The sequence below is a fragment of the Sulfurimonas sp. HSL-1656 genome (genome assembly GCF_039645585.1).
Lineage (GTDB): Bacteria > Campylobacterota > Campylobacteria > Campylobacterales > Sulfurimonadaceae > Thiomicrolovo > Thiomicrolovo subterrani.
Genome location: NZ_CP147915.1, coordinates 167712 through 1090457, shown reverse-complemented (window position 1 = coordinate 1090457; position 922746 = coordinate 167712). Strand labels below are relative to the sequence as shown.

The window sequence follows — 922746 nt, the reverse complement described above, 5'->3', positions numbered from 1 at the left end:
GAGATCGTCAAAGGCCTCTTCATGCGCTTTTTTCAGGCGGGCATCGATGTCCTCGTAGCTCAGGCCCGGAATCAGGCAGTGCGAATCGCCGAAACAGTCATCAACGATCTCGCGGCTGAGGCCCATGATGTCGAAAAGACCGGAGTTGCGGTACGACGCGATCGTGGAGATCCCCATTTTGGACATGATCTTGAGCAGGCCGGCGTTCAGGGCACCGTGGACGGACTTGAGCGCTTCGCTGCAGGGGATGTCCGAGAGCGGCTTGCTTGTCTCGACCATGCTGACGGCAGTGGTGAAGAGCAGCTCCGGGAATACCGCACTGGCCCCGTAGGCGATCAGCGTCGCCGCACCGTGGGAGTCGATCACTTCGGAAGAGACGGCAACCAGGGAGACCAGGTGACGGACACCGGCTTCGAGCAGGGCGCTGTTGAGGCGCCCGACGGCCATCAGCATCGGAATGGTACGGTGGGTCGCATCCAGACCGCTGTCTTCAAGGATGACGATCCGTACCCCATCTTTCTTGACCGCTTTCGTGACGGTTTTCACCAGCGCCTCGAGGGCCGGTTTCAACTCGCCTTCGAAGGCCGTTGAGAAGGTTGCATTCTTATAGAACGGCTGGAAACGCGGCGAGTTTTCATTGCCGTAGGATTTGAGGACCTCGAGTTTCTCATAGGTAATGATCGGCGAAATCGCCTTGAGGCGGTGTGCATGCGACGGCAGTTCGTCGAGGATGTTGTGCGTCTCACCGAAACCGGTGTTGAGGCTCATGACCACTTTCTCCCGGATCGGGTCGATCGGCGGGTTCGTGACCTGGGCGAACTTCTGCTTGAAGTAGTCGCTGAAATTGCGCTGCTTGTTACTGAAAGCCGCCAGCGGCGTGTCATCCCCCATGGAGCCGACTGCTTCCTTGCCGTCGCGGATCATCGGTTCGATCACCTGCTCGATCACCTCTTCGGTGATATTGAAGTAGCGCTGGCGGCTGACCAGGCTCTCCTTGTCAAGAACGCAGTGCGCACTGTACTGCTCTTCGACATGCTCCTGCAGGTAGACCATATGCTCGTTGAGCCACTTCATATAGGGCTGTGAAGCCTTGAGATAGTCGTTGATCTCCGCATTTTTGAGGACCTTGCCGAATTTGAGGTCAAGACCGATCATTTCGCCCGACTGCAGGCGGCCGCGCTCTTTGATGTTCTCTTCAGCCAGGTCGATGACACCGTATTCGCTGGTGATGAGCAGGGTGTCGTCATGGGTGATGATGTATTTGGAGGGGCGCAGGCCGTTACGGTCGAGGACACATCCGATATAGCGCCCGTCGGTCAGCGAGAAGGCCGCCGGACCGTCCCAGGCTTCAAAGACGGTGGAGTGGTACTCGTAGAAAGCGCGCAGGTCCGGGTCCATATGCGGCGCGTTCTGCCACGGTGCCGGGATGACGGCGCGGGCCGCTTTGAAGAAGTCCATGCCGTTGGCGATAAGGAATTCGAAGAAGTTGTCGGCACTCGCACTGTCGGATGCACCCGGCTGCAGGATCGGCAGCAGGCGGTCGAGCTCTTTTTTCGTATAGATCTCGCTTTTGATCGACTCGGATTTGACGCGGACGTTGAAGCGGTTCGCCTCGACGGAGTTGATCTCACCGTTGTGCGCCACGGCGCGGAACGGCTGGGCCAGGCGCCATTTGGGAAGCGTGTTCGTGGAGAAACGCTGGTGGAACAGGGAGAAGGAGATCTTGAAATCGGGGTCCTGGAAATCCTTGTAGAACTCCTTGATGTGCGTCGGCATCACCAGCCCCTTGAAGGAGATGACGCGTGAAGACATGGAGGGGATGTAGAAATCCTCGTCGTGTTCCAGGGCGTGTTCCGTCTCTTTGCGGCTCAGGTAGAGCAGCGCATCGAAACGCTGCGTCGCCATGATGGAGTTCGGGACGATAAAGACGTGATAGATGTACGGCTTCGTATCCAGCGCCTGCTGGCCGAGCGCATTGTCGTCAACCGGAACTTCCCGCTTGAGAATGACCTTGAGGTCGTTCTGCGCACAGGTATCACTGAGGACTTCCAGGTGCTTTTTGACGCGGGTAAAGACGGTCGCGACCGCGTACATTTCAGGGAGTTCCACCCCGTTTTCCATCGCCACTTTGCGCATGAATGCCGTCGGCATGGAAAGGAGCAGTCCGCTCCCGTCCCCGGTTTTGCCGTCTGCGGCGATCGCACCGCGGTGCATCATCCGCTCAAGTGCCGTAATGGCACGCTCGAGCGTCTCATGGGACGCCCGGTTATCGATATTGGCAATCAGGCCGAAACCGCAGTTGTCTTTAAAAGATCGTAACAGGTCAGAATATTCCACTCGGTTCACCTTTTTAAGCATATATTAAGCATATTTCCCGTATTTAGAAAGATGCCGATTGCTAATATTATACTACAGAACGCTTTAAAGCTCTATTTTGAAAGCCGATTTTTTATACACTTATGATGATTAATGATACAGGAAGAAACGCAGGGTGCAAGGATTCATCATTCGACTTCAGCGCGTGAAGGACGAAGATCTTATATTGGCCATTTTGACACAGGAACGCTTAGAGACCCTTTACCGGTTTTACGGGGCGCGCCACGGCACGATCAATCTCGGGCATATGATCGATTTTGAGATCGAGCACTCCCTCAAGTCCTCCATCGGACGGGTCTACGATGTCATCCACCTCGGCTTCCCCTGGCTGCTCGATCCGTCACGGACACGGCTGTGGCACTACTTCATCTCGCTTTTCTATCCGCATCTGCGCGAATCAGAAGAGACCGGGGGCTTCTATTTTGCCCTGCTTAAAGACGCCGCGGAACGCTGGGGAACGCAGAACCCCAAACGCGTCGCCGTCGAAGCCTACGCCCGCCTGCTCCGCTATGAAGGGCGAACGCCGGACCGAAAACACTGTTTTTTCTGCGAAAGCCGCATTCACGACCCTTCCGTCAGTCTTATACGGGCGTTTCAGTATGCCCATACCGACTGTGCGCACCGCAGCGCCGTCGACAAACATGCCGCGGACGAACTGCTCAAAAACCAGAGTGCCCTCTTTTTGAGTGACGAAGAGATCGACACGCTCTGGACGACACTCCTTGAAGGCCTCTAGGAGGGGAAGGCTTTTTTGAGCTCTTCGAGGTAATAGTGCAGGTTTGCGACGTAGTCGTCGATGGTGTCCTGGTCCGTTCCCTCTTTGATGTAGTTGTTGAAATCGGCCAGCAGCGTGGTAATGCCCCCCTCCCCCAGGTTGGACGTCGAGCCTTTGAGTTTATGAAGCACCTCTTCAAGCTGTACGCTGTCGCGCGCGGTAACGGCAGCTTCCAGGTCTGCGATCTCCGACTCGATCTGGGCGATCAGTTCACCGGTAAAGCTGTCAGCCTCCTCCTGCGACAGTCCGAACTCCGCCACGGCCCGCGCGTTGCTGAAGGGAGGGTAGTGACGCGGTACAAAAGGGGCGGCGGGATGTTCGGACACGACCTTGAATGCCGGGACCTTTTCCTCGGCTTTCCTGCCCGGCGTTGAAGATCCTGCCTCATGCTCACCGGTTCCTGTATGTTCCGCACGCAGAATCCTGATCCCCACATCCGGCTGGGCGCCCTTCATGATCTTGGGTTTCGTCGCAGGCTTTTTTTCCGTGTATTTTGCCAATTCGACTTCATCGTGCATGGAGGCAAGATGGCGGCGGTTGCGCATCCGCGTGAGCACAACAGAAATCAGGCCGGCCAGCAGGACGACAACAATGAAGATCACCAAAATGGAGAGGTAGGGCATCAGCAATCCTTGACTGCCGCGCTCGCGGCAATAATCAACGACTATCATAATATAAAGGGGATCGGCCTCAGCTTAAACGGAAACCATTAGTGAGTGTTAGGGCGACTTTTTGTGATCAAATGGAATAGTGATAGGGCTGGTAGAGCTGATCGATATCGGCAAGCTTCATGTCGAACAGAGCACGTATCTTCTCATTCATGCCGCCCCAGAATGCCTCGAGGATGACACTGGAACCGACGTTCCCTTCCGTCTGGCACAGGGGGCCTTCCAGGGCTTCGAGTATCTCGAGCACCGTGATCTCCGATGCACGTCCAGCGAGCTGGTACCCGCCCGCCGCACCGCGGATACTCGTTACAAGCCCCGCCCGGCGCAGACCGGAAAGAATCTGTTCAAGGTAACCGTGGGAGATCGACGTCATCGCCGCGATCTCGCGTATCTGCATCGCTCGCTGCTGGGGTGCATGCGAAAGCACATGCATCGCGGCAAGGGCATAGACCCCTTTGGATGAGATTCCTGCCATTATTCCTCCCTGATGATAAGCCGGTAGAGGTAGTAGACCTTGCAGCCGACACAGAAGTTGAAAATCACGTCCATCAGCAGACAGACGACATAAACGGCGGCCACGGTGACCAGCATCGCCTGCAGACCGAAGGCGGCTGCGGCGATCATCAGCAGCACGAACAGGAGTCCGGAATGCCCCGCCACGCTCTTTGGCGCACCGTCAACCGTCCGGGTCGGCAGATGCATCAGGCGTTTGAGTGCCGTAGCCAGCTGATAAAGCGGGCTGAAATGCTTGCTGCCGTAGAGTCGAACCAACAGGTCCGCGCCGAGCGCATAGAGCCACGGCTCTGCGCCCGTCACGAAAAAGAGCGCCACCATCCCCGCTGCGAGCAGGGAAACGATCCGGCTGACCGTATTATCAGCCGCAGTAAAATTAATGGGACAAGCCTGCGCCATACCAATACCTTTTCGGGGCCCGTCTGATGCCATTATGACAGGTCCCTATCATAAAAGTATCACATCTTACTTCCCGTCCGGCGATAAAGTCAAGCATCCATACCAATATACTACAGATTAACCTAGACCCGCGCTAAGCGCACGCCCATCTCCATATGGTGTGTATAGGGGAACTGGTCGAACATCGCCATCGCCTCGATACGGTGGGTGCGCGTCAGGTACTCCAGGTCGCGCTTGAGCGTCTCGGGGTTGCAAGAGATATAGAGAATATGCTCATGACGTGCGGCAAAATCACAGGAGGCCTCGTCCATCCCGGCGCGCGGCGGGTCGACGAAGATCGTGTCAAGGCGGTAGCTGGAGAGGTCGATCCCCTTCATCCGGTTGAATTCCCTTACCCCGTCGAGGGCCTGGACGAACTCTTCGGCACTCATGCGCACGAAATCGATGTTGTGCACGTCATTGAGTTCCATATTTGTTTTTGCCGCATGGATGGAGGATTTGGAGATTTCCGTCGCCAGGACGCGTTCGAACCGCGACGCAAAGGGAATCGTGAAGTTCCCCGCGCCGCAGTAGAGCTCCAGCAGGTCTCCGCCGAGCCCTTCGAACTGTTTCAGCGCCCAACCGATCATCTGGGCATTGACGCCCGGGTTTGGCTGGGTAAAGCTGTTTTCGATCTGCTTGAAACGGTAGGTTCTTTCGCCGACGTCGACGGATTCGATGACGTGGTCGCGCCCGATCACCTCTTTCTGCTTCCGGCTGCGGCCGATGATGCTGATACCGAAACGCTCGGCCAGGTCGGCTGCCTGCGCCTTCCACGTGTCGTCGAGTTTACGGTGGTAGAGCATGGAGACGGCAACGTCCCCGTCACGGCCGGCGAGGAAATCCATTCCGAAGAGTTTGCGTCCCACCTCGGGGGTGGCATTGAGCGCGTCAAGCAGCGGCCACATCAGGGCCTGGATGGGTGCGGTGACCATCGGGCACTCTTCGAGGAGGACGACGCCTTCGCGGTCGATGGAGTTCATCGCGTAATGCATGGTATCGCCGGCATGCCACACCTTGAACTCGGCGCGGGCGCGGTACCCCTGTGCTGTGGAGCGTGCGATATCGAACACCCCCGTATAAAGCGGCGCAAACATGGCTTTGATCGCTTCCGCTTTCTTGGTCAGCTGCCCTTCGTAACCCTCTTCATACCAGCGGCAGCTGCCGCAACGGCCGAAATGCCTACACTCCATGCCTACCCCTCTAAATGATGCAGCGTGCTTGCCTCCCCTTCGCTTCTCGGTGCGTAATGGATCAGGAAATCCCCTTTGGAGTGTCCCCGGGCAAAACTGCTGTGATAAAGACGGGATTCTACCATAATCGGCAGCAGCCGCGTCCACTCCCGGGCCTTTTCATTCTTCCAGTGCAGGTACTCGATCCGGTAGAGCGCACTGTAGATCACGGCACGCCCCATCCCGTGGTAGCAATGGATCAACACCGGGTAGGAGGCGTTGTCGTCGAGCACCGCGAAAAACTTCTTCAATGTCGCCTCTGTGGGCACCTGGTGGGAAGGAATGTTGATATGGTGTATCTGCGTACCGTAGGTCGTATTGATCCGTGCAATTGCCGCCGCCTCGTCATCGATCTCCCGCTGCTGGGCCGGGTTGAGGGCATCCTGAACCCCCGGGTCCAACAGATCGATCACCGTCTTGATATGGTGAGGGATCAGAAAATCCTCCAAGCGTGCAGGGGTGATGAGTGCCGATTTGTAGACGCGGTCCGGATCGATCGTCTCGAAACGGTAATGGCCGTAGACGTACCAGGTATAGAGGCCGCCGGCAGCGACAAGAAGCACGAACAGCGTATACGCCAAAGGACGTTTTTTCATGGGGTCTCCTTTTGGGGAAAGAGGATGGAATGGAGCAGCTCCGTCACGATGTACATGATGAAAAACGAGACCACCACGTCGCTGAGGAAATGGCCGCCCGCCGCCATCCGTGCCACGCCGACGACGGCGCCGTAACCGAGGACGACCGTACTCCAGAGCCTGCGGCGCCGGGCGAGCCGGGCAAAGGCCAGCAGGGCGAAAGCTCCCGAAGCGTGCCCGCAGCTGAACGAATTGCCCGTCTGCCCCGGTACCGGCACGAAGGCCGGGGAGAACGCCTTTTGACCGCCGAACACCGTTGTCTCCGCCGGTCGGGCGCGTCCCCAATGTTCCTTAAGCATGGCATTGACGATAAGCCCGGAACCAAGACCGAGTACCAGCAGCACATAGAGCAGTTTCCGGCCCGTGAAACGCAGGGCATTACGGTTGAACACGGCATTAAAAAGCCAAAGGAGTACGGCAGCACCGTAGAAAAACATCAGACCGTAGGGGACAGAGTGGTATACAACATGTTCCCAGAAGGTTTTCGCCGCGGGGAAGCCTCCCGAGGGGACATAATAGAGTGATGCGACCGTGAGATCGACCTGGGGGAAAAGGACAAAAAACAAAGAGAAGACGGCCATTGCCGTCCATCCCCACGGGGGGATCGCTGCTGCCACTTTGATCATGGCGGCATTATAACGGCGGAAGGGAACGGCGCCCGTTACCGGGCTGCAACCGAACTATGCTGCACGCTACCCCTCTGCGTCCGAAGCGCCGTTGCAGCCGAAGAGGCGCGCATACAGCACCCCCGATACAATGTACATGATCATAATGGAGACCATTACGTCGCTGAAGAAGTGGCCGCCCGCCGCGATACGCGCCAGGGAAACTACTGCACCGTAGCTAATAACCGCGAACGCGACGCTCCCACGGTGCCGCCGGGCCAGGAAGATCAGCGCGAGCAGGGCGAAGGCCCCCGAAGTGTGGCCGCTGCTGAAGGATTTGCCCCGCTGGTCGCTCATCACGAAGGCCGGAGTGAAGTGGCGGTCGCTGCCGAACAGCGTTGTCTGATCCGGGCGGGGGCGTCCCCAGTTCTGCTTGAGCACCAGGTTGACGAAGATCCCGCTGCCCAGCGCCCCGACCAGTAAAATATAGAGCAGCTTCTTCCCGTTGAATGCCAGGAGGTTCCGACCGCGGATGCGGTTAAAGAGCCACAGCAGCAGTGCCGCGATGTAGATGGCGACAAGGACAACACCCACAGACTGGTATACAAAACGTTCCCATATGGTGCCGCCCTGTTCAAACCCCTCGCCAGGGGTGTAAAAGAGGCTGCTGACGGCAATGTCGATCTGCGGGAAAAGGTAAAGGAGCAGTGCAGTGACGGCCATCGCTCCCCACGCGGCCGCCGGAATGCAGAGTATCTTTTTATTCATACAGCGCATTATAGCCGTTTCACAGGCATAGAGTATAATGGCACCCAAAAAGTCCCCTTATGATCCGAACCTATCGCCAGACCGCCCTGCTCATTTTGCTGCTTTCGGGCCTTTTCGCGACCGTATACAACGCTTTTTTGCCCCTGCACGGCGACGAAGCCTACTACTGGCTCTGGAGCCATAATCTGCAGGCCAGCTACTACGACCACCCCCCGATGATCGCCTTCCTCATCGCCCTCACCGACCTTGTCAGCGAAGCCGAATGGGGCGTGCGGCTGGGCAACGTCCTGGCGATGAGCGTCGCCGGGTGGGTCATCTTCCGGCTGCTCGAGGAGCTGCGCGACGCCCGCACGGGGCTTTGGGGCGTATTGATCTTCACCTCCGTCGTCCTTGTACATGCGGGCTATACGATCATGACGACCGACTCGCCGCTGATCCTCTTCTGGTCCCTGGCCCTCTGGTCCACCTACCGGGTCATTACCCGGGGACGGACGTCGGACTTTTTCCTGACGGGGCTCTTCATCGGGGCGATGATGCTGAGCAAATACACCTCGGTCCTCTACCTGATGGCGCTGCTGCTCTTTATGCTCCTGTGCCGGCGGGACCTTTTCGCCTCCTGGCGCACCTGGATGGCCATCGGGGTCGCCCTCATTGTCGTCTCCCCGATGCTGTGGTGGAACTACGAGCACGACTGGATCAGTTTCCTCTTCCAGCTGCACCACGGCGGGGAGAAAGACCATCTCATGTGGAACTGGGCCGGCGAACTGATCGGTTCGCAGTTCGCCGTGTTCACCCCGGTCTTTGCCGGCGTACTCTTCTATTTCCTGGGGAAGGAGAAGCTCTTCGCCCAAAACGACGCCCTCTTCTTCCTGGCCCTGATGACCGTGACCCCGCTGCTCTTTTTCCTCTATAAATCGCTGCACACGCATATCGAGCTCAACTACACCGCCCCCGCCTATATCAGCGCGACGGTGCTGACCGCCTACATCCTCTCGGTACGCGGGATGAAACGCACCTTCTATGCGGGGCTCGCCGTCGCCCTCACGCTGAGCCTCGTCGCCCGCGCCGGCCTGCTCTTCTGGCTGCCCGTCGTGCAGGACAGGATGTACGGCAACAAGGAGGCCGTCGCCATGCTCGAACGCCACCGCAACGCGGGCGACGCCCTCTACGCCAACCACCTGGCCATTGCGGCCCTGGTCACCTACTACACGCCTGACCACGCCCCCGTGCGCATCCCGACGCCGACCCGCTACAGCCAGTATGACATGTGGGACGACGGCACCCCCTACGGCGAGGGGCTCTACCTCGCCCCCGAGGACAAATCGGCGGTGCTTGCAGAGCGCTTCGAAAACGTCGTGCTGCTCGACACCCTTACTGTTCAGCGGGGCCTGAAACGCACCAAGACCTACTACCTCTACCAGGTTTCGCTCAGCCGCTAAACGGGCCTTTACGCATCTTTGGTTAAAATTAGCACACTTTTGCAAAGGATGTCGATGGAACACCTCAAAACCGCCGTCAAGTTCGTCGTTACCGTCGTCATTTTCTACTTTCTGCTCACCTTCATCGACGTGGGCCAGCTCATTGCGATCCTCGCCAAATCCCACGGCGGCTATATCCTGATCGCCTTTGCCGCGCAGATGGCGAGCACCTTCCTTGCCGCCTACCGCTGGCGGCTCATCATGAAGGAGCTCGGGTTCAAAGAGAGGGTCTCTTTCTATGTACAGAGCTACTTCAAAGGCACCTTTTTCAACCAGGTGCTGCCCGGCAGTATCGGCGGTGACGCGACGCGGATGATCGACCTCGTCCAAAAAGGGTATGAGAAAAAGGATGCCTTCTACGGCATCTTCGTCGACCGGGTCGTCGGCCTCGTAGGACTGCTCGTGCTGAACCTCGTCTCCAACCTGCTTTTCTACGGCACCTTCCCGCAGTGGCTCTTCAACCTGATCAACCTGATCACCCTCGGCGGGATCGCGGGCTTCATCCTGATGCTGAACCTCGACAAGTTCACCTTCCTCGCCAACCTCAAGGGGCTTGACCTCTTCCACCGGCTGGGCCTGCGGATGGCGCGGCTCTACCACTCCAGGATGCTGCTGCTCAAGCATATCGGCATCTCGGTCGTCGTCCATCTCTTTACGGTCATCGCGATCTATTTCCTCGCGCTTAGCGTCGACGTCTGGACGGGCCTGGGGATCTTCCTCGTCGCCGTCCCGCCGGTCTTCCTGCTCACCATCGTGCCGATCTCCCTCGCCGGCTGGGGGGTCCGCGAAGGCGCCATGGTCGGGATCCTGATGCTCGTAGGGCTCGCGAAAGCGAAGATCCTCGCCATCTCCATCCTCTACGGGATCCTGCTCATTCTCACGGCGTTGCCGGGGGCGTGGTTCTGGAACCGTGCCAAACACACCACTTCACTAAAGGAAAATGCATGAATGTCGATACGATGCGTGCCATCGACCGCTATGCGGGCATCCCTCTCACCTTTCTGGGTACACTGCTGACGAAAACGGCGGGGCTCTTTCGCTCCGCCCCCTGCCAGAAACCCCGGAACGTCCTGCTCGTAGAACTCTCGGAGATGGGCAGCGCCATCCTCGTCGACCCGGCGATGCGCAAACTGCAGTCACAGATCGACGGCGAACTCTACTTTGTCATCTTCAGCAAGAACAAGGTCTCCCTGCAGCTGCTGAACACCGTCAAAGAGGAGAACATCTTCACCATCGACGAAGGCGGCATGGTCCCGCTGGCCCTCTCAACGCTGAAGTTTTTCAAATGGTGCCGCGAGAAGCAGATCGACTCCGTCATCGACCTGGAGCTCTTCTCCCGCTTTACCGCGCTGATGACCGGCTTTTCCGGGGCGACGAACCGCGTCGGTTTCCACAGCTTCCACAACGAGGGGCTCTACCGCGGCGACTTCCTGACCCACAAGGTCGCCTACAACCCGCACCAGCACATCGCCAAGAACTTCGTCGCCCTCGTCGACGCGCTCATGAGCAGCGAACAGCAGCTCCCCTTCACCAAGCGCATCATCGACGACAGCGAGATCGCCATTGCCAAAACGGAGGTGACGGAGACGCAGAAACGCGAAGTCCTCGAGATCATCGCCGAGAAGTACGCCGGTTTCGACCCGGAGACGAACCCCGTCATTCTCGTCAACTCCAACGCCTCCGACCTGCTGCCGCAGCGCCGCTGGGACCGTGAGAACTACTGCGAGGTGATCAAGAAGGTCCTTGCCTACAACGACAAGGCGATCGTCCTGCTGACCGGTGCACCCGCCGAGTTTGACGGGGCACAGGCCCTCGCGGACTGCGTCAATGACCCACGCTGTATCAACTTCGCCGGCGGCGTCAAGTTCCTGCAATTGCCGCACCTCTACAGCGTCTGCGCCTTCATGCTGACCAACGACTCCGGCCCGGCCCACTTCGCCTCTATTACCGACATGCACACCTTCGTCATCTTCGGCCCGGAGACCCCGGCACTCTACGGCTCCCTCGGACCGACGACCCCGATTTTTGCCGGCATGGCCTGCAGCCCCTGCGTCAGCGCCGCCAACCACCGCAAGACCCCCTGCAGCGACAACCAGTGTATCAAGGTGATCACCCCCGAGTGGGTTTTCGAGACCCTCAAGCCGAAGCTGGACGCCCTCGCCTGAGACGGACGGTCCCGGTGAAGCTTCTGCGCGCACATAGCCCCCTTTGGGCCCTCATCGCCCTTTTTACCCTGCTGCGGCTGGCCGTCATAGGCCATTTCGGCCTCGGTGTCGACGAGGCGCACTACGTCCTCTACGGCCTCTACCCCGCGCTGAGCTATTTCGACCACCCGCCGCTGGTGGGGTGGACCGAGTGGCTCTTTACCGCGCTGCTGGGCGTCAACGAATTCGCCGCGAGGGTGCCGGCGGTCCTTATCGGCGCCGCCGCGACGGCGCTGCTCTATTTCTGGCTGCTGCGCATTTTTGATTCCGGACGGCTCGCACTGTGGGGAGCGCTGGCCCTCAACGCCTCTTTTCTCTTCAACGCGCTTTTTATGATGCTGATGCCCGACACCCTGCTCTTTTTGTTCGCGATCCCCGTAATGATCATAGCGCTGCGGATCGAGGAGGACAACCGCCCGGGCGACTGGCTGCTGCTGGGACTTCTGCTGGGACTCTCCGGGCTCTCCAAGTATACGGCCGTCCTTTTCGTCGTTGCCCTGCTGCTCTACTTTGCCTACCGCCGCCGCTGGGACCTCTTTCTGACACCGAAGCTTCTGCCCGCCGTGCTGCTCGCCGCGGTTGTCGTCAGCCCGGTACTGCTCTGGAACATCCAGAACGGCTGGATCAGCTTCGCCTACCAGAGCGCGCATGTCGCGGGTTCCGGCGGGATCAGCTTCAACGCCTTCGCCCAGTCGCTGGGCGCGCAGTTCGGCGCCTACAGCCCGTTTCTCTTCCCGCTGGCGTTCTACGGGCTCTACCGCGCATTGAAGACACCGCAGAACGCCCCGCTTTTCCTCTCGGGCATCTTCGGCCTCACGCTGATGGCCTTTTTCACCTACAACAGCTTCTTCGCCCGGGCACTGCCCCACTGGACGGCGCTCTTTTATATGCTCTTCGTTCCCATCGGGACGGCGATGCTGCTGCAAAAGCGCCGGGGATGGCAGCGCTATGCCCGAGGTGCCGTGACGGTTTCCGGCGTCCTCGTGCTCGTGCTCTACGCCGAGCTTCGCACACCGTTCATCCCCCTGCCCGACTACAAGTCCCTGCACCGCGACCTCTACGGATGGGACACCATCATGCGCCGCGCCGCCGGACAAATCACGGACCCTACACGCCAGGCGGCAGCCGTGACCAACTGGTCGCTCGCGTCGCGTGCGCTCTACTACGGCCGTCCCTACGGTATCGACACCTACCTCGTCGACAACCGCTTCGACCAGTTCGACCTCTGGCAGCCGGAGACGCCCGAGGGCAAGGACCTGCTCTTTATCACGACGCACGATTTCAAAAAAGGGATCACCCCCGCCATGCGGTGCGAATCCGCCGAGCAGGCGGAGACCTTCGACCTTAACCTGAACGGCCGCAAGGTCAATACCGTGACGCTCACCTGGTGCCGCGGTTTCAAAGGAGCCCAATGAACCTCAAAACGCTGATACTTGTTCTCTTCGCGGTCGGGACCGCCCTGATCATCCTCTTTTACGGGCCGCTCGACATCGCGGCTTCGCAGTGGGCCTACGAACGCCGCGACACCTGGCTCAAACCGCTCTGCGCCACGATCAGCGAACTGGGCGTCATCACCTGGTGGCTCGTCGGCGCACTGCTGCTCTGGTTCTACCTGCGCTACAAAACCGGCAACCGCTACTGGGCGGACCGGGTCCGTTTCTTTTTCGCCGCCGTCGCCGCCAGCGGCCTGGCCGTGATCCCCCTGAAACTGTTCTTTGGAAAGGCGCGTCCCTGGATGCTTTATGACGAGAACCGCTACGGGTTCGAGTGGTTTGCCGCCCCCAGCGCCTACGGGCTGCACGGCTTCCCCTCGGGGCATACGACGACGGCCTTTGCCGTCGCCACGGCACTCGCCCTGATCGCGCCGCGCTTCGCCCCGGCCTTCTTTGTCGGGGCCCTGATAGTGGGGCTTTCACGCATCGGCGTGCTCTTCCACTACCCCAGCGACGTCGTCGCCGGGGCGATGCTCGGAACGATCACCACCCTGCTACTCTATAATTTCGATAAAATTACGTTCAAACGACATTAACCAGGTTATTTTTCATGCACACACACCCTCTTTCCGTTATCATTCTCGCCGCCGGCAAAGGGAGCCGGATGAAATCGCAGACGGCCAAGGTCCTGCACCCCGTCAGCGGACGCCCGATGCTCTACCACAGCATCAAGGCCGCCAAGGCAATCAGCGATGACGTCACCATCGTCGTCGCCCACCAGAAAGAGGATGTGATCGAGGCCATCGGCGCCCTGTTCGACGAGATCACCTTCGCCGTCCAGGATATCGCGCAGTTCCCGGGGACCGGCGGGGCCCTGATGGGGATCAAGCCGAAGCACGAAAAAGTACTCGTGCTTAACGGTGACATGCCCCTTGTCACGGCCGAGGCGCTGCAGGGCTTCCTCAAAGCCGACGCGGACATCATCATGTCGATTTTCGACCTGGAGGACCCCAGCGGCTACGGCCGCGTCGTCCTCTCCGATGCCGGGGTCGAACGGATCGTCGAGGAGAAAGACGCCTCCCCCGAAGAGCTCGCCATCACCCACGTCAACGCCGGGGTCTACTGCTTCAAGCGTGACGTCCTGGCCGAGTGCCTGCCGCGCTTGAACAACCACAACGCGCAGAAGGAGTACTACCTCACCGACATCATCGAGATGGCCCGCGACGAGCACCGCAAGGTGCTGCCGCTGCTGATCGACGAAGAGCACTTCAAGGGGGTCAACTCAAGAGCCGACCTCGAAGCCGCCGACGTCATCATGCAGCGCCGCATCAAGACCGCGTGGATGAAAGCCGGGGTGACGATGCAGCTCGCCGACACCATCTACATCGAGGAGAGCGTCGTTTTCAAAGGGGAGTGTATCGTCGAAAACGGCGTCCGTATCACGGGGAGCAGCCGCATCGAGCACTCCCGCATCAAGGCGCACTCCGTCGTCGAGGATTCGCTCATGGTCGACTCCGACTGCGGGCCGATGGCGCACCTGCGCCCGGGCAGCGAACTTTACGGTACCCACATCGGCAACTTTGTCGAGACGAAAAAAGCGACCCTGCGCGGCGTCAAGGCGGGGCACCTCAGCTACCTCGGCGACGCGGAAATCGACGAGGGCACCAACATTGGTGCGGGCACCATCACCTGCAACTACGACGGCAAGGCGAAATACAAAACGAAAATCGGTAAGAACGTCTTCGTCGGTTCCGATACGCAGATCGTGGCTCCCTGCGAGATCGAAGACGACGTCATGATCGCCGCGGGCACGACGGTCACGGGGACGAAGATCGATTCCGGCGTCCTCGTCGTCAGCCGCACCCCGATGAAGATCGTCAAAAACTTCTACCACAAGTTCTTCGGCAAGGCTAAATCATGACCATCCCCTCCGACCTCCTCGCAGGCAAACGCATCCTTCTCGGCGTCAGCGGCTCCATCGCCGCCTACAAGGCACTGGAACTCGTACGCCTCTACGTCAAGGCCGGCGCGGAGGTCAAGGTCGTCATGACCGATGCGGCGAAAAAATTCGTCACGCCGCTCAGCTTCGAGACCCTCAGCCGCAACGAAGTGCTGCACAGCGGCAATGAATCGTGGGTAAGCCGCCACAACCATATCCAGAGCACTGAGGACGCGGACCTGATGGTCATCGCCCCCGCCAGTGCCAACACCATCGCGAAGCTGGCCAACGCCATCGCGGACAACCTCCTGCTGCAGTGCGCCCTCGCCTTCCCAGGCGTCAAACTGCTGGCCCCTTCGGCCAACACCAACATGATCAAGCACCCCATCACCCAGGCCAACCTGAAGATGCTCGGCGTCGCCAACTACGAGATCGTACGGACCCAGACGAAAGAGCTTGCCTGCCAGACCACCGGCGACGGCGCCATGGCCGAACCGCTGGAGCTTTTCTGGCAGAGCGCACGCCTGCTGCTCAAAAACGACTTCTGGAGCCACCGCCGCGTCATCGTCACCGGCGGCGGCACCGTCGAGCGGCTCGACGACGTCCGCTACCTCTCCAACTTCTCCAGCGGGAAGATGGCCTCCGCCCTCGCCACGGCGCTCTACCTCCGCGGCGCGGACGTCAACCTGATCGCAACCCGTTTCGATGACGGCCTCCCCGAGAGCATGCATACCCTCGACGTCGAGGGGAGCGAAGAGATGGCCGAGTACCTCACCGACTCCATCCGCGTCGCGAAGAAAGGGATGATGAGCAAGCCCTCGCTCATTACCGACGAACCGATCCACCTGATCCAGAAGACCCCCTACCTCTTCATGGCCGCCGCCGTCAGTGACTACGTCCCGGCCCACCCCCAGCAGGGGAAACTGAAAAAAGAGGCCCTGGGTATCGCCTGGTCGCCCGAGCTCGTCCAGAACCGCGACCTGATCGGTTCCGTCGACAAAGAGGGGATCAAGAGCGTCGCCTTCAAGGCGGAGTTCGACGAAAGCAGCGCCCTTGAAAACGCCAAAAAAGCGCTCTCCTCCAAAAACGTCGACGCCGTCTGCCTCAACGTCCTCACGGCCTCCCAGGGTTTCGGCAGCGACGACAACGCCATCACCTTCATCTCCGGCCAGGGCGAGAAGGTCCTGCCGCGCTGCGGAAAGCTCGCCCTCTCCCTGCAGCTGCTTGACGAGGCGGAGGGCCTATGAGCAACCTGCCCCGCCACGTCGCGATCATTATGGACGGCAACGGCCGCTGGGCACAGCAGCAGGAGCAACCGCGCGTCAAGGGGCACGAAAAAGGGGCGGAAGTCGTCCGCGATATCATGACCTTCGCCTCCCGCCACGACGAGATCAGGATCCTGACCCTCTATGCTTTCAGCACGGAGAACTGGAAACGCCCCAAGGCCGAAGTGGAGTTCCTGATGAAGCTGCTGTCACGCTACCTGAAGAAAGAGCAGCACGTCTACCTGGAGAACAACGTCCGCTTCCATGCCATCGGCGACCTTTCGCGCTTCTCAGCCTCCCTGCAGAAGCTGATCCGCCAGACGGAGGAGAAGACGGCGCACTGCACGGGACTGCATCATCACCTCGCCCTCAACTACGGGGCGAAGGATGAGATCATCCGTGCCGTCAAGACGCTGCAGCACGACGGAATCGAACTGACGGAGGAGGCGCTTGACGCTGCGCTTGACGCCACCGAACCCGTCGACCTGCTTATCCGCACGGGCGGCGACCAGCGCCTTTCCAATTTTCTGCTTTGGCAGGTGGCCTACGCTGAGCTCTTCTTTACCCGCACGCTCTGGCCCGATTTTACGCCCCATGAGCTGCAAAGCATTATCGACCGGTTCAAGTCGGTCGAGCGCCGTTTCGGAGGATTATAATGTTCTGGACCACCCTCGCACTTGTCGCCCTGTTCGGAGCCCTCTTCGGCTCCTTTCTCAACGTCGTCATCTACCGTATCCCCCGCGGCGAAAGCGTCGTCTTCCCCGCGTCGCACTGCCCGCACTGTGGAACCAACCTGAAGCCGTGGCACAACATTCCCGTCCTCTCCTGGCTCATGCTGCGCGGCCGCTGTGCTTTCTGCGGGGTGCCCATCAGCGCGCAGTACCCGCTGATCGAGCTGCTCAGCGCCGCCATTGCCGCCTCGCTCTACCTGAAGCTCGGGCTCTCCGCGGCCATGATCGGGATCACCGGGGTCTTTCTGACCCTGCTGGCCCTGCTGGTGATCGACTTCTACTACAAAATGGTCCCCGACAGCCTGAACCTGCTGGCCCTGACCCTCGCCGTGGTGAGCGTCTGGTCGCCGCAGATGCTGGCGGAGAACCTGAAAAACGCCCTGCTCTTTGCCGGGGGGTTTGCGCTCCTGCGTTTCTACGTCTCCTACTACCTCTTTATCAAGATCAAACGCATGAGCCCCAACCTCAAACAGGCCTCCTGGGTCCGTAACTACAATACGATTCCCGCCGTCGTCGAGGCGATGGGGGAAGGCGACATTATGATCGGCGCGACGATGGGCGCCCTGCTGGGAGTGCAGCTCGGCCTGGCCGCCGTCTTCCTCTCCGCCCTGCTCGCCCTGCCGGCAATGCTGCTGACCCGTAACGAGACCGACGCCAGCAAGCAGCTGCCGTTCATCCCGTTCCTGGCAATGGCGACCTGGATCGTCTACATCTTCGATACACCGATCGCGCGCTGGATGGAAGCCTTCTATGCATAGACTGCGCCGCTATATCCTGAGCACCTTCGGCCTGCTCTTTTTCTCGATCTTCCTGCCGCTCTTCTCCATTGCGTCGGTGATCTTCCTGATCAAGCTCGCCAGCTATACGGCGGTCATCCAGCTCAACCTCTGGGAGATGTTCAAGCTCTACCTGTTCATCCTCCCCGAGATCCTCTTTTACACCCTGCCCATTACCTTCTTTGTCGCCGCGGCCCTGTCACTGTTCCGCCTTTCGACCGACAACGAGATGGTCGTCGTATTCGCACTGGGAATACGCCCGACCTTTATCCTCACGACGCTCATGAAACCGGCAGCGCTCCTGAGCCTGCTGCTCATCTTCAACTTTTTCGTCCTCTTTCCCCATACGACGGTCCTTTCGACGAACTTCGTCCGCTACAAGCAGAGCGAAGCGAACTTCAACCTCCAGGCTTCCGAGTTCGGGCACAACTTCGGCGACTGGCTGCTCTACATCGGCAAGGCGCACAAGGACCGCAGCTACGGCGACGTCGTGCTGTTCCACAAAGAGGCGAAAGAGGAGATCCTCATTCAGGCGGAAAAGGCCGAGGTACTCAACAACCGGGGCATTCTCCGCCTGAAGCTGACCAACGGCCAGGGGTACAGCTACACCGATGAGAAAATGACCCAGATGCAGTTCGAGGCGATGATGATCAACAACGTCATGCAGACAGAGCTGCGTCCCTACAACAGTCCCATCGAATTCTGGCTCGACCCCGAGCGGCGCAAAAGCAAAATCCGGATGTTCATCACCGACATCCTGCTCTCCCTCTTCCCCGTCGCGGGCCTCTTCGCGGCCCTTTCCATCGGCATCGCCCACGTCCGGCATCAGAAAGGGTACGTCTACCTCTGGCTCTTCGTCTCGATGCTCTTCTACTACGCGGGGACGACAGGGCTGCAGAAAGCGCTCGGTTTCTACACGATCCCGGCCGTCTTCTTCAGCTGGCTCTTTGTCACCTACATCATCTACCGCAGACGCATCCGGGCACGCTTTTAAACTATGCGCATCAAACTGACCCTCAGCTATAACGGCAGCCGCTTCTCCGGCTCCCAGAGCCAGACGGAGACGGGCAATACCGTCATGGGCGTCCTGCACCAGGCGCTCACGCGCCTCGGCATCAGTGCCAAACCGGTCGCGTCGGGCCGCACCGACGCCGGCGTCCACGCCTTCCGCCAGGTCGTGCATATCGACCTGCCGCCGCACTGGAGCGACCTCGTCAAACTCCGCCGTGCCCTCTCCCACCAGCTGCCCGCGTCCATCGCCATCCGCCGCCTCGAAGCGGCCGAGGATGACTTCCATGCCCGCTTCAGCGCGCACCGCCGGGTCTATCGCTACATCATGAGTGACCGCGAACCGAACCCCTTCGAAGCGGAACTCGTCACCTTCGTCGCTGCGCCCCTGGACCTGGATCGCATCAACGAGGCCATGCACCGCTTTGAAGGTGAACACGACTTTGAGTTCTTCAAAAAGACCGGTTCCGACGTCAAGCACTACGTGCGCACCGTCTACAAAGCCTTCGCCTACCGCCACAGGGGCTACACCATCCTCTACTTCGAGGCCAACGGCTACCTCCGTTCACAGATCCGGATGATGGCCGACGCCGTCTTGAAGGTCAACAGCGGCGAGATGCGCCTGCCGCAGCTGCAGGAGCAGATCGACCTCAAAGCCCGCCACAGCACGGACCTCGCCCCCGCCGCCGGACTCTACCTCTCGAAGATCATCTACTGACGGTCTCTCTTTTCATCTCTATCCTAATCTCAGGACAACCGCCGCATTAGTTTAGCCCTTTACACTAAAGTCTATTGATATTACTTGCAACCATTAATTTTTTTTCGCTAAAATCACATCTGAAAATTCGACACACTAATGAGGAGTTTTTACGATGGCAAAACATCAGTTCCAGACCGAAATCAACCAGCTGCTTCAGCTGATGATCCACTCGCTCTATTCCAACAAAGAGATTTTTCTGCGCGAGCTCGTCTCCAACGCTTCCGACGCCCTCGACAAGCTCAACATGCTGCACCTGACCGACGATGCCTACAAAGGGATCGCCTTTACGCCGCGGGTCGACCTCGCGATTGACAAAGAGGCCAAGACCCTGACCATCAGCGACACGGGGATCGGGATGAACGACGAGGACCTCGTCGCCCACCTCGGTACCATCGCCAAATCCGGCACCAAAGCCTTCCTGGAGAACCTCTCCGGCGACGCAAAAAAAGACAGCCAGCTTATCGGCCAGTTCGGGGTCGGCTTCTACGCGGCCTTCATGGTCGCGGACAAGATCGAAGTCGTGACCAAGAAAGCGGGCGAGGAGCAGGCGTACAAATGGATCTCCGCGGGCGACGGCGAGTTCGACATCGAACCGGCGGAAAAAGAGGGCAACGGTACCAGCATCACCCTCTTCCTCAAGGACGAGGACGAAGAGTTCCTCGAGACCTACCGTATCGAAAGCATCATCAAGAAGTACTCCAACCACATCCCTTTCCCTATTTTCATGGACAAGGAGAACTTCATCCCGGCCGAGCGCGACGACGAGGGCAACGAAACGAAACCGTCCAGCACAGAGATCAAGAACGAGCAAATAAACAAGGCCTCCGCGCTCTGGACGCTCTCCAAATCCGACATCAGCGACGACGAGTACAAAGAGTTCTACAGCTCCCTGTCACATGACTCCGGCGAACCGATCACCTGGCTGCACCACAAGGCCGAAGGGGCCATCGAGTATACGACTCTTTTCTACATCCCGGCCAAGGCGCCGATGGACCTCTACCGCGTCGACTACCAGCCGGGCGTGAAGCTCTACATCAACCGCGTCTTCATCACCGACGACGACAAAGAGCTGATGCCGACCTACCTGCGCTTCCTGCGCGGGGTCATCGACTCCAAGGACCTCCCGCTCAACGTCAGCCGCGAGATCCTTCAGTCCAACCCGGTCATGAACAAGATCCAGAACGCCTCGGTCAAGAAGGTACTCAGCGAGCTCGCCAAACTCAAGAAGAAAGACGCCGAGAAATATGACGCCTTCTACACGGAGTTCGGCAACGTCATCAAAGAGGGACTCTACAGCGACTTCGGCAACCGCGAGAAGATCCTGGAGCTGCTGAAGTTCAACACCCTCAACAGCGAAGCGAAGACGGACATCGAGTCGTATGTCACCAAAGTAGACGAGACGAAAAAAGAGATCTACTACATCACCGGCAAAATGAGCCTGCAGATGCTCAAAAACTCGCCGCAGCTCGAGCGCTTCAAGGCCAAGGGCATCGACGTGCTGATCCTCAACGAGGAGATCGACACCATCGTCTTCCCGATGGTCACGGAGTACAAAGAGTACAAGTTCGTCAACGTCTCCGATGCCCAGTTCGAGGAGAGCGAAGCGGAGAAAAAAGCGGATGAGGAAACTGCAAAAGCCTTTGAAGGCCTCGTCGGCGCCATGAAAGAGGCCCTGGGCGACAAGGTCTCCAAGGTCGAGGTCACCACGGATCTCACGGACTCGCCGGTCTGCCTCAAGATCGACAAAGAGGACCCGAACTACCAGATGGCCCAGATGATGAAACAGTTCGGCGGCGGCATGGGCATGGAAGTGCCGGAGATCAAGCCGATCCTGCAAATCAACCCAAAACACGAGCTGCTCGAGAAGCTCAACGGCACCTCAGACGTCAACCTCATTGGCGATGCCGCCTTCGTCCTGCTGGATCAGGCGAAGCTCTTCGAGGGTGCCGAACTCGACGACACCGCCGGTTTCATCGCCCGGATGAACCGCATTATGAGCAAGGCGCTGTAAGCGCGCTTTGTTCCCCCTTTTTTCCTAAATCCCCTTTTCACCTATTTTCATTGCACCGAACCATTCGCTTCCGTCCATACCCTTCTGCGTCTTCATAGAATTTTCGATATTTACGTTTTTATGTTTTTAATTATTTATTTTTACGGCTATAATGATTCCGGAAGTTTTGGGGCATCATTCAATTACGATACGACAATCAGTCACAAGGAGAGAGAAATGGCCATTAAGCTGATCAACAAATACCAGGCGTGGTGGGACGCCAGCACAAACTCCGGATTTTTCTGGTTTACCTATTTTGACGGCGTGCGTTCGAAGAGCATTTCCGTCAACGCCGAAAGTTTTGCAATCATCACGGACCTTCTGCGCAACGAGAAGCCGGTCTACGGTGACCATACCAAAGCACTGGTCACGACACAGTCTGAAGAGGTAGGCGAAGAGGAGAGCTGACGCCCCTTCGCGCTATGAGACTGCACCGGATCATACACGCGTCCTGATGCCCCCTAAACTTCGTCTTCTTCCACGCCGATTCCGAAACTGTTGACCTATTTTTTATAAGGCTCCAGCGCGAAACAGTACTCCCCTGCAGTGTGGGACCAGTTCCTGTCCCTTCCGTATCGGTTTGTCCACGTTTCTTTGCTCTGTTTCGTATCAAATTCGGCACACAGTTCATAAGATGATGACGCCGTAGTGCGATAACGGTAACTTTTCAGGGTTTTGGGGTCTGCCGTCTCCAGGTCGCTGACCACACCTTCCTGCAGCTCAGCCATGTCCTCCGGAAGCTTTTTGTAATGCTCCCAGTAGCGGTCGATGCTCATGGCGATCTCCGCCAGATCCGCAATACGGCGTTTGTCGAGCTTTTGCGCCCGTTCCTTCGCGGGGGAGTCAATCATTACCATCCCCGCAACGATCGCGCTGATAACGATCGTCATGGACAGGAGTATAAGAGACTTTCCCGTCACGTCGCCGCTTCTCATTTTTCTTTCTCCTCTTTGCGGAGGTCCCACAGGTAATAGCCGAAGATCGTCCCTGCAATCACGGCGACAACGAGAAATTTCAGGAAGAAGCGAAGCGTCATCTCACCGCCCAGCAGGTTAAACACCAAGACAGCCAGGTCACCGACGATAAAGCCCGATACGATAAACAGCGTCACATAGGTGAGCCACTTCCGTATCTTTGAACCCCGCCCAAGCGGGTCGCGGCGATAGGAGCGGCTAATCAGGTAGCTCATGTAGAGGTAGAGCGGGAAAGCGATCAGCAGCATGGAGATATCCCAGCGGATGCTGCGTTCTATCCACTCCTCCATGTCCATTCCGCCCGTCAGTGCGGGATCAGGCAGCACCAATGCAATGATGTTGAACAGCAGGCTCCCCAGGTTGTAGGCGCTCATATAGAGTGCGGCAAAGAGCAGCAGGTAGAGAAAGGCTTCCATCGCCGAAAGGTAGGGCTTGGGCCTCGGCACCGGGATCGGGAAATCGACGTCGGCGAATTTACCAAGACCGTGCGCCACCTCCTCCTGCATCCACCCGGCTTCCAGTAGGACCTTTTCGATCTCCGTACGCGCCAGCCCCTTTTGCAGGGCCTCCCGGATGAAGTTGATCAGTTCTTCAGAGACAGCGGCCATATCTTTGTTCTCCTTGATGACGGGGATCAATGCTATACGATTGTATCATAGTGTGTTAGGCATTGTTCCCCATTATGCTATAAGCGATCTTTATCCCCGGCTATAGAACAGGCACTCTTCTCTGGCACGCATGTCGCCATACAATCGTCTGTAAATACACCGGGAAGTTCCAAAATATGCTAAAGTGTCTTGAGAAGGCATAGGATGACGGAAACAGAACAGAGTATCACCATCGTAAAAAACGGACCCTACATCGTACGGGGCAGTGTGCCGCTTTCCGTGCAGAGCATCGGCGTCAACGATGAGGGCGAAGCCGTCAAATGGGTCGAAAGCAGGCAGTACCCGCTCCAGGGCGTGTACAGCCTTTGCCGCTGCGGCCGGTCCAAAAAGCACCCGTTCTGCGACGGCAGCCATGCACAGAGCGGTTTCGACGGCACCGAAACGGCCGAACGTCAGCCTATTGTCGAACTTTCAAAGACCTATGACGGCCCGGACATCTACATGACCGACGCCAAATGTTTCTGCGCCCTCGCCCGTTTCTGCGACCCGCACGGCGGGGTATGGAACCAGGTAAAGATGTCGGACGATCCGGAAATCAGGGAGGTATTCCTGCAGGAGGTGTGGGACTGCCCGGCCGGGCGGCTCGTGGCGTGGGATAAACAGACGGGCCGCCCCATCGAGCCGCATTTCAAACCCTCCATTGTCCTCATAGAAGATCCGAAAATGAAGTGCAGCGGCCCTATCTGGGTGCGCGGCGGCATCCCCGTGATCGGTGCCGACGGCTTCGTCTACGAGATCAGGAACCGTGTCACGCTCTGCCGCTGCGGTGCATCGTCCAACAAACCGTTCTGCGATGCAAAGCATCTGACGATCCGCTTCAAGGCGACCTGAAGGGCGTATGCTTTCGCTGCCAATGCTGCCGACATTGCAGTATAATGGTCGGCATCTCTTGAACAAGGCGTACCCATTCGTACCGATATCAACGCTTTTTCCATTGCCGAAGAGATCTGGCATGCCGTCACCCACGGGCTCGGGCTGCTGCTCAGTTCCGCGGCACTGGGCATCCTGACCCTTCTGGCTGCGCAAAGCGGCAGCGGCATCCGTCTGGCCGGGGCACTGGTCTTCGGTATCGCACTGGTCATTATGTACGGCATCTCGACGCTCTACCATGCCGTCACCGTCCCCGCGTTCAAACGCATCCTGCAGCAGCTGGACCACTCGGCCATCTATCTTCTCATCGCCGGTACCTATACCCCCGTCGCCCTCATCGGCGTCCAGGGAGCATTCGGCTGGGTCATCTTCGGTGTCGAATGGGCCGCCGCCGTATTCGGCATCGCGCTTAAAGTGGCATTTTACGGTCGGTATGAGAAGCTTTCACTCGTCATGTATGCCCTCATGGGTTGGCTCATCGTCATTGCCGCTGGGCCCATGTTCGCCCACGTCGATTCGCTCACGCTCTCCCTGCTGCTTGCCGGCGGACTTACCTATACACTGGGCATCCTCTTTTATGTCTGGGACTCCCTGCATCTCAATCATGCCATCTGGCACCTCTTCGTCCTCGGGGGCAGTATCTTCCACTTTTTCGTTGTGCTCTCGCTCATACAGGGCTGAAGCAACGGACCGGGATCTTACGCTTCGGCCTCGCGCTGTTCTTTGATGACATAACGTGCATGGGGCAGCGCTTTGAGCCGTTCAAGGGGGATCTTCTTCCCGCTCGCTTCACAGATACCGTAGGTCCCTTCTTTGATTTTGGAAAGGGCGTGGTTAACCTCGTCGAGCTCATGCCGCTGCTGTTTCAGCAGGGCCGTTTCGTGCCGGCTCTCGTTCTGCAGCATCACCCCGTCTTCCATATCAACAGAGTCATCCGTCGTCGTGATGGCGTCATTCTCTTCCATCAAACGTGCAATGTTCGATTCCAGCTCCGCTTTCATCGCCAGCAGTTGCGTTTCAAGTGCTTCTCTCTCCACCTTTTTCATCGCTACTTCTCCCTTTTTTTTACTATCATAGGTGCACACTCGTAAAAGACAGATTAAAGGTAAAAATCAGTTTATTGATAAAATCTTATCATGTCGCACCTGCTTGTGGAGAATAATGTGATTACTAACGGAACGGATATTGTCATGGTCGGCGCCGCCGGCACGATCGTTCGCAACAACCCCTAAAGGCGGCAGGATGCCTTCTTAGCAACCGGGGCCCGGTGCCCTTCCGCCTGTTCCAACCCCTCCAGAAAATGCAAGAGCGCCTCCTGGTGCTTCATGTACTGCTCGAACCTATCGCGTCCCAGGAACCGGGCCATTTCCGCCTCGGTATCGGCGATTACTTTCAAAGCCACTTTCACCAGTGCTTCACCCCGCGGCGTCAGCACGACGGCCTTCTCTTTCCGGTTATCCCGACGCGTCTGCAGTTCGATGTAACCCGATGCCGCCAGTTTCCCGACATGCTTATGCGCCGCCTGGCGCGTGCTCCCCAGTGCACCCGCCAGGGCACTGACGCTCATCCCGTCTTTTTCCGACAGATGGGCAAAAATGCCCAGCAGTGCGGGGGTCAGCTCCGTGAACCCTTCGACTTGAACGGCCCTGAGGATGATCCGGTTAAAGATGGTACTGGATTGAAGCGCGCTGAAACAGAAAGACATTGTAAACCTAGTTGACAAAATTTGATGGGTTGATTATACTTCCGCCAACCTGTCAGCAGGCTTCAACAATCAAAAAGGAAGTACTATGAATTTTCTTCTTCAAGTCGATTTTCCCTATGAGGGACCGTTCGGAGCGGAGATGAGCGAAGCGATGCGCCCTCTTGCGGAAGACATCGCGCAGGAGGAAGGACTGGTCTGGAAGATCTGGACCGAATCCGAAAGCGAAAAAATCGCAGGGGGAATCTACCTCTTCGACAACGAAGCGGATGCCCGCCGCTATCTTGAAAAACACGAGGCACGCCTGACCTCGTTCGGCATTCAGAACATCCGCTCCGTCATCTTCCGGACCAATGATGTTCTGAGCAAAATAGACCGCGCGCCGCTTTAAGCGCGCACGCTTTTCTGTCCGGCTTACTGCGCCTGCATCGGGCGCGGCTGCGTCACCGGCTTGAGCGTCTGTTCGACGGAGACCGTCGTATTCATATGGTTGTTACGGCGGTTCGTATCCTCGAAACGCGGCATATTCAGCGCCGCGGTGATTTTCATACCGTCTTTCAATGCAAGGTTCTCGAACGTATACGTCACCTTCCCGCCCGGTTTCGCCAGGCGTTTGCGTTCATCAAGAGCGGCCAGCGTCACCCCGCCCCATGATTTGCCGTCGACCGTCAGCATCAGTGTCAGGGCATTTTTGCCTTTGCGCGCATACACCTCATCGGCAATGGTACCCTCGCCGAAATTCTGAAGCGTCACGTAGAGTTTCCCGCTTCCCTTGCGCTGTCCCATTTGTAGGATGCCGAGGTCCATCGGTTTGGGCTGCAGCGCCTCGTCGACATACTGCTGCCTTCCGGGATAGGAGATCTTCACCTCGAACTCCGGTGCCAACTGCGTATCGTAGTTATGAAGGACAATAAAGTACATCCCCTGCGTTTCCATCAGCTCCATCTGGTCGATGTCATAGTGCGGCGGAGTCGAACGGCCGTCGGCAAGCGTGACATGGGCGTTGCCGCGGCGGTAATACGCCGGGAGCTTTTTCTTTTTCTTCTTACCGAAGATGGAGTCTGAAAGCGTTTTAAGGCTTTTGTAGACGCCCCGGATCTCGTCGCCGGCCATGTACTCGACCGGATTGTATTTATTCGCTTTTTGCGCCCACTCCTGGAAGGTGCTCTTTTTCATCGGCTCTTTGCCGTTAAGAAAACGCGAATCGACAAACACCCAGCGGAAAGGGGAGTTCCGTTTTTGCTGGTCGACCTGCTCATGGGTGTAGTTCGTTATCTTGATCTCAAACGTCACCCGCCCCGGTTCGGTGACCTCTATGGGGTAAAAGACCGTATAGGGATCACTGCGCTTTCCGTTGTACAACTGGACTTTTTTATGGAAAAGCCCGCCATTTTCATTTCCGGCTGCTCCGGCCGTGTTGGCGACCGCCAGCAGCATCACGGCTATCAGCGCCCATTTCATTTTCAGCATAGGAATCCTTTAAACGTTGGTTGACAGGCGGGTACGACACCGTACCGATCCGTCTGTATAAAGTAACCCTAACGCAAGTAACCTTAACAACATTACACATCAGCACACCGTTCAATGTTCGGTTTGCGATTGTCACAAAAATATATTACAATGGCCCGAAAATTAATGCACAAGGATGTTATATGCGATCGGTACTTACCGCCTTAATCTGTTCCGGATTCCTCTTCAGCGCCTGTTCCTCGGAACCGGCAGGACCGGACTTCAAAGAGGGAAAATGGTCCATCACCAGTAAAACGGAGATGCAGGGGATGCCGATGCAGATCCCGGCCACGACTTTCGAGCAGTGCCTGAGCGCGCAGGACCGCGTGCCGATGCAAAAAAACGACAATGACGGCTGTAAAGTGATGGAGCAGAAGGTTGACGGCGACACCGTTTCCTGGCGCTACGAATGCCAACACTCCAAAGGGGACGGTTCCATCACCTATACGGGAGAGAGCTTCCAGGGGAAAATGAACATGCACACCGACACGGGTATGGGTGCCATGACCATGACGACGACGATGACGGGCAAATACCTCGGCCCCTGCGAATAACCCACTTTCCTGCCTCCCCCCGCGGGAGCGCCTGGCACCTCACCCTGCACACACTCTTCTCTCTTTACGATGATACAGACGCAACCGTTCCCAATCACCCTGCTTCGTGCACGCCGCTTGCATATCGCGCCAAAAGGAGTCACCGTGATCATCAAAGCCAACGTGCTCTACGACGGCCGCACGCGCCGGGAAGCCTGCTATGTCCATATCGAGGGCGAACGCATCAAAGCCGTGACCGATACGGCCGAACGGTACGATTATGAGGGGATCGTCACCCCCGCCTTTGTCGATCCGCACTCGCACATCGGGATGTTCCGTGAGGGCGAGCCCTCCTCCGAGGCCGAAGGCAACGACATCAGCGACCAGATCCAGCCGCTGAACGAACCGCTTCAGAGCATCTACATGGACGACCCCGCCTTTTCGCATGCCATCGATTTCGGCGTACTTTACAGCTGTATCGTTCCCGGCAGCGGCAACGTCGTCGGCGGGAAAACCACGGTGATCCGCCACTTCGCAGGTAACGTCGACGGCGCGCTCGTCAAGCATCTGGGCTATAAAATGGCGCTGGGCTACAACCCGACCTCGACGCGCCACTGGAAAGGGACACGTCCCAATACGCGTATGGGGGTCAACGCCCTGCTCGAAGAGCGCTTTGACACCCTGCTTTCCCGGGAGAAAAAGGCCCGTACCGCCAGAGACATCGCCCTGCTCGAGCTGGATGAAAGCGTCGACGAGGAACTCCTGGCCCTCAAACGCGAACAGATCGAGGCGGACTATCATGCCGCTTTTACGGGAACGGAACACGCGCTGCTGGATCTGCTGCAGGGCGACAAACTCGTCAAGATCCACGTCCACAAAGAGGACGATGCGCTCTACCTCATCGAGCTGGTCAAAAAGTACGGGCTGCGCGCCAGCGCGGAGCACTGCATGGACATCCACCACCGCCATATTTTCGAAGCCCTCGATGCCGCCGGTATTCCCGTCGTCTTCGGACCGCTGGGAAGCGTCGGCTATAAAACCGAGCTCAAACACGCTTCATATAAAAACGTCTCCGAACTGGTGGAAGCCAGGATGCCGATGGCGGTGATGAGCGACCACCCCGTCATCCACGCACACACCCTCCGCGATGCGTCGCAGTACTTCATGATCGCCGGGCTCGATGCGACGGAGGCGATCAACCTGCTCACCCGCGAAAATGCCCGTGCCATCGAGATGGACGCGGAGCTGGGCACCGTCGAGCCGGGTAAATGGGCCTCGCTGTTGCTGTGGGACAAAGAACCGATGATGCTTGGCGCCATCCCCCGTGTCGTCATCGGCGAAGGCCAGGTGCTTCGGCAATAGGTTCCCGGCGTCATGTCTTCTGCGACATCTCCATGGCCATCATCAGAAAGCCGGTAAAGGCACCGTTATCCCTGCCGAGCGACGGATCGACCTCCGCCTTCATCTGTTTGAGCATTTTCGTGTAGCCCCGATAAAAATCATAGCTCGGGCGCGGCTTGTACTCCACCCCTTCGATCTCGAAAAAACTGATGATGTTCTTGGTCGTCGTCGGTTTGATGAAGAAGGCTCTGTCCCTCGCGTAATAGTAGGGGATCAGCGTCACTATAGGCCATTTGGCCAGTTTGTAAAATGCCAGCACCTCAACCATCCCTTCAAAACCCTCTTTTCTGCTGCCGTGCAGCAGTTCATAGAGCGCGATGGAAAGCATATCCTTCTGCTCCGGGCTCATCTGTTTAACCATGTCACGGACTTTAGGCTTTTCGAACAGTGAGATCAAGGAGGACTTGGAAACTATTTTCGCAAAGTTTTCGCAAATCACTTCAGAGTGACCGAAAGCGCCTTCGGCAAACAGTTCCCGTACCGTCTCCCCGAGGGCAGCCGTGTGGTGCCGTCTGACAATGGGCAACAGGGCCTCATCCGCGAAGCCTTTCGGATAGAGAGCAAAGAACTCCGCTTCCGCCGTTCTCAGCTTATCAAGGTTCATTGTGTTCACCCCCTTACAACGGCGCTGTAGTACATTATAACGCTCCACTGACACGATATTCACTTTGGATTGTCAACTTATCTGATACGTCAAAGTTGTCCCGAGTTTTTAATAGAGTTGTTACACCCGTCGTGAAATAATGGCCCATCACCCACACAGGAGCACTACCATGGATCTCTTTTCACCGCTGAACGTCGGGAGCATCACCCTTCAAAACCGCATTGTTATGGCGCCGCTGACCCGCTGCCGCAGTGTAGAAGATCACCGGGCCAACGCCATGATGGCCGACTACTATGCCCAGCGGGCTTCCGCCGGGCTGATCATCAGCGAAGCGACCATGGTCTCCCCGATGGGAATAGGCTACCCCGCGACACCGGGCATCTATACCCCTGAACAGACGGAGTCATGGAAACAGGTGACGCAGGCCGTGCATGCAAAAGGCGGGAAGATCTATATGCAGCTGTGGCATGTGGGCCGGATCTCCCACCCGTCTTTTCTGGGCGGTGAGCTTCCCCTCGCCCCTTCGGCGGTCAAACCGGCGGGACAGACCTACACCTTTGAAGGGATGCAGGAGTTCGTCACCCCGCGCCCCCTGGAGACGGCGGAGATCCCGGAGATCGTCGCCCAGTTTGTCGCCGGGGCGAAAAACGCCATTGCCGCCGGGTGCGACGGCGTGGAGATCCACGGTGCCAACGGCTACCTTATCGACCAGTTCCTGCGCGACGGCACCAACAAGCGCAATGATGCTTACGGCGGTTCCGTCGAAAACCGCAGCCGCTTCCTGCTCGAAATCGTTGAAGGCGTCAGCGCCGCCATCGGCGCCGACCGTACGGGCCTGAGGCTCTCCCCCAGCGGGACCTTCAACGACATGAGCGATTCCGATCCCCAGGCACTTTTTACCTATGTGCTCAACCGCCTGAGTGATTATCAGCTGGCATACGTACATATTGTCGATGCCCTTGAAGGCGATATCCGCCACGGGGCGAACGTCGTCGAACTTGCCGCCCTGCGCGACGCCTACGAAGGAGTGCTTATCACCTGCGGCGGCTATGACAAAGCGCGGGGGAACGCTGCGATCGCCGACGGACTCGCCGACGCCGTCGCTTACGGGATGCTCTACATCGCCAACCCCGACCTTCCGGAACGCTTCAAGGCCGATGCACCGCTGAACGAACCGGACCCCGACACCTTCTACACCCAGGATGAAAAGGGCTACCTGGATTACCCGACGCTCGGATAACGCACCAGAGCCACGCCCCTTCTTCTCCCTCCGACGGCGCTCCGTACCGTCGTCGATCTCCCGTGAAGCATTCTTAAATGTAAAATATTTTATGGTGTTATAAAGAGTTTTCTACAAGGAGAGGCGATGCTGCGGCTTGGCGTATTTTTTGACGGGACGGGTAACAATCTCTACAACGACGACCTCATCGGTGACGGGTCGCTGAGCAACGTCGCCAAACTCTACAAAGTCTACCGCGCCAGCGGCTACACCGCCTACTATTCCCAGGGGGTCGGCACGGGAAAATATAAACAGGGGCAAACCCTCTCTCCCAAGGCCGTCGACGCGATACGGCAGCGGAAAAAGGCCAAAAACGACTATTACGACGCGCTCCATATGGCCTTCGGGGGTGATGCCAAAAGCTTCGTCAAACGCAAACTCAAAAAAGTCCGTTCGGCTGTACGGCAAAACGGCGGTGACGACGTCATCATCGATGTCTTCGGTTTCAGCCGGGGTTCTGCGGAGGCGCGCGACTTCATCAACCGCGTCAATGCCGCCTACAAACACGATGCAAACGTCCGCGTCGGGTTTGTCGGCCTCTTCGATACGGTGGCGACAATAGGACTTGCCAACGATGTCAACATCGGCTTTGCCCTGAATCTCTCGAACGGCTCGGCCCAGAAAATCGTTCACCTGACCGCCAAAGACGAACACCGCCACAACTTCCCGCTGGAGTCCCTCAAGCGCGCGGACGGTACGACGGAGCCCAATACGGAAGAGATCGCCCTGATGGGGGTTCATGCCGATATCGGCGGCGGATACGGAGAGCTTGACGACCGCCAGGACGTCCTCGTCACGGATTCGGAGTTTTACCGGGTCTATCCGAAACACAAGAAAGGCCAGGCAGAGCAGCAGGTCGTCATCTTGCAGCAGGAGGCCGAGGGGAAAGGGTATAAACTGCTCTATACGCTCACCCAGCTCCCCGCCCTCTCCGACTGGGCCCTGGACGCCTGTTTCATCGAACACGCACCGGTTGCCTACGGTCTTGGCAACAGTGCCCTGCAGCTGATGTATACGAAGGCTTCTGAACAGATACCCGCCCTTGCAGGGCTGGAGCTCCTGGGGCAGACGGCAGCCGGTCACAGCCTCTTCGAAGCCCCGGCATCTCCGGACAAGAGCTACATGCACCTTTCCGCCGTCGGCGACCGCTATGCACTCTCATCGAGCGACTGGATCACCAACCTCAAAAACCCCGGCGGCAAAAGACGGGTCTATTTCAACGATCCGCAGCAGGCTGTCTAGCGGCCGGTTAAGCTTTCTTTTTCTCGACGAGCTTCCGGTCGGTGAGGATCGCGAAGGGGATCTGGATCATATAGGCGATCATGATCGGCAGCAGCATCGAGACGCCGAACGCTTTCATGGAGAAGGTGGAGAGGACCAGCGCCAGCGTGATATAGCGGGTGACGCTATGCCAGAATGCGGCGCGCTCCTGGGGAGAATCCATCTTGAAGATAAACCAGGCGCACAGCAGGTCCAGAACGTAAAACGCGATCACGGCCACCAGTGCGATCACGATCAGTTCGGGTTCAAAATCGTACAGATCGACGAGGTTCTGAGTGCTCTGGAGACCAAAGAGGTAGAAGAGGATGATGAACATACTGATATTGCTGATATAGGGGCGGTAGGTCTCAATGAACTTTTCCAGCGGCTTGAACAGTACTACAAAGCGGCTCGCGATAAACGGGATGACGATGAGCAGTTCGATGACCAGCCGCGCATAGCTCTCCATATTGTTGTTGTCGTCCGTATAGAGGGTATCGAAATAGCGCTCGGTGTAGACGCCGAAGAGGTGCAGCATTAAAAACGACAGCGAGATCAGCAGCAGGTTGATAAAGAGGATGAGAAAGCCCAGCGACGTGTCGCCGCCGGACTTTTTGATCCAGTACATGACCATCCCGCCGCCGCTGAGGACCGACAGCAGAAAGAGCCCGGCAGCGATGCCGTAGTCGTGACTCAGCAGGCCGATAATGACGGCGAAGATCGGCAGCAGTACAAAGTTGAGAAAGAGGCTTTTGATCACAACCAGGCGGTGGTGCCAGAGCAGTTTTACGTCCGTCATCTTCACTTTGAAGAGCGAAGGCATGATCATCGTCAGCCCCGCGAAAAGACAGATATTCGAACTGAAGATAAACCCGTCGGTGTTATAGCCGTAAGTGAAACCGAGCAGCGCGCCCAGCAGTACGATCAGCAGTTGCATTTTTCCCCTTCGTCATTGCATTCATTCATTCTAATTCAAAGCGTCTTATTCTCTCCACAAATTATCAAAATAACATCACATTTTATATCTGATAGAGGCGAAACAAAGCAGCAAAGCATTGCCATCTGACATGAAAAACACCAGCGTTTAAATACCTGTTGCGCCTTTTCACGCCGTCCGAGTCTGTTTTTATATATTGATTTAAATCTCTTATTTTAAGTATTACTAGCTATGATGTAAGTATCTGCTCTCGTATGTCCATTACCACATGAAGATACGAGCAAAAAGGAGATGACATGAAACGTTGGTTCCTGGCAATCCTCGCGGTGACAGCCATCACCATTTACGGATGCGGCGGAGGCGGTGGCGGTTCATCGTCAGGTTCCAGTGAGTGGGACACCATGACCTGGGATCAAGACAACTGGGGATAAAGACCGCTTTTCGGCAGAACACAAACTCAAAAGGATTCATCATGAAAATCAGACAATATGGATTGCGCCTTCTCGGTATTTCGGCATTGATGGTGTCAGGGAGTCTGTACGCCGGTCAGGTGAGCGGGATGACAACATTCACCCCGGGCACGACTGCGTATGCCTCCGAGGTGAACGACAACTTTACGGAGCATACAAACCAGATCAACGACAACGATACCCGTATCACGGCCAATGCGACGGCGATACAGAACAATACAACTGCGATCGCCAATTCGGGACTAATCAAATACGCGAGTCTCTCTGCATCCTGTCCGGCCCTGGTCGATGTCGGAACGACGTATACCAAAATTGCTACGATCGGGAGTTATTCAAAAGCTGCTGACGATACGGTACTCAACGTCGTGTTCAGCGGGCGCATCAAGGCGACCTCGACAACGGGAGCGGGTGTTATCTTCGAACTGAGGGTCGATGATACGGCAACAACCGTGGGACGCATCAGAGGGATCGTGAAAGCAACAGAAGTCGGCTCCAGCGGGGTCGCAGCGACAATGGAAGGGTTCTTCACCAACCTGAGCGCCGGATCGCACACCGTCAGTATGTGGGCCAGATCATCCTCAGGAAGTGCGATTGGCACCCAGTATGACCCCGGCTGCTGGCAATCCGACAGCGTCATCATCAAAGAGTTTAAATAACACTTCTCGGGCGGGTTTCGACGACCCGCCGCACTCAACTTTTCCGACAAAACGTTCACAATATGCGTCACAACTGCACCGTGCCGCTGTGTCATCAATGCAGAAAACAGTGACAACGCCTGGTTGAATGGGAAAAGAAAAGGTGCGATACACTACCTCATTATTTCCACCGAAGGAAGCACCTGTGCCCGAAAGCGACTTTTTCATCTCTACCCTGATCAACCTCTCCGTCAACCTCGTCTATACGGTGGCCGTGCTCGTCATCGCCGTCATTGCCCTCAAATACATCGACAGCAAACTGCTCAAATCCATCGCCCTCGAGGAGGAGATCAAAAAAGGCAACGTGGCCGCCGCCATCTTCGCCTCGACCATTCTTATCTTCATCGCCATCATCGTCGCTTCCTCGATGACATGATCAAAAAATTCCGGCAGACCTTTTTCACCCTGCTTCGGGTCCTTATCCTGCTCTATGTCCCCCTCTTCTTCATCACGGCGCTGAAACAGCGGCACGACGAAGCAGCCCTGCCGGTTCCGCCGGCGCCGAAAACCGTCACCGCCCCGGAAGAGACGCCTCCCCTCCACCGTCCGGGGCCCAGGGCGGGTGAAATGCAGCTGCTCTCGCTTCCGGTCAAACAGAGCGCCCGGATCCCGGCATGGCTGGACCGGCCGGCCAACAAGTCACGCGGCAAAGGGTCCGGTTCCCAGAGTATCGACCAGAAGCCCGTCGCCTACTTCGCCTACGGACGCGATCTCAAAGCCTACTATGCCAACGGGTTTTTCACACACTTCGTCCCGTTCACGGTCGATTCGAAATGGAGTGCGATGCACCATGTATCAAGGCATATGCGCTACATGCGCGACGAACAGCAATTCAAGGGCTTCACCGAAATCTGGCTCAGCTCCGAAGAGGCCTACCTCAGCGGCCGTGGCGACTGCGAAGACCATGCCATTTTGCTCGCCGACTGGCTTAGCGGTATGGGTTATGATGCCCGTGTTGTTTTCGGGACGTACAAAAACGAGGGGCACGCCTGGGTCGTCGTCTTTGAAGCGGGGAGCACCTACCTGCTTGAGGCGACGGACAAGCGGCCCAAACGCAGCTTTCCCCTCGCCGCCACCCTTCCGAACTACCACCCTAAAGGGATGTTCAACGACCGCTTCATCTGGTACAACTACGGTTCGCCGCTGACGACGGCATACACTGGGGACCAATGGATCAGAACGGCGCGCTTCCGCCCGGTTGAAGAACGATAGGGCGACGTAAAATTATAGGAAGGTTGGCCGGCAGAAGCACGCCGGCCGTAAAGAGGGGGATCAGACTTTTTTAACGAACTCGGATTTGAGCCCCATCGCGCCGACACCGGGGATCTTGCAGTCGATGTTATGGTCACTGTCAGGGTTCAGCTTGATGTTCTTGACCTTGGTACCGACTTTGATGTCGGAAGAAGCGCCTTTGACCTTCAGGTCTTTGATCACCGTGACGGTATCGCCGTCTTGCAGAATGTTGCCATTGGCATCGCGAACGACAAACGCCTCTTCAGATGCTGCAGCGGCATCTTTCGACCACTCATGGGCACACTCCGGGCAGACGTAAAGATCGCCGTCCTCATAGGTGTATTCGCTGCCGCACTGGGGGCATTTCGGCAATTGTTCCATTTTCATCCTTTTCAAAATGCTAATTGTACCAGTTCAGGCAACGAGCACAAAATCATAATTTCACTCGGTTAACACAAATAAGAGACCATTCTTGTATAATGAACCCATGAAAACAGTTTTTCATATTTTTATTTTATTTTATATCTTTCTCCATCCTCTCTATGCCGAGACGGTAGTCGATGTCACATCCAGCGGGAAAAAATACGACCTCACCTCCTCCGTATTGCTCTGTATGGATCACCTCAACACACTGAACATCGACATGTTCCTCGAGAACAGGGTCCCGCCGATCTGCAATACGGTCGACAAGACAGAGCTGCCCTTCGGTTATACCGACGACACCATCTGGCTGCGTTCCATGATCAGAAACACTTCCGTGACAGAGAATGCCTGGGTGGTGGAACTGGCCAGTCCGCTGCTCGATTACGTCGACCTCTATGTCATCGAAAACGGCCAGATCCTTGCCTACTTTCCCAGCGGCGACAGACGGCCTGTCGCATCCCGTCCTGTCTCCAGCCTGGACTTCCGTTTTCCGATCACCCTCGTACCGGGAAAGACGACTACGCTGGTCTGGAAAATCCGTTCCGAATCGGCGATCGACCTTCCCATCACCCTCAACGACCCCGAGGCGATGCAGGACGCCGACCTCAGAAGCTACCTCTTCTACGGCATCTTTTACGGGATCCTCATCATCCTGTCACTGTACAACTTTATCTTTTTCCTGATTTTCAAAAAAATCATCTACCTCTACTATGTCGGTTTTATCGTCTTCTATACGATGATGCAGCTCTCTTTCGACGGTTTCACACCCGTGCTGCTTCTGCCCGATTATCCGTGGTTCTATAACGCGGGGGTCCCGTTCTTTGTCAACCTCACCATCTGGTCCGCCGTACTGTTCGGCCAGCGCTTCCTGGAAACGGCGCTCTATACCCCCAGGTTGCATTCGGTACTGAACGTCGTCATCATGATCAACCTGCTTCCGATGGGCATGAGTTTTTTCGACCTCTACTACCTCACGGTCAAACTCACGACCCTCCTGGCAGCCGTAACGCCGCTCATCCTGCTCTCGGCCGCATTTGTCGTCCTGCAGTTCAACAAAAGACGGGCCCGCTTCTACCTCGGTGCCTGGAGCCTCTTCTTTGCAGGTTCCACCCTGCTCGCACTCCATAAATTCGGGCTGATCCCTTCCACCTGGATCATCCTGCACTCCCAGCAGATCGGCGTCCTGCTCAAGATCGTCGTCCTCTCCTACGCCCTGGGAGACCAGCTGCAGTCACTGCTCTATATCGATCAGCTGACGGGGATGGGCAACCGCCACTCGATGCAGCGGATTTTTTCCTCCGCCATGCACTACGCCAAAAAAGACAAACTTCCCTTTGCCGTGCTGCTGATCGACATCGATGATTTCAAAACCATCAACGACTCCATGACACACCGGGTCGGGGACCAGCTGCTGATGCTGCTCAGCTCCAGGCTCAAAGCCCATATTCGCCGTTACGACACCATTTTGCGTATGGGTCAGGACGAATTCCTGATTATTCTCGAACGCATCCATTCTACGGAAACGCTGACGCATGTCGCCGAGCAGATCCTTGTCCAGATCCGCAAGCCCTTCAACCTCGACAACCGGATCGTGCATATTACGGCCAGCGTCGGTATTGCCCTTTATCCCAACGACGGAGAGGACTACGACACCCTCATCAAGAACAGCGACTCGGCACTGCACAAGGCCAAAGAGCTCGGGAAGAACCGCTTCTATTTTTTCAACCCCGTCCTGGACAATATGGCCCTCGAACGCCTCAAACTCCACAACGACCTCTTCGAAGCCCTGGAAAAGAACGAGTTTTTTCTCCTCTTTCAGCCGAAGGTGAGCGCTACGGACGGTACGCTTTCCGGCGTGGAAGTCCTGATCCGCTGGCGCCACCCCCAGCGCGGTATTCTCACGCCGGACATCTTCATCGGCATCGCCGAGCAGAACGGCCTGATTCTCCGTATTACCCGCTGGGTGCTGGAAGAGTCCTGCAAAGCGCTCAAGCAGTGGCAGCGGATGGGATGGGACGGGATCTATGCCGCCGTCAACGTCACCGCCGTCGATATCAATGACCCCTATTTCATCCGGGACCTGCTGGATCTCTTTACCGAATATGATCTCACCCCCGACCTGCTGGAGCTCGAACTGACCGAACGGATCATCGTCGAGAGTTCCACCGACAACATCCAGAAGATCAAGGCGCTGTGCGATGCAGGGATCAAAATCGCGATTGACGACTTCGGAACCGGCTATTCAACATTTACCTATCTTCAATCCTTTCAGGTCGATACCATTAAAATCGACAAGAGCTTCATCGACGAGATCGAGTTCAACCCGAAAACGGCCGTCATCGTCAAAACCATGACGGCACTGGGACACTCCCTGGGGATGAAAGTCGTGATCGAAGGCGTGGAGAACGCACGGCAGGTCGAGCTGCTCAATCAGATGCAGTGCGACATTTTCCAGGGTTACTATTTCGACAGACCCATGACGGCCGGCGCACTGGTCGCCAAATACTTTGTGCGGGATCAAATCAAAAAGGGATAATATGGCCAAAAACATCGTAATCTTCTCCGACGGCACCGGCCAGGAGGGCGGCAAGGGCCACAACACCAACATCTACAAGCTTTTCAACATGATCGAGGACCGGACACCACGGCAGATCGCCTTTTACGACCCCGGCCTGGGGACAGGGTTGCACCGGCTGACCGGCAACGTCGGGGGCTTCGGGATCTCCCGCAATATCCAGCAGTGCTACCGTTTTCTTTTCGAGCATTACGAGGCGGGCGACAAGATCTTCCTCTTCGGCTTCAGCCGGGGCGCGGCGACGGTGCGGAGCCTTTCAGGGTTTCTGCACTACTTCGGCATCCTGCCGAAATCGCGCCCGGAACTGATCGCCAGGGCCTATGACATCTATATGATCAAGGACGAGCGCAAACGCAAGGCAAAAGCCGCCGCCTTTCTCAAAGACCATCACAACATGTGGACGAAGGTGGAATTCATCGGCTGCTACGACACCGTCGCCGCCCTCGGGCTTCCCATCAAGGGCCTCAGCGTCCTGCTCGACGGCATCCCGGGATTCCGCCACCGTTTCCACAATTTCAGGCTCAGCGAAACGATCAAACACGCCTATCATGCCCTGGCCATCGACGATGAACGCAAGACCTTCCACCCGGTGCTGTGGGAGAAGCAGACCGAAGCGTGGCAGACCGTCAAACAGGTGTGGTTCAGCGGGATGCATACTGACGTCGGCGGAGGGTACAAAGAGCAGGACCTCTCAGACATCCCCATGGTCTGGCTCACCCGGCAGGCGATCGGTCACGGGCTTCTGATCTATCCGAAACACACGGTCACCCCCCATGAAGATGCCAAGGGGGTGATGCACGACTCCCGCGGCACATGGCTGACCAGCCTCTACCGCCGCGAGCGCCGCCGTTGGGACGCATCCACCCACGGCAAACCCGTCGTGCACGCCAGCGTGCTTCAACGCCACGAAAACGCTCCGGGCGCCTATCATCCGTGGGTATTGGAAATGGACTATGACGTCGAGCCGTGGGAACAGTGGCCGGCGAAAGAAGCGTAGCCCCTATTGACGGCACGTGACTATCCACACGGCTTAGAGTGCAACAGCGGACGGGCGTTTTGAGTTAGTAGAAATGCGGTAGAAAAATCAGGAGAAAAAAGATACTCCCCGAAACGGGGAGTGCTGCTTAAAGTGCGAACTCTTCGAGCAGGTTGAAGTTGAGGTACTTGTAGATATCGGCTTCTTTGCCGGAGATCTTCTTCGGTACGATCTCGAGGTACTCCTCTTTTGTCGGGAGGCGTCCGAGCATCGCACAGACGGCTGCCAGTTCCGCAGAACCGAGATAGACCTGCGCGCCTTTCCCCATACGGTTGTCGAAGTTACGCGTAGAGGTAGAGAAGACGATGGCGTTGTCCGCAACACGCGCCTGGTTACCCATACAGAGTGAACAACCCGGGATCTCCGTACGTGCGCCGGCGGCACCGTACATCGCGTAGTAGCCCTCTTCCTGGAGCTGTTTTTCGTCCATACGGGTCGGCGGGACAACCCACAGACGCGTCGGCACCTGGCCTTCACCCTTGAGGACTTCGCCCAGGGCGCGGTAGTGACCGATGTTGGTCATACAAGAACCGACGAAGACTTCGTCGATGTTGTGCGGGCGGTTTTCGTCTGCAAGAACCTCGGAGAGGGTTGCAACGTCATCCGGGTCGTTCGGGCACGCGAGGATAGGCTCCGTGATCTCGTTAAGGTCGATCTCGTAAACCGCTGCGTACTCGGCGTCTTTGTCCGCTTCCATCAGTTCCGGGTTTTTGAGCCACTCTTCCATCTTCGCTTTGCGGCGTGCCAGGGTGCGCGCATCCTGGTAGCCCGCATCGATCATACCCTGGAGCAGAACGATGTTGGATTTGATGTACTCGATGACCGGTTCTTTGTTCAGGTGAACCGTACACGCCGCCGCAGAACGCTCTGCAGATGCATCGGAGAGCTCGAACGCCTGCTCGACTTTCAGGTCCGGCAGACCTTCGATCTCGAGGATACGGCCGGCGAAGATGTTCTTCTTGCCTTTCTTCTCAACCGTCAAGTCGCCCGCTTTGATCGCCACATACGGGATCACGTTGACGAGGTCACGCAGCGTGACGCCCGGCTGGAGTTCGCCTTTGAAGCGGACCAGTACGGATTCCGGCATCGTCAGCGGCATGGAACCGGTAACGCCCGCGAACGCAACGATACCCGAACCGCCCGGGAAGGAGATACCGATCGGGAAACGCGTGTGCGAGTCCGCACCCGTACCGACCGTGTCCGGCAGACACATACGGTTGAGCCAGGAGTGGATAACGCCGTCGCCCGGGCGCAGTGCGACACCGGAACGGTTGGAGATGAAGTCCGGCAGCGTGTGGTACATCTTGATGTCGGAAGGCTTCGGATAGGCCGCCGTGTGACAGAAAGACTGCAGCACGAAGTCCGCGTTGAAGCCGAGGGCTGCAAGCTCTTTGATCTCGTCGCGTGTCATCGGACCTGTCGTATCCTGGGAACCGACTGTCGTCATGACCGGCTCGACGTACATGCCCGGGCGGACACCTTCGAGGCCGCAGGCTTTACCGACCATCTTCTGTGCCAGCGTATAGCCTTTGCCCGTGTCGGCAGGCTGTTCCGGTTTGAGGAAGAGATCGATGTCGCCCTGTCCCAGTACTTCACGCGCTTTCTTGGTCAGACCGCGGCCGATGATCAGCGGGATACGGCCGCCGGCGCGGACCTCGTCCGTGATCGTGTTCGGGCGCAGGCTGAAAGTCGCGATGACCTCGCCGTTCTTCTCTGCTTTGCCTTCGAACGGGTAGATGTCGACGACATCGCCTGTTTCCATCTGCGTGACGTCCATCTCGAGCGGAAGGGCACCGGAGTCTTCGGAAGTCGCGAAGAAGATCGGTGCGATGATGCCGCCGATAACGACACCGCCGGTGCGCTTGTTCGGAACGCCCGGGATATCTTCACCCATGTGCCACTGCACGGAGTTGATACCGGATTTACGCGAAGATCCTGTACCGACGACGTCACCGACGTAAGCGACCGGGTGGCCTTTTTCTTTCAGGGCGTTGATCGTACCGATCGGGTCGTCCATCTTTGCCGTCAGCATGGAGTTTGCGTGCAGCGGGATGTCGGAGCGTGTAAACGCTTCGGATGCCGGGGAGAGGTCGTCCGTGTTCGTTTCACCCGGGACCTTGAAGACCGTAACGGTCATTTTTTCAGGAAGGTCGGCTTTGGACGTGAACCACTCTGCGTTTGCCCATGATTCAAGGACCTTTGTCGCGGCGGCGTTGCCCGCTTTGTGGAGCTCTTCGACGTCGTTGAACGCGTCATAGACGAGCAGGGTATGGCTCAGTGCTTTGACGGCGGCTTCGACAACGGCGGCATTGGAAGATGTAAGGGCATCAATGATCGGCTTGACATTGTAACCGCCGAGCATCATCCCGAGCATTTCGACCGCAGCAGCCGGTGCGATGCTGGAGACGGTAACTTTTTCCTGTGCTACGTCATTGAGGAATGCCGCTTTGACATACGCTGCATCGTCAACACCCGGAGAAACACGGTTTTTCAGAAGATCGATATTTTCGGCCATATCGCCTTCGCCGGCCTTGATCATTTCGATCAGGTCAGCCGTCTGCGCTGCAGACAGAGGAAGTGGAGGTACGCCCAGAGCTTCACGCTCTGCTACATGCGCTTTGTATTCGTCCATAAAAGCCATCGTTATATCCTGTAAAGAAGATTTCGAGAGATTATAGCGAAGGAAAGAATCAAGTAGATTTCTTATGTTACAAAAGGAAACATAATTCTGAAATTTTGTTTCCAATGTGTTTAGTTTCGAAACACTTTTCTTGGCGTGGATATAGACAGACATCCTCAAGCGAGGATATCGCGGTTTCCTTTTGCGTTCGGAGGTGACAGCAGACCCCGCTGTTCCATCTGCTCGATGATACGGGCGGCACGGTTGTAACCGATCTGGAGTTTGCGCTGCAGGTAGCTGATGGACGTTTTACGGTCGGCCAGAACGATCTCCTTGGCCTCTTCGTATAGTTCGTCCATATCCTCGATACTCCCCTCGTCCGAACCGGCGCTGCCGTTGCTGCCGCTTTCGGCCAGGAAGGAGTCGTCATACTGCGGTTCACGCTGGGATTTGAGGAACTCGACGATGTGATCGATCTCCTCCTCGGTACTCCACGGCGCGTGCAGACGGATCAGCCCCGTGGCACCCGGAGGGGTAAAGAGCATATCGCCCCGTCCCAGCAGCGATTCCGCCCCCTGTGCATCGAGAATGATCTTGCTGTCGACACGCTGACCGACACGGTAACTGATGCGCGACGGCAGGTTGGCCTTGATAAGGCCCGTCACGACATCGACCGAAGGGCGCTGGGTCGCCACGATCAGGTGGATCCCCGAGGCCCGGGCCATCTGCGCCAGGCGGGCGATGGAGTACTCCACGTCCTTGCCCGAGGTCATCATCAGGTCGGCGAGTTCGTCGATAATGACGACGATGTAGGGGAAAGGCTGCCCGCCTTCGCGCTTCATCTTCTCGTTATAGTTCTCGATGTTCTTTGTACGCGATTCGCTCATCAGCTGGTAGCGCCGCTCCATCTCCCCGACCATGTTGTTGAGTGCCGCGATCGCCTGCTTGGCCTTGGTAATGACCGGGGTAAGCAGGTGCGGGATGTCGTTATAGATGGAGAACTCCAGCATCTTCGGGTCGATCATCAGCAGCCGCAGCTGGTCGGGGGAGTTTTTGTACAGCAGGCTGAGGATCATCGCGTTGATCCCCACCGACTTGCCCGAACCCGTCGTTCCGGCGATGAGGAGGTGCGGGAGCTTTTTCAGGTCCGTGATAAAGGGCTTGCCGACGATATCCTTGCCCAGCGCGATCGTCAGCGGGGACTTGGCCTCCTGGAACAGTTTGCTCTCGAAGATTTCGCGCAGGTAGATCGTCTCGACCGTGTGGTTGGGAATCTCGATACCGACGACGTCCTTGCCGGGAATCGGCGCCTGGATACGGATCGTCTCGGCACGCAGGGCCATCGCAAGGTCGTCCTGAAGGTTCATGATCTTCGAGACCTTGATGTGCGCAGCCGGTTTGAACTCAAAGGTCGAAACGACCGGGCCCGCGTAGGTGCGGATAACGTCCCCGTCGATCTTGAACTGGGCCAGTTTCTCGATCAGGTCGCGGATCTTGTCATCGAGCTCCCGTTCATCAATGCTGTTACCCTGCTTCGGCGGCTTTTGAAAAAAGTCGAGGGAGGGCAGCTTGAAGTTCTTGGGCTTTTCCGACTTACCCTTCTCGATCTGTTCGAGCAGCTTCTTGTTCTCATCGAGCTCCTCGACGATCACGGCGCTCTTTTTCTGCCGGACCCCCTCAGCCAACGCGAGAATCGTCCCCGCTTTCGCTGCCGGCGTGCTCACCGGAAGGTCCTCTTCATCATCCCCCTCATCGGGCAATGCTTCTTTGGGGCCTTTCGAGACGAGCCGGATAGGAGCCTCTTCCGAATCCAGCGGCATTTTCATCCGTTCATAGGCCGGGGTATCGAAAGGGTCGTCGTCGAACAGGCCCGGCTGCTCGGCCGCGACCGTCCGTTTCCCGGCTGCCGGGGTGTAAGAGGAGTATTCTGGCTCCTCGTCATTATCATCCTCTTCCGCTTTGCGGAACGAAAAAGGGAGTTTCGGTTTCGGCATCGAGGGGAACTTTTCGGCATCGATCAGGATCACGGCGGCGATCGTCACCGTCATCAGCCAGAAGACCCAGAGCCCGAACGTCCCGATATAGGGCTCGAGAAAATCGACGAAACCGGCACCGAGCGCACCGCGCAGCGGCCCCTCGGTCACGAGGGCCTGCAGGATCAGCAGGGAGAAAAAGAGGAGAATCCCCGCCAGGACCTTCTCGGTACGTTCAACATCGATCTCACTGTTCCGGTAATAACGATAGAGCGGGTACAGCAGGACGAAGAGGTAGGCGAATGCCACGTAACCGAAAAGTGCCCGGTTCGCCTTGGCGATAATCTCCCCGATCGTCCCGATGACGGCCGCATCCGCGATGATCGTCGAGATCCCCGCATATACCAAAATGGCCAAAACAGTAATAAAAAATGCCTGCCGCAAAAACAATCCTCTTTTCAAGTAGTGTTAGGGATTATAACAAAAACTGCTTTGCCCGCCCATTGGGATGGCTCCGGGCCTATTTTAAGGATGCATCCATTACAATTCGGCTCTGCAAAATGCCGCTGTGGTGGAATGGTAGACACGACGGATTCAAAATCCGTTACCTTCGGGTGTGCCGGTTCAAGTCCGGCCAGCGGTACCACCCTCTTCAACTTTTTTTTCAAACCTTTTTTCTTCAAGCTGGTCCATGACGGTCGCAAACGGTTCATTTTCAAGGTAGCGGATCGCAACGGCATCGAACGTCAGACCGAATATCCGGCTGCGGTGCTTGAACGTATGGTTGGCGGCGCCGTTTTGCATATTGAGCAGAAGCGATTCAACTTCAGCCTGATCGATCCGGTGCATAAAGAGCAGGAAATCCCCTTCGGCATAGCGGGCAATTTCAAAATGTACCCGCTGCATTTTCAGGAACTCGATCACATAGCTGCAGACCAGCATCAGGACCCGGTTACCGATGATGCTGTCGTATTCAGCAACGATTGTCCCGTAATCCGGGATACGGAGGCTGACCAGGTAGCCCTCATCGCTGAACCCCTGCCGTGCATTGAGCTTCTGTTTGTAGAGCCAGAGACGGTTTTTCGCCGGCGTGACATCGTCGGAAAAGAGGTGCGTGCGCAGCAGATCGATCTCACGGTGCAGCGTATCGCCATCCGCTTTTTCCGCAGCCATGTTCAGGCTTCTTTGTTCCTCTTCCGCAAACGTTTCTTGGTATTTCGAAGGCAGGACGACCGCTTCGTTGATCAGCCGCCGCATCGTCCGTTCCGTCACCTCCGAGAGGCGCTTGTCGTCATGATGCATAGGCCGCCTCCGTAAAACCGAAGGTCTGCAGGGCATCGTCCCACTGCTGGGGCTTGTGCAGATGGTGCCCCTGGAAATAGTCGACACCGATGCTCTGCGCCATACGCAGCACCCCCGTGTCGCTGATATACTCCGCCACGGTCTCGATTCCCAGCTCATGGCAGATATTGACCATATTGCCGAGGATGATGCGGTGTTTGCGGTCGTGAATCTTCGAGATCAGCGATCCGTCGAGCTTGACATAGTCGATCTCGAGATTCAGCAGGTTGTCATAATTGGAGTAGCCGCTGCCGAAATCGTCGATGGCAATCATAACGCCGCTCTTTTTCAGCCTGAAAATGAACTCGTTGACGGTCTCCAGGTCCCGGATCTGGTCGCTCTCGAGGATTTCAACCGTCAGCCTCCGGCCGACGCCCTCTTTTGCAAGCCGCTCCAGCAGAGACTCTCTCAGCAGCACGTTGTTGATATCGACATAGGAGAGGTTGAGCGTCACCGAGACGTCATAGTGCGCCAGAACGTCAAAAACCTTGTCGATCATCTGGAGCATCAGCTGAGTATAGAGGCGGTACTCTTTGGACTTTTCCAGGAAAGCCGCCGGCGAGAGGATTCTTCCCTGACGGTCCACCAGCCGCATCAGGCTCTCAAACTTCGCCGGTTTCGTCAAAGCATCGTTGCGGAATATCCCCTGGAAATAGGGGGTCACCATCCTGCGTTCTATGTTCTCCTGAAGCAGTTCATAGGTTTTGTTGGAAAAATGGGCATTGCGCTCGGCGGAGCCGCTGTCATAGAAGATATAGCTGTTGTGCAGCCGTTTGGCTTCCTGAAGGGCTTTTTCCGCGTACATCAGGCTCACCGCGCCGTCCGCCTTGCTCGCACCGATCGAAACGTTGATATGAATGCTGTTCCCGGGTACGACACTGAAAGCGTACTCCGACACAGAGGCGTGGAGTTTTTCGGCAATAAAATCGAGCAGCCGGTGCGAAAAGTCATTTTTGACAAAAAGGCAGAGCCGGTCGGCATAAAGATGGTAGAGTTCGAAATCGAACGCCGCGAAACCGAGGGTGCGGAAATACCCGTCATTTTTGAGCCGGCCGAGCGCCGAAGCGACCAGAGCTTCAAGCTCCGCCACCATCTGCTCCGCTTTCTCGTACCCGTAGAGGATGCGGATGTCATCGAAGGCGACAATGTCGATCAGCAGAACGACGGCTTTGCCACCGTATGCCGAGATCCGCTTCTGACAATCGTGCATGGAGTGGACCTCATGCGATACGTCTGTACTTTGGCCTGCAGCAGAGTTTTTCTTCACCGGGTGTTCGGCAGTGTGGGGGAGCGCGCTCATCGCCTTCTCCTGTTTCAGTCGGTCGACTTCATCTCTGATGTCGACCAGTTTGCGAAGCGCCTCGTCCTTGTCATCGGCGGCGACCCTCCGCTTGACCGGCTTGCCCTCCTCGTCGCGGTAGGTGACGTAGTAACCCGTCACGGTACCGTCGGACTTGCGGTAGAGTTCGCTGATCCCTTTGTAGTGTTTGTCCTGAATTGTCCGAATCGGCATCATGCCCTCCGTCCGGTCGTTCATCCTTTTGGTGGCCCCGTAGGCCGCTTTGGCACCGTCGTCACGGCGACGACGGTTTCACACAATTTTTCATGCTAGCATAATTACTACGATCATGTCAAGGAAATTGTAGTAATTTGTTAAAGTTACTACAAAATCCTCTAAACGACCAGCCACCGTCTCTTGCATATCCTATTATTTCAATATCAACAATGGACCGCTCCCCTGCCCCGCCGCGATGATGCTACAATGTGTTTATGGCATACCGTATCACGATAAAAAAGGGAAACCTTCTGAACGCACCGGCATCAGACTTCATCGTCAACCCCTCCAATACGGTACTGGCATTGGGCTCGGGGGTGTCGGGGGCATTTGCAGCGGCCTGCGGGCCCGCGTTGCAGGAGGAGATGAACCGGAAAAGAGAGCGCAGCGCTCCCCTCTCCAAAGGGGATGTCCTCCTCACCGGAGCGGGAGGCTGTACCGCGTTCCGTCATGTGCTGCACGCCGCGGTCATGGATTACCGCCCGGATGCGGCCGAAACCGCGCCGAGCCTCGATGACATCCGAACGATACTCGTAAACATAGAGCCATTCCTTGCTGACAATGCAGCTGCATCCTCTGCAACGGTCACCCTTACCCTGCCGCTGATGGGAACGGGCGTTGGCGGACTGGACAAACGTCATGTGCTGGAAATCTATCGCGGTTTTTTCAGAAGGGAAGTCGATTTTGAGTGTGAAGTGTTCTTGTATGGACATTCCGAAGCCGACTGCATACTAATGCAGCGCGTCTTCGGCGAGGAGCGTGCCTAGGCGCCGCCGCCGGTATCGGCACTCAGGTCTTCGGTATGTTTGTCGTGGTGCGGCATCCCCTCGTTGGAGGCTTTCGCTTCCTGGAGTCCCTTGATCACCTCATCGATGTTTTCGTAAGGAATATGGACTTTCCAGTCGCTGGATGCACCTTCCAACGCGATGGCAATGCTGACCACCGGACTGCTATGTTTGCCGTAGGGCTCCTCGATGTGCGCGATACTGATCGTACCGTTTTGCGTATGCGCCAGTTTCAGCGTTTTGAGTTCAACCATCGATTTTGACATCCGATTCTCCTTAAATATGAAGTGGCTTGAAACCATTGTAACACATTTCAGTGCCGGAGAGCCCTTTCTACTCTCCGGCCGCCGCTGCACCATGCGGCAAAGAGAGGTAGTAGTAGCGGTTCAAGTCAAACAGGCCCGCGTCGACGGGGTGCATCGCCTCGAAACGTTTCTGGAACCAGTCGTACGCTTCCCAGAAACGGGGGTTGTCCCGCGTGATCCCGAAATGGAAAAAGCGGCGGCGGTATTCCGGCGTATCCTCGTAATGCTGCAGCATATCGAAGAAAGCCGGCGCCTCGTCGACGTCCAGCTCCAGCAGCATGTTCGGATAGGACCCGACGAAGTCGAAAATAAAGTTCGCCTGGTCTTTGGAAGGATCGAGCTGGCTCTGTTCGTCGAACAGAAAAGCAACGTTATCGTGCCAGCGGTTGATAATGACCGAGAAGACCATATCTTCCTCCCCTTCGGGCATACGGACACGGACATAGGCCAGATTCGACTGCTGCCCGTTGACCGTACGGATAAACGCCGTGCCGGGTTTTTCGACGGCGCGGAAGGCCTGGATGTAATCTGCACGGGTCCGATAGTGCTCCGGCAGGTCCGGATGGGCTTCGCCCGCCCGGAAATAGTTCAGTGCGTCGAACCCGATCCCCGTCGTTGCGGGCAGTTCGTGATCGACAAGGTGTTCGATGAACTCCCGTTTGGGGTCATCGGTCTGGTAGGCGATGGCTGCCGGCATGCGCGCCGGGCGGTAGAACAGCTTTTCCTCCACCAGGATATTGAGGTTTTTGTTCCAGGCATCGAAGAGCTTCCCGCGGACAGCTGCCGGCATAAAGTCGATGTAGTTGCTCTCCCCTTCCACCCGGAGCCGGTCCATATAGCGGCGGACGTTGGTCTGGTGCCCGACGTTGCCGAAGACGTCAAATCCGGCCACCAGTGCATAATAGATGCGTTCGAAGAGCGGGTAGTCGATGACCCAGAGGGTTTTGGGCAGGTCCCCGAGCACACCCTTGTGCACCGAGGCGCTGTCAAAGTGGCGGTAGACCGTCAGCAGCGGCGCATCATCGGCCTCGACACCCTTCCAGATGGCGTCATACCCCAGCCCGTCCGTATAGATGAGCGAATAAAAATCCGCCCGCGCTTTGTAGTAATCGACGGCCCGCTCGATGTACCGGTCGCTGAAGAAGCGGTAGGCCGGGAAATTGCTGCCCCGTTCGTCCGGCACGGAGAGCTGCTTCTCGTTGAAACGCAGCAGGTTCGGATACTGAAGGCTCAGATCATATTTGGGGTCGAGGAACATGACCCAGAAGTGATCGTTGATGACGTTCAGCGCCACCTGCCCCTTGCAGACCGGACCGCGGATAAACGTCCGCACGATATATTCGCTGTTGTCCAGCAAGAAGCCGTAGCGTACCGAAGCGGGGATCTGTGCATAAGTCACAAAGGGGTTGGCCGATGCCTTCTCGCCGTACCCCATCACATGCGGGGTCTCCAGCCACGGCGTGTCGATGAAGCTCCTTATGACCTTCGCCAACTGATGTTCGTCGAGGGTAAAGACCATATGCGTCTTGTGCACCAGCGTCGAGGTGATCCGGCGGAAGCGGTAATAAAACGGCGCCTTGCCCGGATCGTCGTAGGGTCTGAGTGTCGGGATAATCTCGACCGGAGCAGGCGCGGCCGTTTTGGAACGGACCAGTTCGTAAAAGGCGCCCTCAGGCGTGCCGAACCGGATGTGGGCCAAGTAAAGATGCTCGTAAAGATAACGCGCCGTGAGGGCATGCTTGGCATCGGGCAGGTTCAAAAAACGCTCCCACGCCTCCAGGAGTGCCGTGTCCGGTTCGGCCGGACGTTCCATCGCCGCCTGTTCTTCACTGCCCGGGCCTGATGCACCCTGCTGTATCCACTGCGACAGTGTCGTATACTCGGCGGTTGTCAACGGCGGGAACCCGTAGGGCATCCCGCGGTCCGGATACTCGTCCAGGTACTCTTCGAGTTCGTCATGGTCCTCCGGGCAGGTCAGTTCGTCGTTCTCCGGCCGGTATTCGCCGGCCATGTGGGGCAGCCGGCGCTTGGCCTCGAGCAGGCTGATCAGCGTCGAATCATTGAAACGGCCCGAGGCACTGCTGGCCGTGACGGAAAAGAATCCGTAATCTTCATGCCACTTTTCGGCGGAATCCGCATCGACAAAGAGGCGGGTCGGGTGGGCGGCACTGAGCCGTTCGGCGTCATAGACCGCCATTTTCGACGCGCCGCGTTCCAGCCCCTCGTAGGCACTCAGTTTCAGCTGGCAGGGGGCGTTGTAGCACGAATGGCAGACCACACAGCGGCGGTCGAGAATGGGGCGGACCTCTTTGGTGTAGTCGATGGCGCGCTCGGACACGGCGACGGCGACAGGGGGGAAGGGTTTCGGGGCACAGCCGGCCAACATGAGCAAGAGGATGGTCAAGGCATAAAGTAACGGTTTCATTGGGTGTAAGTGTACCGTAACCCGTTTGCATTGCCCTGCTACAATGCTAAAAAGCACGAAAGGAGTCACCATGCTTACACGGCTGTTTTCCGTAGGGCTTCTGTTACTGCTTGCCGGCTGTTCCGGCATGCAGGTGCAGCGCGACTACGATCCGGAATTCGATTTCAAACCCCTTGAACGTTTCGCCGTCGTCTATCCCCTCAAAGACGGTGTCGAGACCCTGACGCAGAGCCGGATCGCCAACGCGATTACCGCCGATATGACCAAGAAGGGGTATCTGTCCGTCGACAAAGAGCGTGCCGATTTCGTCATCGTCTTCCATACCGACGTCACCACCAGAAAACAGGTGACGACCGATTTCCAGATGGTCGGCTTCTTCCCCTACTACGGGTACGGGTACGGCGCCGCCATGACGGTACCGGTACAGCGTGAATACGATTACGACGAGGCCAAGATCATCATCGACATGCTCAACCCTGTCGGGAACAAGATCTTCTGGCGCGCGGTCGCGACCGACCGGCTGAAACACTTCGATACGCCCCAGGAGCGGACGGCGTACATCAACAAGGTGGTTGCCGAGAGCCTCGACGCCTTTCCCGCGAGGGGACTGGAACCCTGAGCAAACGGGGCTGCAGGGAGTCGTGAAAAAAAACTGATCTTTTTGTTCAATTCATTTGAATGGAAAAAGAGCCACTTTTTTCGCTAGCATACACCCCTTTATTTTCGAAGGAGTGAACAATGATCGAACTGCTTGGCATTTTCTACCCGAGCGTCGCTGTAATCGGCTACGGTATGTATTTTTACCACAACACCGGCGACCGCAAGCACTAAGAACTTTTCTGCCGGGAGTCTCCCGGCCTTTTTCCCCTTTTTTCTGCGCTACAATACCCCATGGCAATCGAAATCGAACGCAAATTTCTTATCGACCCCGCCCGGCTTCCGGAGCTGCCCGCACCGCTGGTCATCAAGCAGGGCTACATTCCGTCCGAAGGTGTCACGGTCCGTATCCGTACGACAAACGGCAAAGCCTATCTGACCCTCAAAGGCAAAAGGCATGAGCTCGTGCGCAGCGAATTCGAATACCCTATTCCCTACGAAGATGCCCTCTCCATGCTCGAAGAGCTCTGCGCACCGCCGCTGATCGAAAAAAAGCGCTATGAGATCATGTATAAGGGGCATCTATGGGAGGTGGATATCTTTGAGGGCGAGAATGCGGGGCTCTTCCTTGCCGAAATCGAGCTGCAGAGTCCCGAGGAAACGTTCGCGCTTCCGCCCTGGGTGACCCGCGAGGTCACCGAAGACAAACGCTACTACAACTCCAACCTGCGCACCCTGCCCTACGCCCATTTCAAGGACGAGGCGTAACGCCCGCGCCGTGGATCTTCTCCGTCACCTCGTCGCGCTTGGTGAAATCCGCCCCCATACTGATAATGAATGAGGAGGCCTCCTCCAGCGTAAGCGATACCGGGACGGTGAGCTCATCCTTGACCAGGACCGTGTAGCCGCTGGTAGGGTTCGGCGACGTCGGGACGAAGAGGACGCAGATGCCGTTGTGGCGGTTGAGGACATAGGCCGGGACCCAGACGCCGTCTTTGGGGTATTCGACGAGCACTACCTCTTTCTTGCCCGAATCATCCTTGCCGGTCAGCATATTGGAGATCTTGCGCGACACGGAGTAGATCGTGTTGACCGCGGGGATCTTCTCGAACATCCGGTCGATCGCCGAGAGCAGGACCGAGCGGCCGTAGCGTTCGATGGTCCATCCCAGCAGGATCAGCGCTCCCAGCACCCCGAACATCAGCAGCACCGTCGTATCGGCCGAATCGGTCAGGGTGTTGAGCCGCAGATAGGCGCTGAGGCCGATGTTCTTGAGAAAATTGACTACAAGAAGGACCACTACCAGCGGAAAAAAGGAGAGCGCTCCCACAAAGAGGAAGCGGATCATCTTCTTGACGGCGGCGGCGATCATTTCGTACAGCTCTCCTCGACCTTCATGGCAAAGCCGATATTGACATCCTGCCAGGTTTTGCCGGCATGCAGATCGTAGCAGGCGCGGTTGATGGACGTAAGCGCATCAAGGGCTTTGAAGTCACCGAGGTCGATCACGCCCTTTGCGCTGAACACACCCTTTTCAAAGCTGTAGGCCATCGGGACGTTGAGCCCTTTGCCGTTCATGATCACCTCGACCAGTACGATCTTGGCCGCTTCGTCCACGGCGAGGATCTGTGCTTCGAGCATCTGTCCGTCCATCTGGTTGAAGAAAAACTGCACCAGCTTCGCGTCGCGCCCGGCATTGCCCGACTCGACGTTGTTCGTCTGGATCATCACCTTGGCACCCTTGAGCAGTTCCGTCAGCGACGCCGCTTTGGCCGCCCCTTTGTAGACGACGGAGCGGAATGTCCCGTTGACCCCTGCCTTCATCGGTGTTTTGAACGCCGTCCAGTTGACGCTGACGTCGCCCTCTTTCACGTAGCTGCAGTCTGCCATGGCGACGGCGGCGGCAACAAGAACCGATAATGCAATCTTTTTCATCATTACTCTCCTGGTGAACCAAAGTTTTGCGGCTATTATAACTGCCATTGTTTAATCACGTATCAGCATCTTGAGGTAATATTTCAGCAAAGCAACAAGGACCCGTATGAGCAAAGCACCTTTTCTACCCTTTGAAGTCAACCTCGAGACGTTTATCGACGATCTCAAGCGTACCCTGGACGACGGGCGCGCCCAGATCCAGGCCCTCCTTGCCATCGAAGCGAAGACCTATGCAAACTTCGTCAAGCCCTTCGAGATGCTTGATGAACGGCTTGACCACTTCTTTACACCGATGTCGCACCTGCACGCCGTCAACAACAGCGACGAGACCCAGGAGGTCTATACCGCCGCCCTCCCCCTGCTCACCGAGTACGGCACCGAAGTCGGGCAGAACCTCGATATCTATACGGCGTTCAAAACCATCAAGGCCAGTGAGTATGATCTCCTCACCCCCGAACAGCAGCGCGTCATCGATCTCAACATCCAGGGGTTCGAACTGAGCGGCGCCCATCTCGACGAGGCCAGCAAAAAGCGCCTCGCGGAGATCAGCCTCCGCCGCAGCGAGCTTTCGAACCGTTTCTCCCAGAACCTTCTGGACGCGACGAACGCCTTCGAGTACATCGTTACCGATCCCGCCGACGTGGAGGGGATGCCCAAAAGCGACATCGAGAGCGCGGCGTTTGAAACCGAGGAGGGAACCACCGCCTGGAAGTTCACCCTGCAGATGCCCTCCTATATCGCCTACATGACCTACGGCCCCAACCGCGAGATCCGCGAGGCGCTCTACAAGGGCTACACGACCCGCGCCCCCGAGAATGCCGAGATCATCGAAGAGACCCTCGCCCTGCGCAAAGAGGCCTCCCGCCTGATCGGCTTCGAGACCTACGCCGAACGCTCCCTCGCCACGAAGATGGCCAAAGACCCCGACACCGTACTGGCCTTCCTCAACGAGCTGGCCGACGCCTCCATGGCCCAGGGACAGCGCGAACTGGCCGAACTGCGGGAGTTTGCGGGTGCGGCAGAGCTGCAGAGCTATGACAGCGCCTTCTTCGGCGAACAGCTCAAAAAAGCGCGCTACGACATCGACGAGGAGGAGTACCGCCCCTACTTCGAGCAGAACTCCGTCGTCGAGGGGCTTTTCGAGTTCCTGCACCGCCTCTTCGGCGTCAGCATCCGTCCGGCAGAAGGGGTCGAACTCTGGCACGACACGGCAACGGCCCATGACCTCTATGTCGACGACCAGCTGCGCGCCCGTCTCTACCTCGACCTCGAAGCGCGCCCGAGCAAACGCGGCGGGGCCTGGATGCACAACTGGCAGAGCCACTGCCTCGACGAACACGGGGAGGAGCAGCTGGCAAGCGCCTTTATCGTCTGCAACTTCCCGCCATCAAGCGCCACGACCCCGTCCCTGCTCCGCCACGACGACGTCGTCACCCTCTTCCATGAGACGGGCCATGCCATCCACCACCTGCTCAGTACCGTCAACGAAAACGGGGTCAGCGGGGTCAACGGGGTCGAATGGGACGCCGTGGAGTTCCCGTCGCAGTTCCTGGAGAACTTCGCCTACGAGCCGCAGGTACTGAAGCTCTTCGCCAAGCACCATGAGAGCGGCGAAGTCATCAGCGACCTCATGATCGACAAACTGGTCCGCGCCAAGAACTTCCAGTCGGCGATGGGCATGCTCCGCCAACTCGAGTTCGCCATTTTCGACTTCACCCTCCATATGGAGGAGACACCGGACGTCCAGGCGGTCCTCGACGCCGTGCGCGAACGTACCGCCCTGCTCACGCCCCCGTCGTACAACAAATTCCAGAACGGCTTCTCGCACATCTTCGCCGGCGGGTACGCGGCGGGCTACTACAGCTACAAATGGGCCGAGGTCCTCAGCGCCGACGCCTTCTTCGCCATCGTCGACCAGGGGGTCTTCGATACCGCCCTGGGCCGCAGCTACCTTGACATCGTCCTGGGGCGCGGCGGCTCGGAGAGCATGCGCGTCCTCTTCTACAAGCTGATGGACCGCGAGCCCGAAACGCAGAGCCTGCTGCGCCTGAGCGGCATTGAGGCGTGATCAGACTCCTCGCGGCGCTACTGCTGCCGCTGGTGCTGTTTGCAGGAGAAACCGTGCGCATCGCAACCTATAACGTTGAAAACCTCTTCGATCTCGAACGCAGCGGCCATGAGTACGCCGAGTACATCCCGAACACCCCCTGGCAGTGGAACGAAAAGACCTACCGCAAAAAACTGAGGAATATCGCCCGCGTCATCGCCGAGATAAAACCCGACGTCATCGGATTGCAGGAAGTCGAGTCGGACCAAGCCCTGCGCGACCTGCAGGTGGAGATCAAGCGCGCCGGCCTCTACCTCCCCCACCGCGCTATTGCCGACGCCAAACCGAGTGTCGTCAAAACGGCCCTGCTCTCGCGCTTTCCCGTCAAGGTCAAGCGTGAGATCGCCGTCGCCAACGGCAACCGTATCCGCAACATCCTCGAAGCCCGCCTCGACACCGGCGGTGAACCGTTCTACGTCTTCGTCAACCATTGGAAAAGCAAATCGGGACCGGAGAGTTTGCGCATACTCTCGGCCAAAGCGCTCAAAAGCCGCCTGGATGCGCTGGGAAGCGTATCGTATGTCCTGCTGGGGGATTTCAATTCGGACTACGACGAAAAGCACCTCTTCATGCGCAAACGCAAGCACAACGACACCGACGGCATCACGGGGATCAACGACGTGCTGTTGACGATGCGCGGTGAAAAAGGCGTCACCCTCGACGATCTGCACCGCTGCCCGAAGTGTGCCTATGACCTCTGGTACGACCTGCCCGGTCTGCAGCGCTGGAGCCACAGCTTCTACGGGCAGCAAGAGGCCCTCGACCACATTATCATCTCCCCCGCACTGGCCGACGGGAAAGGGAACGAATACGTTAAGGGAAGTTTTACACGCTTCCGTCCCGACTACCTCCTGACCAAAAAGGGGGCTCCCTACCGATGGCAGCGCAGCCGTACCTATCCCAAGCACCATACCGGGAAGGGCTACTCCGACCACCTCCCGATCTACGCCGATTTCACCTTGAAGTGAGGATGTAACAAAGCTGCACTATAATGTTCCATCATGGAAAGCGCGCTTTTGAAATCCTACCTGGTACAACAGCTCGAAACGGCCAAGCAGCAGCTCCCGCTTATCGGGCCGGACGCCGATATCGAAGCCCTGCACCGCTTCCGGGTCGCCCTCCGGCGGTTCCGTTCCGTCCTGGCGGCATACAGCAGGCATCTCTACGCCCCCGACACCATCGCCAAGTCGATGCTCAAAGTCACCAACCCGCTGCGCGAAACCGACGTCTTTCTCGACGCCCTCTCGCTTGAAAGCTACCCGCAACTGCACGGTGCACTGACGCGCTACCGGACCAAACAGTACAAAAAACGGTGGCCGCCCGAAACGGCGGCCCGTTTCGGCCAGACGATCGACCTGCTGGTCGCCGATGTCGAAGCCCTGAAACTCGACCAGCGGAAAAAGCGGCTCGTCGTGCGGGGCGAAGCCCTGTATGAAAAGGCCAAAAGCGCACGGAAGGCCCTCAGTAAGGATTCCAAAGAGAAAGAGATCCATGAGATCCGCCTGCTATACAAACAGGCACGGTACGTTCTGGAGTTCCTCCATGAAGCAGGACTTATCGAGGCCAAACGCAAGATCAGGAATGCCAAAAAGCACCTGGAACATTTCGGCGCCATCCAGGATGCGGCCAACCAGCTCGACTGGCTCCACCGCTTCTGCGAAAAGCACCCTTCGGACGAGTGCCATACGCTTTACGATACACGCAAACAGGCACTCCGTGATCTGAAAAAGGCTTTTGAGCTCTAGCTCAGCAGGGCTCCCAGCCGCTGATGTCGTCGGGAATGCCGAGGTCGAAGGTATCGAGGGGATAGGCCATCTCGGGGTGGATGATGTAGAAACCGCTCTCGTGGACGAACCCCTCGATCGCGTCGATCATGTCACTGTAGTCGCCCATGCTTTCGTCGTTGAAAAGGACATGGTAACGTCCGCCGCCGTCGCGGGCAACATGGAACACGCCCGCCGCAGTTTTGAAACGGAGTATCTTTGTCAAATGCACTCTCTGTTTTTCCCCACTGAATGCAACCGTCGTTCTATAAAACAGAGGGGCTCAGAGCTGCCGTTTGTACGTGGAGAGGTCGACCTTCTCCCCCGCCTTCAGCTTCGCCTCGATCGCATCGATCATCTCCCGGTACCCCTCGGCATCCGCCATGGCCAGGTAGGCGGCAAAGCGTTTCGGATCACTGCAGCGTCTGAGTTTCTCCGGAAGTGAGGCGGCTTCCGACTCCACCCGTACGGGCAGCAGGAAGCGCCCGATAACGACACCCGCCAGCAGTGCCAGCAGCAGGTGCAGCCACGACGCGTTCCACTGCATTGACGCTTCGCCGGACGGTGCAGCCTTCTCTTTATCTGCAATGGCGGCAGCGGCGGAACGGACGGCTACGGTATGGGGTTCGGTGGTCAGTGTCACCGTCCGTTGCTGCTCCGTGTCGTAATAGGAGAGCTGCAGGGCCGGTACCGTGAAATTGCGGTCTGAGACGATAGCGAACTGCTGGCCGATACTCCCTTCGTAGCCGTTATCGCCGAGACGAAGCGTTTTTTCGTCTCCGTCGGTAAACTGCCGGGCACCCGGGATATTCAGTGCAAAGGGCGCCATCGTATCGAGGTTTCCGTAGCCCTCCAGGCTTACAGCCACCTGTATCGGCGTAAAGGCATCGACCGTTTCGCGGTCAACCTTGAGCGAGAGGGTCAAATGCCCGGCATAAGGCGTCTGCTGCGGTGCCACTACGACGTCGATCACGGGCAGCGAGACGGTACGGGCCGTGTAGTCAAGCTTTTCGACGTTGTCCCGCCCCATCACCGCGTTTTCGATGGAGGCCTTCGTCGTATGCTCCATCGTAGCATGAAACGCCAGCGAGAGGGGCCCGGCTGTTTTCGGGAAAACGGTAAAGCGGTAACGGTTGACCCGATGCCCGTCGACGATCTGCTCCTCGCTGTTCTGCGGTTCGATGCGGTACGCCTCCGTCTCCTTCACCGGATCGAAAGCGATGATGTAGGCATAGGCTTCCGAATCAAAGCGGCAGGTATACTCGACGGCAAAGGCTTCGTGCTGCGCTACACGCGTTTTCGTCGCCGCGGCACTCCAGGTGTAGGTTGTTTCCACGGCCCATGAGAGCAGCGGCAGAAGCAGCAGTGTCCAGAGCAGCCCTCTACCAGGGGTTCGTTTCATGTACGCTCCTTTGATTGATCAGTTCATACTGTTTTGAGCTCAGGCGGCTGTTGCCTTTGTTCGAGAACTCCAGCTGCTCCTCGCGCTCCACCTTTTTTCCCTGGCTTCCGGCCCCGGAGCGGCGTTCGGCACTGCTTTGCTGGTTGCTGCCTCCGCCCTCTTTCTTGGGAGCGCCTTCGCTGCGTTCGGTCTCCTGGTCCTGGGCGCGCTTCTTGCCCTCCTGCCGTCCGGTGAGCATATGGTCCTGTTCCTCGGCTCCCAGGATGTGCATCATGTTCGCGAGCGCTTCCGCATCGTAGTGCAGCGCCAGGGAACGGGCAAAGGCCTCGCGCGCTTTCGCGAACTCCTTGAGACGGACAAGCGCATTGCCCCGGTTGAACCATACCGACGCGCCGAAGCTGCCGTCATGCTGCTCCAGCGCGCTGTAGTACTGCAGTGCGCGTTCATACTCGCCTGTACGGTACCAGGCATTGCCCGCATCATACAGTGCCGCCGCCCCCTCCATCTGCGCATAGAGCGCGGCACTGCGGTTGAAGTCGGCCGCTTCATAGGCCTCTGCCGCCCGGTACGGCAGCGTCGCGTTCCACAGTAGCAGCAGCAGTACCGACAACAGCGCCGCAAAGAAACCGATCAGGAGCGGGAGCAGCGCCCGGTGCCCTTTGCTGGCGCAGATCACGCGCCATCCCTGCACCAGGAGGGATGCAGTGACGGCGGGTAGAGAGGTAATATGGCCCAGACGGTTACGCACGACGCCCTCCGATCCGTGAAATGACATCCGTCATACCCAGCATGGCGAACAGCAGTGCCAGTGCAAGTGGAACGTAAAAATACTCCCGGAAGAGGATAATCTTCCGTCTTTCGCGGATATCCGCCATCCCCTGGGCTTTGATGGCTGCCGCCAGCGCCCCCGCATCCGCCCCGTCGATCACGACGCCGCCGGTCGCGTCGGCGATCGCATCGATCGCACTGTTGCGTGCCGTCACGACGATGCCGCCCTCCTCGTTGCGCAGCAGTTTCCCGTCTTCGGCTTTCAGCGTGCCCCCCGACGACGTCGCCAGCATGACGACGTTGACGATCAGCCCGGCTGCGCGCGCCTTCGCCGCCTCCTGGGAGTACCCCAGACTATCGCCGCCGTCCGTCAGGAGAACGACGATGGGATGCTCGGAACGCGACAGTTTGCGCGCCAGCTCCAACGCACCGCCTATTTCCGTCCCCCGGGTCATGACCATCGACGTGTCCAGACCCGAAAAGAGGTGCAGCAGCAGTTCGTCGTCGCGGGTCAGCGGCGACAGGATCACCGGATTCGTCGTAAACGCCAGGACGCCGAAGCGGTTCGTATCGTCGGCTTCCACCACCGACGAGAGCAGTTGCTTCGCCGCCTCCAGGCGGCTCGGGGCGATATCGGTCGCCTGCATGGAGCGGGAGATGTCGATGGCAAAGATGACGTCGCTGCCGCGCTGCTCGATCGACACCGGCTCCTGCATCGCCACCGGGCGGGCCAGTGCGAGAATAGCGAAGACGATCGACGACATTAGAAAGATACTCCGTACGCTCCAGACGAGACCGCCGCCCCGCTGACGGCGGTAGACGAGATAGAGTCCGAAGAAGAGCAGCAGCCAGAGCCAAAGCGGGGCCATAAACGTCATCACAGGGCCTCCCTGCGCCAGAGGTAGAAGAGCAGCAACACGCCCATTGCCAGCGGCCAGGTGTAATAGTACTCTTTACGCAGGATCCGTTCCGACTTGATTCTGGAACGCTCCAGGGCATCGATCGCTTCATAAACCGCGGCCAGGGCTTCCGGGTCATAGGCGGCAAAGAAAGCACCTCCGCTCTCGTCGGCGATCCGGCGAAGCATTGCTTCGTCGAACTCTCCCTTCTGTCCCATCCCGACCGTATAGATGCGGATGCCGTGTTTGACGGCCAGCTCCGTCGCCGCTTTGGGCGACACCCGCCCGCTGTTGTGTTCTCCGTCGGTCAGCAGGACAAGGACCTTGGAGAGCGCCTTGGAATCTTCAAGTGCCCTGACGCCCATGGCGATCCCCTCGCCGATGGCCGTGTTCTGTCCCGCCATGCCGTAAACGAGGTAATCCATCATCTCCGCGACAACGGTTTTTTCATAGGTCACGGGCGAAGCGATAAAGGCGAAGTCGCCGAAGAGGACGACCCCGGCGTTATCGCCTATACGATCCACAATAAAGTGTTTGGCGATCCTTCTGGCGATATCGAAACGACTCTCCCGGCTTTTGGGGTCAAAACCCGATGCCCCCATCGACCCGCTGGCATCGAGCGCCAGCACGACATCGACCCCCTGGCGGTTGAGCGGGTCATCCTGATCGATCGTGACGGGAGAGGCGATTGCTGTGACCAGCAGCAGCACCGCAACGTAGCGCAGCAGCCAGAGCCATTTGAACCATCCCCGCCGTACGGCAAAGAGTTCGAGATGGACGAAATAGCGCGGGCTCAGGCGTTCACGGCAGCGGTAGAGGCAGTGCCACAACGGCGGCAACAGCAAAAACAGCCAGGGAAATTCAAAACTCATGGGTTACTCGGACGGGGGAAGGGGATCGGCGCCGTCCGACACGCCGGGAGCGGCACGGCAAAGCGAAGGCCGCGCATCGTTACCGCTGGATAATATCGACGATTTCCAGCGTTTTTTCAGCGACCCGGGCCACTTTGCCATCGATACGGACGGTCAGGAGACCGTCACGGTCACGGGGAGCAATAATCACGGCTTCCTGTTCAAACACGGTACGGTCGATCCGCTGCCCTCTTTGGAGCTTTTTCTGCCAGCCCGGAGGCAGCGGCTTGCCGCTGCGGGCTTTTTTCTGCAGCCCCGGGGGAAGATCGCCGTGTTTGTCGTTTTTCGCCTGGACCGGGAAGACACAGAGTGCTCCGATACATGCAAGGGCAAGAATACCTTTATTGATCATAAATACTCCTTCCGGTGCACGGCACCGTTTATGGGCATATACTATACCATAACCTTATAGTAACTCAAACTGCGGACGCGTGCCGTCACACCATCATCGGTTCGTCGGTCGGTTCGATCTCCTCGAAGTCATCAACGATCTGGTCGAACATCTTTTTCGTCTTCTCCGCTTTGGCAATGTGCTCGCTGAAAATCGGCGCCGTCGCCGGGAAGGTCTCTGAGAGCTCACGGTAGATCAGGATACGCCCGTTGATGTGGTTGTTGATCTCGTCGAAGGCACCGCGCAGCCATGCTTTGGAGTTCGTATGGCGGAACAGCGCCTTGACCATCTTTTTGCGCTCTTTGATCGGCAGCGATTCGTCCAGGGCCTGGGAGATGCGTTTGATATCGATACGCGAGAGATAGACGCCGCTGAGTGCCGGTGCCAACAGCTTGTTTTCCAGTTCATCGACAAAAGCCGGAACGGGCTCGTCGTCGACGGCATCACCGGCATCGCGCTCGTTTTCGACGGGGTTGCCGCTTTCATCGGTCGAACATTTTTCGCGGACGAACTTGTCGAACTCCGCTTTGAGATCGTCGAGATCATGTGGGTTCATCTGTTTTCCTTTGTCAAATAATTATAAACGGTCTCGGTCATGATGTCCAGCAGACTCTCATAGCCGCTATAGGCGCGGTCCAGTTCGACGCAGCGCTGGCGCAGTGCCGACGGCTGGCGGGGCTGTTTGAGGTCGACATTGAGCGCCGGCAGGGCACTGACCATCGAAAGGTCGCCCAGTGCCGACAGGTCGATTACCATGTCATACCCGGAGAGATCGACGGCCATGCCCTCAGCAAGCCGGTTAATGTCCAAGTCTGCGCCGAGGCGCTGCTGCAGCGCCATCAGGTCCTCGATCCACGGGTCGAACATCGCAACCGTTTTCCCTTCGAGTGTCAGGGCTAAAGCCCCGGCCAGCGGGGTAGCCCCAATGAGGGCCACACGCTCCGCACCGCTTTTTTCCGCCATCTGTTTCAGGGCAATCGGCAGGAGAAGCTCGCCGCGCATCTGCCCGTTCTCAACGACGACGGTATCGCAAATCCCCGTGCGTTCGCACAGTGCCGAAGCGGTATCGACGATTTCGAGCACCTGGTCCTGGTACTCCGTTGCGATCACCGCCCCGTTGACGTGCGACTGCTTCATGTTTGAAAGCGTAAAGTAGAAATCGTCGGGACGGATGTTCATCGGGATCATCATCGCGTCGTCCCCGCTCGCCTTGAACCGTTTGTTCAGGGTCACTGCAAAACGGTTCTGCTGCGCCTCTTCGGCAATGAACCCGAAGAGCCGCGTCGTGTTCGTTATCTGGTTCGCTTCGTTCACTCATCATCTCCTATGCCCCAGAGGGTGCGCGCTTCCTCCTCCTCGATCCGGCAGCGGTGGCAGACCCGCTCCCCGGCGAGGGAGGTAAAGGGGTTCCCGCATTCGTCGCAGTTACGCACGGAAAAAGTCACGAGGCGCTGCTGCGTCGGTTCGAAGAGCTCTTTCATATTGAACGACGGCGACAGCGTCAGGGCATCCGGTTCGCAGACGTCATGGCAGAGGTGGCAGCGTACGCACATCATTGCGTCGAAATCGATCTTGGCACCCTTGATGTCGCTGGTGAGCGCCCCCGTCGGGCAGATACGGTAACACATCTGGCACGCCGTACATTTGTCGCCGTCCATCAGCTTCTGGGACGCCAGCGTCAGTTCGGAAGCATCGACGACGTGGTACTCTGAGGGCTTTTCAGCCCGTTTCATCGCGGTAAAGAGCAGTTTGCGCTTGTCCGGCAGCGTCTTGGTCCGCAGCTGGGCGATCGCCGTTGAATCGAGCTGGTGGCGGATCAGTTCATCCGTTGCCGTCTCCACCTCGCGCTCGAACTTTGCTTTACCCTCGGCCAGTGTTTTGAGGTTGAACGCCCGCAGGAAACCGCGGCGGTCGCCCTCTTCCCCGGGTGTTTCCGCTGCATAGGCGGCATCTTCGAACACGATCTCCGCACTGCTCATCATCGCCTCGAGCAGGTAGGAGGCCTCTTCGGCGCGCGCCTCGAACTGCGGGCGGCAGGTTGAGGCGATCTCGCACCCCTCGCAGTGGCCGGTGTCGAGGCGGATGCCCCCTTTGAGCGACGCGAGCGAAAAGAGGTGGTCGACGCTCAGTGCGGCGATGCAGGGAACGTTTTTGCGGCAGGAGACGAGGTTGTCTCCGTCACCGACGAACGCAAAGAAGAACTCCGTCGCGCTGAAATCGTCGACACGGATCGCTTCGGTCGGGCAGGCACCCGCACAGCCGCCGCAGCCCACACAGGCCGCCTGGTTGACGGCGGGGACATTCTCCGTCGCTACCAGTGCATCGGTCGGGCACGCCGTGATACAGCTGTTACAGGTGCTGAAGGTGCTCAGCTGGCGAACACAGCGGCCCGGGTTGAGGGTAATGCCGGCCATCAGGCTCCCGCTGTCTCGCTGAGGTACTGGTAGTCGCTGAGGAGGAACTCCAGCGTCATGTCCGCCGCATCATAGTAGAGCGGTGTACGGGACTCGTGCTTCATATTGAGCAGGTACATCGGCGCCCAGCGCACAAGGTGCTTCTCGAGGAAGGTGCGTTGCACCTCCATCAGTTCATCCACCGCTTCGCCGTCATTGTCGTTCATCGCCTTGATCTGTGCTTCGCAAAGATGGTGCATGAACTCCAGTTCGACCCCGATATGGTCGGCCGAAACGACCCGCGCCGCTTCGAAATCGACCATGAAGTCGTACGCCGAATAGATGTCGGTCACCGGGTTGGCACCCCCCGTCTCGATCATCTGGTCCTCGCGGGTATAGAAGGTCTCGTAGGGGATCAGGTGAAGCAGGGAGACGTTGGTGAAATCGGGGTTCAGATGCTTCTCGATCAGTTCACTGCTTTGAAGAGTCATGCGTGCTTCCCAGATCTTGTAGTTCGGCATCATCTCCAAAATGGCGTCATCGTTGTTGATAATGTCTATAAGTTCCGTATCGGCTTCCTGCATCAACACTCTTGAAAGAAGTGCGTAGATATTGCTGCGTGCTTGTGTCTGTTCCATTAATTACCTAACTGTAGAAAATGTGGTGAGATTGTAACCGCGCAGGCTGAAGGCCTGCTTGGTGGGAAGAATTAAACTCAAACGTCTTTGATATCGACGCGGTACGCTTTTTCGTTGAGCGGTACCCACGGACGCTTGATGTGCGGCGGGCGGCGGAACTCGGAATTGGCGTCCAGACCGCGCGTGAGTTCATCACGCCATGCCTGATAGGTTTTAAAGTTGTTCTCGTAGTTGACAACGATATCACCGATTTTGTCACCCGGCTGCGCAGGCTCCAGGATAACTTTCTGGTGCCAGCAGTGCATACCGGAGATCGGGTCCGGGTGCGTCGGAGCGACGGCATTCTGCCAGGAGCCGGAAAGGCCGTCCCACCAGATGTTGTCGCTGTCTTTGTTGTACGCTGCGAAACGCTTGGTGTGGAACGGATGGATACCCTCAACGTATTTGAGTTTACCCGTTTTACCGTCCATCTGCATCTCTGCCGTCGGAACACCGAAGCTGTTCATGCCGGCCGTACCGTCATAATCAGCGACTTTGATCGCACCGTCAGCCGTACCCGCACCTTCCGGTGAGGCCTGCAGGAATGCCGGATCAGTCATGTCGCCGGAACCGACGGTGATGTCTTCGACTTTACCGTCGGAAACACCGTTCGGGATCGTGACGGAGTTTTTCAGCTTCCAGCGGCCGCCGTGGTGTGAACAGGCGAGGACGCCCGGCATCTGACCTTCGGTCGGTACCGCCATTGCGACGAAGTAACCGCTGTCGAGGCCGGAGACCGTATCCGTAATGCGGACACGGATCGCGTCACCGCGCTTGAAGCCCATGCGCTTCGCATCCTGCGTGTTGATCCAGATCGGGTCGTGGTTCTGGGAGATCTCCATCAGGTGCTTGGAGTTCGCAGAACGCGTGTGGATGTTGTACGGCAGACGGAAGACCGTGTTGAGCGCAAATTCGTTGTCCGCTTTCATGTACATGTGGTTGACATGAGACACGATGTGCGGCATCGCTGCTTTCTCTTCGTCGTTACGCGGGTAGAACGGTACCGCGTACTCCGGCCATTTCCACTCGTCTGCAAGCCACTCGGAGAAGAAGTCGAGTTTCTTGTCGAGTGTCGCGAAACCGTCCATCTTCTTGCCGTCGATTTCGATACCGATCGGCTGTTTGCCGTCTTTGTACTTCCAGGCGTCGCCGTGGGCTTCCGCGTAGAGTACACCCGTCTCGTCGTCTTTCTCGACGTGGTGCTTGTTGAACTTGTGACCGTGGGCGATCAGGTTGTCGCCCTCTTCTTTTATCTCGCGTTCCTGCGCGTGGTAGATGTTGCTCTCTTCGAGCCATGCACCGTGGTCACGCATGAAGTTGTAGACCGGGTATTCGCTGTCTTTGTAGCGCGGGTCGGTCGTGGCCGTCTTGTACAGGTTCGGCAGGTTGTCGCCGAACGCCGCGTCGTACCACTCGGCGATCGTAACCGCCTGGCCCGGGTTGCGCTTGGATTCCCACATCTTCTTGATGCCGAGGCTTCCGTCAGGGTCAACGTATTTGAAGCCCATTTCGAACCAGAATTCGTTCTCTTCCCAGACTTCGCCCAGACCCGCTTTGATGTGCGCTTCGAGCGTTGCACGGTTCGGGTTCTTCGGTTTCCAGCCCGCTTTTTCAAGCGCAACACGCATGACCGGCTGGCGGAAAGAGGTCCAGCGCGCCGGCATCGTCGCTTCGGAGTGCTGGTCGTGGCGTTCGCCCGCCAGACCGACCGGCAGGACGTAGTCGACGTGCCAGTTTGTCTCGGACCATGTCGGTGACAGGTTGAACGTCAGTTCCATCTTGCTTTCGTCTTTGAGGACTTCCAGCCAGCGGAAACCGTCCGGGTTGATCCAGACCGGGTTGTACATACGCGGGATCCAGACAGAGAGTTTCTGCGGAACGTTCAGGCCGCGTTTCTTCCATTTTTCCTGCCACTCGACGTCGCTGAGGAGGTGCGGCAGGAGGTAGGACATCTCGTATGTGGAGAGCGGCCACTCCGGCGGCCACGTCAGTTCGTTCCAGACGTCGACTTTCGGGACGTTTGAACCGCTGCGGCCCTGGCCGACAGTCGCGGAACCGCCTTTACCGGCGACGGAAATAACGTGCCAGTGGTGGAAGAAGGTACCGCCGACGGTACCGATCGCACCGCGCAGTGCGATGGCAAGGTAACCCGTACGGCCGGACATCCAGCCGCCGCGGTTGCCGGAAGCAGCCGCACGCCAGAAGTAGGAGCTGATCGCATCGCCGGCCCAGATGAACATCTCGTAGAGTTTCTCGAGTTTGTACGCCGGAACATGCGTCTCTTTGACGGCATATTCGAGTGTATACGGCGCATACATCTCTTTCATGACTTCCAGGAAGCTTTCGAAGCTCTTGTCCGCAGGCATTTTGGAGATATAGCCCTTCTCAACCATGAACTGCAGGTAGTTGCGGTTCTTCATCAGGGTTTCCCAGTTGAACCACTTCTTGACGAATTTCTTGTCAACCTGCCCTTCCTGGAGGATACGGTTGGCAAGGTAGAGGTAGACAACCGGCTCTGTTCCCGGCCATGCCGCGATCCAGAGGTCCGCCATACCGGCGGAGTTTGACATACGCGGGTCCATAACGACCAGGCGTGCGCCTTTTTTACGTGCGTCGGCGATGAAACCGGCGGACTGCTGGAAGTAGTGGCCGGCATCCGCTGCGTGCGAGGAGTTCAGGAAGACGAGCTTTGCGTTCGCCCAGTCCGGACTCGTACGGTCATCGTTCGCCCACTGGATCGTCGGTGTACGACCGCCGGAGGAACAGATGTTGGTGTGGGAGTTGAAGGCGTCCTGCTTGAACGTCGTCCAGACCTGACCCGTGAAGCCGTTCTCGTTCGGACGGCCGACGTGGAACATCAGGGACTTGCGGGAGAGCTCGTCGCCTGTTTTGAGCGTATCGTTCATCTTTTTACCGATGGTGCTCATCGCCTCGTCCCAGGTCGTACGGATCCATTTACCTTCACCGCGCTTGGAGCCCGGTGCACGCTTGATCGGGAACGCCAGGCGGTCCGGATCGTACATCTGTGACTGTGTCGCGTAACCTTTGGCACAGTTACGGCCGCGGGAGCCCGGGTGCAGCGGGTTACCCATGTATTTTTTGACCGTGAAGGACTTCTTGTCGATCCACGCCGTCAGACCACAGGAGGCCTCACAGTTGGAACATGCTGTCGGGACGATCGCGAAATCATTGACATAGATACCGTCCGGGTTCTCTGCGCTCTGGACGCCTTTGCGGGCGATACCGCCGCGCTTCCAGTCGTCGCCGTCGAGCTCTTTGAAATCATCCCACTGCTCGAGCGGCGGGTAGAAGGAGAGTGAGTCCGGTGTGTTGGTGAATTTGCTTTCTTCAACGGAATCCGCGATGGCGTCCGTCGTGAAAACCCCTTTGGCTACAGCGGCGCCGGCAACCGTAAATGCCGCGCCTTTGAGAAATGTTCTTCTGCTTTCTTTATACATTCTTCGATTCCTTCGTTTAGCTCATTGGCAGGAGTTGCGGAATGACAAGCCAGACGTGCTTGACGATCCAGAGTCCCACGATCGCAGAGAGTGCTGCAACTTTCAGCAGGCCTGCAGAGCGGTTTGTTACGCTCAGGATGACAAGGACGAACGGTGCAATGAAGGCCAGGACCTGACCGACCCAGAACATCGTCGTATACTCGCCGTGGCCTTTGACCGCTTCAAGTGTTGCCGCAACCTCTTCTGCTTTGATCGGACCGAAAACCAGCTCGGACATATAGAGGATGAATGCCGCCAGCGCGGAGAGTCCGAGAACGACCGCGAGGTCGCGCTTCGCTTCGTACGGCAGGTTGCCGCCCATCAGCAGGAGCGTCGCGGAACCCGTCAGGGTCGCCGCCAGGATCATCTGTGCCGCTTCCGTCGGCATCTGCCACAGTTCGCGTGCCGTCGCTTCTGCCATGATAGCCGCGGTGTAAAGCGTGACAGGGACTGCCAGGATGACCGCCCATACCAGGAGCTTGTCAAAAAGCGCGTTGTCCTTTTTGATGAAGGTCGCAAACGCCATACCGAACAGCACGAGGACGAGGATCGTAACGATCCAGGCACCGACGGTAATCGCCGACGTCCAGTGCGGGTGGAAGAAGATGTGCCAGAAGCGGAACATCTGGTGCAAGTCGATGACCGTAAAGAACAGGAAAATATGGATGAAGACGATGGAGACCACCGTCACCGGGAAGCGCAGGCTTCCAGCCGCTTCCGGGTAGCGCTTCAACAGGTAGAAGAGCATGAAAATAACACCGGTACCGATGCTTTTCGCCCACATGTTCATTGTAATGATCCATCCCCAGACGATACCCGGGAGTCCGGCGTCGAGTGTGACGACGGCGTTTGTCGCAGCTACAGCTTCATGTACCATTAGTGGTGTCCTCCTACCGGCATGTGTGTCGTCAGCTTGTTGAAGAGCTGGTGACCTTCGACTCTGAACGACGCCAGAGGATTGAGGGTGACGTTGCCGCCGCCGACATAGTAGTGGTGCGGATCCGTACCTTTTTCCGGTTTGCGGACCTGTACATCACCCTGATGGTTCTGGATGTACTTGCTGATGTTGGACGTCGGATCGTCCAGGTCGCCGAAGATGTTCGCTTCGACCGGACAGGCAACAACACACGCCGGCATAAGGCTGGAAGCGATACGGTGGGCACAGTACGTACATTTGTCCGCCGTCTGTGTTTCCGGATCGATGTAGATCGCACCGTACGGACATGCCATGACACAGCCCGCACAACCGATACAGCGCTCTTTGTCAATGTTCACGATACCGTTGTCGATGTAGTGCAGCGCGCTGACCGGACAGATGCGCTCACACGGCGCATTGTGACAGTGGTTACAGCGCAGCGGGGTAAACGTCCGTTTTGTCTCCGGGAACGTCCCTACGTCCACATATTTAACACGAAGACGCCATGTCGAAAGCGGAACTTGGTTTTCCACTTTACAGGCGATCTCACAACCCTTACATCCCATACACAGATGCAGATCAACCAGGAAGCCTAATTGCATGTGTTCTCCTTACACCAGTTTTAAGCGGCACAGACGCTTTTGTATCCTCCGTTTCGGAACGGAAAATGCAAAAGCGTCAGTACGATTATCATGCCTTATAATATTTAAAACCCCCGCAAATAGGGGGATTACAAGGCATTTACGCTACATGGATGCTATCGGATTTAACTTTAACTGAAACTAAATTTGTGGCACACACTTATCAAAAATGGACTGATATGTGTAAAAAATGCGGAGTTGGTAAAATTATTTTTAATAATATAAAAATGAATTGAAGAAGATGTTCAGGCAAATTGAACATCTTCGCTGGATAAGCAGGAGTTATCTTACTCGGCGTTTCCCATGCGGACGCGGACGGACTGTTCGTGTGCCGTCAGCCCTTCCGTGTGCGCGATCAGGGCGCACGCCTCGCCGATTTCGTTGATGGCACCGCGCGAGAATGCGATGACGGAGGACTTTTTCATGAAGTTCTCGACGCCCAGCGGCGAGTAGAAACGGGCCGTGCCGCCGGTCGGAAGCGTATGGTTCGGACCGGCGACGTAATCCCCGATCGCCTCGGGCGTGTAGTGGCCCAGGAAGATGGCGCCGGCGTGTTTGATGGAGGCGAGCAGTTCGAAGGGGTTGTCCGTCGCCACCTCGAGGTGCTCCGGTGCGACCTCGTTCATCAGTGCGACCGCCTCGTCCATATCGCGTGCAACGATAATCGCTCCCCGCTCGACAATGGACTTGCGGGCGATCTGTTCGCGCGGCAGTTTTTGCAGCCAGGCTTCGATCTCAAGGTTGACCTGCTCTGCCAGTTCGGCGGACGGGGTGATGAGGATGGAACTCGCCATCTCGTCATGCTCCGCCTGCGACAGCAGGTCGATCGCGATGTGGTTGGCGTTCGCGCTCGCATCCGCCAAAACACCGATCTCGCTGGGACCGGCGATCATATCGATGTTGACGTCGCCGAAAACGAGCTTCTTCGCCGTGGCGACGAAGATGTTGCCGGGGCCCGTGATGACGTCCACCTTCGGGATTGTCTCGGTGCCGTAGGCCATCGCCGCGATCGCGGAGGCGCCGCCGACCTTGTAGACCTCCGTCACCCCGCAGAGGTGGCAGGCCGCCAGCAGCAGGGCGTTGGGTTCGTTCTCCGGCGTCGGCGTACAGACGACGATCTCCTCGACGCCCGCGACCTGGGCCGGGATGACGTTCATCAGCAGCGAACTGGGATAGGCCGCTTTGCCGCCGGGAATGTAGAGGCCCGCGCGGTCGACCGGCGTCACCTTCTGCCCCAGGATCGTCCCGTTGCTTTCGGTGTCGAACCACGATTTGGGCAGCTGCTTCTCATGGTAGGCCTTGATGCGGTCGTAGGCGAGGTGCAGTGCCGATTTCAGTTCAGGCTCCAGCTGGGCGTAGGCCTGCGCCATCGCATCTGCATTAATCTTCAGCTCTTCGTCTTTTTCAGGCGTCCACTGGTCGAATTTCGCGATGTGGCGTTTCAGGGCCGTATTCTGCTCGCTGCGGATCTCCTTGATGATCCCGCCGACGATAGCGGTGACATGCTCGATATCCATTTTCCCGCGTTCAAGCAGGTTCGAGAAAATCGTGTCGAAGTCGGCGGCGGTCGTCGATGTAAATACCATAATATGTCTCTTTTCTATACTTCTTTGGCGCAATTATAGCCTGTTTGCTTCCGGAATGTCACCCGGCGGGCTCCCGCCGGGTACGTACGGGAAGGATACGCCCCCGGATCAGCCTTTGGGACGGCGGCGGAATGCTTTGTAGGCCGTACTGTCGAGCAGGAACTTGTAGCGGTCGGTGATAAGCCGCTTCATCACGAAGCCCGGGAGGCCTGAGAACTTGATGCGCCCGAAGATGACAACGGCGGCGTTGAAGCGCCCCAGGGCGACCATATACCCTTCCAGGCGGATCGGCCGTTCCACCATCGGTTCACTGCGGTTGCAGCGGAGCAGGTTCAGCACGGCCAGTGCGGCGCTCTTTTCCGCGCCGTTTGCCGTCGCCGGCAGCGGGCGACCGTCTTCGGCGCGGATGTCCGCCACGTCGCCGATCGCGAAGGCATCCTTTTTCCCGACGATCGCCAACGTAGGATGCACGGCGATCTGCCCTTTTTGGTTGCGTTCGACATCCAGCGTATGCACCAGTTTCGGTGCAATGATCCCCCCCGCGTAGATCATGAAATCGAAAGCGACCCTCCTGCCGCTGTCGAGGATCGCCTCGTGCGGCTCCACCGCGGCGACGCGGCTGCCGAAAATGATGTTGACCCCGAGTTTCTGCAGGCGTGCTTTCGCCTTGGACTGCAGGTAGGGGTGCATGCCCGACAGCACCTCGTCGCGCGAGGCGATCAGGTGGACGTCGATGCTGTCGCAGAGCATCCGGTTTTCCCGCATGAACCAGGCGGTATAGTCCGCCAGTTCGGCGGCGATCTCGACGCCGCTGAGCCCCGCGCCGGCAACGACGATGTTAAAACGGCGGCACTCTTCGTCCCCTTCGCTGCTCATGCGCGCAAAGAGCTGCTGTTCGAACTGCTGCCGGAAGCGGAAAGCGTTTTTGAGACTTTTGACGCCATGGGCGTAGTCATGCAGCCCCGGGATCGATTCGGGAAAGAAGGTCCGTGCCCCCATTGCCAGGATGATGTAGTCATAATAGTAGTCACGCGCTGCCGTCACGACCTTCTTCGCCTCGAAATCGATGCCGGTCACTTCGGCTTTGACAAAGGTGGCGTACGCATAGCTTTCGCAGAGAGCGGGAAGATCGACGGTCACGTCGACCAGCGTCGCCTGCTGGGCAATGAGCGCGTAGGCTTCGGTCTGAAGATAGTGAAACGGGTTTTTGTCGATCAGGGTCACCTGGATGTAGGGGCGTGCGCTCAGGTGCTGCATCGCCCGGACACCGGCATATCCCCCGCCGACGATGATGACGCGTTTAGTCATGACTGATCCTTCTTATGCTTACCTCTGCATACGGCGTTCTTCGTATGCCTCCAGGACAATACCCGTGGCCTTCAGAAAATCGGCGGCACCGACAGCCCCCGGGATTGCCGGGAACATCACTTCGCCGCTGCCCTCAAGGAACCAGAGCGCCGGCGTTCCGGGGCTCCAGAGCTCCCGTGGAACGTTATCGCCGTCGTCCGTATAGGCGATCACATTGACGAACTTCCCGTTGAGGCGTTCAATCACCTCGGCGTTTTTAAAGGTCGTCGCCTCCAGGTGGCGGCACCATTTGCAGCTGTGGCGGGAGAAGACGAAAAAGAGCGGTCTGTCCAGTGTCTTCGCTTTGGCGAGGGCGGCTTCAAAATCCTTTTCCCACCGGATTTCCGCTCCGGACAAAAGTGCGGCCGTCAGCGCCAGCAGGAAAAAGAACCTTTTCATTTTTTGATCACCTTCTTGATGATCTCTTTGGCGATCTTCTCGGGACTTTTGCCGGCGACATCGATGACGATGTCGGCCGCTTTCATATAGTGTTTCTCCCGCTCGTCGTAGAGGGAACGGGCGCGGAGCTCATCCTGGAAAAGGGGACGTTTTTTCAGCTTCTTTTCCGCATTGGGGTGGGCGAGTATCCGGCGGTGGATCGTATCGAAATCCGTGTGCAGCAGGACGATGGTGCCGATTTTATGCAGGTTCTTGACCTTGAAGAAGCCGCCGCCCGTTGAGATGAGCGTATGCCGTACATCCGACTCGAGCCAATTGGCGACCCGCTGTTCAATGGCACGGAAATATGCTTCACCCTCCTCTTCAAAGATCTTCTTGATCTTCCGGTTCTCCATACTCTCGATCACATCGTCCGTGTCCAGGGCCACCATGGGGTGCTGTTTGACGATCTCGCGGGCGATACTGCCCTTGCCGACGCCCATGAATCCGATCAAAATAATGTTCTTTGCCATCTTTGTTCCTTCCGGTTATCCTAACTAACCGCTGATATATCTTTGATAAAAACCGCCAGCCAGAGGGCGTCATCCGAGGTCGAGAGCACCCGGTGGCGGCAATGTGCCGGCAGGTGCAGCGTATCGCCGCGCCGTAGCGTCACACGGCGCGCGCCGATCGCCAGCTCCGCCCTGCCCTCGAGCAGCACGACCCACTCATCCTCATCCTGGTCATACCATTCCGTCCGCGCCAGGTTCGAGGCGATCCGTTCGATCCGGACCGCTTCATTACGCAGCAGGACATCCAGCCGCTCTTCGCCCTCCTCCGGGAGGGTGAACTCATAGAGATTCGTCATGCAGCACCATGCGCATCGTCGTCTGCAGCAGCGATCCGACGGCGATGTCGAACCGTGCTTCGAGGAGGTGTATGCCTTCCGGGATCTGCGCGGTCTGCACCATACGGCTGCCCCCGGAGAAAAGCATCCCCGTCGATGCAAAAAGTTCCCTGTCGATCGTACTGAGTGGATGCTCCAAAAACGGATCGATCTCCAGCGCGCCCAGGCTCTTTTCATTGACCAGGTTGACAAGCGGCTCGGGGACGATCAGATAACGGGGTTCTTCCGCATACTGCAGCACTACGTTTCCGCACTCCTCCGTCGCACGGCCGCGCCGGACGATGCTCTGCAGCGTCACCGTCGCCGCATCACCCGTCAGTGACCGGAGCGCCTCTGCCCATTGCCTGGCCGTTGCCTCCAGCTCGCTGCGGAGTGCATTGATTTCCGGTGCCGCCCTCTCGGTGCGTTTGGGAGGCTGTGTGCTCTTCGGCGCCGTTCCGAAAAGCTCCATCAGCGCATCGACCTCGGCCTGGTTCAGGACACCTCCGGCCATCAGAACTGCTCCAGCAGGCGTTTGAAGAGCCCGGCAATACCGCTTTCGCTCGCCTGCACCGTGACGCTGCGGTCGATGTCGGCCATGATGTTCTGCGCAATCGCCTGCAACTCCCGGGTCGGCCGGGCGGTCGGGAATTCGCGGACAAAGCTCGAACGCCGTTTGACGGCATAGGCGACCTTGTCATCCCGGGTCATCTCCCCGAGCAGTTCGAGGCGGAGGTCCGGCCCGATATGCGTTTTGGCGACCGTGCTGATCTTCGCAAAGATATTGTGAGCCTCTTTGGGACTGTGCACCTGGTTGAGGATCATCTTGATATCCTTGCGGCCGCGGGCCGTCACCTTGATCGTGGCATAGGCATCCGTAATGGCGGCGGGATCGGGGACCGTTACGACGATGACGTCATCGGCCGACTGCAAAAAGAGCTGGGTGTGTTCGCCGATGCCCGCCCCGGTGTCGATGAGCATGATGTCGATGTCGTCGAGCACGCCCGTCTCGCCGATAAGCCGTTCAAACATCCCCGCATCGCAATATCGGAAGATCTCCTCCCCGCTTTCGCCGGGAATCAGCAGCAGGTTCTCCCTGACGGGGATGACGACGTCGCGCAGCGCCGCCTCCCCCTTGAGCACATGCAGGATATTGTGCCCGGCCGTCACGTTGAACATGACATCCAGGTTCGCCAGTCCGATATCGGCGTCGAAGACCGCCACCTTCAGGCCGCTGATGGAGAGCAGCAGCGCCAGGTTGGAGGTGATCGTACTTTTACCGACGCCCCCTTTGCCGCTGGTCACGGCGATGAAGCGGGTCCGCTTGGCCTGGCGCATCAACGCGTCCTCCCGGGCAGCAGGGAGAGCGGTATGACGACGCTGTCACGCTCCCGCCAGTGCGGATGGGGCACGGTCAGATCGGGATAATCGAGCGTTCTGCGGTCATAGAAAAGTATGTCGAGGTCCAGGGTCCGCGGGGCGTTGGAAAAGGTGCGTACCCGCCGGAAACGGCGTTCGATACGCAGAAGGTGCCGCATCAGTGCACGCGGCGGCAGCGTCGTCTCGACGAGGAGCACCCCGTTGATAAAATCGGGCTGCTCCGTATAACCGAACGGGGGGTTCTGAAGCAGCGGCGATGCGGAAAGTACATTGATAAAGGGGTCGCGGCGAAGGGAGACGAGCAGCCGTTCGAAGCGCCTGACGACGTCTCCCACGTTGCCGCCGATCCCGATCACCGCCCTGTGCGGCAGCCCGCGCATGGGGAAAAGCCCGGGAAAGTTCCCTGTACGGATCAGGGCCAGGCCCGAGGGGAGCCGCCGCTCGACCATTGGCTTAGGCCTGCTGCGCCGCCTGCTGCGCCGCCTGTTGTGCCACACGGATTTCGTTGAAGATCTGCAGCATGCCGACCATCGCGAGGTGGTAACCGAACGGTCCGAAGCCGACGATGGAGGAGGTACATACCGGTGCGATCATATTCTGCTGTCTGAACTCTTCACGGCGTGCGATGTTGCTGATATGCACTTCGATCGTCGGCAGGCTGACGGCGGAGATGGCATCGCGGATCGCGATGGAAGTATGGGTGTAGGCCGCGGCATTGAGGATGATACCGTTCGCGTCGCCGTAACACTCCTGAATGCGGTCAACGATCTCGCCCTCGAGGTTGCTCTGGAAAAACTCGACTTCCACACCGTTCTGCTCTGCGAACTCTTTCATCTGCTGGTGGATCTGTTCAAGTTTCATCGGCCCGTAAATCTGCTGTTCACGAACGCCGAGCATATTGAGGTTCGGTCCCTGAATGACTGCAATTTTCATTAATCTTCCTTATCTCGTTTTAAAATCGAGTGGGTATTATACGCCTGACTATATTAAAGCGTACTTCTAGGGGCAGCCGATGACGATCCTCATTCCCTCCGCAATCCTCACACCGACCGGCATCACGACCGAACACGCCGTCGCCTTCGAAGAGACCATTATCGCCGTCGCGCCCGCCGATGAGCTCAAAACGCGTTTCCCGGACGCCGAAATCCTCGAAGCGGAAACGCCGACGCTCCTGATGCCGGGACTGGTCAATGCCCACGTCCACCTGGAGTTCAGCGCCAACAAAACCACCCTGAAATACGGTAACTTCCTCACCTGGCTCTACAGCGTGATCGAGGAGCGCGATACCCTCATCAATGCCTGTGGCCGGGAGTGTTTAGAGCGCACCATCGCCATGATGCTTGACAACGGCATTACGGCCTTCGGGGCCATCAGTTCCCACGGCCTGGACCTCGAAGCCGCTGCCGCGGCCCCGCAGAAAGTCGTCTTCTTCAACGAAGTGATCGGCTCGCAGGCGGCGATGGCCGACGCGCTGTACACGGACTTCCTGCAGCGCCTCGATAACGCCAAAGCCGTCGAACGCCCCGGTTTCTTCCCCGCCGTCGCCATCCACTCTCCCTACTCCGTCCATCCCGCCCTCATCAAGCGCGCCCTGCGCGTCGCCCGGGACGAGAATCTGGTCACGACGGCCCACTACCTCGAAAGCCCGGCCGAACGGGAATGGCTCGACCGCAACGAAGGGGAGTTCAAGCCCTTCTTTCACGAGCTGCTCAAGCAGGAGTACGCCGTCAATAACGCCGCTGGGTTCCTCGAGCTCTTTGCCGATACGCCGACGCTGATGACGCATGTCGTCCAGGCGCAGCCCCAGGAGCTCGAAGCCCTCTCACAGGCGGGTCATACCGTTATCCACTGCCCCGTTTCCAACCGGCTGCTCGGCAACGGGGCCATTGACCTTGACGCCCTCGAAGCACATGAACTCCCCTGGCTGACGGGCACCGACGGGCTCAGTTCGAACTACGCCCTCGACCTTTTCGAGGAGATGAAAATCGCACTCTTCATGCATTCGGAGACCCCGCTGCTTCCCCTGGCCCGCCGCCTGCTCAACAGCGTTACCGTCGACGCGGCCAGGGCACTGCGCCTCAACTGCGGCGAAATCGCCGAGGGCAAGGCCGCCGACATGCTCTGGGTTGAGCTGGATCACACCCCCAGCGACGATACGCCGCTGCACCTGCTGCTGCAGCGCTACCCGCTCCGCCAGATCTTCATCGACGGTATCTCACGCAAAGGCTGACCATGCATTTTCTTAAAACGCTGTTCGCTCCCCTGGGCGCATTGATCGACTACATCCAGAACCATTTCAAAGCGCTGCTGTTTTTGCTGCTGCTCTTCATCATCTTTTTCCCGATGCCCGACGACGGGTTTGAAACGGTCAACCTCCAGCGGATCGAGCTGAACGGTCCGATCTTTGACACGACCGATGTCGTACGCGAACTGGATGAAGCCTGTGCCAACCCGCAGATCAAAGGGGTCCTGCTCGTCGCCGACTCCCCCGGCGGTGCGGTGGCACCCTCCGTCGAAGTCGCTTATGCGCTCAAGCGCCTGCATGACGCCAAGCCCGTTGTCGTCTACGCCAAGGGCGTTCTCGCCAGCGGCAGCTACTACGCCTCGATCTGGGCGGACGAGATCATCGCCAATCCCGGCGCCATGGTCGGTTCCATCGGTGTAATCATGCAGGGTGCAAACCTGGAGGGGCTGATGGAGAAGATCGGCATCGGGACCCAGGTCGTCAAAGCGGGCAAGTACAAGCAGGCCGGCACGCCGGACCGCCGGTGGACGCCCTACGAGCGGGCCGAAATCGACAAAGTCATCCAGGACACCTATGCGATGTTCGTCCGTGATGTCGCCGAAGCGCGCGGCCTGGACCCCGCCAAAAGCGCCGAATTCGCCGATGCCCACATCTTCACGGCACGACAGGCCGAGGCCGTCGGTCTCATTGACAGCGTCGGCGTCGAATATGATGCGCAGCGGCTGCTCGAAAACCGCACCGGCGTCACCGAGCCCGTCTGGAATGCGGAGAGTGAAATGGAGCGTTTTTTCCGTACCCTCGGGGCGGAGGGAATGAGCATGCTGCAACTTTATTTCCCGCATATGGTTCTCAAATAAAGAGCACGCTATAATGTGAAAAACTGATGGACGGACTGCGCCATCATTCAAAAGAGACACTATATGATCAAACGACCGAAACCTATCGATGAAGAAGTACTTTTCGACGGCAGAAGCCTGATCTCCGAGACCGATCTCAAAGGAGTCATCACCTTCGTCAACCGTAAATTTGTAGAGATGACAGGCTATTCCAAAGAGGAGGCCGTGGGGCAGCCCCACAGCCTTCTGCGCCATCCCGATATGCCCAAAGCGGCGTTCGAGGGGATGTGGAAACTGATCAAAGAGGGCAAGACCTGGGAAGGGTATGTCAAAAACCTCCGCAAAGACGGAAAGTACTACTGGGTCGTCGTAACGATCGTGCCGAAAAAAGATGAGGCGGGCAATATCATCGGTTACATCGCTTCGCGCAAGATGCCGGACCGCGACAAGCTCAAAACCGTCATCAAGCAGTACCACGACCTGATCGCCAAAGAGAAGTAGGCGCCGCTTCGCTAACAAACGTTATCGCAACGCTGCGGAGCACTTTCGCCTTTCTGCCCCTGTATTGCGGGCACTTTAAGGATAACACCAAGTTTGCTCTGCTAGAGTGGAGGCAGGGTAAATGTTTTACCTTGGTTTCAACCACGTTGCGGACCGCGCCGGTCCGCATGTTCAAGTTTCGTTCAGAGACGGAAGGAGACTTCGGTCCTTCTTCCCTCTTTCTTCCCCATATTTCCGGCACCCTATGCAACCTAAGTCCCCACGTGGTAAAATAGCACCCATTTTAATTTGCGAGCGTGCATGAAGATCATCATAGCCATCAGCGGTGCAAGCGGGGCCTCCCTGGGACTCAAAACCCTCCGTGCCCTTCCGGACCATGTCCAGAAGCACCTTATCGTCTCCGAAAACGCCAGAACGGTGTTCCGCCACGAGCAGGATGTCACGCTCCACGATGCGGATGACATCGCCGCGCCGCTGGCCTCCGGCTCCTTCGGCGCGGACGCGATGATGATCATCCCCTGCAGCATGAACACCCTGGCCAAGGTGGCCGTCGGCATTGCGGACAACCTCACCACGCGGGCGGCTGCGGTCATGATCAAAGAGCACAAGACCCTGCTGCTCGCCCCGCGGGAGATGCCCTTCTCGGCCATTGCCCTGGAGAACATGCACAAACTGGCCACCCTGGGCGTCTTTATCGCCCCGCCGGTCCTGGCGTATTATTCGCAGCAGGAGAGCCTCGATGCCATGGAAGATTTCATGATCGGCAAATGGTTCGACCTGATCGGGATTGAGAACAATCTTTACAAGCGCTGGGGGAGCGATGATTAAAACAGCACTCTATCCGGGGACCTTCGACCCCATCACCAACGGGCACTACGACATCATCGCACGGGCGCTCAAACTTTTCGACCGGGTCATCGTCGCCGTGGCCGAGTCGCACACCAAAAAGCCGATGTTTACCCTCGACGAGCGCGTCAGCATGGCCAATGCCGCCGTAGGAGGGCTGCAGCACGTGGAGGTGATCGGTTTTGACAACCTCACCATCGACCTGGCCCGCGAATACGGTGCCGACATCCTCATCCGCGGCCTGCGTGCCGTGAGCGATTTCGAATACGAATTGCAGCTGGGCTACCTGAACCATTCGCTTGACGCGAACGTCGAAACGGTCTACCTGATGCCGAGCCTGCGCAACGCCTTCGTCAGCTCTTCCATCGTGCGCAACCTGCTCACCTTCAACGGCAAGACGGAGCACCTGCTGCCCGCGGAGGTCGAAGCCATCATCCGGGGGATGGACTCATGTACCTTGTCCTAGAGGGGATTGACACCGCCGGGAAGTCCACCCAGATGGAGGCCCTGCGGGCACTTTTCCCCGAGGCCTGCTTTACCAAGGAGCCCGGCGGCACCGCTGCCGGGGAGCGGATCAGGGAGCTGATCCTGGAGACGGGCGTACGCTCCGAACGCGCGGAGATGCTGCTCTTCCTGGCCGACCGCAGCGAGCATATCGAGGAAGTCATCCTCCCGCACCGCTCCGAACTGATCATCTCGGACCGTTCCGTCGTTTCGGGGATGGCCTACGCCATGGTCAAGCAGGCCTTCGAGCCCGACGAGCTGCTGCGCCTGAACCGCTTCGCCACGGGCGGAGTCCTGCCCGACTTCGCCGTGATCCTGAAACTGGAGGAGACGGAGCTGATGCGCCGCCTTGCCGGCAAGGCCCACGACACCATCGAGTCCCGGGGCACCGAGTACCTGCTGGCCATTCAGGATGAACTGGAGCGCGCCGCCCGGCTGCTGGGCATCCCGACCCTCGTCATCGATGCCGGGCTGGACGTCGATACGATCACCGAACAGATTCAAGAAATTATCATCACCAAAGGAGAGTCATGATTCGTTCCCTGCGTGGTATGAATGACATTCTGCCGCCGGACAACGTGCGGTTTGAATACTTTTTACAAACAGCGACGGCCATCGCCCGGCGCTACGGCTTCAGCTATGTCGAAACGCCGCTGCTCGAGGAGACGGCGCTCTTCAAACGCTCCGTCGGCGAGTCCAGCGATATCGTCGGCAAGGAGATGTACCAGTTCGTCGACAAGGGCGACAACGACGTCTGCCTCCGTCCCGAAGGAACCGCCGGGGTGGTCCGCGCTTTTGTGCAGAACAAGCTCGACCGTGCCGGGGGGATCCAGCGTTTCTTCTACCACGGGCCGATGTTCCGGTACGAACGCCCCCAGAAAGGGCGCCTGCGTGAATTCCACCAGTTCGGGTGCGAAAGCTTCGGCGTCGATTCGGTTTACGAAGACGTCACGATCATTACGATGGTCGCGGACATCCTCGCCGCGCTGGGCATCGCTTTCCGGTTGAAGATCAACTCCCTCGGCGACCAGCACTGTATGCCGCAGTACCGTGAAAAGCTCGTCGGTTTTCTCGACAAGCACGAGGAGCATATCTGCGAGGATTGCGCCCGCCGCAAGGCGACCAACCCCATCCGCGTGCTCGACTGCAAGAATGAAAGCTGCCAGATCCTCTACAAGGACGCCCCGAAGCTGATGGACAACCTCTGCGAAGCGTGCGACAGCGACTTTGCGACGCTGAAACAGCTGCTCGACGAAGGCGGGATCGCCTATGAAGTCGACACCCACCTGGTACGCGGCCTGGACTACTACTCCAAGACCGCCTTCGAATTCGTCAGCGACGAGATCGGCGCGCAGAGCGCCGTGGCCGGCGGGGGGCGCTACGACCGCCTCGTCGAGTTCCTCGACGGCCGCGCGACCCCGGCCGTCGGCTTCGCCATCGGGATCGAACGTCTGCTCGAACTGATCAAAATGCCCGAAACGGTCCGCGACGGCTATTACATGGGGGCAATGGATGCGGAGTCCCTCTCCCCGATCATGCAACTCGCCCGGGTGAAACGCGCTGACAACACTGTCGTCGTCGAATACGCGCCCAAAAGCCTCAAGGCCCACCTCAAGGGGGCCGACCGTATCAATGCTCGCTACTGTGTCGTTATCGGCGAGAACGAACGTGCGGCGGGGAACGTCTGGATCAAAGACCTCGACACCAAAACCGAATCGGTAATAGCGGCCGATCAACTCTAATTCAGGAAGCACAAACATGCAACAGCCCTACGGACTCGATATCTGGGGTGACCACAACTTCATTATCCGCGACGGCAGAGCCCACATCAACTACAAGAGCTCACCCGCGCTGATCGATATTATCAAGCAAATCCGTTCGGAAGAGATTACCGGACCCGTGATTCTCCGGTTCCCCCACCTTATTTCCAAGCAGATCGATGCCCTCTACGGCCACTTCAACCGCGCCATCGAGGAAAACCACTACCATGGGCGCTTCAAAGCCGTCTATCCGCTGAAGGTCAACCAGTACCCGGAGGTCGTCAAGTCCATCGTGGAAGCGGGCCGGGATCACCAGTACGGTCTCGAGGCCGGTTCCAAGGCGGAACTGATCCTGGCCATGGCCAACACCCCGACAGGCTCGCCGATTACCGTCAACGGCTTCAAAGATGTCGAGATGATCACCATGGGCTTCCTGGCGGCGCAGATGGGCCACAACATCACCCTGACCATCGAAGGGATCGGCGAACTCGAATCGATCATCGAAGTCGCCGAGAACACCTCCTTCCGCGTCCCGAACATCGGCATCCGTATCCGCCTGCACAGCGGCGGCAGCGGTATCTGGGCGAAAAGCGGCGGGATGCAGGCCAAGTTCGGCCTCACCTCCACGGAACTGCTTGAAGCCTTTGAGCTGCTCACACGCCATAACCTGCTCGACCGCTTCACGATGCTGCACTTCCATATCGGCTCGCAGATGGATGAGATCGCCCCGCTCAAACGCGCCCTGCGCGAAGCGGGGAATATCTACGCCGAACTCAAACGGATGGGGGCCGATGCCCTGCGCGCCATCAACATCGGCGGCGGCCTCTCCGTCGAGTATGCCCAGCACCCGTCACAGCGGGTCCGCAACTACAGCCTCAAAGAGTTCGCCAACGACGTCGTCTTCCTGCTCGGCGGGATCATGAATGACAAGGGGGTCGAACACCCCAACATCGTAACCGAATCGGGCCGCTTCATTACCGCGTCGCACGCCGTCCTCGTCACGCCGGTCCTTGAGCTCTTCTCCCACGACTACCAGGAGCGCTCCCTCAAGCTCAAAGAGGTCAACCCGCCCCTGATCGAGGAGCTGCTCGAACTCAACAACATGCTCACCTCCGGCAACAGTATCGAGTACCTCCACGACGCCCTCGACCACCTCGAATCCCTGCTCAAGCTGTTCGAGCTGGGCTACATCGACCTGCAGGACCGCTCCAACGCGGAGACCCTGGTGCACCTCATTATCAAGAAGGCCCTCTACCTCAAACAGAGCAACCAGCTCCCCGAGATCGAACGGCTGCAGGAGCGGCTGCAGGAACGCTACCTCGTCAACAGCTCCTTTTTCCAGAGCATGCCGGACTACTGGGGCCTCAAACAGCACTTCCCCGTGATGCCGCTGGACCGCCTGGAACAGCCGGCCATCCGGGCGGCATCCCTGTGGGATATCACCTGCGACAGCGACGGGGAGATCGGTTTTGACCCCAAAGCGCCGCTCTACCTGCACGACGTGGACCTCGACGTCGAAGAGTACTTCCTGGGCTTTTTCAACGTCGGTGCCTACCAGGAGACCCTCGGCATGCATCACAACCTTTTCAGCCACCCCAGCGAGGCAACGGTCCTGATCGACGACGACGGCTACCGCTTCACCAACCTCGACGAGGCCGAGGACATCCTTGAGATCCTCGACAACCTCGAGTACGACCCGGCCACCGTATTAAAACAACTTGAAACGCGGATTGCCGAATCCGAATTTAGGACAAAGGAAGGAAACCGTGATACACTTTCCACACTCAAACACTTCCTGGCGCAAAACGGCTATTTGCGTACGACAAAATAGAGGGGTTACCGGTGGGCCTATTTGCTGAAATCAAAGAAGATTTTGTCAACGTCTACCATAACGACCCTGCCATCCGAAGCCGCTTCGAACTCTTTTTCAACTACCCCGGTATCTGGGCGGTCACCTGGTACCGGATCGCCAACCGCTTCTACCGAAACGGTTTCCGCCGCACCGCACGCTTCATCATGGCGATCAACCAGGTTCTGACCAACATCGACATCCACCCGGGGGCCACGATCGGGCGCCGCTTCTTTATCGACCACGGCATCGGCGTCGTCATCGGCGAGACCTGTATTATCGAAGACGATGTCCTCGTCTACCAGGGCGTGACGCTCGGCGGGGTGAGCCTCACCCCCGGCAAACGCCACCCGACGATCAGAAGCCATGCCGTTATCGGCGCAGGTGCCAAGGTGCTCGGCGACATCATTATCGGTGAAAATGCCAAGATCGGTTCCAACTCGGTCGTCGTCAAACCGGTCCCGGACAACTCCACCGCCGTCGGTATCCCGGCGCGGATCATCGAAAAGGGGCGCGACAAGGACCCGCTCAGCCACAACAAGCTTCCCGACATCGACAAGGAACTCTTCGAGTACCTGCTCAAGCGTGTGGCCGTCCTCGAGCACATCCTGATGCAGGACAATGCCGAAATCCTCGAGCAGGATCTCGAACTGGAGAATATCTACGACTCCTTCCTCAAAGCGATGAAATGACCGCCGCGAAGCTTCTCTTCGCCGCCGCACTCCTCGCCATTTCGATCCTCGCCTTTATCCCCAGCTACGACCCGCTGCCGAAACTCGCTTCTTTCAGTGATATTCTCAACCACTTTGCCGCCTTTTTCACCCTCTATATGCTCCACCTTTTTTCCTACCCCGCGCTCTCCTGGCGTCTTCGCAGCGCCGTCCTGCTCGCCTATGGGCTCCTCATCGAAATCGTCCAGGCCTTCCTGCCGAACCGTTACGCATCGCTTTCGGATCTTGCCGTCGATGCGGCTGCCGTAGCCGCCGCGGTGCTGCTTCACCGCATTGCCTGCCGTTTCAGAACACGCTGCGCCTAAATTTCCGCCTGACATTCCTTTTCAACACTGCCCTAATCCTTATAGTGGTATAATTTCAGGATTTAACACTAGGGATATTTCCCGCCAAAAGGCCTAGAATGCAACTGACCGATAGAGTAAACGTTCTCTCCGAATCGATCACGATCGCCGTCACCGCACTCGCGCAGGAACTGCGCGCGCAGGGTAAAGACGTGCTGAGTTTCTCCGCCGGCGAACCGGACTTCGGTACGCCCCGTGTCATCAAAGATGCCGCAATCGCCGCCATCGAAAGCGACAAAACCCGCTATACGGCCGTTGACGGCATCCCGGAACTTAAAAAGGCGGTCATCGAGAAGCTGAAACGCGACAACGGCCTGCACTACGAGATGAACCAGGTCATCGTCAACAACGGTGCCAAGCATTCACTCTTCAACCTCTTTTCGGCCACGGTACAGGAGGGTGACGAGGTCATCATCCCCGCACCTTACTGGGTCACCTACCCGGAACTGGTCAAGTACTGCGGCGGTACCCCGGTCGAGATCCTGACCGACGATGCCAGCGGCTTCAAGATCACGCCGCAGCAGCTCCAAGATGCCATCACACCGAAAACAAAGATGCTGATCCTCACCACGCCGTCGAACCCGACGGGCGCCGTCTACTCCAAAGCGGAGCTCGAAGCACTGGCAGAAGTCCTCAAAGGCACCGGCATCATCGTCGCCAGCGATGAGATGTACGAAAAACTCGTCTACAAAGGGGAGTTCACCTCCGCCGCGTCTATCAGCGACGACATGTTCAAGCGTACCGTTACCATCAACGGGCTGAGCAAATCCGTTGCGATGACGGGGTGGCGTTTCGGCTACATGGCTTCCGCAGATGCCAAAATGATCAAAGCGACCAAAGACCTGCAGAGCCAGAGTACATCCAACATCAATTCCATCACCCAGTACGCCGCCATCAAGGGCCTCGACGGCTCTGCGGATGATGAGATCGAGATGATGCGCCAGGCTTTCATGGCACGCCGCGACGAAGCGGTCGAACGCTTCAACGCCATCGACGGCCTCTCCGTACTCTCGCCGGACGGTGCCTTTTACCTCTTCGTCAACATCAAAGAGATCACTGAAGACTCCATGACCTTCTGCAAACGCCTGCTCGCAGAGAAAGAGGTCGCGGTCGTACCGGGACTTGGCTTCGGCATGGACGGCTACTTCCGCTTCAGTTTTGCCACCGACATCGAAAACATCCGCGAAGGCATCGCGCGGATCGCCGACTTCGTCAAAGCCTACTGATGCTTACGGGGATGGCGCTTTGCGCCGCCCCGCCCTCATCTATTCCACTCCGAAAATTTACAAAAAAAGAAAAAGAGATTGTGCTGCACCGCCGTGCAGAAAAGCGGCGTTTAGTTACGCTTTGAGCAGACGTGCGAGTTTGCCCTGGAGTTTCAGCCAGAGCTTGTGTTCCATCAGCGGGAACCCGCCGTAGACACCGCCTTTGTCGACGTTCTTCGTCACGCCGCCGCGCGCGGCGATCGTCGTAAACGGTGCAATGGAGAGGTGGCCGGCCGTTGCGCTCTGGCCGCCCATGACGACGTTGCGTCCCAGGCGGGAGGAGCCGGCAAGCCCCACCTGCGAGACCAGGACGCTGAATTCGCCGATGACACAGTTGTGCCCGACCTGCACCAGGTTGTCGATCCGTACCCCTTTTTTGATCACCGTACTCTTGAAGACGGCACGGTCGATGGTCGTGTTGGAGCCGATCTCGACATCATCTTCGATGACGACGTTCCCGTTTTGATAGATCTTGATGTGCTCGCCCAGCTTGGTCGTCGCGAAGCCGAAGCCGTCGCTGCCGATCACCGTCCCCGCATGGATAATGCAGTCGCGGCCGATCACACAGTCGCGGTAGACCGTGACATTGGGGTAAAGGATCGTGTTGTCGCCGATGGTGACATTGTTTCCGATAAAGACACCGGGCATGATATGGCAGTTCGCTCCGATACGGCTTCCCTTGGCAACAAAGGCACCCTCCTCGATCACCGTCCCTTCGCCGACGGCGGTCTCCGGCAGATCGTGTTCAAGGCGCTGGGGTGCGAAAAAGGCAGAGGCTTTCGCCAGTACGATATAGGGTTCGTCGACGATCAGGGGGATAGAGTGTGCCGGCAACTGCTGCGCCATGGACGCCGTCACCAGTACGGCCGCGGCATTCGTGGCGGAGAGCTGTGAAGCGTATTTCGGGTTCTCCAGAAAGCTCACTTCATCCTGCCCCGCCTCCTGCAGCGCATTGAGACCCGCGATCTCCCGCTCCTCACCGTTGTATGCAATGCCAAGTTTTTCGCAGATTTCACTCAACTTCATGGGTTTTGACTCGCTTTTTTGTGCTGATCCCCTCTTTGGCCAGCTTTGACAGCCGGCTTTGCAGCCGGCTCCAGAGGCGGTGTTCCATCAGCGGGTAGCCACTGAAGATCTTGCCGCTCTCCTTGATGGATTTCGTCACGCCGGAACGCGCGGTAAACGTTGTAAACGGGGCGATCTCCAGGTGATCCGAGAATGCCGTCTGGCCGCTGACGACACAGTTGCGTCCCAGATGCGTCGAACCGCCGACGCCGACCTGCGCGACGAAGATACAGTGCTCTCCGATATCACAGTTGTGGCCGATGTGCACGTTGTTGTCGATCTTCGCACCGCGGCGGATGACGGTGGAGTTGAAGAGTGCCCGGTCAATCGAACAGTTCGCGCCGATTTCGACGTCGTCTTCGATGATGACATTGCCGTTTTGATAGATCTTGACGTGTTCGCCCTGCGCCGTATGCGCATAACCGAAGCCGTCCGCACCGATGGTCGTTCCGCCGTGAATGCGGCAGCGTGCCCCGATCCGGCAGTCGCGGTAGATCGTCGCATTGGGGAAAATCACCGTATCATCACCGATGACGGCGCCCGAACCGACATAGGCACCGGCCATCACCGTGACACCGCTGCCGATCACGGCCCCCTTCTCGAGATTGGCACGCGGGTCGATAAAGCTCTCCGCTCCGATAAGCGGTTCGGCGGCATCGTGGTCGATCAGCGGCGGAGTAAAGAGGGATGTCGCCTTCGCCATGCAAAGAGAGACATCCTCGCACACAAGCGCGACGCAGTGCTCCGGAACGGCATCGACGGCATCCGCTTTGACCAGCACCGCTGCGGCCTTTGTCATTTTCAGGGAGTTGATGTAACGGTTGTCTGAAAGGTAGGAGAGTTCTTCTGCCGACGCATCCGCCAGCGTATTCATAGCACGGATCTCGCGCTCTTCACCCGGCAGCGCCGTACCGAGTGCTTCCGCGATCAGAGAGAGTCGCACCTAGCGCTCCAGTGCCACGGTACCGCTGCGGACAATCTCTTTGGGGTTGAAACGCTTGACGGCTTCGAGGTAGTGCGAAACGCGCTTGGGCTCATCGGCGACCATCGCGATGATCATGTCGTTGCCGACGTTGACGATCTTGCCGTTGTAAGCCTTGCTCAGCGTCTCGATGTCGGAGAGGTTCTCCGTGATCGGGAACTTGACCATCGCCATCTCTTTCTCGACGAGATCGGCATGTTCATAGACCCGCAGGACCGGGATGAGCTTGTGCAGCTGCTTCGTAATCTGTTCGATCACCCGGACGGAGCCGGAGGTCGCGATGGTGAGGCGCGAATATTTCGATTCCGGGATCGGTGCGACGGTCAGCGACTCGATATTGTAGCCACGGGCCGAAAAGAGGTCCGTGATCCGCGAGAGCGCGCTCGCCTCGTTCTGTAAGATGACCGAAACGACTCTTCTTTCATTCTCCATCATTTATCCTTGTATTCCAACATCATATTGAACAGCGAACCGCCGGCCGGGACCATCGGCAGAACGTTCTCGAAACGTGAAACGTTGACGTTGATCATGGCAACGACGTTCTTCTCGACGGCGTCTTTGAGCGCGGCGTCAAACTCCTCTTTCGTCTCGACGTTATAGCCGACCCCGCCGAAGCTCTCGACGAGCCCGACCCAGTTGGGCTGCATGGAGAGGTCCGTCTCAGAGTAGCGCTTGTCATAGAACAGTGTCTGCCACTGGCGGACCATCCCCAGGAAGTGGTTGTTCAGAATAACGTTTATGACCGGCAGTTTGTATTCGACCGACGTCATCAGCTCCTGGATATTCATCAGGATCGAACCGTCACCCGTGACGTTGATGCTGACGCGCTCCATATCACCGCGCTTGACCCCCATCGCCGCCGGGAAACCGAAGCCCATCGTTCCCAGACCGCCGGAACTGATGAACTGGCGCGGACGCGAAAAGGGATAGAACTGGGCCGTCCACATCTGGTGCTGGCCGACATCGGTACTGATATTCGCCTTTTCACCCAGCAGCTGACCGATGCGTTCGATGACCCACTGCGGCTTGATAACACCGGGTTCCTCGTCGTAGCCCAGCGGATGCAGTTTGTTGAAGTGCTCGATCGTCTCCAGCCAGGGGGCGAAGCGTTCCGCGTCGATCTTCCCTTGTGCCAGGGCGGTCATCTCCTCGACGACGTACTTGACGTCACCGACGATCGGGTACTCCGCATTGACCAGCTTGGAGATGCTCGCCGGGTCGATGTCGACATGGATGACGTCGGCATTCTTCGCGAACTCACTCAGTTTCCCGGTAACACGGTCATCGAAACGTGCGCCCAGGCCGATGACCAGGTCGGTCTCGCTCATTGCCATGTTCGCGGCATAGGAGCCGTGCATGCCCAGCATGGAGATCACCAGCGGGTTGTCTGCGCCCATCGTGCCGCGGGCCATGAAGGTTTCAACCGCCGGAATGCCCGTCAGTTTCGCGAAGGCACGGACTTCTTCCGCCGCATTAGCGCTGATGATACCGCCGCCGAGGTAAAGCAGCGGGCGTTTGGCCGCGGCGATCGCATCGATCGCCTTCTTGATCTGGCGGGCATTGCCCTTGGTGGTCGGCTTATAGGTCTCCATCTCCACCGGGCGGCTGTAGTCAAACTCGGCGATCTGGGCCGTGACATCCTTGGGGATGTCGACGTGGACCGGGCCGGGACGCCCCGTCGCAGCGAGGTAGAACGCCTCTTTCAGGACCCGCGGCAGGTCTGCCGCGTCGGTAACCAGGTAGTTGTGCTTCGTACAGGAGCGGCTGATCCCGACGGAATCGATCTCCTGGAAGGCATCCGTCCCGATCAGGGACATCGGGACCTGCCCGCTGATAACGACGAGGGGGATGGAGTCCATATACGCATCGGCGATTCCCGTCACGGCGTTGGTAAAGCCCGGACCGGAAGTGACCATCGCCACGCCGACCTTGCCGGTAACCTTCGCATACCCTTCTGCCGCATGCACGGCCGCCTGCTCGTGCCGGGTCAGGATGTGTTGGAAATCATCTTGTTTGTATATCTCGTCATAGACGTTCATAATGGCACCGCCGGGGTAACCGAATACGGTATCGACCCCTTCGTGTTTCAGTGCCTCAATGACCATCTGTGCGCCACTCATCTGCATGGCTTTCTCCTCGTAAAAACGTCTCGTAGATAGCACAGTGTTCTATCGGTTCCGAGACTCTATCTAAATCAGATAAAAATGGGGTAATTATAGTCGATTAATCGTTAAACAGGGGTAAGTTTTTCGCTGAAAGACAGGGGAATGGGGGATTTAGCCGCGTGCCTCTTCGCAAAAGGCGATCGCGACCCCTTCACGGACCCCGTCGTCGATCACGACTGCGTCATTGTAGTCGAGCACTTCGTAAAAAAGTTCGACGATGACGATCCCCGCCACGATCAGCGCTTCGCGTCCCACACCGACATACAGCGTGCGCGTCATCTCGTCCAGTGCCAGCAGCTCTTTCAGCGCCTTTTCGCAATCGGGCCTGCTGAGTCTGTAGCCGTTGATCTTGGCCGGGTCGTAGCTGTCGTAGGTCATTCCCTGCAGGAACGCCGCAATCGTCGTCGGGGTCCCAGCCGTCATGACGAAGGTGAGAGGACGCCCTTTGGTGATGATGTAGGTATCGACGAAGATGTACACTTCACGCAGCAGCTGCAGCTGCACAAAGGTCCTGATCTCCTCGGGGTCTTCGCACTGCTGGGCCACGGTCACGATACCGATAGGGAAACTCTTTGAAACCGTCTCCCCGTTTTGGTAGAAGATCACCTCGGTCGAGCCGCCGCCGATGTCGATCATACAGAGCGATTCCGAGGAGATGCCGAGCTGCGCCAGACGAGCGCGGGCTGCCTTCAGCGCATAAAAAGCCTCCCGGTCGCCGTCGATAATCTCAAACCGGACCCCGGTCTCATCCGCAATCCGTTCAAGCACTTCATCGCTGTTCTGCGCCATACGCATGGCTGCGGTCGTCACGGCGCGGTAAGGTGTCTTTTCCAGGTCGAACAGGGCATCCGTTTCTTTGAGCGCCTCGATGACCCGTGCGACTGCCCCGTCGTCGATCCGCCCCGTCTCATGCATCCGGTCGGCGGTCTTGACGATCCGTTCGCTTTGGCGGCCGAAGGTGCCCGTCGCGCAGTCATACTCGATAGCGCGGCAGGTATTCGACCCCAGGTCGATCGCAACGACGTTGGCCATAGAGGTCAGTGCCCTTCCTGACTCAGGTAACCGTGACGGTGCAAGAGGTCGCGGATCTGGTTCTGGTGCGCCTCGCCTTTGGTCTCCAGGTGGATCGTCACGTTGGCATCCCCGTAATCAAGGTCCGTCGAGGTGCGGTCATACGCAATGTGAACGATATTCGCATTGAGCGATTTGAGCAGCTCGGTCAGCTGCATCAAAGAGCCCGGGCGGTCAACCAGCGTGACGGTCAGCTTCATTTTCCGGAAGGATTTGAGCAGACCCTTCTCGATAATAACGGAGAGCAGCGTAACGTCCACGTTCCCGCCGGAGAGCACGACGGCCACTTTTTTTCCGACGAGGTGCGGCAGTTTTTTATGCAGCAGCGCCGCAACGCCGACCGCTCCCGCCCCTTCGACCGAGAGCTTCTGTTTCTCCAGCAGGAAGAGGATCGCATTGGCGATCTCCTCATCATCGACACCGATAAAGCGATCGACGCTCTCCAGGATGTAATCCAGTGTTTTCGGCGACGTGTCGCGTACGGCGATTCCGTCGGCGATGGTACGCACGGAGGTCGTATCGATGGGCCGTTTTGCTTCAAAGGACTGGCGCATGGCCGGGGCACCGGTCGCACTCACGCCGATCACCTCAATGGAGGGGTCAAGATGCTTGATCGCGGCGGCAACGCCGCTGATGAGCCCGCCGCCGCCGACAGGAACGACCACCGCATCGGGGCGTTCACCCGATGCGAGCAGCTCCATGCCTATCGTCCCCTGCCCCGCAATGACCTCATCATCTTCGAAGGGGTGGACGAACTCCAGTCCGTGCTCCGTACCGTACGCGACGGCATGGGCATAGGCTTCATCGTAGTTGTTGCCGTGCAGGATGACTTCCGCCCCGTAATAGCGTACACCGTCCACCTTCGTAAGCGGCGTGGATTCGGGCATGACGATCACGGCACGGATCCCGAACTGCGCCGCGGAGTAGGCGACCCCCTGGGCATGGTTGCCTGCACTCGCCGCGACCACGCCGCGCGCGCGTTCCGCGTCGCTCAGCGACGCAATCTTGTTGTAAGCCCCGCGGATCTTAAACGCACCCGTAATCTGGAGGTTCTCCTTCTTGAGGTAGACCTCGCAGCCGCTCATTTCACTGAGATAAGGTGCAAAGGCGTAGGGAGTTTTCGTCACGACGCCGCCGATGCGTTCGGCAGCCTGTTCGATCTTGCTGAAAGGGAACAACGGCGTTACCCCAGAAGGTGGCGGTGTTCGACCATCGTACAGTGGTTCTGGACGACTTTCATGCCCGCCTGCTCCGCTTTTTCGGCTGCAGCGTTATTGACGATCCCTTTTTGCGCCCAGAAAAACTTCACGTCGCCGCGCGCGATGCAGGCATCCGCGACGGCATCCAGGGCCGCCGGCTTGCGGAAGATATCGACCATATCGACCGGGAAGGGGATCTCGGCCAGGGAGCGGTAAACCTTTTCACCGAGGATCTCATCCTCTTTCGGGTACACCGGGACGATCTTGAAGCCTGCCTCTTTGAGGTATTTCGCTACACGGTGGCTGTCCTTGCTCTCGTCCGGGGAGAGCCCCAGAACGGCGATCGTCTTCGTCGCTTCAAACATCGCCTTGATCTCATCGCTGTTGGCATTGACCGTCGGAAATTCGCACTCCATATCGTTCCTTTTTTTCGGGAATTATAGCACTTTCTCCCGCCCCCTTCGGTAAAGGGGTGCTCCCCTGCCGCAGCGCAGCGTCACTCCGTCGTTTTCGACGCAGGTTCATCCCCCTTTTTCTTTTTGGCGAACCCCGCCCCTTTTTTTGTTTTGGCCTGCAGCGCCAGCGTTTCCACCACGGGTATGTACGCCATGCCGTTTTTCTTCATCTCGGCAAAACAGGCGGCGATGACGGCAATCGTATTGGGCACTTCGCCCTTTTTCTTGTACGACTGCAGGTTCTTTTCGCTCACTTTGATCAGTTTGCTGAATTTCGGCAGCGTAATCTCCGCATCCAGCAGGAGTTTTTTGAACTCGATAAAGGTCATGACGCCCCCTCCCGGTCCCTTATTTTGCATTATTTTATTTCTTTACACCTTATATTATTGACATAAATCTATTTAACATGTACTATGGTAATAATTTATTACTATTTACTAGTGATAAAACCACACCATAGGGAGAAAAGAATGGCAAAAGTCCTGAAGAAAAAAGCGGTAGCAAAAGTGGCGAAAAAGGCGACAAAAAAGGCCGTTGCGAACAACGTTCTAAAGAAAAAAGCCGCAAAGAAAGTGGCGAAGAAAGTGACAAAGATCGTCCTGAAAGAGAAACCTTCAAAGGTCAAAGTCGCGAAAAAAGCGGCGAAAAAAGCGGTCAAAAAAGCGGCCTGACACTCCCTCTGCCGCGGCACGGCGGCAGTATCAACCCAATAGCTCTTCCAATTTGTTCACAAGATCGCCGACACACTGTTCCAGACGTCCCTGGGTGTATTTAAGCGTAAACTGATATCCCATTCCGCCGGGACCCGTATCACTGACATTACAGCTGATCAAGACGACGGCATCGCTGTACGCGGCATCGAACTGCCAGACAATCGCATTGGCGTCCCCGAGGATATGGCGTTTGTCCGCCAATCCGCTGACCAGCTGATTGTTGACGGCCTGGTTTTTCATCGCCACCACCGAGATGGCGTAGAGATACTGTTTTTCTGACATTGGACTCTCCGTTGAGGGATCTATTGTCGCATCGTAGCGTTTTTTTATTTCAGATGCACTCTTGTACCGATACCCGGCTCTACCCCGTCCTCAGAGTACTTTTTCCTGGCCGAGCCGGTAGAGGGCGAAATCGTACTTGACCGGGTCGGCGGGGTCGAAGGTTTTAAGGGTTTGCGTCAGCTCCACGACGGATTGGAGGTCGTAGGTTTTCCGCTGCAGAAGCCCCAGGCGGCGGGAAACGCTGAAAGTGTGGGTATCGAGGGGCATCAGCAGGTCGGCCGTGTCGACGCCTTCCCAGAGCCCGAAGTCTATGGCGTCGCTGCGCACCATCCAGCGCAGGAACATCAGCCACCGTTTCATCGGCGCGCCGCCCCTGTACTTCGTCACTTCGCTGCCGACAAGGAACCGGTAGCCGCGGCTCTCATAATCGTTCAGCCCCCGCATGGCGGAAATCAGGGCATTCAGACCGTCAATGACGGAACGGTTCCGCCCATATGCATCCGTAAAGAGCGCTTCCATGTCCGTTTCGAGCTTCAGACGCCGCAGGGTGATAAAGAACTCGGTGATATCGGCGCGGTTCTGGAAACGGTAGTAATACCCCTCGAATGCGCTCCGGATCACGGCTTCTTCGGCGTCGAGCAGGGCAAACTCGAGGCGGTCGAGGAAACGGACGATCAGGTCGGCGCGTCCGTAGGCGAAAAGCGCGCATACGAGTGCACTGTAGGGTTCTTTATAACGCTGTGCGACAAGGATGGGGTCGGGCCGCTCGTAGGAGATCTCCAGCGCATGGTTGCGCTGCCGCATCTCCGTATCCAAAAGTGTTTTTAGATCATACTCGTTCATTGGAAAAGAAAAAAGCGCGGTTTACCTGCGCGTGAGCCTGCTGCTGAAGCAAACCTAGTGTTAACGTAGGCATGGGAGCTTTTGCTCCAATGGCGTTAAAATTTAAAGGACTCGCCAAGGTAGTGCCGCCGGACGTCCTCGTTGACCATGATCTCGGCGCTCGTACCCGACGCGAGCAGCGTGCCGCTCTTGATGACGTAGGCGCGGTCGCAGACATCGAGGGTCTCGCGGACGTTGTGGTCGGTGATCAGCACGCCGATGTCGTGCTTGACCAGCTGTTCGACGACTTTCTGGATATCGAGGACGGCGAGCGGGTCGACCCCCGCAAAAGGTTCGTCCAGCAACAAAAAGCGCGGACGGGCTACCAGGGCACGGGCGATCTCGGCGCGGCGCCGCTCCCCGCCCGAGAGGCTGATCCCCTTGCGGTAGCGGATCGGTTCGATGTTGAAGATATCGAGCATCTCCTCGATACGGTCGAGCTGCTCTTTTTTGTTGCTGATGACCGCCTGCGCCGCGACCATAAGGTTCTCTTCGACGGTGAGGTCCTTGAAGATGGAGGCTTCCTGCGGCAGGTACCCTATCCCCGACCGGGCGCGGGCATGCATCGGGTAGCCGGAGATATTCTTCTCGTCGATGAAAACCTCGCCCCCCGTCGCTTCGACAAGCCCGCAGATCATGTAGAACGTCGTCGTTTTTCCGGCGCCGTTGGGGCCGAGCAGGCCGACGACCTCCCCGGTATTGACCTCCAGGGAGACCCCGCGGACGATTTCGGTCTGTTTGATCGTTTTGACCAACTCCTGGGCACTCAGTTTATGCATGGTATACCTTGTAACAGCGTGCGTCGGGCGCACATTTTTCGATTTCAATCACAATGGCGGGGATCTCCGCCATTTTCAGCATCTCGATGAGGGTCTCATCTCCCCATTCGATGAAATGGTAGCCCGGTTTCTCCAGCTCTTCAAGAAGGCCCAGGGCCAGGAAGTGCTCGATGCCGTGGTTGTAGATGTCGTAGTGGAACATCTGGTCGCCGTAGCACTGCTGCAGCGAAAAGGTCGGCGACGTCACCGGTTCGTCGATGTTAAGGTGGCGTGCCGCAGCCTGGGTCAGCGTCGTCTTGCCGCTGGCGAGGTCGCCCTGCAGGATGACGACCCCGCCCCGCGGCAGCGCGTCCATCATGGCGCCGACCACCCGGTCCAGATCCTCCCGGCCGCATTTGAGCTGTCTCACAGTTTCGAAGAGACCTCGATGATCTGCGCCAGCTTGGCCTTCGCCCGGCCGCTTCGCAGCCCCTCGTCAGCCATCTCAAGCCCCTCCTGGATATCCCGAGCCTTCCCGTCGACGATAAAAGCGTTGGCCGCGTTGATACGGACAATATCGCGCTGCGCGTCGCTGGCACGGTTGTCGAAGATGTTCCGCAGGATCGCGGCGTTCGCTTCCCCGTCGCCGCCGACGATCGCTTCGAGCGGCTGGCGTGCGATGCCGTAACCGGCCGGATCAATCTCGTACTCCGTCATGCCGCCGGCATCGACGCGGGCCGCGTAGGTGATATCGGAGATACTGATCTCGTCCATCCGCTCTTTCGAACTGACGACGATCGCCGACTTCACCTCGTTGATCATCAGCGCCTCCGCGATCTTCGGCACGAAACTTTTATCGAAGACGCCGAGCATGATCTTCCCGACGCCGGCGGGGTTCGTCAACGGGCCAAGGACATTGAAGATCGTCTTTTCGGGGATGCTTTTGCGCACCGGCATAATGAACTTCATGGCCGGGTGGTGGTTCTGGGCGAACATGAAAGTAAAGCCCGTCTCCTCGAGCAGGCGCGCGCTCTGTTCGATGCTCAGGTCCAGGCGCACGCCCAGCGCTTCGAACATATCGGCGCTACCGGATTTGGAGGTGACGGAACGGCTGCCGTGCTTGGCGACGTAGGAGCCCATCGAGGCGCAGAGCAGCGCCACCGTCGAAGAGATATTGAAACTGCCGATCTTGTCCCCGCCGGTGCCGACGATATCGATCAGCTCCGGGCGCAGCGTTTCGTCCACCGGCAGGGCGATGGCGTTGGCGCGCATGACGGACGCCGCAGCGGCCAGCACCTCGACCGGCATCGTCTCGTCCAGTTTCATGGAGAGCAGGAAATCGCGCATCTGCGCATCGTTCATCTCATGCCGGAAAAGGCGTTCAAAGGCGGCCTTGGCTTCGCTGTAGGTCAATTCAGTTCCTTTACGTATTCGCTTTGCATCGATTTGGGCGTGGATTTCGTGGTCGGGATCTGCAGCACTTCGTAGCGCTTCTCGCCCTTGAGGTAGGCGATGGCGATGACATCCCCCACCGCGACGTTCTTGCTCGGCTTGACGCTCTGGCCGTTGATGCTGACGACCCCGTTGGCGAGCATGTCCTGCGCCACGGTGCGGCGCTTCGTGATATTGACCGCATTCAGAAATTTGTCTATTCTCATGCGGTAATTGTAGGGAATGATTACTAAATCCGCCGTTACGGCAGATACTTTCTCGCCTCTTTCAGGACATCATGCAGATGGCGGTCGAATTCATGCTTCAACGCCTGCAGCTTGCTGTTCTCCAAGTTCCGTGACAGACCGACGTTCAGGGCCTCGCACACCTGTACCATGTGGTTCGCACCGATGTTCGCGCTGACCCCTTTGATATCGTGCGCCAGTTTTTTGGCGGCGTCCGTATTCCCGGTCTTCATGAAGATCTCCAGCGTCTGGTCGGCACTGGCGTAGAGCTTGACGTACTCTTCGAGGATTTCGCCGTAAAGCTCCGCATCCCCGCTGGCACGCATCAGACCGTCCTTCGCCGCCAGGACTTCCGTGTTGACGAACGGCGTCTCCTTGAGCGGCGACTGTGCCTTCTTGACGGTCGGCGCAACCGACTTGATAAAGCGGCTGAACACCGTGTAGAGCCGTCCGACCTGCACCGGTTTGGTCAGGTGGGCGTTCATGCCGATCGCGTACATCTTCGCGATCTCTTCGGGCAGCCCGAGACCGGTCAGCGAGACGATCGGCATATCATCGTATTGTGCGTCGGCACGGATATGGCGCGTCGCCTCGTAGCCGTCCATGACCGGCATGTTGATATCCATGAGGACCAGGTCGAAACGGTTCTTCGGATTCTGCACCGCTTCGAGCGCTTCCACGCCGTCACCGGCGACGGTCACCTTGATGCCGCTGCCGTTGAAGAGGCTCAGCAGGACCTTCTGGTTGATCAGGTTGTCTTCAACGATCAGGACGGACGCCCCGGCGAAGACGCCGAAACTCTGTTTCGTGATGTTCGGTGTTTCCGGGACATCCTCGTAATGCTGCGGTTCCGTAAACGCCTTCGGCGACGTGTGCCGCGGCGTCACGTTCTCGGTATCGACCTCTTTGATACTGTCTTCGAAAAGGTCGACGATCAGGTCGTAGATACGCTGCAGGTTCAGCGGTTTCATGATGCGTGCGTCGATGAGCGATTTGAGCGACGAAACATCATGCGGTTCGTTGATCATACTCCCCGCCAGGACGACCTTGTTGTTCGTTTCACTCTTAACCCGCTTGATCAGGGCCTGCACGTCCGGCGTGAAAGCATCCTCGGCGATAATGACGACTTCGCTTTCGAAGAGGATATCGCTTTTGTTGCGGATCGCCCCCAGCGAGCGGACGCTGACGTCGTTTTTGAAGTACTCCAGCATCTTTTTGAGCGCGTCCGCCGCCGTCGGCTGGACCTCGACGATCACGAAGCTGTGCCCCGTAAAGGCCTTGGCCGGGAGACGGTAGTGGCGTTTTTCATTGACGTCAGGCACATCGAACGGGATCGTCAGAATAAAGTCGCTTCCCTTGTTCATGACGCTTTTGATCTCGATGGAACCGCCCATCATATCGATCAGTGCACGGGAGATGTAGAGCCCCAGGCCCGTCTCTTTGAGATCGTTGGCCGATGAGAAGGGCTCGAAGATGTCGTTGAAACGCTTCGGATCGATACCGACGCCCGTGTCGGAGATGACGAACTCGAGCATCACCTTCCCGCCCTTGTCCTCCAGGCGGCGGATATGCAGCCGCACCTCCCCGTCCACGGTGAACTTCATGGCGTTGCTCATCAGGTTGGTAAGCACCTGCCCCAGCCGCAGCGAATCCCCGATGAATTTGGCAGGGACCCCCTTCTCGATGTCAAAGATGAATTCGATGTTGCTGCCGCGCGCACGGTTACTGACCGTCCCCGCCATCTCGTCGAGGACGTTGTTGATGTTGAACAGCTCATGGCGCAGATTGACCTTGTTGGACTTGAGGTTCAGAAAGTCGATCAGGTCATTGGTAATGTCCAGGAGCAGTTCATCGGAGTGCTTGATTTTTTCAAGCTCGCGGCTCTGCTCCGGGTCGAGTTTCGTCTGCAGGATCTTTTCGCTGCTGCTGCCGATCTCCTTGGCCGGCTGCCGGATCTTCTCACCGACGTTGACCATGATATCTTCCTGGTGCTCGAGCATTTGTTCAAGATCCTCGTGCTCTTTTTTGAGCACTTTGCTGATCTTGAAGAGCTTGTACCTCTGATACAGGCTGAAGACGACGAGCAGGAACAGGAGCAGTACCAATACCGCCAGTGCGATCAGTATCTTCTCGGACGCGATCCCTTTTGCAGGCCTGTCGACATAGACGGTCTTTACCTCCGGCTCCGCCGGGATATAGACGGTCTTCACTTCCGGTTCGGCCGGAACGTAGACCGTTCGCACCTCCACTTTCGGTTCCGGTTCGGATGCCGCCGCTTCGTCCCCGCGGTGGGTATAGACGTAGGCATCCGGGAAGTAGCGGTGGGTCTTTTCCAGCATTTTGGAAACGACTTCGCTGTCGCGGATCGGCTCGATACTGGTGATATAGTGGCGCCCCGAACGGCGGCTGACAACCTCGAAATGCTCACGGGCCTGCGCTTTGACCACATAGGGGTCTTCGGCAAATTTCCGTTGCAGGGTATGGACATAGATGTCCATTTCCGACTTGCTGTTGCCCGCGGCGACAACGATGTTCATATAGGGTTCCGCTGCCATGACGGCGAGCGATGCGGCGGCGATCATCGCCACCGTAATCAAACGTACAATATGCATCCGCTACCCCCTAACGGATTTTGTATTTCGATTGCTCGATGAACTGATCAAGCGACGCAATCGTCTGTTTGAGAATGAACCCAATGGCATTCGCCAACGCGGTGATGTCCTCGGCCCGCCACTCCCGGCACGCTTCTTCGAGCAGGTCCGCCAGGCAGGCGAGCTTGTAGACGCCGAGCTCGGCGAGGGGCTGCTTCATCTTGGAACAGTACTCCGCAGCCTCGCCAAGCTGCCCCTGGTCGATCATTCCTATGATCACGCGGTCCGCCTTGACATATTTCCAGATCGCCTCTTTAAGCTTCTCGACGAAGGAGGCGTAATCGTTGCCGCAGTTGGCCAGGCCGTCCGCGGCAACGAAGAACTGATGGGACGATTTGCAGAAGACACCGTGTTCGTTCTTCTCCCCGGCACCCCGGCTCTCAAGCGCCCTTCCGCTGAGGAAAGCTTCAACGGTTGATAGCACTTTTGTTTTGGCCGGTTCGGCTACCGCCGGCACCGTCTCCTCGACGGGCGCTTCCGGTGCCGCTGCTTCCGCCGCAGGTTCGGCCGTTTCCGTTTCCGCCTCGGTTTCTTCTTCCGCTTCGGTGCCAAGGGCATCGGAGTAGAGGGCGACCAGCATTTCGAAAACGAACTGCTGGGTGAAAGGCTTGTAGATCAACCAGTCGACGTACTCCAGGGCACGGTCCTCGACATCCTGGTGTTTGATCATGCTTTCGATCATGACGATTTTGGGACACGCTTCTCCCAGCTTCTGGATATCCGCATGCAGTTCGTCACTCCAGTACTCGGAGGAGACCATGACGATGTCGTACGACTCCATGAACGCCAGGTCGGCGGTTTTACCGACGGTGACGTCATGACGGAAATACTCCAGCATCGGAACGACCGCTTTCGCACTGCCGATATCGTTATCAACGACCAGGGTCGAGCGCCCGACTCCCTCTTTATTGGGCAGACGGTAGTGCCGTTTCTCCGTAAGGTCTTCGGCGGAGAGCAGCAGGTGGAAGTTGACACGCGTCCCTTTTTTCGGCCGGCTGGTCAGACGGATACTCCCCTGCATCGCATGCACGATATCCCGCGCGCGCTGCAGCCCGCTGCCTCGGATCTCGAACGCGCCCGCCGGGCTGTCGCTGGTCAGCATCGGCATCAGCCGCTTTTCCACCACGGTTTCGTCCATGCCGACGCCGTAGTCGATCACTTCGAAATGAAGCTCCAGAGCCTCTTCATTGTTTTCATTCCGGCTGATCTGCACGACCACGTCTTCACGTTTGTCGGTGAAATCGATGGCATTCCCGATAATGTCGGTCAAAAGACGGGAGAGCTTGTAACGGTCACCGATCACGGCGGAAGGGACGTTCTTTTTCATGCGGTAGACAATGGAGATGCGCTTCTCCTGCGCATCGAGGGAGAGGATATTCGCGACATCGCGCAGGGTATCATTGAGGTTGAACGGAGCGTCTTGAAGTTCAACCTCCTCGACCGAGGCGATCTCCTGGGGCCTCGACGTCTCTTTTTTCTTGAATAGCTTTCCAAATAGTGCCAATTGGACTCCTTTAACTGGCGAAACCGCTCCTAAACTGCTGCTTTTTGACGACTATCTCTTTTTGTTTCTCTTTACGGCGCGTATCTTTCTCAACAAAGATACGTTTGCGCGTCACCGGATCCAGCTCCGTGTAATACATCACCGACGACCACGTCCCCGGCGTCGGCGTGAACACCTGTGCCTGCTCCGGATTCATCTTGAGCTCTTCGGACGTAAAGCGCTTGAGCTCATGCATGTCCGCTTCGGTACAGCCCGGATGTGCCGCAATAAGATAGTACGTTAAAAACTGCTTTTTCCCCTCATCTGCGTTAAGTTTATCATAAAGCTTTTTAAAATCGATCAGCGTCTGTTTCCCCGGCTTGCCCATGAGGTCCAGAACATGCTGCTGCGTGTGCTCCGGCGCCACTTTCATCTGCCCGGAAATATGGTGGCGGACAAGCTCTTTGAGGTAGTCGTAACCGTGGCGTTTGTCCTCGTTGATCAGGTCGTACCGGATGCCCGAAGCGACAAAGGCCTTTTTGATCCCCGGCACGTCACGCACCTGACGCAGGAGGTTGATGTTGCGGGAGTGGTCCACCTTCATCGACGAACAGAGGTGGCGCGAATCGACGCAGCGCTGGTGGTCGCAGGTGCCGAGTTTGAGCTTCTTGTTGCACTCGTAGCCGTACATATTCGCCGTCGGCCCGCCGACGTCGGAGATGATCCCCTTGAAATCCTTATACTCGGTGAAGGCCTTCGCCTCGCCGACGATGGAGGCTTCCGAACGGGTGCGGATGGTGCGTCCCTGGTGCACGCCGATAGCGCAGAAGTTGCATTCCCCCCAGCACCCCTGGTGCGTCATGATGGAAAACTTGATCGTCTCGAGGCACTTCACCTCCCCCGCTTTCCGGTGGAAGGGGTGCAGTTCCCGTGTAAATGGCATGGCCGAGAGGCCGTCCATCTCCGGCTCGCTGAGGTAGTCGCAGGGCGGGTTCTGGATCAGGTAGCGGCCGTCGACCTCCTCGCAGAGCCCTTTGGCGGAGATGGGATCGTTGTTGTCGTAAAAGTACTGGAACATATCGATATAACGCTCCTTCTCCTTCAGACACTCGGCGTGGGAGGGAAGCTGAATGTAATCGGGTTCCGGCGTTTTGGAAACGTAACAGACCCCGCGCACCTTCGTTGGCTCTTCCCCTTTTTCCAGGGCGTGGACCAGGTCCAGCAGCGCGATCTCGCCCATCCCGTAGATCAGGTAATCCGCTTTGGCATCGAAGAGGATCGGTTTACGCAGCTTGTTGCTCCAGTAGTCGTAGTGGGTGATGCGGCGCAGGCTCGCTTCGATGCCCCCCAGGACGATCGGGGCCGTATTTTTGAAATGGCGGCGGATCAGGTTCGTATAGACCAGGGTCGCGCGGTCGGGACGCCTGTCGTTTTTGCCGCCGGGTGTGTAGTCGTCGCTGTTGCGGAACTTCTTCGTCGCCGTGTAATTGGAGACCATCGAGTCGACGCTGCCGCCGCTCACGCCCCAGAAGAGCCGGGGCTCGCCGAGACGGGCGATGTCGTCGGCGCTTTCAATGTCCGGCTGGCCGATGATGCCGACCCGGTACCCCTCGCGCTCGAGAATACGCCCCACCATCGCCACGCCGATAAAGGGCGAGTCGATATAGGCATCCCCGCTGACCAGGATGACGTCCAGCTGTTCCCATCCGCGGCGTTGCATCTCCTCGGGGGTCGTCACCAGAAAATCTTTGGCAGTAAAACCGTTATCTTGGACGGGTTTGCGGCGGCTCAGGGCATCTCCTTGGCAGAAGCGTCCTGTACGGCGCTCCCTCTAAGTATTTAAGGTTAGAATAATAGCACAAGAAGTGTACACAGGGGGCGCGGATGGAACTCAGCGAAGAGATTATCGAACATATGATGCAGCCGAAAAACTACGGCAAACTGGAGACACCGGGCGGGGTCGGCCTCGGCTATGACGACCGCAGCGGCGAGTACGTCATCCTCTACCTCGGGCAGGATCCCAAAACCGTCGGCGAGATCGCCTTCGCGACCAACGGCTGCCAGGATACCGTCGTGCTCGGTTCCGTTTTCACCGAAATGGTCAAGGGCGCGAGCGTCGACGAGGCGATCCGTATCATGCACAGCATGGAGGAGCAGGTCGCCGGGGCCCCCGAAAAACAGCGGGCCTGCTCCGAACTCGTGCTCACCGCGTTCAAAGCCGCCCTGCAGAACCTTGCCCACCGTGCGGCCGGAGGGGAAGAGGAGCTTCACAAACTCCCCATCACCAGCAGCTGTGCGACGGAGGAGGAGGAATGACCCCGGCGATCTTCGAACGCAAACACGCCCTCTGGCTCAACGTGCTTTTCAGCTCCTTTATGATCGAAGACGAGGCGGTCAAATCCGAACTCTACGACCACGCCCAGATCGCCTTCAGGCACCTGCGCTGGATCGCACGCGACCTGGCCGAGAACGGTACCGCCTACACTTATGACCGCGACATCGATCTGGGCCGCCCCGCCGACAGTGCCGATGCCCTGTACACCCTCATTGCCGCCGTCAAATCGACCATGGCCCTCTATCCCGATTCGCCGCTTTCGGCACGGATGACCACCGACGACGAATACCTCATCGCCAGGCTGGAAGCACTGCGTGCGCGTCCCGGCAGCAATACGCCCATTACGGCCTTCGACCGCCACCGTACCCTGCCGGGCAAAACGCTTGATTCCGCGCAGACCGATGCCCTTACCCTTTTCCTGTTCGAGGAGTCCTACAAAGAGTACGAACTGATTCTTATTTACGCCTATATGCAGAATGAAAGCCGTGATCTTCTGGAGCGCGACATCTACCAGGACCTTATCGACGAATCCCAGTTCCACCTCAAATCGTTCGGGAATATGATGGCGAAGATGGGGATCCTCGCCCTGCCCCGTCCCCTGCATGAACAGACCTACAAGATCACCGACATCGAGGCGTTTATCCGAAACGGCATCAGTGAAGAGGAGAATGCAAAGGAGCAGTGCCGTTCCCTCGCCGAGGCGGTCAAAGATGGGGAACTATCCGCCTTTTTCGACTTCATCAACTTCCAGGAGAGCTACCATATCGAACTGATGAAAAAACTGCTGGCTCAGGTATCGCCGAAATAGATCTCCAGCCAGAACCGGCAGACGTAGTTCGGTCCCCAGTTATACTGCATATCGTAATCGATCCGGGGGTTGATCTCATAAAAGAGCCATGTCCGCAGGATCGACTGTTTCCAGCCGACCCCGATGCTGTACCGGTAAATGCCCGGTGTCATCTGGGCGGCGCTGCTGTTCGTGTCACTGCTCAGTGCAGTATCAACCTCCGTGCGCCCCGATGCGGACACATAGGTCCGGAACCCCGCGCCGAAGCGCCGGGTCTTGAAGTAGGAGATCGCCCCCATATATCCCATGCCGACCTTGTCGGTCTCGGTGGAGCGCTGCAGCTGCAGACGTACCATCTCTTCTCTTGAGATCCGCCGGTCGAAATAGAGGTCGCTCTCTTCGTAAAACTTTCGTTTGACGGAGTAGTCCACATACTGTACCGGCCGGATGAGCCAGTCATAAAAGTTCATAGGGTATTCGACGCGCCACTGAACGAAAGGGTTTGTCACCCCCCGAAAACCGGCGGAAACGCTTGATTTCAGGTTCTTGACGGCATCCGGGATGAAGTAGCGCGCTCCCACCCCGGTTGTCTCGTCGACCTGCCCGTTTTCGGAAACGACATCTTTGTCTTTATCCGCCAACGGATCCCCGATAAAGATCTGCAGCCTATCCTGGGTACGGGGCAGTTTTATCGCGAACCGGATACTGTTGAGAAACGATTCACCCGCCTTCTCGTTGTACTCAAGCCCTCCGCGCAGAATCAGGTAACTCCCTTCATTGCTGTAGAGGTAGGTGTCATCATGAAACAGCCGGTTGAAGTAGCCCGAGAGTCCTTCACTGGCATTACCGTCCCGCGGGACTCTGTGGCGCTTTTTTTTCGTTTCGCCGCCGCTCCAGCTGAGAATCTGAACATCTGCATTGGCCGAGAGCACATGCACTTTCTGGGTCACATCCGCATGGAACGCGTCAACATACTCCATGCCGCTCTCCAGCCACCCTTTATTCTCATCCAGACGCTCTCTCCATAAATGCATATGGATCGCACGGCGGACATTGACTTCATTGACGAGCGCGGAGCAGTTGCATTCGGGAACGGGGGCGTCAAAGACGGACGGAAAAGAGGACGGCTCCTCCTCTGCAGACAGGAACAGCGCCACGATGAGAAACAGAAAAAGGTTAACGTGCCCCGGCATTTTCATGCCAAGAGTATAACATTACGGCGCCGTTTTCACGCAGGGGCGGTTCAGACCGCCTGGAACACCAGCAGCATTTTGTCGTTCGTGTCGTAGAGTGAGATATTTTTGTAGTGGGTCAGTTTGAGGTTCGGGACATTGCGGAAGCGTTTGAGCGGATGGAACCACTGCACGATCTCCGACTGTTCTTTCACCCAGCACTCCGGCGACGATTTCGTAAAGAGGGTGAATTCGGTGTGCAGTTCCTCGGATTCGAAATAGGCGTCGACGGTCAGGAAATGGTTCTCATCCTCGTTGGTCATCGTCCCCTCGGCGACATCCGTGAAGCCGTGCAGGGTATTGATATCGGCAATAAAGATCCCGCCGGGGTTGAGCCGCTGTGCCACACACTGCAAAAAGATGAAGAGTCCGTCCTTGTCCAGGAAGTTGAGCACATCAAAAACAGCCACCGCCGCGTCGTAGCTCCCTTCGACTTCACAAATCCCTTTTTTCGCGGCCGTCAATCCTTTGGCCGCCGCAGCGTCGACCATCACCGCGCTCTGGTCGATGCCGGTGCAGACCATGCCGAGCTCCTGCACTTTTTCCATCAGGAAACCACGGCCGCAGCCGATGTCGAGCAGTGTTTTTACCGGGTACTTTTTCAGGGTCTGGATATAGAGGTCGTGCAGCCGCTCGGTCGACTCCTCGATGCCGAGCAGGTGTTCCGCTTTCGCGTAGAGGTCAAGACTCACTGATCACCTTGTTGATCTTCTCGTAGATGTCGAGGATCTCCGCTTTTTTCTCGAAGTAGCTGTTCTTGTTCGCGATCAGGTGCGTCGTCGATTCCATGATCTCCTCGACGACCTCCAGGCCGTTCTGCTTCATCGTCGTTCCCGTTTCGACGATATCGACGATCATATCCGCCAGTCCGACCAGCGGGGCCAATTCGATGGAGCCGTAGAGCTTGATCACATCGGCGGCAACGGCGCGTTCGGCAAAGTAGCGCTTGGTGATATTGACCATCTTCGTCGCGACCTTGATCTCGGGCTTGGTGAGGTCGAGTTTTTCGCCCTGTTTCATCCCGATGGCGACCCGGCAGTAGCCGCGTCCGAGGTCCAGCAGGCGGATGACATCGAGGCCCTGCTCTTCAAGCGTGTCCAGCCCTACGACGCCGATATCGGCGGCCTGGTGGTAGACGTATGTCGCCACATCCTGGTTGCGTACCAGCAGGAAACGGAAATTCGGTGTGTCGAGGATCAGCTTGCGGTCGTCGAAGGCGAACTTCTCTCCGAAAATCGTCTCGAAAATCTCGAGGGTCTCTTTGGCGATTCTGCCCTTGGGCAGCGCGACGGTCAACATAGTCCAGCCTTTTGTATGATCTTTTTCATGCCCGAAAACAGCAGCAGCGGTTCATGGTTCGGCGCGCCGAACAGCGGCATGAGCTTCAATGCGTCCCCGCCGGTGAGGTAGACCGGCAGGCCGTATGTACGCACTTCGCGGGCCAGCAGTCCCAGTGCGCCGTAACTGATCGCATCTTTCGTATTTTTCGGCATTTTATCCAATTGCATATCAAAATTGAATGAGCTGTCCAGCCGCGGCGAGATGCGGCGGTAGGTCTCTGAAAGCGCCGAAACGCCCGGGTAGATGAATCCCCCCTCGAAACGACCGCCGCGTACGACGTCCACCGTGATGGCGCTGCCCGTGTCGACGATGACCCCCTCTTCCACCGCTTCGCAGGCCGCGACGCGGTCGATGCCCATCGTCGCATAGTAATCTTCCCACGCAATCGAGGTGCGCAGGTCGGTCCAGTTTTCCAGCCCGTCAAGGCGGGGCTGCAGCGCGGCGTTGACGTTGATGTAATAGACGGGAACGGTCACTTCGGCGGGGTCAAACGTGGCGGCGGGTTCTCTATAGTCACGCCCGTTTTCTTCGTCGTAAAAATGGAAAGAGGTGTTGCCGATATCACATAAAAGCATTGTTAGATTCCACCTTAACTCAATGGAGCGAATAAAGCGCCAATGGCGCAAGGGCCCGCTGCCGAAGCGGACGGAGTGTCAACGTAGTTGCAGGGGCTTCGCTCCTGCAGCGTATCATTAAATAAGCTTCCACCCCTGCTGCTTGAAGGCGGCTTCGGCTTTGGAGCAGAGCGGTGCGTCGAGCATCAGGACCCGCTGTTTGAAGGCATGGTCGACGTAGAGTTCCAGCTTGCGCAGGATGATTTCGAACTTCTCGACATCTTTCATTACGACCCGGCTCTTCTGGGCGACGACGAAGATCGCGGTGTAATACCCCTGGCGGTCCGTGGCGTTGAAGAGACGGATCTGGTTGCGTATCCCCAGCGCTTTGGGCGGTACTTCATCCAGTTTTTTATAGATGAGTCCTTTGGCGTTAAGGCGGTCGATAATGGGTTTGAACATGGTGCGTGTCTCTTCGAAATGGAGCATTTTCATAGCGCCATTATAGCGCATGAAGCGTTGCAAAATCGTATCAGCTGTCGGCATGCCATTGCGGCAGCCGTTCGAAGACGACCCGGTTCCGCCCCTGAGTTTTGGCCCGGTAGAGCATCCGGTCGGCCGCTGCCAGCAGGGTTTCGACCCGCTCGCCCGGCGCCGGATGCGATGCAACGCCCCCGATGCTCGCCGTGACACTTCTGCTGCCGTTGTCAAACAGCAGCTCCAGCGCCTCGATCTCGCTGCGGATCGTCTCGGCGATCTCTTGGTGGGCGTCGGTATTGTCCCCGCCCAGAACAATGGCAAACTCGTCCCCGCCCAGGCGCACCGCCAGGTCATCCGGTCGGCGGGTGTGTTCTTTAAGCACCGCGGCAACCTGCACCAGGCAGTCGTCACCGGCGGGGTGCCCCAGCGCATCGTTGAAGGATTTGAAATTGTCCAGATCCAGCTCCAGCAGCGTTACCGACTGCCCGCTGCGCGCGTCCCGCCGGATCGCCTCCTGGACAAATTCGCTGAAACGCCGCCGGTTTGCCAGCCCCGTCAGCGGATCGTGCTGCGAAAGAAATGCGGCATGCTCCTCGGCCAGGTAGCGCTGCGTAATATCGTAATGCGCGATCACGAACATCGTCGTTTCACTTCCGTACAGCGGGGAGACATGCATCATGAACCAGCGCTTCTGCTCCGGACTGTGGCAGGGGTATTCGTACCGGAACTCCTCCCGCCGCCCCATGACGACATCCATGATCCCCGCGGAAGCCTCGATGGCCAGGGTATCGCCGGATAGGATCGAGGTCTCCAGCACAGAGAGGTAGCTGCACCCGACGGAGGCGAAGGTATCAGATAGACCGTTTTGCTTCCCGAAGCGCTCCCAGGCGGCATTGACCTCCAGGATCGTCCCGCGGCTGTCGATCACGGCGATCTGCTCGTTGAGGGAGTGGAAAACCTGCGTATGAAGCTGCGCCTTGTCAACCACCTATCACCCCTCTGCCGAAAATGTATTGCTGCAGCTGACGGTCGTGCCAACGGCGCAGGAACAGCAGAGCAGAGAGCGCCCCGAAAAGGGCATACCCCATATCCGATTGCGTATCCCAGATATAGCCCTGCGTCCCCAGGAAGGCATCGGCAGCCTCATCGCTGAGCAGCGCGACCCACCACTCGATGAGTTCATAAAATGCGCTCAGTCCGAGGCAGAAAGCGATAATGAAGAAAAATTGCCACCTCTCGCCCCGGATCACCTCCCGGCGGACGATCACTTCCCGTGCGATCAGCGCCGGAACGAACCCCTGCGCGAAATGGCCGAGCTTGTCGTAGTTGTTGCGCGCGCTCTGCAAGAACCCGTCGAAATACGGGACTTCCGCATAGGTGTAGTGGCCGCCGACCATGAGGATGATACAGTGGACGAGGATCAGCCAGTAAAGCAGCGGCGTCAAAGGGAAACGGCGGTAGGTTGCCGCCAGTACGAAGAAACCGATGAGCGCCGGAGCCACTTCCAGTACCCAGGTCAGGCGGTCTTTCGGTGCGATCCCGGACCAGAGCAGGACAGCGGCAAACACCGCGATCCATACCGCCCCCGCACGGCGCCCCATACTAACGGCCGTAGTAAGCCATCAGCGATGCCTTGGCGATCGCATGGGCATTGAGCATATAACCGACCAGCGCCGGCATCGCCGAAGCGTCAAGGTCGAGTGCGGCGACGTCGAGGGCATAGACCGTGAAAACGTAGCGGTGCGGCCGGTCGCCGACCGGCGGGCAGGCGCCGCCGAAGCCGGCCTGCCCGAAGCTCGTCATGCTCTGCACGGCACCTTTCGGCAGCCCCTTGGCGTCGTTCCCGGCCCCGGAAGGCAGGGAGGTGACGGCAGCGGGAAGGTTGAAAACGACCCAGTGCCACCAGCCGCTGCCCGTCGGCGCGTCCGGGTCGTAAACGGTCACGGCGAAACTCTTCGTGCCATCGGGGGCACCTTCCCAGTTCAGGGACGGTGAAACGTTCTGTCCGCTGCACCCGAATCCGTTAAAGACCTCTTTCATGGTCAGCTGCCCCTGCAGATCACTGCTTTTGAGCGTGAAATTCCCCGCATACAGCCATGTCGCGGCCAACAGCAATAGACCCGTCAATACTTTCATGATGACTCCTTTGACAGTAGTTCAGACGTCATCCATTATACTGTAGAAACGTGGTGTATCCCTCTGCTGCCGACGGACTTCACCCGAGATAGGAGCGTACCGCGTCGAAAAAACGCCGATGGTCGCCGCACATCACCGATTTGCGCGAAAAATCGACCCCCGCACCGCCGAGCCTGTTGGCGACAAAGCCGCCGCCGCACACCTCGGAGTGCTCACAGATCCTGCACTCCTCCGGCAGCGCATCGCGCAGGTCGGCGCAGCGGCGGATGACCGCATCGTTTTCTGCCGTTTCCAGGCCGTGTTCCCGGACGTTATACGCCGTCCGCACCGCCCCGTCGGCAAAATAGCGCAGGTAGTCATGGCGTTCATACTGCCCGTCGGTATTGACGACGATGCTGTTGAGACGGTCGCCGCCGACGCCGTCGCCGTGGTGTGCCGAGCCCAGCATCCGTTTGATGGCGTCCCGGAAGATCCGGATATCGATCGACGGGTCGTCCGCCTCGCTCCAGCGCCGGAAAAGTTCGGCGTACCACGCCCCGTAGTCGTGCTGCGGCGGCGCGTCGTGGTTGTAGTGGATAGGCCAGAGGACGCTGACCCGTTTTTTCGGCAGTGTCCTGACCCACTCCAGGTAGGTTTCGGGCGGGATCTCCGGGTCCGCGACACTGAGCACCCCGCCGAAAGCGTCCAGCAATCCGTCGGCTTCGAGGCGGCGCAGGTTTTCCGCAACCCGGGCATAGCTCCCGCTGCCGCCCTTCGTCACCCGCCGCCGGTCGTTGTAGCGCCCCGGCCCGTCGAGACTCACCCCGATGGAACCGCCCGCCGCCGCGACGCGTGAGAGCAGCCCCGCATCGTAGTCGTACAGATTGGTCTGGAACCCGAGGCTGAGCCGCTGCGTCTCATTGCGCAGCGCGGCGACGGCTTCAAGGAAAGGCGTCATGGACGATTCGGGCCACAGGGAGGGCTCGCCGCCGTGCAGTACCAGGCGGATCCGGTGTCCGGGGTGACGCCACAGGTAGGCGCCGATATGGTCAAGGACCTGCAGACCTGTCTCGAGCGGCAGATACTTCGGGACACGCGTATAGGTCTTGTCTTCGGAGTTGAACATGTAGCAGTAGGTGCAGTCGAGGTTGCACGTTTCGGTCAGTTTCAGTACAAGCGTGGCGATCATGGCGTCTTTAGCCTCCCGCGGGAGGCTGCAGCAAACGTTTTCAGGCGCCCGGTGTCATTTCGACTGCGACATCCAGACCGGCATCAATATCCAGGTCAAAGGGGTTCAGACCGTCCATGTTGGCTGACTTGATCTCGGCAACGATGTTTTTCAAGATCTTTTTCTGCATGGTTTCGGCGCTGACGGCACCCTCCGGAAGACCCGCGATTGTGATTTGCACTTTCTGAGACATTACGACCCTCTTCTTTGATAATTTTGGGAACCGGGGAGCCGCGGGACCATTGCCCCCCTTTTCCCCGGATTTTTCCGCACGCTCGTATGCATTTTCTGTTCGCTTAGCTGCCACACTCACTTTGCCGGCGGCGGCGACGGGAAAGTCGCGTAAGGCGGATTGGGTTCTTCATTCGGCGGCACGTAGGCCGGTGCTTCCGCCCCGGCGGCTCCCAGGTGCCTGACATAGCGGTAAAACGCCCGCATATCCTCCTCTTTCATCTGGTTCAGGTTGAACCACGGCATCGGCGGGCGTGCTTTGAGCTGTTTCGCTTTGGCCACCCATTCATCCTCCGTCATCCCCGCCAGGCGCATGCGGAGATTCGTCGCGTAGGTCGTCCCCCAGGGGCCGCGCCACCCGAACGGGCTCCCCGTCAGCCAGAGGGCTTCGGGCACCTTCCCCTCGGCCATGATGTAATTGGGGGTATGGCAGTCATTGCACCCCATCATCGTTGCCACGTAGCGTCCGCGTTCGATGTCGGCTTTTCCCCCTTCAGCAGCGAGCGGCCAGGCACCCAATACCAGTATGGAGACGGCAAAGGCGGCTCCATGTTTCAATCCTGAGCAGTGCATGGAAATTCCTTACAAAAATGTGATAAGTATCCATTATATTCCCGTCTTTCTTAATCAGTGCGGGACGTGGATATTAGTTTGAATTATTCATAATGGCACCACGGAGGCTGCTTCATGCATGCAAAAGAGCTGTTATAATGGCCGAAAAAGGTTTGACGCATGGCATCCCTCCCCCGGCTGTTCCTGGCGATGTTTCTCACCCTTCCCCTGCGGGCGGACGAGATGCCCGAGGCGTTCGTCGCGATCGACAGTGCCGCCCCCGGAATCGCCGTCGAGGCACGCTACTTCACGACCGACAACTTCGTCGGCACGCGGATCGACGGCTACGAAGCCCCCCGCTGCTACCTGACCCGCCCGGCGGCAGCGGCCCTCTCAAATGCCGATGCCGCCCTTGCCCCCTTCGGCCTCGGCCTTAAAGTGTTCGACTGCTACCGTCCCCAGCGCGCCGTCGACCACTTCGTACGCTGGGCCAAGGATCTGGGTGATACGAAAATGAAGGCGCGCTACTATCCGCGCGTCGCCAAAAGCGTGCTCTTCAAAGAGGGGTATATCGCGGCCCGTTCGGGGCATTCGCGCGGCAGCACGGTCGACCTGACCCTGATCGACCGTGAAAGCGGCAGGGAACTGGACATGGGCACGGGGTTCGATTTTTTCGGGCCGGAGTCCTGGCCCGGTAGTCTGGCGGTGAACGCACAGCAGCGTGCAAACCGGTTGCTTCTGCGCGGCGTGATGACCCGCGCCGGGTTCCGGCCGCTTCAAGAGGAGTGGTGGCACTTTACGCTTGTGAATGAACCCTTCCCCGGGCGCTATTTCGATTTTCCCGTCCGCTAGTGCGGGCGTGACCGTCAGGATTTGCTGTAGGGGTGGTAACGCAGGACGGTCTCTTTGAGGTTCTGTTTCTGGACATGAGTATAGACCTGCGTCGTCAGCAGCGAAGCGTGCCCCAGCAGCTCCTGGACGACCCGCAGGTCCGCCCCGCCGATGATCAATGCCGTCGCATAGGAGTGGCGCAGGACGTGGGGCGAGACGCCGAGGTATTTCTGGGTAATCTTGTAGGCGGAAACGCGGCTGAGCGGCTTGCCCCTGTGGTTCAGCCAGAGTTGGTTGCGCTCAAAGGGTACCGCTTCGAGGTAGCGGTCGATCAGGCGGCGTGCCGCCTCGGCAACGGGGACCAGCCGCTCTTTTTCCCCCTTGCCGTGGCGTACCCGCAGCCACTCCCCTTCGAAATCGCTGGGCTCGACGGCCAGTGCCTCGCTGATGCGCACCCCCGTCGCGTAGAGGAACAGGATCAGCGCCCGGTCGCGCAGGTCCGTCCACTTCTCGGTACCGATGGCCGCAACCCCCTGTTCGATCGCATCGTAACTGAGAAACTTCGGCAGCTGCTTGGGGATCTTCGCCAGTGCGAACTTCTCCGCCTCCGCCGTAAAGCGGCGCGAATGACAAAAAGCGAAAAAGGCGTTGAGCGAGGAGAGTTTGCGGTTGAGGGTACGTTTGTTGGCTATCCCGCCGAGCAGTTTCAGAACATCGGCGGTCTCCAGGGAGAGCAGCGGACGTTCCGCCGCCTTCTCGAGCTGTTCGAGGTCGGAGCGGTAAGCCTCGACCGTCCGCTTGCTGAGGGCCTTTGTAACGGTGATGTATTCGATAAAGGCTTCGAGCGGACCGGACACGCCGATGCTACTCCTCGACGGAGATGATCTTGTCGCGGACGTAGAAGGCTTTCTCGCCCGTGAAGCTGATGCCGTCGTCCAGGGCGATGCTGTAGACCTCCGTCTGCGTCATCGCCTTGTCCATGACGATCAGGTAGCCCTCTTTTTCCAGGAGGTAGAGCTTCTCTTTGCCCACGATCATTCCCAGGAAGTGCGCAAACGGGAATTTCTGCTTGGCCACCGGCTGCAGTGCCGTCGTAAGGTGGATCACATCGCCCTCTTTCGTGGCCGCCCAGATGCCCGATTCGTCAAAGACAACGTCGCGGAGGTCGAGCTTTTCGCGCCGCTCTTTGTCGCTCAGGCAGAAAAGGCGGTTCGGGGTCGCCGCGACCATCGTATCGCCGATGACTTTAAAATAGAAGACGTTGTCAAAATAGGTCTCGGTGCTGACCACCGTCGAGCGCAGCAGCTCCTTCTGCTCGTAGTTGACGACGACCAGGCGCCCGTCGAGCGTCGGGAAGACGACAAGGTTCCCGAGGAAATAGGGGTTGGCGATGCGGACATCGACCGCCGTCGCGGGCGTCCCGGGGAGCTTGTAGTAGCTCTTGCCGGTCGAGAGGCGGTAGATCCCCAGGTCGTTGCTGGAGAAGAGCACGGCCAGGTAGTCGCCTTCCACGGCGGCAGCGGCCACGGTCTTCTCCAGTGCCAGACGTTTCGTCTCGTTGCCCTCAGCGCTGTGCAGCGTGACGTTGCCGTCGATGCCGGTCGAGAGGAACCAGCCGCCGCTGCTGCCGAGGAAACGCTCGCCGTCGGGGACCTTGTAGCCGCTGACACCGCTTTTTTCGACGACCTGGCCCTGGCGCGCCACGGCCCCATGCGCCCCTTTGGAAACCAGCTGGACGCCGGCGCGCTTACAGGTCGGCCAGGCCGGGACGTCGTCGACTTTCGGCCGTTCACCGACAATGGCTTCCGCCGAATTGTTCGGTGTTTTACAGACCGGCCAGTCGTTGACCGTCTGCTCCGGCGTGTAGTACTCCTTGTTGCTGCAGCCCGAAAAAGCGAGCATCGCACCGACGAGAAGGAGAGAAGCCTGCTTGATCATTTCACGCCGTAGTGCGAGAGCGCTTCCGCCAGCGGGGCGAGCGGAGACTGATCCCCGATCATCTGCAGGCGGCGGTGTGCTTCGTCTGTTTTGCCCGACTGCATCAGCAAGACGGCCTCATCGATCAGCGCCATCTCTTTATAGAGCGCACCCTGGCGGTAGCCGTAGCTTCCCAGGGCCTTGGCGTCGCCGGCAATCGCCGCCGCTTCGTAGCTGCTGACGTCGGAGACTTCCGCCGCCGGGGAGGACGCAAGCGCCTGCAGCGTCTTGACGTCGCCGCTCTTGATCGCCTCGGACATGCTCCACGCGTCATACAGCATCGGAGCGTTGGCCTTGAGAGTCTGCTGTGCCGCCGCATTGGCCGGGTCGGACTGCAGGGTCATATAAGCAGCGTTCGCCGCATCGCGTTTGGAAGCGGCATACGCATCATACGCCGCCGTACCGACGACGGCGAGGGCCACCGCCGCGACCGCCGCGATCAGCGGTTTCTTGTACTTTTTGACGAACCGTTCGGTCTTCACTGCCTGCTCGAAGAACTGCTCCTCCGTGCTCAGCTCCTCCTTGACCATCGTGATATTCTCTTTGAGACTCACCCGCACTCCTCTGATACACCGCCCAAATGGGCGTTTCCGTAAGATGGTGCAAGTGTAGCTTAAATAGAGTAAAAAGACGGTAACGGGCATGGGGGCGGGTCGTTTCAATGGAAAGCTTGTGAATATTGTGATAAGATTTTCCTATGCTCTCAGCTGCAATACTCTGCTGGCGTGTTTACAATTATTAAGATCGTGTAGTGTATAATGCAAGCTCATAATTTTTATAACTTTTTTATAACATTCGCAAAAAACAAGGAGACCGCTATCATGAAACTGGCAACTCTGCTCTGCGCTACGGCCCTCAGCCTCGCGGCTGCGACGGCCCAAAACGGGGGCCTGGCATTGGACGAAGCCATCGACCTGCTCAAGGCACAGAACCTCGAGATCAAAGCCGCGACCTACGACGTACAGAGTGCGCATGAGCGCGCTTCCCAGGCCGGGGGACAGCACTGGGGTTCCCTCGACTTCATCCAGAACATCGCCCGCTCCGACGATGCCGGCAACGTCTTCGGCTTCAAACTGACCGGGCGCGAAGCGAATTTCGGCGATTTCGGTGCCGAAGAGTTCATGGGGAACTTTGCCGCCTGCCAGGGCGGTGATTTGAGCGCCTGTGACGCCATGTATACCCAGCCGCCGGAAGCGCTGAACTACCCCGCCGACCGCAACTTCTTCCAGAGCAAACTGCAGTACACCCTGCCCCTTTACGTCGGCGGGAAGATCAGTGCCTACGTCGAAGCGGCCGAGGGAATGGAACGCCTCAAGCGCCTGGACAAAACGAAGCTGCTCAACGAGAAGATCTACGAAACCCGCAAGGCGTACTACGACATGCGCCTGCTTGACGAGGCGCTTTCCAACCTGAAGACGATCTACGACAACATCGGTACCCTTGAAGCGATGACGGAGTCGATGATCAAGGAGGGGTATGCCAAACGCACCGACCTGCTTGAGGTCCAGGCGAAAAAATCAAACGTCGCGCGCTCCATCCACCAGATGGAAGCGAACGAGGCGCTGCTCTACCACTACCTCAGCTTCCTGCTCGACCAGCCCGTCAGCGCCATCACCCTGCCCGGCTCCGACGTTCCCCTGCCGCCGCTCGAGACGGCGGACGTCATCGCCGCCAACATCGACGTCAAGCGGGCGCAGACGGGTCTGAAAATCCGCGAAAGCATGCAGGATGTCGCCCTGTCGGACTACCTGCCGATGGTCGGCCTTCAGGCCGATGTCCAAACGGCCGCCGACAGTTTCGAGCATTATGCCGCCGACAAAGGCTCCTACACCGTCGGCGTCCAGCTCAAGTGGAACCTCTTCGCCGGCGGCAGCGACTATGCCGCCTATGAAGAGGCCCGTATCGAGACCCTCAAGACCAAGACCCAGATCGACCTCGCCAAAAAAGGGATCGCCCTCCAGGTCGACAAGATCCACACCGAGATCAAATCTCTCGACTACGAGATCGACGCCCTCTCCAAAGAGCTGGCCCTCGCCAACGAGATCTACGCCAGCTACGAAGCGCGCTACCGCGAGCAGATCGCTTCCATGAGCGACGTCGTCATCAAACAGTCCCAGCAGCTTGAGAAGGTCCTCGCCCTGCTGGAAGTCAAGAACAAACGGACCGAACGGGTCTTTGCCCTCGAAAAACTTGCCAACGGAGTCACACAATGAAAAAACTGCTTCTCACTTTTATCCTCGGTGCGGCGGCACTCTATGCCGACGGGCTGACCGTCGCCGGGAGCGTCATCTCCGACAACCAGAAGATGATCACGAGCCGCTACATGGGCTTCGTCACCGAAGTCGGTGCCGCTGAGGGCGAACGCGTCAAGAAGGGGCAGCTGCTCTACACCATCGACTCCAAAGAGGTCGACAGCGCGAAAGCGCGCGTCGAGCTGGGGATCTCCCAGGCCGAACTCGCCCTGCAGATGAACCAGAACCAGCTGAGCAACGTCCGTCTCAACCTGGCACGCTACAAGCGCCTCCTGGAAAAGAACATGGTGAGCCAGTACGAGGTCGAGAACCTTGAACTCGCCGCGAAGAATATGGAGGACATGGTCGCCATCAGCAAAAAGCAGGTGGAACAGGCCCAGGCGCAGCTCTCCGAAGTCTACAACCAGTACAAGTACCTCCGCATCAAGGCCCCGAACAACGGCGTCATCATCGCCAAGAACATCAAAGTCGGCGAGATGGCGATGCCGGGGATGCCGGCGTTCGTCCTGGCGGACCTGAGCGACCTCAAGATCGCCATCGAAGTCGCCGAAAGCGACCTCTCCAAGGTCCCCTACGGTACCAAGGTCGCCGTCGAGGTTCCTTCCGTGGGGCTGCTGACAACCGGCACCGTCAGCGCCATCATCCCCAGCTCCAACCCGATGACGCACACTTTCCGCGTCAAGATCGCCTTTAAAACGACCTCCAAGGCCCCGATCTACCCGGGAATGTACGCTACGGTCACGATCCCGTAAGGAGTGCAGATGCAGACACACAAACCCTACACCCCCAAGGACTACGCGGGTAAACTCGCCCGCTACTTCATCAACAGCCCCCTGACGATGATCCTGGGGATCACCCTGCTCGCCATCGGCTACCTCTCGCTGATGATCATGCCCCGCGAGGAGAACCCCCAGATGGTCGTCAGCGGTTCTACTGTCATCATCGCCCTGCCCGGCGCCACGGCCAAGGAGGTCGAGAACGTCATCGTCCGCCCCCTCGAGCGCAAGATGAAAGAGGTGCTCGGCATCGAGCACATCATGGGGATGGCGATGGACAACGTCGGCATCGTCAACGCCGCCTTCTACATCGGCGAGGAGAAAGAGGATTCGAACCTGAAGGTCTACGACAAGATCATGCAGAACGCCGACATCTTCCCCGAAAATGCCATGCAGCCGGTGATCAAGCCGCTCGACATCGACGTCGACATCCCGATCGTCTCCGTCGCTTTCTACGCCAAAGACCCGGCCAAGATGGACGACACCCAGCTCTACGATGCGGTCAAGAACCTGCAGCACGCCATCAACGGCCTGCCCAACGTCGCCGTCACGGCGCTCAAAGGGGGGCATAAGCACCAGTACAACATCCTCGTCGACCTGAACAAGCTCTCCGGCTACAACCTCTCGCTGGGGCAGATCACCCAGGCGGTCCAGGCCCTCGCCTACAACGTCCCGGCAGTCAAGAACCGCACCAAAGAGGGCGAGATCGTCATCATGGGCGTCAAGAACGCCATCGAAAGCGTCCAGGACGTTGAGGACATTATCGTCGCCCAGTACATGGGGGCGCCGATCCACCTGCGCGACGTCGCCAAGGTCGAGGACGGCTACGATATCCAGAACTTCCGTTCCGCCAGCATCAGCGTCCGCGACGGCGACGCCTTCTCCCCGCTTCAGGACCAGGTCACGCTGACGATCTCCAAGCTCAAGGGGACCAATGCCGTCGTCATCGCCGACGAGGTCAAAGAGGCCCTCGAGAACTACAAGCCGATTCTCGAAAAAGCGGGGATCAAATACTCCATCACCCGCAACGACGGCGAACGCGCCAACGAGGCGGTCAACGAGCTGGTGTTCCACCTCATCATCTCCATCGTCATCATCGCGATCCTGCTCGTCTTCGTCCTGGGGTGGCGCGAGTCGCTCATCGTCACCTTCACCGTCCCGGCCATCCTGGCGATCACCCTCTTTATCGCCTATATCACCGGGCAGACGATCAACCGGATCACGCTCTTTGCCTTCCTGCTCTCGCTGGGGCTCCTGGTCGATGCGGCCATCATCGTCATCGAGAATATCCACCGCCACTTCCACTCGGTAGAGTCGGCGGACATGCCCAAGGACGATCTGCTCGTCGAGGCGACCGACGAGATCGGGCCGCCGACGAACATCGCGACCTTCGCCATCATCCTCACCATGGTCCCTATGGCCTTTGTCGGCGGCATGATGGGGCAGTTCATGAAGCCGATTCCGGCCAACGTCCCCGTGGCGCTGATCGCGTCGCTCTTTGTCGCCTATATCTTCACCCCCTACTTCGCCAAGCGGATGATGCACCGCCCCGACCATGCGAAACACCAAGGAGGCCATAAATGATCTTCCAGAAGTTCGAAGCCTTCATCGCGGCGCTGCTGCAGAGCAGAAGCCAGAAGAAAATGATCCTGATCGTGACCCTCGTCGCCTTTATTATCTCGGTGCTGATGATCGCGCCGACCGAGATCGTCAAGGCCAAGATGCTGCCGGGCAAGAACAATGACACCTTCACCGTCTACGTCGATCTGCCCAACGGCTCTTCCCTGCGCCAGACGACGGCGGTAAGCCAGTGCGTCACCTCCTTTATCCAAAAAGAGCAGGAGGTGCTCGACACCGAGACCTTCCTCGGTATGGGTGCACCGCTCGATTTCGCCGGCCTCATCAAAGGCAGCCATTTCAAAAACGCGGAGAACGTCTCCGAGATCGTCGTCAACCTGACCAAGAAGCATGACCGCGACGAACCCTCCTACCTGATGGTCCAGCGGATGCGCCCCCTGATCCAGGATGCGTGCCAGCCCGTCGTCGCCGGCACGAACATCAAGTTCGTCGAACCGCCGGCGGGACCGCCGACCCTGGCCGCCATCGTCGCCGAGATCTACGGCAGCGACACCGCGGGTATCCGTGACCTCGCCGGCAAGGTCGCCGCGATCTTCCACCAGACGGCGGGGCTCGTCGACATCGACGTCATGGCCGACGAGATCTACGACCGCTTCGACCTCAAGGTCAACAGCACGAAGATCACCCGTTCGGGCCTCACCATCAAGCAGGTCAACGACATCATCTACCTCGCCTTCGAGGGGATGGACATCGCCGTCAAGAACAGCGAAACGATCAACGAGCAGATCCCGATCTTCCTGACGCTGAGCCCGGAGTCGAAGGTCTTCAGCCGCAAGGACAAGCGCGCCCTCGAACAGAAGCTCTCGGGACTGCGCCTGATGAACAGCAACGGCCTGCTCGTGCCGCTGACCGAGGTCGTCGACATCATCCCGACGCAGGCAAACCCTATGATCATGAGCAAGGACCTGCACCAGATGGTCAACGTCGTCGCCGAAACGGACATGGTCTCCCAGGTCTACCCGCTGATGGACGCACGCCATACGATCCTCGACACCCTCTCGGAGCAGTATGACATCGAGAAGACGGGCCTCTTCGACCTCTCCCTCACGGACAAAAAGACGGGGAGCCATTACGAGCTGCACTGGGACGGCGAGATGGAAGTCACCCTCGACACCTTCCGGGACCTGGGCGGGGCCTTCATCGCTGCGCTCGTGCTCATTTTCCTGCTGATGGTCGTCTACTACAAGAGCTTTACGCTCAGCGGCATCGTCCTGCTGGGAAGCTTCCTCTCCATCATTGGGGTCATCGTGGGCCACTGGATCATGGACCTCTTCAGCGCCGACACCTTCTTCCTGACCGCGACGTCGCTGATCGGCTTCATCGCCCTGATCGGGATCAGTTCGCGCAACTCGCTGCTGCTCATCGACTTTACCAAGTCGCTGATGCACGAGAAAGGGATGCACAAGACGGAAGCGCTCGCCTACGCCGCCGCCACCCGTGCCAAGCCGATCTTCCTGACCGCGACGGCGATCATCCTCGCCTCGACCCTGCTCGCCAGCGACGCCGTCTTCGGCGGGCTCGGTGTCGCGCTCATCTTCGGCACCATCGCCGCCGTCGCCGCGTCGCTGCTCGTCGTGCCGGTCCTGCTGCACAACGCCGACCTTGAACGCCACTTCGGCTTCAAAGAGCGCAAAGCCGTCTCCGTCTACGAACCGTAGGCCTCATGCCGTGTGCCCCTGCGGCACACACCCTTCAATCATCAATGCATCCCGACTGCGATACCCACACTTCATTACATAACTTTTTTTAATTAATACTCAACGGAAATACAGACAAAAGTTCAAACCAAATATGATGGATAACTAAGAGACTAAGCGTGGCTGTGAACGGCACGGCCTGATTACTATGTAACCATCATGAGGAGAGACCCATGAACACAGAAACCCTTACCAAATGGACAAGAACATTGGCCTCGATGCAGCGTTGGATCGTTCCTGCTGCCTTTGGGGCCATTCTCATAGGCACTGCCGCTGCCGCAGAAAAAGCGATGTGGCCCGGGACCGTGGCAGGTGAGCCCGCACCGAAGATGAAAGGCGTACCGCCGGTCCTTTCCCAGAACCTTGCGAATTTTGATGACCTGGATTTCCGCGTCTACACCGGCCAGGAGTGGCAGGATCTGCACAAGAGCCATACCAAGGATGTCATCGTCCACTGGCCCGACGGCCATGTGACCAAAGGCATTGAGAAGCACATCGAAGACCTGAAGTACATGTTCACCTTTGCGCCCGACAACCGGATCAAGGAGCACCCGGTCCGCTTCGGTACCGCAGACGGCCAGTGGACCGCCGTGACCGGCTGGCTCGAAGGCACCTTTACCAAACCCATGGTGCTCGCCGACGGCACGGTCATCCAGCCCACGGGCAAGGCTTACCGCATTCCGATGGCAACCATAGGCCACTGGAACAGGGACGGCATCATGTTCGAAGAGTTCCTTTTCTGGGACAACGGCGCCTTCATGCAGCAGATCGGGCTGGCACCATAAGCATCGACAAACCGAACGTATCTGACACTCCGCGCCCGTCATACCGCGGGCGCTCCCCCTTCACCCGCTTTAACCCGACTGACTGTAGAATGCAGCATGCAAACGGCAAGGAGCGATATGGACACCGAACTGCGCAGCGCGGGTGAAGAGGACCTCCTTTTCCTGGTTGAAGCCCTCCATAAGACTTTTCTCTTCCTCTCCAGGTGCGCAGAGGGACCCTATTACGAAGGGTTTGCCGCCCTCTCCGTCGACGCGATGGAGGCCTATGCCCTCGAGTACCTCGACACACGGAAGGCGAAGACCCTCATTCTGCAGCACAACGGCGAAGCGATCGGCTGCATCATGGGCAAGATCGCCCCGTCGCAGATCGGGGCGGCCGATATCGGGCTTGTGGGGTGGATCGGCCTGTGCTACGTGGACGAAGCCCACCGGGGCCGTGAGCAGTGTGCACAGCTGTACGGTGCGATGGAAGAGTGGTTCGCGTCGAAGTCCATCGGCACCGTCGAACTGAGCTATATGGCGGCGAACGAGAGTGCCCGCAGCGCCTGGGAACGCCTGGGGTTCGAACCGCTGCGGGTCATCGCCACCAAAAATATCGATACGGGAGAAGTATGACCGAAGCAACAGCGGACCTGGAGCACTATAGCGCACAGCTCGAAGCGGCAGCCGCCCGCCTGGACGCCCTCCCCCTCCACCGCCTCGACACGGAAACTTCCATGCTCAAAGAGGCCTTCGACCTTGTCTACGATGCGGGCGTTTTTGCCTTTCACCGCTACGCTTCCGACCTGCATGAGACGATGAAGTTCCGGCTTTTCACGACCCTCGCCCCCCGCTCGGGCAGCCTCGCCTTCCTGGCCATCCAGATCCTCGCGGCCAACAAGATCATGCACGTCAACCGTTTCACCCAGCTAGATACCTACCTGGCCAAACGCTGCGGGATCGCCATCAACCACCTGCGCGCCCCCGTCACGGTGGTATCGGCCACGCAACAAAACGGCGCCTACCGCCTGAACGGCCGCCTGACGTGGGCAAGCGGCTACGGCATTTTTGACACCCTCGTCGTCGGCTTCCATTGCGAAGGGCAGGAGTTTCAGGCGGTGGTTCCTTTTGAACCCCGCGAGGGCTTCACCCTGGGCACCCCGACCGAAACGTTTGTCGGCAACGCCATGCACACGGTCGATGTCGTCCTCGACAATTATGAAGTGCCGCAGGAACACATCGTCGCCTCGCACCCCCTCGGCACTTACACGAAAAACAAATCCGTCTCCAAGACCATCCACTACGCCCTCTACGGCATCGGCCTCGGCGCCGTGGATGTCCTGGAAGACGAGGAGGTTCGCTGCGCCGCCGGAGCGAGACTGGAAGCCGTGAAAACCGCCTTTCTCGCCACGAAAAACGGTGAGGAACTCGACAGGCTCCGCATCGAGCTCTTCGAACTCGTCCAGCAAATAGTCACCACCGGAATGATCCTCTACGGCGGCCGCTCCGTCCTCTCAACTGAACGGCTCCAGCGCTACTACCGCGAACTCGTCATGTTCAACGCCAACGGGCTCAACAACGCGCTCAAACGTCTGCATAAACAAGCTTTTTTCTCAGCACTAGAATCCACACATTAAAAGTCAAAGTGTCCAATAAGCACATATATCAATGATAGACAGACACTTTGTCCGAATATCAAAATACCGAGAACGTTCAAACAGAAATAATTTTAAGAAAAAAAGCGTAGTATTAACAGATATATTTCAATTTGTTTAATATTGCGATTAAATATCCAATATTAGGACACTCATGAGTTCCAAATATCTATGGATGTTCCAGCAATATGACACAGTTTGGGAATGAATAAATAGTTATACACTAAGGAAACTAGATGCTTAAGTCACACATAGATGCAATTGAGAATCATCTCGTAAGCATCTCACAAATTCCTGCTAATGCTGGCCACACTTTACATCGTGGTACGCCAAGAGAAGCATTCATTAAAGAATTCTTGGAAGGGCATCTAAGTGCAAATGTTGCAATAGGAACAGGCGAAATTATCGATTCAAATTCACAACCTAGAGCTCAGAGAAATCAATATGACATCGTCATCTACAAAAACAATTATCCAAAGCTCGACTTTGGTGGTGGTGTCAACGGTTTTCTAGTCGAGTCGGTTGTTGCCACTATTGAGGTGAAATCCTTGTTGGATCAGTCAGCTATAGATCAATCTGTCAGAGCTGCCTACAATGCGAAGAGTTTATCTCCTAATGTTACACGAAGTTTTAGCAGTGGTTGGGTTCCACCAAAAGTTATCAATTATGTAGTTGCCTATGATGGTCCAGCTCAAATGAGTACTGTACATAATTGGATTATGAATAGTCATGCCAATAATAATATTCCGCTTCCAACATGGAACCAACCAAATCGTACATCTACTCCAGGTACAGCTCTAGATGGTGTTGTATTGCTGAACAAGGGCTTTGTAAAATTAGATAATTCACCGTTGACACTAAATAACCCTCAAGCTCCTTTGCCAGGAACTCACATTATAGCTGACAACCCAAATGGCAACTTACTAATGATGTTTTTAGCACTACAAGAGGCTTGTAACAATATTCAAGGAGCATGGCTAAACGCAATTCCTTATATTCAAAACGTGCAATTTGGAAATGTTCGCATTGTATAGAAGGTATAACAAATCAAAGGAGACCAATCAAAAACCCGCGCGCGGCTTTTTGATTGCTCATTTTAAACGTTAACCTTCAAAGGAAAAACAATTGGAAATATCAGAACTTGGTCCATGGATATCTGCTGCCAAAGATTCACTTGTAGGTTTATCAGCTGTCACTGCCACTATATTTGCATACTTAGGACTAAGTGCATGGAAAAAAGAGCTCAAGGGAAAAGCAGAATATCAGCTTGCAAAAGATGTTTTGAAGTCAGTATATAAAGTACGAGAAGCTTTTAAACATGTTAGAAATCCTGCGATTTATCAATATGAATACCCAGAAGATATGACAGATTATCACGGTCATTTAAAGCGTGAGTACAACTATGAAGGCACAGCACATGTCTACGAAAAACGATGGGAAATTATGCATGCTGCATTTAAGGAACTTGAAGAACATCACTTGAATGCACAGGTTGAATGGGGCTCAAAGTTTCAAGACGTCATAACCGGACTTCGATCTTGTAGAGTAACGCTTCAAATTGCAATTCAACAAATGCTTGAACGAAAAAAAGATCCGGAGTTTAATCAAGCTACTACACGGGAAGAAAGAGCTAATGAAAGATCTGTTCTTTATTACGGTGGTGAAGATTCCGAGTATGACAAATTTACTCCAGAAATCAATGAAGCTATTGCTAAATTTGAAAAATGGTTACGACCTCATGTCAGCAAAAAAGGTTAACAAACCAAAGGAGACCAATCAAAAACCCGCGGGCGGCTTTTTGATTGCTCATTTTAAACGTTAGATGGTAAGCAAATGAGGCACGAAACAATAAAGAGAATTGAACTGCTTGATACCGGTGAGTTGCTACTTGGCCTTGAAAGCCAAGGCAAACCGGAATACCAATATGTGTACCGAGATGCTGCCGGTGTTTATTGGGATCAAGAACGACATGGATTCAAATCAACGCCATTGAAAGAATGGAGTTGTTCTCAATGGTACAAACAAATTTGCGATGTTGTTCAGTCTAGTTTAGACATTGAGCTGAAACTTGCGAAAAACGTTTTGTGGTCAAATGTACCAGCAGAAGAGCAGGAGGAAATTAAGCATGCGAATAGCATCTAACAAATCAAAGGAGACCAATCAAAAACCCGCGGGCGGCTTTTTGATTGCTCATTTTAAACGTTAGATGAAGATGAATAACATGAAACTAAAAGTACCTACACAAGAAGATTTTGAAAATTATGATGGGCTGCATTGTCACAGACTTTGGGCTATGGTAGGTGATTACTGGATATGTCCTTCGTGTAAAAGAAACAAGTATCAAATAATGAGGTGGGCTAAACGATTTCCGAATTCACCTAATGCATTTTACGACTGGGTTGCTATACTGCATAAGCATCATGATCATTCACAAGGTTATTTATCTTTGAATAATGGCAGATTCCCTCAAACAGTAATTTGTGATCAATGCAATTCAGCAGATGGGGCAGCCAAAAGAAAACTATCTTTGCCTAAGGATTTTTCATTCTCGCCTGAGGAAATAGGCCGTTTTGTTAAGGCTACTCCGCATGGAAAACACGAAATTGACTATGAGATAGCAAAAGCGATATATGATGCAGTCCACATCTAACAAATCTCTGCACACCAATATGAGGCCCACATGCGGGCCTCATATTGGTGAGTTTAAACGTTATAAAAAGGAGTTAAAATGCAAACCAAAAACTCAATCCTAATTGTATGCGGGATTGTCTTACTTAGTGGATGTACATACAAAGCAGAATTAGTTTCACAAAAAGACAATTCAATTCATTATGGAACATTTAATGATTTTAGCGACACCTTTGATATTACAATAAGAGATGAAAATTATAAAGGGCATTGGTCAAGAATTAAAACTTCAAGTTACGGAACAGCAATGGTTGGAAATAGCACGGCTTTAATAAGTGGTTCATCAACAAGTGGTGGAATATTAAAGCAAAGAGGTTCAAAAGGTGGCTATCTGAGTTGTACATTCACATTAAATAATTCCGTAGAATATGGTACTTGTGAAGAAAGAAAAAATAAAGAAACTTTTGACTTAACAATAGAATAAATAATAGTTGAGGCTTTACAGAAATATAAGCCATAACAAAACATTGGAGAGAAATATTTGACCCTGCGGCCCAAATATTTCTCATTTTAAACGTTATCCAGTGGGAAAAGATGAAAAGTTCGATTGACATATCCAAAGTTCTTTTTGCAGTTTTTATTTTTTATATCCTCTGGGGAATTAGTTTTCAATTTGGCGGAAGAGACAGACTTCCGGAATTAATCATCTGCCTCTTAAGCTTCATATTTATTTTTATACCGGTTTTGCTTGTTGCTATGCTCGTTCCCAAACAGCAAAAGCCAAAAGATTCAAACGCCACGACGAATGAAAGATTTGAAGATTATGCCGATCGAAGAATCCACGAAATCGAGGAAGCTTTGAAGCAGAACAGCAAGTAGATATCGCGGAGACTAACCACATGTCACCCCATAAAAATAAAAACGGATAAGGGAGTCATTTTCATGACGGACTTTACTTCTCGCGTCTTCGTCCCTGCCCTTATGGTAGGTGCTGTTTTATTTGCCATCAGCATCTTCATTCCAGGAGGTTTGGGGATCGTCCTCGGCCTGTTCGTCACCGGGCCTATCGGTTTTTTTTCCACTGCCCTTTGGAAACTTTACAGCGTCAGCATCAAAGAAGACAAGATTGATTTTCACGCTGCACTCAAGTGGTTCGTTTACGTATTTATATGGATTTCACTCTATATACTCCTCCTGATGAACGGTTTTTCAATGTTCGTGCTTTTTATCGCCGCATTGCTTCAGCTATTTGCCGTTCTCTTGAGTATGACTATCCTCGATCTCGCCGCTACACGCTCTGAAATACCCAAATCGTTAAGGCGAACGATGAGCGTCATTATCGCAGCGATGGCCCTCATAATGTTTACGACACTACTGCCGCCGGTCAAAAGGCCCATTTACGGTCCGGCTTCAACACTTGAGATGGAAGGCCCCGATACGATTCTCCCGAAAGTGGCTTTCATTCTCGACAGTGATTTGGACGCGAGTCGGCAATATCCCATGCTCGTCATTGATCGGAACACGCTTGCGATGGAATGGCTGATCATAACGGCAGCTGCTCTGGGTTTGAATCTGGTACTGATAGGTATACGAAGGCGCTCACGGGGTGAGGATGACATATCCGGTACTGCCTAACAACCCGGAGGAGAGCAACCAAAAGAACAAAGCACCCTTTCATAGTTTGAAACTTGCACGAGAGATTGTAGTTCCATGGGTCAAAGCTGATTTTTTCATGCTGCATGACAGCGTAAAATCCCACCGCGCCCGGGGCAGAAAGAGATCGAGACCCGGAGGCACAGCGTTATGGATGAACAAAGAGTGGTCTGTCCCCATTGCAGTGAGATCAACACCATTCCCGTACAGGAGCATTACAGCGAAGCCGACTGCACGCACTGCAAGGCTTCGCTGCTGGAGACGAAACCGGTCGGCGTGGATGATGCGGCCTTTATGAAGCATATCTGGAACAGTGACATCATAGTGGTCGTCGATTTCTGGGCGCCCTGGTGCGGTCCCTGCCGCACGATGGCCCCGGCATTCGAAGAGGCGGCCGCAGCCCTGCCGATGAAAGCCCGATTCCTCAAAGTCGATACTGATGCGCAAAAGCTGCTTGCTGCACGTTATAACATCCGCTCCGTCCCGACGCTGATTCTCTTTAAAAACGGGTATGAGATCAACCGGAGGGCCAGGGCGATGAGCGTGGAAGAGCTCCAAAAGTGGACCGGGAAGTACATCGCCAAATGTAACGCCTACCGTCAGGATGCAGACAGTCGCTGACAAAGCAGTCGGGAGCGACTATTGCATACCTCCTGTTATATGAGTCAGGAGGATGCTGATGCAATTGGACAGACTGGAACGCTATTTCAATGACTACACCTACATCAAAAAAGGACATTATCCGGTCACTGACATGGTGGTCTACTGGTACATGGGTGAAGCGTGGACAGTGGCAAATAAAGAGCACCAAATTGCTGTCAGCGAAGGACTCCTGCGGTCAATCGAAGCAAAAGGCTTTGAACTGAAGCAAGAAGATGTTGCGCGTCTTTTCGAGCTCTACGATCTTCGGGGCAAAGCAGCGCGCGGCGAGCTCCCGGACGAAGCAGTGCTCCAGGCGGCCTTTACCGAGATCATCGAACAACATCACTTATCGCATTGATTAGTGTCTTACGCATATGTAGCCGAATCGAAAAAAGGACGTTAAGACCAAAAGAGCGGATCTTGCATATCGAACAAAAACAAAGGACTATCGCTGAATTCGCGATACGCTCGGCGCGAACATAGATTCGTTTGTTAAAGTCCTTTCCCAAAACAGATCGGAAACCCATGCCCAACAGACTCGAACTCGAAGACTCGCCCTATCTGCAGCAACACAAAGACAACCCCATAGAGTGGTACCCCTGGTGCGACGAAGCGTTCGAACGTGCCCGCACGGAAGCACGCCCCCTTTTCATCTCTATAGGCTACAGCACCTGCCACTGGTGCCACGCCATGGAGCGCGACGTGTTCAGCAATGAAAAGATCGCCGCGATCCTGAACGAACACTATATCTGCATCAAAGTTGACCGCGAAGAGCGCCCGGAAATCGACAAATACTACCAGGAGGTCCACCACCTGCTGAACCGCAAACCGAGCGGATGGCCCACTTCCGTCTTCTGCACGCCGGACAACCGGCCCATCTTTGCCGGTACCTACATCACGCCGGAGTCCCGCGGGGAGAAGATCGGTTTCACGGAGCTCTCTAAACTCATTGCGGCCAAAGTGGCGCAAAAAGATAAAAGCCTGTTCAAAAGCGCAGACGAGATTCAGGCCTATCTGGACAAACCTGCCCCGCAGGCAGTAGAGGTCAAACAGCTCAATGCCACCCTGATCCAGCGCTTCGTCAAACAGGCGCTGCGCATTTTCGAGCCGAACAGCGGCGGCTTTTCGAATGATCTGAAATTCCCGCAGATCTACACCCTCAACGCGCTGCTGGACATCGTGCTGCTGCAGGACAATCCCGATGCCGAGAAGATGCTGACGCAGACGCTCTCTACGATGCACCGGGGCGGCATGTACGACCTCATCGACGGCGGCTTCTGCCGCTACAGTACCGACGTGAATTGGCTGGTGCCCCGTTTTGAGAAGATGACCTTCGACAACGGGCTGCACTGCGAGCTCTACGCCCGTGCCGGACGGATGCTGGATGACGCGAGCTATACCCTCATTGCCAAAGAGATCGCCGACTTTATGAGCGGGAAAATGCAGGAAGACGGCCTCTTCTACTCCGCCAGCGATGCCGACACCGATGGCAAGCAGGGCATCTACTACACTTTTGACTACGACACGGCCAAAACCGCACTGCTCGAACAAGGGTTCGGCGCGGACGACACGGATACCATCCTCGCCGCCCTGCATATAACGCCGGAGGGCAACTTCATGGGCCGCAACATCGTCTGGCTCGAGTCGCCCGCCGACCGTCCGGAGTGGTTCGACGCCGTACGGGAGGTGCTTATCTCCCTGAGACAAGCGCGCGAGTACCCCTTTATCGACAAAAAGGTGCAGACCTCGTGGAGCGCGATGATGATCCGCGGCCTCTTCGAGCTGGGGAAATCCGACCCCATCTACACCCAAAAGGCCGTCGATGCGCTGGAGGCACTTATGGATTTTGTGATGCCCCAGGGAGCGCTCTTTCACTCGGGCCTCATTCACAGCACCCCGAAGGTCGGCGCCTTTTTGGAAGATTACGCCTACCTCGGTACCGCGTTTATCAAAGCGTATGAAGCCACTTATGAAAACGTCTGGCTCATGCAGGCGCAGCGGATGGCCGACTTCGCGCTGGAGGAGTTCTATGAGAACGGACGCTGGTATCTGAGTCGCGGGGAGTTCACGACGGAGGCGGACCCGGCAGACGCGCTTTATCCCGGTTCCATCGGCGTGATCGTCGATCTGCTGCTGAGCCTCGGCATGCTCCAGGATGACAGCTACCGGCAGTTCGCCTTCTCTACCCTGCAGTTCTACTCCGCCAAACTGGTGAAAGCACCTATCAGCTACCCCCACCTCTTCAACCAGGCGATCCGCTACCGCTTCGAAGACCTGCTCGTCAAGGCCAATGCCGACAAACTGGCTATGGCCGCGCCTTCCCTGGCGGAAGTCACCTACCCCTACGTTCGCGTCAAAGCCACCCATAACAAAAACTATATGCTCTGCGGGACACAGAGCTGTTTCGCACAGTTGAAAACACCGGTGGAAATCGCCGACACCATTCGGGAGAAATTTTCATACTGACCCGCGGACGGAGATGTCCAGGGATATTCCGGACGTTCCATCGATTCCTTCGTACAAATGACTCGCCACGCTCCAATTTGCAGGTGAGCGAGGCCTCAACGTTCACGTTATCCGGTTGTTTTCCACATTTGTCCACTCCATCAATAGGGCCCTGAACTGCGCATATTTCTGCTCACCGATATTTTTCGCGAGCACTTTTTCAGCCTCGGCACTGAGACGGATTAATGTCGCCTGCAACGCTTTGCCGCGCGGTGTGAACATCACCAGCGATGCTCTACCGTCACTGGGATCGGCTCTTTTTTCAAGGTAGCCGAGCGTAATAAGTTCTTCGACTATGGCAGACATACTCTGCTTGGTGATCTGAGCCTGTTCGGCCAGGGTCGTTACCCGTGCACCCCGGCCGGTCAGATGGCGCATCACTTTACTATGCATGGGGCGGATATCCGCATACCCAGCTTCTTCAAGACGACCGTAAACCTGTTCCGAAAGCGCACTGTACATCCGGCGCAACATCGCGCCAAGGGTATGTTCCAGCACAGAGTCGCTGTTTTCTGGCAAAGGTTCTTCGGGCATGCTGATGACTCCTCGGTCAATGTAATAACGCCTGGCAAAGACAGCTTTTCCGCTGCATGGGCCGGCCTATCCGCAGCATTGGTATGCAGACGCTTCTATGGCCTGTGTAAGCACGGCGTTAAATATTCTATCTGTAACAGTATCATTTTTTTCAGATAAAAGTAAGGTTAACTTACTAAAATTGTCAGGTTGCCTTACTAAATTGAGCATACCAGATCAGGTTGCTTAAGGGACGAGATCCAAATTCAACACTGGAGTAATGCAATGGACAGAAAATTTCTAATTGTAGGTTTTGCTTATGCAATTGTCGGTTTAGGCCTCGGTATTTTCATGGCCGCTTCCAAAGACCATGTACAATTTACAACGCACGCACACATCATGCTGATCGGATTCTTGCTTTCATTTTTATATGCGCTATGCCACAAGCTCTGGTTAAACGGACCTATCGGGATACTGGCAAAAGTCCAATACTACATGCATTTGATCGGAGCTTCAGTCATCTCAGGAGGCCTGTTCCTGTTGTACGGCAATTTTGTACCGCTCGAAACGATTGACCCGGTGCTTGCCATGAGCTCTGTTGCGGTTTTTGTTGCCGCAGTCCTCATGTTTGTACTGCTCCTGAAGACAACGGGAGAACGGGTCGGCGCGATGCAATAATATGCTGCAGGAGAGCTTCTTTCTCCTGCAATCTTTGTTCAACAAGACGACTGAACACAGCAGACCGTCAGTTGCGATACACCACATCATATTGAATCCAACATACAGGCACCCTTTTAAAGGAGGCAGAAATTGAAGTCAACGCGAACTTACTGGAATCCATTGGATTTGGCGAACGACAATATGTGGGAGGATATTCCCGGTTCAGACGGCAACCTTCAACAACTCACAATCGCCCTGGATAGTGACAGCGGTGACTATACCCGCCTGACGCGATTTAAAGACGGTTATTCGACCAAAGCCTTCGGAGCGAAAAGCCACGACTACCCCGAAGAGATCTATGTCGTCCAGGGGCGGCTTTACGATATGGCCTTCAACATGTGGCTGGAACCCGGCTGTTATGCCAGCAGGCCGCCGCACGAGGTCCACGGCCCCTTCATTGCCGAGGGGGATGTCATCATTCTCGAGATCTCCTTTCCGAGCCAGTCTGCCACAAAGAGGTAACATGGACTTCGCGCACTGCCGCAACAGACTCCGCCCTCGGAGCGCATAGTGGTGTGTTTCAATTTTTTGACTCCATAAACAAAGAAAACCGATGGCTACTCATGAGCTCCATACAGAAATCGAAATCGACGCACCCGCCGAACGGGTATGGGAGATCCTTGAGGATTTCGCCGTCTCGATTGCAGGTATAATTTTTGTATATCACCGTCAAACCCACCGGAGTAAAGAGAGTATGATGAACGAGTGTTTGTTGAATATATGCAAAACGTTTGAGGAGACAACGGATTTTCTTTCGAACCGATCGCAGGAGAAAGAGAAGATCGTGACAAAACTTTTTTTTGATTTTTTAGACTGTTTCTCTTCCCTGCAGGCGGAAAAGCTTGAATACCCCAAAGAGTTCCAGAACGATGTCAAACTCTATCTGCAGGGCCACCCGATCCTGCAGAAGAAGTTTGAAGACGTAGAGATCCGCTACCTGATGCTGAGCGATTTTTACGATTTCTGCCGATTGACGAAAAGGTATACGAAATAGTAGATGCCTGAACGAATCAATCGGCACGCCAGGATCACCGCATCCGCGCTGGGCGGCATGATCAACCACGGGCTGTTAGAGATCCTTCAGCGCAATACCCCCAGCCGTGGCTTTTTTATCGAAACCATGAGGCGAATCACGCCGTTACCGGCTCAACGGAACGGAGGGGGCATTTACCGTCATCCCCAACTTTCTCGCCACCGGGACAACTGCCGTCCTGGTCAGCCTTGCGTTCATCGTGCGGCCCCTTAAGTATCTCCACACCAAACACGGTGCAGCCGTGTTTCTCTTCCTTATGGTACTATTGACGTTCATGCTCGCCAACCTGACCTTCATCGCCGCATATGCGCGGGATCTTGTCACGCGGCAGACGGAGTGAAACCGCACGGAGATTTTTAGGATCACGCAGTGAAGAGAAAAATAGCCTTTATACTGTTGGCGCTGCTGTCACTGGGCGCCTTTATCGTTTTTGGAGTCATAGGTGTTTATCAAACCGAAAACGGTATCGTGCTGGGACTTCCGGATTATGAAAAAAGAAGCATTCATGTTTCCCAGGTCGATCTGGAGATCCTGGTCAGGGCAGATACGCTGCTGGCAGATGAGGGTTCATGGCGGAAAGAGCACCTTTCGGACTGTTCCCTCTCCCCAAAGCTGGACCTTTACTGTGCCCTTCAGCAGGCTTCCGTCGATGTCACGGGCAGGTATGTCCACCGTCAGCCTGCCCTGCAGGAGGTGCGGTTTGCGATCGACGATCTGTACCGGGAACGGTGGAGCAAGCACAGGCTTATCGACTTCAACGCGAATCAAGAAACGCGCTTCAGTGACATCAAGTCGGTCCTCGACCGGGCGATCGCAACCGTGAAAAAGAAACTGGAGCGATAAACAATTTTTTGCGTGTCCATTTCCAACATTGCCAAAGAGGTTCATGCAAGGAAAATGATCAAAATCTACCGTTACCTCATCGTACTGCTGTGGATGATCGGGGCGGCATACGCTTCCACCGACCGTACCGCCGATGATCGTCTCAGAAACGATCTGCTCCATTTTGCGCGTTCGCTTGCGCAATCGCATTTTACGGGCACACCGGTAGCGCTGCCGGCATCCATCGTGCTCGATGGCAACTGGACCGTCTCGGTCACCCCCTATCTCCACGGCGGCCCCCTCGGTACCGGTACCGGGCAAAGCCACCTGCTCTACCGGGCCGTTATCGATGCCGTCGGTGGGGTCCTTTCAACGTCCGGCGATCGACATCCAGATGAAGAGGCTATCAGGGATTCACGTCTTCTGATCGCTTTTTCCCGGCCCGGCACGGAGGATAATGCACTGATCGAGTACAGGGGCAATGCCGAAGAGCTGATTGGCGACGTCGTGACCGTTCGGCACGTGGACAGGGAGATGATCTACGCCAAGATCATGGCGGCCAAAGCGTACCTCCTGCGCGCAATGGACGAAAAGACGCACGGTTTTCATAAGCTCTATACGGCCGAAAACGGCACCTTTGACCGCCGTGTCCTCACCACCTACTCCTCCTCCGCGCTCTACAGCCTGTTAAAACTCAATGATCTGGAGCGGGACGGGAACATTGCCAGACTGATCCCCCTTATCGCCGATTTCATCCTCTCTATGCAACTTCGCGAAGGTCCCTACAAGGGGGCGTTTCACTACTCCCTTTCCCTGGAAAGCGGCGAAAAAGACTATCGTTTCGTCGTCGGAACGACTTCGAAAACCATTTTTACCCTGCTGGAACTCTATAGAAGGACAAACGACATTAGGTACCTGGATGCCGCCAGGTCGGCCGCCGACTGGCTGCTCAGCATGCGCAATCCCGACGGCAGTGTGATCAACCAGGTGCAACTCGAAAACGGACAACCGGTTTTTGACAGGCGCTACTCGAACCTCTATACGGGCGAGGTGCTCTCAGCCCTCTCCAGGATGTACGCAGCCACTTCGGACAGCCGCTACTTCGAGGCCGCTCAAATTCTGGCGGATAATTTTCGCAAAAGGGCCGAGCGCGATGCCTATTTTCTGACGGACGACTACCGTTCGCCGACGGATGCCGTGCCGACAAGCTGGGGCGTGATGAGCCTGCTCGATTTTTACAAGATCAGCGGTAACGACCTCTATAAGGAAGTTCTTCGCCGCTGTCTCGGCGAGATTTTGAAACGGCAGAAAAATGATCCGGACGATATGAAAAATTACGGCAGGATCGGTACCGGGCAGAATACAAGCGGCAACGGATGGATAAACGAGGTCACCTCGGAGGTGTACCTGACATGTCAAAAAGAGCACTGGACGGGCTGTATGACCTACAAGGAGTCTATGCTGAAAATGGTGCGGTGGCTGATGCAGAACACCTACACCGAAGCAAACACCTACTTTTTGAAAGCACCTGACAAAGCGATCGGCGGCCTTATCAGGAGCTATACACGGGAGGAGGTCCGGACCGATGCCGTCTGCCACGGCGTCAACGGCTATATCAACCTCTATAACAGCGGCATGGAGGCCCCGGTACAACGCGAAAAAAGGAGAGAAGACCCATGACACCCGTTATCATCCAGGCGACACCCGAAGATGCCCGGCCCATCTCCGTGCTGACAGGCGAACTGCTGCACGAGATCATGGAGCGTATCGCTATCAAAGCTTTTCGTTTCAACCCGAAAGAGACGGAGGAGAGGGCAAGGAAGCTTCTCTCCAGGGGCGTTTATTACGTCTTTCTCGCCGAGGATTCCGAATCCGGCGAAGCGGTCGGGTTCCTCTCGCTCTATGAAAGTTATGCGCTCTACGCCGAAGGCGCCTACGGCACCATCCCCGAACTCTATGTCCGCCCGCCCTACCGCTCCAAAGGCGTCGGGAGGCAGTTGCTGCAGCAGGCAAGGGATTTTGCCGTCGCCAAGGGGTGGAAACGGCTGGAAGTCACGACGCCGCCCCTGCCCCAGTTTGATAATACACTCGCGTTTTATGAACGTAATGCCTTCGAAATTTCCGGCGGACGGAAGCTGAAATGTGATATCGCAGATATGGTGCGATAACACCGTTTTCTCGGTAATCTATTGGCCAAAAATGCTATGGGCAGAGAATAAATCCACATTGTTTAAATTATAATAAAACAGATAAAAACATCAAACAGACACTTTATAATTTTCTTAAGATTCACGATGTACAATGGGCGCGATATTTAAAAAAATTATATAAATTTTGTGATGGCCTAAAATATGACCTGTTTTTCCAAACAGGGTCGATACCGAAAAGGTATAATGTCCTATAAACATTCTATTTAATCTAGATAATAATTCTATCTTCAAACGTAAAGAAAGCAGGGCTGTTCCGGCAGTACCGAGGAGACGCGAACGGATGAATCAACGCTTCACTGTCACGATCCATGACCTTGACGGCGTGCGGCAGTACAGCCTGCACAATATCGTCAAAAAAGTCCTTCTGTACGCAGGGGCCGGCCTCGTTACGCTTATCGCCGCCGGGCTCGCATTTATTCTCTTTCTCAACGCTTCGCTCAACGAGATCGACGAGAAAAAAGCCCAGCTTGAAGCGCACAACGTCGAGCTGAAGAGCTCTATTACCGCTGCGGAGCAGGAACTCGCCGCCAAACAGACGGAACTCACCACGGTCTCTGACCGCCTTGAGGGCATCGAGACGCTGATCGGTCTGGCGCCGGATACGGAAACGGAGAGCAGCCTGCTCGAACGGGTGGAAATTGCCCAGATGAACTCCGTACAGCGGGCGGCACTTCTGCAGCACATCCCCAACGGTTCACCCGTAGAGTACCGCGGCATTACGAGCAAGTTCGGCTACCGCACCCACCCCACCCTGAACCGTAAAGAGTTCCACCCCGGCAGCGACCTCCGCGCCCCGATGAACACTCCTGTCCATGCTACGGCGGACGGTGTCATCGAGTACGCCGGGATGCACAGCAGCAGCGGTTACGGGCGCCTGGTCATCATCGATAACAACTACGGCTTCAAAACCTATTTCGGCCATCTCAACAAGATCGGCGTCAAGTCCGGCCAGTACGTCAAAAAAGGCGATCTGATCGGCTACAGCGGCAATACCGGGATGAGCAACGGTCCGCACCTGCATTACGAAGTGCGTTTTATCCAGCGCAAACTCAACCCCTACTGGTTTATCAAGTGGGATCTCGAACACTATGCCACCATCTTTGAAAAGGAGAAAAAAGTACCATGGCAATCTTTGGTAGCAACAATAACACGGAATCAAAACCTGCAAAAGCTCCCGTCACCAACACCAGTACCACCATCATCACAGCTGGCGCTTTACTCAAAGGCGAAATAACGCTGGAGTGCGACGTCTTTTTTGACGGCCGCGTGGAGGGAACGATGCATTCCAAGGGGGTCATTACCGTCGGACAGAACGGCGTGATCGTCGGCGAGGTCAAGGCACCGCACCTGATCGTCCGCGGCCGCATCGAAGGGACCGTCGATGTCGACCGTGTCGAGATCAAAGAGAACGGCTATGTCGGAGGGATCATCTCTTCCAAAGAGATGGTCATCGAGTCCAAAGGGATCTTCGAAGGCGAAAGCCATCGCAAAACAACCCAAACCGCGGCCAAACCTGTCCAGGAAGCCGCAGCCGAAAAACCTGCCGAAAAGAAGAGCTGATCGGAACACAAGGAGCCTGAATGCCACGGGATAAGGAGTACAGCTACGCCCACAACCGCTACCTTCTGCTCCTCTCCCTGCTCTTCGCACTGGAGTTCATCCTCCTGGCATTTACCCCCTTCGACCGGCACGACTGGATCTTGGAAAATGTCCTGGTCCTGCTGGCCGTGCTCTTTTTTGCCACGACCTACAAAACCTTCCCTCTCTCGCGCATCTCGCTGACCCTGATTTTTCTATTTCTCTATCTGCACGAAGTCGGTGCCCACTACACCTACGCGGAGGTCCCCTACGAGGCGTGGGGGCAATCCCTCTTCGGCATTTCGCTGAACGGGCTCTTCGGATGGGAACGCAACAACTTCGACCGGGTCGTCCATTTTCTCTACGGGCTGCTGCTGGCGTATCCGCTGCGGGAGTTTTTTTTGCGGGTCGTCGACGTCAAGGGGTTCTGGGGCTACTTTTTCCCACTCCTGGTCACGATGGCCAGTTCCATGCTGTACGAGCTGGTCGAATGGGGGGCCGCCGTCTATTTCGGCGGTGACCTCGGTATGGCCTACCTCGGCACGCAGGGGGACGTCTGGGATGCCCACAAGGATATGCTGCTGGCGACGATCGGCGCCCTCCTCGCCATGATCCTGACCGCGGCCATCAACGCCGCCCTGCAGAAGGATTTCGGCCGGGAGTGGATGCACAGCTTCCGGGTCAAGCATAAGCTTCCACTAGGCGAGAACGCCCTGATGCGGCTCTGGCGGCAGCGCCGTCGGAAGTAGCCGAAGCACACCCCCTATTCAGAGGGCTTCATAATCTCAAACGCATCAATCGGTTCGTTGAACGCGATAAAGAGCACGCAGGGGTCCCCTTTTTCGCAGTAGGCGACATGAGGATGTTTCTCAGGACCGAATGCGTACATGCCGGTTTCAATCAGCACGGGTTTCTGGCCATCATACTGGACCGTCATATTGCCCGAAACGAGGATCATCCGTTCCGCTGACGTATGCCAGTGGTGCGGGATCTTGTAATCGCCCGGTACTTTGAAAAAAACGTCGGTCCGCGGTGTCGCCGGATCGCCGTGCAGGACCGCAATACTGCAGCCCTCTCCCAAAAAAGCGGGACAGGGGCCCCACTGCAGCTGTTTGTCGTCATATTTATAAGCCAATGCCGGTTCGCCGGCCGTCGCAACCGAAAAGAGGCCCGTTACGGCAGATACCAGCAGCATCGCCGTCACCGTTCGCATAGAGGTCGTCATAATGATTCCTTTGGTGTAAGACAGTGCTTACGCTTCGTATTTGCAGTACCACGAAAACATCTTAACACTACGCCCTGCCGTTGAAAAGAGCCAATGTTCGCTTAACAATACAATTTGTCGGAATATTTGATTTTTCTATACTTGATGTGACACTATAATAGGCAAAAGACGAAAGGTGACATCATGGGAGCCCCGCTTCCGCTTTATACGATCGAACAGACGATCAATACCTACAAATATCTTTTCAAACCCAACCCGACCTTCGGAATGGATTTCTACGCCGAGGACTTCGAAGCCAGGGATGTCGTGCTGCTGCTCGACGACATCGCCCCGAGCCACGGTATCCCGCTGCGTTTCGACTACTACGCGCTCTTTCTCCGGCTGAAAGGAGAGACGATCCGGACCGTCAACCACTTCGACTATACCATCCAACCGCAGGCGCTGCAACTCGTCTCCCCCGGCTCCATCTACGCCTTCAGGGACATCTCGGAAGAGTCGAAAACCTATGTACTGCTGTTCGACAAGGCATTCATTGAAGAGGAGAACCTCTCTTCAGAGACCCTGGAACCCCTTTTCGCTTTTCACCGCATCCACCAGAATGACGTCGTACTCGACACCTCGAGCTACGCCCAGGTCCTCGCACTCTTCGAACAGCTCAGTTACGAACTGCGGCAGAAAAAAGAGGATTTCAAGAGTATGGCCAAGATGCTCATTACCCAACTGCTCTTCCTGCTAAGGCGTGAGAAGCAGAACGCGGGCCTGCCCCAGAACCTGACGCGGGCCGAACAGCTCAGCGCCGAATTCCTGGTTCTGATCGAAGAGCACTTTTGGCAGCGTAAAAGCGTGCAGTCCTATGCCGAGCTCATGGGGATCACGCCCAAGCATCTCAGCGAAACCGTCAAGGCGACCCTGAAACATTCGGCGCTCTCCTACATCCACCTGCGCATCATCAAGGAGATCCAGTACCTGCTCTGCTTCGGTAATATGTCGATCAAGCAGATCGCCTACGCCCTCAACTTCGAAAGCCCCTCACAGCTGGGACGCTTTTTCAAAAACCACGAAGGGATCTGTCCGAAGGAGTACCGTTTGAGGAACCGGATTGAGTACCCTGCGCTGATGCCGGGCAAAAAAAGGTAATATCAGCCGTTTTCCGCCGCATAGAGCGTCAGTTCGTACACCCACTGCTGCAGCGGGAGCATCGCTTCGTAATGGGCGTAGAGGGTATCGAGCAGTGTGTCGGAAGTGATCAGCGCGGCATCGGTCTCCGTATAGGCGTACAGCGAATCGTAAAGGGAAAGCTCCGCAAACGGCATCTGCTTGTCGAAACCTGCCGGGAAACGTTTATAGCGCTTCTCGGGAAGGCGGTAGCCCTTCTTCGTCAACCCGTCAAGGATCTGCTGCAGTTCGCGGCGCCGCGGTTCCGATTTGAGGTAGGCACGGTAGGCTGAGAGCATCGCCGGTTTGAAACGGCGCAGTCCCGTCGCGACGAAGAGCGTTCTCGGATCGAAATGGAGGTAAAAGGCGCTGCTCTGCATCCGCTTGCCGCTGCCCTGCCAGAAAACGATCCCAATGTGGTCCTTGAGCGGCGGTTCGTCGAAGTGGAAACGCTGGTCGCGGTAGATACGGAAAAGCGAACCGTTGACTTTCGGAACGGCATTGATCGTCGGCACGAGGGCCATGAGGTGTTCGCCCATCTCCTCGACGAATGCGCGGCTGGGTTCGAGCACAAGCTCCTGGTAAAGCATCTTGTTGGCGTCGAACCATGCTTTGGTGTTATTGTGCTGGAGTTCGGCTAAAAAAGGGAGGGTTCCTGCGGGGAAGTGCGAGAACACCGGAAGGCTCCGATGGTCTCTTTAGAGGCGGACGGTGTCGACGCTGATGCACTCTTCAAGGGCGGAGAGCTCTGAAAGTGCTGCGTCTTTGACCGGCGTGTCGGTGATAATGACGGCAAGGGCTTCGCCGTTGCTGTTACGGCCCAGGCGGAAGTCGCCGATGTTGACGCCGTTACGCGCCAGCAACGATCCCACTTTGCCGATAACGCCCGGGACGTCGGTGTTCTTGAAGAGGGTAAAGTTCCCCTTCGGCTCGACGTCGAGGTCGAAACCGTTGACCTCGACGATGCGCTGAACGCCCTCTTCGAAGATCGTCGCGTCGATGTCGACGACGCGCTTGTCCGTCGTCACCTTGACGGAAATAAGGTTCTTGTAGGCGCTGCTGGAGAGTTCCGCAGAGGTCTCGATCTTGATCCCCTTCTGCTCCGCAATGAAAGAGGCGTTGACATAGTTGATGGTGTCCCCCGTCTTGTCCGCCAGGGCACCGACGGTGACGAAGGTGCTCAGCGAATCGAGGTACTCGGCGATATCGCCCTGTGCGCTGACCTTGATGGAAACGATCGGTGCGCGGTTGAGCTCGCTGGCCATGAACCCGATCTTCTGTCCGAGCTCCAGGAACGGCTTGACGAACGCCGGGATCTTCGTCTCGTCGATCGGCAGGTTGAAGGCGTTCGGGTAGGCGATACCCTTCGCCGCTTCGATCGCCTGCTGGGCCGCCTGGGTACCGATGTTGTACTGGGATTCGAAAGTGTTGGCACCCAGGTGCGGGGAGACGACGATGTTGTCAAGGTCGAGCAGCGGGTGGTCCGTCGCAGGCTCTTTTTTGAAGACGTCGATACCGGCGAAGCGGATCTTGCCGGACTTCAGACCGTCGTAAAGTGCTTCTTCATTGTACAGGCCGCCGCGTGCACAGTTGATCAGCACGACGCCGTCTTTCATCTTGGCGATCTCTTCGGCGCCGATGATGTCGATCGTCTCCTGGTTTTTCGGCGTGTGGATCGTAATGACGTCACAGGCAAGGATGTCGTCAAAGTTCTCGGTGTATTTCACGCCGAGGTCTGTTGCTTTTGACGCCGGGATATACGGGTCGTATGCGATGACGTCCATCTCGAATGCCTTACAGCGCGTTCCGACGCGGCTGCCGATGTTACCGAAGCCGATGACACCGAGCTTTTTGCCTTTGAGTTCGTAGCCGTACCACTTCTCGCGTTTCCAGATGCGCTGGTTTTTAAGATGGTCGTGTGAATAGGGGAACATACGCATACAGGAGAGCATATGGGCCATCGTCAGTTCAACCGCGGCAATCGTGTTGGCCGTCGGGACGTTCATGACGATGATCCCCTCTTTGGAGCAGCCGTCGATGTCGACGTTGTCAACCCCGACGCCGGCGCGGACGATCGCTTTCATCTTCTTGGCGGCAGCGATGAATTTGTCGTCAACATCGGTTGAGGAACGTGTAATCGTAACGTCGGCGTCCGCAATCACATCAAGCAGCGCCGTTTTGTCGACATCGGCAGCAAATACGTAATCGATCTGCGGATCGTTCTGAAGCATCTCGAGCCCGGCTTCGTGAATGTGGTCACATACGACTACTTTATATTTTTCCATCTTAAAATCCTAAAGTGAAATTGAAAATGTTATCAACAAGTACCTGCCATGCAGGGCATTGCTGATAAATTTGGGAAGCCCCTCCGCTGCAGCGGAAAGGGGTTATTTTTTGAGTTGGTCTTTGATCAGGTCGCCGAGGCTGTTGGATCCGTCCTCTTCGTTGAGCTTGTCGAGGATTTTCTGATCGTGCAGTCTGTCGAGTTTGCGGACAGAGAGGCGGATACGATCACGCTTGGCATCGATCGCAACGATAGCCGCTTCGATCTCCTGCCCTTTTTCCAGTTCTTCGGCCTTGAGCGGCTCGAGGTCTTCGTTGCGGATCAGCGCGTCGACACCGTCAACGAGGGAGATGAAGACACCGAAATCTTTCACGTCACGGACCGTACCTTTGACGATGTCGTTGACGCGGTGGGAAGCGGCGAACTTCTCAACCGGGCTCTCTTCGAGCATCTTGCGGTTGAGGGAGATCTTCTGATCGTCGCGGTTGATCTTCGCGATCTTGACTTCGACTTCGTCGCCGGCTTTGAAGAGGTCTTTGGCTTTGACGCCTTTTTCCCACGTCGTATCCTGGTTGTGCAGGAGGCCTTCGACGCCGGCGATCTTGACGAACGCACCGAAGTCAGTCAGGGATGTAACCGTACCGGTAACGATGTCACCCTCTTTGAATTTCTTCGCAAACTCGTCAAACGGCTTCGGAAGGAGGCGTTTGAGGGAGACACGCAGCTTGTGCTTGTCCGGATCAACGTCGATCACTTCAACATCGATGTCGCTGCCGACGGTGAGGTAGTCTTTCGGGTTCTTGATGTTCTTGTCCCAGGTAATCTCGGAGATATGGAGGAAACCTTCGATATCGTTTCCGAGGTCAACAAAGGCACCGTACGGCTCGATGTTGCTGACAGTAACGGTGATGGTGTCGCCCGCTTCGAGTTCATCCTCGATCTCTTTCCACGGATCCGGCTGGACCGCTTTGATGGAGAGGGAGAGGTGGCGCTTGTCTTTATCGTAGGCAATGGCTTTAACGTTGACTTTGTCGCCTTCGCTGTAGAGCTTGGACGGGTTGACCGGCCCTTTGTAGCTGATCTCGTTGTAGTGGACCAGGCCGTCGACACCGCCGACGTCTACAAACATACCGTAGCTGGTGATCTTCTTGATGACACCTTCAACGACCGTACCCTCTTCCATGAGCTGGTCGATGATCTCTTTCTTGCGCTTGCGCTCTTCGTTGAAGAGTTTGCGGCGGGAGACGACGATGGAGTTGTCTTCCGGATCAAGCTTGATGACCTGTGCTTTGACTTTGCGGCCGAGAACGTTGTCGCTCTCTTTGAACGCTGCGAGTGAACGCGGCATGAAGAAGCTGACGCCGTCCGCTTCGATGACATAGCCGCCGCGGTTCTTCTTGGTCACGGTCCCTTCGATGATCACATCTTCGAAATCCTCTTTGTGCGCTTCGACGAACTCCATCGTTTTCTGCTGCTCGAGAACTTTGCGGTAGGAGATTTTCGGACGCTCGTTGTAGTGTCCCGTTACCATAACCGTGATTTTGTCACCGACGTTGAAAAGCAGATTGCCCGCTTCATCCCTGATCTCATCAAGACTGATGATACCTTCCAGTTTTTCTCCAACTCCGACGAGCGCGCGATTATCGTCTTCTTGGATTGCGACAACTTCACCTTCAGTGATGCGATTGGATTCTTGCTCCTGGAAAGAAGCCTCCAGCATCTCGGCGAAATTTTCTTCTTCAAATGCTTCGTTATCGAAAGCCATACCTGTACCCTTATTACGTAATAAAATCTCGTGAGTATAGCGAAAGAAAGCTTTTATGAAGCAGAAATATTGTGGGAGGGTAGATTTTTTACGGTTAGAAGCATCTTCCCGAAACGCAGCGGGAATCCCGTGCGTTCTATTGTCTGTTTTTGATCCGCGCGATCACCTGCTGAATGATCCAGTCCGGGGTGGAAGCACCGGCACTGATACCGCAATACGCCTTGCCTGCAAACCAGCTGTCGTCGATATCATCCGGCCCTTCGATATGGTAGCTGTCGGGGCAGTACGCCTGGGCGATGCTGTGGAGCTGTTTCGTGTTCGAGGAGTTTTTCCCCCCGATAATAATCATCACATCGGCTTTTTTCGAGAGGTCCCTCACCGCGTCCTGGTTTTCGAAGGTCGCGTTGCAGATCGTGTTGAAGACCCTTACTTCTTTATAGCGCGGGATCAGATAGTCGACGATTTTGAGGAACTCTTCGACCTTGCGCGTCGTCTGCGCCACGACGGCGATCTTCTCTCTGAAGCGGATCTGTTCAAGCTCCCCGACGCTCATGACGACATAGGCGCCTTCTTTGGCATAGCTTTTTACCCCGCGGATCTCCGGGTGGGCCTCGTCGCCGAATATGACGATGTCGTACCCCTGCTCACTCATCTCCTCGCAGATCTGCTGCGGTTTGGTCACATAGGGGCAGGTGGCGTCAACGACGTGAACATCTCGCGCATAGAGCGTCTCCAGTTCCTGTTTCGGGATGCCGTGGGTCCGGATGACCGCCGTGTCGCCCGCCTTGAAATCGTCCAGGTTCTCCGTCAATGCGACCTGGAAATCCTTCTTGAGGCGGTCGATCTCCTTGGCATTGTGGATCAGCGGCCCGTAGGTCGCGGAACTGCGGTTCTCCTCAGCGATCTTGATGGCACGTTTGACGCCGAAACAGAAGCCGTAATTCTCAGCCAGTTCAATTTTCATAGTGCACTTCCCCGATCGTATTGATCAGCTCGAAAAAGTTGGGGAATGAGGTCCGGATGCAGTCGACATCCTCCACTTCCATCCCGCAGCGCAGCCCGGCGACAATAAAGCTCATCGCGATACGGTGGTCCCCGAAACTGTCGACGCCGGCCATCTGAAGATCACCGCCCGTGATGCGGTACCCGTCTTTGAACTCTTCACAGGCAATGCCGCATTTTTGCAGGTTCGTCATCACCGTCGTGATACGGTCGCTCTCTTTGACCCGGAGCTCTTCGGCATTACGCACTTCGCTCGTCCCCTCCGCCGTCGCCATTGCAATGGCCAATGCCGGGAGTTCGTCGATGAGCCACGCGATATTCTCCTCGACGACGATCGCTTTGAGCGGACGGTAATGCACCTCGATGTTTCCGATGGGTTCGTACCGTTCATCGGTCACTTCGTAGCGGATATCCGCGCCCATGCGCTCCAGCGCCTTGAACGCCTCGATACGGGTCGGGTTGAGGGTCACGCCCTCGATGACGCCACTGCTGCCGGGAGTGATTGCCGCGGCAACGGCAAAAAAGAAAGCGCTGGACGGGTCGGCCGGCACCCGGATATCGAGGGGCTGCAGCAGGCCTGTGAGGGGCTGCACTTCCGTACGGAGGTGCTCCGTTGTGATCTGTGCTCCCATCCCGCTCAGCATACGCTCGGTATGGTCGCGGCTGAGCTCCGGCTCTTCGAAATAACAGGGACCGTCGGCCCGCAGTGCGGCGAGGATCATCGCACTCTTTACCTGTGCCGAGGCGACAGGGCTTTTGTAATCGAAGGCTTTAAGCGAACCGCCGCGTACGCTCAGCGGTGCCAGGTCGCCGTTATTGCGGCCGTCGAGCATCGCGCCGATGCTGCGCAGCGGTGCCGTCACCCGTTTCATCGGGCGGCGGCGGAGGTATTCGTCCCCCGTAAGGACGAAATGCCCCTCGGCCGAAGCGAGAAGACCGCAGAAAAGCCGCATCCCCGTACCGGAGTTGCCGCAGTCCAGAACGTCGCCGGGCTCCTGGATACCGCGGGAGACGATGGTAATGACATCACCGTCATCCTCGACCTCGGCTCCCAGCGCCTCAACGATGCGCAGGGTGTTCATCGTATCTTCACCGCGCAGGAAGTTGCGGACGACGCTTTTGCCCTCGGCAAGGGTTGCGAACATCGCGCTGCGGTGCGAAATCGATTTATCCGCCGCGATCCTGTCGCTGCGGAATGCAAACGTCTCCGCCGGCGCGATACGGACCCGGCTCATCGCAGTGCTACCCCGAGATCGTTCTGAAGGGCTGTCAAAACCCCTTCCATTGCCGCCGTGATCTCCTCTTCTTCCAGGGTCTTCTCCTGCGACTGCAGCACGAAGCGCAGTGTCAGGCTCATCCGGTCGCCCAGGCTCTCGTCCGTGTAACGGTCGACGGGGTAGAAGCGGACGATCTCGCCGCTGCGGCTGCTTTCGATAACGGCCGAAACCTTCTCGTACGGCATCGCCTGCGGCATCAGGATACTGAGGTCGCGGTGTGACGCCTGGTATTTCGAATACGCTTTTGCTTCGACCCGTTCAAAGGCCAGCGCGTCGAACGATCCTTCAAACATGACGGTGCGCGGCAGGTCCATCTCCGCCTGCAGTGTCGGATGCAGGGTAAACATCTCCCCTATTTTCACACCGTTCTGGTAGACGGCCGCCGCCTGGTAGGGGTGGGCCATCTTGTGCGCCGGTGTGACGGGCTTGAGGGTGAAATCCCCCAGGACGTCCGCTGCCAGCTTGGTGAAGGACTCGAAGCTGACCGTTGCGGGCTTGCCGCTGTTGTCGAGGCTGTCCTCGTTCAGGGTACCCGCAAAGAGCAGCGCCATCTTGACCGATTCGCGGCGCTGGACGTCAAAGACCGAACCGATCTCGAAGAGCGGGATGCGCTTGCGCCCGTTCTTGGCGTTGCTGCTCGCAGCATTGAGCAGCCCTGCCAACAGGGTCGGGCGCAGCGTATCGAGGGTCCCCGCGATCGGGTTGAGCAAGGAGAGCTCTTTCGCGACGCTTGGAAGGCCGAGGGCATCAAGCTGTTCGCGTTCGTTGAAAACGAAGTGGACACTCTCGTAAAAGCCGCTCTGTGCCGCGCGCTGGCGGTAGGTCTGCTTTTTGCGGAAGTCGAAATAGTCATCATCGATCCGGTCCGCCTCGGTCAGCACGAACGGTTTCGCCGGGATATTGTCGATGCCGACGATACGGACGATCTCTTCGATCAGGTCCTGGCGGTTGACGATATCGTGGCGGAAACGCGGTACGCTGACGACGATCTGCTCCTCGCTCGACTTCGAAATGTCGAAACCGAGGTTTTTCAGGATGTTCGCCACACGGCTCTTGTCGATTTCCGTACCGATAATGCGGCTGACATACCCCATATCGATACTGATATTCTTCGGTTCGAAGGCTTCGGCATGTTCCAGGGTCCCACCGTAGATTTTGCCTTCGCCTTTGGCCTCGATGCAGCTGAAGAGGAAATCGCTTCCGAGTGCGAGTTCCGGTTCGCTGCCGCGCGAGGTCCGGTAGTAGAGCGGCCCGCTCTTCAGTTTCGTCTCTGCCATCTTCTGCGAGATGACATCCGGTGCGATATAGCTCGCCTCGATGACGATGACGCCGCGGACATCCTGGAGCCGGGAGGCATCTTCCTGGCGGATGCCGATGATAGAAGCGCACTCTTTCCCATAAACGGCACTCAGGCCGTGCGCATCGCGCTTGATGACGATCCCGGCAAGTTTCTCGTCGTCACTGCCGCGGAAGAAATCGACCGGGTAGGCGCGGAGAATGACGCCGGTACTGTGCATTGCGTATTCAAGACACCCTTCGACGGCGTTGGTGCGGCTCTCGTCGATCATGGCCAGGCGCAGCATCATCAGCAGTGAGTCGTCGAAGAACTCGACCGAGACCGCATGGTAACGGACACTGCCGGTGACGTCACCTTCGACATCGAGTTTCAGCAGGCGCCCGATGCCCAGGCGGTTTTCATCTTCACGGCCGGCGGTCCGCGGCTTCAGGCTCTTGTCCAGGGCCGCACAGAGGTCGCGGGCGACCCCGCGGATGCTCAGACAGTCCCCGCGGTTCGCCGTCAGTTCGATCTCGATCAGGTCGTCGTTGAGCAGCGGGTACTCAGAGAGCGGTTTGCCGAGCTCGAGGGTCCCGATACTCTCGTCAAGCACGAGGATGCCGTCGTTCACTTTCGGCAGCCCCAGTTCGGTCGCGGAACAGATCATCCCCGCCGAATCGACACCGCGCAGTTTGACCGGTTTGATCTCCAGACCCCCGGGCATCACCGCGCCGACAACGGCAACGGGAACATACTGTCCCGCAGCAACGTTGGGCGCCCCGCAGACGATCTGGCGCGTTTCACCGCCCAGATCAACCTGGCAGACGTTGAGCTTGTCCGCGTCCGGGTGTCTTTCGCATGCCGCGACTCGCCCGACGACGATCTTTTCGGGGATCCGGAACGATTCAACCCTGTCGACTTCCAGACCGATCGCATTGAAGGTCTTGGCCAGTTGCTCCGTCGTAATGTCGGAAAGGTCGATCCATTCGTTCAGCCAGTGGCGTGTGACAATCATTTGAACTGCTCCAGAAGTCTGATATCGCCCTCAAACAGCGACCGCAGATCCCCGATACGGTGGATCAGCATCGCAAAACGCTCCACGCCGAGGCCGAAGGCATAGCCGCTGACGTTTTCATAGCCGACCGCCTTGAAGACGTTGGGATCGACGATCCCGCACCCCAGGACTTCCAGCCAGCCTGTCTTCGAACAGACGCGGCAGCCGTCGCCGCCGCAGAAGATACAGCTGATATCGACTTCCGCGGACGGTTCCGTGAACGGAAAGAAGCTCGGGCGGAAGCGGACTTCGACATCGCCGAACATGTACTTGAGGAAGTCCTCGAGGATGAACTTCAGGTTCGCGAAGGAGACCTTGCCCTCTTCGTCGACGAGGAGCCCCTCGACCTGGTGGAACATCGGGGTGTGCGTCAGGTCGTAGTCGCGGCGGAATACGGCACCCGGCGCGATCATGCGGATCGGCGGCTTCTCGCGCTTCATCGTGCGGATCTGTACCGGGGAGGTGTGGGTACGCAGCAGCATCTCGTCTTTGAAATAAAACGTATCCTGCATGTCACGTGCCGGGTGGTACTTGGGCAGGTTCAGCGCCTCGAAGTTGTGGAAATCATCTTCGACCATCGGCCCGGTTTTGACCGAGAAGTTCATGGCGACAAAATATTCGACGATGCGGTCCATCGTCTGCATCACCGGGTGCAGCGCACCGCGTTCGCTCCCGCGTCCGAACAGCGTGACGTCGATCGCCTCCGCTTTCATACCCGCCTCGAGCGCCTCGAGGGCCAGGATCTCTCTACGGGCATTGAAGGCCTCGGTCAGACCGGCCTTATGCTCGTTCAGCTCCTTGGCAAAAGCCCCCTTCTCCTCGCTGGGAACGGACTTCATCTTCGCGAACTCAGCCGCGAGCACCCCTTTTTTCCCGAACACCGCAATACGGATCTCTTCAAGCTTGTCGACACTCTGCGCCGACGCAATGGCGTCATACCACTCCTGCAACCGTGGCTCCTTCCCGGGGGGAGACCCCCATGTATCTTGCGCGTATTGTATCCAAAGAGATTTAAAAGCCCCGCTAATGGGCCGAATTAACCGTTATCTGTCAGCCTCAAAGGCTTCTATGCTACAATCACAAAAACGCTCTTTCAAGGAACATTCATGTGTCTTTTCTGCAAAATCGCCAACAATGAACTGAGTGCCAACACGGTGCATGAAAGCGACGATTTTATCGCCTTCCACGACATCAACCCCAAGGCCCCGGTCCATGTGCTCGCCATTCCCAAAACCCACGTTGACAGCTTCAACGACGTGACGCCGGAGATGATGGCCGCTATGACTGCATTTATCCAGGAAGTGGTCGAAAAGGTCGATGTGAAAGAGAGCGGTTACCGCGTCATTACCAATATCGGGGAGAACGGCGGCCAGGAGGTCAAGCACCTCCACTTCCACGTCCTCGGCGGTGCCAGACTCCGCTGGGGCCACTTCGCAGACGCGGACCCGAAAGACTTTTTATAAACCATACGCCGCAGGAGCTAAGCTCCTGCGACTACGTTAACACTGGGTTTGTCCTCGCGCAGCTGCGAAATTCCGCTCCACTACATCTTCAGCAGAGAGCTCACGCGCAGATACACTGCGCTTTCTCTCTCAATACAAACAAAAACATTTAAAAAATTTCGGTCTGGAACGTCCACGTAATAGTGAAGATAAAGTGCGTGTGAGTGTATTACATGCGGCAGCCGCTTTGTCCTTTTTTCTTCCCGGTTCGGCTTCTTTTTTGGACAAGCAAAAAAGAAGGGGAACAAAGGACCTAAAAAAGGGTTTGCGGCGTGTTGAGTAGTTTCGGCTTAGCTAGGGCAGGCTTCGATTTCGCCGAAGTCGATATTGCCGCCCTGCCCGCTGATAATCTCCTCGTTTTCACGCAGTACGTTGCCGTTGTGCGTGACGGAGTAGCTGATCTTCGTCGTATCACGGACGGTGTTGATCGTCGAGCAGTAGGTCTCAATGCTGCCCATGACCCAGCGCAGCGCCGTCATATCGTCGGCATCGGAGTCAAAACGGTAGTCGAGGTGAAGGGTGTTGAACTTGCACGGCGGTGTTTCGTTGCGTACGACCTCGCCCTCGACACTGAGGTTCGTGACCGTCTTGCCCTGCTTTTTCGGGATGGCAATGAGGTCGCTCGTTGTACAGGCGACGAGGCCGGAAAGGAAATATTCGATCGGCGAGATCACCGGGCAGTCGATGACAAAGCTCTGCCCGCGGTCCGTTTTCGCTTCGAAACGCATCTCATCCAGGTGGGAAATCGTTACTTTCATAAATCAAGCTCCTTGAGGTAGTTTTCGAAGTGCACGATCTGTTCGAGCGTGCGCACCGTCGCCGTCCCGCCGGAGGAGGTACGGGCGTTCATGGAGTGTGCCAGCTGAAGATGCGGGATCACATCTTCGCCGATACGCTCATCAATAGCCTTGAGCTCGCCGAAGGCGATCTCGCTCAGGTCTATTCCGAGGACTTCGGCGCGGGCGACGGCCTTGCCCGTGATGAAGTGCGCTTCGCGGAACGGTACCCCGCAGCGCTCGACGAGGTAGTCGGCCAGGTCGGTGGCACTCAGATGCCCTTTCTTCGAAGCGGCAAGCATGTTCTCGGGCTTGACGGTCATCGTCTTAAGCGCTTCGTTGAGAATCTCCAGGGAGATATGTGCCGTAGCCACGGCGTCAAAGACCCCCTCTTTGTCCTCCTGGGTATCTTTGTTGTAGGCGAGCGGCAGCCCTTTCATCACCGTGAGCAGTCCCATCAGCGCGCCGTAGACGCGGCCCGTTTTCCCCCGCAGCAGTTCCGGGACGTCCGGGTTCTTCTTCTGCGGCATGATGGAGGAGCCTGTCGAGTATTCGTCGGAGAGTTCGACAAAACCGAATTCATAGCTCGACCAGAGGATCAGCTCTTCGCTCAGGCGGGAGACGTGCATCATCATCGTCGAGATGTTAAAGAGGATCTCCAGGGCGAAGTCGCGGTCGCTGACCGTATCGAGGCAGTTGACGCTGACGCTGTCAAAGCCCAGTTCATGCGCGGTAAAGCTGCGGTCAATATTGTGCGGGGTACCGGCCAGTGCGGCACACCCCAGCGGGGAGACATTGTTGCGCTGGCGGCTGGAAAGAAGACGGTCGATGTCGCGTTTGAACATACTCGCATACGCCAGCAGGTGGAAACCGAAGTTGATCGGCTGGGCATGCTGCAGGTGTGTCATCCCCGGCAGCAGCGTTTCCGTATGCTTGCCGGCAATGTCAATGAGGGTCTGCATCAGGGTTTTAAGCTGACCGGCGATCTCGAGGTTTTTGCGCAGGACGTAGCGGCGGAAGTCGACGGCCACCTGGTCGTTGCGGCTGCGGGCCGTATGCAGTTTCTTGCCGGCGTCGCCGATGAGCGCGGTGAGGCGTTTTTCAATCGCCATGTGCAGGTCTTCGTCGCTGATATTCCACTCGAATTCACCCGATTCGATCTCTTGACGTACCTGTGCCAGTCCCCCGCGGATCGCTTCAAGTTCATCCGCGCTGAGGATGCCGCGGCTCTGCAGCATGGCGGCATGTGCCAATGAACCTTCGATGTCTTCCCGGTACAGTTCGCGGTCGAACATGATCGAGGCGTTAAACTGGTCTAGAAGCGAAGAGGCTGAGGCGCTGAAACGGCCGGACCACATTTTTTCCATAGCTCTGTCTCCAAAATAAATTACGGTATTTTAGCGAATAGGGTTTAAAGTGCAGAAAGGGCCCTCGGGCCCGGGGGTTTTAGTTACAGGCGGGAACGTTTCCGCTGTCCTTGGCGTATTCGACCATAAAGTCCTTGAGATGTTTCGAGTTCTTCTGGAACTTCTTGCTCTTGAAGTATTTCCATGATTTCTTCGCTTTCTCGTTGTTAAGATGAAGTTCGGCCAACCCTTCGCCGCTGTTCTTCATCATCTTCTTCCATGTCCTTCTTTTGAAGGTGAAGGCGATATCCTGCCCGTCATCATGACAAGCCTTACACTGCTTGTGAAACTCGCGCTGCCCTTTGTAAACGGCGGCTTCGCTGACAACACCGGTCATCAGTGCCGCTAAAAGAACAGGGAAAACGACCTTCTTCATCCGCATCCTTTCTCCATGGGAGGTGTTACACAAGAATACATTATATATTATTATGCGAGCCTTAACTGTGACAATATTGTCACATTCTATTTGAAGGCCATCTCTTCGGCCTTGGCAAGCAGTTCCCGGGCACCCTGTTCGATAAACGTTTCCGCCATCTGGCGGCCGAGATTGCCGACGGACGCTTTGGGCACTTCAACCGTTTCGGCGATCACTTCCGTTCCGTCGGGAAGCCCGACAATCGCCTGGGTGAGTACCTGGCCGTTCTCGAGGACGGTGGCATTGACGCCGATCGGCACCTGGCAACCGCCCTGCAGCGTGTCGACGAATTCACGCTCGATCGTCGTCTCGATGCGCGTGTTTTCGTCTTCGAGTCCGTGCGCGATGGCGAGCACTTCCGGGTTATCGACCGCCTCGATCCCCAGCGCTCCCTGCCCCATCGCCGGGACCATGTCGGTCAGCGCGATCGGGTAGACGTACTCGACGCTGTCGAGCAGCCCCAGGCGGTTGATCCCCGCAGAGGCGAGGATGATCGCATCGTACTCGCCCTCTTTGAGCTTGCGGATACGGGTATCGACGTTCCCGCGGAGGTCCTTGATGGTCAGGTCGGGGCGAAGGGCGAGGATCTGCATCCGGCGGCGCAGCGAGGAGGTGCCGACAACGGCCCCCTGCGGCAGGGCGTCGATGCTGGCGTATTTTTCGCTCAGCATCGCGTCGCGGTCGTCTTCGCGTTCGGTGATTGCCGCGAGCAGGAGCCCGTCGGGCATCTGTGTCGGAACGTCTTTGAGCGAGTGGACGGCGAGCTGGGCTTCGCCCGCCAGCATCGTCTCTTCGATCTCTTTGAGAAAGAGCCCCTTCCCGCCGATCTTTGCCAGCGGTACATCGAGGATCTTGTCGCCGCTGGTTACGACGATTTTAAGCGACACTTCCAGTCCGGGGTTCTGCTCTTCAAGAACGGCCTTGATGTGTTCGGACTGCCAGAGTGCCAGCTTGCTTCCGCGGGTTGCGATGACGAGTTTCTTCATTTAACGTTGACTCCCTTGTAACGGTTTTTTGTCGCATCTTTTTCGCCGTCGAAATAGACCGTCGGCGTCCCGCTGACCATCAGGGATTCGATGACGGAATTGTCCGCATCCACGTGGGCATTGACAGCCGCCGCGTGCAGGTCGCTGACTTTGAGGTTCGTGTTGACGGCTTTATTGAAGGCATCGAGGATCTTCTGCTCGTCCGTTTCACGCGTAATGGTCGTCGGTACCGTGTAGAGCGCAAGCGTGACATCCTTGCGTCCCTGCAGCTCTGCGGCCACCGCCGCGCGTGTCAGCGTCGAGGCTGCCGGGTGCAGCCGCTCCAGCGGGAAGTGGTAGTAGTAGACGGCAAAAGTCTCCGGGTACTGTTTCATATACTCCAGTGCTTTGGGCACGTAGCTGCGGCAGAAGGGGCAGAGCGGATCGGAGAAGATCGCCACTTTGTGCTTCGCGTTCGCGTTGCCGTAAATGAGATTCGCCTCGGCGTAGTAGTCGGCTTTGAACTGCGGCGCCACGCTGTCGCGCAGGCTCTTGCCCGTCTTCATATTCGTCAATTCGCCGGTGATCACCGTGTCGTTGGCAAAATAGATCACGCGCTGCTTGACTTCGCGCTCCTCTTTGCCCTGCTTGACTTTGGCGTCCAGCGCCACGATGAAACTGTCCCATCCTTTCATGCCATCAATCGGGTTGCGTTCAATCACCTTGACGGTCAGTGACGAAATCGCCGGATTTTTAGAGAGGTTGTTTTTGAGGAAGGTTTCGACTTCGCTGTTGGTCGCGGCAAAAACGCTAGCGCTTATCAGCATCGTCGCTGACAATTTCGACATCAATGACATGGTCATCCTTTTGTGTGAAGTGAGTTGATGAATCGTGCTTGGATTGTGACACAAATCGGTTAACCAACATCTTCGTAATCACACTGAACTGCAGCAGCACGCCGAGGATATCGGTCAGGAAACCGGGGGCGATCAGCAAAAAAGCCCCCAGAATGGTAAAGAGGTTGAGCTGCTGGAACTCGAAGGGGTCGATACGCGCCTGGTTCAGCGCGTTGATGTTCTCCGCCAGCGTTCCCCGGAAGTTTGCCAGGATCACGATGCCCACCAGGGCGCTCGCGATCAGCTCGACAAAGGTCCAGATGCCGCCGATCGCCGAAGCGATATTGACGGAAACGACCACTTCCAGGAAAAGATAGAGGAGAAAGTAGATCATCCGATCCACTCCATGATACGCGCGAAGGCCTCGGAAGACGGCACATCGGTTTTCGTATCTTCGGCACGGTCAAAGAACTGCACGATCCCGTTCGCAAGCTCCTTGCCGATAATGACGGTAAGCGGGTAACCGACCAGCTCCGCATCTTTCGCCTTGAAGCCGAAACGCTCCTTGCGGTCGTCCATGATGACGTCAACGCCTGCCGCCTGCAGCGAAGCGTAAAGGCTCTCCGCCAGCGCCACCTGCTCCTCGTCTTTGATGTTTGAGATCATCAGGTTGACCAGGTACGGTGCCGTTGCCTTCGTCCAGACACACCCTTTTTCATCATGGTGCTGTTCGATCACCGCGGCGATGAGGCGGCTTACACCCATCCCGTAGGTACCCATGACGAAGGGCTCCGCTTTGCCGTTTTCGTTGAGGAACTGTGCCCCCAGCGGTGCTGAGTAGACCGTGCCCAGTTTAAAGATGTGGCCGACCTCGATCCCTTTCGTATAGGAGAGCTTACCGTCACAGACCGGACAGCCGTCGCCCTCTTTGACCTCGTAAAGCGCGGCATACTGCGCCTCTTCCGGCAAAACGGAGAGATCGACGCCGACATAGTGGTAGTCCGTTTCGTTCGCGCCGCAGATCATGTTCGCCGCCCCTTTGACATCCGCATCAAAGATCGTGCGCACGGTGTCGAGATCCAGCGGCCCGATGAAGCCCGGGACCAGGCCCAGAGCGGAGAGCTCCTCTTCGTTGACATCGACCAGGTCCAGTGCACCGCAGGCGTTCACCGCTTTGACCTCCTGCAGGTCGTCGCAGCCACGCAGGAAGAAGACGACAACCTCATCGCCCTCTTCATAGATCGCCCGCTTTGCCACAGCCTTGAGCGTGTAGTAAGGGTCGACGTGGAAAAAGCCGCCGAGATCCTCGATGCTCTTGATACCCGGTGTCTCAAACTTGTTGAAATCCGCTTCCGGTGCCTCAGGGATCTCCCTGCGTTCCGAACGTCTCGCAGCTTCAATATTTGCGCCGTATTCACAGCGGTCACAGACGGCCAGGGTATCTTCACCGCTGTCGGCGAGCACCATCAGCTCTTTCGAGCCCGATCCGCCGATCGCGCCGCTGTCGGCCTCGACGATGCGGAAATCAAGTCCCAGACGTTCCAGAACGCGCTTGTAGGCCGCTTCCATCGCATCGAATTCGCGGTCGAGGTCCTCGTAAGAGGTGTGGAAGCTGTAGCCGTCTTTCATGACGAACTCGCGGGCGCGCATCAGGCCGAAGCGCGGACGTGCCTCGTCGCGGAACTTCGTCTTGATCTGGTAGAGGTTCAGCGGCAGCTGCTTGTAGCTGTTGACGCGGTTGCGTACGAGGTTGACCATCATCTCCTCGTGGGTCGGCCCGAGGACGAAGAGGTTCTCTTTGCGGTCACGGAAACGCAGGAGCTCCTTGCCGAACTTCTCGATCCGGCCGCTCTCTTCCCACAGTTCGGCCGGGGTGACGAAACTGAGTTCGACCTCCTGGGCGCCGGCACGGGCCATCTCTTCGTTGATGATCGTTTCGATCTTTTTCAGTACCCGTTTGCCCAAAGGCATCAGGTTGTACAGTCCGCTGGCGACCTGGGCGATAAACCCGGCCCGGGTCAGATAGATGTGGCTCGGGAGCACCGCGTCTTTGGGTGCCTCCTTCTCCGTCGGGATAAAAGCCTGGGACATACGCATTGTCGGTTACTCCTCACTCATGTCTAAAATAAATGCCATCGAATCGATCATGGCGTCGATGTCGCCTTCGTCGGCCGCTTTGCGCAGCTGCTGTACCTGCGGGTGCAGGAAACGCTTGATCGCCTGCAGGGCCATCTTCTGCGCCTGGGCTTCATAGGTTTCGGGCAGGTACCCCTTGCCCACCACACGCGCTGCCTCGGTCGCCGCCGCCGTATCCGCACGGCGGTAGAGCTCCTTGATCAGCGGTTCGATGTTGAGCGATTTCAGCCAGGCGTAGAACTCCGCCGTGTAGCGGCCGACGATGGCGAAAGAAGCTTTTGCCTCCTCTTCGCGCAGCATGATGTTCTCGTCGACCGTGTTTTTCAGGTCGTCCACCCGGTGCACCGTCACCATCGCGTGGTCGATATCGCCGATGTCCCGCGGGACCGCCATGTCGAACCAGTGGCACTCCCGCTCTTTTTTCAGGCCCAGCTTGCCGTCGATGATGGGTTCTTCCGCGCTCGTGGCCGTAAAGATCATGTCGTATTCGGCCAGCACATCTTTGAGGCGTGTAAAGGGGACCAGCGTCCCGCTAACCTCTTCGGCCAGCGCTTCGACCTTCGCCATCGTGCGGTTCATCAGGCTGACCTCCGCCCCGTGGTTTTTCAGGGTCCGCGCCGCGATGACGGACATTTCGCCCGAACCGATGACCAGCGCCCGTTTGCCCGAAAGCGTTCCGAACGCCCGGCGGGCCGCCGCGACGGCGACGCTGGCGACGGAGACAGGCTTGGAGGAGATATCGGTACGGTTGCGGACTTCAGCCGCGCACTTGAAGGCGTAGTTGACCGCCCGGGTCAGTTTGTCGCCGCAGTAGCTGCGCTCCAGGGCAAAACGGTAGGCGTCTTTGAGCTGGCCGGAGATCTGGGTTTCGCCGACGATGAGCGAATCCAGCGAACTGGCGACGCTGAAGAGATGGTGGATCGCCCCCTGGTCTTCAAAGAGTTCCGCCCGCCCCTCAAGCTCGTTGAGGCTGATCCCCGAGTGCTCGTGCAGGAGCATAAAGAGGTGTTTGGCCGCTTCGCCGGGGTTGTTGCAGCTGCTGATCAGTTCGATGCGGTTACAGGTGGAGAGGACGAAGGCTTCGTTCAGGTAGGGGGCTTCCAGGGTACGGGCAAGAAACGTCTCTTTGGTTTTATCATCATTGAACGCCAGCTTGTCCCGGATGGGAAGCGTCGTGTTTTTGTGCGTAAAACTGAGAATGAGGTAGTGCATCAGAAGGTTCTTTGCATCATGGATTCTATGACCGCTTCGAGCGGCGCGTCGCCGCTGACCGCCTGTTTTGCTTCGTCACTGAGACGGCGGGCCTGCGCGTAGGCGGCCTTGACCGCACCGCTTGCCTCCAGCTGCTCCTTGAGCCAGCGGGTCTCTTCGCCAGATGCGGTTTTGCCGTGAAGGGCAAGGAGGCGTTCTCTCCCCTCCCCTTCAAGGGTGCGGTAGAGGTGGATATACGGCAGGGTGCATTTACCCTCGACAAAGTCGTTCATCGCCGGTTTGCCCAGCGTCGCTTCATCGGAAACGATATCGAGGATGTCGTCGATGATCTGGAAGGCGACGCCGAGGTTTTTGCCGTAGAGTGCATACGCCTCGGCATTCTTGCCGACCAGCATGGCGGCACTTTGTGCCGCGGCTTCGATCAGGACCCCCGTCTTGAGATAGAGCATCTGCAGATAGCGGGTATCATCCTCATTGAATGATTTCGCCATCTGCACATCCATCATCTCGCCGACCGAGAGCGACGTAACGGCATCCGCGACGGTCTTTGCGATCTGCGCATCGAACTGTGTCAATTCGCTGAACGCCTTGGAGTAGAGAATGTCGCCGAGCATCACCGCCTGTTTGCTTCCCTCGGTCGCATTGACCGAAGGGGTGCCGCGGCGCAGCTGGGCCTCGTCGATGACATCGTCGTGCAGCAGGCTGGCGGCGTGGATCAGTTCGATCACCGCGGCCAGTGTCACGGAAGCGTCGCTCTCGCCCGCGATCATCATGATCAGCCGGGCACGGAGGCGCTTGCCGCCGGACAGTGTTTCAAAAAGCCCGGTCGCGTACGGGTATCCCACCGCTGCGACCATCTCCTGCATTCTGCGCGCTACCGCTTCGACCATCTCGGCGTTTTCCCCCTATTCGCTTTGACTGAGGACGTTGCCCATCGACTCGATATAGAGTTCCTTCGCCATGTCATTGACTGCATCCGCTTCTTCGAACTGAAGCTGTTTGATCGTCCGGTCAATCGTCGCATCGTCCATGGTCTGGCCGAGCAGTTTCTCCATCGCCGCCAGGCGCTCGATGAGGCGCTGGAGCTCCCCTTCGGCGACGGAACGGTTGGCGTTGAAGATCACGTCCATGAATTTACTGCGGGGCGAACCGCCGAAGATATCGCCTTCGTCTTCAAAAAGTGCTTCGTACATCTTGTGTTACCTTGAAAATAATTCGTGATTATACCCCTTTTGGGCTTAAGTGCATCTCCTCAACTCATAATCACCGTCCGGACTTTGCCCGCCGCTACTTTACGATCCGATAAAAAAATAAAGCTAGAAAAAAATCAAATTTTAATGAAACTGTAAGCTGTAACTTATAACAATCTGTTGTTGCTTAATTATGTAGATAATGCCAAACTCGTTGCGAAACGGGGACGGAAAGCCTACGGGTCTCACTGAGACGGCCGGGTTGCCTAAACATAAAACTAAGGTCTTCTACTCCTCGAGTGTCTTGCACACGCTCTACTAATTAGCACACAATTTTTCTCGGTTCAACATAAGGTGAATTCGGTTCACTCCTTACTACTCAACCTGATGCCAACTTGCAGGCGCTGACGTCTGTGCGGACTGGGCGTCTGTAATCAAATGAGTAACCGAATTCAAACAGAGGGAGGGAAGTGTCGGCTTCCCTCCCAACCGCACTTCCTTTTCTCCTCTCATTTCAAAGCACGTCTTTACCGCTTAATGCGGTAGACGACGGCATAAAGCAGCGGTACATAGAACAAGTTCAGTACCGTTGCCCATAAGATCCCGTACCCCAGCGATACCGCCATCGGCTGAAGAATCTGCGCCTGACCGGAGGCGAAGAAGATCAATGTCATCAGCCCGAGTACCGTCGTAATCGACGTCATCAGGATCGGACGCAGACGGGTCCGCGCGCGCTGCATCAGGACTTCGCTGTCCTTGGCTTTCCGGATAAAACTCACCATGATCAGCCCGTCGTTCACGACGACCCCTGCCAGACCGACCGCACCGATAAGGCTCGGCATCGTGATCGTCAGTCCCATGATCCAGTGGCCGACATAGACCCCGACGAGCACCAGCGGGATCGTACTGAGCACGATCAGGGCCAGGACGAGCGAATCGAAGAGCCAGACGAGCGTAATAAAAATGAGGAAGATCGCCACGGCGGCCGCCTGGGACATCTCCCGGACCGTTTTGGCGTTCTCTTTCTCCTCACCCTTGACCTCGATATGGAACCCTTCGGCACCCAGCTGCGCCATCACCGGCGCGATCGCCGTCATCACCTCCGACGACGTCCGGAGATCCTTGTCCAACGAAGCGTAGACGCTGCGGATACGCACACCGTCCTCCTTCTCGATTGTCACATACCCCTGGGTATAGATAAAATCGGCGATATCGCGGAGCGCAACCGTCTGCGTGCTGCCCGGGAGCCGGATGCGGAAGCTTTCCAGGCTCTCGGGATCGTCTTTTTGCACGCTCTCGATGCGGATGCGCACCAGGCCGCTCTCGCTGAACATCTTTCCGTATTCGCCTTTGAGGTAGTGGGCGCGCAGCTGGCGACTGACTTCCGCTTCGCTCAGCCCCAGGTCATAGCCGTAGTCGTTGATACGCAGTTTCAGCTCCCGTTCGCCGAGATCGGCATCGTCGGAGATGTTATAGACTCCCGTCACCCCGGCCAGTGCCTTCTCAAGGGCACTGACGGCCGTGGCCAGTTCCGCATCATCCTTGCCGCTGAGCGCAAGCTCGATATCGTGCGCGACGACCCCCGTTCCCGGGACGGTGACATTGAAGTTCTCGAACGTTTTCGTCCCGTCCGCCTCCCTGCGCTGCGCGAGCGATTCGAGCCACTGCTTGACATCCTCGCTGATCCGCTTGGCATCGCGCTGCCGTTTGAGCACCTCGGCGTTGTACTCGATAGAGAAGATGGGGTTGATATAGCGGTTGTACCAGTTGTCGGGGGCGCGCTCGTGCAGGTCGATGAAAACCTGGAAAAGGTTCTCCCCGATCTCCGCCTTGTTTTTCGCATCCAGGCGCATCCCGATCACCGCCGTCACCGAGGAGTACTCTTCGGGATCGAGCTTTTCCAGCAAAATCCGCTCGATGGCCGCGACCCGCTCCTCGGTGTCTTCGAGTTCATTGTTGATATTGACCTTCCCCGTCACATAGACCTGGGTGACGTCAAACGCGGGGAAGAGCTGAAAGCGGCTCTGCGACACCATCACGGCTGTCAATCCGGCAATGGAAACGACGATCAGCAGCAAGGAGAGTGTCCGGCGCCGGAAGAGGAAGTGCAGCGTCTTGTCATACCAGCGGTAGAGGTGTTGCCAGATGCCGTGGCTGACGTGGCTCTCCCGGCGCAGGCGCAGCAGTTCATGGGAGTGCAGCGGCAGGAAGAAAAAGGCTTCGAAAAGAGAGCTGAGCAGCAGGATCGTGATCATCACCGGCAGGATCTTGATAAAGGTCCCCATCTCCCCGCTGATCAGCAGCATCGGCAAAAAGGCGAAGACGGTCGTCAAGGTCGCCGTCAGCACGGCAGGGAACATCTCCACCGCCCCCTGGACCGCTGCCTGACGCCTGGGCATCCCCTCCTCCATGTGGCGGTAGATGTTCTCTGCGACGACGATCGCCTCGTCGACAAGCATCCCCAGAGCGATCAGGGCGCCCAGCAGGGAGAGCATGTTGAGCGAATAGCCGATCATCTCCGTCGCGATCAACCCGATCATGAAACTCATCGGGATCCCCATCGCCACCACGAGTGCAATACCGCGATTGACGAAGATAAGCATGGCACTGAAGACGAGGATGAGCCCGACAATGATGTTGGAAACGACGGTGTTGAGGCGGTTCTTGATCCAGACCGAGGTGTCGGTGTAGACGGCGAACTGCAGGTCCGGGTAGCGTACCTCGAATTCTTCCAGGGTTTCACGTATCTGTTTGGCCAGCGCGATGGCGTTGCCCGATTTGGACTTCGTGATGTTGACGGAGACATTGCGTACCCCGTTGTAGTGCGACAGTTCCGTCGCGTCCCCCAGCTCGAAGCTGGCGGTGGCGATCTGGCCTATTTTCACCCGCTTGTCACCGACGCCGATGACCGTATTCTCGATCGCCGCCGTATCCTTTTCGCCGTTATAGGTGCTGATATAGAGGTGTTCCCCCCGCCGTTTGATGGTCCCGACGGGGAAGATGGAGCTGAGGTTCTGCAGCGCCGCAACCACGGCATCGGTGGAGAGGCCGTAGGCGTCCAGTTTGTCCGGGTCGATGCGGAAGACGAGCTCGTCGTCGGAGTCGCCGCGGATCGTGATGTCGCTGAGCTCCTTGAAGCGCGACAGCGCACTTTTGAGTTCATCCGCACGTTCAAGCAGTTCGGTCATGGGGACATCCCCCGCAATGGCTACCAGCACCAGCGGGATCGTCTCTTCATGGATCTGCGCGATGGGTTCGTCCATATCGGAGGGGAGGTCCCGCTTTGTCTGGGCGATGATATCCTTGACGTCGTTGAGCACGTTGATATTCTGCGACCCCGGCTTGATGTCACCCGTGATGGTGAAAGCGCCGTTTTTGATCGTCGTCGTCACCGTCTCCAGCTCACTGATGTTGCCCAGTTCATCCTCGATGGTGGTGACGACCATCTTGTCGAGAACATCCGCACTCGCCCCGGCATAGCCGCCGGTGATCGTGATCTTGTCCATCTGGATCGGCGGGAAGATCTCTTTGGGAATGTTGATGTAGGCGAAAACGGAGAGGAGCAGAACGAAGAGCAGGAGCATGTGGTTGAGCAGCGGCTTGTTCAGCGCAAACTCTATGAGACGTGCGATCACTGCTGCTCCTCGGCAAAGAGGGTGTCGAGCACCTGGTTTTTAAACTTCATCGCCTCCACCCGCCGTTTGATGACGAGGTTCTCCTCTTTTAGGGTCTCGTATTCGCGCTGCAGCGTCGCGATGTCGCGGCTCTTGTAGTAGATGCTGTTTTGCAGGTAGATCTTGGGAAAGAGCAGCATCCAGCCGATCCCGAAGACCATCAGCATACTGAGCAGAAACCGCAGCCCTATTCCCTTGCGGGTCACAATGGCGCTGCCGGTCTCCTCCAGGAGGTTCGCTTTAGCGTCCATGGCAGTTCATCTCGAAAAGCCTCAGCTTCGCGCTGCGGCTGCGGGGATTTTGCTTGAGTTCATCGGGGAGAGCCGTGATCGGCTTTTTCGGCCGGGGCCGCCCCAGGGCGTGGTTGTTGCCGCAGGTACAGCGCATCGCGTCACTGGGGCAGATACAGTTGCGGCTCCACTGCGCGAAACGCTGCTTGACGATCCGGTCCTCGAGCGAATGAAACGAGATGATCCCGATGAGGGCATCGGGGAAACAGGCGCGTTCACAGACGTCGAGCAGGCGGTTCAGCTCCCCCAGTTCATCGTTCACCTCGATGCGGATCGCCTGCATCACCAGCGTCGCAGGGTGGATTTTTTTGCCGCGCGGGGCGTAGGGGCGGACGGCCTCGGCGAGCGCCTTGGCTGAGCTGAAAGGGCGCTGCGCAGCAATCACCTGGGCGACTTTCCTTGCGTTGGGAACCTCCCCGTAGTCGCGCAGAATGCGCTCGAGCTCCGCTTCGGCGTAGGTATTGACGACGGTTGCGGCATCGAGCGGCGCCGAGGGGTCCATCCGCATGTCGAGGGTCTCGCTCTCAAAAGAGAAGCCGCGCTCTTTTTCATCGAGCTGCAGCGAAGAGACGCCGATATCGGCCAGTACGCCTCTGATCTGCTCCGCGCCGTAATCGCGTACGATCTCCTCCAGCACGGCGGAGAAGCGCCCCTTCCGGATCTCGACACGCTCCCCGAACGGGGCGAGCCGTTCCGTGGAGAAACGGATCGCCGTTTCGTCCTGGTCGATGCCGATCAGCCGGATGGTGGGGTTCGCTTCGAGCAGCAGGCTGCTGTGCCCGCCGTACCCCATGGTACAGTCGACGACAATGCCGGCGTCGCATCCGGAAAAAGCATCGGTGACTTCGCGGTAAAGCACCGGGATATGGGGGATATTCTGCATGCGCTATTGTAACCCGATGGAACTTAAGAGGTACTCCTGGAAATGGGCCTGCAGCGGCAGCAGGGTCTGCTGGCTGCGGGCGATCATCGTAAAGTCGCGCTCGAAGTGGTGCGCCTTGACGGGCACCTCGTACAGGTGCCCCTCTTCGAGCTCCCTTCTGACGGAAATACGCGGCAGGACGCTGAGGTAATCGGGCTTGGCCAGCAGGAAGTTCTTGATCGACTCGATGTGCTCCAGCTCCATCACCATGTTGAGCTCCTGGTCGACGGGGCTGATGGCGTTGAGAAAGACGGCCCGGGTGCCTGAGCCCTTCTCCCGCATGATCCACGGCCGCGATGCCAGCTGGTCGATGAACCACGGACCCTGCTCCGAGAGGGCTTTGTCACTGCTGAGGACGACCAGTTCGTCGCGCATCAGCACCCGGCTCTCGACCTCTTCGAGGATCCCCTCCCCCTCGATAAACCCAATGTCAACTTCACCCGAAGTGACCTTCCGGATGACGTCGGCGGTGTTGGCGCTTTTGAGGGAGATCGTGACGTGTTCGTTCTGCTCCATGTAGTTGCAGACCAGCGTCGGGATGAAATACTCCGCGATCGTCACGCTGGCCGCGAGGCGGAGCTCGCCGCGCAGCGAATCGCTGCGCATCTGGTCGTAGAGGGCATGCAGGGCATCGACATGGGGGGCGGCACTGCGCATCAGCATTGCCCCCCGCCCGTTAAGCACCAGCCGCTTGCCGATCCGTTCGAAAAGCGGTCCGTCGAGCAGCCGCTCGAGCTCCTTGATCGCCATCGATACCGCCGACTGGCTCAGCCCGAATTTTTTGGCCGTATCGATGATCTTTTCGCTCCGCCCCAGATCGAGGAAAAGTTCCAGCTGCTTCAACGTATACATTTCGCCTCCTCCTGTACCTGAAAGCCCCTCTCTTCGGGGCTGGACGGCATCCATTAAGAACAGTTTTATTGCACATTATATCATTTTGGTTTTATTTTTCTTAACTATATCTTTTTGATAAAATACGGACATAATTTTTATCAAACGATTTTATATCGTCTCAAGGTCCTCAAATCATGAAACGCAGATCTTTCCTTAAAGGCGCGCTGGCCGGTGCCGGCGTGACCGCGCTGGGCCCCGAAGCCTTCGCCGCGGGCCAGCCCGTCGATAACCGCAAAATCTCCTCCATTCCGTTCCCGCAGAAACGGCCGATGATCACCTACTCAGACCGCCCGCCGCTGCTCGAATCGCCGCGCTACGTCTTTGCCCACCCGGTCACGCCGAACGACATGTTCTTCGTGCGCTGGCACATGCCGGACATCCCGACGCATATCGACCTGGGAACCTTCCGCATCAAGGTCAACGGCCTCGTCGAGCGCGAACTCTCCCTCTCCGTCGACCAGCTGAAGCATGACTTCGAGCCGGTCGAGGTCTATGCCGTCCTGCAGTGCGGCGGTAACAGCCGCTCCGCGTTCAAGCCGACAGCCGGCGGTATCCAGTGGGGCAGCGGCGCCATGGGGTGTGCCCGTTGGAAAGGTGTGCGTCTGCGCGACATCCTTGAGCGTGCCGGTCTGAAAAAAGAGGCGGAGTGGGTCGGTTTCAACGGTTCCGAAACGGCTGCCTACTACGAAACGCCGAACTTTGTCCGCGAACTGCACCTTGAGGAGATCGGTGACCACGTCATCGTAGCCTACGAGATGAACGGCGAGGACCTGCCTTATCTCAACGGGTACCCGGTGCGCCTCGTCATCCCCGGCACCTACTCCGACAGCTGGGTCAAAATGCTGAGCAACCTGACCGTCACCAGCGACTACCAGCACCTCTTCTTTATGGACAAAGCGTACCGCATCCCGGACAACGACTGCGAATGCCAGAAGCCGGGCGAACACGTTCCGACGAAACCGATCACGAAGATGAACGTCAAGTCCTTCATCGGCTACCCGACCAACGGCGAAACGCTCTATCACAACTCCTACACCACTATCCGCGGGGTTGCCTTCGATTACGGTGCGGGCATTAAAGCCGTCATGCTCTCTTTCGACGACGGCAAAACGTGGCAGGAGGCGACGCTGGGCGACGACCTTGGCCGCTACGCGTTCCGTGCCTTCACGTATGACTTCAAACCGAAGAAATACGGCAAGCAGACCATCATGGCCAAGGCGATCAACCGCGCCGGCGAAGAGCAGCCGCTTGCCAAAGACATCAAGTGGAACCACGGCGGTTACAAATTCAACGGGATCGACGTCGTTACCGTCGAAGTAGTCTAAGGAGAGCCTTTATGAAAAAAACAATCTTTGCCGCCCTGCTGAGCCTGGGCGCCCTTAATCTCCACGCCGTCCTGAACGAGGATGTCGAAGTCCCTTATGTCCCGTTTGAGATCAAAATGGGCAAACACTTCGACCTGGTCCAGGCCAACTGTCTGACCTGCCACTCTTTCGGCTATATCCTGAACCAGGGCAAACAGTCCCGCAGCTTCTGGAAAGAGAAAGTCGAAAAGATGGTCGACGCGTTCAAGGCGCCCATCACAGATGAGGACCAGTCCCTCATCACCGACTACCTCGCCGAGCAGTACGGCAACGGCCAGCCGTAAGGCCGGCCCCTCCGTCGCGCGCTCTCCTTCACACAAAAATTCACCTATCTTCCGTTACAATAGCGCTATGAACAAACAGCATCTCAAAGAACAGCTCGTCTCTTTTTCCCTCTCGATGTTCCGCAAAGAGTTCTTCAGTATCTACCACGGCAGCGTTTCGGCCAAATCGGACAACAGCCGTTTCATTATCAATACGAAAGATACCATCTTCGACCATATGAACGAGCAGCAGCTGATCGAGCTCTATTTCCAGAAAGACTACCGCTGGAACGAGGCCAGTATCGACGCGGCCATCCACCACAGCATCTACCGCCAGATCAGCGATGCGAAATTCATCACCTTCTCGATGCCGCCCAACACGATGGCCTACAGCCTGCTGCATCCCATCATCGAGCCCATGGACTATTTCGGGATCAAGGAGATGCCCCGTGTGGAAGTCTACGACCCCCGCTCCTTCGACCAGTGGTACGAGCGCGCCTCCACGGAGATCCCCAAGCGGCTGCTCAACTCAGACCTGGAGCTGGTCGTCATCCGCGGCTACGGCATCTACGCCTATAACCGCGACCTGCACGAGATGGCGAAGCAGCTGGCCGTTCTCGAGAAGAGCTGCCGGATCCTGATGCTCCGGCAGAGTATGCTCTCCTAACTTTTAACGGCATCTGAGCAAAGCCCAGATACCTACGCTAACGCTATGTTCTCGTTGTCCTCACTTCATTGCGGAATTCCGCTTCGCTACATCAGCAGAGTGCGCCCTGAAAGAAGTGCTCTTGGAGCGCTCGCGCGCAGATATTCTGCGCTTTTATTTCAATACTACAACAGTGACGTAATTGCCTCGTAGGCCGTGTCCATCACGTAGGTCAGCTCCTCTTCATTAATAATGTACGGGGGCATGAAGTAGACGACCGGCCCCAGGGGGCGGAGCAGCACACCGCGGTTCAGTGCAAAATCAAAGACCTTCAACCCGATACGCTCCTCGGGAGTGTACCCCTCCAGTTCCACCGCAGCGACCATTCCCGTCTGCCGCACCGACTTGACGTTCGGCAGGCTTTCGAAACGTTTGAGCCCCTCCCCCATCATCGCAGAGAGTTTGCGGTTGGCTTCGATGACATTGTCGAGTTCAAAGATATCGAGCGTGGCATTGGCTGCGGCACAGGCAAGCGCATTGCCCGTGTAGCTGTGCGAATGCAAAAATGCTTTATAAAGGTTGTAGTCACAGTAGAAGGCTTCGTACACTTTTTCCGTGGTCATCGTAACAGAAAGCGGCAGATAACCACCGGTCAACCCCTTGGAAAGCGTCATCAGATCCGGGGTAATTCCCGCCTGTTCGCAGGCAAACATCGTTCCGGTTCGTCCGAATCCCGTCATAATTTCATCGGCGATCAACATAATGTCATAGTCATCGCAAAGTTTTCGCGCCTCTTTCAGGTAGCGCGGATGGTACATATGCATGTTCCCCGCCCCCTGGATCAGCGGCTCGACAATGAGGGCTGCGACCTCTTCCCCGCGGGCCTTGAGCAGGACTTCCAGTTCCGCCGCGGCGGCAACCGCAGCCTCCTCGCTCTGGTCGGCCGGTACCGGCGTCTGAATCGTCTGCAGCAGGAGCGGTCCGTAGGTCTCTTTGTAGAGCGACACGTCCCCGACGGAAAGGGCCCCGATCGTCTCACCGTGGTAACTGTTCGTCAGGGAGATAAAAAGCGGCCGCTCTTTTCCGATATTCTTATAATAGTGATAGGCCATCTTCAGGGCAACTTCGATGGCGCTCGACCCGTTGTCCGCGTAAAAACAGCGCGTTAGCCCCTCCGGCGTCAGCGCCGCCAGGCGTTCGGAAAGACGAACAACCGGCTCATGGGTGAAGCCGGCCAAAATAACGTGCTCTAACGTTTCGGCCTGGGTTTTGACCGCCGAAGAGATGATCGGGTTCGCATGGCCGAAAAGGTTGACCCACCAGCTGCTCACCGCGTCGATATAGCAGTTGCCGTCGAAATCCTCGAGATAGATACCGTTCCCTTTTTTGATCGGCGTGAGCGGCAGAAATTCGTGATCTTTCATCTGCGTGCACGGATGCCAGATATGGCGCAGGTCCCTCTCGGAAATTTCGCGGTTGTTCATCTTGTACCCTTCCTACGGTAGAATTTTGAAAATCTTATCGAAAAATATTGAACTCACAGTGAAAAAACGTGCGGAAAACAGGGAGTTTAAGGCAATTCTTAAGCTTTAAACTTATAAAATTGACAACTACGACGCAAGAAGGCAAACGACACAGATGATTACATGGATGCAACGACACCGAAAATACCTCGTCATTACGATCTGGATCTCAACGATCGCGTTTATCGGGGCGGGATTTGTCGGATGGGGGCAGTACAGCTACGGCGACAAATCGGGGGCCGTGGCCAAAGTCGGTGACGTCAGCATCACCAGCCGGGAACTCCAAAAGACCTACGCACAGCTTTTCAACCGCTACAGCCAGATCTTCCAGGGCCAGTTCGACGAAGAGCAGGCTAAAAAGCTCGGCCTGGACAAACAGGCGTTACAGCAGCTCGTCAACCAGGCCCTGCTCGTCAACCTGGCTAACAGCTATAACCTCGAAGCGACCGACAAAGAGGTGGCCGCGGTACTGCAGTCCCAGCAGGCCTTCATCGAGAACGGGGTCTTCAGCAAAGAGCTCTACCAGAAGGTGCTCAAACAGAACCGTTTGACCCCGGTCGACTACGAAGCGGATATCCGCCGCGCGCTGCTGATCCAGAAACTCTTCGCCCTTTTCCCGGCGACGGCGAACGGTGTCGAAAAGACGGCATTCGAAACCGCCCTCGGCATTGCCGACAAGTTCGAGTACAAAGTGCTTGACGGTGCCATGGTCAACATCGACACCTCCGACGCCGCACTCAAAGCGTTCTGGGAGAGCCACAAAAACGACTACATGACACCGCGTGCGTTCAAGATCGCCTACATTACCCAGGATGCGGTTGATGCCGGTGCAGGTGACGAAGAGCTGCAGGCATACTACGACGCACACAAATACGACTTCGTAGGACCGGACGGCAAGATCATGGCCTTTGAAAACGCCAAGAGCGCCGTCACCGCTGCCCTCAATGACAAGGCGACCAACAAAGAGGCCCTGAAAACCTACATCGCCTTCAAAAAAGAGAAACTCGACGCCGGCGTCAAGATCGTCGAAACGACCGTCCGCGAAGGCGACGGCAGCTTCAGCGCCGAGACGGTGCAGGCCATCGCCGCCGCCGATGCAGCCAGCCCCTACCTCAAACCGAAAAAAGAGCACGGCGCCTACGTGGTCATCAAACGCCTCGAGACCATCGCGCCGATGCCGAAAACCTTCGAAGCAGCCAAAGCGGAACTCCTCGCCGCCTACACCAGCCAGATGCGCGGCCAGAAACTGATGGAACTGGCACAGTCCTCACTCGCGTCTTTCCGCGGCACGACGACAGAGGGCTACCTCAAGCGTGATGCAACGGCCGGTGTCGAAGGCCTGAACGAACAGGAGACACAGGCACTGCTCGCCAGCCTCTTCCGCTCGAACAAAGCCGAAAACATGGCGCAACTCTCTTCGGGCAAAATCGTGCTCTACCGCATCGTCGACCAGAAGATCGACCCTGCAAGCGCGCCCAATGAGACCGAGGCCGTTGCCCAGGTCAAAGAGACCCTTCTCAGCCAGTCCCTGATTGCCACCCTTGCCGAGCGGTATGAAACACAGATCTTCCTCAAAGGATTCGGGCAGTGAAAAAAAGCGTCCTCGCGATCGATATCGGCTCCAGCAAGATCTGCGCCATCATCGCGGACATCTCCCCTGACGGGGCGATCCAGATCTCGGGGGCCGGCATCGTCCGCTCCCAGGGGATCAAAAAGGGCTCCATCACCAATATCGAGCTCGCTTCCAAAGCGATCAAGGCCGCCCTGGCAGATGCAAGACGCGTCGCCGGCACCGAAATCAAACGGGCCATCGTCTCCATCTCCGGCGCCTACACCAAGAGCCTGAACTCCAGCGGGATCGTCAATATTCCCAACCGCGAGATCACGTTCAAAGAGATCAGCCGTGTCATGCACACGTCGCTCTACAACGCCAACATCCCCAACGAGTACGAGGTACTGCATACGCTGCCGTACAACTTCATCGTCGACGACCAGGAGTTCATCGAGGACCCGCTGGGGATGAATGCGTCGCGCCTTGAGGTCGAGACGCACATCATCACGACGCAGAAGTCCAACCTGAACAACCTCAAAAAAGCCGTACGCGGCGCAGGGGTCGAGGTCGATACCGTCGTACTCAGCGGCTACGCCTCTGCCATCGCCGTGCTCAACGAGGATGAGAAAGAGCTCGGTGCAGCCGTGATCGACATGGGCGGGCATACCTGCGACACCGTGATCCACTCCGGTACCGCCATCCGCTACAACGATTTTCTGGGAGTAGGTTCGCACCACATCACCAGCGACCTCTCCATGGCGCTGCACACGCCGCTCAACGTCGCCGAGAACGTGAAGATCAAGTTCGGCTCGCTGAGCACCCCGAGCGACGACCTGATCGAGCTCCCCATTATCGGGGACGAAGAGTCCACCCATGAGGTCTCCCTGGGGGTCGTGCACAACGTCATCTACGCCCGGGTCGAAGAGACGCTGATGATCCTCGCCCAGTCCATTGACAAAAGCAACCTCAAGGATCAGCTGGGTGCCGGAGTTGTCCTCACAGGCGGCTTTACCAAGCTCGACGGTCTCCGTGATCTTGCCGTCGCAATCTTTGACAACGTCCCGGTACGCCTGGCCAAACCGAGCAACGTCGACGGGCTTTTTGAAGCCCTCAAAGACCCGGCAACTGCCACGGCGGTCGGTCTTGTCAAATACGCGGCGGGAGGCTACGCGCCTTACGAAATCGACGTCAACCGGCAGGTGCGCTACCGCAGCGAGGAGCCGCTGGAGAAACCGGATCTGACCGAACCTTCCGTTCAGGAGCCCGCAGAGGAAGAGATTCCGCTGCCCCCCTCCGAGGAAGCCGGTACGATCAGAATCAAATCCTTCGATACGAAGAAGGGTGCGGAAAAAGCAGCCGGCATCGGCAGCAAGTTTTGGAACTGGATTACACAGTTATTTTAACAGGGGAGTGACAGATGGGATCTGACAATATGTTCAAAATCGAAGAGACGACGGCCAACAACGGTGCGCGTATCGTTGCCATCGGCGTCGGCGGCGGCGGCGGCAATATGATCGGTCATATGATCAACGAGGGGGTTGACGGCATCGAGATGGTCGTCGCCAATACCGACGCACAAGTGCTTCAGACCTCTTTTGCACCGGTCAAAATCCAGATGGGAAGCCGTCTGACGAAGGGGCTCGGCGCCGGGATGAAACCGAGCGTCGGCAAAGATTCCGCCATCGAGAACTATGACGATATCCGCGCCGCCATCGAGGGGGCCGATATCGTCTTTATCGCTGCCGGTCTCGGCGGGGGTACCGGTACCGGTGCGGCCCCGGTCATTGCCCAGATCGCACGTGACCTCGGTGCACTGACGATCTCCGTCGTCACCAAGCCTTTCGCGTTCGAAGGGCGCAAACGTCTCAAGCTCGCCGAGCAGGGTCTGGCCGAACTGAAAAAAGAGAGCGACTCCATCGTCGTCATCCCCAATGACAAGCTCCTTTCCATCATCGATAAGAACCTGGGGCTGAAAGAGTCCTTCAAGATCGTCGACAGCATTCTCGCGCAGGCTGTCAGCGGGACGTCCGGGGTCATCCTCTCCTCCGGTGACAACGACATCAACCTCGACTTCGCCGACCTTAAAACCGTCATGTGCCACCACGGGATGGCCCTGATGGGCGTCGGGGAGTACCAGGGCGATAATGCCGCTTATGAAGCGATCCGCGCGGCGATCGAGTCACCGCTGCTCGACAACATGAGCATCAACGGCGCCATGGGCGTCCTCGTCCACTTTACGATGCACCCCGACTTCCCGATGGTCGCCATCGGTGAAGCGATGGGTGTCGTCGAGGAGAGCGCGGACGAGAATGCCGATGTCATCTTCGGGACCACGACGGATGCGACCCTGGCGATCGACTACATCAAGATCACCCTCGTTGCCACCGGTTTCGACCATGAAGAGACGGCGAAAAAAGCACCCTCCGTCAATAACGACACTTATGAAACACCGGCACAGGAGGCCCCTGCCGCCGGCCGTACCGTGACGCGCCCGAGAATGGTCGTCGGCGGTGACCTGAGCGACGATTACCTCGACGTACCGACCTATATGCGCCAGCAAAAAGACTGACGCCCTTCCCTATGCCCCCCTATGAGAGCGTTCTGAAGGCCAAGACCCTGCTTGGCCTTCACGACAAAGCGACCCTGTCCGAAATCAAAACACGCTATAAGAACATGATGCACCGCTGGCACCCTGACAAACACGCCGACGACCCCGACACGGCCAACGCCATGAGTGCACGGATCAACGACGCCTACAAAACGCTGCTCGAATTTGTCAAACATTATGAATACCGCCTGGACGAACCCTACCTCAAAGAGACCTGCCTCACCCCCCAGGAGTGGTGGGAACAGAAGTTCGGCGGACGCTAAGGAGACTCTATGTTCAGAAACGATGATCTTGCCCGGTTGCTGCTGCGCCTCTCTATCGGCATCCTGATGCTGTTCCACGGTGTCCACAAACTGCTGCACGGCATCTCCCACATTCAGGGGATGCTGCAGGCGCACGGAGTGCCGGGCTGGCTCGGTTACGGTGTCTTTGTCGGCGAAGTGATCGCCCCGGTGATGATCATTCTGGGATTCTATGCGCGGATCGGCGCGGCGCTGATGGCTGTGAATATGATAGTGGCCGTGGCCCTTCTCGGCGGGCTCTTCCCGCTGCAGCTCACCAAAACAGGCGGTCCGGTCAGCGAAATGGCCCTGCTCTATCTTTTTGCCGCACTGGCCCTCTTCTTCTCCGGGCCGGGGCGTTACGGCATCAACCGCTCCTAACGGGGCGGTATCCTCTTATATTAGCGCCCGGCGGCTGGCAGAAACATCAGCTGCATCCGGCGGACAAAGAGCACGATGAGTGCGACCGCCAGCAGTTTGAAATCGAATTCGCTGGCACTGTGCAGTGACGCGAAAGCTTCGCTGGCCGTGGCATCGGCCCCCTCCGCCTGCATGGCAAGGATCATCGGTACATAGACTGCGGCGAACATCAGCAGTGTCGCCACCCCGAGCAGCGCGCTCATGATGGCCCACTTGTCACGGCGTTGGCGGCGGTACTCGTTTCCTTCAAAAACGAGCATGATAACAGCCATCACGTAGGCCCAGTAACTGAAACGGCGGAAAATCTCCCCCATCAACATTCCCTCTTCATAGCGGCTCAGCAGATCGTTCGGCAGGACCGCCGCCGAGTGGAAGATCACCGGGGCGACCACGATGCCCAGGATCAGCACCGCACCGAGCGTGGCCGCCACGGCGAGCAGGTAAAGCGTGACGCTTAACTGTTTTGTATTCATCTATCATCCTTTCGTGTCATGACAAACCCGCGGTCAAGCCCCGCAAGGTCCTTGTAGAATTCAACCCCATACCCATCCGGGACGATGGCAGAGACTGCCTCGCGCTGGTCGTAACCCATTTCGCAGCAAAAGAGCGGAATCTGCCTTTCGGCGACCGCATCGATCAGGCGGACGATGATGTCCATCCCCGTCACGCCGCCGAAAAGGGCCAGGTCGGGTTCATAATCAAGGTTGCGTTCAAGTGCCGCGTCGGCAGCCACGTAGGGGGGATTGGAAACCAGGACGTCAACCGTTTCCGGCACATTTGCAAGCAGGTCACTCTGACGCAGGTCGATCCGCGCTTCAAGCCCGAAGTCCGCGATGTTTTTGCCCGCAACCCCCAGGGCATCCTCGCTGATATCGACGCCGATCATCGTCGCATGCTCCAGGTGGAGCGCCAGGGTCACGCTGACCGCGCCGCTGCCGACCCCGACCTCGCAGAGCGTGAAATTTCCCTCGCGCTCGACTGTTCCGAGGACACGGTCGATCAGAAGTTCCGTCTCCGGGCGCGGGATCAGCGCACCCGGAGCGATATAGAAGAGCTGTGAATAGAAACTGACGCGCTTGAAAATGTATTCCAGCGGCTCATGCGCCTTGCGCCGTGCCACCCACTCCCAGAGCCGCTCGTCGCAGGAGACCGGTTCGTCCTGGTGGGTGATCAGCCAGAGGCCGTCACGCTCCAGGTATTCCATCAGCATCCGTTCCGCCTCCCGCCGCGGGCGCTCCGCGCTCACGGCGATTTCGGCGGCGATGATATCGAGGCATTCGCGCAGCGGACGGACATGCCCACCCATCAGGAGCGTACCCCTTCGTCATCGAGCTCACGCTCGACGCTGTCGGCGTCGCAGTCGGAGCGCAATGCCCCCTTACCGCTCCCCCGCTCCTCGAATCCGAGGGCCCGCAGGCGTTCGATCACCGGCGGATGGGTATAGTAGAAGAAAATATAGAGCGGATGCGAAAGGGGGAAGGAGCGGTTCTCCGTCACCAGTTTGCGCAGGGCGTTGGCCAGGTAGAGCTTGCCGACGAGTTCGCCCCCGCTGCGGTCCGCCTCGTACTCGTTGTGGCGACTGATCAGGCCCATGAGCGGCATGATAAAGAAACTGACCAGCGGCATGAAAAGCAGAAACAGGATGACGGTCACAGCAGGTGTATTGCCGACCCCCAGATGCATAAAGAGCGATTCGGGCAGGTTCCCGAAGAGGGCGAGCATGAAAAAGAGCATCCCCCCGACGATCCCGATGTTCTTGTAGAGGTCGCCGTGGGCAAAGTGTCCCAGTTCATGCCCGAGAACCGCCAGGAGTTCGCGCTCTTCGAGTTTTTCGAGCAGCGTGTCGTAGAGGACGACGCGCTTGCTCTTGCCCAGGCCGCCGAAATAGGCGTTGAGCCTGGTGTCCCGTTTGCTGGCGTCGCTGACAAAGACGCCACTGCTGACAAAGCCGGTCTTCTGCATCAGCGTATCGATCTCACCCGCCAGTGTCTCGTCGTCCAGGGGCGTCAGCTTGTCGAAAAAGAGCGCCCGAAGCGTCGGGAAAAGCATATTGAGTGCAACGACGACGGCAAACAGGAAAAGGAAGGCCCAAAACCACCACAGCGCCGCCGACGCGATGATCGCCGTCACACCCCAGATGACCGCACCGCCCAGCAGTGCAACCAGTGTCAACGTAATCAGCGTGTCCTTGATGTAGAGACCGACAGACGTACGGTTGAATCCGAATTTCGCATCGAGTACGAATTTCTCGTAGAGCGACAGCGGCAGCTCCACCAGCGTGTTGATCAGCAGAAACGCCAGCACCATGCTAATGCTTTTCACCGGTTCGTCCATCCCCCCGGTCATGCTCTCCAGCCAGCGGATCCCGCCGTCGAGCCAGACGAGGAACATGATATATTCGATCAGCATCCCCGTCATCTGCAGCTTCTCTTTGGCCACGGCGTAATTGCCGGCCTTTAGATAATCCGCACTTCCCATCATCACCGGAGCCATCCGCTTGGCACGGTTGATGAAACCGACCTGCATCACGCTGATATAGAGTTTGACGATAAAATAGAGGCTGATCATAACCATCAGAGCTGTCACCATGAAGAAACCTTATGAGAGTATGTCGGTAATTGTAGCATCGCGACCCTAAAACGGGTCAGCGAAGGGCAAAGAAGTTCAGCGGTTGAAGGGAACGGCGGAGATGCCGTCACTGACCGGCAGCCGGTCATGCACATCACCGACATAGCTGTTCGACACGATAACGTAGAGTGCCCCCAGCAACAGGCCTGAAAGCAGCACCGCCCGGACCACCCATTTCTTCTCGCCTTTAAGACCGTTGTAATCGCCAATGCTCTGCAGTGTCGGCTCATTCATAACCTATCCTTTTAATTTTTATTTGTCAAAATCATACTTATTCTTCATGACGCTGCCAAACGGTTTGCAGATTAATCTGACGATTTAAGTCGATTTTTTAATTTATTTTATCGTCACTTTATCTTCGCGCACCCAAATGGCTATAATCATGCCATGAAAACCGATATCCCGCTGCTCGAACCGACACCCGAACCGACCAAACCCTTCTGCCGCGCCGCGGCACTGCTGCTGGGGTGGCTTTTCTCCTACGGCACCTATCTCCTCGCCGTGGCGGCCTGGTTTTTCTATGACTGGTTCTACGCCGTTGCGGCGCTGCTGTTCGGCTTCGTGGCCTTCGGCATCCTCCGTGCCAAGATCCGCAACATCTCCATCCCCCACGCCCAGCAGGAGTATCAGTACACGGACCAGGCCATCGCCAAATGGTTCATCGTCCGGCGCATGCTCTGCGATCTCTGACGTTTCCCTCCCTCACTATTCATTTTCGGCCGCGTTTCAACGGCTATTGCGGTGCATCACCCTTCCGCGCTTTCCTTATTTTTTAGATTTATCTGTTCTGTTGTAATATAAACTGTTTCTATCTATTTCACAGAATGGCTCGGAACACTCCCTTGTCCGAAAGGAGGTGACATGAAAACGTTCTTTCTTATTCTGACGGCCCTTATTCTGCCCCCCAGTGTCCTCTGGAGCGCCGCATTGAATAAATACAATGTCCCGCTCAATGCTCCCGGCAGTACGAATGTGCAGCAGTATGCTCCCCCCCAGCGCAGCGACGGACTGACGCAGCAGCAGCGTGACGCCATCGCACGACTCAACCGGCAGGATCCTGCCACCCAGCAGGCATGGATAACGCGGATGCGGGAACTGCGCGCAAGCGCCCTGCAGGCAAGACGCTACGATGAAGCCGATTATTACGACGGCATCATCCGTTACTGGGAAAGGAGAGAACCGTGACACGCATTTTGATTGTTCTTTTTCTGACATTGGGCCTTGCTTGCCATGCCCTCGGTGAGGACACTTTCCCCGCCTACTCGCCGCAGCAGGCTGAACAGCAGCAGATCCAGCCCGCACCAACCGACAACGAATACCTCAAAACCCAGGCGGACCTGATCATCCTCAAGATGGAGAATGAACGTTACTATGTCCTTGCGCTCTCCCTTCTGTCCGTCGTAATGTTCACCGTCTCATTCATGTTCCTCCGGCACAAGGAGTACGATACGAGCGACATCATCCACCTGGCCGGGCTGAACATCATCATCTTCGGCACGATCATTCTCGTCCTGGTCGTCGAGACCAATGAACAGCTCACGGCCGCGATCGGTGTCCTCGGTGCCATCGCCGGCTACCTTTTCCGTTCGCTTCAGGAGAAAGAAAAAGCAAATACGCTTTCCCAAGCCGGTAACGGCAGCAACGAGTCCGGTAATGCACCGGACCCCCAATCCAGAACAAGAGGATAGATCATGGCACTCACTATAGCAAGCAACAGACTGACCGGCGCACTTTTTGACAAAGAGGTCCTCTTCGATCCCTGCGAGCACAAAGACAGCGGTCCTTTTGATACAGGGGAGCCTGACACTATCGTCATTCATTTTACGGCGGGGCCCACCCTCTCCTCGGCCGTCAACACGTTCAAAAACCCTGATATTGAGTCATCCGCGCACCTGATCATCGACCGCGACGGCAGCATTGTCCAGATGGTCGATTTCGGCCGCATCGCCTGGCATGCCGGTACGAGCCGCTGGCAGGAGCGCAGCAGTCTCAACCGCTATGCCATCGGGATCGAGCTCGTCAACGCCGGCGAGCTCACCCCCTCCGGCGGCGGCTACCTCGCCTGGTTCGGCAGACGCTACGAAGACGCGGAGGTCATCCAGGCCATCCACCGGAACCAGACGGTCCCCTCCTACTGGCACACCTATACTGCCGAACAGATCGAGGCCTGTTTTGAGGTGTGCCGGATTCTGAAAAACAGCTACGGCATCCGCACTATCGTCGGCCATGAAGAGATCGCCCCCGGCCGCAAGATAGACCCGGGGCCAGCCTTCCCCCTGGATCGCCTGCGCGACAGAATCCTGACGGGGCGCCATGCCGATACCGGGATAGCGGAGGATGAAACAGCCGATGCGACGGTCACCGCCAGCCTCCTAAACGTCCGGGCCCAACCCTCGGGAAGCGCCCCGCTCGCAGGCGATCCGATCGAGAAAGGGACCCGGGTCGAACTGGTCGAACGCAACGGGGTGTGGCAAAAGGTCCGCATCTGCCGCGAGGGGTGGGTGCACGGCGACTACCTTCAGACCGATACGCCCGTCGGCTAATATCACGAAATAGAGACATTTTCTTGATACAATAAGCCATCTAGTTTAGGAGTATAATCAATGACATTTCAAACCAAATCCCTTTCACTCATCCTCGCTGCCGCACTGATCGGCGGCTGTGCAGGTACACAGCCCAATGCAGATGGTACACAGACGGATGAATACGACAAGACGAAAAAAGGGGCACTGATCGGCGCAGCGGTCGGCGCGGTCGGCGGCCTGCTTCTCGGCGGCAAGAACAAAGGCCAGGGCGCGCTCATCGGTGCCGCGGTCGGCGCAGCCGCCGGCGGGGGGATCGGCTATGCGATGGACCAGCAGGCCAAAGACGTCGCCAAGTCTCTCAATACCACGGTCAGCCAGAGTGACGTCGGTGCGGACAATATCATCGTCACCCAGCATGAGAAATTTGTCAAAGTCACCTTCAAGAGCGCTATGATGTTCCCGACAAACTCTGACAACCCGACGCCGATGGCGCTCACGAAGATCGACCAGCTGACGACGGCGCTGAAAAAGTACCCCAGTTCCATCGTCCAGGTCGTCGGGCATACCGATCCGCGCGGTTCCTATGACTACAACCTCCAGCTCTCCGAACGCCGTGCACGCACCGTCGCCACGGCCATGGTCAACCAGGGGCTCTCCAACGCCGTCTATGCCCGCGGCTGCTCCTTCGACAAACCGCTGGTCCCCAACAACAGCGAAGCCAATATGGCCCAGAACCGCCGCGTCGAGATCTTCCTCTACCAGACACAGGAAAACGTCGTCGACCAGTGCCTCTAGGCTTTCCGGTAACGCCTGCATCAGGCGGCGTACCGGCACCGTATAAGGGGATTTCCATTCAAACCCTGCCCACTTTCACCTCACCACACGCGAGAGCATTATCCCCCGACACCTGACTTTCAACCCGTTATAGTAAAATACGCAGAAAAAAAGAGCATCATGGCCCTCATCGATCTGCACGGCATCTCTAAAAACTACGAAGCGCAAAAAATCCTCGAGAACGTCGATTTCCACGTCGACGAGGGAGAACGCGTCGTTATCGTCGGCAAGAACGGGAGCGGCAAATCGACGCTGATGAAAATCGTCGGCGGCATGCTGGAGTACGACGAGGGGGAGCGCATCATCCGCCAGAACCTGCAGGTGAAGATGCTCGCCCAGGTACCGCATTTCGAGCAGGGGCACAGCGTGCGAGAGGCGATCGAGCACGGCCTCGTCGAACTCAAGCAGGCGCTGGCGCGTTTCGACGCCCTTTCGGCGCAGATGGGCGAGAAGTTCGACGACCCGCAGCTCATCAAGGAACACACGGAGCTCTCCGCCTACCTCGACCACCACAGCGCCTGGAACCTCGACGACAAGATCGAGCGGGTGCTGCAGCACTTCCAGCTGAAGATGTACGAAGAGAAGAACGTCAACCTGCTCAGCGGTGGTGAACAGCGCCGGGTCGCGCTGGCGTCGCTGCTGCTGCAGAAGCCAGATGTCCTGCTGCTCGACGAACCGACCAACCACCTCGACGTCTATATGGTCGAGTTCCTCGAAGAGCTTATTCTCAAAGAGAAGTTCACCCTCGTCTTCATCTCGCACGACCGTTACTTCATCGACCAGATCGCGACCAAGACCGTCGAGGTCGAGGATGCCGCTTTGCGGGAGTTCAAAGGGGGCTACAGCAGCTACCTGACGCAAAAAGAGGAGCTGCTGCGCACCATGCAGAAGCAGCACGACAACCTCCTGCGCCTGCTGCGCTCAGAGAACGAGTGGTATTCCCGCGGCGTGCGTGCCCGCCTCAAACGCAACGAGGGGCGCAAGGAGAGGCTGATGAACCTGCGCGAGCAGGCAAAGACGAACCCGGCGCAGATCCGAAAGATGAAAGTCGAACTCGACCGCGAAGCGAAGCACTTCAACCGTGACAAAAGCGTCAACAAACAGAAGATGCTCTTCGAGATCGAACACCTCGACATCACCCTGGGCAGCAAAATGCTCATCAAAGATTTCTCGACGCGCATCCTTCAAAAAGACGTCATCGCCGTCGTCGGCCCCAACGGCAGCGGGAAGTCGACCCTGCTCAAAGCGCTGCTGGGACGCCTCAAGCCGACGGCGGGCAAGATCAAGCAGGGGGAGTTCTCCATCGGCTACTTCGACCAGCACCGCGAAATGCTCGATGACGAGAAGAACCTCATAGAGACCTTCTGCCCCCACGGCGGCGACCGGGTCGAGGTCCAGGGCAGGAACATGCACGTCTACGGCTACCTCAAGAACTTCCTCTTCCCGCGCGAATTCCTCGACAAGAAGATCGGGATTCTCAGCGGCGGCGAGAAGAACCGTGTGGCACTCGCCCTGCTCTTTACGAAGAAGGTCGACTGCCTTATCCTCGACGAACCGACCAACGACCTCGATATTCCGACCATCAACATCCTCGAAGAGAAGCTGCAGGCCTTCCCCGGCGCGGTGATCCTCGTCAGCCACGACCGTTACTTCGTCGACAAGATCGCCAAGAAGCTCTTTGTCTTCAAAGGCAACGGCGAGGTCGAGGAGCGCTACCAGCTCTACAGCGACTACCTCGAACAGGAGAAAGAGTTCCGCGAAATGGAGGCGATGGAGCGCGATGCCGAAACGGCAACCGCCAAACCGGCCGTGCAGGAGAAACCGAAAAAAGAGAAACCGCTGCGCCTCACCTACAAGGAGAAGATGGCCCTCGAGTCCCTGCCCGGCGAGATCGAAGCGCTGGAGGCGAAGATCGAACAGCTCAATGCCTGTCTCGCCGACCCGAAGTGCTACGCCGAGAAAGGGATCTCCGTCCTGGCCAAAGAGCTCGAAGCCCTCGAAGCCGACTACGAAGCGAAAGTCGACGAGCTCCTCACCATCGAGGAAAAAGCGGAGCAGATCGAAGGGCAATGAGAGCGTGTCCCCTCTGCCAGACCCCCTCGTCCTCCTTCCGCGACCGGCAGCTGGAGCACCTTGCCTACCACTGCCCCCGCTGCGAGCTGATCTTCAAAGAGGAAGCCGCCCACCCCACGCAAACGCAGGAACTGAAAAAGTACAACGAGCATCACAACTCGCTCGAGAACGAAGGGTATGTCGCGATGTTCGAACAGTTCATCGATGCCACCCTTGCACACACCGGCCACCCTGTTGAGAATGTGCTCGATTTCGGTTCCGGCCCGACACCGGTACTGGCCGAGCTGCTTCGCCGCCGCGGATTCGAGGTGACGATCTACGACAAATTTTTCGCGCCGGAAGCCCCTGCGCCGGAGGCGCGTTTCGACCTGATCACTGCGACCGAGGTGATCGAGCACATTGCCGACCCGATGCAGACCCTGGCGGAGCTCAAAGCGCATCTGGTGCCGGGAGGCACCCTCGCGCTGATGACGCAGTTCCACCAAAACAGCGAAGCGTTCTACCAGAACTGGTGGTACCGCCGCGATCCGACACACCTTGTTTTTTTCACACCGAGAAGCTTCGAAACGGCTGCGGAACTGCTGAATATGGAGTTCATTTTCCACGACAACAAAAAAACGGCACTGCTCTCGAAACGCCCGTAAGCGGGCATCATAAAACTATCACATCCAAAAGACAATTTAATAAATTATTATATCTTCATGGTCATTTAAGGCAGCCATCCGATATAATCAATCCTAATATCTTTAGGAGGATAGCTTTATGCGAAGAGGATTTGCGTTTCTTATTTCTTCAGTTGCGGCTGCAGCCCTTATGACCGGCTGTGCCAAACTGAACACGTTGACGAATGTGCTGGTACCGAGCCATGTGGATTTGGAAAGCGCGAAAAAGATGAAGATGCCGGTCGTCATCTACGATGTCGACGTCGAAACCGATGACAAGGGCGACAGCCGGCCGGTCGTCTACTTCGTCAACGCGTCACCCAAGCCGGTGGATATGGCCACTTTCTACGTAGAGGGCATCACCGAGGACGGCAAGACCGTCACCCTCTGGGCCGACGACTATGAACGCGTTGCCCCCGACAAAAGCAGCCAGAAAGGCGTCCTGGGCGGAAAATGGTCCAAAACAAACGTCAAGTGTATCGAGATCAAGAAAGCAGGGTTCCACATCGACGGTGTCGATTACCGCTTCATCGAAGAGAACATCAACCAGCTCTTCCAGAACCCGTCTCTGAACGAGTGTAACTGACACGCCGGCCGGAGCAACTCCGGCCGGCTGCACCACCTCCCCTTAGCGGACGTAATCGACCACCTTTGACATCTCCGTCACTTCCTTGATAAACGCCACGACTTCCAGATGCGCCGGATGCGTCGCATAGATAGAGAGCCCCTCTTTCGTTTCAAACGTCGACGTCAGGACCAGGTCCATCGCCCGCTCGCTGCCGCTGAAATCCACGCCGACTTCCATGCTGAGCAGCGGTTCGATCTTCTCCGTAAGCGCTTCGAGCATCGCCTTGGCTTTGGCGACGTTCGCCGCTTTATTCTCCGCTTTGAATGCAAACATGACGATATGGACGATCATCTTTTTTCTCCTCTGTTTTTCCCGCAGTAACGGGCATATTTTTGATGCCATTTTAACCTATGTAGGTTATGATTGAATTATGCGACACTACCGATCGGAAGCGGCGGGCAGCCCCCTGCCGGATACCTTTTCACTGCTGAGCTGGAACGTCCACAAAGAGATGGGGCGTCCCCCCTTTGACAAAACGCTCCAGTCGCTCCTGGCCACCGGCAGTCCCGAACTGATCCTTTTCCAGGAGGCCGTCCTCGATGCACGCACGGCGGACCATTTTCCGGGCTACAACGTCTCCGCCGCCATTAACATCGACCTCCGCCACCGCCAATACGGTGTTCTGACCGCGGCCCGCTGTCCTATTCACGATACCGTCGGCCTCAAAACCAACCGCCGCGAGATGCACATCGCCACCCGCAAAAGCATGCTCATTACGACCCACCCTTTTGAAGACGGGGGCGAACTCACGGCCGTCAACCTTCACGCCATCAATTTCGTCTCCGCCGCCGTCTTCGTTGAAGAGATCGAGCGGCTGCGCGTCGTACTGCAGCAGCGAACGGGGGCGCTGATCGTCACGGGCGATTTCAATACCTGGAGCCGCAAACGGATGGAGTACCTGGAGCACTTTGCCGCGGCCGTCGGGCTCCTGCCCGCCGCCTACATTAACGGCCACCATATCAAGCAGCGTTTTTCCAAACCCCTGGACCATCTCTACTACCGCGATGTGACGCTATTAGCCGCCGAAGCCGTGGATACGGGCCGGGTTTCGGACCACAACCCCATCCTGGCCACTTTCAAGCGTTAACCTACTACCCCCAGTACCGGCCGCCAGAAGAGATAGGCGATCAAGACGATCAGTATGATGCCGACAAGATTGAACAGAAGGCCGTACAGGGCCATCGTCCGTATCGGGATGACCCCGCTGGACATCGCGATGGCATTGGGCGGAGTCGCGATGGGCAGCATGAACGCGTAGCTCGAACAGATTGTCGCGACCATCATGAAAAGGGTCGCATCCAGCCCCGTCTGCTGCGTCACCGCGTAGATGACCGGCAGCATGATGGAGATCAGTGCCGTATTGGAGGTGATCTCCGTCGTAAAGGTGATCAGCGCCGCAACGATCAACATGAGGTAGAGCGGTGCCAGGTAGCTGTAGTCGACAAGATACTCCGCCACCCTTCCCGCCAGGCCCGTTTCGGAGAAGGCCTTGGCGATGGCAAACCCCGCCCCGAACAGGAACATGATTCGGTAAGGGATCTTCGCCTTGTCCTCCTGCCAGACCAGCAGGTTGAACGGGGGTGCGAAGAGCAGCAGACCCGCACTGAGCAGAATCACCGGTTCGCTCATGCCCAGCCCCTCCCACCAGGGACGAATGGGGGCATTCACGAGCAGCAGTACCACGAGTCCGCCCAGCAGCGCAAGGACCTTCTTCTGCTCCGGCGTCAGCGGCTTCTCCACCTCCGGGAGTTCCAGGCGGACGTCCCGGATCCCCAGCGCCAGGACCAGGGAGATGATGATAACCATGACGAGGGCCAGGGGGGCGACCATCCACATCCACTGTACAAAGGGGATCATCGCCATGCCGTGCTCTTCCATGACGCCCAGCAGGATCAGGTTCGGCGGGGTGCCGATCGGCGTCAGGATCCCCCCGATGCTGGCGCCGTAGGCGATGGCCAGCGTGAAGCGCATCTTCAGCCGCGGATCGTCGGAGAGGAAAAGCGCAATGGTCATCAGCAGCAGGGCCGTCGTCGTATTGGAGAGGATCGAGCTCATCACCCCCGAGGTCAGCGCCAGGGAGATGATGATCCCCCGCCCCGTCGCCGGGAAGATCCCCAGCATCTTCCGTGCAATCCAGATATGCAGGCCGCTCTTTTCGACCGCGATGGCGAGCATAAAGCCCCCCAGGAAGAGGTAGATGATAGGGTGGGCGTAATTGACGGTCGTGGCCTTTGTCGGCAGGATGTGCAGTGCGGGAAAGAGGACAATGGGCAGGAGGGAGACGACGCCCAGCGGCAGCCCCTCATTCGTCCAGAGCACCACCAGCAGCGTCACCACTCCGACCAGGGCCGCCTGGACCGGTGAAAGCAGCAGGAGCGCAGTAGTGTAAAAAAGCAGTGCCGTCCCTACGGCCCAGACAATCTTGACCGTCGACGCCTCCATGCGCTATCTCGTCAGCAGATCGTTGAGGCTCTCCCGGGGGGCTTTGCCCTCCAGGATTTCATACACCTCCGTCGCGATCGGCAGGTAGACCCCGCTGCGCTGCGCGATGCCGTGCAGGGCGTAGGCCGTCCCGATCCCCTCCGCCACTTCGCCGAGTTCCTCGACGATCTGCTCTTTCGCTTTGCCTTCGGCCAGCCCCAGGCCGACACGGTAGTTGCGCGACAGCACGGAGCTGGCGGTGAGGAAAAGGTCCCCGGCGCCGCTGAGGCCGAGGAAGGTCTCATCCCTCGCCCCGTAGGAGAGGCCGAAGCGCCGCATTTCGATCAGGCCGCGGGAGATCAGCGCCGCCGCGGCGTTGTTGCCGAGCTTCAGCCCCGCGCAGATCCCCGCGGCGATCGCGATGACGTTTTTATAGCTGCCGCACACTTCCGCCCCGGCGATGTCGTCGTCGGTATAGGTGCGGATGAACTCGGGAAACGCTTCGGCGAACCCCATGGCCGTCTGGGCATCCGTGCTGCTGACGACCAGTGCGGTCGGCAGCCCCTGAATCACCTCCGCCGCAAAAGAGGGGCCGGAGAGGAATGCAATGTTCTGGTCGGGGACGTAGGGGGCGAAGATTTCATTGAGGAAACGGCCGCTCTGCGCTTCGATCCCCTTCGCGGCGACCAGCACCTTCTGGTCGTTATAGCGGAAGTGCTCCTTCAGCCATGCGCCGACCTGCTGTGCCGGGATCGCCATGACGAGGTACTCGCGCTGCAGCGCCGTCTCCAGGTCGACGAAATTGGGAACATCCCTTGAGTGCCGAGACGTGATGACCACGTCGTTTTCCCCATTCTCCCCCAGTGCGAACGCCAGGGCCGAGCCCCATTTACCCGCTCCGATGACTGCGATCCGTTTCACATACCCCTCCGACTTCCTCTTCAAATGCCTTGATCTCCTTATCGTAGCCTATCACGACTAAAACATCCCCCGCATTCAGCAGGTGGTTGTAGCCTTTGGCCGTAAAAATAAACGACTCGCTCATACGCTGGTCCACGACGGCCAGGACGATGATGTCCCGCTGCGTCGATTCGAGCAGTTCGTTGATATGACTGCCGACCGCGGATGACTGCTCCGAGAGGACAATCTGGGCGACCTTGAGCTCCATCTGCGTATCCATGAGCGCTTCAAGCAGCCGCGTGATCACCGGCTTCTCCAGCCGCTCGATGATCAGGTTCGCCGTCGTCTGCAGTTCGGCAATGACCTTGTTGGCACCGGCCAGGCGGAGCTTGGAAGAATTCTCCTGCGTCGTGGCCAGGGCGACGATCACGGCATCGGGGAATCGGTCGCGCAGCGAGAGGGTCAGGAAGACGTTTTCCGCCTCGCTCTCAAGGGCGCAGATGATCCGCGTCACGGCGAGGTCAAAGGAGAGCAGATCGTCCCAGTTGTCCTCGAGGTCCGCGAGGTGCGCCTCGAGCCCCGCGGCCTGCGCCTGCTCGACATCACTGTTGTTGAGCGCATAAACGACGATGCGCGGGCAGGTGTAGCGGAGCTGCTGCGCGATCTCCCGCGCAAATTCGTTGTACCCGAAAAGAATGATGGCATCCATGGTCATGTGCGCACCGCCTTGTGAAGATCGATGCGGTACTCATGCAGCATCGCATTCTCCCCTATGACGACCAGCAGGTCCCCCTCGCCGAGGGCGAAATCGGACGCAGGGTTGAAGACGAAACGCTGCTCGCTGCGCGACTCGACGCCGAGCAGGATGATGCGCCCTCCCCTGATTTTCAGATCCTGCACGTTCTGTATGAAACGGGCCATCCGCTCGTCGACGAGGATCTCGTCGATCACGACACCGGAGTGCTCGGCACGCAGCGCATGCAGCGCCTCGAACGCAATGGGCTGGTCGCTGTATTCGCGCGACAGCTGCCCGATCAGCTCCTGGGCGTAGACGATGTCGTTCACCCCGGCACTCTCCAGTTTGCGGCGGTGTTTTTTGTCATGGAGCAGGGAGAGGATCCGCAGCTCTTTGTTCATCGAACGCATCGTCAGTGCCGTATAGACGTTTTCGACATCGGTATCGCCGAGCAGGATGACGGCCCGGATCTGCCGTACGGGGTCGATGCCGAGCTGCCCGATCGATTCCAGGCTGGCGGGGTCGAACGCCAGGGCCAGGTCATGATGCCGCCGCGCTTCGGCGATCTTCGATGCATCGGCGTCGAGGATGACCACCTCCCGGCCCATCCGGCGGAGTTTGGAGGCCGTCTGCTGCGCCACCGTGCCGTAGCCGCAGATCAGGTAGATGTGCTTCAGTTTCTGCAACTCCTGGATCAGCTTCCCGTCGCGGATATCGTCGAGCTTCTCGGTGAAGGCCGACACGACGATCGAGGTTGCGAAGGCAAGGACGGCCACCCCGGAGACGATGACGATCAGTGCCACGATCTTCCCTTCGCCGCTGACGGGGACGACATCGCCGTACCCCACGGTCGAGATCGTCACGACCGACCAGTAGAGCGCGTCAAAGAGCGTGTTGACCTTGGAGTCGGGGTTGAGCGCCTCCATGACGTAGATCATCACCGAGGCAACGAAGATGATGAGGCCGACGAAGGTAAACAGTGTCAGCAGTTCGAACTTCTTGCTGGCCAGAATCGCCCCGAAATGGTGCATGTTCTGGGCGTAGCGGAAGAGCTTGAAGACCCTGAAGATAATGAAGAGGCGCAGCAGCCGCAGCTCGTGGAAAAACGGCATGATCGCCAGCAGGTCGATGATGGCTGCCAGGGAGCTCATGTAGCGCCACTTGGCGTACAGCGCCTTCATCACGGCCCTGCCGACACGGAAGTTCCGCTGCAGCAGCACATCCTTCTCGTACTGGTCGATAATAATGCGCGCACTGTCGCTGCTGACCCAGAAGCGCATCAGGTATTCGATCAGGAAGATGAAGGAGATGATGTAGTTGTTGAAAACGGCCAGGAAATCATTCTGCTGGAACTTGACGTCGCGGATAAGGATGAAGACGCTCGAGAGGATCAGCACCATCATAAAAAGGTCGAAGTAACGCTTGTAGCGGTACCCGGCGTTGTTCATCAGGTTGTCGACATGGTGGCGCGAGCGGCGCAGGCCTTCGGAGGACTCCAGAGCATAGGCACTGTCGACAAGCGCCCTGGAGAAGAGGTTCACGGTATCAGCCCAGCTTCTGCTTGAGGATATCGTTTACCGCCTGAGGATTCGCGCTGCCTTTGCTAGCTTTCATCACCTGGCCGACAAAGAAACCGAAAAGCTTGTCTTTGCCGCCGCGGTACTCTTCGACCTTGGCCGGGTTCGCCGCAAGGATCTCATCGACCATCGCTTCGATGGCCCCCGTATCGCTGACCTGTTTGAGGCCCAGTTTGTCGATCGTCGCATCGACGCTCTCGTCGTTTTCCATCAGGTAGTCAAGCACCTCTTTGGCCGCTTTGCCACTGATGGTGTTGTCTTCGATACGTTTGACGATAAGGCCCAGTTTGTCGGCATCGACCGGCGAAGTGGCAACCGTGACGCCGCCCTTGAGACGCCCCAGAAGCTCTACGGTGAGCCAGGTGACGGCATTCTTGGCGCTGATGCCCTGGGAGAGCATCTTCTCGAAGAAGTTGGCCATCTCCAGCTCGGCGGTAATGACGCTCGCATCATACTCGCGCAGGCCGTGCTCTTTGACGAGGCGCTCGCGCTTCTCGTCCGGCAGTTCGGGGATCTGCGTCGCGGTCTCGTACATCGCGTCGTCGACGACGACCTTGAGGAGGTCCGGTTCGGGGAAGTAGCGGTAATCCGCCGCCTCTTCCTTGCCGCGCATGGAGCGGGTCTCCTGCTTCGCCTGGTCGAACAGGCGGGTCTCCTGGACGATCTCCTCGTCATAGACGCCGTCTTCCCAGGCATCGATCTGGCGCTGGACCTCCATCTCGATCGCTTTCTGGATGAAGCGGAAGCTGTTGATGTTCTTGATCTCGACACGGGTATAGAGCTTTTCGTCCCCTTTGGGGCGGATCGAGACGTTGACGTCGACGCGGAAGGAGCCCTCCTGCATGTTCGCATCCGAGATATCAAGGTAACGTACGATGGAGTGCAGCTTTTTGAGGTAGAGGATCGCCTCGTCCGCCGAACGCATGTCCGGCTCGGAGACGATCTCGACGAGCGGCGTACCCGCACGGTTGAGGTCGACTTTCGAAACCGCGCCGTCGTGGATGTTTTTACCGGCATCCGCCTCGATGTGGGCGCGGTTGATGCGGATCGTCTTGTGGGAGCCGTCTTCAAAGTCGATCTCGAGCTTTCCGTGCTCGACGACGGGCGTATAGAGCTGCGTGATCTGGTACGCGCTCGGGCTGTCCGGGTAGAAGTAGCTTTTGCGGTCGAAGAAGCTGGTACGGTTGATCGTCGCATCGATCGCGGTCCCGAACATTACCGCCTTGTGAAGCGCGCCTTTGTTGAAGACCGGGAGTGCACCCGGGAGGGCCAGACAGGTGGGGCAGGTGTTGACGTTCGGACGGTCGTTGAAACTGGTGGGACACGAACAAAAAAGTTTGGTTTTCGTATTGAGCTGGACGTGGACTTCGAGTCCGATAATCACTTCGAACAAAAGGATTCCTTGGCTGAATTTATAAAGTATCTGATCGATGCAAAACCGGCAGCACCGGCGGCGCGGACCGCGCTGATCTGATCGGGGCTGACGATGCCCCCCAGCGCGATAACAGGTAGGTCAATTTTACCCGCTGTTTCATTTAAATCGTCTAAACCTTTGGGCTCCCCTTTGCCCGGACTCTCGAAGATCGGGCTGTAGGTCGCGGCATCGGCCCCCTCGGCCGCCGCATGCGCCAGTTCGACGGGGCTGTGCGCGGAAATCACGGTAAAGAGCCCCGCTTCTTTCGCCCCTTTGATCGCGTCGAACTGCGTCGACGTCAGGTGCACGCCGTCCGCCCCCAGGGAAAGTGCCAGGGCCGTATCTTGATGCAGGATCGCTTTGACCCCGTGCGCCCGGCACCCATCGACGAACACGGCGGCAAACCGCGCATAGTCCGGATTCGCTTTATCCCGGTAGAGTGCATAATCGACGCTATGGGCCTCAAAGAGCGTTTCAAGCCGTTTGGCGAAGGCGCCCGGGGTCGCGGCGCCGTAACAGCCGTCGGTGATCAGGTAGGCGAAAAAAGGCATGCGTTCACGCCTCCTTTTCAAGCAGCTCCGCGATCCGCTGCAGCAGTTCGGTCTGGCGGCGCTGGTTTTCGACACGGTCTTTATAGAGGTTGAGCCCTTCGAGCATCAAAACGGCGCAAAGTACCAGAAAAACAAACAGGATGGTGGCGAGCAGTGCGATGGAGAAACCGAAGATGGCGGTAATATTGAAGACAAGCCAGGAACCCAGCACCAGCAGGGCCCAGGCAAAGCCGAGCAGGAAACTCAGAAGCGTATCAAACGTGCTGCGTTTCATGCGGCATTGCGGAAGAAATTAGTGGGATTCTTCGTGAAGCGTCACGGCCCCGCCAAGGTAAACGTAGGTCAGCATCATGAAGATGAATGCCTGCAGAAGCGCCATGAATGACAGCAGCGCGAACGGGATCATCGGCAGCAGCCACGGGGCGAGCATCAGCATGACCATCAGGAACATGTCGTCCCCTTTGACGTTACCGAAAAGACGGAAGCTAAGCGAAACGATACGGGAGATGTGTGAAACGATCTCGATCGGGAACATCAGCCATGCGAGCCACCAAACCGGCCCCATGAAGTGTTTGAAGTAGGCGACAACACCGTTGCGGCGGATACCTTCAAAGTTATAGTAGATGAATACGATCAGCGCCAGCGCCAGCGTAAAGTCCAGGAATGCGGACGGTGCTTCAAAGCCCGGGATAACCCCGATCAGGTTGGCAATACCGATAAAGAGACCCAGCGTCGCGACGAGCGGCAGGTAGCGCATCGCTTTTTCGCGGCCCATAACGTCCGAACCCATTGCAACGACACCCTGGAGGTACGCTTCCATCAGGTTCTGTGTGCCCCCCGGGACGACTTTGAGGTTCTTGGTCGCCATTTTGGCAAGCATAATAACGATCAGTGCTGTCAGCAGCATATGCGACATAAAGAGGTAGGCGTGATTTTCGCTGATCACACCGAAGAAAGTAAAGAGTTCACCCACGAGAATTCCTTCGATCAAAATAGTTGTGCGATTATAGCCCTCTTCGCATTAAAAGAGCCTAAGCCAATGCCCGAAGCGGCGGCTTGTCGCCGGAAAAAGCCGCCAAGAATGGGCAGTATTGCGCCATTCGGGCACCGGTGATGCATAAAAAGCGTTCAAAGCTCCAGCCGTACCACCGCTTTGCGTGCTGCCGCGGTGTCCAGTGCAATCTGCGCCTTCAATGCCTCCAGCGAAGGGAATTTTTCGTTGCCGCGCAGCCGCCGGACGAAACTGACATCGATCTGTTCCCGACAGACGATCTCCCCGTCGAGCACGTGTGTTTCCACGGCAAAACTGCCGTCGGTGGTGACACGGTGGCCGATAAAGGTGACGGCGGGATGGTAGTGCTCCTCGCCGTCGAGGCGGGCGAGGCTCGCGTAGACCCCCTCTTTGGGGAGCAGAAAGCCGTCGGTGAGCATGTTGACCGTCGGCACGAGCTCTTTCTTTCCGATCCCCTGCCCGGCGACAACCCTGCCGCGGACGGTATAGTGGTGGCCGAGGAAGCGGTTCGCCCCGGTGATATCGCCGATGATCAGCTTCGCCCGGATCTTGTGCGAATGCACCGACTCGCCGCCGACGGTCACTTCGTCAATCACCTGTACCTTGCCGCCGAACGCCTTTGTGAGGTCCGCATGGGAGAACCTGCGGTCGCGGCCGAACCGGAAGTCATACCCCACGACGATCTTTGAAAGTGCCGGGAAACGTTCCAGAAGATAGTCGACGAAACCCCGGTCGTCGAGCATACGGATATCGTCAAGGGGGAGGTAGACGATGGGGTGTGACGTGAAATGTTCCCGCTCGCGACCCGGGGTCAGGTTGGCGTATCCCGTCTCGATCACGACGATCGCCCCCGCTTCGCCCAGGGCGTTGAAAAGGTGCTGATGCCCTTCGTGCATCCCGTCAAAGCCCCCGATGGCGACGGCCTCAACCTCTTTCAAAGCAGTAGCATGTCTCACTGTTCCCCTCCTTGCCCGTGATTGCGGCCTGTTCCTTCACACACAGCCGCCAGCCCCGCGCCGCGCAGGCCGCTTCGAAATCCGCCATCGCCTTCGCTATGGCCGCCTGGTCCGTGACGACCCCCTTCCTGTCCCGCGCCGCGTCGCGGCCGACCTCGAACTGCGGTTTGAAGAGCAGCACGATCCAGTGCGCTGCGAGCCGCTCCACGTCATCGAGGATATGGTGCAGCGAAATGAACGAGACGTCGCTCGTGACAACGTCATAGGACCGGCCCGGCGCGAAACGGCGGATATCGGTCTGTTCGAAGCTCCGGACGCGGGGGTCCGCCTTCACCTCCGGGTGCAGCTGGTCCCTGCCGACATCGACGGCATCGACCGCTGCCGCACCCGCTTCGAGCAGCACCTGGGTGAATCCCCCCGTCGAAGCGCCGATATCGAGCGCATACATCCCCCTGACGTCAAACGGCAAGGATGGCAGGAACCCCTTGAGCTTCAGCGCCGCGCGGCTGACATAGGGCATGGCTTCGGTCACCGCTACCTGCTGGGACGTTACGTCGAAGGCCGGTTTCGTCACGACGCTGCCCTCGACGGTGACACTCCCGGCTTTGACGAGCTGCTGCGCTTTCGAACGCGTCGGTGCCAGGCCCGCTTCGACAAGGTAGTGGTCAAGACGCACTAAAAAAGCACCTGGATGCCGACATAGGCACTCCCGAGACTCATATCATAGGATGTCCCGTTCTCGTCCATCCCGAACTGGTAGAAGTCATACCCCGCGTTGACCGTGATCCACTCCAGCGCCCGGACACCGACGCCGATGCCGTAGACGACCGTCCCGGCCGAGCTGCTTTTGCGCTCGGGGCGGCTCTGGTCCCAGTAAAGCTCGCCGGCGCCGAAACGCGCATAGAGGTCGATCCGTTCGTTAAAGACGGGGTAGTGCCCCGTCACGGCGGCCGACAGCACTTTGAAAGTCTCCCGGGAGGTTTCGCCTGTTCCCGTACGCCCGTCGAACGCCCCGAACTGGGCATAATCAAGCGAGACGGAAAGGTAGTTATTGATAAACGCCCCCGCGCCGAAACGGTACTGTGTCACGCTGTCGGTCGTAACCTCCGCACGGCGGCTGTCGTCGTTGTAGCTGCCCACGCCCGCCCCCGCTTCCAGGTAGGGGCCGCTGCGCTCGGCAGCGCACAGCAGCGTCGCCGCAAGCAGCATGCCTGCGCTTCTCATCCCCGCCTCCGCAGGTATTTGAGTTCAAAGAGCTCCGGCGGCAGGGCCCGGTCGAAATAGAACCCCTGCAGGGCATCGCACTCCATCGTCTTGAGCAGTTCCAGCTGTTCCAGCGTCTCGACCCCCTCTGCGACGATCTGCAGCCCAAGACTGTGCCCCATTTTGATGATCGCTTCGGCGATGGAGCGGTCATCGGGGTTTTCCACGATGTCGCGTACAAGGAGCTGGTCGATCTTGAGGGTATCGATCTTGAAACGCTTGAGGTACCCCAGCGACGAGTAGCCGCTGCCGAAATCATCCATGGCCAGCCTGACCCCGGCATGTTTGAGCCGTTCGAGCTGTACGACCGTCTCCTCGGCAAACTGCATCAGGTAGGTCTCCGTCAGTTCCAGTCCGATGTAGTCGCGCGCCAGGGCGCTGCGGTTGAGGATCTCCGTCAGGCGGGTCACATCTTTTTCATTGATATGTCGGCCGGAGATATTGACCGAGAGCGGGATGATCCTGTTGATCGCCATCGCATGCCAGCGCCGCAGGTCGGCAATGACCTGGATCAGCACGATCTCGTCGATCCGCGAAATCAGTCCGGTCTCTTCGGCGAAGGGGATGAATTCGCTGGGCAGCAGCAGTCCGCGTTCGGGGTGTTGCCAGCGCACAAGGGCCTCCGCCGCGCGGATACTCGTGCCGCTGCCTTCGAATACGGGCTGGTAGTAGACGACGAACTCGTTGTTGCTGATCGCTTCGCGCAGCTCCTTCTCCAGCACCAGGCTCTTGAAGCTCTGTTCGCTCATCTGCGGCGTGTAGAAGCGGATGTGGTCCTGGGCCTGTTTCGCCTGGTACATCGCCGTATCGGCATGCTTGAGCAGGCACTGGGCATCCTTCCCGTCAGCCGGGAACATGGCGATGCCGACGCTGCCGTAGATATGGAAACGCTGCTCGGCCAGCTGGAACGGTTCGCTGAAAGCATCGATCAGGCGCTGGGCCTTTTCCAGGACCTCATCCCTGTCCTCATCCTCTTCGAACAGGATGACGAATTCGTCGCCGCCGAAACGCGCCACCGTATCCTCGTTGCGCACGTTCTCGCCGAGGCGCTTCGCCACCTCCACCAGCAGGCGGTCCCCGGTGGCGTGCCCGTAGGTATCGTTGAGGAATTTGAAGCGGTCCAGGTCGATGAAAAAGAGCGCCGCGCCTTTTCCCGTGCGTTCGGAACGGGCGATCATGTGTTTGAGCCGCTCTTCGAGCATCACCCGGTTCACCAGTCCCGTCAGCGGGTCGTGAAAGGCGAGGTAGCTCAGTTTTTCCCGGTGCTGTTCCCGTTTGAGGACGATGCTGACGATCCGGGCACCCACCATGAGCAGCATCTTATGGAACAGGGTCGGCGTACGCGCTTCAAACGAGGTCAGGGCGAATGTGCCGACCGTCTTTCCCTCGAGGACCACCGGCAGGGACCAGCAGGCATTAAGCCCGAACTTCTGCGCAAGCTCCAGCACGTTCTGCCAGCGCTCGTCGGTGCTGATGTCGCAGACATACTGCGGTTCGTTCCGCAGCAGCGCATTGGCGCAGGAGCCGTTGCGCGGACCCGGGAGTACTCCGTCGAGCGTCCCGATCGCCCCCTTTGGGAGCGACGGCGCCGCCTCGACGTAGAGCTTGCCGTCATCGGTATTCAGCAGCATGATCGACGCGACGCTGCCCGGGACCATCTTCTCCTGCAACCGGCAGAGCTCCTCGAGCACCGCCTCTTTGCTTGCATCTTCGGCCACCTTTTCCAAGATGGCATTCTGGAGTTCCAGGATCTCCTGGTAATCACCGACGATAATATTTTCTGTGGGGCTTTTCATGCGTCTATTGTAGCATCTGTTTCATCGCATCTTCCGTAAGCGCCGTCACTCCGAGCGCAACCGCCTTGTCATACTTGCTGCCGGCGTCCTCGCCGTAGATGAGATAATCCGTTTTTTTCGACACGCTTCCCGCGACCTTCGCCCCCAGGGTCTCCAGCTCAATTTTGATCTCCGGGCGGGGACGGCTCATCGTGCCGGTGAGCACGACCGTTTTCCCCTTGAAGGGGTTCTCCGCCGCTTCAACCCTTTGTGCCGGAGCCGCCGGCTCTACGACGCCGCGCAGCGCTTCAATCTGTTCCCGGTTGACCCGGACAAACTCCAGGACCGACGCCGCCATCTCCCCGCCGAAACCGTCAATGGCGAGCAGCGCCTCCTCCGTCGCATCGGGAAAATCCAGACCGAAGGTGTCGCAGAGCTGTTTCGAAGCGACCTCACCGATATGCTCGATTCCCAGCCCGTTCACGAAGCGCCAGCACGCCGTCCCTTTGCTCTTTTCGATGGCGTCGAGCAGGTTCTTGCTCTTTTTCTCTTTGAACCCGTCGAGTTCCAGAAGTGCACCCAGGGAGAGGCTGTAAAGGTCGATCACCCCCCTGACCAGCCCGGCTTTGAAGAGCGCTTCGACGATCTTGTCGCCGAGCCCGTCGATGTTCAGGCACTGCTTGGAGGCAAAATAGATGATGGCGTTGACGACCCGCGCTTCGCACGAGAGGTTCTGGCACTTGATAAGCGCCCCTTCATCCAGCAGTTCGCTACCGCAGACCGGGCAGTGCTCCGGGCGGGCCAGCGCCTTTTCCGTCCCGTCGCGCCGCTCGGGGATGACCTTGATGATCTTCGGGATGACGTCGCCGCTGCGCAGGATGATGACGTGGTCGCCGATATGAATATCCTTGCGCGCGATCTCGTCGAAGTTGTGCAGGGTCGCACGTTCGACGACGACCCCCTCGATATCGACAGGTTCGACGACGGCCACCGGGGTAACGACGCCCGAACGCCCCACCTGCAGGATAACGTCGCGGACCCGGGTCATCTTCTCGACCGCCGGGAACTTGTACGCCACCGACCAGCGCGGGTTCTTGACCGTAAAGCCCATATCCTCCTGGGCCTCGACCTGGTCGACCTTGATGACCATGCCGTCGAGCATCATCGCAAAATCGTCCCGGGTCGCTTTCATCTCCTCGTAGATCGCCTCGATCTCGTCGTAGCCCGCGCAGACGCGGTGCAGCGGCGGCTTGCGGAAGCCCAGGGCGTAGATCCACTCCATCCGCTTGCTCAGCAGCGGGATGTCAAGAGTGTTCTCGCCGATACCGTAGGGGAGGAAAACGAGGTTCCGCGCCGCGGTGATCTTCGGGTCGAGCTGGCGCAGGCTGCCGGCAGCGGCGTTGCGGGGGTTGGCGAAGAGCGCTTCGCCCTGCGCCTCCCGTTCGCGGTTGATGGCGTCGAACTCCTCTTTGAAAATGACGACCTCGCCGCGGATCTCGATACGCCCGTCATAGTCGATGGCGAGGGGGACGCTGCGGATCGTTTTGACGTTCTGCGTCACCTCTTCGCCGATGCTGCCGTCGCCGCGGGTGATCGCCTGCACGAGGCGGCCCTCCTCGTAGATGAGGTTGAGACTCGCCCCGTCGAACTTCGGCTCGCAGTAAAAGGTGACGTTGTCGGCGAGCTTTGCGACCCGTTCCAGCCACTTCTGCAGCCCCTCGGCGTCAAAGATATCCTCCAGGCTCCACATGCGGCTGCGGTGGGCGGCTTTCTCGAACCCCTCCAACGCTACGCCTCCGACCCGCTGCGTCGGCGAATCGGCCAGCGTCTGCTCCGGGTGCGCCGTTTCATACGCCAGGACGTCGTGATAGAGCCTGTCGTACTCTTCGTCGCTGGCAATGGGATTGTCGAGGACATAATAGTGGTAGGCGTAGCGGTTCAGCAGCGCCACACTTTCGCGGTAGGTTTCAGCCGTCATATCGTGTTGCTCTTTTTTTACAGGATTATAACGAAGGTTGTTGAGAGTAAAGGGGTCACAGGCAGGCCGAAAAGAATACAATATGCATTGAGATACGCAAGTTTACAAAGGAGGCGGTATGACACACGATCTTCGCCTGAATGTTGAAGAGATGGATACGGCGCACGAGCGTTTTCTGGAGATGCTCGAGCAGCTTCAAAAGACGGAGGGCGGGATCGACACGGCGCTTTTCAGGGAATGGATCGACGAAACGAAACGCCACTTCGCCGAAGAGGAGAAGCTGATGATGAAGTACCTCTACCCCGAACGCGAAACCCATACCGGCGACCATGAACAGCTTGTCGACGAGATGGAGTCTTTTTTTGCCATGATCACGACGATGCCGCCGATGGCACGCTCCTTTATCGAGGGCTACGCCTACGACAAATTCCGCCGCCATACGATGTTCTACGACCTCGACCTGGCGAAGTTCCTCGCCAGCAACGAAGCCGGCTGAGCCCGACGGCTCCCCGTACCCCGATACCATCCGGGGTACATTCATACCCCCCTCCTCTGACATCTCCCCAGCTTCCGGTCTCTTTCGTCAAGATGACGGTATTCACTTTTGCGATATCGCGCACCACAGCGCCGATACCATGGCATTAAATATAATTATTTTTTATGATTTTACCCATGGAAATTAAGTAATCTTCTTTTATGCTGTTCCCGTGCTCGGCATCCTAGTTCTCTTCGTTTCCATGGCACGGGGCGGCAGTTCGACCCCCCTTGACGTTTTTCCTTGGATGAAGAGTGTACTTGCGTGTCGCAGATTCGCATACGCACTGTACGGATCTGCGGCCTACTGGAACTGAAAGGTGACTCATGAACAGACGAAAGTTTCTCTCTACAAGCACGATCGCGCTTTATTCGCTCCCTGCGATCAATCTCCTATCGGGCTGCGGCGGCTCCGGCGGCGGTACAGCCCTCTCTCCCATTGACCGGCGTGTCGCACTGCTGCAAACGGCCAAAACGCAGAACGACAGCACCGTGACCGAGATCGAAACCCTTTTGGGAAGCCTGACCGGGACCTATGCTCCCCCGCTGCTCTCAAGGACCCAGACAGCCCAGGCCGACATCAGCAGTTTCTTCGCCGCGACGACCCCGACCCTGCCTGCCTCTTCCCCGCTCAATGCGCTGTTTTTCCAGAGCGATGAAACGGAATCGATGTGGCGAAAATACGAAACCTACGGCAGCCTCGCCCACCAGCAGTTCGGCCACCAGTACGTCAAACTGCTGGCGAGCATGCGTCTTTTTGACTACAATAACCGCCTGCAGGAACCGTCACAGAGTACCCCGGCAGCTGCCGTCGCTTCAGCGCATTATCGTACCGCGGCGGACACCCCTTCGGAATTCAGCGATTTCGACAACCTCCTCACCAAACTGAAAGCGGCGGCCGGCGATGCGCTCCAGTACATCTTCGATGCCATCCGGATCGCCATGAACGGCTTTTTCAACTACCTCAAAAGCCTCTTTGACAGCAACGACGCCCGGGCCCTCCTTTACGCCACCCTTACCTTCTTCGCCATTGACAAACTGCTCAAGATCATTGCGGAAAAAACGGCAGCCGATCTGAGCTTCGAAAGCAATAGCGACACCCTGCTGAGTTTTGCAAAGATGGCGATCGCCGCGGTGGCCCTCATGGGGCTTTTTTCCCTCGACAAACTGGCTTCAGCCGGTACGGCGGCGGCATCCCCCGCGTCGACCGGCACAATGACACCCGATGAGACCCTGCAGATGGAAGCGTTCCTCGGATCGGTTTCCGTGCAAAGCGCCCTGGTGACGCTGATGTTCAAGGTCGTCGGCGGCGCCGTCGGAGAGATCATCGGCACGACGAAGACGCACACCGAAGCGCTGCTGGCGTCGCTTCAGGACGGCTATGACCCTACGACCGAGCACTACACGCTCGACACGGAGCAGCTGGCGTCGATCGATACCCTCAAAAAGCGTTCCGTCTCCCTCTCGGTCATTTCCGTCGTCGTGCGGCAGCTCTTCACGATGCTGAGCGCGCATGCGGTCACGACAGAGGGGGTCGTCCAGGAGGGGTTTGCCGAAGGGAGCGATGCCGAGACCTTCGTCACGCTGTTCGGTTCCGGCGCCCTGCCGCAGACGGATGCCTTCACGGTCTATACCCGTGAGATGCAGGGGATGTTGACGACAGGCACCCTCTCTGCGACGGACAACACCGGTTATTTCGATCAGCTCCGCGACCTTCTGGACGGCAATGCCTCCTGGCGCGACATCTTCGACCTTATCGCCACGATGTCCGTCACCTTTTCGACCCAGGCGGCCGATTTCGCCTCCCAGACGGAAACCGATGCCTTTGCCTTTGCATCGCACCTGGCGGACCTCGCCTACACTTTTACCGCCCAGACGGCAAGCGACGCCTACGACTTTGCCACCCATATGGCCGACCTCGCCTACAGCTTTACGATGGATATCGAGGAGGATGCCTACCAGTTCGCGATGAAAGGGATGGAGTTCGGCTACCTCTTCGCCTCCCGCGGCGAGGAGGTGGGGGTCATGGCCGACCGGATCCTCTGGATGGCCGTGCAGATCGGACAGATGGCCGACCGGATCGGCGAGATGGCCGACCGGATCGTCTACACCGAACAGCTGATCGTCTATACGGAGATGCTGATCCTCGATTTCGGGCTGCTGATCTATGACGGGATGAAAACGATCACCAACCTGATGCTGACGGGGATGGCGCTCATCCTCGACCGTGAATGGTATACGCCGGTGGCAGAGGACCAGATCGTCACCGTCGTGGCGGGTACGATGGAGCAGATGATGGCGAACATGCAGGAGTATGCCCTGGCGGTACTGGAGAATCAGAGCCTCCTGCGCGAGATCACCCTCAGCGCGCTGGAGTGGGTCGGCAATCATACCGGCCAGACGGCAGATACCAATGCGACGGTGTGACATGCAGTGGCACCGTACAGCCGCCCTGCTGGCCTGGGCCGGAATCAGCCTGTTCGCTTCGGAGAGCGCTGAAGCCATCTATGCGAAAAGCGCCAAACTCTTCTCGTTCGGCAACCTGCGTTTCGACGTTGCGATGACCGTCGAAAACGAGGGCAACCGCCAGGAACGCTCTTTCATGGTCGCCGAACGGCAGTCGGGCGACGCGTCGTCACTCCTGATCCGCTTCCGCTCCCCGCAAAACATCAAGTGCACGGCCATACTCATCGAACGGGAGCAGGAGAGCAGCAGCAACGCCATCTACTTCCCCGCCCTGAAACGCGTGCGGATCATCCCCGAACAGGAAGAGGAGAGCGAAGCCGTCGGCATGGGGATCTCCTACGCCGAACTGGACGCGAAAAAAGGGACGTTCGAGCCGCTGGAGGAGACGCTGCTTGAGGGTAACGCCTGTTACAAGGTGACACTGAAGCGAAACGGGAACCGCTCAATCTACTACATCGACCCCGTGACCTCCGTGATCAAAAAAGTCGAGATCTTCAAAGGTCCTCAGCTGCAGCGGATCGTCAATATCGACGAAGTAGACCGCTTTGATGAACAGCTGCTCATTACCCGCTGGCAGGTCAACGACCTCATCAAGTCCCGGAAGCTGACCTACAGGGTTGACACCCAAAGCGTCTCACGCGATATCAAACAGGGGCTTTTTTATCACAACCGTCTTCACCGCTGCGCCTTCTGACTTCACCCGCAGCGGGTGAAGTAGCGCTTCAGCAGTATGGGCAGCAGGTAGACCACGACGGCAAGGTTTGCCGCGAGCAGGCTCCCCACTTCCAAACCGAACTGACGCAGCATCGTACCGCCGAACAGCATCCCGGCCAGCCCGATCAGCATCGTCATATTCGACACGATGATCGGGCGGAGGACGTTGCCGATGCACGCATGCCCCTGCTGCTTGATACAGATGAAAAGATGGATGACCGAATCGGTGACAAGCCCGACGAACAACACGGTGCCAAGCAGGGTGATCATGGTGAAATCCATCCCTAAAAGACGGTGCACGCCCGCGAGCAGAAGCAGTGAAAGCAGCGGGGACACAAGGACGATGATGCTCTTCCATGTCCGGCAGTAAAAAAGAAAAAAGAGTACGACGAAACCGAGTGAGATGCCGACACCGGCAAAAAACTCCCCGGCGAAACGTTTCAAAAAATGTTCAAAATCGGCGATCTTTCCCAGAACACTGACCGAGAAATCGTCCGAGCCCTCACCGATCGCCCGGAGCCGTTTGACCATGGCGGTGATGGCATACGAAGGGGTCGTGATCGGAATGCTCAGCGTCATATAGGTGTCGCGCTGATCCGGGCTCAGCAGCGGCAGGCCGCCGTCGAGCCACTCCAGGGCGAGCAGGTACTGGGCATAGGCATCGGGCGTCGCATCAACGAGCGGTGCGTCTGCAAAACGCTCATACCCCATCGGAAGGCTCCCCAGCAGCCTCCCGGGGACCGCTTCGGTAATGCGCTGCATCACTCCGGCGAGTGCCCGGGCCTTTTCGACATCGGAAAAGTCGCCCTTTTTCGCATGTAAACGGACGACAAAAGGCAGTGTCGGCAGATGGACGGACTCAAATGCCGCAATGCGCTTGTACATCGCCATGGTCGGCTGCATAAGGTTCAGAGGGTTCAGATCTATCGAAGGCGTTTTTACGCAAACGAAACTGCAGGCGACAATAAGCGTGCCGAGAAGCAGCATCCCCTTTTTCAACCAGGCACCCTCCGCCTGCCACCGCCTGCGCCAGCCGAACACGAAACGCACCGGCCCGAACAGATAGATCCGGCCGATGAGATAGCCGTAGAGCACCCCGAGCCCGAGCAGCATCATCTTCCCGAAAGTGCTGATGAGCCCAAACTCAGAACCATAAAGGAAGAGACTGCTCAGTGCGGTCGTGGCGACCGAAAGAGTGATGCCGAATGCCAGCTGATGTTTGCTGATCTCCCCCGAATGAAGATAGTTGAAAAGGGTCAACGCATAAATGACGAGGAAAACGACCGCCAACAGTGCCGCGGGATCGACGGCGACACCGCGGGCCACCAAAACGGCAAGCAGTGATACCGTAAACGCCCCGATCTCGATCAGAATGTTCAGCAGGTATTCCAGCGATGTCAACAGCCAAAGCAGCAGAAGCAGGAACGGGGCTATCGCAGAGACATAAAACACCATGTCATCGAAAAAGCCCTGCAGCAGCAGCGCGCCGACGACGGCGGTGCCGCTGTGCGGATAGGCGCTTACCTGTGCGAGGACGGCGTTCTGGTTTTCCCGGCTGAACGTGATCAGGTGGAGTCCCTGGGCGTCGATGCGGTAATAGTCCGTGATCAGCCCATCCGAACGCCATACGGGTAGGGGCGACTCCTCTGGGAGTGCCGTAAAAAGGTACTGCCGGTCCGGCGTGAACCACTGCTGCTGCACCGCCGAAGCAGGCGTACCTGGAAAAAAACGGCTCCAATCCACCGTACGGACCTCGACCTGCCGCATCAGGGCCGCGCCGAACAGCAGCAGTATCAGCAGTGCACCCGTTTTCAGCGCGAGCTTCAAAAGGTCGCCCTCAGGGTGAACCCGACGGTGTTGTACGCTTTGTCGTCCGAGTGGTAAAGGGCGTGCAGGCCGACCTCAAAGGCACCCCGGCTCAACACAAGGTTCGGGAGCATCACGGCGGTGGCATTGCCCGCATACCACCCCGTGATCAGGTAATGGTCGAAGCGTACGGCCACACCCCGGTACACGGCCAGGTCAAACCTGTTCAGCAGCATCGTCGCCAACACACTCTCGCGGTACTGTTTGAGGTAGCCCCACTGTACCTCCAGGTCGAAGTAGGCGTCCCCGGCCTGGCGATCCAACCCGAAACCGAGCATGCTAAGCGGTGTAAAGCTGTTGAGTACCGGTACCCTGTCGCGTACGCTCGCTTCGGCGCGAACGCCGTAACTATTGACCGTCCCCTCGGCATACAGGGCAAACTGGTTATACCGAAAGCCTCTTACCCCCTTGATGGGATTGAGGTCCGGCTGGTCCAGGTAGGCTCTGAGTGCTTCCCCGGTGCTTTCGCCGTCCGCAAGCGCGTCAATCATCGCCAACAGCTGCTCGTCGACCCGGATATAGGGCACTTCCGAATAGCGGTTCGTCCAAACGGCAGCGAACGTGGCCCCGTCGCTGCTGCGCTCAAAAAGTGCCTGAAACGTGCTATTCCCGATGGCCAGGGCGCGTTCATTGTATTGTGAATCGATATCACTTTTGAGCGCAGGACTGATGCTGTCTCGGTACAGCGGGAGGAAAACCTCCTGGTAGACCGCTGCCCCCTCCGCGCTGTTACGGCTGAGTTGTTCGAAATAGGCGGGGAGGTAGCTGTCAAGCAGAAAGCCCACATAGGTCGAGAGGTAGCTCTGTGTGCGCCCGTCGTAGGGCTGAAGGGTCAGTCTGACCAGGGAGGAATCCCCGACGAAGTAGGAGAGCTCCGCCATCCACTGGGGTATCCTGCGGAGATTGATATTCGTGTCGTCGAAAAAGTCGACCCGTACCGGGTTGAGAATATCCAACCCGCTCAGATAGTCAAGCACCCCCGTTTTGGAAACGATTTTGCCGATTCTGACGTCGAAATCGTCCCCCCAGTAGACCAGGGCCGCCTGGTTGAGAGTCACGCCGCTGCCGTCATGCCCTTTGTAGAGCAGAAGCCCGCCGTCGATGCGGTACGACCCCTCCTCGTAATTCCCTTCGCTGAGTGTCAGAATATAGGGGCTGTTCGGGTAGGTAGCGCCGTTGTCGAGCTGCCGCACGATAAAGGATTGTTTGAGGGCAAGGCTGCCGGGCAGGCCGGTCGTCTGGGAGGAAATCTCTTTTCCGTCCAGCAGTGTACACCCCCCTATCACTCCCAAGGCCAGTGTCACGGCGACAAGACGGTTCACGGTAGACGTCACCTCTCCATCCGGCCCGGCAGCAAGGCGTTCCCGGGCCAAGTATATTAGAGGATATTATATCAGAGGTAAACGATTTTTGCCCCGAAACCGCCCAGCTGCGGGGGGGCGTCCTCGAAGCTTTTGACGCTGGGGTGCTCTTTGAGGAACTCTTTGACGGCATAGGCGAGTTTGCCCGTGCCGATGCCGTGGTAGATGATCACCTCGTCCCACCCCTGGATCAGCGCATCGGAGATGAAGACATCCATCTTCTCACGGGCCTGTTCGGCCCGCATGCCGTGCAGGTCGAGCTTGAGGCCGCCGCGTTTTTCGACCTTGTTGCTCACCTGCACTTTCGGTTTGGGAACCGCCGCCTTTCCGGCAGGCTTGAGCTCGTTGCGCCTCACGCGCAGCCGCATCCCCTCGACTTCGATCGTCGCCTCCTTCTCCTTCAGTGCGACGATGACGCCGCGCTGCTTGCGGTACTTGACGGCGTCGCCGACGTTGAACGCGACCGGGGTGCTCTTCTGCGGCGGCTCCTGCTTTTGCGGCAGCTGCCGGTTCGCTTCGTTCATCGCGCGGTGGATCGCCGCCGTATCCCCCGCCTTGGCCGCCTGCTTGGCGCTCTCGATCGCCTGCTGGAACTCGCCCCGCAGCCGGCGCTCCAGCCCTTCATACTCACGCCGCAGCGTTTCACGCTCCTCTTTGAGGGAACGTTCCCGTTCGTCGAGCTGTTCCAGACGCTCGTCCACCTCGGCATGCTTGCGCCGCAGCCCCCGCTCCAGTTCGCTGCCGCGCTCGATGAGAAGATTGAGCTTCTCGTGCTGCTCGCCGTAGACCTCTTTGGCCCTGTTGACGATCCCCTGGGCGATCCCGTAGCGCAGGGCCGTCTCAAAGGCGTAGCTCTTGCCGATGATCCCCTGCAGGAACTCGTAGGTCGGGACCCGGCGCTCCTCGTCGTAGACGGCCGCGACCAGTTCGACGTCGTCGCGGTCCGCCATCAGGGAAGCGAGCCGCTTGTGGTGGGTCGTGACGACGATCTTCTGGCCGCGCCGGATCAGGTCGTCGAGGATCACCTTGAACAGCGCCGCCGCTTCGTCGCTGTCCGTTCCCAGTTCGATCTCGTCGACCCCGACCAGCGCCGACTTACGCTCGAAGAGCCGGGAGAACTGCTGCATCCGCCCGGCGAAGGTGGAGATGTCGTTTCGGACGTTCTGGGGGTCGTCGATGACCGCTTCGATCTGTTTGAAGGAGCCGATGCGGGAGCGGTGGGGGTTAAGCTTCATCGGCAGCAGATATTTGGCCATCAGCGCCGCGGAAAGGATCGATTTGAGCAGCATCGTCTTTCCCCCCGCGTTGACCCCGGTGATCATCAGCACCGAGGCACTGAAGTCGAGGCTGACGGGTTTGGGGTTGGAGAGGGCGGGATGCTCGAACGACTCCAGGACGATGGCATCGCCCTGCTGTGCCGCGACGATATGCAGCCCTTTCGCACGGGCAAACAGCACGCGCGCCTGGTAGTGGTCCAGGCGGTCGAACTCTTTGTCGATAAAACCGATGAAGGGCTGCAGCTCGCGCAGCTGTGCCGAAAAGCCTTTGGCGTACTCGTAGTAACGGGCATCGCGCTCCTGGGTCAGGGCACGGATCTGCTCTTTGCTTTTGAGCAGGCTGTCGGGCGTCACATAGAAAAAGCCTGCCCCCGTCCGGCCCACGACGCTCCCTTTGAACACGGCGCCGAAACCGCCGCGCACCAGGAGGCACTCCTCGTCGTTGACATAGTGCACCTGGGTGTCGACGAGGTAGCTTCGCAGATTGTCCGCATAGAGCAGCCCTTTCATCTGTACCGCGATATCGCCCTTCTGCGCCTTGATCCGCTCGGCGATGGCATAGAGCTCCTCATCGAGTTCCTCTTTGAAGTGGCCCTTTTCGTCAAAGTGGCGTTCGACCTCTTTGAACGTATCCGGGACGATGACGGAAGCCATCCATTCGCCGATGATCCCCTCGAAGCCGCGGTTTCGCAGGGTGCGAAAGTAGCGCACGACCTTGATGAGCTCGAAGATCTGTTCGAAACTGAGCACCCCCTGCTTTTTCAGGTGGATCAGGATCGTGTCGAACGCAGTCGTTTTCGGCGGGGCGGGAAATTCGAGGGCGTCGAGGGCGCGGATGAACTGGTAGTGACGCCCCTGGTCACCTTCGATATAGAGGGGTTTTTTCCGGCTGAGAAAGCTCTCGATCTCGGCCACGTGGGCCTGCAGATCAAGCTGATCGAGCAGATGGCCGAATGCGCTCATCGGCACCCTGCGGCGTCGAAAATCTGCCCGGCATGGGGCGTCCCCGCGTGGGCGATGAAGCTCTGGGTCCCGACGCTGAGGGTAAAGGTACGATCATTGACCTCCACCCCCCTGCACTCAAGCGTCTGGTGCTGGTTGAACTTCAAAATGACGGCACGGACATGCTCCTGCTGCGCATCGACCGACTGGTTCCAGGCCACGCCCCCCGCGATGATCAGCAGCAGCACGCCGGCCATTGAGAGCTTCTGGCGGTGGGAGAGCTCGGTAAAGAAGTGCATCCCCGCATACAGCAGCGCGATGACGGCGACGATGTAGAGGTAACTCATTTTTCTCCCCGGAGCTGGTAGGTGATATCGCCGGCACCGAACCCGATGATCAGGCCCGATTCCAGCTGCTGCACCATTGTATCCTCTTTCAGGACCTCCAGGCCGCAGCCCCGGCGTTTAACCCGGTCGGCCAGCAGCGGGCTGTACGCGGCGAACACCCCTTCGAAATCGATGATGCGGGGCTCTTCCCCCGCCGCCCATACCGGCAGGATGATCAGGCGGTCCACCCCTTCGAAGCAGTGGGAAAACGCCTCGAGGTTATCGATGGTGCGGGAGTATTTGTGCGGCTGCCAGACGGCCGTCACCGACTCCAGGCCCAGCATGCGGGCGTAGGTCCGTGCCGATGCCATCGTCGCCGCGATCTCCGTGGGATGGTGGCCGTAATCGTCGATCAGCACGCAGCCGCCGCGGCTGTCGATGATATCAAAGCGCTTTTTGATCCCCCGGTATCCGAGGATACGTTCGCGTACCGTCTCGACCGGCATCGTCTCTGCCGCGGCAAGGATCGCCAGCGCCGCATCCAGGGCGATATGCTCGCCGAAGCCCCAGACGTCGAACGTCCCAAGCGCTTTCAGGCGGAAACGCGTATGCGGCTCCCCGTCGTGCAGCACGTATTCGACCTCGGAGATATCGCGGCTGGGATAAAGCCGGATCGCATCCCCTTCGATCGTCCCGAGAAATTCGTCTTCCGCGTTGATCACGCGGATCGCAGCAGAAGCGATAAAGCGACGGTAGGCGTCATAGAAGCGTTCGTAGTCGTACTCGTAATACTCCATGTGCTCCGGTTCGGCATTGGTCACGATGGCACAGTAGGGGTTGGAGTTGAGAAAACTGCCGTCACTTTCATCCGCTTCGAAAATGAGCCGTTCGTTCGTATCGTCGTACCGGACGTTGGAACCGAAAGCCTTGGACTCGGCCCCGATGATGGCGGAACCTTCCATGATCGCCGCGAGGATCGCCGAGGTCGTACTCTTGCCGTGCGCACCGGCCACGGCGTAGACCTCTTTATCCTGGAGAATGCGCAGCAGCGCTTCACGGCGCGGCAGCACCTCGATCCCTTTTTCCTGCGCCGCTATCACTTCGACATTGGTCGGTTTGATGATGGCCGAATGCACCACAAGGTCCTGATCCGTGATCGCGCTCGCGTCGTGGGGAATGGTAATGGCGATCCCTTTGGAGCGGAGCTGTTTGACGATACGGTTGTCGGCGATGTCGCTGCCGCTGACCGTGTTGCCCTTGTGGTCCATGTACTGCGCGAGACCGGAGATGCCGATCCCACCGATGCCGATAAAATGGATCTTCACGATTCGCCCGTCCCGTTCCCGTCGGTGCGGAACGCACTGATGTAGAAGGTCCCGTTGCGCTGGGTTGCTTCCAGGTCTGCCGCGTCATCCAGGAACTGTCCGAAATCGGGGAGCCGTTCTGCAAAGCCCTGGTGCTGCGTCATCGCCTCGGAAAAGCGCGCGTCGTCGCTGAGGCCCGCAAGGATCTCGAAGAGCGCCGCCGCATCTGACGCTTTGCCCGCGCTGTAGTGCTCGACGGCATACTCGTAAAGGGCCCGCAGCGTGGCGAAGTCCTTGACCTCGGTCATCTGCATACGGCGTGCGCTCCCCAGGGCGTCGGTCAGGTTTTCCAGCGCCAGGTCGAGAATGTTGGCGTAATAGGCGATCAGCGTCTGCTCGTCAAAACACTCGTTCGCTTCCTGCTCCAGCACGTAGAGGCCGGCGATATCCGCCGCCTCCTGCGCCTTGAGGATTTTTTCTTTCAGGGCTTCAGTCTTATCCATTCATCGCCTCCTTGATGCGTTCGAGCGCCATGCGCGTGCGTTCCGGGCTCTCGACGAGGGCGATACGGATACGCCCTCTTCCCGGGTTGTTGCCGTTGAGGTCGGTGCGTGCCAGGTATTCACCCGGCAGAACCTTCAGGTTGTAGTCACGGTAGAGCTTTTCGGTAAAGGCGATGGCATCGTCCACTTCCAGCCAAAGGTAGAAAGTCGCCTCCGGAACCTCCGTGCCGAGGATCTCCCGCGCGATCTCGAAGTTCGCACGGTAAACGGCCCGGGCCTCTGCGACATGGGCTTCATCCGCCCAGGCCGCCGCCGCGGCCGTCTGCAGCGGCAGCGGCGAGGCGCAGCCGATATAGGTGCGGTACTGGCGGTACCCTTCGAGGATCGTTGCATCCCCGGCTAGGAAGCCGCTGCGCAGCCCCGGCGCGCTGGAGCGTTTGGAGATGGAGTTGAGCGCCAGCACGTTCTTGAACGCCGTGTTGCCGACGGCGGCACTCGCCTCGAGGATGCCTGCCGGGGCTTCATGCGGATAGATCTCGCTGTAGCACTCGTCGTTGAGGAGGACGAAATCGTACTCCAGCGCCAGCTTGACCCATTCCCCGAGCTCTTCGACGGAGAGGCAGCTGCTGGTGGGGTTGTTCGGGAAATTGAGGATCACCAGGTTGCTGGCCCGAAGCACCGCCGGGTCGACCTGCGGTTTGAACCCGTTGGAGGCATCGAGGTTGAGGTAATTTACCTTCGCGCGGCTCGCGATCGCGGCCCCTTCATAGATCTGGTAGAAGGGGTTCGTAAAAGTCATGACCGGATCGGGCTTGTCGAACAGCAGGTACTGCGGGAAATTGAAAAGGACTTCCCGGGTCCCGAAGCTGGAGACGAGCTGATCGTTTGCCAGCGTCACCCCGAAACGGCGGGCGACGAAATCGCGCATGGCGCCGTTAAGGATCTCTTCGCCCGCCGTTTTCGGGTAACGGCGCAGCGTATCGGCACTGCCGCACAGCGCGTTGCGGATAAAGGCAGGGGTCTCGAACTGCGGCTCCCCGATGGTCAGTGTCAGCGGGGCGTAGGCACTGTTGGGCTCGATGGGATCGAGCAGGGCACTCAGTTTTTCGAACGGGTAGGATTCAAACTGCATTCTCGTCCTGATTTTTTTTGCTCTATTATACTTTGCGGCCCATTAGAATCTGCTATACTTTTGCAGCACCGGGGGGCCCGAACCCCCGAAAGGAACGTGATGGAATGCTTCCCCTGCTACGGCCGCCTCGGACGTGATTCCAGAAAACTGATCGACGCCCACGCCGGGGCGATCCGGCTTGAGGGAGGCATGGAACTCTTCCGGCAGGGGGACCGCTGCAGGGAGATCCTTTTTCTCACCGAGGGGAACGTCCGCGTCTTCCGGCAGCATGAGTCGGGACAGGAGATCACCCTCTATTTCCTCGGCCCCGGCGAACAGTGCAACGTCAACCTCAACAGCGCCTTTACCGACACCCCCGCCATCGGAACCGCCGTCGCCGACGGGCCGATCAGCGGCTATCTTTTTCCCGCCGACGTCGTCAAGCGGCTCTATACGGCCGAAGCTGTTTACCAGGACTATATTTTCGCCCTCTTTGCCAGGCGGCTCGAATGCATGGCAGGGCTGGTCGAGGATGTGCGTTTCAAGAAACTCGACGACCGCCTTCTGGAGTGGCTGCAGGCCCAGAATATACGCCGAATCCCCATCACCCATGAAAAACTCGCCGCACACCTCGGCTCATCGCGGGAGGTGATCAGCCGCCTGCTCAAAGAGTTCGAGCACAACGGAATCGTCACGCTGCACCGGGGCATGATCGAACTGCTCCAATGCCCCGAAACTACGCACTTTACTTAAAGTGAATTTATACAGCGGAACAAACTTCATCCGCACCTTTGACCCAAATGCTCTAACAGTGTACAATGGCGGCATCTTTTTAAAAAGGCTCCCTTTGATGAGAACCATTGCTTTTACAGCCGCCCTACTCCTGCTCGCCGGCTGTAACGATTCACCGAAGACACAGCCCGAGGCCACACCCCAAGCCGCAGCCCCCGTTGAAACGCCTGCGCCGGCAGCCACCCCGGCACCGGTAGCGGAAGTTGCAGACAACACCTCTGTCGCGCCGGCGGCGCCTGTTGCCGAAACGGCACCTGCAGCGGCCCCGGCAGCGGAAAGCGCACCCGTCGCCGAAGCCGCTCCGGCCGAACTCTTCCAGAAGTGCGCCGCCTGCCACGGCAACCACGCCGAGAAAATGGCACTGAACCAGTCCGCCGTCATCGGCGAGTGGGAGAGCAAGCGCATCGCCGACGCCATCATCGGCTACCAGAAAGGCACCTACGGCGGTGCCATGAAGACCCTGATGCAGAACCAGGTCAAAGAGCTGAGCCCGGTCCAGGTCGAGGCCCTCTCCGAATACATCGCCAACCTCTACGTTAAAACGCACTGAGGTCCGGCCATGCAGACGATGGAAGAGACCCAGATCAAACTCGTCATTTTTCTCGTCATCGGTGCGATCTTCCTCTACGTGCTGACCCGCAAGAAAAAATAGGTTATACTTATTTTTCTTTCACACTGAGGAGGGTTTTCACATGAAGGATTTAACGCAGTTTCAGCGCGACCGCAACTGGTTTATCATCTTTTCAGTCGCATTCGTTTTCGGGATTGTCTGGAGCATGATGGGAGACACAACGGGCAAACTGATCTATACGGTGATCGCTTTCGCACTCTTCATCCATTCGGGTATTACGATGGAGCTTCACGCGCACCACGCCGAACACGACCACGACGGAAACGGATGATTTTCCTGATCGCTACGGTATTCGGGTAAAGCCCGTATACCTGAATTCACACCCGGTTCGCTTCGGCAGCAGTCAGTGGCTGACGTCCCTGCCCAACTCCCGCTGTACGGAATCGATCTTCCCTTTTAAGCGCCCTGCTTTGCCTTTCCGGATATCAAGTTTCAGCGACGAATAGACCCGTTCGCACTCCTCGCCCAGGACATCGTAGGCTTTCTCCACGACGGCAAGCGCCTCTTTGACGCTTCCCGTCTCGACAATGGTTCCCATCGGGGTGAGCTGGTAGGGCAGCCCGCTGCGGTCGATCATATCGATGATGCGGCTGACATAGGCGGAGACGGAGGCACCGTCCCGGCAGTCGCCGCTGGTGGGGAACATGGAAAATTCAAGCAATACGGATGTCAAGCGTTACTCCTTCAAGCCTCAGTCAAGGCAGGCCTGCGGCTCAAGGCGGCGCAGTTTTTCAATGTTGTCCCAGGCGTTGTTATTGCCCTTCTGGGCCGCCTTGCGCCAGTAACGGTAGGCTTTGGTGCTGTCTTTTTTGACCCCCAGACCCATCATGTGCATGATCCCGAGGTTGTTCATCGCCACCGTGCTGCCGTTGTCCGCCGCGCGCTGGTACCACTGCACCGCTTCGCCGTAATTCTTTTTGACGCCGTTGCCGGTTTCATACATATAGCCCAGGTTCAACTGCGCCTCCGCATGTTCCTGTGCCGCGGCTTTTTTATACCAGTAGACCGCGAGGTCATCGTTCTTGGTCACGCCGGCACCCCGGCTGTACATTACGCCGAGGTAGAACTGCGCTTCCGCATTTCCCTGCGAGGCAGCCATTTTATACCAGTTGACCGTGCTCGTCTTCGTCGATGCTTCCCCTTCGGCCGCAAAAAGCGCCGTCCACATCAGAAATGTCAGGGCTGCGATTACTGCTTTCATGGATATACCCACTTTCACATATAGATTGCACTATGCTATCTGATATCTATTGAACATAAAATTAAACAAGAAATCAAACTTTTTTTATCTCACAAAAATATCGAGGCCGGATGTCACACGAAATAGCGCGGAGCCAGTTCCAGCAGCCGGCGGTAGATCCGTTCGAAATCCGTCGAATAGACCCGGGTCCCGGCCACGGCGGTAATAAAGTTCGTATCCCGCTCCCAGCGCGGTACGAGGTGCAGGTGAATATGTTCGGCAATCCCCGCCCCGCCGGCTTTTCCGAGGTTCATGCCGATATTGACGCCCTGTGCGCCGAACCCCTCTTTGAGCATACGCACCCCCTGCTGCGCCAGGGCGCTGATCCGCAGCCACGCCTCGGGCGCCAGTGTTTCAAGCGCATCCGTATGAACGTGGGGGATGATCATGAAATGGCCGGGTGTGTAGGGGTAGCGGTTCATGACGACAAAGCAGTGTTCGTCGCGATAGAGGACATGCAGTTCGGCGTCGGCGTCGGCATGTTCGCTGATATGGCAGAAAACGCACCCTTCGATCGTCTGCCCGCTGATATAGTCCGTGCGCCACGGCGCATAAAGAATCTCTTTCATCTGGGGAGTATAGCGCATTCTCATCGGCAGATGGAAGCGTCTCCGGGGAAGGTTCCCCGCAAGCACGCTTAAGCCTGTGGTGTTTCGGTAGGCACGGCTGCGTACGCCGTCAGCTGCCGGTACAGTGCCTCCGGCATCGGCCGGGTTGAGCCCTCGGCTGTCTGGAAAATCTCCCAGGCGATGACGCACCGTGCAATCGGGGTATGATCGGATGCACGCACAATCGCGACGGCCCATTCACCGCCATCCATGCCCAATGCCGTGAGCGCCATCGTCATCTCCAGCATCTCCCCCCAGACCGCCGGTACCAGGTACTGGATATGGATATGACGGTTCCGCAGCGCCATCCCCTCTGCTTTAAGCGCCGCAGGGCCCCACCCGAAACCGGCCAATGCCGTAACGACGGCATCTTCGGCGAAAGCGACGTAACGGGTATTATTGACATGTTCAAGCGTATCCAGGTCCTGCCACTCCACGGTCCGCCGCCGCTGAATCGTTCGGCGCCCCTCCATCGTCAGCTTCGGGAAGGGCCGGTGCGGAACCGTCCGGGGTGTCGTCGTCGTCAGACGTTCCACAATGGTATCGGGGACCGCTTTGGGGCGCATGTTCGCCGGGTTGAGCGTAACGACCTCCTGCGCCCCCTGCGCGACAACCTCCCCACTCGCCTTATGGACAATTTCGAAAAAGCGCGTGCCGTGGACCCTGCGCCAGTGGGCCAGCCAGATGGTCAGTTCGAATTCGTCGTCGGGGAGGAGCGGCCGCAGCAGAGTGATCTGCGTTTCACGGACCACCCAGACCAGCCCGAGCTTCCGGCTGTCCTCGATCCCGAGTCCGACCGCCGCCCCCCAGGACCAGGCCGTTTCGATCAGGTAGCGGAAATAGGTGGGCAGGTGCACCTCTCCGTTGGCATTGGCATCGGACCAGTCGACCCGGAACGTTCTTGAAAAAATATGTGACATCACTGTTCCCCGGATTTAGTAATAGACTTCACGTACCTTCATACGTTTGAGAGGTGCGCCGAAAAGTTCGACCATCTGCCGCTCCGTCAGCGGCAGCGCGTAAAAAGCACCGCCGTCCGCTGTGCCGACAATGGGTGCTGCCCTCCCTCCGGCACAGTGCGAACAGAGCCCGAGACGCTCCAGCCGCCCCGCTGCAAATTTCATGTAAATCCCTTTGCCCTCATAGGCATCGTCTTTTGCCGCCCTCTGCTTCCACGCTTCGGGCCATTGCGGCGGCGGCTGATATCGTTCGAGATAGCGCGACGCCACTGCCGGCGTCAGTTCGTACAACGCATACGACGCTGTTTCGGGAGTAAATTTCAGGCGCACTTTTGCAATGTCGGGTGCTACCGTCTCGGTGAAGTCGATTCCGATGGAATAATAAAGGACGTCGTCCGAGCCGTCAAGCTTTTCGGCATGTGCTACCAGAGAGGGCTTCTCGAAACGCACGACATTCGCACAGCCCTGAAACAGGAGAACCGACAACAAAATTCCCAGTCCAGTCCTGGACCGTATTGCCTTCCACAACCGTCTTTGCGCTGTGATTCTGGCAGACATCAACCTATGCCGCCTATATGAACGCGAAGACGAGGTCGGGGAAGAGCATAACGATAACGATCGCCAGCAGCTGCAGCAGGATAAAAGGGATGATTCCCCGGTAGATCTGCAGCGTCGTCACCATCGTCCCGGCGGCCCCCTTGAGGAAGAAGAGCGCCAGTCCGAACGGCGGGGTAAGGAAGGAGGCCTGCAGGTTCAGCGCGATCAGGATCGCGAACCAGACCGGATCGATCCCGAACGCGTGCATGACCGGCACGAGGATCGGTACGACGATAAAGGAGATCTCGATGAAGTCGATGAAGAAACCGAGGATGAAGATGGCCAGCATCGCGACCCCGATAAAGACCCAGACGTTCCCGATATCGTGACTGAAGAACTCCAAGACAAGATCGCTCCCGCCGAGTTCGTTGAACACGAGGCTGAAGGCCGTCGCTCCGATCAGGATCATAAAGATCATCCCGCTGAGCTTGACCGTCTCCAGCAGCGCATAGCTGACCATGGAGCGGCCGAACGTGCCGTTGAGGGCGCTGAGCAGCAGCGCGCCGACGACGCCGAATGCCGCCGATTCCGTCGGTGACGCGATCCCGGCGAAAATGGAGCCGAGGACCGCGACCATCAGCAGCAGCGGCGGTGCGATCGCGGCCAAAGCTCTGAAAATACCGACACGTTCGCCCTGCGACGCCGCCGGGGCCGCTTCGGGTTTCAACGCCGCATAGACCAGGATATAGACGATATAGAGGCCGACGAGCACCAGCCCCGGCAGCACCGCCCCCATGAAGAGTTCCCCGACGCTGACGTTCATGACGTCGCCGAGGATGATGAGAATGATCGAGGGCGGAATGATCTGCCCGAGTGTGCCGCTGGCCGCGACCGTCCCCGAGGCAAGGCCCTTGTTATACCCGGCCTGCAGCATCAGCGGCAGGGCGATAATGCTCATCATCACGACCGAAGCGCTGACGATACCCGTCGAAGCGGCCAGGATCGTCCCGACCAGCACGACGCTGACGGCCAGTCCGCCGCGCAGCCCGCCGAAAAGGCCGCTCATCGTCTCCAGCAGCTTCTCGGCCATTTTCGACTTCTCAAGGATCAGCCCCATCGCGATGAAGAGCGGGACGGCCATCAGGGTCGTATTGCCCATGATGCCGTAGATGCGGAACGGCAGCAGGCTGAAGACCCCCAATCCCATCTCGGGGATCAGCAGCGCAAAGAGCAGCGCAACCCCGCCGAAGACGAAGGCGACGGGAATGCCCGAAAGCAGCAGCGCCAGCGCGATCACGAACATGGCCAGCGCGATCACACGTTATCCTTCAGTGCATGCCAGGCATTCACCAGCTCACGCAGCGCCTGCAGGATCAGCAGCGCAAACGCGAGGGGAATGAGCGCTTTGACGAGATAACGGTACGGCAGTCCGCCCGGATCGGATGAGGCCTCCATCTGGGTAAAACTCATCATGACAAAGTCGAAACTGACATAGAGGATCAGCACGGAAACCGGCAGCACGAAAAAGAGCATCGTCACCACGTTGACAAGATGCTTGGTCCGGTCGGAAAAACGGTCGTAAAAGATATCGACGCGGACATGCGCCCCCCGGTGCATCGCATAGGCGACGCCGAGCATGATGACTACGTCGAAGAGGTGCCACTCCAGCTCCTGCAGCGCGACGGAGCCCTCATGGAAGAGGTAGCGTCGGGTGGCGTCAAAGACGATCAGGAGCACCAGCATGCCCAGGACGGCTGCGCTCAAGGCGCCGACCGTACGGATCAGCAGCCGGATAAAGGCAAACTTCCCCTGCTCTGTCATATCCGGCAGATCACTTCTTCAGCAGTTCGTCGAAGATCATCTCAAGGTCCTTATCGCTCAGATAGCCCGGGACGATCTCGGAAACCTCGCCTTTGCCGTTAAAGATGATGTTGAAGGGGATACTGCCGTTGAAACGCGCCCGTGAGCCGATATGCTGGACGATCGCCATATTGTCCTCGTATTCGAATACGGGGTAGTTGAACCCTGCCGCCCCTGCCAATTGCATGCGGTCCTGCGGCATCATGCGTCCCTGCATATGGATACCGAAAATGCCGACTCTGTTCCCGTAGCGTTTTTCCATTGCGACGAGGTGCGGGATCTCTTTCTTGCAGTAGCGGCACTGTTTGCCGAAGAAGTTCACCAGTACCGGTTTGCCCTCGTACCCTTTGAAACGCATGCCGTTGGACAGTTCCGTCGCAACGATCGTCTTCTCGCCCGCCGCTTTGAGCGTAAACATCTCCGCGGCATCCGCCGCCCCGAACATCAGCAGCAGCGCCGCCGCCATTATGATTACTCTTTTCATTGTTCTCCCATTTTCCTGTAGTCTACCCGGCAACACTCCTAGAACGGAAGCGCGCCTTTGAGTTTGTCGCCGACCGCGCCGCCGCCGGCCAGTTTGGCCGCTTCCTCCGCGAGCTTGCCGAGCATCGTGTTCTGGTCGCCGACAAGCTTGTTGACGTCGGCGATACCGGACTCCGACGTTTTCAGGTCGGCCAGCTGCGCCGCGGTGTCCCCGCCCAGCAGCGACTTGAGTTCACCCTGGTACTTTTCAAGCTCTTTGCCCATCGCTTTGCCGAGCCCCTGGGAGATCTGGCGGTCCAGGTCGGATGTGACGCCGATGGTCGGTGCCGTCAGTGTCCCGCCCAGGGCCGTGTCAAGCTTGAACGCGGAGATTCCGCTCAAAATACCCGAGACGATCTCGCCCGTTTTGCCGCTGAGCCCCTCGGCCGTGATAGCCGCGTTGCTGAAGGCGAAGCTGCCGTTTCCGGTAAGCGCAGAAGCGTCGCTGAGGCTGAGCGTTCCCGTCATGGCCATGTTGCTCTTGTCCAGCATGACCGGTTTCATATCGAGTGCATCCAGCGGAATTTGCATCGCCTTGAAGTTGACACTGTCCTTTACCGTGTCGCCCAGGCGGTTGTCTTCGCCGGAAAGCACGAGCCCCTTGACCGTCGGGCCGTCACTCGTCGCCTTGAACGTCAGCGGGCGCCCCAGCGCCTTCTGGTTGTCAGAGATGTCGTTAACGGTGCCGGAGAAGGCCTGGCTTTTGAAGAGGCCGTCGATCTGGGTCAGGGCCACCAGCATGTCCGGGCTCGGCACGGTCTGCGGGTAGCGTATCCAGCGCCCTTCGCCCCGCGGCGGTACCGCCTCCTCCGGCGGGTTCTCTCCCCCGGCACTGCCGAGGTAGGGAGAGACCATCGCGTAGTACTCGCGCGCCATCGCCAGGTAGCCCTTGATCTTCTCGCCGAAGAGTCCTCCGATGACGTTGAGCGCCCCGTTCCCGTCGAGGGTATAGGTCGATTTGAGGCGGTTATAATCTGCCATCGGGGCGTCTTTAACCTGCTGCATCAATGAGGCAATGCGTTTGCGGTCGTTGTCGAAATCCGCCTTGAGCTGCGCGAGCGCCTTTTTACGTGCCTCTACTTTTGCTTTGAACGCCTTGGCCTCCTGGGCCAGTTTGATCATCGACTGCGGGTCTTTTGACTGGCTCATCGTTTTGAGCTTGTCCAGATCGGCCTGCAGATCGGAGAGGCTGTCAGCGGTCAGTTCCTCCTTGGAGGCTTTCTCCCAGCGCGCCTTGATCTCGCCGATCTCTTTTTGCGCATCGTTGTAGACCTTGACCGACTGCAGGTCCGCTTTGGCAATGAGGGTCTTGGGGTCGGGGAACTCAAAAGTCGGGAGGGCGAATGCGCTTTCTGCACCCTCTTCCGACGCCGCCGCCTTTGCTTCCGCCGGGGATTTTTTCAGTGTCGCCGGGGTATCGAAGCCGACGCCGCTGATGATCATCTTCTCGATGTGTACTTTGTCCATCAGCAGTGCCGCCAGATCGGCATCAAAACTGATCAGGTCCGCGGAAACGGCATCGACCCCCTCTTTTTTGCCCGCGACTTCGAGGCGGTGAAGCGTGACAGCGCCTTTGCTGAAATCGGTATCGACGGCGCCGACACGGACATCACGCTGCAGCGCGAAACTGCCGCCCGTTTCCACCGTCCATTTGAGCAGCGGGTCGATGACCAGCAGCGCGACGGCAGTGACGATCCCCCCTCCGGCGACGTAGAGGCCCGCACCCCACCAGCGCACCGTCGGATCCAGGTGCGTCGTCGCTTTGAGGAAACCGAAGGTCCCCAGGACGGGTCGCCGTTCCAGGAATGCCGCCAGCACGGTACGGTAACGCCCGATCAGAAAGCCCAGCAGGAGGTAGAGCGGTACGGCCAGCAGCAGGGAGACGACTGTCGCCCCCATGACCAGGGTATTGTTGAAGTGCGTCAGGCGGACGAAGCTGTTGTTGTAAAAGCCCGTCCAGAGTCCCTGCAGCCCTTCGCTGCTGAGAATGGCGTAGCCGAGCTGTTCGAACCAGGGGTCGAAGAGGTAGCCGATACCGGCGAAAAGCGCTGCCGAGACGAAGAAGAGCCCCAGGTGGATATTGAGCAGGAAGGCAATCAGCAGGATTACCGCATTCTGCAGGCCGCTGATCGGCGTCAGTCCCGCGATCATCCCGAGCGTGATCGCCAGTGTCACCTGCCAGGGGCTTTGGGCGGAGTTCAGGGCTTTGAAAAGCTTGAGAAGAAATTGCATGGGGGCTCCTTTGGCTATGGGGCGGTTGATAATGCCCGTATTATATTACAAAATAATTTGCCGTCGGTTACCGGAGGCCCCTAGATAAAGTTCGGGGCGTCGTTGGCGAAGTAGATGATATCGCCTGGACGGGTCTTTTCGGCCAGGACGGCGGTCAGGGTACTCTTCTCTTCAAGGTAGAGAGCGTCGGCGATCTTCAGCTGCGCCTTGAACTGCGCCGCATTGAGCTTCCCGGTGACGATCACGAGGTCGAACACCCCGTTGATCGCTTCGATCAGTTCGCGGTTGAGGGCTTCCGTGCTCTCCACGAGGCCAGGGGTGACGATCACCTTGCGCCCGGAGTGCAAAGCACAGAGGCGGATCCCCTCTTTCATCCCGTCGATATTGCCGTTATAGCCGTCGTCAAGGATGATCTTTCCGCCGGCATCGATGCGCTGCAGGCGGTGTTCGACCGGTTTCAGGGCTTCCACCCCGCGGGTGATGGCGGCATCATCCATCCCCACCGCCCGGGCGATCAGCACGGCGGCCTCGATATTGATGGCGTTGAAGCCCCCGAGCACCGGGGCGTGCAGATGCAACTGCTCCCCGTCAAGGGCGAGGTCGAACGCCGTCCCCTCCAGGTCGGCGGCGATGTTTTCGATCTCCGTTCCGAAGAAACGGACGTTTTCATGCGGTTCTTCCGTCGCTTCATAGTGGACGAACGCCGCTTTCAGACGCGGCGACTGGATCAGCTCCAGCTTGGTGCGCACGATCGTCTCCAGGTCGCCGAAATACTCCAGGTGCTGCGGGCCGACCTTGCCGACGACGGCATAGTGCGGTGCGACCAGCTGCGCGATCTCGAGGATATCCCCGGGACGGCGCGCGCCCGCTTCGCAGACGTATACCCGGGCCGTTTCGGGAAGGGCTTCGTTGATATCTTTGATGATCCCGCCGAGGGTATTGACGCTGCGCGGCGTCATGTAAACCTCGAACTGCGTCCCGAGCAGCTGGGCGATGAAGTTCTTCATGCTCGTTTTGCCGTAGCTCCCCGTCACGGCGACAACCGTCAGGTTTTCCAGCCGGGCCAGTTTGCGCTGCGCCTCCCGCTTATAGGCGAGGAAGAGAAACTTTTCTATCCCCGTCGAAAGCAGCCACGCGAGCAGAAGCGGGAGGAAAAGGGGGAGCGTACCGCAGCTCTTGATAAGGCAGAGGAAATCGCCGAACAGCGCCAGCGCAGCGAGCAGGATGAGGAAACGTTTGACCCGCCAGGTCAGAACCAGCTTCTTGTCCAGGCGCACGTACCACCAGATAAAGGCCCCCAGATAGAGGAGGAAAAAGAGCGGGAAAAATTCGCCCAGAACGAAATAGGCGAGAAAAGGGGTGACGAAGTAAAAAAGGTGCCAGCTGCGTTTGTGGTGGTTGAGCACGACGCGCTCGAGCTTGTAGCTGTACCACTGCAGGTTGAGGATGAGATACCATCCCAGCGTCAGCACCAGCGCGAGGTTGGTCACGACCGCCAGTGTCTGCAGAGCCGCCGGGGTCACTTCACGCTCCGCGTAATCTCGGCGGCGATCTCGGCCGCCACCGCTTCAGGCTGTTTGAGGAAGAAGTAGTGGTCCCCCTCCATCGCGACAAGCCGGCTGTCGGCGATGAGGCCGTTGATCTTTTCCGCGCTCTTCATCGGCGTCGCCGTATCCTCGCGCCCCCAGCACAGCAGGGCCCGCCCTCCGAAATGGCGGAAGGTACCGGAGAAATCTTCGTTGACGACGCGTTTGAACGTCTCGTACATTACCTTGTTGAGGCTCTTGGCGTCCTCGGCGACGAAACGCGACCGCAGCTGGGCCAGCCCCAGGGTCTTGAGCAGTTTGAACGCGGCGATCTTCGCCCGCACTTTCAGCGGCTTCGGCCAGACGATCCCCGCGGAGGAGAGCAGCACCAGCAGCCGGGGGCGCAGCAGGGTCGCGACCTTCCCGCCGAAGGAGTGCCCGACGATCACCTCTTTGTCATTGGCGTTGATCTGCGCCAGGAAAAGCTCCATGATGTCGGCATAGTTCTCGCTGTCGAGCGCGATCGGCGCGGTCGAGTTTCCGAAGCCCGGCAGGTCGATATAGACGTGGCGGAAGGTGTCAAGCGTTTGGCCGAACGCCTGCTTCATCAGCTCTTTGTTCGATCCCCACCCGTGCAGGAAAACGATGGTGTGCTTTGCCCCGGGGTTGATGATCTCGTAACTGATCGAGAAGGTGTGCTGTGCGTATTGGAGGGTCTTAAGGGCCACTATTTTCCTTTGGCTGCATTGATGGAGTGGATGTATTTGTAATCGACCTGCGGACGGCGCGTACGCGGCAGGTTTGAAAGCAGGTCATTGATAGCCGCGGGGAAATCCGCGAAAAGGTAGTTTGCCATCGAACCCGGGATGGGGTTGATCTCGTTGAGGTAGACCTCGCCGTCGATGACGAAGAAGTCGCAGCGGATCAGTGCCCCTTCGAAGAGCCCCTCGTAGATGGAGGCGAATGCCATTTTGAGCTTCACCGCCAGCACGTCGTCGATCGCGGCGCTGCCGACTTCTCCGCTGCGGGCGAAGTCGAGGTACTTCTTGTCGAAATCGAGGAATTCATTTTTCTGCGGCTCTTCGATGATGGAGTAGACGATCCCCTCCGCACCGCGGTAGCCCGCCAGGTTGTACTCTTTGACCCCGTTGATAAAAGGCTCGACGATAACGCTGTCGTCGAACTCGAAAGCGACGTCGAGGGCATAATCGAGTTCCGCTGCGCTCTTGACGACGCTGACCCCGATGGAGCTTCCCAGCCGCGAGGGCTTGACGATGCAGGGCATCGGCGTAGACACCTTGCGCGCCCCCGCCGTATGCAGCTCCTCGTAGGCCACCGTCTTGACGCCGCGCCCCGCGGCGAACCACTTGGTCATGCGTTTGTCGAAGCTCAGTACCGAGGCATCCGTGCGCGGACCGATGAAGGGAATGTCGAAGAACGACAGCAGCGACGCGACCGTTCCGTCCTCGCCGTCCGCGCCGTGGATCAGGTTCAGCACCGGCATCGCATGCTCGGTGGAACCCAGGCGCCGCTTCTGGACGAACGCCCCTTTGGTCAGGGTCAGCACCGGGGCCTTTTTATAGTCGCCGGAGGCGAAATACTTCGCCTTCATGTTGCCGCGATCGATCATGTAGAAAGTGTGGTCCTGGTCGCAGAACACGAACGTCAGCTCATAGCCGGAAAGTTTCTCCATCACGGTGATGGCGCTGACGATGCTGATTTCGTGCTCGTAACTCGCGCCGCCGAATACAATCGCTAATTTCAAGGTGATCCTTACAGTTTCTGAAGTAGTTTGAGCGCCTCTTTGACGAGGGCGGAAGTCTCGGTGCTTTCGCATTTGGCCAGGGCTTTGGCCACTTCCTCTTTCTTGAAGCCCAGGGATTCCAGGGCCTGTGCCGCTTCGCCGGAGGCGGCCGGGGCGGCCGCGTGCCCGGCGGTCAGCTCGATGTCGAAGCCGGCCAGCTCCACGAGGATCCGCCCTGCACTCTTGGGGCCGATCCCGGGCACGCGCTTGAGCTGGGCGATGTCGCTGGCCGCGATCACCTGCCCGAACTGCGCCGGCGTGAAGGTCGAACAGATCGCCTGCGCGACCTTGGGGCCGACGCCGTTGATCTTGATGAGCCGTTCGAAAAGCACCTTTTCGCTCTTCTCAAAAAAACCGAACAGCAGCTGGGCATCTTCGCGGATAATGTGGGAGGTGTGGAGTTTGACCCTGGATTCGCGGATGGCGCCGTAGGTCTGAAGCGAAATGAAGACCTCGTAGATCAGGCCCGAAACGTTCAGGTGCACCACTGTTGGTTCTTTGTGTTCTACCGCGCCTTCAATCCCGACGATCATCCCCGCTCCTGCAGCCAATTTGGTTGTTATTGTAATGCAAAGGGGGTTAAAGTTGTGTAAAAGGGGAAGGGCCCTCAACAGGGCCTCCGGGCGCCGGAAGGTGCGCTGCGTCTATTTTCCGCCGCGGCGTTTCAGCGGGTAGGTTTCGTCGTTGTCGGAGGCATCCGAACAGCTGGGGTCCTGCATGTCGACCTTCCCGTCGCCGTCGTTGTCGATGCCGTCGCTGCACTCCGGGAGCGGTTCGGGCGTTACCGGTGTGACCGTGTCGGTCTCGTCATCGTCCGCACTGTCGGCACACCCCGCGTCTGCCAGGTCCGCCAGGCCGTCGCCGTCGTTGTCGATACCGTCGCTGCAGGCCGCAAGCGGCGCGCTCCCGCTCCCCTCTACCGCAAACGTTGCCGCCGCGATCTGCGCCGTTTTCATCGCCGACGCATCGTACATCGACCGGAATGCCGACGCTTCCGCGGAGCTGTCGCTGAACATATCCTGGGCAAAGGCGTAGGAGACCGGCTGGTAAAGCAGCTCCGCCTCCACGCGGTAGCTGCCCTCCGGCAACCCGCTGACACGGTAGGAGAGCGTGTCGCTTCCGCCGATGAAATCGGCGTCGTTTTCCGCCGCGCCGTGCACGCGGATATCCGCAGAGGCGGTCGCTTTGTTAAAGCCTGCGGGCAGGATGCGGTTGTCTTTTTTATACCCCATGCCGCGCAGCAGCGTATAGGTAACATCACCGAGATTGTTCTGCATGATCGTCTCGTAGATCTGGACCTGGTCGGCCGAGGTGATGACGTCGTAATGCGGCTCGTAGGCCGAAGCGTCGCCGTCCGCGTCCGCGCCTTCGATGCTGCCGTCGGCGTTGACCCGGCCCGATTCGAAGACGACGCTGCCCGCGGCATTCGTCACTTTGAAGTGTACAAACGCACGGCGTGAGGGGAAGCTGGTCGGGAGCTTGTGCCCCGTCGTGCTGCTGATCCTGAGCGCCACGTCCAGGGTGCCCTGCTGCAGTGACGACTGGAGTACCTCGATGGCGGCGGCGCTTTTGAGCATTTCGCCCGCCTTGGCGATCGTGTTGTCGAAGTTGTTCGCCGTCACTTCCAGCGCGCTTTTGTTATTTTTCAGAATGTCCAGCAGCAGCACGTTGCCGCCGACGAACATATGCTGCGCAAAACCGTCGCGCGGCGTATTCGCCCAGTTCGGGCGCATCGAGATACGCACGCCGTCGACCCGCTTCATATGGCAATCCTGGCAGCTTTTGCTCTGGGCGTAGCTGCTGTGTTCCCATTCGCTGTAGGGCATCTGCTCCGGGAACTCGCTCTCGGACGTCGTGCTGAGCACGTTGCCGTTCTCGTCGACGTAGGGCGTTTTCAGGTTGTGGCAGGTCGCGCACATTTTCGAAGCACTGATGTGGTCGCTCTGGCGGATCGTATAGTTGAGGTTATTCATCATCGGACCGGCAAAGACGTCGCCGTACTGCCCGTAGATGGTGCGGCTGTCGTCGACCTCGTAACCGCCGGACATGCCTGAAAGCGTTCCCAGGCTGCCGTTGTCCTTGAGCTGGTGGCAGAGCGTACAGCTCACCCCGTTCAGGGCCTCATCATGGTGCGCGTTTTTCGGGTTCAGAAAGCCGTTGCCGAAGATCGCGACATCATCGCCGGAGCCGTGCGCCTCGACATTCGCCATCGGGGCGTGGCAGCGTGTACACTTATCGTTGATCACCCCCTCCAGGTGCGGGTTGCGGTTGATCTCGCTGCGAACTTTCGCCCGCCACATCGGGTCTTTGGAGGAGTTGGCCATCATCGTGGAGGACCACGCCGTCTCGATCGACATATCGTTGCCGTAACTGTCCGTCATGCCGTTGTGGCAGCGTATACAGTTGCCCGAGCCCATAAAGTGATAGGACGTAAAATAGGTATCTTCCGCCTCTGCAAGGGTGACCAGCAGCCCCAGCAAAAGCAGACTCTTTCTTAAAATAACATTCACTAACATCTCCTAATATCAAAATCAAAGCGCATATTAAGAGAAAAGCGTTAATTCTGTGTTAATTTGTTTATTGTGATATTTATGTGATCCTTCCGCTCCCCAGGTGATATTTTTGGGTTCCCCTGTGCTAGAATCCCTGCTTATAAGAGGGAGTTCCAACCATGATGAACAGACGATACGCGCCGCAGACCTGCCGGGGGGAACAGGATGTTTAAATCCATTTTTACCAACAGTTTCGGCATCCTCTTTTCGCGCATCCTCGGCTTTGCCCGCGATCTGCTCACCGCGTCGGTACTGGGCGCGAATATCTACAGCGACATCTTCTTTATCGCCTTCAAACTCCCAAACCTTTTCCGGCGTATTTTTGCGGAGGGGGCCTTCACACAGTCCTTCCTCCCCGCCTTTACCCGTTCGAAGCACAAAGCGGTCTTCTCGGTCCACATCTTCCTTGTCTTCCTGGGCATCATTTTGCTGATGACCCTCGCGGTCAACCTCTTTCCCGCCCTCGCGGCCAAGGTGATCGCCCTGGGGTTCGACGCGCAGACGGTGCAGATGGCCGCCCCCTACGTCGCCATCAACTTCTTCTACCTGCCGCTGATCTTCGCCGTCACCTTTCTGAGCACCTTCTTGCAGTACAAAAACCACTTTGCCACCACGGCTTTTGCGACCGGCCTGCTCAATATCGCCCTGATCATCGCCCTGCTGCTCGCCCGTGACGGCAGCGATGAGACCGTGGTGCTCTATCTGAGCTACGGGGTCGTCCTCGGCGGCTTTGCCCAGCTCTTCGTGCACCTGCTGGCCATCCGCGGCCTGAACCTCCACCGCCTCATCGGGGGCGGCATCCGCTACTACGGCCGCAAAGCCGCCAGGATCAGGGAGGAGACCCGCCGTTTCACCCGCGAGTTCTTCCCCGCGGTCTGGGGAAATTCGACGGCGCAGATTGCCGCGTTCCTCGACACCTGGCTCGCCAGTTTCCTCAGCGCCGGGGTGATCAGCTACCTCTACTACGCCAACCGCGTCTTCCAGCTGCCGCTGGCGCTCTTTGCCATCGCCACATCGATCGCCCTTTTCCCCAGGATCTCCCGCCACCTCAAACACGACAACGAGGCGCAGGCGCACACCATGCTGGCCAAGGCGTTCTGGTTCCTCCTCTACCTGCTCAGCTTCTCGGCCGTCGGCGGGATCGTCCTGGCCGAAGAAATCACGCAACTGCTCTTCGAACGCGGGGCGTTTACCGCTGACAACACGGCTGCGACGGCCCTGATCCTGCAGATGTACCTCATCGGTCTCATCCCCTTCGGTCTGGGCAAGCTCTTTTCGCTCTGGCTCTACGCCCAGCGCCGGCAGGGTGAAGCGGCGAAGATCGCGACCTGGAGCCTGGGGACGAACGTGCTGCTCTCCCTGGCGCTTATCGCCCCCCTCGGCGGCGCGGGGCTGGCCCTGGCCTCGTCGCTCGGCGGCACCGTCGCCCTCGCGGCCACGCTGCGGGCCGTGGGACGGGCACACGTATCTGCTATAATTCGCCCGAAAAACGGGCTCCGGTGGCTGTTTGCCGTCGCACTCTTCACCCTGGCCGTCCTCGCATTCAAGGAGCTGATGCATGCATATATTTGACAGTGTCACCAAGACCAAACGCCGCTTCGAGCCGCTGATCCCGGGCAAAGTATCGCTTTATGTCTGCGGCCCGACCGTCTACGACGACGCCCACCTGGGCCATGCCAAGAGCGCCCTCGTCTTCGACCTGCTTCGCCGCGTGCTTGAAGCCGAAGGCTACGATGTCACCTATGCCCGCAACATCACCGATATCGATGACAAGATCATCAACAAATCCCGCGAAGCGGGCATCTCCATCACGGAGCTGACCGACACCTATACCGAAGCCTACCACCGCGATATGAGCGCACTGGGGGTACAGCGCCCCACCCTGGAACCCAAGGCGACCGAATCCCTCGAGGCGATGTTCGACCTCATCCAGAGACTGCTCGACACCGGCCACGCCTACCAGACGAGCAACGGCGACGTCTATTTCGATACGGGGAGCGACAACGGGTATCTCAGCATCTCCAACCGGCGCCAGGACGAGGCCGATACCCAGCAGCGCGTCGAGAGCTACGGGGAGAAACGCCATCCGGCGGATTTCGCGCTATGGAAAGGGGTACAGGACGACGCCGTCGCTTTCGACTCTCCCTTCGGAAGAGGACGCCCGGGGTGGCATACGGAGTGCTCGGCGATGATCGAAAAACACCTCAGCACCCACATGGAATACGCCATCGACATCCACGGCGGCGGGGCCGACCTGCTCTTCCCTCACCACGAGAACGAGGCCGCACAGACCCGCTGCGCCACGGGACACGAACTGGCACGCTACTGGATGCACAACGGCTTTGTCACCGTGGGCGGCGAGAAGATGAGCAAAAGCCTCGGCAACAGCTTCTTCATCAAGGATGCGCTGAAAGCCTACAGCGGCGAAGTGCTCCGCTTCTTCCTGCTCGGCACCCACTACCGCAGCGACTTCAATTTCAACGAAGAAGACCTGCTGGCCGCGAAAAAACGGCTCGACCGTCTCTACCGCCTGAAAAAACGCCTCTTCGGCATGAAAGCGGTCGAGGAGAAGACGCCGTTCCAGGCTGCACTGCTCGAAGCGCTGGGGGATGACCTCAATATCTCAAAAGCCCTGGCGCTGCTCGATGAGATGATGGCCGCGGCAAACGAGGGGCTCGATGCCAATCCGAAAGACAAAGGCTTCAAACGCAAAGTGCTGGCCGACCTCGCCTATGTCGAATCGCTCCTCGGTTTCGGGACGCTGAACCCCTACGCGTATTTCCAGCATGGGATCGATGAAGAGACGAAAGCAAAAATCGAGGGGCTTATCTCGGCGCGCAACGAAGCCAAGCAGGCGAAGGACTTTGAACGTTCGGACGCGCTCCGGAACGAGATCAGCGCCCTGGGGGTTCAGCTGATGGACACCCCGCAGGGGACCTTCTGGGAAAAAACGGAATAGCGGCCCGACACGGCGGCGCTTACCCCCGCAGCAGTTTCAGACGCCCCTCGGCCGCTTCGAGCTTGTAGATGATCTTGCGCGTCAGCTCTTTGAGGTCGTTGCTGTAATTCATCACCTTCTCCTGGTCCAGTTCGGACAGTTTCGGCTGGCTGCCGAAAAGTTTCGAAACCAGCCCCTTCTCCTTCTGGTAGAGTTCATAAATCTTGTAGTACTCCTCATGCCACTGCTTATGCAGCTCTTCGATCTCTTCAATGAGTGAAGCGCCCACCAGTTTTTTCAGCCCCTCTTCATCGTCGCGCAGCGCTTTGTCGACGCCGCACTCCAGATAACTCGTCGCAATCTCGTCCCCGTCAAGCGGGATTTTTTTGACCATCAACAGTACTTTTTGCATTTCGCCGTTCTGCAGTTTTTTTGCCTGGGCGACCACTTGAAGCGCATCAATTTTTTTCATATTTGTCATCTCACTTTAGCATCTGTTTCAAATTAGAAACAATTATACTAGCTTAACGTTGAATTTATTTAACGATCGTTAAACTTTTTCAGTAACCGTTAATAACGGTGCAAATTATTAAAAAGGTTATTTGATGTCAGGTTTTGTTAAAGATCGTATTGATCTGGACCCGAAAAAATATATTGTCAGTAAAACGGATCCCAAGGGGATCATCGAGTATGGGAACGACTATTTTGTCGAAATCTCGGGCTACAAAGAGAGCGAGCTCATCGGCCACCCGCACAATATGATCCGTCATCCGGATATGCCGAAAGTCATCTTCAAAATGATGTGGGACCGTATCAAGAGTAAGCACAACATTTTAGCCGTCGTTAAAAACCGTGCCAAAGACGGCCGTCACTACTGGGTCATTACCGACTTCGAACCGAAAACGGACAAGATCACCAACGAGATCGTCAATTACACCGCCTACCGCAAAGCGGCACCCGACAACGTCATCAAAACCATTGAGCCGATCTACAAAAAACTGGTCGAGATCGAGAACGAGAGCGGTGTGGAAGGCTCCGAAAAATACCTGCGCGGCTACCTCGAAGAGAAAGGAAAAAGCTACGACGAGTTTATCAACGACCTGGTCGGCAACAAAGGCCTCTTCAAAATCTTCTTTACGACGATGAAAAAACTTTTCGGGTAATCAGGCCCCAGAGACAAGCGCTTCCAGTGACGCCGCGCGACCGCGATGGCGCCGACAGGAGCACAATCCCCCCGCTTCTTTCACCCTTTCTACCGTTACAGCAGACTCCGCAAAACCATAAAGACCAGTGCCGACAACAACGCCGCAATCGGCAGCGTTACGATCCATGCCAGCGCGATGGGTTTCATCAGCGCCCAGTTCGTCTGCCGGTTGACCATCCCGACCCCCAGTACCGCACCGATGAGGATATGCGTACTCGATACCGGAATCCCGAAGGTCGTCGCCAGCAGGATTACGGCGCTGGCGGAGAGTTCGGCGGCAAAGCCCGATGCGGGGTGCATGTTGGTCAGATCGTGCCCGACGGTCTGGATGACGAAGCGCCCGACGAACCAGAGCCCGCCCACCATGGCGATCCCCGCCGTCAGCATCGCCAGCGGCGGGACGGCCGCCTGCCCGGCCACCGAGCCTGTGCGCAGCACATCCAAAATCGCCGCAAACGGTCCGATGGCATTGGCGATATCATTGGAACCGTGGCTGAAGGCGAACCCCGACGCCGTAAAAACCTGCAGCCAGCTGAAAAGCATGAAGGTGGACTTTTCCAGGTTCTTTCCCTTGATCGTCTTCGCATAGATAAAGACCGCCATCCAGACCAGGGCAGCGATCATGAACATGATCAGGTACTTGTTGAGGGTGGAGAAATCGAGGTCGATGTGTTTGAGGCCCTTGAAGATGACCATGCCGGTGATGATCATGGAACCGAAGGCGGCGATCAGCGGGACCCAGTTCTGCAGGGCGTGGTACGCCTTGATCTCCTCCTTGCGTTTGCGGTGCGCATACATCTTCTTGTAATAGATCGATTCGATTTCCGCAGGGGAGAAGTCATCCTCGTGCTCCGCCTCGGAATCCTCGACGACTTTCAGGTCTTCCGCCATCCGCGCTTCCGGCGCCATCGCCATGTACTGGGATTCATACTCCCGGCGCAGCGCCTTCTTCTCCAGTTTGAGCGCTCTGAGCCTCTCCGACGCCCGCTCGTTGTAGCCGAGGATGTACGTTTTGATCGCGCCGTAGAGGAGGTAGGCCAGCAGACCGCCGAGCAGCGGCGAGATCACCCACGACGACGCGATCAGGCCGATCTTGTGCCAGTGCACCATCGAAAGCGCCGTTTCCGCGCCGTCGATGACGATCCCCAGCGCAATGGAGCTGCCGACGATCCCGCCGACGATAGAGTGGGTCGTCGAAACAGGCCACCCCTTCCGTGTCGCGATCAGCAGCCACCCCGCGGCCGCGAGCAGTGCCGACATCATGATATAGACGAACTCCATCGGCGAGACGTCGATCCCGCCCAGGTCGACGATCCCCTTACGGATCGTGTCGGTCACCTCTCCCCCGGCGATCATCGCGCCGCTCACTTCGAAAATCCCCGCGACGACCAGCGCCTGTTTCATCGACAGGGTGCCGGCACCGACGCTGGTCCCGAACGAGTTGGCGACGTCGTTCCCGCCGATATTGAACGCCATAAAGACCATAAAGAGCGTCGCGAGCAGAAAAATAAGCGTATGGTGGTGGTAGGTATACCCCATCCCCCAGATGACGAACCACAAGCTCGCGGCACTCAGAAGGGCGGCAAAAAAGAGGTTTTCTTTCGATGCGTGCGGCATGGTGACTCCTACGTCATGAACGTCTGATTATTCCCCAGCCCCGTTACGGCCGCATTACATGCGCAACATTTCGGTCTCTTTCAGCGGCATCTTCGGCGTTTCCGTCACGACCCGCCCTCTTTTTCAGGAACGCTTGCTACGATTAACGTATGAAGCCGAAGATCAAAAAGCATGTCGACCGCATCCATGCCGTGGCCGGGGGGCACGAACGGTTCAACCCCACCGACATGGCCAAAAGCCTCGTCAAACTGCATGCCTACGACATCGGGCTCTTCTTTTCAAATCTGAGCAAACTCAGCCATCAGCACCTGGGCGAAGTGCTGCTCGAGCTCCCCGCCGAAGCGTTTGCCGCCGCCGCCGAACGCCTCCCCCCGCACCGGCTTGCCCGGGCCGCCGAAGCGATCGAAAGCGACGAGGCGACCGACCTTATCCAGGATATCCGCCAGCTCGATGCGACACTGGCCGAGCGTATCCTTTCGCTCATGGCCCATGAGGAGCGGCGGGAGGTCCTGGAGCTCTCCCAATACGAAGAGGACCAGGCCGGTGCCTACATGGAGCGCGAATTCCTGGCCGCCCACCCGGCAGACACGGTCGGCGACGTCAAAACGCTCATCCGCCTTTTCCGCCAGAACGAACCGGCCGCACCGATCATCAAGCTCTTTGTCACCGATGTCGAGGGATTGCTGCTCGGGACCCTGCACTTCACCGACCTGATCCTCTTCGACGATACGACGACCATCGGGGAGATCCTGCAGCGCGGCGACCGCAAAGCCCCCCTCTCCATCCGTCCCGCCTCGCCAATTGCGGATGTCGTCCGGCTTTTCGAGGAGTACGACCTCAACATCATCGCCGTCGTCAACAGCGAAGGCAAGCTGATCGGGCGGATCGTGTACGACGATATCTACGACATGATCCGCCAGATCGAAACGGACCAGGCCTACGGTCTGGCCGGGGTCGACGACGAGGCCGAAGAGAGTTCGGTCTCCCGCGCGGCGCACCAGCGGCTGATCTGGCTGCTGTTCAACCTCGTCGCCATCCTGGCGGCCTCCGCCGTCATCAACCTCTTTGACGCGACAATAGCCTCCTACATCGCCCTGGCCGCCCTGCTGCCCATTATCGCCGCCCTCGGCGGCAATGCCGGGATGCAGGCGCTGACCGTCACCATCCGCAAGATCGCCCTGGGGGAGATCGAGTACGAGGGGGTCTCCGCCGCCGTGCGCCGGGAGGCGCTCATCGTCCTGGCCAACGGACTTTCCATCGCCGTCGTCGCCGCGCTCGTGGTCTACCTCTGGTTCGGCGACATCCGGCTGAGCGCGATCGTCGCGGGGGCCCTGCTTTCCAACCTGCTCATCGCCGGAACGGCCGGCACCCTCATCCCCCTGGGACTGCACCGGCTGGGCATCGATCCCGCCCTCGCCTCGTCGATTTTCCTGACGACGACGACCGACGTTTTCGGCTTTTTTATCTTCCTGTTCCTGGCGCAAACCTTCCTGTTTTAACTGACCGTAAATCATTATTAAGTATAATCCTGCCAAAAACAGGTACGTGATGATCGCTTACGAATCCCTCAAACCGTGGCTTTTCAAACTCCAGCCGGAGACGGCCCACCACGTCGTGGCAACCCTGCTACGCACGGCCAACGTCTGCCCTTCGCTCTTCAACCGCTGGCTGGAAAAGCACTTTGTCGCCGACCCGATCCTGAACCAGGAGCTCTTCGGGCGTACTTTCCCCAACCCGGTCGGCCTGGGGGCGGGCTTCGACAAGAATGCGACGATGATCCGCGGCATCCAGGCGCTCGGGTTCGGCTACACCGAGATCGGCACCGTCACGCCCCAGCCGCAGCCGGGCAACCCGAAACCGCGGATGTTCCGCCACGTCGAGGAAGAGACGATCCAGAACGCCATGGGCTTCAACAACGAGGGGATGTACAAGGTGCAGCAGCGTCTGAAAGCGCGCTACCCCTTCACGACCCCCATCGGCGTCAACATCGGCAAGAACAAAGTCACCCCGGAGCAGGACGCGATCAGCGACTACACCCAGCTCATCCGCGGCCTGCACGACCTGGGAGATTACCTCGTCATCAACATCTCCTCGCCGAACACCCCGGGCCTGCGCGACCTGCAGAACGAAACCTTCATCGCCGAGCTCTTCGCCGAGGCCAAAGCGCTCACCGACAAACCGATCCTGCTCAAGATCGCCCCGGACATGACCCCGGAACAGGCCGTGGCGCTGGCGACCCTGGCCGTCGAGAAAGGGGCCGACGGGATCATCGCGACCAACACGACCGTCGACTACTCCCTGGTCGCCCACCCCAAAGCGATCGGCGGGCTCTCCGGCAAAGTCTTAAAGGAGAAGAGTTTCACGATCTTCGAAGCCGTGGCGAAGGAACTCTTCGGTAAAACGGTGCTCATTTCCGTCGGGGGGATCGACAGCGCCGAAGAGGCCTACCGCCGTATCAAAACGGGTGCCTCCCTCGTCCAGGTCTATTCAGGCCTGATCTTCAAAGGGCCGGAGCTCATCGGTGAGATCAACCGCGGGCTCGTCGACCTGCTGAAGCGCGACGGTTACAGCAATATCACCGAGGCTATCGGAGCCGACAGACGATGATCAGAACGGTTATCGCACTATTTTTCACCTTAGGAACGCTTATGGCAAATTCACTGCCGCCTTATGAAACGCAGACACTGGAAAACGGGATGCAGGTCGTCGTCATCCCTATGCACAACGGCACCGGCGTCATCTCGACCGATGTCTTTTACAAAGTGGGAAGCCGCAACGAAGTGATGGGCAAGAGCGGCATCGCGCACATGCTCGAACACATGAATTTCAAATCGTCCGAGCATCTCAAAGCGGGCCAGTTCGACGAAGAGGTCAAGAGCGTCGGCGGCGTCAACAACGCCTCCACCGGTTTCGACTACACCCACTACTTCATCAAAAGCTCCACGGGGAATGCGGAAAAATCCATCTCCCTTTTCGCGGAGCTGATGGCCAACCTGAGCCTCAAAGACGAGGAGTTCCAGCCCGAACGCGATGTCGTCGCCGAAGAGCGCCGCTGGCGCACGGACAACAACCCCCTGGGGTACCTCTATTTCCGTCTGTTCAACAACGCCTATCTCTACCACCCCTACCACTGGACGCCAATCGGCTTCATGAACGACATCCAGACCTGGACCATCGACGATATCCGCAACTTCCATGCGACCTACTACCAGCCGCAGAACGCTATTTTGATCGTCACCGGCGATATCGAGCCCGAAACGGTTTTCGCCCTTGCGAAGACCCACTTCGGTCCCGTCAAGAACAGCCGCGAGATCCCCAAGGTCCTGGCGAAAGAGCCGGTACAGGACGGCGCCAAGCGCGCTTTCATCGAAAAAGAGAGCGAAGTGGAGATGATCGCGATCGTCTACCACATCCCCGACTTCCGCCACCCGGACCAGCCGGCCCTCTCCGCCATCTCCGAGATGCTCAGCTCCGGCAAGAGCAGCCGCCTTTACAGCGAGCTCGTCGACAAGAAACGCCTGGTCAACCAGATCTACGCCTATAACATGGAGAACATCGACCCGGGCGTCTTCATCTTCCTGGCGGCCTGTAACCCGGGCATCAAGGCCGAGGACGTTGAAGCGGCGCTGCACGAGCAGATCGACCAGATCAAAGCACACCCCGTCTCCAAGGCCGAGCTCGAGAAGGTCAAGATCAACACCAGAGCCGACTTCATCTTCTCCCTGGAGAGCGCCAGCTCCGTCGCCGACCTCTTCGGCGGCTACCTCGCCCGCGGCGACCTGAAACCGCTGGAGACCTACGAGGAGAACATCGCCGCACTCACGGCCGAGCAGATCCAGAAGACGGCACAGACCTATTTTGACGACAAGCACTCCACGACCATCATTTTGAGAAAGGCAGACCAATGAACATTATCACCGGTTCAAGCACCGCGCTGATCACCCCGTTCAAAAACGGCAAACTCGACGAACAGACCTACGCGGCGCTGATCCAGCGGCAGATCGACAACGGGATCGATGCCGTCTGTCCCGTCGGCACGACCGGGGAGAGCGCGACCCTGACGGCGGATGAAGATATCCGCTGTATGGAGATCGCCGTCGACGTCTGTAAAGGGACACAGACCAAGGTCCTCGCCGGTGCCGGCAGCAACGCCACCGCCGAAGCCATCACCACGGCCATCCGTGCCCGCGACTGCGGCGTCGACGCGATCTTCTCCGTCGCGCCTTACTACAACAAACCCTCCCAGGAGGGGCTGTACCAGCACTACAAGGCGATCGCCGAAGCCGTTCCGGAACTGCCGTTCATGCTTTACAACGTCCCGGGACGCACCATGTCCGACATCTCCGCCGACACCGTCATCCGTCTCTTTGACGACCTGCCGAACATCTTCGGCATCAAAGAGGCCACCGGGAGCCTGGAGCGCACCGTCGACCTGCTTTCGCGCCGTCCGGAGCTCAAGGTCTTCAGCGGCGACGACGCCATCGACTACCCCATCCTCGCCGCCGGCGGTGCGGGAATCACCTCGGTCACGGCGAACCTGCTGCCCGATATGAAAAGTGCCCTCGTCCGCAGCGCGCTCGCAGGCGATTACGCCACGGCGCGCGCGCTCAACGAGCAGCTGCTGCCGATCAACCAGGTCCTCTTCTGCGAGGCCAACCCCATTCCGATCAAGGCGGCCATGTATATCGCCGGGCTTATCGATACCCTCGAATACCGCCTGCCGCTCGTTCCGCCGTCCGCGGCGAATATGAAGCGCATCGAAGAAGTCATGAAAAACTATACCATCGTAGGAGTCAACTAAATGTCAGAGATGAAAGGCAAAACACTGGTCATCACCGGGGCAACCAAGGGGATCGGCAAAGCGATCGCCGAGAAGTTTGCCGCTAACGGCGTCAACATCGCCTTTACCTATAACAGCAACGAAGCCGTCGCAAACGAACTGGCGGCCTCCTGGGAAGCTGAGTACGGTATCAAGGCGCGCGCCTATGCACTGAACATCCTCGAACCCGACGAGTTCAAGCCCCTCTTCCTCAAGATCGACGAGGATTTCGACCGTATTGACTTTTTTGTCTCCAATGCTATGATCTACGGCCGTCCGGTCGTCGGCGGCTACGGCAAGTTCATGCGCCTCAAGCCCCGCGGCCTGAACAACATCTACACTGCGACGGTCAACGCCTTCGTCATGGGAACCCAGGAAGCGGCGAAGCGCATGGAAAAGGTCGGCGGCGGTGCCGTCGTCACGATGTCCAGTACCGGGAACCTCGTCTACATCGAGAACTATGCCGGCCACGGCACGAACAAGGCTGCCGTCGAGGCGATGAGCCGCTACGCCGCCGTGGAGCTGGGCGAGATGAACATCCGCGTCAACGCCGTCTCCGGCGGCCCAATCGACACCGATGCCCTCAAAGCCTTCACCAACTACGAAGAGGTCAAGGCCGAGACGGTCAGACGCTCCGCGATCGGCCGTATGGGACAGCCCGAAGATATCGCCGGCGCCGTCTACTTCCTCTGTACGGAAGAGGCAAGCTGGATCACCGGCCAGACCATTGTCGTCGACGGCGGGACGACCTTTAAATAATGTTTAACCTGCCCAACTCCCTGGCTCTGTCGCGCATCGTCATCGCGCCGCTGATGTTCTGGATCATCCTGAACCCGGAGGCCTTTACGGCCCAAGGGATCGATATCAGCTGGAACTACTATGTCGCGGCGCTCCTTTTCGTCCTCGCCAGCGCCACGGACTTCTTTGACGGTTACATCGCCAGAGAGCTCGACCAGATCACCATGACGGGCAAGATCCTCGACCCCCTGGCGGACAAGATGCTTATTCTTGCCGCCTTTCTGGGGCTGATGATGACCGATGCCGCCTCCCCGTGGGCCATCTATATTATTATCGTCAGGGAACTCTTCATCACCGGGCTTCGGACCGTCTCTATCTCCGAGGGGATCGACATCGCCGCCTCCTGGGCCGGCAAGGTCAAGACGGTCGCGCAGATGTTCGCCGTCGGATTCCTGCTGATGCACTGGCCCGGCGGTGACATCCTGCTCTGGATCGCCGTCGTCCTCACCGTCTACTCCGGGGCCGAATACGTCGTCGGCTTCGCGCGCACCTATGCAAGGCACCACGCGGCATGAGCTGGCTTATCTCCCTCCTCGTCCTCTCGGCGCTGATCTTTTTCCATGAACTCGGCCACTTCGCCGTGGCCCGCCGCCTGGGCGTCTATGTCGAAGTCTTCAGCATCGGCTTCGGCAAGAAACTCGCCAGCTTCCGCGCTTTCAACACCGAATGGCGCATCGCGGCGATCCCGCTGGGCGGCTACGTGCGCATGAAAGGGCAGGACGACAGCGACCCGACCAAGACGAGTCCCGACCCCGACAGCTACAACAGCAAAACGCCCCTGCAGCGCATCGCGATCCTGCTGGCAGGCCCCGCGGCCAATTTCGGCCTGGCCTTCGTCCTCTACTTCCTGATCGCCCTCGGCGGGCCGCAGGTCCTCTCCCCGGTCATCGGCAGCGTCGTAGAAGCGTCGCCGGCCGCCGCGGCGGGGCTGAAAGCGGGCGACCGCATCCTGGCCATCGACGGTAAAACCGTCACCACCTGGGATGAGATGTCCAATGTCGTCAAGCGGGCCGAACGTACGATCTCGCTGCGTATCGAACGCGACGGCATGGTCGAGACCATCGCCGTCACGCCGAAAATGACCGAGACCCAGAACATGTTCCGCGAGACCGTCTACCGCCCGATGGTCGGCATCGGTTCCGCCGGGGAGACCCACGCGCTCGATCTCGGTCTGCTCGGCGCCGTCGGTTACGCCGTCGATGAGACCTGGGAGGCCTCGAAGCTGATTTTCATCAGCCTGGAGAAACTCATCACCGGTGCCGTACCGACCTCGGAACTCGGCGGCGTCGTCACCATCGTCAAGATCACCGCCGACGCCAGCGAGAGCGGCTGGATGGCCGTCTTTTTCTTTGCAGCGCTCATTTCGGTCAACCTCGGCGTTCTGAACCTGCTGCCGATCCCGGCCCTCGACGGCGGCCACATCATGTTCAACCTCTACGAGATGGTGATGCGGCGCGCCCCGAGCGAAGCGATCCTCTTCAAGCTCACCATCGCGGGCTGGGGCATCCTGCTCGGGCTGATGAGCCTCGGGCTCTATAACGATATCAACAGGTTGATGCAATGACACAGACAGAGTATAAAATCTACATCGACAAGATCGTCGAACGGATCGAACGGGCACGTATTCTGGTGAGCGAGCACCACATCGTCAAAGTGGTCGCCGTCAGCAAATACGTCGACACCGATGCCGTCAAGTCCCTCTACGAGATCGGGCAGCGCGCCTTCGGCGAGAACAAGGTCCAGGACCTCAAATCGAAGATGGAAACGCTCGAAGATCTGCCCCTGGAGTGGCACTTCATCGGAAGTCTGCAGAAGAATAAGATCAACCAGCTGATCGACCTCGACCCCTTTCTGATGCAGTCGCTGCATTCGCTCGAACTGGCCGAGGCCCTCGACAAGCGTCTCGAGGCCAAAGGCAAAACGATGGAGTGCCTGCTGCAGATCAACAGCGCCAAAGAGGAGACGAAGTCCGGCGTCATGCCCGAAGAAGCATCCGACATCTACGCACAGATCGCGGAAACCTGTCCGCGCATCGACCTGCGCGGCGTGATGAGCATCGGGGCCCACACCGAGAACAACGACCATATCAAGCAGAGCTTTGAGACGACCCGCAAGATCTTTGACGGGCTCAAAGGGGCCGAGATCTGTTCTATGGGGATGAGCAGCGATTTCGAACTGGCGATCGCCTGCGGCTCCACGATGGTGCGCCTCGGTTCCCTCCTTTTCCCCGGGCGCTGACGCGCCAACCTTTACTTTTTTTTAACAAAACTTCTCAATATATTTTAAAAAAACCTATTTAAAAATAGGCAATAATTATCACACTATCATCACGTATTATTTTTTCGTAACGGAACCATAAGCTGCAAGTATAGTATTTTCTTATTTTTATCACACGTTCATCACAGTGCCATTTAAGTTTTTTCCCTTTAAAGATAGATTAAAAAAACAAATGCAAAACTAACGGGATTTCTATCACTGAGGAGTACATGATGAATCGAAAACTTCGTGGCGTTTCTGTTATGACGGCAGCGGCGCTCACCCTGGCTGCACTGTCCAGTACTGCATCGGCTTCTGTCAAAGAGTATGACAAGAACCCGCCGTTTAGTATGACTCTGCTCAAGCCGACTGAAATGAAAATCGGTGGAAAGAAAGTAAAAGCTTACAATCCCAAAAACGAGATCAATGCGTTCGTCAACTATGAGTTGGGTATGCACTGTGTCGGTTTTGAGATGAGCTACTGCTGTGTCATTCCGCCCTATAACTCAATTCAGTCCCAGGCTGTAAAATCCGGTACGGACGGCGCACTGCCGAAACTGTTGACACCGGATGACAAAGTCAAGCTCTATTACTATACGAAAGACAACTCTTATAGTGAAGGCAACAAGATGAAGTACTGGTCTGTCGCCAAAGACGTCGACGGCAACGGCCGTATGGACGACCCGGGCGATAACGTGGCCAACTATGTTTGGAAACACCTCTTTATCTATAAAGATCTTGAGGGTACGATTCCTAAAGGTGCAACGGCGAAAGACCGCCTCTTTGTCGGTAAAGACATTAAAGTACCTATCGATTCCGGTCCGACCGGCAAGCACATCGCCGGCGGTTACCTCGAGTATTCCGGTAAAGACGGTAGCAACGTCGTCTTCACAAACACACTGGTTCCGCCGGTCCAGAACATCCCGCTCGTTCTGACGGCATCACACCTCTGGGATGCACTGGGTCTGCCGCTGACGGCGTTCAACGACTCCACACGCAGAGGGACAATCCGTTCCGTTACCGAAAAAGATTTCCAGCCGTTCCAGAAGTCCGCGGTCCAGGTACACGACCAGAACGGTCGCCCGATCATGGATGAAAACGGTCAGATCGTTGAATACTTCGGTACGAACCCGGTCGACATCCCGAACTGTTATGCATGTCACTCCCGCCAGGGTAAAGCTGCCCAGATGGCACGCGACGAAGGTCTGACGCAGTCTGACAAAGAGTACGCCTACTGGAAAACCTACCCGGATGAGAGTGAATACATGGCACGCCTCAGTGAAGCATCCATCAACATTCTCTCGCTCCACGACGCCCACCACGGCACGACGTTCCTGAAGCACTATAACGACAAAGCGTCTTCCAACCGTCTGGGTCAGACCGGTGAGGTCAACTGTGCCGACTGTCACGGTGACAACGTCTCCGGTAACCTCGAAGAACCGCGTCCGGGTGCGACAGGCTACAAGACTGTCAAGGCTAAAACGCTGACCGAAGCGATTCACAGCTTCCACCTTTCCATGGTTCCGATGCCGGATGCCGCTGGCCGCTCACAAGCATGTCAGTCCTGTCACCCGACACACTTCCAGAACCCGAGCATGAACGACGATACGAACCCGTACCGTGTTGCTGACCGCTATGGTGAAGGCCGTTTCTCTGAGGGTGATGTCCGTACCAGCGGTGGTGGTTGTTATGTCCGCCGTGACGCGCACTCCAACCCGGATGCCAAACCGCCGTTCTTCCTGAACGAATACGGTAAGTTCCAGCTCAACGAAGTCGCACACAAAGATGAGAACGGTGAGCGTGTTTCCAAAATGCGCGGTCTGTACTGTACGAACTGTCACACGAAAGTCGCGCAGAAAATGCAGGCACTGGATGACCTCAAAACGGTTCAGACCCTCGAAGGTAAATCCATCCGTAACAAGTCTCTCAAAGAGATCGTCAATGCGGTTGCAGGCGGCGACATGAAGAAATTCGTAGCGATTGCCGACCCGAAAACATCCGGCGAAAACGAAGTCCTGAAGTACTACTCTGAGCACGAATCTGCCGTCCTCGTCAAAAACGTCGCCAAAGACGGTCTTGACCTGAAACCGTGGAACCACCCGACTGGCGGCGCAGTACCGTATGCAGCGGCATCCGGCGGTAACGACTGGTGGCTGTCAGCGGCAGAACCGCACTGTGCAGACTGTCACATCGCTCCGTTTGTTGAAAGTGAAGGCGGTCAGTACTTCCCGATCGACCAGAACAACAAACTGTCTCTGTTCCGCTACTCCAAAGCGCACGGCGACCTGGCTTGTCAGACATGTCACGAGTCCACACACGGCCTCTATACGACACGCTATGACGGACCGAACCGCACGGTTGACATCACGACGCATGAGCAGGCGCTGCAGTACAGCCCGGATGGCGAATACGCTGGCCCGGTCACATGTTCCGCATGTCACACCGTCAACAAAAAAGGTGTTCCGGTTCAGCTCGAAGGCACAGCATATGCTGACGACTACTGGGCATCTGTTACTCTGGCGCACTTCATGAGAAGCGGCGATCAGAAACTCTCTGTCAAAGAACTGGTCGAGAAGTATCCGTACAACAAATCGACTCAGATCGTCAAAGACGGCTGGAACTAATCCAGACCGTTTAACCATACGCCAAAGGAGCAAAATCCCCTTTGGCTACGCTAATCCCCCACGGGGACTTCTTCGCCCTGCTCAGGGCGCGCAAGTTTTACTCGGCGTAAAGCCCACACTCCAAGAGTATTTCCTCCGGTGCACGCGCAGATGAACCGCGCTCTTCTTTATCACTTTCCAAAACGTCTTTACTTTCAATAATCTAACCCGAAACTAACCCGACAGCCACTACAATCCCATTATGAGTACGATCGCAATTATCGGCGGCGGTGCCGCAGGGCTTATGGCCGCCATCACGGCAGCGGAAGCGGGTGCCGACGTCACCGTTTACGAGCAGAATGCCGAACCCGGCAAAAAGATCCTCGCCTCGGGCAACGGGCACTGCAACATTATCAACACGACCTCGGACCTGGATGATTTCGAAGGGGAAGCCCCTACTTTCGCCGCTTTTGCGCTGGAGACGATGAACTTCACCGCGTTCGAACGCTTCTGCAAACGTCTCGGCCTGCTGCTGGAGATCAGGGAGGACGGCAAATGCTACCCCATGAGCCAGGAGGCGCGCAGCGTGCAGGCCGTCCTGCTGCGTGCCGCGCAGCACCGGGGGGTCCGTTTTGAGAACGGCGCCTATGTCACGGGAGTCTCGGCGGAGGGAAACGTTTTTGCCGTCGCGACCGGCGAGGAGACACGCCGCTATGAACGACTGATCATCGCGACGGGCTCGCCCGCCGCACCGCAGCTCGGCGGCAACGACAGCGGGATGGCGATGGCCGAAGCGCTCGGCCACCGCATCGTGCCCCCCTTCCCTTCGCTCGTCGGGCTGCATCTCGATGCGTCGGAGCTGGAGAAGATGGCCGGTACCAAGACGACCGCGCGGGTGACGCTGCTCGTTGACAACGCGACCGTGAAGGAGGAGGAAGGCGATCTGCTATTCACGCGCTACGGCGTTTCCGGTTTTGCCGTCCTGGACCTCTCCCATGCCGCGTCGCGGGCCCTGCAGGCCTACGCCTACGTCACCGTGAAGATCGACCTGCTTCCGCGATTTACCGTGCAGTCGCTCGCCTCCCAGATCGAACAGATGGCCAAAACGATTCCCGATGACACGCTCTACGATCTGCTCTGCGGACTGCTGCCGCGCAAACTGATACGGCCGCTGCTGCAGGTGCAGAAGCTCGCCATCGATCTGCCCTGCAGCGCCCTTAATGCCAAATCGGCAAAGAAGGTGGCCTATATCATCAAGCAGTGGTCCTTCACCGTCATCGACACCCACGGCTACCAGCATGCCGAAGTCGCCGGCGGCGGCGTGGCAACGGAGGCCATCGACCCCAAAACGATGGCGTCACAACTCGTCGAGGGGCTCTTTTTTGCGGGGGAGGTCATCGACATTACCGGGCACCGCGGCGGCTTCAACTTTCATTTTGCCTGGGGCAGCGGCTACCTGGCGGGGCTGCACGCCGCCAAAGAGAGCGCCGCCTAGCGCTGCTCGAAATCCCCTTCGAAAATCTCTTCGATGATGTCGTAGGAGACATTGTCGACGACGCTCAGCGGCGACCCTTCCCACAGCAGCCGTTCGAACTGGTCGAAACAGTCGTCATTGGGACAGCTGACGGCGGCTTCAACGCTGCCGTCGGAACAGTTGCGGATATAGCCGCTTAACCCCATTTCGCGGGCATGCTGCTGGATGGTCGCGCGGAACCACACCCCCTGCACCCGGCCACGGACCGAATATCGTCTGCTCTGCATGCTGCCCCTTTGTGCTTTTTTCAATTGTAGCGGCCCTTGCGTTGCTTTTTACTTATCCCCCTCGTTTACGGATTCGTACCCTTTTTCAGTACAATAAACCAAATCATTTCCCCGGAGTATCCCCATGACCGCGCTCATCATCATTGCCGTCATCGTCGTCATCATCGTCCTGATGTACAACAGTCTCGTTGCCAAAAAGAACCAGGTCGACAACATCTTCGCCGGCATCGATGCCGTGCTCAAAAAACGCTACAACCTCATCCCGAACCTTGTCAGCTCCGTCCAGCAGTATATGCAGCACGAGCGCGGCATTCTGGAGAAGGTCACCGAACTGCGTTCCCAGGCGATGAAACCGGGGATCTCCGATGAACAGAAGATCGCCCTGGACAAGCAGATCACCTCTGCGCTCGGCAGCATCATGGTCGCGGTGGAGAACTACCCGGACCTCAAGGCCAACGAAAACGTCATGCACCTGCAGCGCAGCCTCTCCGAGATCGAAGCCCAGATCGCCGCGGCCCGCCGCGCCTACAACCAGGCCGTGACGGACTACAACAACGCCATCGAGATGATCCCGACGAACATTCTCGCCAATATGATGCACTATACCCGCAAACAGGTCTTCGAAATCACGGAGGACGAACGCAAAAACGTCGATGTCGGAGCCCTTTTCAAACAGTAACCCCTGATGAAGAGCGCCTCTGAACTCACCGATTATTACTATACGGAACTCTACGACTCCCTGCAGGAGCTGGAGCAGGAGCGCCACGCGGTCCGCAAGAAGGTCCTGACCCTCTTCGGCATCCTGGGGGCGCTGTCGCTGCTGATCATCGCTTTCATCTACAACAGCTGCCACTGCTTTAACGAATCGTTTATCTGGATCGGTGTCGGGGCGACGGCCATCGGCGGCTTCGGCTACCGGATGCTCGTCAGCGGTTATCGCAGCGGGTTCAAGGAGAAGATTATCCGGCCCCTGATCGAGGCGATCGAGAAAGAGCTCCATTACGCCCCGGACGCTTTCATCCCCCAGTCGCTCTTCCAGTTCTCCCGCCTCTTCGATAAGCGTGTCGACCGTTTCCGTGGCAACGACCTCGTGCGGGGACAGATCGACGGTATCTCCCTGCAGTTCTCCGACATTCATGCCGAACACCGCAGCCGCGACTCCAAAGGCAGGACCCACTGGTCGACGATCTTCCAGGGGCTCTTCATCGTCGCGGACTTCAACAAACACTTCAAGGGGCGCACCCTCATTCTTCCCGACCTCGCCGAGAACCTTTTCGGCTCCTACATCGGCGGGATGCTGCAGTCGCGCAACTTCACCAAGGACCAGCTCGTCAAAATGGACGACCCCGCGTTCGAGAAAGCCTTCGTCGTCTACGGCACCGACCAGATCGAAGCGCGCTATATCCTGACGCACACGATGATGCAGCGGCTGCTCAAACTGAAACAGGATACGAAGAGCAAGATCTACGTCTCCTTCAACGGCGAGAAGATCATGATCGCCGTCGACTACGACAAGGACCTCTTCGAACCGACGGTCTTTGCCTCCCTGCTCTCCATCGAACAGGCCATGGGGTACATCCGTACCCTGCGTTCCTCCATCGGGATCGTCGAGGAGCTGAAGCTCAACGAGAAGCTCTGGAGCAAGGTCTGACCGGGCGATCGGGAACCAAGCCTTTCCATGCTAGAATCGTCCAAACCACGCAAAGGATCCCTATGAAAATCCTCCTGACCCTTTTCGCGCTCACGCTTAGCCTCATGGCCCTGCAGACGGGCGAGCCCCTCCCCCCGCTCTCGCTCAACGGCGATGACGGCGGCAAAGTCGACGGCACTCCTTGGAGCAGCGACGAGCTCAGAGAGAAGGTCCACGTCATCTTCTACGTCGACCCGGACGAGAAAGACCTCAACAACCCCTTCTCCGATGCCCTGAAGGCGGAGGACTTCGACCGCAGCCGTTTCGCCTCCGTCGCCGTCATCAACATGGAAGCGACCTGGCTGCCCAATTTCGCCATCGCCAAATCGCTCAAGGCGAAGCAGGAGAAGTTCCCCGATACGATCTACGTCAAAGATATGCATAAAAAAGGGGTCTCCGCCTGGAAGGTCGCCGACGATAACTCCGATATCATCATCACGGACAAAAGCGGCAACGTCCTCTATCTCCATGAGGGAGAGGTACCCGAAAACAGCTTCGCCGAGATTATCTCACTGATCAAGGAACATATGTGAACGAAACACTCCTCTCCATCAGCATCCGCGACTTCTTTTCCAAACGGATGCTCCAGTTTGCCCTGATCCCTTTCCTGGGTACCATCCTGCTCATGTACACCCTCTTTTTCGGCATTGCCGACGCCGGCATAGACTCCCTGCGGGAAAGTACGCTTCAGATAGAGCAGCATCAGCAGCAGACACAGCAAAACGGCGTGGTGGAGACGCAGAGCGAAACAACGACGGTCGAAGGGGGCTCGGCCATCCTGCGCTTCTTGATGGAGCATACTGTCACCTCGTGGCTGGTCAGCTTCATCGTCTTTACCGTCGGCGGCTTTATTACCTTCATCTTTGCCATGTTCATCGCGCTGATCATCATCGGCTTTCTTACCCCCTACATCGTCAAAGAGATACACCGGCGCCACTACAGCCACCTGCCGCTGGAGCACCACGGCTCCATCCTGGGCATCCTCCTCGCCTCGCTGAAGCACGTCGTCATCATGCTCCTGCTCTTTTTGGTGCTGACGCCCTTCTATTTTGTCCCGCTGCTGAACCTCGTGGCCTTCAACCTCCCCTTTTACTACCTGTTCCACAAGCTCTACCTGCTCGACGTCGCCTCGGAAACGACGACGAAGGAGCGCTTCAAGCTCATCATGGCCTTCCACGGCGGGCAGGTGAGGATGACGACGCTGGGACTCTACCTGCTCTCGCTGGTCCCCTTCGCCGCCTACATCACCCCGGTGTTCAACGTCATCGTCCTTACGCACTCCATGTTCCGCAAGACGGTCGAAGTCGAAGCGCACCACGAAAGCGTCACTGCCGCAAAAAGTGCGACAGAGAAAATCCCGAACGGTTCGCAGGACGTACTGCCGTCGTAACCTTCCCCTTCCCTCAAAAGTCCAGCGGGCTTTTGATGCTCTCTTTGTTCAGCTCCTTCACGACATGGGTGTAGATCATCCTCGTTTCGACGCTTTTGTGCCCGACCAAAATCAAGAAGTTTTTTTTTCGACATAATATTCATCCTTCAATACGCAGGACATAGTGTCCAATAAGCACATCTTTCAATGATAGACAGACACTTTGTCCGAGTATCAAAATACCGAGGACGTTCAAACAGAAATAATTTTAGAAAAAAAGCGTAGTATTAACATATATATTTCAATTTGTTTAATATTGCGATTAAATATCCAATACTGGGACACTTATGGGTTCCGAATATCAAAGGATATTCCAGCAATATGACACAGTTTGGGAATGAATAAATAGTTATATAGCGAGGAAGAAAATTGTCTGAGTCTACAAAAAAACAGCCTAAACCTATAAAACAGCATTGGGTTCCTCGCTTTTATTTAAAAGAGTTTGCTACTTTAGATACGAGGAAGAAAAAAGAATCACAAGTTTGGATTTTTTCAAAAGAGGAAGGTGATCCAACCAAAGTCAATATAAAAGATATTGCTGCAAAGCGTTATTTGTATTCGCCAAAAGATGAAAATGGCGAACGATGTTGGAAGATGGAAGATGAACTAGCTTCACTTGAATCATTAATGTGCCAAATTTGGCCGGATTTTGCAAATAGCTTTATTGATTTAAACAATGAGGCTTTCCGAAAAGGTATTTCATTGTTTCTAGCTACGATGCTCCTACGACATCCAAAAAGACTTAATGAATATGATCATTTACAAAAGCAAATGATTGACTTTTATGATTCTCTCCCTAAAGATGAAAATGGAAACCCCATGATTGGCAGCATTAAGACAAAAGAAGGAGTTTTTGAATTTGATTCATCTGATTGGGGTAGATATTCAAATCCGAAAGATTATGACAAACAAAAATTCTTTGTTGACACAATAAAATCATCGGCAATTGAAATTGCAGAAATGCTCATGAAAAAACGTTGGTCAGTAGTTTTTTCAGAGTCCGAACAATTTATTACTTCTGATAATCCTTTGATAATTTCCAATAGACTTATTGGAGAGATGGGAAATTATGGTCTTAATACAAAAGGTACAGAAATTACATTTCCAATTAGTCCAACACGTGTTTTGATTATGGATGACATGTTCGAGCAACCTCATTCACAATACTATTCGCTTCAAGGGGATACTGCATCTGCAATTAATCTCAAAACTTGGCTAAATGTACATCAATTTATGATTACACATAGGAATCCCGATGAAGTAAATTATGAAATGATGAAATTTCTGGACAAGCGTAATGTCACTATATAACAAACCAAAGGAGACCAATCAAAAACCCGCGGGCGGCTTTTTGATTGCTCATTTTAAACGTTAGACATAGGAGTATCAAATGCCAATCGTTTCTACGAAAAATGCTGACCATTATTTATGGGCTACCAACTGTGAAGGTTGGCACCTTGCCGCTTCTAAAAACCTAAGCGTGATTCAGGAACGCGTGCCCGAAGGTTCCTATGAAACTCGCCACTTTCATAAGAAGGCGGAGCAATTTTTCTATATTCTTTCCGGCATTGCAACGCTTGAAGTAGCAGGCGAAATACACATCCTCCATCCCAATGAAGGCTTTCATATTCCTGCAGGTATTGCGCACACGTTAAGCAATGAACATGAAAAAGATTTAGCGTTTTTAGTGGTATCCACACCACCCAGCCATGGTGATCGAGAAAATGCATCACAAATTAGAGTAGAACCATGACTTTTTACAGTATTGCAGGTTTATCTGCCGCCATGTTTGTTTTAGCCGTGACACCGGGGCCCGGAGTGTTTATTACCGTATCCAAGGCTTTGGCTTCGGGATTCAGAAATACGTTACCTGTTATCGCAGGGATTGTTACGGGTGATTTGATATTTCTTCTGTTCGCGATTTTTGGTCTTGCAGCCATAGCAGAAACATTTGAGACAATGTTTCTCATCATCAAGTATTTGGGTGCGGGGTACCTGATTTGGCTTGGGATTAGATTGTGGCGCACCCATCCGGAAAAAATGGAAATTGCCGCTTCAAAAAAGCACCGCTTTTTAAGCGGCCTCTCCATAACGCTCGGCAATCCAAAAGTCATCTTGTTCTATCTGGGATTTCTACCCACATTTGTAGACTTGAATGCATTGAGCAGTTTGGATATTTTCTCCATAGCCTTTATCGTCTCTTCCATTCTGGGTGCGGTTATGTCGTTTTATGCCTATTCGGCATCCCGTGCGAGGCAGCTCTTCAAAAACGAACGGACGCAAAAGCACATGAATGAAGTTGCCGGGAGTGTAATGATCGGCACAGGGTCACTATTGCTTTATAGAACCTGACAAAACAGGAGACCAATCAAAAACCCGCGGGTTGCTTTTTGACTGGTCATTTTAAATGTTACGCTGAGGGAAAACGTGCATGGAACTACGTGAAGCTACACCACTTGACTTCGGGGCAATTGCCCAGTTGGTCCCGACTTTGGATGAACTGTTCCGTGTCTACCCAAAAGGAACACACCCCTTCACAGTCGATCAGGTCCGGTTTTTGGCTGCGTCAAGGGAAGAGCTGACTGTCGCTGTTGAAGGCGGAAAGGTGATTGGTTTTGCTAATCTATACAACATTGAGCAAGGACACTATGCCTTCATCGGCAATGTCGTTGTGGCAAAAGAGTTTCGCGGCCAGGGAGTTGGGCGTCTTTTAGTGTCACACATGACCCGGCAAGCATTCGATAAGTATGATGTTCATGAGGTAAGGATTTCGGTCTTCAACGACAACACGGCTGCCCTGTTGCTATATGCAAGAATGCACTTCAAGCCGTATGCCGTCGAAGAACGCATAAATCCTTCGGGCATGCGGGTTGGACTGATCCATATGGGGCTCGAGCGCAGTGAGTATAAAGCCTGACAAATCATTGGAGACCAATCGAAACTGCGCCATACTGTCCAGTAGCGTTCATAACCTTTCTATCAACGCATTCGGAAAAACATATTCCACCCTATTGAAAAGGTAGTAGATAATGTCACACGGTTCACAGAGCGATAAACCATGATTATTTTTTATCTTATTGGACTGGCGATGCTGATTATCGGCATTTATCTCTGGACTGATACCTATGCGTTTCGCGCCAAAGCGGCAACGATCAAAGGAGAAATTTTCGGTTATAACCGTGAAGAACATAACCGAGGTTATGTTTATTACCCCATCGTCAAGTACCATCACGGCGGCGAGGAATATTCCTTTCAATCTGCTTTGGGCAGAAACTCGCGCGAGTACATGATCGGTCAAGATGTCGATGTCCTTGTTATCGGAAACGACCATAGCCAAGCGCGTCTCAAGCAGATGGCAAGGCCCATTATCTCCTCGGTCATCAGTGTGATGGGGCTGCTGTTTTCCACTATCTATCTTGCGACGGCATTTGATGTCATCCTGTTGCTCGTCCCCGTTATCCTGATACCTGCCGGTGTTGTCATTCTACGTAAATTAAATCCGCTACCGACGCAAAACAATTCCAATCATGCCGTCGAAAGCTATCAACGTAAAAAATGGAAGATATTCCCATCCCGTGAGACAAATGATCTCATCAGGGAAAATGCCACCTATGATGAGACCGCCTCAAAAGATGCCTATATCTGGATGCATGTTATCGGCGCGGTCACCCTGGTCGTTTCACTCTATTGGCTGCAAGACATCAACTCACTGGTCGATGTTTCCGTCAGAACAGACGGAACGATTGTCGCACAGCAGAGTGCTTTTGACAAAGGCGAACGGACTTATGCGCCGGTCGTATCGTTTCATACTGATGCGCATGGTGCAGTTCGTTTTAACGGCACAACATACAGTCGGCATCCCTCATGGCATATTGGAGACCATGTCACAGTTCTGTATGATCCGAAAAAACCACACCGGGCGATGATCGATGGGGGCTTTAACTTTGGAGGGCCATTGGCGCTGGGGCTCTTTTCCATCTTCGCTTTCGCGATAGGCAGGTACCTCTACCGGCGCAAGGTCAGGTTTGAGAAGGCCTCTGCATGAAGATCCGTCCTTGAGTGCTCATCCCTGGCACGAAGCAAGCGGCGGCCAGTACAAAATAACAGGACCCTGCACACCCATATGCATCCCGCGGGCGGCTTTTTGATTGCCCATTTCAAACGTTATCAGGCAAAGGAATAGACTCTAGACATGAAAACATTTTACCAATTTGAGATAGCTTTACATTTTCTTGTCTCCACGATACTGTCACTCATTAGTGTATCCATGTTTCAGGTTCAAATGATTGCGGGAATAGTCTTTTTGATTGGAGGTCTATTCTATCTCTTATGTTGTTTCTTGGTGATTTATAAAATCAATATACTTGATGATCGACTCGTTGCATACAAATTGCTAGCGAAAAACAGCATTTCTTTTAAAAACATCAATGGCCTCACAGAAGAAAATAGACATTTTGTTGGTGAAGGAAAACTTTCCACAAGAAAAGCACTGGTAATAGCGTATACCGAACATTCTGGCTATGGGGGTGAATTGGTCCTCACTTACAATAGTGATTTACATCATTATCTGGAAAATCAGTTGGGGCATGTTTATGAAAGATAACAAATCAGAGGAGACCAATCAAAAACCCGCGGGCGGTCCAATGCGAACGAACCCTGTAGGCAGAAAAAGTTACAGGCTCATCATGGCAGCCCTTCTCCTCTTTCCTGCGCTAGGTTTCGGCTGGGAAGAAAATGCCAAGATCGCCGGGCTCTTTCACAATGCGAATGTCGACGGGACGTTCATACTCTACGATATGACTGGGAATGCGTACATTGGATACAACCAAACCCGTACTGAAACACGCCATATCCCCGCATCGACTTTTAAAATTGCCAATACGCTCATCGGGCTCTCGTCGGGTGTCGTCAAAAGCGTGGATGAGCCCCTGCCCTACAAAGGCCCTGCCAAGCCTTTTATTCCGGAGTGGGGACATGATATGGGGTTGCGCAGGGCCATCGCCATCTCCAACGTACCGATCTACCAGGAACTTGCACGGCGCATCGGTCTGGAACGTATGCGTGCCGGCCTCGTCAAACTCCATTACGGCAACGCGGAGACGGGAAAAGTTGTTGACAGGTTCTGGCTCGACGGACCGCTAAAGATCAGCGCACTCGAACAGGTAAAATTCCTGTCTGCGCTCGTTCAGGACAGGCTGCCGCTTCCGAAACAGGTGCAAAAAAGCGTACGGGGGATCCTCTTCCTCGAAGAGGGGGCAGACTGGAAGCTCTACGGTAAAACCGGCTGGCAGAACGCTCCGGACAACGGCGTCGGCTGGCTGGTGGGATGGCTGGAGAAAAAAGGGTACATTTACGTGTTTGCCCTGAATATTGACATCAAAAAACCCTCTGATGCCAAGGAGCGCGTCAAACTGGCAAAAGCGAGTTTGAAACTTCAGGGCCTGATATAATGGTTTCCCGGTTACTCATTTTACGTGTTCTATGACGAAAAGAGATGCGTAAAAGCAAAAGAGCGGATCATGCATATAGACTCTATAGCGCTGAAGAATTATCATGCCGAATATGCAGTCGAACAGCCTAAACGAGTCAACCTAAACAAGGAAATCAAATGTCACAACATCATCAAAAGATACTGATCAGAAGCATCGAACAGCGCATTCAGCACATCGATATGGCTTTTGAAAACCTCAAGCAGATCGGGACCTACGATCGCGACGATTTTTATTTTGATGAACCGGAAATAAGAGAAAAATATGTCCAGGTGCATGAGTCGTTAAAAGAGATACGGAAATACCTCAGCGACACTCTCATGAGATTTGAAAGCAGAGGGAAGTAAAGCACGTCATCTGCCTTTTCATCACAGGACGGGTATTTTAGACCTTCAACATCGAGGGGGTCATGCCTTGACCGCATCACCCAAAAATGCATTGTCTTCAATGCAGCAGAAAGACCAACAGATACTTCAGAAATCAAGTCATAGCGAAGAGTTTAGTTCTGCTGGTGAACACCCGGAATGACAACGCTTCAATAATAACAGTGTACACATCAAAGAGCTCATCAGCCACCCCAGGACTTTCAAAATACCGTTGTTTAGCAATGCTTTCCGCCAAAAATCCCTTAGCTGAACACATTGTTTTTCTATCACATTGCCCTGGATTTCATATAACACTAAGATGGTTTTTTTATATGATTAAGCGATAATCTTCTTTTTCAGCGCTAAGATAATAAAAAAATTAGAAAGAAATGTTTGAATGGTACCTACGGATAAAGAGATAATTTATGCAGGATTTTTTTCGAGGCTTCTGGCTACAGTCGCAGATTTATTCATCATTTCACTTGTGTTGAATATTCTCCCCAGGGTGATAGACATGCAAAGTCTATTGATCCTTCCTGTCGTATGGTGGGTCTACAACACTGTCATGGTCGTCAGATGGAAAGCCACTATAGGCGGCAAGATCTTTGGCATAGAGGTGCTTGGCAATGATCTGGAGCCCCTCTCTTTTAAATTGGCTTCATACAGGTTGATTATCAGCATCATCCCTTTTGTACTCTATGTTCTGATTAGAAGTTTTCAACATCAGATGATACTCATCCCTTCCCCCACCATTCAGCAATTACCCCAATTCCTCTTTTTTCTTCCTCCCCTCATTATGGTTTTTACACAAAAAAGGCAGATGATACACGATCTGATCGTGGGTAGTGTCGTCGTTGACAATAGTGCAATAAAGCATGCTGCAGCAGAAACGACGGGCATAGGCTATGCAGGCCAGAAGATCCTAAGAACAATCGGAACACTGCTTTTTCTTGTGATGGCAGGCTATCTCATCATCTATACATCGGTCTTTTATACCCTGGCTCAACAGAGTCATAGTTCCTATAATGCTTCTTTTGCCCATCACTATTCGACAAATGATTACAATGATTCAAGAATTATTTTTTACAACCGGGAACTCGAGCTAAACAGCCGGAAGTTTATCGAAGCCAACGGGATGTATGACATCTTTGAAGCCGATGTCAAAAAAGATCTGGCGCTGAACTGTATTGAGTATTTTCTTTCACAAGAGCATAACGAATCAGACTGGATAGAGATGGGTAGCAGTTTTAGGAAAAATGCGCGCAACAAATATGCCAATAATGAAACCCTGATCAAGCAAGCGAAGATGAATGAGGATCATATGGGAAAACATTTTTACTACTATGACCTCAATGATGTGAATGCTCTTGAAGATAATATTGCCAATATATGGAAAAAAGGTGCGAACACGCAGACATGCCAAAAGATGCTGCCGGTCGATCAGATGTATGCGATGTTTCTACCGAGATATATCAAGAACAGGGAAGAAGCGCTGGAACGGTACAAGCGTGAGTACCAGTATGCAAAACCGTCAGGAATGCTGAACAAATCTTTTTATAAAGATCAGATAAAAGAAACATCTGAATGGCTTGCAATGCTCTATGAAAATCAACCTTGATAATGGCGACTATAGCACAAGGAGTAAGCGCATCCCAACCGGTTACCAACAAGGGGCCCGGTCGAAAAAACCGCGGACAAATTTTTGATTGCTCATTTCAGACGTTATCCCTAACAGTAAAAATTCAAAACAACAAAGGACAAAAATGAAATTAAAACTTGCGGCACTCAGTCTATCAATGTTCCTGATGGCAGGATGTGGAGGAGGAAGTTCAGGAGGCACGTCATCGTCTTCAGGGGATGACCCTCTCAATACAGACGGAGGCATCTCTCCCATCGTCCTATCGGACGCCTCAACGATCGTCACTGACGCCAGTGCGGAAAATAAATACTATAAGGTAAAACTGAGACCGTCAGAGCATGTCACCGTACTGGCACGATCCGTAGGAGGTGCGGCGCATGTTTCTCTTTATGCAACAGATGACTATCTGATTTCACAGTGTATTGTAGGGCAACAGACCGATAGTGCCCATAGTTGCATAGGGGGTACAGATGAGAATGGATATGTCTATTTCGGTATCGAGGGGGGAGAAACCGGATCGCAAATCACCATAGACATGTTGCAGATTGAGCAAAACATGCACACGATTGACGCACCGCTCGATATTACCGAACAGCTCCCGTTTCAATCACGCAGCAATATGTACGCAACCTATGAAAATGAGACATATACTTTTATCGATGGAGACACACTGTATGTCCACGCTCTCAATCCGGGTCAGCACTATAAAGTAAGAGTGGATAGCCCCGATCTGAGGGCAACCTTGAAAATCTATTATGACAATGGATTCGGTGATTATGAGGCCGGAGATGAATGCCCGGTTCTTGACGAAGGAAAGGGTATAAGTGAGTGTGAAGTTCCGGCCAATACAAACGGGGAGATATTCATACTTGTTGAACCCGTTTTCGGCGCGGCTATTACGGAATACACCTTGAGTATGTTGAGCGTGGAAGATTATACCGGTATCTATGATGGAAGCCCGGAGTCACCTAAAATATTAAACTATGCAGATCTGCCCTATAATGGAGGCTGGCCTGGGACATTCACTGAAGGTTATTATAGGGTAGTGGGACTTGAACCATTCAAGCGCTATGAGGTGACGGTTGAAAACTATAACAGTTATGGCAATTGGGTCGATGTCGAAGGGGCGAATGATCGCGTTGGCACAGCGGATGAAAATGGAACATTAGGCGTGAATGTCGATATCACCGATGGGACTTTTATCATGAACCTGATCGATCCTCCTGTCAATGAAGGGAATCTGACCGATCCGGTATTGATAGACAACCAAACCAAAAGTTTTGCGGTACAGGTCGGTCAGGGGGACACTTATGATTCTGACGGGTATAGTTACTATCAGGTAACGGGACTGACACCCGGCGCGACATATTATTTTGCCGTCTCGGATAAAACATACGGCGCGATGGAAGTTTGGGTCAAGTACTCCACGGTGTGGGAAGAGAGCGACAACCCCAATACGATTAATGATGCGGAGTTCAATCCGCATGATGCTGATATTAACGGCAACATTCTCATACGCGTGAAGGGAACGAGAGCAAGGGCCAATGTAGCGTGGACAACGACCGCACCTTGAGTCATTTGTCTCAGTATGATTGTTGGGTTGAGAAACACAGACCTTAGTCGTTAGTCGGAAGCGTTCAATTGTTTCTGACCCCTCACAGTTTCAAACCAAAGGAGAAGAGCAAGATGCAGCATAAATCCGCCACAAAAGCCTTTGAACTGCAGGCTATCGAAAGTATGGATTTCAGACGGCCCGTCCTTGTCGGTCTGATGCTGTTTATGCTCCTCATGCTCACCTGGCATACCGTCGCCGAAGCGCGTTTCGGCCTAGGCCTTATGGTCTTTTTGGAAGGCGGCTTTGCCGTCTATACCGCCATACTGCTCTATTTTGTCTGGCGGTCGGATTACTCGCGTTGGCTGGCCGTTGCGTTTGTCATTCCCGCCGTAGGCATCATTTTAACGGCCATGTTTCATCCTGATACGCCCAACAACGTCTTCGTCTGGACGTTTATCTTTCCCATACTCACATACGCGCTTCTCGGACTCAGGCTTGGTTTTGCCGTCACGTTGGCAGGGAGTGCTATGGCACTGGCGGCGTACCTCTCCAAGGCAGGTGACCTGAGCCAGGGGCACAACATTCTGATACTGACTGATGTCGTGATATGCATGAGTATTATCTGGGTCATAGCGCACATGTACGAGCTTTACCGGCAGCGCAGTGTCGAAGCGCTGCAGCTGATGGCGACCACGGATGAACTGACGGGCCTGCAGAACCGGCGGCAGATGGAACCGGCCTTCGCACACCTCTCGAAGATTGCGGACAGGCAGGCGCAGGTTCTGGCCGTCATTGTCGTCGACCTTGACCATTTCAAGCAGATCAATGACCGCTGGGGCCATGATGCAGGTGATGCCGTTCTAAAGCACGCCGCGGACCTGCTTCTCAAAAATGTGCGTAAAAGCGACTGGGCCTTTCGTACCGGCGGGGAGGAGTTCTGCCTGCTGCTGCAGGTCAATGATGTTGCAGGGGCAGTGACGGTAGCGGAAACCATACGCGCAGCAGTCGAAGCGGCACCCTGTCACTACGAGCTGAAGGAAATCGAGCTGTCCGCCAGTATCGGTGTTGCGGTGTATCCCGATGAAGGCCGGAACTTCGAACAGCTGCTGCAACGCGCAGACGCCTATATGTACCATGCAAAACAGGCGGGACGCAACCGGGTGGTTGCAGCAGACTCGGAGCGGGCATGAACGCATCTCGATCGCAACACAAGCTCCCTTTTGGCATTGACAAGCCGTTGACATCCAGACTCCTTTCAGAGCAAAAAAATGCACTCGAAATCTGTTGACCCACCTATAATCCGAACTGCAGGACCCCGCCTGTGGCTTAACGTGACCCTCCTCTACCTCATCATCCCGCTGGTCCTGCTGCTCTGCGGGGGCGATTTGGGCTGGTGGCAGGGCTGGGTCTATTCCGTGCTGCTGTTTCTGGCCGGTATCGGCGGGCGTTACTTTGCTGAAAAGCGGCATCCGGGGATTCTCGCAGAGCGGGCCAGTATGGACAAGGCCAAGAGTGCGAAATCGTGGGACAAAATTCTTGCACCGCTGATGGCCCTGAGTCTCTCGTTTCCCCTTGTCATCGTCGCAGGGCTCGACCACCGCTACGAGTGGACGCCGCTGATGCCGGTATGGCTCAACATGCTAGGTCTCATTATCATCGCGGTTGGGTATGCCTTCGCCGCCTGGGCCATCGTCGAGAACCGTTTTTTCTCCACGACGGTACGTATCCAGACAGACCGGGGGCATACGGTCTGCGACAGCGGCCCTTACCGGGTCGTACGCCACCCGGGCTATGCGGGCAACCTTCTGGCCCTTGCCGGGATCATCATCGCCCTGGACTCCCTGTGGACTCTTCTCCCTGCCGTCGCGGCACTGGTTATTTCCGTAGTCAGAACCGCACTCGAGGACAGAACGCTTCAAGCGGAGCTGCCGGGGTACGCTGATTATGCAGGACGTGTGCGCTATCGCCTGTTCCCCGGAATCTACTGAAAGTGCCCAATCCGTTCAATGTAACGGCTTCAGGCGGCTTTTTTCTAACGAAGAGCATCCTGTAATTCTTCAGAAACTTTCCGCACCGGCCGCTGTTTTACAGCCCGTCTTTAGATCGTCATGGCTACTATACGCGCATATTATGCCACGCATATATTTTTTGAATTGGAGAGAGACCCCATGAGTATGATTCACTTTATCGGCGGGGAAAAAGGCGGTGTCGGGAAGTCCGTCTTCGCGCGTCTGCTTTCGCAGTATTTTATCGACAACGACGTTCCGTTCGTCGGCCTGGACGCAGACCGTTCCCACGCATCGCTCACCCGTTTCTACGAACAGTTCACCGATGCGATCAACCTTGACCGCTTCGAAAGCACGGACAAGATCATGGAGCTTGCACTGGAACAGGATACCAACGTCCTGGTCGACCTGCCCGCGCAGTCCGAGCGCTTCCTCGACCGCTGGATCGAGGAGAACGACGTTCTCGGCATGTGTGAAGAGACGGGGATCGAGATCGTCTACTGGTACCTCGTCGACGGCGGCAAGGATTCCGTACAGCTTCTCAAGAAGTTCCTGCCCAAGTACAGCGTCGTCATGACCTGCGCCGTCGTCAAGAACGAGGGGCGCGGCAGCGACTTCTCCGAAGTGGATGATGTCATCGCATCCGTTACGAGTTCGGCGAACGGAACGCTCAAAGAGGTCGTCCTGCCAGCCCTGCACGCCCCGACGATGCAGAAGATCGACAAAAACACTTTCAGCTTCTGGGCCGCCGCCAACGCCAAAGAGAACGGCACGGTCCACCTGAACCTGATGGAGCGCCAGCGCACCAAAGTCTGGCTGCGCAAAGCCTACACGATGTTCGACACCGTTCTGGCCCAGCACTGATCTACACGCCGCACCGCCGTCCGGGCGGCATCCCCACCTCACCGCACTCTTCTCATTTTTTGCTACAATCGTTTATCCCCGTGCACTCTCAGGAGGAACGCTATGGAAAACGTACCGAACTGGCATGCCGAAGAGGCCGACAAAGTACTGGAAGCGCTGGAAACCTCACCCGACGGCCTCAGTGAGGATGAAGCGGCCGCACGACTTGAGACGTACGGCCCCAACCGGCTACCCGAACCGCCGAAACCCCATCCGCTGCTGCGTTTCCTGGCACAGTTTCATAACATCCTCATCTACGTTCTGCTCGGCGCCGCCTTCATCACGGCACTGCTCGGACACCTCGTCGATACCGCAGTCATCCTCGCCGTCGTTCTCATCAACGCCCTGATCGGCTTTTTACAGGAGGGCAAAGCCGAAAAAGCGCTCGAGGCGATCCGCCACATGCTCGCGCTGCACTCCTCCGTCGTACGCAGCGGCCGGCGCAGCACCGTCGCAGGCGAAACGCTGGTTCCCGGCGACATCGTCATCCTCGGGGCCGGAGACAAGGTGCCGGCCGACCTGCGGCTGCTCAAGGCCATCAGCCTCCAGATCCAGGAGGCTATTCTCACCGGAGAATCGGTCCCGGTGGAAAAACGGCCTGAGCGCGTCGACGCCTCTGCCCCGCTCGGCGACCGTATCTGCATGGCCTACAGCGGCACGACGGTCACCCGCGGCCAGGGCACCGGCGTCGTTATCGCCACCGGCGGCCGGACCGAGATCGGGCGTATCAGCAGCCTGCTCTCGGAAGTGCAGACCCTCAATACGCCGCTGGTCCTGCAGATGGCCCGTTTCGCCAAGGTGCTGACGCTCTTCATTCTCATCGTGTCCGCCCTGATCCTCGCCGTCGGCCATAGCCTTCTCGACCATCCTTTCGACGAACTTTTCATGGCCGTCGTTGGCATCTTTGTCGCCGCCATTCCCGAAGGGCTGCCTGCGGTGTTGACGATCACCCTGGCCGTCGGTGTCCAGGCGATGGCCCGCCGCAATGCCATCGTCCGCCGTCTGCCGGCCATCGAGACACTGGGGGCCGTCTCCGTCATCTGCTCCGACAAAACCGGCACGCTCACGCGCAACGAGATGAACGTCGCCACGGTCGTCACTGCCGGCAGGCGTTTCACCGTCGGCGGCACCGGTTACGAACCCGCCGGGGAGATCGAAACGGCGGGGGAAAAGATTGTCCCCGACAGCTTCCCCGAACTGCTGGAGCTGGGGGAGGCTGCCGCAGTATGCAACGACGCGGAACTGCTGCATAAGGAAGAAGCGTGGCAGATCGAGGGCGACCCGATGGAAGGGGCACTGCTTGCCTTTTACGGCAAGGTGGGCGGGGACCTTGCACAGACCCGCGGCCGCTGGTTCAGAAGCGACGCCATCCCCTTCGACAGCGCCCACAAATTCATGGCAACCCTCAACCATGACCATGAAAACCGAGGCGTTATCTTCGTCAAGGGCGCACCGGAAGCACTCCTCGGACTTTGCGACAGGCAGAGGGAGAAAGACAACGGCACCTCCCCGCTGGATCGGGGTTATTGGCTCGAGCAGGCCGAAACCGTTGCATCGCATGGGCAGAGGGTGCTGGCCTTTGCACTCGCACCCGTGCCGACGGAGCACACCGTCCTGGAACGTTCCGATCTGGAAGGCGCTCTCATCTTCCTCGGGCTGGCAGGCTTTATCGATCCCCCGCGCCCCGAAGCCGTCGACGCCGTGGCCGAATGCCGCCGCGCCGGTATCGGGGTAAAAATGATCACCGGCGACCATGCCACTACGGCACTGGCCATCGGCAAAGCGCTCGGCCTGGAGCATGCCGATGCGGTTTTGACCGGACCGGAACTGGATACCCTCGACGATGCCGCACTCACAAAAGCCGTCACAAGGACGGGGATCTTTGCGCGCACCAGCCCCGAACACAAACTGCGGCTGGTCATGGCACTCCAGGCCAACGGTATGACCGTCGCCATGACGGGCGACGGCGTCAACGACGCCCCGGCACTCAAGCGGGCCGGGGCCGGCATTGCGATGGGGAAAAACGGCAGCGAGGCGGCAAAGGAGGCGGCGGAGATCGTGCTCGCCGACGACAATTTCGCCTCGATCGTCGCCGCTGTCCGCGAAGGGCGGACGGTCTACGACAACATCAAGAAGGTCATCAGCTGGACGCTGCCGACCAACGCGGGCGAGGCGCTGACCATCATTGCCGCCCTCTTGCTGCAGATGGCCCTGCCCATCACCCCCGTCCAGATCCTCTGGGTCAACATGATCACCGCCGTGACACTGGGGATCGCCCTCGCATTTGAGCCGACCGAGCGTCATACGATGCGGCGCCCGCCACGCCCCCGTGACGAATCGCTGCTCGGCGGAGGACTGCTGTGGCACATCATCCTCGTCGCGGCACTCTTCCTCGCGGGCGTTTTCGGCATCTACGATTACGCCGTCACCCGCGGCGACTCCGATGCCCTGGCGCGTACGCTTGCGATGAACACGCTCGTCACACTGGAAATCTTCCATCTGCTCTTCATCCGGAACTTCCGTGAAACCGCCCTCTCCTGGAGCGCGGTCCGGGGTACCCGTATCGTCTGGAGCGCCGTCGGCGTTGTCCTGCTGGGGCAGCTTTGCATCACCTACCTGCCTGCACTGCAGGGGATCTTCGGGACCGAAGCCGTGCCGCCGACGGATCTGCTCCTGATGCTGGGGCTGGGGCTGGCGCTGTTTGGCATCATCGAAGCGGAGAAACAGCTGCGACTTCGCCTTTTCGCCTAGGCCGGGCCTCTCAGCAGAGTCGTTCCAGCCGCCGCCCCGCACGCTCGAAAAAGATCTCCAGTACTTCCCTCCCCGCCCTCACATTCCAGCGGACCTCCGCGGTACCGAAGGACTTTTCGACATCGGAAACACCGCACTCTCCAAGAAGATACTCCACCTGCGACACTGCACTGTAACCGCAGGTAAATACGGCCTCCACCTGGGGGATATATTCGGTCAGTTCCGCGAGGGCCACGACATCGGAAACCGCCTGTGTATAGGCGCGGACCAGTCCCCCCGTCCCCAGTTTCGTGCCGCCGAAATAGCGCACAATGATCACGGCGGCATCGATCAGGTCATGCCCCGCCAGGACCGCGAGGCTCGGTTTGCCGGAGGTCCCTTTCGGTTCGCCGTCGTCGCTGCTCCCCTCGACGACCTGCATATGCTCATTCAGGTAGCGGAAAGCCGTCACGAAATGGCGCCCCTTGGGGTGTTCCGTTCTCAAATGCTGCAGGGTCGTCTCGAACGCGCTGTAGGGGACAAGGTGGGCAATGAATTTTGATTGTTTGATTTCAACGGTGGCGGAAACGGGCGTCTTAAGCGTTAACATGACGCCATTATAGCGGGAGCGGGAAACGCGCTTACTGCTGCGCGCCCATCCGCTGGTTCAGACGTTCGCGGAAACGCTGCTGCATCGCCTCGAACTTTTTCTGCTGCTCATCGTTGAGCAGTGCCTCGATCTCGTCGTTCTGCTCGACACGCAGTTTCATATGCGCCTTGAGATAGCGTTCGTGGATCTCCCCCCACTGCTGCGTCTGTTTGTCGCTGAGGCCGAGCTCCGTCTGGATCTGCTTGAGCATCTCCGCCTGGCGCGCCTTGGCCGCTTCCGCCTGCTGATCGGCAGCCGGTGCCGCGTAGAGTGCCGACGCCAACAGGGCAGCCGCGAGAATCGTAACCTTTTTCATACTTCTCCTTTAAATTGCGGTCATATCATAATAAATGTTGATAAACAGTTTTCTATTTCGAAAGTAAATGAGAGAAGATAAAGAGCAACGTGATTGAAATGTGATGATAAAGGAGAACTGGGGCAAAGGCGGGAAGCCTTTGCCGAACGGTTACGGACAGAGTTCACCGTTGTTGTAAGCGTCAAGCGTTCCCGCTATCGAGGTCGCTTCCGCTTTCTGGGCCGCCGCGTTCTTGCCGCCTTTGAGGTAGCCGCCGGTTCCGTCGAAGCCGTCCGAGCCGATGGAGGCCAACAGCGCATCCCCGGCAGCAATGGCGTCGCTTGCCGCCTCACATGTTGTCGCGCCGGCCGCATAGTTGAGTTTGGCGCCCAACAGCTGGGCCGCCAGACCGTATGCCGCATCCCCGGCGCGTTTTTTCCCGCTGTCGAAGTCGCGCTTATCCAGCACGGCGACGCCCTGTTCGCACGTTTCGATAACGTATGTACCGATCATGACCGGCGCATGGAAAATATTCATCGCCGGGTCGATCGCATAATCGAGCAGCCAGACAACGGTTTCGCCGGCCAGCGTATTCGCCGCGATTGCATTGGCTTCCTGGTTGCCGTGGCCGTCACATGTCGTCCAGTTCTTCCAGTAGCCGATCGTCCGCGGGTCGCCCCCCGGAGGTGTATAGTTGTTCTGCACTTCGAAGTGGATCGTTTCATTCGCGCCCACCGTAAAGTCAAAGCAGTGATTTTCGTTCGTTTCCTCCCCTGTACCGGGGTTGTAATAGGAGACGCCCGCGCCGTCTACCGACCAGATGTTTGTCCAGACGGCCGGGATACCTGTCTCACACACCGTGTACTCTGCCCCCGGGATCAGCCAGACCCCGTTGAAGTCCACCAGTCCGTTCGCGTCCGGGCTGTCAATGAGGTTGATGCCGTTTCCGCTGAGCGTAAAGGTCCAGTTCATCGTATAGGAGGTTGAACCGTTTTCATACTTGATCAGTTCGATCTTGCCGCGTTTTCGGTTGGTATAGGTACACGCGACGGTTTCCCCCGGATCGACGACGATGGTTGCCTTGCGCTGGCTCAGAGAGGTCGCGCTGTTTTCCAGGCCGTCTGTCTCAACACATTCCAGACCGATCAGGTCATACTCAGGTGCATAATCGTCTTCCGTGACCGCATAGGTACCCGGAATGACCTCCATAAAGGTATGCGTCCCCAAATGTGTCAGGTTCAGGTCATACGAACCGTTGATATCCTGGGCAAAGTGGAAGTAGTCCGTCATGCCCGCCGGAACCGTCAGCTTGTTGATGATGACCGTACCGTATTTGGTATTTTCAAAGGTACATTCGTAGTCTGCACGGTAGAGGTCCTCAGGATAGTCGACGGTGAAGTCACAATCCCCGACACTGTTGGACTGGTACCAGCCCGCTTTCATCGTTTCAACGACTTTGTAGTGTCCCTCTTCCAGTTCACCTTCCGGTACAAGCACGTTTGTCGCGCTGTCCGGGTCGGTGAGCAGCGATGTAACAACCGTCCAGACGCCCGGTGCCCCCTCTTTGTACAGGGTCATGTTCCAGTCGCCTTTTTGCGGCACGCCGGCAATCTCTGCAGGCTTGGTCACTTTGACGACCTTGACAGCCGGCTGACCTGCCAACTGGTTGTTAAAGGTGACGGATTCGCCGCAGGAGGGCAGCGTGATCGTTACCATCTGCGTGGAACTGCCTTCGGGTTCAAAACCGGTCGGGGCCGTTTCCGTGACGGCATAGGTTCCCGGCTCCAGCCCCGAGACGGTCGCGGACTGTACCAGCGGACCCGCCGCGGTAAAGGTGATGGTCCTGTTGACATCATCCATTCCCTCTTTGGATACGGTGAAGACGACATCAACACTGTCATCGCCGTCGAGAACGTCAGGCATCGACTTGTTGATTGTGAGTGTCACCGTTGCGTCGGCGTAGAGTGCGATCTCATGGCTTGCCGGATCCGGCGTATAACCGCCGTCCCCTACAATCGTCGCCGTATCGCTGAGCATACCGCTCGTGATCATCGCATCACCGATACTGACGGTTTTGTGGAAGATCACCGAACCGCTCTCCTCAACCGTGAAAGAGGTCCAGTTGACATCACCGAACGTCGGCGTGCCGGCCACATACGGAGCATCGTATGCACCGATACCGGCCGGCGTAAAGTCACCGCTGGAAAAACTCATGAGCCCATTGTCGCTCTCGATCCACTCATGGTCTTTGACCGTAGCCGTGGCATTGAGGATGTCTCCCGGCTGAACCGAGGCGGATGCCGTTGCCCCGAGGGTAACAATAATGGGTACTTCCGGCAGGAACGGATCGGAAAAACCGATGGTAGCGATATCGTACAACCCCTCGCTCTCTGCGGCAGGAACAATGATGTCATGCTCGCAAACGACCCCGGAATAGTTCGGCGCCATCAGGTAAGGTTCGCACGCTACCGGCTGCACGCTCGTCATCCCGCCGCTGTAGTAGATCATATCGGAAACGTTCGCGTAAATCTCGCGCGAAGCCACGTTGGTCACATAGATTTTCGTGTGGATCCCCACGGTCCCGATCGGAGTTGAGGGCAGTTTCGTCCAGGTGACATTGACGTCAACCCCTTTACTCAACAAGGCTTCCGGAGCACAGGTGTCCCCGAAATCGACGGAAGCCGGACCGCTTTTCGCGATGGACCAGCCGTGCGACTGATCCTGGCGCGCAGACATATCTTTGCTCGCCTCAATGGCCTTGACATCGGGCAGCTGGACACGTTTTTCGCCGATCCCGCCGGAATCGAGATCCTCGTTCCAGAGGTTGGACTGCAGCGACGAACCCGGATAGAGGTGCGAGCCGACGGCAAGACGCTGATAATAGTTGGCGACACAGACCGCGCCGCCGGGCAGACCGAGCGCAGCATATTCACCGCCCGCTGTTGTACCTTCAGCTACGGAAATCTGGCGGTAGATTGTGGTGAAGACCCCACCGGCCCCCTCGTTGTCAGGTGTCACATACAGATCCTGCTGGACCAGCTGGTCCTGATACTGCGCAGCCCAGTTTTTACAGATATCGTTGGAGAGATCCTGGTCGAGGGTCAATACAGAGACATAGTCCCACCCGCGGAGATCACCGCCTTCGGTTTGCAGGTAGTCGCCCCCCACCGTAAAGAGGAACTTCAGAGGATCGCTCCCCTTGTTTTCGATCGTCACCCGGTGCGGGACGAGATCAAGCTCCGCCCACCCCTTCAGGTTACCGGTCGTATAGGCCCCGTCGGGGCACACATAATCATTGGCAGCCAGGTCGTATCCGTCGGGGATAGACGTGGAGCGGCATCCTTCCAGCGTATAGCTGATGTTGGCCGACGACGTCACGGCAAAGAGCAGTGTTCCCGCTCCCACCATGCGCTTGATCAGCCCCCATTTTTCTCGAAATGAAGCTTTCATTTTAGAGTCTCCTGTTGCACAGAACCGCTCTGGCGAGACGGTTCCAATTCAAAACCCGTAAGACACGGGCAGGCAGCGAAGTACTCAAATCAAAAAGTGGGTAACAAAACAGTGGTGGAATAGATTCGACCGGGTTACCCTACTTTTGGCAACCCGGCCATCTTCGAGAAGATCCGTAGCTTTCCGCCCCCGACTCGCGCCGGGTTAGGCTTTTCTTGCAGTACAAAATAATCAAAAAACCTTGAACGGCCTTCCCGTCTCCGTTTCACTCGAAGCAGTGAGAAAAACGGCCATTCATTGCTGCCAGTATAGAACGCTCATAATTAATTTTGTATAAATAGAAACAATTTTTTAAAAAAATAAAGCCTGTGGCATCTCAGGTTCTCCCTGAAAACCGGCTTCAAAAAAACTAGAAGTTGCTAAACAGTTCTCTGCAGGGGAAATAAAAATGCAAAGAAAGAAGGAGTGATTGTCATCGAAAAACAAGGAAAGTTTGGAGGGCAAAGGCAGAGCGCCTTTGCCGAACGGTTATGGGCAGAGCACACCGTTGTTGTAAGCGTCAAGCGTACCTGCAATCGAAGTCGCTTCCGCTTTCTGGGCCGCGGCGTTCTTGCCGCCTTTGAGGTAGCCGCCGGTACCGTCGAAGCCGATGGACAACAACAGGGCATCCCCGGCATCGATGGCATCGGTCGCAGCACTACACTGTGTCGCACCCGCGGCATAGTTTGCCTTGGCCGCCATCAACTGCGCCGCCAGGCCGTAGGCCGCATCGCCGGCGCGTTTCTTGCCGCTGGAGACATCGCGTTTATCCAGGATGGATACCGCATCCTCACAGTTGTCGACGACAAAGCCGCCCAGGGTGATCGGTAGGACATAGTCTACCAGCCAGACCTCGGTTTGACCTGCCAGGAGGTTTGCTGCTTCGGCTTTTTCCTGCTGGTTACCGTGACCGTCACAGGTCGTCCAGTTCTTCCAGTAACCGATCGTACGCGGTTCGCCTCCCGGAGGCGTATAGTTGTTGTGTACAACGAAGTGGATCGTCTGATTCGCCTCGACACTGAAGTCGTAACAGTGGTTTTCATTCGAAGCCTCTCCTGATGCAGGATTATCATACGGTACCGGAGATCCTTCGACATACCAGAGGTTTTCCCAGGCAACCGGGATACCCGTTTCACATACCGTATATTCAAGTCCCGGCACCAGCCAGACATCATTGAAGTCCACCAGTCCGTTCGAATCCGGCGTATCGACGATGTTCACGCCGTTGCCGCTAAGGGTGAATGACCATCCCATCGTGTAGGACATCGTACCGTTCTCATATTTGATCAGCTCGATCTGTCCGCGTTTTCGGTTGGTGTAGGTACACTGGACCGTTTCCCCCGGATCGACAACGATCGTTGCCTTGCGCTGACTCAAAGACGTCGAACTGTTTTCCACGCCGTCAAGTTCGACACAGACCAGACCGATCAGGTCATATTCCGGTGTCGGGTCGTCTTCCGTGACCGCATAAGTTCCCGGTATAACATCCATGAAGGTGTGTGATCCCAGGTGGGTCAGGTTCAGATCATACGAACCGTTGATATCCTGGGCAAAGTGGAAGTAATCCGGCATACCTGCAGGCACGGTCAACTTGTTGATGATCACCGTGGCATATTTGGTATTTTCAAACTGGCACTCGTAGTCTGCACGATAAAGGTCTTCCGGGTAGTCGACGGTGAAGTCGCAGTCACCGGATTGATCGGACATATACCAGCCGTCTTTCATGATTTCAACGACTTTGTAATGGCCCTCTTCAAGTTCACCTTCCGGTACAAGCACGTTCGTCGCGCTGTTCGGATCGGTGAGCAGAGAGCTCACAGCCGTCCAGACATCCGGGGCAGTCTCTTTATAAAGGGTCATGTTCCAGTCGCCTTTTTGCGGTACGCCCGCAATCTCGGCCGGTTTGGTCACCTTGATGACCTTGACCGCCGGCTGGCCGGCAAGCTGGTTGTTGAAGGTGACGGATTCGCCGCAGGACGGCAACGTAATCGTGACCGGTTTGATGGCACTGCCTTCCGGTTCGAATCCGGTCGGAGCCGTTTCCGTCACCGAATAGGTGCCCGGCTCCAGCCCTGCAACTTCCGTGGACTGGGTCAGCGGCCCGGCGGCCGTGAAGGTCAGGGTCCGGTTGATGTCATCCATCCCCTCTTTTGAGACCGTAAAGATGACATCGATACTGTCGTTGCCGTCGAGGATATCCGGCACGGTTTTATAGATCGTCAGCGTCACCGTCGCATCGGCGGAAAGCGCGATCTCGTGGGTCGCCGGCTCCGGTGTAAACCCGCCGTCGCCCACGATCGTCGCCGTGTCGCTCAATGTACCGGTTGCGATCATCGGACCGGTGATATAGACGGTCTTGTGGAAGACCAGCGTACCGCTGTCTTCAACCGTATAAGAAGTCCAGTTAACGTCGCCGAGCGTCTCTGTACCCGAAACGTACGGTGCATCATAGGCACCGATATCGCCCGGCGTGAACGCGCCGCTCGCGAAACTGATAAGACCGTTCGTACTTTCGATCCACTCATGGTCTCTGACGGTTGCCGTCGTATTCAATTGGTCACCCGGCTGGACCGAAGCGGACGCGGTCGCATCCAGCGTCACCAGGATCGGCACATCAGGAAGGAACGGGTCGTCAAAACTGATCGTCGCAATGTCGTACAGTCCGGTACTCTCTCCTTCCGGAATGACGACATCATGTTCGCAGACGACCCCGGAGAAGTTTGACGGCATCAGGTAGGGTTCGCACGCTACCGGCTGCACGCTGGTCATGCCCCCACTGTAGTAGACCACATCGGATACATTGGCATAAATCGCGCGTGAAGAGCTATTGGAGACGTAGATCTCGGTGTGAACACCAATCGTTCCCACCGGTGTAGAGGGGAGTTTCGTCCAGGTTACGTTGACATCGACCGGCTTGCTGGTAACGGCACTCGGCGCACAGGTGTCACCGAAATCGACCGTCGCCGGACCGCTTTTGGAGATGGCCCATCCATAGGACTGCGCCTGTCGTGCCGTCATATCTTTGCTTGTTTCAACTGCCTTGACATCGGGGAGCTGGACACGTTTCTGGCCGATACCGCCCGAATCGAGGACTTCGTTCCAAAGGTTGGATTGCAGTGAAGATCCCGTGTAGAGATGGGATCCGAGCGCCAGACGCTGAAAGTAGTTCGCGACACATACCGCGCCGCCGGGAAGGCCGTTGGCCGCATACTCGCCGCCGGCCGAACCGCCGCCGGCAACCGCAATCTGACGGTAAATCGTCGTAAAGACGCCGCCGACCCCCTGGTCGTCAGGCGTGATATAAAGGTCCTGAACAACCAGCTGGTCCTGATTGGCAAAGGCCCAGTCTTTACAGATCTGGTTGGAGAGATCCTCGTCCAGCACCAAAACGGACACATAGTCCCACCCGCGTAGCGCGCCGCCTTCGGCATACAGGTAGTCACCCCCTACGGTGAAGGTGAATTTCTGGGGATCGCTCCCCTTGTTTTCGATCGTCACCCGGTGCGGGACGAGGTCGAGTTCCGCCCATCCCTTGAGGTTACCGGTCGTATAGGCCCCGTCGGGGCAGACGTAATCGTTCGCGCCCAGGTCGTATCCGTCAGGGATAGACGTGGAGCGGCATCCTTCCAGCGTATAGCTGATGTTGGCTGACGCCGCGACAGCAAAGAGCAGTGCCCCTGCTCCCAGCATGCGCTTGACCAGCCCCCATTTTTCTCGAAATGAAGTTTTCATTTTGAGTCTCCTCTTCCATTGCCCCCCGCTTCCGAAGCGATGCCGGGTCCCGACCCGTTTACACGGGCAGACCTCGAAGTACTCGGATCAAAAAGGAGGGTGCCAGAGCAAAGAAAAGGACTTTTTGCATGGATTATCCTGCCTAGGGAAACGCGGACATCTTAAGAATATCCGCAGCTTTCTGTCCCCCGCTTCGCACTGGTTTAGGCTTTTTTCTAGTCAAAAAAAAACAAATAACCTTGAACAGCCTTCTCATTGTGTTTCACTCGAAACTATAAGAAAAACACCATTCACTACCCAATCAGTATAGAGCGGAATAAATTAATTTAATATAAGAAAAATCAATTTAATAAAGACCCGTGTTATCGGACATCCGATTGCACCGGGGAAGGGCGTCTGCTATAATCCCCGCCATGAATGAAGATCTTCACACCAGTCTGCTACAGTGGTATGAAAGCCACGGCCGCCATACCCTTCCCTGGCGCAACACCGCCGATCCCTACCGTATCTGGATCAGCGAGATCATGCTGCAGCAGACCCAGGTAAAGACCGTCTTGGAACGCTTCTACTTCCCTTTTCTCGAACGCTTTCCGACCCTCCCGTCCCTCGCGAGCGCGCCCCTTGATGACGTACTGAAACAGTGGGAAGGGCTGGGCTACTATACCCGTGCAAAGAACCTTCACAAGGCGGCACAGCTGGCGGCACCGTTCATGCCCAAGAGCGTCGACGGACTGCTCGCTCTGCCGGGTATCGGCAAAAGCACCGCCCATGCCATCGCCGCCTTCGCCTACGCCATCCCTGTTCCCATCCTCGATGCCAACGTCAAACGTATCCTCTACCGTTTCTACGGCCGCAGGGAAGCTGATGAGAAAACGCTCTGGAATCTGGCCGAAAAGCTTTTCGACCCGGTGCACCCCTATGAATTCAACCAGGCGATGATGGATATCGGGGCCACGCTGTGCCTACCGAAAAGCACCAGGTGCGAAGAGTGCCCCTTTCAGAACGCCTGTAAAGGTGCCGCCGGCGACCCGCTGCATTACCCCGCACCGAAAAAAAGCAAAAGCGTACCGGTACGCGAACGGCATATCGTCGTCTACCGGCACAACGGAAACTACGGGTTAAAACAGCGTACGGGACGTTTTCTGCACGGGCTTTGGGGGTTCCATGAGCAGACAGCAGCGCCCGAACAGGGAACAGCGCTCGACAGCATCGTGCAGGTCTATTCACATTTCAGACTTGAAGCGGAGGTGTGGCTCTGTGAAGGTTATCATGAAGAGCTCACCTATTTCGGGAGGGAAGAGATCGACGCGCTGGCCCTGAGCGGGGCCGACCACAAGGTGCTGAAGCAGCTTAGCGCATCGCGCCCCTGACCTCCTTGGCCACCGCCTTTTCATCGACCAGCATCAGCAGCAGTGCCCCGATGACAAAGAAAACTGCGACCGATGCGATCCCCGCCCGTGAGCTGTGCGTCACCAGGGCAACCCCGCCGATCAGCAGCGGCCCAAGGACCGTCGCGAACTTCCCGAGGAAGTTGTAAAAGCCGAAGAACTCCGCCGCATACTCGGCAGGGATCATTTTCGAATAGTACGAGCGGCTCATCGCCTGGATACCGCCCTGGACCAGCGCGATCATCGCCGCCAGCAGGTAGAAAGAGCTCACGTCGTGCATGAAAGCCGCCAGAACGGCAATAAGCACATAAAAGCCAAGGGTCAGGTAGATCGCTTTTTTCGTGTTCCACATCTGTGCCAGTTTTGCGACGAGGATCGTCGCAGGAAACCCGACGAACTGCACCAGCAGCAGCGCTTTGATCAGGTCCCCGGCCTCGAACCCTATGGCCATGCCGTAATCGACGGCCATCCGGATGATCGTATCGACCCCGTCGATGTAGAACCAGTAGGCGACGAGGAAGAGAAAAAGGCCCTTGAGGTGCTTTATCTTGTGAAAGGTGCGCATCAGGCGGCGGTACCCGAGCACGGTGAGCGTCACCGTACCGATTTTACGGGTATTGCGTTTCTCTTTGACCCAGAATACGAACGGCAGCGCAAAGAGGGCCCACCAGAGCGCCACGGTCACGAAGGACGCCTTCACCCCCGCCGACGCGTCGGGGAAGCCGAACCACTCCGGCTGCTGCACCATCGCCACGTTCACCGCAAAGAGGATGCCGCCGCCGAGATACCCCAGGGCGTAGCCGAGCCCGGAGACCTTGTCGAAACGCTCCTCCGTCGTCACCGAGGGGAGAAAGGCATCGTAGAAGATGTTCGACCCCATAAACCCGATATTGCCAAGCACATAGACGAACGCGGCCAGCTCCCACTGCCCTTTGCCGACCAGCGCAAGCGACGCACTCATCAGGATGCCCAGGAAGGCAAAGAGGAGCAGAAAACGTTTACGGATACCGCCGGCGTCGGCAATGGCGCCGAGCAGGGGGGCGAGCAGCACGACGATGATGCTCGACACCGCATTGGCAAGCCCCAGCTGCGCCGTCGAGACCGTCGCATCGGCTTCGGCACTGTAGAAGGCTTTGAAAAAGAGCGGAAAGAATCCCGCCATCACCGTGGTCGCATAGGCGGAGTTCGCCCAGTCATACAGCGCCCAGCCGTAGATACTCTTCGCTTCGCGCGTCATTCTTTCTCCTTCGGGAGTGCTTCGGGGGTATAAAACAGCAGGTAGTCCGCTTCGCCAACATCGGCCGCCGCCGTCCCTTCCGGGACGGGGAGGATCGTGACATAGGGCCTATCGCTGCGGCGTGCGAAACGGGCATTGACGCCCAGACCGTAAGCCATGTGGAAGGCCCCCGCAAAGACGACCAGCAGATCATCCGGGGTCTGCAGCGCCGTAGTGGCCAGGCGAGCGCTCTGCTCCCCCATATAGCTGTCCCACGCCACCTGCACCCGGTACATCCGCTCCCGGCACTGTTGCGCGTCTTCCCCCGTCTGTTTTGCATGGCAGTGGGCGAAGAAGGGTGCGAGCATGCTGCGGTGTGCGCTGAGGTTCAGGTCAAGCTGTTCGAAGAAGGCACGCTGCGCGTCGTTCATGGCGGTGAGGTTGTTGTCTGAGACGGCTTTTTGGAACGCTTTTGTCATATTGATGCCGTAGAGCTTTCCATCCGCATTTCTGATGCTCCCGTAGATCGGTTCGTACGATGCGAAAGGGTAGCCCGCCTTCTTTTCCCAGCCGACCGCTTCGGTAAAGTTCCCCTCAAAGCTGCCGCCGGCATAGCGCGCCAGCAGCGTATCATCCTCGTGCACAAACCATTCGTTGGCCAGCAGGAGATGGCGCCCCTCCCCTGCCAGGGCCGTCAGCAGTTCGGCAAAACGTTCATGCATGGCAGTCGAGGCGTGATGGTCGCCGACAAAAAGCACCTGGTACGGGGCGAGACGCGACACCAGCGCGGCATCGCTGATGCAGGCCGCCTGCTTCATATCATAGAGACGGCACGGCTGCGGGAGAGTATGCTGCAGCGGGGCATCCGGCCGGCTGCAGCCCAGAAAAAGTGTAAGCACAACGGCGGGGAAAAGTGCGCTGAAATATTGCATGCAGTATAATATCCCAAATGCCTTAAGGGGTGACGACACGATGGCGGTCCGCTTCAGCTTCAAACACTTCCTGTTCAACGCCTTCAGGGAGCTTTTCCTCTACCACCACAGTTCGCTTGAATTCCGTGCCAAACTTTTTGCCGCGCTCATCTCGGCCGACAACGAAGCGAACGAGTGTGAATTCGATGTCGTCAAAGAGGCGGGGATGAAGATCTACAACGACGAAGACCGTTCAAATACGCTGGTACTGACGACGCGAGAGATGGTGGAGAAGGTCCTCAAGAACAACGGGCTTGACATCGATGCACTGGTCGAGGATATCATCCGCGACCTCCGTTCCGTGCCGCGCTACGCGCTGAAGATCGAGCTTTCCCAGCTGGAGCCGCTGCTCGCATGCCAGGATGACCCCGACATCACCGCGTATCAGCAGAGTATTTTGAGACTATTCGGGGAGCTGCGCAGCGAGTTCGTCTCGGCGCGGGAGGGCGATCAGCCCTTGTAGGGGGCGAGTTCGTAGCCCTCGCTCATCAGTTTCATGACGCCGCCGGCGAGGTTCTTGACGTTGTAGCCCTGCTGTTTCATGAACATGGCGACCTGCGCCGTGCGGGAACCGGTACGGCAGATAAAACCGATCTCTTTCTCTTTGCCGCCGAGCGCATCCATCGCCTTCATAAATCCCTCGGCATCGTAACTGCCGTCCATCTGGAAAAAGGTGACTGTTTTGCATCCCGGAACGACACCCGTCTGCATCCACTCCATTTCGGTGCGGATATCGACGACGACCATATCGGAGTTTTCCAGCATCTCTTTGTCCGGATATACGTTAAGACTTGACATTCTCTTCCTTTGAAATCATTCGGTTATAAAAATTAGGTAAAATTATATCGACTATCATTTAAACAAATTTTATCTGTTCCTTAATAGGCGATTCCATTAAAGCAGTTATAATACTGCGACTTTTTACACAGGGTGACGGCATGATCCGACGGTTTTTCAAACGCAGCCGCTTCAACGAGAAATATGCCGACCTCATCACCCGCTACAAAATCCCGCGTGCTTTTTTGAGTGTGAACAGGCATGCAGTTGCAAAAGGCGTTCTCGTCGGCCTCTTCGTCGCCTTTATCCCGATGCCGGCACAGATGGTCGCCATCGTCCTGCTGCAGCCGCTTTTCCGCTTCAACCTGCCGCTCTCCATCGCCCTGGTCTGGATCACCAACCCCGCAACGATGCCCTTCATCTACTATGTCGAGTACAAAACCGGCGGCTTCCTGCTCGGTATGCATGACCTGCCCCACGTCGCCATGAGCCTGGAGTGGTTCGAACACCATTTCGACGACATCGTCGCGCCGCTCTATACGGGCGCCCTCTTCTACTCAACCCTTTTTGCCGCTGCGGGCTATTACCTTGTCCAGCGGCTCTGGATCATCTCCGTACGCCGCCACCGCTCCCGGAGGCGGCGCTAGAGCGAAAAACGCTCCGGGTCGAAAAAGCTGTCGTCGGAGATGTGGCCGAACGCCGCGTTGATCGACGTGAAGAGGTCGGGGTATTTGCCCTCCATCTCCGAGAGCATCGTTTTCATCTCGGCACGCGCGTAGGGCATCTTGACATCGAAGCGCATGGAGGGGCACGCCTCGTCCCCAATGGTCGGCCAGCCGTTGTCGTGCGCGGCGGCCGCAAGCTGGCGTTCGCGCATCTGGATCAGCGGACGGATAACAACGAGGCCGTTGTCCGCGCGGTATTTCGGCGCGAGCGAGCGCAGGTGCCCGTTGTAGATCAGGTTCATAAAAAAGCTCTCGGCCGCGTCATCGAGGTGATGCCCCAAGGCGACCTTGTTGCACCCGAACTTCTCCGCGGCGCTGTAGAGCGACCCCCGGCGCATCCGGGAAAAGAAACTGCAGTACGAGGAGTTCTTGCGGATCTTCTCTTTGGCCGTATCATAGATATTCGTATCGTGGATATGGTGCTCGATGCCGTGCTCCCGGCAATGTTCAATCAGCGCGGAAAAATCCTCCCCCATGCCGTAAGCGACGGTCACGGCGACCAACTCGAAGTTGAAAGGGGCGCGGCGCTGCTGTTCCTTCATGGCGTGAATCAGGGTCAGGGAGTCTTTCCCGCCCGAGAGGCCGACAAGGATACGGTCCCCCTCCTCGACCAGGTTGAACGCGGCGTTGGTGCGGCCGAGCTGCCGCATGATTTTTTTACTGACCATGGGCGGCGGCGATCTTCTCCAGCATCCCCATGACGAAACTGCTGCTGACCTGCGAAGAGTGTTTCAGAAACTCGTCAAAATCGAAGGTTGCATCCATGTCAGCGGCATCGCTGATCGCACGCAGGACAAAGAAGGGGACCTGCATCGCATCGCAAACGACGGCGACGGCCGCCCCCTCCATCTCGATGGCGTCCGCCTCGAACGTCTTTTCGATCCACGCCTTACGCTCCGTATCCGCGATGAACTGATCACCGGTCGCGATGATCCCCCCTTTGAGTTCGATCCCCTTCTCCTCGGCAACGCTCTTGGCCATACGCAGGAGCTCGCGGGACGGTTCGACATAGACCTTGCCTTCGGGCACATAACCGTGCGGGTGACCGAATGCCGTGATATCGAGATCGTGCTGACACAGCTGCGTCGCGGCGATCAGATCGCCGATTTTCAGTTCGGGATTCACCGCGCCCGCGACCCCGGTGAAAAGGAGCATCTCGCAGCCGAACTTTTCGAGCATTGTCGCGGCGGTCAGTGCCGCGTTCACCTTGCCGATCTTGCTGTAGCCCAGCACGATATCAAGGCCTTTGAAACGCGCCTCGTGGTAGAGGTTACCGGCATATTCGACGTCATTGTGCTTCTTGAAATATTTGAGCAGCGGCTCGTGCTCACCCGCGTCGAGGAACGGCTCCACCTCTTCGACCATGGCCCCCATAATGGCAATTTTCATCATTCATCCCTGCATCGTAAAATTGTTGCAATTATAGCCAAAGAGCTTGAGAGCGCCTAAATCGGGGCCGGGGCGGATTACGCTACAATGGCGCATCTCTTCGGAACCCGTATCCGGAGCATTCTGCCACAAAGAGCCGCCGTGACCTCCAAGCCATTTACCACCCTTCCCCTGCCCGCCCCGCTGCTCGAAAACCTGGACGCGCTCGGCTACCGCCAAATGACCCCCGTGCAGGAGCAGAGCCTCCCTGCCCTGCTCGAAGGCAGGGACGCCGTCGTCCATGCACAGACCGGCAGCGGCAAAACCCTGGCCTTCGGGATCGGCATGATCATGAAGCTCGCGGAGGACGTCAAGGATATTCAGGGGCTTATTCTCTGCCCGACGCGGGAGCTGGCCGAGCAGGTGGCCGGGGAGCTGCGCCGCCTTTCGCGCCACCGGCCGAATATCAAGGTACTGACGCTCTGCGGCGGGGTGCCGCTGGCCCCGCAGCGCGACTCGCTCGCGTACGGGGCGCACATCGTCGTAGGCACCCCGGGACGGATCCTCGATCACCTGGGCAAGAAAACGCTTTCGCTCTTGAAGGTGCATACCCTGGTGCTCGACGAGGCCGACAGGATGCTCGACCTGGGCTTTCACGACGCCATCATGCAGATCGCCTCGCATCTTCCCTCCACCCGTCAAAGCCTGCTTTTTTCGGCGACCTTCCCCGGGACGATCACAGCTATCGCTTCCGCGCTGCTGCGTAACCCTGTAACCGTGGAGGTTGAAAGCGTCGCTACCGATACGACGCTCGAACAGCACTTCTTCAAGGTCAGCGGGGAGAAGAGCGATACGCTCCTGCGTCTGCTCGGGCACTACGCCCCCGAATCCGCCGTCATTTTCTGCAATACGAAGGCGGGCTGCGACGCCCTGGCCGACACCCTCGCCGATCAGGGCTACGATGCGGCCGTCCTGCACGGCGACCTGCGCCAGGGCGAACGCACCGAGGTCCTGACGCGTTTCGCCCTCGGCGGGATTCGGCTGCTCATCGCGACGGATGTCGCCGCCAGGGGGCTCGATATCAAGGAGCTGGGCGCAGTCATCAATTTCGACCTGCCCGAAAAACCCGAAACCTACCTCCACCGCGTCGGCCGTACGGCCCGGGCGGGCAGTACCGGGATGGCGCTCACGCTCTTCACCCCGAAGCAGCAGAGTGCCGCCGAACGGCTGGCTGTCGTCGGTAAGACTCCCTTCGCCCCTGAAGACGCTTCCGGTTTCGCACCGGCCGATCCCGCGCTGCTGCTGCCCCGTTTCGCGGTGCTGCGGATCGACGGCGGCCGGAAACAGAAGCTGCGTCCCGGAGACCTGCTCGGCGCCCTCTGCGCCTCCGGAGACATCGACGGCAAGGCGGTCGGGAGTATCGCCATCCACGACACCCTGGCCTACGTCGCTGTCGAACTGGGCGTTGCCGACAGTGCGTTGCAGCAGCTGAACCGCGGCAAGATCAAAGGCAAAAAGTTCCGCGCCAGGATCACGCCGTGACGATCTTCGTCGACGGAGACGCCTTCCCGAACCTGCTCAAGCCCATTGTCGTCCGTGCCGTCGAACGGGTGCAGGTACCGCTGGTACTGGTCTCGAACAAACCCGTCCGGCTGGGGGATTCCTCCCTGATCGAGACGGTCATCGTGGAAGCGGGTGCCGACGCCGCGGATGACCGGATCGTCGAAATGCTCTCTCCCGGCGATCTCGTCATCACGGCGGACATTCCCCTGGCCGACCGGGTGCTTTCCAAAAAAGCCCACGCCATTGACCACCGCGGGGAGCGCTACACGCCGGACAATATCAAGCAGTATCTGGCCATGCGCAACCTGATGGAGACGATCCGCGACAGCGGTGTCGTCACCGGCGGACCTAAACCGTTCGGGCCAAAGGATGTGCACGCTTTCGCCAATGCCCTGCACCGCTTTCTGACCGAGCACGTCAAAGCGTAAACACACGTGGCATACAAGAGAGAGAAACAATAGAAAATTGATCTGATTAACGTGAAGGGCGGTCTGAAAAGGCCGTCGCGGTAGGGAAAGGGATCAGTCGATCTTTGCGAGCCATTTTTCGACGTCGTGGAGCCGATGATCGGGTGTCACCGTCTCGACGGCCTCGTCGAAGAGCGGGAGACGGCGTTCAATGCCGCCGCGGGGCGTGATGACACGGCTGCCGCCCCAGAAACCCAGGCCGTCTTCGAAACCGACACGGTTGACGAAGACGACATAGGCGTTGGCGAGCTGTGCCAGGGACTTGAGCAGCGCGTCCCACTGCCCTTCGATTGCCAGTCCCTCCTCCTCGAATCCGCGTGCCGGGGAGTTGGCGATGACATAGACGAACTCCGGTTTCAGCGCCGCGACGTCGGCCATCGTCTGGGCGCGCCAGAGGTCTTCACAGACGAGCATGACGCTTCGGCCGAACGCCGTATCGAAGGCCTCGATACGGTTGCCCTTGAAAAAGTAACGTGCTTCCTCGAACATCCCGTAATTGGGCAGGTGCAGTTTGCGGTGAACATGGCGCAGTTCGCCGCCGCTGAAATAGCACGCGGTGTTGTAGGTCCGGCCGTTCTCTTTGAGCGCCGCACCGACGACAATGTCGCAGGCGAGGCTCGCCTTGGCAAGGGGTTCCAGTTCGGGGAGCGTCCAGGCATCCTCATAGACCTTGTCCTGAAGCAGGTAGCCGTTGAGGGCCAGTTCGGGGAAGACGATGACATCGTTGCGTCCGGCATAGGCAGCCGCCAGCGTTTCGCACGACTCAAGGTTCGTACGGTTCAGCCGGGGCGCGTTCTGGACGAGGGTGACGGTCATGAGAGTGCGTCGAGGGTAGCCTGGAGCGAATCCATGTCGAAGACGTTCAGCGTATTCATCTCTTTGGCAATGCGTTTGTTCAGTCCCGCAAGCACTTTGCCGTTGCCGAATTCAATCGCGAGGTCCACGTCCGGGGCGATCGCCGCAACGGACTGCTTGTAGCGGACCGGGTAGATCAGCTGTTCGCTGAGCAGCTCCACCGCCTGCTGTTTCGTATGGTACGGCTTGGCCGTGACATTGGAGATGATCGGGGCGTCAAACGGATCGTGCAGCACTTTTTCCAGCTCGACGCGCAGCGGGTCCTGCGCGGCGGAGAGCAGCGGGCAGTGGCTGGCAACCGACATGTTCAGCAGCAGGGCACGCTTTGCCCCCGCCGCTTTGAACGTCGTCTCCAGGCTCTGGAGGTCCGGCTTGAGACCCGCCACGACCAGCTGGCCGTCCTGGTTGTAGTTCGCAGGCCACACCTGCTTGTTTTCTTTGTTGCGGGCATCCGTACAGATCGTTTCGACCGCAGCGTCGTCAAGGCCGACGATAACCATCATCCCCGCTTCGACGCCTTCGCAGGCAGCCTGCATCAGCTGGCCGCGCTTGTGCACCAGTTCGACGGCGTCGAGGTAGTCGATCGCACCGGCCGCGCAGACCGCGGAGACTTCGCCGAGGGAGTGCCCCAGCAGCAGTGTCGGCGCCGTCGGGCGCGCTTCCTGGAAGAGCTTGTAAGCCATCATCGACACCAGCAGGATCGCCGGCTGGGTATAGGCAGTCTGATCGAGTTTCTCATTCGCCTCGAACATCAACGCTTTGAAATCGACCCCAATGCGGTCACTGGCCTTCTCGACCATCTCTTTTGCATAATCCGACGCCTCGTAGAACGCCCTGCCCATACCGACACTCTGGCTCCCCTGTCCCGGGAACACCATCGCGATTTTCTGACTCATTTCTCCTCCTGTGTTATGGTTCAAGCAGACCGAACTGCTCGTTTTCCGCAATCTTCTTGCGCAGGGTATTGCGGTTCAGCCCCAGGCGCTCCGCCAGCTGCAGCTGCGATTTGAACTTGCGCAGCCCCGTTCGGATCAGCGGGACCTCGTACAGGTGCAGGAATTTACGGTAGTCGTTATGCGATCCCATCTGTGCCTGCAGGTAACGCTCCATCACCTGCATCACTTCCGCTTCGTTCACCCCGCCCATCAGGCGTTCGAAATAGATCTGCTTGCGCAGGGAGTAGGCGTTGTCGCTCAGATCCGGCTTTTTGCCCGCAGCGGATGTTTCGCGCACCAGGTCGAAGATCCGGTCCGCTTCGGCATTGAAATGGCTGATCAGCAGTTCGACGTCTTCGGGGCGGTCGACAAGCGGCGGCAGCGCTATCTTCACGCTGAAGAACTCCCAGATGGCATCGGAGAGGTACTCGGATGAGGCCGTCGCGATCATGCGCACCTTGTCCGTTTTGACCCGCTCGAAGAGCAGTGTAATGTTCGGACAGTGTTCAATATGCGTCAAAACAACTTCATCATTGCTTTCAAGCGCATTGAGCACATTGTCAAAGTCGCGCGCGTCGAGCACGACGGCGCCGGGCAGAATTACCCGTGCGAGTGTCTGTTTGCCGGTCCCTTTCGGTCCGCTGATCAGCGCATTGACCTGAAGGGTTTTGAGCAGCGTCGCCGTCCGCAGCGCTTCGGTCGAAGCGTGTGAGGCTGCGAGAAACTCAGTGACAGCCACAGCTATGTCCGCCGCCGCTTCCGCAGCAGCCGTCATCGACCTTGTTCTCTGCCGGTACGCCGCTGGCGATCTCATCAGCCGTCGCGTCGCGTACCTCGTTGATCGTGACGCTGAACATCAGATCTTTGCCCGCCATCGGGTGGTTGAAGTCAACGACGACGCTCTCGTCTTTGATCTCTTTAACGACGACCTGAACGGTACCGCCGTCTTCACCCTGGCCGTAGAGTGTCATGCCTGCTTGAAGATCGATGCCGGCGAACTGCTCTTTCGGCACATCCTGAGTCGCTTCAGGGTTGTAGTCGCCGTAAGCGTCGGATGCTTTGACGAGGACATCGCCTTTTTCGCCTGCTGCCATATCCTGGATACCCGCTTCGAGGCCCGGAATGATCTGTCCCTTGCCGAACATGAACACGAGCGGCTGACCGCCGATGTTGGAGTCAACGACTTTGCCGTCGGCCTGGACTTCATACTGGATGGATACGACTTGATTCGTTTCGATAGCCATAATATAACCTTTACAAAAATTTAGGGATTCTAACCCGATCTAACTATAGTGCGGCTGAAAAAGTAGCGCTATAGCTGCCTACAAAGTATTCAGAAGCCGTTCGGCTTCCGCTGCTTCATTTGAGGCAGGGTATTTAGCGATCAGAGACCGGAGAAACTTTTTCGCGTTTGCCGAATCACCGGTATGCATCATACATTCCGCACTGTGCAGCATCAGTTTCGGCATGAAGGACGTTTTCGAAGAACGCGCGGCACTCTCTTTGTAATACGAGAGCGCTTTGGACCACTCTTTGCGGTAGTGCCACATCTCCCCGATCATGAAGTGCGCATACGCCGGCTTGTAGCTGCGGCGGATAAGCTCCTCGTACATCGGGATAGCCTCTTTGAAGAAGAGCTTGTTGTAGTTCGCCTTCGCCTCGGCGGCGAGCTCCTTGCTCGATTTCGACTGCAGTGAGTCCGTCGCCGCAGGTGCACTGACGCTTTTGAGCGTTTTGCCGAGATCGCGTTTGAAGGCGTTGATCTCCCCGACAAGCCCATTGAACTCGTCTTTGGAGACGTAATTGGCATTGATGGCATCGACCTGGGCCGCCATCTTTTCCAGTACCGCCTTGAGCGAAGCGATATTCGCCTCATTGGCATGTACAGCCTCTTCCAACGCCGCGACCTTTGCATCACGGTCCGCCGCCACATCCTGACCCGAGGTCAGTTCGCCGACTTTGAGCCTGTTTTCCTGGGTTTTTTCCGCCAGACCTTCAATGATCGTCTGCAACCCGTCGATACGTTCGCGCAGGCTTTGAAGCTGGGCACTGTTTTCTTGGGATTTGCGTTTGGCGTTTTGGAGGTTTTGCCGGTTCTCGACAATCTTTTTTTCGGATTCCGTCAACCCGTAAGGCGAGTCGCTGTCAAGGTTGCCGGCACCGAATACGGAGGGTTCGGACGCCTGCAGCTGAAGGAGCAGCGCGCCCGCCAAAAGGAGGGAAAGACGTTTCATCGGTCCCGATTACGGAAGGAGTTTGAAATCGTCGCGGCGGTTCTTGGCCCAGCACTCCTGCGTCTTTTCGACACAGACAGGATTGCTTTCACCGTAGCTTACCATGCTGATACGTTCAGCATTGACGCCTTCGGCGACCAGCGCGTCTTTGGCGGCTTTGGCACGTTTCAGACCCAGTGCGAAGTTGTACTCGTCACTACCCCATTCGTCACAGTTACCTTCGATTTTGATGTTGAAGGCAGCCGCTTTGTTCTGCATCAGTGCAGCATTCGTCTGCAGTTTCGTAGACGCTTCCATACTGATGTCGAATTTATCGAACGCAAAATAGATGGACAGCATCTGGCGCTCCAGGGCACTCATCGTCTCTTCGCCGAGCTCGATCGTGCTGTCACTGACACCGGCATTTTCATCAACAACGACAGTATCGGCATCCGCCGCACTCTCCATCTGGCTGCTATCCGCACCCTGCGTCTCATCGATCGCCGGTGTTTTAGAGCTACAACCAGCCAACAACATCAGAACTACACTGCTGTAAACCAACACTTTTTTCATCACAATCCTTTAGGGGAGTCCGAACAGAGCCTTATGCAGGATGTCCTCGAAATAATCCTGAAGATTTTAGCAAAAAAAACTTAACAGAATATAGCAAATTGGTTTAAGCAACCAATTTACCAGTCAAGCGACTGGATTTTTCCGCTGGCCAGCGGGAACAGGAAGTTCTTGTTCTGGGCAAGGCGGATGACGCCGATGGCGCTCTGCTGCTTATAGTTCTTGATGTAGATGATCGCATCACCGTCGTTGGAGAAACGCGGGAATTCGTTGACGCCCGTTGCCGTCAGGCGGCGGATGAAGTCCGTCTTCATCGAGATCAGGTGCAGGTTGAACGTGTTGGTCCCGAACGCATCACTGGTTTCGCGGGCTTTGTAGACCACGTATTCGTTATGCGCGCTGCACGCGGAGTTGTCCTTGCCGTAGAAGACCAGCTGCTCTATTTTGGCTTCGCCCGGGCGTTTGGCGAAGACATTCGGATAACCGAGGCGGTTGGAGATGAAGACGACCCGGCCGTCATTCATGAACTGCCCGTTGACATCGATGCCGCCGTAGGTCGTGACGCGCTTGGCGGTTTTCGTCACCGTATCGTACTGATAGATATCCGGCTGCCCTTGCGGCGCCATGGTAAGCAGAAGATCACGCCCGTCCCGGCTGACATCGGAGCAGACCAGCATCCCGTCCGAACTCAGCATTGCCGTACGCGCACCGGTACGGACATCGATTTTGAACAGGGTCGGCTTGTTGCCGCTGAGCGATGTGTAATAGAACGCCGAGTGTGCTTCGTCCGCCCATTTAGGGAAGACGTTCAACCCCCCTTTGATCATGACATGCTGATAAGAGAGCGTATAGTCGGCAATGACGATTTCGCTCTCCATGCGTCCCTTCACACGCGCAAAGATGATCTTGCGCTTGAGCCAGTCCAGCGGTGCCTGACCGAAAAATTCGTTGATGTCATAGGCAATTGCATGGGAGACGAACGGACTCATTGCGGTGTTGGCAACACGGTAGCTTTTCTGCAGGACCACCTTATCTTCCTGGAAAAGACGGATGTCCGCGACAAAAGCGGCATCGTCGTCGCGAAGACGGAAACGCAGTGTATAGTCCATGGCCCGGTTGAGCACGGAAGCGTTATCGAAATGCGTGGTGGCATAATGGTGATCGACATTGAACAGCGTCAAGACATTCAGGTCGCTGGAGAGCAGGTTGTAAAAGCGTTTGGCCGGCGTACCGGTAAAATCAACGGAGGCATCCTCGACCGCAATGGACGGAAGGCTGTCGGCCTCTTTTACTACTTCGATGGTCGCATCGGCGGCGAACATCAACGTCACACTCATCATCAACGCAATGAAAAAACGCATCGTTACTCCTTGGAGACCAGACTGACGTCCAGAACGGCCTCGTTTCCTTTTGGGTTTCTATCGAACGTGACACGCGCCAGCCGCTTTTCAAGCTGCCCGACCTCCCGGTCGAAAAACGATTCGCCCGAAGCCCGGAGGACTTTGAAGCGCGTCATCTTCCCGCCGGCCGATATCCAGATCCGGATCAGGGAAACGGAGCCTTCGGAATTGACCGGCGGGAAGAAGTTCTCATAGATAGTGGCCTGTATTTTAGCGTAATACGCATTGACTTCCGCACCGCCCGATGCGCTCTGCCCTCCGGCTTCCTGCGAGGGACGCACCAGGTTCAGGTTCTTCACCTGTTCTGCGGTCGCCGTTGCATCGCGTTTTTTTGTCGTTTTGATACGTTTCTGGAGGTTGGCCAGCCGTTTCGTATCGATTTTCTGCTGCGGTTCGGGGCGCTTGGTATGGACGATCTTCTGGGTCTGAATATCCGAAAAGAGCGACGAGATATCCTCGACCGGCGTCGGTGACTCTTCGGGTTCGGGTGTCGGCTCCGGCGCCGCCTCCTGCTTGGGAACGGGCTTGGGCGTATTGTTCTGCTTGGAGGTGATGAGCGGCACGTCGACCAGCGAAACGGAGACCGTCGAGCTCTTCGTCAGCGCATAGCTATGCATTTTGTCCAATCCCCGCAGGAGCTGGAAAAAAAGCAATACAATGAGGAGGAACAGGACAACGGCGTAGAGACCGCCCAGGTAGAAGTCCCGGGGATTGTCAACCGTTGGTAGCGAGAGAGACTTCACTAAAACCTGCCTGTTTTACCGCTGCGAGTACCGACATGACCATCCCGTAGTCGAGGGAACGGTCGGCGCTGATCGTAACCGTCGACTTGGCATCGAGGTTCTCCTGCGCAAAGCGGTAGAAATTGTCGATGAAACCGAGACGGTCGAATTTCTCTTTGTTGACGAGGATCTCGCCCTCTTTCGTGATGACGATATGGACCTGCGGCTTCTTCTCAAGCTGCTTCTGCGCCGAGCCCTGGGGAAGGTTTATAAGCTCTTCGTAGACGATATTCGGTGCGATAACCATGAGGATCGCCAACAGCACGAGCATGACATCCACCAGAGGGGTGATGTTCAGCTCAGGCCGCTCTTCCCAGTCAAAGACACTCACGCCGCGTCCGTCGCTTTGGCCATCAGGGCATCACGCTGCATCTGCAGCAGACCGGTCAGTTCATACGCCCGGCGTTTGACAATCTGATGGTAGGTATAGGCGAAAATGGCCACGAAAATACCGGCCGCCGTCGCAACAAGTGCGTCGGAGACACCGGCGGCGATGACCGCCATCGTTCCGCTGGAACTTCCGATGTTGTTGAACGTATCGAGAATCGACACGACTGTACCGAACAGACCGATAAACGGTGCCGTTGATGCGACGACAGAGAGGATAGCCAGCCCCTTGGTCGCTTCTTTCGTCCCGGCGAAAAGCCCCAGGTCAAACAGTTCGTTCGAGAGGCGCTTGCTGCTTTTGATGAAGTGGTTCAGGTAGGAGTTCGCTGCGATCCCCTGTGCACCCATCAGAAGCGATTCAAGCGAATCCGTCTCTTTGTCGACCCAGCGGTTCAATGCAAGAAAGCGGTAGAAAAAAGTCCAGTTGATGACGATGAAATAGACCGCAAGCAGTGCCAGTACCCCGAGGGTGACACTGTTGCTTGTGAGATAGTAGTCGCTGAGCGATTCAAACATGATAATTGCTTAGAGCAGTTTGTGTGCAGCCGATTCGATCTTGGCTGAGACCGAAGCCAGTGCCATCTTGGAGTCGGAAACGTCTGAAAGAAGTTTCTTCGCATCTTCGAGCACTTTGGCGACTTCGCTTTCGCCTTCGCCGCGGATCGCGACGGCACCGTCAACCAGTACCGTCACCTTGTCTTCCGTCACCTGGACAACGCCCCAGTTTACGACGATGGACTCAGTGCGCTTGTCTGTAGTGACGATATCGATAACGCCGGCTTTGAGCAGCGTCGTCAGTGAAGCGTGGCGCGGCAGAACACCGAATTCACCCTCTTCACCCGGCAGCGTGACTTCAACGGCTTCATTATCAAAAATGAGACCGTTAGGCGTGATCACTTCCAGTTTAAAAGTATCCATTACTTATTCCTTTTGCACTGAAAAAGATTACGATTTTGCTTTTTCAGCTTTTTCGATCGCCTCTTTCATGTCACCGACCATATAGAATGCGTTTTCCGGCATATGGTCGTATTCACCCTCGAGAATACCTTTGAAGCCTTTGATAGTATCTTCAAGCGTAACGTATTTACCCGGTGCACCTGTAAAGACCTCTGCAACGAAGAACGGCTGAGAAAGGAACTTCTCGATCTTACGTGCACGTTCGACAGTTGCTTTGTCATCTTCAGAGAGTTCGTCCATACCAAGGATCGCGATGATATCCTGCAGGTCTTTGTACTTCTGAAGCGTTTTCTGGACGCCGCGAGCAACGTTGTAGTGCTCTTCGCCGATGATCTGCGGGTCGAGCAGGCGAGACGTAGAGTCAAGCGGGTCGACGGCCGGGTAGATACCTTTTTCAGCGATCTTACGGTTCAGAACCGTCGTAGCATCGAGGTGGGCGAAGACAGACGCCGGCGCCGGGTCAGTCAGGTCGTCCGCCGGGACGTAAACCGCCTGGACGGAAGTGATAGAACCCTTCGTCGTAGACGTAATACGATCCTGCAGCGCACCCATCTCGCGTGCCAGTGTCGGCTGGTAACCGACGGCAGACGGGATACGGCCGAGAAGTGCAGACATCTCGGAACCGGACTGTGCGAAACGGAAGATATTGTCGATGAACATCAGAACGTCGAGGCCTTTTTCATCACGGAAATATTCCGCCATGGTCAGACCCGTCAGCGCGATACGGTTACGTGCTCCCGGAGGCTCGCTCATCTGGCCGTAGCAGAGGGCAACTTTGTCCAGAACGTTCGAGTCTTTCATCTCGTGGTAGAGGTCGTTACCTTCACGGGTACGCTCACCGACACCGGCGAAGACGGAGTAACCGCTGTGTGCGTGTGCAACGTTGTGGATCAGCTCCATGATAATGACGGTTTTACCGACACCGGCACCACCGAACAGACCGACTTTACCACCCTTCGCGTACGGTGCGAGGAGGTCGACGACTTTGATACCCGTTTCGAACATCTCAGTCTTCGTGCTCTGCTCGACAAGCGGCGGAGGATCGCGGTGGATTGACCACATTTCAGCGTCAGTGACCTGATCGCCGTCGTCGATCGTCTCACCGATAACGTTGAAGATACGACCGAGAACTTTGTCACCGACCGGTACTTTGATCGGTGCGCCAGTCGCGACAGCTTCTGTACCGCGGACCAGACCTTCAGTCATGTCCATGGCGATCGTACGGACACGACCGTCACCGAGGTGGGAAGCGACTTCGAGAACCAGACGGTACTCGTTGCCTTCCACACTTGCTTTTACCTCGATCGCTTCATTGATCGCAGGAAGATTTCCGTCGAACTCAACGTCGACAACCGGTCCCATGACCTGGATAATTTTTCCAACCATTCGATTCCTCCTATTTCATCGATTCGACGCCGCTGATGATTTCGATCAGCTCGGTCGTAATTGCTTCCTGACGTGCCTTGTTGTATTGGACCGTCAGTTTCTTCACCATCTCTTTGGCGTTGTTCGTAGCCGCATCCATCGCCTGCATCCGCGCGGAGTGCTCCGCTGCGACTGAGTCGATCAGTGCGTAGTACATGTTGTACTGTGCATACTTCGTCAAGAGTGCGTCAAGCATTTTTTCGCTGTCTTCGGCTTCCAGTTCCAGCAGGGAACCTTTGCTGACGTCCTGGCAGTCAAACTCATTGGTGTCGACCGGCATGATGCGGTTGACATGGAGTTCCTGCGTGATGACGTTCTTGTAGCCGTTGTAAACGACGTAGACACCGTCGATCTTGCCGTCTTTGAAGTCCTGGATGGATGCATCCATGAACTCGGCGGCACGATCCATGTCCGGCGCAGAGCTCAGACCGATCTCCTGGTCGAGCATCTCCACCTGGTTGTAGCTGAAGAACTCGATCCCTTTCTTGCCGATACCGCGAAGGCGAACTTTCACCTTCTCGTCTTTGAACTCGGCCATCAGTCTGCGAACCGCTTTGATCGTCTGCATGTTGAAGCCGCCGCAGAGGCCCTTGTCGGCCGTGACGAAAATGATATCGACCATTTTCGGCGCTTCAATCTCGGAGAACGCGCGGTTTTCGATACCGCCGATCTTCATACATTCGATCTGGCTGGCCAGTTCAGAGATCATGGCATTCGTTTTTTCGGCAAAAAGACGTGAGCGCTTCGCGAGCTCTTCCGCACGGCGGAGTTTCGCCGTGGAGACGAGCTTCATCGCACGCGTCGTCTTCTGCGTGCTAGAGACACTCTTGATCTTCCGTTGAATATCTTTTAAGTTGGCCATGATGGTCCTTACTCAGCGACGAAAGACGCTTTGAACTCTTCGATCGCTTTTTTCATCAGGGCACTCGTCTCATCGTCGATTTTGGATGTAGAACGAATGTTCTCGAAAATCTGAGGATAAGAAGCCTCTACGAACGGATACAGTTCTGCTTCGAACTTGACAACGCTGCTCGCCGGCAGGTCGTCGAGGTAACCTTCGTTACCCGCGAAGATCACAAGCGCCTGCTTCTCTGCAGTAAGCGGAGAGTACGGCGGCTGCTTCAGAACTTCGACCATGCGCTGACCGCGTTCAAGCTGCTTGCGGCTGACTTCGTCGAGGTCGGAAGCGAACTGGGCGAACGCCTGGAGTTCGCGGTACTGTGCCAGGTCGAGGCGCAGTGTACCGGCAACCTGCTTGGTTGCTTTGATCTGTGCTGCACCACCGACGCGTGATACAGAGAGACCGACGTTGATCGCCGGGCGGATACCGGAGTTGAACAGGTCTGTCTCGAGGAAGATCTGTCCGTCGGTAATGGAGATGACGTTTGTCGGGATGTATGCCGCAACGTCGCCTGCCTGCGTTTCAATGATCGGCAGTGCCGTCAGTGAACCTGCACCTTTCTCATCGTTGAGCTTCGCAGCACGCTCGAGGAGGCGGGAGTGGAGGTAGAAAACGTCACCCGGGAACGCTTCGCGGCCCGGAGGGCGGCGGAGGATCAGGGACATTTCACGGTAAGCGACCGCATGCTTGGAAAGGTCATCGTAAACGATCAGACCGTGGCGCGCGTTGTCACGGAAGTATTCACCCATCGTGACACCCGTGTACGGCGCGAGGAACTGCAGTGCAGCCGCTTCGGACGCTGTCGCGGAAACGATGATCGTGTACTCGAGGGCACCGTGCTCTTCGAGGCGGCGGACAACCTGAGCGACCGTAGACTCTTTCTGACCGACAGCAACATAGATACAGACAACGCCGTTGCCTTTCTGGTTGATGATCGTGTCGAGTGCAACAGTTGTTTTACCTGTCTGGCGGTCACCGATGATCAGCTCGCGCTGACCGCGGCCGATCGGCACGAGGGCGTCGATAGACTTGATACCGGTAGCCATCGGTTCATGGACGGATTTACGTGCCATGATACCCGGTGCTTTCTCTTCGACGAAACGGTTTTCCGTTGCTTCGATCGGGCCTTTGCCGTCAATAGGCTCACCGAGGGCGTTGACAACGCGACCGAGCAGTGCGTCGCCGACCGGTACGCGCAGCAGTTTGCCCAGGCGCTTGACGCTCATGCCTTCGCGCAGTGCACCGCTTTTACCGAGGATAACAACACCGACGCTGCTCTCTTCGAGGTTGAGGACAAGACCCTGAGTCCCGTCTTCGAATTCGACCATTTCACCGGCCATTGCATTGGACAGGCCATAGACCTGAGCAACACCGTCTCCGTAAGAGACGATCTTCCCTGTTTCATTAATATCGACGTTCAGTTCAAAGTTCTCGATACGTTCTTTGATGATCGAACTGATTTCATCTGCTTGTACTTTTGCTACCACTATGCTATCTCCTTTCCAAGATCAAATTGCTTTTAAGATGTGCTCAACGAGTTGAGCGTTCATGCGGCTCTTCGAGAGGCTGACTTCGACACCGAGGTCCTCCACTTCGACTTTGATACCGTCATAATCCGACGCGACGAAAGCGAGCGTGATCGTCGCATCCATCTTTTTACCAAGGTCGCTGCTCAGTGCGGCGAGTGTCGATGCTTCGACGGCCGTGTTGCTGTAGACCTTGCCTTCATAAGTTCTGTTCATCCCTGCCAGTGTCAGGCGGAGTGACTCGGCAATTGCCGGGATAATCGCCAGGCGCTTCTTCTCAACCAGGAGTTTGACCAGGTTGTTGACAGCATCACTGTTTGCGCCGGCGACGATCGCGAGCAGGAGTTCCTGTTTCGCGGTGTCGGCGACATTGGGGTCATTGATGATATCGGCAAACGCCTTCTCGCCGAAGGCCTCCGCGAGTGCATCAAACAGTGTTTTCGTATTGGCCAGTGCCTCGGCATCCATCAGGGAAGTCAGGGCTTTTACATAACGTTGTGCGATCATCGCTTCCATTACGCCACCTTCTTCACAATGATGTCAGCCATCTTCTCTTTGTCGAGGGAGGCTGTGCTCTGTGCTGTCACATCTGAAAGGACGGTTTCAACGACACTGCGCACCATCTGGCGCTCCGCGAGGCTCTCTTTGTCTTTCATCTGTTTTTCGAGAACGGCGATCTCGTTCGCAGACTGGGCTTCAATCTGCTTCTTGAGAACGTCTTTCTCTTTTTCCGTTGTCGCAGCCAGTTCGCTCGCAAAGGTCTTCGCCTCTTCGACACGGGCTTCCGCAGCGACTTTTTCCGCTTCGGAGGCACGCAGTTTGTCCTGAATGCTGTTCAGACGGTCGGCGATTTCACCGGCACGGCCGGTAAAGAAACCTTTGACCGGCTTCGCCAGCAAATACCACAGGATCCCGGCGAAGATCAGGAAGTTGACCGTACGCGGAAGGATATCTGTCGCACCGTGCTCGGCACCGGACGAAGCGAAGAGCGATGCTGAAACGAACAGGGTCATAACCAACAGTTTTTTCATCATGTCTCCTTATATCTTGCTGATCTTGGCGTTAACAGCCTCGACGTAAGCCGGGACCTCAGCAGAAAGCGCATTCCGGAGGTTCTCGCGCTCTGTCGCAAGTTCCGCCTCAAAGGCTTCATAAGCTTTGGCCAGCTCAGCACGCTTGGCACCGATGGCGGCTTCCGCCGCATTTTTTGCATCCGCAATCACTTTTTCCCGTTCCCCAGCCGCTTGCAAACGTGCTTCGCTGATAATGGAGTCCGCGGTTTCGTTCAGAGCGCTGACTTCGGCGTCGTTAGAGCCGATAGCTGTCAGATCGTTCTGAATGTCTTGGTCGCGTTTTTCCATGAAAGCAAAGAGAGGTTTGTAGAGCATACCGTTTAGAACGGCGATAAGGATAAGGAAGACAACAGCTGTACTGATGAGCAGCAGTGGACTAATATCTAACATATCACCTCCTAAAAGTTGCGTGATTATACAATTTATAAATTAAAAACCCTGTTAAGTTGGGAGGGGAAAAAGCGAAAAAGGAGAAAAATTACAAAGGGGGGAAATTTTTTGGTTACAAAATAATGCAGCGGTCAGCCGAGGATGTCCAGAAAACGGGCAACCTCCTGCTCATCGCGGAAGGTAATGGTGATTTTGTTCGTGCCGGCGGCCACGGCAAAGCCGCCGTCCGAGAGTGCGCTCCGTACGGCCCCGAGGTCGTATTCCGGAGCTTTCGGCTTCTCCAGGGTTTCCGTTTCGCCGCGGCTCTTCATCCGTTTGACCATCTGCTCGGTTTCGCGGACGCTCAGTTTCTGGCCGTGGATGGAATCGACCATCACCTTCTGCTCTTTATCCGTCAGCCCGACCATGACCTTGGCATGCCCGGCGCTGATCGTACTGTCGATCAACGAGGAGAGGGTTTTCTTGGAGAGCTGCAGAAGACGGAGAGTATTGGTAATATGGCTGCGGCTCTTGTGTACCACCGATGAGAGCTCCTCCTGGGTGAGACCGTGCAGGTTGATCAGCTCTTCGTAAGCCTGTGCCAGTTCGACGACATTGAGCTGTTCGCGCTGGATATTCTCGATGAGGGCATGCTGGCGCATCTGCGCTTCGTCCAGGGAAGCGATGACCGCACGGATCGTTTTAATCTTCGCCAGCTTGCTCGCACGCCAGCGGCGCTCGCCGGCGACGAGGATGTAGCCGTCGACGTCCTCGACCAGGACAATGGGCTGGATCAGGCCGTGGGTCTTGATAGAAGCGGCCAGTTCACTCAGCGCTTTTTCATCGAAATGTTTGCGCGGCTGGAAAGGGTTGGGACGGATTTGAGAGACGGGAACTTCTACGACCTGGGCATTTTTCGGAATTTCGTGGTCATAGGCCTCTTCGATTTCACCGAGGAGTTCACCCAGTCCGCGTCCGAGGGATTTCGTTTTTGCCATACCCATCCGTTACGCCAGGATCGCCTGGGCAAGGTTCTGGTAGGCCACGGAACCGCTGGAGCGTCCGTCGTACAACACGGCCGGTTTCCCGAAACTCGGGCTCTCCGCCAGTTTGACGTTGCGCGGGATCACGATGCAGTCGTCCGTCTCATCGGTAAAGAGTTTCTCTTTGAAGTGCTGGCGCAGATCCGCCAGTACCTGTTTGGAGAGGTTGTTCTGCGAACTGTACATCGTCGGCAGGAACCCTTTGATGGCCAGGGACGGATTGATCGTTTTACGGATCAGTCGCACGGTATTGAGCAGCTGCGCCAGACCTTCCAGGGCGAAAAATTCGCACTGGATCGGGATGATAACGGAGTTCGATGCGCTCAGGGCATTGATCGTCATCGGCCCCAGGGCCGGCGGCGAATCGATGATGACGTAGTCATAATGCTCTTTGACCTGCGCGATCGCTTTTTTCATGATCAGCTCGCGCCCTTTGCTCTGGCTGGAGTCGTAGTACTCTTTTTCCACCCCGACCAGGCCGATGTTCGACGGTGCAAGGTCCAGCATCGGCAGTTCGGTCGTCAGGATGATGTCCCCGAGCTTTTTCGCCCCGATCAGCACATGGTAGATATTGAACTCGTAGTCGTTACGGGTATATCCCAGCGATGTCGTGGCGTTGGCCTGCGGATCGGCATCGATCAGCAGCACCTTTTTGCCTTCAACGGCAAGGGATGCCGCGAGATTTACTGCAGTCGTCGTCTTGCCTACCCCGCCTTTTTGATTGGCGATTACAATTACTTCACTCATCGCTGGCTGTATATCCTTTGCCCGTCACACATAACCGATCCATCGTCGCACAACACCGCGTTTTCTAAGGAAAAGTTATGATGATTATTATGCGTTTGGAACCGTCTGCTTTTGTCAAATTCTAGCGCGTATAGTCTGAAGATTTCCTTCCATTTCGGAAATCCTTCCACCCTTGAAAAATAATCATTTAATAACATTTCTCGTGAAACATCGATATCAAGGACGCCGAAACCCTCGGGGGCATTTTTCAGGTTGAGCCCGATGCCGCACACCAGGGTATTTTGCCGCATTGTCGTGATCGTTCCGCCGATTTTCTGTTCGCCGATGTAAAAATCGTTCGGCCATTTCAGCCACACTTCCGACCCTGCATCTTCAAGGGCCATTTTGAGCAGAAAAGCGAAATAGATGGAGGAGGATTCAAGCTGCAGATCCGGGGGCAGTGCGCTGCGCGCCACGGCAAATGAGAAGAAGAGGTTCCCTTCCAACCCCGTCCAGCTGTTCCCCCGGCTTCCGCGTCCTGCGTCCTGGAGATCCGCGACCACCGCCAAAGGGGGCGTCTCCCCCGCTTTCAGGGCATCAATGAGGTAGCGCTGGGTCGAATCGACCTGCTCAAGCCAGCGTATCGTCAAGACCGAGCCGTTTTCCGTTGAGGTAATCGTTCACCGCCATCGCCTTTTTGGAGGGCGGCTGAACCGTTTCGACCCAGAGTGCACCGTTGCTGCAGCCTACTTTCACCCGCGTTTTCTCGACGGCAAGAATACGACCGGGGGTGTTTGTCCCCGTTGGTTCCGCCAGCGTCATCTTCGTCAGTTTCAGGCCGCTTTCCAGGTAGACCCCCGGCCAGGGGGTGAAGGCGCGGTACTTGTTGTAGAGCGTCACGGCGTCGTCAAAGATCACTTCGCCGTCAGCCTTGCTGATCTTCTTGCAGAGGCTCGCCTCGGCATCATTCTGCGCTACCGGCGTCAGTGTCGGATAGGCCCGCAGCACTTCCGGCGTCATCTTGGCAGCGAGGTCGGTCAGGCGTTCAAAAAGAGTGCCGACCGTTTCATCATCACCGATCGTTATCCGTTCGATTGTGAGAATAGGCCCGGTATCAAGCCCCTCCTCCATCAACATCGCCGTCACACCGGTCTCTTTATCGCCGTTCAGCAGGCTCTGCTGGATGGGGCTCGCGCCGCGGTACTGCGGCAAAATAGAGGCGTGCAGGTTCATACAGGGGGCGTGATCGAGCACGGCTTTGGGCAGAATCTGCCCGTAGGCGGCGACGACGATATAGTCGCAGGGGATCGTCCGCAGTGTCTCAACGGTCTGTGCCTCGCGGAGACGCTCAGGCTGGTAGACCGGGATGCCCGCTTCAAGTGCGACGGTTTTTACCGGCGGCGGCGTCATCACTTTTTTCCGCCCGACCGGTTTGTCCGGCTGGGTGTAGGCCGCGACGACCTCGATATCACTCTGCGCGATCAGTGTTTCCAGTATCCGGGAGGCATAATCCGGCGTCCCCATAAAGATCACTTTCATGCGGCACTCTCAGGTGTGAAGAGCGTGCCGCCGCTCTGCTTATCATTCAGAAGGAAGTTCTCAACATCCTCTAGGTCAAACCCGCTGGCCAGGAACATGCTGCGGCCGCGTTCAAGGAGGAAATGCGCCGCTTTAAGCTTGGTAACGATGCCCCCCGTGGCAAAGCTGTTGTGCGGTGTCACCTCTTTGGAGAGCTCCTCCGCCTTGATAGCGTGTACGAGCGGGCGGACGCAGGCATCGTCATGGCAGTGCGGGTCCTTGTCGTAATAGGCGTTGATATCGGAGAGGATCACCAGCAGGTCGGCGTTGAAATGGTATGCCGTATAGGCGGAAAGCTGGTCATTGTCGCCCAGGACCAGCTCTTCGACGGCGGTGGCGTCGTTCTCGTTGATGATCGGCAGCACCCCGTTCCCAATGAGAGTATCGATGGTATTGCGGGCCTTTTCCGCCTGGCTCTCCGTGTAGAAGTTCGCCGCCGTCACCAGGACCTGCGCCGGCAGGATGCCGTGCTTTTCGAACTTCTTCTTGTAGCGGTTCATCAGCAGCGGCTGCCCGATGGAGGCGAGGGCCTGCTTGTTCGCCAGGACGCTTTTATCGAGCTTGAGCTCCGTATAGCCCGCCGCGACGGCGCCGCTGGAAACGAGGATCACTTCGTAGCGTGCTTTGAGGCGGGCGATCAGGTTGACCAGGTTCTGCATCCGGTCGCGGGCAATGCGGTTGTTCTCTGTCAGGACGGCGCTGCCGACCTTGAGGACGATGCGTTTCAAGCTTGCTCCATTCCTATCAGGGTATGCAGCGCAAAATTGAGCGGTTTGATATTTTCATGGGCAACGGAGGAGATGGCTGCCATGAAGAACGGTTTCTCGCGGTCAAATTGCTGCGTCTCGTCGGAGAGGTCCTGCTCGTAAAACGGCAGGGCGTCATCGAAACCGAAACGGCTGTGCTGTGACGGCTTGACGCCCACCAGCTTCATCATCTCGGCGATCTTCTCCTCGGCCTCCTCTTTGGAGAGGGCGTCGACGCGGGTCAGCGCGATCGCGAAAGCGCGCGTGGCGAGCAGTTCGCTGAACCGCTCCAGCTCCTGCTGCAGCGTCTCGTACTGGTAGGTCATCGTCATATACGATGCCAGGTCGATCATGAAAAGCAGCGTCTTCGTCCGCTCGATATGGCGCAGGAACTGCAGCCCAAGGCCGCGCCCTTCGCTGGCGCCGTCGATGATCCCCGGGATATCCGCCATGACGAACGACTCGAAATCGCTGACGCGGACCTGTCCCAGTTTCGGTGTCAAAGTCGTAAATTCGTAGTTGGCGATCTCCGGCGTCGCATTGGAGACGGTCGAAATAAGCGTCGATTTCCCGACATTGGGGAAGCCGACGAGACCGACGTCCGCGATCAGTTTCAGCTCCAGACGGACCCGGCGGGTCTCACCGGGTTCGCCCGGCTGCGCATAGGTCGGGCGCTGGTTCGTCGAGGATTTGAAGTGGGTATTGCCCAGGCCGCCCTTGCCGCCCTGCAGCAGCTGCTGCTCCTGGCCCTCATGGACAAGGTCCATCAGCAGCTCGCCGCTCTCGGCATCGAACACCTGGGTGCCCGGCGGCACGATCACGAAGAGCTTCGGTGCCGACTTGCCCGTCATGTTGGAGCCAAGCCCCGGGCGGCCGTTTTCCGCCACGAGCTTATGCTTGCCGTGGTAGTGCGCCAGGGTATGGGTATTGTTGTCGACGCGGAACCAGACGTCCCCGCCCCGTCCGCCGTCACCGCCGTTCGGACCGCCGTTGGTCACAAATTTCTCGCGGCGGAACGCCACACAGCCTGCGCCGCCTTTTCCCGATGATAATTCCAATTCGATCTGATCGACAAACATACATTAAATCCTTGTAGGGCTTCACTCAACAGAAGACTTGGACATCCGTTTTAGAAGTATACTGTTAAATAAAGGTGAATAGATGAAAGCGGCCCTGCCGAAGCAGCGCCTGATTTAGGGGTAGAGAGCTTAGGAAGCCGGTACGATAGAGACCTGCTTGCGGGTCTTGTCTTTGCGCTCGAACTGAACGATGCCGTCAACCAGTGCGTACAGCGTGTGGTCTTTACCCATGCCGATGTTCTGACCCGGGTGTACTTTCGTACCACGCTGGCGAACGATGATGTTTCCGGCTTTGACAGTTTCGCCGCCGTACTTTTTCACACCAAGTCTACGTCCCGCGGAATCGCGGTTATTCTGTGTACTACCTTGACCTTTCTTGTGTGCCATATCGAACTCCTCCTAGATTACGCCGCGATCTTCGTGATGCGAACGCGTGTGAAGCTGCGGCGGAAACCGCGCTTGAGTTTGCTGTCCTTACGACGGCGCTTTTTGTAGATCGTGACTTTCTTGTCGCGGCCTTCGTTGATGACTTCTGCAGTTACAACCGCACCGTCAACAAAAGGAGCACCGACTTTCAGCTCACCGGCATTGACCGCGAGTACTTCTTTGATCTCGAGCGTTGCTTTCGGCTCAAGGCTCATTTTGTCAAGCAGGAGGATATCGCCCTCTTCTACTTTATACTGCTTGCCACCGTTTTTGATGATTGCGTACATAGCATTTCCTTGTAATGTATAGAAAAGAATCTCTACTTAAAGACTCAGAGTGTATCCGACCCATCAAAACGTGACAATCAGTTCGATCAGGCCTTTTAGCGCCTGGATGGAGGAGAGCCATCAGCGACACGCATGCCGCTGTTTCAGCGCAATCCTCTGGTTACACTCTCAGTCTTCAAGAGAGGTCCCTGTTCTTTTAGTGGGCGAATTATAGCCAAAAAGGCTTTAATCCGCAAGGGCGATCGCGTCAATCTCCACCAGGGCGTTTTTGGGCAGTGTTTTGACCGCTACCGTCGAACGTGCCGGTTTATGGTCGCCGAAGGCTTCGGCATAGAGGGCGTTAACGGTCGCGAAATCGTCCATGTTATCGAGGAAGATCGTCGTCTTGATCACTTTGTCCAGCCCGCTTCCCGCCGCTTCAAGGACTGCCGTCAGGTTTGAAAGCACCTGTTTCGTCTGAACCGTAATGTCGTTTTCACACATCTCGCCCGCCGGGGTCAGTGCGATCTGCCCGGAGGTGTAGACCATCCCGTTTACCTTCACCGCCTGAGAATAGGGTCCTATCGCCGCCGGGGCGTCTGCTGTCTGCACGTACTGCATTATTTTCGTTTCCTTTCCACATCGTCGAGTATGGACATAAAATCCTCTATGTTCCAGTAGCCCGGCATTTTAACCAAAACCCTCTCATCGGCACTTAAAAAATAGTGCATGGGGATCATCGGCGCCTTGAATTTGGCGGGATAAGCGCCGCTGTCACGCTCGACCTCCACGCCGACGGCCAGCGCCGCCAGACGCTCCCGGACCGCTTTGTCTTTGAGCGTCGTCCGTTTGAAGCGTTTGCACCAGCGGCAGCCGGGCGCGGTGATAAGGAGGTAGACGATCTTCCCCTCCTGCGCCGCGATCTGCCTGGCCGTGTCGTAATCCTTGGCCCACTCCGCCGGTGCCGCCGTCAACAGTGCCGTGAAAAAAATAAGTATCAGTGCATACCGCATAAGTCCCCTCGTGTCGGTTCATTTTAGCATAAGTGAGGACTGCCGCATCAAAGATTGCTTTCAATCGGAGTGCACTATAATCAAACCACATAGGTGAGGTGATGTATGGAAACAGATCATACCGTGCTGTTCGAAACGATTGACACTATCCAGGAGCGGATCGTGACCCTGCGGCATGAACTGCATGCCCATCCCGAACTCTCCGGGGCGGAAGCGCAGACGACCCTGATGCTCAAAGGTATTCTCGAAGCGGAGGGAATAAGGGTCCGCTCTTTCGAAGAGCACTACGGCCTGATCGCGGAGATCATCGTCGACGAAAATGCCCCCTTTGTCGCCCTGCGCGCCGACATTGACGCCCTCCCGATCGAGGAGCGCACCGAACGCGACTATGCCTCGCAGGCACCGGGCATCATGCACGCCTGCGGGCACGATGCCCATACCGCCGTCCTGCTCGGAGCCGCCCTGGCCCTCAAACGCATTGAAGGCGAGCTCCGCCGGAATCTCCGTTTCATCTTCCAGCCGGCCGAGGAGATCACCGAAGGGGGAAGCTCCCAGATGATCGAGCACGGGGCACTGGAGGGGGTCAAGGCCATCTTCGGCCTGCACGCCTACCCCTATCTGCCGACCGGGCAGATCGGTTACAAGTACGGGGTGATGCTCGCCTCCGCCGACACCTTCGAGATCGAGATCTTCGGCAAAAGCGCGCACGGGGCACGCCCCCACGAGGGGGTGGACGCCATCCTCGTCATGTCGATGGCGGTGAACTCCCTCAACCATATCGTCTCGCGCCGGATCGACCCGCTCCACCCCGCCGTCATCTCGCTGGGGACCGTCGAAGGCGGCAGGGCCCCCAACGTCATCTGCGACCACGTCAAGGTGTGCGGGACGGTGCGGACCGTCAACCACGACGTGCGCCACGCCATCCCCGGGATGATGGAGGTCTCCATCAAAGGGATCTGCGACTCCATGCACGCGACGTATGACTTTGCCTACCGTTTCGGTTCCCCCGAGGTCACGAACGACGACGCCATGGTCGACATCGTACGGCGCGCCGCAGCAACCGTCCTGGGTGAACCGAACGTCATCGACCTCGCCGACCCGGTCATGGGCGGCGAGGACTTCGGGCGCTACCTCGAGATCGTCCCGGGCGCCTTTTTCCGCCTGGGGACCTGCGACCCGGACAAGGGGACCTGCGTTCCGCAGCACAATGCCCGCTTCGACGTCGATGACGACGCCCTGCGCTACGGCATGAAAATCATGGCGCTTGCCGCCCTGGAGGCGATGGAAGATGCGTGACCTCATCGAAATCCGCCTCACCAGCAGGACCCACTTTTCGCTTCTACGCTACACCTGCAAGCACCTGCGGCAGCTGCTGCCGCTGCACCGCCCCGAGCAGCTCTCCGAGGCGATCGACCAGCTGCTGGAAAACGTCGTCGAACATGCCTACATCAAGATAGAGAACATGGACGTCACGGTCCGTTTCACCATCACCCCCCGCCAGCTGCAGATCGACGTCGAGGACAGCGGGCTTCCGTTTGATTTCACCCCGTTCATGAGCGAGGCGGTCGACCGTTCGGCGGCGCACGAAAAGGGGTTTTACCGCATCTACGATCTTGTCGACCGCTTCTGGTTCACCATGCTCGAGAACAAGGGAAAACGTTTCAGCGTCATCCAGGCCTTCGAGCACAGCTATGACATCCGTACCGGGAAGACCTCCACCGTCCTGCCCGACAAGCAGACCATCCTTGAGCGGCTGGATGTCCGACGTTTCGAAGCGTCCGACGCCGAGGGGATCGCGCAGCTCATCTACAAGAACTACCACTACACCTATTACAAGAGTCAGTTTTACGATCCCGTCAAGATCCGCCAGCTCAACGAGGACCGCGAAGTCGTCTCCATCGTCGCCGTCTACGGGGTCCGCGTCGTCGGGCACTTCGCCCTGGTCCTCTCCCGCCACGCCGAGATCGCCGAGATCGCCATTGCCGCCGTCGATCCCGAGTTCAAGAAGATGGGAATCATGAACCGGATGTTCGATACGATCATCGCCACCGCCGCGCAGATGCACCTCAACGCCATCTACGGCGAGGCCCTGATGCTGCACCCCTACAGCCAGAAGGCCAACCTCTCCCACGGGATGTGCGAAACGGCGATCGTGCTCGGCGAGGTCCCTTCACAGACGGAGATCGAACGCCAGATCAAGGCATCCCTGCGCAGCGGGGCGATGATCAGTTTTCTCGTCTTTGACACCCATAAGCGCTACCGCTTCCTGCCCGGCCGCTATGCGGAGCAGATCGAGGCCGCCTACCACTGTGCCAAGGTCGAAGCCTCCGTCAGCCGCCCGGCCAACCCCAACCGGCAGGTCCTCACCCACCACTTCAACCCCCACATCAATGTCGGCTTCATCATCATCGAGGGGCTGCCCGACCCCGAAGCACTGGATGAGCTGATCGACCTGATGCACACCGACCACTGTGAAATGGTCTACGCTGATCTCAACCTGCACCACATCGAGGAGATCGACGAGGTCGTCACTATGCTGAACCGCCGCCACTTCTTCTACAGCGGGGTCTTCTTCAGTTTCTACCATAATGAGGATTATGTGCGACTGCAGCGTAAAAACAGCCGCTTTGTCGACGAAGAGCAGCTGGTGTGCTACTCACAGAACGCCAAAAGGCTGCTGGAGTATATCCAGGAGGATGAAGCGAGGGTGACCTCCGCGGAACCGGAGGCTCAGTAGGTGGCGATCACCTGCTTGAAGACGTCGCAGAGCCCGCGGACCTGCTCCGGCGTCGTGCATTCGTTCGGCGCGTGGATGGTGTCGTTGCGTACCCCGAACTCGATGACGTCGATACCGTATTCGGCGATAAAGCGCGCATCTGAGGTGCCGCCCGCCGTGGAGTGTTTGGGACGCAGGCCCGTGACCGATGCGATCGCCGCATCGATCGTCCGGACGATGTGGGTGTTCGCATCGGTCACAAAGGGCTTGGCGCTCTGGTCGAGGGTCAGGGTGTAATCCATCTCCTTGAAATAGTGGTGGACAAAAGCCTCGATGTCCTCCTTCGAGGTTTTCGTGGAGTTGCGGACATTGAACATCATCTTCAGCTTGCCCGGCGTCACGTTGGTCACCTCCATCCCCGCACGGATATCGGTCACGACAAACTGGCTGGGGCTGAAATATTCGTCCCCCTCGTCCAGGTTGACCCCTGCCATGTGGTGCAGCACCTGGGCGACTTTGTGGATTGGGTTCTTCGCCTTTTCGGGGTAGGCGGCATGCCCCTGTTTGCCCCGCTTTTCAATCACCCCGTTGATGGAGCCGCGGCGGCCGACCTTGATGGCGTCGCCGAAGCGCTCTTCGCAGGTCGGTTCGGCGACGATACAGGCATCGGGGAGCATCCCCTCCGCTTGCAGCCACCTGAGCAGCTCCACCGTACCGTGTTTCGCCGGCCCCTCCTCGTCGGACGTGAGCAGCAAGGAGAGGGTGCCGCCGAAGCTCTCCGTCTCTTTGACCGCCTGCAGGAACGCCGAGACGCCGGCTTTCATATCCTGCGCGCCGCGGCCGTAGATCTTGCCCTCTTTTTCGACGGCCGTATAGGGGTCGGTCTCCCACCCCTCCCCGGCCGGGACGACGTCGACGTGCCCGGCGAAGCAGAGATGCTTCCCGCTGCCGAAACGCTTGTAGATAAAGAGGTTCTTCACCTCGTCCACGTCGATGCGCACGGCGGTATAGCCGTCGAGGTAGCCTTCGACGAAGTCAAGGATGCCGCCGTCGTCCGGCGTCTCGCTTTTGCGTTCGATCAGGTGTTTGAAGAGTTCAACGACGTCCAAACTCAGCCTTTCGGGTTCTCATAAAAGACATATTCGGTCGAATAGTCGCTGATTTCGAAATAGAGCTTCTTCTCGCCGCTGTCCACCTCATAGTTGAAGTTGCTGTCAAGTACGCCGTAGCTGTAGCGGTAGGGTCTCGGGGAACTGTCGTCGGTCCCCTTTGCCGTACTCATCTTGCCGATCTTGATAAAGCGCATCACGAGCTTGCCGCCGCTGTAGATATCGAGCACCCCGTTCGTCCCCGTCCAGTTCTGCAGCCCGTGGCCGAGCTTGTTCTGCGTCTCCTGGGTACAGCCGCCGAGCATCAGCAACGTGACGGTCAAAACAATCCATACTTTTTTCATCCTGGTCTCCTTCTCCGGCAAATCAATCACCGGATTATAACGTCTTCGTTTCAAGCGCCCCTTACGATTCAGCCGCGGGCGATGACCCGTGCCTGCATTATAAGCTTCTCCATCCCGTAGGGGTCCTCGACGTTGAAAAAGATCCCCTGTTCCGTGACCACGGCCGTCCCCGTGCCCCTTTCAACAGTCTCTTCGCCGTTGAAGTAGTCTTTGTTGCGGTACTCGATCGTGTAGCGCTCCCCCGCCGTCACCCTGAGGGCTTTGAGCTGCTCCTGCGAATGGGGTTTGAACATCGGTTGCCCTCCTGCTAGAAATCATCCATGTCGATGGAGGCTTTCCGCGGCGCTTCGGGTTCGCTCTCCGGTACGTCGACCGTGTTGATCTCCGGGACCTCCTCTTTGACGACCTGCACTCTGGCCAGCTGCTCCTCGACGTCAAGCTCCAGCCCGCTGGAGGTCATCACGAAGCCCTTGACAACGAGCTTGCCCTCATGGATCTCCCGGTGGTGGTCACGGCAGAGGGGGACAAGATTGTGGCGGTGGTTGACGGGCACGTGGCCGATAAACCCGCGGGCATCGGCACTGGACTGGTGCGCGATGTGGTGGACATCCTCCGCCTTCGCCCCGCAGATGACACAGGTGGTGACGTAGAGATCCTTGTTGTACTTGCTGGTGCGTTTTTTCACCAGCAGCTCCAGTTCGTCAAAGTCGTTGGAGAGCCGCTTGCGGATACGGTTCGCCGCCTCCAGGAACTCCGAATCCATGTGCAGCGAGCGGGCGAACTCCAGACCGTAGACGCTCGAACCGCTGCCCGACTGCAGCACCCGGTTAAAGACAAGCTTGTCTTTGAGCGCATCATACTCCACGCTCAGGTGCAGGTCGACGACATTCTCCAGCCGCCGCATCTCTTCCATGTTGGCCAGCTGGTGCAGGTGGGTAGCAAAGAGGAAGATGGAGCGCAGTTTCGCCAGCTTCATGATCGCGCTCGCGACGATGGCGACGCCGGAGAGTGTCTCCGTCCCGTGGGAGATCTCGTCGCCGAGGATCAGCGACCGTGTCCCGGCGCGGTTGAAGATGTTTTTGAGTTCCATCATCTCGACGGCGAAGGTGGAGAGCCCTTTTTGCAGGTTATCCCGGGAGACGATCCGTGTAAAGAGCGACTCGAAGAGCGAGAACTTCATCGACGACGCCGGCACGTAGAAACCGGCCTGTGCCATCAGCACGGCCAGCCCGACACTCTTCATCAGCGAGGATTTCCCGCTGGAGTTGATGCCGTAGAGCAGGACGCCGTTGACGTCATGACCGTCGTGCACGGCGGGATCGAGCATGACCGTTTCGGGATAGGGAAGGTCCATGTAGGCGCGGTTGCCCATGACAATGTCGTTGGGCACGTAGATCCCCTGCCGCTCCTGGATCTCGATGAGCGGGTGGCGCAGCGCCATGAGCTGCAGGAAGTTCTCGTCCTCATGGACGTCGACGATCGTCGGGCAGGCAAAGTTGTACTGCTGCGCCGCCCGCGCGGAGGCGACGGCGACGTCGAGGTCGGCCACGTAGCCGATAAGGCGCTCGAACAGAAGCGTATAGCGCCGCTCAAAGGTGCGCTGCAGGGCGATGAAGCGCTCCTTGACCAGGGCGATGATCTTGGCCTGGTTGCGCATAATTTTGTCGGAGAGCTGTTCGGTCAGTTCCGAGGTGATTTTGACGCTGTTGGTGAGCCGCTTGACGCTGAAGTCGCTGAAACAGACCGTCTCGCCGCCCAGGTCGACGCTGCCGGAGGCGAACTCCTTCTCAATCATCGCCCAGCGGGTGCGGCTCATGGAGATGTAGTGCCCCTCTTTGTCCAGGACACCCAGGGAGACGTAACCGCCGCTTCCGGCCGCCGCCCCCTGTTCGCCGAGCATCCGTTCCATCGCGTCCATGATGATCGCGAAGTGCTGCAGCATCCGGGCATTCTCGTCCACCAGTGCGTCCACCTGCACGTCGACGCCCCGGCGCAGAAAGTTGTCGTCGACCGTGCTGACGGTGAAACGGCGGGACACCTCCAGGTCGATGCTCTGCTCGATGTCGCGGATAAAGGTGTCGACCTCCTGCTCGCTGAAGGGGGTCTTGATGAGCTTGTGCCGTTTGACGAACTCCATCAGCTCCCGGATGCCGACGAGCGAGGCGTGGACATAGTTCATCTCGAAGGGGTGCAGGCGCGCCAGGGCGATCCGGCGGTGCAGGCGCTCGAGGTCATAGACCCCCCGAAGGGCATCCCCGAGCATCCGCACATGCGGCATTACCCGGTCGATCAGCCCGTAGCGGCGCTCCAGCTCGCTGCGCTCCTGGATGGGGTTGAGCAGGCGCTCCTTGAGCAGGCGCTTCCCGATCGCGGTGACGCTCTTGTCGACGAGTTTGAGCAGCGTCATGTCGCTGCGGTCTTTGGAGATGACGGCCAGCTGCTCCAGGGCATTGTTGCCCAGGTACATGTAGCGGGTGTTGTCGATCATCTTCGGGCGGGCGAGCTTCTGGATGATGTGGTAGTCGTGTTCGATGACGAAGTGTACCAGCGTCGCCAGCGCTTCGGAAACGAAGGGGTGGCGCTCCAGGTCGAGGTGTTCGATCGGCGACAGCAGGGACTGGATCTGGTAGACGTTTTCAAAGAGTTCGTTCTGGTAATCGATCTTCGGGCGTTCGTGGTTGACGCTGTAGGCGTAGTGCTCGCTGATCTCGAGGTAGCGGATCACCTCTTTCTGGTTCTCCACCCCCTCCAGAAAGGTCAATACCACCTCCGTCGTGCGGTAGATGTTGAGCAGGTTGAAAATCTCGTCCAGGGCATAGGTGGGGTCTTCGCTCGTGCCGTAGGTCTCGTAGAGCCAGGTTTTCCCCGTCGTCACGTCGATGGCCGCATAGCCGACGCTGTAGATATCTTTGTGGCGGTCGATCAGGAGGGAGACGATGTAGTTGTCGTCGTTATCGACGGTATGGTCGAAGTTCGTGCCCGGGGAGATGATCTGCCCGATGAAGCGGCTGAGCTTCGGCGGCACCCCCTTCTGGCGGATGACGATGATCGTGTAGCGCTGTTCCTGGATCAGGCGCCCCAGATAGCGCTCGAACGAGACGGAGGGCACACCGGCGAGAAAGGGGTTCTTGACGCTGTTTTCGGGGATGTTCTTGTTTTTCTTCGTCAGCTGGATATTGAGCAGTTCGGCCATCTCCTTGGCCTTGCCCACCTGCATGTCGTCATTGTTGACCTCGTAGACTTCGTAAAAAGTGCCGATCTCCATAAAGACGACCGTATCGCTGCCGTACTTCTCTTCGAAACGGCGCTGCAGGTCGAAATAGACCTCGGTCAGCAGGCGGTCTTTGCTGTTGAGAATCCCATCAATCTCGCTGTGTAGCACGACATAAAACCCTTGCGATAACGTTGTTTTTGTAAGGAAAGATTATAGCTAAAACGGCTTAGGGAGAGTTGGTTGTAGAGGGTGGCGGCGTGCCGCGGCACGCCCCCGTTGGAAGCGAGAGGTCTTAGAAGTCGCCGATAGCAGCGCGTGCCGGGATCTCGTCCATTGCTTTTTTGACGCTGAGTGCCATTTTAAGCATATCAGCCGGGAGCTCGTAACCACCGTGGATCGCAAGTGTCATGTCCATGCTGACCAGCCAGCGCTCACCGTTACCGTATTCAACCAGCATGATACGGCACGGCATGAAACCGCCGTAGTAGCGTGAATAGTTCAGGAAGACTTTCGCAATCGGAAGACTACACAGGGAGAAGATACGTGCGTGCTTAACTTCGGTCGGTGCCGCATCGTCTTTCGTGTACATTTTGATGTCGCCCGTGACGCGCATGTTGTACTCTTCTGCCAGTGATTTGATCGTCTCGGCGACATCGTCGTTCGCGATATCGTCTTTGACCAGCCACTCTTGCATCATCGCTCTTGCCGGGTCACCGTACTCAGTGACTTTCGTGAACATGTTGTCATAGGCATCCATTGCCTTGTCGTCCAGTTTGTACTGTTGCGTTACCGCGGTCCATCCCATGTGCATTGTCGAACAACCACTGATCATGAAGGTCATCATGATTGCAGCTACTGCTGTGATTACGTTTTTCAACTTACTACTCCTTGTAAACAATGTGATAAAATTGTACTATCAAAAAATTAAATAACTTAGAGGAAATCGAACTTTTTTGATTTTTTTATACAAAAACTGTGTAGAAACCGCTCAACCCAACACGTGTTTGGGCAGGACCACGGCTTTAAAATCCCCCGAAAACACTTCCGTTTCGCCGTAAAATGCATTTACCGTGATCTTATATTTTCTGCCGTCGCTTTCGATGCACCGCGCTTTAAACAGCAGGGTTTCCCCGACGCGCGTCGGGGCAAGAAAGCGGCAGCTGCTTCCCGCCAGAACGACATGCGGTTCATTCACGCAGGCCATGGCCGCGTAGTCGGCCGCGCCGAAAATAAAGCCGCCGTGCACCAGCCCCTGCTCGTCCGCCGCCATAACCGGTATCGTCTCCAGTTCAACCGCCGCATACCCTTCATTCAGGGCAATGACGGTGCCGCAGAGGCCCTTGTCTATTTTCAGGTGGGTGTTGAGCATCATCCTTTGGGCTCCTTTGTCAGTCGGACGTAGACCCGCTTGGGGGCGGGATACCCCTCGACGGTCTTGGAGGGGTCTTCGGGGTCGAGGAAATCTTCCAGGCTCTGCCCCTCGATCCACTCGGTTTTTCGCTGCTCTTCGGGGGTCGTCACGGAGGTCTCCAGCACTTCAAAGCCGGAGAATCCCGCCCGCAGGCACCAGTTACGCAGCGCGGGTATGGTGGGGACGAAGTAGATGTTGGGAATCTTGGAGTACGCCCCCGCCGGGCTCAGGCAGATCTCCTCCTCCCCGTCGATCATAAAGGTATCGAGGTAAACTTCGCCGCAGTTTTCCAGCCCCTTGTAAAGCTGTTTGAGCATCGCCACGGGATCGCTGCGGTGGTAGAGCACCCCCAGGCAGAAGATCGTATCGAACTTCTCTTCGTACTGCGGCAGATGTTCGACGCCGAGCAGTTCATAGACGATCTCCGTCTTCGCGAAATGGTTAATGAAATCGAACTGGGTCTTGTAAAGCGCCGAGGGGTCAAACCCAACCAGTTTCGCGGGCGCATCCTCCTGCATCCGAAAAAGGTAGTAGCCGTTGTTGCAGCCGATATCCGCAACCCGTTTCCCCTGCAGATTGAAGTGGGGACGGAGCAGGTTGTATTTCATAAAGCTCTGCCACTCGGTGTCGATGAAGAGCCCGAAGAGCTCGAACGGGCCTTTGCGCCACGGCATCAGCATACGCGCGACCTTTTCGATCTGAGTATGATCGACATCGGCCACCGTCGTCAGACGGACCGTATCCCCGTAGTTGCAGACCGTTTCGATCTCCGGGAGGGCTGCGAGGGCTTCACGCAGCGGGGCGATGTTTTTCCATCCCATCCACGCTTCGCGTTCGCGGCGGACGGCATCGAGGGGGGAAGACGTCACGCTCAAATGGTCCCGTTCGCCTCGGCTGACGGCGCGCTCTGCTCCTGCGGCGCCGCTTTGGTGGCGTTGTCGTCACTGAAGATCTTCTTCACCTTGGAGACGGCATCGGTTACCGCCTTGTCCATCTTCTCCCCGAAGCTCTCGCCGGCCTGCTGCTGCATCGCCGCGATCTGCGCCTTGAGGGTTTCGATCTCCGCGGCCTGTTCCGTGAGCGTTTCATTCATATCCGCCAACTCATCGCGCGCATCGGAGGCGGCTTCCTGCGCCTCCGTTACCGCCGCCACATTAACGCCGTAACGGTAGACGAGCTCGCCGCCGTCATAGCCTTGCTTGATCATAAAGCTGATGAACATGATGAGCGTCACGATCAGCGCCCCGCGGGCCCATTTCTGCGCTAGCAGCATCGCCACCAGTTTGAACGCCAGGGGAATGAGCAGCGCGTAGACGAGGTAGGTACCGAGCATCTTGTGCGCGCCCAGCGCTTCGCGTGCCTCATCGCCGAGCAGTTCGAAGGCTTCACTGCCGTCCGCTTTACCGGTGAAATAGGCCGCCACATAGAAGAGTACCGACAGCAGCAGCAGTCCGAGCGACGACAGGCTGAGCGCACGGCGCTTGAAACCGAGGTTTGCCAGCTCCAGGAGCAACACGATAATCGGCAGTACGAGTGCGAAATGGATGATGACCGGGTGCAGCATCACCGGCACCTCGAACGGCAGTGTCAGGGGGATTGAAATCTGGGGTAACTGCATGAAAACTCCTTGCTGACCTAGGCCCTTATGAGACGCATTTTAGCCATCTTTCGCTAAAATCGGCCTCATGCGTATCGAGAAAAAAGCGACTTTAATCTCCAGTACAACGGCGGGTATCCTCGTCCTCTTCAAGCTGGCCATCGGGATCATCAGCGGTTCGGTTGCCGTTTTGGCGTCCGCGATCGACTCCCTGCTGGACCTTTCGGTCTCCATCTTCAACTTTTTTGCCCTCCACCAGTCCGAGCGCAAACCGGACGAAAACTTCAACTTCGGCCTGGGCAAACTCGAAGCGGTCGCCTCGGTTATCGAAGGGACCATCATCTCCATCTCGGGGCTCTTCATCCTTTACAGCGCGATCGACAAGATCATCACGCCGCGGGCGATCGAATACATGGAGGCCTCGATGGGGGTCATGCTCTTCTCCATCATCCTCACCGGCGCCCTGGTCCTCTTTCTGAACCACGTCGCGAAAAAGAACAACAACCTCGTCATCCGTGCCGACGCGTTGCACTACAAGACCGACCTCTTCACCAACGGAGCAATCCTCCTCTCTTTGGGGATCATCCACTTCAGCGGGTTTGAGCTGATCGACCCGCTGCTGGGGATCGGCATCGCGATCTACATGATCTACTCCGCTTTCCCTATTCTCAAAGAGGGGCTGATGATGCTCCTCGACGTCTCCCTCACCAAAGAGGAGACGGCCCGCATCACGACGATGCTCAACCGGCTGCAGAGGATCAACGGCCACCACCATCTGCAGACACGGCGGGCGGGCAGCGACATCTTCGTCTCCGTCCACCTCGTCTTTGACGACGCGACTTCCCTGCTCGACGCCCACAAGGTCAGCGACCAGGTCGAGAGCATGATGCGGATGCTCTTTCCCAACGACCGGGTACACCCCTTCATCCACACCGATCCCTATGACGATTCGGACATCAACGAGATGGAAGTCGAACAGCTCTACGCCACCTAAACAGCCGGACAGCCCCTGCCGTTCGGTGTTGCTGAAAAAAGCGTTAGAATTACACTACATTACTTTTGGAGGATAAAAATGAAAAGATTACTATTGACGACCACTTTTGCTGCGGCGGCCCTGCTGGCCAACCCCTATGAGAGCAAACCCGAGGAGATCGCCGCCGTCAAAGCCACCGGTCAGAAAGCCTCGGCCGCCCTGCTTAAGAGCCTCGGCGGAAACCTTCAGAAGCACCTCAAATCCGGCGGCCCGATGGAGGCCTTCGGGTTCTGCAGCGACCACGCCTACACCCTGACGGAGGTCGTCGACCAGTCCATGGGCTCCGACGTCAGCGTCAAGCGCATCAGTCTGAAGTACCGCAACCCGGTGAATGCACCCCAGGGGAGTGAAAAAGCGATCCTCGAATCCCTCGAAACCCTGCAGGCCAACGGGGTCGTTCTGCCCGACGAGGTCGTCGAAGTCGTCGGAGACGGCGTCTACAAATACTACAAACCGCTGCTGATCAACAAAGAGGCCTGCCTCAAATGCCACGGCGATATCGACAAACTGCCGGAGCTCGCCAAAGCGATCCGTGAACGCTACCCCGAGGACAAAGCGACGGGCTATCGCATGAACGACCTGCGCGGCGCGGTCGTCGTCACCGTCAAGCACTAGGCTCCGGCTACTTCTCCTCGAAGCTCTCCGCGCTCATCGCGTTGAGCCGCCGCTCCAGCCGGCCGATCTCGTCGAGCAGCTCCTTCGATACCCCTTCGAGCTGCTGGAAATACTCCTTTGCCAACGCTTTGTCACTGTCGGAAACCTTGGGCTTCATATTGAACAGTTTGCTGAAAAACGAGCGGTTCATCTCCCCGAAATAGAGTTCGAAAATCTTCAGATAGGTGTCGTGCAGCGTAAAATGCAGGGTTTCGATCGTACTGAGGCGGTCCATGCCGGGGATTGCATGCAGCTTCTGACCCTCGCCGTAAAACCACTGGCCGAACTGGCAGTCGGTACTGTCGACAGGGATGGCGTCCTTTTCCACCGGGAGTCCCCCGACAAGGGCCTTCGCACGGTTGACCCATTTGATGTGCGCTTTTTTAGCCGCGCTAAGCTGTTCAAGCGTCTGTGCTTTATCCATCGATACGTTCCTTGGCTTCATCCGGTTCTCTAAAAACCGGTTTTAAAATACAGCGGGCATTTTAGCACTGTTTAATAACACTTTCCGTTTAAGAAACAGACACAGTTACCGTGTTTCAGCGTGCGTACTCCACGCTGCGCAGTTCGCGGATGACGTTTACCTTGATCTCGCCCGGGTAGCTTACGCTCTGAGCGATCTCGTCAGCGATCTCCTTGGCCAGCAGCGCCGTTTCGTCGTCGCTGACGACTTCGGCATTGACGATCACGCGGACCTCCCGGCCGGCGTTGATGGCGTAGGCCTGGCGTACACCGGGATGGCGCGACGCGATCTCCTCGATCTCCGTCACCCGTTTCAGGAAGCTCTCGAGCACCTCGCGGCGCGCACCCGGGCGGGCGGCGGAGAGGGCATCGGCCGCACAGACGGCGGCACACTCGATGGAGTCCATCTCCTGCTGGCCGTGGTGGGCGAAGATCGCGTTGATGACGATGGTATCCTCATCATACCGGCGGCACACCTCGGCGCCGAGGTCCACGTGGCTCCCCTCATGCTCATGCGTCAGCGCCTTGCCGATGTCATGCAGCAGCCCCGCCCTTTTGGCCATCTTTGGGTCCCCGCCGAGTTCCGCGGCGATGATCCCCGCCATATTGGCGACTTCGAGGGTGTGCGCCAGGGCGTTCTGCCCGTAACTGGCACGGTAGCGCAGCCGCCCGATCAACTTCATCAGCTCCGGATGCATCGGGCCGACGCCGGTTTCGAAGACGACCTCTTCGCCCTCGTGCAGGATCTTCTCCTCGTATTCAGCCGTCACCTTGGCGTGGATCTCCTCGATCCTTGCAGGCTGGATGCGCCCGTCCTCGATCAGCAGCTCCAGTGTCCGCGTCGCGATGGCGCGGCGGAAAAGGTTGAAGCTGCTTACCACGATCTCTTTGGGCGTCTCGTCGATGATGATATCGACACCCAGCACCATCTCCAGGGCCTTGATGTTGCGCCCCTCTTTGCCGATAATGCGTCCCTTGAGCTCGTCATCGTCCAGGTGCACGACGCTGATCAGGCGCTCCGAAGCAAAGGTGCCCGCAAAGCGGCTCGTCGCCTGTGCCAGCAGGAAGTTGGCATGCCGCTCGGCCTGCTCCCGCGCTTCGGTCTCGTAGCGGCGCACGATGTGGGCGATTTCGTCACGCGACCGCGCTTCCACCTGCGAAAGCAGCAGCTGGCGCGCCTCTTCCTTCGTCATCCCCGCACTGCGCTCGACGGCACGGATCGCCTCGTCCGTGCGGCGCTCGAAATCGTTCTGAAGCTGGATCAGCGCTTTCTCGCGCCGCTCGACGGCCAGCCGCTTGCTGCCGGCCACTTTCAGTTCATGTTCGACCGCTTCGCGCTCCTGGCGGACAAAACGCTCCAGGTCCTTTTCGCGTCGGGACATGCTCGATTCGCGTTCGGCCATGTCGTGTTCGGCACGCCGTACGGCGTCCTCGTAGCGGTGTTCGGCACGCTCTTCGGTCTTGCGCGCCCTTTCAGACGCGCTGATCAGCAGGGCCTCTGCCTCTTTTTCAATCGTTCTTGCTTTGGCTTTCGCCTGTTCCGTATAAAAATCCAGGTGGGCACTCGTAATCTTCTTCGAAATGAAAAAGCCCACGACGCCGCTAATCGTGGCGATCGCGCCTCCGGAGAGTATTTCGTTTATCATGTATCGTCCCCGCTGCTTCGTAGCGGGCCGACGGTGTCAACAGCACATCAGCCGAAACATCGTAATCATCGCAAATTTTCTCGTTTGTCATACACTCTTCGAGTTGAACAAAGATCGTTTTTGGTTTTCTGTTCAATCGGGCAAAGAAACGGTCGTACATCCCCTTGCCGAATCCGATGCGGCGTGCCTGTGCGTCAACCCCGACGGCTGGCACCACAGCTATATCAATCTTATTAATGTTTCTGTTACTGTATCCCGGTTCGTAAATCCCAAATTTTTTACGGTACATCGGGTATCTAAATGGTACCATCCGGAAGCTTGCACCGACCATAAAAGGCAGATAGACGTTCCACCCCTCCCGTCGCAACCGGTGCAGCAGCGGCCGCAGATCCGGTTCGCTGCCCAGCGGCCAGAAGAGCAGGATATCTTTTCCGCCAGTGGCACGCACCTCCGCATAGAGGGCATCGCAGAGCCGTTTATCCCGCTCGAGCCGGTTGTGTTCCCAGACCGACCGCTGCCTTTCCAGGCAGATGTCGCGGAATGCGGCTTTCGTCATGAGGCACCTCGTTCGAAACCACCTCCGCGGCCCGGGTAATGGGGCTTTACCGGAGATGGGTTATAATATCGGCCATTTTAACAAACAGGTATGAAAATGATGGTAAAACAGTTTACGATAACCGCACTTGTCGCCCTGATGATGCTCGGCGGCTGCAGCGACAGCAAAAACGGTGCGCAGGAAGGCGACGCGGAAGCGCTGATCGCCAAGACCGTCTACACCCTCAACGATATCAACGGCTCGAGCTACGAAGTGACCAAATCCGGCACGGATTTCCGCATCAGCGGTGTTGCCGAACCGGTTATCGTCTACGACATCTTCGCCACCTGGTGTCCGCCCTGCCGCGCCGAGGCGCCGCACCTCAGCAGCCTGCAGAAAAAACTGCAAGGCAAGGTCAAGATCATCGGTGTCACCATCGAAGAGGGGAACGACAACGCCTATTACGCGCGTTTTGCGGAAGATATCGGCGTGGAGTACAGCCTCGTGAACTCGCCCGACAACCAGAAGTTCTCCCGCGCCGTCGCCGGCGCCATCGGGGTCGGGCAGGACTTCCCCATCCCGCTCATGGTGGTCTACAAAAACGGACGGTTCGTCAAATACTACTCCGGCCTCGTCCCGGAAGAGATGCTCGAATCCGACCTGAAAGCGCTGGCGGAGGCAAACTAGACCATGCTCGGTTTCTTCAAAAAAGGGCTTCAGAAAACCGCGGAGGCGATGAAAAGCGTCGCCCCGAAAAAACGCAAACGCATTCCCAAGGATGAACTCGAGGATATTCTGCTTGAAGCGGACGTCGAATACGATCTCATCGAGATCATCATGCGAGAACTCTACACCGACGACGTGACACGCGAACAGCTCGAATCGAAGCTGATGGCGACCCTCGCCTGGGCGAACTATGAAAAACCCGATCATGAAAAGCCCTTCGTCGACCTGATCATCGGGGTCAACGGCGCCGGCAAGACGACGACGATCGCCAAACTCACCCAGCACTACATGAACGCGGGGGAGCGGGTCCTGCTGGGGGCCTCCGACACCTTCCGCGCCGCGGCGATCGAGCAGCTGACCCGCTGGGCCGACCGCCTGGGCGTGCCCATCGTCTCCTCGCGCCAGGGGCATGACCCCTCCGCCGTCGCCTACGACGCCATTGAATCTGCCAAGGCACGCGGTTTCGAGCATGTCATCATCGACACCGCCGGGCGGCTCCACACCCAGACGAACCTCTCCGAAGAGCTCAAGAAGATCGTCCGCATCTGCGACAAGGCGCATGCCGGCGCCCCGCACCGCAAGATCCTCATCATCGACGGTACCCAGGGCAACTCCGCCATCGCGCAGGCCAAGGCCTTCAACGACATGGTCGACGTCGACGGCATCATCATCACCAAGCTCGACGGCACGGCCAAGGGGGGATCGATCTTCTCCATCGCCTACGCGCTGCGGCTGCCGATCTTCTTCGTCGGCGTCGGCGAACAGCCCGATGACCTCGTTCCCTTCAACAAGTTCGAGTTCATCGACGGCTTTCTCGATCCGATTTTTGAGGCGGAAGCCTAAATACCCATCTGTCACTGCGCCATAGTATGACCGCCTGTTCAGGCGGTATGCTATGCTTTCCAAAACATCACGAATCTACGGAGGCATCGTGGCCAAGAAAAAATCCCTCTTCGAATGCCAGCACTGCGGCTTCACCTCGGCCAAATGGATGGGCAAATGCCCCAATTGCGGGGCGTGGGACTCGCTCGTAGAGCTCAGTGACCAGCAGCAGGAGATATTGAAACAGACCGCTTCTTCCGTCACCGGCAAGGCCAAGGCGCAGCCCATCAACGAGATCGCCCATACCGAAGTGGAGCGCTTCAGCTCCGACGATGTCGAACTCGACATGGTCCTCGGCGGCGGGGTCGTGCCCGGATCACTGACACTCATCGGCGGCAGCCCCGGTGTCGGTAAATCGACCCTGCTGCTCAAAATCGGCGCGAACATCGCCAAGGGCGGCCGCAACACCCTCTACGTCACCGGCGAAGAGAGCGAAGGGCAGGTCAAACTGCGGGCCAACCGCCTCGACGCCAATGCCGACAACCTCTACCTCCTCAGCGAGATCCGCCTGGAGCAGGTGCTCTCCGAACTGGCCCACCGCAGCTACGAATGCCTCATCATCGACTCCATCCAGACGCTCTACAGCGAAGCCGTCACCTCCGCCCCCGGCTCCGTCACCCAGGTGCGCCAGATCACCTTCGAGCTGATGCGCATCGCCAAAGAGCGGCGCATCGCCATCTTCATCATCGGCCACATCACCAAAGAGGGCTCCATCGCCGGGCCGCGGGTGCTGGAACACATGGTCGACACCGTGCTCTACTTCGAAGGAGACAGCGCCCAGGAGCTGCGGATCCTGCGCGGTTTCAAAAACCGCTTCGGCCCCACCAGCGAGATCGGCGTCTTCGAAATGCGCAACGAGGGACTCGTCAGCGCCAAGGACATCGGGTCGCGCTTCTTCGACAAAAACCGTGCGCAGAGCGGTTCGGCGCTTACCGTCATCATGGAGGGGTCGCGTCCGATCATTCTCGAGGTGCAGGCCCTTGTCAGCGAATCGCACGCTTCCAACCCCAAGCGCCAGGCGACGGGCTTCGACACGAACCGCCTCAACATGCTCCTGGCGCTGCTGGAGCGCAAACTGGAGCTGCCGCTGAACTCCTACGACGTCTTCATCAACATCACCGGCGGCATCAAGATCAACGAGACCGCCGCCGACCTCGCCGTGCTCGCCGCCATCATCAGCAGCTTCCGCGACCGCACCGTCTCCAAGGAGACCGTCTTCATCGGCGAGGTCTCCCTGGTGGGGGACGTGCGCGAAGTTTTCCAGCTCGACACCCGCCTGCGCGAGCTTTCCATGCACGGCATTGCGAAGGCCCTCGTCGCTAAGAAACCCCAGCAGAGCCACGGCGTGAAATGCTACGCCGTCGACGAAGTCACCAAACTGATCGATTGGATGTGAGCTCGCCATAAAGAAACGCCCATTGCTCAAGGAAACATCGCTAGGCGAGTGGTACCCTTGTTTTGGCGTTTCGGCGAGCGATGCAGCGTAGCGGAATTCCGGAGCGCAGCTAGGACAAACCGAAGGCGATGTGCGTAGCACTGCCGAAGGCCTCAAATCAATAGTCAACCGTTACAAAAGCAGGGAAAACCGAGCGTCACTCTTGCCCGAACAATGCTGTACTGCAATTCTTATCTGCAAATAGGACCCGCCCTGCCTTCGGCCATACTGCATAATAAAATCTAATCACAAAAATATCAAAAATATTCGAAATTTTTATATTAATTTTACACTCCGTGTCTATGATCATCGCCATTCAAATCAAAAGGATGGGAAATGCCCACGCAAGGAAACGGTTTAATGCGCCTCTTTTTCAGGGGAGTTGCAGGAATAATAGTCATGCTTTTTAGCGCCATGTCACTGGAGGCGGCCAACTGGCTGATGCTGCAGGGTACACAGCCCGACAACGTCGCACCCAAAGGGGTTGTCGGGCCCTATCGCAACAAGATGCCTGTCGTCTGGGGCTTCATCCAGGCCAACTACAAACAAGATTACGGCGATGTCTTCATCGATCCCAACGGTGTGAACAAGACACCGTTCTCTTTATTGAACCCCAACCTGACCGACCAGGAGGGGTTCAGCCTGTTTCGTGCCAGACTCGCCGCACGCGGTATGGCCGACAATGACAATAAAGTCAACTATTTTTTCATGACGGAATTCGGCAATAACGCCGTCAATAATCTTGCCGGACATGATACCGCCACTTACTTCACCGACGCGTCGGTGACCCTCCGCCACATCCCGGGACTTAATGCACGCATCGGTATGTTTAAAACCCCGGGCAGCGAAGAAGGACTTCGGGCCGTCTTCGTCTCCCCCTACATCGAATTCACCACAATGACGAACCAGCAGCTGCTCGAGCGCCAGGTGTCAAAGGTCGGCACGGCAGAGACCGGCAAAGCAGCCGGCGGCGCTTCGACGGTGCACTATACCAGCACCGATGTTACACGCCCGATCGCCGCATTCCGGGACATGGGACTCGAGCTTTTTGACACCTTTGCACTCGGCCAGGGGTGGACGCTCAGTTACGCCTATATGTACGGTAACGGTAGCGGGATTTCCCACATTGCTTCAGACCACCAGGCAACCCATTACGGCTATCTGGCCCTCGAAGACAACTTCGGCGCCGGCAGAGGCTTTTATACCGAAGCCCTTAAGTTTTTTGTCTGGGGCCAGACCGGTAAGCGGCTGCTCTACTCTACCGACGTCAACGGCACGACCACGCCCGTCAAACACGACCGCAAACGCTACGGCATCGGCCTTTCCTACTATCAAAATGGCCTGCGGGCGGAAGCGGAATACATGTGGGCTGAAGGGATGATCTACACGGGCGCCAAGGACAAAGACCCGGACCCCTATCAGGAAGATTGGCAACTGCAGTTCGCCGTCGGCACCGAGAACAAGGCAGCGGGCGGCTACCTCAACCTGCAATATGAACTCCTCCCCAAGCAGTTCGAGGTCTTCGGCCGCTATGACTTTATGAACCGACTGACCAACGACACCAAGGGCGAACGCGATTTCCAGACCTTCACCCTGGGATGTTCTTATCGTTTCCGCGGACCGACGCGGATCGATTTCAACTATATGATCCGCGATGCGAAAGCACCGGGCAACGCTGCAGCGCAGGACGTTCTGGACAACATGGGCGATCGGCTCGCGATCCAGGTCACCGCGGCATTTTAAAAGGAGAAAACATGAAAAAAGTATCGATGACACGGATGGTGATGGCACTGGCACTCACCTTTTTCATACCGACGGTCTGGGCCGATGACGATGATGACGTCGTCAAGATCGTCTATCAGTGCGACTTCCCCGACGTCCAGAGGGTCCACCTCATGCTGAACACGCTGAACAACGCCGTGACATATTACGAGAAAAACCTGATCCAGTACCAGATCGACGTCGTCGCACTGGGGCCCTGCCTGCAATACTTCATGAAGGACTTCAAAGGGACCGGCTTCGAGGCCAAACCCTACCTGGAGAAAGGAGGGCCGACGGGCGAAGGGACGCGCAAACGCTTTAACGGCCTCAAACTGCTCGGCGGCGACAACATTACCTTCTTCGCCTGTCAGAACACCATGGATAAAAAGAACGTCAAAGCGGCACAGATCGCCGACAACGTGGAGATCACCCCCGGCGGCATCATCAAGGTCATTGACGATCAGCGCGACGGGTTCGCCTATATTAAAATCCAGTAACGGCAGCGTTCGGTACTACTGCACCGCTATAGTATTTCTGACCGGTACGTTATCGAAGGGCCTTCCGGCTCTTCAAACGAACAAGGGGACGAGGGATAAGACAGCATAAGGGCAGCCCAACGGGCCGCTAAAAGAGAGAAGCTATTTGACCGGGGTGACGGTCGTCGTGATATCGCTGGACGTTTTCGTTTTGATCATGGAGACTTTGTCGCCGCTTTTGACGCTCATATCCATCACAGAATCCGTCTTCAGTGTGAGGACCTGCAGCAGCTTGCTGTCATAGGTCATCTTCCCTTTCCCTGCTCCGCTGAGTCTGACCGCCTTACCGTCCGTACTCGGGGCGGGGGCGTACTGCTGCACGATATCAAAGTAGGCTTTGGAACCGTTGATCTTTGTCAGGGTATATTCGGTCGTCAGCACGATCTGGATCGGCGCCGCCCCCTGCATCGGCAGCGTGACCGGCACCTGCTGCGTAAAATGCTCACCGACCTTGAGCGGTTTTTCCGGGTAGACGGGCGTGGCCATGGCATTTGCAAGGGCCTGTTTCACCCGCCCTTCAAGCTCCGCGGTGATCCCCTCCCCCTTGACGGTTTCGATGGTGGGCCTGGTACCTTCCAGCGTACCGGTCACCTCAAACTTTTTGTGCGAGTCCTGGGCACCGCGGCTGCTGCTGGCCTTGGCCGCCGTTTCCAGGCTTCCGGAGAAAGGGAGTTTTCCGCCTTTCGCCGTGCGGCCCGTTTTCAGGATCTTCGTCATGGCCTGCGTCTGGTTGACTTCCATCGGCAGTTTTACCCCCGCCGCCGCGATCTGGTCCATCGTCTCCTTCGACCCCTTGATGTCGAACACGTTGACCGTCACCGTCTTCGACACCGTCTTGTAGAGGTGCTGCTCCTGCTGTTTCACCTTCAACGTCACGCTCGGTGCCGCCTGCGCCAGCAGTCCCGAGAGCAACACCACCGTTACCAAAATCGTTCTGAACATCCCGCCATCCTTTGTCTCGTCATTTTTGGTATATGCCCGAAACCGTAGCGGCCATTGTACTCAAACCATCTTTAACGATTACAGACAGTTTTTCAAACTTCCTTCTCCCTTGCGTCTTTTGTGTTCCTAATTCAACATTTTGAAATAGGTCGGAACCGTCTCCTCAAAAAGCTCTCATCAGATTTGAAATCTTTATACAATATTTATATTATCCGGCTATCATCACTCCCTTATGACGGAGAAGAAGTTGACGATCATCACACCGAAGCGGTTCTGGTTCATTTTCCCCTTTGCAGCCATGCTCGCCCTGCTCTCGTGGACCGTCTACTCCCTGAACAAAGAGGTCTCCTGGCAGGTCGTCGACGAGGTCAGCGACCAGCTCAGCCTTTCGCTCCGCACCGAGCTGCGCAACGAGAGGGAGGACGCCCTGCGCTTCGCGCTGATCCTCTCCGAGAACGACACCCTGCGCAACGCCCTCAAAGAGGATGACGACGAGGCCGGTTTCGCCCTGCTCAAACGGATGATCCAGAGCGTCCAGCAGAACACTTCCGAGCTTGTACGCGCCCAGGTTATCACGGCGGATTCAACGCTCTTCGCCCGCAGCTGGGATGCGGACAACCTCTTTTCGGGCATGCCGCTCGACACCTACCGCCGCGATCTCGAAGAGATCATCCTCCATAAAAAACCGCGCGCTTCCATCGAAGTCGGACGGCGGCTGGGGATCAAAGCGACGGTCCCCATGTACGAAGAGGGGGAGCTCATCGGCTTCGTCGAAGTGCTAAAGTTCTTCGACGCCAGTACCGACTTCTTCCACAAGTTCGGCATCGACCTCTACGCGCTGCTCGACGACAGCTACTACAATACCGCCGTGCTGATGCAGAACAACCCCTCCGTCGCCTGGTACCTTGTCGGAAACCGCCGCTACAACAACGTCAACCTCAAGGTCCTGCAGCGCCTGGATATGAAACAGCTGCGTAAAGAGCGTGTCATGCTCCGGGAAAACAAATACATCTTCTTCGAGCCGATGCACAACGGCGACGGCGAGACCATCGGCGCCTTCGTCTTCGTCATGCCGAAACAGAGCATCGAACATTTCGCCCGCAGCGGGGAGAACCTCTCCTTCCTGCTCGCCTTTTCACGCAACAACCTCTACGACATCGTCAAAAAAGAGCAGTACGACAACAAGGTCTACCACAGCGGTTACGACAAGGCCCTGCTCTCGCTCAAAGACACCGTGCCCGAAGAGGACCGGGAGCTCTTCATGGAGGAGGCGCGCGACGTGCTCTCCACCTACACCAAGGAGGAGCTGATCGCGCTGATGCTCCACTACAAACTCGCCCGAAAGATCGAAGGAGAGATACGATGAAAATCCTGCTCTTGGAAGACGAATACGCCCTGCGCGTCAGCATCGAGGAGTTTCTCGAAGACCTTGATTTCACCGTCGAGACCTACGCCAACGGCGACGACGCTTTTGACGCCGCCTGCGCGGCCCACTTCGACCTCTTCCTCTTTGATGTCAACGTCCCCGGCCTCAGCGGCTTCGAACTGCTCAAAACCCTGCGTGCCGAAGGCAACGAGACCCCGGCCATCTTCATCACCGCCCGCACCCAGACCAAGGACCTCGAAGAGGGGTACAAGCGCGGCTGCTGCGACTACATCCGCAAACCCTTCGACCTCACCGAGCTGCAGCTGCGCATCGAACATGCACTGCGCAGCTACTACTACAAGCACAGCGAAGCGATCGAGCTCGCCCCGGACCTGCTCTATGACACGAAACGGATGCAGCTCAGCTACAGGGAAGAGCCCATCACGCTGAGCAAGACGGAGAATGACATCCTGGAGGTCCTGCTGCGCCACACGAACCAGGCCGTCTCCATGGCAATGTTCCAGGACGAGGTGTGGGGCGAATACGTCGACCCGGCCAATATCCGCGTCCAGATCAACAACCTGCGCAAGAAACTGCCCGCCGACATCATCAAGAACCGCCGCGGCGTAGGATACATCATTGAAAGATAGCCAGTACGCCCTCAAGAACGCCGCGCTTTACACGGGACTGATCACGGTGATCCTGCTCGCCCCGCTCTACGTCTATACCGTCTACATGAAGCAGATCCACGGGATCCAGAACGAACTGATGCTCAAACAGCACGCCTCGCGCATCATCAGCGCCATGGAGGAGTATGACGAAAACCGTGACAACTACTTCGAGTACCCCCGTTTCAAGCGGATCGTCTCGGGGCTTTACGACCTGCACTTCAAACCGGTCTTCACCCTGATCGATTTCCCGATGGAGCACTTCGCCGCCGGCTACCATATCGACGAAAGCCATAGTGCCTACCTCATCATTCCCCTCCCCCGGGAGCGCTATTTCGGCGCGGAGTACCTCATCGTCGCCAACCACCTCAATTACGCACCCGTCTACGAACGGGTCGCCGCAATTCTGATCGCCATCGTCGTCCTCGTCTTTTTCCTTTCGCTGCTCTTCCTGCAGCGTTTCGCCCTGCCGTTCAAACGCGTCAACCAGAAGCTGGACAACTTCATCAAAGATACCGTCCACGAGATCAACACCCCGCTCTCGATCATCAACATCAACATCGATCTCTACAACCGGAAACACCCGCAAAGCAAATATCTGCAACGCATCAAGGCGGCGTCCAAGACCCTCTCGAACATCTACAACGATATGGAGTACCTCATCAAGAACCGCCAGATCGTTTTCGAGTACGACGACATCGACGTCAGCGCCTTCGTACGCGAGCGCATCCTCTACTTCAACGAGGTCGCCGCCATGAAAGGGATCACCATCGCCTCCGAAATCGACCCCGGGGTGGTCCTGCACTTCAACCAGACCCAGCTGCAGCGCATCATCGACAACAACATCTCCAACGCCATCAAGTACTCCCACGAGAACAGCATCGTCGAGGTGGCCCTGAAACAGTACGACCACCGCTGCGAACTCACCTTCAAGGATTACGGCCTGGGGATCGAGAACACCGAAAAGATCTTTGAGCGCTACTACCGCGAAGAGACCGGCAAGGGCGGTTTCGGCATCGGGCTCAACATCGTCAAGGCGATCATGGAGGAGGCCGGCATCGGTCTCGAGGTCACCTCCGCGCCGCAACAGGGAAGCACATTCACCTACGTATTCCCGCCGGAACTCTGCCAAAAACCCGCTATTTAAACGGGTAATAAAACTTTTTGCCCCTCGCATCAAAAATCTTTATATTTTTTTACATTGTTTTTACATTCCACCGTTACAATTTTCGAAACCAAGCAAGGAGAAACACGATGAAGAGATGGCTGCTACTCAGTACAACCATCGGTCTGGGTGTGGCGTTCGCGTCCAACCTGTCCGATGCCATCGAACGCCCCGAAGCGGCGTCGATCATCCAAAAGGATCTGTTCGGGCCGGCCAAGGCCTACACGATGCCTGCAGGGTGTATCACGGACGACAAGGACGCGATCGCACGGGGCGCCTATATTTTCCATAATCTCAATGGAGAAAAAGCCAAAGGCAAGCTGCCCGCGGGTCTGACGAAAAAGAATGCTGACGGCTCGCCGAAGCAGTACGGCAACTGTGTCGCCTGCCACAATATCGAAGGGGCCAAAGGCGCCGGGAATATCGGGCCGGACCTGACAAACTATCACGCGTTTTTCATTGAAACGGGTACCCGCGACAACCAGTTCGTCTACCAGAAGATCGCCGATGCACGCGTCGACAATCCGAACACCCATATGACGATCAACCTCACGACCGGCCTCTTTACCGAACGTGAAATCTGCGATATCACCTCGTATATCGTTTCCATCAAACACTAAAGGAGAACCCTATGCAAAGAAGAAGCTTCTTACAACGTATCGGACTGGCCGCAGCGGCCACGGCAGCAACAGCAACCCTCACCCCGCAGAGCCTGCTCGCAGCGGAAGCGCCCAAAGGGCCCAACACGATGGATATCGATACGGCCCTCAAGGCCATCACCGGCGGCAAGGCCGTGACACCTTCGAAGAAAGTGCACCTCAAAGCCCCTGAAATCGCGGAAAACGGCGCCGTGGTACCCGTCACCATCGAGGTTGATTCCCCGATGACCAACGACGACTATGTCAAAGCGATCCACGTCTTCGCGACGAAAAACAGCAACGTACGCTGTGCCGACATCATGCTGACACCGGCCAACGGCGCGGCGATGTTCGCGACACGTATCAAACTCGGCAGCTCCCAGGACGTCCTTGTTGTCGCCGAAACCAGCACCGGCGAGTTTCTCAGCGCAAAGCAGAGCGTCAAAGTCACGATCGGCGGATGCGGCTGATCGCCGCGCAATACCCGAGCAACAACATTAAAGGATAGACAATGGCAGAAAGAAAATCACTGATCAAGATCAAACCGAAAAAGTTTAAGAGCGGCGACGTCGTCAAGGTCAACTTCATGGTCATGCACCCGATGGAAACCGGGATGCGCAAAGACAAGAAGAGCGGCAAGATCGTTCCCGCCGATTACATCACGGAGGTGAAGTTCTTCTACAACGACACCCCGTTCACGACGATGCAGGTCTGGGAATCCGTCTCGACGAACCCGGTCTTCACGATCAACTTCAAAGTACCCGCCGCAGGGACACTGAAAGTCGTCTACAAGACCAACACCGGCGAAGTCCAAGAGCAGTCGAAAAAACTCAAACCGAAAGGCTGAGCCATGAAAGCTACATCAATCATTGCAGCCACCCTGCTTCTGGGCACGCTGGCATTCGGCGGTGAGCAGTTCGCCATGAGCGACGCCGACCGTGCGCTCTATGCCGAACTGCTGGAGAACAACCCCGCGGAGATGGACGTCGAATGGGGCGGCGAACTCGTCGAGGAGAACTGCGGCGGCGACGCCGGCCTGGCGAAGTTCATGGGCGTCTCCGAGGCGAAACTCCCCGAATACATCTCGGGATTCCCGCGCTACATCAAGCAGTTCGACGCCGTCCTCGGCGTCGACCAGGTGATGCAGGCGCTGATGGCCAAGAACGGCCACAAACCGTTCAAGCTCGGCAGCAAAGAGATGTTCGCGATGCTGGCCTACGCCAAGTCACTGGCGAACGAAGAGCCGGTCCGCGTCGACGTCAACGCCAACCCGCAGATGCAGGCGGCGTACAAACTCGGCGAAGAGGTCTTCATGACCGCACGCGGCGGGCGCGGGCTTTCGTGCAACAGCTGCCACTCGGCCGACATCATCGGCTCGGTCCTGCGCACGCAGCCGCTGCCGGATCTCGGTGAGAACGCCGCCGGCGCGACCTGGCCGGCCTACCGGATGACGAAGTCCTCCCTGCGCACGCTTCAGCGCCGTTTCCAGGGCTGTATGCAAAACGCCCTGCTGGCGGTGCTGCCGATCGGTTCGGACGAGATGGTGGGGCTGGAGGTCTACGTGACCAACCTGGCCAAGGCGAAAAACAAAACGATCGCCATCCCCGGTCTGAAACGCTAAAGGACAGCAGTTATGGATATTTCGAGAAGAGATTTTCTACAGATCGCGGCGGCACTGGGACTGGTGACGGTTTCCAACAGCTACGCGACGACCGTCGGGGGCAAAAGCCCCGCGGACATCACGCTTGCCGATCTGTACGATTTCAAAGAGACGGGCAATGTGACCCTGCTGCACATCTGTGACCTGCATGCGCACATCAAGCCGCTCTACTGGCGCGAGCCTTCGACGCTGATCTCGGCGCCGAACCTCGTCGGAACCCCCGGGTTCCTGTGCGGCGAATCCTTCGCCAAACACTACGGGCTGGAGCCAAGCTCCCTTGACGCCTACTTCGATACCCACATGGATTTCGAAACGTTGGCGAAAAAATTCGGAAAGATGGGCGGTATCGCCCACATGAAGACCCTGATCGACGAGGTCGAGAAGCGCCGCGGCAAGGACAGAGTCCTGCTGCTGGACTCCGGCGACACCTGGCAGGGTACCGGCGTCGCACTGAAAACAGAGGGCGAAGCGATCGTCAAGGCGCAGAACTACCTCGGTGTCGACGTCATGGTCGGCCACTGGGAGTTCACCTACGGCAAAGAGCGTGTCAAGGAGCTCATCGGGATGCTCGACGCGAAGTTCGTCTCCCAGAACATCATCGGGGATGATCCGTTTGCCGAGGAGTACGAAGAGCTTATTTTCGAACCGTACACCATCGAAGAGCGCGGCGGCGCAAAGATCGGCATCATCGGCCAGTCTTTCCCGTTCACCTCGACGGCGAACCCCAAAGAGTTTACCGAGGGGTGGAGCTTCGGACTGCGGCTTGACACCCTCCAGGAGTATGTCGACGAGCTGCGCGAAGAGCACAAGGTCGACTGTGTCGTCGTGCTGTCGCACGACGGTTTCAGCGTCGACCAGGAGGTGGCCCGCAAGGTCCACGGCATCGACTTCATTCTGAGCGGCCATACGCACGACCCCTCGCCGAAACCTATTGTCATCGACGGTACGGTTATCGTCATCGCGGGCAGCCACGGCAAATATGTCGGCCGCCTCGATATCGATATCCGTGACCACAAGGTCAAGGGGTACGAGTACAAGCTTATCCCGGTCGCGTCGAACATCATTCCGGCGGACCCGGCGGGCGAAAAGCTCGTCGCGGAGCTCTATGCGCCGTTTGACAAGGAGTTGAACGAAGTACTCGGGAAGACGAAGGGGCTGCTCTACAAGCGCGACACCTTCTTCTCGACCTTCGACCAGCTCATCAACGACGCGATCATGGACGAGATGAAGTGTGACATCTCCTTCACGCCGGGCTACCGCTGGGGGACAACGGTCCTGCCGGGCGACGACATTTTGATGGACAACGTCTACGAGATGTGCGGGATCACCTATCCCAACGTCTATACCTTCGAACTGGGAGGCGAGCGTATCGCCGCCCTGCTCGAGGATATCGCCGACAACGTCTTCAACGCCAACCCGCTCTATCAGCAGGGCGGCGACATGAGCCGCCTGGGCGGGGTGACCTACGAGATCACCGTCGGCAACCCGCGCGGCAAGCGTATCAGCAACCTGCGTATCGGCGGCAAGCCGCTCGATCCGAAGAAGACCTACGTGGTCTCTTCCTGGGGCGGCAACCTGCAGAATGCGGGTTCCAACCTCCAAAAAGGGAAGACCCGCCCGGTCTACGACGTCGTCCGCGACTACATCCGCCGCAAGAAAACGGTCGATGTCAGCAATGCGGGCAACGTCAAACTGCTCGACTACGACTGCGGCTGTCCTGCAAAAGGCGGGGGATGTTCGTAAGCGGCACGGGCTTCGTGCACGGAGTGTAGAGTTTCAACCAGAGGAAGGCGGCAGCTGGTACCTGCCGCCAAGCAGTGAGAATGTCGCATGGACAGTGATTCTTCACCATGGACATTATCTCACGCCACTCATAAAAAAAGGATGAGAAAATGGCTACTATTCAATCAATCAAATTCATTTCGGCAGCTGCGGCAGCAGCACTGGCCTGTACATTGGCAAGCAACGCGTATGCGGACGACGGTGAAGCATTCAAGGTCAAACGCTCCCTGAAAGGCAATATGATGGAAGTCTACAATGTTGTTCCCGGCACGGCGGACACCATTACCGAGATGTTCTCCAAAGGGATCGTCTACGGCCGCCTTCGCGTCAACTCCTTCAACTGGGACTGGAAGAACGACGACACGGCCCAGACCAAGAACAAAGACAACCGTGCCCTGGGGCTCGGCGGTAACCTGATCTACAAGACCGCATCCCTCTACGGCCTGAGTGTCGGCGCGGGTCTGTACTATACCGACGAACCGTTCCCGGGCGAGCGCATGTCCGAAGCGGACATCGGCTACCTGAAGGCGGGCAAGGATACGACCAGCCGCTACAACGTCAACCGCCTCGGCACCTACGGTTTCGCGACACTGGCACAGGCCTATGTCCAGTACGACATCTCCAAGACCTCCTTCGTCGCCGGCCGTCAGATCTTCGAAAGCTTTCTGACCAAGTCCAACGACACGAAGATGATCCCGAACACCTTCGAAGGGTACTCTTTCACGACCAAAGAGCTCCCGCAGACACGGATCCGCGGTGCCTGGTTCTACCAGCAGAAGCTGCGTGACCACGAGACCTTCCACGACGTCCTTACCTACGACGACTCCAACACCAGCGTCAAAACGCACTGGGACGGCAACGACGACTCCGCGGTCCACAAGGGTCTGAGCGTCAACAACTTCCGCGCGGCGGGAGAGGACATCACCCATTCGCTGATCGTCGCCGATATTCAGAACAAGTCGATCAAAAACCTGCAGCTCGACCTGACCTACGGCGGCGTGCCGGGCGTCGTCAGCTCCCTGACCGGTGAGATCAACTATGCCATCCCTGTCGGCGGCTGGACGGTTACACCGGGTGCACGCTATATGCAGCAGATGGATGACGGCGGCGGGAAAGTCGGTGGTGCGTCCCTCAAAGGCACCCTTGTCGACTGGACGGGCGGCACGGCCGTCTTTGACGACACCAAAGGCTACGCTACGCCGGATAGCCTCGACTCCAGCCTCTGGATGGCGCGCCTCGTCGCCGAAAGCGGCCCGCTCAAAATGATGGTCGCCTACTCCGCCGTCGCCGACGAAGCGGACATCGTCGCGCCGTGGCGCGGTTTCCCGACGGGCGGCTATACCCGTGCGATGGCGCAGTACAACTGGTACGCCAATACCAAGACGACTGCCGCACAGGTCAACTACAACTTTGACAAAGCCGGGCTGGTGCCGGGTCTGAGCGCGATGGTCCGCTATGCGATGCAGGACTTCGACGAGGAAAAGCAGGCGGCAGGCGTCCAGGCGGACAGCAACATCCTCCATATCGACCTTATCGAAAAGATCAAGGCGATTCCGGGTATGGAAGCCAAAGTCCGCGTCGGCCTGGTCGATGCAAAAGATCGCGAAGCGGGGTATGACAAAGACTCCTACAACGAGTACCGCTTCGAGCTGAACTACCTCTTCTAAGAAGGATCGACAGATGAAAATGCTCTGGACAGTGTGGCTTAGTATCACATCGGCGCTGGCGTTCGAGTACCACCTCGAACCGGTCAACGTCGACCGGGGCATTTACTGTTTCTTCGGGAAGCCGGAGGCGATGAACACCGTTAACAACGGCAACATGGTCAACAGCTGCTACGTCGATACCGGCCGCCGCTGGCTCGTCATCGACAGCGGCCCGACCCATGCCTATGCCAAAGAGGCCGCGGCCAAGATGCAGGCAATCAAAGCACAGCCGACCGCCCTGGTCATCGACACCCACGTGCATGACGACCACTGGCTCGGCAACGGCTACTTCGCCGCAGCGGGAATTCCCGTCTACGGACCGGGCCTCTTTCAAAAAGCGGTCAACCCGCAGGAGACGACGCGGATGCAGAAACGCATCAGCCCCGAAGCCTATGCCGGGACTCAAGTCGTGCTGCCCTCACACAGTATCGATGCCAATGAAACGCTCGATGTCGACGGCGAAACGCTGCGGATCATCCGGCTCACCCGGAAGGCCCACACGGCAGAGGACCTCATGGTCTATCTGCCCAAACGTGAAACGCTCTTTGCGGGCGACCTCGTCTTCAACGACCGTATCCCCTCCCTGCGCGACGGCGACCTCCACGGATGGATCGCCGCGCTGGAGACGGTGCAGGCGATGCCGCTGAAGCACATCATCGGCGGCCACGGCAAAAACACCGGCAAAGACGCACTGCAGATGACCTATGTTTACCTGACGCAGCTGCGCGACCGTGTCCGCGATGCCATCGACGACGGCATCGGTATTGCCGAGGCCACCAAAACGATCCGCCTCGACGCTTTCCGCAGTGTCGCGCTCTATGACGCGATGCATGCGCAAAACGTCGAAGTGGCCTACCGGATGCTGGAGTGGGACGATGAATAAGCTGCTGTGGCTGCTGCTGCCGCTGTTCGCCGACGCCGTCGAATGGCGCAGCTGGGCAGCGGGGACGGCCGAAGCTGCGCAGCGCGGCAGGAACATCCTCGCCGCCCTGGTCCGCGACGACTGCCACTACTGCCACGACATGGAGCGTGCCGTCTTCGACGACGCGGAGATGAGCCGCTGGGTGGAGGGGTGTTTCGTGCCGGTCAAGATCAACCTCTCGAAGCGGGACGTTCCCTTCGAGGCAAGGGTCCCAATGAGCCCGACTTTCATCATCCTGAACCCGGAGGGCCGCGTCATCAAGACGGTGCCCGGGTCATGGAACCGTGAAGATTTTACCGCGCTGACCGAAGCGGCGTGCACAAAGGAGTAACATGCGTTTTCTGATCATTTTACTGGCGTTCGCCGCCTGGCTGAGTGCCGATACGGCGTTCGCCGACCCCAAACCGGCCCTTGATAACCCCCGCCAGGTCGTTTTCTCGGTGACCGAAGGGAGTGACGAGGCGATCAACCATGTGCTCAGCTCCGCCAACAATGTGCTGAAGTTCTACGGACCGGAAAAGGTCCAAATGGAGATCGTCGCCTATTCCGGCGGGATCCGTACCCTGCTCAAGGACAATCCCAAGATTGCGGAGCGGGTACGCACGCTGATGCTGTACGACGTCACGTTTGTCGCCTGCGGCAATACGATGCGTACCAAAAACATTACCGAAGACCAGCTGATCGACGACGTCGAAGTCGTCACCGCCGGCATCGTCGAGATGATCGAGCGGGTCAAAGAGGGCTGGGTCTACATCAAACCCTAAAGGATTACACCATGATGAAAAAGATGCTTTTTTTCCTGATAACCGCCGTTGTCGCGCTGCATGCCCAGGGTGACCTGCGCATTTACAGCGTCGACAACGATCCCAAGAGCGACCTGCCGCAGGTGATCGAACGTTCACTTGCAGCCAACGGCTTCACTATCGCCGCCAATACGGAGATGAACAAACCGTTCAACATCCAGTTCCAGCAGAGCGACTTCGAGGTCTTTTACCTGCTGACGGCGTACCATACGGACCTCTCCCGTAAGCTCGTCGTAAAATACCCCGACGCGGGTATCTTCGTGCCGATGGGCTTCGGGATCTACCAGCACAAGGGCGAGAAGCAGCTGCACGTCTCCGTGCTGACCGCCGAAGCGATGGCAAAGATCATCGGTCTTAAGAGTGTCGACCCGATCGTGAAAGGTATCGAAACGGCCGCGATGAAAGCTCTGGAAAAAGCGATGCCGAAAGCCACCGTCGCGATCGAGAACGAGAACCCGCTCCCGGCAACGGGGCCCCTGGTTTCAACCTACAGCCTCGAAGTGGAAGAGGATGAGTACGAAGATGCAAAAGAGGAGCTCGCCATGGGAATCCAGGGCGGCCTCAGCCCCAAAGGCTTCGTGCTCTCCAACACCCTCGATTTCGAGATGGTCGTCGGTGAGGATGAGAGCATCGACAACCCGTTTGATTTTTATGACAGCTACTCCATCTGTAAGCTGAAGGTGATCTACAACGTCGCCAAGACGCGCCCGCAGGCTTCGGCCTTCGCGCCCTGTACGATGATGATGTACAAGAAAAAAGGCGAAGACAAGATCGTCATCGGTTTCCCCGGCGTCTATAACTGGATGAGCAGCGCACGCGTCCAGGATGCTGCGGCCACGGCCGAGCTCATGAAGGCCCAGGACGATTTCGAAACCCTCCTGAGCGACCTGACGGAGTAACCCTCCGTCCGGTCCCCGGGGCTGCCTGCATACTCGGCCCCCTCCCTGCCGAACTGGTTTGATTCATTCTTCTACTCCTACGTTCGTTCCGTCACAAACCGCAGGCAGCCACGGGGACCGGACACTAGATCGCGATTTTTACATAGTTTTTACTTTCCCCCGATATGATGCACTCCACCAAGGAGACCGCATGAAAAAACTCTTCCTCGTCCTGCTGACCGCACTCTCGCTCTCTGCTGCGGAGAACCCCAAAGTCGTCATCGACCTGACCACCGGCGATATGCACACCTTTGAACAGAAGATCCTCAAAGGGATCGTCGCCCACAAGACCTACTTTGAGAACCAGCTCAAAGAGCTCGACGTCGCCGTCGTCATCCACGGGAACGCCTACAAGTTCTTTCTCAAAGAGCCGGCGCACTTTGATTTTGCCAAGGACCCGGAACTGCTCAAAGCCGCCCCGGAGCTCGCCAAGCGCATCGCCGCGCTGGCAGAAACCTATGACGTCACCTTCCTGATGTGCCAGGCGGGGATGACCAAGAAGAAGATCGACGCCAGGGATGTCTACCCCGGCATCGCGACCGTCCTGAACGCCGGTGTCGGCCTGATCGAAAAACAGAACGAGGGGTACGCCTACCTTCCCGTCGGCGACTGACCCACTATGGGTTTTCTTGAAGCACAACCTGACTTCGAGAAAATGCCCATGCACCCCCGTCTTCCCCCGATCCTAAAACGCTTCGTCGCCGCATCTTTCACGGTCAGAATCGAAGCACGTTGAGCGCCCCGGCCCGTAAACGCCCCCGGGATTCGCTTCCTTCAAAAGAGTTTCAGTATAATCAACCCAAAGATAAACGGTAGAGGATTCCTATGGCAGCACCATGCATTGATGCGGATTACAAAGGCGAAGAGCGTTACACCAAAATCACACTGGCTTACGACACCGAGGAGCAGTACAAAGAGATCAATGCCGCCCTGGCACAGATCCACGAAGAACATAAACTGGACCGCAGCGTCTACCTGACCGAAAGCGTCAACGGACGCAAGCTCATCGTTATCGAATACCACGACGACTACGACCGCGAAGCAGGTGCCATCTTTGAAAAACTGATGAAGATGCTCAACATCGAGCGCTGCAAGCTCTGATCCCCTCCCATGCAGACATACGCCGAAGGCAACGAACTTTTTCAAAAGGTCTACTTCAAAGAGCATGAGGCCGAACTGCTCCGCCTCGCCAAGGAGGGGCAGAGCCCCAAGGCCCTCTTTATCGGCTGCTCCGATTCGCGCGTCATCCCCGACCTGATGATCCAGAGCAAGCCGGGCGACCTCTTCGTCATGCGCAACGTCGGCAACTTCGTGCCCGTCTACAAGCCCGACGAAGATTTCCACGCCACCGCCACGGCCATCGAATACGCCGTCAGCGTCCTCAAAGTCTCCGAGATCATCATCTGCGGGCATACCCACTGCGGTGCCTGTCAGGCGCTCTTCGAAGAGATCAGCGATCCCGGGCTCATCCATACGCGCAAATGGCTCTCCCTGGGGATGAAGGCAAAAGAGAATGCGGTCGCCGTCCTGGGAACGGAAGGCGACCGCGAAGAACTGCTGCGCCTCACCGAGCAGTTCTCCATCCTCTCCCAGATCGAGAACCTCCTCACCTACCCCTATGTCAACAAACTGGTCAAAGAGGAGAAACTCTTCATTCACGGCTGGTACTACGACATCGAGACGGGGCACATCCGCTATTATGACCCCGAACAGAAGCGTTTTGTACCGCTGAGCGACCTCGCAGAACAGCACCAGATCGCCGACTACGAACAGCTATGATCGGCATCGACCTCGTCAAGATCGAGCGGATCGAAGGGCTGATTGAGCGGCACGGTGACCGGGCACTGCAGCGCTTTCTCTCCCCCGAGGAGATCACCCTTGTCAGCAAACCCCATACCGCCGCAGGCTTCTGGGCCGCCAAGGAGGCCTGTGCCAAAGCGCTGGGGTGCGGCATCGGCGGCGAGTGCGGTTTCCACGACATCACCATCAGCAAAACCGATCGCGGCGCCCCCCGGCTCACCCTCTCCGAAAGCGTCCGCGCACGGTACGGCATTACCGACGCCTCCCTCTCCATCACCCATGACGGCGGCTTCGCCATCGCCGTCGTTGCACTTGAAGGTAAAAACTCCCTATAATAGTCGTATGAATACGACACCCGACACCTTTCCCGCACCGATCGGCCAGGACAAACCGGCGTCACTGCTGCGCAGCTGGCTTCAGCGGCTGGGAAGCTGCCTCCATTTCGGCGGTGTGGCCGATCTCCTGGTCATCGCCGGTCCGCCCGCGTCGGGGAAAAAGCTGCTGATGCTGCAGACCCTGGCGCTGCTCAAGCGGGAGCGTCTGCACCTACATATGGGCGAGTTTGCCTTTTCGGATGACCTCGACCGGCTGCTCGGGCCCAAAGGGATCCTTACAACGTGGGTCGCCGCACACCCCGAAGGGGCAATCGTTTTCGAAGATATCGACGCGACCGACCATGCGATCCAGCGCGCCGTCGCCGCCATCGTCACGGACGGTGCGCCCGGTGCGCCGGAACGTTTTAGACAGACCCTCTTCGTCTTCCTCTTTAAGATCAAGGCTCCGGAGTGGGTCGAAAAGAGCCGCCTCGAGCGTTACTACGACCAGCCGCTGCTGGAACAGGCCCACCTCTTTGAGACCCTGGCGACCACGGGCATCCCCGATGACAACGGCGGCCTCCGGGCGCTTTTCGACCCGGAACTGCTCAATGTCATGAGCGAGACGGACCTTATCCTCCTCTACCCCCATGACCTCCCGGCGCTGCAGACCATTACCGAAGAGGTGCTCCGGACCGCGAGCGCTCGCTGGAATGCGACCCAGCCCGTCACGCTTGAACTGCAGCACCCCTCCGAACTCGCCCTGGCGATGCTCCTCTCTTTTTCCCCTTACCTCAACACGACCCGCATCGCCCACCGCCTGCCCGCCTACCTCTTCGACCTTGCCCAGACGGGCATGCCGGAGACGGGGTCGATAATCCTTGATGTTTCCAAAGATGCGCGCCACTGGCTGCAGAGTACTTTTGCGGATGAGTCGGACCTGAAATCCTTCGGCAAATACGACCGCCGTTTCAGCCTGAACTGGGAACGCCGCAGCGGCAAAGAGGGGATGGAGCTGCGCCTGCGTTCCGTCGAAGAGCATGCCCAGGAGTACGTCCCGCAGCCGCTGCAGAGCGACCGCCTCACCATCCATCCGGTCGGCCGCATCGGTTTCGACGCTATCGCCGGCCAGAACCGGGTCAAACAGCAGCTCACCGCGCTGGTCACGCTGCTGCACAATGAGCGGGGGCTCAATACGTTCAACATCACGCTTCCGAAGGGGCTGCTGCTCTACGGTCCCGAGGGCGTCGGAAAAACCCTGCTCGTCAAAGCCTTCGCCAAGGAAGCCGGCCTCCCCTACCTCTACCTGCGGGGAAGCGACCTTTTCAACGAGGAGCTGATCGAAGCGGCCTTCCAGCGCGCCCGCCAGGCCGCCCCCCTGCTTATCATCCTCGATAACGTCGACGTCAAGGGGATCATCGAGGGAAATTACACCCCGATCCCGACCGAAACCCTGGGTGCCTCCATCGACGCGGCTCCCGACGCCCCGGACAACTTTGTCTTCACCGTGATGACAGCGCAGCACAAAGAGGAGGTGCCGGCCGCGCTAATGCACCCCGGGCGCATCGACCAGTTTGTCGAGGTGCCCGAACTTGACAGGGAGGCCCGCCTCTTTTTCGCCAAGCAGCTGCTGGACAAACCCCATGCGAAAATCGACATCGAACGTATCACCCGCTATATGAGCGGGATGAACGGCTACGAACTCGGCCGTATCGCCAAAGCCTGTGCACTGGAGGCGATCAAGCAGGGGAAGGCGCAGCTGGATGAACAGATCATCATCGACCAGATCAATACCATCAAATACGGCAGCCGCCTGGAGAAGAAACGGCTCAAGAACTTCGAGGAGGATCTGCGGCGCAGCGCCTTCCACGAGGCCGCGCATGCCGTCACCTCCATGGTCCTGCTTCCTACCGTCGAAATCGAACAGGTCACCGTCATCCCCCGCAGCGAGACCCTCGGGCTCGTCTCCTACACCCAGGAGAAGCTCCAGACAAACATGAGTGCCGATGAGCTGCGCGCCAACATTGCCGTCGCGCTGGCAGGACGGCTGGCCACGGTCAAGCAGTTCGGCGAGGGCGAAGGGATCGAAACGGGGGCCTACAACGACCTGCAGCAGGCCACCCTCTACGCCTACAGCGCCGTCGCCCAGTACGGCATGGACAGCGAGCTGCAGAATATCAGCGTCGAACTGCTGCAGCAAAATGTCAGTAATACCCTTTTCGATGCGCCGCTGGAAGCGCGCATTGCCGTCTGGATCGCCGAGGGAACCGCCAGGGCCAAAGAGGTGATCGAGACGCACTGGGTCCTGATCGAGACCGTTGCCCAACGGCTTATCGCTACGGAGTTCATCGAAGGCAGCGAGCTCAAAGCCCTTGTAAACGCGCCGCATACTGCCTGAACATACCGCTTTTCCCTGCCCCTTCCGGCAGGTATTATCCAAAGTTTAATTTTGTGTTTACCGGTTCTTAAGGTCGATAGGAATAATATTTAGTTATGGAAGAACTGAAACGGTTTGGCTCTCAAGGCCAATAGGCGAAGGGGAAATACACCGAAACGCCTCGCTGTCCCTGCCCCTTAACAGAAAAGGCTCTGACAATGAAACAGATCACTTCTAATGGGCGGATTTGGAGAAATCTCCTGGCCGCAGGCTTACTATTCGGCGCTGCCGTAAACGGATTGGCATGGGAAAAACCCCACGCCACGGGGCAGTTTGAACTCGACGGCAACATCATCAGCGAAGCGGCCGTCCCGGGGGATGACTGGCAGGATATCGCCAACGGGCTCGACAGCGCGTTCAGCGACAGTGGGATCATCGTGGACGGGCTCGGTATGAGCATCTTTACCGGCGGAGGTTCGAAAGACATACGCGATGTCACCCAGTGGCGCTGGACGGACGGTTCGGTCCCGGACAAGGATGAGATCCTCCACTCCGCCGCCGCAGCCTACAACGCCAACGGCGAGCTGATCGTCTACCTGATGGGCGACCGCTACTCCACCGACGGATCGGCCCAGATGGGTGTCTGGTTCTTCCAGGACCGTGTCGCCCCCAAACCGGACGGTACGTTTTCAGGCGTCCACAAAAACGGCGACGTGCTGATGCTCGCGGAGTTCGTGCAGGGGGGAACCCAGGCGCACGTCAAACTCTACGAATGGGACGACACCCAAAAAGACAACCTGAAACTCATCTTCGAAGGCCAGGGCGGCGGCGACAACTACTACTTCGCCACCTCCAACGGCAGCCCGACGCAGGCCTGGGATACCTATACGCCCAAATCGCTCGTCGACGGCATGCCCGAGCACACCTATCCCGAGAACAGTTTCTTCGAAGGGGGGATCAACCTCAGCTGGATCTTTGAGAATGCGGTCCCCTGCTTCAGCTCCTATCTTATGGAGACACGCTCATCCCACCGTGTCAACGCCCAGCTCAAAGACTTCGTCAGCGGCAATCTCGATACCTGTAAACTGAGCATCTCCAAAGAGTGTCTCTCCTCCGAGCTCGAACGTTCCGACTATATCACCATCAACCACACCTTCAAGTACACCGTGACCAACGAAGGTTTCGGAACGATCGACCGTATCGAGTTCCATGACGACGCGGGAAGCCCGGAGGACCCGAACGATGATCCGACCCTCAGCGATATGACGGATCTGGCAACGGGCGAGTCAAGAAGCTACAGCTATACGATCAACTCCTACCTCAACCCGCCGACCAACACGATTACGGCGACCGGTCATATCGGGGAGTACGCCATGGCACCGGAAACAGCGCAGTCAACCTGTCAGAAGATCACCCTCAACCCGGCGATCTCCATTACGAAAACCTGTAAACAGAAGCTCGAAACGCTCGGGGGCCAAGTCGTCGTCCGCGTTGATTACGAAGGCAGGGTCTGTAACGAACAAAACGGGACCCTGCTTACCAACGTGCACGTCACCGACGACAAGTCCGGCGAGATGTTCGATTACGATGCGCTTTACCCGGCCGACGACCCGCAGGGACGCACCCAGTGCGAAAGTTTCAGCGGCACTTACCGCCCGACGGCCACGGTCTCAGAATGTGCGATCAACAACACACACCGCAATACCGTTGTGGGGATCGGTACCGAACCGCTCAACGGCACCGAGGTCAGAGCGACCGCGACCTCAAACTGCCCGCTCTGCGACGAAGAGTGCGTCGAACCGGCACAGCCATAAACTTTGAGAGGCGCGGATGCCTGCATCCGCCGCCCTCCTTTTCCCGCACTACGATTTCACCCCTCTTACCAGCAGCCAGAACGCGATCGAAAGCTCGGCCAGCAGCGCCAGCGCAATCAGGATCGATGCCGTCATTGCCAGAAAAGGCGTACCCTGCGGCAGCAGCAGGTGGGCAAAACTGTCGATCAGGTACCCAAGCGAAGCCGCCATCAGCAGCGCGCCCAGCAGACGGGGAAGATAAGCGGATTTCATGATCAGGATGCCCAGAAGAAAACAGTGCAGCCCGAAAAAGACGAGGCCGATATCGTATCCGCTGCCATGGGCGTCAAGAAGCAGCTGCACGGTTGTGGCCGCAGCGGGGTCCGAACCCTGCAGGACAAAGGGTACCGAACCCAAGGTGATAAGATTGGCGGCAAGGACCGCACCCATTATGAGCCGAAAGGCGGCTGCCAACAGTGCCAGGAGCCGGTCTGTCTGCCGAAAAAGGAGATAAAGCGCCACCGTGGCCGTCACGTCAAAGAGCAGCATGACGATATCCGCAGCAAGACTGAGACGGAAGATCCCCTCCGCTTCCATGATATTTGCGGCCGTCGCCGCCGCATCCCCCTGTACGATCAGCGGCATGCGCAGGAGGAACTCCGCACTGATGCCCGCCATGATCACGACGAGCCATGCAAATCCTGCAATGCGGGCCGGGGTATTGAGCTCCCGGCTGCCGGCTGCCTGTCCCATGATTGCCTCCCTGCCCTTCAGCGGGCCGAATCAGCCTCCGCCGACAAAGTCCAGCAGTTCGAGGCGGTCGTTGTTGTGCAGCTCATGCGTATCCCACAGGTCCTGCTTGACGATCTCCATGTTGATGGCCGCCGCCATGACTTTTTCCCGGAGCCCCATCTCGTCGAGCAGTTTGCCCAGACGGGTATCTTCCTTGACGGTCCGTGTCTCCCCGTTGATGATGATTTCCATTATGCTCTCTCCTTTCTGAATCGTATCATTTTAAAACGCTCCCCGAGGAACTGGGGCATGATCAGCGTTTTGACCTTTTCGAGTTCCTGTTTATAGACTTTTTCGTCTGCATTCGCTCTTAAGATCTCCAGCAGTTCAAGGATGCCCATCTCTACCAAAGCTTTCATCTGCGTCGCGTATTCGGCCATCGGCATCCCGGCGGCTTCGAAGGCCTCCTTGACGTGGGCGAACGTGACGTCGTAGGTGATGTCGCTTTTTTTGAAAGCCTCCGCGCGGTCAAGGGCCTCGTCAAAGAAGGGGAAGACCCCGTGCTCTTTGTAGATGCGCAGCGAGACGTCCGGGCGTGCCTGCATCTCCCCGTAGTCGAAGGTGATGAATTCGCTTTGCTGCGCCGCTGCGGCCATCTCCTGCGCGAATGCCTCGTACCCGACGGCGATCTCGCCCCGGTCCTTGTGGAACTGCTCCGCCTTCGCTTTCACCCAGGCGTCGTCGACGTCGAAAATGACCTCGTGGTTCTCGACCCGGCCTGTTTTGCCCTTGTAGTAGAGTTCGCAGGGAAAAGCGTCGAAGATCTCGTTGGCGACGAAGAACGCCTCCGGCTCGTTCATCTGCGAAAGCGCGGTGTAGTGGCGCAGTGTGACGGCCTCCCCGAAAGAGTCCGCGAAGTAGCGCCGCTGCTGCTCCTGCAGGTGTTCAAACCGTTCGACGATGGCAAAGGAGAGCGTCTGCAGCAGTTCCGGGCGCAGGGTATAGATGAACTCCACGATGTCGGCCAGCAGGTAGCCGTGGTGCGCCCCGATCTCGCAGACGGTCGCGTTCGGGCTTAAGAACCCCTCGTCGATGACGTCGATCAGGTGTTTGGCGATGGTCCCGCCGAAGAACTTCGACGCACTGACCGCCGTATAGAAGTCCCCGCTTTTGCCGATGGGGCGGTAGGTCGCATAGTAGCCGTCGTCGGCATAAAGCCACTCCGTCATGTAGTCGCTGAATCTCATTGTTCCGGGTCACTCAGTTTTTCATACAGGTTCAGCAGTTCGCGCTGGCGGTCGATCTCGTAGCTGCGCTGGCTGAGCTGCTCGACCTGTTTCGAATTGGCCAGCAGCTCGACGTCGTACTGCGTTTTCAGCCCCGCCCCGTACTGCGCTTCGGTGTCTTGCAGCAAGGTGGCGTAAAGCGCTTCGTTCTCTTTGGCCAGGGCGATCTTCGCGTCGATGTTCCGGAGATTGTCGGCGACCTGCTCATACAGCGCCCGCAGCGCCCGCTTCGTATCGTCGATGGTCACTTTTGCCTTGAGGTAGGCCAGCCGCGACGCTTCGTAGTCGTTGACGCTGTTGATGTCGATGGGCATCGAGGCCTTCACGCCGTAGCGGTAGTAGGCCGTCTCCGGCGGCTGGGATTTGATGGCGGTCGAACCGGTAAAGAAGAAGGACTCCTGCTTCTGCCAGTTGTAGCTCCCCTGCACACTGATGCTCGGCAGGTACGATGCGAGGGTGACGTCTTTGTTGTAGCGTTCCTGGGCGCGCAGACGCTTTGCCAGGGCAAGGTCGATCGTGCCGTCCATGAAGCGCGCCTCATCCACCATCGCGAGAAAAGGGATCTTTGCCGTGTGGTAATCGAGGTCGCTGATGCTCTCAAAAGCGCTCACGAGCCGTTCCTGCGCCGTCTGCAGGTCCAGCAGCGCCTGTTTGGCGACGTTGCGTTCGATGATGGCGTTGTTCAGGAAACCCGAATCGAGCTGCCCGCTCATATACTGTTCGCGCTTCTGCAGCAGGTTGATCTCGGCGTTATCCACCTGCAGCTTCTGTTTGGCGATGCCGAGTTCGGACTGTTTGATCTGCATCAGCAGGTCGACCGCCTGCTTGATCAGCGTGCGCTCCTGCTGGGCGATGGTGAGCATCCCGACGTCGCGCGACGCCTCGGCGTATTTGATGCCGTAGTAGATCCCGCCGCTGCGGAAGATGGGCTGGTCGATGGCAATAGAGGCGCTCTCCTGCTGGGTCTCCGGTGCGCCCTGCCCGTTGTAGGGGTTCTGGCGGTTGAGCGTGTAGCTGATCACCGCCGGCTGGATCCAGCTGTCACGCAGCTTCGCGCTCTCCTCTTCGGTCTTCGCATAGTCGTACCCGAAGGCTTTGCGCTTCAGGTCGGAGAGGTAGGCTTCGAGGGAGACGCCCTGCCGTTCGGATGCGGAGGGGTACTGCTCGCCGAACAGGACCGTTGCGTTCTGCTCGGCGGCAGAGAGGCCGCTACAGAGCAGCCAGAGCGCGGCGAAGGCGTGCAAACCCTTCATCCATCTCCTCCCGGCTGATGGTAAGCGGCGGCAGGAACCGCAGCGTGTTCCGTCCGGCTTTGAGGACGAGGACCCCTTCTTCGCGGGCATTCGCAATGACGCGGGCGAGGGTCTCGGCGTCTTTGGCGCGCAGACCGCGCATCATGCCGAAACCGACCGCATCGGTAAAGAGACCGCGGTGTTCCTCGAACAGCTTCTTGAGCTCCGTCTCGAAGTACAGGAAAGCTTCGTCGAGCTTGCCGCTCTCTTTATACGCTTCGAGGACATCGAGGACGGCATTCGCCGCTGCCGTGGAGAGGTAGTTCCCCCCGAACGTCGAACCGTGGTCACCCGGGGCGAAGATATCCTTCTTCGCCGTCATGACGACCCCGATCGGGACGCCGCCGCCGAGCCCCTTGGCCAGGGTGATGACGTCGGGCTCGATGCCGTAGAGATTCGAGGCGAGGAACTCGCCGGTACGGTAGATCCCCGTCTGAACCTCGTCGACCATCAGCAGCACGTCGCGCTTTTTGAGCATGGCGGCGAGGGCCTGGACCTTGGCGCGGTCGAGCGGCTGTACGCCGCCCTCGCCCTGCACCAGTTCGATCATGACCGCAACGGTGTGGCCGTCAATCAGCCCCTCGATCTCGTCGATGGACTTGGCGTAGACGAAGCCGTCGGGGAAGGGGCCGAAGTAGTTGTGCATCGCCTCCTGCCCGGTCGCCTTGAGCGCGGTGATGGTCCGGCCGTGGAAGGAGTGCTCGAGGGTGATGATCTTGTAGCGTTTGACCTGACCGTCCACCTCGCCGTACTTGCGTGCGATCTTGATGGCCCCCTCGTTCGCCTCGGCCCCGCTGTTGCCGAAAAAGCACTTCATGTCATAACCGCTGCGCTCGACGATGCGGCGGGCACAGTCGGCCTGCGGTGCGATGCGGTAGAGGTTCGAGATGTGGGTGATGCGTCCCACCTGCTCGCAGATCGCCTTGGTCACGACCGGGTTGCCGTGCCCGACGCTGACGACACCGATGCCGGAGGTAAAGTCGATGTACTCTTTGCCCTCCGTATCTTTGAGGCGCGCATTTTCGCCGCTCTCGAACGCGAGGTCCTGACGTGCATAGGTCGGCAGAACGAACTGTTCGTCCATGGATTTGATCGTATCTAACATGCTTCCACCTTGATTTTGTTTGCCTGGTAACAGGCGTTCCCCCCTGCATAACTGAGTGCAGAAGAGGTCAGATTGTTGACGCCCGGCGTCCCGGCGTAGACCAGAACGCAGTCGGCGAGCAGCCGTTCGTCGTGGGCCAGCGGCAGCACGACGCTTCCCTGCGCGGAGACAAGCCGCACCGGCGTCCCCTCCTCGATGCCGCAGCCCGGGTGCATAAAGGCCTGCGATTCGCGCTCGAACTGGGAGTTGAGGCTTCGCGGGCTCTTCGGGGAGATGAGGAAATAATCCTCCTGCATATCGAAGTCGAAATCATACTCCTCGAGGAATAAAAACTGCCCGTCATCCGTGTCGAATCCGTCGGCATACGGCACGGCATCGCGTCCCCGCACCAGGGTCTTCCCCCCGGCTACCTCCCCGCAGGAGCGGAAATGCTCCAGGTAGGCCGCTTCGGGCTCTATAGCCACGTCGAAGGCAGCGCACAGCGCCGCACTCAGCGCATATTCGCTGATGCCGGTCGCACCCGATTCGCATACGGGCATCTCCAGCAGCGCATTGTGGCCGTAGGCGGTGCGCACGTCCGCTTTCTCCAGGAAGGTCTTGGCCGGGATGACCAGTTCGGCCATCGCAGACGTCTCGTTCTCGTACAAACCGAAATAGACGACGTGCCCCGCCTTGGAGAGGCTGTCCGCCACCCGCCCCGTATCCGGCATCTGCGCCGCCGGGTTCGCCCCCTGGACGAAGACGAGGTCATAATCGGAAAAGGACGCCGCGGCCTTGGGTTCGAACCGGCGGGCCGCCGTGAAAGGCGAAGGGATGCCGCTGGACGAACTGCCCAGGAAACTGACGCCGCAGCCCGGTTTCCCGAACAGCCCCAAAAGGACGCCGATGGCATCGATGGCGCGCAGCACCTCGTCGCCGTGACGATACTTCTGGACGCCGGTGCCCACGAGGATGGCCACCTTTTTGCCCCGCAGCCGCTCCAGCACGCGGCCGATGTCACCGAGCCCCAGCCCGATGCCATCAAGGGCGGCTTTGATCCGCACCGTCTGGGTCAGCTCGTAGTACTCTTCGAACGCCTCGCCATGCTCGGCCAGGTACTCGGCGTCATGCATCCCCTCGATGACGATGAAGCGGGCCAGCAGCAACGCGAAATAGAGGTCCCCGCCGGGTTTCAGCTGGATATGGATATCCGCACTGTCGGCAAAGGCGGTCCGCACGGGGTCGACGACGATCAGCTCCTTGCCTTTGAGGAAGGGGAGCAGATGGGAATTGGTCACGGGAACGTTGCGCCCCCAGACCATGACGACGTCGGCCTCGGCGATCTGTTCGGGCGGCAGCACGCGGTTCGCGCCGCGCCCCTCGACCACGCCCGCTTCCCCGGCCCCGTCGCAGAGCGAGCCCTTTGTCAGCGCCGCGCCGACGGAAGCGAAAAAGTGGTCCGTCACCCCCTGCATCAGGCCGAAGTTGCCCGAACTGCGGTAGTGCAGGATCCCGTTGCCCTCGCGGGCATCGCGTACCAGCGTCTCCAGGTGTGCCAGGGCCGTCTCCATCGACACGACTTCGCCCTTCAGCCTCGGCTGGGTGATGCGCTCCTGTTTCCAGAAATGGTTGAGGTGGGGACAAAGGTAACCGTTGGTGTAGGAATGCGCTTTATCCCCTTTGAGTTTGCCCGTGTCGACAATGACGCTGCAGGCATCGTAACAGTCCAGGGGACAGGCGGTTTTATTCTGCATGGGGCTCCCGTTTTTTGGGACAATTCTATCCCGTTTTGGCTTATGCGCAGCTCTATAATTCGTCTGTTCTTCCCTGCCTTTCGGAGAATTTCAAACTCCTGCCTATGGTCAAAAAAACGTCAGCTCTCTTCCATCCGACCATGGGCGTTTATGCTATCATCAGCCCAATAATATCTCTTAGCGGGACGACAGGAATGATGACATTCGAAGCACGACTTTCCGAGCGTTATGACACCGTCTCGAAGATCATCCTCGAGCGTCAGGATGCCGTCACGGGGCTCCTGCCCGCCAGTACGGCGGTCAACGCCCACGGCGACTATACCGATGCCTGGGTACGCGATAACGTCTACAGTATCCTCTGCGTCTGGGGCCTCTCCCTGGCCTACAAACGCCATGACCCTGCCAATGCCCGTTCCCTTTCGCTCTCGCTCAGCGTTGTCAAACTGATGCGCGGCCTGCTCACGGCCATGATGCGCCAGTCCGACCGCGTCGAGCGTTTCAAACGCACCCAGAACCCCCTCGATGCCCTGCACGCCAAGTACGGCACCCAGAGCGGGCTCGCGGTCGTCGCCGACAACGAGTGGGGGCATCTGCAGCTCGACGCCACCTCGCTGTTTCTGCTGATGCTGGCCCAGATGACCGCCTCGGGGCTGCAGATCGTCTACACCGACGACGAAGTCGACTTCGTCCAGAACCTCGTGCACTACATCAGCCGCACCTACGCCACCCCCGATTACGGGATCTGGGAACGGGGGAACAAGATCAACCACGGCGACCCCGAGATCAACTGCAGCTCCGTCGGCATGGCCAAGGCCGCCCTGGAAGCCCTCGACGGTTTCAACCTCTACGGCACTTCCCGGGGGCTCGAGGGGGTGATCCACGTCGTCGCCAGCGACATCGCGCGCTCCCGCTTCACCCTGCACGGCCTGCTGCCGCGCGAATCGACTTCCAAAGAGACCGATGCCGCGCTGCTCAGCATCATCGGCTATCCAGCCTATGCCGTCGAAGATGCCGAACTGGCACGCAAAACGGCGCAGAAGATCCGCAAGAAGCTTGCCGGCCGCTATGGGTGTAAACGCTTCCTGCTCGACGGGCACCAGAGCGTGCTCGAAGACACTTCCCGCCTCCACTACGAAGCCGAAGAGCTGCGCCAGTTCGAGCACATCGAATCGGAGTGGCCGCTCTTTTTCACCTACCTGATGCTCGATGCCCTGCTGCGCGGCGATACGGCGGCAGCACAGGAGTGGAAAGCGAAACTCGAACCGCTCTTTGTCGAAGTGGACGGCGTGAGGCTGCTGCCCGAGCTCTACATCGTCCCCGAGGCAGCCATCGAAGCGGAAAAAGCCGCCCCCGGTTCCCAGGAGCGCCGTCCCAATGAGAACGTCCCGCTTGTCTGGGCCCAGAGCCTCTACCTGCTTGCTTCCCTGCTCGACGACGGGCTGCTCATCCCCGACGACATCGACCCGCTGCGGCGGCGCGAACGCGTCGGAGCGACCCGGACGACCACACCGCTCGTCGCCGTCGTCGCCGAAAGTCCTGACGTCAAAGCGCGGCTCCATGCCCTCGGTATCCGTACGGAAACCCTCGAAGAAGCCGCGCCGGCAAAAGTCCTGCACGCTTCGGAACTCACCCGTCTTTTCAGCAGCGTCGGCGCCAACCGGAAACTGCACCTCTCCGGACGGCCGCAGCAGGTTTCGCGCACTATCGCCACCTCGCGCCTCTACCAGGTCGGCGACGAAACGTACGTCTTCCTCCCCTACCACTTCGACCCCCGGGCGTTCTATCTCCATTACGACAACCGCCTGCTCGTCGAACATGTCCGCTCGTCGCTGAAGTTCCTGGCCGAAAACTGGGACCAGCCCGGACGGCCTCTGATGCTGCTGCTCGTGCGTGACGACATGCTTGAAGGGGCAACGCAGGAGAGCGTGCTTGAGCTGCTCCGCGCCGTCGAATCCGGCAGCTGCTGCGGCACGGCGGTCCAATCGGGTCCGCTGCACACCCTGCTGGGCACCGCCTCCCGCGAACAGATGGGTGCGCGCAAGGATTTCCTGCCCGAAGCCCCGTCATTCCGCCCCCTGCGCGGCACCTCCGTAAGCGACACCGGGACCTTTGTCCCCTACCAGCTGGGATTTGCCGAACGCCAGCAGATCGAGCAGCACGATGATGAGGCCCTGGCAGAGCTGCTCTATGCGCTTGCACCGGACCCGCGCGCCGTCGAAGCGCTGCAGCAGCTGTGGCGCCGTCACGGCGAAGCGTTTGCGGTGCAGACCGCCGATGGCGAGCTGCCCCTCACGGAGATCGCGCAACAGCAGTACGAAGCCGCATCCGCCCGCCACGACTGGGCTGCCGTCCGCCGCCTGGCGGACCTGCTCTACCGCTATGACGAACGCCTCGAAGACGTCCTGCTCGATATCATCATCCGCCAGAAACGCCTCGCCGTCGGGCGAGCCTACTTCGAAAAAGCGACTTTCTGCCACCCGGTGGAGAGTACAGGCATCGTCGAGACCATCTACGCCTACTGCGGCAGCAGCGCCGCCGAAACGGTCCTGACCCAGGAGATCATCCTGCACCTCGGCCACCTCATCCGCATCGAACCGGAACTGTTCGATCAGCTCATCACCGTGCGGACCTGGTACTTCGTCCAGCTGCTCGTCAGCCGCATCAGCCGCGAGACCTCCCAGGCGGTGGGCGACGCCTATGAAACCCTCCTCACCCTGGCCCCCCACGAGATCCTGCACCGCCTGCGGGAGGTCCTGCAGACCTTTGCCACCGAGCGGCGGCGCATGAACGAGATGGAAAACCTCCGCGCTTCGGGCTTTTCGCACATCAAATCCGTGGCGAGGATCACCGAACTGTCACAGGTGGAGAACTGGATGCAGTGGCGCCACGATGCCGGGCTGATCGGGCACCACGCCGAACGCTTCTACAAGGATGTCTGGTACCTGCTGCAGCAGTGCGACGGCATCGTCATCGGGGACAAATACGACAGCGCCAACCGTGTCGGGAGCGAGCAGACCCTCGATACCACCGCCGGAGAGCGCAGCTTCGAACTGCGCATCGACGCCCTGCTGCAGGGTATCCAGGCCCCGGAGTACCGCCAGCTCAACCTCGAGGCGATCGAGAGCCTTACCTGGCTCTTCCGCCAAAATCCCGAACTAAAGGTCGAAAACGATATCGTTCTGGATGTGCTTATCGGCCACGCGGTGCGCCTCGCCTGGACCGCGGAACACGGGGACGCCCATTACAACGAACAGCGCGGACAGGCTTGGGAAGCGTTTTATCACCGCTCTCCCCAAGACACCGAGGCCGCGTTCGTTGACGCGTTCCGTCATCTCCTGCAAGAAGGTTTCGAATGACACGCTCGCCGCTTATCCTCGCCGGTGACATCGGCGGGACCAAGACGAACCTCGCCCTCTACCGCCTCCGCGAAGCGGGCCTCGAACTTGAAACGAAACGGCAGTATGCCAGCCGCGAACATGCGGATTTCGCATCGATCGTCGACCACTTCCTCGACGCCTCGGCCATCGCGCAGATCGATGCCGCCTGTTTCGGCATTGCCGGCCCCGTCATCGGCGGCGTCTGCAAAACGACGAACCTCCCCTGGGAGATCGACACGCGGCAGCTGCAGGCACGCCTGGAGACACCGCGGGTCCGGCTGCTCAATGACCTGGAGTCAACCGCCTACGGCATGCTCTACCTTGACGACGTCGATTTTGTGGACCTCAACCCCGCCGCCGAACCCGGGGCGGGCAACCGTGCCGTTATCGCCGCCGGGACCGGGCTGGGCGAAGCCATGCTCTTTTTTGACGGCCAGGGCTATCAGCCGGTCGGCTCCGAAGGGGGCCATTGCGATTTCGCCCCCGCTACGCCGCTGCAGCAGGAGCTGCTCTCCTGGCTGTGGGAACGCCATCCCGCACATGCCAGCACCGAGCGCGTCCTCTCCGGACCCGGTGTTTACACCCTCTACCAGTTTCTGAAAACGAAGCTTATCGCGCCGGAACCGGAGTTCATGCGCCGCCTCGGACCGGACGAAGACCCCAGCGCGAAGATCAGCGAAGGGGCGCTGCTGCACAACGACCCCCTCTGCCGGGAGACCCTCGCACTCTTTGCCGCGATCTACGGTGCCGAAGCGGGGAACCTTGCACTTAAAACGATGGCAACGGGGGGCGTCTATATCGGCGGGGGGATCGCGCCGAAAATCCTCCCGTTTCTGCAGCAGTATTTCATGGAGAGCTTCCGGGCCAAGGGACGTTTTTCCCCGCTGCTCGCGGCAATGCCCGTCCGCGTTTCGCTCAATCCCGAAACCGCCCTCGACGGCGCGGCGCACTTTGCCGCAGACAACCTTCTGGGCCTTGCGGAATAAAAAATTTCGTCGTATAATGCCGGCCCCTGAATGCTGATGTAGCTCAGTTGGCTAGAGCACTTGATTCGTAATCAAGAGGCCGGGAGTTCGAGTCTCCCCATCAGCACCACTATCAATTTCTCCCAACGTTGGGACATAAAGCACGAACCTACTTGAAACTCTATCTGACTATTTTACTTGCATGCCACACCCTTACCGCGGCTTCGATCAACACCAAAAACTTCGGTTCCATGAGAGTCGACGAGGTTACGAGCGTTTATGACGGGGACACCTTCCGTGCCACAGTCAATGCATGGCCCCAGCTGATCGGCGAACGCATCGGCATCCGGATCAACGGTATCGACACCCCGGAGATGAAAGGGAAGTGCCAGGCCGAGAAGCTGATGGCCCGCAAAGCCAAGCAGCATACGATCGCCCTGCTCCACAACGCAAAAGTGGTTGAACTCCGCAACATGAAACGCGGCAAATATTTCCGCGTCGTGGCGGATGTTTATGCGGATGGGAAGAGTATCGGGCAGAGCCTCATTACGAGCGGCCTGGCCGTTCCGTATGACGGAGGGACAAAGACGAAGGATTGGTGTCGCTGATGATGACACCCCAGGACTGCTTCGTGAAACTTTTTACCTCGAAAAGTTCATTTCGGGTATAACGAAACAGTGGATCATGGGGAACAAAACCCGTTCCCTCTGGACGTCTCAATAGCGGTCCAGGACCGTCCCGTTGCTGTCCATGACGGAGTGTTTGAAGCGCAGACCGTTTGCCGTCGTGCCTTCGAACTGCGTCGAAAAGGCGCTGTCTTCGATCGGTGCGGTGATCGTCTGGAGGTACTGCCCTTTCCCGTCGTAGATCTTGATGACTACGGTCCCCGTTTCGCAGGTGGACGAACCGTTGATCGTAACGACCTTGATCTGCGGGACCTCTGCATATTTGACGGCATAGACGGCACATTTGTCCACCGCCAGCAGTGATACGGTAAGTCCGAGCATGAGTGCGAGCTTTTTCATGGTATCCCCCTTTTTGACTATTATATATCAATATCTACAGTATAGGGAAAATCGCTTTAGATTTTAAAAACCCCTCCGTACCTGGCGAGAAGAGGTCTACTGTCCGCAGCTTCCCGATGTGCCCTGCGCGTTTCCGCCTTCCAGGTCCAGGGTCACGGCGATGCCGTCTCCCGTCTCCGCTTTGGAGAAGCCGTAGCCCCTGAACGCGGCGATGGTCTCCAGGTTCTTCGCCTCCTGATCGCGTTCGACGATCATGCGCAGCGTCTTGCCGCCGTACCCGTTGAGCGTCGCTTTCATCTGGTGCATGGCGTCGGGGATGGGCAGGCCGCGGCGCGGGTCGAGCGGCATGCCGCGCGTGTCAAGCACGCCCTCTTTCATGTTCAGCGGCACGCGGTACTCCCCCATCAGGCGCTGCGAAGAGGCCTTCCAGCCCGCCTTGTCGAGGTCCCCGCGACCGAACAGCGCGCAGTGGCAGGTACCGTACTCGTCGATCTCGTCGTCGATGAACTCGCAGGGGCAGCACATCTGCTTGTCGAGCTTCGCGTCCCCCGAAGGCTCGAAACAGGGGCAGTAGCGCTTACCGAAGGTCGCCTCCATCTCGCTCAGCCACACTTCGAGGTTCTTGCTCATCATCAGGCTGGGGTTGATGGCATACCCTTTCTGCGCGGCGTACTTCACGATCCAGCGGTGCTGTTTTTTGACCGCGTCACGGTACTTCCAGTAATCTTTCATGAATCCGATCATCATTTTTAGCATATTCAATCCTTTTTGCAAAGCAATTATACTGCGTCAATGTTAGAGAAGTGCCCTTGTTTGCGCGGGTTTGCGGCTCCGAAAATTTCCTTGACGCAAACGGCGAAAAGCGGAGTAAAATTCCGCCCAAATATTTCCGTCTCAAGGACACCCCAACCCCATGGCGAACCTCGTCATCAACAAGCAGGAACTTAAACCCTTCGGCCTCAAAGCCAAACCTATCCTGGAAAAATTTCTGGGAAAGGTCGACGTCGACATCAGCGACTACACCTTCGCCGCCAACTACATCTGGCTGGGGAACAGCAGCGGCTTCTATGCCCTCATCAACAAATGTTTCTGTCTCTTCGTCATGACGGGAGGGGAGCTGACGATGCTCCTGCCGCCCATCGGGAAGAAGAAGAACGTCGACAAGGCGATCGTACAGTGTTTCGAGATCATGAATGCGAACAACTCCTCGCCCTACTACGCCCGTATCGACTACGTGCAGGCATCGACCGTCGAAGAGTTCATCCAGAGCGAAGACGAAGCGCAGAGCATGTTCGAAATGCTCGAACACTACATCCTCGAGAAGAAGCTCGTCGATTACGTCTATGAAGTCGACAAGCTTATCGAGCTGCGCGGCAACAGCTACCATACGAAGCGCACTGAGATCAACCGTTTCCGCAACTCCTATCCCGACGCCTATGTCGAGGAGCTCGACAGCGAGAAGCACTTCGACGGCATCATGGCGCTCTTCAACAAGTGGGTTTCCGACCGGGTGAAATATATGCCGAGGGAGGAGGCGGAAGTCTTCCTCGAAGGGATCCACCAGGAGCGCCACGCCGTCAAGCGGATGCTCAAGCACTACGAAGCGCTCCAGCTGACGGGGCTCGTCATCTATATCGACGGGGAGATCAAGGGCTTTACGGCAGGGGAGCGCATCAGCAACGACACCGCCTGCGTCATCATCGAAAAGACCGACTTCGAAGTGATGGGGTGCGCGCAGTATATCTTCCGCGAATTCTCGAAACTGCTCAAGGAGAAGTACGGCATCACCTATATCAACGTCGGCGACGACATGGGGTTCGAGAACCTCAAGAAGGTGAAGATGTCCTACCGCCCCTTCAAGCTGGTGCCCAAATACACCATCTACCAGAAATGACGGTCAGGGCTGCCGTTGCTGCCGATGCCGCGGCGCTAGAGTGCCTGGAGAAGAGGCTCTTCAGCGAGGCGAACTATCCGCTCAGCCGCCGGGCATTCTACTACCATATCCGCCACAGCCTGCTGCTCGTCGCCCAAAGCGAAACGGGGGAGATCGCCGGCTATATCCTCGCCCTGGTACGGCGGCGCGAACCGAAGCTCTACTCTCTCGGCATTGCCCCGGAGTACCGCGGCAGGGGCATCGCCTCACTGCTGCTGGAACAGATGTTCACCGGACTGTCACGGCGCGGCTTTGCCCACATGCTTCTGGAAGTCAGATGCGACAACCACGCGGCGATCGCTCTCTACAGACGTTTCGGTTTCGAAACCCTCAAGACCTTAAAAGCCTTCTACCGCGACGGCTGCGATGCCTGCCTGATGCGGCGCTGATCTGCATTATGACACTGTAAAAAAATAGGGGATCGGTTAGAAGAAGCTGTTCCGGGAAGCCCCGGAAAGCGAAGGTGTTTCTGCGCTTACGCGAAGATACTGATCATGACACCCGCGGCGACGGCGGAACCGATGACACCCGCGACATTCGGGCCCATCGCATGCATGAGCAGCATGTTGTTGCGGTCGTATTCCATACCGACTTTGTTGGAGACGCGCGCCGCCATCGGGACGGCGGAAACCCCTGCCGAACCGATAAGCGGGTTGATCTTCGTCCCCGGGAAGAGGTTCATGATTTTCGCCATGATGACCCCCGCGGCCGTACCGACGGAGAAAGCGACCAGGCCCAGGGCCAGGATCGCCAGGGTATCGGCGACGAGGAACTGGTCCGCGGCGAGCTTGGAGCCGACGCCGAGGCCGAGGAAGATCGTGACGATGTTGATCAGGGCGTTCTGCAGCGTGTCAGAGAGACGCTCGACAACGCCGGACTCTTTGAGGAAGTTACCGAAAGCGAACGCACCGATCAGCGGCGTGGAATCCGGAAGAACCAGGATCGCCAGGACAAGGACCATGATCGGGAAGATCAGTTTCTCCATGCGGCTGACGTGGCGCAGCGTCGTCATCTTGATCTTGCGCTCTTTGGCGTTGGTAAGCGCTTTCATGATCGGAGGCTGGATGATCGGTACTAGCGCCATATAGGAGTAGGACGCGACCGCGATCGCCCCCAGCAGCTCCGGCGCCAGTTTCGTCGCGATGTAGATCGACGTCGGGCCGTCCGCACCGCCGATGATGGAGATGGCGGATGCCTGCTGGAGTGTAAAGTCAAAGAGGTCCGTGTACTGCGACAGCGCGACCGCCCCGACGAGGGTCCCGAAGATCCCGAACTGCGCGGCACCGCCGAGCAGCGCCGTTTTCGGGTTGGAGAGCAGCGGGCCGAAATCGGTCATCGCCCCGACACCCATAAAGATGATAATCGGGAAGAGTTCGTTCGCGAGACCCGCCTGGTAGATAACGCCCAGGAAGCCGTGCGGCCCGGCGATGTCGGCGACGGGGATGTTCGAGAGCAGGCCCCCGAAGCCGATCGGCAGCAGGAGCAGCGGCTCAAAGCCTTTGGCGATCGCCAGGTAGAAGAGGACAAAGGCCACCAGGATCATGATGACGCGCCCCCACCCTTTGTGGAAATCGCTCATCGGTTTACCCAGGGCGCTCATCTCGTCCGGATTGGGAAAGAGGATCGCATAGACACCGGTTGACTTGGCAAAATTGGCCAGAAGGTGGCCGATGCTCTGCGACTCGTATGCTTTCTGCTCCACGGCCGGCGCCTCATGCGCGCCATGGGCATCGGATGCCGACGCCGACACGGCGCCGAACAGCGACAATGCCAGCAGCAGTTTGATAAACAGTGTTCTCATCCGCTTATCCGATTACCGCGACAACCTGGCCTTCGACGACCTTATCGTTGACGTTGACGTTGATGGACTTGATGACGCCGCCGCGCGGTGCAAGGACATCGATCTCCATTTTCATGGATTCGAGGATCATGATCTTTTCGCCTTCCGCGACGCTCTGGCCCGGGTTGGCAACGACTTTCCAGACGTTGCCCGGCAGGAGTGCCTTGATCTCTTCGCCTTCACCGGCCGGTGCCGCTGCAGGTGCCGCCGCTTCGCCCTGAACCGCTGTCACCTGGATATTTGCATCGCCCTCGGCGACCTGAACGCTGAATTTCTGACCGTCGACGACGACTGTGTAGTTTCCTGAACCCATACCTGTGCACTCCTCTTTTTCGTTTTGCATTTCGGAAAGTTTGCGGACGTTGACTTCCGCTTCACCTTTAAGGAAGGTGATCCCTTTTTCATCACAGGCTGCTGCGATGAAGATGTTCTCTTCAGTGGTTTCGATCCCCTCTTCTTCAAGACGCTTGGTCCAGAAGGCGACGGATTTCTTTTCGTCTTTGTCGGCGAGATCGATCGCCTTTTCCGTGGTCGGCTCCAGTCCGAGCTGCTCCGCGGCGATCTTGACGACCTCGGCATCCGGTGCCACCGGCGTTTTGCCGAAGTAGCCCAGGACCATACGGCCGTAACCCGGTGCGATCTTCTTCCACGGCCCCATCAGGGTATTGTTGAGCGCCTGCTGGAAATAGAACTGTGATACCGGCGTCACGGAAGTACCGTAACCGCCTTTTTCCACGGCTTCGCGCATCGCGAGGATCGCATCGTGGAACTTGTCCATCATGTTGTTGTCGCGCAGCATCTGCGTGTTCGCCGTCAGGGCGCCGCCCGGCATCGGGGAGAACTGGATCAGCGGTTCGACCATGGTCGCTTCCGGCGGGATGAAGTAGTCCGCCAGACACTCTTTGAGCGTCGCTTCGTATTTGAGGATCTTCTCGAAATCGAAGCCGAAGTCATAATCCTTGCCTTTGATGGCGTGCATCATCACCAGCAGGTCCGGCTGGCTCGTACCGCCGGAGACCGGGTGCGCGGCGGCATCGATACCGTCCGCGCCCGCTTCGAGGGCTGCGAGGTTCTGCGCGACGCTGATACCGGCAGTCTCCTGCGTGTGCAGGCGGATATGCGTCCCTTCCGGCAGCAGTCTGCGTGCCATCTTGATCGTCTCGTAGACTTTCTGGGGGTTGGCAGTACCGGTCGCGTCTTTGAAACAGACGGAGTCGTACGGGATCTCCGCATCGAGGATGTCGCGGAGAATCTTCTCGTAGAAATCCACGGTGTGCGCCCCTTCGCATCCCGGGGGGAGGTCCATCATCGTCACGACGACTTCGTGCTTCAGGCCGTGGTTGACGATGCTGCGGCCACTGTCAATGAGGTTGTTGACGTCGTTGAGAGCATCAAAGTTGCGGATCGTCGTCGTCCCGTGCTTTTTGAACATCTTTGCGTGCAGGTCGACCAGCTCGCGGCTGCCCGTGTCGAGCATGACCGTGTTGACGCCGCGCGCCAGCGTCTGCAGGTTCGCGTCGGGACCGACGATCTCGCGGAACTTGTCCATATTGTCAAAAGCGTTCTCGTTGAGGTAGAAATAAGGCACCTGGAAGCGTGCGCCCCCGCCGAACTCGAAGTGGGTGATCCCCGCCTCTTTTGCCGCTTCGACCGCCGGCAGGAAGTCGCCCAGCAGTACCCGTCCGCCGAAAACCGACTGAAAGCCGTCGCGGAACGTCGTATCCATCACGTCAATGAATTTTTTCGCCATGCCAATCCTTACTTAGTGTTGTGGTGGTGAATGGCCGCGGCAATCGCCGCCACCTTCTTCAGTTTATCCGCCGCTGCCGGAGCGGACTTTCCCGACTCTGCCGCCTGCGGTTCCGGGAAATAGCGGTGAATGATCTTCGACATCACATTCATCGAAAAAATCATCAGCGTGAGGAACAAAAAGACGATGCCCATACCGAGCATCATGAATTTGAGCCCCTCGGCTACGAGGTTCACTTCCATGATCTACCCTTGTTACAGTTTTGAAAGCCTGCGCTTTCATCAAAATTACTCGGCTTATAGTATAGAAAAGAAGATAAAAACCGTATGATATAACCGCAAAATCCGATCCCCCTAAGCCTGGACTGTTACCATACGCCGCCATCCGGTTTGGAGCCCTACAGGGATTTTAGAGGTCTGCTTTGCTACAATCACGCCAAATATTTTTGGAGAACGCTATGGATTTGAGCAAAATCGGTTACGGAGAAAACCCGGACAAAGTCAAAGCGGTGATCGAGATCCCTTACGGGTCCAACATCAAGTATGAAATTGAAAAAGAGAGCGGTGCCGTCGTCGTCGACCGCGTCATGCACTCTGCAATGTACTATCCGGCCAACTACGGTTTCGTCAACAAGACCCTTTCCCAGGACGGCGACCCGGCAGACGTTCTCGTTCTGACCGAGTACCCGATGCAGGCCGGTTCCGTCGTGAACTGCCGCCTGATCGGTGTACTGATCATGGAAGACGAAAGCGGTATCGATGAGAAACTGCTGGCCGTGCCGGTCTCCAAGATCGACCCGACTTTCGAAGAGATCCAGGACATCGACGACCTGCCGAAACACACTCTGGCGAAGATCAAGAACTTCTTCGAAACCTACAAAGCGCTCGAGCCGGGCAAATGGGTCAAGGTCAAAGACTACCAGAACAAGGCTGCTGCGACCAAAATCCTCCAAGACGCCATCGAGAACGCCTAAACAGTGCTCTTCGGTCTTTTCGAACAGGACCTCATTGCCGTCGCCCTCCTCGGGGTGGTGGCGAACTTCATTTTTTCTTTCCTTTTCAGCTGGCACCTTATGCAGAATATCGGTGTGGAAACCATGCTGGAAACCCGCGGGAAAAAACCGCAGGGATGGCTCGCGGGGCTCAGCCTCGCCGTCCCCTTTGCCAAGATGGTGCTGACGCTCTACCGCGTCGCCGTTTTGCAACTCTATTTCCTGAACCGGGGCTACAGTTACCGGGACTACTGGGTCTACCTGACCCGGGATGAAAGCGAGCAACCATGAATCCGACCAATCCACCTCTCGACGGGGACATCAACCTGCTTATCTGGGGTGTCACCTTCGGCGTCTTGATCGTCGTCGCCCTCGGCCTTGCCTTTTTCAACCGCGACAAGGGCTGAACGCCGCCGTACCGATTCGCCTGATCTCCTGATACAATAGGTGTATGGAATTCGACGCGCACCATACCCTCGGGATCGACACGACCTTCAGGCATTTTGACTGCACCAGCAGCGGCCTGAGTACGGCAGAGGCCGCTATACGCCTGAAGCGCGACGGCCCCAATACCCTGCCGGTCGCCCCTCCGACGCCCCTGCTGCGCATAATCTTTTCCCAGTTTAAAAATCCCATTATCCTGATCCTGCTTATCGCCGCTTTGATCAGTTTCGGTATCGGAGAACATCTTGATGCCTGGTTCATCCTCGCCGTACTGATCATCAACGCCGCCATCGGGACGGTGCTCGAACACAGCGCCGACCGGCAGGCCCATGCCCTGCGGCACAGCGTCACGACCCTCGCCAAGGTGCTCCGAGACGGCAAAGAGGAGCTCATCGATGCCGCGGGGCTGGCGCTGGGCGATATCGTGGTGATCGAGAGCGGGGACAAGGTCCCGGCCGACCTCAGACTGATCCACACCTATCACCTCTCCGCCGACGAGTCGCTGCTGACCGGCGAGTCCCTGGAAGTCGGCAAGGATGCCACGGCCATTTTCGATGATCCCGATCTCCCCCTGGGCGACCGCAGCAACATGCTCTTCGCCGGGACCTATATTACCAGCGGGCGCGCCAGGGGCATTGTCAGCGCCGTCGGGCTGCATACGCAGATCGGGCGGATCGCCGAACTCCTCATCGGGAAATCCGCCGTCAAAGTCCCCCTCATCGCGCGCCTGGAAGCCTTTTCCCTCAAGATCGCGGCCGCCGTCGGCGTCATCTCCCTGCTGATCATCGCACTGTCGCTCTTCCGAGGGACCCCGCTGCTCGAGGTCTTTTTCCTCACGGTCGCCCTCTTCGTCTCCGCCGTTCCCGAAGGGCTTCCCGTCGCCATCACCGTCGCCCTCGCCTCGGCGGCGGTCGCCATGTCCCGGCGCAGCGTCATCGTCCGCAAACTCCCGGCCATCGAAGCACTGGGTTCCTGCACCCTCATTGCCACCGACAAGACGGGGACGCTGACCCAGAACCGGCTCAGCGTCGAATCTTTTGAGGGGGCGGCAGACCCGGTAAAGGCACTCGAAGCAGTCGTCATCGCCAACGAAGCCTACCGCAACCGCCAGGGAACCTTCGGCGGCGACCAGGTCGACGTCGCCCTGGCCCTCTACGCACAGCGGCAAAACGCGGCCATACTGGAGCGGATGGAACGTCCGAAAACCGATCTCATCCCCTATGAGCCCGCCCAGAAGTATTCCGGTGCGGTGATCGAGACGGAGACGGGCTACTTTGCCGCCGTTAAAGGCTCGCCCGAAGTCATCCTCGCGGCCTGCAGCATCGACCCTTCCGAACGCGACATACTCCTCGCTGAGGTCAACAGCCTGGCCCGGGAGGGGTACCGCCTCATCGGGGTCGCCTATGCCGACACCGCGACGCCGCACCTCCAAGAAGCCATGGCATCAAAGCACTTCATCTGGGCAGGCCTTGCCGCCATCACCGACCCCCTGCGCGACGGCGTGGAGACCGCCCTCGCCCACTGCCACGAAGCCGGTATCACGGTCGTCATGGTCACGGGCGACCACCCTGAAACGGCGCTGCATATCGCCAAGCGGCTCAACATGGCAGCGGGGATGCAACAGGTCATGGACGGGGAGGCGCTCAGCCACTGGTATGAGAACGGGGGCGATCCGGCCTCCCTGGCCGACATCCGCGTCTTCGCCCGCGTCTCGCCGGAACAGAAGCTGCAGATCGTCCGCGCCTTCCAGGGGCTGGGTCACTATGTCGCCGTCACCGGTGACGGTGTCAACGACGCCCCGGCGCTCAAAAGCGCCCATATCGGCATCGCGATGGGAAAAAGCGGCACGGACGTGGCCAAGGAGAGCGCCGACCTGATTCTCACCGACGATGCCTTTACCTCCATCGTGGGCGGCGTCGAGGAAGGGCGCCGCGCCTATGACAATATCCGAAAGGTCGTCCACCTGCTCATTTCCACCGGGCTCGCCGAGATCATCCTCGTGCTGCTCTCCCTCGCCTTCGCCACCCCCGTGCCGCTACTGCCCATCCACCTGCTCTGGCTCAACCTCGTCACCAACGGCATCCAGGATGTCGCCCTGGGGCTGGAACCGGCCGAACCGCACGTGCTCAAGCGCGGTCCGCGCCCGCCCAAAGAGCCCATTTTCAACGCCCTGATGATCCAGCGCATCGTCCTCGGCGCCGCCTATATGGGGCTGATCGGTTTCGGGGTTTTCTATACGCTGCTCGCACAGGGTGTCCCGGTGGAGTCCGCGCGCAACGACACCCTGCTGCTGATGGTCCTCTTTGAGAACCTGCACGCGTTCAACAGCCGGAGCGAAACGCGCTACCTCTTCAAGGTCAGCCATTTCAAGAACCTGCTGCTGCCGCTCTCGATCATTGCCGCGCAGGCCGTGCATATCGCCGCCATGCAGCTTCCCTGGACGCAGCAACTGCTCTCGCTGGAACCGGTGTCGCTGCAGGTCTGGACGGAACTGCTGCTGTTTTCGTTTGGGTTGGTGGTCGTGATGGAGGCGGAGAAGTTCGTCCGCCTAAGAAGGAAGTAAGCCTTTACGCCGTGGCGTAAAGCGCTGTTTCACGGGCAATCAGAAGATCGCCGAGGAAGAAATAGGCCTCTTTCCAGGCGCTCAGCACTTCATCCGTCGCCGCCTCACCGAGCACTTCTTTCACGGCGGTGAGCAGCGATACCCCGACGACGGGGTAGTGTTCAGGCTGTACGCCGGCACGCACATGCGACTGCGCCATCTTCTCGAGAGCCGCTCCGAGGAGCTCCGGCTTTTCGATATTGGCGGCATAGGCCCCGACGGCTGCGGCCAGTTTCTTGTGCTGGTCCGGCGACGCGTCTTTGAAGAGCAGCTGCGTTTCCGGGTAGTGCTCGAAAAGGATCTCATACATCCTTTCCGTAATCGCTTCCGCGTTTTCCGCGACGGGCTTCGCCGTCGCCTTGATGATCTCGATCGTTTCCTGGGACAGACTCATGGTCAAACTCCTTTGTCGTCTTTAGGACGCGGCGGCCGGAGGCGGCACCGCGCCTGTCGGTTTATTTCGTCGCGAACTTGTAATCGAGCTGGAGCCACGCTTTGGTGACGTCATTGCCCGTGTCGCCTTTGGAATAGAAGGCCGCCTTCGCCAGGAAGGCGAGGTCCTTGACACCCGGGACACTGTTTGCGTACAACACGTCGAACTCGCTTCCAAGGTCCTTGTTTACGCCGGAGAGCGCATCGAACTTGTGGTAAAGCCCCAGGAGTTTCCCGAAGCCCGGCGCGGCATAACCGAGTTTGACGCTCAGGTCTGCCAAACCGTCGTTGTTGCTACCGGCCGTGCGCCCGAGGAAGACGTCCGCCCACCCCTGGAACTTGTGCAGGGTCGCCAGCGGGGTCGTGAAGCCCTTGGTGCTGCTGCCGGAAGCATCGCCGAGGACTTCATACTCCGCCCCGGCGATGAGGCCGGAGATATTCGCCCCCAGGGCAACATCGTAATAGGAAGCGTCGATCTTCGGCGCGGTGTCGAGGGCATAATCGAGCGTCGCGTCCGTCTGCATCGCGTAGGAGGCCGCGTAATCGAACTTGATCCCCTCGACCGGCACGACGCCGCTGACGCGCACGCCGTAGGTATCGTGAATGTCGGCCAGCATATAGTCAAACAGACTGACGGTGAGCGCATCCCCCGCCTTGTAGTTAACGTTGAGCAGCGCCGAACCCGTATCGGTCGTCGGGTTACTGTTGACCCCCTGGTAGCCGTAGACCCATGCGCCCAGCAGCGTCAGCCCTTCGACGGATTTGTTGACAACCGTCACCGTGTCGTAGGCACGCTCCATCTGGCGCCAGCCGACGGTACCCACGAAGCGCTGGTCGTCGAGGTTGACGAAGGAACGCCCCGCGAGCAGGGTCGTGTCGGCCGCCGTGTAGGCCAGGTAGCCTTCGGTCAGGATCGCCTGCTGCGGGTCGAGGATCGTGTCATAGGTCGCATCCTGCGGTGCGTAGTCGTTGTAGCCGAAGTTGTTGACCGAAGTCATCCCCACTTTGGCGGTGAGTCCTTCGAGGCCGAAGAGCGTCCCTTCGACCGCGAGGCGCGTCCGGGCCGTAAAGGCGTTGGCCGTATCGAGGCCGTTATCCTTCACATCCGCCATCTCGTAGCGCGGGCGGATCTCGCCGCTCACCTTCATACCGTCCAAAATCGCAATACTCTCTTCGGCTGCCGCCGCCGTATTCATTCCAGCAATCATCAACGGCGCTGCCGCCAGGGATATCATCCATTTTTTCATATAGTTATTCCTTTAGTTATTCGTGCGAGGGTGTACCTCTGAGCAACGCCGCGCCACCTGTGCGGAGCTCCCCAGAAATACGCCGGGGTCTTCACCCGCCCAGGCACTGCGCCGCCACCATGACGAGGGCGAACCCGAGCAGAAGGGAGACCCCCTGCCAGAAACGGGCCGGGTCGCGTTCGATCAGCGGCGGCCTCCCCTTTTTCAAGAAGGCACGGTTAGGATGGCGCAGGTCATAGACGAACTCGGCGACATCCTCGTAGCGGCGCTCGGGGACCGGGTCGAGCGCCTTGCGCAGTGCCTCGTCGAACCAGACCGGCACGCCGCTCCCCTCCGTCGCGAGCGGCACGTATTTGAGCTTTTTCTGCTCAGAACGCCGCTTGGTCCGCGCCACGTTGAGACCGTAGGGGGAGCTGCCCGAGAGCATCCGGTAGAGGATCGCCGCCAGCGAGTAGAGGTCCGAGCGCGGCGTGCCCGCTTCACCCAGGAAATACTCCGGCGCCGAGTAGTGCGCCGTGCCGGGCATCTGTACCTCCTCGCGCTCCGGTACCGTCTCCTGGATCCCCTCTATTTTCACCGACCCGAAGTCGATGATCTTGAGCGTCCCCGTGGCGTCGATCAGGATATTCTCCGGGCGCAGGTCCTGATGCACCATCTCGCGGCGGTGCAGCGCGAGCAGGCCCCGTGCGATCTGTTCGGCAAAACGCCGGACCGTCTCGAGATCGGGACGGGGGTTGTCCGTCATCCACTGCGCCAGCGACTGTCCCTCCACATACTCGGTCACGGTGTAGAGGTAGGCGCGCGGGCGCTGCTGCGGGTAAGCCTTGAGCAGGTGGGCATTGCTGACCCGGCGGGCGATCCACTCTTCGGTCAGGAACCGCTCCACCTGTGTGCGGTCGTGCTGCAGCTCCGTCGCGAGGGTCTTAAGCACCGCTGGCGTGTCGGTCTGCGTGTCGACGGCCAGGTAGACATGGCTGCGGCTCGTCCTGCTGAGCGTGCGCACGATGCGGTAGCCGTCAAAATCCGCCCGGGGTTCGAGCAGCGGCGCGAAGGGCTTTTCGATCACCTCCTTGTAACGCTCGTCGATCGCCTGTTCCGGCAGGGCGTCGATGCGCAGGAGCATCAGCGTCAGGTTGTCCCCGCTGCCGTTTTCCAAGGCCCGGTTGACCAGCGCCTCCGCCGCAGCGTCGTAATCGTCGCCGCACGCCTGCAGCGTTTGCAGGATATCCTTGTCAAGGATATGCTCGTAGACCCCGTCGGTCATCAGGAAAAAGATATCCCCCGCTTCCGCACTCAACACGGCATGGTCGATGATGAGCTGCGAATCCATCCCCATGGCCCGGCTAAGGTAGCTCTCGTTCTGCGAGATCCGCAGGCGGTGGTCTTCAGTCTGCTGCTCCAGCACCCCGTCGCGCAGCCGGTAGATCCGCGCATCGCCGATATGAAAAAGGTGTACGCTCCTGCCCCGCAGCACCAGGGCGCTGAAGGTACATACGTACCCCTTGTCCATGTCGAAGCGCTCCGGCCCCCGCCTGGTCTGGGCATAGAGCCAGGAGTTCGTCGCCTTGAGCACCTGCTGGGCCGCCCGGCCGACCGACCAGGTCTCCGGGGTGCTGAAGTAATCCTCCAGAAAGGAGGCGACGGCAACCTGGCTGGCGATCTGGCTCACCTCGCTGCTGCTGATGCCGTCGGCCAGCGCCGCGGCCGCCCCCTTGGTGCAGAGCAGCGTATCGTCGGGGATGCGCAGATCGTGAAAATCCTGGTTCAGGGGCTTGCGCCCTTTGTCGGTGTGGCTTCCGACGGTGAGCTTCACGGCTGTATTCATCGCTTGATCATCTTTGTCGGACTCCTTTTGAACACGGCCGCCACTGCGGCGATGCTCAAAAAAAGTCGTGTTACCACGACTTGTAGGGCAAAAACTTGCCGTTCATGGTGATCACGACACGGTCACCCGCCGGATTCTCCTCTTTGTCGATATCCATGGAGAAGTCGATCGCACTCATGATGCCGTCGCCGAATTTCTCGCCGACAATCTCCTTGATGGTTTCGCCGTAAACGCCGACGACTTCATAGAGGCGGTAGATGAGCGGGTCGGTCGGAACGGTCTGGTCCCACTTCTTGTTGGGGAACTCCTGCAGCGCTTCGGAGACCGCGGCATCCAGCCCCAGGACTTCACACAGCTTTTCCGCCGGCTCGGGCTTCAGGCTGTTCATGCCGAGGCACGCCGATGTCAGGAACACGGAACCGAGACCGACCTTCTCGGAGATCGCCTCCCAGCCCAGACCGCTGCTTTTTTTCGCCGCCATAATCGTTTCAGTCATTTCAAGTTTTGTCATAAAAAATATTTCCTTTTTGTTTTTGAATGGATGCGGCCGGGGCCGCTATGCCGGGTTACCCCAGCACACGTTTCGGGCTTGTTCTGACGTGTGTTGCGTAGAGCGTCAGACCCGTAAACGCCAGACCGCCGACCAGGTTACCCAGTGCAACCGGAACCTCGTTCCAGAGGATGTAGTCAGTGATCGTGAAGTTACCGCCCATGATCAGGGAGAACGGGAACAGGAACATGTTGACGATGGAGTGCTCGAAGCCCATGAAGAAGAAGAGCATGACCGGCATCCACATCGCCAGGAACTTGCCGCTGACCGTCGTGGAGATCATCGCACCGACGACACCCATGGAGACCATCCAGTTACAGAGCATGCCGCGGACAAAAACCGTAAACCAGCCGGAAACACCGTGGGACTGGTACCCCAGCGTACGCGCTTCACCGATGCCCGCCACTTTCTTGGCGATCTCGCCGCCGTCCGTGTCAAAACCGTATGTAAAAATAAAGGCCATCATAAACGCGACCGTCAGGGCGCCCATCAGGTTCCCCAGCGCCACCAGACCCCAGTTACGCAGGATCTGGGCTATCGAAACGCCCGGACGTTTGTCCAGCCATGCCAGCGGGACGAGGACGAAAACACCCGTGAGCAGGTCAAAGCTCATGAGGTAGAGCATGATGAAGCCGACCGGGAAGAGCATCGCGCCGACCAGCGGTGAGCCTGTCTTCATTGCGACCGTCACGGCGAAGACCGCCGCCAGTGCCAGGATAGCCCCCGCCATATAGGCGCGGATGAGGGTGTCCTTTGTGGACATATAGACTTTCGATTCTCCCGAATCGACCATTTTTGTTACAAATTCGCTTGGAGCCAAATAGGCCATTGGATATCTCCTTATCGTGTTGTTGATCGAAGCCGCTTCCCGACCCCGCTCGCCTGTTCGGAGAGCGGCATCGGCAAGGGCGTGGTCCTTCTGTCCAGCAGTGCTGTAAGCGCTACCACGGTCCGATCAACCTGAAAAATTCTAGCGCTTAAATTTCATTCTACAGTGCAGGAAATTGTATGTAATTTGTACACAAATCTTATTATTTTCTGAACACTAAAACTGTTTATGATGGAGCATAGTGATTAAAAATAGAACTTAACAGCTTTTTCACAAAAAATTTTTGCTGCCAGCTTTGTACGGAGATTTGTCGGCGGCTCCGCTAGACGTATGTGTGCTGAAAAAATGTCTCTGTGATGGAAGCGCCCGGTGAGAGGGGACGCCGTGCAGGGGTTTTCCCCCGCTTCAGGATTGGAAAAGTGCCACGAAACCGTTGACTTCGGTAAAGGCTTTGGCGCGGAGATTGGCATTGGGCTCGAGCATCTTTACAACCATCCGGGCCAGGTTGGGGTCAATACCGGGGCCGTCGAGCGCTGTCATATCGAGCCGCTCCCCCTCTCCTGGCATATAGTGCGCCTGCAGCGGGTAGGCGGTTTCACCGGTCAGTTTTTTGTAGAGCCGGCAGCCGAAGTCGAAGAGCTCGAACGATTCGTTCCGGCCGCTTTTCGCCCCCGTTTCAAACCCGAATTCAAGCGCATTCGTTTTGTCGCGCAGGTAGGCCTGCAGCTGCATAACGAAACCGATCGCCGCGGGCGAATAGTGGGCCAACACCCGGTCGTGGAACTGCCCGAAACTCTCCCCCGCGTTGCGCAGGCGCCGGTACTCGCGCATCAGCGACTCGACGTGGTAGCGTGCGTAGCGCAGCGGCACGGACTTCAGGACGCTGTAGCCCTCCTGCCCTTCGGCAGTAAGTTTGCCCCCGAGGGTGATGTGCACCCCGTGCTCCGTCTCGCCGTTCACTTTGGCCTTGCACCCCTCGAAACCGACGTCGCCGACCCCGTGCAGGCCGCACCCCTTGACACAGCCCGACCAGTGCATCCGCACGCGGCCGCCCTCCAGCGGTACCGCGCGGCTGAGGTACTCGGCCATCTCGATGGCGTCTGGTTTGTTCGGGATGACGCCGAAGGGACAGTGTTGCTCGCCGGCGCAGGCGATCAGGTGGTTGAAATAGGGGCTGGAGACGCTCTTGTAGGTCTCGAAAAACGGCGTCTCCATCAACGCCTCGTAACGGACGGCATCCACCCCGAGAAGGTAGAGGCTCTGTTCGATGTCGAGGCGCACACGCCCGTCGCCGAACGTCTCCGCCGCCTCCGCCGCGGCGACAAGGTCGCTGCCGCTGAAGACGCCGGAGGGGATGACGGCATGGACGGCGAAGGTACCGTTGTTGAGCTGGACCCGCCCCTGGTCGGGGTCGTTGTTGTCAAGCTGCGTCAGCGTCTCCCCGGCCGTGGCGAAGTCGATACCCGCCTTTTCGCGGATGGCCGCGGCGAGGGCCTCCATCCCCACCGCCTCGATGAGGAAGTGAAGACGGTTCTTGTTGCGGTTGTCGCGGAATCCGTAATCACGGTAGAGCTCGATGAGGGCCCGGAACATCGCCACGGCCTCCGCCTCGTCGCGCACGAAGATGTCGGCATTGCGCGCGATCACCCCGACCCGGCCGCCGAGGTAGACGTTGTAGCCGTAGACACCATCCTTTTGCGCCAGTACGAAGCCGCAGTCCTGTCCGAAGATGTTGCAGCGGTTTGCGAGTGACCCGCAGACCCCCGTATTGAACTTGCGCGGCAGGGCGCTCATCCATTCCCAGTGGCCCAGGAAAAGCTCTTGCAGGCTCAAGAGCAGCCCCTGCGACGGCAGGATGTTGTCGAACGCCACCCCGTCGAGGGGGTCGTTGACCATATTGCGGAAGTTGTCCACCCCCGTATGGAAGGTCGTCAGCCCCACCCTTTCAAGGCGATCCAATATCTCCGGCATCGCCTCGATGCTCAGATAGCGCAGCACGATCTGCGCCCGGGTCGAAATGTCCATGTAGTCCTGGCCGAACGCTTTGGCGATCTCGCCGACGGTGCGCGCCTGGGCGGCATCCATCTGGCCGCCTGGGATGCGCACCCGCATCATAAAGCGCTCCGGGGTCATCGGGCGGTCGAAAATGCCGAAGCATTTCAGGAAGTAGCCGAGGTCCTCTTTGGGGATGCTGCCGTACCCCCCTTTGGCGTACTCGGCGATCTGCTCGAACGCCTCTTTGGGGGTTTTGAGCGCCTTGGTCTGCTCGACCTTGTTCGTTTTGGTGTTCCGGGCTTCAGAGGCCGCTTGCAATACGCTGATCATAGCACTCCCCTTCGTTGATGTACTGCGGCAGCACCGCGTGCAGGTTGACGACGTCGCCGAAGACGATGATCGCGGGACGCGGGGCGTTTGCGGCCACCGCCGGCAGCCCTTCAAGCGTGGTGATGAAACGCTGCTGGTCCCGCCGGGAGGCGTTGGAGATGACGGCGCAGGGCATCGCTGCGTCCGCGCCCGCTTCCAGCGCCTTCTCTACGATCTCGTTGGCGCGCGAGACCCCCATCAGGACGATGGTCGTATGGTTTTTCAGTTTGAGCAGGTCGATCCACTCCGTGTTGATGCGGTTGCCCGCCAGGTGCGCAGAGACGATGGAGAGGTTTGCCGCGTACCCCCGCGCCGTCGGGGCGATGCCCGCGGCAAGCGGTCCGGCGACGGCCGAGGAGATCCCCGGGACGACTTCGACCCGGATCCCCTCTGCGGCCAATGCCTGGGCCTCTTCCGCCCCGCGCCCGAAGATGTAGGGGTCCCCCGCCTTGAGCCGGGCGACCTCCAGCCCCTTCTGCGCATACTCGATCAGGAGTGCATTGATCTTCTCCTGCTTGATGCTGTGGTGTCCCTTGCGTTTGCCGACATGGATGACCATCGTCGCCTTGGGTATCAGCGCCTTGATCTCGTCGCTGACGAGGTGGTCGACGAAGACGACGTCGGCTTCCGTGATAAGGCGGTACGCCTTGAGCGTCAGCAGGTCGACGTCCCCCGTGCCGCAGCCGACGAGGTGCACCCGACCGAGCTGCCGGTTCGCCTCGGCTTTGAGCGCCCCGGGGCGGATCTGCCCGGCGAGGCGCTCGCGCATCGCCTTTTGGCCCAGTGCGGCCAATGATGCGGGCAGCATCCGGGCGATCTTGTCGCGAATGGCCTGGGCTACTGCCGGCGAGCTCCCGCTGGAGCTCACCGCAATCTTGACCGGCCCCTGCTCGATCAGCGCGGCAAAGAAGAAGTCGCATTGCTCCGGGACGTCGACGACGTTGAGCAGGAAACGCTGCCGCTGCTTGAGCGCCGTCAGCATCGCCGTCACCCCGGCGTTGCCGGTGGCATCGATGATGATGCCGTACTCCCGGCAATCCTCCTCCGTCACGGAACGTTCACACGCCTCCGGGACAAGCGAGCGCATCGCCTCGCTGCAGCGCGCGGCGATGACGTCGAAATCGATCTTGTTGCGGCGCATCACCTGCGCCTTTTGCAGGGCGACCGGCCCGCCGCCTATCAGCAGTATCTTCGGGTTGTGCAGCACAACGGGAAGGGTAATTCTTTGCATCATGAATCCTTCGTATGTTTTTTAATGCGCCTTCGGTGGTGAAGATGCGTCAAAAAACATGACCGTCGCCGGCGGCCGGAGCGGCCGCACGAACGCTTATTTGATCATAAACTTGTAATCGAGCTGGGCCCAGACCTTGGTGACGTCGTTGCCCGTGTCGCCTTTGGAGTAGAAAGCCGCCTTGGCCAGGAACGCGAGGTCCTTGACGCCCGGGACCTTGTTCGCATAGAGCACGTCAAACTCGCTGCCGAGGTCCTTGTTTGCGCCGGAGAGGGCGTCAAACTTGTGGTAGACGCCCAGCACTTTCCCGAAGCCCGCCGCGGCATATCCCAGCGTACCGCTCAGGTCCGCCAGACCGTCGTTGTTGCTTCCGGACGTGCGACCGAGGAAGACGTCGGCCCACCCCTGGAACTTATGCAGGGTCGCCAGCGGGGTCGTGAACCCTTTCGTGCTGTTGCTTTCGGCGTCTCCCAGCACCTCGTACTCCGCCCCGACAATGAGGCCGGAGATGTTCGCGCCCAGGGCGATGTCGTAGTAGGCAGCATCGATCTCCGGCGCATCATCGAGGGCGTAGGTCAGCGAGGCGTCGCTCTGCTTGGCATAGGAGGCCGCATAGTTCAGCGTCACGCCGTCCAGGGCGATATCCCCGGAGACGCGCAGACCGTAGGTGTCGTGAATGTCTGCAAGCATATAGCCGAACCCCGTGACAGAGAACGCCTTGCCCGCCGAGTACGTAGCGTGTAGGAGCAGCGAGCCCGTATCGGTCGTCGGGTTGCTGTTGACCCCCTGGTAGCCGTAGACCCACGATCCCAGCAGCGTCAGCCCTTCGACGGACTTGTTGACAACCGTCACCGTGTCGTAGGCACGCTCCATCTGGCGCCAGCCGACGGTACCCACAAAGCGCTGATCGTCGAGGTTGACGAAGGAGCGCCCCGCGAGCAGCGTCGTATCCGCCGCCGTGTAGGCCAGGTACCCTTCGGTCAGGATTGCCTGCTGCGGGTCGAGGATCGTGTCATAGGTCGCATCCTGCGGTGCGTAGTCGTTGTAGCCGAAGTTGTTGACCGAAGTCATCCCCACTTTGGCGGTGAGTCCTTCGAGGCCGAGGAGCGTCCCTTCAACCGCGAGGCGCGTCCGGGCCGTGAAGGCGTTGGCCGTATCGAGGCCGTTGTCTTTGACGTCCGCCATCTCGTAGCGCGGGCGGATCTCGCCGCTCATTTTCATTCCGTCCAGGAGGACGATCTCTTCGGCCGCCGACGCGGCCACACCCATACTTCCCACAATAACCGGCACGGCGGCCAGCGACAACATCCACTTCTTCATTCAATTTATCCTTCTAAAAACTCGAGGCGGCACCTCTGGAGAGCCCCGCATGATGCCACGGGACTCCCCAGAAGGGCGAGCGACTTTTTAATGCCGCGGAAACGTATTCCGCCGGCTACTTAGTGCTTTGAAAAGCAGTGTTTATTCGTCTTCCTTGGCGAACTTCTCGTAGAGGAAGCTCAGGATCGCTTCGCGGCAGCGGACGTATTCGGGGTCCTTCTGCAGCGCCACGCGGTCGCGGGGGCGTTCCAGGTTCACTTCCAGGATCTCGCCTACCGTCGCTTCCGGGCCGTTGGTCATCATGATGACCCGGTCGGAGAGCAGGACCGCCTCGTCGACATCGTGGGTGATGATGATGACGGTGTTCTGTACGTCCTGCTGAATGCGCATCAGGTGCTCCTGCAGGTTGGCCCGCGTCAGCGAATCGAGCGCCCCGAAGGGCTCGTCCATCAGCAAAACGTCGGGTTTGATGGAGAGCGCCCGTGCGATGCCGACGCGCTGCTTCATCCCCCCGCTGATCTCGCCGGGGTATTTGTCCTTGGCGTGGTCGAGGTTGACCAGGTTCACAAACTTCATGACCCGCGCGGCGACTTCATTCTTGTTCAGTTCCGGCATTACCTTTTTGACGGCCATCTCGATGTTCTGGTAGACCGTCAGCCACGGCAGCAGCGAGTGGTTCTGAAAGACCACCGCACGCTCCGGGCCGGGGCCGCCGATCTCCTTGTTGTTCAGGAAGATCCCGCCGGCCGTGTTGAGGTCGAGCCCCGCGATCATGTTGAGCAGGGTCGACTTGCCGCACCCGGAGTGCCCGATGATCGAAATGATCTCGTTCTTTTTAATCTCCAGGTCGACGTCCCGGACCGCTACGTACTCTTTCCCGCCCGGGAGCGGGAACACCTTGTCGACATGTTCCAGTGAGAGAAATTTACCCATGCTGTCCTCCTCAGGCGCGTTTTCGGTAGTCGAAGAAATCGGCGATCTTGCCCATGATGACGTCGAGGATATACCCCACGACACCGACGATGATGATCCCGATAATGATGTTCGGGTAGTTCAGGTTGTTATACTCGTCCCAGATCCAGAACCCTATGCCGATCCCGCCGGTGAGCATCTCCGCGGCGACGATGACGAGCCAGGCGATCCCGAGGCTCAGGCGCATCCCCGTAAAGATATAGGGGACCGCGACCGGCAGGATGATCTTGCGGATCGTCTCCAGCGGCGTGAACTGCAGGACCTTCGCGACGTTGAGGTAATCCTGGTCGACGCTGCGCACCCCCAGCGAGGTGTTGATGATAATCGGCCAGATCGACGTAATAAAAATCGTCGCGACCGCCGTCAGGTTGATGTCCTGGAACACCATCAGCAACAGCGGCAGCCACGCCAGCGGCGAGACGGGCTTGAGGATCTGGATATAGGGGTTGAGCGCCTGCATGAAGCTCTGGCTCATCCCGATAATCAGCCCCACCGGGATTCCCACGAGGATCGCCAGCGCAAAGCCGCCGAAAACGCGACCGAGGGAGTTGGTGATCTGCCAGGCGATCCCTTTGTCGTCCTCGTTCTCCACGTAGAACGGGTCGGAAAGGACCCCTTTGATCTCCATCTCTTCGGCATTGACGCCCCCGAAGGCCGCGACCCAGGTGTAGTAAGGGGTCGGGAACTCCTCGACGTTGTTGGCCACCAGCTGCCACCCCGCCAGAATGGCGAAGAGCACCATCAGCGGCAGTGCGATTTTTTTAATTATTTTTTGCATCATGTTTTCCTGTTTTCAGCACAAACGGCCGGACTTATTTGGTGACGTATTTCGGGTCGGCACAACCGGCAGGACCGTACGGGCAGACATAGTCGGGCTGCGCCGTTTTCAGACTTCCCTCCCAGCCGTTGACCGCCTTGAGCTCGGACTCGCTGACTTTGGGATGCGTGACTTTGAAGCTGTAGATGTACTCCACCGCCGCATTCGGGTCGAACACCTTGCCGTCCATGAACATGTTGTACTTGTCCACCCCGTCTTTTTTCCACGGGCTCGGCGGCAGCGCATAGCCCACCTCTTTGGCCGCGATCTCGAACAGGTCGGGGCGGTAGGTTTTCTCGATGACGGCTTTCATGTCGACAGGCTGCTCCAGCTGGCCCCAGCGGTACATCTGCGTGATGAACCACATACCGTGGCTGTAGAAGGGGTAGGCCGCATAGTAGTTGGCAAAGACGTTGAACATCGGGTTGGGCTCGGACTCCTGCCCTTTGAGGTACTGGAAGGTCCCCGTCATCGACTTTTCAAGCACGTCGACAGGCGCCTTGACGTAGTTGGGCTTGCTCAGGATCTTCGCCGCCTCTTTGCGGTGTTCCCAGCTCGCATCGAGCCACATCTGCGCTTCGATGATCGCCTTCATGACCGCCTTGGTCGTCTCCGGGTTCTTTTCCACAAAGTCCGCGCGTGCCTGCAGCACCTTCTCGGGGTTGTTGTTCCAGATGTCGTAGTTCGTGACCAGGGTGGAACCCTTCTTTTTCAAAACGACGCGTTCGTTCCACGGCTCCCCGACGCAATACCCTTCGATGTTCCCGGCAATGAGGTTCGAAGGCATCGTCGGCGGCGGGAAAGGCTTGATCGTCGCATCGGCTTCCGGGTCGATGCCCGACGTCGCCATCCAGTAGCGCAGTTCGTAGTTGTGCGTGGAGACCGGGTGGACCATACCGAAGTCGAGCGGCTTGTACTTGCCGCCCTCTTTTTGATGTTTGGCATCGATGTACTTTTTCAGCGACTCGGAGCCCAGCGGGCGTTTCTTGTCATCCATGCCGTACTTTTTCATCTGCTTCATGATGTTGTTGCCGAAGGTGATGCCGTTGCCGTTGAAATCGAGGCTCAGCAGCGCGACCAGGTTCGCATCACCGTTGATGCCCAGCGTCGCCGCGATCGGCATCCCCGCCAGGGCGTGCGAGAAGTCGTACTCGCCGTTGATGACCTTCTGCTGGATCCCCGGCCAACCGCCGCCCTCTTTGACGACGTGGACGTCCAGGCCGTACTTGTCAAAGAAGCCCTTCTCCTCAGCGATAACGATGGGAGCACAGTCCGTCAGCGCGATAAAGCCGATGGTCAGCTTCTTCTTTTCGACGTCCGCCATCAGCGTCGTCGCCGCCAGCCCGAGGGTAAGTCCGGCCAGTGTCAAACCTTTCAATCCAGATGCACTTTTCATTGCTTTAACCTTTATTTTTTTTGAAACTCTGTTTCGGTTGCACCATTATGGCATGCTATAGGGATGAATTTAACTATTTATTTGTATGTTTTTTATACAATAGTCTTAATATTTTCTTAGCAAAGTATGTCATAATACGTCAGCAACAACGAAATATCAACCCCTATATATAGAGAAAGGTTTGTTATGAAAATCAAATCCGTCTGCGGATACTGCGGAGTGGGCTGCGGCATCGAGTACGACACCCGCCGCCTCGTCGGCGACATCGATTACCCCGTCAACGAGGGGCTCGTCTGTTCCAAGGGGGCCAGCGAGCTTCATACCATCGAGACACCGACCCGTCTGCTGCGCCCCAAGCTGCGCAAAGCCTACGAAGACTTCACGGACATCTCCTGGGAGATGGCCATCGAGACGATCGTCCACAACATCCGCTCCACCTCCCCCGAGCGGATCGGCTTCTACCTCTCGGGCCAGATGCTCACCGAGGACTACTACGTCGCCAACAAGCTCGGCAAGGGGTTCCTGGGGACCAATAACGTCGACACCAACTCGCGCACCTGTATGGCCAGCGCCGTCGTCGCCCACAAGAAAGTCTTCGGCGCCGACTACGTCCCCGTGCGGATGGAGGAGATCGAGCACTGCAACCTGCTGATCATGATCGGGGCGAACCCCGCAGAGGCGCACGTCGTCTTTAACAACAAGATCAAGAAAGCGAAAAAAGAGGGGCTCAAAACCGTCGTCATCGACCCGCGCCGCACGGAGACCGCCGAGCAGGCAGACCTTCACCTCCCCATCCGCGTCGGCACGGACATCGACTTCCTAAGCCTCGTCGCGCGGCGCATCGTCGACGACGGCAAGACCGACAACGCCTTCCTCGACGCGCACGTCAACGGCTTTGACGCCTACCTCAAAAAGATCAAGAAGATCCCGACCAAGAAGCTGCTCAAGCGGTGCGGGCTGGAAGAAGAGGCGTTCGAAGCCTTTATGGAACTCTTTTACGAAAGCGAAAACGTCATCTCCGCCTGGACGATGGGGCTGAACCAGAGCGCGCAGGGGGTCGACAAGAACCTCGCACTCATCAACCTCCACCTGCTCACCGGCAAGATCAACCGCCCCGGCAACGGCCCCTTTTCCCTCACCGGCCAGCCCAACGCCATGGGGGGCCGCGAGGTCGGGGGGCTGGCGACGACCCTCGCCGTGCACCTGGACTTTAACGAGGAGTCCATCGCCAAGGTGAGCGAATTCTGGGGCACGCAGAACATCGCCCCCGCGCCGGGACTGACGGCCTTCGAGATGATCGAAGCGGCCGAACGGCGCGAACTGGACGTCCTTATCATCTGCCACACCGACCCCGTCTACCACCTTCCCAACCGCAAACGGGTCGAGGCAGCCCTCAAAAAGGTCCCCTTCATCGTCGAGATCAACGCCTACGACGACAGCGAAACGAAACCCTTCGCCCACCTGCGCCTGCCGGCGGCCCCCTGGGGCGAAAAGGAAGGGACGCAGACCAACATGGACCGCAGCATCACCCGCCAGGAGCGGCTGACCCGCCGCAGCATCGACTGCAAACCCGACTGGGAGATCTTTACGATGATCGGGAGGGCCATGGGCTTCGTGCGCGCCTTCGACTACCAAAACGCCGAAGCCATCTGGGACGAGTACCGCCGCATGACGGCGCTCAGCCCGAAGGGGCACATGGACATCAGCGGCGTCGATGCCGCCAGCCTCAAAAACGGCGGCTACGTCTGGGGCGAAGGGCTCTTTGACGACAACGAGTTCCTCACCCCGGACGGTAAGGCGAACCTGATCTTCGTGCAGAACGAACGCCGCAGCGAAAACACTTCGCTGGAGTTCCCTTACCTGCTCACCACCGGGCGGACCCGCGACCAGTGGCACAGCGGTACGAAGACCGCCTTCGTCGAGCGTCTGCTCAAGCACAAGCCGCTGAGCTACATCGAGATCAACAGCGAAGATGCCCAAAGCGCTGGCATTGCGGACGGCGACAAGGTCAAGGTGACGACGGCGAGGGGTGCGCTCGTCTTCGAGGCGAAAGTGACGGAAAACATCCGCGAAAAGACTCTCTTCGTCCCCGTCACCGACCGCCGGATCAACTACCTCACCAACGACCTCCTCGACCCGGAGTCGAAAGAGCCCGACTACAACCACAACGCGGCGAAGCTGGAGAAGTGGAGCGGCTAACGCCGTATACCACTCTCATCCTCTTACTTATCCCGAAGCAAGCATAACATCCAGAACTAGACCGTTTAGTCTATTTTAAGCACGTCTCCACTAGAATTTACTAGACCGATCAGTCTATAATATGGCGGCTACATATGAAGCCATCTATTGCACACTGCGGAAAAGGAGTTAAAATGAACCCTATTGTCATTACGGGGATCGGCATGATCAACGGTGTCGGCAACAGTGCTGAGAGCGCTTTTGAAGCGCTGATTGAGGGGGTATGCGGCATCGACCATATCACCCATTTCGATGCCTCCGGCGATGCCGTCAGGATCGCCAGCGAAGTGAAGGATTTCGATCCAGGCAGCGTCATGGACCCCAAAGACATCAAAAAGAGCGACCGCTTCATCCACCTGGGGATGCATGCACTGAAAGAGGCCCTTGCCGACGCCGCGCTCGAACCGCAAAACGGGGATGCAACCCGGATGGGCGTCAGCGCCGCCACCGGGATAGGCGGCCTGCCGATGATGCAGGAAAATATCGAGAAGAACGCCTTCGGCAAGAAGATCTCACCCTTTTTCATCCCCGGCTCCATCACGAACATGCTGGCGGGGTACGCCTCCATCTACTACGGGCTCAAGGGGCCGAACCTCTCCTCGACGACGGCCTGCACGGCCGGGCTTCACGCCATCAACCAGGCGGCGAAGACCATCATCGCCGGAGGGGCCGACGTCATGGTCGCGCTGGGTGCCGAAGCGTGCATCTGCGAAACGGGCATCCGCGGCTTCAGCGCCATGAAGGCGCTCTCGACACACAACGACGACCCGAAAACGGCCTCCAGGCCCTTCGACAAGGAGCGCGACGGCTTCGTAATGGGCGAAGGGGCGGCGGCGCTCGTGCTCGAAACCCTGGAACACGCCCAGAAGCGCGGGGCGAAGATCTATGCGCGGCTGGCGGGCTTCGGCGAAAGCGCGGACGCGGGCCACATCACCGCCCCCTCCACGGACGGCCCCGTCCGGGCCATGCGCTCTGCTCTGCAGATGGCCGGCAACCCGCGAGTGGACTACATCAACGCGCACGGCACCAGCACGCCGCTGGGCGACGCCAACGAGACAAAAGCGTTCAAAGCCGTCTTTGAGAGCGTGCCTCCGGTCAGTTCCATCAAGGGGAGCATCGGCCACTGTCTCGGGGCCACCGGTATCATCGAAGCCGCCGTCTCTATTATGGCCCTCGAGCGCAACATCATGCCCCCGACCATAAACCTCCGCACCACAGACGAGGCCTGCGACCTGGACTACGTCGCAAACACCGCGCGCGAAAAGGAGCTTCAAACCGTCATGAGCACCAATTACGGTTTCGGCGGCACGAACGGGGCCATCATCTTCACCAAAGCGCTCTAGCCCGTGCTCCGGAGTCCCGGAGACAAACCGATATAATGATGCAAAAATTTCAAGGGTTAAGATATGAAGCGCCAGGACTCAAGAGCGCGGCTGCTGGACGCCGCCTTTGCTGAAGTCTACAAACACGGCTACCACGGTACCGGCACCGCCGTTATTCTGAAGGCCGCCGGGGTGCCCAAGGGGAGCATGTACCACTTTTTCGCTTCCAAAAAGGAGCTGGTACTGGCCGTGAGCCAGGAGCGCATCGTCCCGAAAATGGACGACTTCTTCGACTTTGCCCGCCTGCCGGACGAAACCATTTTTCAAACCTTCGCACGCGTCTTCGCGAAGATGAAAGCGCATGACATCCTTATCGCCAACGGTTGCCCTCTGCACCGCCTGCTCGTGGAGATGGCCCCGCTGGACCCCGATTTCGAAGCCGTCCTCTCGAAGGCCTACCACCATTTCATCGACAAACTCTCCCAGGCGCTGGAAGCCGCCATTGCAGACGGTGAACTGCAGGCGTTTGATACAAAAGCCTTTGCCCGCTTCTTCATCACCTCCACCTGGGGAGAGATATCGCTTCCCCCCGCCCTCTCTTCGAAAACGTCCTTCGGGCACCATACGCAGTATCTTACGATCGTCCTGGAACATTACCGGAAATAGCGGGAAATCAGTGTGAAAGCGCCTGCCCGAGCACGGTTTTGAAGCGCCCGAAATCCTCTACCTGCGGCAGATGGCCCAGGCCCGGCAGCTCGTACAGTTCGATCTTCCCGTTACGCTTTTGAACCTCCCCGCCCAGCCTGTCATAGCGCCCCAGTTCATGGGAAACCCCCGTTTTCATCCAGCCGCGTCCGGGGCCTGTGCGGTCCCGGGTCCCCAGGATCAGCGCGGCGGGGACCTGCAGGTCTTTGAACTCCTCGACGACGGGCTGGCTAAAAATCATCTCGTACGTCAGGGCGCTCACATAGGCGATGCGTTCCCTGTCCGGCCCGACACACCAGCCCGACAAGGGCAGTGTGAGCGCTTCGTAGTGCGCGTTCCACTTGCCGTCGTAATAGTTCTTCTGCTGGTAGGCGCGTATCTTCTCCGGTGTTTTGCCCAACTCCATATCATAGAAGAAGTCCACGTCCTTGTACTCGACGTAATGCAGGTAGTTTTCGAGCCCGATGGGGTTGACGAGAATGAGCTTCTCACTCATGTGCGGGTAGTTCAGCGCGAAGCGGGTGGCCAGCATCCCGCCCATGGAGTGGCCGACGATGATGCTTCGGCTGATGCCGAGCGACCTCATCAGTGCCATCGTATTGTGCGCCAGCGCGCCGAAGGAGTACTGGTAATCCGCGGGCTTGGAGGACTTGCCGAAGCCGACCTGGTCGGGCATCAGCACCCCGTACCCATTGCTATGCAGAAAACGCGCCGTCTCCTGCCAGTAGGCGCCGTTGAAGTTCTTGCCGTGCAGGAGCGTAACGACGGGTCTGCTCTTCTCCCCTTCAAGGAACATATAGGCCATTTTCAGGCGCTTCTGCTGCGACGAAAAAGTGAAGTACTCGACTTTGAACGGGTAGGCGTATCCGCTGAGGTTTGCGTCATACGCTTTAAGGGCTGCAGCGGGGAGTTGCAGGGGAAGAAACAGTAAAAGAAAAAGGCCGATAAAGAATTGCATGCATTGCTCCTTACAGAGAACCATTTTTCAATTAGCGACCAAATTGTGATAGCAAGAAGCTTTTTGATTGGCTCTTGAGTTTTTTTAGAAATTAATCTCCCAACTGGCTTTATATTCTCTAATTAATTGTTTTGTTCCCTTACCATACATTGGTCTAATTGCTTTTAAAATTTTATTAATTTGTTCTCTACTCATTTTCACCTTACCATCATTATCGTAGTAGGATATAAATGATTTAATGGCTTTAGGCAGTAAGATTGAGTTTAAAAGATGATATTGGCACTCTAATAAAGCAATGATAAACACAAAAGTTAGGAAAATATTCTCTTTTTCATAATCCCACTCCAGAGTAACCTGTTGTGATGAACTAGTTGAATGCGCATATTCACATAGTAATGACCAGAATTTATTGATTTCATCTACATTCGGCTTTTTTATTTTTTTTAGGACTCCATTTGAAAAATAAACTGTTTTACCTTCTTGCTAATTCAAAAAAATTTTATTGTTCTCAGTAAGTGCACAAAATTTGCCTAAAATTAAAAACTCAAAAGACTGTCTCAATAGAGCTCTTGCTGAACCGTGAAGTCCTTTTTTTTGCAATTCAAGTGCAGAATATAAGATGTAAAAGTTCTTGTAGACTGCAGACAAAATGACAGTATGGCTTTCATGTTTATAATGTTGATGTGTAAGTTCGAATGTAAAAAGATGACTTTGAAGAATTTGATCAATGTTATTCAATAGGTTTTCGATCACATATATTTGTGTTTGACATTCTTTTTCAATAATTTTTTCAAGCTCAATACCTTGCTCTTTCTTTTTCTCAATGAACGGTTTATAAGGCTCAAATCCTTCAAAGAAATTATCAATCAAAATATATCCTCATCTCTTTTTATTAGTATGGAAAAAGCACCCATCTGTCAATTAAAAATAATAATAATCCATACATTTTTCAGATAGCTATGATAGCAAATTCGCAAATAGAAATCATTGAAATCTCACATCGTGCCATTATCGCAGTATAATTCCCGAAATTTTCAGCAGGGTAGAAAAAATGGCGGGTTGGATCGTACTGGCAATGGTGTTGTGGGGCATTGGCTGGCCCGCGCTCAAGGTCGTGACCGATACCACCGTTCCGGTCGAGACGGTCACCTTTCTGCGCTTCGCCATCATGGCGGTTTCCTTCCTGCCCGTCCTCTACTGGCGGCGCAAGCCGCTGCGCCTCAACCGCCGGACGCTGCGCTTCTCCGTCGCGGCAGGCGCGCTCAACGTCGCCTTTATGTACTTTGCCTTCTGGGGCGTGCAGACGGGCAGTGCCGGGGCGGGCGGGGTCATCATTACCGTGGCCAGCCCCATTCTCACCGCCCTGCTCGCCCTGCTTGTTTTCCGCACCCGCGTCACCCCGCCGCAGCTGCTCGGCCTTGGCGTCGGGCTGATCGGCGGGATGCTGATGCTGGAAGTCTGGCACGCTGACCTGCTGCACAGCGGCAACGTCTTCTTTATCGGCAGCGCGCTCGTCTGGGCCGTGCTCACCCTGCTTGGGCAGCAGTCGCATACGGAGATGGAGCCCATCCATTTCAACTTCTGGCTGGCCGTTTTCGCCGTGCCCATCGCGCTCGTTCCGGCACTGCCCGCGGGGCTGGGCACGGTACTGGACCAGGAGTGGCAATTCTGGACAGGGCTGCTCTTTCTGGCCATCATGGGGCAGACGGTGGCCTCGACCATCTACTTTGTCGCGGCGGGCAAGATCGGCTCGGCCAAGGCCGGAAGCTATATGTTCCTCGTACCGCTGACCGCCCTCGCCGCCAGTTTCCTGTTGCTGGGCGAACGCCCCTCCTTCTGGCTCGTGGCGGGGGGTGCCGTCAGCACCGCCGCCGTCTACTTCATCAACGCCCGCAAACGCTGAGGCCCCGCGCCCTGCCGGAACAAAAGGCCGGCTAAAGGGGTGGCATAGGCTCCTGCCGCTTCGCAGAGTTTAAAGAAAGTTGGTATACCCTCCTCTATCTCCCCTGAGAAAGGATGCAGATGCCGGCGCTCTTCCTGCTCTTTGTCATGGTCGCATCCCTCGCCGCACAGGAGCGCCCATCGCTGCTCGAAAAGATGGTCCAGCCGAAACTCTCCGCCGAAGCGGTACGGCTTGCCGAAAGCGGCATTTCCGGCTACGACGCCAAGGTCAGCACGGGCAAGTACAACGTCAAGATCAACAACGCCTTCGGCGGCATCAACTATGCGCGGTGGCGTTTCAGCTGGAAAGATGAACAGAGCCTCCCGTTTTACCGGGGGAAGGCCCCCATCGAACAGATGAACCAGTTCAGGGTGTTCGGCAACTTTTTTCAGCGCCTGGACCCGCACTGGAACATGCTCTTCTCCGTGAACATGAACGCCACCTACGAACGCGAGCTCGACGGCAATGCCCTGGGCGGGGGGATCTTCGGTTTTTTCGCCTACAAGATCGACAACGATCACTCGCTGCAGATAGGGGCCTTCGTCAACTACCACCCCATCACGACCCTCGCCCTCCCCGTCATCGGCTACAGCTACCGCGCCCGTGCCGACGACGGGTTTACCGCCGTCGTCGGTTTCCCGCGCGCCTTTGCCGGGTACCATGTCGCCCCCGGCGTTTTGCTGCGGGCCGGCTTCCTCTTTTCGCAGGCCGTCATAAGGCTTGCAGACGACAGCGGCATCGAACCCCGGGGCTATCTGGAGGCCCAGGACTACCAGGTGAGCACCGGGGTGCGCCTGAGCGCGGCGGAGCAGTGGGAGTTCAGCAGCGACCTGCTCTACGCTTTCAGGCGGGAGATCCACCTCTACGACCATGCGGCCGACGCCCTCGAGAGCTACCGCATCAAACCCTCCGCCGGGCTGATGTTCAAACTCACCTACGTTTTCGAGTGATTAGACAGTTTTTTTCTGTGAATTTTACGCGACTCCATGCTAAAAAATAGCAGTTTGTTCAAAAGTTAATCAGATAATTAACCCTCCCCTTCATTTGCCGTTCTATAATGATCAAAATATACGCTCGAAACCGAGTTTGAGCCGGACTGAACCCGCTGTCACAGCAGGAGGCGCACTATGAACGCAGTACACGTACCCCCGGTCGACAGAGACCCGAAACATATCTGGACTTTCAATGCCGTGACGCTTTTCAAAAGGCTGCGCGACTACCTCAACGGCTATGCCGACTACCGGCAGTACCCGAGCATCAAATTCGTCGAAACCTGGCCCCAGAACAGCCATAAGCACCAGCTGCTCACCACCTACGTCGCCACCAACCTCTACTGGTTCGGCCGCCACCTGCAGCGCGTCGAAACGACCCTGATCGACGTACTGGAACTCTTTAACAGTGTCATTGACACCGATAAAGAAGCAGGCGTACGCTACTTCGAGGATCTCGGCATCGAACTGCAGTACAAGAACGCGCAGGACTTCCTGCAGCAGGCCGTCTTCGGCGACCACCCCTCCAACCTGGCCCGCATTATGAGCAGCGCCCGCGAGAACGCCATCATCTGCCGCCCCTACCTCGATGCGGAAGCCTTCGGAGAGGCGATCAGGCTCTTCAACCTCCTTGACATCTCGGCCAAAACCGACGCCAAGGTCGACTACCGCTTCATCGGCGATGCACTCTCCCTCATCAATGAGATCTGGGGAATCATGGCCCGCGGTCTGCTGCGGCGCAAGAGCGACCAGTTCATCCGACTGGGCAAACTGATCGAAAAGGTCGACCTCCACCTCCGCCACGGAAAGAACGGGGACGAATCGGTCGTCTACCTGCACAATATCCTCATCACCGCACAGCGCATCGCGCCCGAGGCCGAGATGCCCATCGACGAAAAAGACGACGAAGCAAACCTCGATGCCATCAACGACCTCTTCGACAACCTGGTAGTGGCATAGATGCAGGGGGAACGCGCCGTTTATCGCCCTCGTGCCGCCGGAAACGGCCTCCGGGTCATCCCGAAAGAACGCCTGTTCATCAAGTCGACGGACCGTGGCGGTTAGCCCGCCGTGAATTGACGCAAAAACAAAATCACAAAAACACAAAATAAAAGCATTTTCTCATAGAACATGCAATATGATCTTTTATACCCACACCACCCTTGGCACCGTGGTTCCACGGAAGGGAGTGATGTTCGCATAAAAGCTTCAAGGGAGATACATTGATAGAAGAAACCGGAAAACTACACGAAAAGTTCTGGGAAATTTTTTCCCGGCAGGATCGACAGAAAGTCGAAGAGTTTCAGCGCTATATGGACAAGTTCGCTGTCAATTTCAATCTCTACAAAGACGGCAACTTTATCGAACGTTCACTGCCCTTTGATGTCATCCCCCGTATCATTTCCAAACAGGAGTTCGGCAAGATGCAGCGCGGCCTCGAGCAGCGTATCACCGCGCTGAACCTCTTCCTGGAAGACCTCTACACCGATGCGAAGATCGTCAAGGACGGTATCATTCCCGAAACCTTCATCCACCAGGCCAAAGGGTACCTCAAGGAGTTCGTCGGTTTCTCCCCCTCGCAGAAGATCCGGACCCACATCAACGGGATCGACCTTGTCAAGGACACCCAGAGCGACGAATGGGTCATCCTCGAGGACAACCTGCGCGTCCCCAGCGGTGCGAGCTACCCCCTCTCCATCCGCGACACCTACCGCAAGATCTACCCGGAGTTCTTCGAGGAGCTCAAGATCGAGCCGATCAAGCAGTACTCATCGTACCTGCGCAATGCGATGGATCACGTCAATACCGGCGGTATCAACGTCGTCCTGACCCCGGGCCGCTACAACTCCGCCTACTATGAGCACAGCTACCTCGCCGGCCAGATCGGGGCCGAACTGGTCCGTGCCGCCGAACTGGTCGTGGAGAACAAGGTCCTCTACTTCAAGAACTATGACGGGCGTCGCATCCGCGTCGGGGCGGTCTACCGCCGCCTGGACGACGAATTTCTCGACCCCAAGTTCTTCAACCCCGAAAGCCTCATCGGCGTGCCCGGCATCATCGAAGCCTACCTCGCGGGCAACGTGGCGATCATGAATGCCGTCGGCAACGGCGTGGCGGACGACAAAGGGATATACTACTTCGTGCCGCAGATGATCAAGTACTACCTGGGCGAAGAGCCCATCATGCACAACGCGCCGACTTACCTGCCCTATTTTGAAAAGGACAAGAAGTACATCTTCGACAACATCGACAAACTCGTCGTCAAGGATGTCGCGGAGGCCGGCGGCTACGGCGTCATGTTCGGGCACGCCATGTCGAAGATCCAGCTCGAGGACCTCAAGACGATTATCGAAGCCAACCCGCGCCGCTTTATCGCCCAGGAGCTCGTCGAGTTCTACGACGAAGAGTGTCTGATCAAGGGGGAACTGAGCCCCCGCAAGGCGGACTTCCGCGCCTATGTCGTGATGGGCGAGAAGGTCAACGTCTGGGAGTGCGGACTGACACGCTACGCGATGGAGGCGGGCAACTACCTCGTCAACTCGTCGCAGGGCGGCGGTTTCAAAGACACCTGGGTAATGGAGCTCTAAGATGGATCAACTGCTGAGTACCAACGTCGCCACCAATCTTTACTGGTTCGGACGCCACCTGGAGCGGGTCGAGAGCACTCTCGTCGATGTCATCCACATCTTCGACTGCGTCATCGACACGGACGTGAACGCCGGAAAGCGTTATTTCGAGAAGCTCGAGATCGATCTTGAGTACGTCAACGCCTCCCAATTCCTTGACAACGCCATCTTCGGCGACCACCCCTCGAACCTGGCGGAGATCATGCGTTTCGCCCGCGAAAACGCGATCATCTCCCGGGCCTACATCGACACGGACGCCTTCGGTGAGACGATCCACCTCGCCGAGCTCTTCGACCATGCGTCAAAAAGCGCCGTCTATGTCGACTACCGTTTCGTCGACGACGCCCTCTCCCTCATCAACGAGATCTGGGGCAGCATGAACCGCGGACTGATCCGTACCAAAAGCGACCACTTTGTCCGCCTGGGCAAACTGATCGAGAAAGTCGACCTTCACCTGCGCCACGGCAAAGACGGTGAAGAGCCCATCGAGTACCTCAATACGATTCTCCAGACGGCGCAGAAGATTGCGCCCGAGGCCAAGCTGGCCATCTCCCGCACGGACGAAGAGGCCAACCTCGACGCCATCAACGCCCTCATCGACGACCTGGTCGTCTACTGAATATGACCCCCGATATCACCGAAATCTTCTCTTCCGAACTTCCGGTGGGGGAAACGCTGCGCATCCAGCGTGCCCGCTTTGCACCGGAAAAACCCGACGCCGATGCCAAGCGCATCAGCATCGTCAGCGGCATCCACGGCGACGAACTCGAAGGGCAGCTCGTCATCTACCTTCTGGCCGCGTGGCTGCGCGACCACCCCGAAGCATTGCGGGGGACCGTGGACCTCTACCCGGCCGTCAATTCCCTGGGGGTCGATACGATCATCCGGGGCTTCCCCCTCTACGAGATCGACCTCAACCGCGCCTTCCCGGGGGCGCGCAACGATTTCCTGCCCGCACAGCTGGTCCATGCCCTGGCCGAGGACGTCGAAGGCAGCGATATCGCTATCGACATCCACTCCTCCAACATCTTTTTGCGCGAGATCCCGCAGATCCGCATCAACAAGGAGTTCTCGGAGGCGACGCTCCCGCTGGCCAAACAGCTCAACTGCGACTTCATCTGGATCCATGATGCGGTCACGGTGCTCGAGGCGACCTTCTCGCACACCATGAACTCCCGCGGCACGAAGACCCTCGTTGTCGAGATGGGCGTCGGCATGCGCCTCACCAAAGCCTACGGACGCCAGCTGCTGCGAGGGATCTTGAACCTGATGCAACAAGAGGGGATCATCGAGACCCCGACGGAGTTCAAGGTCCGCGAATCGTTCTCGTCCGAGGTCGGAGACGTCTTTTACATCAACGCCCCCGCCGCGGGCCTCTTCGTCCCGGCCCTCGACCACTGCGAAGTGATCGAAACGGGGCAGTGGATCGGCGATATCGTCGACCCGCTCAGCGGCACGGTACGCGAGTCCCTCTACGCCCCCAACGGCGGTGTTCTGTTCACCCTGCGCGAATACCCCGTCGTCTACGAGGGTTCCCTGCTCGCACGGATTTTCGGAGTGCACGATGAAAAAAATTGAGATCCTGAAACTCGAATCCCTCAGCCGCGCGCCGATGCTCGTCGAGGGCTACCTCTTCGAAGGCAGCGACCCCGAGGCCCCGAGCGTCGCCGTCGTCGGCGCCATGGAGGGGGCGACGACCCTGCCGCTCTACAGCGCGTCGAAACTCGTCGACTTCCTGCGCAACAAACTCGGTACCGGGAAGATCCTCGGCGACATCCTCGTCATCCCCTCCGTCAACCACTACGCGCTCAATATCAACGAACGCTTCTGGCCCCTGGACAAGACCGACATCAACATGATGTTCCCCGGCTACGGCCTGGGGGAGACGACGCAGCGCATCGCGCACAAGCTCTTTGAAGCGATCCAGGGCTACGACTACGGTATCGTCCTCGAGACCCGCTCCGACCTCGCCACCTGCCTGCCCTACGTCAAGCTCTACAAGACCGGCTACGAGGATATCGAGAGTGCGCGCAGGCTCGGGCTCAGGATCATCCACCACCGCGAGCCCGAATCCATCGAAACAGTGTCGCTGCAGTACAACTGGCAGCTCTGGGGCTCCAAGGCGTGTTCCGTCATCTGTCCGCACCAGCCCCTGATCGATCCCGAGTCCGCCCGGGTCATTCTCGACAGCCTCATCAACTTCCTGAACAACAGCGGCATCATCCGGTACGAGACCTTCAACGGGTACGATTCGACGGTGGTGACGCGCGAACGCATCGAGGTCGTCCAGAGCCCCCATAGCGGGATCTTTATCCCGACAAAGAAACCGGGGATGACGGTCTCAAAAGATGAGACGATCGGCAAGATCGTGCATGCCCTGGAGGGCGAGGTCGTCCACCGTTTCCTCGCCCCCTGCGACGGGATGATCACCTGTACCTACATGCATTCGCTGATCTTCGAGAATGCAGTGGCCTACCGCATCGCCAAGATCCATTAGACCGGGTCGGAGGGCGAAGACGATTGTGATTGTGACTGTGACTGCGTTTGGGCGGGAGCGGCGGTCTCTTCCGCCTCTTCCAAAGCGGCGCGCCGCACATCCACACGGACGCTGAGACGGCTCTGCCCGCTGCCGCGCACGACCCCTTTGAGCGGCGAAATATCATTGTAATCCCGGCCGTGCCCCATGACGATGTGCTGTTTCAGGGGGATGATGTTGTTCGTCGGGTCGAGGTCAAGCCACCCGCTTCCGGGTACGTAGAACGAGACCCAGGCATGCGATGCGTCGGCGCCGAAAAGCTTCTCGGTACCTTCGGGCGGGATGGTTTCGATATAGCCGCTGACGTAGCGTGCCGGCAACCCGATGGCGCGCAGCGCGGCGATCGCGAAGTGCGCGAAATCCTGGCAGACCCCTTTTTTCTCCTCGAAAATCGTCTCCACCGGCGTCGTCAGGTCGCTGAAGGCGGGGTTGAACTCGAAGTCATCGAAGATGCGCCCCATCAGCTCCTCGCCCGCTTCGTACAGGCTCCGCTTGGGATGGAACGACGCCAGGGCATAGTCGCGTATCGGGCCGACCTCGACGGGGATCAGTTCGGAGGCGAAAAGGAACTGCTTGGCAGCGATGTCTCGCGCGTGAAAAGTTGAGAGCCGCTGCAGCGCTTTTTCATAGGTGGGCGCCCCGGCCTTGATGCGTTCGATCGCCCGCTCCGCCTCCTTGATCCTGCGGCGCACCCGTGAATGCCCGGTCACGGTCAGCGAGGTGTGCGGTTCGCGCAGCAGCAGGTGGTGGTTGGTATTGCCGAACATATCGACAAAAGAGTGGATCTCCGACGCGTACGGCTCCACGTCGAGACGGAAGGAGAGCAGCTCCTGGTCCCGCCCCTCTTTGGGCTTCAGCCGGGCGATGTTGTGGCTGAAGGTCACCAGGCTCTGATAATGGAAGACCGTTTCGTGGAAGATATCGTAGATCATGGTTCACTCGTCATAATGGGAGAAGTAGGTTTTGGAGAACTCGTCGGACGCTTTCATAAAGAGATCGGAGAGATCCGAAAGCAGCGTATCGAGCTCCTTGTAGACGCCGTCGGACTCCTCATAGGTCAACAGCGCCTGTGCCGTCGCAAGTTTCAGGCGCGAATAGGCCTGGAAGATCGGCGCCTCGTACTCGGTGAGGTGGGTACGCGACTTCGGAAGGTCTTTGAGGTCCGAGAGCAGCTTCTGGGTCTGGTAGGTCAGCGATTTGGGATACTGCGGGTTGAGCAGCAGGAACTCGATGACGTTCTCAAGCTGCAGGGCGCTGCGGTAATGGGCACGGTAGGCGTTGAAGCTTTCGCAGGTGTTGAGCAGCGCCTCGAGCAGTTCATACTCCGTGGCCTTCTCCTGGCGCGGACAGAGCAGCGAGCGCGCCTTCGAGATGAGCAGCTGGACGCTCTCGATCCGGTAGCCGATATCATACAGCACCAGCCCCTGCTCGCGGAACATGCTCTCCTCGACGAGCTCCTTGTAGGCCAGCAGGTTGATATGCAGCTTGTCCATCTCGTTGACGATGGTGCGGTTCATCCGGGTATTGGCGCTGCAGAAGGTCTGCCACTCCCACTGGAGCTTGTCAAAGAGCTTCCACGCCTCGATGCCCAGCAGATTTTTGATGCTGATGTTCGCCCCCGAGAGCATCGACAGCGTAAAGGAGAGCGACCCGATCCGGCTGTACTCTTTGAGTACGGAGATGATCTCTTTCATCGGGTTGTCCAGCAGCTTTTCGGCGGTTTTCTTGTTCAGGAAACCCGGGTAGGTCATCGTCATATGCGTGATCGCGCGCAGCAGCTGGTGCTGCGACTCCGCCGAGGCGTACGACTCGTCGCGGTAGACATTGATGAGGCGCTTGACGGCATAGCGGATCAGGCGCGTCGTCACGATCGCCCTTGAGAGGTAGCGTCCGAGCCAAAAGAGGTTCTCCGCGCGTCTTGTCGGGATCTGGTCGATGGAGGCGTCGATGCACGGCAGCTGCTTGAAGGGGTTGCTCGGCGCGCGCTCCTCCTCCTCGCCGACGATCCAGAGGTCCTTGCTGGTCCCCCCTTTCTGCGACGAGATCAGGAAGGCGTCTTTCTGCGAGGCGACGCGCACAAGCCCGCCGTTCATCACCCAGTATTTGCTGCCCCGCTTGAAGGCGTAGGAGCGGATGACGGCGTTGCGCGGTTCGACGGACTCCCCGGTAAAGTACGGCACGGTGGAAAAGCCGATCTCCTCCTGCGCCACGTAGAGGTGCGGGAACTCCTGCAGGCGTTTCCGCAGGGCGTCGAGCGCCGGGGCGTCCATCTTTCTGCCGACGTAGACCTGGGCCGTTTCGGTCCGGTCGATGTGCTTGACGATGAGCGAATCGAGGTGTTCGAGGACGTACTCGAGCTCGCCCGGCTGCCCGCACCACCAGGTGGCGATCTGCGGCAGGATCAGCTCCTCGTCGAGGAAGAACTGCGCGATGTTTTTCATAAAGGGGTTGAAGCCGAGGTTCTCGAGGATACCGCTGCCGACGGGGTTGATCATCGCCAGGTTCTCCCGGCGCGCGGCGTCGACGAGCCCCGCGACCCCGAGGTGCGAGTCGTTTTTGAGTTCCAGCGGGTCGCAGTAGCGGTCGTCCACACGGCGCAGCAGGGTGTTGATCCGTGTCAGGCCGCTCAGGTTCTTGAGCCACAGCGCCCCGTCCTTGGCCAGCATATCTTCCCCCTGCACGAGGCTGATCTCCAGCAAAGAGCTGAGGTAGGCGTGCTCGAAGTAGGTTTCATTGTGCGGCCCGGGCGTCAGCAGGGCCGCCTTGGAGCGGTCGCCGCCGCTGAGGCGGTCGATCATCGCCTTCATCTCGTCGATGAAGCCGGCCAGCCGTCGGGTGTGCACCCCGGGGTAGAGCGACTTGGCGATGATGTTCATGCTCAGGCGGTTTTCGACGGCATAGCCCAGCCCCGACGGGGCCTGGATGCGGTCATTGACGACCCAGAACTTGCCATCAGGCCCGCGCGCCATGTCGGTTGCGTAGAAGAAGAGCTCGAAATCCTTTTTGTTCCCGAAGCCGAACATCTCCGGCGCGTACCCCTTGTGCGCATAAACGACTTCGGCGGGGAGGATCCCCTGCCGCAGCAGGTGCTGGTCGCCGTAGATATCCCGCAGGACCAGGTCGAAGAGCTTCGCACGCTGGCGCAGCCCCCGCACAACCTCCTGCCACTCCGTCTGCGTGACGACAAAGGGGATGGGATCGAGGGTCCAGCGCCGCTTGCTGACGCCGTCGGGCGTGTCGTAGACGTTATAGGTAACGCCGTTCTCTTCCAGGCTCCAGTCAATTTCGGCCTGTTTGGCTTTCAGCCCCTCGATACCGGCCGCCTCGATCTGGTCGCAGATCGTCTGCCAGTGCGGACGGCACTGATGCTGCGCATCGACCATCTCGTCGAAGGAGCTTTCGGAAAAATATCGGTCGAAAATGCCCATTTACACCCTGGTCCACTTCCGTCTGAGGTCGAGCGTGTGCGGGTACTCCGCACTGCGCGGCAGCTCCTGGAAGACAAAGATCTTGTCGCCGGCATGCTTCTCGGCCACCTTGCGCGTCGTCTCTCCCTCTTTTGAAGGCAGTGTCTGTTCGACGACATGGGTCGGCACCTCATCAACGCTTCCCTGCGTATGGTTGAAGCCCCAGAAACGGTTGATGCGGCGCGATTCCGCCTCGTAGCTGTTGACGGGGAAGGTGTCGTAGCTGCGCCCGCCGGGGTGGGAGACATAGTAGGTCATCCCGCCGATGGAGCGCTGGTTCCAGCGGTCGACGACGTCGAAGCTGAGCGGGGTATCAACCCCGATGGTCGGGTGCAGCGCCGACCACGGCTGCCACGCCTTGTACTTGACCCCGGCGACGAACTCGCCCTCGATGCCCGTCGGGCTGAGCGGGACCGCGACGCCGTTACAGGTGAGCACGTAGCGTTCGGGGACGAAGTTGTTCACCTTCACCTGGACACGCTCGAGCGACGAATCGACGTAGCGCGACGTCCCCTGCGAACCGCTCTCCTCGCCCAGGACATGCCACGGCTCGATGGCCGCGCGCAGTTCGAGGTGGACGTTCTCCACCGTCGCCATACCGTAGAGCGGGAAGCGGAACTCGAAGAAGGGGTCGAACCAGTCCAGCTCGAAGGGGTACCCCTCGGAGTTCAGGAAACGGACGATATCCGCGATGTCCTCTTTGACGTAGTGTTCCAGCAGGAACTTGTCGTGCAGCTGCGTTCCCCACCGGACCAGCTTGTGGCGGTAGGGCTTGCGCCAGAAGAGCGAGACCAGCGTGCGCACCAGCAGCATCTGCATCAGGGCCATCTGCGAATGCGGAGGCATGTCGAAGCCGCGCAGCTCCAGGATCCCCAGGCGGCCGGTGCTCGAATCGGGCGAGTAGAGCTTGTCGATACAGAACTCGGAACGGTGGGTGTTGCCGGTAATGTCGGTCAGCATATGGCGGAAAAGCCGGTCGGTGAGCCAGTACGGCACCTCTCCGTTTTCGGGGATCTGGGCAAAAGCGATCTCCAGCTCGTAGAGGTTCTCCGCCCGTCCCTCGTCGACGCGCGGCGCCTGGGACGTCGGCCCGATGAAAGCGCCGGAGAAGAGGTAGGAGAGCGACGGGTGGTGCTGCCAGAAGGTGATGAGGCTGCGCAGCAGTTCCGGCCGGCGCAGCAGCGGGCTGTCGTGCGGCGTCATCGCCCCGATCGTGACGTGGTTCCCCCCGCCCGTACCCGTGTGCTTGCCGTCGACCATGAACTTTTCCGTTCCCAGGCGCGACTGGCGGGCATCCTCGTAAAGCCCCAGCATCGTTTCGGTCAGTTCGCTCCAGTTCTTCGCCGGGTGGATGTTGACTTCGATAACACCCGGGTCCGGGGTGACTTTGATACGCTCGATGCGGTTGTCGTGGGCCGGTTCGTACCCTTCGAGAACGACTTTGACGTTGAGCTTCGCCGCGACCGCTTCGATGGAGGCCATGAGGTCCAGGAAGGCCTCGGTATGGTTGAGCGGCGGCAGGAAGATGTAGAGCTTACCGTCACGCACTTCCGTACTGATCGCGGTGCGTACAAAGGCGTTGTAGCGGTTCGCCGCCGTCGTCTCCGGCGTCGCCGCCTCGCAGCGCGCCCGGGCGTCGTCGAGGTAATCCCCCAGTGCCGGGGCATGGGCGAAAAGGTCGGGCTCGAAGTTCTGCGCCAGCTCCACGTGCGGTTTTTCCATCAGCGAATCCAGCGGCATCCGCAGCCCCAGCGGCGAGTTCCCGGCGCTGAGGAAAAGGTTGCCGCGGCGGAACTCCCATGCGGAGGTGATCCAGCGGGTCTGGCCGTAGCCCAGCGGCAGCACGAAGCCGACCGGGTTGGCCAGCCCCTGCTGCAGCAGCTGCGCCAGGGTGCGGCGCTCGAGCGGATCGTCCAGGTCGAACTTCGCCGGATCGACGTCGACGGGGAGCTCCGCCTCTTTGAGAACGTAGTAGACCGGGTCCTCATAGGCATTGACGATGTTCTTGTCACTCACGCCCAGCGTCAGGGAGAGCAGCTCCAAGAAACGCTTTGCATCCTCGGTCGTGTAGCTGTAGGTCGCGTTCATATCGGCAAAGAGATTCGGGTTGCGCCAGATCGGTTTGCCGTCCTTGCGCCAGATGACCGATTTCTGCCAGCGCGGCAACGGTTCGCCCGGGTACCATTTCCCCTGGGCGTAGTGCAGCATGCCGCCCTTGCCGAAGCTCCCCAGCAAGCGGTGGGCGAGAACGTCCGCGCGTTCGCGTTTGTGTTCGCCGTCGGCCTCGGTATTCCACTGCTCGGACTCCATGTCGTCAATGGAGACGAACGTCGGCTCGCCCCCCATCGAGAGGCGCACGTCGTTGGCTTCGAGCTCCCGGTCGACCTCGAACCCGAGGTTGTAGATCGCTTCCCACTGCTCGTCGCGGTAGGGTTTGGTCACCCGCGGGGATTCGAAGATCCGCGTGACGGTGTTGGAGTAATCGAACTCCGTTTCGCACTTGTCCGTGGCGCCGTCGATGGCGTGGGCACTGTCGTAGTGCGGCGTACATGCCAGGGGGATATGCCCCTCCCCGGCGAAGAGGCCGCTGGTCGCATCGAGGCCGATCCACCCCGCGCCCGGGACGTACACCTCCGTCCAGGCGTGCAGGTCCGTAAAGTCCGCTTCGGGGCCGCTCGGGCCGTCGAGGGATTTGACGTCGGCGGTCAGCTGGACGAGGTAGCCCGAGACGAAACGCGCCGCGAGCCCCAGGTGGCGCAGCACCTGCACGAAGAGCCAGGCGTAGTCGCGGCAGCTCCCCAGCTTGTTGCCCAGGGTCACCTCGCAGGTCTGTACGCCGGGGTCGAGACGGATCGTATAGTCGAGGTACTTGTGGATTTCCATGTTGAGGTAGACGAGGAAATCGATAATGGAGCGCTCCGTTTTCAGGTCGAGGGAATCCATGAACGCTTTGAGCTTTTTGCCCTTGTCCGTAATCTCCAGGTAGGGAAGCAGCTCCTTCTTCAGCCCCGCTTTGTACTTGAACGGGAAATTTTTCGCATACTCGTCGACAAAGAAGTCGAAGGGATTGATGGTGATCAGGTCGGCGATGATCTCGACGTCGATGCTCATCTCTTTCGTTTTTTCCGGGAAGACGACGCGGGCGAGGTAGTTGCCAAAAGGGTCCTGCTGCCAGTTAAGGAAATGGTTGTCCGGTTTGATCTTGAGCGAGTAGGCCTCGATCGGTGTCCGGCTGTGCGGCGCGGGACGCAATCGGATGGTGTGCGGCGAGAGCGACACATAACGGTCATACTGGTAAGCGGTTTTGTGGGAGATTACGACTTTGAGCGCCATGGTTTTCCTTATGCGTCTTAGGAATATCGCTGCATTATATACTCTTCTCGGTTCAACTTCGGGAAAACGGCGCCTATTTTTCGCCCATTTCCGCGGCAGCGGCAAAAGAATTAACCACCGCCCACACCCTGCGTTTTCCGCCGCGTTTTCATGTGGTTTGCTCCGCGAGGCAGGAGGAGTGTTACAATGTGGTTTCAGACCGACGAACGGAGGCAGACGATGACGCGACGCACCTTTACAATAGTGCTGATGGCACTTTTAACGCTCTCACTGCAGAACTGCGCCAAGGAGAACACGATGACAGATATTTACGCGATCGACGTGGAACGTATTGACGGCACGCCAGCGACGTTGGCCCCCTACCGCGGCGAGGTGATGCTCATCGTCAACGTCGCGAGCCGCTGCGGCTTTACCCCGCAGTACGAAGGGCTCGAAGCGCTCTATGAAAAGTACAAGTCCAGGGGCCTCGTCGTCCTCGGTTTCCCCTGCAACCAGTTCGGCTCCCAGGAGCCAGGGACCGAAAAGGAGATCATGACCTTCTGCCGGAGCAATTTCGGCGTCACCTTCCCGATGTTTTCTAAAATCGACGTCAACGGCGACGATGCCCACCCGCTCTACCGTTTTCTCAAAAAGGCGCAGCCGGGCGTACTGGGCAGCGAGGCGATCAAATGGAACTTCACGAAGTTTCTCGTCGACCGCAGCGGCAATGTCGTCGAACGCTTTGCGCCGTCGACCAAACCCAAAGCGCTTGAAAGCGCCATTGAAAAACTGTTGGAAGCACAGTGACGTTCTGATAAATAATGCATGTTGAGAAAAAGGGAAGTCTATCGAAAACAGGTGGTGGGTCCTCAGGGACTCGAACCCTGGACCACCCCGTTATGAGCGGGGGGCTCTAACCAACTGAGCTAAAGACCCACATCCTCTATCGGAAGGAGCGAATTATACTTTCGCGCCCTTTAGACGAAGCTTTTTTTGCCCCGCCGGTGGTAGAGTTCCATAAAGCGGAAGGCCATCAGGTTTTCGAGGATGCCGAAGAGGATCATGAAGTTGACAAAGCTGCTGCCCCCGTAACTGAACATCGGCAGCGGGACGCCGACGACCGGGGCAAGGCCTATTGTCATCGCGATGTTGACGCCCATATAGACGAAGATCAGCAGCGAGACCGATGCACTGACGACCTTGATATAGGGGTCGTGGGTGTAGAGGCTGATGCCGAGCAGGTGGATAATGATGAGGGCATACAGCCCGATCAGCATCACCGCCCCGATAAACCCGAAACGCTCCACGACGTAGGCGAAGATGAAGTCACTCGACGCGATGGGAAGGAACTTCATCTGGGTCTGTGTCGCCTCCTCTTTCGCCTTGCCGACGACCCCACCCGAACCGATCGCGATGATGGACTGCTGGACGTGGTAGCTCGGCTTCTCGCTCATAAAGTCCGTGATCCGCTTCTTCTGGTAGTCGTGCAGCTGGGTATAGATGAGCGGCATCGAGACAATGAACCCCACCGCCAGCGTCAGCCAGATCTTCCAGCGCACCCCGACGAGGAAAAGCACCCCCACCCCCAGCAGCAACAAGACGGTGGCCGTCCCCAGGTCCGGCTCTTTGGCAATGAGGAAAAAGGGGAGCAGAATGAAAAAGGAGAGCTTGACAAACGCGGCCCAACCGTACCCGCCGTAGGGCGGCGGGTTGCGCGAGACGAGGTAGGCGAGCATCAGGATGAACGCCGGTTTCATCAGCTCGGATGGCTGCATGGTGAAATGGACAAAGGGGAGTTCGATCCAGCGTTTCGCCCCCAGGCGCGCATGGCCGAAGAACTCGACGGCGAGCAGCAGCCCGATATTGAACCAGTAGAAGATCGGGATCATCCAGCTCAGCCGCCGTACGGGCAGGAAAAAGAAAAAGGTGAAGACGACCGCCCCCACGCCGACGTAGACGAGATGCTTGTGCGCCAGCAGGGGGTGGATCTCCCCGATCAGCCACCCCGACACCAGCACAAGGGGCACGATCAGTGCCGGGATGACAAAATCGAAGTGTGCTAAAATGCGTCTATCTATTCTGCGCAAGGCACGTCCTTTTGAAGCGTTAAGCATTAAGCGTTAAGCGCTAAGAAAACAAAAAATGGCACCCAACTTTCCGCCTTAATGCTTAAGGCTTAGTGCTCAGCGCCCAAATTATAACAAAGGTTCCCATGCAGCCAACTGTCCTGACTTTCGAAGCCGCCGGAGGCGAACGCCTTGACACCTTTCTGGGGCAGGCGATGAATGAACCCCGCAACCAGATCGCCCACCTCATCAAGAACGGTCTCGTCGCCGTCGAAGCCAAGGCGGCGGCCAAGCCGGGGGTGAAACTCAAGCCCGGCGAAAAAGTCACGGTCACGCTGCCGCAGATGGAACCGGAAGCAGCACAGCCTATCGATTTCGACGTCCCCATCCTCTATGAGGACGACGACCTGCTCATCATCGACAAACCCAGCGGCCTCACCGTCCACCCCGCCCCCAGCGTCAAGGAACCGACCCTCGTCGACTGGCTCAAGCACCACGATATCCGCCTCTCGACACTGAGCGGCGAGGAGCGCCACGGCATCGTCCACCGCCTCGACAAGGGTACCAGCGGCGTGATGATCGTCGCCAAAACGAACGAGGCCCACGACGCCCTCTCCAAACAGCTCCAGGACAAAAGCATGGGGCGTTACTACCTCGCCGTCGTCACCCCGCCGCTCAAAGAGGACCTGACCCTCGTCGACAAGCCGGTCGGGCGCAGCCCGCACAACCGCCTCAAGATGGCCGTCGTCCCCCACGGCAAGAGCGCGCAGACCCTTTTTATGAAGCTGCTGCTCTCCAGGGACGAAAAAGAGGAACTGATCGCCTGCAAACTCTTTACGGGGCGCACGCACCAGATCCGCGTCCACCTGGAGAGTTTCAGCCGCCACATCCTCGGCGACCATTTATACGGCATTAAGAGCAATCCCGATAAAATCCAGCGTATTCTGCTGCACGCCTACACGCTTTACTTCACCCATCCGCGGACGGGGGAGGCGATGCGTTTTACGGCCCCGCTTCCCGCGGCGCTCGAAGAACGGCTGCAGTCGCATTTCGCTACGGAGACACTGGATGAGACGCTCGCCCCTGATCGCATCGGCACTCTTTTCGACACTGACACTGCTGATTAGCGGCTGTGTCGGAGGCCTGGCACCCGCCGAACCTGTCGCTATCGACAGAACCCTGCCGCAGGTCAGCATCAACGGCTACCTCAGCGACACCGCCGCCATCGCTTTCGAATGGAAGCCGGTCACGGACCCGCGGGTGAAGGGTGTACGCATCTACCGCGACACCCCGGACGGTGAGGACAGCAAACTCTACCGCATCGCCGCAGTCGATGACACCCTCCGCACGCACTATGTCGACACGGGCCTCCGCCCCGCTACGACCTACCGTTACCGCTTTACGACCGTCGACGCCAAAGGGCGCGAGTCCATGCCCGACAACACCCTCAGCGCCAAGACACTGAGCCTCCCGGAACCGGTCAGCTACTTCACGGCGACCAAAGAGCTGGCACGCAGTTCCAAACTGCTGTGGCGTCCCCACCCGGACCTTCGTGTCGAGGGGTACGAGATCGAGCGCCTCGATCCGGAGGAGAAATCCTTCCACTGGATCGCGCGTATCGACGGCCGTCTCCATGCCGAGTATATCGACCATGACCTCGACGACGACAGCGTCTACCGCTACCGCATCATCGCCCGTACCTTCAGCGGCGAGAAGAGCCTCCCCTCCGGCGTCGTGACCGTCGCGACCAAACCCCTCCCGCTGCCGCCGTCACAGCTCTCTGCCGGCCGGGGTGCGATCCATGCGATTGCCCTGCAGTGGCAGCCCTCCCCGGAGAAGAACATCGTCTACTACAAGGTTTACCGCTCCGAACGCGAGGACGGCTACTACAGCTACCGCGCCAAAGTCGACAGAACCGCTTTTACGGACAAGGTTGATGAAAACGGGGCCGACTATTTCTACAAGGTCGCGGCTGTCGACAAGGATGAATTGGAGAGCCTGCCGAGCGAACCCGCCGAAGGCACGACCATGGCGGCGCCCGCCGTGCCGGAGTTGACCGGCCTCGCCCTGCGCAACAAAGCGGTCGTGGTACGCTGGACGGCAAAAGATGCCCGTACCGTCGGTTTCGAACTCCTCAAGACGACCCGAAGCGGCTGGTTTGACAGCAAAGAGAGCGTCATACGCGACATCAAGACCGACAGCTTCACCGATGTCAACGTCACCCCGGGGCTGGAGTACAGCTACAAGGTGATCGCCGTCGACGCCAACGGCCTCAAATCGGAACCCTCCCCGTCAAAGACCATCGTCCTGGAGGGCCAGTAACCCGATGCCCCACCTCCATATCGCTTCGTTCAAGGCTCCGGCCTTCCCCGCGACCGCGGACGGGGTTACGTTCCACTACATGGCGGAGAACACCCTGCACGACGATGAGAGCCTGATCGCCGCTTCCATCGGGGAGAAGGCCTTTTTCCTCCTGCTCAAACGCCTGCCGGACAAAACCCTGCTCAAGGCGGACAAGATCACCCGCCCTTCGGCGACCCACTTCGTCAAACGCGCCCTTCAGGCTTATGCCGGTGCGGCCGGGCTGGACGTCCTCGCCTCGAACGTCGACAGCGGCGAAGCGAATATGCACCTGGGCAACGACAGTGCGCTGTGGACCATCCACGACTTCGAACGCGACTTCCCCACCGACCGGGAGATCCGCATCGAGGTGGGCTTCGGTTCCGGCCGACACCTGCTGCACCAGGCCAAGGCAAACCCGGAGATCCTCTTTATCGGGATCGAGATCCACAAGCCCTCCATCGAACAGGTGCTCAAGCAGATCAATATCCAGCAGCTGGACAATCTCCTGCTGCTCGATTACGACGCCCGCCTCTTCCTGGAGCTCGTCCCTTCCAACCTCGCCGGGCGGATCTACGTCCATTTCCCGGTCCCCTGGGACAAGAAACCCCAGCGGCGCGTCATCGGGGAAGCTTTCATCGCCGAGAGCATCCGGGTACTGAAACCGGAGGGAAAACTGGAGCTGCGTACCGACAGCGACAACTACTTTGCCTACAGTTTCGAGACCTTTATGGCCCTGAACCAGAACCATATCGAGATCTACAAGAACCGTGCCCTGGAGGTCAGCAGCAAGTATGAAGACCGCTGGCGCCGGATGGAAAAGAACATCTATGACGTGCTGATGCACAATGCGGAGGAGTCCGTGCCGCTGGAGGCGATCGCCCCCTTTGCTTTCGGTGCCATCACCCCCGACCCGGCGCACCTCGCGACCCTGAACGGTACGACGCTCCGTTTTGACGAAGGGTTCGTGCATTTCGAACGCCTCTACCGTACCGACGACGGCCGCTATATGTTCCGTCTCTCCATGGGCCCCTATGCCCGTCCCGAGCATCTCTACCTGATCCTCGGCGACGCCCCCGCCTACCTCCCGACACCGCCGGTGCGTTCGCGGACGAACGCCCGGGCACACCAGCTCCTGATCGAGGCCCTGCATGGATAAGATCATCGTCGCCGACAACCTTTCCCTGGGCTACGGCAGACACGAAACGATCATCTCCAAGGCGACCTTTGCCATCGACTCCGGCAGCTTCGTCTTTATCACGGGTGCCAGCGGGAGCGGGAAATCGACCCTGCTGAAATCCTTCTTCGGCGCTTTGCCGCTGCTCTCGGGCGCACTCACGGTCGGTGGCGTCGATATGGACAATATCAGCGCCAAGAAACTCAACTTCCTGCGCCGCCACGTCGGGATCGTCTTCCAGGATTACAAGCTTGTCAAAGAGTGGACGATCGACAAGAATGTCATGCTGCCGCTGCTCATCAACGGCTACGCCCGTGACATCAGCGAGATGCAGGTGGAGAAGCTCCTCGGCCACGTCAAGCTCACCCACCAGCGCGGCAAATACCCCATGGAGCTGAGCGGGGGCGAGCAGCAGCGCGTCGCCATGGCCCGCGCCCTCGCCCACAACCCCATCCTCATCCTCGCGGATGAACCGACGGGGAACCTCGACGAGTACTCATCCAAGGTGATCTGGAACCTGCTGGAGGGAGCCAATACCCAGCTCGAAGCGACCGTCGTCGTCGTCACCCACCACATCCCCGAAACCCTGGGAATCAAATACAAGCACTTCCATATCGAGCACGGAGACGTCTATGAAGTCTCTTAAAAGCCACTTCTCGCTGATTACGGCGCTCTTTTCCATCCTCATCACCCTCCAGCTCTTTTTGAGCCTGGACCGTGTCATCGGGGCCTATGAACAGCGCCTGGGAGACAACTACGGTATCGTCGTCGTCAGCGACAACAACCTCTCCCTCGCCTTTTTCCAGAGTATCGACCGTGCCATCAGTGCCGTCGAACCCCTCTCGCCCACCCGGATGCTGCAGCAGCTGCAGCAACAGACCGGCGACTCCCAGATCAACCTGATGACGCTGAACCTTCCGCATTTCTACCGGCTGCGGATGGCCCACTTCATCACTCCTGACGCGGCCCGTGCACTGGGTGCCAGACTGCTGCGCGACGGTGCCATTACCCGTGTCGAAACCTTCGCCCAGCAGCACGACACCGTCTACCGGCTGCTGCAGCTCTTCAAGAACGTCGTCAGCGTCCTTGCGGCCGTCGTCCTTCTCGTCACCTCCCTGCTGATCATCAAAGAGATGCGCCTGTGGCAGTTCCAGCACCGCGAACGGATGAACATCATGGCCCTCTTCGGCGCCCCGGTATGGCTCCGCTCGGCCGTCCTCTTCCGCCTTGCCATCGTCGACGCCGTGATCGCTTCCGTCATCGCGACAACCGTCTTTCTCCTAGTCGACCATTACGGGTGGATGGCACAGCTGCTCTCCCTCGTGCAGCTTCAGCCGACCCTTTTCCAGCCGCTGCACGACGTACCGCTGCTCACCGGCGTGGCCATCTCGCTCTCCATCCTGCTCGCCTCCATGATCGTCATGGGACACAAAGAAGAGGTATGATCCGGTTCGCACTGCTGCTTGGCCTTCTGCTCAGTGCCGCCGTGGCGGCCAAGAGCATCGACGACAAGATCGACGAGACCTCCAAGAGTCTCACCTCTTTCGACCGCAACTACGCCTCGGTGAATGCCAAAATGGCCAAGACCGCCAAGGCGATCCTGAAAAAAAAGCGGACCGTCCTCACCCAGCAGAAGAAGATCGCGTCGCTCGAGTCGGCACTGCAGGGCAAAGCCACCACCCTCTCCGGCGCCAAAGAAGAGCTGATCACGCTTGCGGAAACGCAGGAGACCCTCGAAGCGAACCGTAAAAAGCTGCGCGACGACCTGGCCGACCTCATGGCCCGCATCATCTCCCTGACGATGATCCAGGAGGACAGCAACACCCTCTCCCCCGATACGGTCATCGGCGAAGCGGTCTTTGCCGCCCTGAACGAACAGACCAAAGCACAGATCAAAAAACTGGGGAATGACTACCGCGCGAACGAAGCGGCCCTGAAACAGCTGACGGAAAAAACGGCAAGGCTCAAAACGGATATCGCCTCGATCGAGCAGGAGAAGCGCAACCTACAAAAAGCAAAAAAGGCGAACGAAAAGGCCCTGGGTGACCTGCAGACGAAAAAGAGCCGCTACAAGAAAGAGATCAAAAAGATCCTGGCACAGAAATCGGCCCTGAAAAAGACCCTTGCCCAGCTGCACATCATCCAGGAGAGTGAATCGCAAAAAGCGGCCTCGCGCCAGGAGGAGCGGCGCAACGAAGCGCTGCTCGCCTCAAAAGAGGTCCCGGATGTGCGTTCGGTCGGAAGCAGCTACCATAAGGCCCAGACCCGCCGCTACCGGGGTTCAAAGACGATCGCACCGCTGGATGCCTATACGGTGCTGAAGCGCTACGGCACCTACACCGACCCGATCTACAAGATCAAGATCTTCAACGAATCGGTCTCCCTGCAGCCCAAAACCCCCGACGCCAAGGTCAAGGCTGTCTTCAACGGCAAGGTCATTCTCGCCCAGGAGACGCCGATGCTTGAGAACGTCGTCATTATCGAACATGCCGACGGGCTGCATACCATCTACGCCCACCTCGACCAGATCGCCCCGACGGTGCGTAAAGGCAAACGCCTCAAAAAAGGGAGCGTGATCGGCCGCGTCAATGACGAACTGATGTTCGAAGTGACGCAGAAAAACTACCATATCGACCCGCTGCAGGTGATACGTTAGGCGCCTTTGTAAGCCTTTTCGAAGATATCGGAAAGCGCCTGCATCGTCTCGAACAGGGCCGCCTTCGTCTCGAAATGGAGCAGCTTGCGCTGGACCGGGACCTCTCCCGGGGGGTCGAAGTCAAAGACCAGCACGTATTCCGCGATCTTTACTTCGTCCTTTTTAAGCTCCGCCCATTCCAGGGAGACCTGAGCCTCGGCCCCGCCCCCCTCGACGATCGCCGCCGGGTAGAGGCGAGTGATTTTGGAGAGATCGAACTTCAGGCCCTGCGCCTCGTAAAGCATCGTGTCAGCCACGGTCATCCTTGTTCAGTGATTTTTCCATATCGCCCCGGTGCATCCGCCGGAAGGCGAGCAGCCCGAATGCGATACCGACAGCGATAAAGAGCATCCCCCAGCCGTCGTTGCGTTCCCACGCCATCGCGATCCAGCACAGATCCGCCACCAGGTAGGCCCACACCGCTTCGAAAATCTTTCCGCGGTAGGTCAGGAAGGCGCCGACATTGAGCAGAATCCCGCCGATAATGGCAAAACTGGGCATAGGCGGCTCCAAATATTTTTCGACAGTATAGCAAGTCCCCCGAATGAGCCGAAACGATTTACCTCACCGTCATCTAATATGCGCTAAAATCGCGTCACCATTACCCTTCAAGGACACCTATCCATGAAAAAAGAAGTCAAAAAAGTCGTTTTGGCCTACTCCGGCGGCCTGGACACCAGCGTCATCCTCAAATGGCTGCAGGATGAATACAACTGTGAAGTCGTCACGTTTACCGCCGATATCGGCCAGGGCGAAGAGGTCGAACCGGCACGCCAGAAAGCGCTCGCTCTGGGGATCAAACCCGAAAACATCTTTATCGATGACCTGCGCGAAGAGTTCGTCCGCGACTACGTCTTCCCGATGTTCCGTGCCAATGCCATCTACGAAGGCGAGTACCTCCTCGGGACTTCCATCGCCCGCCCGCTGATCGCCAAGCGCCAGGCGGAGATCGCCAAGATCACCGGTGCCGACGGCGTCAGCCACGGCGCGACCGGCAAAGGGAACGACCAGGTCCGCTTCGAGCTGGGCTACCTCGGCCAGAACAGCAGCCTCACCATCATCGCCCCGTGGCGCGAATGGGACCTCAACTCCCGCGAAAAGCTGCTCGCCTACGCCGAGAAACACGGCATCAAGATCGAGAAAAGCGGTAAGAAATCCCCCTATTCCATGGATGCCAACCTCCTGCACATCTCCTACGAAGGGGGCATCCTCGAAGATCCCGCCGCTGAACCCGAAGAGGATATGTGGCGCTGGACCGTCTCCCCGGAGGCGGCACCGAACGAGCCTGAATACATCGAGATCGGCTATAAAAACGGCGACCCGGTCAGCCTGAACGGCGAATCCCTCTCCCCGGCGACGATGCTCGAGACCCTGAACAAGCTGGCGGGCAAACACGGTATCGGCCGCGCCGACATCGTCGAGAACCGCTACGTCGGGATGAAAAGCCGCGGCTGTTACGAAACGCCGGGCGGTACGATCATGCTCAAAGCGCACCGCGCCATCGAGTCCATCACCCTCGACCGCGAAGAGGCGCATCTCAAAGACGAGCTGATGCCGCGCTACGCGAAACTGATCTACAACGGCTACTGGTTCGCGCCGGAACGCGAGATGCTCCAGGCCGCTATCGACAAGACCCAGGAGAACGTCGAAGGGACGGTCCGCCTCAAGCTTTACAAGGGCAACGTCGTCGTCGTCGGACGCAGCTCCGAACAGTCACTGTTCAACCCGGAATACTGTACCTTCGAAGAGGACGCGGTCTACGACCAGAAAGACGCCAACGGCTTTATCAAGCTCAACGCCCTGCGCTTCATCATCGCGGGCAAAGCGCGCAAACAGTAAGGAAAACCGTATGGCCGGCGGAATTACGAAGATCGATATCAACTCTGACGAATTCCAGAGCGAGCTCGAGCGGACGATCCGTTTTACGGACAAAGTCGTCGAGCAGTTCGGCTGGTCCTATAACCCCGATGCGGAGATCAATGAGGGCATTCAGCTTGGGCTGACGCGCAACAAACTGATGCACGGTAAACGCTACTGCCCCTGCTTTTTCGTCACCGGCGACAAAGAACAGGACCGCATCTGCCCCTGCAAACCGGCCATCGAAAAAGAGATCCCCGAGGACGGCGTCTGCCACTGCCAGATCTTCTGTACCCCCGAATATGCTGCCCAGCACCGCAGTGAAGAGGAGATCGAAGAGGTTGTCCACCAGCACTCCAGGGGGCTCAGTGCCGACGAGTGCAACCTCCTGCTTCACAAAGAGCAGTTCGACGGTGACGAGCTCGCCGCCCTGCTCGAAGGACGCGCACTCGGGATGGTCAACTTCAAACTGATCGACGTGCGCGAGCATATGGAGTGGCAGATGGGGCACATCAAAGGTGCCGACCGGCTGATCCCCACCAGCAGTTTCTTCGACACCCTGGAGAGTGCAAAACTTTCCAAACAGGAGAAGCTGATTGTCTACTGCCATGTCGGAAGCCGCAGCGCGCACTGCCAGCGCATCCTCAGCGACATGGGGTATGAAAACGTCGGCAACCTTACCTACGGGATCGTCGCCTACGGCGGCGAACTCGAACGCTGAAACACAAGGAGAAGCAATGAGAGTACTGTTGATCAAAGATGTCAAAAGCCTCGGCAAAGCCGGCGAGGTCAAAGAGGTCAAAGACGGCTACGGCAAGAACTTCCTGATCGGTAAAGGGTTTGCCAAACATGCCACCGACGAGGTCATCGCCGAGTGGGAAGAGGCGAAGCGCCAGGCCGCCGCGAATGAAGCCCAGGAGATCGCCGACCTCACCGCCATGAAAGCGAAGCTCGAAACCCTCGAAGTCACCATCGCCAAGAAGCTCGGTGACACCGGCCACCTCTTCGGCGCCGTCACCAAGGACGATATCGCCAAGGCGCTCGAGGATGCGCACGGCATCACCATCGACAAAAAACATATCGAAGCCAAAAAGGCGATCAAAATGACCGGGAAGCACGAGGTCGACCTCAAACTCGGCCACGGCATCCACGCGCTGCTGCATCTCGACATCGTAGGCGAATAATGTTCGACGCAACGACGATACTCGCCTACAAAAGCGAGGGCAAGGCGGTCATCGGCGGCGACGGGCAGGTCACCTTCGGGCACACTGTCCTCAAGAACAACGCTACCAAGATCCGCAAACTGCACAACGGCCAGGTTCTGGCCGGCTTTGCCGGCTCCACGGCGGACGCTTTCAACCTCTTTGATATGTTCGAGGAGTTCCTCTCCGCACGCAAAGGCGATATGGTCAAGGCCATCATCGACTTCTCCAAAGCGTGGCGCAAGGATAAGGTGCTGCGCCGTCTCGAAGCGATGATGATCGTCCTCAATACCGAGCACATTTTCATCCTCACCGGCAACGGTGACGTCGTTGAGCCCGAAGACGGAGAGATCGCCTCCATCGGCAGCGGCGGCAACTACGCCATCGCCAGTGCGCGCGCCCTGAAAAAGCACGCGGACCTGGCCCCCGAAGCCCTCGTCGAAGAGAGCCTGCATATCGCGGCGGATCTCTGCATCTACACCAACCACGAGATCAAAATCCTGACCCTGGAGGCCTCTGAAGCATGAACATGACCCCCAAAGAGATCGTCTCCTACCTCGATGCCTACATTATCGGCCAGCAGGCGGCGAAAAAAAGCATCGCCCTGGCGCTTCGCACCCGTTACCGCCGGATGCAGCTCGATGGCGAGATGCAGCACGAGATCATGCCCAAGAACATCCTGATGATCGGCTCGACCGGGGTCGGGAAAACCGAGATCTCCCGCCGCCTCGCCAAGATGATGGGCGTTCCTTTCATCAAAGTCGAAGCAAGCAAATTTACGGAGGTCGGCTTCGTCGGCCGTGACGTCGAATCGATGGTCCGCGACCTCGTCATGACCTCCATCGCCCTTGTCAAAGAGGAGCAGAAAGCGGCAAACGAGGATGCCATCAAGGAGTACGTCCTCGACAAGATCGTCGACAAACTGCTGCCGCCGTTGCCGCCGCTCTCCTCGGAGACCAAGAAAGCCGAATATGCCTCCTCCCGCGAACGGATGCGGCAGAGGGTCATTGACGGCGAGATGAACGACAAGACGATCGAGATCGAACTGCCAAAAGGGAACATCGAGTTCAACGACACCGGCATGCCGCCGGAGATGGCGAAGATGCAGGAGTCTTTTGCCAAAATGTTCTCATCGATCAACAAGAAAGAGAACAAGAAGGAGATGAAAGTCTCCGATGCCATCCGTATCCTTGACAGCGAAGCGACCGACGCCCTGCTGGACATGGACGCCATCCGCAGCGAAGCCGTACGCCGCGCGGAAGACGGCGGCATCATTTTCCTCGACGAGATCGACAAGATCGCCGTCAGTTCCAAAAGCCAGGGGCGCAACGACCCCAGCAAAGAGGGTGTACAGCGTGACCTGCTCCCCATTGTCGAAGGAAGCAGCGTCGGCACCAAATACGGCCCGGTCAAGACCGACCACATCCTCTTCATTGCCGCCGGGGCCTTCCACCTCACAAAGCCCAGCGATCTCATCCCGGAACTTCAGGGACGTTTCCCGCTGCGGGTCGAACTGCAGTCGCTTGACGAGAAGGCGCTCTACGCCATCCTGACCCAGCCGAAGAATTCTCTGATCAAACAGTACAAGGCGCTGCTCGCCGTTGAAAATGTCACCCTGGAGTTTGATGACGACGCCATCCGTGCCATCGCCGCGCTTGCGCAGCAGGCCAACGAGAAAACCGAAGACATCGGTGCCAGACGCCTGCACACCATTTTGGAAAAGGTCCTCGAAGAGATCAGCTTCGACGCCGAAACCTATGCCGGACAGACGTACACCGTCACCAAAACGATCGTTCATGACAAACTGGACATCGTCATCGAGGATGAAGACCTCTCCCGCTATATCCTCTAAAGGAGCCCTGTATGACCAAAGCCGGTTTTATCGCCCTCGTCGGACGCCCGAATGCGGGCAAAAGTACCCTACTCAACGCCCTGCTGGGCGAAAAGATCGCCATGGTAAGCCAGAAGGCGAATGCCACGCGCAGACGTCTCAACGCCATTGTCATGCACGGGGAGGATCAGCTGATCTTCGTCGATACGCCCGGCCTGCATGAAAAAGAGCGCAAACTCAACCAGTTCATGCTCGAAGAAGCCCTCAAGGCGATCGGTGACTGCGATCTCATTGTCTACCTGGCCCCGGCCGCGGACAGCGTCAAGCACTACAAACGCTTCCTGGAGCTCGCCGGCGGGAAAAAGCACCTGATAGCGCTGAGCAAAATCGACCAGATTTCCCAGGGCGAGCTGCTTGCCAGGATTGGTGAATATAACGCTTTTTCGGAACATTTTGAGGCCCTCATTCCCGTTTCTGTCACGAAACATACCGGTCTCGAGCAACTCAAAGATGTCATCACGAGGTTTCTGCCGGAATCCCCCTACCTCTTTGACCCCGAAGACCTCACCAATGAGAAGCTGCGGGACATCTTCCGAGAGTTCATCCGCGAATCAATTTTCGAGAATATCAGCGACGAAATCCCCTACGGGACCGATGTCGTCATTGACAAGATCGATGAAGCCGACGACATCGACCATATCCGCGCAACGATCATCGTCGAGAAAGAGAGCCAAAAAGGAATTATGATCGGTAAAGGCGGCGCTACGATCAAGCGTATCGGCAAGCATGCCCGCCAAAAAATCGAATCCCTTTCCGGCCACCGTGCCTACCTTGATCTGTTCGTCAGCGTGAAACCGAATTGGACGAATGACAAGAAAATGCTGGAAGATCTCGGGTACCAAACCTGAGCTTCTGCGTCTAATTACGTCTCGTCTTCCCATTATTCCATCCCCCTGCAACATCCATAATCAGGCACTCTTTTCATCAGTTATAAGAAAATTTTTAAGTTTACTTGGGCTACAATGAAAATGTGTGAAACCTAAGAACATTAACATTCAATGTTATAAGTCGATGTGGTTTTATGTTGTTATAGAATGAACAAGGTGAAAGAACGGGCGGAACACCGGATGCCCCCGGCCATCTAGAGATGGCATTCACCCTTCATGATATGGCTGCCGGACAGTCCAAAAAGAACAGGGATTTGCAACATGAACAATTCAAACGAGCAGGTTTTTGATACGGTCCTCTCGAACAACCCGTACAAACATACCTACTACTTGGGGAGTGGTAACCAGTTAAGCGTCACCAAAAACCCTCAGTACGGTAAAAAACAGTACGGGATCTCCTATCTCAACACGAGTAGCTTCATCACCGCGCAGATCGGTGTAAGCAAAAATATCCCGGACGATGACCTCGCATTTGTCATCGAAACCAAGGCATATGAAGAGCTCGCCCTAGACATGGCGATCGAATATACGATCGACTATATCGAGGTTCCGACAGATGGGAGCGCGAAAGAGCGTACTTTCCACGTCTTCATCGTTGATCCGCTTATTATCGATGAAACCTTTGCACAGACGGTTGCCGATCTGCAGTATGTCGACCAGATCGTTCCGGTACCGCTGCTGCTCAAAACCCTTTACACCCATGAAATCGTCCAGGGCTACGGCGCCCATTGCTATATCTACTTCCAGGAGAACGACGCGTTCTTCACGCTCTACAACGAGCAAGAATTCGTTTACACGAAAAGCCTGAAGTACTCTTTCCGCGATATGCATGAGCGTTTTTGTGAACTTCTTGGCGAGCAGATCGATCTTGTTGATTTCCAGACGCTGCTGGCAACGGAAGGCCTTGCGACACAAAATCCGGAGTATCAGAAGTATCTGATCAAACTCTTCGGTGAGCTTTTCCTCCATATCAACGACGTTCTCAACTACGCTAAACGTGCCTATGAAATCGAAACGATCGAAGAGATCTACATCGGTTCACAGATCGGTTCGATCGCCGGCGTTGACGAATATTGCCAAACCTACCTTGGTTTTGAAGCCAAGGCGTTCGACTTCTCCTACGGTTTTGCGACGGACAGTTACATTGACCAGATCCACCAGCTGATGCAGCTGTATGTCCGTACGGACAAAGCCGCACGCTATGACGTCAATTTCTCTATCTACCATCGGCCGCCGCCGTTCTTCCAGCGCCACAGCGGGAAGCTCTTCGCCGTAACTGCACTTTCGCTTGTCGTGGCGTTCGCTTACCCTGTCACCTACTGGACGATGGGGTATGCCGAAAGCGTACGGAAAGCATTGCTGGAGAAACAGTACCGAGAAACGCATGCCATCAAAGTGACACGGGAAGAGACCATCAATTTGAACCTGGCACGAAAGGCTGAAGCGCAGAAACTGCTTGATGCAGAAAACGAACTTTTTGAAGAGCGGAAAGCCACTTTGATCAAGATTCATGATGTCAAAGTTAATTATCCGATGAAAGCTGAAATCATGGCTGAACTCACCAGGGAGATGAACCGATTTGACGTCGGTGTGTCTGACATCTCATATGCGCAAGATGAAAATGAAAAAGCATTCAACTTGAGTGTTATGGCAAAAAAAGACAAACAAATCACCGACCTGGTTGAGTTTATGACAAAGAACCGGACACAGCGTTTTCATTACAACATCGAAAAAATCGAATTGGATGATAACACCAGCTATTATCGCGGTGATCTGAAGGTGGTGCTGAAATGAAATTTAATATTGAACAATACCTCTATCCAATAGACCAGTCTTTTTCTAGTAAGAAACAGGGTGAGGTCTATATGATATACGGCATGATCGCCGTAGCGCTTATAGCTTTCTCCTACCTCTTATTTTGGGAAAGTGCTGAGCGCGAATATCAGCAGGTGAAGGCAGAACGGATTGCCGTCGAACAAAAGCTCAGAGCAGATGAGCATTATCTCGCAATGCATCCAGAAAGCGAAATTCATCAGATTGAAGCCCAAATTGAAGCCATTAAAGCGGAAACATTGGCTGTCAAAGAGAAAAACGAATATATCAACTACAAGATCAGTCAGATCTCTGAACTCTTCTATAATGAAGAAGCCTGGGGTAAATATATTGACTCGATCGCAGAAAATGCCAAGAAATACAGCGTCAAGCTCGCTGTCTTGAGCAATAAAAGGGCTCTGGAAAAAGAGAAGTTTGGTCACGTACTTGACATCAAAGTCTTTGCGTCAGGTGAGTTCGACAACATGCTCAAATTCATCAACGCCATGGAACAGAGTGATCTGGTTATCGACCTGCACGGTCTCAGCCTGAGTGCCAAAGAAAAACTGGAACTCGATGTCAACTCATCAGTATGGGGGATCACTTACTAATGAAAACGAAACTACTAATACTCATGCTGCCTCTGTTCGCATTTGCACAGGATATCCAACCTGACATGCAATGGGTCGATCAGGAGATTGCAGCCATCAAACCCCCAAGAACAGGGGTATCGTCAGCTGCCCTATTTGGCCTGAAGGATCCGTTCAGAGCACAGCTGATTCTCAATCAGCCGCCTCAAACAAAAAAGGGAACTACAACCTATGTGCAGCGTTATGTGCCTAAGCCACCTTTGACGCTTGAATCTGTCATCAACAGCCATACGGCATTGATTGACGGTAAATGGTATAAGCAAAATGACACCATCTACGGGTATGCTATCGTGAAAATTGAACGTGACAGCGTCTTACTTCAGAAGAAGAAAAAACAGCTTACGCTCACTTTGAAGAAGAAGAACCCAAAAATCCAAATCAACGCCAAATAGGGAAAGACGATGAAAAACATGACTCCATTCCAAAAAATCAACAAGTCACTCACTTCGGTAGCCGCGGCAGTGCTGTTGGCCTCATCGGTGCAGGCAGCAGACTGTACCTACGAGCTCTTTTCCATCAGCGGTGCGAAAGGGATGACGATCTCCAAGTACATTGATCAGCTGAGCGATGAGTGTGAACTGACACTGATCATCAATGATAATGAAGCGGAAAAGAAGATGTCCAAACGTCTTCAGCGGACAAACCTGAAAAACCTGACGCTGAATGAAGTTTTGGATATTCTCCTCGTCGACAACAACCTGAACTATACGCTGGAGAATAATCTTCTCAAAATCTCTTTCATTGAGACGCAGACGTACAATATTGACTACATCATCAGTGCCCGCAAAAGTATCGGTAGTACTGACATTCTTCTGAGTAGTTCTCAAGCGACAGATGCATCATCTAACAACACTAGTGGCTCAAACAGATCAAGTGGCGGGAGCAGCAGTGGAGCCGGTCAGGATCTTGGTTATGGTTCAAAACAGATTACTCAGAATAATACGTCCGGTATCAAAATCGAATCCTTGGACGAAGTCAAATTCTGGGAAGAGCTTGACCTTGAGCTGCAGCGTGTCCTCAACCGTCCAACGGACTTCTACCAGGCGGAAGCCCCCATTGTCAATAAAAATGCAGGTCTTGTTACAGTCACGGCAACAGTACGCCAACAGCAGCGTCTTGAGAAATATCTTAAAGAGCTTCAGAAAAAGATTCAGTACCAGGTACTCATTGATGTGCGTATGATGGCTGTCACTCTTAGTGATGTCAAATCAAACGGTATCGACTGGTCTCAGATCTATGCCCTTCAGAACCTTAATCTCACCGTTGATAAACTTGACGCTCTCAATGTCAGTGAATTTGACACAGCAGGTCAGATCCTTACAGGAGGCGCAGGTGGCTATAGTGGCCCTGCATCCCTACTGAGAATGTATGGAGGGAACACCATAAACGAATTGGTCAAATTCCTCGAGACACAGGGGGATGTCGATGCGATCTCAAATCCAAAGGTCCTTACTCTGAACAACCAACCTGCATTGATTACCGTCGGTACTGAGTATTTTATAAAATCCAGCAATCCAACATTCTTGCAGGTAGTTCTTCGGGAACATCACAAACAACCCAGAATGACGTTGTCAACTCCATTTTTGCAGGCGTCCTCCTGGACATCACTCCGGAAATCGCAAATGACAACACCATTACGTTGAAAATCAACCCGTCCATCAGCCAAACACGTATCAAGTTGAACAGTGATGAAACGGAGCAGCAAAAACGTACTATGCCGCCGGACCTTGATCGTCGCCAGCTTGCCTCCGTCGTTACTGTCAAAGACGGCAACAGCATTGTTATCGGTGGTCTTATTGACAAGTCTGAAAGCATGCATACTAATAAAGTCCCTCTTCTTGGCGACATCCCGGGACTTGGCTATCTTTTCAAATATGAAGAAAAAGCTGTTGATACGACTGAACTTGTCATTGTTATCGAGCCACATATCATCAAGAAAGAGAACAATACCATCTCTCTTTCAGATCTTGGCTATACCAAGTTTACCGACAAAGAAGTAGGACTCGACACCAATAATACAACTGCTGACGAGGCCAATGCAGAATAACAACCTCTTTGACGTTTCCAAAGAGGTCTTTCTCGATGTCGTCGACGCGAATGCATACGTGCAGCTTGATCGCGTCGCCATCGTCTACAGATCCCTGATGGAAGCCATTAAAAAACCCCTCAAAATGATTCTATTGTTCGGCAAACCCGGGACAGGGAAAAGTATGATGCTCAGCCGCATCTATAAAGAGCTGCATGACCGGCAAAAAATCGTTCTCTACCAGACTCCGATCACGGATGAGGACGCGTTTTTCCGCTCGCTGGCACGGGATGTTTTCGACTACATTACAGACGAACCAATTCATTTTACACGTTTTAATGAACTGGCTGCGCAGTATACCTTTGAAACAGCGCCGGTTATTTTGCTGGATGAAGCACAGATGTATTCGACAGCTCTGTTGGAAAAAATACGTCTCATCTCCGACACACGACAGATCAAGTTTATTATCTCCCTCCACAAAACGGAGCAGGAAGATGTTATTGCCAAAGAACACTTCCAATCACGCATCTGGGAGGCACAAGAGTTGCTCAACGCTTCCGCCGCAGAACTGAAAATCTACATTCAGAAAAAACTGCTCCGGTCGAACTGTTTTGATGTTGCCAATATGTTCAATGACAAGAATGTCCGCTGGATCCATGAACTGACCGAAGGCAATTACCGAAATACGAACAAACTGCTCTTCGCCCTTTTCAGTATTGCATCATGGTATGAAGAGAATCAACCGACTCAGATCAACTATACGTCCATTAACCGCAAGATGATCGAGATGGCAGGTATTGAAACGGGGTTTATCCATGCTTAACGTTCCTGAACTCGAACAGCGCTGGAAAAAATATCGTCGTGTGCGCCTGATCCCTTATATGATAGGCAGTGGGGTTGCTGCACTCACAGTTATTATCGTGACCATTGTGCTCATGACGCCCGATACACAACTACCATCAGAAATCAAATCAGCCGATGTGGTCAAACCTTCTTCGATTCAAACAACAACGACCGTCCCGTCCACCCTTCAAGACGTCGAGCCGTCTCAGGTGGTTACTGCTGAAGTCAATGCAACGCCATCTTCTCCGACGAATGAGCAAACTGCAGCCCCCACAATGAAACTTACCCCTTCTATGGAGTTCATGGAAGAGATGGAATCCGATGTGATGGACTACTATGCACACGTTAATACACAACCGGCTCCCGTTATCAAGGATGTTGCACCTTCTGTAAAGCCAAGGCCCGTCAAACAAGCACCTGCTCCCGCTCCCGTCATTTCAGCACCACCGGAAGAAGAAATCCAAACCATTGAAGCGCCATCCCCTCAAGCAGAGTCTTTGCCGTCTATCCAGCCTCAGAAGGCTGTCAAAGCCATGCAAAGCCGTAACGAAAGACCCCAAGAGTCCGTGGAAGATGTAGAAGATTCAGGTGGCATGACGATCCTGCGCGACGACGACATGAAAGACATTCAAGACGTCATTGCCCGTTTCAAAAAGAGCAAGAACCCTGTTCTGAGTCTCTTTGTCGCCAAACGTTATTATAATATCGGCAACTACCAGCAGGCATACAATTATGCGCTGATCACCAATGAACTTGACAGTACGATTGAGGATTCATGGCTTATTTTCGCCAAGTCACTTTATAAAATGGATCAAAAGGAGATGGCGATCAAAACGCTGAAAAGCTATATCCAGGAGAGCAGCTCCGTCAAAGCCAAACTCGCCCTGGACCAGATGGAGAAAGGCGCCCTTGAATGAAGCACTTCGCTTCACTTTTGGCGCTCATGCCATTGCTACTTGCCGCTTCCGACAGCAGTGGACTCTACAGACTCTATCAAAACGGTCAGTACATTCAAGCCTGCAATGCAGGGGTGAAAGAGCTTCAGCGCCATCAAGACGATGAACGGTTTGTCTCACTCTATGCTTTTGCATGCCTTGAAGCCGATCGGATCGACCGGCTTGCACTGCCTATTGTCATGTTGAAAAACTCTCCTGAGGCACGCAAAAATGCCACCTATTTTACAGCGATTCTGCTGCAAAAAAATCTCTTGCTCAATGCCCTGGAGGAGCGTGCACCGATCACCGGTCTCAACCTTCCCACATCCGATCATCTTCTCTCGCGGGTGTTTGATCTCTACAGTGCAAACAAGTTTGTCAGGAACGGTGATACCTATGTTTTCAGCGATCCGAAAAATGCGCGTCGAAGTTATCAACTTTTCCTTCAGCGTACCGGTCGCTCCCTGAATCTGGGCATCACTGAATATTATGATACAATATTAACAAAACAGCATATTTACCGTTAAAGGCAGTCTGAAGTGGATAGAATAACTCACGATCTTCTGGAAAAAAAGCATATCTCTCAGACCCAGATTGACCGCCTTGTAAAGGTCGGGGTCAAAGAGGAGATTCTGCTGGAAACACTGACGAAAGTCGGTGCCGTTTCACTCAATTTTGTCAAACGTTTTGTCGTCGAACAGATCCGGGCAGGCAAATATGACCTGGAAATTCTCAAACAGTACACTTTCCTTCCGGAAAGGGCGGTCCTCGAATACCTGGCTGAAGTCCTGGAGATCCAGTATATCGATCTCGATTCGATCGATATGGATTACCGTCTCGCTGAGCGTGTTCCCCTGAATCTTCTGCAACGTTCCAATGCCCTGCCGGTAGCAGAAAGCGATATGAGTATTACCGTGGCATTCGCCGATCCGCTTAATATCGATGCCCAGGAAGCCATTCAGCGTGTATTTCCACGCAAGCCACTACAAGTAGCGATCTCTTCAGGAAAGCAGATACAGTCCTATCTTTTCAAGATCGACATTAAAAGCAGTGTCAAAGGTCTTGTTGACAACATCCGTAAAGAGCTCAACACTATTGGATCCCCGGAGGAACAAAAAGATGCTTCCTCCATTTTGCAGCTGATCAACGTTATTCTAAAAACCTGTATCAAAAGCCGGGCCAGTGACATCCATATTGAGCCGACAGAAAATAACTGCGTCGTTCGGGCGCGGGTAGACGGTAAACTTGCCGAAATCTTCATCTTTGACCAGGATATCTATCCGCCGCTGGCCTCGCGCTTCAAACTCCTCTCTAATCTTGATATCGCCGAAAAGCGCAAGCCGCAGGACGGTCGTTTCTCCGCCATGGTCGGAGACCGTGAATATGACTTCCGTTTCTCCACGCTGCCGATTCTCTACGGCGAGTCGATTGTTATGCGTATTTTGGATAAAGAGAAGGCCCTGATCCGACTGGAAGATGCCGGTATGGATACCGATGGGTACAAAAAGCTTATCCAGGCACTCAAAAAACCCCACGGTATCCTCCTTGTTACCGGACCGACCGGTTCGGGGAAAACAACAACACTTTACGGCGCCCTCAACGAACTGCGTAATGTGGAAGATAAAGTCATTACCGTTGAAGACCCTGTCGAATACCGGATGAATCTCATTCAGCAGGTCCAGGTGCATCCTCAGGTCGGCATGACCTTTGCCGCAGCACTACGCTCCATTTTGCGTCAGGACCCGGACAAGATCATGATCGGTGAAATCCGTGACCACGAAACCCTGGAGATTGCGATCAAGGCGGCTTTGACCGGTCACCTCGTCATCTCAACACTGCATACGAATGATGCCATCAGCGCCCTGCCCCGTATGGCGGACATGGGCATTGAACCCTACCTTATCAGCGGGGCCGTCGTTGCCGTTCAGGCACAACGTCTGGTGCGTAAAATCTGTCCTCACTGTAAAAAAGAGCTTGAGGTACCACCCAGCCTGCTTAAAGAGTATAAAGCATACCTTCCGCCCGAAACGGTCTTCTACCATGGTATAGGATGCAAAGAGTGCAACGGCAGCGGCTATCTGGGCCGGGAGATGATCAGTGAGGTACTGCCCATCACTGAAACGCTCAGCAGTATGATTGCCAGGAGCGCCTCCAAAGAGGAGATGATGAAACAGGCAATTCAGGAAGGTTTTGTTAGTATGTTCCAAAATGGGATGAAAAAGGTTGTCGAAGGTAAAACAACCATCGAAGAAGTCTTAAGGGTGGCAAAAGAATGAAATACTATCTCGCAACAGTCCTGGCCAAAGGTAAAAAGGTACAGCACGGCTTTTATGCCGACGGAAAAAAAGAGGCAATGTATATTGCGAAAGTACGTTATCCGGGGATCGTCGTCAATGTCACCGAAGGTGCGGCACCGCTGGAAGACCAGCTTAAGCACTTTAAAGAGCGTGTCATTGGCAATGTCAAAAAGAAAAAGGTTAAGCCAGACTCCCTGATTGCTGCAATTCGGCAGCTAGCGGTTATGACTAATGCCGGGATCTCAGTGCACGATGCATTGAATGAAATTGCACGTGCAGCCAACGACCCTGTACTAGAAGAGATTTTTTCATCAATCGCTGAAGACATCAACTCTGGTTCCAGCATGTCTAAATCAATGGAGAACTTTCGCTTCCAACTCGGCGGGCTTACGCTGGCGATGGTCGAGCTCGGTGAGCAGACCGGTAATATGGCTGAATCGCTCTACCAGCTTGCCGATATGCTCGAAGAGATACGGCGCAACGTTATCAAATTCAAAAAAGCAATGGCCTACCCGCGTAATGTCATGATTGCCATGGCTGTCGCATTCACTATTCTGATCTCCTATGTCGTACCGCAGTTCAAAAAGATTTTTGAAGAGCTTCATGCCGACCTGCCGTTACCGACAATTATTCTGTTGAAACTGGAGTATCTTTTCAACAACTTTGGCCCTTATGTGCTAGCCGCTCTGATCGTGTTCATTATCATTTTCAGATATATGCTCAATACCAACCGGGAGTTTAGATTCAGGTGGCACCAGCTCCTGCTAAAAACCTATCTCATCAAGAACCTGATCATGTACTCGACGCTTAACCGTTTTACGCTGGTCTTTTCGGCTCTGGTCAAAGCGGGTATTCCGATTGCCGACGCACTCGAAACGTCAATTGCGATGATTGACAATCTACCCCTGCAGGAAAAATTGTCAACTGTGCGTCAGGCTGTTGAAAAGGGGTCATCGCTCAGTGAGGGGCTTGCAGATACCGGTTTGTTTGAGAACATGATCATCCAGATGATCTCCGCCGGTGAGCAGGGTGGTCAACTTGACTCAATGTTGGAAAAAGTCACAGACTATTACAAGATGCGCTTTGACCAGATTATCGATGGTCTGGCCGAAGCGATCGAACCGATCATGCTCTTTATCATTGCGGCCATGGTTTTGCTGCTTGCCCTTGGTATCTTCCTGCCAATGTGGTCACTCAACGACGCCGTTCAAGGTCGTGGTTAAGAAAGAAGACGCTCTCGCAGCGTCCTCTTATTTCTCCTCTTTCGCTTCCTCTTTCTTCACAAGCATTCTGTACTCTTCGTCCTCTTTAAGCATTCCGGCTTCGTACAGGAATATCGACGGCACGAACTGTGCCTTTTTGATCCTGTCGTATTTGGCAAAACTGAGATAGAGGATATCTTTGGCCCGGGTCACCGCCACATAAAAGAGCCTCCGCTCCTCATCCAGGCTGCCCCCCTTACCCATCAGTTTTCGGTTGGGGAAACGCCCGTCCATCAGGTCTATGACATAGACCTCTTTATATTCCAGGCCTTTGGAAGCATGGATACTGAGAAGATGCACCCCTTCGCCCTGTGTCAGGTCCTGGGAACCAAGAATCATGGCATTGAGGAAACGTTCATGCTCTTTGTAGGGCTTTGCCAGTTCCTGGAGTACCGCCGGTTTGCGGCGGATACGTTCCAGCGCTTCCGTTTTAAGCTTCGCGTCAACCTGGCCGTCAGGCAGAATGGCACGTCGGACGGCCAGCTGCTCCGCGACCGCCGCATAGAGATCGGAAGCGGCTATCTTCTGTACGACATTCTGGGGGCGCGAAAGGTTTTTGATCGCCTGCAGCAGCGTATAGAACTGTGAGAGCATTTTCGCCCCGTCTTTGGTCAGCTTCGGATGCTTCAGCACGGGGTTCTTCAGCAGTTTCTTGTCACTGATCACCTCGGCAAAACGGCCGGCATGCCCGAGCTCGAGAAAATCATCGAAGAGTCCGAGCTGGTGGTTCAGTTTCCGTTTCTCGAAAGGATTGCTGATCTTCAGATCGGGCGTATACAACCCGCGGAGCATGGAACCGCCGCCAAGGAACTGCAGCGCCACGTAGAGTTCCTTCGCCAGAGCGCTTCCCACCCCTTTGGCATGTTCGAATACATGGATGAACGCCATCATGTCGCTCTCGTTGACGAGCAGCGTGTAGATATCGAGAATAAACTTTACCTCTTTGGCGTCGAAGAAGCTGACCCCGCCGCGCCGGCGGCAGGCGATCCCCTTTTCCCGCAGTGCCGCCTCGATCCCGTCCGCGCTGGAGTTGTTACGGAAAATGACGGCGATCTCCTCATGCTCGGTGGCACTCTTGCCGATCATCTCCGCAATGCCGTGGTACTGTTCGAAGAGTTCGTCGTAGACCAGCAGCTTCGGCGGCGTCGCGGTATGATCACGGGTCACCTCGAGTTGTTTCGGGTAGATGCGTTCATTCTTAGCAATCACCTTGTTCGCCAGGGAGAGGATAGGGACCGTAGAGCGGTAGTTTTTAGAGAGGGTATGGACGTCGGCGTCAGGGTACTTCTGCGAAAAGGAACCGATAATGGAGATATCCGCCCCGTTGAAGGCGTAGATCGACTGGTCATAATCTCCGACACAGAAGAGCGACGGTGGACTCATCGCGTCGATGAGCGTCCCTTGCAGTGCATTGGTATCCTGGTACTCGTCGACAAGCACCTCTTTGTACCCCAGCTCCATCCGTTCGCAGAGCTTGCGCATCTGCAGGAGCAGGTCGTTGAAATTCAAAAAACCGTACTGGGTTTTGAGCTCCTCGAACTCGTCGATGATGTCGGCATAGATCATCGCAAAACGGTCATGCTCTTCCTGCCGCTCCGCAATCCACATCTCGAAACTCTTGTCCATCTCCGTATTCTGGTAGTAGGAGTAGAGGTCATAGAGGTAATTAGCGCCGTAGGGTTCGTTTTCCCCCTCCAGGTGGTGAAAACTGCGCTTTTCATAGACGCTGCGGAAAAGGGTTTTCAGTTCGCGCTGCTGTTTGAGGACGACCTTGCCCTGCTGCCTCTTGAGCCAGCGGTAGCTGACGGCATGGAAGGTCCCGGCATCGATCTGGCCCGCCTTCTCCGTCCCGAAAAAGGAGGCGACACGTTCGACCATCTCCGCCGCCGCTTTATTCGTAAAGGTGAGCAGCAGGATCTCGTGGGGCTGCACACCCTGCCCCAGCAAATGCGCAATCCGCCCGACAATGGTCGACGTCTTTCCCGTACCGGCAGAGGCGATGATCAGGTTGTGGCCGAATGCTGCGGTTGCTGCTTTATACTGCTCTTCATTGAGACGGGAAAGGGGCACTGCTGTCCTTTGCGGGTAGACTTCGCTCTTACGGGTGAGATGCGGGAAAATTCGGCTGTCAAGATGACGGCTTTACGCTGTTGAGTCCGGCATTTTACCTCCGTTTCGCTATAATCCGCCTAAAATTTAAGCGCCTTCATTCATTTCAAAATCTGAACCAAACAAGCGCAGAATACGGGGACATCCATGTCAAAAAAAAGCTATGATCCTTCATCCGTCGAATCGGCGTTCTACCCTATCTGGGAAGCGCGCGGCTATTTCGAAATCGACGGGAACAAAGCCATCCAGAAAGAAGGCAAGAACTTCGCCATCATGATGCCGCCGCCTAATGTCACCGGGCGCCTGCACATCGGCCACTCCCTCACTTTCACCCTCCAGGACATCATCGTCCGCTACAAGCGGATGGACGGCTACAAGACACTGTGGCAGCCCGGCACGGACCACGCGGGGATCGCCACGCAGAACGTCGTCGAGAAACAGCTGCTCGACGAGGGAACCACCAAAGAAGCCCTCGGACGCGAGAAGTTCCTGGAACGCGTCTGGGCATGGAAGGAAGAGTCCGGCGGGATCATGGTCGGCCAGCTGCGCAAAATGGGCGTCTCCCCGGCATGGAGCCGCGAGCGCTTTACGATGGACGAAGGACTGAAATCCGCGGTCAAGGAAGCCTTCGTCAATCTCTACGACAAAGGGCTGATCGTCCGCGGCAACTACATGGTCAACTGGTGTACCCATGACGGTGCCCTCTCCGACATCGAAGTCGAGTATGAAGAGCATAACGGCCACTTCTACCACGTCCGCTACCCCTACGCCGACGGCAGCGGTCACATCGTCGTCGCCACGACCCGCCCGGAAACCTACTTCGGCGATACCGCCGTCATGGTTCACCCGGATGACGAGCGCTACAAAAATCTCATCGGCAAAAAGCTCAAACTGCCGCTGATCGATCGCGAGATCCCCATCATTGCCGACGAGCACGTCGACATGGAGTTCGGGACCGGAATGGTCAAGGTCACCCCGGCGCATGACCCGAACGACTACGAAGTCGGCAAACGCCATGACCTCGAATTCATCACCGTTTTCGACGAAAAAGGGATCCTCAACGACTTCGCGGGCGAGTTCAAAGGGCTCGAACGCCTCGAAGCGCGCGAGGTCATCGTCAAGCGCCTCGAAGAGGAGGGCTTCGTCGAGAAGATCGAAGACCACGTCCACCAGGTCGGCCACTGTTACCGCTGTAAGAACGTCGTCGAGCCGTACATCTCCAAACAGTGGTTCGTTCGTGCCGAAACGGCCCGCGGCAGCATCGAGAAGGTCAACGACGGTCTCGTCAAGTTCTTCCCGCAGCACTGGATCAACAGCTACAACGCCTGGATGAACGACCTGCGCGACTGGTGTATCTCCCGCCAACTCTGGTGGGGCCACCGCATCCCGGTCTTCTACTGCAACGACTGCGGCCATGAGTGGGCGTCACAGCAGGAGGAACCTGAAGCGTGTCCGCACTGCTCTTCCAAGAACATCGTTCAGGACCCCGACGTTCTCGACACCTGGTTCTCCTCGGCGCTCTGGCCCTTCTCGACCCTGGGCTGGGGCAACGGCGATCCGGTCATGGACAAGCTCTTCGAGAGCGACGACCTCAAGAACTTCTACCCGAACAGCCTGCTGATCACCGGCTTCGACATCCTCTTCTTCTGGGTCGCGCGGATGATGCTCATGGGCGAAACCTTCATGGGTAAACTCCCCTTTGACCACATCTACCTGCACGCGCTGGTACGTGACGAAAACGGCCAGAAAATGTCCAAGTCCAAGGGCAACGTCATCGACCCGCTCGATATGGTCGAAAAATACAGCGCCGACGCCCTGCGTTTCACGCTGGCTGTCCTCGCCGTCCAGGGGCGCGACATCCGCCTGAGCGAAGAGAAGCTGGAACTGAGCCGCAACTTCACCAACAAGCTCTACAACGCGGCGAAGTTCCTCCAAATGAACGTCGAAACCTTCGACGACCTGGAAAACATCACGGTCACAACCGACCTGGGACGCTATATGCAGAGCCGCTTCAATGCCGCCGTCGTTGAGACCCGCGGATTCCTCGACGAGTACCGCTTCAACGACGCGGCCACGGTCCTCTACCGCTTCCTGTGGAACGAGTTCTGTGACTGGGGCATCGAGCTTTCCAAGGTGAGCAAAGAGAGCGTACCGGAACTGGGCGCCATCTTCAAAGCCTCCATGAAGCTGCTGCACCCGTTCATGCCGTTCATGACCGAGTACCTTTACCACGAGCTCTCCGGCACATCGCTGGAGAACGGCGACTCCATCATGATCAGCCGCTATCCGGACGCGGGCGAACGCGATATGCAAATCGAGGCGATGTTCGACGTCATCATGGACGCCATCGTCACCGTCCGCCGTGCGAAGACCCTTATCGACATGGGCAACCAGAAGATCGAAGAGGCCTACGTCAAGACGGATGCCGTGACCACCGGTGCGATGGATGCCTACATCTGCCGCCTCGGCAAGGTCGAGAAGGTCGGTTTCGTCACAGAGAAGATGGACAATGCCGTCAGCGACGTCGGGGAGAAGGTCGAAGTCTTTATCCCGACCGGTTCCATCGACCTCGCGCCGATCATCGATCGGCTGGAGAAGCAGAACGCGAAGCTGGAGAAAGAGATCGCCAAACTGGCCGGCATGCTCAATAACGAGCGCTTCGTCGCCAACGCGCCGGAAGATGTCGTCGCCACCAACCGCGAGGCCCTCGTTGACGCCCAGAACAAACAGCGCAAGATCCTCGACCAGCTCGAGAGCCTGCAGGGAGCCTGATGTTCAACCTCCAGAACTACCGTACCGATAACATCAAAAACGACGTCCTCTCCGGGCTCGTCGTTGCCGTTGCTCTCGTGCCCGAAGCGATCGCCTTCGCTTTCATCGCCGAAGTAAGTCCCATCGTCGGCCTCTACACCGCTTTTATCCTGGGGCTTATCACGGCGCTGATCGGCGGCAAGCCCGGGATGATCAGCGGGGCGACCGGCTCCGTCGCCGTCGTCCTCATCGGCCTGACCCTGGAAGTCTCCGGCCTCCTGCGTGCACAGGGGCTCGGCGGGGAAGAGCTGGCCTGGGGCGTCCTGCAGTACGTCACCCTCGCCGCCCTGCTGACGGGAGCCATCCAGGTGCTTTTCGGCGTCTTTAAAATGGGCAAGTTCATCCGCCTCGTCCCCCAGCCGGCGATGTACGGCTTCGTCAACGGTCTGGCCATCGTCATCGCCACGGCGCAGTTCAAGTTCTTTGAAGGGGAAGGCGTCATCATGTACGCCCTCGTCGCCATCACGATGCTGATCATGTTCGTGCTGCCGCGCTACACCAAAGCGGTCCCGGCCGGTCTCGTCGCCATCGTGGCGCTTACCCTCGTCGCCTACCTTTTCGGCCTGCAGACCGGTACCGTCGGCGATATGGCGAACCTTTCCGAATTCAAAGGGCAACTCCCCTCTTTCCATATCCCGGACTTCATCCTCGACCCGGGTGCGATCCTCGTCGTCCTGCCCTATGCCGTCATTATGGCCCTTGTCGGCCTGATCGAATCCCTGCTGACCCTGGCCGTGCTTGACGAGATGAGCGGCACCCGCGGCAGCGGCAACCAGGAGTGTATCGCGCTCGGGACCGGGAACATGACCTGCGGGCTCTTCGGCGGGATGCCGGGGTGTGCGATGATCGGCCAGTCCATCATCAACTACACCTCCGGCGGCCTCGGACGACTCTCCGGCGTCACCGCCGCCGTCGGCCTGATGGTGCTTGTCGCGTCGCTCACCGACGTGCTCAACGTCATCCCGATCGCCGTGCTGGTCGGCATCATGTTCATGGTCAGCATCGGCACCTTCGAATGGAGCAGTTTCAGCCATATCCGGCACATGCCGCGCTCCGACGCCTTCGTCATGGTCGCCGTCACATTGATCACGATCGTGGAGGACCTGGCCATCGCCGTCATCTCCGGCGTCATCATCTCCGCCCTTGTCTTTGCCTGGAAACACGCGCGCATCTACGCCAAAAGCCAGGTCGAAGCGGACGGGACGAAGGTGTATGAACTCGACGGCCCCCTCTTCTTCGGTTCGACGGCGAGCTTCTTCGACACCTTTACGATCGACCGGGACCCCCCGCGCGTCGTGATCGACTTCCAAAACGCGCGGGTCATGGACGCTTCCGGCGTCGAAGCGATCGACACGATCACCCGCAAGTACGAGGATGCCAACAAACAACTCACGCTGCGGCACCTGAGCGAAGACTGCAAAAAGCTCCTCAAGGCCGCCGGCCCCCACTGCACCTACGAGGTCACCGACCCGACATACAAGGTTGCGGTTAACGTATGACGGCAAAATGGCTGATCATCGCCGGCACCCTGCTGGTCGTTGTCGGCCTGCTGCTGCATTTCATGCCGGGCCTCTTCGGCTGGTTCGGTAGACTCCCCGGCGACATCCGCATCGAAAACGAACACTCCCGTATCTACATCCCCTTGACCTCCATGGTGATTACCAGCATCATGCTTTCACTCCTTCTCTTTCTCTTTAGACATTAACGTCATCCACCTATCTGCCCTGCTGCTGCGCCGAAGTACAGAACAAACACGATGCGCTCTATATCTCCTGTTCACAGAACACAAGATTGACAATTAGACACAATTTGTCATACAATCTATAAAAAATGCACCCCTGCCAAGGTGAGCCGATGAAACGCATCCTACTTCTTTGTCTTTTGACGCTTCAGCTCTGGTCCGCCGAAGCCGTTGCTGTGCTCGAAAGTCAGAAAAACGAGGTCGGTATCCGCAGGGGAAGTAGCGTGATCACCCCACAGGCGGGCCGCGAGGAACTCTACCGCGGCGATATCCTTTATACCGGGAAAGAGGGGGCGCTGAGCATCGTTTTCAATGACGGCAGCACGGTCGCACTGGGGCACAAGAGTCTGCTGAAAATTGACGACTATCTCTTTGAACCGAGTCAAAAAAACTACCGCCTCGACCTCTCTTTGAATGAAGGAAGCGCCATCGTGGAGACCGGGAAGATCGGTAAGCTCTCCCCTGAATCCGTCACCTTCAGAGTCCCCGAGGGAACCATCGGGGTACGGGGCACCCGCTTTTTCGTAAAGGTACACTAACTATGGTCGAAATTCTCCTTGTCTCCCTCGTAATTGTCGTCACCGCCCTCGTGATGGAGCCCTCCGGGACGGAAGTCGTCCTGCTGGACAATAACAGCAGCAGAAATACCATTATCGTCACCACGGAAGGCGGGAGCGTCACCATTGACACGCCTTATGAGGGGACCACGCTGGAGAGCAGTTCAGAGGCTCCAACTGCTCCTGTAACGGTGTCGGATGTTGCACTGACTGCCGACGACGCCGACACCTTTGCCGCCGTCCCCCCTCCGCCGCTGACCCTCACCGTCTATTTCGAAAACAACAGTGCCGACCTCACCCCGAAATCACACCGTGATCTCGTCATGATCCTTCCGCTGCTCCGGGAGCTGAGTCCTCTTCACGTTGCCATCACAGGCTACACCGACACGACGGGAAGCGCTTCTTACAATCTTTCCCTCTCCGAGAAACGGGCCTCGGCACTCAGGACGATGCTTGAACAGCAGCATGTCGCAATGCTTCGCTGCCAGACCGACGGCCTGGGGGAGTACCTTCTCCAGGTTCAGACCCCGGATGAGACCAACGAACCGAAAAACCGCCGTGTCGAGATGACGTTCCGGTAGCGCTATGCGGAAATTTTACATCGTCGTCGCCATCACGACGCTGCTCTTTTATCTTGCCGCTTACCCTACTGCCCTGCTGCAGCAAAGCGACAACCTCCTTTACGACCTCTATAAACGGATCGCTACGGCCGTCTCTCCGCTGCAGCTTGGCGAACCGGCAACGGTGATCGTCGAGATCGACGACGAAAGCCTCGAAACGCTGGGGCAATGGCCCTGGCCGAGGGTCCTGACGGCCAAGCTGCTTGAACAGATCGGCGCCTACAAGCCTGCCGCAATTGCAGCGGACATCATCTTTCCCGAAAATGACCGGACCTCGCCGCAGGAGCTGATAGCGTTTTACCGCAACTATTTCGGTCTTTCCCTGCACATCGAGGGCCTCCCGGACCAGCTTTACGATAACGACAGCCTGCTGGCGGACACGATCGGCAGCCTGCCGCTGCTGCTGCCGCTCTATCTAAAAAACAAGCGCGACGGTGATGCTTCCGTCTGTTTTGAAAAACCCGGTTACCATATCGATGTAACAGAAATCGACACCCTTTACACCGGTGTCGGGCTGCTGTGCAATATCCCCGAACTGCAGGCACAGGCACACTCGACCGGTTTTATCAATGCCCATGCAGACCGCGACGGTGTCTTCCGCCGAATGGCGCTGGCAATGCGCTTCGACCAGGAACCCATCGCCGCACTCACTGCGGCCATGCTGCTCACCTCAGGGCGGTTCCCGCCGCAGATGCAGCTGAGTGACACCCCCTACGGCCTCCAGGCCGAGCTCGGCGACCATCGTTTCTACACCGACGCCCATGCCAACGTTCTGCTCCGTTTCTATCCCAAAGACACCTATCGGCGTATCTCCGCCGTCGACCTCCTCCGCGGCCGGGTAGATCCCGAAGCGATCCGGGGAAAATTCGTGCTGGTCGGCGCCACAGCCGTCGGGCTGCATGACCGTTATACCGTGGCCCCCGGGGAAACACTGCCCGGTATCTATATGCATGCCACGCTGATCGAGAACGTACTGAACGGAGACCTCATCTCACAGCCCGGGATCTTCCCGCCGCTGAACATGCTGCTCTCGTTTCTGAGTGCTATGGCAGCGCTGATCATGTTCCGGCGCAGACGCTATCTCTCTATCATCATCTTCTTCAGCAGTATGACGCTGCTCTACAGCGCCGCCGCCGTTACCGCGCTGATCTATTCCCTCTCCATCGCTCCGGGCTATTTCCTCTCCCCGCTGGCCGTCAGCTTCCTCATCACCGCCCTCTCCATCGCGGTCATCGGCTACACCCAGCGCAAGCAGTTTTACGAGCAGCTCAGCCACTCCCACCAGGCTGCCCTCGACAGCATGGCCCTCGTTGCGGAAACCCGCGATACCGAGACAGGGGCCCATATCATCCGCACCAAAAACTATGTCAAACTTCTTGCGATGGCGATGGCACGGAAGGGAGCTTACCACGAAACCCTCAATGAGAGTTACATCGAGCAGCTTTTTCATACCGCGCCGCTGCACGATATCGGCAAGGTCGGCATTCCCGACCATATTCTCAAAAAACCGGGTAGCCTGACGCCCGAAGAGTTCGAGACGATGAAACTCCATACGACTTACGGCAAAGAGATCCTCGACAACGCCATCAACAGCTACCATGACAATGCCATGCTCCGCGTCGCCCGCAATATCGCCTACTCCCACCATGAGAAGTGGAACGGAAGCGGCTATCCCCAGGGGCTTTCCGGGGAAGCCATCCCCCTCGAAGCGCGGCTGATGGCTCTGGCGGATGTCTATGATGCCCTGATCAGCCGGCGCTACTATAAAGAGGCCTTCTCATTCGAACAGACCGAAGCAATCATTCTCGAGGGACGCGGGAACCATTTCGACCCGCAGATCGTCGATGTCTTCATAGCACTCAAAGAGGAGTTCCGACGTATTGCGCAAACGCACCGCTAACGTTTTCATTCCCTTTACGATCATACACTGCCTTGCCGTAATCAAACCGTTGCGGATCTGTCCCCCGGTCGTAATGCAAGCGCACTATGATCTCTTACATGAAATCAGAGTCTACCAACATCTTTACCGTGTGCTGCAGACGCCTGGACGGCTTCTTTTTCCGGTTTACCTACCTGGATTATGAAGACTACACCCTGGCGTTCAAAATGCGCTGAGTATCATTAGCCTCCTCGTACCACGACACGCTTCCGACCCGCATATTACTGCTACGGAAATTTTCACTTCAGAACATCTTTTCAATAAGTAACACCCCTTTTCGACTTTTTTCCCAGTGTTACATTTTTTTCATTTTTCATTAAGTATTGCTATTTTATATTACTTTTCAAAGATAGTTAGTTTACCTATCTTTTTGTGAATTAATGTTGTCTGAAAAGCCAACCCTCCACCGGGGGGCGGAAAGCTGTGAGTCCACCGGGATTGTCTAGCTGCCAAAGATCAATTGTCCATTACACTCTCAAAGGATCTACGCAATGAAAAAGCTACTTGTTTCATCCCTCGCAGCCATGGCTCTGGCCGGCACGCTTGCAGCGCAAAAAGGTGATATCGTCTTTGTTATCGACAACTCGGGCAGTATGAACTCCTATATCAACGTTGTTAAAAACAACGTTCATGTCCTTGTTGACAAACTTGTTAACGAAGGTATTGACTTCCAACTCGGTCTGGTCGCTTTCGGCTATGGGTATACCGGGGCGGTCAACCCGCTGGACAGTACGACGAATCCGGTTGTTTTAACCCCTCTGACGACGGACATCAACCTCTTCAACACCCAACTCCATACACTTAACGGGGGCGGTACTGGTTATGAACCCGGCTTTGCCGCAGTGGCACGCAGTATGTCCGGTGCCATGGAAACACCTACGAACAAGTTCAGAGATGATGCCGGTGCCTGTGTCATCCTTCTTTCCAACGAAGATGCCGACGACGGTGATATCACGGACACGAGCTATTGGATCCCGTGGCATAACAAGCCGGTGGCCATCGCCGCCATGCAGGCGCACAACGCCACGTTTTACGGCATTATCAACCCCGGCTTTAACAGAACGTATGATGACTACGGCATGAATCCGGGCAGCCTTGCCGTTGAGACCGGGGGATACACCTGGAATATCAACGAGTTGAGCAACCCTGCACTTCAGGCAGCCATCCTGGAAGAAGTCTTCGACAAATGTATCTACGAGACCATTATTACTGAAACACCGGTGGACTTCGACGTGCACCCGCGCAGCTGCCCGAACCCGATCACGACCAAGTCAAAAGGGGTGATTCCCATGGCGATTCTCGGATCGGATATGCTTGACGTCAACGACATCAACGTCAGTAGCGTCACCGTCAATGGCGTCTCACCGGTCCATTACAGCTACGAGGACAATGCAACCGTCTATACCGGCGGGTTCAGCGAAGAGCCGCTGAAGGATGAGTGTACGACACTGGGTGCCGACGGTTATATGGATCTTGTCATGCACTTCGACACGCAGTCGGTCGTCAGCGGTCTTGAGCTCGGTGTCCAGTATCTCGAAGTAACCGGCACGCTGCTTGACGGTACCCCGTTCCGCGGCAAAGACGTCGTCTGGGTCAAATAACCCGCTTCGTTTCGGCCCCGCGGGATGCGGGGATCATGTAAACCGGGCCGGGACTTCAGATCGTCCCTTTAGACCTGATCATCTCCGCCATCTTTTCATCAAAACGGTGTATTCTACGTTTCAACGTCCGGGATCTCTTTTTCCGGCGCACCGAAATAGTACCCCTGGAACTCATCGATACCGAGCGTCTTGCACACGTCAAAGACAGCCTCTGAGTGGATATACTCGGCAATGGTCCGTATCCCGAGCGTTTTGGCAAAGCCGACAATCGTCTGGACGATGGCGTAGGCATTCGCATCGGTGTGGATCTCTTTGATCAGCGATCCGTCTATTTTCAGGTAGTCCGGTGCAAGTTTCAAGAGATAGGAGAAGTTCGAATACCCCGATCCAAAATCATCAATAGCCACTTTGGCTCCGCGGTTTTTGACCGCTTCGACAAAAGTCTCGAATGCGTCCATCCCCTGCAGGCTCTCAGACTCAACAATCTCAAAAACGACGTTGCGGGCAAGACCGCTCTGCTCCAGCTTGCCATAGAGATAAGCCACGGTATCGCTGTCGAGAATATCCTGTGCCGTCAGATTGATCGTAAACTGCATCGATGTACCGGCAAAGTACGCAAACGTCTTGTCCACCACGGCCCGGGTCATCAGTTTGTAATAGCGCGTCTTTTTTGCGAATGCCAGAAACGAATGGGGCGACAGAAGCGTATCGCCTTCACGGATGCGCAGCAGTGATTCATACTTCTTCACCGTACCCTCACGGTCGACGATTGGCTGATATACCACCGTGATATGCCCGCCTTCGACCGCCTGTTTCAGGCGCCGCATCAGTGCGATACTCTCCTCATGTGCACGGTCAAGGCCCAGCGCATCCGTATAGACCACGTAATCCCGCCGTGTTTTCTTGGCGTAAACGAGTGCCATGTCCGCTTTTTCGATCAGTTTGCCGTGTCCGAAGGCAATACCGGCCACGAGTTCGATATAGAGTTCCAGGTCCGCGTTTTCGACGATAAAGCGGTGTTTCTCCGCGGCAGCGATCAAGCGGACGACCAGGCCGGTAAATGCTGCCTCCTCATACCCTTCCGCGGCGGCCAATACGAATTCATCCGCACTGATACGGTATACAGTGATCGGCTCGTCTGCCAAAAATGCCTGACAGAAACTCCCCAGTTCTTTCAGCAGCCGGTTCCCGAGCTCAACCCCGTAGAGATCGTTGATCGTTTTGAACCCGTTGATATCGATCGTCGCCACGGCGGGGGAAGGCCAGTGCGGTGCGTCCCGGAACAGGGCATTCCGATTGGGCAGGCCGGTCAGATGGTCGGAATAAAGCCGGTGTTCCAGTTCACGGTTGGCCCGGGAAAGAGCCGCCGTCTTCTCTTCGACCGTGCTCTGCATCTCATCGTGGTATGACTGCAGCGCCCGGCCCATCTGCAAGATATCGAGCTGCAGGCCGCGGATCTCGTCCTGCCCCTTCTGTGCTTCCAGCCTCTCCAGGTCATAGCCTTTCAAAGGGTCGAACCGATTGTTTTTAAAGTGCTGTGTCAACGTTTTCATCTGGGATATCAGCGCAAAGGTTTTCCTGACACGCTTTCTGAAAAGAAGGAAAAGCACGGCGAACGTACTCCCCACCAGCAGAAGATTGGTCAACAGCCTCGTCCAAAGCCGTGTACTGAAGGCATCCAGACTGTTGAGGACACCGATATACGCCATAACGTCATGGTTGAAATCATACAGGGGGTAGAGGTCAAGCTCATACTCCCGCCCCCCGGTTTCAAACGACTGCTGCGGTTTGGAAAAGTCGATCCCGGAAAACTCTGCTTTGCTGATGGGCAGGGTCCGCTGCGCGAAAATATAGTCGCCGAGTGCCTCTTTGCCCTCCATGAACTGCTGGTAATAGTGCTCCGAGAGGTTCTGTGTCGGCGCTTTCGTATAGACCAGAAACGCCTCTTTCGAAGAAGTGTCTTTTAGTGTCGCAGGAATCCATCCGACTTTTTTCCCAAGGGAGAGGCCGCCGAGCATCGTACCGTTCGCATCAACGATGGGATAAGTCGCCCTGACCCCTGCATAGGTTTTGCACATCATCAGGTGACTGCTTGCTTTGAAAGAAGAGGTCACCCAGACCATGTCCCGTCTGACGCGACTGACATTGGTACCGATAGAACCGACATTTGAAAAATTGACAAAGGAGATCGCGGGCGGCTTGAAGAAGTGGATCTCGTAAATCATATCCTGCGTATGTACCTGCTTCCAAAAAGGCAGCACGGCATCGATGATCATCTGGGGATTGTTCTCGCGGTAGGCAGCCTTCACTGTCGGGTTGTTCGCCAGTGCGAGCGCCACGACGGCGACCCCCTGCTTCTGCAGGTCAAGGATCGTGTTGACATTAATGCCGTTTTGGGCGTGCCACTCCTCTTTGGTTTTTTTCAGGCCGTAGAAGAGCATCCACGTCTCGCTGACACTGAAAAAGAGAATCAGCAGCATGATAAAAAATAAGAGAAGTTTGTTCTGAGTGCTCATAGCACCATTATAACGGACAGGCTGTTTATTTTATCACGGAAAAGCATGACAAAGGTGAATCACATCCGGACCAAAGCGGCCGGACATGCAGGGTGTCCTAGCGGTACACGACACCGGGAGCGGGGGTCAGATATCCTGTTCGACGACCCTCTTGAAGGTATTGAAGTAGAGGTCATCCAGGGTCGCCAGCGGAAGAAGAACATCATTGATCTTCACGCTGTCGCCGCCGACCGTACCAATCTTCTCGCAGGCAAGGCCGCCCGCCATCGCTTCAAAGGCTGCCGCGCTCTCCGGCGCGACCTCGATGATGGCGCGGGCCATGCTCTCAGCGAAGATGTCACGCGCATCCGCGACCGTCATCGTGACGTCGCAGCCCAGGCCGCTGGTCGCCGCCATCTTGCCGAGCGCGACCGCCGCCCCGCCGGAGCTGAGGTCTTTGGCGCAGGAGAGCAGCCCCTGCTTGTTCGCCTCGATGACGAGGTCCCAGAGTGCCAGTTCCTTCTTATAGTCGATCGCAGGCATCTCGCCCGCGACGGTGTGGCAGATCTCTTTCATATAGAGTGAACCGCCGAACTCGCTCTTCGTCTCGCCGACGAGGTAAAGCAGGTTGCCGGCTTTCTGGAAAGAAGACATCAGGACCTTGTTCTCGTCGTCGTTAACCCCGACGGTCGCGATCGCCGGGGTCGGGAAAACGGAGACGCCGTTGGTTTCGTTGTAGAGGGAGACATTCCCGCCGATAACAGGGGTGTTGAGTTCGGCGCACGCCTCTTTGATCCCCAGACACCCTTCGGCGAACTGCCACATCACTTCCGGGTTCTCCGGGTTGCCGTAGTTCAGACAGTCGGTAATCGCCAACGGACGTGCACCGCTCATCGCGACGTTACGCCCCGCTTCGACGACGGCAGCAGCGGCACCGTTTTTCGGATCAACGTAGCAGTAGCGGACATTACAGTCCGAGCTCATCGCCAATGCACGGCCGTTCTCTTTGACACGGACGACGGAGGCGTCGAGCATCCCCCCTTTTTTGACGGTGTTCGTCTGGACCATGGAGTCGTACTGTTCGTAGACCCACGCCTTGTCGACGACCTCCATCGATGCCATCAGTTTTTCGAATGCCTCCTGGTTGGACGGGGTTTCGAAATCGTCAATGGAGACGCCCTTGATCGTGTCAAGGTAGGCCGGGCGCGCCGTCGGGCGGTCGAGAATAGGGGCCTCTTCGGAGACCGGGTCAACCGGGACGTCGGCACACTTCTCGCCGTGCCAGAAGAGCTCCATCCGGCCCGTGGCGGTGACTTCGCCGACGACGGCGGCATCGAGGTCCCACTTCTCGAAGATATCGATGATCGCCTGTTCACTTCCCTTTTTCGCACAGAGCAGCATCCGCTCCTGGGATTCGGAGAGCATGAATTCGTACGGCATCATCCCCTCTTCGCGCGCCGGCACACGGTCGAGGTGCATGATCATCCCCGAACCGGAACGGCCCGCCATCTCAAACGAGCTCGACGTCAGGCCCGCCGCACCCATATCCTGGATACCGATGACGTAGTCGGTCTTGAAGAGCTCGAGGCACGCTTCGAGCAGCAGCTTCTCCGTGAACGGGTCGCCGACCTGAACCGTCGGGCGCAGCGACTTGGACTCCTCGGTGAAGGAGTCGGAGCTCATGACCGCCCCGCCGAGACCGTCGCGGCCCGTTTTCGAGCCGACGTAGATGACCGGGTTGCCGATCCCCTCCGCACGGCCGTAGAAGATCTCGTCGGCCTTCGCAACGCCGAGGTTGAAGGCGTTGACGAGGATATTGCCGTTGTAGCACTCATCGAAACTGATCTCGCCGCCGATCGTGGGCACGCCCATACAGTTGCCGTAGCCGCCGATCCCCTCGACGACGCCGCGCACGAGGTAGCGCTGATGGTGTGCCGTTTCATCGTCGCCGTGCACGTTGCCGAAACGCAGGGCGTTGAGGCTTGCGACCGGGCGTGCGCCCATCGTAAAGACGTCGCGCATGATCCCGCCGACGCCTGTCGCGGCACCCTGGTACGGTTCGATAAAGGAGGGGTGGTTGTGGCTCTCCATTTTGAAGACGGCCGCGTAGCCGTCGCCGATGTCGATCACCCCGGCATTCTCGCCCGGTCCCTGGATGACCCACGGCGCCTTTGTCGGGAAACCGCTCAGGTGTTTTTTGGAGGATTTATAACTGCAGTGCTCCGACCACATTGCCGAAAAGATACCGATTTCAACCAGGTTCGGTTCACGCCCGAGAATCTCTTTGATATGGGCATAATCAAGCTGGGAGAGTTTGTGTTGGGCCAAAACCTCATTGATGTTTTCAAGTGGTTGGTTCACTGCATTTCCTTACGCGTAAATAGTGGGTAGGATTATAGCAAAGGGGAGTTGAATTTCCCGACGTCGCCTGCGACGGGTACCGACAGGAGACGGGAAGTGGTCAGGCGAAGCGGAAATCCGCTTCGCCGCGGACCTGCTTTTTCAGTGAAAAGAGCGGGATATACTCGACGGCGAGCACCTCGTAGACGCGTTGGCCCGCGGGGAGCCGGACGCGGAACTCGTCGCCCTCCTCCTTGCCCATCACGGCCCGGGCCAGGGGGGCGTGTACGGAGATCAGTCCGATCTCGGGTTCGCTCTCGAGCACACCGCAGATCGTGTAACGCTCCTCTTCCCCGTCTTCAACCCGTTCGAGGGTAACCGTCGCGCCGAAATGCACCCGGCTGTGGTCGAGTCCGGCGGGGTCGATCACCCGGGCTTTTTCGATCATGCCGTTAAGGTAGAAAAGACGCTTGTCGATATGCCGGAGTTTCTCCTTGGCGGCGTGATACTCCGCGTTTTCACTGCGGTCGCCGAGCTCCGCCGCCACCTGTTTTTCATGGTTGACCCGGGGTTTTTCGATCTCTTTGAGGTATTTGAACTCCCGGACGAGTAGATCATACCCTTCGGGGGTCATCGGTTCAACTTTTGACAAAGTTCAACCTCTCTCCTATCTCAGCTATTTTACTCAGATGCAACGTGAGGTTACTCACCTTGCATTTCTGAGGTATCATCGGCTCCACTGGCATCGGGCTACTTGCTGTACCCCAGAATGTAGTAGGTCTCTTTGCCCGGGACCTGCTCCAGGTCGATCTTGTATTTTTCGGTGAAATGGTTCAGGCGCTCCACGGCTTCGGCTTTGCGTTCATCGCTCGGCGCCTCGATCTTGATCTTGAAACAGTCTTTGGTGTTGGAAAGTGCCACAAAACTGTCATCGACTTTGAGCTGCTCGTGCAGGTCAAGGATGTGTTTCTGGATCTTGTCATATCCGACGGTATTCGCTTCGATCCGTTCGATCTGCTCCATCAATGCCTCGTTCGGCGTATAACCGAGCTGTTTCAATACCGCTTCACTGTCAATAAACTGCAATGTTTTTCTCCTGTCATAAATTGGTTTCGGGTAGTCGCAAATTTTAGCATAAGTTCTCCTATACGCTATAATCTGCTAAAAAACGAAAAGCCGCCATGAAATCACTCCTTGTCAGATTGACCGTCGGACTCTATGCCCAGGACGTCGCCGAAACGGAAAAGGACCTCGTCGCGCAATGGCTCCAAGAGGGCCTTGTCGTGCTCGAAGAGGGCATCTACCGCCTCCCCTCCCAGTACCGCGCCGGCGCCATCGCCATGAACCAGTCGGGCAGCGGTGCCTACCTGCAGGTCCTCGGTGCCAATGTCCGCGACCTCTTCATCGACGAACATGACCTCGGCGATGCCAAAGAGGGGGACCTCGTCATCGTCAAACGCCTGCTCGGACGCCGGGGCAGACCCTCGGCAAAGATTGTCGCCGTCGTCGGGCGGGCGGAGACCTTCAGCGTCGCCTACGTCAAGGTCCAGAACGGCGTCAAATCGGTACTCGATATCCGCAACGACTACCCCGCCGGGGTCCCGCTCAGTGCCGAAGCCCTCGCCGGCTACGAAGAGGGCACCCTTTTCAAGGTCAACAACCAGAACGGCGAGATCATGGAGGTGCTGGGCAACCTGGCCGATCCTCTCGTCGATGAAAAGATCGTTCTCGCCATGTACAACAAGCACGATGATTTCGACGAAGAGGTAAAAAAGCTTGCCGCCAGTTTCGACAAAACGGTCGACGCCTCGAAATTCCCCGGCCGCAAGGATCTGCGCCACCTCCCCTTCTGCACCATCGACCCCGTCACGGCCAAGGACTTCGACGACGCCGTCTGCTACCTGCCCGAGTCGCACACCCTCTACGTGGCCATCGCGGACGTCAGCGCCTACGTCACCCCCTTCGGCCCCATCGATGCCGAGGCGATCTACCGCAGCTTCTCCATCTACCTGCCCCACCGTTCCATCCCGATGCTGCCGCGCGAACTCTCCGAGACCCTTTGCTCCCTGCAGCCCCATGTCGACCGCCTCGCCTACACGTTCAAAATGGTCCTCGACCCCGAAAGCCTCGAGGTCGTCGAGACGGAACTCTACGAGACGATCATCCACTCCAAGCGCCGTTTCAACTACGAAGAGGTGGATGCGCTTTTCGAGGCCCCCGGCAAAGCGGCACCGGCAAACGACGACGAACGCACCGTCATCGCCAACCTTTTCGAACTGCGTAAGCTGACCGAGGCCCTGCGCGAAAAGCGCCTCAAGGTCGGTTTCGACTTTCGTTCCGAGGAGCTGGAGATGGCCCTCGACGACGCGCAGAACATCGTGGAGACGACCGTCTCGGAAGAGACGCCCTCGCACGCCCTCATCGAGGATTGTATGCTGCTGGCGAACAAGGCGGCTGCAGCCATGTACGAGCGCGGCGTATTCCGTATCCACGAACCCCCGAGCCCGGCCAAGCTGCAGAGCCTCTACACCGAACTGGCCGGTATCGGGATCATCGCCGAACAGAAAGAGAGCCTCAAGGAGACCATTACCGGGATCCAGCATGAGGCCGAGAAACGCGGGATCGGGCACGAGGTCGATACCCTCATCATCCGTTCCCAGATGCAGGCGCGCTACGCCCCTGACAACGTCGGCCACTTCGGGCTGGGCTTCGAGCGTTACACCCACTTCACCTCCCCCATCCGCCGCTACTCCGACCTCATCGTCCACCGGCTGCTCAAGGCGATCCAGCGCGGCGACAAAGAGGAGGGTTCCTACGTCCTGCGCAACATCGACGCGCTCTGTTTCGCCATCAGCGACAAAGAGCGCGAGGCGAGCGACATCGAAGTGCGTTTCATGGACCGCAAGTTCGCCCGCTGGGCCAATGAACACATTGGCGAGGTCTTCCCGGCGCGCGTCTACGCGACCGACCCGGAACTGCGTGCCGAGATCACCGGACCGCTGCGCGGAGCCAAGGTCAAAGTCGTCACGAACGAGCCCGTCATGCTCTTCGACGATATCGAACTACGCATCGAGAATGTCAACCTTGCCACCGCGCGGATCCACACGACCTACGTCCGCACCGTGGAGTCCCATGCGACCCTCTCCAAGGAGCGTGAATGAAACGGCAGGAGCTTGACAACCTGATCCGCCAGGGCAAGGCTCCCGGCGCCGTCATGCTCTACGGCGAGAGCCATTTCCTGATCGAACATTACACCAAGCAGCTCGCCGACGTCGAGGACCCGAACATCCTCAGCGTCTACTTCGACGAGTACCAGTTCGCGAACGCCAAGGCGCACCTCTCGCAGGGGTCGCTCTTCGGCGGCCGCAACGTCCTCGTCATCAAAAGCGAAAAAAAGCTGCCCAAAAACGACCTTACGGCCTTGATCGGACTGGTGCAGAAGAATCCCGGCAACCTCTTCATCTACGCCTATTTCGGCACCGATTTCAAAAAAAGCGCCACGGCTGCCTTCGGCCCGAAATCGGGCGGCGCCGACGTCCGGCTCTTCCGCCCCTTTCCCAATGAAGCGCGCCAGATCGTGCTGAACGAGGCGGCCTCCAGGGGAATCAACCTCGATCCCTACGCCGCCAGCCACCTGCTCGAATCGCAAAACGGCGACCTGGCCCTCACCATCAACGAACTCGACAAGTTCTCCCTGCTGCAGGGCCGTATCGGCATCAAAGAGATCGACGAGCTCGTCTACGGGGTCGCCGAAGTCAAGGTCGACCAGCTGATCGACACGCTGCTGCAGAAACAGGATTTCGTTCCCCTGATGCGCCGCCTGCTCGAACACGGCGAAGACGAGATCAGGCTGCTGACGGCGCTCTCCAACCATATCGCCCAGCTCTACCTCTTCTACGCCTCCATCCGCCTGAGCGGCGCGGCGGATTCGGCCAAGATCCTCGGCTATAAACTTCCCCCGCGCATCGAGCAGGAGCGTTCACAGCAGAGCGTGCGTTTCAAGCAGCCGCAGTACACCCGCCTGATGGCCCTGCTCGGCGAGACGGAGCTGCAGATGAAATCGGCCGGCGGTGGGAGCAAAAACGCTCTGCTGGCCGCCGCCTTCTTAAAGGTCCAGTCGCTTTTATAGCGTTGCACTCCATACGCTCAGCACTTCTGCACAACTCCCTGCGGAGAAGTCACGATCTTGCTTCTGAATTTCACCTTAAATTAAGCCGTAATTATGTAATATTGCGCGTTCCTTACTCTTTGTGCTTTGCGACGCACTGCATATTATCGCGCGGGATGACCCGTGACCGAGATCCATAAGGGATGAAACCATAAGGAGAAATACTCTACATGAGACATTACGAAAACCTTGTCATCGTCAAACCGACACTGACAGAAGAAGAGATCAAAAACAGCATCGCTGCGATCGAAGAAGTCATCACTGAAAACGGTGGCCAAATCGTAGCACGCGACGAGATGGGTATGCGCAAAATGGCCTACCCGATTGAAAAAAGCCCGCGTGGTTACTTCCACGTTGTCTATTACACGATCGAGCCGTCTGCGATCGCGGAGATCGAACGCCGCTTCCGCATCAACGAGGAACTCCTCCGTTTCGTCACGATCAAATACGATTCCAAGCGCGAAGTCAAAGCATGGAACGATATGGTCGAGAAGACAAAACAGCCGGCAAAAACCGAAGAGAGCAGCGAGAGCGCCGCTTCTTAAGCAGTAGGAGAGTTTCCACATGTTCAACAAAGTCATCCTGGTAGGCAATCTTACACGCGACATTGAGCTGCGCTACACGCAAGGCGGTATGGCCATCGCCAAAACCGGCATTGCGACCAACCGCAAGTTCAAGAAACAGAGCGGCGAAATGGTCGATGAGACGATGTTCATCGATATCACCTTCTTCGGCCGCAGCGGCGAGATCGCAAACCAGTACCTTCGTAAGGGGAGCAAAGTCCTCGTCGAAGGCAGACTGATGCTTGAACAGTGGACCGATCAGAACGGGCAGAAACGCTCGAAACATTCCGTCAACGTCGAAGAGATGAAAATGCTCGACGGACGCGGCGACATGGAACAGCAGGGAGGCTACGGTGCCCCGACGGGCAACGGCGGCTACAACGCCCCGAGTTCCCAGGGCTACAATGCACCGCAGCAGGGTTACAACCCGCCGAAGCAGCCGCAGCCGCAGAACGCCTACCAGCCGCCGAAACAGCAGATGCCGGAGAACACGATTCCGGAAATCGATATCGACGAAGACGAAATCCCATTCTAGAATAATAGACAGCAAGGAAAAAAACCATGGCAGAAAAACGCAAATATAAAAAACGTTATTGCAAATACTGTGAAGCGAAAGTCGACTTTATCGACTACAAAGACGCTTCTAGCCTCAAGCACTCACTCTCTGAGCGCTACAAAATCATGCCGCGCCGCCTGACAGGTAACTGCAAGCGCCACCAGGACATGGTTACGATCGCCATCAAGCGTGCACGCTCCGCCGCGATCATCCCGTACACAATTTCCCGTAAGGAAGTTGTCGTCAACCCGTTCGAAATTATCAAGTAATTTCACTTCCGAAGCACCCGCTTCGGAGCTTTAAGCCCATTTTTTCACCTATTTCTTCAATCCCCTTTTACACTTTTATGATAGGATAGAACAAAATCCATTCAATTGCAGGAGCCGTTATGCCCTTTATGGAGCGTCTGCACAGTGCCATGCTTTTGGGAACGCATCTCTACGACCCCACTGCCGGGGAGATCATCGAACACAAAAGCGAGGCTTTTTTCAATGCCATCCGCAGCGACGACAAAGCCACCCTGCTTTCCATGATCGAAGAGGGGTTCGATGTCGACTACCATGCCTTCGGCCACCGTCCGCCCCTGATGATGGCCGTCATGCTCCAGCGGACACGGATCGTCGAATCCCTCCTGATGCACGGTGCCAACCCCAACCTCGCGGACCGCGAGCTTGAGACCCCCCTGCATGTCGCCGTCAAGCTCGGCGATCCGGAAATCGTATTGCAGCTGCTGCAGTACGGTGCCCGTCCGCACACGGAAAACAGTGAAGGCGTCACCCCGACAGCGATCGCCAAGGCCCAGAAAAGCAAAACGCTTCTCTCCCTGCTTGAAGAGGTGCGCCCGGTTTTCGACCTGCCGGCGGAACCGGACCTCTTTGACTTGGCATCCAACGGCAACCTTTACGCCATCGTCAATGCCGAGGCCACGCCGATGGAACTCTCCAGACGCGATGCGCAGAACCGGACCCTGCTGCACCACGCCGTCTTCGGGAATAACCCGAAACTGGTCACCTACCTGCTCAACAAGGGGCTCTTCATCGACGCCGGGGACCTGCACGGCATCACGCCGGTCATCATTGCCGCTTCCCACCCGAAGTTCGTCCGGCTCCTGGAAAAGCTGCTGCTGCGCTACCCCACCCTGGAGCACCGCACCGACAACCATGCCACGGCCCTCACCATCGCCCTGCGCAACGGCAATCCCGACGGCGCCGCCGCGCTGATCCGCCACGGGGCGAATATCCTGACGCATGACGGTCTGCACACCCCGCTCACGCTGGTGCACCGCGGGATCGAAACCTACCCCGAAATCGCCGACAGCTACCGTCACCTGCTCCGAGTCATGCTTGACCGCGGTGCGCACACCGATATTCCCACGAACCGCGCGGGGTGGACCCCGCTTTTTCACACCGTGGCCCGGCGCCAGGATGAGGGGATCAAAAAACATCTTCGCCTGCTGATGCAGCTCGGAAGCGATGTCAACTATACCGACAAGAACGGGCGTACGGCCCTGATGGTCGCCGCATCGATGGGACGGCAGACCGCGGTCGAAGTCCTTATCAGCAACTATGCGGACATCGACCGTATCGACCACTACGGCTGGAGCGCCCTGATGCTGGCCGTCTACTACAACCACATTGACGTCTGCCGTTTTCTGTGCGAATGCGGCTGCGACGTCAACCGTATCTCGCCGCAGGGGATGAGTGCCATGCGCATCGCGCAGAAACATCAGCGCAAACGGATCGTGGAGCTGTTACAGGAGTATGGTGCGATTGAGATCAACAGTGACGAAGCGTCGGAGTAGGGAGAAAAACCGTCCCGAAAGGACGGCGGTTGAGCGTCAGCCGCAGGAGGGAACGTTGCCGGAATCGGAACCGTATTCGTAGAGGAAGTCCTTGAGATTCGGGGCATCTTTTTTGAAGCGGCTGCTGTTGATGTATTGCATCGCTTTCGCATCATCTTTATGCCACGCCTTAAAAAGCGCCGCATCATCCGCAAACGCGTCCGCCCACTCTTTCTGGGTCTTCATCGCGGCCCCTTTGGTACCGTTGCCGTGGCAGCGTTTACACTTTTTCAAATAGGCTTTCTGCCCCCGTTTGACATCGGCATTCGCCGCCGTCGAAAAGGTACCGAGCAGCAGTGCCGCGCCCAACAGGGCCGATAGTGATTTTTTCATTCTTGCCATCCCTCCTTCACCGTTAAAGTAACACAATTCTATCACGACAGCCTGAACGAAAGATAAAGAAATCTTAACATTCTCCGTTATTCATACTCCGCTTCCAGGTTCGCCAGGAGCTGCTGGAACTCACTGCGGAGTTTGGGCTGTCGTATCTTTTTGGCGGCTTTATGAACAGCCTTGCCGATCTCTTCGTCATTCAGTCCGGTCTCCGTGCTGATCGCTGCCGTATCGGCACCGCCCCGGGCCATCACCCAGCTGCGCAGCTCTTTGCGCGTCAGGTGGCGCTTGAGGACTTCGAAAAGCGTTTTCTCCTCGCACTGCATCAGCGGCAATCCGGTCAGCTCTGCCAGAGTGGCACCCAGCAGCTGTTCTTCGTTGTAGCGTTCCCAGAGATTCATACGAGCCGTCCCAGGATCTCGCGAAGATCTTTGGTGTCGATGATAATGTTCGCCGCCTCTTTCAAAACCGGTTTCGCACAGAAAGCGACCCGTGTCCCGGCATGCGCGAACATACTTATGTCGTTGGCACCGTCCCCGACGACCATCGTCTCTTCCGGTGTCACCTTGAGCAGCTCCTGGAGCCGTACAAGCATATCCCCTTTGGACCAGTTGAACATCATATCCCCGCCGACTTCACCGGTCAGTTTACCCTCTTTGGCGTGCAGCGCATTGGAGAAGTCCGCGTCAAAGCCGAGGATCTCTTTGGCATAGGAGGTCGCCGTCCGGAACCCGCCGCTGAAACAGACCACGGTGATCCCCTCGGCTTTCAATGCCGCGATCGTCTCTTTGGCACCCGGCATATAGGGAAGATTGCGGCTGATGCGCTCGACGGTCTCCACATCCAGCCCTTTGAGCAGCTTGACGCGCTGCTGAAGGCTCTCGAAGAAGTCAAGCTCCCCGTTCATGGCCCGCTCCGTGATGGCGGCGACCTCTTCGCCGATTCCCAGCGCCTCGGCAAAAAAATCGATGGTCTCTCCGTCCATCAACGTCGAGTCAAAATCAAACACACATAGCCGCATATCTCTCCTTTACGCTCCCTTGGTTATAATGGCGCCATTATATCGCACCGCAGGGGTAAATCGTGTTTGACGCACTGGAAGCAAAGCTAAAAAACGGACGTTATGTCAGTCTCGAGACGACACCGTCGCACTCCGCCTCCTTTGCCCCCGTCATCGACACGCTCGAAGCCCTCGGTCTGCCTGAACGGGTCGATGCGTTCAGCACGACCGACAACCCCCTGGCAAAACTGAAATACAACGCCCTCTTCGCCGCCGCACTTATGCAGCAGCGTTTCGGCAAACCGGTCCTGGCGACCATGAGCATGCGCGACCGCAACCGCATCGCCCTGCAAAGCGACCTGCTCGGCGCCAATGAGGCCGGCGTCCGCGCCATCCTCGCCCTGACCGGCGACCCGGCCAAGAACTCCGACCAGAAAGAGGCCAAAGGGGTGTTTGAAAGCGACAGTACCCTTCTGCTGGACATCATCGCCGCTTTTAATGCCGGCACCGACCTGGAAGGGAAAGCCTTCACCGTCGCCCCGAAGCCGATTCTCCCCCTTGCCGTCGTCAACTCCTTCGCCCGCAATCCCAAAAGCCTCTACAAGAAGATGGCCAAAAAAGTCGAACACGGGGCGCAGGGCATCATCACCCAGCCTGTCTTCGACCTCGACAATGCCAAGCTGCTGCTCGAACTCATGGCCGACGCCAATGCCAGACACGGCACGTCGGCCCAGCTCGTCCTCGGGCTCTTCCCCATTACGAAACTGCGCACGGCCCAGTTCCTCGATGCCCATGTGCCGGGGATCCACGTCCCGCCCTCCTGGCTCGAAGCCCTCGGCAGTGCGAAGGATGCGGACGATGCCTACAAGATCGGCTTCGACCTGAGCAAGCAGCTCTTCGACGACATCATGGCCCTGCACCCGAAAGTACACCTCATGATGGCCAACCAGTTCGAGGTCGCGGCCAAACTACTGGATTAACGCTTTTTCCAGACGCTCATCTGAGAGAGCGTATGCTGGTATTTGCGCGCCGTCTCGCGGATCACGAAAGGCACGTCAAAACTCTCCAGCAGCTCGAAATGCGCTGAGAGGATCGCCTTGAGCCCCGTAAGCCCGTCGACCGCCTTCCCCTCCTCGTCATAATAACCGCCTATCCAGTTCGGCTTTTGCGTATACTCCTCCAGCCAGGTATACGGTGATGTCAGCACGAGAATGCCCCCCTCGTTGAGCCGCGCATGCACCGTACCTAAAAAACGTTCCGGTTCGTAGAGGCGGTCGATCAGGTTGGTGGCCATAATCAGGTCGTAGCCGACGAAATGCGCCTTGAGGTTGCAGGCATCCCCCTGCCAGAACTGTACGTTGCGGGCCGCTTCCTGCAGGCCGAACGCTTCGAGCGTGTGCAGCTGGCGGGTCGTAACATCTCCCTCCTCTACCCTTTCATAGGCGATTTCGCCCCGTTCTTTCAGCGCCGCCGCGACCTGGATGAAGCGGGCGGAGAAATCGATCCCGGTGACGTCGTCGAAGACCCGCGCCAGTTCGAAAGCGGCACGTCCCGTCGCACACCCGAGGTCCAGCGCCCGTTTCCGGGGGGTAGAGGCGCTGAAAGCGATAGCGTACTTCGCGCAGCTGCGCGCAAAGTTCCTGACGCCGAGATATTCCGGCCCGTACTGGAATTCGCAGTACTGCGCCACCAGGCTGTCCGTCTCGTAGATATTCCCCGGCATGCTTTCGGACAGGGCGTCGGCCTCGACGTAGCGGAAGCCCGCGTGCTGGTAGAAGTGGCGTCGGAAGGCGTAACGGGAATGCCGCAGGGTCTCGTTCCCCGTCGAGGCCCACGATCCGCCTTTGATAAGATTATGCTTACCGTCAAAGGTCGGCGTGGAAAAATCGTCGTAGACCGGATGCGGCTCGAACCCTTCATAACCGTCAATGGGGGTCGACGTCCACTGCCAGACGTTCCCAGCGACATCGTACAGTCCGCCCTGCAAAAAGGTATCGACGGGGACGGAGGAAGCGAAGTGATTGAAATTGATATTCGCTTTGGCATCGTCAAACCGTTCGCCGTCCAGCACGTCGGACAGCTCAAGCATTCGCACCCACTCTGCTTCGGTCGGCAGGCGGACGTGCCGCCCTTCCTGGGCGCTTTTGAAACGGCAGAAGGCCTGCGCCTCGAGACAGTTCACCTCCACCGGCCAGTTCATCGGCAGGTCGATCTCCCGGTCGAGCAGCCGGAGGCTGTAGCCGCCCCCCTCCTTGGGTACCCAGAAGGAGGGATGTTTCACACCGCTTCGTTCGAGGAAGGCCGCGCCCTCTTCGTCCCAGTAATCCGCTTTTTCATACCCGCCCGCATCGACAAAAGCGAGGTATTCCCCGTGGCTGACCAGCATCCTGGATGCCCGGAAATCCGCCACGGTTTCCGCTGCACTTCCGTATTCGTTATCCCAGCCGTAATAAGGGTCCGATTTCATTTTGCCCAGATGGACCGTCGCGCCTGTGATGGCAACCATGCCGTTTTCCGGTGCATCACCGTACTCCTCGCAATAGCGAAAAGCGGTGGACGGTTTGACCAACTCCAGCGGCATCTGGCGGTGCAGCACGCTGGACGTTTCGATATGAATGCGTTCGTGTTCGATCCCCATCAGGATGACCCACCAGGGGCTCACCTGCGTTATGGGCAACTGCAGCGGAAGCGTATCGATCAGTTCTAGGACCAGTGCTTTGACCCTGTCACGGTACGCCCGGACCGCATCGACAGCCGGCCAGTTATAGCGTGCATTGTCCATATCGTCCCAGGCCATCTCGTCCACGCCGATCGCGAAGAGTGATTCAAACTCCGGGTTGATACGCTTATCGATCACTTTCGCGAGCACGAGTTTATTGATATAAAACGTAGCCGTATGCCCGAAATAGAAGATCATCGGATGGCGGGTCGGTTCGGAGTACCGGTAAAAGACACGCTCGTCTTTCAACAGGTCAAAGAGGGATTCGAAAAGTGAAAAAGCTGCCAGGAAATCATGACGGATCGCCTCACGCGTCCCCTTCGGGTCCGTTCCGTCCAGTCTGACCGGATAGGAGTGAAAACGGTGCAAAACTATCCTTTGTTTCGTTTTCGTCCTATTCTAACAAAAAAGGGATGAAGTCAGGGTTCGGGGAGGAGTTTACGGCGCAGGCGCTCAAGGAAAAGCTCCATCGGCGGCAGCGCGAGTACCCCTTCGCGCTGCCGCGGCCCCCACATGGGCTCGGGGAAGTAACTGTCCTCTTTGAAACGGGCCATAATGTGCCAGTGTACCTGCGGCAGCATATTGCCGAAAGAGGCGATATTGATCTTTTCGGGGCGGTAGTAGTCAAGCATCTCACGCTCGATCACGTCAAGAGCGTCCCAGATCGCCGTTTTCTCTTCGGCCGTGCATTCGCTGAATTCGCGTACGCCGCGGCGCACGAAGATCTTCAGCCACGGGACTTCGCTGTCATGGGTCTCTATGAAAAGAAGGGGGAGGTCAACTGTGGCCAAGGCGGTCTTCCGCACGGCGCTTTTTGTGACGGCGGGTTTCCGGTCCGACGCGGCGGTCTCCGCCGTGGCGGCGGTCGGGGAGGCTGCTCTCGTGATCCAGGTTGTTGCGTTTGCGCCGCCCTTTGTTCACACGGCGGTCAGGGACCTCGCGGCGCTGTTGATTGCGGCGGTTGCGCCAGTGGTTCGAACGGACGTTAAATGCAATGAGCAGAAATACAAAGAGTAGTGAAAGTCCGATCGCTGCGTAAACCATGTGCCTCTTTCCTGTCCGATGTCCCGGGGATTATATCACACGGATGCCGGTCCTGCAAACGGAACCAGGGCGCTTCCCCATGTCAGTCCGCCGCCGAAGGCATCGAGCAGCATCATATCGCCTTTTTCAAGCTTACCGCTCTCAAAAAGGTCATTGATCGCGATGGGGATGGATGATCCGGATGTATTGCCGTATTTATGGACCGTCAGCACGACCTGCTCGTCGCGCAGGTTCAGGGCGTCACCGACCGCTTTGATGATGCGGTAGTTCGCCTGGTGCGGTACGAAGTGTTTGACATCGTCGGCACTCATACCGTTTTCGGCCAGGATCGCCTTGACATCGTTGGTCAGGGTACGGACGGCGACTTTGAAGGTCTCATTCCCCTTCATCTGCATAAAGCAGCCGGTCTGCGCTTCGGCATCAAGGGCATCGTGGGCCGAACCCGTTCCGCCGTTCGGCGTCATCAGCAGGTCGGCATAAGTACCGTCTGCCCCCGTATGGACATCGAGGATCGCTTCAGCTTTGTTCTCGGTCGCACTGATAACGGCCGCGCCGGCACCGTCGCCGAAAAGAATACAGGTGGTGCGGTCGGTGTAGTCGGTGATGGCGCTGAGCTTCTCTGCACCGATGACGAGCACGTTCTTCTTCATCCCCGACTCGATAAAGGCCTTGGCCATGCTCACGACATAGACGAACCCTGTACAGGCCGCGGAGATATCGAAGGCCATCACCTGCGGCAGTCCCAGTTTCGCCGAGATAATCGTGGCGGTTGAGGGCATATTGAAGTAGTCCGGCGAAATCGTCGCACAGATCACGAGGTCGATATCCTCTTTGGCAATCCCTGCGCGTTCAATCGCCTGTGCGGCCGCTTTGGCTCCCATATCGCTGGTAAACTCATTCTCCGCCGCAATATGGCGTTCTTTGATACCGGTACGCTTCGTAATCCACTCGTCGGACGTATCGACCATTTTTTCCAGATCGGCGTTGGTCAGAATGCGTTCGGGGACGTATGCCCCGATGGAACGAAAAGCTGCGTACATGGATTATCCTTTGTTGACGGCGTCATCCAGGGCCCGTTCGATATGAACGTTGACGCCTGTGTCGACAAAGTCGATCGCCTGTTTGATCGCGTTTTTAATCGCTTTGGAGTTGCTTTTGCCGTGGCTGACGATCGCACACCCCTTGACCCCGATCAGCGGCGCACCGCCGACCTCCGCGTAATCGAGCTCTTTTTTCAGGAGCTTGAAGACCTTGCGCATCAGCAGTGCCCCCGTAATCGCGATGGGGGATTTGCGGATGTAGTCCTTGATCAGGTGGGTAATCGTGCTGGCGACACCCTCTGAAGACTTGAGGACGAGGTTCCCGATAAAGCCGTCGCATACGACGACATCAACGGTACCGTTGAAAATATCGCGTCCCTCGACGTTGCCGACGAACCCTTCCATCGTCCGAAGCCGCTGGAAAGCACCCTTGGTGACGTCATTGCCCTTGGACTCCTCCTCACCGTTGGCCAGAAGACCGACGGTCGGAAGGTTGATCGCCCACATATCGTGTGCGTAACAGCTTCCCATCACGGCAAACTGCGCCAGGTGCTCAGGCTTGCAGTCGACGTTGGCACCGACGTCCAGGAGCACGGTGCGTTTTTTCTTCTTGTTCGGCATCAGGGTGACCAGCGCCGGGCGCAGGACGTGCTTGAGACGTCCCAGGCGCAGGGTCGCCACGGACATCGTCGCCCCGCTGTGCCCGGCGGAGACGACACCGTCCGCCTCGCCGTTGCGCACAAGTTCAACTGCCTTGAAGATGGAGCTCTCTTTGCGCTTGAGTGCATCGGTCGCCGCGTCGGACATCGCAATGACGTCCTCCGCTTCGACAATCGAAATCTTGTCTTTGAACCCGCCCGGAATCAAAGGCAAAATCTCCTCTTTCTTTCCGACAAGGATCGGCTCAAAACGGTAGTGCTTCAGGGCCTCAATCGTTCCTTTGACAATAGGCTCGGGACCGAAGTCCCCACCCATCGCGTCAATCGCGATTTTGACCTTCAATTATTTATACTCGCCGGTTGTCGGATTGACATGGTGCGGCATTTTGTAGGTGCCGTCACTGTCTTTGACCGGACGTGCCAGTTTGATTTTGTAGTGGGTGCGGCGTTTTGCTGCACGCGTGTGAGATACGCGTCTCTTAGGTACTGCCATGTTATTTCCTTTCTTTGTAGATTACCTGCATTTGGGGCAGGCATGGTAATCGCTTTCGATCGAAGCGATTTCCGAATCGAACACTTCGTCAAGATCGATGGCATCGCCATGCATCTCGACAACATCATATGTCTCATCCTGACCATGAAAAACACCGTCAGAAATCAGAAATTCGACTTTTTCATCCGGCATTATAGCAAAGGAATCGCCGCAGAGATAGCAATCTACGTCAAGACTCCCCTGCATCGTCGCTTCGAGCAGTACAAGACCGCTGCGATACTTGCGAAGCGTCCCCTCGATCCGCATGCCGTTCTTCTCCAGAACGAAGGGATGAGGGTCGGCCGTAATGCGACGAAACGGGATGTTCATCTGCGTTAGGAGATCTCTCTCTGTGCGAAGAAGAAACGAATTTCGATCTCAGCGTTCTCAAGAGAGTCGCTGCCGTGAACCGCGTTGGCATCGATGTTTTCCGCGAAATCAGCGCGGATCGTGCCCGCTGCCGCTTCCTGCGGGTTTGTCGCGCCCATCAGGTCACGATTTTTGGCTACGGCGTTTTCACCTTCAAGAACGCTGACCACCACCGGTCCGCTGACCATGAACTCAACCAGGTCAGTAAAGAAAGGGCGTTCTTTGTGAACAGCATAGAAATCCTGAGCGTCTTTGCGGGAAAGCTGAAGCATCTTTGTCGCTGCGACGCGCAGACCATTGCTTTCAAAACGATCAAGAATCTTGCCGACAACACCCTTCGCTACGGCATCCGGCTTAATGATGGAAAGTGTTTGTTCCATTCGGTATCTCCTATAGTAGTCAAAAATAGGGTGGAATTATAGCAAAAAAAAGATCTGATTCTAATGAAACGGGAAATTTTCGGGAGAATTGTAGAAGAAGGGTTGCGCCCGAAGGCGCAAGGGTACATTATATGAATCGATTACTCAACAACCGGTACGTGGTCGTTGCGCATATCGTCCGTGATATCATCACGGCTGGAAGGGCTTTCACCGACGGCGTCCCAAACGATACAACCCTCAGTCGGGCAGGCTGTCGCACATGCAGGCTCATCGTGGTGGCCTACACATTCGACACACTTGTCACCGTAAACGTAGTAGATCTCTTCACCCGTCGGGTTATCATCCTCGTCTACGATCGCCTCAACCGGGCATTCATCAATACAAGCACCGCAGTTGATACATGTGTCGTTAATCAAAACTGCCATATTTTCTCCTTCAATTATGGTAGATGTGAAAAAAGTTTAGCGAAAGAACTTTAATGATTCCTAAAAAAACGGGCTGAAATGATATGGCAAAAAAGAGGCTGAAGATTGGTAACAGGCAAATGGGGTGAAACGGCGTATATGACGGGGAAACGCGGCCGTTTCGGCACCGCCTTTTCCCGTACGATCCCGGCTTACAGTCCGAGATAGGAGCGGATTGCTTCGGCTTTGTCCGTCTTCTCCCAGGTAAATTCAGGGAGTTCGCGGCCGAAATGGCCGTATGCCGCCGTTTTACGGTAGATCGGGCGCAGCAGATCGAGGGTCTCGATAATGCCCTTGGGTGTCAGGTCGAAAAGCTCGCGGACGCACGCCTCGATCTTCTCTTCGGAGACGACGGCCGTGCCGTGGGTATCGACCATGATCGAAATCGGTTCGACGACACCGATGGCATAGGCGACCTGGATCGTCGCACGCTCACAGGCGCCCGATGCCACAAGGTTCTTTGCCACGTAACGCGCTGCGTACGCCGCAGAGCGGTCGACCTTGGTCGGGTCTTTGCCGCTGAACGCCCCGCCGCCGTGCGGACAGGAACCGCCGTAGGTGTCGACGATAATCTTACGGCCGGTCAGACCGGCATCACCCTGCGGTCCCCCGACAACGAAGGAACCGGTCGGGTTGATGTGGTAGACGATATCCGGGCTGAGCAGATCGGCCGGGATAACATGCTTGATCACTTCTTCGATGACATCCTTGTGGATCTGCTCCTGCGGGATGTTCTCATGGTGCTGGGTCGAGACGACAACCGTTTCGACGCTGACAGGCTTGCCGTCGATGTAGCGGACACTGACCTGGGCCTTGCCGTCGGGACGCAGGTAGGGGATGATCCCCTCTTTGCGCGCTTCGGCCAGACGCTCCGTAATGCGGTGCGCGAGGTAGATCGGCAGCGGCATCAGCACGTCGGTTTCGCGGCAGGCGTACCCGAACATCAGCCCCTGGTCGCCGGCACCGATCTCGCCGCCTTCGCGGGAGACACCCTGGTCGATCTCCGGGGACTGCTCGCCGATCGCGTTGAGGACCGCGGCAGAACGGTGATCGAACCCGTAGGTGGAGTCTGTATAGCCGATCTCTTTGACGACACGGCGTACGATATCCTGCATCGGGGTATACGCATGGGTCTTCAATTCGCCGGCGATAACGCAGAATCCATTGGAAACCAGGGTTTCACAGGCAACGTGGGAAGTGGGATCTTTTGAAATAATATCGTCTAGGATCGCATCGCTGATCTGGTCGGCCATCTTGTCCGGATGTCCTTCAGTGACGGATTCGGAAGTAAAAATATACTCTTTAGACACATCTTTCCTTTATCGTAAAATCAGGCACCTCAAAAACCCCCGTCATTTCGGGGGGCTTATGAGGTGCCCAGGTTTGATGAAAGATAGCAAAAAGCTAAAAATCACGGAAGTATAGCCAAAGGGCACTTCCAAAACCCTATATAGACGCGCCTGCGGGTTTCCCTGTGCCGTTTTTAAGCTTCCGGGAACACCTGGCATGACAGCCATCCCTGCTTTGCACCTTTCGCCGGGACGTTTGCATAACCGAGACCAGATGCGCTGTGCTGAAGTGATGTTAAAGCGACGACGCCTTTTCTAAAGGATAATTTTTTTTAAAAGAGTATTTGAATAGAATGTGCACCATTAAGCGCACGGCTGAAACGTTCCACATGGTTTCAGTCGTGCGTTTAGACCAAAAACAGGAGTTTCACACATGCTCGTTACACAAAAAGCACCGGACTTTACCGCTACAACCGTCCTCGGCGACAACCAGATCGTCGACAACTTCAACCTTTACGAAAACTTCGGCGAAAAAGGGACTGTTCTCTTCTTCTACCCGCTGGACTTCACCTTCGTCTGCCCGTCAGAGATCATCGCGTTTGACCACCGTCTCCAGGAGTTCCAGGATCGCGGCGTCAACGTTATCGGCGTTTCCGTCGACTCCCAGTTCAGCCACTTCGCGTGGAAGAACACACCGGTTGAAAACGGCGGTATCGGCCAGGTCCGCTATCCGCTCGTCGCTGACCTGACAAAAGAGATCTCCAAAGCATACGACGTCCTGCTCGACGGCGGCGTTGCACTGCGCGGCTCTTTCCTGATCGACACTGACGGTACGGTCCGCCACGCGGTCATCAACGACCTGCCGCTCGGCCGTAACATCGACGAGATGCTGCGTATGGTCGACACGATGCTCTTCACCAACGAGCACGGCGAAGTCTGTCCTGCCGGCTGGAACAAGGGTGACGAGGGTATGAAAGCCGACACTGCCGGTGTTGCCGAATACCTCGCAAAACACTCCGAAGAGCTCTAATATACCAACTGTACGTCGAAGGAGCAAAAGCCCCTCCGACTGCGCTAACGCTGAGTTTTCCTCAGCGGAAAGCTCTCGCGCCTTGCGCTCTCAGCACTGCGCGCTCTTAACTCTTAACTCTTAACTCTTAACTCTTAACTCTTAACTCTTAACTCTTAACTCTTAACTCTTAACGATCTCATCATGCGCCTGCATAAAGCGCTCATAGGTCTGCACGATCGAACGCCCCTGCATCCTTCCATGTGCCGCACTGCCCATACGTTCGCGGAGCCCTTTGTCGGCAATAAGCTTCAATGCAGCGTCCGTCCATGCGGACATATCTGCCACAGAGAGGCAGTAGCCTGTTTTACCGTGTTCAACGGTATCGGTCACGCCTCCCTGGTCGCTGACGATGCAGGGAAGTCCGGAAGCCTGGGCCTCCATCACGACCTGCCCCAGCGTTTCGGTGACGGAGGCGAAGAGCATCAGGTCCGACGAGGCATAGAGCGCGGAGAGGTCCGGGCCGCCCTGCAGGCCCAGCAGATGGATATGGCTGTTGCGCCGCCGGCTCACGCTCTCGGCCAGGGTCCCCTCCCCGACGACGATCAGGGAGAGCGGCACGTCGCAACGCTGCTGAAGCGCTTCGAAGAGATCGACAACGAAGAGGAAGTTCTTCTCGACGCTGAGCCGCCCGACGTAGAGGATCTTCAGGCTGTCGGAGCGGATGTCGAAACGGGGCCAGACCGATGCATCCCGGTGCAGGAGCGAAAAACGCTCCGTGTTGCTCCCCGGCGGCAGGAATCGCAATTTCCGCGCTTCCATATTCAGTTCATCTTCCAACACCGTCATGTAGTGCTGCGACCTGGAGAAGACCCGCTGCATGCGCTGAAAAAAGAAACGCATGAACCTCCGCGTCACCGCTTCGGCCAGTTCCAGCTTCATCTGTTTACGGATATAGGAGGGAAAATCCGTATGGTAGGTCCCCGCCACGGGGATACCGCACCGCTTCGCGATAAGCATGGCACAGATCCCCAGCGGCCCCGGTGTCGAGATATGGATGACGTCCGGGGATGCCGCTTTGACGTAGCGGTACATCTGCATCCAAGGCGGTACGATCGTGAGGTACTGCTCTTTGTAAAAAGGCATCCGGACATACCAGAAGGGCCGAATGTTGACGATATTGTTCTCGGTCGACTGCCCGCCCAACGGGGACGAGCTCAATACGGAAAAGCGGCCGTCCCTCTGGCGCGACTGTGCCGCCATATCCTGAATGAAACGCGACACCCCGTTGGCGTCGTAAACCGTGTCGCTGATCAGTAATACCTTTGTATCCATTTCGCAATTATGGTGGAGTATGGTTTCACAAACCAAACCAAAGTGACACAAATGGATAACAGCGCCACGCGATACCGTTCCGTCTTTCTCTCCGACATCCACCTGGGGTCCCGCCACTCCCAGGCCGACGCCCTGCTCGAATTTTTCCGCGATTTCGAATGCGAGCACCTCTTTCTTGTCGGCGACATCATTGACGGCTGGGCGCTGCGCCGCCGCTGGAGCTGGCCGCAGGAGCACTCCGACGTCATTCAGAAACTGCTTCGCCGTGCCCGCAAGGGAACCAGGATCGTCTACGTGCTCGGCAACCACGACGAATTTGTCCGCTCCTTTCTCCCCCTGACCCTGGGCGACAATATCGAAGTGACGAACGAACACCACTTTACCGCGGCCGACGGGCGGGAGTACCTCGTCACCCACGGCGACTTTTTCGACAGTATCACGATGACAAAAAAGTGGCTGGCCAAGTTCGGCGATATCAGCTATGAAATGCTGCTGAAGCTCAACAAACCCATCAACCGTATCCGGAGCCTGATCGGGTACAAACGGTTCTGGTCCCTTTCAAACTTCGCCAAGCAGAGCGTCAAAAAAGCGGTCATGTTCATTGACGATTACGAACAGGTACTCGTATCCGAAGCGAAGCGGAGGGAATTCGACGGGGTGATCTGCGGGCACATCCACAAAGCGGAGAACCGTGACATCGACGGGATACACTACCTCAACTGCGGCGACTGGGTGGAATCGTGTACGGCGGTGGTGGAGACGATGGAGGGGGAGTGGAAACTGCTGCATTTCCACCGGCAGCAGGTCGAAGAGGAGCCGCTGCTTCTGGCCGCGGGCTGAGCCCTACTTTTCGCCCCGCTTCTTCGCTTTGAAGAGCAGCGGGGTCCCCTCGAAATTGAAGGCCTCGCGCAGCTGGTTGGCGAGGAAACGGCGGTAGGTGAAGTGCAGGCCCTTGGGCTTGTTCATGATCAGCGCGATCTGCGGCGGGCGCGACGCGTACTGCGTGGCGTAGTAGATGCGGATCATCTGCCCGTTCATCGAAGGGATCGGGTGTTTACGCATCGCGAAGCCCAGCGCCTCGTTGAGGCGCGAGGTCGTGATGCGCTGCGAGTAGTTGTCGTTGATCTGGATGATCATGTCGTAGAGCTTGTGGATGCGCTGCTTCGTCAGTGCCGAAACGGTAATGACCGGCGCATAGTGCAGGAACTTGAAACGGTCGCGCACCTGCTGAACGATCTTGTCGTAGTCCTCTTTGGGCGCCTTGTCCCATTTGTTGAGCACGATCATACAGGCGAGGCGGTTGTCATCGATGAGGCCGGCGATCTTCTCATCGAGGTCCGTGAACGGCTCGGAAGCATCGAGCACCAGCAGGGCGAGATTTGCCCGCTCGAGCATCGTACGGGTGCGGTAGAGCGCATAACGTTCGATCCCCTCGATCTTCCCGCGCTTGCGGATACCGGCCGTATCGATAAAGGTGATGGTCTTGTCATCGCGTGTGATCGTTTCGTCGATGGGATCGATGGTGGTCCCGGCGACATCGCTGACGACGGAACGCTCTTCCCCCAGCAGGGCGTTGAGCATAGAGCTCTTCCCGACGTTGACCCGGCCGATGATCGCCACGTTGATATGGTTCGGATCCTCATCGCTCTCTTTCATTTCGTCGTTTTCGTCGTAGATGGAGCTCTCTTCCTCATCCTCCATGTACGCATCGAGCAGGTCGTCGAACTCATCCATCATATCCGGTTCCGCCGCAGCCAGTTCTTCGGCCTTGGGGATGTAGGGCAGCTGTTTGGCGATCCATTCGAGCAGCGGGTTGATGGAGCGGTTATGGGAGACGGAGATACCGAAGATCGTCTGGGTTCCGAACTCGTAGTACTCCCACACCTTCTCATTCATCTTGTCGTTATCGATCTTGTTGACGACGAGGGCCATGCTTTTGCCCATCGCTTCGAGTTCGTGGAAGAGCTTCTTGTCCTCTTCGATCGGCAGGTTCTTGCCGTCGACCATGAACAGGATAATATCCGCCTCTTTCGCGGCAGTGATCGACTTTTCGCGTACCTTGTCAAAGAGTTCGCTTCCTTCGTCGAGCCCGCCGGTATCGAGGACTTCGACCTCCCGGTCAAGGACCGTGGCAACACGTTTTTTAACGTCGCGCGTCGTCCCCGCCATCTCCGACGTAATGGCATCCCGTTCTTTCAGCAGACGATTGAAAAAGGAGCTTTTCCCTACGTTCGGACGGCCGATAATGGCTAGTTTTTTCATCAACATCCCAATTTATTTTTTGCAATTATAACGAAAAAGCGTCGAGACCTCTCTGGCGTTCCAAGGTGAAAGCAGCCCACAAACAGTCAAATATGGCATAATAATTTTTAGTTATTTCCACTACAATCCATCAAAAAGGAGCGTATGTGAAAAATTGGTCCAGTTTTTTGGCAGTTTTTACCGTCATGCTCGTGTTACTGCTGCCGCTTGCATACTTCACCGTCTCCTACCAGCTCGACAAGCGTGAGAATGATGAAGTACTGCTCAAGCGCCTCATATTAATCGATGGTTCCATGCAGCTCTATCTCAACAATGGGGTAGAAAATGGCAGGGAAGCGTCGGAAATTGACGAGGCCTTTCTCTCCACTGAAGCGCTCTATCCCGCCCTCTTGAACCCAGACAAGACCGAAGTGACTCTAGCGAGAAGCTATGGCGCTATGAGAGCATGTTGGGACACGATCAAAATGACATCAGGTACGACGGATGAAACGCTGAAAGAAGGGGGAGAGCTTTGCTTGCTGCACAGCAATCATGCACTCTTCGATCTGAATAATGTCATGAAAGTAAAAAGCGAACGCCTGCTCAACACCCTCTTTATGCTCGGGCTTTTCGGCACGCTGCTGATCCTCTACCTCTTCTACCTCATCTACCGGTATGTCCGTGTCGATCTGGAGGGGCATCAGTCCGTAGACCTCCAGACCGGGCTCTACAATGCCAAAGCCTTCATCGAGGAGTGTACGGTACATGCGCTGGATACACAGCGCGGACATGCGCCGCTTTCCGTCGTTGTGATGGTCTTTGCCAAAGATGCCGTCCGCGGAAGGAGCCTGAAACGGCTGGTCACGGATATGCAAAACAGCTGCCGCAGGGAAGAAAAACTCTTTCGGCTCTCAGCCGTTTCGTTCGCACTGCTGACGCCGCATACCCGTATCGCGGACCTCACCCCCCTGACGGAGCGTTTGCAGCATATTCTCGAGAGTGATCATCTTCGGAGCATTCAGACCCTGGAATATGACCCTACAACCGATGCGGAGGCTTTCGGACTTGCCTGCCTCGCCGAGGCGGAGGCCCTGCAGGATTAGAAAGGTTTGATAATGACCATGATGACGATAAAAATCATCAGCAGGGTCGGAACTTCGTTGTAGGCGCGGAAGAACTTCCCGCTTTTGGTGCATGTTCCCTCGGCCAGCTGCTTCTTGTAGCGTCCAAGCGTAAAGTGGTAGATGATCAGCAGCAGGGCCGCCGTCAGTTTCGCATGCAGCCAGCCGCCGCTCTGGAACAGCGAAGGGTTCAGTGCGATCATCGCCCCGCCGCTCAGGATCGTTGCCCACATCGCGGGCACACCGATATAGTGGTAGATCTTGTATTCCTGGATCTTGACGACCTCGACGAAGCCGGCATTTCCGGCATGTTCGGTATGGTAGACAAAGAGGCGCGGCAGGTAAAACAGCACGGCCATCCAGCTGATAAGGCTCATAACGTGAAAGGCGAGTATCCAAGTGTAATATTCCATCTATAGACTCCTAAAAGTTGTGTTCGACATACCAAAGGTTGTAGTTCGATCCGCCGCGGCGGACGCCGTTGATCGCGCCGTAGATGCCCGACCGGTGCTTGAGGGCATACCCGGCATAGGTATCGTAAAGCGGCCGGTAGCCGACCATACGCCCCAGGTCGAAATCGAGCGAGACGTCGAGGTAGTTGAGGAAGCGGGAGTTGTGATCGCCCTCGGCCTGGGCCTCAAGCTTCTCGACATAGGGGATACCCCAGGCGTAGGAGGCCCCTTCGCCGAAGCCCAGACGGATCGTCCGCTCCCACGGCCGGAAGTTCCAGTAGGCCTTGATATAGATGGTCATTTCCATAAAATCGGGCTGATGGCCGTTCTCGAAGAAGCGGTTTACGCCACCTTTGAGGTAAAAATCAATGGGCAGTCCCCAGGTCTCCTGCGAAAAGCGGTAGCCCAGTTCGACGCCGCCGGCCGAGGTCCCCGCCGGGTGCTGGTCGCCCATCATGGAGATGATCTCCCCCAGGTCGCTCTCATCGGAAAAACCGTATCCGACGCGTACGGACCATTCACGCTCATCGCCGGTCACATTATTGTCTGCCGCTGCCAGTGTCAAGGTAAAAAGAAGTAGAAGAAGTAATTTCAATGTCATGCCCCGTTTCATGGGGCAGCATTATATCAGAGAAAACGTCCGACCCACTGCCGGAGCTGCTCGGCGCTGAGGGCGCCGGAAACCCGGTCGACTTCCCACCCCCCTTTGAAGGCGATCAGCGTCGGGATGGACTGGATATGAAAGCGCGATGCCAGTGCCTGCTGCTCTTCCGTATTGACCTTGGCGAAGCGGGCTTTCAGCACGAAGGAGGAGGCCGCTTCCTCGAACGCCGGGGCCATCATGCGGCAGGGGCCGCACCACGGTGCCCAGAAATCGACGATGACCGGAATGTCGCTGTTGGCGATCTGGTTGTCGAAGGCGCTTGGATCGAGGGCGATGGGTTTCGTATCGAGCAGGGAGTGTCTGCAGTGGCCGCAGTTGGCCTTGGCATAGGTCTCTTTGACCGGGACGGCATTGACCTGCCCGCAGTGGGGGCAGACCACTTTGCGCTTTTCCATGACCCTTAGGCTTCCTGGACCTCGAGATCTTTCAGGCCGGGGCCGCGGTGGGATTTGAGTTTGTCATGCAGACGGCGGAGCGCTTTGTTCGCGCGCTCTACGGCCATATCGATCGCTGCATCGAGATCGTCGTCCTGCTGTGTAATGACGACAGGCGTGTTGTGGGCGATATGAATGTCAAATTCCGCTTCAACACCGTTTTTCACTTTGCTCAGAAGCACATTGATCGTCGTAATATCGAGTCCGAATTTCATAAACTGTTCTTTGGCTTTTTGAACGTGGTCGCGGGTGTTGTCCGTCAGAGTAATATCTTTTGTGCGAATAGGAGTATTCATCGAAAATCCTTTTTTTTTGGGATAAAAAAAGTATAACAGAAGATATCTAAATTGATATCAACTATTCCGCCGTCCAAGGGGCGCTGCGCCCCTTTTCAACCTCTTACGCTATAATGCCGCGACTAAAAGAGGAGAAACAATGAGAGTTTTTACGGGCATCCAACCCTCCGGTGACCTGCATATCGGCAACTATTTCGGCTCGATCAAAGCCATGGTCGATTCGCAGGCGGAGAACGAGGTTTTTGCCTTTATCGCCAACTATCACGCCATGACGACGGTCCAGGACGGTGCACGCCTCTCTGAACTGACGATGCAGGCCGCCACCGATTTTCTCGCCCTGGGCATCGACCCGGAAAAATCGACCTTCTGGGTCCAAAGCGACGTCAAAGAGGTCCTCGAGCTCTACTGGTTTCTCTCCTCCTTCACCCCGATGGGACTGCTCGAGCGTGCCCACAGCTACAAAGACAAGGTGGCAAAAGGCATTTCCGCCAACCACAGCCTCTTCGCCTACCCGGTGCTGATGGCCGCGGACATCCTGCTCTACGACGTCGATGTCGTTCCCGTCGGCAAAGACCAGATCCAGCACGTCGAGATCGCGCGTGATATCGCCATCCGTTTCAACAATGCCTACGGCGACATCCTGAAGCTGCCCGAATTCCGCGTCGACGAAAACGTGGCGACGGTCCCGGGCATCGACGGCCAGAAGATGAGCAAAAGCTACGGCAACACGATCAATATCTTCGGCGACGAGAAGGCGCAGCTCAAGACGATCAAAAAGATCGTCACCGAAGCCGTCCCGATGGAGGAGCCCAAAGAGTGGCGCGGATGCAACGTCTACAATATCGCCAAACTCTTCCTCGACGAGGATGAGTGCCTCGCCCTGCAGGAGCGCTACGAGCGCGGCGGCGAAGGGCACGGCCACTTCAAGCTCTACCTGGCCGAAGTCATCTGGGAACACTTCCGCCCCTACCGCGAAAAGCGCGCCTACTACGAGGCGCACCAGGACGAGGTCCGCGATATCCTCAAAGCCGGTGCGGCCAAGGCCAGTGAAGCCGCCCGCGAGATCACGGAGAAGGTCCGCAGCGTCACCGGCGCCGCTTACTGACGCCGCGCCCACCCCGGGCGACCTGACTGCAAATTTTTACTCCTCCTTAAACCATCGCCTGTAGAATGCTGCTCCTGAATTTTATTGAGGATAGAAAAATGATCACAGTTAAAATGGAAAAAGAGTGCGGCTGCTTCAAACGTTCGGACTATGAAGCGGTCAAAACCTTTGAGAGCAAAGATGATGCCCTCATGTATGCCCAGGAACTCTGTGCGGATATGAACGAAACCTTCTGCCAGAAACACGTTTTCCGCGTCACCGAAACAGCAGAAAACGAAATGACAATCAACCTCGCGATGAACGGCTAAGCCGTTCATCACACCCCCTTCCATTCACCGCATATTTCCGGTTACAACGCCTGAATTCCTTCTCGTTGTCATCGCAGTAGAACAGCCGATGCATCCGCAGTTTTATCTCTGTAAAACACACGAAAAGGAAAGAACAATGGTGACGGTAAAGTTGGAAAAAGAGTGCGGCTGCTTTAAAGATGCGAGAAACATTGATTCGGAAATGTCGTTTGAGACCAAAGATGCCGCGATGATCTATGCGAAAGGGTTGTGCAGAACGATCAACGATCAGTTCTGCGGGAAACACTTCTTTCGTCCTGCCGATACGGCGGACGACGAGGTGATGATCAAACTCATCAACCGCTAAGCGGGATCAGCGGTCCCGCTTTAGAGCCTAATAGTCGTACGGTTGATAAACTTCTTCTCGCTCCACTGCGGCTGTTTGAGCTCCAGCAGTGACCTGATCTCATCATTCACCAAACGGTAGTGGAGTTCGAATGTCACCTGCCCTGTTCCCTTGACCATCGGGACTTTGAAGGTTTTGGTACCGCGTGCCGGTACGGACATATCCTCGGTCGCGGATGCCGCCAGGTGTGGAATGGTCGGCTTGCCGCGTTTATCCGTATAGTGCTGGGTCATCGAAATACTCTTGGTCTCGATCACTTTCGAGCCGCTGCGGTAGATGACGTCGAGGATCAGCTCCCTTGCACCGAATCCCGTCGGGATATTGTGCGGGTTCTCATTGGTGAGCGTCACGATAAAGCTGTCCCCGCTCTTTTTCGCTTCAATCCCCAGGGCATCCTGCCAGAGCCAGTTCGTATGGGCACCGACAAACCCGTGCTCGCGGACCATCCGTTTCTTCGGTTTGCCGTTGTCGATCGGGAGGTTTGATGCAAATCCCTCTTTTTTCGGGCTCATGTGGCAGTCGGCACACTGTTTTTTCGTATCTTTGTACTCATTCTGCGTGTTCGCAAAGACGAAGTTCTCCGTTGAACGGTCATTGGCGTGGCAGACGAAACAGAGCTGCTTGGGGTCTTTGCCGAAGAAATCGCGGTACTGCGTCTTATGATACGGAGACTTCGCGTCCTCGATCGGGCCGCTCATGATACCGACCGGGTTCCACTGGATTCGGTGCACCCCGCGCTTGTCCGCGGGAAGATCGTGTTTGATGCTGTCGACATTGTGGCAGACGAGGCAGTTGACCCCCTCGGAGAGCGCACTGTCGCTGACCGCGGCATTGACCTCGCTCCCTTCATCCAGTCCCATCAGAACGTCGATCTGGTAGTTGATATCCGTTTTTGTCACGGCAACACGGGGGTTATGGCAGGCGGCACACTCGACCTTGACGGCGTTGATCGGTTTGCGCGTTTTACGCGCGTAGTACTCCATCGACTGGCGAAGGTACTCGTCATGTTTATAATGTGATTTGGCGTGATAGGAACCGGCCCATTCATTGACAATGGTGGCGTGGCAGGCTTTACACTTGCTAGAGTCGTGGTACTGAGAGTTCAGTTCGGGGGCAGCCTCCGTAGCATACAGTGAGGCGCCGATAGCGGCAAACGTCAGGAGAGTCGCGGCAAAACGTTTCATGACCTTGGTCCCTTTTTAACAGTTTAATTATGATTAAAACTATTATAGGGTGAAGGAGCACCAAAGTCAATTAAACAGATTTTAACGTGCCCGATCGAGCCAGACCATCAATCCTTTTTGCGCATGCAGGCGGTTTTCCGCCTCGTCAAAGATGACGCTATGCGGCCCTTCGAGGACCTCTGCGCTCACTTCCTGTCCGCGGTAGGCGGGCAGACAGTGCAGGAAGATCGCATCTTGCCCGGCAAGCGCCATCTTCGCTTCGTCGACGATGTAGCCGGCGAAATCGCGAATGCGCTGCTCTTTCTCGTCTTCCTGCCCCATGGAGGCCCAGGTGTCCGTGGTGACGACCGTCGCACCGGCAATAGCCTCTTCCGGATCGTTCCCGACCTTGATGACGGCACCGCTCTGCGCGGCCATCGCCAGGGCATCTTCGAGGATCGCAGCATCCACCTCGTACCCCTTCGGCGTCGCGACCCGCAGTTCGAACCCGAGCTTCGCGGCGAGCATCAGCCAGGAGTGGGTCATGTTGTTGCCGTCGCCGACATAGGCGACAACAGGGTTCTCCGCCTGGCCGTGTTCGATCATCGTCATATAATCCGCCAGAAGCTGCACCGGGTGGTAGCTGTCGGTAAGGCCATTGATGACGGGGACTTTTGAGTAGGAGGCAAACTCTTCGAGCATGCTATGCTCAAAGGTGCGGATCATCACCATGTCGCACATAGAGGAGATGACGCGGGCCGTATCTTTGACCGGTTCGCCACGGCCAAGGTGGATGTCGCGGTTGGAGAGGAAAAGCCCCTGTCCGCCGAGCTGGTAGATCCCGGTCTCAAAACTGACGCGGGTCCGTGTCGAACTCTTCTCGAAGATCATCGCCAGCGTCTGCTTGTCCAGGTAGGGCTTGTGCTCGCGGCGTTTGCACTCGGACTTGATCTGCAGTCCGAGGTCGATGATGGAGAGGATCTCCTCTTTCGTGTAATCTCTGAGGGTTAAAAAGTGTCGCATTGTCTGCTCACGGCGTAACGGGTCTCCCCGGAATGAAAGCGCCCATTATAGCGTAAAGTGTGAAAAAGCTTACAGCAGCCCCGCCACCTCTTTGGCGTGGTAGCTGATAATGATGTCCGCACCGGCGCGTTTGAAGCCCAGCATCGTCTCCATCATCACCCGTTCGTAATCGATCAGCCCGGCTTTGCCGGCATGCTTGAGCATGGCGTATTCGCCGCTGACGTTGTAGACCGCGAGCGGCAGGGAGGTCGCTTCGCGGATATCGCGGATAATGTCAAGGTAGGCCAGGGCCGGTTTGACCATCAGGATGTCCGCCCCCTGCATCTCGTCGGCGATGCTCTCGGCGATCGCCTCGCGGCGGTTGGCCGGGTCCATCTGGTAGGTGGCACGGTCCCCGAACGACGGTGTCGATTCGGCGACGTCACGGAACGGGCCGTAGTAGCCGCTGGCGAACTTCGTCGAATAGCTCATCACCGGGAGGTTCTCGTAGCCGTTGCCGTCGAGTGCCGTGCGCAGGGTCTCGATGATCCCGTCCATCATCCCCGAAGGGGCGATCATGTCCGCGCCCGCCTGGGCATGGACGATCGCCTGCTGGCCGGAGATGGCGAGCGTCGCATCGTTGTCGACGGTTTCGTGTACATGGTCGATGATACCGCAATGGCCGTGGTCAGTGTACTCGCAGAAGCAGAGGTCGGTGACGACGAATATCTCGGGGTGGGCCCGTTTGATTGCCTTGACGGCCGTGGCGATGATGCCGTTCTCATCCAGGGCATCGGAGCCGACGGAGTCCTTGACGTCGGGGATCCCGAAGAGGATAATGGAGTAGATCCCCAGCGCCTTGAGCGTCTCGCACTCCCGGATCGCTTCGTCGATACTCATCTGGTAGACGCCGGGCATCGACGCCACTTCGCTCTTGATGCCTTCGCCCGAACGCACGAAAAGAGGATAGATGAAATCGTCCGCACGGACGTGGTATTCGCGCACCAAAGCACGCAGGTGAGAGTTGAGCCGGTTACGGCGGAAACGTTGGAACATGTTTACCCTTGACAATTTTGCTATAATCGCATTGTAACAATTCCATCGTTAAAGAACTGTTTTTGCTTCAAAATATAAAAATTTCTGATGTTGCCAACCTCCCGTCACGTTTCGGGAAGTTCAAAGTCCAGGCCTTCAAGCAGGGCTATAAAGAGCACCTGGCGATCCTGCGGGAACCCTTCGGCGAGACCCCGATCGTGCGGGTCCACTCCGAGTGCCTCACCGGGGATGCCCTGGGCAGTCTCAAATGCGACTGCGGTGACCAGCTGGCTTTCGCCCTCAACATGATCGAAAAAGAGGGCGGCATCGTCATCTACCTGCGCCAGGAGGGCCGCAATATCGGCCTGCTCAACAAGATCAACGCCTATGCGCTGCAGGATAAAGGGTTCGACACCGTCGCCGCCAACCACCAGCTGGGCTTTGCGGCCGACGAACGCACCTACGAGATGGTCCAGTTCATCCTGGCCCACTACGGCATTACGAAGATCCGCCTGCTGACCAACAACCCGCAGAAGATCAATGCGCTGGAGGGGGTTGAGATCGTCGAGCGGCTGCCCATCGTCATCGACCCCAACGAGCACAACGAGAACTATCTTCAGGTCAAAAAAGAGCAGATGGGGCACCTCATTTAACATGACATTCGCCCAGAAGATCGCCACCCTGCCCGATGCCCCCTCTTATCTCGCCTCCCACCTGGAGCGCTACCGCGATCTTCTGCTGCAGTGGAACAAGATCCACAACCTCAGCGGCTACAAAGACGCCGCGACGATCGAGTACTACCTCTATGACGCCCTCTATCCCGTCACCTTCCTGCCGCCGGTTGCGACGGCGATGGATATCGGCACGGGAGCCGGGTTCCCCGGACTGATCCTCGCGATGGCACAGCCCCAGACACACTGGACGCTCGTCGAACCGCTGCAGAAACGGGCCGGGTTTCTGCAGTTCGTCAAAGCGACGCTGAAACTGGAAAACGTCACCGTGGAAAACTGCCGCGTCGAGGCGCTTCCCGACCAGCGCTTCGACCTCATCACCTCGCGGGCCGTCACCGACACCGGGATGCTCCTGAACCTCAGCGCCCCCTACCGGGATGCGGAGACGATGCTCCTCTTTTACAAAGGCGAGAACGTCTATAATGAAGTCCCGGAAGATCTGCCCTACCGTATCATCGAAACCGATGAGCGGCACTACCTTCTCATTAACCCGCCCAAGGAGACCGCATGCTCTTGAAAATCCTTCTCATCCTCGGTGTTATCGCCGCCGTCTATTTCATCTTCTTCAAAAAAAGCACCCCCGTAACGAAGCAGCCGAAGTCCGACAGCGCCGCGAAAAAGAGCGACGACGACACGATGGTACCGTGCGAAGCGTGCGGCGTCTTCGTCAGCGTCAAGGAAGCCTTTATCAAAGAGGGGAAATATTACTGTTCGAAAAGCTGCATGGAAGGAGCCTGAGATGCTGATCTTCGGTCACCCCCATCTGGCATCGGAATCCTTCTACCACATCGACGGCCCCGAAGCGATCGCATCGACGCCGCCGGGCAGCACCGTGCTTTTCGCATGGGGCGCGGCGAACCTCGACCTCGTCGCCTACTGCGGTGCGAACGGCATCCCGTTTGCCCTCGAAGCCGCCTCCGTCAAAGACGCCCTCTTCGCCGAAAACGCGGGGGCACGCTTCATCCTGGTCGACCCGGCCCTGGCGCGTTCGGTACAGAAAGTCGCCGAAACCTATCTTTTCGATGCCAAAATCCTGACCTATATCGAGGATGAGGAGCAGATGGAAGCGATGGCCTATGAAGGAATTGACGGGGTCATATTCGCCGAAGCGGTGATCAAAGTCACCGCTTAGACAGTGAGGCATCGCGCTATTCGATGATCTTGCGCGGCAGGCGGGGATTCAGCCCGACCAGGACTTCATACGAGATGGTCCCCGCCGCGGCCGCGTAGCTGCGGGCATCGTCGAAGATGAGCAGCTGCTCCGCATCACTGGCAAAACTGCAGTTATCCATGGAGACGCGCCCCAGCAGCATCTCGCCGCCGGGCGCGGTATAGCGGTTCGATGCCGTGCGCAGCAGCCCGTCGGCATACCCGACATCGTAATTGCTGATCTGCATCTGGCGGTCGGCGCCGAAGCACCCGCCGTATCCGACCCGTTCGCCCTGGTTCAGGCGCCGCTGTGAGATCTTTTCGCCCCAGAGCGAGAGGATGGGAAGCAGGTCCGGCTGCGGCAGAGCCTGCGGCATCTCCAGGCAGCCGTACGCCGCGATACCGACGCGCACCATGTCATCGTGCCCTTCATGGCTTCTAAAGGTCGCGGCGGAGTTCGCGGAGTGGAAGCGGAGCCTCGGAAAGCCGTAGCGTTTGGCCAGCATCAGCGCTTCGCGTCTAACGCTTTCAAAGGTGTGGCGCTGCCAGAAATATTCGCTCCCCATCTCGTCCGCGCTGCGGTGGTGGGTAAAGACCCCCTCGAGTTTCAATCCGTTCTTGCTGATCTTTTCAAAGGCGTGGTGCAGCAGGTGCGGCGGGACGCCGTTTCGGTGCATTCCCGTATCGACCTTGAGCTCCACCCGGCTTCCGGGGGGAAAACTCTTGATCTGCTCCATCGCGTTGATGGTAAAGCAGTAAGCAGGCATCAGCACCGCCGGCATATCCGCGAGAACGAGAATATAGTTGAATTTGTCCCGGACCTGTTCCGCCTCTTCGATCGTGCGGACGACGGCCCGCCCGATCCCGTATTTGCTTGCGATCTGCGCGACCTGCTTTAAGCCGTGCCCGTAGGCGTTATCCTTGAGGACGAGTGCGATTTTCTCACGGCTCTGCAGCTGTTTCGAGATCATGTTAAGGTTGTGGTGGAACGCTTTGCGGTCTAGGGTGATAAAAGCCATACGACATTATAATGTCATAAATTGAATGTTGAAGAGAAGATGCAAACCTATCACGTAAAACGTCTCCCTGCGGAGTTTGAACCCCAATCCTTTGTCCAGCTGATCTTTCCCCACGCCGACAGTGACTGGGCGCCCTACCTCGACGAAGCGTGCCAAACTTTTGCCCGTATCGCCGAAGGCGTCGCCCGTTTCCAGCCCTGCCTGATCGTCTGTGACGACATCGCCCGGGTGCAGCGCTACGTCGCTCCGGGGACGAACCTGCATTTCGTACAGTATGACACCGATGACACCTGGGCGCGGGACTGCAGCGGCATTACCGTCGAGACAACAGAGGGATGCCTTATCCAGGACTTTGTTTTCACCGGCTGGGGCGGCAAGTTTGAAGCGGCCAAAGACAGTGCGATGACCGCGGCGATCGCGCAGCACTACGGCGCACCGGTCGCTTCACACCGTTTTATTCTCGAAGGGGGCGGGATCGAAAGCAACGGGGAGGGGCTGCTGCTCGTCACCGAAGAGTGTCTCCTGAACCCCAACCGCAACAGCGCGTTGACAGGCCGTGCGGAGATCGAGGCCGTCCTTGCCGAGACCCTGGGGGTCAAACGGACCCTCTGGCTGACCTCCGGCTACCTCGCCGGGGACGACACCGACAGCCACATCGACACCCTCGCCCGCTTCTGCGACGCCGACACCATCTGCTACGTCCGGTGCACGGATGCCGCCGACGAGCACTTCGACGCCCTGCAAAAGATGGAACAGGAGCTCCGGGAACTCCGTAACGACCGCGGCGAACCCTTCACCCTCGTCCCGCTGCCGATGACCGATGCGATCTATTTCGAGGACGAGCGGCTGCCGGCGACCTACGCCAACTTCCTCATCATCAACGGCGCCGTCCTCGTCCCGGTCTACAACGACCCCCATGACGACGAGGCGCTGGCCGTTTTCAAAACGCTCTTCCCCGGCCGGGAGATCATCGGCATCGACTGCAGCATCCTGATCCGCCAGCACGGTTCGCTGCACTGCGTGACGATGCAGTTCCCCGCCTGCGTTACTCTGCGCTGCCCCCAATAACGGCTTCGACCTTCTCCGGCGTCACCTCCTGCTCGGTAAAGAGCAGCGAAAAGCCCTGAAAAAGGAAGAAACCCGACCCTGCGAGCAGCAGGATAATTTTGATGATCTGTTTCGTTTTTGCATTCATGAGCGCCATTGTAACGCACCCGCCGATCCGCCGCGGCAATTTAACACCCCCTTAACACTTTTTCTCTAGTATTTGTGGTTTTGAATGCAATCGAATGAAGGATAAAAATGAAGAAAACGCTACTGGTTTCCCTCGCGGCGGCCGCGCTGCTTGCGAATGACGCTGCGGAAAACAACGTGACAGAGAGCGGCGTGGCGACGCTCGGCGGCATCGTCGTCGAAAGCTCATCGCTCAGCGACGTCAACACCGAAGAGATCAAATCCGCCGACACCGCCGAGGCACTGGCCAAACAGGTGCCGAGCATCACCCTGGTACGCCGCAGCGGTATCGCGAACGACATCATCCTCCGCGGCCAGAAGCGCGACAACATCAACGTCATCGTCGACGGCGGCAAGATCTACGGCGCCTGCCCCAACCGCATGGACCCGCCGACCTCGCATGTCATCACGAACAACATCTCCTCGATCAGCGTGGTCGAAGGACCGTATGACGTCGAACACGCCGGGACCCTCAGCGGACTCGTGACCGTCGACACCGTCCAGCCGGAAAAAGGGGTTCACGGCAACTTCAACGCGGGCATCGGCAGCTTCGGCTACTCGAAAGTCGCCGGCACCCTCACCGGCGGGAACGATACGGTCCGCGCGCTGATCGGCGTCTCGGGCGAATGGAGCGGTCAGTACGAGGACGGCAGCGGCAATACCTTCGCCGAGCAGATCGACAACGCCGTCGCCGCGGGTACCGCCAAAGCCCCGAACGCATACCTGCCGTCCGAACGCGACCGCAGCGCCTACGCGAAACGTTCCGTGATGGCGAAACTCTTTGTCAACCTGGCCGAAAACCAGGAACTGCGCCTGGGCTATACGGGCAACCGCAGTGACGGTGTCCTCTACCCCAACTCCGGGATGGACGCCCGCTACGACAACTCCGACCTCTACAACGTCCAGTACGCTGCCACAGATTTGGCAAGCTGGTCCAAGGAGCTGAGCGCGACCTACTACTACTCCTACGTCGACCACCCGATGTGGACCGAATGGCGCAAATCCTCCGCGATGATGGGGACGATGACCAACCACCTCACCTCCACGATCCAGGGGGCGACCCTCAAAAACACGACGGCCGTTTCCGATACGATGGATATTACCTTCGGACTCGACGGCAGCCTCCGCAACTGGGACGGCGCTTATGACATGAACGGCACCTATATGGGCCCCAGCATCAACGACGCCGACACCCGCAACGTCGCCTTTTTCGCCGAACTGGAAAAACGCTATCGCAACGCCGCCTACAAACTGGGACTGCGCTATGACGATACGGCCATCACCTCGGGCAATCCCGCCCTGCAGGACAACGACTACACCTCCGTCGGCCTCAACCTCTTTGCCGACTACGGCGTGACGGAGACCCTCGGCTTCTTCGGCGGCATCGGTATGGCTTCGCGCGTTCCGGATGCCCGCGAGCTCTACTTCCAGAAAAGCGGCATGATCGTCGGTACGCCCGATCTTGACCAGACGACGAACTACGAAGCCGACCTCGGGATGACGAACACCTACAGCAATTTCAACCTGAAGACGCGCCTCTTCTACAGCCGCCTGAAAAACTACATCTATTTCAACGCGACGCCGACGATCACCCAGAACAATTTCGAGAACGTGGATGCCACGATCTGGGGTGCCGAAATGGCAGGGACATGGTATGCAAGCGATGCTGTCTATGTCGACTTCGGTGCGGCATACCAGTACGGCAAAAAAGACAGTGCGCTCAGAGACCAGAACGGCACCAACCTCGCCGATATCCCGCCGCTCAAAGGTCACCTGGCCCTCAACTGGAACTATCGTGACGACAGTATGGCGACCATCGAAGGGGTCGCCGCGCACCAATGGGACCGTTACGATGCGGAAAACGGCGAACAGGCCATCGGTGCCTGGGCGGTCATGAACCTCAAAGTCGATCACCGTATCAACCGCAACTTCGGTCTGATCCTCGGCGTCGACAATGTCTTCAACGCGACCTATGCCGTTTCCAACACCTATAAAGACCTGACGCTCCTCAGCCTCGACCCTACGGGCGACGTCATGCTGCTGAACGAGCCGGGCCGCTACTACTACGCCAACGTCTCATACAAATTCTAAAACACTGACGCTGTGTCCGCCTCTGCGGCGGGCCCAGTTCCCTCGAGCATACACAAGTAAACCGCACCTTGTATCTTTAACTTTTCCCTGAAAAACAGCGTGTCTTACTTCGGTTGAAAGGTCAAATCCGAAATGGTCATTAGCGGATCGAGCGGATAATTAATGGTTGGATGTTGCCGAAGGCGCCAGCCCTTTGTACTTTCTTCTTCCCGGTTTGGCTTCTGCTTTGCACAAGACAAGGTGAATTGAGGCGCAGCCTCAAGAGAGGATACCCTGGGGTGCAAAGAAGAAGGGGAACAAAAACATTCGTTCTACAGATAGGAAGAAAGGAATGATCAGAGCAGAATGACCTTGGCCAGTCCAAGGAAGCTGAAGAAGCCGAAGACGTCCGTTGCCGTCGTCAGCAAAACGGTCGAGCCGACCGCCGGATCGATGTTGAGGCGCTTGAGCAGCAGGGGGATGGAGGCGCCGAAGAAACCGGCGATAAAGAGGTTGATGATCATCGCCATACCGATGACGATCCCCAGCAGCGGCAGCTGGAACCATGCCCAGGCGATCAGCCCCATAATCAGGGCAAAGAGCAGGCCGTTGAGCAGCGCGACGGCGATCTCCTTGTAGAGCGCCGACTTGGCGTTGCCGAACTCGATATCCCCCAGCGCCATCTGGCGCACCATGACCGTCAGGGTCTGGGTGCCCGCATTGCCCCCCATCGACGCGACGATGGGCATCAGGATCGCCAGCGGAACGTAGGCCGCGATCGTCGCATCGAAAAGGCCGATGACCGCCGAGGCGAGAATGGCCGTAAGCAGGTTGACGAAGAGCCAGCTGGCGCGGTTCTTGAAGACCCCCTTGATGCCCTCTTCCTGTTCGACTTCGTCGTTGACCCCGGCGAGGTTATAGATCTGCTCGGTGGCGCGCTCTTCGATGACGTCGTAGATGTCGTCCGAGGTGATCCGCCCCACCAGCCGGCTTTCATGGTCGACGACCGGCAGCACCGCAACGTCGTACTGTTCGAAGATCGTCGCAACCTCGTCAATGTCATCGGTCGCCTTGACCGAACGGAACGCTTTCGTCGTCAGCTGCGCACGGAAGGTCTGCTCGAAATCCATCAGGATCATGTCTTCCAGGGCGACGGTCGCCACCAGCCGGTGTTCGTCGTTGACGATGTAGAGCTGGTGGACATTTTCCAGCTCCCCCTCCTCTTTCAGGTGTTTGAGCCGTGCGATGGCGATGCGTACCGTCTCGTCGAGCGTCGCCTCGAAGAGCTCCGTCTGCATCCAGGCGCCGGCCTGGTCATCCTCGTAGCTGCGGATCTTGTCGATGTCTTCGCGGTCTTCCTCGTCGAGCTGCTCGTAAACGGCTTCGGACTTGTCTTCGTCGAAATCGACGATGTCCTCGATCAGTTCCGCCGCATCATCCGAATCCAGCCCTTCGACCGCCTCGGCCAGCTCATCGCTGGAGTAGTGCTCGATCGCATCCTCTTTGAGCTTTTCGGGCAGTTCGAGCAGGACCTCCCCCCGGACATCCTGGGGGATCCGGCCCAGCATCCCGCGGAAATCTTCCGGGCTCTCCTGGTGGATGTTTTTAAGCAGGTACGAAATCTCGCTGGCGTGGGGAAGGTGTTCCGATTTGCCCAGCAGAAACTGGTCGAACGCGTGTTTGATCTCACTGATGTGTTTCATTGTTCTCCCCCTTCTTCAGCGGACGGCAGCTTTCGGGATCGATGTAGCAGGCGTTGTCGATCGTCTCGACCTTGACGGCCTCCTGCGGATGCACCATCACATCGGCGACCAGCGCATCCAGGCGTGCCATTTCACCCCTGAAAGCTTTGAGCGCTTTGCCGCCGAGCTGTTTTGTCGTCACCTGGACCACGCGGGCCGGGTTGATCGCACGGCCGTTCTTGTACAGTCCGAAGTGCAGGTGCGGACCCGTCGAGAGCCCCGTACTTCCGACGTAGCCGATCACCTGCCCCTGCTTGACCGGTTTGCCGCTGCGGATACCGCGTCTGAAAGCCTTCAGGTGGGCATACAGCGTCACATACCCGTCCCCATGCCGGACCTTGATAAGATTGCCGTACCCGCGCGAGCGACCCGCAAAAATAACGGTTCCGCTGCCGGCAGCCACGACAGGTGTGCCCCTCGGCGCGGCGTAATCCACCCCGAGGTGGGCACGGTAGCGTTTGAGGATCGGGTGGAATCGGCGCAGCGTAAACCCGGAACTCACACGGCCGCTGCGGACCGGACGCGAGAGCAGAAACCCTTCGACCTGGCGCCCTTTTTCATCATAGTAGCGTTCGTCGCTGTTGAGGTAGACCGAGTGGCGTTTCCCCCGCATTTCGACCATGCCGACCAGCAGCTCGGGCATGCCGAACGGATTTCCGAGACGGTACTTCTGCGTATAGACCATCACGAGCTTGTCCCCCTTGCGCAGATCGCGGCGGAAGTTGAGGGAGTTTTTGAACCCCGCGACGAAGGCATGCGCCAGTGAGCGGGAACCGGTCGCTTTGAGGATATCGTAGTAGGGGGAGTTTTCGATGGAAAGCGAGATCGACTCGCGCTTGGTCGAAGCGATTACCGGAATTGCTTCAAAGGCGAAGCCCCCGTCTTTGCGGTAAAGATGCAGCTGCAGTTCGTCGGAAACGGGAATGAGCACCTGTTCGATGGTGCCGTTGCGGTCATGCATCACCTGGTAGGGGATGCCGCTGCGGAGTTCCTCCGTCAGCTTCTGGTCGTCGCTGTCGATATCGTAATAAAGTGCCTGCGGAAGATGGAGGCGCTCCAGGAACATCAGGTAACTCTCACCCTCGCTCCATTTGTAGGTTTCCACCGACGATGCCAACAGCACCAGGGGCGCCAAAAGCAGCCAAAAGACCCGAACCAAACCTCACCTCCATCCAACGGATGTGAAAGGGTAGCAGATTCGTGCTAAAGCCCAGCTCTAAAGCGTATAAAGAGCCCATTTATCAAGGCTAGGCTATAATTTTTTCCCATTTAGCATGCAAGGTATTCAGTGATCAGACTGCTCTTTTTTCTCCCGTTATTTTTTGGCGTTCTCCATGCCGGCGAACTGCACCTTACCCTCGAGACTGTTTCGGCAGGGACAGAGACCGGTACGATCAAAACGGCCCGGGTCGAACCGGGCGTCAGCGGTTTTGTCGTCCGCCACTTCACGCCGGAACACAGCGCGATCATCGCCAGTGCCGTTGCCCAGGCGTATGACGAGACGGCAGGAGTGCTGACCGTCGCCTTTTCCGAATACAGCGGCCTGCAGCAGAACTCCCTGCCCAAAGGCGAGTGGCAGCCCAAGGCGGGGGACGAGGTTATCCTCGCCTTTGCCTATACCCGCGGCATCCTGATCGCTCCGACGCGCAGCACCTACCTGAAGCTGACGGAGCAGCTGAAAAGCGTCGAGTGGATGCACCCCGACACCCTGGCGACCTACCTCTCCTACCGCGGGCACCCGACCCCGCTCAAAGAGGATCTCTCCGGCTTCTGTACCGTCGCGACGACCGGGCTGCTCTTTCTCTACCTCGACGACAGCCTCTTCACCGTGGACTGCCAGAGCCTGAGCCTGCTGCAGCTCACCGCGGCCGGGCTGGCTTACGAAGCGCCGCAGCTCCCCTTTTACACCCGTGTCGAGGAGATCGACGCCAACTGGTTCGGCAGCGGCAGCGGCAGACTGGACGCCTATGAACCCTACTACCTTGAACTGCTCGTTGAAAACAACCCGCATTCGCGCAAACTATACGACTTTATTCAGTCGCATCCAAGCGCCGATAAGCAATTATTAGACGAATTTGACCTGAAGGGCCAGCCATGATCGATCCCAAGCACCTGCAGCACTTTGCCGCCGTCGTCGGCGACGACAATATCTACAGCGACAAAGCGCACCTCCTCGCTTACTCCTACGATGCGACCCGCGAACGGTTCGAACCCGACGCCGTCCTCTTCCCGCGCCACGAGCAGGATGTCAGCGATATCCTGCGCTACTGCAACGAGCACGGCATCGTCATCGTGCCGCGCGGGGCCGGCAGCGGCTTTACCGGCGGCGCGCTCCCGAGCCACGGGGGTATCGTCCTCGCGTTTGAAAAGCACATGAATAAGATCCTCGAGATCGACATGCAGAACATGGTCGCCGTCGTGCAGCCGGGGGTCATCAACATGGACCTGCAGCGTGCCGTCGAAGCCGTCGGCCTCTTCTACCCGCCGGACCCGGCCAGCCAGGACTACTCCACCATCGGCGGCAACGTCTCCGAGAACGCCGGCGGGATGCGTGCGGCCAAATACGGCATCACCAAGGACTATGTCATGGCCATCAGGGCCGTACTCCCCAACGGTGATGTTGTCAAGGCGGGCAAACGGACCATCAAGGATGTCGCGGGCTACAACATCGCGGGGATCCTGATCGCCTCCGAGGGGACCCTCGCCGTCACGACGGAAGTGACCCTCAAGCTGATCGCCAAACCGAAAATGACGAAGACGGCGATGGGGGTTTTCCCCTCCGTCACCGAAGCGATGGAAGCGGTCTATAAAACGATGGCCTCGGGGGTCACCCCGGTTGCGATGGAGTTCCTCGACAACCTCACCATCCGTGCCGTCGAACAGACCTTTAACAAGGGCCTGCCCGTCGATGCGGGCGCCATCCTGGTCACCGACGTCGACGGTAACCTCGAGCCGGACCTCGATTTCCAGCTCGCCCAGATCGAGAAGGTTTTCCGCGAGAACGGCTGTTCGGACTTCGTTATCGCCAAAGACAAGGCCGAAGCGGCCGACCTCTGGTTCGCACGCCGCAATGCCAGCCAGTCCCTCGCCGTCTATGGCAGCAAGAAGCTCAACGAGGACGTCACCGTCCCCCGTTCCGCCCTGCCGGGACTGCTCGAGAAGTTCTACGCCATCGCCGACAAATACAACATCAACATCCCCTGCTTCGGCCATACGGGCGACGGGAACGTCCACACCAACGTCATGGTCGACGGCAAGGACCCCGAACAGGTCAAAATCGCTTACAAGGCGATCGAGGAGGTCTTTCAGGCCACCATCGACATGGGCGGGACGCTGAGCGGCGAACACGGTATCGGCCTGGCGAAAGCCCCCTACATGGGCATGGCCTTCACCGACGAGGAGATGAATCTCTTCAAAGCGATCAAGAAAGCCTTCGACCCCAATAACATCCTCAACCCGAACAAGATGGGGCTCGACTAAACCGCCTCCCCCGGTGCACTCCCCGTGCACCGCTTCCGTAAAGCGCTTTGTGCTACAATCTTCGTATGCAAGAGAACATCCACCGCTACTCCTGGAAACGCTTTAAGCGGCATGCCCGCTACTACTGGAACCAGCTCCTCGACTCCGAGCTGACCTACTACGCTTCGAGCCTCAGTTTCTACACGATCTTCACCGTCATCCCGCTGCTGATGATCATTCTCTCCATCGCGGTGACGATGCCGAGTTTCCAGGAGTATTACGCGGATCTGAAGGCCTTTCTCATCGAGAACCTTCTGCCCGTGCAGTCCGAACAGATCTCCCAGTATATCGACGAGTTTCTCAGCAACGCCGTCAAGCTCAGCGTCGTCGGTTCTTTGATGATCGTCGTCGCCTCCATGCTCTTTTTCGAAAACTACGAATACATCGTCAACAAGATCTTCCATACCAAGCGCCGCACCATCTGGCAGTCCGTTACGACCTACTGGACCCTGGTGACACTCAGCCCGATCGCCTTCGGTCTCTCTATCTACCTCTCGACCCGGGCCGCCGCCGTGCTCGGCGAATACGGAGCGACGGCATGGTTCAACCTGGTGAGCATCTTCCCCTACATCATCGTCTGGATGCTCTTTTTCATCATCTACAAGATTTCGCCCAACACCAACGTCGACACCAAAGCCGCCTTCATCACCTCCTTTATCATCGCTGCCGTCTGGACACTGGCCAAGAACGGCTTCGTCTACTACATCTTTTACAACAAGACCTATACGACCGTCTACGGCTCCTTTTCGATTGTCCTCTTTACCTTTATCTGGATCTACACCTCATGGATCATCTTCGTCTACGGCCTCAAACTATGCTACCTGATAGACCGCGCCTACAAATACCGCCGCGGCCAGAAGGGGCAGGAGCATTTTGACCGTCTTGAATGGAAGCGCAAGCAGGCTTAGCCCTATCCAGACAGCCAAGAACCACACTCCCACTTCAATATGAACCGGGGTCGCCGGAAGCTCCAGAATCCGGACGACAAGGCTGTCGAGGACGCCCCCCAGTCCGACGGCGTGCAGCAGCAGCGCCAGCGGATAGAAGAGGATGAACGCCATCGTCCAAAGCACCGAGAGCGGGTGAAGCGCCGAATAAGTTCCGAAAAGCGCCAGCGCTATCGGCAGCATCATCCCGTAGACCCAGAGATGAATGCCCACAAAGGTGAAGAGCCGTCCCCGGTCGGCGAAACGCTGCAGAAAAAGGAAAATATAGAAAACACCTGCGACCGAAAGCCAGAAGCCGGTGGAGAAGAGCAGCCGCGGCCAGAAGGCGATCAGCAAAACGACCGCAATGCCGAGGGTCTGAAAGGAGAGAATCCGGAGGCCGCGGTCATAAAGGATAAATCCTATCAGCATCATCGCGAACGCACGCAGTACCGACGGAGGATAATGCAGAAAGAGGGCGTAGCCCCAGAGTACGGCGGCAGCGATATAAAAGAGGTCACGGCGGGCATTGCGCCAGGGGAACAGATGTGTCTGAAAGTAGCGGTAGGGGAAACGCAGCAGCGTAAACAGGAAGAGGCTGAGCAGCCCCAGATGAAAGCCGCTGATCGCCAGCAAGTGGCTGATCCCCAAACGCGCCAGCGATTCGCGCAGATTCGGTGGCAGCGGTGTCGCCGTAAAGAGGGCGGCAAAGAGTGCGCCGCTCCGTACTTCGGTGTGCTGGCTTTCAATCCACTCCCCCGCCCGGAACTTCCACTGACGCTGCGGCAGTACCGCGTCGATGGCCCCGTAGGCAAAAAAACCGCCCAGATAGTGCCAAAAATCCAACCGGTCCGTTTTCAGCCAGACACGGACTTCATATCCCTCCAGGTCCCGCAGGGCCGTCGGAACCGTGATAAAAAAGGGGGCTCCTGCCTTACTGCGCAGTTTCAAGACCTGGTAGGCCCCTCCCTCCTTGCGTTTTATGTACTGCTGCTCAACGGTTGCCGCTACGACTGCATCGTCAAAACGGGTCAGTTGCCGGTACGTGCGGTACTCTCCCAAAAGGGAAATGATGAAGAGAAGGAATACGAGACCAAGAAATACTTCGACTTCCTGTCTAGAAGCCAGTAGTTGCGGCGGTTCTAATTTCATATAGAATAACTATTTTAGTGTATAGCTATTCTATCAAATCTTTTTGAAGCGAAAGGAGCGGTTGCGGCGTGTCAGATCGTCGGCATCGATACAGTGCCGACATCCATCTGGGCGCTCGAGGTATCGACATTCTCGTACACGATCTCCGTCGCATTGTAGGTCGGCATGTCGATAAAACGGGTCAGCCGCTTCTGGAAGAGCAGCTTGACATGGCCCGTCGGGCCGTTACGCTGCTTGCCGATGATGATCTCGGCCTCTTCCTCCTCTTTCTCGACGTAGGTGGGCGTAAACTCCTTGCCTTCGGCCTTCGCGGCCTTTTCGCGCTCTTTCTCCTCCTTGTAGAGGTAGACATCGTCGCGGTAGACGAAGAGGATGATGTCGGCATCCTGCTCGATGGAGCCGGATTCCCGGATATCGCTGAGCATCGGGCGCTTGTCGTTACGCGATTCCAGGCCGCGGTTGAGCTGGGAGAGCGCGACGATCGGCATCTCCAGTTCACGTGCGAGCATCTTCAGCCCCCGCGACATCTCACTGACCTCCAGGTGGCGGTCCCGCGACCCGGTCCCGCTCATGATCTGCAGATAGTCGATGACGGCCATCTCGATCTCGGGGTGCTGCCCCTTGAGCTTGCGCAGGCGGGAGCGGAGCTGGTTGATGTTGACAGAGCCCTGGTCATCGACAAAGAGCTTGCTCGACTGCATCCGCTCGACCGCCTGGCCGAGCCGTGTCCACTCCTCGTCGTTCATATCGCCCACGCGCAGCTTCTGCAGCGGTACGGAGGTATCGACCGAGAGCAGACGCAGCATCAGCTGCTCTGCCGGCATCTCCAGGGAGAAGAAGGCAACCCCTTTGCCCTTTTTGAGCAGGTTCTGCACCATATTGAGCGCAAAGGAGGTCTTCCCCATCGCCGGACGCGCCGCGACGATGACAAGGTCCCCCTTACCGAAACCCGTCGTCATCTTGTTCAGTTCCGCGAACCCCGTATCGACGCCGACGAGCACGGAGTTGCCCCGTGCCTTCATCTCTTCGATGTAGCGCATCGTATCGATCGTCACCGACTCGGCATCTTTAAAATCGCTCGTCTGCGAGTCCTGGGTGATCTCGTAGAGCTTTTTCTCGACCATGTCGACGACGTCGCTGCTGGGCAGCTCCTCTTCGAGCGTAACTTTCTTGATCTCCGTCGTCAGGGTCAGCAGGTGGCGCTTGAGGGATTTGTCCTTCAGCTCTCTGACGTAGGCGGCCGTATTCGAGATCGGGTTGGCCGAGAGGATCTCGAGCATCACGTTCTCGTCGAACTTCTTCTTCGCATTGAGCTCTTTGCGGATGAACTCCTCGTCAATCGGCTCGTCACGTCGGGTGAGAGAGACAATAGCGCCGTAGATATCCTTGTGGGCCGGCAGGTAAAAATCATCCGGCTTCAGGATCGCTTCGAGTTCCTCGAACTGGGAAGGCTCGAAGATGATGGAACTGAGAACGGCTTTTTCAAACGCGAGGTTGTAGAGTTTCTCTTCCATTATTCATTCCCCTCCGCCATCTTCTCGACTTCATCGACAAACTTGTCCACAAGATCCTTCTCCTCCAAGCGCGCGACGACTTCGCCCTTAACCATCACCAGGCCGCTCCCCTTGCCGTAGGCAATCGCGACGTCGGCATGCTGCGCTTCGCCGATGGCGTTGACGACACAGCCCATGACGGAGACATTGAGCGGGGCCTTGATGTGCTTGGTCCGGCGTTCGATCTCGTCCACCGCGCTCACCAGGTCCGCCTCGATCCGTCCGCAGGTCGGGCAGGAGATGATATTGAGCCCCTCCCCCGCCGCGCCGGAATCCTTGAGAATCGCACGGCCGACGTTGATCTCCTCTTCGAGCTCGCCGGTGATGGAGACCCGCATCGTGTCACCGATCCCGTCGAGCAGCAGGGCACCCAGACCGATGGCGCTCTTCACTGTCGCGTGAAACTTCGTCCCCGCTTCGGTGACGCCCAGGTGGAAGGGGTAGTTATTCTTCGGGCGCAGCATCCGGTAAGCCTCGACAGTGCGCTGTACGTCGCTGGCCTTGAGAGAGACCTTGATGTCCGTAAAACCGAGGTCCTCGAGGAATTTGATGTTGTACTCCGCCGAGGCGACCATCCCCTCTGCCGTCTGGCCGTACTTTGCGTCAAACTGTTTCTCAAGACTGCCGGCATTCACACCGATACGGATCGGAATATTGCGCTCCCGGCAGGCTTTGACGACATCCTTCACCCGGCTCTGCTCACCGATATTGCCCGGGTTGATGCGGATACAGTCGACGACTTCCGCCGCGACAAGGGCCAGTTTGTAGTTGAAATGGATATCGGCGACAAGCGGCAGCGAGATCCGCTCCTTGATCGCTTTGAGCGCCAGTGCGTCTTCCATATCCGGTACGGCGACACGCACAATGTCGCACCCCGCAAAGTGGAGACGGTTGATCTGCTCGACCGTCGCTTCAACGTCGCGGGTACGGCTGTAGGTCATCGACTGAACGGAGATGGGCGCATCCCCGCCGACGGGGACGTTTCCGACATAGATCTGTTTCGTGGGATAGCGCTTAATCATAGAGGGATTTTAGCCAGATGGGCGTTAGTTTGAGCTTTTGAAACGATATTACCCGAACTCGATGGGGTCCATGTCGATTTCAGCCAGCGGGACCTTGGTCGCTTTAATCGCGCGGATCAGTTCGGTACTTTTATCGGCGCGCAGCAGGATCTGGTAGCGGTATTTCCCCGCGATCTTTTCAATCGGCGCCTTGTCCGCGCCGACGATCTCAACACTCTTAAATGCTCTGAGCCCCGTTTCCATCTGCCGCATCGCCGCTTCGGCCGTCTCACTTTTTTTGTAGGCAAAGAGTACCCGGCACAGTTTCTTGTAGGGCGGGTACATCCCTTCGCGGAAAAGCTTCTCCTCTTCCAAGAAACGCTCATAGCCGTCGATATAGGCGGAAAAGAACTCGGCATTGAAGGTCTGGACAATGACACGTGCCGCTTTTTTGCGGCCGCTGCGCCCCGCGATCTGCAGCAGCAGCGAGAGAGCACGTTCCCGCGCACGGTAATCACTGAGGCTGAGTAGGTTATCCAGTCCCAGGACGACCGCCAGAGTCACGGCATGGTAATCATGCCCCTTCGAGAGCATCTGGGTGCCGACAAGGAGATCGATCTCGTGTTCGTTGAAGGCGTGCAGCAGCTCCTTGAGCTTTTTCTGCGTCGTGATCTTGTCCCGGTCGAACTGCGCTACACGCCACTCGGGCTTCTGTTCATGGAAATATTCGACCGCCTCCGCCGTGCCCAGGCGCGAACTGGCGAGATCGCCCGTTTTACATTCGGGACAGTGCTGGGGGATCGCCTCTGCATACCCGCAGTAGTGGCAGCGCACCTGGCGCCGGTAACGGTGCACGCTCATCCCGACACTGCAGAAGGGGCACTCGTAGGTATAGCCGCAGCTGCTGCAGATGAGATACTTGAAGTTCGCCCGGGTCGGGATAAAGAGCATCGCCTGTTCGTTCTGGGCCACGACCGCCTCGATTGCCGATTCGATCTTCAGCGTGATCCCCTCGGTATGGGCTTCAAACTCGAAAACCCGTTCGCTCTGGAAGTGTCCCCCTTTGAGCCTGTAATGGGGAAATTTGACATAGGAGCTCAGTGAAGGGGTGGCACTGCCGAGCACCACGGGGATATCGAGGAGTTTGCCGTAGTAGATCGCCATATCACGGGCATGGTACCTCGGACGCGATGAGGACTTGTAACTGTCATCGTGCTCTTCATCGACAACGATCAGACCCAGATCCTCAATGGGAAGGAAAAGTGCCGATCGGGGCCCGGCGACAATACCCGCTTCACCGCTGCGTATCTTCTCCAGTGCCTTCTCTTTCTGCTTCTTCGTCAGCTTCGAATGCCACATCACCACGGCATCCCCGAAATGCGCTTCCAGCCGTTTCTGCATCTGCGGTGTCAACGATATTTCCGGCATCAGGAATAGTGAACGTTTCCCCTGTAAAAGCATCTCTTCGAAATACTTCATGTAAATTTCGGTTTTTCCTGATCCGGTATCGCCGAAAAGGAGGGAAACCGGATAGGACGTTATAAAATGGAATGCTTTTTCTTGTACCGGTGAGAGCAGGAATTCACCCTCTAGAAAATGAGGTTTTCTATCAATATCGATCCCATTCAGGCGAAACGGAACGAATAAGCTTAAGGCTTCTCCGATTGAGGCGAAATAGTATTCTGAAATAAAACGGGCAAACTGTAACTGCTGCGTACTGAAGAAGAGTTCCGTCACCCCAAGAAGAGCAGCTGTGTCATCACGATGCTGCCGGGACTCATTTAAAATAACCCCGTCTCGTTCATTTTCACGAAGCGGCACGGTCACCTTGAAGCCAGGTTCGACCCTGTCGCGACTATGATAGGTCAAAGCACCTAAAGGCGAACCCAACAGTGCTACATCATAATAATGCACGTCAGCATATCACTTCAGTTGTAATAAATAGATACGACAAAATCAGCCTAATATCAAGCTCGTAGATAGTGTTCAATTTCGGCTTCAAATATCGAACACTCTTTTTCATCATTCGTGAATAACATCGTTTGAAAATTCAAATCTTCTGAAGCAAGTTTCTCTTCCAAACGTGATCGAAGTATTCCTGCACCTTCCTGATCAGTCTCTGGCAGGATCAATGCAAAAGCGTCCAATGTACAGCGTGCGGCAGTATCGCTTTCACGTACATTGGCATTAAAAATCCCACCTACCTTTGTGGACAGGTGCTGTTTATCCCTATTCTTTTCTTGCAGTGCAAAGTTTTCAATACGGAAACAGAGTACGCTCAGAGAATGCGTGTGTCGCAGCGATTCAGCACAAAATTTCTTTAATTCCGCATCAAAGTATTGTCTGTTAAACAGTTTTGTCTCAAGATCATATACCGCATGTTTCTTTTCTTGCAAATGGATATAGACCCGCACCAAATACACAAGGGCCACCAGCATCAACATACTCAATGTCAAGCTGAAATAGATCATGTTGATCGTTGTGTTTTTCTTTAAATCGGAAATTTTTCCTGTGACGAATAGAAGTGACTGGCTTTTATCCCAACATGCTGCAGCATGTTGCATGGTCGTCATATGCTCCGCATGACCTTCCAGTGAACGTTTAAACTGATGCCAGCAGCCAACCAACCCTTCAAACTGTTCGGCAGGCGTGCGTGCGCGGATATTGTATTCGATCTGCTCTTGCCGCGAGAACCACGGTTTGATTTCGTCCATGGCTTCGTCAACACGGTTCACCAGTGCCACATTCTCATCGTATGCATCAAGCAGAGCAAGGCGCTGTATCGTCGACCCAATCTCACCAATTTGTCGAACAACATCCGTATCTTCTTTACTGCTTTCAACCAATGAATAAAAGAAAAATATGTTTACCGGAATAATTAAAATAGCAAAATAAAGGATAAAAGTTACTCGAAGGGCTGACCACTCTTTTCGCATTCTTTATAACCTTTATTTAAACTCTTTGAGCAATACTATCAATAATCAACAGCTGTACACAGCCCAGTAGGGCTAGAGGCTGTAAACTGTCCTGTCGTATTGTCATATGTGTATGTACACGTATTTGGACCAATTACAATACTGTAACTTTCGTTACTTCTCGTCCAGTCTTTCGCCGGATAAGAAAGTACACCGATAAAGTTATCACCCAAACTTGTAATATAGGTTGTATCACCCCGCAACATCCGTTTTTGTCTTTCAGAGACGATACCGGAACGTACTGCAGCCACGGTTGCCCTCGCAGCGGAAATCTTTGCATCCTCACGCGTAGCCGCAAATTTTGGAATGGCAATACTCGCCAATATCCCCAATACCACAATTACAAAAATAAGTTCTATCATCGTAAATGCATTTTTAGTCATAATTTACATTTCCCCCTCTTAACGGATATGCACTGTTTGCGAACATACCCTGTAAGCGCTGACATAGCTCAACTGAGCTCGCCGGCTTAACAATCGTCAGGCTCTGAACACCTGCTACTGCGGCGAGATGGAACACCAGGCAGTCCGACACGCCACCTATTGCGAACTCGACATCATTCGAACCCGTCACAACAGCTAAACCGTTTGCACGTAGACTTGCTATATTTTTCGATGCATCTACCCATTCCGCTTCTGAAGAAGGGACAATCCCTCTAGCAACTGCATTGGCAACAACCTCTCCAATAGAGATAGAGATAGATTTTGCCATTTGTGACAACCGGGCATCATCCCTTGTTGCACTCAGCTTGCTCAGGGCAATAGCAGATAAAATACCCAGTATTACTATGACAAAAACCAGTTCGATCATGGTGAATGCATTACGCCGGTTCATCATAACTACCTTTTGTCAAACATTAAAAAAAGCAGTCACGTCTACTTCTCTTTTTAATACTTCCACGGGTAATAATTTAAAGAGGGGAAGTCTCCCCTCTTTAAAATTAATAAGAGACGTTAGAACCGCCGAATGCGTGAGTCGTGATCAAGCTTGAAGCCAGTACAGCCGCATTGCCACAATGTGTTGCAGTAGCGCTGGATGTAACTGTTGCCGTACCTGAAGCAGCTGTAATCGCGACGGCAAAACAGTCGTCAGCACTTGCTGAAGTCGCCACACAAGCCGGCGCTTGAGCCATTGAGTTCGTCATACCCGTAGAACCCTGTGCAGTATATGCCGCACCAAGATCGCTTACACATGTTTTAACGTTTGCAATCTCTTTAGAAAGCTTCGCGTCATCCCGAGTTGCCGCAAGTTTAGGAATGGCAACCGCTGCCAAAATACCGAGAATAACAATAACGAAGATCAATTCGATCATAGTGAAACCACTTCTTTTCATGATTCACTCCTTTGGTAAAAATTCTAGACCACACTAGCAGTCATACGGTCTATTATCATCAACTTTACATTAATTTACACTGAAACAATTAGTTGTTCTTTTTCTGATTTTTGTCAGAACCGGGGATTATCTCATAAAGATAGATATCCCAGTAACTGTGTTCACCTGTAAATTTCCTCATAAAACTCAGCCCGAGTTTCTCCGGTGTGATGATCTCATGCCCCGACAGAATGTAACGTGCCCCCATATTATACATTTGCGTCGTATTGAAGTCCAGGTTGTCCAGTTTCACAGTGTGATCATAGATAATATAATTGCACCCCCATGCGAACATATACACCTTGCTGCCCCATTCGTCATACATCTGACGATTTGCTGCGTGTTGGTCAAGATGTTTTTCGATGATTTTCCGGAACTCTTTCTTGTACTCCAGAGGGTAGTTGACCGAATAACCATCCAGTGTGTAAAATCCATTGAACAGTGCAGGTGCTGGTTCGATCCCCAGACTCACCACCCTGTACTCTTTCTGATCTTTACCAATGAATTTCCGGATCTCATCGAACATCTCTTCTGCGTAATAGTTCTCGTATGTCATATGGTGTTCCTGCTCCGCTATCCCGAAATAGGCGTGCGTTTTGGCTACATGCAGTTGAAGCGCAAACAACAAAATCACGAAAAGACCTGTAAGTTCAAGACGACGGTAAATGATTTTCAGGGCAACAGCGGCGATCAGCGCCCATATCATAGGCTGAAAAAAGAAAAACCGCGACATATTCAGCATCTCGAGAGATGGTACAAACGTTTTTAAACTATCCAAGCCTTCATAAAACCAGTAGCCAAACCAGTATGAAAGTAGGATCTGCACCAGCAGCAGGAGTGGCAATAAACGTGCTTTTTTTTGAAAGTACCAGGCAACCATGGCAAAGCACAACAGCAGGGGCATCGTATATTTCTGCGTCATGACAACACTCCAGATGTCGACGGCAAACGTCACACCGAAAACGGCCCAAATGAAAAGTGACTCCCACATGGAGAATTTGCGTCGTGAAAAAGCGAGGAGCATCGCCAATAGCATGGTTGGAACTATATACGTCAGATGGAGCCCCTTGGCATGGGGGTTCCCGTTAAGAAATTCAAGATGAGAAGCCCTGTATGACGACAGCAAGCTCTCTTTTATCAGCATCTCGAACTCAGTGCGGTGCGACACAAAGCCCGTATCGAAAAACGTCATGTAAACCAGACGATACTCCACAAGCAAAAAAAGGCTGCCCATCATAAAAAGGGCAAAGAAAAACGCCCGATTGAGGCTTCTAGTCCGTACGGTATCGATGACGAGCAAGAGTGCGGCTGCAATAATGAAAAACATATAAACTAATATGAAGCTGCTGTAAAGTGGCAACAACGCCAATAATATCCAATGCCACCACTCTCCCTCTGCTGCACGTATCTTCAAAAGTGCATAGACCACCAACGGCATCAACGGAACGCTGAGACCACCGGACGGCCAGAAAGGCAACACCGCATAATAGAGCGCCCCAAAGACAATAAATGGATACCGGCCAGAGTATTCGGACCTAAATACGATACGATCCAAAAAAAGGTACATCGAGAAATAGGCCACTACATGCATAAGAATCTCATTGATCACATAGGCATTGATAGGCTTGAAAAAGTAATAGAGCCATTGAAGCACATTGTACTCGCTACCGTAAGACCCTCTCGGCAAACCTCCCATCATGTTGGGAACGATAGCATCACTCCCGGCAAAAAGCATTCCACTTTCCGCCAGGACCTTGAACCAAACAACATTTGAGTCCAAATTGTCAAAAACGAGATAGAGCAAATGTTCCCCGTACAGCACAAGTGGCGACAAGTAAAACATAAGGAGTGCTATTCCGAGGTACTGCCAAAGCAGCCTCTGGCTCATAATAAACTTACTTAAAGAAGTTATGGACATGTTTTATCACCTTTTCGATTTCTTAAGTTGTCATTCCGCAGGAGAATGGAATACGGAGCAAACGATTGCTTTCTGCCAACGCGAAGCTGGCGGAAACGCCAAAGCATCCTCCCGTCCTACTCTGCGTGTATGAGAAGGAACATAAAAGCAAGACTGCATACTTATGAATGTATTCCACAAGAAGCGCGCATTGAGCAGTATCCCCGCCATCACAAGTGCATGTGTACACAAAGGCGTCAACCAACGCTTTCTGAAACCCACAGCTCTCCTTAAAAACACTTCTGGAACTGTCTGTCTTCCAGGCATTTTTTCACTGTCATCGCCTCTAACACACGCTCTTCTTCATAGCCCCAATTGGGCAGTCTGCCAAAAAGAATCATCGTTGCGCAACCATAGGTGGCACCCCTCATATCTCTTGGCACATTCAATCATAAATGTGGCACCCAAACCGGTTCAATCTGCAGCAGAGCACCCTTTGAATAGAGATTGAGGCACTTTGTAGTTTATATGATCTCTGTAGCTAAAACGAGGAAAGTGTATCCTATCTAAAATGACGATTTTATTATTCATTCCCGCCCTTGCACAGGCGGGTCCAATCTTCGATCAAAATTCCATGATTACATGTATTTATATAACAATTATTCATATTTTATTTGATTTCAAACCCCGTGTGACCTATAGCAGAATAACGGCGGCGGCACTTGGGAGTGTGACCACTCCTGATAGAAATCGGTTAACGGCAGAAGATCAACCCAGCATAATGGCGATGAACAACGGGTGCTGTCCCTGAAGGACTCTTACTAAATAATAGACTCCGATCAATGTCTGCAGGCTCAATAAAAGCAGTAAGATCCATCGTTTGGCGAAAACGATCTGCTTAAAATCCTTTGCATACTCTATCACAGAAAAAAGGTACAAAAACCCCAGTGCAATAATATAGCTCCATCCAAAATTCCCATGTGTATAACGCGAACCCGCTTCGGCAAAGAGCGCAAACAGCATGATGCCAAGCAGTACCTGTACCCAGGAGAGAAAAATATAATCATTTTCGATAACTTTGGGGTGGAAATGTAAGAGCAGAAGCGGGAAGGCCAATGCCAGCAGAATAGAGACGACAACATTGGACGATTGCATAGACCAGACCCCGAGAAAGTCGACTACAATTTTCGAATGGGCACCGAAAGTTATTGAATACTGATAGGAAAGGATAACGAGTGCAATGCCGGCCAATACTAGGTAAAAGAGACTATTCCTATATGTAAAGTAATGCCTGCTCACTATCAACGCCAACAGCGACGGTAAAAAGATGATGACAAAACTCGGCTTGGCCAATAATGAAAGCGAAGTGGACACAAGCGCGAAACAATAATATTTCATTTGCCTTTTATGCAAGGCGATGACCGCTGTCCATACCGCCACCAGAGCAAAAGGTTTCACTGTCCACAATGTCACGTTGTGCCAGACATTGGGAGAGCCCTGCCCTAGATAAATAATCTTTTCATAAAAGGGGACACACAAAGGACCGATCGTGATTATGACGAAGGTCACGGTCAAAAAAAGCAATTCAGATGGATACACACTTCCCAGCATGGAAGCGACTACGCGGTATACAAGGAAACTCCACAAGGTCACCAGAAGAGCAGAGATGACGACAGCTGAAGTTTCAACGCTCATTGCCGTCAGGAAAGAAAAGAGTTTGACAAGCAGATGCCACATTGGATGAGGAAGTACGGTCCCTTCTTCAAAAAAGTCTTTCAGGATCTCTATGTGTTCAAGCGTATCGCTTTCATAACCCGTCGTACCATCAGGACTCACTTTTCCGCTATTGAACACCTGGTTGTACACGAGAAAAAATGCCGTTGCAAAAATAGCGATGAAAAAGAGGCCCTTAACAATTCGCTCCAGCCGGCGGGGTAATACAGAAGGGCTCATACACTTCGGCTCGTCACAATAATACCCGCGACAATCAATATGAGACCGACAACCTTGTGCCAGGAGACCGGCTCATTGAATAAAAAGACGGAAAAAAGAAAAACAAGAACAAAAGCGCCGCTCATAAAGGGATAGGCAAAACTCACATCAAACTTCGTCATCGCAGCCATCCAGAAAAGGGATGCAATGAATGCAGCAAGAAAGCCGCTGAAAATAAACGGGTCAAACAACAGTTTCAGCAGAAAAAATATCTTTTCCGCCAAACCCTCCGGCAGTGCACCGAACTTTTCGATACGCCATTTGAGGATCAACTGGCCATAGACGGTAAACAACACTGTTGCAAAAATATAAAAGTATCCCACTCCGTCCTCCCGGTTCACTGGCATTCGACGGAAAGTCTAACAAGTTTAAAGTTAAGGGTACTATTCATGTCTACAATCTTGTGTTTGCACCCCATATTTGCTTTATGGTGGTCATAATAATCCAGTAACCTTCTGTGCGTCTGCTCTATATCGATATTGGTGGCATTGCCGCCAAGGAATGTCGTATTTTCATCCATCATAAATTCATAATAGGAATCAAACCGGCGATCGATTCCACCGTGGGAAATGTTGTGCTTTCTATAGAAATAAGGATGTCTGGAAAGCCAACCGGCAACATAATAATTAGCCCTTCCCCAGTGCGGCCATGCTCCTTCGTCAAACACTCTATGATATTTGAACACTTCGTTCAAATTCAGAAAAAACACCGGGAAAAAGACTGGGATTGCAATCCGACTTTGGTTTCCTTTCGTTAATACAGCCAGTTCGGTATAGTAGTTTTTCTGGCGTTCACTTACCAGCCGACTCTCCTTAAACTCCTGATATGCCTTCGGAATAAGAAAAAGGATTAGCAGGCTTAAAAAAGCCAGACTAACTAGACGGCTTTTCAAAGTCGACTCATCAATAAAATAGAATAAAAATATGATGGCGAACAACGTCACAGGTAATACAACGCGTTCGACATCACGGAGATTTACAAGTAAGAGCAAATAAGAAGTAATCATAAGAAGAAAAAATATATTCTTGGTTCTCTGCCTGGAATAAAACACCATCAATATACCCGTTAACAGGTATAGTTGCAAAAACGCCGGTAACGTAAAATGCATTAGACGAGCATACAGGACCATCCACATATTTCCCGCAGCAGCGATTATCTGTTCCGTCGGTAATATATCCTCGTCCACAACCCACCATACCCCGATAACCCAGTGCTGCAACTCCGAGAGCACTTGTCCCTTCATACCCTGGAAATCAACAAAATATGCTCTGGCGTTATTAAATGAAAGCCAGCGGGCATACTCAGGGTCCATCCAAATCAGTGCAATATGTATACAATAGACAATCATTGGGAAGAAAGCAAACACTTGTGCTTTTTGTATCCACACGAATTCCTTCTGCATATAAAGGTACATCATTGTCAAAAATGCCAGGGGAGACAATCCCAATACGACATCCGTCCTTAGCAGCAACGCGACGGCAGTAACAATCCAGAATAGCGGGACATTCCGCTGAAGATTTTGTAGGTTTATGACGAATAGCAAAACCGTTATCATCGTGACGGAAAGGTTCATCGAAAAGATAATAAAAAACAGTAAGAGGAAGCTCCGCATAGCAAATCGAAGAGCTTTTGTCCGGAAACGGTCGGCAATATCCAACGACAATCTGTAGGAGTATATGAATGGGAGCATTAATGTCAGACTGTACCAGGGGACAGCTGGCAGAATATGATACAAAAAGCTCAGGGCAGCGGATAGTGGATTACTGACAATCAGCGTCCTATATTCGCCGTCAACTAAAAGGTTCCACACAGTGAGATCATCATTCTGATCAATTAACAGTGTTTGTTGACAATAGGCGAAAAAAAGCATGATGACGAACATGCCAAAAAAAGTATTTTTACCTTGCCCCTTTAGAATCTTTATATACTTTGAATTTGCTGTAAGTATCACAACAACCATCCCATCTTATATACTGCATTGCGGAAAAATACATCTGATTCTCAAAAGAGTATAAATAAAGGTCTTTTTTAAAAAACCAACTGTTCCAGGCCGATTTTTTTCAACAATTGACTTTTTCCTGAATTATGTAAAAAGGTCTTTTTTTCGTTTCCTCAAATACTCTTCCGATATAGAGCCCAAGAATACCGAGATTGGCAAGAATCAATCCGCCCATAAAAAAAAGAGAAACCATCACGCTGGTCCAGCCTTCAACCGGTATACCGTACATAAAATATTGCACTATTAGCCACACTGCATAAAGCATTGAAAAGACAGAAATCACGAAGCCTATTTTTATAGACAGACGGAGTGGTTTGTTCGAATACGAAACGATTGTATCAATAGCCAAATCAAACAGTTTTTCTAAACTGTAATGTGATTTTCCGGTAGAGCGTTCAGCGTGGATTATAGGAATTTCAGCACGATTGTACCCCATCCAATTGATAAAAAATGGGAAAAAGCGGTTCTGTTCTTTGAACTGTTTATACGATTCTATGACGTAATTGGCATAAATTCCAAAGTTGGCCACCCTCGCATCATTCTTTTGGTCTGTCAGATAATTAAACAGTTTATGAAAGAGTGCAGACCCCATACGTTTTAAAAAACCGTCCTGACGCTCTTCCCGCTGACCGACAACAATATCATATCCTTCCGCCGTTTTCTCGTACAGCTTCAATATTTCTTCCGGCTGATCCTGAAGGTCACAGTCCATCACAACGACCCAATCCCCGAAAACATTATCAAGCCCGGCACTAATGGCATGGTGCTGACCAAAATTTCTTGAAAGCCTGATTCCCTTTACTCTGTTATCATTTGCTGCAAGCTTTTGTATTTTTTCCCATGCATCGTCAGGACTGCCGTCATTCACCATTATGATTTCAAACGTTTCATTAATCTTCGTGAGTGTTTTTACCAAGCGTTCATAGAGCTGCTCAAGTGAAGCTGCACATCCGTAAACGGGTGTCACAACAGAAATATGAATACTACTCATCCAATTACTTCCTCAGCAGCAATAAAATTGTTGATGTCATAGAAAGCCAACCACTGAAAAGGATTTTGAGAAAAGAAAGTTCTATACTCCCGAAACATTTGATGCACTAACTATATCCCGCCTTTACGTTTCAAGCGTTTCAAGTAACTTGACAATTTTTCTATCCTGCTCAAACAACTCATAGTTCTTCTTGACATACGCCTGCAGCAAGACCTTCAGATCATTGTTGCCGTCCAGTTTGAAATCTTTTTCGAGTTGGTTCAGCAGGAAATCCGCGAAAGCGTCATCGAGGTCGATGTCGAAGCGGCTGCGGTTGACGGTGAGGGAGACTTTTTTGCTCATACGCTGTGCCGGGACTCCGGCTTATCCGAGAATGCTCTCGATTTTGTTGACGATCTCTTCGATCTCGCGCTCTTTGGCAGCATTGTCCGCCTCGAGACGTTCGATCTGGCCGCGGTAGGCTTCGTTTTGCGCCTGCTGGTTCATCAGGTCGTTTTTCAGGACCTCGTTCTCCTCTTTGAGGGCGTGCAGCTGGGCCATGACCTGCGCGACTTTTCCGCCGAGTCTGTCAACGACGTTTTGTGATTGCTGTTCCATTATTCTCTGATCCTGTTTCGCTCAATTCTCCGGCAGGAATGGCTCCCTGCCGCTCTTGGTTATAATTCTATCACAAAGAGATAAGACTAAAGGATGATGGGTGGGCAGATTTGAAGTCGTCACGGAGTATGCGCCGGCGGGGGACCAGCCGGGGGCAATCGCCACACTGGCCGGGAGCGTCCTCGAGGGCAACCGTTACCAGACCCTCGAGGGGGTCACCGGGAGCGGAAAGACCTATACGATGGCCAAAGTGATCGAGAAGACCCAGCTGCCGACGATCATCATGACCCACAACAAAACGCTCGCCGCCCAGCTCTACAGCGAATTCAAGGCTTTCTTTCCCAACAACCACGTCGAGTACTTCATCAGCTACTACGACTACTACCAGCCCGAAGCCTACATCCCGCGCCAGGACCTCTTTATTGAAAAAGACAGCTCCATCAATGACGAGCTCGAACGCCTGCGCCTCTCCGCAACGGCGAACCTGCTCAGCTATGACGATGTTATCGTCATCGCCTCCGTCTCCGCCAACTACGGTCTGGGGGACCCGGAGGAGTACGCCAAAATGGTGCAGATCCTCGAAGTCGGACAGGAGATCGGACAGAAGGAGCTTCTGTTACGCCTGGTAGAGATGGGCTACTCCCGTAACGACACCTACTTCGACAGCGGCCACCTCCGCGTCAGCGGCGACGTCCTCGACATCTATCCGCCCTACCTCGAGGATGAAGCGATCCGCGTCGAATTCTTCGGTGACGAAATCGAGGCCATCTATACCTTCGAGGTGATCGCCAACAAGAAGCTCGAAGAGAAGGAGAAGGTAACTGTATACGCCACCAGCCAGTTCACGGTCGGCCAGGAGAGGCTCTCCCGGGCCGTCAAGACGATCGAGGATGAGCTGGGCGAGCGCCTCGACAACTTGCTTGCCAACGAGAAAATCGTCGAAGCGCAGCGTCTAAAGCAGCGGACCGAGTTCGACCTGGAGATGCTGGAAACCGTCGGCATGTGCAAGGGGGTCGAAAACTATTCGCGCCATCTCACCGGTAAGAAGCCCGGCGAAGCACCCTACACCCTGCTGGACTACTTTTCGATAAACCACGACAAGTACATGATCATCGTCGACGAATCGCACGTCTCCCTGCCGCAGTTCCGCGGCATGTACGCCGGCGACCGCAGCCGCAAAGAGGTCCTGGTCGAATACGGCTTCCGCCTGCCAAGCGCCCTCGACAACCGGCCGCTCAAATACGAGGAGTTCATTAACAAAGCACCCCACTACCTCTTCGTCTCCGCCACCCCCGCCGAAACGGAACTCGAGCTCAGCGCCGTCAAGGCCGAACAGATCATCCGCCCGACGGGGCTGCTTGATCCCATCGTCACGATCAAGGACTCGGACAACCAGGTCGAAGACCTCCACGACGAGATCAAAAAGACCGTGGAAAAAGGCGACCGGGTCCTGGTCACGGTCCTGACCAAGAAGATGGCGGAGTCACTGACGACCTATCTGGCCGACCTCGGCATCAAGGTGCAGTATATGCACTCCGATATCGATGCGATCGAACGCAACCAGATCATCCGCAGCCTCCGTCTGGGGGAGTTTGACGTCCTCATCGGGATCAACCTCCTTCGCGAAGGGCTGGACCTGCCCGAAGTCAGCCTCGTCGCCATCCTCGACGCCGACAAGGAGGGCTTCCTGCGCTCGGAGACTTCGCTGGTCCAGACGATCGGGCGCGCCGCGCGCAACGCCGACGGACGTGTCATCCTCTATGCCAAGAAGATGACACGCTCGATGCAGGCCGCCATCGACATTAACAAGCAGCGCCGCGAAAAACAGATGGCGCACAACGAAGCCCACGGTATAACCCCGACGACCGTCAAACGCAAACTCGACGAAAACCTCAAGCTCGAAGAGACGGGTGAGCTCTACAACAAACGCAAGAAACTGGAGAAGATGCCCGCTGCCGAGCGCAAAAAGATTCTCAATGAACTGAACCTAAAGATGAAGGAGGCGGCCAAGAAGCTGGAGTTCGAAGAGGCGGCCCGGCTCCGCGACGAGATCGCGAAGATCAGGCAGCTTTAGCGTTAAGCGTTAAGCGTAGGATGAGAAGTCATCCTGGTTCTGTTCTTAACGCTCAACGCTCAAAAAGCTACGCTTTTTTCTTTGTCGCCCGGCTGAGGTAGAACCAGATGAGCCCGCCCAGTACGACGATGATCAGCGGTGCGATATAGGGGCGTTCGACAATAACCTCGTAAACACCCATGATCGGTTTTCCGGCCAAATAACTCCCCAGCCCCACGACCAGGGCCCACAGCACTGCCGCGAAAAAGTTGAGGACGGAGAAGCGTGTGAAATCATACTTCGTGATCCCGATCGCAAGCGGGATCAGGGTTTTGATGCCGTAGACGAATTTCTGCATGAAGATGATCCAGCTGCCGTGTTTCTTCATCAGCATATGCGACAGGGCCAGCTTACGGCGGTGTTTGTGAAAATAGTTCAGCACCTCTTTCTTGTGGTAGCGCGCCATATAAAACAGCAGTGTATCGCCCAGGAAGTTCGAGACCATCGCCACCGTCATCGCCGTCACCAGGTCCATCTTCCCCATGTAGGAGAGTACCCCGGCCGCCATCAGGCCCACAAACCCGCCGCCGAGCGAATAGAGGAAAAGTGCAATATAGCCGTACGTTGTCAAGTTGGAGAACATATCTTCCATAAACAGTCCGAAAAAGAGATTTGGGGGATTATACTCTAAAGAGAAGAAGGGAATGCCAACGGGCGAGCCCGTCGGGATCAGGACTCGATTTTCGGTCCCGCCTCGTGGTAGTCGAATTCGTGACCGCCGGCCTCTTCGTATTTGTGGAAGTTGTCGATGAACATTGCCGCGAGACGGTCGCGTGCCGCATCGAACTCCTCTTTGTTTGCCCAGGCGTTGCGCGGGTTGAGAACTTTCGGGTCGATATCGCCGAGTGTCTTCGGTACCTTGAGGCGGAACGTTCTCGTCGTATCGAATTCGCAGTCGTTGATGGAACCGTCAAGGATCGCGTCGATACAGGCGCGCGTATCTTTGATACTCATACGTTTGCCGATACCGTAAGGCCCGCCCGTCCAGCCGGTGTTGACCAGGTAGACGTTGACGCCGTGCTTGTCGATCTTTTCGCCGAGAAGCTTCGCATAGACCGTCGGGTGCAGCGGCAGGAACGCTTCACCGAAACAGGCGGAGAAGGTTGCGACCGGCTCGGTAATCCCGCGTTCGGTCCCGGCGACCTTGGCCGTGTAACCGCTGAGGAAGTAGTACATCGCCTGCTCTTTGGAGAGTTTGGAGACCGGAGGCAGAACACCGAAGGCGTCCGCGGTAAGGAAGATGATGTTTTTCGGATGTCCCGCCATCAGGCCCGGCTGACGGTTATCGATGTGCTCGATCGGGTAGGAGACACGGGTGTTCTCCGTTTTGCTGCCGTCACCGTAGTCAACGATACCCTCTTCGTCGAAGACGACGTTCTCCAGCAGTGCACCGCGGCGGATGGCTGCGTAGATCTCAGGCTCGTTCTTCGGATCGATATCGATAACCTTGGCGTAACAGCCGCCTTCGAAGTTGAAGACCCCTTCGTCATCCCAGCCGTGCTCATCGTCGCCGATCAGCGCGCGGTTCGGGTCGGTGGAGAGGGTTGTTTTTCCCGTACCGGAAAGGCCGAAGAAGAGTGCCGTATCCCCATCCTTGCCGACGTTGGCGGAACAGTGCATGGCCATCTTGCCCTCGAGCGGGAGCCAGTAGTTCATCATGGAGAAGATCCCTTTTTTCATCTCCCCGCCATAGAAAGTACCGCCGACGATCGCGATGTTCTCCTCGACATTGAACAGAACGAATACCTCGGAGTTGAGACCATGCTCTTCCCACTTTTCGTTGACGGCTTTACAGGCATTGAGCAGCGTGAAATCCGGCGTGAAACCTTCAAGCTCCTCCGTCTTCGGCACGATGAACATGTTACGGACGAAGTGGGACTGCCATGCGATTTCGGAGACGAAACGGATGTTGCGGCGGCTGGAGGCGCTGGCACCGCTGAAGAGGTCGTTGACGTAGAGCTTCTTACCGGAAAGCTCTTTGATGGCGACAGCATACACCTCATCAAACACTGCTTTGGAGACGGGCTGATTCACATCGCCCCAGGCAATATATTTGTTGGAAGGCTCTTCAAAGACAAAGAATTTGTCCTTGGGGCTGCGGCCGGTGAAGATGCCGGTATCGACCGTGGTCGCACCGCTGCTCGTCATATGACACTCGCCGTTTTTGAGTTCATGGTCGATCAGGTCGTCCAGGGAAAGGTTATAAAAAATCTCTTGGGTATTCTTAATGCCTAATGCTTCCAGTGCTTCCGCATTCATCATCTTATCTGCCTTCTCTCTTTTGCTGTTCTTATATGGTAATAGGCCCACCGTTTGCTTTCGCTTAAAGACACTGTGTGCGGGCTGCATACAAAAACGAAGTGTGGAATTATACGTCGTTGAAGGCATAAGCATCCTGAAAGTGAGAAGTTAAGCTCCCCCATTCGGTTTCGACCTGCTATACGATTCCCCTGTAGCCCGTTATTTCAAAGCGTTGTCCTCTTACGTCTTTTTTCATCAGCCGAAAAATTATTTGCCCTGTTCTTGGGCTTCACAATCCCTCCACAATCGTTTTCTATACTGCCTGTATCAAAACATTAGGAGACACACCATGAAAAAGTCACTGTTACTCATCACCATCCTCGGCGTCGCACTCAGCGCGGCGGACGGCCAGGCCCTCTTTAACAAATGTGCGGCCTGTCACGGTGCCAACGGCGAAAAACACGCCCTCGGCAAAAGCAAGGTCATCAATACGATGACGCCTACAGAGATCGAAACCGCTCTCAAGGGCTACAAAGACGGCACATACGGTGCTTCCATGAAGGCGCTGATGAAAGGCCAGGCGGCTTCCCTGGACGATGCTCAGATCAAAGCGATCGCTGAGTTTATCGGGGCCAAGTGAGTACGAAACGGGTTCGTTTCCCCTCCGTTTCCACCGCAATACGAATACGGTAGCGCGCCGCGATCTGCGCGACCAGGTGCAGCCCGATGCCGAAGCCTCCCCGGCTCTCGTCTGCCCGGGCAAAACGCTCAAATATATGGGAGAGTTTTTCTTCCGGGATCGGGACGCCGGTGTTCTCAAGCCGCATTCCCTCCGCACTGATCCCCACCAGAACAGACGTATCCCTGTCACTGTATTTGACGGCATTCGAGAGAAGGTTGTCAATAAGGCGCGCCGCCAGCGTCCGGTCCATCACGACGTTTGCCGTCGCTTCCACCTCTATCTCCAGATGCAGCCCCTTGGCGTCGAAACGGGTCTGAAAATACTCCACCCGCTCTTTCACAAATGCCGCCAGATCAATCGGAACGTCCTCGATGCGGACATCGCGCCGCAGCAGCAGGAACGTCAGATCGTCATAGATCGACCCGATCGTCCGTGCCGCCGTCTCGATACGGGCGATCTTTTTACGCTGCTTGTCATCCAGCAGCGCCGTATCTAGGCGCTCCACGTTCGTCAGAATCGCCGTCACCGGGGTGTTGAGTTCATGGGTCGTATCCTTGATAAAACTGTCCAGCAGCGCCACCGCCTCTTTCATCGGTCGCAGGAACAATCGGGAGAGCCCCACCCCGGTCAGCAGCAGCAGGACAAACAGTGCCGTTCCGTACATGGCTGCACTGCGCCAGTAAAGCTGCAGCCACAGTCCGTCATCCCGGGTCATCATCACCGTTTTGCCCTCTTTGAGGCCGTACGAGCCCATCGGGATCACCAGGTAAATCATCCCCCGGTTTTCATGGATACCGGGCGAAAAGTCCAGCGGCGGCATCGGCAGACGGCCGCCCACATGTTTTTGACCAAGGTAGAACGCCGTGTCGTAGGCCGGATCAACCGGGAAGTCCGCACGCTCCCCCTGCATCCATTTGATCAGATTCGGCAGGTAGCTCTCCCCTTCAAGCTGCATCGACAAGCGGTGTGATGAGAGCATCTCCGCCTTGGAAGCACGGAAGTAAAGCAGCCCGAGCAGCGCCAGGATGGCCAGCCCCATCAGGGTATAGAGCAGGACGAAAGAACGGAACGTCCGGTTTTCAGCGAAACTGATAGCCCGTACGTTTGTGGCTGATGATACGGTCTTTGCCAACGGCGCTCCTGAGGGTTTTGATGTAGGTGCGAAGCGCCTCTTCGCTTGGAGTCTCTTCAAAACCCCAGAGGTGCGCATTGATCACTTCATGGGTCACGACATCGCCGCGTCGCTGCAGCAGCAGTTCGAGGAGTTTACGCGGTTTTTCCGCCAGTTTGACCGGCTCGCCGTTATCGTAGAGGAGTGCGTTTTGCAGATCAAACGCCAATCCGCCCCCCAGATCCATCCGCTCACTGGCGGGGTGGGAGAAGCGGCGACGCAGCATGCTCTGGACGCGCAGCAGCAATTCTTTGAGCGAAAAAGGCTTGCGGACATAGTCATCCGCCCCGCTCTCAAACCCCCGCTCCGCATCGGCGGCACTGTCGCGCGTCGTCAGAAAGAGCGCCGGGGTCTCGACGCCGCGCTCGCGTGCCTCCCGCAACACCTCGAAGCCGTTCTTCCCCGGGACATTGACATCCAGGATCAACAGGTCAAAACTGCGTTCATACAGCTGGTCTTCCGCCGCCTCCCCGTCGAAACAGCCGACCACTTCAAACCCCTCCTCATCGAGATATTCGCTCAGGGTTTCATGCAGAGCCGTATCGTCTTCGAGCAGGAGGATCGTCGCGTTCTTCATACGGTTGATTGTATCAGGATATGGTAAAATTGTCGACCATGCAGCGAACAATCATCTGGTTAATTCCACTTCTTATCATTGTGCTGGGCACAGGTTGTGCCAAAAAGCCGCTACCCGAGCCCCTGCCCGACCCTATGACGGAGGCGTACCTCCTGGAGCATATTGAGGTCTCCTACCCGGAAGAGAACCTGGTCTCCATCGTTCTGCCGAGCCGCATCTCCTCCCCCCGCTACCTGGGGCTGAAAGGCGGACTCAGCACCACCTTCAATGCTCAGCTCACCCTTGACGACAGGGACGAGATCACCGACATCATCCCACCGCGCTATTTGCTGCTTTTCAGTCTCAAAGCGACTGAATGGGGCGGCTTTAACACGGCCGTCGATACCGCGGGCAAGCAGCACGACGTCTTTGCCTACACCTCCTATATCCGCGACGGTGTTTATTACGACAACTATTACATCAGCGTACCGCGAAGCTGGCTCGAGACTGCCGCACAGAAAGAAACGACGCTGCTCTTCCTCGGACCGAAGGGCGAGCTCACCGTCACCATCCCCCCCGTCTATCCCGGGACACTTCTGAAATACATCGACAGCGGGGGATTCCACTCCGCGGCACCTGCCGGCGACGCTCCGTAACTATTCAGTTCCGCCGGTCAAGAATACGTTGACTTCCGTGTTTTTGCATTTTCCGTATAAATCCGCTACAATCAACAAAACCGAACAGGATTGCGAAAATGGTTCTTGTACGCAAAAACGACCGGTCCCTCTCCTACTACAAGATCGCACTCTACCCCACGCTGTTCAACGACTATCTGCTTGTTCACCACTGCGGGAAGCACTGTTCCAAAACCTCCAAGAAACACTATTTCAGCAGCAAAAAAGAGGCCCTTCTCAGCTCACTCAACCTTATCTCCGCCAAAAAAGCGGAAGGGTTCGAACTGCTCTCCTCCTAAGGCGTTTCGATCACGTACCCCGCCGCAAGGAACATCCCAAGCGCGCCGACGCCGGCCAGCAAAGCATAGGGCAGTTGCGTCCGTACATGATCGATATGATCGCACCCCGCGGCCAGGGAGGAGATGATCGTCGTATCCGAAATCGGGGAGCAGTGGTCGCCGAAGACCCCGCCCGAGATCACGGCGCCGATGAGCAGCGGCATATAGCTCTCTCCGGCGGCCCCCATGGCAACGGCAATCGGCAGCATAACGCTGAACGTTCCCCAGCTCGTCCCTGTAGCAAAGGCCATGATGGACGCCAAAACGAAAACAGCAGCGGGGAGCCAGACATGCGCCATCCCCGCTTCCAGGAAGCCTGCAAGGTAGCTGCCCGTACCGACCAGGTCAATCACCTTCCCGATGGCAAAAGCGAAGAGCAGGATTGTCGCGATCGGGAAGAGCGCTCGCGCCCCGCCGAGGGCAGCCGCCCCGTACTCCGTCCATGACATCACCCCCTTCAAACGGTACTGCAGGGCGATCCCGCCCAGCGTCAACAGCATCGTATAAAAGACCGCACTGCTCCCGCTTCCCTTAAGCAGGTCCCCGCCGCCCGTGATCCACAGAAAAACAAAAACGCCTGCAACCATCAGCAGCAGCGGCAAGATCATCAAAGAAGCATCCCCGTGCTTCATCTCCGGCTCATAAGCCACATGCGGGGCGCTGTATCGGCGCATCGGCCCGATATCCCACTCAAACCAGATCACGGCAAACGTCAGCAGCAGCGCGATGACGGCATAAAAATTGAAGACGACCGAGTGCACAAGGATGCTGACAGCATCCCCTTGAAGGTAGCCGGCACCAATCTGCGTCGTAATCAACCCCAGCAGGAGTGCCCCCCATCCGTTGATCACGAGCAGGGAACAGACCGGAGCGGCCGTGGAGTCGCAGACGTAGGCCAGTTTTTCGCGGCTGAACCCGAAACGCCCGGCAAGGGGTCTGCCGATGGCCCCGGCAATCAGCGAGGTGATCGAAGACTCGATAAAAATAACCAGTCCCGTCGCGTACACCAGCAGCAGTGCCCCCCGGCGCGAACGCAGCATCCGGTAGCGCTCCTGCAGCAGATGAACAAACCCGTCGATCCCGCCCGAACGGCGGACCAGTTCCATCACCGATCCCACCAGCACGGCGAAACCGAGGGTTTTCAAGATCCACGGCGTACTGAAGAGTACCGCAAAAAGCGTCCACGCCTCCGTCATAGTCGCGACCGGGTCGAATCGGCTATAGACAAGAAGACCGGTTAGTGTTCCGAGGGCAAGGGAAAGCAGTACCCGACGCGTCAGCAGCGCCAGGATGATCGCCGCAGCCGGCGGCAGCAGCGAGAGGACGTCGGGGGTATAAGTCACAGCGCCATCTGCAGTCGTTTGATCCCGGCACGGCCGAACTGGTCGGCATACAATTCGCTGCGCTTCTCGTCGATCACTTCAAAGCCGAGTTTTTCATAGAGGATCTGCGCGTCCGAGGAGCCTATCTCCACCATCGTCTGCGCTTTGCGGTACCCTTTCAGCCGTGCGGACAGGAGGCTCTTTTTGATCAATTCAGCGAAAACGGGCAGCGGTTCATGCCCTTCGATCACGGTCATAAAATCTACGACCCAGGTCTGGCGGTCAATTTCCGGTTTCACCAGCAGGTAGGTAGCGATGCGTTCCTGGTAGCCTTCGTCGACCCCGATTTCCGCCAGTGCCTGCGTGAAGACATCATGCGTCGCCACCCGCGGTTCATAACCGCAGATTGTTCCTGCGACCTCACTCCCCGAGACCGCCAAAAGAAAGTTGCTGTAGTGGCAGTAGCTTTTGGTCGCCGTCCGTACCAGGGCACCGAGGTGCTCGAGCAAAAGCGCATTATCCGACGTCTCGAAGATCAGATCGAAAATACCGATCTTCTTCCCCGCCCTCGAACTTGTGAGTATCGCCTCTGCTACGATACCGGCATCACTTTCCGTCGCTTTTCTGACACTCGGATTCATTTGCGTCCCTGCCGTCTATGTTATGATGTAGCCACCATTTTTATCGCTATGAGGTAAGTGTACCACGAGATGTTACGTTTTGCAAATATGATTTATCTGTTTTCTTATGTGATAGGTGTGACGCTCCACGCACACGATCAGCTGCTCCTTGTCGTCGCGGATGACATGAACCGTTCCACTGCCCTGCTGCAGCGATATGAGCGTACTCCGGGCGGTTGGGAAACGGTCGGCGAGCGGGTGCCCGTCAATGTCGGCCGTAACGGTTTGGGCTGGGGAATCGGCATCCTCGATCTTCCCCATCCTGATACGGACCCGGTCAAGCACGAAGGCGACGGCCGGGCACCGGCCGGTGTCTTTGCGCTGGGCCCCGTCTTCGGCTATGCCGCAGTAGAGGCCACACAGATGCCATATCGGCAGGCCACCCCGGACCTCGTCTGCGTCGACGACAGCCTATCGACAGCCTATAACCGTATCGTGCCAGTCCGGCCCGAGGTCACATTCAGGAGCTTTGAATGGATGCACCGGGAAGACTCCCTCTACCGGATCGGGGTTGTCGTCGGGCATAACGGGAAGGCTGAGGCGGGGCAGGGGTCATGTATCTTTTTGCATATTGAGAAAGCCCCCGGCGCGGGAACGGCCGGATGCACGTCCATGGCCCAGGGTCCCCTGGCGGCCATCATCCGCTGGCTGGACCCCGACAAATCGCCGCTCCTCGTGCAGATCCCCCGCCAAAGACTGCCGGAGGTTCAAAAACGCTTCAAAGGCATCGGCGAATAGATCAGATCCCGTGCAGCGCATTCAAAGGCTGCGGCCGGCCGACGTGATAGCCCTGGACAAAATCGACGCCGATGGATATCAGCGTCTCCATCACCGAGGCGTTCTCGACACATTCGCAGACGGTTTTGATCCCCATGACATGCCCGATCTTGTTGATTGCATCGACCATGGCGAGGTTCACCTCGTTGCTGTCGATATCCATGACGAAGGAACCGTCGATTTTGAGGTAATCCACCGGCAGGTTCTGCAGATAGGCGAAGGAAGAGAGGCCGCAACCGAAATCGTCCAGGGCGAACCGGCAGCCGAGCAGCCGGAAATGCTCGATAAACGCTTTGGCACTCTTGATGTTGCCGATCGCCGCCGTTTCTGTCACTTCAAACGTGATCGCTTCATACGGTACCGCGTACTGTTCGAAACACTCCTGAATAAATCCGGCCATCGTTTCATCATTGAGGGAAAGCCCCGACAGGTTGATATTGAACCGCACGTTCTTGCGCAGCTGCCGCCGCACATCGTAAAAACTGGCAAAGAGGGTTTCGATCACCCAGCGGTCCATATCTACCATCTTCCCGAAGCGTTCCGCTGCCGGGATAAAGGCCATCGGCGCCAGCAGTTTGTTTTCAAACGAGCGCATCCGCAGCAGCACTTCATAATGCACGACGGCCCCGGGATCGCTCAGGGCGACGATAGGCTGCACGAACAGGGCAAAACGCTCCTCCTCCAGCGCCAGTTCGATCCGCCCGATCCACTGCATCTGCTCGTGGCGGAGGCGGATAACACTGTCATCCTCGGTCGCGATATGTATCCGGTTGCGCCCCTGCTCTTTCGCCGCATAGCATGCCGTATCCGCACGGGCAAGAAGGACGGAGAGGGTGCAGCACCCCTTTTCAACGGCGACCATCCCGATACTGGCACCGATTCTGAACATCTTGCCTTCCCAGAGGAAGCGGAAAGCCCCGATACGCTGCAGCAGCCGTTGCGCCTGCTTCTCCGCCGATTCCGGTGTCGCATCCGCGTAAATGATGGCAAATTCGTCACCGCCCAGACGGGCGACGATATCGTGTTCCCCCATGCCCTCTTTGAGCAGCATTGCGATCTGGCGCAGCAGCTCGTCCCCCGCGACATGCCCGCAGGTATCATTGACGATCTTGAACTGGTCGAGGTCGATGAAGCAGAGAACATGGCCCGGTGTCTCCTCGGAGGTCTGCTGCATCATCTTGGTCAACACCTGTTCGAACGCCTGGCGGTTCATCAGGCCTGTCAATCCGTCCTGTGTCGCCATCTTTCGCAGTTGGAAGGTGCGTCGGTTCACTTCGGTTTCAAGCGAAAGGTTATAGAGCCCCAGCTGTTCACTGAGCTGACGGTTTTTTTCGCTAGTGTCCGCGAGCATGTCGGTATGCAGCATGATACGGTAACCGAGCCAGAACAGCATGCCGACAACGAGAATGATATTGACCTTGATCCAGAACGGATCATCGATGAAGAGAAAAAGGGCTGCCAGGAAGCTGATCACGAAGATCGAGCCGGTCGACTGCATCCCCATGCACGATTGCGCTGTAAGATCGCAATGGTCACAGCGGGCATAGGGTTTGAACCCGTTGCGGGCAAGCAGGCAGTTGCGGTTGACCGCCGGTTCGATCACGTCGAAGAAACGATCGGTTTTAGGAGCGGACACAGCAGTGCTTTCGGACATAATGCAATCCGATCAACCCGAATGAAGAGAGGCAGAAGCCGAAAAAAGCGCTGATCAGCATAAAGATCCCCATCCCGACCGTAATCAGCCAGGCGGCCAGCGGACAGCAGGGGTAAAGCAGCAGCACCGCCGTTCCGGCGAGCAGCCGGAGCCCGATCTCGAAACGCTCCGTTGCCGCGGTCATGGCATAGGAACGTTCATACGCGGCGGGGACATCCAGCCACCCTTTCAAATGCTTTTCGAAAAGGGCCAGCAGCCAGCGTGCCGGACCGAACCGGATGGAGACGACCAGCGTGACGATGTTCAGCGCAAGAAAAATATACAGCAGTTCGATCTGTTCGGAAAAAACGGCAGCGACAAGCAGTGCGCCGTTAAGCAGGCGATTCCATTTGACATGCAAAGGTTTTGGAGCGCTGTAGGCCAAAGACACCTCATCTTTTTTATCGAGTTTATAACCGTTGTCATAAAATTTAACTGAAAATGAAAAAAAATTATTCTGCAGCCGCGAGGTACTGCAACACCGTACGACGCGATACCGTCTCTCCCCGCAGCAAGGCACGCGCGAACCCGTCAGCCTCGCCGGCGATGAAACAGTGCTCTTTCGCGCGGGTGATCGCCGTATAAAGCAGTTTCCGGTCCAGCATGGCATAATGGCTGAACGTCAGCGGCATCGCGATGCTGCGGTACTCCATCCCCTGGACTTTGTGTACCGTCAGGGCATAGGCAAGCATCAGGTGCGAGGTGAGTTGCGTATAGTCGTAACAAGCGACCATCTCCTCCAGGGGATAGACGACATAGACCTGCTCCGCCTCTTCGTCGATCCGGAAAAGCAGCCCCAGCATCCCGTTGAAAATTCGGCGTTTCTCCGAAGGCGCCTCCGCTTTGTACTCCTGCAGGCTCCAGGAAGGCAGGTTGTCGTTTTTGGTATGGACCACCTTGTCCATCAGCGCAAAACGTCTTTCGCCGCGCTGGACGGTCTGGCGGGGGGAGGGGTTAAAATAGCCCTGCAGCACCCGGTTTAGGTTCTCGGTACCGAGCGTACCCCCCTTCATCGGGCTGATCACCTGGAAAGCCGTCAGGTAGGCATAAAGCTCTTTTTGCTTCAGATGCTCGCGGCATGCCGGAATCGCATTCACCGCCTGCTCTGCCAGCGCCGCCAACAGTGCCTCGGCATGGGCTTCACGGTCGGAGAAATCGTGTGACGCGATCGGCAGGAAGCGGAAGTCTTCGTACTCCCCGTAAAGTGCGGGGATCTCGCTGTGGCGCACCGCATCGGCGATGGCCGGTATCGCCTGTGTCTCGCTTTGGCGGTAGATCTTCGTCAAGGTCACCACCGGCATCAGTCTGAAACGGATGATGTCGCCGAGCACGTCCCCGGCGCCGATCGGCGGCAGCTGTGCGTCGTCACCGACGATGATAAGCGTTGCATCCCTGTGGCATTTGCTGAGCAGCCGGGCAAAAAGCGGTGCATTGATCATAGAGGCTTCATCGATAAGCACGACTTTGTAGGGCATGCTGTCGCGCTCTTCAAACCGTACCAGCAGGCTCTGGATCGTCGCACTCTCATACCCGCTCACCTCCCCGATGCGCTGGGACGCGATGCCGCTGAGCGCACAGGTGATCACCTGTTCACGTCCGTGCCGCAGGGCCAGGAGGTCCAGCAAAAGCTTTGCCGTCGTACTCTTGCCCGTCCCGGCATAACCGACCAGACAGAAGAGCCGTTTCCCCCGGTTGAGCGTCTCGAGCGCTTCGCGCTGCTGCTCCCCGGGGGTGAATGCCGCCTCGGCCAAAAAAGCGTCAAGATCTTCGGTCAAAGGGGTATCATCGCGTTTCGCCCTGCGCCGGAACTCTTCATAGAGAAAACGCTCTGCCTCGTAGAGCCGGACCGGCGAGAGCAGCTCTTTGTTCAGCGGACGGATCGACTCCTCTGCGACATGCTCCGCCAATACCGCTTCGTAACGCTGCGGCACGGCACCTTCCTGCAACAGGGTACCCAGTTCCGCGAAAAGTTCCTCTTTGCCGAGACAGCTGTTGCCGTCGCGTTCGCAGCGCTGTGCAATCGCATACTCCATGGCGCAGGCCACTCTCCGGTCATCTCCGGTATCGACCCCCATCTTGAGCGCCAGTTCATCGGCACGCCGGAAACCGATCCCCTCTACGTTGGTCAGGATATAGGGGTTCTTCCGGATCGCCGCGACAGGGTCCCGGACCTCTTTCATTGCACCGGCGATCGTCGTCAGCATGGCCGGGGTGACGTCAAAGGGGGCCAGCAGGCTTCCCAGTTCACGCATGGAACGGAATTGTTTCCACCGCCCCTGGATCCGCTCCAGCCGTTTCTGCTTTATGCCCGCAAATTCGGTCAGTTTTTCGATGTCGTTGTCGAGAATGTCGATCAAGCCCGCCTCGCCGAAACGCTCGATCAGTTCGGCGGTCACTTTTTTCGGGAAGCCTTTGACGACACGGTTGAGAAAAAAGAAAAGTTCATGCTGGTTGACGTTGAGGGTGTGGAATTTGAAGGTACGCCCGTATTTGGGGTGTTCGACATACTCGCCTTCAAGGGTGACGGCCGCGTTTTCGATGCTGGCGACACTGCTCTCAAAGTAGTGGCCGCTGATCTTCTCGCCCGTTCCGAGCACGCCCACGAAGAAGCCTTCGTCCTCGTAAAAGATCTTCTCGATCTGGCCGATGAGCTTCATGGAAGAGGGATTACGCCTTTACGCGTGCCAGCCGTTCCGCTTCCTGGGCTTTGTAGAGCTCCGCGCACCCTTTGGCCAGTTCACGGATCTTGAGGATGTAGTTGGCGCGTTCCGTCTGGGAGATCGCCTTGCGCGCATCCAGCGTATTGAAGGTGTGGCTGGCCGCCATACAGAGGTCATAGGCCGGCAGGGGGAGTTCCGCGTCGAGGGCACGCTTGCACTCAGCGGCCTTTGCTTCGAAGTCGGCGAAGAGCATCGCCGTATCCGCCACTTCGAAGTTGTACTTGGAAAACTCGATCTCCCCCTCTTTGTGGATGTCGCGGTAGAGGGTTTTGCCGAATGCATTCTCGTTCCAGACGATATCAAACACGGTATCGACGCCCTGGAGGTACATGGCAAGGCGCTCCGTACCGTAGGTGATTTCGACCGCAACCGGGTCACATGCGACACCGCCGACCTGCTGAAAGTAGGTGAACTGCGTGACTTCCATCCCGTTGAGCCAGACTTCCCAGCCCAGGCCCCATGCGCCCAGCGTCGGTGATTCCCAGTTATCCTCGACAAAACGGATATCGTGCTCTTTAAGGTTGAGGCCGAGGTACTCCAGGCTTTTGAGGTAGAGCTCCTGGATATTGTCCGGGCTCGGCTTGATCAGGACCTGGAACTGGTAGTAGCTCCCCAGACGGTTGGGGTTCTCACCGTAGCGCCCGTCCGTCGGACGGCGGCTGGGGGCGACATAGGCTACCGACCACGGCGTCGAATCAAGCGAACGGAGGAATGTCGCAGGGTGAAAGGTCCCCGCGCCGGCCGGGATATCGTAGGGTTGTACGATATTACAGCCTTGATCCTTCCAAAATTGCTGCAGTTTGAGCAGCAGGTCACTAAATGTCAACATCGCTATCGCCTTGAAAAAAATTACGCAATTATAGCCACACCTTTCTGAGGGGTCGGTGTCCGCGGCTCAGTAGGTCACACACTGCTTCCCACAGATGTAGTCATCCACAATCCGCCGGTGGTCGAAAACCAGTGGCGTTACCGCCGCTTCTTCGAGTGTAACGACCCGGAGTTTTTTTGCATCATCCGCCGCGACGGGAAATCCGGTTGCACGGCAGACGAATACCGCCGAAACGGTATGGAAGCGGGGATCGCGGGAGGGATCGGAATAGATACCCAGCAGCCGTTCCACCCGGACATCCAGGCTGATCTCCTCTTTCATCTCCCGCCGCACTGCCTGCTCGACCGTTTCGCCGATATCGACGAATCCGCCCGGCAGCGCCCAGCCGTGAGGCGGATTTTTGCGTTCGATCAGCACGATACCGACTAAACTGCCTTCGGCATCGACGAGTTCGACGATGCCGTCGACACTGACATAAGGCGTTTTGATCATGACGGGCACCCTCCTACACTCTATGGTCAAAAAAGGCGTCTATTCCGCCGTGCCGAATTTATAGATAACGGCCAAAAAATACTGTGTAAACTCGCGCAGGTACAGATCGTCGCTACTCTCGTCGACATTACCGTACCGGGCACCGGCCTGCAGCCACCACGGGCCTGAGAGCGCCACATCTGCACCGGCTTCCGCACCATAGTAGAGGTTGACATTCGTCCGCCCGACGGAATTCGCTCCCCCGGCATCCAGACCGATAAAGAGGCCGAAACTTCCGGCGGGACGGTAGACATACTGCACCGAAGCACCGAGACGCCCGGCATAGTGATACGCCTCGGTATGCCAGGCTGCCGCATCGATCAGGAAACGTACCGGACCGTCTTCCCCGCCGATCTTGATACCGCCGTACCCTGTTGCAACGTTATCTGAGACACTCCCCGCCGTTCCTGAAACATTATAACCCGTGTCGATATAACCGGCTTCCACGCCGAATATCGACGACAGCGAGTTTGCTTCAGCCATAATGCCCAAGCCGACAACAAGCAAAAAGCCCGCGGCGATCTTTCGAATCATCTCTTGTTCCTGAATATTAATGGGAAAAACCGGCTCTGAAAGTCACTAATTGACCGCTTCGTCTATGAAGAAGAACCGTCGCACTTATGAAAAATGCAATAAAAACAGTGCAGCGGAATCACCGCTGCCCGGACAGCGGATTAATAATCGCTGCTGAATTTGAAGATGGCAGAGATGTATCCCTGAACCATATCGGTGATCGCGAGGTCTGCATTGGAGTCTGAAACGTCACAGTAACGTGCACCCAGTTCTATACCGAAACTTTCGCTCAGGTTCAGGTTGACACCGAGGTCCGCACCGTAGTAGGGATCAACATCGGTGTCCCCGATAGAGTTGATAACACCGCCGTTCAGACCCATGAAAATGTTGAACGCATCGCCGAGCGGAATAAGGTACTGCAGTGACGCACCGATCTTTCCGGCTTTTTTGTATTGGTCCGTATACCAGAAACTGCTGTCGATGAAGACACGGTAGTTACGGCTCTCCGCTCCCAGTTTCAGGCCGAGTGACCCTGTTCCCACTTCACTTGTTTCATCCCCCGAGAAGCCCTCAGTATTATAGTTCGTGTCAACATATCCGAATTCTACCCCGATCAGACCTTTGGCAGCATCTTCTTCAGCGTAGGCATTCATTCCCAGAACCAACAACGCCGGCAGCACAATTTTTTTAAGCATAGTACACCTTTTAGTACAGTATAACACCTGCTGTGTTTCCCTGATTATACCCACTGCGATTTTAACGCAACTTTAAACCGCACCAATGTGATCCGCCGCACAACGCCCGCTTGCAAAGGCCCACTGGAAATTGTAACCGCCGAGTTCGCCCGTCACGTCGACGACCTCCCCGACAAAATAGAGCCCCCGTACACCCCTGCTTTCGCACGAATAGGGTTGCAGCGCATTGCAGGCGACGCCGCCCTTGCTCACCTCCGCTTTCGTAAACCCGAAGGTTCCGGCCGGGGCGAACGTATAGGCATTCAATGTTTTGAGCATTACTTTTTCTTCTGCTGTCACTGCACTGCAGGGCTTATCCTCTACCCCCAGAGCATCAAGGAATGCTGTTATAAAACGTTTCGGCAACGGAATAGCGGTGGCAATTTTTTTGTTCCCGCCCCGTTTCAACACCGCTTCGACAGAACGGCCGTCGAGGAAATCAATGGTGACTGTCCCCTTCTCCCAGTAGAGCGACGCAGACAGAACGGCCGGGCCGCTGATACCGCGGTGGGCAAAAAGCATATCCTCCCTGAGACGTTTTTCACCGACATGTATCGTCACCGGAAAACTGATCCCGCTCAAATCCTTCATCCAGAACTGCTCTTTTTGCAGCGTCATTCCCGCCAATGCCGGACGGAACGGCACCGTCTCGATCCCGAAACTTTCGGCGATCTTCAGGCCGATGTCCGTCGCGCCCACGGAGGCGTAACTGACCCCGCCCGTGGCGACAATCACGTTGCGTGCCTTGAGCGTCGTTTTATCCGTCGTGACGAAGAAGCCATTTTCCTTCTGACGGACCGTCTCGATTTTGTGTCCGAGGAAGAAGCGGACCCCTTCGGCGGATTTGAGCAGGATATCGATGAGTTCCTCGGCACTGCGCGGGCAGAAATAGTAACGCGCTTTGCGGACAACCGGCTCACAGCCCCGCGCGCGTACCCAGTTCAGCAGGGCACTGTCGTCAAACCGTTTCAAGACACTCCGGACCAGTGTCGCATCGCCAAGGTAGTTGTGCTCGGAGACGGTGACATTGGTCAGGTTGCACTTTCCGCCGCCGCTGATACGGATCTTGGCCCCGGGTTTGGCGTTGCCCTCAACGACACAGACGGACAATCCGCCCCGTTCGTTCAGGCGGGCCGCGGCCATCAGACCCGCCGCACCGCCGCCGAGAATGGCTACATCATACTCCACGCGTCCCCTTTCGGGCAACTCTAAAAACCCTGTACGGATCTCAGAGGATTTTTGAAGCGTGAGATTTTCTTTGTTTTCTGCGCAGGCCTAGCCGTAGCTAAGTCCAGAAGAAAATGGAGGAAAGATCATGCTTCAAAAGCCCTCCCCAAGGGCGTTGCAGAGAAAAGCCATACCCGGCGTTGCCGCTTTTCGACTTGGCTACAGCCAGGTTTTCAAAGCGTCGCCTTGATTATGACTTTTCTCTGCAGCGCTGAGACCGTGCAGGGTCTTTAGAGGTGCCCTTTCGCTATAATTGCGTAATTATAATAAAGGGCAGAGTGAAAACCGCTGTGCCCTCTCACAGGCAAAGCATGAGTACAAAAAAACTGCATATCGTCTCGTTGGGGTGCACCAAGAACCTCGTGGATACCGAAGTCATGATGGGACGGCTACAATCGTACGAACTGACCCAGGAGAGCGAAGATGCCGACGTCATCATCGTCAACACCTGCGGCTTTATCGACGCGGCCAAGGAAGAGTCCCTCAATACGGTCCTGAGCCTCGATGCTTCCCGCAAGGAGGACTCTGTCCTCGTCATGGCCGGCTGCCTCAGCGAGCGCTACAAGGAAGAACTGAGCAAAGAGCTCAGCGAGGTCGACATCTTCACCGGTGTCGGCGACTATGACAAGATCGATGAACTCCTGGCAGCAAAACAGAGCCGCTTCAGCGACGAGGTCTACCTGATCGACGGTGCCGAGCGCGTCGTCACGGGCTCGACCTATCACGCCTATGTCAAACTCTCCGAGGGGTGCAACCAGAGCTGTTCGTTCTGCGCCATCCCCTCCTTCAAAGGTAAGCTCCACTCCCGGACGCTGGAGAGCATCGCCGCCGAGGTCGAGGGGCTTGTAAAGAAGGGGTATTACGACTTCAGTTTCATCTCCCAGGACTCCAGCTCCTTCCTCCGCGACCAGGGTTTCAAAGACGGGCTCATCCAGCTCATCAAACGCGTCGAGCTGATCGAAGGGGTCAGAAGTGCCCGCATCCTCTACCTCTATCCGACGACGACATCGATGAAACTGCTGGAGACGATCGCGAAGTCGAAAACCTTCCACAACTACTTCGATATGCCGATCCAGCACATCGACGACGGCATGCTCAAGATTATGAAACGCGGTGCCGGCCGGGAACAGACTGAGAAACTGCTCGACTACATGCGCAAGCTGCCGGAGCGTTTCGTACGTACCAGCTTCATCGTCGGCCACCCGGGCGAAACGGAGGAGAGCTTCCGGGCGATGTGCGATTACGCCCGCACCTTCGGTTTTGACCGCATCAACGTCTTCGCCTACTCCGACGAGGAGGGCACAAGCGCCTTTGAGCGCACCGACAAGGTCGACGCGGAGACGATTGCAGAGCGTGCCGAGATCCTGGGCGCTATTGCCGAAGAGGCGAAACTCGCTTCCCTGCAGAAGATGGTCGGCAGTGAAATCACCCTCGTCATCGACGGCGAAAGCGACGAACATGAATACCTCCTCAGCGCACGCGACCTGCGCTGGGCCCCGGAGATCGACGGCGAGATCTATGTCAACGACAACGCCCTCGACGAAGAGCTCTCTTTCGGCGTACCCTACCGCGCCAAGATCATGGAGCTTGTCGGTGAGACACTGACGGCGACCGTTACGGGCCATGCTTGATCCCCGGACCCTTCCGTTCCTAGCCAAGGGGAAAAATTTGCTGGCGTTCTCCGCCGGCATTGACTCCACCGCCCTCTTTTACCTGCTGCTGCACGAAAAGGTCCCTTTCGATATCGCCCACGTCAACTATCATACCCGTGAACAGAGCGATGCGGAAGCCGACCATGCCCGCGCGCTCGCCGCACAGTACGGCAAACAGTGCCACGTTCATGACAGCGGCGAGATCTCCGAAAACTTCGAAGCGGAGGCCCGCCGTATCCGGTACGGTTTCTTCGACACGTTGATGGAGGCACACGGTTATGACGTCCTGCTGACCGCACACCAGCTTGATGACCGGCTGGAGTGGCTGCTGATGCAGCTGTGCAAAGGCGCCGGGCTCCCCGAGCTGCTGGGGATGGCCCCTGTCACTGACCGGGAAGGCTACCGGCTGGTCCGTCCCCTGCTTGACACCGGTAAAAACGACCTTCGGGCCTGGCTGGATGCACACGGATACCGCTACTTTGAAGACGCTTCCAACCGCGACCCGCGCCACACGCGTAACCGTTTCCGTACGCAGCATGCCGCACCGCTGCTTGAGCAGTTCCAAAGCGGGATCAGAAACTCGTTTGCATTTCTCAGCCGCGATGCCGCGGCCCTGGCGCCGCTGCCTGAAGCCGTTATTGATTCGGACTTCCTGATGTTAACCGGGTCGTTGGAACGTGCGGCATTGATGCGTACCGTCGACCGCTGGCTGAAGCGGCAGGGGTATCTGCTGAGACAGGGGGAAAAAGAGCGGATACTGGCCGAAGACAATCTGGTGCTGGGACGCCGCTATGCCTTGAGCATCACACCACGCTGTGCTATTGTAACGCCGATAGCAGAAGGCAGCATGCCCAAATCATTCCGGGAGTCATGCCGGGTGCTGGGCATCGGGGCGGCCGTCCGTCCCTATCTTTATGCCCACCCGGATCATTTTACTGCGGTGCGGGAGAAACTGGCTGCTGCAGCAGGTGAAGCGAGAAAATAACCTGTACCCCATTCCCTTCTGCCTGCATGGAGAGTGAGGGGCCGACTTTCAGAACCCAGGGGGCGGTATCGAGACGGTCGATCAGCGCATAAAATGCCAGCGGGGTTTTCAGCCGTGCGGAGACCTCGAAGCCATGGGCGGAAGCCGTCACCGTCAACGGTGCATCTTTCAGAACCGTCGTGATCCACGCCTGCAGCTGCACGGCATCGATACCGTTTTCAAAACGCTCCGAGAGCCGTGCGTCTGCCATCGCCAGCTGCTCTTTCGTCTCATAGAGCCGGTCGTATTCCATCTGCAACCTGTCGCTGCGCTCAACTGCGCTCTGCACGTCATCCTGCAGCTGCAGATAGGCTTTTGCCTCCGGGATCAGCAGCCAGACCGTCACCCCAAGGATCAGAAAAATGACGGCGAAGAGCGAAAGGGTCAGTTCAAAACCCGTATTCTGGCGTCTGAGCATCACTGCAGCCCCCCCGTTACACTGAATCGCAGGCTGAACGTTCCGGATTTGAACGTCGCCGAAGCGAGGAGATAGCGTCCCGAAAGGGCCCGCTCAAGATCCGCCTTCAGGGTGCTGAAACGGCGGCTTGTCCCTTCGAAAAGGATCCCCGCTTCGTCATACGCGAAATGTGTCAATACCGCATCGTCGGGAATGAGGTCGAGCAGGTCGTAAAGCTGATCGGCCAGGAGCTGATCCGTCGCAACGGTCTGCTGCCACAGCTCCTGTTTCTGCGAAAACTGCGTATGCTGTTCGCGCAGTTGTGCCGTCTGAAGCTGGATCGTCTCCTGCGCGTTGCGCTCTTTTTGCACCGAGGTGCGCAGTTCCCCGTTGACCAGGTGCAGTCCCGCCGATGCCGCCAGCAGAAGTCCGACGAGAATGCCCCCGCCGACCCATACACGGCGTACGGCGACTGAAAAGGGGCTTTTAGCCGCCTGATCAATAAAACTATAATCCATAGCCGTTCTCCTTCATAGACGTTTGGGCACAGAGTGCGGCGGCATCGACCATCCGGTTCTGTGCTTCCACCAGCAGGGTCTCTTCCAGTGCCGCGGCAAGCTCCTCGCCCGACCCGGTAGCATCGAGGATATAAACAGCCTCGACGAATTCCCCGCGACAGCACGGTTTGCCGTAATAGTTATCGAGCGTCAGCGTAATTTTCTCCACCATCGGTGCGGCGGAGCCATTCCCGTCGCAGCGGTACTGCTCCGCAAACCGCAGATGGCTCTCTTTGACAACTGCCAGACTCATCCCTCCCGGTGTAATCAGTACATAAAGCGCATGGGCACCCGCCATTGTCGCTTCGAAATAGGCATGCAAGACGGCAAAGGGCGTATAGATGGCATCAGGAGTCAGGTCCGCGTAGCGCTCCTGGATCCCGTAAAGCACCTCTTCGTCGCAGTAGTTCATCCACTCTTCGTCGATGCAGAGCGTCCGGCTCCGCTCCACGATCGGCGCCATCTCTTTCGCCTTGGAGAGCGAACAGGTCGGCAGCGCGCCGCAGCGTTCACTGTCGGTCAGTACGGCGATGTAGTTATAGGGCGTGCGTTCGACCTGTTCCTGCAAGAACCCGAGCGCCTCTTCATCCAGGCCGGAAAAAAAGACGCGCTGCCGCACCTGTATCTCTCCGCGCCTCGTCTGCGTCACGACACCGATTTGCATGGTGCCGCCGTATTCATACAGGCCGATGAAGACCTTGTCATAAAAACGGGCGAAAAAATCAGCCAATGCCATCGGTCTCCTTGCATAGCGGATGGGCCGTCCGGTAATGCTTCATTTTCAAGGCGCTGCCCAACTTCGTATAGATCTGCGTCGTTGCCATCGACGCATGGCCCAGCAGTTCGCTCACGTCGGCGATCCGGGCATCATGATTGAGCAGTTCGGTCGCATAGGCGTGGCGGAGCTGATGCGGGGTCACCTTCAGACCGACCCGCGCAAATGCCCTGTTGACGAGGTATCTTAAACTATTTTCGCTTAAACGCCTGCCGTTACACTCGCAGAGGAATGTCCGCGGGGAACACGCTTCTTGGTGCATTGCAATTACCTCGCCAGCCGCCTCTGTCAGCGGCACGTCGCGGACCTTGTCGCCCTTCCCCCGGATGCGGACCCACTCCCGGCCGATCCGCTCAAGCCGAAGCCCGTGGAGTTCCGAGAGGCGCAGCCCGAGGGTGTACAGGAGTGTCACGACCATCCGTTCGGTCGGCTCGGCCACGGCGAGTGCTTCCATGATATGGGCGTGGGAAACGGGTTTGGGGAGGGTCTTGGGGACTTTGATGCTCTCATCCGAGCGCAGTTCGATTGACAGCCCCTGCTTTTTCAGGTAGGCGATATAGCTGCGCCATGCGCTGAGTTTTTTGGCGATGGTCCTGGGTTTTTGAGAAGCGATCATCAGCCGGTAGGGCATCAGGTCGATCACCGCGACACCGGCCTCCTCCGTCCATTCGACCCTCGGGAGCGCCTCCCGCAGAGCCTCGTCGTAGCTCTTGACCGTCAGGTCCGAATAGCCCCGTATATCCAGGAGATAATCGAGAAAGTCAAGGCGGTATCGGCCGAGGTCGGCTTTGGTCATCTTTCTACTCCAGCGCGTGTTCCATCAGCTTTGATTTTACCATCTCTTTGGCCGCTTCCATCTCCAGCCCTTTCAGATCCACCGGTTCGGAAGCAAAAAACGTCAAGCGGCCGAAGGGTTTGGGAATGACGAAGCGGTCCCAGCTTTTCAGTCGCCAGCAGCGGCTCGGCACACAGCTGAAAACGATCACTTTCGCCCCGGTTTTCTGCGCCATGGCGACGATCCCGTCGGCCACTTCATAGCGCGGCCCGCGGGGGCCGTCGGGGGTGATCCCGATATCCGCCCCCGCTTTGAGCGTCCGCATCGCCGCGATCAGTACTTTGGCGGCGTTGCGGTTGGAGGAGCCGTGAATGGTGCCCAGGCGGAAGTAACGCATGACCCGTGCAATGATCCGGCCGTCGAAATGGTCCGAGATCAGGACATTGGCATTGGGGGTGTCGCGGAAACGGTAGTAGAGGTAAGGCATCAGCAGCAGGTCACCGTGCCAGAAAGCGAAAATGACGGGGTCTTCGGGGACGTGCGCCGGGAGGTTGAAACGTTTTTTCGACGTATGGTAGATCACGCGGATCAGCAGGGCACCGATCGGGGGCAGGAGCCAGAGGCCCAGCTTCTGAAGCAGCGCCTTTTTGAACGACTGTCGCTTCTTTTTTGCTGCCATCTTATGCGCCGACCAGCTCCCCGACCTGGCCCATACGGTAGGTCTGGGTAATGCGAACATCCGCAAACTGTCCCAGCAGCTCTTCACTGCCCTTGACTTTGATCAGGAGGTTGTTGTCGCTGCGCCCGGCCACGAAACCGTCGCTGCGCAGCTCTTCGAAATAGACAGTGAACGTCCGTCCCAGATACGCTTTGCACTTTTCGTCGAGCATCGCATCATGCATGCTTTGAAGGCGCATAAGGCGCTCCGAGGCGACTTCCGGATCGACGACGTCCGTGTACTCCGCCGCTTCGGTCAGCGGGCGCGGGGAGTATTTGAAGCTGAACATCTGTTCAAAGCCGGACTTCCGAACGACGTCCATCGTCTCCTCGAAATCCGCGTCGCTCTCGCCGGGGAACGCGACGATGACGTCGGTACTGATACTGACGTCCGGCACCATCGAGCGGATCTTTTCGATACGGTTGAGGAACCACTCCTTGGTATACCCGCGTTTCATCGCCTTGAGAATCGGCGTCGAGCCGCTCTGCAGGGGAACGTGAATGGACTTGCAGATCTTCGGGTTGGCAGCAAACTCGCCGATAAACTCGTCATCCATATGGAAAGGGTGCGGCGAGGTGAAGCGGATCCGCTCGATCCCCTCGACGGCGCTGACACGGCGCAGCAGCTCCGTAAAGTTGATCTTTTCATGCTCGCCGGAGAAACGGCGGCCGTAGTTGTTGACGTTCTGCCCCAGCAGGAAGATCTCTCTGGCGCCGGTAGCCGCCGCCTTCTCCGCCTCCCTGACGATCAGATCCGCCGGAATGGAGATCTCGTCACCGCGCGTTTTGGGCACGATACAGAAGGTGCACTGCTTGTCACAGCCGATGGAGATGTTGATAAAAGCTTTCCACGGCGAACTGCGGAACTCGCTGAAAGCGAACTGGGACTCGTCATAATCGATTTCCGTCTCGACGGCTTTGTCCCGGTGCAGCACATCGGTGATCTTGGAGACGTTGCGCGCGCCCAGGACGAAGTTGACGTAGGGCGCTTTTTTGATGATCTCCTCACCCAGGTGCGACGCGGTACAGCCGCAGACGCCGATCTTGGCGTCTGCCTTTTTCTTTTTGTTGAACGCGCCCAGTTCGGAGAAGAGCTTATGGACCGGCTTTTCGCGGACGGAGCAGGTGTTGATCAGGATCAGGTCGGCCTCTTCGGCACTGTCACAGAGGGCGTAATCCTCTTTTTGTGACAGTTCGGCAATCATATGTTCGCTGTCGCGGACGTTCATGGCGCAGCCGAGGGTTTCGATAAACAGTTTTTTCACGGGAATGCTTTGGGGGCCCGGGCGGGCTTAGAGGATATGCACTTCGTACATATATTCGTTGTCGGCGAGTCCGAAACGTACTTCGCGCATATAGACGCTTTTGCCTTCATTCTCAAAGTGCTCCTGCAGTGCCAGCAGGTCCTTGTGCGAGTTTTCACGGTCAAAATAGAGGATTACTGACCCCTCTTTTTCAACCATGCTCTCGATCTTTTCGACATCAACTTTCTTCGGTTTCTTATCGGTGTGGCTGCGAGCGATTTTAAGCTCCATACTCTTCCTTTCTCCCGCCTCATATCAGCGCTTTTAATAGTAACGCGATTATAGCCCGCGTTTGATTAAGCATGCATTAAGTTGCATGGCTAGTAGCAACTTTAGTCTTTTTTGGGTATAATACTACCCTTCTATAAAAAACAATCACCCCCACATTTTTTTATGGAACGACTAGCGAATACACACAGGGATAGTTATGGAAAATATTCTGGACATTATTGAATCGATCGCACACGAGAAAGGGCTCTCCCCCGACAGCGTGAAAGAAGCGGTCAAAGCGGCATTTATCCAGACGGCCAAGCGCCTGGTCAACCCGGAGTTCGCCTACGATGCGGAAATCGATCCGGAGACGAAGAGCATCCGCGTCTACCAGACCATCACCGTTGTCGAAGATGACGACGAACGTCTCGAGGGCGAGGAGGCCGCGGCCTATATCGGCCTGACACGCGCCAAGGCCGAGGTCGATCCGGACGTCGAAGTCGGCGACGAATTCCAGATCGAGCACGACATCGAATCCCACGGCCGTACTGCGGCTGCGACCCTGTTCCGCGAAATCGAGTTCCATATCCAGCGCATGGTCGAGAACGAACTGTACAACAAGTACAAAGAGAAGATCGGTACCATCGTCTCCGGACGCGTTACCCGCGTCGACGGCAAGCAGAATACCTATATCGATATGGAAGAGGTCAAAGCCGTCCTCCCGATGAAAAGCCGTATCAAGGGTGAGCACTTCAAGGTCGGCGACGTCGTCAACGCCGTCGTCCGCCGCGTCAACATCGACAAGATCAACGGCATCTCCATCGAACTCTCGCGCACCTCTCCGAAATTCCTCGAAGAGCTGCTGCGCCTCGAGGTTCCCGAGATCAACGACAAACTCGTCATCGTCGAGAAGTGTGCGCGTATCCCGGGCGAACGCGCCAAGATCGCCCTGCTCTCGACCCACCCGCAGGTCGACCCTGTCGGTGCGACCGTCGGGGTCAAAGGGGTCCGTATCAACGCCGTCAGCGACGAACTGCTGGGCGAGAACATCGACTGTGTCGAGTACACCTCCGTTCCGGAACTCTTCATCGCCCGCGCCATGAGCCCGGCGATCATCAGCTCCGTCACGATCGAAGGCGACCCGGAAGATGAAGAGAGCGAAGCAAAAGCGATCGTCACCCTGCCGAGCGACCAGAAATCAAAAGCGATCGGCAAAAGCGGTATCAATATCCGTCTCGCCTCCATGCTCACCGGCTACGCCATTGAGCTTGTCGAACAGGGCGGAAGTTCAGCCAATGCCGAAGAAGGCATGCCGGCCGAAGAGAAAAAAGAGGACCTCTCCTCCCTCGAAGCGCTGTTCGGCGAATAGGCGCGTTTTCGCGCCGTGCTAAGTGCTAAGTGCTAAGTGCTAAGTGCTAAGTGCTAAGTGCTAAGTGCTAAGTGCTAAGTGAAGGGTGACAGAGCACCCTTTTTTCCCTCTTAATATTGTATTTGACTACCACTCCCATTTCGTAGCACGTAACACTTAACACGTAATACGCTCATCCCCGCTTCGCGTAGGGGTTCAGTTTCAGCAGGAGCATATCCGCCAGCATATTCCCCAGCAGCGTCAGGAATGCCGTAATCATCAGAATGCCCATAATGACGGGATAATCCCTGCTTAGCGCACTCAGGTAAAAGAGCTGTCCCATCCCCTCGATCCCGAAGATCTGTTCCAGGATGACGCTCCCCCCGATAAGCCCCGGCAGCGATAGTCCCAGCAGCGTAATGACGGGGGGCATCAGATTGGGGAGGATGTAACGGCGGAAAAGTGTCCGTTCCGGCAAATTCCTTGCCTTTGCAAAGAAGTAGTAGTCGCTTTTGAGGATCTCCAGCGTAAGGGAACGCACATATACCGTCATTGATCCCAGGGCCAGGAAGACCATGACAAAGACGGGGAGGATCAGGTGCCATGCCATATCAAGCCAGTAGGGAAAGCCCTCCTCCGGCCCGCCGATACTGTGCAGGCCCGTGATCGGGAGCCACTGCAGTTCGACACTGAAGAGCAGGATCATCAACAGCGCAAGGTAGAACGAGGGCATTGCAAAAGAGACCAGGGAGAGCTGCCGGATCGCGTGGTCAGCCTTCTGTTCAAAACGCATCGCCGCTTTGATGCCAAGCCAGAGCGAGAGGGCAAATACAAAAAGTAAAGAGACAATATTGATCCCCAGGGTGATCGGGAGGCGCTTCATGATCTCGGCAGTCACATCCTGCCCGCTGACGAAGGAGATGCCGAAATCGAGCTGCGTCATGTTGGCGATCCAATCCGTGTACTGCTGCCAGAGCGGTTTGTCCAGCCCGTAAACGGCTTTGAGACGTTCGATTGCTTCGGCGGACATATTGGGGTTGAGTTCCCCCCCGCTGAGGAAACTGTTGGGAGCCGCGTGGATGGCCATAAAAGAGATAATCGTAATAAGCATCAGCATCAGCAGCAGGTAACCTGCCTTGCGCAAGAGTAGGTTCAAAGCGTGTACTTTTTGTTGGGTTGAAAAATTATAGCGGGAAAAGAAAAAAGAAAAGAAAGGGTTCCGCCCGGAGGCGGAAGAAGAACTTCCGGAATTAGAAGTTCAGTGTCAGGTAAACCTGAACAGCGTTGTATGCGTCACCGTTGTTCTGGTCTTTTGCATCAGTGTTGATGTAAGCCAGAGTTGCATCAAGTGCACCCAGAAGCTGTGTGCCGGCAGTGATTGTCAGCTCGTTGACTTCATGTGTTGTCATCGTGTCGTTGGAAACGCTTGTATAGTAAGCGCCCAGGTCGAAACCGCTCAAAGAAGCTTCACCCGTGATATTGAAAGATGTTGCATCAACCATCGCAACATAACCGTAGTTCCACCATGCTTCCGTATACAGTTTGGACTGTGCTGTGAAGAGGTTTGTTGCAGTATTCCAACCTGCACCGACACCGTTATCACTTACAGAAGAGTAAGAACCTTTGATTGTGAAGGCGTCAGTTGCGAAACCGGCCATAACTGCAAACGCGTTGTCCGCATCCAGACCAGTCAGGTCGCCCGCATCAACATCCGTATACTGACCGCCGAGCATAATGCCTTCCATATTCAGGTCAGCCTGGATCCAGTAAGCCTGTGCCGTACGTGTTACATCGTAGTACCATGCCTGAACTGTCAGCGGTTTGAACGAGTTGTTTACGATACCGAATGCGTATGCACCGTCTGTACCGTAAGTAGAGAAAGCACCGTCACCATTGACAATACCTGTGTATGCAAGACCGAGGCTGTAAACGTTGCTCCAGTTCGCTCCGCCGTCACCGAAGAACTCTGTACCGTTACCGTTACCGACATACGCAGCAACCAGTGTAGTATCCGGGAGATCCTGGTTCAGGAGGACAGCCGCTTCGAACGTATTCTGCTCAACAGACCAAGTTTCCGTAAAGGCGAGCGGAGTGTCAAGAGCCATACGACCGACTTTTGCAGTTGTGTGTCCCAGTGTTACAGCTGCCCACGCTTCGTTGAACCAGCTAGAGTTTTCAACTTTTGCACCGCCAATACCCAGGACAGCCTGTGTCGTAGGTGTATTGGCATAGTTATTGCCATTCGGTACAGACGCTGTGTGAGAAGAAGCCCAAACGTTGGAAACGAAGTTGTTCTCAAGACCGAGGCTTGAAATCGCCGTATAAGAAGCACCGGCAGAAATACCCGGAAGCAGGTCCGCACTGACATTCAGGTGCAGCGCAGCGTCTGCAGCAGAAGAGTCCTTATCGAAAAGTGCTCCATCCGTATCGACCGCAACAGCATCATATCCAACACCATCAGCATCCCATGTGCCGTAAACTACCTGAGCGTCACCGCTGATCTTTACATTGTCAACCGCAAACGCACTAACACCCATCAGCATTGCTGCTGCCAGGCTCATTTTGACTAACTTCATTCATTCTCCTTCAAGTTAAGCTTGACCTATGTTTAAGTTTCGTCGCCGTCCATTCTAACACACAAATCTTAAAAAATTCTGTAATTCAAAAGAAATTTTCATACCCCGCAAACCCCCTGTACAGCGGGCTTGATAGCTTTGTGATAATATTAAAAAACTCTATTATTCTCCCAAAGCTTCGATTATGTTTAATATAACTATACTATGCAAGAAAACTCAAAGGTAACAGGTATGAAACTTTTTGTGCCCATAATAATGGCAGGTTGTATCCTCCATATAACAGCAGGTGCTTCTGACATAGACACAAGCTCCCCTTCTCAAAATACGGAACTCAATGCCATTACCCCTACAGGTAAGATTGACCCTGACAAAAAAGGTTTTCTTCAACGCAGTTACGAACACTGGGAAGCAACCGACTGGAAAGAGAATACACAGCCTGAGACGGCTCCTGAACAAGACGCATCTTCCGACGCGGCACCGGTTGAGGAAGCGGAGGTGTCAAAGGTAACCGAAGACACAGCCGTTGAGACCGAACCGAGCGCTGAAACTGCCAAAGCCGATGAGACGACTGATACAGCAGCAGAGCCTGAGACCGACCCCGAGAAAAGTTTCACGCTGCAATACTATTTTGATAAATGGGGACGCTATCTGGATAACAAAGAGAAAAACCGGACCGAACCACTGCATTCGGAAAAGCTTGAAAAGATGCCTGCGATAGGAAAATAGAATGGAAGAGGAGCATGCGCTGTAGAAAACGCTTGCCCCTTATTAATGTATAGAGCGTATCAAACGCTCTTCGGAAATGCCTACTTGTTTTCGTCCCAGCTGAGGACCGTTTTGCCCTCGGCGTTCTTCTCGACGGCCGCCATACCCATAATGTTATAGCCGGCATCGACGTAGTGAATCTCCCCGCTGACGCCGGAAGCCAGGTCGCTCAGCAGGTACATTGCCGAATTCCCCACTTCTTCGATTGTAACGTTCTTCTTCAACGGCGCATTGAGTTCGTTCCAGCGCAGGATCTGTTTGAAGTCGCCGATGCCCGCCGCGGCAAGGGTCTTGATCGGACCGGCGCTGATGGCGTTGACGCGCTGCCCTTTCGTACCGAGGTCGACCGCCATGTAGCGCACCGTTGACTCCAGGGCCGCCTTCGCGACACCCATTACATTATAGTTGGCGACGTATTTCGGCCCGCCGAGGTAGCTCAGTGTCAGAATCGAAGCGTCGTCCGCCAGGACCGGCTGGAGCTTGTTCGTCAGGTCGATCAGGGAGAAGACGGAGATCTCCATCGCAATGTTAAACGCGCTCTTCGTTGTTTCCAGGAAGCTGCCCGTCAGCGCCTCTTTCGGAGCAAATGCGACGGAGTGGACGAGAAAGTCGATCTTGCCCATGTCCTTTTCAATCAGTCCCGCGATCGCATCCATATGATCGGGGTTGGAGACGTCAAGCTCATACACTTTGTCCGAACCGAAGGATTCGGCAATCGGCTCCACGCGTTTTTTGAGCGCATCGTTAAGGTAGGTGAACGCCAGTTCCGCCCCCTGGTCGTGGCACGCTTTCGCAATACCGTACGCAATCGATTTGTCATTTGCCAGTCCGACGATCAGACCCTTTTTACCCTTCATCAACATATTAAACCTCCTGTTTATTAATTTGTTTCGCCGCAGCGATCATCCGGCAGAAATCATCTGCATCGAGCGCGCCGCTTCCGACAAGCGCACCGTCCACATGCTTAAGCGCCAAAATATCCGCAGCATTGCCGACCTTGACACTGCCGCCGTAGAGCAGCGGCGCCGCCGTCAGTTTCGCCAGGGCGCCGTGGATCAGTTCGATCTCGTTTTCACTGGGGACACGGCCCGTACCGATCGCCCAGACCGGTTCATAGGCGATGACCAGGTTCGCATACGCGAGATCGATCCCCTCGAGCTGTTCCGCCAGGTAGGCCATCAGGGCCTCGTTCCCGGCATCACGGACCTCCAGCGGTTCGCCGATACAGTAGACGATGCGGAACCCGAGCGCTTTGAAATAGGCGAACTTTTCCGCGACAAGCGTCTGGGACTCCCCGAGAATATGGCGGCGCTCCGAATGCCCGATCAGGATCGTTCTGATCCCGAACTCGTCAAGCTGCTCCGTCCCGATCTCGCCGGTGTATGCCCCGTTTTCGGTAGCCCAGGCATTTTGTGCGCCGACAGTCACGCCTCCTCTGCTGCCGCATAGTGCCGTGGCGGGCGGGAAGACCATCACCTCATCGGTGATCTCGGCTTCGGCGATGTAAGCGGTAACCTTCTCCAGGTACGACTGGGTGGCAGCGCGGGTATGGTTCGTCTTGAAGTTGGCCGCGATGATCAATCGTGTGCCTTGATCAGGAGCGGCTTGACACCCGGAAGCACTTTGCCCTCGAGCAGCTCCAGAGACGCCCCGCCCCCCGTGGAGATAAAGGTCATCTCTTCGTCAAGGCCGATGCGCTGGACCAGGTCCGCCGTATCCCCGCCGCCGACGACTGTCGTCGCATAGGAGTCGGCAACAAAGTGGGCGATTTTGCTGGAACCGCGGGCGAAGCGTTCCATCTCGTAAACGCCCATCGGACCGTTCCAGAGGACCGTCTGAACGTCGTTGAGGACTTCGCGGTAGAGACGCACCGTCGCCGGCCCGATATCGAGGCCCATCCACCCCTGCGGGATCTCCTGAGCGGAGACGAGCTTACTGGTGGCATCCGCGGAGAAGGTCTGCGCGGCGACAACATCGACCGGCAGGTAGAACTTCACCTTGCGGCGGCGCGCTTCGTCCATGATCTTCTGCGCCTCATCGAGCAGGTCATCTTCCACCAGGGAGTTTCCGACGTCATAGCCGAGCTGTTTGAGGAAGGTGAAGGCCATCCCCCCTCCGATGATGATCTTGTCGACCCGCGGCAGCAGGTTGATCAGTGCTTCGAGCTTGCCCGAGACCTTGCTCCCGCCAACGATGGCAGCGAAGGGGCGGACCGGCTGCTTGATCAGCGTACCGAAGAAGCGGATCTCTTTTTGCAGCAGGAAGCCCGCCGCTTTGTGCTTCTCGTCAAAATGCTTGGTAATCGCCTCAACGGAGGCATGGGCGCGGTGGCTCACGCCGAAAGCGTCATTGATATAGAAATCGGCCATGCCCGCCAGTTTCTCGGCAAGGACATCGTCATTTTTCGTTTCGCCTTTTTCAAAGCGGAGGTTTTCCAGCAGAAGGACTTCATGGCGCGGCAGCGCGGCCGCTTTGGCCAGGGCATCTTCACCGACGACATCTTTGGCCAGGGTGACACTGCGCTTGAGCAGCTGCTGCAGACGCAGGCGTACCGGCTCGAGGGAGTATTTCGGATCGACCTCGCCCTTCGGACGTCCCATGTGCGACGCAAGGATCACGGCACAGTCTTTATCCAGGCAGTAGTTGATCGTCGCAATCGCCGAGCGGATACGGCGGTCGTCGGAGATGTTTCCGAACGAATCAAGCGGTACGTTGAAATCACAGCGGATAAATACTTTTTTGTCCTGCAGGTCAAGATCTTTGATGTTGAGAAGCTCCATGCAGTGTCGTCCTTCACTAGAGTTATGATTGTGCGTGATTTTACCCAAGCTTAGATATAATTTCGTTAAAAAGCGGGGCCATGGCGATAGCGATTTTCGGCGGTTCTTTCGATCCTCCCCATGCCGGACACGTCGCTGTCGTTTCACGGATACTGGACACCCTTCCGATCGAAACGCTCTATATCGTTCCGGCCTATGTCAATCCGTTCAAAAGCGGCACCCATGCTCCCCCGGAGCTTCGTCTTCAATGGCTGGAGCGTATGTTTGCGTCCAATAAACGCGTGCGGGTAAGTGCATTCGAAATTGAACAGGGCCGTCCCGTACCGTCGGTTGAGACCGTCCGCCATTTCAAAGAGGTCGATCCGGACATCTACCTTGTCATCGGGGCCGACAACCTCGATGCACTCACGAAATGGCATGAATTCGACGCTTTGGACCGCATGGTGACCTGGGTGGTCGCCAGCCGGAAGGGCAGCGAGGTACCCTCACGCTACCTGCGGCTCGATGTCGACGTCGACATCAGTTCGACCGAACTCCGCTCATTACAGAAGACCCATCTCATTCCCGACGGCGTCCGGAAAGAGATTGAAAACTATTACAAGGAAATTCAGTGCAAAAACGACTAGAAAAGATTATTGACGTGCTTGACCGCAACAAAGCAGAGGCGATCGAACTCTTCGACCTTCGCGAACGCGACTACTTTGTCGAATACGTCATTATTGCGACCTCCCTGGGGGAACGCCATACCCACGCCCTCCTCGACTACCTCAAGAAGGATCTGAAGCCGGGCGAACACTTCAACCAGGTGGATGAAAGCGGCGAATGGATCGTCGTCGACCTCGGTGACGTTCTCATCCATATCATGACGCCGGAATACCGCAGTAAATACGATATGGAGTCTTTTTTGACGGAATTGGCTAAAAAGCAGGAGTTTTAAAAAAACTCTAAGCTTTTACAGCTATAATTTCAGCCTCCTTAACGGATAACTGGTGTGCGCTCGTAGCTCAGCTGGATAGAGCACTGGTTTGCGGTACCAGCGGTCGGGCGTTCGAATCGCTCCGGGCGCACCATTTACTTTCAAGAATACAATCCACACAAACATTCTTACTACTGTTAAACGATTTTCAAAGTATCCAACACATATGTCATGTGTCATACCGATCTTGATTTGGCTAAGGTAAGTTATTTCATAACGTTTCAGAAAATCAGCGACGATCGACAGCACCTGCGATCGGGGTGCTGTCTCCTCTCTCCCTATTCCACTCTCTGCAGCAGGCAAATGCCTACTTTACACAATTTGCAGTATAGATATTCATGAAAAATAACGTTCAAAAAAAGAGACTACAAAAGTTCGGATCAGAACCGGATACGTTAAATAATTATCTGTTAACCTTCACGCTTATTTGACAAGCGGCTACCAGCCGTGACTACAATCAAAGGAGAGCTATATGAAGCATTCAACACTCTTACGCAGGAGCGCAGTGGCCGTCATACTTGTTGCCAGCGCACTGTTGATTACCGCCTGCGGTGGCGGCGGTGGCGGCGGAGGGGATGCTAAAACAATCACCATTTCAGGCATGGTGACCAACGCCGAGACAAACGTCAGTGTCGAAGGGGCGCAAGTGCTTATCCTTGATGCCGAAACACGCCAGAATGCACTCGATCCCGTTTTTACCGATGCCAACGGCAACTATACGTTCGACGTTCCCGTCGATATCGTTTACGAGATCCGCGTCGCGGCACAGGGGTTCTATCCCAGTCCGCTTGACGGCGTTATCGGCGTTCCCCTCAGTACAACCACATCATACGATGTCCGCCTCAAGCCGATCAGTGACGGCATGAGCTACGGCTGGCTAAACCTCAGTCTGGTAGAGTACAGCAATGATTTCGGGGCCCTCGTCATTCTTACCGACCAGGCGACACAGGAACATTATACGGCTGTTACATCGCTTGCCGGTGACGTCATGATGTATAACCTGCCTGTATCCGATTATAATCTCACCATCCGGGCACTGGGGCATGAAACCTATAGCTCTGACAGCAACGTTTCGATTGCAGCCGATACAGAAAGCATCGTCGACTATATCCGTCTGACGCCGATCAGCGGTTACAGTGTCAGCGGTACAGTGAAGTTCCTCTCGATCACCAATAGTGAAGTCGATGTCAGTCTTACCGACCCGCAGACCAATGCTGTAATCCCCGGCACCAATGTCATGACAAGCAACACGAACTATCTTATGAGTCGTGTCGCACCCGGGGATTATTACCTCCGCGCGACTTACAACATCGACGGTTATGTTGTCGACCCGGATTCGATTATCAAATTCGGTGAACCCGAAGTCAACGTCACCAATGCCAACGTCACTTCGCCGGACGCGGACATTGATGTCACCGGGGCAGTAGTTCTAAACTCGCCTGCCACGGCTACTACCGGCGTTCCGGTCGAGATCGCGACAACGACACCGACCTTTAGTTGGCAGGCATATCCCAGTACAAGTGATTACGTCCTCGAACTCGTCGACGTGGACGGCAACACCATCTGGGGCGGGTTTGATGAAAACCTGACGAAGCTGGTCAACCCACCCAGTTCGCAATTGACCTACCTTTATGATGGTCCCGCACTGCAAGACGGTGCCATCTACCGGTGGAAAGTCTATGCAAGCAAGGATGACAGCAAGGAGATCATCGGCTGGAAACTCATCAGCGCTTCCGAAGAGGCCCAGGGCGTCTTCAAGGTCAATCTGGCCCCGTAACCTTTCGCACCCGGCCGCTCTTTTCCGAGAGGGCGGCCCGCTCCGATTTTCTTTCCTGACCTCAGCACCTCATCGGCCATTCCTTCCGGTTCATCACTTTTTGGCGATGATGAGGATACAATAGCGCAAAAATTGCCCGGAGTCATCCCGATGTTCGAAAAAGCCAAAGCCTTTATGCTGGACCACCTCAAAGCCTTCGGGGTTGATCCGCTCCCTCCCGTCATCGAAACCCGGGGCAAAGGCGTCTCGCTGCTGCAAAACGAGAAAGAGAGCGTCATCGTCATCGGCAGCAGTACCGACACGGAGACCCTGCCCCTTGTCGAATGGATGGTCGCCACAGGCAAGGCCCTGCTGCACCAGCAGGGCAGCGATATCGTCCCGCTCATCCTCGGCGCCGAAAGCAATAACAATGAGCAGCTGCTCCGCGTTGCAGACGATCTCTTCTACATCATCGACCTGGCTGCCATTTACCAATGCTACCTCCAAAACCCCGTCGAGGCCTACTGCATCTACGACGACGCCATCGAGTTAAAAGACGAAGAGAGCCTCCATCCCATTGCCGTTGCACTGGGGCTCTCCCACCCGAGAGGACTGGAAGCGATGGGCTTCGACAAGAACGGTCACGCCCCTGTCTTCGAAGAAGCGGAGTTCTTCAAACCCGTCGTGACGCAAAAGCGCCCGGACCTTTCCCTGCTCATCGCCCTGCAGAATGCATGGCAGAAGCAAAAAGAGAGCCCCATCCGTCTCACTGTGGAAGGGCAGATGATACGGTTTAAGTCGGTGGTCTGAACATTCCGGGGAGCAACGGAAGAGCGCCGTTGAATCTATGGCGCGCTTTAAAGATTGTAAGTTATAATTTCGCGCTTCACAAACGATGCGTCCGTAGCTCAGCTGGATAGAGCACTGGTTTCCGGTACCAGGAGTCGGGGGTTCGAATCCCTCCGGGCGTGCCACTCACATTCACATATCCCAGTGACACCCTATTATCAGTCTTTTATTGAAGCCACACTCTTTTGCTCTGTCGTCACGGTATTCTCCGTCGGCCGCCCTGCCATATAGTCGATCTTCCATATTTCGCCGATTTTACGTACGTAGAGCGTTCGTTTCTTTCCATTCTCCCGGTACTTCACGCTGCAGCGCTCTTTCCCGAGCTTCTGTACGGTGAAACCGGAAACAGAACGTTTCGGACGCTGTCTGAGTTTGTCAGCAACGGCACGTTCCACGGCGAGCTTGTCTGCTTCATGTTCGGCATAGCCGTTCAAATGTTGACGTAAATCGGGATCTTTAAATGCTATGGAGAGGGCGTAGATCTGCATCTCCGTATCGTAGGAAGCTTCCTCCATGACATGTTTCAATGCAGTGAGGTCGGCACTGTTCATCGCCCGGTAATAGGCGCTCACGGCATCAACGGGGGTGGAAAGCTGCAGCCCACCGGCGGACAACAGGCCGGCGAAGGCTGCTGCGAGTAAGAAGAGCCTCACGTCTACTTGCTGCTGTTATAGGCATCGATGGCGTCGCGGAAGCCTGCCAGGTGGTTCAGCGAACCCGCTTTGAGGTTTTCAAAGGTGTTGACGACATCCGAAGGCATCCCCTCTTCGGCCGTTTCAAGGTCATCGATGTCGGTGATCTCGATGTATTCGCCGACCATCAGTGCACTCAGCTCGGATTGTGTCCCCTGCGCGACCAGCGTATCGTAGAGCTCCTGGAGCACCGGGATTTCAAACACGCCCACGTCCGTTTCGTCGATGCCGGAGATATCGGCGCCGTAACGCTCGCACAGCACCTGTGCCTGATCGATGTGCTCCTGCTCCGACGCCTGGATATTGGCAAACACCGTCTGGTTCGTGTACATGTTTCCCAGTGTCATGTACGTATCGCGGGCGACTTTCTCCTCCTGGTAGATAAACACGAGCGTATCGAGCTGCTCCTCCGTCACTGTCGAAGCCGTTCCCTTTGCCGCCATACCGCTTGTCGCCATTACCGCCGCCGTCGCTGCAGCCATTACCATTTTTTTCATTGTTTGAACTCCTGTTTTGTTTGAGAGGTATGGTAATGATGCGGTATGAAAAAATCATGAAAGAATACAGAAGATTGTGGGGAGAGAGGTGAAAGCTGGCGATAAGAGGCTTATTCCGGCCGGTAAGCCTCCTCTTTTTTCTTTTTCATCGCCTTCTTCTTTTCCGCCTGTTTCGCGGCGTCATTGAGTTCGTCCTCCCCGTCGTACTGCACCTGGTTGAGGAACTTCTCTTTGTCGTCGAACTGCCCGGTCCGGATGGCCCACATGATCCCCAGCAGCGCCAGTGTCCCCAGGAAGACCGAGACGGCCAGCATCATGATAATTACCCAACTGTCCATAGTTCTCCTTTCAGCGGCGTTTCGCCGCACGCTTCCAGCTGTAGGCGATGCGCATCGAGTTGCCCACGACCAGCAGGGAACTCAGCGACATCGATATCGCGGCGACCAGCGGGATAATGTAGCCCGCCATCGCCAGCGGCACGGTGATCGCATTATACACGAGCGAAAGGCCGAGGTTCTGTTTGACCAGGCCGTAGGTTGCCCGGCCGATCCGAAACGCCTCCTCGAGGGAGGTGAGCGAATCGTTCATCAGGACCACGTCACTAACGTCGATGGCGATGTCGCTGCCGTTGCCCATGGCGATGCCGATCTCGGCCTGGGCCAGTGCGAGGATATCGTTGACACCGTCCCCTGCCATGACGACCTTATGCCCCTCGCTCTGCATCTGTGCAACCAACGCCGCCTTTGCCTCGGGGGTCAGCTCCGCATGGTAGTGTTCGATCCCGACGGCTTCCGCGATCTTGCGTGCGGAGCGTTCATGGTCCCCCGTCAGCATAATGACGTCAATGCCGGCATGGGTCAGCGCACGGATCGCCTCTGCGGCATCGGGACGGGGCTTGTCCGCCAGTTCAAAACGGGCGACCAGTGTCTCGCCGACGGCAAAATAGAAGAGTGTATGTGCACTCTCGTCAGTAGGAGCGATCCCCTGTTCACGCATCAGCGCGGCATTACCGCCGCTGAGCATCTGCTCCTCACAGCGCGCGACCATCCCCTTCGCCGCGATCTGGCGCACTTCGTCAAGCACCGGCAGTGCCGCCGGGGCCGTTTCCGCATTGAGAAACTCGGAGACGCCGATGGCGACGGGGTGCTTCGAGGCGTTCAGCAGCGCCTGAAGCTTCAGACGGTAACCTTCATTGTCCGAGCCGTACCACTGCACGTCGACGACCTGCGGCCGCCCCTCGGTAATCGTTCCCGTTTTGTCAAGCACCAGGGTATCGGTCTGCGCCAGGGTCTCAAGCTGGGTAGCCTCTTTGAAGAGGATCCCCCGTTTCGCCCCCTGCCCCAGGCCGACCAGGGTCGCCACCGGTGTCGCCAGCGCCAGCGCGCAGGGGCAGGCGATGACGATGACGGAGATACCGACCATAAAGGCGATGTTGAAATCGTGCGGCCAGAACCACCAGACGAGGAAAGTACCGAACGCCAGCAGCAGAATGACGCTGGAGAAGTACTCTGAGAGCCTGTTTGCCAGCTGTTCAATGCGCGGTTTCTTCGCCATGGAGCGTTCGAGCATCGTCAGGATATTCGACAGCGTCGAGTGTTCAAAATCCTTCGTCGCTTTGTACTGTACGACGGCATCGATGCTCGTCGTACCGCTGACGACATTGTCGCCTGGCCGCTTGTAGATAGGGTCGCTCTCCCCCGTCAGGCTCGATTCGTCGAAACTCCCCTCGCCTTGAAGGATCTCCCCGTCTATGCCCGCCTTCTCCCCCGCCTTGAGCAGGATCACGTCGCCGACGACGACCTCGCTGACGCCGACGTTCACCTGGAGGCCGTCTTTAAGCAGGGTCACCTCCCCCGGTACATGCTTGGAAAGCACGTCGAGGGTATCGGCGGCGCTCTTTTTGCTGAGCACCTCCAGGAACTTGCCGACAAGTACGAAGGTGATGATCATCGTCACCGAGTCGAAGTACGCCTCCCCAAGCTCCAGGAGGGTGATATAGATGGAGTAGAGGTAGGTCAGCGACGCCCCGGTCGCGACGAGGATGTCCATGTTGACCGAGCGGGTGCGGATGCCGTAGTAGGCCCCCCGGAAGAAGACCCAGCCGCTGTAAAAGAGCACCGGCGTCGAAAGAATCCATTCGGCGACGTTGAGGATATTCTTGATCCCCTGCGTCATTCCCGTAAAGAAGCCGGCGTACTGCGCGACGGCGATGGTCATGATGTTCATCATCGCGAAAACGGCGACGGCGATGCGGAGATAGTAGTCCTTGCGCTCCTTCTCCGCCCGCGCTTCCTGGATCTGCGGATCATACGGGAAAGCGTCGTAGCCGATGGCGCGGATCATGTCGATGATCTGGGAGAGTTTGACCACCTCGTCGTCCCAGACGATGCGCGCCTTGTTGTTCGTATGGTTGATGTGCGCCTCGACGACGCCCTCCATCTTGTGCAGGGCCTTCTCATTGAGCCAGACACAGGCGGAGCAGTGGATCCCCTCGATAATGAGCGACACCTCACTGAAGCCTTCACTGTCCGTCGTAACATAGCGGTCGTAGAAGGCCGGTGAGTTGAAGTTGCCGCTGTCCTCGAACTGCTCCGTCGGCGGCACGAGGGTCTCCTCGCCGAGCTTGTCGTAAAAGCGCTCCAGCCCCTCGTCTTTGAGCAGGTGGTAGATCCCCTGGCACCCTTTACAGCAGAAATGGAGGTCGCCCTCCTTGATCATCACCGATTCATCGAACTGCAGATGGCAGTGGTCGCACTTGACGTTAGACAATCTCGAAAATCCCCTCTCCACGGTTTTTGCGGATGCGGTCATAAGGCGCGATGATCCCGCTCATGCAGATATAGACCCCGGGGGCGGGCTCGGTCGCCGCAAAGCCCAGCGCCATCCCCAGGTTGACGCTGGCCTCGGTCTTGTCGATGCTGAAAGGGACCATGGCGCCGGTAATGACGATGACCCGCTCCTCTTCATCCTCCTCCATCCACTCCGCCAGGGCTTTGGCCGTCAGGTCCATCGTATCGGTACCGTGGACGATGACGTAGACCTCTTCGTCGTCGACGTCGATGATGTTGATAAGCTGCTCGCGGTCCTCATCGGTCATCTCCAGCGAATCTTTATAGAGCATCCCGGCAATCTCGACACTGTAGGCGAAGCTCTCGACGACATCCTCGACCGCTTCGTTGTCAAAGGGGACCTCGAGCGAGCCCAGGACAGGATCATAGCGTTTGTTGAACGTCCCGCCGGTATTGAGGATCTTCATAGCAGCTCCCTTAATGATGTGATAATGCGCGATGCTTCGGTCGTCTGCGCTTCGGCATCAAAGAGGTAGGTCTCCCGCACACCGGCACGGTGGGCCGCGGCGATATCGCGCTCCTTGTCGCCGACCATCACCGAATGCGACAGGTCGATTCCCAGCTCTTCGGCGGCCTGAAGCAGCATGCCGGGTTCGGGTTTGCGGCAGGTGCAGGCCCCCGTCACCTCCGGATGGTGCGGACAGTAATAGACGCCGGCGATCGTGACACCGCGTTTGCCGAACTCCCCCACCATCCACGCTGTCAGACGGTCAAAATCCGCTTCGCTGTAGCGTCCGCGGGCGATGCCCGACTGGTTGGTCACGACGACGATCAAAAACCCCCGCGCCTGGTAGGCGGCACAGAGCTCGAAAATGCCGTCGATGAATTCGAAATCCTCGATGCGGTACAGGTAGTCCGTATCGACGTTGATCACGCCGTCGCGATCGAGGAAAAGGGCGGGTTTTCCCATTGATGAAAACGCCATCCGAACTAAGTCCGGACAGCTACGCAAACGCTGAGTTCGCCTCGGCGGCGTGCCCTCGCGCCTTGCGCTCTTTGTGAATTCTCAGACATACGCATCGTCTGTTTGCCTATGCTCCGACGCCGTCGCCGAAAAGCTCTTTCTCGATCACGTCGCAGATGATGTGCCCGATCAGGATATGCGACTCCTGGATGCGCGGTGTCGCGTTGGAAGGGACGATGATGGCGATATCGGCCATCTGCCCCATCTTGCCGCCGTCGCGGCCGACAAGGGCGACGGTTGTGATCCCCTTCGCCTTGGCGCTCTCGAACGCGTTGACGATGTTCTGGGAGTTGCCCGAGGTGGAGATGCCGAAGAAGATGTCGCCTTCGACGCCCATCCCTTCGAGCTGGCGGGAAAAGACCTTGTCGTAGCCGTAGTCGTTGCCGATCGCCGTCAGGTTGGAGGTGTCGGTCGTCAGTGCCAGCGACGGGATGGAGGGGCGGTCGAAGCCGTAGCGGCCGACCAGTTCTGCGGCGATATGCTGGGCATCCGCCGCGCTGCCGCCGTTGCCCGCAAGCAGGGTTTTATTGCCGCGGCGATACGCCTCGACACAGGCCGTAGCCGCCGCTTCGATCGTGTTCAGCAGGGCGTCGTCGTTCAAAATCTTCTGTTTGGTCTCAATGGAAGCGGAAATCTCGTTTTCAAGGTAGGCTCTCATCAATAGCTCTTCCTTCCTCTCTCTATTAGTAGTGATGCCATTGTACCGCCGCGATGGTAAAAAGCGCGTTACTTGTTGACAAGTAAAAAGCAAATAGTATAAAATACGGGAAATCTTTCACATTAACGACCTCGATTTCTTCACTTAGAAAAATCCACTCAGCAGACATAGAGGAATACCTTCATGAGCGATACTTCGCGCAGCAACAATTCACGAAACAATAAAAACAGGACCCATAAGCCCGTCGAAGGCTACACCGTAGAGGACCTGAGAGAGAAGACGATCGACGAACTGGTCGCCATGGCCGAAGAGCTCGGCGTCGAGAGCCCCAACGAGCTCAAACGCCAGGACATCATCTTCGAAATCCTCAAAGCCCAGACCGCCCAGGGAGGGTTCATCCTCTTTACCGGTATCCTCGAGGTCATGCAGGACGGCTACGGCTTCCTCCGCTCCGTCGACAAGAGCTTCAGCGACTCCCTCAACGACGCCTACGTCTCCAGCACCCAGATCAAGCGCTTCGCCCTGCGTAACGGGGACGTCGTCACCGGCCAGGTCCGTGCACCGAAGGACCAGGAGCGCTATTACGCCCTGCTCAAGATCGAAGCGATCAACTACGTACCGCCCGAAGAGAGCAAAAAACGCCCGCTCTTCGAAAACCTTACGCCCCTCTACGCCAGCGAACAGCTCAAGCTCGAGTACCAGCCGACCCACCTCACCGGCCGGATGATGGACCTCTTCTCCCCCATCGGTAAAGGGCAGCGCGGCCTCATCGTCGCCCCGCCGCGTTCGGGTAAAACGGAGCTCATGAAAGAGATTGCTCACGGCATCACCCACAACCACCCCGAAGTCGAACTGATGGTCCTGCTCGTCGACGAACGCCCCGAAGAGGTCACCGACATGGAGCGCTCCGTCAAGGGCGAGGTCTACTCCTCCACCTTCGACATGCCGGCGAAGAACCACGTCAAGGTCGCCGAGATGGTCATCGAGCGCGCCAAGCGCCGCGTAGAGATCGGCAAGAACGTCGTCATCCTTTTGGATTCCATCACCCGTCTCGCCCGCGCCTACAACACCGTTACACCTTCCAGCGGTAAGGTCCTCTCGGGGGGTGTCGACGCCAACGCCCTGCACAAACCCAAGCGCTTCTTCGGTGCCGCCCGTAACATCGAGAACGGCGGCTCCCTCACCATCATCGCGACGGCCCTGATCGAAACGGGAAGCCGCATGGACGAGGTCATCTTCGAAGAGTTCAAGGGGACGGGTAACTCCGAGGTCGTGCTCAGCCGCAAGATCTCCGACCGCCGTATCTTCCCGGCGATCGACATCCTCAAGTCCGGTACCCGCAAAGAGGAGCTCCTCGTCGGTCCGGACGTCCTGCAGAAGGTCTTTATCCTCCGCTCCATGCTGCATAAGCAGGAGGACGAGGTCGAGGCGCTCCGCTTCCTCTACACCAAGATGCAGAAGACGAAGTCCAACGACGAATTCCTCTCCATGATGAACGAGGGCTAACGCTGTGCGCGTCGGTGTTTTCGACAGCGGTATCGGCGGCCTGACCGTCGTCAAATCCCTGCTGGAGCACCGCCTCTTCGACGAGATCGTCTACTACGGCGACACTGCCCGCGTCCCCTACGGGGTCAAGGACCGCAATACCATTATCCGCTACGCCCTCGAAGCGGTGGAATTTTTCAAAAACTTCGACATCGACCTGCTCATCGTCGCCTGCAACACCGTCAGCGCCTATGCCCTCGAAGAGATGCGTGCCCAGGCCCCCTTTGACGTCGTCGGCGTCGTCGAGCCCGGCATCCTCGCCGCGAAGAACGCCCTGGCAAACAGCGACGCGGAGGTCCTCGTGCTCGGCACGAAGGCGACTGTCGGCTCGGGGGCCTACCAGCAGCTGCTGACCACCCACGGCTACCGCAACGTCGAGGCCAAGGCGACGGGGCTCTTCGTCCCCATCGTCGAGGAGGGGCTCTTCGAGGGCGAAGTGCTTGAAAGCACGATGCACCACTACTTCGCCGATTGCAAAGCCCCGGATGCCGTCATCCTCGGCTGCACCCACTTTCCCCTCATCGCCGGGGCCATCTCCAGCTATTTCGGGGATAAAGCGCTGATGATCCACTCCGGCGAAGCGATCGTGGAGTACCTCGAAGCCCATTACGGCATCAAAGAGAGTGCCGCGAACACCGAGATGAAATTCTTCGCCTCGGAAAACCCCGACGGGCTGCGGCAGGTCGCGGCAAACTGGCTGGAGCTCGGAGCGCGCTGAAGCCCCTTACATCGGTGCGTCGTAATCGCAGCCGCATCGGGGACAGTGCGACGGCACGTTCGAGAGGAAAAGATTCGTTTCTTTCACGATCGCCGTGTAGACCGACTGCTTGCAGCAGGGGCATTTGAAACGGTGATAGCCTGTACGGCTGACAATGACAAAAGCGATCACCACCCCCACCGCTACGGGCACGGATTGTATCCATACGATCGTCACCAGACCGGCGATGATCAGGCCGAACATCAATGCCAGCTGCCCGTTAAGTTTCTTCTGTAAAAAGGCTCTGCGCGTCATCACTCCTCCGAAATGTTTAATGCATTGTAGCCAATGTCAAAACTCACCCAGAACTAATCGACACTGTGTTAAACTCAAACCCAATTATGCAACAAAGGAATCCGTTTGAACGAGCGCTCGCAAGTCCTGGCACTGAAGTACCGTCCCCGCCGTTTTGAAGACCTCATCGGGCAGGAGACGATCGCACAGACGCTCTCCCTGGCACTGGACTCGAAGCGCCTCTCGCACGCCTACCTTTTCTCCGGCCTGCGCGGTTCGGGCAAGACCTCGACGGCGCGGATCTTCGCCAAGGCGCTGATGTGTGAAAACGGGCCGACCTCGCACCCCTGCGAACAGTGCGAACACTGCGTCTCCGCCAACGAGGGACGCCATATGGACATCATCGAGATGGACGCCGCCTCCAGCCGCAAGATCGACGATATCCGCGACCTCATCGAGCACACCAAATACCAGCCGGCCAGCGCGAAGTTCAAGATCTTCATCATCGACGAAGTGCACATGCTCACCAAGGAGGCCTTCAACGCCCTGCTCAAGACCCTGGAAGAGCCCCCGCCCTTCGTCAAGTTCATCCTCGCGACGACCGACCCGCTGAAACTGCCCGCGACTATTCTCAGCCGGACCCAGCACTTCCGTTTCAAGAAGATCTCGAACCAGGACGTCAGCGCGCACCTGCGACACATTCTCAACCTCGAGAACATCACCTACGAACCCGACGCCCTGCAGATCCTTGCCCGCAGCGGTTCGGGAAGCCTGCGCGACACCCTGACCCTGCTCGACCAGGCCATCATCTACTCCAAGCACCACGTCGACGTCTCCACCGTCACGGAGATGCTGGGCCTCATCGACCCGCAGTTTTTCGAGTCGCTCTTCGGCGTCATCTTTTCCAAGGACCGCGCACGGCTTGTCGACACGCTCCGGGAACTGGAGGCCTACGAGGCGGAGATGGTCGTCGACGAACTGACCTCCTGGCTCAAAGAGCGCCTCTACGACCATGACGACGCCCGTTTCTCCCCGCTGCTGCTGGAACGTTTCTTCCGCATCCTCAGCGAAGCGAAGTCCCTCTTCGCCATCAACGCCGAGGGAAGCTTCGTCCTGGGGCTGATCTTCTTCAAGATGATCGAGGCGCTGAAGGTCAAAGAGATCGACCAGATGATCGAATCCCTCGAGGCCCAGGTCGGCCGCCCCGACAGCGTCGCTTACGCCCACGCGGCACCTGCCATCCCCGCTGCTACTACTGCCCCGGCGGCCCCCACCGCTAGCGCAGCGCCTGTCACAGGAAGCGAAAGCGCACCGGAAGCAGCAGCTGCTCCCGAACCGGAACCTGTCGTTGCGCCGGCACCCGACCCCGCGCTCGCGAAGTTCGAAGCGCTCTGTGAACGCATCGATGACCGCAGCGCGGATCTCGGCAAATGTTTCCGCGAACAGATCACCTTCATCGCCTACGGCGACGACACCCTCACCTGGGAGAGCTGCGCCGACGACGACTGCCGCACCAAGCTCAAGCACGGTTTCCCGGTGATCAAACAGCTGGTACGGGAGGTGTTCGGGTTCGAGACGAAGATCAAGCACAACCCCTGCTCGAAACCGGCGGAGGAAGCTGCCCCAAAGCCTGAACCGGTTTCCGGACCGGTAAACGAAGCTCCGATGCCCGAAACCGGTTTTGGTTCAGAGAACAGCGTGTCTGCGGTAGAAGAGATGGAAGAGCGCCCCGCCTATATGGAGAGCTACAGTGCTGTAGAAGAGGCGCCCCAGAGCGCCTCCATGACCGAAGAGGTCGAAACGGGTTCGGGCAGCTGCGTCACGGGGAACTGCGAGCCGGACCTGAGCACCCGGGAGATCGACGGCAATGCCATTCTCGACGAACCGATGATCCAGAAAGCGACCGAGCTCTTCGAAGCGACGAAGATCACGATCCAGAATAAAGTATAGGTCGCCGGCAGCTTAGTGCTGCTCAGTCACCTTGTGTCCGAACTGTTTGACGTCGTTGACGATACTGTTTGTCGTGTCGTTGACCTGTTTGCCCGAACAGCCGCCGAACAGAGCGAGGACCAGCAGGGCTGCGAAGACCATTCCCATCACGCGCATACCATCTCCTTTTTTTTCGTTTGATTATAGCCGCGCCCCCGTTAGAATCAGCTTTCCGCGCTCTGCGACGCGCTACAATGCCGTTATGCATACCATCGTTCTCGCCACCTTCAACGCTCGCTACAGCCACGCCTCCCTCGCGCTGCGCTATCTCTATGCCAACCTGCGCGAACTGCGCCCCCAGAGCGTCATCCGCGAATTCGTCATCAACGAGAACATCCAGCAGATCGCCGAGCGTATCCTTGCGGAAGCACCGAAGATCGTCGGGGTCAGCACCTACATCTGGAATGCCGGCGACGTCGCGGAGCTGATCGGCATCCTCAAGAAGGTCTCCCCGGGAACCGTCATCGTCCTGGGCGGCCCGGAGGCATCGCACCTCCCCCACCGTGTCGATTTCTCACACGCCGACTATATCATCAGCGGCGAAGGGGAGATCGCCTTCTACGAGCTCTGCCGCGACCTGCTCGCAGGTGTAGAACGGAACGAAAGGATGATCAAGGCCCCGATGGTCGACCTCTCCGCCATCACCCTCCCCTACGACGACTACGACAGCAACGACATCGAAAACCGCTACGTCTACCTGGAGACGTCGCGGGGCTGCCCCTACCTCTGCGAATTCTGCCTCTCGGCCATCGACGACAAGATGCGCTACTTCGACATCGATGTCATGACCGCGGAGTTCGAGAAGCTGTGGCAGCGCGGGGTGCGCAGCTTCAAGTTCATCGACCGCACCTTCAACCTCAAACTCGCCTTTGCCAACAGGATCCTCGACTTCTTCCTTGCCAAGAATGAACCGTATTTCCTGCACTTCGAAGTGATCCCCGACCACTTCCCCGAAGCGCTGCGCGGCCGCATCGCGCGGTTTGCCCCGGCCGCCCTGCAGCTCGAAGTCGGCATCCAGACCCTCAACCCCGAGATCGCCGACAATATCCACCGCCCCCTGCGCCTCGCGAAAATCGAGGAGAACCTCCGTTTCCTCGAGGAACATACCCGCGCCCACCTCCACCTCGACCTTATCGTCGGCCTCCCCGGCGAGACGCTGGAGAGCTTCGCCCGCGGGCTCGACACCCTCGTCTCCTGGAGCAGCGGGGAGATCCAGATCGGCATCCTCAAAAAGCTCTCCGGCACGACGATGGCCCGCCACGACGACCCCTTCGGCATGATCTACGCCGACACCCCGCCTTACGACGTCCTCAAGACGGCCCATGTCACCTTCGAGGAGATCCAGCAGATGAAGCGCTTCGCCCGCTACTGGGACATCCTCTACAACAGCGGCAACTTTACGCGCAGCGTCGCCCTGCTCTGGCCCGAGGGAAAAGTCTTTGACGGCTTCCGGGATTTCAGCGCCTGGGTCTACGGTGAGACCGCGGCAACCTGGAAGATCGCCCAGGAGCGGATGGCCCGCCTCCTCTTCGACTACCTCGTCGACGTCAGACAGTGCGACAAAGCGCACGTCGGCCGAGCCATGGCCGCGGATTTCGCCAAAGGCCACGGCAAGCGCCTCCCGCCTTTTCTGCGCACTTATGCCGCAGAGGAGAACAGCGACGGGGAGGCCGCAAAGGGAAGCGCATCGACAAAACGGCAATCGATGCGGGCCTGATCCGCCTACTACCTACTACCTACTACCTACTACTTAGCACTTAGCACTTAGCACTTAGCACACTTTACCCGTTTACACCGGTTTACACCCCGTTGCGCCACCGCTTACATTGACGTCCTATCATGGTAAACGTAAAGAGGATGTTTCCTCTTGAAAAATCTCCTTCAAAGGACAGACCATGAAACGGACACTTCTCATCGGAGCGCTGCTCGCAGCCGCCGGCACTGCCGCTTTCGCGGGACCGCACGGCGACAGCCGCATGCTTCTCAACTCCCTTGACCTCACAACGGCGCAGAAAGCCCAGCTCAAGACCATCCGCATAGAGGCGCGCAACGAACGGTTCAAACTGATGGACCAGATGGACGACCTGCGCGACAAAACGAACGACCGCATCCTCGCCGTCCTCACCGACGACCAGAAGAAAGCCTACATCGCCGCGCGCAGCGACCGTATGAAACAGCGTATGGATAAACGGTGCGATCGTGATAAAATGCCTATGAAGAGACCAAAATACGACTAGGCAATGGCAAAAATCCTGTTAATCGAAGATGACACCGAGATCACCACACTGCTCGAACGCTACCTCGGGCAGTATGGGATGGAGGTCGTCTCCTACACCCATCCCGAAAGCGCCCTGAGCTCGCTGGGCATCGAATCCTACGATGCCGCGCTGCTCGACCTGACCCTGCCGCAGATCGACGGGCTCGAGGTGTGCCGGCGTCTTCGCGAACGCAGCGACATCCCCATCATCATCTCCTCCGCCCGGCACGATCTCAGCGACAAGGTCATCGCCCTTGAATACGGGGCGGACGATTACCTCCCCAAGCCCTACGAACCGCGCGAGCTCGTCGCCCGCATCCAGAGCCACCTGCGGCGCTACGCGGGCACCGTCACCCGTCAATCCTCCCGTTTTTCGGTCGATACCGCGCGCATGCGCATCGACAAAGAGGGCGAACCCCTCTCGCTCACCGTCGCCGAGTATGAACTCCTTGCCCTCCTCATCAAACACAAAGGCGAAGTCGTCTCCCGCGACTTCATCGCCAATAACGTCGACGCCATCGGCTGGGAGAGCACGGAACGCAGCATTGACGTGCTCATCGGCCGCATCCGCCGCAAGATCGAGACGGACCCCAAACACCCCGCCTTCATCCACTCCGTCCGCGGCGTCGGCTACAAGTTTACGGAGTGACCATGCCCCGCCGCAGCTCCATCTTTTTCAAACTCAACCTCTTCTTCCTGCTCGCACTGGTCACACTGGCGCTGCTATTCGCCCTGTTCCACGTCACCGCGTCGCATATGGAAACACGCCGGGAGGTCCTGCGGGGGATGGAACTGGCACGTCTGCTGCACCACCTCCGCAGTACGGATCGTGCCGAACGCACTTCCGCGCTCGCGGAGGCGCAGTTTGCGCTGCTCACCCCCGACGCCCTGCCCAAAAACGCCAGGGAACTACAGCCGCCCCGTAACGCGGACGACCATGACGCGCGGGAACACCGGGAGCGACCGCCGCTGCGTCTCTACGAGGCAGACGGGAGCTACTACTTCCGTTCCACGCTCCGGCGCGATCCCTTCCTTGTCAAAGATGAACGGCCCGCCGAAAACTTCGGCGGCCTGCAGCTGATCTTCGTGTTCCTGCTGGCGGGGCTCGTCACCCTCTATGTCCTGCTTCGCCGCAGCCTCCTGCCGCTGCGCGATCTGCATACCCAGATCCGCCGTTTCGGCCGCGGCGACCTCGATATCGACACCTCCAGCACGCGCCGTGACGAGATTGCGGCGATCGCCAACGAGTTCAATGATGCCCTGGAACAGCTCCGGCAGCTGCGCGCGTCACGCCAGCTCTTTCTGCGCAACGTCATGCATGAGCTGAAAACCCCGCTGACCAAGGGCAAACTCTCCCTGGCGATGATGGAAGAAAACGAACAGACCGCTTACCTCAACCGCCTCTTCAGCCGCATGGACGACCTGATCAACGGCGTCGCCCAGATCGAAAAGCTCCAGAGCGTCGGGCTTGACCGCACGCCGCAAAAGGCCGCTGCCCTGCTCGAAACGGCTGTGAACCAGCTCTACCTCTCCGCGGAGCGGCGCCAGGCACTGCGTATCACCGCCGACCCGGATGTCAGCATCGACGCCGATGCCCCGCTCTTCGTCAGCGCGCTTTGCAACCTCCTCGACAACGCGCTGAAATACAGCAGCGAACTTCCTGTTACCGTCACCGCCGACCGCGAGGGGATCTGCATCGCCAACAAGGGCGCACCGCTGGACGTGCCTTTGGACACAATCATGCAGCCCTTCTCCAGCGCCAACCCGGCCGGCGGGCTCGGCCTCGGTCTCTCCATCACCGACACCGTCATGCAGGCCCACGGTTTCACTTTGGACTACGACTACCGCGAAGGGACGCACCGCTTCTGCATCCGCTTCGCTCCTTCAGCCGCCTGACGCTTCACTCCTCCGCCAGGGAGGCTTCCAGCAGTGCGATCAGGTTCAGCGCCCCGATAACACGGTAGGAGCCATCCACCACCGGGAGGACTTTGTAGACCTTCCGGCTCAGCATCTTCTGCCGAACGTCCTCCAGCGGTTCCTCCAGGCTGCAGCAGACCACTTCCGTCTCCATGATGTCCGCGGCGTTCTCCGCCGTCAGATAGTGGAGGATATCGGTGGCGGGCGAAAAGCCGTTCTGCGGGGCGATCCCCTCGTGCATGACATGGCGCGCCAGGGCACCCAGGGAGACGACTCCCGCCAGCGCACCGTCGTCGTCGACGACGAAAACCGCCCGCTCCTCCCCATGCCGTAGCATCGTGCCCAGGATCTCCCGCAGCGTCGCTTCTTTGCGTACCGTCACGGCACCGTACGGGGCATTAGAGCGTTCCAGGAACATTCCCACAGTCACTGTTTTCATCGTTTCTCCTCCACTTCGCCTGCGCGTACCAGCATCCGCTTCAGCAGCAGCGGGCCGACCAGTTCATTCACCACCGTGGCGGCAATAACCGTATTGAGCACCGTCGTCCCGATGGCGCCGAACTCGGGGTGGTGGTAAAGGATCAGCGCGAGCCCCAGCGCCACCCCCGCCTGCGGCATCAGCGCCGGACCGATGTGCATCCGCACCGCTTCGGGTGCCCCCGACAGGCGCGCACCGACCCGGCTCCCCGCAACCTTCCCCATCAGGCGGAGCCCCACGTAGAGCAGCGCGACCGGCCACACCTGCGCCATCACCTCCAGCTCCATCGTCGCCCCGGAAATGAGGAAAAAGAGCACGAAGATCATCTCTTCGAAATGGTGCCTGATGGTCAGGAAGAGCGCATCGCTCCGGGCGCTGCTGTTGACCAGCGTCATCCCGTACGCCATGGCGGCGAGCAGGCCGTCGAAGCCGAACGTGTCCATGCTGCCGTAGAGCAGCAGCAACACTGCCGCCGACGAGATCACCAGGGCGCTCTCAGAGGCGACATAGCGCAGGTGCAGCGCCTGCAGCCACCCCGCGGCGATACCGCAGGCCAGCGAAACGGCGATACCGACAAAAGGGGAGATCAGGGAGACGAAGAGCGGTGCGTCGGTCAACCCCATCAGGGTCGAAGCGATGCCGAGCACCACCGAAAAGTTAATGAGCGCCACCGCGTCATCCGTCGCCACGACCCCCAGGATGGTGAGCGTCAGCGGCCCGCGGGCACGGAACTGGTGGATCACCGCCAACACGGCGGCCGGGGCCGTCGCGGCGCTGATAGCCCCGAGGAAAAGCGCCGTGATCAGCACGACATCCTCCCCCTTCCCGGGGAGCAGAAAGGTCAGGCCGAAAACCATACCGGCCCAAACGGTCAGAAAGGCCAGTTCCGACTCCCCCAGCATGATCGCGATGATGCTCTTTTCCAGCTTCCGGATCTTGTCAAGCTTCAACGAGCCGCCGATCATAAAGGCTATTACCGCCAGTGCGAAATGGACGATCTCGCGGCTCCCCTCCATGAAGGAGACCGGGAGGATTCCGCTGACGGAGGGGCTGAGCAGCAGCCCGGTCAGCAGGTACCCCGTCACCTTCGGCAGACGGAAGCGTTCACTGAGCAGACCGGCAGCGTACCCGACCCCAAAGAGCAACCCGATCCAGAAGAGCGTCTGCATTGAGACCCTACTCCGTTTTACTTCCGCCGAAATAGCGCTCGGTCTCGCCCACGATCACCTTGTGCAGCAGCAGAAGGCCGATCAGGTTCGGGATGATCATCAGCCCGTTGAAGAGGTCGGAGATGTTCCAGACCAGCTCCAGCTTCAGTACCGCCCCGACAAAGATCATCAGGACGAAGACGATGCGGTAGTAGCGGATGTGCCCCTCACCGAAAAGGTACTCGATCGCCTTTTCGCCGTAGTAGCCCCAGCCGATCAGCGTCGAGTAGGCAAAGAGCACCGTCGCCGCCGTCACGATCACCGTCCCGGCAACGCCCAGGAAGTGGGTGAAGCTCACCATCGTCAGCTCCCCTGCCGCCACCCCTTCGTGCCACTGCGGCGCCATCAGGATGACCAGGGCCGTCATCGTACAGACGACCAGCGTGTCGATGAAGGTCTGCGTCATGCTGACCAGCGCCTGGCGCGTCGGCGAATCCGTTTTGGCCGCCGCCGCGGCAATGGGCGCGGAACCGAGGCCCGATTCGTTCGAGAAGACGCCCCGTGCGACCCCGTACCTTATTGCCGCCGCCACCGTCGCCCCGACGAAGCCGCCCCCTGCGGCGATCGGCGTGACGGCATGGGTAAAGATGAGCCCGAACGCCCCCGGCACCTTGTCAAGGTTCAGCACGATGATGGCGAGCGCCCCCAGCACGTACCCGGCGATCATAAAGGGGACGAGGACGCTCGTAAAGCGGGCGATGGACTTGATGCCGCCGAGGATGACGACCCCCGAAAGAATGGTCAGGACAATCCCGGTCACCCAGGTGGGAAGCGCAAACTGGCCCTGCAGCGCCGATGCCACGGCGTTTGACTGCACCATGTTGCCGATACCGAAAGCCGCCACCGCCGTAAACACGGCGAAGGCCGCGCCCAGCCACGGCAGCCCGGCGCCCTCGGAGATGTAGTACATCGGCCCGCCCTTCATGCCGTTGCTCCCTTTGACCCGGTACTTTACCGCCAGGACCGCTTCGGAATACTTCGTCGCCATCCCGATAAGCCCGATGACCCACATCCAGAAGACGGCGCCGGGACCCCCCAGTGCGATGGCCGTCGCCACCCCGACGATGTTCCCGATGCCTACTGTCGCGGCCAGGGCCGTCATCAGCGCGGCGAAGTGGGAGATGTCCCCCTCGCACTCGTCGTTGCGGTGCCAGATCAGTTTGAAGGCGTGGCCCAGCGCACGGAACTGGAGCCCCCGCAGCCTGACGGTCAGGAACAGCCCCGTACCGACCAGCAGTATGAGGACCGGCGCCCCCCAGATAAAACCCGCCGCCGCCGCGACCGCCTGTTCAAACCACTCCATCAAACCTCCTGATTACACCTTGAAATAGTCTCACACTTATGCCTTGCTGCGGAACTGGACCTCCGCCGCCTCCAGCCGTTCGTAGCGCCGTACCCGTCTGCGGTGGGGGCGCCACTCCAGCAGCACGAGGGCCACCCCTTCCCAGAGCGACACCCAGGCCGCCACGGTCAGCCCCTCGGCGAAGACCTCCCCGACGACGGAGGGGCTTTCGCCAATCCACTGCCGTACCCAGACGGCCAGGAACATGATGGCCACGCCGACGGCAAAAAGCATCCCCGCTTTGCGCAGCATCTCCGCCGTCGTCTCCCGCTCCAGCTCGGCCATGTACTGGAAAAACGTGCCGATGCTGCTGCGGATGCGGGCGTACTTCTCTTTAGCTTCCTGCTCTGCGAAAGTAAAACGGATGACCAGCGGTGTCCCCGGCAGCTCTTTGGCAGACGACGTCAGGTAGTCCGTCAGTTCCTGGTCGAGGTCCCGGCGCAGGTAGTCGGCATGCTTGTCGAAATAGTTGTAAAGCGCTTCGGGCCGCTCTGCCGCCACATCGATGATATACCGACCCTGCGCATCACGTTCATAGCGTCCGAGGTAGCTTTTACGGTTTCCCATGCATCCGACCTTGGCAGATTTTGCACTATCATAGCGCATTTCCGGCCCCGGTTCGCTTCGCCCCCTTTGACAAACGCTTTGTGATTGGGCTAAAGTTATAGCATGTTGGATGATCCCGTTACCAGGGCCGCTATGGTCGTCTTCGTCACCGTCTTCTTCGCCACGCTGATCGCGATCGCCGTGATGTACCTGCTCATCCGCGCCGGGGAGAAGGGGCCGCCGAAGCCGCCGCACAAAGGGCAGATGTGGCTGGCGGGGATTATCGGTATCGGCATCCCGATGCTGATGCTCGCCTACGCCCTGCTCTTCTCCCCCTCGGCCCGGCTTACCCCGCATCAGCTCCACCAGCAGCAGATCGAAAAAGCACAGGGCGGTTCACAGCAGGGGCGCTAACGCCCCCACGTCCACCGCTTTCCCCTTCTTGTACCGCTTGACGTACTCGACGATCATCCCGTGGAAAAGGGCGTAGATTGAGTGAAGCTCCTGCGTCTCAAATCGTCCCTCCAGCCCCTCGACACACCACGCCTGCAGGTCGTCGTAGCTCTCGTGCTCGAAGCCGAAGGCCCGCGTGAGCCTGGATGTGTAGGCGTCCACGACCATCGCGTCGCGCCCGCAGGCGTAGCAGAGGATGGAGTCCGCCGTCTCCGGGCCAATCCCCTTCTGCTCCAGCAGCCACTCCCTGCTGACCTCATCGCGGAAGGTCTCAAAGTCGCCGTAGGCTTCCAGCAGCGCCGCAGAGAGGGCCTGCAACACCTTTGCCTTGTTCTTGAAAAGCCCGCTGGGGCGGATCAGCTCCATCAACTCGCCGGGATCGGCGTCTGCAAGCGCTTCGGCGCTGAGCGCCCCCGCCGTATCCAGGTTGGCAAGCGACTGCTCCACCCGCGTCCACTGGCTGTTCTGCGTCAAAACCGCCCCGACAACGACGGCAAAAGTACCGTACTCCGGCCACCACATCGGCGGTTTCCCTTCGAGCAGGTTCAATGATTCCAGGGCGCTGTAAAGGGCATTTGCATCGGGCAGTTCCGGCATATCACTCCTCCCTTTGATGTCTGATGGTCGCATTATACGGCATCCCGCTCTGCACCGAACGGGCAGCCTGCGCCTGGACAAAGCTCAGACCGGTAGTATATAATGTCACCACTGTCTACAAGGAGCGTACCAATGAACATTATTCTGAACTAAACGATTATCAGGATAATTTCACTCATCGCTTTCCATCCTTGATAATCGATCCGTCCATCAGATGATTACAAGGATATTCATGACCCGACCTCTCCAGATAGAACACCTCACTTTCAAATACCCCGGCAGTTACGAGCCGCTTTTTGAAAACCTGACCCTGCAGTTTTATGAAGGCTGGAGCGGTATCGTCGGCCCAAACGGCAGCGGCAAGACGACGCTGGCACAACTGATCTGCGGCCGACTGCATCCTGCGAACGGGACCATAAGGCACAACCGCGACGCCATCTACTGCGACCAGCGCACCGACCGGGTACCGGAGGCGTTTGCCGCCTTTATGGAAGCCTTCGACGGTGACGCGGTACGGCTGCGCGACGCTTTAAAGATCGAGCCCGCCTGGCAATGGCGCTGGGAACAGCTCAGCCACGGGGAGCGCAAACGTGCCCAGATCGCCGCGGCACTCTACAAAAACCCGCCCCTCCTCGTCCTGGACGAACCGACCAATCACCTCGACGAAGCCTCCAAAACGCTGCTGACCACCGCCCTGCAGCGCTACCGGGGTATCGGGATACTGATCAGCCACGACCGGGAGCTGCTTGACGGTTTGTGCCGCCACACCCTTTTCCTGGGAGCGGGCGCACCCGACCTGCGCCACACCCCCTACTCCGTCGCCAAAACGGAGCGGGCGAAAGAAGCGGCCTTTCAACGCGAAGAGCACGAACGGCACAGCAAAACCGTCAAAAAACTCAAGCGCCAGGTACAGGCACAGCGTCAAAAAGCGGACCGCTCCGACGCCCGGGTCTCCAAGCGGCATGTAAACCCCAAAGACATCGATACCAAGAAGAAGCTGGAACTGGCGGTTTTTACGGGGAAGGATGCGACCGACGGGAAGATACTGGAGCGTTATAAGAGCCGCCTCGCGCGGGCCGAAGCGGAACGGGGGACGGTCGCGCGCGTCTTCGAGAAAGGGATTGTCCTGGAAGCGGGACGCTACCGAAAGCTCTTTCCCGTCACCGTCGAAGCCGTTACACTCGACCTAAACGACCGGCGGCGGCTGAAGGTGCCGAGACTGCGGATCGATGCGGGAGAAAAAATCGGCATCACCGGCCCAAACGGGAGCGGCAAAAGCAGTTTTCTGCGCCACCTCCTTGCGACGCAGACATGGTACGACGAGGTGCTCTACATCCCCCAGGAGGTCGGTGCATCGGCATCACGACAACTGATGCAGGAGGTTTCCGGGCTGGACGCCGTGCGCAAGGGAGAAGTGATGGGCCTGATCACCCGCTTGGGAAGCGATCCGGGGCTGCTGCTGCAGAGCACGATCCCCAGTCCGGGCGAGGTGCGCAAACTAATGCTGGCGCTGGGCATGGAGAAGAAGCCGGGGCTTATCATCATGGACGAACCCACCAACCACCTGGACCTCGAAGCGATCGAACTGCTCGAAGCCGCCCTGACCGCCTATGAAGGGGCCCTGCTCCTCGTCAGTCACGACCGTCCGTTTCTGGCGCAGACCGTCACCACGCGGTGGCACTTTGTAGAGCAGGGAGCAGAAGTCCTGATCACCGAAGCACCCTGAAAAAGGAAAAAACAGCGGGGGCCGCAGCCCCGGCGATTACTTCCAGCTCTCCTCGACGATCTGTTTCGAACGTTTGTAGGGGTAGCGCTCCAGCAGTTCGTGGATGGGCAGGAGCATGTCGAAGTTCTTCTGGCGCATGAAGTGCATCAGGGTGACCGACGCCCAGTAGTCGTGCTCGTACTCCGTGCCCGCAAGTGACGTCGGGACGCCCTCTTTGTTGACCGTATGGCAGGCGCTGCAGGTGACCGGGCCGGCGTATTCGCCGTCGGGGCTGTACTGCATGGCCTGGTCGTGGGTCGTCTGGTCGATGCTGCGCGTCCCGTCGAAGCGGGTCGGGTAGAGGCCGTGCGTCGACTCGTGGCAGCTCTGGCAGGAGAGCTTGCCGTGCCCTTTCGAGTGGCGGTAGAGAGCGTACTTCTTGTTCTGGTCCATCGGGAAGTAGTCCCCGCCCTCGTCCTCGACGAAAGGCGCCGCGTGACAGTCGGCGCAGTGCGGTTCGCCCGACGCCAGCCACCAGTCGGAGCCGCCGCTGACGGCATCGTAACCGACCGCTTTGCCTTTCGGGTCGTCCCACTCGCCGAGAATAGGACTGCCGTCTTTTTTCGTCCCTTTCACCGTGGAGAGCACCGCGCCCTCATGCTCCGTATAGTAGGCCTCCGTCTCCGCGACTTTCGGGTCGGCCATCGCCGCGAACTTCTTCATGCTGCCGCCGGCCAGTGCTGAGACGACCGTTTTGAGGTCGCGGTTGCGCAGGGTCTTGCCCGACTGGTACTTGGGGTCCTTGATGGCGTCATAGGCGTAGAGCTCCCGCGACAACGCATTGTGGCAGTGCGTACAGTAGAGCCCGCGCATCTTCTCGACCTTTTTGCCCTTTTCATCCTTCATGCTGACCTCTTCAAGGTAGTAGCGGCCGACACTGTTGAGGAAGAACGGCGGTTTGACATCGGGGTTCGTGTGGGCGTCGCGGCCGTTGTAGCAGCCGCCCCCGGCGATGCGGAGGTCCTTGTTCTTGACCATGTTGCGGCCGTAGGCGTCCGTGAGGCGGAAGAGCATGTCGGCATCGTTCATGCTCTTGTCCTGTCCGTGGGTCGGGTGGCAGACCTGGCAGTTCGCCGGGCGGTCGGCGCCGTCGGGCACCGGGGCCGCTTTCATGTGGAAGCCGTGGACCGCCTCGGCCAGCGGCTTCGCATGGACAGCCTTGTAGCTCGTCACCCCGTCACGCGGCGTCTTGAGGTTTCCGGAGATGTTGTCGCCGTGGCAGTCGGTACAGTTGACGGAGCTGACGGTCCCCAGGCGGAAGTTCGGCGTGTCGGTCTTGTAGTCGCGCAGGAAGTCCGTGCCGTGGTGCTTGTCGTGCAGGGCGAGGATGTTGATGAGCCCCTCGGCCAGCCGCGCCATGTACTCGGTCACGTCGGGATGGTAGTCGATCCAGTAGTCGTACTCGGTGTCGCTCTGCCAGACCCCCTCTTCGCGGGACTTGACGGCGGCGACGCCCTGGCGGGAGTGGCAGACCTGGCAGTTGGGAATGTCGATGGGGTTGGTGCCCATAAACTCGTAGACCCTCTTCTCGTCATCGAGAATCGCTTTGCCGTGCTTGTCGTGAACGCGCACTTTGGAGACCTGGTAGGGCTGGAAGGTGCGGTCGTCGACGCCGCGGATGGTCCCTTTGCGCTCCGTGTCCGTAAAGGCCGTCAGCGGCAGCCCCAGGGCGTCCCAGGTGTACTCGGCGCTGAGCTTGAGTTTCACGTCCTGCAGCTCGGGGATGAGCGTCTCGGTCATGACGACGTTGTCGCCGTGCTCGTCGGCAAAGTCGAGGTAGCCGCCGTACAGCGGTTTGTTCGTCGGGCCGTGGTCGGTCTTGATGGGCATGTCGAGGCCGAGGTACTTGCGGTCCGCCTTGGTCGCGCCCTTGGGAATCGTCCCCAGGCTGTCCTCGTAGATGTAGAGGTGCTTCCAGACGTAGTTGGGGAGGTTGTCGTTGTTGTCGTCGGTGCGGCCGTTGCCGTTGACGTCTTTCTTGACGCCCCAGTAGCGCATCTTGTTCCCCTCGGAGTAGCTGTTGTCATCCACGAAGTAGTAGAGCTGGATCTCGTTGTCCTTGCGGATGAAATAGGGAGACTTGCCATCCTTGCCGGTGATGACCCCCTGCGCCTGGATGCTGTTGTAGGGCGGGATGATGCAGCAGTAGCTCTCGTCGAACCCGGCGCAGTGCATGCCGAGCTCGTAGTTGATGAAGACGTTGTATTTGTTGAAGGGGTTGAAGGCGTCAACCTTTTTGCCCTGTTGTTCGATCGTGGTCGGTATCAGTCTGTCCTGCGCGAACGGGGGCTGGGCGTTGTAGGCCAGCACCGCCGTGCCGAGCAGGAGTGCAGCGGTCATCATTCGAAACATTCTATATCACTCCGACGGAAATTTTAAACGATTCTACCGCAGATCTATCACAGAGTTATTATAATTTTTTCTTTTTTGTAAAGTTCAACTTTACGTTTTGGGACGAAAAAAGGGGGAATTTTATAAACGGGTGTCCGCCTTGGGCGGCAGCCCGAACATCCTGGCGTACTCCCGGCTGAACTGCGACGGGCTTTCGTAGCCCACTTCGAACGCGACCTCCGCCGCTTCGACGTCCCGCGACATCAGCAGCTGGCGCGCTTCCTGGAGGCGGAGGCTCTTCTGGAACTGCAGCGGGCTCATCCCCGTAATCTTCTTGAAATTCGCGTAGAGGGAGGACTCGCTCATACCGACATGGTGTGCCAGCTCTCTGACCTGCAGCGCCTCGCGGAACTCGTCCTTGATCTTCGTAATCGCCTTGACGACCCGCTGGGTCGCACTCCCGTCCATGACGTACTGCCGGATAAAGTCGCCGCCCTCGTCGCGCATGATGTTATAGAGGATCTCCTTGGTAATGAGGGGTGCCATGACCGGGATGTCCTCGGGGGTGTCGAGAAGCCGTACCAGCCGGGTAACCGGGTCGAGGAGGCGCGGCTGCAACTCCCCGAAATAGAGCCCCCTTCTGGGAGCCTTCGACGGGTTTGTCGACCGCCCCACCTCTTTGAGCACGTCGAAGATCTGCTCCATGCTAAAGGTAATGGTCAAACCCATATAGGGGCGATCTTCCGATGCCTCGGTGATGCGGACCTGCGCGGGCATATGGACGGAGGCTAGCAGGTACATATCGGGATCGTAAGGGATAAGCTCTCCGTCCACGCCCACCTCTTTGGCCCCCTGTGCGATGACACAGATGGAGGGTTCATAGACGGTCGCCAGCATGTTCGTCGGCGTAGTGCTGTAGTAAAAGGAGAGCGCATCGACAGGGGTAGATATGGCGTTTTCGCCCCGGAATGCCGCCCCGATCCGGTCTTTGATCTCATCGCGGTAACGGTCAAGCTGCTCAGTGGACATGGTCACTCCTTATTTGGGCCATTATACAACTTTTGGAGAAATAGGCAATCAATAGAAAGGATCGTTCTATCCCAGGTTAGGAAATTGCTATACAATAAACTTATACAGTCGCTGCGTTTGGCAGCCAACCAATCCCATGCAAGGAGCCGCGGATGGAACACAAAACGAACGATCAGTCCAGAAGGGACTTTATCAAGAAATCGGCAGTGCTGGGAGCCGGTCTGGTTTTTATCGACCCAGCCACACTCTTCGCAGATGAAAAAGGAAAAACGATGAACGGAAACATCAAAACAAAAGGGTATGCGGTATTCGACACCAGCGGTGTGTTCAAGCCGTGGGAGTTCGAACGCCGTCCCGTCGGAGACAACGATGTCCTTATCGACATCAAGTACGCTTCGATCTGCCACTCGGACATCCACCAGATGAAAGGGCACTGGGGACCGCAGCAGTACCCGCAGGTCCCGGGGCATGAGATCGTCGGTATCGTCGCCGCCGTCGGCAAAAACGTCACCGGGTTCAAAGTCGGCGACAGGGCCGGTGTGGGCTGTATGGTCGACGGCTGTACGACGTGCGAAAACGAAGAGCAGTATCAGCCCGACACCCTCTTCACCTACGGCTATCCCGACAAAAGAGAGCCGACAGGCATTTCTCAGGGCGGTTACTCGAAAAGCATCGTCGTCAGGGATCACTATGTGGTGCACATTCCCGAGAGCCTCGACTTCAAAGTCGCGGCACCGCTTCTGTGCGCAGGGATCACGACCTATTCGCCCCTGATGAAGTTCGATCTCAAAAAAGGGGACAAGGTCGGCGTGGCCGGTATCGGCGGTCTGGGGCATATGGCGATCAAGATCGCTGTTTCCAAAGGGGCGGAGGTCTATGCCTTTACGACAACGGCAGACAAAGTGGAAGATATCAAAGGGTTCGGCGCCAAAGAGGTGATCGTCGTAGACGATACGCAAAAGCTCTATGAACATGCAGGTAAGCTGGATTATATGGTCTGTACGATCCCTTATCAGTTTGATGTAGCTCCCTATGTCGCTACGGTCAAACCAAAAGGTTTCTTTACCTATGTAGGTATGCCGGAACGATTTGAGATACTCTTGAATAATCTCGGCCTGGCAGCAAGCAGGGTCAATTTCAACGCGTCGCTTATCGGGGGGATGAAAGAGACACAGGAAGTGGTGGATTACTGTGCTGAACATAAGATCTATCCGCAAATCGAGATGATTACAGCCGAAGAGATCACCGAGGCATGGAAAAAAGTTGTAAACAAAGAGGCGAGATACAGATACGTTATCGACTCAGCAACCATTTGATCCGGTAGCGAAATGGCAAAAATATTCATCACCGGGTCGTCCGACGGCCTGGGATTGATCGCGGCACGGATGCTGGTCGAAGCGGGACACGTTGTCGTCCTGCATGCGCGCAATGCCGAACGGGCGGAAGATGCGAAGCGGCTGCTTCCGAAAGCCAAAGCTATACTGATTGCTGACCTTTACGACATGGAAGCGACCAAACGTCTGGCCGAGGAGGTCAACGCGCTGGGGCGGTTCGATGCCGTCATCCACAATGCGGGCGTCTACCAGGCGCCGAAGCCCGCGATCTTTGCGGTCAACGTGCTTGCCCCCTACATCCTGACGGCGCTGATCGAGCCACCGAAACGGCTTGTTTACATCGGTTCCAACATGCACACCCACGGCAGCGTAGACATACATGCTCTCTCGCCGGAGACGGGTGTCACCTACTCTGACTCCAAGCTGCTGGTATTGATGCTCGCCAAAGCCGTGGCGCGCCGATGGCCGGGTATCCACGCCAACACCGTCGACCCCGGGTGGGTCCCCACCAAGATGGGCGGCAAAGGCGCGCCGGACGACCTGCAGGAGGGGGCGAAGACCCAGGTATGGCTCGCCTCGGGCGGAGATGCCGCCGTCAGCGGCCGATACCTTTTCCATATGAAAGAGGCGTCTTATGACTCAAAAGCCGATGACGAGCCTGCGCAGGAGGTGCTGCTCGCACGATGCGAAGCGATCAGCGGCATCCGCTTTCCGGCGGGTTGAACCGCGCTGTAAAGGAGCAGACACTATGAAATACACGGATAAAAAGCAATTCGACAAGGCCAATATGTTCGGAACGGGCGTGCCCAATGAGATGTATGCGAAATACTTCATCGGCGACTCTTTCCTGAACCTCGCGATCAACCCCGAAGGCTCCCCCGCCTTCGTCGCCAACGTAACCTTCGAGCCGGGATGCCGCAACAACTGGCACATCCACCACGCCGCAACCGGTGGCGGGCAGCTGTTGATCTGCACCGCGGGCGAAGGGTGGTACCAGAAAGAGGGGGAAGATGCCGTCAGCCTACAGGAGGGCTCCGTCGTCTATATCCCGACGGAAGTCAAACACTGGCACGGCGCCAAGGCCGACAGCTGGTTCAGCCACATCTCCGTCGAGATCCCGGGGACGGAAACGAGCAACGAGTGGCTGGAGCCTGTAGACGATGCGTACTACCGCACCCTGAAAGGATAAGCGATGATTTCGGTACAGACGTTTTCCCTGATGCTTTTGGCAGGCGGTCTGCTCATGGCGGCTCCGGTTCAGGCCGAAGAGGCGTCGGCAAATACGACGCAGCGGATCTCCCCCGTCGACACAAGACCATCCCTCGTCGTCAACAAGTCCGCTTTCAAACAATACTTCAGCGGGGGAGAGGTCCGCATCGATTTTCTCTATCCGGCGACAGATGACAACATGCAGTCCGCTGCCTATGTCACCTTTGAGCCGGGTGCAAGAACGCACTGGCATACCCACCCGGCGGGTCAGCATATGATCGTCACGTCGGGCGTCGGCTACACGCAGACCTGGAAGGGGGAACGCCGTACGCTTAGAGTCGGCGATGTCGTCTGGTGCCCTGTCGGGGTCAAGCATTGGCACGGGGCATCGGAAAAGATCGCCATGACGCACCTGGTCATCACGGGTAGCGATAAAAACGGCAAGAATGTCGAGTGGCTCGAACCGGTCACCGATGAGCAATATGCCGGAAAATAAGGAGCAGCCATGCGAACCGGAATGATCACTTTTCTGTTTTCCCTCTTCAGCGTTACCTGCAGTTTCGCGGCAGATATGGGTGGACCTAAAGAAGTCGAAGCCCTCACGGCGAAAGAACAGGCCATGATCCCCATCGCCGCGTTGACGGCAGCAGGCGATATGGAGCGTCTCAAACCCGCGCTGGAGAAAGGGCTCGACGCGGGCCTCAGCGTCAACGAGATCAAAGAGATCCTTATCCAGCTCTACGCCTACTGCGGATTCCCGCGCAGCCTCAACGGCATCAACGCGTTTATGGAGGTCATGAAGGCCCGCGAGGCCGAGGGGATCAAGGACACCGTCGGCAAAGCGGCTTCGCCGCTGCCAAAGGGTATGGACAGGAATGCATACGGCGCAGAGGTACGCCGTAAGCTGATGGGCGTTACGGAGGAGCCACCCGCTGCGGGCTACCAGCTCTTTACCCCGGTGATGGACACCTACCTCAAAGCGCACCTCTTTGCGGACATCTTCGCCCGGGACGTTCTGGACCACCGGAGCAGGGAACTGGTCACCGTCTCGGCACTGGCCGCCATGCCCGGCACGGAGGGGCAGCTAAGGTTCCATCTGGGTGCGGCGATGAATGCGGGATTGAGTGCCGATCAGATGAGAGCGTTCGTCACCGTGCTTGAGGCAAAAGTAGGAGCGCGCGAAGCCAACGTCGCCCGGCAACTGCTCCGCGACCTGCTCACAGCGGGCGACGGCTGAAAAAAGGCCGCTTTACCCTTCGCAGACGAGCTTCTCGAACCGCTTCAGGATCGCCGTCGCTTCGGCGGTTTCCCGCGCCGCTTCCAGCAGTGCCGCCCGCTTCTCCTCCCCTAATGGCTCGGATTTGGACACCTCATCGATATAGGAGCGCATCACGGCCCTGTCGAACTCGGGGTGGAACTGCACACCCCAGGCACTCGGCCCCATCCTGAAGGCGTGGTTCTCATCATGGGCGTTGAACGCAAGCCTCACGGCGCCTTCGGGCAGGGTGACAACCGTCTGGGAGTGGATGGTATGGGCGTCGAAACGCTGCGGCAGTTCGCAAAAGAGCCGGTCGTCCCGGGCGCTGTCGGTCAGTTCGACGGCGACCGTGCCTATCTCCATCCCGCTGCGGTGGTAGCCCGAGACGCCGCCCAGGGCCTTGGCCAGGAGCTGGTGCCCGTAGCAGATCGCAAGCATCGGGATGCCCCGCGCCACTGCTTCCGCCAGCCACGCCGCCGTCTGACGGCTCCAGGCCTCATCGTCGGTAACCATGGAGTGCGACCCGGTGACGATCACGCCGTCACACTGTTCCAGGTCCGGCAGGGCGTCACCTCCCTGCACGTTCACCGTAAAGGGGCGCGATTGCGGCAGCTCCAGCTTGGCGACGATCCAGTCTTCAAAATCATTGTACGCGCTTCTGGTCGTCCCGAACGTCGATCCCGTTTTGATGATGCAGATCTGTTTCACGGCCCCTCTTTTTTTGCGCTATTGTAATCGATGGCCTGAGGGGTTGCAGCCCGGTACGCGCCCAAAATTTATGCAATCATCTCCCCGTTTCCGCACAACATATACGGAGGCTACACGGCATTGTCTATACGGTACTGCTTCGGGCTTTTGCCGACTTTCTGTTTGAAGAACTTGGTGAACTGGGAGGCGTCATGAAAATTGAGCGCCGCGGCGATGCTGCCGACCGTCCTGTCGGTATAGACCAGCAGGTACTCGGCCTCCTTGACGATGCGTTTATGGATGTAGTGCAGCGCGCTCTTCCCCAGGTTTGCCTTGACCGTTTCGCTGAGGTACTTCGGCGTCAGGTCGAGCAACGATGCATAGTCATCGACACGCTTCATGGTCTTGAAGTGCTCTTCGAGCAAAGAGAGGAAGCGGCTGCAGATGACGTCGCTTCGCGTCCTGGGCACATCGCTCTTCAGTTTCAGCTTCTCCCGTTTCATGATCAGCAAAATCAGGTCCAGCAGGTGCTTGGCATAAAGGCCGCTGTCGATGTCGGACTTTTTGAGCTCGCGCTCGATCTCTTCAAAGATCTCTTTGACCCTGCCGAACAGCACCGGTTCCAGGTCGACGCTTTCGAGGTGTTTGTCATGAAAGGCCAGCAGCGACGGCTCTTCGGGGAAATCCTTCTCAAAGAGGATCACATAATACCGCGTCGTGTCAAAGGTATCTTTGAACGAATGAATCGAACCCGGCGGCAGCAGGTGCAGGGAGTGCGCGTTGATGGTGTACTCGAACTGGTTCACGTAACGGATCGAGCCTCCCGCCAGGCAGAACACCATCGTGTAAAAATCGCACCGTACGGGCACCCCCTCCTTGCGCTGGGAGTTGCTCTGGAGGATGACGATGTCGGCGGGCCGGAAATCGTCCGCGAGGACGTTCATGCCGAATGCGGGGGCTTCGAGGTGGACTTGCCTGTAGCGGTCCAGCGCCTGGGACATGCTCAACAGTTCCATAATAAATCCTGATCATTTCGCTAGGGAGTCATTTTAACGATTATACGTGCTTTTGTCCATTAGACAGTCAAAATATAGCGTTTATATTAAGTATTTAAGCTCATTAATTTTTTAAATAAGAAAAATTGACAATAAATAGGAATTTTTACTCTTACACGGAAACAGGCCCACTGCTACAATAGTACCCAACAACCCAATTATGAAAGGACCTGAAATGTCTAAGAAAAATGTTCTGATCACCGGCGGTGCCAGAGGCATCGGTGCGGCCACGGCCAAAGCCCTCGCCGGCGACGGCCACCGCGTGTTCATCAACTACGTCAACAGCACCCAGGTCGCCAATGACCTGGCCTCGGCCATCAACGGTGCCGGCGGCGAAGCGTATGCCATCCAGGCGGATGTCCGGGACGAAGCGAGCATCAAAGCGATGTTCGACACCATCAAACGCGACCACGGCGGCGTCGACATCCTCGTCTCCAACGCCAACATGAACTTTACGCAAAAGCCCTTCATGGAGCAGAGCTGGGAGGAATTTTCCCAGAAGCTCAACGACGAGATGCGCGCCTCCTACCTCTGTGCCCGGTACGCCGCGGCCTCGATGGTGGAGAAGAAGTTCGGCCGTCTGATCTTTATCTCCAGCACCCTCTCCGAGAGTCCGGCACCCTCTTTCATCGCCCACGGTTCCGCCAAGGGCGCGCTGGACACCTTCAGCAAGTACCTTGCGCAGGAGCTGGGTGCGCACGGCATCACCTCCAACATCGTCGCACCGGGCCTGGTGCTGACCGATGCGACCGAAGGGGCCCCGGAGGCGTTCAAGGAGTTCATCCGCTCCATGACGCCGACGCAGACGATCTCCAGACCCGAAGACGTCGCGAACGCCGTCAGCTTCCTCGCCAAAGAGGAGAGCGCCCAGGTGACGGGGGCCTACCTCTCCGTCAGCGGCGGGGCGTATATGTCCTAACCCACATTTGTAGTATCGGGCAATCCTGTGCCGGTATCGTGCTACCCCTTTACCGGGGTGGACTGCTAAAATAGACTCTACGCAAAGGAGAGAAGATGCAAAAATATGACGTCATTATCATCGGCGGCGGGGTTTCGGGCCTCTCGTGCGCCATCACGCTGGGATCGGCAGGACCGAAAATGGAGGTCGCGAGCACGAAACAGATCCTCGTCATCGACGCCGGGAAGTCCCACCTGAACATGGCGGAGCTCCACAACGTCCCGGGCGTCGCCGAGGGGACGAAGGGGCCCGAGCTCCTCGCCTCTCTGGCAGCGCGGGCGGAAGCCTATGAGAACGTCGTCCTGGAGAAAGGAACCGTCGTCTCCGTCTCCGGGAGCGCCGGGGCCTTCACGGTCACGACCGAAGCGGGCGAGACCTTCGAAGCCGACACCGTCGTCTTTGCCAACGGGATGCAGACCATCGCCGTCGAGGGCATCGGTGCCCCCGTCGTCGACCACGTCCGCGCCCCGCGCCCCGGCATGGTGATGATCGAGAACAGTAACGGCGTCATCGGCGAAGGCAAGTATGTCACCGGCTGCGCGGCGGGTGCCACCTCCATGTTCGCCTCGGCCGCGGGCTACGGTGCCCAGACGGCGACGGACATCATCAGTGCATGGGCCGGCAAATACACCGTCATCCACGACGTGCTCAAAAAGAGCTAAACAGCAGTAGCGGAGGAAGGGCAAGACATGAAGGCACTTTTCATGATGATCCTCATGGTGCTCTTCGCCCTGCCCCTGGCCGCCCGCGACGGAGGCAACCCCATGCAAATCAGCGTCCACGCAAACGGAAACACCACCCTTTTTCAACTCAACGACTCCCCGGCCGCCAAGGCACTCTACGACCAGCTTCCCCTGAGCATCGAGGTGGAGGACTACGGCAGCAACGAAAAGATCTTCTACCCCCCGAAGAAGCTGGCGACTGAGGGCACGCCCCCGGCGGATGCCAAGGCCGGTACCCTCGCCTACTACGCCCCCTGGGGCGACGTCGTCATGTTCTACAGGGCGTTCGGAAAAGCGGGCGGGCTGTACGAGCTGGGACACGCGCTGTCGGGTGCGGAACACATTCAATCTATGTCCGGCACGGTCACGATAGAGAAAAGCCGCTAGGCGGCACCGACCCGCTACGAGCGCCCTGCCCGTTCCGGCGGGCAGCAAGCGTGAAGCCTCCCCGAAAAAGCCCGTCGTTACGCACAAACCGGTCACTTTATAGTATCAGGCAACTCCCGTATAGAATCCATCAATCGGATAAACGCAAATCCCCCTATAATAGTCCGAAAGAATCCAGGAGAACAATATGACAAATTTCACCTATCATAACCCCACCAAGATCGAATTCGGAAGAGACAAGGAAAAAGCCATCGGCGACCACATCGCCGCGGCGGGCGTAAAGAAGGTCCTGCTCACCTTCGGCAGCGACCGCATCAAAAAAGACGGCCTCTTCGACACCGTCGTCGCGAGCCTGAAAGCGAACAATATCGAGTACGTCGAACTGGGCGGCATCGTCAGCAACCCGCTGCTCTCGAAGGTGTACGAGGGGGTCGAGACGGCCAAAGCCGAAGGCGTCGGGGCCATCCTCAGCGTCGGCGGCGGTTCGGTCCTCGACAGCTCCAAGGCCATCGCGGCGGGCAGCCTCTACGACGGGGATGTCTGGGACTTCTTCATCGGCAAAAGCACCATCGAAAAAGCGCTGCCGGTCTTTGACATCATCACCCTCGCGGCAACGGGGAGCGAGATGAACACCTACGCCGTCGTCACGAACGAAAAGACGCAGCAGAAGTTCTCCATCGCCTCGCCCCACGTCTACCCCAGAGTCTCCGTCGTCAACCCGGAGCTGCAGAAGTCCGTCTCCAAGGAGTACCTCGTCTACTCCGCCGCGGACATCATCGCCCACTCCATCGAGGGGTACTTTACCGCCTCGTACCATCCCGACATCATCGCCAAGTACATCGAGGCGAACATCTCCACGGTCATGAGCACCACGGAGACGCTGCTCGCGGACCCGGACGACTACAATGCGCGCGGCGAGTTCGCCTGGGCGGCGACACAGGCGCTCAACGGCACGACCACCCTCGGCGTCGCCGGGTACAGCTTCCCCAACCACATGATCGAGCACAGCCTCTCGGCGCTCTTCAACGTCGCCCACGGCGCGGGCCTCTCCGTCATCATGCCCGCGTGGATGAAGTGGTACCATAAGCAGAACGAAGCGCAGTTCGAACGGTTTGCAAAGAATCTTTTCGGAAAATCAACTGCCATGGAGGGAATAGAAGCGCTGGAGCAGTGGTTCGACAAGGTCGGCACGCCGACCAAGCTGTCGCAGTTCTCGATCAAAGAGAGTGACATCGACGCCATCGTCGAAAACGCCGCGGCAAATGCCAAGATGTTCGGCCTGGCCGACACCTATACCGAGGACGTTCTCAGAACGATCCTCAAACTGGCGCTCTAAAGCGCCCTTCTAAACTTCCCAGGCGTCGGTGACGATCTCGCGCCCGTCGTCGAAGGTCTTGATCTTCTTCGCGCTCACGCAGCGCCCCTTCTCGTCCAGCTCGAACACGGCCGTCTGCAAAATCTTTTTACATTTTTCCGGGACGTTGAAGTGGCCGGGCAATCCGGTCAGGAAACGCTGCAGCGGGATCTTGGGGTCCATCCCGATGACGTTGTCGCGGCAGCCGCTGAGGCCCAGGTCCGTGACGTAACCCGTGCCGCCGTCAATCTGCAGGTCGTCCGTCGCCACGTGGGTATGGGAGCCGACGATGGCACTGACGTGGCCCCGCAGCATCATCAGCAGCGCCCTTTTCTCGCTCGTCGCCTCGGCGTGCATGTCGACAAGAATGACTTCGGCCCCCTCGCGCCGCAGCGCCTCGACGCTCTTCTGCGCGCAGATGAAGGGGTTGTCGACCATCGGCATGGCGTAGTAGCCCATGACGTTGAGCACCCCGACCTTGACGCCGTTCACCTCGTACATGCCCGTGCCCTTGCCCGGCATCGCCTCGGGGTAGTTGTGCGGGCGCAAAAGCGGCAGCTTCTCAAAAAGGGGGATGATCTCTTTCTTGTCAAAGCTGTGGTTGCCCCCGGTCATGACGTCGATGCCGGCACCAAAGAGCTCGTCGGCGTTCTTGGCCGTCAGTCCGAAGCCGTGGCTGGCGTTCTCGTAGTTGGCCACGACGAAGTCGATGCCGTGCTCCCGTTTGAGCCGCGGCAGGTGCTGCTTGATCATCGACCGCCCCGGCCGCCCGACAACGTCACCGATCATTGCTACTGTGAGATTTTTCATAATCGGCATTGTATCGCTTTGCGGGTTAAAGCCGCTATTTGTGAGAACGGTGGAAAAATATCTCAATTCCATGATTTCAAAGATATGATAAAAGAATTTTTACAATAAAAACAATATAATTTTTTTATGTTTAAAAATATTTCAATCACAACCACACTCACGAGAATTGTCGCATTCCTCTCCGACATCTTTCTGGTAAGCCTGGTAATCGTCCTCTTTCTGCCACTTCTGCCGAAGTCGTATGTATCACTCTTTCCCTACGCCCTCATAGGTTTCTTTTGGCTTTACCGCGTATTTCTCCCACTTTCTCCCCTGCGGGGCACCCTTGGGAAAAAACTATTCGGCCTGACCCTGGAGAGGGATAATTCCGAGCCACTGACATTTCGAACATTGGCCATTCGTGAAACAATCGTACTGGGATATTTCCTTTACGTGTCCGCTGCACTCAAAGTCTCTGAGCTTACGCACGGCAACCCGTCAATCCTCCTGTTTCTTGGCCTCTCGCTCCTGCCGGTACTGCTGATAATTCTGAGTCGGGACAAACGGTCCTTGCATGACCGGATCGCCCGTACCGTCGTCCTCGATACGATTGAGAGCAGTGCTCCGCCGCTACGCATTTTCAGAAGACTTTTGCGCACTGTCGCCATCCTGGGCTTACTGATCATCACAGGCTACTACATGCTCTTTGCCAGCGTCATGTGGCGAGCGGCTCAACAAGCACAGGCGCAATACGATCAATCGTATCAACGGACCTACCCCACTAACGACTATGACGATGCACGGATCCGCTTCTATGCCGATGCGCTGAACATCTATGTCCCGCGCTACATTGAAGCCGAAGACGAATATGACATTTTCGCCAATGACATCAAATCGGAACTCGCCCAGAACTGTATTGACCGTCTCCAAAAACTGCACGATCCGGAAAATACCGGCGAAGGTCGCTCCTTCTACAAAAATGCGCGAAACGCCTATGTCGCGGATGATAAAATTGATCTCGCCCAGGAGCAGGAAGCGTACTCAAGCAGCCGCTTTTATGTCGTCGACACGAACTTGATCAACGAGATCGAGAGAGATATTACGGGACTTTCAGCGCGGAGCCTCCACAGCCCGTGCGATGACAGCGTCAATGTTGAAACCCTCTATGACAGCTTTGCCAAAAAATATTTCGAATCATTCGGACATCAGCTCTTTCTCGAAGACGAAGATAAACGATGGTATGAAACCTTCAAGGAGCACCATCCGGAGCTGATACTGCTGCAAAAACAAAAAGCGCTGGAAGCTAAACTAGATGACGAAGAACGTCTTATCAGAAAAAAAGAAGCCCGCAAAAAGATGTTGGCGGGCTTTCGCTACGATCGTTCCCTCAAACGCGGGCCTTCCATTTTTTACGTCATTGCCAATGATCAAGAAAAGGTATTGGATGAACTGCTTCGCGACCCCTCCATTCTTGAGGTACGCAACAACAACAACTTTACTCCGCTGTTTTATGCCGTCCGACTGCGCAAAGAACAGAGTGTAAAAAAACTACTGCTCAACGGTGCAGACATGTACGCGGATTTACACAGGATGACTCCCTTTGATGTCGCGGTCACCGATGGAGACCGATCTATTCCGATCATCAAGATGTTCCTGGAACACGGTTACGATGTGAATTATCAATATCTTAGAGGCTCAACGGCACTGACAATTGCCGCCACGAAATGTAAGAACTTTGCACTTGTCGAATTACTTCTGTCCAGTGGAGCCGACCCTGCTCTCAAAGACAAATTCGGCGGAGACACATTGACCCGGATACAAAAGTCTTGCAATGGGAAAAACCTTGAGCGTATGCAGGAACTGATCGCTAAATACCCGTGATCGATCCAAACTGGCTATACTCACTCTTAGTATGAAAACAGTGATTGCCGCCGTGATATCGCTTCTGTTGTTGCAAGGGTGCAGTCCAACGCTGTCGCCGATGGCCAAGCGTCTGCTGGACGAAACAAGGGATGGCGCCGCGGTGACTATTTGCTACCCAAAATCATCGAACCTCATCCTCTCGGTGCACAGTGTCAGCATCATGGTGGACGGTACCTATGCCTTTTATCTGCACGGCGGAGAGCGCATCACCTTTCCCATCCCGCCGGGAACGCACGAACTCGGCGTTTCCGATTCATCCTCCCCCTATTTCACGCACCTGGAAAGCCTTGCTTTCACGGCAGAAGTGAACGGTTCGAATTTCTTTGAGACCTATCCCGTATTTGAAGGGGTCACATTCGTTCCCTACGGATTCATCCCCATTCCGGGGCCGGATATCCGTTACAAGCTTTTTGAGGTGGACAAGGCGCGTGCAGCACAGCTAAAAACGAAGCAGGTCGACGCGAACGAGAGGATAATGCCGGAGCAATAGCCGGCTTGAGATACCGCTGCTTCTTGAGCCGCGGCAGGTGCTGCTTGATCATCGACCGCCCCGGACGCCCGACAACGTCACCGATCATTGCTACTTTCATATTTTTCATAATTATCCTCGTATCGCTTTGCGGGTTAAACCCGCTTCTTACGTAGTCCGTTTAATGTATTACATCTATGTGGTTTAACTATTTTTTTTGTTAAAGGTTGTTTTGCATAAAATGTGCGATAAAAAACAATTATGCATTAATGCTATAAGGAGTGAAAATTGACATTGAATTATATTGAAAAGCTACACTTAAGAGATTTCCGTCAGTTTAAAACACTAGATGTAGAGTTTAATAAAAATTTTAATTTTATTGCCGGACCAAATGGCTGTGGAAAAACTTCTATATTGGTGGGCATATCTCATTGTTTTCATCATGGGACATTTCAGTATTCTAGGTTCCAAGAAGATTCTGAATTTTGGACAGACTTAACAGTATCTGATCAAAAAATACGCATTGGTCTTGGAAAAAACTCTATAAAAAACAGTGGCTACAGACAACAGAGACTTCAATCATGGAATGTACCAGAAACAGAGGATGGTAGAGTCTCACTGATGCCTTCTCAATATATGGAACAACTCAATGATTTTTGTCCATTATTTATCGGTGCTGAGCGAAGTATTAAGTATAAACAGATAAGTGGTATGACACGGGAGCAAACTCAAGCGCAACAAGTAAACCAGTATACATCCTCAGGAACCCAATCTTTATATGGTGAAAAGCCTCAAAATATTAAGCAATGGTTCGTTAATCGCTATTTTATGATTGATAAAGATTGGGCTACAGAAGAAAAAGAGAACTGGCAGCACATGATTCACAACCTTCCTAGTCTAGCTCCTTTTAATAGTAATTTTTCTTATCTTCGTACTGGCAAGGATCTTGAGCCTATATTCTCTATATATGGAGAAGAATGTTATATGGAAGAACTGTCTGCAGGTTTCCAAGCTGTTTTGTCAATTGTTGCAAATATTTTTGAGTGGATTGAGGGCACGCGACAAGAAGGTAAAAAGTTAGCTGTTAATGCTACCGGAACTGTTTTGATAGATGAGCTTGATCTTCATCTCCACCCAGAATGGCAATTCACTTTAAGGGATGGCCTATCAAAAATTTTCCCAAATATTCAATTTATTGTAACGACACATTCACCACACTTACTTTCTTCTGCAAAAGAAAATGAAATAATCATTATGGACAGAACCTATGAACAAAGCGAATACTATTTAAAGCCAACCCCTAAGAGATTTTCAGGTTGGAATACAGACCAAATCCTCTCTGAAATCATGGGTGTTAGAAGTTTAGACAATAAAGACTATGAAAAACTAATTTCTGAAGCATTCGACAAAATAGAAGAAGGATCATTAGAAGGTTTGCAAAACGCAATAGAGGAGCTATCTAAAATTGCTCATCCAAGTGACTCTGTACTAACTGTGCTTACCGCAAAATATGCTTCAATGCTGGCGATGTCCAATGATTAAGTTAGAGCGAAACCCAAAACCAACAGTGCTTATTGAAAATGAGCACGAGTGGACAAATCAGTTACAAAGAGCTGTTTCCACTTATGGAAGCTATTCCGAAATCCCAAAGGAGGAAAAAGCTAAGTTACTAATTCACTACAGACATCAAGATATCAAATTGCCCTTATTTAACAGCTCGCGGCAAAAGTGCGCCTTTTGTGAGACAAAGCCATCTGAAAGTGGGAATATAGAAGTTGAGCATTTCGCCCCAAAGTCAAAATATCCAACTCTAGCTTTCGACTGGAATAACTTTTTGCCGGCATGTAGAAAATGTAATGAAAGTAAAGATAATCATGACACATTAACCGATCCCATTGTTAATCCCTACGATATGGACCCTGAAGCAATATTCGATTATAAAGACATAAAAATCGCAGTAAATAATACTGAGTACAAAAGCATCGGTGAATTGACAATTAAAGTTTGTAGTCTAAACTCAATCAGATTAATGAAGCCAAGAGCCGACATTCTAGTAAGCCTTCATGGTTTTAGTGCAGCCATCGAAGACGCAATTCAAGACTTTTATGAAGCAGAAACTATCCTAAAACAAAGGAATAGGAAAAGGAAAATACGTGAAGCCCTAGAAATCATAGAAAGTTTATCTGATCCTTCAGAGAAGTTTTCAGGATTCTGCAAGTCATTTCTCAGAAAATGTGAGCCTTACCAATTGGCAAAAAAAATAGTTGCTGAGGAATGTGAATAACAAATCAGTAAAGACCAATCAAAAACCATAAGCAGCTTTTTGATTACTCATTTTAAACATTAGTACTAGGAAAAACATTGGAAGAAAATAATCACGCGAGTAATGACCACCAACAGGAATCAGTAGCTGAAAAATTTGCTGGGAAAGTTTTCTACGCAAGAGTTCTTGTTACGATTATAGGGCTGGCTATCTCATGTATTTTAATTTATGGTGGTTTCTTACTTACACAAGAAGACATAAAAAAAGAAAAAAATGTTAAAAATGAACATTCTAAAATTGAAGCACAAATCGGAAATTACAAATTTGCATTACAAAACACCGCGCCAGGCCTATTATTAATTATATGTGGAACAATAATTGGTGCAATGACAATCAGTAAGCAAACTCGTGTCAAAACTTACTGGAAACAAGATGAGAATGGTGCTTCCAGGTACGAAACAGAAGTACAAGGTTAAAGCTACTAACAAGTAAAAGAAGTACAAACAAAATCCCGCAACACTTTTCTAGTTTCTCATTTCAATCGTCAAAGTACCTTCGGCTTTTCCGTGTGAAGGCAATACAGCAAGGATATTCTGTCGAACGTAACGTACTCTTTTGAACCGTTCAGATATTCGATAGTGATGAGTCTTCCTATCTAGTCCCATCAATTGCATAACCATCACTTCTTCATTGGTTCTCCGGGCGACCAAAACGCTCCATATTAACGTTAGGCAAAAAGATGATTATGGCTAATGTTATGCCTTCCGCTAAATTCAACAATCCCGCTCCTTAAAGAAAAAACACCGAACGTTTGTACCAAACCTCATTAATAGCCTTTTTTAGAATAGCCTGCAAGAATTCACTTTTTAGATAACCGAACCATTTTTGCATGCCCGTCGTAAAGGCTAAAGGAAACAAGTATGAAAGCAGCATTTGAAACCCCTACAGCGGTAAAGAGCCTTGACGATCTCGCAGTGCTGGCAGATTATTCGCTCATGGACACGTTGACCCCCGACCCCGAGGCGACAGCGGACGGCGTTGACCACGCGCCCCGGCAAGTCTTCAGCGGGCATTATGTGCCCGTGAACCCTACGCCCATAGAAACACCCGTGTACATCGCGCACAGCGAGACCTTTTTCCGCGAACTGGGCTTTAGCGACGCATTGGCGACCTCGGAGGATTTTATGCGGATGTTCTCCGGCGACAGCTCGCAGCTCCCGGAGCCGCTGCGCCGCCGGGGCTGGGCGACGGGGTACGCACTCTCCATCTACGGGACAGAGTACTACGAGCAGTGCCCCTTCCGCACGGGCAACGGCTACGGCGACGGCCGCGCGGTCTCCATCCTCGAAGCGGTCATCAACGGGCGGCGCTGGGAGATGCAGCTCAAAGGCGGCGGCAGAACCCCCTACTGCCGCGGAGCCGACGGCCGCGCCGTGCTGCGATCTAGCATCCGCGAGTTCCTGGCACAGGAGCATATGCACGCCCTGGGCGTAAAGACCTCACGCTCGCTGAGCCTCTACACTTCCAAAACGGAGACGGTCGCAAGGCCGTGGTTCAACAACGGCTCCTACTCGCGAAACCCCGAAGTCATGCTCGAGGAGGCCGTGGCCATCACGACGCGGGTCGCCCCCTCGTTTATCCGGGTGGGCCAGGTGGAGCTTTTCGGCCGGCGTGCACGTAAAAACGAGCACCCCAAGGCGTTGAAGGAGCTCGAGCAGATCGTCCTGCACCTCTGTGAGCGCGAGTACAGCGACATTATCGACGCCGCCCTGCCCCTCCGGGACAAAGTGCTCCTGCTGGCAACGGCGTTCCGCGACCGCCTCACCACGCTGGTGGCAGAGTGGATACGCGTGGGCTACTGCCAGGGCAACTTCAACAGCGACAACACTGCCGCCGGCGGCTTCACCCTCGATTACGGCCCCTTCGGGTTCATCGAGATGTTCGACCCGCGCTACCAGCCGTGGACGGGCGGAGGAGACCACTTCTCCTTCCTGAACCAGCCCCAGGCTGCGGAGACGAACTTTGCCATGTTCTGCACCGCGCTGAAGCCGCTGCTGGCTGCGGATGAAAAGGCCGTGAACGAGCTGGACATGCTGACGCTCAGATTTGCAAGAGCGATGCAGGGGAAAATGATCCCCATGTGGGCCTCAAAGCTGGGGCTGCACAAGCTGGATGCGCCGCTGTTCAATGAACTGGTGACGCTGATGATCGAAACCGGGGTGGATTACACCATCTTCTTCCGTGAACTCTCATCGGTGCCCGAAGATATCGCCCCGCTGACGAAGAGCTTTTACGGTGACGGGGTCAAAGATGCCGCGCTGCTGAACCGCTGGAGCGAATGGCTGGAGAAGTGGAAGGGTGTCGTACAGGCGACCAACCCCGACGACATCAACGCCGCTTCGCCGGAATCCCGCGAAAAGCTTTCCAAGCAGATGAAAGCCGTCAATCCCAAGTACACCCTGCGGGAGTGGTTCCTCGTCCCGGCCTATCAGCAGGCCGCCAAGGGGGACTATACGCTTATCAAGGAGCTGCAAGCCGTCATGACAGACCCCTATGCCGAGCAGTCCGAAGCAGTAGCGGCGAAGTACTACAGCAAAAAGCCCACGGAGTTCTTCGAGATCGCCGGCATCTCCCACGTCACCTGTTCATCGTAAAACGAATTTAAAGCACCTTCGGCTTCGCCGTGCGCAGGTAGTGCAGCACGGCCTTGATGATGTCGTCGTCGTCTTTGCTGTCGGCGGTGACGTACTCCTTGGAGCCGTTGAGATATTCGATAGTAATGTTCTGGCCGTAGGAGCTGAGCATCTTGATGTGCTTCTCCAGCCCCATCAGCTTGATGACCATCAGCTCGAAGAACTGCTTGGTCGGGCCGTCCGGGCGTCCGAAGCGCTCCGTGACCTCCTCCTCGATCTCGTAGACCTCCGTCGGGCTCTCGCAGAGGCTGAGGCGGCGGTAGAGCTCCAGGCGCAGGCGGTCCTCGGCGACGAGCTCGTCGCTGATGTAGGCGCTGACGGCGAGCTTGAGGTCCACCTTCGCCTTGGGGGTCTCTTTCTTGTTGCTCAGCTCCTTGATGGCATCCTCGAGCATCCGCAGGTAGAGACTGTAGCCGATGTTCTTGATGTGCCCGCTCTGCGCATCGCCCACGAGGTTCCCCCCGCCCCGGATTTCGAGGTCATGGTAGGCGAGCACCGAGCCGCTGCCGAGGAAGGAGTTGGACTCCAGGGCGACGAGGCGCTTCTTCGCCTCCTCGGTAATGCGCTCCTTGTCCTCGACGATGAAGTAGGCGAACCCCTCCGTGTGGCCCCGGCCGACGCGGCCGCGCAGCTGGTGCAGGTCGGCGATGCCGAAGCGGTCGGCCCCGTCGATGATCATCGTGTTGACCCGCGGCATGTGGATGCCCGACTCGATGATGGAGGTCGCCAGCATGAGGTCGTATTCGCCCTCCTGGAAACGCAGCAGCTCCTTTTCCGTCTCGACCGCGCCGACCTGCGAGTGCAGCATGAGGATGCGAAGATCCGGCAGGATCGCCTTGAGTTCACCCAGCTTGATCGGCATATGGTCGATGGAGTTGTAGACGTAAAAGACCTGCCCGCCCCGGCGCAGCTCCCGCAAAATAACCTCTTTGACGAGCTTCTCGTCGTAGGCCTTGACGAAGGTCCGTACCCCCTGCCGTTCGCCCGGAGGGGTCATGAGGGTACTGAGGGTCTTGATGGAAGAGAGCGCCTGGTTGAGGCTGCGCGGAATCGGCGTGGCGCTCATGGTGAGCAAGTGCGTCTTCTCGTAGAGGGTCTTGAGCTTCTCTTTCTGCTTCACCCCGAACTTGTGCTCTTCGTCGATGACGACGAGGCCCAGTTTGGCGAACTTCGTCCCGAAGAGCGCATGGGTGCCGACGACCATGTCGATGGTCCCATCGGCCAGCCCCGCCTCGACGGCTTTCTTCACCTTCGGGGTGACAAAGCGGTCGATCTTGGCGATGTGGAAATCATACTCGGCGAAGCGCGCCTTGAGCGAGGCGAAGTGCTGGGAGCTCAGCAGGGTCGTCGGCACGATAACGGCCGACTGGTACCCCGCGGAGGCCGCGGCGAACATCGCGTTCATCGCTACCTCGGTCTTGCCGAAGCCGACGTCCCCGCTGAGGAGCCGGTCCATGACGAGGCCGCTGCCGATCTCGGCAATGATCTCGGCGATGGAGCGCGCCTGGTCCTCGGTGTACTCGAAGCCCGCGCGGGACTGGAAGGCCTGCAGCTGCTTGGGATCGGTCTCGATGACGGGGGCGCTGATGAGCGCGCGCTGGGCGGCGGTGTTGACGATCTCCGAGGCGATCTCGAAGAGGCGTTTGCGCACGGTCTCCTTGAGGCGTCCGAAGCTCCCCTTGCCCAGGCGGTCGAGCACCGGCGGCGCCCCGGCGCCCGCGATGTAGCGGTCGATGGCGTCGAGGTTTTCCACCGGCAGCAGGACGCGCTCGTCGCCCTGGTAGCGGATGGCGATGAAGTCGCGCACAGAGCCGAGAATCTCCGCCTGTTCGATGGCCTCGAAGATCCCGACCCCGTGGTCCTCGTGGACGACGTAGTCGCCGGGCTTGAGGTCGTCGAGCAGGAGGCTGCTCTTGCGGCGCCGCTTTTTGCGTACCGGTTTGTTCAGCGAGATGATGAGCTCGGTGTCGGTAATAAGGTTGACGATCTCGCCGGAGCGTTTGACGGTGATGCCCCTCGTGTCGAAGAGGCCCGCCTGCTTCAGCTGCGCGTCGCTGCTGGCAATTACCGTCACTTTCTTGTTCGGGTGGACCTCCAGCAGGGTTTTGACGTCCGTGACCGCGAGGGCCTTGACCCGGTCGTCTTCGGGAAGCACGGCGACGGATTCGAAAACGCTCTGCGGTACCTGCGGGGTGTTGAGGGTGTAGGCCTCGCCGATCATCGCGTCGAGGCGTTTGACGGCGGCAACCTTTTTGCCCTCCAGGAAGTTCTCCGCGTCGTCACCGAGGTACCAGAAGCCCAAAGAGTCGATGTCCTTGACGAAGCTGTCGCTCGTTGAGGCTTCTACCGCCGCGACGATGCGTTCGTAGCCCGCTTCGTCGAAGGCGTAGGGGGCGCTGTGCAGCTCGAAGCCCTCCAGCTCCTCGCCGACGGTGCGCTGGGTCTCCACCTCGAAAGCCTTGATCTGCTCGATCTCGTCGTCGAAGAGGGAGATGCGGTAGGGAGACTCCGTACCGGGGGCGAAGACGTCGATGATGTCGCCGCGGAAGGAGACCTCCCCCTCCACCTCCACGAGGTCAACGAAGCTGTAACCCCAGTGCAGCAGCTCCGTCTTGAGGGCTGCGAGGTCGAGGCGATCGCCGAAGGCGATCTGCTTCGTGCGCAGGAGGTTCGTTTTGGGAAGCGGGAAGAGCAGGCTCTTGAAGGGGGCGATGACGAGGGGCTTTTTATCTGCCTCGTAATAACGGCGCAGCGCCTCGGCCATCTGGCTCAGCTCTTCGCTGAAGGGGCGGAGGTCGTCGAGCCAGGTCGCGCGGAAGTCGGGGAGGACGACCGCGTCGATCTCCTTGAAGCGGCAGAGGTCGCGGAGCTGCTGCGCTTCGGCGGCGTCTTCGCAGATAAGGACGTCGGGGAGGCTACCCTTTTTCAGGTAGGTGTAGAGCTTGGCCTGCATCTCAGCGTGCCGTATCGTTGCGGAGGGTTTTCGGCGCGGTTTGCAGGGGCGCCGTCACTGTATAGTTCATTTCAATCCCGTCATTTTTATAAAGGCCTCCGCCACGCTGAACGAGCCGAAGACCAGGTACATTTTCTGTGCCTGCACCCCTTCGAAACTGCCGTAGGGGATATCCAGCGCTTCGAGCGCCCCGACGAGCGCATCGCGGGCGGCGGCACGTTCGCTCTGCACCTCGATCAGCTCGACGCGCTCGATGTTGTCGCGGAGCGCGGCGAGGATGGCCGCGTAGTCCTTGTCGCCGTAGCTGTTGTAGACGAGGACGACCTTCTGCGCCCCGAGCTCGCGTGCGATGGCACGGGCGGCGAGGACGTTGTGGCCCACGTCGAGCAGGACGTTCGGGGCGATCCGCGAGAGGCGGCCGAAAAGCGGCGCACTGAAGCTCTCCGCGTCAAAGGGGACGCCGAGCACGTGCATAGCTGCGGCGGCGAGCAGGAGATTGTCGCGGAGGTACGCCGGCAGTTCCAGACGCCCGGCCGTCTGTTGAAGCGCCATTATAGCATCTTGGTCTAACAGCCGTTCACAGCGCAGCAGGGTCGCGCCCCGCCCGGCGGCGATCTCCGAGGCTACGCTGTAGACGACCTCGTGGGGCTGCAGGCCCAGGATCACCGTGGGCCCCATCGCCCGCAGTTTCGTCGCGGCGATGGCGTCGATGGTGTCGCCCAGGAAAGCCTGGTGATCGAGGTCGATAGGGGTGACGAGGGTGAGCGTTTTGGGGAAGACGGCGGTCGCGTCGAACTCGCCGCCGAGGCCCGCTTCCATGACAATGTAGTCGCAGGGCTCATAGAGCGCCGCAGCCATCAGGGTCGTGAATTCGAAGTAGCTGAGCGCGTCGGCCGTCTCCGGGTCCAGCCACCCCACCACCTTCTCAAAGGCACTTTGCAGCTGCGCGTCAGTGGCATCGCTGCCGTTCAGCCAGAGGCGTTCGTTAAAGCGCAGGATGTGCGGGGAGGTGTAGTGGCCGACACTGTAACCGGCGTGCAGGAGGGCCGAGGCGAGGAAGCGCCCCGTCGTCCCCTTGCCGTTGGTGCCGACGAGGTGGATGATCTTCGGCAGTGAAACACTAGCTTTGACCTGCTCCCAGGCCCGCGGCATCCGCTCCAGGTCGATCTTGTCGTAGTAGAGCGGTTTCGCGTCGAGAAAGTCAGCGTACTTCAGCAGAGGCCCCCTCGCCCGCGACCTGGGCGACAAAGCTGTCGAGCGCCTTCTCCGAGCCGTACTTGATCGCCTCGAAACGGACGAGGTCGGAGATGATGGCGTTGGGTTCGATGGTAAAAATGTAGCTTCCCCGCGCATTGTAACGGCGCGTCTCTTCTCCGCGCTGACGGTCGACGTCGAGAGTCACGATGGCGCGGTAGGCGACGATGTAGCCGTTGGTGTCGTACTGCACCGGGGTGAAGACGACATTGCGCAGGGAAATGGTCAGGTGGGTGCTGGCGTGGGCCTCGTCGGTCAGGCGGGTGCGGAAGCGGTTGACGACGGCCTGGTCGAGGGCGTCTTTGATGTAGACGGTGTTGTCCGGGTCCTGCATGGAGATGACGACCTTTGTGCTCACGCTCTCCTGCAGCACCGGCTTCACGGCCCGGCTCGTCGGCTTGTAGCCGCAGCCCGCCAGCAGCGCCGCGGCGACCAGTACCGAACCGAAACGCTGCATTCCACCCATGATCTCTTCCTTACTTGACGACGATGTTGACGAGCTTGTTCGGCACGACGATCTCTTTGACGACCGTCTTGCCTTCAAGCCACTGCGGGATGATCGCCTTGGCGGCTTCGATCATCGCCTCTTTGGACGCATCCGGCGCCACGTCGACCTGGCCGCGGTTCTTGCCGTTGACGGAGACGCCCAGGGTGATCGTATCGAGGGCGAAGACCTCCTCTTTGACGACCTGTGCGCCGAGGTTTTTGCGGCCGAAGAGGCGGTCGCTGATCTCCCAGCAGACGTGCGGGACGATGGGTTCCATCAGGGAGGTGAGAACCCAGTACGCTTCCGTCCAGACCGCTTCGTTCTCCTGCTCGTTCAGGGCGTTCATCGCCTCCATGACCCCGGCGATCATCGTGTTGAAGGTGTAGCGTTCGCCGAAGACGTCGTTGGCGCGCACCAGCGCTTCATAGACCTTCTTGCGCGCGGCCTTCTCCTCTTTGGAGAGGGAGGCGTGGTCGATTGCCGGCAACGCATCTGCCGCAGCCGCTTTTTCGCTGCGGTCGTGGAAACGGCGCAGGAAGCGGTAGGCCCCCTCGACGGCGCTGTCGTTCCACTCCAGCTCCTGGGTCGGCGGTGCGGCAAAGAGGATGAAGAGGCGGGCCGTATCGGCGCCGTACTTCTCGATCAGGGCATCCGGGTCGACGGTGTTGCCCTTGGACTTGCTCATCTTCGCGCCGTCTTTCAGGACCATCCCCTGGGTCAGCAGCCGCTCAAACGGCTCCTTGACGTCGACGTAGCCGAGGTCGCGCAGCGCCTTGGTGAAGAAGCGGCTGTAGAGCAGGTGCAAAATAGCGTGCTCGATCCCGCCGATGTAGTGGTCGACGTTCATCCAGTAGGCGAGCTCCTCCTTGTCGAAGGCCGCCTTTTCCCAGGTGTCGCGTCCCGCCGTGTAGCGCAGGAAGTACCACGAGGACTGGATGAAGGTGTCCATCGTGTCCGTTTCGCGCTCGGCCGCGCCGCCGCATTTGGGACAGCTGCACTGTTTCCATGTGGGGTGGTGCTCCAGCGGGTTCCCCTCGCCGGTGATCTCGACGTCGTCGGGGAGTTCGACCGGCAGGTTCTCTTTTTTCTCCGGGACGATCCCGCAGGCCGGGCAGTGGATGAGCGGGATCGGTGCGCCCCAGTAGCGCTGGCGGCTGATCCCCCAGTCCTTGAGGCGGTAGTTCGTCACGCGCTTGCCGATGCCGTCGTTTTCGAAACGGGCGATGATCGCCTCTTTCGCCGCGTCGCTCATCATCTCGCTGAAGTCGCCGGAGTTGAAGAGCATGCCCGGTTCCGTCATCGCCTTGCCTTCGACGACCCCCTCGTCGGGGTGAGCGATGACCGGCGTGACCGGCAGGCCGTACTTCGTCGCGAAGTCGTAGTCGCGCTCGTCGTGCGCCGGGACGGCCATGACCGCGCCGGAGCCGTAATCCATGAGGACGAAGTTCGCGACCCAGACCGGTACCGCTTTGCCCGTGAGCGGGTGGACGACATTGATGCCCAGCGCCACGCCGTGTTTCTCTTTCTGGCGGTCGATGGAGCTGCTGTTCTTCATGACCGTGATCGCGGCGGCGACTTCCGGGTCGAGCAGGCCGTTCTCGATCATATAGGTGACCAGTTCATGCTCCGGAGCGAGGGCCGTATAGCTGACGCCGTAGATCGTGTCCGGGCGCGTTGTATAGACGTCGAAGCCGTCGAATTGGTCCCGCAGCAGTTTCTTGGAGTAGTCGTCGAGGTGCAGCGTAAACTCGAGCCCGCTGCTGCGGCCGATCCAGTTCTCCTGCATGGAGAGGACCTGCTTCGGCCACCCCTTTTCCAGCTGTTTGAGGTCGTCGATCAGCTCGTCGGCGTAGTCGGTGATGCGCAGGTAGTACTGGTGCATCTCTTTCTTGACGATGGGGGTGTCACAGCGCCAGCAGCAGCCGTCGACGACCTGCTCGTTGGCCAGAACCGTGAGGTCGTGCGGACACCAGTTGAGGAAGGCTTTCTTGCGGTAGAGCAGCCCCTTCTCGAAGAGGTCGATGATGAAGCCCTGCTCAAACTTCGTATAGAGCGGGTCGGAAGTGGCGAACTCGCGCTCCTTGGAGAAGGAGAGCCCCAGGGTGGCGAGCTCTTTGCGCATGTAGTCGATGTTCTCGTAGGTCCACTTTTTCGGGTGTACCCCGTGCTTGATCGCCGCGTTTTCCGCCGGCATCCCGAAACTGTCCCATCCGATGGGGTGCAGGACGTTCAGGCCCTGCTGGCGGTAGTAGCGCGCGAAGGCGTCACCGATGGTGTAGTTGCGCACGTGGCCCATGTGGATACGCCCCGACGGGTAGGGGAACATGCTCAGGACATACTTTTTCGGCTTCGTGAGATCATCGGAGGGTTCAAAGCTGCGCTCGGCATCCCAGAACGCCTGCCACTTGGTTTCGATATCGGACGGGTTGTATTGCAAGGTGACTCCTCGAGGCGGGCCGCAGCCCCCTCACTGTATTTCGGGAACCGGCGCCGGGCGCCGGATTAGTACTCTTCTCTCGTTTTGGAGCTTTCGATATAGACGAGGCCCATGGAGAAGACGTTAGCAATAAGGGCGCCGATGGTCAGGGCGACCGCGACGTCCATGTTGCCGACGACAACGAGGTAGATGAACGCCGGGATCAGGTGCAGGTCCGCCACGAGCGAACTGGCGAGCAGTTCGGCCGAGAGCAGGTTGCGCACCCCGATCTTGAGGATCGTCGAGACGAGGTTCAGGCTCGCCGCGACGAAGAGGGAGACCGGACCGTGTTCATAGAGGAACCCCGCCGTCGACGTCAGACTCATCAGCGTAAAAAAGACGTAGATTACTTTACCCCAATCCATAGATTGCTCCTTTTAGACGGTTTACACCGTGCCTTGTTCGTACATGGACCGCATCTTCTCTTTTTCGGCGCGGCGTCTGGCCGCTTCGGCCAGTTTCGTACGGTAGTTGCCGACATTGAAGCCGAACCACATCAGAATCGGCGAGGCGACGAAAATGGAGGAGTAGGTCCCCACGACGATGCCCACCAGCAGCGTAAAGGCGAAGGCGTGGATGATCTCCCCGCCGAACATGAAGAGCGTCAGGACGACGAAGAAAGTCGTCAACGACGTCAGCGTCGTACGCGACAGGGTCTTCGTAACCGACTCGTTGATGACGTCGGCGAGCTCGATGCTCTTCGATGCCGTCACCCCTTCGCGGATACGGTCGAAAACGATGATCGTATCGTTGAGCGAGTAGCCCAGCAGGGTCAGCAGCGCCGCCAGGACGTCGAGGTTGACGTCGATGGCGAAGAGCGAGATCGCACCCATCGCGATGGAGACGTCGTGGATCAATGCCGCGATGGAAGCGACGGCAAAGCGCCACTCGAAGCGGACTGCGACGTAGATCAGGATCCCCAGGATCGCCAGCAGCATCGCCATGACCCCTTTTTCGCGCAGTTCGCCGCCGACTTTCGGCCCGACGATGTCGACCCGGCGGACTTCGAAACTGCCGGTGCCCTTGAGGGCCTCACGGGTCACGTCGCCCATATCGGACTGAACGTCTTTGCTGGAAGTCTTGAGGCGGATGATGATCTCTTCGGGCGAACCGAACTCGGTGATCTGCGCCCCCTCGTAGAGCGGGTTGGTAGCCAGCGTGTCGCGGACCGTGTCGATCGGCGCCGCGCCCTCGTATTTCACCTGGACGATTGTACCGCCGGCGAAGTCGATGCCGTAGTTGAGCCCCTTGGATGCCAGGATGCCCCAGGAGAGCAGGACCAGCACGATGGAGACCGCGATGGCGATCTTGGACTGGCCCATAAAGTTGATGGTTTTCGTCTGTCTGAAAAATTCCATTATGCCGCCGCCTTCTTTTTACTGACGCCGAACCAGAGGCTGACGTTCTTGCTCTTGGCAATACGTGTTTCAAGCATCTCATAGATGCCGTGCGTGCCGAGGATCGCCGTCAGCATGGAAGCAAGGATACCGATGCTGATCGTGATCGCGAAGCCCTTGATGGCTCCCGTCCCGTAAACGTAGAGGACGATCGCCGCGATCAGGGTCGTGATGTTCGCGTCGAGGATGGCGCGCATCGCGTTGGCGTACCCCTCTTCGATCGCCTTGTGGATGGAGACCCCCTGGTAGAGCAGCTCCCGGATCCGTTCGGAGATGATGACGTTGGCGTCGACGGCCATACCGACGGTCAGGACGATACCCGCCATCCCCGGCAAGGTCAGCGTCGCGCCGAACATCGCCATCACCGCGATGATGAGGAAGAGGTTCGCCACCAGCGCGATGTTCGCGACGATCCCCGCCCCCTTGTAATAGACGATCATAAAAATGAAGACGAGGACGAAACCGCCGATAAGCGCGATCAGGCTCGCCTTGATGCTGTCGGCCCCGAGGCTCGGTCCGACGGAGCGTTTTTCCAGCATGAAAATCGGGGCGAGCAGCGCACCGGAACGCAGCGCGATGGCGAGGTCCTGTGCCTGTTCGACCGTGTAGTTCCCGCTGATCTGGCCGTGGCCGCCGCCGATACGCTCGTTGATGACCGGGGCGGAGTAGACCTGGCCGTCGAGGACGATGGCGAGGTGGTTGCCGACGTTCTTGCCGGTAAAGTCGCCGAAGATCTGTGCGCCTTCGGAGTTGAGCGAGAAGTTGATGACGGGCTGGTTGTTCTGGTTGAAGGCCACCTGGGCATCGGTGAGCATGGAGCCGTCGAGAATCGGAATCTCGCGGACAAGGTACTTCCCGCCCGCCTTTTCCGCATCGGGGAGGATGACGTCGCCGAAGCGTGCCGCCTCGTCCGCTGTCATCGTATAGGCGCGCATCTTCCGCTCTTCATCCACGGCCATCAGCTCGAGCTTCGCCGCGCGGGAGATCAGCTCTCTGGCGCGCTGCTCCTCTTCGGCACTCTTGATCCCCGGCAGTTCGACGAGGATTTTATCCTCGCCCTGGCGCGCGACCGTCGGTTCGGCGAGGCCGAACTGGTCAAGACGGTTACGGATCGTCTCGATGGCCTGGTCGACCGCCTGCTTCTGGGTCTTCTGCACCGCTTCGGGCGTGAGGGAGATGCGGTAGCTCTCCGCCTCGTGCACGACGCTGAGCCCTTCGATATCGGCGAGCATCTTATCCATCGCCGGCGCATCGTCGCCGTCGAGAAGCGTAAAACGGACCGATTCGTCGTCGGCGGCAAGGCCGTCGATGAGGACCTCTTCGCGCTCGCTGAAGTGGTTGATTCCCGAAGCGATCGCCTTGAGACGGGAGTTGACCGCCTCTTCGGTCTTGACGCCGAGCAGCATGTGCAGACCGCCCTGCAGGTCAAGCCCGAGGGTGATCTTCGTCCCTTTATCGGTCTGCAGCAGCGACGGGACGGAGAAGACCACCCCGAAAAGGATCGCGGCCGCGAAGACGATTACTCTGAAGTTAAGCTTCATCCTCGAACTTTCGCGCTACGGCGTCTTTGGTCAGTTTCACTGTCACGTTGTCGGCGAGCGTAACGGAGAAGAATGTCTCTTCCACCTTTTTGACTTCGGCGATCAGACCGCCGGAAGTGACGATCTTGTCCCCTTTTTTCAGGTTTTCAACCATCTCCTTGTGCTTCTTCGCCTGCTGCTGCTGCGGGCGGATGATGATGAAGTACATGATCGCGATCAAAAAGATAAAGGGCAGTAACTGTCCGATGATTTCCATTGGGTGTATCCTTCTATTATGCGGGGTCGTGCCCCAAAATCCGTGCCATTATACTAAAGGGCACCTCTAAAAACCCTGTACCCTTCAACCATGATGCCCAAACGTTCACTCTATGGTCTGATTCCCCCATCGTGTCTGCTATAATCCGCTTATTCCAAACCATAAGGACCCTCTTATGATGCCCCGCGCCGCCGGACTCCTGCTCCACCCCACCTCCCTGCCCGGTCCCTGGGGCATGGGTACCCTCGGCACCGAGGCCCGGGCATGGGTCGACCGGCTCAATGCTTCCGGGGTCGGCTACTGGCAGATCCTCCCGCTGGGCCCCACGGGCTTCGGGCACTCCCCCTACCAGTGCTACTCCGCCTTTGCCGGCAACGCCCTGCTGATCGACCCTGACCTTCTGGTCGGAGCGGGATTTCTGAACGCGGACGAACGCCCGCTCCCCGCGGCAGAGGAGAGCAGCGTCGATTTCGACGCAGTCATCGCGCGCCATACGCAGATGCTGATGAAAGCGCATGCCCGCTTCCGCCCGGCGGCGGCCTTCGACGCCTTCTGTGCCGACCATGCCGCCTGGCTCGATGACTACGCGCTTTTCATGGCGCTGAAAACCTACTTCAACGAACGCGTCTGGAACGAATGGCCGGAGAACATCCGCCTGCGCGAACCCGAAACCCTGGCCTACTACGCGAATATTCTCAAAGACGAAACCGCTTACCACCGTTTCGTGCAGTTCTGCTTTTACGACCAGTGGGAGTCCCTGCGCGAATACGCGAACGCCAAGGGGGTGAAGATCATTGGCGACCTGCCGATTTACGTCGCCATGAACAGCGCCGACGTCTGGGCGAACCCCGAGTACTTTGAGCTCGACGACGACCTGCAGCCCACGGCGGTGGCGGGTGTGCCGCCGGACTACTTCAGCGCAACCGGCCAGCGCTGGGGGAACCCGCTTTTTGACTGGGAGCGGCTGGAACAGGAGGGGTATGAGTGGTGGGTTGCCCGCCTGAAGGGGGCCCTGGAACTTCACGACTGGGTGCGTATCGACCATTTCCGCGGCTTCGAGGCCTACTGGTCCGTCCCGGCCGACGAGGAGACGGCAATCAACGGCGAGTGGATCGCCGGGCCGGGCGCCAAACTTTTCGACGCCTTCCGCCGCGTCCTCGGCCACGACCTGCCCATCATCGCCGAAGACCTCGGTATCATCACCCCCGAGGTGGAGGCGCTGCGCGACGCCTACGGTCTGCCCGGGATGAAGATCCTGCAGTTCGCTTTCGGCAGCGACGCCGGCAATCCCTACCTGCCCCACAACCATATTCGCAACTGCGTCGTTTACACGGGCACCCACGACAACGATACGACCAACGGCTGGTTCTATGCCGCGCCGCCGGAAGAGGCCGAGCGCGCCCATACGATGCGCTACCTCCACTGCCCCTGGGAGGCGTTTCACGAAAGCCTCAACCGCACGGCGCTCGCCAGTACGGCGAACCTCGCCGTGCTGCCGCTGCAGGACCTGTTGGGGCTGGGCTCCGATGCGCGGATGAATACGCCCGGCACGGCGGAGGGGAACTGGCACTGGCGCGTGACGCCGCAGCAGCTTGACAACGCCCCCTGGGAGCCCCTGCGGAGCATGATCGAACTTTACGGCAGATTCCCGGTGGCGCAGGCATGATGTTCCGCGCCAGAGAGGGGGACCGGGTCATGGAAGCCTCGCGGAGACGGCTGCCGTTTTTTCAATCGCTGACCCTTGCCTTTGCGATCGCCTTTGCGTTCTCGGCCTTTATCTATATCGACTATTTCGCCCTGCCGCACATTGCCGCCGTCGAAACCCTCCTCGCCCTCGGGGCGTATTACGGGCTGCTCGCAGCACCGCGCCGCACCGTCCTGCAGGCGGGTTTCCTGATCGGCATCTTCTGGTTCTACTGGATCGGCTTCAGCTTCCGCTACTACGGCATGCCCTGGGCGATGCCGCTGATGACCCTGCTTTTCGGGGTCGTCTACCTGCTCTATTTCGGCGTTCTCGCCCTAAGTGAACATCCGTTCATACGTGCCGTTCTGCTCTTCGGGCTCACCTATGTCGCCCCCATGGGCTTCAACTGGATGGTCCCGGAGCTGCCGCTCCTGCACAGCTATCTCGGTTTTGAAAAATGGCAGTTCGCCCTCATCCTCGTCGCGCTCGCCGCCGTGGCAACGCTGAAGACGCCACTGCGTTTCGGTGCCCTGCTGCTGCTTGCCGGCGCCTACGCCCCCGCCTATACGCCGCCCTCCCCGCCGCCGCTCAAGATCAAGCTCGCCGCGACGGCCGTCCCCCAGGAGCTTAAATGGGAACCCTCCAACCGCATGCCGACCATCCTGGGAAATTTTGCGCGCATCGACGACGCCGCGCAGGAAGGCTACGACCTCATCATTCTTCCGGAGTCGGTTTTCCCGCTTTTCCTGAACAAGGCGCCCGAGCTGATCGAGGAGCTCAAAGCGCGTTCGGAAAAGATCGCCATTGTGACAGGGGCACTGCTCTTTGAGGACGGCAACAATTACAACGTCACCTACTTCTTTCACAACGGGAAAATGGAGGTCGCCAAGAAGATGGTCCTCGTCCCCTTCGGCGAGTACATCCCCCTGCCCAAATGGCTGGGCGGCTGGGTTAACGAGGTGGTCTTCGACGGGGCGTCGGACTACCTCGCCGCGGATCACCCCACCGACTTCCTCCTCGGCGGCACCCTCTTCCGCAACGCCGTCTGCTACGAAGCGACGACCGACGCCCTTTTTGCCGGCAATCCGGCGTACATGATCGCCATCAGCAACAACGCCTGGTTCACCCCGTCGATCGAACCGACGCTGCAGCGGCTCCTGATGACCTACTACGCCAGACGCCACCACACCCTTATTTTCCACGTGGCCAACGCCGCGGGGACGGGGATAATAGAGTGATCACGTCGAAGCTCCTCGCCGAAGCTGAAGGCCTCTTGCACGGGTTTACCGAACGGCAGGGGGGCGGCAGCGACGCCCCGTATGCCTCGCTCAACCTCGCCTACCACGTCGGGGACGATGCCGTCGTCGTCGATGCGAACCACGCCCTGCTGGCCGAACAGTTCGGCTACGCGCCTGAACGGCTCGTGCATATGCGCCAGGTCCACTCGGACCGGATCGTGCGCTGCACCCCGGAGATGGGCTTCGAAAGCCGGCCCGAATGCGACGCGCTGATGACCGACATCGGGGGACAGCCGCTGATGGTGATGGTCGCCGACTGCACCCCCGTGCTGCTGTTCGATCCGCGCCGCCGCGCCGTTGCCGCCGTGCATGCGGGCCGGGCCGGGGCGCTCAAAAACATCGTCGGCAAGACCGTGGCCGCGATGCACGACGCCTACGGCAGCAACCCCGCCGACCTGCTAGCGGTGCTTGGCCCCTCGATCGGGAGCTGCTGCTACGAGATCGGGCCGGAGGTCGCCGCCGAAGTCGAAGCGGCCGGCTGCGGCACGGCCCTCTCCCTCCGGGACGGCCGCCGCTACCTGGACGTCAACCGCATCCTCGTGCAACAGCTTGAAGCGGCGGGCCTTTCGGCCGGCCATATCGACCTTCTCGCCGCCTGTACCGCCTGCGCTACCGACCGCTTTTTCTCCTACCGGGCCGAAGGGGGAACGACGGGGCGCCAAGCGGGCGTCATTGTGCTAAAATAGTGTTCAAAAAGGCTCCGGTTTGACCCTCTTCCAGATTATCCTTTTCGCGGCATCCGCATTTTTCGCGTGGCAGATCTATAAATTCGTCCAGTCCCTCGGAGACGGGGAGACGAAACTCCCTTCCCATACGGACACACCGCCCGAACCCGAACCGGCACGCCCCGTCCACCCCGGCGCCCAGGAGATCGACACCCTGATCGACAAGGCGGATACGGCCTACGGCGAGGGGAACCTTTCCGAAGCGAGGGTCTACCTGGAACGGGCGGAAAAACAGGACCCCGACAACCCGGAGGTGCTGAACAAGCTCGGCTTTATCCTCTATAAAGAGGGGGAGAACGAAGAGGCCCTGCAGAAATACAACCGCTCGCTCACCCTCGATCCGGGTGACGACCTGACCCACAACGCCGTTGCCGCCGTGCTGCGGAAACTGGGGCGGCTCGACGAGGCGCAGGAGCACTACAAAAGCGCCGTCGACATCGACGACAGTTTCGAAGAGACCTACTACAACTACGGCCGCCTCCTGATCGAAAAAGGCGATTTGGAAGGGGCCCGCATGATGTTTGAAAAAGCGCTGGAGCTGCGCCCGGACTATCCCGAAGCGGCCGAAGCCCTGGAGCGGCTGTAGTGAACCAGCAGCACCTCGCCGTCCTTATCGACGCGGACAACTCCCAGCCCTCCATCATCGAGGGCCTCCTCGATGAGATCGCCCAGTACGGCGTCGCCAGCGTCAAGCGCATCTACGGCGACTGGACCTCGACGCAGCTCAAAGGGTGGAAACCCCATCTGCTCGAACACGGCATCCAGCCCATCCAGCAGTTCGGCTACACCACCGGCAAGAACGCAACCGACAGCGCCATGATCATCGACGCGATGGACCTGCTCTATACCGGGAAATTCGACGGCTTCTGCATCGTTTCCAGCGACAGCGACTTCACCCGCCTCGCCTCCCGCATCCGGGAGAGCGGTGTGAGCGTCTACGGCTTCGGCGAGCGCAAGACCCCCAAGCCCTTCGTCAGCGCCTGCGACAAGTTCGTCTACACGGAGAACCTCAGAAAGGACCGCATCGCCAAAGCGCAGATCGACGTTACCAAGGAGCAGAAGCTCATCGCCCTGCTGCGCGACGCCGTCGACGACGCCGCCGACTACTCGGGGTGGGCGAACATGGGTATGATCGGGCAGATCGTCGCGAATAAACAGCCCGATTTCGACCCGCGCAGCTACGGCTTCACCAAGCTCGGCGAGCTGATCCGGGCCACCGGGGCGTTCGAGTTCAAAGACGACGACCCGCTGAGCAACACCCGCGGCATCTTCGTGCACAACAAACGCCAGAAAAGGAGATACAACTGATGACCCTACAGGCCGTCTACGAGGCGCTTGACGCGCTTTCGCCTTTTGCACTGCAGGAGAAGTGGGACAACTCCGGCCTCATCGTCGGCGACCCGGCGCAGGAGATCACGACTATAGTGCTCAGCATCGACGTCGACGAGGCGCTGCTGGAGCGCCTGGAAGAAGGCACACTCCTCATCACCCACCACCCGCTGATCTTCGGGGGGCTCGACGCGCTCGATTTCACGCAGTACCCGGCCAAACTGTTGCAGACGATGGTCAAAAAGAGCATCGCGAACATCGCAATGCACACGAACTTCGACCAGACCCACCTCAACCGCTGGGTCGCAGAGGAGATCCTCGGGCAGCGTGCGATCGAGCAGGAGGGTTTCATCGCCTATTTCGACGTCGACACGGAGTTCGAGGCCTTTGCCCGCGACGTCGCCGAGCGTTTCGGGCTCGCGCAGCTCAAAACCGTCCGGTGCCACGAACGTCTCCGCCGCGTCGCCCTGGTGACGGGCTCCGGTGCCTCCCTGATGCGCGGACTCCGGGCCGACTGCCTGCTCACCGGCGATATCAAGTACCACGACGCCATGGAGGCCAATGCCCTCAGACGCTCCATGATCGACATCGGCCACTTTGAAAGCGAACGCTTTTTCCCCGATGTCCTTGCCCCGCATTTGAAAAATTTCGGATTAACGGTTATAATTTCGTCATCGAAAAACCCGTTCACATATTATTGATCGTAGTAGCCTCCGACGGCAACGGGTAGCAGCATTGCAAACAATGCTGTTTCAAACTTTCCCACGGATAAAGGAATCTTCTGTGAACAAGCACCTCAAACAACTGATCGACCTCTCCAAGATCGACAAAGAGATCGACGCTTTCGACCCGCAGATCGAGGCGGCGAACCACAAATACGAATCGGCCCTTGTGAAAAAAGAGGGCCTTGAGAGCAATATCGACGGCCTCGAAAACGAGATCAAGGACGAGCAGCTCAAGCACAAGAAAAACGAGCTCCACCTGGCCGAACTCTCCCAGAAACTCGAAGAGAACCGTAAAAAAAGCGCGGAGATCAAGACCGAGAAAGAGATGAAATCCCTCCAGCTCGAGGAAGAGATTGCCAAGGAGCAGATCAGCTTCGCCAACGAAGAGATCGAGCGCCTCGACCGCATCATCGAAAGCAAGACCGAGCGTGTCAATGAACTCAAAACCCAGATGGAAGAGCTCGACGCGAACCTCGGCAGCGTCAAAGCGGATGTCGATGCGAAACTCGCGGAGATCGACGGCGAACGCCAGCAGGTCTTTGCCCGCAAGCAGGAGCTCGTTTCCCAGATGAACCAGAAGGGTCTCTCCTTCTACCAGAAGATCCGCCGCTGGGCGAAAAACACCACGGCCGTCCCGGTACGCAACCAGGCGTGTATGGGCTGCTTCATGGTCATCAGCGACAAGGTCTACGCCGACGTCATCAAGGGTGAAGAGATCACAACCTGTCCGCACTGCGGACGTATCCTCTACCTCGAAGAGGAAGCGACTGCCGAAGCGTAAGCTTCGCACCCCCCTATTGCGCGGCACCCTTATGAAGCCGTTTTCACTCATCTATTTCCTGCTCAGCGCCCTGCTCTACGTTGCCGCACTGCCCCTGCTGTTGCTGTTCAGCCTGCGTCCGAAATACCGCCGTTCGATCCCGGCACGCTTTTTTCTCAGGCACAACCCGCCGTTGGCGCCGGGAGGGATCTGGTTCCATGCCTGTTCCGTCGGCGAAACGCGCGCGCTGAAGCCGCTGCTCGATCCGTTAACGCCGGATGACGTCCGCATCACGACCATCACGCAGACCGGCCAGGACGTCGCCGGAGGGTACGGTGTGCAGCACCGCTACCTCCCCTACGAGCTCTTCATGCCGTTCTGGGTCAGACCCCAGCGCGCGCTCGTCGTGCTCGAAGCGGAATTCTGGTACCTGCTTTTTGCCGTCGCCCGCGCCAGAGGCGCCCGCGTCATCCTGCTCAATGCCCGGCTCTCCGAGCGCAGTTTCCCCAAATACCAGAAGCTGCGCTGGTTCTACCGCCGCCTCTTTGCACGGGTGGACAAGGTCTTCTGCCAGAGCGAAGACGACAAAGCCCGCTTCGAGCAGCTGGGCGCCGCCAATATCGAAGTGATCGGCAACATCAAACTGGCGCAACGTGTCACCGCGGCAAAGACGTACGCCAAACCCGAGGGCGAGACGATCGTGGCTGCCAGCACCCACGAGGGGGAGGAGGCGATGATCCTCGAGGCCTTCCGTTCCCGTTACGCCGATCATCCCGACAGCCGCCTGCTGGTCGTTCCCCGCCACCCGGAGCGTTTTGATGCCGTCTGGGAGATGCTGCACCAGCAGTGCGACGGCGAACGTATCGCCCGCTGGAGCAGGGACGGCGGGATCGATGCGCTGCAAGAGAATGTTTTCGTGCTCGTGGACGTCATGGGCGAGCTCAACAATCTCTACGCCATCAGCGACATCGCCGTCCTCGGCGGGGCCTTCAAAGCGGACGTCGGAGGCCACAACCCGCTCGAACCGGCCCATTTCGGCTGCCGGACCATTACGGGGACCCACTTTTTCAACCAGCGCGAACTGATGCGCTACGTCGATCACATTGCCGTCGTCGAGAACGATGCGCTGACCGAAACGCTGCGGCAGGCCGAACAGCTGCGCCCCGCCGCCATCAACGGAAGCGTCGATCTCCAACCCTTTTTTGACTATCTCGACAAGGAGAGCATCTCATGAAAAAATCCCCGAACGACTACCGCGGCCAAAGCAAAAAACTCGAAGCCAAGAACAAGATCAAATCCAAGGCCTTCGCCAAAAAAGACGCCGGCCGCAAAAAGGCCGCCCCGCAGCACGCCAAAAATGCCGATGAGCAGGAGAGCCGTTACGTCCAGTCGCGTCCGAGCGGCCCCGCCGACAAAGCCTATAAACTGCTGGCGGCCCAGGAGGGGATCTCCAACGCCAGGGCCAAGGAGCTGATCGACCGCGGCCTTGTCTATGTCGGGAACCAGAAGGTGATGATCGCACGGGGAGAGCTGTCGCTCAAGACGGAGTTCAAGGTCCAGAAAGTCGAGCGCATCCGGCCTATTTTCGAGAATGACGACCTCATCGTCGTCGACAAGCCCGCCTTCCTCAACGCCGACGAAGTCGAACGGCAGTTCAAGGGGACCCGGCTGCTGCACCGTCTCGACCGGGAAACGAGCGGGGTGCTGATGCTGGTCAAGAACGAGGCGTTCCGCGAGAAGGCGATCGAGGCCTTCAAGAACGACGAGGTCTACAAGGAGTATATCGCCTGGGTCGAGGGGGTCGTCACCGAAGAGGCCGTAATGGACGAGCCTATTCTGACGGAAAAACGCCACGGCAAAGCCCACTCCAAAATCTCCAAAAAGGGGAAGCCGGCCGTCACCGAGATCTTCCCGCTGGAAGTTTCCGCCAAAAAAAGCAAACTCAAGCTGATCATCCACCACGGGCGGACCCACCAGATCCGTGTCCACCTGCGCGCGTTCGGACACCCGATCATCGGCGACGAGCAGTACGGCGGACGCCGCAGCCAGCGCGTGATGCTGCACGCGAAGAAAGTCGAACTCCTCGGCATGACGTTCGAAACGCCCGAGCCGAAGCTCTTCATCCACTTCTCGGCCTGACACGCCCCCTGCCGGGGACGCCGTACAGCGGCCCGGGGACTACTCCTCGTTTTTAGGCGCGGCGTAGACTTCGATCTCGACGCGGCGGTTGGCGGTACGCCCCGCATCCGTTTCATTTGTCGCCACCGGGCTGCTTTCACCCATGGCACGGGTTTCGATCTGGCCGGCCGCAATGCCGAGCCCGATCAGCCTGCTGCGGACGGCGTTTGCACGCCGCTGGGAAAGTTTCATATTGTACACTTCCGTCCCGACGCTGTCCGTATGCCCGACGACCACCAGGCGGTCATTCTTCTGCAGCCGCTGGACCAGCTGTTTGAGTGCGGCGTCCCCCTGCGGCTTGACGTCTGACTTGTCGAAATCGAACAGGGTGTCCGATGCCAGAACAACCCGCTCGGTCGGTTTCTTGATGATCACCGGTTTGGGCACCTCTTTCACGACTTCGACCTCTTTGACGACCTCTTTTTCCAGGACCGTTCCCTCGCCCGGGACCGGCACCTCTTTCACCACGACGACTTTTTCCGGCTCCGGCTCCGGGATCCCGAAGCGGTAGACGACACCGACGGAGTAGAGATTGACGTCATAATCCGAACTGGAACCGGCCTCGGCGAGGTGGTACCCTTCCCATTCGCCGCGTACGCCGAGTGCGGGGGTGAAATCGAACTGTATGCCGGCACCGAGTTTGTACCCGACATCCCATTTGGTGACATGCATATCTTTGGGCACCCCGTTGACCAGCAGCGTGCCGCCGCTGTAACTGTAATCCTTGCTCATCTCGCCGTACAGCACGCCGATACGTGCAAAGAGCGAAAGCGCGTCAAAAACCGGGAGGTGGCCGACCACGTCCATGTTGATCCCCTGTGCCGACAGGGTTCCTTTATAGGTCTCCGCCGTATTGGTGACACTCTTGAACGAGAGCTCGCCAAGGTTGAAATATCCCCCTTCGACGGCAAAGTACTGGTTGAACAGATACCCGCCGAAGAGTTTCGCACCGAACGAATCCTCATCCGCCGACCCGTCCGTCACATAACAGGCAGGGTCGCCCTGGCACACCTCTTTTTCGGCCGTCGACAGTGAGACCGATCCCGTCGCATACCCCAGGTTCGCCCCCAGGTAGGGTCCGGGCATTGCAATACGTTCGACCGCCTCTCCTTGAAGGGCTGCCGCCACCATAAATACCGTCGCCGCCGTCCGTTTCATTTTCATCTTTTTCCTTCCGTTGCCGGGGGTACGCCCCGCAATGTTCCCTTTGGATTAATAACCGTACACCAGGCTCATCATGGTCACGTCCGCCTTGCCGATGCTGGCACCCAGCAGCCCCGTGACCGTGTCGAGCAGCGGTGTGAGCAGCGGCAGCAGTATGGAGAGCAGCGGATTGAGCAGGTCGCCCAGCAGACCGGAAACGTCAAGCGGAATGCCCAGCAGCGTAATGGTGAGCTCCAGGTTGCCGATCAGGGTATTGAGCAGGGCATCCGTCGTCGACCCCGTCGGCGCATTAATGCTCTGCATCTGCTGCATATCGACCGGGACGAAATTGATCGCACCGCTATTGGCGACCCCGGCGGCGTAGGCTTTGACACTCACTTTCACCAGCCCAAGGAGGTTGACAAGATCGGCCGCACCGACATCTTCCGGGGAGAGCGGTGCCTGCGAAAAGAACTGATCGTCGGGGATCGTTCCTATCACGAGTGTGGCCAATCCGTTCTGGACACTCATGGCGACTTCATTGTTGTTCAGCGTCGTCAGACTTCCGACCGACGAGCCGAGTTCGAGGTAGAGCGGCAGGTTGACCAGATCAGAACTGACCGATCCTTCTCCGTCCAGCCCCGTGTTCAGAGCGCCGAGAAGATCCCCGAGAATACCGCCGACTTTCAGATTGAGCTGCAGGCGTGTCGATGCGGAGTGGATCGTGTCGCCTTCGGCCATCAGTGCGATCGTCGGCGGAGAGACGACCTGCAGTCTCAGTCCGCTGGTTTCATCCGTCAGCAGCGGCAGGTAGAGCGGGATTTCGATCGGATTGCTCAGTGTAGGGGCCAGCGCTTGGTTGACGCCGGAGAGCAGCGACTGTACACTCAACTGCGCAGAGGAGACGCCTGTCATCGCCAGCACGTCGTTCAAATCAAGCGGCAGCGTGTCGACCGGGAACTGCAGCAGGCTGCCGATACTGATAGGGGCGTTGCTGAGCTCAGAAGCTTCCACGTCGGCCATGAGCGCATTGATAAACCTTTGCGCCTCTATAGCGTCAATACCGCCCAGCTGCTCCGCAATGACATGCAGCATCGCATCCAGCGTAATGTTGCTGTCGAGCAGCTCCTGTACCGTTGTCACATTCAGCTCGCCGCCCAGATCCGATACCAGCGCCGGGAAGCCGAGACTGATGTCGACCAGTCCACCTGTTCCGGCGACATCCACGGATGTCTGCGCTCCCACAAGGCCGCCGAGTACGCCGCCGAGCAGGTCGGAGTTGTTCGTATCGACAGATACAGGGGTCGACGCCATGGAGAAGACGGCCGCCTTGACCAGCTTCAGCGGGCCCGTCGTAAAGCTGTTCACGCTGTCATACTCCAGCTCGATTCCGCTAAGCGCCGTGACGGGCTGCTTGATCGTAAAGGTATACGTCGCATTGTAATCCAGCGGGGCCGACGGTGTAAAGGTCATCAGGTGATCACTGCCGATATCGGCATAATCGATCGTACCGTCGACGAGGCTTCCGTTGCCGTCGCGCAGGAAGATATTGGTAGCGGTCAGCGTCGCCGCATTGACCGCTTCGTTGAAACTGCCCAACATGTGCGCCCCGACGGAGACGTTGGTATCGCCGTCACTGGGCAGGACCGTTACCTGCAAGTATTTCAACGTCCCCGTCGTGAAATGGATCACATTGTCTTCGGCGAGCAGGTAGCCGTCACTCGCTTTGACGCCCCGGGTGACATAGACGGTGTAATTCGAATCTTTCGCGAGATCGCTCTGTGACGTCAAGGTAAAGAGACGGGTATCCGTTCCGTAGAATTTGATGTCGGCAGAGACTTTGGTTCCGTTTTCGTCCAGCAGATAGAATGTGGCATCGTTCACCGTCGAGACGTTCATCTCTTTGTTGAATTTGGCCGTTATGACTTTATTGATCGGGATGTTGACATCCCCCTCCGCCGGATCTATCGTCACTATCAGTTCACCGCCGTTGACCGGTCCGTCAAATGCGCTGTCCCGCCCGCAGGCAGCCAGCAGCAGCATCATTCCTACGCCGATGATCCCCATCAGCCCCCATCGATACACCGATCGCTTCATGTTTTACTCCCTTTTCCCGTATTACGCTGTTTCGACGCTTATGCAGCGTCCGACTCTTTTCCCTGTCGAGAGAACAGCAGCTTCAGTGCGTTTCCCCGACTATGTCACAAAATTAACATTTTGAAGCATATCTACATTAAACTTAATAAAGATCATAATATATCTTTTTTCGTTTATTAATATGTTTTTATCAAATTATTATCAAAAATATCAGAAGGGATTATAAACATGCGGAGACAGACTTGAGCCGTCAGTCACTTAAGCGTACAAAATGTATGGGATACAACGCCATACCGGACCAGGCCTTCGGACGAATAATCTGTTATGCCATGCAAATGTAAAGGGAAAAAGATATATGGAGTGATTCAGAAAGAGGGCGGAAGCACATGGCTTCCGGTATAAAGGGGACGCCTAAGCGTCCAAACAAACACTGAGAGTGACTGTTACTTCGCTTCCCCTGCCGGGAGGGTCACTTCATCGGCCGGAGGGGTAACCTCCTCTTCCGGTGCTTTCGGTGCGGCAATGATGTCGATATCGACACGGCGGTTCTGTGCGCGCCCTTCATCGGTCGCATTGGTTGCGACCGGATCGCTTTCACCTTTGGCCTTCGTTTCGATGCGGTCGGCTTCGATACCGTTGGCGACAAGCTCGTTTTTGACCGCGTCTGCACGGCGCTGTGAGAGCTTGAGGTTGTACAGTTCCGAACCGATGCTGTCCGTATGGCCCGTGACGGTCAGCTTGTCGTCTTTTTGGAGTTTGGCTACAAGGTCTCTGATGGCAGCTTTACCTTCCGGTTTGACGGTCGCTTTGTTGAAGTCAAAGAGGGCATCCGTCGCCAGGACGACACGTTCGACCGGTTTCCGGATAACGACCGGTTCGGCCGGAACTTCTTTGATGACCTCTTTCTCAACGACTTTTTCAACGACGACAGGTTCAGCCGGGACAGGAACCTCTTTGACGACGATGACTTTTTCCGGTTCCGGCGGCGGGACCGGTGCGTTCGGATCCTCGCCGAAGCGGTAGACGATACCGACGGACCAGAAGCTCATATCGAGTCCGGAGTCTGAAGCGTCCTCTTCCATGTGGTACCCTTCCCATTCACCGCGGACCCCGAGGCGCGGAGTAAAGTCGTACTGTACACCGGCACCGAGTTTCAGGCCTGCCCCCCACTGTCCCGGGCTCATGTCTTTCGGGACACCGTTGATATAGAGGGTTCCGCCCGAATAGGAGTAGTCTTTGTTGACTTCGGCGTACATGACACCGAGACGCCCGAAGACAGTCAGCTGCTCGAGGATCGGGAGGTGCCCGACGACGTCGGCATTGAGCCCCTGCATTTTTGCGCTGCCTTTATAGGTCTCACCCGTGTTCGTATCATGCTTGAACGACACCTCGCCGAGGTTGAAGTAACCGCCTTCAACGGCAAAGTAGTCGTTAAAAAGGTAGCCTCCGAACAGTTTGAGCCCGAATGCGTTCTCGTCGATCGAGGAGCTGATCACCGTACAGGCAGGGTCGCCGTCGCATGCTTCCTGTGCCGTATCGGTCTCATTGACCCTGCTGGTTGCATAACCGACATTGCCCCCGATGTAGAAGCCCGGGAATGCAATGCGTTTCGCCGGAAAATCGGCGTGTGCCGCAGAAGCAAACAGTACCGCCGCCGCTGCAACTGAATATAAACTCTTCATTTTAATCCTTCGTTCGTGGGGCACAGCCCCGTTTCATTCTCTGTGCTTTACGGCTGCACAATATAATGCTCGATGAGTCCGAGCATTGTGACGTCCGCACGACCGGTATAGGTACCGAGCAGATCACTCACGGAGTTCAATACCGGAGAGAGTGCAGGAACGATCGTATTGGCCAACAGATCCGTGACGCTGCCAAGGATCGTTCCAAGCAGCGGGTCTGAAGTACCAAGCGTCAATCCGCCAATCGTAACGTTCAGTTCGAGGTTCCCTACAAGATCAGCCACCAGGGCATCCGTCGTATCTCCCAACGGTGCGAATGCACTGTCAGTCTGCTCAACATTGACCGGCAGGAAGTTCATCGGCGTGAAAGCAGACGGTGAACCGTTGGCAAAGGCTTTGACATCGACTTTGACCGGTGTCGGAATCCCCAGGATAGTGAGATTCAGATCCACCAGACTGACCGCATCGAAATCCTCTGCACCGATAACTTGATCGGAGAAGAAGATATCATCCGGAATCGCACCGAGATAGATTTTGGCCAGGCCGTTCTGTACCGCCATCACGATCTCATCTACTGAGAGTGTTTCCAACGTCCCCTCTGCCTCAGCCAACACGATGTAGAGCGGGATATCTACCAGCGCCGGAACATCAATCGTCACCAGCCCAAGCAACAGTGTATTCAGCAGGTCCGTCAGACTACCGAGCAGCCCTGTCAACAGACCGCCGTCGACTTGCAGGTGAAGCTGAATGCGTGACTGTGATGCTTTGATCGTGTCACCCTGAACCATCACGGCATAGGCCGCAGGCGAAACCAGCTGTGCACGCAGCGTGCCGTCTGCACCAAGGAGCCCCGCCAGGTCCAGCGGCACTTCAATAATGGTTTCCGCAACCGGCGTCAGCGCAGAGTTGAGGCCGCTCAGGACTGCGAAGCCATCCGTCGTTGCCGCAGCAAGATCCTCTGTGGAAACCAGATCCGTAACATCCATCGGCAGCATGCTGGCCGGGAACTGAAGCAGGTCACTGATACTGATCGTCTGGTCCGTACCATTGCTGTCAATCGCGGCGATAAGCTGGTTGATGACATCCTGTGCCGGTCCGGCCGGAATCGCGCCGTACTGATCAGCGAGCACCTGGAGTGCCTGCGTAACCGTGATATTGCTGTTGACCAGATCTTCGATCGTTGTAGCGTTGACTTCGTTTGCGAGGCCTCCTACAAAACCGACGAACTGGACATCCGCTTCAGCAAGCCCCTGAACGCCGGCAGCATCGACCTGCAGCTGTGTCCCAAGCAGGTTACCCGTCAGGGTGCCAAGGACATCAGACTCATTCGTGTCGACCGTCGCAGCGTTGCTGTTCATCGTGAAGACAGCCGCATCGATCACCCGGATCAGATTGCCGGTCGTAAACGTTGAACTTGCATCACTTGCCAGTGTATCGCCGTTGACGGCTTCGACACCGGTTGTTACCGTGAACGTATAGGTCGTATACGCCGTGAGGTTCGCATCCGGATTGAAGACGGCAATGTAATTTGTACCGTCATAGCTGATCGCTCCCGGAATCACTCCGGTTACATTGTTTTCAAGATAGAAGGTCGTACCGTCAAGCGTCGTATCATTCACATCTTCATTGAAGTAGGCAACGATATTGTCACTGACTGCGACACCTGTTTCTCCGTCAGCCGGTACGATATATACCTGCAGCTCCGTCTGGGTGCCGGTCGTGAACGTCGACGTCTCGTCCGTGCCCAGCTGTTCGCCGTCGAGTGAGGTCACATCGTTTTCAACGACAAACGTATAATCGCTGTTCGGTGCCAGTGTCGTGCCCGGCTCCAGAATGAAGGTCACGACCGTATTGCCGTTTGCATCCGTCGCGGTATGCAGCGTGCCCGGGATATGGGTACCGTTTTCGTCCATCAGGTAGATATTGCCCGCATTCAGCGTCGACAGATCCATCGGTTTGTTGAAGGTAGCGGTGATCATCGTGTTGATCGGCACATTCGTCGCACCGTCCTGCGGCATGATTGAAACCGCCAGGCGCAGCCAGTTGCCTGTCACGAACATCGCTTCCTCGTTTGCGGCGAGCGTATGGCCGTTCGGCGCGGAAACATCCGTTGTCACAACAGTGGTATAGGTACTGAAGGGCGCAAGGTTCGAAGCGAGTTTCAGAATCACCGTCGTATTGTCGTCGGTATGTTCGATCTTCGTCACCGGTACTTTTGCACTGAGCGCATCCAGCAGATAGAAGCTGTTGTTCGTCACGGTCGAGAAATCGATCGGTTCGTTGAACGTCGCCGTAATATTAGGGTTGAGCGATACGTTCGTGTCCCCATGCTGCGGATTGAGCGTCACCGTCAGTCCCAGACCCGTTCCTGTCGTAAAGGTCGTGACGACATCACCACCCAGGCGCGAGTAATCCGTACCGCGGATACCGTTTGTCGTGACGAACCGGTATGTCGTGTTCGCCGTCAGATTGGCATCAGGCTTGAAGCGCAGCACCTTGTTCAGGTAAGACCACGAACCCGCAACCATATTATCATTCGGATCCAGCAGGTAGAACGTTGTCCCCTCGATCAACGTTGCCTGCTGAATATCTTTGTTGAACGTTCCCGTAATATCGGTATTCAGGAAAACGTTTGTTGCCCCATCGGCAGGTTTAACAACCACCGTAAGACCACTGCCTTTGACATTGTTGTCAAAAACACTGTCCGCACCGCAACCCGCCAGCATGATCATCATGATCGTGCCGAGGAAGAGTGCCAACCCCCTCTTCGTTTGCAAGAACAATTGCATTATATACTCCTTCATTCGTGAAGCCGTCCCCTCGGTTAAGGCCGCTTCGCGCCGTTCTCCCCGCGCAAAATACGCGGAAAAATTCAATTAATAATAGCACACGAAGCTGAAGTTAAACAAAGAAATTAGTATCGATTATAACAACATTTCATATTGTGATACTGGACATTTTTTTCAGAATTGAAGGAGGTGAAAGCGATATTTCGGAAAGGGTAGAGAAAGTCGGTAAAAGCGCATCTTCTCCGCAGCGCAGCGCGCTGCAGATGGATGGTAAGAGGTTGCTACTTAGAGCGGCAGTGCCAGGTTCTGAGCGTTCAGGAGGCTCAGAAGCGTCTGCAGGATTGCCGTCGGATCTGTTGTCAGGCTTCCAAGCAGTGACGTAATCGTACCGGCAAGGTCGCCGCCGAGCAGACCTGTCAGCGTCGTCAGCAGATCACCCAGCAGGTTTCCGCCGAGCAGGTCGCTCACGGTACCGAGCAGGCTGCCAAGCAGGCCGTCGAGACCGCCTGCAGTCAGTGTTCCGAGGATCGCTTCGAGGACACCGGTCGGATCGCCGCTGCCGAGGATCGTATCGAGCAGGCTTGTCAGGTTCGCCAGGTCGAGTGCGCTGAGCGGGTTACCGTTTACAAGCAGACCGCTCAGGTCACCAAGCGGCAGTGTCTGCGTCAGGTACGGGACATTCGTCATCAGACCGCCGAGGATGGCAAAACCGCCAAGCTTGTCGATGGTCGTGACAACCGGCATAACGACCGCGGCGTTGATCAGGAACGATGCACCTTCGGCATTCAGGCCGTGTGCAACGGCTTCCAGCAGTGCCAGCATATTGACGCCTGTCGTCAGCAGACCGTTAACGCTTGTATCCATCGGATCGATACCGAACGGCAGAACTTCACCCGGCAGAGCGAGGATATCGTTCAGTGACAGCGCCGGAAGGTTCAGATCCGGTACGGCACCGAGTACTGTCGTGAGTACCGTAGATACCGGCTCAGGGATCGGCAGTGCGTTAATGATGTCCATCAGCTGTGCAACGCTCAGTTTTGTCGCCATCAGTTCATCAAGCGGGAGTGAACTGAGGACCGGGAGTGTTTTTGCCGCGGCGATAATGTCATTGATCGTCGTATCGGTGCTGACCAGGCTCAGAAGCCCTGCAGGGTCAAGCGCAAGCGCGCCGCCGTCAAGCGGGAGCGCACCGAGCAGACTTGTCAGGGAACCGACCAGCAGGTTCGGATCAAGACAGGATGTGAGGTCGCCGGCGACCTGGGCAAGCAGACCTTCAACCGTACCGAGCAGACCCGTTGTCGTTGTCAGCAGGGTTGCCGGCAGGCTGCCGAGTGTCGTACCGAGCAGCTCCTGAGGTACGGTGATAAGATCGCCGAGGCTCAGCAGGTTTGTCAGCTGGCTCGGGTCAAGCGCACCTGTCAGTGTAGACAGGACAGAAGCCGGATCGCCGGATGCCAGCGTGCCGAGAATACCGAGGAGATCGCCTGCGCTGAGCGGTGCAGCAAGAAGGTCTGAGAGTGTCGCGCTGTCAAGAAGGCCTGTTGCGCTCTGAACGGCACCGAGCAGATCACCCAGCGGCAGGGCGACGGCAAGGGTCTTCAGGTTAGCGGCTGTCAGTTCGGCACCGCCCAGTACGCTGTCTGTTGCACAGTCAAGCGTTGCGACGACAGGTTCAAGCTGCGGGATACAGGCAGCGACATCGTAGCCGACACCCATAACCGTGTCATCCAGGAATGTCAGTGCATCGATAGCAGTTTCTGCCACACCGGCAGTCGCATCGGTTACCGTACTCAGCACCTGTGTCAGCAGGCTCGGTGCAACTGTCAGCAGATCACCCAGCGGAAGTGTCTGCAGCAGCGTTGCAGGGTCCAGTGCATCTTTAATGGAAGCAACGATAGCCAGGACATCCGGCGTACCGCCGATCAGGCCGATGATGTCAAGGACCTGGCTCAGGGAAACGCTTGTTTCAAGCATTGCACCGACAGTGACATCAGATGTCGTCAGACCGAGTTCAACCATGGCGTTGGCAACAGCGGCAAGGTCAAGCGGGATTGAAGTAAGCAGGCTGAGGTCTGCTGCGCTCAGAGCATTGGTGAGGGTGCCGGTCGCCGTATCGAGGACACACTCAAGCGTACCGAGAAGCGCCGTCGCCTGTTCTGCACCGACTACGGTACCTGTTGTCGCTGTTGTTGAAGATGAGGAACCACATCCAGAAAACAGAAGTGCTGCCCCCACAGCACTTGACATCAAAATACCCCGTACGCCATTTAGTGATTGTTTCATTGTTTTTTCCTTATATAATTTAGAAGTCTGTCGTGCACAATAGCAGTCTATGCAGATTTCACAGCACGGATCGGTTCAATCCGCCCAAAACCGAATAGCTCGCACAGAAGCCGGTCGGTTCGCCTCGGTCATCTTAATAGTTAACACGTAGCAGCAATCAGCCCTCACCGATGCCACCTCTTACCCTTTCTCAGTTGCCTGCATTTGACTGAAACCTGATGCCAAATCGTCGTTAGAGTCGTGGTAAGAAAATTATGCCATTGTCTACCCTTTCTTAGCCCACAACTACAGAAGAAACAGTTATATTGCCCGCACTACATGTTACCTATTTACACAATCTTCCCTTTTTCAAGTCAAATGAATTACAACTTTTTCTTATATATGTGTGATATTATTATTTTTTAGTGTATTTTATTCTGCTGAGTAAATTTGTTCTAAAAGATTCTCTTATATTGGTCTTTTTATAACGCCTTTTAACGGTTTTTTTGAATGACAAGATCACACTGACCATTATCGGCATCGGATATCCGTATGAAGGCATCGCACCGATACGGGGCTTCTCCCCACCGGCCGTTATACTTTAATATGGGCCTTACTTCTGAACAGACCAAACATCCTGCAAAGGGTGTTTTGCTATAATGCGCCTTCATCATTTTGCACCCGCCATAGATAGTTACGATGCAGAGTACAAGGAGCACCCGTGTTTGATACCTTGACGGATTCATTTACATCCGCCATTAAGAAAATTCGATTCCACGACGATGAGAAGGCACTTAAGAAGGCGCTTGCCGAACTGAAAAAAGCGCTGCTCAAGGCCGATGTCCATCACAAGGTCGTTAAAGAGCTCATCGAACGCGTCGAACTGGATACGAAGAAAGCCGGCATCGGCAAGGACCAATTCCTCGATGCGATGCGTTTCACCCTCCATGACCTGCTCAAAACCGAAGGGCACCAGGGGTTTGTGTTCGCAGCCAACCCTCCGACCGTTATCCTGATGACGGGCCTCCAGGGATCGGGGAAAACGACCACGACGGGGAAACTCGCCACCTACCTCAAAGAGCAGAAAAAGAAAAAAGTCCTGATCGTCGCGGCGGACCTGCAGCGTATGGCTGCCGTCGAACAGCTCCGGCAGATCACGGCCCAGATCGGCGTCGACCTCTATGAAGACGAGGCGACCAAGAATCCGGTGGAGGTCGTCACGGCCGCCATGGCCAAAGCGAAGAACAGCCTGTACGACGTCGTGCTCGTCGATACCGCCGGACGCCTGGCCATCGACGAAGAACTGATGAGCGAGCTCAAGCAGGTCCGTGATGCCGCCAAGCCGAGCGAAATCTTTTACGTCGCCGACTCCATGACGGGGCAGGATGCCGTCCGTACCGCCCAGAGCTTCAAAGAGCAGATCGGTATCGACGGGGTCATCCTGAGCAAGTACGACGGTGACGCCAAGGGCGGGGTTGCCCTCGGCATCGCTTCGCAGGTGCAGGTACCGCTGCGCTTCATCGGGGCCGGCGAAAAGATGGCGGACCTGGAAGTCTTCCTTCCCGACCGCATCGTCAACCGCCTCATGGGGCTGGGGGACATCGAGGGGCTTGCGGAGAAAGCTTCAAGCGTCATCGATGAGAAACAGGCGAAGAAGCTGACCCAGAAGATCAAGAAGGGACAGTTCAACTTCAACGACTTCCTCGAGCAGATGGAGAGCATGAAGAAACTCGGTTCCATGAAATCCCTGCTGGGGATGATCCCCGGGATGGGGGACATGTCCAAGGCGCTCAAGGACTTCGACCTGGAGAACTCCCAGGAGCTCAAGCAGATCAAGGCGCTGGTCAGCTCCATGACCCCCAAAGAGCGCGAAGACCCCGATCTGCTCAACAACAGCCGCAAGCAGCGTCTGGCGCAGGGGGCCGGGATGGATCAGATGGACGTCAACCGCATCCTCAAACAGTTCAAAAATGCCGCCAAGATGGCGAAGAAGTTCTCCGGCAAAAAGGGGATGCAGGATCTGCAGAACATGATGAGCCAGATGCAGGGCGGGAAATTCCCGCGCTAGGCACGGCCCTCCGGGGGCACCCCTGTGACCCCAAAGCAGAACTTATATTTCTTCCCCGCACGCAAGATTTTACATTCACTGATTTTTCCGCTATAATTTCACCATCGTTTTACGCTTATGAACAATACCTCTGTGACATTGGCGTATCGCATACCCGAACGGTTTGCACGGAACGTCTCCGATAAGACGGTTAGAGGCCGCGGTACCAATGTTAGAGTGACTCCTTCATCGTTCCGCTGCACTACCCTCTTTTTCCGACCTTCCCGAAAACCATTCACCCTATTATTTATCGAAGGAACGAACAATGACAACAATCCGTCTTACCCGTATGGGACGCAAAAAACAGCCTTTCTACCGCGTTGCGGTTACTGACTCCCGCAAGCGCCGTGACGGCGGCTGGATCGAACTGATCGGCTGGTACAACCCGATGACCAAAGAGCAGAAGATCGACGAAGAGCGTCTGAACTACTGGATCGGCGTCGGCGCGACAATGAGCGACCGCGTTAAAAAGATCACCGGCAAATAATTATGGTCACCGATTTCGTCGCCGAATACGCACGTCTCATCGCCTCCCATCCCGAGGACATCCGCGTGGAGATGTTCGAAGGTGACGAGATCGCCGAAATTGTCCTCTATGCCAACGGTGCCGACATCGGCAAGCTGATCGGCAAAGAGGGCAAGATGATCGGCGCCATCAAAACCGTCATCTCCGGCTGCAAAGCCAAAGACGGCAAGAGCTACCGCATCAATGTCGAAGCGGCAGAATAACGACCGGCTGCTCCATATCGCCACGCTGGGCCGCACCGTCGGCCTGCACGGCGAGATGAAGCTGCACCTCTTCACCGACTTTCCCGAACAGTTCGTCCCCGGCGAGACCTTCTATACCAAAGAGCGCACGCCCCTGGTATTTGAAACCGTCAACATGGAGCGCGAACTGGTCAAACTCGAGGGCGTCGACACCCCCGAGGACGCCAAACGCTACACCAACACCATGCTCTACACGACCTACGGACGTACCCGCGAAATGTGCCACCTCGATGAGGGGGAACACTTCTGGTTCGACCTGATCGGGTGCACGGTCATGGAAGACGGTGTGGCGCTGGGCAAGGTGCTGGAGATCGAGCGTATCGGCGCGGTCGACTATCTGCAGATCAAAACCGACGACGCGCTGCTGAAGCAAAGGCTGCCCAAGCAGTTCCTTCTGCCCAAGCAGCCGCCATTTGTCGAAAGCGTCGATACCGATGCGGCCCTGATCACCGCACACGGCGCGATGGCCATCCTGGAGGAGTCGTGACCTTTACCTATGTCACCCTCTTCTCAAACCTGATCGAGGGCTATTTCCAGGACTCCATCCTCAAACGTGCGCAGGAGAAGGGGCTTTTCAGCGTCGCCTACCTCAACCCGCGCGACTTCACGACGAACAAGCACGGGAAGGTCGACGACACGGCCGTCGGCGGAGGCGCCGGAATGGTGATGACGCCACAGCCGCTCTACGACACACTCAAACAGCTCCGCGAAAACGATCCGGACGTCCATATCGTTTTCGCGACCCCTGTCGGCAAACCCTTTGTGCAGAACGACGCCAAACGGCTTGCCAAAAAAAACCATGTTGCATTTGTCAGCGGCCGGTACGAAGGCATCGACGAAAGGGTCATCGAGACCTTTGCGGACGAACTCTTCAGTATCGGCGACTATATCCTGACCGGCGGGGAGCTGCCCTCGCTGGTGATGACCGATGCCATTGCCCGCAATCTCGAAGGTGTACTCGGAAACAGCGAGTCACTGGAGACGGAAAGCTTTGAGACCCACCTGCTGGAAGCCCCCTCGTTCGGAAAGCCCCCGCTTTTTGACGATAAGGGCGTGCCATCAGAATTCTTAAAGGGAAACCACAGTAAAATTGCGGCACTCAAATTTGCCTTGTCAGAATGCAAGACTAAATTCTTCAGGCCTGAGCAGCTTAAAAGGCATAGAAAAAGGACATTGTATGAGAAATAAATACATCGAAAATTTCGAAAATGCTCAAGTCGCTGAAAAGAACGTCCCAGAATTCCGCGCCGGTGATACCGTACGCCTCGCTGTTACCATTAAAGAGGGTGACAAAACTCGTGTTCAGAACTACGAGGGTGTATGTATCGCAATGCGCGGTCAGGGAACGGGTAAAACCATCACAGTTCGTAAAATCGGTGCCAACGGTATCGGTATCGAGCGTGTTTTCCCGATCTACAGCGACAGCATCAACGAGATCAAAGTACTTCGCCGCGGACGTGTACGCCGTGCGAAACTCTTTTACCTGCGCGACCGTGCCGGTAAATCTGCACGTATCAAAGAGCTCCGCAAGTAATTGCGGACGCCCTTCACACCCGACACACTTCCCCACCAATTTTTTACCACCAACCGCTTCCTGCAGAAGGAATCCGTATGACGCTTAACCTGTTTTTCATCACTGCCACCGCCCTCTTCATCATCGCCGTACTGAAGCAGCTTCTGGAGACGAATGCGTTTCTGAACCGCCTGCGCGACAACCACCCCTCACGCTATGAAGCCATGGGGCGCCCGCGCTGGAACATCCAGTTCGGCGACCCCCGCTTCCGCGAAGCCGTCAAATACATCCGTGCCCACAAGTTCGCCGACCTCGACGACCCCGAACTCGAACGCATCTACAAGGCCATCAAAAGAGCGGACAGGGTCGCCATTGCCTCCGCCGTCGTCGCCATACTCATCACCCTTATAGAAGTGATGCGGACAGCAGGATAAAACAACAAACTATCAGTAGCAGGACTTTTTCTGTGGGTTATAAACGATAGTTAGCGTGTCGAACGGATCGCCAGGGAATGGAATACCCCGAAAGCGGCAGCCTTTTATCCTTTTTTCTTCCCGGTTCGGCTTCTTTTTTGGATAAGCAAAAAAGAAGGGGAACAAAAACACAAATAATCTTGGAAAACACGGCTCATGCAGAGCCGCAAAAAGCTGCTAATAGTCTTTGAGAGCCCGCTCGATATCGCGCTTCATATCCTTCTCTTTCATATCGGCGCGCTTGTCGTGCGACCACTGTCATTGCCGTCCCCGGAGCAAAGCCCCGCGGACTTTCGCTGGCCGCTATGGCACTGAAGACGGCTCATGCAGAGCCGCAAAAAGCTGCTAGTAGTCTTTGAGCGCCCGTTCGATGTCGCGCTTCATATCCTTCTCTTTCATATCGGCTCGTTTGTCGTGCAGCTTTTTACCCCGCGCAATGGCGATCTCGAGCTTGATGATGTTCTTGTTGTTGAAGTACATCTGCAGGGGCACGATCGTGTGTCCCTCTTTCTCCACGGCGTCCGCCAGTTTGGCGATCTGCCGTTTATGCAGCAAGAGCTTCCGGCTGCCGCGCTCCTCGTGGCCGTAGTAGTGGTGTGTCGTCTCCAGGCGGCCGATGTGGGCGTTGAACAAAAAAGCCTCGCCCCTAACAAGCTTGACGAAACTGTCCTTGAGGTTGACGCGGCCGGCACGGATCCCCTTGACCTCACTGCCCTTGAGCACGATGCCCGCCTCGAATTTCTCGAGGATCTCGTAATCGTGAAAGGCTTTTTTGTTTTTGGCAATCGTTTCGCCCACTTGCATTCCTTTGAATCAGTGATGCAATCATAGCGAAAACCCGCCCTTCGGCGAACCCTCTTCCTTGGAAAGATCCATGCCTGGTGCGGACGCCGACAGGGAACTTTTCCTATAATACGGCATGAAACACCTTAACCGTTTTATCGACAAACTCGGTATGCACAGCCCCCTGAAGATCGTCGCGGGGGTGACACTCGCCACCACCGTCGTCTCCGTCCTCTGTGTCGGGATCTTCTACACGCTGCTGACCGGCACGCTTCCGCCGGTCATTCTGGGCTTCTCCATCCTGATGCCACTGCTCATGACCCCGCCGATCCTCGCGATCGTCATCAAACTGGTCATGCGGCTCGAAACTTACAAAAGCGCGCTGCACGATGAAATCGAGAAGAACCGGGAAAAGGATATGCTCCTTTTCGAGCAGGAACGCTTCGCCCTGATGGGGGAGATGCTCTCGAACATCTCCCACCAGTGGCGCCAGCCACTCAACACGATCAACCTGACGCTGCTCTCCGCCAAACTGGCCAAGGCGACGGGACGTCTGGATGACGAGACACTCGACCATGCCTTTGAGACGATCGAACAGAACACCCTGCACCTCTCCGAAACGATCGAGGATTTCCGCTCGTTCTTCCAGAACAAGGCCCCGACGAAGCTCCTGCCGCTGCATCAGATCGTCTACGAGCTGCACCGTATCATCACACCGACGCTCGAAGCCAATACTATTGCGCTGGAGATCACATGGAACAGCGATACGATCCACCGGCTGCAGATCGCAACCGCAATCTCCCAGGTCCTCCTGAACCTCATCAACAACGCCAAGGACGCCCTTGAATCCCTGGACCAGGAGAAGAAACAGATCCACATTGAGTTTGAGTACCCTCCGGGCGGAGGCCATCTTCGTATCTGCGTTTTCGACAACGGCCCCGGCATCGACCCGGCAATCCAGACGAAGATCTTCGATCCCTATTTCACGACAAAGGGGAGCCTCAAAGGGAGCGGCATCGGACTGCATATGAGCCGTCAGATCATTCAGAAGCTCTTCCTGGGCACCATCATCGTTTCCAGCCTGCCCGGCGAGACCCGCTTTGTCATCATGCTGCCGATCTCCGAGTTCTGCAGACCCGAGGTGTAACGGCCTACCCTTCGGAGACTTTGAAAAAACTGCTCCCGCTGCCGGAGAAGAACCAGCCGTGGCGGAAATGCTCTTTGAGTTCGGGGTAGAGCGACAGCGCCGGCTCGAAAAGGTCGTTCGCATCATCGGCGCTCAGTTCGGAAAGCAGCGTTTTGGAGTCGGTGGCGGCAAAATAGTCATAATCCCCCGCAGAGAGCTCCTTGTAGAAGCTCTCCCGGAAACGGCGGTAGACCGCGGGAGTGCTGATCTCGATCGGCGGCGTACGCGTCTCGAGATGCAGCGGCGTTTCATGAAAAGGTTCCACGATCTCCCCGATCCCGGAGACGTTCGCACTGGGGTACCCGTAGACGAAAAAGGGGACATCCGCACCGACCTTTGCACCGATGGCGGCCAGCTCGCTGACGTCCAGGCCTAGGTGCAGCACTTCGTTGCACATCTTCAGATAGGTTGCCGCATCCGAACTGCCTCCTCCCAGCCCCGCAAAGGCCGGAATGTGCTTGTTGACGGCGATCCCGTGGGTCTGCATCAGCCGCTCGAGTTCCGCCGACCCCGTCGCTTCGAGCAGGGCGGTGTACGCTTTGTAGATCGTGTTCTGTTCCGTCGTACAGGCGAAATCGCCGTCGATGACGAACCCCTCCTGCTCCTTCGGGAAGAAATAGAGCAGGTCATGCAGCTGCTCTACCACCATGAACCGCGACAGGATCTCGTGGTACTCCCCGCGCCTGCCCGTAATCTTGAGAAAAATATTGACCTTGGCCGGTGCCGTGTAGTGCTTCATAATGCCACCTTGTTCAATACGTAATGCACGCCTTCGCCGTCAAAGGCGAAGACCGCCATCTCCTGCCCGTCATCGACACGGTAGACCCCGTCTTCCACGGGAGCGAACTCGTCGCGCGTCAACGGCTGCCCCAGGGTGATTTTCCGCCATTCGCCCCGGTATTCAACCGGGGGGAGACGCAGGCAGCTTCGGATATCGAGGGCGCGTTCCCCTTCATAGACGAACTGACCTTCGCAGAGCCGTTCGAGCATACTGAGCGATCCCCCCTCGAGGCCCAGCCGCTCATACACGAGGCGTCCGAGCGATCGGATATAGGTCCCCTCGGAAACCGTCGCCTCGAAGGTGACGAAGGGGTGGCAGTAGTGCAGCATACGGACATCATACACAGTCGAATATATCGTCTCCAGCTCAAACGGGATCCCCGCCCGGGCCAGATCGTAGGCCCTCCGCCCGTTGATCCGCTTTGCACTGAAGATCGGCGGCGGGTAGGCCTGCTCCCCCTTCAGGGATTCGACGGCCTCCCGGACCTTTGCCTCCGGCAGCGGCGCGATGTCGTCGATCTGCTCGACCCCTTCGATGTCGAGGGTGTCGGAGTGCGCCCCGAGCCAGAGCGTCGCCCGGTAGCGCTTGGGGGTCTTGTCCAGGAAACGGAAGAGCGAGGTGTATTTTCCGAAGGCGATGATGAGCACCCCCCTGGCAAAAGGATCGAGGGTACCGGAATAGCCCGCTTTTTTCACCCCGTATTTGCGCTTCAGGGTGCGCAGGAACTGGTTGGAGCTGAGCCCGGTGGGCTTGTAAGCGACAAAGAGTCGGTTCATGGACGTATCAGAGGCGTTCGACAAAGGAAGCGAGGATCTCCCGCTTGTTGCCGCCGAAGTTGATATTGAGCTTGAATTCGCGGCCGGCCTTGCTCACCCCGATCACGCGTCCGGCGCCGAAGATTTTGTGACGGACGAGGTCCCCTTTTTTGAACGCCGTGTTCTTCTCGATCTTGAGGGAGCTTTCGCAGAGGCCGGCTTCGCCGAAGAAACGGCTCTTTTCCAGTTCCGTACGGCGTCCCTTGTAGTAGCGGCTCTGGACATGCGACAGGGTCAGCGAATCCTTGGCGCGCGTAAAGGAGACGTACCCCAGGCGGCGCTCCTCCTCCAGATCGCTCCCGTCCCCGATCAGCGGCAGGAACCCCTCTTCGAGGCCGATGATGAAGAGGTGCTCGAACTCCAGCCCCTTGGAGGCGTGGATACTCATGATGTAGATGCTCTCCCCCTCCACCTGGTCCTGTTCGCTCTGCAGCGAGACTTCGTTTAAAAAGGCATCCAGGGTCGCTTCGGGGTTCTGCTTGATGAAATCGCGGAAGAGGCCGAAGAACTCGTCGATGTTCTGCACCCTCTCCGTCCCGTCGGGCATCGCCTCGTAGAAGGCCTTGATCTTGAAGATCTCGTCGATGCGCTCGGCGAAGCTGTAGAGCGATTCGTCCGCGACGGCGCGCATCTGTTCCAGTTCGCTGACGAACTGCTTGAGGGTCGTGGCGTTCTTCTTGCGCACCAGTCCTTCGAGCTCCGCGGCGGCACTGAGGCGTATCAGATCGTAGAGGGAGCGCTCCTGCTCGATCGCCGCCAGCTCCAGCTTGTCTATAGACGCCTTTCCGATCCCGCGTTTGGGCTTGTTGATGATGCGCTTCATGGAAAAGTTGTCGTGGTGGTTCGTAATGACGCGCAGGTAGCTGATCAGGTCCTTGATCTCGGCCCGGTCGTAAAAGCGCAGCCCGCCGACGAGCTTGTAGGGGATCCCGGCGCGGTTGAGCCCCTCTTCGAGGGAGCGGCTGAGCGCGTTGATGCGGTAGAGCACGGCGATCTCGTTGGGGCGGACCCCCTCGCTGATCAGCTTTTTGATCTGCAGCGCAATCTTGCCCGCCTCCTCGTTCTCGTCATTCGACGAGAGCATCTTCACCGCTTCCCCGTCGCCGCGGGTCGGCAGCAGCGTCTTGCCCAGGCGGGAGCGGTTGTGCTCGATCAGCGCGTTGGCGACGGTCAGAATAGGCGTGCGCGAACGGTAGTTGTGTTCGAGTTTGACGACCATGGCATCCTCGAAGTCCTGGTCGAACTCCAAGATGTTGCGCACGTGCGCCCCCCGCCACCCGTAGATGCTCTGGTCGTCGTCCCCGACGACACAGAGGTTGTTGTGGGCGCTGCAGAGCTTCTGCAGCAGCTTGAACTGCAGCTCGTTCGTATCCTGGTACTCGTCGATCATGATGTACTGGTAGCGCTTGCTGGTCTCTTCGGCCAGTTCCGGATGCTCGTCGAGCAGTTTGTAGGTCAGGGAGATAAGGTCGTCAAAATCCACGAGGTTGTTTTCGACGAGGTAGGCCTCGTACTCCTTGTAGACCTTCGCGATCTGCTCGTAGTTTTTCTGCTCCGCCTGGGCATGGGCCTCTTCCGGCGTGATCAGGGAGTTTTTATACCGGGAGATCTCGCTGGCAACCAGCGGCAGCGGCAGATCGCCGTTGAGTTTTTTCAGGATCCGCTTCTTGTCGTCGGTGTCGATGACGACGAAATTGTTCTCACGGCTAAGGCGGTGGATATGGAACTTCAGGAACAGCAGGCCGAACTTGTGGAATGTACACAGCAGCGGCGGGTAGGTGTTCGCGTCGATCATCTTCAGGGCGCGTTCACGCATCTCCTTGGCCGCTTTGTTGGTAAAGGTCAGCGTCAGCGTATTGCTCGCGGGGATCCCCACAACGTCCAGCAGGTAGGCAAGGCGCGAGGTGATTGTCGTCGTTTTTCCGCTGCCCGCTCCCGCCAGGATCAGTAAGGGGCCGTCGATCTTTTTGACCGCTTCGGCCTGCTGCTCGTTGAGGTTTTTGAAAATATGTTCCATCGTCCGTTTTTCGTGTTTTTAGGTTAATCTATTATATCAATAAATTTTTAAGCTCTCATTGTTTGATGTCAATTTGATGTTACTTCAGCGGAAAATTATAAAAAAAGTAATCAAAACTAATTTCTCTTATTGAAATGACTATCATTGTACGTTATAATTCTGATGTTTTATTTTTATGGTGCCCTGTTATCCAAAAGCGGACGCTTTATAACAAAGACAAATACGGCCCATTGCCAAGGATATCTGAATGCTGAAAGACTTCGCCAAACTCCAAACCTTTTTGACCGTCGTTAAAGAGAAGAGCTTTTCCAAGGCGTCTGCAAAACTGGGCATCTCCCAACCCGCCGTCACCCAACAGATCAAATTTATCGAAGAGTATCTTGACACCCGCATCGTCGAGCGCAAGAAGAACGGGATCAAGCTGACCAAAGAGGGCGAAGACCTTTACCGCATCGCGATCAAGCTCGAAAAAGCGATCAACACGAGCCAGAAAGAGCTGCTCAAGATCATCAACAAAGACTTCACCTTTATCCTGGGTGCCTCCTACGCGATCGGGAACTACGTCATTCCGACCTATCTCGGTGCCATCAAAGAGAAGATCCACAACGAAGTCTACATGCACGTCGGCCTCTCCAACGAGATCATCGACGAGCTCGAAGACAAGAAGATCGATGTCGCGCTGATCGAGTCCCCGGTCTTCCGCGACGGGATCATCTACCGCGAATGGATGGAGGACGAACTCGTCCTCTTCTCCAACCAGCCGCTGCCGAAGTATCTGAAGAAAGAGGACTTCTTCACCTTCGACTGGATCTGCCGCGACGAGAACTCCCACACCCGCAAGCTCGTTTCCGAAGCCTTCGAAGAGCTTGAGATCGACTGTTCGACGTTCAACGTCATCGGGGTCGTCCAGTCGCCGACGGCGGTCAAGGAGACGATCATGCGCTCTCCCAAGGATGCGGAGCGCCCCATCGTATCGGTCATCTCCCGCCACGTCATCGAGGACGAGATCGCCGAGGGCAAACTGTACGAATCACGCATGCGCAACTTCCGCGTTCACCGCAAGTTCTACATCGCCTACTCAAAAGACCGCAAGCACGACGCCTTCGTCAACAACGTCGTCGACTTCCTGCTTACCATGCGGATGTAAGTACGTTTCATACTCTTCTATCCCCCGGGGGACTTTCTCCGAGGCGGGTGCTAAGTGCTAAGTGCTAAGTGCTAAGTGCTAAGTGCTAAGTGCTAAGTGCTAAGTGCTAAGTGCTAAGTGCTAAGTGCTAAGTGCTAAGTGCTAAGTGAAACGTATGACAATCCGCTTCATCTGTCAAGTCCGAAACGATTATTAGCGTGTCAGCAGGATCACCGGGGCATGGTATGTCCCGAAAGCGGCAGCCTTTTATCCTTTTTTCTTCCCGGTTCGGCTTCTTTTTTGGATAAGCAAAAAAGAAGGGGAACGAACCTCATCACTTCTTCTTCAGAAACTTCTCGTTTTCCGGATTCGACAAAAATGCCGCCATCGAATTCTCGATCCCGCCGTCATCGACCGCTTCCGCCTCTTCCGCACCGCTTTTATACACGGCATGATTGATGAAAATGGGCGTTTCGTCGATAATGATCTGCATGATGCTCGGCAGGGGCACCGTCACGAAACTGCCGATGTTCTCCGCGCCGAAGCCCGCTTCGAAGATGAGGCGGTTCCCGTCGATGCGCGCACTGTCAAAGGTGTAGCCCGCGAGATAGAACAGGGTCATCGGCCGGAAGGACTCGGTGATGTGCTCGGGCAGCGCCGGTTCGAAGCCCAGATGCTCGATCTTGCAAAGAATGCCGAAAGACTGGTCATGTTCGAACAGGTAGAGCATCAGCTCCTCGACATGCCGCTGCATTAAATCGACAAATTTTTCATCATTGAGAATATTGATGAGCATCATCTCTCCCAGTTAATTAATCGGGGGAAGTATACCACCGCTCACCTCGACAAAGCCTGACAGGGCATTCATCACGGCCACCCGCTCCGCGCCCCGTGCCGCATCGAGGGTGATGTCGGCGCAGATGAGCTTCCCTTCGGCGATCAGCCGGGCACGCGCCGTACCTTCGAGCAGCGGCCGTTTCGGGGTCAGCCACTGCTCCCCGATCAGGCAGGCGACATTGGCGATGGTTGTATCGGTGATAAGGCCTTCCTGGACGATCAGGACGTCGTCCGCCTCACCCCGCAGGTCATAAAGCTGATTAAGTCGTTCACGTTCGGTCGTTTTGTCGCGGTAGGTGATCGTCTCGTCCGTCACCGGCTGTAGCGAGGTGATGATACGGGGGGGATAGGGGAGAAGTTCATATGTGAACATTTGTTCATCGTACTGGACACGGCAGCGCCAGCGCCCCGTTTCCGGGGCTTCAAGACGGCTTGCCAGGTCGTATTGGGAAAAAATGCCGTGGCGCTTGAGCGTCCGTTCCAGACGCTGCTGGTGCCATTCAAGATAGGGGAAACGCCCCTCTTCGGCCAGGATCGTTTCCAGAAAGGGCATGGCCTATTCGCTGAACAGTGCCGTCGAGAGGTAGCGTTCGGCCGTGTCGCAGAGGATGGTGACGATGGTCTTGCCCTTGTTCTCCGGGCGTGCGGCCACCTGCATGGCAGCGTAGACGTTGGCCCCGGCGGAGATACCCACCAACAGCCCCTCCTCTTTGGCCAGCATCCGCGACGTCGCCATCGCATCGTCGTTACTGACAGTGACAACCTCGCCGTAGATCGCCGTATTGAGGACCTCCGGCACGAAGCCCGCGCCGATCCCCTGGATCTTGTGCGGGCCCGGTTTGCCGCCGGAGAGGACTGCCGAGTCCGTCGGTTCCACGGCAATGATCTCGATGGAAGGGATCACCTCTTTGAGGCGCGTACCCGTTCCCGTCAGCGTACCGCCGGTCCCGACGGCAGCGACGAAGATATCGAGCTTGCCGTCCGTGTCACGCAGGATCTCTTCGGCTGTCGTGCGGATATGCACCGCCGGGTTGGCCGGGTTCTGGAACTGCTGCAAGATAACGGCGTTGCCCAGGTTCTCTTTGAGCTCCTCGGCCTTTTCGATGGCCCCCTTCATGCCGGACATTGCCGGGGTCAGTACCAGCTCCGCGCCGAGGGCCTTGAGGATATTGCGGCGCTCGATACTCATGGACTCGGGCATCGTCAGGATGAGTTTCAGCCCCAGTGCGGCACAGATCGAGGCGAGCGCGATCCCCGTGTTGCCGCTGGTCGGCTCGATAATCGTCGTCTGGGAATTGATGATGCCGTCGTCCATCGCCGTTTTGATCATGTTGAAACCGATCCGGTCCTTGACGGAGCTCGTCGGGTTCATGAACTCGCATTTGCCGAGGATCGTCGCTCCGGTCTGCTCGGAAGGGGTGTTGAGACGAATCAGCGGCGTGTTGCCGATCAGTTCAGTGATGTTTGACGCTATCATTCCTTATCCTTTATTGTTGCTTCGTGCTATTATAGACGAAGCCATGAGAAATTATCTGTAATCCATAGTATTTAACTATGTTTTTACGTGTATTTTGACAGATGTCAACCTTAAATGCATTTGCCATTCCCATGTGGATAAGCATACACGGTTATAATGACGGTTATGAAACTGCGAACATTCACCCACAAACGCATCCTGCTTTTCGGTGCCCCGCGCGCCTTTTCGCGCGATGAGTTCGACCGGCTGCTGCAGGCGGCACAGATCACCCTGGCCGATGCGTACGACGACAGTGTCGACGCCGTCATCGAGGGCCGGCTGATCAACCCTATAGAGCAGGAAACACTCGACCGGCTCTACGATACCCGCAAGGTCGTCCCCCTCTCCATCGACGATTTCGAAAAGACGCTCTGTTCGCAGATCGAACCCGACCGGATCATTATGAGCCTCAAGCTCACGCGCGACCGCGACCGGCTCCGCGCATTTTTGCAGAACCCCTACATCGACAACGATTTTTTCCTGAAACTGCTGCAGCTTTACGACTGGGGTGGAGAGGGCTTTTTCGAGAGCGATGAGAACCGCGACGTCACGGCGGCGCTGATCGGTCGCTATTACGAGAACCTCGAACGCAACCACAACGTCCAGTACTCCACCCTCGGCCTCATGCACCTGCTCCGGCAGACCCGCCGCCCCCGGCTCATCCGCGTCATCGGCGGCCTGCCGCCCCTCCGCAAAGCCGTCAGCTCCGGCGACCGCCAGATGCGCGCCGTGCTCGAAGCGCTTGCCCTGCACCCCGACACGGACGAACCGACCCTCAAACACTTCATCCGCCAGGGGGACGATGCCCTGCGAACGCTTGTGGCTTCACGCCCGGCGCTTGACCCCGCCCTGCAGCAGGAGCTCGCCGGCATGAACGATCCGCAGATCCATACGGCGCTGGCCGCCAACCCCGACCTCGGCCCGGCGCTGGCCGACACCCTCTTTGCCGACGGCAGCCTCGCCGACGTCGGATATGCCCATATCCGCCTCGACGGCGAGCGCTATGAAAAGGGCCTCATCGACCACGCAGCAGCACTGGCCGCCAATCCCTCGCTGACAGAGGCCATGCAGCGGCAGCTCTATACAAGCGGCGATCACGCCGTCCGATGTGCCCTGGCGGCCAATCCCGCGCTGCAGATCGCCGATACACTCACGGACGACGGGGATGAAAGCGTCATGCAGGCGCTCGCCGCCAACCCGTCGCTGAACACGGCGCAGCTCGAAGCCCTGGCCGGCACGGGCTGCTGCAACAGGGCGCTGGCGGGGAACGGCTCCGCCCCTGCAACGCTGCTCGAAGCGCTCTACGCCAAAGGCGATAGCGACGTCCTGCTTGCCCTGGCGGCCAACCATGCGACCCCCGTCGCGATCCTGCAGCAGCTGCAGCTCGATGCGCGTTTCGAGCGCGCCGTACGAACCAACGACGCCTTCGGGCAGTTCATTCAACGCGAAAACATAGGATGGTTATGAGGGCACATCCAACTCCCCTCCGCGTTTTCAGCGTTACAGAGAAAGTTCTCATCGGAATCTACCTTCCAAGGTTTGTCAAATGCCTGAGGCATAGTACAATCCTGAAGAGAGTTTTCTCTGCAACGCCCTGCGGGAAAGCATTTGAGGCACGATCTTTCCTTGGTTCACTTTTTGACGTAGCTCCCGCTATGCCTGCAAAGCGCTCCAAAAAAATCTCATACCTCAAATCCTTTCTGAAATTCACGCAGGGAAATTGGAGGTGCCCTTGAGAAGTCAAGAGATCATTGAAACCCTGGACGCCCTGGTCGATCAGAAGCTACCGACCTTTTTGTGGGGAGCACCGGGAATAGGCAAATCCTCCGTCGTCAAACAGATTGCCGACGCGAAAGGCATCGGTTTTATCGACCTGCGCCTCTCGCTGATGGACCCGACCGACCTCAAGGGGATCCCCTTCTACGAGAACCAGGCGCATCAGGCCGTCTGGGCGCCGCCGTCGTTCCTCCCGCGGGAGGGGAGCGGCATCCTTTTCCTCGACGAGCTCAACACCGCCGCGCCCTCCGTCCAGGCCTCGGCCTACCAGCTCATCCTCGACCGCAAGGTCGGCGAGTACGAACTGCCCGAGGGATGGGCCATCGTCGCGGCGGGCAACCGCGAGAACGACCGGGGCGTCGTCTACCGCATGCCGCTGCCGCTGGCCAACCGCTTCATCCACCTGGAGATGGACGTCAACGTCGACGACTGGCGCCGCTGGGCTTATACGCGAGGCATCGACGAGCGCATCATCGGCTACATCAGCGCCAACAACGCGGCCCTCTTCGGTTTCGACCCCGACAGCGACACCAAAAGCTTCCCCACCCCGCGCAGCTGGGAGTTCGTCAACGGCATCCTGAACGCCAACATGAACCCCGCCCTGACAATGAATGCCATCGCCGGGGCCGTCGGGGAGGAGCGCGCCGTCGATTTCACGGCCTTTGCCAAGGTGATGCACCTTCTGCCCGACACCGATGCCGTCCTGCGCGGGGAGTCGCATGAGGTCCCGGAGGATCTCAGCGCCCTTTACACCCTCGCCTCCGCCCTCGTCGCCAAAGTGCTCAAAGCCCCCGAAGACGATACGCTGGCACGCCTGCTCGACTACACCCACCTGCTCCCGCCGGAGTTCGCCGTCCTCATCGTCCAGGACCTCCAGAAAAACGGCGTCATGATGGACCACCTCGACGCCTACGGCAAGTGGGTCGGCAAGTTCGCCTTCCTTCTGCAATAAAAAGGTATGGCATGGCGCGCGCATGTAATAGAAAAAGGTTGACAACCGATCAACACCATTCATGCGCGGCAGCCGATTTGCCCTTTCTTCTTCCCGGTTCGGCTTCTTCTTTGGGCAAACAAAGAAGAAGGGGAACAAACTCCCGAGGTTTCACCCATGTCTGAAAACATCGCCGCCGAAAAACTGGGCAAGGCCAAGGCCACCCTCCTGCTGAACTCCCCCTACTTCGGTACCCTCGCCAGCCGACTGGAGCTGGACACCAGCGACGACATCCCGGGCTTTCTCAGCAACGGCCTCCGCCTGGAGTACAACCCCGAATACGTCGAAGGCCTCGACGCCCGGGAATGCGAGTTTATGCTGGCCAACGGGGCCATGCACGCCGCGCTCGTACATGAACGGCGCCAGAACGGGCGGATGAGCTGGCTGTGGCAGCTGGCCACCGACCACGCCATCAACGCCATGCTCGTGCAGAACAACTTCGCCCTGCCGCCGCAGGTCAACTACGACCCCCGCTTCGAAGGGATGTACGCCGAAGCGATTTACGCCCAGCTCAAAGACGAGATCAGAAACGAAGAGTACAGCGACGACGAGAGCAACGATACCGGCTTCAACGAGAACAACCAGCGCAAGCGCGACGAGCTGAAAAACGCCGAAGGGGACCACGACCCGGACAAAAAACGGCCTCAGATGGAGGTGGAGAACAGCGTGGACGAGTCGCTCTTCGAGCATTTTGAGAAGGCCGTCCGCGAGATGCTGGCGCAGCAGGGCGACACCCCGCTGGGGCTGGAACGCTTTTTCATCCCCACGACGAAGAGCGTCATCGACTGGCGCAGCGAACTCGCGCACGCCCTCAACCGCCACCTGCGCAGCGACTACCGCATGCTCCCGCCCTCTAAAAAACTGCTCTACAGCCACATCTACCTCCCCTCGCCCACGTCGGAGACCCTCGACCTCGTCATCGCCATCGACAGCTCAGGCTCCGTCGACGAAACGCTACTGGGGCGCTTTATCGCCGAGGTCGAGTCCCTGCTGGAGACCTTTTCCGACTACCGTATCGAGCTGCTCGTCTGCGATGCAAAAGTACAGTCGCATCACCAGTTCTACCCCGGCGAGCCGCTTGTCTTCGACCTCAAAGGCGGGGGCGGCACCGACTTCCGCCCGGTCTTCGAGTGGACGGAGCGCCACGCCCCGATGGCGCCGCTGCTGCTCTACTTCACCGACTGCGACGGCCGTTTCCCGGACAGGGAGCCCCTCATCGACACCGTCTGGATCACCCCGGAAACAGAGCGGGAAGTCCCCTACGGGAAAATCATCCCTATCACTTTATAGACAACAAAGCGCCTCTTAAGCGTGCAATATCTATAATTCGCCCGCAAAGTGACAAGTAGGGATACGCAAGCCGAACGGACTTTGACACAAAAAAATTTACTGGAGAACTCCATGAAAAAGATTCTTTTTCTGATGGTTGCTTTCGCTGGCGCTGCTTTCGCAGCTGACGCTGACGTTGCAAACCAGACACTCAAAGCTTACTCTATGATCGCTGCAGGCGTCGGCCTCGGTCTCGCTGCTCTCGGTGGCGCTATCGGTATGGGTCACACTGCTGCTGCGACTATCGCAGGTACTGCTCGCAACCCGGGTCTGGGTGGTAAGCTCATGACTACAATGTTCATCGCCCTCGCGATGATCGAAGCTCAGGTCATCTATACACTCGTTATTGCCCTGATCGCTCTGTACGCTAACCCGTACCTCGGCTAATCAGCCGAAAAACCCGCGAAGGCTTCGGCCTTCGTTTTTTTTGACAGCCTGAAGAAATTTAAGCTGTTTATAACATTCTCGCCAGTATAATTCTGGTCTTTTAAAACTTACTGTTAAAACGCGACCGTGGTGGAATTGGTAGACACGCTATCTTGAGGGGGTAGTGCCAACTTGGTGTGCGAGTTCAAATCTCGCCGGTCGCACCATCTTCTAATTTTTTCACAAAATCATTCAAATCCGACTCAAAACTCTGAAACAAAAAACTTCGTTTATTTCTCCCTATGCGATGCTGCCGTCTTTGCTGCAAATACCACCCCTTCTGTCATGATTTTTATACGCTTCTAAGAGGGTTCATTCGATAATAAAATTATTGCTCTGACAAAGGATGGCATGATGATCCGGATGGGAATGCTCTTACCCGCCTTTACGGCGTTGATCTTATTGACTGCGTGTGGCGGTGGCGGCGGGGGCAGCAGCACCCCGACGGTGACCGGCCAGTTTATTGACGCCCCCGTCCAGGGGCTCTCCTATGCCTGTTCTTCCGGAACGGCCGGCACGACCGATGCCGGCGGCGGGTATACCTGCCCGGACGGCGACACCGTCACCTTCTCGGTCGGCGCCGTCTCCATCGGAACCGTCACGGCTGAAAGCGGCCCGGTCGTTCCCTACAGCTTCTTCCCGGCAGATACCGTTGCAGCCGTCAACCTGGCACGGCTGCTGCAGTCGCTTGACGGGGACGGCGACCCCAACAACGGGCTTATCGATCTCAACAGCACTTTGATCGCCGCTCTGCCCGCGGGGACGGATTTCAGTTCCCCCACTTTCGCCGCAGACGTCGAAGCGGCGCTGGGGATAACGCTGGTCGGGGCAGTAGAAGCGATGCACGCCCTGGGCGAAGGGATGGTGGCCGCAGGCATGACCGTCCCGCTCACAGCAATCGCCGTTCCCGAAAGCAGTTCGGACATCGAGGTCAACGACACCGTCGCCGTCGTTTTCACCCGAAGTATGGATACGACCAGCCTTCTGCTCTCCGGCACGATGGCGCCCCAGAGCAACGGCGGGGCCTGGAGCACGGACGTCCATGCCAATGACCGCCTGACCTTTTCGGCTAAAACCTTCTGGTCGGAAGGCGCCCAAACCCTCGTCATCGATGTGAACGACACCGGCGCCAATGCGCTGGGTCAACTCTCACTCTCCTACACCGTGGCGGCTCCCGCCGATGCCGATGCGGACGGGTACCCCTTTACCACCGACTGCAACGATACCAACCCCAACGTCTATCCGGGCGCAACCGAAATCATTGGGAACAGTATCGACGACAACTGTAACGGTATGATCGACGAAGTCGAGGTCTGTGACGGCGTCGACAACGACGGCGACGGCCTGATTGACAGTGCCGATCCGGACCTCATCGCGCAGCTTTGTGAAATGCAGGACGGCGTCTGCAGCGGTGCGAAGAAAACCTGCGGCGGCGCTGCCGGATGGCTCCCCTGCAACGACGCCGTCTACCTGGCCCACGATGCCTCCTATAACAGCGTCCTGGACGGATGCGACAGCCTGGACAACGACTGCGACGGTGCGACAGACGAAGATGGGGCGACTGTCTGTGACGACAACTTTGCCTGTACGATGGATGTCTGTACCGCCGGGGCATGCAGCAATACACCCAATGATACGTTCTGCGATGACAGCAACCCCTGCACTACTGCATCCTGCAGCCCCGAAGCGCTCAGCGCTGATCCGGTCACAGGCTGCAGCATCCAGTCGCTTCCTGCAGGGACAACCTGTAACGACGGAAACCCTCTGACCGTCGACGATATCTGCCAAGTCACGGGGGTCTGCAGCGGTACGCTTTCTACCGATGCGGACAGCGACGGGGTCTCCGACGCCGCGGAAATCACAAACGGCACTGACCCGAATGACCCCGATACGGACAACGACGGCCTCAACGACGGCCAGGAGCTCAGCGCCAATACTGACGCGCTCGACGCCGACACCGATGATGACGGCATCCCGGATGGCCTTGAAGTCACCTATTCACTCAATCCGCTTGACAATGACAGCGACAATGACGGCCTGATCGACGGCCTCGAGATAGGAACAACTTCTGCCGTCTCGGGCGGCACCAGCGACGGTGCGGCCGCCATCGCCTACAGCGGTACGAACCTCGGTCTCTGGCAGCCGGACAATGATCCCGGCACACACACCGACCCCCTCGACGCCGACAGCGACAACGACGGCCTTTGCGACGGCCCTGCCGCGGTTGCCTCCGAATGCGTCAGCGGCGAAGATCTTGATGCAAACGGTGCCGTAGGCGCCTCCGAGACGGACCCCGCCGATGCCGACACGGACGACGATGCCCTCAAAGACGGCAGCGACCCGCATCCGCTGGCACCCGACAGTTCCACGTCACCGCTCGTTCCCGGCGGCACCAGTGACGGTGCCGACCCAGATGGAAATATCGACTACAGCGGTACAAGCTGTACGGACGCCGACATGGACGGTTACTGCGCGATCCTGAACGACTGCGATGACACGGATCCGTCCATCAACCCCGGTGCAACTGAAATCCTAAGCAATGGAATTGATGAAAACTGTAACGGTAACGCAGATGACGTTCCTAAACTTCCCAATGGGTCTCTGTGTACTTCAACCAGTGACTGTACTTCTGGTAACTGTGTGGACGCTTATTGTTGTGACACTGCGTGCACTGGTCTAACCGAGGCGTGTAACGTTCCAGGATACATTGGTACCTGTACTGCTTTTTAGTAGCGCGAATGCATTTGGCAGGCTGCCGATTCCTTTACCGGGAATCGGGAGTTTTAATCTTTCATAGATTTACCAAGGGAAATACTTCTCATATTCTCTCAAAAATATGTGGAGCTGATCCGCATTTGTAAAGAGTTCTGATGACCCATAAAAGCTAAGAGCTGGCAAGGTAAAAGGCTTGAAGGTCTGCATACCAACATGACGAATCAATGAACGAACTAGAACTGAATGTATGGCAATTCCATTAAAAATATCAAAAAACAAGGAAGGGTTAGGTAAATTTATCTCCTATAAATAGGAGTTGGACCTATGAAAATATTTCTCTCACTGCTAATCGCGGCATCATCACTTCTTGCACTTGATGGTACTGGTTCATATAAGATTGAAATGTCAGACAATCAAAAAATCATAAACGTATATGCAAAAAATGTAGGTTATATGAATGTAAGCCTGACACCGTCCAGCTGCGGTATGTTAAGTGTCTACGATAGACACAACAAAAAAATTCCAAATACCTTTGCTTGGGGTGCCAATATCAAAGTATCCGTTGGAACATACAGAATACAAGTAATCCCGAACCGAGGTGATTGCATACTAAATGTATTAATGCCAGAAAGAATTAATAATTACAGTGACACAGAAGATGCAGAAGATTCCAGTGGTGGAATCAGCATACAAAGAAGTCAAAATTAACCCATTATACGAGTTTATTTTCAATTACAACACTGAAAACAAAAACCCATACTATTGGAAGTAACGATATGCCTATTTGCCAAAATTGCAACGAATTCTACATTAGTAAGACATGCCCTCACTGCGCTGCAGGCAACATCAGAACCGATAAGACAACCAAGAAAGCTTACTACGTCATAGGTGCAATGGTAGTTGCGACACTGATCTTGGCCTTTGTTGCGTTCAAACCAACAAATCCACTAATCGGCACCTGGGTATCTGCAACCAAATTACCATTCATGGGACGTCAAAAAATCGAGTTCAGAAAAGACAGCATGATCACAATGGGGATCTACGCGAAAGTTAAATATGACGTAGACGGAAACACGGTGATCGTCCATGATGACAGCGGAACCGGAGCAGTGTATAGAGTTGTTGACAAGAATACGATTTTCATCGAAGCTTTTGGGATAAAGAGCATCTACAAAAAAATAGAATAATATTTACTTTTTTGCTTGTTTATTTTTCTCATGCGACTCAAACCTAGTCTGCTCCAATCGCATATCAACCAAACTATGTTCTAATGTTGATATCTTATCTTCAATTCGTTTTTTCGCTTCCTGAAGATAAATAATATCTCTTTCAATTAACGCAATTTGTCTATCGTGTTCTACAATCGTAGACTTATCTGTTTTAATTGCCTTTTTGTTAGTATCAATATCCGTTTTTGCATCTTCTAAATCGCGATAGATACTAAATAAGAAATAAAGTAAAGGGATCAAAGCAGCTACAGTTACAATTTCATTTATGTATTTAGATATATATTGATAAAGATTTTTTTTCTTATCCTCAGTCTTTACTCTTGGCCGTGGTACAGATGTAAAGTTCTCTTCACCTTCTCCCCTTCTCGTACCCTGAGTTGAAAAAACATCATCAGCATCTCGCACGTGCTCAGAATGAACATCATTAGGAATAAACCTAGGATTTCTCGTTTTCGGTTTCTTTCTTGCCATTATTTTCCGAGACCTGACAAATCAAAATTCGCAATAAATTGATCTTTGTCTTCAATATATTTAGCTTTTATATTATTAATTTCTTTTATAGGATCAGTTTTTGCAGGATTGTAATAACGCTGTACGTCGATATTGATATTAAGTTTATTCTCTGTTGGTGTTTCATCCTGCTCACTAAGATATATTGTATAAATCGTATTCCAAAAATCATCAACCAATTTATCCGCGATATCGCCACTAGTAGTTAACCTACGATTTTCAAAAGTCAGTTGAAACTTACCAAGGTAATCTGGTACGGAAAAAGTAACAAACTTTTGCATCATCTCATTTCTTTTTTTCTCATCCAAATCTATCTGGTGCTCACCAACAAAACCAATTCTTCTGATTGAAGGAAATGAAATAATCTTATTAGCAGCCTTCCAAAAAACATCAAAATCACTAATTACATTCGGAATATTTACAGGGTTTTCATCTAGAGAAGTCTTCTTTAATATAAATTGATCTTGAGTTATTGTTAAGGAATACCTTCCATCTTGTCCACGAAGAGATATTGTGTAATCATTTTCCTTGGAACCTGTATACCCTATCTCTGAAAAAAAAGGGTGTCCTTTCTTAGTTTCCAAATCCAATAGAGCATCGATTACAAGTCCACCTATTGAAGACAATCGAAAAAGTCTTTTGTTCAACATTACACCGATAACTACTCTACTTAATACCATGACAACACCTCAAAATACATTTGAAGACAGTTTATCAAAAAATATTGAAATAAATTTTTTAGTAATAATGCAAAAATGAATCACTTTGTCACTGCTCTAAAATAATTTCGCATTCAAACACAATTACCTCTATTTTACTCCCACAATTTAATACCTTTACATACCACGGTAGACTCTTCTTATATTCTCTCAAATAACGAATATTCTGCATGCTCAAAAATCTGTAGAGCTGATCAACATTTGTAAAAAGTTCTGACGGCCCATAAAAGCTAAGAGCCGGCAAGGTAAAAGACTTGAAGGTTTGCATACCGTAATGGTAGAACAGTGTAAAAAATGAAGACGATTTTATGTCAAAGCGGTGGTTTTTTTTCGAATCCCTCTGTACTCAAATACGATGTATTTTTTCAAATCACTCCTGTCTCACCATCCAAGCAAAAACTTCCAAACTAGAAACTTTTCAAAAAATTTACGATTTCAGAAAAACAGATCATTATCGTTTATTTCCATGAGGGCTCCTAACTTTAAAGTGCATCAATGTCAAGGATACAAACAACAAATTATTCAGATCTTCTCAATAATACGCACTGGTTCAAACGCCTGAATTTCGGGCTTTCCTAAACATACTTGATATGAACGCACCAAAGCAGGCATATTTCGTACTCTTTCAAACAATAAATATTCTCCATTATTAAAGCTCTGTAAAGCTTGCTCAAAATGTGTAAAAAGTTATGTCACAAAATGAAAACAAAGCGCCTGAAATATTACGTTCTTGAATAATTTATGCACCCCGTATTTTGAGTCATTGATGTGGATGTACTTCATGACATAGCGAGTAGAAATACGATTGCACTGAATTTTGAAAGCCAGAGTGATTATTTTGAACGGTACCAATCCGTCTCAGATAAAAGTAGCATTGCAGGTGTGATTAGAGTGCCACTGGGAATGGCACTCCGGTCAGAATCAAAACCAGTAGAAGTGGTTTTAGACTATAACGCAAAACATATTTTAGTCTGTGCCTTTAAAATTAGGACTGAAAATCCAAGATTACCCTAATCAACAGACTGATATGTCACGTCTCTCCACTTGTGCTGACAGCATAAGGACACGATATGGCAGCTAAATACTATGTAAGCAAAGAAGCAGGGAATGCAGGTGAACACGCAGTTCATAAAGAGGGTTGCTCACAGTTACCGAGTGAGAGAATTTTCCTTGGAGGCTTTTCACACTGTCTGAACGCGCTTGAGGCAGCGAAAGTATTCTACACGGCCGTAGATGGATGCGACTACTGCTCACCGATGTGCAGTAGATAACCGCCACCCCGATGTTGGACCAATCCTAGAAGTTGTGTCCAGCATTGGGGATCTGTTTTTTCAAATCCATCCGCTCGAAACCCTCCTAAATATACACTTCCTTCTTTCATCTTCCACACCCAGAAACTTCTGATCTAAAAACGGTTCTCCGTCTTTTCAACATAACGCTAAAGAGTAGGCAACCTTCCCGTCCGCAAGAGAGGTGCTTGCATATATAATGGTGTCAATGCCAACACACAGGAGCAAAAATGCAACTGCTTGAGGACAGCTACGGCAACGTCATTGCCGTCAGGAACATATCGGGGGTCACCGGTATCTATGAAAACGAGAACTACGTCGCGAACAGCAACAAGATGGATGAGAAACTCTACTACTTCAAGATCATCGCGGGAATTGTCTGGACGAGGTATTACACGACGATGGCGGAGGCGGAGACATACAGAAACGCCGTTATCGAAGCTATGCAGAACACGCCGGACTGAGTCGACGTATGGAATACGACATCATCGACGACAAAATCCATATTTACAAAAACACGGCGCGGACGACCACCTACGTCTACTGGCCCGAAGAGCTGATCAAGATTGTGGAAGCCCAGGAAGCGGGGCTTAGAAGTATTGTGCTCCCCGATTTTGCCGAGATCCTGGCGGAAGTATTGGACGAGCGCCCCGAATGCTTCATGTGCCACTACAACTCGGACCTCGTCATGTAATTTTCAGGAGTGCTGCGGGTCTTCCATGATGGCGTAGGTGCCCGTGGCAAAGGCGACGAGCTTGCCTTCATCGTGCAGCTCGATCGTGACGAAGGCCGTCTTTCGCCCCTGTCTTTTCACGGCGGCCGAGGCCAGCAGGTGCTTGCCCGAGGCGGGCTTGAGATAGTTGATCTTGATCTCCATTGTCACGGCCGTGTAGCCCTCGTCCAGGTTGGAGACGGCGGCGTACCAGCCGGTATTGTCCATCAGCGTCGAGATAACCCCGCCGTGCACAAAGCCCAGGTGCTGCAGATGGTACGGCTGAACGTGCAGCTCTACCTCCGCTTCGCCCTGCTCCGCGCGCTTCAGTGTCGCGCCGGTGTGTTCGAGAAAAGGGAATTTGATTGCCTGCATTGCTTCTCCTTTTTAAAGTGGATTGTAACGGCAAAACGTAGCAAAACCGTAGCGCCGCCGCCCTTATTTCATGTCCTTCCGTGGCTGTTTACTGTAAACTATGAATAATAATAGCTATGAAATACCATTCAAGAAGGAACTATGATGCGAAAATCCCTCCTGTTGACCCCGCTGCTTTTGGGCGCGCTCTCGGCAAATGCCTGGGCGCAGCGGGCGGATCTCTATTTCGGTCTGAACCTTTTCGGCAGCGAAAACAAATTCGATTTTGAAGCCAACGGCTATCATGAAAGACCATCGATCGGGAGCAAAGGTTTCGCCCTTAAATTCGGGGCCGTCCTCTACGACGGGTGGCGCCTGCAGGGCTATCTGCTCGGTGAACTCTTCGACGAGCCCCTCTTTGACTACAGTAATGACGAACTGTACGAGCTCGGGCTGGATGTTATGAAAACCTTCGAAACGTACTCGGCCTTGATGCCATTTATCCAGGCGGGAATCGGCAGCGGTTCGATGCGGCTTGACAACTACTATTACCCTGATGACGACCGCATCAATGAAGTCAGTCTCAAGGTCGGGGCAGGGCTTATCTTCCGCATCGCGCCGCAGCTGGAGCTGATGGGCGGCGTCGATTTCCAGTGGCGCACATGGCAGGACATCACGTATTACACGCCGAGCTACACCAAGCTCTCGACGGATGACAACTCCGTACGCTACTACGGCGGGATCAACTTCCTCTTTTAACAAAAAGCACGCGGGTGCGTGCGGACCAGGGAGCTAGTGGTCGATCCTGTTTTCGATGTACTGGTAGAGGTAGTCGGTGGAGTCGGGGACGGTCATAAACGTTTTGTCCGGCTGGACGGCCTCTTTGTCCACCGGGATAAACGCGAGCACCCGCCCGGGGTGTTTGAGGTCATCACGCTGGTAGAACATCTCCAGGAACTTTGCCATCTTCACTTTCATATTGCCGAATGAGGGGTCGGCCAGGTAGACGAAGTCGCCGCGGATCCCCTTGAAAACGGTAAAGTGTTCGAAGCGGCGGATCTTGACATAGAGGATGACCGGGATCCGCAGCTTGCGCAGGGCATCGATATCCATCGCGACACCCACGCCCCTGAACCCGATGGTCTGCCCGAAGTCGGCGAGGTCCGCGAACGAAAGGGCGAAGTCGCTCTTCTCCAGTTTATGCGCGTCGCTGCCGACACCTTTCATTTTCAGGACCGTCTGAACGATGCCGTTCTCGGTCACGTTCTGCTCGTAAAAATGGTTCATGATCGTCGCCATCGACGCCGCACCGCACGAGAAATCGTAGCGCTGGCGTACGACATCCTGCTCTTTGAGCTCACTCCAGCTTTTCACCGGGACCCTGACGGTGTACTCCTGCTCGATGATCGGCATGGCGGTTTTCACTTCGCCCTCCGCCTGTCCGGCATACACATCAGCCGCCGCAAGCAGCCAGAGTGCCGGGAAGAGTGCCTGCAATGCCCGTTTCATCAGAACCGCTTTGAGTAGATAAGGTTGATCGTGTTCTGGCTGTACGTGGCCGTTTCGTTGTTGCTGGCATCCAGGGAAATGATGTTGCCCCGGGAGACCTCGTAGCTTACCCCGATGTTATAGCCGATGGAAGATTCCGCAATCGTTTCCACTTTGCCGTTAAAGCGCTGCTCCGTCTGGTAGCGGTAGGTTACGCCCCAGCTGAGGTTGGTATAGGGGTTGACCGCAAAATAGACCTGCGGGGAAATCGCCAGGATGTCCGGGCGGTCACTTGTATCCCCTTTGTAATCCTCTTCCACACTCCACTGGTACTGCGCTTTGAAGACGAAGACAACCGGGTCCACCGTGTAATAGGAGAGCGCGTAGAAGTTGAACGATTCAAACGTCTTGTCCTGTTTCGTCGTCCCGATAACGTTGCCGTCGACGTCACGGTCGGCAAAAGTCAGCCGGCCGATCACGTTGGTCGAGACCCCCACCAGCAGCGAGGGGTAGACCCCCTCGTCCTTGACGCGGAACGTCGCACCGATACCCGCATGGTCGAAATCCGTATCTGCCTGGTTCGCGATCGCGTCGCCGAGCTGCACGCGGCTGGAGGTGTTGTGCCCGTTGGCATACATGACCAGTTCGAGCCAATCGGTCAGACCGTATTTGAGGTTCAGCGAGGCTACGACCACATCCTGGTCAAGCACCTGCTCCCCCGCATACGCCGGGATGTAGATGAACGAAAGCAGCGTCGATACCGGGACCACCGTACTCATCGCGGTTTTTTGGTCGATGTTGGAATACGCGACGGAGACATCGACGTTGAACGCATTTTTCTTGGAAAGAAGTTCTTCGACTTTCAGCGGTGTCTGGCCGTCCGCATGCAGCAGTGTCGAGAGCAGTGTCGCCGCACCTAAAAAGCGAAATAATGCTTTTTTGTTGAACATAAATAACCTTTGTGTAATTTCATCATGATTTTAGGGGGATTCAACTTAAAAAGTAAAAGCAGAAAAGGGGTGGCGTGCAGGTTGGCACCTGCACACCGGGGTTTGTTACAGTGAGGAAACGACCGCACCGACCAGTGCCGGGAGTCCGGAGTCGATAGTAAGCGGATCTCTGCCCGTATCGATGCTCAGCAGGCCGCCGACGTTGACATCGAGGTCAGCCGTGATCGGGAATGCCGCGCCAAGTGCAGCCGGTACCAGACCGAGCAGTGCACCGAGGTTAAGGCTAGCGAGCAGATCCGTCAGGATCGGACCTGCGACCGGGATCGCGCCGAGTGCACCAAGTGCTTCGAGGAGCTGACCTTCAGTCTGTGCCATTTCCGCACCACTCATCGTTACGACATTGACACTGTCCTGACCAAACATGAACTGTGCATCTGCTGTGCCGAAATCTGCAGCGCTAACGCTTGTGATCATACCTGCAACTGCAATACTTGCCAACACTTTTTTCATCTTTTCTCCTTTAGATGTAATACCTGAAGCGTTTGAATTAACGTTCGTACGTAAACTTTATACCGTATCACATTAAACTATTGTTAAAAATACAACAATTTTTAAATAATTTAGCGTTTCGTATAGAAATCACAATTAAAACATTGAAAAACAAAAATATTTTTCCTTTACATCACAATTAAATAAATGTGACACGGTTCAGAATCAGTTGTGTCGTTGTCGTTAAAAGAAGGTTGATTGGAAATAGGGAAAGAAGAACCCCTCCCCGGAGGGAGGGTAAGGGTAAGAGGGGTGTGTTAACCGAGCAGCGGGAGGCCGCCGCCGAGCAGACCGCCGACGAGCGGAAGACCGCCGCCGAGCAGACCTGAGAGCAGACCGTCAACAGTATCGAGCAGACCGGATACGATCGGACCGACGAGCGGGAGGCTGCCGACAATGTTCAGAACCGGGTCCAGGATAGTCAGACCGAGCAGTTGTCCCTGCGTACCGACCATTTCAGCACCCGTCATTGCGATTGCATCTACATTGCTCGCACCGAACATAAACTGAGCATCAGTAGCTGCCAGTTCTGCTGCAGATGCAACTGAAGTGATACCTGCCGCTGCTGCGACACCCATCATCATCTTTTTCATATATACACTCCTATAAAAATATCGAAGACCGTTGAGCCGTCCTCTGCAAAATATTATTTTCTTTTTTATTAAATAGAATTTAATTTAACAGTTTCCTAACTATTTTACCAATGCATAATTGTTTTCTTTAACTTTATTTAATTTTTACACACACTTTAACATTATTTATTAATATTTATTGCTTTTATTGCTATTTTTTCTCCTTTGACAACGCCGGCTCTACCGGCTGTAACCGCTTTGAAACCCCTGCGCGTTACGATTTCCGACTTATCGTCACGGAGCAAGCAACTATGCGCATCTGCATTTTTACCGATACCCTCGGTGATCTTAACGGCGTCTCGCGTTTTATCCAGGATATGGGCGAACAGGCCCTCGCAAACGGTATCGACCTCCATATTGTCGCCTCAACCGCCAAATACTGTCCCGATCTTCCCAACGTCCACAACCTGCCGCCCCGCTGGAGGGTCCCGATGCCCTTCTACCGTGAACTGGACCTCGCCTACCCCTCTGCCAATGCACTCGAAAGGGTCCTGAGGGAGCTGCGTCCGGACATCTTGCATATCTCCACCCCGGGGCCGGTCGGCATCATCGCCAAGAAACTGGCCGCCAAGCACAAGCTGCCCGTGCTCGGCACCTACCACACGGACTTTCCCGCCTATATCCGCGACAATACCGGGATGGCCTGGGCCAAGCGGGCCGCCGACCGGGCCATGCAGCGCTTCTACCTTCCGTTCTGGCGGGTCTTCACCCGTTCGGCCGAATACCTCGACATCATGGAACGGGAAATCGGTATAGACCGTGCACGCAGCGCACTGCTTCCCCCGGGCACAAACCGTACCCGTTTCCACCCCTCCCATAAAAACACGACCGTCTTCGCGAAATACGGCGTAACGGGGGACGGCCCGAAAGTGCTCTATGTCGGGCGCATCTCCAAAGAGAAGAATGTCCCCTTCCTGCTGGATGTCTGGCAGCGCTACAAGGCCTGCAACCCGAACAGTACGGCCGAGCTGCTGCTCGTAGGCGAAGGCTTTCTGCGCCACAAGCGTGCCAACCTCGCCCTCGATGACGTTACCTTCGCCGGGCCCGTTATCGGCGACGACCTCTCCGCACTCTACGCTTCGAGCGATCTTTTCGTCTTCCCCTCCGTCACCGATACGCTCGGCCAGGTCGTGATGGAGGCCCAGGCAAGCCGGGTCTGCTGCCTCGTGTCGGACGTGGGCGGTCCGCAAAGCATCGTCAACCACGGCGGCGGGCCCGGGGGCATGGTCGTCAGGGGCAATGACGACGATGCCTGGGTTGATGCCTTGGAAGCCCTTCTTGAAAATGCTACACTACGGCAAAATTTTGCACGCCGTGGGTATGAGAACATGCAGCATTTCGACATCAAAGTCTCTTTTACGCACTTTATAGAGACCCACAGCGATGCCCTGAAGCGACTGCACCGGTGACCCCGCAGCGTCAGGGCGAGCTCTACGCCGTCGTGCTCTCGCTGCTGGAGAGCTGGTTCCCCATTCTCGCCCTCGTCGCCGTCCAGTCCATCGGTCCGCTGAACACTTACGGCTTCATCCTTATTATCGCCACCGCCGTGCTGCTGCTCCTGCTCTACGTGCGGGAGGGGTTCGGCGGGCTTGCCGACAGGGAGGCCCTTCCCGACCTGCTGTGGACCTCCTTTTATATCACCCTGCTCTTCACCCTCGTTTTTATCGGGCTGCGTTATACCACGGCAGGGAACATGGCCGTCATCCTGACGCTTCAGCTCTTTTTCTCCTACCTCTATTTCAACCTGCCGGGGCGGGAAAAGCTCGATGCCCTGCATACCTTCGCCGCCTTTATGATGGGTTCGGGCGCGGTCGTCATTCTCTTTCCCGCGACCTTCGCCTTCAACCCGGGCGACCTGCTCATCCTCCTTGCCGCCGCGACGGCACCGCTGGCGAACCTCTACCAGAAGCGTGCCCGCCAGAGGGTCAGCGCGCTGGCCATCCTCACCTTCCGTAACCTGGCGGCCCTGCCGGTGCTCTTCGGCGCCGCGCTGTTCTTTGAAGGTTTCCCATCGACGGGGGCGTTGCTTGACGTCGTCCCGGCCATTACCGCCGTCGCCCTGCTCGTCTACGTCCTGGCCAAGATCCTCTGGATCGAAGCCCTGCACCGTATCGGCATCACCAAGCTCAGCGCCATGATCGCCTTCATGCCGCTCTTTACCCTGATCTTTGCCTACCCGACCCTGGGGGAGGTCCCGACCCTGCGGCAGTTGCTCGGAACCCTCCCGATCCTGCTCGGCGCCTACCTCATCACCCGCCCCGCCCCCGCGGCGCGCGTTCCGTAACCGCTTCGATAACAATTCTTCGCTATAATATAACCCATTCCAATATTTTTCCCGAGCTGCTTATGACCAATCTGAAAGACCCAAAATTCTATTTCAACCGTGAACTCTCCTGGCTCCAGTTCAACACCCGTGTACTGCAGCAAGCCCAGGACAAAAAACAGCCGCTGCTCGAGCGCCTGAAGTTCCTTGCCATCTACGGCACCAACCTCGACGAATTCTACATGATCCGCGTTGCGGGGCTCAAGAAGCTCTTCACCTCCGGGATCATCCTCTCGGGCCCCGACCGTCTCACCCCGCTGCAGCAGCTGCGCGAAATCCGCAAGTACCTCCACCGGGAGCTGCAGGTCGTCGAACATACCTTTATCGAGATCATGTCCGGCCTGAAAGACGAGGGAATCTTCCTCAAACGCTATTCGGAGCTGAACAACCAGGAGAAGGGGGAGGTCAACCGCTACTTCCATGAACACATCTATCCTGTAATCGTTCCGATCGCCGTCGACGGTACCCACCCCTTTCCGCACCTGAACAACCTCAGCTTCGGCCTCATCGTCAAACTCCAGGACAACGACGATGCGAACGTCCAGCGCTATGGCCTGGTGCGCATCCCGCGGGTCCTGCCCCGCTTCGTGCAGATCGGCACCGGCATCTACGTGCCCATCGGCAGCATCGTCGCACAGCACATCGATGAGCTCTTCCCGGGCTATACCCTGCTGCAGTACACCCCTTTCCGCGTCACGCGCAACGCCGACATCACCATCGAAGAGGAGGAGGCCGACGACTTCATGGAGATGCTCGAAGAGGGACTCAAACTCCGCAAAAAAGGGGAGCTTGTCCGTCTCGAGATCGGGGTCGACGCCGATGATGAACTGATTGACTTCTTCAACCGCCATACCAACGTCTATAAAGACGACCTCTACCGCTTCAAGATCGTGCTGAACCTCGCCAGCCTTTGGCAGATCGTCGGCAACAAGGATTTTGCGCACCTCGTCGCGGCACCGTACAAACCGCGGAACCTCCCCCCGCTGGATTCAGAGGACAGCATCTACTCCGTCCTCGACAAACAGGACGTCCTGCTCTATCACCCCTATGAGAGTTTCGAGCCCATCGTCAAGTTCATCCAGGCGGCGGCCAAGGATCCCGACGTCGTCTCCATCCGGATGACGCTCTACCGCAGCGGGACGAACTCCCCCATCGTCAACGCCCTGATGCAGGCGGCCGAATCGGGCAAGCAGGTCACGACCATGGTCGAACTCAAGGCGCGTTTCGACGAGGAGAACAATCTCATCTGGGCCAAGGCGCTGGAGAGCGCGGGCGCGCACGTCATCTACGGCATCCCCGGCTTCAAGGTCCACGCCAAGGCCGCCCTCGTCACCCGCAAGGTCGGCGACAAGCTCAAACAGTACGCCCACCTGGGCACGGGGAACTACAACCCCGGTACGGCGAAGATCTATACGGACGTCAGCTACATGACCTCCAACGAGGCGATCACCAACGACATGACCCGCTTCTTCCACTTCCTGACGGGCTTCAGCAAGAAAGGGAAACTCAACAAGCTCTACATGTCCCCGACACAGACGAAGCCGAAGATCCTCTCGCTGATCCAGAACGAGACCCGCATGGGGACGGAGGGGCGCATCATCGTCAAAGTCAACTCCCTCGTCGACGAGGACGTCATCCGTGCCCTCTACAAAGCGTCGCAGGCCGGGGTCAAGGTCGACCTGATCGTCCGCGGGATCTGCTGCCTCGTCCCGGGCATTGAAGGGGTGAGCGAAAATATCCGGGTCACCTCCCTGATCGGAAAGTACCTCGAACATGCCCGTGTCTTCTACTTTAAACACGGCCATCCGCAGATGTACATCTCGAGTGCCGACTGGATGCCGCGGAACCTCGTGCGCCGTATCGAACTGATGACGGGCATCGAGGACGAAGAGTCCAAAGAGAAGCTCCTGCAGCTGCTTACCCTCCAGCTCACGGACAACGTCCTTTCCCATGAACTGCAGAGCGACGGAAGCTACCACCGGGTCGAGTCCGGTGAAAACCCGGTCAACTCCCAGCTCCTGCTCGAACAGCATACGACCAAACTCTACAAGTCGTCGAAAAAACGCGACACGACCTACATCAACAAACTGGCCTCCCGCCTCTTCAAAGAGAGCTGAGGCCGCCGCAAGGAGCAGCAATGACCTACCCTTTCAAGCAATGGGAACCCCAGATCGGTGACGATTCCTGGATCGCGAAGAGCGCCGACGTCATCGGGAATGTCACCATGGGTGAATCCTGCGCCGTCTGGTTCGGCTGCGTCGTACGCGGGGACGTCCACCGCATCGTCATCGGCGACCGGACCAATATCCAGGATCTCTCCATGATCCACGTCACCCACTATAAAAAGCCCGACATGAGCGACGGCCACCCGACCGTCATCGGCAGCGACGTCACCATCGGCCACCGCGTCATGCTCCACGGCTGTACGATCGAGGATGCCTGCCTGATCGGCATGAGCGCGACCATCCTCGACGGCGCCGTCATCGGCAAGGAGTCCATCGTCGGTGCCGGGGCGCTGGTCACGAAGAACAAAGTCTTCCCGCCCCGTTCCCTCATCATGGGCTCCCCGGCCAAAGTCGTCCGGGAACTGTCCGATGAAGAGGTCAAAGAGCTTTACGCCTCGGCAGAACGCTATGTCGCGTTCAAAGAGGATTTCCGCATCGCTGGTGCCTAAGACGCCAAAGCCATGGACTTTTTCATCCTCGCCGACATCATCGGCATCGTCGCCTTTGCCCTGAGCGGTTTCCTTGCCGGCGTCCGTCACCGGCTCGACCTGCTGGGGCTCATCATCGTCGCCTCCCTGACGGCGCTCGGCGGCGGGGTCATCCGTGACCTCATGCTTGACCGCACCCCCTTCGCCTTTACCCACTACTACCCGGCAGTAACTGTCATCGCCAGTGTTCTACTGGCCCTCGCCCTCCGCCTCTACCGCCGGGACGCGCTGGAACGCAAATGGCTCTTTATCATCAGCGATACCGTCGGCCTCGTCGCCTTCAGCATCACCGGCGCCCTGCTGGGGATTGCGGCGGAGTTCAACTTTTTCGGCATCATCATCGTCAGCTTCCTCACCGCCATCGGCGGCGGGGTGACCCGTGACGTCCTCGTCAATACCGTCCCAGCCATCCTCACCAGCGACTTCTACGGCACGATCGCCGTCATCGTCGCCGTCTTGCTGATCCTGCTCGATGCCGTCGGCTGGCTGAACGACACGGCCATTCTCGCCGTCGCCCTCTTTGCCACCGTGCTCCGCCTCGTCGCGCACTACCGCGGCTGGCACCTCCCCCACCTCGACCTTCCCCCGCGCTGAAACCCGCGATTTCGCGGGAGGCATTAAATAACTTTTTTTTATTTTTCAGAAAAATGTGAATAAAATGTGATTGTCTGTATGATAAATGAAAAAAGTTTGCCTATCGTGCACACCATCTTTCTTCAAGAGAGGAGTAAAAATGAAGAAAACGACCCAACTGCTCAGCGCCCTGGCAGGCGCCGCGATCCTGTCGGCATCGGCGGCTACCGCCGCGGACAAGTTCGTCTGGCTGCCCGTCTTTAACACCCCGGACTGGAAAGCGAATATCGAAGTCGCCGCCGTCGGCGGGACGATGGATTTTGACAACGGTTCTGTCAAAGATGACTATAACTACGGTGTCGAAGTCTCCCTCGACTGCCCCGTATTCACCCTGCCCGGCGACAACCTGCTTCGCCAGCAACTGAGCCTGAGCCGTTACGATAAAGATGACGTGACGATCACTGCGATCGAAATGAACCCCTACTATTTCATCCATTTCACCAAGAACCTCGTCCTCGGCGTCGGACCGGGAATCGGTGCAATGTATACCGAATACCCCGTGACCACGAGTACAGGCGGACTGTTCCCGACGACATCCACCGATACCCAGAATGACTGGCTCTTTACGCTGCAGGCCGGCGCGGGTCTGAAATACTATATGGGAAGTTTCCTGGCGGGTGTGGATATCCGCCGTACATGGACCACCGAAAACGATTTCGGCGGTACGAAGAAATACAGCCTCGACAATCTGCGGACCCTTCTCAAGGTAGGCTACCGCTTCTAACGACGGCCGCACGGGCCGCCGTATTCTCCTTCAAATCGCCGCTACGTTCTGTAGTCGGCGTTGATCTTCACGTACTCGTGACCGAGGTCGCAGCCGTAGGCGTCAAACGCCCCCTCGCCCACTCCCAGGTCACAGCTGATCGTAAAGCGTTCGCGTTTCATCACCGCCGCCGCCAGCTTTTCGGAGTCGGCATCAAAGAGGATCGTCCCCCTGTCGTAGACGCAGACCTCGTCGAAACTGACCGTGAGCGTCGCCTCGTCACACGTAACGCCGCTGGCACCGATCGTCGATGCGACCCGGCCCCAGTTGGGGTCCTCGCCGAAGATGGCCGTTTTCATCAGCAGCGAGTTGGAGAGTGCCTTTGCGGCCGTCTCCGCCTCGGCGTCGCTGGCGGCGCCCGTCACGTGGAAGGTGACCATCTTCGTCGCCCCCTCCCCGTCGCTGACCATCATCTGCGCCAGTTCGAGCAGCATCTCGTGCAGGGCCGTCTTGAACGCCTCGGCATCAAACGCGCCGCTTTTGCGGTTGGAAAAGAGCATTACCGTATCGTTCGTCGACGTATCGCCGTCGACGCTGGCCGCGTTGAAGGTCGTCGGAATGACCGCTTCGAGGCACTCCTGCAGCTCCGCGGCGCCGGCATCGGCGTCGGTGGTGACAAAACAGAGCATCGTCGCCATCGCCGGGTTGATCATGCCCGCACCCTTGGCAATCGCCCCGAGGCGGAAACGTTTGCCGCCCTCCAGGACGACCTCCGTCGACACCATCTTGTAGAAGGTGTCCGTCGTCATGATCGCTTTCGCGGCCGCCAGGCTGTCCTTGGTAGAGAGATCGAAGGTCTTTGCCGCCGCCGTAATCTTGGCTTTGGGCATGCGGACACCGATGACCCCCGTGGAACTCATGACCGGGTTCTGAAGGACGCCGTAATGCGCCTGCAGCTCGCCCAGGACCTCGTCGATATCGCTGATCCCCGCAGGGCCCGTCATTGCGTTGGCGTTTTTGGCGTTCATCAGGACGAAGTTGCTCTTGAAGCTGCCTTTCGCCCGGTAGTGGCGGATCGGTGCGGCCGTCATCTTGTTGGTCGTGAAGACCGCCGCCATCTCACAGGGGGTGTCGGCATAGATAAAGGCGACGTCGTCCGCCCCGTTCGGGCGCAGGCCGGCACTCGCCGCCCCCGCAAAGAACCCCTCCGGCGCGCAGACGCCGCCGCCGACTTTTTTCATCTCAAACATAACGCAACTCCTGCGGTTTTTTACGCTGTTTCACCAGCTCTTTGGTCATTTTGATCCCCTTCTCGGTCCCGACGACCAGCAGTTTCGACTCGCTGGTGACGAGGTCGTCGCCTTTGGGCATGGCGACGAACTTGCCGTCTTTGCGCGTCACCCCGACGACGGAGACGTTCGCGATCTCACGGAGATGGGTCTCCTTGAGGCGGTTGAGCACCATCCAGCTGTACTTGGGCACGAAAATCTCCTCCATGTCCAGCGGGGTGTCGCTGCGGTAGAGGAACTCCTCGAGGAGGTTCTCCATATCGGGGCGCGCCGCCATGGAGGTGATGCGCTGCGCCGTCAGCTTCGTCGGGGATACGACGGTATCCGCCCCGAGTTTTTTCAGCTTCTCGACGTCACTCATCGTCTCGGCCGAGCTGATCAGGTTGTACGGCCGCGGCAGCTGGTGCTCCTTCTCGAAGAGGCGCACGGAGGCGATGATGGCGATGTTGTCCGCGATGAGCGGCGAGAGGGTGATCATCCCGCTCGCGGAGCTCAGGTGCGCCTTGAGCATCGCCACCTCCGTGTGGGGCTCTTCGCGGAGGAAATAAGGGTACTTGTGCTGTTTCGCCCACGCCTCGATCTCCTCGCGGGGATCGATCACGACGAAGGGGATGTGCGAACGGCGCAGCTCCTTCGTGACTTCGATGGTGTAATCGTTGTGGTAGCAGATGACAAAATGCTTTTTCAAGCGCGCGATCTTGTAGAGCATGTCCCGCTCCTTTATGGTTTTGTAGATGTTGCCGCGGTTGATCTCGTTGACCAGAATACCGACCGCCATCGAGAAGACGGCGAACCCGGTAATGATCAGCGTGATCGTAAAGAGCCTTCCCGCATCGGAGATGGGGGCGATCTCCCCGAAGCCGACCGTCGTAAAGGTGATCCCCGTCTGGTAGATGGCGTCGATGAGCGAAAAGTCGTCGATAACCATGTAGCCGATGGTGCCGAGGAACATGATGATTGCCGTAAAAATCAGCGGCAGTCTAAACGGTTTGAGGTGGCTGTAAATATCGGGAAGTAGATCGTATTGGGGTTTGGGAGGGGTCTCCCAGTGAAGAAAGGCCCGAATCTTTTCGATTAGATTCAAACGGCGCTCTATTTTAGGCGTAAGGGGTTACGCCTGCTTTTTCTTCATAGTACGAAGCTCAGAAGCAGAGATCTTAATCTTCTTAGTCGTACCGTCTTCCATCTGGACGCGGACGGTGCGAAGATTAGGCATGAAACGTCTTTTCGTGCGATTTTTCGCGTGAGAAACGTTGTTTCCGCTCATTGGGCCCTTACCGCTAATAGCACATTTTCTTGCCATATGAAGGCTCCTTGCGTAAATTTAGTGGCGCATTATATCCTCTCAAATCAAAAGAGTTCCTTAAATAGCCACTGTAGCACGGGGTGTACCGACATTTTATCGCAATGCACGCACTATTTGGATAAAATGCCACAAAAAAGAAAGGGTAGCGCAATGCTTGTAGCCCCCAGTATTCTCTCCGCCGATTTCGGCAACCTTGCACGCGACGTCAGCGCGATCTGCGACGCCGGGTGCGACCTGGTACACGTCGACGTCATGGACGGCCATTTCGTTCCGAACCTCACCATCGGACCCGTTGTCGTCTCCGCGGTCGCCGAGGCGGCCACCAAACCCCTCGACATCCACCTGATGGTCGAGAACAACACCTTCTTCGTCGACCTCTTCGCCCCGCTGAAACCGGCGTACATCTCCTTTCATATCGAAGAGGAGAAACACCCGCACCGCCTGGCGCAGTACATCCGCAGCCTCGGCATCAAACCGGCCATCGTGCTCAACCCGCACACGCCGGCCGAAAGCCTCGAGTACCTGCTGCCCTATATCGACATGGTCCTCGTCATGAGCGTCAACCCCGGTTTCGGGGGCCAGAAGTTCATTGACGTGTACGAGAAGGTACGCCGCCTGCGTGACCTGCGCGACCGTCTCAACCCCGACTGCCTCATCGAGGTTGACGGCGGGGTCAACGACGCAAATATCGCCGCGCTCGCCGAAGCGGGCGTCGACGTCTGTGTCGCCGGCAGCTATGTTTTCAAACACGCAGACGGCCTCAAAGCGGCCATTAACAGCCTGAAAGTCTGAGCCTTCCGTGCGCGTCAAGATCTGCGGCATCACCTCCTATGAAGACGCGATGAGTGCGATCGAAGCCGGGGCCGACGCGCTTGGTTTCGTTTTCTATCCCCCCTCGCCGCGCCATATCTCCCCCGAAGCGGCCGCGGAGATCATCAAAGCACTCCCTCCCTTTGTCGAGAAGGTCGGTCTCTTCGTCAACGAGGAGGCCCAGGCTATCAACGCAGCGGCGAAGAGGAGCGGCATCACCCTCGCCCAGATCCATTTCGACGCGCCCGAAAGCCTTTTTGACGCCCTGGAGTGCCCCTATGTTCGCGTCATCCGGGCCCAGAACCCTGAAGACGTCAAAGCGTACGCCGACGAGTACCGCCTCGTAGACGCCTATTGCGAGGCGTACGGCGGCATGGGCAAGCGGCTCAACCTCGAGTGGTTCAAGGGTGTCGACTGCTCGAAGATCATCCTGGCCGGCGGCCTCTCACCGGAAAACGTCGAAGAGTGCCTCCCTTACGGATTTTATGCCCTCGACGTCAGCAGCGGTGTCGAAGCGTCCAAGGGAAAAAAAGACCCCGAGAAGGTTGGCCTGTTTATTGCAAAGGCCAAGGCATGATCGAAGCCTCCCAACTCCCCCAGAAGCTCTGCGAGGGTCTTACTGCCTACCAGATAGAGCATCTCACCGGCGAATCCGTCGATCTGGCCGTCGAACTTATGAAAGCACAGGGGCTCGAACTTGTCAGCCGTGACGGTACACGCTACTACCCCCAAAGCTGCGACCAGCTCCTCTCCGCGGCGACCTTCTGCATCGTCGACATCGAGACCAACGGTTCCAAACCCGACAAGCACCAGATCATCGAGATCGGCGCCGTCAAGGTACAGAATCTCCACATCATTGACCGGTTTGAAAGCCTGGTACGCTGCGACCATATCTCGGGGCACATCACCGAGATCACCGGTATTGCCGAAGAGGACACCCAGAATGCCCCGACCATGAAAGAGGTACTCGAAGCGTTCAAAATCTTCCTGGGCAATGACATCTTCGTCGGCCACGACGTCAAATTCGACTTCCAGTTCACCTCCAAGATGATGGAGCGCGTCGGGATGGCTCCCCTGCTCAACCGCAGTCTCTGCACCATTGATCTGGCCGAGCGTACCATCAGCTCCTACCGCTACGGCCTCGCCTTTCTGAATGAACAGCTCGAACTCTATAAAGAGGCAACCCACCACCGCGCCCTCTCCGATGCGATGACGACGGCCAAACTCTTCAAGCGCACCCTCAGATGCATCCCCACGGAGATCCAGACCGTCGAAGAGCTCATCACCTTCTCCAAAAAGGCCAAACGCCTCAAACGCCCGAAATTCCCGCCCCAGCCCCCGGAACAGACACCCCCCGAAGCGTAACCAGAGTGCTAAGTGCTAAGTGCTAAGTGCTAAGTGCTAAGTGCTAAGTGCTAAGTGCTAAGTGCTAAGTGAAACGTATGACAATCCGCTTCATCTGTCAAGTCCAAAACGATTATTAGCGTGTCAGCAGGATCACCGGGGCATGGTATGTCCCGAAAGCGCACTCCGAGAGTATTTCTTCCAGGGCGCAGCCTTTTATCCTTTTTTCTTCCCGGTTCGGCTTCTTTTTTGGATAAGCGAAAAAGAAGGGGAACAAAACAGTTTAAGAAAATAAAGAGAGGTCGGAGCAGCTAGGCCGCCCCAAGAAAAAAAAGTTAGCTGGATTAGTTTTCGGAGTAAGCGCCCATACCCGTCAGACGGTCATAGCGCTTATGGCGGCGTTCAGATCCGCTGTAGTTCGAGAGTTCATTGATACGCTCGAGAATGTAGTTTTTCATCGCATCCGCCGCACCGGACTTATCGCGGTGCGCTCCGATGAGCGGCTCGTCGATGACGTCGTCGATCAGGTCGAGCTCTTTAAGGTCGCTACTGGTGATCTTGAGCGCCTTCGTCGCCGCTTCCGCTTTGGACGGATCGTTCCAGAGAATGGCAGAGCACCCTTCCGGGGAGATAACGCTGAAAACGGAGTAGCGCATCATCGCCAGACGATCGGCCACGCCGATAGCCAGCGCACCGCCGCTGCCCCCCTCGCCGATAACGATGGAGATGGTGATCGTCTCCAGTTTGGAGAGCTCCAGCAGGTTGCGGGAGATCGCTTCGCTCTGGTTGCGCTCTTCGGCACCGAGTCCCGGGTAGGCGCCCGGGGTGTCGATGAGCATGACGACGGGGATGTTGAACTTGTCCGCCAGCTGGGCGCAGCGCAGCGCCTTGCGGTACCCCTCGGGATGCGGCATCCCGAAGTTGCGCTTGAGCTTGTTCTTCGTTCCGCGACCCTTCTGTTCCCCGATAACCATCACGCGCTGACCGTCGATGTAACCCATGTAGCAGAGGATCGCCGCATCGTCGCGGAAGTGGCGGTCGCCATGCAGTTCGTACTTGTCTTCGAGCAGCAGGTTGATGTAGTCGAGCGCGTACGGACGGTCCGGGTGGCGCGCCAGCTGCAGCTCCTGGTAGGGGGAGAGGTTCTTGTAGGTTTTACTGACCTCTTTCTCCAGATCTTTTTTCAGGATCTCGGCGGCATGGAGGTCGTGACGCACCTCTGCGCTGACGATCTCTTCCTGGATCTGCTGGATCTTCTGCTCAAAGTCGAGGTAGGTAGCCAATGCCGGACCTTAGAGCTTCTTGAAGATAACGACGCCGTTGGTGCCGCCGAAACCGAAGGAGTTGCTCATGACAATGTTCAGTTCCGCCTTGCGTGACGCGTTCGGGACGATGTCCAGGTCGCAGTTCTCGTCCGGGTTGACGTGGTTGATCGTCGGCGGGATGATGCCTTCTTGCATCGCCATCAGACAGACGACCGCTTCGATACCGCCGGCCGCGCCGAGGCAGTGCCCCGTCTGGCCCTTGGTAGATGTCACCGGCGGGCAGTTCTCTTTGCCGCCGAAGAGCTCTTTGAGCGCTGCCGTTTCGTTCTTATCGTTCGTCGGCGTGGACGTACCGTGGGCATTGACGTAGTCGACTTTCGGGTTGCCGGCCATCGTCATCGCCGCTTTCATTGCGCGAAGCGGGCCGTCCATGCTCGGGCTCGTAATGTGGCTCGCGTCGCCGCTCTCGCCGAAACCGATCAGCTCGCCGTAGATCTTCGCACCGCGCGCAACGGCCGCATCATACTCTTCGAGGACGAGGGCTGCCGCCCCTTCACCCATAACGAAACCGTCGCGCTCCGCGTCAAAGGGACGGGAAGCCGTTTTCGGGTCGTCATTGCGTGTGGAGAGCGCTTTCATGGAGGCAAAACCGCCGATACCGACACCGGTCACCGCAGACTCTGCCGCGACGACGAGCATACGGTCCGCACCGTTGCAGATGATCGTCTTCGCCGCTTCGCTGATGGAGTGTGTTCCCGCCGCACAGGCAGTAACCGCCGCGACATTGGGGCCTTTCAGACCGTGCTCGATGGAGACGAAACCGCCGAGCATGTTAACCAGGGCGCTCGGGATGAAGAAAGGGGAGATGCGGCGCGGCCCGCGGGTTTCAAGGACGATAGAGTTCTTCTCGATCGCCGGAAGACCGCCGATACCGGATGCCGCAGCGACACCGAAGCGCTCGTACTCGATCTCGATCTCGTTGAACGCCGCATCTTCCATCGCTTCCTGGGCCGCTTTAAGGCCGAGGTGGATGAAACGGTCCGCTTTTTTGACCTCTTTGGCGGCCATGACGGTCGCAGGGTCGAAGTCTTTGACCTCACCGGCAATCAGGACACCCTGTCCTTCGGCTTCGGCATCGAAAAGGGTAATTCTGTCAATGCCGCTCACGCCGTCGCACATCGCTTTGAACGACTCTTCTTTATTGTGACCGACAGCATTGATCATGCCCATACCCGTTACGACAACTCTTCTCACATCAACTCCTGAAAAATATGTGTATAGCTTTATATACCCGTCCGAGGACGGCAATACAAAACCATTTTGCGGGAAACCCGCAAAGGAAACTTACGCCTTGTTTTCGACGTAGTTTACGACATCCTGAACCGTCTGAATTTTTTCAGCTTCATCGTCCGGGATTTCAATATCGAATTTTTCTTCGAGTGCCATGACCAGTTCAACGACGTCGAGGCTGTCCGCTCCGAGATCTTCAACGAATTTCGCATCCGGCTTTACTTCGTCCGGGTTTACGCTCAGTTGTTCAACTACGACTTCTTTGATGTCATCCAAAAGTGCCATTATAGCTCCTCTTTCCAATTTGAAATTCCGGAAGTATAGCATACGGAATATAAAAAAAAGCGCTGAAGGGGGGTCCCCCCTCCGGCCTTAGGCCATGTTCATCCCGCCGTTGACTTTGAGGGTTTCGCCCGTAATATAGGAGGCGGAGTCGGAGAGCAGGAAGGCCGTCGCTTCCGCGACTTCGCGTGCTTCGCCGAAGCGTCCCATCGGGATTTTGGAGGTAAAGTTGGACTTGATATCGTCGCTGAGTTCGTCGGTCATATCGGTGGCGATAAAGCCCGGCGTGACCGTGTTGTAACGGATACCGCTCGTGGCCGCTTCGATGGCGAAACTCTTCGTCATCGCGATCAGGCCGCCCTTGGACGCCGCATAGTTCGTCTGCCCCGCGTTGCCCGTTTCACCGACGATGGAGGCGATATTGACAACGGCGCCCTGCTTCTTCTTTCGCATCACTTTCATCGCTTCACGGCAGCCGATAAAGGCGGAAGTGAGGTTGGCGTTGATCACGGCGAGGAACTCCTCCGTTTTCATGCGCAGGGCCAGCTTGTCGTTCGTGATCCCGGCGTTGTTGACCAGGTAGCCCAGCTCGCCGTCGGTGTCGACGATCGTCTTGATCGCATCGACAAAAGCCGCTTCATCCGCGACGTCGAAACCGATGGTCTCCGCTTCGCCGCCCGCGGCGATGATCGCCGCCTTGACCGCTTCAGCCGCCTCAGCGCCGCTGCGGTAGTTGACCCAGACCTTCAGGCCGTACCCGGCCAGTACTTTCGCGATCTCCGCGCCGATCCCCCGGCTTGATCCCGTTACCAATACGTTTTTACCACTGAATTTCATCTCACTCCTTTTGAATAATTTACTTACATCTACGGGAACTCTGCCGTAATGCATAAGCGCGGTTTACTGCGCGTGCCCCGCAGGAAATACCCTTGGGGTATGGGCTCTCCGCCAAGGAGAACACAGCGTTAGCGTAGGCATCCTGGCTTTTGCTCGGATGCCGTACCCAAACTATAAGAGGCTGTCGTCCATCTCGGCCGGTTTGTCCACGCCCATCAGTTCGAGGACCGTCGGGGCGATGTTGTTGAGACCGCCGGGGTGGACTTTTTCAACCCCTTCGGCCATGACGAAGGCCCAGACCTTGCCGACGGTGTGGTTGGTGAGCACATTGCCCTGCTCGTCCCACATCTCCTCGCAGTTGCCGTGGTCGGAGGTGAGGACCATCGCGTAATCCTTCACTTTCGCCTTCTCCACGATGCGGCCGAGTTCACGGTCGACGGCTTCGACGGCCTTGATCGCGGCGTCGTAAACACCCGTATGGCCGACCATGTCGCCGTTGGCGAAGTTGACGACAATGAAGTCGTACCCTTCGTCCATCGCGCTCAAAACAGCGTCACCGACCGCGGGAGCGCTCATCTCCGGCTGCAGGTCGTAGGTCTTGACCTTCGGGCTCGGCACGAGCACCCGCGCTTCATTCGTATAGGGCTCGTCGATGCCGCCGTTGAGGAAGAAGGTGACGTGGGCGTACTTCTCCGTCTCCGCCGTATGGAGCTGGCGAAGTCCCCGGCTGCTGATCACTTCCGCCAGGGTGTTTTTCGGCGTCTCTTTCCGGAAGAGGACCGGGTAGCTGAAGCTTTTGTCATACTCCGTCATCGTCGCGATGTTTGCCACGGCGAAAGGGCGGTCGAACTCGGCGAATTCCGGCGAGGCCAGCGCCGTCGTGATCTCGCGGACGCGGTCGCTGCGGAAATTGGTGACGAGCACGGCGTCGCCCGCTTTCATCCCCCCGTAACCGTTGAAGGCTGCCGGGACGATAAACTCGTCCGTCTCTTTCCTCGCGTAGGAGGCTTCGACATAGGCTGAAGGTGAGAGGTCACTGGCAGGCTGCGCGGTCACGATCGCGTCGTAGCCGCTCTGGACGCGTTCCCAGCGGTTGTCCCGGTCCATCGTATAGAAGCGGCCGCCGATGGTCGCGATCCGGACGTTCGGGCTCAGGGCCTCCTGCAGCTTCTCCAGGTAGTGGGGTGCGGACGTCGGCGAGACGTCGCGACCGTCGGTAATGAGGTGGAGCCACACCTTCTTGCCCGCCGCTTCGCCGATCTTTGCCAGCGCGATCGTATGATCAAGGTGCGAATGGACCCCGCCGTCACTGAAGAGGCCGACGAGGTGCAGCGTGTCGGAACGCTCCAGCAGCGCCGTCAATGCCGGGTTGCCTGCCAGCGTCCCTTCGGCCACGGCGAGGGAGATCTTGACGAGGTCCTGGTAGAGCACCCGGCCGCTCCCGATGGTCATATGACCTACTTCGGAGTTCCCCATCTGCCCCTCGGGCAGGCCGACGCTCAGGCCGAAGGTATCGATCAGTGCGTGGGGAACCTCCGCGAACAGTTTCTCATAGGTCGGCTTTTTGGCATGGTAAAAAGCGTTCGCTTCCGTCCGTTGGCTGTAGCCGACACCGTCCGTGATCACGAGTACTGTCTTTTGTCCCATAAAAAATCCTTTGAAGGCTATCGTGCAACCTGTCGGGATTGCTAAGATGCCCTTAAACATATAATGACGGCAATTATATTAAAATAGCACTTTTTACTCACTTTATCACTACAACCTAGTGAAAACTCTTTATGGACAGATAATGCTTTACTGGTTTTACGAACTTCTGGATATCAACCTGCTGCAATACATTACCGTCCGTGCCGGCGTCGCCTTTTTCCTGGCGCTCTGCATGACCCTTTTCCTGATGCCCGTGTTCATCCGCTGGGCCCAGAAGACCTCCAGCGTCCAGCCCATAAACGACTACGCGCCCGACCGCCACCGCGAAAAGGCAAAGACCCCGACGATGGGGGGCGTCGTCTTCATCGTATCGACCCTGATTGCGTCGGCCATCACCGTACGGTACGACAACTTTTTCGCCCTGGGCGGGATGCTCGTGCTCGCACTCTTTATGCTGATCGGATTCAAGGACGACTACGCCAAGATCGACAAGCAGCACAACCTCGCCGGCCTTACGGCGCGCGCCAAACTGATGTTCCAGATCGGCGCCGCCCTTGCCGGGGCCCTTTTCCTGCGTTTCGCGGCGGGGCTCGATACGGAACTCTACGTCCCCTTTTACAAGCATCCGCTCTTTGACATGCACCTCTTCGCCCTGCTCTTCTGGGTCCTCGTCATGGTCGCGTCCTCCAACGCCGTCAACCTCACGGACGGCCTCGACGGCCTGGCGACGGTCCCCTCCGTCTTTGCCCTGATGACCCTGGGCGTTTTCGTCTATGTCATCGGGCACGCGGGCCTCTCCGCCTACCTGCTGATGCCGAACTTCCCTGCCGGGGAAGCCTCCGTCGTCGCTGCGGCACTGATCGGTGCGCTGATCGGCTTTTTGTGGTTCAACTCCCACCCCGCCGAAGTCTTCATGGGTGACAGCGGTTCTTTAGCCATCGGCGCCTTCATCGGCTACCTCGGCATTGTTGCCAAAAGCGAGTTCCTGCTCCTGCTCATCGGGCTCATCTTCGTCATCGAGACGGTCTCCGTCATCATCCAGGTCGGCAGCTTCAAACTGCGCAAAAAGCGGGTCTTCCTGATGGCCCCCATCCACCACCACTTCGAGATGAAGAACTGGGCGGAGAACAAGATCATCGTCCGCTTCTGGATCATCGCCATGCTCTCGAACCTGGCCGCACTGATCACGCTGAAAATCCGTTAAGGCCCCCCGATGCAGCACAAACGCACCTCCCTTTTCGGCTACGGCATCACGACCCGCGCCATTGCCAAGGCCTTCGGTCCCTTTACCTTCTATGACGACAACGTCCACAAACCTTTTACCGACGACGACGGCAACCGGGTGCGTCCCACGGCGGAGTTCGACCCGCGCTACTCCGACCTTGAGATCCCATCACCCGGGATCCCGCCCGAGCATCCGCTGATCCAAAAAGCGGCCCATCTCGTCAGCGAGTACGACCTCTTCCTCTCGCCGCTGTCGCGTCCCCCTTTTACGCCGGAAGCGAAACCTTTTACCGTCTGGATCACCGGCACCAACGGCAAAACGACCACCACGCAGATGCTCACCCACCTGCTCGCCGACAAGGGAGCGCTTTCCGGCGGCAACATCGGCACCCCGCTGGCCGCGCTGAATACCAAGGCACCGCTTTGGGTCCTGGAGACGAGCTCGTTTACCCTGCACTATACCCATGAGGCGAAACCGGACCTCTACGTCGTGCTGCCGATCACCCCGGACCACGTGAGCTGGCACGGCAGCGAACAGGCCTACATCGACGACAAACTGAAACCCCTGGCACAGATGCGCGAGGGCGAGACCGTCCTGCTGCCGCGCGCCTATGCCGATATGCCGACGGACGCCTTCGTCATCCCCTACGACGATGCCCAGGATCTCGCCGCCTTTTTCGGTTTCGACACGGAACGTATCCGCTTCAAAGGCCCCTTCCTCCTCGACGCCCTTCTGGCCATGGCTGTCGACCGGCTCCTCTTCGACCGCATCGATTATGAGAAGATGAACGCCTTCGTCCTCGACCCGCACCGCCAGGAGGAGTTCAGCGATGCACAGAAGCGCCTCTGGGTCAACGACACCAAGGCCACCAACATCGATGCGGCCCTGGCCGCCGTCCGCCGCTACGCCGACCGCCCCATCCACCTCATCGTCGGCGGGGATGACAAGGGGGTCGACATGATGCCGCTCTTCGAAGCCCTCGCCGACGTCGACGTCACCCTCTACACCATCGGCAGCAACCAGGCGAAGCTTGATGCCCTCTCCGAACGTTTCGGCATCCCCTTTGAGAGCTGCGGGGTCCTGACCGAAGCCGTCAAACGGATCGCCGATGTGCATACCCTGGAAAGTGTTGCCCTGCTCTCCCCGGCCTGCGCCAGCCTGGACCAGTTTCCCTCCTACGCCGTACGCGGAAACACTTTTAAAGAAGCCGTCGCCAATTTAAGCTAGGCTTCAATATGCCATTGCTATAATTTCGGCCTCCTTAACGAATGGCCTGTTAGCTCAGTCGGTAGAGCAAGGGATTGAAAATCCCTGTGTCCGTGGTTCGATTCCGCGACAGGCCACCACGAAACAACATTTCCTTTACATTATTTCCAGAACAAACCCGCAGAAAATTCAAACACGTTTTCGCTATTCTCAACCCCATTCCAACTCCGGCTTCCGGAAAATTTTAGCTTGCACTAAACCTAATATGTTATCGTAGGGCCTGTCAGCCGCCAGAGCGTACCCACACAGTGCCAGGGTACTGTTTTGCCCCCCGCCCTTTCATCCATGCGGGACCAATCCACACCAGCATGAAGGAGCTTCCTATGCCCATACCTCCCGAACTGTTCGAAGAGACCAAAACCGTTGCACGCCGTTGGCAGGAGGAGATCTCGCACCATATCGGGAAGGAGGAGCAGAGACTGCATACGATGATGCAGCGCATGCTGAAAAACCCCATCAACAAGATCTTTCTCATCGAGCTGCTCGACCAGAGCTTCCGTTCCAAAGACCCCGACCGGGTCGCCGACCAGCTCGAATACATCTTCGAAAAATACAAAAGTACGGATTTCTTCAGCCACTTCGAGCAGATCCTTATCTGGCTCTTCCGCGACGTCGGCATCTACGTCAGCTCCCTCTCGGTCCCCATGTTCATCAACTACCTGCGCAACGACATCAGCAGCATTGTCATCCAGGGCGAAGATCCTGTCCTTTCCAAGCACATGAAAGCGCGCCGCGCAGAGGGGACCCGGGTCAACATCAACGTCATCGGCGAGGTCGTCCACAGCGAGGCCGAGGCGGAACGCCGGGTCGAAAAATATATCGCGCTGCTCGAGAACCCCGATATCGACTACCTCTCGCTCAAGATCTCCAACATGTTCTCGCAGATCCTTCCCCTGGCCCACGACAACAACGTCGCGCATGTCTCCTCCCGGCTGGAGCGGGTCTACCGGGCGGCCGTCGCCAACCCCTGCCGCGACAGTGAGGGAAAGGCACAGCCCAAGTTCGTCAACCTCGATATGGAGGAGTACCGCGACGTCCGTATCACCATCGACGCCTTCAAAAAGGTCCTCTCCCGGGAGGAGTTCGCGCAGCTGCACGCCGGCATCGTCGTCCAGGCCTACCTCCCCGACGCCCTCACCTACATCCGGGAACTGGCCGACTGGGCCAAAGTCCGCGTCGATGCCGGAGGCGCGCCGATCAAGATCCGCATCGTCAAGGGGGCCAACCAGGAGATGGAACTGACCGAGGCCTCCTTGCGCGGCTGGCCCAACGTCACCTATGCGCACAAGGCGGAATCGGACGCCAACTACAAAAAGGCGATGGATTACCTGCTCGACCCCGCCGTCGCCCCCTACGTGCACACCGGCGTTGCCTCGCACAACCTCTTCGACCATGCACTGGCCATGCTGCTCGCCAAAGCGCGCGGTGTGGAGCCATACGTCACTGCCGAGATGCTCGAGGGGATGAGCGAAGCGGCCTACCGACTTCTCAAAGCCGAGGGGCGCAGTGTCATCCTCTACGCCCCGACGGCGACCAAAGAGACCTTTACAAACGCCATCGCCTACCTGGTGCGGCGCTTCGATGAGAATACCGCCGAACAGAACTTCCTGCGCCACAGTTTCGGCCTGCGGGTGGATACCCCGGAGTGGGAGCTGCTCGTCAAGACCTTCGACGATGCCGTCGCCCTCATCCCCTCGCTCTCCGAAGCCCCCAACCGCACCCAGGACCGCACCCGTCCGATCGAAAAAAGCGACATCGATCCCGCCGTCTACCATTTCGAGAACGAACCCGATACGGACTTTATCCTTCCCGCCAACCGCGCCTGGGCGGAGGCGATCCGCGACAAGTGGCAGCATATCGGCGAGCGCGGCGGCTTCAGCGCCTACCCCGTCGTCGGCGGAAAGGTCGTGCAGCGCGACGAAACGGTCACGGTCATAGACAAGTCCCAGTACTATGAAGGCAAACGTGCGGGCGCCTATGTCGAAGCGACCCCGGAAGATATGAAAAGTGCCATCGCTACGGCCAAGGCCGACCCCGACGGCTGGCGGGCACTGACACCGCACGCGCGCCAGAAGATCATGATGGAGGTCGCCCACAAGATCCGGCTCGCCCGGGGCGACCTCATCGGCGTAGCAGCCGCCGAAGTCGGTAAAGTCTTTACCGAGACCGACGTCGAAGTGAGCGAAGCGATCGATTTCGTCAACTTCTACCCCTACAGCGTCACCAAGCTGGACGGACTGACGGGTGTCGAGGCCAGGGGCAAAGGGGTCGGTCTCGTTATCAGCCCCTGGAACTTTCCCGTCGCCATCCCGACCGGGGGGATCGCCGCAGCCCTCGCGGCGGGCAACACGGTGATCCTGAAACCCGCCGAAGCCTCCATCCTCACCGCCTACCGCCTCTGCCAATGCTTCTGGGAGGCGGGGGTCAGTATGAACACCCTGCAGTTCATCCCGGGACGCGGTTCGGAGGTCGGGAAACATATGATCCCCAGCGAGGCGATCGACTTTACCATCTTCACCGGCGGCGAAGAGACGGCATACCGCATCATCAAGGCCCGTCCCGGCATCCACCTGAGTGCGGAAACGGGGGGCAAGGACGCTACCATCGTCACGGCGATGGCGGACAGGGACCAGGCGATCGGCCACGTCATGGCCTCGGCCTTTCACAACTCCGGGCAGAAGTGCTCGGCGACCTCGCTGCTCGTGCTGGAAAAAGAGCTCTACGACGACGCGGAGTACAAACGGCAGCTCAAAGAGGCGGCGGAGTCAATGCAGACCGGCTCCGTCTGGGATTTCAGCAACCGCGTCGGCACCCTTGTCGACCGTCCGGCGGGCAAACTTGAACATGCCATCGAGACCCTGGACGAGGGCGAGGAGTGGCTGCTTGCACCGGACTACGCCGACCAAGGCAACCCCTATATGCTGAAGCCTTCCATCCGCTGGGGGACCGCGCCGGGGGATTTTTGCCATATGAACGAGCTTTTCGGCCCGGTGCTCAGCGTCATGCGCGCCGAAGACCTCGAAGAGGCCATCGCGATCGTCAACGCCACCGGCTACGGCCTCACCTCCGGACTGGAGTCCCTCGACCGCCGCGAACAGGAGCAGTGGAAAACGGCGCTGCTCGCGGGGAACCTCTATATCAACCGCGGCACGACGGGGGCCATAGTGCTGCGCCAGCCCTTCGGCGGCATGCGCAAATCAGCCATCGGCAGTGGCAGGAAAGCGGGCGGCTTCAACTACGTCAGCCAGTTCATGCAGATCACCTACCGTGAGACCAACCTCTACGAGTCCTGTTCCACCCCCTTCACCGACCGGATGCGGGTGATGCTCCAGCGCGACACGGTCTTTCACGACGAGTGCGAAAGGGGCCTGCGCCACCTCTGCCACTTCGCACACTGGTATGAGACCGAGTTTATGAAACCCCATGACTACGCCCATATCCGCGGCGAGTCCAATGTCATCCGCTACCTGCCGGTCGCGAGCGTCCTGCTGCGCCTCGAAGAGGGGGACAGCCTCGAGGAGTCGCTTGCCACGATCATGGCCGTCAGGATGGTCGGTGCACGGCTGCACATCTCCCTGCCCGAACACTCTAAGCAGGCGGAGTTCCTCTGGCTCGAATCGAAGCAGGCGAGCCTGCTCGGGGAGCACGACACCATCACCCGCGACAGCGAGGCGGTATTGATCGACCGGATCCCCCATTACGAACGGGTCCGCTTCCTCCGCCCCGAGAACGTCTCCCCGGCCCTCTTCAACGCCGTGACCGACCGGGCCGTCTACATCGCCAGGGAGCCCTTCGTCGCCCACGGACGGATCGAACTGATGCACTACTTCATCGAACAGAGCATCTCCAACAGCTATCACCGCTACGGCAACCTCGGCATTGCCGGCCTGCACCCGGATGAGGAGGTATAAATGCAGACACCCGTACTGATCTCGTTCGGCCTTTACATGCTTGTGATGGTGGCCATCGGCCTCTATTTCTACTTTAAAACCGAGGACCTCGGCGACTATGTTCTCGGCGGGCGGGGTCTCGGTCCCGGCGTCACGGCGCTGAGCGCGGGGGCCTCGGATATGAGCGGCTGGCTCCTGCTCGGGCTCCCGGGCATGATGTACAGCGACGGGATCGCCGGCAGCTGGATCGCCGTCGGTCTGCTCATCGGTGCCTACCTGAACTGGCACTACGTCGCCCGGCCGCTGCGCATCATGACCCACCGCCTTGACGATGCGATCACGATTCCCGACTACTTCGCCAACCGTTTCGGCGATGCCAAGGGCCATCTGCGCGTCATCACGGCCCTCGTGATCCTGCTCTTCTATACCCTCTACACCTCCTCGGGCCTCGTCGGCGGGGCAAAGCTCTTTGAAGCAACCTTCCACCTCGACTACGCCGTCGCGCTCGCCGTCGGCAGTTTCATCATCGTCTCCTACACCTTCCTCGGCGGCTACAACGCCGTCAGCTGGACCGACTTCATCCAGGGGATCTTGATGATGCTCGCCCTCATCGTCACGCCCGCCGTCGTCATCACCCACCTGGGCGGCCTCTCCGCCGCCCTGGAGCTGATCGAGTCGATCGACCCGTCCCACCTCGACATCGTCCACGGCACCGGCGTCATCGGGATCCTCTCCCTGATGGCCTGGGGGCTGGGCTATTTCGGGCAGCCCCACATCCTCGTACGCTTCATGTCGATCCGCAGCGAGGACGAGATGCACCACGCCAAGGCGATCGGCATGGGGTGGATGGGCCTCTCCATTCTCGGCTCGCTGGCCGTCGGTTTCTTCGGCCTCGCCTATGTCGTCTCGTCGGGAACAGACCTCACCGATCCCGAAAAGATCTTCATCACCCTCTCGCAGCTGCTCTTCAACCCCTGGATCGCCGGCTTCCTTCTCGCCGCCATCCTCGCCGCCATCATGAGTACGATCGATTCACAGCTGCTGGTCTCCTCGTCGGTCCTGACACGCGACATCTACCACGCCGTCCTGCGCAAAAACGCGACGAACAGAGAGCTGGTCTGGATCGGCCGGGCCACGGTCATAATAATCGCACTGATCGCCTGGTACCTCTCGACGGACAAAAACTCCAGCGTCCTTTCCCTCGTTGCCTACGCCTGGGCCGGCTTCGGTGCGGCCTTCGGACCGCTGATCATTCTCTCCCTCTACCGCCGTGACATCACCAAAGGGGGTGCAATCGCCGGGATGGTGACAGGTGCTCTCACGGTCATCGTCTGGAAACAGCTTGAGGGGGGTCTGTTTGAGCTCTACGAGCTGCTGCCGGGCTTTATAGCCGGCTGGGTCGCCATCCGGCTCGTTTCACCGATGACCCCGCCTGTTCCCGCTTCGATCCTTGAAAGGGTCGATGCCACAAGCAGAGAGTACAAACGCCGAAAAGCGGCAAGGTAGTCACTCCAGCAGGGCGAGCAGGCCCTCGATGCTGTCAATACGGTGGGTCGCGTCTGAGAAGTCGTGCTGCGCCGTAAAGACGTTATCAACGATGACGCACTCAATCCCCGCGCTCACCGCCGAACGCAGTCCCCGCTGCGAATCCTCGACGATGACCGCCTCATGCTTCTCCCCGCCGAACAGTTCCAGCCCTTTCAGATAGGGATCGGGGTGGGGTTTCGCGCGGGCATATTCACCGCTGCAGAGCACAAACTCCATGGGGTCCGTGATCCCTCTGCCGGCATGGATCAGTTCAAAATCCTCCCGACGCGCCGAGGTGACTATTCCCATCCGGTAACGCTCCTTGAGGGTCTCCAGGACCTCATGAACCCCTGGGATGGCGATCTCCTCGGTCTGCAGGTAGTGCTGGTAGAGCTCGTTGCGTCTGCTGCGGGCCGCTTCGACCGTTTCGGAGTCGTACCCCGCCTCCTCCGCCAGCAGAAAAGCGCTCTGGCCGTTGATCATGATCTCGCGGTAACGCGCCTCTTCCAGGGTGATGCCCATCGTTTTGAGGATTTCGACGTTGGCCCGGAAGTACCACGCCTCCGTCTCGACGAGCACCCCGTCATTGTCAAAGAGGATATATTTTTTCATTGCCCCGCTCCTTCCGTCCGTACTGTCATATTCTCGCCTGAAACCGGCATCGCCGCCAACAGCGAATCACTCCCCAGCTCCCGCTCGATCTCCAGCGCCTGCAGCAGCAGCCTAAGCCGGTAGGTGAGCTCCTTCTGCCGGACTTCCAGGGTCGTGAGTTCGCGCTGGTTGATCATAACCAGGTCGCCGGCACCCAGGCGGTACTTTTTCACCTCGGCCGCTTCCAGTTTTTCCGCCATCGACACTTCCTCGGCAGCACTTTTCAGGTTCTCACGGAGCATGCGCCGCGTCGTAAAACGGTTTGAAAGGGCTGTTTCGATCTCGATCCGCTTGCGCTGCAGTGCCTCGTCCACGGCCCTCTCCCCTTTTTCGATCGCTTTCTTGCGGCCGGCATAAGTACGACGTTCGACCGGGAAACTCATCTCCAGCGACACTTTGACGCCGTTATCGTAGACAAAATCGTGCACGCCGTACAGCGCCACATTCAGACTCGGATACTTCGAAAGGTCGTTGTACTCCTCCTGCAGGCCGAACCGGCGCTTATCGTACTGCAGGCTTCTGAGGTCGGGGCGCTGGTCCCAGGCCGTTTGCAGCGCCTTCTCGAAACGGAGCTCTTCCGCCTTCTCTTCGGGCAGGATGGGCAGCGTATAGCGTGCCTCGAGCGCATCGGGAGGGAGGCCGAGAAAACGCGCAAGGCTCCCCAGGGCCACCCTGTAACCATTCAACGCTTCAAGCCGGCGCTGTTCCCGGTTGAGGATCTGCCGCTGTACCTCGAGCAGTGCGATCTCCGGCAGCTCGCCGACGCCGACCTTGCTGCGGACAAACCCTTCGCGCTCGCGTGCCTTCTCCAGCAGCACGGACTCCAGCGACGCGACCGACCGGCGGTAGAGCAGCGTGTAATAGGCGGCATAGACGTCGAAACGGAGATGTCTGAGGTTCTCCTTCGCATCGTAGGTAGAACGGGCAGCGTCGATCGCGGCCGATTCCAGCTGGTAGCGGCGCTCGTTCATCCCCTTTGCGACCGCGAACACCGGTACTTTCACCCCCAGGCGCACTTCGCCGTCGTCACCGGTCTTGATGTTGTTGTACTCCTGGACCCCTTCCGCCCTGCGGTAACCCGCCAGGAATTCGACGCCGCTCTCGGTCGCTTTTTCAACGTAAACGTCCGCCAGTTCCCCTTCGCTCGCCGGGTACCGCTTGTTGTCGTACTTGACGCCAACACGGGTATCAAACGCCCCCTCCGCGGCCTCCGCACGGGCCTGGGACACGTACTGCTGCCCGACGGCCGTATAGATGTAAGGGTTCTTTTCATTCAGATAGGTTTCGATGACGGCAGGGGTCAGCAGCTCCTTCGCCCCGACGCTTCCCGGCAGCAGAAGGGCCATCAGCAGGGGGACGGCATGTTGTAGTCTCATGCCCCCTCCTCCTGCGGGATCACCATCTTCGGCGGGAAGGCGTTCATCAGGCGCCACAGCTGGTACCAGACCGGCACCGTGTCGAGCGCCACCCAAACGGTCGCCTGCGTGCCCCGGCGAAGGATCGTCTCCGAAGGCCACGGCTCCTCGGGGTCCTCGACGACGTAGGCGTAGTAGAAGCCCTTCTCGTACGAAACCGGGTCCACCTTTTTGATGACGCCCCCGAAGGTGCCGAAGCGGATCTGCGGCCAGCCGGAAATCTGCAGTGCGGGCCAGCCGTAGAACATCATGCGCACTTTCAGCCCTTCGCGGATCAGCGGCATGTTGAAGTCCGATACCTTCAGCAGCACGGTGCGTTCGGTCACCTCCGGCGCAAACTGCAAGACGGCGTCCCCCCGGCGGACAAACTTGTTCTTGTCGTTGGTCAGGACCCGGATCACCTCCCCCGCTTTTTCCGCGCGCACCTCCGATGAGGCGTAACGCGCGATCTCCGTCAACTGGCGCTGCAGCTCCCGCTCCAGCCCGCTGGAACGGCTCTGTGCGGCGAGCACGTCATTTTCCAGCCGGCGGATGCGGTTGTCGGCTTCGTGGACGAACTGCACCTTCTCCTGCGCGATGATCTCCAGGCTCCGCGCCTGCACGCGAAGATCGACATCGAGCTTTTCGAGCTCCGTTTGCGCCCGGGTCCACGCCGCATCCGCGCGTTCGTAATTGCGGCGCGATTCGATCGCCTCTTCGTAGAGGCGCTTGATCCGCTCGTAATTCGCCGCCTCCGTCTCGGCGCTTTTTTGCAGGGCGACCCGTTTGAGCTTCAGGCTGGAGAGCTTCTCTTCGGCCTGAATGCGCCGCTGCTCAAAGAGCGCGATACCGACGCTGCGCTGTTTGCGCGCGTTGTCGCGGTTGGCCTGCACGGCTTCGATCTCCCGCCGGGTATTCTCCAGCTGTTCGCGCAGGCGCCGTTCCATCTCCTTGACCCGCGCCGCGTACTCCGTATCCAGGTCGACCATCGTAAAGAGCCGCTCCCCCTCTGCCACGCGCTGGTTCTCCTCAACGTGGAACGCTTCGATGAAACCGTCTATCGTCGCGGAGACCGGCTGGACCCGTTCGCTCGGATCATAGGCGATCAGGGTGCCTTTCCCCTTGACGGTCTGCTGCCACGGCAGAAAGAGGAAGGCGACGAGAATAAGGACGATGATGATGGTAAAGAGCCAGATGCGGCGCACCACCGGGTTCATTTCGGTGCTGTCGAGCGAACGGAACTGCAGATCAGTCATGACCGTTCTCCTGAAGCTTTGCGGAGAGTTTATGCACTTTGTAGAACCCCTCGACCGTATCGTAGATGTAGTCGATCTGCTTGACAACGCCCTTGAGCGCCGAGGTGATGGAGACGACGACGATCTCGGCCGCGATGAACTCCCCGAGCGGCAGCGAGCCGTTGATGACCAGGTAGCCCCCGGCGATGAGGAAGGTGCTGAAGATAAACCCCTCGGTGAAAAAGGTCAGCGCCAGCTGCCTTATGGTCACCCGGAAGAGCTTCTGGCGCGCGGAGGCGTAATGCAGCAGCAGGCGGTCGAAGGTGCCGAGCACCTCTTTCGGCGTTCCGGGCTGCTCATGGATATGCTGCAGGTAGTAGATGACGCCGTGTTTCGCGTCCGAGCGCTTCACGGCCCGGTCGATGCCGCTGCGCCCGAGCAGAAGCAGCAGCAGGAAATAGGCGGAAAAGAAAAAGAGGCCGACGCCGAACAGGACCGGGTCGAACGCCAGCAGCAGGACAAGGCTGACGACAATCTTGGCCGCCAGACCGACCCCGTCCAGGAGCAGGATGGGAAAGAACTTCTGAATGGCCGCGATGTCGAAAAAGTAGTTCATGTACTTTCCGTGTTCCTGCACGGCGTCGCTTCCCCGGTATGACACCGCCATCGTGGCAACCTGGATACCCGTTTTCAGAAACACCCGCTGCTGGAAGTTCTCGATAATGTACTCCTTGATCACCTGCAGCATCGTCACCAGGACAAACATAACGATCACGACAAAGCCCAGCATCACGAGCGAGATTGCGGCATGCGCCAGAACACTGTTGATGACAAAGGAGGAGGCAAGCGGGATCGAGAGAACCAGCACCGCTTCGATGGCGGAGTAGTAGACCAGGTAGAAGATGTTGCGGCGGTCTTCCCTGACAATTCGCCTGATATTCTCAAGCACAATCTTTGTGACGTTCATACAGCGCTTTCCGAAAAAGGATTTTTATATAAAATGATAATGATTTTTATTAAATAGAAGAATAATACGGGGCAGTTAGTCAGGAGACTTAATCTTGAAGGTTGAGCATGCGAAGAAGCGCAATGCTTCCCCCATCATAGCACAAAAACGGGATCGACCCCGTCTCAGATGGTTTCGATATCGACGATCTCGATACGGTCGCACCCCTTCTTGAGCAGTTTTTTGGCTTTCGCATCCTCTTCGGCGAGGGTCAGTGCATCCATGAAACTCTCTTTGGGGATGGTGACGGTCTGTAGTGCTTTTTTATTTTTGATCGTCAGTGCACCGGGTTCCATGACCACGGCCTCGATATCCCTTTTGCCCTTGGCGTAGGCATTTTTGATAGCCCGTGCCACCGCTTCGTTCTGGAGCAGATCCGCCAACGTCACGCTGATCTCCAGATCGGCGTCGCAGAGTACTATATACTTGATCATCATTTCACCCGTCATGGCAGTCCTTTCATAATGAAACCATACCATAATCGGACGCAGAGGCCCTAAAAACGGGCAAGAGGTCAGACGAGTTTGCAGATAATGCTGCCGATCTCCGCGCCGATGGAACGCGAGACGACGTTGCATTTGACCTTGAGCAGGTAGACGAGGTCGCCGCGCGGTGAGGGGGAGAGGCATTCGTAGTTGCCCATCCCCTTGGTGAGCACCACGTCGCTCTCATCGAAAAGGCGCTGCGCCTCCTCCGACGCGCGCTCGTAGACGAAGCCCGGGGTGTCGACGCCGCTGTCGACGAGGGTCGCGACCTCCGCCAACCCGTCCGCCATCGCCTCGTCGAAGGTGACGTCGTTGATGATCGGCTTGCCGCGGGTCATGTAGGTGATCGCGAGCTGCGGGTAGAGCGCGGCAACGGCCTCGATGGCCAGGGCGTCAAAAAGATGCTCGCCGGCGTTATCGCCGATATAGAGCAGCGTCTTCGCCCCGGCAAGGCGCTCGCGCAATGCATCCACGTCGTCGTGGGCAAAGTGGGTATGGAAGAGCTTGTCGATTTCCGTATCGAGGTCGAAGCTCACCTCCGCGGCCAGGTCGATGACGTTCCCCGCGACGGCGACTTTGACCGCCGTCAGGAAGGGATCTTCGGCCTTGGCGATCTGTCCGCGCAGGAACGGAATGAAGGTTTTCGCTTTTTCGGAGGAGTGGCGCTTGACCTCATCGTAGAGGTCTTTTTTCCCGGCGAGCACGGCCAGGTGCTCGTAGACTTCCCGGGCGACTTCCGGCGGCGACTTGGCAAAATCGAAATCCTTCGACATTGCCAAAACGTCATCGTTGATCTTCTTGCGAAGTGCCGCGTCGGCACCGATCGCGTCCGCTACGCGCAGACTTTGACCGATGATACACTCAACGCAGGCATTTTCGATTTTCATTTACAGCTTCGTCTCGATCTCGAGGGAGTCCATCTCGACTTTTTTCGCCTTGGCGACACGGTCTTCCTGGAGCTTGATGCGCAGGTCCTCGTTCTCAAGGGCCATGATCTGCATCGCGAGATAGGCCGAGTTGATCGCACCCGCTTTGCCGATGGCCACGGTCGCGACCGGCATGCCTGCCGGCATCTGGACGGTAGAGAGGAGCGCGTCGATGCCGCTCAGCGCCGAGGCACTCATCGGTACGCCGATGATCGGTTTGACCGTTTTGGACGCCAGGACGCCCGCAAGGTGCGCCGCCATGCCCGCTGCGGCGATGAAGACCTGGGCCCCCTTCTCTTCCGCTTCGCGGATGTACTCTTTGGTACGTTCCGGCGAACGGTGCGCCGAAGAGATGATCAGCTCATACTGCACGCCGAAAGTTTCCAGCGTATCCGCGCACGACTTCATGACGTCATAGTCACTCTTGGATCCGATAATGATAGAAACGAATTTCATTTCATGCCCTTGTATTTTGGATGCGGAATTATAGCGAATTCACGGCGGGCGTTAGCGGCGCCGCTATACGGGCGGCGACTGGTCGATCCCGTCGGCGGGGATACGCAGGAAGCAGTATTGGGGCAGTCTGCCCGGCAGGGCAATGGGGTTGACGTTGCCGCTGTGCACCGCTTCCCACTCCCGGCCGTTTTCCGCGACGAGCTTGTCAAAACGGACATACCAGCGGCCGTCGCGCTCGTAGATCGAACCGTACTCGTTCGTATAGGGGGAGAGAACGGCGTCGGAAGGCGCAACGATCTCCGCCTCGTCCCCGGGACGGGTCGTGTACTTGCAGAGGAAATGTTCGCCGTCTTCGGTGACCATGCCGCTCACCTGGTGGGTCCCCATCTGCATCGTGAAATCGAGGCTCTGGGTGTCGTGTTTCTCGAAGGGGCGGTTGACGAGGTAGGCGTCGGTAAAACCGCGGTTCTGCATCGTGTTCAGCTCCTCCTGGTAGCGTTCGCTCGGTTCCAGGCCAGCATAGTAGTCATCAATGGCCATGCGGTACGCCTTGGCGGTGATGGCGGCATAGTAGCTTGCCTTCGTCCGCCCCTCGATCTTGAGCGAGTCGACCGCCCCGGCATCGATGATCTCCTTGATGTGCGAGGCGAGGTTGAGATCCTTCGAGTTCATGATATAGGTCCCGATGCCCGGGTCCTCCTCCAGCCGGAACAGCGTCCCCGTCTCCGGGTTCGCCGCGTAGAGCTCATAGGGAAAGCGGCAGTCGTTGGCGCAGCTGCCGCGGTTGGGGACACGGCCGCTCTGCACGGTCGAGATAAGGCAGCGGCCGCTGTAGGCGAAACACATCGAGCCGTGGACGAAGACCTCGAGTTCAAGGTCCGGCAGCTCCGTTTTGATCTGCTTGAGATCCCTGAGCGAGATCTCCCGGGCGGCAATGATGCGGCGCGCCCCCATCTCGTAGTAGACCTTCGCGTCGAGCACGTTCATGACGTTGGCCTGGGTCGAGAGGTGCAGCGGGATCTGCGGCGCGAGTTTGTGCGCCAGCTGCAGGACGCCCGGGGTCGCCACGATAAAGGCGTCGGGTTCCAGCTCCGCCATCGCAAGGATGTGCTTCTCCAGCAGGTTCAGCTGGGAGTTGAAGGGGAAGCCGTTGATGGTCGCGTAGACCTTTTTGCCCCTTTGATGGGCATAGTCGATCCCCTCTTTGAAGCTCTCCATCGTAAATTCTTTGCCCGAACGGATCCGCAGCGAGAAGTGGCTGACCCCGCCGTAGACGGCGTCGGCCCCGAAGTCGATAGCGATCTTGAGTTTCTCCAGGTTGCCCGCCGGGGAGAGTAGTTCAACTTTATGCATTCTTTTTCTTTGAATCTTTTTGCGTATTTTACCCGACCTTCTTGATACGCATCCTATAATGGCATAACTAATGGGCACTTCTAAAAACCCTGTACGGATCTCAGAGGGTTTTTGAAGCGTGAGATTTTCTATGTTTTCGGTGCAGGCCTAGCCGTAGCTAAGTCAAAACGAACACAGAGGAAAGGTCGTGCTTCAAAAGCCCTCCCGCAGGGCGCTGCAGAGAAAAGCCATACTCGGCGTTGCCGCTTTTCGACTTGGCTACGGCCAGGCCTTCAAAACGTCGCCTTGATTATGACTTTTCTCTGCAGCGCTGAGACCGTACAGGGCTTTTAGAGGTGCCCTAATATGGGATTAAAGCTATGAAAATCGACCTGCACAACCATACGACACTCTGCAACCATGCCGAAGGCTCGGTAGACGAATACGTCGCCGCAGCCGTCGCGGCGGGTATCGACGTTTTCGGCTTTTCCGACCACGCCCCGATGGAGTTCGACCCAAAGTACCGCATGAAGTTCGAGGAAATGGAGCACTACCACGCCATGGTCATGGACGCGCGGACGAAGTACGAGGGCAGCATTGACATCCTTTTCGGCTACGAAGTCGACTACCTTGAGGGGCATATGGACGAAAGGGTGCTGGGTGCCGACGTCGACTACCTTATCGGTTCCGTACACTTCCTCGACGATTGGGGCTTCGACAACCCCGAGTTCATCGGCCAGTACGAGCACGAAAACATCGACGTCATCTGGGAACGCTATTTCGGGCAGGTCGAAGCCATGGCACGTAGCGGCCACTTCGACATCGTCGGCCACCTCGACCTCATCAAGGTCTTCAAATTCATGCCCGAACGCGACATCGTCTCCATCGCGGGTCCGGCACTCGATGCCATTGCCGCGGCGGGGATGACGATGGAGATCAACGTCGCGGGCTACCGCAAGCCCGTCGCCGAAGCCTACCCCTCCCCCGAACTGCTCAGGGCCGCCTATGAACGGGGCATTCCCGTCACCTTCGGTTCCGATGCGCATGCGCCGGGGCAGATCGGCCTGTTCAGAGATGAGGCAGAGGCCCTTGCCCGGGAGGCCGGGTATACCGAATGTGTATACTTCCGTAACAGGAAAGCCTACAGTACTGTGCTGTAACACGCTCCCACCTCCCCATTTCCCTACAAAAAGCGACAAATTGCCTAAAATTTGTCCATGCTATTATCTCAAGCGTAAAGGACATTGAGATATACTTACCGCAAATTATCACCACAGGAGAAATCAATGGGAAAATTCGTTAACAGCATTGACGAGTTCTTTAAATACTGTGAAGAGAACGACGTCCAGTTTGTCGACCTCCGTTTCACAGACATCAAAGGCGCATGGCACCACCTCACATACCGCATGAGCGCCGTCAATGAAGGCAACCTGACAAACGGATTCCCGTTCGACGGCTCTTCCATCGAAGCATGGCAGCCGATCAACCGTTCTGACATGCTCCTGAAAGCAGACGTCCCGACGGCTTTCCTCGACCCGTTCACAGCGGACCCGACCATTATCGTCTTCTGTGACGTTTTCGATATCTACAAAGGCGAACTCTACGAAAAATGCCCGCGTTCCATCGCGAAAAAAGCACTCAAACACGCTGAAGAGCTCGGTATCGCCGATGCAGCTTATTTCGGTCCTGAAAACGAATTCTTCATCTTCGACGAAGTCCATTTTGTCGACTCCATCAATGAAGCGGGCTACCGCATCGATACCGAAGAAGGTGAGTGGAACTCCAACACCCGTTTCGAAGAGACCTACAACACAGGTCACCGCCCGGGCACAAAAGGCGGTTACTTCCCGGTAGCGCCGACAGACTCCATGGTCGACCTCCGTGCCGAAATGATGATGGTCCTCGAGCAGGTCGGTCTTGAAGTCGTTCTGGGTCACCACGAAGTCGCACAGGGCCAGGGCGAGATCGGTATCGTCTTCTCTGACATCATCGGTGCAGCGGACAACGTCCAGAAGTACAAATACGTCGTCAAAATGGTCGCACACCTCAACGGCAAAACAGCAACGTTCATGCCGAAGCCGCTCTTCGGTGACAACGGTAACGGTATGCACACGCACCAGTCCCTGTGGAAAGACGGTAAAAACCTCTTCTACAAAGAGGGTAACTACGGTAACCTCTCCGAGATGGCGCTCAACTACATCGGCGGTATCTTCAAACACGCTAAAGCGGTTGCGGCGTTCACCAACGCATCTACCAACTCCTACAAGCGTCTTATCCCGGGCTTCGAAGCACCGAGCATCCTGACGTTCTCCAGCCAGAACCGCTCCGCTTCCTGCCGTATCCCGTACGGTGCGGGTGAAAAAGCGACACGTATCGAAATGCGCTTCCCGGACTCCACAGCGTGTCCGTACCTCGCTTTCGCTGTCATGATGATGGCCGGCCTCGACGGTATCAAAAACGCTGACGTTCCGGTCGGTCCGATGGACGAAGACCTCTTCGAACTCACCCTCGACGAGATCCGTGCAAAAGGTATCCCGCAAATGCCGCATACCCTTCGCGAAGCGCTGGAAGGTCTCATCGCAGACAACGACTTCCTCAAGCCGGTCTTCACGGAAGAGTTCGTCGAAGCATACCAGCACTACAAGTTTGAACGTGACGTATGGCCGGACGAAGGTCGCCCGACTGCCTACGAATTCAAAACCACTTACATGTGCTAATTCCTACCCCCGTTACGGGGGTAAACTCCTCTTGTTTTTTTCCGCTAAAATCAGCCCCGCTTTATCCTTCTTTCGCTATAAATAAAACATATATTCAGAACATTTTCGAATCAGAGACAGGAACGAGTGAAACCGCCAAAGACCCAGACACTAATCGACGATATCCTAACCCTGTCAAAACAGTGTGACAACGGATTGCGCGAAAAGATCGAGCTCCTGATCGAAAGCTATACGACCGAAGGGTCTGCGCGCGAACAGATGCTGGAATCACGGGTCATCGAAGAGATCAACAAGCGGTTGGAACGTGAAAAGGTCCTGCAGAACCAGGCGAAGATGGCGGCCATGGGCGAGATGATGGATGCCGTCGCACACCAGTGGAAACAGCCCCTCAACGCGCTCTCCATGTACGGCGACCTGCTGAAGATGGATTTCGAGGCCGGGGACGTCACGCTGGAGTACATCGAAAAGTTCGTCGAGGACATCCAGGAACAGATCACCCACATGGTCTCGACGCTGAGCGAGTTCCGCACCTTCTTCCGCCCGGACAAGGAGAGCGGCCCCTTCGGCCTCAAACGCTGTACCCAATCGGTCCTGCTGCTGGTCCACGACGAGATGCTGCGTAATAACATCGCCGTCACCGTCGAAGAGGGGCGCGAAGTCATCGTCTCCGGGATCGAAAACGAGTTCAAACACCTGCTGCTCAACCTCCTTGCCAACGCCAAAGACGCCTTTATCGAACGCGAGAGCCAGGCGCGCGAGATCCTCATCCGCTTTTACAAAAAAGGGGCGCATATCTACATCGAGGTGGAGGACAGCGCCGGCGGGATCGACCCGGAGCTGCTCGACGAAATCTTCAAGCCCAACTTCACGACCAAACGCGACGACAAAGGAACCGGAATAGGCCTCTATATGAGCACCCAGATCGCCCAGAAGATGCAGGGTTCTCTTACCGTTGAAAACGCAGCCCGAGGGGCCCTTTTCCGCCTCGAACTCCCCCTCCCCTGACCCGCTGAAACTTTTAGCGGACTGAACAGACGCCCCCGTCCGGCACCCCAAAACCGTACCCGGTGACAGTTTTGCTATAATTGCGCACGATTTCTAGCAGGAGATCGACTATTTTAGTTCAAGGAGGAGCATATGAAAAATGCTCACAGCGGTAAATACCGCCCGTACCCCAAGATTGATTTGCCACAACGCCAGTGGCCGGACAACACCATCGACAAAGCACCGCTCTGGTGCAGCGTCGACTTGCGCGACGGCAACCAGGCGCTGGTGACTCCGATGAATCTGGATCAGAAACTTGAACTCTTCGACCTCCTGCTCAAACTCGGTTTCAAGCACATCGAGGTGGGCTTCCCCTCTGCGTCCAAGGTCGAATTCGACTTTCTGCGCACCCTGGTCGAGAGAGGCCTGATCCCGGACGACGTGACCATCCAGGTCCTGGTCCAGGCGCGTGAGCACCTGATCGACAAAACCTTCGAGGCGCTCCAGGGCGTCAAGAAGGCGATCGTGCACCTGTACAACTCGACGTCGACGGCACAGCGCAAGATCGTCTTCAAAAAAGAGCAGGACGACATCACCGCACTGGCGCTCGAAGGCGTCGATATGGTCAAGAGCCGTGCGGCGTCGTTTGAAGGCGAGATCACCCTGGAATATTCGCCGGAGAGCTTTACCGGGACCGAGATGGAGTTTGCCGCACAGATCTGTAACGCCGTAACGGCACGCTGGGGCATCAGCGCCGAGCGCCCGGTGATCATCAACCTGCCGGCGACGGTGGAGATGGCGACGCCGAACATCTATGCCGACCAGATCGAGTGGATGAGCCGCCACCTGGACAACCGGGAGCACATCCTCATCTCGACGCATACGCACAACGACCGCGGCACCTCAGTCGCGGCGACCGAGCTGGCGCTGCTGGCGGGAGCGGACCGCGTGGAGGGGACCCTGCTCAGCAACGGCGAACGGACCGGGAACGTCGACATTATCACGCTGGCGCTGAACATGTATACCCAGGGCGTCGACCCCGGGCTCGATTTCGGCGACGTCAACACCGTCGTCGATGTCGTCGAGCGCTGTACCGACATCGAGACCCATGTCCGCCACCCCTACGTGGGCGAACTGGTCTATACGGCCTTTTCCGGCTCCCACCAGGATGCCATCAACAAAGGACTGGCCTACCAGCGTGCGAAAAGCGAGCCATTCTGGGAGGTCCCCTACCTGCCGATCGACCCGGCCGACGTCGGCCGGACGTATGAGAGCATCATCCGTATCAATTCGCAGTCGGGCAAAGGGGGTGTCGCCTATATCCTCGAGGATAAATTCGGCTACCAGGTTCCCAAGAAGATGCACCCGGAGATCGGGCGCATCGTTCAGGGCGTCACGGATGTCGAAGGGCGCGAACTGACGGCAGAGGAGATCCTGGGGATCTTCGAAAAGACCTATTTCGAGGTACCGCAATACATCGAGTTCATCGATATGGCTGTCAACTCGGAGACGTCGAAAAGCGGGATCGTCACCGTCAAGCTGACCTACCGCTATGAGGGCGAAGAGATTACGAGCACGGGACAGGGCAACGGGCCTATTGACGCCTGTCGGAAGGCGCTGGCCGAGAAGTTCCCGCACGCCTTCGTACTGCGCTCCTATGCCGAGCACTCCTGCGGGGAGCAGTCCTCGGCCAAGGCCGTCGCCTACATCGAGATCGAGACGGAGGATTTCGGCTCCTTCTTCGGTGTCGGACGCGACAACGACATTACCATCGCCGGCGTTATGGCGATGTTCAGCGCCCTGAACCGGGCGTATCATTCCTAATACACGTGATACGGAGTAAAACCCCGTATCACTACGCTGGCCGCTGTGGCGCATGTAGCACAGCGGAATTCCGAAGCAATGCGAGGACAAAAGTACAACGCTGCTTTCGGCAGCGTCATCATCATGCATCAAATGCAAAGCCCCGTCTCGCTACGCTCAGCCGCTATGGCACATGTAGCGCAGTGGAATTCCGCAGCAATGCGAGGACAAAAGCACACCGCTGTTTCCGACAGTGGCGTTATGTCCATTAAACCCCATATAGCTATTGACATCGTCAACACAGTTTTTCCCACTCAACAGTCTATTCTTTCCCTCTACCCGCTACTTTCCTCGTAGCCGTAAAGTCTAGAAACTGATGGCGGCGGTAAGTTCCGGGTAACCGCGTCTTACCGTATCGCCGTTACTGCGGCTGTACCACTCCTCGGCCCATCCTGCCGACAGGTAAACGCGTCCTTCGGCGTAGGCGATCCCGGCCCGTGCGCCGAGGGTTTCGTAATCGTCATAGTCGCCGCTGATGAAAGTGTGCCGGTAAAAGCCACCGGCATAAGGTCGAAGCGTAGCGCTAAGCGGGAGGAAATAGGTGACAGGGAGGTCGACCTCGTTCATCGCGGGTGTCCCGCCGAACCAGCCGCGGTAGCCCACGCCGACAGCGAGACCGTTCATGGCAAAATAGTTCGCACTGATGCCCACGATCGTATAGGTATTGTCAAAGCCGCTGCCACTGCCCACCGTCACTGCCACACTCTTCGACCCGCGATCAAAAACCCCCGCCTGGAGCAGGAGCGCCGTCGCCATAATGCCAAGGGTGATCTTTTTCATAGGGACTCCTTGGGGCCATTGTAGCACAGGCGTTTAGAAGAGCAGACCGTCCTCGGCTTCGGAAGGCATCTTCTCCACCGGCGGCGGGGAGGCCTTGGTAAAGAACTCCTCGGCACCGTTGCGTTCAACCTTCGTCACCCCCTCGGGCATCTCGAATTTGCGTTGAACCTGCGGGAAGAGGTGCAGGAGCTGGGTATAGTATTTCCGGAATGCCGGGGCCGCCGCACGGCCCCCCGTCTCTTTTTTCGGCAGCGGCGTATTGTCGTCGTTCCCGAACCAGACGATAGTCTCGACGCTCGGCGAATAGCCGGCGAACCAGGCATCGATGGAGTTGTTCGTCGTTCCCGTCTTCCCGGCGGTCTCGATGCCGCCCACGGCCGAAGCACGCCCCGTGCCCCGCAGTACGACGTCACGCAGGATCGTCGTCATCAGGAACGCCTGGGCCGGACTCGTAATCTCGCGCCGCTTCGGCAGCGCATCGTAGTGTGAGCCGTGTTTGTCGATGCTCGTGATGAGGAAGGGTTCACTCTGGACCCCGCCCGCGGCAAAGGAGCTGTAGGCCCCGGCCAGTTCGACCGGTGAGAGGGTGATACTGCCCAGGGCCAGTGAGAGGTCCTTCGGCAGGCCGGCGAACTGATAGCGTGAGAGCTCGCGGTAGATACGCGACAGCCCGATATCCGTCACCAGGTTGATGGTTGCGAGGTTGCGCGAATGCACCAGTGCTTCGCGCAGGGTGATCAGCCCTTTGTAGTCGCGTTCATAGTTCTTGGGTTGCCACTTCTTCTCGCTCCCCTCCGTCTCATAGTCGTAGGTACGTGCGATATCGACGAGCTCCGTCGCCGGCGAGTACCCCAGGTCAAGCGCCACCTGGTAGATGAAGGGTTTGAAGGCCGACCCCGGCTGGCGGCGGGCCTGCGTTGCCCGGTTGAAGGCGCTCTTGGTGTAATCCACCCCGCCCACCAGCGCGAGGATTTCGCCCGTGACCGGGTCGATACTGACCAGTGCGCCGTTGAGCTGTTCGAACTGGCTCGCGTTGGCGTCCTTGTCGCGCTCCAGTGCGCGGTTGATGATCCCCTCGTAAGCGTATGAGAGGGCCGACTGCCCCGCCCCCTGCAGCCGCAGATCCACGGTCGTATTGATCGTGTACCCTCCCGTCCGGATATCGGGGTAGAGTACCTCCGCACGCCGCAGGACCTCGTCCGTGACATAAGGCGCCTGATTCTGCGTCAGGGTTTCGTCAAACACTTCCGGACGCTCCTGCATCGCCGTGTTGTACGTTTCGTCATCCACCCATCCCAAGTCATGCATACGCGCAATGACGCGGTTCGCCCGTCCCAGGGAGAGTTCGTAGTTGCGGGTCGGCGCATAAAAAGAGGGGGCCTTCGGCAGGCCGACGAGCACGGCGGTCTCTTTGAGCGTCAGGCGGTTCAGCGGTTTGTGGAAATAGCCCATCGCCGCCGTTTTGATGCCGTAGTAGCCGTGCCCGAGGTAGATGGCGTTGAGGTAGCGCTCCAGGATCTCCTCTTTGCTCAGCTCCGTTTCGAGTTTCAGCGAGAAGATCAACTCCTTGAGCTTGCGCGAAAACTTCTTCTCCCGTGTCAGGAGGGTGTTTTTGACGAGCTGCTGGGTGATCGTACTGGCCCCTTCCACCAGTTTTCCGGCTTTGATATCCTTGATGATCGCACGGAAAATGGCATCGACATTGACACCGCGGTGCTCGAAGAAGGTCGTATCCTCGATGGCAAGGAGCGCTTCGATCACCTGCGGCGGAATCTCGTCGAACGTTGCGAACGCGCGGTTCTCCTTGTCGAAGATATTGGCGATCTTCTCGCCGTTGCGGTCAAAGATATAGGTGGTCAGCGGCGGATTGTAGCGGACCAGTTTGCGGGTCTCATGCCCGTACTGCGCCACGAAGTAACCGACGAAAAGGAACAGGGCGACCACACCGGCCAGGCCTCCCCACAGCAGCATTTTTTTCACGTTCTAAACTCCCTTCCGGCGAAACTTGATTCGATCAGTGTACGCGTATACGCATGTTGGGGCGACGCCATCACCTGTGCCATCGCACCCTGTTCCACGACAGCCCCCTCGCGGATGACGCATACCTCGTTGCAGAGCGCGCGGGCCGAGACGATGTCGTGGGTAACGAAGAGCATGCTGAAGCCCATCTGTGTCTGCAGCTCCCGCAGCAGTGCGATGATGACACGCCGCGTCTCAGGGTCAAGGGCCGTTGTCGGCTCGTCGAGCAGCAGCAGTTTGGGTGCATGCGACAGGGCAATGGCGATCACGGCGCGCTGCAGCTGGCCGCCGGAGAGCTCCGGCGGGAACCGGTCCAGCAGGGCCGCATCCAGCCCCACCCGGGCCATCAGCGTTTCCGCCTCCCCCCGGGTCACCCCGTCAAAATGGCGCCCCACCCGTGTCAGAGGGGAGAGGGCCGTAAAGGGGTTCTGGGGCACAAAAGCGACGGTCTCGCCGCGGCGAAGCTCAAAGGGGGCTTCCAGCTCGATCGTCGGCGTCATCGCAGACGGGAGCATCCCCAGCAATGCCTTAAGCGTCAGGCTTTTCCCGCTGCCGCTCTGCCCCACCAGGGCCAGCGCACTCTCAATGCCGAAGGCAATGTCCACCAGCGTACTGCCGTCAAAATCGATCCGTAAACGTTTGACCTGAATCATCGCGCCTATTTTACCCAAGCGGCGACAATCTCGCAACCGCGCCGCAGCTGTGCCTCGTCGACCCCAAGACGTCCGATGAGCCGGACGATCGCCCGCTCCACCGTCGGCTGGCGGATGGCACCTACGAGTATCCCCTCTTCCAGCAGCGCCGCCTGGACCGCCATCACCTTCCGGTTGTCGCCGACGGGAACGGCCGCGATAAGGCCGTCGGCATTGATCCCGAGCACGGTGTTCATCATCGCACGGCGCGTTTCGACCTGGGCATGCAGTTCCCCGGCATGTTCCAGGATATGGCGCAGCGACGCATGGGCCAGGGCCGTGTCGAAGAGGGAGGGCGCCGTTGCATAGATGACGGGTTTGGCCCGGTTGAGCAGATAATCCGTGATGTGGCGTGAGGCGAGCACGTAGGCGCCGAAACTGCCGTAAGCCTTCCCCAGCGTTCCCATCTTGAGGTGGTTGGGCTTCGGCGTGATGCCGTAGAGATCGAAAACCCCGAGCAGCCTCGACCCGACGACCCCGCTGCTGTGCGCCTCATCCACGATCAGCAGGGCGTCGTGCCGCTCGGCGATGTCGAAGATCTCGCGTGCCATCAGGTCCCCGTCCATCGAGTAGATGCCCTCGACGGCGATGATGCGGCGGCGGGCATCGGAAGCGGCCAGTTTCTCCTCCAGCTCCCGGGTGTCGTTGTGCCCGAAATAGGTCACCTTCCCCTCGACGAGTTTGGCGGCCAGCACCCCGCTGGCATGGTACTTCGCATCTATAAAGAGCTCATCGCCGCGGCGCACCAGGGCCTCGATCATCGCAAGGTTCGCGTTGAACCCGCTGCCCATGACGATCCCCGCTTCAAACCCGTTGGCCTCACAGAGTGCATCTTCGAACTCCCGGTGGATCGCGTGGTAGCCGTTGACGAGCATCGAAGCCTTGGGGGCGTGCACCCTCTCCCCGCGAAGCCGCGCAACGGCGGCGTCAAAGAGCTTCGGTTTCTCCGCCAGCCCCAGGTAGTCGTTTGAGGCGAGGTCGACCGTCTCCGCACCGAACACGCGGCGCGTTCTGAAACGGCCGGCGTGCCGGAGTGCGGCCAGCTCTTTGTCGTAATAGTTCATCGCTGTTCCGGGAGGCTCTTCACAAAAGCCCTGATCGCATCGATACGCGATTGGTCCGACGGGTGGGTCGAGAGAAACTCCGGCGCTTTCTTGCCTCCGGAGGCCTCTTTCATCTTCTGCCAGAACGCCACCGCCTGGTTCGGATCGAAGCCCGCTTTCCACATCAGGTAGATGCCGATCTGGTCCGCCTCGGATTCATGTTTCCGACTATAGGGCAGCAGCACCCCCAGCTGCGTAGAGAGCCCGTAGGCCTGGCTGTAAAGCCCCTGGTACTCCGCGGGCACCCCGATGGCCGCGCCGAGCAGCTGGCCGCCTGTATTGCTGACCATCTGCATCGACATCCGCTCCGCGCCGTGGCGCGCGAGGGCATGGGCGATCTCATGCCCCATTACCGTTGCGATCTGGTCGTCGTTCGCCGTCAGTTTGATGAGGCCCGTGTAGAAGTAGACCTTCCCGCCGGGGAGACAGAAGGCGTTGAGGGTGTCGGATTCGATGACGTTGAACTCCCACTGGAAATCGTCCCTGCCGCTTACCGCGGCGATCCGTTGCCCGATACGGCGGATACGTTCCGTCAGGGCTTTGTCCGTTGAGAGCTTGGCACTCTGTTTGAGCTTTTCGGACTCGCTGAGCCCCAGCGAGACCTCCTGTTCGTTGGAGATCAGGATCAGCTGGGAACGCCCCGTCACGGGGGTTTTGGCACAGCCGGCGATCATCAGTATCAGCATCAATGCGGCAGCAAGTCGTTTCATAAGCCCTCCAGGAATGGTTTTAGGGCCTCGACGTTGAGCCCCATCGCCGTGCTTTCGTTTCCGCGAACGCTGCGGATATAGGGTTTGCAGAAGCCTTCGACCATGCAGCCCCCGGCTTTGCCCCGCCACTCCCCGGAGTCAAGGTAGCGCTCCAGGTCCTCGGGGTCGAAAGGGGCGAAGAGGTAGTCTGTCGCAGAGATGTCAATAAGCTTCAGGCGGGGGGAGTGGTAGATCATGCAGGTGATGATGGAGGTGACGTTCCCGCTCTGCGTCATCAGGATATTGCGCGCGTCGTCAAGGCAGCGCGCCTTGCGGAGGATCTGCCCCTGCGAGGTGACGACGGAGTCGGCGACGAGGAGCGGGTGTTCCTCCATGCCGAAGGTCCGCATCCCCTCCTCGTACTTGCCCACCGTCGCCTGGTAGACGAAGTTTTTCGGCGAAGAGGCGACGATCTTCTCCTCGTCGTAATCCACCGGGGTCTGGATAAAATCGATCCCGGCCTGCGCTAACAGCAGGGCCCGGCTTTGCGAGGCGGAGGCGAGGCGGAGGGGTGCGGCCATGACCTTACGCGTGCGAGTAGCGCAGCGTGACTCCCAGGTAAATGGCGATGACGCCGAGGATGATGTTCAGCGGGACCATGTATTTTCCGATCAGCCCCAGCAGCCCTTTGGCCGCGGCGAAATCGCCGGCATCGATCTTTTTCTGCGCCTTGTTACGGCGGAGGATCATGGCACCGAGGTTGAGGGCCATAATGAGCCAGATCGCCTCTTTGACATGCACGAGCTGGTAGGTCGCAAACGCCGCTTCGTCAATGACGTTGCCGTTCGCATCCACCGACGCGGCCCGGAAGCCCCAGCCTACTGCCATCAGGACGGCCGTGATGATCAGGATGACGACGAAGGGACTGACAATAGCGAAGAGGCGCTTTAACGCCTGTGCGGTACGCGCCAGGCGCAGCGGCGGCTCCAGCTCCATGAAAGAGTGGTGCGCTGCAAAACGCATGGCGATCATCCCGCCGACCCAGACGACGGCGCTGAGCACGTGCAGGAAGACGATCAGGGTGCTGTACTCCCAGAAGAAGGTAACCATGGCCTCTTTCATGACAACGCCTCCGTAATGTAAGCTTTGGAGGCTTCAAGCGCCTCGGGCAATTTGGAGGCATCTTTGCCGCCGGCCTGGGCGAAGTCCGGACGTCCGCCCCCGCCGCCGCCGAGAATCGGTGCAATGGCTTTGATCCAGTCGCCGGCTTTCGCCGATGCGTTCTTGATACCGGCGGCGATCATCACCTTGTCACCTTTGACCTGGAACAGCATAGCTGCGACACTCTCGTTCATGTTCTTGAGCTCGTCGATACGCCCTTTGACGTCGCCGCTCTTGATCTCTTCGACGAAGACGCTGACACCGTTGATCGTTTCGGCGGCCAGGGACTCCTTTGCGGCGTTCTGGGCGTCTTGGAGTTCCACTTTGAGCGCAGTGATCTGCTCTTTGAGGCGTTCGACACCGGCAAGCACGTCGCGGTTCTTGACCGCGGCTTCCGCTTCGCCGATCAGGTGGCGCTGCTGCTTGAAGTAGTCATACGCCGCTTTGGAACAGACTGCCTCGATCCGGCGGACGCCGGCACTGACACCGCTCTCTTTGGTAATGACAAACATCCCGATCTCGCTCGTGCTGCCGACATGGGTCCCGCCGCAGAATTCGATGGAGGCGTCGCCGAAACGGACAACGCGGACACGGTCGCCGTACTTCTCGCCGAACTGTGCTTTCGCGCCGCTCTGCTTAGCCGCTTCAATATCCATCTCCTCCGTCGCATTCGAGAGGCCGCGCTGTACGACGAGGTTCACGCGCTCTTCGACGGCCGCGATCTCCGCGGCGGTCATCGCCTTGGGGTGGGAGAAGTCGAAGCGCAGACGGTCGGCTTCGACGAGGGAGCCCGCCTGGGAAATATGTTCGCCCAGCTCTTCGTAAAGGGCGGCGTGCAGCAGGTGCGTCGCCGAGTGGTGGCGTTCGATCTCCCGGCGCGCTTCGTCGACGACCGCGGTGACGCTGTCTCCGACGTTGATCGTCGCCGTGGCACGGATCTTGGAGAGGTTGAGGCCGAAGAACTTCTTCGTCTCCAGGACCTCTGCGACCCCTTCAAGCAGGCCGGTATCGCCCGTCTGTCCGCCGCTTTCGGCATAGAAAGGCGTCTCATCGAGCAGCACCCACCCTTCGTGGCGCGCATGCAGACTCTCCTCGCGGCCGAAACCGTCGCTCAGCAGCGCCAGGACCTTCGACGTTGCCTTCATGGCCCCGTAGCCGACGAAAGCGTTCTCGCCGAACTGTTCCAGGAGTGCTTTGAAGTCCCCTTCAACGTGGGCGTCACCGCTGCCTTTCCAGGCCGCTTTGGCGCGTGCGCGCTGTTCGGTCATCAGGCGTTCGAAGGTCGCCGTATCGAGGCCGAGCCCTTTTTCGCGCAGCATGTCCTCGGTGAGGTCAAGCGGGAAGCCGAAGGTGTCGTAGAGTTTGAAGGCGGTCTCGCCGCTGAAGACATCCTTTGTATTCTTGAGCTCTTCGCTGAAGAGGGCGATCCCGTCCTCGATCGTTTTGAAGAAGCGCTCCTCCTCGAGCATGATCTGCTCCTTGACGACGGGTGCTTTCTCCGCCAGGTAGGGGTACTGGTGCCCCATCAGCTCTACGACCGTATCGACGATCTCGTGCATAAAGGGTTTGCTGAAGCCCAGCAGGTAGCCGTGGCGCACCGCGCGGCGGAGGATGCGGCGCAGGACGTAGCCGCGCCCCTCATTGGAGAAGTTTGTCCCCTGTGAGAGCAGGAAGGTGACGGTACGGATATGGTCGGCGATGACGCGGTAGCTCGCACCGCCGGCGTAGTCATACGGCTTGCCGATGAGCGCTTCGACCTTGTTGATGATCGGCATGAAGAGGGAGGAGTCGTAGTTGCTGAACTTCCCTTCTTTAACGGCGACGACGCGCTCGAGCCCCATGCCCGTATCGATGGAGGGCTTGGGCAGCGGGTTAAGTTCGCCCTTCGCGTTGCGTTCATACTGCATGAAGACGAGGTTCCAGATCTCCAAGAAACGGTCGCCGTCGCCGCCCATGTAGTCCTCGGGGCCGTTGAAGTGCTCCGCACCCTGGTCGATAAAGATCTCGGAACAGGGACCGCAGGGGCCCGTGTCGCCCATCTGCCAGAAGTTGTCTTTGTCCCCCAGGCGGATGATGCGGTCGGCCGCAATGTGTTTCTTCCAGATCGCCTCGGCCTCGTCGTCGCTTTCGTGTACCGTGACCCAGAGTTTCTCCACCGGCAGTGCGAGCACCTCGGTGACGAACTCCCACGCGTAGGCGATCGCTTCCTCTTTGAAATAGTCGCCGAAGCTGAAGTTGCCCAGCATCTCGAAGAAAGTGTGGTGGCGGGCCGTGTGGCCGACGTTTTCCAGGTCGTTGTGCTTCCCGCCGGCGCGGACACAGGTCTGGCACGACGTGGCACGGGGGTTTTCGGGTACCGGCACCTCGCCGGTAAAGATCGTTTTGAACGGGACCATCCCCGCATTGTTGAACAGCAGCGTGGCATCGTCGGGCACGAGCGGCGCGCTCGCCACCGGTGTGTGCCCCTTGGATTCAAAAAACTTCAGATAGGCTTCGCGTACATCCATACTCTCATCACTTTGTGCGGCAGCTCACCGCGTAAAATATGCGCGATTATAGCAAAGCGGGGATTAAGCGTACCTCTAACGACCGGGAAGCGGTCATGCAGCGCAGAAAGCTAAAGGCGGGAAAGCGCAGTCGCGATGTGGCGGCGGATGGTCCCGAGGGTGGCGATGAACTCGAAATAGAAGTGCTCCGTCTCCTCGTCCACTTCGCCCGTCTGTGCGATCACCTCGAGCCACTCCATCGCCTCGCGCAGGGTATCGCGTTCGATCGCGCAGGCGCAGCAGACTTCGGGTTCGCTGTTCATGCCGTCGTTGAGCATCACATAGGAGCGGGTAACGCAGTCGGCAAGCTGCACGGCATAATCACGGTCCTGCAGCATCTCTGCCGACAGCGGATCGATTTTGGCGATGAGGGCATCAAACTGCCTGTGGATCGACTCGATCATCTCTTTCATGGGGTCTCCTGGCGCCGCATTTAACCCTCCATGATACATAAGTTTTCCTAAAGAGTTACTCAAACCTCATCGGGGGTTTCGCGCGGCCGTCGCCGCCGGTAGACATAGAAGGCGACGAGCAGGACCACCCCGGCGAAAACCGCCAGGGTGATTTCTCGCAGGTAGCTGCGCAACAGCGCCTCGTTCTCCCCGATCAGGTAGCCCGCCATCACCAGGATGAGGCTCCACAGCCCCGCCCCCAGCGCCGTATAGCCCAGGAAGGGCGCGAGGGGCATCCGCGCCAGCCCGGCGGGGATGGAGATGAGCTGTCTTATTCCCGGCAGCAGGCGTCCCGAAAAGGTCGAAATCGGCCCGTGCGCCTCGAAAAACGCATCGAGCCGCTCCAGGCTCTTTTCGGAGATGAAGAAGTAGCGGCCGTAGCGGCGCAGCAGCGGCAGTCCGAGCAGCAGCGCCAGGTAGTAGTTGATGAGCGCCCCGGTCAGCGAACCCAGCAGCGCCATGAGCATGACAAGCAGCGGTTGCATCTCCCCCTGGGCGATCAGATAGCCCGCCGGCACGAGGACGACCTCGCTCGGGAAGGGAACGAAGGAGCTCTCTACCGCCATCAGGGCGAAGATCCCCGCGTACCCCAGTCCCAGGACCGTCTCGACGAGCCACTGCGTCAGTTCCGCCAGCATCAGCACGCCTCCCGGACTGCGTCCATGATCCGTGCCGCCGCATCTTCGCGCTCCAGCGTACGCAACCCGCGGCTGGCCGCGGCAATACCATCGTCGAGTATCCCCGCCAGCGTCTCGGGAAGGAGCGCCTCCTCGCGGACGACCCAGGAGAGCCCCCGCTCCGCCAGGAAAGCCGCATTGTAATACTGGTGGTCCCCCGCCGCGTAGGGGTAGGGAACGTAGAGTGCCGGCAACCCGTTGGCCGCCAGCTCCCAGAGCGTGCTCGCCCCGGCCCGGCTGACGGCGAGGTCGCTGCGTGCCAGCAGGGCGGGAAGCTCCTTCGTAAACCCGTAGAGCTCCGCCTCGATGCCGCTCTGCGCATAAGCGGAGCGCACCCGTTCATAATCGCGTTCACCGCACTGGTGGATAACGGCGATCCCACGCCGGGCGAGTTCCGGGGCGACGGCCAGGGCGAAATCGTTGATCGCTTTCGCCCCCTGCGAGCCGCCCAGGAAGATCACCGTCTGCACCGTGTCCCGCTCCCGCGCCGTCTCGAACAGCACCCGGTTAACCGGATAACTCCTGACAGGGCTATCAGGGTCGTAGGAGCTGAAAAAGCGGCGCGCGTAACGGCGCAGAAGACGGTTGAGCCTTCCGGTGACGGCATTTTGTTCGTGGATAAAAAAGGGAATCCCCAGGGAGAGGGCCGCAAACGAGGCCGGGGCCGCCGAGAAGCCCCCGACGCTGATCACGGCATCGGGCCGGTAGCGTTTCAGGATCCGCCGCGCTTCCGCCCCGGCCCGTGCCACCCGCCACAGTGCGGCCAGTTTCGCCGCGCCGCGGCGGTTGACGACCCCCGTCGTCCCGAGGAAGTGGGTCTGGACGAATGCCGACTCCTCCCCGAACCACATCCGGTCCTGCCCCGTGGTCGAACCGATAAAGATCGCCTCGTCACCCGCAGCGGTGATGGCGTCCAGCAGAGCCTTGGCGATGGCAAGGTGCCCGCCGGTCCCGCCGCCTGTCAATACGAATTTCAATACTGTGCCTTTTTCGAGATCATCAGGACCATCCCCACCCCGACGGCCGACGCGATCATCGCCGAACCCCCGTAGCTGAGGAAAGGTACCGAGATCCCCTTGATGGGGGTGATGCCGCTGATGCCGAAGGCGTTGAGCAGGAAAGCAAAGGCCAGCAGCAGCCCCACCCCGACGCAAAAGAGCGAATAGCGGGCATTGCCGATGCGGTTTGCAATGGTAAAGATGCGCTTGAGCATCCAGGCGAAAAGCCCCGTCACGACGACCACGCCGATAAATCCAAACTCTTCGGCGATTCCCGCCAGAATGAAGTCAGTGTGTACTTCGCTGAGGAAACCCAGTTTGAACGTCCCGCTGCCGAGCCCCGTGCCGATGATCCCGCCGTTGTGGATCGCGTTAAGCGAGTGGCTGATCTGGTAGGGTTCGTCGTGGGATTGCACCCGCAGGTGCGAGGCGATGAATTCGGGCATCAGCGAGAGGATGGAGTCCTGCGCCAGCGACCACCAGGAGATGATCCGCGCGACCCGGTGCTGGGCCGTAAAGATAAAGACGACGAAGGCCCCCACTGCCAGGGCCATCAGCACCAGGAAAAAGCGGAAACTGCTGCCGGCAAGCATCAGCATAAAGAGCAGCGACATCGCCAGGACCATCACCTGGCCCAGGTCCTTCTGCATCACGGCGATCAGGACCATGACGAGGATGAAAAAGGCGGCATAGGGGATAAACTGCCGGAACTCCCCCCTGATGCCGAGTTCACTGTGGTGGCGGATCTTGCGCGAAAAACTCCAGGCAAGAAAGTAGACGAACCCGATCTTGAAGAGCTCCACGGGGGCCAGCGAAACCCCGGCAAAGCGGATCCACCGTTTCGCCCCGCCGACTTCCGTCACCAGCGACGAAGGCATAAAGGGCATCCCCATCATCAGAACGAGCCCGCCCAGAAAAAGCAGGAAGCCGAGCCGGCCGAGCCAGACGTCGGGATCAAGCTGGGCGATGGCCCACATGAGGAGGATGGAGAAGAGGCCGAACGCCATCTGGCGCAGGGCGAAGTGCATCGGGGCGTAATCGAAAAGCACGACCGTATACTCCGAGAGGGAGTAGATCATCACGACGCTGATCGCGATCAGCGTCGAGGCGGTGACGAACAGGGTTCTATCGGGCATGCACACTCCGGCTTTTTGGGATGTATTTTAGCCGCCGTCGGCTTATGCCCTCCTCTGAAGCAGCGCTGCCTCAAGCGTTCGGGCACGCCGGGGTCTGCCTAGTCGCAGGTGTGGTTCGGCAGGCGGAAGGTCTGGGCATCGCCGAAGTAGAGCGTATTGTTATCCAGGCGTACGGTGTAGCGTTCCGAACTCCCGTCTCCGAAGTTCAGCTGCAGGTGTTCCGCTTCCAGATGCCACTCTCCCCGGCGCAGCAGGGTATGGCGGGACGTTTCGTTCGCCACGGTGTAGACCCCCCGCAGCACCGCTTTACCGCTGCGGCAGAGCCACACTTCGCGCTTCTCGGTAAACGCGCCGTTGTTCTGGTAGAAGACAAAGTGCCCACCGGTGATGCGCTGGTAGATCCCCTCCATGTGCGACGGCAGGGCACGCAGGGGGGTGAAGCCGATGCTGTCCCCGAGCGAGATCATTGTCTGACGCATCCCGTCATACCCTTCCGGGGTAAAGAAGCCGTACAGCACGATCGCGCGCCCCTGCGGCCCCAGCACGACGTAGACCAGTGCCCGCGTGAAAGGGCCGGGGCCCTCGACCCGGTAGAGCCGGTAGAGCAGCGACGTCCGCAGGGCCGACGGCTGTGACGGTGAGAAGAGCTTTAGCCCGTAATAGGTCATCCGTTCAGGCAGCATCTGCAGGGGAGAGCCGAGCACGCTGACATTGGCTTCGGCGAGGATGCGGCCGCTGCCGTCCGGCGACTGCAGGATCAGGGGGCCCCGTTCACCCGAGAGCTGTGCATTCCACCGTGCGGGGAGCATCAGCGACGCCCCCAGGCTCGGAACACCCAGTTTCTGCGGTCCCGCGTATACCCGGCCGCTTTCCAGGGTCTCGGCAGAGACTATTCGCGATAAAAAAAGGCCCAGCAGCATAAGGGTGCGAAATATCATGGGCACACTATACACTAACCCCCCTTTCAAGCACAAAACGCTATAGTCCGACTACCGAAACATGCAGGGCGGAAGCAGCACGATGGTCAACGTTGAACTGAACAAAAAGAAAAAGATCGTCATCCTCTTTTTGCTGATCACCTTCGCGTTTGCCGTCTTCGCCCTCGTCATGGCAAGCAAAGCCCTGGGCGAACGCCACACCCCGCGCCTCTACACCTCCGCCACCACCAAAGCCATGCGCGGCAGCATCGTCAGCGCCGACGGCTTCCACATCGCCACGACACGCAAACTCTACAAGGCCACCGTCAATACCCGCAACATCGACCCCGGGAAAAAAGAGCTCTTCGTGCAGCTCTTCTCCATCTACAGCGGTATCCCGGCGAAGAAGATCCGCCAGAAACTCGCCAAGCGCCAGGGGATCGTGGTGCTCAGTTACGACATCTCCCCCAAGCGGGCCCAGTACCTCAAAAGCCTCGCCTTCGAGCTGCGGCGCCTCGGGGTCTTCGTCGAGTATGAAACCCCCTCGGGCGATACGATCCTGCACGGGCTGAACGTCGTCGAAAGCGGCGAGGCCCGCGTCTACCCCTACGGCGATCTGCTCACCCCGCTCATCGGCTACCCCCGCAAGTTCGAAGAGGACGGCTATACCCGCAACCGCGGTATCAAGGGGCTGGAAAAGCAGTTCGACGACTCGCTGCAGGCGCGCCGCAACGGCTACACCTACGCCCCCCGCGACGCCAACAACTACAAGCGCCTCACCAAGGAGAGCCTCTTTACCCCGCCGCTCGACGGCTACGACCTCCAGCTCACGATTCCCGTCACCCTGCAGATCAGGGTCGAACGCATCGCCGACGCCATGCAGGCGTTCCTGGGGGCCGAAGAGATCATGGTGGTGATCATGCGCAGCGACGACGGGAAGGTCCTCTCCCTGGCCAGCTCCAACCGCTTCCAGCCGACCCAGATCAAAAAGAGCGACTACAGCGCCCTCAATACGGGGGCGCTCGAATACAGCTTCGAACCGGGTTCGGTCCTCAAACCCCTCGTCTTCTCCATCCTGCTCGAGCACGGCAAGGTCAACCCCTTCGACATCGTCAACGGGCACGGCGGCCGTTTCAAGATGGGCCGCAAAGTGATCACCGACGAGCACAAATTCAACTGGATCAGCGCGGAGAACGTCATCGTCCACTCCTCGAACATCGGGATCGCGCAGCTGGCCCAGAAGCTCGACGGCGACGAGTTCGCCGAAGGGCTCCGCAATTTCGGCCTGACGCTGCCGACGGGGATGGATTTCCCCTATGAAAAACGCGGGGTCCTTCCCAGCGTACGGCAGCTGAACGCCGAGATCTACAAGGCCACCACCTCCTACGGCTACGGCCTGCGCGTCGACCTGATGCAGCTCATCAAGGCCTACAACGTCTTCAACAACGGCGGCAAAGCGGTGGTCCCGACCGTCGCGGAGCAGCTGATCGACCCCGCGACGGGTGAGACCATCGCCCTCGAGACAGACGACCCCGTGCAGGTACTGACCCCCTCCACCGCGGAGCGGATGAAGAAGATCCTCATCAAGACCGTCCGGGAGGGGACCGGGGTCGGGACCATCACCCCCGGCCTGGAGATCGGCGGCAAAACGGGGACGGCCCACATCGCCGAGCGGGGACGCTATGTCAACCAGTACAACACCTCTTTCCTCGGCTTCGCCAACGACACGCAGGGGCACCGCTACACGATCGGCGTCACCGTGATCAGGCCGAAAAAATACCACTTCGCGTCGCTGACCGCCGTCGCGGTCAACAAAAAAGTGATCGATATGATGGTACGGGAGGGGTATCTCGTGCCGGACCCGGTGGCGGCGGCGCTAGAGGAAACAGAGGCGAAGCCGCAACACTAAGTGCTATCCTCCGAGAGGACTTCCTCCGGGGCGAATGCTAAGTGCTAAGTGCTAAGTGCTAAGTGCTAAGTGCAGCATGTGACGTTCCGCATCTTTGGTCAAGTCAGAAAAGGTCTTTAGCGGTCGAGCGGATCACCGGGGAGTGGCATGTCCCGAGAGCGGCAGCTTGTTGCCCTTTCTTCTTCCCGGTTCGGCTTCTTCTTTGGGCACACAAAGAAGAAGGGGAACAAAACCCCTCAAATCCAGACGTTATCCAAAAGCCGCGTCGTCCCGACAACCGCCTCGACAAGAATGATCGTATTGCCGACTTCCACCGTGTCTATAGGCATAAACGCCCGGTTGACGATGGCGACGTGTTCGACTTCCAGCGGCTCCAGAACGGCCAGCATCTCCGCGTAGAGACGGTCGCAGCCCAGGACCCCCTTGCCAACCAGATGCGACGCCTTCGTCAGCGCGCGGGAGATCTTCAGCGCTTCGCTGCGCTCATCGGCGGAGAGGTAGGCGTTGCGCGAACTGAGCGCCAGCCCGTCGCTGTCGCGCACCGTATGGCACGGCACGATCTCCACGTCCATAAAAAGGTTCTTGACCATCGTCTGGATGAGCATCAGCTGCTGGGCATCTTTGCGGCCGAAATAGGCGCGGTCGGGGCCGACGATATTGAGCAGCTTGTTCACGACCGTCAGCACGCCGCTGAAGTGGCCCGGCCGCGACGTACCCTCAAGGATGTAGCCGCGGACATCCGGGGCGACAAGGCTCACTTCGTCCTCGCCGTACATATCAGAGACATCGGGATAAAAGAGAAAATCGACACCGGCAAGGGCACAGATCTTTTCGTCCGCTTCCCTGCGGCGCGGGTAGGCGTCCAGGTCCTCGCCGGGCAGGAACTGCGTCGGGTTGACGAAGATGGAGACGACGACGATGTCGTTCCCCTCCCTGGCCGCCTGGATCAGCGTCTTGTGACCGATGTGAAGCGCCCCCATCGTCGGAACGAAACCGACACTCCCCTGCGCCGCTTTAAGCGCGTCTTTAAGGGCATTGGGGCTCTTGATAATCTCCATGTTTTAAGCCTCGATTGAATATAATCGGCATTATACTGAAGGGTGACTCTCATTCCCCTGCATGTACTCAGAGGGCATTTGAAGGATGAGATTTTTCTTGTTCTCTGCGCAGGCCTGGTCATCGCCAAGTCAAGCAGTGAACGGGGAAAAGGTTGTACTTCAAATGCCCTCCCGGAGGGCACAACAGAAAAATGCCCTACTCGGCGTTACCGCTTTTCGGCTTAGCTCTGGCTAGGCCTTCAAAGCGGCGCCTTGATTATGACATTTTTCTATTGCGCTGTGTGCATGCAGGGGAATGAGAGCCACCCTACTATTCTGGAGAGACATTTTTGGACCATTACGAATACGGCGAACTCTTAAAAACGCTCAAAACGAAAATGAAAAACATCACCGGTGTCGTCCGGCCCGACGACATCAAAGCGCGCCTGGATGAGATTGCGGACCTGGAAAACTCCCAGGATTTCTGGAACGATGCCGCCAATGCCGCGGTCGTGCAGAAAGAGAAGACGCAGCTTGAACGAAAACTCGCCAAGTACGAAACGGCGGCAGCCGCGCTGGGTGACGCCGCCGACCTCTACGAGATGGCCAAGGATGAGGGGGACGAAGAGACGGTCCAGTCCCTCTTCGACGAAGCGGCAGACCTGGAAGAGAATGTCCGGACCATGGAAATCGAAGTACTGCTCAGCGGTCCCAACGACGGCAACAACGCCATCGTCTCCATCCACCCGGGTGCGGGCGGGACGGAGTCGCAGGACTGGGCCTCCATTCTGCTGCGGATGTATACCCGCTGGGCGGAACGCCGCGGCTTCAGCGTCGAGACCCTCGACTATCAAAGCGGCGAAGAGGCGGGGATCAAGGATGCCTCCATCATCATCAAGGGCGAAAACGCCTACGGCTACCTCAAAGTCGAAAACGGCATCCACCGCCTCGTGCGGATCAGCCCCTTCGACTCCAACGCCAAGCGCCACACCTCCTTTACCTCGGTACTCGTCTCCCCGGAAATCGAGGATGACATCGACATCGTCATCGAGGACAAGGATATCCGTATCGACACTTACCGTGCCTCCGGTGCCGGCGGCCAGCACGTCAACAAGACCGAATCGGCCATCCGTATCACCCATATCCCGACGAATATCGTCGTGCAGTGTCAGAACGACCGGAGCCAGCACAAGAACAAGGCCACGGCCATGAAGATGCTCAAATCCCGCCTCTACGAGTATGAACTCGAACTCAAACGTGCGGAGGAAGCGGGGATCGAGAAGAGCGAGATCGGCTGGGGGCACCAGATCCGCTCCTATGTCATGCAGCCCTACCAGCAGGTCAAGGACACCCGTTCGAACGAGGCCTACTCCAACGTGACTGCCATCCTCGACGGCGACATCGACAAGATGCTCGAAGGGGTACTGATCGCGCAGAGCAGGGGCTAGCATGCGCGGGCTGATCCTCGCTCTGTTTCCGCTGCTGCTGCTCCTGGGCTGCGGTGAAAGCAACAGCCGTCAGCAGCCCTACCTGATGGGACAGAACCCCAATGGCCCCTATGCGACACCGCAGCAGGTGCGTGAACGTTCCGAAAAGATCGAAACCGCCAAGATCAAAGCCGACGCGGACAAAGAGATCGCCCTCATCAACAAAGCCCGCGACATCGAAGTCCAGAAGCTCATCTCCGAGACCGACGTCGCCAAGGCCGGCATCACCAAAGAGGTGGCGATGGAAGAGGCGCAGACGAAGAAGATCGCCATTGAAAAAGAGCATGAGCAGACGACCTACCTTTACTGGCTCATCGCGGCCGCACTCCTGATGCTCTTCTGGTTTCTCTTCTACTACACCGGCAAGAACCGCAAAGAGCGTCTCAAGATCCACGAGGACGAGCTGCTCTACAAGCTCCGGGTCCAGGAGCAGGAGATGAAGATGAAGATGGCCGAGAAGATGCTCGACTCCATCACCTCCGGCAAGCTCTCCCCCGAACAGGAGAACCGCCTCATCGAGACCCTCGAAAATACCACTACGAAGCTGATCGAGCAGAAGCGATGAAAACCCAGGGCGCGAACCGGCTGCTCAAAGAGTGTGCCCTCGAAGAGAAATGCGCCTACCTCCCCGGCCAGGAGCAGACCACCCACTACAAGATCATCTCCCACTGCTCCCCCGCCTACTGCGACCACCTCATTCGCCGGGGATGGCGCCGTTTCGGCGAAATGTTCTTCCGCCCCATCTGCAGCAACTGCAGCGCCTGCGAAAGCATCAAAATCGACGTGAATGCCTACCGTTTCAGCCGCTCCGAAAAACGGGTCCTGCGCAAGAACGAGGATCTCACCGTCATGATCCGGCGTCCCGGAATGAGCCGAAGACACCTGGAGCTCTTCAGCGCCTACCACCGTTACATGCACCACCGACGCGGCTGGGACGAGCAGCCCGTGACGCCGCGCAACTACTACAGCTCCTTCGTTCACGGTTACAACGATTTCGGCTACGAAGTGCTCTACTTCGACCGTGAACGCCTGATCGGCGTCGATCTCATCGACATCCTACCCAGCGGCATCTCCTCGATCTATTTCTACTACGATCCCGAATATGCCGACCGTTCCCTGGGGAAATACTCCCTTCTGCAGCAGATCAGCCTGGCCAAAGAGCGCGGGCTGCCGTGGATCTACCTGGGCTACTACGTCGAAGGGTGCCAGAGCCTGATGTACAAGCGTGACTACACTCCGCTGCTGCAACTGCAGGGCCGCCCCGCCGAAGAGGAGAGCGACACGTGGACCGACCTCCCCTCCTAGGCAACATCATCCGTCCCCTGCTCCCGCTGCTTATCACCGGCGCACTCGGCCTCCAGGCCGCGACGATCGAAGCACGCTACAGTATCGCTTTCTGGGTCATCGGCCATGTAGGCACTACCACCTTGAAGCTGACGACGGGACAGCAGCGTTACCGCATCGAAGCAAACGCGACGCTCGAAGGGATTGCCGCGCTGCTGGCGCATCATCACAGCGAACACTTTCTGAGCGAGGGGCATATCGACGCCCAGGGGCGTCTTATCCCCGAACGCTACCGTGTCCTGCGTACAATGGACGATTACCGCCGCGAGCAGCTCTACCGTTTCGGCCGTAACGGTATCACCCTTTACCAGCATGAAAAGATGCTCGTGACGCTGCGCCGTTTCGACCCGGATACCATGCGCTACGTTGCAAAGAGCCGGCCTGCAGAACGCCGTGCGTTCCTCCGTCTCCCCTACCCCGCAGAGGATGACCTTCTGACGCTGTACTTCAATGCACGACCTCAACTTGAATCCCTTGCATCGGGGGACTCCCTCACACAGCATGCAGCAGGGACAGACGGCGGCGAAGTCCACGTCACGCGTAGGCCTGCACCGTACCGTTACAGTGTTCAGCTCGACCAGGATATTTTCCGGAGTGCGCGCGGCGAAATGGAAATTGAGACGGACGAAGCCTATTATGTCAAAAATGCCGTCTTGAAAGATGTATTGCTGTTCGGGGATCTGGAGGTAGAGCGGGAGTGGTTGAGACAGAGCCCGTAGGCTCTGGACGCAGCGGCTTAGCCGTTGCGCTTCTTGATGATCTCTTCTGCGACGTTGCGCGGAACTTCTTCGTAGTGGTCGAACTCCATCGCGTAAGTCGCGCGGCCCTGCGTAGAAGAACGCAGGTCCGTAGAGTAACCGAACATCTCGGAGAGCGGTACGAAGGCGTCAACGATCTTGTTACCACCACGGTCGCCCATGTTGTTAACCTGACCACGGCGGCGGTTAAGGTCGCCGATAACGTCACCCATGTACTCTTCCGGAACCTCGACTTCGACTTTCATCAGCGGTTCGAGGATCGCAGGGTTTGCCTTGCGAGCACCCTCTTTGAAGCCCATGGAAGCGGCAAGTTTGAACGCCATCTCCGAGGAGTCGACATCGTGGTAGGAACCGTCGTAGAGTGCGACTTCGACGTCTTCGATCGGGTAGCCCGCGAGAATACCGTTCTGCATCGCTTCTTCACAACCCTTCTGAACCGCAGGGATGAATTCTTTCGGAATAACACCACCTTTGATCTCGTTGTGGAAGATGTAACCTGAACCCGCTTCGCCCGGCTTGATGCGCAGGTAGACGTGGCCGAACTGACCGCGACCGCCTGACTGCTTGGCGTACTTGTATTCCTGCTCGACTTCACTCTTGATCGATTCGCGGTAGGCGACCTGCGGTGCACCGACTTCGGCTTCGACTTTGAACTCGCGCTTCATACGGTCGACAATGATCTCCAGGTGAAGCTCACCCATACCGGAGATAATCGTCTGGCCGGACTCTTCGTCGGTGTGAACACGGAAAGAAGGGTCTTCCGCAGCCAGTTTACCCAGCGCGATACCCATTTTTTCCTGGTCAGCTTTCGTTTTCGGCTCAACCGCAACGGAGATAACCGGCTCCGGGAAGTCCATGCGCTCGAGAACGACTTTGTCTTTATCAGACGCCAGAGTGTCACCCGTCGTCGTATCTTTCAGACCGACAACCGCGCCGATTTCACCCGCGTAGATCTCTTTGACCTCTTCGCGCTTGATGGCGTGCATCTTCATGATACGGCCGACACGCTCTTTCTTGTCCTTGGTCGTATTGATCGCGTAGGAACCGCTCTCAAGAACACCGCGGTAGACACGGATGAAGGTCAGGGTACCGACAAAAGGGTCCGTCATAATCTTGAACGCCAGTGCCGCGAACGGTCCGTTGTCCGTAGATTCGACGATGACCTCTTTCTCTTCGTCGTCCATCATCGTACCGCGGATCGCCGCGACTTCCGTCGGGGCCGGCAGGTAAGCGACAACAGCGTCGAGCAGCGTCTGTACACCCTTGTTCTTGAACGCCGTACCGGCAGTCATCGGAACAATGTGCATCGCGATCGTTGCGCGTTTGATCGCCGCGATGATCTCGTCGTTGCTGATCTCTTCACCCTCGAGGAATTTCTCCATCAGCTCTTCGTTACCGTCAACGGCAGAGATCTCTTCGATCATCTTTTCGCGGTACTCTTCGGCTTTGTCCATCATGTCGTCACGGATGTCCTGCTCGTGGTAAGCTGAACCCATTGCAGCGTCAGCGTCCCAGACGATCTCTTTCATCTTGACGAGGTCGACAACACCTTCGAAGTTGTCTTCCGCACCGATCGGCAGCTGGATCGGAACCGGGTTACCCTTGAGGCGGTTGCGGATCTGGTTTTCGACTTCGTAGAAGTCTGCACCGATACGGTCCATCTTGTTAACGAATACGATAGATGGTACACCGTAGCGGTTACGCTGACGCCATACAGTCTCGGACTGCGGCTGGACACCACCGACCGCACAGAATACGGAAACCGCACCGTCGAGAACACGCATGGAACGCTCCACTTCAATCGTGAAGTCGACGTGGCCCGGGGTGTCGATGATGTTGATCTGTTTGCCGGCCCATTCACACGTAGTCGCAGCAGACGTAATCGTAATACCGCGCTCCTGCTCCTGCTCCATCCAGTCCATGGTGGCCGCACCGTCGTGTACCTCACCGATCTTGTGCTCAACACCGGTATAGAAGAGGATACGTTCGGTCGTCGTCGTTTTACCCGCATCGATGTGCGCGGCGATACCGATATTTCTTACATCTTCGAGTTTATGAGATCTTGCCATTGTAATAAGCCTTAGATATAGTAGTTAGAGGGGACCGTGCCCCTAAAGCGAGACGCGATAGTAGCACGGAAGGGTTGCATGACGATTACCAGCGGTAGTGTGCGAACGCTTTGTTCGCTTCTGCCATTTTGTAGGTATCTTCTTTCTTTTTGAACGCAGAACCTTTGTCAGTCGCTGCATCCATCAGTTCGTTCGCCAGGCGCTCTGCCATCGTACGCTCATTGCGTTTACGGGCAGCATCGACAAGCCAGCGGATCGCCAGGGAGAGTTGGCGGACAGGGCGTACTTCTACTGGAACCTGATAGGTTGCCCCACCGACGCGGCGGCTTTTGACTTCCAGAACCGGCTTGATGTTGTCGATCGCTTCGTTGAATACTTCGATACCCGGTTTTTCACCGCGGGCACTGATAATATCCAGGGCGCTGTACATGATCTTCTCGGCAGTGCTTTTCTTACCGTCGAGCATGATTTTGTTAATGAACTTTGTCAGAACTTTGCTGCCGTGAACCGGATCGGGCATGATCTCACGGACGGGCGCTCTTCTTCTACGCATTGTATTTCCTTATTGGCTTCAATTTTTTTCAAAATTTACTCAAAGCTTTCGCTTTGTATTCACATCTTCTCAGGGCAATCCCCCGATACTCAATGCTTGACTGAACTGGACGTTCTTATTTCTTCGGGCGTTTCGTACCGTATTTAGAACGTGCAACCGTACGGTTAGCAACACCGGCAGTATCGAGCGCACCGCGAACGATGTGATACTTAACACCCGGAAGGTCTTTGACACGACCGCCGCGTACGAGAACGATAGAGTGCTCTTGCAGGTTGTGACCTTCACCACCGATATAAGAGATCACCTCGAAACCTGATGTCAGGCGGACCTTGGCGACTTTACGAAGTGCCGAGTTCGGTTTTTTAGGTGTCGTCGTGTAAACACGCGTACAGACGCCGCGGCGCTGCGGGCAGTTTACGAGTGCGGGAGACTTAGATTTTTTGATCACAGCCTTGCGCTCTTTACGAATCAACTGGTTGATTGTAGGCATTTGAATCCTTTCATAATGTAAATGTTCCAGTAGATACTTCTCACGAGAGAGTATTGAACGCGAAATAATACTAAAGTTAAGTTGAATTTTAGCTTATCTTAAGAGAAAAGGGAGTGGTGCGCGGGGGAGCCCCCCGCAGGGAGTGACGTTACGATTCGAAGTCGATCGTGTACTCTTTGTACATACCGGTACCGGCCGGGATCGTACGACCGATAATGACGTTCTCTTTCATATCGGTCAGGTCGTCGATCTTCGCAGAGACGGCCGCTTCGGTGAGGACCTTCGTGGTATCCTGGAAGGACGCCGCGGAGATAATGGAGTCCGCACTGACGGAAGCACGGGTGATACCGACCAGGAACGGTTCGGCAATCGCCGGCTCGCCGCCGAGGCGCAGGATCTTCTCGTTCTCTTCCTTGAAGCGGTTCTTCGAGACGAGGTCGCCCTGGATGAACTTCGTATCGCCGGACTTGACGATCTTGACCTGGCGGATCATCTGGGTAAAGATGACCTCGATGTGTTTATCCGCAATGTTAACCCCCTGGCGGCGGTAAACCTGCTGGACTTCGCTGACCAGGTAGTTGTACAGTGCCTTGACCCCGAGGATACGCAGGATCTCGTGGCTTGAGACCATACCGTCGGAGAGACGCTCGCCGGCGTGAACGAATTCGCCCGGGTGGACCAGGGCGTTCTGGTTCTTGTCGACAAAGTACTCTTTGATGATACCGTTTTCGCCGGTAATGACGATACGCTCTTTCCCGCGCAGCGGCTTGCCGAAGCTGACGACACCGTCAACCTCTGCGATGAGGGCGACGTCTTTCGGCTTACGGGCTTCAAAGAGCTCGGAAACGCGCGGGAGACCCCCGGTAATGTCGCGTGACTTCTGGAGCGCTTTCGGTGTTTTCGCCAGGATGTCGGCGACGTTGACCGTCGCGTTGTTCTGGGCGAAGACCGCCGTTTTCGGCTCGAGCGAATAACGGATAAGCTCGCCGGCTTCCGTCGCGAGCACGATCGCCGGTTTGTACTCCGGAGAGATGTACTCGTTGATCATCAGACGCGTTTTGCCCGTCAGTTCGTCGAACTGCTCGGACGCCGTGACGCCCGGGATGACATCTTCGAACTTGACCGTACCGGCCGCTTCGGAGATGATCGGATTTGAGTACGGGTCCCACTCGGCGATGACGAGCGATTCGGCCGTTGCGGCGTGTGCAATGACCGTTGCCGCTTCCGCCTCGGCATCATCGTCGATATCGACGATGGAGCCGCGGGCGATGTAGTGGCGGTTCGCTTCACGGTCATCGGCGTCGACGACGACGGCGAACAGGCCTTTCTCGGTGACTTCGTAGCCCTTGCTAATCGCATCGTAGCGCTCAAGGTAATCCCCTTTGAGGAGGAAGAACTTGACCGTACCTTTCGCACCCGCTTCGACACGCTGTGTGACCGGTGCACCGTCGTCGACGAGCAGCTCGGAAGCGTACGGGATACGGTTCGGAACGTTCCAACCGTCACGGATCGTCTCGACGATCGACTCGTGGGCGACGACTTTCGCGCCGCTCTCGTACGGCAGGTAGAACTTCCCTTCGATCTTACCGCTGACGCCGGCCAGTTCGTTCGGGCGGGCGACCTCGGTCTTGCGCAGGGTATAGCGCTGTGTCTGTTCACCGTTGCTGACGCTGACAAGGATCTCGTCGTGGATCGTCTGAACGTCGATGGTACCGTCGAACGGCGCTTTGATCTTCGGTTCGACCAGGAGCACACCCGCGTTACGGCGGTTGGCGACGATATTCTTGCCTTCCTGGTTCTTATAGGTTTTCAGGTTGTAGTAACGGATGAAACCTTTCTTCGTTGCGACGACCTGGCGCTCTTCACGGGTGCTGGACGCCGTACCACCGACGTGGAAGGTACGAAGTGTCAGCTGTGTACCCGGTTCCCCGATCGACTGTGCAGCGATAATACCGACGGCCTCGCCCTTGCGGACCAGTTCGCCGGTACCGAGGTTTTTACCGTAACAGAGTGCACAGACGCCGCCTTCGGATTTACAGGTCGCCGGCGTACGGATATGCACGGACTTGATGCCCGCCTCGACGATCTTGCTCGCCTTGATCTCGTCGATCAGCTCGCCCTCGGGGTAGAGGATCTCGTTGGTGATCGGGTCGATCGCGTCTTCGGCGAGGACGCGGCCGTAGATACGGTCTTCGAGCGGTTCAATCATTTCGTTACCGATGGAGATGTCCGTGATCTCGATCCCCTCGTGGGAACCACAGTCGTCCTCGACGATCTTCACGTTCTGCGCAACGTCGACGAGTTTACGGGTCAGGTAACCCGCATTCGCCGTTTTAAGCGCGGTATCCGCCAGACCTTTACGGGCACCGTGGGTCGAAATGAAGTACTCAAGGACGTTCAGACCCTCTTTAAAGTTCGAGATAATCGGCGTTTCGATGATCGAGCCGTCCGGCTTCGCCATCAGACCGCGCATACCGGCAAGCTGACGGATCTGGGCCGCAGAACCCCGCGCCCCGGAGTCGGCCATCATGTAGATGGAGTTGAAGCCCGATTTGTCGTTCTCGATCATCTGCATCATGTCGCCCGCAAGCGTATTGTTAACGTCGGTCCAGACGTCGATGATCTTGTTGTAGCGTTCCTGCTCGGTCAGAAGACCCGCTTCGTACTGCTTCTGGATCTCTTTGACCTTCGCCTTGGACTGCGCGATCAGCTCCGGTTTCTCTTCCGGGACGATGACGTCGTCAACGGAGATGGAGACACCCGCCGCGGTCGCATGTTTGAAACCGAGGTTCTTGAGGCGGTCGAGGAAACCGGCCGTGACGGCGATACCGCCGTGCTTCTGAACGTAGTCGACCAGGGCGTTGATCGCCTTTTTCTTCATGACACGGTTCCAGAGGTCGACCGGGACGAATGAAGGCAGGATCTCCTTGATGAGGAGACGGCCGACCGTCGTCGTGATCATACGGCCGTCGACACGGGTACGGATACGTGCATGCAGGTCAAGCCCGCTCTGCTCCAGGGCGATACGGATCTCGTCGACGTTGGCGAACAGCTTGTTCGAGCCGACGACACCGTTTTTCTCCAGGGAGAGGTAGTAGATCCCGAGGACCATATCCTGCGACGGTGTCGCGATCGCTTTACCGGAGGCCGGGAGCAGAATGTTCATGGATGAGAGCATCAGAACTTTCGCTTCCGCAATCGCCTCGGCGGAGAGCGGGACGTGGACCGCCATCTGGTCACCGTCGAAGTCGGCGTTGAAGGCCGCACAGACGAGCGGGTGCAGCTGGATCGCTTTCCCTTCGATCAGGCGCGGGTGGAAGGCCTGGATCGAGAGTTTGTGCAGCGTCGGCGCACGGTTGAGCATGATCGGGTAGCCTTCGACGATCTCGGAGAGACACTCCCAAACCTCGTTGGTTTTGTCCTCGATCATCTTCTTGGCAGCCTTGACGGTTGTCGCGTACCCTTTGTCTTCGAGCTTCGCGATCAGGTGCGGCTTGAAGAGTTCGAGGGCCATCTTTTTCGGCAGACCGCACTGGTCCATCTTGAGGTCCGGACCGACGACGATGACTGAACGGCCGGAGAAGTCGACACGCTTACCGAGAAGGTTCTGACGGAAACGTCCCTGCTTACCCTTGATGACCTCGGAGAGTGATTTCAGCGGACGCTTGTTCGCACCCTTGACGGCGTTGGCACGGCGGCCGTTGTCGAAGAGGGCGTCAACAGACTCCTGAAGCATACGCTTCTCGTTGCGCACGATGATCTCCGGCGCTTCGAGCTCGATCAGACGTTTCAGACGCTGGTTACGGTTGATAACACGGCGGTACAGGTCGTTGACGTCGGAGACGGCGAACTTGCCGCCGTCCAGGCTGACCAGCGGACGCAGGTCCGGCGGCAGGACGGGCAGCACGGAGAGCATCATCCACGCCGGGTTGTTCCCGGAGTTCAGGAAGGATTCGATGACCTTCAGGCGCTTGACGATCGTTTTGCGTTTCGCTTCGGAACGGGTCCCCTCCATCTCCTCTTTGAGGACGGAGAAGAGCTCGACGAGGTCGATGTCGTCGAGCAGGTCACGGATGACCTCGCCGCCCATCTGGGCGACGAAGCCGCTCTCGCTGTAGCGCTGGTTGAGGGTACGGTACTGCTCTTCGTTGAGAACATCGTACTTGATGACCGGTGCGCTCTGCTCCGCATCGTAGTACGCTTCACCGCCGCTTTTGACGATGTACGCCTCGTAGTAGAGTACGCGCTCGAGGTCTTTCATTTTGACACCCAGGAGCGTACCGATACGGCTCGGCAGGGAGCTGACGTACCAGATGTGCGCTACCGGCGTGACCAGGTCGATGTGACCCATACGGGTACGGCGGACCTTGGAAGTGGTGACTTCAACGCCACACTTCTCACACACGACGCCTTTGTAACGCATCTTCTTGTACTTGCCGCACAGACACTCGTAATCGCGGACCGGTCCGAAGATCTTCGCACAGAACAGACCGTCGCGTTCCGGTTTCAGGGTACGGTAGTTGATCGTCTCCGGCTTTTTGACTTCGCCGTGGCTCCAGGAGAGGATCTTCTCCGGGCTCGCCAGGCGGAACTGCAGCTGTTTAATGTCCTTCGGGCGATTCTCTTCCGTTACTTCAATCGGCACTAATTTGCTCATCGTCTTCCACCTCGTCAAAAATCTCTACATCAAGCGCAAGGGATTGCAGCTCTTTTGTCAGTACGAACAGCGTTTCAGGAATACCGGATTCCGGCACGCTTTCACCTTTTGTCAATGCTTTGTACGCCGCGACACGACCGTCAACGTCATCCGACTTGATCGTCAGCATCTCTTTGAGGACCGCGGAAGCACCGTAGGCCTCGAGAGCCCATACTTCCATCTCCCCGAAGCGCTGGCCACCGAAGAGGGCCTTACCGCCGACCGGCTGCTGGGTAACGAGAGAGTACGGCCCCGTTGAACGGGCGTGGACCTTCTCGTCGACCAGGTGGTGCAGTTTGATGACGTACATGTAACCGACGTTGACACGCTCTTTGAGCTGTTCACCGGTCTTACCGTCGAACAGGACGGTTTTACCGTCTTTGTCCATCTTCGCCATCGCGAAGAGGTTCTCGAACTCTTCGGCGTTGACGCCCTCGAAGATCGGTGTCGCGAAACGGACACCGTTGCTCCAGTCGCGGGCATACTTGAGGATCTCGTCGTCGCTCATCTTGGCGACGGCGTCTTCGAGTTTCATCAGGCGTGCAGCACCCGCGATCTCACCGAGCTGCTTGCGAAGCGAAGCGATAAGATCCGCCTGCTCCTGCTCGAACTGCTCCTGGATCTGGTAGCCGAGCTCGCGGCCGACCATGCCCAGGTGCATCTCAAGGATCTGCCCGATGTTCATACGCGACGGAACCCCCAGCGGGTTCAGACAGACGTCGACGGAACGGCCGTTGGCCATGTACGGCATATCGACTTCCGGGACGATCGTGGAGACGATACCCTTGTTCCCGTGACGACCCGCCATCTTGTCCCCGACTTTGAGCTTGCGCTTCGTCGCGACGTAGACCTTGACGTATTTGACGACGCCGTTGGGGAGAATGTCGTCTTTTTCAAGGATCGTCAGCTTCTCTTCGTGCTCGTCGCGGAACTTCTTCTTCTCTTTCTGGAAGTGGTTCTTCGTCTTGTTGTACTTCGCCTGGACATCTTCGCTGTACGCTTTGACGATGTTGTTCATCGCGAAGCGGTTGACGTTCTCAAGGTCTTCGGCCTTGATCAGGTCGCCGGCGCTGTAAGCCGTACCGTTCGCCGTGACGTCGCTCTCCAGCGGCGACTTCGTCAGCAGGGAGACGACACGCATCATCTCCTCTTTATCGATCATGAGGAGGCGGTCGTAGTGCTCGCGCTCGAGCTCGTCGCGCTCCGCCTTTTCCATCTCGAGGGTACGCGGGTCTTTGTCATAGCCTTTTTTCGTGAAGACTTTGACGTCGACGACGACCCCTTCCATGCTCGGCGGACAGTAGAGCGACTTGTTGACAACGTGGCCCGCTTTTTCACCGAAGATGGCACGCAGGAGGCGCTCTTCCGGTGTCGGCTTCACTTCGCCTTTCGGCGAAACTTTACCGACGAGGATCATGCCGCCGCTGACATAGGTACCGATTTTGACGATACCGCTTTCATCCAGGTGCGCGAGGTCTTCGTCCCGGACGTTCGGGATGTCACGGGTGATCTCTTCGACACCGTGCTTCAGTTCGCGCGCTTCCGCCTCTTTCTCGTAGATGTGAACGGAGGTGTACGCATCTTCGCGGATCAGTTTCTCGGAGATGACAATCGCATCCTCGAAGTTGTAACCGTTCCACGGCATGAAGGCGACGAGCGCATTCTGGCCGAGGGCGAGCTCGCCCTGATCCATGTTCGGACCGTCGGCGATGACCTGTCCCGCTTCGACGTGCTCACCGACCTTGACGATCGGCTTCTGGCCGAAGGTCGTATTCTGGTTGGTACGCAGGTTCTTCTGCAGCGGGTAATAGTCGATCACCGCACCTTCGTCATCCTTGCTGATGACGTAGATGTGGCGGGCGTCGATCTTTTCGACGATCCCGGCACGTTTCGCTTTAACGCTCTCCCATGCATCGCGGGCGACCAGCTTCTCGACACCCGTACCGACCATCGGTGCGGAGGGCTTGAGGAGCGGTACGGCCTGGCGCTGCATGTTCGATCCCATGAGGGCGCGGTTCGCGTCATCGTGTTCCAGGAACGGAATGAGCGATGCGGCGACGCCGACGACCATGTGAGACGAGAGGTCCATGTACTCTGCATCTTTCGGTGAACCGAGAATGATCTCGCCGTCTTTGCGCAGCTCGATCAGGTCTTCGGCAAACTGGCCGTTTGCATCAACTTTGTTCGACGCCGCGGCGATGGTCATCCCCTCTTCCTGCGTTGCCGTCAGGTAGACGACATTCTCGTCACCGTACTGGACGATGCCGTCTTTGACAACGTTGTACGGCGCTTCGATAAAGCCGTGTTCGTTGACCTTCGCGTAGGTAGCGAGAGTGTTGATAAGACCGATGTTCTGACCCTCCGGGGTCTCGATCGGACAGATACGGCCGTAGTGCGTCGGGTGAACGTCACGGACTTCGAAGCCGGCGCGCTCTTTGACGAGACCGCCCTCACCGAGTGCGGAGAGGCGGCGTTTGTGCGTCACTTCCGACAGCGGGTTCGTCTGGTCCATAAACTGGCTCAACTGGCCGCCGGAGAAGAACTCCATGATCGTCGAAGTGATCATCTTGGAGTTGATCAGGTCGTGCGGCATCAGTTCGGCCATCGGTCCGCTCATCGTGGAGAGCTTGTCCTTGATCGCCTTCTGCATCTTGATGAGACCGTTGTGCAGTTCGTTGCCGAGCAGCTCACCGATGGAGCGGATACGGCGGTTACCGAGGTGGTCACGGTCGTCAATGTGGCCCTTGCCGTTCTTGACCTTGATGACGTACTTGACCGTATTGATGATATCCTCGTTGGTGAGTACGGTGACGTACTCCGGGATCTCCTGGCCGAGCTTGTGGTTCATCTTCATACGGCCGACGCGGGTCAGGTCGTAGCGTTCCGGGTCAAAGAAGAGCTGGTTGACGAAGGCTTTCGCCGCCTCCTTGGTGACCGGTTCGCCCGGGCGCATAACCTTGTAGATACGGATCGCCGCGAGATCGTTCTCGTCTTCAAGCTCTTCCGTCTGCTTGAGCAGCTTCAGAGAATCCGCATCCGCCAGGAAGGCGTTGATGATGGAGCTGTCGACGCCGGATGCCAGGTCGTTCGCGATGACGAAGGAGCCGATGCCCGCTTCCGCGATCTTCTTGAGCTTCATCTCGTCGATGGAGGTCATCGTGTCGAAGAGGACTTCGCCCGTTTCAGGGTTGATGATCGGCTCGGCGAGGTGACGTTCGCAGAGAACCTCGACCGGGTACTGGACACGTGTGATGCCGGTTTCGATCATCTTCTGCGCTTTTTTGCTGGAGAGACGTTTACCGGCTGCCACGTGAACATTGCCCTCTACGTCGCGGAGATCGAACTCCAGGCGGCCGTCGAACTGCTCCGGCTCGAACGGCATCAGGAACGCGTTGTCCACGATCTCGATCGTCTGGAGCGGGTAGAAGAGCTTCAGGATGTCCTGCTTGCTGTACCCCAGGGCACGGAACATGATTGTGACCGGCACTTTACGGCGCTTGTTGATGCGCATGTAAAGGATATCTTTCGGGTCATACTCGAAATAGAGCCATGAACCGCGGTCCGGGATGATCTGACCGGTGTAGATCAGCTTGTTGCCGGCCGTCGTCGCTTCTTCTTCTTTGAAGATAACGCCCGGCGAACGGTGAAGCTGGTTGACGACGACGCGTTCGACACCGTTGATGACGAAGGAGGTACGGTCCGTCATCAGCGGGATGTCGCGGATAAAGATCGACTGCTCTTTGATCTCGCTGACACCTTTTTTCTCTTTGGTGTTCTCGTCACGGTCCCAGAGGACCAGGCGCGTTTTCATGCGCAGGGAGACGGAGTAGGTGAGTCCACGTTCCATACACTCGCGTACGGTGTATTTCGGCGTACCGATCTCGGACCCCATGTACTCAAGCGTAATGCGGTTCTGGGCATCATGGATCGGGAAGACAGACTGGAATACGCGTTCCAGGCCACTTTCGGCGCGGTCCTTCTGATCCATCATCAGGAAGTTTTCGTAAGAGCTCAGTTGCAGTTGAAGGAGGTTAGGAACATCGATCTGTTGCGGGGTTTTAGCGAAGTCAACACGTAAGCGGTTTCCGGAGTAGAGTGTGTTTAACATATAGGCTACCTCGAATGAAGTTAAATTACTGAAAGCAGTTCAGTAAGTGCAGTGTCCAAGCAGGCGTCCCTGCCATAAACGACGTAAGGGCACTTTTGCCGTCCGTTCGAAAACGGGAGGCAAAAGCGCCCGGAAAAGGTTCGGAAGGCCTGGCCTTCCGAGGAAAGAGAACTTACTTGAGCTCGACGGAAGCGCCAGCTTCTTCGAGTTCTTTCTTTGCAGCTTCAGCAGTCTCTTTATCAACACCTTCTTTGATAACAGAGCCGGCAGTTTCAACTGCTTCTTTCGCTTCTTTGAGGCCGAGACCAGTCAGGCCGCGGACAACTTTAATAACATTGATCTTCTTCGCACCAGCGTCTTTGAGGATAACGTCAAATTCAGTTTTCTCTTCAGCAGCAGCACCGGCATCAGCAGCGACACCAGCAACAGCGACCGGCTGAGCAGATACGCCGAATTTTTCTTCGAACTCTTTAACAAGTTCGGACAGTTCGAGAACGGAAAGGTTAGAGATGTACTCGAGTACGTCTTCTTTAGTTACAGCCATTTTTATCTCCTAATGGTAGTTAGTAATAGTAATTAAGCCTCTTCTTCGCGCTTTTTTCTAAGCGCATCGAGACCGATCGTAAAGTTGGTGAGCGGTGCCATCCAAGTAGCAGCCAGCATGCCAAGCAGTTCGTTGCGACCCGGGAGTTTTGCGAAAGCTTCGATCTTCGCTTTATCCGCAGGCTCTTTATCGAGGTAACCCGCTTTAATGCTCAGTTTATCGTTTTTCTTCGCGAAATCCGCTGCAACTTTTGCCGCGCCGATAACGTCATCGGACCAGATGAAGATGTTCATATCTTTCAGTTCGACGCCGGTCATTTCAGCATTCGCCAGTGCGATGTTCGCCAGGGTGTTTTTTACAACCTGAACTTTCGCATCGCTTTTGCGAGCCAGACCGCGCAGCTCTTCAAGATCAGCTACACCCAGACCGTTATAGTCACAGATAACGACGGCTGCAACACTTCCGAACTCGCCGGTAAGATAGTTGACAACTTCCGTTTTTTCAGCTCTTGTCATTCGTTCTCCTTTCCAGACTTTAACTTCAAGCGGGGCGGGGAAAGGCCGATTAAGCAGCACAGGCTGCCCCCAACTCTCTTCAGTCCAAAGATTTCAGATCTTCGTTTTGTGAAAATCTTGCGTCTGGCATCCGTGATGTCAAACGCAAGACTTCCGTCCCCAAAAGGGGAAAGAATTATTTGATGTCTGCCAGTTCGGCCACGTCAAATTTGAGCGCCGGGCTCATCGTCAGAGAGAGCGCAGCGTTCTTGATGTAGCGGCCTTTAGCGGAAGCCGGCTTGTGCTTGTTGATCGCCGCGACGAACGCTTTGACGTTCTCCGCGATCTTGTCAGCATCGAAGCTTGCTTTACCGATACCGGCGTGGATGTTTCCTTTTTTGTCAACACGGAAAGCGACCTGGCCGCCTTTGACGTTCTTGACCGCAGTCGCGACGTCCGGTGTAACCGTACCGGTTTTCGGATTCGGCATCAGGCCTTTTGGCCCTAGGATACGACCGATCTTACCGACGACACCCATACAGTCCGGCGCTGCAACAACAACGTCAAACGGCATGTTGCCGGCCTGGATCATTTCAACGAGCTCATCCGTACCGACGATGTCGGCACCGGCTGCTTTTGCTTCGTCGATTTTGGCGCCTTTGGCGAAAACGGCGACGCGAACTGTTTTACCTGTACCGTGAGGAAGCACAACGGCACCGCGGACCATCTGGTCAGCGTGGCGCGGGTCAACACCCAGGTTCATCGCGATTTCGACCGTTTCGTCAAACTTGGCAGACTGCAGTTCTTTTACGAACGCTGCCGCTTCAACGACGCTGTACTGTTTAGTCGCGTCGATTTTTTCGTTCAGCTGCTTATAACGTTTGCTAGCCATATTATTCTCCTGAATTTATTCTGCCGCAGTTTTTTTGTATCTTTGCGGTCGAAGATAGTTCGGTTGCTTACAGTTATTCTGTAATTTCAAGGCCCATTGCACGTGCGGAACCGGCAAGGATTTTTGCTGCCTGCTCTTCGTCGTCCGTGTTGAGGTCGGCGATTTTCATCTTCACGACTTCCATCAGCTGCGCCTTGGTGATCTTCGCAACTTTGTTTTTCAGCGGGTTGTCAGAACCCTTCTTGATACCAGCTGCTTTCATCAGCAGTGCAGATGCCGGCGGCTGTTTTGTGACGAAAGAGAAACTTCTGTCGTTGTAGACCGTAATGATGGTCGGAACTTTGAAGCCCATCTTGTCTTTTGTCTTTTCATTGAATGCTTTACAGAATTCCATGATGTTGACGCCGCGCTGACCCAGCGCAGGACCGACCGGAGGTGCCGGGTTGGCAGCGCCGGCTTGAATTTGCAACTTGATATAACCCATGACTTTCTTTGCCATTGTGCTTCCTTTTCCTTTGTAAGATTAAATAATTTTTTCGACCTGGGTGTACGAAATGTCCACCGGGGTGCTGCGACCGAAGATCGATACGTTGAGCTTCAGTGTACCGTGTTCGAGGTCGTACTCGTCGACCGTACCCGTAAAGTTCGCGAACGGGCCGTCGATGATGCGGACCATCTCGCCGTTTTCGAAGTAGACCTTCGGTTTCGGCGCCGCACGGTTCTCAACGCGGTCGAGGATCGTGTTGATGTCGTTCTCGCTCAGCGGTGTCGGGTGGTTAGCCTCACCGATGAAGCCGGAGACGCGCGGCAGCGACTGAATCAGGTGCTGCGTCGGCGTGTCCAGATCGACGTTGATGAAAACGTAACCGGAATAGAGGGAACGTTCGCTGATCTTTTTCTTTCCGTCTTTGACCTCGATGACGTCTTCCGTCGGAACGACGACCTCTTTGATCTTCTCGCCGAGGTTGTGCTCGTCGATCAGGTTGAGGATCGCGTTTTTAACGCTGCGTTCGCTGCCCGCGTAGGTCTGGATAGAATACCATTGATGTGCCATATGTTCTCCCTTAGCCCAAAATCGCTGACAGTGATGAAGACATGATCAAGTCTACAAGTGCCAAAAAGATCGAAACGAAAGCAACTACCACCACGACGGCGATGAACGCCTGTTTCACCTGCGCCTTAGTCGGGAAAATGACTTTGGAGAGCTCGATGCGGGCGTTTCTGACATAACTGTTAAGTGTTGATTTCATTTCCATTCCTCTTGCGCACCTCGAAGAACCTGACGCGGAGATTTTTCGAGGTACCCATTGACATTCGCGATAACTGAAGCCCCGGGGCTGCATTGATCGGGAATGTGGCAGGCGAAGAGGGACTCGAACCCCCAACCATCGGATTTGGAATCCGGCGCTCTACCATTGGAGCTATTCGCCTATGATTCTCCCGAGCGGGAGAACAACTTACAGTTTTGCTTCTTTGTGAACCGTATGTTCGCGGCAGAACTTGCAGTATTTGCGCACAGAGAATTTCTCAGTGTGCGTCTTTTTGTTTTTGCTTGTGTGATAGTTGCGACGTGTGCACTTCTCACAAGCGAGGTGGATATTTTCACGCATTGTTATTTCCTAGTGTTGCGAATCGGAAACCCGATTACGCAAGGATTTTGGAAACGACGCCGGCGCCGACAGTACGGCCACCTTCGCGAATCGCGAAGCGTGTACCTTCTTCCATCGCGATCGGAGCGATGAGTTCTGCGACGATTGCAACGTTGTCACCCGGCATAACCATCTCTGTACCTTCCGGCAGAGTGATCGCACCTGTTACGTCAGTTGTACGGACGTAGAACTGCGGGCGGTAACCGTTGAAGAACGGAGTATGGCGTCCACCTTCCTCTTTGGAGAGGATATAGACTTCTGCTTCGAACTTCGTGTGCGGAGTGATGGATTTCGGCTTACAGAGAACCTGACCACGCTCAACCGCTTCTTTAGCGATACCGCGGAGGAGGACACCACAGTTGTCACCAGCGACACCACAGTCCATCTCTTTACGGAACATCTCAACACCAGTAACCGTAGTTGTCTGAGTGTCTTTGATACCGACGATTTCGATTGTCTCACCGACACAGACCTGACCACGCTCAACACGACCGGTAACAACTGTACCACGACCGGAGATAGAGAATACGTCCTCAACCGGCATCAGGAAGTCTTTGTCAGTTTCACGAGTCGGCTCAGGAATGTAAGCGTCAACTTCTTCCATCAGCTTCAGGATTTTTTCGCCCCATTCGCCGATTTTGCCTTCTTTAGCTTCTTCGAGTGCTCTCAGTGCTGAACCAGCAACGATCGGAGTGTCGTCACCCGGGAACTCGTACTGATCAAGCAGTTCGCGAATTTCCATTTCAACCAGCTCGAGGAGCTCTTCGTCGTCAACCATGTCTTCTTTGTTCATGAAAACAACGATGTACGGAACACCGACCTGGCGAGACAGGAGGATGTGCTCGCGAGTCTGCGGCATCGGGCCGTCAGCAGCGGAAACAACGAGGATCGCGCCGTCCATCTGTGCAGCACCAGTAATCATGTTCTTGACGTAGTCGGCGTGGCCCGGACAGTCAACGTGCGCGTAGTGGCGGTTAGCTGTCTCATATTCAACGTGTGACGTAGCGATCGTAATACCGCGCTCGCGCTCTTCCGGTGCGTTGTCGATCTGATCGTAGTCCATGAATGCAGCTTTGTCGCCATGTACGCCAAGTACCGCTGTAATTGCTGCTGTCAGTGTAGTTTTACCGTGGTCAACGTGACCGATGGTACCGATGTTAACGTGCGGTTTCGTACGTTCAAACTTTTCTTTTGCCATTGTGTCCTCCGACTTTAAGAATTAATGGAAACGGAATTATACCAGATAAAGCGTACAAAATAGCTTTTTAGGCTCCCATTATTACTCCAGCATTACAGGGAAACGTACCCAAACGTTCCGTGGAGCCCAGTAGCAGAATTGAACTGCCGACCTCTTCCTTACCAAGGAAGTGCTCTACCTCTGAGCTAACTGGGCATGTAACAGCAATAAAGTAATAATGGGAAACTAAAAACTATTTATGTAGTTGTGAAGTAGTAAACAACTTATACTACAGCTCCCAGTGGAGCGGGAAACGAGACTCGAACTCGCGACCCTCAGCTTGGAAGGCTGACGCTCTAGCCAACTGAGCTATTCCCGCAATGGTGGTGAGAGGAGGATTCGAACCTCCGAAGGTAAAAACCAGCAGATTTACAGTCTGCCCTCGTTGGCCACTTGAGTATCTCACCACGGCCTGTTAAATCTGGTCTAACACTGTTTCTAAATGAAAATTCAATTTCGAAAATGGTGCCGGCACGAGAAGTCGAATCCCGGGCCTACTGATTACAAATCAGTTGCTCTACCAGCTGAGCTATGCCGGCGTTTTGAAATTGAGCCAGAATTATAGTCGATTCTACCCGTGATGTCAAGACTATATTGAAAAAATTTTGTACAATATGCAAAAAAGAGATTTCAGCATGATTTTCACCCTCTTCTCCCCCTCCGAAGGCAAACGCACCGGCGGCACTATCGGCGGACTCGACACGGGCACCCTGCTCTTCGGACTTGCACCCCGCAAAGCAATCCTCGATGCCTATAATGCCATTGTCGGCGGTGACAACCCTGACCAGGTGCTGGCCCTTTTCGGCCTGAAAAAAGCAGGGGACGCCCAGCCCTTCATCGCCGACCTCTACAGCGCCCCGACCATGCCCGCCGTCGAGCGCTACGACGGCGTGGCCTACGAGTACCTCGACTACCCCTCCCTCGATGCGGAGGCGAGCACCTATCTGCAGGCGAGGCTCATTATCTTCTCCAACCTCTTCGGCCCGCTGCGCGGCGGCGACCTCATCCCCACCTATAAGGTCAAACAGGGCAACAGTGTCGGCGACTTCGCGCCCGAACGCTATTATAAGGATGCTTTTAACGCCGAGCTCGACGCCCTGATCGGCGGGGACGAGATCCTCGACCTGCGCGCAGGCTACTACGACAAGTTCTTCAAACCCTCCCGGCCGGTCACGACGATGAAGTTCATCAAGGAGGGGAAGGTTGTGAGCCACTGGGCAAAGGCGTACCGCGGCATCGTGCTGCGCCACCTCGCACAGCACCGTTTCGAAACCATTGACGATCTGCTCGCCTCGCAGATCCCGGGGCTCGCCTGCCGGGAGATTCTCGAGAAAAAAGGGAAGCGCGAAGCCGTCTTCGACATCCTATAAATCATAACGGCTTCCGAGCAAAAGCCCGGCTGCCTACGCTAACGCTATATTCTCCTCGGCGGAGAGCCCGTGCACAGATAAACCGTGCTAAGGCATGGTAAAATTCTCTCATGCAAACACTTACCGAGATCGAAAACACCCTCCGCGAGAAGCCGGCGGTCATGCTCTACTTCAGTGCCCCGACCTGCAACGTCTGCCACGCCCTGAAACCGAAACTCGTCGACGCCGTCACCACTAATTTTGATGCCGTCGAGATCGTCAGTATCGACATCTCCGAATCCCCGGAGATCGCTTCGCACTACAGCGTCTTCGCCATCCCGACCCTGCTCGTCTTCCTCGACGGGCGGGAGTTCCTGCGCAAAAGCCGCCACATGAGCGTCGGCGAGGTCGTCGAAGCGATCCGCCGCCCCTACGAGATGATGTTCTCCTGAGCGCCGCTAGCGCGAAAAACTGAACCCGATCGAAAACTTCGTCACGTAGTTGTTATAGTCGATTAGGCTCTCGCCGTAACCGGTGAAGGCCTTCAGGCACCAGAAGACGTTCTCGCGGTGTGAGAACGGATAGGTCCAGATCAGCTGCTGCGCCCCCTTGCCCGTCACAAAGTTCTGCCGCAGCAGCAGGCTCGTCATACTTTTGCCGTACGGCAGAATAAACCGCAGCGACCCGTACCCAAGGTAATCCGTCAGGTCCGGGTTGTCATCCTCTTCGCTCTCTTTGAAACGGTACCAGAGCTTCAGCTCCGTAAAGAGGCTTCCCGTCTGGAAGATGGCCTCCATCCAGGCGTAGTTCCACGAGCGCGACCGGTTGCGCAGATAAGGCGCGATGGCTACGGGATCGCTGACATTGATATCGCCGAAATCCTGCTCGGTGACATTCCCCTGGCCGTTGGACTGGTGGGCAAAACCGACGGCCACCGATTTGATCGGCACTTTATGCGACGCCGTCGGAAAGGTGACGAAGACTTCGGGCTGGTAGTTCGTCTCCCGGAAAGGCGAAGAACCCGCGTAGACCTGCCAGAAAGAGCGCTGGGTATAGGCCGCCGAATAGGTCTCGTTCAGTCCGAAAAGATCGGGGAGGAAATCCAGACGGAAACTCAGCTGCAGTTCCGACTCGATGTTCTTGTAATGGTCCGAGGGCACATAGCTGTCATAAACCCCTTCACGGTAGCCGAAGGGGAGCAGGTAGTTCTCGTGAAAGGTCTTCAGGCCGAAATCGGAAACGATGCTTTTGCGGATCGTCTCGGCGGTCTCGTTGTCCTCGACGGGGTCGAGTTCGCGGTAGGTCGAAAGCAGCCGCTTGTTCTCCCGGTGCAGGGAGGAGTCCGCCGCCGCCTCGAAGTAGCGCCGCGCCGAACGACGGTACCACCTGGCCGCCTCGGCGCGGTCGGCGTCGACCCCCTCTCCTTTCTCGTACATCCTGGCGAGCATATAGGCGGCATCCTCATCCTCCGTCGCTTCGTAGGCGGCCGTAAAGATCGCAAACGCCGCGGGGTAGTCCCCCTGGCGGTAACGCTCCATCCCCGTCTCGAACCGGCTCTCCGCCATCGCCCCCAGGCAGAGCAGGAGCAGCCAAAGCCCCAGCCGCTTCATCCTAGCGCTCCCCGGCCGGCAGAAAGGCCAGCAGCGCCGCCGTGACGGCAACGTTGAGCGACTCGACTCCCCGCTGCATCGGAATGGCCACCTGCGCGTTACAGCGCGCCGCCACCCCTTCGCTCACCCCCTCGCTCTCATTGCCCAGTACGAAGACCGTCTTCTCCGGCACCGTAAGGGTGTGCAGCGTCGCATCGGCATGGGAGGAGAGGCCGAAAATGCTCCACCCCTGTATCTGCAGTGTCCCCAATATCTCCGGAAGCGTCTCGCAGTAGTAGACCGGCAGCTTGAAGAGCGTCCCCGCGCTCGCCTTCATCACCAGCGGGGAGAGCTTGGCGCTGCCCTGCTTCGGCAGGAGGATACCGTCGATGTTCCCCGCCGCTGCCGAACGGATGATCATCCCGAGGTTCTGCGGGTTGTGGATGCCGTCAAGCGCCAGCAGCCGGCCCTGAACCATCGGCGTCTCCAGCAGGGTCTCCGCACTGCGGTAGGTGGGCGCGATAATATCGAGCGCAACCCCCTGGTCCTGCTTGGCATTCCGGGAGATACGCGACAACGCCGCTTTGGCATGGTACCTGATCTCCACGCCCCGGGCCCGGGCTTTGGCGGTGATCCGCTCGATCACCCCCTCTTGCTTGTTCGACTCGGCCAGGTGAAGGGCATGAATTTCGACCGTCGGATCGTCCAGGACCTCTTCGACGGCATTGCGCCCGTACAGGGTGATCATGCTTTCGAAAAAACGCTTCTTTTTTTGGTAGGTTGCGGAATCTTTCATAGCTGTTATTATACCCATCGGGACTGAACCCGGTTGCTTTGTAACACTTCAGGCACTATAATGTTGCAACTCCCCCGAGGTTTTTCCGTATGATCCGATTGGCATCGTTCCTGTTCATGACCACCGTCAGCCTTCAAGCCGCACTCCTGCAAAGCAGTACCGTCCCCTGCGACACGCCCTATTTCACGGCCGAAATCGGCGACTGCGAGCTGATCTACACAGAGGCGAATCTCCCCGTCGCCCGTACAGCGGCCGCGGTCGAAAACGCGATGCTGCCGCAGTATGACAAACTCTACGGCTACACCATGGACGAAACGCTCTACGTCGGCCTGCTCTCCAGCCACAACCAGATCGCCAACGGCTTTTCGACACCCTACCCCAACAACCGGCAGATCAACTACGGCGGCGGGGCGCTGATGATCGACTATTTCAGTGCAACCTCCTGGCTCAACACCCTGCTGTTCCACGAAACCGCACACAACTACCAGATGAACGCCAAAGACAATCCCGTCTCCGGGGCACTGCACACCGTTTTCGGCAACGGCTTCGTGCTGCTGCCCTGGTTCACCCTGCCCAATATCGTCGAAAGCAGCTTTCTGCTCGAAGGGAATGCCGTCCTGAACGAGTCGTGGCACGGCAACGGCGGGCGGCTCTACAGCGGCCGCTTCAAAGCCGCGACCCTGCAGCAGGCAAAAGCAGGCCTCCTCACCCCCGAGCGGGTCTACAATGCCCATTACGACTTCCTCTACGGCTCGCACTTCTACACCCTCGGGGGCTTTTACCAGTACGACCTGGCTAACACCTACGGAATGGCCGATGTCAATGCCTACTGGAAAGAGCACTCCTATGAGTGGTTCTGGCCTTTCTTCACCAATAGCACGACCAGGCGCACCATCGGCTACGATTTTGAAACGTCCCTTCGCACCTGGGCCGACACAATGGCGGCAGAAGCACGTGATATGACGGATGTCGAGGGCAGCCCCCTTGCCGCCACCCAGTTCTACACTCCCATAAACAGCGACGACGACGCCGTCTACTTCACCGTCAACGCGACCGGAAGAAGCTTTCCCGAGCTGATCGTCTACGACAAGAAAAGCGGCAGGCTCACCCGGGAAAGCGGCAGCTACCGCACCGGGAAGGTCGTCAGGACCCCTGAAGGACGCTATGCGACCCAGAGCAGCGCCTACACCTCACCGCTGCGCATCGAAGCCGGTCTCTATACGGAAGGCGCCCATCTTATAGACGGCACGGCTGGCCGCGTCATCGAAGGGTACCTGCGCGACGGTACCCCCGTCTACTTCGACGTCCCCGCCTCCTTCGACCAGCCGCAGCTCTTCGTCGGCGATAGCTTTTATGCCCGTACCAACTCCTCGGTCTTTATCGACGGGGAGGACAACCTCTACTACTTCGTGCAGGGTGAAGGCAAAACGCGCACGCTCTACAAAAACAAAACCCCGCTCTTCTCCCTGCGTGGCCACTACGGGAACGTCAGCGGCGTCGACAGCCGGGGCCGCATCTACTTCATTGCCAACACGCCGCACGGTTCCGGACTGTTCCGCTACGATGACGGCAAAATCACGCGGGCACACCCCGCCGACACCCTCTTCGAGGCGCGCCTCATCGACGATACCCATGCCCTGGCAGCCGTCATGAAACACGATGCCTATACCTACCAACAGATACCCCTCGAGACGATCGACGAAACGCCCTACGAGGTCACCCTCTTCTTCGAAAATACAGGAGAGAACGCTCCCGAGACGAATACAACCGCGGGGGCCATCGGCCTGGAGCATCCCTACCGTTCGCCGCTCGAACTGCACTACAGCGGGACGGACGTCGCCCTGGGCAGCGACAGCGACACGGGGCTGCTCTATACCCTGTCGCTCAACTTCGCCGACCCGCTGACACGCAACGCCCTCTCAGCCTTCGTGACCCGGAACGTCGACGCCTATACCCTCGGCGGGATGCGTTACGCCAACAGCGAGTACCTCCTGCAGTTCGCCGTGACCGCCTACGGGGTCATCGATACCCCCGAGCGCAATGCCACCGAACCCGCCCCCCGTCACTTCGGCTTCTCGGCGGAAGCGGAACTCCCTTTCTGGCAGCGCGGCTACGCGTACGGGGCGCTGCGCGGCACCTACTACCAGGATTACGAAGCGGATACCCGGACCCCGATCTCCGTCGCGCTTCCCCTGGCACGCAGCGAGCAGTACGGTGTCAGTATGTACCGCAACGCCTTATACGCTTTGACCCCCTATAGTGCCTTTGACCGGGGGGATGCCGCCTGGGGTGCAGAGGCTGTGCTGGAGAGGGATCTGAGCCATGAGTTCTATCTGGCCCTTGGCGGGCAGTACTCCCAGAGCAGTGCCGACAACGGCCTGGACGCCCGGGGGGTCAAACTCGCGACGGGCCTTGCCGACAAGCTCAAAGAGAACGACCCCTCGACGGTCATCATGCCGACCCTGCGCGACACGACCTATGCGAAAAGTGCATTGAAGGCCGATGCGGAGCTGCGCAAGGTGTTCAACCTCTCCGCCTACTTCTTCACCTTCCCCGTATCGCTCCGCCGCGAAGCCCTGCGCGCGGGGTACGCCTACTACGACCTCGAACCTTTCAACCCTTCGGCCCCGCATCTCTACACGTCCGAAGCTTCGGCGGGGCTGACGCTCGACACGTTCTGGTTCAACAAACTCCCGCTGCCCATCACCGTGGACTACTACTACAGCGACTCCCCGCTGGCGTCCGACCGCCACACGGTCCGCTTCGGCCTGGGCATCGCCTACTGACCTAATAATCCAGCGTAAACCCCAGCCCGATGTTATAGCCGCGCAGCCCGTCGGCCTGGATCGTGCTCACTTCGAGAAAGAAGCGCTCGATATAGTTCATCGCTTCGGTGACGTACCAGTAGGCGACACCCCCGAGCGTACCGTACCCGTCAAAATGGGTCACGCTTGTGATGTCGCCGCCCAGGTAACTGCCGCGCAGGTACCCCTCCAGCGTCAGGTACATCCCGTGGTAATCGGCCAGCGGCGCCGTTTCTCCGCCGACGGAAAAGGAGGTGACGCTGGTCTGTGTCGTGAACTTGCTCAGCTGCTTGGTGCTGATGGCGCTTTTCGTCTCGTAGAGGTCGTAGGTCAGTGTCGCGTACGGTTTGTAGCGATGCCAGGTTTGCCGGTACTCCAGCGCGAAAAAGACGCGGTAGGAGATGTTCGCGTTGTAACTCTCTTCGAAAAAATCACCGACCGTCTCCCCCGCACCGTTGTTGTCCCGCGCGGCGATGCCGACCCTTGAATAGATCGCTTCGAGCCCGCCGAGCAGTTCGAACCCGAGCCCCGGCCGGTAGCGCAGCCCCCCGCCGATCCCGCCCGTGTAGGTGCGCAGCATGTTTGTAGCACTCAATGCGATATCGCCCGAGAGCGGCGTCGATGTGTTGACGTCGTTGGTCAGCCTGGTTTCGCTGTACCCCACCCCGCCGATCATAAAGGCATTCAGGTCCGGGGCGAACGGGTCGAATTGGTAACGCAGCGGCAGGTGGATGATGTACATACTCGTATTGGCCCGGGTGAATTCATAGGTCCCGGAGTTGAGCCCGTCCTTGGTCGTAAAGACCATCAGCGCATTGATGTTGGCCAGGTACGCCTTTTTCGCCGCCTCTTCGGCCGTATCCACCGCCGACAGGAGAGAACACATCAAAAGGAGGGCCACTGCAATACGCGTCATCGTTCCGCTTCGCTTTTTTCGTTATTATAGCGTCATGAAGTGTCATGCCTGCAAGATCGTCCTGCCCATCCTCGCCCTCTTCCTGGGGCTGCTCTATGTCGGCAGCCGTTTCCTCCCGCCGCTGGCCCCCGACCGCGTCACCATCGCCGCCGGTGAGAAGAACGGCATCTACTATCAGAGCGCGCTGCGCTACAAGGCCCTGCTCGCCAAACAGCACGTGACGGTCGAAATCATCCCCACGCACGGTTCGGTGGAGGCGCTCGGACTGCTCAAGGAGCACAAGGCCGACATCGCGTTTGTCCAGAGCGGCAGCACGGATGCGTTCAAAACCGAACCTTTCACCTCCCTCGCCAGCCTCTACAACGAACCGATCTGGGTCTACTACTCCGCCGCAGGGATGGAGTTGCACAACCTCAGCGAGCTGAAGGGGAAACGTATCGCCGTCGGTGCCGAGGGGAGCGGGACGAAAGCCCTTGCGATGACACTGCTCGAAGCGAACGGCGTCACCCCAGAAAACAGCACCTTTCTGACCCTCGGAAGCGAAGCGGGGGCGCAGGCGCTGTTCGACGGCGACGCCGATGCCCTCTTCAGCATCATCGGCGCCTTCGCCCCGCTGACGAAGACGCTGCTGCTCGATCCGCAGATCAAACTGCTCGACTTTACCCGCATTCACGCCTATACCGTCCGCTACCCCTTTCTCAATGCCGTGACCCTCTATGAGGGGGTCATGGACCTTGAGCACAACCTCCCCGCAACGACCAAGCATCTTATCGCCGCGACGGCGACACTGGTCAGCCGCGGGGACCTCCACCCCGACCTTATCCGGCTCGTACTGCGCGCGGCAAAGGAGGTCCACGGCGGGGCGGGTGTCTTCCGCAAAGAAGGTGAGTTCCCGGGCACCGCCCGCCTGGAGTTCCCCATCAATGCCGATGCGGAGGTCTATCTGCGCGACGGCGAAAGCTGGCTGGAGGGCCTCTTCCCCTTCTGGATCGCCTCGATCATCAAACGCCTGATGCTGCTCTTTATCCCGGTCATCGCCCTGATGATCCCCCTGGTGAAACTCTTCCTGCCGCTCGTGAGCTGGCGCAGCCGCTCCAAGATCTATCGCTGGTACAAAACGCTGAATGCCATTGAGGATGAGATGGGGAGCTATGACGCGGCGCAGCGGCGGGAGGCTGTCAACAAGCTTGAACAGGCACTGCAGAAAATCCAGAAAGTCGACGTGCCGCTCTCCTACCGCCGGGAGTATTACGACCTGATCCAGCATTTCGAGCTGATATTGGGGAAACTGCGTGAAGCGCGTTAAGCGTTAAGCGTTAAGCGTTAAGCGTTAAGCGCAGGATGACACGTCATCCTTTTCTCTCTCTTAGCGCTACTTGCTTAACACTTAACGCTATACACCCTTGTTGGCATCCCAGATACGGATGTGAAGGCGGTCGCTGTAGGTGTAGCCCCGGGCTTTGCAGAAACCGATGACGGCCTCGGTGTTGGCTTCGATCTCGGCGCGGCTGCCGCCCATGGGCATGCAGTAGACCTGAATCTGCGGCGCATGGGCGACGATTTCGTCGATCTCGTGCTCCATGTTCTCGCCAATGGAATCCCGGTCGATCGTGAACTTGAAGTAGGCCTCTTTCGCCTGCTGTGCAATGGGAACGAAGGCGTTCGGGCGCACCCGTTTCTCAAACGGCTCGCCGCTGTTGGAAAGTTTGACGGAGAGGGCGAATACGCAGTCGCGGTAGACCGGGAAACGGTCAAAATCGACGGGCATCGCGCCGTTGGTCTCGAAGGTGACGCGATGGCCGCGGTCCACGAGGTTGCGGACAAAGGCCGTGAAGACCTCGTTCTCGGCGTAGATCAGCGGCTCGCCGCCGGTCATGACGACATCGACATTCGGCGGCAGGGTATAGCCGTTCATGATCGTAATGAGCTCGTCGGCATGCTCGATGCAGAGCCACTGCTCACCGAAATGCTGCTTGTTGACGGCGTAGACGGTATCACAGCCCGTGACGGTCACCCCGTTCGGAGCGGTCTCGCTGCATGCGAACCCCTCGCAGCGCATATTGCAGCCGCCGAAACGGAAGAAGAGCGACGGCACGCCCGTATAGCGCCCTTCGCCCTGGATGGAGTAGAAGTGTTCGACGAGGTAGAGCATCAGCCCCCCGTTTCGTAAAAAGCGCGCTTGGAGTGCTCGCCGTCCGGATCGCTCCAGCGGTTCTTCTCCGGTTTGTTCTTGACAACCTCTTTGAGGATCAGTGCCGCCGTTTTGATATCACCGCGCTTGACCGCATCCTTGATGCTCATCGCTTCGTCGAAATAGAGGCAGGGGATCAGCTGCCCCTCGGCCGTCAGGCGGATGCGGTTGCACTTTTTACAGAAATCATCTTTATGCGGTTCGATGATGCCGAATTCGTAGCCATCCCCGAGCTTGTAGTAGTGCGACGGGGAGTGGCCGTCGAAGCCTTCGTCCTCGTACGCGTACCGGCTGCCGATAATGCTGAGCAGCTCTTCGCTGTCGAGCCCCTTGACGTCGGAGTGCGCATGGACGTTTTCCATGTACTCGATGAAGCGCACGACCATACCGCGTTCTTTACAGTACTCGAGGATATCGAGGATCTCACCGTCGTTGACCCCCTTCATCGGGACCATGTTCACCTTCACCTTGAGGCCGACCTTCAGCGCCTCGTCGATCCCGGCGAGGACCTGGGAGAGCACGTCCTTCTGTGCGATCTTTTCAGCTACGTCGGGCTTAAGCGAATCGACGGAAACGTTGAGGCGGCGCAGCCCGGCATCATAGAGTTTCTGCGCGGCCCCTTTGAGCAGGAAGGCGTTGGTCGTCATCGCCAGGTCGACGTCGGGCTTGTAGTCGTGGATCATCTTGATAAAGACATCGAGGTCTTCGCGCAGCAGCGGCTCGCCGCCGGTGATACGGATCTTCTTGACCCCCTCGTCAATGGCCACCTTGATAAAGGCGAAGAGCTCTTCGAAACTGAGCAGGTTCTCTTTGGGTACCCAGGAGAACGGTTTTTCCGGCATGCAGTATTGACAGCGGAAATTGCAGCGCTCCGTTACCGAAACGCGGAGATAATCAACGGTTCTGTCAAATTTGTCTACCAGCAATGCCTACTCTTTTTCCTGCGTCCCGTCGTCTCCGGAACAGCCTCGTATTTTGATGTGTGGAAAGGTATCCAATCCATTAGAAAAGTGAAATTATAGCGGGAAGTTGATTGGAAAGGGTTGAGATAGGTTAAGTAAAGGGTGCGGCAGGGCCGCCGCGCCCCGCTAGGCTTAGTGCAGATCTTTCCAGATCTCTTTTTTCCAGAGGTAGGATGCTGCCGCGAAGACAAGCAGGAAGATCATGACCTTGACACCGACGCTGTCGCGTTCGGCATGCTTCGGATCACCGGCCTCGACGAGGTACTCAAGCACCTTCTCGGCCCCATCCTTGCTCACACCGACACGCGGCATCGCCGTACCGTGCAGCAGGTTCTGCGGGTTCTCGATAAAGGTCGAGAGGTAGTGTTCGCCGCGGGAACGGATATACATGGAGAGATCCGGCGGGAGTTTGCCCATGTAACCCATCAGGTTCGCGTTGTAATCCTCGAGCTGGGTCAGGAAGACCAGCTCGTCGCGCTTCTTCTTGAAGACCGGTTTCTCGCCGATCTGCGTCCAGTTCTCGTACTTGACGGAGTGGCAGCGGCCACAGGCCGTCTCAAACGCCTGCGCCGGCGTAATCTGATCCGGCTTCGGCGCGATGGACTGCAGGTAGGCGACCATGTCGGCGACCTCCTGGTCGATATCCCCGCCGGCACCGTAGAAGGCGATCATCGGGTGCATTTTGCCGCTTTCAGGCGTGAACTTGTGCTCGACCATCAGCGCCTGCGTCGGGTTCTTGATCAGGGCCGCAAGGAACTTGGCGTCATAGATGCCGCCCGCATTGCTCAGGTCCGGCGGGTTAACGCCGTAAGAGGCACTGTTCGTGACCGCGTCCATTGCTGCCGGGAAACCGGCGGCTTCAATGCTGTGACAGCCGATACAGCCGCCGGCACCCATGACAAGGTCCTGGCCGCGGGTAGCATCGCCCGTTTTCTCGAGCGGCGGAAGATCGTCATAGGAGAAGCCTTCGCTCTCAACATGCGCATGCATCTGCGAGTGGGCGAAAGGCTCGACCAACCAATAGGTCACCAGGGTAAAGAAGATGACAACGGCTAAAATTTTAAATTCTTTCATCAACTTCTCCTTATGCCCGTTTTTCATTTCTTGTAATGAACGGCAGGATCACCCACAGGCCGATAAATGCCCATGCGGCGAACAGGCCGATCGTGCTGTAAATACCCTGCGGCGGCAGCTTGCCCATCGCGGTCAGGATGATCAGGTCGATGACCATCGCCCAGAACCAGAAGAAGAAGAGGCCGCGGCGGCTTGCCGGCACGGCGTTCGGGCTGCGGTCAAGCCACGGCAGCAGGAAGAAGATCACCTGGGCAAAACCGAAGGCGACAAGGCCCGGATCTTTCGGGAACGGGCGCAGGATCTCATAGCTCCAGAGGAAGTACCACTCCGGATAGATGTGCGGCGGTGTCTTCAAGCCGTCAGCCGGGTCGAAGTTGATCGCGTCCATCGCGAAACCGAAGTGCCAGAAGACCAGGTAGAAGAAGAAGATCAGGTAGATGCTCACGACGAACATATCCTTGGAAAGGAAGTCGTTCGCGAAGGCGATGACCTTGGACTCTTTCTTGTTACCGGCTTTATACTTGGCTGCTTCCTCGTCGAAATCGAACTCCTCGCCGTCCTGGTTATTAACGTGCGGGATGCGCAGCGCACCGAAGTGCAGCCCGATCAGGCCCAGGATCGCCAGCGGGATCAGCAAGACGTGCAGCATAAAGAAGCGGTCCAGGAACGCCTGGCCCGGGACGTAGTCACCGCGGATCCACTCAACAAGCCCGTTGAATTCGAGTGAACCGAGGCTGAAGAGGTTGGTAATAACCATACCCGCCCAGTAGCTCATCTGGCCCCACGGAAGCATGTAACCGCTGAACGCTTCGGCGGAGAACGCGACGAACAGGAGCATACCGGAGATCCAGATCATCTCGCGGCCCTTCTTGTACGAACCGTAGTAGATCCCCGTCAGCATGTGGATATAGATGATCAGGAAGACGACGGAAGCCGCGACCGCATGGACGTGACGCCAGAGCCAGCCGAACTCCACTTCGCGCATGATCGTGAAGTTGACACTGTCGAAGGCCGTGTCCACGTGCGGCTGATAGTACATCAGCAGGAAAATTCCTGATACGAGCAGGATGCCGAACGTAAACGCCAGAACCATCCCCATTGCCCAAAGAAAATTGATATTTTTCGGAATCCAATACTCTTTTGAGAGTACGCGCTGCAGCGTATCGATCGCCAGGCGCTGGTTCAACCAGTCATGTACGCTGGTTGCTTTAGTAAAGTGTGCCATTTCCCCTCCTCACTTACGCCAGCACGCCGGCATCTTTCATTTGGCGATACGTTTCGCCCTCTTCACCCAGTACGACCGTGTTGCCTTTGACATTGAAAGGCGGGATCACCATCGGGCTCGGCGGCGGTGCAAGGGTATCGATACCACTGCTGTCGAACTCACCGCCGTGGCAGGCACATTTGAAGTCCTGCTTCGCTTCGCGGTAAGCCGGGATACATCCAAGGTGGGTACACAGGCCGATGCAGATCAGGAAATTCTCCCCGTTGACAACAATGTCACGCGCCGTCTGCTCGGCACTCTGTTTCGCGACCATCTCCGGTGTCTTTTTCAGAATAAAGATCGGCTTCCCGCGCCACTTTTCGACCATCAGTTTGTTCGGTTCAGCAGCGCTCAGATCGACTGTCGTAAAACCCGCCGCTTTAACGCTCGGAAGCGGGTCCCACGATTTTTTCATAGCATAAAGTGCTCCGACGGCGCCGACACCGGCAACCGCTCCGAAGACTTTACCCATAAAACCCCTACGGCTTTGCTCCATAGTTTTGTCCTCACTTATAAAACATTTCGCTCTATCTTATATAAAATAGGATTAAGTCAATATAAATTGAGATTTTGTTTAAGAAATGTTGCTAATTCTTCGCTATTTTTGGGACAAGCGTGATAGGTATGTGATTGCACTTCGTTTAATGCTGCCGATAATGCAGACTTATTAAAACCGTGAATAACAGGAATGGTGAGAGATTCGAAAAGCGGGATGAAATCGGTCGGGTAATCGGCACGCTGAAGGTAGATCGGCTTGCCGCCGGCGGCCAGGTGCTCCAGCACCGCCTGCGGCGACGATGTTACCAGGCATTCGCTTCCGGCAACGACCGCATCGTACGCTTCCTCGTCATGCAACGCCGTGAAACGCTCCTTGAGCTTCCCGCCGTAGCCGTAGAACCAGTAGAACCCTTCCAGCAGTTCCAGCTCCAGCCCCGCAAAGGCAGGGGCGTTCGCCGCCAGGTCCTCCTCGTAGTCGTCGTCGCCGAAAAAGAAGGCCCGCTTGATCGTCTTGGGCTTTGCTTCAAACCACTCGTCGTCCACGGCAACGCCTTTGAAAATCCCTTCGCCTTCGAGGTAAGGTGAGACGAGCAGTTCGCCGGGGTGCTTCTGCTCATTCGGATCGTCGCTGATACGGATAAAAGTCGAGAAGTAACGGGTCATGTCGTCGAGCATGACCGGGTTGATCTCGGCGGAGTCGAAGATGATCTTGTCGCCGTTGTTGGCGATCTGGGGGATATTGCGCACGACGTCGACGCCGACGGCGCGTTTGATGCCGTGTTCTCTGGCCATCGAAGCGATACGGAAATCGGAGGTCAGCAGGGTGATATCGACGTCGCCCAGGGCGCGGATGATCGTCGCCGCGCGGCGGAAACGGTCCAGGCCGATGCGGTGCCCGGTGTGTACATAATAAAAGAGTCTCATCCTGCCGCCTTTTTCTGTGCCATCTTGATATAGATATGAAGAATCTCGATCGCCGCCGGCGTCACCCCGCTGATCTGCGAGGCCGCCTGCAGGGTCGGCGGGTTGAAGGTTTTCAGCTTCTCGACGATCTCGTTCGAGAGCCCCTTGACGGAGGAAAAGTCGAATCCTTCGGGGATCTTGATGCTGATATTCTTCTTCATCTTCTCGATCTCGTCGAGCTGCTTCTCGACGTAGCGGGCGTACTTCGCCTCGACCATGATCTGCTCCTGGATATACGGATCGTACTTGCCAAGCTCCGGCAGGAGGGTAAGCATCTTCTCCCGGGTGAAGCTCTTGCGCGCGATAAGCTGCTGCGCGGTAATTTTGTCCGTCACACGCTCCTCGCCGATGCTTTCCAGAAAGCCAAGGAACTCCTTGTTCGGGGTATACTCCGTCGCATTGACGAGGGCCACTCCCTCCTCGATCTGCTTGCGTTTCGTCTCGAACCGTTCGAAAGTCGCATCGTCGATGAGTCCCGCATCGTGGCCGTATTTGCCCAGGCGGATGTCGGCCGTCTCTTCGCGCAGCAGCAGGCGGTACTCGGCACGGGAGGTGAACATACGGTAGGGCTCTTTGGTTCCCTTCGTCACCAGGTCATCGATCAGAACGCCGATATAAGCCTCGTCACGGCCCAGAACCAGCGGCTCCCGCCCGTCCAGCGAAAGCGCGGCGTTGATCCCGGCCATCAGGCCCTGGGCCGCCGCCTCTTCGTAGCCCGTCGTGCCGTTGATCTGGCCGGCCAGGAAAAGGTGGTGCACCTTTTTCGTTTCCAGCGAGTGCTTCAGCTCCGTCGGGTCGACGTAGTCGTACTCGATCGCGTAGCCGTAGCGGACGATCTTCGCATTCTCCATCCCCCGCACCGAGTGGACCATCGCCTGCTGTACATCGGGCGGCAGCGACGTGCTCATCCCGTTGATGTAGCACTCCGTGTTCTCCTCGGTCTGCGGCTCGATGAAAAGGTGGTGACGGTCTTTGTCCCGGAAACGGTTGATCTTGTCCTCGATGCTGGGGCAGTAGCGGGGTCCTATCCCCTCAATCTGACCCGTAAAGAGCGGGGCACGGTGGAAGTTGCCCTCGATGATGCCGTGCGTATCTTCGTTCGTGTAGGCGATGTAGCAGGGGAGCTGCTGCTTCTCTTCGGCAAACTTCTTGCGGTCTGTCCGGAAACTGAACGGGTTCGGCAGTTCGTCGCCGGGCTGCTGCTCCATCACCGAGAAATCGATCGTCTTAGAATCGACGCGGGGGCAGGTACCCGTTTTGAGGCGGCCGACCTTAAGGCCGAGGGCGCGGAGCGAATCGGAGAGGTTCTCCGCCGAAAACTCCCCGAAACGACCGGCCGTCTGTTTCACCTCGCCGATATGTACGACCCCTTTGAGGAAGGTCCCCGTCGTGAGGATGACACGTTTGGCACGGTATTCGTTGAGCAGGTTCGTGCGCACCCCTGTGACCGTCTGCGCTTCATAAAGCAGCCCTTCGACGGTCTCCTGCAGCAGGTCGAGGTTCGGGGTGTTCAAAATGACGTTACGCGCGGCGATACGGTATTTGTCCATGTCGATCTGTGCACGGCTGCCGCGTACGGCCGGCCCTTTGGCCGCGTTGAGAATACGGTACTGGATCCCCGCTTCGTCGGTCAGCAGTCCCATCTCGCCGCCGAGGGCGTCAAGTTCTCTGACCAGGTGCCCCTTCGCCAACCCGCCGACGGCCGGGTTGCACGACGTCGCACCCACCTGTTCGGCCAGCATGGAAACCAGCAGGGTTTTTTTACCCATACGTGCCGCCGCCAGGGAAGCCTCTATGCCTGCATGCCCGCCGCCGACGACGATAATATCGTATTCCAACACGTCTTTTTTCTCCGAAATCAGGTCTCTTTTCAACCTTTAATGACTGGAATTATAGCGACTTCGAAGCCGATACCGCTTCTTAGCCGCTTCGTTTAAAACTAAATTGAGAATTGTTTGAGTATAATGCGGGTCTTCAAAATGTAGACAGGTGGCCGAGCGGTTGAAGGCGCACGCCTGGAACGCGTGTAAGTGTAACAGCTTCGAGGGTTCGAATCCCTTCCTGTCTGCCATTTTTGATCCTTTTATTCCCTCCAAAACGATTCAGACAAAATATTCCTCAGATCATCATCCGATGCTAAAACGTTCGCAGCAGTGCCAAGGAACGTATCCCCCGGCATACTTTGACTACTCCTCTTCGTCGTCGTCCAGCGCATCCCGCTGCGGTCTATGCGTCTTCAGCCACGCTTCGATCATGTCGCGCTCCTGAGCCGTATAACCTCTTTTCTGGTTGACCAGTTCCTCGTCGGAACGCTCTTTCCGGGGCGCTTTTTTGCGCGGAGCGCTCTCCTCTTCATCATCGTCAAAGGGTGTGACGTTTTCCTTGCTTAATGAAGCATCATCGTCATCATACTCCACCGTATTCCTCCATGTAAATATTCAGCATCATAATCTATTTCCGCACAGGAAACAAGAGTAAATTTTCAGCAGTGAAGGTGAAAGAAAAAAGGGGATGAACCGGCCGTGGGCCGGGGAGGAGTACGGGTTTACTGTTTACACATTTTCCAGAGTGTGGACGTCGCCGTTCCGCCTGCAAGTTCCAGGGTCGCGATACAGTTCACGTCGGGGTCGTCGAGGTACTGAAAGACCAGGTAGCGTACCCCGGCGATCTCGATCACTTTCCCGTCCGCGCTGACGCCCCATTCGCCGCCGCTGCCCGTCGAGATTGTGCCGTTGTCGCTGAAATAGACCGTCATCTCAGGGGCCGGGTTGGCGTCATAACCCGATATCGTCCATGTACCGACAACGGTAAAGTTGTAATTGAGCAGGTTCCCGAACTTGACCGTGGCACCGTAATAGTAGCCCGTGCTCCCCAGCGTGGCTCCCTCGTTCTGCAGCGTTTCATGGCAGAGCTTGAGGGTGGTACCGTCATCGGTCACCTCGTAACAGTTCGGCTGCCCCTGGAACCCCTGGCCCGTCGCCGTGTATTGGTGAAGTATCCCGTTGTAGTTTCCAACGTTCAGCGGGTTCCCGCTGCTGGCGACCCCCCATTCTCCATAGTACGTATAATCATCCGACGCGTTTTGCTGAAAAGCGTACCCCAGTGCGGAAAACTGGTACCCGAACTGATAACGGTCATAAAAGACGACACCGTCCGTACGGTTCGTATTGCTTTGCGAATAGACACTCCACATATCCTCGACCACCGTCTCACCCGTTGCACTCGGGAAAAGAGCGCTGCTGTCGTAGCAGCCGAAATCGTTCTCCGAATACGACCCCGCCGGGCAGTTGTTCGCCGGGGTCGTCGGCAGGTCGATGGTGTTATTATCCTGGGTCTGCGTATCCTCGACCTGTCCGCATCCGGAGAGCACGGCCAAAAGAGCCGCCGTTGCAATGATCGCACTATGTAATTTCTTCATGCCTCTATTATACCCTCTGAAATTAAACCCCGTCACGGCTTCGGGAAACTCACAGCCGACTTTCTCTATAATGTGCCGAAGAAACCGAAGGTGCCCGAAAAAAGGAGTTCTATTGCCCAAAATCAGCAAAGCCATCGCCAACCTCGATGACAGCGAACTGGGCGATAACCTCCTCTACTACGACTACCACGTCAAGCACCTCCTCTCCCTGCTCAAAAAAGGGCTCGGACCCGACGACGACGCCTTTATGAGCGCCTACCGCTCCTTCGAGGGCGAGGTTTTCGAAAACTACGCCTACGAAATGCTCCTGCGCTACGTCAAGCAGCATCAGTTCATCAAAAAATTCATCGTAAAAGGCCCCCACAAGGAGCGTACGAAAGCCCAGCCGAACGCCCTCTCCGTCAACTGGAAGGGGCAGATCGTCTACCGGATCAAGCGTAACGAGATCGGTGAATTCGATGCGATGTTCTTTACGGACAAAGAGCTCTACTTCGTCGAGATGACCCTGGTGGGCTCGGTGACGAACCTGCGCAAGCGCATGCGGAAGAAACGGGCGCTGCTGCAGACCCTCTTCCCGCACTACTCCATCAAGGCCCTCCTGATCCTCAACGAAGGGGTCACGGGGCTGAGCACCCTGCCCGATTACGCGACTGCCTGGGTCACCAAGCCCTACAGCGCCGCAAGCGTTTTCGAGTGGCTGCAGCAGGAGAAGCGTCCGCGCCGCAAGCCCTTCAAACGCATCAGCGGGGCGCAGATCGTCGGAACGGAGGATCTGAAAATCCATCCGTTCCGCTACTACAATACCCTGGGCTGGGTGCTCAATAAAACCCGGATCAAGAACGGGGTCATCAACACCCAGTTCCTCTTTTCCAAAACCGTCCAGCGCTACCACGACCTGTTCGTCAAAATGTACATCGGCTACATGGAGCCCGAGGCCTTCCACGAACGCTTTCCCGGCATCGCCAACCCGCACGACGCCCGGGCCTATATCGCCATCGAGAAAGAGCACGCCGGGGGGTATATTCTCAACTTTTTCCTCTCCCACAGCCGTAAGAACCTGGAACTGATCACCGAGCGCAACGGCAAGCCCTATTCCGTGAAAAAAGACCCTTACGGGGTGACGGTGACGGAGATCGCCTATATCAGCAACGTGGTCAAGGCGCCCCATGCCCTGACCAGCGCCCAGATCGATACCGTTATCCGCAAACTTTCCAAACACCACACCGAGGATTAGGCGCTACTCCTCGCTGCACTCCCCGTAGACGATGCGGTCCCGTCCCGCTTTTTTCGCCTTGTAGAGCGCCTGGTCTGCGGCGGCGATGCATTTGGCGATGCTGTCATGCGGCCCGGGCACCAGCGAACAAAACCCGAAACTGAGCGTAATACCGCTGACCGCTTCCGCCGGCGGCGGAAGCGGTGGCATTGCCCAGACCTTCTCCTGCAGCCGTTTCGCCAGCGCCAGTGCATCGGCGTACCCGGTATCGAATAGGATCACGGCGAACTCTTCGCCGCCGTAGCGGGCCACGAGGTCGGATGCACGCCTGATCTCTGTACCGAGGATCTCCGCAATGCTCCGGATCACCACGTCACCGGCAGGATGCCCGTAGGTATCGTTGACCCGTTTGAAGTGGTCGATATCACAGATAATGAGCGAGAGGGGGATCTGCTCGCGGACGCACACCGCCCAGGATTCGTTCAGATGCTCCTGGAATGAACGGCGGTTGGCGATCCCCGTCAGGACATCCAGACGGCTCAGCGCCGTCAGCCGTTCATTGGCCGCCTTCAGCGCCTGCTCCGCCGCTTCCCGAATTCGGATCTCCTCCTGCAACTGCGCGTTGGTCCAGCTCAGGGCATCGGTACGTTCACGTACTTTCTCATCCAGGTTACGGTTGAGTTCATCGAGTTCCGCGGTGTAATGGCGGATACGTTCAAACATCTGCTGCATCGACTCCTCGATCATACGCACCTCATCGCAGCACGCCTCCGGCATCGTACTCATGTCATCGGTTTTGGGGTCGAAATCCCGGATCCAGTTGAGCAGGACGTAAATCGGCCGCATAGCGTAATGCAGGATGACGATCAGCAGCAGCAACAGCAGCCCCGCAACGAGCACGAAACTGATGATGAAGGTCCGGTGCTCCTGTTCTGTCATCTGCAAAACCCGGCTGGTAAAGATGAAGGTCACTTCGCCCAGCGCACTCCCGCCCTGCGGGTCAGGCACGATTTTATGCAGGCGGATCAGCGTCGTATTTTCTGCAATGTGTTCCCCGATGTCAATCATCCCCATGCCGTCGGCTGTGAGGATAACACGTACGAGGTCAGGATTTTGGCGCACCAGTTCGGAAATGTACTGGCGGTTCTCATGTTCGAGTTCGAAAGCCGTATTGACCGCCAGGATAGGGAGGACCGTATCGGCCACCGTCTCGTACTTGCTCTGCTCGGTCGTATTGAGGATCACTTTGAGCTTGACCTCGTACTGGTACTGCACCAGCATGAAAAGGGCAAAGGCGAAGACGATGACCGTGCCGAGGATACGGGTCCGGACGCTGACAGAGGGCTTCACGGCGTCTCCTTCGGCAGGTCCAGGAACTTGGAGATGCGCTTGAGAGCGCTGCTGAAATGGATCCCCGCTTCTTTGGCCTGCTGCAGGTTAAGGTAGGGGCGGACACTCCGGCCCACATGCAGCGACATCAGCACCCCCTCTTCGAGGAAGCGGTTCTCATAGGCCATTGTCAGTTTCTGATGCGCGGTTGCATAGGAGACGGCGCGCCGGACTTTCTCTTCGTCCGCGTTGAGCAAAAAAAGAAGTTCACAGCGATCGCAGCGCGTCTCCAGTGCCTCGTAGCGGCTTTTGACGATCCGTATCCTCATGCCTTTCCAGCCGTCCGGATACGCCGAGCGCACCATCCCCGCAAACGCGTCCGCCACCTCCCCTTCTCCCGCTTCGTAAATGACACAGATCGAGAGCAGGTCCGCCGAATGCTTTTCCACTCCCTCACTCATCATCAGCAGGCGGGGGGCAAGTTTGGCCTGGGTCTCCAGCAGCACCGGTTCATACTGGTACGCCGCCAGTGCCAGCGGCAGCACGAGGACCAGGAACACCCACCGTTTCAAAACCGGTACTCGGCTTCCACAAGGAAATTACGCTCTTCCCGCGGAAGGCCGTCAGGATGGCGTGAGTAGTAGCTGGGATAACGCACGTCTTCATCCAGCAGGTTTTTGATGGAAAAAAGCAGGCTCCAGTGCAGCGGGCTGACATAGGCCACCGTCGTATCCATAATCAGGTACGGGTCCATATTCACCGTCCCGGCCCGCGCCTCAAACTCCCTGTTATAGGGGTGTTCCCCGATATACTTGGCCAAAACGGAGAAGGAAAAGAGTGGACTCAGGTAGTGGACAAAGTACCCCTTGCCCATCCAGATGGCCGCCGTCGGCATCAACTGCTCGATCCCGCTGCCGGCCGTCTGGTACGTCGTGTTTGTATAGGAGAGACTCAGATGCAGATGGTCCTGGGCCAGCAGCATGGCGTCATAGGCCACTTCAACCCCCGTCGATGTCCGTGACGGCCAGTTCCTGTAACCGCCTTCAGCCGGCTTATCATCGATGTCGAGGACATCATGCTGCAGGGCGTGATAGGTATTGACCTGGAAACGCTGCGCGGCATCCTTTTTGTAGATGGCGATCAGCTCAAACGTATCCGTCGTCTCGGCCTTGAGGTCCGGATTACCGCTTCGGGTGCCGTCCCCGGGGCCGTATTCGACCGAATACTGCTCCACCCATGACGGGATCCGGAATGCATGGCCGTAATTGGCCTTCAGCTGCCACCGGTCATTCGGGGTATAGAGGGCCCCGAGCTGGGCACTCGGGTAGAACCGCTTCTCCTTGGTATAGTAATCCCCCCGCGCGGCGAGCAGGATACCGAACCTTCGGTCCAGGTCCCAATTGTCCTGAAGATAGAGCGCGATGTTATCACGCTGCAGTCCCGGTTCGACGACCGGACGGTCCCCGTAGGGCGACAGTGCCTCGCTGATCTCATTGTTCCGCTCCCGTATGCGTTGCCAGAGCACCCCGGCGTTCAGATGATGCCCTTCCACCTCGGTACTGCTCATACGGCTCTCGACCCGGAACTTGTCCTCGCTTTCGGTGACACTGAAACGGTACGGCACCATGACACCGGTGTCCGGGTCCCTGTAATAGTCCTGTGCCTCGATATCCAGGTCATAATAGCTGTACATCAGCGTGGTGTGCAGTGTCGTCGCCCCGCTGAGCGTTGCTTCGTAACCGCCCTCGACGAAAAAATAACGCTCGATGTTGCGGGGGTCCGTGTCAAGCTCCAGGCGCTCGTTCCATCCGTAGTAATTCCCGCTCTCACGGCTCTTCATACGGCTTTTCAGACTCCACCCATTATGGGCGATCGTCGCACCGATACTGTAATCGTTCAGGCGTTCGTTGCTTTCGGGGGCACGGAGGAACGGTATCGTCCCCGTTCCCGGCTCGTAGATATATTGCGGAACGAAGTCGTCCCCGGCAGACAGAAATTTCTCGGAACGCTGCAGATAAACGTCGGCCTGCAGCGTCGTCTCCGGTCCCAGCGCTTCAACGAGGCGTCCGCCCCCCATCCGGTAAGCGTAGCTCCCCCCGCCGAAGAACACTGCGCTGCCGTCCCCTTCCGTATGCCGTGTTGTCACACTGATGACCCCGTTAAACGCACCGTTTCCGTAATAGGCCGACGCCGGTCCGCGCAGCACTTCGATGCGCTCGATCACGGCAACGGGCAGTTCCAGGAAAGTGGCCGTATTCGACAAAAAAGCGGTTTCGATGGGAACGCCGTCGAGTTCAAGGCGTGTTTTGTCAAAGGTAAAGGTGTTAGGGTTGTCAAAGCCGCGTACGATGACTTTCTTCACCCCGAACTGGCTGATACTCGTCTCGACCCCGGGGACAATCGAAAGGGCTTCAAAGAGGGTATTCACCCCCAGCCGGAACAGCTGGTCGTGTTCAAGCACCGAGACGACCGACGTCGTATAGTCGAGATTCAGACCCGCCTCCGACACGTCCCGGTTCGCTGCTTCCAACAGCGCGGACAGCTCGTCCCCTCCCGTTCCGGAAGCAAGAAGCACGAGCGGAACGGCGCAGCTCCATAACGCTCCAAATTTCACCGATCAACCTTAATAGAGTATGCCATAGGCCTATACTATACGAGAAAATATAAGGAGATCGTTAAAAACTGCGTTTATATATGTTTAAAGTGTATTAAACGCCCGGTCCCCGGCATCACCAAGCCCCGGTTGAATGAACTTGTCCGCGTCCAGCCCCGGATCAATCCGGGCAACATAGAGGGCAAGATCCGGATGCTCGGCGCTTACCCTGTCCAGCCCTTCGGGTGAAGCGATGATATGCAGCGACGTGAGCCGACCCGGCGCTTTTCGGCGCAGCAGCGTCACGGCATCGGCAAGAGAGCCTCCCGTGGCGACCATCGGGTCGACGAGGATGACATGTTTACCGCGGCAGTCGGGGACACGGTCATAGTAGAGTTTCGCTTCGTGCGTCGTTTCGTCCCGCTTTATTGCCAGAAAACCGGCCGACGCCTGCGGGAAGAGCGCCATCGCCGCTTCGAGCATCGGCAGCCCCGCCCGCAGTATCGTCACAAAAAGGAGCTCCGACTCCGCAACCAGGGGGTACTCCGCCTCCCCCCGCCAGGTTTGAAGGCGCACCGGGTTCAGATCGTCCGTCCCGATCGCAGCATCCGCCAAAAGCAGCGTCAGTTGGGCGATCAGGCGTCGAAAACTTTCGGCGTCGGTGGCTTCGTCACGCAGCCTGTTTACAAGATGGGTCGCCAGGGGCGTAGAGAGTTCGTGGACCATGGATCACCTTCGTCGTCGAGGTCATCAATTGTACAGAAGATTGTCTAAAAGGGGAAAAGGGAGTCGGGGCCGGGGCCCCGGAAGATTACAGGGCCGCTTTGGCCTGTGCAGCGACGGCGGAGAAAGCCGCGGCGTCGTTCATCGCCATATCGGCAAGAATTTTACGGTCAAGCTCGATGCCTGCTTTTTTCAGACCGTTCATGAACGTAGAGTAGTTCATATCGTTGAGGCGGCATGCCGCGTTGATACGAACGATCCACAGTTTGCGGAAATCGCGTTTTTTCTGCTTGCGGTCACGGTAAGCATAAACGAGGCTGCGCTCGAGCTGCTCTTTCGCTTTGCGGAAGTGTTTGCGGCGACCGCTGTAGAAACCGCGTGCAAGTTTCAGTACTTTTTTGTGACGACGGCGTCTGACGACACCTGTTTTTACTCTTGGCATATTCTGTTTCCTTTCTTTACCCGTTCATATCTTTCAATGTTTCGGGTGCCGCTGTGCGGACTTGCCCAGTCTGGACTGGAGAGTTGGCTGTTGGACCGCTTACGCGATCATCGCTTTGACGGCTTTGGCATCTGTATTCGTCAGATACTTCGGCGTGTTCTGCTTACGGCGTGTACCGGCATCCTGTTTTGTCAGGATGTGGCTGCGAAACGCTGTACCGCGTTTGACTTTGCCGCTTTTCTTGACCTTGAAACGCTTGACAGCGCCCTTGACCGATTTCATCTTTGGCATCGTGCATCCTTTCTGTAATCTCGACATTTACACCCGAGGGTATAAAATGAGGACGCGATTATAGCGTATAAAGTGTTAAAATGGAATAGATTGATTGGAAAGTGCCGGCGAGTGCCGGCAGCGGGGGAAAGCGTTACTTCTTCTTGTCGTCTTTTTTCGGCAGGACGAGCATATTGTAGTAGCGTCCTTCCAGGCGGGGTTCTTTGTCCATGACGCCGATATCTTCGACCATCGGCCACACTTTGAGCAGGACATCCTTTGCCGCTTCGGGGTGGGCCATTTCACGGCCGCGAAGGAAGACGCGGAATTTGACGTGCTTGCCCTCTTCGAGGAACTCGCGGGCGTGCTTGACCTTGTAGCCGACGTCGTTCTCGGCGATCTTGACGGAGAGCTTGATCTCCTTGACCTCGATCTTGACCTGCTTCTTCTTGGCCTCTTTTTTCTTCTTCTCTTCTTGGTACTTGAATTTACCGTAATCCATGATCTTCGCGACCGGCGGTTTCGCCGTCGGTGAGATCAGAACAAGATCGAGTCCGAGCTCATTCGCCTTGTCCATCGCGACTTCTGTCGGGACGATGCCCAGTGCCTCTCCGCCGTCTACAACACAGCGTACCTCGTGAGCTCGGATGTCATCGTTCATGATGACGCGGTCTTGTTTTTTACTCAAAAATGTACCTCATTAATTTTCTTTTGGATCAGCCCCATGAACTCCGCTTCTGCGAGTTCGTACTGCGTCCGTTCGCGGCGGTCGCGTACCGCCACTTTTTTATTGCTTACCTCTTCGTCACCGATAACGATGATCATAGGCACCCGTCCTTTTTCCGCTGTACGGATCCGTTTGTTCAGACTCTCGTTCTTATCGAAGATCTCCGAATCGGCGCCGATATCCATCAGCATATCGGAAAGTTCCTTCGCATAAGCGTTGTGTGTCTCGGCAATCGGGATGATCGCCACCTGCGTCGGTGCGACGAACATCGGAAATTCCCCAGCGTAATGCTCTGTCAATATACCAATAAATCGCTCAAATGAACCTAAAATCGCACGGTGGATCATCACCGGCTGCACTTTGCTGTTGCCCTCGCCGGTGTATTCGAGCTCGAAACGCTCCGGCAGGTTGAAGTCGAGCTGCACCGTGCCGCACTGCCATTCACGGCCGATGGCGTCGGTGATCTTGATGTCGATCTTCGGCCCGTAGAAGGCACCGCCCCCCTCGTCGATTCCGTAGGAGAGGCTGTTGCGGTCCATCGCGGTTTTGAGCGCGTTGGTCGCCGTCTCCCAGATCGCGTCGTCGCCGACGGCCTTCTCCGGCTTGGTGGAGATCATCATCTGGTACTCGAACCCGAAGGTCTTCATGATCTTGTCGATGAAATCGACGATCTCGATGATCTGCCCCTCGATCTGCTCCGCCGTACAGAAGATGTGGGCATCATCCTGCGTAAACTCCCGAACGCGGAAGAGTCCGTGCAGCGCCCCCGTCATCTCGTGGCGGTGGACGACGCCGTATTCGAAGTACTTCAGCGGCAGGTCGCGGTAGGAGTGCAAATCATGTTCATACGCCTTGATATGCCCGACACAGTTCATCGGCTTGACGCCGAACTCGATCTCGTCGATGTTGGTGAAGTACATGTTCTCACCGTAATTCTGGTAGTGCCCGGAGGTCTTCCAGAGGTCCGAACGCAGCATCTCCGGCCCGCGGACCGGCTCGTAGCCGCGCTTGCGGTGGGCTTTGAACAGCAGCCCCTCCAGGCGGGAGCGCAGGCGCCCTCCGGCCGGCAGCCAGATCGGGAAGCCCGCACCGACCTCTTCGCGGAACGTAAAGAGTTTCATCTCGTTCCCGATCTTGCGGTGGTCGCGTTTCTCCGCCTCGGCCATACGGTCGAGGTAGGCTTTGAGGCTCTCCTTGTCTGCAAACGCAATCCCGTAGATCCGGGTCAGCATCTCGTTCTTGCTGTCGCCGCCGCGGTAGGCCCCGGCGATCTTCGTCAGCTTGAAGTGGCGGATATGCCCGATGCTCGGCAGGTGCGGCCCGCGGCAGAGGTCTTCGAAATCGCCCTGCTTGTAGATGGAGACTTTTGTCTCCGGGATCCGCTTCAGGACATCGAGTTTCAGTTCGTCGTTGCCGAATTTGCGTTTGGCCTCTTCCATCGAGATCTCGTAGCGTTCGATGTCATACTTCTTTTTCGCCAGTCTGAGCATCTCTTTCTCGATGTTCTTCAGGTCCGCTTCACCGATCTCTTCGTCGACTTTGAAATCGTAATAGAACCCTTCTTTGACAACGGGACCTACGAAAAACTTGGCATTGGTGTAGAGCGAGTTGATCGCCTGTGCCATCAGGTGTGCCGTTGAGTGGCGCAGCACTTCCAGGGCGGCATCCGAGTTATCCAGTACGATCGCTTCCCCGCTGATCCCGAGGGCCTCGGCGGTTTGCAGGTCTATGATATCGTCGTTGTGTTTGAGTGCAATAGCATCCATCAATCTCTGTTCCTAACATTCATTTTGTCACGGGACACCCGAAGACGTCCGGAAATAATGGCGTGATTCTAGCGCATTTTCCTATGGAACTTCGTTAAAGGATCGGATAAAGAGTGGGATTTAATTTTGTTTGGAAGAATGGTGGCCCCAACAGGACTTGAACCTGTGACCACCACCATGTCAAGGTGGTGCTCTACCAACTGAGCTATGGGACCATCAGTTAAGAGGCCGAAATTATAGCTCCTCCTACATTAGATTTTGCTTAAGGGAGTAACCCGTGCAGACCCGCCTCCCGTTTCCCGTCGACACGTTAAAATACCGGGATATCACCAGCTATGCTATGATTATAGACTCACAACGCAAGGAGCGGACATGACGGCTACGGAGTTGGAACAATCACGGATGAAGGGCGGAACCGTCAGCGTCAACCCCTTCTTGCTCTTTCTCATGCTGCTGGTCGCCCCCTATGTGCTCTTTCTCGGTCTGCTGGTGCTGGTGACAGGCGAACTTGACCTGTTCCTCCTGACCGAAACCGTCTGGCAGGGCGAATGGAACGCCTTCGTCAAGACCTGGGTTATCGGCAGTTTCGTCCTGGCCCTGCTCGGGGCGATCATCTTCGGCGGCTACCGCACCGAACGCTACCTGCTTCGGCGGCGTACCACCCATGCGGTGGTACCGCGGATGCCCCGGCACAACAGCCACTACGTGATCGAGGACGAACCCGAACCGGCGGACGAGACCCGCTATGCCGGTCTGGGTGACGCCATGGAGCCGCCGAAACAATGACGCTTCACAGCAGTGCCGCCGCACTGATTCCTTTTAGCCCGCGCGAACGGGAACGCGCCGCCCTCGCCGAACGGACGTTCGGGCTGAACGGCAAAGCGCTTCCGCAGCTGGAAGCGGCCGTCGCGGCCTATCACGGCTGCGCGCATGCCGTCGCATTCGATACGCCGGCTTCCGCGCTCGAAGCGGCCCTTCAGGGTGCAGGTACGATTATCACCGACGCCATGGCCCCGCCGCATCGCCATAGCGCATTTACGCGCAGCGGCGTCCGAACGGTTTACGGCGATATCAGCCTCGGCGGCGTCCTGATGGGCAGTGCCATCGACAACGCGGTCACCGCCGAAACGGCGACTGTACTCTTTACCCATTTCGAAGGCATCCGCTCCCAATGCCCCGCACTGCCCCCGGCAGTGACACTGATCGAAGACACCACCGGTTCGCTTGCCCCGGCCCCGTTCAGCGGCACCGCTATCTGGTCGCTGTCGCCCCTTATGCCCGAAGGTGTCAGCCCCACCGGTTTTCTGCTCACCGACGATGATACGACCGCGGCGCATGCACGCCTCTTCCGGAGCGCCGGCCGGAAGCCGGGCAGCCTCTGGAACTACGACCTCCCCCTGCGCGGCGCCGACTGTACGCTGGATCTCCTGGCCGCCGCCGTGGCACTGGAACAGATGGCGCAGCTGGAAACCGCCTGCGAACGCCGCCGCGAAAACAGTGCCCTGCTGGATGAACGGCTGGGAGGTTCTACCCTCTTCGACCGCATGAAACGCGCGCCCGACGATGCACCCGCCAGCTACCCCGTCCTGCTGACGCCGCAGCTTTACTGCCCCAAAGAGGATATTTTTACCGGTATCAGTGCAAAAGGAGTGGAGGCTGCGGTCTGCTGTAAACCGCTCTACAAAACAACTGCGTTCAAAGATGAGAGTGTCCGTTTAGCGGTGACGGAGGATTTCTACAAAGCCCTGTTGCAGCTGCCCTGCCACCATCGGCTCACATCGTCGGAAGTGGAACAGGTCGCCGCGGCCCTGCTTGACGCGACGGAGAAGTACGCCTACCGGGGATGCCGTTTCTAGTCACCCACCGCAATCCGCAGCGCCAGAACGTTGGCGATACCGAGGATCATCATGGCGGGGTAGAAGAGCCCGGCCATCAGAAAAACCATCACGACCGGTCCCAGGAAAGGGACCAGAACCAGCAGCATCACGACAACCATGAGCAGCGCGGCGATCCCCATGAACGCCAGCCCGAGATAAAAGACGAAACGGAAATACTCCCCCTTGGCCGCGACCTGCCACACCGCGGGCGTGAAGACCGAAAATACGGCCTTGAACGCTTCCCCGAACGTGTCCGAGAGGATCACCCGCCCCTGGGCGATGGGGTAGACGTAGGCGATCAGCATCCCGACGACCAGCATGGGGATCACCGTTATCCCCATCGCTTCCATGAAGGCGATGAGCTCCGCTTCGTCCGTGGCGGACTCCTCGAGGACGGCCGGGTCTATTCCCACCGCAAACACCAGCACAATCCAGAGCACGAACAGCCCCATCCCCATCACGAACCAGGCCAGCCAGGCCCCGAAAGCGGGCGCCTGGTAGCGGGTCATGAACGCTGCGAACGTCGTCTGTTCCGCTGACGCGATAAACGTATCGATGGTATCGGCATTGACCAGGGTGCGCCCGATATAGATCTGTACCGCCTGGGCAAAAACGCCGAGCGCCACGGCAGCAACCATCCCCAGCAGCGGAATCAGCTCCAGCAGGGAGAGCAGCATAAAAGCGGCCAGGGTTGTCAGTGCCAGCGTGCGGTTGCGTTCTACGAATTCCCACCCCAGACGAAACGCGTTCTTCACCGGCTCCCGGCGGGCCTCATCTACAAGGCGGTTCTCTGTCAGCTCCATGGTTCCCCCATTCATGATTTCGGACCATTATACAAAACCGCCGCCTTCAAAACCCTGCACCTCCCCAGGGCCGTCCGAAAAAACTTGTCTCTGCCTTAATCTGGCAAACCGGTTTCAGAGCGTTAAAACTTTTTTCGCTACACTTGCGAACTCAAAACCGCAATACTATATATATAGGAAACTCATTGAAACTGATTATCGTAGAGTCCCCGGCCAAGGCAAGAACCATAAAGAACTTCCTCGGAAAAGGGTACGAAGTCATCGCTTCCAAGGGGCATATCCGCGACCTCCCCAAAAGCCGCTTCGGCATCAAGGTCGACGAGGAGGCACGTACGCTCACCCCTGAATACAGCGTCTCCAAGGAGAATGCGCCCACGGTCAAACAGATCCAGGATCTGGCCAAGAAAGCGGATGAAATCTACATCGCGACCGATGAGGACCGCGAAGGAGAAGCGATCGGATGGCACATTGCCCATGCGATCAAAAAAGACCCTGCCGCCCTGCCGCGCATCGTCTTCCACGAGATTACCAAAACCGCTATCGAGCACGCCCTGGAGACGGCCCGTGCCATCGACATGGACCGCGTCAACGCCCAGCAGACCCGCCGTCTGCTCGACCGTATCGTCGGTTACAAGCTCTCCCCGCTGCTGAGTTCCAAGATCCAGAAGGGGCTCTCCGGCGGCCGCGTCCAGTCTTCGACACTGAAGATCATCGTCGACCGTGAACGGGAGATCAAGGCCTTCAAACCCGAAGAGTACTGGACGATCGATACGGTTTTCACCCCGGGCATCGACGCCAGCCTCTACAGCTACGACGGCGAAAAGCTCGACAAACTCTCCATCAAGAACCAGGCCCAGGCCGAGGAGATGACCGGCCGCATCCGCGGCGAGGCCTTCAGCGTCAGCGCGATCGAAACGAAACAGCGCAAAACCTCCACGCCGCCGCCGTTCATGACCTCGACCCTGCAGCAGACGGCCTCGAGCAAGCTCGGTTTCTCCCCGAAAAAGACGATGATGCTGGCGCAGACCCTCTATGAAGGGGTCAAAACCCCCAGCGGTACCTCCGGGGTCATTACCTATATGCGTACGGACTCCCTCAATATGGCCAAAGAGGCCGTCGAAGCGGCCCGCGACACCATCGTCAAGACCTACGGCGAAAAGTACCTTCCGAAATCCCCCAAAGCCTACGGCAAAAAAGCCAAGGGTGCCCAGGAAGCCCACGAAGCGATCCGCCCGACAATGCTCGATTTCACCCCGCAGGTCGCGGCCCAGTACCTCAAACCCGACGAACTGAAGCTCTACCGCCTCATCTACACCCGCTTCCTCGCCTGCCAGATGACCGATGCGCTCTTCGAACAGCAGTCCATCACCTTCAAAAGCGAGAGCGCCGAGTACAAGGCGACGGGCCGCAAGCTCCTCTTCGACGGCTTTTACAAAGTCCTCGGCACGGATGACAAGGACAAGCTGCTGCCGGCCCTCGAAGAGGGGCAGAGCATCGCCCTCGAGTCGATCGCGCCGACCCAGCACTTTACCGAGCCGCCGTCACGCTACTCCGAAGCGAGCCTGATCAAGAAGCTCGAAGCCGAGGGGATCGGCCGCCCGTCGACCTACGCCCCGACGATCTCGACGCTCCAGGCACGCAGCTATATCGATATCGAAAAACGCCAGATCGTCCCGACCGAGGTCGCCTTTACCGTCACCGAACTCCTGGAGAAGCACTTCCCGGAGATCGTCGACGCGAACTTTACCGCAAACATGGAAGAGATCCTCGACAAGATCGCCGACGAACACCATGACTGGCAGAACGTCCTCGTCGACTTCTACTTCCCCTTCATGGAGGAGATCACCAAGGGCAAAACGGAGATCAAGAGCCTCAAGATGGCGGAGCCGATCGGCCGCAACTGCCCCGAATGCGGTTCGGAACTGCTGATGCGCTCCGGCCGTTACGGCAAATTCATCGCCTGCAGCGGCTTCCCCAAGTGCAAATACACCGAGCAGGTTGCCGAAGAGGGTGCACCCGCAAAGCAGGCACCGGAAGCGGAAACGACGGACGAAATCTGCGACAAGTGCGGCAGCCCGATGGTGATCAAAAGCGGCCGAAACGGCAAGTTCCTCGCTTGCAGCGCCTACCCCAAATGCAAGAACACCCGTCCCCTTGAAGCCCCGAAAGAGGCGACGGTCCCCTGCCCGGACTGCGGCGGCAAACTGCTCTTCCGCCAGTCGCGCCGCGGGGCGTTCTGGGGATGCGAGAACTACCCTACCTGCAAATTCATCTCGAAGTTCGAACCGACGGACAAGAAGTGCGACCAGGAGGGGTGCGACGGCGTTCTCGCGCGCCGCACCTACCGCGGCAAAGAGGTCTATGAGTGCGTCAAGTGCAAACACCGCACACCGATCGAGGAAGAGGCGTGAAAATCGGGCTGCTCTCCGACACCCATAAAAAGGTGGAGTATTCCCAGCAGGTGATCGACCACCTGCTGGCCGAGGGCGCCGAATTCCTGATCCACTGCGGCGATATCGTCAAAGAGGAGATGCTCCAGCAACTGAAAGTAGCCGGGAAACGCTACGTCGCCGTCTACGGCAACAACGACCCGCACCTGGCGGCGGTGCATAACCGCTACAACCTGGTGCAGGAGCCACACTACTTCAAGCTGGCGAAGACGAAATTCAAACTGATGCACCTGCCGTTTTATATGAGTGCCGACGCCCAGATCGTGCTCTTCGGCCACACGCACACTTTCGAGTGCGATTTTAAAAACGGTACGCTCTACCTCAACCCCGGCGAAGCATGCGCCCGGTCCAAACCGGTCTCGGAATGTGCTATGCTTGAGATCACGGATGACGCCTTCAACGTCACCCAGTACAGCCGGCCGCTGGAAGATAAGACTTTCCACGCCCGGCACTTCAGTTTCGAGAGGGAATCGGAATGACCGAGAAGGTTTTCCTGTGCGCTATCAGCAACATCAACAGCGGGACCTGCAGCGAAGACTGCAAGTTCTGCTCCCAAAGCGTCCGCTATAAAGCCGACATCGCCCGCTACAAGCAAAAGCCCGTCCCCGACATCATCGAAGAGGCGCGCTCGGCCAAAGCCTCCGGTGCGCTCGGCTTCTGCCTCGTCACCGCGCATAAAGGCCTCGACGACCGTACCCTTGATTTCGTCTGCGAAGTCGCCGAGGCCGTCAACGCGGAGGTTCCGGGACTGCGCCTGATCGCCTGCAACGGTACCGCCTCCGTCTCCCAGCTCGAGACCCTCAAACGATCCGGGATCAAGGCCTACAACCACAACCTCGAGACCTCCCGGGAGTTCTACCCGCAGATCTGCACCACCCACCCCTGGGACGAGCGATTCGAGACCTGCGAGAATGTCAACGCCGTCGGTCTCAAACTGATTTCCGGCGGGATCTTCGGCCTGGGCGAGACCCAGGAGGACCGTCTCAGTATGCTCACCTCCCTGCAGAAACTGAACCCGGTCTCCGTGCCCATCAACTTCTACCACCACAATCCCGCGCTGCCCCTGCGTCCCAACCCGCTCACGGCGGACGAGGCCCTGGAGCTCATCACGCTGACGCGGGAGATGTTGCCCGACGCCGAGCGCATCATGATCGCCGGCGGGCGGGAGCTGATGTTCGGGGAGCGGCAGCACGAGATCTTCGCGGCCGGCGCCAACTCCATCGTCGTCGGCAACTACCTCACCACCGAAGGGCGCGACCGCAATGCCGACCTTGAGATGCTGCGCAGTCTCGGCCTGGCCGTCGCGGACCGCGTCGGGGAGTAGACGATGGATCATGATATCACGCTGATCATCACCCTCGCGCTGATCATCATGTTCTCCCCTTTCCTCGCCAAACTTTTCAAGATCCCCACCACGCCGATCGAGATCATCCTCGGGGCTTTTTTCGGCTATGCCGGACTCCTGCACGGCAGCCACTTCTTCGAATTCATCGCGGAGGTCGGCTTTCTTTTCCTCATGTTCCTGGCCGGGATGGAGATCAACCTGCGCACCTTCTGGCGGATAGACCGTACCGTTTTGCGGCGTATCACCCTCTACCTCATGGCACTCTATACCCTCTCGGGCATCGCCGTCTGGTACTTTGAACTCGGCCGTATTTTCATGGTCCTGCTGCCGCTGATCTCCGTCGGTCTGGTCGCCGCGCTCAACAAGGAGTACGGCAAGTCCGAGTGGCTCGCGCTGGCGATGCTCGCCGGGGGGATCGGCGAAGTCGTCTCCATCGCCATCCTGACCGTCTCCTCCGCCGCGCTCGAGTACGGCGACGGCATCGGGCTGTTCAAGACCATCGGTTCGCTCGTCCTCTTTATCGTCATTATCACCCTGCTGTTCAAGCTGCTGCAGCTCTTTTTCTGGTGGTACCCCGAGGTGGCGACGATGCTGATGCCCCACGTGGACAACCGCGAACAGGACGTCCGCCTCTCCATCGGTATCCTCTTCCTGCTGGTAGCCATCATGCTCTATCTCGACCTGGAACTGGCCTTTGCCGCCTTTATCGCCGGGATGTTCATCCCGACCTTTTTCGAGCATAAGCATGAGCTCCCGGAGAAACTCGGCAGTTTCGGTTTCGGCTTTCTCGTCCCCCTCTTCTTCATCTATATCGGGACGACGTTCGACCTTAATGCGCTGATGATGGAGGGGTTAATTTCCAAAGCGCTGATGGTCACTTTCGTGATGATCGCGATCCGCCTCATCGCGGCACAGATCTTCGCCCCTGCGATGGGGTGGCGCGACGCCCTGCGCATCGGGCTCAGTCACGCGATGCCGCTGACGCTCCTTATCGCCATTACGACCCTCGCCTATACCAGCAACAGCATCGACAAGCTCCACTACTACGCGCTGATCCTCGCCTCGCTCTTCGAAGTCATCGTCGTCATGATCGCCATCAAACTGCTCCATATCGTCCGGATGCCGGCCGAGGAGCTGCACGGCTGACCTGTCACTATACGTAACATTTTGTGCTATAATCATCTGATATGGCATGAAGGAGACGGCTATGACGCTTCAGACCCTCCTGCTGCAGCTTGCACGTGCAGCGATCGCATCGGCGTTCGGCGAACCTTTCCCTTTCGATAAAGCCGAACTGCTTGCTCAATTCCCGGAACTGGATGAACCCCGCGCTACCTTCGTCACCCTCAAGATCGGGGGAAAATCACTGCGCGGCTGCATCGGTTCCATCGTCCCGCACACCTCGCTTTACGAGGATGTGATTTCCAACGCCAAAGCGGCGGCCTTCAGCGACCCCCGCTTTTCGGCACTGACCGACCGTGAATACCGCCGCTGCAGTGTGGAGGTCTCACTCCTGAGTGTTCCGGAAAACCTCCCCTATGACGATATTCCCGACCTGCGGCGCAAAATCCGCCCAAACGTTGACGGCGTCATCCTGCAGCTTGGGGGACGCAGCGCGACCTTCCTGCCGCAGGTCTGGGAGGAGCTGCCCGACTTTGATTCCTTCTTCGCCCACCTCGGCCTCAAGGCCGGCCTGGGGACGGACGTCCTCAACCACCACCCCGATATCTTCACCTACCAGGCGGAGCATTTCGAGGATGCTCCCCTGGAACAAGGAGGTGTATGATGAGCGCACGCACGACCGCACATGCCGGGACCTTCTACCCGGCCCAGGCTTCGGAAATTGAACGATTTTTCAAAGCGTTCGAAGAGATGGGGAACGTCGACGTCCCCGAAACGCCGCGGGCGCTGATCGTCCCCCACGCGGGGTACATGTACTCGGGCTTCACCGCACACCTGGCCTTCGAGCAGCTGCGCCACAGCAGTGCCAAGCGCGCCATCGTCATCGGTCCTTCGCACCGGGTCGCCTTCCACGGGATGAGCGTCTCCCTCTTCGACGAGTTCGCCACGCCGCTTGGGGCGCTGACTATCGACAGGGCCTATGCCGAAAAGCTGAAGGAGCAATACGGGCTGGCGTTCGAGCCTGCCATGCACATGGAGCACTCGACCGAGGTACAGATGCCCTTTATCAGGCACTATGCCCCGCAGCTTGAGGTCGTGGAAATGGTCTACGGCGCCTTCGACCCGAACACGCTCGGCGTCATCATCACCGACCTGCTCAAAGACGAGGAGAACGTCGTCGTCATCAGCACGGACCTGAGCCACTTCTATACGGAGGAAGAGGCGAACAGGCTCGACAATATCTGCCTGAACGCCATTGACAAGCGGGAACCGTCCATGATGCATGCCGGATGCGAAGCCTGCGGTGCCATCGGGGTCGAAGGGGTACTTATTGCCGCCCAGAACGACGACCTCAACGTCAAGCTCCTCGACTACCGCACCAGCAGCTGGGCGACCAAAGATACAAGCAACGTGGTCGGGTATACTTCGGCGGTCTTCTACTGACCGCGGGAGAGCGCTTCTCCTGCACGGCTACAACATTCTTTTAGCAAAAAAGGCGTCACTGCACCTCTAATTTTTATTGTTTAATCTTTCGACACATCTCTCAAAAAAGTCATTTTTTAAAATTTATTAAAACCATATTTAATATATAAAAACTTTGATATCATCACTATATACTATTATTTTCTATTTAAGTTATCTCATTATTGAAAGATGTACAATAGTTATTAGGTAATAAAACTCGACCAAAATCATATAAGGAGTACACGATGAATTTGGTAAGCAAAATGCTGACAGCAACCGTATCAGCGGCGGCAATTGTGGCTATGACAGCGTGTGGCGGCGGCGGTGGTGGCGGATCGTCAACACTTGCAACAGGTGGGTTTATTAAAACATACGCCCCTGATACTTCCGTGGCTGATTGGACATCACCGTTCAATCTAAATCCACGGCATTATCTAATCATGTATACTGCGGATGAACTACAAGGGTCCGGGAATATAGATGCGATTTCATTCCGCTTATCCCAGGATCTCGCGGCAGCGGTATCTTGTCCCGGGACAACCATCAAAATCGGTCACACTACTTCAACGGATTTGGCCTCATCATCGACATTCAGTGATCACTATGAAAATGGTGCCGGTAGCCTGATGACGGTACTGGATAACAGGACTGTTCTCCTTTCCACCGGCCTGACAGGTGAATTTGTCAGCATCCCACTCGATAGTGCTTTCGCTTATAACGGTGTTGACAATCTGGTTGTAGACATCCTTCGTAATGACGCATGTGACGGGACGGTCCATTTTTCAGCAGAGAACAACCTTGCTATAGATCAAATGATGTGGACCTCAGCAACTACAGACTTAACCGCCAGTTCGTTCAACCAACTCTTTCAAGCCGGTTTCCATTTTAGCGGCGGGGACAATACCCAATACTACGGCACAGGGCTTGACCATGCCTACCCATTGACGACAGCGGCAAATCTCCGTTTGCAAAACATGTACATGGCAGCCGACATCAACGGTTCCGGTCCCGTTACCGGCTATGCCTTGCGGCTGAACAAGCTCTCCGTCGAAGGGAACTATACGATGACCGTCAAGATGGGACATACATCATCTGATGTGCTTTCGGCGACATTTGCCGACAACGCCGACGAGTTCGTAACCGTTGCACAGGATGTCACCGTCCATGTCCCGGCCGGCATTCCTGCCGGTGGATGGGTATGGATTCCTCTGAACGGCACCTTCAACTACAACGGGACAGACAACCTTGTCGTCGATTTCACAACGTCCGCCGGACAGGGGAACCTGAATTATGTCGAAGTGGTAGATCTGGGCGGCAGCCAGCGCGTTTATGGTAACAACGTCGCTACGGGCACGGTAGACGGCTATGTCAACAATGCCAAGTTCCGTTTCAACGGTGCAGGGATGAGCGTACTGATGTCGACAAGCAACGAGGGGCAGGCATTCCCATTCTGGGCCACCGTTGGTTCTATGCAGCATCTTTACAGTGCGTATCAACTGGGTTCTGCAGGTACCATCGACCGCATCGAGTGTAGAGCGAATAGTGCCCAACCGTCCCATACGGGCTATGATTACAATGTCACGATGGCACATACGACCGCCATGGATTTAGGTACTGTTTTCGCAGACAACCTTGTGTCCGATAAATCCCTTGTCTTTTCAGGCATTATCGACACGCCTGCAGTAAAAGCGGGGGACTGGGTCGGTATCAATCTGACGAAGCCGTTCAAATATGACGGTGTTTCAAATCTGGTACTCGAAATCAGGGGTGAAGGCGGTTCTGGCGGCATTGACTGCAGACGCGGCAATACTCCGAATCAGCAACTCCTGTGGGGCAATTATGATGCAGCAGCAACATCGGGTTCCACAGAAGCGAAACTGGTCGACACCCGCTTCTATTTTAAATAATCAGCCCGGGCGTCTATATTAGATGTTTCCGCTCTTACAGCGGAAGCATCATCCCTCCAAGAAGAAGAACGTTCAACAGATGAAAAACAGACGCTTTGAATGTTCAAGTCCTACTTTCTTTTCCGCATATCATCATCTGCTAGCGTCCGATAATATGTTCAGAGTCCTTCTGCCGTAGTTATCATCATCTTGTGCCCGTTCAGGCTGCAGGCCCTTAATCGAGCCGTTTGATGACGTCGTCGTCACGCCGCAGCGTCTTGTCGTTGTCGAGGATATGCCGCGCGATGTAGAATCCGTGGTTGAGCCCCAGGGCGATGGAGCCGCCGCGCTCCTGGGTAATGTCCCCGGCGACGAAAATGCCCGGTACATTGGACTCGTAGTTCTCATCGTGCACCGGGCACCCCTCTTCGATGCCGATACCCGAACCGGTAAGGAAGGCGCTCGGCGTCGTCCCGCCGATGGCGTATATGACGCGGTCGAAAGTCTCCGGCTCGCGATCTTCGAAGATCACCTTCACTTTGCCGCCATCATCTTCAAGACCTTCGATGTTCGTATTGAGAATAGGGCGCACCTCGCCGTGGGCGATGGCATTGGCGATGTCCGTCTGATTCGTCGGGTTGGCACGGCGGAACGTCGCACGGCGGTAACAGATGGCTACATCGTTTTTTGCGGCCAGGTCGACAGCGTACTCGACTGCCGAATCGCCCCCGCCGACGACGAGGATCTTCTCGTTCTCCGTCACGTCGTCGAGGGTGTAGTTGACCTGTTTGCGGATCGAAGTCGGGATCTTGTAGTCGGGTTTGTTCGGCTTGCCCATCCGGCCGATGGTAACGACGACATAGCGCGCACGGATACTGCCGCCGGGGACCATCACGTCGAAGATGCCGTCATCCGCTCTGACGATCTTCTGCACCTCCGTCTGCGTCTGCAGTTTGACAGAGTGCTTCGCCAGCACCTCATCGAAAAAGTCGAGGGTGCTCTCTTTCGTACCGTCGATAAAATAGATGTTGCCGTCAAGTTCGACCTTCTGTCCCTGCCAGTCCTTGTCAACGCGCTTGTTGTCTTTGTAGTACTTGCGGATCGTCTCGTTGTGACTCTGGCCCTTCTCCAGGATGATGATGTCGCGCATCCCCAGAAGGTAGCCCTCTACTGCCGCGGCGATCCCTGCCGGGCCAGCCCCGATGATCGCCAGGTTGTAAACTTCGTTCATACGCTCTCCTGCAGCCGTTTGTATTGCCTATTATTGTAGCACTTTAGGATAACGAAACCCCTCCGGCTGCCACCTATTTGTTCTGTTTATACAGGCAAATGGGAAGAAGGTATACTATAATCGTCATTCATCATGAAATTACTGTTGCTCAGCCTGTTGTCGGTCCTGCTGTTCGCCGCTCCGCTCGTCGCCGGGGTTACGGCCAAAAAACCGCTGGGCTCAGTACTCCCGGTTCTGCTCGCCATCAAAGGCGATGCCATCGAACTGGGGAAAGGGCCGACGGACGTCTACGCCTTCATCGATCCGCGCTGCCCCCATTCGCGGGACTTCGTCGGCATGATCACGGAGAGTGAAAAGATGCAGGAGCGCTACCACTACTACTTTTTTCTCTACGCCCACCCCATGTTCAAGTCCGGGGCCGTCATCAACGCCATCTACAATGCCCCCCGCCCCAAAGAGGCAATGCTGGACTACATGCTCAAACGCGCGCCCCTGCCCAAACTCAACCGCCTCACCCCGCCGGCAATCCATGTCAAAGTCACCCGCATCAAAACGGCAGCCGAGCAGATCGGCGTCGACAAACGCCCCTACCTCATCCTCGACAAAAAGAAGCAGCCATGAGATATCAAGAGACCCCCAAAGTCAGCCGCTACGTCACCTTCGTCTCCCGCAACCGTGCCGCCGTCATCGGGCTTTTCGTGCTGCTTGCCCTCCTGACGCTTGCCCTGGGACGTTTCAGCTTTGTCCTCAGCGACGAACGGTTCTGGCTGGGAGGTTCCCAGGAGCTGGCGATGACGAAGGCGCTGGGGATCGTACCGGAAAACGTGCAGCACCTTCGGGTCTATGTCGACCGGTTCGACGACGACACCAAGGCAAAACTGGCGGCACTGCATACGCAACTGACAGAGGTCCCGGGGGTGCGGCACGTCGATTCGCTCTTCAGCAGCCGCTACATCTATAACGACAAGGCGACCGAGGGGTCGTCGCTCATCAAGGCCCTTCCCCTCTCCGAACTGAGCGCCGCCCAGGCGTACGCCTTTATCCGGGCCCTGCCCGATGCCTACCGCCGCTACGTCACGGAGCACTTCGACGCTTTCGACTACTACCTCTACGGGGATAATCTGCTGGCCGAAGCACAACTCTCCGTCCCTTTCGCCTATACGCTCGATGAGACCGACAACACCTTCAGCCACCGGCAAACCCTGCTCTACCTGGGGCTGATCATCCTGGCCGTCATCCTCTTTTTCCGCTTTATCTTTCACAATTACGTCTCCGCCTTCGCCGCGCTCATCGTCGTCTCGGGCACCCTGCTCTTTACCTTTGAACTCATCTACCTCATCACCGGGCTGCACGAACTGCACCTCGCCCTGGGGCTCATCATCATCGCGATCGCCCTTGTGGACTATCTCTATTTCTACTACCGGTGGCACGTCACCCAGTACCGCGATGACGCGCACCGCGCCCTGCTCAAATCCCTCAACCGGACCGTCACCCCGGCGCTCTGGACCACGGTCATCACCGCCGTAGGGCTGGGAACGCTGCTCTTCTCCGAGAACGAGATCGTCCGGATGCTCAGCATCAGCATCATCGGTGCCTCCCTCATCGCGCTGCTGCTCAACACGACCCTGCTGATCGCCCTCCTCAGCTATTTCCGGGTGCGTCACCCCCGGGTGCGCTTTACGCGGCCCGTTTACTACTTCGTCAGCCGGGAACTGGAGTACAACCCCAGACTCCTGCGTCTGCTCAACCTGGCCACCATCGGCATTTTGCTGCTGGGCCTCAGCCTCTTCCTGACCCGCTCCGACCTGCTCCTCTCCCCGGGACAAAGCGGCCGTACCCTCGTGCTCACCATGCCTTTCGACGAGATCGACCCCGCCGCCGTGGAGCGGATCGACACCTTCGCCTCGGAACTGACACACCGTTTCGCCAGCGTCAACAGGGTCGACAGCGTCGCCGCGCTGCTGCACCTCATCCATCAGGCCGAAGCCCCCGATGAACCGATGGACGACCAGGCGATCCTCCGTGCGCTCTTCTTTATCGACATGTACGATCTCAACCAGCGCTACTTCGACGACGAAAAACAGACACTCAAACTCACCCTTTTCATGGAGCCCGGCGTCGACACGGCGGCGCTGCTCACCTACCTGCGCGGCTACCGGGCGCTGCCCCTGCACTTCAGCGATGTCCGGACCCTCGTACGCAGCGCCAAGCAGCAGCAGATCGTCGTCCTCGCCGCCTCACTCTTTACGGCCCTTGTCATCATCGGGCTGATCATGGGGATCATCTTCGGGTCGGGGCGGATGATCTACATCGGCTTCATCACCAATGCCATCCCCATCGCCTGGTTCGGACTGGCCATGGAGATGCTCGACACTCCCGTCAACCTCGAGATGCTCATCGCCATGTCCATCTCCGTCGGGCTCGGCTCGGACGCGACGGTGCACTTCGCCTTCAAGTATTTCCGCGCGCGCTTCTTCGGCCGCAGCCGCAAACACGCCCTGGAGATCACCTTCTTCTACGGCGCCGTCCCCGTCGTCATCGGTGCCTTCGTCCTCGTCATCTTCTTTGCGTCACTGCTGATGACATCCGTACCGAACCTGCGCGACATCGGCAAATTCGGCGCCGAACTCATCACTCTTTCGCTCGCTACCGACCTGTTCCTCCTCCCGGTTTTCCTGCTCTCCATCGACCCTTACCCCAAAAGCAGGGAGATCCACAAGGACCACTGCACGATCTAAGCCCTTTTTCGGTTTAAAACGAAACGGGGCACTCGGGAACTAGACGCAATCTCAAAGAATCGTTTTGGTTTGTCTCGTTAGCATAGTATTAGAAATCCAAATACTGCCATTCCGACTTTCGGAACAAAAACATGCATTTCCTTCCCGGAAATGCCGGAGGGGAACACAACAGTTTTATCGGGCCGACGACCGTTAGGCCCCATCACGACCACTATTTCGACGTTGTTCACAAGGAGACCACCCCATGTCCGCCGGCATACGACGAAAAAAGACCTACCCGATTGCCCTGCCGTTCTACTGGTTCGCATGCATGCTGCTCTGTGCCGCGGCGAGCTGCGCCGATACGCCGCCCACGCTGGGGATGGAAGAGCATCCCGCCGGACAGCTGCCGATGGACGTCCCCTTTATCGATGACGAGGGGCACCGCACCACCTTCGCGCAGATCATGCAGGGCAAACCGGCCATACTCACCCTCAACTACTACGGCTGCCCCGGGCTCTGCACCCCCCAGCTCAACGACCTCGCCCAGAACCTCCCGATGGTCAAACTGGCCGAAGGCAACGAGTATAAGATCATCACCCTCAGTTTCAATCCCGACGAGGGGCCTGCCGACGCGGCCAAGAAAAAAGCGAATCTCCTCGCCTCCATGCCCCGCCCCTTCGACCCCGCCGCCTGGACCTTTCTGACCGGCAGCGACGCCAACATCCGCAGGGTGACCGACGCCGTGGGCTTCCAATACGAAAAACAGGTCGGACCGAACGGCATGGAGGAGTACGTTCACCCCGCCGTGCTCGTCGCCCTCTCCCCGGAGGGGAAGATCACCCGCTACCTCAACGGAATCCAGCAGCTCCCCTTCGATATCCAGATGGCCCTGATGGAAGCCTCGGAGGGGAAAGTGCGCCCCACCATCGCCAAGGGGCTGCTCTTCTGTTTCGCCTTCGACCCCAAGAACAAGACCTACGTCTTTGCCGCCGAAAAGTTCGGAGCCATCGCCCTGACGCTTATCCTGGCCGGTTTCTTCCTCTACCTGGTGCTCTCCGGCAGAAAAACGCGTTCCATGGAGGACAAAAATGCCTAGCTTCTATCATGAAACCCATACCCTCTTCGGGCATCTGCGCAACCCCGTCCTGCAGTGGATATTCAGCATCGACCACAAGCGCATCGGCCTGATGTATATGGCGGTGATGTTCACGCTCTTTTTCATGGCCGTGGGCGCCGCACTGACGATGCGCGCGGAGCTTTTCGCGCCCGGGGCCCAGTTCCTCGAACCGCAGACCTACAACGAACTCTTCACCTTCCACGGCGTGACGATGATCTTCCTGTTCATCGTCCCCGGGATCCCCGCGACCCTCGGTAACTTCATGCTGCCGCTGATGCTGGGGGCGCGCGACGTCTCTTTTCCCCGTCTGAACCTTCTGTCATGGTGGCTCTACATCCTGGGGGTTATCCTCGGCCTCTCCTCGCTGGTCACGGGACAGGGGTTCGCCGATACGGGCTGGACCTTCTACGCCCCCTACAGCATCCGCACCGATGCCCATGTGCTTTCCACCCTGACCGCCGCTTTCATCCTGGGCCTCTCTTCTATTCTGACCGGCCTCAATTTTGTCGTCACCATTCACCGGCTCCGCGCTCCGGGCATGAATTTCTTCAAGATGCCGCTCTTCATCTGGGGGCTCTACGCCACGGCATGGATCCAGGTGCTCGCGACCCCGGTCGTCGGCATCACCCTGCTGCTGGTGATCCTTGAACGCACCCTGGGAGTGGGGATCTTCGACCCGACGAAAGGGGGCGATCCCGTCCTCTTCGAACACCTCTTCTGGATCTACTCCCACCCCGCAGTCTACCTGATGATCCTCCCCGGCTTCGGCATCGTCTCGGAGGTGCTGCCCGCGTTCACGCGCCGCACCATCTTCGGCTACCACGCCATCGCCATCTCCTCGGCATCCATCGCCGGGATAGGCTATCTCGTGTGGGGGCATCACATGTTTACGTCCGGCATGAGCGACCTGGCCCGGATCATCTTCTCCTTTCTCACCTTCCTCGTCGCGGTGCCCACGGGGGTTAAGATCTTCGACTGGGTGGCGACGATGTACAAAGGCTCCATCATCCTCTCCACGCCGATGCTCTGGATACTGGGAAGCATCATCAACTTCACCGTCGGCGGGCTGACGGGCCTGACCCTGGGCGCCATCGGGCCGGATATCCACCTGCACGACACCTACTATGTCGTGGCACATTTCCACTACACTATTCTCGGTGGGGTCATCTTCATGTTTATCGGGGGTCTACACTACTGGTACCCGAAGATCACCGGGAAGCTCTATGACGAAGGGCTGGGACGCATCGCATTCGGGCTCGCCTTCGTCGGCTTCAACACCCTCTGGTTCCCGATGTTCCTCGCCGGCTTTCTCGGCAACCCCCGCCGCTATTTTGACTATCTGCCCGATTTCACCGTCTACCACCAGATCTCGGGCATCGGGGCGCTGCTGATAGCATCCGGACTGGTCATGATCGTCTACACCTTCTACCGGGGGCTCCGCTCGGGGCGGGAAGCGGGTCCCAACCCCTGGAACGCGACGACACTGGAGTGGCACATCCCCTCGCCCCCGCCGCTGGAAAACTTCGCCAAGATCCCCTACGTGGATTTCGAGCCCTACGAATACGATGCGGGTGAGCCCCTCGTGCAGTTCGATGAAAACTTCCGGAGGATACGCTGATGCAACAGGAAATGGCCTACGACGCGCAGGGACAGCCCCATCCCGTCGCCGACTTTCACGATGACTACGGGGGAGCCAAACTGGGATTCTGGGTCTTTTTGATGACCGAGGCGATGATGTTCGGAACGCTCTTCCTGCTCTTCGCCATCTACTTCTACCGCCATACGGAGAGCTATGTCGCCTCCTCCGGCCACCTCGACGTCTGGCTGGGCGGCACCAATACGGTGATCCTGCTCGTGAGCACCTACACGATGGGGCTCGGCACGATGATGCTGCGCCGTGGCAGGGTCCGCGCCGCGGTCCTGCTCGTGGGAGCTACCACCCTGATGGCCCTTATCTTCCTCGGGATCAAAGCCGTTGAGTGGAACATGGAAATCAGCCGGGGCATCTACCCCGGTTCGGGGGTACTTGACGCCCTGGACAGAGGCGAGATCCTCTTTTTCGGCCTCTACTTCGTGATGACGGGGCTGCACGGCCTGCACGTTATCGCCGGGGTGGCACTGATGAGCTGGGTGCTGCTGCTGATCCGCTCCGGCGGCATCCGGCCCGAGCATACCATCGCCATGAAGAATGTCACGCTCTACTGGGACTTTGTCCACCTCGTCTGGATCGTCCTCTTCCCGCTGTTTTACATGATAGGAGTCTGAGATGGAACACGCTACCCCCTCCGTCGCCCTCTACACCAAAGTGCTGGGCGGACTGCTACTGCTGACACTGCTGACCTTCGTGCAGCCCTCACTCCTTCCCCTTGACGTCGGCGGCACTGTCGGGACCCAGATGCTCATCGCCGTCCTGAAGGTCGCCCTGGTCGCCGCGTACTACATGCACCTGCGCAGTGAGACGGCGTATCTCAAAGGGTACGTCGTCATGGCCCTGATGATCCTCGCGGTCTTTTTCATCATCGTCGGCATCGACGTAGCCCATTCATAAAAGGAGACGGCATGCTCGAAGGATTCAATCAAAACGTTTCCACCTTCGCCGCCGACGTGGACCGCGCCTTCTGGATCACAACAGGCATCTCCATCGCCATGTTCATCCTGGTGGCAGGCCTGATGGTGCTCTTCATCGTCCGCTACCACCACAGCCGGGTCGAGCCCGGGGAGATACGCAACATCCGCGACCACCTGGGGCTCGAGATCGCCTGGACGGTCATCCCGACGATCCTGCTCTTCGTCATCTTCTACTACGGCTACACCTCTTTCCGGGACCTGCGAACGATGCCCGGAGACGCCTTCACCGTCGACGTGCTGGGCAAGCGCTGGTCCTGGACCTTCACCTATCCCAACGGCAAGCAGACCGCCGAGCTCTATGTTCCCGTCGGCAAAAACATCAAGCTGATCATGGGTGCGCCCGACGGCGACGTCCTGCACAGCTTCTTCGTCCCCGCCTTCCGGGTCAAGGAGGATGTCGTCCCCGGGCGCAAAACGCACATCTGGTTCAACGCCACGAAGCCGGGACGGTATGACATCGAATGCGCCGAGTACTGCGGCCTCAGCCATTCGAAAATGCTTTCGAAAGTCGAAGTCATGCAGGCAGCGGATTTCGATGCGTGGTACGCCAGCGACAAGCTGAGCCCCCACGACACGGCCGCGCCAAAAAGTCAAGGGGAGATGCTCTACAAAACGCTGGGATGTGTCTCCTGCCACAGCCTAGACGGTTCCATCATCGTCGGCCCCTCCTTTGCGGGACTCTTCGGCAAAGAAGTCACCGTGACAACGGGCGGCAAAACGCGCCGGACCGTCGTCGACGACGCCTACCTCGAACGTGCCATCCGCGCACCGGGCGCCGACGTGGCCGAGGGCTTCCCCGACGGCGTCATGCCCGACCTCTCCGGCCAGATCGACGCCGAGCAGCTGAAGGCGCTCGTCACCTTTATCAAAGAGCAAAACGGTTCCGGCGGCGGTGCGGCGCCCGAGACGGCCCCTCACGGGGAGACGGCACCGGCCGCAACACCTACACCGGAACCAGCCGCACCGAAGGAGGCGTCTGCCGCGCCTGACGGGGCGACCCTCTTCAATACGAAGGGGTGCGGCGCCTGCCACAGCCTCGACGGTTCGAAAAAGCTCGGTCCGACGCTCAAAGGCCTCTACGGCAGCACGCTGACGGTCGTCACCGACGGCAAAAACCGCGAGGTGACCGCCGACGAAGCCTACCTGCGCAGCTCCGTCGAAACCCCGAACGCCGACATCGTCGAAGGCTTTGCGCCGGGGCTTATGCCCCCCTTCGGGAAGATGCTCTCCGCTGAGGAGATCGAAGCGCTCGTCACCTACATGAAGGAGCTCAAATGATTCGCACACTGATGGAACTGACCAAATTCCGCCTCTCGGCGGCGGTGACGCTCTCCGCCGTTTTCGGCTTCGCCCTGGGCGGCGGCAGAGATCTTGCGCCGCTTCTTCCCTCAACGCTGGCCGTACTGCTCCTCGCCCTGGGCGTTTCGGCGCTGAACCAGTACCAGGAGTGGGAGAGCGACAGCAAGATGAAACGCACGAAACGGCGGCCCATCCCCTCCGGGCGTGTCCATCCCGATGCCGCCCTGGCCGTCTCGCTGGCACTGATCGCCCTGGGGACGCTCCTGATCTCCGCCACGCTGAAAACGACGGGCCTGCTGCTCTTCCTCTTCGTCCCTTTCTGGTACAACGGCGTCTACACCATCCTCAAACGCTATTCGGCCTTCGCCGTCGTGCCGGGGGGGCTGCTGGGGATGATCCCCCCGGCCATCGGCTGGCTCGCCGCGGGGCAGAGCCTCGCCGATCCGGAGTTCTTTGCGCTCGGGCTGCTCTTTTTCGTCTGGCAGGTGCCTCACTTCTGGCTGCTCGCGGCCAAACACGACGCCGACTACCGCGCTGCGGGCTTTCCCACGGCCGTCGAAATCTTCGGCGAAACCGGCTTCCGCCGCGTGCTCTGCGTCTGGTGGATGATGACCATCTTCTGCGCCCTCTACACCGCGGCGATCTTCGGGATCAGGAGCTCCGTCATCCTGCTGCTGCTCGCAGCGCTGGCCGCCGCCACGGCCGCCGCGGGCGGGCGCATCCCCTTCCGGCAGCTCACCGCCGAACGCGCCGGTACCCTTTTCCGGGGAATCAACCTCTTCCTGCTCGCTACAATGACCCTGATGAGCATCGATACGATCTAGTTAAGAGTAACATGCGACTATCCGCTTCTCCCGTCAAGGCCGAAACGAAAATTAGCGTGTCGAGCGGATAACAATAGAATGGAATATCCCGAAAGCGGCAGCCCTTTGCACTTTCTTTTTCCCGGTTCGGCTTTTTCTTTGTGCATGCAAAGAAAAAGGGGAACAAACACCTTTAAAACAACAACCGGACTAGCGCAGACACAGGAGGGTCGCCAGCAACCCCTCCCCTAAAATCAGAGGAGAACTTTCCCCTCATGAACACACATATCACTTTTATTAATTTGTTCTAAAGAGTTTTAATATAATATTAATCAACTAATTTCTGCTATATACAGAATATTCTCTATACAAAGGGTGATAATGAGTAGAGGTCTACTATTTATATTTCTAAGCTTTTCTACTTTATTTGTCTTTTCAGGATGTGCAGGCAAAGGTGAAGTATTCACAGCATTTAAAGAACCTGTCAACGATAACGGCCTTCTTTACATATATCGACCGGATCGTTTTACAGGTATGGTTGTAAGTTATGACGTTAAAGACAAACACACGCAAGAAGTCATCGGAACACTTCGGAATAGTAGCTTTATTTCAAAAAGTCTCCCGGCAGGAAGGTACACACTGATTACACCCTCTGATGAGTTGGATATCACAATCGAAAAAAACAGGATCACATGTCTTACAAGCTACATTGATATGGTCCATGACCTTGGTATCGGTTTCGCAACACATGTTCTCAAGCCTGTTCCTATTATCCAATGCAGAGATGAAATCAAACAGACCAATGAAAGCCTCTAACTAAAATAAATCATCAGGGAAACCTCATCAAATCTTGATGGAATATTTTAACCCAGCAACCCGACTAGCGCCGCCAGCAAAACAGGCGGCGTAATAACAAGGCCGACTTTCATATACTCTCCCCACCCTATCTTCACGCCTTTGTTGGCAAGCACATGCAGCCAGAGCAGGGTTGCCAGCGAGCCGATCGGCGTCATCTTCGGCCCCAGGTTGGCACCGAGGATGTTTGCGTATGCCAGGGCGTTCTGCCCCGCGTCGGCGATGGCGATATCCATGATCATAATGGTGGGCATGTTATTCATCACGGCGCTGAGGCCGGCGGAGAGGAAGCCGGTCCCGATGACCGCCACCGCCTCTCCCTGTGCCGCCATCGCCGTCACCGCATCGGCCAGGTAGTCGGTCAGCCCCGCGTTTTTCAGCCCGTAGACGACGACGTAGAGGCCGATGGAGAACCAGACGACCTGCCACGGTGCTGCCTTGACGGTCATGATGGGTTTGACCGCCTTGTAGTAGTCGGCGATAAAGAGGAAAACGACCGCCCCGCCCAGGGCGAAGAGGGAGATGGGGAGCTCATAGTGGTCGCCGACAAAGTAGCCCGCCATCAGCAGGGCGAGAAAGCCCCAGCTGAGCCGGAACATCGTCATGTTCTTGATGACACTGGCGGGTTCGGGGAGTTCGGAGACGTCGACCTTGAGCGGGATATCTTTACGGAAATAGAGCCAGAGCACGATGATCGACGCCGCGATACTGAAGAGGTTCGGCAGGAACATCGCCTGTGCGTATTCCCAAAACCCGAGGTCAAAGTAGCCCGCGGTCACGATGTTCGTGAGGTTGGAGATCACCAGCGGGTTGGAGGCGCTGTCGCCGATAAATCCCCCCGCCATCAGGAAGGCGAAGACGGCGACGGGGTTCATTTTCAGGTGCTTCATCTTCGCCAGCAAGATCGGCGTGAGAATGAGCGCCGCCCCGTCGTTGGCGAAGAAAGCCGCCACCAAGGCGCCCAACAACAGGATGTAGACGAACATTTTGTTGCCGCTGCCCCCGGAAAGCTTTGCCATCTTGAGCGCCGCCCACTCGAAAAAGCCTATCTCGTCGAGCACGAGGGAGAGGAGGATGATCCCGATAAAGGCGAGCGTCGCGTCCCAGACGATTCCCGTCACCGTCCAGACGTCATCGACACTGACGACGCCGAGAATGACGGCGATGACGGCGCCGATGACGGCCGTCGTCCCGATCTGGAGCCCTTTGGGCTGCCAGATGACGAAGAGGAGGGTAATAAGAAAAAGCAGGGCCGCCGTCAGCATGGGAGCATCCTTGGGTGTGAATCAGCCGAAACTATATCAATCTTTCTTGATTTAATCAAGCCGGCAAATGCAACCGTCCTATCAATACCGTGTCAATTTCTCATTGGTGGAGTAGTTGTGTTTTCCTGCACTCTGTCTATGCGAATTTTTCACGGAGTCGAAGACGCCCCCGATACTGTCAAATGCACTGCGATTGTTACAGCTATGTGTGAAATGGTTGTCCGCATAGATGTAGGCAGGATAGTCTACGGGTTTACATGTTACCGATCCCGTCTGATGCGAAAAAACACAATGTTCATAGTCAATGACGGCCACTTTTTTCAGATGCGGCTGGCTCGCTGCCATCGTCTCGCTGTAGACCAGGTAACATGTATACTGTTTTGCCCCTGTGCCCCCAGCACCTGTAGCCGAAGCGCTGCCCGCACTGGCCAGGCGTCTCTCCTGTTTTTGGCGACTACGCTCTTCTTCGGCATTCGCCAGCTTTTGTCGCTTACGTTCCAGATCCTTCTGCAGTTGATCATACTTGCGCTGCTTTTCCGCGGCCCGTTGCTCCCGCTGACGCCGTTCATAGTCCCGCTGCTGCGCCTGGCGGGCGGCATCCATACGCTTTTGGCGGGATGCCATCTCACCCTCGCGCTGCTTCATTTCCATCATTTCATTCGTTTTGCGTACAGCGGCATAGGTGCCCTGGTCAGCCTTTTCGAGCATACGACGGCTCTCCATTGCCGACTCCATCAGTTTGTTATAGACATCCATACCGGTTGAGCCTGAAGCATCGTCCTCTTCCATCGCCATCCGGCGGGCATACTCGCGCTCGGCCCGCTTCTGCTCCTTGCGCAGCTCTTCCATCTCCTCTTCCAACGCGATCCGCTCCGCCTCTTCACGCTCCTCCTGGCGGATCTCGGCTTTGAGATTCCGCCGGCTGTGTTCGAGCACCGTTTTGTCCTGGGCGCTGCGGGCATAGCTCTCGGCTTTGGCGAGCTGCTTCCTGGCGCATCTGAAGTTGCGTGCGATGATGCACGATTCCGCCTCGCTGATCGCGTCATCGAAATCCATCTTGTCGAGCTGGTCAAGCTGATCGAGCATCTGAAGCATACGCTGCTGTTTGCTTGCATCCGTGGCTGCGTGCAACGGCGAAACAGACGGCACCGAAAAGAGTAGAGCGAGCAGGGGCAGCAGTTGCCAAAAACGGCCGATAGAGGCTTTAACGGATGGGGGTATCATAGGGAATCTCCTGAAGTTTGAGGATGTTGCCGGTGGTTTCATCCAGCAGGCGGGTAGTGTATATGAGCTGTTGCCACTGGTCACTTCCCGGCCGGTTGATCGCGGTGAGGATGGCATTCAGTCTGGCCGGGGCCCCCTCTTCGCGGCAGAGGGCCGGACGGGGGAGTGACGGCAGCGTGCTCTGCGGGTCCGGGATGGCCCGGCGTGTCGGGAACGCTGCCGTTACCAGCCGGACCGACTGCAAAAAACAGGCCCGGAAAAACGCACGGTCGTCGCCGGCAAGCGGCTCCAGGGTTTCGGCGGACTGGAGCTGATCGCCGTAATCATTAAGGTAGCGGCTGCCCAGGGCCTGCAGCCGTCGTTCGCCGCGCAGCAGGGCCAGCTCCTCCAAAAGGATCTGTGCCTCGAGGAGGTGCGGCTCCCGGCCGAGGCGTTCACGGTAGCGACGGTCGCCGACAATGGTCTCAAACCGTACCTCCGGCGGCCGTGCAAGGTAGGTGTCGATATCATCGAAAGCGGGGCTTGTCATGCCCGCAAGCACCGCTTTGAGGGCCGCTTCATAGTACCCTTCGGTACTGGAAAAATAGTAACCGCCCTCTTCGGCCTGCGCCAAAGAAGCGAGTCGCTCCCCCTCCACCAGGGACGTCTCCCGCATCGCCTCGAAAAAAGTGTCGGGCCGCAGATAGGCATCATCCGAGATCGGCTGCTCCGTGTAACCGGGCAGCAGGGCACGCAGGGTCATCTGCAGCAGCGTGGCACAGTTGCGGCTGAAAAAGCTGTAGTCACCCTCAAAGCGCCAGTGGATCTCGTCAAGCTGCCGCAACAGGGTCTGAAGCTGCGCCCCGCTCAGCGTCAGCGGCAGGGAATAGAGTTCCCGGAACTCGTCGATGGCATACCCGCGGTAGACATCCATAAAGGGAAAGGCGAAGAGGTGCGCTCTGTAGGCGCCGCTGAGGGCCTTGACGCTATTGAGTTCAAACTCGTCGATATGCGCCATGTATCCCAGCACCAGGTGTCCGTAGAGATTGCTCTCGCATGCCTCGGGCGACGTTTCACCTTCGGGACAGATGACCAGGCGCAGGGCGACGTGGCCGAAACGCGAAGCCATTGCACTCCCCTCGCCGGCAAAGAGCAGGTGAATGGCATAGAGCCGCTCCGGTGCAAGCCAGAAAGGAACAAGGCCCTCTGTCCGGCTGACCACCAGGAAAGGAAGCGGTTCCGTACAACGTGGAACGGGCAATCCGTACCGCGCCTGGAAATAGGCGCTGTAAACGGGGTGGCGGCAGGGGTAATCCGGCTCCAGCAGGAAGCCGGCCAGCGCATCGGCAAAGGCGTGCTGCGGCGAAGGCGAGGCCTCGAGCAGTGCAAGACGCCGGCGGAATTCCTCGTCGGCGCTCAGCAGGGGTGTACGGCTCTGCTGGATCAGATCCGACAGGGTCTCCGTCGCATTGTACTCACTGCCGACATCGGTCTGTGTACTACGCGCAGAGATGGCCAGACGCGGCAGGGCCTCTTCCCGGATGGCACGCTGCAGGGGGTCCGGAACCTGTTGCAAAGTGGTCGCGAGCGTCTCCCATTGCCGGAGGCTGAGACTGTGCAGCGGCGCATCAGGTGCCGGATCACGAAAGGCACAACCGCCCAGCAGCAGAAGCAGCAGGGCCGAAAGCCATCTCATCGGGCCGCGAAGGTTCCCACAGACGCTACGGGGTCGGCATGATAGGCCCGGGCCAGCATGGAGGCCGGTTTGGCCCAGGCGGCAGGGTGTGCCGCGTATTTTTTCTGGATCTCGCGCCGCTCCATCCAACGTGTCGGCAGGGAGGTGAGGTCAAAAATAAGGGCCAGAGGAGATAACGTCGCGGATGAGAGTCCGGCAAACGGGTCACGCTCCCGTGCCATATCGGCAACGGCCTGATCAAAATATTTTGTATAGGAAGCGCGCTCCAATGCCGCCGCTTTGTCAGCCTGGCGGCGGGCGGCCGCCTGCCGGCGCTGCTCTGCCGCCAGTCGCTGCCGCTCCGCTTCCTTGCCTTTTTCGTATTGATCCATCCATGCCGTCGCCTTGGCCTGGTCGCGTGCCACACCTTTGCCCTGCTTGTAACGCTCGGCGATTTTGGCCATGGCATCGAGATCGCCGCTTTCGGCGGCTTTCAGGTCCTGCGAAGCCAGGACCGCTTCGATCTTGTCACGCCACAGCTGCGCCTGCCCCGCGTCACGGCGAACCCCGGTGCCGGCATCGTAGAGCTCGGCCACTTTGGCCATGGCGGCCATGTCGCCGTTTTCGGCCGACTTCAATGTCGCTTCGAAGGCTGCCCTCTTCCGGGCCTGCAGGGCTGCCTGTGTCAGCTGCGGGGCGGAGAGCACCACTTTGACCCGCTTGGCCACCCCGGCTATGGCGGTGAAACGCTCTGTGAACATCTGTTCATGCTCCGGATCGGGCATCCTTTTCGCCTCGACCGTCGTCGGACCGGCGGAGATGAAGACATCGAGGGGACTCTCCGAGCACTCCCCCTTTACACTGCCGTTGACATAGATCGTCGCACCGCTGTCCTGCGGGGCGCACAAAATACGCAATACGGTGTCATTCGCCTGGACGGCAACGGTAAAAACGGTGAGCAGGGGTATAAAAATCTGAGTTTTCTTCATATTCTCTTCCGGGGTTAATAGATGGTAGTGATGGCGATGCCTGACACAAAAAGTCACATTGTACTTTTATAACATTTATCCGTCAAGGCGGGGCCTGCCTAGATAATGCACAAACCGTTACACGGGAATACGGTTTTCCCCTTGAAACGTGCTATGCTTAACCATACAGACATCGGAGAGAAGCGTGAACACCAAATCGACCGAACTGCTCGCCCTCTACCTTCCCAAGCCCCTGAACTACAAGAAGCTCCAGCTCGCCCTCGGGGCGGAGATGCAGAAACGGCTGGAGGGGACCTACTATCTGCGCAAAGATGACTTTATCGTCGTCTTCACGCAGTTCAACGTACTGGCGATGGTCAACATGCCGCCGCCCGAACGCATTGCCCTGCTTCAGGCACTCGGGATCGATGCCGCCGAACATGACATGAAACAGATGGTCTACCAGGACTACAATATCTGCTTCGACCCGGCGCTGACCTCCCCGTTTACCGTCAGCAATGAAGCGATCACCCTTCAAAGCGCCTCGGATCTGAATATGGTCATCATCGCCTATGTGATCGCCCAGAGCGTTGCCCTGGACGTTTATGAACAGAAGCTGGCCGACTACTCCGAACGGAGCCGGACCCTGATCGAGGATTCCGACAGCTATTCGCTCTTCAAACGGACCCGTCTCGCCCGTTTCGCCAAGCAGCTCGTGCTTATCCGCCACGACCTCCTTATCGACCTCTACCTGCTGGACAAACCCAACATTTTATGGGACAACGCCGATGCCGAAGCGCTCTACAACAGCCTGGCAACCGCATTGGAACTCAGCGACCGTTTCGAAGTCGTCAGTTACAAGCTCGGCAGCATCAAGGACGATATCATCATGGTCATGGATATCACCAACCATAAGCACAGTTCGTTTCTGGAGTGGATCATCATCGTCCTTATCGCCGTCGAGATCGGCATGGGACTGATCGAGTGGTTCAAGCCCGCCTTTCTGCACTGAATCCCATCACGATTCGCAGCCGCAGGACTCCCCCGAACAGCATGCGGCCTCCTTTTTTCGGAACCACGGCTTGGCGATAAAGTAGAGCACCAATCCCCAGAGCAGCAGTGACGAGGCGACGGCGATGATGCCCGCCTCTTCATGCAGATGCACCAGTGCCTTCGGGTCGATCTCGGCCCGGATAAAGAGCCAGTCGAGCATGAGCCCGAAAACGACGCTGGCGACGGTGATGGTGCCCAGGTAGATGGCGAGGGCCCTTGTTCCCAGCATCTTTTTCACGACGCCGATGGTGACGGTGTTCGTCGCGGGGCCCGCGCTGAGGAAGACGAAGGCCGCCCCGGCGCTCACCCCAGAGAGCATCAGCCCCGCGGCAATCGGCAGCGAGGCCGTCGCGCAGACGTACATCGGCACGGCGACAGCGATGACGATGAGATAGGAGAGCCAGCTGTTCTCGGCCAGGAGCGTGCCGAGGTCCTCGGGGATCGCCACGGTGATCAGCGCCCCGACGATGAGCCCCCAGAAGAGCGGCTTGGCGATGTCGCCGAGCAGGGTCACGAAGGCGTAGCGCAGCGCACCGCCCATCGAGAAGCGTTTTTTCGTTTCCGTTTCGCAGCCGCAGCCGGAGCTGCAGCAGCTCGCCTCCTCTTTGGTGGGAGCGGCCATGCTGAAGCCGACCGGCGCGGCCTGTTTCGGCGGGGCGGCCATCGAGAAGGCCGGAGCTTTTTGGGCAGGCGCGGGCTCCGGCTCCGAACCGAACAGGTTCGTCAGGATCCCGGCGAGCATCGCCATCAGCATGGAGGTGAAGACACGGTAGAGGGTAAAGGCCCATCCGAACATCCCGTAGGTCGCGAGGATGGAATCTATGCCCGTGATGGGCGTCGAGATGAGAAAGCTGAGCGTCGCCCCGTGGCTCGCCCCGCTCTTCTTGATGGAGGTCGCCAGCGGGATCACCCCGCAGGAGCAGACCGGCAGCGGGATGCCGAAAAGGGTCGACTTGACGACGGAAGCCACGTTGTCGCTGCCCAGGTGCTTCGTGACCAGCGCGTCGGGAACGAGTTCGTGCAGGATCCCGGCGAAAAGGAGGCCGAAGACGATGTAGGGGGCCATCGCATTGCTCAGCTCGACCAGTGCACCCCAAAACAGAAGCAGAAACTCCATGGCTATTCCTTCATGCGAAAACGCTATTGTCCGACGAAACGTTTTATAACCCGCTTTTATCCGCCAAGCTTACCGTTTTTATGTCCGGGCGCTAAGGTTGACCTGCACACTTCTTACACACAGCCGCAGTATCATTCCCTATTCACTCAAAAGGAGACCGATGTTCCGCCCGCTCTTAGCCCTGCTGTTCGCTGCCGCCGCGCTCCGGGCCGAGGGGATCGACACCCTGATCGACCGCTCGCTTGAACAGCACCACTCGCTGAAGATGATCGAACAGCGCCTCGGCGCCTATGACGCCCTGGAGGACAAAAGTTCCCTCTTCGCCAATCCGGAGCTGCTTGTCGGCATCAACGACATCCAGTTCGACGACCCCATGGACCGGACCCTCGAGCCAATGCAGTTCACCTCCGTCAGTATCCGGCAGAAATTCCCCTGGTTCGGGAAGCGCGGCGCGGCGGGGGAGAAGGTGCGGGCACAGAAAGCCGTGCTTTTCGCCTCCCTCGAGGCGGCGCAGGCGGAGCTGGCCAAGCGGATCCGGCTGCGCGCCTACACCGTCGCCGAACTGAACGCGCGCCTGGGCGTCTTGCAAAACTACCTGGAACTGACTGAGCAGAACATCGCCCTTAACACGGCCTACGCCTCCACCCAGCGCGACCGCCACATGGGGATCATGTCCGCAGAACTGCTCCGCTCCGACATCGCCGTGCGCCGGGAAAAGCTCACGGCGATGCTCACGGCGCAAAAAGCGCGGCTGGCCTACCTCGTGCAGGCCCCCTTCGACACCGTCGAGGCCGATGAAGCGGTTGCGCCCCCGCCGCCGTTGGAAAATTACCTGCAGCGGCTGGAGAACAACCGGATCTACCGCGTCAAAGCAGCCGACCAGAAGGCCGCGGCGGCGGAGACAAAGGTCAAAGCACTCTCGGCCAACGCCGACCCCTTCGTGATGGTCGGCTACTACTACCGCGAAGCCCACCCCGACTACCTCAGCCTCACCGTCGGTGCGGCGCTGCCGCTCTACGGCGCGGAGCGCGACGACACCGAAGCGGCGCGGAAAGCGGAGCTGGCATCGGCGGAGGCAGCCGCCGACTACCGCCTGCAGCTGCGCAGCGAGATCGAAGCGGCCTACGCGGCGTTGACCGAGGCCTACCGCACCTACCGCATCATCACCGAGGAGAGCCTGCCCCAGGTGGAACACATGGTCGATCTCAGCGACGCGAAACTGCGCAGCGGCAGCGACCTCTTCAACTATTTCGACCTGCTCGAACGCAAGCTCCGGTTCGACGAACAGCGCATCGCCGCGAAAGCCGACTACCTCCGCGCCGGCGCGCGCCTCAAAGCATTGACGGGAGAGATCAAATGAGAAAACACATCCTAGTCCTCGCAGCCCTGCTGCCCCTGCTGCTTTGTGCCGATGAGCGGCCGAGCGTCGAACAGCTCTTCGCCGTCAAAACGGTCAAAGTACAGCAGACCAGCGCCGCGCGGGCGCAGACCAACTACGGCTTTGTCCGCGCCGAAGATTCCCGCATGTACGACGTATCGCCGCGGTTCGGCGGCTATGTTGAGAAACTCTACGCCGATACGCGCTACCGCCGGGTCAAGAAGGGCGAGGCGCTGGCCGAGGTCTACTCGCCCGAAGTGCTCCAGGCGAAGGAGGATTACCTCACCGCCCTGCGTTTCAACGCGACGCGCCCCAGCCCGGAGATGCTGCGCAGCCTCCGCGAAAAGCTCACCCTGCTCGGTGTCAGCCGCGCCGAGATCGACGCGGTCCGCTCCGGGATGAAAGCCGCCTCCCTCACCACGATCCACGCCCCGGCATCGGGGTGGCTTTTTGAAAAGAGCGTCGTTGAGGGCTCCGCCTTCAAAGCGGGCATGAAGCTTTTTACGATCGTCAACCTTGAGCGCGTCTGGGTCGAGGCCGCGCTCTACCAGCAGGAGCTGCCGCGGCTCGCCTCCCTGAGCGATTTCACGGTCAGCGTCAGCGGCGTGGAGCGGGCCTACCCCGCCAAAAAACTCACGCTCTACCCCGACATCGACCCCAAGGCGGCCACGGTCACCCTGCGTCTCGCCGTCGACAATCCCCGCGGCGAGCTGCTGCCGGGCATGTACGCCACGGTCACTGCGGCGGCGGCGGCGTTGCCGCTGCTCACCCTGCCCCGCACCGCCGTGCTGCGCAAAAACGGCGCATGGTACGTCTTCCGCGCCGGGGATTTCAAGGGGGTTTTCGAACCCGTCAAGATCGAGGTCAAACCCCTCGACAAGGATCGCTTCGAGGTCGTTTCGGGCTTGAACGCCGGGGATGAAGTCGCCGGCGACGCCCTCTTCATGCTCGACGCCGACGCCCAGATCAGCGGACTGGAGTAGGGAATGATCGAACGCCTTATCGCCTTCAGCGTCAAAAACCGGTTTCTCGTCCTTATGGCGACGCTCTTTCTCATCTTCGGCGCCTACCGGGCGATGATGACGACGCCGCTCGACGCCCTGCCGGACCTCTCCCCGCCCCAGGTAATCGTGCAGGTCACCTGGAAGGGGCAGAGCCCCGAGATCGTCGAGGACCAGGGGACCTACCCGCTGGTGTCGCAGTTCCTCTCCATCGCCGATATCCGCACCGTACGCGGCTTCTCCACCTATGAAAACGCGCTCGTCTACATCATCTTCAAGGAGGGGACCGATCTCTACTGGGCCCGCTCACGGGTCCTGGAGCAGCTGGCAAGCATCCAGAGCAAGCTGCCCGAGGGGATGGAAGTCGCCCTGGGGCCGGACGCCTCGGGGGTGGGCTGGGTCTATGAGTACGCCCTGACGTCGCAAACGAAGAGCCTCGCCGAGCTGCGCACCCTGCAGGACTACTACTTCAAATACGCCCTGATGGGCGTCGACGGCGTCAGCGACGTGGCGACCGTAGGCGGCTTCGTGCCGACCTTCCAGCTCACCGTGAACAACGACGCGCTTATCCGCTACGGTCTCTCCGTCGGCGACGTTGTGCGGGTACTGCGGCAAAATAACAACGATACCGGCGGGCGCATCGTCATCCAGAACGGTTTCGAGTGGATGGTGCAGGCGAAGGGCTACCTCGAAGACCTGGACGCCATCCGCGACCTCGTCGTCACCGTCAAAGAGGGCATCCCCGTCACCCTCGCGCAGCTGGGGAGAGTAGAGGTCGTGCCCGCCGCCCGCCGGGGGATGGCGGACCTTAACGGCGAGGGCGAAGTCGTCGGCGGGATCGTGATGGTGCGCTACGGCGAGGACGTCTACAGCGTCATCCAGCGGATCAAGGCGAAAATGGCCGCCCTGCACATCGACGGGGTCGACGTTGTCACCGCCTACGACCGCTCCGGACTGATCGACAAAGCGATCGGTACCCTCACGGACACCCTCGTCGAGGAGAGCATCATCGTCGTGATCATCATCGGCCTTTTCTTATTGCACCTGCGCTCATCGCTCATCGTGCTGCTCGTGCTGCCGCTCGTGATCGGGGCGACCTTCGGGCTGATGAAACTGGCCGGCATCGGCAGCAACATCATGAGCCTCGGCGGGATCGCCATCGCGCTGGGGACCGTCGTGGACGCGAGCATCGTCATGATCGAGAACGCCCATAAGCGGCTGCGCAAAAAACGCGGGGAGCTGGGCCGCGAGCTCACACCGTCTGAACACGCCGAGACGGTCGTGGCGGCGGCACAGCAGGTGGGACGCCCCATCTTCTTCGCCCTCGCCCTCGTCGTCGTCTCTTTCCTCCCCATTTTCGCGCTCTCGGGCGAGGAGGGGCTGCTGTTTACCCCGCTGGCCTTCACGAAGACCTTTGCCATGTCCGCGGGCGCGATTCTCGCCGTCACGCTGGTGCCGGTGCTGATGGTCCTCTTTATCCGCGGCCCCATCCGCGAAGAGACCGCCAACCCCATCAACCGCTTCTTCCTCTGGCTCTACCAGCCCCTGCTGGCGTGGGGACTGAAGCTGCGCTACGTCGTCCTGGCCGCCTCCCTCGCGCTGCTCGTCGCCATCGCGCCGCTGTACGAGAAGCTCGAGTGGGAGTTCATGCCGATGCTCAATGAACAAACGTTCATGTACATGCCGGTGACGCCGTTCGGGATCAGCATCGACCAGAGCAAGGCGCTGACGCAGAAGACGGACAAGATCCTCAAGAGCTTCCCGGAAGTGGAAACGGTCTTCGGCAAAGGGGGGCGTGCCGACACCGCCACCGATCCCGCACCCCTGGGGATGCTGGAGACGATCATCACCTTCAAAGACCCCTCGAAGTGGCGGGAGGGGATGACCTTTGAACAACTGCGAAACGATATGGAGGCGGCCCTCCAGGTCCCCGGGCTTGTCAACTCCTGGACCTACCCCATCCGCGGCCGGATCGATATGCTCCTAAGCGGCATCCGCACCCCCGTGGGCATCAAGCTTTACGGCAGCAACGCCGCGACGCTGCAGCGGCTGGCATGGGATATCGAACAGAAACTGATGCCGCTGCCCGAATCCCAGTCTGTCTTTGCCGACCGCTCCGCCGCGGGCTACTACATCGACATCGACATCAACGAAACGGCGCTGCAGCGCTACGGGCTGGCAAAGACGGCCCTGCTCGAAACCACCCGCGCGGCCATCGGCGGCATGAAGGTGACGACACTCTACAAAGGGATCGAACGCTACCCGGTCGCCCTGCGGCTCGAGGAGGATGAGCGGCGGAACCTCGACGATATCCGCGCCCTTCCTATCAAGACGCCGCTGGGATTCGTCCCCCTCACCACCTTCGCCGACGTCCGCTACCGCGAAAGCGCCTCGGTCATCAAGAGCGAAATGGCGACGCCGGTCACCTATGTCTACATCACGCCGCGCCCGGGTGTGGGCGCCGTCGCCTACAAAGAAGCGGCGCTGAAGGCCCTCGCGGACTTCCCGCTGCCGCCGGGCTACCACATGGAGTGGGCGGGCCAGGCGGAGTACCTCGCCTCGGCCATGGAGAAGATGCAGTGGATCATCCCGGCAGTGCTGGCGGTGATTTTGCTGCTCATCTACCTCTCGCTGCGCCGCTTCGCCGCGACCCTGATCGTCTTTTTGACGCTCCCCTTTGCGCTGCTGGGCGGCATTTTCTATGTCTGGATGCTCGGCTTTAGCATGAGCATCGCCGTCGTCGTCGGTTTTCTCGCCCTGCTGGGGATCGCCGCGGAGACGGCGATCGTCATGATCGTCTACCTCACCGACAGCGTGGAGGCCTCCCGCGCGGCGCTGGGCGACCGTTTCGATGCCGAGGCCCTGAAGGCGGCGATCAATGAGGGGGCCGTCAAACGGGTGCGGCCCAAGCTGATGACGGTCTTCTCCATCCTCGCCGGCCTCGCCCCCATCATGTACACCCACGGGGTCGGCAGTGAGGTGATGCAGCGTATCGCCGCCCCGATGCTCGGCGGGATCGTCACCTCGGCACTGCTCAGCCTCCTCATCATCCCGATTCTCTACGAGATGTACGAGCGGCGCCACTTGAACCAACAACCGGGCAACACTGCCCACGCCACACCAAAGGAAAACAGATGAAACAGACTCTTTATACCGCCGCGCTGCTCGCAGCGCTCATCGCCTTCGCAGGCTGCAGCGATCAGAAAAAAGCATCCGACACCCCGACGGCCGGGGCCATGAAATGCGGGGCCGGCAAATGCGGGGCCAATATGGTCAGCGGCAGCTCGGAGCTGGCGAAGAAACAGCGTGCGGTCCTCACCCAGATGTCTACGGACGATCCGCGCATGGGGTGCGTCATGAATGCGCAGACGGTTGAAGCGATTTACGACTGTGTCCGGGACCCCGACACCGGCAAGCTGACGCTGGAGTACAACGCGACGAAATAAACGACGGAAGGGACGTCTGCACACTGCGTGCACGGAAACGTTCTATGATAGCAGTGAGGAGAACGCCATGGAACACGATCATATGACGCACCATGAACATGCACATGCGCATGACCACTCCGAACATGCGGGGCATGGGCACGGCGGCATGGGACATATGCACCATATGGAGGAGATGCGGCGGCGCTTCATCGTTTCGCTGATCGTCACCGTCCCCATTCTGCTCTTCTCGCCGATGCTGCAGAGCTGGGCCGGTTTCCGCATCGATTTCCCTTACCGCGATGTGGCGACCGCGCTGCTCTCCACCTTCATCTACCTCTACGGCGGCAAACCCTTCCTGACGATGACGCTGGACGAGCTCAAAGCGCGCCGGCCGGGAATGATGACCCTGATATCGATGGCGATCACCGTCGCCTACGGCTACTCCGTCTCCACCCTCTTCTTCCCCGGCGGCAAAGCCTTTTTCTGGGAGCTGGCCACCCTGATCGACGTCATGCTGATCGGCCACTACATCGAAGCCAAAAGCATCCTCGGCGCCTCCAACGCCCTTGAAGACCTCGTACGGCTGATGCCCAAAACGGCAACGCGGCTGAACCGGGACGGCACCTCGGAAAGTGTCGACGTCAGTGCCCTGCAGCCGGGCGACCTCATCCTCGTACGGCCCGGGGAGAACATTGCCGCGGACGGCACGGTCGAAGCGGGGGAGAGCACCGTCAACGAAGCCCTGCTCACGGGAGAGTCCAAACCCGTCTTCAAGACCGCCGGAGCGACGCTCTTCATGGGGGCCCTCAACCTCGACGGTGCCCTGCGCGTCCGTATCGACAAGGCCGGCAGCGAAAGCTACCTGTCGCAGGTGATCGCCCTCGTCAAAGAGGCCCAGCAGAGCCGTTCGCATACCCAGGACCTGGCCAACCGCGCGGCCGGGTGGCTCTTTTATGCCGCGCTCGCCGCGGGGAGTGCCACCTTTGCCGTCTGGGCGGCGCTCGTCTCCCCCGCCGATGCCGTTTTGCGCAGCGTCACCGTCCTCATTATCGCCTGCCCCCACGCCCTGGGCCTCGCCGTACCGCTGGTCGTCGCCATCTCGACGTCGCTCGCGGCGAAATCGGGCATACTGATCCGCAACCGGCAGGCCTTCGAAGCCCTCCGCGGCATCGATACCATCTGCTTTGACAAAACGGGCACCGTCACCGAAGGGCGCCTCGCCGTCACCAGAACAGCCGCCACAGAAGATGACAATACAATGCTCGCCTATGCGGCCGCGCTGGAACGCGACTCCGAGCACAGCATCGCCCGCGCCGTCACCGCCTATGCCGACGCCCAGGGCCTCCGCCCGATGCAGGCCGAGGCCTTCAAGGCGATTCCCGGCATCGGGGCCTCGGCCCAGGTCGACGGGCATGCGGTCATGATCGGCGGCCCGCAGCTCCTTGAGCGCGAGGGCTTTGAGATCCCTCCGCCGCTGCGCCAGTTCGAACAGACGGCCTCGACAACGGTCTGGGTCGTCGTCGACCGCCGCACCGTCGGTGTCATCCTGCTCGATGACAAGATCCGCGACACCTCCGCGGATGCCGTTGCGGCACTCAAATTGCTCGGTATCCGGTCCTGGATGCTGACCGGTGACAACGAAGCCGTCGCCGCCGCCGTCACCGGGAAGACGGGCATCGACCGTTACCGTTCGGGGCTGTTGCCCGATGAAAAACTCGCCTTTGTCAACGCACTCCGGGAGCAGGGCAGACGCGTCGCGATGGTCGGCGACGGGGTCAACGACGCCCCCTCGCTCACCGGGGCCGACATCGGCATCGCGGTGGGCGCCGGTACGGACATCGCCATCGACAGCGCCGACATCATCCTCACGCAAAGCGACCTCTGCAGCGTCGTGGATGCCGTACGGCTTTCACGGCGCACCTACGGCAAGATGAAAGAGAACCTCTGGTGGGCGAGCGGGTACAACCTCGTCGCCATCCCCCTCGCGGCCGGGGTCCTCGCCCCCTGGGACATCGTCATCGGCCCGGCGTTCGGCGCCGTGCTGATGTCCATAAGCACCGTTATCGTCGCGCTCAACGCGCAGCGGCTGAAACGCCGTGACCTGATGGTGTAGTTTTCAACAAAGGAGAGAAGATGCATACCTTCGGCATGGGCTGGATGGGACTGTGGTGGCTGCTGCCTTTCATCATTATCGTCGCCGTGCTTTACGTGGCAACCGGACGCGACGGCCGCAGCCGCCGCTCCCGGGCCCTGGAGATCCTCGAGGAACGCCTCGCCCGCGGGGAGATCGACATCGGTACCTACGAACGCCTCAAGGCGGAGTTGACCGAAAACGACTGAAACGGCAAAAAGCCGCTTCTAACCGTGAAAAGATTAAACTGGGTGATTCCCAATGGAGGCGGGCCATGCGCATACTGCTGCTCGAAGACGACCCCGTACTCTCCGACATCGTCGGTGACTACCTCGCGGAGCATTACGAGACGGACCGGGCCTATACTTCCGACGAGGCGTCGGCCCTGATTGCGCAAAAGCACTATGACCTCTTTATTTTCGACATCAATGTCCCCGGCCGGAACGGCATCGCCCTGCTGCGGGGCCTGCGCGGAATGAACGTCACCACCCCCGCCATCCTCGTCACCGCCTACGAAGACACCGCACGGCTCAAGGCCGGATTCGATGCCGGTGCCCACGACTACATCCGCAAACCCTTCGCCCTCGAAGAGCTGCGACTCCGTATCGAGAACAGCAAACGCCTCTTCAACATCGAGCAGCGGGAGAAAATCCGTCTCGGCGACGACTGCCTGTACGACCCCGATGCCAAACGCATCGAAACGGAACAGGGTCGTCAATCCCTGGCGCCGAAAGAGGCGGCGATGCTGGAGTACTTCCTCGCCCACCCGGGGCGTACTCTCTCCACGGAGGAGCTGGTGCAGAACCTCTGGGAGTACGACCAGCTTCCCAGCGATGCGACCCTGCGTTCGCACATACGCCGCCTGCGCGAGCTGATCGGCAGCGAGCGCATCACCACCGTGCGCGGCATAGGGTACCGCTATGAATGAACTCGAAAAGCGCTCCTTCTACTCTTTCCTGGGACTCTATATCGTCTCGTCCTTTCTCTTTATCCTGCTGGCGGGTTTTTGGTACTACACGGCCCAGAAACACGCTTTCGAGAACAACGAGCACTACCGGCTGGAGCACATCGCGGACCGCATCGGCACGGCGATCATCATGGCCCATATGCATGGCACCCCCCTGCAGATTCCCGAACTGCAGGGCAGGGATATCCGCATCGCTCTGATCGGGACGGACGGTCGGCTTGTCTCGGGGGAACTTCCCGCAGGGCTCCTTCCCGACGGCCCCGACTACCGCGAATACACCGGACGGATGGTCCTCGTCTCCGACGCCCCCAAGGAGCACCTGCAGATCCGCTATGTCATCGTCAGTTCCGACGCGCTCTTCGGGGTGCTCTCAGAGCTGCGCGAGGTCGTGCTGGCGATGATGGCCGCCATCGCCCTGCTCGCCGCGACCGTCGCCTGGACCCTTTCCAAACTCTTTATGCGCCCCTTGCACCAGCGCGTCGTCCAGACCGAGCGGTTCGTCAGCGACGTCACCCATGAGCTCAACACCCCCGTGACCGCCCTCTCCATGGCGGCCGAACAGCTCCTGAGCGCCGGACGTTGCAGCGAGAAGACCCTGCGCAACATCACGGCAAGTACACGGCAGCTCTATGACATCTACCGCTCGCTGACCTACCTCAATTTCGCGCGCGAACCTGAGACCCCCCACGCCATCGACCTGGCCGGTGTGGCGGAAAAAAGCTCGGCCTACTACCGGCCGCTGATGGAGAGCAAACAGCAGACCCTTTCCCTTCAGACGCACCCGCTGTACTTTGCCATTCCCGAGGCGGAAGCGCAGCTGCTGCTGGGCAACCTCATCGGCAATGCCGTCAAGTACTCCCCGCCGGGAGCGACGGTACATCTGGAGATGAATGCGGGGTGTCTCATTGTCAGGGATGAGGGGATGGGGATTGCGCCCGAGCAGCAGCACAGGATCTTCGAGCAGTTCACCCGCGCCACGGAAATAGGCGGGGGGTTTGGGGTGGGGCTCTCCATCGTCAAACGGATCTGCGACGCCTACGGCATCACGCTGACGCTCGATTCAGCGGAGGGGAAGGGGACACAGTTCCGCCTCTGCTTCCCGCAAGAAGCGTCAGGGGTATAAAGAGGAGCGCGGCTCAACCGAGCCGCTTGAGGTCCGCTTCGTCGAACTCCTGCCGCAGCGGGATCAGGATGCTCACGGCGACCAGCGCGATCCCGAAAACAAGGATGGTGACGCTGCCGAAATCGCCGGCGACGCCGGTAAGGGTACTTTTGCCGAGGTCCGGCCCCATGAGGGGCTTGAAGAGCGGCTCATAGAAGAGGGTAAAGACGAGCCCGCCGAGCAGCCCGCCGATGGCCCCGACGAGGACGTCGATCCGACCCTCGGCGATGGATACGGGGCCCGTTCCCGGGCATTTGCCGAAGATCGCCATGGAGACGCCGAAGATCACCCCGCCGATAATGAGCCCGCCGAGCAGGATCGGTTTGATGTGGTAGTGCGCCCACCCCGCTTCGATCATAAAGTATAGCCCGATGCTTGCTACGCCTACGGCCAGGAAGAGCATCTTCGGCACGACCGTATCGCGCAGCATCGCGAACCCGGCGATCTTCTCGAACTTGTCGACACGGCTGTACTGGATGATCCCCCCGAAGAGGATCCCGATGACAAAGACGAGCGCGATAGAGCCGTGCCCCTCGTTCGCAACCGTTTCGAACATCCCCATGATACGCTCAAACATCCTGTGCCTCCTTCTTGTAGAAGAGACGTCCCGTAATGAGCAGGGTCGCCATCACGATGCCGCCGAAGATCATCGCGCTGATCGCCGTCTGGCTCATGCCGCTCAGGAAGTGCCCGCTGGTGCACCCCCCGGCCAGGCGCGCGCCGATGATCATGAAAAAGCCGCTCGCGAAGCTCCAGGAGAGGCGGGAGACGACGGAGCCGTTCTTGTACTTTTTCCATGCCGTCGGAATGATGCTGAAACGGAAGCTCTTGGTGATAAAGACCGAGGTGACGAACCCGCCGACCAGTGCGCCCAGCAGCATCACGCCCTCCCAGGCACCGGCACTGTCGATCTCTTTGAGATAGCCGTACTGTTCCGGGTCAAGGTTAAAGAGAAGCCCCGCAAAATAGGGGACATAAGTCGAAGCGCCGATGGGGCGGTCCGCCCCGAAAACGGAAAAAGTGAACATCAGCAGCAGCGCCATCAGCAGACCGCCGACCCACCAGGGAATACGCCTGATCATTACAACCCCTTATTAAATGTATTTTCTTTCATAATTATAATACAAATAAATGCAAACAATAAATCAATATTATTTTTAAAATCATTCAAACTTTTTGAGCATCGCAGCAATCCCTATGCTATCATAAGGCCATGAATGAGACCATCGCCCCGGAATTCCTGCCCCTTGTCGACGCCGTCGAAGCCCACCTGCTGGGCAAACGCCATGCCATTACCCTGACGCTCGCCGCCTTCTTCGCCGGGGGGCACGTCCTGCTCGAGGATATCCCCGGCGTCGGGAAGACGACCCTTGCCAAAACCTTCGCGAACGTCATGGGGCTCGATTTCGGGCGCATCCAGTTCACCGGGGACCTACTCCCCTCGGACATCCTCGGGGTAAGCTACTTCGACCAGGAGAGCGGCAAGTTCGTCCTGAAAAAGGGACCAATTTTCACCCAGTTCCTTCTCGCCGACGAGATCAACCGCTCAATGCCCAAGACCCAGTCGGCGCTGCTCGAGGCGATGGAAGAGCACCACGTCACCATCGACGGCAAAAGCCACGATCTCAAAGAGCCCTTCTTCGTCATCGCGACCCAGAACCCCCACGAAGAGGTCGGCACCTTCGCCCTGCCCCACTCCCAGCTGGACCGTTTCCTCTGCTCGTTCGGGATCGGCTACCCCGACAAGGAAGCGGAACGCGAAGTACTGCTGGGCGGCGGCAGCCGCGCCGGCGCGGCCGTGCCGCTGATCGACGCCGCGGCGGTCAGGGGGACGATGGAGGCCGTGCAGAACGTCCACCTCAGCCCGATGCTGCTGGACTACCTCCAGTCGCTCATCGCCTACACCCGCGACAGCGGCCGCTTCGTCTACGGCCTCTCGACCCGCGGCGCCCTGGCCATGGCCGCGATGACCCGCGCCTGGGCGCACCTGCACGGACGCGACTATGCCCTCCCCGACGACGTCCAGGCCGTGGCCGGCGAAGTCTGTCTCCACCGCCTCGCCTTCAAAGAGGGCGTCACGACCCTCTCACGCCTCCGCCATGAGCTCTTTTCGCACGTTTCGGCGGATGCGTAAACGCGTCCGCCAGCGGGCAACGCGTTTCAGCCTCCTTGTCGTCGTCCTGCTGTTCGGCCTCTTTCTCGAGGCCTATATGCACAACTTCAACCTCGTCTATATCACCCTCTTTTTCGTCTTTGCCAGCGCCTTTGCCGCCGGGCCGCTCGGACTGCGCAACCTCGGCTGCCTCGAAGCGGAACCCAGCGGCTGCGAACGGCTCTTCGCACGCCGCAGTGCACAGTGCCACTTCAAGATCCGCAACACCTCCGCCCTGGGGGCCTGGGCCGTGGAGCTCCACGGGGCGGGAAGCGTCCAACCCCTGCCGGAGATCCCCCCGCATACGACCGTGACCGCTACGCTGCCGCTCGCCCCGGAACGGCGCGGCCGCTTTGAAGCCGGCCCCTGCACGCTGCAGAGCCTCTTTCCCCTCTCGACGGTCCGTTTCGTCCTCGAGATCGCCAAAAGCTGCGAACACATCGTCTTCCCCGAACCCAAAGGCGAACCCCTGCGCAGCTTCCTGCTGCGGCGCCGATCCCCCTTCGGCGACGAAACCGATTTCGAGGGGCTGCGCAGCTACAGCGGTGCGGAGAGCCCTTCGCGTATCCACTGGCCCTCCGTCGCCAGGGGGGAACTCGCCGTCAAGCACTTCGACCGGGAGCAGCGGACGGAGACACTCCGGTTCGAATTCCTGCGCAGCGGCAGGGACGACGAAAGCCGCCTGTCGCAGCTGACCCTCTGGACCCTCGAATGCGAAGCGGCACGGCTCCCTTTCAGCATCCTCATGCCCCGCAGGGAACTCGACAGCAAAAAGGAGGGGATCGATGCGATTCTTACCTATCTGGCGCTCTACTGATCCCGCTGCAAAACAGCCGGGACGCATCGTCTCCAGGCTGCAGAGTTGGAGCGCTTCGCGCGAGCTCTTTTTGCTGGACCTCGCCTACCTCGCCGTCATCACGCCTCTGTTGCTGCTGCTCAAAGCCCCGATGCTGCTTTTCTTATTGCTCGTGCTCGTGCTCCTGCTCGCCGGGAAAAAGGGGAGTACGGCGACCCTCCTGCTCGTCGCCATGACCGGCCTGCTTGCGGTCTTTTTCTCCATTTACGGGGCCTTCAACTTCGCGGGCCTCTCAAGGCTGAAACTCTTCGTCGAACTGATCCTCTACCTGCTGCTGCTCGCCGTCAGCCTGCAGCGGCTCACCCGCACGATCAACTTCTACCTGCTCATCTCCCCCGTACTGCTGCTGGCCCTTTCGCTCTTCTTTTTCGACTCCATCGCGATGCTCGGCTACGTCGTTTTCGAGGTCTTCGTGCTGCTGTGGCTGATGCTCGCGCACCGCACCGGGGCCGATCCCCTCTTCAGCCTCCGGATCACGGGAATGCTCTTCGCTCTCTCCCTGCCCTGGGTCGTGCTGCTCTTTTTCTTCTTCCCCCGCATCTCCTTTGAGCACGCCTCCTACGGTTTCCGGGGCGACGACATCACCCGCACCGGCCACGACGGCACGATGCGCATGGACAGCGCCGCCCTGCTCGTACCCTCCGAACGCATCGTCATGGAAGTGGGGTTCCAGGGCACGATTCCTGCCGACGGGCAGCTCTATTTCCGCGGCAGCGTCCTCTACCGCGACAAAAAAGATCACTGGGAGCCCCTTCCCTCCTATGTCCGGAGGGCCTTTATTCCGGCACAGAATGCCCAAAGAGGAATGTACGGTTCCGCACAGCAGGTCACGGCCTACAAGGTGTCGCTCTACCCGACCCACAAGCAGTGGCTCTACCTCCTCGACCTGCCGCTGGAAGCCCCGGAGGGGGCCACGATCAACGCCGACTTCGAAACGACGCTGAAGAAGCCCATTGAGGAGCCCCAGCGCTACGATGCGGGATCGGCCCTGGTCTACCGCTACGGCGGTAGGACGGAGCGCACCGTGTTGTACTATGCACTCGACGTCAACCGAAGCGCCCATCCCCGCAGCGCAAAGGCTGCCGATACGCTCGCGGCAGCCAACCCCGACCCGGAACAGCGCCTCGGCGCCCTGTTGCGCTTTTTCCGTGACCAGAACCTCACCTACAGTCTGCGCCCGGAGCCCCTCGACCTCAACCATACGGCCGACAGTTTCCTCTTCGACAAACGCAAGGGGTACTGCGTCCATTTCGCCGGCGCCTTCGTCACCTTCTCAAGGCTCGCGGGCCTTCCCGCCCGCGTCGTCACCGGCTACAAAGCCGACCGCAAGAACAGTGTCAACAACTACCTCGCCGTCAAGGAGCGTGACGCCCATGCCTGGGCCGAGGTCTACGCCGGCGGCCGCTGGCAGCGTGTCGAGACGACGGCAACAGCCTCTTTCATTGACAACGAGAGCGCAGAGCTGCTGCGCCAGACCGGTACCCTCGAGGACAACAGCGACCGCCTCACCCGCCTGAACCTCTACCTGCTCTATGTCAAGTACCAGGTGGAAACCTGGGTGCTGCAGTACAGCCACTTCCGGCAGATGCGGCTGCTTGAAAAGATCAAAACGAACCCGCTCTTTGCCGCCAAACTCGCCGCCGCCTTTGCCCTGCTCGTGCTGGCCAGTGCGGCACTCTTCCTCTGGCTGCGCCGTCCGCGCTGCGGCAACAGGCTGCTCTGCCTGTTGCGCCCGCTGCTCACACGACTGCAGCGCAGCGGCTTCGTACGGGAAGAGGGGGAGACCCTGCATACGTTTTTCACGCGCTACCTCGCGGCCCACCCCGGCAGCGCTCTGGCCGACGTCGACCGCCTCTACCACCGGCAGCAGTACGGCAGGAACGAAGAGGATGCAGTACAATTCAAAAAAGCCATCCGCGCCTTTCTGCGCGAAAAACCCGCCAAAGGAAGCTCCGATGCTCATTAACTATGACGCTGCAAATGCCGGTGATATCTACAAACTGATGTCGCAATCCATCATCCCCCGCCCCATCGCCTGGGTCGTCACCGAGAGCGGCAGCGTCGTGAACGTGGCGCCCTTCAGCTACTTCACCGGCCTCTCCTCCAAGGAGCTCGAAGCCCACGTCAGCGAAGCCGAGCAGTTCGCCATTCCCCATACGCGTCCCGTACCGGGGTACCCGCCGATGATCGAGGGTGCCCCCATCGCCTTTTTCTGCGACTTTCACAGCGAAGTCGACCTGGGCGAGAGCAAAACGATCCCGCTTATCGTCGAGATCAAGGCGCAATTCGTCGACGACGCCTGCATCCCTGACAAAGAGCGTATGACGATCATCTTCGACCCCATCGCCCGCATCGGCAAAAGCTACGCCCATATCGGCGAAGAGCGCACACCGCCGCCGATCCCCTGATAAGGCTTTTTTTCTTACAGTAATAAGTGATAAAGTGAGGAAATATGAATAAAATCAGATGCTATCAACTGATTGGAGCAATTTTTGCCTCCATTAATTTTTTACTGTTTATGATGTTTTACCGCGTTGCAAGTGGTATGGATGCACAGTATCAATTAGCATGGCTACCATTGTCATTTATTGATTTTCCAATAACAACATTTTATTTTTTATTCATCTTTTTAGGCCTATCGCCAAACGCTGCAGCATTCATTACATTTGGAATACTAGGAACATCGTGGTGGTATTTCTTGAGCAGTTATATTGCGAAAAAATTCAATAAATGTCGCAGGGCACTCAATCCCTGAGTGCACCAAATCATGAAACAACGGATTCTTTATTCCTCTTTTCCGATTCGGCCGTCACGCCCCAGGTAGAACACGTCGAAATCTTCGGCAATGAACAAGGGGCCGTCGTAGGCTGAACGGACCTCCAGTTCTATTTCGCTTAATTCATGGGGGCTGCCCCTGCCGAACCGGGGGCTGATGTGCGTCGCGATGAGCGCGCCGACACCGGCAGCGCCCGCCGCGCGCCCAAGATCGCGGGCCGTCGTATGCAGCTGTTTTTCGACGAGGCTGTCGTAGATCGCCTGGGTATAGGTGCATTCGTGCACGAGCAGGTCGAGCCCCTCCAGCGCCTCGCCCAGTACGGAAGGCTCCGCATTGTCCCCGGCGATAAGAAGTGAACGTCCCCGCACCGGTTCCAGCATATACGCCTGCGGTTCGTAGACCCGCCCCTCATGGGTGACGGTCAGCCCCCTTTTCAGCTCCCCGTAGAGCGGGGAGGGTTCCAGGCCTTCACTGCGCAGCTTCGCCTCGTCGAGCCGATTGGCGGTGTCGTTCTCCCTGATCAGGAAGGCGTGGCTCTCGATGGAGTGCACCAGGGGCAAAACGGTGACGCGGAAGCGGTCAAAGATAAACTGCTCCCCCGGCGTGTACTCGATGATCTGCAGGTCGTACCCGAGGTAGTCGGCGTCGGTCTCCGTAAAGCAGTGAATGAATGCGGCGATTCCCCTGGGACCGTAAATGCGCAGCGGCCGGAAGGCCCGGTCCATCCGCTTGGAGGCCAGCAGGCCCGGTAGCCCGAAGATGTGGTCGCCGTGCATGTGGGTGATGAAGATCGCGGCCAGTTTTCCGACGGAGGGGCGCGTGCGCAGCAGCTGGTGCTGGGTCCCCTCCCCGCAGTCGAAGAGGTACCACCGGGGCTCCTGCTCCATCTGCAGTGCCAGCGCTGTAACGTTGCGCTCCTTTGTCGGTTTCCCCGCGCTCGTTCCAAGGAAGGTCAGTTTCATACGCATAGTATAGTACAATATAGGGGCATCTCTAGAAACCCTATGCGGTCTCAGCACCGCAGAGAATGTCATAATCAAGGCGACGCTTTGACGGCCTAGCCTAAGCTAAGCCGAAAAGTGGCAACGCCGAGTATGGCTTTTCTCTGCGGTGCCCTATGGGAGGGCTTTGGGAGCATGATCTTTCCTCCGTTTTCATCTTGACTTAGCTTAGACTAGGCCTGCGCCGAAAACAAAGAAAATCTCACGCTTCCAAAGCTCTCTGAGATGCGCATAGAGTTTCTAGAGGTACCCCTGAATGCGCAAACATCGTGGATTGGCCCCCGAAGACACCCTCTTTTTCGATCCGAAACGGCTTGCCGTGCTGCGGCAGGCCGTCGGCGACCTCTCGTGGCTGCTGCAGCGCGGCTACAGCACCAAGGCCGCCCTGACGCTGGTCGGCAACCATTTCCAGCTCGTCGAGCGCGAACGGCTTGCCATCGTCCACACCGCCGGTGACGGCGCACCGCGGCACACCCCCCTGACCTTCGAGGCGCTCCGGGGCCGAACACTCTGCATCGACGGTTTCAACCTGCTTATCACCCTCGAAACGGCACTGGGCGGCGGCATCATCCTTATCGGGACGGACGGCTGCTACCGCGACATCGCAAATATCCACGGCGCTTACGCCCTGCGGGCCGAGACCGAGGCGGCCATCTCCCTCGCCGCACATGCGCTCAAAGCGGCCGGGATCGCCGAGGCGCTTTGGCTCTTCGACCGCCCCGTTTCCAACAGCGGAAGGGTCGCCGCGCTCGTCAATGACACCGCGCAGAGGCTCTCCGTCCCGATGGAGGCGCTCACGGCCGACGAGGTCGATGCAAAAGTGAAACGGTGCGATGGCATCGCCGTCACCGCCGATTCGGAGATCCTCGCCAGCGGGGTCGCATGGTTCGACCTCGCCGGCCATATCATCCAAAGGCAGATCCCGGATGCGCGCCTTATCGACCTGCGTTCTCCCGCCGATGCTTAAGCCGTCCCTGAAGGCCCTGCACCCCTCAGACCCTCCTAAGCAAGCTGTGTTAAGATTGCACTATCAGACGGCCTCCCTGGAGTGTTGGCCGTTTGCTCCAACGAACGGGCGCATGCCATGACGTATCCTCTCGCGCTTTTATCCATCTTTTTATTACTGTTTTTGATCTGGGCTTTCATCGCCTTTTACCGCAGCCGCCGGAAAAAAATGCTCCTTGAAACCCTGCGCACCATGCCTTTTCCCGAGCAGTGGCGACGATATCTGGAGCGGACGGTCCACTACCCGCAGCTGGAACATGAAGCCCGCCGGAAGATCGAACGTGCCGTCCTGCGCTTTGTCCACACGAAGCCCTATAGCGGGGTCGGGCTCGAGGTGACGGAGGAGATGAAAGTCGTCATCGCCTTTTACGCCTGCCTAATGGTGCGGCACCGGCCCGAATCCTACGACTACCCGACGCTGGGCGGTATCATCATCTACGCCGACGGTTTCGTCGTCGACGAGTTTCACGACTACGGCGGGATCGTCTCAGAACAGCGCGCTGTCCTCGACGGGCAATCCTCCCACGACACCGTCGTCTTCGCCTGGCCCGACGTGGAGGCCGAAGCCTACCACCCCTCCGAATACAACGTCGTCATTCACGAATTCGCCCATCTCCTGGACTTCGAAGACGGGCTGACCGACGGCGTTCCGTTGCTTCCCAAAGAGAGCGCCCCCCAGTGGGAGCACCACATGGCGCGGGAGTTCAAGCACCTCACGGCCGCCACGGAGCACGGGCACCTGAACGAAAAGCAGCATCTCCTCGGTACCTACGCGGCCACGGACATGGCCGAGTTTTTTGCCGTCGCTTCCGAACGGTACTTTACGCAGCCCGACGCTTTTGCACACCACTACCCCGAACTCCACACCCTCTTTTCCGCCTACTACGGCTGACACTCCACCCCGTAAGATCGCCTTATCGAATTGAAAACCACTCTCAAATGACGATAAAACTACAATTTTATTTTGGTTTAATCGTCAGGTATTATAATGCTGTCAGATTATTTGCATAAGGAGTAAAAATGAATGAGAATTTCAATGAGCGTCTGGCGTCCATTATCGCCAACGATGTCGCCAAAGAAAACCTCGGCCATATCGACCTGCACAAGGCGCGGGAACTGCTGATGGATGCCGGTGCCGTGCTCTTTGACGTCCGGCCGCCGGCGAAGGTGGAGGGCGAAAACGCCCAGGAAGCGGGGATCAAAAATGCCTATTACGCACCCTACCCGGCATTTGCCGCCTCCCTGGAGCTGCTGCCTGAAGACAAAACGACCCCCATTATCACCGCCTGCGTCAAAGGGTGGTTCGGCAACCGCGTCATGGCCTACCTCGAGATGATGGGCTATGCCAATGTTTACGTGCTCGACACAAGCATCACCGCGCTGATCGAAGCGCACTACGCCCACACCGGCCGCTGATGCCGACACCATACGAAGGAAAAACCGCATGAGAAAAACAGTGATCTCCCTGATCGCACTGAGCGCACTGAGCGCATCCGCGCTCGCCTACGACGCCGCAAAAGCCGCCGAATTCAACGGCTTCTTCTCCCACATGACCCACAAGGCGTGCGCCAACTCGACGCTCTTCGTCAAGGCCGACGACGTCATGAAGATGCTGCGTGAAGCCAAACCGATGCTCCTGCTCGACATCCGGACCGAAGGGGAAGCCTCCGTCGTCGCTCTGGGCGGCACAGGAAGCAGACATGTCCCCGTCGAGCATCTGTTCGAAAAGCCGAACCTCGACACCCTCCCCACGGACCGCCCGATCGTCCTCGTCTGCTACTCCGGCACGCGGGCGACGATGGCGGCCATGGGCCTCAAGATGATCGGGATCAAGAACGTGCAGGTTCTCAAAGGGGGCATCGTCGCGCTCGCCGCTTCCGATACGACCAAAAACGCACCGTTAAAGGATGAAAAATGAAAATCGCAATCCCCGTAGAGGGTGAAAACCTCAAAATCGTCAAACGGACGGGGCAGGCCCCCTACTACGCCCTTTTCGACGACACCGTCTTCGAGCGGATCGTCGAAGCGCCGCAGAGCGGACATGCCCATGACGACCGTCACGACCACCATGACCATGAAGAGCACGGCGGCCACCACGGGCATCACCACGCCGAAGACGAGGAACATATCCAGGGGCACGGCAAGAGCCTCTCCAACCTCGCCGGTGTCGAGATGATGCTCGTGCGTATGATCGGAACGCATATGAAAGAGGCGGTCGACCGTGCCGGTATCACCGTCAAGAAGATCCGTGAGAAACACGGCGAAACCGCCGATGAAGCCGTCAAAAATTATTTACAGGAGAAAGCAGCATGAAAATCGTATTTCCGACCGATGAGGACATGGGATTCCTCTCCCGCCGCGGAGCGCATTTCGGCAAAGCGAAGTTCTACACCCTCGTCACCGTCGAAAATAATCGTATAATGGATGTCGAAGGTATCGTCAACCCGGGCCACGATGCCGGGGGCTGCGGCAACGCCGTCTCCAATATCATGGCCCTGCACCCCGACGCCCTGGTCGTTTCGGGTATCGGCGGCTCCCCGGCCAAAGGGTTTGAACAGGCGGGGCTCTCCGTTTATGTCGACCGTGAATCGCCGACGGTGCGCGACTCCGTCGAGCGCCTCATGCAAAACGCCCTCGGCGCCCTCGGCGGCAAAGGGACCTGTTCCACCCACTGAACAAGGAAAAAAATGAAACTGGCAGCCCTCTACCGTTTTTACCGTGACGGGTTCAACGCCATGCGGCTGGGCCGTACGCTCTGGACCGTCGTGGCTGTCAAACTGCTCATTCTTTTCGGTGTGATCAAAGTCCTCTTTTTCAGCGATACCCTGCAGAGCCGTTTCGACAGTGACGAAGCACGGCAGGAGTTCGTAAGCCGGCAACTGATGAACACACCGTAATCAAACGATTCACGCCCGATTTTGACACCCCCTGCGCCCCATCAAGAGGCAAGGCATGCCGAAAGCACGGCAAAAATGAAATTGAAAAGGATAATTAATGCTGTATGAAACGGCCGCAAGCGTTGACTGGGCACGGGCCCAGTTTGCCCTGACGGCGATCTACCACTTCCTGTTCGTCCCCCTCACCCTGGGACTCTCGTTTATCGTCGCGATCATGGAGACGCTCTATGTCCGCACCAACGACCCGCAGTGGAAGCGGGCGACGAAGTTCTGGATGACGCTCTTCGCCATCAACTTCGCCGTCGGCGTCGCGACGGGGCTGATCATGGAGTTCGAGTTCGGGACCAACTGGGCCAACTACTCCTGGTTCGTCGGCGACATCTTCGGCGCGCCGCTGGCCGTGGAGGGGATCCTCGCCTTCTTCATGGAGTCGACCTTCTTCGCCGTCATGTTCTTCGGCTGGGACAAGGTGAGCAAGGGGTTCCACCTCCTCTCCACCTGGCTCGTCGCCGTCGGTTCGAACCTCTCCGCACTCTGGATCCTTGTCGCCAACGGCTGGATGCAGTACCCCGTCGGCATGGCCTTCAACCCGGACACCGCCCGTAACGAGATGGCCAACTTCTGGGATGTCATCCTCTCCCCGGTAGCGATGTCCAAGTTCCTGCACACCATCAGCAGCGGCTACGTCATCGCCGGACTTTTCGTCGTCGGGATCTCCGGCTGGTACCTGCTGAAGAACCGCGACACGCTTATTGCCAAGCGCAGCATGGTCGTCGGCGCCTCCTTCGGCCTGCTTGTGTCGCTCTTCCTGGCACTCAGCGGGGATGAGAGCGCCTACAACGTCGCGCAGAAACAGCCGGTCAAACTGGCCGCGATGGAAGGGCTCTACAAAGGCGAGACCCGCGCGGGCATCATCGCCTTCGGTATCCTCAACCCCGACAAAGAGCTCGGCGACGACCGCCACGAGTTCTACGGCGACATCGAGATCCCCTACGCCCTCTCATTCCTGGGCTACCACGATATCGACGCCTTCGTGCCGGGTCTCGACGACCTCGTCTACGGTAACGAAAAGCACGGCATCGAACCGGCGCAGGCGCGGATCGACCGCGGCAAGACAGCGGTTGCAGCGTTCAAGGAGTATAAAACAGCCGTGAAAGCGGGTGACGAAGCGGGTGCGGCCGAAGCGCGCACGGTGCTCGAAGCGAACATCGCCGACTTCGGCTACGGCTACCTCGACAAACCCGAGGACATCGTCCCGCCGATCGCCCTCACGTTCTACAGCTTCCACGTCATGGTCGGACTGGGGAGCTGGTTCATTCTCCTGTTCCTTGCCCTGCTCTACCTGACGATGGCCAACGAGATCACCCGCTTCCGCAAACTCCTTTGGCTCGCCATCTGGTCGATCCCGCTGGGCTACATCGCCGCCGAGGCGGGCTGGATCGTCGCCGAGGTCGGCCGCCAGCCCTGGGCCGTGCAAGACCTGCTGCCCGTCGGCATCGCGATGACGGACATCTCGAGCAGCAGCGTCCAGACGACCTTCTGGATGTTCGCGGCGCTCTTTACGGCGCTGCTCGTCGCGGAGATCAAGATCATGCTCCGCCAGATCAAAATCGGACCCGACGGAGGAGACCACTGATGTTTGAAGCACTCACCTTTTTACAATTGCAGCAGTACTGGTGGATCATCATCAGCCTGCTGGGCGGACTCTTTGTCTATATCATGTTTATCCAGGGGGGACAGACCGTGCTGAATCAGCTGAGCCGTAACGAAACGGAGAAGACGATGCTCGTCAACTCCCTGGGGCGCAAATGGGAGCTCGGCTTTACGACCCTGGTCCTTTTCGGCGGGGCGCTCTTTGCCGCCTTTCCCCTCTTTTACGCCACGAGCTTCGGCGGGGCGTACTGGGTCTGGATGGTCATCCTCTTCTGTTTTATCATCCAGGCGGTCAGCTACGAGTACCGCAAAAAGCCCGACAACGTCCTGGGGCAGAAGACCTACGAAGCGTTCCTCTACATCAACGGCAGCCTCGGCGTCGTGCTGCTCGGCATCGCCATCAGCACCTTCTTCAGCGGTGCGGATTTCGCCCTCGATGACAATAACTTCGTCCACTGGCAGGGTGGCGCTCGGGGCCTTGAAGCGCTACTGAACCCGATGAACTACCTGCTCGGATTCGCACTGCTCTTCCTTGTGCGCATCGCAGCCGGGATGTATTTCATCTCGAGCATCGACCATGCCCCGATCGAGGCCAAGGCCCGCACGATGATCAAACGCAACATCGTCTGGTTCCTGCCGTTCTTCCTCGGCTTCGTCGCGTGGATCTTCCTCAAAGACGGTTTTGCCTACGATGCCGCCACCAAAACGGTATCGATGGTGCCGAATAAATACTTCTGGAACTTCATCGAGATGCCCGTAGTGGGCATCATGTTCCTCGCCGGGGTCGTCATGGTCCTGCTCTCGGTCTTCAACACGGTCTTCCGCGGCAAGAGCTGCTGCGCCTGGACCAACGGGGTCGGAATCGTGCTGACCGTTATGGCGGTGCTGCTCGCCGTCGGCTTCAACGGGACGGCCTTCTACCCCTCGACGCACGACCTCCAGCACTCGCTCACGATCGAGAATGCCTCGGGCAGCCTCTATACGCTGACCGTGATGAGCTACGTCTCGCTGATGGTGCCCTTCGTCCTCGCCTACATCGCCTACGCCTGGCGTGCGATGGACCGGGTCAAGATCACCGAAGACGAGATCAACGCGCCCGACGCGCACAACTATTAAGGAGCCCGTTATGGATTACACCTCTTCACTTATCTGGTTCGCCTCCTGGCCGCTGATCATCTACGTCAGCTACCGCTTCGTCCGCCTCAACGTTGACGAGATTGCCCGCCGCGAAAAAGAGCAGTCGTGACCCCTTTTGCCGCAGGGGTTTCGCTACAATCGTAGTTATGAAAGAGAACTCCCGCGCCAAAGAGGCCTTTTCCAAAGCCCTGCGCTCCCTTGCGACCATGACGCCGATGCTCCTCGCCGTCATCGGCCTGGTCGGGCTTTTCCAGGCCTTCGTCTCCCCGGAGATGCTTCGCACCCTCTTCAGCGGCACCCCCCTCCTTGACACCTTCATCGGGACCGTCATCGGCGGGATCTCCATCGGCCAGCCCGTCATCAGCTACATTATCGGCGGCGAACTGCTCGGCGAGGGGATATCGCTCTATGCCGTGACCGCCTTTATCCTGGCGTGGGTGACCCTCGGGATCATCCAGCTGCCGCTGGAGGCCTCCCTCTTCGGCAAACGCTTCACCGTTATCCGCAACCTGCTCAGCTTCGTTTTCGCGATGCTGATCGGTTTCGCCACGGCTTTGACGCTGCAGGGGCTCTCGTGAAAAAAGCACCGGCCCCCGCACTGAAATGCAACGGCTGCATCCTGCTCGCCGTCACCCTCCTGCTCTACGGCGCGGCCGCCCTGTTCGCCCCCGACACAACCCTGGCGGCGGCGGAGGAGAGTCTCGGCATCCTGATGAAAATCCTGCCGATCCTGCTCGTCGTCTTTTTCCTCACCGCCCTGCTCAACACCTTCCTCAAGCCCAAGAGCATCGCGAAACACCTCGGCGAAGGTTCACGGCTCCACGGCTGGTTCATCGCCCTCTTCGGCGGGATCCTCAGCCACGGCCCCGGTTATGTCTGGTATCCCATGCTCGCCGACCTGCGGAGCCAGGGGGCCCGCGACGGCCTCATCGTCGCCTTCTTCTATGCCCGGGCCATCAAACTCCCCTGGCTCCCCGTGATGATCAGCTACTTCGGCATCGGGTTCACCCTCGTGCTGAGCTTCTACATCCTGCTGGGGGCCTGGCTGCAGGGGCTGATCGCGGAGAGGATGTTAAGAGTTAAGAGTTAAGAGTTAAGAGTTAAGAGTTAAGAGTTAAGAGTTAAGAGTTAAGAGTTAAGAGTTAAGAGTTAAGAGTTAAGAGTTAATCGTGTCAGCATCTGCTTCTTCTGTCAAGGCCGAAATGGTAATTAGCGGGTCGGGCGGACCTGTGATGCTTGGAATGTCCCAAAAGCGGCAGCCTTTTGCACTTTCTTTTTCCCGGTTCGGCTTCTTTTTTGGATAAGCAAAAAAGAAGGGGAACAAAGCACCTCATCAAGAAGGAAAACAATGAAAACGATCTACCTCGCCGGCCCCGACGTCTTCGAACCCGATCCTGTTGCCGCGGGCGAGGCCCTCAAGCAGCTCTGCGCCGATTACGGTTTCGAGGGCCTCTTCCCTCTGGACAACGCCATCGAAGATTTCGACCATCCGCACAAGACCGCCGAAGCGATCCGGCAGGCGAACATCGACCTCATCCGCCGCGCCGACATTGTCATGGCAAACCTCAACCCCTTCCGGGGATTCGAACCCGACTCCGGTACCGTCTACGAAGTCGGGTTCGCCGAGGCGCTCGGCAAGCCGGTTTTCGCCTACGCGGCCGACCGCCGCCACATGCCCGACCGCCTCAGGGCCCATCAGCAGCTCGCGCCCGACGCCCTGCAGTGCCGTGAGGGCAAAAGCATCGAATCCTTTGCCCTCTCGCACAACCTGATGTTCACCCATACAGTCGTGGCAGACGATGCACGCAGCTGTCTTCGTTATATCGCGGAGCGTCTATCCTGACACAAGCGTAAGGCCGAAATCCGCTACCCCTTGAGATCGTGCACGAGGGGAGAGCCGCTCTTCTTGTGCCACTTGACGATCAGTTCCCATGCCTCTTCCGCTGTCTCGGCAAAGGCGAAAAGCTCCCGGTCCTCTTCGTCAATCGTTCCCTCCTCGACAAGCATTTCGAAGTTGATGATCCCGCGCCAGTAGCTTTCGCCGACGAAGACGACGGGCATCGGATCGATTTTTCGCGTCTGCACGAGGGTCAGGACTTCGAAACATTCGTCCAGGGTCCCGTAGCCTCCGGGGAAGATGACCAGGGCCTTGGCCCTCCGCAGGAAATGGAGTTTACGGATAGCGAAGTAGTGCACCTGGAAGCAGAGTTCGGGGGTGATGTAGGGGTTGGGGTACTGTTCATGCGGCAGGGTGATGTTAAGGCCAGCCGATTTGGCGCCGACATCGAACGCGCCGCGGTTGGCCGCCTCCATGATGCCAGGCCCCCCGCCTGTCATCAGGGTGATTTTCGTATCTTCCGGTCCTTTGCCGCTGCGGCCGACAATCGCCCCGAATGCCCGGGCCGTCTCATAATAGTGGCTCTTGGCCAGCAGCCGCCGGGCGATACTCAGCTCTTTTTCGAGCGCCTCGCCGTCTTTCGTATCCCGCTGTGATTCGAGCGTGTCTATCAGGCGTTTGGCCTCTGCCTCCTCCATGATGCGGGTAGAGCCGAATACGACGATAGTATGTTCGATGCCGTGTTCGCGCAGCAGCAGTTCGGGCTTGAGGTAGTCAACCTCCAGCCGCACGCCCCGCACCTCGTCACGGCGCAAAAACCGCGGGTCCCTGTCAGCCTGGATAAAATTCTCATGCGCCATGATGGCCTTGACGCGCTTATGCGCTTTGGGGTCATCCTCGTCGGGCTTGGGGTGCTCCCACGGCAGCGGCTTCTGATGCCGCTTCAACAGCTTGCGAAACGCTTTTTTATCATGGTTTTTCTTCATGGGTACCCCTTCAACTCCGTTGCCCCATTGTAGCACGCATCGCGGCCGACATGGTACAATCATCGTATGGAATATGCCGTACTCAAATCGATGCTTATCGCGCTGCTGCTGGGGTTCATGATCGGCATGCAGCGCACCATGAGTTACCTGCCCAGGGGCAAAGAGAGCTTCGCGGGGAGCCGTACCTTCGCCCTGCTGGCCCTCATCGGCTACCTGGCCGGATGGCTCGGCGAGGCGGTCCCGGGCTTCGTTTTCGCAGCGACGGCCGTCGTGGGGCTGCTCGTCGGGCTCTCCTACTACCTCAAGGTCACCCGATTCCATCAGACGGGGATGACCACACAGGTCGCCGCCCTCGTCACCTTTTTCCTGGGGCTCATGGTCTACGCCGCGCTGGAGAACTACGCCATCTTCATCGCCGTCGTCATGGTCGTGCTGCTCGAGATCAAACCCCGCCTGCGGGAGTTCGAGTCCCACCTCTCCTCCACCGACATCAGTGCCGCCGTGCTGCTGCTGGCCATGAGCTTCGTCGTCCTGCCGGTCCTGCCCAACACGATGATCGGCCCTTATGAACTTTTCAACCCCTACAAGACCTGGCTGATGGCCGTCATTATCGCCGCCATCTCCTTTGTCGGGTATGCCGCGGTGAAACTGTGGGGGCACCAACGCGGCCTCTTCATCACCGGCGCGGCGGGCGGGCTCATCTCCTCCACCGGGGTGGCCGTATCGTTGTCAAAGATGTTCGCCGGCCAGACGACGCTGCTCAACAACTACGCCGCCGGGGTCGCCATCGCCTGTACCTTCATGTACCTGCGCGTCCTCTTCGAAGCGGCCGTCATCTCCCCCGCCCTGGCCAAAGCCCTCGCACCCGCCTATCTCGCGGCAACGGCGGCCGGGCTGCTCTTTACCTACTACCTCTACAGCCGTTCACAGAGTGCCGACATCCGCCTCGAGAACCAGGCCATGACAAAGAACCCGCTGCAGCTGAGCGAAGCACTGAAGTTCGGACTGCTCTTCGGCATCATCTACGGCGCCATCGCCTTCACCGAGAACCGCTTCGGCGATATCGGGGTCTATATCGTCTCGTTTATCTCCGGCATCACGGACGTCGACGCCATCACACTCTCGCTCTCGGAGCTGACCCGCGACCAGAAGCTTGCCATGACGACGGCGATGAACGGCATCGTCATCGCCTCCGTCACCAACTCCCTCGTCAAACTCGGCATCGTCTTCTGGATCGGCGGCCTGAAACTGGGGTGGCGCGTTGCACAGTTTTTTCTGCTGACACTGGGGGTGATGGCTTTTGGGCTTGTTGTGTCGGAAACGCTCCTGCTCTGATGTGATATCACATTTTTTATTTTTTAACACAATGTGCTATTTTTTAGGCATTTTTTTGTGATAGACTTCCCTTTGAAAAACAGATCGAAGGAAAAAAAATGAAAACAAGTGCACGCAATCAGATTAAAGGAACCGTAACCGAGGTCATCGGCGGCGCCGTCAACAGCGAAGTCGTTATGGATGTAGAAGGGACTCCGCTCAAGGCGATCATCACCAAAGAAGCCGTCACGGATATGGGGCTCTCTGCCGGATCGGAAGTCTATGCGATCATCAAGGCATCCTTCGTCATGATCGCCAAAGAGAAACCGGGCAAGATCAGCACACGCAACGTCATCGAAACGACGGTCAGCGACATCATCGAAGGCCCTGTCAGCTGCGAGCTCAAACTGGCCATGGGCAACGCTATGCTGACGGCCATCATCACCGAAGAGGCCGCCAAGGACCTCGGCGTTGCCAAAGGCGACACCGTTTATGCGCTGATCAAAGCCAGCTCCATCATCCTCGCACAGTAAACCTGCTGTCGCCCTTACGGGGCGCTGCTTCAGCGCTTCACCCCTTTCTAAAACACCGTATTACTGTTCCGTCGGTGCCCCGTTCAGCGCCGTTTCCAGTTCAATGATCCGCGGCAGCGTCGTCAGCACGCTGTCGGGATTGAGGCTGATGGAGTCGATCCCGAGTTTCACCAGGAACTCCGCGACCTCCGGGTAGTCCGAGGGGGCCTGCCCGCAGATGCCGCTGTGGCGGCCGTTGCGTTTGGCACCCTCGACGGCCATCTCGATCATCTTCAGCACCCCTTCGTCACGCTCTTCGTAATCAAACGCGACGATCTCGCTGTCACGGTCGACCCCGAGGGTGAGCTGGGTCAGGTCGTTGCTGCCGATGCTGAAGCCGTCAAAGACCTCGCTGAAACCGTCGATGGAGATGACGTTGTTCGGGATCTCGCACATCACGTAGATCTGCAACCCGTTCTCGCCGCGCACCAGCCCGTGCCGCGCCATCGTCTCGACGACCCGCCTCCCCTCCTCGACCCGGCGGCAGAAGGGGATCATCAGGATGACGTTCGTAAAGCCCATCTCGTCGTGGACCCGCTTCATCGCTGCGCACTCCAGTGCGAACCCCTCCTCGTAGGCAGGGTGGCTGTAACGGGCCGCGCCCCGGAAGCCGATCATCGGGTTCGCCTCGTCCAGCGGTTCGAAGAATTTCCCGCCCGCAAGCGTGGCATACTCGTTCGTCTTGAAGTCGCTCATGCGCACGACGCAGGGGTCGGGGTAGACCGCGGACGCAATCGTCGCCACCCCCTCCGAGAGCGTCTTGACGAAGAAATCCTCCGGAGTCTGGTAGGCGGCACTGAGCGCCTCGATCTGCACCCTTGTAGCCAGGTCCGTCTTTTCGGGGTGGATAAGCGACATGGGGTGCGCTTTGATGGACTCGTTGATGATGAACTCCATCCGCGCCAGGCCGATCCCGTCGACGGGGAGGTGTGCAAGCGAAAAGGCGAGATCAGGGTTACCGAGGTTCATCATGATCTTCGTACGCGTTTTGGGGAGGTGGCTGAGATCGGTACGTTCGACATCGTAGGAGAGTTTGCCGTCGTAGACCCTCCCCGTCTCCCCCTCGGCACAGCTAACCGTCACCTCCCGGCCGTCCGCGAGCCTCTCGGTCGCATCCTCCGCACCGACGATGGCCGGGATGCCGAGTTCGCGGCTGACAATGGCCGCGTGGCAGGTGCGCCCGCCGCGGTTGGTCACGATGGCCGAGGCCATCTTCATCACCGGCTCCCAGTCCGGCGTCGTCGTATCGGCCAGCAATACCTCCCCGGGTTTGAAGTCGCCGAGCTGCTCCGTGTCGCGGATATGGTGCACCTTCCCGCTGCCGATCTTCGTCCCGACGGCGCGGCCGCTCACCAGGACCTCCCCCGTTTCGCTCAGATGGTAGATCTCGAGGATCGACCCCTTTTTCTGCGACTCCACCGTCTCCGGGCGCGCCTGCACCATGTAGAGCCGGCCGTCGATGCCGTCCTTCGCCCACTCCATGTCCATCGGCTTGTCATGCCCGACGTTCTCCGAATAGTGCTTTTCCACCTTGACGGCGTAGTCGGCCAGCACCATCACATCCTCGTCGGTGATGCAGAACCGTGCCCGCTCGGCGGGCGGCGTCTCGACGTTTTTCGTATACTCGACGGCGATGCTGCCGCTGCTGAGCGCTTCGGAAAAGATCATCTTGAGCTCTTTTTTCCCGAGGCTCCGTTTCAGGACGGCCCGGTGCCCCAGGGCAAACGTCGGCTTGTGGACGTAGAAACCGTCGGGGTCTATCGTCCCCTGTACGACGTTCTCCCCCAGCCCGTAGGTGCCGGTAATGTAGACGACGTCGCGGAATCCCGTCTCCGTATCGATGCTGAACATCACCCCGCTCGCGCCGACATCGCTGCGTACCATCTTCATCACGACGACGCAGAGCCTGACGTCGAAATAGTCAAAACCGCTGTCAAACTTGTAGTGCAGGGAGCGGTCGGTGAAGTTCGAGGCGAGGCAGCGTTTATAGGCGTCCAGCAAGGCTTCGGCGGAGGCGATGTTGAGATAGGTGTCGTTCTGGCCGGCAAAAGAGGCTTCCGGGGAGTCCTCCGCCGTCGCGGAGGAGCGCACCGCCAGGGAGACTTCATCGCCGTATTCGCTTACGAGCGCCTCGAACCCCTCCAGGATCTCCGCTTCCAGTGCGCTCGGGAGCGTGCAGTTGTAGACGATCTCCCGGCACGCTTTTCCGCGCGCCTGCAGCTGTGCGACGTCGTCGGGGTCGAAATCATCGAGCAGGGCATGCAGCTTCTGCAGGGCACCGTTCGCTTCGAGCACGGCGTCGTACGCCTCCGCCGTGACGGCAAAGCCGTTGGGGATCAGGACCCCCGCGGCGCTGAGGTGGCGGTACATCTCCCCCAGGGAGGCGTTTTTGCCCCCGACGGTGGGGACATCATCTATCCCTATCTCCCTGAACCACTTTACATATGCCATCACGCCCTCCTTCGTCTGACGTTTTTGCGAGAATCTCTTTAGCTAGAGATAAATCACCTCGTTCTGCTCCACGATGTGCGCCTCTTTGTGCAGCTTCTCCGCAATCGCCTGCTTGAACAGCAGCGCCTTGTCCGCCTCCCCGTGGATGAGAAAGATCTTTTTCAGGCCGTCCATCCCTTCGATCCAGGAGAGGATCCCCGACTGGTCCGCATGGGCCGAGAAGCCGTTGATCGTATAGACCTTGGCCTCGATCCGGATATCTTCGCGGTAAATCTTGATCCACTTCTCCCCGTCGACGATCCGCCGCCCCAGCGTCCCGGCCGCCTGGTATCCGACGAAGATCAGCGCGTTCTTGCGGTTCCAGAGGCGGTGCTTGAAGTGGTGCAGGATCCGCCCGCCGGTGCACATCCCGCTGCCGGCGATGATGATGGCGCGGCTGTCGATCTGGTTGATTGCCTTGGACTCCCCGACATCGAGCGTATAGGAGAGCAGCTCAAAATCGAAGACGCTGCCGTCGCGCGCCTTCACCTCGCGGCACTTGGCGCTGAGCAGGTCGCTGTAGCGGTCATACACCTCCGTCGCCCTGATGGCCATCGGGGAGTCGACGAAGATCCTGCAGTGCGGCAGTTCACCGCTTCCGTGCATCTCCTTGAGCAGAAACAGGATCTCCTGGGTCCGCTCGACGGCAAACGAGGGGATGAGGACGTTGCCCCAGTCGTACAGGGTGTCGGTGATGACCTTTTTGAACTCCGCCGTGCTCTGCAGGGCGTTTTGATGGTCGCGGTCCCCGTAGGTCGATTCGGTATAGAGGTAGTCCGCATGGGGGCAGGGGGCAAGGTTGGGCAGCACCATGTCGTTGTCGTTCCCGATATCGCCGGAGAAGACGATGGTCCGCGTCTCCCCCGCCTCCTGGTAGGCGATTTCGATAAACGCGGAGCCGAGGATGTGCCCCGCATCCCGGTAGGTCACCTCCACCCCCTTGCAGAGGGTAAAAGGTTCGCCGTATTCGGGCAGGATACGGGTGAGGCTCAGGGCGTCTTTGACGTCATCTTCACCGTAGAGCGGAGGGTTCACCTCCTTTTCGCTGCCGCGCCGCAACGCCTTTTTAAAGCGGGTCTCAAAATCTTCCTGCATAATCTTCGCACTGTCGAGCAGGATGACTTCTGCCAGGTCGAAGGTCGCCTGCGTCGCCACGACCGTCTTGGCAAACCCCTCTTTGACGAGTTTGGGCATCCGGCCGCAGTGATCGAGATGCGCATGGGTCAGCAGCAGGAAATCGACCTGCGCCGGGTCGAATCCGAACGCGTCGGCGTTGCGCTCCTCCTCCCCGCCCTGGAACATGCCGCAGTCAATGAGGATCTGCTTGCCGCTTTCCAGTTCGAGTAGGTGGCATGACCCCGTCACCACTTCCGCCGCGCCGTACGAGATAACCGTTGCCATTTCTCCCTCCTGCTGCTTCGCTGCCACTATCATAGCACTAAACCGCCGGGGGGATCAAACCCAACTGAACAAAACAATAATTATTATTTGTTGATCTTGACTTAAGATGAATCGTCTTATGATGGAATTATTACAATTTCTTAAAGGAGTCCGTCATGGCAATTCGCGGTATTTCCATACTCAAAGGCATCGAAGCGGAAACGGTGGTCACACTGCTCAACAAGGCGTACTGCGACGAATGGCTGGCCTACTACCAGTACTTCATCGAGTCCAAGGTTGTCAAAGGGATCATGAAAGACGCCGCGATCACCGAGCTTGACCAGCATGCGGCGGACGAACTGCGCCACGCAACGATGGTGGCCGACCGCATCATCCAGCTCGGCGGCACGCCGGCACTGAGCCCCGCGGAGTGGATGGTGCACAGCAACTGCGGCTACGAGGCGCCGGAAAACCCCGACGTCATGGCGGTACTCGAGCAGGCGATCAAGGGGGAGCAGTGCGCCATCAGCGTCTACTCGGACCTGGTCGATCTGACCCGCGAAAAAGACATCGTCACCTACGACATCGTCTCGCAGATCCTGGCCGACGAGGTCGAGCACGAAGAGGACCTCCAGGCCCTCTACGACGACATCGAGGAGTTCATCGACCAGATCAAAGCGGCCCTAAAGTAGCACGACCGCCCAGATCAGCACCGTCATCACGACGCTGATGAGGCAGGCCGCCGCGGCGCTGTCCTTGGCCGCCTTGGCAAGCCGGTGGTAGTCGCGCGTGCTCAGGTCCACCCCCCGCTCGACGGCACTGTTGAAAAGCTCCGCGACAATGGGCAGGAAGAGCGAGAACTGCAGCCAGAGCCGTTCGCACTTGCTGACGTCGATGCTCCACGCGACGATGCTCAGCACAACAAAGAGCGCCGTCTCGATCTTGAAGATCGTCTCGTGCCGGAAAACGTGCATGAACCCTTCAATGGCATAGCCGAAGTTCTTGCGGAGCGAATATTTCGGTTTGTTCATCCTCGGAGCCCCTTTCTCAATCCATATAATACACTAACGGCCAGGGTTCCGCCCAGGGCCACATCCAGGGCGGTCTGCATACCGAACTGCTCCCAGAGCCAGCCGCCGAACGCCGCCCCCGCCGCGGCGAAGAGCGCGACGGCGGCATAGAAGATGCCGTAGACCGAACCGCGGTTGTCCGCCTGCTCCGCGATCATCGCCCGGTTCGCGTTGAGCGTCGCAACCGTAAAGAGCCCCAGAAAGGCGAAGGCGGCCCAGGTCGCCGCGGGCGTCTGCAGCCACAACAGGGCCTGGGCGGCGATACCGCAGCCGTAGCCGAAGGCGCTTACCGCTTTGCTCCCGAAGCGGTCGGACCCCAGCCCGAACAGGTAGCTTGTCAGGGTCTGCACCCCCGTCGATACAGCAAAGAGCAGCGGGATCAACGCCGTGGCGATACCGACGGTTTTGGCCTGGATCGTGAAAAAGGCCTCGCTGAAGATGAAAAAGAGAAAGAGGAAGTAAAAGAGCAGCTGCATGACGCTCTTTTTGTCCGCGGCGCTCAGCCGGAAGCGCTCTGTGCACTGCTCGCGTTTGGGGACGTCGCGTACGAGAAAAATGACGATCACGCCGCCGATGATGCCGGGCAGGAGCGTGACCGCGAAGAGCGTCCGGATCACCGCCTCGCTGTCGCCGAAATACCACAACAGCCCGAACAGCAGCAGCGTCCCGCTGAACTCCCCCGCGATATCCATCGTTTTGTGGAAGCCGAAGGTTTTGCCGTGCGCGTTCTGTTTGCTGTACGCGGCGATCATCAAGTCCTTCGGCGCCGAGCGTACCCCCTTGCCCATACGCTCCAGCGCCCGCAGTACCGCAATGCTTCCCCAGCCGTGGCTCAGCCCCAGCAGCGGTTTCGAGAGGGCCGAGAGCAGGTAGCCGCCCACGACCAGCGGCTTGACCACGCCGTAGTAGTCCGCGATGTACCCCGAAACCATCCGGAGTGCATAGGAGACAAAGGTCGCCGCGGCGACGATGACGCCCAGCTTGTCCATCCCCTCGTGCAGTACGGTGACAATGAAAATCGGCAGAATGGGGTTGACCATCGCAGAGGCCAGGTCGGTGAAGTAGCTCACCCATCCCAGGCGCACGACGTTTTGATTGATTGTGTGCATTCGGGCATTATAGCGCAGCCCGGTGCGCGAAGAGAGGCTTATTTCTTGCCGAAGAGTTTCCCGAAAAAGCCGAACATGCCGCTCAGTTTTTTGTGGAAGATATCGTCAATATAGGAGGAGTAGTCGTGGAAGCCGTCATTGTGCAGCTTCAGCTCGAGGAACATCTCCGCGTCGCGCTGCGTCTTCGTCTCTTCCAGGTCGAGCAGTTTCGCATAAAGGGTCTCAACTTCTTCAAGTACCTTTTTCGGTACCGGCCAGCGGTGTGAACGGTAGCCGCGGATCTGCTTGTGCTCGTTGAAGAGCGGCTTGTACTCCGAGTAGACCCAGTAGTATTTGCCGTCTTTGCGGCGGTTTTTGACGATCGCCTTGTACTCTTTACCCGCTTTGAGCGCGTCCCAGAGCAGTTTGAAGACGGTTTTCGGCATATCCGGGTGACGGACAATGTTATGCGGTTTACCCATCAGCTCCTCTTCCGGGTAACCGGAGAGTTCAACAAAATATTCATTGGCGTAGACGATTTTACCCATGGCATCCGTCTCGGATAAAATCTCTTTTTTGGAATCGACGGGGACCTCGATATCGAGGGGCTTCAACTTAAACTTGTCCGACATTGGAAATCCTTATATAGCTATTTCTTTTTCGGATAGTAACAGAAGCAAAATTAATACTATACAAAATCTAATAGTTAATATTATATACAGATAATAACGCTGTTAGTTTTTATACATTAATGTGACGAACAAAAATCCGGGATACACTTCTTCGTGCACGACGCCCTCTTTGTTTTTGGTGAACCGGCAGAGGCTTTCGCCGATCGGGATGACAAGAATACCGCCGGGTTTGAGCTGCGCCAGGAGCTGCTCGGGGAGCTCCGGTGCTGCGGCAGAGACGAGTATCCGGTCAAACTGCTCCCCCGGCACGCCCAGTTCTTCCCCCGCCGCTTCGATCCGGATCTGCCCGAAACCGAACGGCGCGATATTCCGGCGGCCCACTTCCACCAGGCTTTTTCGGCACTCCAGCCCGACGACTTCCCCCTGCGGGCCGACGATATACCCCAGCAGTGCCGTCGTCCAGCCCGAACCCGAACCGATGTCAAGCACCCGCTCCCCCGGCTGGGCGTTTAACAGTTCCAGCATAAAGGCGACCGTCGTCGGCTGGGAGATCGTCTGCCCCTCGCCGATGGGAAGCGGGTAGTCGCCGTAGCTGTCGCCGCCGTAGAGCTCAGGCACGAAGGCGCTGCGGTCGACGGCACGGAAGGCCTCGATGATGCGCGGCGTGCGCAATGCCCCGTACCCGATCATCTCGGCGATCAGCGCCGCCTGTGCCTGCCGGTCACGCATGCTCCGGCCCCCCTATCGTCAAAAAGGCATCGGGCAGCAGCGAAGTCGCGAGCATGACCGTGTTGATATCTGCATGCTCCCGCCACGTCGCAGCCGCCTGGTGTGCCTCCCGCAGCCAGAAAAGCTCCAGAACCTCGGCCATCGGCACGGAGGCCTGCAACGCGCCGAGCTGTTCGGCCAGCACCCCGTTCTTCAAATGCCCGTCGTTCAGTACCTGCATCAATGAGACGCCGTGCAGACCGATGCCCAGTCCCAGTTCCCTGAAGGCCAGCCTCGCCTCCGCAGGGTAACGCAGCGCACTGCTTTGCAAAAAGCGTTCCGTACCTTCCCGCGCCGCTTCAAGCAGCGCGCGCAGCAGGCCGCGCAACGGCAGGTCGTGCCCCGCCATCATCTGGGTCACCCGCGTCGCATCAAAGAGCAGCCCCCCGAGCCCCAGCGGGTCATCCGTCAGAAGCGGCATGGTTTCGGCCATCGCCCCGGTCGCTTCAAGCTCCCCGCCGAGTCCCGCATCGTCTCCCAGCGCACGGGCCGTCACCGAGAGCTGCAGATAGGTCACGTACGCTTCGAGGGCGTCGTGCTGTCCCATCGAAGCCACCAGCGGCCGCCGCAGATCGGTACTCATTTTCCAGTACATACGCTTCGAGCCGTCGGGCATCGTATAGGTAAAGGCGCGGTGCGCGCTTTTGGCCAGCTCGACGGCCCAGCGGCTGTAGCGCACCTCCCCGCTCACGGCCGCCATGCGGTCCAGGGCGTGCATCCATTTGGTCAGGTAGTGGAAATACTGCCCGTCGCGGTCCCACTCCGACGTTTCGTCGTACGCCTCCTCGACACCCCGCTCCGGCAGTGGCTTGCCGATCCGCAGTCCCGCCACCGTCGGATAGTGCGCCGCGTCGGCCTCCCCCAGACCGCTCAGGGTTCCGTGACGCCCGTCATCGGCGCGGAACGTCCCCAGCTCGCGGTGTACCGCATCGATCAGCGCACGGGCTTTGTCAAGATACCCCTTCGCTCCGAGACGCTTGAACAAGGAGAGGTAGTTGCAGACGGCAAACGCGTCCGTCCAGAGGTAGCGCCCGCCCGCCCGATCGAAAGGGGTATGCGCCTCGAAGGCCTCCATCAGCGCCGCGGCCTTTTCAATGCGTGCCTCGTGGTTCAGAATCATACGGCTGTTTCCGTCAGGGTCACCACCAGCTTCACTCCCCCATCACCGGACCGCCGACGTCGTCCTCGCCGTAGAAACTGTGCGTCCCGTCGCAAAAAGGGAGGTTCTTGGAGGATTTGCAGCGGCACAGCAGGTAGGCCTTGCTCTTCTCTACCGTAAACTTGAGCGGCATGCACCCCGTCCCTTTGTGGCTGCCGTCGCAAAAGACTCCCTCTTTTGCCCGGCCGCACATACAGTACATATAACTCTTCCCCGCCTCCAGGTCGACCCCTTTGGGTTTATTGAAAAAAACAACCGCGTCCTTGCACATGCTACACCCCCGTTTTCGATGGCGTATCCGCGCACCGTTTTTTTCATGATAGCCCGATGCCCCCGCAATGTCAAGCCCCATGCAAACACCGAAAGTGTGGTTATAATTATTGCATGACACCCTTTCTTCTGCCGCCAAAGGTGCGCTGCAGCGACGGCGAAATGCGTCGCGTCGGTTTTGAACTGGAGTACTCCGGCCCGGAGCTGGAACAGTGTGCCCGGATCGTCGCGGAGATCACGGCGGGGGAGATCCGTGAGATCAACCCCTGGCACTATGTCGTCGGCCCGACGCCGTGGGGGGACTTTACCCTCACCCTCGATTTCCAGTTCCTCATCCGTTCGGGCCTCCAGGAGTGGCTGCACAATGCCGGTTTCGACGAAGCGATGGAGCAGGACGAGATCGACGCGATCGAGTACTTCATCGGCTCCTTTTCCGCGTCGCTCGTGCCTTTTGAGCTGACGACGCCGCCCCTGCCGCTGAACGAACTGGAAGTGGTGGAAACGCTGAAAGAGGCGCTGCGGGATGCCGGGGCACTCGGGACGGCGGCCAACCCCCTCTACGTTTTCGGCTTCCATATCAATCCCGAGATCCCCGAGATGAACGTTGGTACCCTGCTCGCCTACCTGCGCGCCTACCTCGTCCTCTATGACCTGCTGGCCGAAGAGATCCGCCCCGTCCTGACGCGGCGCCTCTCCTTTTATATCGACCCTTTTCCCTCCGACTACATCCGCAAGGTCCTGCACCCCGCCTACCGTCCGACGATGGAGGGTTTTATCGATGACTACCTGGAAGCCAACCCGACACGCAACCGGGCCCTCGACCTGTTGCCGCTGCTGGCCTGGAACGACCTGGGGCGTGTCCGCCGGGCCCTGCCGGCCGAAAAGATCTCGCCGCGGCCCGCCTTTCACTTCCGCCTCCCCAACTCCCGCGTCGACGAAGCGGGCTGGCACACGGCCGATGCCTGGAACAGCTGGCTCCATGTCGAACGCCTGGCCGAGGATTCGGAGACACTGCTCTCCCTCGCCTATGCGCGCTACCGCATGATGAACTCATTCTTCTACCGATTCCGCAAAAAACAGTGGATCAAAAGGATACGCCAATGGGCCGAAGAGTTACAATAGCCGTCACGGGGGGCCGGCGCGGCAGCCGGCTCGCCTGGTACTTCTCCCGGTTCCTGCTGGGGGGCCACGGCGCGGGAAGCCGCTTCCTGCACCCCGGAACCGATTACCGCGATGTACCCTTCGATGCCCTGCTGATCACCGGCGGCAGCGATATCGACCCGGAGACGTACGGCGCCCAGGCGCATCCTACCATCGAACACACCGACCCCGCCCGCGATGCCATGGAGCTCTACCTCATTGAGACGGCGATCCGCCGGGGGGTCCCCGTCATGGGGATCTGCCGCGGCATGCAGCTGCTCAATCTGCATTTCGGCGGGACGCTGCATCCGCATATTCACGACTTCGACCTCGACGTCGCCCACCCCCATACGCCCCTGCCCCTTAAAACGGTGACGCTGGAACACGGCACGAACCTGCACGACATCATCGGCCAGTCGGCCCTGCGCGTGAACGCCCTGCACCACCAGGCGGTCAACCGGCCCGGCGAAAGCATCCGCGTCGCCGCGCACGACGGCAACAATATCGTCCAGGCCATCGAACATACGGCGCTGCCCTTCGTGCTGGGCATACAGTGGCACCCCGAGTTCATGCCCTACAGCTGGCACAGCCGGAAGATCTTTGCGGCCTTTGTCCATGCGGCGCGCTCGATAAAAAACAGTTAAATGAAGAGACGGTAAAAAAGGAGAGGGTGAAGAGCCGGCACAGCCGTCTCTTCGGGAAAATCAGCGGATCAGTTCTGCGCGGACGGAACGGTTATGTGCGCGCCCTTCGGCCGTGGTATTGGTAGCGATCGGATCGGTCTCACCTTTGCCGACGGCGCTCAGACGATCGGATGCGATCCCCTTGTCAACCAGCAGGCCGACAACGACTTCGGCACGTTTCTTTGAGAGCACGTCGTTGTACGCGTTCGTCCCGCGGTCATCGGCGCGGCCGACGATCTCGGCTTTATACGGATTAACCTTCATGTAGTCCGCGAAGGCGTCGATCTCGTCCATATGGGCACTCGTCACCACGGCCGAATCCGTGGCGAACTCGACGCTGAACTGGAAGGTCTCGGCACATCCTACAGTGTCGACCTTGAATCCCGCAGGGGTTTCCGGGCATTTGTCATAGGGGTTCGCAACACCGTCACGGTCGCTGTCGGGTACACAGCCGTAGGCATCGACTTCTACGCCTCTGGGCGTATTCGGGCACTGGTCATTATCGTCGATGACGCCGTCACCGTCGCTGTCATAGGTCCGGTAGCCCGCCGCAGCCGTCGCTGCCGCCGCTTCATGCGCGCCGAAGGCAAACGAGAGGCCGGCGAGCACCAACAGGTTGCTGTCATAGCGTCCGCCGTTCGGTTTGAGCATATAAATCGCTTCGAGTTTCAGCGCCACCTGCTCGCTAAACGGGATCTTGACCCCCGCACCGACGTCGCCGTAGGCACCGTTTTTGTTGCCGTAGAGCGGGTTGCTCATGTTCTCGTACCCTGCACCGATTTTGGCAAAAGGACGGAAGCGGCCCTCTTCCGTGTAGTCATAGACTGCGCCCATGCCCAGACGCCAGATATTCGTCGAAGCGGACATATCGGCAGGGCTGAGAAAGAGAGGCGGCGTCGGTGCCGGCGGCTCATAGGAGTAGTCCGTATCCGTCGCGTAATAGGCGGAGAACTCCGGTTTGATCGGGAAGGAAAAGAGATTGTTGATCTGGATTTCACCCCCGATGATCGTCTCGTTTTCGAGCAGTATGTTACCTTCCGGAATACCGATCCCCACTACCGGTGAAACCTCGAAATTGTATTGCGATGCCGCCGCGATCTGTGCCGCCAGCAGCGCACCCGTCATCCATGCACGCTTCATCATTCCTTATACTCCTAAGCGAAAGTCCCGAAGTATACCATAGAGATCTGTACAAAAAATAACGTTTTTTTAAAAAAATGTCACCCGAACGCCGGATGTTCCTCCACCGCCCTGCGCCCCTCCTCGATCAGCATGGCGGCTTTATGGAAGTCGAAGGTGCTGCAGATATTCTTGGGAAGGGTGATCATGATATCGGGCGGGTAACCGCCGATGCGGTACTGGGTCAGGCTGCGCTGCATCGTATCGAAGCTCTGGTCGAGGATGGAGAAGATGTGCGCCTGCTCCTGGCGGCGGAGGCGCTCCTTGATGGCATTTTTGGCTTTGGAGGCCAGACGCTCGGCGAAGGAGTCGTAGCGCGCGGCGACGGCCTGTTCCTCCTGCTCCGCGTCGGGGCCGTAGAGATTGACGGCGATGGTGAGGTCGCTGCGGTCGCGCATCGTCGGCGCCACGGGCAGCGGGTTGAGGACCCCGCCGTCGACGAGGAGCATCCCGTCGAGCTCCACCGGCGTGAAGACGGAAGGGATGGCGACGGAGGCGCGGATCGCGGTCAGGAGATCGCCGCTTTGAAACCACACCTCCTTGCCACGGTTCAGATCCGAAGCGACGGCCGTAAAACGGATGGGAAGCTCCTCGATTGCCTGCGTGCCGATCAGCTCGTCCAGACGCTCGAAGACTTTGCTCCCGCTCATAATGCCCCGCTTGTCCCATGCGAGGTCGAGGAGCGAGGCGACGTCAAGGGGTTCGAGCCCCAGTACCCACTCCTTGTACTCGGCCAGCTTGCCGCAGGCGAAGAGCCCGCCGACCAGCGCCCCCATGGAGCAGCCGCTGACGGAGACGATCTCATAGCCGCGTGCTTCGAGCGCCTCGATGACGCCGATATGCACGTAGCCCCGCGCCCCGCCGCTGCCCAGTACCAACGATACTTTTTTCATCACTCCCCTTTATGTTCGGATCTTTACCTAATTATAGGGCATTCGAAGTACGGAAAGTTCTATCAAGTGTCGTCGGAGGGGTTATGGAAAGGGCAGAGAGCGCCAGGCGCTCTTTGCTCCCGAAGGAAACGAACTAGCGTTTGCGGATCACGACACCCTGGTCCGTCCGGTGGGCCGGGTGGTAAGGGCCCGCCGGCAGTGCGAAGAAAAGGCGTGCATTCGCGACATGGGCATATTCGACATAATCGGCCGCGGCGGTATTGATCGCCGTACCGATCGCCTGGACCAGCAGTCCGGCCAGTCCGCCGCCGCCGCTGTTGCTGGTGAGGTCGACGGTGACGCTGCCGTCGTAATCCCACAGCTTCTCGTTGGTCTTGGTCGAGTACGCTTCCGATTCGATCGTCACCGTCAGAGAAGAAGCCAGGACCATGTAGGAGACGTCCCACTTCTTGATGCGGGTGTACATGACGACGTCCGCGCCGAAGTAGTCGTAGAACTTGTCCGCGGACATGCTGTAAAGCAGTTCGGTGTCATAGACACCCTCCTGCTTGAGGACGTCGCTGACCATCTCCATCGGGAAGACATAGTAGCCCGTCTGCGCGATCGGCATTTCGATCGTCGTGGCGTAGTAGGCTTTCGCCTCGGCATCGGTACTTTCGTTCATCGCCGGCAGTACCAGAATGGAGCGCGGGTCCTCCTCATACATCTGGGGGAACGCTTCGCCTTTGCTAATGCCCGCGTTATGCGCGGCACACCCCGTCATGATCATCGCGGCGAAAATCGACGCCGCCAGTGCAGCTATTTTTCCGTACTTCATGATTTTGCCCCCTTCGCTTCGGCTTTGCGCACCTTCTCAATGACGCGGTCCATAAAGTGCGCCGACTCCGGGTAGAGGCTCTTTTCCATCTCGAAATAGTGGACGGCCTGCTTGGTGTCCCCCTGCTTGAAGTAGATGTAGCCCAGGTTCGCGTACATTCCCGGCGCCACACGCTTGGAAACGCTCTCATTGGCGTTTTCGATGGCTGTCAGGATCGCCTGCTGCATCGCCAGGAGGTTCTCCGCACTGGTGTCCTGTTTGTACGCGTAGTAGCTTTCGCTGTAGGTACCGTAGTTATAGAGTGCCTGCGGTTTCGTGGCGCACCCCGTCATCAGGGCCACCGCCGCCAGCGGGAGGAGCGCTTTCATCATCATGCCCAGCTTCACGGACGCACCCCGATCTCTTTGGCGATGCCGTCGCCGACATAGATTTCACGTTCGACGACAAGCGTATCGCCCTTGTAGACCTTCACGCTGTGTTTGCCCGGAGCGACCCGGTACTGGTGATCGCGCCCCGCTTCGACGGCAAAGGGCTGCCCGTCATCGACGGAGACGGCTGCCCCCGCGACGTCGCCCGTAAAGTAGAGGTAGGACGCCTGCTCACCCGTGGCAACGCCCGACTTGTAGCCGCAGCCGGTCATCAAGAGGGCGGCGGCCATCAACAGTGCTGTCAATGCTTTCATGCTTTAATCCTTGTGGACCTGGATATACAGGTCCGAGAAATTTTTCGTTTTCAGGCGCGCGCCCAGGTCCCCGCTTGTGATCGACGCGAAGGAGACTTCGTTCTCCGGGGTGTCTCCCGCCGTCGAGACGATCTCGATCGTCGCCAGTTTTTTGCCCGGGAGCGTGATGATGCTGTTGGTCTGCGGGTTTTTAACCTTCTTGCCCGACGCCATGACGTCGAACGTGTCGCCCACCTTGATGTTCTGGCTCTTGCCGCCGGAGGTGATCAGCATCCCCTGCTCGTATCCCAGCAGGTAGCCGCGCCACGGCTTGTCCATCATGTTCTCGATAACGTTCGATGCGAGGTCCGAGATCGCCGCGTCGATCGCCTTGTCGTTGAGCTGGGAGTCATACGCGCTCTTGTCACCGACGCCCATGACCGTACCGGCTTCGCTGTACGCGGTCCCTTTCCCCTCTTCGGAGTAGATGATCTGCCCCGTACTGACATCGACGATGCGGATATGGACCTTGGCGAAGGCCTCCTGCTTCTTGACGCGGCTGAACCAGCCCACGTCGCTCACCTCGTTGCGGCCGAACTCCGTGATGGAGCCGAGAATGAGGTAGTCCGCGCTGTTTTTCAGCGCGGGCGCATCGCCCATCGCCAGCTCTTTCTGGATCTTCTCGAGGTCCGCACGCTCAAGCATGATGAACTTGCCCGTCTCGAAAAGCTTGGAGGAGAGGATATCCATCGCCTGCTTCCCGATACGGTCGCTGTTCTCGTCGATAAAGAAACTCTGGCCGTAACGGGTCTCGTTGGTAAAACGGCCGATAGCGACTTTGCGCTTCAGCCCCGCGGGCTCCTCTTTGAGCGCCCTGGCGGCCTGAACCGTCTTGCTGACGGCGGGTGCCGCCGTCGGCGTTTCATGCACTTCCTGCTTTTCCATGGTCGCACACCCCGTCATACAGAGGGCTGCGGCGACCGGAACAAGTAAATACCTATACTTCATTGTAGTCTCCGATAACAGTATATGTTTTAAATTATGCCGAAGCATGCTTAAACGTATACTGTGGCAACGCGCATTGGGCGTACGGATTCTCAGGGAAAAGGGGGAGCGACGGGTGAAGGACGGTTAAAAAGTGATCAGATGCCGGACAGAGGGCTCTGCCGGCGCGGATTTTTCACTCATACCGCAGCGCGTCGATCGGGTTCATGTTCGCCGCCTTGCGCGCCGGGATGATCCCGAAAACGATCCCGATCAGCATGGAGAAGAGCAGGGCCACCGTCGTCACGGCCGGGTTAATGACGAGGGTCAGGTCCATCGCCTCCGCGACCCCCACGGTGATCCCGATACCCGTGAGCACGCCGAAGATGCCGCCGAGCCCCGAGAGAACGACCGCCTCGATCAGGAACTGGATCAGGATATCCTGGCTCATGGCCCCGATGGCCATGCGGATGCCGATCTCGCGGGTACGTTCGGTCACCGAAACGAGCATGATGTTCATGATCCCGATGCCGCCGACGACGAGGGAGATGGCGGCCACCGCCCCCAGCATCACCGTCAGCATCGACGTGATCTGCGACAGGGTATCGAGCAGGGCCGTCATGCTCCGGACGGCGAAGTTGTCCTCTTTGCCCGGTTTGATGTTGCGGCTTTCGCGCAGCACCTGGCGGATCTGCTGTTTGACGGTGTCGAGGGGGTAGTTCTCCTTGACCGACACCAGGATCGAGGGGATGTTCTGGTTCCCCCCGATACGGCGCTGGAACATCTTGATGGGGACGAGGATCAGGTCATCCTGGTCCATCCCGAAGGTGTTCGCCCCCTTCTCTTCGAGCGTCCCGATCACCCGGCACGAAAAGCTCTTGAGACGGATCTTTTTCCCCATGGGGTCTTCTCCCCCGGGAAAAAGCTCGTCGATCACCGTCTGCCCGAGGATACAGACGCTCTGCCCCGCGCGCAGCTCGCTCTCGCCGAAACGCTCCCCCTCCGCCAGGCTCCAGTTCTGGACATCGAAATAGCCGTTTTCGACGCCGCGCACACTCGTCTGGTAACTGCGGTCGCGGTAGAGCACGTTCACAGTACTGCTGGCCATCGGTGAGACCGCCTCGAGCGTGAAGATCGATTTTTGCAGGATGCGGACGTCCTTCATCTCGAAGGGGATGCTCGTTCCCGACATCCCCGGAGGCCCCTTCTCCTGGCCGGGCATGATGTGAAGGGTGTTGCTGCCGAGGCTGCCCACGCTCGCGGTGATCGACTCGCTCGCCCCCTGTCCGATGTTGACCATCGCGATCACGGAGGCGATCCCGATGACGATCCCGATGGCCGTCAGCAGGGAGCGCATCAGGTTGCGCCGGATCTCCCGGATCGCTTGCAAAAAGGCGTTAAGCAGCATGGCCCGTGTCCTTCTCGATGCGGCCGTCACGCAGGAGGATCGTGCGCGACGCGTAGTCGGCGATCTCCTCTTCGTGCGTCACCATGATCACGGTGATCCCCTGGGTATTGAACCCCCGGATAAGCTCCATGATCTCATGGCTGCGCTGGGTGTCGAGGTTCCCCGTCGGTTCGTCGGCAATGAGGACCTGCGGCTGCGTCACGATGGCACGGGCGATGGCCACGCGCTGCTGCTGCCCGCCTGAAAGCTGGGAGGGGTCGTGATGCATCCGTTCGGCGAGCCCGACCTGCACCAGGGCCTCCTCCGCGCGCTCCCGGCGCACTTTGGCGGAAACGCCCTGGTAGATCAGCGGCATCTCCACGTTCTCCAGCGCCGAGGTGCGTTTGAGCAGGTTGAACCCCTGGAAGACGAAGCCGAGGACGTAGCGGCGGAACAGGGCGCGCTGTTCATGCGTCAGCCGTCCCAGGTCCGTCCCGTCGAACCGGTAGCGCCCCCCGCTGGGTACGTCGAGGGCGCCGAGGATATTGAGCAGGGTCGACTTGCCGCTGCCGCTGGGCCCCATGATGGCCACGAACTCGCCCTGGCCGATCTGCAGATCCAAAGGGTGCAGGACGTGCGTCGCCGCCTCGCCGCTGCCGTAGGTCTTGGTGATCTGTTCCAGGCTGATCACGGCTGTTTCTCCTGGGCGACGATAAGGCTGTCTCCCGGTGTAAGTACTTCTCCGGCGATGACGCTCTGGGTGCCGTTGGTGCCGAGCACCTCGACGTAGAGTTTCTCCGGGGTCTGCCCGTTGAGCCGCCAGACGTGCGGCTTGTCATCGTAGGCGCTCTGGTCATCGTCATGGAACGCGAACAGCTTCGTCTCCTTGGAGGCCGCTACGGGTAGGTAGAGCAGTGCGGCGCGGGGGACGATCAGCGCATCGCGGAAGGTCCGGACGGTGATGTCCGCGTCGGCGCTCATCCCCGGGCGCAGCTTCAGGTCGCTGTTGTTGACGTCGAGCACGGCGATGTAGGTGACGACCCCGTCCTCGATCTCCGAATTGACCCGCACCATGCGGATCGTGCCCGAAAAGACGGTGTCGGGATAGGCGTCGACGGTAAACGATGCCGTATCCCCCGCCTTCACCTTGGCGATGTCCGCCTCGTCAACGCTCACCTGCAGCTCCATCTTGCGCAGGTCCTTGGCGATCGTGAAGAGCGTCGGCGTCTGGTAGGAGGCCGCCACCGTCTGGCCGGGGTCGATCTCCCGGGTGAGCACGGTGCCGTCGACGGGCGAATAGATGGCCGTGCGCTCCAGGTCGTACTGCGAAGAGACGAGGCTGTGCTTCGCCTGTTCCACCTGCGCCTTGGCGTTGTCGACCTGCGCCTTGGCTGCCAGATAGTTTGCGTAGTCCGTATCCCAGTCGCTTTGCGACGGCAGCGCCCCTTTCGTCTCTTCCCGCAGCGTTTCGTCGCGCTTGAGCGTCGCCTTGCTGCGGTAGAGTTCCGCATTCGCGTTCTCCAGCGTCGCCTTGGCCGACATCAGCGCCGCATTTGCCTTGTCGACGGCGCTTTGGTACTTCGTCTTATCGATCTGCGCCATCAATTGCCCCTTCTTCACAAGGTCGTTGTAATCGACAAGCACCTTCTCGATCGTGCCCGAGACCTCCGTACCGACGTCAACGCTCTCCAGCGGCTGTAGATACCCAGACGCCGAAACGGTGATGTTGAGTTCCCCCCGCTCCGCGCTCTGGGTCACGAAACGGTAGGCCTGGCCGTTCTCGGCCGGTTGCAGGAAGAAGTAGCCGCCGACGGCCGCCGCGGTCAGCACGACAATGCCCAGTCCGATCCATTTCCAGCGGGGGCTTCTGTACGCCGTGACCTTTTCCATCGCTTCCATTACTGCTCCTTGTATATCCGGGTGTCAAAGTAGAGCGCGATCCGCTCGATCTGGATGTTATAGTGCTGGATCTGCTTTTCGAGCTTCTGGATCTGCACCGAATTGCCCAGCGACTCAAGATCATAGGAGGAGGTATACCCCGCCTTGACCTGGCTCTGCGTGAAGGTGTAGAGGTCGTCGTACATGGCGATCATCTCTTCGGCCACGCCGATCTTCTCTTCATAATCCCCGATGGTCGCCGCACGCATGTCGTACTCCTGCTCCAGCTCCATCTTGCGGTCGATCTGCGCCGTCTGCGTCTGAAGCGATTGCAGGCGGCTCGCCTCAACCGTCCCCCTGCCGTTGATGTCGAGCGGCATGCTCAGTACGGCGCCGTAGCTGTAGCGGTCGCCGTGATAATCGAGGCTGTCGCCGCGGTAGTCGTTGTAGCCGTACCCCGCATTGACCGAGAGCGTCGGCAGGTAGGCCGAACGCGTCACCTTCCACGCCGCCGTGTCCGCACGGCTCTGGGCCGTATATTGCAGCAGTTCCAGACTGTTTTGCAAATAGACGTCGCGGGGGACAAGGGGGAACTCCGGCAGCGCCACCGTGTCGACGCCGCGCGACCCGAGCAGCTTCTGGAGTTCGAACACTTCGCTGCGCAGGGAGTTGCGGACGACGATCACGTCGCTGCGCGCACTGTCGCGGTCGATGGTGACGCGGTTGAGTTCGCTGATGTCCGCGCTGCCGACCTTGTACTTCGCCCGGGTGATGAGGAGGTCGATGTCGCGGTTGGCCAGCGTCAGTTCGCTCTGCTGCAGCTGCAGCCGGTCCCGCTCGACCTGCGCTTTGAGGGTATAGGCCTGCTTGAGGTAGGCGGCCTCTTCCAGGTCGACGGCCAGCAGGTTCGCTTTGCCGGAGGCATCCGCCTGTTCGACGGTATAGTAGATCCCGCCGCTGCGGAAAACATCCTGGTCCCACGACACCCCGGCGCTCGCCAGCCCGCCCTCGCTGCCCGCGGCATCCCTGGAGCGCGTATAAGAGAGCGACAGCACCAGCGGAGAGACCCAGCTTGTCTTGCCGGTCCCGGTCTGCTCCTTGACCTGTTCGCGCTTGAGCTTCAGCAGCTCCTGCTTATGCTCCGAGAGCGGCAGCGTCTCGGCGCCGAGCAGAGCGGCAAATAGAAACGGCAGGGGCCAGAGCCGATATAGAGGTCGCGTGCGATCTTTCACTTTACCGATATCCTTCCAAGTGTGTCACTTACTATTATAGACCAAGCCTGCCCCGGCAGGGACAATCTTCGTCAAACAGGGTAGCTGTTTTACTGTTTTTGTGCGGTGATGATCATGACCAGTTCGTAGGGGGAAACGCTGTTGGTCCGGGCGATCTCGGCGAGCGAATCCGCACTGCCGATCATGATCCCCCTGCCGCCCAGCAGCGTTACGGCCTGCTCCCGGTTTGTCTCCAGCAGCGGGAGCGATATGGCCAGCGGTGCATTCAGGGCGCGGTCGATCAGGGTCACCTTCGGGTTGGGGCCGCTGTCGGCAGAGGCGATAAACGCGATCGAGACGGCGGTGATCACGGCGGCGTATCCCATGAAAAGCTTTTTGGGGAAGTACCGCTTCATCCCCTTCCAGTTAAAGTAGACGTGCAGAAGCGCCGCGGCGGCGAAGAGCAACCCCAGCGTCTCGTGCAGCGCTTTGACCTGGACATCGAAGACGTGAAAGTAGAGCATCACGCCGCTCACACCGACAACGAGGAAAACCAGCGCTGTTAACGAAGTCGCACTCTCTTTGATCAATGGTTTCATCCCGCAATCCTTTTGAATACTTGTTTGGTGACCCGGCAACGGTGAGGAATTTTTTCGCCGTTCGGATGTCTTTGAAAACGATTGTAGAACAAAGCTGTATATCGGCAACCAACGCCGCGTTAACCAATGTAAACGCCGTTGCCGGCGCAAAGCAAAGCGTTAGCACATTTTTTGGCGCTCAAGACTCACCGGTGCATATCCCCCTCGGGCTATCAGGAACCAAAAAGGTTCTCCAGCGCCGCATCGATGGTTTTGAATTTGAACGTAAATCCTACTTCCAGCAGCCGTTTGGGCAGCGCGTACTGCCCGCCGGCCAGCGCCTCGCCGCCTTCGGAGCCGAAACGTAGCTTCAGGAGGAAACGGGGTACGGTCATGAAGGTCGGGCGATGCAGCACCCTGCCGAGCGCCTTGGTCAGACCGTCATTGGTCGTCGGCGTAGGCGCCATCAGATTGTAGACCCCCTCCATCTCCGGATGCCGGGTAGCAAAAAGGTAGCCCCGCATCAGATCGTCGATGTGCACCCAGGTAAAAGACTGTGTCCCGTCGCCGATCGTCCCCCCGAGGCCGAGCCTGAACGGCAGAAGCATCTCTTTGAGAATGCCGCCGCCGTGGCCGAGCACAATGCCGTAACGGAAGATGATCGTCCTGATGCCAACGGCTTTGGCCTGCATGGCCGCCGCCTCCCAGTTCTGCGCCAGCCGCCCCAGAAAATCGTCGGCATAGACGGCGTTTTCTTCGTCATATTTGCCCGTCGATGCATAGATGCCCACCGCCGACGTACAGATGAAAAGTTTTGGTTTTTCTGCCATCATCGCCATGGCACGCACGAGCTTCTCCGCCGTTTTCACTCGGCTGTCAAAGAGCTCTTTTTTATACGCTTCCGTCCAACGCCTGTTGATCGAGGCACCGGCAAGGTGGGCGATAACGTCCGCCCCGGAAAGTTTCTCGACGAAAACGGCGTCATCGAGCGAAAAGTCCTTTGTGTGGAGCGGGACAACCTCCCACCCCTCCGCTTCGAACATCCGCACCAAGTGACTGCCGATAAACCCGCCTGCCCCGCTGATTGCGATTCTCATGTCTCCTCCTCTGACGGACGGTGGGGTGCTCAGACCGAACACCGCGTCCTTTTTGCATTACACCTAGAATTACACATGATAACGCTGGCACAGGGCTGATAAATTGAGGAAAACAACATACTCTGGCGCATTAAACGAAAAGAGACGCCCGCATGACACGGGACAGCGGTTCCCGGAGGGGCTTACGCCTCCCCGATACGGCGTTCGTAGTGCGAACGCAGCCAGCGGTCCAGCGGGTAGAGGAGGCGGTAGATGATGGGCACGACGACCAGGGTGAGGATCATCGAGCTGATGAGCCCGCCGATAACGGCGATGGCCATCGGCGACTTCGTCTCACTCCCGAAACCGCTGCCGAACGCCAGCGGCAGCATCGCGAAGACCATCGCGAAGGTCGTCATGAGGATCGGGCGCAGACGCTTTTCGCCCGCTTCGAGCAGCGCCTCGTTGACCTCCCGCCCCTTGCCGACGGCAGCGTTGGCGAAGTCGACGAGCAGGACGGCGTTCTTGCCGACCATCCCCATCAGCAGGAAGAAGCCGATCATGACGAAGAGGCTGAACTGCTGCCCGCTCAAGAAGAGAGCGATCAGGACCCCCGTAATGGAGAGCGGCAGCGCCATCATAATGATGACGGGCTGGATCAGCGACTCGTAAAGAATCGCCAGGATGATATAGATCATGATGATCGTCAGTCCGATTGCCGTGACAAAGGCTTTGCCCGTCTTGGCCATCTCTTCGGCGAAGCCGGTGAAACGGTAGTTGACGCCCTCGGGCATCAGCTCGTCGATCTTGGCCATCGTGTATCCGACGGCCCCGCCGAGGTCGAGGCCGAAGAGGTCGGCGAAGACCGTCACCTGGCGTTCGCGGTCGAAACGGTTGACCGCCGCCATCGCGCTGCCGTTCTCAAAGGTCACGAGCCCGTCGAGGGAGACGAGGTCGCCCGCCGGGGTCCGCAGCTCCATCTTCTTGATCTGCTCCACGTCCTCGCGGTGGGCATCATCAAACCGCAGGGTAATGTCATAAAGCTTGCCGTTCTCCTCATACTGGGAGATCGGCAGGTCACTGGAGAAGGCCGTAGAGAGGGCCTTTGCGATATCCTCGGCACGGACGCCAAGGCGGTTGGCGTTCTCGCGTAGAATGGAGATCTGCAGCTCCGGCTTGCCCGCCTCGAGGTTCGTGTCGATGTCGACGAAGCCCTGCTTCTGCGCCAGGTAGGCCGTGAGCGCGTCCGAGGCCTTGGTGAGGGAGTCGAAACTGTCGCCCTTGAGGACGATCTGGTAGGGCACGGAGACCCCGGCGCCCTTGATGTTCGGGATGGCCGCCGCGGTAATGAAGAGATCCGGGTCGAACCCTTTGAGTTTGCCGCGCAGCGCCTGGATGATCTCCTCCTGGTTCTCGCTCCGTGTCGTTTTATCCGTCAGCTTGACATAGAGCAGCGCCTTGTTGATCTCCTGGGCGCTGTTATAGCCGATGCCCAGCGTCGTGTACTCCACCTGGTCGACGCCGTTGACCAGCGCCTCGACCTTGCGGGATTTGACGAGCATCTCCTCCAGGGAGATCCCCGGCTTCGCCTCGATCTTCACCTCGAACTCCGCCTTGTCCTCCTTGGGGACAAAGTCCATCCCGATCTTCGGGAAGAGCGAGAGGGAGCCGATAAAGATGACGAGGACGGCAACCATGTTCAGCACCTTGAACCGCAGGGCGAAGCGCAGGGTCGCCGCGTAGGCGCGGTCGAGCCAGACGAAGATGAACTCCGTCTTGTCGTAGAAGCGGCTCTCGCCTTTATGCAGCACCCGGGCGCTGAGCGAGGGGATGAAGGTCATCGCGATCGTATAGGAGATGACGATGGCAAAGGCGACGGTCATCGCGAAGGAGTTGAAGAACTTCCCGACGATCCCGCTCATCATGGAGACGGGGATGAAGACCGCCAGCAGCATCGAGGAGATCGCAAGGATGGCGAAGGCCATCTCCTTGGTCCCCTCGACGGCCGCATCGAACTTGCCCATACCCGCTTCCATCTTTTTATAGATGTTCTCGATAACGACGATGGCGTCGTCGATGAGAATACCGATCGCCAACGTCAGCCCGATCAGCGTCAGCTTGTTCAGGTCGAAACCCATGTAGTCCATCAGGGCGAAGGTGCCGATAATGGAGGTCGGGATCGCCAGAAAGGCGACCACGGTGATCGTCACGTTGCGCAGGAAGACGAAGATGATCAGCGCCGCCAGAAGCGCCCCGTACACGAGGTCGAACTCGACGTCCTCGAGGGAGTGGATGATAAAGGGCGAGGTGTCGTTGAGCGTTTTCACCTCGATCTTGTCGCCCGCAAGCTGCTGCAGCCCCGGCACGGCGTCCTTGACCAGCTTGATCACGTCGAGGGTATTGGTACCCGAGATCTTCTGTACCTCCAGCATAACGCCGGCCTTGCCGTCATAGGAAGAGAAGCTCTTCGCATCGGCCAGGCCGTCCTCGACCCGGGCGAGATCGGCCAGGCGGAGTTCGTCTTTAATCTTGATCGCGAGCAGCTCCTCCATGCTCACTGCATCGGCCTCGGTCTTTATGATCAGCTCGCTGGGCCCCTTCTCCAGTTTCCCGCCGCCGATCTTGACGTTCTCCTTGGAGATAATGTCGTTGAGCTCTTTGACGGTAATGCCGTACTTGTTCAGGGCATAGGGGTCGGGGTAAATGCGGATCTCGCGGTCGCGGTAGCCGATGATGTTGATAGCCCCGACCCCGCTGAGGCGCTGGATGGCCGGCTTGGCCTTTTCATCAGCAAAGAGCATCAGCGCCGTCGGCGTTGCCTCCTTCGCCGCCAGGAAGACGTTGATGACCGGCGCCGCGCCGATGTCGAGCTTACTGACCAGTGGTTTCTCCGCCTGCACCGGGAGCTTGACGGCGGAGACCTTGTCGCGCACGTCATTCGCCGCCTCGTCGATGCTGCGCTCGAGCAGGAACTTGACCATGACGACGCTGACTCCGTCGCTGCTGGTGGAGGTGATCGTGTCGATGCCGTTGATCCCCGAGACCGCCTCTTCGATCTTGTCGGTGATCTGGGACTCGACGCTGGTCGGCTCCGCCCCCGGGTAGACCGTTTTGACGGTCACGATCGGAAAGTCGACGTTGGGGAAGAGCGCCGCGGGCATGGCTTTGAAGCTCATCAGTCCGAAGACGACGAGCGTCAGTACGTACATCAGCGTCGTGATGGGTCGGTTAATGGCGAATTTGTACATCAGTCGGCCTCGATCTCACCCTCGCCGAAGAGCCCCGGGACGATCCCCTTGGCGGGAACCTCGACGATGATCTTCCGGTTGGCGTTGTTGGCCGTCGGGTAGACGATGCTCACCTTCCCTTCGCGCGGCGCCGTCTCGCCGTCGACACGGTAGCGGAAGGTCTGGCCCGCTTTGAGTTTCGTCCAGTACTTCTGGTCGACTTTGAGCTTGAGGGTGTTCGCCTTCGCGCTCTGCAGCCGCAGCAGTACCTTGATCATGGCGCCGCTGACGACATCCCCCACCTCGACGGGCTTGTCCGAGACGACCCCGTCAAAAGGGGCCCGCAGGATCGTCTTCTCCAGCAGGGCCTGCTTGTAGCGGACGTTCACTTCCGCTTCGTGCAGGCGGCTCTTGGCCGTCTCGTACGCCGACGCGTAGCGGTCGTACTCGCCCGCGTCGATGACGTTTTTGACCTTCTCGTAGCGCTCAAAATTGCGCTGAGCGAACTTGGCGTCGACGCGCGCCAGCTCAAGCTGCGCCTTGGCCAGCTCCACGGCCTCTTTCATATCGTCGTTATCGAGCCAGAGCAGGATGTCGCCCTTTTTGACCCGGGAACCGACATCGATATTGATCCCTTCGATGGTGCCGCTGGAGGTCAGGGAGAGCTCGGCGGCCTTTTCCGCTTCGACGTCGAACGTCGCATAGATGTTCTCGGCATGCAATGCCGTCAAAAAGAGGACGGCCGTCACTAAGATCTTTTTCATTTGACATACTCCTTCGGGTCCATCCCCAGGTTATAGATATAAGTGGCATTGGCGCTGTTCAGCCCGCTCAGTGCGCGGTTGTACTGCGCTCGTGACTCCGTCGCTTTGCTTAGCGCGTCGAGGTAGCGGATGTAATCAACAACCCGCGCCTCGTACTTCTTCTTGACCACGGCAAAGGTGCGGTCTGAAGCCGTTTCGGATTTTTTCGCCGCATCCAACAGGCTTTCGGCACGCTGGATCGCTTTAAGGGCCAGGGCCCGGTCCGCCTCCGCCGACTTCTCGGCGTAGCGCAGCTCGAGCGCCTGCGCCTCCTGCTGGAGCCGGAGCACCTGCTTCTGCTGCCGCGCGGCGCCGAAGTCGATCAGGTTCATGGTGAGCTGCACCGTCAGGCGGTTCTGCTTGTCGACGAAATTGACCGGGAAACTCGGGTTGAAATTCTCGTAGTCGTACCAGGTATAGGTGTCATTAAGGGCGATGGTCGGGTAGTAGACGCTGTCGGCCTGCTCGGCCGCATAGCCCATGGCACGGACCCGGTAGGCCATCGCTTCGAGGCTGTCGAGCCGTTTCGCTTCGGTCTTCTGCGGCAGCACGACCGCCCCCGGTGTCAGCTCCCCCTCCAGCGGCGCGCCGCTGAGCAGTTCCAGCTGGCTGCGCAGGCGGTCGCTCTCGAACTGCCGCGCCGTGATCTGGTAGTCCGCATCGGCCACGGCGGCGTTCAGGCGCTCGACATCCTCTTCCGTCGCGATGCCCGCACTCTTGAAGAGTTTGAACCGCTCCAGCTGCTCGGCGAGCTGCTCGCGGTTCTTCTGCAGGGCGTCGATGTCTGAAGCGACATTCTGCAGTTCAGCATAGTGCTGGATAACCTGCAGCGAGACCGCCTTTTTGAACCCTTCGAGGTCGAAGCGGCCCGCTTCGGTGAGCATGTTCTTCTCATCGAGGAGGTTCTTGCGCTTGAAGCCGTCAAGGATGACGAAGTTCGCCTCGGCGTAGGCCTTGTAGGTTTCGGGCACGTCGATGCTGCCCCGTTCGTCAATATACGAGGCGCTCGCCCCCGCGTCGATGCGCGGCAGGTACGACGCAACCACCGCGTCGTGTGCGTGCGCCGCCGCCTCCGCACGCTTGGCATAGGCCTGCACCTGCTCGTTCTGCTGCGCCTGGGTGATCAGCGTCGGCAGATCGAAACCGAACAGGGCCGTCCCCGCGAAAAGTAAAGTAAAAATAGGTCGCATTAACATCCTTTGATCATGGTCAACATCTGGGCCTGCAGTGCCGGCAACTGTGAGAGAAGATCACCGTCATGCACCAGCCAGTAGTTAATATAGCCGTCGCTGAGACCGGCGATGTGGTAAGACATCGCCAGGGCCTCATCCTCGTCCAGTGCCGGGTTGATCCGCCGGACGATCCCGGCGACCACCTTGTATACCTGCTCCAGGATCTCCGGTTCGCTGTGGCGGATATTGCTGAAAAAGAGCGGGTTGTTTTTCGCGCACTCCTCGACGGCCTTGCGCTTGGAGGCGAAATGGCTGAACTTGAGCCAAAATGCCGCTTCGAGCTGTGCTTCAGGCTCCGTCACCTCGACACAGCGTGCCCGGAGCTCCTCGATATAGCCGCCGATCTGCGCTTTGACGTAGGCCATATAGAGCCCCTCTTTGGAGTCGAACAGCCCGTAGATCGTTCCCACGGAGACCCCGACGCTTTTGGCCAGATCGGAGATTTTGAGCGCTTCGTACCCCGCCGACTCGAAGGATTCCGCCGCCGCCTCAAGGATCAGGGAACGCTTGACATCCTGCAGTTTCGCTTTGATCATGGTTGACCTTTCCGTTCCTTTTTATCGAAATCGTATTGAATACTAGAATGTTATTTCTAAAAATGAACTTAGTTCAAATTGCCATATGCCGATTGTGATGTATACTACCGGATAGCACCTCCGAAGGAGCAGGACCGTGATCGAGGCCGAACATCTGTATAAACGTTTCAACAGTACTCCGGCCGTTGAGGATGTCGGGTTCCGTATCCCCAGGGGGGAGATTTACGGGCTGCTCGGCCCCAACGCCGCGGGCAAAACGACGACGATGCGGATGCTCTGCGGCCTGATCGCCCCCGACGGCGGCACGGTCCGTATCGACGGGAAGCCCGTGCAAAAGGCCAAACGCCGCTTCGGCTACGTCGCACAGTCATTCGGGCAGTATGAAGAGCTCAGCGTCATCGAGAACCTCCGTTTCTACGCCAGCATGTACGGCGTCAAAGACGGCGAAAGACTCGACGCCCTCCTGATGCGTTTTGCCCTGGAGACCTACCGGGACAAACGCGCCGGGACCCTCTCGGGCGGGACGAAACGGCGGCTTGCCCTCGCCTGCGCCCTGGCCCACGAGCCCGACGTCCTTTTCCTCGACGAGCCCACGGCCGGTATCGACCCCGTCACCCGCAAACAGCTCTGGGACGACTTCTATACGCTGGCAGCCGCGGGGAAAACCCTCTTTGTCACGACCCACTACATGGAAGAGGCGCAGCGCTGCCACCGCATCGCCATCCTCGACCACGGGCGGATGATCGCCGAAGGGGCACCCGCGTCCATCAAATCCGAACTGGGGGAAGTCCGCGTTTTCGCCGTGCGGGTCGACTACGACCCCGCCCTCACCGCCGCCGCCGAAAAGCATCCGGGGATCCGCCTCGTCAACCAGTTCGGCGGCGAACTGCGCCTGATGACGATGCCGGAGGTGGAGCGAGACGCCGTTACGGGACTCATCGCGCCCTTCGCACCGCAGGCTGAAATCGTAGAAACCGAACCCAACCTCGAGGACGTCTTCATGGCCCTCACCCAGGAGCGGCACTGATGGTCGGGGCGATGATCAAGAAAGAGCTGACCCAGCTGCGGCGTGACCCGAGGCTGATCGCCCTCATCGTCGTCATGCCGGTCATCTTCCTCGTGCTTTTCGGCCTCGCCCTCAAACTCGAGCCCAAAAACGTGGCGATGGCCTACGTGGACAACGACCGCTCTTTTTTCAGCAACCTCATCAAAACGGGGCTCTGGAGCGACGGCTATTTCAAGCTCTACCCGGTCGCAGACAAGGCGGCGATCATCGAGGAGATCCGTTCGGGCCGGTCCGAGGCCGGCCTCTTTATCGACGGCAACTTCTCCGCCGACCTCAGCGAGAACCGCCAGCCCCACATCACCTTCTACGTCGACGGCACGATGCCCTCGCTGACGACGGCGATGAAGTACAACTCCTCCGCCGCCACCGACGAGGGAGTGACGAACGACATGTATTTCCTCGACGAGAACGCCCCGCCGACCGTTATCGCGCCGGAACCCTTCATCATGGATACCGTCGTCCTCTTCAACCCCGACGAGAAAGAGACCTGGTTCTTCCTGCCGGGGATCATCGGGGTGCTCATTATGCAGATCGCGCTTATTCTTACCGGGATCACCGTCGTGCGCGAACGGGAGAAGCAGACCCTGGAGCAGCTCCTCGTCACCCCCATCAGCAAAAGCGCCTTCGTCTTCGGCAAGATCATCCCCTACGTCCTCATCGCGCTGATCGACTTCTACCTTATCCTGGGGCTGGGATGGCTGCTCTTCGACCTGCCCGAGGCGACGTCGCACCTCTACCTCGCCCTGCTCGCCGTCATCTATGTCGCCGTGATGATCGCGCTGGGGGTGCTGATCTCACTCGTGTCGCAGACCCAGCAGCAGGCGATGTTCCTCGCGATCTTCATCATTATCCCTTCCGTGATGCTCAGCGGCCTCATCTTCCCGCTCGAAGCCGTCCCCGACTACATCCGGCCGCTCTGCTACGCCATCCCTTTTACCTATTTTGTCGAGATCATCCGTGGCCTGCTCATCAAACACACCCTTATCGCCGACCTCTGGCCCTCTTTTGCGGCACTCGGTGGCTTCGCCGTGCTCTTTATCGGGCTGAGCATCCTCAAATTCAGACGCTCCCTGCTGTAAAAACAGCCGGCAGGTTTTGTGCCGCCGGGCATTATCATTGTATGCATATAGATGATCTTCGGAAGAAAGAAAAGGTGGATTCAGAGGAAAAGGGTGTGTAGCAGCCGGCAGCGGAGAGCTGCCGATGAGGGTTAGGCGAGGGTCACTTCCTGGCCATCACTTTCGTTGTTGTCATCGTCCTCGATGCCGTCACCGTCGTCATCCGTATCCTCGTCATCGTTGATACCGTCGTTGTCGTCATCGTCGTCGTATTCATCGGTCATGCCGTCATGGTCTGTATCGTTGAGCTGGTCCGCGTCTTCACTGTCGTCGATGCCGTCATTGTCATCGTCGCTGTCCGCATCATCATCGATACCGTCGTTATCGTCGTCGCTGTCTTCGGCGTCAACACTCTCATCGTTGTCGTCGTCGATATCGGCATCGTTGTTGATACCGTCGTGGTCGAAGTCGTTGATGCTGTCTTCGTCCTCGCTGTCGGGAATATCGTCGCCGTCATCGTCCGTATCCACGTCATCCTTGATGCCGTCGTTGTCGTCATCGTCGTCGTAGAGGTCGATAACACCGTCATGGTCGCTGTCCATCGGGTCGTCGCTGAGTTCGACGGAGATCACGGCACCTTCAGGGGTCACGATATTGAAGAGATCGTCAGAGATACCGTTGTTATCGTCATCATAGCCGGTACGCTCCATCGGCAGAGCGATATAGCCCAGGTCGATCGCGCTCGCGTTCACTTCGAAGAGGGTGCTGCCGTTAAGCGTCAGCAGCGTCACGACGGAGGCGTCCGGCGTGTTCTCGTTGGTCGTCATCACCAGGCGGCAGCTGGTATCTTGGGGCACTTCGATCTCGAAGGGGTGTTCGCTCGTGCCGTTGTCATTGGAGTTGACCGCGTAATAGCTGCCGTCTTCGCAGAAGGCTTCGATCAGGGTGCCCGGAACGGTACCGGTAATACTTGTCGTCGCCCTGTCGCTGCTGCTGCCTGCGCTGCCGCAGGCGGCGAAGATCAGGCCGGCGGCAAGCGTTGATAATGCAAGAGAAGTTGCTTTCATCTTGGTTCCTTGTGGTGAAATGATCCAACCACTATGACGGCCGAAGATGAAGATTACATGAATAAAGTGATACATTTGTGATACTTTTCGGGGTGTTTTTGTCCCTTTGCAGACCGTGTGGGCGGGCTCAGACGCCGTCAATTCCTTCCTCGCGAAAAAAATCTACATTTTTTTTCATTTTGCTACGCCGATGCTACGTTTGCTTTTTACAATGGTTTTGTTCAACTTAAAGGAGTGATCATGAATCTGTTCTACTACCGTCTGCCGAGCCTGGGTCTTGGATGGGAAATGACCGCTGTCGGTACCGCAGTACAGAACGTTCCTGCCCGCACGTCACGCTACACTTCAGTGCGCTTCTAACCTGTACGGCGGGGTCTCCCGCCGCTTTTTCCGGCTTTGATGATCTTTTGAACTGTTTTTTTGAGGACCGACGCGCTTAGCAGGCGTCGCGGTAGTGGTGGTCGAGTTCCTTGCGGTACGCTTCGAGGACCTTCTCAGCCGGGATCCCCTCCTGGTAGATACGCAGGATCTGGCGGATGAAGTTGATGGGGTATTCGTAATAGTGTCCCTCGTCGCGGCGCATGATCTCATAGAGGACCTCATACATCCCCGCGTAGACCTCCGGGTTTTCCCTGCGCAGCCGCTGCAGGTCCTCTTCGGCCTGGATCAGCGTCTGATCATTGAATTCACCCCGTTCGTGAATGGTTTTGCGGATCTCGACATAATCCTTGAGGCTTTTGCAGTTAACGATATGGTCCGTAAAAATATCGATCAGCGTCATGGCTTCTCCTTTGCCGCTTTCGGTTTGAGTACATTGTAAACCCTGAACGTAGCAACAGTGTAGCACGGAACGGTGCCGATGCATCCTGTTTTTACGATTTCAGCCCCTCGAGCAGCGTTCGGTTCCCGGTCTCAAAGATCGCGTCGATGTTGTCGCTGATCACCAGGTGTCCGTCGATGATCAGCGAGGCAAGGCCGTGCACCGTCGACCAGACCGTCGCCGCCAACAGGAAAGGATCGCCCTTTTTAAACACCCCTTCGTGCTGCCCCACTTCGATGAGATGCACCAGTGCGTGGAACCCCGTCGCCTTCTCCGCATCCTCGAGGTCGCAGACCTCTTCGCGCTCCTGGCGGACCGTCGGGCCGAAAAGCACCCGGTAGAGCTGCGGGTTGTTGACGGCAAAGGCAAGGTAGGCGCGCCCCATCATCGTGAAACGGGCCAGCACATCCGCATCCGTCCGTGCGAAGATATCGATGAAAAAGGCGTCAAAACGCTCGAAACCGGCCAGGATCACCTCACGGATCAGCGCCTCTTTATTCTCGAAGTGGCGGTAGATCGCCGTCCGCGACGCCCCGATGCGCGAGGAGAGTTCCCGCAGGGTAATCGCCTCCAGGCCTTCGTTCTCGAGCATCTCGAGGGCGGTTTCAATGGCCGATTCTTTGAGATTGCCGTGGTGGTACGGCCGCTTTTCATCCTGATTCATTTCAAAAGTATAACAAAATCCTCTTTGGTGTTGACAAGTGTCACATCACTATGTTAACATTGTCAACATCACCCGATGACGGAGGCTACCCCCATGCAAAAATGGTTACCGCTCCTGCTGCTCTTTTCGCTGAATGCCTGGGCGATCAGCGCCTACGAGCTCGCACAGAAAACCGATGCCGCACTGAGCGGCTTCCACGATGCCGTCAGCGAAATGAAAATGACGCTGATCAACGCCAACGGCCAGACCCGCGACCGCACGATGCTGATGAAGGTCCTCGAAGGCAAAGCGGGGGACAAATCGCTGATGGAGTTCCTCACCCCCGCAGACGTCAAGGGGACCAAATTCCTCAACTACGAACATTTCGACCGTGACGACGACCAGTGGCTCTACCTCCCCGCCCTCAAGCGGGTCAAGCGGATCGCGTCGCGCAACAAGTCGGGCTCCTTCATGGGAAGCGAATTCAGCTACGAGGACCTCGGCGCCTTCAACATCGAGAAGTACACTTACGAAGGCGACGCGGAGACGGTAGAGCTCGAGGGGAAATCCTATTACAAGACCGTCCGCATCCCCAAAGAGAAGGACTCCGGCTATACGAAACAGGTCAGCTGGATCGATACGGAGACATTCGTCATCGTACAGGTGGACTACTACGATCGCAAGAAAGCGCTGCTGAAGACCGCACGCTTCAGCGACTACCGCAACGTAGGCGGTGTATGGCGCATCGGCAGGATCGTCATGACCAACCACCAAAACGACAAGCAAACGATCCTCGTCTGGGAAAATGAGAAGATCGGGACCGGTCTGACGGACAAAGATTTCCACCAACGGGTCCTCAAACAGTGAAACGGCTGTTGCCCCTGCTCATGACCCTTCCGCTCCTGGCGGACATCGACATCCGCGGCAATGTCAGCCTGCAGGGCGACGCCTTTCTCAACCATCAACCGGGCAAACACGAAAATGCTGCCACCCTGATGGGTTCCTTTGAAGCCGAATACACCTATGAGGATTTCCGCGCGGTGACGCGGATCAACGCCCAGCAGGATTATTATGACCTGCAGGCAAAGGAGGAGCAGACGGGCCGGAGTTTCCTCCGGGTCGACGAATTCTACGGCACGTTGGACCTGGGTGACAACCAGCTGATGGCGGGGCGCAGCCTGCGCTTCTGGGGGGCGCTCGAGGTGCGCAACATTGTCGACGGTTTCAACCCCGTGGACCTGCGAAACGGCCTCTTCGAGGAGGACAAGATCGGCGTCTGGAACGCGGCGCTGACCCACTACACGGACACCGGGTCGCTCTCCCTCATCGTCAAGTTCGCCGAAGAGGAGCAGAAGATGGCCAAGGCCCCCTACGCTTTCTACTTCTTCCCCCCCGAAGTCCGCTATGACGCGGCGCTGCAGACCAGCGAGTCGGACACCCTCCCGACCTACTACCTCCGCCTGGGCGGTTCGACGGAGACGGAGTACCCCCTTGATTATGCCGTGATCCTGCAGCGCGGCTACGATTCGCAGCGCTACTTCCTGGCGGGCGACCCCGTCATTACGCCGATAGATCTCATCACCTATACCTACACTGTTCCCCTGGCCGAACACGCCTACCGCGTCAACAAGGCGATGACCTACGACACCCTCGTCGTCGGCGACACCCTCTTCAAGCTCGAAGCGCTCTTCGCCGACGTCATCGACGATGACCGCATCTCCGACTACTACCACGTTGCCGCCGGGATGGAACACACCGTCGTGCAGGTGTACGGGGAAGCGGACCTCGGCCTGCTGGCGGAGTACTACCGCTACGAGACGACGGAAAAGGGCAAGTACACGGACCTGGACCTCTTCGAAGTCTTCCAAAACGACCTCTTTCTCGGCCTGCGCATCAGCCTGAACGATGTCAACAGCGCGTCGCTCGTCGGCGGGGTAGTCGCGGATTTAGAATACGACGAGCAGAGCTACTACGCCGAGTATGAGACCCGCCTCTTCGACAGTTTCAAGCTCAACGTCGACTACCGCTACATCGAACCCTCCAAAAACACGATGACGGCCTTCCATATGCTCGGCCGCTTTCAAAGCATCACCGCCAAGTTCGGGTATTACTTTTGAACGATGTCTGGAACAAAACAAGGGTACCGCTCGACTATGCGATGTTTCCTCGAAAGTCCCATCCATCTACGCTTGCCGCTATGGCACTAAAGCACAAAAATGCTTTCGGCATTTTCGTAAACTGACATAAGGACGCTCTATGAATATCGACCGATTCGTTGACGGCATCATCCGGTTTCGCTGGTGGGCCGCGCTGCTGATCCCTCTTATCACCCTGGCCCTAGCCTCGCAGCTGCGCTACCTGCAGTTCGAGGGGAGCTACCGCATCTGGTTCGGCGAGGAGTCCCCCATCCTCAGGCAGTATGACGACTTCCGTTCCGTCTTCGGCAACGACGATGCCCTGCTCATCATGTTCCGTGACGATAAGGGCGTTTTCAACCCCGAAGCGCTGGGTGTCGTCGAGAGGATCACAGAAGCACTCTGGCAAACGACGGATATCGCCCGGGTCGACTCCCTGACCAACTACCAGTATGTGCACAGCGACCCGGCGTATCCCGACGACGTCATCGTGGAGGACTTCATCGACGACCCCGCCGCCCTCTCCCCCGAACAGCTGGCCGATAAGGCGCGCATCGCCGCGGGCGAGGAGATGATCGTGGGGCGGATCGTCAGCTCAGACATGAAAACGACGATGATCGCGGCGCGCCTCACCCCCAAGGCCGGGGACGATCCGGAGGTCTCGGCCCGGCTCAAGGCAGCGGCAGAGGCGATCGTGGCCAGGGAGTCTGCCAGCGGCTACACCTTCCACCTCGGCGGCGGTCCGATTCTCAACATGGCCTTCATCCACCTGGGCGAACATGACGTCAAGGTCTTCACCCCCTTCGTTCTGCTGATCGCGATGGTGCTGCTCTGGTTCATTTTCCGCCGCCCCTCGGGGATGCTGCTGAGCCTCTCCGTCGTCATCTTCACCTTCCTCATCGTCCTGGCGGTCCAGGTGCTGCTGGGCTACCGGCTCAACAACTTCACCGCCAACCTCCCCGTCTTCGTCGTCGCCATCGGAATCGCCGACGCCATGCATCTCTTCTGGATCTACCTCGTCGGCCGGCGGCGGGGCATGGCCAACCGGGACGCCATCCGCTTCAGCGTGCGCAAGAACCTCCTGCCGACCCTGCTGACCTCCTTGACGACCGCCGTCGGGTTCGCCTCCCTGGCGGTCAGCGACGTCATTCCCGTCAAGACGCTGGGCATCGCAACGGCGACGGCGGCGCTGCTCGCCTTCGTGCTGACGATCCTCTTCGTGCCGGCCATGCTGGCGATCCTCAACCCGAAAGTGGCACAGAGCGAAGAGGAAGAGTCCGAAAGCCATGACGCGTTCTCACTTGGCAGCGCCCGTTTCGTCATGCGCCACGACCGCGGCATCCTTCTCGGCAGCCTCATGCTCTTTACGCTGATCGGCATCGGGATCGCCTGGGTGAAGGTCGATTCGAACACGGTGCGCTACTTCAAAGAGCACGTCCCCTTCCGGGAGACGGTGACCTTCGTGCAGCGCCACCTCACCGGTCCGATGGCCTACGAGGTCGTCGTCGATTCGGGGGAGAAGGACGGCATCAAGTCCCCCGAATTCATGCAGACGGTGGCCCGCTTCACCGACGCGTTCAAAGCGCAGTACCCCGCGGTGCGCCACACCACTTCCCTCGTCGACGTCGTCGAAAAGTTCAACGACGTCATGAACGGCAGCCCGACCATCCCCGCAGAGCGGAACCTGATCGCCCAGTACCTGCTGCTCTATTCCCTCTCCCTGCCCCAGGGGATGGAGATCAACGACCGTATGGACGTCGACGAACGGCAGCTGCGGGTCACTGCGTCGGTGGACATCGTCGACACCTCCCTGGACCTGGAGATGATGCGGTGGGTCGAAGCGTGGTGGACACAGACGCCCTATCCCGCCAGAGTCAACGGGCAGGCGGCGATGTTCGCACATATGCAGCACGACGTCACCGACACGCTGGTCGAGTCGATCCTGCTGGCCATCGCGGCGGTCTCGCTGATGATGCTGCTGATCTTCCGCAACCTGCGCATGATCCCGCTCTTTATCATCCCCAACGTCCTGCCCATCGCCCTCGTCGTCGGGGTCATGGGGTGGCTTGGGATCACCATCGACCTCGGCGTCGCGGTCTCCGGGGCCATCATTATCGGCGTTGCGGTGGACGACACCATCCACTTCCTCGTCAAGTACCGCGAAGCGCGCCGGGAGGGCGAAAGCCTCGAAGCCGCGCTCGCCTACGTCTACCACTATGCGGGCAAGGCGATCGTCTTTACCACCCTCATCCTCAGCGCCGCCTTTATGATCTTCGCGCTGAGCGACTTTGTCCCCAACGTCAACTTCGGGATCGTCACGGCGTCGGCGCTGGTGATCGCCGTCCTCATCGACCTCCTGATGCTCCCCGCGTGGCTGAGCCTCGCCGACAGCGGCAAGCGGAGCCTCATCGCCTGAGAGGCGGCACAGGCCTGCTACGCCGCGCAACACTGCAGCCACGATTTACCAATTGTTATATGTGGATTTACACCCGATTTACCCCCCACGAATATGATTGCATATCTTAAGTTTCGAGGATGGGTAGAATGAACGAGAAAATCCACGCCATCAAGACCGAGATCGCCAAGGTGATGGTCGGGCAGGAGGCGCTGATCGACGCGCTGCTGATCGGCCTTATCACCGACGGGCACATTCTCGTCGAGGGGGTGCCGGGACTGGCGAAGACGACGGCCATCAACTCCCTGGCCAAGGCGCTCGGTCTGGGCTTCAAGCGGGTACAGTTCACCCCCGACCTGCTCCCCAGCGACATCGTCGGAACCGAAATGTACGACCAGCGAAACGGCGCCTTCAAGGTCAAGATGGGCCCCGCCTTCACCCACCTGTTGCTTGCCGACGAGATCAACCGCGCCCCGGCAAAGGTGCAGTCGGCGCTGCTGGAGGTGATGCAGGAGCACCAGATCACCATCGGGGACGAGACCTTCAAACTGAGCGACCCCTTCCTCGTCCTCGCGACCCAGAACCCAGTCGAACAGGAGGGGACCTACCGCCTTCCCGAAGCGCAGCTCGACCGCTTCATGCTCAAGGTCCTCGTCGACTACAACAGCTTCGAAGAGGAGATGCAGATCGTCGACCGCATCGCCAACCGGAGCGTCGGGACGATCATGCAGGTCGCCGGCGCCGACGACATCCTCGCCATGCGCGACGAGGTGCAGAGCGTCCATATCGACGAAGCCGTCACCCGCTACATGATGAAGATCATCTTCGCCACCCGTGAGCCGGAGAAGTACGGGGTCGGTGAGATCGCGCAGTACCTCGAGTACGGCGCGAGCCCCCGTGCCTCCATCAACCTCTACAAGGCCGCCAAAGCCCGCGCCTACCTCCGCGGCAACGACTTCGTCACCCCGCTGGACGTCGCCGACACGGTCCGGGGCGTCCTGCGCCACCGCATGGTACTGAACTACCGTGCCGAAGCCGCCGGCGTCACCGCCGACGATCTTATCGGCACGATCATGCAGACGATCAAGCTCCCCTAAGGCCTGAGAGTGCTGGCGCACAAGAGCGAAGAGATCCTGATCCGCACCCGCCGCAACATCTTCGGCAGCAACGCCGGGGGCAACCCCAGCATTTTCGCGGGCAACGGCCTGGACTTCGCCGAGCTCAAAGAGTACACCATCGGCGATGACGTACGTACCCTCAACTGGAAGGTGACCGCAAGGGAGCAGCGCCCCTTCGTAAATGTCTTCAACGAGGAGCGCGAACTCAACATCGTCTGTGTCTTCCTCGAGAGCGGCAGCATCTTTTTCGGCTCGCAGCGTTTCAAGCAGGAGGTGATGGCCGAAGCCCTCTCGCTCATCTCCTACTCGGCGCTCAAGAACGACGACCGGGTCTCCACCCTCGTCTTCAGTGACAAGGAGGAGTTCTTCCTGCCGCCGACCCGCGCCCTGGGTTCGCTTCATGTGACGATCCCCGAGGTGCTGGGCCGCGACCCGCTGGGCAAGCGCGTTGATTTCACCGCGCTGGTCGACTACCTCAACGGCCGTGTCCGCCAGCGGTCGCTCATCTTCCTCATCGGCGACTTCTACGGCGGCGGCATCGACCTCTCGCTGCTCGCCCGCCACGAAGTCTACGCCGTCATCGTCCGCGACCGCTTCGAGGAGAACCCCGCGCTTGCCGGCGAGATCGGCCTGCTCGACGCCCAGAGCATGGAGGGCACGACCCTGGAGCTCTCCCCCGGCCTCGCCGCACGCTACCGTGACGCACTGGAGGTGCGGGACAAGGCCCTCGTCGAGCACCTCGCAGCCCACCGCATCACCGCGACGAAACTCTACACCGACGAAGAGCCCTTCGTAAAGCTCTCCGCGCTGTTCCGGAGGTAGGCGATGCCCGAACAGACCCTGCCGCTCAAAGACATCAAGCCGATTGTCGCCGTGCCCGACCATTCGCTCTGGCTGCTCCTCGCTCTCGTCGCAGCCGCACTTTTACTGCTGGCACTCCTCGGGTACTGGCTGCTCCAACGGCGCCGCAAAGGGGGCGACCCCAAACGTGCCGAGGCGTTGAAACGGCTGCAGGCACTGGATTTCAGCGACACGAAAAGTGCCGTCTACGATTTCAGCCTGCTGGGGCACTTTGTAGCGACGCCGGAGACGGAAAGCAGTTTCAGGGCACTGCTCGCGGAGCTTGAACCCTACAAGTACCAAAAGAGCGTGCCCGCCCTGGACACAGCGCTCGAAGCCAGGCTGCGCGATTTCATCAAGGAGGCGCGCCGTGGGTGAGTGGACGCTGGAGTCCCCCTGGGCGCTGGGGCTGATCGCCCTCTTTTTGCTCTGCGAAACCCTCTGCCGGGCGAAGACGCAGCAGATGCTCTTCCCCGACACTGCGCTGCTGCGTACCCTCTCCGCCCGCAGCGGCTGGATGACACGGGGGATTAAACTCCTCATCTTCACTCTGCTCGCCCTCGCTCTCGCCTCGCCGATCCGCCAGAACGAGGTCGTCATCAGCGACGACAAGGGGTACGAACTCTCCCTCGTCCTCGACGCCAGCGGCTCCATGCGGCAGATGGACAAGTTCGGCATCGTCAAGAAAATCGTGCTTGATTTCATCGACAAACGCGAACACGACAAGCTCGCCCTCACCCTTTTTGCCGACTTCGCCTATGTCGCCATGCCGCTGACCTACGACAAGCAGAGCCTGAAACAGCTGCTCTCCAAGGTCGACGTCGGCATCGCCGGCATGCAGCGCACGGCGCTCTACGAGGCACTCTTCATGAGCACGAAGCTCTTCAAGAGCTCCGACGCCAAGGAGAAGATCGCCATTTTGCTCACCGACGGGCTGGACAACACCTCACAGGTCCCCGTCGACGTCGCCATCCAGAGCGCCGTCAAGCACGGCATCAAGGTCTACGTCATCGGCGTCGGCGGCCGGGGGGACTACGACCCTGAGGTACTCCAGAAAATCGCCCGGGAGACAGGCGGAAAGTTCTACGAGGCGGGCAGCGTCGAACGGCTTCAGTGGATCTACGACGAAATCGACACCCTGGAGAAGAGCGAGATCAAGGCGGACAAGTACGTCAAGAAGCATTACTACTTCCAGTACCCGCTCGGCGCGGCGCTGCTGCTGCTCGTGCTTTATGCCGTCATGCGAAGGAGAGGCCATGCACTTTGAACAGCCGCACCTGCTTTTCTTACTGATCGTCCTCGTCCCGCTGGCGCTGCTACTGTTCACGCCGCGCAAAGCGGCCCGGAACACCTTCGCCCCGGAGGTCCTGAAGCTTCTGATGCAGCGCACCTCCACCGTGCCGCAGTGGCTGCGCAGCGCCCTGCTGCTCACCGCCGCGGCCCTCTTCATCACCGCCCTCGCCCGGCCGGTCGTCGACAACGGCGAGATCAGGGTCCAGCGCAGTACGATCGACCTCATCGTCGGGTTCGACATCTCCCGCTCCATGTTCGCCAACGACATCTACCCCAGCCGTCTCGCCCTGGCCAAACGGAAATTCGACGACCTGCTCGGCGATGTCAACGGTACCCGCATCGGGGTGATCGGGTTCAGCGCCCGCGCCTTCATGGTCTCGCCGCTGACCGAGGATTTTGCGACCCTGCGCTATCTCGTCTCAAACATGAACACCGACTCCATCAGCCTACGCGGCACCGACCTGCTCCAGGCCCTGCAGCAGACCGACACCCTGCTGGAAGGGAGCGACAAAAAAGCACTGCTCCTCTTTACCGACGGCGGGGACGGCAGCGATTTCGATGAGGAGATCGCCTACGCCAGGGCCCACAACATCGTCGTCTTTCTCTATAACATCGGCACGGAGAAGGGCGGGGTCATCCCGACCGCACAGGGGGCCATGACGGATAAGCACGGCGATATCGTCGTCGTCCGGCGCAACGACAGTGTCAAGGCCCTCGCCCTGCAAAGCGGCGGGGCCTATCTGCCCTACTCGCTCAAGCACAACGACATCGAGGCCCTTGCCGATGCGCTGAAAGCCCACTTCACCCCGCGCAGGGAAAAGAGCGACGTTATCCGCGACGTGCAGGAGCTCTTCGTCTGGCCGCTGGGCGGCGGCGTTCTCCTGCTGCTGATGGCACTCTACTCCCTGCCGCAGCGAAGGAGACGCCATGCTTAGACACCTTCTGCCCTGCCTCGCCGCAGGGCTGCTCCATGCGGGGGTGACGGATTTCCATACCCTCTCCAACGCCGCATCGGCCTACAACGGCGGCGATTACGCCGCGGCAGCCGAAGGGTACGGTGCGCTGCGGGAAAAGAACGACGCCGCCCGCTTCAACTACGGCGACGCCCTCTATAAACAGCAGAAGTATAAAGAGGCCGCAGACATCTTTACGCAGATCCGTGCCCCGGAGCTCAGACAAAAAGCGCTGCACAACCTCGGGAACAGCCTCGCGAACCTCGGCAAAACCGACGAGGCGATCAAGGCCTACGAAGAGGCGCTGAAGCTGGGCAAGGACGACGATACGCAGTACAACCTCGACCTGCTGAAAAAACAGAAAGAGCAAAAAAAAGACGACCAAAACAATCAGAACGACCAGAATCAGTCCCAACAGAATGATCAGCAGCAAAACAAGCAGAAGCAACAGGGTGATCAAGAAAACAAGGACCAAAAGAGCCAGGACGGCGGCTCCAAAGGTGAAGATCGGCAGCAAAAAGAGGAACAGAAGCAGCAGGATCAGGAAAAACAAGAGCATGGGGAACGTGACAAACCGCAGCAGGAAGCCAAACAGCAAGATGGCCGGCAGGATGAACAGCAGCAAGAGGCTGACAGGCAGCCCGAAGAAGCACCGGAAACCCCCAATGCGCCCGATGCGCAGGACCAGCAGGCCGCCATGGCCGACCCTATCAGCGATATGGAAGAACGCAAATACAACCAGATGCTCGACAAGCGCGGCATCAAAACATTGATGATCCCATTATCCGGCAAAGGAGAGCCCCATGATGACGAAACGACCCCTTGGTAAGATCCTGGCACTGTTGCTCGTAGGGCTGCCGCTGTTTGCGGCGGTGACCGCCACCGTCGACAACCCCGCCGTTACCCGCGGCGACCCGGTCACCCTGACCCTCAGCGCCACCGGGGACGATATCCGCTTCCCGGCGCTGTCCGAGATCGCCGGCTACCCCATCCAGAGCCGCGGTACGAGCAGGAATATCTCTATCATCAACGGCCGTACGACCCGCGCCATCGAACAGCGGCTCGTCTTTACCCCGACGGAGGATGTCGCCATCCCCGCTATTGATGTCACCGTTGACGGCACGGTCGAGCACACCCTCCCCCTGCATGTCAAGGTCGTCTCACCCCAGGCCGCGCCGCAGGGAGCGCCGGTGCAGATGCTCCTGCGCCTCTCCAAGGAGAAGGCCTATGTCGGCGAACCGGTCGAACTCGACCTCGTCTTCAAATACCTTCCCGGGGAGCGTATCGACGACATCCGTATCAGCGAACCGACGCTCGAGCACTTCTGGATCAAGCGCATCAATACCCAGGCCGAACGTGCCGCCGACAGCGCGGGGTACATCACCCAGACCTACCGCTACCTGCTCTTCCCGCAGCAAAGCGGCGACCTTGAAATCCCCGCCATCTTCGCCCAGATCGGCACCCGGGTCACGGCCCAGCGCGGCGGGGTGATGAACGATCCCTTCTTCAACGACCCCTTTTTCGGTTCCGCCCGTATGCAGTACCGCAAAGTCTACTCCGAACCGGCGACCCTGCATGTCTCGCCCCTGCCGGAAGGGCTTGAGGTCTACGGCCGTTTCACGATGCGCTCCGACGTCGACAAAACGACCGTAGATGCGAATAAGCCCGTCAACTTCCATATCCATATCGAAGGCAACGGCAACGTCGAGGACATTCCCAAATTCGAACCCCGCTTTGAACACGCCATCGTCTACGCCAACGACCCGAAAACGACAAGCACGCTCAAAGACGGCCGGTACTTCGGCACCTTCGACCAGACCATCGCCATCATCCCCGAGCGTGACCTCACCATCACCCCGCAGGCGTTCCGCTATTTCGACGCGAAAACGGCCCGGCCGGCACGACTGCAGACCGACTCCTATTTCATCAAGGTCAAGGGTGCGACAGCGTTGCCGGCGGCAGCGGTCCAAGCGGCTCCCCATGTCGAAAGCGCCATACCTGTTGCAACGGCAGCGGAACCGGCCGCTTCCGGGAACGGACGATTCGGCCTCTATGAAGCCCTGGGCATCTTCGCCGCCGGGGCCGCCGCCGGCATCCTCTCACTCTGGCTGCTGATGCTGCGCGGCCGCGACCGCCTTCCGGGAAATAGAGAGCTCCCGCCGATGGCCAAGCGGATCAGAGCGGCCAAAAGCGACCGCGCCCTCTTTGAACTGCTCCTGCCGCTCAAAGGGAGTGCCGAAGCGGTTGATGCAGCCCTGACACTGCTGGAATCCAATCTCTACCGCGGCACGGACCATGCCGTCGACCGTCAAGCACTGATGGCGTATTTCAGCGGCAGCGCGCCGGAGGGTGTCACCTTCATCTGACGTAAAGTTGTACAGCGCGGCGATGCGCCCTTTGCTATAATGGGTGTTTTCGGAGGAGCTTTTCCATGCGCCTGATGCTTTCTGCCCTATGCCTCTTTTTCGGCACCCTGCACGCCGATATCACGTGGTTAACCCGTTATGACGAGGCCGTTGCGGCGGCGCAAAGGGCGCACAAGCCGCTGATGCTCTTCCTGACCCGACCCCAGTGCAAAGTCCGCCGCTTCATGCGTGAGGATGTCTTCACGGACCCGGACGTCGCCGCCTACCTCGAAGCCCACTTTATCGCCGCCGATATCTGGAACGACCATGAGAGCCTCCCGAAGAAGTACCGGGTCACCGCCAGCCCTGTTTTTACCTTCCTCGATGCCGAAAAAGACGAGATCATTGAGCAGGTTGTCGGAGGCAGACCTCCCTCCCGCTTTCTGGAGACCCTGCACAGCGTCATCGACGACAATCCCGGGTTTCAGTAGCGCCGTGCAGCACGAACCGTTACCGAGGAGTGGTACACTACTGCCAACGCGCTCCAAGGAGAGAGGATGCAATTAACCTACGCCGGCCCAAAACCGCTCATCTCCCACAGCGGCATTGTCTTCGACAGGAAGAAAGAGGACAAATACCTCTATATCCCCATGACCGTCTCTCTGCTGCGGGCCCTCGACCATGACTACACCTCGTCGCAAAACTACACCTATACGCCCGACCGGCATCACTACAGCGACGAGGAGCTCCTTCGCATCATTGCGTCGCACTGCCCGACGGCCCTGACAGAGGCCGAGGAACAGCAGCGCAAAAAAGCGGCCATGCTGGACGACGAACTCCGCCGGGCGGAGAGCGCTCTGCAACGCTCACCCGAAGCGCGCTCCGCGCTGCGCACCAACCTGATGCTGATGCGCGACTACCGGCTGCAGCGCACCGTCAACAAAAGCCTCTACTACAGTGCGGTCGGCGCCCTCGTGACCCTGGCCGCCGCCAAACGGCTGCGCTATATCCAGACCCCGTTCACGCCGGAGTATTTTCATGTGTTTCATACGATGGAGGGGATTATCCGCAGACGGCGTCTTGCACTCAACGCGCAGCTTGATGTCTATGAAGAGAAGGGGGAGTTGATGGTGCGGCTGGCGCTGGCCGGCCGCTAGGGGGTTACTTGCCGGAATCCGGCAGCGGAGTTTCGGCCGTGCGGGCCGGCAGGACCGGGTACTCGACGACCGGTTTCTCACCCGTCAGGGCTTTGAGGAAGGTCTCGATGCTCTCCGTCTCTTTGTCGGTCAGTTTCACGCCGAGCTGGGTCTCGCCCATGATCTTGATCGCCTCTTTGAGGCTCCAGACCGTACCGTTGTGGAAGTAAGGCGCCGTCTCTTCGACGTTACGCAGTGTCGGGACCTTGACCATGCCGTTCGCATCGCCCTTGAAGTCGCCCACACCCATATACTTGAACTTGCCCATCAGCGGGAAGGGCTGCATCCCGCCGCCGACCGCGACGCCTGTGTGACAGCTTGCACACCCTTTGTCAATGAAGGTCTGCAGACCGGCTTTCTCCTCTTTGGAAAGCGCTTTGTCGCAGCCGCGCAGGTACTCGTCGAAGCGTGACGGCGTGACCAGCGTGCGTTCGAAGGAGGCGATGACGTCCGCGATGTCCTTGAAGGTCGGGACCATCGCCTGGTCATTGTAGGCGTGGCGGAATGCCGCGACATATGCCGGGATCGAGTTGACGACGGCGGCGACATGTTCAGGTTTGGCCGCCATCTCCGGGGCTGCCTGCATCGGTCCCTGCGCCTGGTCTTCGAGGTCCGGACTGCGTCCGTCCCAGAACTGCTTTTCAGCGAATACGGCGTTGTAGACCGACGGAGAGTTCAGGTGGTGGGGGTTGTGCGCCCAGTTGTGTCCGATCGCCGCAGGTACACCGTCCACACCGCCGGTGGCGAGGTTGTGGCAGGTGTTACAGCTGATGATCTCGCTCTTTGAAAGACGCGGATCGAAAAAGAGCTGCTTTCCGAGCTCGACCTTCTGGGCATTCATCGGGTTCTTCGGGTTATCGATCAGCTTGTAGAGTTCGGACGTATTTTTCGGGATCGGGGCGAGGCCCATCGCTTTGGCCTGATCGGTCAGCGTTTCCGCGGATACGGCGGATACCAGGACACATGCTGTCAACGCAATTTTTTTGAACATTTTCTCTCCTTTGATAAAATCCTCTGCGATAAAACAGAGGCTCTTCATTTCATGTAATGGGGAAATTCTACCTGTAAACGATAATTTTTTTCCTTAAATAAACAAACTACTCTTACTTAATGGAAAATAATAAACCCCGCCTTCCTTCTACTATTATTTCGACTTTTACCTTTTTGGTGCTTTAATGCTACTATGAATAAAGAACTCATAGCCACGAACCTGCGAAACCACCATCTCAAGGTGACCCCGCAGCGGCTCAAGATCGTCGAAAGCCTCAACACCTTCGGCCACCTGAACATCGATATGCTTTACCAGGAGGTAAAAGAAGCGTATCCGAACGTTTCGCTGGCGACGGTGTACAAGAATATTGCCATAATGACGGAAAACGGGCTCCTCGAAGAGGTCAAAGTCCCCGAGAGCAAGAGTGTTTTCGAGATCCGCAAAGAGCCGCACCTGCACCTGCACTGCAGTGAATGCGGGAAGATCGAGGATTTTTCCTTCGATACGGAGCAGATCAGGGCGCACGCCGAAACCGTCAGCGGCTACAGCATCCAGAGCAGCGACATCGTGCTGCGGGGTGTCTGCCCGGCGTGCCAAACAAACGCCAAAAAGTAAAAAGCGTTAACAGTTTAGTAACTTTTCTTTACTATACTTTCCCTACCTTCATTCAAAGCGTCTCCTTCTCCCGTCATCCACCGGGAGTTGGTTATAATCCTTCTATGACAATACGGCCCATCTATCTTCTCTCCGTAACACCTTCTACAGATCCCGACGTTATCCATCTGCCGATCCTCGAAACGGAATGGCTGCAGCCTAAAGTCGATCTCTCGCGCATCGACGGCATCATCTTTACCTCGAAAAACGGCGTCGACGCCCTTGAGAAGATCGCGCCGGAATGGAAAACGCTGCCGGTGCTCTGCGTCGGCAAAGGGACGCAGCAGCGCGCGGTAGCGCTCGGCGGTACCGTCGCCGAGACGGTCAAGGGGTACGGGGAGATGCTCTATGACCTTATCCGTGAACGCTTCGCCCGTTCGCGCTGGCTCTATGCCCGTCCGAAAACCGTCGCATCGGATTTTGCTTCCCGGCTGCGTTCGGAGGGGATCGCCGTCGAAGAGGCCGTGGTCTATGAAACCGTCTGCCGGGCCGATAAACTGGACGTCTCAATTCCCGACGACTGCGTACTGATCTTTACCTCCCCCTCGGCCCTGGCATGTTTCCAGAGCCGCTTTTCACTGACACCGGCCCAGACACTCGTCGCGATCGGCCGTACGACGCAGAGCAGCCTTCCCGGCAGAACGGTGCATATCGCCCCCGAACCGACCGTCGCGTCCTGCATTACCCTCGCAAAACAACTGGCAAAGGAGCAAGCATGATCGATACCGACCGTATGATCTGCATCTGTAATTCGATGGATATGAAAACGATCGCCGAGTGCATTAAAAAGCACGGCTGGCAAAGCATGGACGAGATGGTCAATAACAGCGAGTGCGAAATGGGGAACAAATGCGAATCCTGCATCGAGGACGGATATGAAAACGACGGCTATTCATTGGCGATGGTCCTCTCCCTCGTCAAGCAGGGACGGCTCTGACGGCTAACAGTCTCTGCGTTTGCCGAAAAGGCAGGGACCGTTTTTGATGATTTTCCGGACCGAAAAAAAGAGAAAAAAGAGCGAGACGGTCCCGGCGGCCGCCGCGTAAAGCAGCTGCCCGTGCGTCCAGAGAGAGAGGGCAAACGCCCCGACGACGATGAAAACGACGAAACACATCGCTAGAGCATAAAGAGCATACCGTAGATCGCCACGCCCATCAGCGACGTGACGGTCATCCCTGCAAACACAACCATACCGTTGCGTTTGTGCGTAGCGGCCACGGTCGTACTGTTGCCGTAGCTTCGCAAAGCGTCGATCAGCAGCCATGCCCACCCGGCCACGGCAGCAACGGCGATCAGTACGTGGACCGCGAGGAACGCCGCCAGCGAAGAGAACTCCACCACGCTCTCTTCCGCATACGCGATGAACCCGCCGGTAAAGCGCACGCCGACCTCGAAGAGTACGACCATGGCCAGCGTGACCGCAAAAAGGAGCGTCTGTGCGCGTTTATGGGCACGCTCACGTTTGCGCATGGCCAGATAGATCGCCCCGCCCATCAGAAACGGCAGTGCCGCGAACCAGAGGGTAACGACATCCATGAACCAGAGGGCCCGCGTCCCCAGAAAACCGGCCTCAAACATCGAGCTTCTCCCGGAACGTCCGCATAAACTTCTGTACCTTCGGCGCGATCACCGCCTGGCAGTAGCCCTGCTCGGGGTTAAGATTGAAATAGTTCTGGTGGTACACTTCCGCCGGATAGAAGGTCGGCGCCGGGGAGAGTTCCGTCACGATCGGGTCGGAAAAACTTTCCTGCGCTTCCGCGATGGCCTCTTCGGCTTCCGCTTTCTGCGCATCGTCGTGATAGTAGATCACCGAGCGGTACTGGGTCCCCATGTCCGCCCCCTGGCGGTTCAGCGTCGTCGGGTCGTGGATCACCCAGAAGATATCGAGAATCTCCCCGAACGAAATAACGTCGGGATCAAAGGTAACCTCGACCACTTCCGCATGGCCCGTCGTCCCGCTGCAGACCGAACGGTAATCGGGATTATCCATCTGGCCGCCCGCGTAACCGCTGACGGCGCTGCTGACCCCTTTGACACGGCGGTACACCGCCTCGATGCACCAAAAACACCCGCCCCCGAGGAGCGCAACTTCCTTCGCCATCATCATCCTTTTTTGCCCCAATAATGCCAAAGTGTTCCTTCAACGTGCCCCACGCTCCGTAGTTAATCGCCTCTCCGGCACTTGGTAAAATCTTCGCAAAAAGTCAGAATTGCCGTTTTGCTATGAAAAAAGACGAATAAATTAGCATTTTATTTTGGTTTTATCGTCATTGTATTATGATTATTATCAAACTGGCTTATAGGAGTAGAGGATGAAAAAGGTTTTGGTGCTTGGCGGCGGGTTTGCAGGAGTCGATACGGCAGCGCATCTGCGCAAAAGAGGGTATGACGTCACGCTCGTCAGCGACCGGGATTATTTCTACATCTATCCGACCTCCATCTGGGTCCCGACGGGCGAGGCCTCCTTTGACGATGTCAAGGTGTCGCTGGAGGAGCTGCGGGATGCCCACGGCTTTACCCTGGTCGTGGACGGTGTCGAATCAATCGAGGTAAAGGCGAACCGCGTCACCCTTGCCTCCGGCAAAGTGATCGACGATTATGATTACCTCGTCGTCGCCCTCGGGGCGCACAAGATGAAGCACCCGGGGATCGAAAACACCCTCTCCATCTGCGGCGACCCGCGCGAATCCCTGCGGATCAAGGAGCGGATCGACGCCCTCGTCGCCAAAGGAAGCGGCAAAGTCGCCTTCGGCTTCGGGGGCAACCCCAAAGACACCTCCGCCGTACGCGGCGGCCCCGGGTTCGAGCTCTTTTTCAACCTCCACGAACTCCTGAAGAAAAAGGGGATCCGCGACCGTTTCGAACTGACCTTTTTCGCCCCGATGCCCAAACCGGGCGCGCGGATGGGCGAGAAAGCCCTTAACATGATGGACATGATGTTCGAGCGGGCCGACCTGAACAAACACTTCGGCAAAAAGATCAAGCGTTTTGAAGAGGACGGCATCGTCTTCGAAGACGACAGTAAACTGGAATCAGACTTCACGATGTTCATTCCCGCCGGGGACGGACACCGCGTCATCAAGGCGTCCGACCTCCCGACCAACGAAGCCGGCTTCGTCGCCATCAATGACTACAGCGAAGTCATCATCGACGGCGAAGTCAGCAACGTCTACGCCGCCGGAGACGTCGCGGCGCTGGAGGGTCCGGAGTGGCGGGCCAAGCAGGGACACGTGGCCGAGGTCATGGCCAAGAACATCGCCTTCAATATCGCCGCGCGGGACGCCGGGAAAGCGGAACGCAAAGGGTACCAGGAGCACCTCAACATCCTCTGCGTCATGGATACGGGTACCGGCGCGGGCTTCGTCTTCCGCGACGACAAAAAAGCCTTTATGATGCCGATGCCGGTCCTGGGGCACTGGATGAAAAAGGGGTGGGGCTGGTACTGCCGCCACACCAAGCTCGGGAAGATCCCGCGCCTGCCGGGCCTCTAGACGGCCTGCTTCTTTTCCGGTTCGCGCAGCGTCTTCATCTTGACGAGATTGTTGCGGTACATGCGGTCAAGCTGGCCGAACGGTACCGGCCGGCTGAAGAAGTAGCCCTGGCCGTAGTCGACGCCGAGCTTCTTGAGCAGACGGACATGCTCGGCACTCTCGATCCCCTCCGCAACGATCTTCAGCCCCATCGCCTTGCTCAGTGAAACGATCGATTCGACGATGGTGCGGTCATCCTGATCCTCCAGCATATTCATAATAAACGCCTTGTCGATCTTGAGCGTATCGACCGGGAACTGTTTGAGGTAGGCCAGGGAGGAGTAGCCCGTACCGAAGTCGTCGATATTCACGCCGACCCCGAGATCACGGAGCTGGTGGAGGACTTTCAGGCTTTCCGTGAGACTGATCATGGAGACGCTCTCGGTGACCTCGAACTCCAGGTATTTCGGCTCGATGTCATAGCGCTGCAGCACGGTACGGATCTGGTGCAGCAGCAGCGGGCTGCCGAACTGGCGGCCGGAGAGGTTGACGGCCAGTTTCAGCGGTGCAATGCCTGCGGCACGCCACTGTTCGATGCGGCGGGCCGCCTCGTGCATGACCCACTCCCCGATCTTGATGATCATCCCCGTATGCTCTGCGACGGGGATGAAATCGTCCGGGTAGACCGTACCGACCTTCGGATGGTTCCAGCGGATGAGCGCCTCCGCACCGATGATGGCGCCGGTCCGCAGGGAGATCTTCGGCTGGTAGTAGAGTTCGAACTGCTCCATCGTCTCGATGGCCTCTCGCATTTCGTGCTCGATCTGAAGTTTTTTGCGGATCGTCTCCCCCATCGTTTTGTCGTAGAACCGGTAACGGTTACGCCCGTCCTCTTTCGCCTTGTACATGGCGGTATCGGCGAACTTGATCAGCGTGTCGGCGTCCTCGGAGTGATCCGGGTAGATGGCCACCCCGATACTCGTCGTCGTAAAGATCGCCTTGTCCCCGAACTCCCAGCGCTCCTGCAGGGCATCGATCATCTTCTTGGCGACGATGGTGATGTCTTTCTCCGAGTTGATGAGCGGCAGCAGGACGATAAACTCGTCCCCGCCGATCCGCGAGATCGTATCGGAATCGCGCAGGGTGCGTTTGAGGCGCTCCGCCACCTCTTTGAGCAGGCGGTCGCCCAGAGTGTGTCCCAGGGTGTCGTTGACGTTCTTGAACCCGTCGAGGTCGAGGAAGAGGACGCCCAGCTTTTCGCCCCGGCGGTTGGCGTCTTTGATCGATTTCTGCAGGCGGTCCTGCATCAGGACGCGGTTCGGCAGGTTGGTGAGCGGATCGTAGAACGCGAGCTTTTCAATCATCTGCTGGCTCTCCGCCTGCTCGCTGACATCCATCGTGATCCCCGAAATAAACGCCTTGCCGTCGCGCCGCAGACTCAGTTTCCCCTCGGTCAGCACGTGCATCGCCTCCCCGTGGGCGTTGACGATTTTATGCATCAGGCGGAACGGGGTGTGGGTCTGGGCCGTGTTTTCAAGGGCGCGGATAAACGATTGGCGCTGCGAGGGGTCGATAACGTTGAGCAGCGTATCCCAGGTCAGCGGCATGCCGTCCATCGGGATCCCCAGCAGCACATACATCTGGTCACTGAAGCTGCAGTCGTGCGTCTGCGTGTCGATCCGCCAGCTCCCCATCCGGGCGATCTGCTGCGCTTCTTTGAGGTGTTGGCGCCCCTCTTCGATCTCTTTATGCAGCTCGTTCATAAAGTCGGCGTGGTGGATAATGTTGTCGCTCATCTTGTTCGCCGCATCGGCGATCATGCCGATTTCGCTGCCGCTGGTATTTTTCAGCTCGATCGGCACCGGGTGGCTCGGGTCGAAAGCCTCCAGTTTCCGGGTCAGCTCGCGCAGCGGCATGAATGCCCGGTAGAGCAGCCGCAGCAGCAGGACGACCAGCAGGACGTATCCGCCGATGATCGCGGCGAGAAACTGGAAGTACTGCTCCATCATCGCGCGGAAGTTCCGGTCGGAGACGGCGACGTCCATCGAGGCGATGATCTCGCCGTTGACATTGGTGACGGGAAGGGCCAGTGTGAAGAGACGGTGGGGAGAGCCGAAGCTGCCGACGACGAGGGGACGGCCATGGTTACGGAGCAGCCGCACCCCGTTGATCACCTGCGCGGAGCTCAGGCGGATGAGCTGCTCCTCCGCCAGAAGGTACTCCTCGTTGTGCAGGGCATCGGAGAGCTGGGGCAGCATGAAATCGATCTTCTGCTCCACCAGTTCCTGGAGCTGTTTTTTGTAGCCGCTGATGACGATTTTCGTGTTGACATAGGCCAGCCCGCTTACCAGCAGCAGGCTGAAAAACGCCAGGGAGAACAGCAGTTTCGATGCGAGAGAGTTCCAGATAGTCAACTTCATTACGATAGATTATATCGAAAAGTGACCGACACTGTTAGTGGAACCGGCCGCCTAACAGATAATCGTATCGTTGCGGTCGGGAGAGGTCGAAACCATGCCGATCTTCGTCTCGGTCAGCTTTTCGATCTCGCTGAGATAGGCCTTGGCCGTTTCCGGCAGGGCATCCCACTCACGGACGCCTTCGGTCCGCTCCCAGCCGGGGAAGCTTTTGTAGACCGGGGTGGCCGCTTCGAGGTCCAGCGGCATGTAGTCGATGACCTCGCCGTCGACTTCATACCCGACGCAGACCTTCACTTCCTCGAAACCGTCGAGGACGTCGAGTTTCATGATGGCCAGCTCGTCACAGCCGTTGATGCGGCTGGCGAACTTCGTCGCCACGGCATCGAACCAGCCGCAGCGGCGCGGACGGCCCGTCGTCGTACCGAACTCGTGCCCCTGCTCGCGCAGTTTGTCACCGTCGGTACCGAAATCTTCGGTCGGGAAAGGGCCGTTGCCGACACGGGTACAGTACGCTTTGACGATCCCCGTTACCTTGCCGATGTCTTTCGGGCTGATCCCCAGGCCGATACACGCACCCGCCGCGATGGTCGAGGAGCTCGTCACATACGGGTAGGTCCCGTGGTCGATATCGAGCATCGTCCCCTGCGCCCCTTCAAGCAGGACGTTCTGATCTTTTTTCAGCAGTTCCCAGACCATCTGCGTCGTGTTGGCCAGGTAGGGCAGCAGCACATCGGCAAAGCCCTGAAGCTCCGCTTTCAGTGCCGCCGCATCCGGTGAATCAATGCCCATGGCATTGTAAATGGCGCCGTTTTGTTCGAAGTACTCGAGGACGCGGGCGACGAGGGCATCGATATCGCGCAGCTCGCCGAGGCGGAAGCCGGCCCGTGCGATCTTTTCGCTGTAGGCAGGCCCGATCCCGCGGCCGGTCGTCCCGATCGCCTTTTTGCCGCGCAGACGCTCTTTGGCCTGATCGATCTCTTCGTGGAAGCCGAGGATCATGTGGGCCGATTCGCTCACAAAGAGACGGCCTTCAAGCTTGTCGAACTGCTTCATCTCCTTGATCAGTGCCGCAGGCGAAACGACGACGCCGTTGCCGATGATATTGATCGCGTCGGGATTGAGTACCCCCGAGGGGATCAGGTGCAGGGCATATTTGGTCCCGTCGACCCAGATGGTATGGCCGGCATTGTGCCCGCCCTGGTAACGTGCTACCGCATCGTATTTCTGCGCGAGAAGGTCGACGATCTTCCCTTTGCCCTCATCGCCCCACTGGATACCGACGATCAAATCTGCTTTTTTCATACATTCTTTCCTTTACACGCCGGCTTCAAGCAGCACATCGGTAGCGATGGCAAAGCCGACACTGGTCACATCTTCGTTTTTATAGCGTCCGCCTCTGGCGTAAACGTCATTGGCCGCGATCACGCGGAAATAGAGCTCGTCGTAGTAGAGCATCTTCGCATAGTACAGCGGTGCGACGACCGTGTTGCTATACGGCACGCTCAGGCTGAGCTCTTTCATCTTCACCAGCTCAATACGCAGCTCCTCCGGCACAAGCGGCAGGACCGCGTCGATCTCCGAAGGCTTCTCGAGGTAGACGAGCTTCGTCAGCCAGTCGATGCCCCGCGCCAGAAAGTTCTCGATCCGGATATGGCGGAAATCGTCCATCGGGATGTCGAGGAGGCGGCTCAGGATCTTCGGGATATTGATGTTGGAGATCTGCAGCAGCGGCTGTGCCTCCAGCCGCTCGAAGATCTCCAGGCAGCGCCGCATCGCGATGGAGAGGTCCGCCTCCCCGATCACCTCGGCACCGACCTGGTACTGCTCGTGCGAGGGGTAGCGGTAGACCGGCTGGATATAGAACCATTTGCGGTGGTCCGTGTTGCGGCCGAGCCGCTTGGAAATGATGCGCACGACATCGATGGTCGTGTCCGCGCGCAGGCTCATGCGGTGATTGTCACGGTCTCCCAGGCGGATCAGCTCTTTGGTGTCGGAGATGCTCTCATGCTGGTGGTGCGAAAAGAGCGGCACGACGATCTCTTCGAAGCCGTCGGCATAGAGCACGTCGCTGGCGATCTGCTCGATCTCGCGTTTGCGGCGGGCGCTGGCACCGAAATAGAGCTTGCTGCCTTCGGGAATCTCGTGGGCAAAAATCATGTCGCCAGCCCGAAATAGATCTCGTTGAAGATGCGGCTTGCCGTCCCGTCGTAACTGCGGCGGCCGAGCTTGTCGAGGGCGACCTCGACGGCATTGACGACCCACGCCGCCTCGTAAGGCTTGATCAGGCCCATGTGATTGACACGGAAGATCTTGCCTTTGAGGTGGTCCTGGCCGCCGGCCATGTTGACGTCGAACTCTTTTTTCAGCAGTGCGCGGATCTCGTTGGCATTCACGTCATCAATCGTCGTCATGGACGCCGCCGGTGTTTTGGGGTAGATATGCAGGCCGAGTGCCTCAAACGCGGTACGCGTCGCGGCACCGCGGCGGGCCGTCTCGTCATAAAGCGCTTCAAGCCCCTTGACGTCGATCTCCGCCAAAACGGCCTCCAGGCCGATGACCAGCGTCGTCGCCGCGGTCCATGCCGTGGTATTGGTACGCTGTTTCTTGATCTCGGTCGCCAGGTTGAAGTAGTATCCTCTGCCTGCGCCGATCTTCTCGACCGCCGCGTTGCTCAGTCCGATCACGGCGAGGCCCGGCGGCAGCATCAGCGCTTTCTGGCTGCCCGCCAGCAGGGCATCGATGTTCGTCACGTCGATCGCCTCGACACCGACGGCGGTAATGCCGTCCGCGATGATCATGACGTCGGGGCGGACGCCCTTAACCGCGGCGGCGATCGCTTCGACCGGGTGGCGCAGCCCGCCGGCACTCTCGCTGATCTGAATGGCGATGGCATCAATGCGCGGGTTCTCCTGCAGGGCAGCGAGGACATCCTCGGGCGTTGCCGGGGTATCCCACTCGTAGGTCAGCTCCACATTCTGCAGCCCGTGTGCCAGCGCGATCTTACCGAAACGCTCGCCGAATTTACCCGCATTGATGTTGAGCAGGGTGTCACGGCAGAGGTTGGTCACGGCCGCTTCCATTGCGCCGGTACCCGTCGAGGCCAGCATCACGACCTCATCGGTTTTCATCAGGCCGAAGAGCGCCTTGCGTGCGCGTTCGAAAATCGCTTCGAATTCCGGCGTGCGGTGATGGATCGTCTCCTCCGCCATTGCCTTGCGGACGGATTCCGGAACAGGGGTAGGACCGGGGGTAAAGAGCAGCATGCTTTTTTTCCTTAAGTGATATGCATATGCGGCTAAGGCGGATTTTCACCGCCTTTTTCAAGCCGCGTATTATACTGTATGTTCATTTAAGGGCATCTCAAGGTTGCTTTTCACGCCAAGCGGGTACAATGACGCATCTTTGTTCCGGGACCTGTTTTTATGACCGTTTTTGACGCCATCATCCTCGGGATCGTCGAGGGGATCACCGAGTATCTTCCCGTCTCTTCCACTGCGCATCTCTACCTTGCCGGGCAGATGCTCGGACTCAAGCAGGACACCTTCCTGACCGCCTTCGAGATCATCATCCAGATCGCCCCGATCTTCTCGGTGATGCTGATCTACCGCGAGCGGCTGCTGCAGAGCAGGGCCCTCTGGGTCAAACTTATCGCCGCCTTCATCCCGACGGGCGTCGTCGGCCTGCTCTTTCACAAACAGATCGAAGCGATGTTCGCCGCCAACTCCACCGTGGCCCTGATGATCCTTACCGGGATCGCCTTCCTCGCGGTCGAGTTCGCCTACAAGCCCAAAACCCATGCCGTGAAAGCACTGGAGGGGGTCAGTATGAAACAGGCCCTCGCCGTCGGCATCTTCCAGGTCTTCGCCCTCGTACCCGGGGTCTCCCGCTCGGGGATGACGATCCTCGGCGGGATGCTCAGCGGACTGTCGCGGGACACGGCCATGGCGTTTTCGTTCCTGCTCGCCATCCCGACGATGGGCGCGGCATCGGGCTATACGCTCCTCAAGGAGTACTCAGCCCTTTCGTTTGAACACTTCGGCGCCCTGGCCGTCGGTTTCGTCGTCTCCTTTGTCGTCGGCTGGGTTGCGGTCAAGACCTTCCTCGCCGTCGTCTCGCGCTACAGCTTCAAGCCTTTCGGGGTCTACCTCATCGCCAGCGGTCTGCTCTACGGGCTCTTCGGCGTCGAACTCGTCCACTGAATCAGGCATATTAGCCTGAAAGCCGGGCTTCCGGGCAAAGGCCGCTTGGTTATAATCGCGGCATGAAACCGATCGAACACGTAAAAAATGCCCTGTCCGACCTCGACAAAGAGGTACAGGCCATCCTCATGGATATGAAGCTCAACCTCACCCAGAAAGACAACGCCATGCTGCCGCTGCTTCAGCAGCAGAAGGTCCTCAAACAGACCCTCGAGGACCTCGAATACCTCGAAGCGCATCCGCCCTCACCGAACCAGCCGTGCGGGATCTCAAAATACCGGGAAGATTGAAAAGGGAAAGGTCCAGAGGCCCCGTAGGGGTCAGGCCTCTTTGCGTTTGAACAGCAGCCGGTCGAAGGAGAGGTTACCGGCGCCGTGCGTCAGCAGGACGAAAAGCATAATGAAGTAGTACAGCGGGATTTCAAACCCGTTGTTGCCCGACTGGAAACCGTTGGGCAGATGCACCAGGGTAATGGCAACGAGCATGACGCCCATCAGCGGAATGGAAATCAGCCGCGTGAAAAGCCCCAGTGTCAACAGCACGACACCTGACGCTTCCGTCGTTGCCGCCAGGTATGCCTGCAGGGTGGGCATCGGGAGCCCCATCGAAGCGAACCATTCGGCCACGGAGCCGATATCGTTCCACTTCATTTTCGCCGGTTCATAGAAACCGTAGGCGAGGATCAGCCGTACGAAAAGCAGTGCGACACTCTGAAGCTTTTCGACGGCCGGTTCGACGATTTTACATAGGTTGGAAAGCTGGCATTGCATGGCGGCTCCTTTCCTGTACGAAACTCACTGCCGCGGGGTCAACCGCCGCATTTGCCCTGGCCGCATTTGCCTTTGGGCTTCTCTTCTTTTTTCTCACCGTTGCACTTGGCGTTCATGTTTGACTTTTTCTCGCCGTTGCACTTGGTGTTCATCTTCGCTTTTTTCTCACCGCTGCATTTGGTTGCCGGTGTTTCCATTTTCTCACCGTCACACTTCGCAAAGGCCGACGTCGCTCCGATCCCCGTCATCAGGGCCGCTCCGAGCAGCATGGCCGCCAACTTGTACGTTTTCATCATGAACTCCTTGTGTTCGATCTGTCTGAAAGCATTGTAGCGGGAAGGGCTCAATACCATCAACAGCTATGATCGCACAGCATCAATAACGTTTCATAAACAGTTTTTTGGGTGGTTTGGATAAAAAGAAGTAATGAGGAACTCTCCTCCAGATACCTGCGGCACATGCACAGAAAAGGTGGGCTGCTATGTTCCCATCCTGACCCAGTGCCTCGCCTGCACATTGCACAGGTCTAAAGGAGAGCGTTGAGGGCACCTGTATGCCTTCAGCGCTGGCGGAATTATAGCACAGGGCGCGCGCGATTGCAATATCAGTGCGCTTGCCCGCTCCGGCACCAGTGGGGTTTGAGGTTGAGCAGCAGCAGCCAGACCACTGCCACGTCGATCATCACGTCGGCAAAGTTGAAGACGGCGAAATCGAACCCGCAGTGCCAGTAGACATAATCCACTACTCCCGGGTGCACAAAGCGGTCATAGACGTTGGAGAGGCCGGCACCCACCAGGATGCCGACGGGGAGCATGTAGCAGGTTTTTTGCAGCCGTACCACATAGATGAGCACCCCTGCGATCAGCAGCAGCTGCAGCCACTTGAGCCACTCTTCCAGGAAAGCGAACATCGAAAAGGCGACCCCTTTGTTGTAGACGAGGGTCAGGTCGATGCAGTCGCTGTAGAAGCGGTAGCCCTCCAGGAAAAGCGTCTTGATGTTCTGGTCGATGATGAAGATCCCGGCCAGGGCCAGGACCAGCGCGATGATCCCCCTAGTCATTGAGGGCATGTTTGAAGAAATCGCCCAGACGAGCCATCTGCTCCGTCATCGCATCACGGTCACGCCCCTCGAGCAGCAGACGCAGCTTGTTCTCCGTCCCGCTGTAGCGGATGAGATGGCGCATGCCGGCGGCTTCGATCCCGGCCAGTACGTCAGGGAGGCCGCTAATGCTCTCCAGGGGTTTTTTCGTTTTGACATTGAGGTTGACGAGGCTCTGCGGGTAGAGCTCGAAGGGGCGCAGCGCCGCGGACGCTTTCTCCCCGGTCATCAGGACCATCGCCAGCACCTGCAGCGCCGTCACCAGGCCGTCCCCGGTCTTGGCGAAGTCGTGCATGATGACGTGCCCGCTCTGCTCCCCGCCGAAGTTGATGCCGTGTTCGCGCATCGCCTCCAGCACGTACTTGTCGCCGACGCCGCAGCGGTGCAGTGTAAGCCCCGCGGCGGCCATGGCATCTTCGAGGGCCTGGTTGCTCATCACCGTCGCCACGATCCCGTCGCCCTTGAGCAGGCCGTACTTGTGCATGAACAGTCCCAGGGCGCCGAGCAGCTGGTCCCCGTCAACGACATCGCCCTTTTCATCCACCACGACCAGGCGGTCCGCATCGCCGTCGAGGGCGAAGCCGATATCCGCGCGGTACTTCTTCACCGCCTTCTGGACATCTTTGGGGTGCAGCGCACCGCACCCTTCGTTGATGTTGAAACCGTCGGGTTCATGGTGCAGGACGATCACTTCGGCCCCCAGCTCCTCTAGGACCGTCGGACCGACTTTGTAGCCCGCGCCGTTGGCGGTATCGAGCACGATACGCATCCCCTGCAGGCTGAGCGCGCTGGGGAAGGAGTTTTTGAGCTGCACGATGTAGCGGCCGATGACGTCGTCGATCCGTTTGGCCGAACCGATGGCACGTCCCGTCACCTGCGCCTTGGCGATCTGTGCATCGTCGCGGTAGATCGCCTCGATCTGCGCTTCGACCTCTTCGGAGAATTTGTTGCCGTGGGCGTCAAAGAGCTTGATACCGTTGTCTTCGAAAGAGTTGTGGCTTGCCGAGATCATGATCCCCGCATCGCAGCGCATGTTCTCGGTCAGAAAAGCGATGGCCGGTGTGGGCATCGGCCCGATCTGCACGACGTCGTACCCGACCGCAGTAAGGCCGCTGACAATGGCGTTCTCGATCATATAACCGCTGCGGCGCGTATCTTTGCCCAGCAGGATCTTTTTGGTTTTGGAGCTTTTTTTGAAGTAGATCCCCGCCGCCATCGCCGTACGCATCGCCAGCTCCGCCGTCAGGAAGGTTCCCGCTTCACCACGTACGCCATCGGTCCCGAATAATTTCATTTCTACCCCTATTGTCGTACACAAAGTGTTTGATACACTAAAGTTTAACTTAAATTTAATTATTTTTAAGGTAGTATTCTACCCTAAATTTTTTTCCAGAAGGATAAAGGCTATGGCAAACCATAAGTCATCAATGAAACGTATCCGTCAAACTGAAAAACGTACGGAACGTAACAGATTTTACCGCACGCGCCTGAAAAACATCGTCAAAGCTGTCCGCGCAGCTATCGATGAAGGCAACAAAGAAGCAGCATCTGCCGCTATGACCGTCGCTAACCAGCAGATCCACAAGTTCGTCAGCAAAGGGATCCTGAAAAAAGAGACGGCTTCCCGCAAAGTCAGCCGCCTGCAAAAAGCCGTTAACGGTCTTTAATTCGTACGCCAACGGAGCAAAGCCCCGTTGACTACGCTAACGCTAAGTCCGCCTACGATTCGGCATTCAGTGCCTCACGTGCACTGCCTTTTAAGGCTTGTCGGCGGCGGGCCCACGCGCAGTTGAACCGCGCTTTTCCTCCCCTGTCATCTTTAAAACACAATGACCATTTCATGCTTTTGCATTGGGAGTACTCATGCTTTCTGACAAACTCAACCCCTTTATCGACCGTTACAACGAACTGAGCGAACTGCTGAGCAGTCCCAATATCGCCAATGACATCAAACGGATGACCGCGCTTTCCAAAGAGCAATCCGCCCTCCAGGACATCGTCGATACGGCCAAAGCCTACAAGCAGCTGCTCGCGGACATCGAAGAGAACAAGTCGCTTGTCTACGACGACGAACTGGGGGAACTGGCCAAAGAGGAGCTCAAAACCCTCGAACCGCAGGTCCCGGTGATGGAGGAGGAGATCAAGATCCTCCTGCTGCCGACGGACCCCAACGACGAGCGCAACATCATCCTGGAGATGCGCGCCGGCACCGGCGGGGACGAAGCCGCGATTTTCGTCGGCAACCTCTTTACCGCCTATACCCGCTACGCCGAGATCAAAGGGTGGAAGATCGAACTGATCAGCTCCAGCCCCTCCGACATGGGAGGCTACAAGGAGATCACCGCCCTGATCAAGGGCGACAAGGTCTACAGCCGTCTGAAGTTCGAAGGGGGTACCCACCGCGTACAGCGGGTACCCGCGACGGAGTCCCAGGGACGCGTCCACACCTCGGCGATCACCGTGGCCGTCATGCCCGAAGCGGACGACGTCGACGTCAAAATTGACCCGAACGACCTCAAGATCGACGTCATGCGCTCCTCCGGCTGCGGCGGGCAGTCCGTCAATACGACCGACTCCGCGGTGCGTATCACCCACCTGCCCACCGGCATCGTCGTCACCAACCAGGACCAGAAATCGCAGCACAAGAATAAAGAGAAAGCGATGAAGGTCCTGCAGGCGCGCCTCTTCGAGATTGAGCAGCAGAAAGCCCAGGAGGCGGAGGGCGCCGCGCGCAAGGAGCAGGTCGGGACCGGCGACCGCAGCGGCCGCATCCGTACCTACAACTACCCGCAGAACCGCATCTCGGACCACCGCATCAACCTGACGCTCTACCGTCTGAACGAGATCATGACCGGCGGCCTCTTCGACGAGGTCATCGACCCCCTCATCGCCGACGCCCAGGCAAAAAGCATGGAGGCCGCAGGCCTCTAAACGGCAGCGCTGCTGCTAAGTGCTAAGTGCTAAGTGCTAAGTGCTAAGTGCTAAGTGCTAAGTGAAGGATGTCACTCTCCGCTTCTTTCGTCAAGTCAGAAACGGTCATTAGCGTGTCGAGCGGACCTGTGATGCATGGCATGTGCCGAAAGCGACAGCCTCTTATCCTTTTTTCTTCCCGGTTCGGCTTCTTTTTTGGATAAGCAAAAAAGAAGGGGAACAAAACCTCTTTATTTAACGTCTAAAACCGTCTCAAACGTCTTCTTCACGAGCCCTTTGAAGGTAATCGTCCCCTCTTCCAGCCCGAGATAGAGCGTCTCCCCGCTTTTCGGATAGACCTCCGCCTTGTCGCCGACAAATTCTTCACGGTTGGCACGGTAAAAACAGGCTGCCATTCCCGTCCCGCAGGCGAGCGTTTCATCCTCGACGCCGCGCTCGTAGGTCCGCACCCGGATAGAGCCGTCGCTGTTGACAGAGGCGATGTTGACGTTGGCGTTGTGTTCAAAGCGCAGCGTACGCGCCTCCGCAAGGTCGAAGTTCTCCATGTCGGCATCGAAGGTAACGAGGTGGGGCACGCCCGTATCGAGCAGCCACCACTTTTTCCCGCCCGCGACGATGTCCTCGCGGAGAATCTTCGGCGGGGTCAGGTCGCTCTGCACCATGTCGCCTTCCACCTCGGCGCCGATGACGCCCGCTTCGGTCAGGAAGGTCATGTTCGCCGGCGCAAGGCCGTTGCTGTAGGCGTAGTGCGCGCAGGCGCGGCTGCCGTTGCCGCACATCTCCGCCGTCGAGCCGTCGCTGTTGTAGAACTGCCACTCGAAATCGTGCTCCGCGTGCGGCACGAGGACGATAAGGCCGTCGGCGCCGACGCCGTTCTGGCGGTCGCAGAGGGTGCGTGCCAGTTCGGAGCGGTCTCTTGCAATAAAGCTGTGGAAGAGGACAAAGTCGTTACCGCTGGCGCTGTATTTGGCGATCATCATCGTATATGCCTTTTAGAGATATCAGTATGGAAGTGTAGTGGGTCTTGCTTGAAAAGTTATTGATATTTTGCTTTGATCATATCGACAAAAGCTTCGCACTCAGCCTGGAGGTGCTTGAGGTTGCCGCTGTTGTCGATCACCCAGGTCGCGCGCTTCTTCTTCTCCTCGATATCCATCTGGGATTCGATGCGGCGCAGTGCCTCGGCTTCGTCAAACCCGTTGCGTTTCATAAACCGCTGCAGCTGCGTCGCCTTGGGGGTATAGACGACGACTGCGTCCGCAATGGGATACGCCTGCGTCTCGAAGTAGAGCGGGATATCGATCAGGTAGGGGAACTTGAACGCGTCCTGGCGCTCGCTCTCCTCCTCGATTGCCTGACGGATCTTGGGGTGCAGGAAAGCTTCGAGCGTCGCTTTGGCCTCGGGGTCGGAAAAAATCACCTTTCCCAGTTCGCTGCGCAGGACTTTGCCGTTTTGGACATACTGTGCGCCGAAGGTCTCGGCGACCCAGCCGCTCTGCTCGTCCAGCAGTCTGTGCGCAATCGCATCGGCGTCGATGACCCGCAGTCCGTGCAGGGCCAACAGGGAGGCGACGGTACTCTTGCCCGTCGCGATTCCCCCGGTCAGTGCGATTGCATAATCGAAGGCCATTTAGTTGCGGATGATCCCGAGGTAGGTTTTGCGGATGTAGTTCGGCATCGCGAACGCAGCCGGGTGGATATCCGTGTTGTAGTACTCCAGCCCGTCGAGCATGTCAGCGCGGTGGAGGTTGATGTCCGCCGTCGGGTGGTTGCCCTTGCTGGCCAGCAGCAGGGTCTCCTCGTTGGCAAGACGGTAAGGCATAATCACCTTGAAGTAGTTGCCGAGAACACCGAGCAGGACCGTATTGGCCTGGACTTCCTCAAGCGAGGTGTGGCGCATGGAAACGACTCCATCTTCACTGAGGACGCGATTGATGTGTCCGGCAACCGCCGCATCGACATCCGCTTCGCAGATCACTACGTCGACACTGCCGTCGGCGACTTCGCGCAGCGCTTCAAGGCTGGCGGGGGCATGGACGACAACGACGCCCTCGTGGCGTGCCACCTCCTTCTGAAGGCTTTCGGGCGCATTGCTGATCACCAGAACATTCTGGGGAGCCTTATGGGTACACATCGGGACGTGTACCATCATTTCAGGGTAGACAAACTCTCTCATTTTCTCAATTCCTTGGGGCGTTAAGGGCTTTGATTTGAACCGCCCTTGTGCCGAAAGTGGCGCGATTTTAGCATCTTACATTTAAACCGGAATGAAGAAATTTGCAACTTCTTCCCGGCCAAGCTTTTGGCGCGCCGAACGCATAGGCGAAGCATAACGCATCTGCGCTGAAACCCCCTGCCAAACCCTATCCTAACCCCACCTTCGCTATACTTCCATTAACAATCATCTGGAGCAATCTATGAGTCAAATCAGCTACAAAGACGCCGGTGTCGATATCGACGCCGGGAACAGTTTCGTCGAGAACATCAAACCCCTGGTCAAGTCGACCCGTATTCCCGGTGTTTTGGGCGGGATCGGCTCTTTTGCCGGCGCCTTCGAGATGCCGACCGGCTACAAAGAACCCGTCCTCCTCGCGGCGACGGACGGGGTCGGTACCAAGCTGAAACTGGCCATCGACTCCGGCAAGCATGATACGGTCGGCATCGACCTCGTCGCGATGTGCGTCAACGACCTCATCTGCAACTTCGGCACCCCGAGCTTCTTCCTGGATTACTATGCCACGGGCAAACTCGAAGTCGACGTCGCGACCGCCGTCGTCAGCGGGATCGCCGAAGGGTGCCGCCAGGCCGAATGCGCCCTGATCGGCGGCGAAACGGCAGAGATGCCGGGGATGTACTCCGAAGATGACTACGACCTCGCCGGTTTTGCCGTCGGCGTCGCGGAAAAGAGCGAACTCGACACCCCCGCCAACGTCCGCGCCGGCGACAAGCTGATCGCCCTGCCGAGCTCCGGACTTCACTCCAACGGCTTCTCCCTGGCACGTAAGGTCCTGTTTGAGAAGATGGGAATGAAATTCGACGACGATTTCAACGGCAAACCGCTTATTGACGCCCTGCTCGCTCCGACGCGCATCTACGTCAAGACCTTCAAGCAGCTCAAGCCGAAGATCCAGGCGATGGCGCACATCACCGGCGGCGGCCTCGTCGAGAACCTGCCGCGCGTCCTGCCCGAAGGGCTGCGTGCCGTGATCAAAGGCGACGACGTCCGCGTACTGCCAATCTTTGAGCTGATGAGCGAGCACGTTGCCCGCGACGAGATGTTCCGCGCCTTCAACATGGGTGTGGGCATGGTTCTCGTTGTCCGTCCCGACGACGTCAACGCCGTCCTTGACGCAACTGACGGCTACCTCATCGGTGAGATCGAGCCGGGCGAAAAAGAGGCCCGCATCATCTGAACCGTTTCGGATAACCTGCTTTTAAACCGGGGCATCCTACAGGGGAGCCCTGCCCCCTCTCCCACAATCATGACACCCTTTAAAACCTTCCATTGATTAAAGCGCCGTATTGCTTTGCCGGCATCTATCCCGTAGCCCCTATGTAAACACTCATAATGCTTCAGCAGTCACCCTGCTTAACATGAGAAAGATATGTCATATGTTTCGAAATAATGGAAGATAGGACGGAACCCGCCCGGGGTTCAGCAGTTCGGGCGGCCGTGGGAGGAAGTGAACGGGAAAGACCCGTTCGGAAAAACACGGCGATCGCTGCCGTGTTCTGAGGCGGTGGGGAACGTTATTCCGCCGCCTGGTATTTGTCGTAGCGCGGGAAGATGAAGGTCGATTCGCGGTCGACGGCGATCTTCTCTTTCTCGTCGAGGGCATAGGCGTGGATCTTGATCGGCAGTACCGTATCCTTGCGCTCATCCTTGACCAGCTCCTCCGTCGTATAGAGGCGGACGACTTTTTTCTTCTTCACGCCAGGGCGGACGGTAAACGGTTCGGTCGGCTTGAGAATTTTGATCTTGCCTTCCATGCCCTTCGGCGCTTCGATGTCAAAGTAGAACTTATGGTCTTTATCCTGCGTATTCTGCAGCAAGAAGATATAGTCGTTCTCGACCATGATTTTGCCGTCCGGCGTTTTCTCGATCGCGTAGAGACGGTTCTCTTTGTTGATGTTGAGCAGCATATGCTCTTTCTTGCTCCCCATCATGCCGAGGACCACCATGATGATCACCAGGACAACCGCGTAACCGATAATCTTCGGGCGCAGGTAGTGCGTTTTGCCCTTCTGGAACAGCACCTCTTTCTCGCTCGACCAGCGGACCAGCGACGGTCTGCCCAGCGCCCCCATGACCTCCGTACAGGCATCGACACACTCGAGGCAGTTGATACACTCGAGCTGCAGCCCCTGGCGGATGTCGATATGGGTCGGACAGACGGTCACACAACTTTCACAGGTCGTACACTCTGCACTCGGTTCCACCGCCTGCAGGTCTTTCTGCTTGGTGTACTGCTTGTGCTTCGCTTCGTCGTAGATCTCTCCCCCGCGGTGCGGATCGTAGATCGCCATGACCGTGTCTTCGTCGTAGAGGACCGACTGGATACGGGAGTAGGGACAGACGTAGACACACCAGTTCTCTTTGAACCAGACAACATCGACCACCAGGAAGAGCGTCGTGATCAGCAGGATCCCGACAAGGATCAGGTGGTCACCGGCGTTCAACATGTACGGGAAGAAGTCCTCCGGCGGGACGAAGTACCACAGGAAGTTCGCCGTTGCCAGCAGGGAGAGCGCCGTCCAGAGCGCAATGGCGACAAGACGTTTCGCCTTGTTCTCCGGCTTGCTCCAGTCGGGCTCCTGCTGTTTGTTCTTGATCCGCTTGCGCAGCTTCAGGATCTTCGTTTCGATCAGGTCACGGTAGATGACGCGGAAGATCGTCTGCGGACAGACCCAGCCGCAGAAGACGCGGCCGCCCAGGACCGTCATCCCGAAGACCCCGATGAAGAGGATCATCAGGATGAACGGCATCAGGTACATCTCCTGCATGTCGAACTGGACAAACGCCAGGTGCAGCTTGAGCTTGTCGAAGCTCAGCAGGAAAATATGGTTGCCGTTGATCGTAATCCACGGCAGGACCAGTGACACGATGGTCATCCCCACGAAAAACCAGTAACGTTTTACGCGGTAGGATACCCACCCTTTTAAATACTCTTTCTTACTGACCTTGGCCGATCCGGCCTGGCCTGAGACTTCTGCCTGACTCACTGTCTACTCCTTTTCATTGACTTGCGGACATTCGATCGTTTCGATGATACTGGCTTCAGCATTGTCCACATTTTCCAAAAAGCTGCTGCCCATCGCCACCTCTTTGAGCTCCCGCGACTCGATGTAGTCTTTCAGGGAACTCCGGCTCACATCCAATACCCTGGCGATCTCGCTGACGCTCTGCCCCTCGCGAAGCGAACCGATGATCACTTCGAGGTAGGGGTCGAACTTGGAAGAGGAACGGCTCCCTCTCGGGCGGCCGATCACCTTCTTTTCCACCGACTGAATCGTCTGCCGCAGCTGGTCAACCAACCCCATTGCGACGATGATATCACTTTGCGCATTCAAGACGATTGAAGGTTTGATCAAATGGGTTTCGATACCGTTTTTAAGCAGACAGCTCAGCATCTGCACGACATCCTCGATATTGCTGCTAAGCACCCAAAGGTCATAGATCAGCAGCGTACCGCCCATATGCTCGGGCTGGCGCATAAACCGTACCGCCTCGTCGCGTTCGCTCAGACGGCTGTTCTGCGACAGCTGGTCCACCATCTCGTCTTCGATCACCAGATCATGTTTCTTTGCATAGGCACTGATCACTTTCAGCTGTTCGTACACACCGTGAAAGTGGCTGTCGGCACGTATATAACTGAATATCATTGACGTATAAACCTTTCACATTCTCCAGTTTCAACGTCATTCTACCCTCTTTGGCGAAGTAATGTCAATATTTTATCGGTTTTTTTCGTCACATTTTTATCTCATTTTCTCCGAAAAGTTCAAAAGCGCTATAATGGCTGCTACCCAGCGCCCCCCAGGCAGTGCGACAGGAGCCGACGTGAACAGCCTCTTTATCGAATTCCGAGACCCGCTTTTCGGCATCATCGTTTTCGTCGCACTGATCTTTATTATTGCGTTTGTGAGCTACTGGTGGGGGCGGCTGCGCAGCAAGGAGGACCACCGCTACCTCGAACGGTTCCTCCATTCGTTCACCAAGCCCCCCTCGGAAACCGAACTGCACCGCGAAATCGGCTCCAGCGCCGTCTCGCAGCGCTCGTGGCTCCTCGTCGCCCAGACCTATGTGCAAAACGGCGATTTCGAGCAGGCCGTCGCCATCTACCGCAGCCTGCTGGAGATGCAGCACGAACCCCACCGCCGGCGCGAACTGCTGCTGCTCCTCGCACAGACCTACTTCAAGGCCGGTTTCCTGGAGCGGTGCGAAACGATCCTACTGAAGATCCTCGGCCGTTTCCCCCGCACCCCGCAGGCCCTGAAGCTGCTGCTGTTCACCTACGAGCGGCTCCGGACCTATGAGAAGGCCCTGCAGGTGCTCGAACCCCTCGACGAGCTCGGCAACGACATCGCCGGCGACCGCCGCTACCTGGAGACCGTCAGCCTGCTGCAGGAGACCAAAACCGATACGGCGGCGAAATGTGCACGCCTCGCCGAACAGTACCGCGAGCACCGCACCCTCGCCTACCTGACCTTCGAATACCTTTTCCGCCACGACCCGGCCCTGGCCTGGAAAACGCTCGACCCCTCGAGCAGCCGCGTCATCGCCGACATCCTCTGGCATTTACCCGACGAATACCTGAATTTGGATATAATTACGGCTGATGGCTATTTGCGGCAGCTGTATAGCGCCAGAGGAAGCGTGAATCTTGCTCAGAACAGTTCCGAATTCGAACTGGATGTTTTGATCAAACTTCGCCAAAGCGGCCAAAGCGGGGCAACCCTGCAGTTTGAATACCTGTGCGGCCACTGCAAGCAGATCTTCCCTTTCCCGTTCCACCGCTGCCCCAACTGCCATACGATCGATTCCGTCGTCACCGAACCGCTGCTGGGCAAAGCCGTGGCGGATTTCGCCCCGTCGGAACGCTCGGAAAGGGCTTACGAAGTATGAAGCATATCACCCTGTTCAGTGACGGGTCGGCGCTCGGCAACCCCGGTCCCGGCGGTTACGGGACGATCCTGCGCTACGGCGACAAAGAGCGCGAGCTCAGCGGCGGCGAAGCCCATACCACCAACAACCGTATGGAGCTGCGCGGCGTCATCGAAGGGCTCAAAGCCCTCAAAGAGCCCTGCGAGGTGGAGATCGTCTCGGACTCCTCCTACGTCGTCAAGGGGATCAACGAATGGCTGCAGAACTGGATCAAACGCGATTTCGCCAAGGTGAAGAACCCCGACCTCTGGCGCGACTATATCGCCGCCAGCGCACCGCACCGCATCAAGGCGACCTGGGTCCGGGGCCATGACGGCCACCCGGAGAACGAACGCTGCGACACCCTCGCCCGGGGCGTCGCCGAGAAGATGAAAAGAGGATAAGTATGGACCAGATGGCGCGCATCGAGCAGACGCTCGGCTACACCTTCGACAACAAGCAGCTGCTGCGCGAGGCCCTGACGCATAAGAGCTTCAAGCAGCCCTACAACAACGAACGCCTCGAGTTCCTGGGCGACGCCGTCCTCGACCTCATTGTCGGCGAATACCTTTTCGAGCACTTCCCCAAGCACGACGAGGGCAAACTCTCCAAGATGCGGGCATCGCTCGTCAACGAAGAGGGGTTCGCCCGCCTGGCCGACCACATCAAACTGGGCCAGGCGATCTTCCTCTCCAACGCCGAGGAGAACAACGGCGGACGCACCAAGCCCTCCCTGCTTTCCAACGCCTTTGAAGCGGTCATCGGCGCCATTTACCTCGAAGCGGGCCTCGCCCCGGTGAAGACGATCGCCACGACCCTGCTGGAGAGCGTCTATAAAGAGATCTCGCTCGATACCCTCTTCAAAGACCACAAGACGGCGCTGCAGGAGCTGACCCAGGCGCACTTCGGCATCACCCCCGAGTACCGCCTGGTGGGCAGCAGTGGTCCGGACCATAAAAAAGAGTTCACCATCGCCATCCTCATCGACGGCAAGGAGTACGCCAAGGCCTCCGGCAAGAGCAAAAAGACCGCCCAGCAGGAGGCGGCCCAACAGACCATCGCCCGACTCAAAGAGGAGCTTTCATGAACCGTTTCGGTATCCGTTTCAGTTTTACCACCTTCGGCGAATCCCACGGCAAGGCGATCGGCTGCGTCGTCGACGGCGTCCCCGCCGGCCTTGAAATCGACGAAGCGTTCATCCAGGGGGAGCTCAACCGCCGCAAACCCGGGCAGAACGCCTACGCGACCGCGCGCAAAGAGGATGACGCCGTCGAGATCCTCAGCGGGGTCTTCGAGGGCAAAAGCACCGGCACGCCGATTGCCATGGTGATCTACAACACCAACCAGAAATCGAAAGACTACACCAATATCAAGGATGTCTTCCGTCCCGGCCACGCCGACTTCACCTACTGGCACAAGTACGGCATCCGCGACTACCGCGGCGGCGGGCGCTCCAGTGCCCGTGAAACGGCGGCCCGCGTCGCGGCGGGGGCGATCGCCAAACTGATGCTCGCCCCGCTGGGCATCACCGTCAAAAGCGGGATCAGCGAGATCGCCGGGATCGCCGCAAGCACCTTCGACTTCGACCATGTCGCCACCAGCGAGATCTACGCCCTGGATCCCGGCGTGGAGCAGGCCCAGAAAGACGCGATCCTCCTTGCCAAGAACGACCACGACTCCGTCGGCGGGGTCGCACACGTGCGGATCGAAAACCTGCCCGTCGGCCTCGGCGAGCCGCTTTACTACAAGCTCGACGCCGTCCTCGCCGACGCTATGATGGGCATCAACGCCGTCAAGGCCGTCGAGATCGGCGACGGCCTGCTCGGCGCGCGACTGCACGGTTCCGAGAACAATGACCCCATCCGCAACAGCGGGTTCGAATCCAACCACAGCGGCGGAATCCTCGGCGGGATCAGCAACGGGGACGACGTGCGCCTTAACGTCTATTTCAAACCCACCCCGTCGATTTTCCAGGAACAGCACACGACCACGACACAGGGCGAGGAGGTCGACTTCGCCCTCAAGGGACGCCACGACCCCTGCGTCGCCATCCGCGGCTCCGTCGTCTGCGAAGCAATGGCCGCCCTCGTCGTCGCCGACATGGTACTGCTCAATATGGGGCGGACAATGGACGGGGTCACCCGTTACTACCGCGCCTAGGGCGCGCTGCCCAAAGTTCATCCACCCACATCCTTCCGCATTAAGCTTTGCAGGGTTATAATCAATTTAACTCATATGACCGAAGGATGCTCTTTCCATGAGTCCCACACAAAAATACTACCTCCTCGACACCTCGGTGATCCTCGACGATCCGGCCAATATCCTCCGCATTTCCGAAAACAACAAGAACATTGTCGCCATCACCAACACGGTGCTTGCCGAACTCAACAACAAAAAAGACGACATGCGTTCGGATGCCGGGTTCCGTGCCCGGGAGTTCTTCCGGCTCGCCGACTACGAGGTCGGGCAGACGCTGCGCTTCGACGAACTCCCCGAACCGCTGCGCCGCTCCCGCGAAACGGCCCCCAACAACAGCGACTGCTACTACCGGCTCACCCTCCCCTTTGCGCCGGACCTCAACCCCGAAGCGGGCGGCGAAACGAACGTCGAACTGCTGATCATCTACCGCGAAGAGTACCGGATTGCCAAATCCTACTCCGAACCCAAGGGCTTCAACGACGCGAAGATCGCGGAGATCGCCGCGGACTACCACCTCAAGCTCGTCACGAACGACATCTCGTTCAAAATCGCGGCCGAGGTGCAGGGGATCGAAGCGCAGAGCCTGCGCAACGCCAGCGTCGAGCGTCCCGACGCCATCGAATTCGCGCACACCGTCACTTACCACGAAGAGCCCGAACTGGGGACGGAGGCCGATTTCCGCAACTTCGAGCAGTTCAGCTTTATCCAGGAGGCGACGAGCGAAGGGCACAACGAGATCTACGAAACCGGGCTGCAGCGCTACGCCGTCATCTACAACGGCCACCTGGAGTGGTGCGACTTCGACAAGCGCTTCGGAGAGTATTTCGACGAAACCCTCATCCGCCCCATCAACCTGGAGCAGAAGTTCTACTACACCATTCTCACCCACCCGCAGAACCACCTGACCGTCGTCGCCGGCTCCACCGGTTCGGGCAAAACCCTGATGGCACTGCAGGCGGGACTGGAGATGGTCAAAGAGGGGATCGTCGAGGGGATCGTCTACGCGCGCAACACCGTGACCGCCTCCGACCCGCAGGCGGAGCTGGGCTTCCGTAAAGGGGACGAGCACGAGAAACTCGGCTACTTCATGTACCCGCTCTACTCCGCCATCAACTACACGATCGAACACCAGAACAAGCACTCCATCGAATCCCAGGTGGAGTTTACGGGCAATACGAACTCTACCAAGCGCGAAAATGCGACGGAGCTCTTTATGGCCAAGTACAATATCGAGGTCATGGATATCGCCCACATGCGCGGGACGACGATCTCACGCAAGTTCGTCATCATCGACGAGGCGCAGAACATGACCAACGCGACGATGAAACTGATCGGGACGCGGATGGGCGACGAGACCCGCCTCGTGGTCATGGGCGACCCGCACCAGATCGACCACCCCTTCCTCTCCAAGCGCCGCAACGCCCTCGTGACGATGCTCAACAAGGCCCAGCACAGCGATTTCCTCGCCGGCATCCAGCTGCGCCACACCATCCGTTCGGAAGTCGCGAACTGGTTCGACAAAAACCTCTAAAACAACGCGTCAGGGGAGCGCCCCGTCCTCTAGATGGCGAGTGAACCGAACCGGCGCGGATACCAGAGCTTCAAAAACACAGGGCGCGGAACAATCACGGCGCCCAGGTCACTCTTGTATTTCATATGGGGGTGTCCCATATTCCAAAAGCGCAGACCGGCATTCTGCAGGTGCCTGCCCAGCAGAACCAGCTGCAGCGTCCCCCAGCTGTTGTAGCGCTGCTCGGGGCTATGGAACCCCGAGAGGCTGGTATAGATGTTGTTGGCCGTAATGTAGCCGATCTCGCCGGCAACGAGGGTGCCCGTCTCCTCGTCGAACAGTTCTACACTCATAAGTTTGAAGGGATCGCCGCTGCGGGCATTCAGCCGCCGCAGCAGCGCCGCATACTTCCCGACCATCCAGCACTCCGTATGCGCTGCCTGTATCCCGCGGATGACATCGTCGAAAGCCGTGTTGAAAGCTAGCCGGTAATTCGCTCTGCGCAGCAGCTTCGCCACCTTCTTGCTGACATGCATTGCATCGAACTGCAAGAGCGCGTATTCCTTCTGAATCTCCCCCAGCAGAAGCTGCCTGCCCTCGTACGAAAACGATACGCTGATAAAGCCGGCATTGGCCAGCGCGACGTACATCGCCTCGGAGAAGTCGTCGCTCCAGTAGTAATCGTGGCCCATGTCGCGGTAGATCTGCTCAAGAATACGGAGATTCCCGAGGGCTTCACGGTCAATCCGGTAAACCATGACGTACCGCTTTTGCCGGATGATCCGGGAACTTTTTCGCTTCCGCCATCTGCTACAACATGCTCCGCACGCCGATCGCATACCAGAGGATGATCAGGTTGAGGAAAAAGATCCCCAGCGAACTCCCCCGCGAGAGCAGCTGCTGCCACTTCGTCCGGCTGATCATATGCGTTTTGAAGGCGATGACCAGGTGAACAAACGTTAATATCGTCAGAACGGCGACCAGGTAGACCTTGTGGTGCATCATCTGCGACAGCTCCGAGTCGTAGGCGTACTTGAAAACCTCGTGAAAGCCGTGGTGGAGGTAGAGCACCGTCCCCGTCACCCAGAGCGACACCAGCCAGAACACCTCGAACCAGCCGTAGATGGGCCCGAGATGTTCGTAGGTCTGCCGCTGGGCCTCTTTGTCGCGCAGCAAAACGCCCAGCGCGAAAAGCAGCAGTGACCCGCCGATCCATGCCGTTGCGGAGAGAAGATGGATGTATAAAACGAAATGCATACCGGATTGTAGACTATCCGGGGTAAAAAAGAGGAGGCTCGGGCCGGAGAGGGCCCGAACAAAAAGGGGTTAGAAATCGCCTTTGGCAACACGTTCCGGAATCTCTTCCATCGCTTTTTTGACAGAGAGCGCCATCGCAAGCATGTCGTCCGGGAGCGGGTGGCCGCCGTGAATCGCCAGCGTCATGTCCATGGCGACGAGGAAGCGGTCGCCGTTGCCGTATTCGACGAGCATGATGCGGCACGGCATAAATCCGCCGTACCAGCGTGAGTAGTTCAGGAACACTTTCGCGATCGGAAGGCTGCAGAGCGAGAAGATACGTGCATGCTTGATTTCGCCTGCAACCGCATCCTCTTTCGTATACATTTTGACGTCGCCGGTAATGCGCATGTTGTACTCTTCGGCCAGGGACTTGATCAGTTCCGACGCGTCATCGTTGCTGACCTCATCGCTGATCTTCCACTCTTTCATCATGGCGCGGGCGGCATCGCCGTTTTCCAGGATGTTACCGAACATCTTCATATACGCCGGAAGCGCGCCGCCGTCAAGCTGCTGTACTTTTCCGCCGAACATCGCGTATCCGCCGATCACCGCGACCAGTGTCACTGCACCGATCAGTGCCAGTAGGTTTTTGAACATTATTATCTCCTTGTGAACGTTTGAAAGGCGGCATTGTACAGAAAAAGTCGGCATTTAAGCAACAGCCGCTGATAAAAAAGGGGGGGAATTCGTTAATGATAGGAGAGGGAGAGGGGCCCGGCCCCTCGTTATGTCGTCAGATCGGCAGAACGCGGATCTTGTCGGAGAGCTTCTCTTTGAGCGCCGCTTCGATGGCATAGAGCGTGCCCGTGCTGGAGCTCGCACAGCCGGAGCAGGCACCGAGGTAGCGGATATAGACGTCAATGTACTCTTCACCGTCTTTGACGTCGATGACTTCCATGTTCCCGCCGTCCATGATGAGGAACTGGCGGATGTTGTCGTCGACGACCGCGTCGATCGCCTTGATCTTCTGGACCAGCGTCATCGCTTCGAAGTCGCCGCCGAGACCGGCTTCGGCCGCCGCTTTCATCTTCGCTTCGTCCATCTCGCGGCGGACGTCGGCAAGGATATCGACAAGGTAGTACTCGCGCGCTTCGTGGCCGCCCGGCTTGATACAGCTCTTACAGAAACCGCCCGCTTTCGTATAGTCGGTCACCTGCTCGATCGTGTGCAGGTCGTTGAGCTTGATGACCTCTTTGAGGGTTGAGAGGCTGACGCGTGCACATTCACAGACGATGATCTCCTCTTCGAAGCTCTCCGCGTCAACACCCTTGTAAAGGCCGGCCGCTTTCTTGATAACGTCGTAGGCCATGACCGAACAGTGCATCTTCTGCGGCGGAACGGCCGGAACGTCCGGCGTATCGCGCAGCGCCATTTCGACGTCGATGTTGGTGATCTTGACCGCTTCGTCGACCGTTTTGCCCAGACAGAGCTGTGTCATCATATCGGAGCTGGCGATCGCGGTACCGCAGCCGAAGCTCTTGAACTTGGAGTTCTCGATAACATCGTTCTCCGGGTTGACTTCCCAGTAGAGGCGTACGGCGTCGCCGCAACTCTCCGCGCCGAAGTCCGCGACGATCAGCTTGTTGCCGTGTGCCGCCGCTTCCTCTTCCGTGATCTCCCCCTGGTGCTGGGGGTTGTTCATCAGTGTCGTTACCTTGTTGGAGTACTCATCCCACAGGGATGCGCCAAACAGATCATTCTTTGCCATAATGCTTTCCTTCTCTCTCTAATTCTCAGTGCATTTCGCACGCAGTGGCTTCACCGCCGGGTGTCGGTTTGACTTTGGCGTATGAGCTGGAGATCGAGCGCAGGCGCTCGACAGCCGATTTGAAGTGATCGATCACGTAATCGACCTCTTCGTCCGTCGTATAGCGGCTCAGGCTCAGGCGGATACCGGTGTGGGCCAGTTCGTGGTCCGCGCCGATCGCGAGCATAACCGTGTTGGCTTCGAGGTCCTCGGAAGCACACGCCGAACCGGTGGAGGCACCGATGGCCGCGTTGTTGAGGTCCCACAGCATCCCTTCGCCTTCCACCCCGCGGATGGAGATGAGGATCGTGTTCGGCGTGCGGTGGTCGCGTTCACCGACTGTAAAGGTATCCGGGATCAGCTTGAGCAGCGCATCCTCGAGGCGGTCGCGCTTCGCGCTGATGGTGGCCATCTTCTCCTCGATATTCGCCGTCGCCATTTCCAGCGCCTTGCCCATCCCGACGATGTAGGGGACGTTCAGGGTGCCCGAACGGCGGCCGCCCATGTGCTCACCGCCGTTGAGCAGCGGGGAGAGGGCCTGTCCGTTACGGATATAGAGTGCCCCGATCCCTTTCGGGCCGTGAAACTTGTGTGCGGACATCGACATGAAGTCGACATGGACCGCCTGGACATCGACCGGGATCTTGCCGACCGCCTGGACGCCGTCGGTATGGAAGAGCACACCCTTCTCTTTACAGATCTCGCCGATCTCCTGGATCGGGAAAATCATTCCCGTTTCGTTGTTCGCCCACATGACGGAGACAAGCGCCGTCTTCTCCGTAATGAAGCTGCGCAGCATCTGCGCATCGATGACGCCCTGCTCGTTCACCGGCAGGTAGGTCACGTTGACACCCTGCTCCTCCAGGAATTTACAGGTCGACAGGACGGAGGGGTGTTCCACCTCTGTTGTAATAATATGGTTCTTCTCCCCGTGAAGGATCTTGTCGATCCAGACGGATTTCAGTACCCAGTTGTTCGATTCGGTTGCGCAGGACGTAAAGACGATATCGTCATTGTCCGACGCATTGATCGCCGTGTAAACCTGGTCGATCGCTTTCGAGATCGCCGGGTGGGGCGCCGTACCGAATTTATGCAGCGAGTTCGGGTTTCCGTACTGCTCGCTGAAAAATGGAAGCATTGCTTCGACAACCGTCGGATCCACCATGGTCGTCGCATTGTTGTCCATATATACTTGCATCGCTCTTCCTCAATTCAATCGTATTTTGATAACAATTTTAAAAAAGACAAAATTTGTCCTCTTTTGCGTGGTGAGATATTAGATCATCTGTCGTTAGAACTTCCTTAATCAATTTTTATACTTAAAAAAGCTTAAGAAGCCCGTACTGCCGAAAACTAAGAGTGATGTTAATCTAATTAAGGTAGAATTGCGCAATTTTTCTCCGTATTGCCGCATGGGCTGAGCCGGAAGAAACAGAAGATAAAGGTAAGAGATCACCATGGAAATGAGCACCAACAAAATCAACGCAGCCAATGCCGAAATCAGCGCGACCGTCACTGCAAGTGACCTGGACAAGCATTTCGACAACATGGCCAAAGAGCTGAGCAAGCAAGCAAACATCCCGGGTTTCCGTAAAGGTAAAGTCCCCGTTAACGCAGTCAAGAAACAGTACGGCGAACGCCTCATGCAGGATGCCGAAAGCCAGGCGGTCCGCGAAGCCCTCAACGAAGGCCTCAATGCCCTCAGCGTCGCAGCAGATGCCCTGATCGGCGAACCGCAGTTCTCCAAGTTCGACAAGAAAGAGGACGGCAGCATCGAGATGACGATCAAAGTCGCGATGCGCCCCGAGATCGACCTCGGCGACTACCAGGCACACGTTCCGGAGGTCAAAGCACCGAAGATCACTGCCAAAGCGGTTACCGACCGTATCCAGGAGATCGCAAAAGCGCAGGCACCATTCGTTGATATCGAAGAGGACCGTCCGGTCGAAGACGGCGACACTGCCGTTATCGACTTCGAAGGTTTCCTCGACGGTGAAGCGTTCGAGGGCGGCAAAGCCGAAGAGTTCCCGCTCAACATCGGCAGCGGCCAGTTCATCCCGGGCTTTGAAGAGCAGATCATCGGTATGAAAGCGGGCGACGAAAAGATGATCGACGTCACCTTCCCGGAAAGCTACGGCAGCGAAAAACTGGCCGGCAAACCGGCACAGTTCAAAGTGAAACTGCACAAGATCCAGACCAAAGAGAAGGTCCGCATGGACGCGAAACTGGCCAAGCAGCTGCTGCCGGGCGAAGAAGAGCCGACAATGGATATGGTCAAAGAACAGGTCCAGAAGCAGCTTGAAAACGAAGAGCGCAGCAAACTCTTCAATGAACAACTCAAGCCGGAACTGCTCGAGGCATTCGTCGCTGCGTACAGCTTCGACCTGCCGGAGTTCGTCGTCGAGCAGGAGATGGACATGGCGCTGAACAACAAAGCGCGTGAAATGAGCGAAGAGGAGATCACTGCGCTGCGCGAGGACCAGGAGAAGGTCAAAGCACTCCGCGAAACCTTCCGTGACGACGCCACCCGCTCCGTCAAGGCGACCTTCATCATCGACGCCCTGGCCAAAGCCGAAGGCGTCAACGTGAACGAGCAGGAAGTGATGCAGACGATCTACTTCGAAGCGATGCAGACAGGTCAGGACCCGCAGGCAGTCTACAGCCACTACCAAGAGAGCGGCTACCTGCCGGCGATCCAGATGGCTATGGTTGAAGACAAAGTACTCAGCGGTCTGCTGAACGCCAAAACGGCCACTGCCGAAGAGTAACCCATGAGCTATATTCCGTATGTCATTGAAAAAAGTGCGCGCGGCGAACGCTCGTACGACATCTACTCCCGCCTTCTGAAGGACCGCATCATCATGCTCAGCGGCGAGGTCAATGACGCCGTCGCTTCGACCATCGTCGCACAGATGCTCTTCCTCGAAGCGGAGGATCCGGATAAAGACATCTACTTCTACATCAACTCCCCGGGCGGCGTCGTCACCTCCGGGATGGCGATCTTCGATACGATGAACTACATCCGTCCCGACGTCGCGACGATCTGTATCGGCCAGGCGGCCTCCATGGGCTCCTTCCTGCTCAGTTCCGGCGCCCAGGGCAAACGTTTCGCCCTGCCGCACGCGCGTATCATGATCCACCAGCCCCTCGGCGGCGCCCAGGGACAGGCGACCGATATCGAGATCCAGGCCAACGAGATCCTGCGCATGAAAAAGGAGCTCAACGGTATTCTCGCCAAGAACACCGGCCAGAGCCTCAAAAAGGTCGAGAAAGACACCGACCGCGACTTCTTCATGAGTGCCGAAGAAGCTAAAACCTACGGCATTATCGACGAAGTCCTCGTCAAAAACGCGAAGAAATAGGCGACGGACGCTTCCCATGCAGCTTCCGATCGTCACCTACCCCGATAAACGTCTCAAACAGGTCTCCAAACCTGTTGAGCACTTCGACGAAGCCCTGCATACCTTCCTGGATGACATGTACGAAACGATGATCGCTTCCAACGGCATCGGCCTGGCGGCCATCCAGGTGGCCAACCCGGTCCAGGTCCTGGTCATCAACATCCCCGACGAGCAGGGCGAACAGGACAAAGCGCAGCTGCTGGAGATCATCAACCCGCAGATCGTCCTCAGTGACGGCAAGACCTTCTACCAGGAGGGGTGCCTCAGCGTCCCGGGCTTCTACGAAGACGTCGAGCGCTTCGAGACGGTCACCGTCAGCTACCAAGACCGCCACGGCAACGAACAGGTGCTCGAGGCCGACGGCCTGCTCAGCGTCGCCGTCCAGCACGAGATGGACCACCTCGCCGGCAAGCTCTTCATCGAAAAACTCACCTACACCCGCCGCAAGAAGTTCGAAAAAGAGTACAAGCGGATCCAGAAAGAGAAGAAGGGCAGCTGACCTCGGCACCCTTGCCGGGTGTCACAGCGCGTCTGACGTTTCAGGGGTATCCCCGCTCACGTCCGGTCCGTATACGACCTTCTGGTCCGGGTCGGGCCGCACCTTGACATCCTTCGCCGCTTCCGCTTCGATCTCTTCCAAGATAACCGGGCCGTATTCGATGATCTGATCGGGATCGAGTTCACTGCCTTGCAGGTTTTCCGCTTCATCATTAGTAGCACCGGACACGTCAGGCCCATATATGACGTACTGCCCCTCTCCCAGATCGACTGCCTCTTCGGGGAGATCCGTGCCAACGTCGTCGGACAACGGTTCATCTTTGCCCGGGTCGGGTTCGGCACCTTCCCCCGGTGCGAGCTCGTAATAAGCCCTCTGATCACTCACAAGCGTCACCCGATCCGCCTCAATTGCATGAATCCTGTACCCATCGGCGACCCTGTCACCGACACGGCACCAACGACCGGAGCCGCCACGCACGCCGACAAGTGCCCGATGGCTGCTGTTTTCCTCCCACATAACGGCAGAAAAAGTGAATATTGGGAGCGGAATTTCCATTGATGTGGCATCGTCATGCCCGACCGGCGCTTGGATCGGTTTCTCTAAGGCTTCAACTGCCGGGCGTGAAGCACCCCCCTCTTTCCACCTTGCCTGCAGAGAAAAAACGGCCAAAGCCACGCTGCCCAGCAGAACAATGCCTGTTATTTGGCGGCGTAACATCTCTCTGCCTTCCTAGAAGGTATAGCCTATCTGACAGCTGTGAAATCTCTTGTTTGAACCCGAAATATCCCCATCGCGAGGATAATAATAGAGATAATAGCTGTAATTTTGGTTATCGACGACTGAGAAGGAGATGGATGAATCTGTCACAGTCTGGAGGGATACACTGTCCCCTCCGGCAGCAACAGTGGCCAGGTTCGCCGCGGAACCTGCCGGTGTGATTCTCCCAAGTACTACTTCCGGATTGTTCGCCGAAGACGGGTCGTTGTTGTAAAATGAACACGTCAGGCTCGTGACCGTAGCCCCGTGCGGAAGGTTGACGCTGGCGAAGGCCATGGCACTTGCGGAGGAACCAAACCCGAAGTAGGCATACGTATATCCATAATACATTGGCGACGTTGCGCTATTAGTGGAAACAAGCTGCGAATTATGAATGGACACATACCCGCCGGCCCGCTTCAGCGTCACATCGCCTGACGTTCCGCCGCCGGTCAGACCAGCGCCTGCAATGACACCGGTGATGTCCCCCGCACCGATATCATCCGTTTCACACGTCACTGTTCCGTTGGCATTGATCACACGGATCGAGCTTCCGGCCGCACAATAGGATGAGACCCGGTTCTGCTTCGTCGTATTAAGCTCGGCGATCGACGCATTGTTTGTATTGGCCCCGGCCGCAACCGCTTCAAAATTCGCATTCACTTCGGATGCTTTCGCCGTGGTATTCGGCGTAAACGTATTCGGCAGTGTCACAAAGTCGGCCGCACCCGCCATACCCGAAGTCATCATGAAGGCTGCCGCTACAGTGATCATTTTCGTTTTCATCTCAACTCCTTCTTGCTTTTTCATTTTTTACTCCTACCTACTGCCACTGGCCTTTGTCCCATTCCATCTGGTCCCAGTCGCTACCCGATGTCGGATCGCTGCTGTCGCCGCCGGAACCGCCGCCGCAGCCGCCCAGCAGCATGGCGGCCATCAGGATGCTGAACACTCCCAACAATGTATACTTCATTTTGGACTCCTTCTATACGCTTGCCAAATCTGCATGCTTTTCCCGTATCCTGACAACCCTAGACTCAAGGCTTTTCGGCCCATTGCCAGTGGCCGATGCCCTTGCCGGGGGTCTGTCAAAACACAACATATATTCATATTTATATGTATTATTGAGCCATATTACTTAAAAATAAATAAGCATACTTATTTTAGATTCAACGGTTTTTTTTTATATGAATTTTTAAAATCTTTCCTCTCCACAACTACACTATCAATCCATATTCGGTTTATTAGGGGAATACCGCATGACAGATCCTTGATCAACGCACTGCAAAACAGTTCAATAAAAGCAGAAGAGGACCAAAACGTTTATTAACATTTAATGTTCATATAAATTTACAAGTGCTACTATACCTCCTGACCTATGGGAGTAATGTCATGAAACAGCTCAAATGTGCCACCCTCGAAGGCATCGACGCACTTCCGGTCACTGTCGAGTCCACGCTGACACGCGGTCTTCCCTCCTTCACCGTCGTGGGGCTGGCCTCTTCATCCATTTCCGAGGCGCGGGAACGGGTCAAAAGCGCCCTGCTCGCAAACGACTTTACCTTCCCGCCGAAACGCATCACCATCAACCTCAGCCCCAGCGATATCGAGAAACATGGCAGCCAGTTCGACCTCGCCATGGCCCTCCTGATCGCCCTCGACAGTGCCGAAGAGGACTTTTCCGAGTGGTACGCGTTCGGAGAGCTTGGACTTGACGGGAGCATCAAGGAAAACGCCATGCTCTACCCGCTGATCCTCTCCCTGGCCAACCGGGGCGTGCTGCAAAAAGCCGTCGTTCCCCTGGAAGCACTCGACAAGCTCTCCAATATCCCCGGCATCACCTTTATCGGTGCGGCCACACTGCGCGAAGCCATCGCCTTTTTCAAAGCGGAACCCGGAGCCGAAGTACACCCGGCGGAGCCGAAAGCCATCCCCTTCCCCGCACAAACCCTTGGCGGGGTGCGTTACTACTACCGAAAGCATTATCCCGATGATTTCAGGGAGATACGCGGTCAGGAGGTCGCAAAGCGCGCCGCGCTCATCAGTGCGAATCTCATTTGAACTTTATCAACAATGTTGAAATATATAATTTACCAATAAATAAGTGATTTTACAAAATCAACATATTGTATATTGTGTTGATTACAATGTTGAATATTTCATTTATCTATCAACAAATCCTATCCCCAACACTACTAATCAAAACTATGCATTAACTGCGTAAGGTATAATATCCTCGTACATATGCCGACGGCCCGATGCAATCATGCACCTGCCAAAAAGGACGTCGAATGACAGCAAGAAACTACTTGATCATCAGCGAAAATGCTGATCGACTTTGGGACCAATTCTATTTTGGCATTGATGAGGATGGGTATCCTGCGATTACCGAACAAACATTCGCAGAAAATATATTAAGAGGCAACCAAGCGTACATTGCCGTACCGGCAAACGCAACGGAGCTTGATCTTGCCGATGGCGAGAGAATGGGAAGGGCATGGGTTGTCGGCATCGACGAATACCATCAGGACTTCGATATTATCGACCAAATTGCGATCCGTGCTGGCTGCTTCTTACACGAAGTGCACGAAAACTGACATAAACTTTGCCGGTGCAATTAGCGCGCCGGCCAACCCTCTCAAACAGTCACAATTTTACTTTTGCCATCTTCTAATTTGTTATTTGTAAAGAGACACAACTTCTCACCAGTATATCGCTCAAGAAGCTTCTTTTTTTGTTTAATATCACACTTGGCATATTTAGCTATCAGCCATTCTAGGCCTTCTTTTTCCATTTTTCCAATCGTCTCAGAGTCATAGTGCTTGCCGGCCTGCAGATATACCTTGTAACTAAGCCTAGCAATGTAATTGTCATGCGAAACCGTATCCTCCAGGATAGTACGACCAGTGACAATGGCCTCCATCATTGCCTCATCTATACTGGCGACACGAAACGCAACCAATCTGTCACCTATCGTCTTAGCTGGAAGTGCACCACTTTCGTTCTTGGTCTGATCCAATGTCTTATACTGCTCCTCAAGCATCTGAATAACGTCGTACCAACCAAGCAATTCCGACATTAGATGCTGGTGATGGGTCTTTAACTGTTCAAGGCCTCCAATATTCCCCGTCACCTTTGATTCGGCGATTTTGTTATTGATAAGCTTTAGTTCGATCAGGGTATCTTGAATCTTGTTAATGAAACCTTCGATGAAGGCGATATGGAATACATTGAGCGGGCAAAGCCCGCAGCAACCATTGGTTCCTTCCGGACAGCGTCCATCGACTGGGCAGATACCGACATTGGAGACTTTCCAGGTCGCAGGATGAAAAGTTGCCGCTATTTCCAGACCATTTTCAACACGCCCATCTGCACGATAGCTACTTCCTGAGCCAAAAATATCGCTATCTTTGTTTTTGATGTTTCTCGGCGCTGTCATAAACCCATTTTCCTTGAGAATATTCAGAATAGAGCCAGGGTCTTCACTTTCAATTGCAGCTTTTGCAATCCGATTCACAAACCTTTCACCTACATCGCGAGCCGTGCCATGAAGATCACGGAGCGTTGAAAATGCATTTTGTACCATAGTCCGTAACGATGTCGTTTCACCATGCAAATACACAGTGAGCAGTACGGCATCTGATTTGTGCCCTGTTATCACTTTTATCTGTGTTAGATCAAGTCCAATATGCGCAAGAGCTGTTGCCCCAGCATGCCGCAAATTGTGGATGCCCTGTGAATCCGTGAAGTCTTTAACTGCATTTTGTTCTGTAAGCAATCCAATGGCTTCATAAGATTCCGGCACTTTAATTGTGTCATTACGATTGTTTCTTGTCTGTACGAGGATAAGCGTACTGAGGTATTCCCTCATGCGGTCGAGCTGACTTTCATCGTAGTGATCATCGTATTTGCCTTGTTTCGCGAGTCTATTGACCTCAAGCTGTGTCACCATCATCGTCTTTTTGTGATATCCATCGAGCACATGCTTGGCAATAACATCATTACGTTCATGATGGGGAAAGAGCGGCTGGATCAAGCCAAAGTCTCCCCCATCAAATTTAACAGGGGAAAGATTGGAATAGGCCACCTTGATGTAAGAGACGTAATGTTCTAGGAATTCAATCTCTTCAGGTGTGAAGATGAGCCGTAGAACCATCACAGGAATAAAAAGACTTGGATCAGCAAAATTCTTGTCGGTTGAGAAGTAGATACCAAGGAAATTGCCAGTTTCGTCATATTGCAAAAACTCATTCGTATCAGCATACCGTAAGTGCATAGCACGCCGTGGCAGTTTTGATATTAACCATTCAAAAACTGGTAAAATGGGGGAGAGATTCTTATCAGCAAACGGCCACCATGATAGATCGATCAAGCTTCTTTTCTCATCGTTAGCGTTACGCTTCAAAACGTATATCCTGCTCATTGGCGGTTTGCGTCTTGCGACTTCTTGCAGAGTTTGGTAAACGGTGAGCTCCATGCCTTTTCTGACAAGCCTACGGGCACTCGTCTGCGCTTGAAGTTTCATTGTCCCAAGAAAAACGCCCTGATATTCCTCTATACCAATATGGTCAAAGATAAGCTTGAAGCTTGATGTAGCTTGGCGGTATTTCGATTCCTCTCCTCGTGCTTTGGCCCATTCATACATTCTATGTTTCGTTTTGCTCTCAAGAGGATTGAACGCATCCATCAACTCCTTTCGGCTAAGTTTATGATCGAATGAACTGAGATACTCCAATAAATAGAGGCAAGCCCAGAGCAACTTCTTGACCGTCAAAAATGTGTTCTTCTCTTCTTCAAGCCTAAAGTTTGCAAGGCCAAGCACCTGCTGCAAGAGTTCTTCATACCATGTAAAGACATTATCTGAATATCGTGATATGGTCCTCTGTATCTCAAGTTTCAACCATGCCTCAAGAGTTGGTTTCTCTTTTGGCCTGATAGCGTTTTCATTTCCATTTCCGTATAAAAGGTCATAGATAAATTGATTGTGCCACAAAACGCCGGCAACTTTCGCATATCCCCTTGTCGACTCAACATAAGCCGCAATTTGCTCTGACGTCAATGAAAGCAAATTAGCCTCTGGATTAGTAGCTAAGGCTAGGTAATAAGCATTCAGCAGCGCGTTCTTTCTCTTGAATTTAATAATGCTTTTCTGGTCCGGGTTGACACAGCCTCCATTAAGCACTTTTTCATATAGGGGAAAGACGGGGCTGGAATCAAGAAGCAATTTGATTGCCTTCCTGGTCTTATCTTCTCCTAAAGAAACGATATATTTTGAGTGGTACAGCGCATACCCTTTACTGTTAAGGAAAAGGAAAAAGCCCCTCACTCTGAATGAGAGCGACTGAAATACTTTTGAAAGACTTTGCTTTGCATTTCGACTAGCCAAAAGTGCAAGTGCAGCTAAACCTTCATAGCTCATCTCTTTAAGCATGTCGATATGTTCATCATCAAGGAAGAAAGCTCTGGCATAGGACTCGTTAAGAGCTAAAAGTGACTCAAGTTTCCCATCCCAGTTTAGTCGAATGTATGTCTTAGATACATTTCCAATGAGGTCATTATCGATTGCAAATAGGGCATACTCTTTCCACAACGACATAAACCTCTTTTCCGATTTTATCGAGAGTTTGAGGTAGATGCTAGCTTTCTCAGATGTGTTGATTGCAGGAAGATTTTTTGTGTATTTTATCGAAGGGATTCCCTCTTCGCGGGCATGTATTGCGAGTCTAAGTCGCTTGTCGATATGACCTTCAAACGTGGAATCAACATCATGTTCAAGCAATATAAGGGATCTAGTGATAGTCTCTTCGCTCAGATAGTAGCCATTCAAGTATAGCTGGAACTTGAGTTCCATAATCCAAAAATCGGACTTCCCCTGCAATGTCAGCTCAGCGGCCGCCTCCTCAACAATATTCTTGGACTGGGCAATGTCAAAACCCTTGATCTGATTAGTAAGAGCCAATATAGCTCGTTTATCGTCCTTTTGAAGTTTACCTAATTGAATAGTCCTGCTGAGTATATCGCTGCTAAATTCAACTAAGGCCTCAATTGACTCCAACTTTATATCATCTTCTTCTGCCGCCTGTAGTGCTAATGTGATATTTTCGCTAAGAATGATCTCTTTATCCCATGTAATGCCAAACCCTTTGACGATCAACCGACGAGCTTCACTGAATCTACTACGAAACACACCTAGCTCTTTCCGTAGAGCATGTTCTGATTTAAAGTGTGTCTGATCAGCTTGAACGAGTCTTTGGCAAACATCGCGGATTCCCTGATCGACCTCTTCTGGGGTTCTGTTCCCCTCTCTCTTTTCCCATTGGATACCGAAACCTATGACGATCAACTGTCGGGCTTCACTGAATACGCTGTGATTCACGCCAAGCGCTTTCAGGAGAGCATCTTCTGATTTAAAGTATGTTTTTCCCGTTTCAACGAGCCTTTGGCAGACATCGCGGATCCCCTGCTCGACCTCTTCTGGAGTTCTGTTCCCCTCTCTCTTGTCCCATTGGATGCCGAACCCTCTGACAATCAACTGTCTGACTTCAGTGAATGTCGCTCTATCAATACCAAGCTCTCTTACGAGGGAAGCTTCTGATCTAAAGTATGTTTTATCTCCTTCAACAAGCTTTTGACAAATATCGTGGATCCCCTGGTCGACCTCTTTCGAAGATCTCACGTTCTCTCTCTTATCCCATTGGATGCCGAATCCTGTGACGATTAACCGACGGGCTTCCGTGAATGATATTCCATTGATGCCAAGCTCCGTGAAGAGCACATTTTCTGATTTAAAGTATGTTTTCCCCGTTTCGACGAGCCTTTGACAGACATCGCGAATCTCCTGATCAACCTCTTCCGAAGATCTCAAGTTTTCTTTCTTGTTCCATTGAATGCCGAATCCTTTTACGATCAACCGGCGGGCTTCTGTAAGTGTCTGGCTATCGATAGCAAGTACTTTTAGGAGGGAAGCTTCTGATTTAAAGTAAGTATTTCCCGTTTCAACGAGCTTTTGGCAGACATCGAGGATCCCCTGGTCGACCTCTTTCGGAGATCTCCTTTTCTGCCTCTGGTTCCATTGGATACCGAATTCGCCAACAATCAACCGGCGAGCTTCTGTCAATGTTTTTTGATCCGTACCCAGTGCTTCAAGGAGAGCATTTTCTGATCTAAAGTATGTTTTATCGGCTTTAACAAGCTTTTGGCAGGCAGCCCTGATATCCAGATCAATCTCTCTTGAACTCCTGTTTTTCTTCATTTCTTCGCCTTGATACCAATTTGACCCTTTTCATCAATATTGATATCTACCAACTCCTCAACATCTACAAGATTACAAAGTTTCATTGTTCCGTAAAGCATGTCCAGATTGATGGCTGCAGGCATCTTTCCTTTTCCAGGTGTTACCATCAATGTCCCTTGATTAAACAAACTCAATAAAAGTTCTTTGAGAATCACTGCATATCTATCTTTATAGCTATTCTCAGACCTACCTATCATAGGTTTTGCGTCTTCGACACCAGCTCTGAGTTCAGCCTGAGAAATAAACGACTCAAGTGCGGCTACACTCCCCCTGAGTAAATTATTTTCCTTTCTCAATGCTATGTTTTCCATTTGCAGTTGCGCCATGTCAAGCTGTTGGGCTGGACTCATTGTCAGCCCATTTTTTTTTGCCTGCCTGGCTATCCTTCTGCTCTCCGCCCTTTCAATCATCCTCATATACTGATTTTTATCACCACTTTTGTCTCTTCGGAAACTAGAACGGCTATTAAGTGGAACCTCACCAGGAAGTGCTAATTCATGCATACAGTCAATAACTTGTTGCGCAGAAAAATTGATATGGCTGTAAGTTTTCCCATTCAACTCTATAGTGACGCCATCCTCATGGTCGATCTCTACAAGATAAGCGAGTGCCCTTTCTAGGAGTTTGGCGGTGCTCGGATGGCGTTGTTTCATATTTGTTCCTTTTTCTTAATAGTGCACCAAAGAGACAATTGCACATATACAATGGTATTAGTACCTAAGCAAACTCCAATTTTGCATGCATGAAGCGCTAATGTATAGATTAAAACTAAGAATACAAACTTTGTGCATGATCACTTCTTTACTTACTTGTCTTCATGCAATAAACGTATCCAAGTATATTGCTTTTCCTTTGATACAGCACGTACTATCTGAAGATACTGAGGAACAGTAAGTACTTTTCTGAGCTCACTCGATAATAGTTTCTTTTGAGGACCCCTTGCCATCAAATAAATCAGATTCAGCCATCCTATCTCTTCGCTGGGCAACATATCTTTTAGTGCTTTGAGCTTAAATTTATTTGCAAGTAACCCTTTGACTATTTGTTTGGTGAATGGAGGCAAGAACGGACAAGCAAGGTACGCATGCAGTCGACCTGTGTTTGACATCTTGGACAATCGTTTGTAATGCGCATTCATTTCTATCGACTCAGTTTCTTGAACAAGGGCCTTTGTTTGAGCGTCTTCATTTTGATATCGATAGTCTCTCGCTATCCGATCGATAGGTACCAGGAATTCTCGCTTGAGCCACAAAAACTGTAAAGACCTAAACCTGCTTGAGAAAAAATCTTTTAGTTCTTCTACATCAATTGCCAAACAATCATACGCACATACAACATGATCATATTTTTCACGTGCTGCTATCTCAATGGCAGCCACAATGGCACACCATTCAGCCTCTACCGTAGAACTACATTGAATAATCTCTTTATGGTGTATTTGTCGAATGATTTCTAGTACAGCAATACTCGCAGTTTGAGTGTCATGGTTGTAACTTGCATCACTCATAAAAAACGCGGAAGTCGTATCCCTCTTAGGCAAACATCTATTTGTGTCTTGAAGAGCCATCCTCAATCACCTCCTCAACGGTAACAGCACCTATGACGTCCCCCGAAGTGGTTTTCAGCAATCGTGTAAAGAGGTCATTTTCATCAATACCAAACTTTTGGCACTGCAACTCTTTGAGCACACCTTCGCAGAGCATATTCGAGAAGAATGGGAAAAGGTACTCGGATTCATAGGCCTCCTCTCTTAACGGGAGTCTGACCGAAATGGATAACGCATCGTCTCTATTTAGATATTCAGGACTGTATATGAAGCGATAGAGGCCGCTACTGTCCTTTGAGATCTCGCCAGCAAGAATGCCATTACGAAAAACATTGCCTTTTTGCATCTACGTCCTTTGAATCTATTGGATCTCCCTTCTATCTAAAGAGCCTTTTGTTACCTCATTTCTGCAGGTGGGAATAAAAGTCCGTAAAACACAGAAAGGTGGGAATAAACTTCCGCAAAAAGAGTAAAAGGGTCATACTCATGGAGTAAATATACACTTTTCGCCTAAAGAAAAGGAATTTTTTTGCGTTTTCGCGTATGGTTGAGGAAAACTATGTCCCACCTGTACTAGTTGCGACAACTATGTCCCACCTTGAGAAATTTACAGAAAGTTATTTCTAATTGAAAAGACAAGAGAGAGAATTTAGACGTCTTTCTTTGCGATTTCATGAGCAGGAAAAATATATAAAAAAGAAGAGTTTTTGCACCCAAATAAGGCAGGGTAAAAAAATAAGTGTTTTGAGCTATTTTGAGCAGTTACGACAATAAATCAGAGCAAAAAAATGAAAAAAACGAACCCATTTAAGGCACTTTATTCATTTTAAACGAACCCATTTAAGGCACTATTACCTAATAAAGCACATGGAAATATCATTACACATTTCCCAATACTACTGATATACGTGGAATTTATTTACACCAATCCTTAGTCTTGGTGCCCCCATCATATTGAACTGCCAAACTATTGTTTATCAAGCTTTGACCTACACTTACTCCATCAGCATATACGTCTGCAACGATTCGGAAGTATTTTCCACGTTTCATGTTCCGCAGCTCAACCACTTTCGCGTTACGAAGTAAAGATACGGCATGTTGTTTAGCTTTTCTGGCGAGATCTTTTTCGGCCTGGCATTTGCCTCTCATCTCAGGGGTGTCTACCCCGTTGATACGGATCCCGATGCGTTCGCCAATTAACAGCGGCCATGCTTTGATCGTGGCTCGAAATGTGTCACCGTCATAGATGCTAGTAATTTCATCGACCCGAACGGAACCAAAGTTATTGTCTTTGATAGATGATGCGTTCAGAGTAATGGAGAAAAGTAGAGCTAAGATAAATAGTTTCATGCTAAGAGTGTATCAGAACAAAACAGCTGTAAAGCTCAACTATAATGTCTAAATACAATCTTCTGGGTAATTGTTTTCTACAGTTGACAATAAATTAGACAATATCTCTTGAAGTTCAGTAGTATCAACCTTTAAAGCCCATTCTTCCGTATCTTGATTAAGTGTTTTCATTGAAACAATGACTACTTTTTCATTATCTCTTGCAGCTCTTCGCAATTGTTTTAAAGATATTCTATAGATAACAGAATTATATTCAAAGCAGTAAGGACGATAATCATCTCTCCTATCAATCCAAATCTGCTTCAATGGTTTTATAATTGTTTTATACATGCCTATTAGCACTATTTTCATACTCATAATATACCTTCACGAAGTCATTTATACAATGATGGACTAATACATTTTGGGTCATTGTGCTCTGGTGAATTAACATATGTAGACACCTTAGTCACCATCAGAGCTGGACCGTACGGCACGAGCATTGGCTGTAGTGCATCAGGTTCGGTCACTTTTGGATCAAGCCAGAACCGCCAATCATCTTGCTGCAAAATCACTGGCATTCGGTCATGGATAGGCCTCATAACGTCATTAGGAACAGTGGTGATAACAGCAGTTCCTATGACTATACCATCTGGACCAAGCCATTCATCATAGATACCAGCCAGGGCAATGAGACTGGACTCACTTGAAGTTATCCAGTATGGCACCTTCCCCGTATCTGTTCGCTGCCATTCGTAAAAACCATTTACGGGAACCAAGCATCTCTTGTACCGGATAGGCCCTTTGAATGTAGACTTCTGCGTTACACTTTCGGCTCGGGCATTGATGGGCTGAAACTTAGCGTCCTTGGCCCAGTGGGGGATCAACCCAAAATGAGTATATGCGTACACTCCAGTATTCATAAGTGTTGCCATCAGCTGTGTCGGAGCTATATTGTAGCTGGGCCGAAGCGTCCCAATATCGTCTCTGTATTGAATATGGCTCGCTTGAAGAGCATCCTTCCAATTGGTATCGTCAAAAAAACCAATACGTCCACACATAGACTTATTTTACCACGTCATATTTCAGTCGATGTCTTTAGTGTTGGTCATATACTTCAATCATGAAACTTGACGCCCAATATCTCCCAGCACTGACAGACGATGTGTTTGATGCAAAGCGTAAGCTGCTAAGGGGTGTGTTCTGGTTTGATATGTATTACGTGAGACCGGTCGATACGCAATTCAGATATATCTATTTTGATAAGAATAGATGCCAGTTTACAGTACTGCCATTTCAAAAAGAAGGTGTCCTGATTGGGGTCAAATGGGGGGAAAGAGTAGATATTGATGCGGCAATAAATGCAGCGGCAACAAAGTACAATTTTACGATGATCATATTAGGTTGTATCAGACGCCGAATGCTTGGAGAACGCATCTTCTGGTATTATGTTTATGCTCGTCCAGAATGGTTTTGCTAAGCAAATCAAAGATGTCTTTTAGACGTAGCGTTTACGACATAATGAAATAATGTTGTCGTTCTACCTTCATATTCAGTTTAAGCAACTGTCAATTTTTATCTTTTGCAAGTACTTCTGAAATTACTAGAGTCTGCTCATCAATTTCATATTTTGAATATGAATGATCTCTTCGGATATAAGACACTTTACACATAAAGACTTGATCTAAACCTGATAAGTCTTTGTGCATCCACTGTTCAAGACTGGACATGGAAAAAGTCGTATAAGTACCGCACAATGAGTCAATATTTTTTGGATAAGCAGGAGCCCACTTGTAGTTCCAATAGCCGAACTCACCAATAGAATCACCATCTATACGAAATACAAGCTTGCTATTTGAAGAGTAAGCTTCAATTTCCCTATTCTTAGCATATGTGAGTGGAACATTTACTCCTCTAACTTCCATGTCAGAATGCCAATAACCATATCTCGATAAAGGGTAAGTAGTCCCCGACAGTTGCAATACTTTGGTCTCATCATCAAGCTCAAGTTCATTACAATGATATGAAATCATTCGATTTAATCTATCCCCTATAGAGAATCCGTTCATCCTTTCGTTGAATGTAATCTTATGAGAATGTCCCCCCAAAACAACACCCCGGAGTACTGTTAAATCTACCCAGGAATCTTTATCAATTTGTATTGGAAACGCCAGTGCACCTAAGACTGCATCTTGTTCAGAATCATTTAGATTAGAAGCACATTGTCTTATGAATTGGGTCAGATTTGTCTCTGTCACATCGTTTCCATAAGTCCATTCGGGGAGCCATTTTGGTTTGATCGGTCGTAAATGAATATATGCGGGTTCAATGGGTAAAGCATGTATTGCAAGTATTTCAGCATAGTGATCCGGCATTCTGAAAAACTTTCTTCCAATTTCAATGACTCTTAAGAAGGCTGAACGCCCTCGATGACTATTGTTAGTGTAGAAGGAACCAGTACTGCCTTCAAAATCTGAATTCAAGAAGTAGCTAATTTCATTGTTTACAGCCGAAGCATATTTGAACGTTCTATTCCACTCAGATTCATAAAATTCTGAAAATGGGATATCAGTTTTTTTTTCTTCTTCCTCTAATGTATGTTTGTATACAAGGGGGACATACTGCCCTTGAGCTTGCTCAAAACTATTGTTTTCAGGATCAGACACCCATAATGGTTCAAAATCAGCTGCGAAATACCCTTTTACGGAAAGTCCAAGATCTTCAATCAACATTTCTGAGAGCACTGATCGCGTATGAATGAACTCACCAATTTCTTTAATTGGTTTGTACCCAAAGTCTTTTGCTATCAAAAATACAGCTAATACTTCAATACATTCTGACTCCTGTTCACACTTGGACAGTGCAGATAGCAAAACATCTTCTATTTTTTCAGGCATTTCAACCAACAGTCCCGCCAACTGTTGACTGACCCACAATTTAATAGTAGATACTGGCCATTTTAATCTTGAAACGAGTAATTTGATGAATACTTCATCAATATCATCGATAGCATGCCAATCCCAATGAGGACTTGGTAAATTTAGATTTCTTGTATCTTCTTCTAGCTTTTCTATCATTGCAATGATGAAACCAATTGCTTCTTCTGTTCTGCCAGCCTCAACCAAGAGATAAACTAATTTATCGCTTGGAATGATCTGTTCATCTGCCTTTGAATACCAAACATCTAGTGATGTTGTAGTAGCTGCTATAAATTCATCTATCCTATCCGGATAAATTTCAGCGACTTTTTTTAGCCGTTTACGCGAGTTTTCTTGTCTTTCATGCCAATTCAACCAGCCTCCCATACTAATTTGAGCAGCGACTAAAAACTCAAAAGACTTTTTCTTACCATTGAACTTTTTACTACTGTCAAACAATAGATCATACAAATATTTTTTATCATCCAATTTATCCCTGCAATTAGATATGGCATCTGGAAGAATTTGGAGAAGTTCCTGTTCTCGACCATGTTCAACCCAATAAGAATACCAGCGAGGCCAGAAATTATAAGTGGAATACATTCCAGCTAATGCATTTTCAAGTTCAACTAAATGATCAGGAGGGTACAGTGCAGGATCAATTTCTATTTTTTCACCCACGGTATTTGATTCATTTTTTTCATCCTCCACTTTTAAATCTATTCCCTGAGTTTCCTGAATGGCTGCAGCAATTGCCTCAGCATTCTCATCATGTTCTTCAACCTTTGTTGCAAGTATTTGATGACATTTATGCGAGAGACCAGTGAGACAAAATCGTCTGACAATATCAGAGTTGAAACTGGTGTGTTTCAGTATTTCTGACAAAGAAGTATCAGCTTCATACCATTCGCCATATCGGACTTCCTGAGCATATTTTGAAGCCAATGTGACTGGGCTTAATTTTGTTAATATTTCCGAAATCGCTGCTAGGGCGTGCTTGGTTTCATCACCATCTGTAAATTCAGTAATATTAAATACAATCGGTGAAATCCGTTCAAGTAAAGTCATTGCTTCTGATGGACAGCAATCTGACAAACATTCTATTGCATCTAAGACATTAAATATAGTCGTGTCTTTATGACCACCATAACCAATCGTATAGTCCCAACAGAGCTTAATAATGTTTGGAATGAACTCTTGTTTGCCATGTCGTAAAGCAATACACGCTAATTCCAAGTTGTCATTCGCACGCTCTGTAGTATTTTGCAGCTCTTCATTTTGTTCATGAATTGAACTTTCAAGAAGCAATGTGGCAGCGGCGTCAGATAGAAAAGTTTGTCCAATCTCGACATACCAAAGTCTCAACCAAACTAACATGTATACTTCTAGTGAAATTGCTTCTTGAAGCTCTTCTAAAGTGATCTGTCTTTGAGTTGTAAATAGATGGATATCTGCAGAAATTTTCAACCAATCTCGTTTGAACATAATTTCTTCTCTTCGACTGCGAGCGCTTGATTCCTTTGGGAATGAAACTTCTAACAGATAATCACTCATTAGAAGGAAATCGACCTCCTCTAAAGCCATTAGAAGCTCTGAAACACTACTTGCCAGTTCAGTAAGGGTATTTAAATGAAAAGAGATATCTACATCATCTCTAGTTGCGTTGGCCGGCAACCAGGAGAAGTCTCCCTCTGCACTTAATTTAATTGCCAGAGCCTCAAAAAACCATTCGTAATAGCTAATCTCAGAATGTGCACAACAATTATAATTCTCAAAGTCTGCGAAACTGTCCTCTGTTGACTTGAAGTTTCTTGTTCTCAACAGCTTAAGCGATTTGCTCGCTGGATGGGAATGATTTTCTAAAAATTCTTGCCAGGAAAAAATATCTGAATCTTCAAGAATACTTGTACGAATCGCCGCCAACTCAAATTCTCTACCTTCCGAAGATTTTCCCAAAACTTGCAATGCTTTCATCATCAATGCTATATCACCTTTAGAGAGACAAGCGTCTTTAAAAGCTTTTATGTAACTTTCTGACCAATGCACAAAATTATCATCTGCAAAAACAAAGTCATAATTAAGGACGTCCGACAAAACACCAGCCCTGATGATTGCATGTGCTTCATCATCCGATTCATCTCTGTGAGAGCGTCTTCTGAATTTGATTTGTGATCTATGTTTATCGATTGCTTTTTTTGCCAGATCTTTTGCTTTATTAAAATCTTGACGCTGCCACAATGCAATTGATAAGATGGCCAAGCGTTTCGGAGTGAAATCACGATATAGAGAGAGTTCCAAGTCTATTATTGATGCTGATGCGTTATATAGAGATAGCATTTCTAAAGTTGGATAATCCCATATTTGGAATTCAGGGCCATTAAGTAAACGCGTTTTTAATACTCTATGCCTATATGCTTCAGCATAATGAAACTCTTTGAAAGCAATATTCTCAGCATTTTCCAACAGGCGAATAAGCATTTGCAGACTATAGCCTTCAGATGCACGATCAAGAACCCAATCGCGTGAAACTCCTTCCCGGAGGGGTATTGAATTGCCTTGTTTGGCTAAACACAACCAGTACCAACTTTGTTTGAGATACTCAGGGGCTTGATTATTTAGCCAATCACATACATTTCCAATGAGAGTATTAACTCTTGCATTATGCTCTTCGATATTTCTTACAAATACTATGAGGCTTTCATGAAATGGCCGGACACCAGATTTTGTCTCAAATAGAAGAAATGAAACAGCATATAGACTTGGAGTATCTTCAAGTGATTCATTGAGTATTGTCGTAAATGATTCCCGAGGCCAAATGAACTGGAATCCACAACATAAATGTAAAACGTCTTTCTGTTTATGTGTAAGACGTCGCCACAAACCTAGATAATAGCTTGTTATATCACTATTTTCACAGGCTGGTAAATGCTCAAGGCTCCAAGAGGACAAAGGCTTGCCGTTTTGAACAAGAAATTCGCAAGAATAAATCACATGTAGAGGAAAGCCAGAAGTAATTGTTATCAGTTGCTCTGCCGCTTTCTTGATCTCATCTTCGACCATGTCTTCATGGCAATTCATATGAAGGCGACCGGAATCTAATTGAAAATGAAGATACTGATATATTGCGTTTCCTGTCATCGCAGGCAGCCACTTCCAAGTACCCTTTGGACAGTGTTCAAGAAGAGTATTAGGAAGCTTTGATTCATCAACAGGCTGTGTTCCAATCAACAGGATCAAATTGTCGGGTACTGGTAGCAGCATTCTAAAAAATTCATCGAGGGGCTTTTTATTGCCATCATTATCACGCCATACATGGTCCAAACCATCAACAATCAATACAAATGGCTTCTCTTGTCTCTTATAATATGCGGCACACTGTTCCAATGCACTTCTAAGGTCTTCTGCATTTAAGGATGAGATGCCGACATCTCGGTGATTGCTTATTATCTGTGAAATTAACGATTCCGCAATAATCCTTGGACTGAAGCGGTCAAAGGTCTGATCACTTATAGATAGAAAATAGTGATGTCGTATAGAAGGAATTTCCTTGTCTTCTAATTCTTGACATAAATAACTCAGGTAAGTACTTTTACCTCTGCCTGGAGGACCTACAAGAGTAATGATGTCGCCAGATGAACCGATGATTTGTGTTAGAAGCGATTTATGAAATGTCTCATCTGGTAGACAATAACTGTCTGGTATGGAAAAAGACTCTGGAATTGGCTCAGGACGCTTTAGAGACAATATATCTCGAACATTATGTAGATATATCCATCCATCCTCTGATGGTTGTTTTTTATATCTTGCCCACCATCTTGCTCTCTCTAATAGACGATAAATACCATCATCATCAGAATGCCTTTCAAGTTCATTTCGAGCAGTTCTTAGTATCGAATGGTAATCACCATCACTATGCTGAATTTGCAGCTTCCCAAAAAGGCCTCGTGCAATCTCCTCACTTCCTAACTGCTCAACAATTTTAGAACGTATGCCTGATTCGATAAGATCAAAATTTAGTTTTCCATTTTTTAAACAAGACTCAATGTCTCTATCAGGAATTTTATTTGTAACAAGGATGACTTCACCTAATTTATCAGGCATTACTTGTGTTATTGCGTCAGAAAGTTTTTTGAGAATTGATCGTGAACGCTCTGTTTTTCCAGTTCTTTTCAGCAGCCATTCCCAGCTAAAGAAATTTTCACGTTTGTATGGATTTGGTGTAAACTTTACCTGGCGGTAGTCAACTCTTCCGTCAGTGCGTTCACATACAATATCATCAATTCCTTGCGGTGCTTCATTATTATCGAAATCTGCTTCAAAACTAATACGCTTATATTCACCAGGGGTATTCAGCCAATAAGCTAATAATAAAACGCCTTGTAACGTTTGATATTCATATCCACTATATGTAATCGCACTTGACTTTACTTCCATCATATATAACCCCGATAATTTACCATTTGGTCATCCGTTCTATGATCTACATCGTATCGAAATCATTGCTTTTCACCCCTAGATAAGTATCGTGTACGATTTAGTTCCCTACTATTTTGACATCAATTGCCTCACCTATGCGCCCACGAAGCTCCCTGTATTCCTCGACACGTTTCCGAAGAATATTCATATGGTATGCGGTGATATAATGATCAGCCTTGAAATAAACTTCTATGCTATCGCTGGCTGCCGCATGTCCCATTTTGCGACGTGTAATTGCTTTCGTGATCTCAATAATATTCTCTGTTTTGCCGCCACCAGTATCAATGTGCTGCATTCTCTCGTCGTTAGATAATTCCAAGTAGGCAAGACTAGCCATAAGAGAGGCAAACATATGCCGAAATAAATGGAATCCACCCTCTAACTGAACCCCTTCAAATGCTGGGAATTGTTTCCGCACGGCATTAATATCTCGATCTAACCAACCCTTAGCCTCGCTTGGTAATAGCCTCTTGCCCGTACTCGTCTGAAACACAAATGGGTTATTTTTTCTATGTTTTGCAGGAGTGTTGTTAAAAACTTTCAAATAAGTATGAAAGAACATTTCCTTCCACACGGGATGGATAAAAAAAAGATGTCCCTCATCGTCATCAATTGAAGGGATTTCACCTGTTTTCCACCGTACAAGCTGATGATGTCCAAGATCAAGATTGATACCATGCAACTTCAAAAGTTCTTTGCGAGGTGGTTGCTGTAAAAAGAGGAAGCCATTGGCATCCACCGGAAGCTGCTTGCTAGGAGATCGAGGGTTAACAAGATAAACCCGTTCGCGATCCACATCTACATCAAACCAGGTTAGATGCAACGCCTGTCCAATTCGTGCTGAAGTGGCACAAAGAAGGTAGAGTAGCTTTGCCGCAGGTGGTGCTACAACTAAGAGATGATCAAAAAAATCAAGTGGCATGGCCAGTGAAGATGAAAGCCCAATGAAGTGCTTTTTCTTGGTTTTTCTATTTGCGGCTTTGACCATATCAGTCAATGCTGTATATCGTGCAAGCATAGATTCACGCATCATACCTTTTGGCTTAAGGCCATAGGCATGTCCTATGCTATGCTGATCCTTCGCATTTTGAGCCTCTCTATCCATCCTATCAAAGTAGAAATCACTGTACGGCATCTCCGGTAGATCATCATGCAACGTTTTGTGATCATAAACGAAACGAAAAAATGATTGAAGGGCAGAAAGATCGTTTACCACACTGTTTGTCTTACCAGCCTTGTAAACCATCACATCAGACTTTTGACCCATATACAAGGTCAACTCCTTCTTGATCTCAAATCCCCGGTTTGTGATGACTTTCTTGTACCTGGCAAAATACTGAAGCAACGACTCATTTTCGCCTGCAGGAAAGTAAAGTGCCCAGATCCAGAATTTAAAAATAAGACCTGCTTGCAGCTTGACGGTACCTAACGACCCATCATTCAGCAATACCCACTCGCTCCACTGTGCGATAAATGGATCGTTGTAATCGACCCCATCTTTTTGATGGTGGAAATAGACCCTGCCATTTATCAATCGGTAATTCATGTTTTTCATGATCTGTCTTTCAACATATTCAACAGTATAATAACCTCATTTTAATACATTTCACGTTTGTATAGCTGGAAAATCAGGGTGAAAGAAGTGTAAATCTGGTTATATAATCAACATATTTCTATAGTATAAAATGCGGCATGCACAACCTCCTGCTTGAGGGGAGCCCCGGTTCCGGAAAGTCGATGATCGCCAAGCGGCTCCGCCATGTGCTGCCGCCTCTGACGGACAGTGAACTCCTCGACATCGCCAAACTCGACGTCCTCGAAGGCAGGGAGCCCCACTTCACACCATTGCGCCCTTTCCGCTCGCCGCATCACAGCGGCACGTCCGCCTCCATCTTCGGCGGGGGAAGCCACCGGGCGCAGATCGGCGAAGTGGGACTGGCCCATAACGGCATCCTCTTCTTTGACGAACTCCCCCACTTCTCCAAACAGGTGCTCGAAGCCCTGCGCGAACCCCTGGAAGACAAACGCATCCGTATCTCGCGGGTTCACTCCAAGGTGGAGTACCCCACGGACTTTCTTTTTGTTTCCGCCATGAACCCCTGTCCCTGCGGTAACCTGCTTAACGAGGCCCTGGAGTGCCGCTGCACCGACCTCGAAATCAGGCGTTACCGTTCCAGGCTCTCCGACCCATTCCTCGACCGGATCGACCTCTATGTACAGATGCAGCCCGTCCGGGCCGAGGACAAGCCCTCACTTACCTCGGAAGCGATGCACGACACGGTGCTGCGTGTCCATGCCCTGCAGCGCGCACGCGGCCAGGAGGTGCTCAACGGACGCCTGGACGACGCGAGTATCGATACCTACTGCCGGCTCGACGACGAGGGCCAGGCACTGCTGACACAGGCCGTTCAGCGCTTCGCGCTCTCCTTCCGCGCCATCAAGAAGCTTCAGAAGGTCGCCCGCACCATCGCAGATATCGACGGCAGTGCCTCCATTACCTCCGCGCATCTGCTTGAAGCGCTCAGTTACCGCCGCCGGACATAAGGCCGCAGAAGCCCTTCGCCCATATACTGCTATAATATGGGTATATACCCTTTAACAGTCCACCGAAATGAGACAAGACATTATTAGAAAATTCACACTGTTTTTATCTCTCTTCCTGCTTTTCCAGGGAAGTTTGCATGCTTTGGGCGCGTTGCAGGAGAACAACGACTCGCTTCGCGTAGCAGCTGTACAGCTTTCCGGCGACGGCAATACGACCTCAGCCTCGCCCGACCCCGCCGCACTGTTGATCCGCGCTTTCGTCGAAGACAATGCCTCGCTGCGCACGATTGTGCCGACTATCCGGCCAAGCCTGATAGCGTTCTATACCGCGCGTGCATACGCACCGCTTTGGAGCAATGCGCATGGATGCCTCCCCGGAGCCGAAGCGCTGAGCCAGATGATCGACGGTATCGCGGAGGAGGGGCTGGACCCCGCCGAACCCTCCTATCACGGCGAAACCGTCCGCGCACTGCTGCAAACGTGCCTGGCCCCGGACGACCGGCAGCGTACTGAGCTTGACCTGCTCCTCACCGACGCCTTTTTAGCCCTCGCGCACGACCTGCACTATGGTCGCGCCTACGGCAGCGATCTCAACTGCACCAGCGAGTACAATGCCCTCCCTATCGATCCGGCCCACCTGTTGAACGACGATGCGGTCCGGCAGAACATCCGACAGGTCCTGCTGTCGGTCGCCCCGCAGGACATCGGTTATCAGCGGCTGCGCACGGCGCTGAACACCTACCGCCGGCTCGACGAAGCAGGGGGATGGAGTACGCGTGCCGCCGACTATGCCGATGAAGAAAATATCTCCCGGCGTCTTCTCCTGACCGGCGATCTTGTGGGTCCCGCCGACCCGGACCCGGAAGCAGAGAAGCAGCGCCTTCTCCAGGCCGTGAAACGCTTCCAGGGACGGCACGGCATTTCCGTCGACGGTGTCGTCGGGCCGGTCACCGCTTCGAAACTGGCGCTTTCACCCGGTGCACTCATCGCGAAGATCCGCCTGAATATGGAACGCTGGAAATGGCTGCCCCCGCACGGCGACGGCCCCTATATCATCGTGAACGTTCCGGGCTTCACCCTGGAAGTACGCCATGCCGACATACAGGAGCTGCAGATGCGGGCCATCGTCGGACGGCGTGACCGCGAAACCCCCATCTTCGCTTCGAGAATGCAGTACATCGTGCTCAACCCCTACTGGCGCGTGCCGGAGACGATCCTCAACGAAGACCTCATTCCCAAGCTCGTCGCCGATCCGCACTACCTTGCCAAAAAGAAGATCAAACTCTTTTCTGCAGCCGACACCGCAGAATCACAGCCGATCGATCCCCTCACCATGGATTGGTCTAAGTGGCATGAGCGTGATACAAAACGCTATGTCTTCCGTGAAGATCCCGGCGCAGAGAATCCCCTGGGCTATGTGAAATTTCTCTTCAGCAACCCCTATGACATCTACATCCATGACACCCCGGCGCACTCCCTGTTCAAAAACAGCAACGGCAGCTTCAGCTCCGGCTGCATCCGCGTACGAAAACCGTTCGAACTTGCCCGATACCTGCTCGCGCTTGATGATCCGGAGGTCACGTACAAATCGCTCCTGACGCTGCTGCTGACGGGTGAAAACCGCTGGCTGCGGCTGAAAAACACCCTGCCCGTCTACATCACCTACCAGACGGCCGCCGTCGACGATGACGGCACCGTCAGATTCTACAACGACATTTATCGTTGTGACCATAAACTAATAAAATACCTCAAATAAAAATAAAATAACCAAAAGAAATATTTATATTGTTCATAGTGTGGTATAATAGTTATATATAGAGAAAAAGAGAGGATTTCAATCGATGACGTTTGACCAAGCAATTGATCGTAGAGCATTTTTGAAACTGGGTGGGGCTTCTGTCCTTGCCGCAGCTTTTCCGAGCATTCTCTTGAGTAAGACGGAAGAGTATGAGAAGACGCTTTCGTTCTATAACATCCACACCGGGGAGTCGCTTCGTACCACTTTCTGGGCGGAGGGGAGCTACATTCCCGAAGCGCTGGAGGATATCAACAAGATCCTGCGCGATCATCGTACGGGGACGGAAGCAGCGATGGACAGTGAACTGCTCGACCTTCTGCATGCCGTCCGTACGAAACTCGACAGTCAAGAGGCGTTTCACATCATTTCGGGCTACCGCTCGCCGAAGACGAACGCCATGCTACACAACAATACCTCCGGTGTCGCGAAAAAAAGCCTCCATATGCAGGGCAAGGCGATCGACATCAACCTGCCGGGCCGGGAACTCGCCATGCTGCGCAAAGCGGCCGTCAGCGAAAAGATCGGCGGTGTAGGCTACTACCCCGAATCGCACTTCGTTCACGTCGACACGGGCCGCGTCCGCTACTGGTAACCCCCTTCAACGCCGCGACAGCAGCGGCAGAAACAGCGTATACACTTTACAGCCCACACAGAAGCCGCACGCGGCTTCGAGCAGCGCAAAAAGCCCCATCATTCCCATAAGCCATACGGCACCCGTCCCATAGTCGACAACGGCCAGTACCATCGCTATGACCGCAATGAGCAGCCCGATCTTAGCCGCAAACTTTTTCGGTCCCGCATCAACGGGTTTGGCCGTCATCGCAAACCGCTTGATGATCTGCCGGCTTAGCAGAAAGAACGGGCTCCCATTTGGTCTTCCCAAAACACGGATCGCGAAATCGTATACCAGCAGCGCCAGCAGCCAGGACGATCCGCTTCCCAAAAATGCAGCCGCGCTGAGTACGACCAGCATCGCCTGCAGTCTTACTTGATTTTCATCGATCTTTACCAATGCCACGGGGCAAGCAGCAGCCATGACGTCTCCTTTGAAGCGCCCGATATCTCCGGACGACCTAAATGATTTGAGCGATGATAACAGAGAAAACAACGAATACACAAGTAAATATACCTTATTACTAAAGTATAGTTTACGCTTTGTGACTCCGTCTGTCTAGATATGCGTCCGCCCGCTCCGTTAAATGGGCGCTTTACCCGAAAAGGCCTATACTGTTGAAAGTTCTATCCCGAGAGGAGTTCCTATGCGCTTTGGTCTTTCAGCGCTGTTCTTGCTGTGTATGCTGCTGAGCGCGGACGCGACCGAGATCGCCAACGGCCAGACGGCGCTGATCAGCCTGCCGGCCGGTAGCGAAGCACGCCTGTTTTACGAAGGCAAAGAGATCCCGCTGCTGCGTCACCCCGCCGACCCCGCCAAGCAGATTGCATTGATCCCCGTCGGCTACCGGACCGCCCCCGGCGAAAAAGCGCTGCACCGGCTGACGCCGGAAGGGGACACCCTGCTCCCGCTGCGCATCGTTGACGGCGGCTATCCCTCCGAAACCCTCCAGGTTCAGCCCTCCAAGGTCAAACCCGACCCCGAGCAGCAGAAACGCGTTTCCAGGGAGTACAGCGAGGCGATGAAGATCTACGGGAACTTCACGCCGAAACGCTACTGGTCCGCCCCCTTTGCCATGCCGATGCAAAGTAACGTCACCAGTAACTTCGGCACGGCAAGGCTCTTCAACGGCAGCCTCAAAAGTTTCCACTCCGGCACCGACTTCCGTGCCACAACCGGCACCCCCGTCGATGCCGTCAATGACGGTGTCGTCGTCCTTGCCAAAGAGCGCTATTATGCGGGAAACTCCGTTCTCATCGATCACGGGGAGGGACTTTACAGCTGCTACTACCACCTCAGCCGCATCGATGTCAAGGTCGGGGAGCAGGTCATCAAGGGCGAGCAGGTCGGACTCAGCGGCAGTACCGGCCGCGTGACCGGCCCCCATCTGCATTTTGCCGTCATGCTGCAGGGCATCCAGGTTGACCCGATGCAGCTGCTCTCTACCCTCAATGCACTCTTCGATGCCCCCAAACCGGAACACGCTTCAAGCCGCTAGTATCCGTCGGCACACTTCGCTTAAAAGGCGTCACCCCTTTCAGCTATCTTCCCTTATGGTGTCGCCGATCCGAAGAGCGGACGCATATTAGGCATCATGCTCACGCGTGCTCCCCGCTCCGCCGAAGAAATGCTTCAATTCCGTCGGAAAAGGGAACACAAGTGTATTGGTCCTGTCGCCGGAAACATCGCTGAGCGTCTGCAGGTAACGAAGCTGTATGCCCTGGGGATTCTGGCTGAGGATATTCGCCGCTTCAAGCAAATTCCGGCTCGCCTCGAGCTCCCCTTTGGCGTTGATGACCTTCGCACGGCGTTCGCGCTCGGCCTCGGCCTGCTTGGCAATGGCACGGACCATGCTCTCATCGAGATCGATATGTTTGATCTCAACATTGGAGATCTTGATGCCCCAGGCGTCCGTCTGTTTGTCAAGGATCTCCTGGATATCGCTGTTGAGGCGTTCGCGTTCGGCCAGCATTTCATCAAGTTCGTGGCCGCCGAGCACGGAGCGCAGCGTCGTCTGTGCCAACTGGCTCGTCGCGGCGTGGAAATCCTCCACCTGGATAATCGCCTTTTCCGGGTCGACGACGCGAAAGTAGACGACGGCGTTGACATGGACGGAGACGTTATCGTGCGAGATCACGTCCTGCGTCGGGACATCCAATACAATCGTACGGAGGTCCACACGGACCATCTGCTGCACAAACGGGATCAAGATAATAAGCCCCGGTCCCTTGACGCCGCTAAAGCGTCCCAGCGTAAAAACAACTCCGCGCTGGTATTCGCGCAGAATGCGGATGGCCGTGGCCAGCAAGGCGACGATAAGAATCACGGTATAAAGGGCGGTCATGGTGATCATGGTTTCTCCTTCGGTGGATTGAGGTGCAGGGTCAGCCCCGAAACGGCGGTGACCGTTGCGTGTGCGCCGACATCGAGCGGCCCGTCAGACTCGGCATACCACCGCTCGCCGTGACAGCGCACCCAGTAGCCGCCACGCGTCGTCTCCAGCACTTCCGCGTCCATGCCGACCATCTCCTCGCGCCCCGTAACCACACGGCGTCCGCGCGACGTGAGCAGCATCCGGACAACGAGCATGACAAAAAGAAGTGTGACTGCGGTGACGGCGATGATCAACGGGATCGAGATATCCGTGCCGAGCGTTTCCGCATCGAAAAGTAGCAGCGCGCCGAACGCAAAAGCGGCGGCACCGCCGATGCCCAGGATGCCGAATCCGCTGACGAACATCTCGGCAATCATCAAAGCGATCCCAAGCAGAATCAGCAGCAGCCCGGCATAATTGAACGGCAGCAGGTTGAGGGCATAAAGCGCCAGCACCCCGGCAATAACGCCGATGACGCCGGGGAAGATGCCGCCGGGATTGAGGAGTTCGAAAAAAATGCCGTACAGCGCAAGCATCAAGAGCACCAGTGCGATGTTCGGGTCGGTGATGACGGCAAGAAAACGCGTTTTCCAATCGGCCTCGTACGGCACGAGCTGCGCGTTTGCCGTTTGCAGGACAACCATCTGCCCCTCCATGTCGACCCGCCGTCCATCGAGCTGCCGGAGCAGGTCGTCCCGGTCTGTCGCCAGGATGTCGATCACTCCCATTTGCAGCGCGGCCCCCGCTGAAAGGCTTTCAGCATTTTCGACCGCCCGCTCGCCCCAGCTTGCATTGCGGTCACGCAGTTCGGCCAGGCTCTTGATATACGCCCTCGTGTCGTTCAGGGCTTTGCGCAACGGAACCGCGGACTCACCCGTCTCTTTCTGTCCCGGCATCAGGCCGATCGGCGTTGCCGCGCCGAGATTCGTGCCGGGCGCCATAGCCGCAATATGGGCCGCATAGACCAAAAAGGTACCGGCACTCGCTGCGTGCGCCCCCTTGGGCGCCACATAGACGACAACCGGTACGGCACTTCCCAAAATCGCCTGGACCATTTCGCGCGTTGAGGTGAGCAGCCCTCCGGGCGTATCCAGCTCCACCAACACGATCGCCGCCTGTTGTCGCTGCGCTGCGGCAAGCCCCTTTTCAAGATAGCTGCTGCTGGCCGGCCCGATCGCCCCGCTGATTTCAAGCAACGAGACCGGTACGGCCGACAGCAGGGTGTACAGCAGAACCGAGAAAAGCATGAGCTTGCGCATCGCTCTGTCTTCAGATGGATTTTGTTTGATGATAACTCAGCGCGGAAAGAATGTCAAGGAGACGGTCTGCAATGAGAACGTCGCAGAAGGGTGCGGACGCGCACGCCCGGTTGTGCGATCAGATGAGGGCAACGACCGCTTTGGTGATGAAGTAACCGCCGACAACGAGCCAGACGAACATAGCACCGGCAGCGTAGATCGGCTTGAGGCCGAGACCTTTGAACTTCGCGAAGCGTGTTCCCATCCCGAGCGCCGTCATCGCCATGGTGAGCAGGAAGGTGTCGATCTCGTTGACATAGGCGATCGTCGTGGTAATCATCGCCGCGACCGCTTCGCTCGCGTCGCCGTGAACGTAGCCATGGATCAGGGAGTTGACCCCCGCCATTCCCACGAAGTAGACGGCGAACCAGGGGATGACCAGCTTGATGACGCCGCCCTCGCCGCCGCTTTTCTTCGCGGCGTAGGAGAGGTAGATCCCCAGCAGGATCAGCATCGGGGCGATCATGATGACACGGGTCATCTTGACGATAACAGCGGCATCGCTCGCCTCGGTACCGTACGCACCGCCGACGGCAACGACCTGCGCAACCTCGTGGATCGTACCGCCGACATAGATACCGAACTCGCGCGGTGTCATATCAAAGACGCCGGCGCTGTAGAGTGCCGGGTAGAGGAACATGGCGATCGTACCGAACAAGACGACCATGGAGACGGCGATGGCCGCTTTATGCTCTTCGGCTTTGAGGACCGGTTCCGTCGCCAGGACTGCCGCCGCACCGCAGACGGAGGCACCCGATGCCGTCAGCATCGCCGTATCACGGTCGAGACCGAAGATCTTGTTCCCCAGCCAGGTCCCGAGGATAAACGTCGAGCCCAGCATGATCAGCGAGACCATGAACCCTTCCATACCCACCTCGGCGATCTGCTGGAAAGTGATGCGGAAACCGTAGAAAACGATGGCGAAACGGAGGATCTTTTTGCCGGAGAAGACGATCCCGCTCTCCCACGCTTCCGGGAAGTGGTTATGCAGCGTATTCGCGTAAAAGATACCGATCACGATACCGACGACCAGCGGGGAGATCCCCAGCTTCGCTACCGGTGCCAGTGCCGCGATGTAGGTAGCGGCGGCGGCCACGATCGCGACAAAGATGATGCCGCTGAACGTGCCCTTGCGTTTCTCTTTGGAAAAAGCCATATAAACCCTTTTGACGGGCCCTCCCGGCAGCGCTGAACATACGGCGGAACGGGTGGGCCATGTATAATTGGGTGTAATTATACAGTTTTTGGTTTGTTAAGAAAAATAAGGGAATATTGATACTTGATTCAGCTTTTTTGAAAGAAAACCGGCGTCAAAACGCCAGTTCGTGCAGCTCTTTGAAGAGGAAAGCTTCGACGATGTCGTCGATGGAACGCTGCATATGTGCCACGAGCACCATCATCTGCTGTTCGATAAACTCCATCACCGGTTCGAAATCCCCGGTAACGATAATGGCGTCGGGCCACTCTTCCAGGGCGGCATCTTTGTCCGCAAAAAAACGAACCTCGACCACCTGCCCCTCTTCGACATCGATCAGCCCCCAGGTCTTGACCTCGGCGATCGGAACGAGGACACCCTCCTGGGTGTCTTCGCTGTCCATCGGTACCAGCAGTTTCATCAGCAGACCGCCTTTTCAACTTTGGAAAGGTCCAGTGCCAGGGCTTCATTGTCCATGACACCGATCCCTTTTTCCAGTACACCCAACGCAATCGCCTTGGCTTCGTCCAGTGAGTGCATCTTGCAGGTCCCGCACTGGTAGAGGTTAAGTTCAGGAATATCCTCCTGGTGTTCCACGGCGAGCACATCGTTCATCGACGCTTTCCAGGCATCGGCGACGCGAACTTCGTCCGGTGTCCCGATCACACTCATGTAAAAACCGGTGCGGCACCCCATAGGGGAGACATCGATGATCTCTACGCTGTTGCCGTTGAGATGGTCGCGCATGAATCCGGCAAAAAGGTGCTCGAGGGTATGGATCCCACGCTCAGGCATGATCTCCTCGTTGGGTTTGCAGAAGCGAAGATCAAAGACCGTGATGGCATCACCGCAGGGCGTTTTCATCCCCTTGGCCTTGCGCACTGCAGGAGCCGGCATGATGGTATGGTCGACCGTAAAACTGTCGAGTAAAGGCATATCTAATCCTTTTTGATCGGATGAAAATTTCTCAAATGGTAACGTTTGTGTATTGAAGGGGGCTTTAACGGATGGGGTTAATGAGGGGCGAAGCCGTGTCTTTTAGACACCGGCCTCTTCGCGGCGCTGGAGGTATTCCCAGTCGCGGTCGACGCGTGCTTGCCACTCGTCGAGAACGTGTTTGTTCTCCGGTTTGAACAGGTGCTTGAAGCGGCCCTGTGCACCGAGGTAGTCCTTGACAGGAATGACGTTCTTCGGGCGATAGGTGATGTTCAGCTTGCGTCCGTCGATGATCTCGTAAAGCGGGAAGACCAGGGAGTCCGTCGCCAGGTCGGAAACCGCGATCGTATCTTCCGGAAGGAACTTCCACTCTGTCGTACAGGCGGACATGGCGTTGATGAAGACCGGACCTTCAACGGAGAAACCGTGCTGGATCTTCTTGACCATGTCTTTCCACTTGTTCGGAGCGACCTGTGCGACATACGGTGCACCGTGCGCTGCCATAATGGAGAGCATATCTTTCTTGTGCTGCTTTTCACCGTAGCTGACGCGGCCCGCAGGGGATGTCGTCGTGCTACCGCCGATCGGCGTGGAAGAGGAGCGCTGTCCGCCGGTGTTGGCGTAGACTTCGTTGTCGAGAACGACGTGCATGATGTTATGCCCGCGCTCGAAACAGCCGGAGATCCACTGGAAACCGATGTCGTAAGAGGCACCGTCACCGGCAAAGGAGACGAATTTCGGTTCGCGGTCCGGCTGCTTCAGGCGGCCTTTGCGCTTGAGGGCTTTGTACATCGCCTCGGCACCGGCAACGGCCGTTGAACCGTTCTCGAAACCGATGTGGATCCAGGAAGCATCCCAAGACGTATACGGGTAGACCGCCGTACAGACTTCCAGACATCCCGTAGATGCGGAGAGGATCAGATCGTCGTTGGTCGCATTCAGGACTTCACGGACGATGATGGAGTGCGCACACCCCGGGCAAAGGAGGTTGGCTCCCTCGAAGCGGTCCGCGGACGTTGAAAATTCTTTGAGGTTTTTAATCTTTTTCATTTCGCTCATAACTCTTCTCCTTAGTGGAAGCTGATCTTCGGCCCGCGGACCCCGATCAGCTGCTGCAGCGGTGTCGTCGGCTTGCCGGCTTCCGCGTTGGCAAGCAGTTCCGCGTAGATTTCACGCAGGTGGACTTTGGTGAGGTCACGGCCGCCGAGACCGTAGACGTAGTTCGTCAGGACTTTCGCTTCACCGCTGTTGATGACCGTACCGGCCAGTTCGTTGTACAGCATCCCGAAGGTACCGTTCGGTGAGGAGCGGTCAAGGGCACCGATCGCCTTGACGCCCTTGAGGGCTTCGACGATCTGATCGTGCGGCCACGGGCGCAGAACGCGGATACCGATAACACCGACCTTTTTCCCGTCTGCGCGCAGCTCGTTGGAGACTTCCACAGCCGTTTCGACAGATGTACCCATACAGACAACCGCGACTTCCGCATCTTCCATGTTGTACGTTTCAACAATGTTGTATTTACGGCCCGTCAGTTTTTCATACGCATCGAACGCCGCCTGGATCTTCGGGAGGACCTTGGTCATCAGGTCGTTGTGCTGGCGCGCTTTGTGTTCGAAGTGCCAGTCCTCTTCGGTCTGTACCCCGTGGGTGACCGGGTGGTCGAGGTCGAGCATGTCGTTCATCGGCTTGAAGTCACCGACGAAGCCATACGCCGTATCGTCATCGAGGGTTTTGACACCCTGTGCCGTGTGCGACGTCAGGAAGCCGTCCTGGTGAACCATACACGGCAGGCGGACTTCATGGTCCTCAGCCACGCGGAAGGCGATGAAGTTGAGGTCATACGCCTGCTGCGGGTTGTACGCGTCGAGCTGGATCCAGCCGCTGTCGCGGCCGAGGTACATATCGGAGTGGTCCCCGTTAACGTTCAGCGGTGCAGCCAGGGCACGGTTGACAACGTTGAGGACGATCGGCAGACGCATACCGGATGCCTGGTAAAGCGTTTCGACCATCAGGGCAAAACCCTGGGAAGAGGTCGCCGTGGCGACACGGCCGCCCGCAGCGGAAGCACCGATACAGCCGGACATCGCCGCATGCTCGGATTCGACCATGATGAACTCGCCGTCGACATAGCCGTTCGCGAGGTAGTTCCCGTAGTTCTCGACAATCGGGGTGGAAGGGGTAATCGGGTACGCCGCAACGACGTCGATCTGCACCTGGCGCAGCGCCTGGCTGGCGGCCATATTACCGTCCCAGACCTCGACGTCGCGCAGTTCCATTTTATCTGCCATTAGTTCTCCTTCTTCTCTTTTTCCGGCCAGCCGGCAAGTGCTTTGTCTTCATCTTCCTGCTCGGCAAACATCAGCAGGGATTTCGGGTTCGTCGGGCACACCTCGACACAGATACCGCAGCCTTTGCAGTGATCGTAGTCGACGCCGACCATCTTTTTATCCCGGGAAATGATGGAGATATCCGGGCAGTAGATCCAGCAGAACTGACAGTCGATACAGTAGTCCTTGTTGAAGATCGGTTTTTCAATACGCCAGTCCGCGACACTCGCGGTAAAGGAGTTCGATTTGGAATAAGGGCGGTCTTCCTGAAGCGTCGTGGCGATATCGTTGACCGCGCCGTCGAACGAGCGCAGCATTGCGCCGATTTCAAAGTCGTTCCATCCGTTGTTCATCTGCTCTCCTTATTTCACTTCATCGTAGGCACGCTGGATCGCGTCCATGTTCGCATCGACGATTTTCGGCGGCAGTTTGGCAAGAATGCGTTTCATACTGTCTTTGAAAAACTCGATGTCGTACATGCCGGAAATCTTCATGAAAGCACCGAGCATCGGGGTGTTCGGGATAGCCCGTCCGATCGTCTCCTGCGCAATCTTGATACAGTCGACGGTGTACACTTTTTTCCCCTCGAGCTTCGGCTGGGATGCCACCAGTTCGTCCGTGCTCATGTGGGTCGTGATGATGTAAACCGTCTCCGGCTTGTCGTTGATTGTAACGTCCGTCGTATAGACCAATGCCGGGTCGATAACGAAGACGAAGTCGGGATTCATATATTTTTCATGATTAAGAATTTCATGGTCGTCGACACGGTTGTAGGCAGTCATTGCCGCACCGCGTTTTGCTGAGCCATAAAAGGCGAAGGCCTGTACATGCTTTCCGGTCGTGGAAACAACATCCGCCAGTCCTTTGGCGCCGGTTACAGCACCTTGTCCCGCACGGCTGTGCCATCTGATTTCGAGCATGGTTTCTCCTCGGGTAAATTTAAGAACAGTATATGCACAATACTTCAAACTTATTATGACTATTCTCAGATATCGGGTATTCTAAACCAGTTGCTCTTAAATACAGCTTTTCATTTTTGAAGAGAAAAAAAGGGTGTTAAAACGTTACGTTTCTCCCCTTGTTTACGATATATCGTACCGCTTCGAGGGCATCTTTTTCTATAAATGGGGTTAATGAGCGTAATTGCTCCTCGTTATCATATCCGCTTAAAACACCGACGCAACTTACCCCGGCCCGGCGTGCCGCTTCCGCATCGAGACGGGTGTCGCCGATGAGCCAGCTGCGCTCCGGGTCTGCCCCCATCCGTTCCAGGGCCGTCAGCACCGGTTCGGGATGGGGTTTCGCGTGGGTGACGTCCTCACGTCCGATCAGTACCTCGAAGGCGTCCATCACCCCGAAATGTTCCATCAGCTCCCGGGAATAGAGCCCGGTTTTCGTCGTGACAATCCCCAAGCGCGCGACGGCGGAAGCCGCTTCGATCGCTTCGCGTGCCTGCGGCAGGAGCACCGTTTTGAGCGTCGAGATGCGGCGGTAGTGTTCCTTGTAGGTCCGCACATACGCCTCTACCGCCTCCGGGGCGATCCCGACCTGCAGATACATATCGTCGAGCGTATGCCCGATCAATGCCTTGATCGCGGTATCGGTGGGGTGCTCGCCGCCCAGCATGTCAAAGGTAAGGTGGAAACTCTCGAGGATCGCTTCGGTCGAGTCGATCAGCGTCCCGTCCAGGTCAAAAAGAATGGTCATTATCTGCTCCGTCGGCGTCACTCCGGCGCCATTTCCCAATCGATGAAATTATGCCAGATCCCCTCCAGTGCCGGTTCGATCGGGCGGATGTTGTGATTGACCACCGTGATGTCGTCGGGGATGTAGAGGAAAAGGTAGGGGTCGTCATCCGTGATCCGCTTGAACATCTCCTGCCAGATCCGCGAGAGCTCCGTCCGGTCCACCGTCATCTGCATCCGCTCGATCAGGGCATCTACTTCTTTGTTGCGGTAGCCGATGAAGTTGAAGGCCCCGGGCTTGTCGTTGTCGGAGTGCCACAGCAGGTAGGGGTCGGGGGTGAGGGTGAGGGCCCATCCCAGCAGAACCGTTTCGAACTCCCGGGGGAAGACCACCATGTTCAAAAAGGCCTGCCACTCCATGATGCGCAGGGTGACTTTCACCCCGATCTTGGAGAGCTGGTGCTGGATGATCTCCGCCGAGTAGGGACGGATGGAGTTGGAGTTGGAGGTCGCGATCTCGAAGGTGAGCGGATGCGCCTCGTCGTACCCCGCCGCTTTGAGCAGTGCCCTGGCCGCTTCAAGGTCCGGTTCCGGGACGGGCACCTCCGGGTTGTACGCCGGTCCCCCGGGCAGGAAAGGGCCCGTACAGACCCGGCCGTGCCCCATGAAGAGGATATCCACCATCGCCTGGCGGTCGATGGCCAGGGAGAGCGCCCGGCGTACCCGTGGGTCCTTGAACTTCTCGAGCCGGAGGTTGAACCCCAGGTAGGTATAGGTGTGCGAGATCATCTCGATGGGGCGGAAGCGTTCGAAGAAAGCGTCATCGACCTGGCGCTCGTACTGCATCGCCTCCAGGGCGCCCAGATCGATCTGCCCCGCCTTGAGCATCAGAAAACGTGTCGTCGGGTCCGGGATGACGTGAAAAGAGATCCTGTCGATCTTCGGGCGGTGCTCGAAATAGTCGTCATTGGCGACAAGCTCGATCTGTTTGGAGAACTCCAGCTTTCCCAGCCGGAACGGCCCGGTGCCTACCGGGTTCAGGTTGAACCCGCTGCTCATGATGTTGTCGTCGTCTTTGAGCAGGTGCGCGGGCAGGATGCCCATCATCCAGGTCTCGAGCGCTTTGAAATAGGGCTGTTTATAGACGACCCTTACCGTGTGCTCATCCGGTGCCGTGACCGATTCGACCATCCGGAAGGTCGACGTATAGGGCGAGACGACCGAGGGGTCGTTGATGATCTTGTAGGTAAAAAGGACATCCTCGGAAGTAAAAGGTGCCCCGTCCTGCCACTTCACATTGCGGCGCAGCCTGAAGACGACCGTGCGGTTGTCTTCGAAGCGGTAGGATTCGGCAAGGTCGCCGATGATCTCCTTGCCGTCTTTGTCGAACTTCACCAGGCCGTTGAAAATAAAGCCGGCCACCTCGCTGCTGGCCGTATCCGTCGCTATGATGGGGTTGAGGCGCGCCGGGTTTGCCGACGTGGCGAGGTGCAGGGTCGAAGCTGCCAGGAACAGCGGCAAGATCAGCAGGTAAAAAATGCGCATGCGCCATTGTACAGAAGCGGAGATTAGAACAAAGGCTGCTGCCTCCCCATGAGGGGGTGCATAAAGTTTAGTTGGCCTCGATCGTACGGTCGAAGAGCTCCTGAACCGGGCGCTCGTTATCGACGTAGTATTTGCGGAATGCATCGATCTGGTCTTTTGAGGCCTCGACCGGCGTTTTCAGCAGGTACCACTGGACGTTTTCCGAACACGGCGGTGTCGTCAGGGAGCCGATGTAGTGGAAGTAGTGTGCAGTATCTGCCGGCAGCAGATCCTGCGGGTCGATACGGGCCTCGCGGCCGACGTTGCCGATGATATTGTCGAGCATCGGGTTGTTTTTGCCCTCGGTAAAGAAAACGGCGACGACGGCCAGCTGTTTCGTTTCCGGGTTCTGGTGGACCATGTGCGCGACCATGTCGTAGCGCTTGCCGTCGACGGTGTGCTCGCTCTTGCCGTGGAAGTGGAACTGCAGCAGGCGGAATTTCTCGCCGTGCAGCTCGATCATTCCTCCGGCTTTCGGCGTGACCTTGATGGAGTGGCCGTTATCGATGACGTCCGCCGTCGTATGGATATCCTCCTCCAGGTGGAGGACATACTGCGGGTTCAGGGCGACGGACTTGCCCGGTACGATATTGATCGGGGACTGGTGGTGGCCAATGCCGCACGTCTTGCTGAACTCCTCCCAGTGGGCCGGACCGTTCTCCGCGTAGTCCCAGTGCGCTTCGTGGTGCGCCTTCGATTCATGTTCCGCCGCTGCGGAAGCAGTGGCCAGCAGTGCCGCCGTGACCAGGGATTGTGCCAGTGTTTTGAGTGTCATTTGTTCTCCTTTAGATGATGACGTTAGAAGGTGTAATTCGCGATAACGCGGTACTGGGTCAGGCTGTCGAGCTGACTGACGACGCCGTCTTTCGAGGCCGCGGTGTTGTTGCTGACCCAGATCCCCTTGAGCACCAGCGAAAAGGCGCCGCGTTTGTAACCCAGCACGGCGTTGATATCCTGCTGCTCCTTGTCAAACCCGGGGCGGTCGTTGCTGAACTGCGCCCAGCTCACGGTTGCTTTGAACCCGGCGACGCCCGTAAAGTCGAATCCCTGTGCATAGGCGAGTTTGATCCCCTGCGTACCGCCGATATAGGCGCTGTCGGCCTGGAACGCGCTGCCGTAGAGCGACTGGAAAAGGTCGTTGGAGGTGATCATGTTCGTAAAGAGCGGCGTCCCGTCCCAAGGGAGTACAAGCGAGTCATGGTCTGCTTTGCTGCGCAGGACCTTCGTGTAGGCGGCGAAGAAGCTCCCTTCATGGTGGGAAACGGAAGCTTTGAGGCCGAATGCGTTGCTGTTGAGCGTTTTGCCGCCGGTGATCGAGGTGTTGCTTTCAAGGTTGTCCGCGGCGTTTCCGGTACTCTGCTGGTTGATGTACTGCGCGCCGACTTCCAGCATGGCCCCGCTCTCGCCGAGCGCATGCGTGTAACCGGCACTGGCATAGAGTGCATTCATGAAATCGGGGCTGCAGTAGTTATAGGCTTCGAGCTTGGCGCCGTGGCCGCTGTAGGCGATGCTGACCGGTGCCACGTAACCGGCAGTGTGTCCGGTTATCGTTTCCGTATCCGCACCGAGAGCGTGTTCGACGATATTGACGAAGTCATTGGAGGTCCGCTGCTTGAAACGGTCGAGGTAGCCGAAGCTGAGTGTCGCACCGCCCAGCGTCGCCGACGCCAGGCCGCCCTGCACGGTTGAGGGAAGTTCCCGGACTTCTTTCGTATGGATCAGCGGCGTATCATATTTTTTACGGCCGTACCACAGGGTCATCGGCCCGCGCGTATACTGAACGTAAGCTTCCCCCAGGACGGAAAAGCCCTTCGTCGGGTCCGCAGCGCCGCGCGCACCGTTGTCTTTGCCGATAATGGACGTGTCCACGACATTGGGAAGCGCGAAGGGATTGGTCGTCATGAAGGTCGCGCCCGTTTTCAGACCGTAAAGCGCTGCCGTCTCGTAGCCGAGCTGGCCGCCGATCGTATTGGCGTGTGCCGAAGAGGCCGTCCCCGCACCGTTGTCTTTGTCCGTCTCGATGTAGTAGTAGCGGATGTTTCCATAAGCCTTGCCGTCGGCAAACCATGCCGCGATGCTGTCGTCCGCTGCCAGCAGTGAGGCTGAGAGGGCCATCATCCCACTTATTAGATATTTCAATACCAAACCTTGAAAAAAAGTGTGGAGATTCTAACGAAACGGTTAAAGAAATAAAAATAAAAAAAGTTGAATGTTTTGTGAAGGAAAGTACAGAAATATAAAGATCTGCCCCGGGGGGAGCAGAAAAAAGCGTTAACGCTTGGAGAACTGCGGTGAACGGCGTGCTTTGCGTTTACCCGGTTTCTTACGTTCGACGACGCGTGAGTCACGTGTCATCATACCCGCCGGTTTGAGAACCGCACGGAAAGTCTCGTCGTATTTGACGAGGGCACGGGAGATCCCGTGGCGAAGCGCGTCGGCCTGGCCGCCGAAACCGCCGCCGAGTGTTGTGGCGACGATATCGACAGAGCTGTCCTGCTTCGTCATTGCCAGCGGCTGCTTGACACGCAGTTTTTTTGCTTCGAGACCGCCCAGCCAGGCATCAAGGGAGAGACCGTTTACGGTAATCTTGCCCGTACCCGGCGTCAGCCATACTTTTGCGATGGAAGACTTGCGGCGTCCAGTTGCGTATGTTTTTGCCATGATTCAGTATCCTTACTTAGCGATCTGTGCAGTGTGCGGGTGCTCCGCTCCTGCATAGACTTTGAGTTTTTTCAGCATTGCACGGCCGAGCTTCGTTTTCGGAAGCATACCGCGTGTAGCCAGCTTGTAGAGTTTTTCCGGGTTCTTCTCGAGAAGCTCGGTCATCTTGACGCTCTTTGTGCTACCGAAGTAACCGCTGTGCGTGAAGTACTCTTTGTTTGCGACTTTGCCCGCACCGTTGAACTTCGCTTTGGAAGCGTTGATGATGACGACGAAGTCGCCGCAGTCAACGTTCGGTGTAAAATATGGCTTGTCTTTACCGCGAAGACGCGTCGCGACTTCCGTGATCAGACGGCCGAATGTTTTGCCTTCAGCGTCGATCAGCACCCAGTTGCGCTCGATCTGCTCAGGCGATGCAATTTTCGTAAATTTCATCTTGCGACCCTTAGTGAATATAAAAGTGCGAAAGTATACCCGATTAAACTTATTTTTTGCTGAATTTAAGTTATGTATAAGGGTCATACCCTGACGATCTCTACCCCCTCTTCCAGCACATAGCAGAGATACCCCTCCACGGGCATCTCCGTGATCGCCCGGACGGCTTTTATGTAAAAGCCGACCTGTTCACGGTGTTCGGCCTCAAAACGGCGCGCACTCTTGTAGTCAATGACGACCCAGCGCTCCTTGTGCCGTACCAGCAGGTCAAGATAACGCAGCTCCCCCTCATACATCAGCGGCTGCTCCCTGGCGATCTCCCCGTCGACGAGTCCGCGGAAGGTTTCATCGCCCAGCAGGCGGATAACGCGTCGGCGGATCGTCTCGAAAACTTCGGCATCGAGCAGCGCGCCGTAGCGGTTGGTAACGGCGGTCATCGCCGCCTCCAGGGCGTCGGGTTCGAAGACGGCCATCATCTCCAGGGCATAATGCATCGCCAGCCCGAACGTCACGGCAAAGGGCTCTTCAACAGCGGCCGTTTTTTCGGCCGAGACCACCTCCGTCTGCCGCCCGAGGGAGAGCGGCGTATAGGGGATGTCGCGCGGCGCTTCCGGCAGTGCCGGGGCGGCGGCGGCAATCCCCTCCGCGCCCAGCGTCATCGGGGAGAACGCCAGCCGCTCGAACATCGACTCCTTGGGCTTGCGCACGATATAGAGATTTTCCCGGGCCCGGGTAAAGGCGACATAGAGGGCATTGAGCGCATCGTCATCGGCCAGGGTAGACTCCTGCTCCAGCGCCGCGGCGTACGCCGGGTCGAACTCGGCCCTTTTGCTCTGACGCAGGAACAGCGTGCGCAGCGCCACCCCTTCGTAGGCGTAGAGGATCGGAGCCGTATCGGCTTTTTTCCGTCCAAGACGATCGAGCACGATGACATAGGGGTACTCCAGTCCCTTGGACTTGTGGACCGTCAAGACCCGCACCCCTTCCCGCTCCTGGGTGACGGCCTTCGCATCGATACGCTCGTATTCGAACAAAAAGGCCTCCAGATCCCGGAACCGCTCCAGCACCTCCAGGAAACGGATGATGTTCAGGTCCCCGTCAAAGAGCCCGAAACGTGTGACCAGCCCACGCACGGCCTCGGCAGGGGCATCGAAGGCGCGTACGGGGCGCGGCAGCGCCTGCGCTTCGATATCGGCCAGGGCGCAGAAGTTGCGCGCGTAGATCGTCGCATCGAAATAGCAGTATTTGAGGTACTCGATCACCGCGCGGACCCGCCGCTGCGCGGTCAGCCGCGAAGTCGTCTCCGTCACGACGTCGATATCCCGGGCGTTCAGCGTCTCCTGCACGGCGCCGCCATCCTTGTTCGTCGCCGTCAATACGGCGATCTCCCCGGGGGCGGCCCCCAGGGCCAGCAGCCGCTCGACCACGGCCGTCATTGCCTCCAGCGGCGTTTCGTCCTCGACGATCTCCACGTAGCCCGGGCGCGCCCCCGGCTTGGTCAGCTGGTCCTCGTAGCCGCCGATGCGTTCGCGGAAGGTATCGTTGACGAAGGTGACGACATTGACGCTGCTGCGCCAGTTCGTCCGCAGGGAGTCGACCGTGAGCCCGTAGCGCTCCGTCACCGCCCCGAACAGCTCCTTGGTGCCGCCGCGGAACCGGTAGATGGACTGCTTGACGTCCCCGACCAGGAAGAAGGAGTGGTGTTCGCGCACCCCGCTGCCCGAGACCATCTCCTCTACCAGCGGCTCCAAAATCTCAAACTGCAGGACGGAGGTATCCTGGAACTCGTCGAGCAGCAGGTGGGAGATATGGCTGTCGAGACGGAAATAGAGAAATTCCCTGTCGATCCGCTCGCCCAGCAGGTAGTAGACCAGGGCCGTGATATCGTCGAAGCTGAGCTCATTGTCCTCTTTGGCCACGGTGAGCTTCGCACTCTTGTAGAGGTCGAGCAGCTCGAACAGGTGGGCGAAAAAGGTCTGCTCTTTGGCTTGCATATACCCCTTCAGCGCCTCCTGCAGCTGCTGCAGCAGCACGTCCATCTGCGGTTCATAGTGCTTTTTGAAATCCCAGTATTCCAGGGAGGCTTTGGCCGTCCAGGTCTTGCCGATCAGCGCCTCGACGCTCTCCGCTTCCAGCGCCTTGCGCCCCCGGTCACTCAGCGCCTTGCCTTCGAACAGTTTTACCAGCTGTGTATGCAGCGCCATCGCCTTCACCTCGTGCGGGGCCATCGCCTCCGCCTCGAACTGCAAGTGGCGCAGCTGCGGCGCCTTCGCATAGAGGTCGTCTAGCAGCCCGAAGATGTCGCTGACCCGTTTCGCGCTGATCTGTGCCATCGCCACCAGGGTACTCTCCTTCCCCTCGATCTCGCACAGTTTCAGAAAACGCGCCATCACCTTCAGCTCGTGCTGTGCCTCGAAGGTGCCGAAGTTCGGCATGATCCCCGCGTGCAGCGCGAACTTGCGCAGAATCCGCGCGAAGAAGCTGTCGATGGTCATCACCTTCGTGTCCGCGCCCAAGAGGCGCTTCAGGACTTCCGGCCGCCGCTGCAGGATCGCCGCCTCGTCCGTGCCGCAGAGTGCGGCGATCTCTTCCAGTTCATCCCGCTCGTGCAGATGCGTCAGCGCTTCGATCAGACGCTCCTGCATCTCATTGGCCGCCTTGTTCGTAAAGGTGAGCGCGACGATCTCGTCGGGGCTCTCCCCCATGAAGAGGAGGCTGAGATAGCGTACGACGAGGCTGAAGGTCTTGCCGCTGCCGGCACTGGCCATCAGGGCCTGGAAAGGGACAAACCCGCTCACTGCATCTCCCTTTGGCAGAGGTGCGCATAGTCGCAGAAACGGCAGGAAGAGAGCTCCTCGGTCATGTCGAAACTGAAACGCTTCGTATCGCGGAGCATCTCCAGGTGCCCGTCGAGCAGTTCGCGCTTGCGCCCGTGCAGCGGGTCACGGACGATCTCCCCGCTGTTCAGGTCGTAGTAGCCCGCATAGTCGACCTCGCCCAGCTGCGCTGCCAGCAGAGCATAGAACTCCAGCTGGAAATCCGTGGCGTTTTCGACACTTTTAACCGTGTAAAGAGGGTACTTCCCGCTTTTGTAATCGAGGACTTCCAGCCCCTCCGGCCCGTGGTCGATCCGGTCGATCCGTCCCTCAAGCGTCAGCCCGGCATACCCCATCGTCAGCTTCGTTTCGCACGCCTTGACACGCACCTCGGCAAAGCGGTTGATCTCCCGTTCGAAAAACGGCTCCAGCTTTTTGAGCCACAGCTGTTCCAGGAAGCGCTCCAGCGGCGTGCTGCCGCTGTGAAAAGCCAAGGCCTGGGCGACGGCGGCCTTAAGCGTTTTGGCATCGCTGAAAGCCTCCTGCTCTGCATAGACGTCGCGCAGGGCATTATGCAGCGCGTTGCCGATCGCATGCTCCTCCGGCATCTCCCGCGGCAACTCGTGCGGCGCGACGGCGGCGACATAACGGTGGTAGAAACGACGGCGGCACTCCAGGAAACTTTTCAGCGCCGTTGCCGAGAGCGGGCGCACGGTAAAATCGTAATCGGCCTCGATGGCTTCGACAGGCAACGTACGCTTCGGCGTTCGGGAAAAGAGGATATCGGCCCAGGCATCGTCCGCGTAGCGCCGCCCCGTTTCAATGCCCATCTCCTTGAGGAAACGGCTCGGCAGGGTCGTCTCGTTGGAGACGTAACTGATCTCCACCCGTTTGGCGCGGGAGATGAGCTGGTAGTAGAACTGCTTCTGCAGCGCCTCGCGCTCCGCCGTCGTCGGCAGCCCCGCCCGTCCGCGGACCACGGAGTTGATAAAGAGGTCTTTGTCGCTTCGGTGGGGGACGAAAGCGTCGTTGAAATCGACGATGATCACCCCGTCAAACATACAGGCCCGTGTTTCAAGCACCCCCATCACGGTGATTTTCCCGCCCCGCACGTCGTCAAGGCTCCGCCCCCGGACCCGGTTGACGAAGAGGTGCAGCAGGGAGCGCAGCGAGCTCTCCCCCAGCCTCGGGATCAGGCGCTCGAAATAGAAACGCTCTTCGCGCACCACGGCAGCGGCCGCTTCCGTTTCCCCCTCCAGCAGAGCCTCCGTCACTTCCGTAAAACGTACATTGTCGCAGCCGTCGCTGTAGACGCCGCTGACCGTCCGGTACCCCTCGCCGAAGAGCCGTTCAAGCCGCATCGTATTCTCGACACCCGGATGCTCCGCATAGGCCATCAGGGCTTCGCATCGCCGCACAAAGAGACTCTCCTGCAGCCCTTCGCCCATCGCGAAGTTGAAGTTTCCTTCCGCATCGAATCCCCGCAGCAGCGGAACGAACCCCTCGTCCGGAAGGACGACGGCGATCCGTTCCGGAGGGATCCCCTCCCCGATCATCTCGTACACCTTCTGCTTGATAAAGGCCGACTGCAGAATACGCTCCGAGAGCGGCATCGCCTGGATACGCGCGTCATTGGGCAGCGGCATTGTCTCTTCTATACGCAGGCGGTCGAGCGCGATCACGTACTGGAAGCCCGCCTCGGTTTCCACCCCGAGCGCGGAAAGTTTCTGCTGCATTTTGCCGTTATAGGGCGTCGCATCGAAACGCAGCGTCAGCGGCACCAGCGACGCGATCTCCTGCAGCACTTTCAGCTCGAAATTCGTCAGGTACCCTTCGGCCACCACCTCCATGGCACCCTGTCCCTCTACCCAGGCACGGTTGAGCCGGTAGAGCTCCGGGACGAAAATACGGTCGAGGATCTTGCGCTCAAAACAGAGTGTGCGGTAGCGCTCGCGCAGCAGCTTCAAAATCGCGATATGTTCGGCGAAATCCCCGTAGGTATCGGCCGTGTCAAGCGCATCGATATCGACAAGTTCACCGGAGAGCTCTTCGAAAAAACGGAACAGGTAAGAAGCGTTGCGGGTGAACGTAAAGAAGTTGCGCTCGATCTTGAGCTCGGAGAAGGCGTCGAAATCGGCCGCTTCCAGCAGGGTCAGCGTCCGGGTGTCCGGGTCGACGTTCCCGAACCCCTCGACGACCACCGCCCGTGCCATCAGTTCGCCCATCGTCATAAAGCGCTGCAGAAAGGCATTCTGGGTGCGCATCCCGAGCTGCTGTTCTCGGATGGCGCGGGAAGTCGGCAGTACCGTCGTCACAGGGGCCCCTTTTTGCCTAGGAGTATAACGCTACCGTTCTGAAAAAGGGGAAAAGATGTCTTGGCGTCAGTATTCGAAGACGTTGGGATAGCGCGTATCGGCTTTGAGGTTCAGGTAACGCTTATCGTCACCGATATTGACCTGGGCAAGGATGTCCCAGCGCCCCTCTTTGGGGAGGGTGACCGTCTCGAAGGTGTAGATGCCGCTCTCGACTGTGCCGATACCGACGGGCATATCGAACTCGTGGGTGCCGGGACGGGTCAGGCGAAGCGTGATGTTTGCGTCGTCGACAGGGGCGCCGTCGCGGGTCAGCAGTCTGAATTTCACCGTCGCTCCGTCAGCTTTGAACGTTTCCGTTACGTAGGTAAGCTCATACTGCTTGTCAAAGGCGATCTTGTTGCGGATGATCGTATTGGCGTCGTGTTCGAAGTGACGGTAATCCTGCATATCGAGATCACTCATCTGCACCGGGTTATCCAGTGCGATCTTGACCGTCCAGTAGCTCAGACCCACGACACCCAGGATACCTCCGACAACGATCCATGGCCACTTTCTTCCGGGATTACTGCTCATCAGTTTTTTTCCTTTTCCCCAGCTTATTTCTTATATAGATTATAAGTGCATAGAGAATGATGCCATAAAAGACCAAACGCAGAACATCAAGAAAAATTTTACCTGCATTTCCTGCCGATGCACTCAGCTCGACATTGTGGGTCGCCGCGATCTGGTCCGCGATATCGGCATAGCCGTTGTACATGGCGACGGAGTACTTTTTGACAATATCCGGTCCCTTGGCCTTTTCCGCCAGGACGGGCAGGATCGTGCCGCCGTAATGGCTCAGCATCTCCTTGTAATCGGCCAAACTGCGGCCGAACATGACGGCGCTGATCAGCGCGGCGGCAAACGAAGCGTTGGGGCTGAGCACCTGCTGCTTGTCAAAATCCTTATATAAAGAGAGCGGCCGGGCGAGAATATCGACCTTCTTCTGCAGCTCGACGAAGGTCAGTACGACAAAAGGCTCCTGAAGTTCACCCGCGAGCGATTTCTCCAGGTCGGCAATCGTCTGGTTGGTATCCAGGTCGCGCAACATGACCAGATAGAGTGAAACACCGGTTTTGGCATAAAGCTCCGCACCGTACGATTCGATCTGCTCGGCAAACAGCTCGTTGTGAACGACATCGTCTTTATATAAAAATTTCGCATGAAGACTCAGGGAAGTAAACAGGATGAGGATGAGGGCCGCTAGCCCTCTTGGAAAGGTCAATTAAGTTTCCTTAACCGACGAAAAGATGGTTCGGCGTCAGTACCGCCCAGAGGGTAACTGCCGCGCTGACAACGAGCAGCGCCGTGATGATAAAGTTCATATCAAATTTCATTTTCCCCTCCTCTTAGTTAACCATAACGCGTTTTGCAGCGTTCTCTTTGTTGATCATCTGGATCGACTTCTCGTTCTCAATTTTGTAGAACTTGTCCGCGTTGGCCTGCTGAGCTCCCAGTGCCATCATCGTGAGATACACCAAGATACCAAGGAGCAGGACCGTTGCGATGAGCATACCGGTGACGCCGTCAAGCGCGAAAACACCTCTATTCGTATTTTCCATCTATCGCTCCTTATTTACTCAGGCTGGTCACGTATGCACCCAGCGCTTCTTTCTGAACGTCAGTCAGGTTTGCAAATGCCGGCATTGCACCGATCGCACCCTTCTTACCGTGGTTCAGAACATTGACAACCAGTTCCGGCGTGAACGTCGCGACGCTCGGTGCAACGTAAGGCTGACCCATACCGTCCGCACCGTGGCACGCCGCACAGGTACCGGCGAAGATATCGGCACCTTCGCCTTTCATGCCGTTAGCAACGTACTTGGAAACCGTATCGATCTCCGCGTCCGTGATCAGCGCGCCGGTGTTCGCATTGAACAGACCGTTGCGGTCCGGCATCGGCATTTCCGTACCGAGCAGCTGATTGTTGGAACCGTTTTCGATCACGTATTTGACCGTTGTCACTTCCAGGCGCTGGTTCAGGTTCGCGGCTTTGCCGTCGATACCGTCTGCCGCAAGACCGTGACACGGTGCACACTGGACGATAAAGACAGAGTTCCCCATCTCGACCTTCATTTCCTCGCCCATATCTGCGTACTTCGCATTGAATTCCGCATCGTGTGTCGCGACTTCTTCGTTGTACTCACCGATCTGTGAATAGGCGTTGACCGGGTAACCGGCGATAAAGTACCAAACGGCCCAGATTACCAGACCGGCGAAGATAATTGCCCAACCGAACGGCAGTTCGTTTTTATACTCACCGATACCGTCCCAGTTCTCTTCTGCAAGCTCACCCGTCGCAGTATCTGTCTGCATCTGGCGAACGTACTTGGTAACAACAACAACCGCGATGATCGCAGTAGCCGCAGCACCCAGAAGCGCCAGTGCACCCATATAGTCCTTGCCGCCGAGATCGCCGCCGGCCATTTGCCATGTGAATCCAAGCAGGACCACGATGAACAGGGCACCTAAGATATACAGCTTATTCATTTATGCCTCCTCTTTTTTCGTCTCTTCGTTTTCCGAGACGCTTTCTACCGGATTATCGGTAATGTCGTCATTGAGCGCCATATCACCATACTTCTCGTAGTTGCGACGGCCCTTCTTCTCGCTGCTGTAGAGGTGGTAGATGTAGCTATAGAGCACTACCACCAGGAACACCGTAAAGAAGAAGTAGGCGTACGCCGAAAAGGTGTTGACATCCACGCGCTACATCCTTACTTCAGGCTGTTCAGATATGCAATCAGCGCAACAATCTCAGGAACCTGGCCGTTGGCGACCATATCTTTGACATCCTGATCTTTCATGTCTGCTGCAATCATCTTGGCTTCAGCAAGCGCATCAGCTTTCGCACCGTCAAGTGAACCGGCCAGTTTGACTGTTGCCGTTCCGCCGTCCGCTGTCGGGATCGGCTTGTTGTAAGGTACGTTGAAGACCTTGTTGACCGTGACCTGCTCCGCGTAAGCGGTATCGATGTCCGCCAGGTTTTTGAACATCCAGCGGTAGGCCGGCATGATAGAACCCGGAACGATCGCTTCAGGATCTTTCATGTGGTTCTCATGCCAGTCTGTCGTACGGTAGTTACCGACACGCATCAGGTCCGGACCGGTACGCTTGGAACCCCAGAGGAACGGACGGTCATACGCATACTCACCGCTAAGTGAGTAGTGACCGTAGCGGTCAGTCTCGGATTTAAACGGACGAATCAGCTGAGAGTGGCATGCATTACAGCTGTTCTTGATATAAACATGGCGGCCTGCCAGTTCCAGCGTCGAGTACGGTTTCGTACCGATCGTCGGCTGGGAAGCTTCCGCAAAGTTCGGCAGGTTCTCGATGAGACCTGCAAACGCAATCGTGACAAAAACGGCTACCGCGAAAAAGAACGGGTGCTTTTCTAACCAGTGAAACATTTTTCCCCTCCTTCTTTCTTACGCTGCCATCGGCGAAGCATTTTGCAGTTCGCTCTCTTCAACACGGCGACCGGCAGTCGCAGTTTTGTACATATTCCATGCCCACATGAACATACCGAGGAGGTAGAGTGTACCACCAACAGCACGGATCGTGTAGTACGGGTGAAGAACCGTAACGGTATCGATGAAGGAGTAAGCGAGGTTACCGAATTCATCGTGTGCACGCCACATCATACCCTGCGTAATACCGGCAATCCACATGGAGGTGAAGTACAGGACAACGCCCAGTGTCTGGATCCAGAACTGCGTGTTCATCAGAGACTTGGAGTAGATCTCGCGCTTGTAAACACGCGGTGCCATGTGCAGGAGTGCTGCAATGATCATGAAGGAAACCCAGCCGAGAACACCGTCGTGAACGTGACCGACGATCCAGTCAGTGAAGTGCGCCAGAGCGTTAACAGATTTGATCGCCTGGATCGGACCTTCGAGCGTAGAGAACATGTAGAACGTAGACGCAAGAACCATGAACTTGATCAGCGGGTTGGTTGCAACCTGGTTCCACTCACCTTTCATCGTGAGGAGCATGTTGATCGCAGAACCCCAAGACGGCAGAATCAGAACGACAGAGAAGACAGAACCCATTGTCTGCATCCAGTCAGGTACCGTAGAGAAGAGCAGGTGGTGACCGCCGGCCCAAAGGTAGACGAACATCAGACCCCAGAATGCGAGCAGGGAGAGTTTATAAGAGTAAACTGCCTGGCCGGACTCTTTCGGGAGGTAGTAGTAGATCATCGCAACGATAGGCACCGTGAAACCGAATGCAACGGCGTTGTGACCGTACCACCACTGAACGAGGGCGTCATTCGTACCGGCATACATAGAAACAGAGTGATACCATGCACCTGCACCGGAGACCAGCGCTGTCGGAACTTCCATGTTGTTGAAGAGGTAAAGCATAGCGATACCGAGGAACGTCGCGATGTAGTACCAGACAGAGATATACAGAGATTTCTCACGGCGGATACCGATGAGACCGAAGATCTGAATACCGAACAGAACCCAGATAACGACGATCAGGATATCGATCGGCCACTCAAATTCCGCATACTCTTTCGATGTCGTGATCCCCAGCAGCAGTGAGCCGACAATCGCTACGACGGCGAGAAGATAGAGGGCGAACTGCAGTTTCGCTGTTACCATCAGGAACTTCGATTCCGCCATAGACACCTTCAGTACACGCTGACCGACGTAGAACCACGTCGCCATGATACCGCTAACTGTAAACCCGAAGATAACTGCATCGGTGTGCAGCGGGCGCAGACGGCTGAAGTTCGTATACTCAGCGAGTCCTTCTCCCAAAACCAGGTTCACACTCGGAAATGCCAGTTCCCATGCCAGGACGACACCGATCAGCATTCCGACAATACCCAATACAATTGTCATAAACATCCACAATTTGGCAATTGTATAGTCGTACTCCAATGGACGATTTTCCATTACAAGCCTCCTTAGATTTCAAAGCGTAAAAGGCCCCGGACGGGCACCTGCAAAACCGCAAGCATACTTTCGGTTTTGCAGATGCTCCCTTTCCGAGACTATTTGACCCCATCATATTAACAGTGGAAATATTTAATGAATCTTAAATTTTTTAAAATGTGAGAGATATTGTCAGTTTGACGAATTTTTTAAGTTTAATTTCATCTTCGTGGGTAAAATCGTATCAAGTTATAGTTTATATAACGATATTCAACCTATTTTTGACATGTTAAGAAGGTAACTTGCCGTTTTGCAGCTGTGTCTGCGGGGCATTATACCACTTATCGAACTGAACGTAAGCCTTCATCAGCGTCCAGCCGCCGAAAGCGATGACCGTCACGGCAGCGAGCTGGATCATGACGCTGCGGAACTTGGTCTGGGAGAAAATCCCTACCACGTAGGCGAAGGAGAAGAGAGTGGGGATCGTAAAGAGCCCGAAAATCGCCATGACGGCGGCACCGTAGAGCGCCGACTGCGTCGTCGTCGCCGTGACGAGCATCGTGTAGACGAGGCCGCAGGGAAAAAGGCCGTTGAGCACGCCCAGGATATAAAAACTCATCGGCGTGGCCGACGTCAGCTGCGCCGTGAAGACCCGCTTGAACCAGCTGTAGTTTGTGATAGGCACTTCAATAGAGGTGAGAAACTTCAGTTTCCCGGCAAAGGAGAGGCCCATGAGGATCATCATGACCCCGGCGACGGCATACATAATGGATCGTGCCAGGGGGCTGACGTCCCAGAACGAACCGAAATAGCCAAAGAGCGCACCGAAGAGCGTATAGGTCGTCACACGCCCGATATTATAGAGGAAGTGATAAAAAGCGCTCCGGGTTTTGGAGAAGCGGGGTTTGATCTTTGCGGTCGTATAGGTAACAATGAAGCCCCCGCACATCCCGATGCAGTGACCGATGGAGCCCAGGAGGGCAAAGGTAATAATAGCCGTCCACTCTATTGATGTCACTGTCGCTCCATACGGCAAAAGAGCAAAGCCCTTTCGCCTACGCTTTCTGATTGTTTGTCCTCGCTACGCTGCGAAATTTCGCTCCGCTGCATGCTTCGGCAGCAGGCGACCGAAGGAAGTGCCTCTATGGTGCCCGCGCACCCTTGGTGCTTTTTGCCTTGTTCTGATCTTCTTGCATCTGAGTATAGCCCAGATACGTTACCGGAATATTAAATTAGCGCTTCATGAGCGTGAGGAATTCGCCGAAGACGTATTCGCTGTCTTTCGGGCCCGGGCTCGCTTCGGGGTGGTGCTGCACCGAAAAGATCGGGGCGTCATTGTAGCGCAGCCCCTCGATCGTACCGTCAAAGAGGTTCGTGTGCGTGACCGAAGCGATGTCGGTAATGTTTTCAGGCACGTTATAGTTGTGGTTCTGCGCCGTGATCTCGACCATGCCCGTTTTGACGTTCTTCACCGGGTGGTTGCCGCCGTGGTGACCGAACCGGAGCTTGAAGGTGTCATAACCGTGGGAGATGGAGAGCAGCTGGTGCCCGAGGCAGATCCCGAACATCGGGACTTTGTGCGCGATCAGTTTCTTGATCGTCTCCTGCTCCCGTTTCAGCACGAGCGGATCCCCAGGACCGTTGGAGAGGAACACGCCGTCGATCTCTTTGGCCTCGTAGCGCGCGATCAATATCTCGGCTTCGATGGAATTCGGTACGACCTCGACGGCGATCCCCGCCTGGGTCAGCTCATTCAGGATATTGCGTTTGACGCCGAAGTCCATCGCGACGATGCGTGCCTGCACATCAGGCGCGTCGTTGTAACGGAAATTGACCGCATCGTAGGTGCCGTTCGTATGCTTGTAAGCCTCTTTGGTGCTTACCTGCTCGATGTAGTTCACCTCTTCGATGCGCGGAGAGCTCTCGAGCACCTTTTTCAGCTCATCTTTGTCGCTGATCTCGGTAGAGGCGACCATCATCATCGCCCCCTCGCTGCGGAGCATCTTCGTAAGGTAGCGGGTATCGATATCGCAGATCCCCATGACACCGTGGCGCTTCAGCAGGGCGTCGAGGGACTCCTCGGCGCGGAAGTTGGAGTAGCGCGGCTGGTATTGGCGGACGATAATCCCCTTCGCGTGCGCTGCCGTGCTCTCCATATCTTCGGCGTTCGCACCGACATTGCCGATCTCTGGCATCGTGAACGTAACGAACTGTCCGGCGTAGGAGGGGTCCGTCGCAATCTCCTGGTAGCCGCTCATCGACGTATTGAAAACGATCTCGCCGACCGCCGTCGTCTCGGCACCGAAGCTCATCGCTTCGAAATAGGTGCCGTTTTCAAGATAGATCCATGCTGTTTTCATGCAAGCCCCCTCCGGGTCAGCTCTTCGCGGTAGAGTTTTTCAAACCGCAGTTCGTACTCATCCGTGCCCGGGATGAGCTGTTTCTGGAACGACTTCATCTTCTCGTTCACCGCACGCTCGATCTCATCGTTGTCCGCAATAAAGGAGGTGATCGCGTCGTAGATGATGTTTTTGAGGCGGTTTTCGCTGACGTCGTAGTTCATCAGGTCCTCCTCGTAGATCGCGTCGAGGATCTTGTGCGCCAGGTCCGAAAAGCGGTCTTCATAAGAGAGGATGACCCCGTACTCGGGTGCGAGCTTCTTCTTGATCATGAAGAAGAGCTGGCGGTCATCCGCCTGGTAGAAGTCGATCTCGTCTTCGTTATCGTTGACGATCTCCTTGACGCGCGCTTCGAGGGCCGCCTCCTGCTTTACGCTCTCTTCGAGTATCTTTTTCGCTTCGGCGACAATAGGGTCCATCCCCTGCGTCATCGTCACCAGTCCGCTGCGCGCCAGTTCGACGGCGACGCGGTTGGCGAGAAACGGAATCTGCGCGAGTGTCACTTTCATAGCCCATACCCTTGCGGGCGCCCCGTTTTTGCAGGAACGTGCACCCAGATTTTTTCGCTATTTTAGCGGGTATTCCATTACAAGGAGGTTAGAACATGCAACCTTCCCGTAACAGCGCGTTGACCCGGATGCAGTATCATGCACGGAAAATGCATATCCTTATGCATATTGAAAGGAAACCCCATGATTTACAGCCACAAAACCGATGGCTCCGCTTCCAACCTCACCCCGGCCGAACGGGACAAAATGCAGCGCCTCCGCCATACCGTATCGACGTCCTGGATGGTCGATTAAATCCGCTGAAGCACTCAGGCCGACCGCGTCTTTTCCCCTTTGGGCAGCCGGATCACAAACTCTGCGCCCCCGTTCCTGTTTTCCACCGAAATCCGCCCTTTGAGGTTCTTCTCCACGATGATTTTCGACATATAGAGCCCAATGCCCGTTCCCTGCGATTCGAACTTGGTGGTGAAATAGGGGTCGAAGATCTTGTCCATGATCTCCTCCGGCACACCGCCGCCGTTGTCTGCAATGGAGAGCACAACGGCGTCCCCCTGCTCCTCCGCCGTAATCATGATCTTCTTCACGCCGAAGGGATGCTGCATCAGGACATCCTTTGCGTTGCTGACGATGTTGAGGATCACCTGTTTGAGCTCATTCGGATAGAGCGTCGCCTCGATGCGCTCCGGAACGTCCACATCAACAGCGATCTTTTTCTGTTCCAGTGCCGGTGTCACCAGCCCCAGCACCTCATCGACAAGCGTGCGCAGGCTGACGGTTTCAAGCTGTTTGTCCCGCTTGAAAAAATTGCGGAAATCGTCGATTGTCTGGGACATGTACTCTACCTGCCGGTGGACGATATTGATCAACCTGTCTAGCTCCTCCTCGTCTACGGTGCCGAGCTGCCGTTTGAGATCGAGGTTGGCGATGCCGATGCCCATGACGTTGAGCGGCTGGCGCCACTGGTGGGCGATGGATTCGATCATCTCCCCTATCGTCGCCATTTTCGCCTGCTGGATCATCATCCGCTCTTTGTCCCGGTTCTCCCCCACGGCTTCTTCGATCCGCTCGTTCAGCGTCGCATTGAGTTCGGTCAGTTCGCTGGTGCGGCGGCGCACCAGTTCTTCAAGACGGATATACTTGTACCCGAACAGCAGGGCGATGACGGCGAGCACGGCCAGGATCTTCCAGAGCAGTGCGTAGTCGAACTGGTGTTTGTAGACCGTCGGCACCCACTCGCGGTAGATCGCTTCGCGCTCCTCCTCCCCGATACTGTCGAGCGCGCGCTGGATCAGCGTCTGCAGCATCGGCCAGTCGCTGCGGACGCCCATGGCTATCTCGTAGCGGTAGGGCGTCTGCCCCACGATGCGGAGGTTGTTGAGCCCCTCTTTCGCGATCAGGTAACTGGCAACCGCCAGGGCGTCCACCGCGACATCGGCCTTTCCGAACGCGACCAGCTTCAGCACATCGGAGAGCGAGTCGGCCTGGATCCGTTTGATCTGCGGGAAATCGCGTTTCAAGAAGAAGTCGGCCGTATAATCCCTCACGACGGCGACGCGTTTGCCTTTGAGCGCCGCCAGCCCGCCGACGTACTGGAACGATTCCCCGCCGACGATCACCATCGGCAGTGTCAGATAGGGACGGGTGAAGTTCGCATATGCATGCCTTTCGGGCGTCGCCGTCATCGCGGTCACGACGTCAAGCTCCCGCTGTTTCAAGGCCGTATCGACCTCCTGCCAGCTCCGCTTGCGCTGCAGTTCAATGCGCACCCCCAGTTTTTCCGCGACACGCTGGATAAAACCGTAGGAGATCCCCCCGTACGCGCCCTTGCGCGACAGGAACTCGACCGGGGGCCACTCCGAGTCCACGCCGATATTGATGACCGGGTGCTTTTTCAGCCACGCCTGCTCTTGCGGCGTGAGCAGCAGCCGCTCCGGGTGATAGAGAAACGCATCCAGGGTACGCATGCCCTTCGTATACCCCAACAGCGTGTAAGCCTGATAGATCGCCAGCAGTCGGTCCGGGCTCAGATCCCCCAGGGGCGTATCTTCTTTGAGCGCAAACGATTTGAGGGTCTTTCCTTCAAACCGCAGCGCCTCAAGGCTTTTATGCTGAACGTTGTACTTCTCAAACAGCAGCCTGGCCGTCTCATCGATATGCTCAAAGGCATAGCGCCACCCCTTCAGACTCGCCTCGTAAAAGCGTTTGACGCGCTCCGGGTGCTGCTGCAGTTCCGACTGGGAGGTGAAAAGGATGTCGTTATAAAAATCGAAACCGGCCACCTTTGGATCGATTGCGAAGGTCTTGACCCCCCTGTTCGAAAGCACAAACGGTTCATTGGAAGAGTAAGCCGCCATCGCATCCGTTTCGTTCCGCTCGAGTGATAACGGGTCGAACGTATGGGGGATCAGGTTGAGTTCCATTTCCTGCATCCCCGCATTGCGCAGCATGGCCTGGACCGATGCCGCCGTCTGGACGTCGCTGGTCATCATGACCCGTTTGCCGCGCAGGTCCTCGATCTTTCGGATGCCGGAGTCCTCCCGTGCGAGCAGTACCATCGGGGAGCTTTGAAAGATCGCCGCCATCGCCACAAGCGGTTCGCCCCTGTCGTACTTCACCAGCAGGGATGTCCGTCCCGTCCCGAACTGTGCCCGGCCGCTCAGCACTTCGCGTTCGACATCCATCTCCGCCGTCATCGGCCGGATCTCGACGTCGAGGTCCGCCTCGGAGTAGAATCCTTTCTCCTTGGCGACAAAGTAGCCGGCAAACTGGAACTGGGGTAGCCACTGCAGCTGCAGCAGCACTTTGTCGTCATCATGCTGATGCGCGAAGAGCGGCAGGAAAAAGAGCAGAATCGCAAAGAGAACCGCACCGATGCGCATGCAACACCTTTTTTCCAACTATTTTAACAGGACAATGTTTAGAATAGTGTATACACGTTTGTGATTTTCAAAAAAAAACGCTCTTTTATGTCACAAATACACCACCGATAGCTCATCCGCTTTTATGCTCCCCTGCGCTAAAATAAGCCTAAAAAAAGCAGATCATGTCCGTAAAAAACGCTATTCTAGAGACCATCAAACGGCGGCCGATCATCATCGACGGCGCCATGGGTACGCAGCTGCAGCAGCGCCATGACCAGATCCCCGAAGCGGCATGGGAAGGCAACGAGGGGTGTAACGAGCTCCTCAACGTCACCGCGCCGGAGATCATGCGCGATATCTTCCACGCTTATCTGAACGCCGGTGCCGACATGATCACGACCAATACTTTCGGAGCCTTCTCCTGGGTATTGGACGAGTACGGCATCGGACACCGCGCCTACGAACTCTCCAAGGCCGGGGCCCAGCGCGTCAAAGAGGTGTGTGAGCAGTTCAGCACCCCCGAGCACCCGCGCTATGTGCTCGGTTCCATCGGTCCGGGGACGAAACTCCCCTCCCTGGGCCATATCCACTACGACGAGATGCTCGAAGGGTACACCGAGTGCGCCCAGGGGCTCATCGACGGCGGCTGCGATGTTTTCCTGCTCGAGACCTGCCAGGACCCGCTGCAGATCAAGGCGGCCCTGCACGCCTGCCAGGCGGCCAACGCGTCGCGCGGCACCGACCTCCCCGTCATGGTCTCCGGAACCATCGAGCTGGCCGGCACCATGCTCATCGGGACCGACGCGCAGACCCTGGCCGTCATTATGGAGCCCTTCGACATCCTCTCGCTGGGCTTCAACTGCGGTACCGGCCCGGAGCAGTACACCAAGCACGTCAAAGCGCTGAGCGACGTCTGGGGCAAACCCATCTCCATCCACGCCAACGCGGGGCTCCCGCAGAACCGCGGCGGCTACACCTACTACCCGATGGGACCCGACGAGTTTTCCGACCGGCAGGAATCTTTCCTCGAATTCGACGGCGTCAGTTTCCTCGGCGGCTGCTGCGGAACGACGCCCCAGCACATTAAGGCGCTCGCCGACCGGGTGCATGCCATCACGCCCAAAGCGCCCTCCGGTTCCCAGCCGACCTCGCTCGCCTCGCTCTTCAACAGCGTCCCGCTGATGCAGGAGCCCGCCCCGCTGCTCGTGGGTGAACGCTCCAATGCCACCGGCTCCAAAGCGTTCCGCGAACTCCTCCTGGCCGAGGATTACGAAGGCACGCTCAGCGTCGGCCAGCAGCAGGTCCGCGCCGGGGCCCACGTCCTCGACGTCTCCGTCGGCTTTGCCGGGCGCGACGAAACAAAGGACATGAACAAGGTCATGGGCCTCTACGCCCAGAAGATCGCGCTGCCGCTGATGCCCGACTCGACGCAGACCCCTGCCCTCGAAGAGGCGCTCAAGCTGATCGGCGGCAAACCCATCATCAACTCCGTCAACCTCGAAGACGGGATCGAGAAATTCGATGCCGTCTGTTCGCTCGCGAAGAAGTACGGGGCGGCCCTCGTCTGTCTGACGATCGACGAAGAGGGGATGGCCAAAACGGTCGAGCGCAAACTCGAGGTGGCCGAACGTATCTACACCCTGGCCACCGAGAAGCACGGCCTCAACCCCGAGGACCTCGTTTTCGACGTCCTCACCTTCACCGTGGGCAGCGGGGACGAGGAGTACCGCGACGCGGCGGTCCAGACCATCGAGGCGATCCGCGAACTCCGCACCCGCCACCCGGAGGTCGGGGCGATCCTGGGACTTTCGAACATCTCCTTCGGCCTGGACAAAGACGCCCGCCCCTACCTCAACTCCGTTTTCCTGCACCACTGTATCGAAGCGGGGCTCACCTCGGTCATTATCAACGTCAAACACATCATCCCGATGGCCAAGATCAATGAGGAGGACCTCGCCGCCTGCGAAAACCTCCTTTTCGACCGTAAACCTAACGGGCAGGCGCTCTTTGATTTCATCGAGCACTTCAGCCACAAGGAAGCCGTCGATAGTGCGGCGGAAGATGAAGCCTACAATGCGCTGGGCACCGAGGAGAAGATCGCGAAGCTCCTGCTTGACGGCGACAAGGAGCGGATGATCCCCCTCGTCGAGGCGGCAAGGAGCGAGATCGCCCCGGAAAAGATCGTCAACGAGATCCTGATCGATGCCATGAAAGTCGTCGGTGAGCTCTTCGGTTCGGGGCAGATGCAGCTGCCTTTCGTCCTGCAGAGCGCTGAGACGATGAAAGCAGCCGTCGACCACCTCAACCCCTACCTCCCCAAAGTCGACAAAGCCGTCGACACGACCCTCGTGCTTGGCACCGTCAAAGGTGATGTCCACGACGTCGGCAAAAACCTCGTCGACATCATCCTCACCAACAACGGCTACAAGGTAATCAACCTCGGGATCAAGGTCGAACTGGACAACTTCGTCAAGACGCTGCAGGAGTCCAACGCCAGCGCTATCGGCATGAGCGGTTTACTTGTCAAATCGACCCAGGTAATGAAAGAGAACCTCGAAGCGCTCAAAGCGGCGGGGATCACCGTCCCCATCCTGCTGGGCGGTGCGGCGCTCACGCGCAGCTTTATCGAGGACTTCTGCCGCCCCAGTTACGACGGCCCGATCTTCTACTGCAAAGACGCCTTTGACGGCGTCACCGCGATGAGCCGCATCGAAGCGGGGAACCTGGACACCAACCTTCACCCCGAGGCACCGGAGATGGCCGAGCAGACCAAAAAAGAGGCTGTTGTCATCCCGCCGTTCGCCGAACTGAAGATGCCCTCAAGAGAAGTCCGCATTCCGACCCCGCCGTTCTGGGGGCGGCGTGAGCTGAAGCTGACCGAGGCGCAAAAAGCAATGGCGTTCGAGTGGATCAACCACAAGATCCTCTTCAAACAGCGCTGGGGGTACAGTTCCAAGGGTATGGACAAGGAAGCTTATGAGAAGCAGCTCGACGAGCTTGTATGGCCTGCCTACGAGAAGCTCAAAGCACTCTTCCTGGACGAAGGCCTCTTTGATCCGACGGTGCTCTACGGCTACTGGCCGGCCCGTTCCGATGACAACACCCTGCTCGTTTTCCCGGAAACGGAGGGGTGGCACCGCGATACCGATGCCAGTCGCGAACCGCTTGAGCAGATCATCGGTGATGCCGAATGCGCCTTTACCTTCCCGCGCCAGCGCAAACAGCCCCACCGCGCACTCAGCGACTTCTTCCGCCACGACCGACACGATGTCCTCGCACTCACCTGCGTCAGTGCCGGCAGCCGTCTCAGCGCCTATGAAAAAGAGCTCTATGATGCGGGGAAATACAACGAGTACTACCAGGTCCACGGCCTGGGCGTCGAACTGGCCGAGGCCCTGGCGGAGATTGCCCACAAGCAGATCCGGCTCGATCTCAACATCGCCGACGATGAGGGGCCGACCCTTGCGGATGTCCGCATGAACCGCTACCAGGGCGCACGCTACAGTTTCGGCTACCCCGCCTGCCCCGACCTGGAGCTCAACCGCCCGCTCTTTGATCTGCTGAAACCCGAAGAGTTCGGGATCGAACTGAGTGAGACCTTCCAGATCCATCCGGAGCAGTCGACATCAGCCATTGTCGTCCACCACAAGGAAGCGACGTACTACAATATCTAGGGAAGAAGTACCCCGTTAGAAAAACGGGGTGTGGGCGGCAGACTACTTCAGAAGAAGGGTATAGCCGTACTTGGAAGGTTCGATCGTATAATCCGCTGCGCGCTTCAGCTCGATGACGGCGCGGTAATAGCCGGGGTGCGTTCCCATACGGATTTCGCTGAACGGTGCAACGTTCAGGGCACGCTTGCGTGTCGGAAAATCCGTTTTCGCTTCAAAATCCAGAATAATCCGTGTCGGTTCGCGAATGACAAAGTGTTTTGCAAGCCTGTCGCGGCTTTCGATCCGGACGTTCCCTTCCGTGAAGAGAAAGCGCGCCTGTTGGAAATTCACGGTCTGGGACGTTGCTGGCGCAACCGGTTGTTCCGGCTCTACCGGTGCTTCCACTGCCTTGACCGGTTCGGGTTCCGGCAGAGAGGCAGATGGCATAAAGGGGTTTTCTCTGCCGCTCAGCAGCGTCGCGGCGGCAAGGGTCAGCAGGATCAGAAATCGTTTCACGCATTTACTCCGATGGTTCTAGCTCTTTGAGTTCGAAATACTCTTTCTGCAGTGTCGCATTTTCTTGCTTCAATCTTGCAATTTCACTCGCCAAATGGCCTTCATAATTCTCCAACTGGAGCAGAACTTCAAGTGACGCGTTTCCGAAAAGAAGGTTGCTGAGGTAAAAAGCACCGAGGACGACACCGGCCAGTGCAAGCAGAAAATGTTTAGTTTTAAATCCGAGGTAACGTTCGACGATGTCGGGCGAAGCATACCCTATTTCGTCTTCTTTGGTCGGAGTATCAGTAGGCTGCATTGCAAGGGAGTGCCGCAAGAATGCGGCACGGATTTAGCTGAAAAGGACGGCGCCGAGGTATTCGCCGTAAACGAGTTCGTTCTCGATTTCGAGCAGACGGTTGTACTTGGCCGTACGCTCGCCGCGTGCCGTGGAACCGGTTTTGATCTCGCCGCAGTTGAGTGCCACCGCGAAGTCGGCGATGAAGGCATCTTCGCTTTCGCCGGAACGGTGGCTCATCACGCACTTGTAGCCGTTACGCTGCGCCAGTCTGACCGTCAGCATCGTCTCGGAGACGGAACCGATCTGGTTCGGCTTGATCAGGATGGCGTTGCCGATGCCCTTCTCGATCCCCTGGGCAAGGATGTTCGCATTGGTCACGAAGAGGTCGTCACCGACAAGCTGCACCTTATCGCCGAGTTTCGCCGTCAGGACTTTCCAGCCCTCCCAGTCGTCTTCGCTCAGACCGTCCTCAATGGAAACGATCGGGTATTTGCCGCAGAGGTCTTCATAGTAGGCGACCAGTTCTTCGGAGGTGACGGTACGGTTCTCGGACTCGAGGCGGTAGCCACCCTCGACCACCAGCTCGGAGCTCGCGACGTCGAGTGCGATCGCGATATCCTCACCCGGCTTGTAACCCGCTTTTTCGATGGCCTGCATGATGACCTGGATCGGCTCCTCGTTGGAGGAGAGGTCCGGCGCGAAACCGCCCTCGTCGCCGAGCGCCGTGTTGTGGTTGGCATCTTTGAGGATCTTCTTGAGGTTATGGTAGACCTCTGCGGATGCCCGAAGCGCCTCGGCGAAATCTTCGAAGCCGACCGGCATGATCATGTACTCCTGGAAGTCTACGGAGTTGTCGGCGTGGGAACCGCCGTTGATGATGTTGAGCATCGGGACCGGCATAACCATAGCATTGGCACCACCGAGGTAGCGGTAGAGCGGCATGCCCAGGCTGTCCGCCGCAGCGCGTGCGATAGCCATGGAGACGCCCAGGACAGCGTTCGCGCCGAGGTTGGAGTAGTTGTCCGTTCCGTCCAAGGCCTTCATCTCGGCATCAACCATCGCCTGGTTGAACGGGCTCAGACCGATAATGGCATCGGCAATCTGGGTGTTGACGTTTTCAACCGCGGTGAGAACGCCTTTGCCCATGTAGCGGTCGCCGCCGTCGCGCAGTTCCAGCGCTTCGCGTTTCCCCGTACTGGCACCGCTAGGGACGATCGCACTTGCCACCGTACCATCGCTCAGTTCCACTGTCGCTTTGACTGTCGGATTCCCGCGTGAATCCATCACCTCCATTGCCGTTACATTATCGATATAAATCATTCATCTACCTCATTCATTTCGTTTTCGTCCATCTGCATGATATTGCTCATGCCCATAGCGTGCCGTATTTTGTTCTCGATTTCAATGGCGAGCGCCGGTTCCTCTTTAAACTTTTGCTTGACGTTTTCACGCCCCTGACCCAGTTTGACATCTTCGTAGCTGAACCACGCTCCGCTCTTATCAATTATATCAAGTTTTACCCCATAATCCACCAATTCACCCTCTTTGGAGATCCCCTCGCCGAACATGATATCGAACTCCGCCTGGCGGAACGGCGGGGCCACTTTGTTCTTGATGACCTTCGCTTTGACGCGGTTCCCGATCTGGCTCTCGCCCTGTTTCAGCGTCGCGATTTTACGGACGTCGATGCGGACGGAGGCGTAGAATTTCAGCGCGTTCCCCCCCGTCGTCGTCTCCGGTGAACCGTACCCCATCGTACCGATTTTCATCCGGATCTGGTTGATGAAGATGATCGTCGTGTTCATCTTGTGCAGTACCCCGGTGATCTTTCGCAGCGCCTTGGACATCAGGCGGGCCTGGACACCGACCTGCTGGTCGTTCATCTCCCCCTCGATTTCCACTTTCGGGGTCAGTGCCGCGACCGAGTCGACGACGATCAGGTCAACCGCGCCGGAGCGGGCGATCGTCTCGACGATGTCGAGTGCCTGCTCACCGTAATCGGGCTGGGAGACGAGCAGGTTCTCGACGTCGACACCGAGGTTTTTCGCATAGCCGACGTCCAGGGCGTGCTCGGCGTCGATAAAGGCGCACACGCCCCCTCTCTTCTGCGATTCGGCCGTGATCTGGAGGGCCAGTG

The 922746-nt window shown here is 57.2% G+C and carries 921 protein-coding genes, 14 tRNA genes, 1 other RNA gene and 2 riboswitches (2 of these 938 running past the window's edge); of the genes, 421 read left to right on the top strand and 515 right to left on the bottom strand.

Annotated elements, in window-relative coordinates:
* On the bottom strand, positions 1–2358 hold the 5' portion of the coding sequence (gene gltB, locus WCX49_RS05570; protein ID WP_345986593.1) for a glutamate synthase large subunit. The gene continues 2103 nt to the left of window position 1, outside the view; the window shows 2358 of its 4461 coding nt (coding positions 1–2358); it begins with the start codon at positions 2356–2358; its stop codon lies off the left edge, out of view.
* A gap of 133 nt (positions 2359–2491) precedes the next feature.
* On the opposite strand from gltB, the gene recO reads away from it, so the two are divergent.
* Entirely contained in the window at positions 2492–3112 is a 621-nt protein-coding gene (recO, locus tag WCX49_RS05565; RefSeq protein WP_345986592.1) for a recombination protein RecO, read from the top strand.
* On the opposite strand, the gene WCX49_RS05560 is transcribed toward recO, so the two are convergent.
* The 7 genes from WCX49_RS05560 to WCX49_RS05530 form a co-directional block, all read right to left on the bottom strand.
* Positions 3109–3774 (bottom strand): Hpt domain-containing protein, encoded by a 666-nt coding sequence (locus WCX49_RS05560; RefSeq protein ID WP_345986591.1) that lies wholly within the window; start codon positions 3772–3774, stop codon positions 3109–3111. The two genes, recO and WCX49_RS05560, sit on opposite strands and share 4 nt — an antisense overlap.
* 115 nt (positions 3775–3889) lie before the next feature.
* Entirely contained in the window at positions 3890–4294 is a 405-nt protein-coding gene (locus WCX49_RS05555) for an Rrf2 family transcriptional regulator (RefSeq protein ID WP_345986590.1), read from the bottom strand.
* The gene (locus WCX49_RS05550; RefSeq protein WP_345986589.1) at positions 4294–4731 is read right to left on the bottom strand and encodes a DUF4395 domain-containing protein; all 438 of its coding nucleotides are present in this window, start codon (positions 4729–4731) and stop codon (positions 4294–4296) included. Before WCX49_RS05550 ends, WCX49_RS05555 begins: the two co-directional genes overlap by 1 nt.
* Before the next feature lie 122 nt (positions 4732–4853).
* Positions 4854–5963 carry a tRNA (uridine(54)-C5)-methyltransferase TrmA gene (gene trmA / locus WCX49_RS05545; protein WP_345986588.1) on the bottom strand — a complete coding sequence of 370 codons (1110 nt, stop codon included), beginning with the start codon at positions 5961–5963 and terminating at the stop codon, positions 4854–4856.
* A gap of 2 nt (positions 5964–5965) precedes the next feature.
* The gene (locus WCX49_RS05540; RefSeq protein ID WP_345986587.1) at positions 5966–6598 is read right to left on the bottom strand and encodes a hypothetical protein; all 633 of its coding nucleotides are present in this window, start codon (positions 6596–6598) and stop codon (positions 5966–5968) included.
* Positions 6595–7263, bottom strand: a complete 669-nt coding sequence (locus WCX49_RS05535) for a phosphatase PAP2 family protein (protein ID WP_345986586.1) — start codon at positions 7261–7263, stop codon at positions 6595–6597. Before WCX49_RS05535 ends, WCX49_RS05540 begins: the two co-directional genes overlap by 4 nt.
* A gap of 66 nt (positions 7264–7329) precedes the next feature.
* A complete protein-coding gene (locus WCX49_RS05530) occupies positions 7330–8010 on the bottom strand; it encodes a phosphatase PAP2 family protein (protein WP_345986585.1) in 681 nt (226 codons plus the stop codon).
* Between the two features lie 59 nt (positions 8011–8069).
* On the opposite strand from WCX49_RS05530, the gene WCX49_RS05525 reads away from it, so the two are divergent.
* From WCX49_RS05525 to WCX49_RS05465, 13 genes are all read left to right on the top strand, one after another.
* Positions 8070–9449: a glycosyltransferase family 39 protein gene (locus tag WCX49_RS05525; RefSeq protein WP_345986584.1), complete on the top strand. Its 1380-nt coding sequence runs from the start codon at positions 8070–8072 to the stop codon at positions 9447–9449.
* 54 nt (positions 9450–9503) lie between these two features.
* Positions 9504–10436: a lysylphosphatidylglycerol synthase transmembrane domain-containing protein gene (locus WCX49_RS05520; protein ID WP_345986583.1), complete on the top strand. Its 933-nt coding sequence runs from the start codon at positions 9504–9506 to the stop codon at positions 10434–10436.
* A complete protein-coding gene (locus WCX49_RS05515) occupies positions 10433–11653 on the top strand; it encodes a glycosyltransferase family 9 protein (RefSeq protein WP_345986582.1) in 1221 nt (406 codons plus the stop codon). Before WCX49_RS05520 ends, WCX49_RS05515 begins: the two co-directional genes overlap by 4 nt.
* A gap of 14 nt (positions 11654–11667) precedes the next feature.
* Entirely contained in the window at positions 11668–13107 is a 1440-nt protein-coding gene (locus WCX49_RS05510) for a glycosyltransferase family 39 protein (protein WP_345986581.1), read from the top strand.
* The gene (locus WCX49_RS05505; RefSeq protein WP_345986580.1) at positions 13104–13721 is read left to right on the top strand and encodes a phosphatase PAP2 family protein; all 618 of its coding nucleotides are present in this window, start codon (positions 13104–13106) and stop codon (positions 13719–13721) included. The genes WCX49_RS05510 and WCX49_RS05505 overlap by 4 nt, the downstream gene beginning before the upstream one ends.
* A 14-nt stretch (positions 13722–13735) precedes the next feature.
* Complete coding sequence (glmU, locus tag WCX49_RS05500) at positions 13736–15046, top strand: bifunctional UDP-N-acetylglucosamine diphosphorylase/glucosamine-1-phosphate N-acetyltransferase GlmU (RefSeq protein WP_345986579.1); 1311 nt, start codon at positions 13736–13738, stop codon at positions 15044–15046.
* Positions 15043–16311 (top strand): bifunctional phosphopantothenoylcysteine decarboxylase/phosphopantothenate--cysteine ligase CoaBC, encoded by a 1269-nt coding sequence (coaBC, locus tag WCX49_RS05495; protein WP_345986578.1) that lies wholly within the window; start codon positions 15043–15045, stop codon positions 16309–16311. The genes glmU and coaBC overlap by 4 nt, the downstream gene beginning before the upstream one ends.
* On the top strand, positions 16308–16985 hold the full coding sequence (locus WCX49_RS05490; RefSeq protein WP_345986577.1) for a di-trans,poly-cis-decaprenylcistransferase: 678 nt from the start codon (positions 16308–16310) through the stop codon (positions 16983–16985). Before coaBC ends, WCX49_RS05490 begins: the two co-directional genes overlap by 4 nt.
* On the top strand, positions 16985–17818 hold the full coding sequence (locus WCX49_RS05485; RefSeq protein WP_345986576.1) for a prepilin peptidase: 834 nt from the start codon (positions 16985–16987) through the stop codon (positions 17816–17818). Before WCX49_RS05490 ends, WCX49_RS05485 begins: the two co-directional genes overlap by 1 nt.
* The gene (locus WCX49_RS05480; protein ID WP_345986575.1) at positions 17811–18830 is read left to right on the top strand and encodes an LptF/LptG family permease; all 1020 of its coding nucleotides are present in this window, start codon (positions 17811–17813) and stop codon (positions 18828–18830) included. The genes WCX49_RS05485 and WCX49_RS05480 overlap by 8 nt, the downstream gene beginning before the upstream one ends.
* A gap of 3 nt (positions 18831–18833) precedes the next feature.
* Complete coding sequence (gene truA / locus WCX49_RS05475) at positions 18834–19562, top strand: tRNA pseudouridine(38-40) synthase TruA (RefSeq protein ID WP_345986574.1); 729 nt, start codon at positions 18834–18836, stop codon at positions 19560–19562.
* A gap of 154 nt (positions 19563–19716) precedes the next feature.
* On the top strand, positions 19717–21615 hold the full coding sequence (gene htpG / locus WCX49_RS05470; RefSeq protein WP_345986573.1) for a molecular chaperone HtpG: 1899 nt from the start codon (positions 19717–19719) through the stop codon (positions 21613–21615).
* A 216-nt stretch (positions 21616–21831) separates the two neighbouring features.
* Entirely contained in the window at positions 21832–22062 is a 231-nt protein-coding gene (locus tag WCX49_RS05465) for a hypothetical protein (protein ID WP_345986572.1), read from the top strand.
* A gap of 95 nt (positions 22063–22157) precedes the next feature.
* Here the strand turns inward: WCX49_RS05465 and WCX49_RS05460 are convergent, their stop codons facing one another.
* Together WCX49_RS05460 and WCX49_RS05455 are read right to left on the bottom strand one after the other, a co-directional pair.
* Entirely contained in the window at positions 22158–22544 is a 387-nt protein-coding gene (locus WCX49_RS05460; RefSeq protein WP_345986571.1) for a hypothetical protein, read from the bottom strand.
* 41 nt (positions 22545–22585) lie between these two features.
* On the bottom strand, positions 22586–23266 hold the full coding sequence (locus tag WCX49_RS05455) for a DUF5671 domain-containing protein (protein ID WP_345986570.1): 681 nt from the start codon (positions 23264–23266) through the stop codon (positions 22586–22588).
* 174 nt (positions 23267–23440) lie between these two features.
* Between WCX49_RS05455 and WCX49_RS05450 the strand changes: the two genes are divergently transcribed.
* Positions 23441–24127 carry a CDGSH iron-sulfur domain-containing protein gene (locus WCX49_RS05450; RefSeq protein WP_345986569.1) on the top strand — a complete coding sequence of 229 codons (687 nt, stop codon included), beginning with the start codon at positions 23441–23443 and terminating at the stop codon, positions 24125–24127.
* A 75-nt stretch (positions 24128–24202) separates the two neighbouring features.
* Positions 24203–24847, top strand: coding sequence for a hemolysin III family protein (locus WCX49_RS05445; protein ID WP_345986789.1), 645 nt, complete (start codon positions 24203–24205; stop codon positions 24845–24847).
* 17 nt (positions 24848–24864) lie between these two features.
* On the opposite strand, the gene WCX49_RS05440 is transcribed toward WCX49_RS05445, so the two are convergent.
* Together WCX49_RS05440 and WCX49_RS05435 are read right to left on the bottom strand one after the other, a co-directional pair.
* Positions 24865–25212 carry a TraR/DksA C4-type zinc finger protein gene (locus tag WCX49_RS05440; RefSeq protein ID WP_345986568.1) on the bottom strand — a complete coding sequence of 116 codons (348 nt, stop codon included), beginning with the start codon at positions 25210–25212 and terminating at the stop codon, positions 24865–24867.
* A gap of 182 nt (positions 25213–25394) precedes the next feature.
* A complete protein-coding gene (locus WCX49_RS05435; protein ID WP_345986567.1) occupies positions 25395–25871 on the bottom strand; it encodes a MarR family transcriptional regulator in 477 nt (158 codons plus the stop codon).
* Between the two features lie 85 nt (positions 25872–25956).
* Between WCX49_RS05435 and WCX49_RS05430 the strand changes: the two genes are divergently transcribed.
* Entirely contained in the window at positions 25957–26259 is a 303-nt protein-coding gene (locus WCX49_RS05430; protein ID WP_345986566.1) for a monooxygenase, read from the top strand.
* Between the two features lie 23 nt (positions 26260–26282).
* Here WCX49_RS05430 and WCX49_RS05425 read toward each other — a convergent pair whose 3' ends face one another.
* The gene (locus WCX49_RS05425; protein ID WP_345986565.1) at positions 26283–27338 is read right to left on the bottom strand and encodes a hypothetical protein; all 1056 of its coding nucleotides are present in this window, start codon (positions 27336–27338) and stop codon (positions 26283–26285) included.
* A 182-nt stretch (positions 27339–27520) separates the two neighbouring features.
* On the opposite strand from WCX49_RS05425, the gene WCX49_RS05420 reads away from it, so the two are divergent.
* Positions 27521–27931 carry a DUF3617 family protein gene (locus tag WCX49_RS05420; protein WP_345986564.1) on the top strand — a complete coding sequence of 137 codons (411 nt, stop codon included), beginning with the start codon at positions 27521–27523 and terminating at the stop codon, positions 27929–27931.
* A gap of 144 nt (positions 27932–28075) precedes the next feature.
* On the top strand, positions 28076–29272 hold the full coding sequence (locus WCX49_RS05415) for an amidohydrolase family protein (protein ID WP_345986563.1): 1197 nt from the start codon (positions 28076–28078) through the stop codon (positions 29270–29272).
* A 10-nt stretch (positions 29273–29282) separates the two neighbouring features.
* Here the strand turns inward: WCX49_RS05415 and WCX49_RS05410 are convergent, their stop codons facing one another.
* Positions 29283–29915: a hypothetical protein gene (locus WCX49_RS05410; protein ID WP_345986562.1), complete on the bottom strand. Its 633-nt coding sequence runs from the start codon at positions 29913–29915 to the stop codon at positions 29283–29285.
* A gap of 169 nt (positions 29916–30084) precedes the next feature.
* Here WCX49_RS05410 and WCX49_RS05405 point away from each other — a divergent pair, with 169 nt between their 5' ends.
* Both WCX49_RS05405 and WCX49_RS05400 read left to right on the top strand, forming a co-directional pair.
* The gene (locus WCX49_RS05405) at positions 30085–31155 is read left to right on the top strand and encodes an alkene reductase (RefSeq protein WP_345986561.1); all 1071 of its coding nucleotides are present in this window, start codon (positions 30085–30087) and stop codon (positions 31153–31155) included.
* A gap of 126 nt (positions 31156–31281) precedes the next feature.
* Positions 31282–32436 carry a DUF2235 domain-containing protein gene (locus tag WCX49_RS05400; protein WP_345986560.1) on the top strand — a complete coding sequence of 385 codons (1155 nt, stop codon included), beginning with the start codon at positions 31282–31284 and terminating at the stop codon, positions 32434–32436.
* 7 nt (positions 32437–32443) lie between these two features.
* On the opposite strand, the gene WCX49_RS05395 is transcribed toward WCX49_RS05400, so the two are convergent.
* Positions 32444–33391, bottom strand: coding sequence for a hypothetical protein (locus WCX49_RS05395; protein ID WP_345986559.1), 948 nt, complete (start codon positions 33389–33391; stop codon positions 32444–32446).
* Positions 33392–33687: 296 nt separating this feature from the next.
* Here WCX49_RS05395 and WCX49_RS05390 point away from each other — a divergent pair, with 296 nt between their 5' ends.
* From WCX49_RS05390 to WCX49_RS05375, 4 genes are all read left to right on the top strand, one after another.
* Positions 33688–33822 carry a hypothetical protein gene (locus WCX49_RS05390; RefSeq protein WP_345986558.1) on the top strand — a complete coding sequence of 45 codons (135 nt, stop codon included), beginning with the start codon at positions 33688–33690 and terminating at the stop codon, positions 33820–33822.
* Between the two features lie 41 nt (positions 33823–33863).
* Entirely contained in the window at positions 33864–34517 is a 654-nt protein-coding gene (locus tag WCX49_RS05385; protein WP_345986557.1) for a hypothetical protein, read from the top strand.
* A 184-nt stretch (positions 34518–34701) separates the two neighbouring features.
* Entirely contained in the window at positions 34702–34932 is a 231-nt protein-coding gene (locus tag WCX49_RS05380) for a DUF350 domain-containing protein (protein WP_231021020.1), read from the top strand.
* Positions 34929–35768 carry a transglutaminase domain-containing protein gene (locus WCX49_RS05375; protein WP_345986556.1) on the top strand — a complete coding sequence of 280 codons (840 nt, stop codon included), beginning with the start codon at positions 34929–34931 and terminating at the stop codon, positions 35766–35768. Before WCX49_RS05380 ends, WCX49_RS05375 begins: the two co-directional genes overlap by 4 nt.
* A gap of 60 nt (positions 35769–35828) precedes the next feature.
* Here WCX49_RS05375 and WCX49_RS05370 read toward each other — a convergent pair whose 3' ends face one another.
* Positions 35829–36170 carry a zinc ribbon domain-containing protein YjdM gene (locus WCX49_RS05370; RefSeq protein ID WP_345986555.1) on the bottom strand — a complete coding sequence of 114 codons (342 nt, stop codon included), beginning with the start codon at positions 36168–36170 and terminating at the stop codon, positions 35829–35831.
* Positions 36171–36276: 106 nt separating this feature from the next.
* Here WCX49_RS05370 and WCX49_RS05365 point away from each other — a divergent pair, with 106 nt between their 5' ends.
* Positions 36277–38748 (top strand): EAL domain-containing protein, encoded by a 2472-nt coding sequence (locus WCX49_RS05365; protein WP_345986554.1) that lies wholly within the window; start codon positions 36277–36279, stop codon positions 38746–38748.
* A gap of 1 nt (position 38749) precedes the next feature.
* A complete protein-coding gene (locus WCX49_RS05360; RefSeq protein WP_345986553.1) occupies positions 38750–39784 on the top strand; it encodes a DUF2235 domain-containing protein in 1035 nt (344 codons plus the stop codon).
* Between the two features lie 127 nt (positions 39785–39911).
* On the opposite strand, the gene acnB is transcribed toward WCX49_RS05360, so the two are convergent.
* Both acnB and WCX49_RS05350 read right to left on the bottom strand, forming a co-directional pair.
* Positions 39912–42464 carry a bifunctional aconitate hydratase 2/2-methylisocitrate dehydratase gene (gene acnB, locus WCX49_RS05355; protein WP_345986552.1) on the bottom strand — a complete coding sequence of 851 codons (2553 nt, stop codon included), beginning with the start codon at positions 42462–42464 and terminating at the stop codon, positions 39912–39914.
* A gap of 155 nt (positions 42465–42619) precedes the next feature.
* Positions 42620–44824: a DNA translocase FtsK 4TM domain-containing protein gene (locus WCX49_RS05350; protein WP_345986788.1), complete on the bottom strand. Its 2205-nt coding sequence runs from the start codon at positions 44822–44824 to the stop codon at positions 42620–42622.
* Positions 44825–44978: 154 nt separating this feature from the next.
* On the opposite strand from WCX49_RS05350, the gene WCX49_RS05345 reads away from it, so the two are divergent.
* Positions 44979–45062 (top strand) — tRNA-Leu (locus WCX49_RS05345).
* Here the strand turns inward: WCX49_RS05345 and WCX49_RS05340 are convergent.
* Positions 45041–45718, bottom strand: a complete 678-nt coding sequence (locus WCX49_RS05340) for a hypothetical protein (RefSeq protein WP_345986551.1) — start codon at positions 45716–45718, stop codon at positions 45041–45043. The two genes, WCX49_RS05345 and WCX49_RS05340, sit on opposite strands and share 22 nt — an antisense overlap.
* Positions 45708–47270: a GGDEF domain-containing protein gene (locus WCX49_RS05335; protein ID WP_345986550.1), complete on the bottom strand. Its 1563-nt coding sequence runs from the start codon at positions 47268–47270 to the stop codon at positions 45708–45710. Before WCX49_RS05335 ends, WCX49_RS05340 begins: the two co-directional genes overlap by 11 nt.
* 257 nt (positions 47271–47527) lie before the next feature.
* Between WCX49_RS05335 and WCX49_RS05330 the strand changes: the two genes are divergently transcribed.
* The gene (locus WCX49_RS05330) at positions 47528–48079 is read left to right on the top strand and encodes a macro domain-containing protein (protein WP_345986549.1); all 552 of its coding nucleotides are present in this window, start codon (positions 47528–47530) and stop codon (positions 48077–48079) included.
* Here WCX49_RS05330 and WCX49_RS05325 read toward each other — a convergent pair.
* Positions 48076–48363: a hypothetical protein gene (locus WCX49_RS05325; RefSeq protein WP_345986548.1), complete on the bottom strand. Its 288-nt coding sequence runs from the start codon at positions 48361–48363 to the stop codon at positions 48076–48078. The two genes, WCX49_RS05330 and WCX49_RS05325, sit on opposite strands and share 4 nt — an antisense overlap.
* Positions 48364–48430: 67 nt before the next feature.
* Positions 48431–50827, bottom strand: coding sequence for a fatty acid cis/trans isomerase (locus WCX49_RS05320; RefSeq protein WP_345986547.1), 2397 nt, complete (start codon positions 50825–50827; stop codon positions 48431–48433).
* 70 nt (positions 50828–50897) lie between these two features.
* On the opposite strand from WCX49_RS05320, the gene WCX49_RS05315 reads away from it, so the two are divergent.
* Both WCX49_RS05315 and WCX49_RS05310 read left to right on the top strand, forming a co-directional pair.
* Entirely contained in the window at positions 50898–51446 is a 549-nt protein-coding gene (locus tag WCX49_RS05315) for a DUF4136 domain-containing protein (protein WP_345986546.1), read from the top strand.
* Between the two features lie 272 nt (positions 51447–51718).
* Positions 51719–52192 carry a CYTH domain-containing protein gene (locus WCX49_RS05310; RefSeq protein ID WP_345986545.1) on the top strand — a complete coding sequence of 158 codons (474 nt, stop codon included), beginning with the start codon at positions 51719–51721 and terminating at the stop codon, positions 52190–52192.
* Here the strand turns inward: WCX49_RS05310 and WCX49_RS05305 are convergent.
* Together WCX49_RS05305 and WCX49_RS05300 are read right to left on the bottom strand one after the other, a co-directional pair.
* The gene (locus WCX49_RS05305; protein ID WP_345986544.1) at positions 52176–52796 is read right to left on the bottom strand and encodes a DUF502 domain-containing protein; all 621 of its coding nucleotides are present in this window, start codon (positions 52794–52796) and stop codon (positions 52176–52178) included. The two genes, WCX49_RS05310 and WCX49_RS05305, sit on opposite strands and share 17 nt — an antisense overlap.
* Entirely contained in the window at positions 52793–53362 is a 570-nt protein-coding gene (locus WCX49_RS05300; protein WP_345986543.1) for a YceI family protein, read from the bottom strand. The genes WCX49_RS05305 and WCX49_RS05300 overlap by 4 nt, the downstream gene beginning before the upstream one ends.
* 103 nt (positions 53363–53465) lie before the next feature.
* On the opposite strand from WCX49_RS05300, the gene WCX49_RS05295 reads away from it, so the two are divergent.
* From WCX49_RS05295 to WCX49_RS05285, 3 genes are read left to right on the top strand one after another with little or no spacing between them, the layout of a single operon-like run.
* Positions 53466–55427 (top strand): M3 family metallopeptidase, encoded by a 1962-nt coding sequence (locus tag WCX49_RS05295; protein WP_345986542.1) that lies wholly within the window; start codon positions 53466–53468, stop codon positions 55425–55427.
* On the top strand, positions 55424–56434 hold the full coding sequence (locus tag WCX49_RS05290; protein ID WP_345986541.1) for an endonuclease/exonuclease/phosphatase family protein: 1011 nt from the start codon (positions 55424–55426) through the stop codon (positions 56432–56434). Before WCX49_RS05295 ends, WCX49_RS05290 begins: the two co-directional genes overlap by 4 nt.
* A 33-nt stretch (positions 56435–56467) precedes the next feature.
* A complete protein-coding gene (locus tag WCX49_RS05285; RefSeq protein WP_345986540.1) occupies positions 56468–57211 on the top strand; it encodes a CHAD domain-containing protein in 744 nt (247 codons plus the stop codon).
* Between the two features lies 1 nt (position 57212).
* Here WCX49_RS05285 and WCX49_RS05280 read toward each other — a convergent pair whose 3' ends face one another.
* From WCX49_RS05280 to aroQ, 22 genes are all read right to left on the bottom strand, one after another.
* Positions 57213–57455 carry a hypothetical protein gene (locus WCX49_RS05280; protein WP_345986539.1) on the bottom strand — a complete coding sequence of 81 codons (243 nt, stop codon included), beginning with the start codon at positions 57453–57455 and terminating at the stop codon, positions 57213–57215.
* A 57-nt stretch (positions 57456–57512) separates the two neighbouring features.
* Positions 57513–58631 (bottom strand): hypothetical protein, encoded by a 1119-nt coding sequence (locus WCX49_RS05275; protein ID WP_345986538.1) that lies wholly within the window; start codon positions 58629–58631, stop codon positions 57513–57515.
* On the bottom strand, positions 58612–59379 hold the full coding sequence (locus tag WCX49_RS05270; protein ID WP_345986537.1) for a tetratricopeptide repeat protein: 768 nt from the start codon (positions 59377–59379) through the stop codon (positions 58612–58614). Before WCX49_RS05270 ends, WCX49_RS05275 begins: the two co-directional genes overlap by 20 nt.
* Positions 59372–60277 carry a VWA domain-containing protein gene (locus WCX49_RS05265; protein ID WP_345986787.1) on the bottom strand — a complete coding sequence of 302 codons (906 nt, stop codon included), beginning with the start codon at positions 60275–60277 and terminating at the stop codon, positions 59372–59374. The genes WCX49_RS05270 and WCX49_RS05265 overlap by 8 nt, the downstream gene beginning before the upstream one ends.
* Positions 60277–61170, bottom strand: coding sequence for a VWA domain-containing protein (locus tag WCX49_RS05260; RefSeq protein ID WP_345986536.1), 894 nt, complete (start codon positions 61168–61170; stop codon positions 60277–60279). The genes WCX49_RS05265 and WCX49_RS05260 overlap by 1 nt, the downstream gene beginning before the upstream one ends.
* Before the next feature lie 79 nt (positions 61171–61249).
* Entirely contained in the window at positions 61250–61561 is a 312-nt protein-coding gene (locus tag WCX49_RS05255) for a hypothetical protein (RefSeq protein ID WP_345986535.1), read from the bottom strand.
* A gap of 85 nt (positions 61562–61646) precedes the next feature.
* Positions 61647–62156 carry a hypothetical protein gene (locus tag WCX49_RS05250; RefSeq protein ID WP_345986534.1) on the bottom strand — a complete coding sequence of 170 codons (510 nt, stop codon included), beginning with the start codon at positions 62154–62156 and terminating at the stop codon, positions 61647–61649.
* Entirely contained in the window at positions 62153–62914 is a 762-nt protein-coding gene (locus WCX49_RS05245) for a hypothetical protein (RefSeq protein ID WP_345986533.1), read from the bottom strand. The genes WCX49_RS05250 and WCX49_RS05245 overlap by 4 nt, the downstream gene beginning before the upstream one ends.
* The gene (locus WCX49_RS05240; RefSeq protein ID WP_345986532.1) at positions 62911–64014 is read right to left on the bottom strand and encodes a 4Fe-4S binding protein; all 1104 of its coding nucleotides are present in this window, start codon (positions 64012–64014) and stop codon (positions 62911–62913) included. Before WCX49_RS05240 ends, WCX49_RS05245 begins: the two co-directional genes overlap by 4 nt.
* On the bottom strand, positions 64014–64631 hold the full coding sequence (locus WCX49_RS05235; protein WP_345986531.1) for a molecular chaperone TorD family protein: 618 nt from the start codon (positions 64629–64631) through the stop codon (positions 64014–64016). The genes WCX49_RS05240 and WCX49_RS05235 overlap by 1 nt, the downstream gene beginning before the upstream one ends.
* Before the next feature lie 77 nt (positions 64632–64708).
* Complete coding sequence (locus tag WCX49_RS05230; protein WP_345986530.1) at positions 64709–68128, bottom strand: molybdopterin-dependent oxidoreductase; 3420 nt, start codon at positions 68126–68128, stop codon at positions 64709–64711.
* A 16-nt stretch (positions 68129–68144) separates the two neighbouring features.
* Positions 68145–69044 carry an NrfD/PsrC family molybdoenzyme membrane anchor subunit gene (gene nrfD / locus WCX49_RS05225; RefSeq protein WP_345986529.1) on the bottom strand — a complete coding sequence of 300 codons (900 nt, stop codon included), beginning with the start codon at positions 69042–69044 and terminating at the stop codon, positions 68145–68147.
* The gene (locus tag WCX49_RS05220) at positions 69044–69685 is read right to left on the bottom strand and encodes a 4Fe-4S dicluster domain-containing protein (protein ID WP_345986528.1); all 642 of its coding nucleotides are present in this window, start codon (positions 69683–69685) and stop codon (positions 69044–69046) included. Before WCX49_RS05220 ends, nrfD begins: the two co-directional genes overlap by 1 nt.
* A 326-nt stretch (positions 69686–70011) precedes the next feature.
* The gene (gene hisD, locus WCX49_RS05215; RefSeq protein ID WP_345986527.1) at positions 70012–71310 is read right to left on the bottom strand and encodes a histidinol dehydrogenase; all 1299 of its coding nucleotides are present in this window, start codon (positions 71308–71310) and stop codon (positions 70012–70014) included.
* A 108-nt stretch (positions 71311–71418) separates the two neighbouring features.
* On the bottom strand, positions 71419–72618 hold the full coding sequence (locus WCX49_RS05210; RefSeq protein WP_345986526.1) for an FAD-dependent oxidoreductase: 1200 nt from the start codon (positions 72616–72618) through the stop codon (positions 71419–71421).
* Between the two features lie 18 nt (positions 72619–72636).
* Complete coding sequence (locus WCX49_RS05205; RefSeq protein ID WP_345986525.1) at positions 72637–73056, bottom strand: thioredoxin family protein; 420 nt, start codon at positions 73054–73056, stop codon at positions 72637–72639.
* Positions 73053–73568: a shikimate kinase gene (locus WCX49_RS05200; RefSeq protein ID WP_345986524.1), complete on the bottom strand. Its 516-nt coding sequence runs from the start codon at positions 73566–73568 to the stop codon at positions 73053–73055. The genes WCX49_RS05205 and WCX49_RS05200 overlap by 4 nt, the downstream gene beginning before the upstream one ends.
* Before the next feature lie 20 nt (positions 73569–73588).
* A complete protein-coding gene (locus tag WCX49_RS05195) occupies positions 73589–73903 on the bottom strand; it encodes a cupin domain-containing protein (protein WP_345986523.1) in 315 nt (104 codons plus the stop codon).
* Positions 73887–74435 (bottom strand): hypothetical protein, encoded by a 549-nt coding sequence (locus WCX49_RS05190; protein WP_345986522.1) that lies wholly within the window; start codon positions 74433–74435, stop codon positions 73887–73889. The genes WCX49_RS05195 and WCX49_RS05190 overlap by 17 nt, the downstream gene beginning before the upstream one ends.
* Positions 74435–75259, bottom strand: coding sequence for a MinD/ParA family protein (locus WCX49_RS05185; RefSeq protein ID WP_345986521.1), 825 nt, complete (start codon positions 75257–75259; stop codon positions 74435–74437). The genes WCX49_RS05190 and WCX49_RS05185 overlap by 1 nt, the downstream gene beginning before the upstream one ends.
* Complete coding sequence (folK, locus tag WCX49_RS05180; protein ID WP_345986520.1) at positions 75259–75750, bottom strand: 2-amino-4-hydroxy-6-hydroxymethyldihydropteridine diphosphokinase; 492 nt, start codon at positions 75748–75750, stop codon at positions 75259–75261. Before folK ends, WCX49_RS05185 begins: the two co-directional genes overlap by 1 nt.
* A 4-nt stretch (positions 75751–75754) precedes the next feature.
* On the bottom strand, positions 75755–76234 hold the full coding sequence (aroQ, locus tag WCX49_RS05175) for a type II 3-dehydroquinate dehydratase (protein WP_345986519.1): 480 nt from the start codon (positions 76232–76234) through the stop codon (positions 75755–75757).
* Between the two features lie 79 nt (positions 76235–76313).
* Here aroQ and WCX49_RS05170 point away from each other — a divergent pair, with 79 nt between their 5' ends.
* The 11 genes from WCX49_RS05170 (at position 76314) to WCX49_RS05120 (ending at position 86143) form a co-directional block, all read left to right on the top strand.
* Positions 76314–77531 carry an aminofutalosine deaminase family hydrolase gene (locus WCX49_RS05170; RefSeq protein ID WP_345986518.1) on the top strand — a complete coding sequence of 406 codons (1218 nt, stop codon included), beginning with the start codon at positions 76314–76316 and terminating at the stop codon, positions 77529–77531.
* Positions 77532–77533: 2 nt separating this feature from the next.
* Complete coding sequence (sppA, locus tag WCX49_RS05165; RefSeq protein WP_345986517.1) at positions 77534–78403, top strand: signal peptide peptidase SppA; 870 nt, start codon at positions 77534–77536, stop codon at positions 78401–78403.
* A 63-nt stretch (positions 78404–78466) separates the two neighbouring features.
* Positions 78467–78883 (top strand): PAS domain-containing protein, encoded by a 417-nt coding sequence (locus WCX49_RS05160; RefSeq protein ID WP_345986516.1) that lies wholly within the window; start codon positions 78467–78469, stop codon positions 78881–78883.
* A 300-nt stretch (positions 78884–79183) separates the two neighbouring features.
* Complete coding sequence (locus WCX49_RS05155) at positions 79184–79711, top strand: UbiX family flavin prenyltransferase (RefSeq protein WP_345986515.1); 528 nt, start codon at positions 79184–79186, stop codon at positions 79709–79711.
* The gene (gene coaD / locus WCX49_RS05150; RefSeq protein ID WP_345986514.1) at positions 79704–80195 is read left to right on the top strand and encodes a pantetheine-phosphate adenylyltransferase; all 492 of its coding nucleotides are present in this window, start codon (positions 79704–79706) and stop codon (positions 80193–80195) included. Before WCX49_RS05155 ends, coaD begins: the two co-directional genes overlap by 8 nt.
* Positions 80180–80767 carry a dTMP kinase gene (gene tmk, locus WCX49_RS05145; protein ID WP_345986513.1) on the top strand — a complete coding sequence of 196 codons (588 nt, stop codon included), beginning with the start codon at positions 80180–80182 and terminating at the stop codon, positions 80765–80767. The genes coaD and tmk overlap by 16 nt, the downstream gene beginning before the upstream one ends.
* Positions 80764–81975: a histidine--tRNA ligase gene (gene hisS / locus WCX49_RS05140; protein ID WP_345986512.1), complete on the top strand. Its 1212-nt coding sequence runs from the start codon at positions 80764–80766 to the stop codon at positions 81973–81975. Before tmk ends, hisS begins: the two co-directional genes overlap by 4 nt.
* Positions 81976–81991: 16 nt before the next feature.
* Positions 81992–83824 (top strand): biosynthetic arginine decarboxylase, encoded by a 1833-nt coding sequence (gene speA, locus WCX49_RS05135; RefSeq protein WP_345986511.1) that lies wholly within the window; start codon positions 81992–81994, stop codon positions 83822–83824.
* A gap of 11 nt (positions 83825–83835) precedes the next feature.
* Positions 83836–84534: a serine O-acetyltransferase gene (gene cysE / locus WCX49_RS05130; RefSeq protein ID WP_345986510.1), complete on the top strand. Its 699-nt coding sequence runs from the start codon at positions 83836–83838 to the stop codon at positions 84532–84534.
* Complete coding sequence (locus tag WCX49_RS05125; protein ID WP_345986509.1) at positions 84531–84878, top strand: VanZ family protein; 348 nt, start codon at positions 84531–84533, stop codon at positions 84876–84878. The genes cysE and WCX49_RS05125 overlap by 4 nt, the downstream gene beginning before the upstream one ends.
* Positions 84879–84976: 98 nt before the next feature.
* A complete protein-coding gene (locus WCX49_RS05120) occupies positions 84977–86143 on the top strand; it encodes a pyridoxal phosphate-dependent aminotransferase (protein ID WP_345986508.1) in 1167 nt (388 codons plus the stop codon).
* Between the two features lie 114 nt (positions 86144–86257).
* Here the strand turns inward: WCX49_RS05120 and lpxD (WCX49_RS05115) are convergent, their stop codons facing one another.
* From lpxD (WCX49_RS05115) to WCX49_RS05080, 8 genes are all read right to left on the bottom strand, one after another.
* A complete protein-coding gene (gene lpxD, locus WCX49_RS05115) occupies positions 86258–87208 on the bottom strand; it encodes a UDP-3-O-(3-hydroxymyristoyl)glucosamine N-acyltransferase (RefSeq protein WP_345986507.1) in 951 nt (316 codons plus the stop codon).
* Positions 87195–88190: a UDP-3-O-(3-hydroxymyristoyl)glucosamine N-acyltransferase gene (gene lpxD / locus WCX49_RS05110; protein WP_345986506.1), complete on the bottom strand. Its 996-nt coding sequence runs from the start codon at positions 88188–88190 to the stop codon at positions 87195–87197. The genes lpxD (WCX49_RS05115) and lpxD (WCX49_RS05110) overlap by 14 nt, the downstream gene beginning before the upstream one ends.
* On the bottom strand, positions 88191–88664 hold the full coding sequence (ilvN, locus tag WCX49_RS05105; protein ID WP_345986505.1) for an acetolactate synthase small subunit: 474 nt from the start codon (positions 88662–88664) through the stop codon (positions 88191–88193).
* Positions 88661–90355 (bottom strand): acetolactate synthase large subunit, encoded by a 1695-nt coding sequence (locus tag WCX49_RS05100; RefSeq protein WP_345986504.1) that lies wholly within the window; start codon positions 90353–90355, stop codon positions 88661–88663. Before WCX49_RS05100 ends, ilvN begins: the two co-directional genes overlap by 4 nt.
* A gap of 150 nt (positions 90356–90505) precedes the next feature.
* Complete coding sequence (locus tag WCX49_RS05095; protein WP_345986503.1) at positions 90506–91426, bottom strand: phosphatase; 921 nt, start codon at positions 91424–91426, stop codon at positions 90506–90508.
* A gap of 5 nt (positions 91427–91431) precedes the next feature.
* Positions 91432–92643: a threonine ammonia-lyase gene (gene ilvA / locus WCX49_RS05090; protein ID WP_345986502.1), complete on the bottom strand. Its 1212-nt coding sequence runs from the start codon at positions 92641–92643 to the stop codon at positions 91432–91434.
* Between the two features lie 5 nt (positions 92644–92648).
* A complete protein-coding gene (locus WCX49_RS05085; protein WP_345986501.1) occupies positions 92649–93080 on the bottom strand; it encodes a CoA-binding protein in 432 nt (143 codons plus the stop codon).
* An 80-nt stretch (positions 93081–93160) separates the two neighbouring features.
* On the bottom strand, positions 93161–93448 hold the full coding sequence (locus tag WCX49_RS05080) for a hypothetical protein (protein ID WP_345986500.1): 288 nt from the start codon (positions 93446–93448) through the stop codon (positions 93161–93163).
* Positions 93449–93589: 141 nt separating this feature from the next.
* Here WCX49_RS05080 and WCX49_RS05075 point away from each other — a divergent pair, with 141 nt between their 5' ends.
* Complete coding sequence (locus WCX49_RS05075; RefSeq protein WP_345986499.1) at positions 93590–93790, top strand: hypothetical protein; 201 nt, start codon at positions 93590–93592, stop codon at positions 93788–93790.
* 30 nt (positions 93791–93820) lie between these two features.
* Here the strand turns inward: WCX49_RS05075 and WCX49_RS05070 are convergent, their stop codons facing one another.
* The 9 genes from WCX49_RS05070 to WCX49_RS05030 all read right to left on the bottom strand — a co-directional run bounded on the left by WCX49_RS05070 (position 93821) and on the right by WCX49_RS05030 (position 103302).
* Entirely contained in the window at positions 93821–94114 is a 294-nt protein-coding gene (locus tag WCX49_RS05070; RefSeq protein WP_345986498.1) for a hypothetical protein, read from the bottom strand.
* Between the two features lie 90 nt (positions 94115–94204).
* A complete protein-coding gene (locus WCX49_RS05065; protein ID WP_345986497.1) occupies positions 94205–94930 on the bottom strand; it encodes a TIGR02757 family protein in 726 nt (241 codons plus the stop codon).
* A gap of 122 nt (positions 94931–95052) precedes the next feature.
* A complete protein-coding gene (gene lptB, locus WCX49_RS05060) occupies positions 95053–95775 on the bottom strand; it encodes an LPS export ABC transporter ATP-binding protein (RefSeq protein ID WP_345986496.1) in 723 nt (240 codons plus the stop codon).
* Positions 95768–96184, bottom strand: a complete 417-nt coding sequence (tsaE, locus tag WCX49_RS05055) for a tRNA (adenosine(37)-N6)-threonylcarbamoyltransferase complex ATPase subunit type 1 TsaE (protein ID WP_345986495.1) — start codon at positions 96182–96184, stop codon at positions 95768–95770. Before tsaE ends, lptB begins: the two co-directional genes overlap by 8 nt.
* On the bottom strand, positions 96181–97167 hold the full coding sequence (gene trpD / locus WCX49_RS05050) for an anthranilate phosphoribosyltransferase (RefSeq protein ID WP_345986494.1): 987 nt from the start codon (positions 97165–97167) through the stop codon (positions 96181–96183). The genes tsaE and trpD overlap by 4 nt, the downstream gene beginning before the upstream one ends.
* Positions 97164–97412, bottom strand: coding sequence for an RNA-binding S4 domain-containing protein (locus WCX49_RS05045; protein ID WP_345986493.1), 249 nt, complete (start codon positions 97410–97412; stop codon positions 97164–97166). Before WCX49_RS05045 ends, trpD begins: the two co-directional genes overlap by 4 nt.
* Before the next feature lie 35 nt (positions 97413–97447).
* On the bottom strand, positions 97448–100042 hold the full coding sequence (locus WCX49_RS05040; protein WP_345986492.1) for a response regulator: 2595 nt from the start codon (positions 100040–100042) through the stop codon (positions 97448–97450).
* A gap of 10 nt (positions 100043–100052) precedes the next feature.
* Positions 100053–101585 carry an ATP-binding protein gene (locus WCX49_RS05035; RefSeq protein ID WP_345986491.1) on the bottom strand — a complete coding sequence of 511 codons (1533 nt, stop codon included), beginning with the start codon at positions 101583–101585 and terminating at the stop codon, positions 100053–100055.
* A gap of 10 nt (positions 101586–101595) precedes the next feature.
* Positions 101596–103302: a YgiQ family radical SAM protein gene (locus WCX49_RS05030; RefSeq protein ID WP_345986490.1), complete on the bottom strand. Its 1707-nt coding sequence runs from the start codon at positions 103300–103302 to the stop codon at positions 101596–101598.
* 146 nt (positions 103303–103448) lie between these two features.
* Between WCX49_RS05030 and WCX49_RS05025 the strand changes: the two genes are divergently transcribed.
* Positions 103449–103880: an iron-sulfur cluster assembly scaffold protein gene (locus tag WCX49_RS05025; protein WP_345986489.1), complete on the top strand. Its 432-nt coding sequence runs from the start codon at positions 103449–103451 to the stop codon at positions 103878–103880.
* The gene (locus WCX49_RS05020; RefSeq protein WP_345986488.1) at positions 103877–104707 is read left to right on the top strand and encodes an iron-binding protein; all 831 of its coding nucleotides are present in this window, start codon (positions 103877–103879) and stop codon (positions 104705–104707) included. Before WCX49_RS05025 ends, WCX49_RS05020 begins: the two co-directional genes overlap by 4 nt.
* On the opposite strand, the gene WCX49_RS05015 is transcribed toward WCX49_RS05020, so the two are convergent.
* The 11 genes from WCX49_RS05015 to WCX49_RS04965 form a co-directional block, all read right to left on the bottom strand.
* Positions 104689–105885, bottom strand: coding sequence for a hypothetical protein (locus WCX49_RS05015; protein ID WP_345986487.1), 1197 nt, complete (start codon positions 105883–105885; stop codon positions 104689–104691). The two genes, WCX49_RS05020 and WCX49_RS05015, sit on opposite strands and share 19 nt — an antisense overlap.
* Positions 105886–105929: 44 nt before the next feature.
* Positions 105930–106610, bottom strand: a complete 681-nt coding sequence (locus WCX49_RS05010) for a class I SAM-dependent methyltransferase (protein ID WP_345986486.1) — start codon at positions 106608–106610, stop codon at positions 105930–105932.
* Positions 106600–107217, bottom strand: a complete 618-nt coding sequence (gene hisG / locus WCX49_RS05005) for an ATP phosphoribosyltransferase (RefSeq protein ID WP_345986485.1) — start codon at positions 107215–107217, stop codon at positions 106600–106602. The genes WCX49_RS05010 and hisG overlap by 11 nt, the downstream gene beginning before the upstream one ends.
* Positions 107211–107834 carry a type III pantothenate kinase gene (locus WCX49_RS05000; protein WP_345986484.1) on the bottom strand — a complete coding sequence of 208 codons (624 nt, stop codon included), beginning with the start codon at positions 107832–107834 and terminating at the stop codon, positions 107211–107213. Before WCX49_RS05000 ends, hisG begins: the two co-directional genes overlap by 7 nt.
* A gap of 117 nt (positions 107835–107951) precedes the next feature.
* Positions 107952–108308 (bottom strand): hypothetical protein, encoded by a 357-nt coding sequence (locus WCX49_RS04995; protein ID WP_345986483.1) that lies wholly within the window; start codon positions 108306–108308, stop codon positions 107952–107954.
* A gap of 37 nt (positions 108309–108345) precedes the next feature.
* Positions 108346–109281: a GGDEF domain-containing protein gene (locus tag WCX49_RS04990; protein WP_345986482.1), complete on the bottom strand. Its 936-nt coding sequence runs from the start codon at positions 109279–109281 to the stop codon at positions 108346–108348.
* Positions 109274–109894 (bottom strand): DUF2238 domain-containing protein, encoded by a 621-nt coding sequence (locus tag WCX49_RS04985; protein ID WP_345986481.1) that lies wholly within the window; start codon positions 109892–109894, stop codon positions 109274–109276. Before WCX49_RS04985 ends, WCX49_RS04990 begins: the two co-directional genes overlap by 8 nt.
* 1 nt (position 109895) lies before the next feature.
* Positions 109896–110429 carry a YbhB/YbcL family Raf kinase inhibitor-like protein gene (locus WCX49_RS04980; protein ID WP_345986480.1) on the bottom strand — a complete coding sequence of 178 codons (534 nt, stop codon included), beginning with the start codon at positions 110427–110429 and terminating at the stop codon, positions 109896–109898.
* 79 nt (positions 110430–110508) lie between these two features.
* Complete coding sequence (locus tag WCX49_RS04975; RefSeq protein WP_345986479.1) at positions 110509–111597, bottom strand: radical SAM protein; 1089 nt, start codon at positions 111595–111597, stop codon at positions 110509–110511.
* Between the two features lie 40 nt (positions 111598–111637).
* Positions 111638–111817: a hypothetical protein gene (locus tag WCX49_RS04970; protein ID WP_345986478.1), complete on the bottom strand. Its 180-nt coding sequence runs from the start codon at positions 111815–111817 to the stop codon at positions 111638–111640.
* A 128-nt stretch (positions 111818–111945) separates the two neighbouring features.
* Complete coding sequence (locus tag WCX49_RS04965; protein WP_345986477.1) at positions 111946–112440, bottom strand: c-type cytochrome; 495 nt, start codon at positions 112438–112440, stop codon at positions 111946–111948.
* Between the two features lie 159 nt (positions 112441–112599).
* Here WCX49_RS04965 and WCX49_RS04960 point away from each other — a divergent pair, with 159 nt between their 5' ends.
* A complete protein-coding gene (locus WCX49_RS04960; protein WP_345986476.1) occupies positions 112600–113271 on the top strand; it encodes a M15 family metallopeptidase in 672 nt (223 codons plus the stop codon).
* A 14-nt stretch (positions 113272–113285) separates the two neighbouring features.
* On the opposite strand, the gene WCX49_RS04955 is transcribed toward WCX49_RS04960, so the two are convergent.
* The 3 genes from WCX49_RS04955 to WCX49_RS04945 are packed head-to-tail and all read right to left on the bottom strand — an operon-like array spanning position 113286 to position 115781.
* A complete protein-coding gene (locus WCX49_RS04955) occupies positions 113286–114107 on the bottom strand; it encodes a tyrosine-type recombinase/integrase (RefSeq protein WP_345986475.1) in 822 nt (273 codons plus the stop codon).
* Between the two features lie 7 nt (positions 114108–114114).
* Positions 114115–115188: a hypothetical protein gene (locus WCX49_RS04950; protein ID WP_345986474.1), complete on the bottom strand. Its 1074-nt coding sequence runs from the start codon at positions 115186–115188 to the stop codon at positions 114115–114117.
* Complete coding sequence (locus tag WCX49_RS04945; RefSeq protein ID WP_345986473.1) at positions 115185–115781, bottom strand: hypothetical protein; 597 nt, start codon at positions 115779–115781, stop codon at positions 115185–115187. The genes WCX49_RS04950 and WCX49_RS04945 overlap by 4 nt, the downstream gene beginning before the upstream one ends.
* 267 nt (positions 115782–116048) lie before the next feature.
* Here WCX49_RS04945 and WCX49_RS04940 point away from each other — a divergent pair, with 267 nt between their 5' ends.
* The 17 genes from WCX49_RS04940 (at position 116049) to WCX49_RS04860 (ending at position 131398) form a co-directional block, all read left to right on the top strand.
* Positions 116049–117440 carry a TolC family protein gene (locus WCX49_RS04940; RefSeq protein ID WP_345986472.1) on the top strand — a complete coding sequence of 464 codons (1392 nt, stop codon included), beginning with the start codon at positions 116049–116051 and terminating at the stop codon, positions 117438–117440.
* The gene (locus WCX49_RS04935; protein WP_345986471.1) at positions 117437–118231 is read left to right on the top strand and encodes an efflux RND transporter periplasmic adaptor subunit; all 795 of its coding nucleotides are present in this window, start codon (positions 117437–117439) and stop codon (positions 118229–118231) included. Before WCX49_RS04940 ends, WCX49_RS04935 begins: the two co-directional genes overlap by 4 nt.
* Before the next feature lie 9 nt (positions 118232–118240).
* The gene (locus WCX49_RS04930; RefSeq protein WP_345986470.1) at positions 118241–119839 is read left to right on the top strand and encodes an efflux RND transporter permease subunit; all 1599 of its coding nucleotides are present in this window, start codon (positions 118241–118243) and stop codon (positions 119837–119839) included.
* Entirely contained in the window at positions 119839–121551 is a 1713-nt protein-coding gene (locus tag WCX49_RS04925; protein WP_345986786.1) for an efflux RND transporter permease subunit, read from the top strand. The genes WCX49_RS04930 and WCX49_RS04925 overlap by 1 nt, the downstream gene beginning before the upstream one ends.
* A gap of 212 nt (positions 121552–121763) precedes the next feature.
* The gene (locus WCX49_RS04920; RefSeq protein ID WP_345986469.1) at positions 121764–122375 is read left to right on the top strand and encodes an ester cyclase; all 612 of its coding nucleotides are present in this window, start codon (positions 121764–121766) and stop codon (positions 122373–122375) included.
* Positions 122376–122492: 117 nt separating this feature from the next.
* Positions 122493–122990 carry a GNAT family N-acetyltransferase gene (locus WCX49_RS04915; RefSeq protein ID WP_345986468.1) on the top strand — a complete coding sequence of 166 codons (498 nt, stop codon included), beginning with the start codon at positions 122493–122495 and terminating at the stop codon, positions 122988–122990.
* The gene (locus WCX49_RS04910; RefSeq protein WP_345986467.1) at positions 122987–123991 is read left to right on the top strand and encodes a hypothetical protein; all 1005 of its coding nucleotides are present in this window, start codon (positions 122987–122989) and stop codon (positions 123989–123991) included. The genes WCX49_RS04915 and WCX49_RS04910 overlap by 4 nt, the downstream gene beginning before the upstream one ends.
* Positions 123992–124245: 254 nt before the next feature.
* Positions 124246–125043 carry a DUF6602 domain-containing protein gene (locus WCX49_RS04905; protein WP_345986466.1) on the top strand — a complete coding sequence of 266 codons (798 nt, stop codon included), beginning with the start codon at positions 124246–124248 and terminating at the stop codon, positions 125041–125043.
* A gap of 91 nt (positions 125044–125134) precedes the next feature.
* Positions 125135–125767: a hypothetical protein gene (locus WCX49_RS04900; protein ID WP_345986465.1), complete on the top strand. Its 633-nt coding sequence runs from the start codon at positions 125135–125137 to the stop codon at positions 125765–125767.
* Positions 125768–125842: 75 nt separating this feature from the next.
* Positions 125843–126151: a hypothetical protein gene (locus tag WCX49_RS04895; RefSeq protein ID WP_345986464.1), complete on the top strand. Its 309-nt coding sequence runs from the start codon at positions 125843–125845 to the stop codon at positions 126149–126151.
* Between the two features lie 64 nt (positions 126152–126215).
* Positions 126216–126659 (top strand): hypothetical protein, encoded by a 444-nt coding sequence (locus WCX49_RS04890; RefSeq protein WP_345986463.1) that lies wholly within the window; start codon positions 126216–126218, stop codon positions 126657–126659.
* Between the two features lie 78 nt (positions 126660–126737).
* The gene (locus WCX49_RS04885) at positions 126738–127121 is read left to right on the top strand and encodes a hypothetical protein (protein ID WP_345986462.1); all 384 of its coding nucleotides are present in this window, start codon (positions 126738–126740) and stop codon (positions 127119–127121) included.
* A gap of 110 nt (positions 127122–127231) precedes the next feature.
* Positions 127232–127516 (top strand): hypothetical protein, encoded by a 285-nt coding sequence (locus tag WCX49_RS04880; RefSeq protein WP_345986461.1) that lies wholly within the window; start codon positions 127232–127234, stop codon positions 127514–127516.
* A gap of 63 nt (positions 127517–127579) precedes the next feature.
* Positions 127580–128272: a hypothetical protein gene (locus WCX49_RS04875; protein ID WP_345986460.1), complete on the top strand. Its 693-nt coding sequence runs from the start codon at positions 127580–127582 to the stop codon at positions 128270–128272.
* A 168-nt stretch (positions 128273–128440) separates the two neighbouring features.
* Complete coding sequence (gene trxC, locus WCX49_RS04870) at positions 128441–128911, top strand: thioredoxin TrxC (RefSeq protein ID WP_345986459.1); 471 nt, start codon at positions 128441–128443, stop codon at positions 128909–128911.
* 58 nt (positions 128912–128969) lie between these two features.
* Positions 128970–129290 carry a hypothetical protein gene (locus WCX49_RS04865; protein WP_345986458.1) on the top strand — a complete coding sequence of 107 codons (321 nt, stop codon included), beginning with the start codon at positions 128970–128972 and terminating at the stop codon, positions 129288–129290.
* Between the two features lie 167 nt (positions 129291–129457).
* On the top strand, positions 129458–131398 hold the full coding sequence (locus WCX49_RS04860; protein WP_345986457.1) for a thioredoxin domain-containing protein: 1941 nt from the start codon (positions 129458–129460) through the stop codon (positions 131396–131398).
* Between the two features lie 102 nt (positions 131399–131500).
* Here WCX49_RS04860 and WCX49_RS04855 read toward each other — a convergent pair whose 3' ends face one another.
* Entirely contained in the window at positions 131501–131971 is a 471-nt protein-coding gene (locus tag WCX49_RS04855; RefSeq protein ID WP_345986456.1) for a MarR family winged helix-turn-helix transcriptional regulator, read from the bottom strand.
* 264 nt (positions 131972–132235) lie between these two features.
* Here WCX49_RS04855 and WCX49_RS04850 point away from each other — a divergent pair, with 264 nt between their 5' ends.
* The 9 genes from WCX49_RS04850 to WCX49_RS04810 all read left to right on the top strand — a co-directional run bounded on the left by WCX49_RS04850 (position 132236) and on the right by WCX49_RS04810 (position 139062).
* The gene (locus WCX49_RS04850) at positions 132236–132628 is read left to right on the top strand and encodes a TonB-dependent receptor (protein ID WP_345986455.1); all 393 of its coding nucleotides are present in this window, start codon (positions 132236–132238) and stop codon (positions 132626–132628) included.
* A gap of 132 nt (positions 132629–132760) precedes the next feature.
* Positions 132761–133132 carry a cupin domain-containing protein gene (locus tag WCX49_RS04845; RefSeq protein ID WP_345986454.1) on the top strand — a complete coding sequence of 124 codons (372 nt, stop codon included), beginning with the start codon at positions 132761–132763 and terminating at the stop codon, positions 133130–133132.
* 322 nt (positions 133133–133454) lie between these two features.
* Positions 133455–133664 (top strand): hypothetical protein, encoded by a 210-nt coding sequence (locus tag WCX49_RS04840; protein WP_345986453.1) that lies wholly within the window; start codon positions 133455–133457, stop codon positions 133662–133664.
* 408 nt (positions 133665–134072) lie between these two features.
* Positions 134073–134546, top strand: coding sequence for a hypothetical protein (locus WCX49_RS04835; protein WP_345986452.1), 474 nt, complete (start codon positions 134073–134075; stop codon positions 134544–134546).
* A gap of 54 nt (positions 134547–134600) precedes the next feature.
* Positions 134601–136205 carry a hypothetical protein gene (locus WCX49_RS04830; RefSeq protein WP_345986451.1) on the top strand — a complete coding sequence of 535 codons (1605 nt, stop codon included), beginning with the start codon at positions 134601–134603 and terminating at the stop codon, positions 136203–136205.
* Complete coding sequence (locus WCX49_RS04825) at positions 136202–136693, top strand: GNAT family N-acetyltransferase (RefSeq protein ID WP_345986450.1); 492 nt, start codon at positions 136202–136204, stop codon at positions 136691–136693. The genes WCX49_RS04830 and WCX49_RS04825 overlap by 4 nt, the downstream gene beginning before the upstream one ends.
* A gap of 322 nt (positions 136694–137015) precedes the next feature.
* The gene (locus WCX49_RS04820; RefSeq protein ID WP_345986449.1) at positions 137016–137969 is read left to right on the top strand and encodes a M23 family metallopeptidase; all 954 of its coding nucleotides are present in this window, start codon (positions 137016–137018) and stop codon (positions 137967–137969) included.
* Complete coding sequence (locus WCX49_RS04815) at positions 137933–138295, top strand: polymer-forming cytoskeletal protein (protein WP_345986785.1); 363 nt, start codon at positions 137933–137935, stop codon at positions 138293–138295. The genes WCX49_RS04820 and WCX49_RS04815 overlap by 37 nt, the downstream gene beginning before the upstream one ends.
* Positions 138296–138315: 20 nt before the next feature.
* Positions 138316–139062, top strand: a complete 747-nt coding sequence (locus WCX49_RS04810) for a DUF2238 domain-containing protein (protein ID WP_345986448.1) — start codon at positions 138316–138318, stop codon at positions 139060–139062.
* 14 nt (positions 139063–139076) lie between these two features.
* Here WCX49_RS04810 and WCX49_RS04805 read toward each other — a convergent pair whose 3' ends face one another.
* Positions 139077–139538: a cupin domain-containing protein gene (locus WCX49_RS04805; RefSeq protein ID WP_345986447.1), complete on the bottom strand. Its 462-nt coding sequence runs from the start codon at positions 139536–139538 to the stop codon at positions 139077–139079.
* A gap of 183 nt (positions 139539–139721) precedes the next feature.
* Between WCX49_RS04805 and WCX49_RS04800 the strand changes: the two genes are divergently transcribed.
* Entirely contained in the window at positions 139722–140675 is a 954-nt protein-coding gene (locus WCX49_RS04800; RefSeq protein ID WP_345986446.1) for an AraC family transcriptional regulator, read from the top strand.
* A gap of 2 nt (positions 140676–140677) precedes the next feature.
* Here the strand turns inward: WCX49_RS04800 and WCX49_RS04795 are convergent, their stop codons facing one another.
* From WCX49_RS04795 to pheS, 7 genes are all read right to left on the bottom strand, one after another.
* The gene (locus tag WCX49_RS04795) at positions 140678–141370 is read right to left on the bottom strand and encodes a DUF2461 domain-containing protein (protein ID WP_345986445.1); all 693 of its coding nucleotides are present in this window, start codon (positions 141368–141370) and stop codon (positions 140678–140680) included.
* Between the two features lie 21 nt (positions 141371–141391).
* Positions 141392–142978, bottom strand: a complete 1587-nt coding sequence (gene serA / locus WCX49_RS04790; protein ID WP_345986444.1) for a phosphoglycerate dehydrogenase — start codon at positions 142976–142978, stop codon at positions 141392–141394.
* A 102-nt stretch (positions 142979–143080) separates the two neighbouring features.
* Positions 143081–144742: a 30S ribosomal protein S1 gene (locus tag WCX49_RS04785; protein ID WP_345986443.1), complete on the bottom strand. Its 1662-nt coding sequence runs from the start codon at positions 144740–144742 to the stop codon at positions 143081–143083.
* Positions 144743–144878: 136 nt separating this feature from the next.
* Positions 144879–145706: a 4-hydroxy-3-methylbut-2-enyl diphosphate reductase gene (locus WCX49_RS04780; protein ID WP_345986442.1), complete on the bottom strand. Its 828-nt coding sequence runs from the start codon at positions 145704–145706 to the stop codon at positions 144879–144881.
* On the bottom strand, positions 145696–146979 hold the full coding sequence (gene aroA / locus WCX49_RS04775; protein ID WP_345986441.1) for a 3-phosphoshikimate 1-carboxyvinyltransferase: 1284 nt from the start codon (positions 146977–146979) through the stop codon (positions 145696–145698). The genes WCX49_RS04780 and aroA overlap by 11 nt, the downstream gene beginning before the upstream one ends.
* Positions 146976–149312, bottom strand: coding sequence for a phenylalanine--tRNA ligase subunit beta (gene pheT, locus WCX49_RS04770; RefSeq protein ID WP_345986440.1), 2337 nt, complete (start codon positions 149310–149312; stop codon positions 146976–146978). The genes aroA and pheT overlap by 4 nt, the downstream gene beginning before the upstream one ends.
* A complete protein-coding gene (gene pheS / locus WCX49_RS04765; protein WP_345986439.1) occupies positions 149309–150301 on the bottom strand; it encodes a phenylalanine--tRNA ligase subunit alpha in 993 nt (330 codons plus the stop codon). The genes pheT and pheS overlap by 4 nt, the downstream gene beginning before the upstream one ends.
* Before the next feature lie 156 nt (positions 150302–150457).
* Here pheS and WCX49_RS04760 point away from each other — a divergent pair, with 156 nt between their 5' ends.
* Positions 150458–150814, top strand: coding sequence for a histidine triad nucleotide-binding protein (locus WCX49_RS04760; protein ID WP_345986438.1), 357 nt, complete (start codon positions 150458–150460; stop codon positions 150812–150814).
* A 329-nt stretch (positions 150815–151143) separates the two neighbouring features.
* On the opposite strand, the gene WCX49_RS04755 is transcribed toward WCX49_RS04760, so the two are convergent.
* From WCX49_RS04755 to WCX49_RS04690, 14 genes are all read right to left on the bottom strand, one after another.
* Complete coding sequence (locus tag WCX49_RS04755; RefSeq protein WP_345986437.1) at positions 151144–151611, bottom strand: OsmC family protein; 468 nt, start codon at positions 151609–151611, stop codon at positions 151144–151146.
* Entirely contained in the window at positions 151608–152996 is a 1389-nt protein-coding gene (argH, locus tag WCX49_RS04750) for an argininosuccinate lyase (protein ID WP_345986436.1), read from the bottom strand. The genes WCX49_RS04755 and argH overlap by 4 nt, the downstream gene beginning before the upstream one ends.
* 79 nt (positions 152997–153075) lie before the next feature.
* Positions 153076–153411: a cytochrome C gene (locus tag WCX49_RS04745; RefSeq protein ID WP_345986435.1), complete on the bottom strand. Its 336-nt coding sequence runs from the start codon at positions 153409–153411 to the stop codon at positions 153076–153078.
* A gap of 86 nt (positions 153412–153497) precedes the next feature.
* Positions 153498–154436: a hydroxymethylbilane synthase gene (gene hemC / locus WCX49_RS04740; protein ID WP_345986434.1), complete on the bottom strand. Its 939-nt coding sequence runs from the start codon at positions 154434–154436 to the stop codon at positions 153498–153500.
* Positions 154433–155263, bottom strand: coding sequence for a thioredoxin domain-containing protein (locus tag WCX49_RS04735; protein WP_345986433.1), 831 nt, complete (start codon positions 155261–155263; stop codon positions 154433–154435). The genes hemC and WCX49_RS04735 overlap by 4 nt, the downstream gene beginning before the upstream one ends.
* Positions 155226–155645, bottom strand: a complete 420-nt coding sequence (locus WCX49_RS04730; protein WP_345986432.1) for an FxsA family protein — start codon at positions 155643–155645, stop codon at positions 155226–155228. Before WCX49_RS04730 ends, WCX49_RS04735 begins: the two co-directional genes overlap by 38 nt.
* Positions 155642–157348, bottom strand: a complete 1707-nt coding sequence (locus tag WCX49_RS04725; protein WP_345986431.1) for a proline--tRNA ligase — start codon at positions 157346–157348, stop codon at positions 155642–155644. Before WCX49_RS04725 ends, WCX49_RS04730 begins: the two co-directional genes overlap by 4 nt.
* 6 nt (positions 157349–157354) lie before the next feature.
* Positions 157355–158599: a glutamyl-tRNA reductase gene (hemA, locus tag WCX49_RS04720; RefSeq protein WP_345986430.1), complete on the bottom strand. Its 1245-nt coding sequence runs from the start codon at positions 158597–158599 to the stop codon at positions 157355–157357.
* Entirely contained in the window at positions 158599–159489 is an 891-nt protein-coding gene (locus WCX49_RS04715) for a polyprenyl synthetase family protein (RefSeq protein ID WP_345986429.1), read from the bottom strand. The genes hemA and WCX49_RS04715 overlap by 1 nt, the downstream gene beginning before the upstream one ends.
* 15 nt (positions 159490–159504) lie before the next feature.
* Positions 159505–159792, bottom strand: a complete 288-nt coding sequence (locus WCX49_RS04710; RefSeq protein ID WP_345986428.1) for a DUF2018 family protein — start codon at positions 159790–159792, stop codon at positions 159505–159507.
* Positions 159793–159983: 191 nt separating this feature from the next.
* A riboswitch (cyclic di-GMP riboswitch) is annotated at positions 159984–160059 on the top strand.
* A gap of 257 nt (positions 160060–160316) precedes the next feature.
* Complete coding sequence (locus WCX49_RS04705; RefSeq protein ID WP_345986427.1) at positions 160317–163424, bottom strand: efflux RND transporter permease subunit; 3108 nt, start codon at positions 163422–163424, stop codon at positions 160317–160319.
* Positions 163421–163714, bottom strand: a complete 294-nt coding sequence (locus WCX49_RS04700; protein ID WP_345986426.1) for a hypothetical protein — start codon at positions 163712–163714, stop codon at positions 163421–163423. The genes WCX49_RS04705 and WCX49_RS04700 overlap by 4 nt, the downstream gene beginning before the upstream one ends.
* A complete protein-coding gene (rsmH, locus tag WCX49_RS04695) occupies positions 163704–164636 on the bottom strand; it encodes a 16S rRNA (cytosine(1402)-N(4))-methyltransferase RsmH (protein ID WP_345986425.1) in 933 nt (310 codons plus the stop codon). The genes WCX49_RS04700 and rsmH overlap by 11 nt, the downstream gene beginning before the upstream one ends.
* A gap of 3 nt (positions 164637–164639) precedes the next feature.
* Positions 164640–165527 (bottom strand): LysR family transcriptional regulator, encoded by an 888-nt coding sequence (locus WCX49_RS04690; protein WP_345986424.1) that lies wholly within the window; start codon positions 165525–165527, stop codon positions 164640–164642.
* Positions 165528–165703: 176 nt separating this feature from the next.
* On the opposite strand from WCX49_RS04690, the gene WCX49_RS04685 reads away from it, so the two are divergent.
* The 3 genes from WCX49_RS04685 (at position 165704) to WCX49_RS04675 (ending at position 167863) form a co-directional block, all read left to right on the top strand.
* Positions 165704–166894, top strand: a complete 1191-nt coding sequence (locus tag WCX49_RS04685; protein WP_345986423.1) for a molybdopterin-dependent oxidoreductase — start codon at positions 165704–165706, stop codon at positions 166892–166894.
* A gap of 11 nt (positions 166895–166905) precedes the next feature.
* Positions 166906–167217: a sulfite:cytochrome C oxidoreductase subunit B gene (locus WCX49_RS04680; RefSeq protein WP_345986422.1), complete on the top strand. Its 312-nt coding sequence runs from the start codon at positions 166906–166908 to the stop codon at positions 167215–167217.
* Between the two features lie 67 nt (positions 167218–167284).
* Entirely contained in the window at positions 167285–167863 is a 579-nt protein-coding gene (locus WCX49_RS04675) for a class II aldolase and adducin N-terminal domain-containing protein (RefSeq protein WP_345986421.1), read from the top strand.
* A 164-nt stretch (positions 167864–168027) separates the two neighbouring features.
* Here WCX49_RS04675 and WCX49_RS04670 read toward each other — a convergent pair whose 3' ends face one another.
* Positions 168028–169326, bottom strand: coding sequence for an adenosylmethionine--8-amino-7-oxononanoate transaminase (locus tag WCX49_RS04670; RefSeq protein WP_345986420.1), 1299 nt, complete (start codon positions 169324–169326; stop codon positions 168028–168030).
* A 166-nt stretch (positions 169327–169492) separates the two neighbouring features.
* On the opposite strand from WCX49_RS04670, the gene WCX49_RS04665 reads away from it, so the two are divergent.
* From WCX49_RS04665 to WCX49_RS04645, 5 genes are read left to right on the top strand one after another with little or no spacing between them, the layout of a single operon-like run.
* A complete protein-coding gene (locus WCX49_RS04665) occupies positions 169493–170956 on the top strand; it encodes a peptidylprolyl isomerase (RefSeq protein WP_345986419.1) in 1464 nt (487 codons plus the stop codon).
* Entirely contained in the window at positions 170953–172320 is a 1368-nt protein-coding gene (gene ftsA / locus WCX49_RS04660) for a cell division protein FtsA (protein ID WP_345986418.1), read from the top strand. Before WCX49_RS04665 ends, ftsA begins: the two co-directional genes overlap by 4 nt.
* A gap of 14 nt (positions 172321–172334) precedes the next feature.
* Positions 172335–173486 carry a cell division protein FtsZ gene (gene ftsZ / locus WCX49_RS04655; RefSeq protein ID WP_345986417.1) on the top strand — a complete coding sequence of 384 codons (1152 nt, stop codon included), beginning with the start codon at positions 172335–172337 and terminating at the stop codon, positions 173484–173486.
* A gap of 11 nt (positions 173487–173497) precedes the next feature.
* Positions 173498–173788 carry a J domain-containing protein gene (locus tag WCX49_RS04650; RefSeq protein ID WP_345986416.1) on the top strand — a complete coding sequence of 97 codons (291 nt, stop codon included), beginning with the start codon at positions 173498–173500 and terminating at the stop codon, positions 173786–173788.
* A gap of 9 nt (positions 173789–173797) precedes the next feature.
* Positions 173798–174187 carry a DoxX family protein gene (locus tag WCX49_RS04645; protein WP_345986415.1) on the top strand — a complete coding sequence of 130 codons (390 nt, stop codon included), beginning with the start codon at positions 173798–173800 and terminating at the stop codon, positions 174185–174187.
* 20 nt (positions 174188–174207) lie between these two features.
* Here the strand turns inward: WCX49_RS04645 and WCX49_RS04640 are convergent, their stop codons facing one another.
* From WCX49_RS04640 to WCX49_RS04625, 4 genes are all read right to left on the bottom strand, one after another.
* Positions 174208–174699, bottom strand: coding sequence for a DUF4149 domain-containing protein (locus WCX49_RS04640; RefSeq protein ID WP_345986414.1), 492 nt, complete (start codon positions 174697–174699; stop codon positions 174208–174210).
* Positions 174696–175532 (bottom strand): peptide chain release factor N(5)-glutamine methyltransferase, encoded by an 837-nt coding sequence (gene prmC / locus WCX49_RS04635; RefSeq protein WP_345986413.1) that lies wholly within the window; start codon positions 175530–175532, stop codon positions 174696–174698. Before prmC ends, WCX49_RS04640 begins: the two co-directional genes overlap by 4 nt.
* Complete coding sequence (locus WCX49_RS04630; RefSeq protein WP_345986412.1) at positions 175532–176815, bottom strand: M48 family metallopeptidase; 1284 nt, start codon at positions 176813–176815, stop codon at positions 175532–175534. The genes prmC and WCX49_RS04630 overlap by 1 nt, the downstream gene beginning before the upstream one ends.
* A gap of 75 nt (positions 176816–176890) precedes the next feature.
* Complete coding sequence (locus WCX49_RS04625) at positions 176891–177088, bottom strand: hypothetical protein (protein ID WP_345986411.1); 198 nt, start codon at positions 177086–177088, stop codon at positions 176891–176893.
* Positions 177089–177241: 153 nt separating this feature from the next.
* Between WCX49_RS04625 and WCX49_RS04620 the strand changes: the two genes are divergently transcribed.
* The 8 genes from WCX49_RS04620 (at position 177242) to WCX49_RS04585 (ending at position 183534) form a co-directional block, all read left to right on the top strand.
* A complete protein-coding gene (locus WCX49_RS04620) occupies positions 177242–177544 on the top strand; it encodes a hypothetical protein (RefSeq protein ID WP_345986410.1) in 303 nt (100 codons plus the stop codon).
* 171 nt (positions 177545–177715) lie between these two features.
* Entirely contained in the window at positions 177716–178039 is a 324-nt protein-coding gene (locus WCX49_RS04615) for a hypothetical protein (RefSeq protein ID WP_345986409.1), read from the top strand.
* Positions 178036–178542 (top strand): hypothetical protein, encoded by a 507-nt coding sequence (locus WCX49_RS04610; protein WP_345986408.1) that lies wholly within the window; start codon positions 178036–178038, stop codon positions 178540–178542. The genes WCX49_RS04615 and WCX49_RS04610 overlap by 4 nt, the downstream gene beginning before the upstream one ends.
* Positions 178543–178545: 3 nt before the next feature.
* The gene (locus WCX49_RS04605; RefSeq protein ID WP_345986407.1) at positions 178546–179397 is read left to right on the top strand and encodes an N-acetylmuramoyl-L-alanine amidase; all 852 of its coding nucleotides are present in this window, start codon (positions 178546–178548) and stop codon (positions 179395–179397) included.
* A gap of 60 nt (positions 179398–179457) precedes the next feature.
* A complete protein-coding gene (locus tag WCX49_RS04600; RefSeq protein ID WP_345986406.1) occupies positions 179458–180174 on the top strand; it encodes an OmpA family protein in 717 nt (238 codons plus the stop codon).
* A gap of 159 nt (positions 180175–180333) precedes the next feature.
* A complete protein-coding gene (locus tag WCX49_RS04595; protein WP_345986405.1) occupies positions 180334–182286 on the top strand; it encodes an ATP-binding cassette domain-containing protein in 1953 nt (650 codons plus the stop codon).
* A complete protein-coding gene (locus WCX49_RS04590; protein ID WP_345986404.1) occupies positions 182283–182930 on the top strand; it encodes a class I SAM-dependent methyltransferase in 648 nt (215 codons plus the stop codon). Before WCX49_RS04595 ends, WCX49_RS04590 begins: the two co-directional genes overlap by 4 nt.
* A 118-nt stretch (positions 182931–183048) precedes the next feature.
* A complete protein-coding gene (locus WCX49_RS04585) occupies positions 183049–183534 on the top strand; it encodes a hypothetical protein (RefSeq protein ID WP_345986403.1) in 486 nt (161 codons plus the stop codon).
* 42 nt (positions 183535–183576) lie between these two features.
* Here WCX49_RS04585 and WCX49_RS04580 read toward each other — a convergent pair whose 3' ends face one another.
* The gene (locus tag WCX49_RS04580; protein WP_345986402.1) at positions 183577–183867 is read right to left on the bottom strand and encodes a Dabb family protein; all 291 of its coding nucleotides are present in this window, start codon (positions 183865–183867) and stop codon (positions 183577–183579) included.
* Between the two features lie 79 nt (positions 183868–183946).
* Here WCX49_RS04580 and WCX49_RS04575 point away from each other — a divergent pair, with 79 nt between their 5' ends.
* Entirely contained in the window at positions 183947–184663 is a 717-nt protein-coding gene (locus tag WCX49_RS04575; RefSeq protein WP_345986401.1) for an endonuclease/exonuclease/phosphatase family protein, read from the top strand.
* Here WCX49_RS04575 and WCX49_RS04570 read toward each other — a convergent pair.
* The 13 genes from WCX49_RS04570 to ligA all read right to left on the bottom strand — a co-directional run bounded on the left by WCX49_RS04570 (position 184660) and on the right by ligA (position 198159).
* Complete coding sequence (locus WCX49_RS04570) at positions 184660–186018, bottom strand: SLC13 family permease (RefSeq protein WP_345986400.1); 1359 nt, start codon at positions 186016–186018, stop codon at positions 184660–184662. The two genes, WCX49_RS04575 and WCX49_RS04570, sit on opposite strands and share 4 nt — an antisense overlap.
* 3 nt (positions 186019–186021) lie before the next feature.
* Positions 186022–186918, bottom strand: a complete 897-nt coding sequence (locus WCX49_RS04565) for an NAD(P)H-dependent glycerol-3-phosphate dehydrogenase (RefSeq protein ID WP_345986399.1) — start codon at positions 186916–186918, stop codon at positions 186022–186024.
* Positions 186887–187612, bottom strand: coding sequence for an NAD-binding protein (locus WCX49_RS04560; protein WP_345986398.1), 726 nt, complete (start codon positions 187610–187612; stop codon positions 186887–186889). The genes WCX49_RS04565 and WCX49_RS04560 overlap by 32 nt, the downstream gene beginning before the upstream one ends.
* A complete protein-coding gene (locus WCX49_RS04555) occupies positions 187609–189174 on the bottom strand; it encodes an ion transporter (protein WP_345986397.1) in 1566 nt (521 codons plus the stop codon). Before WCX49_RS04555 ends, WCX49_RS04560 begins: the two co-directional genes overlap by 4 nt.
* 4 nt (positions 189175–189178) lie before the next feature.
* Positions 189179–190603 (bottom strand): Asp-tRNA(Asn)/Glu-tRNA(Gln) amidotransferase subunit GatB, encoded by a 1425-nt coding sequence (gatB, locus tag WCX49_RS04550; protein ID WP_345986396.1) that lies wholly within the window; start codon positions 190601–190603, stop codon positions 189179–189181.
* On the bottom strand, positions 190591–191175 hold the full coding sequence (locus WCX49_RS04545) for a thiamine phosphate synthase (protein WP_345986395.1): 585 nt from the start codon (positions 191173–191175) through the stop codon (positions 190591–190593). Before WCX49_RS04545 ends, gatB begins: the two co-directional genes overlap by 13 nt.
* A gap of 4 nt (positions 191176–191179) precedes the next feature.
* On the bottom strand, positions 191180–191449 hold the full coding sequence (locus WCX49_RS04540) for a hypothetical protein (RefSeq protein ID WP_345986394.1): 270 nt from the start codon (positions 191447–191449) through the stop codon (positions 191180–191182).
* Between the two features lie 18 nt (positions 191450–191467).
* Positions 191468–192148 (bottom strand): F0F1 ATP synthase subunit A, encoded by a 681-nt coding sequence (locus WCX49_RS04535; protein WP_345986784.1) that lies wholly within the window; start codon positions 192146–192148, stop codon positions 191468–191470.
* Between the two features lie 155 nt (positions 192149–192303).
* The gene (locus tag WCX49_RS04530; protein ID WP_345986393.1) at positions 192304–193143 is read right to left on the bottom strand and encodes a bifunctional riboflavin kinase/FAD synthetase; all 840 of its coding nucleotides are present in this window, start codon (positions 193141–193143) and stop codon (positions 192304–192306) included.
* Positions 193112–193819, bottom strand: coding sequence for a TlyA family RNA methyltransferase (locus tag WCX49_RS04525; RefSeq protein ID WP_345986392.1), 708 nt, complete (start codon positions 193817–193819; stop codon positions 193112–193114). Before WCX49_RS04525 ends, WCX49_RS04530 begins: the two co-directional genes overlap by 32 nt.
* Positions 193819–194367 (bottom strand): outer membrane beta-barrel protein, encoded by a 549-nt coding sequence (locus WCX49_RS04520; protein WP_345986391.1) that lies wholly within the window; start codon positions 194365–194367, stop codon positions 193819–193821. Before WCX49_RS04520 ends, WCX49_RS04525 begins: the two co-directional genes overlap by 1 nt.
* Entirely contained in the window at positions 194364–196202 is a 1839-nt protein-coding gene (locus tag WCX49_RS04515) for an EAL domain-containing protein (protein WP_345986390.1), read from the bottom strand. The genes WCX49_RS04520 and WCX49_RS04515 overlap by 4 nt, the downstream gene beginning before the upstream one ends.
* 4 nt (positions 196203–196206) lie before the next feature.
* Complete coding sequence (gene ligA, locus WCX49_RS04510) at positions 196207–198159, bottom strand: NAD-dependent DNA ligase LigA (protein ID WP_345986389.1); 1953 nt, start codon at positions 198157–198159, stop codon at positions 196207–196209.
* A gap of 118 nt (positions 198160–198277) precedes the next feature.
* On the opposite strand from ligA, the gene WCX49_RS04505 reads away from it, so the two are divergent.
* The 3 genes from WCX49_RS04505 (at position 198278) to WCX49_RS04495 (ending at position 201853) form a co-directional block, all read left to right on the top strand.
* A complete protein-coding gene (locus tag WCX49_RS04505; protein ID WP_345986388.1) occupies positions 198278–198655 on the top strand; it encodes a hemerythrin family protein in 378 nt (125 codons plus the stop codon).
* Positions 198656–199020: 365 nt separating this feature from the next.
* Entirely contained in the window at positions 199021–201120 is a 2100-nt protein-coding gene (locus WCX49_RS04500; protein WP_345986387.1) for a hypothetical protein, read from the top strand.
* On the top strand, positions 201107–201853 hold the full coding sequence (locus WCX49_RS04495) for an outer membrane lipoprotein-sorting protein (RefSeq protein WP_345986386.1): 747 nt from the start codon (positions 201107–201109) through the stop codon (positions 201851–201853). Before WCX49_RS04500 ends, WCX49_RS04495 begins: the two co-directional genes overlap by 14 nt.
* 2 nt (positions 201854–201855) lie before the next feature.
* Here WCX49_RS04495 and WCX49_RS04490 read toward each other — a convergent pair whose 3' ends face one another.
* The 7 genes from WCX49_RS04490 to WCX49_RS04460 are packed head-to-tail and all read right to left on the bottom strand — an operon-like array spanning position 201856 to position 210584.
* Positions 201856–203700 (bottom strand): hypothetical protein, encoded by a 1845-nt coding sequence (locus WCX49_RS04490; protein WP_345986385.1) that lies wholly within the window; start codon positions 203698–203700, stop codon positions 201856–201858.
* Positions 203697–205112, bottom strand: a complete 1416-nt coding sequence (locus tag WCX49_RS04485; protein WP_345986384.1) for a hypothetical protein — start codon at positions 205110–205112, stop codon at positions 203697–203699. The genes WCX49_RS04490 and WCX49_RS04485 overlap by 4 nt, the downstream gene beginning before the upstream one ends.
* A gap of 20 nt (positions 205113–205132) precedes the next feature.
* Complete coding sequence (locus WCX49_RS04480; RefSeq protein ID WP_345986383.1) at positions 205133–207340, bottom strand: endonuclease MutS2; 2208 nt, start codon at positions 207338–207340, stop codon at positions 205133–205135.
* On the bottom strand, positions 207337–207666 hold the full coding sequence (locus WCX49_RS04475) for a hypothetical protein (RefSeq protein ID WP_345986382.1): 330 nt from the start codon (positions 207664–207666) through the stop codon (positions 207337–207339). The genes WCX49_RS04480 and WCX49_RS04475 overlap by 4 nt, the downstream gene beginning before the upstream one ends.
* A complete protein-coding gene (gene murC, locus WCX49_RS04470; protein ID WP_345986381.1) occupies positions 207663–208970 on the bottom strand; it encodes a UDP-N-acetylmuramate--L-alanine ligase in 1308 nt (435 codons plus the stop codon). Before murC ends, WCX49_RS04475 begins: the two co-directional genes overlap by 4 nt.
* Entirely contained in the window at positions 208967–209452 is a 486-nt protein-coding gene (locus tag WCX49_RS04465) for a hypothetical protein (RefSeq protein ID WP_345986380.1), read from the bottom strand. The genes murC and WCX49_RS04465 overlap by 4 nt, the downstream gene beginning before the upstream one ends.
* Complete coding sequence (locus tag WCX49_RS04460; RefSeq protein ID WP_345986379.1) at positions 209445–210584, bottom strand: succinyldiaminopimelate transaminase; 1140 nt, start codon at positions 210582–210584, stop codon at positions 209445–209447. The genes WCX49_RS04465 and WCX49_RS04460 overlap by 8 nt, the downstream gene beginning before the upstream one ends.
* 99 nt (positions 210585–210683) lie before the next feature.
* Between WCX49_RS04460 and WCX49_RS04455 the strand changes: the two genes are divergently transcribed.
* The 3 genes from WCX49_RS04455 (at position 210684) to WCX49_RS04445 (ending at position 212257) form a co-directional block, all read left to right on the top strand.
* Complete coding sequence (locus WCX49_RS04455) at positions 210684–211316, top strand: Crp/Fnr family transcriptional regulator (protein WP_345986378.1); 633 nt, start codon at positions 210684–210686, stop codon at positions 211314–211316.
* Positions 211317–211413: 97 nt separating this feature from the next.
* Positions 211414–211905 (top strand): c-type cytochrome, encoded by a 492-nt coding sequence (locus WCX49_RS04450; protein WP_345986377.1) that lies wholly within the window; start codon positions 211414–211416, stop codon positions 211903–211905.
* A 142-nt stretch (positions 211906–212047) separates the two neighbouring features.
* Positions 212048–212257 (top strand): hypothetical protein, encoded by a 210-nt coding sequence (locus tag WCX49_RS04445; protein WP_345986376.1) that lies wholly within the window; start codon positions 212048–212050, stop codon positions 212255–212257.
* Between the two features lie 72 nt (positions 212258–212329).
* On the opposite strand, the gene WCX49_RS04440 is transcribed toward WCX49_RS04445, so the two are convergent.
* The 14 genes from WCX49_RS04440 to WCX49_RS04375 form a co-directional block, all read right to left on the bottom strand.
* Complete coding sequence (locus WCX49_RS04440; protein WP_345986783.1) at positions 212330–212632, bottom strand: MTH1187 family thiamine-binding protein; 303 nt, start codon at positions 212630–212632, stop codon at positions 212330–212332.
* A 45-nt stretch (positions 212633–212677) separates the two neighbouring features.
* Positions 212678–213187, bottom strand: coding sequence for a tetratricopeptide repeat protein (locus tag WCX49_RS04435; RefSeq protein ID WP_345986375.1), 510 nt, complete (start codon positions 213185–213187; stop codon positions 212678–212680).
* 113 nt (positions 213188–213300) lie between these two features.
* A complete protein-coding gene (locus WCX49_RS04430; RefSeq protein WP_345986374.1) occupies positions 213301–213795 on the bottom strand; it encodes an HIT domain-containing protein in 495 nt (164 codons plus the stop codon).
* 68 nt (positions 213796–213863) lie between these two features.
* Positions 213864–214754, bottom strand: a complete 891-nt coding sequence (locus WCX49_RS04425) for a thioesterase family protein (RefSeq protein WP_345986373.1) — start codon at positions 214752–214754, stop codon at positions 213864–213866.
* Positions 214755–214769: 15 nt separating this feature from the next.
* Complete coding sequence (locus WCX49_RS04420) at positions 214770–215279, bottom strand: hypothetical protein (protein ID WP_345986372.1); 510 nt, start codon at positions 215277–215279, stop codon at positions 214770–214772.
* Between the two features lie 85 nt (positions 215280–215364).
* A complete protein-coding gene (locus WCX49_RS04415; protein WP_345986371.1) occupies positions 215365–216648 on the bottom strand; it encodes a TRAP transporter large permease subunit in 1284 nt (427 codons plus the stop codon).
* Positions 216645–217151 carry a TRAP transporter small permease subunit gene (locus tag WCX49_RS04410; protein ID WP_345986370.1) on the bottom strand — a complete coding sequence of 169 codons (507 nt, stop codon included), beginning with the start codon at positions 217149–217151 and terminating at the stop codon, positions 216645–216647. The genes WCX49_RS04415 and WCX49_RS04410 overlap by 4 nt, the downstream gene beginning before the upstream one ends.
* Before the next feature lie 10 nt (positions 217152–217161).
* A complete protein-coding gene (locus WCX49_RS04405) occupies positions 217162–217674 on the bottom strand; it encodes a TlpA disulfide reductase family protein (RefSeq protein WP_345986369.1) in 513 nt (170 codons plus the stop codon).
* Between the two features lie 38 nt (positions 217675–217712).
* Positions 217713–219944: a TIGR03545 family protein gene (locus tag WCX49_RS04400; RefSeq protein WP_345986368.1), complete on the bottom strand. Its 2232-nt coding sequence runs from the start codon at positions 219942–219944 to the stop codon at positions 217713–217715.
* A gap of 80 nt (positions 219945–220024) precedes the next feature.
* Positions 220025–221467 (bottom strand): UDP-N-acetylmuramoyl-tripeptide--D-alanyl-D-alanine ligase, encoded by a 1443-nt coding sequence (gene murF / locus WCX49_RS04395; RefSeq protein ID WP_345986367.1) that lies wholly within the window; start codon positions 221465–221467, stop codon positions 220025–220027.
* On the bottom strand, positions 221464–222198 hold the full coding sequence (locus WCX49_RS04390; RefSeq protein WP_345986366.1) for an alpha/beta hydrolase: 735 nt from the start codon (positions 222196–222198) through the stop codon (positions 221464–221466). Before WCX49_RS04390 ends, murF begins: the two co-directional genes overlap by 4 nt.
* Positions 222198–223235 (bottom strand): D-alanine--D-alanine ligase, encoded by a 1038-nt coding sequence (locus tag WCX49_RS04385; protein ID WP_345986365.1) that lies wholly within the window; start codon positions 223233–223235, stop codon positions 222198–222200. Before WCX49_RS04385 ends, WCX49_RS04390 begins: the two co-directional genes overlap by 1 nt.
* Before the next feature lie 8 nt (positions 223236–223243).
* Complete coding sequence (gene ruvA, locus WCX49_RS04380) at positions 223244–223807, bottom strand: Holliday junction branch migration protein RuvA (RefSeq protein WP_345986364.1); 564 nt, start codon at positions 223805–223807, stop codon at positions 223244–223246.
* A gap of 111 nt (positions 223808–223918) precedes the next feature.
* Positions 223919–225784, bottom strand: a complete 1866-nt coding sequence (locus WCX49_RS04375; RefSeq protein WP_345986363.1) for a hypothetical protein — start codon at positions 225782–225784, stop codon at positions 223919–223921.
* Between the two features lie 207 nt (positions 225785–225991).
* Here WCX49_RS04375 and murJ point away from each other — a divergent pair, with 207 nt between their 5' ends.
* On the top strand, positions 225992–227398 hold the full coding sequence (gene murJ, locus WCX49_RS04370) for a murein biosynthesis integral membrane protein MurJ (RefSeq protein ID WP_345986362.1): 1407 nt from the start codon (positions 225992–225994) through the stop codon (positions 227396–227398).
* The gene (gene cysS / locus WCX49_RS04365; RefSeq protein ID WP_345986361.1) at positions 227385–228785 is read left to right on the top strand and encodes a cysteine--tRNA ligase; all 1401 of its coding nucleotides are present in this window, start codon (positions 227385–227387) and stop codon (positions 228783–228785) included. The genes murJ and cysS overlap by 14 nt, the downstream gene beginning before the upstream one ends.
* A 19-nt stretch (positions 228786–228804) precedes the next feature.
* On the opposite strand, the gene WCX49_RS04360 is transcribed toward cysS, so the two are convergent.
* Entirely contained in the window at positions 228805–229236 is a 432-nt protein-coding gene (locus WCX49_RS04360) for a hypothetical protein (protein WP_345986360.1), read from the bottom strand.
* A 133-nt stretch (positions 229237–229369) separates the two neighbouring features.
* Between WCX49_RS04360 and WCX49_RS04355 the strand changes: the two genes are divergently transcribed.
* Positions 229370–229927 carry a PAS domain-containing protein gene (locus WCX49_RS04355; protein ID WP_345986359.1) on the top strand — a complete coding sequence of 186 codons (558 nt, stop codon included), beginning with the start codon at positions 229370–229372 and terminating at the stop codon, positions 229925–229927.
* A gap of 95 nt (positions 229928–230022) precedes the next feature.
* Here WCX49_RS04355 and WCX49_RS04350 read toward each other — a convergent pair whose 3' ends face one another.
* Positions 230023–231585, bottom strand: a complete 1563-nt coding sequence (locus WCX49_RS04350; RefSeq protein WP_345986358.1) for an inorganic phosphate transporter — start codon at positions 231583–231585, stop codon at positions 230023–230025.
* Between the two features lie 149 nt (positions 231586–231734).
* Between WCX49_RS04350 and mgtE (WCX49_RS04345) the strand changes: the two genes are divergently transcribed.
* From mgtE (WCX49_RS04345) to WCX49_RS04300, 10 genes are all read left to right on the top strand, one after another.
* Positions 231735–233084 (top strand): magnesium transporter, encoded by a 1350-nt coding sequence (gene mgtE / locus WCX49_RS04345; protein WP_345986357.1) that lies wholly within the window; start codon positions 231735–231737, stop codon positions 233082–233084.
* 49 nt (positions 233085–233133) lie between these two features.
* Positions 233134–234192 carry a quinone-dependent dihydroorotate dehydrogenase gene (locus WCX49_RS04340; RefSeq protein ID WP_345986356.1) on the top strand — a complete coding sequence of 353 codons (1059 nt, stop codon included), beginning with the start codon at positions 233134–233136 and terminating at the stop codon, positions 234190–234192.
* Between the two features lie 41 nt (positions 234193–234233).
* Entirely contained in the window at positions 234234–235493 is a 1260-nt protein-coding gene (locus WCX49_RS04335) for a pitrilysin family protein (RefSeq protein ID WP_345986355.1), read from the top strand.
* Entirely contained in the window at positions 235490–236386 is an 897-nt protein-coding gene (gene dapA / locus WCX49_RS04330; RefSeq protein ID WP_345986354.1) for a 4-hydroxy-tetrahydrodipicolinate synthase, read from the top strand. Before WCX49_RS04335 ends, dapA begins: the two co-directional genes overlap by 4 nt.
* Positions 236387–237163, top strand: coding sequence for an enoyl-ACP reductase (locus WCX49_RS04325; protein WP_345986353.1), 777 nt, complete (start codon positions 236387–236389; stop codon positions 237161–237163).
* Entirely contained in the window at positions 237163–237717 is a 555-nt protein-coding gene (gene pgsA, locus WCX49_RS04320; RefSeq protein ID WP_345986352.1) for a CDP-diacylglycerol--glycerol-3-phosphate 3-phosphatidyltransferase, read from the top strand. Before WCX49_RS04325 ends, pgsA begins: the two co-directional genes overlap by 1 nt.
* Positions 237714–238766 carry an RIP metalloprotease RseP gene (gene rseP / locus WCX49_RS04315; protein WP_345986351.1) on the top strand — a complete coding sequence of 351 codons (1053 nt, stop codon included), beginning with the start codon at positions 237714–237716 and terminating at the stop codon, positions 238764–238766. The genes pgsA and rseP overlap by 4 nt, the downstream gene beginning before the upstream one ends.
* Complete coding sequence (locus WCX49_RS04310) at positions 238763–239440, top strand: YggS family pyridoxal phosphate-dependent enzyme (RefSeq protein ID WP_345986350.1); 678 nt, start codon at positions 238763–238765, stop codon at positions 239438–239440. Before rseP ends, WCX49_RS04310 begins: the two co-directional genes overlap by 4 nt.
* Positions 239441–239691: 251 nt before the next feature.
* Positions 239692–242082, top strand: coding sequence for a hypothetical protein (locus tag WCX49_RS04305; protein WP_345986349.1), 2391 nt, complete (start codon positions 239692–239694; stop codon positions 242080–242082).
* A gap of 241 nt (positions 242083–242323) precedes the next feature.
* Positions 242324–243556, top strand: a complete 1233-nt coding sequence (locus tag WCX49_RS04300; protein ID WP_345986348.1) for an NAD(P)/FAD-dependent oxidoreductase — start codon at positions 242324–242326, stop codon at positions 243554–243556.
* On the opposite strand, the gene WCX49_RS04295 is transcribed toward WCX49_RS04300, so the two are convergent.
* A complete protein-coding gene (locus WCX49_RS04295; protein WP_345986347.1) occupies positions 243553–243822 on the bottom strand; it encodes an acylphosphatase in 270 nt (89 codons plus the stop codon). The genes WCX49_RS04300 and WCX49_RS04295 overlap by 4 nt on opposite strands.
* Positions 243823–243946: 124 nt before the next feature.
* Between WCX49_RS04295 and WCX49_RS04290 the strand changes: the two genes are divergently transcribed.
* The 18 genes from WCX49_RS04290 to WCX49_RS04205 all read left to right on the top strand — a co-directional run bounded on the left by WCX49_RS04290 (position 243947) and on the right by WCX49_RS04205 (position 261649).
* Complete coding sequence (locus tag WCX49_RS04290) at positions 243947–244501, top strand: LemA family protein (protein ID WP_345986346.1); 555 nt, start codon at positions 243947–243949, stop codon at positions 244499–244501.
* A 6-nt stretch (positions 244502–244507) separates the two neighbouring features.
* The gene (locus WCX49_RS04285) at positions 244508–245473 is read left to right on the top strand and encodes a DUF3137 domain-containing protein (RefSeq protein WP_345986345.1); all 966 of its coding nucleotides are present in this window, start codon (positions 244508–244510) and stop codon (positions 245471–245473) included.
* A gap of 62 nt (positions 245474–245535) precedes the next feature.
* Positions 245536–246045 carry a YtfJ family protein gene (locus WCX49_RS04280; RefSeq protein ID WP_345986344.1) on the top strand — a complete coding sequence of 170 codons (510 nt, stop codon included), beginning with the start codon at positions 245536–245538 and terminating at the stop codon, positions 246043–246045.
* Positions 246042–246902 (top strand): EI24 domain-containing protein, encoded by an 861-nt coding sequence (locus tag WCX49_RS04275; protein WP_345986343.1) that lies wholly within the window; start codon positions 246042–246044, stop codon positions 246900–246902. Before WCX49_RS04280 ends, WCX49_RS04275 begins: the two co-directional genes overlap by 4 nt.
* Before the next feature lie 408 nt (positions 246903–247310).
* Positions 247311–248252 (top strand): DUF4238 domain-containing protein, encoded by a 942-nt coding sequence (locus WCX49_RS04270; protein ID WP_345986342.1) that lies wholly within the window; start codon positions 247311–247313, stop codon positions 248250–248252.
* Positions 248253–248331: 79 nt separating this feature from the next.
* On the top strand, positions 248332–248694 hold the full coding sequence (locus WCX49_RS04265; protein ID WP_345986341.1) for a cupin domain-containing protein: 363 nt from the start codon (positions 248332–248334) through the stop codon (positions 248692–248694).
* Positions 248691–249293 carry a LysE family translocator gene (locus tag WCX49_RS04260; protein WP_345986340.1) on the top strand — a complete coding sequence of 201 codons (603 nt, stop codon included), beginning with the start codon at positions 248691–248693 and terminating at the stop codon, positions 249291–249293. The genes WCX49_RS04265 and WCX49_RS04260 overlap by 4 nt, the downstream gene beginning before the upstream one ends.
* A gap of 79 nt (positions 249294–249372) precedes the next feature.
* The gene (locus WCX49_RS04255; protein WP_345986339.1) at positions 249373–249858 is read left to right on the top strand and encodes a GNAT family N-acetyltransferase; all 486 of its coding nucleotides are present in this window, start codon (positions 249373–249375) and stop codon (positions 249856–249858) included.
* A 141-nt stretch (positions 249859–249999) separates the two neighbouring features.
* Entirely contained in the window at positions 250000–250986 is a 987-nt protein-coding gene (locus WCX49_RS04250; protein WP_345986338.1) for a DUF3592 domain-containing protein, read from the top strand.
* 147 nt (positions 250987–251133) lie between these two features.
* Positions 251134–251544 (top strand): hypothetical protein, encoded by a 411-nt coding sequence (locus WCX49_RS04245; RefSeq protein WP_345986337.1) that lies wholly within the window; start codon positions 251134–251136, stop codon positions 251542–251544.
* An 82-nt stretch (positions 251545–251626) separates the two neighbouring features.
* On the top strand, positions 251627–252391 hold the full coding sequence (gene blaOXA, locus WCX49_RS04240) for a class D beta-lactamase (protein WP_345986336.1): 765 nt from the start codon (positions 251627–251629) through the stop codon (positions 252389–252391).
* A 158-nt stretch (positions 252392–252549) separates the two neighbouring features.
* Entirely contained in the window at positions 252550–252777 is a 228-nt protein-coding gene (locus tag WCX49_RS04235) for a hypothetical protein (protein ID WP_345986335.1), read from the top strand.
* 415 nt (positions 252778–253192) lie between these two features.
* A complete protein-coding gene (locus WCX49_RS04230; RefSeq protein ID WP_345986334.1) occupies positions 253193–254413 on the top strand; it encodes an RDD family protein in 1221 nt (406 codons plus the stop codon).
* Positions 254414–254558: 145 nt separating this feature from the next.
* Positions 254559–256007, top strand: a complete 1449-nt coding sequence (locus WCX49_RS04225; RefSeq protein WP_345986333.1) for a hypothetical protein — start codon at positions 254559–254561, stop codon at positions 256005–256007.
* 113 nt (positions 256008–256120) lie between these two features.
* Positions 256121–257179, top strand: coding sequence for a GGDEF domain-containing protein (locus tag WCX49_RS04220; RefSeq protein ID WP_345986332.1), 1059 nt, complete (start codon positions 256121–256123; stop codon positions 257177–257179).
* Positions 257180–257320: 141 nt separating this feature from the next.
* Positions 257321–257977, top strand: a complete 657-nt coding sequence (locus WCX49_RS04215) for an isoprenylcysteine carboxylmethyltransferase family protein (protein ID WP_345986331.1) — start codon at positions 257321–257323, stop codon at positions 257975–257977.
* A 180-nt stretch (positions 257978–258157) separates the two neighbouring features.
* Positions 258158–258859, top strand: coding sequence for a hypothetical protein (locus WCX49_RS04210; protein WP_345986330.1), 702 nt, complete (start codon positions 258158–258160; stop codon positions 258857–258859).
* A gap of 102 nt (positions 258860–258961) precedes the next feature.
* On the top strand, positions 258962–261649 hold the full coding sequence (locus WCX49_RS04205; protein WP_345986329.1) for a cation-transporting P-type ATPase: 2688 nt from the start codon (positions 258962–258964) through the stop codon (positions 261647–261649).
* Positions 261650–261659: 10 nt separating this feature from the next.
* On the opposite strand, the gene WCX49_RS04200 is transcribed toward WCX49_RS04205, so the two are convergent.
* From WCX49_RS04200 to WCX49_RS04185, 4 genes are all read right to left on the bottom strand, one after another.
* Positions 261660–262238 carry a YigZ family protein gene (locus WCX49_RS04200; protein WP_345986328.1) on the bottom strand — a complete coding sequence of 193 codons (579 nt, stop codon included), beginning with the start codon at positions 262236–262238 and terminating at the stop codon, positions 261660–261662.
* A gap of 31 nt (positions 262239–262269) precedes the next feature.
* On the bottom strand, positions 262270–262593 hold the full coding sequence (locus WCX49_RS04195; RefSeq protein ID WP_345986327.1) for a hypothetical protein: 324 nt from the start codon (positions 262591–262593) through the stop codon (positions 262270–262272).
* A gap of 150 nt (positions 262594–262743) precedes the next feature.
* Positions 262744–266022, bottom strand: a complete 3279-nt coding sequence (locus tag WCX49_RS04190; RefSeq protein ID WP_345986326.1) for a hypothetical protein — start codon at positions 266020–266022, stop codon at positions 262744–262746.
* A gap of 144 nt (positions 266023–266166) precedes the next feature.
* A riboswitch (cyclic di-GMP riboswitch) is annotated at positions 266167–266242 on the bottom strand.
* A gap of 308 nt (positions 266243–266550) precedes the next feature.
* Entirely contained in the window at positions 266551–269793 is a 3243-nt protein-coding gene (locus WCX49_RS04185) for a hypothetical protein (protein ID WP_345986325.1), read from the bottom strand.
* Positions 269794–270206: 413 nt separating this feature from the next.
* Between WCX49_RS04185 and WCX49_RS04180 the strand changes: the two genes are divergently transcribed.
* The gene (locus WCX49_RS04180) at positions 270207–271163 is read left to right on the top strand and encodes an A/G-specific adenine glycosylase (protein WP_345986324.1); all 957 of its coding nucleotides are present in this window, start codon (positions 270207–270209) and stop codon (positions 271161–271163) included.
* Here the strand turns inward: WCX49_RS04180 and WCX49_RS04175 are convergent.
* Both WCX49_RS04175 and WCX49_RS04170 read right to left on the bottom strand, forming a co-directional pair.
* The gene (locus tag WCX49_RS04175; protein WP_345986323.1) at positions 271144–272418 is read right to left on the bottom strand and encodes an MFS transporter; all 1275 of its coding nucleotides are present in this window, start codon (positions 272416–272418) and stop codon (positions 271144–271146) included. The two genes, WCX49_RS04180 and WCX49_RS04175, sit on opposite strands and share 20 nt — an antisense overlap.
* The gene (locus WCX49_RS04170) at positions 272415–273329 is read right to left on the bottom strand and encodes a ChaN family lipoprotein (protein WP_345986322.1); all 915 of its coding nucleotides are present in this window, start codon (positions 273327–273329) and stop codon (positions 272415–272417) included. Before WCX49_RS04170 ends, WCX49_RS04175 begins: the two co-directional genes overlap by 4 nt.
* On the opposite strand from WCX49_RS04170, the gene WCX49_RS04165 reads away from it, so the two are divergent.
* Positions 273328–273831, top strand: a complete 504-nt coding sequence (locus WCX49_RS04165) for a hypothetical protein (protein WP_345986321.1) — start codon at positions 273328–273330, stop codon at positions 273829–273831. The genes WCX49_RS04170 and WCX49_RS04165 overlap by 2 nt on opposite strands.
* Here WCX49_RS04165 and WCX49_RS04160 read toward each other — a convergent pair.
* Entirely contained in the window at positions 273819–274166 is a 348-nt protein-coding gene (locus tag WCX49_RS04160) for a rhodanese-like domain-containing protein (protein ID WP_345986320.1), read from the bottom strand. The two genes, WCX49_RS04165 and WCX49_RS04160, sit on opposite strands and share 13 nt — an antisense overlap.
* A gap of 140 nt (positions 274167–274306) precedes the next feature.
* On the opposite strand from WCX49_RS04160, the gene WCX49_RS04155 reads away from it, so the two are divergent.
* Entirely contained in the window at positions 274307–274792 is a 486-nt protein-coding gene (locus WCX49_RS04155; protein WP_345986319.1) for a DUF2062 domain-containing protein, read from the top strand.
* Here the strand turns inward: WCX49_RS04155 and WCX49_RS04150 are convergent.
* Positions 274789–275538 (bottom strand): ATP-binding protein, encoded by a 750-nt coding sequence (locus tag WCX49_RS04150; protein WP_345986318.1) that lies wholly within the window; start codon positions 275536–275538, stop codon positions 274789–274791. The two genes, WCX49_RS04155 and WCX49_RS04150, sit on opposite strands and share 4 nt — an antisense overlap.
* Complete coding sequence (locus tag WCX49_RS04145; RefSeq protein WP_345986317.1) at positions 275528–276262, bottom strand: 5'-methylthioadenosine/adenosylhomocysteine nucleosidase; 735 nt, start codon at positions 276260–276262, stop codon at positions 275528–275530. The genes WCX49_RS04150 and WCX49_RS04145 overlap by 11 nt, the downstream gene beginning before the upstream one ends.
* A gap of 138 nt (positions 276263–276400) precedes the next feature.
* Between WCX49_RS04145 and dbpA the strand changes: the two genes are divergently transcribed.
* Both dbpA and WCX49_RS04135 read left to right on the top strand, forming a co-directional pair.
* Positions 276401–277780, top strand: coding sequence for an ATP-dependent RNA helicase DbpA (gene dbpA / locus WCX49_RS04140; RefSeq protein WP_345986316.1), 1380 nt, complete (start codon positions 276401–276403; stop codon positions 277778–277780).
* Positions 277777–278229 carry a YaiI/YqxD family protein gene (locus WCX49_RS04135; RefSeq protein ID WP_345986315.1) on the top strand — a complete coding sequence of 151 codons (453 nt, stop codon included), beginning with the start codon at positions 277777–277779 and terminating at the stop codon, positions 278227–278229. The genes dbpA and WCX49_RS04135 overlap by 4 nt, the downstream gene beginning before the upstream one ends.
* Positions 278230–278322: 93 nt before the next feature.
* Here the strand turns inward: WCX49_RS04135 and WCX49_RS04130 are convergent, their stop codons facing one another.
* The 27 genes from WCX49_RS04130 to WCX49_RS04000 all read right to left on the bottom strand — a co-directional run bounded on the left by WCX49_RS04130 (position 278323) and on the right by WCX49_RS04000 (position 298538).
* On the bottom strand, positions 278323–279084 hold the full coding sequence (locus tag WCX49_RS04130) for a nitrilase-related carbon-nitrogen hydrolase (RefSeq protein ID WP_345986314.1): 762 nt from the start codon (positions 279082–279084) through the stop codon (positions 278323–278325).
* Positions 279081–280019, bottom strand: a complete 939-nt coding sequence (gene fabD, locus WCX49_RS04125; RefSeq protein ID WP_345986313.1) for an ACP S-malonyltransferase — start codon at positions 280017–280019, stop codon at positions 279081–279083. The genes WCX49_RS04130 and fabD overlap by 4 nt, the downstream gene beginning before the upstream one ends.
* 13 nt (positions 280020–280032) lie before the next feature.
* Positions 280033–280797 (bottom strand): helix-turn-helix domain-containing protein, encoded by a 765-nt coding sequence (locus WCX49_RS04120; RefSeq protein ID WP_345986312.1) that lies wholly within the window; start codon positions 280795–280797, stop codon positions 280033–280035.
* Complete coding sequence (locus tag WCX49_RS04115) at positions 280784–281302, bottom strand: peptidylprolyl isomerase (protein WP_345986311.1); 519 nt, start codon at positions 281300–281302, stop codon at positions 280784–280786. The genes WCX49_RS04120 and WCX49_RS04115 overlap by 14 nt, the downstream gene beginning before the upstream one ends.
* 78 nt (positions 281303–281380) lie before the next feature.
* Positions 281381–282292, bottom strand: a complete 912-nt coding sequence (locus WCX49_RS04110; RefSeq protein WP_345986310.1) for a tetratricopeptide repeat protein — start codon at positions 282290–282292, stop codon at positions 281381–281383.
* Between the two features lie 9 nt (positions 282293–282301).
* Positions 282302–282844 carry a peptidoglycan-associated lipoprotein Pal gene (gene pal / locus WCX49_RS04105; protein ID WP_345986309.1) on the bottom strand — a complete coding sequence of 181 codons (543 nt, stop codon included), beginning with the start codon at positions 282842–282844 and terminating at the stop codon, positions 282302–282304.
* A gap of 116 nt (positions 282845–282960) precedes the next feature.
* Complete coding sequence (tolB, locus tag WCX49_RS04100) at positions 282961–284202, bottom strand: Tol-Pal system protein TolB (protein WP_345986308.1); 1242 nt, start codon at positions 284200–284202, stop codon at positions 282961–282963.
* Between the two features lie 2 nt (positions 284203–284204).
* Entirely contained in the window at positions 284205–284984 is a 780-nt protein-coding gene (locus tag WCX49_RS04095; RefSeq protein WP_345986307.1) for a TonB C-terminal domain-containing protein, read from the bottom strand.
* Positions 284956–285354, bottom strand: coding sequence for a biopolymer transporter ExbD (locus WCX49_RS04090; protein ID WP_345986306.1), 399 nt, complete (start codon positions 285352–285354; stop codon positions 284956–284958). The genes WCX49_RS04095 and WCX49_RS04090 overlap by 29 nt, the downstream gene beginning before the upstream one ends.
* Positions 285351–285926: a MotA/TolQ/ExbB proton channel family protein gene (locus tag WCX49_RS04085; protein WP_345986305.1), complete on the bottom strand. Its 576-nt coding sequence runs from the start codon at positions 285924–285926 to the stop codon at positions 285351–285353. Before WCX49_RS04085 ends, WCX49_RS04090 begins: the two co-directional genes overlap by 4 nt.
* A 9-nt stretch (positions 285927–285935) precedes the next feature.
* On the bottom strand, positions 285936–286328 hold the full coding sequence (gene atpC / locus WCX49_RS04080) for an ATP synthase F1 subunit epsilon (RefSeq protein ID WP_345986304.1): 393 nt from the start codon (positions 286326–286328) through the stop codon (positions 285936–285938).
* Between the two features lie 27 nt (positions 286329–286355).
* Positions 286356–287753, bottom strand: a complete 1398-nt coding sequence (gene atpD / locus WCX49_RS04075) for a F0F1 ATP synthase subunit beta (protein ID WP_345986303.1) — start codon at positions 287751–287753, stop codon at positions 286356–286358.
* Between the two features lie 10 nt (positions 287754–287763).
* Positions 287764–288654 (bottom strand): ATP synthase F1 subunit gamma, encoded by an 891-nt coding sequence (gene atpG / locus WCX49_RS04070; RefSeq protein ID WP_345986302.1) that lies wholly within the window; start codon positions 288652–288654, stop codon positions 287764–287766.
* Between the two features lie 8 nt (positions 288655–288662).
* Entirely contained in the window at positions 288663–290180 is a 1518-nt protein-coding gene (atpA, locus tag WCX49_RS04065; RefSeq protein ID WP_345986301.1) for a F0F1 ATP synthase subunit alpha, read from the bottom strand.
* 21 nt (positions 290181–290201) lie between these two features.
* The gene (locus WCX49_RS04060; protein ID WP_345986300.1) at positions 290202–290735 is read right to left on the bottom strand and encodes a F0F1 ATP synthase subunit delta; all 534 of its coding nucleotides are present in this window, start codon (positions 290733–290735) and stop codon (positions 290202–290204) included.
* A complete protein-coding gene (locus WCX49_RS04055; RefSeq protein WP_345986299.1) occupies positions 290735–291250 on the bottom strand; it encodes a F0F1 ATP synthase subunit B in 516 nt (171 codons plus the stop codon). The genes WCX49_RS04060 and WCX49_RS04055 overlap by 1 nt, the downstream gene beginning before the upstream one ends.
* A 9-nt stretch (positions 291251–291259) precedes the next feature.
* Positions 291260–291682: a F0F1 ATP synthase subunit B' gene (locus WCX49_RS04050; protein WP_345986298.1), complete on the bottom strand. Its 423-nt coding sequence runs from the start codon at positions 291680–291682 to the stop codon at positions 291260–291262.
* Between the two features lie 131 nt (positions 291683–291813).
* A complete protein-coding gene (locus tag WCX49_RS04045) occupies positions 291814–292659 on the bottom strand; it encodes a ParB/RepB/Spo0J family partition protein (protein ID WP_345986297.1) in 846 nt (281 codons plus the stop codon).
* A gap of 9 nt (positions 292660–292668) precedes the next feature.
* Positions 292669–293451 carry an AAA family ATPase gene (locus tag WCX49_RS04040; RefSeq protein WP_345986296.1) on the bottom strand — a complete coding sequence of 261 codons (783 nt, stop codon included), beginning with the start codon at positions 293449–293451 and terminating at the stop codon, positions 292669–292671.
* Complete coding sequence (locus WCX49_RS04035) at positions 293448–294080, bottom strand: biotin--[acetyl-CoA-carboxylase] ligase (protein ID WP_345986295.1); 633 nt, start codon at positions 294078–294080, stop codon at positions 293448–293450. The genes WCX49_RS04040 and WCX49_RS04035 overlap by 4 nt, the downstream gene beginning before the upstream one ends.
* On the bottom strand, positions 294061–294969 hold the full coding sequence (gene fmt / locus WCX49_RS04030) for a methionyl-tRNA formyltransferase (RefSeq protein WP_345986294.1): 909 nt from the start codon (positions 294967–294969) through the stop codon (positions 294061–294063). Before fmt ends, WCX49_RS04035 begins: the two co-directional genes overlap by 20 nt.
* The gene (gene proB / locus WCX49_RS04025) at positions 294966–295736 is read right to left on the bottom strand and encodes a glutamate 5-kinase (RefSeq protein ID WP_345986293.1); all 771 of its coding nucleotides are present in this window, start codon (positions 295734–295736) and stop codon (positions 294966–294968) included. The genes fmt and proB overlap by 4 nt, the downstream gene beginning before the upstream one ends.
* Entirely contained in the window at positions 295733–296833 is a 1101-nt protein-coding gene (gene obgE, locus WCX49_RS04020) for a GTPase ObgE (RefSeq protein WP_345986292.1), read from the bottom strand. Before obgE ends, proB begins: the two co-directional genes overlap by 4 nt.
* Positions 296834–296962: 129 nt before the next feature.
* Entirely contained in the window at positions 296963–297220 is a 258-nt protein-coding gene (gene rpmA, locus WCX49_RS04015; protein ID WP_345986291.1) for a 50S ribosomal protein L27, read from the bottom strand.
* A 17-nt stretch (positions 297221–297237) separates the two neighbouring features.
* Entirely contained in the window at positions 297238–297546 is a 309-nt protein-coding gene (rplU, locus tag WCX49_RS04010; RefSeq protein ID WP_231020522.1) for a 50S ribosomal protein L21, read from the bottom strand.
* Between the two features lie 225 nt (positions 297547–297771).
* A complete protein-coding gene (locus tag WCX49_RS04005) occupies positions 297772–298146 on the bottom strand; it encodes a RidA family protein (RefSeq protein ID WP_345986290.1) in 375 nt (124 codons plus the stop codon).
* The gene (locus WCX49_RS04000) at positions 298146–298538 is read right to left on the bottom strand and encodes a thioredoxin family protein (RefSeq protein ID WP_345986289.1); all 393 of its coding nucleotides are present in this window, start codon (positions 298536–298538) and stop codon (positions 298146–298148) included. Before WCX49_RS04000 ends, WCX49_RS04005 begins: the two co-directional genes overlap by 1 nt.
* 105 nt (positions 298539–298643) lie before the next feature.
* Here WCX49_RS04000 and WCX49_RS03995 point away from each other — a divergent pair, with 105 nt between their 5' ends.
* On the top strand, positions 298644–299834 hold the full coding sequence (locus WCX49_RS03995) for an amidohydrolase (RefSeq protein WP_345986288.1): 1191 nt from the start codon (positions 298644–298646) through the stop codon (positions 299832–299834).
* Positions 299827–301275, top strand: a complete 1449-nt coding sequence (locus tag WCX49_RS03990; RefSeq protein ID WP_345986287.1) for an ATP-binding protein — start codon at positions 299827–299829, stop codon at positions 301273–301275. Before WCX49_RS03995 ends, WCX49_RS03990 begins: the two co-directional genes overlap by 8 nt.
* On the opposite strand, the gene dapE is transcribed toward WCX49_RS03990, so the two are convergent.
* The 8 genes from dapE to WCX49_RS03950 all read right to left on the bottom strand — a co-directional run bounded on the left by dapE (position 301269) and on the right by WCX49_RS03950 (position 308950).
* Entirely contained in the window at positions 301269–302363 is a 1095-nt protein-coding gene (gene dapE, locus WCX49_RS03985; protein WP_345986286.1) for a succinyl-diaminopimelate desuccinylase, read from the bottom strand. The two genes, WCX49_RS03990 and dapE, sit on opposite strands and share 7 nt — an antisense overlap.
* A 2-nt stretch (positions 302364–302365) precedes the next feature.
* Positions 302366–302707, bottom strand: a complete 342-nt coding sequence (locus WCX49_RS03980; RefSeq protein WP_345986285.1) for a hypothetical protein — start codon at positions 302705–302707, stop codon at positions 302366–302368.
* Positions 302708–302775: 68 nt separating this feature from the next.
* Positions 302776–303000, bottom strand: coding sequence for a hypothetical protein (locus tag WCX49_RS03975; protein ID WP_345986284.1), 225 nt, complete (start codon positions 302998–303000; stop codon positions 302776–302778).
* Between the two features lie 14 nt (positions 303001–303014).
* Positions 303015–306089, bottom strand: coding sequence for an HNH endonuclease (locus WCX49_RS03970; RefSeq protein WP_345986283.1), 3075 nt, complete (start codon positions 306087–306089; stop codon positions 303015–303017).
* A 124-nt stretch (positions 306090–306213) separates the two neighbouring features.
* Positions 306214–306798, bottom strand: coding sequence for a DUF302 domain-containing protein (locus tag WCX49_RS03965; protein WP_345986282.1), 585 nt, complete (start codon positions 306796–306798; stop codon positions 306214–306216).
* A 111-nt stretch (positions 306799–306909) separates the two neighbouring features.
* On the bottom strand, positions 306910–307293 hold the full coding sequence (locus WCX49_RS03960) for a hotdog domain-containing protein (RefSeq protein ID WP_345986281.1): 384 nt from the start codon (positions 307291–307293) through the stop codon (positions 306910–306912).
* Complete coding sequence (gene cmoB, locus WCX49_RS03955) at positions 307290–308153, bottom strand: tRNA 5-methoxyuridine(34)/uridine 5-oxyacetic acid(34) synthase CmoB (protein WP_345986782.1); 864 nt, start codon at positions 308151–308153, stop codon at positions 307290–307292. The genes WCX49_RS03960 and cmoB overlap by 4 nt, the downstream gene beginning before the upstream one ends.
* A gap of 50 nt (positions 308154–308203) precedes the next feature.
* The gene (locus WCX49_RS03950; protein ID WP_345986280.1) at positions 308204–308950 is read right to left on the bottom strand and encodes a DUF2231 domain-containing protein; all 747 of its coding nucleotides are present in this window, start codon (positions 308948–308950) and stop codon (positions 308204–308206) included.
* A gap of 67 nt (positions 308951–309017) precedes the next feature.
* Between WCX49_RS03950 and WCX49_RS03945 the strand changes: the two genes are divergently transcribed.
* Positions 309018–309923 (top strand): cation diffusion facilitator family transporter, encoded by a 906-nt coding sequence (locus tag WCX49_RS03945; RefSeq protein ID WP_345986279.1) that lies wholly within the window; start codon positions 309018–309020, stop codon positions 309921–309923.
* Between the two features lie 78 nt (positions 309924–310001).
* The gene (locus WCX49_RS03940; protein WP_345986278.1) at positions 310002–310577 is read left to right on the top strand and encodes a DUF3365 domain-containing protein; all 576 of its coding nucleotides are present in this window, start codon (positions 310002–310004) and stop codon (positions 310575–310577) included.
* A 7-nt stretch (positions 310578–310584) separates the two neighbouring features.
* On the opposite strand, the gene WCX49_RS03935 is transcribed toward WCX49_RS03940, so the two are convergent.
* The 3 genes from WCX49_RS03935 to WCX49_RS03925 form a co-directional block, all read right to left on the bottom strand.
* Positions 310585–311040: a CZB domain-containing protein gene (locus WCX49_RS03935; protein ID WP_345986277.1), complete on the bottom strand. Its 456-nt coding sequence runs from the start codon at positions 311038–311040 to the stop codon at positions 310585–310587.
* 115 nt (positions 311041–311155) lie between these two features.
* Positions 311156–312724, bottom strand: a complete 1569-nt coding sequence (gene rny / locus WCX49_RS03930) for a ribonuclease Y (protein WP_345986276.1) — start codon at positions 312722–312724, stop codon at positions 311156–311158.
* Entirely contained in the window at positions 312681–313280 is a 600-nt protein-coding gene (locus tag WCX49_RS03925) for a 5-formyltetrahydrofolate cyclo-ligase (protein ID WP_345986275.1), read from the bottom strand. Before WCX49_RS03925 ends, rny begins: the two co-directional genes overlap by 44 nt.
* Positions 313281–313370: 90 nt before the next feature.
* Between WCX49_RS03925 and WCX49_RS03920 the strand changes: the two genes are divergently transcribed.
* The 5 genes from WCX49_RS03920 (at position 313371) to WCX49_RS03900 (ending at position 318560) form a co-directional block, all read left to right on the top strand.
* Positions 313371–313946, top strand: a complete 576-nt coding sequence (locus WCX49_RS03920) for a TlpA disulfide reductase family protein (RefSeq protein ID WP_345986274.1) — start codon at positions 313371–313373, stop codon at positions 313944–313946.
* Between the two features lie 3 nt (positions 313947–313949).
* Positions 313950–314828, top strand: coding sequence for a signal recognition particle-docking protein FtsY (gene ftsY / locus WCX49_RS03915; RefSeq protein WP_345986273.1), 879 nt, complete (start codon positions 313950–313952; stop codon positions 314826–314828).
* Between the two features lie 88 nt (positions 314829–314916).
* The gene (gene radA, locus WCX49_RS03910; RefSeq protein ID WP_345986272.1) at positions 314917–316263 is read left to right on the top strand and encodes a DNA repair protein RadA; all 1347 of its coding nucleotides are present in this window, start codon (positions 314917–314919) and stop codon (positions 316261–316263) included.
* Between the two features lie 438 nt (positions 316264–316701).
* A complete protein-coding gene (locus tag WCX49_RS03905; protein ID WP_345986271.1) occupies positions 316702–318045 on the top strand; it encodes a hypothetical protein in 1344 nt (447 codons plus the stop codon).
* An 11-nt stretch (positions 318046–318056) separates the two neighbouring features.
* Positions 318057–318560 carry a hypothetical protein gene (locus WCX49_RS03900; protein ID WP_345986270.1) on the top strand — a complete coding sequence of 168 codons (504 nt, stop codon included), beginning with the start codon at positions 318057–318059 and terminating at the stop codon, positions 318558–318560.
* Between the two features lie 141 nt (positions 318561–318701).
* Here WCX49_RS03900 and WCX49_RS03895 read toward each other — a convergent pair whose 3' ends face one another.
* The gene (locus tag WCX49_RS03895) at positions 318702–319541 is read right to left on the bottom strand and encodes a hypothetical protein (RefSeq protein WP_345986269.1); all 840 of its coding nucleotides are present in this window, start codon (positions 319539–319541) and stop codon (positions 318702–318704) included.
* 247 nt (positions 319542–319788) lie between these two features.
* Here WCX49_RS03895 and WCX49_RS03890 point away from each other — a divergent pair, with 247 nt between their 5' ends.
* The 19 genes from WCX49_RS03890 to WCX49_RS03800 all read left to right on the top strand — a co-directional run bounded on the left by WCX49_RS03890 (position 319789) and on the right by WCX49_RS03800 (position 337494).
* Positions 319789–320907: a cache domain-containing protein gene (locus WCX49_RS03890; protein WP_345986268.1), complete on the top strand. Its 1119-nt coding sequence runs from the start codon at positions 319789–319791 to the stop codon at positions 320905–320907.
* Entirely contained in the window at positions 320904–321557 is a 654-nt protein-coding gene (locus tag WCX49_RS03885; RefSeq protein ID WP_345986267.1) for a response regulator transcription factor, read from the top strand. The genes WCX49_RS03890 and WCX49_RS03885 overlap by 4 nt, the downstream gene beginning before the upstream one ends.
* Positions 321547–322722: a HAMP domain-containing sensor histidine kinase gene (locus tag WCX49_RS03880; protein WP_345986266.1), complete on the top strand. Its 1176-nt coding sequence runs from the start codon at positions 321547–321549 to the stop codon at positions 322720–322722. The genes WCX49_RS03885 and WCX49_RS03880 overlap by 11 nt, the downstream gene beginning before the upstream one ends.
* Positions 322723–322829: 107 nt before the next feature.
* Positions 322830–323360, top strand: a complete 531-nt coding sequence (soxX, locus tag WCX49_RS03875; RefSeq protein ID WP_345986265.1) for a sulfur oxidation c-type cytochrome SoxX — start codon at positions 322830–322832, stop codon at positions 323358–323360.
* A gap of 11 nt (positions 323361–323371) precedes the next feature.
* Positions 323372–323848 (top strand): thiosulfate oxidation carrier protein SoxY, encoded by a 477-nt coding sequence (soxY, locus tag WCX49_RS03870; RefSeq protein WP_345986264.1) that lies wholly within the window; start codon positions 323372–323374, stop codon positions 323846–323848.
* Positions 323849–323889: 41 nt separating this feature from the next.
* Complete coding sequence (soxZ, locus tag WCX49_RS03865) at positions 323890–324225, top strand: thiosulfate oxidation carrier complex protein SoxZ (protein WP_345986263.1); 336 nt, start codon at positions 323890–323892, stop codon at positions 324223–324225.
* 3 nt (positions 324226–324228) lie between these two features.
* Positions 324229–324999: a sulfur oxidation c-type cytochrome SoxA gene (gene soxA, locus WCX49_RS03860; RefSeq protein ID WP_345986262.1), complete on the top strand. Its 771-nt coding sequence runs from the start codon at positions 324229–324231 to the stop codon at positions 324997–324999.
* Positions 325000–325011: 12 nt separating this feature from the next.
* A complete protein-coding gene (gene soxB, locus WCX49_RS03855) occupies positions 325012–326781 on the top strand; it encodes a thiosulfohydrolase SoxB (protein WP_345986261.1) in 1770 nt (589 codons plus the stop codon).
* 149 nt (positions 326782–326930) lie between these two features.
* Positions 326931–328487, top strand: coding sequence for an OprD family outer membrane porin (locus WCX49_RS03850; RefSeq protein ID WP_345986260.1), 1557 nt, complete (start codon positions 326931–326933; stop codon positions 328485–328487).
* Positions 328488–328500: 13 nt separating this feature from the next.
* A complete protein-coding gene (locus WCX49_RS03845; protein ID WP_345986259.1) occupies positions 328501–329409 on the top strand; it encodes an MBL fold metallo-hydrolase in 909 nt (302 codons plus the stop codon).
* The gene (locus tag WCX49_RS03840; protein ID WP_345986258.1) at positions 329402–329779 is read left to right on the top strand and encodes a thioredoxin family protein; all 378 of its coding nucleotides are present in this window, start codon (positions 329402–329404) and stop codon (positions 329777–329779) included. Before WCX49_RS03845 ends, WCX49_RS03840 begins: the two co-directional genes overlap by 8 nt.
* A gap of 1 nt (position 329780) precedes the next feature.
* Positions 329781–330212: a DsrE family protein gene (locus tag WCX49_RS03835; protein WP_345986257.1), complete on the top strand. Its 432-nt coding sequence runs from the start codon at positions 329781–329783 to the stop codon at positions 330210–330212.
* Positions 330213–330223: 11 nt separating this feature from the next.
* Entirely contained in the window at positions 330224–331150 is a 927-nt protein-coding gene (locus WCX49_RS03830; protein WP_345986256.1) for a DUF302 domain-containing protein, read from the top strand.
* 190 nt (positions 331151–331340) lie between these two features.
* On the top strand, positions 331341–331802 hold the full coding sequence (locus tag WCX49_RS03825) for a DsrE family protein (protein WP_345986255.1): 462 nt from the start codon (positions 331341–331343) through the stop codon (positions 331800–331802).
* A 212-nt stretch (positions 331803–332014) separates the two neighbouring features.
* On the top strand, positions 332015–332290 hold the full coding sequence (locus WCX49_RS03820; protein ID WP_345986254.1) for a hypothetical protein: 276 nt from the start codon (positions 332015–332017) through the stop codon (positions 332288–332290).
* 9 nt (positions 332291–332299) lie between these two features.
* Positions 332300–332968, top strand: a complete 669-nt coding sequence (locus WCX49_RS03815; protein ID WP_345986253.1) for a carbonic anhydrase — start codon at positions 332300–332302, stop codon at positions 332966–332968.
* A complete protein-coding gene (gene acpS, locus WCX49_RS03810) occupies positions 332965–333324 on the top strand; it encodes a holo-ACP synthase (protein ID WP_345986252.1) in 360 nt (119 codons plus the stop codon). The genes WCX49_RS03815 and acpS overlap by 4 nt, the downstream gene beginning before the upstream one ends.
* Positions 333325–333331: 7 nt before the next feature.
* Positions 333332–335701, top strand: a complete 2370-nt coding sequence (locus tag WCX49_RS03805) for an AAA family ATPase (protein WP_345986251.1) — start codon at positions 333332–333334, stop codon at positions 335699–335701.
* A gap of 278 nt (positions 335702–335979) precedes the next feature.
* The gene (locus WCX49_RS03800) at positions 335980–337494 is read left to right on the top strand and encodes a hypothetical protein (RefSeq protein WP_345986250.1); all 1515 of its coding nucleotides are present in this window, start codon (positions 335980–335982) and stop codon (positions 337492–337494) included.
* 48 nt (positions 337495–337542) lie between these two features.
* Here the strand turns inward: WCX49_RS03800 and WCX49_RS03795 are convergent, their stop codons facing one another.
* From WCX49_RS03795 to WCX49_RS03770, 6 genes are read right to left on the bottom strand one after another with little or no spacing between them, the layout of a single operon-like run.
* Complete coding sequence (locus WCX49_RS03795) at positions 337543–338226, bottom strand: DUF4386 domain-containing protein (RefSeq protein ID WP_345986249.1); 684 nt, start codon at positions 338224–338226, stop codon at positions 337543–337545.
* A gap of 30 nt (positions 338227–338256) precedes the next feature.
* Positions 338257–338457 (bottom strand): sulfur carrier protein ThiS, encoded by a 201-nt coding sequence (thiS, locus tag WCX49_RS03790; protein ID WP_345986248.1) that lies wholly within the window; start codon positions 338455–338457, stop codon positions 338257–338259.
* Positions 338457–339452, bottom strand: coding sequence for an SAM-dependent methyltransferase (locus WCX49_RS03785; RefSeq protein WP_345986247.1), 996 nt, complete (start codon positions 339450–339452; stop codon positions 338457–338459). The genes thiS and WCX49_RS03785 overlap by 1 nt, the downstream gene beginning before the upstream one ends.
* The gene (locus tag WCX49_RS03780; protein WP_345986246.1) at positions 339449–340744 is read right to left on the bottom strand and encodes a TolC family protein; all 1296 of its coding nucleotides are present in this window, start codon (positions 340742–340744) and stop codon (positions 339449–339451) included. Before WCX49_RS03780 ends, WCX49_RS03785 begins: the two co-directional genes overlap by 4 nt.
* Positions 340701–341888: an aspartate aminotransferase family protein gene (locus WCX49_RS03775; protein ID WP_345986245.1), complete on the bottom strand. Its 1188-nt coding sequence runs from the start codon at positions 341886–341888 to the stop codon at positions 340701–340703. Before WCX49_RS03775 ends, WCX49_RS03780 begins: the two co-directional genes overlap by 44 nt.
* Positions 341882–343621, bottom strand: coding sequence for a molybdopterin-dependent oxidoreductase (locus tag WCX49_RS03770; protein ID WP_345986244.1), 1740 nt, complete (start codon positions 343619–343621; stop codon positions 341882–341884). Before WCX49_RS03770 ends, WCX49_RS03775 begins: the two co-directional genes overlap by 7 nt.
* 194 nt (positions 343622–343815) lie before the next feature.
* Between WCX49_RS03770 and WCX49_RS03765 the strand changes: the two genes are divergently transcribed.
* The 4 genes from WCX49_RS03765 (at position 343816) to WCX49_RS03750 (ending at position 348571) form a co-directional block, all read left to right on the top strand.
* Entirely contained in the window at positions 343816–346977 is a 3162-nt protein-coding gene (locus WCX49_RS03765; protein WP_345986243.1) for a glycoside hydrolase family 15 protein, read from the top strand.
* A complete protein-coding gene (gene glk, locus WCX49_RS03760; RefSeq protein WP_345986242.1) occupies positions 346974–347984 on the top strand; it encodes a glucokinase in 1011 nt (336 codons plus the stop codon). The genes WCX49_RS03765 and glk overlap by 4 nt, the downstream gene beginning before the upstream one ends.
* Positions 347985–348016: 32 nt before the next feature.
* Positions 348017–348093: transfer RNA gene (locus WCX49_RS03755), tRNA-Thr, on the top strand.
* Between the two features lie 43 nt (positions 348094–348136).
* A complete protein-coding gene (locus tag WCX49_RS03750) occupies positions 348137–348571 on the top strand; it encodes a thermonuclease family protein (protein WP_345986241.1) in 435 nt (144 codons plus the stop codon).
* 108 nt (positions 348572–348679) lie between these two features.
* On the opposite strand, the gene WCX49_RS03745 is transcribed toward WCX49_RS03750, so the two are convergent.
* On the bottom strand, positions 348680–348988 hold the full coding sequence (locus WCX49_RS03745) for a hypothetical protein (protein ID WP_345986240.1): 309 nt from the start codon (positions 348986–348988) through the stop codon (positions 348680–348682).
* A 96-nt stretch (positions 348989–349084) separates the two neighbouring features.
* Positions 349085–349744: a ferredoxin-thioredoxin reductase catalytic domain-containing protein gene (locus WCX49_RS03740; protein WP_345986239.1), complete on the bottom strand. Its 660-nt coding sequence runs from the start codon at positions 349742–349744 to the stop codon at positions 349085–349087.
* 157 nt (positions 349745–349901) lie between these two features.
* On the opposite strand from WCX49_RS03740, the gene WCX49_RS03735 reads away from it, so the two are divergent.
* Both WCX49_RS03735 and rimI read left to right on the top strand, forming a co-directional pair.
* Positions 349902–350882: a phosphatidylglycerol lysyltransferase domain-containing protein gene (locus tag WCX49_RS03735; RefSeq protein WP_345986238.1), complete on the top strand. Its 981-nt coding sequence runs from the start codon at positions 349902–349904 to the stop codon at positions 350880–350882.
* Entirely contained in the window at positions 350879–351310 is a 432-nt protein-coding gene (gene rimI / locus WCX49_RS03730; protein WP_345986237.1) for a ribosomal protein S18-alanine N-acetyltransferase, read from the top strand. The genes WCX49_RS03735 and rimI overlap by 4 nt, the downstream gene beginning before the upstream one ends.
* Before the next feature lie 86 nt (positions 351311–351396).
* On the opposite strand, the gene WCX49_RS03725 is transcribed toward rimI, so the two are convergent.
* Genes WCX49_RS03725 through WCX49_RS03715 form a run of 3 tightly spaced genes read right to left on the bottom strand, consistent with a single transcriptional unit; the run spans position 351397 to position 354753 of the window.
* The gene (locus WCX49_RS03725; RefSeq protein WP_345986236.1) at positions 351397–352722 is read right to left on the bottom strand and encodes a sodium ion-translocating decarboxylase subunit beta; all 1326 of its coding nucleotides are present in this window, start codon (positions 352720–352722) and stop codon (positions 351397–351399) included.
* A 4-nt stretch (positions 352723–352726) separates the two neighbouring features.
* On the bottom strand, positions 352727–354511 hold the full coding sequence (locus WCX49_RS03720; RefSeq protein ID WP_345986235.1) for a biotin/lipoyl-containing protein: 1785 nt from the start codon (positions 354509–354511) through the stop codon (positions 352727–352729).
* An 8-nt stretch (positions 354512–354519) separates the two neighbouring features.
* Positions 354520–354753, bottom strand: a complete 234-nt coding sequence (locus WCX49_RS03715; RefSeq protein ID WP_345986234.1) for an OadG family transporter subunit — start codon at positions 354751–354753, stop codon at positions 354520–354522.
* A gap of 215 nt (positions 354754–354968) precedes the next feature.
* On the opposite strand from WCX49_RS03715, the gene ppa reads away from it, so the two are divergent.
* The 3 genes from ppa to WCX49_RS03700 all read left to right on the top strand — a co-directional run bounded on the left by ppa (position 354969) and on the right by WCX49_RS03700 (position 358509).
* Positions 354969–355484, top strand: coding sequence for an inorganic diphosphatase (gene ppa, locus WCX49_RS03710; protein ID WP_345986233.1), 516 nt, complete (start codon positions 354969–354971; stop codon positions 355482–355484).
* 3 nt (positions 355485–355487) lie between these two features.
* Positions 355488–355793 carry a hypothetical protein gene (locus WCX49_RS03705; RefSeq protein ID WP_345986232.1) on the top strand — a complete coding sequence of 102 codons (306 nt, stop codon included), beginning with the start codon at positions 355488–355490 and terminating at the stop codon, positions 355791–355793.
* 160 nt (positions 355794–355953) lie between these two features.
* The gene (locus WCX49_RS03700; RefSeq protein ID WP_345986231.1) at positions 355954–358509 is read left to right on the top strand and encodes an HAD-IC family P-type ATPase; all 2556 of its coding nucleotides are present in this window, start codon (positions 355954–355956) and stop codon (positions 358507–358509) included.
* 4 nt (positions 358510–358513) lie between these two features.
* Here the strand turns inward: WCX49_RS03700 and WCX49_RS03695 are convergent, their stop codons facing one another.
* The 11 genes from WCX49_RS03695 to WCX49_RS03645 form a co-directional block, all read right to left on the bottom strand.
* On the bottom strand, positions 358514–358942 hold the full coding sequence (locus tag WCX49_RS03695; RefSeq protein WP_345986230.1) for a globin domain-containing protein: 429 nt from the start codon (positions 358940–358942) through the stop codon (positions 358514–358516).
* 61 nt (positions 358943–359003) lie between these two features.
* Positions 359004–360227 carry a hypothetical protein gene (locus tag WCX49_RS03690; RefSeq protein ID WP_345986229.1) on the bottom strand — a complete coding sequence of 408 codons (1224 nt, stop codon included), beginning with the start codon at positions 360225–360227 and terminating at the stop codon, positions 359004–359006.
* A gap of 91 nt (positions 360228–360318) precedes the next feature.
* The gene (locus WCX49_RS03685) at positions 360319–362052 is read right to left on the bottom strand and encodes a bifunctional protein-serine/threonine kinase/phosphatase (RefSeq protein ID WP_345986228.1); all 1734 of its coding nucleotides are present in this window, start codon (positions 362050–362052) and stop codon (positions 360319–360321) included.
* Positions 362053–362122: 70 nt separating this feature from the next.
* Positions 362123–362563, bottom strand: a complete 441-nt coding sequence (gene cynS / locus WCX49_RS03680) for a cyanase (protein ID WP_345986227.1) — start codon at positions 362561–362563, stop codon at positions 362123–362125.
* Between the two features lie 55 nt (positions 362564–362618).
* Entirely contained in the window at positions 362619–363431 is an 813-nt protein-coding gene (locus tag WCX49_RS03675; RefSeq protein WP_345986226.1) for a formate/nitrite transporter family protein, read from the bottom strand.
* Positions 363432–363836: 405 nt separating this feature from the next.
* Positions 363837–365756 (bottom strand): ferredoxin--nitrite reductase, encoded by a 1920-nt coding sequence (locus WCX49_RS03670; RefSeq protein ID WP_345986225.1) that lies wholly within the window; start codon positions 365754–365756, stop codon positions 363837–363839.
* Positions 365728–367026, bottom strand: a complete 1299-nt coding sequence (gene cobA, locus WCX49_RS03665) for a uroporphyrinogen-III C-methyltransferase (protein ID WP_345986224.1) — start codon at positions 367024–367026, stop codon at positions 365728–365730. Before cobA ends, WCX49_RS03670 begins: the two co-directional genes overlap by 29 nt.
* A gap of 96 nt (positions 367027–367122) precedes the next feature.
* Positions 367123–368346: a hypothetical protein gene (locus WCX49_RS03660; RefSeq protein WP_345986223.1), complete on the bottom strand. Its 1224-nt coding sequence runs from the start codon at positions 368344–368346 to the stop codon at positions 367123–367125.
* A 141-nt stretch (positions 368347–368487) separates the two neighbouring features.
* Positions 368488–369279 (bottom strand): ABC transporter ATP-binding protein, encoded by a 792-nt coding sequence (locus tag WCX49_RS03655; protein WP_345986222.1) that lies wholly within the window; start codon positions 369277–369279, stop codon positions 368488–368490.
* Positions 369280–369289: 10 nt separating this feature from the next.
* Positions 369290–370096 carry a nitrate ABC transporter permease gene (ntrB, locus tag WCX49_RS03650; RefSeq protein WP_345986221.1) on the bottom strand — a complete coding sequence of 269 codons (807 nt, stop codon included), beginning with the start codon at positions 370094–370096 and terminating at the stop codon, positions 369290–369292.
* Positions 370097–370130: 34 nt separating this feature from the next.
* Positions 370131–371531, bottom strand: a complete 1401-nt coding sequence (locus WCX49_RS03645) for a CmpA/NrtA family ABC transporter substrate-binding protein (protein ID WP_345986220.1) — start codon at positions 371529–371531, stop codon at positions 370131–370133.
* Positions 371532–371717: 186 nt separating this feature from the next.
* Here WCX49_RS03645 and WCX49_RS03640 point away from each other — a divergent pair, with 186 nt between their 5' ends.
* The 3 genes from WCX49_RS03640 to WCX49_RS03630 all read left to right on the top strand — a co-directional run bounded on the left by WCX49_RS03640 (position 371718) and on the right by WCX49_RS03630 (position 375757).
* Positions 371718–373730: a molybdopterin oxidoreductase family protein gene (locus tag WCX49_RS03640; protein ID WP_345986219.1), complete on the top strand. Its 2013-nt coding sequence runs from the start codon at positions 371718–371720 to the stop codon at positions 373728–373730.
* Positions 373731–373903: 173 nt separating this feature from the next.
* Positions 373904–375112: a beta-ketoacyl-ACP synthase II gene (gene fabF / locus WCX49_RS03635; RefSeq protein WP_345986218.1), complete on the top strand. Its 1209-nt coding sequence runs from the start codon at positions 373904–373906 to the stop codon at positions 375110–375112.
* Positions 375113–375175: 63 nt separating this feature from the next.
* Positions 375176–375757 (top strand): TetR/AcrR family transcriptional regulator, encoded by a 582-nt coding sequence (locus WCX49_RS03630; RefSeq protein WP_345986217.1) that lies wholly within the window; start codon positions 375176–375178, stop codon positions 375755–375757.
* A gap of 7 nt (positions 375758–375764) precedes the next feature.
* Here the strand turns inward: WCX49_RS03630 and WCX49_RS03625 are convergent, their stop codons facing one another.
* Both WCX49_RS03625 and WCX49_RS03620 read right to left on the bottom strand, forming a co-directional pair.
* A complete protein-coding gene (locus WCX49_RS03625) occupies positions 375765–376754 on the bottom strand; it encodes an alpha/beta hydrolase (protein ID WP_345986216.1) in 990 nt (329 codons plus the stop codon).
* Positions 376755–377237: 483 nt separating this feature from the next.
* Entirely contained in the window at positions 377238–377624 is a 387-nt protein-coding gene (locus WCX49_RS03620; RefSeq protein ID WP_345986215.1) for a hypothetical protein, read from the bottom strand.
* 181 nt (positions 377625–377805) lie between these two features.
* Here WCX49_RS03620 and WCX49_RS03615 point away from each other — a divergent pair, with 181 nt between their 5' ends.
* The 7 genes from WCX49_RS03615 (at position 377806) to WCX49_RS03585 (ending at position 384809) form a co-directional block, all read left to right on the top strand.
* Positions 377806–378657, top strand: a complete 852-nt coding sequence (locus tag WCX49_RS03615; protein ID WP_345986214.1) for a DMT family transporter — start codon at positions 377806–377808, stop codon at positions 378655–378657.
* Positions 378658–378776: 119 nt separating this feature from the next.
* Entirely contained in the window at positions 378777–379646 is an 870-nt protein-coding gene (locus WCX49_RS03610) for a hypothetical protein (RefSeq protein WP_345986213.1), read from the top strand.
* Between the two features lie 177 nt (positions 379647–379823).
* On the top strand, positions 379824–380645 hold the full coding sequence (locus WCX49_RS03605; RefSeq protein ID WP_345986212.1) for an alpha-E domain-containing protein: 822 nt from the start codon (positions 379824–379826) through the stop codon (positions 380643–380645).
* A gap of 263 nt (positions 380646–380908) precedes the next feature.
* Positions 380909–382273, top strand: a complete 1365-nt coding sequence (locus WCX49_RS03600; RefSeq protein ID WP_345986211.1) for a circularly permuted type 2 ATP-grasp protein — start codon at positions 380909–380911, stop codon at positions 382271–382273.
* A 1-nt stretch (position 382274) separates the two neighbouring features.
* Positions 382275–382931 carry an alpha-E domain-containing protein gene (locus WCX49_RS03595; RefSeq protein ID WP_345986210.1) on the top strand — a complete coding sequence of 219 codons (657 nt, stop codon included), beginning with the start codon at positions 382275–382277 and terminating at the stop codon, positions 382929–382931.
* 2 nt (positions 382932–382933) lie between these two features.
* Positions 382934–383890, top strand: a complete 957-nt coding sequence (locus WCX49_RS03590; RefSeq protein WP_345986209.1) for a succinylglutamate desuccinylase/aspartoacylase family protein — start codon at positions 382934–382936, stop codon at positions 383888–383890.
* Positions 383877–384809: a M14 family metallopeptidase gene (locus tag WCX49_RS03585; RefSeq protein WP_345986208.1), complete on the top strand. Its 933-nt coding sequence runs from the start codon at positions 383877–383879 to the stop codon at positions 384807–384809. The genes WCX49_RS03590 and WCX49_RS03585 overlap by 14 nt, the downstream gene beginning before the upstream one ends.
* Here the strand turns inward: WCX49_RS03585 and WCX49_RS03580 are convergent.
* The 3 genes from WCX49_RS03580 to WCX49_RS03570 are packed head-to-tail and all read right to left on the bottom strand — an operon-like array spanning position 384806 to position 391648.
* The gene (locus tag WCX49_RS03580) at positions 384806–385780 is read right to left on the bottom strand and encodes a transglutaminase family protein (RefSeq protein ID WP_345986207.1); all 975 of its coding nucleotides are present in this window, start codon (positions 385778–385780) and stop codon (positions 384806–384808) included. The two genes, WCX49_RS03585 and WCX49_RS03580, sit on opposite strands and share 4 nt — an antisense overlap.
* Before the next feature lie 3 nt (positions 385781–385783).
* Positions 385784–388276 (bottom strand): circularly permuted type 2 ATP-grasp protein, encoded by a 2493-nt coding sequence (locus tag WCX49_RS03575; RefSeq protein ID WP_345986206.1) that lies wholly within the window; start codon positions 388274–388276, stop codon positions 385784–385786.
* Positions 388277–391648, bottom strand: a complete 3372-nt coding sequence (locus WCX49_RS03570) for a transglutaminase family protein (protein WP_345986205.1) — start codon at positions 391646–391648, stop codon at positions 388277–388279.
* A 297-nt stretch (positions 391649–391945) separates the two neighbouring features.
* Here WCX49_RS03570 and WCX49_RS03565 point away from each other — a divergent pair, with 297 nt between their 5' ends.
* Entirely contained in the window at positions 391946–392434 is a 489-nt protein-coding gene (locus WCX49_RS03565; protein WP_345986781.1) for a glutathione peroxidase, read from the top strand.
* 52 nt (positions 392435–392486) lie between these two features.
* On the opposite strand, the gene WCX49_RS03560 is transcribed toward WCX49_RS03565, so the two are convergent.
* Both WCX49_RS03560 and WCX49_RS03555 read right to left on the bottom strand, forming a co-directional pair.
* Positions 392487–392563, bottom strand: a tRNA-Ile gene (locus tag WCX49_RS03560).
* Between the two features lie 41 nt (positions 392564–392604).
* A complete protein-coding gene (locus tag WCX49_RS03555) occupies positions 392605–393714 on the bottom strand; it encodes an FtsW/RodA/SpoVE family cell cycle protein (RefSeq protein ID WP_345986204.1) in 1110 nt (369 codons plus the stop codon).
* A 125-nt stretch (positions 393715–393839) separates the two neighbouring features.
* Here WCX49_RS03555 and WCX49_RS03550 point away from each other — a divergent pair, with 125 nt between their 5' ends.
* From WCX49_RS03550 to WCX49_RS03525, 6 genes are read left to right on the top strand one after another with little or no spacing between them, the layout of a single operon-like run.
* A complete protein-coding gene (locus WCX49_RS03550) occupies positions 393840–394820 on the top strand; it encodes an RluA family pseudouridine synthase (protein ID WP_345986203.1) in 981 nt (326 codons plus the stop codon).
* Positions 394762–396015: a hypothetical protein gene (locus WCX49_RS03545; RefSeq protein ID WP_345986202.1), complete on the top strand. Its 1254-nt coding sequence runs from the start codon at positions 394762–394764 to the stop codon at positions 396013–396015. The genes WCX49_RS03550 and WCX49_RS03545 overlap by 59 nt, the downstream gene beginning before the upstream one ends.
* A 4-nt stretch (positions 396016–396019) precedes the next feature.
* Positions 396020–397192 (top strand): tRNA (guanosine(46)-N7)-methyltransferase TrmB, encoded by a 1173-nt coding sequence (gene trmB / locus WCX49_RS03540; protein ID WP_345986201.1) that lies wholly within the window; start codon positions 396020–396022, stop codon positions 397190–397192.
* Positions 397185–397856, top strand: a complete 672-nt coding sequence (locus WCX49_RS03535) for an ABC transporter ATP-binding protein (protein WP_345986200.1) — start codon at positions 397185–397187, stop codon at positions 397854–397856. The genes trmB and WCX49_RS03535 overlap by 8 nt, the downstream gene beginning before the upstream one ends.
* Positions 397843–398655: a cell division protein FtsX gene (locus tag WCX49_RS03530; RefSeq protein WP_345986199.1), complete on the top strand. Its 813-nt coding sequence runs from the start codon at positions 397843–397845 to the stop codon at positions 398653–398655. The genes WCX49_RS03535 and WCX49_RS03530 overlap by 14 nt, the downstream gene beginning before the upstream one ends.
* Complete coding sequence (locus tag WCX49_RS03525; protein WP_345986198.1) at positions 398652–399866, top strand: peptidoglycan DD-metalloendopeptidase family protein; 1215 nt, start codon at positions 398652–398654, stop codon at positions 399864–399866. Before WCX49_RS03530 ends, WCX49_RS03525 begins: the two co-directional genes overlap by 4 nt.
* On the opposite strand, the gene WCX49_RS03520 is transcribed toward WCX49_RS03525, so the two are convergent.
* Positions 399863–400162 carry a hypothetical protein gene (locus WCX49_RS03520; protein ID WP_345986197.1) on the bottom strand — a complete coding sequence of 100 codons (300 nt, stop codon included), beginning with the start codon at positions 400160–400162 and terminating at the stop codon, positions 399863–399865. The genes WCX49_RS03525 and WCX49_RS03520 overlap by 4 nt on opposite strands.
* A complete protein-coding gene (locus WCX49_RS03515) occupies positions 400155–400406 on the bottom strand; it encodes a hypothetical protein (protein ID WP_345986196.1) in 252 nt (83 codons plus the stop codon). The genes WCX49_RS03520 and WCX49_RS03515 overlap by 8 nt, the downstream gene beginning before the upstream one ends.
* A 123-nt stretch (positions 400407–400529) precedes the next feature.
* On the opposite strand from WCX49_RS03515, the gene WCX49_RS03510 reads away from it, so the two are divergent.
* From WCX49_RS03510 to WCX49_RS03435, 16 genes are all read left to right on the top strand, one after another.
* Positions 400530–401744, top strand: coding sequence for an argininosuccinate synthase (locus tag WCX49_RS03510; protein WP_345986195.1), 1215 nt, complete (start codon positions 400530–400532; stop codon positions 401742–401744).
* Positions 401745–401754: 10 nt separating this feature from the next.
* On the top strand, positions 401755–402483 hold the full coding sequence (locus tag WCX49_RS03505; RefSeq protein WP_345986194.1) for a ferredoxin-thioredoxin reductase catalytic domain-containing protein: 729 nt from the start codon (positions 401755–401757) through the stop codon (positions 402481–402483).
* Between the two features lie 16 nt (positions 402484–402499).
* Positions 402500–402946 (top strand): 50S ribosomal protein L9, encoded by a 447-nt coding sequence (rplI, locus tag WCX49_RS03500; protein WP_345986193.1) that lies wholly within the window; start codon positions 402500–402502, stop codon positions 402944–402946.
* On the top strand, positions 402946–403491 hold the full coding sequence (gene hslV, locus WCX49_RS03495) for an ATP-dependent protease subunit HslV (protein WP_345986192.1): 546 nt from the start codon (positions 402946–402948) through the stop codon (positions 403489–403491). Before rplI ends, hslV begins: the two co-directional genes overlap by 1 nt.
* Positions 403488–404816, top strand: coding sequence for an HslU--HslV peptidase ATPase subunit (hslU, locus tag WCX49_RS03490; protein ID WP_345986191.1), 1329 nt, complete (start codon positions 403488–403490; stop codon positions 404814–404816). Before hslV ends, hslU begins: the two co-directional genes overlap by 4 nt.
* 11 nt (positions 404817–404827) lie before the next feature.
* A complete protein-coding gene (gene era, locus WCX49_RS03485) occupies positions 404828–405703 on the top strand; it encodes a GTPase Era (protein WP_345986190.1) in 876 nt (291 codons plus the stop codon).
* Between the two features lie 300 nt (positions 405704–406003).
* Positions 406004–407536 (top strand): hypothetical protein, encoded by a 1533-nt coding sequence (locus tag WCX49_RS03480; protein WP_345986189.1) that lies wholly within the window; start codon positions 406004–406006, stop codon positions 407534–407536.
* Positions 407533–408165 (top strand): hypothetical protein, encoded by a 633-nt coding sequence (locus WCX49_RS03475; RefSeq protein WP_345986188.1) that lies wholly within the window; start codon positions 407533–407535, stop codon positions 408163–408165. The genes WCX49_RS03480 and WCX49_RS03475 overlap by 4 nt, the downstream gene beginning before the upstream one ends.
* Positions 408165–408596 (top strand): hypothetical protein, encoded by a 432-nt coding sequence (locus tag WCX49_RS03470; protein WP_345986187.1) that lies wholly within the window; start codon positions 408165–408167, stop codon positions 408594–408596. Before WCX49_RS03475 ends, WCX49_RS03470 begins: the two co-directional genes overlap by 1 nt.
* Before the next feature lie 9 nt (positions 408597–408605).
* A complete protein-coding gene (locus tag WCX49_RS03465; protein WP_345986186.1) occupies positions 408606–409847 on the top strand; it encodes a secretin N-terminal domain-containing protein in 1242 nt (413 codons plus the stop codon).
* The gene (locus WCX49_RS03460) at positions 409784–410251 is read left to right on the top strand and encodes a hypothetical protein (RefSeq protein ID WP_345986780.1); all 468 of its coding nucleotides are present in this window, start codon (positions 409784–409786) and stop codon (positions 410249–410251) included. Before WCX49_RS03465 ends, WCX49_RS03460 begins: the two co-directional genes overlap by 64 nt.
* Positions 410241–411053 (top strand): ATP-binding protein, encoded by an 813-nt coding sequence (locus WCX49_RS03455; protein ID WP_345986185.1) that lies wholly within the window; start codon positions 410241–410243, stop codon positions 411051–411053. The genes WCX49_RS03460 and WCX49_RS03455 overlap by 11 nt, the downstream gene beginning before the upstream one ends.
* On the top strand, positions 411046–411990 hold the full coding sequence (locus WCX49_RS03450) for a hypothetical protein (RefSeq protein ID WP_345986184.1): 945 nt from the start codon (positions 411046–411048) through the stop codon (positions 411988–411990). The genes WCX49_RS03455 and WCX49_RS03450 overlap by 8 nt, the downstream gene beginning before the upstream one ends.
* Positions 411987–412535: a hypothetical protein gene (locus tag WCX49_RS03445; RefSeq protein ID WP_345986183.1), complete on the top strand. Its 549-nt coding sequence runs from the start codon at positions 411987–411989 to the stop codon at positions 412533–412535. The genes WCX49_RS03450 and WCX49_RS03445 overlap by 4 nt, the downstream gene beginning before the upstream one ends.
* A 12-nt stretch (positions 412536–412547) precedes the next feature.
* The gene (locus tag WCX49_RS03440; protein ID WP_345986182.1) at positions 412548–414284 is read left to right on the top strand and encodes an ATPase, T2SS/T4P/T4SS family; all 1737 of its coding nucleotides are present in this window, start codon (positions 412548–412550) and stop codon (positions 414282–414284) included.
* Positions 414281–415528 carry a type II secretion system F family protein gene (locus WCX49_RS03435; RefSeq protein ID WP_345986181.1) on the top strand — a complete coding sequence of 416 codons (1248 nt, stop codon included), beginning with the start codon at positions 414281–414283 and terminating at the stop codon, positions 415526–415528. The genes WCX49_RS03440 and WCX49_RS03435 overlap by 4 nt, the downstream gene beginning before the upstream one ends.
* 27 nt (positions 415529–415555) lie before the next feature.
* Here WCX49_RS03435 and WCX49_RS03430 read toward each other — a convergent pair whose 3' ends face one another.
* Entirely contained in the window at positions 415556–417637 is a 2082-nt protein-coding gene (locus WCX49_RS03430; protein ID WP_345986180.1) for an ATP-dependent helicase, read from the bottom strand.
* A 186-nt stretch (positions 417638–417823) separates the two neighbouring features.
* On the opposite strand from WCX49_RS03430, the gene WCX49_RS03425 reads away from it, so the two are divergent.
* The 7 genes from WCX49_RS03425 to WCX49_RS03395 all read left to right on the top strand — a co-directional run bounded on the left by WCX49_RS03425 (position 417824) and on the right by WCX49_RS03395 (position 426945).
* Entirely contained in the window at positions 417824–420448 is a 2625-nt protein-coding gene (locus WCX49_RS03425; protein ID WP_345986179.1) for a valine--tRNA ligase, read from the top strand.
* Entirely contained in the window at positions 420448–421986 is a 1539-nt protein-coding gene (locus WCX49_RS03420; RefSeq protein ID WP_345986178.1) for a SulP family inorganic anion transporter, read from the top strand. Before WCX49_RS03425 ends, WCX49_RS03420 begins: the two co-directional genes overlap by 1 nt.
* Positions 421983–422192, top strand: coding sequence for a DUF2905 domain-containing protein (locus WCX49_RS03415; protein WP_345986177.1), 210 nt, complete (start codon positions 421983–421985; stop codon positions 422190–422192). The genes WCX49_RS03420 and WCX49_RS03415 overlap by 4 nt, the downstream gene beginning before the upstream one ends.
* Positions 422193–422341: 149 nt before the next feature.
* Positions 422342–422767: a FecR family protein gene (locus WCX49_RS03410; RefSeq protein WP_345986176.1), complete on the top strand. Its 426-nt coding sequence runs from the start codon at positions 422342–422344 to the stop codon at positions 422765–422767.
* A gap of 2 nt (positions 422768–422769) precedes the next feature.
* A complete protein-coding gene (locus WCX49_RS03405; protein ID WP_345986175.1) occupies positions 422770–423366 on the top strand; it encodes an OmpA family protein in 597 nt (198 codons plus the stop codon).
* Positions 423367–423370: 4 nt separating this feature from the next.
* On the top strand, positions 423371–425305 hold the full coding sequence (locus tag WCX49_RS03400; protein ID WP_345986174.1) for a CHASE2 domain-containing protein: 1935 nt from the start codon (positions 423371–423373) through the stop codon (positions 425303–425305).
* 530 nt (positions 425306–425835) lie between these two features.
* The gene (locus WCX49_RS03395) at positions 425836–426945 is read left to right on the top strand and encodes a vWA domain-containing protein (protein WP_345986173.1); all 1110 of its coding nucleotides are present in this window, start codon (positions 425836–425838) and stop codon (positions 426943–426945) included.
* Positions 426946–427058: 113 nt separating this feature from the next.
* Here the strand turns inward: WCX49_RS03395 and WCX49_RS03390 are convergent, their stop codons facing one another.
* From WCX49_RS03390 to WCX49_RS03375, 4 genes are all read right to left on the bottom strand, one after another.
* Positions 427059–429461, bottom strand: a complete 2403-nt coding sequence (locus WCX49_RS03390; protein ID WP_345986172.1) for an EAL domain-containing protein — start codon at positions 429459–429461, stop codon at positions 427059–427061.
* Positions 429462–429587: 126 nt separating this feature from the next.
* Positions 429588–431801 (bottom strand): phosphoribosylformylglycinamidine synthase subunit PurL, encoded by a 2214-nt coding sequence (purL, locus tag WCX49_RS03385; RefSeq protein ID WP_345986171.1) that lies wholly within the window; start codon positions 431799–431801, stop codon positions 429588–429590.
* Between the two features lie 100 nt (positions 431802–431901).
* A complete protein-coding gene (greA, locus tag WCX49_RS03380; protein ID WP_345986170.1) occupies positions 431902–432432 on the bottom strand; it encodes a transcription elongation factor GreA in 531 nt (176 codons plus the stop codon).
* Between the two features lie 98 nt (positions 432433–432530).
* Positions 432531–432866 (bottom strand): hypothetical protein, encoded by a 336-nt coding sequence (locus WCX49_RS03375; RefSeq protein WP_345986169.1) that lies wholly within the window; start codon positions 432864–432866, stop codon positions 432531–432533.
* A 95-nt stretch (positions 432867–432961) separates the two neighbouring features.
* On the opposite strand from WCX49_RS03375, the gene WCX49_RS03370 reads away from it, so the two are divergent.
* The 6 genes from WCX49_RS03370 (at position 432962) to WCX49_RS03345 (ending at position 438868) form a co-directional block, all read left to right on the top strand.
* Positions 432962–434941 (top strand): ribonuclease R family protein, encoded by a 1980-nt coding sequence (locus tag WCX49_RS03370; protein ID WP_345986168.1) that lies wholly within the window; start codon positions 432962–432964, stop codon positions 434939–434941.
* Positions 434938–435909, top strand: a complete 972-nt coding sequence (gene holA, locus WCX49_RS03365) for a DNA polymerase III subunit delta (RefSeq protein WP_345986167.1) — start codon at positions 434938–434940, stop codon at positions 435907–435909. Before WCX49_RS03370 ends, holA begins: the two co-directional genes overlap by 4 nt.
* A 209-nt stretch (positions 435910–436118) precedes the next feature.
* Complete coding sequence (gene rpsF / locus WCX49_RS03360; RefSeq protein ID WP_345986166.1) at positions 436119–436493, top strand: 30S ribosomal protein S6; 375 nt, start codon at positions 436119–436121, stop codon at positions 436491–436493.
* Positions 436494–436512: 19 nt separating this feature from the next.
* Positions 436513–437046: a single-stranded DNA-binding protein gene (locus WCX49_RS03355; protein WP_345986165.1), complete on the top strand. Its 534-nt coding sequence runs from the start codon at positions 436513–436515 to the stop codon at positions 437044–437046.
* A 26-nt stretch (positions 437047–437072) separates the two neighbouring features.
* Complete coding sequence (rpsR, locus tag WCX49_RS03350) at positions 437073–437336, top strand: 30S ribosomal protein S18 (protein WP_231020385.1); 264 nt, start codon at positions 437073–437075, stop codon at positions 437334–437336.
* Between the two features lie 119 nt (positions 437337–437455).
* Complete coding sequence (locus tag WCX49_RS03345) at positions 437456–438868, top strand: ankyrin repeat domain-containing protein (RefSeq protein WP_345986164.1); 1413 nt, start codon at positions 437456–437458, stop codon at positions 438866–438868.
* A 36-nt stretch (positions 438869–438904) separates the two neighbouring features.
* Here the strand turns inward: WCX49_RS03345 and WCX49_RS03340 are convergent, their stop codons facing one another.
* The 3 genes from WCX49_RS03340 to serB form a co-directional block, all read right to left on the bottom strand.
* Positions 438905–439240, bottom strand: coding sequence for a cytochrome c (locus tag WCX49_RS03340; RefSeq protein WP_345986163.1), 336 nt, complete (start codon positions 439238–439240; stop codon positions 438905–438907).
* An 86-nt stretch (positions 439241–439326) separates the two neighbouring features.
* Positions 439327–439641 carry a hypothetical protein gene (locus WCX49_RS03335; RefSeq protein WP_345986162.1) on the bottom strand — a complete coding sequence of 105 codons (315 nt, stop codon included), beginning with the start codon at positions 439639–439641 and terminating at the stop codon, positions 439327–439329.
* Positions 439638–440261, bottom strand: a complete 624-nt coding sequence (gene serB / locus WCX49_RS03330) for a phosphoserine phosphatase SerB (RefSeq protein ID WP_345986161.1) — start codon at positions 440259–440261, stop codon at positions 439638–439640. Before serB ends, WCX49_RS03335 begins: the two co-directional genes overlap by 4 nt.
* Positions 440262–440323: 62 nt before the next feature.
* Here serB and WCX49_RS03325 point away from each other — a divergent pair, with 62 nt between their 5' ends.
* Complete coding sequence (locus WCX49_RS03325; RefSeq protein WP_345986160.1) at positions 440324–441220, top strand: methylenetetrahydrofolate reductase; 897 nt, start codon at positions 440324–440326, stop codon at positions 441218–441220.
* On the opposite strand, the gene ovoA is transcribed toward WCX49_RS03325, so the two are convergent.
* The 10 genes from ovoA to metK all read right to left on the bottom strand — a co-directional run bounded on the left by ovoA (position 441217) and on the right by metK (position 448757).
* On the bottom strand, positions 441217–443328 hold the full coding sequence (ovoA, locus tag WCX49_RS03320) for a 5-histidylcysteine sulfoxide synthase (RefSeq protein WP_345986159.1): 2112 nt from the start codon (positions 443326–443328) through the stop codon (positions 441217–441219). The two genes, WCX49_RS03325 and ovoA, sit on opposite strands and share 4 nt — an antisense overlap.
* 50 nt (positions 443329–443378) lie before the next feature.
* Positions 443379–443750, bottom strand: coding sequence for an HIT domain-containing protein (locus tag WCX49_RS03315; protein ID WP_345986158.1), 372 nt, complete (start codon positions 443748–443750; stop codon positions 443379–443381).
* A complete protein-coding gene (locus WCX49_RS03310) occupies positions 443737–444003 on the bottom strand; it encodes a hypothetical protein (protein WP_345986157.1) in 267 nt (88 codons plus the stop codon). The genes WCX49_RS03315 and WCX49_RS03310 overlap by 14 nt, the downstream gene beginning before the upstream one ends.
* A gap of 35 nt (positions 444004–444038) precedes the next feature.
* Positions 444039–445043: a beta-ketoacyl-ACP synthase III gene (locus tag WCX49_RS03305; RefSeq protein WP_345986156.1), complete on the bottom strand. Its 1005-nt coding sequence runs from the start codon at positions 445041–445043 to the stop codon at positions 444039–444041.
* A 3-nt stretch (positions 445044–445046) separates the two neighbouring features.
* Positions 445047–446045 (bottom strand): phosphate acyltransferase PlsX, encoded by a 999-nt coding sequence (gene plsX, locus WCX49_RS03300; RefSeq protein WP_345986155.1) that lies wholly within the window; start codon positions 446043–446045, stop codon positions 445047–445049.
* Positions 446046–446195, bottom strand: a complete 150-nt coding sequence (rpmF, locus tag WCX49_RS03295; RefSeq protein WP_231020375.1) for a 50S ribosomal protein L32 — start codon at positions 446193–446195, stop codon at positions 446046–446048.
* A 21-nt stretch (positions 446196–446216) separates the two neighbouring features.
* A complete protein-coding gene (locus tag WCX49_RS03290; RefSeq protein WP_345986154.1) occupies positions 446217–446564 on the bottom strand; it encodes a hypothetical protein in 348 nt (115 codons plus the stop codon).
* A gap of 5 nt (positions 446565–446569) precedes the next feature.
* A complete protein-coding gene (ndk, locus tag WCX49_RS03285) occupies positions 446570–446983 on the bottom strand; it encodes a nucleoside-diphosphate kinase (protein ID WP_231020373.1) in 414 nt (137 codons plus the stop codon).
* 140 nt (positions 446984–447123) lie between these two features.
* Entirely contained in the window at positions 447124–447408 is a 285-nt protein-coding gene (locus tag WCX49_RS03280) for a 4Fe-4S dicluster domain-containing protein (protein ID WP_345986153.1), read from the bottom strand.
* Positions 447409–447599: 191 nt separating this feature from the next.
* Positions 447600–448757, bottom strand: a complete 1158-nt coding sequence (metK, locus tag WCX49_RS03275) for a methionine adenosyltransferase (protein WP_345986152.1) — start codon at positions 448755–448757, stop codon at positions 447600–447602.
* Positions 448758–449169: 412 nt separating this feature from the next.
* Here metK and WCX49_RS03270 point away from each other — a divergent pair, with 412 nt between their 5' ends.
* On the top strand, positions 449170–449766 hold the full coding sequence (locus WCX49_RS03270; RefSeq protein ID WP_345986151.1) for a peroxiredoxin: 597 nt from the start codon (positions 449170–449172) through the stop codon (positions 449764–449766).
* Positions 449767–449928: 162 nt separating this feature from the next.
* On the opposite strand, the gene WCX49_RS03265 is transcribed toward WCX49_RS03270, so the two are convergent.
* Complete coding sequence (locus WCX49_RS03265) at positions 449929–451080, bottom strand: glycosyltransferase family 1 protein (RefSeq protein ID WP_345986150.1); 1152 nt, start codon at positions 451078–451080, stop codon at positions 449929–449931.
* 51 nt (positions 451081–451131) lie between these two features.
* Between WCX49_RS03265 and WCX49_RS03260 the strand changes: the two genes are divergently transcribed.
* The gene (locus tag WCX49_RS03260) at positions 451132–451920 is read left to right on the top strand and encodes a UDP-2,3-diacylglucosamine diphosphatase (protein WP_345986149.1); all 789 of its coding nucleotides are present in this window, start codon (positions 451132–451134) and stop codon (positions 451918–451920) included.
* A gap of 3 nt (positions 451921–451923) precedes the next feature.
* Here the strand turns inward: WCX49_RS03260 and der are convergent, their stop codons facing one another.
* Positions 451924–453342 (bottom strand): ribosome biogenesis GTPase Der, encoded by a 1419-nt coding sequence (gene der / locus WCX49_RS03255; protein ID WP_345986148.1) that lies wholly within the window; start codon positions 453340–453342, stop codon positions 451924–451926.
* A 146-nt stretch (positions 453343–453488) separates the two neighbouring features.
* Between der and WCX49_RS03250 the strand changes: the two genes are divergently transcribed.
* Positions 453489–454424, top strand: a complete 936-nt coding sequence (locus WCX49_RS03250) for a hypothetical protein (RefSeq protein WP_345986147.1) — start codon at positions 453489–453491, stop codon at positions 454422–454424.
* On the opposite strand, the gene hemJ is transcribed toward WCX49_RS03250, so the two are convergent.
* Genes hemJ through raiA form a run of 4 tightly spaced genes read right to left on the bottom strand, consistent with a single transcriptional unit; the run spans position 454421 to position 456288 of the window.
* A complete protein-coding gene (gene hemJ / locus WCX49_RS03245) occupies positions 454421–454855 on the bottom strand; it encodes a protoporphyrinogen oxidase HemJ (RefSeq protein ID WP_345986146.1) in 435 nt (144 codons plus the stop codon). The genes WCX49_RS03250 and hemJ overlap by 4 nt on opposite strands.
* A gap of 10 nt (positions 454856–454865) precedes the next feature.
* Positions 454866–455489, bottom strand: coding sequence for a hypothetical protein (locus WCX49_RS03240; RefSeq protein WP_345986145.1), 624 nt, complete (start codon positions 455487–455489; stop codon positions 454866–454868).
* A gap of 32 nt (positions 455490–455521) precedes the next feature.
* Positions 455522–455953, bottom strand: a complete 432-nt coding sequence (gene trxC / locus WCX49_RS03235) for a thioredoxin TrxC (protein ID WP_345986144.1) — start codon at positions 455951–455953, stop codon at positions 455522–455524.
* A gap of 5 nt (positions 455954–455958) precedes the next feature.
* Entirely contained in the window at positions 455959–456288 is a 330-nt protein-coding gene (gene raiA / locus WCX49_RS03230) for a ribosome-associated translation inhibitor RaiA (RefSeq protein ID WP_345986143.1), read from the bottom strand.
* 139 nt (positions 456289–456427) lie between these two features.
* On the opposite strand from raiA, the gene trpS reads away from it, so the two are divergent.
* From trpS to WCX49_RS03215, 3 genes are all read left to right on the top strand, one after another.
* Positions 456428–457393 (top strand): tryptophan--tRNA ligase, encoded by a 966-nt coding sequence (trpS, locus tag WCX49_RS03225; RefSeq protein ID WP_345986142.1) that lies wholly within the window; start codon positions 456428–456430, stop codon positions 457391–457393.
* Positions 457394–457491: 98 nt separating this feature from the next.
* On the top strand, positions 457492–457701 hold the full coding sequence (locus tag WCX49_RS03220; protein WP_345986141.1) for a hypothetical protein: 210 nt from the start codon (positions 457492–457494) through the stop codon (positions 457699–457701).
* Positions 457702–457837: 136 nt separating this feature from the next.
* Positions 457838–458047 (top strand): hypothetical protein, encoded by a 210-nt coding sequence (locus WCX49_RS03215; protein WP_345986140.1) that lies wholly within the window; start codon positions 457838–457840, stop codon positions 458045–458047.
* A 20-nt stretch (positions 458048–458067) separates the two neighbouring features.
* Here the strand turns inward: WCX49_RS03215 and WCX49_RS03210 are convergent, their stop codons facing one another.
* The 3 genes from WCX49_RS03210 to hemB form a co-directional block, all read right to left on the bottom strand.
* On the bottom strand, positions 458068–459270 hold the full coding sequence (locus tag WCX49_RS03210; protein WP_345986139.1) for a multiheme c-type cytochrome: 1203 nt from the start codon (positions 459268–459270) through the stop codon (positions 458068–458070).
* Positions 459271–459351: 81 nt separating this feature from the next.
* Positions 459352–460272, bottom strand: coding sequence for an ornithine carbamoyltransferase (argF, locus tag WCX49_RS03205; protein ID WP_345986138.1), 921 nt, complete (start codon positions 460270–460272; stop codon positions 459352–459354).
* A 69-nt stretch (positions 460273–460341) separates the two neighbouring features.
* On the bottom strand, positions 460342–461307 hold the full coding sequence (gene hemB / locus WCX49_RS03200; RefSeq protein ID WP_345986137.1) for a porphobilinogen synthase: 966 nt from the start codon (positions 461305–461307) through the stop codon (positions 460342–460344).
* 62 nt (positions 461308–461369) lie between these two features.
* On the opposite strand from hemB, the gene ribA reads away from it, so the two are divergent.
* From ribA to WCX49_RS03180, 4 genes are read left to right on the top strand one after another with little or no spacing between them, the layout of a single operon-like run.
* Complete coding sequence (ribA, locus tag WCX49_RS03195) at positions 461370–461939, top strand: GTP cyclohydrolase II (RefSeq protein WP_345986136.1); 570 nt, start codon at positions 461370–461372, stop codon at positions 461937–461939.
* Between the two features lies 1 nt (position 461940).
* A complete protein-coding gene (rsmG, locus tag WCX49_RS03190; RefSeq protein WP_345986135.1) occupies positions 461941–462534 on the top strand; it encodes a 16S rRNA (guanine(527)-N(7))-methyltransferase RsmG in 594 nt (197 codons plus the stop codon).
* Positions 462525–462755 carry a PP0621 family protein gene (locus tag WCX49_RS03185; protein ID WP_345986134.1) on the top strand — a complete coding sequence of 77 codons (231 nt, stop codon included), beginning with the start codon at positions 462525–462527 and terminating at the stop codon, positions 462753–462755. The genes rsmG and WCX49_RS03185 overlap by 10 nt, the downstream gene beginning before the upstream one ends.
* Position 462756: 1 nt before the next feature.
* Positions 462757–463149 (top strand): hypothetical protein, encoded by a 393-nt coding sequence (locus tag WCX49_RS03180; RefSeq protein WP_345986133.1) that lies wholly within the window; start codon positions 462757–462759, stop codon positions 463147–463149.
* A gap of 16 nt (positions 463150–463165) precedes the next feature.
* Here the strand turns inward: WCX49_RS03180 and WCX49_RS03175 are convergent, their stop codons facing one another.
* Entirely contained in the window at positions 463166–464185 is a 1020-nt protein-coding gene (locus WCX49_RS03175; protein ID WP_345986132.1) for an alanine racemase, read from the bottom strand.
* Between the two features lie 39 nt (positions 464186–464224).
* Between WCX49_RS03175 and WCX49_RS03170 the strand changes: the two genes are divergently transcribed.
* Positions 464225–465253 (top strand): agmatine deiminase family protein, encoded by a 1029-nt coding sequence (locus WCX49_RS03170; RefSeq protein ID WP_345986131.1) that lies wholly within the window; start codon positions 464225–464227, stop codon positions 465251–465253.
* On the opposite strand, the gene WCX49_RS03165 is transcribed toward WCX49_RS03170, so the two are convergent.
* Positions 465231–465380, bottom strand: a complete 150-nt coding sequence (locus WCX49_RS03165; protein WP_345986130.1) for a hypothetical protein — start codon at positions 465378–465380, stop codon at positions 465231–465233. The genes WCX49_RS03170 and WCX49_RS03165 overlap by 23 nt on opposite strands.
* Before the next feature lie 107 nt (positions 465381–465487).
* Between WCX49_RS03165 and WCX49_RS03160 the strand changes: the two genes are divergently transcribed.
* A complete protein-coding gene (locus WCX49_RS03160; RefSeq protein ID WP_345986129.1) occupies positions 465488–467509 on the top strand; it encodes a TonB-dependent receptor in 2022 nt (673 codons plus the stop codon).
* Positions 467510–467844: 335 nt separating this feature from the next.
* On the opposite strand, the gene mgtE (WCX49_RS03155) is transcribed toward WCX49_RS03160, so the two are convergent.
* Both mgtE (WCX49_RS03155) and WCX49_RS03150 read right to left on the bottom strand, forming a co-directional pair.
* The gene (gene mgtE / locus WCX49_RS03155) at positions 467845–469191 is read right to left on the bottom strand and encodes a magnesium transporter (RefSeq protein WP_345986128.1); all 1347 of its coding nucleotides are present in this window, start codon (positions 469189–469191) and stop codon (positions 467845–467847) included.
* On the bottom strand, positions 469175–470389 hold the full coding sequence (locus tag WCX49_RS03150; protein ID WP_345986127.1) for a peptidoglycan DD-metalloendopeptidase family protein: 1215 nt from the start codon (positions 470387–470389) through the stop codon (positions 469175–469177). Before WCX49_RS03150 ends, mgtE (WCX49_RS03155) begins: the two co-directional genes overlap by 17 nt.
* Positions 470390–470518: 129 nt before the next feature.
* On the opposite strand from WCX49_RS03150, the gene WCX49_RS03145 reads away from it, so the two are divergent.
* The 3 genes from WCX49_RS03145 (at position 470519) to WCX49_RS03135 (ending at position 473657) form a co-directional block, all read left to right on the top strand.
* The gene (locus tag WCX49_RS03145) at positions 470519–471328 is read left to right on the top strand and encodes a plasminogen-binding N-terminal domain-containing protein (protein ID WP_345986126.1); all 810 of its coding nucleotides are present in this window, start codon (positions 470519–470521) and stop codon (positions 471326–471328) included.
* Positions 471325–472710 carry an FAD-linked oxidase C-terminal domain-containing protein gene (locus tag WCX49_RS03140; protein WP_345986125.1) on the top strand — a complete coding sequence of 462 codons (1386 nt, stop codon included), beginning with the start codon at positions 471325–471327 and terminating at the stop codon, positions 472708–472710. Before WCX49_RS03145 ends, WCX49_RS03140 begins: the two co-directional genes overlap by 4 nt.
* Positions 472711–472775: 65 nt before the next feature.
* Positions 472776–473657: a YihY family inner membrane protein gene (locus WCX49_RS03135; RefSeq protein ID WP_345986124.1), complete on the top strand. Its 882-nt coding sequence runs from the start codon at positions 472776–472778 to the stop codon at positions 473655–473657.
* Here the strand turns inward: WCX49_RS03135 and WCX49_RS03130 are convergent.
* The 15 genes from WCX49_RS03130 to WCX49_RS03060 form a co-directional block, all read right to left on the bottom strand.
* Positions 473562–474827, bottom strand: a complete 1266-nt coding sequence (locus WCX49_RS03130; RefSeq protein WP_345986123.1) for a ComEC/Rec2 family competence protein — start codon at positions 474825–474827, stop codon at positions 473562–473564. The two genes, WCX49_RS03135 and WCX49_RS03130, sit on opposite strands and share 96 nt — an antisense overlap.
* A gap of 71 nt (positions 474828–474898) precedes the next feature.
* Positions 474899–476341, bottom strand: coding sequence for a replicative DNA helicase (locus WCX49_RS03125; RefSeq protein ID WP_345986122.1), 1443 nt, complete (start codon positions 476339–476341; stop codon positions 474899–474901).
* A complete protein-coding gene (ispG, locus tag WCX49_RS03120) occupies positions 476341–477402 on the bottom strand; it encodes a flavodoxin-dependent (E)-4-hydroxy-3-methylbut-2-enyl-diphosphate synthase (protein WP_345986121.1) in 1062 nt (353 codons plus the stop codon). The genes WCX49_RS03125 and ispG overlap by 1 nt, the downstream gene beginning before the upstream one ends.
* 48 nt (positions 477403–477450) lie before the next feature.
* Positions 477451–479295 (bottom strand): primosomal protein N', encoded by a 1845-nt coding sequence (locus tag WCX49_RS03115; RefSeq protein ID WP_345986120.1) that lies wholly within the window; start codon positions 479293–479295, stop codon positions 477451–477453.
* Between the two features lie 53 nt (positions 479296–479348).
* Positions 479349–480317: a GGDEF domain-containing protein gene (locus WCX49_RS03110; protein WP_345986119.1), complete on the bottom strand. Its 969-nt coding sequence runs from the start codon at positions 480315–480317 to the stop codon at positions 479349–479351.
* Positions 480318–480355: 38 nt separating this feature from the next.
* The gene (locus WCX49_RS03105; protein WP_345986118.1) at positions 480356–480739 is read right to left on the bottom strand and encodes a type II secretion system protein; all 384 of its coding nucleotides are present in this window, start codon (positions 480737–480739) and stop codon (positions 480356–480358) included.
* On the bottom strand, positions 480732–481190 hold the full coding sequence (locus WCX49_RS03100) for a type II secretion system protein (protein ID WP_345986117.1): 459 nt from the start codon (positions 481188–481190) through the stop codon (positions 480732–480734). The genes WCX49_RS03105 and WCX49_RS03100 overlap by 8 nt, the downstream gene beginning before the upstream one ends.
* A gap of 106 nt (positions 481191–481296) precedes the next feature.
* Entirely contained in the window at positions 481297–481689 is a 393-nt protein-coding gene (locus WCX49_RS03095; RefSeq protein WP_345986116.1) for a prepilin-type N-terminal cleavage/methylation domain-containing protein, read from the bottom strand.
* Between the two features lie 88 nt (positions 481690–481777).
* Complete coding sequence (locus WCX49_RS03090) at positions 481778–483646, bottom strand: DUF6044 family protein (protein ID WP_345986115.1); 1869 nt, start codon at positions 483644–483646, stop codon at positions 481778–481780.
* Between the two features lie 747 nt (positions 483647–484393).
* Positions 484394–485578 (bottom strand): hypothetical protein, encoded by a 1185-nt coding sequence (locus WCX49_RS03085; protein WP_345986114.1) that lies wholly within the window; start codon positions 485576–485578, stop codon positions 484394–484396.
* Positions 485575–485940, bottom strand: a complete 366-nt coding sequence (locus WCX49_RS03080) for an EamA family transporter (protein WP_345986113.1) — start codon at positions 485938–485940, stop codon at positions 485575–485577. The genes WCX49_RS03085 and WCX49_RS03080 overlap by 4 nt, the downstream gene beginning before the upstream one ends.
* Before the next feature lie 14 nt (positions 485941–485954).
* Positions 485955–487499, bottom strand: coding sequence for a hypothetical protein (locus WCX49_RS03075; RefSeq protein WP_345986112.1), 1545 nt, complete (start codon positions 487497–487499; stop codon positions 485955–485957).
* A 178-nt stretch (positions 487500–487677) separates the two neighbouring features.
* Positions 487678–488607 carry a glycosyltransferase family 2 protein gene (locus tag WCX49_RS03070; RefSeq protein ID WP_345986111.1) on the bottom strand — a complete coding sequence of 310 codons (930 nt, stop codon included), beginning with the start codon at positions 488605–488607 and terminating at the stop codon, positions 487678–487680.
* Between the two features lie 123 nt (positions 488608–488730).
* On the bottom strand, positions 488731–488949 hold the full coding sequence (locus WCX49_RS03065; RefSeq protein WP_345986110.1) for a hypothetical protein: 219 nt from the start codon (positions 488947–488949) through the stop codon (positions 488731–488733).
* A 21-nt stretch (positions 488950–488970) separates the two neighbouring features.
* Positions 488971–489204 (bottom strand): hypothetical protein, encoded by a 234-nt coding sequence (locus WCX49_RS03060; protein ID WP_345986109.1) that lies wholly within the window; start codon positions 489202–489204, stop codon positions 488971–488973.
* 100 nt (positions 489205–489304) lie between these two features.
* Between WCX49_RS03060 and uvrB the strand changes: the two genes are divergently transcribed.
* Positions 489305–491278: an excinuclease ABC subunit UvrB gene (uvrB, locus tag WCX49_RS03055; protein WP_345986108.1), complete on the top strand. Its 1974-nt coding sequence runs from the start codon at positions 489305–489307 to the stop codon at positions 491276–491278.
* A 67-nt stretch (positions 491279–491345) separates the two neighbouring features.
* Here uvrB and WCX49_RS03050 read toward each other — a convergent pair whose 3' ends face one another.
* Together WCX49_RS03050 and pckA are read right to left on the bottom strand one after the other, a co-directional pair.
* The gene (locus tag WCX49_RS03050) at positions 491346–491909 is read right to left on the bottom strand and encodes a DedA family protein (RefSeq protein ID WP_345986107.1); all 564 of its coding nucleotides are present in this window, start codon (positions 491907–491909) and stop codon (positions 491346–491348) included.
* A 77-nt stretch (positions 491910–491986) separates the two neighbouring features.
* Positions 491987–493579 (bottom strand): phosphoenolpyruvate carboxykinase (ATP), encoded by a 1593-nt coding sequence (gene pckA / locus WCX49_RS03045; protein ID WP_345986106.1) that lies wholly within the window; start codon positions 493577–493579, stop codon positions 491987–491989.
* Positions 493580–493907: 328 nt separating this feature from the next.
* Between pckA and WCX49_RS03040 the strand changes: the two genes are divergently transcribed.
* Positions 493908–494198 carry a c-type cytochrome gene (locus tag WCX49_RS03040; protein ID WP_345986105.1) on the top strand — a complete coding sequence of 97 codons (291 nt, stop codon included), beginning with the start codon at positions 493908–493910 and terminating at the stop codon, positions 494196–494198.
* On the opposite strand, the gene WCX49_RS03035 is transcribed toward WCX49_RS03040, so the two are convergent.
* Together WCX49_RS03035 and WCX49_RS03030 are read right to left on the bottom strand one after the other, a co-directional pair.
* Positions 494182–495372, bottom strand: coding sequence for a HAMP domain-containing sensor histidine kinase (locus WCX49_RS03035; RefSeq protein ID WP_345986104.1), 1191 nt, complete (start codon positions 495370–495372; stop codon positions 494182–494184). The two genes, WCX49_RS03040 and WCX49_RS03035, sit on opposite strands and share 17 nt — an antisense overlap.
* Positions 495320–495988, bottom strand: a complete 669-nt coding sequence (locus WCX49_RS03030; RefSeq protein WP_345986103.1) for a response regulator transcription factor — start codon at positions 495986–495988, stop codon at positions 495320–495322. Before WCX49_RS03030 ends, WCX49_RS03035 begins: the two co-directional genes overlap by 53 nt.
* Before the next feature lie 38 nt (positions 495989–496026).
* On the opposite strand from WCX49_RS03030, the gene WCX49_RS03025 reads away from it, so the two are divergent.
* Positions 496027–496623: a hypothetical protein gene (locus tag WCX49_RS03025; RefSeq protein ID WP_345986102.1), complete on the top strand. Its 597-nt coding sequence runs from the start codon at positions 496027–496029 to the stop codon at positions 496621–496623.
* A 98-nt stretch (positions 496624–496721) separates the two neighbouring features.
* Positions 496722–496940, top strand: a complete 219-nt coding sequence (locus tag WCX49_RS03020) for a WGR domain-containing protein (protein ID WP_345986101.1) — start codon at positions 496722–496724, stop codon at positions 496938–496940.
* On the opposite strand, the gene WCX49_RS03015 is transcribed toward WCX49_RS03020, so the two are convergent.
* Together WCX49_RS03015 and WCX49_RS03010 are read right to left on the bottom strand one after the other, a co-directional pair.
* A complete protein-coding gene (locus WCX49_RS03015) occupies positions 496937–498322 on the bottom strand; it encodes a Na+/H+ antiporter NhaC family protein (protein WP_345986100.1) in 1386 nt (461 codons plus the stop codon). The genes WCX49_RS03020 and WCX49_RS03015 overlap by 4 nt on opposite strands.
* On the bottom strand, positions 498319–498942 hold the full coding sequence (locus WCX49_RS03010; protein WP_345986099.1) for an acyl-CoA acyltransferase: 624 nt from the start codon (positions 498940–498942) through the stop codon (positions 498319–498321). The genes WCX49_RS03015 and WCX49_RS03010 overlap by 4 nt, the downstream gene beginning before the upstream one ends.
* A 117-nt stretch (positions 498943–499059) precedes the next feature.
* On the opposite strand from WCX49_RS03010, the gene WCX49_RS03005 reads away from it, so the two are divergent.
* A complete protein-coding gene (locus WCX49_RS03005) occupies positions 499060–499719 on the top strand; it encodes a hypothetical protein (RefSeq protein WP_345986098.1) in 660 nt (219 codons plus the stop codon).
* 1 nt (position 499720) lies between these two features.
* Here the strand turns inward: WCX49_RS03005 and WCX49_RS03000 are convergent, their stop codons facing one another.
* The 8 genes from WCX49_RS03000 to WCX49_RS02965 all read right to left on the bottom strand — a co-directional run bounded on the left by WCX49_RS03000 (position 499721) and on the right by WCX49_RS02965 (position 507966).
* Positions 499721–501394 carry an EAL domain-containing protein gene (locus WCX49_RS03000; RefSeq protein ID WP_345986097.1) on the bottom strand — a complete coding sequence of 558 codons (1674 nt, stop codon included), beginning with the start codon at positions 501392–501394 and terminating at the stop codon, positions 499721–499723.
* Positions 501381–501842 carry a hypothetical protein gene (locus WCX49_RS02995; protein WP_345986096.1) on the bottom strand — a complete coding sequence of 154 codons (462 nt, stop codon included), beginning with the start codon at positions 501840–501842 and terminating at the stop codon, positions 501381–501383. The genes WCX49_RS03000 and WCX49_RS02995 overlap by 14 nt, the downstream gene beginning before the upstream one ends.
* Positions 501843–501903: 61 nt before the next feature.
* On the bottom strand, positions 501904–504108 hold the full coding sequence (locus WCX49_RS02990) for an AAA family ATPase (protein ID WP_345986095.1): 2205 nt from the start codon (positions 504106–504108) through the stop codon (positions 501904–501906).
* 10 nt (positions 504109–504118) lie between these two features.
* A complete protein-coding gene (glyQ, locus tag WCX49_RS02985; RefSeq protein WP_345986094.1) occupies positions 504119–505000 on the bottom strand; it encodes a glycine--tRNA ligase subunit alpha in 882 nt (293 codons plus the stop codon).
* 66 nt (positions 505001–505066) lie between these two features.
* The gene (locus WCX49_RS02980) at positions 505067–505492 is read right to left on the bottom strand and encodes an NUDIX hydrolase (RefSeq protein WP_345986093.1); all 426 of its coding nucleotides are present in this window, start codon (positions 505490–505492) and stop codon (positions 505067–505069) included.
* Between the two features lie 39 nt (positions 505493–505531).
* Positions 505532–506065 (bottom strand): hypothetical protein, encoded by a 534-nt coding sequence (locus tag WCX49_RS02975; RefSeq protein ID WP_345986092.1) that lies wholly within the window; start codon positions 506063–506065, stop codon positions 505532–505534.
* A gap of 140 nt (positions 506066–506205) precedes the next feature.
* A complete protein-coding gene (locus WCX49_RS02970) occupies positions 506206–506739 on the bottom strand; it encodes an outer membrane beta-barrel protein (RefSeq protein ID WP_345986091.1) in 534 nt (177 codons plus the stop codon).
* Positions 506740–506811: 72 nt separating this feature from the next.
* Complete coding sequence (locus WCX49_RS02965) at positions 506812–507966, bottom strand: aminoacetone oxidase family FAD-binding enzyme (RefSeq protein ID WP_345986090.1); 1155 nt, start codon at positions 507964–507966, stop codon at positions 506812–506814.
* A gap of 350 nt (positions 507967–508316) precedes the next feature.
* Here WCX49_RS02965 and rimO point away from each other — a divergent pair, with 350 nt between their 5' ends.
* Both rimO and tilS read left to right on the top strand, forming a co-directional pair.
* Complete coding sequence (gene rimO, locus WCX49_RS02960) at positions 508317–509636, top strand: 30S ribosomal protein S12 methylthiotransferase RimO (RefSeq protein ID WP_345986089.1); 1320 nt, start codon at positions 508317–508319, stop codon at positions 509634–509636.
* A 37-nt stretch (positions 509637–509673) separates the two neighbouring features.
* A complete protein-coding gene (gene tilS / locus WCX49_RS02955) occupies positions 509674–510642 on the top strand; it encodes a tRNA lysidine(34) synthetase TilS (protein ID WP_345986088.1) in 969 nt (322 codons plus the stop codon).
* Here the strand turns inward: tilS and WCX49_RS02950 are convergent.
* Genes WCX49_RS02950 through WCX49_RS02920 form a run of 7 tightly spaced genes read right to left on the bottom strand, consistent with a single transcriptional unit; the run spans position 510590 to position 515437 of the window.
* Complete coding sequence (locus tag WCX49_RS02950) at positions 510590–511099, bottom strand: cell division protein ZapB (RefSeq protein WP_345986087.1); 510 nt, start codon at positions 511097–511099, stop codon at positions 510590–510592. The two genes, tilS and WCX49_RS02950, sit on opposite strands and share 53 nt — an antisense overlap.
* A complete protein-coding gene (locus WCX49_RS02945; RefSeq protein ID WP_345986086.1) occupies positions 511099–511596 on the bottom strand; it encodes a hypothetical protein in 498 nt (165 codons plus the stop codon). The genes WCX49_RS02950 and WCX49_RS02945 overlap by 1 nt, the downstream gene beginning before the upstream one ends.
* A complete protein-coding gene (locus tag WCX49_RS02940) occupies positions 511586–512371 on the bottom strand; it encodes a hypothetical protein (protein WP_345986085.1) in 786 nt (261 codons plus the stop codon). Before WCX49_RS02940 ends, WCX49_RS02945 begins: the two co-directional genes overlap by 11 nt.
* Positions 512358–513206 (bottom strand): tyrosine-type recombinase/integrase, encoded by an 849-nt coding sequence (locus tag WCX49_RS02935; RefSeq protein WP_345986084.1) that lies wholly within the window; start codon positions 513204–513206, stop codon positions 512358–512360. Before WCX49_RS02935 ends, WCX49_RS02940 begins: the two co-directional genes overlap by 14 nt.
* Positions 513207–513210: 4 nt before the next feature.
* Complete coding sequence (locus WCX49_RS02930) at positions 513211–513864, bottom strand: lysophospholipid acyltransferase family protein (protein WP_345986083.1); 654 nt, start codon at positions 513862–513864, stop codon at positions 513211–513213.
* A 1-nt stretch (position 513865) separates the two neighbouring features.
* Positions 513866–515167, bottom strand: coding sequence for a tRNA (N6-isopentenyl adenosine(37)-C2)-methylthiotransferase MiaB (gene miaB, locus WCX49_RS02925; protein WP_345986082.1), 1302 nt, complete (start codon positions 515165–515167; stop codon positions 513866–513868).
* 27 nt (positions 515168–515194) lie between these two features.
* Entirely contained in the window at positions 515195–515437 is a 243-nt protein-coding gene (locus tag WCX49_RS02920; protein WP_345986081.1) for an HP0268 family nuclease, read from the bottom strand.
* A gap of 196 nt (positions 515438–515633) precedes the next feature.
* Here WCX49_RS02920 and nusA point away from each other — a divergent pair, with 196 nt between their 5' ends.
* Positions 515634–516785 carry a transcription termination factor NusA gene (nusA, locus tag WCX49_RS02915; protein WP_345986080.1) on the top strand — a complete coding sequence of 384 codons (1152 nt, stop codon included), beginning with the start codon at positions 515634–515636 and terminating at the stop codon, positions 516783–516785.
* A 172-nt stretch (positions 516786–516957) separates the two neighbouring features.
* On the opposite strand, the gene WCX49_RS02910 is transcribed toward nusA, so the two are convergent.
* Both WCX49_RS02910 and WCX49_RS02905 read right to left on the bottom strand, forming a co-directional pair.
* Positions 516958–517920 carry an ABC transporter permease gene (locus WCX49_RS02910; protein ID WP_345986079.1) on the bottom strand — a complete coding sequence of 321 codons (963 nt, stop codon included), beginning with the start codon at positions 517918–517920 and terminating at the stop codon, positions 516958–516960.
* Positions 517921–518014: 94 nt separating this feature from the next.
* Positions 518015–519340, bottom strand: coding sequence for a hypothetical protein (locus WCX49_RS02905; protein ID WP_345986078.1), 1326 nt, complete (start codon positions 519338–519340; stop codon positions 518015–518017).
* Between the two features lie 231 nt (positions 519341–519571).
* On the opposite strand from WCX49_RS02905, the gene WCX49_RS02900 reads away from it, so the two are divergent.
* Positions 519572–520066 (top strand): hypothetical protein, encoded by a 495-nt coding sequence (locus WCX49_RS02900; RefSeq protein WP_345986077.1) that lies wholly within the window; start codon positions 519572–519574, stop codon positions 520064–520066.
* Positions 520067–520146: 80 nt separating this feature from the next.
* Here the strand turns inward: WCX49_RS02900 and fabI are convergent, their stop codons facing one another.
* From fabI to WCX49_RS02885, 3 genes are read right to left on the bottom strand one after another with little or no spacing between them, the layout of a single operon-like run.
* Positions 520147–520968 (bottom strand): enoyl-ACP reductase FabI, encoded by an 822-nt coding sequence (gene fabI / locus WCX49_RS02895; RefSeq protein WP_345986076.1) that lies wholly within the window; start codon positions 520966–520968, stop codon positions 520147–520149.
* A 1-nt stretch (position 520969) separates the two neighbouring features.
* The gene (locus WCX49_RS02890; RefSeq protein WP_345986075.1) at positions 520970–521686 is read right to left on the bottom strand and encodes a triose-phosphate isomerase; all 717 of its coding nucleotides are present in this window, start codon (positions 521684–521686) and stop codon (positions 520970–520972) included.
* On the bottom strand, positions 521683–522885 hold the full coding sequence (locus WCX49_RS02885; protein WP_345986074.1) for a phosphoglycerate kinase: 1203 nt from the start codon (positions 522883–522885) through the stop codon (positions 521683–521685). Before WCX49_RS02885 ends, WCX49_RS02890 begins: the two co-directional genes overlap by 4 nt.
* Before the next feature lie 80 nt (positions 522886–522965).
* Here WCX49_RS02885 and nadD point away from each other — a divergent pair, with 80 nt between their 5' ends.
* The 6 genes from nadD (at position 522966) to WCX49_RS02855 (ending at position 526591) form a co-directional block, all read left to right on the top strand.
* The gene (gene nadD / locus WCX49_RS02880; RefSeq protein WP_345986073.1) at positions 522966–523511 is read left to right on the top strand and encodes a nicotinate (nicotinamide) nucleotide adenylyltransferase; all 546 of its coding nucleotides are present in this window, start codon (positions 522966–522968) and stop codon (positions 523509–523511) included.
* On the top strand, positions 523496–523822 hold the full coding sequence (gene rsfS, locus WCX49_RS02875) for a ribosome silencing factor (RefSeq protein WP_345986072.1): 327 nt from the start codon (positions 523496–523498) through the stop codon (positions 523820–523822). The genes nadD and rsfS overlap by 16 nt, the downstream gene beginning before the upstream one ends.
* A gap of 56 nt (positions 523823–523878) precedes the next feature.
* Positions 523879–523955 (top strand) — tRNA-Arg (locus WCX49_RS02870).
* Positions 523956–524366: 411 nt separating this feature from the next.
* Positions 524367–525638, top strand: coding sequence for a carboxypeptidase-like regulatory domain-containing protein (locus WCX49_RS02865; protein ID WP_345986071.1), 1272 nt, complete (start codon positions 524367–524369; stop codon positions 525636–525638).
* A 132-nt stretch (positions 525639–525770) separates the two neighbouring features.
* Positions 525771–526427: a hypothetical protein gene (locus WCX49_RS02860; protein ID WP_345986070.1), complete on the top strand. Its 657-nt coding sequence runs from the start codon at positions 525771–525773 to the stop codon at positions 526425–526427.
* An 87-nt stretch (positions 526428–526514) separates the two neighbouring features.
* Positions 526515–526591, top strand: a tRNA-Arg gene (locus tag WCX49_RS02855).
* Between the two features lie 33 nt (positions 526592–526624).
* Here WCX49_RS02855 and WCX49_RS02850 read toward each other — a convergent pair.
* The 7 genes from WCX49_RS02850 to gmhA all read right to left on the bottom strand — a co-directional run bounded on the left by WCX49_RS02850 (position 526625) and on the right by gmhA (position 532126).
* The gene (locus WCX49_RS02850) at positions 526625–527119 is read right to left on the bottom strand and encodes a hypothetical protein (protein ID WP_345986069.1); all 495 of its coding nucleotides are present in this window, start codon (positions 527117–527119) and stop codon (positions 526625–526627) included.
* Between the two features lie 2 nt (positions 527120–527121).
* A complete protein-coding gene (locus WCX49_RS02845) occupies positions 527122–527655 on the bottom strand; it encodes a DUF2202 domain-containing protein (RefSeq protein WP_345986068.1) in 534 nt (177 codons plus the stop codon).
* Between the two features lie 110 nt (positions 527656–527765).
* Positions 527766–527993: a cbb3-type cytochrome oxidase assembly protein CcoS gene (gene ccoS / locus WCX49_RS02840; RefSeq protein ID WP_345986067.1), complete on the bottom strand. Its 228-nt coding sequence runs from the start codon at positions 527991–527993 to the stop codon at positions 527766–527768.
* Positions 527994–528003: 10 nt separating this feature from the next.
* Positions 528004–530424, bottom strand: coding sequence for a heavy metal translocating P-type ATPase (locus tag WCX49_RS02835; protein WP_345986066.1), 2421 nt, complete (start codon positions 530422–530424; stop codon positions 528004–528006).
* Positions 530417–530911, bottom strand: a complete 495-nt coding sequence (locus tag WCX49_RS02830; protein ID WP_345986065.1) for an asparaginase domain-containing protein — start codon at positions 530909–530911, stop codon at positions 530417–530419. Before WCX49_RS02830 ends, WCX49_RS02835 begins: the two co-directional genes overlap by 8 nt.
* Positions 530908–531414 carry a D-glycero-beta-D-manno-heptose 1,7-bisphosphate 7-phosphatase gene (gmhB, locus tag WCX49_RS02825; protein ID WP_345986064.1) on the bottom strand — a complete coding sequence of 169 codons (507 nt, stop codon included), beginning with the start codon at positions 531412–531414 and terminating at the stop codon, positions 530908–530910. Before gmhB ends, WCX49_RS02830 begins: the two co-directional genes overlap by 4 nt.
* A gap of 121 nt (positions 531415–531535) precedes the next feature.
* Positions 531536–532126, bottom strand: coding sequence for a D-sedoheptulose 7-phosphate isomerase (gene gmhA, locus WCX49_RS02820; protein ID WP_345986063.1), 591 nt, complete (start codon positions 532124–532126; stop codon positions 531536–531538).
* A gap of 183 nt (positions 532127–532309) precedes the next feature.
* Between gmhA and rho the strand changes: the two genes are divergently transcribed.
* Entirely contained in the window at positions 532310–533632 is a 1323-nt protein-coding gene (gene rho / locus WCX49_RS02815; protein WP_345986062.1) for a transcription termination factor Rho, read from the top strand.
* Positions 533633–533636: 4 nt separating this feature from the next.
* On the top strand, positions 533637–534389 hold the full coding sequence (murI, locus tag WCX49_RS02810; RefSeq protein ID WP_345986061.1) for a glutamate racemase: 753 nt from the start codon (positions 533637–533639) through the stop codon (positions 534387–534389).
* A 6-nt stretch (positions 534390–534395) separates the two neighbouring features.
* Here murI and WCX49_RS02805 read toward each other — a convergent pair whose 3' ends face one another.
* The gene (locus tag WCX49_RS02805; RefSeq protein ID WP_345986060.1) at positions 534396–534683 is read right to left on the bottom strand and encodes a hypothetical protein; all 288 of its coding nucleotides are present in this window, start codon (positions 534681–534683) and stop codon (positions 534396–534398) included.
* A gap of 105 nt (positions 534684–534788) precedes the next feature.
* Between WCX49_RS02805 and WCX49_RS02800 the strand changes: the two genes are divergently transcribed.
* Positions 534789–536612: a DNA polymerase III subunit gamma/tau gene (locus WCX49_RS02800; RefSeq protein WP_345986059.1), complete on the top strand. Its 1824-nt coding sequence runs from the start codon at positions 534789–534791 to the stop codon at positions 536610–536612.
* A 12-nt stretch (positions 536613–536624) separates the two neighbouring features.
* Here WCX49_RS02800 and WCX49_RS02795 read toward each other — a convergent pair whose 3' ends face one another.
* Complete coding sequence (locus WCX49_RS02795; protein WP_345986058.1) at positions 536625–536768, bottom strand: hypothetical protein; 144 nt, start codon at positions 536766–536768, stop codon at positions 536625–536627.
* A gap of 85 nt (positions 536769–536853) precedes the next feature.
* Here WCX49_RS02795 and WCX49_RS02790 point away from each other — a divergent pair, with 85 nt between their 5' ends.
* The 4 genes from WCX49_RS02790 to WCX49_RS02775 all read left to right on the top strand — a co-directional run bounded on the left by WCX49_RS02790 (position 536854) and on the right by WCX49_RS02775 (position 540804).
* Entirely contained in the window at positions 536854–538368 is a 1515-nt protein-coding gene (locus WCX49_RS02790) for a DUF4080 domain-containing protein (protein WP_345986057.1), read from the top strand.
* Positions 538369–538546: 178 nt separating this feature from the next.
* Positions 538547–538888, top strand: a complete 342-nt coding sequence (locus WCX49_RS02785; RefSeq protein WP_345986056.1) for a Spy/CpxP family protein refolding chaperone — start codon at positions 538547–538549, stop codon at positions 538886–538888.
* A gap of 3 nt (positions 538889–538891) precedes the next feature.
* On the top strand, positions 538892–539557 hold the full coding sequence (locus WCX49_RS02780; protein ID WP_345986055.1) for a response regulator transcription factor: 666 nt from the start codon (positions 538892–538894) through the stop codon (positions 539555–539557).
* A 2-nt stretch (positions 539558–539559) separates the two neighbouring features.
* Positions 539560–540804 carry an ArsS family sensor histidine kinase gene (locus WCX49_RS02775; protein WP_345986054.1) on the top strand — a complete coding sequence of 415 codons (1245 nt, stop codon included), beginning with the start codon at positions 539560–539562 and terminating at the stop codon, positions 540802–540804.
* Positions 540805–540808: 4 nt separating this feature from the next.
* Here the strand turns inward: WCX49_RS02775 and WCX49_RS02770 are convergent, their stop codons facing one another.
* The 4 genes from WCX49_RS02770 to WCX49_RS02755 are packed head-to-tail and all read right to left on the bottom strand — an operon-like array spanning position 540809 to position 544420.
* Entirely contained in the window at positions 540809–541264 is a 456-nt protein-coding gene (locus WCX49_RS02770; RefSeq protein ID WP_345986052.1) for a CBS domain-containing protein, read from the bottom strand.
* Positions 541261–542472: a cation:proton antiporter gene (locus tag WCX49_RS02765; RefSeq protein WP_345986051.1), complete on the bottom strand. Its 1212-nt coding sequence runs from the start codon at positions 542470–542472 to the stop codon at positions 541261–541263. Before WCX49_RS02765 ends, WCX49_RS02770 begins: the two co-directional genes overlap by 4 nt.
* Before the next feature lie 7 nt (positions 542473–542479).
* On the bottom strand, positions 542480–543814 hold the full coding sequence (locus WCX49_RS02760; RefSeq protein WP_345986050.1) for a sodium:alanine symporter family protein: 1335 nt from the start codon (positions 543812–543814) through the stop codon (positions 542480–542482).
* 36 nt (positions 543815–543850) lie between these two features.
* The gene (locus WCX49_RS02755; RefSeq protein WP_345986049.1) at positions 543851–544420 is read right to left on the bottom strand and encodes a hypothetical protein; all 570 of its coding nucleotides are present in this window, start codon (positions 544418–544420) and stop codon (positions 543851–543853) included.
* Positions 544421–544522: 102 nt separating this feature from the next.
* On the opposite strand from WCX49_RS02755, the gene WCX49_RS02750 reads away from it, so the two are divergent.
* Complete coding sequence (locus WCX49_RS02750; protein WP_345986048.1) at positions 544523–544813, top strand: hypothetical protein; 291 nt, start codon at positions 544523–544525, stop codon at positions 544811–544813.
* Here the strand turns inward: WCX49_RS02750 and WCX49_RS02745 are convergent.
* The gene (locus WCX49_RS02745; protein ID WP_345986047.1) at positions 544796–545449 is read right to left on the bottom strand and encodes a 3-methyladenine DNA glycosylase; all 654 of its coding nucleotides are present in this window, start codon (positions 545447–545449) and stop codon (positions 544796–544798) included. The genes WCX49_RS02750 and WCX49_RS02745 overlap by 18 nt on opposite strands.
* 232 nt (positions 545450–545681) lie before the next feature.
* Between WCX49_RS02745 and WCX49_RS02740 the strand changes: the two genes are divergently transcribed.
* Positions 545682–547175: an ATP-binding cassette domain-containing protein gene (locus tag WCX49_RS02740; protein ID WP_345986046.1), complete on the top strand. Its 1494-nt coding sequence runs from the start codon at positions 545682–545684 to the stop codon at positions 547173–547175.
* A gap of 36 nt (positions 547176–547211) precedes the next feature.
* On the opposite strand, the gene WCX49_RS02735 is transcribed toward WCX49_RS02740, so the two are convergent.
* Both WCX49_RS02735 and WCX49_RS02730 read right to left on the bottom strand, forming a co-directional pair.
* Positions 547212–549557 carry a hypothetical protein gene (locus tag WCX49_RS02735; RefSeq protein ID WP_345986045.1) on the bottom strand — a complete coding sequence of 782 codons (2346 nt, stop codon included), beginning with the start codon at positions 549555–549557 and terminating at the stop codon, positions 547212–547214.
* A 129-nt stretch (positions 549558–549686) separates the two neighbouring features.
* A complete protein-coding gene (locus WCX49_RS02730) occupies positions 549687–550574 on the bottom strand; it encodes an AraC family transcriptional regulator (RefSeq protein ID WP_345986044.1) in 888 nt (295 codons plus the stop codon).
* Between the two features lie 152 nt (positions 550575–550726).
* Between WCX49_RS02730 and WCX49_RS02725 the strand changes: the two genes are divergently transcribed.
* From WCX49_RS02725 to WCX49_RS02705, 5 genes are read left to right on the top strand one after another with little or no spacing between them, the layout of a single operon-like run.
* On the top strand, positions 550727–551890 hold the full coding sequence (locus WCX49_RS02725) for an NAD(P)-dependent alcohol dehydrogenase (RefSeq protein ID WP_345986043.1): 1164 nt from the start codon (positions 550727–550729) through the stop codon (positions 551888–551890).
* A 12-nt stretch (positions 551891–551902) separates the two neighbouring features.
* Positions 551903–552631 carry an SDR family NAD(P)-dependent oxidoreductase gene (locus tag WCX49_RS02720; RefSeq protein WP_345986042.1) on the top strand — a complete coding sequence of 243 codons (729 nt, stop codon included), beginning with the start codon at positions 551903–551905 and terminating at the stop codon, positions 552629–552631.
* 25 nt (positions 552632–552656) lie between these two features.
* The gene (locus tag WCX49_RS02715) at positions 552657–553097 is read left to right on the top strand and encodes a cupin domain-containing protein (protein ID WP_345986041.1); all 441 of its coding nucleotides are present in this window, start codon (positions 552657–552659) and stop codon (positions 553095–553097) included.
* A gap of 3 nt (positions 553098–553100) precedes the next feature.
* Positions 553101–553613: a cupin domain-containing protein gene (locus WCX49_RS02710; RefSeq protein WP_345986040.1), complete on the top strand. Its 513-nt coding sequence runs from the start codon at positions 553101–553103 to the stop codon at positions 553611–553613.
* 9 nt (positions 553614–553622) lie between these two features.
* The gene (locus WCX49_RS02705; protein ID WP_345986039.1) at positions 553623–554354 is read left to right on the top strand and encodes a carboxymuconolactone decarboxylase family protein; all 732 of its coding nucleotides are present in this window, start codon (positions 553623–553625) and stop codon (positions 554352–554354) included.
* Positions 554355–554366: 12 nt separating this feature from the next.
* On the opposite strand, the gene WCX49_RS02700 is transcribed toward WCX49_RS02705, so the two are convergent.
* Complete coding sequence (locus WCX49_RS02700; RefSeq protein ID WP_345986038.1) at positions 554367–555083, bottom strand: glutamine amidotransferase; 717 nt, start codon at positions 555081–555083, stop codon at positions 554367–554369.
* A 110-nt stretch (positions 555084–555193) separates the two neighbouring features.
* Positions 555194–556078: a helix-turn-helix domain-containing protein gene (locus tag WCX49_RS02695; protein WP_345986037.1), complete on the bottom strand. Its 885-nt coding sequence runs from the start codon at positions 556076–556078 to the stop codon at positions 555194–555196.
* 214 nt (positions 556079–556292) lie between these two features.
* On the opposite strand from WCX49_RS02695, the gene WCX49_RS02690 reads away from it, so the two are divergent.
* The 4 genes from WCX49_RS02690 to WCX49_RS02675 all read left to right on the top strand — a co-directional run bounded on the left by WCX49_RS02690 (position 556293) and on the right by WCX49_RS02675 (position 559520).
* Positions 556293–557036, top strand: coding sequence for an SDR family oxidoreductase (locus WCX49_RS02690; protein ID WP_345986036.1), 744 nt, complete (start codon positions 556293–556295; stop codon positions 557034–557036).
* Positions 557037–557131: 95 nt separating this feature from the next.
* Positions 557132–557737, top strand: a complete 606-nt coding sequence (locus tag WCX49_RS02685) for an NAD(P)/FAD-dependent oxidoreductase (RefSeq protein WP_345986035.1) — start codon at positions 557132–557134, stop codon at positions 557735–557737.
* Positions 557738–557764: 27 nt separating this feature from the next.
* Entirely contained in the window at positions 557765–558184 is a 420-nt protein-coding gene (locus tag WCX49_RS02680; RefSeq protein WP_345986034.1) for a cyclophilin-like fold protein, read from the top strand.
* Positions 558185–558371: 187 nt separating this feature from the next.
* Positions 558372–559520 (top strand): iron-containing alcohol dehydrogenase, encoded by a 1149-nt coding sequence (locus WCX49_RS02675; RefSeq protein ID WP_345986033.1) that lies wholly within the window; start codon positions 558372–558374, stop codon positions 559518–559520.
* Positions 559521–559529: 9 nt separating this feature from the next.
* Here the strand turns inward: WCX49_RS02675 and WCX49_RS02670 are convergent, their stop codons facing one another.
* The gene (locus tag WCX49_RS02670; protein ID WP_345986032.1) at positions 559530–560348 is read right to left on the bottom strand and encodes a TIGR00282 family metallophosphoesterase; all 819 of its coding nucleotides are present in this window, start codon (positions 560346–560348) and stop codon (positions 559530–559532) included.
* Between the two features lie 126 nt (positions 560349–560474).
* Between WCX49_RS02670 and WCX49_RS02665 the strand changes: the two genes are divergently transcribed.
* The 6 genes from WCX49_RS02665 (at position 560475) to WCX49_RS02640 (ending at position 567636) form a co-directional block, all read left to right on the top strand.
* Complete coding sequence (locus WCX49_RS02665) at positions 560475–562208, top strand: RDD family protein (RefSeq protein WP_345986031.1); 1734 nt, start codon at positions 560475–560477, stop codon at positions 562206–562208.
* Between the two features lie 31 nt (positions 562209–562239).
* Positions 562240–562740, top strand: a complete 501-nt coding sequence (locus WCX49_RS02660) for a hypothetical protein (RefSeq protein WP_345986030.1) — start codon at positions 562240–562242, stop codon at positions 562738–562740.
* A gap of 267 nt (positions 562741–563007) precedes the next feature.
* Positions 563008–564261, top strand: coding sequence for an AAA family ATPase (locus WCX49_RS02655; RefSeq protein ID WP_345986029.1), 1254 nt, complete (start codon positions 563008–563010; stop codon positions 564259–564261).
* On the top strand, positions 564254–565003 hold the full coding sequence (locus tag WCX49_RS02650) for an HNH endonuclease (RefSeq protein ID WP_345986028.1): 750 nt from the start codon (positions 564254–564256) through the stop codon (positions 565001–565003). The genes WCX49_RS02655 and WCX49_RS02650 overlap by 8 nt, the downstream gene beginning before the upstream one ends.
* Before the next feature lie 77 nt (positions 565004–565080).
* Positions 565081–565458: a hypothetical protein gene (locus tag WCX49_RS02645; protein ID WP_345986027.1), complete on the top strand. Its 378-nt coding sequence runs from the start codon at positions 565081–565083 to the stop codon at positions 565456–565458.
* Between the two features lie 444 nt (positions 565459–565902).
* The gene (locus tag WCX49_RS02640) at positions 565903–567636 is read left to right on the top strand and encodes a protein adenylyltransferase SelO family protein (RefSeq protein ID WP_345986026.1); all 1734 of its coding nucleotides are present in this window, start codon (positions 565903–565905) and stop codon (positions 567634–567636) included.
* A gap of 7 nt (positions 567637–567643) precedes the next feature.
* On the opposite strand, the gene WCX49_RS02635 is transcribed toward WCX49_RS02640, so the two are convergent.
* The 8 genes from WCX49_RS02635 to yajC form a co-directional block, all read right to left on the bottom strand.
* Positions 567644–570628, bottom strand: coding sequence for a DEAD/DEAH box helicase (locus WCX49_RS02635; protein ID WP_345986025.1), 2985 nt, complete (start codon positions 570626–570628; stop codon positions 567644–567646).
* Between the two features lie 66 nt (positions 570629–570694).
* Positions 570695–571876 carry a bifunctional folylpolyglutamate synthase/dihydrofolate synthase gene (locus tag WCX49_RS02630; RefSeq protein WP_345986024.1) on the bottom strand — a complete coding sequence of 394 codons (1182 nt, stop codon included), beginning with the start codon at positions 571874–571876 and terminating at the stop codon, positions 570695–570697.
* The gene (locus WCX49_RS02625; RefSeq protein ID WP_345986023.1) at positions 571830–572348 is read right to left on the bottom strand and encodes a hypothetical protein; all 519 of its coding nucleotides are present in this window, start codon (positions 572346–572348) and stop codon (positions 571830–571832) included. The genes WCX49_RS02630 and WCX49_RS02625 overlap by 47 nt, the downstream gene beginning before the upstream one ends.
* A 10-nt stretch (positions 572349–572358) precedes the next feature.
* Positions 572359–574806 carry a leucine--tRNA ligase gene (leuS, locus tag WCX49_RS02620; RefSeq protein ID WP_345986022.1) on the bottom strand — a complete coding sequence of 816 codons (2448 nt, stop codon included), beginning with the start codon at positions 574804–574806 and terminating at the stop codon, positions 572359–572361.
* A gap of 65 nt (positions 574807–574871) precedes the next feature.
* Positions 574872–575210 (bottom strand): DUF6394 family protein, encoded by a 339-nt coding sequence (locus WCX49_RS02615; RefSeq protein ID WP_345986021.1) that lies wholly within the window; start codon positions 575208–575210, stop codon positions 574872–574874.
* Between the two features lie 21 nt (positions 575211–575231).
* A complete protein-coding gene (gene secF, locus WCX49_RS02610; RefSeq protein ID WP_345986020.1) occupies positions 575232–576203 on the bottom strand; it encodes a protein translocase subunit SecF in 972 nt (323 codons plus the stop codon).
* A complete protein-coding gene (secD, locus tag WCX49_RS02605; protein ID WP_345986019.1) occupies positions 576203–577783 on the bottom strand; it encodes a protein translocase subunit SecD in 1581 nt (526 codons plus the stop codon). The genes secF and secD overlap by 1 nt, the downstream gene beginning before the upstream one ends.
* Complete coding sequence (gene yajC, locus WCX49_RS02600) at positions 577773–578039, bottom strand: preprotein translocase subunit YajC (protein ID WP_345986018.1); 267 nt, start codon at positions 578037–578039, stop codon at positions 577773–577775. The genes secD and yajC overlap by 11 nt, the downstream gene beginning before the upstream one ends.
* Before the next feature lie 175 nt (positions 578040–578214).
* On the opposite strand from yajC, the gene malQ reads away from it, so the two are divergent.
* The 9 genes from malQ (at position 578215) to WCX49_RS02555 (ending at position 586699) form a co-directional block, all read left to right on the top strand.
* Positions 578215–579705: a 4-alpha-glucanotransferase gene (malQ, locus tag WCX49_RS02595; RefSeq protein WP_345986017.1), complete on the top strand. Its 1491-nt coding sequence runs from the start codon at positions 578215–578217 to the stop codon at positions 579703–579705.
* Complete coding sequence (locus WCX49_RS02590; protein WP_345986016.1) at positions 579702–580961, top strand: apolipoprotein N-acyltransferase; 1260 nt, start codon at positions 579702–579704, stop codon at positions 580959–580961. Before malQ ends, WCX49_RS02590 begins: the two co-directional genes overlap by 4 nt.
* Positions 580958–581707 (top strand): peptidoglycan editing factor PgeF, encoded by a 750-nt coding sequence (gene pgeF, locus WCX49_RS02585; RefSeq protein WP_345986015.1) that lies wholly within the window; start codon positions 580958–580960, stop codon positions 581705–581707. Before WCX49_RS02590 ends, pgeF begins: the two co-directional genes overlap by 4 nt.
* A gap of 19 nt (positions 581708–581726) precedes the next feature.
* Positions 581727–582332, top strand: a complete 606-nt coding sequence (locus WCX49_RS02580) for a tetratricopeptide repeat protein (RefSeq protein WP_345986014.1) — start codon at positions 581727–581729, stop codon at positions 582330–582332.
* A complete protein-coding gene (locus tag WCX49_RS02575; protein WP_345986013.1) occupies positions 582332–583054 on the top strand; it encodes an NYN domain-containing protein in 723 nt (240 codons plus the stop codon). The genes WCX49_RS02580 and WCX49_RS02575 overlap by 1 nt, the downstream gene beginning before the upstream one ends.
* Positions 583054–583776 (top strand): Nif3-like dinuclear metal center hexameric protein, encoded by a 723-nt coding sequence (locus tag WCX49_RS02570; RefSeq protein ID WP_345986012.1) that lies wholly within the window; start codon positions 583054–583056, stop codon positions 583774–583776. Before WCX49_RS02575 ends, WCX49_RS02570 begins: the two co-directional genes overlap by 1 nt.
* 82 nt (positions 583777–583858) lie before the next feature.
* Entirely contained in the window at positions 583859–584581 is a 723-nt protein-coding gene (locus WCX49_RS02565) for a zinc ribbon domain-containing protein (protein WP_345986011.1), read from the top strand.
* Between the two features lie 31 nt (positions 584582–584612).
* Entirely contained in the window at positions 584613–585794 is a 1182-nt protein-coding gene (waaA, locus tag WCX49_RS02560; RefSeq protein ID WP_345986010.1) for a lipid IV(A) 3-deoxy-D-manno-octulosonic acid transferase, read from the top strand.
* Positions 585791–586699, top strand: coding sequence for an RNA pseudouridine synthase (locus WCX49_RS02555; RefSeq protein ID WP_345986009.1), 909 nt, complete (start codon positions 585791–585793; stop codon positions 586697–586699). The genes waaA and WCX49_RS02555 overlap by 4 nt, the downstream gene beginning before the upstream one ends.
* Positions 586700–586738: 39 nt before the next feature.
* On the opposite strand, the gene WCX49_RS02550 is transcribed toward WCX49_RS02555, so the two are convergent.
* The 5 genes from WCX49_RS02550 to WCX49_RS02530 all read right to left on the bottom strand — a co-directional run bounded on the left by WCX49_RS02550 (position 586739) and on the right by WCX49_RS02530 (position 596696).
* Complete coding sequence (locus tag WCX49_RS02550; protein WP_345986008.1) at positions 586739–587902, bottom strand: OmpA family protein; 1164 nt, start codon at positions 587900–587902, stop codon at positions 586739–586741.
* Positions 587903–587950: 48 nt separating this feature from the next.
* A complete protein-coding gene (locus WCX49_RS02545) occupies positions 587951–589978 on the bottom strand; it encodes an Ig-like domain-containing protein (protein ID WP_345986007.1) in 2028 nt (675 codons plus the stop codon).
* Positions 589979–590421: 443 nt separating this feature from the next.
* Positions 590422–591660, bottom strand: coding sequence for an OmpA family protein (locus tag WCX49_RS02540; protein WP_345986006.1), 1239 nt, complete (start codon positions 591658–591660; stop codon positions 590422–590424).
* 47 nt (positions 591661–591707) lie between these two features.
* On the bottom strand, positions 591708–594449 hold the full coding sequence (locus WCX49_RS02535) for an Ig-like domain-containing protein (protein ID WP_345986005.1): 2742 nt from the start codon (positions 594447–594449) through the stop codon (positions 591708–591710).
* A 285-nt stretch (positions 594450–594734) separates the two neighbouring features.
* Entirely contained in the window at positions 594735–596696 is a 1962-nt protein-coding gene (locus WCX49_RS02530) for a hypothetical protein (RefSeq protein WP_345986004.1), read from the bottom strand.
* Positions 596697–597432: 736 nt separating this feature from the next.
* Between WCX49_RS02530 and ffh the strand changes: the two genes are divergently transcribed.
* From ffh to WCX49_RS02490, 8 genes are all read left to right on the top strand, one after another.
* A complete protein-coding gene (ffh, locus tag WCX49_RS02525; protein ID WP_345986003.1) occupies positions 597433–598779 on the top strand; it encodes a signal recognition particle protein in 1347 nt (448 codons plus the stop codon).
* A gap of 304 nt (positions 598780–599083) precedes the next feature.
* Positions 599084–599305: a 30S ribosomal protein S16 gene (gene rpsP / locus WCX49_RS02520; protein WP_231020228.1), complete on the top strand. Its 222-nt coding sequence runs from the start codon at positions 599084–599086 to the stop codon at positions 599303–599305.
* Positions 599306–599307: 2 nt separating this feature from the next.
* Complete coding sequence (locus WCX49_RS02515; RefSeq protein WP_345986002.1) at positions 599308–599547, top strand: KH domain-containing protein; 240 nt, start codon at positions 599308–599310, stop codon at positions 599545–599547.
* A complete protein-coding gene (rimM, locus tag WCX49_RS02510; RefSeq protein WP_345986001.1) occupies positions 599528–600073 on the top strand; it encodes a ribosome maturation factor RimM in 546 nt (181 codons plus the stop codon). The genes WCX49_RS02515 and rimM overlap by 20 nt, the downstream gene beginning before the upstream one ends.
* Positions 600070–600774 carry a tRNA (guanosine(37)-N1)-methyltransferase TrmD gene (gene trmD / locus WCX49_RS02505; RefSeq protein ID WP_345986000.1) on the top strand — a complete coding sequence of 235 codons (705 nt, stop codon included), beginning with the start codon at positions 600070–600072 and terminating at the stop codon, positions 600772–600774. Before rimM ends, trmD begins: the two co-directional genes overlap by 4 nt.
* Complete coding sequence (gene rplS / locus WCX49_RS02500; protein ID WP_231020224.1) at positions 600764–601120, top strand: 50S ribosomal protein L19; 357 nt, start codon at positions 600764–600766, stop codon at positions 601118–601120. The genes trmD and rplS overlap by 11 nt, the downstream gene beginning before the upstream one ends.
* A 77-nt stretch (positions 601121–601197) precedes the next feature.
* On the top strand, positions 601198–601533 hold the full coding sequence (locus WCX49_RS02495; RefSeq protein ID WP_345985999.1) for a hypothetical protein: 336 nt from the start codon (positions 601198–601200) through the stop codon (positions 601531–601533).
* 77 nt (positions 601534–601610) lie between these two features.
* Complete coding sequence (locus tag WCX49_RS02490) at positions 601611–601763, top strand: hypothetical protein (protein WP_345985998.1); 153 nt, start codon at positions 601611–601613, stop codon at positions 601761–601763.
* 154 nt (positions 601764–601917) lie between these two features.
* Here WCX49_RS02490 and smpB read toward each other — a convergent pair whose 3' ends face one another.
* Positions 601918–602370, bottom strand: coding sequence for an SsrA-binding protein SmpB (gene smpB, locus WCX49_RS02485; RefSeq protein WP_345985997.1), 453 nt, complete (start codon positions 602368–602370; stop codon positions 601918–601920).
* A gap of 121 nt (positions 602371–602491) precedes the next feature.
* On the opposite strand from smpB, the gene WCX49_RS02480 reads away from it, so the two are divergent.
* Positions 602492–603502 (top strand): HAMP domain-containing sensor histidine kinase, encoded by a 1011-nt coding sequence (locus WCX49_RS02480; protein ID WP_345985996.1) that lies wholly within the window; start codon positions 602492–602494, stop codon positions 603500–603502.
* Between the two features lie 4 nt (positions 603503–603506).
* Here WCX49_RS02480 and WCX49_RS02475 read toward each other — a convergent pair whose 3' ends face one another.
* Genes WCX49_RS02475 through WCX49_RS02465 form a run of 3 tightly spaced genes read right to left on the bottom strand, consistent with a single transcriptional unit; the run spans position 603507 to position 607154 of the window.
* Positions 603507–604280: a 4-(cytidine 5'-diphospho)-2-C-methyl-D-erythritol kinase gene (locus tag WCX49_RS02475; protein WP_345985995.1), complete on the bottom strand. Its 774-nt coding sequence runs from the start codon at positions 604278–604280 to the stop codon at positions 603507–603509.
* Positions 604277–605098 (bottom strand): tRNA pseudouridine(55) synthase TruB, encoded by an 822-nt coding sequence (gene truB / locus WCX49_RS02470; protein ID WP_345985994.1) that lies wholly within the window; start codon positions 605096–605098, stop codon positions 604277–604279. Before truB ends, WCX49_RS02475 begins: the two co-directional genes overlap by 4 nt.
* Positions 605099–605105: 7 nt before the next feature.
* Entirely contained in the window at positions 605106–607154 is a 2049-nt protein-coding gene (locus WCX49_RS02465; RefSeq protein ID WP_345985993.1) for a UvrD-helicase domain-containing protein, read from the bottom strand.
* A gap of 247 nt (positions 607155–607401) precedes the next feature.
* On the opposite strand from WCX49_RS02465, the gene WCX49_RS02460 reads away from it, so the two are divergent.
* Positions 607402–608301: a LysR family transcriptional regulator gene (locus WCX49_RS02460; protein ID WP_345985992.1), complete on the top strand. Its 900-nt coding sequence runs from the start codon at positions 607402–607404 to the stop codon at positions 608299–608301.
* 313 nt (positions 608302–608614) lie between these two features.
* Here the strand turns inward: WCX49_RS02460 and WCX49_RS02455 are convergent, their stop codons facing one another.
* The 3 genes from WCX49_RS02455 to cysK are packed head-to-tail and all read right to left on the bottom strand — an operon-like array spanning position 608615 to position 610594.
* Positions 608615–609076 carry a hypothetical protein gene (locus WCX49_RS02455; RefSeq protein ID WP_345985991.1) on the bottom strand — a complete coding sequence of 154 codons (462 nt, stop codon included), beginning with the start codon at positions 609074–609076 and terminating at the stop codon, positions 608615–608617.
* Positions 609077–609088: 12 nt separating this feature from the next.
* Complete coding sequence (locus tag WCX49_RS02450) at positions 609089–609670, bottom strand: aminotransferase class IV (protein WP_345985990.1); 582 nt, start codon at positions 609668–609670, stop codon at positions 609089–609091.
* A gap of 3 nt (positions 609671–609673) precedes the next feature.
* Positions 609674–610594 (bottom strand): cysteine synthase A, encoded by a 921-nt coding sequence (gene cysK / locus WCX49_RS02445; protein ID WP_345985989.1) that lies wholly within the window; start codon positions 610592–610594, stop codon positions 609674–609676.
* A 165-nt stretch (positions 610595–610759) separates the two neighbouring features.
* Here cysK and WCX49_RS02440 point away from each other — a divergent pair, with 165 nt between their 5' ends.
* The 8 genes from WCX49_RS02440 to WCX49_RS02405 all read left to right on the top strand — a co-directional run bounded on the left by WCX49_RS02440 (position 610760) and on the right by WCX49_RS02405 (position 619057).
* Complete coding sequence (locus WCX49_RS02440) at positions 610760–612100, top strand: hypothetical protein (RefSeq protein WP_345985988.1); 1341 nt, start codon at positions 610760–610762, stop codon at positions 612098–612100.
* 259 nt (positions 612101–612359) lie between these two features.
* Positions 612360–613361 (top strand): MoxR family ATPase, encoded by a 1002-nt coding sequence (locus WCX49_RS02435; RefSeq protein WP_345985987.1) that lies wholly within the window; start codon positions 612360–612362, stop codon positions 613359–613361.
* 156 nt (positions 613362–613517) lie between these two features.
* Complete coding sequence (locus tag WCX49_RS02430; RefSeq protein WP_345985986.1) at positions 613518–614690, top strand: VWA-like domain-containing protein; 1173 nt, start codon at positions 613518–613520, stop codon at positions 614688–614690.
* A 111-nt stretch (positions 614691–614801) separates the two neighbouring features.
* Positions 614802–615116: a F0F1 ATP synthase subunit C gene (locus tag WCX49_RS02425; protein WP_231020210.1), complete on the top strand. Its 315-nt coding sequence runs from the start codon at positions 614802–614804 to the stop codon at positions 615114–615116.
* Positions 615117–615236: 120 nt separating this feature from the next.
* Positions 615237–615322, top strand: a tRNA-Leu gene (locus WCX49_RS02420).
* 187 nt (positions 615323–615509) lie between these two features.
* Positions 615510–617885 carry a putative metal-binding motif-containing protein gene (locus WCX49_RS02415; protein ID WP_345985985.1) on the top strand — a complete coding sequence of 792 codons (2376 nt, stop codon included), beginning with the start codon at positions 615510–615512 and terminating at the stop codon, positions 617883–617885.
* Between the two features lie 309 nt (positions 617886–618194).
* Positions 618195–618578 carry a hypothetical protein gene (locus tag WCX49_RS02410; RefSeq protein WP_345985984.1) on the top strand — a complete coding sequence of 128 codons (384 nt, stop codon included), beginning with the start codon at positions 618195–618197 and terminating at the stop codon, positions 618576–618578.
* 185 nt (positions 618579–618763) lie between these two features.
* Positions 618764–619057 carry a hypothetical protein gene (locus WCX49_RS02405; protein WP_345985983.1) on the top strand — a complete coding sequence of 98 codons (294 nt, stop codon included), beginning with the start codon at positions 618764–618766 and terminating at the stop codon, positions 619055–619057.
* A 3-nt stretch (positions 619058–619060) separates the two neighbouring features.
* Here WCX49_RS02405 and WCX49_RS02400 read toward each other — a convergent pair whose 3' ends face one another.
* Both WCX49_RS02400 and WCX49_RS02395 read right to left on the bottom strand, forming a co-directional pair.
* Positions 619061–619570, bottom strand: coding sequence for a hypothetical protein (locus WCX49_RS02400; protein WP_345985982.1), 510 nt, complete (start codon positions 619568–619570; stop codon positions 619061–619063).
* Positions 619570–620289: a hypothetical protein gene (locus tag WCX49_RS02395; protein WP_345985981.1), complete on the bottom strand. Its 720-nt coding sequence runs from the start codon at positions 620287–620289 to the stop codon at positions 619570–619572. Before WCX49_RS02395 ends, WCX49_RS02400 begins: the two co-directional genes overlap by 1 nt.
* Before the next feature lie 1558 nt (positions 620290–621847).
* On the opposite strand from WCX49_RS02395, the gene WCX49_RS02390 reads away from it, so the two are divergent.
* Together WCX49_RS02390 and WCX49_RS02385 are read left to right on the top strand one after the other, a co-directional pair.
* Entirely contained in the window at positions 621848–622081 is a 234-nt protein-coding gene (locus tag WCX49_RS02390; protein WP_345985980.1) for a hypothetical protein, read from the top strand.
* Positions 622082–622089: 8 nt separating this feature from the next.
* Positions 622090–622311 (top strand): hypothetical protein, encoded by a 222-nt coding sequence (locus WCX49_RS02385; protein WP_345985979.1) that lies wholly within the window; start codon positions 622090–622092, stop codon positions 622309–622311.
* A gap of 3 nt (positions 622312–622314) precedes the next feature.
* On the opposite strand, the gene WCX49_RS02380 is transcribed toward WCX49_RS02385, so the two are convergent.
* On the bottom strand, positions 622315–622704 hold the full coding sequence (locus WCX49_RS02380) for a PaaI family thioesterase (RefSeq protein ID WP_345985978.1): 390 nt from the start codon (positions 622702–622704) through the stop codon (positions 622315–622317).
* Between the two features lie 144 nt (positions 622705–622848).
* Between WCX49_RS02380 and WCX49_RS02375 the strand changes: the two genes are divergently transcribed.
* Positions 622849–623442: an outer membrane beta-barrel protein gene (locus WCX49_RS02375; RefSeq protein ID WP_345985977.1), complete on the top strand. Its 594-nt coding sequence runs from the start codon at positions 622849–622851 to the stop codon at positions 623440–623442.
* 33 nt (positions 623443–623475) lie between these two features.
* Here WCX49_RS02375 and WCX49_RS02370 read toward each other — a convergent pair whose 3' ends face one another.
* The 4 genes from WCX49_RS02370 to WCX49_RS02355 form a co-directional block, all read right to left on the bottom strand.
* On the bottom strand, positions 623476–624192 hold the full coding sequence (locus WCX49_RS02370; protein ID WP_345985976.1) for a C39 family peptidase: 717 nt from the start codon (positions 624190–624192) through the stop codon (positions 623476–623478).
* On the bottom strand, positions 624192–625121 hold the full coding sequence (locus WCX49_RS02365) for a hypothetical protein (RefSeq protein ID WP_345985975.1): 930 nt from the start codon (positions 625119–625121) through the stop codon (positions 624192–624194). Before WCX49_RS02365 ends, WCX49_RS02370 begins: the two co-directional genes overlap by 1 nt.
* 105 nt (positions 625122–625226) lie before the next feature.
* On the bottom strand, positions 625227–625595 hold the full coding sequence (locus WCX49_RS02360; protein WP_345985974.1) for a hypothetical protein: 369 nt from the start codon (positions 625593–625595) through the stop codon (positions 625227–625229).
* A 332-nt stretch (positions 625596–625927) separates the two neighbouring features.
* Positions 625928–626263, bottom strand: a complete 336-nt coding sequence (locus WCX49_RS02355; RefSeq protein ID WP_345985973.1) for a hypothetical protein — start codon at positions 626261–626263, stop codon at positions 625928–625930.
* Positions 626264–626553: 290 nt separating this feature from the next.
* Between WCX49_RS02355 and WCX49_RS02350 the strand changes: the two genes are divergently transcribed.
* The 6 genes from WCX49_RS02350 (at position 626554) to WCX49_RS02325 (ending at position 632695) form a co-directional block, all read left to right on the top strand.
* Positions 626554–627711 (top strand): glycosyltransferase family 1 protein, encoded by a 1158-nt coding sequence (locus tag WCX49_RS02350; protein WP_345985972.1) that lies wholly within the window; start codon positions 626554–626556, stop codon positions 627709–627711.
* Entirely contained in the window at positions 627708–628586 is an 879-nt protein-coding gene (locus WCX49_RS02345; protein ID WP_345985971.1) for a DMT family transporter, read from the top strand. Before WCX49_RS02350 ends, WCX49_RS02345 begins: the two co-directional genes overlap by 4 nt.
* Positions 628587–628648: 62 nt before the next feature.
* Positions 628649–630742 carry an RNA degradosome polyphosphate kinase gene (locus WCX49_RS02340; RefSeq protein ID WP_345985970.1) on the top strand — a complete coding sequence of 698 codons (2094 nt, stop codon included), beginning with the start codon at positions 628649–628651 and terminating at the stop codon, positions 630740–630742.
* A gap of 20 nt (positions 630743–630762) precedes the next feature.
* Positions 630763–631299: a gamma carbonic anhydrase family protein gene (locus tag WCX49_RS02335; RefSeq protein ID WP_345985969.1), complete on the top strand. Its 537-nt coding sequence runs from the start codon at positions 630763–630765 to the stop codon at positions 631297–631299.
* A 12-nt stretch (positions 631300–631311) separates the two neighbouring features.
* Positions 631312–631932, top strand: coding sequence for a TRIC cation channel family protein (locus tag WCX49_RS02330; RefSeq protein ID WP_345985968.1), 621 nt, complete (start codon positions 631312–631314; stop codon positions 631930–631932).
* Positions 631933–632071: 139 nt separating this feature from the next.
* A complete protein-coding gene (locus WCX49_RS02325) occupies positions 632072–632695 on the top strand; it encodes a hypothetical protein (RefSeq protein WP_345985967.1) in 624 nt (207 codons plus the stop codon).
* A gap of 41 nt (positions 632696–632736) precedes the next feature.
* On the opposite strand, the gene argJ is transcribed toward WCX49_RS02325, so the two are convergent.
* From argJ to rpmB, 3 genes are read right to left on the bottom strand one after another with little or no spacing between them, the layout of a single operon-like run.
* The gene (argJ, locus tag WCX49_RS02320; RefSeq protein WP_345985966.1) at positions 632737–633924 is read right to left on the bottom strand and encodes a bifunctional glutamate N-acetyltransferase/amino-acid acetyltransferase ArgJ; all 1188 of its coding nucleotides are present in this window, start codon (positions 633922–633924) and stop codon (positions 632737–632739) included.
* The gene (locus tag WCX49_RS02315) at positions 633917–635047 is read right to left on the bottom strand and encodes an NAD-binding protein (protein ID WP_345985965.1); all 1131 of its coding nucleotides are present in this window, start codon (positions 635045–635047) and stop codon (positions 633917–633919) included. The genes argJ and WCX49_RS02315 overlap by 8 nt, the downstream gene beginning before the upstream one ends.
* Before the next feature lie 27 nt (positions 635048–635074).
* Positions 635075–635266 (bottom strand): 50S ribosomal protein L28, encoded by a 192-nt coding sequence (rpmB, locus tag WCX49_RS02310; protein WP_231020187.1) that lies wholly within the window; start codon positions 635264–635266, stop codon positions 635075–635077.
* 153 nt (positions 635267–635419) lie between these two features.
* Between rpmB and rpe the strand changes: the two genes are divergently transcribed.
* Genes rpe through WCX49_RS02295 form a run of 3 tightly spaced genes read left to right on the top strand, consistent with a single transcriptional unit; the run spans position 635420 to position 637444 of the window.
* A complete protein-coding gene (gene rpe, locus WCX49_RS02305) occupies positions 635420–636061 on the top strand; it encodes a ribulose-phosphate 3-epimerase (protein WP_345985964.1) in 642 nt (213 codons plus the stop codon).
* 7 nt (positions 636062–636068) lie between these two features.
* Positions 636069–636656, top strand: a complete 588-nt coding sequence (locus WCX49_RS02300; RefSeq protein WP_345985963.1) for a phosphoribosylanthranilate isomerase — start codon at positions 636069–636071, stop codon at positions 636654–636656.
* Entirely contained in the window at positions 636653–637444 is a 792-nt protein-coding gene (locus tag WCX49_RS02295; protein WP_345985962.1) for a 3'-5' exonuclease, read from the top strand. The genes WCX49_RS02300 and WCX49_RS02295 overlap by 4 nt, the downstream gene beginning before the upstream one ends.
* A gap of 323 nt (positions 637445–637767) precedes the next feature.
* Here WCX49_RS02295 and accA read toward each other — a convergent pair whose 3' ends face one another.
* The 5 genes from accA to gpmI all read right to left on the bottom strand — a co-directional run bounded on the left by accA (position 637768) and on the right by gpmI (position 642744).
* Positions 637768–638706 carry an acetyl-CoA carboxylase carboxyl transferase subunit alpha gene (gene accA / locus WCX49_RS02290; protein ID WP_345985961.1) on the bottom strand — a complete coding sequence of 313 codons (939 nt, stop codon included), beginning with the start codon at positions 638704–638706 and terminating at the stop codon, positions 637768–637770.
* Between the two features lie 9 nt (positions 638707–638715).
* Positions 638716–639942: a beta-ketoacyl-ACP synthase II gene (locus WCX49_RS02285; protein ID WP_345985960.1), complete on the bottom strand. Its 1227-nt coding sequence runs from the start codon at positions 639940–639942 to the stop codon at positions 638716–638718.
* 90 nt (positions 639943–640032) lie between these two features.
* Positions 640033–640263, bottom strand: coding sequence for an acyl carrier protein (gene acpP, locus WCX49_RS02280; RefSeq protein ID WP_231020181.1), 231 nt, complete (start codon positions 640261–640263; stop codon positions 640033–640035).
* Positions 640264–640350: 87 nt separating this feature from the next.
* Positions 640351–641097 carry a 3-oxoacyl-ACP reductase FabG gene (gene fabG / locus WCX49_RS02275; protein WP_345985959.1) on the bottom strand — a complete coding sequence of 249 codons (747 nt, stop codon included), beginning with the start codon at positions 641095–641097 and terminating at the stop codon, positions 640351–640353.
* A gap of 171 nt (positions 641098–641268) precedes the next feature.
* Positions 641269–642744, bottom strand: coding sequence for a 2,3-bisphosphoglycerate-independent phosphoglycerate mutase (gpmI, locus tag WCX49_RS02270; RefSeq protein WP_345985958.1), 1476 nt, complete (start codon positions 642742–642744; stop codon positions 641269–641271).
* A 142-nt stretch (positions 642745–642886) separates the two neighbouring features.
* Here gpmI and mraY point away from each other — a divergent pair, with 142 nt between their 5' ends.
* The 5 genes from mraY to putP all read left to right on the top strand — a co-directional run bounded on the left by mraY (position 642887) and on the right by putP (position 650631).
* Entirely contained in the window at positions 642887–643948 is a 1062-nt protein-coding gene (gene mraY / locus WCX49_RS02265; RefSeq protein WP_345985957.1) for a phospho-N-acetylmuramoyl-pentapeptide-transferase, read from the top strand.
* 9 nt (positions 643949–643957) lie between these two features.
* Positions 643958–645196, top strand: coding sequence for a UDP-N-acetylmuramoyl-L-alanine--D-glutamate ligase (murD, locus tag WCX49_RS02260; RefSeq protein ID WP_345985956.1), 1239 nt, complete (start codon positions 643958–643960; stop codon positions 645194–645196).
* A 43-nt stretch (positions 645197–645239) separates the two neighbouring features.
* Positions 645240–645315: transfer RNA gene (locus tag WCX49_RS02255), tRNA-Phe, on the top strand.
* 243 nt (positions 645316–645558) lie between these two features.
* Positions 645559–649146 (top strand): bifunctional proline dehydrogenase/L-glutamate gamma-semialdehyde dehydrogenase, encoded by a 3588-nt coding sequence (locus WCX49_RS02250; protein WP_345985955.1) that lies wholly within the window; start codon positions 645559–645561, stop codon positions 649144–649146.
* Positions 649147–650631: a sodium/proline symporter PutP gene (gene putP, locus WCX49_RS02245; RefSeq protein ID WP_345985954.1), complete on the top strand. Its 1485-nt coding sequence runs from the start codon at positions 649147–649149 to the stop codon at positions 650629–650631.
* Here putP and WCX49_RS02240 read toward each other — a convergent pair whose 3' ends face one another.
* The 8 genes from WCX49_RS02240 to WCX49_RS02205 all read right to left on the bottom strand — a co-directional run bounded on the left by WCX49_RS02240 (position 650632) and on the right by WCX49_RS02205 (position 658158).
* Positions 650632–651264: an HAD family phosphatase gene (locus tag WCX49_RS02240; RefSeq protein ID WP_345985953.1), complete on the bottom strand. Its 633-nt coding sequence runs from the start codon at positions 651262–651264 to the stop codon at positions 650632–650634.
* On the bottom strand, positions 651261–652679 hold the full coding sequence (locus WCX49_RS02235; RefSeq protein WP_345985952.1) for a TolC family protein: 1419 nt from the start codon (positions 652677–652679) through the stop codon (positions 651261–651263). The genes WCX49_RS02240 and WCX49_RS02235 overlap by 4 nt, the downstream gene beginning before the upstream one ends.
* A complete protein-coding gene (locus WCX49_RS02230) occupies positions 652676–653953 on the bottom strand; it encodes a hypothetical protein (protein ID WP_345985951.1) in 1278 nt (425 codons plus the stop codon). Before WCX49_RS02230 ends, WCX49_RS02235 begins: the two co-directional genes overlap by 4 nt.
* On the bottom strand, positions 653946–654899 hold the full coding sequence (locus WCX49_RS02225; protein ID WP_345985950.1) for an ABC transporter ATP-binding protein: 954 nt from the start codon (positions 654897–654899) through the stop codon (positions 653946–653948). The genes WCX49_RS02230 and WCX49_RS02225 overlap by 8 nt, the downstream gene beginning before the upstream one ends.
* A 164-nt stretch (positions 654900–655063) precedes the next feature.
* A complete protein-coding gene (locus WCX49_RS02220) occupies positions 655064–655387 on the bottom strand; it encodes a hypothetical protein (RefSeq protein WP_345985949.1) in 324 nt (107 codons plus the stop codon).
* 65 nt (positions 655388–655452) lie between these two features.
* Entirely contained in the window at positions 655453–656310 is an 858-nt protein-coding gene (locus WCX49_RS02215) for an ARMT1-like domain-containing protein (RefSeq protein ID WP_345985948.1), read from the bottom strand.
* Entirely contained in the window at positions 656311–656805 is a 495-nt protein-coding gene (gene purE / locus WCX49_RS02210; protein WP_345985947.1) for a 5-(carboxyamino)imidazole ribonucleotide mutase, read from the bottom strand.
* 63 nt (positions 656806–656868) lie between these two features.
* Positions 656869–658158 carry a peptidase U32 family protein gene (locus tag WCX49_RS02205; protein WP_345985946.1) on the bottom strand — a complete coding sequence of 430 codons (1290 nt, stop codon included), beginning with the start codon at positions 658156–658158 and terminating at the stop codon, positions 656869–656871.
* 359 nt (positions 658159–658517) lie between these two features.
* Between WCX49_RS02205 and WCX49_RS02200 the strand changes: the two genes are divergently transcribed.
* From WCX49_RS02200 to leuA, 4 genes are all read left to right on the top strand, one after another.
* The gene (locus WCX49_RS02200) at positions 658518–659297 is read left to right on the top strand and encodes a histidinol-phosphatase HisJ family protein (protein ID WP_345985945.1); all 780 of its coding nucleotides are present in this window, start codon (positions 658518–658520) and stop codon (positions 659295–659297) included.
* 126 nt (positions 659298–659423) lie between these two features.
* Complete coding sequence (gene glnA, locus WCX49_RS02195) at positions 659424–660854, top strand: type I glutamate--ammonia ligase (protein WP_345985944.1); 1431 nt, start codon at positions 659424–659426, stop codon at positions 660852–660854.
* Between the two features lie 126 nt (positions 660855–660980).
* Positions 660981–661859, top strand: a complete 879-nt coding sequence (locus WCX49_RS02190; protein ID WP_345985943.1) for a HAMP domain-containing sensor histidine kinase — start codon at positions 660981–660983, stop codon at positions 661857–661859.
* A 132-nt stretch (positions 661860–661991) separates the two neighbouring features.
* Positions 661992–663662: a 2-isopropylmalate synthase gene (gene leuA / locus WCX49_RS02185; protein ID WP_345985942.1), complete on the top strand. Its 1671-nt coding sequence runs from the start codon at positions 661992–661994 to the stop codon at positions 663660–663662.
* Between the two features lie 345 nt (positions 663663–664007).
* On the opposite strand, the gene WCX49_RS02180 is transcribed toward leuA, so the two are convergent.
* The 13 genes from WCX49_RS02180 to WCX49_RS02120 form a co-directional block, all read right to left on the bottom strand.
* Positions 664008–664481, bottom strand: a complete 474-nt coding sequence (locus tag WCX49_RS02180; RefSeq protein ID WP_345985941.1) for a hypothetical protein — start codon at positions 664479–664481, stop codon at positions 664008–664010.
* Positions 664482–664514: 33 nt separating this feature from the next.
* Entirely contained in the window at positions 664515–666452 is a 1938-nt protein-coding gene (locus tag WCX49_RS02175; RefSeq protein WP_345986779.1) for a PBP1A family penicillin-binding protein, read from the bottom strand.
* Between the two features lie 5 nt (positions 666453–666457).
* Complete coding sequence (locus tag WCX49_RS02170) at positions 666458–667153, bottom strand: ATP-binding cassette domain-containing protein (protein WP_345985940.1); 696 nt, start codon at positions 667151–667153, stop codon at positions 666458–666460.
* Positions 667154–667158: 5 nt separating this feature from the next.
* Positions 667159–668256, bottom strand: coding sequence for an aminotransferase class I/II-fold pyridoxal phosphate-dependent enzyme (locus WCX49_RS02165; RefSeq protein WP_345985939.1), 1098 nt, complete (start codon positions 668254–668256; stop codon positions 667159–667161).
* The gene (locus WCX49_RS02160; protein WP_345985938.1) at positions 668253–669005 is read right to left on the bottom strand and encodes a M48 family metallopeptidase; all 753 of its coding nucleotides are present in this window, start codon (positions 669003–669005) and stop codon (positions 668253–668255) included. Before WCX49_RS02160 ends, WCX49_RS02165 begins: the two co-directional genes overlap by 4 nt.
* Positions 669002–669565 (bottom strand): septum formation inhibitor Maf, encoded by a 564-nt coding sequence (maf, locus tag WCX49_RS02155; protein ID WP_345985937.1) that lies wholly within the window; start codon positions 669563–669565, stop codon positions 669002–669004. The genes WCX49_RS02160 and maf overlap by 4 nt, the downstream gene beginning before the upstream one ends.
* A gap of 4 nt (positions 669566–669569) precedes the next feature.
* Positions 669570–670106 (bottom strand): hypothetical protein, encoded by a 537-nt coding sequence (locus WCX49_RS02150; RefSeq protein ID WP_345985936.1) that lies wholly within the window; start codon positions 670104–670106, stop codon positions 669570–669572.
* Positions 670103–672652, bottom strand: coding sequence for an alanine--tRNA ligase (gene alaS, locus WCX49_RS02145; protein WP_345985935.1), 2550 nt, complete (start codon positions 672650–672652; stop codon positions 670103–670105). The genes WCX49_RS02150 and alaS overlap by 4 nt, the downstream gene beginning before the upstream one ends.
* Positions 672653–672762: 110 nt before the next feature.
* The gene (locus WCX49_RS02140; RefSeq protein ID WP_345985934.1) at positions 672763–673104 is read right to left on the bottom strand and encodes a hypothetical protein; all 342 of its coding nucleotides are present in this window, start codon (positions 673102–673104) and stop codon (positions 672763–672765) included.
* 59 nt (positions 673105–673163) lie between these two features.
* Positions 673164–673781 (bottom strand): DedA family protein, encoded by a 618-nt coding sequence (locus WCX49_RS02135; RefSeq protein WP_345985933.1) that lies wholly within the window; start codon positions 673779–673781, stop codon positions 673164–673166.
* Entirely contained in the window at positions 673781–674797 is a 1017-nt protein-coding gene (gene murG / locus WCX49_RS02130) for an undecaprenyldiphospho-muramoylpentapeptide beta-N-acetylglucosaminyltransferase (RefSeq protein WP_345985932.1), read from the bottom strand. Before murG ends, WCX49_RS02135 begins: the two co-directional genes overlap by 1 nt.
* Positions 674794–675954, bottom strand: coding sequence for an FtsW/RodA/SpoVE family cell cycle protein (locus WCX49_RS02125; RefSeq protein WP_345985931.1), 1161 nt, complete (start codon positions 675952–675954; stop codon positions 674794–674796). Before WCX49_RS02125 ends, murG begins: the two co-directional genes overlap by 4 nt.
* Before the next feature lie 98 nt (positions 675955–676052).
* Positions 676053–676892, bottom strand: a complete 840-nt coding sequence (locus WCX49_RS02120; protein WP_345985930.1) for a hypothetical protein — start codon at positions 676890–676892, stop codon at positions 676053–676055.
* Positions 676893–676953: 61 nt separating this feature from the next.
* Here WCX49_RS02120 and WCX49_RS02115 point away from each other — a divergent pair, with 61 nt between their 5' ends.
* Positions 676954–678780, top strand: a complete 1827-nt coding sequence (locus WCX49_RS02115; protein WP_345985929.1) for a penicillin-binding protein 2 — start codon at positions 676954–676956, stop codon at positions 678778–678780.
* Between the two features lie 236 nt (positions 678781–679016).
* Here the strand turns inward: WCX49_RS02115 and panC are convergent, their stop codons facing one another.
* The gene (gene panC / locus WCX49_RS02110; protein WP_345985928.1) at positions 679017–679838 is read right to left on the bottom strand and encodes a pantoate--beta-alanine ligase; all 822 of its coding nucleotides are present in this window, start codon (positions 679836–679838) and stop codon (positions 679017–679019) included.
* Between the two features lie 329 nt (positions 679839–680167).
* On the opposite strand from panC, the gene prfB reads away from it, so the two are divergent.
* From prfB to WCX49_RS02090, 4 genes are read left to right on the top strand one after another with little or no spacing between them, the layout of a single operon-like run.
* Positions 680168–681265, top strand: a complete 1098-nt coding sequence (prfB, locus tag WCX49_RS02105; protein ID WP_345985927.1) for a peptide chain release factor 2 — start codon at positions 680168–680170, stop codon at positions 681263–681265.
* A 1-nt stretch (position 681266) separates the two neighbouring features.
* A complete protein-coding gene (locus tag WCX49_RS02100) occupies positions 681267–681869 on the top strand; it encodes a hypothetical protein (RefSeq protein ID WP_345985926.1) in 603 nt (200 codons plus the stop codon).
* Positions 681866–682609, top strand: a complete 744-nt coding sequence (locus tag WCX49_RS02095; RefSeq protein WP_345985925.1) for an arginyltransferase — start codon at positions 681866–681868, stop codon at positions 682607–682609. Before WCX49_RS02100 ends, WCX49_RS02095 begins: the two co-directional genes overlap by 4 nt.
* Positions 682588–683367 carry a DUF3108 domain-containing protein gene (locus WCX49_RS02090; protein WP_345985924.1) on the top strand — a complete coding sequence of 260 codons (780 nt, stop codon included), beginning with the start codon at positions 682588–682590 and terminating at the stop codon, positions 683365–683367. Before WCX49_RS02095 ends, WCX49_RS02090 begins: the two co-directional genes overlap by 22 nt.
* A 17-nt stretch (positions 683368–683384) precedes the next feature.
* On the opposite strand, the gene fusA is transcribed toward WCX49_RS02090, so the two are convergent.
* From fusA to WCX49_RS02000, 18 genes are all read right to left on the bottom strand, one after another.
* Positions 683385–685475 carry an elongation factor G gene (fusA, locus tag WCX49_RS02085; protein WP_345985923.1) on the bottom strand — a complete coding sequence of 697 codons (2091 nt, stop codon included), beginning with the start codon at positions 685473–685475 and terminating at the stop codon, positions 683385–683387.
* An 85-nt stretch (positions 685476–685560) separates the two neighbouring features.
* On the bottom strand, positions 685561–686028 hold the full coding sequence (gene rpsG, locus WCX49_RS02080; RefSeq protein ID WP_345985922.1) for a 30S ribosomal protein S7: 468 nt from the start codon (positions 686026–686028) through the stop codon (positions 685561–685563).
* 115 nt (positions 686029–686143) lie between these two features.
* The gene (gene rpsL, locus WCX49_RS02075) at positions 686144–686518 is read right to left on the bottom strand and encodes a 30S ribosomal protein S12 (protein ID WP_345970580.1); all 375 of its coding nucleotides are present in this window, start codon (positions 686516–686518) and stop codon (positions 686144–686146) included.
* Positions 686519–686666: 148 nt separating this feature from the next.
* A complete protein-coding gene (rpoC, locus tag WCX49_RS02070; protein WP_345985921.1) occupies positions 686667–691175 on the bottom strand; it encodes a DNA-directed RNA polymerase subunit beta' in 4509 nt (1502 codons plus the stop codon).
* Positions 691153–695322 carry a DNA-directed RNA polymerase subunit beta gene (gene rpoB, locus WCX49_RS02065; protein WP_345985920.1) on the bottom strand — a complete coding sequence of 1390 codons (4170 nt, stop codon included), beginning with the start codon at positions 695320–695322 and terminating at the stop codon, positions 691153–691155. Before rpoB ends, rpoC begins: the two co-directional genes overlap by 23 nt.
* Positions 695323–695494: 172 nt before the next feature.
* The gene (gene rplL / locus WCX49_RS02060; protein ID WP_345985919.1) at positions 695495–695866 is read right to left on the bottom strand and encodes a 50S ribosomal protein L7/L12; all 372 of its coding nucleotides are present in this window, start codon (positions 695864–695866) and stop codon (positions 695495–695497) included.
* Positions 695867–695898: 32 nt separating this feature from the next.
* Positions 695899–696381 carry a 50S ribosomal protein L10 gene (rplJ, locus tag WCX49_RS02055; RefSeq protein ID WP_345985918.1) on the bottom strand — a complete coding sequence of 161 codons (483 nt, stop codon included), beginning with the start codon at positions 696379–696381 and terminating at the stop codon, positions 695899–695901.
* 175 nt (positions 696382–696556) lie between these two features.
* Positions 696557–697252: a 50S ribosomal protein L1 gene (gene rplA, locus WCX49_RS02050; RefSeq protein ID WP_345985917.1), complete on the bottom strand. Its 696-nt coding sequence runs from the start codon at positions 697250–697252 to the stop codon at positions 696557–696559.
* A gap of 73 nt (positions 697253–697325) precedes the next feature.
* Positions 697326–697751 carry a 50S ribosomal protein L11 gene (gene rplK / locus WCX49_RS02045; RefSeq protein WP_345985916.1) on the bottom strand — a complete coding sequence of 142 codons (426 nt, stop codon included), beginning with the start codon at positions 697749–697751 and terminating at the stop codon, positions 697326–697328.
* Positions 697752–697775: 24 nt separating this feature from the next.
* On the bottom strand, positions 697776–698306 hold the full coding sequence (gene nusG, locus WCX49_RS02040) for a transcription termination/antitermination protein NusG (RefSeq protein ID WP_345985915.1): 531 nt from the start codon (positions 698304–698306) through the stop codon (positions 697776–697778).
* A 10-nt stretch (positions 698307–698316) separates the two neighbouring features.
* Positions 698317–698502: a preprotein translocase subunit SecE gene (secE, locus tag WCX49_RS02035; RefSeq protein ID WP_231020109.1), complete on the bottom strand. Its 186-nt coding sequence runs from the start codon at positions 698500–698502 to the stop codon at positions 698317–698319.
* Positions 698503–698607: 105 nt separating this feature from the next.
* Positions 698608–698683 (bottom strand) — tRNA-Trp (locus WCX49_RS02030).
* A gap of 26 nt (positions 698684–698709) precedes the next feature.
* Positions 698710–698862: a 50S ribosomal protein L33 gene (rpmG, locus tag WCX49_RS02025; protein ID WP_231020107.1), complete on the bottom strand. Its 153-nt coding sequence runs from the start codon at positions 698860–698862 to the stop codon at positions 698710–698712.
* A gap of 34 nt (positions 698863–698896) precedes the next feature.
* Positions 698897–700099 (bottom strand): elongation factor Tu, encoded by a 1203-nt coding sequence (tuf, locus tag WCX49_RS02020; protein WP_345985914.1) that lies wholly within the window; start codon positions 700097–700099, stop codon positions 698897–698899.
* Between the two features lie 120 nt (positions 700100–700219).
* A tRNA-Thr gene (locus WCX49_RS02015) sits at positions 700220–700294 on the bottom strand.
* Between the two features lie 86 nt (positions 700295–700380).
* Positions 700381–700457, bottom strand: a tRNA-Gly gene (locus WCX49_RS02010).
* Between the two features lie 2 nt (positions 700458–700459).
* Positions 700460–700545 (bottom strand) — tRNA-Tyr (locus tag WCX49_RS02005).
* Between the two features lie 56 nt (positions 700546–700601).
* A tRNA-Thr gene (locus tag WCX49_RS02000) sits at positions 700602–700677 on the bottom strand.
* Between the two features lie 75 nt (positions 700678–700752).
* Between WCX49_RS02000 and WCX49_RS01995 the strand changes: the two genes are divergently transcribed.
* Entirely contained in the window at positions 700753–701508 is a 756-nt protein-coding gene (locus WCX49_RS01995; protein WP_345985913.1) for a YaaA family protein, read from the top strand.
* Between the two features lie 110 nt (positions 701509–701618).
* A complete protein-coding gene (locus WCX49_RS01990; protein ID WP_345985912.1) occupies positions 701619–701939 on the top strand; it encodes a thioredoxin family protein in 321 nt (106 codons plus the stop codon).
* A gap of 6 nt (positions 701940–701945) precedes the next feature.
* Here WCX49_RS01990 and WCX49_RS01985 read toward each other — a convergent pair whose 3' ends face one another.
* Together WCX49_RS01985 and WCX49_RS01980 are read right to left on the bottom strand one after the other, a co-directional pair.
* Complete coding sequence (locus WCX49_RS01985; RefSeq protein WP_345985911.1) at positions 701946–703097, bottom strand: phospholipase A; 1152 nt, start codon at positions 703095–703097, stop codon at positions 701946–701948.
* 1 nt (position 703098) lies between these two features.
* Positions 703099–703872, bottom strand: coding sequence for an RNA methyltransferase (locus WCX49_RS01980; RefSeq protein WP_345985910.1), 774 nt, complete (start codon positions 703870–703872; stop codon positions 703099–703101).
* Between the two features lie 89 nt (positions 703873–703961).
* On the opposite strand from WCX49_RS01980, the gene WCX49_RS01975 reads away from it, so the two are divergent.
* Positions 703962–706658 carry a hypothetical protein gene (locus WCX49_RS01975; RefSeq protein ID WP_345985909.1) on the top strand — a complete coding sequence of 899 codons (2697 nt, stop codon included), beginning with the start codon at positions 703962–703964 and terminating at the stop codon, positions 706656–706658.
* A 1-nt stretch (position 706659) separates the two neighbouring features.
* Here WCX49_RS01975 and WCX49_RS01970 read toward each other — a convergent pair whose 3' ends face one another.
* Entirely contained in the window at positions 706660–707592 is a 933-nt protein-coding gene (locus WCX49_RS01970; protein ID WP_345985908.1) for a hypothetical protein, read from the bottom strand.
* 34 nt (positions 707593–707626) lie between these two features.
* Between WCX49_RS01970 and WCX49_RS01965 the strand changes: the two genes are divergently transcribed.
* Positions 707627–708898, top strand: a complete 1272-nt coding sequence (locus tag WCX49_RS01965) for a TAXI family TRAP transporter solute-binding subunit (RefSeq protein ID WP_345985907.1) — start codon at positions 707627–707629, stop codon at positions 708896–708898.
* 87 nt (positions 708899–708985) lie between these two features.
* On the opposite strand, the gene WCX49_RS01960 is transcribed toward WCX49_RS01965, so the two are convergent.
* From WCX49_RS01960 to mnmG, 7 genes are all read right to left on the bottom strand, one after another.
* Positions 708986–709744, bottom strand: a complete 759-nt coding sequence (locus WCX49_RS01960; RefSeq protein ID WP_345985906.1) for a 7-carboxy-7-deazaguanine synthase QueE — start codon at positions 709742–709744, stop codon at positions 708986–708988.
* On the bottom strand, positions 709744–710709 hold the full coding sequence (gene moaA / locus WCX49_RS01955; protein ID WP_345985905.1) for a GTP 3',8-cyclase MoaA: 966 nt from the start codon (positions 710707–710709) through the stop codon (positions 709744–709746). Before moaA ends, WCX49_RS01960 begins: the two co-directional genes overlap by 1 nt.
* 168 nt (positions 710710–710877) lie before the next feature.
* Positions 710878–711819 (bottom strand): c-type cytochrome, encoded by a 942-nt coding sequence (locus WCX49_RS01950; RefSeq protein WP_345985904.1) that lies wholly within the window; start codon positions 711817–711819, stop codon positions 710878–710880.
* Between the two features lie 10 nt (positions 711820–711829).
* Positions 711830–713044, bottom strand: a complete 1215-nt coding sequence (locus WCX49_RS01945; protein WP_345985903.1) for a cytochrome bc complex cytochrome b subunit — start codon at positions 713042–713044, stop codon at positions 711830–711832.
* 13 nt (positions 713045–713057) lie between these two features.
* Entirely contained in the window at positions 713058–713555 is a 498-nt protein-coding gene (gene petA, locus WCX49_RS01940; RefSeq protein WP_345985902.1) for a ubiquinol-cytochrome c reductase iron-sulfur subunit, read from the bottom strand.
* 80 nt (positions 713556–713635) lie between these two features.
* Complete coding sequence (locus tag WCX49_RS01935) at positions 713636–714505, bottom strand: hypothetical protein (protein ID WP_345985901.1); 870 nt, start codon at positions 714503–714505, stop codon at positions 713636–713638.
* Positions 714502–716382, bottom strand: a complete 1881-nt coding sequence (gene mnmG / locus WCX49_RS01930) for a tRNA uridine-5-carboxymethylaminomethyl(34) synthesis enzyme MnmG (protein WP_345985900.1) — start codon at positions 716380–716382, stop codon at positions 714502–714504. The genes WCX49_RS01935 and mnmG overlap by 4 nt, the downstream gene beginning before the upstream one ends.
* Before the next feature lie 145 nt (positions 716383–716527).
* On the opposite strand from mnmG, the gene WCX49_RS01925 reads away from it, so the two are divergent.
* Positions 716528–716615: transfer RNA gene (locus tag WCX49_RS01925), tRNA-Ser, on the top strand.
* 115 nt (positions 716616–716730) lie between these two features.
* Here the strand turns inward: WCX49_RS01925 and WCX49_RS01920 are convergent.
* Positions 716731–716961, bottom strand: coding sequence for a hypothetical protein (locus WCX49_RS01920; protein ID WP_345985899.1), 231 nt, complete (start codon positions 716959–716961; stop codon positions 716731–716733).
* Positions 716962–717089: 128 nt separating this feature from the next.
* Positions 717090–717962, bottom strand: a complete 873-nt coding sequence (locus WCX49_RS01915) for a hypothetical protein (RefSeq protein WP_345985898.1) — start codon at positions 717960–717962, stop codon at positions 717090–717092.
* 112 nt (positions 717963–718074) lie between these two features.
* Here WCX49_RS01915 and WCX49_RS01910 point away from each other — a divergent pair, with 112 nt between their 5' ends.
* A complete protein-coding gene (locus WCX49_RS01910) occupies positions 718075–719196 on the top strand; it encodes a hypothetical protein (protein WP_345985897.1) in 1122 nt (373 codons plus the stop codon).
* A gap of 3 nt (positions 719197–719199) precedes the next feature.
* On the opposite strand, the gene WCX49_RS01905 is transcribed toward WCX49_RS01910, so the two are convergent.
* From WCX49_RS01905 to WCX49_RS01865, 9 genes are all read right to left on the bottom strand, one after another.
* On the bottom strand, positions 719200–720525 hold the full coding sequence (locus WCX49_RS01905; RefSeq protein ID WP_345985896.1) for a diguanylate cyclase: 1326 nt from the start codon (positions 720523–720525) through the stop codon (positions 719200–719202).
* A complete protein-coding gene (locus tag WCX49_RS01900; protein WP_345985895.1) occupies positions 720522–721076 on the bottom strand; it encodes a YfiR family protein in 555 nt (184 codons plus the stop codon). The genes WCX49_RS01905 and WCX49_RS01900 overlap by 4 nt, the downstream gene beginning before the upstream one ends.
* Positions 721073–723118, bottom strand: coding sequence for a TonB-dependent receptor (locus WCX49_RS01895; protein WP_345985894.1), 2046 nt, complete (start codon positions 723116–723118; stop codon positions 721073–721075). The genes WCX49_RS01900 and WCX49_RS01895 overlap by 4 nt, the downstream gene beginning before the upstream one ends.
* A gap of 84 nt (positions 723119–723202) precedes the next feature.
* On the bottom strand, positions 723203–723823 hold the full coding sequence (gene upp, locus WCX49_RS01890; protein ID WP_345985893.1) for a uracil phosphoribosyltransferase: 621 nt from the start codon (positions 723821–723823) through the stop codon (positions 723203–723205).
* A gap of 85 nt (positions 723824–723908) precedes the next feature.
* Positions 723909–724262, bottom strand: a complete 354-nt coding sequence (rplT, locus tag WCX49_RS01885; RefSeq protein WP_231020066.1) for a 50S ribosomal protein L20 — start codon at positions 724260–724262, stop codon at positions 723909–723911.
* Positions 724263–724361: 99 nt separating this feature from the next.
* Positions 724362–724553 (bottom strand): 50S ribosomal protein L35, encoded by a 192-nt coding sequence (gene rpmI, locus WCX49_RS01880; RefSeq protein ID WP_345985892.1) that lies wholly within the window; start codon positions 724551–724553, stop codon positions 724362–724364.
* A 133-nt stretch (positions 724554–724686) separates the two neighbouring features.
* A complete protein-coding gene (gene infC, locus WCX49_RS01875) occupies positions 724687–725220 on the bottom strand; it encodes a translation initiation factor IF-3 (RefSeq protein ID WP_345985891.1) in 534 nt (177 codons plus the stop codon).
* Positions 725217–727025 (bottom strand): threonine--tRNA ligase, encoded by a 1809-nt coding sequence (thrS, locus tag WCX49_RS01870; RefSeq protein ID WP_345985890.1) that lies wholly within the window; start codon positions 727023–727025, stop codon positions 725217–725219. Before thrS ends, infC begins: the two co-directional genes overlap by 4 nt.
* Positions 727026–727164: 139 nt before the next feature.
* Positions 727165–727240 (bottom strand) — tRNA-Val (locus WCX49_RS01865).
* 157 nt (positions 727241–727397) lie between these two features.
* Here WCX49_RS01865 and WCX49_RS01860 point away from each other — a divergent pair.
* Both WCX49_RS01860 and WCX49_RS01855 read left to right on the top strand, forming a co-directional pair.
* Positions 727398–727811 (top strand): hypothetical protein, encoded by a 414-nt coding sequence (locus tag WCX49_RS01860; protein ID WP_345985889.1) that lies wholly within the window; start codon positions 727398–727400, stop codon positions 727809–727811.
* Positions 727808–728881 carry a DegT/DnrJ/EryC1/StrS family aminotransferase gene (locus tag WCX49_RS01855; RefSeq protein WP_345985888.1) on the top strand — a complete coding sequence of 358 codons (1074 nt, stop codon included), beginning with the start codon at positions 727808–727810 and terminating at the stop codon, positions 728879–728881. The genes WCX49_RS01860 and WCX49_RS01855 overlap by 4 nt, the downstream gene beginning before the upstream one ends.
* On the opposite strand, the gene WCX49_RS01850 is transcribed toward WCX49_RS01855, so the two are convergent.
* Positions 728878–729720 carry a hypothetical protein gene (locus WCX49_RS01850; RefSeq protein WP_345985887.1) on the bottom strand — a complete coding sequence of 281 codons (843 nt, stop codon included), beginning with the start codon at positions 729718–729720 and terminating at the stop codon, positions 728878–728880. The genes WCX49_RS01855 and WCX49_RS01850 overlap by 4 nt on opposite strands.
* A gap of 170 nt (positions 729721–729890) precedes the next feature.
* Between WCX49_RS01850 and topA the strand changes: the two genes are divergently transcribed.
* The 7 genes from topA to WCX49_RS01815 all read left to right on the top strand — a co-directional run bounded on the left by topA (position 729891) and on the right by WCX49_RS01815 (position 737993).
* Positions 729891–732116, top strand: coding sequence for a type I DNA topoisomerase (gene topA / locus WCX49_RS01845; RefSeq protein ID WP_345985886.1), 2226 nt, complete (start codon positions 729891–729893; stop codon positions 732114–732116).
* Entirely contained in the window at positions 732113–732634 is a 522-nt protein-coding gene (locus tag WCX49_RS01840; protein ID WP_345985885.1) for a YfcE family phosphodiesterase, read from the top strand. The genes topA and WCX49_RS01840 overlap by 4 nt, the downstream gene beginning before the upstream one ends.
* Positions 732631–733479 carry a biotin synthase gene (locus WCX49_RS01835; RefSeq protein ID WP_345985884.1) on the top strand — a complete coding sequence of 283 codons (849 nt, stop codon included), beginning with the start codon at positions 732631–732633 and terminating at the stop codon, positions 733477–733479. The genes WCX49_RS01840 and WCX49_RS01835 overlap by 4 nt, the downstream gene beginning before the upstream one ends.
* Positions 733480–733482: 3 nt before the next feature.
* Positions 733483–734646 (top strand): cation:proton antiporter, encoded by a 1164-nt coding sequence (locus WCX49_RS01830; protein WP_345985883.1) that lies wholly within the window; start codon positions 733483–733485, stop codon positions 734644–734646.
* Between the two features lie 61 nt (positions 734647–734707).
* Positions 734708–735286 carry an AmmeMemoRadiSam system protein A gene (amrA, locus tag WCX49_RS01825; protein WP_345985882.1) on the top strand — a complete coding sequence of 193 codons (579 nt, stop codon included), beginning with the start codon at positions 734708–734710 and terminating at the stop codon, positions 735284–735286.
* Entirely contained in the window at positions 735283–736065 is a 783-nt protein-coding gene (gene amrB, locus WCX49_RS01820) for an AmmeMemoRadiSam system protein B (protein ID WP_345985881.1), read from the top strand. The genes amrA and amrB overlap by 4 nt, the downstream gene beginning before the upstream one ends.
* Before the next feature lie 266 nt (positions 736066–736331).
* Positions 736332–737993 carry a hypothetical protein gene (locus WCX49_RS01815; RefSeq protein WP_345985880.1) on the top strand — a complete coding sequence of 554 codons (1662 nt, stop codon included), beginning with the start codon at positions 736332–736334 and terminating at the stop codon, positions 737991–737993.
* A gap of 214 nt (positions 737994–738207) precedes the next feature.
* Here the strand turns inward: WCX49_RS01815 and WCX49_RS01810 are convergent, their stop codons facing one another.
* Positions 738208–739203 (bottom strand): NAD(P)-binding domain-containing protein, encoded by a 996-nt coding sequence (locus WCX49_RS01810; protein ID WP_345985879.1) that lies wholly within the window; start codon positions 739201–739203, stop codon positions 738208–738210.
* 132 nt (positions 739204–739335) lie between these two features.
* Here WCX49_RS01810 and WCX49_RS01805 point away from each other — a divergent pair, with 132 nt between their 5' ends.
* The 9 genes from WCX49_RS01805 to WCX49_RS01765 all read left to right on the top strand — a co-directional run bounded on the left by WCX49_RS01805 (position 739336) and on the right by WCX49_RS01765 (position 748586).
* Positions 739336–739824: a hypothetical protein gene (locus tag WCX49_RS01805; protein ID WP_345985878.1), complete on the top strand. Its 489-nt coding sequence runs from the start codon at positions 739336–739338 to the stop codon at positions 739822–739824.
* Positions 739821–741941, top strand: a complete 2121-nt coding sequence (locus tag WCX49_RS01800; protein ID WP_345985877.1) for a hypothetical protein — start codon at positions 739821–739823, stop codon at positions 741939–741941. The genes WCX49_RS01805 and WCX49_RS01800 overlap by 4 nt, the downstream gene beginning before the upstream one ends.
* A gap of 244 nt (positions 741942–742185) precedes the next feature.
* A complete protein-coding gene (locus WCX49_RS01795) occupies positions 742186–743019 on the top strand; it encodes an SCO family protein (RefSeq protein ID WP_345985876.1) in 834 nt (277 codons plus the stop codon).
* Positions 743012–744658: a cbb3-type cytochrome c oxidase subunit I gene (locus tag WCX49_RS01790; protein ID WP_345985875.1), complete on the top strand. Its 1647-nt coding sequence runs from the start codon at positions 743012–743014 to the stop codon at positions 744656–744658. Before WCX49_RS01795 ends, WCX49_RS01790 begins: the two co-directional genes overlap by 8 nt.
* Positions 744658–745305, top strand: coding sequence for a cytochrome c oxidase subunit 3 (locus WCX49_RS01785; RefSeq protein WP_345985874.1), 648 nt, complete (start codon positions 744658–744660; stop codon positions 745303–745305). The genes WCX49_RS01790 and WCX49_RS01785 overlap by 1 nt, the downstream gene beginning before the upstream one ends.
* Position 745306: 1 nt before the next feature.
* The gene (locus tag WCX49_RS01780) at positions 745307–745588 is read left to right on the top strand and encodes a cytochrome C oxidase subunit IV family protein (RefSeq protein ID WP_345985873.1); all 282 of its coding nucleotides are present in this window, start codon (positions 745307–745309) and stop codon (positions 745586–745588) included.
* 11 nt (positions 745589–745599) lie between these two features.
* Positions 745600–746946: a cytochrome c oxidase subunit II gene (gene coxB / locus WCX49_RS01775; RefSeq protein ID WP_345985872.1), complete on the top strand. Its 1347-nt coding sequence runs from the start codon at positions 745600–745602 to the stop codon at positions 746944–746946.
* The gene (locus tag WCX49_RS01770; protein ID WP_345985871.1) at positions 746943–747791 is read left to right on the top strand and encodes a UbiA family prenyltransferase; all 849 of its coding nucleotides are present in this window, start codon (positions 746943–746945) and stop codon (positions 747789–747791) included. Before coxB ends, WCX49_RS01770 begins: the two co-directional genes overlap by 4 nt.
* Positions 747792–748151: 360 nt before the next feature.
* Positions 748152–748586, top strand: coding sequence for a hypothetical protein (locus WCX49_RS01765; protein ID WP_345985870.1), 435 nt, complete (start codon positions 748152–748154; stop codon positions 748584–748586).
* A 47-nt stretch (positions 748587–748633) separates the two neighbouring features.
* On the opposite strand, the gene WCX49_RS01760 is transcribed toward WCX49_RS01765, so the two are convergent.
* The 4 genes from WCX49_RS01760 to WCX49_RS01745 all read right to left on the bottom strand — a co-directional run bounded on the left by WCX49_RS01760 (position 748634) and on the right by WCX49_RS01745 (position 753757).
* Complete coding sequence (locus WCX49_RS01760) at positions 748634–749890, bottom strand: arsenic transporter (RefSeq protein ID WP_345985869.1); 1257 nt, start codon at positions 749888–749890, stop codon at positions 748634–748636.
* An 81-nt stretch (positions 749891–749971) separates the two neighbouring features.
* On the bottom strand, positions 749972–751114 hold the full coding sequence (locus WCX49_RS01755) for a hypothetical protein (RefSeq protein WP_345985868.1): 1143 nt from the start codon (positions 751112–751114) through the stop codon (positions 749972–749974).
* Positions 751095–752789 carry a DUF4105 domain-containing protein gene (locus WCX49_RS01750; RefSeq protein ID WP_345985867.1) on the bottom strand — a complete coding sequence of 565 codons (1695 nt, stop codon included), beginning with the start codon at positions 752787–752789 and terminating at the stop codon, positions 751095–751097. The genes WCX49_RS01755 and WCX49_RS01750 overlap by 20 nt, the downstream gene beginning before the upstream one ends.
* Positions 752786–753757, bottom strand: a complete 972-nt coding sequence (locus WCX49_RS01745; protein ID WP_345985866.1) for a hypothetical protein — start codon at positions 753755–753757, stop codon at positions 752786–752788. Before WCX49_RS01745 ends, WCX49_RS01750 begins: the two co-directional genes overlap by 4 nt.
* A gap of 184 nt (positions 753758–753941) precedes the next feature.
* Here WCX49_RS01745 and WCX49_RS01740 point away from each other — a divergent pair, with 184 nt between their 5' ends.
* Complete coding sequence (locus WCX49_RS01740; RefSeq protein WP_345985865.1) at positions 753942–754748, top strand: RMD1 family protein; 807 nt, start codon at positions 753942–753944, stop codon at positions 754746–754748.
* Between the two features lie 6 nt (positions 754749–754754).
* Here the strand turns inward: WCX49_RS01740 and WCX49_RS01735 are convergent, their stop codons facing one another.
* Positions 754755–755906 (bottom strand): SO_0444 family Cu/Zn efflux transporter, encoded by a 1152-nt coding sequence (locus tag WCX49_RS01735; RefSeq protein ID WP_345985864.1) that lies wholly within the window; start codon positions 755904–755906, stop codon positions 754755–754757.
* A 160-nt stretch (positions 755907–756066) separates the two neighbouring features.
* Between WCX49_RS01735 and WCX49_RS01730 the strand changes: the two genes are divergently transcribed.
* From WCX49_RS01730 to WCX49_RS01695, 8 genes are all read left to right on the top strand, one after another.
* Positions 756067–757266 carry a TolC family protein gene (locus WCX49_RS01730; RefSeq protein WP_345985863.1) on the top strand — a complete coding sequence of 400 codons (1200 nt, stop codon included), beginning with the start codon at positions 756067–756069 and terminating at the stop codon, positions 757264–757266.
* Positions 757263–758267: an efflux RND transporter periplasmic adaptor subunit gene (locus WCX49_RS01725; protein WP_345985862.1), complete on the top strand. Its 1005-nt coding sequence runs from the start codon at positions 757263–757265 to the stop codon at positions 758265–758267. The genes WCX49_RS01730 and WCX49_RS01725 overlap by 4 nt, the downstream gene beginning before the upstream one ends.
* A 3-nt stretch (positions 758268–758270) precedes the next feature.
* Positions 758271–761423 carry a CusA/CzcA family heavy metal efflux RND transporter gene (locus WCX49_RS01720; RefSeq protein ID WP_345985861.1) on the top strand — a complete coding sequence of 1051 codons (3153 nt, stop codon included), beginning with the start codon at positions 758271–758273 and terminating at the stop codon, positions 761421–761423.
* Positions 761420–761731: a hypothetical protein gene (locus tag WCX49_RS01715; protein WP_345985860.1), complete on the top strand. Its 312-nt coding sequence runs from the start codon at positions 761420–761422 to the stop codon at positions 761729–761731. The genes WCX49_RS01720 and WCX49_RS01715 overlap by 4 nt, the downstream gene beginning before the upstream one ends.
* A gap of 67 nt (positions 761732–761798) precedes the next feature.
* Entirely contained in the window at positions 761799–763826 is a 2028-nt protein-coding gene (locus tag WCX49_RS01710; protein ID WP_345985859.1) for a copper-translocating P-type ATPase, read from the top strand.
* 20 nt (positions 763827–763846) lie between these two features.
* The gene (locus tag WCX49_RS01705; protein ID WP_345985858.1) at positions 763847–764053 is read left to right on the top strand and encodes an SHOCT domain-containing protein; all 207 of its coding nucleotides are present in this window, start codon (positions 763847–763849) and stop codon (positions 764051–764053) included.
* Between the two features lie 65 nt (positions 764054–764118).
* A complete protein-coding gene (locus WCX49_RS01700; protein WP_345985857.1) occupies positions 764119–764772 on the top strand; it encodes a response regulator transcription factor in 654 nt (217 codons plus the stop codon).
* The gene (locus WCX49_RS01695; RefSeq protein WP_345985856.1) at positions 764765–765934 is read left to right on the top strand and encodes a HAMP domain-containing sensor histidine kinase; all 1170 of its coding nucleotides are present in this window, start codon (positions 764765–764767) and stop codon (positions 765932–765934) included. Before WCX49_RS01700 ends, WCX49_RS01695 begins: the two co-directional genes overlap by 8 nt.
* Positions 765935–765947: 13 nt before the next feature.
* On the opposite strand, the gene WCX49_RS01690 is transcribed toward WCX49_RS01695, so the two are convergent.
* Positions 765948–766550 carry a YeeE/YedE thiosulfate transporter family protein gene (locus WCX49_RS01690; protein WP_345985855.1) on the bottom strand — a complete coding sequence of 201 codons (603 nt, stop codon included), beginning with the start codon at positions 766548–766550 and terminating at the stop codon, positions 765948–765950.
* Entirely contained in the window at positions 766543–767055 is a 513-nt protein-coding gene (locus WCX49_RS01685; protein ID WP_345985854.1) for a YeeE/YedE thiosulfate transporter family protein, read from the bottom strand. Before WCX49_RS01685 ends, WCX49_RS01690 begins: the two co-directional genes overlap by 8 nt.
* A gap of 131 nt (positions 767056–767186) precedes the next feature.
* Here WCX49_RS01685 and WCX49_RS01680 point away from each other — a divergent pair, with 131 nt between their 5' ends.
* From WCX49_RS01680 to WCX49_RS01660, 5 genes are read left to right on the top strand one after another with little or no spacing between them, the layout of a single operon-like run.
* Positions 767187–768107, top strand: a complete 921-nt coding sequence (locus WCX49_RS01680) for an AAA family ATPase (protein ID WP_345985853.1) — start codon at positions 767187–767189, stop codon at positions 768105–768107.
* On the top strand, positions 768100–768942 hold the full coding sequence (locus tag WCX49_RS01675; protein WP_345985852.1) for a DUF58 domain-containing protein: 843 nt from the start codon (positions 768100–768102) through the stop codon (positions 768940–768942). Before WCX49_RS01680 ends, WCX49_RS01675 begins: the two co-directional genes overlap by 8 nt.
* On the top strand, positions 768911–770947 hold the full coding sequence (locus WCX49_RS01670) for a DUF3488 and transglutaminase-like domain-containing protein (RefSeq protein ID WP_345985851.1): 2037 nt from the start codon (positions 768911–768913) through the stop codon (positions 770945–770947). Before WCX49_RS01675 ends, WCX49_RS01670 begins: the two co-directional genes overlap by 32 nt.
* Entirely contained in the window at positions 770937–771389 is a 453-nt protein-coding gene (locus WCX49_RS01665; protein WP_345985850.1) for a flavin reductase, read from the top strand. The genes WCX49_RS01670 and WCX49_RS01665 overlap by 11 nt, the downstream gene beginning before the upstream one ends.
* Before the next feature lie 44 nt (positions 771390–771433).
* Positions 771434–771736 (top strand): hypothetical protein, encoded by a 303-nt coding sequence (locus WCX49_RS01660; RefSeq protein WP_345985849.1) that lies wholly within the window; start codon positions 771434–771436, stop codon positions 771734–771736.
* 29 nt (positions 771737–771765) lie between these two features.
* Here the strand turns inward: WCX49_RS01660 and WCX49_RS01655 are convergent, their stop codons facing one another.
* Positions 771766–772719 carry an MBL fold metallo-hydrolase gene (locus tag WCX49_RS01655; RefSeq protein ID WP_345985848.1) on the bottom strand — a complete coding sequence of 318 codons (954 nt, stop codon included), beginning with the start codon at positions 772717–772719 and terminating at the stop codon, positions 771766–771768.
* A gap of 295 nt (positions 772720–773014) precedes the next feature.
* Here WCX49_RS01655 and WCX49_RS01650 point away from each other — a divergent pair, with 295 nt between their 5' ends.
* The 12 genes from WCX49_RS01650 (at position 773015) to WCX49_RS01595 (ending at position 781293) form a co-directional block, all read left to right on the top strand.
* On the top strand, positions 773015–773725 hold the full coding sequence (locus WCX49_RS01650; protein ID WP_345985847.1) for a DUF434 domain-containing protein: 711 nt from the start codon (positions 773015–773017) through the stop codon (positions 773723–773725).
* 117 nt (positions 773726–773842) lie between these two features.
* Complete coding sequence (locus tag WCX49_RS01645; RefSeq protein ID WP_345985846.1) at positions 773843–774655, top strand: M90 family metallopeptidase; 813 nt, start codon at positions 773843–773845, stop codon at positions 774653–774655.
* 128 nt (positions 774656–774783) lie between these two features.
* Positions 774784–775179, top strand: coding sequence for a rhodanese-like domain-containing protein (locus tag WCX49_RS01640; protein WP_345985845.1), 396 nt, complete (start codon positions 774784–774786; stop codon positions 775177–775179).
* Between the two features lie 28 nt (positions 775180–775207).
* Complete coding sequence (locus tag WCX49_RS01635; protein WP_345985844.1) at positions 775208–775681, top strand: rhodanese-like domain-containing protein; 474 nt, start codon at positions 775208–775210, stop codon at positions 775679–775681.
* A complete protein-coding gene (locus WCX49_RS01630; RefSeq protein WP_345985843.1) occupies positions 775678–776076 on the top strand; it encodes a hypothetical protein in 399 nt (132 codons plus the stop codon). The genes WCX49_RS01635 and WCX49_RS01630 overlap by 4 nt, the downstream gene beginning before the upstream one ends.
* Positions 776073–776438 carry a NifB/NifX family molybdenum-iron cluster-binding protein gene (locus WCX49_RS01625; RefSeq protein WP_345985842.1) on the top strand — a complete coding sequence of 122 codons (366 nt, stop codon included), beginning with the start codon at positions 776073–776075 and terminating at the stop codon, positions 776436–776438. Before WCX49_RS01630 ends, WCX49_RS01625 begins: the two co-directional genes overlap by 4 nt.
* Positions 776439–776450: 12 nt before the next feature.
* Positions 776451–776660 carry a DUF4492 domain-containing protein gene (locus tag WCX49_RS01620; RefSeq protein WP_345985841.1) on the top strand — a complete coding sequence of 70 codons (210 nt, stop codon included), beginning with the start codon at positions 776451–776453 and terminating at the stop codon, positions 776658–776660.
* Positions 776661–776757: 97 nt separating this feature from the next.
* Positions 776758–778296 (top strand): cytochrome ubiquinol oxidase subunit I, encoded by a 1539-nt coding sequence (locus WCX49_RS01615; RefSeq protein WP_345985840.1) that lies wholly within the window; start codon positions 776758–776760, stop codon positions 778294–778296.
* Positions 778296–779429, top strand: coding sequence for a cytochrome d ubiquinol oxidase subunit II (cydB, locus tag WCX49_RS01610; RefSeq protein ID WP_345985839.1), 1134 nt, complete (start codon positions 778296–778298; stop codon positions 779427–779429). Before WCX49_RS01615 ends, cydB begins: the two co-directional genes overlap by 1 nt.
* Positions 779430–779596: 167 nt before the next feature.
* Positions 779597–780028, top strand: coding sequence for a permease (locus tag WCX49_RS01605; RefSeq protein WP_345985838.1), 432 nt, complete (start codon positions 779597–779599; stop codon positions 780026–780028).
* Positions 780025–780540, top strand: a complete 516-nt coding sequence (locus WCX49_RS01600; RefSeq protein ID WP_345985837.1) for a permease — start codon at positions 780025–780027, stop codon at positions 780538–780540. Before WCX49_RS01605 ends, WCX49_RS01600 begins: the two co-directional genes overlap by 4 nt.
* Before the next feature lie 258 nt (positions 780541–780798).
* Entirely contained in the window at positions 780799–781293 is a 495-nt protein-coding gene (locus WCX49_RS01595) for a nucleoside 2-deoxyribosyltransferase (RefSeq protein WP_345985836.1), read from the top strand.
* 23 nt (positions 781294–781316) lie between these two features.
* Here the strand turns inward: WCX49_RS01595 and WCX49_RS01590 are convergent, their stop codons facing one another.
* Complete coding sequence (locus WCX49_RS01590; RefSeq protein WP_345985835.1) at positions 781317–782273, bottom strand: TIGR00730 family Rossman fold protein; 957 nt, start codon at positions 782271–782273, stop codon at positions 781317–781319.
* 66 nt (positions 782274–782339) lie between these two features.
* Between WCX49_RS01590 and WCX49_RS01585 the strand changes: the two genes are divergently transcribed.
* The gene (locus WCX49_RS01585; RefSeq protein WP_345985834.1) at positions 782340–783608 is read left to right on the top strand and encodes an MgtC/SapB family protein; all 1269 of its coding nucleotides are present in this window, start codon (positions 782340–782342) and stop codon (positions 783606–783608) included.
* Between the two features lie 98 nt (positions 783609–783706).
* Entirely contained in the window at positions 783707–784120 is a 414-nt protein-coding gene (locus WCX49_RS01580) for a TOBE domain-containing protein (protein WP_345985833.1), read from the top strand.
* Positions 784121–784180: 60 nt separating this feature from the next.
* On the opposite strand, the gene ppsA is transcribed toward WCX49_RS01580, so the two are convergent.
* Positions 784181–786610, bottom strand: coding sequence for a phosphoenolpyruvate synthase (gene ppsA, locus WCX49_RS01575; protein ID WP_345985832.1), 2430 nt, complete (start codon positions 786608–786610; stop codon positions 784181–784183).
* A 42-nt stretch (positions 786611–786652) separates the two neighbouring features.
* Entirely contained in the window at positions 786653–788050 is a 1398-nt protein-coding gene (locus tag WCX49_RS01570; RefSeq protein ID WP_345985831.1) for an MBL fold metallo-hydrolase, read from the bottom strand.
* 155 nt (positions 788051–788205) lie between these two features.
* Here WCX49_RS01570 and WCX49_RS01565 point away from each other — a divergent pair, with 155 nt between their 5' ends.
* Positions 788206–788721: a ferritin-like domain-containing protein gene (locus WCX49_RS01565; protein ID WP_345985830.1), complete on the top strand. Its 516-nt coding sequence runs from the start codon at positions 788206–788208 to the stop codon at positions 788719–788721.
* Here the strand turns inward: WCX49_RS01565 and WCX49_RS01560 are convergent.
* From WCX49_RS01560 to WCX49_RS01535, 6 genes are all read right to left on the bottom strand, one after another.
* Complete coding sequence (locus WCX49_RS01560; protein WP_345985829.1) at positions 788713–789060, bottom strand: diacylglycerol kinase; 348 nt, start codon at positions 789058–789060, stop codon at positions 788713–788715. The genes WCX49_RS01565 and WCX49_RS01560 overlap by 9 nt on opposite strands.
* Positions 789057–790208, bottom strand: a complete 1152-nt coding sequence (locus tag WCX49_RS01555; RefSeq protein ID WP_345985828.1) for an MFS transporter — start codon at positions 790206–790208, stop codon at positions 789057–789059. The genes WCX49_RS01560 and WCX49_RS01555 overlap by 4 nt, the downstream gene beginning before the upstream one ends.
* Positions 790209–790246: 38 nt before the next feature.
* Positions 790247–790819 carry a PAS domain-containing protein gene (locus WCX49_RS01550; RefSeq protein ID WP_345985827.1) on the bottom strand — a complete coding sequence of 191 codons (573 nt, stop codon included), beginning with the start codon at positions 790817–790819 and terminating at the stop codon, positions 790247–790249.
* A gap of 102 nt (positions 790820–790921) precedes the next feature.
* Complete coding sequence (locus WCX49_RS01545) at positions 790922–791548, bottom strand: methyltransferase domain-containing protein (RefSeq protein ID WP_345985826.1); 627 nt, start codon at positions 791546–791548, stop codon at positions 790922–790924.
* Complete coding sequence (locus WCX49_RS01540) at positions 791541–792707, bottom strand: hypothetical protein (RefSeq protein ID WP_345985825.1); 1167 nt, start codon at positions 792705–792707, stop codon at positions 791541–791543. Before WCX49_RS01540 ends, WCX49_RS01545 begins: the two co-directional genes overlap by 8 nt.
* 31 nt (positions 792708–792738) lie before the next feature.
* A complete protein-coding gene (locus WCX49_RS01535) occupies positions 792739–793017 on the bottom strand; it encodes a CDGSH iron-sulfur domain-containing protein (RefSeq protein WP_345985824.1) in 279 nt (92 codons plus the stop codon).
* A gap of 113 nt (positions 793018–793130) precedes the next feature.
* Between WCX49_RS01535 and WCX49_RS01530 the strand changes: the two genes are divergently transcribed.
* Together WCX49_RS01530 and WCX49_RS01525 are read left to right on the top strand one after the other, a co-directional pair.
* Positions 793131–794138 (top strand): amidoligase family protein, encoded by a 1008-nt coding sequence (locus WCX49_RS01530; RefSeq protein WP_345985823.1) that lies wholly within the window; start codon positions 793131–793133, stop codon positions 794136–794138.
* Positions 794117–794800 carry a gamma-glutamyl-gamma-aminobutyrate hydrolase family protein gene (locus tag WCX49_RS01525; RefSeq protein WP_345985822.1) on the top strand — a complete coding sequence of 228 codons (684 nt, stop codon included), beginning with the start codon at positions 794117–794119 and terminating at the stop codon, positions 794798–794800. The genes WCX49_RS01530 and WCX49_RS01525 overlap by 22 nt, the downstream gene beginning before the upstream one ends.
* Before the next feature lie 60 nt (positions 794801–794860).
* On the opposite strand, the gene WCX49_RS01520 is transcribed toward WCX49_RS01525, so the two are convergent.
* The 16 genes from WCX49_RS01520 to WCX49_RS01445 form a co-directional block, all read right to left on the bottom strand.
* On the bottom strand, positions 794861–795982 hold the full coding sequence (locus WCX49_RS01520) for an OmpA family protein (RefSeq protein ID WP_345985821.1): 1122 nt from the start codon (positions 795980–795982) through the stop codon (positions 794861–794863).
* A gap of 77 nt (positions 795983–796059) precedes the next feature.
* Positions 796060–796911: a patatin-like phospholipase family protein gene (locus tag WCX49_RS01515; RefSeq protein WP_345985820.1), complete on the bottom strand. Its 852-nt coding sequence runs from the start codon at positions 796909–796911 to the stop codon at positions 796060–796062.
* Positions 796912–797044: 133 nt separating this feature from the next.
* The gene (locus WCX49_RS01510) at positions 797045–797728 is read right to left on the bottom strand and encodes a GNA1162 family protein (protein WP_345985819.1); all 684 of its coding nucleotides are present in this window, start codon (positions 797726–797728) and stop codon (positions 797045–797047) included.
* Positions 797725–798114, bottom strand: coding sequence for a DUF4810 domain-containing protein (locus tag WCX49_RS01505; RefSeq protein WP_345985818.1), 390 nt, complete (start codon positions 798112–798114; stop codon positions 797725–797727). The genes WCX49_RS01510 and WCX49_RS01505 overlap by 4 nt, the downstream gene beginning before the upstream one ends.
* Positions 798111–798410 carry a hypothetical protein gene (locus tag WCX49_RS01500; protein ID WP_345985817.1) on the bottom strand — a complete coding sequence of 100 codons (300 nt, stop codon included), beginning with the start codon at positions 798408–798410 and terminating at the stop codon, positions 798111–798113. The genes WCX49_RS01505 and WCX49_RS01500 overlap by 4 nt, the downstream gene beginning before the upstream one ends.
* 3 nt (positions 798411–798413) lie before the next feature.
* A complete protein-coding gene (locus WCX49_RS01495) occupies positions 798414–799397 on the bottom strand; it encodes a CsgG/HfaB family protein (protein WP_345985816.1) in 984 nt (327 codons plus the stop codon).
* A 172-nt stretch (positions 799398–799569) separates the two neighbouring features.
* Positions 799570–800781 (bottom strand): ABC transporter permease, encoded by a 1212-nt coding sequence (locus tag WCX49_RS01490; RefSeq protein WP_345985815.1) that lies wholly within the window; start codon positions 800779–800781, stop codon positions 799570–799572.
* Entirely contained in the window at positions 800771–801451 is a 681-nt protein-coding gene (locus tag WCX49_RS01485) for an ABC transporter ATP-binding protein (RefSeq protein WP_345985814.1), read from the bottom strand. Before WCX49_RS01485 ends, WCX49_RS01490 begins: the two co-directional genes overlap by 11 nt.
* A complete protein-coding gene (locus WCX49_RS01480) occupies positions 801448–802659 on the bottom strand; it encodes an efflux RND transporter periplasmic adaptor subunit (RefSeq protein ID WP_345985813.1) in 1212 nt (403 codons plus the stop codon). The genes WCX49_RS01485 and WCX49_RS01480 overlap by 4 nt, the downstream gene beginning before the upstream one ends.
* Positions 802659–803870, bottom strand: coding sequence for a TolC family protein (locus WCX49_RS01475; RefSeq protein WP_345985812.1), 1212 nt, complete (start codon positions 803868–803870; stop codon positions 802659–802661). Before WCX49_RS01475 ends, WCX49_RS01480 begins: the two co-directional genes overlap by 1 nt.
* Positions 803871–803959: 89 nt before the next feature.
* Positions 803960–804448 (bottom strand): DUF4405 domain-containing protein, encoded by a 489-nt coding sequence (locus WCX49_RS01470; RefSeq protein WP_345985811.1) that lies wholly within the window; start codon positions 804446–804448, stop codon positions 803960–803962.
* A gap of 212 nt (positions 804449–804660) precedes the next feature.
* Complete coding sequence (locus WCX49_RS01465; protein ID WP_345985810.1) at positions 804661–805524, bottom strand: TIGR01777 family oxidoreductase; 864 nt, start codon at positions 805522–805524, stop codon at positions 804661–804663.
* Between the two features lie 182 nt (positions 805525–805706).
* Entirely contained in the window at positions 805707–808751 is a 3045-nt protein-coding gene (locus WCX49_RS01460) for an efflux RND transporter permease subunit (RefSeq protein WP_345985809.1), read from the bottom strand.
* Positions 808751–809494: an efflux RND transporter periplasmic adaptor subunit gene (locus WCX49_RS01455; RefSeq protein WP_345985808.1), complete on the bottom strand. Its 744-nt coding sequence runs from the start codon at positions 809492–809494 to the stop codon at positions 808751–808753. Before WCX49_RS01455 ends, WCX49_RS01460 begins: the two co-directional genes overlap by 1 nt.
* Complete coding sequence (locus tag WCX49_RS01450) at positions 809491–810723, bottom strand: TolC family protein (RefSeq protein ID WP_345985807.1); 1233 nt, start codon at positions 810721–810723, stop codon at positions 809491–809493. Before WCX49_RS01450 ends, WCX49_RS01455 begins: the two co-directional genes overlap by 4 nt.
* A complete protein-coding gene (locus WCX49_RS01445; protein ID WP_345985806.1) occupies positions 810723–811301 on the bottom strand; it encodes a TetR/AcrR family transcriptional regulator in 579 nt (192 codons plus the stop codon). The genes WCX49_RS01450 and WCX49_RS01445 overlap by 1 nt, the downstream gene beginning before the upstream one ends.
* A gap of 136 nt (positions 811302–811437) precedes the next feature.
* Here WCX49_RS01445 and WCX49_RS01440 point away from each other — a divergent pair, with 136 nt between their 5' ends.
* Positions 811438–812328, top strand: coding sequence for an ABC transporter ATP-binding protein (locus WCX49_RS01440; protein ID WP_345985805.1), 891 nt, complete (start codon positions 811438–811440; stop codon positions 812326–812328).
* Positions 812328–813446: an ABC transporter permease gene (locus tag WCX49_RS01435; RefSeq protein ID WP_345985804.1), complete on the top strand. Its 1119-nt coding sequence runs from the start codon at positions 812328–812330 to the stop codon at positions 813444–813446. The genes WCX49_RS01440 and WCX49_RS01435 overlap by 1 nt, the downstream gene beginning before the upstream one ends.
* A gap of 131 nt (positions 813447–813577) precedes the next feature.
* Here WCX49_RS01435 and WCX49_RS01430 read toward each other — a convergent pair whose 3' ends face one another.
* The 3 genes from WCX49_RS01430 to WCX49_RS01420 all read right to left on the bottom strand — a co-directional run bounded on the left by WCX49_RS01430 (position 813578) and on the right by WCX49_RS01420 (position 815976).
* A complete protein-coding gene (locus tag WCX49_RS01430; RefSeq protein WP_345985803.1) occupies positions 813578–814492 on the bottom strand; it encodes a hypothetical protein in 915 nt (304 codons plus the stop codon).
* A gap of 436 nt (positions 814493–814928) precedes the next feature.
* Positions 814929–815273 (bottom strand): hypothetical protein, encoded by a 345-nt coding sequence (locus WCX49_RS01425; protein ID WP_345985802.1) that lies wholly within the window; start codon positions 815271–815273, stop codon positions 814929–814931.
* Positions 815274–815364: 91 nt separating this feature from the next.
* A complete protein-coding gene (locus WCX49_RS01420; protein WP_345985801.1) occupies positions 815365–815976 on the bottom strand; it encodes a TetR/AcrR family transcriptional regulator in 612 nt (203 codons plus the stop codon).
* Between the two features lie 93 nt (positions 815977–816069).
* Between WCX49_RS01420 and WCX49_RS01415 the strand changes: the two genes are divergently transcribed.
* The 12 genes from WCX49_RS01415 (at position 816070) to WCX49_RS01360 (ending at position 828191) form a co-directional block, all read left to right on the top strand.
* Positions 816070–816822, top strand: coding sequence for an outer membrane lipoprotein-sorting protein (locus tag WCX49_RS01415; protein ID WP_345985800.1), 753 nt, complete (start codon positions 816070–816072; stop codon positions 816820–816822).
* Positions 816819–818072: a hypothetical protein gene (locus WCX49_RS01410; protein ID WP_345985799.1), complete on the top strand. Its 1254-nt coding sequence runs from the start codon at positions 816819–816821 to the stop codon at positions 818070–818072. Before WCX49_RS01415 ends, WCX49_RS01410 begins: the two co-directional genes overlap by 4 nt.
* A gap of 139 nt (positions 818073–818211) precedes the next feature.
* On the top strand, positions 818212–820506 hold the full coding sequence (locus tag WCX49_RS01405) for an MMPL family transporter (protein WP_345985798.1): 2295 nt from the start codon (positions 818212–818214) through the stop codon (positions 820504–820506).
* Positions 820507–820634: 128 nt separating this feature from the next.
* Complete coding sequence (locus tag WCX49_RS01400) at positions 820635–821582, top strand: AAA family ATPase (protein ID WP_345985797.1); 948 nt, start codon at positions 820635–820637, stop codon at positions 821580–821582.
* Between the two features lie 9 nt (positions 821583–821591).
* Positions 821592–822425: a DUF58 domain-containing protein gene (locus WCX49_RS01395; RefSeq protein WP_345985796.1), complete on the top strand. Its 834-nt coding sequence runs from the start codon at positions 821592–821594 to the stop codon at positions 822423–822425.
* Between the two features lie 3 nt (positions 822426–822428).
* Positions 822429–822821, top strand: coding sequence for a hypothetical protein (locus WCX49_RS01390; RefSeq protein ID WP_345985795.1), 393 nt, complete (start codon positions 822429–822431; stop codon positions 822819–822821).
* On the top strand, positions 822814–823710 hold the full coding sequence (locus WCX49_RS01385; protein ID WP_345985794.1) for a VWA domain-containing protein: 897 nt from the start codon (positions 822814–822816) through the stop codon (positions 823708–823710). Before WCX49_RS01390 ends, WCX49_RS01385 begins: the two co-directional genes overlap by 8 nt.
* Entirely contained in the window at positions 823700–824671 is a 972-nt protein-coding gene (locus WCX49_RS01380; RefSeq protein WP_345985793.1) for a VWA domain-containing protein, read from the top strand. The genes WCX49_RS01385 and WCX49_RS01380 overlap by 11 nt, the downstream gene beginning before the upstream one ends.
* A complete protein-coding gene (locus WCX49_RS01375) occupies positions 824664–825518 on the top strand; it encodes a tetratricopeptide repeat protein (protein WP_345985792.1) in 855 nt (284 codons plus the stop codon). Before WCX49_RS01380 ends, WCX49_RS01375 begins: the two co-directional genes overlap by 8 nt.
* A complete protein-coding gene (locus tag WCX49_RS01370) occupies positions 825493–827055 on the top strand; it encodes a BatD family protein (protein WP_345985791.1) in 1563 nt (520 codons plus the stop codon). Before WCX49_RS01375 ends, WCX49_RS01370 begins: the two co-directional genes overlap by 26 nt.
* 65 nt (positions 827056–827120) lie before the next feature.
* Positions 827121–827525 carry a thioredoxin fold domain-containing protein gene (locus tag WCX49_RS01365; RefSeq protein WP_345985790.1) on the top strand — a complete coding sequence of 135 codons (405 nt, stop codon included), beginning with the start codon at positions 827121–827123 and terminating at the stop codon, positions 827523–827525.
* Between the two features lie 66 nt (positions 827526–827591).
* Positions 827592–828191, top strand: a complete 600-nt coding sequence (locus tag WCX49_RS01360; RefSeq protein ID WP_345985789.1) for a hypothetical protein — start codon at positions 827592–827594, stop codon at positions 828189–828191.
* A gap of 4 nt (positions 828192–828195) precedes the next feature.
* Here WCX49_RS01360 and WCX49_RS01355 read toward each other — a convergent pair whose 3' ends face one another.
* Complete coding sequence (locus WCX49_RS01355) at positions 828196–829221, bottom strand: cytochrome-c peroxidase (protein ID WP_345985788.1); 1026 nt, start codon at positions 829219–829221, stop codon at positions 828196–828198.
* A 192-nt stretch (positions 829222–829413) separates the two neighbouring features.
* On the opposite strand from WCX49_RS01355, the gene WCX49_RS01350 reads away from it, so the two are divergent.
* From WCX49_RS01350 to WCX49_RS01340, 3 genes are all read left to right on the top strand, one after another.
* On the top strand, positions 829414–829836 hold the full coding sequence (locus WCX49_RS01350) for a transcriptional repressor (RefSeq protein WP_345985787.1): 423 nt from the start codon (positions 829414–829416) through the stop codon (positions 829834–829836).
* Positions 829837–829940: 104 nt separating this feature from the next.
* Positions 829941–830594 carry a uroporphyrinogen-III synthase gene (locus WCX49_RS01345; protein WP_345985786.1) on the top strand — a complete coding sequence of 218 codons (654 nt, stop codon included), beginning with the start codon at positions 829941–829943 and terminating at the stop codon, positions 830592–830594.
* On the top strand, positions 830591–830812 hold the full coding sequence (locus WCX49_RS01340; RefSeq protein WP_345985785.1) for a hypothetical protein: 222 nt from the start codon (positions 830591–830593) through the stop codon (positions 830810–830812). The genes WCX49_RS01345 and WCX49_RS01340 overlap by 4 nt, the downstream gene beginning before the upstream one ends.
* A 3-nt stretch (positions 830813–830815) precedes the next feature.
* Here WCX49_RS01340 and WCX49_RS01335 read toward each other — a convergent pair whose 3' ends face one another.
* The 3 genes from WCX49_RS01335 to msrA are packed head-to-tail and all read right to left on the bottom strand — an operon-like array spanning position 830816 to position 831976.
* Positions 830816–830989, bottom strand: coding sequence for a hypothetical protein (locus WCX49_RS01335; protein WP_345985784.1), 174 nt, complete (start codon positions 830987–830989; stop codon positions 830816–830818).
* A gap of 2 nt (positions 830990–830991) precedes the next feature.
* Entirely contained in the window at positions 830992–831453 is a 462-nt protein-coding gene (locus WCX49_RS01330) for a DUF420 domain-containing protein (protein ID WP_345985783.1), read from the bottom strand.
* Entirely contained in the window at positions 831446–831976 is a 531-nt protein-coding gene (msrA, locus tag WCX49_RS01325) for a peptide-methionine (S)-S-oxide reductase MsrA (protein WP_345985782.1), read from the bottom strand. The genes WCX49_RS01330 and msrA overlap by 8 nt, the downstream gene beginning before the upstream one ends.
* A 211-nt stretch (positions 831977–832187) precedes the next feature.
* Between msrA and WCX49_RS01320 the strand changes: the two genes are divergently transcribed.
* On the top strand, positions 832188–833366 hold the full coding sequence (locus WCX49_RS01320) for an FAD-dependent oxidoreductase (RefSeq protein WP_345985781.1): 1179 nt from the start codon (positions 832188–832190) through the stop codon (positions 833364–833366).
* On the opposite strand, the gene WCX49_RS01315 is transcribed toward WCX49_RS01320, so the two are convergent.
* The 4 genes from WCX49_RS01315 to WCX49_RS01300 are packed head-to-tail and all read right to left on the bottom strand — an operon-like array spanning position 833363 to position 839028.
* On the bottom strand, positions 833363–835765 hold the full coding sequence (locus WCX49_RS01315; protein WP_345985780.1) for an EAL domain-containing protein: 2403 nt from the start codon (positions 835763–835765) through the stop codon (positions 833363–833365). The two genes, WCX49_RS01320 and WCX49_RS01315, sit on opposite strands and share 4 nt — an antisense overlap.
* Before the next feature lie 51 nt (positions 835766–835816).
* The gene (locus WCX49_RS01310) at positions 835817–837067 is read right to left on the bottom strand and encodes an adenylosuccinate synthase (RefSeq protein ID WP_345985779.1); all 1251 of its coding nucleotides are present in this window, start codon (positions 837065–837067) and stop codon (positions 835817–835819) included.
* A gap of 12 nt (positions 837068–837079) precedes the next feature.
* Entirely contained in the window at positions 837080–837922 is an 843-nt protein-coding gene (locus WCX49_RS01305; protein WP_345985778.1) for an ATP phosphoribosyltransferase regulatory subunit, read from the bottom strand.
* Positions 837919–839028, bottom strand: coding sequence for an alanine--glyoxylate aminotransferase family protein (locus WCX49_RS01300; RefSeq protein WP_345985777.1), 1110 nt, complete (start codon positions 839026–839028; stop codon positions 837919–837921). Before WCX49_RS01300 ends, WCX49_RS01305 begins: the two co-directional genes overlap by 4 nt.
* Positions 839029–839187: 159 nt before the next feature.
* On the opposite strand from WCX49_RS01300, the gene WCX49_RS01295 reads away from it, so the two are divergent.
* Both WCX49_RS01295 and WCX49_RS01290 read left to right on the top strand, forming a co-directional pair.
* The gene (locus tag WCX49_RS01295; protein WP_345985776.1) at positions 839188–839964 is read left to right on the top strand and encodes an undecaprenyl-diphosphate phosphatase; all 777 of its coding nucleotides are present in this window, start codon (positions 839188–839190) and stop codon (positions 839962–839964) included.
* A gap of 62 nt (positions 839965–840026) precedes the next feature.
* Positions 840027–840254, top strand: a complete 228-nt coding sequence (locus tag WCX49_RS01290) for a hypothetical protein (protein WP_345985775.1) — start codon at positions 840027–840029, stop codon at positions 840252–840254.
* Between the two features lie 30 nt (positions 840255–840284).
* On the opposite strand, the gene WCX49_RS01285 is transcribed toward WCX49_RS01290, so the two are convergent.
* From WCX49_RS01285 to glmM, 5 genes are all read right to left on the bottom strand, one after another.
* On the bottom strand, positions 840285–840734 hold the full coding sequence (locus WCX49_RS01285; RefSeq protein ID WP_345985774.1) for a DoxX family protein: 450 nt from the start codon (positions 840732–840734) through the stop codon (positions 840285–840287).
* A 38-nt stretch (positions 840735–840772) separates the two neighbouring features.
* A complete protein-coding gene (locus tag WCX49_RS01280) occupies positions 840773–841027 on the bottom strand; it encodes a hypothetical protein (protein ID WP_345985773.1) in 255 nt (84 codons plus the stop codon).
* A gap of 142 nt (positions 841028–841169) precedes the next feature.
* Positions 841170–841267: signal recognition particle sRNA small type (ffs, locus tag WCX49_RS01275), an RNA gene on the bottom strand.
* A gap of 71 nt (positions 841268–841338) precedes the next feature.
* Entirely contained in the window at positions 841339–841794 is a 456-nt protein-coding gene (lspA, locus tag WCX49_RS01270; RefSeq protein ID WP_345985772.1) for a signal peptidase II, read from the bottom strand.
* Positions 841787–843127 carry a phosphoglucosamine mutase gene (glmM, locus tag WCX49_RS01265; RefSeq protein WP_345985771.1) on the bottom strand — a complete coding sequence of 447 codons (1341 nt, stop codon included), beginning with the start codon at positions 843125–843127 and terminating at the stop codon, positions 841787–841789. Before glmM ends, lspA begins: the two co-directional genes overlap by 8 nt.
* A gap of 112 nt (positions 843128–843239) precedes the next feature.
* On the opposite strand from glmM, the gene rpsT reads away from it, so the two are divergent.
* Together rpsT and prfA are read left to right on the top strand one after the other, a co-directional pair.
* Positions 843240–843500: a 30S ribosomal protein S20 gene (rpsT, locus tag WCX49_RS01260; RefSeq protein WP_231019849.1), complete on the top strand. Its 261-nt coding sequence runs from the start codon at positions 843240–843242 to the stop codon at positions 843498–843500.
* Positions 843501–843696: 196 nt separating this feature from the next.
* On the top strand, positions 843697–844764 hold the full coding sequence (gene prfA / locus WCX49_RS01255) for a peptide chain release factor 1 (RefSeq protein WP_345985770.1): 1068 nt from the start codon (positions 843697–843699) through the stop codon (positions 844762–844764).
* 230 nt (positions 844765–844994) lie between these two features.
* Here the strand turns inward: prfA and dapF are convergent, their stop codons facing one another.
* Genes dapF through WCX49_RS01240 form a run of 3 tightly spaced genes read right to left on the bottom strand, consistent with a single transcriptional unit; the run spans position 844995 to position 846940 of the window.
* Positions 844995–845744: a diaminopimelate epimerase gene (gene dapF / locus WCX49_RS01250; protein WP_345985769.1), complete on the bottom strand. Its 750-nt coding sequence runs from the start codon at positions 845742–845744 to the stop codon at positions 844995–844997.
* Between the two features lie 56 nt (positions 845745–845800).
* Entirely contained in the window at positions 845801–846394 is a 594-nt protein-coding gene (gene coaE / locus WCX49_RS01245; RefSeq protein WP_345985768.1) for a dephospho-CoA kinase, read from the bottom strand.
* Positions 846395–846940, bottom strand: a complete 546-nt coding sequence (locus WCX49_RS01240; RefSeq protein ID WP_345985767.1) for a spermidine synthase — start codon at positions 846938–846940, stop codon at positions 846395–846397.
* A 241-nt stretch (positions 846941–847181) separates the two neighbouring features.
* Here WCX49_RS01240 and purM point away from each other — a divergent pair, with 241 nt between their 5' ends.
* Positions 847182–848177, top strand: coding sequence for a phosphoribosylformylglycinamidine cyclo-ligase (gene purM, locus WCX49_RS01235; protein ID WP_345985766.1), 996 nt, complete (start codon positions 847182–847184; stop codon positions 848175–848177).
* Between the two features lie 337 nt (positions 848178–848514).
* Here purM and ccoG read toward each other — a convergent pair whose 3' ends face one another.
* Complete coding sequence (gene ccoG, locus WCX49_RS01230; RefSeq protein WP_345985765.1) at positions 848515–849987, bottom strand: cytochrome c oxidase accessory protein CcoG; 1473 nt, start codon at positions 849985–849987, stop codon at positions 848515–848517.
* A 3-nt stretch (positions 849988–849990) separates the two neighbouring features.
* Positions 849991–850647 (bottom strand): hypothetical protein, encoded by a 657-nt coding sequence (locus WCX49_RS01225; protein WP_345985764.1) that lies wholly within the window; start codon positions 850645–850647, stop codon positions 849991–849993.
* Between the two features lie 133 nt (positions 850648–850780).
* Between WCX49_RS01225 and WCX49_RS01220 the strand changes: the two genes are divergently transcribed.
* The 5 genes from WCX49_RS01220 to WCX49_RS01200 all read left to right on the top strand — a co-directional run bounded on the left by WCX49_RS01220 (position 850781) and on the right by WCX49_RS01200 (position 855638).
* Positions 850781–851890 (top strand): tetratricopeptide repeat protein, encoded by a 1110-nt coding sequence (locus WCX49_RS01220; protein WP_345985763.1) that lies wholly within the window; start codon positions 850781–850783, stop codon positions 851888–851890.
* Complete coding sequence (gene rnhA / locus WCX49_RS01215) at positions 851887–852312, top strand: ribonuclease HI (RefSeq protein ID WP_345985762.1); 426 nt, start codon at positions 851887–851889, stop codon at positions 852310–852312. The genes WCX49_RS01220 and rnhA overlap by 4 nt, the downstream gene beginning before the upstream one ends.
* Before the next feature lie 2 nt (positions 852313–852314).
* On the top strand, positions 852315–852995 hold the full coding sequence (rnc, locus tag WCX49_RS01210; protein ID WP_345985761.1) for a ribonuclease III: 681 nt from the start codon (positions 852315–852317) through the stop codon (positions 852993–852995).
* Positions 852992–854068 carry a chorismate synthase gene (gene aroC, locus WCX49_RS01205; protein WP_345985760.1) on the top strand — a complete coding sequence of 359 codons (1077 nt, stop codon included), beginning with the start codon at positions 852992–852994 and terminating at the stop codon, positions 854066–854068. The genes rnc and aroC overlap by 4 nt, the downstream gene beginning before the upstream one ends.
* A gap of 97 nt (positions 854069–854165) precedes the next feature.
* Positions 854166–855638, top strand: coding sequence for a PhoH family protein (locus tag WCX49_RS01200; protein WP_345985759.1), 1473 nt, complete (start codon positions 854166–854168; stop codon positions 855636–855638).
* Between the two features lie 29 nt (positions 855639–855667).
* Here the strand turns inward: WCX49_RS01200 and WCX49_RS01195 are convergent, their stop codons facing one another.
* The 5 genes from WCX49_RS01195 to WCX49_RS01175 form a co-directional block, all read right to left on the bottom strand.
* Positions 855668–856375, bottom strand: coding sequence for a GNAT family N-acetyltransferase (locus WCX49_RS01195; RefSeq protein WP_345985758.1), 708 nt, complete (start codon positions 856373–856375; stop codon positions 855668–855670).
* A gap of 52 nt (positions 856376–856427) precedes the next feature.
* On the bottom strand, positions 856428–856874 hold the full coding sequence (locus WCX49_RS01190) for a hypothetical protein (RefSeq protein WP_345985757.1): 447 nt from the start codon (positions 856872–856874) through the stop codon (positions 856428–856430).
* Positions 856875–856943: 69 nt separating this feature from the next.
* Positions 856944–857513: a DUF302 domain-containing protein gene (locus WCX49_RS01185; protein ID WP_345985756.1), complete on the bottom strand. Its 570-nt coding sequence runs from the start codon at positions 857511–857513 to the stop codon at positions 856944–856946.
* Positions 857514–857649: 136 nt separating this feature from the next.
* Positions 857650–858624 carry an iron-sulfur cluster assembly scaffold protein gene (locus WCX49_RS01180; RefSeq protein WP_345985755.1) on the bottom strand — a complete coding sequence of 325 codons (975 nt, stop codon included), beginning with the start codon at positions 858622–858624 and terminating at the stop codon, positions 857650–857652.
* Positions 858625–858649: 25 nt separating this feature from the next.
* Positions 858650–859861, bottom strand: coding sequence for a NifS family cysteine desulfurase (locus tag WCX49_RS01175; protein WP_345985754.1), 1212 nt, complete (start codon positions 859859–859861; stop codon positions 858650–858652).
* 259 nt (positions 859862–860120) lie between these two features.
* Here WCX49_RS01175 and tig point away from each other — a divergent pair, with 259 nt between their 5' ends.
* The 3 genes from tig to def are packed head-to-tail and all read left to right on the top strand — an operon-like array spanning position 860121 to position 862563.
* On the top strand, positions 860121–861431 hold the full coding sequence (gene tig, locus WCX49_RS01170; RefSeq protein ID WP_345985753.1) for a trigger factor: 1311 nt from the start codon (positions 860121–860123) through the stop codon (positions 861429–861431).
* Positions 861432–861434: 3 nt separating this feature from the next.
* On the top strand, positions 861435–862025 hold the full coding sequence (gene clpP / locus WCX49_RS01165) for an ATP-dependent Clp endopeptidase proteolytic subunit ClpP (protein WP_345985752.1): 591 nt from the start codon (positions 861435–861437) through the stop codon (positions 862023–862025).
* Positions 862026–862041: 16 nt separating this feature from the next.
* Complete coding sequence (gene def, locus WCX49_RS01160) at positions 862042–862563, top strand: peptide deformylase (protein ID WP_345985751.1); 522 nt, start codon at positions 862042–862044, stop codon at positions 862561–862563.
* A gap of 21 nt (positions 862564–862584) precedes the next feature.
* On the opposite strand, the gene WCX49_RS01155 is transcribed toward def, so the two are convergent.
* The 3 genes from WCX49_RS01155 to WCX49_RS01145 all read right to left on the bottom strand — a co-directional run bounded on the left by WCX49_RS01155 (position 862585) and on the right by WCX49_RS01145 (position 864292).
* The gene (locus tag WCX49_RS01155) at positions 862585–862956 is read right to left on the bottom strand and encodes a hypothetical protein (RefSeq protein WP_345985750.1); all 372 of its coding nucleotides are present in this window, start codon (positions 862954–862956) and stop codon (positions 862585–862587) included.
* 336 nt (positions 862957–863292) lie between these two features.
* Positions 863293–864105: a hypothetical protein gene (locus WCX49_RS01150; protein WP_345985749.1), complete on the bottom strand. Its 813-nt coding sequence runs from the start codon at positions 864103–864105 to the stop codon at positions 863293–863295.
* A gap of 37 nt (positions 864106–864142) precedes the next feature.
* A complete protein-coding gene (locus WCX49_RS01145; RefSeq protein ID WP_345985748.1) occupies positions 864143–864292 on the bottom strand; it encodes a hypothetical protein in 150 nt (49 codons plus the stop codon).
* Between the two features lie 419 nt (positions 864293–864711).
* On the opposite strand from WCX49_RS01145, the gene WCX49_RS01140 reads away from it, so the two are divergent.
* Both WCX49_RS01140 and WCX49_RS01135 read left to right on the top strand, forming a co-directional pair.
* A complete protein-coding gene (locus WCX49_RS01140) occupies positions 864712–865380 on the top strand; it encodes a magnesium chelatase domain-containing protein (protein WP_345985747.1) in 669 nt (222 codons plus the stop codon).
* Positions 865381–865610: 230 nt separating this feature from the next.
* Complete coding sequence (locus WCX49_RS01135) at positions 865611–865916, top strand: hypothetical protein (RefSeq protein ID WP_345985746.1); 306 nt, start codon at positions 865611–865613, stop codon at positions 865914–865916.
* A 41-nt stretch (positions 865917–865957) separates the two neighbouring features.
* On the opposite strand, the gene WCX49_RS01130 is transcribed toward WCX49_RS01135, so the two are convergent.
* The 7 genes from WCX49_RS01130 to WCX49_RS01100 all read right to left on the bottom strand — a co-directional run bounded on the left by WCX49_RS01130 (position 865958) and on the right by WCX49_RS01100 (position 874549).
* Positions 865958–870571, bottom strand: a complete 4614-nt coding sequence (locus WCX49_RS01130; RefSeq protein ID WP_345985745.1) for a hypothetical protein — start codon at positions 870569–870571, stop codon at positions 865958–865960.
* Positions 870568–871266: a hypothetical protein gene (locus WCX49_RS01125; RefSeq protein WP_345985744.1), complete on the bottom strand. Its 699-nt coding sequence runs from the start codon at positions 871264–871266 to the stop codon at positions 870568–870570. The genes WCX49_RS01130 and WCX49_RS01125 overlap by 4 nt, the downstream gene beginning before the upstream one ends.
* A 152-nt stretch (positions 871267–871418) precedes the next feature.
* Positions 871419–872180, bottom strand: coding sequence for a hypothetical protein (locus WCX49_RS01120; protein ID WP_345985743.1), 762 nt, complete (start codon positions 872178–872180; stop codon positions 871419–871421).
* On the bottom strand, positions 872158–872505 hold the full coding sequence (locus WCX49_RS01115; protein ID WP_345985742.1) for a HipA N-terminal domain-containing protein: 348 nt from the start codon (positions 872503–872505) through the stop codon (positions 872158–872160). Before WCX49_RS01115 ends, WCX49_RS01120 begins: the two co-directional genes overlap by 23 nt.
* 569 nt (positions 872506–873074) lie before the next feature.
* Positions 873075–873509: a thermonuclease family protein gene (locus tag WCX49_RS01110; protein ID WP_345985741.1), complete on the bottom strand. Its 435-nt coding sequence runs from the start codon at positions 873507–873509 to the stop codon at positions 873075–873077.
* 48 nt (positions 873510–873557) lie between these two features.
* Positions 873558–873860, bottom strand: a complete 303-nt coding sequence (locus tag WCX49_RS01105; RefSeq protein WP_345985740.1) for a hypothetical protein — start codon at positions 873858–873860, stop codon at positions 873558–873560.
* 23 nt (positions 873861–873883) lie between these two features.
* Entirely contained in the window at positions 873884–874549 is a 666-nt protein-coding gene (locus tag WCX49_RS01100) for an SOS response-associated peptidase (RefSeq protein ID WP_345985739.1), read from the bottom strand.
* A 62-nt stretch (positions 874550–874611) separates the two neighbouring features.
* On the opposite strand from WCX49_RS01100, the gene WCX49_RS01095 reads away from it, so the two are divergent.
* Positions 874612–874968 carry a hypothetical protein gene (locus WCX49_RS01095; RefSeq protein ID WP_345985738.1) on the top strand — a complete coding sequence of 119 codons (357 nt, stop codon included), beginning with the start codon at positions 874612–874614 and terminating at the stop codon, positions 874966–874968.
* Positions 874969–875056: 88 nt separating this feature from the next.
* On the opposite strand, the gene WCX49_RS01090 is transcribed toward WCX49_RS01095, so the two are convergent.
* Both WCX49_RS01090 and WCX49_RS01085 read right to left on the bottom strand, forming a co-directional pair.
* Entirely contained in the window at positions 875057–880843 is a 5787-nt protein-coding gene (locus WCX49_RS01090) for an AAA family ATPase (RefSeq protein ID WP_345985737.1), read from the bottom strand.
* Positions 880844–880940: 97 nt separating this feature from the next.
* Positions 880941–882437: a hypothetical protein gene (locus WCX49_RS01085; RefSeq protein ID WP_345985736.1), complete on the bottom strand. Its 1497-nt coding sequence runs from the start codon at positions 882435–882437 to the stop codon at positions 880941–880943.
* A 137-nt stretch (positions 882438–882574) separates the two neighbouring features.
* Between WCX49_RS01085 and WCX49_RS01080 the strand changes: the two genes are divergently transcribed.
* From WCX49_RS01080 to WCX49_RS01070, 3 genes are all read left to right on the top strand, one after another.
* Positions 882575–883426 (top strand): ATP-binding protein, encoded by an 852-nt coding sequence (locus WCX49_RS01080; protein ID WP_345985735.1) that lies wholly within the window; start codon positions 882575–882577, stop codon positions 883424–883426.
* 142 nt (positions 883427–883568) lie between these two features.
* Entirely contained in the window at positions 883569–885182 is a 1614-nt protein-coding gene (locus tag WCX49_RS01075; protein ID WP_345985734.1) for a L,D-transpeptidase family protein, read from the top strand.
* Positions 885183–885354: 172 nt separating this feature from the next.
* Positions 885355–885816, top strand: coding sequence for a DUF882 domain-containing protein (locus WCX49_RS01070; RefSeq protein WP_345985733.1), 462 nt, complete (start codon positions 885355–885357; stop codon positions 885814–885816).
* A 6-nt stretch (positions 885817–885822) separates the two neighbouring features.
* Here WCX49_RS01070 and WCX49_RS01065 read toward each other — a convergent pair whose 3' ends face one another.
* The gene (locus WCX49_RS01065; RefSeq protein ID WP_345985732.1) at positions 885823–886260 is read right to left on the bottom strand and encodes a DUF4395 domain-containing protein; all 438 of its coding nucleotides are present in this window, start codon (positions 886258–886260) and stop codon (positions 885823–885825) included.
* 223 nt (positions 886261–886483) lie between these two features.
* Here WCX49_RS01065 and WCX49_RS01060 point away from each other — a divergent pair, with 223 nt between their 5' ends.
* Positions 886484–887335, top strand: coding sequence for a M23 family metallopeptidase (locus WCX49_RS01060; RefSeq protein ID WP_345985731.1), 852 nt, complete (start codon positions 886484–886486; stop codon positions 887333–887335).
* 87 nt (positions 887336–887422) lie between these two features.
* On the opposite strand, the gene WCX49_RS01055 is transcribed toward WCX49_RS01060, so the two are convergent.
* The 28 genes from WCX49_RS01055 to WCX49_RS00920 all read right to left on the bottom strand — a co-directional run bounded on the left by WCX49_RS01055 (position 887423) and on the right by WCX49_RS00920 (position 916178).
* Positions 887423–888190 carry a slipin family protein gene (locus tag WCX49_RS01055; RefSeq protein WP_345985730.1) on the bottom strand — a complete coding sequence of 256 codons (768 nt, stop codon included), beginning with the start codon at positions 888188–888190 and terminating at the stop codon, positions 887423–887425.
* Positions 888187–889458: a nodulation protein NfeD gene (locus WCX49_RS01050; RefSeq protein WP_345985729.1), complete on the bottom strand. Its 1272-nt coding sequence runs from the start codon at positions 889456–889458 to the stop codon at positions 888187–888189. Before WCX49_RS01050 ends, WCX49_RS01055 begins: the two co-directional genes overlap by 4 nt.
* 130 nt (positions 889459–889588) lie before the next feature.
* Entirely contained in the window at positions 889589–890665 is a 1077-nt protein-coding gene (locus WCX49_RS01045) for a YeiH family protein (RefSeq protein ID WP_345985728.1), read from the bottom strand.
* Between the two features lie 154 nt (positions 890666–890819).
* Positions 890820–891125, bottom strand: coding sequence for a hypothetical protein (locus WCX49_RS01040; RefSeq protein ID WP_345985727.1), 306 nt, complete (start codon positions 891123–891125; stop codon positions 890820–890822).
* Complete coding sequence (gene luxS / locus WCX49_RS01035; protein ID WP_345985726.1) at positions 891125–891640, bottom strand: S-ribosylhomocysteine lyase; 516 nt, start codon at positions 891638–891640, stop codon at positions 891125–891127. The genes WCX49_RS01040 and luxS overlap by 1 nt, the downstream gene beginning before the upstream one ends.
* Before the next feature lie 102 nt (positions 891641–891742).
* Positions 891743–892699, bottom strand: coding sequence for a thiamine pyrophosphate-dependent enzyme (locus WCX49_RS01030; RefSeq protein WP_345985725.1), 957 nt, complete (start codon positions 892697–892699; stop codon positions 891743–891745).
* Between the two features lie 11 nt (positions 892700–892710).
* Positions 892711–893931, bottom strand: coding sequence for a 2-oxoacid:ferredoxin oxidoreductase subunit alpha (locus WCX49_RS01025; RefSeq protein WP_345985724.1), 1221 nt, complete (start codon positions 893929–893931; stop codon positions 892711–892713).
* Complete coding sequence (locus WCX49_RS01020; protein WP_345985723.1) at positions 893931–894323, bottom strand: 4Fe-4S dicluster-binding protein; 393 nt, start codon at positions 894321–894323, stop codon at positions 893931–893933. Before WCX49_RS01020 ends, WCX49_RS01025 begins: the two co-directional genes overlap by 1 nt.
* A 9-nt stretch (positions 894324–894332) precedes the next feature.
* Entirely contained in the window at positions 894333–894890 is a 558-nt protein-coding gene (locus tag WCX49_RS01015) for a pyruvate flavodoxin oxidoreductase subunit gamma (RefSeq protein WP_345985722.1), read from the bottom strand.
* 136 nt (positions 894891–895026) lie between these two features.
* Positions 895027–895677 carry an HAD-IA family hydrolase gene (locus tag WCX49_RS01010; RefSeq protein ID WP_345985721.1) on the bottom strand — a complete coding sequence of 217 codons (651 nt, stop codon included), beginning with the start codon at positions 895675–895677 and terminating at the stop codon, positions 895027–895029.
* 17 nt (positions 895678–895694) lie between these two features.
* Complete coding sequence (locus WCX49_RS01005; protein WP_345985720.1) at positions 895695–897200, bottom strand: peptide-binding protein; 1506 nt, start codon at positions 897198–897200, stop codon at positions 895695–895697.
* Between the two features lie 67 nt (positions 897201–897267).
* On the bottom strand, positions 897268–898014 hold the full coding sequence (locus WCX49_RS01000) for a carbonic anhydrase family protein (protein ID WP_345985719.1): 747 nt from the start codon (positions 898012–898014) through the stop codon (positions 897268–897270).
* A 23-nt stretch (positions 898015–898037) separates the two neighbouring features.
* Positions 898038–899357, bottom strand: a complete 1320-nt coding sequence (locus WCX49_RS00995) for an OprD family outer membrane porin (protein WP_345985718.1) — start codon at positions 899355–899357, stop codon at positions 898038–898040.
* Between the two features lie 153 nt (positions 899358–899510).
* A complete protein-coding gene (rpsI, locus tag WCX49_RS00990) occupies positions 899511–899900 on the bottom strand; it encodes a 30S ribosomal protein S9 (RefSeq protein ID WP_231019738.1) in 390 nt (129 codons plus the stop codon).
* 12 nt (positions 899901–899912) lie between these two features.
* The gene (rplM, locus tag WCX49_RS00985) at positions 899913–900335 is read right to left on the bottom strand and encodes a 50S ribosomal protein L13 (protein ID WP_345985717.1); all 423 of its coding nucleotides are present in this window, start codon (positions 900333–900335) and stop codon (positions 899913–899915) included.
* A gap of 83 nt (positions 900336–900418) precedes the next feature.
* Positions 900419–903133 (bottom strand): RecB-like helicase, encoded by a 2715-nt coding sequence (locus WCX49_RS00980; RefSeq protein ID WP_345985716.1) that lies wholly within the window; start codon positions 903131–903133, stop codon positions 900419–900421.
* On the bottom strand, positions 903130–905466 hold the full coding sequence (locus WCX49_RS00975) for a PD-(D/E)XK nuclease family protein (RefSeq protein ID WP_345985715.1): 2337 nt from the start codon (positions 905464–905466) through the stop codon (positions 903130–903132). Before WCX49_RS00975 ends, WCX49_RS00980 begins: the two co-directional genes overlap by 4 nt.
* 66 nt (positions 905467–905532) lie before the next feature.
* Positions 905533–906039, bottom strand: a complete 507-nt coding sequence (locus WCX49_RS00970; protein WP_345985714.1) for a FixH family protein — start codon at positions 906037–906039, stop codon at positions 905533–905535.
* On the bottom strand, positions 906029–906730 hold the full coding sequence (locus WCX49_RS00965) for a 3-dehydroquinate dehydratase (RefSeq protein ID WP_345985713.1): 702 nt from the start codon (positions 906728–906730) through the stop codon (positions 906029–906031). The genes WCX49_RS00970 and WCX49_RS00965 overlap by 11 nt, the downstream gene beginning before the upstream one ends.
* 124 nt (positions 906731–906854) lie before the next feature.
* Positions 906855–907067: a DUF4006 family protein gene (locus WCX49_RS00960; protein WP_345985712.1), complete on the bottom strand. Its 213-nt coding sequence runs from the start codon at positions 907065–907067 to the stop codon at positions 906855–906857.
* 10 nt (positions 907068–907077) lie between these two features.
* On the bottom strand, positions 907078–907995 hold the full coding sequence (locus WCX49_RS00955) for a c-type cytochrome (protein ID WP_345985711.1): 918 nt from the start codon (positions 907993–907995) through the stop codon (positions 907078–907080).
* The gene (locus WCX49_RS00950) at positions 907996–908211 is read right to left on the bottom strand and encodes a cytochrome c oxidase, cbb3-type, CcoQ subunit (protein WP_231019724.1); all 216 of its coding nucleotides are present in this window, start codon (positions 908209–908211) and stop codon (positions 907996–907998) included. It abuts the gene before it with no gap.
* An 11-nt stretch (positions 908212–908222) separates the two neighbouring features.
* Entirely contained in the window at positions 908223–908915 is a 693-nt protein-coding gene (ccoO, locus tag WCX49_RS00945; RefSeq protein ID WP_345985710.1) for a cytochrome-c oxidase, cbb3-type subunit II, read from the bottom strand.
* Between the two features lie 18 nt (positions 908916–908933).
* The gene (gene ccoN, locus WCX49_RS00940) at positions 908934–910412 is read right to left on the bottom strand and encodes a cytochrome-c oxidase, cbb3-type subunit I (RefSeq protein ID WP_345985709.1); all 1479 of its coding nucleotides are present in this window, start codon (positions 910410–910412) and stop codon (positions 908934–908936) included.
* Between the two features lie 268 nt (positions 910413–910680).
* On the bottom strand, positions 910681–911409 hold the full coding sequence (locus WCX49_RS00935; protein WP_345985708.1) for a sulfite exporter TauE/SafE family protein: 729 nt from the start codon (positions 911407–911409) through the stop codon (positions 910681–910683).
* A gap of 214 nt (positions 911410–911623) precedes the next feature.
* Positions 911624–912751 carry a glutamine-hydrolyzing carbamoyl-phosphate synthase small subunit gene (gene carA / locus WCX49_RS00930; RefSeq protein WP_345985707.1) on the bottom strand — a complete coding sequence of 376 codons (1128 nt, stop codon included), beginning with the start codon at positions 912749–912751 and terminating at the stop codon, positions 911624–911626.
* Positions 912748–913299, bottom strand: coding sequence for a DUF507 family protein (locus WCX49_RS00925; protein WP_345985706.1), 552 nt, complete (start codon positions 913297–913299; stop codon positions 912748–912750). The genes carA and WCX49_RS00925 overlap by 4 nt, the downstream gene beginning before the upstream one ends.
* A 308-nt stretch (positions 913300–913607) precedes the next feature.
* Complete coding sequence (locus tag WCX49_RS00920; protein WP_345985705.1) at positions 913608–916178, bottom strand: ABC transporter substrate-binding protein; 2571 nt, start codon at positions 916176–916178, stop codon at positions 913608–913610.
* 164 nt (positions 916179–916342) lie between these two features.
* Between WCX49_RS00920 and metH the strand changes: the two genes are divergently transcribed.
* Positions 916343–919834, top strand: a complete 3492-nt coding sequence (metH, locus tag WCX49_RS00915) for a methionine synthase (protein ID WP_345985704.1) — start codon at positions 916343–916345, stop codon at positions 919832–919834.
* 42 nt (positions 919835–919876) lie between these two features.
* Here the strand turns inward: metH and WCX49_RS00910 are convergent, their stop codons facing one another.
* The 4 genes in view from WCX49_RS00910 to recA are tightly spaced (at most 33 nt apart) and all read right to left on the bottom strand, a layout consistent with a single transcriptional unit that may run on beyond the window.
* Complete coding sequence (locus WCX49_RS00910) at positions 919877–920329, bottom strand: AMIN domain-containing protein (RefSeq protein WP_345985703.1); 453 nt, start codon at positions 920327–920329, stop codon at positions 919877–919879.
* A gap of 4 nt (positions 920330–920333) precedes the next feature.
* Positions 920334–920627 (bottom strand): hypothetical protein, encoded by a 294-nt coding sequence (locus tag WCX49_RS00905; RefSeq protein WP_345985702.1) that lies wholly within the window; start codon positions 920625–920627, stop codon positions 920334–920336.
* A gap of 33 nt (positions 920628–920660) precedes the next feature.
* On the bottom strand, positions 920661–921929 hold the full coding sequence (eno, locus tag WCX49_RS00900) for a phosphopyruvate hydratase (protein ID WP_345985701.1): 1269 nt from the start codon (positions 921927–921929) through the stop codon (positions 920661–920663).
* Positions 921926–922746: the 3' portion of a recombinase RecA gene (recA, locus tag WCX49_RS00895; protein ID WP_345985700.1), read on the bottom strand. Its footprint extends 217 nt past the window's final position; only the last 821 of its 1038 coding nucleotides appear in the window; the start codon falls outside the window, past its right edge; it ends in the stop codon at positions 921926–921928. Before recA ends, eno begins: the two co-directional genes overlap by 4 nt.

Coding starts and splice junctions, on each gene's coding strand:
- WCX49_RS01370 (WP_345985791.1), top strand. CDS start 825,493: ATGATGACGAAACGACCCCTTGGTAAGATCCTGGCACTGTTGCTCGTA.
- serB (WP_345986161.1), bottom strand. CDS start 440,261: ATGCGGCTATGTGTGTTTGATTTTGACTCGACGTTGATGGACGGAGAG.
- WCX49_RS03010 (WP_345986099.1), bottom strand. CDS start 498,942: ATGAATCCGAGTGTCAGAAAAGCGACGGAAAGTGATGCCGGTATCGTA.
- WCX49_RS04910 (WP_345986467.1), top strand. CDS start 122,987: ATGACCGAAGCAACAGCGGACCTGGAGCACTATAGCGCACAGCTCGAA.
- WCX49_RS02100 (WP_345985926.1), top strand. CDS start 681,267: ATGCGCGGGCTGATCCTCGCTCTGTTTCCGCTGCTGCTGCTCCTGGGC.
- WCX49_RS04700 (WP_345986426.1), bottom strand. CDS start 163,714: ATGGACGCTAAAGCGAACCTCCTGGAGGAGACCGGCAGCGCCATTGTG.
- rpe (WP_345985964.1), top strand. CDS start 635,420: ATGCTTGTAGCCCCCAGTATTCTCTCCGCCGATTTCGGCAACCTTGCA.
- WCX49_RS03095 (WP_345986116.1), bottom strand. CDS start 481,689: ATGAAAAGAAGTGGTTTCACTATGATCGAATTGATCTTCGTTATTGTT.
- WCX49_RS03595 (WP_345986210.1), top strand. CDS start 382,275: ATGGATCAACTGCTGAGTACCAACGTCGCCACCAATCTTTACTGGTTC.
- WCX49_RS02730 (WP_345986044.1), bottom strand. CDS start 550,574: ATGTCCACTGAGCAGCTTGACCGTTACCGCGATGAGATCAAAGACCGG.
- amrB (WP_345985881.1), top strand. CDS start 735,283: ATGATGAGCGCACGCACGACCGCACATGCCGGGACCTTCTACCCGGCC.
- WCX49_RS05430 (WP_345986566.1), top strand. CDS start 25,957: ATGAATTTTCTTCTTCAAGTCGATTTTCCCTATGAGGGACCGTTCGGA.
- WCX49_RS02175 (WP_345986779.1), bottom strand. CDS start 666,452: ATGCTGCTGTGGGGAGGCCTGGCCGGTGTGGTCGCCCTGTTCCTTTTC.
- WCX49_RS01985 (WP_345985911.1), bottom strand. CDS start 703,097: ATGAAGCGGCTGGGGCTTTGGCTGCTCCTGCTCTGCCTGGGGGCGATG.
- WCX49_RS02495 (WP_345985999.1), top strand. CDS start 601,198: ATGACGCTTAACCTGTTTTTCATCACTGCCACCGCCCTCTTCATCATC.
- WCX49_RS02975 (WP_345986092.1), bottom strand. CDS start 506,065: ATGATTCGAAAGATCGCCGCGGGCTTTTTGCTTGTTGTCGGCTTGGGC.
- WCX49_RS03510 (WP_345986195.1), top strand. CDS start 400,530: ATGAAAAAAGAAGTCAAAAAAGTCGTTTTGGCCTACTCCGGCGGCCTG.
- WCX49_RS03530 (WP_345986199.1), top strand. CDS start 397,843: ATGAAGTCTCTTAAAAGCCACTTCTCGCTGATTACGGCGCTCTTTTCC.
- WCX49_RS02165 (WP_345985939.1), bottom strand. CDS start 668,256: ATGAACTATTACGACAAAGAGCTGGCCGCACTCCGGCACGCCGGCCGT.
- upp (WP_345985893.1), bottom strand. CDS start 723,823: ATGGTCCACGAACTCTCTACGCCCCTGGCGACCCATCTTGTAAACAGG.
- WCX49_RS01510 (WP_345985819.1), bottom strand. CDS start 797,728: ATGAAGTACGGAAAAATAGCTGCACTGGCGGCGTCGATTTTCGCCGCG.
- WCX49_RS01435 (WP_345985804.1), top strand. CDS start 812,328: ATGGTCGGGGCGATGATCAAGAAAGAGCTGACCCAGCTGCGGCGTGAC.
- aroA (WP_345986441.1), bottom strand. CDS start 146,979: ATGAGCCGGGTCCGTATCGCGCCGGCGGAGACGTTTGCATTCCGCAGC.
- cobA (WP_345986224.1), bottom strand. CDS start 367,026: ATGCAAAGAATTACCCTTCCCGTTGTGCTGCACAACCCGAAGATACTG.
- WCX49_RS01335 (WP_345985784.1), bottom strand. CDS start 830,989: ATGTGTTTCGTCGTTTTCATCGTCGTCGGGGCGTTTGCCCTCTCTCTC.
- WCX49_RS04110 (WP_345986310.1), bottom strand. CDS start 282,292: ATGAAACGTCTTTCCCTCCTTTTGGCGGGCGCGCTGCTCCTTCAGCTG.
- rpmF (WP_231020375.1), bottom strand. CDS start 446,195: ATGGCAGTACCTAAGAGACGCGTATCTCACACGCGTGCAGCAAAACGC.
- ppa (WP_345986233.1), top strand. CDS start 354,969: ATGGATTTGAGCAAAATCGGTTACGGAGAAAACCCGGACAAAGTCAAA.
- secF (WP_345986020.1), bottom strand. CDS start 576,203: ATGGAATTTTTCAGACAGACGAAAACCATCAACTTTATGGGCCAGTCC.
- clpP (WP_345985752.1), top strand. CDS start 861,435: ATGAGCTATATTCCGTATGTCATTGAAAAAAGTGCGCGCGGCGAACGC.
- WCX49_RS01715 (WP_345985860.1), top strand. CDS start 761,420: ATGAAACAGACTCTTTATACCGCCGCGCTGCTCGCAGCGCTCATCGCC.
- hemB (WP_345986137.1), bottom strand. CDS start 461,307: ATGTTCCAACGTTTCCGCCGTAACCGGCTCAACTCTCACCTGCGTGCT.
- WCX49_RS02350 (WP_345985972.1), top strand. CDS start 626,554: ATGCGCATCTGCATTTTTACCGATACCCTCGGTGATCTTAACGGCGTC.
- atpC (WP_345986304.1), bottom strand. CDS start 286,328: ATGGATACTTTTAAACTGGAAGTGATCACGCCTAACGGTCTCATTTTT.
- WCX49_RS05045 (WP_345986493.1), bottom strand. CDS start 97,412: ATGAGAATAGACAAATTTCTGAATGCGGTCAATATCACGAAGCGCCGC.
- WCX49_RS02545 (WP_345986007.1), bottom strand. CDS start 589,978: ATGAAGCGATCGGTGTATCGATGGGGGCTGATGGGGATCATCGGCGTA.
- yajC (WP_345986018.1), bottom strand. CDS start 578,039: ATGGAAATCATCGGACAGTTACTGCCCTTTATCTTTTTGATCGCGATC.
- WCX49_RS03780 (WP_345986246.1), bottom strand. CDS start 340,744: ATGAAGGGTTTGCACGCCTTCGCCGCGCTCTGGCTGCTCTGTAGCGGC.
- WCX49_RS02360 (WP_345985974.1), bottom strand. CDS start 625,595: ATGATCACAAGCGTTAGCGCTGCAGATTTCGGCACAGCAGATGCACAG.
- ispG (WP_345986121.1), bottom strand. CDS start 477,402: ATGATTAAGCGCTATCCCACGAAACAGATCTATGTCGGAAACGTCCCC.
- WCX49_RS00925 (WP_345985706.1), bottom strand. CDS start 913,299: ATGAAAGTGACACTCGCGCAGATTCCGTTTCTCGCCAACCGCGTCGCC.
- WCX49_RS01560 (WP_345985829.1), bottom strand. CDS start 789,060: ATGAACAAACCGAAATATTCGCTCCGCAAGAACTTCGGCTATGCCATT.
- WCX49_RS04545 (WP_345986395.1), bottom strand. CDS start 191,175: ATGCCTTTTTTCGCCTACCTGATCACCGACGGCTGTTACGGCGCCGCG.
- WCX49_RS00970 (WP_345985714.1), bottom strand. CDS start 906,039: ATGAGCAGTAATCCCGGAAGAAAGTGGCCATGGATCGTTGTCGGAGGT.
- WCX49_RS03340 (WP_345986163.1), bottom strand. CDS start 439,240: ATGAAAAAATCACTATCGGCCCTGTTGGGCGCGGCACTGCTGCTCGGT.
- pal (WP_345986309.1), bottom strand. CDS start 282,844: ATGAAAAAAGTGTTGGTTTACAGCAGTGTAGTTCTGATGTTGTTGGCT.
- ligA (WP_345986389.1), bottom strand. CDS start 198,159: ATGACGGCTGAAACCTACCGCGAAAGTGTGGCGCTGCTGAACCGCTAC.
- WCX49_RS01355 (WP_345985788.1), bottom strand. CDS start 829,221: ATGTTCAAAAAAATTGCGTTGACAGCATGTGTCCTGGTATCCGCCGTA.
- WCX49_RS02650 (WP_345986028.1), top strand. CDS start 564,254: ATGATTAAGTTAGAGCGAAACCCAAAACCAACAGTGCTTATTGAAAAT.
- WCX49_RS02790 (WP_345986057.1), top strand. CDS start 536,854: ATGCATACCATCGTTCTCGCCACCTTCAACGCTCGCTACAGCCACGCC.
- WCX49_RS02240 (WP_345985953.1), bottom strand. CDS start 651,264: ATGAAAAAATATATCCTCTTTGACAATGACGGGGTGCTCGTCGAGACG.
- WCX49_RS01360 (WP_345985789.1), top strand. CDS start 827,592: ATGCAATTAACCTACGCCGGCCCAAAACCGCTCATCTCCCACAGCGGC.
- fabI (WP_345986076.1), bottom strand. CDS start 520,968: ATGTTGATGAAGGGTAAAAAGGGTCTGATCGTCGGACTGGCAAATGAC.
- WCX49_RS05325 (WP_345986548.1), bottom strand. CDS start 48,363: ATGTCAAAATCGATGGTTGAACTCAAAACGCTGAAACTGGCGCATACG.
- WCX49_RS01025 (WP_345985724.1), bottom strand. CDS start 893,931: ATGGCAGATAAAATGGAACTGCGCGACGTCGAGGTCTGGGACGGTAAT.
- WCX49_RS02475 (WP_345985995.1), bottom strand. CDS start 604,280: ATGAAGCACTACACGGCACCGGCCAAGGTCAATATTTTTCTCAAGATT.
- WCX49_RS02770 (WP_345986052.1), bottom strand. CDS start 541,264: ATGAAAACAGTGACTGTGGGAATGTTCCTGGAACGCTCTAATGCCCCG.
- WCX49_RS03335 (WP_345986162.1), bottom strand. CDS start 439,641: ATGAATCTCTGGGAACGCTACAACGAAGAACAGCTGCTGGGTGCCACT.
- WCX49_RS01815 (WP_345985880.1), top strand. CDS start 736,332: ATGAATTTGGTAAGCAAAATGCTGACAGCAACCGTATCAGCGGCGGCA.
- coaD (WP_345986514.1), top strand. CDS start 79,704: ATGATTAAAACAGCACTCTATCCGGGGACCTTCGACCCCATCACCAAC.
- WCX49_RS05520 (WP_345986583.1), top strand. CDS start 9,504: ATGGAACACCTCAAAACCGCCGTCAAGTTCGTCGTTACCGTCGTCATT.
- WCX49_RS03065 (WP_345986110.1), bottom strand. CDS start 488,949: ATGAGCAAAAAAGTCTCCCTCACCGTCAACCGCAGCCGCTTCGACATC.
- WCX49_RS04235 (WP_345986335.1), top strand. CDS start 252,550: ATGTCACAACATCATCAAAAGATACTGATCAGAAGCATCGAACAGCGC.
- WCX49_RS03310 (WP_345986157.1), bottom strand. CDS start 444,003: ATGGTTTACGCAGCGATCGGACTTTCACTACTCTTTGTATTTCTGCTC.
- WCX49_RS01015 (WP_345985722.1), bottom strand. CDS start 894,890: ATGCTCGAAATCAGATGGCACAGCCGTGCGGGACAAGGTGCTGTAACC.
- WCX49_RS04625 (WP_345986411.1), bottom strand. CDS start 177,088: ATGAATGAGCCGACACTGCAGAGCATTGGCGATTACAACGGTCTTAAA.
- argH (WP_345986436.1), bottom strand. CDS start 152,996: ATGGAAAAAATGTGGTCCGGCCGTTTCAGCGCCTCAGCCTCTTCGCTT.
- WCX49_RS03585 (WP_345986208.1), top strand. CDS start 383,877: ATGAAAAAAATTGAGATCCTGAAACTCGAATCCCTCAGCCGCGCGCCG.
- WCX49_RS04190 (WP_345986326.1), bottom strand. CDS start 266,022: ATGAAAGCTTCATTTCGAGAAAAATGGGGGCTGATCAAGCGCATGGTG.
- WCX49_RS04880 (WP_345986461.1), top strand. CDS start 127,232: ATGAAAAGTTCGATTGACATATCCAAAGTTCTTTTTGCAGTTTTTATT.
- WCX49_RS02805 (WP_345986060.1), bottom strand. CDS start 534,683: ATGACGCGCAGAGCCTTTTTACAGAAGAAACTTAACGGGCAGCTGGCA.
- WCX49_RS02715 (WP_345986041.1), top strand. CDS start 552,657: ATGAAATACACGGATAAAAAGCAATTCGACAAGGCCAATATGTTCGGA.
- WCX49_RS05525 (WP_345986584.1), top strand. CDS start 8,070: ATGATCCGAACCTATCGCCAGACCGCCCTGCTCATTTTGCTGCTTTCG.
- WCX49_RS01720 (WP_345985861.1), top strand. CDS start 758,271: ATGATCGAACGCCTTATCGCCTTCAGCGTCAAAAACCGGTTTCTCGTC.
- WCX49_RS05275 (WP_345986538.1), bottom strand. CDS start 58,631: ATGAAACGAACCCCTGGTAGAGGGCTGCTCTGGACACTGCTGCTTCTG.
- rpsG (WP_345985922.1), bottom strand. CDS start 686,028: ATGCGTAGAAGAAGAGCGCCCGTCCGTGAGATCATGCCCGATCCGGTT.
- WCX49_RS01520 (WP_345985821.1), bottom strand. CDS start 795,982: ATGATGAAGCGTGCATGGATGACGGGTGCGCTGCTGGCGGCACAGATC.
- hemC (WP_345986434.1), bottom strand. CDS start 154,436: ATGAAGAAACTCGTCATCGCAACCCGCGGAAGCAAGCTGGCACTCTGG.
- WCX49_RS00905 (WP_345985702.1), bottom strand. CDS start 920,627: ATGCAGCCTACTGATACTCCGACCAAAGAAGACGAAATAGGGTATGCT.
- WCX49_RS01550 (WP_345985827.1), bottom strand. CDS start 790,819: ATGTCGGACAAGTTTAAGTTGAAGCCCCTCGATATCGAGGTCCCCGTC.
- WCX49_RS05370 (WP_345986555.1), bottom strand. CDS start 36,170: ATGGAACAATTGCCGAAATGCCCCCAGTGCGGCAGCGAATACACCTAT.
- mraY (WP_345985957.1), top strand. CDS start 642,887: ATGCTTTACTGGTTTTACGAACTTCTGGATATCAACCTGCTGCAATAC.
- rpmI (WP_345985892.1), bottom strand. CDS start 724,553: ATGCCAAAGATGAAATCGGTCAAGGGCGCTGTCAAGCGTTTCAAGGTC.
- WCX49_RS03795 (WP_345986249.1), bottom strand. CDS start 338,226: ATGGGACAGGCAGCCGGCAGCCGGGAGCTCAATACCCCGGCCCGCATT.
- WCX49_RS04210 (WP_345986330.1), top strand. CDS start 258,158: ATGAGTATGATTCACTTTATCGGCGGGGAAAAAGGCGGTGTCGGGAAG.
- amrA (WP_345985882.1), top strand. CDS start 734,708: ATGACGCTTCAGACCCTCCTGCTGCAGCTTGCACGTGCAGCGATCGCA.
- WCX49_RS01405 (WP_345985798.1), top strand. CDS start 818,212: ATGAATATCGACCGATTCGTTGACGGCATCATCCGGTTTCGCTGGTGG.
- WCX49_RS01675 (WP_345985852.1), top strand. CDS start 768,100: ATGCGTAAACGCGTCCGCCAGCGGGCAACGCGTTTCAGCCTCCTTGTC.
- WCX49_RS05190 (WP_345986522.1), bottom strand. CDS start 74,435: ATGGCCGGAGGTGTCCTGAACCAGGCCGAGGTCGATGCGCTGATGGAG.
- WCX49_RS04960 (WP_345986476.1), top strand. CDS start 112,600: ATGGCATCCCTCCCCCGGCTGTTCCTGGCGATGTTTCTCACCCTTCCC.
- WCX49_RS01055 (WP_345985730.1), bottom strand. CDS start 888,190: ATGATCACCATGACCGCCCTTTATACCGTGATTCTTATCGTCGCCTTG.
- WCX49_RS01295 (WP_345985776.1), top strand. CDS start 839,188: ATGACCGTTTTTGACGCCATCATCCTCGGGATCGTCGAGGGGATCACC.
- WCX49_RS05550 (WP_345986589.1), bottom strand. CDS start 4,731: ATGGCGCAGGCTTGTCCCATTAATTTTACTGCGGCTGATAATACGGTC.
- WCX49_RS03925 (WP_345986275.1), bottom strand. CDS start 313,280: ATGACGAAAGCCGCATTCCGCGACATCTGCCTGGAAAGGCAGCGGTCG.
- WCX49_RS02230 (WP_345985951.1), bottom strand. CDS start 653,953: ATGACTGATCTGCAGTTCCGTTCGCTCGACAGCACCGAAATGAACCCG.
- WCX49_RS05365 (WP_345986554.1), top strand. CDS start 36,277: ATGAAAACAGTTTTTCATATTTTTATTTTATTTTATATCTTTCTCCAT.
- WCX49_RS02480 (WP_345985996.1), top strand. CDS start 602,492: ATGAAACACCTTAACCGTTTTATCGACAAACTCGGTATGCACAGCCCC.
- WCX49_RS01180 (WP_345985755.1), bottom strand. CDS start 858,624: ATGGCAAAGAATGATCTGTTTGGCGCATCCCTGTGGGATGAGTACTCC.
- WCX49_RS04000 (WP_345986289.1), bottom strand. CDS start 298,538: ATGCGGTATGCACTGATACTTATTTTTTTCACGGCACTGTTGACGGCG.
- WCX49_RS02125 (WP_345985931.1), bottom strand. CDS start 675,954: ATGCCCGATAGAACCCTGTTCGTCACCGCCTCGACGCTGATCGCGATC.
- cysK (WP_345985989.1), bottom strand. CDS start 610,594: ATGATAGCGTCAAACATCACTGAACTGATCGGCAACACGCCGCTGATT.
- WCX49_RS02920 (WP_345986081.1), bottom strand. CDS start 515,437: ATGGAGCTTAAAATCGCTCGCAGCCACACCGATAAGAAACCGAAGAAA.
- WCX49_RS04985 (WP_345986481.1), bottom strand. CDS start 109,894: ATGGGGCGCCGTGCGGGGGCGGTATGGATCGCGGTGTTTGCCGCTGTC.
- WCX49_RS04875 (WP_345986460.1), top strand. CDS start 127,580: ATGACGGACTTTACTTCTCGCGTCTTCGTCCCTGCCCTTATGGTAGGT.
- WCX49_RS02885 (WP_345986074.1), bottom strand. CDS start 522,885: ATGGAGCTTCTCAACATCAAAGATCTTGACCTGCAGGACAAAAAAGTA.
- dapA (WP_345986354.1), top strand. CDS start 235,490: ATGAACATTATCACCGGTTCAAGCACCGCGCTGATCACCCCGTTCAAA.
- WCX49_RS05395 (WP_345986559.1), bottom strand. CDS start 33,391: ATGCAACTGCTGATCGTACTGCTGGGCGCGCTGCTCGGTTTCACTTAC.
- WCX49_RS03805 (WP_345986251.1), top strand. CDS start 333,332: ATGAATACGACACCCGACACCTTTCCCGCACCGATCGGCCAGGACAAA.
- WCX49_RS01175 (WP_345985754.1), bottom strand. CDS start 859,861: ATGCAAGTATATATGGACAACAATGCGACGACCATGGTGGATCCGACG.
- WCX49_RS02765 (WP_345986051.1), bottom strand. CDS start 542,472: ATGCAGACGCTCTTCTGGATCGGGTTGCTCTTTGGGGTCGGGTACGCT.
- WCX49_RS01305 (WP_345985778.1), bottom strand. CDS start 837,922: ATGATTTTTGCCCACGAGATTCCCGAAGGCAGCAAGCTCTATTTCGGT.
- WCX49_RS04430 (WP_345986374.1), bottom strand. CDS start 213,795: ATGAAAGAGATTCTTTATGCGCCGTGGCGCACGGACTATATCAGCGGG.
- ppsA (WP_345985832.1), bottom strand. CDS start 786,610: ATGGCATATGTAAAGTGGTTCAGGGAGATAGGGATAGATGATGTCCCC.
- holA (WP_345986167.1), top strand. CDS start 434,938: ATGAAACGGCAGGAGCTTGACAACCTGATCCGCCAGGGCAAGGCTCCC.
- rpsI (WP_231019738.1), bottom strand. CDS start 899,900: ATGGCAAAAACATACGCAACTGGACGCCGCAAGTCTTCCATCGCAAAA.
- WCX49_RS01665 (WP_345985850.1), top strand. CDS start 770,937: ATGCTCATTAACTATGACGCTGCAAATGCCGGTGATATCTACAAACTG.
- WCX49_RS02530 (WP_345986004.1), bottom strand. CDS start 596,696: ATGTCAAGTGCTGTGGGGGCAGCACTTCTGTTTTCTGGATGTGGTTCC.
- WCX49_RS04350 (WP_345986358.1), bottom strand. CDS start 231,585: ATGCCGCACGCATCGAAAGAAAACCTCTTTTTTGCCGCCCTTCTGAGT.
- WCX49_RS04280 (WP_345986344.1), top strand. CDS start 245,536: ATGAAAATCCTCCTGACCCTTTTCGCGCTCACGCTTAGCCTCATGGCC.
- ftsY (WP_345986273.1), top strand. CDS start 313,950: ATGCTCGGTTTCTTCAAAAAAGGGCTTCAGAAAACCGCGGAGGCGATG.
- WCX49_RS01570 (WP_345985831.1), bottom strand. CDS start 788,050: ATGGCAACGGTTATCTCGTACGGCGCGGCGGAAGTGGTGACGGGGTCA.
- WCX49_RS02115 (WP_345985929.1), top strand. CDS start 676,954: ATGCAGGGCGGAAGCAGCACGATGGTCAACGTTGAACTGAACAAAAAG.
- WCX49_RS04335 (WP_345986355.1), top strand. CDS start 234,234: ATGGCAAATTCACTGCCGCCTTATGAAACGCAGACACTGGAAAACGGG.
- WCX49_RS03345 (WP_345986164.1), top strand. CDS start 437,456: ATGCCCTTTATGGAGCGTCTGCACAGTGCCATGCTTTTGGGAACGCAT.
- hemJ (WP_345986146.1), bottom strand. CDS start 454,855: ATGGAATATTACACTTGGATACTCGCCTTTCACGTTATGAGCCTTATC.
- dapF (WP_345985769.1), bottom strand. CDS start 845,744: ATGATGATCGCCAAATACAGCGCCAGCGGTAACGACTTTGTCCTCTTC.
- glmM (WP_345985771.1), bottom strand. CDS start 843,127: ATGAAATTATTCGGGACCGATGGCGTACGTGGTGAAGCGGGAACCTTC.
- WCX49_RS02590 (WP_345986016.1), top strand. CDS start 579,702: ATGATGTTCCGCGCCAGAGAGGGGGACCGGGTCATGGAAGCCTCGCGG.
- WCX49_RS04885 (WP_345986462.1), top strand. CDS start 126,738: ATGCAAACCAAAAACTCAATCCTAATTGTATGCGGGATTGTCTTACTT.
- WCX49_RS05260 (WP_345986536.1), bottom strand. CDS start 61,170: ATGAGTTTTGAATTTCCCTGGCTGTTTTTGCTGTTGCCGCCGTTGTGG.
- WCX49_RS01620 (WP_345985841.1), top strand. CDS start 776,451: ATGAAACTGGCAGCCCTCTACCGTTTTTACCGTGACGGGTTCAACGCC.
- WCX49_RS01700 (WP_345985857.1), top strand. CDS start 764,119: ATGCGCATACTGCTGCTCGAAGACGACCCCGTACTCTCCGACATCGTC.
- WCX49_RS04450 (WP_345986377.1), top strand. CDS start 211,414: ATGAGAACCATTGCTTTTACAGCCGCCCTACTCCTGCTCGCCGGCTGT.
- fusA (WP_345985923.1), bottom strand. CDS start 685,475: ATGGCAAGATCTCATAAACTCGAAGATGTAAGAAATATCGGTATCGCC.
- WCX49_RS00995 (WP_345985718.1), bottom strand. CDS start 899,357: ATGATGGCCCTCTCAGCCTCACTGCTGGCAGCGGACGACAGCATCGCG.
- WCX49_RS05170 (WP_345986518.1), top strand. CDS start 76,314: ATGACGATCCTCATTCCCTCCGCAATCCTCACACCGACCGGCATCACG.
- WCX49_RS03935 (WP_345986277.1), bottom strand. CDS start 311,040: ATGGATAAAGCACAGACGCTTGAACAGCTTAGCGCGGCTAAAAAAGCG.
- rplU (WP_231020522.1), bottom strand. CDS start 297,546: ATGTACGCAATCATCAAAAACGGTGGCAAGCAGTATAAAGTAGAAGAG.
- WCX49_RS03410 (WP_345986176.1), top strand. CDS start 422,342: ATGAAACGCATCCTACTTCTTTGTCTTTTGACGCTTCAGCTCTGGTCC.
- rnc (WP_345985761.1), top strand. CDS start 852,315: ATGGACCAGATGGCGCGCATCGAGCAGACGCTCGGCTACACCTTCGAC.
- WCX49_RS02710 (WP_345986040.1), top strand. CDS start 553,101: ATGATTTCGGTACAGACGTTTTCCCTGATGCTTTTGGCAGGCGGTCTG.
- WCX49_RS03655 (WP_345986222.1), bottom strand. CDS start 369,279: ATGGGTAAATTTCTCTCACTGGAACATGTCGACAAGGTGTTCCCGCTC.
- hslU (WP_345986191.1), top strand. CDS start 403,488: ATGAACATGACCCCCAAAGAGATCGTCTCCTACCTCGATGCCTACATT.
- WCX49_RS03280 (WP_345986153.1), bottom strand. CDS start 447,408: ATGGCAGTTTTGATTAACGACACATGTATCAACTGCGGTGCTTGTATT.
- WCX49_RS01020 (WP_345985723.1), bottom strand. CDS start 894,323: ATGAACAACGGATGGAACGACTTTGAAATCGGCGCAATGCTGCGCTCG.
- acpS (WP_345986252.1), top strand. CDS start 332,965: ATGATCGGCATCGACCTCGTCAAGATCGAGCGGATCGAAGGGCTGATT.
- speA (WP_345986511.1), top strand. CDS start 81,992: ATGCAACAGCCCTACGGACTCGATATCTGGGGTGACCACAACTTCATT.
- WCX49_RS03610 (WP_345986213.1), top strand. CDS start 378,777: ATGCCGGCGCTCTTCCTGCTCTTTGTCATGGTCGCATCCCTCGCCGCA.
- WCX49_RS03740 (WP_345986239.1), bottom strand. CDS start 349,744: ATGCTAAAAATGATGATCGGATTCATGAAAGATTACTGGAAGTACCGT.
- WCX49_RS03220 (WP_345986141.1), top strand. CDS start 457,492: ATGATCACAGTTAAAATGGAAAAAGAGTGCGGCTGCTTCAAACGTTCG.
- WCX49_RS03160 (WP_345986129.1), top strand. CDS start 465,488: ATGAAGAAAACGCTACTGGTTTCCCTCGCGGCGGCCGCGCTGCTTGCG.
- WCX49_RS04830 (WP_345986451.1), top strand. CDS start 134,601: ATGATCAAAATCTACCGTTACCTCATCGTACTGCTGTGGATGATCGGG.
- WCX49_RS01850 (WP_345985887.1), bottom strand. CDS start 729,720: ATGAATGGGGGAACCATGGAGCTGACAGAGAACCGCCTTGTAGATGAG.
- WCX49_RS05465 (WP_345986572.1), top strand. CDS start 21,832: ATGGCCATTAAGCTGATCAACAAATACCAGGCGTGGTGGGACGCCAGC.
- rpsR (WP_231020385.1), top strand. CDS start 437,073: ATGGCAGAAAAACGCAAATATAAAAAACGTTATTGCAAATACTGTGAA.
- WCX49_RS02660 (WP_345986030.1), top strand. CDS start 562,240: ATGAAAACAGTGATTGCCGCCGTGATATCGCTTCTGTTGTTGCAAGGG.
- WCX49_RS02095 (WP_345985925.1), top strand. CDS start 681,866: ATGAAAACCCAGGGCGCGAACCGGCTGCTCAAAGAGTGTGCCCTCGAA.
- WCX49_RS04605 (WP_345986407.1), top strand. CDS start 178,546: ATGGCACTCACTATAGCAAGCAACAGACTGACCGGCGCACTTTTTGAC.
- WCX49_RS03975 (WP_345986284.1), bottom strand. CDS start 303,000: ATGTTCAAACCCCATTCGCAGGAGCAGCTCAAAGCCCTCAGGGTGACG.
- WCX49_RS03845 (WP_345986259.1), top strand. CDS start 328,501: ATGAAAATGCTCTGGACAGTGTGGCTTAGTATCACATCGGCGCTGGCG.
- WCX49_RS03690 (WP_345986229.1), bottom strand. CDS start 360,227: ATGAAAAAATGGATGATATCCCTGGCGGCAGCGCCGTTGATGATTGCT.
- WCX49_RS03990 (WP_345986287.1), top strand. CDS start 299,827: ATGCGTGACCTCATCGAAATCCGCCTCACCAGCAGGACCCACTTTTCG.
- WCX49_RS05420 (WP_345986564.1), top strand. CDS start 27,521: ATGCGATCGGTACTTACCGCCTTAATCTGTTCCGGATTCCTCTTCAGC.
- WCX49_RS01000 (WP_345985719.1), bottom strand. CDS start 898,014: ATGACACTCAAAACACTGGCACAATCCCTGGTCACGGCGGCACTGCTG.
- rnhA (WP_345985762.1), top strand. CDS start 851,887: ATGAAGCATATCACCCTGTTCAGTGACGGGTCGGCGCTCGGCAACCCC.
- WCX49_RS04755 (WP_345986437.1), bottom strand. CDS start 151,611: ATGAAAGTAACGATTTCCCACCTGGATGAGATGCGTTTCGAAGCGAAA.
- WCX49_RS04585 (WP_345986403.1), top strand. CDS start 183,049: ATGCGAAGAGGATTTGCGTTTCTTATTTCTTCAGTTGCGGCTGCAGCC.
- rplS (WP_231020224.1), top strand. CDS start 600,764: ATGAGAAATAAATACATCGAAAATTTCGAAAATGCTCAAGTCGCTGAA.
- hslV (WP_345986192.1), top strand. CDS start 402,946: ATGTTCGACGCAACGACGATACTCGCCTACAAAAGCGAGGGCAAGGCG.
- sppA (WP_345986517.1), top strand. CDS start 77,534: ATGCATTTTCTTAAAACGCTGTTCGCTCCCCTGGGCGCATTGATCGAC.
- WCX49_RS03180 (WP_345986133.1), top strand. CDS start 462,757: ATGCTGATCTTCGGTCACCCCCATCTGGCATCGGAATCCTTCTACCAC.
- rpsF (WP_345986166.1), top strand. CDS start 436,119: ATGAGACATTACGAAAACCTTGTCATCGTCAAACCGACACTGACAGAA.
- rpmG (WP_231020107.1), bottom strand. CDS start 698,862: ATGCGTGAAAATATCCACCTCGCTTGTGAGAAGTGCACACGTCGCAAC.
- WCX49_RS03140 (WP_345986125.1), top strand. CDS start 471,325: ATGATCGATCCCAAGCACCTGCAGCACTTTGCCGCCGTCGTCGGCGAC.
- WCX49_RS03830 (WP_345986256.1), top strand. CDS start 330,224: ATGATGAAAAAGATGCTTTTTTTCCTGATAACCGCCGTTGTCGCGCTG.
- atpD (WP_345986303.1), bottom strand. CDS start 287,753: ATGGTTGGAAAAATTATCCAGGTCATGGGACCGGTTGTCGACGTTGAG.
- WCX49_RS03535 (WP_345986200.1), top strand. CDS start 397,185: ATGGATAAGATCATCGTCGCCGACAACCTTTCCCTGGGCTACGGCAGA.
- WCX49_RS01425 (WP_345985802.1), bottom strand. CDS start 815,273: ATGACGCTGATCGATATTTTTACGGACCATATCGTTAACTGCAAAAGC.
- WCX49_RS01730 (WP_345985863.1), top strand. CDS start 756,067: ATGTTCCGCCCGCTCTTAGCCCTGCTGTTCGCTGCCGCCGCGCTCCGG.
- WCX49_RS02745 (WP_345986047.1), bottom strand. CDS start 545,449: ATGCCGGAACTGCCCGATGCAAATGCCCTTTACAGCGCCCTGGAATCA.
- obgE (WP_345986292.1), bottom strand. CDS start 296,833: ATGTTTGTCGATCAGATCGAATTGGAATTATCATCGGGAAAAGGCGGC.
- WCX49_RS01780 (WP_345985873.1), top strand. CDS start 745,307: ATGGAACACGCTACCCCCTCCGTCGCCCTCTACACCAAAGTGCTGGGC.
- WCX49_RS01915 (WP_345985898.1), bottom strand. CDS start 717,962: ATGAAGAAATTACATAGTGCGATCATTGCAACGGCGGCTCTTTTGGCC.
- WCX49_RS04180 (WP_345986324.1), top strand. CDS start 270,207: ATGAATGAAGATCTTCACACCAGTCTGCTACAGTGGTATGAAAGCCAC.
- WCX49_RS01965 (WP_345985907.1), top strand. CDS start 707,627: ATGAAGTGTCATGCCTGCAAGATCGTCCTGCCCATCCTCGCCCTCTTC.
- WCX49_RS01645 (WP_345985846.1), top strand. CDS start 773,843: ATGACGTATCCTCTCGCGCTTTTATCCATCTTTTTATTACTGTTTTTG.
- WCX49_RS04670 (WP_345986420.1), bottom strand. CDS start 169,326: ATGAACAACCGCGAAATTTCCGAGAGGGACCTGCGCCATATCTGGCAT.
- WCX49_RS04600 (WP_345986406.1), top strand. CDS start 179,458: ATGACATTTCAAACCAAATCCCTTTCACTCATCCTCGCTGCCGCACTG.
- WCX49_RS03815 (WP_345986253.1), top strand. CDS start 332,300: ATGCAGACATACGCCGAAGGCAACGAACTTTTTCAAAAGGTCTACTTC.
- WCX49_RS04310 (WP_345986350.1), top strand. CDS start 238,763: ATGACACAGACAGAGTATAAAATCTACATCGACAAGATCGTCGAACGG.
- WCX49_RS01855 (WP_345985888.1), top strand. CDS start 727,808: ATGACGCTTCACAGCAGTGCCGCCGCACTGATTCCTTTTAGCCCGCGC.
- WCX49_RS05095 (WP_345986503.1), bottom strand. CDS start 91,426: ATGGCCAACGTCGTTGCGATCGACCTGGGGTCGAATACCTGCCGCGCT.
- soxB (WP_345986261.1), top strand. CDS start 325,012: ATGGATATTTCGAGAAGAGATTTTCTACAGATCGCGGCGGCACTGGGA.
- WCX49_RS04575 (WP_345986401.1), top strand. CDS start 183,947: ATGCGACACTACCGATCGGAAGCGGCGGGCAGCCCCCTGCCGGATACC.
- WCX49_RS01190 (WP_345985757.1), bottom strand. CDS start 856,874: ATGCATTTCGTTTTATACATCCATCTTCTCTCCGCAACGGCATGGATC.
- panC (WP_345985928.1), bottom strand. CDS start 679,838: ATGGAGATTATCAAGAGCCCCAATGCCCTTAAAGACGCGCTTAAAGCG.
- WCX49_RS02370 (WP_345985976.1), bottom strand. CDS start 624,192: ATGAAACGGGCATTGCAGGCACTCTTCCCGGCACTCTGGCTGCTTGCG.
- WCX49_RS04580 (WP_345986402.1), bottom strand. CDS start 183,867: ATGATCGTCCATATCGTCATGTTTGCATTCAAAGCGGAGAATAAAGCG.
- WCX49_RS05000 (WP_345986484.1), bottom strand. CDS start 107,834: ATGCTTTTATGTGATATCGGCAACACCTCTTTCCATTTTTACGACGAA.
- WCX49_RS05555 (WP_345986590.1), bottom strand. CDS start 4,294: ATGGCAGGAATCTCATCCAAAGGGGTCTATGCCCTTGCCGCGATGCAT.
- fabG (WP_345985959.1), bottom strand. CDS start 641,097: ATGAAATTCAGTGGTAAAAACGTATTGGTAACGGGATCAAGCCGGGGG.
- gmhA (WP_345986063.1), bottom strand. CDS start 532,126: ATGAGAGCCTACCTTGAAAACGAGATTTCCGCTTCCATTGAGACCAAA.
- WCX49_RS02490 (WP_345985998.1), top strand. CDS start 601,611: ATGGAATACCCCGAAAGCGGCAGCCTTTTATCCTTTTTTCTTCCCGGT.
- WCX49_RS01995 (WP_345985913.1), top strand. CDS start 700,753: ATGCAAAAAAGAGATTTCAGCATGATTTTCACCCTCTTCTCCCCCTCC.
- atpG (WP_345986302.1), bottom strand. CDS start 288,654: ATGGCCAACTTAAAAGATATTCAACGGAAGATCAAGAGTGTCTCTAGC.
- WCX49_RS01980 (WP_345985910.1), bottom strand. CDS start 703,872: ATGAAAGATTCCGCAACCTACCAAAAAAAGAAGCGTTTTTTCGAAAGC.
- WCX49_RS04230 (WP_345986334.1), top strand. CDS start 253,193: ATGGTACCTACGGATAAAGAGATAATTTATGCAGGATTTTTTTCGAGG.
- rimI (WP_345986237.1), top strand. CDS start 350,879: ATGACGGTCAGGGCTGCCGTTGCTGCCGATGCCGCGGCGCTAGAGTGC.
- WCX49_RS03305 (WP_345986156.1), bottom strand. CDS start 445,043: ATGTACGCAGCTTTTCGTTCCATCGGGGCATACGTCCCCGAACGCATT.
- fabD (WP_345986313.1), bottom strand. CDS start 280,019: ATGAGTCAGAAAATCGCGATGGTGTTCCCGGGACAGGGGAGCCAGAGT.
- WCX49_RS04620 (WP_345986410.1), top strand. CDS start 177,242: ATGAAAACCGATATCCCGCTGCTCGAACCGACACCCGAACCGACCAAA.
- WCX49_RS04785 (WP_345986443.1), bottom strand. CDS start 144,742: ATGGCTTTCGATAACGAAGCATTTGAAGAAGAAAATTTCGCCGAGATG.
- WCX49_RS04305 (WP_345986349.1), top strand. CDS start 239,692: ATGAATCGAAAACTTCGTGGCGTTTCTGTTATGACGGCAGCGGCGCTC.
- WCX49_RS03175 (WP_345986132.1), bottom strand. CDS start 464,185: ATGGCTTTTATCACCCTAGACCGCAAAGCGTTCCACCACAACCTTAAC.
- WCX49_RS04205 (WP_345986329.1), top strand. CDS start 258,962: ATGGAAAACGTACCGAACTGGCATGCCGAAGAGGCCGACAAAGTACTG.
- WCX49_RS01790 (WP_345985875.1), top strand. CDS start 743,012: ATGCCTAGCTTCTATCATGAAACCCATACCCTCTTCGGGCATCTGCGC.
- WCX49_RS03840 (WP_345986258.1), top strand. CDS start 329,402: ATGAATAAGCTGCTGTGGCTGCTGCTGCCGCTGTTCGCCGACGCCGTC.
- WCX49_RS05540 (WP_345986587.1), bottom strand. CDS start 6,598: ATGAAAAAACGTCCTTTGGCGTATACGCTGTTCGTGCTTCTTGTCGCT.
- WCX49_RS04935 (WP_345986471.1), top strand. CDS start 117,437: ATGAAAAAACTGCTTCTCACTTTTATCCTCGGTGCGGCGGCACTCTAT.
- WCX49_RS03570 (WP_345986205.1), bottom strand. CDS start 391,648: ATGGCGCTCAAAGTCGTAATCTCCCACAAAACCGCTTACCAGTATGAC.
- trpS (WP_345986142.1), top strand. CDS start 456,428: ATGAGAGTTTTTACGGGCATCCAACCCTCCGGTGACCTGCATATCGGC.
- WCX49_RS02355 (WP_345985973.1), bottom strand. CDS start 626,263: ATGAAAAAGATGATGATGGGTGTCGCAGCAGCGGCAGGTATCACTTCA.
- WCX49_RS02330 (WP_345985968.1), top strand. CDS start 631,312: ATGGACTTTTTCATCCTCGCCGACATCATCGGCATCGTCGCCTTTGCC.
- soxX (WP_345986265.1), top strand. CDS start 322,830: ATGAAGAGATGGCTGCTACTCAGTACAACCATCGGTCTGGGTGTGGCG.
- WCX49_RS01185 (WP_345985756.1), bottom strand. CDS start 857,513: ATGTTCAAAAACCTACTGGCACTGATCGGTGCAGTGACACTGGTCGCG.
- coaBC (WP_345986578.1), top strand. CDS start 15,043: ATGACCATCCCCTCCGACCTCCTCGCAGGCAAACGCATCCTTCTCGGC.
- WCX49_RS02250 (WP_345985955.1), top strand. CDS start 645,559: ATGCCCATACCTCCCGAACTGTTCGAAGAGACCAAAACCGTTGCACGC.
- WCX49_RS05075 (WP_345986499.1), top strand. CDS start 93,590: ATGGCAAAAGTCCTGAAGAAAAAAGCGGTAGCAAAAGTGGCGAAAAAG.
- msrA (WP_345985782.1), bottom strand. CDS start 831,976: ATGGCGAAGGAAGTTGCGCTCCTCGGGGGCGGGTGTTTTTGGTGCATC.
- der (WP_345986148.1), bottom strand. CDS start 453,342: ATGAAAAAACTAGCCATTATCGGCCGTCCGAACGTAGGGAAAAGCTCC.
- WCX49_RS02705 (WP_345986039.1), top strand. CDS start 553,623: ATGCGAACCGGAATGATCACTTTTCTGTTTTCCCTCTTCAGCGTTACC.
- WCX49_RS01805 (WP_345985878.1), top strand. CDS start 739,336: ATGAAATTACTGTTGCTCAGCCTGTTGTCGGTCCTGCTGTTCGCCGCT.
- WCX49_RS04465 (WP_345986380.1), bottom strand. CDS start 209,452: ATGGATAAGACTGAAGCCCTGAAAGAAAAAATCCTCAAGGCGCAGGAG.
- WCX49_RS05195 (WP_345986523.1), bottom strand. CDS start 73,903: ATGACGAATCTCTATGAGTTCACCCTCCCGGAGGAGGGCGAAGAGCGG.
- WCX49_RS03020 (WP_345986101.1), top strand. CDS start 496,722: ATGGTTCTTGTACGCAAAAACGACCGGTCCCTCTCCTACTACAAGATC.
- WCX49_RS01030 (WP_345985725.1), bottom strand. CDS start 892,699: ATGAGCGAAATGAAAAAGATTAAAAACCTCAAAGAATTTTCAACGTCC.
- WCX49_RS03370 (WP_345986168.1), top strand. CDS start 432,962: ATGAAATCACTCCTTGTCAGATTGACCGTCGGACTCTATGCCCAGGAC.
- WCX49_RS03885 (WP_345986267.1), top strand. CDS start 320,904: ATGAAAATCCTGCTCTTGGAAGACGAATACGCCCTGCGCGTCAGCATC.
- WCX49_RS03695 (WP_345986230.1), bottom strand. CDS start 358,942: ATGAGTCTGTCCCAGGAAACGATCGAGATCATCAAGGCGACGGCGAAG.
- WCX49_RS01390 (WP_345985795.1), top strand. CDS start 822,429: ATGCCCGAACAGACCCTGCCGCTCAAAGACATCAAGCCGATTGTCGCC.
- WCX49_RS01340 (WP_345985785.1), top strand. CDS start 830,591: ATGATCGATACCGACCGTATGATCTGCATCTGTAATTCGATGGATATG.
- WCX49_RS02635 (WP_345986025.1), bottom strand. CDS start 570,628: ATGCAGGCCAAGCTCTACACCTACCTGAAAAAGGGTAGCCTCCCCGAC.
- WCX49_RS02180 (WP_345985941.1), bottom strand. CDS start 664,481: ATGAAAAAGATCACCCTTGGCATTATGGCGACGGCGCTCCTGCTCCAG.
- folK (WP_345986520.1), bottom strand. CDS start 75,750: ATGGTCGAGCGGCGGCTCCCCTCGGGCCTGGCCCTGATCCGTACAGGG.
- carA (WP_345985707.1), bottom strand. CDS start 912,751: ATGAAAACAGCATGGATCTATCTTGAAAACGGCACCTATTTCGAAGCG.
- WCX49_RS03765 (WP_345986243.1), top strand. CDS start 343,816: ATGATGACATTCGAAGCACGACTTTCCGAGCGTTATGACACCGTCTCG.
- WCX49_RS01935 (WP_345985901.1), bottom strand. CDS start 714,505: ATGAGACTCTTTTATTATGTACACACCGGGCACCGCATCGGCCTGGAC.
- WCX49_RS01515 (WP_345985820.1), bottom strand. CDS start 796,911: ATGAAAAAAGTATCGTTGGTACTGGGCAGCGGCGGGGCGCGGGGCTAC.
- WCX49_RS01785 (WP_345985874.1), top strand. CDS start 744,658: ATGCAACAGGAAATGGCCTACGACGCGCAGGGACAGCCCCATCCCGTC.
- WCX49_RS03125 (WP_345986122.1), bottom strand. CDS start 476,341: ATGGAAGAGAAACTCTACAACCTCGCGTTTGAAAAAGCCGTTCTCAGT.
- WCX49_RS01760 (WP_345985869.1), bottom strand. CDS start 749,890: ATGCTGACGGCGGCCCTGCTTTTTCTTATTACCCTCCTCTTCGTCATC.
- WCX49_RS02535 (WP_345986005.1), bottom strand. CDS start 594,449: ATGCAATTGTTCTTGCAAACGAAGAGGGGGTTGGCACTCTTCCTCGGC.
- rho (WP_345986062.1), top strand. CDS start 532,310: ATGAGCGATACTTCGCGCAGCAACAATTCACGAAACAATAAAAACAGG.
- WCX49_RS03995 (WP_345986288.1), top strand. CDS start 298,644: ATGGAAACAGATCATACCGTGCTGTTCGAAACGATTGACACTATCCAG.
- soxZ (WP_345986263.1), top strand. CDS start 323,890: ATGGCAGAAAGAAAATCACTGATCAAGATCAAACCGAAAAAGTTTAAG.
- WCX49_RS02665 (WP_345986031.1), top strand. CDS start 560,475: ATGTTTAAAAATATTTCAATCACAACCACACTCACGAGAATTGTCGCA.
- WCX49_RS02425 (WP_231020210.1), top strand. CDS start 614,802: ATGAAAAAGATTCTTTTTCTGATGGTTGCTTTCGCTGGCGCTGCTTTC.
- WCX49_RS04325 (WP_345986353.1), top strand. CDS start 236,387: ATGTCAGAGATGAAAGGCAAAACACTGGTCATCACCGGGGCAACCAAG.
- WCX49_RS01280 (WP_345985773.1), bottom strand. CDS start 841,027: ATGAAAACGTACAAGTTGGCGGCCATGCTGCTCGGAGCGGCCCTGATG.
- WCX49_RS02235 (WP_345985952.1), bottom strand. CDS start 652,679: ATGAGACTACAACATGCCGTCCCCCTGCTGATGGCCCTTCTGCTGCCG.
- WCX49_RS05220 (WP_345986528.1), bottom strand. CDS start 69,685: ATGCAATTAGGCTTCCTGGTTGATCTGCATCTGTGTATGGGATGTAAG.
- WCX49_RS04050 (WP_345986298.1), bottom strand. CDS start 291,682: ATGTTAGATATTAGTCCACTGCTGCTCATCAGTACAGCTGTTGTCTTC.
- WCX49_RS01750 (WP_345985867.1), bottom strand. CDS start 752,789: ATGAGATGGCTTTCGGCCCTGCTGCTTCTGCTGCTGGGCGGTTGTGCC.
- glmU (WP_345986579.1), top strand. CDS start 13,736: ATGCACACACACCCTCTTTCCGTTATCATTCTCGCCGCCGGCAAAGGG.
- rpsL (WP_345970580.1), bottom strand. CDS start 686,518: ATGCCTACAATCAACCAGTTGATTCGTAAAGAGCGCAAGGCTGTGATC.
- WCX49_RS05360 (WP_345986553.1), top strand. CDS start 38,750: ATGGCCAAAAACATCGTAATCTTCTCCGACGGCACCGGCCAGGAGGGC.
- rsmG (WP_345986135.1), top strand. CDS start 461,941: ATGACATTCGCCCAGAAGATCGCCACCCTGCCCGATGCCCCCTCTTAT.
- WCX49_RS02465 (WP_345985993.1), bottom strand. CDS start 607,154: ATGGAACATATTTTCAAAAACCTCAACGAGCAGCAGGCCGAAGCGGTC.
- WCX49_RS05210 (WP_345986526.1), bottom strand. CDS start 72,618: ATGACTAAACGCGTCATCATCGTCGGCGGGGGATATGCCGGTGTCCGG.
- WCX49_RS02690 (WP_345986036.1), top strand. CDS start 556,293: ATGTCTAAGAAAAATGTTCTGATCACCGGCGGTGCCAGAGGCATCGGT.
- WCX49_RS05250 (WP_345986534.1), bottom strand. CDS start 62,156: ATGAACCCACATGATCTCGACGATCTCAAAGCGGAGTTCGACAAGTTC.
- WCX49_RS01830 (WP_345985883.1), top strand. CDS start 733,483: ATGGATCATGATATCACGCTGATCATCACCCTCGCGCTGATCATCATG.
- WCX49_RS03185 (WP_345986134.1), top strand. CDS start 462,525: ATGCTCTTGAAAATCCTTCTCATCCTCGGTGTTATCGCCGCCGTCTAT.
- WCX49_RS03850 (WP_345986260.1), top strand. CDS start 326,931: ATGGCTACTATTCAATCAATCAAATTCATTTCGGCAGCTGCGGCAGCA.
- WCX49_RS01300 (WP_345985777.1), bottom strand. CDS start 839,028: ATGCTGCTCTTTACCCCCGGTCCTACCCCTGTTCCGGAATCCGTCCGC.
- WCX49_RS05410 (WP_345986562.1), bottom strand. CDS start 29,915: ATGAACCTTGATAAGCTGAGAACGGCGGAAGCGGAGTTCTTTGCTCTC.
- rsmH (WP_345986425.1), bottom strand. CDS start 164,636: ATGCAGAATATCCCCCATATCCCGGTGCTTTACCGCGAAGTCACCGAT.
- WCX49_RS01145 (WP_345985748.1), bottom strand. CDS start 864,292: ATGAAGTATACATTGTTGGGAGTGTTCAGCATCCTGATGGCCGCCATG.
- WCX49_RS02735 (WP_345986045.1), bottom strand. CDS start 549,557: ATGATGACCGCTGCACTCCTGCTCGGCACGGCGGTGCTGGCCTACAAC.
- WCX49_RS01380 (WP_345985793.1), top strand. CDS start 823,700: ATGCACTTTGAACAGCCGCACCTGCTTTTCTTACTGATCGTCCTCGTC.
- tolB (WP_345986308.1), bottom strand. CDS start 284,202: ATGCGTTTTTTCATTGCGTTGATGATGAGTGTGACGTTGATGTTCGCC.
- WCX49_RS02450 (WP_345985990.1), bottom strand. CDS start 609,670: ATGCCCTTTCTGGAAACGATCCTGGCCGAAGAGGGGCGTTTCCCCTAT.
- WCX49_RS04515 (WP_345986390.1), bottom strand. CDS start 196,202: ATGAAAAGCCCCACAGAAAATATTATCGTCGGTGATTACCAGGAGATC.
- prmC (WP_345986413.1), bottom strand. CDS start 175,532: ATGGGTGGGCATGTCCGTCCGCTGCGCGAATGCCTCGATATCATCGCC.
- WCX49_RS03615 (WP_345986214.1), top strand. CDS start 377,806: ATGGCGGGTTGGATCGTACTGGCAATGGTGTTGTGGGGCATTGGCTGG.
- WCX49_RS04540 (WP_345986394.1), bottom strand. CDS start 191,449: ATGAAACGCAGCACGTTTGATACGCTTCTGAGTTTCCTGCTCGGCTTT.
- soxA (WP_345986262.1), top strand. CDS start 324,229: ATGAAAGCTACATCAATCATTGCAGCCACCCTGCTTCTGGGCACGCTG.
- WCX49_RS02625 (WP_345986023.1), bottom strand. CDS start 572,348: ATGGGTGGAATGCAGCGTTTCGGTTCGGTACTGGTCGCCGCGGCGCTG.
- nusG (WP_345985915.1), bottom strand. CDS start 698,306: ATGGCACATCAATGGTATTCTATCCAGACCTACGCGGGCAGCGAACGC.
- WCX49_RS00920 (WP_345985705.1), bottom strand. CDS start 916,178: ATGCGCATCGGTGCGGTTCTCTTTGCGATTCTGCTCTTTTTCCTGCCG.
- WCX49_RS02440 (WP_345985988.1), top strand. CDS start 610,760: ATGAAACTGCGAACATTCACCCACAAACGCATCCTGCTTTTCGGTGCC.
- WCX49_RS01120 (WP_345985743.1), bottom strand. CDS start 872,180: ATGGCTCTTCAAGACACAAATAGATGTTTGCCTAAGAGGGATACGACT.
- WCX49_RS05070 (WP_345986498.1), bottom strand. CDS start 94,114: ATGTCAGAAAAACAGTATCTCTACGCCATCTCGGTGGTGGCGATGAAA.
- WCX49_RS03675 (WP_345986226.1), bottom strand. CDS start 363,431: ATGGCCTATTTGGCTCCAAGCGAATTTGTAACAAAAATGGTCGATTCG.
- WCX49_RS04930 (WP_345986470.1), top strand. CDS start 118,241: ATGCAGACACACAAACCCTACACCCCCAAGGACTACGCGGGTAAACTC.
- WCX49_RS03575 (WP_345986206.1), bottom strand. CDS start 388,276: ATGGGCATTTTCGACCGATATTTTTCCGAAAGCTCCTTCGACGAGATG.
- WCX49_RS03475 (WP_345986188.1), top strand. CDS start 407,533: ATGAAATTTAATATTGAACAATACCTCTATCCAATAGACCAGTCTTTT.
- WCX49_RS01480 (WP_345985813.1), bottom strand. CDS start 802,659: ATGGAAGCGATGGAAAAGGTCACGGCGTACAGAAGCCCCCGCTGGAAA.
- glk (WP_345986242.1), top strand. CDS start 346,974: ATGACACGCTCGCCGCTTATCCTCGCCGGTGACATCGGCGGGACCAAG.
- WCX49_RS01970 (WP_345985908.1), bottom strand. CDS start 707,592: ATGACGCGTATTGCAGTGGCCCTCCTTTTGATGTGTTCTCTCCTGTCG.
- WCX49_RS04355 (WP_345986359.1), top strand. CDS start 229,370: ATGTCAGGTTTTGTTAAAGATCGTATTGATCTGGACCCGAAAAAATAT.
- blaOXA (WP_345986336.1), top strand. CDS start 251,627: ATGGCAGCCCTTCTCCTCTTTCCTGCGCTAGGTTTCGGCTGGGAAGAA.
- WCX49_RS02950 (WP_345986087.1), bottom strand. CDS start 511,099: ATGCTCAGACGCCAGAATACGGGTTTTGAACTGACCCTTTCGCTCTTC.
- WCX49_RS02200 (WP_345985945.1), top strand. CDS start 658,518: ATGAAAATCGACCTGCACAACCATACGACACTCTGCAACCATGCCGAA.
- WCX49_RS01225 (WP_345985764.1), bottom strand. CDS start 850,647: ATGATATTCAGTTATATACGTGCCGACAGCCACTTTCACGGTGTGTAC.
- WCX49_RS03950 (WP_345986280.1), bottom strand. CDS start 308,950: ATGCAGTTACCCCAGATTTCAATCCCCCTGACACTGCCGTTCGAGGTG.
- WCX49_RS01660 (WP_345985849.1), top strand. CDS start 771,434: ATGAATAAAATCAGATGCTATCAACTGATTGGAGCAATTTTTGCCTCC.
- WCX49_RS01010 (WP_345985721.1), bottom strand. CDS start 895,677: ATGACCATTCTTTTTGACCTGGACGGGACGCTGATCGACTCGACCGAA.
- WCX49_RS01960 (WP_345985906.1), bottom strand. CDS start 709,744: ATGCTCTACCTCGTCGAACACTTCTACTCCATCCAGGGCGAAGGGCGC.
- WCX49_RS03290 (WP_345986154.1), bottom strand. CDS start 446,564: ATGAACATCCCGTTTCGTCGCATTACGGCCGACCCTCATCCCTTCGTT.
- WCX49_RS04810 (WP_345986448.1), top strand. CDS start 138,316: ATGCCACGGGATAAGGAGTACAGCTACGCCCACAACCGCTACCTTCTG.
- rimM (WP_345986001.1), top strand. CDS start 599,528: ATGTCGAAGCGGCAGAATAACGACCGGCTGCTCCATATCGCCACGCTG.
- thiS (WP_345986248.1), bottom strand. CDS start 338,457: ATGGAAATCATCATCAACGGGGAGACACGGACCGTCAAGGAAGATACC.
- WCX49_RS04170 (WP_345986322.1), bottom strand. CDS start 273,329: ATGCAATATTTCAGCGCACTTTTCCCCGCCGTTGTGCTTACACTTTTT.
- metH (WP_345985704.1), top strand. CDS start 916,343: ATGTCCGTAAAAAACGCTATTCTAGAGACCATCAAACGGCGGCCGATC.
- WCX49_RS04595 (WP_345986405.1), top strand. CDS start 180,334: ATGGCCCTCATCGATCTGCACGGCATCTCTAAAAACTACGAAGCGCAA.
- coxB (WP_345985872.1), top strand. CDS start 745,600: ATGCTCGAAGGATTCAATCAAAACGTTTCCACCTTCGCCGCCGACGTG.
- WCX49_RS04685 (WP_345986423.1), top strand. CDS start 165,704: ATGAAACGCAGATCTTTCCTTAAAGGCGCGCTGGCCGGTGCCGGCGTG.
- WCX49_RS03355 (WP_345986165.1), top strand. CDS start 436,513: ATGTTCAACAAAGTCATCCTGGTAGGCAATCTTACACGCGACATTGAG.
- WCX49_RS01465 (WP_345985810.1), bottom strand. CDS start 805,524: ATGAGAATCGCAATCAGCGGGGCAGGCGGGTTTATCGGCAGTCACTTG.
- WCX49_RS05080 (WP_345986500.1), bottom strand. CDS start 93,448: ATGACCTTTATCGAGTTCAAAAAACTCCTGCTGGATGCGGAGATTACG.
- WCX49_RS04245 (WP_345986337.1), top strand. CDS start 251,134: ATGAAAACATTTTACCAATTTGAGATAGCTTTACATTTTCTTGTCTCC.
- WCX49_RS01105 (WP_345985740.1), bottom strand. CDS start 873,860: ATGAAAATAGTGCTAATAGGCATGTATAAAACAATTATAAAACCATTG.
- WCX49_RS05450 (WP_345986569.1), top strand. CDS start 23,441: ATGACGGAAACAGAACAGAGTATCACCATCGTAAAAAACGGACCCTAC.
- WCX49_RS01420 (WP_345985801.1), bottom strand. CDS start 815,976: ATGAATCAGGATGAAAAGCGGCCGTACCACCACGGCAATCTCAAAGAA.
- WCX49_RS02940 (WP_345986085.1), bottom strand. CDS start 512,371: ATGGCATTGGCTGATTTTTTCGCCCGTTTTTATGACAAGGTCTTCATC.
- WCX49_RS01365 (WP_345985790.1), top strand. CDS start 827,121: ATGCGCCTGATGCTTTCTGCCCTATGCCTCTTTTTCGGCACCCTGCAC.
- WCX49_RS02225 (WP_345985950.1), bottom strand. CDS start 654,899: ATGAACGTCACAAAGATTGTGCTTGAGAATATCAGGCGAATTGTCAGG.
- WCX49_RS04715 (WP_345986429.1), bottom strand. CDS start 159,489: ATGGTCGAAGCGGTAGCGCGCAGAATGCAGGAGATGGTCGCAGCGGTG.
- WCX49_RS01125 (WP_345985744.1), bottom strand. CDS start 871,266: ATGAAACAACGCCATCCGAGCACCGCCAAACTCCTAGAAAGGGCACTC.
- WCX49_RS04855 (WP_345986456.1), bottom strand. CDS start 131,971: ATGCCCGAAGAACCTTTGCCAGAAAACAGCGACTCTGTGCTGGAACAT.
- def (WP_345985751.1), top strand. CDS start 862,042: ATGCAGCTTCCGATCGTCACCTACCCCGATAAACGTCTCAAACAGGTC.
- WCX49_RS02905 (WP_345986078.1), bottom strand. CDS start 519,340: ATGAAGTTAGTCAAAATGAGCCTGGCAGCAGCAATGCTGATGGGTGTT.
- WCX49_RS04805 (WP_345986447.1), bottom strand. CDS start 139,538: ATGACGACCTCTATGCGAACGGTGACGGCGATGCTGCTGGTATCTGCC.
- WCX49_RS04915 (WP_345986468.1), top strand. CDS start 122,493: ATGGACACCGAACTGCGCAGCGCGGGTGAAGAGGACCTCCTTTTCCTG.
- WCX49_RS01745 (WP_345985866.1), bottom strand. CDS start 753,757: ATGAAGAAAACTCAGATTTTTATACCCCTGCTCACCGTTTTTACCGTT.
- WCX49_RS04045 (WP_345986297.1), bottom strand. CDS start 292,659: ATGGCAAAAACGAAATCCCTCGGACGCGGACTGGGTGAACTCCTCGGT.
- cydB (WP_345985839.1), top strand. CDS start 778,296: ATGTTTGAAGCACTCACCTTTTTACAATTGCAGCAGTACTGGTGGATC.
- acpP (WP_231020181.1), bottom strand. CDS start 640,263: ATGGCACTTTTGGATGACATCAAAGAAGTCGTAGTTGAACAACTGAGC.
- WCX49_RS03785 (WP_345986247.1), bottom strand. CDS start 339,452: ATGAGATTCAGCGACTACATGACGGAGTGGCTTTATGCCGACGACGGC.
- WCX49_RS02795 (WP_345986058.1), bottom strand. CDS start 536,768: ATGCGCGTGATGGGAATGGTCTTCGCAGCCCTGCTGGTCCTCGCTCTG.
- ruvA (WP_345986364.1), bottom strand. CDS start 223,807: ATGATCGTCGGGATTGAAGGCGCGGTAGAACACAAAGAACCAACAGTG.
- WCX49_RS02980 (WP_345986093.1), bottom strand. CDS start 505,492: ATGATCAAAACGCCTTATGTCAGTGTCGACGGCATCGTCGAACTCGTC.
- WCX49_RS05375 (WP_345986556.1), top strand. CDS start 34,929: ATGATCAAAAAATTCCGGCAGACCTTTTTCACCCTGCTTCGGGTCCTT.
- WCX49_RS04200 (WP_345986328.1), bottom strand. CDS start 262,238: ATGTTAACGCTTAAGACGCCCGTTTCCGCCACCGTTGAAATCAAACAA.
- WCX49_RS05440 (WP_345986568.1), bottom strand. CDS start 25,212: ATGAAAAAGGTGGAGAGAGAAGCACTTGAAACGCAACTGCTGGCGATG.
- WCX49_RS02375 (WP_345985977.1), top strand. CDS start 622,849: ATGCGAAAATCCCTCCTGTTGACCCCGCTGCTTTTGGGCGCGCTCTCG.
- WCX49_RS04225 (WP_345986333.1), top strand. CDS start 254,559: ATGAAATTAAAACTTGCGGCACTCAGTCTATCAATGTTCCTGATGGCA.
- WCX49_RS02550 (WP_345986008.1), bottom strand. CDS start 587,902: ATGAAAATGAAACGGACGGCGGCGACGGTATTTATGGTGGCGGCAGCC.
- WCX49_RS05340 (WP_345986551.1), bottom strand. CDS start 45,718: ATGCATCATGACGACAAGCGCCTCTCGGAGGTGACGGAACGGACGATG.
- WCX49_RS03670 (WP_345986225.1), bottom strand. CDS start 365,756: ATGATCAGCGTATTGCAAGCGGCCTCTGAAGCCCGGAACACCAAAACG.
- WCX49_RS03550 (WP_345986203.1), top strand. CDS start 393,840: ATGCAGCCAACTGTCCTGACTTTCGAAGCCGCCGGAGGCGAACGCCTT.
- WCX49_RS01415 (WP_345985800.1), top strand. CDS start 816,070: ATGCAAAAATGGTTACCGCTCCTGCTGCTCTTTTCGCTGAATGCCTGG.
- cynS (WP_345986227.1), bottom strand. CDS start 362,563: ATGACAAAACTTGAAATGACTGAAACGATTATGGCGGCGAAAAAAAGC.
- WCX49_RS00955 (WP_345985711.1), bottom strand. CDS start 907,995: ATGAATAAGCTGTATATCTTAGGTGCCCTGTTCATCGTGGTCCTGCTT.
- WCX49_RS03660 (WP_345986223.1), bottom strand. CDS start 368,346: ATGAAGAAGTGGATGTTGTCGCTGGCCGCCGTGCCGGTTATTGTGGGA.
- WCX49_RS02720 (WP_345986042.1), top strand. CDS start 551,903: ATGGCAAAAATATTCATCACCGGGTCGTCCGACGGCCTGGGATTGATC.
- rplK (WP_345985916.1), bottom strand. CDS start 697,751: ATGGCAAAGAAAGTCATGGGTTATATCAAGTTGCAAATTCAAGCCGGC.
- WCX49_RS01445 (WP_345985806.1), bottom strand. CDS start 811,301: ATGATCAAAGCGAAACTGCAGGATGTCAAGCGTTCCCTGATCCTTGAG.
- WCX49_RS01585 (WP_345985834.1), top strand. CDS start 782,340: ATGGAATATGCCGTACTCAAATCGATGCTTATCGCGCTGCTGCTGGGG.
- WCX49_RS04735 (WP_345986433.1), bottom strand. CDS start 155,263: ATGTCGAAATTGTCAGCGACGATGCTGATAAGCGCTAGCGTTTTTGCC.
- WCX49_RS05235 (WP_345986531.1), bottom strand. CDS start 64,631: ATGGAACAGACACAAGCACGCAGCAATATCTACGCACTTCTTTCAAGA.
- WCX49_RS05530 (WP_345986585.1), bottom strand. CDS start 8,010: ATGAATAAAAAGATACTCTGCATTCCGGCGGCCGCGTGGGGAGCGATG.
- WCX49_RS04425 (WP_345986373.1), bottom strand. CDS start 214,754: ATGTCACATATTTTTTCAAGAACGTTCCGGGTCGACTGGTCCGATGCC.
- cmoB (WP_345986782.1), bottom strand. CDS start 308,153: ATGGGATGGAAAAACATCGCCCCGCTGCGTGAAGCCCTCGCAGCCCTC.
- WCX49_RS01635 (WP_345985844.1), top strand. CDS start 775,208: ATGAGAAAAACAGTGATCTCCCTGATCGCACTGAGCGCACTGAGCGCA.
- trmB (WP_345986201.1), top strand. CDS start 396,020: ATGCCCCACCTCCATATCGCTTCGTTCAAGGCTCCGGCCTTCCCCGCG.
- WCX49_RS04745 (WP_345986435.1), bottom strand. CDS start 153,411: ATGAAGAAGGTCGTTTTCCCTGTTCTTTTAGCGGCACTGATGACCGGT.
- WCX49_RS04965 (WP_345986477.1), bottom strand. CDS start 112,440: ATGCACTGCTCAGGATTGAAACATGGAGCCGCCTTTGCCGTCTCCATA.
- WCX49_RS03260 (WP_345986149.1), top strand. CDS start 451,132: ATGGATAACAGCGCCACGCGATACCGTTCCGTCTTTCTCTCCGACATC.
- WCX49_RS01085 (WP_345985736.1), bottom strand. CDS start 882,437: ATGAAAAACATGAATTACCGATTGATAAATGGCAGGGTCTATTTCCAC.
- WCX49_RS01115 (WP_345985742.1), bottom strand. CDS start 872,505: ATGCAAAAAGGCAATGTTTTTCGTAATGGCATTCTTGCTGGCGAGATC.
- WCX49_RS03960 (WP_345986281.1), bottom strand. CDS start 307,293: ATGATGCTCAACACCCACCTGAAAATAGACAAGGGCCTCTGCGGCACC.
- WCX49_RS01650 (WP_345985847.1), top strand. CDS start 773,015: ATGCGCAAACATCGTGGATTGGCCCCCGAAGACACCCTCTTTTTCGAT.
- WCX49_RS03435 (WP_345986181.1), top strand. CDS start 414,281: ATGAAATACTATCTCGCAACAGTCCTGGCCAAAGGTAAAAAGGTACAG.
- WCX49_RS01005 (WP_345985720.1), bottom strand. CDS start 897,200: ATGCGCATTTTTTACCTGCTGATCTTGCCGCTGTTCCTGGCAGCTTCG.
- WCX49_RS00960 (WP_345985712.1), bottom strand. CDS start 907,067: ATGGAAAATACGAATAGAGGTGTTTTCGCGCTTGACGGCGTCACCGGT.
- serA (WP_345986444.1), bottom strand. CDS start 142,978: ATGGAAAAATATAAAGTAGTCGTATGTGACCACATTCACGAAGCCGGG.
- WCX49_RS01540 (WP_345985825.1), bottom strand. CDS start 792,707: ATGATTCTGAACCACGAGGCACGCATTGAAAAGGCCGCGGCGCTGATG.
- WCX49_RS03085 (WP_345986114.1), bottom strand. CDS start 485,578: ATGAGCCCTTCTGTATTACCCCGCCGGCTGGAGCGAATTGTTAAGGGC.
- WCX49_RS03720 (WP_345986235.1), bottom strand. CDS start 354,511: ATGGCGAAAAAATTCATTGACGTGATGGATACGACGTTCCGCGACGGC.
- WCX49_RS02385 (WP_345985979.1), top strand. CDS start 622,090: ATGGAATACGACATCATCGACGACAAAATCCATATTTACAAAAACACG.
- WCX49_RS03945 (WP_345986279.1), top strand. CDS start 309,018: ATGCGTATCGAGAAAAAAGCGACTTTAATCTCCAGTACAACGGCGGGT.
- WCX49_RS05100 (WP_345986504.1), bottom strand. CDS start 90,355: ATGCAGATGAGTGGCGCACAGATGGTCATTGAGGCACTGAAACACGAA.
- WCX49_RS01625 (WP_345985842.1), top strand. CDS start 776,073: ATGAAAATCGTATTTCCGACCGATGAGGACATGGGATTCCTCTCCCGC.
- WCX49_RS04175 (WP_345986323.1), bottom strand. CDS start 272,418: ATGACGCGCGAAGCGAAGAGTATCTACGGCTGGGCGCTGTATGACTGG.
- WCX49_RS02760 (WP_345986050.1), bottom strand. CDS start 543,814: ATGGAGTGGTTTGAACAGGCGGTCGCGGCGGCGGCGGGTTTTATCTGG.
- WCX49_RS04665 (WP_345986419.1), top strand. CDS start 169,493: ATGCAACGACACCGAAAATACCTCGTCATTACGATCTGGATCTCAACG.
- WCX49_RS04300 (WP_345986348.1), top strand. CDS start 242,324: ATGAGTACGATCGCAATTATCGGCGGCGGTGCCGCAGGGCTTATGGCC.
- WCX49_RS05310 (WP_345986545.1), top strand. CDS start 51,719: ATGGCAATCGAAATCGAACGCAAATTTCTTATCGACCCCGCCCGGCTT.
- WCX49_RS03270 (WP_345986151.1), top strand. CDS start 449,170: ATGCTCGTTACACAAAAAGCACCGGACTTTACCGCTACAACCGTCCTC.
- WCX49_RS04865 (WP_345986458.1), top strand. CDS start 128,970: ATGCAATTGGACAGACTGGAACGCTATTTCAATGACTACACCTACATC.
- WCX49_RS02150 (WP_345985936.1), bottom strand. CDS start 670,106: ATGAAAGAGGCCATGGTTACCTTCTTCTGGGAGTACAGCACCCTGATC.
- WCX49_RS01430 (WP_345985803.1), bottom strand. CDS start 814,492: ATGAAAGCAACTTCTCTTGCATTATCAACGCTTGCCGCCGGCCTGATC.
- WCX49_RS05335 (WP_345986550.1), bottom strand. CDS start 47,270: ATGCCGATTCGGACAATTCAGGACAAACACTACAAAGGGATCAGCGAA.
- murJ (WP_345986362.1), top strand. CDS start 225,992: ATGTTTAAATCCATTTTTACCAACAGTTTCGGCATCCTCTTTTCGCGC.
- WCX49_RS04295 (WP_345986347.1), bottom strand. CDS start 243,822: ATGCAGAGCAGACGATATTCGGTCCGTGGCCGGGTGCAGGGGGTGTGG.
- WCX49_RS04630 (WP_345986412.1), bottom strand. CDS start 176,815: ATGGTGACAGCTCTGATGGTTATGATCAGCCTCTATTTTATCGTCAAA.
- WCX49_RS03770 (WP_345986244.1), bottom strand. CDS start 343,621: ATGCAGAATAAAACCGCCTGTCCCCTGGACTGTTACGATGCCTGCAGC.
- rpoC (WP_345985921.1), bottom strand. CDS start 691,175: ATGAGCAAATTAGTGCCGATTGAAGTAACGGAAGAGAATCGCCCGAAG.
- WCX49_RS02380 (WP_345985978.1), bottom strand. CDS start 622,704: ATGCAGGCAATCAAATTCCCTTTTCTCGAACACACCGGCGCGACACTG.
- WCX49_RS01725 (WP_345985862.1), top strand. CDS start 757,263: ATGAGAAAACACATCCTAGTCCTCGCAGCCCTGCTGCCCCTGCTGCTT.
- rpmA (WP_345986291.1), bottom strand. CDS start 297,220: ATGGCACACAAGAAAGGTCAAGGTAGTACACAGAATAACCGCGATTCC.
- WCX49_RS05120 (WP_345986508.1), top strand. CDS start 84,977: ATGCAACTGACCGATAGAGTAAACGTTCTCTCCGAATCGATCACGATC.
- WCX49_RS01765 (WP_345985870.1), top strand. CDS start 748,152: ATGAGTAGAGGTCTACTATTTATATTTCTAAGCTTTTCTACTTTATTT.
- mgtE (WP_345986357.1), top strand. CDS start 231,735: ATGAAGCCGAAGATCAAAAAGCATGTCGACCGCATCCATGCCGTGGCC.
- purM (WP_345985766.1), top strand. CDS start 847,182: ATGAGTCAAATCAGCTACAAAGACGCCGGTGTCGATATCGACGCCGGG.
- WCX49_RS04520 (WP_345986391.1), bottom strand. CDS start 194,367: ATGAGAAGCGCAGGCATGCTGCTTGCGGCGACGCTGCTGTGCGCTGCC.
- WCX49_RS02935 (WP_345986084.1), bottom strand. CDS start 513,206: ATGACCAAAGCCGACCTCGGCCGATACCGCCTTGACTTTCTCGATTAT.
- soxY (WP_345986264.1), top strand. CDS start 323,372: ATGCAAAGAAGAAGCTTCTTACAACGTATCGGACTGGCCGCAGCGGCC.
- secD (WP_345986019.1), bottom strand. CDS start 577,783: ATGAAGCTTAACTTCAGAGTAATCGTCTTCGCGGCCGCGATCCTTTTC.
- ccoS (WP_345986067.1), bottom strand. CDS start 527,993: ATGGACAGTTGGGTAATTATCATGATGCTGGCCGTCTCGGTCTTCCTG.
- WCX49_RS01835 (WP_345985884.1), top strand. CDS start 732,631: ATGACCGAGAAGGTTTTCCTGTGCGCTATCAGCAACATCAACAGCGGG.
- WCX49_RS03630 (WP_345986217.1), top strand. CDS start 375,176: ATGAAGCGCCAGGACTCAAGAGCGCGGCTGCTGGACGCCGCCTTTGCT.
- WCX49_RS03895 (WP_345986269.1), bottom strand. CDS start 319,541: ATGTTCAGAACGATTTTGGTAACGGTGGTGTTGCTCTCGGGACTGCTG.
- WCX49_RS01565 (WP_345985830.1), top strand. CDS start 788,206: ATGGCAATTCGCGGTATTTCCATACTCAAAGGCATCGAAGCGGAAACG.
- WCX49_RS04165 (WP_345986321.1), top strand. CDS start 273,328: ATGCAGTATAATATCCCAAATGCCTTAAGGGGTGACGACACGATGGCG.
- WCX49_RS01595 (WP_345985836.1), top strand. CDS start 780,799: ATGAAAACGATCTACCTCGCCGGCCCCGACGTCTTCGAACCCGATCCT.
- WCX49_RS01240 (WP_345985767.1), bottom strand. CDS start 846,940: ATGAGAGAGTTTGTCTACCCTGAAATGATGGTACACGTCCCGATGTGT.
- WCX49_RS01605 (WP_345985838.1), top strand. CDS start 779,597: ATGAAAGAGAACTCCCGCGCCAAAGAGGCCTTTTCCAAAGCCCTGCGC.
- WCX49_RS03395 (WP_345986173.1), top strand. CDS start 425,836: ATGAAAAAGCTACTTGTTTCATCCCTCGCAGCCATGGCTCTGGCCGGC.
- WCX49_RS01555 (WP_345985828.1), bottom strand. CDS start 790,208: ATGCACACAATCAATCAAAACGTCGTGCGCCTGGGATGGGTGAGCTAC.
- WCX49_RS03070 (WP_345986111.1), bottom strand. CDS start 488,607: ATGAGTAGTATTCATATTTCTGTTGTGACACCCGTTTACGGATGTGCA.
- WCX49_RS05125 (WP_345986509.1), top strand. CDS start 84,531: ATGACCGCCGCGAAGCTTCTCTTCGCCGCCGCACTCCTCGCCATTTCG.
- WCX49_RS01685 (WP_345985854.1), bottom strand. CDS start 767,055: ATGATCAGGCGTATTCCCTGGTGGGTCGGCGGTCTGCTGATGGCGCTG.
- WCX49_RS02555 (WP_345986009.1), top strand. CDS start 585,791: ATGAAAAAATCCCCGAACGACTACCGCGGCCAAAGCAAAAAACTCGAA.
- WCX49_RS03515 (WP_345986196.1), bottom strand. CDS start 400,406: ATGCCCAGTTTTGCCATTATCGGCGGGATTCTGCTCAATGTCGGCGCC.
- WCX49_RS03940 (WP_345986278.1), top strand. CDS start 310,002: ATGAAAAGATTACTATTGACGACCACTTTTGCTGCGGCGGCCCTGCTG.
- rplM (WP_345985717.1), bottom strand. CDS start 900,335: ATGAAATTTACGAAAATTGCATCGCCTGAGCAGATCGAGCGCAACTGG.
- tig (WP_345985753.1), top strand. CDS start 860,121: ATGGAAATGAGCACCAACAAAATCAACGCAGCCAATGCCGAAATCAGC.
- WCX49_RS01655 (WP_345985848.1), bottom strand. CDS start 772,719: ATGAAACTGACCTTCCTTGGAACGAGCGCGGGGAAACCGACAAAGGAG.
- WCX49_RS03685 (WP_345986228.1), bottom strand. CDS start 362,052: ATGAATACAGCCGTGAAGCTCACCGTCGGAAGCCACACCGACAAAGGG.
- WCX49_RS03605 (WP_345986212.1), top strand. CDS start 379,824: ATGAACGCAGTACACGTACCCCCGGTCGACAGAGACCCGAAACATATC.
- WCX49_RS05015 (WP_345986487.1), bottom strand. CDS start 105,885: ATGAAAATGCCGGGGCACGTTAACCTTTTTCTGTTTCTCATCGTGGCG.
- WCX49_RS01545 (WP_345985826.1), bottom strand. CDS start 791,548: ATGCGTGACCGGCAGGCACAGGCGGCGCTGATCGCCGAGATGATCGGG.
- WCX49_RS02515 (WP_345986002.1), top strand. CDS start 599,308: ATGGTCACCGATTTCGTCGCCGAATACGCACGTCTCATCGCCTCCCAT.
- ilvN (WP_345986505.1), bottom strand. CDS start 88,664: ATGATGGAGAATGAAAGAAGAGTCGTTTCGGTCATCTTACAGAACGAG.
- rplL (WP_345985919.1), bottom strand. CDS start 695,866: ATGGCTGTAACTAAAGAAGACGTACTCGAGTACATCTCTAACCTTTCC.
- WCX49_RS03165 (WP_345986130.1), bottom strand. CDS start 465,380: ATGAATGCAAAAACGAAACAGATCATCAAAATTATCCTGCTGCTCGCA.
- WCX49_RS02945 (WP_345986086.1), bottom strand. CDS start 511,596: ATGGATTATAGTTTTATTGATCAGGCGGCTAAAAGCCCCTTTTCAGTC.
- WCX49_RS01290 (WP_345985775.1), top strand. CDS start 840,027: ATGAAACCGATCGAACACGTAAAAAATGCCCTGTCCGACCTCGACAAA.
- WCX49_RS03135 (WP_345986124.1), top strand. CDS start 472,776: ATGCAAGAGAACATCCACCGCTACTCCTGGAAACGCTTTAAGCGGCAT.
- WCX49_RS04820 (WP_345986449.1), top strand. CDS start 137,016: ATGAATCAACGCTTCACTGTCACGATCCATGACCTTGACGGCGTGCGG.
- lspA (WP_345985772.1), bottom strand. CDS start 841,794: ATGACTAGGGGGATCATCGCGCTGGTCCTGGCCCTGGCCGGGATCTTC.
- WCX49_RS01050 (WP_345985729.1), bottom strand. CDS start 889,458: ATGCTTTTCTCGGTTCTGCTGTACACCCTGCTGTCGGCCGTACCGGTC.
- acnB (WP_345986552.1), bottom strand. CDS start 42,464: ATGGCTTTTATGGACGAATACAAAGCGCATGTAGCAGAGCGTGAAGCT.
- WCX49_RS01705 (WP_345985858.1), top strand. CDS start 763,847: ATGCATACCTTCGGCATGGGCTGGATGGGACTGTGGTGGCTGCTGCCT.
- WCX49_RS04710 (WP_345986428.1), bottom strand. CDS start 159,792: ATGTACGAAGCACTTTTTGAAGACGAAGGCGATATCTTCGGCGGTTCG.
- WCX49_RS01860 (WP_345985889.1), top strand. CDS start 727,398: ATGACGGCTACGGAGTTGGAACAATCACGGATGAAGGGCGGAACCGTC.
- WCX49_RS04195 (WP_345986327.1), bottom strand. CDS start 262,593: ATGAAAAAGGTTACGATTCTCGCGGCTGCCCTGTTGGCGTCGGCACTC.
- ndk (WP_231020373.1), bottom strand. CDS start 446,983: ATGGAACAAACACTTTCCATCATTAAGCCGGATGCCGTAGCGAAGGGT.
- WCX49_RS01800 (WP_345985877.1), top strand. CDS start 739,821: ATGAGATATCAAGAGACCCCCAAAGTCAGCCGCTACGTCACCTTCGTC.
- WCX49_RS05515 (WP_345986582.1), top strand. CDS start 10,433: ATGAATGTCGATACGATGCGTGCCATCGACCGCTATGCGGGCATCCCT.
- WCX49_RS02990 (WP_345986095.1), bottom strand. CDS start 504,108: ATGAAGCTCATCGGCCAGATCGAGAAGATCTTTTACGAGGACGAAGGC.
- WCX49_RS04645 (WP_345986415.1), top strand. CDS start 173,798: ATGTTCAGAAACGATGATCTTGCCCGGTTGCTGCTGCGCCTCTCTATC.
- alaS (WP_345985935.1), bottom strand. CDS start 672,652: ATGGATGTACGCGAAGCCTATCTGAAGTTTTTTGAATCCAAGGGGCAC.
- rplA (WP_345985917.1), bottom strand. CDS start 697,252: ATGGCTAGCAAACGTTATAAGCAGCTGAACGAAAAAATCGACGCGACT.
- ccoO (WP_345985710.1), bottom strand. CDS start 908,915: ATGTTTCACTGGTTAGAAAAGCACCCGTTCTTTTTCGCGGTAGCCGTT.
- eno (WP_345985701.1), bottom strand. CDS start 921,929: ATGATTTATATCGATAATGTAACGGCAATGGAGGTGATGGATTCACGC.
- WCX49_RS01040 (WP_345985727.1), bottom strand. CDS start 891,125: ATGAAACTGCTGGTACCGATGGACAGCGAAGACACCCAGGAGGGTGTC.
- WCX49_RS01345 (WP_345985786.1), top strand. CDS start 829,941: ATGACAATACGGCCCATCTATCTTCTCTCCGTAACACCTTCTACAGAT.
- WCX49_RS01670 (WP_345985851.1), top strand. CDS start 768,911: ATGCGATTCTTACCTATCTGGCGCTCTACTGATCCCGCTGCAAAACAG.
- WCX49_RS04980 (WP_345986480.1), bottom strand. CDS start 110,429: ATGAAAGTATTGACGGGTCTATTGCTGTTGGCCGCGACATGGCTGTAT.
- WCX49_RS05155 (WP_345986515.1), top strand. CDS start 79,184: ATGAAGATCATCATAGCCATCAGCGGTGCAAGCGGGGCCTCCCTGGGA.
- WCX49_RS02615 (WP_345986021.1), bottom strand. CDS start 575,210: ATGGATTGGGGTAAAGTAATCTACGTCTTTTTTACGCTGATGAGTCTG.
- WCX49_RS02755 (WP_345986049.1), bottom strand. CDS start 544,420: ATGGGAAACCGTAAAAGCTACCTCGGACGCTATGAACGTGATGCGCAG.
- WCX49_RS03405 (WP_345986175.1), top strand. CDS start 422,770: ATGGTCGAAATTCTCCTTGTCTCCCTCGTAATTGTCGTCACCGCCCTC.
- WCX49_RS05200 (WP_345986524.1), bottom strand. CDS start 73,568: ATGGCAAAGAACATTATTTTGATCGGATTCATGGGCGTCGGCAAGGGC.
- WCX49_RS03215 (WP_345986140.1), top strand. CDS start 457,838: ATGGTGACGGTAAAGTTGGAAAAAGAGTGCGGCTGCTTTAAAGATGCG.
- WCX49_RS02670 (WP_345986032.1), bottom strand. CDS start 560,348: ATGAAAAATCTCACAGTAGCAATGATCGGTGACGTTGTCGGGCGGCCG.
- glnA (WP_345985944.1), top strand. CDS start 659,424: ATGGGAAAATTCGTTAACAGCATTGACGAGTTCTTTAAATACTGTGAA.
- hisS (WP_345986512.1), top strand. CDS start 80,764: ATGATTCGTTCCCTGCGTGGTATGAATGACATTCTGCCGCCGGACAAC.
- argJ (WP_345985966.1), bottom strand. CDS start 633,924: ATGTTTGAGATGAAAAAAGTCGGCGGCGGCGTCTGCGCGCCGGAGGGG.
- WCX49_RS04285 (WP_345986345.1), top strand. CDS start 244,508: ATGAAGAGCGCCTCTGAACTCACCGATTATTACTATACGGAACTCTAC.
- WCX49_RS05305 (WP_345986544.1), bottom strand. CDS start 52,796: ATGATCGCCGCCGCCGTCAAGAAGATGATCCGCTTCCTCTTTGTGGGA.
- WCX49_RS04800 (WP_345986446.1), top strand. CDS start 139,722: ATGGGAGCCCCGCTTCCGCTTTATACGATCGAACAGACGATCAATACC.
- WCX49_RS04895 (WP_345986464.1), top strand. CDS start 125,843: ATGAGGCACGAAACAATAAAGAGAATTGAACTGCTTGATACCGGTGAG.
- WCX49_RS05185 (WP_345986521.1), bottom strand. CDS start 75,259: ATGCGCCAGGCCAAGCGGACCCGCTTCATCGCCGTGACCAGCGGCAAA.
- WCX49_RS02785 (WP_345986056.1), top strand. CDS start 538,547: ATGAAACGGACACTTCTCATCGGAGCGCTGCTCGCAGCCGCCGGCACT.
- secE (WP_231020109.1), bottom strand. CDS start 698,502: ATGAAATCAACACTTAACAGTTATGTCAGAAACGCCCGCATCGAGCTC.
- WCX49_RS02335 (WP_345985969.1), top strand. CDS start 630,763: ATGACCTACCCTTTCAAGCAATGGGAACCCCAGATCGGTGACGATTCC.
- WCX49_RS03210 (WP_345986139.1), bottom strand. CDS start 459,270: ATGAAACGTTTTGCCGCGACTCTCCTGACGTTTGCCGCTATCGGCGCC.
- WCX49_RS01975 (WP_345985909.1), top strand. CDS start 703,962: ATGATCCGATTGGCATCGTTCCTGTTCATGACCACCGTCAGCCTTCAA.
- murD (WP_345985956.1), top strand. CDS start 643,958: ATGCAGCACAAACGCACCTCCCTTTTCGGCTACGGCATCACGACCCGC.
- WCX49_RS03725 (WP_345986236.1), bottom strand. CDS start 352,722: ATGAGAACACTGTTTATCAAACTGCTGCTGGCATTGTCGCTGTTCGGC.
- WCX49_RS01310 (WP_345985779.1), bottom strand. CDS start 837,067: ATGAAAAAAGCAGATTTGATCGTCGGTATCCAGTGGGGCGATGAGGGC.
- WCX49_RS02695 (WP_345986037.1), bottom strand. CDS start 556,078: ATGGAACTGTTGAGCATGTCCCAGGCGCTGGACCGCTACAGGCAAGTC.
- WCX49_RS02135 (WP_345985933.1), bottom strand. CDS start 673,781: ATGCTGGCGGAACTGACGCAGTGGCTCGTCGAGACGGTCCTGGGACTG.
- WCX49_RS01680 (WP_345985853.1), top strand. CDS start 767,187: ATGAATGAGACCATCGCCCCGGAATTCCTGCCCCTTGTCGACGCCGTC.
- WCX49_RS02780 (WP_345986055.1), top strand. CDS start 538,892: ATGGCAAAAATCCTGTTAATCGAAGATGACACCGAGATCACCACACTG.
- WCX49_RS05025 (WP_345986489.1), top strand. CDS start 103,449: ATGGAACTCAGCGAAGAGATTATCGAACATATGATGCAGCCGAAAAAC.
- rny (WP_345986276.1), bottom strand. CDS start 312,724: ATGATAAACGAAATACTCTCCGGAGGCGCGATCGCCACGATTAGCGGC.
- WCX49_RS01640 (WP_345985845.1), top strand. CDS start 774,784: ATGAATGAGAATTTCAATGAGCGTCTGGCGTCCATTATCGCCAACGAT.
- WCX49_RS01530 (WP_345985823.1), top strand. CDS start 793,131: ATGACACCCTTTCTTCTGCCGCCAAAGGTGCGCTGCAGCGACGGCGAA.
- WCX49_RS04290 (WP_345986346.1), top strand. CDS start 243,947: ATGACCGCGCTCATCATCATTGCCGTCATCGTCGTCATCATCGTCCTG.
- WCX49_RS02750 (WP_345986048.1), top strand. CDS start 544,523: ATGTTGGATGATCCCGTTACCAGGGCCGCTATGGTCGTCTTCGTCACC.
- WCX49_RS02390 (WP_345985980.1), top strand. CDS start 621,848: ATGCAACTGCTTGAGGACAGCTACGGCAACGTCATTGCCGTCAGGAAC.
- WCX49_RS03905 (WP_345986271.1), top strand. CDS start 316,702: ATGCTTTTTAGCGCCATGTCACTGGAGGCGGCCAACTGGCTGATGCTG.
- WCX49_RS04440 (WP_345986783.1), bottom strand. CDS start 212,632: ATGTTCCCCACCAGCGGCGACTGCCGGGACGGTGCCTCCGTCTCCGCC.
- WCX49_RS01795 (WP_345985876.1), top strand. CDS start 742,186: ATGTCCGCCGGCATACGACGAAAAAAGACCTACCCGATTGCCCTGCCG.
- WCX49_RS03735 (WP_345986238.1), top strand. CDS start 349,902: ATGGCGAACCTCGTCATCAACAAGCAGGAACTTAAACCCTTCGGCCTC.
- WCX49_RS03425 (WP_345986179.1), top strand. CDS start 417,824: ATGTCAAAAAAAAGCTATGATCCTTCATCCGTCGAATCGGCGTTCTAC.
- glyQ (WP_345986094.1), bottom strand. CDS start 505,000: ATGTTGACATTTAGTGACCTGCTGCTCAAACTGCAGCAATTTTGGAAG.
- WCX49_RS02570 (WP_345986012.1), top strand. CDS start 583,054: ATGACCCTACAGGCCGTCTACGAGGCGCTTGACGCGCTTTCGCCTTTT.
- WCX49_RS04405 (WP_345986369.1), bottom strand. CDS start 217,674: ATGAAAAGAGTAATCATAATGGCGGCGGCGCTGCTGCTGATGTTCGGG.
- WCX49_RS05505 (WP_345986580.1), top strand. CDS start 13,104: ATGAACCTCAAAACGCTGATACTTGTTCTCTTCGCGGTCGGGACCGCC.
- WCX49_RS01065 (WP_345985732.1), bottom strand. CDS start 886,260: ATGGCTGCTGCTTGCCCCGTGGCATTGGTAAAGATCGATGAAAATCAA.
- WCX49_RS02460 (WP_345985992.1), top strand. CDS start 607,402: ATGCTGAAAGACTTCGCCAAACTCCAAACCTTTTTGACCGTCGTTAAA.
- WCX49_RS01460 (WP_345985809.1), bottom strand. CDS start 808,751: ATGTACAAATTCGCCATTAACCGACCCATCACGACGCTGATGTACGTA.
- purE (WP_345985947.1), bottom strand. CDS start 656,805: ATGAAATTCGTTTCTATCATTATCGGATCCAAGAGTGACTATGACGTC.
- WCX49_RS05230 (WP_345986530.1), bottom strand. CDS start 68,128: ATGTATAAAGAAAGCAGAAGAACATTTCTCAAAGGCGCGGCATTTACG.
- WCX49_RS02170 (WP_345985940.1), bottom strand. CDS start 667,153: ATGATTCAGGTCAAACGTTTACGGATCGATTTTGACGGCAGTACGCTG.
- WCX49_RS05160 (WP_345986516.1), top strand. CDS start 78,467: ATGATCAAACGACCGAAACCTATCGATGAAGAAGTACTTTTCGACGGC.
- WCX49_RS05085 (WP_345986501.1), bottom strand. CDS start 93,080: ATGGAGTGCGAATTTCCGACGGTCAATGCCAACAGCGATGAGATCAAG.
- WCX49_RS05560 (WP_345986591.1), bottom strand. CDS start 3,774: ATGCCCTACCTCTCCATTTTGGTGATCTTCATTGTTGTCGTCCTGCTG.
- WCX49_RS04475 (WP_345986382.1), bottom strand. CDS start 207,666: ATGAGTTACCTCTACATCGTCGCCGTCATCGCGCTGCTGTATGCGGGG.
- WCX49_RS05490 (WP_345986577.1), top strand. CDS start 16,308: ATGAGCAACCTGCCCCGCCACGTCGCGATCATTATGGACGGCAACGGC.
- WCX49_RS03030 (WP_345986103.1), bottom strand. CDS start 495,988: ATGAAGAACGCGACGATCCTCCTGCTCGAAGACGATACGGCTCTGCAT.
- waaA (WP_345986010.1), top strand. CDS start 584,613: ATGAAGCCGTTTTCACTCATCTATTTCCTGCTCAGCGCCCTGCTCTAC.
- mgtE (WP_345986128.1), bottom strand. CDS start 469,191: ATGAAACACATCAGTGAGATCAAACACGCGTTCGACCAGTTTCTGCTG.
- truA (WP_345986574.1), top strand. CDS start 18,834: ATGCGCATCAAACTGACCCTCAGCTATAACGGCAGCCGCTTCTCCGGC.
- WCX49_RS05425 (WP_345986565.1), bottom strand. CDS start 27,338: ATGCTGAAAATGAAATGGGCGCTGATAGCCGTGATGCTGCTGGCGGTC.
- WCX49_RS01495 (WP_345985816.1), bottom strand. CDS start 799,397: ATGAAGTATAGGTATTTACTTGTTCCGGTCGCCGCAGCCCTCTGTATG.
- WCX49_RS01080 (WP_345985735.1), top strand. CDS start 882,575: ATGCACAACCTCCTGCTTGAGGGGAGCCCCGGTTCCGGAAAGTCGATG.
- WCX49_RS04160 (WP_345986320.1), bottom strand. CDS start 274,166: ATGTCAAGTCTTAACGTATATCCGGACAAAGAGATGCTGGAAAACTCC.
- WCX49_RS04905 (WP_345986466.1), top strand. CDS start 124,246: ATGCTTAAGTCACACATAGATGCAATTGAGAATCATCTCGTAAGCATC.
- WCX49_RS04455 (WP_345986378.1), top strand. CDS start 210,684: ATGGAATGCTTCCCCTGCTACGGCCGCCTCGGACGTGATTCCAGAAAA.
- WCX49_RS04040 (WP_345986296.1), bottom strand. CDS start 293,451: ATGAGTGAAGTAATTGTAATCGCCAATCAAAAAGGCGGGGTAGGCAAG.
- WCX49_RS02930 (WP_345986083.1), bottom strand. CDS start 513,864: ATGGCAGCAAAAAAGAAGCGACAGTCGTTCAAAAAGGCGCTGCTTCAG.
- rplI (WP_345986193.1), top strand. CDS start 402,500: ATGAGAGTACTGTTGATCAAAGATGTCAAAAGCCTCGGCAAAGCCGGC.
- nusA (WP_345986080.1), top strand. CDS start 515,634: ATGGAAAATATTCTGGACATTATTGAATCGATCGCACACGAGAAAGGG.
- rpoB (WP_345985920.1), bottom strand. CDS start 695,322: ATGTTAAACACACTCTACTCCGGAAACCGCTTACGTGTTGACTTCGCT.
- WCX49_RS04400 (WP_345986368.1), bottom strand. CDS start 219,944: ATGCAATTTCTTCTCAAGCTTTTCAAAGCCCTGAACTCCGCCCAAAGC.
- WCX49_RS03835 (WP_345986257.1), top strand. CDS start 329,781: ATGCGTTTTCTGATCATTTTACTGGCGTTCGCCGCCTGGCTGAGTGCC.
- WCX49_RS02205 (WP_345985946.1), bottom strand. CDS start 658,158: ATGCATAAAGTTGAACTACTCTCCCCGGCGGGCAACCTGGAGAAACTC.
- WCX49_RS03625 (WP_345986216.1), bottom strand. CDS start 376,754: ATGCAATTCTTTATCGGCCTTTTTCTTTTACTGTTTCTTCCCCTGCAA.
- WCX49_RS04115 (WP_345986311.1), bottom strand. CDS start 281,302: ATGGCTATCGAAACGAATCAAGTCGTATCCATCCAGTATGAAGTCCAG.
- WCX49_RS03130 (WP_345986123.1), bottom strand. CDS start 474,827: ATGAAATTAGAACCGCCGCAACTACTGGCTTCTAGACAGGAAGTCGAA.
- malQ (WP_345986017.1), top strand. CDS start 578,215: ATGATGCCCCGCGCCGCCGGACTCCTGCTCCACCCCACCTCCCTGCCC.
- pgsA (WP_345986352.1), top strand. CDS start 237,163: ATGTTTAACCTGCCCAACTCCCTGGCTCTGTCGCGCATCGTCATCGCG.
- aroQ (WP_345986519.1), bottom strand. CDS start 76,234: ATGAAAATTGCAGTCATTCAGGGACCGAACCTCAATATGCTCGGCGTT.
- WCX49_RS01525 (WP_345985822.1), top strand. CDS start 794,117: ATGGGCCGAAGAGTTACAATAGCCGTCACGGGGGGCCGGCGCGGCAGC.
- nadD (WP_345986073.1), top strand. CDS start 522,966: ATGGCGATAGCGATTTTCGGCGGTTCTTTCGATCCTCCCCATGCCGGA.
- WCX49_RS03715 (WP_345986234.1), bottom strand. CDS start 354,753: ATGGAAGTGAACCTCGTAGCCGAGGGGCTCAAATTCATGATGCTCGGT.
- fabF (WP_345986218.1), top strand. CDS start 373,904: ATGAACCCTATTGTCATTACGGGGATCGGCATGATCAACGGTGTCGGC.
- WCX49_RS01400 (WP_345985797.1), top strand. CDS start 820,635: ATGAACGAGAAAATCCACGCCATCAAGACCGAGATCGCCAAGGTGATG.
- WCX49_RS04505 (WP_345986388.1), top strand. CDS start 198,278: ATGACACACGATCTTCGCCTGAATGTTGAAGAGATGGATACGGCGCAC.
- WCX49_RS02775 (WP_345986054.1), top strand. CDS start 539,560: ATGCCCCGCCGCAGCTCCATCTTTTTCAAACTCAACCTCTTCTTCCTG.
- WCX49_RS05265 (WP_345986787.1), bottom strand. CDS start 60,277: ATGACGTTTATGGCCCCGCTTTGGCTCTGGCTGCTGCTCTTCTTCGGA.
- WCX49_RS04340 (WP_345986356.1), top strand. CDS start 233,134: ATGATCGCTTACGAATCCCTCAAACCGTGGCTTTTCAAACTCCAGCCG.
- WCX49_RS02685 (WP_345986035.1), top strand. CDS start 557,132: ATGCAAAAATATGACGTCATTATCATCGGCGGCGGGGTTTCGGGCCTC.
- luxS (WP_345985726.1), bottom strand. CDS start 891,640: ATGCCTTTACTCGACAGTTTTACGGTCGACCATACCATCATGCCGGCT.
- pckA (WP_345986106.1), bottom strand. CDS start 493,579: ATGATGAATGCGGAAGCACTGGAAGCATTAGGCATTAAGAATACCCAA.
- WCX49_RS04155 (WP_345986319.1), top strand. CDS start 274,307: ATGATCCGACGGTTTTTCAAACGCAGCCGCTTCAACGAGAAATATGCC.
- WCX49_RS01990 (WP_345985912.1), top strand. CDS start 701,619: ATGCAAACACTTACCGAGATCGAAAACACCCTCCGCGAGAAGCCGGCG.
- WCX49_RS02540 (WP_345986006.1), bottom strand. CDS start 591,660: ATGAAGAGTTTATATTCAGTTGCAGCGGCGGCGGTACTGTTTGCTTCT.
- thrS (WP_345985890.1), bottom strand. CDS start 727,025: ATGGATGCTATTGCACTCAAACACAACGACGATATCATAGACCTGCAA.
- WCX49_RS04495 (WP_345986386.1), top strand. CDS start 201,107: ATGCGACGGTGTGACATGCAGTGGCACCGTACAGCCGCCCTGCTGGCC.
- WCX49_RS03390 (WP_345986172.1), bottom strand. CDS start 429,461: ATGAGCACTCAGAACAAACTTCTCTTATTTTTTATCATGCTGCTGATT.
- WCX49_RS05295 (WP_345986542.1), top strand. CDS start 53,466: ATGAGCAAAGCACCTTTTCTACCCTTTGAAGTCAACCTCGAGACGTTT.
- WCX49_RS02640 (WP_345986026.1), top strand. CDS start 565,903: ATGAAAGCAGCATTTGAAACCCCTACAGCGGTAAAGAGCCTTGACGAT.
- htpG (WP_345986573.1), top strand. CDS start 19,717: ATGGCAAAACATCAGTTCCAGACCGAAATCAACCAGCTGCTTCAGCTG.
- WCX49_RS01950 (WP_345985904.1), bottom strand. CDS start 711,819: ATGAAAGAATTTAAAATTTTAGCCGTTGTCATCTTCTTTACCCTGGTG.
- WCX49_RS01450 (WP_345985807.1), bottom strand. CDS start 810,723: ATGCGACCTATTTTTACTTTACTTTTCGCGGGGACGGCCCTGTTCGGT.
- WCX49_RS02120 (WP_345985930.1), bottom strand. CDS start 676,892: ATGATATTTCGCACCCTTATGCTGCTGGGCCTTTTTTTATCGCGAATA.
- WCX49_RS03420 (WP_345986178.1), top strand. CDS start 420,448: ATGTTCAACCTCCAGAACTACCGTACCGATAACATCAAAAACGACGTC.
- WCX49_RS03470 (WP_345986187.1), top strand. CDS start 408,165: ATGAAAACGAAACTACTAATACTCATGCTGCCTCTGTTCGCATTTGCA.
- WCX49_RS04615 (WP_345986409.1), top strand. CDS start 177,716: ATGAAAACGTTCTTTCTTATTCTGACGGCCCTTATTCTGCCCCCCAGT.
- WCX49_RS04675 (WP_345986421.1), top strand. CDS start 167,285: ATGAACAAACAGCATCTCAAAGAACAGCTCGTCTCTTTTTCCCTCTCG.
- lptB (WP_345986496.1), bottom strand. CDS start 95,775: ATGCATAAACTGAGTGCCCAGGAGTTGGTCAAAACGATCAAACAGACC.
- WCX49_RS02900 (WP_345986077.1), top strand. CDS start 519,572: ATGAAACTTTTTGTGCCCATAATAATGGCAGGTTGTATCCTCCATATA.
- WCX49_RS05390 (WP_345986558.1), top strand. CDS start 33,688: ATGAAACGTTGGTTCCTGGCAATCCTCGCGGTGACAGCCATCACCATT.
- argF (WP_345986138.1), bottom strand. CDS start 460,272: ATGCGACACTTTTTAACCCTCAGAGATTACACGAAAGAGGAGATCCTC.
- WCX49_RS03745 (WP_345986240.1), bottom strand. CDS start 348,988: ATGAAAAAGCTCGCACTCATGCTCGGACTTACCGTATCACTGCTGGCG.
- WCX49_RS01315 (WP_345985780.1), bottom strand. CDS start 835,765: ATGAAGTTGACTATCTGGAACTCTCTCGCATCGAAACTGCTGTTCTCC.
- WCX49_RS01100 (WP_345985739.1), bottom strand. CDS start 874,549: ATGTGTGGACGTATTGGTTTTTTTGACGATACCAATTGGAAGGATGCT.
- gpmI (WP_345985958.1), bottom strand. CDS start 642,744: ATGGGACAAAAGACAGTACTCGTGATCACGGACGGTGTCGGCTACAGC.
- WCX49_RS03580 (WP_345986207.1), bottom strand. CDS start 385,780: ATGATCTACGATATCTTCCACGAAACGGTCTTCCATTATCAGAGCCTG.
- WCX49_RS04185 (WP_345986325.1), bottom strand. CDS start 269,793: ATGAAAACTTCATTTCGAGAAAAATGGGGGCTGGTCAAGCGCATGCTG.
- WCX49_RS01945 (WP_345985903.1), bottom strand. CDS start 713,044: ATGGCACACTTTACTAAAGCAACCAGCGTACATGACTGGTTGAACCAG.
- lpxD (WP_345986507.1), bottom strand. CDS start 87,208: ATGAAGTTGAGTGAAATCTGCGAAAAACTTGGCATTGCATACAACGGT.
- WCX49_RS04220 (WP_345986332.1), top strand. CDS start 256,121: ATGCAGCATAAATCCGCCACAAAAGCCTTTGAACTGCAGGCTATCGAA.
- WCX49_RS04680 (WP_345986422.1), top strand. CDS start 166,906: ATGAAAAAAACAATCTTTGCCGCCCTGCTGAGCCTGGGCGCCCTTAAT.
- WCX49_RS01535 (WP_345985824.1), bottom strand. CDS start 793,017: ATGTGCAAGGACGCGGTTGTTTTTTTCAATAAACCCAAAGGGGTCGAC.
- WCX49_RS04560 (WP_345986398.1), bottom strand. CDS start 187,612: ATGACCATGGATGCCATCATTCTTTTCGGGTACAACGAATTTGCGCGG.
- WCX49_RS02680 (WP_345986034.1), top strand. CDS start 557,765: ATGAAGGCACTTTTCATGATGATCCTCATGGTGCTCTTCGCCCTGCCC.
- WCX49_RS03645 (WP_345986220.1), bottom strand. CDS start 371,531: ATGAAAAGTGCATCTGGATTGAAAGGTTTGACACTGGCCGGACTTACC.
- truB (WP_345985994.1), bottom strand. CDS start 605,098: ATGAACCGACTCTTTGTCGCTTACAAGCCCACCGGGCTCAGCTCCAAC.
- WCX49_RS01045 (WP_345985728.1), bottom strand. CDS start 890,665: ATGGCTTTTTCCAAAGAGAAACGCAAGGGCACGTTCAGCGGCATCATC.
- WCX49_RS02365 (WP_345985975.1), bottom strand. CDS start 625,121: ATGTTCAACAAAAAAGCATTATTTCGCTTTTTAGGTGCGGCGACACTG.
- coaE (WP_345985768.1), bottom strand. CDS start 846,394: ATGGCCTTCGATTATGCAATCGCACTGACCGGGGGAATCGCGACGGGC.
- WCX49_RS02160 (WP_345985938.1), bottom strand. CDS start 669,005: ATGAAACGACTTGCTGCCGCATTGATGCTGATACTGATGATCGCCGGC.
- WCX49_RS03565 (WP_345986781.1), top strand. CDS start 391,946: ATGACAGATATTTACGCGATCGACGTGGAACGTATTGACGGCACGCCA.
- WCX49_RS04690 (WP_345986424.1), bottom strand. CDS start 165,527: ATGTATACGTTGAAGCAGCTGGAACTTTTCCTCGATCTGGGGCGGAGC.
- WCX49_RS05205 (WP_345986525.1), bottom strand. CDS start 73,056: ATGAAAAGGTTCTTTTTCCTGCTGGCGCTGACGGCCGCACTTTTGTCC.
- WCX49_RS01200 (WP_345985759.1), top strand. CDS start 854,166: ATGAGTCCCACACAAAAATACTACCTCCTCGACACCTCGGTGATCCTC.
- WCX49_RS01490 (WP_345985815.1), bottom strand. CDS start 800,781: ATGCTGCTTAACGCCTTTTTGCAAGCGATCCGGGAGATCCGGCGCAAC.
- WCX49_RS01140 (WP_345985747.1), top strand. CDS start 864,712: ATGAAACAGCTCAAATGTGCCACCCTCGAAGGCATCGACGCACTTCCG.
- WCX49_RS05385 (WP_345986557.1), top strand. CDS start 33,864: ATGAAAATCAGACAATATGGATTGCGCCTTCTCGGTATTTCGGCATTG.
- WCX49_RS01150 (WP_345985749.1), bottom strand. CDS start 864,105: ATGAAAACGAAAATGATCACTGTAGCGGCAGCCTTCATGATGACTTCG.
- WCX49_RS01090 (WP_345985737.1), bottom strand. CDS start 880,843: ATGATGGAAGTAAAGTCAAGTGCGATTACATATAGTGGATATGAATAT.
- WCX49_RS03090 (WP_345986115.1), bottom strand. CDS start 483,646: ATGTCCATAACTTCTTTAAGTAAGTTTATTATGAGCCAGAGGCTGCTT.
- WCX49_RS05300 (WP_345986543.1), bottom strand. CDS start 53,362: ATGATGAAAAAGATTGCATTATCGGTTCTTGTTGCCGCCGCCGTCGCC.
- WCX49_RS02400 (WP_345985982.1), bottom strand. CDS start 619,570: ATGGCAAGAAAGAAACCGAAAACGAGAAATCCTAGGTTTATTCCTAAT.
- WCX49_RS02725 (WP_345986043.1), top strand. CDS start 550,727: ATGGAACACAAAACGAACGATCAGTCCAGAAGGGACTTTATCAAGAAA.
- rplJ (WP_345985918.1), bottom strand. CDS start 696,381: ATGACAAGAGCTGAAAAAACGGAAGTTGTCAACTATCTTACCGGCGAG.
- WCX49_RS02340 (WP_345985970.1), top strand. CDS start 628,649: ATGACCAATCTGAAAGACCCAAAATTCTATTTCAACCGTGAACTCTCC.
- WCX49_RS01135 (WP_345985746.1), top strand. CDS start 865,611: ATGACAGCAAGAAACTACTTGATCATCAGCGAAAATGCTGATCGACTT.
- WCX49_RS02970 (WP_345986091.1), bottom strand. CDS start 506,739: ATGCTTAAAAAAATTGTGCTGCCGGCGTTGTTGGTTCTGGGAATGAAT.
- WCX49_RS03265 (WP_345986150.1), bottom strand. CDS start 451,080: ATGGATACAAAGGTATTACTGATCAGCGACACGGTTTACGACGCCAAC.
- WCX49_RS03825 (WP_345986255.1), top strand. CDS start 331,341: ATGAAAAAACTCTTCCTCGTCCTGCTGACCGCACTCTCGCTCTCTGCT.
- tmk (WP_345986513.1), top strand. CDS start 80,180: ATGTACCTTGTCCTAGAGGGGATTGACACCGCCGGGAAGTCCACCCAG.
- WCX49_RS03445 (WP_345986183.1), top strand. CDS start 411,987: ATGAAGCACTTCGCTTCACTTTTGGCGCTCATGCCATTGCTACTTGCC.
- WCX49_RS03060 (WP_345986109.1), bottom strand. CDS start 489,204: ATGGAACAGCAATCACAAAACGTCGTTGACAGACTCGGCGGAAAAGTC.
- WCX49_RS04130 (WP_345986314.1), bottom strand. CDS start 279,084: ATGACCGTCACCCTCGTCCAGAACGCGCCCCGGCTGAACCGTACGAAC.
- WCX49_RS04265 (WP_345986341.1), top strand. CDS start 248,332: ATGCCAATCGTTTCTACGAAAAATGCTGACCATTATTTATGGGCTACC.
- WCX49_RS04085 (WP_345986305.1), bottom strand. CDS start 285,926: ATGTTTGAATCGCTCAGCGACTACTATCTCACAAGCAACAGTGTCACC.
- pheT (WP_345986440.1), bottom strand. CDS start 149,312: ATGATTGTCACACGCCACTGGCTGAACGAATGGATCGACCTTTCCGAC.
- WCX49_RS04250 (WP_345986338.1), top strand. CDS start 250,000: ATGATTATTTTTTATCTTATTGGACTGGCGATGCTGATTATCGGCATT.
- WCX49_RS01580 (WP_345985833.1), top strand. CDS start 783,707: ATGAAAACAAGTGCACGCAATCAGATTAAAGGAACCGTAACCGAGGTC.
- WCX49_RS01695 (WP_345985856.1), top strand. CDS start 764,765: ATGAATGAACTCGAAAAGCGCTCCTTCTACTCTTTCCTGGGACTCTAT.
- WCX49_RS03480 (WP_345986189.1), top strand. CDS start 406,004: ATGAACAATTCAAACGAGCAGGTTTTTGATACGGTCCTCTCGAACAAC.
- WCX49_RS02845 (WP_345986068.1), bottom strand. CDS start 527,655: ATGAAAAAAATGGTAATGGCTGCAGCGACGGCGGCGGTAATGGCGACA.
- WCX49_RS02430 (WP_345985986.1), top strand. CDS start 613,518: ATGTCTGAAAACATCGCCGCCGAAAAACTGGGCAAGGCCAAGGCCACC.
- WCX49_RS05315 (WP_345986546.1), top strand. CDS start 50,898: ATGCTTACACGGCTGTTTTCCGTAGGGCTTCTGTTACTGCTTGCCGGC.
- rpsP (WP_231020228.1), top strand. CDS start 599,084: ATGACAACAATCCGTCTTACCCGTATGGGACGCAAAAAACAGCCTTTC.
- gmhB (WP_345986064.1), bottom strand. CDS start 531,414: ATGGGAAAACCCGCCCTTTTCCTCGATCGCGACGGCGTGATCAACGTC.
- WCX49_RS01095 (WP_345985738.1), top strand. CDS start 874,612: ATGAAACTTGACGCCCAATATCTCCCAGCACTGACAGACGATGTGTTT.
- WCX49_RS03040 (WP_345986105.1), top strand. CDS start 493,908: ATGAAAAAGTCACTGTTACTCATCACCATCCTCGGCGTCGCACTCAGC.
- WCX49_RS04730 (WP_345986432.1), bottom strand. CDS start 155,645: ATGATCTACTTTCTCCTCTATCTTTTCCTGGAAGTGGTCGTTTCCGTC.
- WCX49_RS04410 (WP_345986370.1), bottom strand. CDS start 217,151: ATGACAGAGCAGGGGAAGTTTGCCTTTATCCGGCTGCTGATCCGTACG.
- hisD (WP_345986527.1), bottom strand. CDS start 71,310: ATGGTATTTACATCGACGACCGCCGCCGACTTCGACACGATTTTCTCG.
- WCX49_RS01130 (WP_345985745.1), bottom strand. CDS start 870,571: ATGAAGAAAAACAGGAGTTCAAGAGAGATTGATCTGGATATCAGGGCT.
- trxC (WP_345986144.1), bottom strand. CDS start 455,953: ATGGAAAAGCGCAAAGTGGTCTGCCCCCACTGCGGGCAGGTCAATGCC.
- WCX49_RS02395 (WP_345985981.1), bottom strand. CDS start 620,289: ATGGTATTAAGTAGAGTAGTTATCGGTGTAATGTTGAACAAAAGACTT.
- WCX49_RS05240 (WP_345986532.1), bottom strand. CDS start 64,014: ATGGCCGGCATTACCCTCAACCCGGGCCGCTGTGTTCGCCAGCTGAGC.
- WCX49_RS05330 (WP_345986549.1), top strand. CDS start 47,528: ATGGCATACCGTATCACGATAAAAAAGGGAAACCTTCTGAACGCACCG.
- WCX49_RS05255 (WP_345986535.1), bottom strand. CDS start 61,561: ATGATCAATAAAGGTATTCTTGCCCTTGCATGTATCGGAGCACTCTGT.
- WCX49_RS03170 (WP_345986131.1), top strand. CDS start 464,225: ATGCAAACCTATCACGTAAAACGTCTCCCTGCGGAGTTTGAACCCCAA.
- rpmB (WP_231020187.1), bottom strand. CDS start 635,266: ATGGCAAGAAAATGTGCTATTAGCGGTAAGGGCCCAATGAGCGGAAAC.
- trxC (WP_345986459.1), top strand. CDS start 128,441: ATGGATGAACAAAGAGTGGTCTGTCCCCATTGCAGTGAGATCAACACC.
- WCX49_RS03415 (WP_345986177.1), top strand. CDS start 421,983: ATGACGGCAAAATGGCTGATCATCGCCGGCACCCTGCTGGTCGTTGTC.
- ntrB (WP_345986221.1), bottom strand. CDS start 370,096: ATGCAAAAAATAATTAAAAAAATCGCACTGCCGCTGATGGTGCTCTTC.
- WCX49_RS02295 (WP_345985962.1), top strand. CDS start 636,653: ATGATCGAAGCCTCCCAACTCCCCCAGAAGCTCTGCGAGGGTCTTACT.
- WCX49_RS02455 (WP_345985991.1), bottom strand. CDS start 609,076: ATGCTCATCAATATTCTCAATGATGAAAAATTTGTCGATTTAATGCAG.
- cysS (WP_345986361.1), top strand. CDS start 227,385: ATGCATATATTTGACAGTGTCACCAAGACCAAACGCCGCTTCGAGCCG.
- WCX49_RS03110 (WP_345986119.1), bottom strand. CDS start 480,317: ATGCGAAAAGAGTGGTCAGCCCTTCGAGTAACTTTTATCCTTTATTTT.
- WCX49_RS04975 (WP_345986479.1), bottom strand. CDS start 111,597: ATGATCGCCACGCTTGTACTGAAACTGACCGAAACGTGCAACCTCGAC.
- WCX49_RS04590 (WP_345986404.1), top strand. CDS start 182,283: ATGAGAGCGTGTCCCCTCTGCCAGACCCCCTCGTCCTCCTTCCGCGAC.
- WCX49_RS03920 (WP_345986274.1), top strand. CDS start 313,371: ATGAAAATGATGGTAAAACAGTTTACGATAACCGCACTTGTCGCCCTG.
- WCX49_RS05040 (WP_345986492.1), bottom strand. CDS start 100,042: ATGCATATTGTACGTTTGATTACGGTGGCGATGATCGCCGCCGCATCG.
- WCX49_RS04850 (WP_345986455.1), top strand. CDS start 132,236: ATGGACAGAAAATTTCTAATTGTAGGTTTTGCTTATGCAATTGTCGGT.
- WCX49_RS01755 (WP_345985868.1), bottom strand. CDS start 751,114: ATGATACCCCCATCCGTTAAAGCCTCTATCGGCCGTTTTTGGCAACTG.
- WCX49_RS01630 (WP_345985843.1), top strand. CDS start 775,678: ATGAAAATCGCAATCCCCGTAGAGGGTGAAAACCTCAAAATCGTCAAA.
- WCX49_RS03775 (WP_345986245.1), bottom strand. CDS start 341,888: ATGTTAGATACGATCAAATCCATGGACGAACAGTTCGTTCTGCCGACC.
- WCX49_RS05480 (WP_345986575.1), top strand. CDS start 17,811: ATGCATAGACTGCGCCGCTATATCCTGAGCACCTTCGGCCTGCTCTTT.
- WCX49_RS01320 (WP_345985781.1), top strand. CDS start 832,188: ATGAAAAAGGTTTTGGTGCTTGGCGGCGGGTTTGCAGGAGTCGATACG.
- WCX49_RS04725 (WP_345986431.1), bottom strand. CDS start 157,348: ATGCGTATGTCCCAGGCTTTTATCCCGACGGAGAAGGAGGCACCCAAA.
- WCX49_RS04060 (WP_345986300.1), bottom strand. CDS start 290,735: ATGGAAGCGATGATCGCACAACGTTATGTAAAAGCCCTGACTTCCCTG.
- WCX49_RS02220 (WP_345985949.1), bottom strand. CDS start 655,387: ATGACGGGTGAAATGATGATCAAGTATATAGTACTCTGCGACGCCGAT.
- WCX49_RS03100 (WP_345986117.1), bottom strand. CDS start 481,190: ATGAACCGGCGTAATGCATTCACCATGATCGAACTGGTTTTTGTCATA.
- WCX49_RS04920 (WP_345986469.1), top strand. CDS start 121,764: ATGAACACAGAAACCCTTACCAAATGGACAAGAACATTGGCCTCGATG.
- WCX49_RS01590 (WP_345985835.1), bottom strand. CDS start 782,273: ATGAAGAAAAACCATGATAAAAAAGCGTTTCGCAAGCTGTTGAAGCGG.
- WCX49_RS03700 (WP_345986231.1), top strand. CDS start 355,954: ATGGAATTCGACGCGCACCATACCCTCGGGATCGACACGACCTTCAGG.
- WCX49_RS03465 (WP_345986186.1), top strand. CDS start 408,606: ATGAAAAACATGACTCCATTCCAAAAAATCAACAAGTCACTCACTTCG.
- WCX49_RS02140 (WP_345985934.1), bottom strand. CDS start 673,104: ATGAAAGAGATGATCGAGTCGATCCACAGGCAGTTTGATGCCCTCATC.
- ccoN (WP_345985709.1), bottom strand. CDS start 910,412: ATGGAAAATCGTCCATTGGAGTACGACTATACAATTGCCAAATTGTGG.
- WCX49_RS02410 (WP_345985984.1), top strand. CDS start 618,195: ATGAAAATATTTCTCTCACTGCTAATCGCGGCATCATCACTTCTTGCA.
- WCX49_RS04005 (WP_345986290.1), bottom strand. CDS start 298,146: ATGCAGTACGTGCAGACAGCAGACGCCCCGGCGGCGATAGGACCCTAT.
- WCX49_RS01770 (WP_345985871.1), top strand. CDS start 746,943: ATGATTCGCACACTGATGGAACTGACCAAATTCCGCCTCTCGGCGGCG.
- WCX49_RS01500 (WP_345985817.1), bottom strand. CDS start 798,410: ATGAAAGCATTGACAGCACTGTTGATGGCCGCCGCCCTCTTGATGACC.
- WCX49_RS03640 (WP_345986219.1), top strand. CDS start 371,718: ATGAAAATCAAATCCGTCTGCGGATACTGCGGAGTGGGCTGCGGCATC.
- WCX49_RS02325 (WP_345985967.1), top strand. CDS start 632,072: ATGAAGAAAACGACCCAACTGCTCAGCGCCCTGGCAGGCGCCGCGATC.
- WCX49_RS05400 (WP_345986560.1), top strand. CDS start 31,282: ATGCTGCGGCTTGGCGTATTTTTTGACGGGACGGGTAACAATCTCTAC.
- WCX49_RS04860 (WP_345986457.1), top strand. CDS start 129,458: ATGCCCAACAGACTCGAACTCGAAGACTCGCCCTATCTGCAGCAACAC.
- WCX49_RS01810 (WP_345985879.1), bottom strand. CDS start 739,203: ATGAACGAAGTTTACAACCTGGCGATCATCGGGGCTGGCCCGGCAGGG.
- WCX49_RS02415 (WP_345985985.1), top strand. CDS start 615,510: ATGATCCGGATGGGAATGCTCTTACCCGCCTTTACGGCGTTGATCTTA.
- WCX49_RS04760 (WP_345986438.1), top strand. CDS start 150,458: ATGTGTCTTTTCTGCAAAATCGCCAACAATGAACTGAGTGCCAACACG.
- WCX49_RS03450 (WP_345986184.1), top strand. CDS start 411,046: ATGCTTAACGTTCCTGAACTCGAACAGCGCTGGAAAAAATATCGTCGT.
- WCX49_RS03820 (WP_345986254.1), top strand. CDS start 332,015: ATGGCAGCACCATGCATTGATGCGGATTACAAAGGCGAAGAGCGTTAC.
- WCX49_RS05285 (WP_345986540.1), top strand. CDS start 56,468: ATGGAAAGCGCGCTTTTGAAATCCTACCTGGTACAACAGCTCGAAACG.
- WCX49_RS01060 (WP_345985731.1), top strand. CDS start 886,484: ATGCGCTTTGGTCTTTCAGCGCTGTTCTTGCTGTGTATGCTGCTGAGC.
- hemA (WP_345986430.1), bottom strand. CDS start 158,599: ATGCACTACCTCATTCTCAGTTTTACGCACAAAAACACGACGCTTCCC.
- WCX49_RS03455 (WP_345986185.1), top strand. CDS start 410,241: ATGCAGAATAACAACCTCTTTGACGTTTCCAAAGAGGTCTTTCTCGAT.
- WCX49_RS01330 (WP_345985783.1), bottom strand. CDS start 831,453: ATGTTTGAGGCCGGTTTTCTGGGGACGCGGGCCCTCTGGTTCATGGAT.
- WCX49_RS05460 (WP_345986571.1), bottom strand. CDS start 22,544: ATGACGATCGTTATCAGCGCGATCGTTGCGGGGATGGTAATGATTGAC.
- WCX49_RS03590 (WP_345986209.1), top strand. CDS start 382,934: ATGACCCCCGATATCACCGAAATCTTCTCTTCCGAACTTCCGGTGGGG.
- WCX49_RS05535 (WP_345986586.1), bottom strand. CDS start 7,263: ATGATCAAAGTGGCAGCAGCGATCCCCCCGTGGGGATGGACGGCAATG.
- WCX49_RS03400 (WP_345986174.1), top strand. CDS start 423,371: ATGCGGAAATTTTACATCGTCGTCGCCATCACGACGCTGCTCTTTTAT.
- hisG (WP_345986485.1), bottom strand. CDS start 107,217: ATGTTGACCGTCGCGCTGCCCAAGGGCAGAATCGCCAAAGAGACCCTC.
- petA (WP_345985902.1), bottom strand. CDS start 713,555: ATGGGTAAAGTCTTCGGAGCGGTTGCCGGTGTCGGCGCCGTCGGAGCA.
- aroC (WP_345985760.1), top strand. CDS start 852,992: ATGAACCGTTTCGGTATCCGTTTCAGTTTTACCACCTTCGGCGAATCC.
- WCX49_RS04360 (WP_345986360.1), bottom strand. CDS start 229,236: ATGAAAAAAATTGATGCGCTTCAAGTGGTCGCCCAGGCAAAAAAACTG.
- WCX49_RS01110 (WP_345985741.1), bottom strand. CDS start 873,509: ATGAAACTATTTATCTTAGCTCTACTTTTCTCCATTACTCTGAACGCA.
- WCX49_RS05485 (WP_345986576.1), top strand. CDS start 16,985: ATGTTCTGGACCACCCTCGCACTTGTCGCCCTGTTCGGAGCCCTCTTC.
- WCX49_RS04480 (WP_345986383.1), bottom strand. CDS start 207,340: ATGAGCGCATTCGGCCATCTGCTCGATCAGCTTGATCTGCAGGCCCAC.
- WCX49_RS04445 (WP_345986376.1), top strand. CDS start 212,048: ATGAAGGATTTAACGCAGTTTCAGCGCGACCGCAACTGGTTTATCATC.
- WCX49_RS03900 (WP_345986270.1), top strand. CDS start 318,057: ATGAAAAAAGTATCGATGACACGGATGGTGATGGCACTGGCACTCACC.
- WCX49_RS01710 (WP_345985859.1), top strand. CDS start 761,799: ATGGAACACGATCATATGACGCACCATGAACATGCACATGCGCATGAC.
- WCX49_RS04780 (WP_345986442.1), bottom strand. CDS start 145,706: ATGAAAATTGAACTGGCTGAGAATTACGGCTTCTGTTTCGGCGTCAAA.
- WCX49_RS01735 (WP_345985864.1), bottom strand. CDS start 755,906: ATGGAGTTTCTGCTTCTGTTTTGGGGTGCACTGGTCGAGCTGAGCAAT.
- WCX49_RS01350 (WP_345985787.1), top strand. CDS start 829,414: ATGAATAAAGAACTCATAGCCACGAACCTGCGAAACCACCATCTCAAG.
- WCX49_RS03505 (WP_345986194.1), top strand. CDS start 401,755: ATGGCCGGCGGAATTACGAAGATCGATATCAACTCTGACGAATTCCAG.
- WCX49_RS02675 (WP_345986033.1), top strand. CDS start 558,372: ATGACAAATTTCACCTATCATAACCCCACCAAGATCGAATTCGGAAGA.
- WCX49_RS01690 (WP_345985855.1), bottom strand. CDS start 766,550: ATGTTTGAGCGTATCATGGGGATGTTCGAAACGGTTGCGAACGAGGGG.
- rpsT (WP_231019849.1), top strand. CDS start 843,240: ATGGCAAACCATAAGTCATCAATGAAACGTATCCGTCAAACTGAAAAA.
- prfA (WP_345985770.1), top strand. CDS start 843,697: ATGCTTTCTGACAAACTCAACCCCTTTATCGACCGTTACAACGAACTG.
- WCX49_RS03525 (WP_345986198.1), top strand. CDS start 398,652: ATGATCCGGTTCGCACTGCTGCTTGGCCTTCTGCTCAGTGCCGCCGTG.
- rimO (WP_345986089.1), top strand. CDS start 508,317: ATGAGTACAAAAAAACTGCATATCGTCTCGTTGGGGTGCACCAAGAAC.
- WCX49_RS02740 (WP_345986046.1), top strand. CDS start 545,682: ATGACCCGACCTCTCCAGATAGAACACCTCACTTTCAAATACCCCGGC.
- leuA (WP_345985942.1), top strand. CDS start 661,992: ATGAAAAATGCTCACAGCGGTAAATACCGCCCGTACCCCAAGATTGAT.
- WCX49_RS04145 (WP_345986317.1), bottom strand. CDS start 276,262: ATGATGAAAATTGCCATTATGGGGGCCATGGTCGAAGAGGTGGAGCCG.
- ftsZ (WP_345986417.1), top strand. CDS start 172,335: ATGGGATCTGACAATATGTTCAAAATCGAAGAGACGACGGCCAACAAC.
- putP (WP_345985954.1), top strand. CDS start 649,147: ATGCAGACACCCGTACTGATCTCGTTCGGCCTTTACATGCTTGTGATG.
- WCX49_RS04570 (WP_345986400.1), bottom strand. CDS start 186,018: ATGGAGGCGTCGACGGTCAAGATTGTCTGGGCCGTAGGGACGGCACTG.
- WCX49_RS04500 (WP_345986387.1), top strand. CDS start 199,021: ATGAACAGACGAAAGTTTCTCTCTACAAGCACGATCGCGCTTTATTCG.
- WCX49_RS04255 (WP_345986339.1), top strand. CDS start 249,373: ATGGAACTACGTGAAGCTACACCACTTGACTTCGGGGCAATTGCCCAG.
- WCX49_RS04640 (WP_345986414.1), bottom strand. CDS start 174,699: ATGAATACAAAACAGTTAAGCGTCACGCTTTACCTGCTCGCCGTGGCG.
- WCX49_RS03025 (WP_345986102.1), top strand. CDS start 496,027: ATGCAGCGAACAATCATCTGGTTAATTCCACTTCTTATCATTGTGCTG.
- rseP (WP_345986351.1), top strand. CDS start 237,714: ATGAGCTGGCTTATCTCCCTCCTCGTCCTCTCGGCGCTGATCTTTTTC.
- WCX49_RS04650 (WP_345986416.1), top strand. CDS start 173,498: ATGCCCCCCTATGAGAGCGTTCTGAAGGCCAAGACCCTGCTTGGCCTT.
- trmA (WP_345986588.1), bottom strand. CDS start 5,963: ATGGAGTGTAGGCATTTCGGCCGTTGCGGCAGCTGCCGCTGGTATGAA.
- WCX49_RS04055 (WP_345986299.1), bottom strand. CDS start 291,250: ATGAAAAAACTGTTGGTTATGACCCTGTTCGTTTCAGCATCGCTCTTC.
- WCX49_RS03050 (WP_345986107.1), bottom strand. CDS start 491,909: ATGGAAGATATGTTCTCCAACTTGACAACGTACGGCTATATTGCACTT.
- WCX49_RS01220 (WP_345985763.1), top strand. CDS start 850,781: ATGGCTGCTACCCAGCGCCCCCCAGGCAGTGCGACAGGAGCCGACGTG.
- tuf (WP_345985914.1), bottom strand. CDS start 700,099: ATGGCAAAAGAAAAGTTTGAACGTACGAAACCGCACGTTAACATCGGT.
- WCX49_RS03105 (WP_345986118.1), bottom strand. CDS start 480,739: ATGACTAAAAATGCATTTACGATGATAGAACTTATTTTTGTAATTGTG.
- WCX49_RS01470 (WP_345985811.1), bottom strand. CDS start 804,448: ATGAAACCATTGATCAAAGAGAGTGCGACTTCGTTAACAGCGCTGGTT.
- WCX49_RS03075 (WP_345986112.1), bottom strand. CDS start 487,499: ATGTTCGTCATCATGCTTTTTTTCGCCTATTGTCAACAAACACTGTTA.
- WCX49_RS01195 (WP_345985758.1), bottom strand. CDS start 856,375: ATGGTTTACCGGATTGACCGTGAAGCCCTCGGGAATCTCCGTATTCTT.
- WCX49_RS01455 (WP_345985808.1), bottom strand. CDS start 809,494: ATGAAAAAGATCTTAGTGACGGCCGTCCTCTTTTTGACGGCATTGCAT.
- WCX49_RS04890 (WP_345986463.1), top strand. CDS start 126,216: ATGAAGATGAATAACATGAAACTAAAAGTACCTACACAAGAAGATTTT.
- nrfD (WP_345986529.1), bottom strand. CDS start 69,044: ATGGTACATGAAGCTGTAGCTGCGACAAACGCCGTCGTCACACTCGAC.
- WCX49_RS01375 (WP_345985792.1), top strand. CDS start 824,664: ATGCTTAGACACCTTCTGCCCTGCCTCGCCGCAGGGCTGCTCCATGCG.
- era (WP_345986190.1), top strand. CDS start 404,828: ATGACCAAAGCCGGTTTTATCGCCCTCGTCGGACGCCCGAATGCGGGC.
- WCX49_RS05405 (WP_345986561.1), top strand. CDS start 30,085: ATGGATCTCTTTTCACCGCTGAACGTCGGGAGCATCACCCTTCAAAAC.
- WCX49_RS04995 (WP_345986483.1), bottom strand. CDS start 108,308: ATGAAAATGCTCCATTTCGAAGAGACACGCACCATGTTCAAACCCATT.
- maf (WP_345985937.1), bottom strand. CDS start 669,565: ATGGCCGCACCCCTCCGCCTCGCCTCCGCCTCGCAAAGCCGGGCCCTG.
- WCX49_RS02830 (WP_345986065.1), bottom strand. CDS start 530,911: ATGAAGATCCTCAATACCGGCGGGACGTTCAACAAACGCTATGATCCT.
- WCX49_RS05435 (WP_345986567.1), bottom strand. CDS start 25,871: ATGTCTTTCTGTTTCAGCGCGCTTCAATCCAGTACCATCTTTAACCGG.
- WCX49_RS04940 (WP_345986472.1), top strand. CDS start 116,049: ATGAAACTGGCAACTCTGCTCTGCGCTACGGCCCTCAGCCTCGCGGCT.
- WCX49_RS04150 (WP_345986318.1), bottom strand. CDS start 275,538: ATGGTCAGTAAAAAAATCATGCGGCAGCTCGGCCGCACCAACGCCGCG.
- WCX49_RS04460 (WP_345986379.1), bottom strand. CDS start 210,584: ATGCAGTTTGAATCCTACCCGTTCGAAAAACTGAGTGCCCTGCTCGAT.
- rplT (WP_231020066.1), bottom strand. CDS start 724,262: ATGCCAAGAGTAAAAACAGGTGTCGTCAGACGCCGTCGTCACAAAAAA.
- WCX49_RS04825 (WP_345986450.1), top strand. CDS start 136,202: ATGACACCCGTTATCATCCAGGCGACACCCGAAGATGCCCGGCCCATC.
- WCX49_RS05020 (WP_345986488.1), top strand. CDS start 103,877: ATGACCCCGGCGATCTTCGAACGCAAACACGCCCTCTGGCTCAACGTG.
- WCX49_RS03980 (WP_345986285.1), bottom strand. CDS start 302,707: ATGAAAAAAGTATGGATTGTTTTGACCGTCACGTTGCTGATGCTCGGC.
- WCX49_RS04435 (WP_345986375.1), bottom strand. CDS start 213,187: ATGAAAGCAGTAATCGCAGCCCTGACATTTCTGATGTGGACGGCGCTT.
- WCX49_RS04950 (WP_345986474.1), bottom strand. CDS start 115,188: ATGATCAAGCAGGCTTCTCTCCTTCTCGTCGGTGCGATGCTCGCTTTT.
- WCX49_RS05320 (WP_345986547.1), bottom strand. CDS start 50,827: ATGAAACCGTTACTTTATGCCTTGACCATCCTCTTGCTCATGTTGGCC.
- WCX49_RS04260 (WP_345986340.1), top strand. CDS start 248,691: ATGACTTTTTACAGTATTGCAGGTTTATCTGCCGCCATGTTTGTTTTA.
- WCX49_RS01285 (WP_345985774.1), bottom strand. CDS start 840,734: ATGCAATGCCAGCTTTCCAACCTATGTAAAATCGTCGAACCGGCCGTC.
- WCX49_RS02215 (WP_345985948.1), bottom strand. CDS start 656,310: ATGAAAATCGAAAATGCCTGCGTTGAGTGTATCATCGGTCAAAGTCTG.
- raiA (WP_345986143.1), bottom strand. CDS start 456,288: ATGAATACTCCTATTCGCACAAAAGATATTACTCTGACGGACAACACC.
- WCX49_RS01615 (WP_345985840.1), top strand. CDS start 776,758: ATGCTGTATGAAACGGCCGCAAGCGTTGACTGGGCACGGGCCCAGTTT.
- WCX49_RS02405 (WP_345985983.1), top strand. CDS start 618,764: ATGGTAGTTGCGACACTGATCTTGGCCTTTGTTGCGTTCAAACCAACA.
- WCX49_RS03545 (WP_345986202.1), top strand. CDS start 394,762: ATGAGACGCTCGCCCCTGATCGCATCGGCACTCTTTTCGACACTGACA.
- fmt (WP_345986294.1), bottom strand. CDS start 294,969: ATGAAAGTGATCTTTATGGGGACGCCGGATTATGCCTCCCGGATACTG.